The organism is Schaalia odontolytica (assembly GCF_009730335.1).
Lineage (GTDB): Bacteria > Actinomycetota > Actinomycetes > Actinomycetales > Actinomycetaceae > Pauljensenia > Pauljensenia dentiphila.
Genome location: NZ_CP046315.1, coordinates 865,074 through 1,787,819 on the forward strand (window position 1 = coordinate 865,074; position 922,746 = coordinate 1,787,819).

Below are 922,746 nucleotides of genomic sequence, written 5' to 3' on the forward strand. Positions count from 1 at the left end.
TCGTGGCCGATCGCGGAGACGATGGGCGTGCGGGCGTCCGCGACGGCGCGCACGAGGCGCTCGTCGGAGAAGGGGAGAAGGTCTTCGACCGCGCCGCCGCCGCGCGCGATGACGATGACGTCCACGTCGTCCATGGCGTCCAGTTCGAGGAGGGCGCGGCCCACCTCGGGTACGCAGTGATCGCCCTGCACGGCGACCTCGCGGATCTCGAAGCGGGCGGATGGCCAGCGGTCCGACGCGTTCACGACCACGTCGTCCTTCGCCTTCGCGTTTCGTCCGCAGATCAGACCGATCGTGCGCGGCAGGAACGGCAGCGGTTTCTTGTGTGCATCCGAGAACAGCCCCTCTGCGGCCAGGCGGGCACGCAGCGCCTCAATCTGGGCCAGCAGATCACCCACGCCCTGGAGGTGAATCTCCGCGGCCTGCAGGTTGAGGCGGCCCGAGCGCTCCCAGAACACCGGCTTCACGCGCGTCACCACGCGCGCGCCCTCGGTGAGGGGCGTGGAATCCATGACGCCCGCCCACGCGGTCACCGTCATCGACGTGTCCGTCTCGAGGTCGCGCAGCGTCAAAAAGTGCATCTTTGCGCCCGGGCGTACCTTGTATTCGACGACCTGTCCCTCCACCCACAGGGGGCTCATGCGGTCCACGTACACCTTGATGTTCTCCGTCAGCCTGCGCAGCGGCCACGGATTATCCCGCGTCGTATCAGCCGCCTTCGTGGCGGGCGGACGAGGCTGGGACGAGCCGCCCGGAGGCGGCGCAGCATGAGTATCAGGCAATGTCACGCCACTCAGCATGCCACAGGAAAGTCCCCGCCGCGCTGCCGCAGCGTACGCCTGTCGACAGCCCCGGCCTCGTCGATGAGGAGCGTGTGGGATTGCCACGAGCGCGCGCACGCCCCGGGCCGCGGGCGCTAGGGTGGACGCATGAATGAAAACGTCGACCTGCGAGCCAGCGCCGAGACCCCCCTGCCCTCCTCCCACGGTGAGGGCAGCGGCCGCATCCTCTTGGCCGCCCCCCGCGGATACTGCGCCGGCGTGGACCGCGCCGTCGACGTCGTTGAAAAAGCCCTCGAGCTCTACGGCGCGCCCGTATACGTGCGCAAGGAGATCGTCCACAACAAGTTCGTCGTCGAGTCGCTGACCAAGCGCGGCGCGATCTTCGTGCAGGAGACCGACGAGGTGCCCGAGGGTGCCCGCGTCGTGTTCTCCGCACACGGCGTCTCCCCGGCCGTCCACGAGGCCGCTGCCACCCGCCACCTCGCCACGATCGACGCGACCTGCCCGCTCGTGACCAAGGTGCACCGCGAGGCCGTGCGCTTCGCGAAGGAAGACTACGACATCATCCTGGTGGGCCATCAGGGCCACGAGGAGGTTGAGGGCACCTTCGGCGAGGCCCCCGACCACATCCAGGTCGTCGGCACCCCCGACGAGGTCGATAACGTCGTCGTGCGCGACCCCTCGCGCGTCGTGTGGATCTCCCAGACCACGCTCTCGGTCGACGAGACCCGCGAGACCGTCGACCGTCTGCGTCAGCGCTTCCCGCAGCTCATCGACCCGCCGTCGGACGACATCTGCTACGCCACCCAGAACCGCCAGGGCGCCGTCAAGCACATCGCGCCCCAGGTGGACGTCATGGTCGTCGTCGGCTCGGCGAACTCCTCGAACTCTGTGCGCCTCGTTGAGGTCGCGCTTGAGGCCGGGGCGGGCGCCGCCTACCGCGTCGACAAGGCCGACGAGCTCGAGGAATCCTGGTTCGAGGGTGCCCGCACCGTGGGCCTCACCTCCGGCGCGTCCGTGCCCGAAATCCTCGTGCGCGAGGTCATCGAATGGCTACAGGAGCGCGGATTCCCCACCGTTGAGGTGGCCCGCACCGAAACCGAGTCCACGACCTTCGCGCTGCCCCGCGACCTGCGCGCCGACCTCAAGAAGGCCGGCATGGCGCCCGCGCGTCCCCACGCGCCCCGCGTCGCCGGGCCAAACCACACGAAGTAGGGCAACACCACCGGGCCTGCTCCGATAGGATGGGGGCGTGTCTCTTACTATCGGTATCGCCGGACTGCCCAACGTCGGCAAGTCCACCCTGTTCAACGCCCTGACCCGCGCGACCGTGCTCGCCGCGAACTACCCCTTCGCGACCATCGAGCCCAACGTCGGCGTCGTTCCCCTGCCCGACCCGCGCTTGAACAAGCTCGCGGAGATCTTCGGCTCCCAGCGCATCCTGCCCGCCACCGTGTCCTTCGTGGACATCGCCGGAATCGTGCGCGGCGCCTCCGAGGGTGAGGGCCTGGGCAACCAGTTCCTTGCCAACATCCGTGAGGCAGACGCGATCTGCCAGGTCACGCGCGCCTTCTCCGACCCCGACGTCGTGCACGTCGACGGCAAGGTGGACCCGGCCTCGGACATCGAGACCATCAAGACCGAGCTGATCCTCGCCGACATGCAGACGATCGAGAAGCAGATCCCGCGCCTCGAGAAGGAGGTGCGCGGCAAGAAGACCGAGCCGATCGTCCTCGAGACCGCGCGCCAGGCTCTCGAGCTGCTGGAGCGCGGCGAGCTGCTGTCCGGCCCCGAGGGCGCCAAGCTGGACCAGGACGCGCTGCGTTCCTTCCAGCTCATGACCTCCAAGCCCTTCATCTTCGTGTTCAACATGGACGCCGCCGAGATGGACAACGAGGAGATGAAGGACGAACTGCGCGCCCTCGTCGCCCCTGCTGAGGCCATCTTCCTGGACGCCCAGTTCGAGGCTGAGCTGGTCGAACTGGACGACGAGGACGCCCGCGAGATGCTCGCCGAGTCCGGCCAGGACGAGTCCGGCCTGGACAAGCTGGCCCGCGTCGGCTTCGACACCCTTGGCCTGCAGACCTACCTCACCGCGGGTGAGAAGGAAGCGCGCGCCTGGACGATCCACAAGGGCGACACCGCCCCCAAGGCCGCCGGCGTCATCCACACGGACTTCGAGAAGGGCTTCATCAAGGCCGAGGTCGTCTCCTTCGACGACCTGGTCGAGGCCGGCTCCATGGCCGCGGCAAAGGCCGCCGGCAAGGTCCGCATGGAAGGCAAGGACTACGTCATGGAAGACGGAGACGTCGTGGAGTTCCGCTTCAACGTCTGAGGGGAAGAAGTGAAGGTAACTGATCTTGCCAGGTTCGCGCGGCGCTGTGGAGCGCCGCAGACGAGCTGCGCGCCAATTCCAAACTGACTTCGGTGCAGTACCGTGACCCGGTATTGGGCCTTGTCTTCTTGGCCTACGCGGAAGATCGGTTTGAATCCGTGCGTGCTGCGGTTGATGCTGGCGCTACGAGCCGTAACCCGGCCAACGTCGCGGACTACAGGGCGAAGTCCGTGCTCTATGTGCCCGACGAGTCTCGCCTGTCCTACCTGGTAAACCTGCCAGAAGGTAAGGACGTCGGCAAGGCGACCGATGCGGCCATCAAAGCCATCGAAGAGACCAACCTAGAGCTCAAGGACGTCCTGCCACGCGGGTCCCAGAAGCTCGAACGCTCTACTCTTATCGAACTCCTTCGCCTGTTTGCCCCACTACCCAAGCAGCTTGAGGGGGACGCGTTCGGGTTCATCTACGAGGATTTTCTCTCCAACTTCGCCGCCCAGGAAGGAAAGGGCGGTGGTAAGTACTTCACCCCGTACTCGACGCGCGTCTGATCGTCGAGATCCTGCAGCCCTTTCAGGGGCGCGTGTTCGACCCGGCCTGCGGCTCGGGCGGCATGTTCGTGCAATGCGCGAAGTTCGTTGAGTGCCATCACGAGAAAGCCAGCCGCAAGTTGTCCCTTTTCGGTACAGAGAAGACCGGGGACACCATCCCACTGGCGAAGATGAACCTCCCCCTGCACGGCCTGTCCGGTGACATCCGTCAGGACAACAGCTACTCCGAGGACCCATACAAGGCCGACAATGGCAACTTCATCTGGATCCAGCAGTTCTACGCAGCCCTTTCGGCCAAAGGCCGCGCCGGATTTGTCATGGCCAACTCCGCGTGTGACACCGGGCATTCTGAGAAGGACATTCGACAGAGGCTCATCGAGTCTGGCACAGTTGACGTGATGGTGGCCGTCGGGCCGAACTTCTTCTACACAGTCACCCTGCCGGTGACGCTGTGGTTCCTTGACAAAGCGAAGCTGGGCACTGCACGGGAAGACACTGTGCTCTTCATCGACGCCCGGCACGTCTTCTATCAGATCGACCGTGCCCACCGTGACTTCACCGCGGAACAGATCGAGTTCATTTCCAACATCGTGAGACTCTATCGCGGCGAACACGTCCAGACTGTTGACGGCAGTAACGAACTCCTTGAGCAGAACTTCCCCGGCGGCCAGTACGTCGACGTCGGCGGCCTGTGCAAGATCGCCACCCGCGTCGAGATCCAGGAACAGGGCTGGAGCCTCAACCCTGGCCGCTACATCGGCACTGCCGCCGTCGACGAAGAAGACGTCGACTTCTTGAGCGACCTGCAACGACTATACGAGGAGTTCACTCAACTCAGCGACGACGCCGACGCTCTTCGCGCCAAGGTCGACGCGGCGATCAACGGGGTTCTCGGATTATGACTGTCAGGTTTGGTGGTCCCGTTTCCTACCACATCGGGGGTGGGTGGGGTAGCGAGACTCCGAATCCAGTCTCGGATGTACCCGCCTATGTCATTCGCGGCACCGACATACCCAGGGTAGCTGTTGGTGATTTGAACTCGGTGGAGTTTCGGTTCAGCACGTAAGTATTTCCTGATGTTCAGACTTGCCCTCAGTGACAAAGTTGAAGGGAAAGCGGGATGCAGCGGTCGTAGATCCCAGCCAACTGGACGTCTGTGAGCCCGCAGCAGTAAAACGGCAGGTCAAAGACCTAGCGCCTTTGGGGCTAATGGCGCTCAAGCGGGCGGGTTTGCGTGATCTCACACACACTTGGTCTGTAAGTGTCTCGAAATACGTCTGGCAGGCACGGTAAGATTTCTTTGTAAATATCCGTGAGGACTGGGCTTTTCGCCGTGTCCTTCATTCGTCGTTTTCTCATCCCATTTTCAACGTGGAAGGTCCGAGCATGCAGACATCGACAAGCAGCCTGCTACTGAAGGCAGTGAGATCGAGGTTGACCGGCGTTGCCGTCACCCTCCTGGCGGCCCTGGCTATGGTGGCCCACGGGCTGGCAGCGCCAGCAGTGGCCGCTGTCAACCCTCAGATCGAGGTGACCGACCTGAGCTTGACCAAGGTGAATGCTTCCAACGAGGAGCAGAGCGGTGAGCTCTATGTGAAGGGCCTGGCCTTGCTCACATTCAACTGGGATGCCTCGAAAATTACGCCGAAGGAGGGTGACTCCTTCGCAATCAGCTTGCCCGCCGAGTTCAAGTTCCACTCGACCTTTGCGGTACCCATGAAGTATGACGATCAGACGGTGGGTCAGTGCACCGTCGCAGGCGACACTCTGACTTGCGCGTTCGACGCTGGGATCACGCCGCTGGTCCAGGCTGGAAACAAGGACATCCGAGGGACCGGAAAGTTTCAGCTCGGTGTCGTTTCGCACACGAGCAAGGAAGAGCTGCCCTTCATCATCAACCGTGACAAGACCGTCAACGTTGATCTCCCGGGGACTGGCGGCATCCCCAAGCCCACAAGTTCCTACCGTCCGGACATACAGTTCTACAAGAGCTACATCGGAGTAATGAAGGAAGGGGACACTGAGACGAACTGGTACTTCAACTTCGGTGGGCCGACCTTCATGAAAGCGCTCGGAGTGACCTTTGATGGCCAGACGGAACAGACCATCACCTTCAAGGATACGCTCGGCGCGGGCATGACTTGCCCGATGACGTCGATCCACCTCACTGCCATCGAATCTGAGGAAAACCCCTCGCAATGGGTCCTCCTGGACAAAGGGCCGGAGGCAGGGGCAACGACCGGTGCGCAGGGGACCTTCGAGGTCACTGGTGAGTGCGAGCAGATGGAAGCCGATGGAACGACTCCGATTACCATCGTAGCCAAGGGCCCTTTCAGGGCAAAGACGAACTATTCAATCTCCTACAAGACTCTCTTCGTCGGCGGGACGGCGCTTCCGGGAACCGACTACACCAACAGTATTTTGGTTGAAGGAACCAAGTTTAGATGGAAGAAGACTACGAATTTCGCTGTGGCGGGGTCCGTCGAGGTTGAGATGCGGCAAGGTGAGGGTACCTTCAGCGTCACAAAGACGATCGCCTCCGACTATGTCCAACACGTAGATGCAGACGTCAGCTTCAAGGTGACCTTCGACTATGAGCTTCCTGCGGGCACCACGGTAGACAACTACCCGAAATGGACGCCGCCTACGAACGAAGACCAGAGCAGCACGCTCAATTCTGACAAGCGCACCGGCACGGCCACGATGGTTGTCAAGCGGGGCCAGGAGACTAGCTTCGCTACACCGTTCCCAATGGGTACGACGATCACCAACCTGCGTGAGGACACCTCGACGGCCAACCCCACTCTGCCTGCGGGCTACGTGTGGAAGGACCCGAAGTTCACCATCGGCACCGGTGCTGGCACGAGCCTGACGATCGAAGACCAGAAGACCACGAAGGTCGACCTGTTGAATACCGTCGGAGCTGCCGACAATGGATTCCAGGTGATCAAGACAGCCAGCGGCGCCGAGGGGGCGGACGCGAAAAAGTACTCCTTCACGTACACGTGCACCCTCCCGGACAAGACCGAGAAAAAGGGACAGATCACGGATGTCTTGGGTAACTCGACCCCCGTGTCCAGCCCTGAAAAGTTCCCGGTCGGCACCACCTGTGTGGTTACTGAAGATACCGAAGGGGCCGGCATCGACGGCTACACCCTCGACCCAGTGGGCCATGACGCCCAGAACGTGACGATCGGCCTGGTTAGCGAACCGACGGTCGCCGCCACCTTCACGAACACCTACACGCTCAACAAGGGTTCCTTCTCGGTGAAGAAGGTCACTAAGGGCGCTGCCTTTACTGGTGCCGACAACAACTTCACCGTGCAGTACGCGTGCACGCACGACTCGGTGGCGCTCACTGAGGAACAAAAGGCTGGCACCCTGACGGTGACTGGTAACGGCACCGCAGTCCAGAGCCCCTCCCTTCCCTTCGGTACTTCCTGCACCATCAAGGAGAACGCCGACACCGCGCAGCGCGCAGGATACGCCGTGGCCACGGCATACTCCGCGGGCCAGGTAACCGTGGCGACCGCGACCCCGAACCCTGAGGTGACGGTGACTAACACCTATACGCCTCTCAAGGGTGGTTTCGTGATCTCCAAGACCGTGGATGGTGACGGGGCCGAGCTAGCCAAGGACGCGCGTTTCACCTTCGACTACACGTGTACTCCGACCTCCGGCGTCGCCCAGGTGAAGGGAACGGTAGTTGTCAAGGGCGGCGAGAACCACGCTGTCTCTGATGTCCCCGTCGGTTCGTGCTCCGTCTCCGAGCGTGATGCCACTATCAATGGTGCCAGCCTGAGCACTGTTCTCACAGTTGACGGCTCTGCCAACGGTGTGAACAACGGTACCGCGGTCTTCAATGTGTTGGACAGCGCTACCGTCAAGGTTGCTGCCACCAACACCTACGTGCGTGATCGTGGCTCCTTCTCAGTCGCGAAGGCGGTTGTGGGCGGTCAGGATTCTTTCGTGCAGGACACGTTCGTTTTCGACTACGTGTGTGCGGATGGCACCGAGGGGCGCCTTGACGTTCCGGGTGATGGCACGATCGTGGAGGGTCCGCGAGTGCCTACGGGCACGGCATGCACGCTGAGTGAGCGCGCTCAGACGGCAAACCGCGACGGTTATACGGTTGCGTCTGAGCTTTCCAATGACGGTAAGGTCACCATCACTGACAAGGACGTGGTGGTTGCCGTGAAAGCGACGAACACGTACACGCCGGTGCCGACGCCGAAGCTTCCCGCCAAGCCGCTGGCCAAGACAGGCGCTTCGAACGTCGTCGTGGTCGCCATTGTCGTTTCCTTGCTGGTAGGGGCCGGTGGTGCCCTTATTGTGATGAAGCGTCGCCGTCGCGATCTTTAATATCGCTGAGCCGCAGCGGCTGTTAACAGCTTGCTGAGGCAAAGAGTGAGCGCCCTCATCCCACTGCACGGGGATGGGGGCGCTCGCCTACGCGTCTGGAATACTGGTCGGTCAATGAATTGAACGCATTGGAGCTTCAGTCAGCCCGCGGGGATCCGTCCGGGAGATGAGGGAAGAATGAATAGTCTTCAAGAGACTTGCGAGCCTGCGATTATCTTGAGGTAGTGTGCTTTCCTTTTGCTGGCGCCGAAATTGTTGAGCGCTCCCAGCGGTAACTTATCGGCCGCATTGTTTCCGCGCTCGAAACCGCAGCCAGGGATTGTCGTTGTTTCTGAGAGGCAGATGCGCCCCTATGGTAGGAAGCGATCGGCCAAGCCGTTTCCTCGCGACTCGGCTGGAAAGATCATCAGCTTTTCCAAGCGAAGCGCAGATGTGCGGTGCTCATCCTGGGCGTGCTAGGGAGCGTATCGAGGCCTTAGGAATCCTCCTCAATGCGGCTACTGACGAGAAAGACCATCCCGGCGCAACCTACGCCACGAGCGGCAACCAGATAGCCGCGTGAACAACTGGATTTGGATCGGGCTTTCGATGAGATCCGCACACAGCTGGATGGGATTGAGCCGGCGCAGTTCCCGAGGTAGCGAACCGTCTCTCAAAAAACTCCGACGAGGCCGGGGCTCGGTTGTGTACGTTCGTGCGGTTGTTGGTTGGGGTGTGGGAGAATGTGCGTGATGGTTGCGCGGCATTCTTAGTGTTTCGTGTCGGTTCTGAGCGTATCCTCACAGGCAAGGGCACGTCCCCGACGGTGGGGGCGCATGGAAGGCAAGGACTACGTCATGGAAGACGGAGAGGTCGAGCAATCGCGTGCGTTCGCTTGTTCGGGAAGACCCGCGCCGTTCGTGGCGAGGGCAGTCGTGATGTGTGACAACCTGCGCAGTAGTGGTCCAGAAGGGGTTGAGATCGTTGACTACCACTAAAATTGCTCCGATTCACCCGGGTGAAGTTCTTATGGAGCACTTCATTGAGGGCTTCGGAATTACGCAGCACAAGCTCGCCGTCGCTATCAGTGTTCCGCCCCGTCGTATCAACGAAATCGTCCATGGGAAGCGGGGCATTACGGCCGACACTGCGATGCGTCTCTCTCGCTACTTCGGCACAACCCCGGGATTCTGGATGAACCTGCAGATGCGCTACGAGCTTGACCGTGCTGAAGATGCACTGGGGGATACGTTGAGCGGAAGCGTTCCGCTTACGACGGTGGAAGTCGCCTAAACGCCTCAGTCTGAGGAGGCAGTGGCCGGGTCGCGCGAGAGCGTGGCCCGGCTTTGCTATTGGGGACTCGTGTGCGTAAATCGTGTCGCCTGTCACCCGGGTGGTAGGGTGTGGCCATGACGACGGATAGCCAGTACTCATGGCCGCGCTTTTTCATGGAACTAGCGGACAAACTGCTCGCCTTCAAGGATGATCGGCAGGCTCTCATTGCTACGTTGCAGTATGTCTACGCCGAACTCGGTATGGACCTGCCGACGCTTGACTCAGGCGGCATTCCGACCGATATTGATCCTTTCACGGTCTACGGCCTCTTCAATCGAGGCCTCACAGACAATAAGCGCCGGGCGGTTGCCCTCGGAATTGGTGGCGCTCTCGGCGTGCAGGCCCCTCTGCATGATGATTTTGTCGGTGTCCCCGTCCTGCTCAATATCAACGCGACCTTCTACGACCAGGTGCGTCGGGACGATGGGGATATCGAAAGGCTGTGGGACTTGTTTGCGGTTGCGCTGGCCTACGCGGATCAGCCGACTGAACAGGCAGAAGCAGTGTTCCGTCACGCCTACGATGCAGTTCTTCAACAGCGCCATGCCAGCTGGAACGTCACGATGGGACTCTTCTGGATTCGCCCATATGCCTACGTCAACTTGAGCTCCCGAGACCGATGGTTCCTCGCGCTGCCCGACCGGATGCCTTCATCGGTTCGTTCTGTGCTGGCGTCGATAAAGAAAGTGCCCGGATCTGCTGAATACCTGCGGATTCGCGACAGCATTCTGTTGGTGTTGAAATCCGGAACCTACGAGTACGCATCCTTCCCCGAGCTTTCGGCATACGCGTGGCGCGTTTCCGAACAGGTCAACCGTGAGAACAAAGACTCTGACAAAGAGAAGGAAGAAGTTACCCAGGAGGCTGCCCTGGGGGACGCCGACGTGCAGATCGTGCGCTACTGGCTCTACGCCCCCGGCAGGGGCGCCTGCATGTGGGACGAGTTCTACTCGCGCGGAATCATGGGACTGGCATGGGGCGAGATAGGGGATCTGACTGCCTACGCACATAAGGAAGATCTGAAGGCGCAGATGCTCCAGACCTATCCCGAAAACGGTACCCAGAAGAACGACATTCACGCCCTGTGGCAGTTCGCGAACGAGATGAAGCCGGGCGATGTCGTTTTCGTGAAGAAAGGACGTTCAGAGATTCTCGGGCGAGGAATTGTTGCGGGTGACTACGTCTTTGATCCGGAGGGCGGCCACTACCCGAACTGTCGGGAGGTTCGCTGGACGTCCGCAGGAAACTGGCCAATCGACGAACGACTGGCAATGAAGACTCTGACAGAAATCACCGACTACCCTGAACTCCTTTCTCGCATTGAGACGTTCTTCGAGGACAGTGACGACGACGTTGAGAGCGAAGAACCACTTGTAATCTTCCCGGAGTACTCCGCCCGGCAATTCCTCAACGAGGTCTACATGGGCGAGGAACGCTACGACGCGATCGTAGGGCTGCTGCGCACGAAGAAGAACATCATCATGCAGGGAGCACCCGGCGTCGGTAAAACCTATGCAGCCAAGCGCCTCGCCTACTCGATGATGGGCGTCAAGGACGCCTCACGGGTCATGCTGATCCAATTCCACCAGAGCTACTCCTACGAGGACTTCATCGAGGGGTACCGGCCCTCCGGCGCGGGATTTGAGCTTGTCAAAGGTGCCTTCTACTCCTTCTGCAAGACGGCCGCCGACGACGAGGAGAACGCATACTTCTTCATCATCGACGAGATCAACCGCGGCAACCTCTCCAAGATCTTCGGCGAGCTGTTCATGCTCATCGAGAGCGATAAACGCGGACCGAAGAACAAACTTCAGCTCCTCTACTCCCGCGAGCTCTTCTACGTGCCCCGCAACCTCCACATCATCGGCATGATGAACACGGCTGACCGCAGCCTCGCCATGCTTGATTACGCGCTGCGACGCCGCTTCGCCTTCGTGGAGCTGTGCCCCGCCTTCGACTCCGACGGCTTCCGCGACTACTGCTCCGGCCTCGGCAATCTGAGGTTCGAGGCCCTGGTGCGCGAGGTGGAATCTCTCAACCGTGCGATCGCCGAGGACGAGTCTCTCGGCGAGGGCTTCTGCATCGGACACAGCTACTTCTGCAACATGAAGCCTGAGACCTGCACCGACGCAGCCCTGGCCTCGATCGTGGACTACGAACTCATCCCGATGCTCAAGGAATACTGGTTCGACGAGCCCGGCAAGGTCCGCGAGTGGACCGACAGGCTGCGCAGGTCGCTGCGGTGATTCGCATCCGCAACGTCTTCCACATGCTTGCCTACGCCTTCTCGGCGCTGCGCGAGCAGGGCTACCGCGCCGTGGCCACGGAGGACTTCGACAATGCGGCCGAGCTGTGCGCCGCGATCCTCGAGCGAGGCGTGTCCCTGCAACTCAAACGAGGCCTCGGGCAGGAGTATGCGAGCCGGACCGAGGCGCGCTCCTCCCTGCGCGGCAAAATCGAGGTCACAGAGTCCGTGAAATCGCAGGCGATTCTGCGACGCCAGCTGGTGTGCTCCTACGACGAGTTCAGCGTCGACACGACGATGAACCGCGTCATCAAGGCGACGGTCGCGCTGCTGGTGCGTTCGGACATCTCCCGGGCACGCAAGAAGAGCCTGAAGAAGCTCATGGTCTTCTTCGCGGACGTGCGCGAGATCGACCTGCACACGGTCGACTGGAACATGCGATACGACCGCAACAATTGCACGTACCGCATGCTTATGGCGGTGTGCTGGTTGGTCGTCAAGGGCCTCCTCCAAACCCAGAGCGACGGCACCACGCGCATGATGGATTTCTTCGACGAACAGCGCATGAGCCGTCTCTACGAGAAGTTCATCCTCGAGTATTACCGCAGGGAGCATCCCCGTTTGAACGCCAGTGCGTCCTTCATCGAATGGGCGCTGGACGACGGGGTTTCGGAGGGGCTGCCCGCCATGCGCAGCGACATCACCCTGAGCGCTCGCGGCCACGTGCTCATCATCGACGCGAAGTACTACGCGTCCACGATGCAGAGCAACTTCGACAAGAGGACCGTGCATTCGGGGAACCTGTACCAGATTTTCGCGTACGTGAAGAACAAACAGATTGCGTTCGAGCAAGCGGGGGAGAGCGTTGAGGTCTCGGGCATGCTCCTCTACGCCGCCACCGATGAGGACATCCAGCCCGACGCCACTTACTGCATGAGTGGCAACCGCATCAGCGTGACGACGCTCGACCTGGACCGTCCTTTCCTGGAGATCCGTGCGCAGTTGGATGGGATCGTCGAGGAGTATTTCCTGGGGGAGTGACCCGTGCCCGCACGTTCAACGGACGAGGCCGGGGTTGGGTGTGCACATCCGTGCGCTTGCAGGAATGCGGGTGGGAGGATTTGCGTGATGGTTGCGCAGCATTCTTGGTGTTTCGTGTCGGTTCTGCGCGTACCATGAGGGGGAAGGGCGCGCTCCCAAGGGTGGGGGCGCGTCGGAGGACACCTCACCGTGGAGGCACACACACCATGAAGGTCCCACCCCTATCCGAGCGACCCGTCACCGAGGAAGAAGAGCAGGCCTTCCTCGCCCCGCCGTCACGCCGCAAGAAGCGCTCCATAGTGGACACACGAGCAGCGCTGCGCCCGTGGGTGATCGGCATCGGTCTTACTGTGCTGGTGGCTGTGGCATGTGTTGTAGCCTACAGGCTGGCTGCGGGCATCGGCTCGTGGAGCGAGAACCCCAGCGCCGCGGCGACACCCACGGTTCATCCAGCGCCCGCGCCAACAGTGTCCAGCGAGCCTGCAATGTCGGGTGGGTACGAGATTGGCCCCGACGGAGTCCTCGTGCGACCAGCCGAGTTCGCCGCGGACACGTACACGAAGCCCGAACTACCCAAGGCAGCCAAGGAAAACAGTGAGCGAGGAGCCGAAGCAGCTGCCGAACATTATCTCGCCCTCATGGTCTATGCGTGGAACACCGGAGACACAACGCTTTTTGAAGATATGTCTGCTGGCGATTCTCAGTTCGCTCGTGAGGTGATGCAGAGGATTAATGCCCTTTACGGTGAGGGTTGGCTATACAACAATTCGTCGAGCGTGGAACATGTTCTGAAGCTTGAACCTGCCGAGTCGTCGGACGGAGAGGGGGACTCCAACGCGGTCGCGGTGGTCTTCGCGATTAGTTCAGCGGACGGGACGATTTGTCGGAAGAAGAGCATATTCGTGCGTGAGCAGCCGTATCATTCCATCTTCGCATTAGTGATGACATGGGAAGATGGGCGCTGGGTCGTGACTCGAGCTGGGATGGAAAAAGCTAATGACTAAGAAGATCTTCGGAGTCTGGCCAGCAATCGTTCTGGCAATTCTTGCAGTTGTGCTTCTACCCCAGTCAGTGCAGGCAGAAGAATCTGATCCTCCTCCGATTTTTAATACAGACGCGCACGATGGCGATATCGATGCGCTTCTTCGACAAGGGAAAAGACAGTACGACAGCGGTGTTCAGCCCAGCACGGAATCACCAAATGATGAGTCGATCCGTTTGTCGAATTCTGCTGATGCAAGCGCAGAGGCGCACGTCTATGCGGAGGATGATAAGTGCGATGGTCACACGATGCATACAGTGACGTTGCCGGATGGGACCGAATCTGCCCCATTCGTGTGTGCGCACATTACGCGGAAGGGGGACGGTAGTAACGCGGGGCAGCTGCCAACCACGCGGGAGATCCTCTACTACGCAGCGACGACGATTCATGCCGACGGCGCAGGTCTTCATAAGCGGCCCGAAGGTGTCTCGTACACGAACAAGTACATTCCTACGCTCGTCGCGGCCACGCATCCCACGCAGACCCGCACCGTTACGCTGTTGGGCCACGCCATCACCATTACTCTGACGGCCACGTCCTACACGTGGAGCTGGGGAGATGGAACCCCGGACTTGACCACGACCTCGCCGGGAATGCCCTGGCAAGAGGGCATGGACCCCAACACCGACCCCGCCCTGATTCGTCACTATTACAAGGCGCCGAGCGGGTGGAAGTCTTTCCTGGACGGGCCCTACCCGTCCGCCACGCGCACCATCACACTCACCACCACCTGGGCGGGCACGGCCACCAACCCCTTCACGGGTGACACTCAGACCATCAACGGCCTGGTCACCACTACCGAGACGACCGGCCCGTTCCCGCTGGGGCAGCTTATCGTCAACAACACCGACACCTCAGAAGAAAAACGAGGCCACTAGAACGTCGAGCAGATGCGAATCTACGCCACCACCATGGCCGCCGTTCCCGCGCACATGAGGGCCAGGCCGAGCAGGTAGCGCGGTGTGAAACGCTCGTGAAACGCCACGGCCGACACGGCGACGGTCACGAGGATCGACAGCTTATCGATGGGCACGACGACCGAGGCGGGTCCATCCTTCAGCGCGTGATAGTACGCCAGCCACGACGCGCATGTCGCAGCGCCCGACGCGACGATAAACGCCAGCTCACGGCCGGGGACCGACCGAACCTCGCCCAGGTGCCCCTGCGCGCCTACGATCACCCACGCCATCGCCAACACCACCATCGTGCGCATCGCCGTCCCCAGCGTCGGATCAACGCCCGAAATACCGACCTTCCCGAGGATCGACGTCAGAGCCGCAAACAGAGCGGACGCGAGCGCGAATGTCAGCCAGCTCCCGCCCCCGCGCAGCGCACGAGGCAAGCCAGACAGGTCGGAGGGCTCCACCATCAGAAGCGTTCCCGCCGTGATCGCGACAACCCCGCCCGCGCCCCACAAACTCACCGGCTCGCCCAGCAGGACGAGAGCGAGGATGATCGCGAGGACCGTCGACAGCTTGTCGATCGGCGCCACGCGGGACACGTCCCCTCGAGACAACGCTGCGAAATAGCACAGCCACGAGGCCCCCGTCGCCAACCCGGACAGCATCAGGAACAGCGTAGAAGTCCCATCGATAGACGCAATCCCGGAGGCTGTTCCGGTCAGCGCCGCCATGCCCCACGCCCCCGCGGCCACGACAACCGTGCGCAGCGCCGTCGCAACCGTCGAGTTCGTTGACGCGACGCCCGCCTTCGCAAGGACGGCAGTCAGCCCTGCGAACAGGGCTGACAAGCAGGCAGCGAGGATCCACATGAGACCAGCCTATGCCCGGAACGGGAGGTACGTGGGAGCAGAACTCAGCCCCGGCCTCGTGAGGCCTGCGCTGAGTGGGCGTCGCTCGCTAGAGTGGGACCGGATGCGCGCTGTCCGCGCGTCGTCAGACGAGGAGGAGCTCGATGCCCGACATGATGAACGCCCGTGCCCGCAACAGCCAGACGGCTGGAGTTGCCACAGGGCAGCAATCCGAGCCGGAACAGCGAGCGCTCGAGTTCCTGGCGAAGGTCGTGCGCGTGCCCGGCGTGCGCGTCAACCGCGAGGAGTTCCTGCACCAGGAGCTGCGCAAGCTCCGCATGGGTGACGACGCAATCGCACGCGCAATCGACTCGAGCCCGCTGCTCGCCGGAGTCTCCCTGACCGAGATCGACAGGCTTGCAGAGGAAGCGATCTCCTACGAGACGAACAAGTCGGCGGCCATCTCCTTCGTCGCGGGTATCCCCGGCGGCTTCGCGATGCTCGGCACGATCCCCGCGGACCTGATGCAGTACTACGCGCACGCGTTGAGGATCATGCAAAAGCTCGCCTACCTGTACGGCTGGGGAGATCTCCTCCCGGACGGGCGAGACGCTGACGATGACACGCTCGGCGTGCTCGCCGTGTTTTTCGGCGTCATGCTGGGGGTCGGGGGCGCCGCCCAGTCCCTGACGGCGTTTGCGCGCGTGGCCGCCAAGACCGCATACCGGAATCACGCGACCAAGCGTGCCCTTATGAGCATCACCTGGTACCCGGTCGTCAAGCACAGCCTGCGCCTCATCGGCATCAACATCACGAAGAGCACAGCCGCCAAGGGATTCTCGAAGATCGTCCCCGTCATCGGCGGATTCGTATCGAGTGGCCTGACCTTCATGGCGCTCCAGTCCCAGTCCGCGCTCCTCAAAGAGCACCTGCGCGAGATCCCGCCCCCCGGCGTCGACGTCGACGAGTGGGACCGGCATCGCCTCGGCGCGACCAGGCAGGGACAAACACCTGAGACGGCGACAACTATCAAGAAGGGCCTGCGTGGCAAAGCGAAGGTCGTGATGGTCGGTGCCAAGAGCGCGGCCTCGGGTATCGCCGACGGTGCGTCGAGCGCCGCCTCCACTCTCTCCAGCGTTAAGGGACGCCTTGGGCGCCGCAAGTAACGCACCACCGACGAGGCCGGGGCCGTACCGCGCGCATCAGCGGTACCCAGCCCCGGCCTCGTTACCGTGTATACCCCGCCACTGTTTCCCATTCTCGCGCGCCCGGGGGCGGGCAAACCTGCCACGATATGCGGGTGAATGAGACGATCGAACCGGCCCTGGCCTCGTCCCTGACGGAGGCGGGCCCGCTGATCCTGCAGGCTTTCGCCTGGGACATGGCACCGGACGCGAGCCACTGGCGCTACCTCGCCCAGCACGCCCAGGAGATTGCGGACCTGGGCGTCACCATCATCTGGCTGCCGCCCGCATACAAGGGGCAAGCCGCCATCAACGACGTTGGCTACGGCGTCTACGACCTGTACGACCTGGGCGAGTTCGACCAGAAGGGTACTGTGCCTACGAAGTATGGGACGAAGGACGAGTACCTGGGCGCCATCGAGGCCCTGCACGAGGCGGGAATCGCCGTGTGCGCCGACATCGTCCTCAACCACCGCATGGGCGCCGACGCGACCGAGACCGTGCGAGCCACCCCGATCAACCCCCAGAACCGCCACGAGGCCATCGGGGAGCCCGAGACGATCGAGGCGTGGACCCGCTTCACGTTCCCGGGGCGCGCGGGCGCGTACTCGGACTTCACGTGGGACTGGACGTGCTTCCACGGCATCGACTGGGATGAAGCCACGAAGCGCAACGGACTGTGGCTCTTCGAAGGCAAGCAGTGGAACGAGTCCGTCGACACCGAGTTCGGCAACTTCGACTATCTGATGGGCTGCGACGTGCACGTCACCGACCCCCGCGTCAGCGAGGAGCTGGACCGCTGGGGCAAGTGGTACGTCGAGACGACCGGCGTGGACGGGCTGCGCCTCGACGCCGTCAAGCACGTGGGATCGGACTTCTACGCGCGCTGGCTCGAGGACCTGCGTACCTCCACGGGCCGCCTGCTGCCCGCTGTCGGCGAGTACTGGAGCGGGGACGTGCGCGAGCTCGAGGACTACCTGGAGCGAGTCCCCAACGTCATGCTCTTCGACGTCCCCCTGCACTACCACCTCCACCAGGCCTCGGTCTCGGATGGCAACGTGGACCTGGCGCGCCTGTGGGAGAACACGCTGACTGCCTCCCATCCGGACAAGTCAGTCACCTTTGTCGAAAACCACGACACGCAGCCCGGCCAGTCCCTGGCCTCCACGGTCGCCCCCTGGTTCAAGGCGGCCGCCTACGCCCTCATCCTCTTCAACGAAGCCGGGGTTCCCTGCGTGTTCTGGGGTGACCTTCTGGGTTCCCCCGAGTCCGACGACCTGCCCGCCGTGCGTGAGCTGCCGGTCCTCATGAGTATCCGAGCCCGCGCGGCTGTCGGCCCGCAGCACAATGCTTTTGATCATCCCGACGTGGTGGGCTTTGCCCGCGAAGGCAAGGACGAGATCCCCGGCTCCGGCTGCGCCGTCATCCTCTCCGATCGAATGGCCGCTGAGAAGACCCTCTACGTGGGAACACGCCACGCAGGCCAGGCGTGGGAGTGCATCATCGGTGACCACCCGTCCGTGCTCGTCGCGGATGACGGGACCCTCACGGGCGTGGTCAGCGACGGCGGCCTCAGCGTCTACGTGCCCCGCAGCAATGCGTAGAGCATTGGCGCAGCGCCTCGGGCAGTGACCGTATAACGAACCCCGGCCTCGTCCGAAAAGACGAGGCCGAGGAACGTTTCTGTGCGAGCGTTACTCGCTCGCGCCACCCAGTGCGGGGATGCGCTCGATCTGCTCCTTGAAGAAGGACTCGGACGCGGAAATGAAACGGTCGATGTTGATCGACACCTGCGCGTCAGTCATGCCGTAGCGAGACGAGACGAACTGCTCGGCGCACACGCGCTGCGTGCCGTCGTCCAGCGTCGCCACGTAGACCTTGGGCCACTTGGTTGCCGCGTTCCAGTCGTTGCACGCCTGGATGAGGCGCGGGCGCAGCTCCATCGACACATCCTCGCGGATACCGCCCCACATGCTCAGGTCCGCTCCGTCGTCGATCACGGAGAACACGTAGTAGCCGTTCGTGAAGCCCGTGCGCAGGCGATTGTCCTCAACGTCGTACCTGTAGTCGTTGCGCTCGAAGAAGTCGATAAGTGCATGCATGTCGAGGGGACGTATGACTGTGCGACGCTCGAGGGCGCGCTTGCACTCCTCGATGACCTGTGGAGCGTCCTCGTGGGTCGGGTCCATCGCGAGGCACTGCTCCAGGTACGTGATGGCACTTTCCTCCTCGTCCTGCCAGTACAGGGCGGTGCCGATGCGGTAGTACCACTGCGGGTCTGCCATGCCCTCGGCCTCGACGCTGCGCAGCAGCTCCACCGCGTGCTTGATGTGTTCCTGGAAAGAATCCATGTAGGGCTGAGCGTAATTGATGTAGGCGCGCGCCAGCAGGCTCGTCAGCTCGTAGTCCATCGCGGCCGGGGGCTGGCCCTCGATGAGTGCGATGATCTTCTGGTGTTCCTTCTCCTCATGGAGAAGAGCGATCTGGTTGATGAGCGACTCACGAGATTCCACGGGAGCTCCTTCGTATCGAGGCCGAATCTGACTACCAGGTCACAAGCATAACAGGGGACGCGGCGGCGCTACAGCCTCGCAAGAGGCCCTCACTGTGTAGTGTTGGTGAGTTAGCGACCGCGAGAGAAACGGGGAGAGCATGTCTGACGATCTGCGTGCACGCATGAGCGAGTCCGACGCCGCCCATTGGGACGAAATCCAGCGGTGGAAGGACGTGCAGATGCGCCCGATCCGCCCCCGAGTCATCTCCCAGCGCGTCCGCTCGGCGGCCCTTGCGCCCCTGGGTAAGGCGGTGTCCATCGCGCGCAAGGTGCCCGGCGGCGAGGCGCTGACCCGAACCGTGTCCTCCGCTGCCCTCGGCCTCGTCGAGCTGGCAGCCTCCGCATCCGAGGCCTCGGTGCGCCGCAAGCGCATCCTCAAGGCCTATCGTTCCGCGGGCTTTGACGTGCGGACCCTGCAGGACATCCGCTCTCTGACGCTCGACGACGTCCTCACCGTCAAGCCCCGCCTGAGCCTGGCCTATTCGACGACCGCGGCCGCCGAGGGCGCGGTGAGCGGCGTCTTCGCCTCGGGTGGTTCCGTTGCCGCAGTGCTTGGCATGGGCGTGGCTTCCGCCCCGGGAGTGGGCGTCACGGCCTCGGCGATCGCCGTTGATATCACGAGCTTCCTGGCTGCCGCGACCCGCCTCGTTGCGCACACGGCCGCGTACTACGGCTACGACTCGGAGGACCCGACTGAGCGACTCTTCTCCACGATGGTGCTCTCACAGGCGATCGATCCGACGGGCAGCGGTCGCGATTTCGTCGTTGAAAAGCAGACGACGATGCTGGCCTTCAATAAGGTGATGCGCGACCTCGCCCGGCGCGGTTCGCTCGACGGCCTCGGCAGCAACGTGGTCGTGAGCGCGATGAACTCCCTCTTCAGTGCGATGGGCGTGCGCCTGGCATCCCGCAAGCTCGCGCAGATCGTCCCCGTCGCGGGCGTCGTCGTGAGTGCCGGGCTCAATGCCGCCCTGATGCGCACCATCGGAGAGACCGCCGATCACCTGTATCGCGAGCGCTTCCTCGCCGAACGCTACGGCCGCGTGGAGCCTGGCGACGGTGCCTCCACGGACCTGGTGAGGCCTGCCGATACCCAGGAGCTGAGCGCAGACATCGCGCGCTACGTGGAGATCGCCGAGGCCGAGAGCCGCCCGTAGGGGAGTGGCAGTCTCGCTCCCGCGGTTCCATGAAATCGCGATTGTCGGCCGTGTAGGCTGGGGGTATGCCGGATTGTTTAAAGGAAGCGGACAGCGAAGCTGACGACATACGTCAGCGCATGACCGGTGACGATCGTGCGCAGTGGGATGCGATCCAAGAATGGAAGGCTGCTCAGATCAGCCCGCGCAGTCCTCGCGTCATCACTCAGCGCATCCGTTCGTACGTGCTCACCCCTTTGAAAAAGATGGCCGACCTCGCGCGCAAGGTGCCCGGCGGGGCCGCGATTGCGGACAAGACCTCATCGGCTGTCCTGGGGCTCGTCGAGAAGACAACGTCAGCCGCCGAATCCTCAGTTCCGCGAAAGCGAATTGTGAAGGCGTATCGCCGGGCGGGCAACGACATCGAGTGCCTCGAGGACATCCGAAACCTCAACCTGGCCGAGATCCAATTGGTCAGGCCCCACCTGAAGGTCGGATACGCCGTTGCTACCGCGACCGAGGGAGCGGTGAGCAGCATATTCGCGACGGGAGGGTCGGTCGCTGCCCTCCTCGGTCTGGGCATCGCATCGGCACCCGGTATCGGCGTGATCGTGGGGGCGATCGGCCTCGATATCGCGACGTTCTTGGCTTCCTCTGCGCGCCTCGTGTCCCACACGGCTGCCTACTACGGCTATGACACGAAGGACCCAGCTGAAAAGCTGTTTTCCGCGATGGTTTTATCCCAGGCGATCGCCCCGCGTAGCACGGTTGGTGACCATGCCGTCGAGAAGGAGACCTCGATGCGCATGTTTAACAAGGTGGTGCGCAAGCTCACCAAACGCGGATCGATGGAGAGCATCGGGAACAATGCGCTGACGGCGTCCGTGAACTCCTTGTTCGCGGCCCTGGGAGCGCGTCTCGTCGGCATGAAGATGGCGCAGATCCTGCCGATTATCGGCATTATCGTCGGCATGGCCCTCAATGCATCCCTCATCCGTACCATCGGCGTGACAGCGGACAACCTCTACCGAGAGCGCCTCCTGTTGGAGCGCTACGGACAGGACGAAGCGGATGTAGAGGCCGAGGCCACGTCCGATGGGGCAGACAATCCGGATGATCTGGATGAGGAGCTCGCGCACTACGTCGAGTTTGCCAAGGTCGAGAGCCGCCTATAGGCGCTCCCCGGCGCTCGGTTAGCTGCGCGAGTTCCAGTTCTGCCAGTCGTTCCAGTCATCCTCGTCCTGCGCGTCGACTGAAATCATCGGCGCGTGAGAGGACTCGATCGGCTCATCGATCTCGGGTTCGGGCGCGGTGGCGGCCTCGTTGCGCTTCTTGCGGCGCTTGCCCCAGCCCCACAGCCCGCGGCGCTTCTTATCACCTTCCTGCTCGCGCGGGGCTTCCTTCTTCTGGGAGATTTCCGCGTTCCAGTCCTCCTGGAAGGGGGTCGCAGCGGCCGGCGCCTGGAAGGCGGCAGGCATCTGCGGGGATGCGGGGGCCTGCGGCTGTTCGACGACCGAAGGCATGGCGGGCGCACTCTGCTCGAACGGAGCCGGCGTCATCGGGGGAGTGGACACCTGAGGGGCGGGCTCGGGCTGTTGCACCGGCGCGGCCGACTCGGGCGTCCCCCAGTCTGCGGGCCTCTCCCGGCGGACACGACGAATCTGCGCGGTCGGCATCTCCGCGTCATCAATAAACAACATCGACGAGGCCGGGGCGGGTTCCGCGACGGGCTCCGGCTCGACGACGGGGTCCGGCGCGACGATCGGTTCAGGTTCGATGATCGGTTCGGGTTCGACGATCGGATCGGGCTCAGCCGCCACGACGGGCTCCGGCTTGATGACGGGTTCGGGCTCGACCACCGCGACGGGTTCCGGTTCGACCACCGCGATGGGTTCCGGTTCGACGATCGGTTCAGGCTCGACCACCGCGACGGGTTCCGGTTCGACGATCGGTTCAGGCTCGACCACCGCGACGGGTTCCGGTTCGACGATCGGTTCAGGCTCGACCACCGCGACGGGCTCGGGTTCCACGACGGGTTCCGGTTCGACGATCGGCTCGGGTTCCACGACGGGCTTGGGCACCGGAATAGCAGCCTGGCGGACCTTCGGGATTAGCATCGTCTTGGGAGCGTCGACGGCGCTCGCGGGAGGCGGCGGCACGGGCGGAACGGGAGGCATGGGCACGGGAATCGGCACCTGCTGTGCTGCAGGTGCTTCTCCGGGGGCCGGAATAGGCTGAGGAACATGCGCGTCGCGGACCACCTGACGTTGTGAACGTCTGCTCGGGAACACCGGCTGAGCGTCGGCCGCTTGCTGAGCCTCCGAGGCCTGGCGCGAACGACGATGAAGCGAGGAATCAGAGGCGGACTCCGTGTGAGTCTCTCGCTGTGGTGCCGATGCTGCGGCCTGCGGCACCGTCACGACGGGCTGGGACGCTTGCGTGGGTGTCGGACTGGTGGCCGGGGTAGGCGCGACGGTAGGAGCCTGCGGGGAAGCAGGGGGTGCGGCCGGGGCCGCACTGCGCTGAGAAACGCCGGTCATCGGGACCTGGAGGGGGCCGTCGGACATGCCGGCGCCAGGCATCGGCTGGCCGGCCATCGGCTGTGCGGGGCGCTCGGGGAAGACCGCAGGCCTGTGGTCCTTGCGCGAGCGTCGCCTCTTGGGAGCCTCCGGGGTCGCAGCTACGGGAGCAGCGGTGGGCATCGGGCGCGACTTGTGCTCCCACGTGAAACCGGTGTCACGCGGCGTCGGCTGCGGAGGATTCAGGGAGGCCGAAGGACGCTTGGTGGGAGCCGGAGCAGGAGCGGACGTAGCGGCGGGCGCAATCGGTGTCGGAGGGGCGTAGTGCTCCACGCCCTCGTTCCCACGAGCAGGAGAGGGACCGCGTATATGCGAAGCCGGGGTGGCGGCCTGCGTTCCGGATGTCGCTTTCTTTCCACGCTTGGCACGCACAACGTAGACGACAACCACGATGCCGATGACGAGAAGGACGAGGCCAACGATGAGACCGATGAGAAGAGCGATCGGAGGATCGGAGGATTCTTCGGGTGCGGCGGCAGCGTCCGCCGTCGGTGCTACGCTCGAGCTCGCCGAGGCCGAGGTAGGCATCGGGGTCACGCCCCACGGATCCTTCAGTGCATTCGTCGTCGCCGCGGCACTGGGGTCGCCGCCAGGGGTGAGAGACCCTTTCACGGTGATCATTTGGGGGACGGTGTCGGTCCAGGAAGTGACGGAGAATGTGCGGCCCTCGTACGTCGTTGCAGACGTGGAAGCTCCCGCGGTGGCGGACTGTACCTCTCCCTCGACACTTAGGGACAGAGACTTAAGCGTCAAGTCCGGGTGGAACAACTTTCGAGACTCGGTGAGGGTGCGCTCGGCGTGAGCGGTCATGACGAACTCGCCGGAGTCCTCGAGGGAGAACTCAGATTCATTCTCCGCATTCGTGTACATGAGCTGCATGTGGCACACGGTTGCGTCGTCGCGCGTCACGAACTCGACATGCTGGTCCGATGATTTACCGGCGTAGGGCTGGCACGCCGACTCACTCATTGTCCGGGACGGATCAATGATGGTCAGCGTGTCGACGAGCTGGCCGTCCTTGGTCAGGACGAAGGCCTCCGACAGTGTCGGCCCGTCGGCGGCGTAGGCTCCCGACGGTAGCGTCGACACGATGAGTAGTGCCCCGAGCATGGCGCACAGGGCGCGAAAGAGTCGCATGCAGTCCTCCTGATATGAACCACTCGATTATCGTCCGTTCGTGGATACAAAGCAACGAGGGGGAGTGCATGTAAGATTACCTGACCGATCGTCAAATAAAAGAAGTCCGAGTGACAAAGAAAAACACGCCTCGTTGACAAGGCTAGATTGGTGTCTATCCCGTAGGATGACAGGTGTCTACCTGCAGTTAGGTTTTTGATAGCAAATTGCTCATGTGCCCATGTTGATGAAGGAGGTGGCCCATGAAGTGTCGACCCGCTACGCGCGGCGATATTCCCGAAATGACACGCATTATCACCGAGGGGTTCCTTGACTATCCGCTGCATATCATGCTCAAGCCCTACCTCTACCAGCCGGACTGTTACCCACAATGCCTGGCCGCGATTAATCGGATGCTCGCGTCCTCCTATCAGTGGGCACGTCACGCACTTGTCGTGGAGCATGAAGGGCAAGTTGTCGCAACGGCGCTCATGCATGATCGCAAGGTTGGCGTGGTGCGTAACTTCCTCAGTGGAGGCTATGAGCTCTTCCGCTACGCCTCCCCGCACCTCGTGGCTGATTTTCTCGACGTGACCGACCGATCTGATCAGATCGCCATCGATAATGGCGATTTCGACTGGTATCTCGAGGTGCTCTCCGTTGACGCGAGCATGCGTGGTCGCGGCGTGGGGCGTTGGCTGGTCTCCGAGGTCCTGCCGGATTTCGTGGCGAAGCGCGGTGGGCGCGCCTACGGCTTCGTGACCTCGACGGAAAAGAATGCGCGTTTCTATCTTAATGGCGGTTGTGAACTCCTTGACCGCGTCGATGTGCATATGCGTGAGGAGACCTGTCCGATCTGGGCTTTCCAGAGGCGTGCGGAGCTGCTCTAACGCGGGTGCGCTCAGGCGTTTTCTGCCGATTCTCAACTCTGCGTGGCGACAGATGAGCGATTGCGCCTTTGTGCAGGTCGCGGCGCGTGATGCACGTCCCGCACCTCCGCTTGACTTCAAGGACTTGAGGTCTTTTAGGGTGAAGTCATGGTAGGGACTCGCTCCGGGCGCACGTACTCCATCAAGGAGGTAGCGGCGCTCGTTGGGCTGCCCGCGTCCACCCTGCGTTACTACGAGGATGTGAGCGTCATTCCCGCCATCGCGCGTGACCCCTCGAGTGGTCACCGTATCTATCAGGAAGACGACCTTGAGCTGTTGACGTGGGTGTCGTGCCTGTCGGCCTCCGGCATGTCGATTGCTGATATGCGTGAGTATGTTCGCTTGGGCCTTGGTGGTGAGCGCGATGTTTCCGAGTTCATCACCTTGCTGGAGCAGCAGGATGAGCGCTTGCAGGAAGAGGCGCAGATTCTTGAGCTGCGTCGCGAGTTCTTGCGGACGAAAATTTCCTACTGGCGTGCGGTCAGGGGTGGGGACGTTCAGGAAGCCGAGCGTTTGGACGGTGCGGCGCGCGCTTGCTGAGCGCCTGAAAGCCTGGTCGTAGCACCTGCATAGTCCTAGTGGGGCGGGTTCATGCCTGCTCCGAACCCTGCCCCGCTAGGGGGCGTGGGGCCGCGCATTCGACTCGGGTGTGCGGCCCTTCATCGTGGCCGCTGTGGATTCCAGTAGGGGATGGTGCACCGCAGGTGTGCCATCTCGTGTTCGATGAGGGGAGCCAGCTTGTCCCAGGGCGGGGACTCCTCCCCGTGCCACGCTGCTTCCGCGATGACGAGGAGCCTGGGGAGGAGATGGTAGAAGAGGAGGTCTGGGGTGGTGATGGTTGAGGACCATGCCACGGCCTCGACTCCTTTCAGTCGCTCCCCACGCAACGCCTGGGTGGGGTCGTCGAAGAGGGGTGGGTGGGCTCGAGGGGGCTGCTGGTTCGCCCAGGGTGACTGAGGGTGAGAATCTCGGCGTCCGCCAGGATCCACGGCGCTCCAGAGGATTCGGCGGCCTGGCGGCCAGTGTTCCCGGGACGGTGGGCAAGGGGAGTGGTTCCCGGTGGAGGAGTCGGATAGGGCCTCGTGAGGGAGTCCCAGGCGGCCGCGCGCCTGCCCTGAAAGTGGAGGGCGCGCAGTGCCCGGTCGATAAAGTGCCGCTCAATCGCTGCGCCGGAGGTGAGGCCTGCGCGCTTCAGCGAGAGGTCGGATTCCCATGGCCCCCAGTCGGTCGATGCTCCTCCGATATGGATGGTCGGAGTGGGGAAGAGAGCGCAGGCGTGATGGAACGCCGCTTCGACGAAGCTGAGAGAGGCGGCGCTGGGCCAGAGCGTTTCGTTGACCCCATGGGGCGCCTTATTGACGCGGGCGGGGTTTCCCAGGTGGGGATAGGCGCGGATATCGGCTCCAGCGTGGGTCGGTAGGGCGCCATGACGGTCAGGAGCAATTCCATGGTGGCTCCTTGGACTTGGCTACAACAGTGTAACAAGCGTCACTAATGATGCGGAACGTTTTCGTTCGTCAATCTGCGGAATTGTTGAAAGGTTGCGATTATCTCCCGACTGTCAGGTTTGTTGAATGGGTCTACAATGGTCGTGCTGATGTGAATCCAGTCATACTCAAAGAGGAGTGCTTCATGCTGTCGACCGACACCGTTTCCCTCAGTCCAAATCCCCTCGTTGCTGCACTCGGAAAGCCGGCGAAGGAATTTACGAAAGCCGACATCATTGGCTATATCGAGGACAACGGCATCAGGATGCTCAACCTGCGCTATATCGGAGGGGACGGTCGCCTGAAGACGCTGAACTTCGCGATTCAGTCCAAGGCGCACTTGGATCGTGTGCTGACGCTGGGTGAGCGCGTCGACGGCTCGTCGCTCTTCGCCTTCGTCGAGGCAACCTCCTCGGACCTGTACGTCGTGCCCCGCCTGGCCACGTCCTTCCTCAACCCCTTCTCGCACATTCCGACCCTGGATATCCTGTGCGGCTTCTACGACGTCGACGGCAAGCCCCTGGCCTCGGCGCCGCAGGAGATTCTGCGCAAGGCCCAGCGAGCCCTGAAGGAGGAGACGGGTTGTGAACTGCAGGCCCTCGGTGAACTCGAGTACTACCTCTTCTCCGACGAGGAGGACCTGTTCCCTGTCGAACCGCAGCGCGGCTACCACGAATCGGGGCCCTTCTCGAAGTGGGAGAGCGTGCGCACGGAGACCCTCTTGCACCTGGTGTCCATGGGGTGCTCGGTCAAGTACGCTCACTCGGAGGTCGGTAACTTCGTGTCCGACGGTCGTCAGATGGTCCAGCAGGAGATCGAATTTCTGCCCGTGGATGCCCTGGATGCCGCCGACCAGATGGTGCTCGCCAAGTGGGTGCTGCGCGAGGTTGCCCACTCCTACGGCATTCACGTCTCTTTCTCTCCGAAGATCGCGGTTGGCCAGGCCGGTTCGGGCATGCACTTCCATACCCGCCTCGTCAAGGACGGTGTCAACCAGTTCTCGACGGGATCGGGCCTGACGGAGACGGCCCTGAAGGTCATCGGCGGTTACCTGTCGCATGCCGCTTCCCTGACCGCCTTTGGCAACACGGTCCCCACCTCCTTCCTGCGCCTCGTGCCGCATCAGGAGGCCCCCACGGCGATTTGCTGGGGCGACCGTAACCGCTCCGTCCTCGTGCGCGTGCCCCTGGGATGGCAGAACATTGACGACTCGATGTTCCGTGATGCGAACCCCGCCGAGCCTCCGATCGACGAGCTGCCGAATGACTCGCAAACGGTCGAGCTGCGCAGCCCCGACGGTTCTGCGGCCGTCCACCTGCTGCTGGCCGGTATCGCTGTCGCGGCACGTATCGGGCTGACCGAACCGGGCATGGCCGACTACGCGCGCGAACGCAAGGTCGACGGCGACGCCTCGCAGACCCCCGACCTCGATCAGCTGCCCGGCTCCTGTTTCGAGGCCGCCGGTAGGCTCCTCACCCAGCGCGAGGACTACGAGGCGAAGGGCGTGTTCCCCGCCGGCCTCATTGATTCGTGGGCGTCTCACTTGGTTGCACTCGGAGACATGCACCTGCGCGACGACCTGGCCGACTCGCGAATTTCGGTGGAAGAACTCGTCGAACGCTACTTCCACATCGGCTAACGACACGTGCCCCGGCCTCGCAAAGAGGTCGGGGCACGTCGTTGTCACAGACGAACGAGGTCACTCGGGCGGGGCGAAACGTTCTTCGTTCGGGGGGGCCTCGGAGCCCTTCGAGATGGCCGCGCTGCGCGCGTAGGGGAGCGCGGAGGTCTGACGCGCACCCGACTGAGCACGGCGCGCATTCTTCAACGAGGCATCGCGATCGAACTGAGCGTCTGCTGCTCGCCGCTGCGAGGCGGCGCGGCCACGCACAAGCGCTCCGATGATCACCAAGGCCAACACCGACCCAGTCGCTGCGAGGACGGGCATCAAAGAACGCCCGACCGAGCTACCACCTCGCTGCTCAGAGGAAGATACGGGGCTGGTGCTCGACGAGGGGGAGGGGGATGGCGCCGGCGCGGAGGCCCCCGGCGCAACCGAGCCCGACGCACTCACGTTGTCCGTCACGCCGTGCCACACGACAGTGCTCGTATCGTTCTTCGTGGACGACGAAGGAACCGAAATCTCCCCGCCGTCAGAGGCTTCGACGACAACTGAATCGTGAGCGATGAGGGTCACCGACTCGATCGAGGCCGACGCCTCGGGCGAGGAAAAACCCTCCAGCAGTCGGGCCGACGTCGACTCGAAGTGGAAGACCCCACCGTCGTCAACCGAGACGACCTCGGCGTTCGCGTCCTCGAGGTTCCAGGTGAAACGGCATCCCAAGACCCCGCCCACATCCACCAGCAGCGAGGAAGTCGCCTGTGCGGCTGTGCCCATCGACTGGCACTGCTCACCGATCAATGCGTGATCCGTCGACAGGGTCACCTGATGGGTTGCGCTCACGCCCGGCGTCATCTCGTAGACCTCGACGAGGCGAATCTGCGTCGGCTCGTCCGCATACGCCGCAGCGCCGCCCGCCGTCAGTGCGAGAGCCCCAGCGGTGCCGAGCAGCGCTCGCGTGAGCCTCATTCGGCCTCGTCCTCAGCGCGCAGTCGCGGAACAGATGTCTTCTCAGGGTGAATACCCACCTTGTCGGCGTAAAACGCGCGGATGGCCTCCATGTCGGCGTGCACGTCGCCCGTCAGCTGGTACGTCGGGCCCCAGCCGAACGTGCGGGTGTTGCGGTCGATGAAGCCCAGCTGGATCGGCACGCCTGCCTCCATTGCGATGCGGTAGAAGCCGGACTTCCAGAAAACACGCGGCGATCGCGTGCCCTTCGGCGTGATGCACAGCGTGAAGGTGTCTGCCTCGCGGATGCGCTGGGCAACCTGCTCGACCAAGCCGTGCGAGGCGCTGCGCTCAACGGCGACCGCGCCAATCTTTTTCACGAACCAGCCGAGCACCGGGGCCTTGACGACGGAATCCTTCACGAGGAACGAGAACGTGCGCCCAGACTTCCACATGGAAATCGCCATGAAGACACCGTCCCAATTCGAGGTATGCGGGGCGCCGATGACGATGACCTTGTCCGGCAGGGGCTGCGTGGACAGCTTCCAGCGGGAAACAGACAGGTATGCGGACGCGATCGCGGAAGTGAGAGCCATGAGGGCCTTTCTGGTCGTAGCTGGAGCCAATCCTACCCGCGGGTCGGTCAGTCCAGCGTTTCCACGGCAAGGGTCTGCGTCATGATGTGGGGGTGCCCCGGCCACAGCGTCAGCGCGCGTTCGCGCACCGCCGCGGTTTCCACGCACACGAAGTTCTGCCACTCGCCCTCGCCGATGTCGCTCATCGTGGCCGCGCCCTGCGACCAGGGGTTCCACACGATCGTGGAGCCCGAACCGCTCTTGTCCACGATGATGCGTCGGCCCAGCTTCGGATCGACGACCTGGACCAGCTGGGTGGAGGTATAGACTCGGTCCGTCGGGCCGATAAAAGTCACGTCGCCGGTCTGGGTGGCGTAGCGCTCGCGGACCTTGTCGTAGTAGCGCTCTCTGTCCAGGCCCTCTACCGTCACGTCCTTGACGTCGCCGACGTGCAGGTAGGTGTGCAGGGCGGCCTCGATAGCGAAGGGGTGGTCGTCCTCGTTTGTGAGGGTCAGGGTCGTGTTCAGCTCAGCCCCGGCGGTGATGTCCAGGCGCGCGCAGAAGGAGTGTGGGTAGAGGGCAGAGGTCTCGCCCGTGTGGTGCAGCTCGAAGGAGAACGAGGCTGGGGCGTCGTTCGCGGGTTGGGTGCTTCCCAGCAGCGTCCAGGGGCTCGTGCGGGCGAACCCGTGGGCACCCGCTCCCTGGCCGGGCCTCGTCGGGGAGTCGGTGGGGCTGCCGAACCAAGGCAGGCACAGGGGGATGCCGCCGCGGATCGCCTTCGTACCATCCAACACCGCGCGGGAGGACAGCCACAGGACATCCGGGTGACCCGCAGGACGCCACGACAACAGGTGCGCACCGAAGAGGGTGACAAGGGTCGAGGCTTTAGAAACGTCTGCGCTGAGCGTGGTGATGTCAGTCATACAAGCCAGTTAACGTCATAGCTTGTGACCGAGCAAATAGACGGGCCGATGGTGCCTCACATCGCCGCCACGTGTCCACGACGTGGTGGAATTCGCAACACGGGGATCGTGTTGCCCCTCGTTCAGCCGATATTCTTAGAGTCGTATGTGCGTGAAATCGGTTCGAACCGGTTGTGTCTGCGGCTTCCATGCCCCCCTCACACGCATAAATCTGTATCCACATTTGAGGAGTCCACATATGTCCACGCGTCCCGACCTGCGAAATGTTGCCATCGTCGCGCACGTCGATCATGGCAAGACCACGCTGGTTGACGCAATGCTCTGGCAGTCCGGAGCGTTCTCCGAGCGTGACACGGTTGAAAAGACCGGCGAGCGCGTCATGGACTCCGGCGACCTTGAGCGTGAGAAGGGCATCACCATTCTCGCCAAGAACACCGCCGTCCACTACACCGGCCCCGCCGCACAGGCCCTGGGTCTCAAGGATGGCGTCATCATCAACGTTATCGACACCCCCGGCCACGCCGACTTCGGTGGTGAGGTCGAGCGAGGCCTGTCGATGGTCGACGGCGTCGTCCTCATGGTCGATGCTTCCGAGGGCCCGCTCCCGCAGACCCGCTTCGTGCTGCGTAAGGCCCTCCAGGCCCACCTGCCCGTCATCGTCGTCGTCAACAAGGTAGACCGTCCCGACTCGCGTATCGAAGAGGTCGTCTCGGAGACGACCGACCTGCTCCTGTCGCTGGGCGAGGACCTCATGAACGAAGGTATCGACATCGACGTGGACTCCCTCATGGACGTCCCCGTCGTCTACGCCTCCGCTAAGGCCGGTAAGTGCTCGCTGGAAAACCCCGGCGACGGCCAGCTGCCCACCGAGAACCTCGAGCCCCTGTTCGAGACCATCCTGAACCGTATCCCCGGCCCCACCTACGACGAGGACATGCCGCTGCAGGCCCACGTCACCAACCTGGACGCCTCCCCGTTCCTGGGCCGTCTCGCCCTGCTGCGCATCCACAACGGCACCCTGAAGAAGGGCGCTGACGTGGGACTGGCGCGCCACGACGGCACCATCCAGCGCGTCCACATCTCCGAGCTGCTGGCCACCGAGGGCCTCGAGCGCGTGTCCACCGACTCCGCCGCCCCCGGGGATATCGTTGCCGTCGCCGGCATCGAAGACATCATGATCGGCGAGTCCCTCGTCGACCTCGAGGATCCGCGTCCCCTGCCGCTCATCACGGTGGACGACCCGGCCATCTCCATGACCATCGGCATCAACACTTCGCCCATGGCCGGCCGCGTCAAGGGCGCTAAGGTCACGGCCCGCCAGGTTAAGGACCGCCTCGACCGCGAGCTCATCGGCAACGTGTCCCTGAAGGTTCTGCCCACCGAGCGCCCCGACGCCTGGGAGGTCCAGGGCCGTGGCGAGCTCGCCCTGGCGATCCTGGTGGAGCAGATGCGCCGCGAGGGCTTTGAGCTCACCGTCGGCAAGCCGCAGGTTGTCACCAAGGAGATCGACGGCGTGCTCAGCGAGCCCATGGAGCGCATGACGATCGACATCCCCGAGGAGTACCTGGGCGCCGTCACGCAGCTCATGGCCGCCCGCAAGGGCCGCATGGAGACCATGGCGAACCACGGTTCGGGCTGGATCCGCCTTGAGTTCGTGGTTCCCGCCCGAGGCCTCATCGGCTTCCGTACGCGGTTCCTCACCGAAACGCGCGGTACCGGCATCGCCTCGTCCATCTCCGAGGGTTACGCCCCCTGGCAGGGCTCCATCGAGCAGCGCCTCACCGGCTCCCTCGTCGCTGACCGCGCTGGCCAAGCCACCCCGTACGCGATGACGAACCTGCAGGAGCGTGGCTCCTTCATCGTCGAGCCCTCCTCCGAGGTCTACGAGGGCCAGGTTGTGGGCGAAAACCCGCGCGGCGAGGACATGGACGTGAACATCTGCCGCGAGAAGAAGCAGACGAACACGCGTAGTGCGACCGCCGACGTGTACGAGTCGCTGACCCCCTCGCGTAAGCTGACCCTCGAGGAGTCCCTCGAGTTCGCGGCCAACGACGAGTGCGTCGAGGTCACGCCCGAGGCCGTGCGCGTGCGCAAGGTCGTCCTGGACGCCCAGGAGCGTTTCAAGATCGCCGCTCGCGAGCGCCGTGCCAACCGCTGAACCGCGCCTGCTTCCCCGCTCGCTAGATGGTGGGCGGGGGAGGTACGCGCTTGCCCGTCACCATCGTGCGGGCATCCACGCGAACCGGCCCGCGCCTCGTCGCGACCGTGACGTGCGTGGGGGCCACCTCGAGCGCCTCTCCCAGAGCGTCGTGTAGGCCGTCTGCCAGACGGTAGCGGATGACGATCCTCTCGCCGACCGCGAAGCTCATCCACGGCAGCTGGGGAATTGCGCCAGGCGCGCGTGTGGAAAATTCCTTGCGCGCCCCTTCGGTCTCGGTGTGCTGAATCGGCGTATTCTCGCCGCTCGCAGCGCTGTCGGGGACGCGGGGTGACTCGGGGCTGCTCATACGTGAATAATAGAATCAACGAGTCTTTAGAACTGACCAGGAGGAACGTCTCATGACCTACGTCATCGCGCAGCCCTGCGTGGACGTCAAGGATCGCGCATGCGTGGACGAGTGCCCCGTCGACTGCATCTACGAGGGTGCCCGTTCGCTCTACATCCACCCCGAGGAGTGCGTCGACTGCGGTGCATGCGAGCCCGTGTGCCCGACCGAGGCCATCTTCTACGAGGACGACCTGCCCTCCGAGTGGTCCGACTACCTGCGCGCCAACGTCGACTTCTTCAACGATCTGGGTAGCCCCGGTGGCGCCCAGAAGACCGGCGTCCAGGACTTCGACGATCCGATGATTGCCGCGCTGCCGCCTCAGAATGAGGAATGGAAGGCCGAAAATCTCTGACAGTCGATAGGGTAGGGGTATGACAACGATCCTTCCTCGCCCTCTTGACCTGCCCGAATTCCCCTGGGATCAGCTGGCGCCCGCCAAGGCGCGCGCCACTGAACATCCCGGGGGAATTTGCGATCTGAGCGTCGGAACTCCGGTCGACGACACCCCGGCGTTCATCCGCGAGGCACTCGCCGACGCTTCCAACGCGCACGGCTACCCGACGGTGATCGGAACCGCCGAGGTGCGAGACGCGATCCTCGCATGGGGACAGCGCCGAGGCATGGTCGATGTCGGCCACGGTGGCGTCATCCCAACGATCGGGTCGAAGGAAGCTGTCGCCTGGATTCCCGCCCTGCTGGGCGTGCGCCCCGGCGACATGGTCCTCGTGCCCGAGGTCGCCTACCCGACCTACGACATTGGTGCCCGCCTGGCCGGTGCCACCCCCGTCGCTGTCGACCCGACGAATCCTGACGCCTGGCCCGAGGCCACCCTCGTCTACCTGAACTCCCCGGGCAACCCCGACGGGCACGTCATGAGCAAGGACAAGCTGCGCGCGGTCGTCGCCTGGGCGCGCTCCCACGGCGCCGTCGTCGTCTCCGACGAGTGCTACGCGGCCCTGCCCTGGTCGGAGCCCTACGTGAGCGAGGGCGTGCCCTCCCTGCTCGATACGGACGTGTGCGATGGCGACGCGAGCGGCCTCCTCGTCCTGTACTCGCTGTCCAAGCAGTCGAACCTCGCAGGCTACCGCGGTGCCCTCATCTATGGTGACCCCGCGCTGGTCGCACCAATCGTTAGCGTGCGCAAGCATTCCGGACTCATGGTGCCCGCCCCCGTCCAGCACGCGATGGCGGTTGCCCTCCGCGACACCGAACACGTGGAACGCCAGCGCAGCGTCTACGCCGCGCGTCGCGCGCTCCTCCTCGAGGCGCTGACCGACGCCGGCCTCGACGTCGACCCCGACACGGCGGCCGGCCTGTACCTGTGGGTCTCGGACCGCGCGAATCCGACCGACTCGTGGGCCCTCGTGAATCGCCTGGCCGAGCTCGGCATCCTCGTGGCGCCCGGCGACTTCTACGGCACGGCAGCCCACGGGCGTGTCCGTGTGGCCCTCACCGCCACCGACGAGCGTATTCAGGCCGCAGCGAGCCGCATTCGCGAGGCCTGGGCGGCCCCGGCCTCGTTGGTGAGAAGACTCAGTTCGACGCGTGCAGCGCGTCGTTGAGCTCGATACCCACGATGCCTGCGCGGGCGATGGCCTCGATGCGGCCCGTCTGGGAGTTGCGGCGGAACAGGATGTTCGATGCGCCCGACAGCTCGCGTGCGGCAACCGTGCGCGGCTCGGCCTCGCCGGAAGAATCGATGAGCGTGACCTTCGCTCCGGCGGTCACGTACAGTCCGGCCTCGACGACGCAGTCGTCGCCGAGCGCGATGCCCAGGCCCGAGTTTGCGCCCAGCAGGCAGCGCTCGCCCAGGCGCACACGCTGCTTGCCGCCGCCCGAGAGGGTGCCCATCGTGGAGGCGCCGCCGCCCACATCAGAGCCATCGCCAATGACGACGCCCTGCGAGACGCGGCCCTCGACCATCGAGCGGCCCAGCGTGCCCGCGTTGAAGTTGACGAAGCCGGCGTGCATGACGGTCGTGCCCTCGGACAGGTAGGCGCCCAGGCGCACGCGCGTGCCGTCGGCGATGCGAACGCCGGAGGGCAGGACGTAGTTGACCATCGGCGGGAACTTGTCGACGCCCTGCACGGTCACGGGGTGACCGTCGCGAGCGCGCAGGCGCAGGCGGGTGGCCTCGAAGTCGGCGACGGCGCACGGGCCTGCATCCGTCCATACGACGTTGGGCAGCACCGCGAAGATGCCGTCCAGGTTGATCGTGTTGGGCTTCACCAGACGGTGGGAAAGCAGGTGCAGTCGCAGGTAGGCGTCCTCCGTCGAGGCGGGGGCTTCCTGCAGGTCAATCGTCGTGGTCACGACGACGGTGCGCGCGCGGCGCGCGTCATCGACGCGCTCCAGCACGGACAGCGAGGTCGCCAGCTCCTCGTCGGTCCCGGGATCGCCCAGGTGTGGGGCGGGGTACCACGTGTCGAGTGTCGTGCCGTCCAGAGTGATCGTTGCGAGGCCGATGCCCCATGCAGTGCTGTTGTCCATGCCCCTACAGTACGGGGCATGGTGGGGGTGATTGGCGCCGAAACTCAGGGGCGCGGCGCATCCCACAGGTCCGGCCAGAACACCCCAAGCTCGGTGGCCATGGAGCGCAGCAGCGGCAACGAGATGCCGACGACCGAGTGATAATCGCCCGTCACACCCTCGATGAAGGGGCCGCCCAGTCCATCCACCGTGAAGGACCCTGCCACGTGCAGGGGCTCGCCGGTGGCGACGTATGCGTCGATCTCAGCATCCGAGATGTCCCCGAAGTGGACCTGGGTCGAGGCGGAGCGGGTGACGGTTGCGGTGATCGTGCGTTCGTGCCTCTGGTCGTCATCCGACGAGGCCGGGGCGAGGATCGCGGCCGAGTGGCCCGTCCATAGGGTGGCGCTCGTGCGGCGCATGGCGCGGATGCGCTCGCGGGCTACGTCGGGGGTGTGGGGCTTGCCGAGCATCTGGCCGTCGATCTCGAGCATGGAGTCGCAGCCAACGACGAGGACGGTCTCGTCCTCGGGTAGTTCGGCGTTGGTGCCGGGCGTACTCAGGGCTTTGCAAACGTCGGCACACTTGGCTGCGGCGAGCGCTGCAACTTCGTCCGCCGGGGTGGTCGTGCATCCCGAGAATGCGCGCCCGCCGGGCAGCGCAGCGAGGACGGCGTCCTCATCAACGGTGGAAACCTGGATGATCGGTGTGATGCCCGCCGCAATGAGTGTTGCGCGGCGGGCCGGGGATGCAGAGGCAAGAACAAGGCGCATAGGGACATTGTGGACCATCGTGCGAGAAGCGTGTAGACAAACTGAAATTAATTGCAAGATGGAGGGTTTTCGCAGGTAAACGTGCAAAACGCTGGTGAAAAACTCATCAGACTACTACACTTGTCTACGTACGAGGTCACAATCTCGATGTGACTTTGAAAAGTGATCTGATATACCGTTACCCGCTGATGTGGTGTTGAGTCAGCCCAAAGAGGAGGGATTTGCGATGGATGAGCACGCGGCTTCGTCCCCTGCAACTCCTGATGAACTGACCGCAACAAGCTACGTTCCCCAGCTTCTCGGTGGTCATCTGATGTATTCGGCCCGCGATCTCGCGGAGATGACGAATACGCCTATCGAGCGCGTTTTTCGTTTCTGGATTGCCCTTGGCTTTCAGGCTCCCACCGCAGACGACAAGGTGTTCTCTCAGCGCGACCTGGAAGTTTTCAGTCGCTGGCACGACCTCGTCGAATCCGGTGGCATTGACACGGCAACCTCGCGCTCTCTCCTGCGTGCCAACGCTCACCTGGCCGATCGCCTTGCCCTGTGGCAGTTCGAAGCGCTGGTCGAGGATTCAATGCGTCGTCTGATGCTTGATGACACGACGGCCCGCATGTACGTGCTGGACCATATGCGCGAGTACATCGACGTCTTCCAGGAGATGTTCACATACGCCTGGCGGCGTCAGCTCGAGGCAACCCTGTCCCGTTTTGATCGCGAGGTGTCCCAGCGTGGGCACGAGGAGCGGCATAACCGATTCCCGCTCAACCGCTGCCTCGGCTTTGTCGACATGGTGTCCTACACGTCGTCCTCGACCATCCTCGGTGATGCCCTCGTGGGTCTCATTGAACGCTTCGAGGAGGAGAGCCGTAACGCTGTCATCGAGGAGGGGGGGCGCGTCGTCAAGATGATCGGTGACGCCGTCCTCTACATCGCCGATGACCTGCCGACCGGTCTGCGCGTGGCCACTGCCCTCATCGAGAGGCTGAACGCCGACGATGAGATGCTGCCCGTTCGAGCATCCTTCGTGCGCGGAGACGTCTTCTCGCGATCGGGTGACGTCTTCGGACCCACGGTGAACCTCGCGTCTCGCCTCGTGGACATTGCTCCGGTGGGTAAGATCCTCACCGATCCGACCACGGCTGCCGCCATTGCTGCCGGTGAGGTCGGCGACGGGTACGAACTCGAAGAGTTCCCAACCGCGGACTTGCGCGGTTTCGGCCCTGTCTCGCCGTACCTGCTCTCAAGCGTTGTTAAATAACGTGCATCTCGCAGTGTGAACGAGTGCTTGACCGGCCCGCATAACGGGTCAAGAACGGTGCAAGTTTTGGTTCAGAATTGCTAAGATGTAAGCGTGACTACAGTTCTCCTTGTTGAAGACGATCCGGCCATCTCCGAGCCCCTCGCCCGTGCGCTGGGCAGGGAAGGCTACGACGTGCGCGCACACGCGACAGGCGCTGAAGCCCTCGCAGATGTTCGCGGCGTTGACCTGGTCGTCCTGGACCTCGGACTGCCCGACATGGACGGCCTGGATGTCGCCCGCGAGATCCGCTCCTCCGGCAACCGAGTCCCGATTCTGATCCTCACTGCGCGCACGGACGAAGTCGACATGGTCGTCGGCCTGGACGCGGGCGCAGACGACTACGTGACGAAGCCCTTCCGCCTCGCGGAGCTCCTCGCTCGCGTGCGGGCACTCCTGCGTCGCCAGGCTGCCGAACCTGCCGAGGGTGAGCTGCGCGCTCAGGACATTCGCATGGATGTCGCCGCGCATCGCGCCTTCGTGGGCGATGTTGAACTTAGCCTGACGGCCAAGGAATTCGACCTGCTGCGCGTGCTCCTGCGCGAGGCCGGTTCCGTCGTTGCTCGCGACACCCTCATGCGTGAGGTGTGGGGCTCGGATCCGACCGGCTCCACGAAGACTCTCGACATGCACGTGTCGTGGCTGCGTCGCAAGCTCGGTGACGATGCGACCGACCCGCACTACATCACGACCGTGCGCGGGATGGGATTCCGCTTCGAGAACGCTCGCTGAGCGCGTTGCTGAGGGAGGCCCGCCATGCGCGCTCGCGCGGTGAGGATGATCGTCTCCATCGTCGCCGTCGTGTGCGTGCTGATGGGCATGCCCGGCGCCTTCTTCGCGTCGGCCTCCATCTGGTCATCCGAACAGCGCAGCCTTGATGTTCAGGCGCAGCTAATCCTCCAAAACATCGAACGTAGGCGTGCTGTGGGGGAGGGGAACGACCCCGCAACCCTTGCCTCGCTCGTGGCGGATCAGGCGAACAGTCGCGGTGACGAGCTCGGCTACCGCATTAAGGTTCCCGAGGCCAACCTCGTCACCAACAGCAAGGTGTTTCCGGGGCGGACCATGACCGCCCTGGCCTCGTCTCCGAGCGGCGTTTCCGTGCAGCTTACAGCGTCGGCGTCGAATGCTCTGAACCGCATCGCGCGGACGTGTGCGATGTTCGGCGGCGGCATGGTTGCTTCCTTGGTGATCGGTTGGGTGCTCGCGCGCTCCCTGTCGCGTGAGCTGTCGGCCCCACTCATCTACCTGGCCGCCCAGGCTGAGCAGATCGGCTCGGGCGGCGTGCGCGCCCGCGTGGAGAAGTCAGGCATCGAAGAGATCGACCTGGTCTCCGAAGAACTCGCTCGCACCGGCGAACGTATGGCGGGCCGACTCGCAGCCGAGCGACAGGCTGCCGCCGACGCCTCCCACCAGCTGCGCACGCCGCTGACCGCTCTGTCCATGCGCCTGGAGGAAATCGAACTCATCTCCACAGAGGACGAGGTGCGCGCCGAAGCCCGCACCTGCCTCGAACAGGTGGAACGCATGACCAACGTGGTCACGGAGCTGCTCGACGTTTCTAAACGCCAGACCAGTCAGACAGAGGCCATTCACATTCTCGAGGTCTTCAACACTGCGCGCGAGGAGTGGGAGGACCAATTCGAGGCGGCGGGACGTCCCCTCATTTTCCTCGACGAGGCCGAGCGTCCGATCCTGGCCGACGCCGGAAAGCTCGGGCAGGTCCTGGCGACCCTCATCGAAAACTCGCTGCGCTACGGCGGCGGGACCACGCGCGTGTGGGCGCACGCGGGCACCTCCAAGCGCGGCGTCGTCATTGAGGTGAGCGACGAAGGCGAGGGCATCGACGAGTCCCTGGCCCCCGACATCTTCCAAAAGGGCGTCTCCGGCCACGGTTCCACGGGCATCGGCCTGGCCCTGGCTCACGACCTCGCCCAGGCGATGGGCGGGCGTCTCGAGCTCAAGACGAACAAGCCGCCGGTCTTCACTGTGTCGGTCGCCGCGATCCCAGCGTCCCTCGACCCCGATCGCGTGATGCCCGAAGGCCCCCTCATGTCCATGGGACGCCGCTCGCGGCGCTTCTAGCAGCGGAGTACATTGAAAGGCGTGGAACACGAGATGCTGACCCCTCCCACCGTTGCCGTCATCGGCGGCGGACAGCTCGCACGCATGATGCAGGAGAGCGCGGTCGCGCTCGGTATCAATCTTCGGGCCCTCGTCGAGGCCTCGGACGGCTCGACCGGTCAGGTGACCGTCGACAAAGCGGTGGGCGAACCCGCTGACCTGGACGCGGTCCGCGCGCTGATAGACGGCGCGGACGTCCTCACGTTCGAGCACGAGCACATCCCGGCTCCCACGATGGAGGAGGCTGCCCGCCTCGTCTCCGTTCAGCCCCCGGCCAGCGCCCTCCTGTACGCCCAGGACAAACTGGCCATGCGCAAGCGCCTCACCGAGATGGGCATCCCGTGCCCCGCATGGGCGTGCGTCGAGGACGAGGCCCAGCTGGCCGAATTCGGCGCCACGATCGGATGGCCCCTCATTGTCAAGACCCCGCGCGGCGGATACGACGGGCACGGCGTGGCAGTCGCCCACAGCCCCGCGGACGTGTCCTCCTGGTGGGGCAACGGCCTGCTGCTGGCCGAGGCCCTGGTTCCCTTCACCGGCGAGGTGGCGGCCCTCCTCGCGCGCACCCCCTCGGGTGAGATCGCCTCGTGGCCCGTCGCCTCCACCGTGCAGATCGACGGCGTGTGCGCCGAGGTCACCGCGCCGGCCGTTGGCATCCGGCCCGAGACGGCCGCTGAAGCCCAGCGCATCGGTGAGCGCATCGCAGCTGAGCTGGGTGTCACCGGCGTCCTCGCCGTGGAAATGTTCGTCGTCGGCGAGGGCGCGGACGAACGCGTCCTCGTCAACGAGCTCGCCATGCGCCCCCACAACACGGGACACTGGACCATCGACGGGGCCGTCACGAGCCAATTCGAGCAGCACCTGCGCGCCGTCCTCGACCTGCCGCTGGGCTCCACGCAGCTGCGCGCACTGGGCACGCACGTCGTCATGGTTAACCTGCTCGGCTCCTCCCACGCTCAGCCCGCGCGCGCCCTCGCGGCAGCCTTCGCAGCCGGGGGAACGGGAGCGAAGGTTCACCTCTATGGCAAGGAGGTGCGTCCCGGACGCAAGCTCGGCCACGTCACCGTCGTCGACGCAGATCCCGCCCTCGCTCTTGAGCGTGCTCGGGCAGCTGTCAACGCCCTGAAGGGCGAGACCCCCACCAGCTAACCCTCCCACCTGTCCGCGGCCGAGGGGCCAGGTGCCCCGGCCTCGTTCTCTCTTGAAAGGACCGCCCATGACCACCGAGCTCGACATCCAGCTGACCGCCACCGGCGACAACCCTCTCGTCGGCGTCGTCATGGGCTCCGACTCTGACTGGCCCACGATGGAAGCGGCCGTCGGTGCCCTCGCCGAATTCGGCATCGCCTGCGAGGTCGGCGTCGTCTCCGCCCACCGTATGCCCGAGGACATGGTCGCGTACGGTCGATCCGCCTCCGCGCGCGGCCTGCGCGTCATCATCGCGGGAGCCGGGGGAGCGGCCCACCTGCCCGGCATGCTCGCCGCACTCACCGAACTGCCCGTCATCGGCGTGCCCGTGCCCCTCAAGCACCTCGATGGCGTCGACTCCCTGCACTCCATCGTCCAGATGCCCGCGGGCGTGCCCGTCGCGACCGTGTCGATTGCAGGCGCGCGTAACGCGGGGCTGCTCGCTGCCCGGATCCTCGGAGCCGGCGAAGGGGAACGTGCCGGATCCCTGCGCGCCTCGATGCGCGACTTCCAGAAGGACCTACGCGACGTGGCCAGCGCAAAGGGGGCGGCTCTCGCCCAGCGTGTCTCGCAGGCTCGCTGACGCCCGACAACACAAGCCCCGCGCGGGTAGCCGCGAGGGGGCGGTGCGTCGTATCCTGAAGCCATGAGCATTCTCGTTTGTGGCGGCGCCGGCTACATCGGCGCACACGTTGTCCGCCTCCTGCGTCAGCGCGGGGATCGCGTCGTCGTCGTCGACGACCTGTCCACCTCCAACGCGGCCAGGATCGGGGACACGCCCCTGGTTCGCCTCGATGTCGCTACTGATGAAGCCCGTTCCGTTCTCTCCAACCTCATGGTGGACGAGGACGTCACGGCCGTCATCCACTTCTCCGCACGCAAGCAGGTCGGCGAGTCCGTCGCACGCCCCACCTGGTACTACCAGCAGAACATCGGTGGCATGGCCAACGTGCTGGCCGCCATGGAGGACGCGGGCGTCGACCAGATGATCTTCTCCTCCTCGGCCGCCGTCTATGGCATCCCCACCGCAGAGGTTGTCACCGAAGACATGGCCGGACACCCTATCAACCCCTACGGCGAAACCAAGCTGATCGGCGAGTGGATGATGGCCGACTGCGAGCGTGCCTGGGACCTGAAGTGGATCGGCCTGCGCTACTTCAACGTCGCGGGCGCCGGCTGGCCTGACCTGGCCGACCCGGCGATCATGAACCTGATCCCCATGGTCCTTGACCGCATTGAGCGCGGCGAGAGCGCCAAGATCTTCGGCACCGACTACGACACCCCGGACGGCACCTGCGTGCGCGACTACATCCACGTCCTGGACCTGGCCGAGGCCCACATCGCCGCCCTGGATGTGCTCGCCGAGGGCCGCCAGCCTGACCACCACACCTACAACGTGGGCACCGGCCTGGGTACCTCCGTGCGCGAGATCATCGACGGTCTGCGCCGCGTCATCGGCTGGGACTTCCCGGTCGAGGAGCTGGACCGCCGCGCGGGCGACCCGCCCAAGCTGATCGGCGATCCGCTGTCCATCGGCGTGGACCTGGGCTGGAAGGCCAACAACGGCCTCGACGAAATCCTCACCTCCGCCTGGGAGGGCTGGCAGGCGGGGCCGCGCCCGATCACCGTTCCCGGCTCCTGAGGGTGCCTGTAGGGCCTGAAGAACTCCGGTCTCATTCCCTTTAGAGGGAACGAGGCCGGAGTTCTTTGTCTGGTTGGTCGCGCGAGGTTTCGGGGTGAGGGCTACACGTTGTCGACCTGGTTGAGGTCCGAGGTCGTAAGGCTGCCCGCACGGAGTTTGGCGAAGAAGTCGTCTGCGGTCGTATCGCGCAGCAGGACAGCGGAGGCTCCGGCGTTCGTCGTGAAGTTCAGCGACGCGATCGGGGGGACGCCCATCATCTGGTTCGACGAGGCACCGCGCAGCGCCCACACGAGTGACGCGACCGTCACAACAGAGGAATCCTCGTCAATTGTGAAGGACTTCGAACCCGCGCGCTCCACGCGCAGGGTCTTCGCGGGATTAACGAGGGTCGAGGGCGAGGCTGCCGAGGAAATGACCTTCGAAATCACCTGGCGCTGACGCTTCGTGCGGCCGATGTCGCCCTCAGGGTCCTGGTAGCGCATGCGCGAGAACTGCAGGGCGGTCGTGCCGTCCACCGTGTGGCAGCCGGCGCTCCACTTCAGGCCGGAGTACTGGTCGTCCGCGTCGCTGTCGTAGCACAGCTCGACGCCGCCGACGGCGTCCACCATGTCCGGCACCGCACCCATGCCGATCTGGACGAAGTGATCGATGGTGAGTCCCGTCAGCTTTTCGACGGTCTCCACGAGCAGCCGCGGGCCGCCGTAAGCGTAGGAGGCGTTGATCTTATCCCAGCCGACGCCCGGGATCTCCGCGTAGGTGTCACGCGGAATTGACAGCGCGACCTTCTGCCCGTTTGGAGCGACGTTGACGAGCATGATCGAGTCGGCGCGTTCGGATTCGTTGAAGCCGTCCTGGACGGCACCGTCGGCGCGCGAGTCGGAACCCGCCAGCAGGTAGGTCGTGCCCGGAGTGCCGGCGGCCCCCGACAGGGCGCTCACGCGTCCCATGTTCGTGTTGGCGTCCCACATGAGGAATCCGCCCCACGCGAGGACGAGGACCAGGAACAGGCACAGGGTCTTGAGAATCGGATGGCGGCGCTTGCGTCGCCTCGGCTTTGTAGCCGGGGCCGCGGGAGCGGCCGGCGCGGGTGCACTCTGGGAGCGATTGATCGTCACCTGTCGGGGCCCGATGCCCGACGGCGCGTACGTGCCTGAGCCGGACGAGCGGCCGGAACCCGGCGCATAGGACGGCGGGTTGGCCGCCGAGGCCGGCTGGAACGACGGCGGCTGCTGAGCTGGGGTACGGCGCGGGAAAATCGACTGAGAGCCCCTCTGCGGCTGATCCAGCGTGCGGGGCATCAGCGGGCGGGCCGCCGCGGCCTCGTCGTCCGAGATTCTCCACATCTGCGGGGCCAGAGCCTCCGGCGGGGGAGTGGGCGCGCCACCGTGCACCTCCTCACCGACGACGTGAGCGTCGTCGGATCCGGGGCGGCGTCGCTTCGGGTCAGGCGTAAACGAAGGAGGATTGCTCATTGGTTCTTCGGCGGGCAGGTGGCGGCTGTCTGCTTGGCGGCTTCCTCGTTCGCTGCGTTATTCGCGACGGAGGCGGACTGAGCGGTGTTATCCGTGGTGGTCTCCTCCGAGCTGGGGTCGGTGGCCGGCGCCTGCGTCGAAGGAGCCGTCGTTGCGGTCGGATCGGGAACGACAAGCTGTGCGCCGTTGCCGTCCGTGTAGGTCGTGCCCACGGGCAGGGCTTGGTCGTTCTTCAGGGCGTTCCACACGTTGCGGGCCATCGGCTCAGAGGGGATGCGGCGGTTCGGATCCCAGGAGGGCTCCTCGACCGGCATCGTCACGAACTGAATGTTGGAGCGATCGATGTTCTGCAGGACGTTGATGAGCAGGGATGCGTCCGAGCTGGCGTTGCCCAGGTTGGGCGACACGTTCACGGAGGAAATCGCAGCCTGCAGGAAGTTGATGAGCGAGCTGGGATCCGTCACGTAGTTCTTGTCCTGCAGCTCGCGCAGCATCGCGGAAATCAGCTGCTGCTGGCGGCCGATACGGGAAATGTCGGAGCCGTCGCCCTGGCCCTTACGCGAGCGCATGTAGGCCAGCGCGTGCGTGCCTGAGAGCTTCCAGCAACCCGCGTCGATGTAGAGCTGGGCCGAGTCATCGTCGATGTGCTCGGGGATGTTGAACCAGACGCCACCCAGGGAGTCGATCATGTTAACAAAGCCTGCGAAATCAACGACCATGAAGGCGTCGATGGACATGCCGGAGAGCTTTTCGACGGTCGATCGCACGCATGCGATACCGGGGCCGATGTCTTCCGGTTCGTCGCCACCGTCCGCGCCGTAGACCATCGCGTTGTTGAACATGTCGTCCGTGGTGGGCTCGCTGGTGGTGCCATCGCGGTGCTTACACGCCGGGATGTCCACGAGGGTGTCGCGGGGGATGGAGACGATCTGCACGCGGGAGCGGTCGGCGCTGACGTGAATCACCATCGTCGAGTCGTTACGCAGGCCAGGAACGTCATCTGCGTCGCCCGCGCCCAGCTCGCCGCTGGCGCCGTTACGCGAGTCGGTGCCGACCACGAGGATGTTGACGGCGCGTCCTTCGAACGAGTCCGGGGTGGCCTTATTCTGTTCGTCGCTCGCGTAGGCGTCGATGTTGACGACGCGGTTGGCGAACTGAGTGCTCAGCTTGGCGTAGACGAAGCCTGCGGAGGACACGACGAACAGGACGCCGGCCAGGAGCACGGCGAGTGCGCCACGCAGGAAGCCGAAGCGTCCGAAGTTGACGGCCGAGTGCTGGATCGGTCTCAGATTCACGTTACTCATCATTCGTAACCATATCGTTATCTGGCGTGTTTGTCGGGGAAGAAGGGCCGTTAGCGGCGCGTTCCACTCCGCTCGTATCGGCGTGTGAGCTGCTCGTCTCGGTGCTCGCGTCCCCCGGATCGTCGGGCGGGAGGACGTGCGCGAGGGCAAGGGACCGGGCCAGCGCGGCCATGCGTTCCTCAGCGCGGGCCTCGCGCCGATAGCCGGTCACCATCTGCGCGATCAACGCGATGACGAGGCCGTAGACGATCAGGTTGACGCCACGCTCAACGCCGATCGCGCGGGCGGCCGTGTTGGCCAGGGAGGGCACGAGGATGGCCACGATAGCCGCGGCAACGACCGCTCCGATGCCGATGCGGCGCATCGCGAGGGACGAGGCGGAGGACACCGGGCGCACCAGCCACCACGCGGTGAGCGCGAGGGCGAGGAGCAGGAGGATGCGGATGGCGAGGTATGCGCTCATCGTCCCCCCAACGCGAGGTCGACGACGATGTTGACGGAGTTGAGCAGAGGTTGGCCCTTCGCCTGCGAATAGTCCGTGTAGGAAATCGTCACCGGGTGCTCGGCGCCGGGCAGGCCACAGGCGGCCAGCTGGGAGACGATCTGCGAGGCGTGGGCCATGCGTGCGTGGGTGAGATGCACGTGGGCGAGGGCATCGACGCGGATAACACGTAGCCCGTTGTGCGTGTCAGTGAGTTCCAAGCCCGTGCGCAGCCGGGCCACCAAAGCTCCGAGGCGCAGCATGGCGCGTTTGACCCTACCCGCCGACGACGGAGACCCCGACAGGAAACGAGATCCGAGGACGAAAGCGAGGTCCTCCCGGTGTGCCCGCTCGACCATGGCTGCCGCCTCGGCGGGGTCGTGCTGGCCGTCGGCATCGAAAGTAACTACGTATCGCGCCCCGCGGGCGAGGGCTGCATCGAAGCCGGTTTGGAGGGCAGCGCCCTGCCCCAGATTGAGCGGGTGTCTCGCGGTGTAGGCTCCAGCGGCGCGCGCGATGGCAGCAGTGTTGTCACTCGAGGCGTCATCGACGACGAGAACACGTGGAAAAAAGGTGCGGACTCCCGCGACGACGCCCCCGATGACGGACGCCTCGTTGAACGCTGGGATCACCACCCACGTGTCGGAGCCGATTTGCATTTGATTAGTGTCGCACATCGGGATGGGCGCGCGCCTATAGTGTTGGGTATCCGAGAGGGCGCCGCGCGCCCCAATGCGCGCACCCACGTAAGCAGACAACGACAGGGAGACCCCGTGATCGAGCCCAGCGCCGACATCGCCCCCAGCGCGATCGTCGCTCCCAGCGCGCGCGTCTGGCACCTCGCCCAGGTGCGCGAGAACGCGCGCATTGGGGAGGAGACGATCGTTGGACGTGGAGCCTACATCGGCGAAGGCGTGAGAGTCGGTAAGCGCTGCAAGATCCAGAACTACGCGCTCGTCTACGAGCCCGCATCCCTGGCTGACGGAGTGTTTGTCGGCCCCGCGGCCGTCTTCACGAATGATCACGCTCCTCGTGCGATCAACGCCGACGGCAGCCTGAAGAGCGCGAGCGATTGGGACCGTGTCGGCGTCACCGTCGAGCGCGGCGCCGCCATCGGCGCACGCGCCGTGTGCGTGGCCCCCGTGCGCATCGGGGAGTGGGCGTCAGTCGGTGCGGGCGCGGTCGTTACCCGTGACGTGGCCCCCTACGCGCTCGTCGTCGGCGTCCCCGCGCGCCGCGTCGGGTGGGTCGGCGAGGCCGGGCTGCCCCTTGAGGCTTCCGATGACGCCGGGAACGAGGCCGGGGAGCGCACGTGGGTGTGTCCGGCCTCGGGCCGCCGCTACGCCGAGCGAGACGGTGCCCTGTCGCCCGAGGAGGTCCAGGCCTCGTCCCCGAATGACGCCGAGACGCCTCACCAAACCAGCGAGGACCAGCAGTGACACAGCCGTTCATCCCACCCGCACGCCCGCTCATCGGCGAGGAGGAGATCGACTCGGTCGCAGCCGTCATGCGCACGGGTATGATCGCCCAGGGACCCCAGGTCGCCGCCTTCGAGGAGGAGTTCTGTGCCGCCCTGGTGCCCGGGGTGCAGGCGGTCGCGGTCAACTCGGGGACCTCGGCACTGCACCTGGGCCTGCTCGCCGCCCGGATCGGTCCGGGCGACGAGGTCATCGTCCCCTCCTTCACCTTCGCGGCCACCGCCAACTCGGTCGCCATCACGGGCGCGACCCCCGTGTTCGTCGACATCGACCCGCTCACGTTTACCCTGTCGCCTGCCGCCGTCGAGGCCGCGATCACGCCGCGTACGCGGGCCATCATGCCCGTCCATCTCTACGGCCACCCTGCCCCCATGGACGCCCTCCAGGCGATCGCCGACGCGCATGGGCTTATGGTCTTCGAAGACGCCGCCCAGGCCCACGGCGCGAGCCTGCACGGGCGCGCGGTCGGCTCTTTCGGCGCTTTCGCGGCCTTCTCCTTCTACCCGACGAAAAACATGACCAGCGGCGAGGGTGGCATGGTCACTTCGAGCGACCCCGAGATCATCCGCGGCGTCAAACTTGCGCGCAACCAGGGCATGGAGACGCGCTACGCCAACGAAATCGTGGGCCTCAACAACCGCATGACCGACATCCACGCCGCCATCGGACGCGTGCAGCTGACGAAGGTTGGCGAGTGGACGCGCGCACGTCAGGACAACGCCGCCTTCCTGGATGCCCACCTGCGCGGCGTCACCGTCCCGCACGTCGCGCCCGGCGCCACGCACGTCTACCACCAGTACACGATCCGCGTGGCCGAGGACCGCGACGGCTTTGCCGCAGCGCTGCGCGAGGAACACGGCGTCGGCTCGGGCGTCTACTACCCGATCCCGAACCACGAGCTGCCCTCCCTCGCCCGCTTCGCCCCCGGCCTGGGGCTTGCGGCCACGCGCGAGGCAGCCGACCAGGTCCTCTCCCTGCCGATCTACCCGTCCCTGACGCCCGGCGAGCTGGAGCGCATCGTCGAGGCCGTGAATGCACTCGCGGAAGCGGGGGCCTGACATGAGTATTCGCCTCGGAATCCTCGGCATCGGCTCGATGGGCCGACACCACGTGCGCAACGCCCGCGCCACCGCCGGCGTGGACCTGGTCGCCCTCGCTGACCCGGGCGGCGACCGATTCGGCGTCGCCGGCGACCTGCCCGTCCTGGGCGGTGTCGAGGAAATCATCGAGGTCGGCATCGACGCCGCGATCATCGCCGCGCCTACCGCACACCACGAGGCCGCAGCCTTGGCGCTGGCCGAGGCCGGGGTGCACACCCTCGTCGAAAAGCCCCTCGCCACGAGCGTGGAGGCGGGCCGCCGCATCCGCGACGCCTTCGCGGCCGCGGGCCTCGTCGGCGCTGTCGGCTACGTCGAGCGCTGCAACCCGGCGCTCATTGACATGCGCAGGCGGATCGCGGAGGGCCAGCTCGGAGCGATTGAGCAGATTGCGACGCGCCGCCAGTCGCCCTTCCCCGCCCGCATTAGCGACGTCGGCGTGGTGAAGGACTTGGCTACGCACGACGTGGACTTGGCCGCGTGGGTGGCCGGTGCCCCCTACGAGAGCATCTACGCGCGCACGTCCGCGCGCTCGGGGCGAGTGCACGAGGACATGATGGTCGCCTCGGGCGTACTTGCAGGCGGTATCCTCGTCAACCACCTCGTCAACTGGCTGACCCCCTTCAAGGACCGCACGACGATCGTGACGGGGGAGCGGGGCGCGCTCGTCGCAGACACCGCGATGGGGGACCTGACCTTCTACGAGAACGGCCACGCGCCCCTGCAGTGGGACGCCATCGCCGCCTTCCGCGGGGTGAGCGAGGGACAGGTTGTGCGCTACGCGCTCACCAAGCGCGAGCCCCTCGCCCTCGAACACGAGCGCTTCCGCGACGCGATCCTCGGTGCGGGAAGCGAGCACGTCACCATGGACGAGGCCCTGGATAACCTGCGCGTCGTCGAGGCCATCCTGTCCTCGGCCGCCACCGGTCGCTCGGTCGACCTGTAGAGCGCGGTGCTACCGCGTCACGTCGGCGTAGATCGCGCGCAGCTGATCCGCAGATCCGCGCAGCGAGCGCTCATGTGTCACCCACGCCCGGCACGCCGCCCCGCGATCCTCGCGTTCGTCCTCGGACCAAGCCAATGCCTCGTCGATGGAGCGAGCGAGAGCGTCCGGCGAGCGTTCATCCGAGAGTATTGAGGCCCCGGGCGCGATCATCTCCGGTGTTCCGCCCGTGCGATATGCGATGACGGGAACGCCGCACGCCTGCGCTTCGAGCAGCACGAGTCCCGCAGCCTCCTGCCTCCCCTGCGTCGGCTTCGTGGGCAGGACGAGGACGCGGGTGCGGCGCATCCAGTCGCGCACCCCCTCACGATCCAGTCGGCCCGTGAACGTCACGTGGGCGGGTGCGTGCGCGCGCAGTGCGGGTGCCAGCGGCCCGTCGCCCACGAGGACGAGGCGATGCGGGCGGCGCCCCACGAGGGAGGCGGACGCCCGGGCCAGGTCGTCCACCCCCTTGAGACGACTGAGCGCGCCCACGAACAGGACGACGGGTTCCTCGCGCGACTCTGCTGTGTTCGAGGCAGACGTCCACCAGTGCGTGTCCACGCCCTGATAGTGCACGCTCAGGCGCTCCGGATCTGCTCCCGCGCCTAAGGCGACGTCCGCCAGGTAACGGGAGACAGCCAGCAGCCGGCTCGCTCCCTCAAAGGCGGACGTGCGGTTGCGTGCGTTCCACGCGGCACCCGCGCCGCGCCCGAGCCTCGGGTAGGCGTCCCCGCCGTGGAGCGTCACCACGAGGGGCACCCCTGTCTCCCGCGCAGCTCCCACAGCCGGTAGGGACCAGGTCGCCTGGTGCTGGTGAATGACGTCCGGATTCCAGGCGGTGATCGCGCGGCGCATCTGTCCCATGCCTCGTGCCTGTGCGGTCACGCGAAGCAGGAGGGGACTGCCGAGCGCGCGCGGAGCGGCCTCGTCGATGGGGACCGTGACGGTCGGATCGGTGATGCGCGCCGCGAGTGTGAAAGCCCGCCAATCGAGCTCCGGCATCGCGAGGGCGTGCGAGAGTGCGAAGTAGGTCGGAGGAACCAGCAGGGTTCCCTTCGTCAGGGCGACCCTCATGAGTACCACCCGAGGGTGGGCGTGGATCGGTGAGCGGGCATGCCACCATCCTAGGGGCAAGCCGCGTGCCCCAGGTGATTAAATGAGTCCATGATGAACGCACCTGCCCGCCCCGCCCGCTCGGGCGTCCTCGCGCAGGTGCTCACCCTCCTTGGCGGCACGCTCCTCGCTCAGGTCATCGCCTTCGTCGCTCAGATCGGCATCGCCCGCCTCTACACGGACACGGACCTGGGCTACCTGGGAATCTTTACCTCCGCCGCCACGCTCGGCGCGGCCGTCGCGGGCGCCCGCTTCGACCTCAGCATCGTCCTGCCCGCCCCGGGGGACGAGGCCTCGGCCCGGTCCCTGGCCGGCCTCGCTTCGCGCTGCGTGCTGGTCGCCTCCGCACTGGCCACCCTGATTGCGGCCGCCGCATGGCCGTGGGTGAGCGCGCGCTACGGAAGCGCGCTCGCGGGGTGGATGCTCGCCGTTGGGGTCTCCATCCTGTTCCTGGCACAGGGGCAGGTGTGCTCCTACTGGCTGACTCGCCACCGGCGGTTCCAGGCGATTGCGAGCTCATCCGTGGTGCGTGCCCTCGGGATCGCGGTCCTGCAGCTGGTGTGCGGTTTCGTGGCTGGTGGAGGCCTGGGTGCAGCGATTGGGGCGACGATCGCGGGCCAGGGTATCGCTGTCGCCTACCTGTCGTGGCGCGCCCGCGACGCCCGCGAACGTCAGGACACCGATCCGACCCTTCGCGAGGTTGCCTCGCGCTACCGCAAGATGGCCCTCGTGGGTGTGCCCAACGTCGTCGTCGACGCGCTGCGCACGAGCACTATCCCGATGCTTATCGCCACGTATTCAGTGGCTGCGCTTGGCCAATTCAACTTGGCGTGGCTGGCACTCCAGGCCCCGGTCGCCCTCATCGCGGGGGCGCTGTCGCAGGTGTACCTGCCGCGCCTGTCGGACACCCCTCCCGGTGAGATGACCCGCGTCGCCCTGCGCGTCGGTGGCATTGCGTTGGCCTGCTCGATCCCGGTGTTCGCCCTGCTCGCGTGGGTGAGCCCTGCGATCTTCCCCTTCGTGTTCGGGGCGCGCTGGGAGGCGGCCGGGTACTTCGCGCGATCCCTGGCCCCCTGGCTTGCCCTCACGGTCGCGACCTCACCGCTGTCAAACGTGTTCGTTGCGACTTACCACCAGCGCCGCATGCTGGCCTTTGCGTGCGTGTATTGCGCGGCACCGCTGGCGTGGCTCGCGTGTAGCCCCTACGGCGTGGAGACCACGGTTGCGGTGCTCGGAGCCCTCATGGCCGTTCTGCTGGTGGGGATGCTCCTCATGGCGGTCGTGACTGCACGCGCTTACGACCGGGGTGACGTTACGCGACCAGTGACCGCGTGAAACCCTTGTGAAACCTGTGTTTCACCGGCGGGCTCGCGCGGCGAGTGCTCGCTCGTAGGCCTCACGCAGGCGCGTGGCTCCCTCCTCCCAGGTGGGAATCGTGGGAGCGATGAAAGCCGCGATGTCCTTTCGCGTGATGCGCTCCAGGGCGCTGACGAGCTCGCGCTGTGGATCCTCCAGCACCCACGCGTCGGCCTGATCTCCCAGGTAGCGGCGGGCCTCGGACAGAGGAGAACACAGCGCAGGTACACCGGCCGCGAAGGCCTCCATCATCTTGTTGGGCGTGGACATGCGGTGCGACAGGCACCCGGACTCGATGAGACACAGCGCCACGTCAGCCCCGCGCGTCATAGCCAGAACCTGGTCCGGCTCCACGGGAGGCAGGCGGTGGATGTTCGGGTGGGTCGCAGCCGCACGCTCAACCTCGGGCAGCAGGGCACCCGCGCCGACGAAGACGACGTGCGCGTTCTGAACCTGCTCAAACGCGCGCAGAATCAACGGAATGTTGCGCCCGGGCGCCAGGTATCCCGAATGGAGGTACAGGAGAGCGTCCTGCGGGATCCCCAGCTGCCCGCGCAGGTCGATGACCCCATCCGAGCCCGTCGGAGCGTTCGTCACCACCACGGGTTCGACGCCAGGGTAGGCTTCGCGGTACCACTGCGCGATCGTCTCGTTGACCACGGACACCACGTCCGCGCGGTGGATATAGCGGCGCTCAATCACGCGCTGGAGGCGCTGGCGTAGGCCCGCCGACCCTACCGTCTCCGTCTCCAGTTCGTGCGCGTTGTACGCAAACACCGCGCCCGTGCGCTGCGCCAACGCGTGCGCGAGGGGCAGCAGGAACAGGTTCTGCGCGGAGACTGCGGCGACACGCTGCCTCGCGAACCGTCGGTACACGCGCGCCCCCCACGCGCCGACGACCCTCGGACCACCCAGGGGCGCACCCAGGGACGTGCCCCGAATCCGGGTGAGGTACACGGTGGGGGCCACGGCCTCGTCCGTGGGAAGCCCGCCCTGATTGATCCCGACAACGTGGGTCTGCGAGAAAAGCGGGGACAGGGAACGCGCAATCTTCACCAGGCGACCGGGCGAGGCCAGGTTCGACGGGTAGAGCAGGAGGTTCAGCGCGCGATCCACGCCCCCATTGTAGGTGGGGAGGGGCACTACACTGGAGGGGAACAGCGAGGCCGGAGACGGAAAGGGGAGCCGCATGCGCATCGCGGTTGTCGGCATGGGCAAGATCGGGTTGCCGCTGGCGGTACACTACGCGCGCGGCGGACACACCGTCGTCGGCGTGGACGTGAACCCCGGCGTGGTCGCCCTCATTAACGAGGGGGTCGAACCCTTCCCGGGCGAGGCGCACCTGGCCGAGTACCTGCCCCCGCTTGCCTCCTCCGGCGCTCTGCGCGCCACGACCGAGTACGCCGAGGCGATCCCCGGCGCAGACACGGTTGTCATGGTCGTGCCGCTCGTCGTCGATAACGAGAGCCGCCCCGACTTCCGCGTCATGGACGGCGCCACCCGCTCGATGGCCGCCCACCTGACGCCCGGCACCCTCGTCTCCTATGAAACCACCCTGCCCGTGGGCACGACGCGCGGACGATACAAGCCCCTCATCGAGGAGGTCTCCGGCCTGATCGAGGGCTGCGACTTCGACGTCGTGTTCTCGCCCGAGCGTGTCCTCACCGGCCGGGTTTTCGCCGACCTGGCGCGCTATCCGAAGCTCGTGGGGGGTCTCAGCGAAGCCGGCGAGGCGCACGGCGTTTCCTTCTACGAGGCCGTCCTCTCCTTCGATGAGCGCGACGACCTGCCGCGCCCCAACGGCGTGTGGCCTATGGGTGGGGCCGAGGCCGCTGAAATGGCCAAGCTCGCTGAGACCACCTACCGGGACGTCAATATCGGCCTGGCCAACCAGTTCGCGCGCTATGCGGACGCGATCGGCATCAACGTCGCTCGCGTGATCGAGGCCTGCAACTCCCAGCCGTACTCTCACATCCACCGGCCCGGCATTGCGGTCGGTGGCCACTGCATCCCCGTCTACCCGCGCCTGTACCTGGCCGGTGACCCGGACGCGACCATCGTGTCCGCGGCCCGCGCCGCCAACGCAGATATGCCCGCCTACGCGGTTTCCCGCGCCTCTGCCCTGCTCGGTTCCCTTGAGGGTCTGCGCGTCGCGGTCCTGGGTGCCACCTACCGCGGCGGGGTCAAGGAAACCGCCTTCTCCGGCGTCTTCGGCGTCGTCGACGCGCTGCGCGAGGCCGGGGCGCAGGTGAGCGTGCACGATCCGCTGTACGCCGATGACGAGCTGGCAGCCTTCGGGTGGGACGCCTACCACCTCGGCGAGCCGGTGGATGTCGCCATCATCCAGGCCGACCACGCCGCCTACCGGAACCTGGTCCCCGCCGACCTGCCCGGCGTGCGCCTCCTCGTCGACGGCCGCGCCATCACCTCACCCGAGGCCTGGGCCGGCACCCCGCGCATCACCGTCGGTGGGGGAAGCGCTCCCGCATGCTAGTCACTCTCGCGACCCGCACCTTTACACCCGAGCCGACGGCCGCCGCGCTGCGCCTCGGGGCACTCGCCCGCGCGCTCGCCGCAGGCGGAGACAGGGTCCGGGTCCTCACCTCGCGCCTGGCTCTCTCCGTTGCCAGCGACGCCTGCCGGCTCGCAGACGGTGGTGTCGATGTGGGGGAGGACAGTGGCCTCGTCGAGGTTCGCCGCGCCCCCGTCCTGCGCGACCGTACGGGAGCGGTACGCGGATACGTCTCCTATATGTCTTTCGACCTGCCCCTCATCGCCCGGCTGCTCGCCGGTCCGCGCCCCGACGTGGTGGTCTCCGAGCCTCCGCCGACGACCGGAGCAGCCGTCCGTATTGCGTGCGCGGCGCGCCGCGTCCCCTACGTCTACTACTGCGCCGACATTGTCTCGGATGCCGCCGCGCTCGCGGGTGTGCCCGGCTTCGTCGTGCGCACGGTCGCGGGGCTGGAGTCTTTTGCGCTGCGCGGTGCCCGCCGCGTCATCGCCGTGTCAGATGGGGTCGCCCGCTGCGCGCGCGACATGGGTGCGCGCGATGTCGCGGTCGTTCCCAACGGCGTGCGCGTGCCCGAGGCCGTGGCTACCGGCACCCCGGAAGGATTCCCCACCTGCGGCGGCCCCGTCTTTGTCTACGCGGGCACAGTCGCCCAGTGGCTGGCCCCCGAGGTCTTCGTCGATGCCTTCGAGCGCGCGCGAGCGCGGCTCGGGGACGCGCGCCTCGTGTTCGTGGGGCAGGGGAGCGGATGGGATGCCCTCGCCGAGCGCTCGCGAGGTGTGGCCGGCGTCGAAATGATCCCCGCAGTCAGTGCCGAGGAGGCGGACCGGTGGATGGCGCGAGCCACCGCGACGCTCGCCTCGCTGCGACCGGGTGGATACGACTACGCCTACCCGACGAAGATCCTCGCCTCCCTCGCGCAGGGCACTCCCGTCATTTACGCGGGGCCCGGTCAGGCTGCCCGTGACATCGCGGAGGGGGAACTCGGAGTCGCGTGCAACCTCAACGCCGATGAGGTTGCCGAGGCCATGGTTGGTCTCGCGTCGGGGACTGCCGCCTGGGTGGGTGCTGAGGGTGCACGCGCCTGGGTGAGCATGCATCGGTCAGTCGAGGCCTCGTCGCGCGCTGCGGCCGCGGTGGTTCGGTCGGCGCTCGCGTAGGCCTTCGGCTTTTCTCCCTCGGGCTGACGCGGTTGTGCGTCGGTGCGTCCTGATGCGATCGCGCATTGGCGGAGGGGAGCCTACCTCGTCTCGTATCTAAAAAGCTATCGTTTCAGTTTGCGTGAGTTCATGCATGTAACTATTCTCATGTTTACAGTTACAACATAAACATCTACAATCACGACTGTCACATCAGCAACTTGAAGGATCACTATGCGCTCCTCGTGGAGGACCATCGTCGCCGGGCTCAGCCTGGCCCTCGGCGCAGCCGCAGCGGCCCTCGTGCCGCCCGCGCACGCAGCTGGCATCACGATCGCCATCGACCCCGGGCACGGTGGCTCCGACCCCGGCGCGGTCGCAAACGGCCTGCGTGAGAAAGACCTGACCCTCGCGGTCTCGCTGGCCCTGAAGGAAGAGCTGGAAAGCTACGACGGTGTCCGTGTCGTCATGACCCGCACGACGGACACCCGTCCCTCGGAGAACATCAGCACCGACCTGTCCCGCCGCGTTGAGATGGCGGCCGCGGAGGATGCGGACGCCCTCGTCTCCATCCACTTCAACTCGGCCTCGCCCATCGCAAAGGGTGCGGAGGTCTGGTACGCGAACTCTTCCTCGTACAACTACGGCACCCACACGCAGGGACGTACCCTGTCGAATGCTATCCAGAAGCAGCTGACCGGCCTCGGGCTGGCTGATCGCGGCATCAAGACGCGTGACAACCCCTACTACAACTACCCGGACGGCTCGACCGGCGACTACTACGCGATCATCCGCCAGGCTCGCGAAGAGAACATGACCGGCGTCATTGTCGAGCATGCGTTCCTCACCTCGACGACCGATGCCGCCCTCCTGCGCAACGAGAGCTTCGTGCGCTCCCTCGGTGTCGCCGATGCGACCGGCATCGCCCAGGCCTACGGGCTGAGCAAGGGCACCTGGCGCGCAGCCGGCGACTCCTGGAGCTTCATCTCCAACGGCGTGGCCAAGACCGGCTGGTTCTCTGCCGGTGGTCGCTGGTACTGGGCCGGCTCCAACAAGCAGACGATCCGCGGATGGTCCACCATCAACGGACGCCGCTACTTCTTCGATGACTCCACCGCCATGGTGACGGGCTGGAAGAAGGAAAGCGGCAAGTGGTACTACCTGCATCCTGATGGCGACATGGCCACCGGCTGGGTGAAGGTCGCCGGCTCCTGGTACTACATGAACGCTGACGGCGTCATGGTCACCGGCTGGCTCAAGGATGGCAACAACTGGTACTGGCTGCGCGCCGACGGTGCGGCTGCGATTGGCTGGACCAACGTTGATGGCGCCTGGTACCTCTTCGAGGACGACGCGCGCATGCTCACCGGCTGGCAGCTGACTGAGGATGACAACCGCTGGTACTACATGCGTTCAAGCGGCCAGATGGTCACCGGCTGGCTCCTCGACGCCGGCAAGTGGTACTACCTGGATGATGAGGGCGCCATGATGACCGGCTGGACCAAGGTGAGCGACACCTGGTACCACCTGAACTCTTCCGGCGCGATGAGCACCGGCTGGCTCCTGGACGGCGCCTGGTACTGGCTGGACCCGAACTCGGGCGCGATGGCGACGGGCACGGTCACCGTTGACGGCCGCGCATCGAACTTTGCTTCCTCCGGCGCGTGGCTCGGCTACGCGGACGGCGGCGACGCTCAGGCGGCCTCCCGCAGCGCTTCCGTCACGAACGCGTCCGGTCAGCGCCTCATCATGAGTGCACCCACCGCCTCGCGCGCGGACATTATCGACGCGATGGAAGACGCCTGGGATCAGGCCGGCTACAGCTACCCGAGCGCCCTGGCCGCTGGCGGTGCGCCGACGATCCGCGACTTCGCGTCCATCGTCTACGACGAGGCCGTGGCCGAAGGTGTGTCCCCCGAGCTGGTCTTCGTCCAGGCGATGAAGGAAACGGGCTGGCTGCGCTTCGGCGGCGACGTGACCGTCAACCAGTACAACTTCTCCGGCATTGGTGCGGTTGGCGGCGGCGCGAAGGGCGCCTCCTTCCCGGATGTTCGCACGGGCATCCGCGCCCAGGTCCAGCACCTGCGCGCCTACGCGGACTCCTCGGTGACCACGGCGTCGCTCGCAAACGCGGTCGTCGACCCGCGCTTCACCTACGTGCGCAAGGGCGCGGCCCCCGTGGTTGAGTACCTGGGCATTCAGGAGAACCCCAACCGCACTGGCTGGGCCGCTGCCAAGAACTATGGCTACGATCTGGTGTCCATGATGAAGGCGTACTTCTGAGAGTTCTTCTGTGACGAGGCCGGGGCCGGCTGCGCGATTCAGCGTGGCTGGCCCCGGCCTTTCATCTCGCAGGCAATTCCCATCAGGTCTGTTTTGCCGTATTGAGAAAACGTTGGAATACCAACGGCGTGGTTTCAAAAGTTGAAAGAGATGTCGGGGAATTGCATGCGGAATTGGGGGATTTGTAGCAGTGTGCTGGGGTGGTCCGGTGTTGTCGGGCACTTCGCTGTTGCTCCGCTCCGGTGCTTGAGCGTCCGTAGCTACCCTCGATCATGTGCGCCGGATAGGACGTGCGCATCTGGATAGGTTATGCGCATCTGGATAGGTTATTGCGTTCTGGATAGCTTATTTTCCTATCCAGAACGTCGTTTCCTATCCAGAACGTCGTTTCCTATCCAGAATCGCGCTCGGCTGGCGAGCTGGGGAGCGACACACGTGAAAACCCCGCGGAGTCGAACGTGCGCGACAATGAGCGCGCCTCCGTGAGTAGCCCAGTTTGCACGAGGCCCCGGGCGCTTTCCAAAGCGCCCGGGGCCTCGTACGTGTGGCGATTAGCCGCGCAGAGAAGCGACGTAGGAGTCGATGCGCTGCGAGGAATCCTCGGGGGTGAAGCCCGCGGCCTTGATCTTCGTCAGGTCGAGGACGGAGGACAGCGGACGCGGAGCTACCTCGCGGCCCGCGAAGTACTCCTCCGTCGTCACCTCGGTGACGTCTTCCGGATTGCGGCCGCACAGCTCGAACACACGCTTGGCGATCTGCGCCCAACTCATGACCGGTCCCTCGCCCGACAGGTTGTAGGTGCCAAATGGGGCGTCGCTGGTCAGCAGGTGAATAATACCCTTGGCCAGGTCGGAGGTGAAGGTCAGGCGGCCCACCTGGTCGGACACGACCGAGGGGGATGTGCCCTGATCCGCCAGGGACACCATGGTCTTCAGGAAGTTCTTGCCGTCGCCCACAACCCAGGAGGTGCGCACAATGTAGTGCTTCGGCGTCGAGGCCACAGCGGCGTCGCCGCCCGCCTTCGACTGGCCGTACGCGCCGAGGGGAGAGGGGGCCTCATCCTCAATGTGCACGTCCTGCGTGCCATCGAAGACGTACTCCGTCGAGATGTGGACCATCGTCGCACCGTGAGCGGTCGCCTCGCGGGCCAGGATTGCCGGGCCCGTCGAGTTCGCCTGCCAGGTCGCACGGCGACCCTCGGGCGTCTCAGCGCCGTCGACGTTCGTCCACGCCGCCGCGTTGATCACCACGTCGATGTCATCCCACGGCAGAGCGGCCACCCGCTCGGCGTCGGAAATCGATACCTCGGGCAGGTCCACGCCCGTCACCGTGAAGCCTGCCTCGGGCAGCGCGCGCATGAGCTCGCGGCCCAGCTGGCCGTTTGCGCCCGTCACGAGCGCGCGACGACCCAAGGGAGCCGGGGCAGGGAAGGGGGTCACATCGGCCATGCGCGGGTGTGCCTTGTCCTTGTCGGACAGGATGGCGCGCTCGAGCGGGATCGGCCAATCCACGGCGGCCGTCTCGTCAGCCAGGTTCAGGAAGGTGTAGCGCGCGTCCGGCGACCAGTGGTCGTTGACCAGGTACGTGTAGGCCGTGTTCGGCTCCAGAGTCTGGTAGGAGTTGCCCACGCCCTTGGGGACGAACACCGCGACGCCCGGATCAATGATCGTCGTGTAGACGGTGCCGAAGGACGGGCCCTCGCGCAGGTCCACCCACGCGCCAAATACGCGACCGGTTGCGACCGACACGAACTTATCCCACGGCTCCGCGTGAATGCCTCGCGTCACGCCGACCTCGTCGTTGAACGAGATGTTGTTCTGCACGGGCTGGAAATCCGGCAGGCCCAGCGCGACCATCTTCTCGCGCTGCCAATTCTCCTTGAACCAGCCTCGGTTATCGCCGTGAACAGTCAGATCAATGCGCAAAAAGCCGGGGATCGGCGTGGTCGTAATCCCCAGGGGCTTAGCGGTGGGCGCCATGGTTCTTCCTTACGTGCGTGGTTTTTGTGCGGACGCAACATTCCATGTAAATACTATCCGATCTGCGCCCCCGCGGCGGTGTACGCCGACCCATGGGCGCGCGCGGGGACAAAGTTGTGAAAAATACTGTTGTATAGGGATAATTGTCAACGACGCGCGACCCACACGAGGACGCGCCGGGAAGCGGAGGCAACATGAAAGGCATCATCCTGGCGGGCGGCTCGGGCACCCGTCTCAACCCGATTACGCTGGGGACATCGAAGCAGCTCGTCCCCGTCTACGACAAGCCGATGATCTACTACCCGCTGTCGACCCTCATGCTGGCGGGCATTTCTGAGGTCCTCGTCATTACGACCCCCCACGACGCGCCGTCGTTCCACCGCCTGCTCGGCGATGGCAGCCAGCTTGGTGTCAACATCTCCTACGCTGTCCAGCACGAGCCCAACGGCCTCGCGCAGGCCTTCGTGCTCGGTGCCGATCATGTGGGTAACGACAGTGCCGCCCTGGTCCTGGGCGACAACATCTTCTACGGTCCCGGCATGGGTGCCCAGCTGCGCCGTCACGTCGACCCCGACGGCGGTGCCGTCTTCGCCTATCACGTGTCCAACCCGCGTGAGTACGGCGTCGTCGAATTCGACGAGGAGTTCAACGCGCTGTCCATCGAGGAGAAGCCCGAGCACCCCAAGTCGAACTACGCGGTGCCTGGCCTGTACTTCTACGACAATGACGTGGTCGAGATCGCCCGCAACCTCAAGCCGAGCGCGCGCGGTGAGTACGAGATCACCGACGTGAACCGCTCCTACCTCGAGGCCGGCAAGCTCAAGGTCGAGGTCCTCCCGCGCGGCACCGCGTGGCTCGACACCGGTACGTTCGACTCCCTCGCTGACGCCACCGCCTTCGTGCGTACGGTCGAGGCCCGCCAGGGCATGAAGATCGGTGCCCCCGAAGAGGTCGCGTGGCGTATGGGTTTCATTGACGACGAAGGCCTGCGTCAGCGCGCCGAGCCCCTGGTCAAGTCCGGCTACGGTGCCTACCTGCTCGAGCTGCTTGAGCGAGAGGGGCGCTGAGTGAGCCGTCCCAGTGCTCAGTCCCGCCTGCTCATCGTTATTCCCGCGTGGAACGAGGAGGAGGTGCTCGGTGATGTCCTCGAGATGGTGAAGGCTGAAAAACCTTCATTCGCGGACATCCTCGTGGTCTCCGACGGGTCGACGGACGCGACCGCCGATATCGCGCGCGCCGCGGGCGTGGCCGTCCTCGACCTGCCGCTCAACCTGGGGGTCGGCGGCGCGATGCGCGCCGGCTTCCAGTACGCGCGGCGCGTGGGCTACGAGTATGCGTGTCAGCTCGACGCGGACGGCCAGCACGATCCGCGCGAGATTGAGACGCTCATCGAGACGGCCTCAAGCGAGCACGCGGACGTCGTCATCGGCTCGCGTTTTGCGGGTAAGGGCAACTACCATGCGCGGGGCCCGCGCAAGTGGGCGATGAACCTCTTCTCGTTCATCCTCTCGCGCGTGTGTGAGACTCGCTTGAGCGATACGACCAGCGGTTTCAAGCTCTACGGTCCCCGCGCGCTCTCGCTCTTCGCGCACAACTACCCGGCCGAATACCTCGGTGACACGATCGGTGCGCTCGTCATTGCGGCGCGCTCGCACTTGGTCGTGCGCGAGGTCGGCGTGCAGATGCACCCGCGCGCGGGCGGCGAGCCCTCCCACAACCCGATCAAATCGGCGCTCTTCCTGGTGCAGGCGACGATGGCCCTCGCGGTCTCGCTGTCGCGTCCCGGTGAGAAGGTCGCCCCGGCGCCGGAGGAGAATGCATGAGCCCCACTTATCTGCTCGGACTGGTGTTCGCGATCATCATCTTGGTGATGGTGTTCGTCAAGATGCGTAACTCAGGTCTGAAGGAACGCTACGGCCTGTGGTGGTACTGCATCGCCTTCTTTACGGCGCTGCTGTCCATCTTCCCGCCGATCCTGAAGTGGACGGCGCTGCAGCTCGGTGTTGTCGTTCCGCTGAACCTCGGGTTCTTCCTGGCGGGGGTGGTGCTGCTTCTCCTGTCGCTGCGTTTCTCGGTGGACCTGTCGCGTTCGGATGAGGATCGACGTCGCCTGACTGAGGAGGCTGCGATCCTGCGCCTGCAGGTGGAGGATCTGCAGCGCCGCGTCGATGCTCTCGAGGCGTCCCACCGGGGGGACGGTCAGTCCCACTGAGGCGTCGGCGCGCGCAACTGAATAAACGAGGCCGGGGCCCGTCAGGTGGAAACCTGACGGGCCCCGGTTTGTGATGTGGGAGCGCCCGCGGGAGGGAGGACGGTGGACAGACGCGGCGCGGTTAGTGCAGCAGCGTGCCGTCGGGGTCGAGGGTGAGGCGCTCAGTGGGGGCAGCCGGGTCGACTTCGCCCTCGGCGAGCTTGCGCTTCAGAGCCGAGGCGGGGCGCGACACCGGGACGGTGTCCTCGCTGGGGGCATCATTGTCGGTCTCGTCCGCCGCGCTCGCGGTGGGTTTCGAGGCCTCGACGGGTGAGGCGGAGGGGGATTCGACAGGGGTCAGGGAGATGCGTGCCCCCATCGCGGATGCGTGCGAGGGCAGCAGGGGCTCACCGTCGAGGTCTTTTGCCAGGTCGTCGAGCATTGAGCGGGCTTCTTCGACGATGGAGGAGTCTTCGGCGTGCAGGCCGTGCACGAGCCAGCGCACGAGCGCGATCTCGGACAGGAGCTGGGCGCGCGTGAAGACGTGCAGGTCGGTGGCGCGGCGCTCGTGGCCGTAGGTCTCGCGGAAACGGTCGAGGAAAGCGTCGGAGGCGGTGGCCTGGACCCATGCGATGTCGAGTGCGGGGTCGCCGACGTGTGCGCTGGTCCAGCCGCCGATGGCGAGGAGTGAGCCGCGCTTGACGGACAGGCAGCGCTCCTGGATATCGCCGTGGATGGGTGCGGAGGGGAAGCGCCACAGGGACACGTCCTCGAGGGCGGTCTCCCAGCGGCTCCACAGGGCGGCGGGGATGGCGACTTCGCGGGCGGCCTCGTCGAGGAGGGCGAGGTTGCGGTCGCGGCACTCGATGGCCGTGTAGCTGGGCAGGCCAATCGAGGAGAAGACGGTCTCGGGGAGGTTGTGCAGGGCTGCGAGGGCACGTCCGAGGGATGAGGGCAGCAGGGGATCGGTGTCAAGATCCTCGTCCGAGGGGGCGGTGCCGCCCGGGTCGCGGTGGACGTAGACGGTACCGCCGTCGCTGGTCTTTACCTGGCCTGCCAGGCGCGGCACGTCGAAGGGAATGTAGTCATGGTCGTGTGCCTGGCCGAGTCGATCCAGGATGCCGGAGGTCGCCTCGAGCGCGGGTCCGGAGACCTCCTCGTGGGGGCAGGTGACGATCCAGCGGTGTCCGGCGGCGTCTTCGATGCCGGTCACGGTGGAGAGCTCGTCGCTGTAGGTGGGCGGGCGCAGGGCGGTGACGCGCATGCCGGGGACGGCTGCGGTGGCCAGGGCTGCCAGTTCGAGGGGGCTCTTGCGGGAGGTCATTGCCTTAACGTATCGCGGCCTGGGCCCGGGCGCTCATCCCCGCGCGGGCGCGAGGAGGATTGAACGAATGTGGGTTTGCTCCTTGCCGAAAAACTCTGTTACTTTTGACACATTGACCCGGTCTGTAGCAAGGAGGCGCAGCGATGGAAGCCACGACGCGCGCGCTCGCCGCACGGGTGCGTGAGGACTTAGCCGCGAGCGGAGTCGACGCGGCCCGAGATCCTCGCTCCGTGCGTCTGCTCATTCACCGCGCCATCGACAGGTATGCGCCCGATCTGCTGCCCACGGCCCGCGAGCAGGTCGAAGCGGACCTCATGGACGACATCTGCGGCTTGGGCCCGCTTCAGGCGCTCATGGATGATCCCTCGGTCGAGGAAATCTGGATCAATGCGGCCTCGCGCGTGTTCGTGGCCCGCGCGGGTGTCGCAGAGCTGACCAGCCTGATCCTCACGGACGAGGACGTGCGCGCCCTCGTCGAGCGCATGCTCCACCACTCCGGGCGCAGGCTCGATCTGTCCAGCCCCTTCGTGGATGCGATGCTCGCGGGCGGGGAACGCCTCCACGTCGTTATCCCTCCCGTCACGGGATCGTCGTGGAGCGTCAACATCCGCAAGCACATCCAGCGCGCCCGCACCCTGGACGACCTGGTCTCGGTCGATATGCTCGCCCCTCCGATGAGGGATTTTTTGGCGGCCGCCGTCTCCGTCGGGCTCTCTGTCCTCGTCTCGGGCGGCACGCAGGCCGGGAAGACGACGCTCCTGCGCGCCCTTGCGGGGGAGTTGCCCAGGTCGCGCCGCGTCATCTCCTGCGAGGAAGTCTTCGAGTTGGGCCTGGCTAACTGGGACCACGTCGCGATGCAGACACGCCCGGCCGGCGCGGAGGGGACGGGCGAGATAACGCTGCGTGACCTCGTGCGCGAATCGCTGCGTATGCGCCCCGAGTACCTGATCGTCGGCGAGGTCCGAGGCCCCGAAGCCCTCGACCTGCTGGTGGCCCTCAACGCGGGCGTGCCGGGCATGGCGACTGTGCACGCGAACTCGGCCCGCGAGGCCCTCGACAAGCTCTCGATCCTGCCGCTCCTGGCGGGGGAGAATGTGACGACGGGGTTCGTCACCCCGACCCTGGCCTCGTCCATCGATCTCGTGTGTCACGTTGAGCGCGGCGTGGACGGGCAGCGCCACGTCGCCGAGATCATGGCGGTCTCAGGACGCGTCGAAGGAAATCGGATCGAGACAGCCACGCTCTTCCGCTTCGATGGGCGCCGGTGTACACGAGGCAGGGGCGGCCTCGACCTGCACGACCGTTTCGCTACCGCAGGCTTCGACCTCGCGTCCCTCCTGGATTGGGGGCCGGCGTGATTGCGATCGTGTGCGGGCTCGTGTTCGGGATCGGCCTCGTCCTGGCCGTGTCCCCCTGGTTCACGCCGCCGCCGGCTTGGCGGCCGTGGGGGCCGTGGAAGCGCCTGTGTGAGGATGTAGCCCGTGCTCGCATCCCCGGATTGACGGCAGCGCGCCTCATCGCGCTGAGCCTCGGAGTCGCAATCGTTGTTGCGCTCGTCATCCTGGCCGTCACGGGAGCCTGGCCCGTCGCCCTCATCGTCTCCGTTGGCGTCGCGTTCATGCCCTACGCGTGGGTCGTCTCGCGCCTGGGAGCACACGCGAAGACTGTTCGGGCCGCCTGGCCTGAGGTTATCGACGCCATGGTGTCCGGTGTGCGTGCGGGCACGGCGCTGCCCCAGGTGCTTTGCGACCTGGCCGACGAGGGGCCCGTCCCCGTGCGCTTCGCCTTCGAAGCATTCTCGAGGGATTACAGCGCTAATGGCCGTTTCGAGCTCGCTCTGGACACGATGAAAGAGACGGTCGCCGATCCCGTTGCCGACCGCATCGTCGAGGCGCTGCGCATCGCTCGATCTGTCGGCGGGGCGGACCTGACGCGCCTGCTTCAAGACCTTGCCTCGCTCCTGCGTGAGGATGCGCGCGTGCGCGGAGAACTCGAGGCGCGTCAATCCTGGACCGTGGGCGCCGCTCGCCTCGGCCTCGCGGCCCCATGGGTCGTCCTTCTCCTCCTGTCGGGAGGCGGGGCCAGCGCACATGTGTGGAACTCGCCGGGCGGTGTCGCCGTCCTGTGCTCGGGGGCTGGCATCTGCGTCATCGCCTACCTGATCATGAAGGCCATGGGCCGCCTGAGCACCGACCCGAGGAACCTTGGGGGCGCTTGATGAATCCGTGGATTATGCGTGCCCTCGACCTGGCCGTCGCCCTCGTCGCCGGCGCGGGCCTCGTCCTCATCCTGGCCGCCGCCCTCGCACGCCGTCCCTCCTTCGTTGACCGCGTCGCGCAGGGGCGCGTGCAGGAGCGCCCGCCCTCCGCGCTCGTCGCGTGGGCGCGCCGAATGAGCGCCTCAGCCCTCGATTCTCTCGGGTCCACGAGCGAATCCGTGGCCCGCAGGCTCTCCCTGGCCGGTATGAACCCGGACGTGTCCGTCTTCCGGCTGCGCCAGGCAGTCGCAGGGGTGGCAGGCCTCGTCGCCGCATGCGCCCTCGTCGCCGCGCGCCACGCTTCCTCCCTGCGGGCCTCTTTCATTCCCCTGTGCGCCTGCGCGCTCGTCGGCACCCTCCTTGGGGTCGCCGGCATGGACCGCTTCCTCACCATGCGCGCGAATGCCCGCCAGCGCGCGATTGACGCCTCTGTGCCCGACTGCTCGGAACTCCTCGCGCTCGCGGTGGCCGCCGGCGAGTCGATCCCGGCCGCTATCGAGCGCGTCGCCGGCTGCGCGGGAGGTCCCCTCGGGGCAGAGCTGTCGCTGACAGCCGGGCACATCCGCAACGGCACGCCCTCCGTGCGCGCACTCGCCGACCTCGTCGAGCGCACCGAATCCCCAGCCCTCACGCGCCTGAGTCGCACCCTCACCACGGCGATCGAGCGCGGCTCGCCCCTGGCCTCGGTCCTGCACGATCAGGCGCGGGACCAGCGCGAACGCTCTCTCGCCGCCCTCATGGAAGAGGGTGGGCGCCGCGAGATCGCGATGCTCCTGCCCGTCGTCTTCCTCATCCTGCCCGTCACCGTCATGTTCGCCCTCTACCCGGGGCTCATCGCCCTGGATTTCACCCCGTGAAGGAAGGAAACAGTCATGAAGAAACTCTTTCTCAGGAAGGCTCCCCTCGGGGAGCGCGGCGACGTGCCCGGGTGGGTCCTCATCACCCTCATGACGGCCGCGCTCGTCGTCCTCATCTGGGGTGTTGCCTCAGAGCGGCTCGTGGAGATCTTTAATCGTGCGATGGACTCGATTGCGGGCATCTGAGGAGGGATCCGAGGTCGTCTCGACGGTCCTTGTTCAGGGCCTCGTCGTCCTCGTCATCCTCCTGCTCCTTCAGCTGGCCTTCGCCTCGCACGTGCGCACGATGAGCGTGAGTGCTGCGTCCGAGGGCGCGCGCCGAGGCGGCCTCCTCGGAGGGGATGAGGACGAGGCCCGGGCGCGCACGAGCGAACTCCTCGACTCGCTCGTGGGGGCCGCGAAGGATCGCGAGATCGCCGTGGACCGTGAGAGCGATGCGGGCGTCGACGTCCTCACCGTCACCGTGCGCACGCGCCTGCCGCTCGTCGGAGGACTCGGTCCGAGGTGGCTGACCGTGCGCGGGCGTGCCCTGGTGGAGGGGCCGTGAGCGAGCGGGGCGACGCCAGCGTCGAATTCCTGGGGATCCTGGTCGTCGTCGTGATCCCGGTGCTCTACATCGTGCTCGCGATCGGCCAGGTGAGCGCGGGAGCGATGGCGGTAGACGCGGGGGCACGCGAGGCCGCACGTATCCTCGCCGAGGACCCGGATCGAACGGCCGACGCGAACCACGCCGTCACCCTCATCGTCGAGGATTTCGGCGTGAATGCGACCCCTGAGGTGGCCTCGACGTGCGAGAACTGCCAGGACGGAGAAGGGGCTGTTGACGTGCGCGTGTCCGTGCAGGTCCCGCTGCCCTTCATGCCCGCCTGGCTCGGCGGCCTCGGCGTGGGTGTCTCCTCGAGCGCCCGCGCGCCCGTGCGGGAGGTGGTCGCCCGTGAGTGAAGGGGAGGAGGGGCGCGTCGGGATCCTCATGTGCGCGGGCTGCGCCTTCGTGTGCCTACTGCTCGTCGTGTCGATCGCGCTCACCGAGGTCGCGATGCAGGACCGCCGCCTCGTGTCCTGCGCCGACGCCTTGGCCAGCGCCGGGGTGTCGGGAGCCTCCGCGTCCACGGTCTTCGCGGGAGGAAACCTCGGGGTTGACGAGGAGACGGCGAGCTCTCGCGTCGACCGTGCGCTCGCGGGTCTGTCGGACTCGACGTGCCGGGTCGGGGACGGGGTGAGCGTCTCCTGGGTCAGCGTGAGCAGCGGAGAGGTGGAGGTCGGCGTGAGGGCGCACCCCAGGGTCTCCCTCCTGCCTCCGGTGCTGCGCAGCGCGGTGGTTCCCGAGCTGGTGAGGACCTCGAGTGCGCGCCTGCGCGGGGTGCAGGGGCCACCCTAAAGTGGCGTCCGCGACGGTCACATCGTGGGACGGCGAGGGAAGGTTGAGTAAACGAAACGTAAACTTTAGGCCATGAGCAGCTTTGATACATCTCGTCTTTCCCCCGCGCTGGCCTCCGTTTTCGAATCCGTCCAGCGCCGCGACCCCGCCCAGGCCGAGTTCCACCAGGCCGTCTACGAGGTCCTCCTGACCATCGCCCCCCTCGCTGAGCGTCACCCCGAATACGCCGACCTGGCCATCATCGACCGCATCGTCGAGCCCGAGCGCCAGATCCAGTTCCGCGTCCCGTGGGCCGACGACAAGGGCAACATCCATGTGAACCGCGGCTTCCGCGTCGAGTACAACTCCGCCCTCGGCCCCTACAAGGGTGGCCTGCGCTTCCACCCCTCCGTGAACCTGTCGATCATCAAGTTCCTCGGCTTCGAGCAGATCTTCAAGAACGCCCTCACCGGCCTGCCCATGGGCGGCGGCAAGGGCGGCGCGGACTTCGACCCCAAGGGCAAGTCCGACGCCGAGGTCATGCGTTTTTGCCAGTCCTTCATGACTGAGCTCTCCCGCCACATCGGCCCCGACACTGACGTGCCCGCCGGCGACATTGGCGTGGGCGGCCGCGAGATCGGCTACATGTTCGGCCAGTACAAGCGCCTCAAGAACCGCTTCGACGCGGGTGTCCTGACGGGCAAGGGCCTGTCCTGGGGCGGCTCCTACGTGCGCACCGAGGCCACCGGCTACGGCCTCGTCTACTTCGCTGCCGAAATGCTCGCCGCGAAGGGCACTAGCTTCGATGGCAAGCGCGTCGTGGTCTCCGGCTCGGGTAACGTCGCGATTTACGCGACCGAGAAGGCTCAGCAGCTGGGCGCGACCGTCGTCGCTGTGTCCGACTCCTCCGGCTACGTCGTGGACGAGGCCGGCATCGACGTCGCGCTGCTCAAGGACATCAAGGAGGTGCGTCGTGGACGCGTCTCCGACTATGCGGCCGAGCGCCCCGGCGCCGTCTTCGTGGCCGACGGCTCCATCTGGGACGTCCCCTGTGACGTTGCGCTGCCCTGCGCGACCCAGAATGAGCTGCCCCTGTCCGGCGTCGAGACCCTCATCAAGAACGGCGTCCAGCTGGTCGCCGAGGGCGCGAACATGCCCACGACCCCCGAGGCGATCGAAGCCCTGCAGGCCGCCGGCGTTGCCTACGCCCCCGGCAAGGCCTCGAACGCTGGTGGCGTGGCCACCTCCGGCCTCGAGATGCAGCAGAACTCCGGCCGCACCCAGTGGCCTTTCGAGGAGACCGACGCGAAGCTTCACCAGATCATGGTCGACATCCACGCGACCACCGTCGCCACCGCCGAAGAATACGGCGTCGCGGGCGACTACGTGGCGGGTGCGAACCTGGCGGGCTTCCGCAAGGTGGCCGACGCGATGATCGCGATGGGTCTCATCTGATCCTCTCTCTTTCGGTGCCCCGGCGTCCTGTGTGGCGTCGGGGCACCGTCGTATCTGCGGCAGGTAGGGGAGTAAGCCCCGCCACCGTCGCCCCTTAGCGTTCCTCGTTGGGCTTCCGATCCGCTACCCTGGGTGCGTGGCCATTGAATTTTCTGAAGAGATCCCGTCCCTGCGCACCACGATGGAGAACATCATCGCGGTCGTGCAGCCGGACAAGCTGCGCGAGCAGATCGCCGAGCTGAATGAGAAGGCGGCAGCGCCCGACCTGTGGGACGACCCGAGCGCCGCCCAGGCCGTCACGAGCGCTCTCAGCCACCGTCAGAGCGAGCTGGACCGCATCACGCAGATGAGCGAGCGCATCGACGACCTGGAGGCCATGGTGGACATGGCCGCTGAGGACCCGGATGAGGGCGCTGACATCCTCGCCGAGGCCGAGGCCGACCTGGAGAAGCTGCGCAAGGACCTGGGCGACCTGGAGATCCGTACGCTGCTGGACGGCGAGTACGACGAGCGTAACGCCGTCATCACGATCCGAAGCGGCGCGGGCGGCGTGGACGCCGCCGACTTCGCCGAGATCCTCCTGCGCATGTATCTGCGTTGGGCGGAGCGTCACGGCTACCCGACGAAGGTTATGGACACCTCCTACGCGGAAGAGGCCGGCCTGAAGTCGGCGACCTTCGAGGTTCAGGCGCCCTACGCCTACGGCACGCTGAGCGTCGAGGCTGGCACCCACCGCCTCGTGCGTATCAGCCCCTTCGACAATCAGGGCCGCCGCCAGACGTCGTTCGCGGCTGTCGAGGTCATCCCCCTCATCGAGACAACTGACCACATCGAGATCCCCGAGTCCGAGCTGAAGGTGGACGTCTTCCGCTCCTCGGGCCCAGGCGGCCAGTCCGTGAACACGACCGACTCGGCCGTGCGCATGACGCACATCCCCACGGGCATCGTCGTGTCCATGCAGGATGAGAAGTCCCAGATCCAGAACCGTGCGGCCGCTCTGCGAGTCCTGCAGTCCCGCCTCCTCGTGTTGCGTCACGAGGAAGAGCAGGCGAAGAAGAAGGAACTCGCCGGCGACGTCAAGGCGTCGTGGGGCGATCAGATGCGCTCCTACGTGCTCCAGCCGTATCAGATGGTCAAGGACCTGCGCACCGAGTACGAGTCCGGCAATCCCCAGTCTGTCTTCGATGGCGACATCGACGGCTTCATCAACGCTGGAATCCGCTGGCGCAAGAACGAGCAGAAGGCAGCTCAGGACTGAGCGACGCCCATACGCACTACCCGGCCCCGGGCTCGTCGATTCATGAACGAGGCCGGGGCCGGGTAGCGTGTCCAAGTGTCCCCAGGTGGAGGGCTGAGCGCCACACCGCCTGTTTTCCGCGTGTCGTAGCCGGGCCGTGACACGATCGTTACCTAATCTGACAGGGACTATTGACCCCGATCGGACGGTCCCATGATTCGTTTTGAAGATGTCACCATGGTGTACACGCCAGGTGCCCAGCCCGCGCTGGACCACGTCTCGCTGGAGGTGGAACGCGAAGAATTCGTGTTCCTCGTCGGCAAGTCAGGTTCCGGTAAATCCACGTTCTTGCAGCTCGTCATGCGCGAAATAAAGGCGACCAGCGGGAAGGTGTGGGTGCTCGGCAAGGACGTGTCCAAGCTGTCCACGTGGGCGGTTCCAAAGCTGCGCCGTCAGATCGGCACGGTCTTCCAGGACTTCCGACTGCTGCCCTCCAAGACCGTGTACGAGAACGTCGCTCTGGCCATGCAGGTCATCGGCAAGCCTCGCCACGCGATCGAGACGGCCGTCCCGGACGCCCTCGAGCTGGTGGGCCTGTCCGGCAAGGAATCGCGCCTGCCGCACGAGCTGTCCGGCGGTGAGGAACAGCGTGTCGCGATCGCGCGCGCCATGGTGAACCGTCCCGAGCTGCTGCTCGCGGACGAGCCCACCGGCAATCTTGACCCGGAGACGTCGCTAGGCATCATGCGTCTCCTCGACCGAATCAATCGCACGGGCACGACCGTCGTCATGGCTACCCACGACGCGGACATCGTGAACCAGATGCGTAAGCGCGTCATCGAGCTCGCCAGCGGCGACGTCGTGCGCGACCAGAACCGCGGCGTCTACGGGGCCGGGAGGTAAGACTAGTGAAGCTTCGTTTTATTCTGTCCGAGGTCGGCAAGGGCCTGTCGCGTAACCGCGCGATGAGCGTCGCCGTCATCCTCGTGACCTTCGTGTCCCTCCTTTTCGTGGGCATCGCGGGCCTGACCCAGATGCAGGTGTCCAAGATGAAGTCGGAGTGGTACGACAAGATCGAGGTCACGATCTACATGTGCGCCATCAACGACGCGGCCGCGAACTGTAACGCAACCGAGGCGACCGACGCGCAGATCGACGCGGTGCGCCAGAAGCTGGCGTCCGCCGAGATGACCCCCTACGTGGCCAACGTGTACGAGGAGACGAAGGAAGAGGCATACGAGAACTTCCAGCGTCTCAACGGCAACAACGCCCTGACCCAGTGGACCACTCCGGAGATGCTCCAGTTCGCGTTCCGCATCAAGCTGGTCAATCCCGAGCAGTACTCGGTGGTCAAGGAGGAGTTCTCCGGGACCGCGGGCGTGTCCGAGGTGCGCGACCAGCGTGAGGTCGTCGAGCCGCTGTTCCGCGTGCTGGGCGCCGCCCGTACGGCTGCGCTGGGCCTCGGTGCGATCATGGTCGTCGCCGCGATCCTGCTGATCTCGACGACGATCCGCCTGAGCGCCATGAGCCGTGAGCAGGAAACCCAGATCATGCGTTACGTGGGTGCCTCGAACCTGTTCATTCAGGCCCCCTTCATGATCGAGGGCGCGCTCGCCGCGCTGGTGGGCGCCGCCTTCGCGATCGGTACCCTGTTCGCGGGCGTGCACTTCATCGTCCAGGGGTGGATGGCCCCGTCGTTCCGCTGGACGAACTTTATCGGCATGGGCGAGGTCGCGATCATGACGCCGATCCTCGTCCTGGCGGCGGTAGCGCTGGCGGTTATTGCCTCGGCGTTCTCGCTCGCGAAGTACACGAAGGCGTGATTCTCATGTCCCTCTCCTCGCATCGTCCTGGTCGTCGCGCGCTGCGCGCCGGCGCGCTGGCCCTCGCGGTCGCCTCGTTTGCGGCGATGAGCCAGGCCCTGCCCGCGCGTGCGGACGATGAGCGCGACGCCGCCGCGAACGCGGCCGCCGAGGCCGAGGCGACGGTCAACGCCCTGCAGTCGCAGCTGGAGGGCATCGACGCGTCGCTCGCCCAGGTGTTCATCGACCTGCAGGCGCTCAACGGGCAGATCCCGGTGGCTCAGGCCGCCTACGAGAGCGCGACCGCGACGTATGACCAAAAGACCCGTGAACATGCGACGATCATGGGTGAGCTGAGCGCCGCTCAGGGCGAGCAGAGCCGCATCGGTCAGTCGCTGAACCAGGCGACCACGCAGGCCGGCGACGCGCAGCGCGCGATTGCTGACCTCGTGCGTCGCAAGTACCGCGAGGGCAACGTCGACCCGGTCGCGGTGGCCCTGACTGCGGGCGGTACGGAGTCGATCACAGACCGTGCGGCGGCGGCCGATATGGCGCTGCGCACGGAGAGCCAGACGATGACGGCCGCGCTGGACGTGTCCTCGTCCCAGCGCACCCAGGCCACGCGCCAGGACGCCATCACGGAGCGTATTACCGACCTTGAGGTCAAGGCCGCGCAGGCTGAGGAGGAGGCCAAGCAAGCCAAGAACGAGGCCGACGCCAAGCTCACCGAGCTCAACAGCCTCAAGGAGCAGGCTCAGGCCAAGCAGGCCGAGTGGGACGCCCAGAAGGGCCAAGTCGAGGCCTCCCTCAGCCAGGCGGAAGCCGACTACCAGGCGCGCAGCGCCGAGCTGGCGGCCATTGACGCGGCAAACCGTGCGTCGGGCGCCTCCTACGTGTCGGCCTCGGGCTTCCGTAACCCCCTCGACATTCCGATCGTCGTGACCTCCCCGTTCGGTATGCGCTACCACCCCGTGCTGGGCGTCATGAAGGGCCACTCGGGCACCGACATGGCCGCGGACTGCGGCACGGTCATCCGCGCCGTGGCCTCGGGCTACGTGAACGCCGTGTCCTCCGACGTGTCGGCAGGCAACTACGTGGATATCAACCACGGCCTCGTCGGCGGCAACTCCGTCATCACCGAATACCTGCACATGCAGGCCCAGTACGTGTCCCCGGGCCAGTACGTGAACGCGGGCGACGCGCTGGGCGAGGTCGGCTCGACCGGCTACGCGACGGGCTGCCACCTGCATTTTGGTGTTCTTCAGAACGGAAGTTATGTTGAACCGATGGATTATTTGTAATCCGCGTTAGGATGGACCCTCGTAGCGATTTCGCTGCGGGGGTCTTTCCGCAGGGTGTGCGGAAAACGAGTCTGAAAGGAGGTAGCATGCCCAAGGAATGGAAGAAGCCCAAGCCCACGGAGGGGCAGCGCGCCAAGGCTGCCTCCGACGCGAAGAAGACGATCGCCCGTAACAAGAAGGCGCGCCACGACTACACGATCGAAGACACGTGGGAGGCCGGCCTGGCCCTCATGGGCACCGAGGTGAAGGCGCTGCGCATGGGCCGCGCGTCCCTCGTCGATGCCTGGGTCGAGATCAACGGGGGAGAGGCCTGGCTCTACGGCGCCAACATTCCGCTGTACTCGCAGGGCTCGTGGACGAACCACGCGCCCACGCGCAAGCGCAAGCTGCTGCTGCACCGCGCGGAGATCGACCGCATGCAGGACCGCGTGGCCGCGAAGGGCTACACGATCGTGCCCCTGGAGCTGTACTTCATCGGTGGCCGCGTCAAGGTCGAAATCGCCCTGGCCAAGGGCAAGCAGGAATGGGATAAGCGTCAGGCCCTGCGTGAGAAGCAGGATCAGCGCGAGGCCGAGCGAGCGATGCGCCGCTACGTGAAGCAGGCCCGCAGGTAAGGGAAAGAAGGCGATTGCGTGCGAGGTTCTGTCAGGATTTTTCGTCGTGATCTTCTGAGACTGGTGCGTGTGCTGGCCGCGTGGATTGTCATCATTGGTATGGCGTTCGTGCCCGCGCTCTACGCGTGGTTCAACATCGTAGGATTCTGGGATCCGTACTCGCAGACCTCCCACATTCGCGTCGCCGTCGCGAACGAGGACGAGGGCGCGACCAAGGACCAGATCGGCACCGTGAACGTCGGTGCGATGCTCGAGACTCAGCTGAAGCAGAACGATCAGCTGGGCTGGTACTTCGTGAGCGCCGACGAGGCGCGCGCCGAGGTGGAACGCGGGGACTCCTACGCGGCCTTCGTCATCCCGGCGTCTTTTTCGCGTGACCTGACGGGCATCGTTGACGGCACGTACGTCAAGCCGAATATCCAGTATTACGTCAACGAGAAGAACAACGCGGTGGCTCCCAAGATCACGGGGGCGGGTGCGACGGCTCTGGACCGCCAGATCAACTCCGCGTTCGTTTCGACGGTGGCCAAGGTTCTGTCGGAGAAGGCGTCCGAGGCCGGGGTCAGTATCGCGAACGACGCTGACCAGAAGCGTTCGGAGGTTTCTACCTCGGTGTCCGAGGCCTCGGCCAAGCTCGGAAGCGCCTCGCAGACCCTGGACGGCATGGGGGAGAAGATCGACGCGGCGAAGGCCTCGGTGGCCTCGGCTCGCACGACCCTGAGCGATCTGGACGCGGCCGTCTCGGAGATGTCGACGTCCCTGGACCAGGCGGACCAGCTGGTGAGCGACTCGCGCACGTCGCTCGGATCCTTCTCGAGCCAGATGGGCGGGGCCCTCGACGGCCTGTCGTCGAACGCGGCGAGTGCCCTGGCGGGCGTGTCCGCGAATGCGGGAACCCTCGACGGCGCTGTGCAGGGCGCCTCCGGGCGCGTGGGCGGACTGCTCACCGAGGGAACGTCGATCAACGACTCGGTGGGCGACGTGCTGGCGGAGCTGAATGCCCTGGGGATCGGGAACCTGCCTGCTGCCGGCACGGCACTGACCGACCTGACGAACCAGAACACTGCACTGTCGACGGCCCTGGGCAGCCTGACGACCCTCAACTCCGACCTGTCGGCCACGTCCACGTCGATTTCGAACGCGCTGACGTCAGCCTCCGACGCATCTGCGGCCGTGTCGGCCTCGGTCACAAACGCGCGCAGCGGAGTGTCCGCTCAGCTGCCCGCGATCTTCTCGGCGCTCGATGACTTCTCGAGCGCGTCCTCGTCGATGCGTGGCTCGCTGGACACGCTGCGCAGTCAGCGCGAGCAGGTGTCGGGCCTGCTCGACCAGCTCGATTCCCTCTTGGACGGGGCGAAGACGGCGACCCAGACCAGCTCGACGAATGTCGCCGCGATCAAGACCGACCTCGACTCGGTGGCGACGGACATTTCCTCCCTGTCCTCCTCGAACACGCTGCGTGACCTCGCGGATTCCCTCGGGGTCAACGCAGAATCGATCGCCTCCTTCATGGCCTCTCCGACGCAGATCGAGACGAAGGCCGTGTACCCCGTGGCCGCCTACGGTTCGGCGATGGCCCCGCTGTTCACGAACCTGGCTCTGTGGATCGGCGCGTTCTCGCTCGTCCTCCTCCTGAAGCTCGATGTGGATGAGGAGGGCATCGGCCCCACGTCCTCTGCCGCCAAGTACATGGGCCGGTGGATGCTTCTCGCCTTCTTCGGGGTCATTCAGGGGCTCGTTGTGTCGATCGGCGACCTGATTATCGGCGTGCAGACGGTGTCGCGTCCCGCGTTCGTGGGGATGGCGATGATCATCTCGCTGGTGTTTGTGTCGATCGTCTACATGCTCTCCACGTGCTTCCAGCACATCGGCAAGGGCCTGTGCGTCATCATCATGGTCATGCAGATTCCCGGGTCTGCCGGCCTGTATCCGATCGAGATGCTGCCGTCCTTCTTCCGCTTCCTGCACCCGCTGTTCCCCTTCACCTACGGCATTAACGCGCTGCGTGAGATCGTGGCCGGCTTCTATGGGCACACTTACCTGTCGTGCCTGGCGGTTCTCGGTGCCGAGGCGCTGGTTGCCTTCGCGATCGGCCTCGCGCTGCGTCCGTTCTTGGTGAACTTGAACGCGATGATCACGCGCGACCTGGCGTCCTCCGGGCTCTTCCTGGCCGAGGCCACGCGCGTCCCCTCCAGCCGCTACCGGCTGAGCCAGATCGTGGCGGCCCTGGCCGATCACGACGGCTTCCAGCGCTCGGTGAGCGGCCGTGCCGCGCGTTTCGAGCGTCGTTACCCGACGATCCGCCGCGCCGCGATCATTCTCGGGGTTATCGTTCCGGTGACTCTGGCCGTCCTGTCGGTCGCGAACGTCGCGGAGGTGCCGATCATTCTGGGCGCCTGGATCGTCTGGGTCCTCCTCGTGATCACCTTCCTGATCGGCCTGGAGTACCTGCGCGAGGCCTTGGCGCGTCAGCAGCTCCTCGGCGCCATGGACGAGCAGGACGTGCGTTCCCTGCTCACCCGCCGCGTGCAGGGCGCGCGCTCGCGTATCGCGCTGGGTGCGGCCGCGGTGGGTGCGTCGATCTCGTCGGCGCTGGCGTCCTCCCTCGGTGAGCGCGGGGGAGAGGACACGGACGAGGCCGCCCCCGACCTCGTCGATGAGGACGGCGCGGGCGAAGCGTCGGAGGCGGCGAAGGGAAGCGAGCAATGAGGACCATCTGGGCTATCTACCGCGCCGATCTGCGCCGCGCGCATCGGTCCCTGATCGCCAGCGTCGTTGTCTTCGGACTGGTCGTCATTCCGTCGCTGTTCACGTGGTTCAACGTGGCGGCGTCGTGGGACCCGTTCGGGAACACGAAGAGCCTGCGCATCGCGATCGCAAACACGGACGCGGGCTACAAGTCGGACCTTGTGCCGCTGCGCATCAACATCGGCGATTCTGTGGTGTCCGCACTGCGCAAGAACGACAACTTCGACTGGGTGATTGACTCCGAGGATGCGGCCATCGAGGGGACGCGCTCGGGCGAGTACTACGCGGCCATCGTCATCCCGTCGGACTTTTCGCGCGAGATGCTCACCTTCTTCGACGGGGGAGCGTCCTCCGCGCCGATGACGTACTACGTCAACGAGAAGAAGAACGGTATTTCGCCGAAGATCGCGGGCCAGGGTGCCGAGGCCGTGAGTGCTCAGGTGAATCAGATCTTCGTTCAGACCCTCTCCGAGGTCGCCCTCGATACGGCGACGTCGGTCGGGGGTGCGCTGTCGGCGCCGACGGCCGTCAACACGGTGACGGCGCTCGATAACCGAGTGCAGACCGTCGCTTCGCGCCTGCGCACGGCGGCGGACAGCGCGGACGCGTACGCGTCGCTCGTGGGTTCCTCGGTGACGCTCATCGACTCGACGGCCACGCTCGTGGACGGGCTGGGGAGCGCGAAGGGACCTGCGCAGTCCGCGGTCTCGAGTGCTCAGGCGGGGGCCAGCGGCCTCGGATCCGCTGCATCGGCTGCGGTCTCCTCGGTGTCCGACGCGATCTCCTCCTCCCAGTCCTCGCTGTCCTCCCTGTCGAGTGCCGTCGAGAGCGTGTACGCGAACGGCTCGACGAGCGCGTCGGATGCGGCCTCGACGCTGCGCTCGCAGGCCTCCGTGCTGGACACGCAGGCCACCAGCTTCACGTCCATCAAGACGACGCTCGGGGCGCTGCCGGGCTCACCCGTCTCCCAGTCCTCGTTGGATCGGCTGCAGGGCGCCTCCGACCGGCTGACCGAGGTTGCGAACGGGCTGCGCGCCGCCGCCTCAGAGCTGGACTCCAAGGTCGCAAATGCCGAAGCTGGGCACGCAAGTGTGAACGGCCTGATCGCCCAGGCGCGCTCCGCGGTCGACGGCCTGTCCTCCGACTATGAGACCAACCTGCGGCCCCAGCTCGAATCGCTGGCGTCCACCCTGGCCTCGGCCCAGTCGTCCCTGAGCGCCGCGCGAACGTCCCTGGAGGGCGCGACGTCCACTGCCTCGAACGGCAGCGGGAGTGCGCGCGAGGGGCTGACCCAGCTGCGCGACAATCTGACGGGCGCGGCCACGAGCCTGCGCGAGGCGGCCGGTAAGCTCGACTCCCTGCACGCTTCGATCAGTGAGGCGCTTGCCAGTGGCGACCTGACGACGCTCGGGACCATCATCGGGAATAATCCCGAGGCCCTGGCTGCAGCCATCGCGGCCCCCGTCGGCGTGGAGAAGACTCCCGTTTACCCGGTCGCGAACTTCGGCTCCCAGATGGCGCCCTTGTACACGATCCTGGCGCTGTGGGTGGGCTCCATCCTGATGGTCGTGTCGCTGCGCTCGGACGTCACGGACTCCAATGTTGCTGAAGGCCTGCCCGAGGGGCACCCGCTGCGCGCGACCCTCACCGCGAAGCCCGTCGGCCTGGCCGCCGGATACCTTGGGCGCTACCTGATCTTCGGGACGATCGCTCTCACGCAGGCGACCCTGGTGGGGCTGGGAGACCTGTACTTCCTGAAGGTGCAGCACGCTCACCCGCTGCAGTTCATGGGCACGCTGTGGCTGACGGCCGTCGTGTTCTCCTTCCTGCTGTACACGCTTATTGCGACGTTCGGGAACGCGGGTAAGGCCCTGGGCGTGCTGCTCCTGGTCCTGCAGATTTCGGGCGCCGGGGGAGCGTTCCCGCTGGCGATCCTGCCGTCCTTCTTCTCGTCGATTTCGCCGTTCCTGCCGGCCACGCACGCGATCACGGCCCTGCGAGCCTCGATCGCCGGGTACGCGGGGCATGAGTACGCGGACGCCATGTGGTTCTTGGCTTCCTTCATCCTGTTCGCCGCGTTCCTGGGGCTGGCGCTGCGCCCGCTGCTGGTGCGCAAGAACCGCCGCATGGTGGAAAAGCTGGAGTCCACGAAGCTGCTCTGATGCTTCGGTTTACCCTTGACGGGCCAGCGCGCGGCGGCGTAAACTGACGTGTCCGACGGTCTGCGGCAACGCGGGCGTCGGTGAGTTGAAAACTCAAGAGGGGATGATCGGTTTCGACAGTGGTCGTCGATCGAAGTGAAGCGAGCCGAGAATGTGCGCTCAACTCGTTAACGATGCGTGCAAACCAATAGGTGCCGAACAGAATCGCACCGACTACGTTCTCGCTGCCTGATATCGCAGCCTGAACCTTTAGTCCGTCAGCCCGGGAGTTGCTTCCGGCCCGGTGTCTGGCGTCGTCTAGGGAGCCACTGGGAGTCGCCCATGTTGGTGGGGTGCCTCCGACACTTAATCAACTGAGCCTATCCAGCGGTGAGTCTACGCAATGCTGGGGGCCGAGAAATATAACCGTAGACTGCGCTCGGAGAAGAATTCGGGGCCGGCTATTGGACGGGGGTTCGATTCCCCCCATCTCCACCATCCCACCCCGGGCTTCCGTTGGAAGCCCGGGGTTTTCTGTTGCCTTGTCAGCGTTTTGCCCACGCTGAGGAAGTGCGGACTAGCGTTCTGGATAGGAAACGCTGTTCTGGATAGGAGAATCAGTTCTGGATAGCTTATTAACCTATCCAGAATGTCGTAAGCTATCCAGATTGTTGTTTCCTCCCCAGTTCCCGCAGGGGCGCTGGCTAGTTTCGATCGGTGTCCCGCTGTTCTCGCGCCATGCACCATGACATTTGAGTAGTGTCCCGCATAGTGGTGTAACCGTGTGGTGGTCGGCGCGTTGCTTGTTATGGGTGCGGTCACCGTGTGATCCTTCGAGAAAGCTCTCTACTTCTGACTCGAAACATTTTGGAGGCACGACGATGACCGCTCCTCGTATTATCGACCCTGCTGGCCTGCTTGGCGAGGCGTTGTCCCAGGCGTCCCCGGATTTGATGTGTTCCTTGCTCCAGCATGTCATTAACGCGTTGTTATCAGCGGATGCTGATGCGGTGTGTGGGGCCAGTGGGGTCAACAAGATCCGCAACGCCAGGCCCAGCGCAATGGGTATCGCTACCGGCCCCTTGGACACCAGGGTCGGCACCATTGACGTGGCAATCCCCAAGCTGCGCTCAGGCACCTACTGTCCAGAGTGGTTGTTGCAGCGCCGCACACGCTCCGAAAGCGCTGTGATCACAGTGGTCGCTGACTGCTACCTAGCAGGAGTGTCCACGCGCCGCATGGACAAGCTCGTCAAAACCCTGGGGATCACAGGACTGTCCAAGTCCCAGGTCTCACGCATGGCAGCCGACCTGGACGAGCACGTGGACCAGTTCCGCAACCGGCCCCTCCACGATGCCGGGCCGTTCACGTTCGTCGCCGCTGACGCACTGACCATGAAAGTACGCAAAGGCGGACGCGTCCTCTCGTGCGCGGTCCTGGTTGCCACCGGAGTCAACAATGACGGACACCGCGAAGTACTGGGGGTGCGCGTGTCCACCAGTGAAACCGCTGCGGCGTGGAAGGAGTTCTTCGCTGACCTGGTCGCCCGAGGCCTGACCGGCGTGCGCCTGGTCACCAGTGACGCCCATCTGGGCCTAGTTGAGGCCATCGCCGCCAACCTGCCCGGAGCCACCTGGCAACGATGCCGCACCCACTACGCCGCTCATCTCATGCCATCACCCCCAAAGCGCTATGGCCCGCCCTCACAGCGATGCTGCACTCGGTGCAGCCAGCCCGACGCCGCCTCGGTCAACGCTCAATACGACCGGCTCTTGAACTACGTGCACGACAAGCTCCCCGCCGTGTGTGACCACCTCGATCACGCCAGGGCAGACATCCTCGCGTTCGCGTCCTTCCCCACCGGGGTATGGACCCAGATCTGGTCCAACAACCCCAATGAACGCCTCAACCGCGAAATCCGCCGACGCACCGACACCGTAGGAATCTTCCCCAACCGCCAGGCCATCATCCGCCTGGTCGGAGCCGTCCTCGCCGAACAAAACGACGAATGGGCCAAAGACCGACGCTACCTCAGCCTCGATGTCCTCACCAAATCACGACTCACACCACAACCCACCCAACAGGAGGACACCCCACTCCACCTCAGCGCATAACCCACCCCGAAGGACACAAAACGATTACACCACTCCACAGGACTCGACCGTTTTTGGTCGCAACGTGTGCCCGGTTGTCACTGTGGACTATGACTGCTTGGTCGCCACCCTGCCCTGTTTGTGTGTTGTTGCTCTGTGCGTGCCAGATTTGTGCTGCATGTACCGAAGCCTTGTATTCTAATACCCCTGGGGGTATAATCAATGCGGTTGAAAGAGCAGTCCGTTGAGACAGAAAGTGAGCGGAACATGCGAGTAGTGGTCGTCGGAGGAGTCGCGGGCGGCATGAGTGCGGCGGCGCGCCTGCGCAGGCGCGACGAGGGCGCCGAGATCATCGTCCTGGAGCGGGGGAGCTACGTGTCCTTCGCGAACTGCGGTCTCCCGTACTACGTCGGCGGCGAGATCGAAGACTCCGCCAAGCTCCTCCTGCACACTCCGCAATCCCTCAAGGCAGCTCTCAACCTGGACGTGCGCATCAACTCCGAGGTGACCGCGATCGACCTCGACGCCCACTCCGTCACGGTCGCCAACTCGGATACCGGCGAGGCCTACACGCTGTCCTACGACTACCTGATCCTCTCACCCGGCGCTCTCGCCGCCCGTCCGCCGATCGACGGCCTCGACTCCCCGCGCGTGCACACCCTGCGCACGGTTGACGATGCCCTCGCCCTGCGCGAAGCCTCGGGCACCCGCGCCATCGTGCTCGGTGCCGGCTTCATCGGCATCGAGGCCGCCGAGGCCCTCGCCGCTCGCGGTTTCGAAACCCACCTCGTCGAGCTCGCCGAGCACGTCCTGCCGCCGCTCGAGGTCGAGATGGCAACGCTGGTTACCCAAGAGCTGCGCGGCCTCGGCGTGCACGTTCACGCGGGCGTCGCCGCCCAGACCATCGCCCACGCTGACAACAACGATGTCGTCACCCTCTCCGACGGCACCGTTCTGCACGCCGACGTCATCGTCCTGTCCGCCGGCGTCCGCCCCGACACGGCGGTCGTCGAGGCAGCTGGCATCCAGACCCGCCGGGGCTACGTCGTCATCGACGATCACGGACGCACCAGCGCCGACGACATCTACGCGATCGGCGACGGCACGATCGGCCGCGACCACGACCGCCCCGTCGCCCTGGCCGGTCCCGCGAACCGCGGCGGACGCCTCATCGCCGACGCGATCACCGACGCCGAACGTGGCGAGGCCACCGCCCGACCTATCCCGAGCCCCCAGGGAACGGCCATCGTCCGGATCGGGAGTCTCACCGCCGCCATGACCGGCGCAAACCGCCAGGCGCTCGATGCCTCGGGCACTGAGTACTTCACGGTGCACACACACGCCAACCAGCACGCGGGCTATTTCCCCGGTGCCCAGCCCGTGCACATCCTCATGCACGTGGGCGCAGGTGGCGAGATCCTCGGCGCGCAGGCCGTGGGCACCGACGGCGTGGATCGCCGCATCGACGTCATCGCAACCGCGATGCGTGCGGGACTGAAGGCAGCCGACCTGATCGACCTGGACCTGGCCTACGCGCCGCCCTACGGCCAGGCCAAAGACCCCGTCAACCAGACCGGCATGGTCGCCCACAACGTGGCGACCGGCGAGCTCATCCTCACCGGCCCGGACACCCTCACCGAGGACATGCCAGTCCTCGATGTGCGTACGCCGGGCGAGTACGCTGCCGGGCACATGCCCAACTCCCTGAACATTCCCCACACACAGCTGCGCGACCGCCTGGACGAGGTGCGTGCCTGGGTCGATGAGAACGCACACGAGCAACCCTTCGTCGTCATGTGCGCAGCCGGCGTGCGCTCCTGGATCGGCTACCGCATCGTGCGCGCGGCAGGCTTTGATGTGACCATGCTGTCGGGCGGTATTCAAACGTTGCGCGCGTGGCTCGGCGACCGCGCCGCCACGGTGCTCGTTAAAGAATAGGGGAGAGGCATGGCGACGCAGACGCAGATTGTGAACCGACTCAAGCGTGCTCGTGGGCAGCTTGACGCCCTCATCGAGCAGCTGGAAAGCGGGGACGGAAACTGCCGGGAGGTCTTGACTCAGTTCGCGGCCGTCAACTCCGCGATGAAACGAGCCAGCTACCTCGCGGTTGCGACGATCATGTCGCAGTGTGCGCAGGAGGTTGTCGGCTCGCGGGACGAGGCCGACCCTGAGTCGGCGCGAACGGAATCGTTCGTGGCTGCGGACAGGGTGACGATGGATGAGCTTGAGCAGCTTTTCCTCCGCCTGACCTAAAGCGTCGATAGATCCACTATCGCGAATAGAACAACCACCAATGCGCAACGACTCCCCAGAGGATCCAAGGCGCGAGTTTCAAGGAGATAATCATGTGTCGACCCACCACCTGCGAAGTATGCGGAAAGACCACCTGGAAGGGCTGCGGCAAGCACATCGACTCGGTGAAGGAGAAGGTTCCCGTAGATCAGTGGTGCGATAAGGACCATTCCGACGAGGAGTACGCCGCCGTCGAGAAGAAGCGCGGTTTCTTCGGCAGCTTCTGCAAGTAGGCGTCACCCCTCTGGTAGCGTCGCGCGCGCCGCGACGCTCGTTGAATGACGCCCATTTCGAGGCTTGCACAGTGGACGTGTCAAAGAGCTTTTTTCTTCATGCGACGCGGCTATCATTGAGTCATGAGGTGGGCGACAAAATCAACGTGGTTTCGTATCGCCGTGCTGTTCGGCATCTACCTGCTGGTGCCGGCGGCGTGGTTTAGTCTCTCGCGCGTCTCGGACTCGATGGAGATCGTGAAGAGCCTCGTGTTCCTGATCCTGCTCGCGATCCTACCGATCCTCGCGATGGGCTTCGGTGCTTGGGACGGCGTAAAGGAGGGCTTTAGCCTCCTGTGGCTGCTCGCGCCCTTCGTGTGTTTCCTGGCACCGATGTACCTGTTCCTCAATGACAGTGCACTCATCTACGGGGTGGGTTACAGCCTGCTCGGCTTCGGGGCCCATTGTGTCGGTGCCTTCATCCACGCGCGTTCCTCGCGGCGGATGTAGGTGTGCAACGGGCCGATTCGCGCGCTGAAGGCGACTACGCGGATATGTCCCCGTGCGCAGACCCCGTTTCACCCCGGTGTCGCTTTCTCGGGCGTAGCATTTCCTGTATTGCGACGGCTCAAGGCCCGCGCAACGCACAAGCACACGGAGGAGCTGGCATGATTTGGGATCGAGTTGCCCCGCTCTACGACCTCGCGGTCAACGCGCTCAACAGGAGGGTGTACGACGGGACGGGCGATGCCGTTGCCAGGTTGATTCGCCCCGGTGACACCGTGCTCGAATGTGCGTGCGGAACGGGCGCGATTAGCGCTGCCATCGCCCCCGCATGCGCGCGTGTGGTTGCGACCGACTATTCCGAGGGGATGCTCAAGCAGGCACGCAAGAAGCTCGCGAAACACTCGAACGTCACCGTCGAGCAGGCGGATATCACCGACTTGCGCTACGCGAACGACTCGTTCGACGCCGTCGTGGCGGGCAACGTCATCCACTTGCTGCCTGAACCGGGCGACGCGCTCAAGGAACTCAAGCGGGTCGTGCGCCCGGGTGGCACGATCATCGTGCCCACCTACGTGATTCCCAAGAAGCGGGCGTACACCATGTTCCTGAGTGTGATCTCCCGATTCGGCGTGCACTTCCAGGAGCACTTCGACCCGGTGTCGTACCGGGCGTTCTTTGAGCGTATGGGCTGCATGGGCGTCACCTACCGCGTCGTGCGAGGTCGAATTCCCTGCGTGATCGCCTCCTTCACGAACGATCAGTAGATGCCGAGCCCAGGGCGACGTTCCGCAGCATCGCCCCGTAGGTGACCGAGTCGCGGCTCATGCGCTCGCAGTGCCCCCAGCCGGGCCAGACGCGCAGTTCGGCCTCCGGATAGAGGCGAGGGATCATGCGGCGCGCGAGCCGCAGGTCCGAGTCTTTCTCCCCGTACGTGAAGGTGCAGCGCCGCTGAATGGCGGGGGAGAGGGGCGGCAGGCTGACATGCGAGCAGTCGCGCACGATCGCGCGGATGCTGTCCTCGCTCATCGCGGCAAAACTGGCAACCATCGAGCGCGCAGCCTCCTCGCCGTAGAGGCGCTGGAGCTTGCGTGCCCCAGCCTCGGGATCGCGCACGGCCTTCCGGTGTTTCGCGACCATCACCCGGCTGAGAACGGCCCCGCCGACTCGGGCCACGGGGCCGCCCGAGTAGAAGCTCACTCCCTCGATGAACAGTCGATCGAACGAGAGGTCCGGGAAACGCAGCAGCTCGAACAGGATCACCCCGCCGAGCGACGCCGCGAACCCCAGCGACAGGCGACTCATCCCGTTAGAGACCAGCCACTGGTGGATTGCTGCCGCTTCCGCTGCCGCCGATACGTAGGGGGCCGAGGCCTCGTCCCCGTGGGCCGACAGGTCCGGTACGAGGAAGCGCAGTCCGGAGCCCATGTGGTCGCAGAGCGAGGCCTTCATGCTCGAGGCCGAGGATAGCATCGGGTGAATGATAAGGACGGCGGGGCAGTCCTGCCCGCAAGGCCCGTAGACGTGCATTCGCATAGTTGTAGATTCGATGTGAATAAGGGTGAATTACTGGAATAACTCAAGTTTAACAAGATGTGAACGTGCAAATACCTGTATTTCTGAGTAATTCTAGGTGAAACGAGTCGAAACGTTACGATATGTTGCGGTAGGTTTGACTTGGTGTGGAAGAATTCTGAAGATGCCCCTGGTGTAATCAGATTGTGTCTGAAATAAATGTGCTTGTTTTCTGATGGAAAAGTAACTGATCTGTGTAGAATTTTCGTATGAGCGATTTTCAGTTAGAAATAGGTGACAGTATTAGTGGTCTACTTACCGATGGTGTAGAAGGTGCTCCATGGGTTGGAGCGACGCTAAAGGTGGACCGTCGCAGAGGTCTACTGGTCGAGGTGCCGTATCTGCAGGGCGCGGATGATGGGCAGTTTGAACATGTTCGACACTGGTTTGAATCGCGGAAAGCTCCGACGATTATGGAGCTACTTACCCCAAAAGGTGCTGTCGGCTTATTTGGTATCGTATGGGTGGGCTATCGTGCGCCATTTGGGGGCTGGAAGGCTTCGGTTGGTAAGCTTCAGCCCTCAGTTGCAGTACTTGAATCGCGTAATGGGCGATTTGAAGACCCTCTTGTTATAGATGAAGTATATAGCTGGATTGATGGTCTGCATGGCTGGTCGGGCTTGAGTGCTGTGAGTATTGAACCTTCAGTAGATGAGAGGAATATTGCCAATGAGCTTACGCTGACGGTGAAGTCGGAACTGGTGCTTGAGTGGGTGCAAGGCAACGCGAATATGCGGATTCAATCAATTTGGTCTGAGGTGTCTGAGTCAGATGGATATCAGCGAAAAGTCTTGATTGCTGATGATGTGTCACTGATTAGCTCTTTTCCTTCAGGTCCGAGGGGTTTTGAAGATCATTATCGTGAACAACAGAAGGTTCGTCACTTCATGACGTTCATGTATGGGCAACAATTGTTCTTTCGGCGCCATGCTCTCCGTGATGAACGGTATTCTTTTATGCTTGATGGTCGAGAAGACTTGATCAAGCCGCGCATCCAGCTTATTAGTTGTAGGACGTTTGCTGACTCCGTTCGTGACGTGCCCTCTCGTGATAAGTTGAACGATCTGCTTGCTAACTTCCATGCGGTCGGTGCGGATGGTATGGAAGCGTGGTGTGTTGAGTATGAGAAGTGGGAACGTTTTATTCTCCCGAGTGTGAATGTTCTTGGTCGTGATGGTGTGTTTGCTGAAGATGTCATCCTCTCAACGTCGATGAGCATGGAAGCGGCCGGTGAGCTGATTGGTGAGTGTGATGGTGAGGAATGTTTGAAAGGTAGGGGCAGAAATCTGCCAGTCGCATTGTGTATTTACCGGTGTTTGCATGTTCTTGAGTTGGAGCTGCCAGGTGAATTCAGTGGCATGGTTGCTTTGTCTAGGGCCATTGCAAATACGTATAACGCTATTAAGCATTCAAGCCGTGGTAGTTTTCCTGATGGTCGCGAAGTCAGGATAGTATGTGACCTTAATAAGCTGATTGTTAGACTTCTCGCATTGCATGTTGCGAAAGTTGATTTAAATGCTGTTATTCGGAGTTATGTTTCGCTAGCTTTAGATAACATTGTTGCCAAGATGTCGTGGTGGTCTATGAGTGTTGATGAGGATGGTAAGTGGCGTTATGAAGTGTGAGTAGTGTGTTTAGATGTATTGAATTGTGGTGTTTCTTGATTTGTTGCGGGGCTATCGGTGGTGATGAGGCCGAGGACAGCATCGGGTGAATGATGAGGGCAGCGGAGCATTCCTGCCCGAAAGGCCCGTAGACGTGCATCTTCATGGCATCGCCCCACAGAAGTTGCCGGGCGAGCCGCTGCGCCCGGATGGGAATGATGAATGGAATGGTAGCGCCGTGTCGGCTCGAAGGGGCTCGCTTCAACGCAGCAAACGGGCGAGGGGACCAACTGAGTCAATAAGCTGTTGAGCGCCTACTGGCCTCCGCGCGAGAAGACGGGTAGTGTTGCCACGTTAGCCCCCTATGAAGGAGTGAATGATGCTCGTTGTGACGACCCCGACCGTTGAGGGTGCGCCCGTCAAGCAGTACATCGGCATGGTCTCCGGTGAGGCGATCTCCGGCGTCAACATGTTCAAGGACTTCGGTGCGAACCTGTCCAACATGTTCGGTGGCCGCGCCTCCCAGTACGAGGAAGAGATCGGCGGCGCCTCCGCGACCGCCGTCAACGAAATGTGCGCCCGCGCCCAGGCCATGGGTGCCAACGCGGTCGTCGGCGTGAAGGTCGACTACTTCACCGCCGGCACCAACAACGGCATGCTCGCCGCCATCGCGACGGGCACCGCGGTCATTCTCTGACCCATATCCGCGTGCCACTGAGCACGCGACTCATAACCCGCCAGGATATGGTTCGGACCCAGTGTCCGCGCTCTCCTCGGCGGGTTTGTCGTTGGTAGCCACCGCCGCAGAAATTAAGGTCAACTATTGTTACTAAGGCCTCGCTAAGAAGAGCTAGTCTACGGCGAAAAGATGGGCGCGTAAAGCCCTCGACGGATGGTGAGAAGAAAACTTTTCAGTAAGGGTAGGTAACCCTATCCTAGACGCTGGGTTATGCCGTATCCACGGCCATGTCCCTGACCCAGTTGTCAACCAAGTGAGCCATAGATGTCCCAACGCACAACCTCGGCATTGGTGCTGCTAACCGCGGGCACCCTTGCCATGACCGCCGTGACCACCCCGGCGGCTTTCGCGGCCAACAGCCGCGAGGAAAGCCAGTCGGGTGTCCCCGCCCCCGCCTCGTCCGTCGACGCCCAGTCCGGCGCCCCGCAGTCGGGAGCCGCCGACGAGGCCGGGGCCGAGAACCCGACCACCACCCCCGAGACCGTCCCCACCGACGACACCCCGACGACGATCATCGTCCAGCTCGAAGACGGCTCGGTCGGAATCCCGTGGTACCAGCGGGTCTTCGGCCTGTCGTCCTCAACCAAGCACGAGACGGTCAAGGAACGCATCGAAACCTCGGTCGAGGCAGTGGTCCCCGGTGCGGACATCACCGACGTGCGCGACTACACGCACGCGTTGGACGGTTTCGCGATCCAGGCCCCGGCCTCGTCCCTGGGTGCCATCAAGGCGACCGAGGGCGTCAAGGCTGCGTTCATCGAGCGCCACCACAAGCCGATGGTCGTCGAGGGGGACGCGGGCGCGCTGGGCGCCGAGGCCGTGGACCCGGCCCTGCAAAACGCCTCCTCCCTGGAGATGACGCGCGCGAACCAGACCACCCAGAAGGGGGATCGTCAGGTCGTCGAGGTTATCGACACGGGCATCGAGGCCACCCACCAGGCCTTCTCTGGCTCCATGGATGGCGTTGACGTGCGCCTGAGCCAGGGTGACGTCGAGGCCCTCGTCGGCAAGCTGCCGCACGGCAAGACCGGCGCCTACCTCAACAACAAGATCCCCTTCGTCTTCGACTACGCGGACAACGACGCGGACGTGCTGCCCAAGTCCAGCAAGGACCTGTCGCACGGCACCCACGTCGCCGCGATCGCCGCCGCCAACGCGGCTGACCTGCAGGGCACCGCGCCCCACGCGCAGATCATCGTCGCGAAGGTCGCCTCCGACAAGGACGGATCGATCCCCGACAGCACGGTCCTGGCGGCCCTCGACGACGCGGTCGTCATCAAGCCCGACTCGATCAACCTCTCCCTCGGCGAGGATGCGGGCATGGGCACCGAGGCCGGAACCATGTACGCGGAGGTCTACAAGAACCTCGCCAACGCGGGAGTGACCGTCAACGCCGCTGCGGGTAACTCCTACTCCAGCGCCTACTCCAACTACAGCGGCAAGAACAAGCCGTTCGCGACCGACCCCGACGCCGGCACGGTCTCCGAGCCCGCGTCCTACAGCTCGACCCTGGCCGTCGCCTCGGTCAACAACCAGGACGCACTGCCCTACCTGACGGTGGGGGAGCGCCAGGTCGTCTACCGCAAGTCGCGCGGCCTCAAGGACGCCGTCGTACCGAGCCTCCTCGACATCCCCGAGGCCACCTACACCCTCGTCTACGCGGGCATCGGTGACGCGGCGGCCCTCAGCAAGCTCATCGCCGAGCACCCCGGAGACCTCTCCCAGGTCATCGTCCTCGAAGACCGCGGCGGCTCCGACAGTGCGACGGGCGCGGACATGACCCACGAGGCCAAGGTCAAGGGACTCACCCAGCTGACCTCCAAGCCCGCCGCCCTCATCATCGGCGACTCCGAGACGGTCGAAAACCCGTACGTGGCGACGATCGAGGCCACCCACACGATGCCGACCGTGACCATCACGAAGAAGGAGAAGGACGCGCTTATCGAGGCCATCAAGGCCAGCGAGTCCGGCTCCATCAACATCTCCAATCCGCACGCGGGCCTCAAGCTCGCCTCGACCAACCCGTCGATCTCCGACTTCACCTCGTGGGGTGTCACGCCCGATCTCAAGCTCAAGCCTGAGATCGCTGCCCCCGGCGGCAACATCGTCGCGGCTGTCCTGGGCAACACGTACCGATCCATGTCGGGAACATCCATGGCGACCCCGCAGGTCGCGGGCATTGCGACGCTCGTGCGCCAGCGCGTGAACAACGACCCGGCATTCGCTGGCCTGTCGGAGGTGGACAAGGCCGCGATTGTCACCACCCTCATGATGGGCACCGCCCACCCGCTGCTCGACATTGACCAGAACGACGGCACCTACTACTCGCCGCGCCGCGTGGGCGCCGGCCAGGTGGACGCCCTCGCAGCCACGACCACGACCGTCTACCCGCGCGTCGTGGGAGCCGAGAATCCGTGGCGTCCCAAGGCTGACCTCGGAGAGGGGACGACCGGCTGGACCTTCCAGGTCACGCTGACGAACGTCTCCGACACCGCCCACACCTACACGCTGGGCGGCCAGGCGCTCTCCGAGATCGTCGAGGGGGGCCTCTTCACTGAGCACTCCAAGAACTGGGCGGGGCAGGGCATCGACCTGACCTACTCCGCTGACTCGGTGACCGTGCCCGCCAAGGGCACCGCGACCGTGACCGTCACCGTGACCCCGCAGGGCGCCTTCGCCTCGTACGCGAACGCGAAAGCGCCGAAGGGCACGTTCATCGACGGCGCCGTGACCTTCACGAGCGCCGACGGTCAGCCCGACCTGACCGTCCCCTACATGGGCTTCTACGGCTCCTGGGGCGCGCCCGCCGTCTTCGATGGCAAGTGGTACGACGGTACGACGAGCACCGCGCACGCCTGCTCATCGACCCTCATCAACCCCGCGACCGAGGTTCCCCTGGGCGCCCTGAACCCGCTCGCCGGACAGGAAATTGACGATGTGCGCGCGGTCGACCCCGCGTACTTCATCATGTCGCGCTCTGCGCTGCCCGAGGCTCCCTCGCGCATCCTGCCGCGCACCTGCCTGTTGCGTAACTCCCCGAAGGTGACCTACACCTACACGAACGAGGCCGGCGAGGTCGTGCGTGAGTACACCTTCGAGCGCGCCCGCAAGTCCCTGTTCAACTACCACGCCAGCAAGGTCGAGCCCATCGAAAGCCAGGAAGGCAACAACCCCGTCTTCGATGGCTTCGACAAGGATGGCAAGGAGCTGCCCGCGGGCCGCTACAAGCTGACGATCGATGCGGCCTCGGTCGCGCCTTCGAGCGTGGCCTCGCAGCTGACCTGGGATTTCACCCTGGACACCGAGGCTCCCCTCATCTCCAACCTGACGGTGACCGGCGAGGGCGACGAGCGCGTCGTGTCCTTCGACGTCACCGACAACTCTCCGCTAGCTGGCATCGCTTTCTCCGAGTCCCCGACCTCGCGTCGCTACTACGACGAGAAGGAGGCCGTGGGCGCGAACCGTCAGGCCGACGGCACTTACGCCAAGCACTACGAGATCAAGTGGGCCGACCTCATCGACCGCGCGGACTCCTCGGATCCGGCGACCGCCTACCTGTTCGCGTGGGACTGGGGTAAGAACCAGGCCCGTCAGGTGATCCGCTTTAGCACGATCCCGATGACCTCCCTGTCGCTCACTCCGCAGGACTCCGAGGTTGTTGCGGGCGAGACAGTCGCGCTGAGTCCATCTTACGAGCCGGCGAACGCGAATGTCACCGACCTCGTATGGACGTCCTCGAACGAGGCCGTCGCCACCGTGAACGACAACGGCGAGGTCCGCACCCTGGCCGCCGGCGAGGCGACGATCACCGCGACCGACGCGTCCCAGCCGACCCTGTCGGCCAGCGCTCGGATCCGCGTGCGCACGATCTCTGAGGACGCGGGCATCGAGCTCGCGGACACCCAGGTGACGCTCAAGGTGGGCGAGATCGCCCCCGTGAAGGCCTACCTGGCGCCCTCGCTGAAGGACCGCGCGGTGACATGGAGCGTGGAGCCGGCCGACCTGGCCACGGTCGCCGCCGACACTGACACGCGCAAGGCGACCCTGACCGCCGGCGATCACGCTGGTTCGGGCACGCTGACCGCCACCGTCACCACCGAGGCCGGCGCTACTAAGACCGCGTCCATCGCAGTCACGGTGCGCGCCGCCGACGCCGACGACTTCGAGATCAACGAGGCCGGCGTCCTCGTCAAGTACAAGGGTTCGGCCACCGAGGTCACCCTGCCTGACACCGTGACCTCCATCGGCGAGCGCGCCTTCGCGAGCACCACCGTGGAACACGTGACGGTCCCCGCCTCGGTGCGTTCCATCGGCCTGGAGGCCTTCATCTACAGCTCGCTGAAGAAGATCACCTTCGTCGACGATGAGACCCACCCCGCCCAGCTGACCATGATCGCCGACCGCGCGTTCGCCAACACGAGCCTCGAGGCCATCGAGCTGCCGCATTCCGTGGTGACGATGGGCGCGGAGGTCTTCGACTACAACTCGGCGCTCACCACGATCAAGCTGGGCCCCAACGTCGCCGCCGACTCGGTGACCTCGGGCTACGCCGAGACCGCCGCGCTGACCAGCGTCGAGGTCGATCCCGCGAACCCGAACTACGAGAGCGTGGACGGAGTCCTCTACTCCAAGGACCACTCGCGCCTGATCCTGTACCCGGCCGCCAAGAATCCTGGCGGCGCGTACACGGTCCTGGATGGTGTCGCGACGATCGCGCCTAAGGCATTCCAGAAGGCTGGCATCACCTCCGTGACACTGCCCGACAGCCTACGCACGATTAAGGACGAGGCCTTCCGCCTCTCTGCGCTCACCGAGGTCACCCTGCCCGAGAAGTTCGAGACGGTCGGCACCTGTGCCTTCTGCTCCGCCGACAAGCTCGCGACCATCGACCTGGGCGGCACGATCTCCCTGGGCGGCAGCGCCTTCGAATCCACGAGTGCGAAGAACGGGGTCAATTACCGGCCCGAACTCGGACGCCTGACCACGATCGGCGACTTCGCGTTTAGCCGCACGGCGCAGTCCTCCGTGACCCTTCCTGACTCGGTGACCGCGGTCGGCGAGCAGGCGTTCTCGGAGAGCACGGCCCTGACCTCGTTCCACATCGGAGCGGGTGTCACGTCCTTCGCTGAGACCGCCCTGTACAACGACCGCAAGATCGCGACGCTGACCGTTTCCGCCGACAACCCGGTGTACTCGGCCGAGCACAACGTCCTGTACCGCAAGACGGGCGATGGCCTGCACCTGATGCTGTCTCCGGCCGCCAACACTCTCACCGACTACACGGTGCGCGCGGGCACGGTCGAGATCGGCGCGACGGCATTCGCCAACAACAAGACGCTCACCCGTGTCGTCCTGCCCGACGGCCTCAAGGTCATCGGCGACGACGCCTTCGCGGGCACAACTGCCCTGACCGAGCTGGTCATCCCCGAGTCGGTCGAGCGCTCGAGCGGCGTCACCGGAAACTCCCTGGAGCTCGTCGAGTACGGCTCCAAGGTGACCTCGATCCGCATGGAAGGTAGCTGGGTTCCCATGCCTCGTCGCATCGTCGTGCGCGGCGGTGTGGACGGCTCCTTCGTGTACGACGGTCGCCCGACGAACGGACGCCGCCAGAGCGCCTACTTCGGCGAGGGCATGACCCGCGTGTCCTTCGGCGTGGACGTCCCGCGCGTCCTCGTCCTCCCCTCGACGCTCACCCGACTCGACCTTGAGCCGGAGTTGAGCGACGAGAAGAAGGACGACACCCACGTGTACGTCGCCGCGGCCGAAGGTTCGCAGGCGTGGAACGTCGCCAAGGACGCCCTCGAGGCGGCCGGCATCGACCCCTCGCACCTGCACACCTACACGGGTGCGTCGATGACCCTGGCGGGTACAAACATCGCCGAGGCCGGGGGAAGTTACACGTACACGGGTGAGATCGGTGCGTCGGTCGACGTGACGGCTGAGGTTGCCGGTGGCATCGCCGGCACGCAGCAGGTGCGCGCCGTGCAGATCGGAGCGGATGGTACCGAGACGCTCGTGCGCGACTGGACGACGGTGACGGACAGCGGGGATCGAGCTGCGGCCTCCTCCGTGACCTTCCCGTGGACCCCGTCCGCCGCGGACGTGAGCCTGCGTGTGCAGGTGCGCGACGCCTCGTACCTGACGAGCACCCTCATGATCAAGCTGCCGGGTACCCCGGACCCGACACCGGCGCCTGAGCCGACGCCTGCACCTGAGCCGACGCCTGCTCCGTCTCCGGACCCGACGCCCGCTCCGTCTCCGGACCCGACGCCCGCTCCCGAGCCGACTCCGGCTCCTGCCCCGCAGGACGGCCAGTGGGTGAGCGACTCTGTCGGCTGGTGGTACCGCTATGCGGATGGCACCTATCCGGCTGGCCGGACGGTGCAGATCGGTAACTCGATCTACCGCTTCGGTGCGGATGGCTACATGCGTACTGGCTGGGCGAGTGAGGATGGCGCGTGGTACTTCCACAATCCGTCTGGTGCTCAGGCGAGTGGCTGGGTGAAGGATGGCTCTTCCTGGTACTACCTGAACCCGACGTCCGGACAGATGGTGACGGGATGGATCCTCGATGGGCTGACCTGGTACTACCTGACACCCGGCAGTGGCGCGATGGCGACCGGTTGGGTCAAGGATGGGTCCTCTTGGTACTACATGGCCCCCAGCGGCGCGCTGACCACCGGCTGGCTGCGCCAGGGCTCCTCCTGGTACTACCTGAGCACCGACTCCGGTGCGATGGTCACCGGCTGGCTGCAACGGGGGTCCTCCTGGTACTACCTGCACCCCGCGGGTGGCGCCATGGCCACCGGCTGGCTGCAGCTGGACGGAGCTTGGTACTACTTCGACCCGAGCAGCGGAGTGATGGCCACCGGCTCCCAGCGGATCGGCTGGCGTTCCTATCGCTTTGCTGACTCAGGACAGCTGATGAACTGACCTGTTACCAGGCTTCCCACACGCCCCCGGAGATCATCCGGGGGCGTGTGCTTGTCTCACCACCCATTCGTCATTTGTCGCCATGGCGGGTCAACCCAGGGTGCGACGTGCGCATCTTGTTCGACCATTCGGTCGATCATGAAGTAAATCGCCTGAGTAACGGGCGGTTAGGGTCGTTGTCAGAAGCGATCAATATAGATTGTTGGTGTTCTTGACAGATTGAGTGGAAAGATGCAACAAAACCCTAGAAAAACTCGATGAGAAGGAGGTGAATCAGCTAGGTGATGCCAAGCTTTCGTGAAAGGGCTAAGTATGCTACTACTTGCGCAGATACGGGTGAATCGGCCGACATATGTTGAGAAAATGGGTCGTAGGGGTATCCGAAAACCCTAAAAAGCGATATGTTTGACATGAATGGCTGCGATCGCAACGCGAGGCCTTCTCCTACCGAATGCTAATTTAGGGGTTCACAGATGTCCCATTCAAAGTTTGCGGTGCTGGCGTTTGCGCTTGCTGGCACCCTGTCGCTGACTTTGCTTGGCGTGCCTGCTGCCCATGCGGTCAGTGCTGATGCCGCCGGGCAGGCTAACGCTGCCGCCTCGCTGAACGCAGATGCCGACGGCTTCATCATCAACGCCGACGGCGTGCTCGTGGGCTACACCGGTGGTGCCAGCAAGGTGCGTATCCCCGAGGGCGTCGCCGAGATCAGCGCAAATGCCTTTAATGGCACGAGCCTGACGAGCGTGTGGATCCCCGCGAGCGTGCGCGCAATCGACGACTATGTCTTTTCAGGCCAGCCGCTCACCGAGGTTACCTTCCAGGATGACGACGCCCACCCCTCGCAGCTGGAGACGATCGGGGATCGCGCCTTCGCAAACACGGCGCTCGAACACATCACCCTGCCCCGTTCTCTCACGATGGCGGGCCTGGAGACTTTCAGTGACATGGCAAAGCTGCGCTCCGTCCACGTCGGTCCGAAGGTGTCGGCCCAGGGCCTGTTCGCGGCATTTGCGCGCACCCCGCTCTTGGAGAGCATCGACGTCGACGATGCCAACCAGAACTACCAGAGCCTCGACGGCGTCCTGTACACGAAGGGCCTGACGCACCTGGCGACCTACCCGGAGGCGAAGAACGCCGGTGGTAGCTACGCGATTGCCGAGGGGACCTCGACGATCGACGAGGGAGCCTTCACATCTGCGCAGATCACCTCCGTGACTCTGCCCTCGACCCTGCGTCGTGTGGAAAAGGCGGCGTTCGCGAGCTCGCAGGTCACCTCCCTGACCCTGCCCGACGGCTTTGAATCTATGGACGACATGGCGTTCTGGTACATGCCCAAGCTGGAGCGCGTCGACCTGGGAGGCACGACGGCCGTGTCGGACAGCGCCTTCCGCTACGATAAGACGCTCGCCGAGGTGAACTTCCGTTCCGACCTGGGGCGCCTCACCAGTGTGGAGGACTACGCGTTCGAAGCCGCGACGATCACCTCGGTCACGGTGCCCGAATCGGTGACGAGCATCGGGAAGTTCGCCTTTTCCGACAACAGCTACCTGACCCGCGTTCACCTGGGCTCGGGCCTGACCTCCATCGGGGAAGGCGCGTTCGTCGGGGCGACGTCCCTGGCCTCGCTGAGCGTCGCACCCGCCAATCCCGTCTACTCGGTGGACAGCGGCGTCCTGTACCAGAAGTCCATCGGGGGCAGAATCCTCGTCCTGTCTCTGCCCACGAACGGGGCCACCGAATTCACGGTTCCTGGCGGCACGGTCGCGATCGCTGACTACGCCTTCTCGAAGAACATGTCCCTGCGCCGCGCCGTCCTGCCCGAGGGCCTGACCACGATCGGATTTGGCGCCTTCGACGGCTGCGATAACCTGACAGACATCGTCATTCCCGACTCGGTGACCGTGGCCCGAGGCCTCGTCAACAACGGCCTGGACACCGTCGAGCTGGGTTCGCAGGTCACGGAACTGTGGATGACTCCGCGCGATACCACCACCCCGCGCCACATCATCGTGCGCGGCGGCAATGATGGCGAGTTCTACTACGAGGGCAAGGCCACCAACGGACGTCCCGACAGCGCGTACTTCGGCGAGGGGATGACCAGCTTCACCTTCTGGTTCGACACGCCCCGCGTCCTGGTCCTGCCTTCGACCGTGAAGGAGCTCAAACTCGCCGAGGATATGGCGGCCGACCTCAAGGCCGACACCGCCGTTTACGTCGCGGCTCCCAGGGGCTCGAAGGCGTGGACGCTCACCGAGGCGGCCATGAAGGAAGCCGGGTACAACACGGCGGCCCTCTTCGAGTACACCAGCCCGCAGGTCGCGGTGTCGGGGGATGGAATCAACGAGGCTGGCTCCGGGTACACGCTCACGACCTCCGTGAGCACGCCGACGACCGTGAAGGTCTCCGCTCAGGCCGGTGTCCTGGGCACGCGCCAGATGCGTGTCGTCCAGATCGAGCCCGACGGGCGTGAAACCGTCCTGCAGGACTGGGCCGCGATGTCAGATAGCTCGGACACCGCCACCTCGACGGGCTCCTTCTCTTGGACTCCGGCCAGCGACGGCATCGTCGCGCGTATCGACGTGCGTGACGAATCGAAACTCGTGAGCTCGACGACCGTGACCTTCAAGGCCTCCTCGGCCTCGGCACCCGCCCAGGGACATTGGGTGCGCAGCGGTCGTAGCTGGCAGTACCACTACGCGGATGGTACGCGCGCCACGAGCACCTCGCTCGTGGTCGACGGACATACCTACCGCTTTACTGCCAAGGGAAACATGCGCACCGGCTGGTTCTTCGAGGGGGGCGTATGGTACTACCACGGCCCCTCGGGCGAGCAGGCCTCCGGTTGGGTTCTTGATGGCTCCTCCTGGTACTACCTGAACCCGGCCACCGGGACGATGCAAACCGGATGGCTTAAGGATGGTTCGTCCTGGTACTACCTGAGTCCGGCCACCGGAATGATGCAGACCGGATGGGTCAAGGATGGTTCGTCCTGGTACTACCTCAATCCCACCACCGGCAAGATGATGACGGGGTGGCTCAAGGAAGGCGGTGCCTGGTACTACCTGAAGACCGGAAGCGGCGCGATGGCCACGGGCCGACTGCGCATCTTCTGGACGTGGTACACCTTCTCTGAGACGGGGCAGCTGATCAGCTAGGTTGCCGCTGAGACTGACCGTCCAGGCCCGCACCCCGATTCGCGTTGGGTGTGCGGGCCTGGTGTCTGTCAAAGCGGTTAAGCGCCAAAATTCCCAGGGTTTTTTCAGGTTGTCTTGCTGTTGTCGCAAGGTTCGATCCTTACACTGAATGTCATCGCAAGGGAATACGGCACGGACCATGAGGGTCCGGGACATGCCGACGAGATTTTTCGAGGAGCTTTCTGGGAAAACTTGCACTGTGTTGATGGGATAAGCCGAGGGGCCGACCGTAAGGTCGGCCCCTCGGCTTACATTCGGGCCTGCACAAAATGTCAGTGTGTGGACACTGGGCCATCTATCGGACATGCATACTGCACAACTGGAAGAACTTTCGCATAATGGGACGGCGCGTCACCCGGACGCGCACCAGATCGTCATCTCGTCGATACGTAAGTGAGCCATTGATGACCCATCACTCCACCCCGGCACTCGCGCTCGCCGCAGCCCTCGCCCTGACCGGCGTGAGCGTCCCGGCACTCGCAGCGAGCCCGCAGCCGGGCGGTGTCCTCCCCGCCAACCCCACCCACGCCTCGTCGAAGGACACGCAGTCGGGTACACGAGTCGAGGACGCGCTGCTGTCCATCCGCCAGGCCGAGGCCGGGGGAGCGACCCTGCCCGACGCCTCGTCCGCGCAGGAGGCGGCCGACGACACCCCGACGACAATCATCGTCCAGCTGGAGGATGGAACAGCCGGTAGCTCCACGCAGGCCATGCGCGACGACGTGAAGGCCCGCATCGCCTCCGCTGTCGCGGGAATCGTCCCCGGTGCGCAGGTCACAACCGTGCGCGAGTACACCAATGCGTTCGTCGGCTTCGCCATCGAGGCGCCCGGCTCCGCTCTCTCCGCGATCCAGAAGGTCGAGGGCGTCAAGACCGCCTTCAACGAGGGCGTCCACAAGCCGATGGACACCGGTGCCGAGGGAAGCGGTGCGCCCGTCCTCAAGAACGCCTCGTCCCTGGCGATGACGCGCGCGAACGAGGTCGTCCTCAAGGGCGATCGTCAGGTCATCGAAGTCATCGACTCTGGCCTGCAGACCGACCACGACGCCTTCGCCGGCTCGATGGACGGCGTGGATGTGCGCATGAGCCAGGCCGACGTGCAGGCCTTCGCGGGCAAGCTCCCGCACGGCGGAGCGGGCACGTACGTCAACAGCAAGATCCCCTTCGCCTACGACTACGCGGACAACGACGCCGACGTCGTGCCCCATTCCGAGAAGGACCTGTCCCACGGTACGCACGTCACCGCGATCGCGGCCGCCAATGCGGACGTCCTGCAGGGCACCGCGCCCCACGCGCAGATCGTCGTCGCCAAGGTCGCCTCGGACGAGGACGGCTCGATGCTCGACAGCGCCCTGCTGGCGGCCCTCGATGACGCGCTCGTCATCAAGCCCGACGTCATCAACCTGTCCCTGGGCGACGACTCCGGCATGAGCAGCGACGCGGGCAGTGTCTTCGCCGGCGTGTACGAGAAGCTCGCCGCCGCTGGCATCACCGTCAACGCGGCGGGCGGTAACGCCTTCTCCAACGCCTATGGCAACAACTCCGGCCAGAACAAGCCGTTCGCGACCGACCCCGACACGGGCACGCTCGGCGAACCCGCCTCCTACAAGTCCACCCTGGCCGTCGCCTCCGTTGATAACCAGGAGGCCCTGTCCTACGTGAGCCTGGGCGATCGCACAATCGCCTACCGCACCGCCCTCAACGGTCAGGGCGAGGCCGTGCGCGGCCTGCGCGACGTCCCCGAGAAGACCTACCGCATCGTCGACGCCGGCGCTGGCGGCACCGACCGGCTCGAGCAGTACGCGGGCACCGACCTCTCCGGCGTGATCGTCCTCGAGGATAGGGGCGGTACGGACTCCCGCGACGGCTCGGCGATGACCGAGGAGCTCAAGGCGCGCAACCTGACGGCCCTCTCACCGGCACCCGCGGCCCTCATGGTCGCCGATACGGATGAGGCATACACGCCCTACCAGGCGATCCTCGGCTCGACCACGTCGATGCCGACGGTGACCATCACCAAGCGTGACGGGGAGGCGATCCGCGAGGCCTTGGCCGCCGCCAACGGAGCCGACGTCACCGTGACCGTCACGCACTCCGGCATCGTGCTGGCCTCGAACAACCCGACGGCCTCGGAGTTCTCGGCGTGGGGTGTGGCCCCCGACCTGACCCTCAAGCCTGAGATCGCTGCCCCCGGCGGCGACATCATGTCGGCCTACCTCGGCAACGAGTACCAGCGCCTGTCGGGCACCTCGATGGCATCCCCGCAGGTCGCGGGAATCAGCGCCCTCGTGCGCGAGCGCCTCGCGGGCGATCCTGCCTTTTCTGGAATGAGCGCCGAGCAGAAGAACGCAGTCGTCACCAACCTCCTCATGGGCACCGCCCACCCGCTCATCGACGTCGAGCTGAGCGACGGCACCTACTACTCGCCGCGCAGGGTCGGCGCGGGCGCCGTCGACGCGCTCGCAGCGACCACCGCAACCGTCTACCCGACCGTCGTCGGCGCCGCCGATCCCTCCCGGCCCAAGGCCGACCTCGGCGACGGGACGAAGGGCTGGACCTTCCAGGTGCAGCTGACCAACCTCTCCGACGCTGCCTACACCTACACTCTCGGCGGCCAGGCGCTCTCCGAGATGGTCGAGGGGGGCCTCTTCCTCGAGCACTCGCAGAACTGGGTGGGCGCAGGAATCTCGCTGACCTTCTCCGGTGACGGCGTCGCCGAGGCCGGGGACGCCCAGCAGATCACGGTCCCCGCGATGTCGAACGCCACCGTGACCGTCACCGTGACCCCCGAGTCCGAGTTCGCGGCCTTTGCCTCGGAGAACACCCCGAAGGGCACCTTCATCGACGGCGCCGTGACCTTCACGAGCGAGGACGGGACCCCGAGCCTGACCGTGCCCTACCTGGGCTTCTACGGCTCGTGGGGAGCCCCGGACGTCTTCGACGGCAAGTGGTCGGACGACGAGACGACACCCGTGCACGTCTTCCGTTCTGCGCTGGTCAACGCGCACTCGTCCATCCCGCTGGGAGCGCTGAACCCGCTGTCGGACAAGCAGGACTCGAACCTGGTCACCACGATCAACACGCAGCGCCTCATCACCTCGCGTGCCAAATGGGCGGGCGCCCCCGACAGGATCGCGCCGATGACCGGCATGCTGCGCTCGGTCCCGTCTATGTCTGTCACCTACCGCAACTCCGCGGGCGAGTTAGTGCGCTCCTACACGATCAACCGCGTGCGCAAGTCCCTCTACGACCTCGAGACCGGCTGGACGAAGCCGGGTGAGTTCGCCGGTGAGGAACCCTTCTTCGATGGCTACGACCAGTCCGGCAACGAGCTGCCCGACGGCGCCTACACGGTGACGATCGAGGCTGCGACGGATGGTCCGTCCTCGCACACGCACCAGATGAGCTACGAGTTCACGCTGGACACGCAAGCACCCGTCATCTCCAACCTGACGGTGAGCGGCGAGGGCGATGCCCGTACGGTGTCCTTCGACGTCACCGACGCCTCGCCCGTGGCCGGCATCGACTTCCACGAGGATGCCGACGGCACCTGGTACTACCGCAAGCTCGTCGAGGATGACGGCGAGATCCTGGCCGACGGCACGCATCGCTACCACTTCGCCGTGCCCGTCTCGGAGCTGAAGGCCGCCTGGGCGCAGCAGGGACGCACGGACGAGGCCCCGGTGACCCCGTACCTCTTCGCCTGGGACTGGGGCGTCAACCCCGCCAAGCAGGAGGTGCGCCTCCAGGGCGATCCGACTCCTGCTCCGACCCCGGCACCTGAGCCGACGGTGGATCCGACGCCCGCTCCCGAGCCGACGCCCGCTCCCGAGCCGACTCCGGCTCCGAGCGTGGATCCGTCCCCGGTGCCCGCGCCCCAGGGTGGGGCGTGGATCAGTGATTCGGTCGGCTGGTGGTACCGCTACGCAGACGGTTCGTACCCCAGGAACGGTGCTGCCCTCATCGACGGAGCCACCTATCGTTTCGATGCCAGCGGATACATGCGCACCGGCTGGGTGAGCGAGGCTGGTTCGTGGTTCTACCACGACGCTTCGGGTGCTCAGGCGAGTGGCTGGGTGAAGGATGGTGCGTCCTGGTACTACCTGGATCCGGCGACGGGTCGCATGGTCACCGGTTGGCTGCTTGATGGGCTGACCTGGTACTACCTGACACCCGGCAGTGGCGCGATGGCGACCGGTTGGGTCAAGGACGGCTCATCCTGGTACTTCATGCACTCCAGCGGCGCGTTGACGACCGGGTGGCTGCGCCAGGGCTCCTTCTGGTACTACCTGAGCACCGACTCGGGTGCCATGTACACGGGCGGGCACTGGATCGGCTGGAAGTGGCACTACTTCGCCGAGAACGGCGAATGGAACGGCTGAGGCCTAACGCGCAGCACTGACAGCGCGTAACGCAGTGTGCGCCCCCGGGAAACCGGGGGCGCACACTCGTATTGGGATCACTCAGTTATCTGCGGGGTTAATTTCCCAGGATATTCTCAGCTCACCTTGCCATTGCCGCAAGGTTGGGTCCCTACAGTAGGTGTCATCACAAGGGAATACGGCACGGGCCACACGGGCCCGAGCAATGCCGACGAGACATCATTGAGGAGCCTTCTGGGACAACTTGCACTGTGTTGATGGGATACGCCGAGGGGCCGACCACGAGGTCGGCCCCTCGGCGTATCTGCACCTGGAGCGACTCGGGGGAACTGTGGGTGAAAAGTGCTATGCGTTGGTGTGGTGGCGCCGTGGTCTATGCTGCGAAGTCTGTGCGGTGGGGTTTTGTGGTGGGGCCTGTGGTGCGTATTTCCTACGGCGGAAGTTGTCTTCTGGATAGGAACGGCTCTTCTGGATAGGTTATTTTCCTATCCAGAAGCCGATGACCTATCCAGATCGTCGTTTCCTATCCAGTTCGTTGGTGCTTGCCACCTTCGGTGGCTTCTGAAGTGGTAGTGCTGAGGGGGTATTACGCGAAACCCTCTCAACGCGTGTTGCCGGCGTGTCGGACCCTTGTGTCGTGCAATTCCGTCGTTGATTGAGGTAATCCGTCACGTGACTTCCCTCGGACCCTCATGCGGCGCCCCCGCTGAGCGGTGTCACCGCCAGCTGATTGGGGAGTTGTGGTGTCCACAACGCACATCACCAGGGTAAAATCGCCCACAATAGGCCGCGCAAAAGCCGGGGCGCGTCAGGCATATTTCCCAACGCACCCCGGCCTCGTCTTTTGGAGACTCTGAGTGCTACTCAGAGGCGCTCAAAGCCAGCGTCCCACGCGGCGCGCATGGGGTTCGCGTCTGCGACCAGCTGATCGAAGCGCAGGTCGGCGATGTCGATGACCTCGCCGAGTGCGAAGCGAGCCTCGCGGGCGGGGGAGTGCTCGACGCGACGCCAGCCCGAGGACAGCAGATGCTTGCGGTCCACCACGTTGTCCACGCAGATGACCAGCGGGCGGCCAAACTTCTCGCGGTAGGCGGCAGCCAGGGCGCGCAGCTCCTCGGCTTCTTCGGAGGACACCTCGCCCACGGACAGGGATGAGGTATCCGAGCTGGCCTGCTCGTCGCCCGCACCATCGAGGACCAGGGAGACGACGTCCGTGTAGGACGCGATGAGCTCCTCGGCCTCCTCGGGGCTGGCCGCCAGGACCGCGTCCTCGAAGGAGGATCGCAGCTCAGACACGGAGGCGAAGGGACGAGATTCCCAGGCGCGCTCGACCGGCCACGTGTGCGACGAGAACATCGAGGCGAAGGTCGCGACGAACTGGTCGCGATCCATTGCGTTGACGTCGTCCAGGTTGATCTTCTTGCCGTCCACCACGGCCACGTCCGGCGAGGCCTGGCGTCCGATGTGGAAGAACAGGATGTTGAGGATGATGGCCGTCAGCGAGCCGATGGTCACGCCGGAGCCGAAGATGATCTGCAGCCAGGAGGGCATGACCGAGACGATGCCGGGCTTGAGAGTCACGAGGAGGGCTAGGCCGATCGACGTGGAGACGATGACGGCGTTGCGGTTGTCGCGCAGGTCAACCTTCGCCAGGGTCTGGATGCCGACGACGGCGACGTTGGCGAACATCGCCAGCGAGGCGCCGCCGATGACAGGGGAGGGGATGGCGGCGACGATGGCCGCGGCCTTCGGCAACAGGCCCAGGATGATCATGAAGACGCCCGCGGCGGTGACGACCCAGCGGGACTTCACGCGGGTTAGGCGCACGAGGCCGACGTTCTGCGCGAAGCAGGTGTAGGGGAAGGAGTTGAGGACGCCGCCCAGCAGCGTGGATAGGCCGTCGGCGCGCAGGGCGTTAGCGATGTCGCGCGGGGCGATGCGCTTGCCCACGACCTCGCCGGTGGCGAAGACGTCGCCCGTGGTCTCCACGGCGGTCACAGCCATGACGATGATCATGGCGAGGAGCGCGGTGGCGGAGAACTTCGGGATGCCGAAGTAGAAGGGCGTGGTGATGCCCAACCAGCTGGCTTCTCCCACGCCCGAGAAATCGGTCTTGCCCATCACGAATGCAACGCCCGTCATGATAACGAGGGCGAGAAGGACGGATAGGGTCCCGATGAAGCCCTTAAAGAGGCGCTGGATGATGACGATGATCGCGATCGTTCCAAAAGCGAAGCCGAGTGCCTCGAATGTTGCGGTTGCCTTCGCTGCATCACCGGTGGCCTGATCTGCCCAGGCGACGATGTCTCCGGCGGAGACAGACAGGAGCGTCGTGCCCATGACGGTCAGGAGCGTACCCGTGACGATCGGCGGGAAGAATCGCAGGAGCTTGGCGAAGAAGGGCGCCACCAGGAAGACGATGAGGCCGACGGCGATGATGGAGCCGTACATGGTGGCCAGGCCGGTCGTCGGGTCGGCGCCGGGCGGCGTGGCCGCTGCTCCGATTGCGATGAGGGGGGAGACGGCGGTGAAGGTGACGCCCTGGATGAGGGGGAGCTTCACGCCAATGAAGCGGCCGATGCCGGCCGACTGGATGATGGTGGCGATGCCACAGGTAAGCAGGTCTGCGTTAATGAGGTGGACCAGCGTATGGTTGTCGAGCCCGAGGCCGGAAGCAATGACGAGCGGGACGACCACGGCGCCCGCGTAGAACGCGAGGACGTGCTGAATGCCCAGAATGGTGAGTTTCCCAAAGGGAGGGACTTGATTGACGGGGTGGGGAGCGGACGAGGGGCTTGATGCCATCTGTGTCTCCTGGACCTTTATCCAAGTGTTGAAGGGACCCCTCCATTCTCTGCGATCGGGATAAGTGTTGTATGAGTTATTTAGAAAGTGTGGCGAGTGATATGTTCCGGGTGCTTTTCGTTTACGATGTGAACAAAGCTGGACGTATGCGGGAGGGAGGTCGGTATGTCGCGCAATGGTCGTCCTCCGTCGATGGCGGACGTGGCGGAGATGGTCGGTGTCTCGCATCAGACGGTGTCTCGCGTTGTGAACGGCAAGGGGCGCGTATCGCCTCGGACACGTGAGCGCGTGCAGGCCGCGATTGAACAGCTGGGATACCGCCCGAACTCGGTTGCCCGCGCCCTGGTGACCGCCCGCTCGGGCATTATCGGCGTCGTGACCACAACCTCGGCCCACTTCGGTCCCTCCTCGATGCTGGTGGCCCTGGAGGTCGCCGCCCGCGAGGCCGGGCTTTTCACGTCGGTTGTGGCCCTCGATCGTTTCGGTCCCGACGACGTGGCCAGTGCCTTCGACCACTTCTCCTCCCTGGCGGCCGAGGCGATCGTGGTCATCGCGCCGGTGGATTCTCTTGCCGAGACCGTGGCATCGCAGGGCGCGTCTGTGCCGGTTGTTGCGGTCTCCGGCGGGCGCACGTTCGGTCGCGGGGTGTCGGTCGTTCACGCGGACCAGCGCGGAGGTGCGCGCGCGCTCGCGGAGCACCTGATGACGCTCGGTCATCGCGATATCGCCTGCGTGGCGGGTCCTCAGGAGTGGTTCGAGGCGCGTGAACGCGTGGCCGGGTGGCGCGAGGCGATGGTCCAGGCGGGTCTGCCGATGCGCGAGCCGCTCGTCGGCTCGTGGGAGGCGCGCTGGGGGTACGTTGCAGGACAGAACATCGTCGAGGATGACCTGCCTGATGCCGTCATGTGCGCGAACGATGAGGTCGCGGTCGGCCTCCTCCGAGCCTTCGCCGAGGCCGGGGTGAGTGTTCCGGGTGACGTGTCGGTCGCGGGTTTCGACGACGTGCCGATGGCCGCCTACGCGGGGCCGGGGCTGACGACAGTGCGTCAGGATTTCGCGGACCTTGGGCGCTGCGCGCTTGAGGCGGTCAGCTATGCGCTCGACGGTGAATCGGTGGACACGTACGTGCGTCCAACGCGCCTCGTTGTGCGCGGTTCGACGGGAGTTTGCCCTCGTTAGAGGCTCTTTTTTGTATTCTTGCTTGCCTTATGCGCGGGTGAGTGTTAACGTTAACCCATCCGATGGTTATCGGCGCTCAGTGAGGAGTACGAATGGATCGCCGCAACCCCGACACATGGACCCCCGAATTCGCGCGCGAGATCGAGCGCGTTCGTGAATACGTCGCCACCCTGCATGCCGAGCTGCCCCGCTGGGGCCTCGTTGTCTGGACGGCAGGAAACGTCTCCCAGCGAGTGCGCGGCGAGGCCGAGGACGGCAGCCAGGACCTCCTCGTCATTAAACCCTCGGGTGTGTCCTACGACGACCTGAACTCCGAGGCGATGGTCGTGTGCGACCTCGACGGCAACCTCGTACTGGGGGAGGGTGCGCCCTCCTCGGACACTGCCGCGCACGCCTACGTCTATCGCCACATGAGTGACGTGGGCGGCGTCGTGCACACGCACTCCACCTACGCCACCGCATGGGCTGCGCGCGGAGAGGAGATTCCCTGCGTCCTGACCATGATGGGTGACGAGTTCGGCGGTCCCGTCCCTGTCGGCCCCTTCGCTCTCATTGGCGACGACTCGATCGGGCGCGGCATTGTTGACACCCTGCGCGAATCGCGCTCGCCGGCGGTCCTTATGCGCAACCACGGCCCCTTCACGATTGGGCGCGACGCGCGTGCAGCCGTCAAGGCCGCCGTCATGGTCGAGGAGGTCGCCAAGACCGTGCACGTCGCCCGGGTGGGCGGGCCTCTCGTTCCCATCGAGCAGCAGCACATTGATTCCCTCTACGACCGCTACCAAAACGTCTACGGACAGCACTGACATCAAAGGAGATTTCACCGTGACCAGTTTCTACGAGGATCGCGAGGTCTGGTTCGTCACCGGCAGCCAGGACCTGTACGGCGAGGAAACCCTGGCGCAGGTTGCGCAGCAGTCCCAAGAGGTCGTTCGCCTGCTCAACGAATCCGACCTGCTTCCCGCGCCGATCGTGTGGAAGCCCGTCCTGAAGGACTCCGACGCCATCAAGCGTGCGATGCTCAAGGCCAGCGCGGACGACCGTGTCCTCGGCGTCATCTCCTGGATGCACACCTTCAGCCCCGCAAAGATGTGGATCCGCGGCCTCGAGGTCCTGCGCAAGCCCCTGCTGCACCTGGCGACCCAGGCTAATGTCGAGATCCCCTGGGGCAGCATCGACATGGACTTCATGAACCTGAACCAGGCAGCGCACGGTGACCGCGAATACGCCTACATCCTGACGCGCCTGGGCCTGGCTCGCGCCACGGTCGTCGGTCATGCCTCGCAGGACAGCACGCGTCGCCGCGTCGCCAACTGGGTGCGCTCGGCCGGCGGTTTCGCGGCGACCAACGAGCTGCGCGTCGTGCGCTTCGGCGACAACATGCGCAACGTGGCCGTCACAGAGGGTGATAAGACCGAGGCTGAGCGCCGCCTCGGCGTCTCGGTCAACACGTGGTCGGTCAACGACCTCGTGGCCGTCGTTGACGCCGTGGACGAGGGAGCCATCGACGCCCTCGTGGCCGAATACTGCGAGGGTTACGACGTGGCCCCCGAGCTGGCCCCGGGTGGTGATCGCGCGGAATCCCTGCGCTACGCCGCCCGCGAGGAGATCGCGCTGCGCACCTTCCTCGAGGAGCGCGGGGCGATGGCCTTCACGACTAACTTTGAGGATCTTGGCGGGCTTCGTCAGCTCCCCGGCCTGGCCGTGCAGCGCCTGACCGAGGCCGGCTACGGTTTCAGCGCCGAGGGGGACTGGAAGACTGCGGTCCTCGTGCGCGCCGCGAAGGTGATGGGGGAGGGGCTGCCTGGTGGCGCCTCGCTCATGGAGGACTACACCTACAACCTCGTTGAGGGCCAGGAGATGATCTTGGGCGCCCACATGCTTGAGGTGTGCCCCTCGCTGACGAATGCCCGTCCGCGCATCGAGATTCACCCCCTGGGTATCGGGGATCGCGAGGATCCCGTCCGCATGGTCTTCGATGCGGCCCCGGGACGCGGCGTCGTTGTCGCCATGTCCGACATGCGCGACCGCTTCCGCCTCACCGCGAACATTGTCAATGTCATCGAGCCTCCCCAGCCGATGCCCAAGCTCCCTGTCGCTCGCGCGATGTGGATCCCCGAACCTGACTTCTACACCTCCGTCGAGGCGTGGCTGACAGCGGGCGGAGCGCACCACACGTGCATGTCGACGCAGATTGAGCCTGAGGTGTGGGAGAACTTTGCGGCGCTGGCGCACATGGAGCTTGTGGTTATCGACGAGTTGACGACGCGACGCGACTTCGCCTCCGGCGTGCGCTGGAACCAGGCGTACCACCGCCTCGCTGAAGGGCTGTAAAAAACTCCAACCTCGGGAGTATGCCGTGTTTTCTACGGTGCACTCCCGATACTATCCTTCGTGTGTATGTCCGTTCTTAAAATTGTGAACGTTAACAATTGTTATTGGAACGTTATCAATTGGGCGATGCGAGGGTGACCCCTCTCTCATATGGTAAAAGTTGTCAGACCACACGATGGACGTGTGGAGACGTGACACCCGTCGACAGTGATGTCGAGGAAATAAACAGGAGATATTCCATGAAGACACGTGGTTTCTTTGGCAAGTTCGCAACGGTTGCGGCCACCTTCGCGGCCGGCGCCCTTGCACTGAGCGGATGTGCGGGCGGCGGTGCCGGTGGCGCCTCCAGCTCCGATAGCGGCGCTGCGGCCTCGAACGGCGGCAAGGTTAAGGTTGGCGTCGCGATGCCGACCCAGACCTCGGAGCGCTGGATCGCCGACGGCAACGCGGTGAAGGAGGGCCTGGAGGCGGCCGGATACGAGGTTGACCTCCAGTTCGCGAACGACGACATCCCCACCCAGACCCAGCAGATCGACCAGATGATCACCAACGGTGCCACCATCCTGGTCATCGCCTCCATCGACGGCACGGCCCTCTCGAGCCAGCTCGACACCGCGGGTTCGAAGAACATCCCGGTTATCGCCTACGACCGCCTCATCCGCGACAACGAGAACGTTGACTTCTACGTCTCCTTCGACAACTTCAAGGTCGGCGTCGCACAGGGCAACGCCCTGCTGTACGGCCTGGGCCTGACCGATAAGGACGGCAAGAAGCTCGATAATGCACCCAAGGGCCCGCTCAACATCGAGCTCTTTGCTGGTTCGCCCGACGACAACAACGCCAAGTTCTTCTTCGACGGCGCCATGAGCGTCCTCAAGCCCTACCTCGACGACGGCACCCTCGTCGTGAAGTCCGGCCAGACCAGCTTTGACCAGGTTGCCATCCTGCGCTGGCAGCAGGAAGTCGCCCAGAAGCGCATGGAGGACCTGCTGACCTCGACCTACGGCGGCGGCTCTGAGCCCCTCGCCGGCGTGCTCTCGCCCTTCGACGGCATCTCCCGCGGCATCATCACCGCTCTCCAGGGCGCAGGCTACGGCCCCGCCATCAAGGACGGCCTGCCCATCGTGACCGGCCAGGACGCCGAGATTGCCTCCACCAAGATGATCAACGACGGCATTCAGCAGTCGACGATCTTCAAGGACACCCGTACCCTGGCTGCCCAGGCCGTGACTGTCATCAAGGCGATGGCTGAAGGCAAGGAGCCCGAGGCCAACGACACCACCACCTACAACAACGGTGTGAAGGTTGTGCCCTCCTACCTGCTTGAGGTCGAGACCATCTACGCCGACAACCTCAAGGAAAAGCTCATCGACTCCGGTTACTTCACCCAGGCCGACGTCGATGCGGGCGTCGTGAAGAAGTAAGCGACGACGGGGTGCGGGGCACTCGCCCCGCACCCCACCCCATCCGATTCGAGGAATGTAAACATGACGCAGAACATTTTGGAAATGCGTGACATCGACAAGGGTTTCAATGGCGTGCCCGTCCTCAAGCACGTCAACCTGGATGTCCGCCCCGGCGAAGTTCACGCCCTGTGCGGCGAAAACGGCGCCGGCAAGTCCACCCTGATGAAGGTTCTCTCCGGCGTCTACCCCCACGGGCAGTACGACGGAACCATCATCTTCGATGGCAAGGAAGTCCAATTCCGCTCCATCAAGGACTCTGAGGCGCTCGGCATTGGGATCATCCACCAGGAGCTGGCCCTCGTTCCCTATCTGTCGATCGCGGAAAACATCTTCCTGGGCGCTGAGAAGCCCCGTAAGCTCGGCCTCATCGACTGGCACGAGGTCAACCACCGCGCCGAAAAGGTCCTGGAAAAGGTTGGCCTGAACGAAAACGTGACGACCCAGGTCGGCACCCTCGGCGTGGGCAAGCAGCAGCTCATCGAGATCGGCAAGGCCCTGTCCAAGGACGTGCGCCTGCTCATTCTGGACGAGCCTACCGCCGCTCTCAACGACAACGACTCGGCCCAGCTCCTCGACCTCGTGCGCAGCCTGCGCGACCAGGGCGTTGCTATCGTTATCATCTCCCACAAGCTCGGCGAGATTGCTGAAATCGCTGACCGCACAACGATCCTGCGCGACGGCCAGACCATCGATACAATCGATATGAAAGATCCGGCCTCCACGCAGGGCAAGATCATCTCGCTCATGGTCGGCCGCGACCTCACTCAGCGCTACCCTGAGCGCAACGTGGAGATCGGCGAGGAGGTCTTCCGCGTGGAAGACTGGACCGTCTATCACCCGACCCAGGCTGGGCGCGTCGTGATCTCCGGGGCTTCCTTCAATGTGCGTCATGGCGAGGTTGTTGGCATTGCCGGCCTCATGGGTGCCGGACGTACTGAGCTTGCGATGAGTATTTTTGGTCGCTCCTTCGGGACGCGTATCTCGGGCAAGCTCTTCAAGGACGGCAAAGAGATTACGATCAAGTCCGTCTCGGATGCCATCAAGCACGGCATCGCCTACGCGACCGAGGACCGCAAGCAGTATGGCCTGAACCTTATCGACGACATTCGGCACAACGTGGCCACCGCAGGCCTGTTCAAGCTCTCGCGCCGAGGCCTCGTCGACGGTCACAAGGAACTCGCGGTCGCCGCCGACTACAAGGAACGGATGAACATCCGCTCCAACTCGGTCCTCCAAAAGACCGGCTCCCTGTCGGGCGGCAACCAGCAGAAGGTCGTTCTGTCCAAGTGGCTCTACACGGACGCAGACGTCCTCATCCTTGACGAACCCACGCGCGGCATCGACGTCGGCGCGAAGTTCGAGATCTACACGCTCATCAACAAGATGGTCGAAGAAGGCAAGGCCGTCATCGTCATCTCCTCCGAACTCGAGGAAATCCTCGGCGTCTCGGACCGCATCTACACCCTGGCGTACGGCCGCATCACCGGCGAGGTCAAGGCCGAAGACGCCACCCAGGAAAACCTCATGGAACTCATGACTATCGAACCCGCAAGGGAGGAGCAGAAATGACCGCCGAAATCAGCCTGGTTGACATGATGAAGGCCAACCTGCGTCAGGGCGGCATCTTCATCGCGTTCATCGCCATCGTCGTCCTCTTCTGGGCGTTCAACCCCGACACCTTCCTCTCGTCGGGCAACCTGACGAACATCGTTCTGCAGTACTCCTACATCCTGATCCTCGCGATCGGCATGCTCTTCGTCATCGTCCTGGCCCAGATCGACCTCTCCGTCGGCTCGGTCGTGGCCGTGACCGGCGCCCTCAGTGGCGTCCTCGTCATCAAGCAAGGATACCCCTGGTGGGTCGGCGTCGTTGCCGCCCTCGTCATGGGTATCCTGATCGGTGCGTTCCAGGGATTCTGGGTCGCCTACGTGGGCATCCCGGGCTTCATCGTCACGCTGGCCGGTATGCTCCTTTTCCGCGGCCTGACCTACCAGGTTCTCGACAATGTCTCGCTATCGCCCTTCCCCAAGGGCTACTACAACATTGCCAACGGCTTCCTGAACGGCCTCCTGGGCGGCAACGGCTTTGACGTATTCACCCTGGTGATCTTTGGCGTCGGCGTGGCGGGATTCGCCTACCAGCAGGTGCGCACCCGCCGTGCGCGCATCTCCTACAACCAGGCGGTTGAGGCGATGTGGCTGTTCATCACGAAGATCGTGCTCACTGCCGTCGTCGTCATGTGGTTCGCCTACAAGCTCTCCACCGAGCGCGGCCTACCCATCGTGCTGATCCTCCTGGCGATCCTCGTTCTCGTCTTCGGAACCCTCGCCTCCTCGACGATGTTTGGCCGCGATGTGTACGCGATTGGTGGCAACAAGTCCGCCGCCGCCCTGTCCGGCATCGACGTCAAGAAGGTCACCTTCTGGTGCTACGTAAACATGGGCTTCCTCGCGGGTGTTGCGGGCGTCGTCTACTCGGCTCGTATGAACGGCGCGCAGCCTTCTGCCGGCAACATGTTCGAGCTTGATGCAATCGCCGCCTGCTTCATCGGTGGCGCGTCGACGACCGGCGGTATCGGACGTCTGTCCGGCGCGCTCATCGGTGGCCTAATCATGGCCGTTATGTCCAACGGCATGCAGCTTATGGGTGCCTCCACCTCCACCCAGCAGATCGTCAAGGGAGCCGTCCTGCTCCTGGCTGTCGCCTTCGACGTCTGGAACAAGCAGCGCACCTCGGCCTGAGGCATCGCGAAGCTTCTCATCGGGGCGGGGAGTGGCCATGAGGTTGCTCCCCGCCCTTGTGTATGCCCGCGGGGTGTCGTATGCCCGTGGGGTGACGTGTGTGTCCCGGTTTCTTTCCGTCTCGTGAGCAACCGCGAGGATGGGCGACACGTGCTTCTGAACCAGAATGTGTGGGTGGGGTCTGTGTGCGTCGCCGTCTATGTTTGTCCGTTTCAATGAGAGGGGTGTGTCCTCGGTGTGCGTGAAAGTTCCTGTTATCGAAAAACGTGCCGGTGGCGACGCATTTGAGTTCCGCAGAATTGCAACCACTCGGCAAGTTTGAGTGACCTGTCGCACAGAATTGACGGTTTTTGAGCAAAAAAACGAGATATTTTCGTGAAATCCGCGAAATCTGGCCCTAAAGTCGGCAAAATTGCCAAAGATTTCGTAGTGTGTCATTCGTGGCCACGACAGTGGTAACCAAGAACGAACAGGAATGAGGTTTCTCAATGTCCGTGAACCGTACCGAGCTTGTCGCTCAGATTGCCGAACGCGCCGACCTGACCAAGGCGAAGGCCGACGAGGCCCTGGCTGCCTTCCAGGCCGTCCTCGTTGAGTCCCTGGCTAAGGGCGAGGCCGTCAAGGTGACCGGTCTGCTCTCCGTCGAGCGTGTTGAGCGCGCCGCCCGCACCGGCCGTAACCCCCGCACCGGCGAAGAGATCAAGATCCCCGCTGGCTACGGTGTGAAGCTCTCCGCTGGCTCCACGCTGAAGAAGGCCGTCTCCAAGTGACGCGCTGACACTAGCGAATAGCCTGTGGGGCACGACCGAGTGGTCGTGCCCCACACGCGTCTCTACCGTCGGATGGCGCCAATGGTGTGCAGAGACCTCGTACACGCGGTTTACAGGAAAAACGTGTTGGTTGTGTGGTGACTTGTCGGCTTGCTGGTGGTCGACAATGAACATTGACGGTGGTTGTTTCATTGTGGGAGCGTGGCTGAACGTCTGGCCTGGTATGGGTACTCAGGTTCAGGGCCGCAGTACGCCGAGGCGTGCGAGCTACATGCCAGGCCGGGCACCGTTGTGCCCAACACGCACACCGCCTCAGCCGCAGACCCCCATTATCATTGTTTTTCACCGAGGTGGTCAGCGATGTGGGTGCCGCACCGCCCCGAACCGCGACCTCACCGCCACCCAACGGGGGCATTTGCACCATGAGGGGCGCGACACGCCGGCGACACGCCAAAGGGAGGCTCCTCATGCTGCAAAACCCCCACCATTACCCCTGGTGTCAGGCTCCCTCACTGGTGCAGTGCCGCTCGGTGGGGTGCCGATAAACGCCGGTAGGGCATCACTGACGGGAACGGGGTAGGGGCACGGTCGGCCAGATCCGCGAGCACACCAGCCCAACGGCAGCGCCCTCGACGATGCCTGGGAGCGAGCCGCGACGGGCACTAGGAGGGCGAAGCAGCCCTGCGCCCTTCAGATGCGCATAACGGCCCGACGGTGTGGCTGTCGCACATAACGTTGCCCCCGGCTCGCGTCAGCGGGCCGGGGGCAACGCATGGAGTTCGCATGAACGTGTGTGTTAGGCGTTCACGTCTTCCTTGACGCTCAGCGTCAAGAGCGGGTGGTGGCACGCCACGCGGTGCGTCTCATCCGTGAGCATGGGCTGCACCTTGCACTCCTCGCCAGCGAACGGGCAGCGTGGGCGGAAGCGGCAACCCTCGGGCGGGTTGACGGCGCTCGGCGGCTCGCCGGTGAGCTTGATGGCACTCTCGTCGTGCTTGAACTCGGGGTCCGGCACGGGGATCGAGTCGATGAGCGCCTTCGTGTAGGGGTGCTTCGGGTTCTTGACGACCTCGTGCGCGGGGCCCTCCTCGACGATGCGGCCCAGGTACATGACGCCGATGCGATCGGCCATGTACTGAACGACCGCCAGGTCGTGGCTGATGAACAGGTAGGACAGGCCCAGCTCCTGCTGCAGGTCCTTCATGAGGTTGAGGACCTGCGCCTGGACGGAGACGTCAAGCGCCGAGACGGGCTCGTCGGCCACGATCAGGTCGGGAGCCAGGGTCAGCGAGCGAGCGAAGCCGATGCGCTGGAGCTGTCCGCCGGAGAACTCGTGCGGGTAGCGGTCAAGGATCTCCTCGGTGAGGCCGACCTGCTCGAGGATCTCCATGATGCGCTCGGCGATCTGGCGAGCGTTGCCGGTCTTCTGGATGCTCATGGGCTCGGCCAGGATCTGGTCGATGCGCATGCGCGGGTCCATTGCCGCGTAGGAGTCCTGGAACATCATCTGCACGTCGCGGTGGATGCGCACAGCGTCTCGTCCCTTGAGCGTAGCCAGGTCGCGTCCATCGAGTTCGATGGCACCGCCCGACGGGGGCTCGAGGCCGGCGATAAGGCGACCCACGGTGGACTTACCGCAGCCGGACTCGCCGACGAGGCCGTAGGTCTCGCCCTTCTTGACCGTGATGGACACGCGGTCGACGGCGGAAACGACGCCCTTCTCGCGCTTGAAGAAGCCGGAGCCTGCCGACTCGTACTCGCGCGAGGCCTCCTTGACGTCGAGCAGGACCTCGTGAGAGATCTGCGGGACGACCGAGGCCGTTTCTTCGGCCTTGGTGGAATCCAGCTTGCCCTGGAGAACCGCGGGGGACTCGTCGCCCTCCTGCACCGGGTGGAAGCAGGAGAAGGTGTGGGTCTCATCCCCGCTCAGGTCCGGGTACCCGGCGCGGCACTCGTCGGTGGCCCACAGGCAGCGTGCCGCGAAGCGGCAGCCCACCGGTAGGTTGGTCAGCGACGGGGGAGCGCCTGGGATGGAGAAGAGCTTGGTGCCGGCCGCGAGGGCGCGCTCGGGCAGGGCCGCCATGAGCGAGCTCGTGTAGCGGTGCTTCGGCTCGGTGAACAGCGTCTTCGTCGGCGCGGTCTCGACGATACGGCCGGCGTACATGACGGCGACACGGTCGGTGTGACCGGCCACAACACCCAGGTCGTGGGTGATGAGGATGACGCCCATCTTGTACTCGTCGCGCAGCTCGTCGATGAGGTCGAGGATTTGCATCTGCGTCGTCACGTCCAGGGCCGTTGTCGGCTCGTCCGCGATGAGGATGCGCGGCTTGCACACGAGGGCCATGGCGATCATGACGCGCTGGCGCATGCCGCCCGAGAGCTGGTGCGGGTAGTTATTGATGACGACCTCGGGACGAGGCATGCCGACGCGCTTGAGGATCTCGACGGCGCGTGCGAGCGCTTCCCGCTTCGAGAGCTTCTCGTGCACGCGCAGCGGCTCGCACACCTGAAGACCGATCTTCATGGTCGGGTTCAGAGAGGTGAGCGGATCCTGGAAGATCATGCCGACCTTCGTGCCGCGCAGCTTGCGCTTCTCCTTGAGGGGCAGCTGGGTGAGGTCCTGGCCGTCGAGGATGATCGAGCCGGAGGAGACCTTGCCGCCCTGGGGGAGCAGACCCATGAGGGACAGGGCCGTCATGGTCTTGCCCGATCCGGACTCGCCCACGATGCCCAGGGTTTCGCCGGGGTTCACGTGCAGGTCGACACCCGAGAGGGCGCGAACCACGCCGTTGCGGATCTCAATATCGGTGTGCAGATCTTTGATCTGAAGGAGTGGAGTATTCATAGTTCAGTACTCACCTCTTGCGCAGTCGAACTTCGAAGGCGTCACGCAGGCCGTCGCCGATGAAGTTGAACGACAGGACCAGGAGGATGATGAGGACGCCCGGCGGGTAGAGCAGCCACCAGTTGCCCGAGTAGACGTGCGACTGGCTGTTGGAGAGCATGGCTCCCCAGTCGGTGGCGGGAGGCTGCGCGCCCAGGCCGAGGAACGACAGGTAGGCGACGTAGAGGACGGCGTCTGCGACCTGGAAGGTCGCGTTGACGATGACGGTGCCGATCGTATTTCGGACGATGTGTGTCCGGATTGCTCGAGGCATCGAGCCGCCCATGCCGCGCATCGCGACGACGTACTCGCGCGTGCGCAGGGACAGGGCCTCGCCTCGAATCAATCGGGACGTTCCCAGCCAGGACAGGGCCGACATGATGATGATGAGGACCGGGACGGTCGGCGGGATCATCGTGGCGATCAGCATGAAGAGGAACAGGACGGGCACGGACATGAGCGCGTCAACGATACGCATCATGATCGCGTCGACCCAGCCTCCCACGAAGCCGGCGATCGCGCCGTACAGCGTGCCGATCGTAGTGGCGAAGATGCCGGCGAACAGGCCGACGATGATCGAGGTCTGGCCGCCCTTCATGAGGCGTCCGAGCTGGTCGTAACCGACCATGTCGGTGCCGAGCGGGTGCTCGGCGGAGGGCGGTAGGGCCGAGTTCGACAGGTCCGTGTGGATCTGGTCGGTCACGTAGAACATCGGGCCGATGAACGAGAAGGCCATCAGGATGAGGATCAGGCACACGCCGAAGACGGCGAGCTTGTTCTCCATGAAGACCTGCAGGCCCTGCAGCTTCGTTGACTTGCGGGCAGTGCGCGCCTTGGCCGGCGCTGCGATAGGTGCGGTTGCAGTGGTCATTTGGCACGTCCTGCCAGTCGGATACGGGGATCAGCAAGGGCGTAGAGGAAGTCTGCCAGGAGCGCGCCGATGACGGTCGCGAAGGAGACGATCAGGGCGACGCCGAGGAGAATCGGGTAGTCGCGCCTGCCGGTCGCCTGGTAGTACATGTAGCCCATGCCGTTGAAGTTGAAGAGCGTCTCGATGACGAGGGCGCCACAGAACATCGCGGGGATGTACAGACCGATCATCGTGATGACGGGGAACATGGCGTTGCGCAGCGTGTGAACGAAGACGACGCGGAACTCTGACAGGCCCTTCGCGCGAGCGGTACGCACGTACTGCTCGTTGAGGTTATCCACCATCGAGGAGCGCACGTAGCGTGCGTAGGCGGCGATCGTGCCAATCGACAGCGCGCACACGGGCAGGACCAAGTGATCCCACTGTTCCCACATGACCGACAGGGCCTCGCCCTGCGGTGCGTCGTTGGGCAGGATCGGCCACACCTGCGAGAAGAGGACGATGAGGAGCAGGCCCGCGAAGAAGATCGGCGTCGAGTAAGCCAACAGACACGCAATCGTCACGATGTAATCGGGGGCTTTATTTCTCTTGACGGCCTGCCACACGCCCAGGGGGATCGCGACGATGAGAGCCAGGATGGTGGACAGGAGAGACAGGAAGATGGTGCGCGGCAGGCGGGCAGCCAGCAGGTCGTTGACGGACTGGTTGTGCTGGTAGGAGTAGCCGAAGTCGCCGTGTGCAATTTTGTTCAGGTAGTTGACGTACTGCTCGGGGATGGGCCGGTCGTATCCGTTTTCGTGGTCGAAGGCCGCGAGCTGTTCTTGGGTCGCATCCTTACCGAGTGCTGCTCGGGCTGCACCGCCCGGCTGAGATTGGAGGAGGATGAAGGTGATGATGGTGACCAGGAAGACAACGATGACTGCCTGGCCGAGGCGTTTGAGGATGAATTGGATCATTGCGAACTCCACAGTAAGGGGGCAGGCGCCCGCATGTGCGGGTGCGGGCGCCTGCCCCGTGAGGCGTCAAGGCGAAGGTTTACTTACCTTCGGTCGACCACGACCAATCCTCGGGCCAGGTGTCGCCGGTGGCGTCGAGTTCGCCCAGGTCGAGCGTCTTCTTCACCGCGGTGATCTGGTAGTACGGGTTGGGCATCCACAGAACGGGGAGGTCCTCCGCGAGGTAGTCGTTGTATGCCTGGAGAGCGTTGGGCTCGGAGGAGCGGGTCGACTCTTCGATGAGCTTGTCAGCCTCGGGGTTCTTGTACTGGCCGAGGTTGACGGGAGCGTCAGAGGCGAAGAGGCGCTCGCCGGACGCGTAGATCGGGAAGCCCCACGAGGTCTGGGATCCGAAGAAGGACATGTCCCAGGTGCAGGGGGTCTCGTCGTCACATGCCTGCGAGGCGCCGACCGAGTCGGGGACCTCGTTCATGTCGATCTTGATGCCGAGCTTGCCGAACTGGGAGATGATCTCCTCGAACATCTGGTGCGTGGAGACGAAGCCCGACTGGGAGACGAGCTTGAAGTTCAGCTTGTCGCCGGCGTTGATACCCTCGCCACACTGGTTGGCGCCGGTGCCGGGGTTCTCGCAGGTGGTTTCACCATCGGGCACGACCTTCCAGCCGTGGTCCTCGAGGAGCTTCTTGGCGGCATCCGGATCGAACTTGTAGACGCAGCCCTCGGTGGTGCCGGTCTTCTCAGCGGGCATCGGGACGGGGCCACAGGTCGGGGAGGCGGTGCCGGACCAGATCTTCTCAGACAGGGTCGGCTGGTCGATCAGCTGCTGCATCGCCTGGCGGATGTACTTCTGGTTGATGAACTTCGAGCCGGGGGCCTTCTCGTGGAAGTTCAGGGCCAGGTAGGTGATGGAGTTGCCGGGCCACAGGAAGACGTTGTAGCCCTTGTCCTCGACGGCCTTGCGCTGGTTGTACTGCGCGGCCGGAATGTAGCCGAAGTCGATGGCGCCCGAACGCACGGAGTTGAACTCAGCGTCGTCACCCGTGAACGCCTTGTAAATCAGCGCGTCGATCTTGGGCTTGTCCTCGCCCCAGTAGTTCTCGTTGGGGACGAGCTTGAGGCCCTGGTCGGGGGTGAACTCCGCGAGCTTCCAGGGGCCGTTCACCGTCTGCCACAGCGGGTTGGTGGCGTAGGAGGACAGGTTCTTGGCCTCGCCCTGCAGGTAGGCGAAGACCTTCTGGGCGCCCTCGGGGGTGCGGTCGAGGTCGGAGACGGCCTCGTCGGCGCTGGTCTTGTCCCAGGCGTGCTGGGGGAGTAGAGCGACCTTGTTGATCTGGTTGTCAATGAACCAGGCGGGGGCGAACATGGTCTCGGTGGTGATCGAGAACGTGTGCTCGTCGATGATCTTCAGATCGGCACCGTCGGGGAAGAAGCCCTTCTTGTACGAGGCCCATTCGTCCTTGTTGTTGGTGACGAGGTTCCACCAGAACTCGATGTCGCGGGTGGTGACGGGCGTGCCGTCGGACCACTTGGCGTCGTCGCGCAGCTTGATGGTGTAGGTCAGGCCGTCCTCAGAGACCTCGGGAACGGTGCCCAGGGACTTGGGGAGGTTGATCTTGTAGGGGGTTTCAGAGGTGGACTTGTAGGCGAAGAGCGGGCGGTACATCGCCTGGATGAACTGGCCGTTTTCGCCCTGCGTGTAGCCCTTTGCGGAGATCGGGAAGATCCAGTTGGGGGTACGCGAGGCCATCGTGACCTCGTTCTTTCCGGTTTCCGAGTTGGCTGCCTGGCCGCCGCCGCTACTGCTGCTGCCACCACAGGCGGACAGGCCCAGGGAGGCGACCATTGCGAGGGCCGCGCCGGTGACCATCCACCGCTTCTTTCTAAGGTTCATGACTGCTCCAAATCAACGTTGATCGGGGACACTGACGGATGACAATCCTGTCAGATGACGTTCATCATATGACAGTTTGTCGGCGAATGTTGCCACTTTGGGCAAAATGTGGAATGTTACGAAAAAATAACAAGATATTTCGACGAAAGAAGTGTAAGACTTTCTTCGGTGGGGCATAATGAATCATGTTCTCAACGATGAGCGCAGTGTAACGTTGTCGTTACTGCATGCGTACTTAGAGGAGGTGTCATGGCCACGCACGATGTCGACGAGACCATCCTTACGCTGATTGGGTCCGGTCAAGCGGACACCAGGCCCGCGATTGTCAAGCAAACGGGCCTCGCACCATCAACGGTGTCGGCCGCTGTGTCTCGCCTCGTCGAAGCCGGGGTCATCGCGGAAGCGGAGCACTCTGTTTCCACGGGTGGGCGGCGCGCACGCCGCCTCGTCACCTCCGACGGCGCCGGAGCACTCGCCCTCGTCGAGCTGGGAGCCCACCACGGCCTCATTGCCCTGACGGACCCCACCCGCGGAGTCGGGCAGGCATTGAGCCTCCTTATCGACATTGCGGAAGGGCCCCAGGCGGTGCTCGACGCTGTCATGGACGAGGTGTCCCGCCAGGAAGAAGCTGCCGGCGTGCGGGTCGGTGGCATTGCCCTGGCGGTCCCTGGTCCCGTGGACGCGGAGCGCTCTCGCGTGATCCGCCCCGCCCGTATGCCCGGGTGGGACGGCATCAATGTCGCCGAGGCCGTCACCGAGCAGTGCGGCCTGCCCGCCCTCATTGAGAACGACGCGCGCGCGGGAGCCATCGGCGAATCCGTCTACCGCCGTCGACTTCAGGGCGTGACCCCCATCGACACGCTTATCTACGTCAAGGCTGGCTCCGCCATCGGCGGCGCCTACCTCGTCGATGGCGTGCCGCAGGTGGGGCAGGGCGGACTGGCCGGGGATATCTCGCACATCCCCGTCGAGGCCGCCGCGGGCCGCCCCTGCAAGTGCGGCAACGTCGGATGCCTCGAAACGATCGCGTCCGCCGACTCGATCCGAGCAGACCTGGCCGCAGCAGGCCTCGTCTATGAGAACAACGCACAGCTTCTGGCCGCAGCACGCGACGGTATCCCCGAAGTTGCGACGGCCATCCGCCAGGCGGGCACCCTCCTGGGCCACTGCGTCGCCCACCTCGTGTCCTTCCTGGCACCCCAGGGAGTCATCGTCGGTGGAGCACTCTCCGCCGTCGACGCCTTCACCGCCGGAGTGCGCGCCGCACTCCACCAATCCTGCCTCCCCTCGATCATGGAACACCTCGTGATCGAATCGTCTCGATCAGGGCGCGAAGCGGCGCTCTGGGGGCTCTCGACACTTACCCCCTCGAAGATCTCAAAGGAGAATCGCTCATGACCAAGCCCCGCATCGCGGTTGCCGGCATCCACATCGAATCCTCGACGTTCACCCCCTACATCTCGACCGCCGACGACTTCATCGTCACCCGCGGCGAGGAACTGATGGACCGCTTCTACTGGCGCGACGAGGACTGGGCCACCCAGATCGAGTGGATCCCCGTCCTGCACTCGCGCGCCCTGCCCGGCGGTGTCGTCGAGCGTGGCGCCTACGACGCCTGGAAGGCTGAGATCCTTGAGGGCCTCGCGGCCGCCGGCCCCCTCGACGGCCTCTTCTTCGACATCCACGGCGCCATGAGTGTCCAGGGCATGGACGACGCCGAGGGCGACCTCATCAACGCCATCCGCGGCGTCATCGGCCCCGATCCCATGGTCAGCGCCTCGATGGACCTGCACGGAAACGTCTCCCAGGACCTCTTCGACGGCTGCGACATCCTCACCTGCTACCGCCTCGCACCCCATGAGGACGCTCTCGAGTCGCGCCGTCGCGCCGCATACAACCTGGGCATGCGCCTCCTCAACGGCCAGCCGAAGCCCGTCAAGGCCCTCGTCCACGTCCCCGTCCTGCTCCCGGGCGAGAAGACCTCGACCCGCATCGAACCCGCCAAGTCCCTCTACAAGATGATCGACCCCATCGAAGCGATGGACGGCATCCTGGACGCCGCGATCTGGATCGGCTTCGCGTGGGCTGACCAGCCGCGCTGCAAGGGCGCTGTCGTCGTCACGGGTGACGACGCGGAGCTCGTCAAGGAACAGGCCGAGCGCATCGGCCAGTACTTCTGGGACGTGCACGACCGCTTCGAGTTTGTGGCCCCCGTTGCTTCCATGGAAGAGTGCCTGGCAGCCGCCGAGGAGGGCCCCAAGCCCTTCTTCATCTCGGACTCCGGCGACAACCCGGGTGCCGGCGGCGCCGACGACGTGACGGTCGCGCTCGCGGCCCTGCTCGCGTGGAAGCCCGTCCAGGAGGCGACGCTCGACGTCATCTACGCCTCGATCATCGATCCTGCCGCGGCCGCCGTTGCGTGGGAGGCTGGTGTCGGCGCCGAGGTCGACCTCGAGGTCGGTGGACACATTGACACCCGCGAGCCTGGCCCGCTGAACGTCCACGCCACGGTCGAGGCCCTCGCCGACGACCCGATGGGTGGCCACACCGCGCTGCTGCGCACGGGCGGCCTGCGCTTCATCATTACGACGAACCGCAATCAGTACACGATGTACAGCCAGTTCGAGCTGCTTGGCGTGGATATCACCACCGCCGACGTCGTTGTCGTCAAGATCGGTTACCTGGAGCCCGACCTGTACGAGACCCAGAAGGGCTGGCTCATGGCGCTGACCCCCGGTGGCGTTGATCAGGACCTCATCCGCCTCGGTCACCACAAGATTGAGCGCCCGATGTTCCCCTTTGATCCGGATATGGCAGATCCCGATCTGAATGCTCAGGTCGTCGTACCATGAGCGCCGTCAAGGATTCCGCGGGCCCGGTATTTGCGGGCATCGACATCGGCGGCACATCCATCAAGTGGATGATCGTCGATGAGGCGGGCGCGATCCTCACTCAGGGAAACGAGCCGACGGACCGCGAGGCCGTGGCCGAGCAGGTGGGACGAATCGGCGCGCGACTCGCGAGCGACTATCCGGGACTGGTCGGTTTCGGCCTGATCTGCCCCGGCCTCGTCGATGAGGAGAGCGGGATCGTCGTGTATGCGGCGAACCTTGAGCTGCGCGGCGTCCAGCTGGCCCGCGCGGTCGAGGACGCCACGGGCGTACCTGCTGCACTCATGCACGACGGGCGCGCCGCCGGCCTGGCTGAGGGACTCCTCGGCGCGGGCCGAGGGGCTTCCTCCTTCCTCATGATGCCCATCGGTACCGGCATCTCTGTGGCCCTCATGCTCGGTGACAACCTGTGGAGTGGTGCGACGTTTAGCGCCGGTGAAGTCGGGCACGCGCCCGTTTTCCCCGGTGGTGAGTCCTGCCGTTGTGGGTCGCGTGGGTGCCTGGAGGTCTACGCCTCGGCGAAGGGCATCGCCCGACGCTACGAGCAGGCGACCGGAGAGGACATCGGTGCGAAGGCCGTCGAGGCCGGCATCGGTACCGACCCGGTCGCGACCGAGGTATGGGACACCGCGGTTCGTGCACTCGCGCTATCTCTCACCCACATGACGCTCACCGTCGACGTTGAGCGCATCATCATCGGCGGCGGCCTGTCGCACGCGGGCGAGAACCTGCTGGCGCCGCTGCGCGAGGAATTCGCTTCGATGCTGACATTCCGTGACGCTCCCGAGATCGTCCGCGCATCCCTCGGGGGTGCGGGTGGTCGCTGGGGCGCCGCGATCCTCGCTGCCCGCGTGGGCGGCTCGACGTGCTACGAGAGGTGGCAGCCGTGACGACTGTAGAGATTTGCGTGGAAGATGCCGTGGGCGTGCGCCGCGCGCGCGACGGGGGAGCGGATCGCATCGAGATCTGCACCGACCTATCGTGCGGCGGCCTGACCCCCGCATTCGACGAGGTGGCCGCCGCCCTTGAGGTGGCGCCCGCTGGTGGCGTTCAGGTGCTCGTGCGCCCGCGCCCCGGGGACTTCGTGCATACGCGCGAAGAGGTCGATCGCATCGCCTCCGATATCGTGACCCTCTCGTCGATCGGTCGTGGATCGGACGTGCGCCTCGGCTTCGTCGTTGGCGTCATTACCCGCGACGGGCAGATCGACGTGAACGCGGCCGCGCGCCTGCGGGACACAGCCGAGGACGCGCCGCTGACCTTCCACCGTGGTTTCGACCAGGTTGCGGATCAGGATCGCGGTCTCGACGTTCTCATGGAACTCGGTTACGACCGTGTGCTGACGACGGGTGGAGATCCGGCCGTCGCGCAGCCGGACGCCCTCGCCCGTCTCGTCGAGCGCGGGGGAGACGACATCATCATCCTGGTGTCGGGTGGCCTGCGCGCTCATAACGTCGCCGAGGTCGTGGCTGCCTCGGGAGCACGCGAGGTCCACATGCGCGCTCCCGGAACCTCAGGAACCGATCAGGCGGAGGTCGAGCGAATCGTCGCTGCCCTGCACGGATAACCCAGCTCACACGTTTCCAAAAAATCTTCGTCGATTCGTCTGATAAATCGACGTCAGCCGTGTAAGGTTAAACACATGAGAATTGGAATTTTCAACGACGAAGATCAGATCGCATCCCTCGCAGCGGACCGCATCCTCGAGGTGTACCGCGCTAAGCCGAACTTCGTGCTCGGCCTGGCCACCGGCTCCTCGCCGCTCAAGCTCTACGCAGAGCTCGTGCGCCGCTACGAGGCCGGTCAGATCTCCTTTGCCCAGGTTCGTTCCTACAACCTCGACGAGTATGTGGGCCTGCCCCGCGACCACTACGAGGGCTACGCGAACTTCATCCACCGCAACCTCGTCGACCTCGTCGACATGCCCGAGGGTGCGGCACACGGACCCGACGGCTGGTGCGATGACCTTGAGGCCGGCGCTGCCGCCTACGACGAGGCCATCAAGGCCGACGGCGGCATCGACATTCAGGTCCTCGGCATCGGCTCTGATGGCCACATCGGCTTCAATGAGCCCGGCGGCACCCTTGCGTCGCGCACCCACGTGGGCGTCCTGACCGAGCAGACCCGCCGCGACAACGCCCGCTTCTTCGATGGCGACATCGACCAGGTCCCCACGCACTGCGTGACTCAGGGCCTGGGCACGATCATGGACTCGCGCGCCCACATCTTCATCGCCACGGGTGAAGGCAAGGCCGACGCGGTCAAGGCCATGATCGAGGGTGGCGTCACCCAGCGCTGGCCCGCGTCCATCCTCCAGCACCACCCCGACGTCACCGTGCTCCTCGACGAGGCCGCCGCCTCCAAGCTCGAGCTCGCAGACTTCTACAGGGAGGTCTGGGAGAAGGAACACCTGTGAGATAGGTTCCCCACCCGACTTCGCCCCGGCCTCGTCAATGCGAGGCCGGGGCCTTATTGTGAGCGTCGCTTCTTCGCTCCCGGCGCACGCGTGCCACCCGTTGGAAGCACACCTCGGCACGTACAATGGACCCCATGCGTAATGCCCTCGACGAACCCACCGGTCCCTCCGCGCCCTCCGGTCCCTCCACCGCGTCCTCGACCGGCCTGCTGGAGCGTACCGAGACCCGCAAGGAGCGCACCGGCGGGGACGGCGACCGCTTCGCCCACTTCGTGCGCAAGGACAAGGCGAACTCGTCCATGGTGACGGGGCAGCCCGTCGTTGCCCTGTGCGGCAAGGTGTGGATTCCCACCCGCGACGCCTCGCAGTACCCGGTGTGCCCCACCTGCAAGGAGCTGCGTGACTCAATGGGAAAGAACGGGCGTAACTGGCCCTTCTCCGACGGCGGAAAGGGCTCCGACAAGTGAGCGAGACGACCCGGCGCGCACCCGTTGGCAGGCTGCGCGCCTGGCAGGCTGCTGCCCTGGATCGCTACATGGCGACGTCCCCGCGTGACTTCCTGGCTGTCGCAACGCCGGGCGCAGGTAAGACGACATTCGCCCTGACGCTTGCGACCGAGCTGATCGCCCGCGGCATCGTCGACAAGCTCACCGTCGTGTGCCCCACCGAGCACCTCAAGGGACAGTGGGCCTCGAGCGCCGCGCGCTTCGGCATCCACATCGACCCCGACTTTACGAACTCGCAGGGCGTGGCCGGCTCGCACTTCGATGGCGTGGCTGTCACCTACGCGCAGATTGGCTCCAACCCGGCCGTTCACGCGGCGCGCACCCGTGCCTACCGTACCCTCGTCATCCTCGACGAAATTCACCACGCCGGCGACTCCCTGTCGTGGGGCGATGGCGTGCGCGAGGCCTTCACGGACGCGACGCGGCGCCTAGCACTGACGGGTACGCCCTTCCGCTCCGATACCTCTCCGATTCCCTTCGTCACCTACGAGGAGGACGAGGAGGGCATCCGACGCTCGCGCGCCGACTATACCTACGGCTACGGGGACGCCCTCAAGGATGGCGTCGTTCGTCCCGTCCTGTTCATGTCCTACTCGGGGCAGATGGCCTGGCGCACCAGCGCGGGCGACGAGGTGAGCGCCCGCCTGGGTGAGCCTCTCACCAAGGACATGATGAAGCAGGCCTGGCGCACCGCGCTGGATCCCAAGGGCGAGTGGATTCCCGCCGTCCTGCGCGCCGCCGATATGCGCCTCGAAGAGGTGCGCCGCGCCGTGCCCGACGCGGGCGGCCTTGTCATCGCCTCCAACCAGGAGCACGCACGCGCCTACGCCCGCCACCTGCGCCTGATCACCGGCAAGGCCCCCACGGTCGTCCTGTCCGACGACGCGGATGCCTCCGACCGCATCTCCGAGTTCGCCGACTCCACCGACAAGTGGATGGTCGCCGTGCGCATGGTGTCCGAGGGCGTCGACGTGCCCCGCCTCGCGGTCGGCGTCTACGCGACCAACGCCTCCACGCCGCTGTTCTTCGCTCAGGCCATCGGCCGCTACGTACGAGCCCGTCGTCGCGGCGAGACGGCCACCGTCTTCATCCCTTCCGTTGTACCCCTGCTGACGCTCGCCGGCGGCATGGAGGTCGAGCGCGACCATGCGCTGGATCGCCCCAAGCGCGACGAGGCCAGCGAAGACGACATGTGGAATCCTGAGGATGCGCTTGTCGCGGCCGCGAACCGCGAGGAGAGAGCTTCCTCCGACCTGCTCTCCCAGTTCGAGGTCCTGGGCGCGGACGCCGAGTTCGACGGGGTCCTCTTCGACGGTGCCGCATGGGGCGCCGGCGCCGAAGTAGGCTCCGAGGAAGAGCAGGAATACCTGGGTATTCCGGGCCTGCTGGACGCCGACCAGGTGACGACCCTGCTGCGCGCTCGCCAGGCCGACCAGGTTGCCGCGCAGAAGAAGACCCGCGCCGCGCAGAAGATGCGCGAAGAGAATGCCGGCATCCCCGCCCACAAGCTGCGTGCCGCCAAGCGCAAGGAGCTTCAGCACCTGGTCTCCACGTGGTCGCGCCGCTCCGGCGAGACCCACGCGACCATTCACTCGCGCCTGCGTTCGCGCTGCGGCGGCCCCGAGGTTGCCCAGGCCACGACCGAGCAGATCGAGGCCCGCATCGCCCTGCTGCGCGAGTGGTTTGTCGGCCGCCACTGACGCGCACTCCCGCAGCACTGTCCGCGCCCTGATGCATAACGAGCCCCGTCCTCATCCCTCCGAGAGAAGGACGAGGCCGGGGCTTCGTTCAGTGAGAGGTGGGGGTCAGTCGACCTGCTCGTAGCGCGTGGGGATTGCGACCTCGCCCTCGGACAGGCGCCACGCCTGGTAGGGCAGCTCGTTGCGGGCGCGCAGGTGGTGCTCCTGGGCGCGGGACAGTGCCTCGGGGCCCCAGGCTTCGGTGTCGATCTGACCGCCGCGGACCAGCTGGACCTGCAGCGGGCGGGCGCCCCGCTCGGCCAGTAGAGCCTGGCCCTCCTCGAAGGACATGCCAACGAGCAGGAGTTCCTCGGTTGCGTAGCCGTCCTCGCCCATGACGCGGCCGGCAACCTTGCGTCCGCCGACCGTGGACTTCGACTCGGCCTTCTTGGCCACGGAAACGATCTGGCCGTTGCTATCCTCGCGCTGGACAACCTTGTAGACCAGGGCGGCCGTCGGGACGCCCGAGCCCGTCACGAGCTTGGTGCCCACGCCGTAGGAGTCCACGGGGGCCGCGCCCAGGGCGGCGATCGCGTACTCGTCCAGGTCGGAAGTCACCGTGATCTTCGTGGTGGTCGCGCCCATCGCGTCGAGCTGTCCGCGCACCTTGAACGCCTCAGCGACGAGGTCGCCGGAGTCCAGGCGCACCGCGCCCAGCTCGCCGCCGGCAGCACGCGCTGCCTCGACCGCGTTGATGACGCCCTGCCTGATGTCGTAGGTGTCCACGAGCAGGGTCGTGCCCGTGCCCAGCTTGGCGACCTGAGAGTCGAAGGCGTCGCGTTCGGTGTCATGCAGGAGCGTGAACGCGTGGGCGGCTGTGCCGATGCAACGGATGCCGTAGCGCTTGGCTGCCTCGAGGTCGGAGGTGCCCTGGAAGCCGCCGATGATGGCGGCGCGGGCGGCGGAGACCGCGGCGCGCTCGTGGGCACGGCGAGCACCCATGTCCATGCAGGGACGTCCGTGTGCGGCGATTGTCATACGCGAGGCGGCGGAAGCCACCGCGCAATCGTGGTTGAGGATCGACAGGAGCAGCGTCTCCAGGAGCGTGCAGTCCGCGAACGTGCCCTCAACGGTCAGCAGGGGAGAGCCGGGGAAGTAGCACTCGCCCTCGGCGTAGCCCCAGATGTCGCCCGTGAAACGCCACGAAGCCAGGAACTGTGCCGCCTCCTTGGAGATGATCCCCTGGTCGTGTAACCAATCGATCTGCTCAGCGTCGAACTCGAAGCGTTCCAGGGCCTCGAGAATGCGGCCGGTGCCGGCGACAACGCCGAAGCGTCGTGTGGCGGGCAGGCGGCGCCCAAACAGCTCAAACGTGCAGCGACGATGCGCGGTGCCATCCTTCAGGGCGGCGTCGAGCATCGTGAGCTCGTACATATCGGTCAGCAATGAGGTAGATGTCGATGCAGGCATACTGTGAGCCTACCCTGAGAAGCGTGTCACCGGGGTGCGAATTTCCTTCCCTGATACCCAAATACGTCTTAGTGTTGACGTATGACAACGATGTTCCAACCCGCGTCCCGCACGCACGAGGCACCCACCGCGGTGCCGCGTTGGCGTGCCGTCGTGTGGGACGATCCTGTCAACCTCATGAGCTATGTGAGCGCTGTGTTTCGCCAGTATTTCGGCTATTCCAACGCCCGCGCTGAGGAACTCATGATGGCCGTTCATACGCGCGGGCGCGCCACCGTTTCCACGGGCGTGCGCGAACGCATCGAGGCGGACGTCATGGCTATGCACTCCTACGGTCTGCGCGCCACCATCGAAGAGGACCGGGACTGAGGATATGGAAGGGTTCGCTCTTCGAGACGGTGTCTATGCCTCGTCGATGAGCGACGGCGAGGCGCTCCTCCTGCGCCAGTTGGCCACGGAGGTTCTCGTTGTCTTGGATGATCCCGGTGAGTACGCCGCGACCTCGTCCATGGTGAATGCCGCCACCGAGACCGAGCAGCGCCGAGACGAACCCCGCGAACGCACTCTGCGTATGCTGCTGCCCTCGATGAGCGAGGATGACGAAGATGCTGGCCGCCTGCGCGCCCTCACCGAGGATTCTCTGCGCACCGATAAGTCCGTCCGTCTGCGTGCCATCGTCGGCGATCTTGACCACATCGTTCACGGTGAGAGCGACACCCTGAGGATCCAGCCCGAGGCCGTGTGGTCCTGGCTGGGTGCGCTCAATGACATTAGGCTCGGCTTAGCCGGTGAGCTGGACCTATCGGATTCACACGACGCTCGGCGCATCGAAGAATTGGCGCTCAGTGAGCCGACGGGGGAGCGCTCGCAAACCGTCGCAGCCATCTATATGCTCATCACATGGTGGCAGGACTCACTCCTAGAAGCCGTCAATAATTCCCAGTAACGCATAAGGTCGATACATGAACAACGCCCCGATCGGAATTTTCGACTCGGGCCTAGGTGGGCTGACGGTGGCTCGCGCAGTCATCGACAAGCTGCCCGACGAAGAGATCATCTACCTGGGCGACACCGAGCACACGCCTTACGGCCCGCGCGCGATCGCGCAGGTCCGCTCGCTGACGCTCTCCGCCCTCGACGAGCTGGCATCGCGCGGAGTGAAGGCGCTCGTCATCGCCTGCAACACGGCGACGGCCGCCGCGCTTGCGGATGCTCGGGAACGCTACTGGATCGATGCCGGGATCCCCGTCGTCGAGGTCATTACCCCGGCGGCACGCCAGAGCGTTATCGCCACGCGTAACCACCACGTGGGCGTCATCGGTACGAAGGCCACTATCCAGTCCGAGGCGTACCTGCGCGCGCTCGCAGCCGTCCCCGGGCTGACGGTCAGCCAGCAGGCCTGCCCCGCTTTCGTTGACTTCGTCGAGGCCGGGGTGACCACGGGCGAGGAGATCGAGGCCGTGGCGCGCGAGTATCTGACGCCGCTGAAGGAAGCGGGTGTGGACACGCTCATCCTGGGGTGTACGCACTACCCGCTGCTCACCGGTGTTATCGGCCGCATTATGGGCGAGCGAGTCACGCTCGTGACCTCCTCGGAGGCGACCGCGAACGTTACCTATAACGAGCTCGTGGACCGCGGGCTCCTTCACGACCCGTGGCCCGCGGGTGATGGGCCGCAGCACCAGTTCCTGGCCACGGGCGCTTCCGACTTGTTCCCGCGCCTGGCTCGCCGTTTCCTTGGCCCCGAGGTGGGCTCCGTTGCCCGCGTGAACACCGGCGGTGGTATCGCGTGAAGTTGACTGTCATCGGCGCTACCGGTTCGATGTCTGGCCCGGAGTCACCGGCCTCGTCCTACCTTGTTCAGGCCCGAGGCCTGGACCCTCGATCGGGGGAGGAGCGGACCTTCTCGCTCGCGTGCGACTTGGGTCCCGGTTCCTTCGGCGCGCTGTGGGCGCACGTGTTCCCATGTGAGCTCGACGCCTTGGCGCTGTCCCATTGTCACGCCGACCACATGGGCGACATCATCTCCCTGCAGGTCTACCGCAAGTGGGGCCCGGGGGCGGCCGCATCTGCGCTGCCCCTGTACGGTCCCGCTGAGACGATGCGTCGCGTACGCCAGATCGAAGACGCCCCGGACGGCGAGGCATACGAGGCTGAATTCGTCTTCACCCACATGCAGCTGGGCGAGGCCTACCAGGTTGGTCCCATGACGATTCGCCCCTACCGCGCTCTGCATCCGGTTGAGGCATTTGGCCTGCGCATCGAGGGGCCCTCCGAGGATGATCCTGAGCGCCTGGTGTCGCTGTTCTACACGGGGGACACCGACCTGTGCGACACGATCATCGAGGGGGCGCGCGGCGTTGACGTTCTCCTCAGCGAGGTCGGCTTCACGAGCGACGTGACCGAGCCCGACATGCACATGGACGGCGTGCGTGCGGGTGAGGTCGCCACGCGAGCCGGAGTGGGCCGCATGATCGCGACCCACATCCAGCCGTGGACGCCCCGCGATCGGGTGGCCTCCGAAGTGCGACAGACCTGGTCGGGTCCCCTCGACTTCGCGACCTCCGGGATGCAGGTCAGCCTCTGAGCCGACCCTCGCACCACCGATGGGTGAGGCGAGGTGGTTCCTCGGTCAGTCGCCGGATGTCGAGTATGAGGCGTTGTGACGCTTCCACTCCGCCAAGTATGTGGCCACGCGCGCGGGGCCTGACGCCTCGGACCAACCGTGGTTCTTGTGGCGCAGCAGGATCTTGCGAGTGCCCAGCGACGGTAGCGGGGTGATGCGCATGCCCTCCGTGTGGGCCCCGGCCAGCGCCATGGCCGGCAGGATCGTCGAGCCCGTGCGGGCGCGTACGAGGGCGCGGGCGGCCTCGTAAGTCGTGTAGAGGTGAGGCGCCCAGCGTGTGTCCGGAAATGCTTTCGTGATACGGCGCATGACGTGGTCGCCGCTGCTGCCCGGATTGACGCGCAGCCAGGTGAGGTCCGCAAGGTCTTCGATCGAGCCGATCGGGGGAGCGGAGTCCGGGGTGACGAGCATCCAGGGTTCGTCGAGGAATGGGACGTCCGTGTACCCGCGAGGGGCGAGGCCCGGGTCCTCGTCTCGTTCGATGACGAGGATGTCGTAGTGGCCGGTGCGCAGCGCGGCCATGCCCGGGGTCTCTTCTGTTTCCTCGATGCGCAGGTCGACGCCGGGCAGGGCGTCCGCGAGGTCGGGGAGTGCGGGGATGAGGGTGGAGCGACAAATCGTCAGGAACGCCCCAATGGTGACCGTTCCCGTCACCTGGCCGGTGAGGGGACGTAGCGCCTTGAGGGCTTCCTCGATATCGGCGTTGATGCGCTCGCCGGCCTCGGCGACGATCGTGCCGGCCGGGGTGAGAATCGCGCCGGACGTGGTGCGCTCGACGAGCTTGAGGCCGACTTCCTCCTCAAGTTTCTGGATCTGCTGGGACACTGCCGAGGGCGAGACCATGAGGATGTCGGCGGCGGCAACGATGCCGCCTTCACGCGCGACGGACAGAAGGAAAGGCAGGCGGCGAGGGTCGATATCCACGCGAACTCCTTCGTTAAGTGAAACTGTAAGATAACTATAGAACCATTCAATTGTGCTTGACTAGCGGAAGGTGCATCATATGAGTCATGACGATCTTTTCTCTCGCAATCACGATCCTCGGCTGGGTGGGCGCCGCCGCCTCCATCGCCGCCTACTACCTCGTCTCCTCCAAGCGCTTCGCTCCTGACTCCCTGCGCTACCACTCGCTGAACGTCTCCAGCTGCATCCTGCTGGCGATCGCCTGCGCCTCGACCGGCGCGTGGCCGTCCTTCCTGACGAACGCCATCTTTATCGGCGTCGGATGTACCATGATCTGGCGCGTGCGCGACCGCCTCGCGCGCCGCATCATGCAGGTCGTCCGCTTCTTCGACGTGCGCCGCTACCTGCCGCGTCGTGCGCGCCTGGCGCGCGCTCGCTGACTCTTCGCTGAATTGGGGTGGTGAGGGGGCAGGCCGTGGGCCTGCCCCCTCACCGTATCCACCTGCTGATTACTTAAGAGAAGTAACCCTCTTTGGTCAAGAAGTTTCCAAGCTGTACCAAGGAAAAGTCCGTAAGATGCTCTTCATAGAAAAATAAGAAAACATCGATGGAAAAAACGGGCTTTGAGGCGCACTATGTCAGTATGACGCGGTGACAGATCCATCGCACTGTACTCAAAGAGGAGCACACAATGTCTCGTTTCGTCGCATCACTCCTTCGTCGCCTCACCCATCACCGCAGGTGGCGCCAACAGCGCAACCCCCTGCAGTTCTCGATGGACCGCCCCATCTTCGGTAACCTCGTCGCCCGTTGATGGCGCGCCTGCGGGCGCAACACAAATCTGCCGGACACCCTCGGGTGCCCGGCACATTTGTGTCTGCGGTGCTTCTCAGCCGCGCAGGTACTCCACGATGTGGGGCATGAGGGCTCGGAAGGCGATGCCGCGGTGGCTGATCGCGTTCTTTTGATCCGCACTCATCTGAGCGGTCGTAACCTCGAAGCCCTCGGGGACGAAGATCGGGTCGTAGCCGAACCCGCCCTCGCCGCAAGGGGAACGCGTCAGGGTGCCGCGCACCTCGCCGCGCTCGACGAACTCGCGACCGTCCGGGGTGACGAGGACAGCGGCCGACACGAATGCCGCTCCGCGATGGGCGTCGGGAACGTCGCAGAGCTGATCGATGAGCAGACGCAGATTCGCCGCATCGTCCCCGTGGGAGCCGGCCCATCGCGCGGAGAAGATACCGGGCGCCCCGCCCAGAACGTCCACCGTGATACCGGAGTCGTCGGCGATGGCAGCCAGACCGGTGGCGCGAGCCAGCGCACGGGCCTTGATGAGGGAGTTCTCCTCGAAGGTCACACCGTCCTCGACCGGGGAAGCCACGTCGAAATCGCTCATGCGCGCCACGCAGCCGGCCTCGAAGCCCTCCCATGCGGGGGCCAGGATGGCTTCGAGCTCGCTGACCTTGTGCGCGTTGGAGGTCGCGAAGACCAGGCGCGCGCTCACGGACGCACCTCGACGCGCTCCATGAGGGGAGCCTCAAGCGCGAGCTTCTGCGCCTCTGCAAGCCGGGCGTTACCCAGGGTTGCCAGGTCCAGCAGCTCGTTGAGCTCGTCGCGGTTGAAAGGAGCGTGCTCGGCGGTGCCCTGCACCTCGATGAAGCGACCGTCGCCCGTCTGAACGACGTTCATGTCGGTTTCGGCGCGCACATCCTCGACGTAGGGCAGGTCCAGCATGGGGGTGCCGTCGATGACGCCCACGGAGATCGCGGAGATCGAGTCGGTGAGGACCTTCGCTGAGGGCTTGAGGATGCCCTGCTCCTTCGCCCAGCTCACGGCGTCGGCGAGGGCCACGTAAGCGCCCGTGATCGCTGCAGTGCGGGTGCCGCCGTCGGCGCGCAGAACGTCGCAGTCCAGGACGATGGTGTTCTCGCCGAGTGCGGAGACGTCGACGATGCCGCGCAGGGAGCGGCCAATGAGGCGCGAGATTTCCTGAGTGCGGCCGCCCACCTTGCCCTTGACGGACTCTCGGGAGGAGCGCTGCTCGGTTGCACGCGGAAGCATCGAGTACTCGCCGGTGACCCAGCCTTCGCCGGAGTCGCGCTTCCAACGCGGCACGCCTTCGGTGAAAGACGCAACACACAGGACGCGGGTGTTGCCGAACTCGATGAGGATGGAACCCTCACCGGTGCCCGACCAACCGCGGGTAATGGACACGGGACGGAGCTGGGACGGGGTGCGCCCATCGGCGCGCAGGGGAGTATTTGTCATAGTGCCTAGGGTAGCCCACCGCGTTACCGTGGAGTTATGAGTCTTGATCTACCTCTCGTCCGCGGTCACGTCGACGCGGCCGTCGCGCTGCGTGAATCCGTGGCTCCCGTCGCCCTGGTGCGCGCCGGTGAGGCCGATGTCATTCTCGTGGACGGTGCCGGCTTCGTTCTCCTTGACGAGGTTGAGGCATCCCCCTCGGGAGCCCCTGTCCTGCGGCGCCTGAGTGGGGACGAGGCCGTGCGTGCTGCTGAAGGAGGGACGGCCTCGTTCATCGGTGTCGCGCAGGGACGCTCCGTCGTCGCGATCGAGGTGAGTCGGGACGAGGCCTGGGGACGCTGGGAGCATCTGCGCGCGGTCGGGTGGCAGCTTGACGGTGACGACGCGGCCCTCGCGGTGACTGCGCTCGCGCTCGCGGGCTGGCACGCCAACTACCGCTTCTGCCCGCGCTGTGGGGCTCCGGTGCAGCTGGTGTCCGGCGGATGGGCCGCGCGATGCGAGGCGTGCGATCGGCTTGAATATCCGCGCCAGGACCCGGCGATCATCGTCCTCGTTGAGGATCACGATGGGCGCGTCCTCCTGGCGCACAACGCCCTGTGGCGGCCCGGCTTCGTGTCGATCATCGCCGGCTACGTCGAGGCCGGGGAGTCCCCGGACATCACGGTTGCCCGCGAGGTCGCCGAGGAGGTGGGCGTCGACATCGAGACGCCTACCTACGTCGCGACGCAGCCGTGGCCGTTCGGGCGTTCACAGATGATGGGCTACCGGGCTCGCACCGCTTTACCGCGCCCCACCCCGCAGGCGGATGGTGTGGAGATCGAGTGGGCGCGCTTCTACAGCCGCGACGAGCTGACCCGCGCGCTGGATAACGGGGAGATCAGCGCACCCGGTCGCGCCTCGATCGCCTACGCGCTGCTGCGGGAGTGGTACGGCGAGGAGCTGCCGAGCGGCCCGGACGGCGCGGGACGCAACTGAGCATGGGCGATGGAACAATGGGGACCATGAACCCCGAGGAACTGCTGGAGGCCCTGGACCCCGATCAGCGCGCCGTCGCCACGCAGGTCGCTGGCCCGCTCGCCGTCCTGGCGGGTGCGGGCACCGGCAAGACCCGCGCGATCACGTACCGCATCGCGTACGGGGCGGACGTTGGCGCCTTCGACCCATCCAACGTGCTCGCCGTGACCTTCACGCAGCGCGCGGCCTTCGAAATGCGTCACCGCCTGGCCCAGCTGGGTGTTCCTAAGGCTCAGGCGCGCACCTTCCACTCCGCCGCGCTGCGCCAGCTGCGCCATTTTTGGCCCACCGTCGTGGGCGGTCCGCTGCCCGACGTCATCCCGCACAAGGCCTCCCTCGTCGCGGCTTCCGCCGCGCGCCTGGGGATCACGATCGATCGCACGAACGTTCGCGACATCGCGGCCGAGGTCGAATGGGCGAAGGTCTCGATGATCGATGCCGCCCACTACGCCTCGCGCGTGGCTCGCCTGCGCCGCGATGTGCCCGCCGGGCTGGATGCAGGCGACATGGCGCGCCTCCTCGACGTGTATGAGGACGCGAAGAACGAACGCGGCGTCATCGACTTTGAGGACATCCTCATCTACCTGTGCGGCATGCTGCAGGAACGCGCGGATGTCGCCTCGATCGTGCGCAAGCAGTACCGCTCTTTCGTGGTCGATGAGTTCCAGGACGTCAACCTCCTCCAGGCACGCCTGCTCGACCTGTGGCTGGGTGGGCGCCACGACGTGTGCGTCGTCGGCGACGTCGCGCAGACGATCTACTCCTTTACGGGAGCGTCCCCGGATTACCTGACAGGTTTCGGACGCAAGCATCCGGGCGCACGCATCGTCGAGCTGACCCGCGACTACCGTTCGACCCCGCAGATCGTGAGCTTGGCGAACGACGTCCTGGCACGCTCGAGCCAGCGCGAGGGCACGGTGCGCCTATCCAGCCAGCGCGACGGCGGCGCCCAGGTCTCCTACCGCACCTACGACGACGATCGGGCCGAGGCCGAGGGCGTCGCAGCCTCGATTGCAAACCTCATCGCGGGCGGTATGGCGCCTCACTCGATCGCAGTTCTCATGCGTACGAACGGCCAGTCCCAGGCCTTCGAAGAGGCCCTGGGAGCGCGCGGTATTCCCATCGCCGTCGCCGGGGGAAAGCCCTTCTTTGCCCGCGATGACGTGCGTACCGCAATCTCGCGCCTGCGGGCCGCGGCGGCGGCCGCCACCGACGACGGGAGCGTGGGCGAGATCGTGCGTGACGTCCTCTCGGGCGTTGGCTGGGCACCCGAGGCACCCTCTGGCCAGGCGGGGTCCGAGCGCTGGTCGAACATGAACGCGATCGTCGGCTGGGCGGACGACAGCAAGGCGGAGACGCTCGCCGCCTTTGTGGCGGAGCTCGACGAACGGGTCGCCTACCAGGTCGAACCGGACAAGGCCGGTGTCGAGCTGGCCACGATCCACGCCGCCAAGGGCCTCGAATGGGACGCTGTCTTCCTCGTCGGCGTGGCCGAAGGCCTCCTCCCGATCTCGTACGCAAAGACTGCGGCCGCCCGCGAGGAGGAACGCCGCCTGCTGTACGTGGCCGTCACCCGTGCCCGCGACCTGCTGACCCTGTCGTGGGCGCGCTCGCGGGGCGCCGACGGGCGAGGTAAGCGTCATCGTAGCCGCCTGCTCGACGGCATCTGGCCCGAGGAAGTGGGCGTGGGCGCGCCGAAGAAGAGGGCGCGCGCCTCCACGCGCGCCCTCAACCAGGCCTTCGAAGAGGAGTCCTCGCCCCAGGTGATCGAGCTCTTCGGGCGCCTCAAGGCGTGGCGTCTCGAGGTCTCGCGCCAGGCGGGCGTGCCACCTTTCGCCGTGTTCACCGATCAGACCCTGCGCGACATTGCCCAGGCCATGCCAAAGAACACGACGCAGCTGCGCGTCATCCGTGGCATCGGTGACGTGAAGGTGCAACGCTTTGCTGCCCCGGTGCTCGCATTGGTGCGCGGCGAAGAGGTCATCGTCGACGAAGGGGCCTGAGCTAGCAGGCCACGCCGTCGATGCCGCAGACGCATTCGTGGGCGCCGATCGCGCGTTCGACGGCGATGGTTCCGTCCTCGTCGACCGTGGCGATTTCGGCGCACAGGTGCGGGGTGAGTGCCCCCGCAGCGAAGTCGCGCAGCAGGCGGGCAATCCGCAGGGCGGCTGCGAAGTGTGCCAGCTGGGGGAGCGGTCCGAGTGGCCACTGGGCGAGTTCTCGCAGGTGGGTGAGGTGGTAGGGATCTTGCTCGGCTCGCGCGTGCTCGATGCAATGGAAGCATGGCGTGGAGCCGGGAATCACGAACGGCCCAATCTCGTATGAGTGCTCTCCGCGCGTGATGAGCAGGTGGGGCGTGTCTGCGGCCATCAGCTCGAAGGGGATGCCGGGGTCCTGCGCCCGATCCGCTGATACGAGGGCGACGTCCGGCGTGTCCTGGGCGTGCAGGTTGGGCAGCGGGATCAGTGAGGCGAGTTCTCGGCGCACCGCACGCGAGCGCGGCGTGCCCGTGTAGGTGCCGCCGAACACATGATCCCAGTCGCCGTCCACCAGGGTGGGCGCGTCGATACGGAGCCACAGTGCGAGGGTGTCGACCAGCGAACGGAGAGCGAGGACAGTGGCTGGTACCGCGCCGAGAACTCCTACGGATAGGAGTGGGCGTCGGTCGGGGTGTTCCATGAGGTCCGCCGCGGCCAGCGCAGCGAGGAGGTCGGGGGAAGCCTCGGGAGAGTCCGAAGCGTGAACGGGCCCGGCCTGGCTGGCGAGCCAGAGCTGGTCGCTTGCGTGCAGGTCGTCGAGGCGCACGTGTCGGGCGCGGTCGCCACCTATTTGGACGCTGCCCGGACCACGCCACAGGATCGCCGTGTGATGCATCAGGTTCATGATGGTCTCCTTCAGTTTGTGACTGTTAGAGACATGATGAACCTATGTGTGTCGACTGTGTGGCGTTTTGGAAAATCTGTGGATAACTTGTCAGATCGTTCTTATATATATCAGTCTGTCGCATCCTTGGGGTTGGACGCTTCGGGGTTCTCGGGTTCGTCATCCGAGCCGGCCGAGGCCTCGTCCCCGGGTTCCAGCCCATCTGCCCAGCCGAGTGTTCCATCCAGGAGCGAGTTGAGGGCGGCGTCGATATCCGCGTCCTCTTCGGCCGCAGCCCGGCGCAGCGCCAGGAATGTGTCCGGCGTGGCCAGCTCCGTCTCGGAGGGAACCATATCCGGGTGCGACCACAGGGCCTCGCGAGCGTCGCGCCCGCCGTCGGCCTCCACCAGCGCAAAGATCGACGCGGCGCCGCGCGCCTGACGTGGGCGCATCTGCAGACCCATGAGTGTCCCGAGGATTTCCTCCGCGGGGCCACCCGACGCGCGGCGGCGACGCATCATCTCGCGTAGCGCGTCCGCGTGGGGCAGGTAGGGCAGGGTGGCGCGGGCTGTCACGACCTCGACCCAGCCCTCGATAAGGGCCAACATCGTCTCCAGGCGCGTGAGCGCACGGCGCTGATCGGGCGTCGTCGACAGCGCAAACACGCCGCCACTGAGGGCAGACTCCACCGAGTGCGGATCCGAGGGATCCACCGAGCGTGCCGCCTCGGAAATCGCCTCCGTGTCGATCGCGATCTGGGATGCGTAGCGCTCGACCGCGCGCACCAGGTCGCCCTCCAGCCACGGGACCGAGGCGAAGAGTCGGCGATGCGCCGCCTCGCGAACGGCGAGGAACTGACGGACCTCATCGAAGGGGATGTCGAGCCCCTCGGAGAACTGCGCGACGTTGTGCGGCAGCAGGGCGGCATGCGACGTGTCCGACAGGGGGATGCCTGTGTCGAAGGTGCCGAACGACTCGCCGGCCAAGGCTGCCAGTGCGCGTGCGATCTGCGCGGAGAACATCATCGCCGACAGGCGCGGCATCATCTCCTGTGTCTTACCGAGCATCGCAGCCATGCCGTCCGGCAGGGAGGCTGCGTCCCCCAGGCCCTCGGAACCGAACTGCTCCGAGAGGGCGGCGGACAGGGCGCGCGACACGTTGAGTGCGACGGGCTCGCAGATGCGCTTCCACGACGGAATCGTGTGCTCGACCCATGCGACCTTGCTCCACACGTCGCGGGTGACCGGGCCGGAGGCAAAATCGGTGACCGCGTCGAGCCACAGGTCCGCGACCGTCATCGCCTGACGGGCGGCTTCGGCCTCCGTGGCCGTGGGGGAGGGGTCGCCGCTCGCGTACGCTGCCTGCTTCGCGCTGTCCTCCACCATGCGCCAGTTGACGGGGCCGGCCGTCGTGTTCATGAGGAACTGGAACTGGCCCATCGCCGCGCGCATACGCGCGGGATCGGAAAACTCCGGGGGAAGATTCGCAGGATCGAAACCCTGAGCCTGCAGGGCGCGCGCGGCCTCAGCTGCCGCCTCCTCGCCCAGGATCGAGCGCAGGAAGTCCTCAAACGGGGTGCCGGAGTCAAACTCGTTCATGACCACAGACTAGCCGCCCGTTGTTCGCGGGGGCTAACAATCTTCTGCAAAAACGCTGAGAGCTGAAGGGGTGGCGCGCGGCGCACGTGCACTGGGGGAGCGGGTGGGACACAATGACACGGTGAACGATGCGCAGATGACCTCGGAGAATATCGAGCTGGTCCCCCTGCAGGAGGACGACTCTACCCGGCGTATCCCCATCGTCAGCTGGCGGATCGTCACGGCGGTCCTCGCCGTGCTCGCCATGGTGGCGATCCTCTTCTGGATCCCCGTTCCCTTCGTGGTCAACAGCCCCGGCCCGACCTTCAATGTGCTGGGATCCGACAAGGGTGTTCCCATGCTCCAGATCGAGGGAACCGACCCCGCAACGGGTGAACCGATCCAGCAGGACGAGCCTCAGTCCACCTCGTACAAGGCGCCCGCGAAGCCGGGGCAGGGGCAGCTGCGCATGGTGACGGTCTCCGAATCGGGAAACCCCCAGTCTCGCCTAAATTTCGCGCAGCTCATCGCCGCGTACTTTGACCCGCACAGCAAGATCGTGGACTACGAGTCGGTGTATCCCGAGGGAATGACACAGGAACGGTCGAGCACGGCGCAGCTGGCGATGATGCGCAACTCGCAGACGACCTCCCAGGTCGCTGCCCTGGAGTACCTTGGGTGGGAGGTTCCCGCGACGGTCACGATTGAGGGCGCGGTCGATGGAACCAACGCGGAAGGGATCGTCCAACAGGGAGACATCCTCCGCGCGATCACGACCCCTGACGGCGTGCGCCACGAGATCACCAGCGCCGCAACTCCTTTCGCACTCATGCGCTCGGTGCCGGCCGGTTCCACGATGACGCTGACGATCGAGCGAGAAGGTGCCACGCAGGACGTCTCCTTCGCATCCGTCGCCGCGTCCGCCACCGAGAGCGGCTCCAAGCTCGGTGTCTATCTTTCCGTCGACCCCGCCCTGCCCGTCGACATCACCGTCAACATCGACGGCGTTGGTGGCCCGAGTGCTGGCATGATGTTCTCACTGAGTATCATCGATCGTCTCACCCCCGGTGACATGACCGGCGGCAACGTCATCGCGGGCACTGGAACCATGTCCTACGACGGGCAAGTCGGAGGTATCGGTGGCATCCAGCAGAAGCTGTGGGGTGCGCACCGCGACGGGGCCCAGTGGTTCCTCGCCCCTTCCGAGAACTGTAACGAGGTCGTTGGACACGTCCCCGATGGGCTGCGCGTCGTCTCGGTGTCCACCCTCGACGAGGCAGTGAACGCCGTGCGCTCCATCGCCGACGGTACCGGGGATGCCCTGCCGACCTGCCAGTAGCGCGGGGGCGCTCTCAAGCCCGCCCACCGACTTTCGTCAGGTGGGCGACAAAGGGCCCCGGCCTCGTCCATCTGGTCCGGACGAGGCCGGGGCCTCTTCACGCTGTCAGGCTTGCTCGTCCGTCACCGGCTCGAGAGATGCTCGCAGGGCATCCACCAGCGCGGGGACGAGCGCCGAGCCCTGCCCGACCTTGTCGTCAGAGTCGAAGGCGCGGGTACGCAGAGCGCACCACGACTCGCCCGTACGCATCACGCCAACGGCCAGACGCACGTCCGTTCGCAGGGGGTGATTCGAGATGAAGGCCAGGGCCTCGTCGGGGTCCTCGGGGGCCTCGTCCTCGACCTCCGGCGGAACGACGATACGCTCGACGGTCAGTGCGGCACCCGGAACGGTCTCGGGCCAGGCCAGATGCGCCAGAACTTGCTCAATGTCGTCGTCAGCCAGGTCCTCCTGGATGATCGCGCTCAGGTGGTCCTCGGTCCCATCCCAACCAGTGCGCAGCTGCTCGGCAATGTCAGCAGGCAGATTCGGGTCGGCCAGCAGCATCGCCGTCGGTACCAGCGCGTAGATGGACGGGGCGTGATCCCAGCCCACGCGGGCCGCGCCCTTCTCGATATCGACAACCACGTTGGCCAGCGCGATCTCGCGCGCGCTCGGCATCATTTCAACAGTCATGCCCCCATAATCTCACGGAGAGCGAATAAGACAGAGACGAAGAAGTGCATGTGCGCGGCTACACTGGATCGGAGCTGATCGGTTTTACAGAGAGGACTGCCGTGAGCTTCAATTTTTCGGTCTTCCCACCGGGGGGAGCGCGTGCGCCCCGAGACCCCGATAGCCCACCCGTCGAGCTGAAGATGCGTAAGCCCGGCCCCGGAGCGATCACTCTGGGCGTCCTGATCGCGATCGGCGCCATCATCTACGCCGCGTCTGTCGTGTGGACCGAGATCCTGTGGTTCCGCCAGATGAGCGCCACCCGTGTCATTCTTACCCAGTGGGGCGCGCACATCGGCCTGTTCGTCGTTGGTTTCATCGTGGCAGCGGCCCTCATTTTCTTCTCGATGGCCTACGCGTACCGGCATCACGCGTCCTCGACGCGCGGGCAGGCGTCGGCCTCCCTGCGCGCCTACCAGAAGGCTCTCGAGCCCGTGCGCCGACTCGCGTTCTGGGGCGTCGCTCTGTTCTTCGGTTTCACGAACGGCGCTCGTCTGGCCACGGAGTGGCAGACGCTGCTCCAGTTCCTCAACCGTTCCTCCTTCGATCAGGTTGATCCTCAGTTCGGTCTGGACATCTCGTTCTTCGTGTTCGTCCTGCCCGCACTGAAGGTCCTCGTATCCTTCCTGATGACCGTCACCGCCATCGCCCTCATCGCGTCCCTCATCGTGTCCTACCTGTACGGAACGATCCGCCTGGCACCGCGCCCCCACGCCTCGAAGCAGGCGCGCCTGCAGTCCGGCTTGATGGCCGCCTGCCTGTCGCTCTTCATCGCCGCGAACTACTGGCTGGGCCGCTACGAGCTGCTCACCTCGGACTCCGGCTCCATTCATGGCGCTATGTACTCCGATATCAACGCGACGTTGCCCGCGCACTCCATCCTGGCGGTCATCTCCGGACTCGTTGCTGTCCTCTTCGTCGTCGCAGCCTTCAAGGGCACGTGGCGCCTGCCTGTCACCGGCGTCGCGGTGACGGTGATCGCCGCCCTCATCCTGGCTGGCGCCTACCCGGCCCTCGTCGAACAGTTCCGCGTGCGCCCCAACCAGCGCAGCCTTGAATCTCCCTACATTCAGCGCAACATCGACGCCACGCTGGCCGCCTACGGCCTGCAGGACGTCGACTATCAGACGAACTACGACGCGGCCACCACGGCCTCGGCCGGTCAATTCGACACCGAGTCCCTCACCTCCCAGGTGCGTCTGCTCGACCCGCAGGTCATCACAAAGACTGTCCAGCAGCTCCAGCAGTCTCGCCTGTACTACGGCTTCAACTCCGGCATGAAGGTCGACCGCTACAACGTGGGCGGGGAGCGCCGCGACACCGTGATCTCTGTGCGCGAGCTCAACCTCTCAGGCCTGTCCGCCGAGCAGCAGACCTGGGTTAACCAGCACACCGTCTACACCCACGGCTACGGCGCGGTCGCCGCATACGGCAACCAGCTGACCAGCGATGGCCTGCCCTCATACTGGGAACAGTCCGTGCCCTCCGTCGGCGAGATGGGTGACTACGAGGAGCGCGTCTACTTCAGCCCCGGCTCGCCCGACTACTCGATCGTCGGCGCCCCCGAGGGCTCCGAGCCTCAGGAGCTCGACTACCCGGACGACACCGCGGTTGGCGGCCAGGTATCCACGACCTTCGTCGGCAACGGCGGCCCCTCAGTGGGCAACGTGTGGAACAAGCTCCTGTACGCGATCAAGTTCGCATCCACAGACCTGTTCTTCTCCTCCCAGACGAACGAGGCCTCGCAGATCCTCTACAATCGCGATCCCCTCCAGCGCGTCGCGAAGGTCGCGCCCTACCTGACGCTCGAACAGTCCGCCTACCCGGCGGTCGTCGACATGGACGGCGACCCGTCGACCCCCAAGCGCCTCGTGTGGGTCGTCGACGCGTACACGACCACGAATAACTACCCGTACGCGCAGCACGAGACCCTCTCGAATGCCACCGTGGACTCTCGCTCCACTGAGGTCGGCCAGTACGTCCAGGCCAACAAGATCAACTACATGCGTAACTCCGTCAAGGCCATCGTCGACGCCTACGATGGCTCCGTGCGCCTGTTCCGCTGGGATGACCAGGATCCGATCCTGCGCACCTGGGAAAAGATCTACCCCGGCAGCGTGGAGCCCGTCTCGGCGATCTCGGGCGATCTCATGAGCCACCTGCGCTACCCGGAGGACATGTTTAAGGTTCAGCGCAACCTGCTCGCCACGTACCACGTGACCGACGCTGCCGGCTTCTACTCCGGCGGCGACCGTTGGCGCCTGGCCGAGGAGACCTCCACCCACGGCGCTGCCTCCAGCTCCAACTCCTCCACGCGCGTGGACGCGGCGGGCAACCCCGTGCCCGCTCCGACCGCACTGCAGCCGCCGTACTACCTGACCATGCAGATGCCCGGACAGGACAGCGCTGAGTTCTCCCTGACCTCGGTCTTCGTGCCCGGTGGCGGCGGCGAGGGCCGGCGCGAGGCCATGGCGGGCTTCCTCGCCGTCGACTCCGAGACCGGTAACACCCCCGGCCAGGTGCGCGAGGGATACGGCAAGCTGCGCCTGCTCGCACTGCCGTCGTCGACGACCGTTCCCGGCCCCGGCCAGGTGCAAAACAAGTACGACTCGGACGAGAAGATCGCGACCCAGCTCAACCTGCTCAACCAGGCTGACTCCACGGTCATCCGCGGTAACCTCCTGACCCTGCCGGTCGGCGGCGGCCTGCTCTACGTGCAGCCTGTCTACGTGCAGGGCACGGGCTCGGCGTCCTACCCGGTGCTACGTTCCGTCCTAACGGCCTTCGGCGACAAGGTCGGCTTCGCACCGACCCTGGAAGAATCGCTGCGCCAGCTGGTCGCCGACGATGGTAGTGCGACGACGCCGCAGACCCCGCAGACGCCGCCGGCGAGCGACGACGGCAGCCAGTCGGGTGCGACCCCACCGGCCGCCTCGGGCGACGCGAACGCCCGCCTGACGCAGGCCATCAACGATGCCGCTCAGGCCATGCGTGACGCCGATTCAGCAATGAGTAAGTCCGATTGGACCGCCTTCGGCCAGGCACAGACGCGCCTGCGCGACGCCCTGGCCCGCGCCGAGGCCGCCCAGCAGGAGCTCGGCGCGGCGACGCCCACGCCGACGCCCAGCCCGAGCCCATCTGCCACGAGCGGTGCACAAAGCGGCTCATAACCGCTGACGGAAGCCACCGCGCGCCCGGTCCCGCCGATCACATGTCGTGGGGGGCGGGCGCGCGGTCGTCTGTGGTTTGCGGCAACAACTGGATGGGGGAGCTTATCCCAGCATGAGTTGTTGACCGGCTCGCCTTGGTGCGTCGTTGCTATGGTGAGGGCATCTGTCCCTGGGATCCATCGACATCGTGGAAGGAATACGATGACTCTGCCCAATAATCCCTTCGCTACGCACTCGGGCGTGCCTCAGCCGAGCCAGGAGCCGGCGGAAGCTTCGTCGCTGCCCGCGCCGACGGGTGCTCCCGTGATGGTGGCGCCGGCCGCACATCCTTTTGGCGCGGCGCCCCTGCACACCGGCGCAGTGAGTTCGGCGCGCTCGTCGCGATCCATGCGCGGACGCATTGCGGCGTGGATGCTCATCGTCTGCCAGAGTATCTCCCTGGTGCACGGATTCATTCCCTATCGGTTTGATCATCTTGATGATTACGTTAGCCGGTTCTCGAACCCGTTGTTCTGGTTGTGGCGTCTGATGGAAATCGTTGTCATCGTGCTTGCGGTGCTCTATATCCGTAAGGGTGCTGCCATTGCGCGCTATGTTGCCGCATGCGTCATTTTGGTGTTGTTCTTTGTTGTTACGCCGATCGTGTTGGTTACCAATGATTCTGTCTGGTACTACGCGTTCGTGCCTGAGCCCGGTATTTATGAGCTCGGACTCTTGGGTGCGCGCTTGCTCCTGATGCGGGTGCTCGATTGGGTCTGTGTCATCGCCGCGATCCTGCTCGCGATCCCTGACTTCAAGCCGGCGCCCTCGCCCTACGCGATGAGCGCTCCCGTCCCTGCCGCAGGAGCGGCCCCGGCCGGCCACGTCACCTCGCCGGCGGTGACGCCCGAGGGTGCTTCGTCCGAGGCGGCGCCGAAGAACTCGTCCGCTCAGGCGACGAACGTGTCAGTGTTCGCCGCGCCCCAGTAACTGCTCCGAGCCGCGTGAACGCCCGCCCGCTGACAGATACTGACCGCTGGGACGTAAATCACCGCGCACAGTTTGTGCCCTCCCGGTCGATGCGCTAGAGTATCTAGAGCCGACGCGGGGTGGAGCAGTTCGGTAGCTCGCCGGGCTCATAACCCGGAGGTCGCAGGTTCAAATCCTGTCCCCGCTACCACCACAGACCCGGTCCCGTGAGGGGCCGGGTCTTTTGTTTCACGCCCGTGTTTCATGGTGTGAACGTCTTGACGTATACAACCCTCGGCGCGATAGTATTGGCTGTTCGCCATCAGGAACTGCACCTACGGGTGCGAGAGGAATACAGATGAGCACTATCGATCCGTCGCAGCTCACCGCTGCCGACTTGAGCAATCCGGCGCTTTCGGCCCAGGATCTCGCGGATATCACTGCCGCTCGCCCGGACCTGCGTCCCTACGTCGCAACGCACCCGTCGCTGTACCCTGCCCTCGGGCAGTGGCTGGCGGACCAGGGCGTCGTTCCCGCGCAGCCTCCGGCTGCCGAGGAGCCTGCGGTCTCCGAGCCCGAGGCTCCCGCGGAGGAAACCAGCGAGCAGGCCGAGCCTTTCGCCGGTGGCCACGAGGAAGCGCAGCCCGAGGCCGAGGCCGCCCCGACCGAGGTTCCCGTCGATCGGCCCGCGGTCGAAGAGGCGCACGTTGAGACTCCCGCAGAGCCCGAGGTCGCTCACGTCGAGCCCGAGGCTCCCGTGAGCGAGGCCACCGACGATAACCTCGAGCAGGCAATCCTCGAGGGCGCGGCGCAGTCCGAGGCTCCCGCTGTCGACGAGGCCGCTCCCACCCAGTCGACCGAGGAGCAGGTCGCGCAGTCTCCCTTCAGTAACCCGCCGCAGACAGACGCTCAGCCGCAGAGTCAGCCCGAGGTGGGCGCGCAGGCGCAGGGACAGCCCCCGTTCGGCGCGCAGCCGCAGCAGGGCCAGCAGGCCCCCTTCGGCCAGCCCGGCCAACCCCAGTACGGTACTGCTCCCCAGCAGGGTCAGCAGGGGCAGCCCCAGTTCGGCGCGCAGCCGCAGCAGGGCCAGCAGGCCCCCTTCGGCCAGCCCGGCCAACCCCAGTACGGTACTGCTCCCCAGCAGGGCCAGCAGGGGCAGCCCCAGTTCGGCGCGCAGCCGCAGCAGGGCCAGCAGGCCCCCTTCGGCCAGCCCGGTCAGCCCCGCCAGCAGCAGTACGGTCAGCCGGGTTATGCTCCCGCGGGCCAGTCGACGGGCCAGCAGTTCGGTGCTGCCGCCCAGCAGTTCGGTGCTGCCGCGAACTCGGCGTTCAACCAGTTCCAGACGGCCGTTGTGGCCGAAACAGGCAAGGTGAGCGGCCGTTCCGTTCGCGCGACCTACTCGCTCATCGGTATTGCCGCAGCGGCAGTGCTGATCCTCATCTCGATGTTCCTGCCTTACTTCAGTGGCTATGGTATGACCGCGTCGATGTTCGAGGTGAAGGGCGGCTACTCGGCATTCCACCTCATCCTGCTGATTGCTGTTGTCGGCCTGGGCGTCGCCTATTGGTTCACGAACCAGAAGTGGGCGTTCCTGTCGGCGGGCATCGGCGCGCTTGTGGTGGCGTTGCTTGGCATTATTCAGTTCATTGTCGCGCTTTCTAATCAGTACGTCGACGCGGGCTTCGGTGCGTTCTTGCTGGCTTTGTTCTCTATCGCGCTCGGCGCTGCGGGCGGCCTCCTGCTCATGGAACTGAAGACCGGTGCGGTTGCTCCGATCAACAACCCGAATGCCTTCGGTGGCGCGTTCGCTGGCGTGCAGATGGGCCAGCAGCAGGGCCAGTTCGGTCAGCAGCAGGGTGGTTTCCAGGCCCCGCAGGCCGGTCAGCCTCAGTTCGGTCAGCAGCAGGGCGGTTTCCAGGCCCCGCGGGCCGGGCAACCTCAGTTCGGTCAGCAGCAGGGCGGTTTCCAGGCCCCGCAGGCCGGGCAACCTCAGTACGGCCAGCAGCAGGGCGGCTTCCAGGCCCCCCAGGCTCCCCAGGCCGGGCAGCCTCAGTTTGGCCAGCAGCAGGGCCAGCAGCCCCAGCTGGGCGACAAGCCCTACAATCCTTTCGGTCCTCAGGCGTGATGCGCTGAGAGCCTGATGGCATGAACGAGGGGCCCGCGGTGATCCGCGGGCCCCTCGTCTATGCGGTGAGCGTTATTCGTCGTCGTCTTCGCTGAAGTCGACGCCTGCGACGCCATCGAGGTCGGCCAGGGTGGTCACCAGCAGGGAGCGTGAGAGGTCCTGGCGCGTCGATGCGGTGAATCGCGCGGTGGTCGCGCGGTCACTTGAATCCGTGTGGGTTGACACTGCGGAGACGGTCCAGCCGAGGGCTGATACCTGGCTGAGGAGTGTGGAGAGGACGCCGTGCCCCGGCGTGTAATGGATAGTGAGCGTCACCTTGTGGCCATGGGTGCGCATGAGGATGAACTGAACGAGGGGCGTCAGGAGCGCGATGACGATGAAATGCAAAACCGTGCCGGCCGCGGCAAGCCACCACAGGCCCGCGCCACACGCCATGCCGATCGCCGCGGTCTCCCAGATGGTGGCCGCGGTCGTGAGGCCTCGAATCGCGCCGTGACGGGTGAGGATGATGCCCGCGCCGAGGAAGCCGATGCCGGAGACGATCTGCGAGGCGACGCGAGAGGGGTCGTATCGGGTGATGCCGTCGACGAGGATGTCGGAGAAGCCGTACTTGGAGATAAGCATCATGAGGCAGGCGGTGAGGCCGACGATGGCCTGCGTTCGTATGCCCGCGCTCTTGCCTCGGATCTGTCGTTCGAGGCCGATGGATGCAGAGAGGACGAGGGCGAGGAGCATCCAACCGATGCTCATGAGGGATTGCGTCATAGGAACCTCCTGCGGTGGCGTGGGTGGGTTTAGTGTAACTGCCCGGTGGGTGTGTGGCTCGTTTGGTGCGGGCGAGGCCGTGGTGGGCAACGGGGTGACAAAAGCGGAAGGAGAGCCCCGGCCTCGTTAAAGAATGAGAAAAGAATCTACCAATGTCGACACAAGCGTTTGTGGGACTAATATGGGACTCGACGATCGACAGATGAGGAACCGACTCATGGCTACCCCCACTCCCGACGACATCGCCAACGATGTGCAGGAGCGCTCCAACACCGCGCTCAAGCGCGGCCTGGCGTCGCGTCACATGCAGATGATCGCCATCGGTGGCGCGATCGGCACGGGCCTGTTCCTGGCCTCCGGTGCGACAGTCGCGAACGCCGGTCCCGGAGGTGCCCTTCTTGCCTACGCGGCGATTGGCCTGATGGTGCTGCTCCTCATGCAGTCCCTGGGTGAGATGAGCGCGCACCAGCCGGTCGCGGGCTCCTTCCAGACCTTCGCCACGAAGTTCATCTCCCCGTCCTTCGGCTTCGCGATGGGGTGGAACTACTGGTTCAACTGGGCGGTGACGGTGGCCGCGGACCTCGTGGCATCGGGCCTCGTCATGGCCTATTGGTTCCCGTCTGTGCCGTCGTGGCTATGGGCGGTGGGCTTCCTCGTGATCGTCGTCGGGCTCAATGCGCTCTCGGCGAGAGTCTACGGTGAGGCCGAATTCTGGTTGGCCGCCATCAAGGTCGTCATTGTCATCGTCTTTGTCCTGTCGGGCGTCTTCATGATCGCCGGCGTGATGGGCGAAAACTCTCCGGGCCTGTCGAATTGGACGATCGGGGACGCGCCCTTCCACAACGGCTTCGTGGGCGTTATTGCAGTCTTTATGATCGCGGGCTTTTCCTTCCAGGGCACCGAGCTGGTGGGTGTGGCAGCGGGTGAGTCTGAGAATCCTCGCAGGGATGTGCCGCGCTCGATTCGCACGGTTTTCTGGCGCATCATGTTCTTCTACATCGGTGCGATCGCGGTCATCGGTACGCTGCTACCGTACACGGACCCGAGTCTGCTGAGCGCGGCCGATGACTCGGCGAACAACATCGCCCAGTCGCCCTTTACGCTCGTGTTTGCGCGCATGGGTATCGGCGCGGCGGCTGCCGTCATGAACGCGGTCATCCTGACCTCGATCCTGTCCGCGGGCAACTCGGGCCTGTACGCGGCCTCGCGTATGCTGCACTCAATGGCCCTCAAGCGCCAGGCGCCCGCGATCTTTGCCCGCGTCACCAAGGGCGGCGTGCCCGCCTACGCGATGGCGGTGACGACGGTGACTGCGGCGCTTGGCTTCCTCACGCAGCTGGTCTTCAACGACGCGTACATCTGGCTGGTGAACATCGTCGGTATTTCCGGCATCATCATGTGGCTGGGTATCGCGGTCAGTCATATTCGTTTCCGCCGCGCGTACCTGCTGCAGGGGTATCGCCTCGAGGACCTGCCGTATCGCTCTCCGTTCTTCCCGGCGGGCCCGATCATCGCTTTCGTCATGTGCTTGGTGGTCATGGCGGGACAGAACTATGAAGCTGTGCTTCACGGCCAGGTCTGGGAGGTTGCCTCTTCCTACATCGGCCTGCCGCTGTTCGGCGTGGTCTGGTGGGGCTACCACGTCGCGCGCAAGGATCGGGTGGTGCCGCTGGCTGAGATGGACGTGGCCCCCGTGGAGATCGAGCCTGTCACTCGATAGAGGGGACGAGGCCGGGGCCGGGTGGGCAGTTAACGCCCGGTGCGCCCCTTGTCTCCCCTGGGCTCTGCCCGGCGTGGCGGTGCGTGAGCGGCGTGGCACTTCATAGGATGGGGCCATGATCAACACGCGACGCATTCTTGCCGTGACCTCCCTGTCCGTCCTGGGCCTGGGCATTGCCGCCTGCTCCCCGCAGGGCGCGCAGCACCAGTCGGGGTCGACGGCCTCGTCCGCTTCCCCGAGCGCTTCCGCCTCTCAGAACGACATGCCCTCCCAGAGCGGCGCTGGCCCTCAGAGCGGCGTGCCCGACGAGGGAAACCAGGCCCCCGACGTCAATGTCGCCGACAACGACCAGCGCTGCGACCTGACGAACCTGCAGCCCTCCATCGATTCTCAGCAGGAGGCGGGCGGCACCACCTACGTGGATATCGGCTTCACGAACGAGGGGCCATCGTGCTGGATTGACGGCTTCCCGCAGATCATCTTCTCCGGCGGCGGCTCCGTCATCTCCACCGCCGTGCGCGACGGTGAGGACCCCGGCAACGTCTACACGATCGCTCAGGGTGGCCGCGTGGGCGTGACACTGACGGCAGAATCGACGGACGGAGTTGAGGGGTGTAACCCCGCCGATTCGGAGCTGGTCGACATCATGTCAGAGGCGGGCACCGGCGCGACGAGCCTGCAGCTGACCCTGCGCGTGTGCCAGGAGATGCCTTCGGTGTCGGTGAGCCCCTTCGAGCCGCGTTCCTGAGGAAGGCGCTGTCACTTCTGTGAACAGGTTGGGCGGCGAGACGGATGACGTCTCGCCGCCCGCCTGCATCTATGGGCCCGGCATCTGCTTTCTCAACGAAGGTCGCGGTCATTTCTGGGGACGGAATATGAGATTTGGGCGCGTGCTGCTACGCTGAACCAGCTGGAAGAAGTCGCGCCTTCGCAGCGCCACACTGAGGTGTCCGTGATCGTGCGCGTGGCCCCTTCTTCGCCGGTGCGCGCGGCCAGATCGCGCTTATCCGAGATAACTGAGATCTTTAAGGAGACACTCCCATGGGTATGCGTTCCACGACGCAGGCATTCCAGTTCGCCGTTCCGTTCGAGCAGCTGTTCCCGCTCGCCACCCCGGCCGCGCAGTCCGTTCCGAAGGCGACCGTGACCCTCGCCGACCCCAACCGTCAGGTTGTCACCTTCGACACCCCGATGGGCATGATGTCCTGGGGCGAGAACATCGTCGTCGGCTTTATTCCCTCCGAGGCCGGCACCGTCGTCGAGGTCACCTGCACGACCAAGGGGCTGCCCAACCTCATGCAGGACAGCCGCAACCGCAAGCTGATCGCGCAGTTCGTGACCGCTCTGTCCAACCTCGCGCAGACCACCGCCGTGGAGGTCGCTCGCTCCTGACGACCCGTGAGCGTCAGGCTCGGCCCCGGCCTCGTTGATTCCTGAACGAGGTCGGGGCCGAACCATGCGCGCAGGACTGGCCGATTGCGGTCGGGGAGTGCGTGCGCGATAGGCTGGATGCATGAGTGCCTTTGGGGCACCACGCGAGGAGGATCGGAGACGTATGAACAAGTTTGCGCCGCCCACAGGCGACGAGAACGCCGCTCCCGGGACTGTGCCCGCCGAGCAGGCTGGTGCTGCCCAGCCGGTGCCCGGGCCGAATGCCGCATGGAATCAGGGGAGTGGTGCTCCGATGAGCCAGCCTTGGGCGCCCGCACCGGCTCCCGTGGCGCAACCTGGTTCGCAGATGGCGAGGTCGAGCTACGGCACCTTCTACGCGGTCACAGACAAGGACGGGAGATCGCTGGGCCGCTGGCTCATCTGGAGTATTGGGCTGGCGTGCGCCGCCTTGTTCACGTGGATCGGTATCGAGGGCGGCGAATGGTTCTACGCGTCGGCTTCGATCACCGGTGGCGTCGTCTGCCTGCTGCTGGGAGCGGCAGAGGGAGGCCGGTCACCCTGGTTTGTCAGTGTCGTGTCCACGCCCGACGGAACGATTCTCGTGCGTCCCGGTTCCACCGTGATGTATCTTCGTGTCCTCACAGCGCTACTTGCCAGTGCCGCGGGAGTGTGTTTCTTCTACGTGTCGCTCTTCAGCGTAGACGCTGATATCAGGAGCATTGCGGGTGGTAACGTGCTGTCAGCCGCAGTGGTCGCGCTCTACCTGGTTGCCAAGATTATCGGATCTCAGAGCCGTGAATGCATCGTCGTGAGCCAGCAGCGTGTGGATATGTGGGGCAAGGGCGGCATCCACTATTCGATCCCGTGGAGCGACCAGCCCAGGGTGATCGGGCAGCGCAACAGTGGTAGGAGCCTGTTGATTGGTGCCGGACAGAATATCGAATGTCTCGTCGTGTTCACGACTCTGCGCATCCGTCCGTCGCGCGTGAGAAGCCTGCTCACCTACTACCAGACAACGCCGGGTGCGCTCGACCGCCTCTCCACCCCCGAGGCGCGTGACGAGGCCATGAAGGTCCTGAGCTGAACGCCATACGTTGAATCCGCAGTGGTGATCTGACCGCTCGACTCGACCCCGTCCTCGTTCATAGTGACGAGGCCGGGATTCGTGTCTGCGGGTAACAACAGAAAGTTGTTTCTGCATTTTGCTGTCGTGGTTATTCAGTAGATGTATGCTGTTCCGCATGTTGCTTCTATCAACGTCGAACCGGGAGTAATGCAATGGCGCGTGGCTACAGAGCAATTGTGGAATTGGATGGGAAGGAAGGCGCGCTGCAAACCGCGGATCGCCTTTTTCATGAGTGGGTGCACAAGAAATATCTGAGCAAAGGTTCTCAGTCGCGTATCGAGTGCGATGCGGAGGGAATCTACCGATTCGGTGAGCTGACATCCCAGAAAGGGAACATCGCGGATATCGTCGCGACGAAACTAACGGAGACGTCCGAGGATAAGCATTACGAACGTCAACTCCTCGAACTGGTCGAACGTACAGGCGACGGCCATCAGCAGTGGACGACGCGTATCTTCGCTATGCACGCGACCAAAGAGTCCCACTATCGGGATGTGGTCTGGATCGAGGTCACACCACCGCGCGACAGTGAATGGGACGCGAAGCCTCCGAGGCTGGTGCACGATCTCATCAGTGAGGGCCATTGCTATGACCGGGGGATGCCGCTGTCGGAATCTCTTCAATCTATCTCCGATGACCGTCAGGTCGAGGAGCTGATCGGCTGGATCCGTGACGAACGTAGGCGTGCCTCCGTCGTCGTGGCCGCTCCGCTTACGGATGGGAGCGGAGAAGGGGACCTCGTGGCGGAATGTCGATGGAAGGAAATCCTTGGGTCGCTGACTTGGGACTCGGCCGGCTGTGCGTCCTACTTCCTCCTAACGCCCGACGCGTACCGTGAGTTCCGCGCTGGGATCGGGCAGGGGTGTGGCATGCCTAAGGGGAGCCTGCGTACCTACCTGCCCGGTTTTAACCCGGAGGAACCTGCGGACAGGCTTCGCCACCGGGTTCTCACCGCTCCTACGCTCCTACGCGGTTATGACGAGAAAAGAAAGCGTTTTCGCCCTGAATTGTCGGCGATTATCGCACGCACCCCCTGCGAATACCTGTGGGAAAACGGACTGGACAAGGAACTGCGTCGCGCGCAAGCGCCCCTAGACAAGAAACGCCTCACGGTGCCCACGTTCTATCCGCTGCGCGAAGTGACGAGGACGGTGGAGCTGCTCGACGAGAGGGTACGCCAGCGGGTCGCCGAGTCTCTGTCCGCGCTCTCTCGTGAGACAGGGCTGCCGGTCGAGGAATCGAGTAAGCCTGAACTGGTGAAGCCGGAGGACGCTGCACCGGGTGCACCTGTATCCGAGGCGAACGGTAGGGCAATGGTTGCCGAGCCAGCGCTGCCGCGTAGCGAGTCCCGACACCTGGCGTGGTACGAGCCACTACGCCGCCTGATCCGCCGCTTCTTGCCGTCTTTTAATCCGCGTTCGCACACCGAGCTGGAGAGTGGTATCGCCGCTCTCTCGAGTGGCCTAGATGCAATGAATGAGGCTCACTCGGAGCTTGCGACCCAGTGCGACAAGTTGCGCGATCAGCTGGCTGCCACAGAGGATCGTCTTGATGAGACGGTTCGTGACAGTGAGGAAAAGTCCGAGTTGCTGTTGCAAAAGGGGGAGCTCGAGAGCGAGTTGCGCGAAGCACAGGCGGAGAGGGAGTTTCTCAGCAAACGGAATCGCTTCCTCGAATGGAAGTTGAAGAACCCCGACGCTAAGGACAGCGAGCGCGACTTCGTTGAGGAACAGTTGGACAACATCCCGCAGAGCATGTCGGAGCTCTTCGATCGGATGACGGAGGGCGGATACGAGTCAGTGACGAGGTATGTCGTCCTGAGCGAACCCGATGCGATGATTGATGACATTCTGAAACTTGACGCTCTTGACAGTGGACGCTACGCCGCCGAATTCTGGAACTACATCCTCGTCCTGCGCGACTATATGCGAGCGCGCGAGGCTGGTGATTTTTCGGGTGGAAACGTCCATGACTACCTGGCAAATCCGCCGGATGGCTACCGCACCTGTTCTGCCTCACGTCATAAATCGAATGAGAGCGAAACCGTGAAGGGGAACGAGAAGATGCGCAGGGAACGCACCAGGCCGGTTCCCGCGGAGGTTGACCCTCGTGGTGAGATTGAGATGTGGGCGCACTTTGCGCCTACCCACTGCGACCAGAACGCGCCGCGTATGCATTATTACCCGGATACGACAAAGACAAACAAGGTCTATATCGGCTATATCGGGCGTCACCTGACGAACACGAAGACCAACTGAGGGTCTGTCACGCGACTCGGCCCCGGCCTCGTTCATAGTGACGAAGCCGGGGCCGAGTCTTGTGTGCAGCGTGAGGGCACTGCGTCCTCCCCGGCTGTACCCGTAGTCGCCGAGCTCCAGGTGGTGCGCGCCGTTCGCGGCGAACGCCGTATCCGCGAGTTTGACGGAATCCGCGTTGAACTCGCGGAACGTAATGCAGTCGATGTTGATGGGCGCGTACTTCTCGTACTTGTCGATCGGGAAGGAAAATGTGTGGATGCCCGGGGTGAGCTCCACATTGATGGAGATATCTTCGTGCCAGTCGGAGGCACTTTCCGTCTTGTTGAAGGTGACGTACTTCAGGAGCTTCTGCTGACCCTTCTTGCCCAGTCGATCATCACCTGGTGGCTGGCGCCATCTGCCTGCCGGCTCGAGTAACGCGGTGAGAAGGTGAAGGCGCCTCCCTGTCCTGCGTCAACGGTGAAGGTGACGGCGTCCCCGTCCTTGGCAATGCCCGAGGTGTAGGAGCCGCCAGAGGCGGAAGCGTCGCCCGACACGATGGTAACGTCGCCGCTCACGTTCGCCTGGTCGGACTCGGCCTCGATACGCACGCCGTTGTTGGGGGTGATTTCGGGATGCTTGTACTCGTTGGCCGCCGCATCCCAGTAGAGGGTGGTCGGGTCGTAGTCGTTCGCGTAGGCGGTGACCACCATCGGCTTCTTCGTGCCCGTGGCGCGTACGCTCTGCAGGTAGCTGGCCACCTGCGCGTTGGTCTCGTTGTTGTCCCACGGCTCCGTGTACAGGTACGTGGTTGAGCCGGGAATGACCTTGTTGTTTCCGGCGCCGTCGGGCAGGTTGATGCCCACCGCGCCCTTCGTCTTCTCGGCGGTTTCGTTGACGAGCGCCGACAGGCCCTCGGTCAGGTTGAGCTTGTTGCCGGAAGCGTCCTTCTTGACGGTCTGGCCGAGCGTGTCGATGTGCGTGCCGGTGAACTTGAATTCATTCTTCTGGGTCGCGTATTGGCCAGTGATGTAGTCGCGTCAGCCCTGGTTGTTGACGTTCATCATCGTCATGTGGTTCTGGGGCTTGGGCGTGTTGGGGGGCACCTGGACCCACTACTGGCTGCCGAAGTCGCGTTGCCAGTTGGAGCCGTTGTCCTCGCGCAGGATCCAGTCTTCTTTGATGGCGTTCGTGTCGTAGCCGTCGTTGACTGCGTACGCCATGGAGTAGGCCAGCGAGGAGGCGCCAACTGCGTCTGCCTTGGTCACGTAGGTGTTGATGGTCGCAGCGGAGGCGTAGGTGTCTCGGTACCACAGCGGCCACTCGTTTTTGAGGTCGCCTTTGGCGACGGGCTGCTCGTGGCGGTACTGCCAGTCGTAGTACTGGAAGGCGTTGAGGTGGTAGTCCTGGCTGAGCTTCGTCACGTAGTCGGACGGGGCGTGGAAGAGGTAGGGCTCGTAGGTGGCGTTGTCTGCCAAGCCATCGGGGGCGGTGGGCTTGAAGTGGGAGAGGTAGCCCCTGCGCGGGAAGCGCGTCCAGCTGGTGGAGGCATCGAAGGCGGTCTCCGCGTGCGTGCCGTCTCCGCCGGTCGCGGTGACGAGGTATCCCCGGTTGTTCTCGCTCGGCGTCGTGTAGGTCCAGGTGGCCTTGCCGTTCGTCACGGTGGCGTCGCCCGAGTCGATTTCGACGCCGAGGTGGCTGACGGAGAAGTGGACGGTTCTCTCGGTCGAGGCTTCGGCCGTGATCGTCGCCTGCTTACCCGGTTCGTGCGTGGACTTGTCCGTGTAGGCGCGGGTGACGTGCGCCGTGCCAGTGGCGGTTGCCGGGGTGCTGCTCGGCAGGGGCAGAGCGGTGGCGACGACCGCGGTGCCCAGCACGATGGCAGCGGGGATGGTCAGGGGATGTCGTGTCTCTATGATGTGTGTATCCTCGACATCGTTGACGGGACTACCCAGTGGGGGAGTCATACGCGTGAAAATGCGCCCATTCAACGGTCAAGCGATTCTTCAGTAAATTAACCGACAATACGGTTATGCTGAGTGAAAATGTCCCACAGTGCGGACAAGTAAAATCGTGGGTCGGTTGAATTTCTAAGTATTTGCCAGGTGCTGCGCGCCTGTGACCTGTGGCTTTAGTTGCTTGATGATGAAAGAACCTGTCGATATTTTCTGAACGTGTCTAACTGATTGGAGGCGGGGGAGTATCCTGAAAAGTTGTGTTTTGTGGGTCCGTTTCGTGTGCCATGTTCTCATTGACGAGGCCGGGGCTGGGATGGGCGGAAATTAGGTGTGTTATCGGCCCTTAGCTGGTCGCTTATGCAGTAAGCTAGGCCACATGAATCGCCCGCGTACATTGGCGAGCGAATGTTGAGCAAGGGATCAGTGAGGAGTGTCGTAGCTCCTCGCCCAGAAAAGAGGGCATAGTGGCGGCAGTGATCGAGCGAGCGGAGCTGCATAAGACGATCTGGCGTATTGCCAACGACCTGCGCGGCAGCGTGGACGGGTGGGACTTCAAGAGCTACGTCCTCGGATTCCTGTTCTATCGCTTCATCTCGGAGAATCTGACAGACTACGTGAACGCCACTGAGCGTGAGGCAATTATCGCCGAAGGTGGAACCCCCGAAGAGGCAGCGGCCTTCGATTACGCGACCCTCAGCAACGAGGATGCGGAGGCAGCGCGTGACGGCATCGTCAAGGAAAAAGGCTTCTTTATTCGTCCCTCTGACCTGTTTGGGAACGTGCGTGCCCAGGCTGCCAGTGATGAGAATCTGAACGAGACCCTTTCCTACGCCTTCCGCTTCATTGAAAACTCGGCGCGGGGCAGCGGCTCCGAGTCGGATCTTCGCGGCCTCTTCGACGACGTGGACGTCAACTCCACGAAGCTTGGGAACACGGTCGCTCAGCGCAACGCGAAGCTCGTCAAGATCATGGACGCCATCGGTGACCTGCCTCTCGAGCACGGTGCTGCGCAGATCGATGCCTTCGGTGACGCATACGAGTACCTGATGACCATGTATGCCTCGAGCGCGGGTAAGTCAGGCGGCGAGTTCTACACGCCCCAGGAGGTCGCCGAAGTCCTCGCGACCCTCGCGCTGGATGGGCGCTCCGACGTGACGCGCGTGTATGACCCGTGCGCTGGCTCGGGGTCCCTGCTCCTGAAGTTCGCGAAGCTTCTCGGGCCGTCGAGCAGTCGCCAGTATTTCGGCCAGGAGATCAACCTGACGACGTACAACCTGTGCCGCATCAACATGTTCCTGCACGACGTCAACTTCTCGAACTTCGACATCGCGCTGGGGGACACACTGACGGAACCTGCCCACTGGGACGATCAGCCTTTCGATGCGATCGTCTCGAACCCTCCGTATTCGACGAAGTGGGTGGGCAAGGATGACATCGCTCTTATTAATGATCCGCGCTTCGCGCCGGCGGGCGTCCTGGCCCCCAAATCTAAGGCTGACCTGGCCTTCACCATGCACATGCTGCACTGGCTGGCTGAGGATGGGACGGCCGCGATCGTCGAGTTCCCGGGTGTCCTGTACCGCGGTGCTGCCGAGGGGAAGATTCGCCGCTACCTGGTCGAAAACAACTTCGTGCACGCGGTGATTCAGCTTCCGCCGGACCTGTTCTTTGGGACCACGATCGCGACCTGCATCATCGTGCTCAAGAAGGCGCGCCCCGACCATAGCGTCCTCTTCGTGGATGCGTCCGCCGAGTGCGTGCGTGAAGGGAACAAGAATCGCCTGACCGCGGAGAATCAGCAGCGGATCCTCTTTCTTGTGTCCGAGCGTCAGGCCGTCGACCATGTGGCTGCCTTGGTGTCGATCGACGACATTAAGGACAATGACTGGAACCTGTCGGTGTCCTCCTACGTCGAGCCCGAGGACACGCGCGAGCAGGTCGACATCGTCGAGCTGAACTCTCGGATCGCCGGCATCGTGGAGCGTCAGCGTCATCTGCGTGCCTCCATCGACGCGATCGTCGCAGAACTGGAGGCCGACCGATGAGCCGCCTCGCCGAGCTGATCGCGCAGCTGTGCCCGGACGGGGTGGAGTATCGGCCACTCGGAGAGATCGCTGATCTGCAACGTGGCGCTGGGATGCCGAAGAAGCTATTTGTCGATAAGGGTATTCCTGCTATTCACTATGGTCATATCTTCACGAAGTATGGCATTCAGGCGAAGTGTGCGGCCGCCTATCTGGCTCCTGAAGACGCAGAGAAATTGACTCGCGTGTTTCCAGGTGATCTCGTGGTGGCTAACACGAGTGAGAATCTTGAAGATGTGGGTAAGGGGGTTGTGTGGCTCGGTGATGTAGAGGGCGTCACGGGAGGCCATGCAACTGTGGTGCGCTCTCTCGCGGTTGATAGTGTCTTTCTTAGTTATTATCTCCGCACTGAGGACTTTGCTCTAAAAAAACGCAAGTATGCCCAGGGGACGAAAGTTATTGAGCTCTCTGCTGCGAACTTGTCCAAAATTGATATTCCGCTTCCTCCGGTGGAAGTGCAGCGTGAGATCGTGAGAATATTGGATCAGTTCACGACGCTGGAAGCGGAGCTGGAAGCGGAGCTGGAAGCAAGGCAGGCCCAGTATGAGCACTACCGCAACCACTTGCTCTCCTATGATTCTCTGGCTGCTCGCGGTCCGGTTGAAATGGTGAAGCTCGGCGAATTGGCGCATATTGCGACAGGTGGACGAAACACCTCGGATGCCGTCGACAATGGCACTTACCCGTTTTATGTTCGGTCACAAGTGCCACTCAGCTTGAATGAGTATGACTTTGATGAATCTGCGGTGCTTACAGCGGGCGATGGTGTAGGCGTTGGTAAGGTTTTTCACCATGTAGAAGGTAAATATGCCCTACATCAGCGAGCTTATCGGATCGTCCCTAATCTAGAGTTGCTCTCCTCAAGGTATTTGTATCACGTGATGGTTTCCCAATTTGGTCGATACCTTGAATCAACAGTCTTTCATTCATCTGTCACTTCGGTGAGGAAGCCGATGCTTGAGCGATTCCCGGTGGCTGTACCACCTATGGAAGAACAAGACCGAGTGGCAGATGTACTCGATCGCTTTAATGCCCTCGTGAACGACATTACGTCGGGCCTCCCCGCCGAGATTGCGGCCCGCCGTGCCCAGTACGAGCACTACAGGGATCGCCTGCTGTCCTTCCCCGAGAAGAAGGCCGAATAACGAACTGAGGGGGCGGGTGTTAGACCCGCCCCCTCAGTGGTAACTAGCCCCTGCTTCGACGGGGATCGTTCCCAGGCTTGATGGTGTCCTGGGCGCGGATCTTCCCGTTCTCTCCTCGCGTCCGCATCTCGCCGCCACCCTGATTAGCCAGAATGTCGCGTGCGCGCTGTTGAGCAGCTGCCTGCGTAGGTTCAACCGCGGATGCTCTGGATGCGTTCGGATCGAAAACACCCCACCCGTCGCCATGTCGGCGTACTTCTCGAATGTTCATTTGTCACCTCCTTCCTTCCACGTAGGTAGGGTAGGAGGGGGCATGCACATCTGCGTCCAGTCCATCTATAAATGACGAACGGCTGGTGCTCGATTCCGTGTATCTTCTTTAACTTCGCACGTAATTCTCTTCCGCGTCTTTTGAAGTGATGTCTTTAGACGTTGATATTCCGCAGAAAAACTTCGGGAAGCAGGAGATTGGCTGGTGATTTACATGCAGGACTCGTTGTTTGTGGTCAGCGCGTTCCTCAACAGAGCCTCCGAATAGTCGTGTTTCCCCTCACGCATACGTGAGGGGAAACACGAGGGCGTGACTTCAGCTTGTCGTCCACGAGTGGACTATTACGAGGCCCTGTTTTGTCAGGTTTCGCGGTCATCGTCTGCAGGTGAACTGCTTCGTACCCGTTTCAGACCTTGCCCTGGTGGTCGTTTTAGTGTCCACAGTGGCACCAGAGCAATGGGGCACCGTTAGGCAATCAAGCGAAAACGGGATGTTCCTGGTAGTAGCTGCGCATTGCTTCCTGCGTGATAACCGCATTCGAGGGAACGGATGGCGCCAGTCCCTCGCGTGCATCCAGCCAGGGCGATTCAAGGTGCGTCCGTTCACTCAGCTCGGCACCTGTCATGTCGCCCAGTGCAGAACACACGCTATCGATGAGAGCGCGTTCAGCATCGGTGAGAGCAGACGAGCCGCCGGACACCAGTTCGCCCGGACGAATTAGGAACATGCCGCGATGCAGTGCATAGAGCTCGGGGGCAACGGGTCCACCGCGCCACGCCTCAAAGTCCTCAGGGAAGAGGGAGGACCCGTACTGAGCGAGGTGCTGAGCTTGAGAATAGAAGGCAAGCTTCTGGAGCTTCATAGTCGTCACCGTGCCGGTACGCTCCAGGATGTAGGTTGCGACATCAACGATTGACTGTGCCATGTCGATCCCCTTCTGCTGAGCTTCCAAGACACTATACTCTTGTCGTGTCCAAAAGTCAGCAGCATGTGAGTCGGGAAGCAGCATCAAAGGCCGGAAGCCGGCTGAAAGCAAGTGGTGGTCGCGACCCAGAGGCGCTTGCAATTGCCCAAGCTTGGCGGGTGCAGCACCTGGAACCAACGGTTTTCTGCTTCGAAGCGTTAACTCGGTGTGCCGAACACTTTCAGGGAGCGGTTGTCTCGTACCGTCTGAAGCGCATGCGTTCGATCGTGAGGAAGTTACAGCGCGATAACAATCGTTTCAAACTTGGCGCGCTTGACGATATCGGGGGCTGTCGGCTCATTGTGGGTAGCGTGCGCGAAGTCTACGAAGCAGCTCGAATCCTTGATGATCTTCTTGAACATAGGAAGATCAAAGACTACATAGCGGCACCGCAACGCAGCGGTTACCGAAGCTACCATGCGATCTACAAGGTGCCCGTTGGCGGAATTACGTACCGCATTGAGGTGCAGATACGTACTCGTCTCCAGCACCTTTGGGCAACAGGGGTGGAAGCAGTTGGTGAAGTGTACGGCCTCGAATACAAGAGCCCCGATGTGCGTGCTTCGCTAGAAGGAGATGAGCGGAAAAGAGACCGATTCCTCATGCTCAGTTCCCATCTGTTTGCGAGTGAAGAGGGACGGCCTGGCGTACCAGATGTGCCAGATGACCTGGCTGCAGTGAGACGCGAAATTAGCACGATCTGTGAGACAACCCATCTGCTCGAAGATCTACGTGCAGCCCGCAGCGGCATCCTCGTACAGGCAGATTCAGATGAAAGAGATGAGTATTTTCTTCTCTGCCTCAGTCGAGAAATCCAGTTCTTTGACGTTGTCGGGTTCCCAGAATTTCAGGCTGCGAATGATGAGTATCAACGCCTTGAGAAGGAGGCGCTCCGGATAGAAGACGGCAATGATGTTGTCATCGCTGAACCAGAGTTCGACAATGTTGTCCTTGTGAAGGCGGAGAGTGCAGATTCCATCAAGAGCTCGTATCTGAACTACAGCCTCGGTGTCGATGGCTTCATCAGTCGGGTTGAACAGGCTTCAGGTTTGTCGCTTAGCTGACACCGCCGGTTGAGCCTGGACGCAGATGACGGTGGGTGACGTTAGCATCGGATCAACGTCACCAGACGGGAGGGAAGCCTCCCGCGTGCCAGCCCCGGCCTCGTGAAAGAGACCCGTAGAGAAAGGAACGCGAGTGTCCACCGACGCACCTCGCCCCCGCATCGAACCCGTCGTCGTCTCCGACGAATTCACGGTCGTTGGGCTCTATCACCCGACCCGTGACCAGGAGCAGGACTACCAGAGCGAAGCCGCCCTGGAGGACGACCTCATCAAGCAGCTGTGCGCCCAAGCCTACGAATATGTGGATATCCACGACCGCGATGGCCTGGAAGCGAACCTGCGCGTCCAGCTCGAGGCCCTCAATAACTACCGTTTCAGCGACCGGGAATGGAAAGACTTCTACCGGCATTCGATCGTCGACGTCCGCTCCTCCGATGGGAACCCCGTCGTCGCCAAAGCCCGCCGCATCCAGGAGGACCACGTGCAGGTCCTCACCCGCGACGACGGCACCACCAAGAACATCAGCCTTATCGACACGACCAACATTCACCGCAACAAGGTGCAGGTGATCCGCCAGTACGCCATCGACACGGGCGCGCGCTCCAACCGCTACGACGTCACCATCCTCGTCAACGGCCTGCCCCTCGTCCACATCGAACTTAAGCGACGTGGCGAAGAACTGCGCCAAGCCTTCAACCAGATCGACCGCTACCAGCGCGACTCCTTCCACGCCGGCGCCGGCGACGGACTCTTCGGCTACGTGCAGATCTTCGTCATCTCCAACGGTGCCCACACCAAGTACTACTCCAACACCGTGCGCCTCCAGCACATCACCGAAAACCAGGGCACGCGCCGGCAGGTGGCCGCCGCCAACGCGCGATCCTACGAATTCACCATGTGGTGGACCGACGCCGCCAACAATCAGATTCCGGACCTCACCGACTTCGCCGCCACATTCCTGGCCAAGCGCACCATCCTCTCCATCCTTACGCGCTACTGCGTGCTCAACACCCGCGGTGAACTCCTCGTGATGCGCCCCTACCAGATCGCGGCAACCGAAGCGATCCTCCAGCGCATTAAGACCTCCAGCATGAACAAGCAGACGGGCACCGTCGCCGCCGGCGGATACGTCTGGCACACGACCGGCTCCGGAAAGACCCTCACCTCCTTCAAGACCGCCAAGCTCGCTGCAGGCATGGAGGGGGTCGACAAGGTTCTCTTCGTCGTCGATCGCAAGGACCTCGACCATCAGACCATCCGCGAATATAACGCCTTCGCCGAGGGGACCGTCTCCGCCAACCAGTCCACGCGCCAGCTCGCCCAGCAAATCAACGATCCGTCCACGCCGATCATCGTCACCACCATCCAAAAGCTCGCGACCTTCGTCAAGAGCCACCGCGGGCACGCCATCTACTCCGGGCACGTCGTCCTCGTCTTCGACGAATGTCACCGCAGCCAGTTCGGCGACATGCACACCGACATCACGCGAGCCTTCCGTAACTACCACCTCTTCGGCTTCACCGGAACGCCCATCTTTGCGGACAATGCTTCCAGCTCCGGCAAAGCAAACCTACGGACGACCGAGCAGGCCTTCGGGGACCAGCTGCACTCCTACACGATCGTCGACGCCATCCGGGACAAGACCGTCTTGCCGTTCCGCGTCGACTACCTCAACTCGTTCCGCGTGCGAGACGGCATCGACAACCACGACGTCGAAGGCATCGATACCGACAGCGCCTACATGAACCCGCAGCGCATCTCGGCCGTGGTCTCCTACATCCTCGAACACTTCGACCAAAAGACGAAGCGGCACGCCTCCTTCCAGTACAAGGAACGGCGCGTCAACGGCTTCAACTCCCTGTTCGCCACCTCCTCCATCAAGGCTGCCCGTGCCTACTACCAGGAGTTCAAGCGCCAGCAGGCTGACCTGCCGGAGGCGCGCAGGCTCAGCGTCGGAATCATCTACTCATACGCGCCCAACGCCGAGGCACCGGGCACCGGTCTGCTCTCCGAAGAATCCATGGACCCCTCGGCCCTCTCCCAGGACGACCGTGCCTTCCTCGACGAGGCGATTGCCGACTACAACCAGCAGTTCGGTGCCAGCTTCGGCACCGATGCCTCGGGATTCGAGGGATACTACACGAGCCTCTCAACGGCTCTTGCCGAAAGACGTATCGACCTGGTGATCGTCGTCGACATGTTCCTCACCGGCTTCGACTCCAAGTCCCTCAACACCCTGTGGGTCGACAAGAACCTGCGCGCCCACGGCCTCATCCAGGCCTTCTCGCGCACCAACCGAATCCTCAACTCCGTCAAGACATTCGGAAACATCGTCTGCTTCCGCAACCTCGAAGAGGCCACGAACGACGCGATCGCCCTCTTCGGCAACAAAGAGGCGCGCGGTCAGGTACTCCTGCGCCCATACGGCGAGTACCTGTCCACCTACCTCGAGACCATCGAGCAGCTTCGCATCGGCTTCCCCCTGCCCATCGGATCGATCGCATCCGAAAAGGAACAGAAGCGCTTCATCGACCTCATGGGGCAGGTCCTGCGCCTGCGCAACATCCTCACGTCCTTCGACGACTTCGAGGGCGATGACACGATCGCCTCGCGCGAGCTCGAAGACTACAGGAGCGTCTACCTGGACCTCTATCACGAGGCGCGCGAGCGCTCGAAGGTGGAGAAGGAACCGATCGCGGATGAGCTCGTCTTCGAAATGGAGCTCGTCAAGCAGGTCGACATCAACGTCGACTACATCCTCATGCTCGTCGAGCATCATCGGGGCGAGCGTGGCGACGGCGACGACCGCGAAATCCCCGTCGAAATCACGCGCGCCCTCGCCGCTTCACCCGCCCTGCGCGGCAAACGTGACCTCATCGAAGAGTTCTACCGCCGAGTGTCCCTCAATGGGGATGTTCCCACAGAGTTCGAGTCCTTCATCGCTGCCAAGCGCGACAGCGAACTCGACGCAATCATTGAGGCCGAACGCCTCGGCGAGGGTGCGCGGGACTTCGCGTACGACTCCCTGCGCGAGGGCTACGTCCCCGACGAAGGGACCGGCCTGTCCTCGATCCTCCCGCCGGCCCGCCGCTTCGGTGGCGGTGGCAGCCGCGAAGCCATCCGCTCGCGCGTCCTTGACGCCCTGCGGACCTGGGTCGAACGATTCTCTGGACTCGGAGGACTGTGATGAAACGGCCCCGGCCTCGTGACGACGAGGTCGGGACCGCTACGCCAGTTGCCTTTCACTATTGGGTGCTGGCATTGAAAGGGACTCGTTCAAGTTCTGCTGCTTGACGAGTTCGATCCTCTACACGAATTATGACGATAAGGATCCATATGTTTACGCCTATTCACCGAGCACTGGGTCTTGAACCGGGGAATATTTCCATCATCCTGTTCAAACAAGCGGTCGAGCACAGCGTTGAAGAAACTAGTGACCTCGACTGGAAGCGGGTTGCTTATGATTCGCGAAAGCCGCGATGGGACGAAGAAGCCGCAAAAGACATCGCTGCCATGGCGAATAGCGGCGGCGGGTGGATTGTGTTTGGGGTTGAAGAAGACGGCGACAAGAACACCGCCTCTAAGATCGTCCCAATATCTTGGTCTGCCACCGACCAGCAGAGGATCCTGAGGGCGGCGTATGCGAAGATCGGACCTCCGGTAGTTGGACTCGAGTTCCATGAGGTGCCGTGTGGCAATGAAGGCGGCGGGAGTGTCGTCATGATGCGGGTTCCGGACTCTGCTGATGCTCCTCACTTTGCGAAAAAAGGCGACGATGCCTTTGTGGCGCCACGTCGTAATGGTCCCCACACCGTGTACATGAGTGATCGTGAGATCGAACGGGGTTTTCGCGAACGTTTCCAACACGCAGATGATCAGGAACGTCTCCTTCAAGATCGTTACGAGCGTGCCTGTGAGGCGCTACGCCCGGAAGACGGGGTATTTCTTGCCTTAGCTGCTGTTCCCCACGAGGCAGTTACTGGACGCGTGCCGACTACTGTAGATCTGATACATCAATACGCGAACGCGCCGATTGCTCCGGAACTCGTAAGTGGAACCAGAGTAGATAACTGGTGGAGTGGTGGGGAAGTAAAAAAGGGACTCCGTCAGTGGATCATCCGGGGATACCAAAGTTCTCGAGGGTACTTTCGTAAGTTCTTGCACGATGATGCAACGGTTGTCGGAGCATATCAACTGGGACTCCTGGTTACTGACCCGCGGTGGAGTGACCGTTACCCGGTGGGAATGACTAACCACTGTAGAGGCAATGAAGTCGAAACTGCAGTTACGGACTTCATTACTCTGTTGCGTAGCCATGCGAAAGAACGGCAGGCACACGGCGGTTTTAGGATCAGAGCGGGTCTTGTCGGTATTCAGAAAAAGCCGATCTACATTCACGGGATGAGCTTAGGTAATAGTCTGCTCGGCACTGAATACATGGAGCCCATTGTGAGGTTCCAGCCGATCACGATGGAACTCGATCCGCTCTTGACTATCGACGAGGTGCTGCCGATCATCAACGATTTGGCTTTGGATTTGATTAACCAAGGGGGTGTCCAGTATCTGCAGGTCATGGCGGAACCGAATGACCAGCAGTCTGAACCTGAGTGATTGACCCAGCCCCGGCCTCGTGATGGGAGGGATAGCGGACGGGTTTTGTGTTCCGTCCGATGGTCGGGAGTGTCGAAGCAGCTCCCGAAGACGGAATAACGGTCGTCGGCGTCGGATTCTATGCTCGAGGTCGTGTTCGTTGGGGCGTCTGTTTCTTTGGAATCGCTGGGGTTCTCACTAGCAGCACGTTCAACGGGACTGGTAAGAGTACGGGGCGTGACAGTGTCTCGCGAGCCCATCGCGTCGATGATCTCGCGTAGTCCCCAGGTGAGGCCCGCAGTGAGGAAATGAATGGGAAACCATACGGACACGAGCACCCGATTGGAATCGTCGCTGAGGAGCCCTGACGTCAGGCGACTACACTGAGGGGCACGGGCTACGACAGAAGACGCCGCGCAGTGTCGCGCAGGAAGGGGAAAGCATCGTGTTTGGCGGGAAAAATGGGGGAACAGATGTCGTCCAGTGAGGAGTATCGAGAGTATGTCCTCGAGCTGTTGTCCGGGTTAGAAGAAGTGTCGTATCGCAAGATGATGGGCGAATATGTTCTCTACTACCGGAGCAAGGTCGTGGGTGGCATATACGACGACCGGTTCCTGCTCAAGGTCACGCCCGCCTCCGAACGTCTTCTACCCGATGCCCCGCGCGCCATTCCCTACGAGGGAGCGAAGGAGATGCTCCTCGTCGAGGTGGAGGACCGCGAGGCGCTGCGCGACGTTGTCGACGCGATGTGGGAGGAAGTGCCCGCACCGAAGAAGAACAAGAAGTAGGCGTCTGGGCCCGGCCTCGTGAAAGCGAGGTCGGGGCCAGTTTGTGCCTTTTGTCTAGCGGCAGGGGAGCTGTAGAAGCCGCTCCCGAGACAACGGACTATTGCTTGTCGCTGTCGCTGTCTGCTTCGGTAGACCCGGTGGTCGCTGTCGGGGCGTCTGCAGCGTTGAAATCGCCCGGGTTCTCAGTTTCAGCCGGAGCGGCGGGGCTGGTAGGGGCGCTGGGCGTAGCAGTGTCTCGTGGGCTCAACCAGTAGACGAACTCGCGGAGTCCCCATGCGCACAAGGCGGCGACGAAGTGGTAGGGCAGCCACTGGGCCACGAGCCCCCAGCTGGGGCCGCTGAATATACCTCCGATCAGCCATCCCAAGAACCACAGGACCGCCACGTCAGAGGATACGGCCCCCACGATCGCGACAATCTTCCACGATCCGGCCTTCTCGAGGAACTTTCGGGTGATGGCTATCAACACCTGGAAGAAGGTGAAGAAGCCCAGGAAGCCAAAGAAGTAGATGAGCGCCAGGTCCATGGCGTACGAGAGCGGGAGCCCGACCAGGAACATCACGTGGAGTACCAGGTATCGGACAAAGAAGTTAACAATCCCTCGCGGGTCACGCGTATCTGTCATACCCCCATCCTAACGGAGCACTCAGATGCGAAGTTCGGCCTCTCGCACTCCCTGCGTCTCGGCGGCACAGCCTCACCTGCTCCCGGTCCCGGCCTCGTATTGGACGAGGCCAGGGCCGGGTTCGTCTCCCGCCTGATGGCAGGGGAGCAGAAGCTCAGAGGGAGGAGACGAACTCCGCGAGGTGCTTCGCGTGCTCGCGCGAACGCTCCACCATGTCGGCGTGCGCCGCCTCATCCGTGCGATTCGCGTACGACACCCCGTACAGGGGAAGGCTCCCCGCAAACTCGATGCCCGTCAGCGCACACGTCGCCTTCGCGGGCGTCAGCAAGTCGTTGAAATCGACGGAATCTGGCGCGTAGTAAGCCTGAGAAGCCCCCGTCGTTACCGACACGACCAGCTTCTTACCGCGCAGAGCCGTACCCGAAGACCCGTGGCTGAAACCGCGCACAAACACGTCCTCCATCCACTTCTGCAGCAGCGCTGGCCAGCCGTACCACCACAGCGGATACTGCAACACGATGACGTCCGCGGCGCGAAGCTTTTCCTGCTCCGCCTCAACGTCGAACGTGTACTCCGGATAGAGGTCATCGAGATGATCGATCTCGGCGCCAGGAAGCAGGACCGCAAGCTCCTCCAGGATCGTCTTATTCGCAACCGAATCATCGCCGGTGCGCGGGTGTCCCGACACAACCAGAACGTTGGACATCGCATTTCCTTTCGTTGATGCGAGGAGTCTACGCCCGCCCGTGGGCCCGTGAACAGGGCCGGGACTTCCATTTCGCGCGGGGTGAAGCCTTGTCTCAGAGCGCACAATAACCCAGTACTACAGTAAAAGCATGGCCAACGCGGACTCCCAGCCCCTCACCCTGAAGCGCATCCTCCTCGTCGCCCTGACAGGCGTAGGCGCTGGATTCCTCTCCGGACTCTTCGGGGTGGGAGGCGGCCTCGTCATCGTGCCCGCCCTGATGGCGGTCCTCGGCATGGACCAGCGCCGAGCCTCGGCCACGTCGCTCGCCGCCATCATCGTCACCGCCGCCGTCGGCTCGGGTAGCTACGCCCTGCACGGTGAGGTCTCCTGGGCCGGAGCCGCCCTCCTCGTGGTCGGCGCGCTCGCGGGTTCTCAGATAGGAGTGTGGCTCTTGCGCCGCCTCCCCGCGCCCGCCCTGCCCTGGATCCTCATTGGCTTCACTGTCTTCGTCATCGTCTCCCAATACCTGCACGTTCCCACGCGAGAGGGAAGCGTGTTGCTGACCCCGGCCTCGTGCGCCCTCATGATCTTGGTCGGCCTGTGCGCCGGCATCCTCTCCGGTCTGGTCGGCGTGGGCGGCGGATCCGTCATCGTGCCCGGCATGGAACTCGCCGTCGGCGCGGGAGACCTGATTGCGCGCGGCACGTCTCTCCTCGTCATGATCCCCACCGGCATCGCCGGCACCGTGACCAACCTGCGCCACCGCATGGTCGACCTGCGCGTCGGCCTCGTCGTCGGCGTATCCGCGGCAGCCGCGACCCCCGTCGGGCGCCTCGTGGCCACGTGGGTGTCCCCGAGCGTCGGCGCGATCCTCTTCAACGTCTTCCTGCTCTCCATCATCGCCTCGACGGTTCTGAAGATGCGTCGGAAAGCGCGCGCCCAGGACTGAACGAAACGGCCCCGGCCTCGAAAATGCGAGGTCGGGGCCGAAGCGTCAGCCGCTAGCGCGACGGGCGGATCACTCGTCGGCGGCGCTGGGGTGCGTCATGTCGGCGGGAACGACCCACGCGTCGAACTCCTCGGCCGTCAGGAAGCCCAGCTCGAGGGCGGACTCGCGCAGCGACAGGCCCTTGTGATGCGCGTTCTTCGCGATCTTCGAGGCCTTGTCGTAGCCGATGTGGCGGTTCAGGGCCGTCACCTGCATGAGGTTGATGTCCAGGTTGTGCTGGATCTTCTCGTAGTTCGGCTCGATGCCGTACGCGCAGTTCGTATCAAAGGACACGCAGGCGTCGCCCAGCAGGCGGATGGACTCCAGGACGTTCCACGCCATGACGGGCTTGAAAACGTTGAGCTGGAAGTTGCCCTGCGAGCCGGCGAAGCCGACCGTCGCGTCGTTGCCGAACACCTGGGTGGCGACCATGGTCATGGCCTCGCACTGCGTCGGATTCACCTTGCCCGGCATGATCGAGGAACCGGGCTCGTTCTCGGGGATGATCAGCTCGCCGATGCCGTTGCGCGGACCCGACGCGTACCAGCGCACGTCGTTCGCGATCTTCATGAGGGCGTCGGCCAGGACACGCAGCGCGCCCGAGACCAGCACCAGCGCGTCGTGCGCGCTCAGGGCGGCGAACAGGTTGTCGGCCTGCGTGAACTCGATGCCCGTCTCCTCGGAGATCTTCTTGGCGGTGAGCTCGCCGAACTTCGGGTGAGCGTTCAGGCCGGTGCCCACGGCGGTGCCGCCGATGGCCAGCTCGCGCGCACGGGTGTCGGCGTACTCGATACCATCGAGGGCGAAGTCGATCTGAGCAACCCAGCCGGAGATGACCTGGCCCAGGCGGATCGGGGTGGCGTCCTGCAGGTGGGTGCGGCCCACCATGATGACGTCTTCGAACTCCTTGGCCTTCTTGTCCAGGGTGTCACGCAGCTGACGCACGCGCGGGTACATGTCGTGCAGCTCAGAGACGACCGCGATGTGCATGGCGGTGGGGAACGTGTCGTTTGAGGACTGGCCACGGTTCACGTGATCGTTGGGGTGGACAGGGGCCTTGGTGCCCATGGTGCCGCCCGCGATCTCGATGGCGCGGTTGGAGATGACCTCGTTGGCATTCATGTTCGACTGCGTGCCCGAACCGGTCTGGAAGACGACGAGGGGGAAGTTGTCGTCGAGCTTGCCGGAGATGACCTCGTCGCCGGCCTGCGCGATGTAGTTCGCGATGTCGGCGGGCAGTTCGCCCAGCTCGGCGTTGGCCAGGGCCGCGGCCTTCTTCAGGATGCCGAGGGCGCGCACCATCGGGCGGCCCCACACGAAGGTGTTGCGTCCAATGTCGAAGTTGTGCAGCGAACGCTCGGTCTGAGCGCCCCAGTAGCGGTTCGCGGGGACCTCAACGGCTCCCATCGAGTCGGTTTCGGTACGGGTTTCTTGTGCCACAGGTGGCTCCTTCGCGTAGGGCTTACGTACCCCTCTAGGATAGCGCCGCCCGCGCGTTGAGGCGTGGGGCACTCGTCCTAGTCGCGTCCTAGTCCAGGGGCCGAGCCGCGCTCTTTGCTCGGTGCAGCAGCCACCAGGCGCAGGCACACGACAGGGCGACGAGCGAGAGCGCCAGCAGGAAAGGCGACAGCGGCATCCAGCCGTACAGGGCCGTGGCGCTCACGGGCGCAACGATCCACGTGATCGCGCCGGTCGCGTTGATGACGCCGGCGATACCGCCCTGCTCGCGCGCGCTCACTGCCAGGGACGCGCCCGCCGAGTAGCCGGGGGAGGCCATGCCCGAGGCGACACCCATCGCGAACGTCGAGACTGCCAGCGCCCACAGCGACGGCGCGATCGTCAGGCATGCGAGGGCAACGAGGGCGAGCGTCATGCCCGTGCGCAGCAGCGTGCGCGGGCTCCACCCCAGGCGCGGAACGACGATCAGCTGCATCAGCATGGCTCCGGCGGCGTTGGCCAGCAGCATGAGGGCGGTCACGGAAACGGCGGGTGCGGGCTCGAGCCCGCCGCGGTCCTGGACGAGGAAGCCCATCGTTATCTGAACGACGCCGTTCGCAAAGTAGATGCCGAACACCGAAGCGATCCACGGGGCGATGCGCCGGTCGGTCCACCGCACGCGCGGGGGCAGTGCGGCGGTGTCCGTCGCCTCGCTCGCGCTCTCCTGCTCCGTCCGTTGTGTCGACGAGGCCGGGGCCGCTTTCTCGGGGGTCGTATCCTCAGCGCTCAGGCGGGGTAGGCGCCGACTGGGGCGCGCGGAGCCTCCGTCGCGAGGCAGGCAGATGAGTGCGATGGCCAGGGCGATGAGGACGAAGATCGGGGTGGCGTGCACGGGGCCAAAAATCCACCAGGCACCGAGCGCCGAGGAGACGAGGGAGCCGATCATGACGGACAGGTTGATCGCGCCGGAGAACGCGGACGTGCCGCGTACGCGCGAGGCCTCGTCGGGGGTCACCTCGGCGACGAGGGCCTGGCCCGTCGGCGGGATCGCCGCGACGGCCGCACCGAAGAAGGGGCCGCGCGCCGCCATAATGGCGCCAGCAGCGAGGAAAACACCGACGTAACCGGCCGCGCGCGCCCACACGGCCGCCGAAAAAAGCGTGCCCGCCGTGAGCGCCAAGAACAGCGCCAACAGGATGACGCGCCTGCGTCCCCAGGCGATCGAACGGCGCCCCCAGAACTGGCTGAGCGCCGTCACCGCGGCGGCCGCCAAGGACACGGCAGCGCCCACGATCCACTCGGGCAGATCAAGGGCACGCGACAGCGGAGCGATCGACACGTTGAGCATGTTCTGCGCCGTGTACGTAAACAGCGCGATCGCCACGAGCGCGCGCAGCGTCGGATTCGTCAGCAAAGGTGATGAGGGCACAGTGCATCCTACGACGAAGGCCCCGCGCGATGCGCGGGGCCTTGCTGGACAGGTATCGAAACGGGGAAACGCTTAGCGCTGCACCCAGGTGCTCACCTTCCAGCGAGCATCGCCGGAGCGCTCACGCCACTCGGCGTCGCTGCGCTCCTCGTCCCTGCGCCACAGCGCCGGATCCAGCGCAGGCGCGTGCACGAAGGTCGAGCCCTCGGGAGCGCTCGCGGCCACGTCCAGCTCCAGGTCGGTCACCACCGCCTCGTCCAGGAGAGGAAGGGTCTCGGCGTAGAGCTGAGCCCCGCCCGTGATCCAGATGTAGGGAGCGTCCGTGCGCGCCGTTTCCTCGCGTGCGATCCGAAGCGCCTCATCGACGGAGGAGACAACGAGAGCGCCCTCGGCCTCGTACCCGGGCCTGCGGGTGATGACGATGTTCGTGCGGCCCGGCAGAGCGCGCCCGAGAGCCTCCCACGAGCGGCGGCCCATGATGATCGGGCAGCCCATCGTGGACTCCTTGAAGTGCCGGAAATCAGCGGGAACATGCCAAGACATGGCCGTGCCCGTCCCAATGATCCCGTTGCAATCCTGCGCCCAAATCGCTCCCAGTTTTGTCATACCGCGACCGGAGCCTTGATCGTGGGGTGATGCCGGTAGTCCGTCACCGAAATATCATCGAAGGAGTACTCGAACATCGAAGGAGCCTTCGCGAGCTCCAGGCGCGGGAACGGGTACGGCTCGCGGCTCAGCTGCTCGGTCACCTGCTCCGTGTGGTTGGAGTAGATGTGGCAGTCCCCGCCCGTCCAAATGAAGTCGCCGACCTCCAGGCCCGCCTGCTGGGCGAACATGTGAGTGAGCAGCGAATAGGACGCGATGTTGAAGGGCACGCCCAAGAACATGTCCGCGCTGCGCTGGTAGAGCTGCAGCGACAGGCGGCCGTCGGCCACGTACAGCTGGAAGAACGCGTGGCAGGGCTCGAGCGCCATCTGCGGCAGGTCGCCGACGTTCCACGCGGACACCACCATGCGGCGCGAATCCGGGTTCGTCTTCAGCGTCTCGAGCACCTGAGAGATCTGATCGATGTGGCGACCGTCCCCGGCGTTCCACGAACGCCACTGGACGCCGTACACCGGGCCCAGCTCGCCGTCCTCGTCCGCCCACTCGTTCCAGATGCGGATCCCGTTGTCCTGGAGCCAGGACACGTTCGACGAACCCGACAGGAACCACAGGAGTTCGCCGACCACCGACTTGAGGTGCACGCGCTTTGTCGTGATCAGCGGGAAGCCCTTCGACAGGTCGTAGCGCAGCTGCGCCCCAAACAGGGAACGCGTGCCCGTGCCGGTGCGGTCACCCTTGGGGGTGCCCTCACGCATAATGCGCGCCAGCAGGTCCTCGTACTGGCGGTCGACGACGCTCAAGTCAGTTGATCCGCTCGTTCGTCCATGTGTGCGAGGCCGACAGCGCCTGGTCGACGACCGAGTGCTCGATCGTGCAGTTGCGCTTGATCGCGGCATCGGCGCGACGCTTCAGATCCTCGATCTCTTCCTCAGACAGTGCGGACATGTCCTGGACCAGCTCGACGTCCACGTGCGTGAAGCGGTCGTTGTCCTGGTCGTAGTCGGCGGAGACACCGACGAACTGCTCGAAATCGTCGCCCAGGCGGGCGGCCATGCGCGCGTCTGAACTCATCGCGTTGCAGCCCGCGAGCGCGAGCTTGAGCAGGTCGCCGGGGGAGAAGAGGCCGGGGCCGTGACCGATGCGGATCTCGGCGCCGTCCTGGTTGCGGGCGACGTACTGACGCACGCCCGTACGCTGCATGTACAGAGACTTAGGTGTATCACTCATGGGACCTATTGTGGCGCGAAAAGACCCCACCCGCCCGAAATGCAACGCCGGGCGGGCGGGTTTCCTCTCAGAGCGTAGCGAAGGTTCAGCGATGCTCCTCCAGCCACTGCGTGGCCAGCGCCTGCTCGCGCTCCACGACGCGGCCCAGGTGAGCCACCGCCTCCTTCTCGATGCGCCCGCCCAGTAGCGGCACTCGCACCGACACGTTGCCGGTCACCACGCGAACGCAACCCTCCTCGGTGCCCGCCAGCGTGGACGTGGCCTCGACGGACACCGGGGCGCCGTCCACGGTCACTGACGTGCGCGAGGAGGCCCCGGCCTCGTTCGTCGTCCACTCCTCGGTGAAAGCGATGCGCAGATCGGACTTGACAAAGCGTGCGGCCGCCGCCGGAATAAGCTCCGGGCGCACGGTGCCGGCGAATGACACGCGCTGGCCCTCCACCGACACGGTGGAGGAACCCTCCACGACAAACTGGCCGAAGCGTCGCTCCAGGTAGGAGGGGGTCAGGTACATGGTGACGACCTCGTCGACCGTACCGGGATACGACATGGACTGTGTGAATTGCATGGTTCTCCTGACGAAAGAAGCGGCGCCGAAGCGTGTCCCGGCGCTCATTTACAACTAAGGTCCGTCCTCGCGGCCCTTCTCCCTTTAGAGTAGATGCATGCGTAGTCTCATGCAGTTAGCTGAAGAAGCCTCTTCGACGCCGTTGTCGGAGCAGGACATCGATTGGCTGCACCTCCTCCTCGCGGACTGGCAGGTGCTCGCCGACCTGGCGGCCGCCGACCTGGTTCTGTGGCTGCCCGCCGACGATGGACGCTTCATCGCGGCCGCGCACTGCCGTCCCGCGACCTCGACGACCGTCCACGTGGACGACATCATCGGCCTCCACCTGCCCGCCGCCCGCGAAATCGACCTGCGGCGCGCCCTGCAGACCGGGCAGGTCGTGCGCTCGCCCGCCGCCCGCTGGGCCGGCACCTACTCGATGATGGAAACCTGCGTGCCCGTGTGCCACGACGGGCGCATCATCGCCGTCGTCACGCGCGAGGCTAACCTCTCGAGTCCGCGTCTATCCCTCGGCTTCGAGGGGTGGACCGTTGCGGCGGCCGACACCCTGTGCCAGATGATGGCGCGCGGCGAATACCCCTACGACTCCACCCCGCAGGTTACCTCCCACGGTGTCCCGCGAGTTCTCGACGGCGCCGTTCTACTGGATGCGGAGGGCCGCGTCCAGCACGCGACCCCCAACGCCGTGTCGTGCCTACGCCGCCTCGGCATTCGCACGCACGTGACCGGAAAGGTTCTCGCTCAGGAGATCACCGAGGTTATCGGCGACGGTACCCTCATCGAGGAATCCATGGCGGTCGTCGTCATGGGCCGTGCCTCCTGGCGCGTTGAGATCGCCGCGCGTGCCTCGACCGTCAGCATGCGTGCGCTGCCCCTCGTGAACGGGCGTAAGCGCCTGGGCGCCGTCATCCTGACGCGCGACGTCTCCGAGGTCCACCGTCACGAGCAGGAACTCATGACTAAGGACGCGACGATCCGTGAGATCCACCACCGCGTCAAGAACAACCTGCAGACCGTGTCCGCGCTTCTGCGCCTTCAGTCGCGTCGCTCCTCCGAGGAAGCGGTCAAGGTGGCTCTTGCGGAGGCCGAGCGCCGCGTGCAGGCCATCGCGACCGTGCACGCCGCCCTGTCGCAGAACGTCGATGAGTCGGTTGACTTCGACGAGGTTGCGCGCACGATCGTGCGCATGGCCGGTGCGATCGCGTCCACGGACCACGCCGTCGAGGTCATCACGACCGGCAGCTTCGGCACGATTCAGGCCGATCAGGCTCAGGCCCTGGCGACCGTCCTCAATGAGCTGGTCGCTAACTCGGTCGAGCATGGCCTCGCGGACCGTGATGGCCTTATCGAGGTGCGCGCCGAGCGCGAGGGAACGTCCATGACCGTGACCGTCGCAGACGATGGCGTGGGCTTCGTGCCGGGCACGCCCATGAGTGGCCTCGGCACGCAGATCGTGCATCAGATGGTGCGCGGCGAGCTCAAGGGCTCGATCGAGTGGGCGCCGCGTGAGGGTGGCGGCACGCTCGTCACGCTCCACGCCAACCTGGACCCCGCCTGATCGGGGATCCGCCCAGACGGTGTGAATGATCAACGAACGAGGCCGGGGACCCATTGTGGATCCTCGGCCTTGATCGTCTGTGCGGCACGTGCGGGCACTGTGGCTTGTTAGCAGCCTGCGTGGCGTGCGCGCGCGGCGCGGCGCTTGAGGGAGCGGCGTTCTTCTTCGCTCATACCGCCCCACACGCCGGAGTCCTGATTGTTGTCGATGGCCCACTGCAGGCACACGCCCACGACCTCGCACTCGCGGCACACGGCCTTGGCCTCGGCGACCTGCCTAATAGCCGGACCCGTGTTCCCGATGGGGAAGAAAAGTTCCGGGTCTACGGTCAGGCATGCTGCCTTACTGCGCCAATCCATGATCTGTCTTTCGCTCCTCGTGTCCTGTGCGCCTGGTTCTCTTATGCTCTCTATAAGTGTCCGCTAGGTCATCTTAGTCGTGCAAGGTCGTGTCAACAGTGAAATGGAGATGTCACTATGTGTCTGCTCACGACCGGCCAATAAGGTGGGACTTAGGTGTTAACTGACCTTGCGGTCAGTTGGGCAGTGCTGACGGTATCACCCTCGCTGATCAGTCCGCAGGTCATGTCCCATCGTCGTGCAGTCAGGGCGAGCGGGGGCGTGTGGCTGTGTTGAATTAATGCGCGAGTAACGTTGTGTGTGGGGTTGAGCGCGAGGACCCTGTGCTCGTCCCATCTGGTGATACGAGTCCACGCTTCTTCGGGAATTACGTCAGAGATCTTTGGTGTTTCCCAACCGAGGTGGGCGTGGATGGCCTCGATGACCCGTGCATCGTCCCTGCGTCCGATGATGATCCACGGCAGTGCGTGTTCCCAGGCGGGGGCGCTGTAGGTGGGGCCGATCAGGATGGGAGAGCGGGTATTTCTGACCAGCGCTGTGACCTGCGAGGGGGAGGGGATGCGCCAGTCGTTCCCGTCAGCCGGGCGGTGGTGTTGCAGGTGAATGCCCCGCCTGGGGATGGTGGCGAGGCAAGGTCTCTCTCCCGGTCGCACGACGAGTGCCTGCCCCTCACCGAGAGCTCGCAGCTCTCCGGGCGCGATCCCGGCGTGGACGGCCTCGTCCGCGTCCCGGGCACGCACGATGCGCGTCGAGAACGCTCCCATTGCCGCGCTCGACGGGGTGAATCTGCCCGCGAAGGCGGCGACGATGACGACGCCAGCGCGCCTGGCCTTGGCCAGGAGCGAGGTCAACAGCGCCTCCGCCTGGGGAGCAGCGAGTGCCTGCGACAGATACGAGCGCAGCTGCGGGGTATCCGTGAGCGCGAGGACCGTGGGCCCGTGGTCGCAGATGCCTTCCAGCAGGTCGATGGCGCTGGGTGCGTCCGCAGGCAGCTGGGAGGCCACGCCTCCCACCGCGTCCTCGCCAATCACGTGGAGAGGGCGGCGGGTACCGTGTGCGATTCGGGTTGCGAGGGACAGCGCCCATTGCGCGGAGAGATGCGCTTCGTGCGCGCTGGTCTGAATCTGTATGCTTCCCCCGTCCCAGACGATGGGGACGTGATGCTCGATTCCTTCCGCGAGGCCGAGAGACACGGCGGTGCCGCCTGGGAGTCCGTCGTGGGCCGCGTTCCCCTCCGGGGTGTGATCGACAGAGCGTTGTGCGGCGTCGTCGACATCCTCCCAGTTCAGTGCCTCGGGTAGGGGCGGCGCCCACAGGGGTTCGGTGGTCGTACGAGGCCACGTGGCGTTGCAGCGCTCGACCACTGACGCGATGTCGGCGAGGTAGGTCAGCTGGATCGTACCCACGTCCGACAGGACCGCGCGACCGGGGATACGCGGCAGTGAGGCGGCGCGTCCGTCCCCGATGATGTCGGTGGAGTCCGAGGCGCTGACGCAGCGCAGGCACAGCCGAATGTCCATGTTTGCGCGCATCTGTGCGCTCACTGCGCCCGAGGGGCGTTGGGTGGCCGCGATGAGATGCAAGCCGAGGCTGCGTCCTTGCGCGGCGAGGCGGAGCAAGACCTCCATCGAATCGGGGTGGGCCTGGGCGAGAACGCGGAACTCGTCGATCGCGACGATGAGACGTGGCGGGGGAGCGCTCACGCTGACGGGATCCTCCTCGTGAGCGCTCTCCCACGCGGCGAGGTCGGGGAAACCAAGTGCCCTGAGGGATTCCTCGCGTCGCTGGAGGATCGACGCGATTCCCTCCAGCGCTCGGGTCGTGGCGCCGGCGTCGAGGTCGGTGAGGAGCGCCTGTGTGTGAGGCAACGCCTCGAGGCGGGCGAAGGTTGCCCCGCCCTTGTAGTCGATGAGGATGAAGCGGACCTGTTCGGGGCTGTAGCAGTGCGCGATCGCGGCAAGCCAACCGAGGAGCGCCTCTGATTTACCCGATCCGGTGCACCCGGCGACGAGCGCGTGCGGCCCATCGGCGACCAGGTCCAGGTCGATGGGACCCTCCGCTCCCAGGCCGATCCGCACGCTCAGACCGCCCCCGTGCCCCCTCGCCGAGGACGGATCCCAGTCGAGCCGCGCGGGCAGGCTGTCCTGCGCGTCTGCCCGGGTGACGGTCCACCACCAGTGCGAGCTCACGGGTGCATCATCGGTGACGCACACCTGCGCGCACCACGCCGGAAGGAGTGACAACGACGGGGAGTATCCGACATGGAGTGTTGGTCGGGCGGCGTCGCGCGTGCAGTGCGGGCAGGAGTCGCGGTCGCTGACGTGGATATCCACGCCAGCGTTCCCAATGAGCACGGGAGCGGCGCTGTTCCACCACACGCGCGCCCCACCGAGTTGAGCGGCGATCTGGCCGGCGCACCACAGCGCGCACTGGGACGCGTGGGCGCCGACGATGCCGATCGCCTCGCACTCACCCGGCTCTCTCGCGTCAGCGGACGCCGCCAGCCGCACGCGCCGTCCCACGCGCGTGGGACGCCCCGGCCACACGGCGGCCCGCGCAGAGCGTGGGGGAGCGGACGAGGCCTGAAGCCCAGCGAGGACCAGGGACAGTGCCCCTCCATCCCAGCCCAGGCGACGCCGGCGTGCCCGCCACACGAGGACGACCGCAGCTACGATCCCTACCAGCACGACGCCCGCGCAGGCCGGCACGAGCACCGAACGTAACGAAACGGATGAGTGCAGCCTCCACAGCAGAAAACCTCCCATGACAAGCACAGAGATCAACGGAGCGCCCCGCAGGAGAGAGGATCCCGTGATCGACCCTCGGCCTCGTTCGGAAGGTGCGGGCCACACCAAACAACGAGGCCGTCCCCGCACCTCGAAGATGTCCTCCTCCAGACGGATGCGGGTCCCCACAGGGAGAGGACGGGCGTCCCGATGGCGGCGCCATAAGGGAAGCCGAGCACGCACACGCACGGGGGAAGCACCGGGCGACACGCGCAGGACTGCTCGGCCGTCCCGCGTCGAGAATCGGAGGTGCTCTCGAGCAACGGACGCGCACGTCAGCGGCACGTCCCCCGCTCGCCCGACCGTGCCGGGGGCGAGCACGACGCCGACGTCCGGGCCAGCGACGCAGGCCAGGTGAACGTCGGCTCGCAAGGCTGATCGGGCGAGGCAACCGGAATCCTTCATGCCCCAACGATCCCGCCGCGCTCGCGGCCGATCAAGCGGCGACAGAAGCCCTGTGGATAACCCGAGGCACTCGCGTGCCCCTGTGGATAACCACCCCGCAGACCCGTGTGGCTATGACCACCTCCGCCGCCCAAGCGCCCCGCCCGCCGGTCGGCCAGCCTCGTCAAATGCAAGAATGGACCCCATGGCTGACTCCACGTTCGAGACGACCCGCGACCGCTACAACGACCTCGTTGACCGCATCAACGATGCCCGCGCAGCCTACTACGACCGTGATTCGCCGACCCTCGCGGACGCGGATTACGACCGCATGTACCGCGAGGTCGAACAGATCGAGGAGCGCTACCCGCAGCTGCGCAGCGCCGACTCGCCCACGATGAGCGTGGGCGGCAGCGTCGACTCCGGGTTCTCCGAGGTGCGCCACCTCGCTCAGATGATGTCCCTCGACGACGTGTTTTCCCTCGAGGAGCTCGCCGCCTGGGAGACCCGCATGGCCGAGGCCACCGGCATCTCCGACCTCGAGATGACGACCGAGGTCAAGGTCGACGGCCTGTCCATCAACCTCCTGTACGAGAACGGTCGCCTCGTGCGCGCCGCGACCCGAGGCGACGGCTACGTCGGCGAGGACGTGACCGCTAACGCGCGAACCATTGCCTCGATCCCGCAGACCCTGACGGGCACCGTCCCCGCCCGCATCGAGGTGCGCGGCGAGGTCTACTTCCCGGTCGCCGACTTCGCCGCCTTCAACGAGGCCCGCGTCGAGGCCGGAGAAAAGACCTTCGTCAACGCTCGCAATGCGGCCTCCGGCTCCCTTCGCCAAAAGGACCCGACCGAGACCGCCAAGCGCCCCCTCTCGATGGTCGCCCACGGCATCGGCTTCGTCGAGGTAGGGGAGGACTTCACCGAGCCGACCACCCAGATGGGCTGGTACGAGCAGCTGCGCGACTGGGGCCTGCCCGTCTCGCCCTACACTCGCATGCTCACGGGCCGGAAGGCCATCGAAGAGCGTATTGCTGAGCTTGGAGAAAAGCGCCATGATCTTGAACACGAGATCGACGGCGTCGTCGTCAAGATCAACGACCTGGACCTCCAGCGTTCCCTCGGCTCGACCTCGCGCACCCCGCGCTGGGCGGCGGCCTATAAGTTCCCGCCCGAAGAGGTCCACACGCGCTTGCTCGACATCCGCGTCCAGGTGGGCCGCACCGGCCGCGTGACCCCGTACGGCGTCATGGAATCCGTGCTGGTCGCGGGCTCGAACGTTGCGCGCGCGACCCTGCACAACGCCCAGGAAGTCGCCCGCAAGGGGGTACTCATCGGCGACCTCGTCGTCCTGCGCAAGGCCGGCGACGTCATCCCCGAGATCGTCGCCCCCGTCGAGGACGCGCGTAACGGCTCCGAGCGCCCCTTCGTGATGCCCAAGCAGTGCCCCTCCTGCGGGACGACGCTCGTCCAGGAGAAGGAAGGCGACGTCGACCTGCGCTGCCCGAACAAGGGTTTGTGCCCCGCGCAGATCACCGAGCGCCTCGCCCACGTCGGCGCACGCTCCGCGCTGGACGTGGAGGGCCTCGGCGACGAGTCTGCGCTCGCCATGACCCAGCCCGAAAACGACCGCGACGAGGTGGCCGCCGCCCTGGTCGCCGGACACAGCGTCACGCTGGAGGACGGCACCGTCCTCACCCTTGAGGGCGGCCGCGAGCTGCCCCACGGCGAGCAGATCACCCGCGCCGAGGAACTCCTGCCCGCCCCGCAGGCACCCGCCCTGCGCACGGAGGCCGCGCTCTTCGACCTGCGCGCCGAGGACCTGCGCGACGTCATGGTGTGGAAGCCCGTCAAGAAGAAGGGCGAGGAAACCGGGGACTGGAAGCAGGTCCGCTACTTCTGGACCAAGGCCTACAAGCCCCGCAAGCTGCGCGGACAGACCGTCTTTGAGCCCATCGAGCCCAGCGCCTCCAAGGGCACCGAGAAGATGCTCGCCGAGCTGGAGAAGGCCAAGAGCCAGCCCCTCGCGCGCGTCCTCGTCGCCCTGTCCATCCGCCACGTCGGCCCCACGGCGGCCCGCGCGCTCGCAGAGAAGTTTCTATCGATGGACGCCCTGCGCGCCGCCTCGGTCGAGGAGCTCTCCGCCGTCGAAGGCGTGGGCGAAGAAATCGGCCGATCCCTGCGCGACTGGTTCACGGTCGACTGGCACCTGGAGGTGCTTCAGGCGTGGGCGCGCGCGGGCGTGCGCATGGCTGACGAGGCGCCCGAGCCGACTTCTGACGTGCTCGCGGGCCTCACCATCGTCGTCTCGGGCGCGATGCCCGGATATGACCGCGAGGGCGCCAAGGAGGCAATCACCTCGCGCGGCGGAAAAGCGGCGGGCTCGGTCTCGAAGAAGACCTCGCTCGTGGTCGCGGGCCCTGGCGCGGGTTCCAAGGAAAAGAAAGCCAAAGAGCTGGGCGTCCCGGTCATCACCGAGCAGCAGTTCGCCGACCTCCTCGAGGGAGGGCTGCCGGCCGTCGGCCTGTAACGAGGCCGGGGCGGGGCCTAGACGAAGGGCTCGAAGGGGCCCAGCAGCACCTCGCCGACGCGGGTGAGGGTCGAGCGCTTCTCCCACTCGTCGATCGTCAGGCGGCTGGCCGTCGTCAGGTCGTTCGCGAAAATCTCCTCCATGCGCGCAGCCAGCGGGCGGGAGAAGAACTGCAGGCAGACCTCGTAGTTGCCGCGCATCGACAGGCGGTCGATGTTCGCCGTGCCGATCGTTGACCAGCGCCCGTCCACCGTCATCGTCTTGGAGTGGACCATCGCGTGACGGTACAGCCAGATCTCCACGCCCTCGCGCAGCAGCTCGCCGTAGTAGGGGCGCGCCACCCAGTCCGCCAGGATGTGGTTGGAATACTCCGGGATCAGCACCTGGACGCGCACGCCACGGCGGGCGGCGGCGATCAGGGAGCCGAGGACCTCGCGGTCGGGGATGAAGTACGCCGTCGTAATGAGCACGCGGTCGGTCGCGCGCTCGATCGCGTCGATGTACATGCCGCGGATCGGGTAGAGGAGGTAGTGCGGCAGGTTGAACTGCGCGGTCACGTCGGCGCTCCATGCGCGCGCACCCTGATCCGGGAGTTCCGGGCAGGTCTTGGGGCGGAAATGGTTCCAGAAGTCCACGAAGCCGTTTTCCAGTTCCCACACGGCCTCGCCCGTGATGCGCACGTGGGTGTCTCGCCACTCGTTCGCGAACGGGTCACCGATGTTGTAGCCGCCCACGAAGCCGACCTCGCCGTCGACCACGAGGATCTTGCGGTGATCCTGGCCCGTGCGACGAATGTTCAGGGTGAAGAAGCCCGAGCGCAGCATCGGGAACTTGCGCACGTGCAGATTCGGCATCACGGGGAACTTGTAGAAGCGCGGATCCTGGTTGAGGACGCCGAAGCCGTCCCACACGCAGAACACCTTGACGCCGCGCTTGGCTGCGTCGATCAGTGCCGTCTTAAAGCGCTGGCCCCAGCGGTCCGAGCGCCAAATGAAGGTCTCGAAATAAATGTGATGCGTTGCCCCTTCGACGGCCTCCAACATGTCCGCGTACAGGGAGGTTCCCTCCGTGTACGTGCGCGCCACGGTGTCGCCGATCTGCGTGTCGGCGGGAGGCAGGGTGGGGAAACCGTGCACGCCACCGGGGATACGGGCGGTGCGCATGCGGTCGATCGCGTGAACGGTCACGACTGCGGCCGCCTGGGCGGCGAGCAGCGCGATTCCCGCTTTTTTGACGATCGACCACGTCTGCCTGGTGAGTTGGCGTCGCTGTGAAAAGGCCATACGGGTAGGATGCCACACATGTCACGCATTAGTACTGACGAGGTCGCCCGCGTTGCGGGCCTGGCCCACATCGCATTGACCGACGAGGAAATCACGCGTTTCGCGGGTGAGCTCGACGCGATCGCCGACGCCGTCTCCAAGGTGTCCGAGGTCGCCACGCCCGAGGTTCCCGCCACGTCCCACCCGATTCCGCTGACCAACGTGTGGCGCGAAGACGAGATTGGGCAGACCGTGGACCGCGACGAGGTGCTCGCTCAGGCGCCCGCCGCCCAGGACGGCATGTTCCTGGTTCCGCAGATTCTGGGGGAGGACTGATGAACGAGCTGCTGAAGAAGAGCGCCCTCGAGCTGGCGGACATGCTGGCCGCCGGCCAGATCACCTCCGTCGAGCTGACCCAGGCGTGCCTGGACCGCATCGACGCGATCGAGGACCGCGTGAACGCATTCATTACCGTCGACCGTGAGGGCGCCCTGGCAACCGCGGCCGACGTGGACGCGCGCCGCGCGGCGGGGGAGACCCTGCACCGCCTGGCGGGCGTGCCGATCGCGGTGAAGGACAACGTGGTGACGCGCGGCCTGCGCACCACCTGCGCCTCGAAGATCCTGGGCGACTGGAAGCCTCCCTACGACGCGACCGTCACCGCCAAGATCAAGGAAGCCGGCCTGCCCATCGTCGGCAAGACCAACATGGACGAGTTCGCCATGGGTTCGTCCACCGAGCACTCCGCTTTCGGTGCGACCAAGAATCCGTGGGACACCGAGCGTATCCCCGGCGGCTCCGGTGGCGGCTCGGCCGCTGCTGTCGCTGCCTACATGGTTCCCCTGGCCCTCGGTTCCGACACGGGCGGATCGATCCGCCAGCCCGCGTTCGTGACCGGCACGGTCGGCGCCAAGCCCACCTACGGCGCGGTGTCGCGTTTCGGCCTGGTGGCCATGGCCTCGTCCCTGGACCAGATCGGCCCCGTCACCCGCACGGTCGCGGACGCGGCCGCCCTGACCGAGCTGATCGGCGGCTACGACCCCAACGATTCGACCTCCCTGAACGAGCCGGTCCCCGCGCTCACCGAGGCCGTCGAGTCCGTGGCCGCGCAGGGCTCCATGAAGGGCCTGAAGGTCGGCGTCGTCAAGGAGCTGAGCGGCGAGGGCTACCAGAAGGACGTCATCGACGCCTTCAACGCCACCGTCGAGAAGTTGCGCGAGGCCGGCGCTGAGATCGTCGAGGTCTCCTGCCCGCACCTGGAGTACTCGCTGGGCGCCTACTACCTGATCATGCCTGCCGAGGTCTCCTCGAACCTGGCCCGCTTCGACGGCATGCGCTACGGCATCCGCGTCGAGCCCACCGAGGGCCCCGTGACCGCCGAGCGCGTCATGGCCGCCACCCGCGAGGCAGGCTTCGGCGACGAGGTCAAGCGCCGCATCATCCTGGGCACGCACGTGCTCTCGGCCGGCTACTACGACGCCTACTACGGCAGCGCCCAGAAGGTGCGCACGCTCATCCAGCGCGACTTCGACGCGGTGTTCGAGCAGGTTGACGTCCTCGTGTCGCCCACGGCCCCCGAGACGGCCTTCAAGTTCGGCGAGAAGACTTCCGACCCGCTGGCCATGTACCTCTACGACGTCGCCACGATCCCCGCGAACCTGGCGGGCATCCCCGGGGTGAACGTGCCCAACGCGGTGTCGTCGGCGGGCCTGCCCATCGGCTTCCAGGTGCTGGCCCCCGCGCGCGGCGACCTGGTCATGTACAAGGTGGCGTCCCTGGTGGAGGCGCTCAGCGACGATGTTGCGGGTCAGTGCCCCGCAGCTAACTGGGAGGAAAAGTGATGACTGAGCTCATGGATTACGACGAGGCGGCGCGCCGCTTCGACCCGGTTCTCGGCATTGAGGTGCACGTCGAGCTGGGCACCAAGACCAAGATGTTCGACGCGGCCCCCAACGCGTTTGGCGGCGACCCGAACACCTTTGTGACCCCCGTGTCGCTGGGTCTGCCCGGCTCGCTGCCGGTCGTCAACCACAAGGCCGTCGAGTACGCGATCAAGATCGGCCTGGCGCTGAACTGCGAGATCGCTGAGTACTGCCGTTTCGCGCGTAAGAACTACTTCTACCCGGACCTGACGAAGGCCTTCCAGACCTCCCAGTCCGACGAGCCGATCGCTCACGACGGCTACGTGGACGTCGAGCTCGAGGACGGCACGATGTTCCGCGTGCAGATTGAGCGCGCGCACATGGAGGAGGACGCGGGCAAGAACACGCACATCGGTGGCGCGGACGGTCGTATCCAGGGCGCGGACTACTCGCTCGTGGACTACAACCGTGCGGGCGTGCCGCTCGTGGAGATCGTGACCCGCCCGATCGAGGGCGCCGGCGAGCGTGCGCCCGAGGTGGCCGCCGCCTACGTGCAGGCCCTGCGCGACATTTTCCGTGCCCTCGATGTGTCCGAGGCCCGTATGGAGCGCGGCAACGTGCGCGCCGACATCAACGTGTCGCTGCGCCCGACGCCCGACTCCCCGCTGGGTACGCGCACCGAGACGAAGAACGTGAACTCCTTCCGCGGAATCGCCTCGGCCGTGCGCTACGAGATGCAGCGCCAGGCTCAGATCCTGTCCGAGGGTGGCACGATCCTGCAGGAGACCCGTCACTACCACGAGGAGGACGGGTCGACGTCGTCCGGCCGTGAGAAGTCGGATTCCGAGGACTACCGCTACTTCCCCGAGCCCGACCTGGTTCCGATCCGCCCGGATCGTGAATGGGTGGAGGAGCTGCGCGCCTCGCTGCCCGAGCTGCCCGTCGCCAAGCGCCGCCGCCTGCGCACCGAGTGGGGCTACGCGGACATGGAGATGCGCGACGTCATCAACGCCGGTGCCCTTGAGCTCATCGAGGCCACGGTCGCTGCTGGCTGTGATCCCGCCTCCGCCCGCAAGTGGTGGATGGGTGAGATCTCGCGTCGCGCCAAGGAGCGCGAGGTTTCCCTCGACGAGGCCGGGGTCAGCCCCGCTCAGGTCGCTGAGCTGCAGGGTCTCATCGATTCGGGTCGTATCAACGATAAGCTGGCGCGCCAGGCCCTCGAGGGTGTCCTCGCGGGCGAAGGCGATCCGACGCAGGTCGTCGAGGCCCGAGGCCTCGAGGTTGTCTCCGACGACGGCGCCCTGACGGCGGCCGTCCAGGAGGCCCTGGACGCCAACCCCGACATCGTCGAGAAGATCAAGGGCGGCAAGGTCCAGGCGGCCGGCGCCCTCGTCGGCGCGGTCATGAAGGCCACCCGCGGGCAGGCTGACGCCGCCCGCGTGCGTGAGCTGATCATGGAAATGGTCGGTGCCTGAGGTTACTCCGCACGAGCCTCACGGGGGCCGGGATCGATGCGATCCCGGCCCCCGTCGGCGTTTCCGGACTGGGTGTCCCGGGTGTGTGCACGCTGCCCTGAAAGAGCGCCCCGGCCCCGTGCCTGCTCTCCCGAGGAGGTGCCCCGGCCTCGTCCCTGACCGTTTGCACGTGTCCACGTTGTGGCCTACCCCTTCCTGGGGGAGCGGAAAGTTACCTAGGATGAGCGCTTGAGGACAGCTGGGCCGACTCTGGCCGGGCGCCCAACGAAAGGACAGACATGCGCACATCGCCGTCGTACACCGCCTCCTACCGTATCGAGGTGGACGAGAAGACGACTTCCATCGCGTCCATTGTTGACGCAGTCTCTTCGACTGGAGCGGAGATCAAGGGCCTCGACGTGGCCGACTCCGACCGCGGGCGCATCATCATCGACCTGACGTGCGACATGCGCGATTCCGAGCACCGCCGCGAGGTCCGCGACGCCATCGGCGCGCTGCCCGGCGTGACCGCCGATTCGGTCTCCGACCAGACTTTCATGAGCCATATCGGCGGCAAGGTGGAGATCCACTCCAAGGTGCCGCTGCGTAACCGCGACGACCTCTCGCGCGCCTACACGCCCGGCGTGGCCCGCGTGTGCACCGCCATCCACGACATGCCCCAGAAGGCCCACCTGCTGACCATGAAGGCCAACACGGTCGCGGTCGTCTCCGACGGCACCGCCGTCCTCGGCTTGGGCGATATCGGCCCCGAGGCTGCCCTGCCCGTCATGGAAGGCAAGGCCGTCCTGTTCAAGGAGTTCGGCGGCGTCGACGCGTGGCCGGTCGTCCTGGACACCAAGGACACCGAAGAGATCATCTCGATCGTCAAGGCGATCGCCCCCGCATACGGCGGCATCAACCTGGAGGACATCTCGGCGCCCCGCTGCTTCGAGATCGAAGAGCGCCTGCGCGCCGAGCTCGACATCCCCGTCTTCCATGACGACCAGCACGGCACAGCGATCGTCGTTCTTTCGGCGCTCATCAACGCGCTGAAGATCGTAGGCAAGAAGATCGAAGACGTGCGTATCGTCGTCTCTGGCGTCGGCGCGGCCGGCAACGCGATCATCCGCCTGCTGCTCGCCCAGGGTGCGCGCGACATCATCGGCTGCGGCCGCGACGGTGCGCTCTCCGGCGACGACACCGAAGGCATGCACCCCTCCCGTAAGGCGCTGGCCGAAGCAACCAACCCGCGCCACGTTCACGGCTCCCTCAAGGAGGTCCTGAAGGGTGCCGACGTCTTCATCGGCGTCTCCTCCGGCAATATCCTCGATCCCTCCGACGTCGAGACCATGGCTGACGATGCCATCGTCTTCGCCCTCGCCAACCCCACGCCCGAGGTTGACCCGATCGGCGCCGGCAAGTACGCCGCCGTCGTCGCCACCGGCCGCAGCGACTACCCGAACCAGATCAACAACGTTCTGGCCTTCCCGGGTCTGTTCCGAGGTCTCCTGGATGCCAAGGTCAAGGAGATTACGACCGAGGTTCTGCGCGTCGCCTCTGTGGCTATCGCTTCCGTGATCTCCGAGGACGAGCTCTCGCCCTCCTACATCATCCCCGGCGCCTTCGACAAGCGAGTTGCCCCCGCCGTTTCCAAGGCCGTGCGTCGCGCCGTGCGCGACCTTCCGACCGTGGATATCCCCGTTCAGCCCGACATGGGTGTGAACTGAGAGTCATTTCGGCTGTGTGGCGGGCCTGATCGCGCTGGTGATGCGCGGACGGGCCCGCCTTTTCGTCGACTGTGCACGGCCATGCAAGCTGAATCGACCCGGACTTTTCGTTGTGTTTGGTGGGTTTGTGGGGTGTGTGGTGGGGGTCACGGTGTTTTGGTTTGACTTTGGGTGTGGGGGTGGGTAGATTATTCACCTGTCGCCGCGAGCTTGTTTGTGGGTTTGTGGTGGTGGTTCACTGCTCTGGTGGTTGGGTTTTTGGCTTGGTTTTCTGGGGTGTGTGGGTGTTGTTTGTGAACTCGATAGTGTGTTTGTTTGTTTTTTATGCCTGTTTTTTGTTTTTGAGTGTTTTTGGTTGGGATTGCTGGCTGGCTTTGTTTGGTTGGTTGGTTTTTCCGGGCTTTAACGTTTTTGTTTTTGTTCGGAGAGTTTGATCCTGGCTCAGGACGAACGCTGGCGGCGTGCTTAACACATGCAAGTCGAACGCTGAAGCCTAGCTTGCTGGGTGGATGAGTGGCGAACGGGTGAGTAACACGTGAGTAACCTGCCCCCTTCTTTGGGATAACGCCCGGAAACGGGTGCTAATACTGGATATTCACTGGTCTTCGCATGGGGGTTGGTGGAAAGGTTTGTTCTGGTGGGGGATGGGCTCGCGGCCTATCAGCTTGTTGGTGGGGTGATGGCCTACCAAGGCTTTGACGGGTAGCCGGCCTGAGAGGGTGACCGGTCACATTGGGACTGAGATACGGCCCAGACTCCTACGGGAGGCAGCAGTGGGGAATATTGCACAATGGGCGAAAGCCTGATGCAGCGACGCCGCGTGAGGGATGGAGGCCTTCGGGTTGTAAACCTCTTTCGCTCATGGTCAAGCCGCAACATTGGTTGTGGTGAGGGTAGTGGGTAAAGAAGCGCCGGCTAACTACGTGCCAGCAGCCGCGGTAATACGTAGGGCGCGAGCGTTGTCCGGAATTATTGGGCGTAAAGGGCTTGTAGGCGGTTGGTCGCGTCTGCCGTGAAATCCTCTGGCTTAACTGGGGGCGTGCGGTGGGTACGGGCTGACTTGAGTGCGGTAGGGGAGACTGGAACTCCTGGTGTAGCGGTGGAATGCGCAGATATCAGGAAGAACACCGGTGGCGAAGGCGGGTCTCTGGGCCGTTACTGACGCTGAGGAGCGAAAGCGTGGGGAGCGAACAGGATTAGATACCCTGGTAGTCCACGCTGTAAACGTTGGGCACTAGGTGTGGGGGCCACCCGTGGTTTCTGCGCCGTAGCTAACGCTTTAAGTGCCCCGCCTGGGGAGTACGGCCGCAAGGCTAAAACTCAAAGGAATTGACGGGGGCCCGCACAAGCGGCGGAGCATGCGGATTAATTCGATGCAACGCGAAGAACCTTACCAAGGCTTGACATGCACGGCGGCACTGCAGAGATGTGGTGGCATTTAGTTGGTCGTGTGCAGGTGGTGCATGGTTGTCGTCAGCTCGTGTCGTGAGATGTTGGGTTAAGTCCCGCAACGAGCGCAACCCTTGCCCTATGTTGCCAGCACGTGATGGTGGGGACTCGTGGGGGACTGCCGGGGTTAACTCGGAGGAAGGTGGGGATGACGTCAAATCATCATGCCCCTTATGTCTTGGGCTTCACGCATGCTACAATGGTTGGTACAGAGGGTTGCGAAATCGTGAGGTGGAGCGAATCCCTTAAAGCCAGTCTCAGTTCGGATTGGGGTCTGCAACTCGACCCCATGAAGGTGGAGTCGCTAGTAATCGCAGATCAGCAACGCTGCGGTGAATACGTTCTCGGGCCTTGTACACACCGCCCGTCACGTCACGAAAGTTGGTAACACCCGAAGCCCATGGCCTAACCGCTTTGTGCGGGGGGAGTGGTCGAAGGTGGGATTGGCGATTGGGACGAAGTCGTAACAAGGTAGCCGTACCGGAAGGTGCGGCTGGATCACCTCCTTTCTAGGGAGCCCATTTTGTGGGGAACAATGCAGCATGGTGGCCTTGTGGTTGGTGTGTTGTGTTGTTTTCTTGTGCCTGCATGTGTATGCCACCTGATGTGGGTGGTGGGTGTGGGTGCGTGATTGTGGGTTGGGCATAAAAGTTTTATGGCATTCGAGCACACTGTCGGGTTCACGTTCAACACCGTGTGAGCGTCCGCCACTTGTTGTGGTGGTTGCCTGCGCAGCCGGCCAGCCTGTTGGTGTTGGTGTGGGTGTGTGTGGTGGGTTGTTTGTGATTTGTATAGTGGTTGCGAGCATATTTGTTCTGTACTGTTTTTTGTGTTTTGTTTAGTTTTATTGGGCATTCGGTGGATGCCTTGGCATCAAGAGCTGATGAAGGACGTTGCGGCCTGCGATATGCCTCGGGGAGCTGGCGAGCGAGCGTTATTATCCGAGGGTGTCCGAATGGGGGAACCTAACCTGGGTTGTGCTGGGTTACCATCATCTGAACGTGTATAGGGTGGTGGGGGAACGCGGGGAAGTGAAACATCTCAGTACCCGCAGGAAAAGATATTCCGTGAGTAGTGGCGAGCGAAAGCGGAGGAGGCTAAACCAGATGCGTGCCAGAGGCGGCGGCCGTTGCGTGTTTGGTGTTGTGGGGCCATATTGGATCTTTCTGCCGGGGGATCGCATCACTTGTTGTTGGGAGTTGAACAGTCTGGGAAGTCTGACCGTAGAGCGTGATAGTCGTGTAAACGGACCGGTGGCGTGTGGTGTGGGTGTGGTACCCGAGTAGCGCGGGACTCGTGAAATCTCGTGTGAATCTGCCAAGACCACTTGGTAAGCCTAAATACTACTTGATGACCGATAGTGCATAGTACCGTGAGGGAATGGTGAAAAGTACCCCGGGAGGGGAGTGAAATAGTACCTGAAACCGGGTGCCTGTAAGCCGTCAGAGCCTTGAGGGGTGATGGCGTGCCTTTTGAAGAATGAGCCTGCGAGTTAGTGATACGTGGCGTGCTTAACCCGTGTGGGGTATGCGTAGCGAAAGCGAGTCTGAAATATGGCGTGTGTCGCGTGTTCTAGACCCGAAGCGGGGTGATCTACCCATGGTCAGGTTGAAGCAGAGGTAAGACTGTGTGGAGGACCGAACCCACCAGGGTTGAAAACCTGGGGGATGAACTGTGGGTAGGGGTGAAAGGCCAATCAAACTCCGTGATAGCTGGTTCTCCCCGAAATGCATTTAGGTGCAGCGTCGCGTGGTCCCTGGTGGAGGTAGAGCTACTGGATGGCCGATGGGCCCTGTGGGTTACTGACGTCAGCCAAACTCCGAATGCCATTAGGTGTAGCGCGGCAGTGAGACTGCGGGGGATAAGCTTCGTAGTCGAGAGGGAAACAGCCCAGATCATCAGCTAAGGCCCCTAAGCGTATGCTAAGTGGGAAAGGATGTGGAGTCGCGGTGACAACCAGGAGGTTGGCTTAGAAGCAGCCATCCTTGAAAGAGTGCGTAATAGCTCACTGGTCAAGTGGTTCTGCGCCGACAATGTAGCGGGGCTCAAGCGTACCGCCGAAGCTGTGGCAACAACACGCATGGCTGGCACCAGGAACTGGTTGTCGGTGTGTTGTTGGGTAGGGGAGCGTCCTGCACGAGGTGAAGCCTGGAGGGAACTTCTGGTGGATTGTGTGGGAGTGAGAATGCAGGCATGAGTAACGAATCTGCGGTGAGAATCCGCAGCGCCGATTGACTAAGGGTTCCAGGGCTAGGTTTATCCGCCCTGGGTTAGTCGGGTCCTAAGGCGAGGCCGACAGGCGTAGTCGATGGACAACCAGTTGATATTCTGGTACCGCGTTATGACCGCCCATGCTGAAGTCGTTGTGCTAACCAATTTGCTCACGCCGCCACATGACCTTCGGGTCGCGTGGTGTGTGTGGGTCTTGGGGCCCCGGTGATTGTAGGCAAGCGTGTTAACAGGGGTGACGCAGACAGGTAGCTGCAGTGCGCCGATGGTTGTGCGTATTTAAGGTTGTGGCCCGCCTCCCAGGCAAATCCGGGGGCATGTGGGTGAGAACTGATGAGGGACACACGCGTGTGTGGACTTGTGGTGATCCTAAGCTGCCGAGAAAAGCCTCGACGTGAGGGCATGACGCGCCCGTACCCTAAACCGACTCAGGTGGTCAGGTAGAGTATACCGAGGCGTTCGAGTGAATCGTGGTTAAGGAACTCGGCAAAATTCCTCCGTAACTTCGGGATAAGGAGGACCCCGTGACTTCCCTCCGTCTTGCGTGGTGGTGGGGTTGTGGGGTCGCAGAGAATAGGGAGAAGCGACTGTTTATCAAAAACACAGGTGCGTGCGAAGCCGTAAGGCGATGTATACGCACTGACGCCTGCCCGGTGCTGGAAGGTTAAGAGGAACTGTCAACACCCCCCTTGGGGTGTGAAGCGGTGAATTTAAGCCCCAGTAAACGGCGGTGGTAACTATAACCATCCTAAGGTAGCGAAATTCCTTGTCGGGTAAGTTCCGACCTGCACGAATGGCGTAACGACTTCTCCGCTGTCTCAACCGCGAACTCGGTGAAATTGCAGTACGAGTAAAGATGCTCGTTTCGCGCAGAAGGACGGAAAGACCCCGGGACCTTTACTATAGCTTGGTATTGGTGTTCGCTTGGACTTGTGTAGGATAGGTGGGAGACTGTGAAGCTGCCGCGCCAGCGGTGGTGGAGTCGTCGTTGAAATACCATTCTGGTTCAAGCGGTCACCTCAACCTTGGCCCGTGATCCGGGTTGGGGACAGTGCCTGGTGGGTAGTTTAACTGGGGCGGTTGCCTCCTAAAATGTAACGGAGGCGCTCAAAGGTTCCCTCAGCCTGGTTGGTAATCAGGTGGCGAGTGCAAGTGTACAAGGGAGCTTGACTGTGAGACCGACGGGTCGAGCAGGTGCGAAAGCAGGAACTAGTGATCCGGCCATGGCACGTGGGTGCGTGGTCGCTCAACGGATAAAAGGTACCCCGGGGATAACAGGCTGATCTTGCCCAAGAGTCCATATCGACGGCATGGTTTGGCACCTCGATGTCGGCTCGTCGCATCCTGGGGCTGGAGTTGGTCCAAGGGTTGGGCTGTTCGCCCATTAAAGCGGTACGCGAGCTGGGTTCAGAACGTCGTGAGACAGTTCGGTCCCTATCCTCTGTGCGCGCAGGAAATTTGAGAAGGGCCGTCCCTAGTACGAGAGGACCGGGATGGACGAACCTCTGGTGTGCCAGTTGTACCGCCAGGTGCATGGCTGGTTGGCTACGTTCGGAAGGGATAACCGCTGAAAGCATCTAAGCGGGAAGCCTGCTTCAAGATGAGATTTCCACGCCCCCCCCGTGGGGTGAGAGGCCCCCGCCAGACTAGCGGGTTGATAGGCCAGAGGTGGAAGCACAGCAATGTGCTCGCGAGCCGACTGGTACTAATGGGCCAACACTAAACAACAACCCAACACACCGTTCGGGTGAACAAGAAACACCAGCACAACAGCCGCAACCACTATACAAACCACGATCAACCCACACCCCCCGCCACAACACCAGGGGGGAGCGTGTTGAACACCAACACTTGTGGTGGTCATAGCACCGGGGAAACGCCCAGCACCCATTCCGAACCTGGAAGCTAAGCCCGGCAGCGCCAATGGTACTGCAACCGACAGGTTGTGGGAGAGTAGGACACCGCCACAACACACCAACGGAAGCGGCCGGAGACATAAAGTCTCCGGCCGCTTCTTCGTCGCCCCCGTCCCGACACCCCCTCCGCCCGTCGCGATTTCTGCGCGCCTGGGACTGGCGGTCAGTATCGTGTCATGTGTCCACCACATGAAAAATCGCACGTCTCGGACCAACGTCGCCCGCATATCGCTGTATCGCGTGCGATGCTATACCCATGGTCACTTCTTCACATCCGCACGGGCCTCACCACCACGGTGGCAAAGATGAGGTTCTTGCTCAACGCATGGCGGCGCACGATCGCCTTGCCCATCAATCCCAGGTAGTTCTCCGACTCGGCCAGATGCTTCTCTCGTTTGGTGCGAGCGCGTACCGCGTGAAAAAGTCGATGGCAGACCTCGCGCGCGCTGTCGGAATTTCTGAGCACCGAGCACAGGTCACCTACACGGAGATCATCGCCACCGCCTACGCGAACGGTACATTCCGCACGGAGCTCGCTGAGCAGCGCCTCATGGGCGTGAACGCAGACAAGATCGACCGCATCAACAACTACGTGGCCTCTCTGAACGGCAAGTCCGTGCGTGTCGAGGACGTATCGGATGAACTCGACAAGATCGCGAAGGTTCCCGGCCTCTACGACTGGTTTTCCAACGCTCTTGCCTCAGGCCTCGCCTGTGCGGCGTTCGCATTCCTCAACGGTGGGGGATGGGTCGAATGCTCTGCCGTCGCCGTCGCCTCGTTCTTCGGACAGGCATTGCGTCGCCAGATGCTGATCCGCCACATGAACCACTTCGGCGTGTGGATGGCCTGTGGCGCTCTCGCCGCGATGATCTATATTTTGTTGGTCGCACCGGCTCAGCATTTCCTCGGCATCGAGTCGACGCACCAGGCAGGCTTCATCTCCGCGCTGCTCTTTTTGGTCCCTGGCTTCCCGCTCGTGACTGGCCTGATCGATTTGGTGCGACAAGACTTCCAAGGTGGCGTCGGGCGCCTCGTCTACGTCACGATGCTCGTCATGTCAGCGGGTGTGGATGTCTGGGCGATCTCGGCTGTCTTCGGCTGGTCTGTGACCCCCGAGTACGGCGTATCGCTCGTTCCTTGGCTGCACTACCTTCTGCGCTTCCTCGCTAGCTTTGTTGCCGCGTACGGGTTCGCAATGCTCTTCAACTCGCCGCAACGCGTGTGTGCGACGGCCGCCCTTATCGGTGCCGTGATCAACACCGCTCGTATCGCTCTGCACCTGGAACTCGGCGTTCCCGCTCCGGCTGCCGTTGGCCTTGCCGCGCTCGCAGCTGGCCTTCTCGCCGTCTTCGTGGCCCGCAGGACGCGTTTCTCGCGCGTGACCCTGTCCGTGCCCGCTGTCGTCATCATGATCCCGGGCGTGCCGCTCTACCGTGCGCTCACCTATCTGAATAACCAGCAGATCGACGATGCCCTCTCAGCTCTCTTCACAGTCATGTTCACGATCGTGGCGATCGGCATGGGCCTTGCGCTCTCCCGTATGCTGACGGATAAGAACTGGCTCGTCGAAAAGGAAGAACGAGTCCCGAACCTGTGGGAGTACGAGGAGGAGAACGCATGAACTTCGAAATCGAGGCGGGCCTGAAGCCGCCGTCATTCGAGGTCGAGTACGAGATCGACCGCGACGAGATCCGCGCCGTCGGACGCAACATCGCCATTGTGTGCGTGGCGGCAGTGACTGCTCGAGTGCTCGTCGCGCTGATTTCGCGTTGACGCTCATTCATTGACGAGGCCGTGGCCGGGAAACCGGTCGCGGCCTCGTTGCATGTCCGTGCCCCGCCAGGTTTACGGCTGTAGTGCGAGCAGCGGCCCCCGGCCGGGCTGCTTTGTGTGCCCGTGGGCGGCGGCCCGCCCGCGAGCCGTCCGCGCCGCGAGCCTAGAGGCTCGGCGCGTCGTCTCGAAGCCCGGCCAGGCCCCGCCACCGCCCACGGGCACCGCAGCCAGGCCTAGCAGGCCACGTGTTGGCTTTTGGTTACCTGACCCCGGCGTCGCCCACGGGCACCGCAGGCGGATGCTGCAAGCCTCATAGTGCCTCTGGTAGGGGCGGCGCTGTAGTGCTCGTGACGCGCTCAGGAGATGGCGAGAGGGCATACGAATGGGGCCGACCCGAAAGGGCCGGCCCCATTGTGTCGCGGGTGTGAGCCCGCGGGAGAAACTACCGCTACATGCCGCCCAGGATCTGTGCGACGACGATCTTTCCAACCATCGCGACCGGGTAGACGAGTGCGTAGCCGAGCGCCACGCGAGGATCGGCGTTGGTGCGGCCGTTCGCGAAGGCGAGGACGGCGGGCTGCGTCTGAGCGCCACCGAGCAGGCCGGCGAGCTTCGTGCCGCCCATCTTGAACACCCAACGCATCGTGCAGTACAGGCCGACCGCCATAATCGACGTCATGATAAAGCCGAGGGCGAAGATACGGATCCAGTCGCCCGACGTGAAGGCCTCGAGGATCTGGCCTCCCGCCTTGGCACCCGCCTGTGCGAGGAAGATGAGCAGGCCGAGCTCGGCCATCACCTGGCAGGTGGTGAAGGGCAGAGCCGTCGCGATGGGGCCGATGCGGCCGACGCGGCCAAAGATAAGTCCCACGATGAGTGTTCCGGCGGCAGAACCGATTGAGAAATACTCGCCGGAGGGGGTCAGGATCGGCAGCTCGCCGATCGCAATACCCAGCGCCATGCCGATGCCCAGGGCGATCGGGTTGAGATCCGTGAGACCATGACTCGAGTCACCGAAGAACTTCGTAATCTCGGCCATCTTGGACGTGGGAGCGACGACGCGCACACGGTCACCCTGCTGGAGGACGAGGCCCGGCTCAGCGACCATGTCGACGTCGCCGCGGCGCACGCGCGAGATCGTCGCGGAGAACTCCTTGGCGAGGCCGAGCGAGGCGACCGTGCGTCCGGCGACCTTCGGGTTGGAGATCGTCATGCGGCGGAAGTCCAGGTAGGAGCGGTCTTGCATGAGGGAGTGAGAGGACGCGTGGCCGAGCTCCGTTGCCGCACGAGCGACGAGCTCGCGGGGACCGACGACCGTCACGAGGTCACCAGGATCCAGGGTGTCGGACATTTGGGGACGGGTGATCGGGCCGGTCTCGCCGCGGCGCAGACGGGAGAAGGAGACCTTCTCACCGAGCTTCTCGTAGATGTCGCCGACGAAGGGATGGTCGTCGCGCTCGACACGGATCGTGCGGTTCGACAGGGGAGAGGGGGCGTCCTTATCGTTACGGCCGTAGTGCAGTGCGGCCATCGAAGCGGCAAGCATGCCGATGACGCCGAAGAGGTAGGCGATCGAGTAGCCGACCGTCGCACGTGCAGGATCGCCGGAGGCCTCGCCGGCAGCGGCCAGAGCGGGTGTGTTCGTCACCGAGCCCGCAAAGGTACCGGCGATGAGCGGAACGTCCATACCCATGGCCTTACCGAGGTAGAGGCCGACGGTGGCGGTGATGCCGTAGAGGGCAACCATCGACAGAATCGGGCCGACGGCGGTCTTCAGGTTGTGGAAGAACGACGCACCCGAGTTGATGCCGATCGCGAACGTGAAGAGCGTCAGGCCGAGAGTGCCCAGCTGGGGGGTGACTCGCAGCTCGATGTCGTAGGACTGCGCCCACGCAGCCAACGCGATGGCAAAGAACAGAACGGCGGCGGCGCCGAGGCTAATGCCCCTGATTTTCACATGGCCGAACGCCATGCCTATACCGATGAGAAGGAAGAGGAACAGAACTGGCTGTTCGCTCAGAATCTCGAACACCTGATGCACGATGAAGTCTCCGTGTTGTGGATTGTGATATGAGGTATGAGTCAATTTAACCAGTAAAGCGTGCTGTGTATCTCAGTCCTTTGGCCTAGATGGCGATGAGAGCCGGAAGTTCCGCACAATGAGATGAAGAAGAGAGCAGCGCTCGGGAGAGATACGGTAAAGGCATGCTCAACGTTCGCGGAATTGGAATCCTCGCCCTGGTCATCGTACCCGGGCGTGCGATGCCTGCCGTGTAACGTGAGGATGGATCGCACGCCGAATTCCCCGCATCCGCGCGACTGCCGGATCTGACGGGGTTTTTTCTTTGAGACGGTCCCAACGATTGAGAGGACGAATGGTGAGCGACACCGCCAACACCACCCGCATGACCGGAGCCGAGGCTATCGTGGCCAGCCTCGAGGCCCTGGGCGTTACCGACGTGTTCGGTATGCCCGGTGGCGCAATTCTGCCGACCTACGACCCGCTGCTGGCGTCGACATCCATCCGCCACATTCTTGTCCGTCACGAGCAGGGCGCGGGCCACGCCGCCGAAGGCTACGCTCTGGCCACCGGTAAGGTCGGCTGCGCGATCGTGACGTCTGGCCCCGGCGCTACCAACGTGCTGACGGCCCTGGGCGACGCCTGCATGGACTCGGTCCCGATCGTCGTGATCTCGGGACAGGTCGGCGCATCCCTGATCGGCAGCGACGCCTTCCAGGAAGCCGACATCGTGGGCGCGTCGATGCCCATCACCAAGCACTCCTTCCTCGTCACGGATCCCGCGGAGATCCCCGCGCGCCTGGCCGAGGCCTTCCACCTCGCGGGCACCGGCCGCCCCGGTCCGGTCCTCGTGGACATCACCAAGTCCGCGCAGGTCGCGGAGATGGACTTCTCCTGGCCTCCCGCCATCGACCTGCCCGGCTACCGCGTCGCGGACAAGCCGAACATGAAGCAGGTGCGCGCGGCTGCACGCGCGATCGCCGACGCCCAGGCCCCCGTGCTCTACGTGGGCGGCGGCATCGTGCGCTCCGGCTCCACCGACGCCCTCGCCGACCTCGTCGACGTCACGAACGCCCCCGTCGTCACCACGCTGACCGCCCGCGGAGCGTTCCCCGACTCTGATCGCCACAACCTCGGCATGCCCGGCATGCACGGCACCGTGGCGGCCGTCGGCGCCCTCCAGCGCGCCGACCTGATCGTGGCCCTCGGCGCCCGCTTCGACGACCGTGTGACGGGCCGCCTCGACTCCTTCGCGCCCCGCGCCACCGTCGTGCACATTGACATCGACGCCGCGGAGATCTCCAAGAACCGCCACGCCGACATCCCGATCGTCGCCGACCTGGCGACTGCCCTGCCGATCCTCACCGAGGAAATCGCCCACGCCTCGTCGGACAACAAGGCGGACATCTCCGGATGGTGGCGCTACCTCGACCGCCTGCGTACCAAGTACCCGATCGGATGGGCCGAGCCCGAAGACGGTATGATGGCACCCCAGGAAGTCATCAAGAAGCTCTCCGACAAGGTCGGCCCCGAGGCGATCTACGTGACGGGCGTGGGCCAGCACCAGATGTGGTCCGCCCAGTTCATCACGCTGGACAACCCGCGCAGCTTCATCTCCTCGTCCGGCTCCGGCACCATGGGCTACTGCATTCCCGCAGCTATGGGCGCCCAGGTCGCGGCCCCCGACAAGGTCGTGTGGGCGATTGACGGCGACGGTTCCTTCCAGATGACCAACCAGGAACTGGCCACCTGCACGATCAACAACATCCCGATCAAGGTTGCCCTCATCAACAACTCGGTGCTGGGCATGGTCCGCCAGTGGCAGTCCCTGTTCTTCGGCAAGCGCTACTCGAACACGACGCTCAACCCCGTCGAGGGCGAGCAGATCCCCAACTTCGAGATGCTCGCGCAGGCCTACGGTATGGCCGCGCGCACCGTTCGCTCCATCGACGAGGTCGACGAGGCCATCGAATGGGCCATGTCGATCAACGATCGCCCCGTTCTCATTGACTTCCGCGTCTCCAAGGACTCGATGGTCTGGCCGATGGTCGCCGCGGGCGTGTCCAACGATGAGATTCGTTACGCCAAGGGCATGGCGCCCGACTGGGAGGTGGAAGACTGATGACGAATCGTCACACTCTGGCCGTGTTGGTCGAAAACAAGCCCGGCGTGCTCACTCGCGTCGCCGCGCTTTTCGCCCGCCGTGCCTTTAATATCAAGTCGCTGACCGTGGGAGAGACCGAACACCCGGAGATCTCCCGCATGACCATCATCGTGGACGCAGACTCCGCGCCCATTGAGCAGGTGGTTAAGCAGCTCAACAAGCTCATCAACGTCCTCAAGGTCGTTGAGCTTGAACCCGAAGACTCCGTCGAACGGCGTCTGCTCATGATGAAGGTCCAGGCTGACGAGACCCGTCGCACCTCGGTCCTGCAGATCGTGGACCTGTTCCGCGCACACGTCGTCGACGTGCAACCCGAGTCGGTCGTTATCGAATCGATCGGCTCCCTATCCAAGCTGGAGGCGCTGCTGCGGGCCCTGGAGCCCTACGGTGTCACCGAACTCGTCCAGTCGGGCGCCGTGGCTATCGGCCGCGGGTCGCGCTCGATCACGGATCAACTGAAGGAGAAATGAAAATGGCAGAAATCATCTACGACGACGGCGCAGACCTGTCGCTGATCCAGTCCAAGAAGGTTGCCATCATTGGTTACGGTTCGCAGGGTCACGCGCACGCGCTGAACCTGAAGGATTCCGGAGTTGACGTGGTCGTCGGCCTGCGCCCCGGTTCCTCCTCCTGGGCCAAGGCTGAGGCCGCCGGCCTTGAGGTCAAGGACGTGGCCGAGGCCGTCGCCGAGGGCGACGTCGTCTCCGTGCTGCTGCCCGACCAGGTCCAGCGCTACGTCTATGCCGAGCAGATTGCCCCCAACCTGAAGGAAGGCGCCGCCCTCCTCTTCGCGCACGGCTTCAACATCCGCTACGGCTACATCGAGGTCCCCGAGGGCCACGACGTCGTCATGGTCGCCCCCAAGGGCCCCGGCCACAAGGTCCGCGAGACCTACACCCAGGGCAAGGGCACCCCGGACGTCGTCGCCGTTGAGGTGGACGCATCCGGCCAGGCCTGGGACCTCGTCCTGTCCTACGCGAAGGCCATCGGCGGCACCCGCGCCGGCGTCATCAAGACGACCTTCACCGAAGAGACCGAGACCGACCTGTTCGGCGAGCAGGCTGTCCTGTGTGGCGGCGTCTCCCACCTGATCCAGGCCGGCTTCGAGACCCTGGTCGAGGCTGGCTACCAGCCCGAGATCGCCTACTTCGAGGTCTGCCACGAGATGAAGCAGATCGTTGACCTCATCAACGAGGGCGGCATCACCAAGCAGCGTTGGTCCTGCTCCGACACCGCTGAGTACGGCGACTACGTCTCCGGCCCGCGCGTCATCAACGAGTCCTCCAAGGAGGCCATGAAGGCTGTTCTGGCCGACATCCAGGACGGCACCTTCGCCCGCAAGTTCATCGCCGATCAGGATAACGGCGCCCTCGAGTTCAAGGCGCTGCGCGCCGAGGAAGAGGCCCACCCGATCGAGAAGACCGGCCAGAAGCTGCGCAAGGCCTTCGGCTGGACCGACTCCGACGAGGACTACACCGAGGGCAGCGCCGCGCGCTGATCTCAGCTCCGTTTCGGATAGCGTCAAGCCCCGGCCTCGTTCCTCTTATGGACGAGGCCGGGGCTGGTCTATGCGTTCGTCTGCCGCTAGCCAGAGGCGGCGCTCGGGTTTGGCCTCTGTGGATGCGCCAAGACGGACCGAGGGCCTCTCAGTGCTGACGGCAATGCGTGCGCCGCTTGTCGTGAGCTCAAGCGAGGCAACAATGTGGAGCTTGTAGCGTCGTGGTGTCGTGCTCGCGATCGCGCGCGGTCCCATCGTTGTCCCAAGCCAGTCTTCTCTTCGCGCTGGAAACGTGTGTCGGGTGTACGTTCGAGCTCTGTCACTCGGTCAAGAGAGATGGGGTTTGACCGATTGGGAGCTGGCTTGTTGGCGGGAAGAGCGCCGCTATCATGCCTTAGGCACAGAGTGTGACACCTGAAGCTGTCCGTGTGCGTTGGGATGGTGCTATTGGCTCCTTCTGGGCGAAGCTGGCGAGCAAGCGGGGTGTCACAGTTGTTCGCGTCCTTATGGTTTTGTGTTATCCATGGGGTCTGATGGGGCGCATACATGTCGTATAACTGGTTGGTCAGCATCTAAATTTGTATGATGAATCTTGTGGAGAGTGAGATATGACTTGCTCGCCTCAGAATGACCACCCACATCGGAAGGACCAACGATGACCCTCCGCCACTACGGGCGTGCCCTCGCGGCCCTCTCGGGAGCAGCGCTGCTATGCGCGACGCTCTCAGTTCCCGCGTTTGCAACGCCCACCAGTGACACTGACGCCGCCGCTCCCACGGTGGTCGCGGCAACCGATGAAGAATCGGCCCCGATCACCGTCACCGCCACTCGCACCGACTCCCACGGAGACAAGGTGTACGAGGGCGACCTCATCACCGTCACCTTCACCTACACCAACAACACCGACAATGCGCTCACCGTCTTCCCGGTGGACTCCAACCTATCCGGCGTTCTCACCACCGGTGCCCCCAACTGCCGCTGGCACAACCTGGCCGCGCACACGACCAAGCAGTGCACGACCGCGACCCACACCGTGACGGCAGCAGACGTAGCAGCCGGTAGCTTCACCCCCACCTCAACGTGGGCAGCCACCCGTGACCGTAACGGCACCGACGTCATCGCCGGTGGCATTACTGCCAACGCAGATCCGGTGACCGTCACCCAGGGCGATCGTCCCCCGGCCCCGGATCCGCTGGAGACTCCGCAGGACTACGCGATCGGCGACAAGGTCCGCCTCGCGTCCCCCGGCCTCGCCGGATTCAGCTGCCACCGCATCCCCGCTCTGACCACCGCCAACAACGGCTGGATCATCGCCTCGTGGGACGGTCGCCCGAACACCTGCCAGGACGCGCCTCAGGCCAACTCCATCGTCTACCGCATCTCCAAGGATGGCGGTAAGTCCTGGACCCCGATCAAGACCGCCCTCGCCGGCACCCCCGGCGCCCAGAAGATCGGCTACTCCGACCCCTCCTTCGTCGTGGACCGCACCACCGGAACGATCTTCCTGTTCTCGGTCAAGTCCTACGACGCTGGCCTCTTCCAGTCCCAGCTGGGCACTGATCCAGTGGCTCGTAACATCCTGCACGCCCACGTCGTCGAGTCCCACGACAACGGCGAGACCTGGGGGAACCCGCGCACCATCACCGACCAGGTGACCGCCGGATACGAGGGCCAGTGGTTCACCCGCTTCGCCTCCTCCGGTGAAGGCATCCAGCTGCGCTACGGCGCCCACGCCGGCCGCCTCATCCAGCAGTACGCCGTCGCCAACTCCGGAACGACCTCGCTGATGGCCGTCTCCGTCTACTCCGACGACCACGGCGCGACCTGGAAACCCGGCGCACCCACCGAGGGAAGCGCCGACGAGAACAAGGTCGTCGAGCTCTCCGACGGTCGCCTGCTGCTCAACTCGCGCACGCAGGGCACCGCAGGCCAGCGTCTTGAAGCCATCTCCTACGACGGTGGACAGACCTGGGGTCCCTTCCGCCACAACTGGGACCTGACGGACCCGCGTAACAATGCCTCCATCGTGCGCGCTTACCCGGATGCCCCCGAAGGCTCCGCGCGCGCCCGCGTCCTGCTCTTCTCCAACGCCGACTCCGCCAGTGCCCGCGCCAACGGTACGATTCGCATCTCCTACGATGACGGCTTCACCTGGAACGACGGCAAGGTCTTCGAGAGCGGCGAGATGGCCTACTCGACGCTGCACCCCCTCGGTGATGGTACCTGGGGCCTGCTGTACGAGTCAGGCGGATACAAGAACATCGAATTCATGCGCCTGGATGCCGACTACCTCGGCCTGACCGACCCCGGCGAAGAGGACGCCCCCGAGCCCGAGCCCACGCCGGACCCGCAGCCGCAGCCCGCCCCGGAACCGAACCCGACGGCCACTCCCGCCCACTGGGTCAACACCGGTTCGGGTTGGAAGTGGCAGCTGGAAGACTCCAGCTACGCGATGAACCAGACGATCGTCATTGGCGAGGCCACCTACCGCTTCGGCGCAGATGGCATGATGGTCACCGGCTGGGATAACCAGGGCGGCGTGTGGAGCTACTACAACGCCTACGGCACTCGCGCGAGCGGATGGCTCACGGACGCCGGTAGCTGGTACTACCTCGATCCTGCGACCGGCGCGATGGCCACCGGCTGGACCCAGATCGACGGCACCTGGTACCTCTTCTCCGCCTCCGGCGCGATGCTCACCGGCTGGCAGCACGCCGGCAGCTGGTACTACCTGGCTCCCTCGGGTGCCATGCTCACCGGCTGGCAGCACATCGGCGTCACCTGGTACTACTTCGCTGGTGATGGCCACATGGTCACCGGCTGGCAGATGATCGACGGACGTTGGTACTACTTCGCATCTTCGGGTGCGTGGATCTGATCCACATCTATCGTGGCCGGGGCCGGGGGAGCGTGTATGCCCTCCCGGCCCCGGCCTCGTCTATGGGGGACGTCACGGCACAAAGAGACCACGGGTTGGACCCGTTCGGACGCGCGGCGCAGAGGCGGGGGAAGATGGAGCCATGACACTGAACATCGCAGTAATCCCCGGAGACGGCATCGGCAAGGAAATCGTCCCTGAAGGCCTCAAGGTCCTGGACCGCGTCCTGGCTGACAAGGGCATTGAGTACTCTACGACCCTCTTCAACCTGGGTGCCGAGCGCTGGCACGCTACCGGCGACACCCTGACCGACGAGGACCTTGAGGCGATCAAGCGCCACGACGTCATCCTTCTGGGTGCGGTTGGCGACCCCTCCGTGCCCTCCGGCGTCCTCGAGCGCGGTCTGCTCCTCAAGCTGCGCTTCGCTCTCGATCACTACGTGAACCTGCGCCCCTCCAAGTACTACGAGGGCGTGCCCAGCCCCCTGGCCAACCCCGGCGACATCGACTTCGTCGTCGTTCGCGAAGGCACCGAGGGCCTCTACTGCGGCAACGGTGGCGCCGTGCGCGTGGGCACCCCGCATGAGATCGCGACCGAGGTCAGCGTCAACACCGCCTACGGCGTCGAGCGCGTCGTGCGCTACGCCTTTGAGGCGGCCGCCTCGCGCAAGAAGCACCTCACCCTCGTCCACAAGCACAACGTCCTGGTCAACGCCGGACACATGTGGCGCCGCATCGTCGACGAGGTGGGGGAGGAATACCCCGACGTGAGTGTCGACTACTGCCACATCGATGCCGCCACCATCTACATGGTCACCGATCCGGGCCGCTTCGATGTCATCGTCACCGATAACCTTTTTGGCGATATCCTCACTGACGAGGCCGGGGCCGTCACCGGCGGCATCGGGCTGAGCGCGTCGGGCAACCTGAATCCCTCGCGCGAGTTCCCCTCCATGTTCGAGCCCGTGCACGGCTCCGCCCCCGACATCGCGGGGCAGGGCAAGGCAGATCCGACCGCGACCATTTCCTCGGTCGCGCTCATGCTCGACTTCATGGGATTCGCCGAGGAAGCAGAGCGCGTGCGCGCGGCGATCGACGCCGACATGACCGCCCGCGCCGAGGCCGCGGCCAGCGGCAGCCCCCTCGTGCGATCGACCTCCCAGATCGGAGACGACATCGCAGCCAGGGTCTGACCCCAGACAATGACGCAGGGCCGCTCCCCGAACGGGGAGCGGCCCTGTAGTTTGCCTATAGTCGCCCCTGCTGGGCGTTGGTGGAATGCCTCAGTGTGCGCCGATGAGGGCGGGAAGCGTGGCACGAGGCGCCCACTGCTCGATGTCCGCCAATGCTGCGCTTGCCCCCGCTGCCCGCACGTCGGCGGAGTCGCTGGCTAGCATCGCGGCATCCGCCGCCAGCAGATTTGCGGCTAGAGACGAGGCGTCAAGGAAACCGAGGTTGCAGCGAGGCGAACGCGTATCCGTCGCACCGGCACGCAGGGCGATGTCTGCGCGAACCAGAAGTTCGCCCGACACGGCGTACGCGTCGGATAGGGAGCCAGCGCTGACCTGAGCCTTCGGCAGGGTGGACGCCGTGCAATCCCAGGTTGCGACCGCAGTCGACAGTTCCTCAGAGTCGGGCAGCTTCTTGCCCGAGGGAGCGAAGGAAGACGAGAGCGTCGGAGAGTCAAAGAGATCAATGGACCAGGTCTGGACTCCCTGACGCGAAGCAGCATTCACTCGATCATTGACAAGGAGCGCCTGATCCAGACCCGTGTCCACCTCGATGCCGTACGCGTGGGCGATCGTCACGGCGCTCGCGTAACGGCCCAGCGATGCGGCCGACAGTGTGCGGGCCTCCTCGGAGGTCGTGCGATTCGGGTCAGCGGCGATCTCCAGGTCGCGGGTCGCTGTTCGGGCCAACCACGAGACGAAAGCAGACACGTCGGTGGGGGCCTCGGAGACTGCGGCCGGAGCAGACTCGCCCTCGGGCGTTGCCCCTCCCCACGGATCCCACAGGCCCCCCAGCACCTCGAGCCGCTCGTGTGACGCCGACGCGACGGAACGCAGAGCAGCCGAACACGATGCGCACTCCGTCGCGACCTCGGCGAGCTGGGTCGCGCGCTCGGATGCTGCCACCTCCGTACGCGCGGCCTGGTCACGCACCGCGTCAAAACCAGACAGAGCCGGCAGGGACGAGGACGAGCACGCGGACAGCGCGAGAAGCGCCGCTCCAGTCGCAGCGAGGCCGGGGAGGCGACGTGTGGTCAAAGTCAGTTTTGCGAAACGCACATCCGCATCATCCCACACCCCGAGTAGGATAGGGAACTGACCCGCTTACGCGACAGAAAGATAGGCACATATGGCATCGTCCACGTCAGAGGGACCGCTCGAGGAGCTGCTGACTCCCGTGGTCGCACAGTCGGGACTGGAACTGGACTCAGTCATCCGTTCGCGCTCCGACGCGATGCCGCTCCTGCGGGTCATCGTCGAGGCGCCGATCGGCGCAGGCGGAATTGACTCGGACACCCTCGCCGAGGTGTCCCGCGCCGTCTCGAAAGCCCTGGACGCAGCGGACCCGATCGACGGCGAATACCTGCTCGAAGTCTCCACGCCGGGAGCCGAACGCGAGCTCACGAAGGTCGGGCACTGGATGCGACAGATCGGACGCCTAGTGCGCATCAAGCTGCGAGCCGGCGGCTACGTCTCCGGACGCGTCGTCGCGGCCGACGAGACCAGCGCGACGATCGACGTTGACGGCGAAACGACGATCATTGACTATCAGGACATGAGGAAGGCGCGCTCCCGCGTCGACTTTGGGTCGGGGGACTAAGCTCGTCACACCGCTCACGTGCCCGGCTGCGTCCACGCAGCCGGGCATATTTTTGTGATCTATTTGATATATCCCCCGTCGGGGTGTAGAGTGTGACGCGATGCACGGGAGCCCTGACAGTAGGGGGCTGAGAGGGAGGCGATCCTCCGACCGACACACCTGATCCGGATCATACCGGCGTAGGGACGCAGACACTTCTTCCACGAAGGCTCGTGCGCGCACGCGAAAGAGCCGTAGTGAGCGACAGCAACAAACACCTTGACGTGACGACCAGGGTCTGGCCCGTCATCTCCGAAGACGAATGCGGGCGGGTGCTTGCCCGCCTCGCCACCCCGCTCGCAGGTACCGTCCTGCAGGTCTCTCATCGCCCCACAGCAGCGGGAATCCTCGTCGACGCAGGCACCTCGACAGTCTTCATCAAACGCTACGCACCCGGTGCCGTCCCCGCCGACCATCTGCGCGCAGTCCACGGCCTCGTTGCACACATTCGCGCGAGAGGATTTCCCACCCCCGCATTCCTACCCTTCGCCGACTCTGACACAGTCTGGGAAACGCCGACGGGGACGTGGGAAGTGTGCGAGGGTGCCATCGGCGAGGACCGCTACCGCGACGACCTCACGTGGACGATACCCGGCACGCTTGACGAAGCCCACGCCCTCGGATCCATGACCGCCCGCCTCGCCCTGGCCTCGTCGGATTATCACGCAGCGCTCAACCCACCGAGCGCCTATCAATCGCGGATGCGACTCTTTGCGCAGGACCCTCGCCGCGACTTGCCCCAGTGGCTCGCCGAGCGTCCCGGTGTCCAGGCCTACCTGCGTGACTCCGGCAGGCGCATCGAGGACGAGTGGGCACCCCACCTCGACTTCGCGGCCGCCTACGCCCCCATCGCCGCCCAGCTGCCCACCTCCTGGACGCACGGAGACCTGCACATCTCCAACGTCTTCTGGAAGGGCCTGGCCCCCTCCCAGTTCATCGACTTCGGACTGGCAGACCGCAACCCCTCCGTCTACGACCTGGCTCTCATCATCGAACGAAACGCCTTCGAATGGACTCGCATCGTCGACGGCGACGAAGAAGCAGTCCACCGCGACATCACCCTCGCCCTCATCGACGGATACGAGGAAGTGCGACCCCTCAGCCCGCTCGAGCGGCGAGGCCTCCTCGCCCTCATGCCCCTGATTCAAGCCGAATCCGGCCTGAACTGGATCGAATACCAGTACGGGGTGACCAGATCCATGCCCGGCGCCGACTGGTGCCTGGACGTTTTCTTCGGTGAGCACACGCGATGGTTCACCCGCCCAGGCGGGCGCGACTACCTCGCATGGCTCGACGACGCGATCTCACACCACTGAAAGGACAAACGATGAGACGACCACTCGCAGCACTGACTGCCCTCCTGCCCGCCTGCGCGCTCGCGCTTGCATCGTGTGCAGGCAACGCGAGCACCCCACAGAGCAGCCCACAACGCCAGAGCGTCAGCGTCGTTTTGGACTGGACCCCGAATACGAACCACTCCGGCGTCTACCTTGCCATGGCGCGCGGATACTACGAACAAGAGGGCATCGATGTGGACATCCTGCCCTACTCCGAAGCAGGGCCCGCCTCCGTCCTACTCGGAGGGGGAGCAGATTTCGCCTTCGAGGGCGCCTACTCGGTCATCAGCGGACGTGCGCGAGGGGACGAGATGACCATGGTGTTCAACCTCCAGCAACAATCCTCGCAGGGGATCGCCGTGCGCGCGGATAACACGGACATTACTCGGCCTGCTGATCTCGACGGCAAACTCTTCGCTACGTGGGGAGCGGCCGAGGGCGTCACGAAGGTGCAAACGATGATCCACAACGACGGCGGGCAAGGAAACGTCGAGACGGCCCTCCTCGGCACCAGCGCCTATGCCGCCGTCTACAACGGCACCGCAGACTACGCCGAAGGCCTCACGACGTGGGAAGGCATCGAAGCCGAACTCGCAGGTACCCCCCTGAAGTGGTTTATGCCCGCCGACTACGGAGTCGAAACGACCCCCGCCGAGCTCGGACTGGTCACAACCCCCGCCTATCTGCGGGACCACGCCGACCTGGCTAAGCGTTTCATCCGGGCGACCCAGCGCGGATACAAGGATGCCATCGCCGATCCGTCTGCCGCAGTGGACGCCCTCATAAGCACTAACCCCGACGCCGCGATCGACCGCGAACTAGCATCGCGCAGCCAGGAGCTTCTTTCCTCGAAGTACTGGCAGGACTCCTCCGGAAGCGTCGGCCACGGCGACCCGGCTCGCTGGCAGGGCTACATCGACTATCTGCTCGCGCAAGGACTCCTCGAAGATGCGTCCGGGGCACCCGCGTCCGCCCCGCTGTCAGGAGCAGACATGGTGAGCAATGACCTCCTCGAATAGTCCCACCCCAGTCGCTGCGCGCGTGCGAGACAACGCCACGCGCGCAGCATGGGCGTGTGTCTCCCTGAGCGTGGTCGTAGTGGTGTGGCAACTTGCCCACCACGCCTCGGGCCTCTCGCAGCGTATCCTGCCTGCTCCGACCACTATCCTCGCCTCCGCCGCCGCCAGCTGGCCCTCGCTCAGCGCTGCCGCCTGGGCGACGGGCGTCGAAGGAATCGCCGGAATGATCGCGGGTATCGCCGTGGGCATCGCCATCGCGTTCACCACCTCGCTGTGGCCGCGCCTCACCCACGTCGCCATGCCGATCCTGGTTGTCTCTCAAACGGTCCCTCTCGTGGCCGTCGCGCCCCTCATGGTCATCTGGATGGGCTTTACCATGGCCTCGAAGATCGTGGTCGTCGCCGTCTTCACGGCCTTTCCCGTCGCTCTCGCCCTGCTGCGCGGGCTTGGGCGCGTACCCACCTCGCTCACCGACCCGATGGGAGTCGCGGGGGCCTCGCGGATATGGATCCTGCTGCACGCCCGCCTGCCCTGGGCGCACACCCACCTCTTCTCAGGAATCCGCATCGCCGCCACCTATGCTTTCGCATCCGCAGCAACCGCGGAGTTCATGGGGGCCAAACGTGGACTCGGTGTGTTCCTCCTGAGCGCCCAGTCCTCGTTCCGTACGGACCTCGTCTTCGCTGGCGCTGGCACCCTCGTGGTCATGACGATCATCCTGTACGCGATCGTTGCTGCTGCTGAGGCCCTGACCTCTCGCCGCTCCCTCCCAGGCCCGTGGCGGCGCGCGCCGGGCAGACAACAGTTCGCGCCTGGGCGTATCGAGATGACGTCAGTGTCGAAGACCTACCGATCCTCCCAGGGAGGGGTACGCGCATTGGACGGCGCAGACCTCATCGTTGAGGAGGGGAGCATTGCCGCCGTGGTCGGGCCATCCGGGTGCGGGAAGAGCACCCTCATCCGCATCGCCGCCGGACTCGAGCGTGCGGACAGTGCGACAGGCCGAGGGAAGGCGAGCGACTCGGCGTCCTGCGCACTCATGCCGCAGTCAGACTCCCTCGCGCCCTGGCTGAGCGTGCGCGACAACGTGGCGCTTCCCCTCGTCCTGGCCGGCGCGTCGAAGCGCGACGCCCTCACCCGAGCTGACGCCACCCTGGACAGCCTCGGGCTGGGATCCTTCGCCTCCCACCGGCCAGACGAGCTCTCCGGGGGTATGCGCGCCCGCGTCGCCTTCGCTCGCACGTTGCTCACCCCCGCGTCGGCGATGCTCCTCGACGAACCCTTCGGGGCGCTCGACGCACTCACCCGGGCACAGGTATGCGACTGGCTCGCCGACCTCCTCCACAAGCATCCGTGGACAACGGTCATCGTTACCCACGACATCCTCGAGGCCGTTCAGCTCGCGGACACCGTCCACGTCATGAGCGCCCGGCCCGGTCACATCACCGACAGTATCCGCATCGACCTGCCGCACCCGCGCGGGCGCGGCACCCGACGACTCGAGCGATTCCACGCCCTGTGCGCCCGCGTGGAAGACGCCCTCACTACCAACAACAGGCGCGCCCAACACGAAGGAACACCATGCCAGTCACACGAGTAATGCTCGAATACGTCCACCCGTGGCCCAACCACGCCGGACTCTTCCTCGCGCGGCGAAACGGAGGATTCGCCCGCGCCGGACTTGATGTGGACCTCATCTCAGACGGATACGACAGGGGAGGGGCGCCCGAGGTCCTCGCTCGCGGAGAATACGACATCGCCTCCCTGCGCCTGGGCCACGTCCTCCAATCGCGATCCACGGGTACCCCGTTCGTCGCGGTCGCGACACTCAACCAACGCCAGCTCGGCTCCGTCATTACGACGCCCGAGACCGGGATTGCGCGTTTCGCCGACCTGGAAGGCAAGACCGTGGCAGTTCCTCCGGTCGCTCGCCTCATCCACGAGGTGCGCGAGGCCGTAGCCGCCGACGGAGCAGACCCCGCGCTCGTGCGCTTCGCGGACCCCGGCAACTGGGAACCCGACGTGAGGTCCGTCGAACAGGGCCTATACGACGCCGTCATGAACGTGCGCGCGTGGGAACCCTTCCAGGGAAACACGCCTCTCGATGAGGTCGTGGTCCTCGAATTCGACTCGGTGGGAGTCGCCCCCCATCATTCCTACTTCCTCTCGGTGCGCCAAGACACGCTCGATCGTAACCCCGACTTTGTGCGCTCCTTCCTAGCCGCCGCGGCCAACGGCTACCGCGAAGCGATGGAAGACGAGGATGGTGCCGTCGAGGCGATGAGCTGGCCCATGTGTCATGTGCGTCCCGACGTCCTGCGCGCCTCCCTGCGTGCTATCCGAGACTCTTGGTTCACCCCCGAGGGACGATGGGGTGAGATCCAGGAAGACCTCGTCACCTCTTACACGACGTGGATGGACGAGGGCGGCTGGCTCGAAGATGGTAGCCGTATCGAAGATCTGGAAGGTGCCTGGACAAACGACTTCCTGCCCTGACGCTCCCCGCAAGCGCTTGCTTGCACGAGCAGCGCGACAGCCGCCTCCTCCGACCCAAGGTCCGGCTGAGGCGGCTGTCCTCGGAGCTGCCATCACCCCCCACGGGCAGGATGGGCGAGACCGGCTCAACGACCACCAACGTCGTTGAATCGATTACCATGGGGTATCAGGACATGAGGAAGGCGCGTTCCCGCGTCGACTTTGGAACGGGGAAGTAGGAGACCATGGAAATCGATATGACCGCTCTGCGGATGGTGGAAAACGAGAAGGGCGTCAGCCTCGAAACCCTCGTCGACGCCATCGAAGAGGCGCTGCTCAAGGCGTACCACAACCTGCCCGGTGCCATCTCCCAGGCCCGCATCGAAATCGACAAGAAGACCGGACGCGTCACCGTCATGGCCATGGACGAGGACGAGGACGGCAACCCGATCGGCGAGTTCGACGACACCCCGAAGAACTTCGGCCGCATCGCTCAGTCGACCGCGCGCTCCGTCATCATGCAGCGTCTGCGCGACGCCGACGACCAGCGTGTCTTCGGTGACTTCGCCGGTCGTGAAGGTCAGATCATCACGGGCACCGTCCAGGCCCCGCGCCCCGGCCGCCCCACGATGGTCCAGGTCTCCGACGACTTCGAGGCTGTCCTGCCCGACGGTGAAAAGGTCCCCGGCGAGTCCTACCGCCACGGCGACCGCATCCGCGCCTATGTCGTGGGCGTCGAGCGCACTGAGCGCGGCCCGCGCATCACCCTGTCGCGCACCCACCCCAACCTCGTCGCCGGCCTCTTCCAGCGTGAGGTTCCCGAAATCCAGCAGGGCCTCGTCAAGATCAAGGCCATCGCCCGCGAGGCCGGCCATCGCACGAAGATCGCCGTGGCGGCCACCCGCGAAGGCATTAACGCCAAGGGCGCCTGCATCGGCCCGATGGGCGCGCGCGTTCGCTCCGTTATGGCCGAGCTGGGCGGGGAGAAGATCGACATCGTCGACTACTCCGACGATCCGGCGCGCTTCGTGGCCAACTCGCTGTCGCCCGCGCGCGTTACCCGCGTCGTCGTCCACTCCGTGGACAATCGCACGGCGACGGCCATCGTCCCCGACTTCCAGCTGTCCCTCGCCATCGGCAAGGAAGGCCAGAATGCACGCCTCGCCGCGCGCCTGACGAACTACCACATCGACATCCACGCCGACACGGAAACCGGCGATGATGCGATTGCTTCGCGCGTCTCGACCCCCGACGACGTGACAAGTCGCTCATAGAATCTGAGACGAGCAATCCCTTAGCTGGACTAAGCTAGGGGATTGTGTCGTATTCTGTGCCGCCAGTGCCCGCCTCTGGGCCCCAGCGCACCTGCATTGGATGCGGCGCACACGCGCATCGATCCGCTCTCGTGCGGATCGTTCGCTCGCCGGACGGTTCGATTCGCCTCGACCGAACGGCCACTCTTCCGGGCCGAGGGGCCTGGGTTCACCCCGATGCGGGGTGCGTCCAGAAAGCCCGAGCCAGGCGCGGCCTTGCGCGCTCGTTCCGAACGGGAAACGTTACGGACGGCGTGTGGGACGACGTGGAGGAGTTGATCAACCACCAGTGATGGCCACGCGCCATCAACGCCGAGAAAATGGAAGCGGGTTGGAAGCTGATGGGCACCCGATGAGTACCCAGCGATGAGCTGCCAGCAATATCAGTAAGGCGTCTCCGGACCGGAGACGCTTCCGGAATGGAGAAATGTGGCAAAGTTGCGTGTCCACGAGCTCGCCAAAGAGCTCGGAATCACCAGCAAAGAACTGATGGGTCACCTGAAGGAAGCAGGTGAATTCGTCAAGTCGTCGTCGTCCTCGCTCGAACCGCCCGTCGTGCGGCAGATGCGTGAGAAGTTCGCGACGGCCCCCAAGACCAAGAAGGCGGACGCAAAGCCCGCCGCCAAGGCCCCCAAGCCCAGCGCGGCCAAGCCCGCTGCGAAGAAGCCTGGCGCCCCCAAGGCGGAGGCTGCCGATGCTGCCCCCAAGGCCGCGGCCCCCAAGGGTGACGCGCCCAAACCCGGCGCGCCCAAGCCTCGTACGAAGAAGGCCGACGCCGCCACCAAGCCCGGCACCCGCAAGAGCGCGGAGGGCGGCGCCCCCAAGCCCGCGCCTCGTCGCGCTGACGGCCCGCGCCCGGCTCGCCCCGGCGGCCCGCGCCCCGGTGGCCCGCGCCCGGGCAATAACCCCTACGCCTCCTCGCAGGGCATGCCTCGCCCCGGCGGCTCCGGCGGCCCTCGTCCCGGCGCCCCGCGCCCGGGCGGATCCGGCAACGGTGGTCCGCGCCCCGGTGCCACGCGTCAGGGTGCCTCCGGTAACGGTGGTCCTCGTCCCGGCGCCCCGCGCCCCGGCGGCAACCGTCCGAACCCGGGCATGATGCCCGGCCAGGCGAACTTCGCACGTAACGCTGCCTCCGGTAACGGCGGCGGTGAGCGCACCGGCCGCGGTGGACGCGGTCGCGGCGGCGCCCGTCCCGGCGGAGCAGGTGCAGGTGCCGGCGGCGGCGCCCCCCAGAACAACGGCGGCGGCTTCGGTGGTCCCCGCGGCGGTGGCCGCGGCGGTCGCGGCTCCACGCCGGGCGCATTCGGTCGCGGAGGCGGCCGCTCGCAGCGCGGACGCAAGTCGAAGCGCGCGAAGCGTCAAGAGTATGAGCAGCAGAACGCGCCCGTCATCGGCGGCGTGTCGATCCCGCGCGGAGGCGGCGCGCAGATCCGCATCCGCCAGGGCGCATCCCTTGCTGACCTCGCCGAGAAGATCGATGTCAATCCCGCAGCACTCGTGACGGTCCTCTTCGCCCTGGGCGAGATGGCGACCGCCACGCAGTCCCTCGACCAGGACACCTTCGAGGCCCTGGGCGCGGAGCTCGGCTACGACGTCAAGGTCGTCTCCCCCGAGGACGAGGACCGCGAGCTGCTCGAGTCCTTCGACATCGACCTCGAGGCCGAAGAACTCGACGACGCTGAGAACATGGTGCCCCGTCCGCCGGTCGTCACCGTCATGGGGCACGTCGACCACGGTAAGACCAAGCTGCTCGACGCGATCCGTCACACCGACGTCGTCGACACCGAGCACGGCGGCATCACCCAGCACATCGGTGCCTACCAGGTCACGGTCAAGGCTGAGGACGGCACCGTCCGCCCGATCACCTTCATCGATACCCCCGGTCACGAGGCCTTCACGGCCATGCGTGCACGTGGCGCTCAGGTCACCGACATTGCGATCCTCGTGGTCGCTGCCGATGACGGCGTCATGCCCCAGACGGTTGAGGCTATCAACCACGCGCAGGCCGCCGGCGTCCCGATCGTCGTCGCAGTGAACAAGGTCGATAAGGACACGGCGAACCCGGAGAAGATCCGCTCCCAGCTCACCGAGTACGGCCTGGTCGCGGAAGAGTACGGCGGCGACGTCATGTTCGTGAACATCTCCGCTAAGCAGCGCAAGGGCATCCGCGAGCTGCTCGAGGCTGTCCTGCTGACCGCCGACGCTGCGCTGACCCTTGAAGCCAACCCGAACACCGACGCACGTGGCGTCGCCATCGAAGCGAACCTGGACAAGGGCCGCGGCGCCGTCGCGACCATGCTGGTCCAGCGCGGCACGCTCCACGTGGGCGACTCCCTCGTGGTCGGCTCGTCCTACGGCCGCGTGCGCGCTATGTTCGACGACAGCGGTAACGACGTCTCCGAGGCCGGCCCGTCGACGCCCGTTGCGGTCCTGGGGCTCACGTCCGTCCCGCGCGCCGGCGACTCCTTCCTGGTCGCGCCGGATGACCGCACGGCCCGCCAGATCGCCGACAAGCGTGAGGCCGCCGAGCGTCAGGCCCTGCTGGCCAAGCGCCGCAAGCGCGTCTCCCTGGAGGACTTCGACAAGGTCCTGGCCGAGGGCGAGGTCGACACCCTCAACCTGGTCATCAAGGGCGACGTGTCCGGTGCCGTCGAGGCCCTGGAAGACTCGCTGCTGCGCATCGACGTGGGCGACGAGGTCGCGCTGCGTATCATCCACCGAGGCGTCGGTGCGATCACGCAGAACGACGTCAACCTGGCGACCGTCGACAACGCGGTCATCATCGGCTTCAACGTCCGTCCCGCCGAGCGCGTGGCCGAGATGGCGGATGCTGAGGGCGTCGAGATCAAGTACTACAACGTCATCTACTCTGCGATCGACGACATTGAGGCGGCCCTTAAGGGCATGCTCAAGCCGATCTACGAGGAGGTCCAGCTGGGTACCGCGGAGATCCGTCAGGTCTTCCGCTCCGGCAAGTTCGGCAACATCGCCGGTTCGATCGTCCGCTCCGGCACGATCAAGCGTGGCACCAAGGCTCGCCTGGTGCGCGATGGTGTGGTTGTCGCCGATAACCTCGAGATCGTGTCCCTGCGTCGCGAGAAGGATGACGTCACCGAGGTCCGCGAGGGCTACGAGTGCGGTATCACGCTGGGTCACAAGGATATCGCCGAAGGCGACATCATTGAGACCTGGGAGATGCGCGAGAAGGCTCGTGACTGATCGCATGGCTTGAAGTATCGGGGTCCGGGCACGCTCGGACCCCGATCTTCTCTCACCAGTGTTTCTAGGAGGGCGACACCGCCCGAAAGGAGGGCGCGATGGCTGACGAAGCTCGCGTTCGAAAGGTGCAGGAGCGCATCCTGCAGACCGTCGCGTCGATGATCGGACGCCACGTGAAGGATCCCCGTCTGGAGCTCGTCACCATCACGGACGTGCGCGTGACGGGCGACCTGCAGCACGCATCCATCTTCTACACGGTGCTCGGCGACGACGAACAGCGCGAGAAGGCCGCGCGCGCGTTCGCGTCCGCGCAGGGTCTTTTCCGCTCTCGCGTGGGCAAGGCCCTGGGCCTGCGCCTGACCCCGACCCTGGAGTTCATCCTCGACGCGTTGCCCGAGAGCGCTGCCGCGCTCGAGGACGCCCTGGCCAAGGCCAAGGCCAAGGATGAGGCGATTGCCGCCGCGTCTGCTGGCGCCACCTATGCCGGTGACGCCGACCCCTACCGTCACGACGACGAAGAGGACGAGGCAGACGCGAAGGATTGGGCCTGACCCACATGGCTCGTCGACCCGATAATCCGCGTCCCGGCTTGCTTGTCATCGACAAGCCGCAGGGGCTCACCAGCCACGACGTGGTCTCGCGCGTGCGACGCCTGGCCCACACCCGCAAGGTGGGGCACGGCGGCACCCTGGACCCGATGGCCACGGGAGTCCTCGTGATCGGCATCGGCAAGGCGACGAAGCTGCTCACTTGGGTGAGCGGCCACTCGAAGGAGTATCGGGCGACGATCCGCTTCGGCGTCGCCACCAACACGGACGACGCTGAGGGCGTCGCGACCGCGGCCGTTGGCTGTGCCTCGTTGAGTGAGGAGCAGCTTGAGGCTGCGTTTGCGCCGCTGCGTGGGGACATTATGCAGGTGCCCTCGACCGTCTCGGCGATCAAGGTGAATGGCAAGCGTGCCTACGCACTCGCTCGCGCCGGCGACGATGTTGAACTGGCCGCCCGCCCGGTGCGCATTTCACGCCTGGAGGTTCTCGCTCCCCCGAGACCCGTCGAGTGCACGCTCGAGGAGGCTGACGCTGACAATGCACCCGATGAACAGGTTCCCTCCGGTCCCGTTCGCGTGGTCGATGTTGACGTCGTCGTTGAGTGTTCCTCGGGCACCTATGTGCGCGCCCTCGCGCGCGACGCCGGTGAGGCGCTCGGTGTGGGCGCCCACCTGACCGCGCTGCGCCGCACGCGCGTGGGCGACGTTCACCTGGACACGGCGATAACGCTCGAGGAACTGAGCGCCGCCGTCGAGGCAGCCACCCCGGAAGGGGAGCCGGACGCGGAGCCGGTCCTGCCCCTCGTCCCCCTGGGCGAGGCTGCGCGCACCATGTTCCCCTCCCTGCTCATGACCGAGGCCGAGGCCGGAGCGTTCGCCCACGGCCAGGCCCCGAGGCGTTCTCGCAGTGAGTTGGCGCAGTGGGCGGTCGAGGCTGGCTACTGCCCGAAGAGCGCCCCCGAGGAGGAGCCCGCGCCGATCGCCGCCGTCGCGCCCGACGGCACCGTCCTGGGCCTGCTTCGCATCGACGCGGCTCGATTGCGTACCGTCCTGGTTTTCTAGAAAGAGACTCATGAACGTTTGGTATTCACTCTCTGACATTCCCGGCAACGAGGCCAGTGTCGTCACCATCGGCAACTTCGATGGCATGCATAACGGACACAAGAAGGTCATCTCCACGTGCATCGAGCGCGCCCATAAGCTCGGCGTCGACGCCGTGGCCATCACCTTCGACCCGCACCCCATCCAGGTCCACAAGCCGGAGGTAGGTCTCCAGCTCATCTCCCCGCTGCGCGACCGCCTCGACGCGATGGCCGCTGCCGGCCTGGACGCCACGCTCGTCGCCCACTACGACGCGAGCGTGTACAGCCTCGAAGCCGACGAGTTCGTCTACGAATACCTGGTGGAGCGCTGCGGTGCTCGCGAAGTCGTCGTCGGCGAAGACTTCCGTTTCGGACGCGGCAACGCGGGCACCATCGACACGCTGCGTGAGCTCGGGCGCCGCTACGGGTTTAACGTCATCACGGTCACCGACATTGAGGCCCCCGAGGGGCGCCGCTGGTCCTCGTCGTGGGTGCGCGAGCTCCTCGCCGCCGGCGACGTGTCTGGTGCCGCCCGCGTCCTCGGCCATCTTCACCGCATCCGCGGCACCGTGTGCCACGGCTTCAAGCGCGGCCGCACCCTCGGCTTCCCGACCGCAAACCTGTCCGAGGACGTCGAAGGTGTCATCCCCGCCGACGGCGTCTACGCCGGGTGGGTCGTGCGCGCCGTGCCCGGCACCCAGTCCGCCGAGTTCCTCCCCGCCGCCATCTCCGTGGGCACCAACCCCCAGTTCAACGGCGTCGAACGCACCGTCGAAGCCCACGTCCTGGGCCGCTCCGACCTCAACCTGTACGGTGAACGTATCGCGGTGACCTTCGTGTCGCGCATCCGCCCCATGCTCTCCTTCGACTCCCTCGACGAACTGCTTACCCAGATGGATGACGACCTGCGTCAGACGGCCTCCGTCCTTGGCATCGGCGTCGCCGGGCGCGTCGATCCGGACTCCGTCACCGCCCGATAGGGCACCCTCCTCTTCGCCTGGCCCCGCGCTTCAGGGGGCGCACATCCAGCCCGAGGCCGGGGAGCGCAGGTTGGGGGAGGAGAAAAGTCCTTGTGAGAAGGCAGAATCGTTAGCTTGGTCGCTCATTGTGGGGATAACGCCGGTGGCGTGCTACTGTAGAAAGGCCGTACACCGGCCGCGGACTGTCAGCACCCGGGAAAAGCCCGGATGCCCCGCGCAACGAACACAAAGGAGAAGCCTGTGCCGCTGAGCAAGGACGTCAAGGACCAGATCATCGCCGAGTACGCGACCCACGAGGGCGACACCGGTTCCCCCGAGGTGCAGATCGCGCTGCTGACGCGCCGCATCAAGGATCTGACCGAGCACTTCAAGACCCACACGCACGACCACCACTCCCGTCGTGGCCTGCTGCTGCTGGTCGGCCGTCGTCGCCGCCTGCTGGGTTACCTGGCTGACATCGACATCGAGCGTTACCGCTCGCTCATCGAGCGTCTCGGCCTGCGCCGCTGATTTTGGGCCGGCCCGCCTCCCGTAGCGGAGACGGGCCGGTTTTCACACGCCCGCCTCGGGCAAACCGTTAATTCTCGCGCGAAAGCCGCCGGTTTTCGACAGTGGCCTACGGAGCGTTTATCCGTGGGCTTCGATCGAAGGCCGAAGTGGAGCGCGACACCAACAAACCAAGGAGAAACGCCCCATGATGGAAGGCTCCGACATCATCGCCGCAGAGGCGATTATCGATAACGGCCGTTTCGGTAAGCGCACCGTGCGCTTCGAAACCGGCCGTCTCGCCAAGCAGGCCGCAGGCTCCGCCCTGGCCTACCTGGACGATTCCACCACCGTTCTGTCCGCCACCACGGTGGGCAAGAACCCCAAGGACCAGTTCGACTTCTTCCCGCTGACTGTCGACGTTGAAGAGCGTCAGTACGCCGCGGGTCGCATCCCCGGTTCCTTCTTCCGCCGCGAAGGCCGCGCGGGCACCGAGGCCATCCTGGCTGCCCGCCTCATCGACCGCCCGCTGCGCCCCGGCTTCGTCAAGGGCCTGCGCAACGAGGTCCAGGTCGTCGAGACTGTCCTGACGATCGATCCGGACGACGCCTACGACGTTTTGGCGATCAATGCCGCGTCCATGTCCACCCAGATCGCAGGCCTGCCCTTCACCGGCCCGATCGGCGGCACCCGCCTGGCGCTCATCGACGACCAGTGGGTCGCGTTCCCGCGCTGGAGTGAGCTCGAGCGTTCCGTGTTCAACATCGTTGTCGCGGGCCGCATCGTCACCAAGGAAGACGGCTCCGAAGACGTCGCGATCATGATGGTTGAGGCCGGTGGCGGCAAGAACCAGTGGGAGCTCATTCAGGCTGGCGCCACTGCCCCCACCGAAGACGTCGTGGCCGACGGCCTTGAGGCCGCCAAGCCGTTCATCAAGGTCCTGTGCGAGGCCCAGCTCAAGGTGGCCGAGAAGGCTTCCAAGGAGACCGTTGAGTTCCCGCTGTTCCTGGACTACACCGACGAAGAGTACGCGGCGGTCGAGGATTACGCGGCCGAGAAGGTCGCCCAGGCCCTGCTGACCGAGGGTAAGCTCGCCCGCGACGAGGCTGTTGACGCCGTCAAGGAAGAGATGCTCGAGGCCCTGGCCGAGCGCTTCCCCGAGTCGGAGAAGGCCCTCAAGGCTGCGTTCCGTTCGCTCGAGAAGGCTACGATCCGTAACCGCACCCTACGCGAAGAGATCCGCATGGACGGCCGTACTCCGCGCCAGATCCGTTCCCTCTCTGCCGAGGTCGAGGTCCTGCCCCGCGTGCACGGCTCCGCCCTGTTCCAGCGTGGCGAGACCCAGATCCTGGGCATCACCACTCTGGCCATGCTGCGCATGGAGCAGCAGATCGACAACCTGTCGCCCGTCAACGCCAAGCGTTACATGCACCAGTACAACTTCGCTCCGTTCTCCACGGGCGAGGTTGGCCGCGTCGGCTCCCCGAAGCGCCGCGAGATCGGTCACGGCGACCTGGCTGAGCGTGCCCTGGTTCCCGTCCTGCCCTCGCGTGAGGAGTTCCCCTACGCGATCCGTCAGGTCTCCGAGACCATGGGCTCCAACGGCTCCTCGTCGATGGGCTCGGTCTGTGCCTCGACCCTGTCCCTCCTCCAGGCCGGCGTGCCGCTGCGCGCCCCCGTCGCGGGCATCGCGATGGGCCTCATGACCGGTGAGGTCGATGGCCAGTTCAAGGCCGTCACCCTGACCGACATCCTGGGTGCCGAGGATGGCTTCGGCGACATGGACTTCAAGGTTGCCGGTACCCGCGACTTCATCACGGCCCTGCAGCTGGACACTAAGCTCGACGGCATCGACTCCCAGGTCCTGCGCGCCGCGCTGGCTCAGGCCCGCGACGCTCGCCTGGCGATCCTCGACCTGATCAACCAGGCGATTGACGGCCCGGATGAGATGAGCCCGAACGCTCCTCGCATCATCACGGTCAAGGTCCCCGTCGACAAGATCGGCGAGGTCATTGGCCCTAAGGGCAAGATGATTAACCAGATCCAGGACGAGACCGGCGCTGACGTCACCATCGAGGACGACGGCACCGTCTACATCGCCTCCTCCGACGGCGCCTCCGCAGATGCCGCCCGAACGATGGTCAACCAGATCGCGAACCCGCAGATGCCCGAGGTCGGCGAGCGCTTCGTCGGCACGGTCGTCAAGACCACGTCCTTCGGTGCCTTCGTGTCGCTGACCCCCGGTAAGGACGGTCTGCTGCACATCTCGCAGGTCCGTCGCCTCGTGGGCGGCAAGCGCATCGACTCCGTGGACGACGTCCTGCAGGTCGGCCAGCAGGTCGAGGTAGAGATCGCTGAGATCGGTGACCGCGGCAAGCTGAGCCTGCACGCCGTCATCGACGGCGAGGCCGGAGAGCTCGAGGCCGCCGAGGGCGAGCAGACCGAGCAGCGTCGTGAGCGCCGCGATCGCTCTGAGCGTCGCGAGCGTCGCCCCCGTACCCGCACCCGTCGTCGCCGTGACGACGAGCGCGAGGACGGCGCTTCCGAGGAGTGAGTAGCTCCCGCTAGCTACATCGGACCGGTGGCCGGGACGGAGCGTGTGCTCCGCCCGGCCACCGGCCTTTTTACGGCTACACTGTGAACGTTTCGTGCCAACCCCCGGACTGTGGGGACGCAAGAGGAGAAGTATGACGCCCAAGCCGCTGCCGCTCGACGAGGCTCGCCTGTCCATTGAGGATGGCGACACCTGCATTGATCGCACGATCCTGGGAGCCGGGACGCGCGTCCTGACCCAGGAGATTCCCGCGACGAAGAGCGCGGGCGTGTCCCTGTGGGTGCCCGTCGGCTCACGCGACGAGGGACCACGCACGGCCGGGTCGACCCACTTCCTTGAGCACCTCCTCTTCAAGGGCACGAACAAGCGCTCCGCCCTCGACATCGCCGTCGCCTTCGACAGCGTGGGCGGCGAGTCGAACGCTGAGACTGCGCGCGAGCACACCGCCTATTGGGCACGCGTGCGCGACGCGGACCTCGACATGGCGATCGAGACGCTGACCGACATGGTCACCGACTCGCGCCTCGACGAGGAAGATTTCTCGCTGGAGCGCGGCGTCATCCTCGACGAGCTGGCAATGGGGGAGGATTCGCCCACGGACACGGTCCACGACACCTTCCAGCTGGCCGTCCACGGCGACCGCCCGATCGGACGCCCCGTCGGTGGCACCGCCCAGGCCATCCGTGAGGTCGAGCGCGCGGACGTCTGGGAGCACTACCAGGCCCACTACTGCCCCTCATCCCTCATCGTTGCAGCCGCCGGCAACGTCGACCACGAATCAGTGTGCGAGCGCGTGCAGGCCGCCCTGGAGGGATCGCCCTGGGACGCGGGCAGCGCGGCCTCGCCCTGGCCTCGTCGATCCACGACCGTGACACCGATTGCCGACCACGATAAGGACATCACCCGCCGACGCGACGTGACCCAGGCGCACGTCATCATCGGCTGCGAGGGCCTGTCGGCCACGGACCCCGCGGGCCCGACTATGAGTGTCCTGCTGTCGGTCCTGGGTGGCTCCATGTCGTCGCGCCTCTTCCAGGAGGTGCGCGAAAAGCGCGGCCTGGCCTACACGACCTACGCCTTCGACGTCGCCTACTCCGATACCGGAACCTTCGGCATGTACGCGGGCTGCAGCCCCGACAAGGTCGGTGAGGTTGAGGCCATCATGCGTGCTCAGCTGGAAGACCTCGCCGCGGACGGCCCGACTGAGGAAGAGATGACGCGCGTGCGCGGACAGGTGCGCGGAGGTGTCGTCCTGGGCCTTGAAGACAACTGGTCGCGCATGATGCGACTGGGCCGCTCGGAGATCATTGGACGTTACCGTCCCATCGACGAGTCCCTCGCCGAGTTCGACGCGGTGCAGGCGGGCGACGTGCGCGCGCTGGCGGCGTCCCTCATCGCGAAGCTGGATTGCCGGGCCCTCGTCCTGCCTGCGCAGTAAGAAACGGGGGAGTGAGATACCCCCTGTCCATCCGCGCTCCTCGCGCCGCCCGTGGGAATACCCTGAAGACAGCCACATAACCGTAAGAAGGAGAGCGCAATGATTCGCGTTGCAGTGACAGGAGCCAAGGGCCGCATGGGCTCGACCGTCGTTCAGGCGGTCACGGACGCCCCGGACATGGAGGTCGTTGCCCTCTTCGATGCGGGCGACGAGATCACGCCGCAGAGCGTGAATGGTGCGCAGGTTGCCGTCGACTTCTCGATCCCTAGCGTCACCGAGTCCAACGTGCACGCGCTCCTCGACGCGGGCGTGGACGTCGTCGTGGGCACGACCGGCTGGACGGAAGAGTCCTACGCGCGCGTGCGCGAGCATGCCGAGGCCTCTGGGCGCGCCGTCCTGATTGCCCCGAACTTCGCGATGGGCGCGGTGCTCGCCATGAAGTTCGCCGCCTTGGCCGCCCCCTACTTCGAGTCCGCTGAGGTCATCGAGATGCATCACCCCGCCAAGGTGGATGCTCCCTCCGGCACCGCCGTGGCGACCGCGCGCGGCATCGCGAAGGCGCGCGCCGAGGCCGGCCTGGGCGAGATGCCCGACGCGACCGAAACTGACGAGCTCGGCAGCCGCGGCGGCCGCGTGGATGGTATCCCCGTCCACGCCGTGCGCCTGCGCGGCCTGACCGCCTCGGAGGAGATCCTCCTGGGCAACGTGGGCGAGCAGCTGGTCATCCGCACCGATTCCTTCGACCGCGTGTCCTTCATGCCCGGTGTCCTGCTGGGCGTGCGCCGCGTGATCGGCCGTACGGGCCTGACGATCGGCCTCGACCAGGTGATGGGCCTGTGAGCCAGAGCGTGGGACCGGACCGCTCCGTGCGCCCCGCCCAGAGCGGTGACGCGCGCGTGATCGCTCGCCTGCAGTACGAGGCCTGGCGCTCCCTCATGGGGCAGAACGCCCTCGACGCTCAGGGCATCACCGAGGAGGCGCTCGCTGCCCAGTGGGAGGCGACGCTGGCCTCTCCGCGGCCGGGCGGCACCGCCCTCCTCGTCGCCCTCCACGGCAATACGATCGTGGGTTTCGCGCTCGCCGGTCCCGACGAGGCCGGGGTGTCCTCGGCCCCCGACGCTGAGTCGGGTGAGGCGGCGGTGGCTGCGACGCAGGTGTATGAGCTGACGGTGGATAAGAACTTCCGCCGCTCGGGGCATGCGTCGCGCCTGCTGTCGGCGGTTGCGGACCTGACGAGCGGCCAGCTGCGCGCGTGGGTTGGTGTGGATGATGAGGAGCGCCAGCGTTTTTTCACGTCGGCGGGTTTTGCGCCCTCGGGCGCGGTGCGAGTGCTGGGCGATGGCCCCACGCAGCACATGTGGTGGGCGGAGCGCGACTAAGGGCCCACGGCGCGAGCGACGCCACGCGAGTGCGTGCGTGGTGCTCCGTCCATGTCGGGGACGGTGTGCGCCCATTGCACGGGGCCGTGCGTATCATGGAGCGCATGAGTAACATTCCTGCCCGCCGCTTCGGTTCCCTCGCGGCCGCCATGGTCACGCCGATGACCGACACAGGTGAGATTGATTTGCCCTCCGCGCAGCGCCTGGCGATCAAGCTGGTCGACGAAGGGTGCGACACGATTCTGTTGTCCGGCACGACGGGCGAGTCGCCGACGACTCACCAGCCGGAGAAGAACGACCTGACGGAAGCCGTCCGTGAGGCCGTGGGGGATCGAGCGTTCATCCTGTGCGGCGCGTGTTCGAACGACACCGCCCACGCGGTGCGCATCGGTGAGGGCGCCCAGGAGCACGGTGCCGACGGCATCTTGATCGTCTCCCCGTACTACAACCGCCCGTCCCAGGAGGGCCTGCGCGCGCACGTGCGCGCCGTGACGGATGCGACCGACCTGCCCGTCATGCTCTACGATATTCCGGGGCGCACGGGCATTGCGTTCTCTGACGCGACCCTTGACATCCTTGCCCAGCACCCGCGGATCCTGGGCGTCAAGGACGCGACGGGTGATGTGGAGACAGGCGTGGAACGCATGCACCGCACGGGCCTGGAGTACTACTCGGGCGACGACGGCCTGAACTTCGCGTGGATGACGGGCGGCGCCTCGGGCTTCATTTCCGTGGTCGCACACGTGGCCTCGGCCCAGTATCGCTGCATGATTGAGTTGCTTGACAGCGACCAGGTGTGGGAGGCTCGCGAGCTGTCTTATTCACTGCGTCCCCTCGTGCACGCCATCATGGGTGGCGGACAGGGAGCGGTCATGGCGAAGTACGCCCTGTGGCTCCAGGGCGTTATCGACAGCCCGGCCGTGCGCCTGCCGATGGTGGGCATCAGTGACGATGAGGTGTCGGCCCTGCGTCGCGCCCTGTGCACCGCTGGTCTGCTCTGACATACATTTTGCCCCCGTCGAGACCCAGCCGGGGTGAGCTGTATGTTCGGGGCTGAACGGGGCGCCGTGGTGGCATCATCGATCGTTGACGAGCGCTAATAGTTAGGCTTAATATACTTAGGCAAAGCTCATCAACGCTGATCGTTGTCTTCAAGGAGTGGATACCGTGGCAAAGAAGGACGTCATCATTCCCCTGGTCCCCGCCGCTCTCAGCGCCCTGCTGCTCGCCGGAGGTGTGACCGTCTTTTCGGCGTGCGAGCAACGGGCCGACGGCTCGTGGATGCACTGCCACCAGTGCCAGAACATGGTGGCTGGCAGCGCCGTCGGCCTCATCGCACTGTACGGCGCCTCCTCCCTCGTCAAGAACAAGCCCGCGCGCCTGGCCCTGCTCGCGCTCGCGGTCATCGCCAGCGTCGTAGTGTTCTTCATTCCCGGCGGGATCTGCCCGCTGTGCGCGATGAAGACGATGCGCTGCCACACCGTCTTCCAGCCCTTCGTGCGCATCATGAGCGTCCTGGTTGCCGGCAGCGGCATCGGGGCGCTGGTCGCGTCATGGAAGAAGGACGCGAAGCCCTCCGCCTGACGTATTGCCCCGGATGGGAGACAATGGCGGCGTGAGGGCCCAAGGACGTTCGACAACCGTGCGCATCGGCGCGGTTCTCCTCGCGCTATCCCTCGTCGCCGTTCTCGCGATCGTCGTGCGCAACGCAGTGCGCTATCGCGAGGCCGTCGCCCTGGACGAGGCCGGGGACGCTCAGGGGGCGTACGTGCTCTTCCATGCGCTCGGCGGGTACAGCGACGCGGCGCAGCGCGCGCAGGCCCTCGTCGAAGCCGATCCCGCGCTGCCGTACCGCTCGGTATCCAAGGGCGACACCGTGTCCTTCGGCTCCTACGAGCAGGACGGAAATACGAGCAACGGTCCAGAGTCGATCACGTGGATTGTCCTCGACAAAATCGACGGCCAACTCCTGCTCCTGAGCGCAGACGTTCTCGAGGCGCGCCAGTACCACCACGTGCCCTTCGAGGAGGTCACGTGGGAGAACTCTGACCTGCGCGCGTGGATGAACGGCGACTTCTACGACGGCGCGTTCACCCCCGCTCAGCGCGGGCTCATCGAGACGGTGCACAACGAGAACGCGGATCAGTCGATCACCGGTGCGAGCGGCGGAGCTGCGACCGACGACCGGGTTTTTGCGCTCAGTGAGACCGAGAGCGTTATCTACCTGAACACGCCCGCCGCGCGCAGTGACATCGGAGCGGCGCCCGCCAGCGTTCACGCGGCCGCCGGACCCCTGAGCGTCTCCGAGGACGGCACGGCAGACTGGTGGCTGCGCTCTCCCGGAACATACGGTTTCGCGACGCAATTCGTCGACGCGACGGGCGTGCCCTCGCTCAGCGGAGCGAACGTCGACCTGCAGTACGGGGTGCGTCCCGCGCTGTGGATCAACGTCGAAGGCGTCGGTGAGGGGAGCCGATGAGTAACGCGCTGTCCCTGCGCCGCGTTCCCCTCCTGACCATCCGCGCGCATCCCGTCCGTTCCCTCATCATCGCTGTGCTTGCACTCGCGCAGGCAGCCTGTGTGTTCGGCGGATTGATCCTCATGGGTGCGATGCGGGCGGAGCTCACCCTCGCTGAGCGCAGGCTCGGCGCCGACCTCGTCGTGTACCCGACGACCTGCCTGAACCAGGTGGAGAAGAAGCGCCTCCTCATGCTCGGGACCCCCGTGGGCTGTCACCAGCCGCGCTCGGCCCTGGCGCGCATGTCGTCCAACGAGGACATCGCCGCGTTGTCCTATCAGCTCTATGTGTCCGAGACGCTTGTCGATGGGTCCACCCGGTGGATCGTCGGTTTCGAACCCGAGACGGATTTCGCGCTCTCGCCTTGGATTGCCGAGGGGGAAGGGACGTCGCTGCCGCGCGGCTCGGTCCTTGTCGGTAGTGCCGTGCCCGGCGCGGACGGGCAAACCCTCTCCGTCTTCGGGCGCGAGCGCCCGATCGGCGCTCACCTCCTCACCACCGGCTCGGAGCTCGATGACGCCGTCTTCGTTTCCATGGACACCCTGTCGGACATGATGGCGGACGCGCGCGCGGCAGGGGAGGACAACGACGCATCCCTCGACCCGCGTACCGACTACTCTGCCGCGCTCGTGCGCGCCTCGGACAGCGACGCCATCGAGAGCGTTACCAATTGGATCAACCTCTACGTGCGCAAGGTCAGTGCGGTGCGTGCCGCCGATGCGCTCGTCGGCGCCGCGTCGGGCATTCGCGCACACCGCGGGGTCGCAATCGGGGTCCTGGGAGCGACCTGGCTCGTTCTACTGGGCGCCCTCGTCATCGTGCAGGTGAGCCTCATGAACGAACGGATGCAGGAATTGGCCGTGTGGCGCTCGATTGGGGCATCGCGCTCCATCATGAGCCGTGTCATGCTGAGCGAATCAGCGTTGCTTCACGTGGCCGGAGCACTCGCGGGAGTATGCCTCGCAGCCCTCACCGTGCCATTCGTGGGGGACGGGAGCCTCGTCGAGACCCTCGCTTCCCCCGCGACGTCACTGCCCCTCGCGGGCCTGTCAATAGTCGCCGTCACCTGTGTCGGCGTCGCCGGAACGCGTCTCGCGCTCGCTCGGGTCAGCCGTGCGGCCACTGGGAATAAATCTGTCCTGGTATAGGGACAACGGTCAAGGAGGAATGACGTAATGCTGTCGCTGTCGCGACTTCCGTGGATGAACCTACGCGGCTACCCCGTGCGGACGGGGACCCTGGTCTTCTTCTCCATGCTCATGACGATGACGATCTTCGGCGGAACGCTGGTCGTCCAAGGCATCGAACACGGCCTGCGCACGACCCAGTCGCGCCTTGGAGCCGACATTATGGTGACGCCCGACGAGGCCGACACCGACTTCGACGCGCAGACCTTCCTCGTGAACGCCGAACCGTCGTACTTCTACATGGACGCGTCCACGCGCGAGGCAGTCGCAGCCGTCGACGGCGTCGAGGCCGCCTCCTCCCAGCTCTTCCTCGCTTCGGCGAGGGCGAGCTGCTGCTCGGGGCGCTATCAGGTGATTGCCTACGACCCGGCCACCGACTTCACGATCCAGCCGTGGATGAACGACGCCGTCGGGCAGACGCAGCTGGGGGAGAATGAGGTGATCGTCGGCGCCAACGTCCTCGCCAACGACCCGGAAAACTTCCAGCTCTTCGACAACACCCTGCGGGTCGTCGGCCAATTCGACCCGACCGGATCGACCCTCGACAATGCGGTCTACATGAACTTTGAAACCGCGAAGAAGGTCATCGACTCCTCGCTGCGCAAGGGACTCAACAAGTACTCGACGCTCGAAACCGACCGCATCATCTCCTCGGTCATGGTCAAGGTGGCACCCGGATACGACGCCGAGGCCGTGGCCGCGCAGATCCGCGAGCAGGTCTCCGGCGTGTCGGTCGCCACCTCGACGAAGCTGGTCAGCGGTATCGCCCAGTCCTTGGATGCGACGTCGCGCACGGTTACCACCCTCATCGCCGTCGCGTGGGGAGCCGGCCTGCTCATGATCACCCTCATGTTCGTCCTGATGATTGTCGAGCGCAGGAGAGAATTCGCAACCCTCATCGCCGCCGGAGCGCACCGTCGGCTGATCTCGCGCATCATCATCCGCGAGGCCCTCGCGGTCAACGCGCTCGGAGGCGTCGGCGGCATCGTCGTCTCCGGTGTCCTCCTCGTGTCCTTCTCCGGCCTCGTACGCCAAAGCCTGGGAGGGGGATTCCTCGTCCCGTCGCTGCCCACGCTGGCGCTGCTCGCGCTGGGAGCGCTCGCGTCGGTGGGCCTCGTTGCCCTCGTCTCCTCGTGGATAGCGCTACGGTACGTGACGACAATGGACGCCAGCCTGGCCCTCAAGGAAGGGGAATGACATGATCATCGAGGCAACGGGACTCACGAAAGAATTCGCCCGAGCCCGCGGGGGAAAGCGCCTCTTCACGGCCGTCCACCCGCTGGATATCGGCCTGGAGGAGCGCCAACTGACCGTCGTCTCCGGGCACTCCGGCAGCGGTAAGAGCACCCTGGCGAACATGCTCGCCGGCATCCTCACGCCGACCGCAGGACACGTACGACTGGACGGCACGGACCTGTACTCGCTGCGCGACGAGGAGCTCTCGCGCCTGCGCAACGAGCGCATCGGCCTCGTCCCCCAGGGGCACACGGCCCTGCGAGCCCTGACGGTCCTCGACAACGTCTTGCTCCCCTCGATCCTCTACACCAAGGACGAGGCGCCCGCGGATCGTGCCCGCGAGCTGCTGGTCGCCGTGGGCTTGGGCGACCTCACCGATGCTGCGCCCACCGAGCTGTCGGGCGGTGAGCTGCGGCGCATGGCGATCGCGCGCGCCCTCCTCATGGACCCCGCCATCGTCGTCGCAGACGAGCCGACCGCAGGCCTCGATAGTGCGAACGCGACCGCCGTCCTTACTCTCCTGCGCGACGCCGCCGATCGTGGAACGGCCGTCCTCGTTGTTTCCCACGAGGCCGAGGCGCAGCGCTTCGCGGACCGCAGCTACGTCATGGAGGACGGCCATCTGCGCGCGAGCGAGTAGCTCAGCAGCCTCCGAACGCGTTAAATGTGAGAGGGCCGACCTACCCAACATGTCTCCCGATGCGGGCAAAGCGGTGTCAACGTGGCAGACTGGCATCATGAAGTCTTTGTACGAGAACCTCAGCGAACCCGCACCCCTGGAAGATGGCGCACTGCGAGTGATCCCGCTGGGAGGTCTCGGCGAGGTCGGCCGCAACATGAACGTCCTCGAATACCGGGGCAAGCTCCTGGTCGTGGACTGTGGCGTCCTCTTCCCCGAGGAGACCCAGCCCGGCGTCGACCTGATCCTGCCGGATTTCTCCTGGATCGAAGATCGCATGGACGACGTCGTCGGCCTTATCCTCACCCACGGCCACGAGGACCACATCGGCGCCGTGCCCTACCTCCTCAAGCTGCGAGGCGATATTCCGATCTACGGATCCGACCTGACGCTGGCCTTCGTCGCCCCCAAGCTGCGCGAACACCGCCTGCCCGACCCGGGCCTCAACGTCGTCGCCGAGGGCGATCGCCTCACCGTCGGTCCCTTCGACCTTGAGTTCGTCTCCGTCACCCACTCGATCCCCGACGCGCTCGCGGTCTTCGTGCGCACCGATGCGGGCAACGTCCTCATCACGGGTGACTTCAAGATGGATCAGCTGCCGCTGGACCGCCGCCTCACCGACCTGCGCGCCTTCGCCCGCATGGGCGAGGAGGGCGTTGACCTGTTCATGGTGGATTCCACGAACGCTCTGGTGCCCGGATTTATCACGCCTGAGCGCGAGATCGGTCCGGTCCTCGATCAGGTGTTTGGCGAGGCCACCGGCCAGATCGTCGTCGCCTCCTTCGCCTCGCACGTGCACCGCGTCCAGCAGGTCATCAACGCGGCTGCCCATCACGGGCGTCGCGTGGCCTTCGTGGGCCGCTCGATGGAACGCAACATGCGCATCGCGGAAGAAAAGGGCTACCTGTCGATCCCTGAGGGCATCATCGTGGACCTCAAGGGCATCGGCGAGCTGCCGCCCTCCCAGCGCGTCTACATGGCGACCGGTTCGCAGGGCGAGCCGATGGCCGCGCTGTCACGCATGTCGGTGGGATCGCACCGCACCGTGACGATCGAGCCGGGTGACATGGTCGTGCTGGCCTCCTCGCTGATTCCCGGCAACGAGAACTCTGTCTACCGCGTTATCAACGACCTGACTCGCCTGGGCGCGCGCGTCGTGTCGAAGGAGAACGCGAAGGTGCACGTGTCCGGTCACGCGAGCGCCGGCGAGCTCATCTACTGCTACAACATTGTTCAACCGAAGAACGTCATGCCTATCCACGGTGAGGTCCGTCACCTGGTGGGCAACGGTCAGCTGGCCGTTAAGACGGGCATTGACCCGCAGAAAGTGGTCCTGGCCGAGGACGGCGTGACGGTCGACCTCAAGGACGGCGTTGCGCGCGTGTCGGGCATCGTGCCCTGCGAGTACGTGTATGTGGACGGCCGCTCGATCGGAGAGATCTCCGAGGACGAGCTGGAGACCCGCCGCACCCTGGGGTCGGAGGGCTTCATCTCGATCTTCGCGGTCGTCGAGCGCGATTCGGGCATGGTCCTGGCCGGCCCGGAGATTCGCGCGATCGGCATGGCCGAGGACGACTCGGTGTTCGAGGAGATCCTCCCTGACGTCACGCAGGCGCTCAAGGACGCGGCTGCTCCCGGCGGGCAGGACCCCTACGTCCTGCAGCAGGCGATGCGCCGCGTGATCGGACGCTGGGTTGCGCGACGCTTGCGTCGTCGTCCTATGATCGTTCCGGTCGTTACCGAACAGTAGTCTGGCAGTCTTCATTGACGAGGCCCTCGCGCGCTGGGCGGTAGCGCGCGCTTGAAGGAAGGAATCTACGTGTCGGGTCGTTTCATTTCGACGCACTCTGTTGCGCTCGTGTTGCCGATGCACATCGCATACGTGCCCGAGCGTGGCGGATCCGTTCATGCGGATGCCGCCAGCTCGCGCCCGGGCGGTGGCTTCACGACCCTGTGCGCCGCTGCGGCCATGGGTGTGCCGACGGCAGCTGCGTCGCCGCTTGGCACGGGTCCGAACTCTTTCGCCGTTCGTCAGCAGCTGGTCGAGGCCGGCGTCGAGGTCCTGACCCCCGAACTGGTGGGTGACATCGGAGTCGTCATTCAGCTCATCGTCGAAGACGGGTCGATGCGTTCGGTCGTGACGGCCGGCGTCGAATCGGAACCGTCGCGCGGTGCGCTTGCGAGCATCGAGCTGCGCGAGGGGGACGTGGTCCACGTGGCCGCTTCCGACATGACGAGCGCGCACGCGGCTTCCGAGCTGAGTGAGTGGGCCGCATCCCTGCCGCCCTTCGTGACACTCGTCGTTTCGGTGTCTCCCGCAGTCGCGCAGGTTCCCGTTGAAGCGTGGGAGGTGATCTTCCCCCGTGCCGACGTCGTGACAATGAGCAGCTGGGAGGCCGCCACTCTCGCCGGTATTCTCGACGCCAACCGTCACGGCTCCACGATCCGCACCTACATCCGCCCGGACGTGGCGACGGTTCGGCGCGTGGGGGAGCGGGGGTGCGAGCTGCAGAAGGTCGCGGATGCTCCCGTCATCTCGATTCCCGCGTTCCAGTCGCGTATCGCGGACACCGCGGGCGTGGGCGATACCCACATCGGAGAGATGTGTGCGGGCCTGGCCATGGGCTACGACCTGGAGACCGCGTGCCTCATGGCGAACGCGGGTGCCGCGCTGGCCATCTCCCACGAGTCGGCTCTGCCCGTTCCCACGCGTGATCAGGTTGAAAACGTGCTCGAAACCGGGGTTGTTACGAACATCCTGCGCTGATCTCGCGCGGCGCGCCTGGCAGAGTGGGGCCGAGGCGGGCGATATGGTGGAAGGATCATGGCACAATCGTCTCCACGCTCGTCGTCCGGTAAGGCTCCCGCGCGCCCGCGCGCCAAGGGAGGCTCGAACAAGTCCGCCCAAGCGCCCCAGCCCGAAGCGACGCAGCCAGGTTTCCTGGCACGTTTCTTTTCCGCGCTCGGCCGCGCCGGTGTCGGTGCCGTGCGCGCATGGAAGGCGACCGATTCGCAGGTTAAGCGTGATGCTGCGGCCTTCGTTGCAGTTGCCGCGGCCATCGTTATCGCGTTGCGCGAGTGGTTCCAGGTTTCCGGCGAGGCCGGGGATGCGATCCACCACGCCTCCGCCGGCCTGTTTGGCATCTTCTCGGTCGTCCTGCCCCTCGTCCTGATCGCCCTGGCCGTCGAGCTCGTCTCCGCGCGATCCGGGCGATCCGCGCTGCCCCACCACGTGGCAGGCGGCATCGGCATCACCGCAGCGCTCACCGGCCTGGTCCACATCTCGCGTGGAAATCCCGCGATGGGCACCGAACCTGGCATTGAGGCGGCCGGTGGCCTGCTCGGCTGGTTCGTCGCACGCCCCCTCGCCCTGCTGTTGTCCGGCTGGGGTGCGGGTGCCCTCATGATCCTCCTCCTGGCCTACTCGATCCTGCTCGCCACGCGTACGGCCGTCGCTGAGGTTCCCGCGCGCCTGCGCGACCTCGCCGCCCACCTCAGCGGTGAGCGCCCCGAGGGTGAGGCTGGAACGGCCGATCAGGCGGGCGGAGACCCAGCGAAGGAAGCGCGCCGCCACGCACGCAAGGGCCTCGCAGCGGGAGACGACGCCTTCCTCGACGAATACGACGGCGACGAGTCCTTCCGCAAGGCGACCGACACGGAATCCGTGGGGGACACCCGCCTCCTGGAATCCGGTGCCATCGCGGCCCCCGCACCCACCCCAACTCCCGCGCCCCGGCCTCGTGCCACGACGCCCGACGCGCCCACCGAGATGCTCACCCAGATGCGTCCCGCCGTGGCCGCCGTGCCCGTCCAGGTGCCCGCGCACGTGCCCGAACCCGAACCGGAGCCCGAGGACGCGCCGGCGCCCCCGCCGATCACCGACGAGCCCGAGGGGGCATTCCAGCCCAACCTCGACGACTCGATCAGCTACACGCTGCCGTCGGAGGACCTCCTTGTCTCCGGCCCGCCCCATATGACCCGATCCTCCGTCAACGACCAGGTCGTCGCGGCCCTGGGGCAGGTCTTCGCGGACTTCAACGTCGACGCGCGCGTCACCGGCTTCTCCCGAGGCCCGACAGTCACCCGCTACGAGGTCGTCCTCGGTGCCGGCGTGAAGGTCGACAAGCTCACCAACCTGTCGAAGAACATCGCTTACGCGGTGGCCTCCGCCGACGTGCGTATCCTCGCGCCGATCCCCGGCAAGAGCGCGATCGGCATCGAGATCCCCAACGCCGACCGCGAAAACGTGGCCCTCGGCGACGTCCTGCGCTCCGCAGCCGCACGCCGCAACCAGCACCCGCTCGTCGTCGGCGTCGGCAAGGACGTCGAAGGCGGCTACGTCGTCACCAACCTGGCCAAGACCCCGCACATGCTGGTGGCCGGCCAGACCGGTTCCGGTAAGTCCTCCTTCGTCAACTCCATGATCACGTCGATCATGATGCGTGCGACGCCCCAGCAGGTGCGCATGATCCTCGTTGACCCCAAGCGCGTGGAACTCACGATCTACGAGGGCATCCCGCACCTCATCTCGCCCATCATCACCGACGCCAAGAAGGCCGCCGAGGCCCTCGAATGGGTCGTCAAGGAGATGGACGCGCGCTACGACGACCTGTCGGACTACGGCTTCAAGCACATCGACGACTTCAACAAGGCGGTGGCCGCCGGACAAGTCCAGGCCAAGCCCGGGCTGGAGCGCACGCTGCACCCCTACCCGTACCTGCTCGTGGTCGTCGACGAGCTCGCCGACCTCATGATGGTCGCCCCGCGCGACGTCGAGGCGTCGATTCAGCGCATCACGCAGCTGGCGCGCGCCGCCGGCATCCACCTGGTGCTGGCCACGCAGCGCCCCTCCGTCGACGTCGTCACCGGCCTCATCAAGGCCAACATCCCCTCGCGCCTCGCGTTCGCGACCTCCTCGCTGACCGACTCGCGCACGATCCTCGACCAGCCCGGCGCCGAAAAGCTCATCGGCCAGGGTGACGCGCTCTATTTGCCCGCAGGTGCCTCCAAGCCCATGCGTGTCCAGGGCGCCTGGGTCTCCGAATCCGAGATCCACCAGATCGTCTCCCACGTCAAGAGCCAGATGGAGACGCACTACCGCGACGACGTCGTGCCCGAAAAGAAGGAAGCCAAGGTCGCCGAAGACATTGGAGACGATCTCGAAGACCTGCTGCAGGCCGCCGAGCTTGTCGTCTCCACCCAGCTCGGCTCCACCTCGATGCTCCAGCGCAAGCTGCGCGTCGGCTTCGCCCGCGCCGGTCGCCTCATGGACCTGCTCGAGTCGCGCGAAATCGTCGGCCCCTCCGAAGGGTCCAAGGCGCGCCAGGTGCTCGTCACCCCCGAGCAGCTGCCCGAGGTTCTCGCCATGCTGCGCGGAGAGTCCGCCGGCATTGCCGAGCCAGAGCCTGAGCCCGCCCCTGCGCCCGCTCCGGCCGCTCCCGAGGGGGCGCCCAGCCCGGCCAGCGGCGCCACCGCGGGTGCTGCGGGGGAGGCTCCTGCCTCGTCCCCGGCCGATGCAGCTCCCGCTTCCGGTTACGAAATGGGCACGGCATCTGCCGGCGATTCGCGCGGCAGTGGGGTTGACCCGTACTCTGGTCATAACTTTGGTGGGTCCTCTCCCGACTGGGTCGACGAGGAGCCCGAGGATAACGAGGACGCTTGGCAGCTCACGGGCCGCTGAGTGGGAAGGAAACGGTCATGAGCGAGAACGTGTCGCGCGTGCAGCGAGGCAGCAAGGTTCCCGTGGTGAACCTGCCCAACGCGCTGACCGTTTTACGTCTGGTCCTCGTTCCAGTGTTCGTGGTCCTGGGCCTGCAAAGCGCGTCGTGGACCGCGCTGTGGGCGGCATTCGTCGTCTTCGCCGTCGCCGCGATTACGGACCGCTTCGACGGGAAACTCGCGCGCTCCTGGGGGCAGATCACCGACTTCGGTCGCATCGCCGACCCTATCGCCGACAAGGCCCTGACCCTGTGCGGCTTCGCCCTGCTGTCCTACCAGGGGTATCTGCCCTGGTGGGTGACGATCCTCATCGCCGTGCGCGAGCTGGGCATCACCGCGATGCGTGCTTTTTTCCTGCGCCGAGGCGTCGTCGTGTCGGCGAACCAGGCGGGCAAGCTCAAAACCTTCATGCAGATGGTGGCTCTGGGTACGCTGCTGATCCCGTGGGCGCACTTCAAGCACATCAACGACGGCAATGAGTGGTGGGTTGTCCTTCTCATTCGCCTCGGGCAGATTTTCGCGGGCGTTGCGCTCGCGCTGACGCTCTACTCGGGCTTCATGTACGTCATCGACGGCGTGCGCCTCATGCGCGGGGCGAGCGCTGACGAGGCCGTGGGGGACTCGCGCGACAACGATGCTCCGGAGGAGCCTGCGCCGTCACGCCGGGGCACTGCGGGCCAGCATCTCCAAAGCTGAGTGCGGGTGACGCAACCCATATCGACATCGAATCGGCGGTGGAATAAGCCTCAAAGTGCCCGCGTTGTACGGGTATGAATGCAACGCGAGGAATGAAAGCGGAACGTCACAGCGTTTCGATGTGCGAACTTACAATGCGTCCCTCGAAACAGAACGGCTACAGTAACAGTATGGAAAAGACACTGAGCGAAACTCCGCTGCTGCGCAGCGAACTGGGCGATGTCCTGCGCGGCATCCGCCAGCGCCAGGGTCGAACCCTGCGCGAAGTCTCTTCGGAGGCCCAGGTCTCCCTCGGCTACCTGTCCGAGGTTGAGCGCGGCCAGAAGGAGGCCTCGTCGGAGCTGCTCGAGGCGATCACCTCGGCTCTGCGCGTGCCGCTGTGGTTCGTGCTTCGCGAGGTTTCCGAGCGCATGGCGATCATCGATGGTGCGGTCATTCCTGACGCGGTGCCCGACGATATCGTGCCCGTCACGCTGATTTCCTGACGCGTGAAGCACTCTGAGTTTTACGAGGCGGTCGAGGCGACCTTCGGGTCGGCCCTCGGCCGCTCGTATGTCTCCGACCTCTATCTCGCCTCGCTGGGGGCGACCGCGCTCGATGCGCTGTCCGCCGGCGCGAATCCGGACGCGGTCTGGGCGACGCTGTGCGAGGAAACCGGGCGCGAGGATGCGCGCTGGATTCATCGCGTGGATCCGCGTGAGCGGGGGCGCTGACCGACCCGGCTTGTCGGTGTGATCGATGTTCGTCTGATCGGTAGGCGGCGTGTCGATCGACGGTCGAACATGTGTTCCATTTAAGCTTGTGGGCGACGACGCTCCGACGCGTGTCATCCACAGGTGTGACGCGCGCGGGACGCAGATGACGATGGCCGGTCGCATACTCGTCATGTCGCCTCGGAGAGGGGTGGCATTCCAGGCCAGGACACCCGCAGGCCGGAGAGGCCGCAGACGAAAGGAACACCATGGCAGCCCGTAAAGCACCCGCCGCAAAGCCCGCGACCAACGATCGCAATAAGGCTCTCGAAGTCGCCCTGTCGCAGATTGATAAGCAGTTCGGCAAGGGCTCCGTCATGCGCCTGGGCGATGACAACCGCCCGCCCGTTCAGGTGATTCCCACGGGTTCCCTCGCTCTCGACGTCGCCCTCGGCATCGGTGGCCTCCCGCGCGGACGAGTCATCGAGGTCTACGGCCCCGAGTCCTCCGGTAAGACCACGGTCGCTCTGCACGCCGTCGCCAACGCCCAGAAGGCCGGCGGCAACGCGGCCTTCATCGACGCTGAGCACGCTCTCGACCCCGTTTATGCGCGCGCCCTGGGTGTCGACACGGACTCCCTCCTGGTCTCCCAGCCCGACACGGGTGAGCAGGCCCTCGAGATTGCAGACATGCTGATCCGCTCTGGCGGCATCGACATCATCGTCATCGACTCTGTCGCGGCGCTCGTGCCCAAGGCGGAAATCGAAGGTGAGATGGGTGACTCTCACGTCGGCCTGCAGGCCCGTCTGATGAGCCAGGCCCTGCGTAAGATCACGGGCGCCCTGTCCGCGACCGGCACGACCGCGATCTTCATCAACCAGCTGCGCGAAAAGATCGGCGTCTTCTTCGGCTCCCCGGAGACCACGACGGGCGGTAAGGCCCTGAAGTTCTACGCATCCGTGCGCATCGACGTGCGCCGTATTGAAACCCTCAAGGAGGCCGGTGCCCCCGTCGGTAACCGCACGCGCGCCAAGGTCGTCAAGAACAAGATGGCTCCGCCCTTCAAGCAAGCTGAGTTCGACATCGTCTACGGTAAGGGCATTTCGCGCGAGGGTTCGATCATCGACATGGGTGTCGAGGCCGGTATCGTGCGTAAGTCCGGCTCCTGGTTCACCTACGGGGACGACCAGCTGGGCCAGGGCAAGGAGAACGTGCGTCAGTTCCTCGTGGACAACCCCGAGCTGGCTAACGAGATCGAACAGAAGATCCTCGTCTCGCTGGGCATCGGCGAGGCCCCGGATCCGGACCAGGCGTCCCAGGACGTGCCCGACATCGATCCTGATGAGGACGCGGGATTCTGAGTCGTGGTCCGCTACCTGGATCCTGAAGATCATCCCGAGCTGGGGGAGGAGCGCCGCCGGTGTTGCTCACCGGGCGAGAGGCTCGCGCGTGCCCGTGAACGCAATGCGGCCCTGACGGGCACGGCGGCGATCGAGGCCGCGCGCGAGGTTGCCCTGCGTAAGCTCGACGCGCGCGCGTGTTCTCGCTCGGAGTTGACCAGCGCGATCGAAGGGCGAGGCTTCAGTGCCAAGATCGCCGTCGAGGTCGTCGACCGTCTTGAGGCCGTTGGTCTGGTCGATGATCAGGCGTACGCGGACGCGCTCGTCCGCTCGCGTTTTTCTGGGACCGGAGCGTCCGGTCGTGCACTGCGCGAGGTTCTCGTGCGCAAGGGGCTGGACTCTTCGACGATCGAGCGTGCCCTGTCTCAGATCGATCGGGATGACGAGGCGGAGCGTGCGGCCCAGCTGGTGGCTCGCAAACGTCGCTCCCTTGCGGGTGTCCCGCGCGAGACTGCCTACCGTAGACTGAGTTCCATGCTCGCACGCAAGGGGTATTCGCCGTCTGTTGCGTCTGCCGCTGTGCGCGACGCCCTCGACACGTGGGGCGAAGAGGATAGCGGTACTGAGGAGGCCTGGCAGTGGGGACTCTGATTGCAGTAAGCGATGAGGCGCTCGCCGACCTGATAGCGGATCTGACGCAGCGCGGTCTGACGATCGCGACGGCGGAATCGCTAACCGGAGGTGGCCTCGTCGCGCGCCTCGTGGACGTACCCGGCGCCTCTCACGTCGTGCGTGGGGGTGCGTGCACCTACGCGGTTGATACCAAGGCCTCGGTGCTGGGCGTTTCGGAGAGCCAGTTGGCGGCGACGGGGCCGGTGAACGAACAGGTTGCTCGTCAGATGGCCCGAGGGGCGCGCGAGCTGTTCCGCGCAGACATCGGCGTATCGACGACCGGTGTCGCGGGACCGGGGCCCGCTGACGGTTTCCCCGCAGGAACCGTCCACGTCGCCTGCGCTCATCCGGCGGGGGAGGAGCACCGCCTCCTGCATCTCGACGGTCAGCGCGCGGCGGTGCGCGCGGGCGCGATCGACGCTGCTATCGCCCTGGTGCGTGACGTGCTCGACTTCGCCGGTGCGCAGGTGGGCGACTAGACTTCACTGCGATGAATACGATGACGCAGGACGGCACCGCGCTTCCCCGCACCTACGCGGTGCGCACGCTCGGCTGCCAGATGAATGAACACGACTCCGAACGAATGGCGGGTCTGCTGGAGCAGGCCGGCCTCATCCCCGTTGAGCAGGTCCCCGAGGCTGCCGCCCGCGCGACCGACGCCGGTGACATGGGCGCCGACGTCATCGTCATCAACACCTGCTCCGTCCGTGAGAACGCGGCGACCCGCCTCTTCGGTAATCTCGGCCAGCTCGCTTCCGTCAAGCGTGCGCGTCCCGGCATGCAGATTGCGGTCGGTGGCTGTCTTGCCCAGCAGATGCGTGACGGTATCGTTCAGAAGGCTCCGTGGGTGGATGCCGTCTTCGGCACGCACAACATCGACGTGCTTCCGGCGCTCCTGCGCCGTGCCGAGCATAACCGCGCGGCCGCCGTCGAGATCGAGGAATCCCTCAAGGTCTTTCCTTCGACCCTGCCTACCCACCGCGAGAGCGCGTACGCAGCATGGGTGTCGATCTCCGTGGGGTGCAACAACACCTGCACGTTCTGCATCGTCCCGCACCTGCGCGGCAAGGAACGCGACCGCCGTCCCGGCGACATTCTCGCCGAGGTGGAGGCCGTCGCCTCGCAGGGCGCCATCGAGGTGACCCTGCTGGGTCAGAACGTCAACTCCTACGGCGTCGGCTTCGGTGAGCGCGGCGCGTTCGCCGACCTGCTGCGCGCCGTCGGGCGCGTCGAGGGCATCGAGCGCGTGCGCTTCACATCGCCCCACCCCGCAGCCTTCACGGATGACGTGATCGCCGCTATGGCGCAGACCCCCACGGTCATGCCGAGCCTGCACATGCCCCTGCAATCCGGGTCGGACGCGATCCTGCGTCAGATGCGCCGCTCCTACCGTCGTGAGCGTTTCATGGGCATCCTGGAGCGCGTGCGCGCGGCTATTCCGGAGGCTGCGATTACCACCGACATCATCGTTGGCTTCCCGGGAGAGACTGAGGAAGACTTCCAGGCGACCCTCGACGTCGTCGAGCAGGCTCGTTTCTCCTCCGCCTTTACGTTCCTGTACTCTCCGCGCCCGGGTACGCCCGCCGCGGACCGCGAGGACCAGGTGCCCGACGATGTGGCGCTCGAACGCTACCAGCGCCTCGTCAAGCTTCAGGAGCGCATCTGCGCCGAGGATAACGCCGCGCTGGCGGGGACCGAGGTCGAGGTCCTCGTCTCCGAGGGTGATTGCCGCAAGGATGGCGCCACGCACCGTATTTCGGGACGCGCCCGCGACAACCGTCTCGTGCACGTCGCCCTCCCCGAGGGGATGGCCGAGGAGGATCGTCCGCGCCCGGGCGACATGATCCGCGCGACCGTCACCTACGGCGCGCCGCACCACCTGATCGCCGACTCGGGCACGCAGGGCGGCCTGTTCGAGGTGCGCCGCACGCGCGCCGGTGACGCGTGGGAGGCCCGTCAGGCCTCGGACGAACCCGACAACACGGTGTCGCTGGGTATCCCCACGCTGCGCGTGGGAGCCCCGAGCTGACCCTGATCTGCACTGATGTGAGCCTCCTCGGGCAGTGGCCCGAGGAGGCTCACATCTGCAGAGGTGCCGCGCGCGATGAGCGCTGCACGTTTGATCGTTTGTCTCAGTGACAAGCGAGAAAATGTCTCATTGAAATGCGCATGTGACGCACGACTCCTGCGTTACTTTTGTGTCATGGCGATCGTCACGACGACGAGGCGATCGACATGCGGGAGCACTCTCGGTAGTGCGGGTCGATTCGAGCCCCCCTATGCGACCCGTGGCCTCCCAGCGTACGCGGTACGCGCCGCGCCTTCGCATGTAGTCGGCGCACACTCCACCGAGAGTGCCCCGCTCCTCCCAACGGAGGAACGGGGCACTATTCGTTGGATGCGCGGCTGGCGTTACTGGGCAGACTCTGCCAGCAGGCCGGGCAGTTCCTGAGCCGCCGACAGGCCGATGATGAGGCCGCGGCGCAGCATCGCGTGAATCTGGCGGTCCGAGAGGCCCTCGCCCACGAAGAAACGCGAGGCGGCTACCAGGACCCACCTGCCCTCGTCTTCGATCGGGATGACGGTGGGCTGCAGGTGTTCGGTGTTCCAGTGGTTGGCGACCGCCTGGAGGGACAGCTCGGTGTGGCCCTCGCCCTCGGGTTCGATGCGGGTCTCGATCTGCAGCCAGGGGGCGTCGACCGGCTCGCGGTGAATCTGGAAACGCACGTCCTCCAGCTGGGTAACGGCGATGAACTCGCTCGACCCGTGGGGCAGTCCGTCGCCTTCGAGGACGTTCTCGATGCGAGCGATGCTCACCTCGGCGACCTCAGTGCCCCACTTCGCGGCGTACTCGTCGGCCTCCATCGCGGGGGAGGGGGCGGGCGTGGCCTCGGAAACGGCCTCGCCGCCCTCGCCGAAGGTAAAGCTCTTCCACTCAGGCATTGGTGCCCTCCTTGGTCCACTGGTCGGGGAACATGATGTCGAGCTGGTTCATCATGGCGACTGCGGCCATGATGAACTGGGAGACCTCGGCAGCGACCTGGTCGTCCGTCGCACCCACGACCCAGTTGAAAGTGTGCTGCAGGTGCAGGGCGATCGCGCCGGTCTCGGTCGTGCCGGAGGTGACCTTCGGCAGGTAGGTGGAGGCGTTGAGGCGACGCACCGCGGAGGCGATCTGATCGGCGTGCGAGGGATCGAAGAAACGTGGGTAGTCGGCGACGCCCTGGGCGGGGTGGCCCTCGGGGACAGCGATGCGGACGGTGCGGTTCGGCAGGATGGCCGCGACCTGGCCGGTGCTGGACACGAAGGGGATAAGCCCCACGGCCTCGACCGCTCGGGTGATCCGGTCGAGGGTGACCGGGAGAGTGTCAGTTGTGCTCATGGTCTTAAGCCTAGCCGTTGTTGGGTGGTATCTGCGGGAGGCACCCGTACACTGGTGGCCATGGAGACATCGGTGAGGCGCGCGTCGGACGTCCTGTGCGCGGTTGTAGGGCCCACGGCCTCGGGCAAGTCGGATCTGGCCCTGGAGCTGGCCTGCGTGCTTCCGGGTGCGCTGGGTGCGAGCGGCGCGGGCGAGATTGTTTCCGCGGACGCCCTGCAGCTCTATCGCGGCATGGACGTGGGGACGGCGAAGACCCCGGTGGAGGAGCGCCGCGGGATCGCCCATCACCAGATTGACGTGCTCGAGGTTCGCGACGAGGCCTCGGTGGCCGCCTACCAGAAGCACGCGCGAGCCGACGTGGCGGGCATTCACGAGCGCGAAGGCGTCGCGGTGGTCGCGGGAGGCTCCGGCCTCTATCAGCGTGCCCTCCTGGACGTCATCGAGTTCCCGGGCACGGACCCGGCTGTGCGCGCCCGCCTCGAAGAAGAAGCAGAGGGGCCGATGGGCTCGCGCGGCCTGCACGATCGCCTGACCCAGCTCGACCCGGTCTCGGCTGAGCGCATCGACCCGCACAACGCCCGCCGGATCATCCGCGCCCTCGAAGTCATCGAGCTGACCGGGCGCCCCTATTCGGCGTCCATGCCCCGCCACGAGTTCGTGGCGCCCTCGCTCATGGTGGCGCTGCGCCGCCCGATGGAGGAACTGGACGGCCGCATCGCGGTGCGTACCCGCGCCATGATGGACGGCGGACTCATCGAGGAAGTGCGTGCCCTCATCGATGTGGGCCTGCGCGAGGCGAAGACCGCCTCCCGCGCCACGGGATACGCCCAGGCGCTCGCGGTCATCGACGGACAGATGAGCGAGGACGAGGCCGTGGAATCTATCGCGCTGGCCACGCGTCAGCTGGCGCGCCGCCAGGTCAAGTGGCTGCGGCCGGACCCGCGCGTGCACTGGTTGGACGTGGAGAATTTCGACTCGAACGAGGCCGTGGCGCGCCACGTCGTCGAGCTGACGCAGCGCGAGGCAGAGTCCTCCCTGGGACGCTCGTAACGCGGGCGGGGGCTGCGCGCCCTGGAGTCGGGGGTTACGGTGGAGCCATGATGAACACGCAGCTGCCCGCCCACGCCCGCGTCGTCAAGGCCCACGGTGCCGGTAATTCCTTCGTCGTCGCCACGGACCAATACGACGACTACGACCCCAGCGAGGTCGAGGTTGCGACGCTGTGCTCGCCGGCCTTCGGAATCGGCGCGGATGGCTTTATCCGGGCCGTTGAACGCGACGGCCTGTGGTTCATGGACTATCGCAACGCGGACGGCTCGAAGGCGGAGATGTGCGGTAATGGCGTGCGCGTATTCGTCGATCACCTGCGGCGCGAGGGCCTCGTGGATCTGCCGATTGGGCAGACGCTGGACGTGGCCACGCGCGGCGGCATCAAGCGCGTGACCCCTGAATCCGAGGACGAGGGGCAGGGGGCGAGCTACCGTGTCGACATGGGGTCGGCGGCCTCTCCGGCGCGCGAGACGATCGACGTGCGAGTTCCCGGTATTGACGCGGTCCTGGGCGGTATCTGGGTGGACATGCCCAACCCGCACACGGTTGTCGAGCTTGCCGACGAGGAGACCTTGCGCGGCGTCTTCCTGCCCACCGTTGACGTCTCGCAGATCCCGCAGGCCCAGCGTCCCTCCTATGATCCGGCGCCCCAGGCGGGGACGAACCTCGAGCTGGTCGTCGACCTGACCGAGCCGGGTGGGGAGCGTGGGCACATCGTGATGCGCGTGCTGGAACGAGGCGTGGGGGAGACCCAGGCATGCGGAACCGGGTGCTGCGCGGCGGCCCTCGCCACGGCCCTGCGTCGCGGCCCCGGTGCGCCCACCCAGTGGGTCGTCGACATTCCGGGCGGAACGGTCATCGTTGGCCTCGACGGCGTCATCGATTGGTCGGGGGAGAGCCCCCGGATCACGGACGCCTCGGTGTTCCTCACCGGCCCCGCGACCCGAGTCGCGGAGATCCACCTGCCCTGAGCACGGCCCCCAGAAAACGGTGCCGGAGAGCGCGACGAGGCCCCGGCCTCGTCGCGGAAGAGGCGGGCGTCAGGCGGAGCGGACCTCGATGATGCGGAAGCCCTTCTTGGACGCGTACTTCGAGGCCTGGAAGCCCTGGCCGTTCAGCCACGTGATCAGTGAATCCGCGCCCAGGTTGCGCTGGACGACGAGATAGGCGACGCCGGTGGGGGCGAGCCTGCCCAGCCATGCCAGCAGCATCTCGTGCATTGCGTCCTTGCCGACGCGCACGGGCGGGTTCGACCAGATGACGTCGAATCGGGTATCCGACTCCTGAGACGAGGTCAGCGCCTCCTCCGCCTTGAGTGCGCGCACCCCCTTCGCCCCGTTGGACTGGGCGTTGCGCTGCGTCAGATCCACCGCGCGAGAGTTCACGTCCACCGCCCACACGTCGGCATTCGGGGACTCCAACGACATGATCGTTGCGATCGGCCCCCACCCGCAGCCCAGGTCCAGGAAGGTCCCGTCCTCGGGCAGGTCCGGGGCGATCTCCAGGAGCTGGCGCGTGCCCAGATCGAGCTTAGAACCCGAAAACACGCGCGACGACACGCGCATTGACAGATCGAAGCCGCGCGCGCTCACCTCGATCGTGCGGATCTCCTCCGCGCTCGCAGGGGAAGAGTCGGTGAAATACTGTTCGTCCACGGAAGAAAGCCTATCGCGCCCGCGTGCGCAGGCGCAGATGGGGGCGGCGCGTGCGACACTAGAAGCCCCCACGAAAAGGATGGTTATGGACACGACCCACACAGGTGCGGACTCTTCGAAAGAAGAGCGTGACCAGCGCGTCAACGACGTTGTCGCGCGTATCCTTGCGCGCTCCGGAACGGCGCTCGCATCGACGACGGGTCAGGACACCTCCCAGGACGCCGGTGCCCTCGAGCGCGAGGCCCGCGCGGGCACGCGCCGTGTCGACACGGGCGCCTCCGACCGTGAGGATATCTCCGAGGTCGAGTACCGCCAGGTGCGACTCGAAAAGGTCGTGCTCGTGGGCCTGCGCACCACGCAGAGCGAAGAGGAAGCCGAGAACTCGCTGCGTGAGCTGGCCGCACTCGCGGAGACCGCCGGTTCGCGCGTGCTCGACGGTATCATCCAGCGCCGCATGAAGCCCGACCCCGCAACCTACCTGGGGTCTGGCAAGGCCCGCGAGCTGGCCGACATCGTGCGCAGCGTCGAGGCCGACACCGTCATCGTTGACGAGGAGCTGGCCCCCTCCCAGCGTCGTGGGCTGGAGGACGTTGTCGACGCCAAGGTCGTCGACCGCACGGCCCTCATCCTCGACATTTTCGCCCAGCATGCCAAGTCTCGTGAGGGCAAGGCGCAGGTGGAGCTCGCACAGCTCGAGTACCTGCTGCCGCGTCTGCGCGGCTGGGGTGAGTCCATGTCCCGTCAGGCTGGCGGCCGCGTCGCGGGTGGCGCGGGTATCGGCTCTCGCGGCCCCGGTGAGACCAAGATCGAGCTGGACCGTCGCCGCATCCGCACGCGTATGGCGAAGCTGCGCGCGGACATCGCGCGCATGGAACCCGCCCGTCGCACCCAGCGCAATTCGCGCCGCCGCGGGGCAGTGCCGTCGGTGGCCATCGCAGGGTACACGAACGCGGGCAAGTCGACGCTGCTTAACCGCCTGACGGACGCAGGCGTCCTCGTTCAGGACGCGCTGTTTGCGACGCTGGACCCGACGGTGCGTCGTGCGCGCGCCGCAGACGGTCGCGAGTACACCCTCACCGACGCGGTCGGCTTCGTGCGCAACCTGCCCACCCAGCTGGTCGAGGCCTTCCGCTCGACCCTGGAGGAGGTCGGCCAGGCCGACATCATCGTGCACGTCGTGGACGCCGCCCACCCCGATCCGGTCTCCCAGGTTCAGGCCGTGCGCTCGGTCATCGACACGATCGAGGGCGCCTCGGAGATCCCGGAGCTGATCGCGCTGAACAAGGCCGACCTGGCCTCGCCGGAGCAGATCGCACTGCTGCGCACGGTATTCCCGAACGCTGTTCCGCTGAGCGCACACACGGGCTGGGGCGTGGAGGCGCTGCGCGCGGCCCTCGAAGATATGCTGCCCCGGCCTCGCGTGGCCGTTGACGCGATCCTGCCGTACTCGGCTGGCTCCCTCGTGCACCGTATCCACGAGGAGGGCGACGTCGAGCGCGAGGAATACGTCGAGACCGGCACGCGTATCGTCGCGCGCGTCGATGAGGCCCTGGCCGCCGTCATCGCCCGCGAGGCGGTGGGCGGTACCGTGGGTGACGCGGCGGTGAGCGGGGAGTGAGTGCGGACCTGGTCGAGGCCTCGGGTCGCGTTCTCGACGCGGTCGTGGCCCAGATGGCCGGGTCCCCGCGCGAGGGGCAGGCCTCGATGTGCGCCGAAGGTGCCGCTGCCCTGGAGGACCGCCAGCATCTTCTCGTACAGGCGGGCACGGGTACGGGCAAGTCCGTCGGCTACCTCGTGCCGCTGCTGACGCACTGCGCGATGAACGGCGTGCGCGGGGTGGTCTCCACCGCGACGCTCGCGCTGCAGCGCCAGATCCTCGTCAAGGACGCTCCGGTGGTCGTCGACGCGGTTGCTTCCGCGACGGGCGCGCGCCTGAAGGTTGCGGTGCTCAAAGGCTGGTCGAACTACGCGTGCCTGCACAAGCTGGACGGCGGGTACCCCACCGAGGGCACGCTGTTTGAGGATCATGACATGAGCGTCGGCCCGACGGGGGAGCTCGGCAAGGAGATCCTGCGCATCCGCGAGTGGATCAGCGAGACCACGACGGGGGACCGCGACGACCTGGTTCCGGGCGTCTCGGATCGAGCCTGGCACCACGCATCGGTCGCCAAACCCGAGTGCCTGGGCAAGCACTGCCCGCTCATCGACGAGTGCTTCGCGCAGGCCGCTCGCCTGGAGGCCGCGGACGCGGACGTCGTTGTCACGAACCATTCGTTGTTTGGTATCAACGCGTGCGGCGAGGGCGAACTCTTCGGCGAGTACGACGCCGTCGTTATCGACGAGGCACACGAGCTGGCCGACCGCGTGCGCTCCCAGGCTGCGGCCGACCTGACGGTCGCCCGTGTGAGCCGCGTGGCCCGCTCCCTGCGCTCGAATCTCTCGATCGATTCCACCGACCTGGACGAGGCCGGGGCCGGGGTGGGCGCGGCCATGTCTCCCCTGGAGGAGGGGCTGCTGGAGTATCGTCCGAGCGCCCTCGTCGACGCGATGATCGTGCTCGACGGCGCGGCCCGTCGCGCCAGTCACGAGGTCTCCGAGGCTCAGGGAGAACCCGCCGCCAAGCTCCTGGCCCGCGCCGCTATCGACGAGCTGATCGGCGCACTCGACGCGTGGGGGCGAGACCCCGACCAGTCGATCGCCTACATCACGAAGGATGAATCGGACAATGCGCGCTTGACCGTCGGACCTCTCGATGTGTCGGCTGCGATCGGCGGAAACGGCATCGGCGAGCGGCCCGCGATCCTCACCTCCGCGACCCTCGCGATTGGCGGAAACTTCGACTTCATGGCCGCCCAGGTCGGCATGGCCGTCTCCGGCGTGCCTTGGCACGGCATTGACGTCGGATCTCCCTTCGATCACGGCCGCCAGGGCATCCGCTACGTGGCGACCCACCTGCCGCTGCCGGGCCGAGACGGGCCCTCCGAGGAGCTGCTCGACGAGCTCGTGGAACTGGCGCAGGCCTCGGACGGTGGAATGCTTGCTCTGTTCGCGTCGCGACGCGGGGCGATGGCGGGAGCGCAGGCCCTGCGCGAGCGCACGGATCTGACCGTCTACCTGCAGGGCGAAGAGACCCTGGCGCAGCTGATCCAGCGGTTCCGGGAGGAGCGCGACTCGTGCCTGGTGGGCACGATGTCCCTGTGGCAGGGCGTCGACGTCGCGGGGGCCGCATGTCGCCTCGTCGTCATCGACAAGATTCCGTTCCCGCGCCCGGATGATCCCGTCTCGCGCGCCCGCTCGATGGACGTCGAGCGCCGGGGAGGGAATGGCTTCGTGTCGGTATCCCTCACGCACGCGGCGCTCATGATGGCCCAGGGCGTGGGGCGCCTCCTGCGCTCGACCGACGACCGGGGAGTCGTCGCGATCCTCGATCCACGCGTGGTGACCAAGCGCTACGGTGGCTTCATCATGCGTTCCCTACCCGCCATGTGGCCGACGACGGATCCGGAGGTTGTTCGCGGCGCCCTGCGACGCCTCGCGAAGGGTTCTGACCGGTAGGGACGAGCGCTCCGCGGGCACGTAAAACGTCGTGCAGATAACGGGCGAGGTTAGGTCTTTATCTGAGACAATGGGGGTGCCCGCAGACTCTAGGAGACACTCGTGGAAAACCAAGCACAGACCCTGTACCCGTCAAAGTCCTCCGGACGTCCCTCGAAGATCGCCATCATCGGTGCCGGTGCCGTTGGTACGGCGGTCGCGTACGCCTGTGCGATGCGCGGCGACGCCCGCTCGATCGTTCTTCAGGACATCAACAAGGCCAAGGTGGAGGCCGAGGCCCTCGACATGGCTCACGGCATCCAGTTCACGCCCGCCGGCTCGATCGAAGGCTCGGACGACGTTGAGATCGTTCGTGGTTCCGACCTGATCGTCGTCACGGCTGGCGCGAAGCAGCAGCCCGGACAGTCCCGCCTGGAGCTGGCTGGCTCAACCGTCAACCTCATGAAGAAGATCGTGCCGAACCTGCAGAACGTCGCGCCCGACGCTCACTTCATGTTCATCACGAATCCTGTCGATGTCGTCACGTACGCCGCGCTGAAGATCACGGGCCTGCCCCGCAACCAGGTCTTCGGTTCGGGCACCGTGCTCGACACCTCCCGTCTGCGCTACCTGGTCTCGCGCGAGACCGGTGTCGCCACCCAGAACATCCACGCCTACGTGGCCGGCGAGCACGGTGACTCCGAGGTCGCCCTGTGGTCCAGCGCCGAGATCGGCAACGTCCCGCTGTCCCAGTGGGGTCCGACCCTATCCGGTGGCATCTTCGACTCCGCGCTGCGTAACTCCATTGCGCAGGAAGTCGTCCAGTCCGCCTACAAGATCATCGAGGGTAAGGGCGCGACGAACTACGCGATCGGCCTGGCCGCCTCGAAGATCGTGGGTGCGGTCCTGCGCGACGAGCAGCGTGTCCTCACCATCTCGACGCTGCTTGAGGATTGGGAGGGCATCTCTGACGTGGTCATGGCCGCCCCGACGATCGTCGGCCGCGACGGTGCCGGACGCGTCCTGCACCCGCCGCTCACGCTCAACGAGCGCGACGGCCTGACCGCATCGGCCCAGCGCCTGCGTCAGGTTGCCCGCGACCTGGGCTTCTGAGTCTCCTTCACATAAGCGAGTGGCGCCACCCCGGGTGGCGCCACTCGCTTATGTGGTGCGTCAGAGCGAACGAATGACGGTGACGACCTTGCCGAGGATGGTGGCTTCGTCGCCCGGGATGGGGGAGTAGTCCGCGTTGTGGGGCAGGAGCCAGACGTGACCGCCCGTGATGGACAGTTCCTTCACCGTCGCTTCGCCGTCGATCATGGCGGCGACAAACTCTCCGTTGCGGGCCTCGTTCTGCGAGCGGATGACAACGTAGTCCCCGTCGAAGATGCCCGCATCGACCATCGACTCGCCGCTCACCTCGAGCATGAATAGATCGCCGTGTCCGGTCATGGACGTGGGAAGACGGAAAACGTCCTCCACGTGCTGCTCAGCCGTGATGGGAGCACCCGCAGCGATGCGTCCAACGAGCGGAATCGCCGTTCCTTCCTCCTCGACGTGGGAGATGGGGACCTCGATGCGAACGACCTTCTCAGAAGGCTGCGTTGAGGGGGTGATGCCGAGCTCGGCGCGCGCCCGATCGGTGAGGTCGAGGGCGCGAGGCAGACCGGGCTCGCGGACCAGGTATCCGTCGGCCTCAAGTGCGTCAAGGTGATGCTTCACCGTCGAGGGAGACGCCAAACCGACTGCAGATGCGATCTCGCGCACAGATGGAGGGAAGCCGCTGGATGCCAGCTTTTCGTTGATAACTCGCAAGATCGCGCGGTGTCGATCGCTGATCGAACGCTCGGTCATGGCTCTCCTTCGCATCGGGGTGGACGCAAATGTGCATGGGTGGGCGTCCACTAGATACGTCAAGGATAAGCCGATTTCGCGCAAAATGAAACATATGTTCGAGTGGGTCTCGACATTGGTCACGGAGCGTGCTATCGTACAAGTGTTCGACGAACAGATGTTCGATTTGTTTTTCTGGAGGTTCTCATGAGTGTTCCCGTTGCAACGCAGACTGCCGTCTCGTTCCCCGCTCGCCGCCACCCGCTTCGCGCCGTGGAGGATGCGCCGCAGGCGACCGTTCGTGACATCTCTACCGCTCCGTCCGCGCGTCGTCGTCTCGATGCTCAGCGCGGCGATGATCCGTCGTTCCTGCGTGCTCCTGCTGCGCCGCGTCGTCGCACCCGCTCCTCTCGTCGCGGTATTATCGCCGGCGCACTTGCGACGGTCGTTCTCTCTGCGGGGGCCGGTGCCCTCGGTCTCGCCATCCAGCCCGCAGCCTACGATGGCCCGACGGTGACGAAGGCAGTTGTCAGCGGTGACTCCGTGTGGTCGCTGGCTCAGAATGTCAAGACGGATCGTTCGCTCGAGCAGGTTGTCGCTGACATTGAGCGCATGAATGATGTTCAGGGGGCCCTGCAGCCCGGGCAGCGGGTTGTCGTGCCCGTTCGCTGATGGTTGCGCGTGGGACTCCTGTGACAGATGGGGGTCTGAGCGTGTACCGTTGAGGGGTGCACTGCCCTTTCTGTCATAACCCGGATTCGCGCGTCGTTGATACGCGCATCGCGGACGACGGTGCCTCGATCAGGCGTCGGCGTGAGTGCACGCACTGCAAGAAGCGTTTTACGACCCTCGAAACGTCCTCGTTCCAGGTCGTCAAGCGCTCCGGCGTCGTCGAGTCTTTCTCCCGTAACAAGGTTGTGTCGGGTGTCAAGAAGGCCTGTCAGGGGCGGCCGGTCTCGGATGATCAGCTCGCGATTCTTGCTCAGCAGGTTGAGGAGCAGCTGCGCTCAACCGGCGTCTCCAACGTGTCGACGAACGAAGTCGGCAAAGCCATCCTCCCGTTCCTGCGTGACCTCGACGTCATCGCATACCTGCGTTTCGCCTCCGTCTATCGTCAGTTCGACACCCTTGATGATTTCGAACAGGCCATTCAGGCGCTGCGTGAGCGTGCGCAGGGCGGTGACACGGTGTCTGAGGCCGGTGCCCACGCGGACGTCGAACCCGCGGCTCCCGCGCCCGCGAAGAAGCCTCGCAAGGCGCGTGCGGCGCGCAAGCGCTCCGTCTCCAACGCCCCGACGCTGCTGGGAGACGACTAATCGACGCGTGCGAATGCTGCCCGGTCCCGCGAAGGGGCCGGGCAGCATCGTTGTGACGGTGGTGGGACGACTACTCGTCGTCCGTCTCCTCGTGGCGCTGTGTCGGTGCGTCAGATGCATCGGTGGGCGCGGAAGACTGCTCGGAGGAGGATGCGCGAACCCCGGCGACGGCCTCGGCGACTGTCTCACGCGCACTAGCCATCGCCTCGGCGACAGAACCGCGTGCCTCGGCCACTGCCTCGGAGACGGCGCCGCGCGCACCCGCGACGGCCTCGCGCGCACCGGCAACCGCGTCGGTTGCGGCAGCCTGGGCGCCCATGATCTGCTCGCGGACCTTCTTGCGCATGACCTTGCCCAGCTGTGAGCGAGGCAGCTCCGTCATAACGACGATCTGCCGGGGGAGCGCGTAGTGGGCCAGGGACTTCTCCGCCCACTTGCGCAGGTCTGCGAGCGTCACGGAGGCGCCTGCCTCAAGGACGACGGCGGCGACGACGTCCTCGCCGGACTCGCCGGCCGGCACGCCGACGGCTGCGACGTCGAGAACACCCGGCATCGAACGTACGGCGTTCTCGACCTGCGTGGGGTAGACGTTGAAGCCGGAGGAATTGATCATCTCCTTGCGCCGATCCGCCATGTAGATGAAGCCGTCGCGCACCTGAACGAGGTCGCCTGTGCGCAGCCAGTCATCCTCGGTGAACACGTCGGCGGTCTCATCGTCCTGGTTCCAATAGCCGGAGAAGACCTGCGGTCCGCGGGCAATGAGCTCACCGACCTCTCCATCGGCAACCTCGCGCGAGGGATTCTCTGGATCGACGATGCGCACCTGGGTGGAGGGGAAGGGGATACCGAGCGCCCCGCGTGCCCGAGAGGAGGCAAGGGGTGATCCCAAGATGATCGGGGAGGCCTCCGTCATGCCGTAGCCTTCGATCATGAGGCCGCCGGTGGCCTGCTCCCACTGGTCAGCCAGCTCAGCCGAGAGAGGCATAGCGCCCGAGAGTGAGAAGTGGATTGAGGACAGGTCCGCGTTCGTGCCCTGCGCCGCCGCGAGCAGGCGCTCGTACATGGGCGGAACACCCAGGAAGAACGTGCACGGCAGTCGGCGCTGAGCGGCCAGCACCAGCGCGGTGTCGAATTTGGGGAACATGGCGATCGTCGCTCCCAGACGCAGACCTGCCAGGAAGCCAATCGTGAACCCGAAGGCGTGGAAGAGGGGCAGGATGCAGTAGAAGACCTCCGCGCCCTCGTGGAGGACGGGGACCCACGCGATCGATTCCTCGACGTTTGCCATGAGGTTGGCGTGCGTGAGAGCGGCGGCCTTCGGGACGCCGGTAGTGCCGCCCGTGTGAATGAGGAGAGCGACGTCCTCCATTGCTGACGGGCAGTCGCCGCGCCACGGGGTCGCGGTGCGCATGGCGCGCGTCCAGGAGCGAGCCCAGCTCGGGCGCGGGCTGGAGAGCTGTTCGCGCTTCTCGCGGGCCGCCTTGACGGGAAACTTGAGCGCCATGCGCGAGGCAACGGGAAGAGCCGTCGTCAGGTCCATGCAGAAGGTGGTGTGGCCGCGCCCGAGGAAGGTGAGTTTCTCCAGGGACTTCGACCAGGCGATGGTGACGCGAGCACCGTGGCGCTCGTACTCGCCTTCCAGCTCGCCCGCGGGGGCAAGCGGATTGTGTTCGACGGCGACGGCTCCGAGGAGCATCGTGCCCAGGACGGCGACGGCGTGCTGCGGGCAGTTCGGCATGACGAGGGCGACGCGGTCTCCGGGGCGCACGCCCGCCTGATGGAGGGCCCCCGCGGCCTGACGCATCTCCTGAGCAAGTTCCGCGTATGTGAGCTGGCGCGCGAAAAAGTCAATCGCGGCGCGCTTGGGGTAGCGGGAGGCGACTTCCAGGACCATGTCCGGGATCGGACGGTCGGGAATCGCGATGTTGTAGGCGACTCCCGCTGCGTATAGCTCGCGCAGCTTCGTCGTGAGATCCATCTGTCCTCCTTTGGGAACGATGCCCCTACGATACCGTAAGTTATGCCTCGGTTGACCAGCTGGGAACGCGATGAATGCGACAGTTCTACAGCGGCGTGGCGATCAGTCGGACAGTTTCGGGCAGGTGGCTCAGTTCCTCGAGCGCCTCGCGCCCCAGGCCCGCCGAAATGTCGGTGAGCACGTAGCCGACCTCGTCGACGGTGGCCAGGATCTGGGCGTCGACGTTGGCCTCGGAGGAGGCAAAGATCTGGTTGACGCGCGCCATGACGCCGGGCACGTTGCGGTGGATGAGGCGCACGCGGTAGCGCGAGCGCTTGCCGATGTTCATCGTCAAGTTCGGCAGGTTCACGCTCATGTCGGTCGAGCCGCTGGCCTGGTATTCGCCGATCTTGGCGGCCACGAAGCGACCGATGTCGTACTGCGCCTCCTCCGTCGAGCCGCCGATGTGGGGCGTGAGGATAACGTTGTCGAGAGTCGCCAGGGGCGAGTTGAAGGGGTCGCCGTTGGCGCGCGGCTCCTCCGGGAATACATCGATGGCTGCTCCGCCCAGGTGGCCCGAGACGAGCGCTGCGTGTAGCGCGTCGACGTCGACGACGTGCCCGCGCGACAGGTTGATGAACAGGGCACCGGGCTTCATGAGCTCGAACTCGACGCGACCGATGAGGTTCGTGTTGGATTCCTGGCCGTCCACGTGCACGGAGATGATGTCGGCCTCGCGCAGGACGGCCTCCATGGTCGGCATCTGCGTGGCGTTGCCCAGGGCGAGGCGCTCGGCGGCATCGTAGAAGATGACGTTGAGGCCCATGGCCTCGGCGAGAACCGACAGCTGGGTGCCGATGTTGCCGTAGCCGATGATGCCCAGGGTGTGCCCGCGCACCTCGTGGGCACCGTCCGCGCTCTTGTCCCACACGCCGCGGTGCAGACGCGAGTTTTTGACGGTGACGCGGCGCGAGAGGTCGATGATCTCACCGATCGCGAGCTCGACGACAGAGCGCGTGTTGGAGTAGGGGGCGTTGAACACGGCAACGCCCATCTCGGTAGCGGTGGCCAGGTCGATCTGGTTCGTGCCGATGCAGAAGGCTCCGATAGCCTTGATCTCGGGGCGCGCGCGCAGCACTCGCTCGGTGACCTCGGTCTTGGACCGCAGGCCCAGGTAGTCCACGCCTTCGAGCGCGTCGATGAGGTCGTCCTCGGACAGGGCGCCCGTCACGCGGGTCACCTCGATGCCGAACTTCGCGAAAATACCGTCGGCGACGTCGTGCGGGTTTTCCAGGAGCAGTGCGCGTGTCATGCCCCCATCATGGCAGACGGGAGCGGAAAGGGACACAAGGTGTCAGGGTGTGGTCGCTCCTACCACTCTTCCATGCCGGCGGGCAGGGGAGCGCAGTGGACGACATGCACGTCGTGGGTAGCGCGCGTGAGGGCGACGAAGAGGTCGCCGACGCCGTCACCGAGGATTTCCGCGGGTTCGACGAGGATGACCGAGTCAAACTCGAGGCCCTTGGAGGCCATGGCTGACAGGAGGCAGACGCGCTCGGAGAGGGCCGTCTCGCCGTCCACGTCGGCTCCCCACGCGCGGGCACGCTCCTTGCCGACAATGAGGGCGATGCGGCCGCGGGAGGTCCCCGCCTCGCGATCGAGTCGTTCCTCGGACTCGCCCTGGGCCTGGGCGACGGCGCGCCACAGGGGGCTGTTCTCCTTCGACGAGGAGGCCGGGGCGTCCTTGGGCGCATCCACGTGGGTGACGCGGTAGCAATCCTCGACGTCGCGCACGGCCGTCATCGGGTAGAGGACGGGGACGCCGGCGCGCGCGACGACGCCTTCGGCGAGGGTCGTGAGCGTGGCGGGCGTGCGGTAGGAGACGGTCAGTGCGTACTCGGCCGCGAGGGCGCGCGCCGCCGGTCCGAGTGCCTTCTCCCAGGTGGGTGGGCGCTTGGAGCCGCGACGCTGATCGAGGTCGCCGACCACCGTGAAGGAACGCGACGGGCAGCGGCGCAGCAGGGCGCGCCAGGCCATGGGGGAGAGCTCCTGGGCTTCGTCGACCACGATGTGGCCGTACGCCCACGTGCGGTCCTTTGCGGCGGTTTCGGACAGCGGCGTCCAGGTGTCCTGGCCGGCCACCTGCTCCGCGAGCATCTGGGCGGTGACGATGCCCCCGCCCAGGTTCTGGGCTTCGATCGCCTCGCGGGCGCGTTCGATTGCGCCCTCGTCGGCTTCGCGCGACGTCGTCGAGGACGACGGCATGGGGCCCAGCAGTTCCTCGCACTCGTCCAGGATGGGCACGTCGGACACCGTCCACGGGGCAGAACGGGGACGCACGAGGGCAGCGAGCTCGTCGGGACGCAGGGGGGAGCCGGCCTTGCGGTTTGCTGCCGCCAAGACCTCGGGGCGAGCGTAGAGGCGGCGCAGCAGCGTCTGTGCGCTCGTCGGCATCCACGCCGTGTTGATTGCACGTCGGCAGTCCACGGAATCGCGGATTTCGATGAGCCAGGAGCGCTTGACTTCGGGATCGACGCCGCCCTCGGAGTCCGCGTCCCCGGCCTCGCGCGCCAAGCGCAGGGCCAAAACGTCCATGAGTTCGCGCGCGAAGGACTCTCGCGCCACGTTGTGTGCGCGGCCCGAGCGCTTCGCCCGGCGCCTCGCCGTTTCCACGTCGGCGCGCGTGAGCGTGACCGATCGGTTCCACACGCGCAGAACCTGGTCGCCGTCGGGGAGCTTGGCCAGCGCGCGCACGGCCTCCTTGACGATCTTCGCCCACGCGGGAAGACCCTTGATGTGGGCCACGGCCTCGTCATCGCTGCCGCGCGCGTTCACGCCGGGCACCAGGTCGCCCAGCGTCACTGACACGACGCCGGTCTCGCCCAGGGAGGGAAGGACCTGCTCGATGTAGCGCAGGAACAGGCGCGAGGGGCCAACGAGGAGGACACCCGAACGCTCGAGGCGCTCGCGGTGGGCGTACAGGAGGTAGGCGATGCGGTGAAGCGCGACGGCGGTCTTGCCGGTGCCCGGGCCGCCCTGGACGACCAGGAGTCCCTTGTCGGAGGCGCGGATGATGCGGTCCTGCTCGGACTGGATCGTGGCGACGATGTCGCCCATGCGTCCGTCACGCGCCTCGCTGAGGGCGTGCATGAGAGCGCCCTCGCCCTGGAGTTCGAGCCCGGATGCGCTCGAGGCGTCCAGCAGCTCGTCTTCGAGGCCGGTGACGCGTCGGTCGCGGGTGGAAATGTGGCGGCGGCGTACGACGCCGTCCGGCTCGGCTGACGTGGCCTGGTAGAAGGGGCGCGCGGCGGGTGCGCGCCAGTCAACGAGCAGGGGAGTGCCGTCCTCGTGAGACAGGGAGAGGCGACCCACGTGGCGGGTCGAACGGTCGGCCATGTCGAGGCGACCAAACACTAGACGCTCTTCGACGCCTTCGAGGCGGGCGGCCATTTCACCCAGGTGAGCGGACAGGGCCTCGCGCTCGGTCCATCCCTGAGCGTTGCCGACCCCGTGGGTGGAGTGAACGCGCCCCTGACGATCCCGGTAGGAGGCACGCAGTGCGTCCAGGCGCTCGTAGGCGCTGTCCACAAATTCCTGTTCCGGCAACGGAAGGTCGGTCGACGACTCGCGATGAGTGCTCGTGGCCATGGGTCCTCCTCGTTTATGGGCCTTCTATTGTTCCCTACTTTTGCCTCGCGTGCTGTGTCGTCTGCGGAGTGGGCGAACTTCGCCGCAAGCTCAAAACCATCTCCCGCGTGACGTGGCGGGCGTGTCCCGGGTACGTTAGACACGAGGCAGAAGAATCAGCGTGAGGAGGAGACGTGAGTATCAACGCCACTGACCTGTATGCCGACGGTCCCGCCGCCGGCGCGAAGGCGAAGATTCTCCTCATCCACTTTGATGGGGCGATTGACGCCGGGGCCGCCGGACGTATAGCGATCGGCCAGCTCCTGCGTTCCCTGCACAACGAGCGGGTCGCGACCTTCGATGCGGATGCGCTCATGGACTACCGCTCGCACCGCCCGATCGCGACCGTCGATAACTGGGTGTCCTCCCCGGACATGGTGATGCCCGAAACTGTCCTTGACCTCGTCGAAGACGACATGGGCAACCCGATCCTGGTCCTGCACGGCGCCGAACCCGACGCGCACTGGGAGTCGTTCACGAACGCGATCAACGAGCTGTGCGAGCGTGCCGGCGTCGAGATCACCTTCTCGCTGCACGGGGTGCCCTCGGGCGTGCCGCACACGCGACCGACGCCAGTGCACGTGCAGGCCACCGACGCGTCGCTGCTTCCCCCGGGGTCTGGCGCGATCTCGAATCACATGCAGTTCCCTTCCCCGCTGTCCACCTTCATGCAGATCCGCATGGGGCAACGAGGCATTGGCGGGCTGGCGCTGCTCGGCGCGGTCCCGTATTACATGGCGGACACCGGCTACCCGGCGGCCTCCTCGGCCCTGCTCACCTCCTTCGCGAAGTTTGCTGACCTGTCTCTGCCCGTCGGTGATCTCGAACAGGGGGCCGCGCAGGACCAAGAGAACATCGCCAAGCTCGTGGAGGGAAACCCTGACATCTCGCACACGGTCTCCAACCTCGAGGAACACTTCGATGCGTGGACCGGAGGGGAGGGTGCGATCCCTCTGCCCGGACTCGGTCAGCGCCCGTCTGCGGGCGGCGAGGAGAAGACCCCGAAGGATATCGGTGACGTCATCGAGGCCTACCTGGCGCAGGTCTCGCGCGCCCAGGACGAGGAGATCGAGTCCGTTCAGCGCGCCCCGCGCACCGAAGAATCCGAGGAACCTTCCAAGCCCGACACGATCGAGGACGTGCTTGCACGCATCGAGGCGCGTCGCAATGGAAAGGGCCCGGGGCCCTCGGCTCCGCGTCACCGCGCCTGAGCTCTATCCACGTACCCGGGCTCGCCCGTGCGCGTGAATTCACCCGTGCGTTGGAGCGTCAGTCCGCCTGCGGATAGCCCACCAGCGAGTCTGTCAGCGCCCGCGTGCCTGCGACCCAGCGTGTCAGGTCTGCCGGCCTCGTAATGCGGGCCGGGAGAGCCAGCGTGCGCAGGGCCCGATCGATCTGATCAACGTCCACGACGTCGGCGGCACTCGCGAGGGTGACGACGTTGCCGCGCCGTCCCCCTCGCCCCACCTTTGGGTCCTGGATGGATGCCACGAAGGGGAACACCTCCTGCAGGGCGGCCACGTCCTGGCGCGCGTTGGCTGGGCCTCCGTGCGCGCAATTGACCAGGTACACCCCCGAGGCCGCCAGGGCGCGCCGTGCTCGATCGGCGCACTCCACCGTGCGCAGATGATCGGGAGTCACGCCCGACGCGAACGCGTCGCGCACGATGACGTCGAAAGAACCCTCTCGTGCCCCGTCGAGGACCGCGCGCCCGTCACCAACGCGGATCTTGACCTGCGGGGCCCCCGGGATGGGGAAATGCTCACGCACCTGCTCGGCCAAAAGACGATCGATCTCAACGGCGACGTGGCGCGAATTCGGGCGAGACGAGGACCATGCGCAGGCGAGTGCGCAGGCCGCGCCGCCGACGTGGAGCGCACGGAAACGATCCTGGGGACCCCACAGCGAGGACACGACGGCGTCCATATGCTGCATGTACTCGAACTCCAAGTACGTGGGGTCCGACGTGTCGACCGCGGACGATTCGACGTCGCCCAGGAACAGCGTCGCGCGCGGACCGTCCCAGCGGATCCGGGCCGAGCCGAAATCCGTGTCGAAGGAGATGTCGCGTGACGAAGATGAGCGTGCCATGGTGGACACTGTAACCATGGATGACGCCCACGGGCACAGGAGGTGACATGTCAAACGCTCCCAGGGACGCGCGCGCCAAACGCGACTGGGGATCGGACGATAGCGCCACGCCGATTCTGCACGTCGACATGGACTCCTTCTTTGCGCAGGTTGAAATGCGCGAGGACCCGAGTCTTGTCGGCCGCCCCATCATCGTAGGCGGCACGTCCGGGCGCGGAGTCGTCACCTCCGCCACCTATGAGGCCCGGGCCCTGGGCGTGCGTGCCGGCATGCCCACCTCGCGCGCCCGCGCCCTGTGCCCAGGCGCCGCATTCATCCCCGGAAACCACGGCCTCTATCAACGCTATTCCCGCCAGGTGATGGCGATTCTCGCCACCGTCACCCCCGTCCTCGAGCAGGTCTCCATCGACGAAGCCTTCCTCGACGTCTCCGGGGCGCGCCGCAGGCTGGGATCGCCCACCCAGATCGCTCGACTCATCCGTGCGCGTATCCGCGAAGCCGTCGGGCTACCCGCATCCGTCGGAATCGCCGCCACCAAGTCGGTCGCCAAGATTGCCTCCTCGCACGCCAAGCCCGACGGCCTGCTCCTCATCCCGCAGGCGGCCACGGTCGACTTCCTCCACGGACTGCCCGTTGGAGCACTGTGGGGAGTTGGGGGAAAGACCGCGGCGATCCTCGATCGGGAAGGGATTGACATGATCGGGGACCTCGCCAACGCCCCACTCACGCGCCTCACTAAGCTCCTTGGCGTCGCTTCGGCCCACCACCTGCACGACCTGTCGTGGGGCAGAGACCCGCGTCCCGTCGCCCCCACACGCGCGGAGAAATCGGTCGGCATGGAAAGAACCTTCGAGGAGGACGTGCGCTCACGGGCAGACATTGAAGAGTTCATCCTGGCGGCCTCGCACGACTGCGCCCGCAGGCTGCGCGCCGGAGGGGTCGTGGGGTGGACCGTGGGCATCAAGATGCGCGGCACTGATTTTCATACGATCACGCGCAGCGTGAGCCTCGTGGCCCCCACCGACACGGGGCGAGATATTGCGCAGGCGGCACAGGGCCTGTTCGCCCGCGAGGACATACCGATCGGGGGAGTGCGGCTCTTCGGCGTGCGCGTGGAGGGGCTGCAGGCGCGCTCGGGCGGCGTCGCCGTCACACTCGACCGCGATGAGAGGCCCGCCGCCTCCGAGCGTGCGATGGATCAGATCCGTGACAAGTTCGGCGCGGGCGCGCTCGCCCCCGCCACGCTCCTGGGTAAGAAGGTGCCGGGCAGGCGCTCCTTTGGTGGGGATAGCGACGAGGCCGGGGCTTCTCCCGCCGGCCCCAGCGCTCAGGCGCACGGGCAGGGGAGTGACCCCGGCAACGAAGAGCCCACGCAGGGAACGCTCCTGTAAGGCCAGTTCGTCTCCGGCATGTCACACGCGCTAAGCTGAGGACAACACCGTCCGAAAGGGGCACCCAATGGCTCTCACCGAGTACGAGAAGAAGATCCTCGAGCAGATGGAAGCATCCCTGCGCGAGGAAGACCCGGCGTTGGCCTCCCAGATGTCCGCCCCTGCGGTCGAAGAGGACCCCGAGCCGGCTCGCGGACCGCGCGCTCCGCGTCGCATCGCGCTGGGCCTGACCGGAGCGGTCCTGGGCATGGTCGTCCTGGTCGCTGCTGTGTCGCTGGGATACTCAATCCTCTCGATCCTCCTGGGGGTCGCCGGTTTCGCGCTGACGGTCGCAGGTGTCCTCTACGCCATGTCGCGCCCGGGAGCATCGTCGTCAGAGTCGGCCGATGAATCGTCCGCGCGCGGCGCAGACAAGAGCAGCGGATGGAGTTCCTTCATTCAGGACCAGGAGCGCCGCTGGGACGACCGTCGAGACAACGACTAGGAGTTCCATACGACTGATGAAGCGGGGTGAGCCGGTTTAGTCGGCTCGCCCCGCTTTACTGCGCTCCCCACTGCGCTCCCCACTGCGCTCCCCACTGCGCTCCCCACTGCGCTCCCCACTGCGCTCCCCACTGCGCTCCCTACTGTGCTCCCCGGGATTCTCCACCTCACTCCCCACTGCGCTCCCCACTGTGCTCCCCGGGATTCTCCACCTCACTCCCCACTGTCCTCCCCGAGAGTGGCACCGGTGCCCTTTAAACGCTCCCATGCCTCGTGAAGATGCTGTAATAACAACGAATTACACCTGTTGTGCATCCCGTTATCGCCTCTGACAGCCGTCGTCCATGACGGCGCGACTTACCGAGTGTGTGCAAGATTTCCCCACTTTTCTCCACCTGATTTTTTCGCTGCAATTCCGCCATTTTTGGCTCGATGTATCTCGCGCCACGCCGTAAGTTCCCGCGTAAATATGGGGTCTGGTGGGTTAAAGTGGGGGAAAGTTCCGAACAGGGGAGGGCGGTGACATGTTCCTCGGTACGTACGAGCCAAAGCTCGACGACAAGGGCCGCATGTTCCTGCCCGCGCGCTTTCGCGAGGACATGGAGGGCGGAATCGTCCTCACTCGCGGACAAGAGCACTGCATTTACGCATTCCCTGCGTCGGAGTTCGAGAACATGACCGCGGAACTGCGCCGCGCGCCCCTGTCGTCCAAGCAGGCGCGTGACTGGATCCGCGTGATGCTCTCGGGTGCCTATAAGGAGGTCCCGGACAAGCAGGGGCGCATAAGCGTCCCTGCAGACCTGCGTGCATACGCCGGTCTGGGTCGTGAGCTCGCCGTCATTGGCGCGGGCTCGCGAGCCGAAATCTGGGATGCCTCGGCCTGGCGTGAATACCTCGCGGTCCAGGAGGAGGTCTTCTCCAATACAGCAGAAGAGATTATTCCCGGGATGTTCTGACCCGTACGTTCAGGTCTCCGCCCGCTGTTCCGACATCACTTCCCCGGTGGCGGAGCACGGTGGGGGACCTGGGTGGACGGATCGAGGCGATAAACGTAAAGGAGGCGCGACATGCGCGATGCATCGGAGCCGGTGCGCGATTCGTCGCGCCCCGCGAGCGAGCGTCACGTCCCCGTGCTGCTACGCGAGTGCCTCGACATGCTCGCCCCGGCGATCAAACGCCCCGGTGCTGTCCTCGTGGATGGAACCCTCGGCATGGGCGGTCACACCGAGGGAGCTCTCGAGCGTTTTGAGGGACTCACCGTCATCGGCATTGACCGTGACCCCCAGGCCATCGAGCTGGCCTCGGCACGCCTCGAGCGCTTCGGGACACGTTTCCGCGCGGTCCACACCACCTACGACAACATTGATGTGGCCGTTGAGGAGCAGCTCGGTACGGGCGCTCGCGTGGACGGCGTTCTCATGGACCTGGGAGTGTCGTCCCTCCAGCTCGACGAGGCCGACCGCGGCTTCGCCTACTCGAAGGATGCTCCGCTCGACATGCGAATGGACGCGACGAGCGGGCAGAGCGCGGCGGACCTGCTGGCCACCTCCTCGGAGGGTGAACTAATCCGTATCCTGCGCACTTACGGCGAAGAGAAGTTTGCGCCCCGGATTGCCAGGCTCATCATCCGCCGCCGAGACGACGCGCCCATCACTCGCACCGGAGAGCTCGTGGACATCATTCGCGAGGCAATCCCGGCACCTGCGAGGCGCACGGGCGGCAACCCAGCGAAACGCACGTTCCAGGCGCTGCGCGTTGCGGTCAACGACGAGCTGACCATCTTGGAGCGGGCGCTCCCGCGGGCGCTGTCCAGTCTGAGAGTTGGCGGGCGCCTTGTCGTGGAGTCCTACCAAAGCCTTGAAGACCGAATAGTCAAAGATGTGCTGCGCTGCGGCTCCACGTCCGCAGCGCCTCCCGGACTGCCGGTCGTCCCCGACGAGATGGCTCCCAGCCTGCGCCTGCTGACGAAGGGCGCAAACAAGGCCGACCAGGCCGAACAAGACCACAATCCCCGATCCGCTTCCGTGCGACTGCGCGGTGCGGAGCTCATCCGTGAATGGAAGGACCTCGCATGAGTGCAGCAACCGCGAAGGCACGTCCCGCAGCACGCCCCGAGCTGCGCCGCGACGAGGTCCACGAGCTTCGTCTCGTCCAGGGCACCCGCCCGCGCCGTTCCCTGATGGCTATCGTGGCCCTCCTCGTCGTCGTCGCTCTGGCGTCTGTGGTGACCTCAATGGTGCTCAACACCCGCATGGCGCAGACCTCCTTTGAGATCCGCGAGCAGCAGCTCGCGCTCAACGAACTGGAGGCGCAGTCGTGGACCATGCGCGCTGAGCTGGATCGCAAAGCCTCGCCGACGGAACTGGAGAAGGCGGCCAAGGCGAACGGCATGGTGCCCGCCGGCAAGTCGGGTTTCATCACGCTTGAGACCGGCACTGTCGAGGCTGGAACCCCCGCGAAGTAACTCGGAGGCGAGTGCCTATGGATACCGTCATCACGCGTTCGCGCTGGGTCTTGGGATTCTTCATCTTTGCCCTGAGCATCTGCGCCGTGCGGCTCGTGCAGCTGCAGATCATTGAAGGCCCATCCCTGGCTGCTCAGGGGCAGCGTGTGCGCACATCGTCGACGGAAGTCGCAGCCGCGCGCGGAACGATCACCGACGCAACCGGAGTGGTGCTGGCGAACTCGATCCAGACCTACGACATCGCCGTCAACCAGCTGAATATCCGCGCCTATGTGCACCGCGACGATGACGGCAACGAGGTCGGGCGTGGCCCCGCTGAGGCCGCTCGTCAGCTCGCCCCGCTCCTCGGCATGAACGAGGCGGAGCTGGGCGGCATGATGCTGGGCGACTCGACCTACGAGTACATCAAGCGAAACGTCGATGCGGTGACCTACCGTGAGATCCGTAAGCTCGACATCTACGGGATCGAGTGGGAGTCCGTCTTTGAACGCGAATACCCCAACGGCAACGTGGCGACCCCGGTCATCGGTACGGTGAACGCCGATGGGCAGGGCTCCTCGGGCATAGAGGCACAGTTCGATGCCTTTCTGACGGGTACCCCGGGCGCGCAGGCCTTTGAGATCGCCCCTAACGGCGCCGTCATGCCCGGCGGCAAGAAGACGACGGTGGAGCCCAAGAACGGTGGCAACGTCGAGCTGACGATGCACGCTGACCTTCAGCACCAGGTGCAGGACCTCCTGGACGCGCGCGTCGCGAAGCACCATGCCGACTGGGGCGCGGTCGTCATCGAAGATGTTGCGACGGGGCACGTCCTCGTCATGGCAGATTCGAACTCAACGGAACCCGACAACGCCAAGCCTCAGAAGGTGCACGCGGTGCAGGACACCTTCGAGCCGGGCTCGGTGGGCAAGCTCGTGACCGTGGGAGTGGCTCTCAACCAGGGGACGATCTCCCCGACGAGTGTCTTCCAGGTTCCCTACGCGCTGGATCTGCCCGATGCCGGTGGGCCGATCACGGACTTCCACGAGCACGATGGTGAGACTTTGACGGTGACGGGTGTGTTGGCGGAGTCCTCGAACACGGGAACGGTACTCATCGGTCAGACGGTGAGCGATGATCAGCGCTACTCCATGATGCGCGCCTTTGGCTTTGGCCAGGAGACCGGTATCGAGCTGCCTGGCGAATCTGCGGGTCTGCTGCGCAATGCCGACCAGTGGCAGGGGCGCGATCGCTACGTGACGATGTTCGGTCAGGCCTACGCGATTACGGCGATGCAGGAGGCTTCCGCTCTCGCGACGATCGCGAACGGGGGAGTGCGCATTTCGCCGCACATCGTGAAGTCGTGGACGAACGCGAATGGAACGGTCGAGGTTCCCGATACCAGCCAGCCCGTGCAGGTCATGGATGCGCAGGCTGCCTCGCAGCTGCTGACCATGATGGAATCCGTCGTTGAGGATGAGCGGGGTACCGCTGGCGCCGCGAAGGTCCCTGGCTACCGGGTCGGCGTGAAGACAGGTACCGCTGAGACCGTTATCGACGGTGCTGCGGGCCTCGTGTCGACCACTGCGGGTATTATCCCCGCGGACGCGCCGCGCCTGGCGATCGCCGTGGTTCTCTACAATCCGAAGGTGGCGTCGGTCTCATCTGATTCGTCAGCCCCGCTTTTTGGCGACATTGCGCGTACGGCGGTCGCCAACCTGGGTATCCCCGCGTCTACGGGGTCAGCTAACCTGTATCCGACGACCCCGTGAGTCTGAAGGAGTAAAGCATGCAGGCATCAGCCCAGTGGATCGCTGTGGCAGTGTCGGGTCGCCTCGTCGGGAACGATGTTCCCGTGACGGGGCCCGTGGTGACGGATTCCCGCGAGGCTCAGGCAGGGTCGCTCTACGTTGCGCGCCGCGGTGAGAGCGCCGACGGTCATGCGTTCGTGTCCGGTGCGGCCACGCGCGGCGCGGTCGCCGTCATCGTCGAGCACGAGGTCGACGAGGCCGTGACCCAGATCGTCGTCGAGGATTCGACCGAGGCGTTGGGATCGCTGGCCCGCGCGCACGTCGAGAAGCTGCGCAGTGGCGGCGACCTGGATGTCATCGCGATGACCGGCTCCGTGGGTAAAACGACCACGAAGGACCTGCTGCTCCAGATCATGAGCGAGGACGGGCCTACGGTCGCCCCCAAGCTGTCTTTCAATAACGAGGTCGGCCTGCCCCTGACAGTGCTGCTGGCCGACGAGACGACGCGTCACCTCGTCCTTGAGATGGGCGCTTCAGGGCCCGGCCACATCACCTACCTGACGGACATTGTCGCCCCCGACGTGGCCATCGAGCTGTGCGTGGGCCACGCCCACGTGGGCGGCTTCGGTGGTTTTGAGGGCGTTGCGGCCGCGAAGGCCGAACTCATCAAGGGAACCCGCCCGGGCGGTCCGGTCATCCTCAATACGGACGACCCGAACGTCGAGGCCATGGCTCCTTTGGCAACCGGACGCGTGATCCGTTTCTCGGCCTCGGGCAACGAGCGTGCCGACGTCGTCGTGCGCGACGTGCGCCTCGACCGCGCCGACCGCGCATCTTTCACCCTGGTGACCCCCGAAGGAGAGGCCCCCGTCGAGCTGAAGATCGTGGGTCGCCACCACGTCGCGAACGCGCTGGCCGCCGCCGCCGGTGCGCTCACCCTCGGGGTTGGTCTTGAGACCGTGGCGAGTGTCCTCTCACGCGCTCGTGCGCTGAGCCCGCACCGCATGGACGTCCACGAGCTGCGCGTTGACGGGACGGACCTGACGCTGATCGATGACTCGTACAACGCGAACCTGGATTCGATGCGCGCGGGCATCGCTGCCCTCGCTTCGATTGGTCGCGACAGCCAGCGCATCGCCGTTCTCGGTGAGATGCTCGAGCTGGGCGAGGACTCCCAGTCGCTCCACCAGCAGGTGGGCGCGTTGATCGCCGATGCGGGAGTCGACACACTCATTGGTCTTGGCGCAGATGCCCACTACTATCTAGAGGGAGCCCCCGAGGTGCCCCATCGTGAGGTTGCCGCGGATCCGCAGGATGCTGCGCGGCTCGCCTTGGAACACGCCGAGGACGGCGCAGTCGTCCTCGTCAAGGGTTCTTTCGGTTCACAATCGTGGCAGGTGGCTGACATCCTGCGGGAGAAGGGAACGACCCAGTGATTGGACTTATTGCCGCGTTTATTATCGCGATGGCCCTGTCCGTGACGGGCACGCCAATCCTCATCCGTTTCCTGGTCATGCACCAGTACGGACAGTTCATCCGCCAGGATGGGCCGACCCAGCACCTCACCAAGCGCGGCACGCCCACGATGGGCGGCGTCGTCATCATCCTCGCAACGGTCGTCGCGTGGTTGATCGGCTCTCTTGTCGCGGGTGCCGGGCCGTCGTGGTCCGGCTTGCTGCTGATCTTCCTATTCGTCGGCCTGGGCGTGATCGGCCTCCTCGACGACGGCATCAAGATCATGCGTCAGCGTTCTCTCGGCCTGCACCCCTCCGGCAAGATCATCGGACAGGTCGCCGTGGCCTCGCTCTTTGCCCTGGGCACGCTCATTAAACCTAACGAGTTCGATGAATACCCGGGCACCCTCGCGATTTCTTTCGCGCGTCCCACGGCCATGACCCTGGGCTTTGCGGGCCTCGGCCTGGGCATCGCCCTGTACCTCATCTGGACCAACCTCATCGTTACTGCCTGGTCGAACGCGACGAACCTGACGGATGGCCTCGACGGCCTGGCCGCGGGCGTCTCGATCTTCGTTTTCGGCGCGTACACGTTCATCACCTACTTCCAGCGCATCCAGGCGTGTACGCAGCTTGGTGCGAACCAGGCGAACTGCTACTCGACGCGCGACCCGCTCGACCTGGCGATCTTCTGCGCCGCACTGATCGGTGCCCTCGCGGGCTTCCTGTGGTGGAATGCTTCGCCGGCTCAGATCTTCATGGGTGACACGGGTGCCCTCGCTCTCGGTGGAGCTGTCGCAGGCCTGTCGATCCTCACCCAGACGCAGCTGCTCGCCATCGTCGTCGGTGGCCTCTTCGTCGCTGTCGTCCTCTCCGACGTCATCCAGATCAGCGTTTTTAAGGCCACCGGCAAGCGCGTCTTCCGCATGGCGCCGCTGCACCACCACTTCGAGCTGCTCGGGTGGAAGGAAGTGACGATCGTTATCCGCTTCTGGCTGATCGCTGCGATCATCGCGGTGGCCGGCGCGGGCCTGTTCTACGCGGAGTGGGTGTCCCTTCGATGAGCCGTTTCGCTGCTGTCGTCGGCTGGGGCAAGTCCGGGCAGGGGGCCGCTGGCGCACTGCTCGCGCGCGACTGGCAGGTGCGTGCCTTCGACGCGCGTGGGGGACAATCCCTGTTGTTCGATGACGTCGCCGGCGTTGATGTTCACGTCGACGATGATCCTGAGGCTCTCGCACGCGCGATCGTCGAGGCCAACCTCGACCTCGTCGTTGTCTCCCCCGGTGTTCCCGCACACCACCCGGTGTTCTCGGCCTGCGAGGCCGCCGGCATCGAGGTGTGGGGCGAGGTGGAACTCGCCTGGCGTCTGCAGGAGGAAGGCCCGCACGCGGGTCGCCCGTGGCTGGTCGTGACCGGAACGAACGGAAAGACGACGACTGTCGGCATGCTCGGCGAGATCCTGCGGTGCGCGGGCGCCAAGGCCGAAGAGGTCGGCAATATCGGGACGCCGATTACGCGGGCGATTGACTCTGACGCCGAGGTCTTCGCGGTGGAGCTGTCCAGCTTCCAGCTGCACACGGTACGCACCGTCTCGCCCCTGGCGTCGATCTGCCTGAACGTGGATGCTGATCACCTGGACTGGCATGGCAGCGTGGAGGCGTATGCGGCCGATAAGGCGCGTGTCTACGAGAACACTATCCGCGCATGTGTCTACCCCGCGTCCGATCGACGGGTGGAGCAGATGGTGGAGAACGCCGACGTCGTGGAGGGGGCTCGCGCGATCGGGCTGACCCTCGGCTCGCCGAGTGTCTCTCAGTTCGGCATCGTCGAGGGCCTGCTGGTTGACCGCGCATTTGTGGAGGACCGCGCGCGTCACGCTGCCGCCCTCGCGCACATTTCTGACTTGGCGGGGGCGTACGGCCCCCACCCGTCCGCCGCGGTCGTCTCGGATGCCCTGGCTGCTGCGGCTCTTGCCCGCGCCTACGGTGTTGAGCCCGAGGCAGTCGAGGCGGGTCTGCGCGCGTTCCGACCGGCCGGACACCGCCGCGCGATTATCGCCCACGCCGCGGACCTGACATGGGTGGACGATTCGAAGGCGACGAATGCGCACGCGGCGCGCGCCTCTCTCGCGGGACTGCCGCCGCGCAGCGCGATCTGGATCGTCGGTGGCGATGCGAAGGGACAGGACTTCACGGAACTGATCCGCCAGGTCGAGCCGACGCTGCGCGGTGTCGTCGTTATCGGTGAGGACCGCGCGCCTCTCGTGGAAGCGCTGCAGGCCGGTGCGCCTGACGTTCCCCGCGTCGAGGTTGATGGCCACGAGGACTGGATGTTCTCGGTCGTCAATGAGGCCGTGGCACTGTCCATGCCGGGCGACACCGTCGTGCTCGCCCCGGCCTGCGCGTCGTGGGATCAGTTCGATAACTACGGTCAGCGTGGCGACGCGTTTGCCGATGCTGTGTCGCGCCTGGCAGCCCAGTGGGGGAGTGCCGGTGGCGACGAATAAGCGCGGCTGGCACATTCCGACGATCACGCTGCCTCGCATCCGATTCGGGTCGGGGCAGGAACGCAAGGATGATCCGGCGTTGACGTACTACCTCGTCATCGTGCCGGCTCTGCTGCTGTCGGTGTTCGGTCTCATCATGGGCTTCTCGGCGCAGACTGTGACGGCGATCGCGCAGGGGGAGAACCCCTACACGGCCTACGCTCGCCCGCTGATCATCATCCTCGTGTCGCTCGTAATTGCGACGATTGTCCTCCTCGTGCCTCAGCGGTGGCTGATGCACCTGGCCCCCGTCATGTTCGTGGGCGCGCTGGGCTTCCAATCCCTGGTTCTCAGCCCTCTGGGACGCTCGGAGGGTGGTAACGCGAACTGGGTGAAGGTGGGTCCGATCATGGCCCAGCCCTCCGAGTTCCTCAAGCTTGCGCTCATCGTGTTCCTGGCTTTTATGGTCTCGAAGTCGGCGTCGAAGCGCGGCGATTGGAAGGCGATGAGTCTGGCTGTCGGCCTGCCGATCCTGACGGCGCTTGGCGCGGTCATGCTGGGCCGAGACATGGGCACGGCAATGGTTGTGGCTGTCGGCGCGCTGGGAGCGATGTGGGTGGCTGGTCTGCCCAAGCGCTGGTTCGGTGGCCTCGTCGTGCTCGCCGTCCCGACGATGGTGCTGCTCGTATTGTCGAACCCGACGCGTATCCGCCGTATCCTGGCGATTCTCCCGGGCACATCGAAGGGGCCGGATGAGTCTGCTCCCGAACAGATTGACCACTCTCTGTGGGCGCTGGGCTCGGGTGGCCTGACCGGCCTCGGGCCGGGAGCCTCGCGCGAGAAGTGGAACTACCTGCAGGCCGCGCACACGGACTTCATTTTTGCGATCGTCGGCGAGGAATTTGGCCTGCTCGGCACCCTTGGCGTGCTCTTGTGCCTGGGCCTGCTGATCTGGGGCATGTTCCGCGTGGCGCGCGAATCTTCGGATCTGTTCGTGACGATCGTGTCCTCGGGCGTGGCTTCGTGGATCGGCATCCAGACGGTCATCAACGTCCTGTCCGTGACGGGACTGGGACCGGTTATCGGCGTGCCTCTGCCGCTCGTGTCCTACGGCGGTTCGTCGTTCCTGTTTACGATCACCGCGATCGCCGTCGTTGCCTCGTTTGCTCGAGCACGCGCGGGTATTTGGATGATCGGCCGCCCCGACGAGGCCTCGGCTGGGCGTGATCCCCGCCTCGCCCCTCGCCGTCGCTCGGCGCGCTGAGGTGCCCGCGGCACCTGCTGGCCTGCGCGGCTCGCTACACTGGTGTCACGCACACGCGTAAAGGAGACGCATATGGTCAAGGTTGTGATGGCTGGCGGCGGCACCGCCGGTCACGTGAATCCTCTGCTGGCGACGGCGGCGCAGCTGCGCGAGAGTGGAGCTGAGGTTGTCGTCCTGGGGACGAAGGCTGGTTTGGAGGCGGATCTGGTTCCCGCCGCAGGATTCTCGCTCGTAGCAATCCCCCGCGTTCCATTGCCGAGGCGTCCCTCCCTGGCGTTCTTCACTCTTCCCAGTCGTTTCGCGGACGCCGTGAAGCGCTGCGCTCAGGCGCTTCAAGGCGCTGATGTGCTCGTTGGTTTTGGTGGCTACGTGTCGACGCCCGCGTACATTGCGGCGAAGCGCGTGGGCGTGCCTATCGTCGTTCACGAGCAGAATGCGCGACCCGGCCTGGCGAACAAGGTGGGCGCGCGCAATGCAGCGGTCGTCGCCCTGACGTTCCCTTCCTCTCCGCTGAAGGCGCGCAACGGTCACACGGTTGTGACCGGCCTACCCCTGCGTGCGGCGATCGCCGAGCTTGCTGACCGCCGCGCAGACGCTGAGGGTGCTGGCCAGGCGCGCTGCGAGGCAGCCGAGCGTCTCGGCATCAATGCGGATGCGCCGACGCTGCTGGTGACGGGCGGCTCCCTGGGTGCTTTGCATGTCAACGAGTCGGTGACCGCTGCCGCCGATGCGCTTCCGGAGCGTGCCCAGGTTGTGCACCTGACCGGCCGGGGCAAGGATGAGCCCGTGCGCGCCGCCGTTGAGGCAGCAGGTCTGTCGGATCGTTGGCACGTCATTGATTACTTGACGACGATGGAGGACGCGCTGGCCGTCGCAGACCTCGTCGTGTGTCGGTCGGGGGCGGGAACAGTGGCCGAGATGGAGGCCCTGGGCCTGCCCTGCATCTACGTGCCGCTGCCGATTGGTAACGGTGAGCAGCGTCTGAACGCGGCGGACCACGTGGCCGCCGGCGGTGCCCAGCTCGTTGACGACAAGGACTTCACGGCCGACTTCGTGCGCCGTAACGTCTTCCCTCTGCTGGGCTCGACCCGCCTGGCGGACATGGCGGCCGCATCGCAGTCGCTGGGCCGCGCGGGGGCTGCCCGTGCGCTGGCGGATCTGGCTTTGGAACAGGTGAAGGAGGGTGACCATGAGTGAGCCGACGCTGCAGGATCGTTTTCATCTGATTGGTATCGGCGGCGCGGGCATGAGTGTCGTCGCTGAGCTGCTGGCTTCTCGGGGCGCCACGGTCGAAGGCTCTGACCGAGAGGAATCCGCCGTTCTCGAGCACCTGCGCTCGGTGGGCGTTCGCGCTTTCGTCGGGCACGAGGCCTCGCACGTGGACCCGAGCTCCGTGGTCGTGGTCTCGACTGCTATCCGCGAGGACAACCCGGAGCTGGCGATTGCGCACGAGCGCGGCCAGCGCGTCATTCACCGCTCGCAGGCTCTTGCTCTCGCGGCCTCGGGCATGCGCTTTGTCGGCGTCGCCGGCGCGCACGGGAAGACGACGACGTCGGGCATGCTCGCGATCGGCCTGTCGGCCTGTGGGCGGGACCCGTCGGTGGCCGTGGGCGGTGTGCTGCCCCAGCTGGGTACCGGCGCACACCTCGGCGGTGGGGACGTGTTCGTCGCCGAGGCCGATGAGTCGGACGGATCGTTCCTGAACTACACCCCGGCGATCGAGATCGTCACCAACGTCGAGCCCGATCACCTGGATCGGTACCACTCCCGCGAGGAGTTCGAGGGGATTTTCGTCGAGTTCGCGCGCCGTATGGTCCCCGGGGGCCTGCTGGTGACCTGCGCCGAGGACGAGGGCGCTGTTCGGCTGGCGCAATCGGCGCGCGCGGAAGGGCTGCGAGTCGTTACCTACGGTCGCCGCGAGCGTTCGCTGTGCACCCCCGACGTGGTGATCGCTGACGTGCGCGTGGAAGCGCAAGGGGCTGGCGCGTCGCTGACGTGGGGCGAACTCAGCGCGTCGCTGGCGCTGAGCGTCCCCGGTGAGCACAACGTGCTCAATGCGGCTGCCGCGTGGGTGGCAGGCATCGAATGCGGCTTGTCGCCTCAGGCGATTGCGGATGGCCTGGGCGAGTTTACCGGCGCGGCACGTCGGTTTGAGGCGCGCGGCCAGGTCGGCTCGCGTCGCCTGTTCGATGACTACGCCCACCACCCGACGGAGGTGGAGGCCGCGATCCGGGAGGCGCATGTCGTGGCAGGCGAGGGTGATGTGACCGTCGTGTTCCAGCCGCACCTCTACTCGCGCACGCGTATCTTCGCGGAGCGTTTCGCCCAGGCGCTGTCGGGCGCGGACCACGTCGTGCTCGCCGGCATCTACGGCGCCCGGGAGGATCCCGAGCCGGGAGTCGACTCGTCCCTCATTTCGTCGCGCATTGAGGGTGCGTTCTACGTCGAGGACATGCACGAGGCCGCCCGCCTGGCCGCTTCGCTGACCCCCGAGGGCGGCGTGTGCCTGACGATGGGCGCTGGATCGATCACTCGCTGTGCGTCCGACGTACTCGATGAATGGAAGCGGATGGAGGCATGAGGCCACCGTCGCCGAGGCGCCCGGGAGGAGCTCGCTCCCCCGAGGAAGAGTCGTCGCGCGTGGAGGAGGCCGCCTCGTCTTTTGATGAGATCGTGTCCCCGTCTGCGGATGAGGACGCGCAGGAGCCGAAGCGTCGTTCCTCCTCGCTCACGCAGCGCCGCCGCGCGCGCACGACCGTGGACCGTCCCATGCCCGTCGCCGATGCCGCATCCCTGCTGGGCGGCGAGGAGGCGACGGATCTGGGGGATCGCCTGCGTGAGCGCACCCGCGCGCGTCGTTTTCTCCTCGCTCGTCGTATCGCGCTCACATTTGTGACGCTCGCGCTCGCGGCGGGAGTCGTGTGGGGCGCGTTCTTCTCGCCCGTTTTCGCGTTCTCGTCGTCCGCGGTCGTCGTTTCCGGCGAGGACGGCACGCTGGTGACGGCGGATTCCGTGCGCTCGTCAATTGCCTCCTTCGAGGGGGTTCCGCTCACGCGCCTGAATACGCAGGCGGTGGCACGCGCGGTGGAGTCGAATGTGGCGGTGCGCTCGGCGAGTGTGTCGCGTCGATGGCCTGCCAGCCTGCGCGTGTCGGTGACGATGCGAACGGGCATGGCTGTTGAGGCCGCGTCGGGTGGCTACTGGCTGGTGGACGATCAGGGTGTCGCCTTCCAGCAGGTGCCCTCGGCGGGGGATTACCCGCTCGTGACACTCCCGGAGGACCGGGCGACTGGCGCGGCAGATATTGCCTCCGTGCTGGGGGCGCTGGACGAGGCGACGCGCGCGCAGGTGTCGGCCGTGACGTCGACGGGAACTCAGGTGAACTTCACGCTGCGCGGTGGTCAGACCGTCAAGTGGGGAACCCGCGGAGATGCGCCGCAAAAGGCGCGGGTGTTGGCGACTCTACTGGCTAATGTTCAGGCGAGCACCTACGACGTGTCGTCGCCGAATCACCCTGTGACCAGTTAAGCCTTTTCTTTTGTCCGCGTGTTGGCTTGAAGGATTGCCCGCGGACCCCTAGGTTCTTTCCGACACGAAGCACGTAAAACATCAACCTTCAACTAGAGGTTGAGGGTCTGATGCAAGGGAGACATCCATGGCGACACCGCAAAACCACCTGGCAGTGATCAAGGTCGTCGGCGTCGGCGGCGGCGGAGTTAACGCCGTGAACCGAATGATCGAGGTCGGCCTCAAGGGCGTTGAGTTCATTGCCGTCAACACTGACGCGCAGGCTCTGCTCATGTCCGATGCCGAGACCAAGCTCGACATCGGCCGCGAACTGACGCACGGCCTGGGCGCCGGCGCGGATCCGGCCGTCGGCCGTAAGGCTGCGGAGGATCACATCGACGAGATCACCGCCGCACTCGAGGGTGCAGACATGGTGTTCGTGACCGCCGGTGAGGGGGGTGGTACCGGTACCGGTGCGGCCCCCGTTGTCGCCAAGATCGCCCGCGATGCTGGCGCTCTGACGGTCGGCGTTGTGACCCGTCCCTTCTCGTTCGAGGGTAACCGTCGTGCGGCTCAGGCTGAGGGTGGCGTGACGACCCTGCGCGAAGAGGTCGACACCCTGATCGTCATCCCGAACGACCGTCTCCTGGAGATCTCCGACGCGAACATTTCCGTGCTCGACGCTTTCCGAGCTGCCGACCAGGTGCTCCTCTCGGGTGTCCAGGGCATCACCGAACTGATCACCACCCCCGGCCTTATCAACGTGGACTTCAACGACGTCAAGTCGGTCATGAAGGACGCCGGTTCGGCCCTCATGGGTATCGGTGCGGCGACCGGTGAGGATCGTGCGCTGCGCGCCGTCGAGAGCGCCATCTCCTCCCCGCTGCTGGAAGCCTCGATCGACGGCGCCCACGGCGTGCTCATGTTCTTCCAGGGTGGCTCCGACCTCAGCCTGCAAGAGGTCTACAGCTCTTCGCAGCTCGTGCGCGAGGCCGCCCACCCCGAGGCGAACATCATCTTCGGTAACGTCATCGACGATGCCCTGGGTGACGAGATCCGCGTGACGGTCATCGCCGCCGGTTTCGACGAGGCCACGGATGCGGCCCTGTCGCGCCCGAACGTTGCCCGCGTGTCCGCTCCGGTGGCTCAGCAGCGTCCTGCCGCTCCCGAGGCCAAGGCTCCGGCCACCGAGACCACCCGCATCACTCAGCTGTCGACGCGTCGCCCGCAGCACCGCGCTGATGTTGCGGCTCCCGTGCGTGTGGCCGCTCCGGCCCCCGTCGAGACGCCCGCTGCCGCTGAGTACGAGGAGTCCGAGTCCGAGCACTCCTTCGAGGTTCCTCGCGTCTACCCCGAGGCGCCCGAGAAGGAAGAGCTGGATATTCCTCCCTTCCTGCGCTGATGAGTGACAAGCTCTGGGCCGGTGCCCGGGTCCACCTCACCGAGGTGGACCCGGGCACCGGAGCGCTATGCGGCAATGTTGGCCTGCATGTGGGTGACCAGGAATCGCTCGTGCGTGAGCGCAGACGTTCCCTGGCGGCGACGCTCGGACGCGATATTGTTTGGATGGATCAGACTCATTCAACCCGGGTAGAACTCATCGTTCGATGCGAGAGCGCGCCCACTATGGCGGCTTCCCGAGAGGCGCTCGGTAAGCCTGCGACGGGGGAGTGGGGGCCCGTCGACGCCGACGGCATCATCGTCGACGCCCGTGGCTGGCAGGGAGCTCCTGCCCTCGCCGTGCAGACCGCGGATTGCCTGCCTGTCGTGTTCTCCGCCGCCTCCGGTCAGATCGTCGCAGCCGTGCACGCGGGTCGTCGCGGCCTTCTCGGCGGGATCCTTGACAAGACCGTTGCCCGCATCCGTAGCCTCGACGGCGGCCCGATCGACACGTTGATCGGCCCGGCGATCTGCGGGCGCTGCTACGAGGTGCCCGCCGACATGGCCGATGAGAGCGAAGAACTCATGCCCGGCATCCGTTCTGTCACGTCGTGGGATACCCCCGCACTTGACCTTCCCCGCGCTGCAGCCTCGACTCTGGGAGCGCGGGGCGTGCGAGTGGATATCGACGAGCGCTGCACCCTCGAGGATGCCGACCTCTTCTCGTATCGCGCCGACTCGTTCTGCGGTCGCCAGGCGCTCATCATCGTTCCCGCCTGACTGGGGCCTACACCTCCGAATGGGCCGCGGGTCGGCGGCTTTCCCGCGCCATGGTTTCGACGCGGAAACGCCCCGTGACGAGGCTCGCCGGCGCGGTCCTTGCGACGCGCCGAGCACCCTGCTCGGCGATGCCGCTCGGTAACTGTAGCTTGTGGCTATGCATCGGCTGAAGGAGGAACAATGAGCGAGTCGTTCGGTGCACGCGCACGTAAGTTCATGGGCTGGTACTCACCGGAGGAGCCCATCGATGAATTCGATGAATTCGACGAGGTGGAAGAGGTAGCTCCCGTGGCCGACATTACTCCCGTGTCCCGTCCGACCCTGACCAGCATTCGCCGTGACGAGCCGGCCGAGGATCTCACTCGCATTGTGACGATCCACCCCACCGCCTACTCTGACGCCGTCACGATCGGTGAGGCGTTCCGTGATGGTACGCCCGTCATCATCAACCTCACCGACATGGGTGAGGAAGAAGCGCGTCGACTGGTTGACTTCGCAGCCGGCCTGTCCTTCGGCCTGCACGGCGTCATCGAGCGCGTCACCAACCGTGTCTTCCTTCTGTCGCCGGCCACGGTTGAGGTTGCGGGTGATAACACTTCCGGCCGTCGCGGCTCCCTCTACAACCAGGGCTGAGGTCGCTCGTGGCCATTCTTGGCTGGATCGGGTGGGGACTGAGCGTTCTCATCAACCTCTACATGATGGTGCTGTTCGCACGCGTCATTCTGGACTGGGTTCAGTTTTTCGCGCGCGGATGGCGCCCGAGTGGCATTCTGCTGGTCCTCGCGAATGTTCTCTACGCGCTGACTGATCCTCCGATTCGTTGGATCGGGCGCTTCGTTCCGCCCCTGCGCCTGGGTGGAGGCATGGCAATCGATGTCGGTTTCATGCTCTTATTCCTGGTGCTTATCGTTGGGCAGCGCTTCGCTACTTTCCTGTACTTTTTAAGCCTGTAGCGCCCAAAAAGGGGGATGAGAGGTCCCACAAAAACGTCCCTCACCTCGTGATGGATGTTGCTAGTGTGACAATTTCAGTTATTATTTTCGTGACGTGATAGCGGGCGGCCTTCCCGGTCGTCCAGGCGTGCGGCTTCCGCGCGTCCAATCGAAACGACCGAGAGGCGAAGAAATGGCCCTGCTCACCACCGAGGATGTCCTCAATAAGAAGTTCCAGTACGTCAAGTTCCGCGAGGGATACGACCAGGACGAGGTTGATGAGTTCCTCGACGAGGTTGTCTCCACCATCTACTCCCTGCAGATGGAGAACCAGGATCTGAAGGAAAAGCTCGAGGCCGCTGAGCGCCGCATTGCCGAGCTGTCCAACTCTGACTACACGCCGGCCGAGAACCCCGCCCCCGTGGCAGCCCCGGTCGTCGAGACCCCGGCCCCGGCCCTCACCGGCCCGCAGGATGCGGAGTCCGCCACCTCCATGCTGGCCCTCGCCCAGCGCGTCCACGACGAGTACGTGCGCGACGGCGAAGAGCAGTCCGCGAAGATTATCGCCGAGGCCAATGCCCAGCGCGACGCGATCATCGCCGACGCCCAGAAGCAGAAGGACTCGCTGCTCTCCCAGCTCGACCAGGAGCGCGAGCTGCTCGAGAACAAGATCAACGGTCTGCGTACCTTCGAGGCCGAGTACCGTTCGAATCTGCGCAACCACCTCGAGACCCTCCTCAAAGAGGTCGACAACGGCGAGAACTGATCGCAAGCGCTCTGACCGGCGGCGGTGCACTTCGTGGTGCGCCGCCGCCGCTCGTTTAAGATAGGGAACCATGGCTGACTCCTCTCACCCGACCCATACCCGCGCGACGTGGATGTACGCGGGCCTCGTGTTCGCTGCCGCTATTGCCACCGATCAGGTGTCAAAGATGTGGGCGCGGACCGTCCTTGACGGCCAGGGGCCGCGCCCGCTCATCGGGCAGTGGCTGTCGCTGTCCCTCGTGCACAATTCGGGTGCCGCGTTCTCCTTCGCCGCCGGCAAGACGTGGATTCTGACGATCTTCACCGTCGTCATCATCGGCGTGCTGGTCGTGATGGCGCGTCGCGTCCACCGTGCCTCGACCCTGCTGGCGATCGCGCTGCTGGCGGGGGGTGCCGTTGGAAACCTGATCGACCGACTGACTGCCGAGCCCGGCTTCGGCGTCGGTCATGTCACCGACTTCATCGCCTACGGTAACTGGTTCGTCGGCAATGTTGCAGACATTTGGATCGTCCTCGGGGCGCCTTTGCTTGCCCTCGCGCTCTCTCGTGAACCATCGAAGGAGGACGCTCAGTGAGTTCCCGTATGCTTCCCGTCCCCGACGCCCTCGTGGGTGAGAGGGTCGACGCCGCTCTGGCCCGCATGCTCGGCCTGTCGCGCTCGCGCTGCGCGGAGCTGGCGGGGGACGGGCACGTTCTCGTCAACGGCGTTGCCGCCGGCAAATCCGATCGCCTCGGGGCCCTCGACATCATCGAGGTCACCATTCCGGAACCGGAGAGCAAGCCGACGCCGGTCACCGACATGGCGATCCTCTACGACGACGAGGATATCGTCGTTGTCGATAAGCCTGTTGGCGTCGCCGCCCACACGGGCCCCGGATGGGAGGGGCCCACGGTCCTGGGGAACTTGGAGGCGGCGGGATACCGCATCACCAGCTACGGCCCTCCCGAGCGCCAGGGCATCGTGCACCGGCTCGACGTGGGCACCTCGGGTGCGATGATGGTCGCCAAGTCCGAGCTCGCATACACCGTCATGAAGCGCGCGTTCAAAGAACGCACGATCGAAAAGGTGTACCACGCCGTCGTGGCCGGTCACCTCGACCCGGCCTCGGGCACGATCGACGCTCCGATCGGTCGACATCCCTCGCGCGAGTGGCGCATGGCCGTCATCGACGGTGGCAAGCGCGCCGTCACCCACTACGACACGCTCGAACTCATGGCGGGTGCTCAGCTCACCGAGGTGCACCTGGAGACGGGACGCACCCACCAGATCCGCGTGCACATGGCCGCCGTCGGGCACCCCTGCGTGGGTGACACGTTCTACGGCGCGGACCCGACCCAGGCGGAGCGCCTGGGTCTCACACGCCAGTGGCTGCACGCCGTTCGACTTGGATTCGCCCACCCCCGAACGGGCATGCCGATGAGTGTGTCCAGTCCCTATCCGGATGATCTCGCCGATGCTCTCGAGGAGCTGCGCCACCCGCGCAACTAACCACCGTTGGTGAGGCTTCCGCGCTTCCCGGCCCCGGTCTCGTCGCGGCCGTCACGCCGTGAGATGAACGACCGCACCGCTCGGGGCGTTCAGCGTGGGTGCGTGGGCCTCGGACAGTAGAATCGACGCATGGCTGATTCCTTCGTGCACCTCCACAACCACTCCGAGTATTCGATGCTCGACGGAGCGGCGAAGACGAAAGCGATGGCGGAGGAGGCCGCCCGTCTCGGGCAGCCCGCGATCGGCCTGACGGATCACGGTTATCTCTTCGGTGCCTTCGACTTCTACACGAACTGCAAGAACGCGGGCGTCAAGCCGATCATCGGCCTTGAGGCGTACGTGACTCCGGGGACCTCGCGCTTCGATCGCCAGAAGGTCCTGTGGGGCGAGCCGTGGCAGCGTGCCGACGACGTGAGCGCCGGCGGCTCCTACAACCACCTGACCCTGGTCGCCTACAACACGACGGGCATGCACAACCTTTTCCGTCTGGGGTCCTACGCCTCGACGGACGGCCAGTTCGGCAAGTGGCCGCGTGCCGACAAGGAGCTGCTCAGCCAGTTCCACGAGGGCCTCATCGTGTTCACGGGCTGCCCCTCGGGTGCCGTGCAGACGCGTCTGCGCCTGGGGCAGTGGGACGAGGCCGTGGCTGAGGCCGCGGAGCTGCGCGATATTTTCGGGGCGGAGAACTTCTACGTCGAGGTCATGGACCACGGCATCGACATCGAGCGGCGCACCCACCAGCAGGTCCTCGAGATCGCTAAGCTCATGAACGCGCCCCTCGTGGCGACCAACGACGCGCACTACGTCAAGCGTGAGGACCGCAAGATCCAGGACGCACTCCTGTGCATCAACTCGGGCTCGCGCATCAACGACCCCGACCGATTCAAGTTCGACGGCGACGGCTACTACATCCGCTCCTCGGACGAGATGCGTGCGCTGTGGAGCGAGCTGCCCGGCGCCTGCGACTCAACCCTCGAGATCGCCGAGCGCTGCGACGTGCACTTCACGACCACGAAGGAGGGCGCCAACTACATGCCCGACTTCCCGGTCCCCGAGGGTGAAGACAAGACCTCCTGGTTCATCAAGGAGGTTGAGCGAGGCCTGCGCGATCGCTTCCCGAATGGCATTCCGGACGACGTGCGCAAGCAGGCCCAGTACGAGGAAGACGTCATCATCAAGATGGGCTTCCCCGGCTACTTCCTCACGGTTGCCGACTACATCAACTGGGCGAAGTCCCAGGGGATCCGCGTGGGACCGGGCCGTGGCTCGGGCGCGGGTTCGATGGTTGCCTACGCCCTGAAGATCACCGAGCTCAACCCCCTCGAGCACGGCCTGATTTTCGAGCGATTCCTCAACCCCGAGCGAATCTCGATGCCCGACTTCGACGTCGACTTCGACGAACGCAGGCGCGACGAGGTCATCGCCTACGTCAAGCGCAAGTACGGCGAGGACCGCATCAGCCAGGTCGTCACCTACGGCACGATTAAGACCAAGCAGGCTCTGAAGGACTCCGCGCGCATCCTCGGCAAGGACTTCAAGGTCGGTGAGCAGCTCACCAAGGCGCTGCCCCCGGCGATCATGGGCAAGGACATCACGGTCCACGGCATCTTCGACGAGAAGGACAAGCGCTACGCCGAGGCCTCGGAGTTCCGTAAGTTCTACGAGGAGAACCCCGATACGCACGAGGTCGTCCAGTACGCGCTCGGCCTGGAGGGCCTGACGCGCCAGTGGGGTGTGCACGCGTGTGCGGTCATCATGAGCTCCCACACGCTCACCGACATCATCCCGATCATGAAGCGCCCGCAGGACGGCGCGATCATCACGCAGTTCGACTATCCGACGTGCGAGACGCTGGGCCTGCTGAAGATGGACTTCCTGGGGCTGCGTAACCTGACCGTCGTGTCCGATGCGCTTGAGAACATTGCGCTCAACGGTAAGCCGGACCCGGACCTCGACCACCTGACCTTCGACGACAAGAAGACCTATGAGCTGCTGGGACGAGGCGACACCCTTGGCGTCTTCCAGCTGGATGGTGGCGGTATGCGCGACCTCCTCAAGCTCATGAAGCCCGACAACTTCGAAGACATCTCGGCCGTCGGCGCCCTGTACCGTCCCGGCCCGATGGGTGCGAACTCCCACACGAACTACGCGCTGCGTAAGAACGGGCGTCAGGAGATCACGCCCATCCACCCGGAGCTGGCGGAGCCGCTCGAGGACATCCTGGGAACGACCTTCGGTCTGATCGTGTACCAGGAGCAGGTCATGCAGATCGCCCAGAAGCTGGCGGGCTACTCGCTCGGCCAGGCAGACATTCTGCGTAAGGCCATGGGTAAGAAGAAGAAGGAGGTTCTGGACCAGCAGTTCAAGGGCTTCCGCCAGGGCATGGTGGCTAACGGCTACTCCGAGGAGTCGATTAAGGCCCTGTGGGACGTCGTCGTTCCCTTCTCCGCCTACGCCTTCAACAAGGCCCACTCGGCCGCATACGGCCTCGTCTCCTACTGGACGGCCTTCCTCAAGGCGAACTTCCCGACGGAGTACATGGCAGCCCTGCTGACCTCGACGAAGGACAACAAGGATCGTCGAGCCCTGTACCTGGCGGAGTGCCGCCACATGGACATTACGGTCCTGCCCCCGGACGTGAACGCGTCGATGGGTAACTTTGCGCCTGACGGTGAGGCGATCCGCTTCGGCTTGAACGCCATCCAGAACGTGGGCGGCCCTGTCGTCGACGCGATTGTGGAAACCCGCGCCGAGAAGGGGCGTTTCGCCTCGTTCCAGGACTTCCTGGACAAGGTGCCTCAGGTGGTGTGCAACAAGCGCACGATCCAGTCTCTCATCCGCGCCGGCGCTTTCGACTCGATGGGTCACACGCGCCGCGCCCTCCTCGCGCGCTGCGACGAGGCCGTGGACGCGATCATCGACGTTAAGCGTAACGAGGCGATCGGACAGTTCGACCTGTTCGGCGCGCTGGGGGAGGACGAAGACACGGGCTCGGGGCTGACGATCGATATCCCGGACCTGCCCGAGTTCGACCGCAAGACGAAGCTGGCGGCCGAGCGCGAGATGCTCGGTCTATACGTCTCCGACCACCCGCTGCGTGGGGTGGAGGCGGCGCTGGCTCGCCACCAGGACTACGAGATCGCGCAGGTTGTCGGCTCGGACGGGGCGATGGCGGATCGAATCGTGAAGATTGCGGGCCTCATTTCGGGCGTCACGACGAAGGTGACGAAGCAGGGCAACGCCTGGGCGATCGCGACAATCGAGGACATGTCGGGTTCGGTGGATGTGCTCTTCTTCCCGCGCTCCTACGAGTCGATTCAGACCTACCTCGCGCAGGACATCATCGTCCAGATTGAGGGCAAGGTGAACGTGCGTGAGGAGGGCATGACCATCTACGGCCAGTCGATGACTCTCCTGGATCTGTCGGGCGGGGCGGACCTGCCCCTCGACCTGCGCCTGCCGGCGGCCCGGTGTACGCCCGAGCTGCTCACCGACCTGCGCGGCGTCCTAGAGTCCTACCCGGGTGGCTCCCCGGTGCGCCTGCACCTGACGGAGCCGGGGCGTACCACGGTTGTCGAGCTGGATCCAAAGCTGCGCGTCGAACAGACGAGCGCCTTCTTCAGTCACATCAAGGCCGTTGTCGGCGCGGGCGGCGTCGTCACCTCGTCCTAACATGATGCGAGCCGGGTCCCGGTGGGACTCGGCTCGCATCGTCGACGGGCGTGCTCAGGAGGCGGATCCGACAATCGCAGCGGCCTTGCCCCAGGGGGCGTCGACCTCGACGATGTCGCCGGCACTCAGGTGATGGCCGCGGCGCGTCTCCACCTCGCCGTTAACGGTCACGTCGCCGGCCTGGATGAGTTCGCGGGCCTGCGCGCCGTCTTCCGCGAGGGATGCGAGCTTGACGAATTGGCCGAGCTTGATCTCCCCGCGCACGGGGATCGTCGGTGTGCTCATGGTGAATCCTTTCGCTGGTGGAGAGCGCATCACGCGCGAGGGCGTAGATGAACAGTATCCTTGGGTAGAGACACACAGTATAAGGAGGAGCGGTGAGCGCTCACAACGACGATATTGACGCGGAGTTCCAGTCGCTGGTTGCATCGCTGGGATCGACGCCCGCCGCGGGCGATTCTCTGCCGTCCCTCGATCCGGACGACACTCCCGTTGACGAGTCCCTGCACCTGGAGGGTGGTCGCCTGTCGGTTGCTCTCGTGCTCGCCCCGATTTCTTACCCGGAGGCGCTGCACTCGCTGCTTGCGCTGACGGGTGTGCGCGAGTCGATCGTGCGTCTCAAGCCGTGGACCGCTGTGTGGCTGCGTGTGGAGACGACTCCGACCGACGAGGAGGAACTCGACACGCTGCTGACCGGCCAGCGTCCGATGCCTGACGCGGTGGATCGTGTCGCCCGGGCTGTCTCAAACCTGTCGAAGTACGGGGCGGTCGCCCTCATGAGCTGGCTTGTGGAAGGTGACGGCGTGGAGCCGGGTGTCTCGGGTCGTATCTCCGCCCAGCGCTACGTGGGTGGTGAGCCCGAGGAGACGATTCCCGCGGGTCTGCTGCTGGGTGCGATGCCCGCGGCGACGGAGGACCTCCTGCTGGGACGTACGACGCCCGCCGACTATAAGGATTCCGTGGCCGCCGACGGCAGCTGCCAGGGCGGCGGCCCCTTCGGTTGGCTGCGACGCAAGCAATCATGACAATCCTCGAACTGCTGCCCGCGATCGACGTGACGGGCGGGCAGGCCGTGCGCCTGTCCTCGGGGGTGATCGACGAGGGATCCTGGGGCAGCCCGATCGATGTGGCCCGTTCGTTTGACGAGGCCGGGGCTCGCTGGGTGCACCTCGTGGACCTGGACCTGGCGTTTGGTCGCGGCGAGAACTCTGAGCTGCTCGCCCGGGTGATCCGCGAGGTTCCCGTGCGCGTCGAGCTGTCGGGAGGCATCACGAGCCGAGCGGCCGTCGAGGCCGGGCTCGCGATGGGACCCGAGCGAGTCAACATTGCGACGCAAGCCCTCGATGACATCGACGCCGTGTGCGAGGCCGTTGATACTTTCGGTGAGCGCATCGCCGTGTGCCTGGACGTGCGCGGCGATAGCCTGGCCGCGCGTGGCGGAAGCGGCGAGGGCGGCAACGTCTGGGTGGCTCTGCGCGTCCTGAACGAGGCGGGGGTGGCCCGCCTCGTCGTCACAGACGTGACTCGTGATGGTCAGATGAACGGTTCCAATCGAGAACTGTTGGCCCGCGTCGCGGACCAGACTCCCGCATGCATCATCGCCTCGGGTGGGGTGAACTCCCTGGCCGACATCGAAGCCCTGCGTGCCCTCGGCATCGAGGGCGCGATCGTCGGAAAGGCCCTGTACCAGGGCGCATTCACTCTGGCCGACGCGCTGGACGTTGCCGGATACGAGGAACTCTCATGACTCCCACGCCACCTTCTCTCACCGAGGAACAGAAGAACCGACTGGCGCAGCGCCTGTCGATGATGAGCCACGACCGCGCAGACGTGGGACAGGGGCTTCCTCGGACCGCCCGGGCGCTCGCGTTGGGGCAGGGGAGCGACGGGGGAGCGGCCCGGCTTGAGGCCCTCGTTGATGCTCTCGTTTTCGAGCGCGTGATCGTTCCCATCGACGTTGAGCCCGACCCGCGCGTGACGGGCGTTCACGCTGGGGAAAACGGACACAACCCGATCGACTTCGTGCGCGCTCAGACTCCTGCTGGAGAGGCACTCGCCATCTATTCTTCGGCGCAGGCGCTGTCCGCTCACCGCCCCGGTGACCGCCCGATGGCCCTGGACTTCCGCACAATCGGGCTCACCGCCCTCGTGGAGACGGGCGGGCGCATCGTCGTCAACCCGGGTACCGATGCGGTGCTGCTGCCGCGCCCCGCCGTGGCCGCGCTCGCGCAGGGGGATGAGTGGCTGCCCGCCTGGCGCGACGAGGCTCTGCGCGAGCTCCTGCTCGCCGAGGCCATCGCAGCGTGCCCGGCCATCGTCGATGTTGAGATTGCCTACGCGGGCGACGGTCTCACGCGCGTCGTCGTGTCCGTGGACCGCGCGTCTTTCGCCCAGGGGGCCGATGCCTCGGCAATAAAAGAAACCCTGTCGGCCGCCCTCAACGCCCTGGGAGCGAACCCTCGCCTCATCACCTCAGCCGACCGGGTCGAGATTGCGCCCGTCCTGCGCTGAACAGGCATCGAACGCTCCCAGTAAAGCGTGAGGCGCGCAATGATTGCTGATCTGGCGACCTCTCCTCATTTCTGGTACAGTTGATACGACCGTCTGGGCGAAAGCCCGGAACGCAAGCGGAGAAATCCCACCTGGATACCCGCCTCTCGACAGAGAGGATGCCGCCCATCAGGGGCGCCGCGCAGGGGATCGGGTACGACGGTCAACACCCGTGTGTGTTGACCTATGGAAGCCTCCGTGCGCGTCGCGTAACGGAGGCTTTTCGTTTCGCGCATAAGGATTCTGTGGAAGGAGCCGCTCATCAGCGAGACTCGCATCAATGAGCGTATTCGAGTCTCCGAGGTTCGCCTCGTGGGACCCGGAGGTGAACAGGTCGGCGTCGTCCGAGTTGAGGACGCGCTGCGTCTGGCCGAAGAGGCCGGGCTCGACCTGGTTGAGGTTGCGCCGAACGCCAAGCCGCCCGTCGCAAAGCTCATGGATTACGGCAAGTACAAGTACGAAGCCGCCCAGAAGGCCCGCGATGCTCGCCGCAACCAGGCGAACACGCAGCTGAAGGAAATCCGCTTCCGACTGAAGATCGACGATCACGACTTCGGCGTCAAGAAGGGCCACGTTGAGCGCTTCCTGTCCGCCGGCGACAAGGTCAAGGTCATGATCATGTTCCGCGGTCGAGAGCAGTCTCGCCCCGAGGCTGGCGTTCGCCTCCTGCAGCGCCTCGCCGAGGAGATTGGTGACCTTGCCACCGTCGAGTCGATGCCCCGTCAGGACGGGCGCAACATGACGATGGTGCTGGCCCCCACCAAGCGCAAGGCTGACGCCCTGACTGAGCAGCGCAAGCGCCGCGAGGCCGAGCGCGCTGAGCGCCGGGGCAAGCGCGCGGAGCGCGCCAGCAAGGACCAGGCCCGAGTGGCAGCCGACAAGGCTGACGAACAGGACTGACGGCGATACCCATCGCCTCACAACGAAGGAATAGAAATGCCGAAGAACAAGACTCATTCCGGTGCTAAGAAGCGCTTCCGCACGACCGGCTCGGGCAAGATCATGCGCGAGCAGGCCGGCGCCCGCCACCTGCTGGAGCACAAGTCCAGCCGTAAGACCCGCCGTCTGGCGACCGACCAGGTCCTGGAGACCGCTGACGTCAAGCGCGTCAAGCGCATGCTGGGCATCTGAGCTCGAGTAAGAGGAGAACAGTAGAAAATGGCACGTGTTAAGCGTTCTGTCAACGCCAAGAAGAAGCGTCGTACCGTACTCGAGCAGGCCTCCGGCTACCGTGGCCAGCGCTCGCGCATGTACCGCAAGGCCAAGGAGCAGGTCACTCACTCCTTCGTCTACTCCTACCGCGACCGCAAGGCCAAGAAGGGTGACTTCCGTCGTCTGTGGATCCAGCGCATCAACGCTGCTTCCCGCGCCCAGGGCCTGACCTACAACCGCCTCATCCAGGGCCTGAACCTGGCTGGTGTCGAGGTCGACCGTCGCATGCTGGCCGAGCTGGCAGTGGGCGACATCAACGCGTTCAACGCCCTGGTGAAGGTCGCCAAGGACGCGCTGCCCGCCGACATCAACGCGCCCAAGGCCTGATAGGTGAGCTTTTCCGCCGAGCGCCTGACGGTCCTCGATAATCCCCGCGCCGATCGCGTGCGCAGGGTGTCGGGTCTGGTCGGGCGCTCGGCGCGTTCGCGTTCGGGCCTCATGCTCGTTGAGGGGCCTCAGGCCGTGCGTGAACTTGCCGCGCACCGACCGGATGCGGTGCGCGACGTGTACGTGAGGGAGGACGCGTGGGAGACGCACGCGGACGTCGTGGACGTGGCCCGGCGCGCGACGCGCTGGGTGCACCCGGTGACCGCCGAGGTGTCTGCGGCCCTGTCGGGGGACTCACAGGGCATCTGCGCAGTCGCCTCCCTGGATGCGCTGTCGCGTGAACTACCGGAGCCGAGTGTTGGCGAAACGATCGTCGTGCTCGCTCAGGGGCGCGACCCCGGCAACGTTGGCACGATCATTCGCACGGCCGACGCATTCGGTGCGGTCGGTGTCGTGGCCGTCGCGGGCACGGTAGATGCCGCGAGCCCGAAGGTTGTGCGCTCGAGCGCTGGCTCCGTCTTCCACATTCCCGTGTGCGTGGTCCCTTCCTTTGCTGACGCCCGCGCACTGATTCACGGCCGCAGTGCGGCCCTGCTGGGTACCAGCGGCGGCGCCGCTTCGATCAGCCTCTCCGATCTCCTCGTGCAGGGAGTGTCGGCCCGCTCGCGCCTGTCCCAGTCGCACGCGTGGGTGTTCGGCAACGAGGCACGCGGCCTGTCGGGCGACGAGATGCGCCTGTGCGATGGGCTCGTGTCTATCCCGATGACGGGTGATGCTGAATCTCTGAACGTGGCCAGCGCGGCCGCGACCTGCCTCTTTGCCTCCCAGACCGTGCGAGGCGTCGAAAACTGAGGTGCCTTCGCGGCGCGGTGCTGCGCCCGCGACTAGTCTGGTTCCTATGAAGTTAGCTGAGCTGTCCGAGGCACAGTTGGTGTCTCATTTCCGCGAGTCTTTCCCGCGCGGCGAGCGCACGATGATCGGCATTGGCGACGACTGTGCCCAGGTCGCGGCTCCCGAAGGATCGTTCATCGTGACGACGGACGTCATGGTGGAGGACCAGCATTTCCACCTGTCGTGGTCGACCGGTTACGAGGTCGGTGCCCGCGTTGCCGCTCAAAACCTCGCGGATATCGATGCGATGGGAGGACGTCCCTCGGCGCTCGTTGCCTCGGTGGTGGCGCCGCGCGACATGGACTCGGACGTTTTCCTGGATGTTGTCCGAGGCCTGGGGGACCGCGCGCGCGAGGTTGGAGCCGGTGTGGTCGGTGGAGATCTGAGTGCGGGGGAGAAGCTCGTCATTTCGATCACGGCCTTCGGCTATTGCCCGGGCCCGGTGGTGCGCCGTGACGGCGCGCGCCCCGGAGATGTCGTCGCGGTCAGCGGCACCCTCGGGTACTCCTACGCCGGCCTCGATCTCCTGGAAGGTGGGTACGTCGATCCCTCCTCGCGAGGAGTTGAGCAGCTGGGCGAGCTGGCGCCCTTCATTGAGACGTACCGTGCGCCGAGGCCTCCGCTGGGCTCCGGCGTGGCCGCTGCGGCTGCGGGCGCTCGCGCCATGATGGACCTGTCGGATGGGCCAGCGACGGATGCAGGGCGCATCGCTCAGGCCTCGGGCGTTGTCGTCGAGTTCAATCGAGATGCCATCGAGGCGGAGGCGAGCCAGCTGGCTCCCGCCGCCCGCGTCTGCGCGGTCGATCCCGTGCGGTGGGTCCTGCAAGGGGGAGAGGAACACGGAATGATCGCCGTTTTTCCGCCGGATGCACTGCTGCCCGACGGCTTCCGCGTTGTCGGCGGGGTGCGAGCGTGCCGGCCAGATGAGGAACCGCAGGCGATGATGGATGGGGCGGTCCTGCGCGGGGCGTGGGATCATTTCTCGGCAGATTCCGTAGACTAGTGTGATGTGGGCCGCTGGAGTCTTTGTTGATAGATGGGGAAGTGAAGCGGCGTGACGACCAACGATTGGAGTACATCAGGATGACCGCGTTGACTGAGGGCACCCCGGCCTCGTCTCGACCGATGTCGCGCGTGGCGCGCAAGCTCGCGGAGTCGTCGGAGGAGATTCCGGCGACCGCCGGACTGTCCTTGCCCGCGCTGCAGGGTGACGCCTGCGTTCCGCCGACGAAGGCCCTGCCCGTCGTCGATGCGCAGACTGACGTTGACGCCTGACGTCGGTCAGCGTCTTGCCTCACTGGGAGGCAGTATGTGGGCACGTCGTGTGGGAGTCGAAGGGACGCCCGTCGGAGGGTGGTCGTCGGCTCCGCCGCCCGTGATTACGCAACAACAAGGCAAGGCTGATGCCAAGGTTCGAGTAATTGCCGCCATCATCATCGGCGTGATCGTGTTCGGCATCGTTTACCTGGTGGATATGCCTCGGGCGAATCCCAAGGATGCTGTGCGCCAATACCTGACGTACCTTGCCGACGCCGACGCCGAGTCGGCGCTCGGGATGCAGACGATGACGCTATCCGACCGCGAGAAGCGCTTCCTGACGAACGACGTGCTGTGCGCGTCCGACTCCCGTATCGTCGTCGAATCGGTGGAGGGTAAGACCGGCAGGTGGCGCGTCGGAGAATTCGCGAGGGTCGAGGCAACGATGAGCGTGAATGGCGAACGCGTGACGCACGAATTCCTCGTCTATCATAGGAAACCGACGAAGGACAATCTCGCGGAATGGTACCTGAGCGATGGCCTCTTGGTGCGCGTGGCGGTGACGGGCAACGGGGTTCCCGGTTTTTCCGTACGTGGCGATTCCGCCGGCGTCGAGCCACTGTCGAAGAGCTGGCAGGAGTACTACTTCTTCCCCGGCGTTTATACCCTGACGCCTGAGGGCCGGAGCGACGGAGGCACTGTGGATTCTCAGACGGTCGTCGTTGTCGACGGAAGCGGTACAGCTGCCACCGAGAACACGACGGTTCGCTTCTAGTGCTCTCCGATAGCCTGTGCGGCGCGAGCGTCCAGCATATGGCGGCCGCAATTGTTTATTTGATGAAGAAAATACCGTGTGAGAAAATTTAGCGGTTTCGGTGTGGCCAACCTCGTCAGCGGCACCGCAGCGCCTGCCCATCGGCGCGCACAACAGTGAGGATTGAGAGATGTCTGAGCAGCACTACGATGCGAATCAGGGTGCGGTGCCCCCGCCCCCGGCCCCTTCCCAGAGCCCGACGCCTCCGCCCCCTCCGAGCCCCCAGAATGTGGTTGCTCCGGCTGTTGCAGTCCCGCAGGCGGGCGTGACCTTTACGCCGATGTCGGAGAAGAGCCGCCGTCGCATCAAGCGCATCGTCGTGGGTGTTGTGGCCCTTGTTGTGCTCGGGGTTGTCGCAACCGTCGCCTTGGCGATCGCCAACTGGACGCGCACCCCCGAGGCGCAGGTTCGCCAGTATCTTGATCTGCTCGCGGACGGCAAGGCCAGCGCTGCGACGGCGATGGTTGATCCGGGGCTGCCCAACGATCAGCGCGGTTTCCTCTCCGACGAGGTCATGGCCTCGTCGAGCGCCCGCATCGAGGTTGAGGACGTGACCGTGGACGATGCGGAGCACTCGAAGGAACGGGTGGTGACGGCGACGATGCGCCTCGACGGCGAACGCTTCACCCGTTCGTTCCGCGTCAGTGAAGCGAAGAAGACCTTTGGTCTGCTGAAGAACTGGAAGATCCAGGATGCGATGGTCTCTCGTGTGGATGTGCGGGCAGACAATGTCACGCACTTCTCGATCGGCGGCGAAAAGATGTCGGTCGCGACGTTGAAGGAAGCCCCGAGTAGCTCCATCGTGCTCTACCCGGGCGTCTACACGTTCACCCCGGAGGAGACGGGTGAGTACATCGACGCTGCCCCCAAGACCATTTCGGTCAAGGCGGCAACGGGTTACGACAGCTCCTACTACGGTGGAACGGTCGAGCTGAAGGGCACTTACAACGACAAGATGGCTGCCGCCGCGCTCGAGGCTGCGGCTGCGCTCACGAACTCGTGCGCGACCGTCCCGGGCAACATCGACACGGCATGCCCGAGCGCGGTTCAGTCCCGGACCCTGGCCCTGCTGCAGGTCAAGACGATGCCCACGGCCATGAAGGCGACGACGGATGAAGGCGGTGTCTATACCGGCGAGGCAACGTTCACGATCCAGGGCATGGAGAGCTGGGAGAAACAGCATGACGTGACGTCCCGGGTGACGGCGACCGTGAAGACCGACAAGGATGGCAAGCTCGAGTTGGATGCTTCGGGCGAGCCGCAGTTCGAGGTTCGATTCGCCTACTAAGGCCTCGAATCACGCCATTGATGCACCGGGTATACGGACTCGACGAAAGAAGTTCACATACCCGGTGGCGTCTAAGCGGTTGCACGCTATGATGGGTTGTTGGTAACTCTCTCACACCGAACATGGAGCAGCCCGCATGAGCAACGATGCTAAGGCAACGAGCACCCGTCGGCCCGGCCGTCCGAAAGCCGGTAGTGAGGACAAGAAGGCGCGCATCCTGTCGGAGGCACTTACCCTTTTCTCGACACAGGGCTACGTGGCAACCTCGCTTGCAGACATCGCGCGTGCCTCCGATATCTCGAAGGCGGGGCTCCTGCATCACTACTCCTCGAAGGATCAGCTGCTCGCGGCCGTCCTGGACGAGCGTGATCGTCGCATCGTCAGCCGACTCCCGCGCCCCGAAGAGGGGGCCGAGGCCGCGCTGGATGCTTGGGCGAACATGGTGGCACACAACCAGCGCCATCCCGACGGCGTGGCGCTCTACACGGCGATGTCGGCGGCCGTCATCGACTCGAAGCATCAGGCGCACCCGTGGTTCCGCGAGCACCTGATCGGTGCTATTTCCTACCTCGTTGATGCTTTCGAGCATGGCAAGACCACGGGCGAGGTACGTGAGGACGCTCCGAGTGAGCAGATCGCGCGCCGCCTCGTTGCGATATCGGACGGGCTTCAGGTCCAGTGGCTCTGCGCGCGCGCGGACGGTGGTCGTACGCTCAACATGCACGAGGTCATGGCTGGCGTCGCCGTTGACATGAAGGAGCGGTGGCTCGTTCACCCCGAGTGAGGCGGGGTGTCGCCGCGTAGGCAACGGACCTTATGTGAGAAGCAACACTTGCGATCGGGCATTGTGAGTGTTTAGCGAGATTCGGGGCTTAGGTCCCTTGCTTGATTGTCGCGTCGTCATGCGATGCCCGCACAGGTGAGCCTTATACGCGTTACGATGGACAAACTAGCATGCTTCACAACGTCGGGAGTTTTGCCGAGCGTGTCCAGCGTTGACGCTCCGCGCGAGGCTGAGAATCCGTCGCTCATCCACGTCTGGAGGTCTACGCATGGCGAACGCCGCTGTTCCCACCCCGTCCCACCACGATGCCAGCGCTCGACGCTGCCCCGATGACCTATGGGCCTTGGGGGAGCGGGCGATTATTCGGGCCCGCCGCTGGGCCGACGAGTCGGCCCATGAGCCTACCCCCCAATCGGCCAAACTCCTGTCTCGTATCCTTGCCGATCCGGAGGGACTCACCTTCACGACCCGATTCGTCGATGACGTCGTGCGCCCCGCGGACCTGGACGTAGCCAGCGCAGCCATGAAGCGCCTGTCGGCCGGCCGCAAGAACTTCCTGCCCCCGGCCCTGGCTGCGGCGATGGGCCTCGGCTCGACAGCATCGCTCCTCGCCCCGCGCACGGTGACGGCGGTGGCCCGTCGTGTATTCCGCGAGATCGTCGGCGACCTCGTCGTCGATGCAACCGACAAGGGCCTGGGGCCCGCGCTCGCCCGCCTGCGTCAGGGCGGCCACCGCTTGAACGTGAACCTCCTCGGCGAGGCTGTCCTCGGTGAGAAGGAAGCGTCTCATCGCCTGGCCGAGGTCTCGCGCCTCGTGACCCGCGAGGATGTCGACTACGTGTCCATCAAGGTCTCTGCGGTGACAGGCCCCCACAACCCGTGGGGCTTCGAGGAGGTTGTCGACCATGGCGTTCGCGCGCTCCTACCCCTCTACCGCCTCGCTCGCGACAACGGGACCTTCCTCAACCTCGACATGGAGGACTACAAGGACCTCGACCTGACGATCGCGGTGTTCACCGCCATCCTCGACCAGCCGGATATGCGTGGCTACGAGGCCGGCATCGTCCTCCAGGCCTACCTGCCCGATTCGCTCGGTGCGCTCCAGCGTCTCCAGGAGTGGGCGCGGGCACGCCTGGACGCGGGTGGCTCGCGCATCAAGGTTCGCATCGTGAAGGGTGCGAACCTGTCCATGGAGAAGGTGGACGCCGAGATTCACGGCTGGGAGCTGACGACCTGGCCGTCCAAGCAGGCCACCGACACCAACTACAAGCGCATGCTGAACTGGGCGATGACGCCCGAGCGGACCCGGGCGATTCGCTTGGGAGTGGCCGGACAGAACGTCTTCGATATTGCGTTCGCCTACGAGCTGCGGGCAGCGCGCGGCGTCGAGGACAGCGTCGAGTTCGAGATGCTTTCCGGCATGGCCACAGGCATTCAAGAGGTCGTGCGTCGCGATGTCGGCTCCCTGCTCCTGTACGTCCCGGTCGTCAACCCCCGAGAGTTTGATGTCGCCATTTCCTACCTGGTGCGCCGACTTGAGGAGAACGCCGCACCTGAGAACTTCATGTCCGGGGTCTTCGACATCGCCACGAATGAGGACATCTTCGCCCGGGAACGCGACCGTTTCCTCGCGGCTTTGTCCGACGTTGATCCGGACGCCCCCTTGCCGGTTCCCAACCGCGTCCAGGATCGTCTGGCCGAGCGTAAGGCCGGGGTTCCGGCTGAGCAGGGGAGCCTCGCCGAGCGCGCGCGTCGTCCCTTTGTCTCCGAACCGGATTCAGATCCCGCCCTGGCGGCCAACCGCCAGTGGGCCCGTGAGATTGCTGCGGCCATCCCTGCCTCGACGCGAGGTGTGGAGGCCGTGCGTGCCGGCGCGCAGGCTCTGGATACACACGAGGCGGTCGACGCCCTCGTCGAGGCAAGCACCAAGGCGGCGCACGCCTGGCAGGCCCTGGACCCCGAGGAGCGCGCAGCCGCGCTGCATCGCGTCGGCGATGTCCTCGCCGCGCGCCGGGGCGAGCTCATCGAGGTCGCCGGATCTGAGGCAGGCAAGACCATTGATCAGGCCGATCCCGAGGTGAGCGAAGCGGTTGACTTCTGTCATCACTACGCGGAGGCCTCGTTGCAGCTCTCCGATGAGACCTATATGGCGGGTGCCCGATTCGTGCCGGTGAACGTCACCGTCGTTGCCTCGCCCTGGAACTTCCCCGTGGCCATTCCCGTGGGTGGCGTCGCCGCTGCTCTGGCGGCGGGCAGCGCGGTGATCCTCAAGCCGGCCCCGCCGGCCAAGCGTTGCGCCGCGGAACTCGTCGCGGCTTTCCACGAGGCCGGGATCCCCCGCGAGCTGGTCGCACTCGCCCCGCTTGAGGACGGCGACGTATCACGCTACCTGGTGACGCATGAGGGTGTTGATCGCGTTGTCCTGACGGGCTCGTACGACACGGCTCGCCTCTTCCGTTCGTGGAAGCCCGACATGCACCTGCTGGGCGAGACGAGCGGCAAGAATGCCATTATCGTCACGCCGTCCGCTGACCCTGATCTGGCGGTGCGCGACATCGTTCATTCAGCCTTCGCGCACGCGGGACAAAAGTGCTCGGCGTCCTCCCTGCTGATCCTTGTCGGATCTGCGGGGCGCTCGGGCCGCATCGCTCGCCAGCTCGTGGATGCGGCCGCCTCGCTGCGCGTGGGCCTGCCGGCATCCCTGGACTCGCAGGTTGGCCCGGTTGTCGTCCCCGACGACGAGAAGGCCGTGCGAGGCCTGACCACCCTGGGAGAGGGTGAGCACTGGGTGCTCAAGCCCCGGTACCTGGGTGATGGGCTGTGGACCCCGGGCATCCGCGCGGGCGTGGAGCCCGGCAGCGAGTTCCACCTGACCGAGTACTTCGCGCCCGTCCTTGGCGTCATGCGCGTCGACACCCTCGAGGACGCGATCGAGGCCGTCAACGAGGTTGACTACGGACTGACCTCCGGCCTCCATACTCTCGACACCGGTGAGTTGGCGACCTGGCTGGAGGGCATCGAGGCCGGCAATCTCTACGTCAACCGTGGGATTACCGGCGCGATCGTTCGCCGTCAGCCTTTCGGCGGCTGGAAGCGCTCCGCCATCGGGTCAACGACGAAGGCTGGCGGTCCCTCTTACCTGCTGGGTCTGGGCGAGGTCGAGCCCGACCGCGATGCGATGGCGGGGGAGTCCAGTCATTTCGTGGAGACGCTCGATTCGAGTGTGCTCGCCCTGTGTCGTGCGGCCGGTCCTCACCTGAGCGCGGATGATGCGGCCGAACTGAGCCGTGCCGTCGCTGCCGATGGCGCTGCCTGGGCATCCGATTACGGAGCCAACCGCGACGTTACCGGCATGGCCTGCGAACGCAATGTCCTGCGCTACCGTTCCACGCCGGTCCTCGTGCGCGCCGGGAGCGGGACTGCCCTCGCCGACACCGTGCGTGTGCTGGCAGCGGGCATCCTCGCTGGTGGCCCGATCGGGCTATCCGTTGCCGATGAGCTTCCGGCTACCATCCGGGAGCTGCTGGAGGGATGGGATATCGAGGTGACGGTCGAAGACGCGCACTCGTGGGATTCTCGCCTGGCGATGGTGGCGAACTCCGGCGGCCTGGGCATGCGAGTGCGTGTCCTGGGGCCGCGCGATGAAAGCTCGCAGCAGCGCTGGGCGGACGCAACCCGCGCGAGCAGTGGCAGCCCTGATGTTGCCCTGTACACGGGTGCCGTCACGGCCTGGCCGCACTCGGAGCTGCTGCCATTCCTGCGCGAACAGGCGGTCTCGATTACGAACCACCGTTTTGGAACCCCGCTCGATCTGGCCGCGGATCTGCTCTGAGCTTCGCCTCCTGAGAGCGGATGGGGAATCCAGACACACAAGGTACAGGTCAGCGCCTGCAACTTCTCGTCGCGGGCGCTGACCCGTACACGCGCGGGGCGCAAGTAATGGGGGAGTAGATGAGATAAACGCCGGAGGGGCGATCCTTTTGGCTTGCCCCTCCGGCGTTACGTCAGTGTCGACTCAGATCGCGCGGGCGACCTTGTCGGACTTCAGGCACTTGGTGCAGACGTTCAGGCGCTTGGGCGTCCCATTGACAAGGGCGCGAACGCGCTGAATGTTCGGATTCCACCGGCGGTTGGTGCGAACGTGCGAGTGCGACACGCTCTTGCCGAAGCCGGGTCCCTTACCGCACACGTCACAAACGGCAGCCACGATGTTCTCCTCGGTATGTCTTCCAGTTCAGTCTTTATCTCCGCGCTTGCGGAGAACGCATCCTTCGGTGCTTGAACCGAAGGCAACCATGACAGAATAGCGGACGAACCACGCTTTCAACAAGTCGCAGCCGATCTGGGTCGTGTCAGGTCGCACACACCGATCCGCGCAGGGACAATGGGAGGGGCTGAAAGGGGAGTCATGGATCTGAATGCATCTGTCATTATCGAGGCGTGTCGCGCCGGGGCTGAGGAGGCCGCCAGGCTCGCGCCTTTCCTTGATGACCTGGACGGATGGGATGGGGCGGACTGTGACACGGGGTCGAATGGTGCAGCGACGATGGCTGCGCTCGAGGCCGCTATGGACTCCCTGGACCCGCGTGCTCACCTGCGCGACGCGCTCGAAGCGGCCGTGGAGACGATTATCCGCCGCGGCCTTGGGCACAGCGGCATGGCCCTCGGAGCTCTTTTCGAGGCGTGGGCCGGTGCTCTCGGGGACGAGCATCATGTCACGCCTGTCGTGCTGCGCCGCATGATCGCCGCATCCCTGAGCCCCGTGGCCTCCTCCATCGAGTGGTCCGATGCCCTCGCGGAAATGCTCGGCGGGGCGGTGCGCGAAATTCAGGGCCTGGGTGCGACGCTCCCGGAGGTCGAAGACGTTTTCTCTCGTTTCTCTTCCCAGGCGCAGATCGGCCTCGTTGAGGCGACGAACGAGGCGACGGGGCGTATCGACCCCGGTGGCGCCTTCGTCGCCCTGGTCTTGGCCTGTATCGACGCTTCGATGCGGGGTGACGCCGGAATCCTTCAGTCGTTTACTGCGATGCTGGCCGACCTCGCGGAGCGCCATTCGCGTGCGCCCGAGGCTGCCCCCCCTCCGCCCGGCCGCGACTTCACGGTCGACATCATCTTGGAGGGGACGCAGGAGGACCTGGACGCGCTGCTCGCTCGCCTCGGTGGCCTGGGGGCGCGACTGTCCTACGTGGGCAGGGTTGATCTCTTTGGCATGGGGGAGTGGAGGCTGCACGTCGACACCTCCGCGCCGCTGGCCGCGCATCCCACCTCGGGGCAGGTTATTCGCTTCCAGGTCTGCGACGCACGCCCGGACGCGCAGATCGGTATCGATGAGCTGGCCGACGAGGGCCTGAGCCACCGCGGTGTGCGCCTGCTGCAGCGCCGACCTATGCGCCGCGTTGAGCGTGCCCGCGTCATTGCTTGCACCAGTGCCCCCGGCCTTGTCGAAGATCTCGCACGCGCAGGAGCGGTGGTGTTCTTGGACCTGAGCTCTGGGGATGCCGCGGGCATCGTGTCGGCGGCGACCTCGCGCACGGGCGTGACTCTCGTAGCCACGTGCGACGAGGCCAGTGCCTCCCTGGTCGGTACCGTGGCCTCGGTGCTGCCCTCGCCTGCCCCGGGTGTTCCGGCGATCTTGCGTGCGGGTAGTCGCGATGACCTCGACGTCCTCGCGGTCGCCCGAGCCTGCGCCCCGCTGTTCGTGCCCCAGCCGGGTGGTGTTGAGGCCGCTCCGACGCTGGCACGCATGCTGCGCGACGGCGCACACGACGCTCTCGCCTCGTGCGCGAGCGCCCCGCTGCCTCCTGGCGGCGACCCGGAGGGCATCGCCGAGGCCCTGGCCGAAGCCTCACGCAGTGGTGGTGATTCCTGGCGCCTCCTTATTTCGCGCGACGACGACGGCCCCTACACCGTGGCCACCGTTCGCCAGCTGCTCTCCACGCGCGACGCGTCGTCGACGATCGACCTGGAGACCTGGGACGGCGGGCAGAGCGGGCCAAGCCTGGTCGCGGGGTGCGCCTCGTGAGCGCACTCGACGTCCCCCTGTCCCTGCGCTTGCCGAAAAAGACGGCGAAGGCTCTTGAGGGGGCGGGTGTGGCGACGGTTGGCGACCTGCTGCTGGTTGCGCCGCGGCGCTACTACCACTGGGGTCGCCTCACGCCGCTGTCTTCCCTGCGCGAAGGCGAGGACGTGACGATCCTCGCCGAGGTCGCAGGCGCACACCTGGTCGCCAACCGATCCAGCTCGGGCGTGCGCTTGGAAGTCACTCTCACCGACGGCGTTCAGTTCCTGTCGGCGACCTTCTTCGCGAAGAACCAGTACAAGCTCGCCCCCATTGAGCGTCTCCTGACGCCGGGGCAGTCCTTCCTCTTCGCCGGCAAGGTCGGGGCCTACCGCGGCAAGCTGCAACTCACCCATCCCTCCTTTGAGGGTGTGGACGGGGAGGACATCGAGCGTATCGCGTCGCGCCCCATCCCGATCTACCCGGCGACCGGATCGCTGGCCTCGTGGGCGATCGCCCGAGCAATTGGCATGGTGCTGGACCACCTGGACGACGCTCATGTGCCCGACCCGGTTCCCGCTGACGTCCGCGAGCGCGCTGGCTTCGCCTCCCACGCCGACTGCCTGCGCGCCCTTCATCAGCCGGAGACGGACGAGGACTATCAGCAGGCGCGTAAGGCCCTGGCCTTCGCCGAGGCGTTCGTCCTCCAGGTGGGGCTGGCCGCGCAGCGCCGGGGCGCTCGGGCCGTGGCGGCGCTGGCCTCGCCGATCGACGCGCCGCTGTGCGAGCGTTTCCGCTCGTCCTTGCCTTTTGAACTCACAGACTCCCAGCGCGAGGCCGTTGCCCAGATCGGGGCCGACCTGGCCGGCGAGGTGCCGATGCAGCGGCTCCTACAGGGAGACGTGGGATCGGGGAAGACCGTTGTCGCGCTGAGCGCGCTGCTCCAGGTGGTTGCCGCCGGTCACCAGGGGGCGTTCGTCGCGCCGACCGAGGTCCTGGCGGAGCAGCACGCCGCCTCCCTGCGGGCACTCCTGGAGCCCCTGGGGGCGGACGCCCCGGACGTTCGCCTGCTGACGGGCTCGACGACGCCAGCCGCCCGCCGTGAGATTCAAAGCGCGATGAACGCGGCAGAGCCGCTCATCGTCGCGGGAACCCACGCTCTCTTCCAGGAGAGCGTGCGTTTCGCGGACCTGGCTCTCGTCGTCGTCGACGAGCAGCATCGCTTCGGCGTCGAGCAGCGAGCCGCGCTGCGCGGGGCGCGTGAGGACGGGCGCGCGGTTCACGAGCTCGTTATGACCGCGACTCCGATTCCGCGAACGATCGCCATGACGGTCTTCGGAGATCTCGACGACACGCGTATGAGCGGCATGCCCTCGGGGCGCACCCCCGTAGCCACCTACCTCGCCGACAGTGCGAACGCGGCGTGGGTGGAGCGCACGTGGGCGCGGGCCGCAGAGGAGATCGCCCAGGGGCGTCGCGTCTACGTCGTGTGCCCGCGCATCGACGCCTCCGACGACGTCGCCGACGCCGAGGAAGAAGGCGCACGACCGTTGGCATCGGTCGAGGAGGTCACCGCGTACCTTCGCTCCCACCCGGCCCTGTCCGGCATCGCCATCCACGAGCTGACGGGACGCACTCCCTCACCGGTGAAGGCGCAGATCATGGAGGATTTCTCCACCGGGCGCGCCCCCCTCCTCGTCGCCACAACCGTCATCGAGGTCGGCGTCGACGTGTCGGAGGCGACCCTCATGGTTATCCTCGACGCCCAACAATTCGGCCTCGCCCAGCTCCATCAGCTGCGAGGCCGCGTCGGACGCTCCTCCCTGCCCTCGCTGTGCATCGCCATGCATCGACACGAACTCACGGACTCGGGCAGAGCACGCCTGCAGGCCTTCGCGGACACGACCGACGGTTTCGAGCTCGCCGAGGCCGACCTGCGCCTACGCAAGGAAGGCGACGTGCTTGGAGCCGGCCAGTCGGGCACGGCCACCCACCTGCGTTTCCTGTCGGTGCGCCGCGACGAGGCGCTCATCCGCCGTGCGAAAGGCGAAGCCGAAACACTCCTGGAACAGGACCCGATGCTGGCGCGCCACCCGGACCTCGCCCGGGCGCTGCGCGCCGCATCGGACGGACAGATCGAGTGGATGCAACGCTCCTGAGGTGCGCCCGGTAGGGTAGGGGTATGACCAGAATCGTCGCAGGCAGCGCCAAGGGACGTACCCTCGCCGTGCCCAAGTCCGGCACGCGTCCCACCTCCGAGCGGGTTCGCGAGGCCCTCTTTTCGCGCCTGGACCACATGAACGTGCTGGACGGCGCGACCGTCCTCGACCTCTACGCCGGAACGGGCGCCCTCGGACTCGAAGCTATGTCGCGCGGAGGCGCCCACGCCACCCTCGTCGAAAAGGCCTCGGCCGCCGCCCGCGTCGCCTCTGCGAACGTTCGCTCGACGGGGCTGCCAGCCCGCGTCGTCACCGCCGACGCGCGCACCTACCTGGGAGCGCGCAACGGGGAAGCGCTCGCGGGAGACATCGACCTGGTCTTTATCGACCCGCCCTACGACATCGCCGAAGAGGACATGACGACGGTGCTGGCCTCCCTTGGCCCCTGGATTGTTCCCGATGCCCTCGTCGTCGTCGAACGCTCTACGCGCGCGCCCGCTCCCACGTGGCCGGATTTCCTCGTCCTCGAGGACCAGCGCACCTGGGGCGAAACCGTCGCCTACTTTGCCGGTCCGCCCCTGCCTAAGGATGAAACCGCCGACGGTGCGCAGTCCCTCGAGGACGCACAGGCCTCGTCGAGCGAGGAGGAGGAAGACCGATGATCGCGCTGTTCCCCGGTTCTTTTGACCCCTTCACGAACGGGCACCTCGACGTCGCCGAGCGTGTCTGCGCCATCGCCGACCGACTCATCATCGGCGTCGGAGCGAACCCCGCCAAGCGCGGCCTGATCGCCCCCGAAGAGCGCGTCAGGCTCATCCGGGAAGCCACCGGCCACCTCGGCGGCGTTGAGGTCATCCTCCTGCAGGGCGCGACCATGGACGAGGCCTCGCGCCTGGGAGCCACGCTTATCGTCAAGGGCGTGCGCTCCTCAATCGACGTGGACTACGAGGCCCCCCAGGCGGTCTTCAACCGTGAGATCGGGGGTGTTGACACCTGGTGGATTCCGACCCGTCCGACCCTCGCACACGTCTCCTCGAGCGCCGTGCGCGAACTCGTGGGTCTGAAAAAGGATATTTCTCGGTATGTCCCTCCAGCGATTGAGCGATTTTTGACCGACAATAGAAGCTGAATAATGCCCGGTGGGACGCAGGAGGCAGCCATGGCTGACACGACCGACAACCAGACTCAGGACGAGTGGAACGAGGAAACCGTCTACGGTCCCTCCACCGTGATCGCCGCCCTCGACCAGATTGAGGACCTCGTCGAGTCCTCGCGCGCGGTGCCCCTGTCGGCCTCGATCATGGTCAACAAGGCCGAGATCCTCGACCTGCTTGACCAAGCCCGCGAGGCTCTGCCGGAGGACCTCGTGGCCGCCGATGCCGTTGTCGCCGACGCGGACGCCGTCCTGGGACGCGCCGATTCAGCCGCCGAGACCCGCATCGCCGAGGCAAATTCGCGCGCCTCCTCGATCCTCGATCAGGCCAACGAGCGCGCGGCTCAGATCCTCGCCGACGCCGAGGAAGAAGCCGAGCGCACCCGCTCGCGCGCAAACGACGAGGCCACCGCGCTCGTCTCGCAGGCCCGCTCGGATGCCGAGGCCACGATCGCCGACGCGAACGCCCAGGCCGCCCGCATCATCTCCACCGAGAACATCGTGCGCATGGCCGAGGATCGCGCCCGCGAGATCGTTTCCGAGGCCAAGCGCTCGGCAGCCTCCCTGTGTGAAGGCGCCGACGACTACGTGGCCTCCTCGTTGGATGAGCTTGCCCACCTCATCTCCGACCTCGCGCGTCGCACCGACGCTGGACGTCGCACGATCGCGGAGCGCCGCGGCGTCGACGTCACCGATGTGGATCTGACCAATGAGTGACAATTCCCTGACCCTGTCCCTGGCGCGCCTGCCGCGCGCCCTGGGATCGACGCTGCACCAGGACCTCGTGTGGGTGACCCCCGACGACCTGGGTACCCCCTCCATGTCGGCCGTCCCCGGCGTCCCCCTGGACGTGTCCGTGGACTTCACCAGCGTTGAGGACGGCGTGCTCGTCCAGCTTGCCACCTCCGTGGATCTCATCGGGGAGTGCGTGCGCTGCCTCGACGAGGTGCGCGACCATCACGACGTCTCCAGCGCGGAGGTCTACTTCGAGGCTGACGCGCCCGCCCTGACCCCCTCCGAGGACGATGAGGAGGTCGAGGACCTGTTCGTCATCGGCGAGCGCGACACCGTCGACATCGAGACGCAGCTGCGCGATGCGATCGTTCCCCTCGTGGATCCGCGCCCGCTGTGCAGTGAGGACTGCGCGGGCCTGTGTGACGTCTGCGGCGAGAAGTGGGCTGATCTGCCTTCCGACCATGAGCACTTTGTCGTCGACCCGCGCTTGGCCTCCCTGGCCTCCCTGCTGGGCAACGACGCCGAGCCGGGGCGATCCTGATGAGTCGTGCCAAGCACCTGACCGTTCCTCCGCGTACCGACACGGAGGCGCTGGTGGAGGCGTGGGGGACCCGCATCGACGCCCCGCTCCTGCAGTTGGCGCTCGTGCACCGCTCCTACGCGAACGAGGCCGGGGGCATCGCGAATAACGAGCGCCTCGAGTTTCTGGGTGACTCGGTCCTGTCGATCGTGATCGCGCAGAAGCTCTACGAACAGTACCCGGACGTGGCCGAGTCGGACCTGTCGCGCATGCGTGCCGCGACCGTTTCCCAGCAGCCCCTGGCTGCCGCCGCCCGCCGGATCGGCCTGGGTGACTTCGTGTTCCTGGGCAAGGGCGAGTCGATGCACGGGGGACGCGACAAGGATTCGATCCTGTCCGACACCTTCGAGGCTCTCATCGGCGCGACCTATCTGACCAGCGGCCTGGAAGAGGCGCGCCGGGTCATCCTTGAGCGCCTGAGCTTCCTCCTCGTGGATGCCCCCTCGCGCGGCCAGCACCAGGATTGGAAGACGATCCTTATCGAATACTCGCAGGCTCAGGGCCTGGGCGAGGTCTCCTATGAGGTCGAGGGGGAGGGGCCGGACCACCAGCGCGTGTTCACGGCCCGCGCTTTCGTCTCCGAGCGCCCCGATCCGATCGGCTCGGGGCAGGCCTCGTCGAAGAAGCACGCGGAGAACGCGGCCGCGCAGGATGCGATGAGCCGCCTGTCTCCCGAGAAGTAGTAAGTACACGAGGGCTTTTGCCCTCCCGACGGTTAGAATCAACACGTGAGTGAAAATACGTCCGCGCGTACGCGCGTCATGATCATTGACGACCACGAGATCGTTCGACGTGGCATTGCCGAGATCGTCGACCGCGACGACGCCCTCGAGGTTGTCGCCGAGGCCGGATCCGTTGCTGATGCCGTGCGTCGCGCCGACCTGGTGCGTCCCGACGTGATCCTGGTGGACCTGCAGCTGCCCGACGGCACCGGCATCGACATCATGAATCGACTGCGTTCCTCCCACCCGCAGATCCTCCCCGTCGTGCTCACCTCCTTCGATGACGATGAGGCCCTGGCTGAGTCCCTCGAAGCGGGTGCACGCGCGTACATCCTCAAGACCGTGCGTGGCGCGGAAATCACCGACGTGATCAAGGCGGTCGCCGACGGTCGCGTGCTGCTCGATGAGCGTACTCTGACGCGTCGCCGCGTCGATCACGAGGATCCGACCGCCGACCTGACGCCGTCGGAGCGCAAGGTCCTAGACCTGATTGGCGATGGCCTGTCGAACCGTGAGATCGGAGAGAAGCTGGGTGTCGCGGAAAAGACCGTGAAGAACCACATCACCTCTCTCCTGTCGAAGATGGGCCTGCAGCGCCGCACGCAGGTGGCCGCGTGGGTGGCCGGGCAGAGGGCGGCGTCCTGGCGTAACTGAGCCACTGCCTCGTTCCGGAAGGAGCGAGACGAACATGAGCGGGTCGGAATTATCCGGCCCGCCTGGCTTGTATGTGCGCCCGTCGTCGTATTTATCCTGCGGGTTAAGTTGTCCACTAATCAGGGGAATCCTCGATTTATGAGAAAGCTACTATCAAACTGGTTTATGAAAAAGCCCTATGGGGTAACGTTCGCCTCATCCTCACCGTAGAGGACGGACACTGTCGTCCACCATCACCCCTTGAAAGGACACCCCGTGAACCTCAAGCGAATGCTTGCCGGTTGTGCGGTCGCTACGGCACTGGTGCTCGCACCCATGAGCGCCCCCAGTTTTGCCGACGCAGCACCAGCGCCTACCGGCGTCCCCGCAGCGGTACCACTGAGCTCCACCCCCAAGATCGCCAAGTGGCAAGAACTCCAGTACGGCATGTTCATGCACTTCGGCGTCTACTCCGTCTACGGCGGCTACTACAACGGACACCGCCAGGGCATGGGCTACCCCGAGCAGATCAAGGCCTGGGAGAACATCCCCACCGACGACTACCTGCTCAAGGCCAAGGACCTAGCCGCAAACTTCGACGCCTCCGCCATCTGCAAGACGGTCCACGACTCGGGTATGAAGTACCTGATGATCACGTCGAAGCACCACGACGGCTTCGCCATGTGGGACACGAAGACGACCGACTACAATATCGTCAAGCAGTCCAACTACGGCAAGGATCCGATGAAGGAGCTGTCCACCGAGTGCAACAAGCTCGGCGTCAAGCTCGCCTTCTACTTTTCGATCATCGACTGGACCAAGCAGACCCCCGAGCCCTACGGCAACGTCAACCCCATCGATGAAGATCTGATGACGACCGTCATCAAGCCCCAGCTGACCGAGCTCCTCACCAACTACGGCCCGATCGCCGAGCTGTGGTTCGACATGGGCGGCCCCACCGCCGAGCAGTCTCAGCGCATGGCTCAGTGGGTCCACGAGCTCCAGCCCGAGACGATGGTCAACTCGCGCGTGTGGAACAAGGCAGGCGACTTCGAGGTCGGCGGCGACAACTCGGTGACCACGGACTTCCACATGGGTCCCTGGGAGTCGATTCGCTCGATCTACCCGGCATGCTGGGGATACTGCTCGTGGGCGAACCGCGACGATAGCGCGAAGAGCTACAAGGAACGCGAGCTGGTCAACAACCTCATTGGCACGGTCGCCTCGGGCGGCCAGTTCGCCTACAACATCGGTCCCAAGGGCGACGGCACGATCGACGCCTTCGACGCCGGCGTCGTCACCGAGGTGGGCCAGTGGATGGCGCGTCACCCCGATGCCATTACGGGAGCTCGCCCGACGTGGTACCCCGCCCCCGCCTGGGGCAAGGTGATGACTAAGGGAAACGATCTGTACTTCTTCCCCGAGCTGTGGAGCCCCGGCAAGACGCTGACGCTTCCCAGCGTCGGCGGCCACGTCACCGCCGTCACCGTGGACGGCACCGACCGTTCCCTCGAGTTCGCCCAGGATGACACCACGCTCACGGTGACCATGTCGGGTGAGAACCCGGAGCCGAACCTGCGCCCCGTCGTCAAGGTCACCTTCGATGCCGCCCCCACCTACGTGCCCACGCAGACGGTCACCGCCGTCGACGGTGCGACCATCTCCTCCGAGCAGTTCTTCGGACGAGCCTCCGCACTGCGCTACTCCGGCGCGCAGGCCTACGACGCCTACCTGGTGAACAAGACGGACAAGGCCATCACCGACCTGACCCTGAAGTTCTCGGGCAACTTCGACGCCTCCACGACCTACAAGATCACCCTCGGTGCTACCTCTATCGAGGTGACCGGCGCGCAGATTCAGGCCGGTGAAGTCGGCGAGGGCCTCAGCCTCGAGCCCGGCAAGGTCACGCCCCTGCGCCTCGAACTGGCACACCCCTCCTACTACGCCAACTCGATCGGCCTGCGCTCCGTGAGCGCGACCCTGCACGTCTACGGGGAGAACGCGGCCACCCAGCCACCCGTCATCGCCACGGACCCATCCTCTGTCTCCGTCAAGGCGGGGGAGAGCGCCACCTTCACCGTCGTCGCCTCGGGCCGACCGGCCGCCACCATCCAGTGGTACCGCGTCCCCAAGGGGGCAAGCGAAGGAACGGCGATTCCGGACGCTACGAACGGCATGTACACCCTGACGACGACCTTCGAGGATGACGGCGCGCAGTTCTACGCCGTCGCCACGAACGCCAACGGCTCCGCGACCTCCCAGCGCGCGACCCTGACCGTCTCCAAGGGCAGAGACAACCTCGCACTCAACAAGACGGCCACCATGTCCTCGACCGGCTGGGGAGGCACCGCCTCGCGCGCCGTGGACGGCAACACGGACGGCGTGTGGGACAACGGCTCGGTCGCCCACACCGGCAAGCAGGCCAACCCCTGGTGGGAGGTCGACCTCGGCGAAACCCACCCCCTGGGCGTCGTCAACGTCTGGAACCGCTCCTCCTCCGACAACTGCCAGGGAATCTCCTGCGACCAGCGCCTGCACGACTTCTGGGTCGTCGCCTCCGAGACGCGCCTCGATGCTTCCTTTAATCCCGCCACGGCCGGCGCTGTTGACGGCGTTCACATGATCAAGGTCGATGGAGTTGGCGGCCGCCCGAGCGCGGTCGACTTCGAGGGCTTCGATGCTCGCTTCATTCGCGTCATCCAGCCCACCGAGTTCGGCGAGTTCGCGCTCGCGGAGGTCGAGGCCTTCGCGGCTGCTGCCACCACCCCGGACCCCGGCGATCAGGAGCCCCCGGTCATCAAGCCGCTGACCGTCACCGCCAACCCCGCTGAAGACGCGCAGATCTCCGGTGACGGCGCCTTCCGCACCGTGACGGCGAAGGAAGGCACGCAGGTCACGATCAAGGTCGAGGCGAGCGGCAAGCCCACCCCGACTCTGTTCTGGCAGATCAAGCGCGAGGGCACCGATTCGTGGGCCATCGTCGAAGAGGAGAACGGCCCCGAGCTGAGCCTCACGATCGACGGCGAGAACAACGGCTCGGTCATCCGCGTCATGGCCATGAACGAGGCCGGGTTCGCTGAATCGGGTCTTGTGGCCCTCGCCCTGGCCGAGGAGCCGGCACCCGAGCCCGAGCCCAGCCCCGATCCGACTCCGGACCCCGCACCGACGCCTGATCCGACTCCGGACCCGGCGCCCGCTCCCGATCATACGGTGGGCACCTGGATGAACGACGGAGCGGGCTGGTGGTGGAAGATCAGCGCCGGCGGGTACGCCAAGAACGAGACCCTCACGCTCGGTGGCAACGTGTACCGCTTCGACCAGAACGGCTACATGCTCACCGGCTGGGTCTACTGGGATGGCGTGTGGCGCTACCACAACGGCGCCGGAGCGCAGGTCACCGGCTGGGTCAACCTGGGTGGCTCGTGGTTCTACCTGACGCCAGAGACCGGCGCGATGGTCACCGGCTGGCAGATGGTGGGAGACAAGTGGTTCTTCTTCGCCTCTAACGGTGTCATGATGACCGGCTGGCTCTACACGAGCGGCACGTGGTACTACCTGGATCCGTCCGGTGCGATGCACACCGGCTGGCTTCAGATGGGCTCTCACTGGTACCTGATGAGCGACAGCGGCGCCATGACGATCGGATGGAAGCCGCTGGGAAGCACCTGGTACTACTTCGGTGCCTCGGGCCAGATGGCCACCGGCTGGCAGCAGATCGGCGGCGCCTGGTACTACTTCGGGACAGGAGGCGACATGTACACGGGCGGCCACTGGATTGGGTGGCGCTGGTACACCTTCGGCAGTGACGGACGCTGGCTGGGCTGATGCTCAGCTGAGAGCGGGGAGATAACAACTCCCGTCCCTAGGCGGTGGGGGTGGGGTTCCAATCGGAACGTCCACCCCCACCGTCGTGTTGTGCGTGTGCGTCTGGTCAGCCCTCAAGCGGAGCGATCCACCGGATCTGGGTGCCCACCCCGCCCTCGCCGCTGCCCGCATCGAACGCGCCGCGGTGTCGTCGTGCACGTTCCGCCATGTTCGCCAAGCCGGAGTTTCGGGTACGCGATGGGTCGATGCCACGACCGTCGTCGGTGATCGTGATGCGCACGCGCCCCGATTTGCCACGCCCCGACACATCGACGCACACGGCCGCTGCGGTCGCGTGGGCGTGGCGGGCGATATTAGACAGGCCTTCACGCACGATAGCCACGACATCATCGGACAGGTCTGGGTCGACGCGCCCGTCGAACTCGTCGATGACGACGAGCTCGTTATCCAGGTCCGAGTTGATGGCGTTGCCGTCAAGCGTGATGAGCAGCGAGGGCGCAAAACCGAGGGCTGAACGTGTCAGCGACGATTCGCGGCGGATTCTCTCCACCAGGCCGACGGCCTTGTCGCGCTCGCGTAGGTTGTGCACGATCGTGCGGATCTGACGCACGGCCTCGTCGATGGAAGCGAGCGAAGAATCGATGAGGGACTCGAGGGCAGCCGGGTCCGTCTGGCCTGCAGCGACCTTCTGCTTGGCTGCATCCAGGGCCATGCCGGTCGCAAACAGCTGCTGAATGGCAAAGTCGTGGAGGTCGCGCCCGATGCGGTCGCGCTCGTCCAGCAGTGCGGCCACGTCCTGAGCGTGGCGAGCCGATGCAAGCTCAAGGGCAAGCGTGGCCTGGGAAGCGAGGGATTCCGCGAGCGAAAGCTCGGAGCTGTCGAACTCGGGTGCGCCGATCTGACGGAGCAGAATGAGGACACCGGACGACACGCCACGCGAACGCAGTGGCGCGTACAGGGCCGATCCGAAGGCAGCCAGCTGGGGGACACGCATCGTCTGCGCGCGCGACATCGAGTCCACGATCATGCCGGTACCCTCGTGCAACACGCTCATCGCGCGGCCTTCGGGCGGGAAAGTCAAACCCAGCAGGCTGGAGGCGTTCTTGCCGTCGACGATTTCGGCAGCCCACGTGTCGCCCACGGACTGCAGGACGATGATGGCGGTGTCCGCGTGGGACACTTCGCGCACGGTCTTGGCAATGAGCTCGAGCGCCTCCTCCTCATCGGCGCCCTCCAGCATGGTGGTCGTCAGCGACTGAGAGGCGCTGATCCACCGCTCGGTGCGCTTGGAGTCCGCGTACAGGTGCGCGTTTTCAACGGCGATGCCAGCGGCGGGTGCGAGCGCGCTGAGGACAGCGGCATCGGCGGACGAATACCCGCCCGCCTTCCCGCACAGGTACAGGCGTCCGTAGACCTGCTCGTGTACGAGGATCGAGACACCCAGGAACGGGGGAGTGGAAGCGGGCAGATCGAGGTCGGGTGCATCCGACGGAGAGTTGACGAGGAGAGGCACACTCGCGGGGATTGCCGTCATGAGAGACTCGGGGACCTCGGGGACTGGACCGTCCTCGTGGAACTCAAGTTGCAGGGTGGTGGCCCCCCACGTGTCCAGGACTGAGAGCGTAGCGTGCGGAGAGGACGTCAAGGCGCAGGCCTGGTCCACGAAGTTCTGCAGGCCCGCCTTCAAGTCCAGGGAACTGGTGAGGTCCAGGGCAGCTTGCAGCAGCGTGAAGTCAGTGGAGTCGGTGCTCATTGTTCCTCCTGGTCGAGGGCCCAGCGGTAGGCGGGGAGGGCCTGCAGGACCTCGTCGTGTGTGCCGCGCGCGGCGATCGTCGCGCACTGGCCGGGCTCGGGCGCAGCCAAGACGATGACGTGGTCGGCCTGGTCCAGGGCGCTCAAGCGGTGGGTGACCACCAGGGTAGCCCGCTCGGGTGAGCGCGTCAGGAGCGTTTCCATGAGGCGGTCGGCCGTCGCCGCATCAAGGTGCTCGGAGGCCTCGTCGAGAGCCATGATCGGAGCGGGCGCGGCGAGTGCCCTGGCCATGAGCAGGCGGCGGCGCTCGCCGCCGGACACGGTTGTGCCTCCGGAGCCGATCACGGTGTCGAGGCCGTCGGGCAGGGACTGAACCCACTGCACGAGGCCGGCTCGGGACAGCAGTTCCGAGGCCTCGTCGCGGGTAAGGGATGCGCGCGCGACCCGCAGGTTTTCGTAGATGGTGGTGGCGAAGACGTGTGCGTCCTCCGCCGTCATCGTGATGCGTGAGGTGAGTTGGTCGCGATCGGCTCCCCATGCGGGAACGCCGTTGATCAGAGAACTGCCCGACTTGGGTGGGATGATGCCCGTGAGGGTCGCTAGCAGCGTCGTCTTGCCGATGCCCGAGGGCCCGACGATCGCGAGGGACGATCCCGGGCGTAGCGTCAGCGAAATACCCGTTGCCAGCGTTGGCCCGCCCGGCCAACCGATGGCGAGATCGCGTGCCTCGATGACGGTGGCTCCCTCCGGAATGTCGTGGGGCTGCGCCGGTGTTTCCTCGTCCAGGAGCGAACAGATGCGCGTCGCGGCCTGGGCGCTGCGCACGAGCTGGGCGGCGGCGGGCGTCAGCTCGGCGACTCCCTCGAAGGCGGATAGTGGGACGAGGACGATGACGGCCAGGAGGACCTGTACGAGGACCCCCGAGGTCGTCTGTGGGATCCCGATCAGGAGGGCGCCGATCACCGCAACGCCCATTGCGCATACGTCAAGGCCGCGCGCGAACGCGGACAGGCGCGCCGAGCGGGCCAGAGCGGCGCTCAGGGCAGCCTCGGACTCGCTGAGAGAGCGGCGCGCGCGCTCCAGCGTGCCCGCCATGGACAGCTCGGTGGCACCCTCGAGGATCGCGAGCGAGGTCGCCGCGATGTCGGTGCGCGCATCGGCTCCCTGGCTCTCGGCCAGGCGCCCCGAGCGGGCGATGAGGGCCGGGGCGATGACGCCCGAGACGACGAGGCTGATCGCGAGGATGATGCCGGCCGCCGGAGAGATGATCGTGATGACACCGACCGTACCCACGCCGACGATCGCCGCGACAAGACCTGGCAGGAGAGTCTTGACGACGACGTTGCCGACCTCATCAACGTCGGCTCCCGCGCGGGTCATGAGATCGCCTCGGCGCAGCGTGGAAAGCTTCGTTCCGGGGGCCGCAGCCAACTCGTCGTAGAGGTTGTTGCGCAGGCTATCCATGCCCGTTAGCGCCAGCTTGTGGGAAGCGAGGCGTGACAGGTAGCGTGCGAGGGCACGCGAGACACCAAAGAGGCGAACCGAGGTCGCAGCGACCGTCAGGTAGAGCACCGGGGGTTGCTGGGACGCGCGTGCGATGAGCCAGGCGGCGGTGCCGCCGAGAGCGATTGTGGCGCTGAGGGAGGTGACGCCGAGAAGCAACGACAGAGCGAAACCCGAGCGCGAGACGTCGAGCATGGAGATGCATCGGCGCAGCGCAGCGGATTCAGCGCGGGTGAGAAAGAGCTTCATGCGCGTGCCTCCTCGTCAGCGGCCGGGCGAACGTCGATGACAGCATCAGCTGCCTCCATCATGGCTGCGCGGTGCGCGATGACGATGACGGTGCGTCCCGCGTCCCGCATCGCGTCGATAGCCCGCACGACGGTCTCTTCGCTGACGGCATCGAGGTGTGCTGTGGGCTCGTCGAGGATAACGACCTGGGAGTGTGCGGCGAGGGCTCGCGTGAGGGCGAGGCGCTGGCGCTGCCCAACGGACAGGCCGACGCCGCCGGAGCCGATGACGGTATTCCACCCGTCGGGGGCACTGGCCAAGACATCATCGAAGCCGGTTGCCGCTGCCGCATCGTTCAGGTCGTCGAGAGGCAGATCGCCCATGTTGTCCAGGATCGTACCGGGAACCAGCGTGGGGGATTGGGGCACCCACGAGATCTGGTGACGCCACGCGGCGGGATCGATATCCAACAGGACGGACTCGCCGCTTTCGGAGGACGAGGCCGACGGCCGCAGCAGGACACGACCTGCATCCGGTGTCATGTCGGCCAGCAAACACAGGACAATCGTCGATTTTCCCACGCCGGAGGGACCGCACAGCGCCGTCACGATGCCAGGCGCGATGACGCCGCTCGTCGGAGCCGGCGCCCACGCGCCGCGCGCACGCACGCCGAGGCCATCGAGAACGATGTCGGTGCGTGCCATGTCGGGGCACTCGTCGGTTCCGGGGGAGTCCACGGCCTCGGCCTCTTCGATGATATCGAACGCTGCCTTCGACGCCGTCACGCCGTTCGCCGACGCGTGAAACTGTGCGCCGACCTGGCGCAGGGGGTCGAAAACCTCGGGCGCGAGCATGATGACAGCGAGGCCGTGGAACAGTGAAATGTTGCCGAAAACGAGGCGCATGCCGACCTCGACGGCGACGAGGGCCACCGACAGGGTCGTCAGGAACTCGAGCACGCCGCCCGAGAGGAACGCGACGCGAAGCGTGGCCATCGTAGCCTTTGTATTCGCGGCACCCAGAGCGTGCAGGTGCGTGCGCGGTGCCTTTTCGCGGCCGAGGCCGCGGAGCGTGGGCAGGCCGGACATGAGGTCGAGGAGCTGGGCGGTCAGGCGCTTCATCGACGCGAGCTTGTCCTCCGAGGCTGCCTGCGTAAAACGCCCGATGAGAATCATGAAGATCGGGATCAGAGGGATGACGAGGAGGGCGATGAGCGCGGACCAGAAGTCGAGCAGAAGAATGACGCCGAGGGCCGCCGGGGTCACCGTGCACACGAGGACAAGCTGGGGCAGGAAGGAGACGAAGTAGGGACGCAGATCCTCGAGCCCGGTCGACAGTAGGGTCGTCGTCTCCGCGCCCTTGGTCGCCCTCCAACGAGATCCCAGCGTGACGGTCGCATCCACGACGCGTCCGCGCAGCTCCCTCACCGCAGCGGCGGCCGCGCGAGTGCTCACCGCCTCACGAGCGGCGACGATCAGCGCGCGGCAGGCAAACACGGCCGCGATTCCCACAATGAAGGGCCAGACGTCGGTGAGGGACGCGGTGCCCGAGACGACAGGGGAGAGGGCTGCGGAAATGAGAAGCGCCTGGGCGAGAACCAACAGCGCAGTCAGCGTCCCTAGGAGGGCCGTCACAGCGATGGGGCCGCGCGCCGAGCGGGCATAACGCAACAAGCGAGGATCAAAGGGACGCACGTATCTATTGTGCCTGAAAAAGCCTCATCATGGGTCAAAGGTCCTCATCCTCGTGGCGTGACAACAAACGCGCCCGGCCCCTGCAAGGGGGGCCGGGCGCGTCGTGATGCGAGGATCAGTTGGCGAAGAAGCTCTCGCCCACGCGGATCTTCTTGAGCAGCAGACCCGTCTGCGTCTCTACGTCCTCGGCGCCCACGCGAGCGCGGAACATCCAGTAGGACCAGAAGACGTAAACCAGGACGATCGGCAGCAGGCAGACGGTCACGATGGTCATGACAGTTAGCGTCGACGGGGTCGAGGAAGCCTGATCAATCGTCAGCGAGTACGCCGGGTTGATCGAGGATTTCTGGACGGCCGGAGCCATCGAAGCGAACACCCACGCGACAGCGCCGGCGATGGCGACCGAGGAGGCCACGAAGGACCAGCCCTCACGACGCAGCGACGCCTGTGACAGAGCCGTCGACGCGATGATCGCGAGCGCAGCAACCAGGAGCGGGATCCACGCCAGAACGTTCGTCGTGTAGGCGAACTGACCCCAGAGCAGCCAGGCGGCGGCCAGGACGGTCGCAGCGATCGTCGCGGGGGCGGCAATCGCGTTGGCGCGGTCGCGGACCTCGCCCGTCGTCTTCAGCGCCAGGAACTGCGCGCCGTGAGCCAGGCACACGGCCATAACGGCCAGACCGCCCAGGATGGTGTAGGGCGTGAGCAGCGAGAAGAAACCGCCGGTCAGCTGGTGCGTCGCGGTTGCCAGCGACTGGTTGACCAGCGTCGGGTCGATGACGGTGCCGGTGGCCACGTCAACAACCTCGATGCGCATGCCCTGAACGAAGTTCGCGAAAGCGACGCCCAGCAGGATCGGGACGAGCCACGCGCTGATCGTGTGCGCCCAGTCCCAGGCGTGACGCCACTTCTCGGTGGCGACCTTGGAGCGCCACTCGAGAGCCATGACGCGGATGATCAGGCAGACGAGGATCAGGAACAGGGCGAGGTACATGCCCGAGAACATGGTCGCGTACCACTCGGGGAACGCGGCGAAGGTTGCGCCACCAGCGGTGAGCAGCCACACCTCGTTGCCGTCCCAGTGGGGGCCGATCGTGCGCACGGTCTGGGTGCGCTCACGGTCGCCCTTGGCGACGAAGGGGAGGAGCATGCCGACGCCGAAGTCGAAGCCCTCGAGGATCAGGTAGACCGTCCACAGAACGGCGATGAGAACGAACCACAGGATAGACAGAGTCATGATCGGTGTTCCTCTCAGTATCCGAAGGACAGGTCGGCGGGAGCATCGTCTTCAACCTTGTCGGCCTTCGACGAGTGGATGCCCTCGACGGCGTAGCGCTTCATGAGGATGTACCACATGACGCCGAGGACGCCGTACAGCAGGGTGAACAGGATGAGCGAGGTGAGCATCTGGCCAGCCGGAACGTTGGGGGAGATACCCATGTCGGTCATCATGTTGACGGAACCCAGGTCGGAGCCCGCGGACAGCGCCTGCAGGTTCGGGACGACAACCCACGGCTGACGCCCCATCTCGGTGAAGATCCAGCCGAAGGAAGCGGCTGCGAACGGCAGGGGGAGGTTGACCAGGGCGAGGACGCTCAGCCACTTGTTGGACGAGGTGCGTCCGCCGCGGGTGGCCCACAGGCCCCATGCCGCCAGCAGGAAGGCCAGCATGCCCAGACCGATCATGAAGCGGAACGACCAGAAGGCGACCATCTGCGGAGGACGGAAGTCATACTGCGAGGCGTCACCGTACTTGGCGGTGAAGTTCGCATCGGAGTTGAGCAGCTCCACCATGCGCTCCTGGACGTCGGCGACACCCTCGGAGGTGGCGGTGAAGGAGTTGTGCGACATGAAGGACGCGACGCCGGGGACCTTGATGAACTGGGTCGGCTGCGCGCCGTTATCGCCGAGGGGGCAGGAGCCGAACTGGGCGATCGTGAAGGCCGCGCCGTCGGTGTCCACACAGATACCTTCGGCGGCAGCCATCTTCATGGGCTGGACCTCAACCATCTCCTGGCCCTGGATGTGGCCGGAGGCAGCGGTGCCGAGGCCGCCGATGAGGACGGCGGTCAGGCCGAAGCGGGCGATCGGGCGCCAGACGTTACGCGACTGAGCCATGGCCTCGTCGGAGCCCTCGCGGGCGGTGCGCACCATCCACCAGATGGAGATGCCGGCAACGAAGGAGCCGGCGACCAGCCAGGCGGAGGTGATGACGTGTGCGTATTCGCTCAGGTAGACGCCTGAGGTGATGAGCTCCATGAAGCCGCTCACGCCGTTGAGCTCGGCGCGGCCGGTCTCGGGGTTGAAGCGGGCGCCCACGGGGTGCTGCATCCACGCGTTCGCCGCGAGAATCCAGGCCGCCGAGAACATGGTGCCCAGGGCGACGCACCAGATCGTCAGCAGGTGCATGCCCTTGGAGAGGCGGCCCCAGCCGAAGATCCACAGGCCCAGGAAAGTGGACTCGAGGAAGAAGGCGAGGAGGGCCTCGACGGCCAGGGGAGCGCCGAAGATGTCGCCGACGAAGCGGGAGTATTCGGACCAGTTCATGCCGAACTGGAACTCCTGCACGATACCGGTGGCGACACCGAGCGCGAAGTTGATGAGGAGGAGCTTGCCAAAGAAGCGAGTTGCTTGCAGCCAGTATTCCTTGCCGGTGCGGTGCCACGCGGTCTGCATGATGGCAACCAGCAGGGACAGGCCGATCGTCAGCGGCACGAGGACGAAGTGGTAGACGGTGGTAACACCGAACTGCCATCGTCCGACGGTGACCGCGTCAAGCGCTGTCTGCGCGAGGGTCATGATGGGACCTTCTCGTATTGGGATTGGGGTCGACTATCCCGTGTCCGAGATCCATGGGACCTATGTCACGGGTTGCCATTAATGTAGCCCAAAAACGTCGGTTGGATTGGTTGAAATGCTGGTTCAGAGGCCGTTTTGTGACATACGCGTCCGAATAATTTTTACGGGTTCTTCCGTGAAATATCGCTCCGTGTTGCGTTGTTCTGATCACCACATCGTCGGTACGAGGCCCTGTTGTGCGACAATAGACGTGAATGGATGTCGCGGGAGTGCCCCCGCGACGAGAGCCGAGCGATGACGTATTCATATGCCGCCGGCCGCTGCGCATCAGCGCTCCACTAGGTTTCCGCCCCACGCGGGCGATGAAAAAGGGTGCGTCCAGGCACGGGGCGCGCACCCGCCATTGGAGAATCGTGACAACCGAATCCACCACGCCCGTGGCACCCGCCGCGTCGTTGCTGTTCCAGGCGCCCGTGTTCCAGGCTGCCCCCGAGGTCGCTCCTCCCGCGATTGTCGAGGAGCCGGAGCCTAAGCGTCGCCGCAAGTCCGCTGCCGCCGACGAGGAGTCTGCTCCTCGCGAAGAGGTCGCCCCGAAGAGTCGCCGTCGCTCGAAGAAATCAGCTGATGAAGCCGATGCCGTCGAAGCCCCCGAGGCTCCAGCCTCCGAGTCTGAGTCTGAGGAGGCGCCCGCCGAGCCGAAGACCCGTCGGCGCCGTCGCTCCAAGAAGGCGGACGAGGCCTCGGCCCCCGCCCAGGAAGATGCCGACAAGGCCGACGCGCCCGCGCAGGACTCCGACTCCTCGGACGAGGAGGAAACCTCCGGTCGTCGCCGTCGTCGCCGCCGCGCGCGCAGCTCCGCCTCCTCCGAGGAAGGTGGCGATCCCGCGGACCAGGTCCAGGCCCTCAAGGGGTCCACGCGCCTGGAGGCGAAGAAGATGCGTCGCCGCGAAGGCCGCCGCGAAGGCCGCCGTCGCCACTCCATCTCCGAATCCGAGTTCCTCGCGCGCCGTGAGTCGGTCGAGCGCACGATGGTCATCCGCGACCAAGACGGCCTCGATCAGATCGCCATTCTCGAAGACGGCCTGCTCGTCGAGCACTACGTCGCGCGTCGCACGCAGTCCTCGATGGTCGGCAACATCTACCTGGGCCGCGTCCAGAACGTGCTTCCCTCGATGGAAGCGGCATTCGTCGACGTCGGCCGCGGACGCAACGCCGTCCTGTACGCCGGCGAGGTCAATTGGGACGCCGTCGGCATGGAGGGCAAGCCCCGTCGTATCGAGGCGGCACTGAAGTCTGGCGATCCGGTCCTCGTTCAGGTGACGAAGGACCCGATCGGCCATAAGGGTGCCCGCCTGACCTCTCAGATCACGCTCGCCGGCCGCTACCTGGTTCTCATCCCCGGCGGGTCCATGATGGGCATCTCCCGCAAGCTGCCGGACAAGGAACGCGCTCGCCTGAAGAAGATCCTCAAGGCTGTCGTGCCCTCCGGCTCGGGCGTCATCGTGCGCACCGCCGCAGAAGGCGCCACGGAGGAGCAGATTCGCGACGATGTCGCTCGCCTGACCCGTCAGTGGGAGGACATCGAGAAGAAGCGTATCAACACGAAGAGCGCCCCGACGCTGCTGCGCGGGGAGCCTGAGCTGGCCGTGCGCGTCGTGCGCGACATCTTCAATGAGGACTTCTCGAAGCTCGTGATCGAGGGCCGTGACACCTACGCGACCGTCAAGGAATACGTCGACGAGCTCAGCCCTGAGCTCTCCGATCGCGTCGAGCAGTGGGTGGGCACGGAGGACGTCTTCCGCGCGCATCGCATCGACGAACAGCTCGCGAAGGGCATGGACCGTAAGGTGTGGCTGCCCTCGGGCGGCACCCTGATCATCGACCGCACCGAGGCGATGACCGTCATTGACGTCAACACCGGCAAGTTCATTGGTGCCGGCGGCACGCTCGAGGAGACGGTGACCCGTAACAACCTCGAGGCCGCAGAAGAGATCGTGCGCCAGCTGCGCCTGCGCGACATCGGTGGCATCGTCATCATCGACTTCGTGGACATGGTCCTCGAATCCAACCGTGACCTCGTGCTGCGTCGCCTGGTGGAGTGCCTGGGGCGCGACCGTACGCGCCACCAGGTCACCGAGATTACGTCCCTGGGCCTCGTGCAGATGACCCGTAAGCGCGTGGGTGAGGGCCTCGTCGAGGCCTTCTCCTCCTCGTGCGAGGCCTGCGAGGGCCGCGGCTTCATCGTTCACCAGCACCCGGTGGAAACCTCCGGGGCCGAACAGCCTTCGAAGGGCTCGAAGGGTTCGAAGAAGCAACAGAAGAAGGCTGAGCCTCGCCGTATCGAGGACAATGCCGATCATGAGCGCGCCAAGGAGGCTCTGAGCGCGATCGCCGCTGCCTCAACCCGTAAGGAAGAGGAAGGCGCGGCTGAGGAGCCGGCGCCCACCAAGAAGCGCCGCACGCGCGCCGTTTCGACCGAGGTCAAGGACCCCGAGGCTTCTTCCGTCGAGCAGGTTGCAGCGCCCGAGGCCCCCGCTGATGAATCCGCGTCCAAGCCCGCCGCCGAGAAGGCCGAGGAAAGCGCGACCAAGCGTCCTCGTCGTCGCCGCCGCGTCGCCGAGTCCACTCCGCTGCCCGAACTGCCCGTACATCTCGACCTGCCCGAGCCGGTCGATCATTCGGACGAGCCTGCGGCCCCCACCAAGGATGCCTCCGAGATTCAGCTGCCCGAGCATCGCGAGAAGGCTCCGGCCACCCGTCGCCGCGCATCCCGCAAGGCTGCCACGGCCTCGTCCGAGGAACCAGCCGAGGCGCCCGCTCCGAAGAAGACCCGTCGCCGCGCCACCGCGCAGACGGCTGTTCCCGAGGTGCAGACGGACGAGACTCCCGCCACCGCGCCGGTGAGCGCGCCGGTCGCGGAGGAAACTTCCGTCCAGGAGCCCGCCGCGCCGCGCAAAACTCGTAGGCGTCGCGTCGCCGTCTCGACCGGCATTGTCGAGCCCGACGCGGCTCCCACCCCCGTCGTCATCGACCTGCCCGCGCGCGCTGAGGTGAGCGTCCCTGCGGTGCCGACCAAGTCGACCGATGACATTGCGCTTCCCGAGGCGAGCGATCAGCCGCGCGTCAAGCGCCGTCGTCGCGCCGCATCGACCGGCATCGTTGACGCCGGTTAATGGTCCAGGCGCCGGGGGAGGGGCGATCATCCCTCCCCCGAGCGTAGGGTGTGGAATCGCACAGCACTTCACACCCGCCCGTGACCGTGCCGGCTTGCAATCCGGCGTGCGAATCGGCTAAATTTGATCGTCGGCGCAACAAGCGCCAACGGAATCATGACAATGAGACAAGTCCTCGGCAGTTTCGAGGCGCGATTCCGGTTACGAATACGAGAAGAGATGAGCTCCAACGTGGTCTACGCGATCGTCAAGGCTGGCGGCCGGCAGGAAAAGGTGTCCGTCGGTGACGTCGTCGTCGTCGACAAGCTGGCAGAAGAAATCGGTTCGAGCATTGAGCTCCAGCCGCTGATGCTGGTGGATGGCGACGCCATCACCGTTGACGCAGCCAAGCTGGGCAAGGTTTCCGTCAAGGCTGAGGTTGTTGACTCGGCCAAGGGCCCCAAGATTTCCATCATTAAGTACAAGAACAAGTCGGGCTACCGCAAGCGCCAGGGACACCGTCAGAAGATGTCGGTCGTCAAGATCACTGAGATCGCCTGAACCCGACGTTCCCACGAGCAGAAAGTAGCAACTGATGGCACATAAGAAGGGCCTTGGTTCCTCCCGTAACGGTCGCGACTCGAACGCGCAGCGCCTCGGCGTGAAGCGCTACGGCGGCCAGCTGGTCAACGCTGGTGAGATCCTCGTTCGTCAGCGCGGCACCCACTTCCACCCTGGCGACGGCGTTGGCCGTGGCAAGGATGACACCCTGTTCGCCCTGCGCGCCGGTGCGGTTGAGTTCGGCCGCAAGCGCGATCGCAAGGTCGTCAGCGTTTCGCCGGTCTCTGCCTGAGACCGCGCGCATAAAGGGCGTCCGGCGTTGCCGGGCGCCCTTTTGAACATTCATTTTCAGTCGTCAGGAGCAACAGTGGCAGACTTCGTGGATCGCGTGACTCTGCATGCGATGGGTGGCAACGGCGGTAACGGCGTTGCCTCGATTAAGCGTGAAAAGTTCAAGCCGCTGGCCGGCCCTGACGGCGGAGACGGCGGCAATGGCGGCTCGGTCATCCTGGAGGTGAGCGAGCAGGAGACCACGCTTCTGAACTACCACCGCAGCCCGCATCGTCGTGCGGATAATGGTACGCCCGGCATGGGTGACTTCCGTCAGGGTAAGACCGGCGCGGACATCATCCTGCCGGTTCCCGAGGGAACTGTCGTCAAGTCGATGTCGGGTGAACTGCTCGCTGACCTAACGGGTGCGGGCGCCCGTTACGTGGTCGCCGAAGGTGGTCGCGGTGGCCTGGGCAACGCTGCGCTGGCGTCGAAGGCCCGTAAGGCCCCCGGCTTCGCCCTGCTGGGCGAGCCCGGCGAGGAGCGCGACGTCATCCTTGAGCTGAAGTCCGTCGCGGACGTGGCTCTCGTTGGCTTCCCGTCGGCGGGTAAGTCCTCGCTGATTGCGGCCCTGAGCTCGGCGCGCCCGAAGATCGCCGATTACCCCTTTACGACGCTGGTCCCGAACCTGGGCGTCGTGTCGGCTGGCGATACGCGCTACACGGTGGCCGACGTTCCCGGCCTGATCCCCGGTGCCTCCCAGGGACGAGGCCTCGGCCTCGACTTCCTGCGCCACATCGAGCGTTGCGCGGTTATCGTGCACGTGCTTGACACCGCCGCCTTCGAGACCGATCGCGAGCCGGTTGAGGACCTGCGCATCATCGAGGCGGAGCTGGAGGCCTACCAGGGCGACCTGACGCAGGTCGAGGGCTACGTGCCGATTATGGAGCGTCCCCGCGTCATCGTTTTGAACAAGATCGACATCCCGGACGGTCGTGATCTTGCCGAGATCACGCGCCCGGACCTGGAGTCTTTCGGCTGGCCCGTCCTTGAGGTGTCAGCCGTGTCCCACGAGGGCCTCAAGGAGCTGTCTTTTGCTCTGGCCGGCATCGTCGAGGCGGAGCGCGCGAAGCGTCCCGCCCTCGAGGCCGCCCGTCCCGTTATCCGTCCGAAGGCGGTCGGGCGCAGCGTGGAGATCACGGTGCGCAAGACTCGTAAGGACGGCGAGGAAGTCTTCCAGGTGCGCGGCGACAAGCCGGAGCGCTGGGTGCGTCAGACTGACTTCGCTAACGACGAGGCCGTGGGCTACCTGGCGGATCGCCTGAACGCCGCGGGTGTTGAGGACGAGCTGATGAAGGCTGGCGCGGTCGCCGGCGACACCGTCGTGATCGGCGACCTGGACGGAGGCGTCGTCTTCGACTGGGAGCCGACCCTGACGACCGGACCGGAGCTGCTGGGTTCGCGAGGTACCGACCTGCGACTGGATCAGAACGCGCGTCCGAGCCGTAAGGAACGTCGCGAGGTGTATCACCAGGTCATGGATGCCAAGACCGCTGCCCGCGACGAGCTGTGGACGGAGCGCCAGGCCGGACACTGGACCGATGCGTCGGATCAGTCATGAGCGGAGTGTCCGCGGCTTCTCGCATCGTCGTCAAGATCGGCTCGTCGTCGCTCTCCCGCGAGGACGGCGGCCTGGATCTGAATCGTATTGACTCGGTTGCGCGCCTTGTGGCGCGCTGGCGCGGGGCGGACCGCGAGGTCGTCATCGTGTCGTCGGGCGCGGTTGCGGCGGGCCTTGATCCGCTTGGCTTCACCTCGAAACCGAAGGACCTGCCGAGCGTGCAGGCCGCTGCCGCGATGGGCCAGGGGCTTCTGATGGCGCGGTGGACGGCCGCCTTCCAGGCGCATCACCTCGATGCCGCCCAGGTGCTGCTGACCACGGACGACGTTATGCGCCGCGATCACTATACGAACGTGCGCGCCTCGCTGACGCGACTCCTCGGCCTCGGCGTTGTCCCGATTCTCAACGAAAACGACGCGGTGACCACCCGCGAGCTGCGTTTCGGCGACAATGATCGCCTTGCCGCGCTCATCGCCCAGATGATCAAGGCCGACGCCCTCGTGCTGCTGACTGACGTGGACGGCCTCTACACCGCTCCTCCGGACCACCCGGGCTCGAAGCTGATCGAACGGGTCGAGAGCGCGGACGACCTCATGAGCGTGCTCGTGACCGGCGCTGGCTCTCGCGTGGGCACGGGCGGCATGGCGACGAAGGTGCAGGCCGCCATGCTGGCGTCCACCAGCGGCATTGGCGTGCAGCTGGCATCCGCGGATGCTCTGGAGTCGGTGCTTGCGGGCAAGAACGTTGGTACGTGGTTCGAGCCGTCGCGGGAGCGTCCGGCCTCGCGGCGCCTGTGGATCGCCCACGTGGCCCCGTCGCGCGGCGAAATCATCGTCGACGAGGGCGCAGCCCAGGCGATCACGGTCGGCAAGAAGTCTCTGCTGGTCGCAGGTGTACGTTCCGTGCTCGGCCACTTCGAGGCCGGTGACGTCGTCGACGTGGCTTCCCCGACGGGACTGGTCGCCCGCGGTGTGTCGGGATACGACTCCGACACGCTGGCCGAGATCGCCGGATCGGGCACCGCGGAACTGCAAGCCGCGGGTCATGAGCACCCCAGGCCGGCCATCCACCGCGATGACCTGGCGGTGTTGGGCGACGCATTTTCTGCGCTGAGCGCTGACTGACGCGGCTTGACAGGCTCTCGTGTGCCATGATGGCCCGGTGGATACTGCTGCAGATATTTCCCAGGTGACGGATGCTGCTCGCGCTGCGGCGCGAGTGCTCGCGAACGCGACGACCCAGGTAAAAAACCGCGGTCTCGAGGCGATTGCGGCTGCGCTCATTGATCGCAGTGACCAGATCCTGGCCGCTAATGCTGAAGATGTCGCCCGCGGCCGTGCGGAGCAGATGAGCGAGGGCCTGCTGGATCGCCTCGCTCTGACCCCCGATCGTATTCGTGGAATCGCCGAGGCCGTCCGCGAGATCGCGGGTCTGCCTGACCCGATCGGTCAGGTCGTGCGTGGAATGCGCACCGATATTGGCCTGCGCGTGACGCAGGAGCGCGTCCCCCTGGGCGTTATCGGCATCATCTACGAGGCCCGCCCCAACGTGACGATCGACGCTGCCTCGCTTGCTCTGAAGGCCGGCAACGCGGTCGTACTGCGCGGTGGAAGCGCCGCGCAGTCCTCGAATCGCGTCCTCATCGAGGTGTGCCGCGATGCGCTGACCTCCGTCGGCCTGCCCGCCGATGCGATCACCACGGTGGATCCGTGGGGTCGCGCGGGTGCCCGAGCAATGATGCGCGCGCGTGGAGCGATCGATGCGCTGATTCCGCGAGGGGGAGCGGGGCTGATCAATGCCGTCGTCGAAGAGTCGCGGGTTCCGGTTATTGAGACGGGCACGGGCAACTGTCACGTGTACGTGGATGCCTCCGCCGACCTGGAGGCCGCTGAGGCCATCATCATGAACGCGAAGACGCAGCGCGTGGGCGTCTGCAACGCGGCGGAGACTCTGCTCGTGCACGCCGACGTCGCCGAGCGTTTCCTCGTCGCCGCCGTCACCCGTCTGACGACGGCGGGCGTGACGATCCACGCGGACGAGGCTACACGGACCGTCGTCGATGGCCAGCCTTCGATCGATGCTGAGATGATCGTCGACGCGACCGAGGCCGACTGGGAGACCGAGTACCTCTCGATGGACCTGGCTGTGCGCGTCGTCGCCGATGTTGACGAGGCGATTGAGCATATTCGCCGCTATTCCTCGGGGCATACGGAGGGCATCGTGGCATCCGACGTGGCCGTCGTGCGCGCGTTCCGATCGGGCATTGATGCCGCTGCTATTGCCGTGAATGCTTCGACGCGTTTCACGGACGGTGGTCAGCTGGGTCTGGGCGCCGAAGTGGGTATCTCGACGCAGAAGCTCCACGCGCGCGGCCCGATGGGCCTCGCGGAGCTGACGACGACCACGTGGATCTACGAGGGAGAAGGAACGATCCGCCCGTGAGCACGCAGGATAACCACGCGGAGCAGGCCTCCGACGAGTCCGCGATCGAAAAGACCACTGAGGCCACGGCGGGGGCGACCGCGGCCCCGGCCTCGCCCCAGCATCCCCCGCGCGCGATGCGTCGGCGCCGCGCGATCGGCATCATGGGCGGCACATTCGATCCGATCCACCACGGCCACCTCGTCGCGGCCTCGGAGGTCATGGACGTCTACGGCCTCGACCAGGTCGTCTTCGTCCCGGCGGCCATGCAGCCCTTCAAGGCGGATCGACGCGTGACCTCGGCGGAGCACCGCTACCTGATGACGGTCGTCGCAACCGCCTCGAACCCTCGTTTTGCCGTGTCTCGCGTGGATATTGACCGCGGTGGGACGACCTACACGATCGATACGCTGGCGGACCTATCGCGCGAATACCCGGACTCGGATTTCTACTTCATCACGGGTGCCGACGCGCTGGCACAGATCGCGCAGTGGAAGGACGCCGATAAGCTCTTTGAGCAGGCGCACTTTATCGGCGTGACGCGCCCCGGGCACAACCTGTCGGATCCTGGATTGCCGCACGAGTCCGTGTCGCTGCTGGAGGTCCCCGCCATGGCGATCTCTTCGACGGACTGCCGTACGCGCGTCGAAGAGGGGAAGCCGGTGTGGTATCTGGTGCCCGACGGCGTCGTCCAATACATCAACAAATACGGCCTGTACCGGTCCTAACCCAAGGAGAAACGTGAGCCTTCCCGACGCTACCGCAGAACTGGCGAGCCTGGTTGCTCGCGCCGCGCACGACCGCGGCGGTATCAACCCGGTGCTTGTTGACGTGACCAGCAAGCTCGCCCTGGCTGACGCATTCGTGGTTGTTTCGGCGCCGACGGACCGTCAGGTGCGCGCCATCGCCGAGGACATCATGGATCGTATCTGGGCCGAGCAGCAGCGCCGCCCCGCCCACATCGAGGGGCGTGCGGAGGGCACGTGGGTCCTCCTGGACTACTCGGATCTGCTCGTTCACGTCCTGTCCGAGGAAGAGCGCGAGTACTACGCTCTCGAGCGCCTGTGGGGCGACTGCCCGGCCGTGCCGATCGACGTCGACATCGACGAGGCCCGCGCCGCTGCCGCTGAGCGTGCTGCCGCGCACGGTGTGGAGAGTGCGCAGTGAGCGCCTCGCGGATCGTTCTGCTGCGCCACGGCCAAACGGATTTCAACCTGGCGCGGCGCTTTCAGGGGCGTATCGATCAACCCTTGAACGAGGCCGGACGGTCCCAGGCGGCGGGTGCCGCCGGCGTGCTGGTGAGCCGCCTGTGCGAGCCGAGCGCCGAGGTTGGCATGATTGCCGCCGAAGATGGGCGCAGCTACGACGACGGGGGAGTGCGTATCGTGAGCTCGCCCCTGGGGCGCGCGGTGGATACCGCGAGGATCATCGCACGCGTCTTCGACATCGCTGGATATCCCTGCGAGGGGCCGGGACTCGATGAGCGGCTCACGGAGCGCTTCTACGGGAGCTTTGAGGGCAAGACCTACGAGGAGATCGCCGCCGAGCAGCCCCAGGCCTACGCGCAGTATCGCGCGCAGGGGGAGTGTGACCTCGCTGAGGTGGAACGCTCCGAGGTTGTGGGTGAGCGCGTTCGCGATGCCGTCTTGGAAGCGGCACGGGCGTGCCGAGGGGACCAGTCTCTGATCGTCGTTTCGCATGGCTCCGCGATCGCGCGTGGCATCGTGTCGCTGCTGGGCCTGGATCCGGCGGTCTTCAATGGGCTGCGCGGCGTCGATAACTGCCACTGGTCGGAGCTCGTGCCTGTCGGGATGTCGACCTCTAAGAGCGCGGCGATCAGCGGGTGGCGCCTGGCGTCGCACAACATCGGCTCTCGTGAGGACATTTTGGGGGCGTGATGGCTCTCCGGCCCCTCGTTACCGCCGAATATCATGGTTACTGAGCGTTGTGACGAGGGGCACTCGATTGGATTTGCGTCATTCTCGAAAGGTTCGCTATTATTTATCAGGTCGCCAGGGCGACGAACTAAATAACGGGGCTATGGCGCAGTTGGTAGCGCGCTTCCATGGCATGGAAGAGGTCGGGGGTTCGAATCCCCCTAGCTCCACAGAAAACTTCGACATCCGGTTTCGGGTGTCGATTTTTTTATTGCTTGAGCAGTGGTTGTGCTTGTGGTTGCCGCTTGGTCAGTTGTTTTGTCCGAAATATAATGTTTCGGTATCGGCATGCGGGATGCTCAAAACCTGTCAAACTGAGAAAGCGTCGAAAATAGGTGGATTTATCTGTAATGACTTACTGAAAAAACCTTGAAGAATGCCGGACCGCATGGAAAGATTTACCTGTTCTTGTTCCATTGTGTTAGGCCGGTAGTCAATGTCGTTCCAGCTCACTCGTACGCACACGTCCGTGGTCCTCGCTGCAACCACGATCGCAGCTGCCCTCGTCGTCATCCCCACCCTCGCTGAGGGAAACGCGACGACCAGCGACGCGTTCTGCAACGCCCTGTCGGGGGCGGAAGGTCGCATCGCCGCTGAATACAATCCGCTTCTGGCGAGCTATGCCGCCGCAGCTGCGGGTAACTCTGCGACTCCCGCCCTGGACCCCGCCCATGAGTCCGAGCTGCGAGCTGCCCTCGCCGATGCGCAGGCTGCACTCGAGGCTGCGCAGCAGAGTGCCCTTGAGCCCGCAACGTCTGCCGGTGAGGCTGCGTCTGCAGCGGATACTGCGAGCCGTGGCCTCGACTGGGTCGACTGGTCCCAGGTCGACGACGCCACCCAGGCGCGCATCATCGAGGCTCTCGTCATTCAGAAGATGAACGCCTACCGAGCCAACGCTGGCCTGCCCGAGCTGGTTGTCTCCGATACGGTGACCACCGACGCTCGCGCGTGGAGCAAGCACATGTCGGACAGTGATGACTTCAACCACGACCCGGACTACAAGTACTTCGGCGCGGGCAAGCTCGATGGCGGTGACACGACCTATGCCGGTGAGAACATCGCCTACAACCATCGAGAGAACTTCGGCGACAAGTGGGGTGCCTATGGCACCTCCAAGAATCCGATGCAGGCTGCGGACGCACTCTTCGATCAGTGGAAGAACTCCTCTGGCCACGATAAGAACATGCTGGCCCAGAACAACGTTGTTGGCGTCGGCGTGCATATCGCGAAGCACGGTAACTTCACGCGTATCTACGGCACTCAGAAGTTCTACGCTGTCACCGGCGGCTCGCCCAACGTGTCGCGCTTCCACACGACTGGCGATACTGCGTCCGCGTACGGCTTCGACGGTGCCGCTTTCAACACCGACAACACCAACTACGTCTCCGGCCTCGCGGGTGGCGGCGACGCGCAGCGCGCCAACTCCTGGCAGAACAAGGTGGGTTCCCTTCCCGGTGTCGCCCTCCCCGTTGACGTGTCGAGCCTCCCCGCAAACGCTGGATCTGCTGCGCCCGCGACCTCGACGCCCGCACCCGCCGACACCGCACCCTCCGCTGAGCGTCAGCAGGCCGTGATCGACACGCAGGCATCTGTCAACGCCGCTCAGGCTGCTCTGGACGAGTATCTGGCCTCGGCTGAGGAAAGGAAGCCCGTCACATCTCTCGTGGATATCGACGCTGAGCTTGATCGTGTCGCGGAGTCCATTGCATCCCAGACCGCCGTGCGCCCCGAAAAGGATGGTGGCGTCACGCTGCAGGGTGGCGAGAACGCTGGCCGCTACTTGACCGCCACCGAGTATCGCGATGCCCTCACGCGTTGCACGACCCTCTCTGTCGAGCAGGATGGCAACAACCTCTCCGTGGGTGACGGGGTAGATTCGACGCCGGATCAGCAGGCCCCGTCGGATGAGACACCCGCGCTTGCGAACGGCGATGAGAACCCCTCCGTGGGCCAGGAGCCCGGTCAGACGCCCGCTCCTTCCGTTCCGTCTGCTGCCCCCTCCGCTCCCGCAAACGGTGGTGGCGACCCGGCTTCGGAGCCCTCAGCTCCCGCCAACGGTGATGGCAACCCGTCTGTCACGCCTTCCGCCCCCGCGAACGGTGATGCCACCCCGGCTGCACCTGAGACGAGCACTCCCGCCGACGATCAGGGCGCGGTGACCGCTCGCCTCGACATCACCCCGAGTGCTGATCCGACGCAGGCATCCGTCCCCGCAGCCCAGGATGCTTCCACCCCGACGCAGGCGCGCGCTGATGCCCTCGCAGCGACCGGTGCGTCCTCCGTGTGGGTGGGCGTGGGAGCCGTCGCGGTTCTGGTCGCTGGAGCCGGTGCGGTTGTCGCATCGCGTCGAGCCAAACGCTGACGCAACACTCTGAAGCCCCGCCGATGAGTTCGCTCATCGGCGGGGCTTTTTCGTGCGCATTGATGCCTTTTTGCTGCGACTGGAAACGCGGATGGCGTCTTATTTGGTGCGTCATATTACCTTGTGTATAGTCAGTAAAGGAATGCTGCGAAACTAATGTGCATTCGTCGACAGAGCGTCCCTGTCCCGCTGAAGGGATGTGCGCGCTCACCGTCTTCTATTCAGAGAGGAATAAGATATGCGACCCATCAATCTGCGCAGGAGCGTGATGGCGGCCCTTGGTGCTGCCGCCCTCGTTGTTGGTCCGTTGGCTCCCGCTTATGCCTTCCCAGCCGTCTCGAGCCAAGGCGGTGAGCCTGTGGGCGTCGCCGCCGAGGTCCCGATGGGGGAGCCGGCGGCGGATCCCACCGCTGAACCTACCCCGGATCCAGCCCCCACCCCGGAACCAGCCCCCACCCCGGATCCAGCCCCCACCCCGGAACCGGCCCCCGCGCCGAAGCCCTCGTGGAAGATGGATTCGGTGGGCTGGTGGTACGACCTGGACAATGGGTCGTACGCACGTGATGAAAAGCGTGACATTGATGGGGCAACATACCGATTCAACGGTAGCGGATACATGGTGACCGGATGGTACAACCTCGGGGGAGCGTGGGAGTACTTTGCGCCCTCGGGTGCTCAGGTGCGTGGATGGGCGAACGTGTCGGGAACCTGGTACTTCCTGGACCCGCAGAGCGGAGTGATGCGTACTGGCTGGATCACGGTCGATGGCACTTGGTACTACCTGGGTGCCTCTGGTGCGATGGCGACTGGCTGGCTGAACCAGGGCGGTACCTGGTATTACTTCGGTGCTTCGGGAGCGATGGTGCGCGGATGGAGCGCGATTGGTGGTTCCTGGTACTACTTCAACGAGTCGGGTGCGATGGTTACCGGCTGGCTCAAGCAGGGAGGCTCCTGGTACTTCCTGAACTCCTCCGGCGCCATGAAGACCGGCTGGCTCAGCCAGGGCGGTATCTGGTTCTACCTGAACGGCTCGGGCGTCATGGTGAGTGGTTGGAACGCGATCGGTGGCTCCTGGTACTACTTCAATGAGTCCGGCGCGATGGTCACCGGCTGGCTCAGCCAGGGAGGCTCCTGGTACTACCTGAACGCGTCCGGCGTCATGGTGACAGGTACTCAGTGGATCGGCGGCGAGCGCCACTGGTTCTACGACTCGGGCGCATGGTGGGGCCTGTACCCGGTCGCCTCGGCAGGCAATGGATCGGGAGGGGCGGATGTCGCAACCGGTAATCGCTACAAGGCAATCTGTCACGATGGGTCTGAGAGCTTCTCGTCTCCGGGGGCTTCTGACTATCGGGGTATGTGTGCCGGGCACGGAGGAATTGCATACAAGCTTGGGTATGGTTGGTGACCTTCTGAGTGCTCGTGCGCGGTGATGCGTCATCGGTGGTCTCGTCGGCAAGAATGCTTGCCGACGAGACCTTTTCTTGGCGTCGAGGCGCTGCGATTGTCTCCGAGTTTCCGAGTCTGCGAAACTTCGGAGCTCGCCGAGGTTGTTCGTCCTCGCCGGTGGACGCCTGTGTCTCGGACGCGGCCCTACCTGCGAATTGGGGTGTGCGGCGACGAGCGTTTCGATGTCTTGGCTCCGTTGCATTAACGACGTGTCGGCTCTTAGCGCTGCGGCATACCTGGATCGGGTGAGGTGCAGAAATATGGCGTGTATCACGAACGGCGAGAGTCCTTGATTCTCCCCCTCACGCTCCTGGAGGGGAGTGAGGCGGCAAGGTTAGACAGTGTGGGCGAGGCTGTGAATGCGCGTTGTGAACACCCCGTCGAGCTGGGAAAAGATCCCGGCCTGACCGTGAGGGATAGGGCTGACTGTGCCCGTTTGTCCTTCGGTTGTCGAGGTATTTTGACACGAGCGCTTGATTATCAAAAAACCGTCATGTATACTCGGCAATGCGTTACTACAAAACCCTAGTGACTGAGCTGGCGCCATTCACGTTCGTTCCAACGAAGCCTACGCAGGATGTGCGCCTCACGAAAGGAAAGCCCATGCGCCCCATTAATGTTCGCACTCTTATGATCGCCGCCGTGAGCGCTGCCGTTCTCGCCGGAACTGTCGTTCCCGCCAACGGGGCCGAGCTGACCGATCCCGGCGCTCCCACCGAGGTCGCCGCCGAGGAGCAGCCCGCCGACGGTGCCGCCGCCGAGGAGCAGCCCGCCACCGACGGTGCCGCCGCCGAGGAGCAGCCCGCTGACGACGGCGCGGCCGCCGACGATGGTGCTGCCTCCTGGAAGCAGGACGGTAAAGGCTGGTGGTTCGACCTCGGAGATGGAACCTACGCCAAGAACGAACTCATCGAGATTGATGACGTCGTCTACCGCTTTGATGAGAACGGCTACATGATCACCGGCTGGCACAACCAGGAGGGCGAGTGGGAGTACTTTGCTTCCTCAGGTGCCCAGGCCTTCGGCTGGAACGTTATCGACGGCTCCTGGTACTTCCTGGATCCCGAGACTGGATTCATGCAGACCGGCTGGATCAATGTTGACGGCTCCTGGTACTACCTGAACGCCGCGGGCGACATGGCCATGGGCTGGGTCCAGTACAACAACGAGTGGTACTACCTGACCGGCTCCGGTGCGATGGCCACCGGCTGGACCCAGGTCGGCGGTACCTGGTACTACATGAACGCGTCGGGCGTTATGCTCATTGGCTGGGTCGAGGTTGAGGGTTCCTGGTACTACCTGAACGCCTCGGGCGCGATGGTCACCGGTACGCAGTGGATCGACGGCGAGCGTCACTGGTTCTTCCACAACGGCACCTGGTGGGGCGCTTGGAAGTGATCGGCGCGCATGAGCTGTGAGTGAGCGACGCTCACTCGGACGCAATCATGCACGCAAGGCCCCGGCCTCGTCCATTCACGGTAACGAGGCCGGGGTTGCTTATGCGACGCTAGTGTTCCCTGAGGGAGTCGGGACGTCAGACGAAGGGGGCGTGGCCACGTGGCCACGCCCCCTGGCGTCGTTGTGAGGCTGATCAGCCCGCGGCGTCCACCACCTGGTTGGCGATCTGACGTTCACACACGTCGATGAGCTCACGGATGATGCGGATCGTGCCGGCGGATGCGTCCGCGTGAGCCTCGATCCAGGCCTTGCCGGAGGCAACCACATCGACCTCGGGGGCGTAGCCCGCCAGCGCGTTCGGGAAGAGCAGCGTCGTGAGGTCCTCGGCGGTGTGGAAGGTGAAGGTCTCCCAGATGCCCGCCAGGGCCTCGAAGTACTCGCCCACGTAGCTGGCGTATGCCGACGGGTTGGTGCGCGCCTGCGCCCAGAAGCCCGAGATCATCGCCCAGCGGGTGTCGTTGGGAATCGAGGTGTCGGTGAGGACCTTGTCCCACACGTCGGCCTTGATCCACTCGCCGTCGCGAGCCGCACGAGCGGCGGCCGCGTTCTGGTGGCCGGTCATCGTGTCGTCGGTGGCCTCCAGGGCTGCGATGTCCTCCTCGGTGGCGGCGTTGCCGCGCACCAGGGCGATCAGCAGGTCCCACTTGAGGTCGACATCGAGGTCCAGGCCGTCCAGGGTCTGGGTGCCATCGTAGAGGGCGCGGATGGCCTCGAACTGCTCGGGGCTGGTCGCGTTGCGGGCCGCAGCGGCGACGAGCATCCGCTGCGCGTCGGAGCCGGAGGCGGCCGTGCGAGCCAGGAGGAGCAGGCGACGGCCCGTGTCCTCGGCGGCCTCGGCGCGGTACTTCGGTGCCACGAAGGTGCGCACGGCCTCGTCGATGTGTCGCAGGGTGAGCGTCAGGAGGCTCATGTTGTCCTCGACGGGAACGGCGCGCAGGGCCAGGTTCAGGTAGTCGCGTGCCGGCATCTCGCCGTCGCGGGTCATATCCCACGCGGAGGCCATGACGACGCCGCGGGTCAGCGAATCCGTGAACTTGGTGATGTGGGTGATCGCGAAGGCCAGGGACTCCTCGTCAAGGCGGACCTTGGCGTAGCCGAGGTCTCCGTCGTTGACGAGGATGAAGTCCGGGCGAGCGATGCCCGCGGCGGCCTCGATCACCGTGGACGCTCCGTCAATGTCGAGCTCCTCGCGGAAGACCTGGGCCAGCGTCCCCTCTTCGGTCAGCGAGTAGCCGGCCACACCCATGCGGTGCGGGCGCAGCGAGGCGCCCTCGGAGAAGGCTTCCTGCGTGATCTCGAGGCGCTCGATCGTGCCGTCCTCAGAGGTCGTGACGACCGGACGCAGGAGGGTGACGCCGGCTTCCTCCAGCCACACCTTCGACCACGACGCCAGGTCGCGGCCCGAGGCAGCGGCAAGCTCGGAGAGCAGGTCGTCCAGCGTGGCGTTGGCGTAGGAGTGCTTCGTCAGGTACTCGTGCAGACCCGCGAAGAAGGCATCGCGTCCCACGTAGGAGACGAGCTGGCGCAGCACGGAGGCACCCTTGGCGTAGGTGATGCCGTCGAAATTGACCTCGACGTCGGCGAGGTCGCGGATCTCGGCTGTAATCGGGTGGGTCGTGGGCAGCTGATCCTGCTTGAGGCCCCAGTCCTTGCGGACCATGAAGCCCGTCCATCCTTCGGTGTACTCGGTGGCCTCGGCCAGAGCCAGGTGGCTCATGAACTCGGCGAAGGACTCGTTGAGCCACAGGTCGTTCCACCACTTCATGGTGACCAGGTCGCCGAACCACATGTGCGCGAGCTCGTGCAGGATCGTGTTGGCGCGAGCCTCCATCTGAGCCTCGGTGGGACGGGTGCGGAACACGTAGGCGTCGCGGAAGGTCACGCAGCCGGCGTTCTCCATAGCGCCCGCGTTGTACTCGGGCACGAAGATCTGGTCGTACTTGGTGAAGGGGTAGGCGATGCCGTAGGCGCCCTCGAAGAACTCGAAGCCCTGGCGGGTGATCTCGATGATCTCGTCGGCATCCAGGTGCTCAACGATCGAGGCGCGGGCGTAGACGCCCAGGTCGATTGTGCGGCCGTCGGAGGAGGTCAGCGTGGCCGTCGTGCCCTCGTAGGGGCCGGCGACGATCGCGGTGATGTAGGTCGACATGACCTCGGTGGTTGCGAAGTGGTAGATCCAGGCCTCGCCCTCTTCCTCGGGGGTGGGGGTCGGCGCGTTAGAGAAGACCCTCCAACCCTTAGGGGCCCTGACCGTCAGGGTGAAGGTGGACTTCAGGTCAGGCTGCTCAAAGGTCGTGTAGACACGGCGGGCGTCCGGGACCTCGAACTGGGAGTAGGTGTAGGCCTGTCCGTCGGCGGGGTCAACGAAGCGGTGCAGGCCCTCTCCTGTGTGCATGTACTGGCAGGATGCCTCAACTTCGAGGACGTTGTGTTCGGCAAGGTTCTCCAGCGCGATGCGGTTGTCCTGGTGCACCGAGAAGGGGTCCAGGGTATTGCCGTTCAGCGTGATCGAGTGGACGTTGTTGGACACGAGGTCGGCGAACGTGGAGGCGCCTTCGCGCGCGTCGAACTCGATGCGGGTGAATGAACCGAAGTCGGTGTCTCCGCGCGTGAGGTCCAGGGAGATCTCATAGCGGGTCACAGAGGAAATGACCGAGGCGCGCTCGGTCGCTTCCTCGCGAGTCAGGTTCAGGCCTGGCATGGGTTGCCTTTCCGTCGATGGAATGGGAGCGCTGTTGCGCTCAACATTCCTATGTTGTCATGTGTTGGGTGTGATTGCGCGGGGCGCGCCGTATTTTGTCGGCTGGGACACGCTTTTACCAGATGGTGACGCGCTGGGTTTACCAGATGGTGACGCGCTGGGAGGGTTCCAGCCACATCGCGTCGCCGGGCGTCACGTTGAAGGCCTCGACGAAAGTGTCAAGGTTGCGCAGTACCTGGTTGCAGCGGAACTCAGCGGGCGAGTGGGGGTCGATCGCCAGCATCTGGCGCGCGAACTGGGGACGCGTGGCCGTGCGCCAGGCGCGTGCCCACGAGTAGAAGAAGCGCTGCGGTCCGGTGATGCCGTCGATGACGGGAGCGGACTGCGGGGTCAGCCCCTGCTCGGCGAGCGAGGCCGCCCATGCCTTCCACGCGATGGTCAGTCCGCCGAGGTCGCCGATGTTTTCGCCGATCGTGAGCGCGCCGTTGACGTGGGGGAGCGTGCGTTCGTCGCCTTCCTCCGATTCCTCGTCCTGCTCGAGGAGGATGGCCGGTGTGAGCGCGTCATACTGCTCAATGAGGGCGTGCGTGCGCTCTTCGAAGGCGGCGCGGTCCTCATCCGTCCACCAGTTCGACAGGTTGCCCGCCCCGTCGTAGCGCGAGCCCTGGTCGTCGAAGCCGTGTCCGATCTCGTGGCCGATGACCGCGCCGATCGCGCCGAAGTTCACCGCGTCGTCGGCTTCGGTGTCGAAGAACGGAGGCTGAAGGATCGCGGCTGGGAAGACGATCTCGTTCTGCGTGGGGTTGTAGTAGGCGTTGACGGTCTGGGGGGTCATGTACCACTCGTCGTGGTCCACCGGGCGGCCAAGCTTGGCCCATTCGCGGTCGGTGGCGTGAGCGTTAGCGGCGCGCACGTTCTCGACGATCGTCGCCTCCGGGTCCAGGTGCAGCGTCGAGTAGTCGCGCCACTTGACGGGGTAGCCGATCTTGGGATTGAAGGTCGCGAGCTTGTCCAGCGCTTTCACCTTGGTGTCCTCGCTCATCCAGTCGAGGCCTCGGATCGACTCGCCGTAGGCGTCGAGGAGACGGCGCACCAGGGCGTCCATCGTTTCCTTGGCGTCGGGCGGGAAGTGGCGGGCCACCCACGCGCGGCCCATGGCCTCGCCCAGGTAGGCCTCGATAAGTCCGAGGGCGCGCTTCCAGCGCGGACGAAGCTCCTCCGTGCCGGACAGGGTACGGCCGTGGAAGTCGAAGTTCTCGTTGACGAAATCGCGCGACAGGAGCGACGCGTGGCAGTCGATCACCGAGGCACTCAGCCATTCCTTGAGCACGGACAGGTCGGTGTCGGCCCACAGGGCGGCGGCAGCCGACAGGAAGTCGGGCTGGTCGACGTTCATGACGAGGCCGGCGACGGGCATGCGCGCGCCCTCCGCCCACGCGTCCCAGTCGAAGCCTGGAGCCCGGGCGGCAATCTCCTCCCAGGGGGTCGGGTTGTCGGAGAGCAGCGGGTCGCGGTTGCTTACGGAATCGCGGTGGTGGGAGGCGATCGCGGTTTCCAGTTCCATGATGCGCGCGGCCGCACCCTCCGGGTCTGCCATACCGGCGAGGCTAAGGAGGCGGGCGGTGTGCGCGACGTAGGCCTCGCGGATCGGCGCGTAGTCGTCCTCGCGGTAGTAGGCCTCGTCGGGCAGGCCGATGCCGGACTGGACGAGGGAGACCATGTAGCGCGACGAGTCGTGCGGGTCAGTGCCCACGTATGCGCCGATGAGGCCTCCGATGCCCTCGCGCATGAGGCGGCCCATCTCGCGGGCGAGCTCCTCGTGGGTGGTGCAGGCGTTGATTGCGTCGAGGTCGGGGCGTAGGGGAGCGGCACCGGCTTCTTCGATGGTGTCCTCGTTGAGGAATTGAGTCCACAATGTGGCGATGCGGTGCGCATCCGGATCGTCCAGTGTGCCATCGGCTGCGTCCTGGGCGATTGCGCGCGCGTACTTCTCGGATGCGTCGCGCAGCGTGTGGAACGCCCCGTCCATGGGGCGGTCCGCGGGGATCGTGTGGGTCGCCAGCCACGTGCCGTTGACGTGGCGATAGAAATCGTCCTGCGGGCGCACCGTCGAATCGATGTTCGCGGTGTCGAGGACTCGGGCGAGCAGTGTGTTCGTCATGCCTTAACTCTAGGGGGAGAGGTGGGGGTCGCGTGGGATGAGCGTCCATGGGACAGACATCGCCCGTATTTACGTGATGAGCATGGGACGTAATTCGTCATTTTCTCGCGGAATTGTGCGGGGGAGTGCGGATGTCAGTTTGATGCACCCTCGTCATGCACATATGTGCACAGCGGTGTGTACATTCGTGCAAAAGGGGTGTGTAGGGGCATGATGGAGAGAGCAATGAGGCACTTCCTCATCAAGAGGTGAAGGGATTTTTAACGGTGAAGACACTTCGCACTGACGTGTGTGTCATTGGTGGAGGATCCACCGGTGCCGGCGTCGTCCGCGACGTCGCCATGCGCGGCTTCTCAGCCGTCCTCGTCGACCGGGCGGACATCGCTCAGGGAACCTCCGGTCGCTTCCACGGTCTGCTCCACTCGGGCGGCCGCTACATTGCGTCCGATCCTGAGTCGGCCACCGAGTGCGCCGAAGAAAACGAGATCGTCAAGCGCATCAACGCCAACGCTGTCGAGGCCACCGGAGGCCTCTTCGTCGTGACCGCCCACGACGATGAGGAATACGCGGATCAGTTCCTGGCCCGCGCAGCGGCTGCAAAGGTGCCCGCCGCAGAAATCTCCATCGCCGAGGCGCTGCGTCGCGAACCCCGCCTGGACCCGCGCATCAAGCGCGCCTTCGAGGTCCAGGACGGCACGGTCGATGGCTGGCAGATGACCTGGGGAGCGATTCGCTCCGCGCAGGCGTACGGGGCGCAGGTCCTGACCTACCACCGCGTCACATCCATCGAGCGCGAAGGTGAGCGCATCAGCGCCGTCATCGTCCATGACGAGCGCGGGGGTGAGGACGTGCGCATCGAGTGTGGCTTCGTCCTCAACTGCGGCGGCCCCTGGGCCGGACAGATTGCCGCCATGGCCGACTGCCACGGAGTCGACGTCGTCCCCGGCGCCGGCATCATGATCGCCATGAACCACCGGTTGAGCCAATCGGTCATCAACCGCTGCGTGTGGCCCGCCGACGGCGACATCCTCGTGCCCGACCACACCGTGTGCATCATCGGTACGACCGACCTCAAGGCTGACGACCCGGATCGCCTCTCCATCCCCGCCGACCAGGTCCAGCAGATGCTGGACTCCGGCGAGGCCATGATCCCCGGCTTCCGCAAGTCCCGTGCCGTGCACGCCTGGGCCGGTGCGCGCCCCCTCATCAAGGACTCGCGCGTGTCGGCGACCGATACCCGCCACATGGCGCGCGGCATGAGCATTATCGACCACAACACGCGCGACGGCGTCTACGGCATGCTCACCATCGCGGGCGGCAAGCTCACTACCTACCGCCTCATGGCCGAACGCATCGTGGACATCATGTGCGAGGAGATGGGCGAGAAGCGCGCCTGTAAAACCGCCGACGAGGCCGTTCCTCCCGCCAAGGAAGAGCGCCTGTACACGATCGGCCACCGCCTCGACAACGTCGAATCGCGCAACGAATCCCCCTCCCACGAGCAGATCATCTGCGAGTGCGAGATGGCCACGCGCGCCATGCTCGAAAACGTCATGGACACCCTGCCCAAGGGGCAGCTCGATGACGTGCGTCGCCAGATGCGCCTGGGCATGGGCCCCTGTCAGGGCGGATTCTGCTCCCAGCGCGCCGCTGGCATCGCCCACGAGCGCGGAGATATCGATTCGATGCGCGCCAACTCCCTCCTGCGTCTCTTCCTGAAGAACCGCTGGATCGGCCTGTGGCCCATCATGTTCGGCAAGCAAGCCAGGCAGGCCGCACTGGACGCCTGGATTCACGAGGGCACGCTCGACGTCGAGCACCTGCCCGCACCCAGCGAGGAGGTTGTTCGATGAGGGACGTCGTCGTTATCGGCGCTGGCCTGGCAGGCCTGGCCGCAGCAATCAAAGCAGCCGACGCGGGACTGAGCGTCACCCTCGTAACTAAGGGCGTGGGTGGCATCCAGCTCGGCACGGGCACGGTCGACATCCTCGGCTACCGCCCCGAGCCGGTCGAGGCACCCCTGGAGGCTCTGGAAGGCCACGTAGCCTCCCGCCCGACCCACCCCTACAGCCACGTCACCCCCGACTTCGTCGGCGCATCCGTCGCATGGCTGCGTGACCTCGTCGGCGCGGACGCCCTCATCGGCGATGAGACCCGCAACGCGCGCATCCCCACCGGCGTTGGCGCGCTGCGCCCCACCTGCCTGATCCCGCCCTCGATGGAGGCCGGCATTCCCCAGGCGGGCGCCCGCTACGCCATCGTCGGACTGACGCGCTTCAAGGACTTCTACCCCGGCCTCGTCGCCGAGAACCTGACACGCCAGAACGGCCCCGACGGCGCCCCCATCAATGCCCGCGCCCTCAGTGTTGACTACGTCGTGCGCGAGGGTGAGGTCGACTCGACCGGCACCAACCACGCGCGCAGCCTCGACCACGAGGAGAACCGTGCGCGCCTGGCAGACCAGATCCGCCCCCTCCTCCAGGATGGCGAGATCGTCGGCCTGCCCGCCGTCCTCGGCCTCGACGACCCGAATGCCTGGCGCGACCTCGCAGACAAGCTCGGCCACCCCGTTTTCGAGATCCCGATCCAGCCCCCGTCGGTGCCCGGCATGCGCCTGAACGCCCTGCTGACCCGCATCGCCTCCGACAAGTGCCGCGTCATCCTCGGATCCCCGATCAAGGCCGTGCACACGGCAGATGGACGCGTAAGCGCCGTCGAATACGCCAGCGCGGGACGCTCCACGATCGTGGAAACCCGATCCCTCATCTTGGCCGCTGGCGGCTTCGAATCCGGCGCCCTCGACATGGACTCCTACGGCACCGTGCGAGAGACCATCTGCGGGCTGCCCGTCATGGGCGCCTCCGGACAGCTCCTGCACGCCGACTTCTGGGGCGAGGACCAGCCCCTCTTCCTGGCCGGCCTCGCCGTCGACGACAACATGCGCGTCCTGAACGAGGAAGGCGCGCCCGTGTGCCCGAACCTGTACGCGGCCGGAGGCAACCTGGCCGGCGCCACCCGCTGGCGCGAAAAGAGCGGCGAAGGAATCGCGCTGGCCAGCGCGCTCGCGGCCGTCGACTCGATCGTGGAGGAACTGAAATGACCCTGGAAATGTCAACGCTGATGGGACCGGGCGTGGAGGAAGAAGACGTCTTCGCCCTCACCGGTGACGCTGCGCTGCGCGCCAGCCTCGACTCGTGCGTCAAGTGCACGATCTGCGAGACCCAGTGCCCGGTCATGCGCGTCACCGACCTGTTCGCCGGCCCCAAGTACTCCGGCCCGCAGGCCGAGCGCTTCCGCAAGGACGGGCAGATGGTGGACAAGTCCATCGACTACTGTTCCTCGTGCGGCACCTGCTCGCTCGTGTGCCCCCAGGGCGTGAAGGTCACCGAGATCATCCACCACCGCCGTACCGCCATGAAGGAAGCGCATGGCATTCCGCTGCGCGACCGCCTCATCGGCCGTACCTCCCTGATCGGCACCATGATGACCCCGGTTGCCCCCATCGCGAACTGGGCGCTCGACGTCAAGCCGATTCGCCTGGCCATGGAGGCCGTCATCGGCGTGCACCGCTCGGCCCCCATGCCGCGCGCGTATGGTCGCACCTTCGAGTCCTGGTTCAAGAAGCACAAGCCGCTGGCGAACTCCGGCACGCGCGGCCAGGTGATCTTCTTCCACGGATGCGCCGGCCAGTACTTCGAGGTCGAGACCTCGATTCACTCGGTCATGGTGCTCGAGCACCTGGGTTATGAGGTCCTGGTTCCCAAGCACGGCTGCTGCGGCCTGGCCCTGCAGTCCAACGGCCTGTACGACGATGCGCGCAAGTACGTCTCTAAGCTGACCAACGACCTGCGCAGCGTCAACCGCGATGCCCCGATCATCTCCGCGTCGGGCTCGTGCGGCGGCATGCTGCGCCACGAGGCCCATGAGATCCTCGAGATGGACACCCCGGAGCTGAGGGATGTGGGTTCCCGCACGTGGGATATCAGCGAGTTCTTGCTGCACCTGTACGACAAGGGCGAACTGGACACGAACTTCCAGCGCATCGACGTCACCATCCCGTACCACGCTCCGTGTCAGGTGAAGTCCCAGGGTCTGGGCAAGCCTGCGATCGAGCTCATGAGCCTGATCCCCGGCGTCACCGTCAAGGATTCCGAGCAGCCCTGCTGCGGTATCGCGGGCACGTACGGCATGAAGAAGGAGAAGTACGCGATCGCCCAGGCCGTGGGCGCCCCCGTCTTCGACTTCATCAAGCAGGTCAACGCCGAGCTGGCCGCCTGTGACACGGAGACGTGCCGCTGGCAGCTGCGCACAGCCACCGGCGCGAACGTCGTCCACCCGATCTGGCTGATCCACAAGGCATACGGCCTGCCCAACGGCTGAGACATCAGCGAATATCCCCGGGCGCGCACGACGGTGCGTACCCGGGGACATTACTGTTGAGGAATGAACACTTCTCGCCGCGTCGTCGTCACTGGAGCCTCCACCGGAATCGGGCAGGCCACCGCCCGCCTGTTGGCGCAGAGGGGGTGGAGGGTTGTCGCCGTGGCCCGGCGCCGCGAGCCCTGGAGGCCCTCGCCGCTGACATTGGCTGCGAATACTGGGCGGCTGACCTCACCGACGAAGCGCAGGTGGAGGAGATGGCCGCACACATCCTGGAGGGTGGCCCCGTGGATGCGGTCGTCAACAACGCTGGAGGAGCCATCGGCGTGGACCGGGTCGCGGAGGGAGATCCGGCCAGGTGGAGCGCAATGTTTGAGCGCAACGTGCTCACCGCCCTGCACTGCTCGAGAGCCTTCCTGCCGGGGATGCGCGAGCGTGGGGGAGATCTCGTATTCCTGACCTCGACCGCCGCCCACGACACCTACCCGGGAGGCGGCGGCTACGTGGCCGCCAAGCACGCCGAGCGCATTATCGCGAACACGCTACGCCAGGAGCTGGTGGGCGAGCCCGTGCGCATCATCGAGATCGCGCCGGGCATGGTGCGCACCGAGGAGTTTTCCCTCAACCGCCTCGGCTCCCAGGAGGCCGCCGACCGCGTCTACGAGGGCGTTGCCGCCCCTCTCGTCGCCGAGGACGTCGCCGAGGCGATCGTGTGGACCCTGGAGCGTCCCTCCCACGTCAACATCGACTCGATGATCGTGCGCCCGGTGGCTCAGGCGACGAACACCCTCGTGGCCAGGAATACCGCCGTAGAGTAGGGCGCTTGCGCTCACAGCATGGAACGAGGCCGGGGTCGGACGCGTGATGGGGTACGCGTTGCGGTCCCGGCCTCGGGTCTCTTACACGCTCCAGGCGAGGATGACGTGTTTGCCACCGGCGATGCCCGTGGCCTTTGTCAGCTGCGTGGCCTCGCCTCCGCCAACAGGCGTTGAGTAGAGCTGGTAACTTATGTCGTCTTCGAGCTTTTTGAATGGAGCCAAGAGCGCCATGCGCGTGCCGTCGGGGCTCAGTCGCAGGGTCTTGACGATCTCGTGAGTGCCGTCGAGGTTCGGCAGGCTCACCTTCGTCCACTCCTCGATGCGCAGGGACTTGTCGGACTCCGTCGTCTGCGAGAGCAGGTCTCCCTTCTTGGAGTACGAGCGCGACCCCGTCGGAACAGGGATCAGACCGTTGAGGAGGGTAAAGGAACCGTCGGTCGACGCGGCCGCGGACGAGGAACCGGCGCTCGCGGCGGGTGTGGAGGGAGAGGAGGTGGCTCCGCAGGTGCTGAGGGCGAGTGCGGTTGCCGTGGCAAACAGGATCGTGGGGCGCGCTTTGATGGACATGTGGCACCTCTTGAGCGTGATCGGCGGGTGTCGAACGGTGCAGGATAGTTGTGAGCTGACAAATTTATTCACCTCCAAAAAGTGATGTGCGACACTTATGTATTCATAGTGTTTTCACAGTTTCGCCATAACGTCCGCTTATGTGTCGTCCCTAATCTGCGAAGCAATGATGCACAAATCAGCAGAAAGGAGAGTCCCCTTGGCGGACGACAACAAGAACCTGGCAGGTGACACCGAGCGCACCTCGATCCTGCCTCAGTCGGAGGCGCAGGTCACGGAGCAGACCGAGGTCCTGCCCGCGCACGTGGCGCAGGCGGAAACGGCGCAGATGCCTCCACTCGCCCAGGAGGAAACCAGCAAAGCTTTTGCTGGCACGCCCCTGGAGTCGGTTGCGGAGGCTTCTGTCGATGACCATGCCGGTGACGAGGCCGTGGCGGCTAGCGTCGCGACGCTCGAGCCTGCACCGAAGAAAACCTCGTGGAGCAAGCGTGCAGCTATCGCCGGCGCCGCAGCTGCGGTGCTGTGCGTCGGCTTCGGTGCGGGCATCATCACGCATGCAGCCGTCATGGGCGATGGTCAGGACTTCTATGAGCAAGGCTACGAGGACGGTGTCAGCGACCAGGGCTACGGCGACGAGGACGAGGAATTCGGCCCCGGCAATGGTCAACAGGGTTCGGGTAACGGCCAGCAGCGGGGCCCTGGTGGCCAGCAGGGACCGGGTAGCGGCCAGCAGCAGGGGCCGGGCGGTGAGCAGGGCGATACCGGCAGTACCCGCCCGGGACCTCCCCCGGAGGGAGGCCGAGGCCCCGGCAGCAAGAATGGAAGCCAGGGCAGTGAGGACTCCTCCACCCAGGGCGAAGGAACGACCGCCAGCTGAGCGGTGAGGGGGTGTGAGACACAATCGGTCTCGCGCGCCCTTCATGCGAGTGTGGCCGCCAGGGTCGAGACTGCCACGCACACGAGGAGTGCCGCAAAGACCAGGCCGAGCACCCGATTCGAGACTCTCTTGGTGAGTTTGGCTCCCACGATGCCGCCTCCCATCGACGCCGCGGTGAACAGTGTGATCATGACCCCGGCCTCGGCGGTGATCGTCAGCGTGCCCGCGAGAGTGCGCGAGGCCAGCCCGAAGGCGGCGGTGATGACCATGACCAGCAGGGACGTCGCGGAGGCCCGCTTCATCGGGTACCGTAGCGCCAGGTGCAGCGCGGGCACGATCGCGAACCCGCCGCCGACGCCGAAGAATCCCGTGAGGAAACCCGTCAGCGTCGCCAGGGCGACGACGCGGAACGCGGTCGTGAGCGTCCAGGTGCCCTTGTCGACCTTGGTATCCCCGGCCTCGTCTGAAGAGGACGAGGCAGATGGGCGTATCTGGGAGCGCACCATGAAGACCGCGACCGCTCCCAGGAGAGCGCAGAAGGAGAGCATGAGGGCACGCGCCGAAATGAGCGGCCCGAGCGCCGAGCCTGCCCACGTGCCCACGAGGCCAGCCAGGGCGAAGAGAGCGCCCTCGCGCCACGCGACGTTCCCGCTGCGAGCGCGCGTCGCCAGCGAGACGGCGGCCGTCAGCCCCACGATGATGAGGGACAAGCCCGTCGCCTGGTGGGGATCCTGCCCAAGAATGTAGACGAGGATCGGCACCGACAAGATGCCGCCTCCCGCGCCGAGCGAGCCGACGACGATGCCTACGAATGCGCCGATGAGGAGCGCTTCAACAATCATTGGTCATTTCCGAATAGATGTGGTGAGAGATAGTCCAAGGGAGGTAGAGACCGCGGGGTCCATGATGTCCGAGGCCGGCCTGCCCGCCGCGATCAGCATGCCCATCGCGCGCAGGGCAGGGGTGGCGTGTTCATAAAACGCCCGGTACCCCTCGCACAGGTAGTTATGTGAGGACTCGCCGCGGCGCACGAAACGGTCTTTCGGGCATCCTCCCCAGCACAGCCGCAGGTGTGGGCACGCGCGGCATTCGTCGTCCAGGCTGGGCTTGAGGCGAGCGAAGTCACGCATCGTCTCCGAGGCCGCCAGCTGCGTGAAGGACGAGGAGTTGATTGAGCCGACCAACCAATCCGGCTCCACCCAGTGATCGCAGGCGTACACGTCGCCGTTGAACTCCATCGCCATGTTCGCCCCGCACTGGGGCGCATGCACGCACACCGTGGCCGAGCCAAACATGGCCGACAGGGTCGAATCAACGTCCTGAATGAAGACCTCGCCGACGTCGGCGGCCAGCCACTGGTCGAACACCTCGCACAGGAAACGCCCGTAGGAAGCAGGGGATGTGGAACGGCTGGTGACGCAGTCCCCGTCCTGGCGGTACAGGAGCGCTGAGGTCCCGGAGCGCCAGCCGCGCTCGGCCTGGGCCAGGTCGCCGGCGCGCACGCGCTCGACGATGGGGATGAACTGCAGGTAGCGGGCCCCCAGATCGTCGCGGAAGTAGCGGTACACCTCCTCCCCGTGCTCCTCGTTGGCGGCGTTGACCGTGCACAGAATGTTCGTCTCCACGCCCGCGCGGGCGAGTGCCTCCCAGCCGCGCACAACCATCGCGTGTGTGCCCCGCCCGCCACGGTTGAGCCGGTAGGCGTCGTGCAGGGGAGCGGGACCGTCGATGGACACGCCCACGAGGAAGTCATGGTCCGCGAAAAAGCGGGCCCAGTCGTAGGTCACCAGCGTGCCATTAGTCTGCAGGGCGTGACGCACACGCTGGGTGGGGCGACGGTAGCGCTCACACAGCTGAATGAGACGCTCAAAAAAAGGCAGGCCACGCAGGGTCGGCTCCCCGCCCTGCCACAGCATCGTGACCTCGCCGTCGGGGCTCGACTCCAGGAACGCCTCGACGTAACGTTCCAAGGTCTGCTCGGACATAGTCTGCGCCGCTGCGTCGTAGAGCAGCTCCTTGGACAGGAAAAAGCAGTACTGGCAATCCAGGTTGCACGCTGCCCCCGTCGGTTTGGTGACGACGGAGAAGGGGATCGAGCGCGTCACGGCCTACCCCCGCGACCGGCGCGCGCCTCCATCGACGAGGCCGGCCCTGCCTCCCGGGGTGAGCCTCCCTCGGGGAGGTGGGTGGCTGCGCCGTCCTCCTCAAAGGGACGGGCGGCAATATACGCGCTGGCCTGAGCGGCACCCAAAGGCCCCAGCGATGCCCCCACGACGTCGATATCCCACTCCATGACGGGAATCAGCTCGCTATACATGGCGGCCGCGATGTCGGATCGCAGGGACGGGAACGCGTCGACGATTTCGCCGGCCACGATGATAGCCCGAGGGTTAATGAGGAGCGCCGCCGATCCGAGGACATAGCCCACAGCCTGGGCAGCCCGCTCCAGGGCATCGCGCGCACGCGTATCGCCGGATAATACGGCGGCTCGCAGCTGAGTAATATCGGCAACGCCCGCGTGCTCGCACAGCGCCGGGACGGATGCCAGTGTTTCGAGGCAACCGCGCTTGCCACAGGCGCAGGGTGAGTCATTGGCGCCCACCGTCATGTGCCCGAGTTCCCCGGCCAGCCCTCCCGCCCCGCCAACGAGGCGAAAATCGGAGACGACGCAGCCGCCCACGCCCCCAGATAGACGCAAGTAGATGAACGAGGACATATCCGCGCCCGCGCCCCACAGGGCCTCCGCGAGCGCCGCCATGCGCACGGTGTTGTCGACGATCGGGAGAGGATCCCACCAGCGACGCGTGAGCTTGCTGAGCTCCTCCATGGTCGGGTACGCGTCCGAGGAAAGCCTGGCGTTACGCCCCATCGGAATGGGAACACCCACGCCCACCGCGCGCACCGTCGAAGTATCGATTCCTTGACGGGCCGCGCTCGCGGCCAGAGCCTCGCAGGTTTGCTCGAGAGAGAGCTGGAGGGAGGGGGAGGCGGGGGAGACGATATGAACGGCGGCCAGGACGGTGCCGGCGCGCGAGAGCATGACGCCCGCGCACGACGTGCGCGTGACGTTCAGGCCGACGCAGTGTGCCGCCGATGAGTTGAGGGTGAGGAGCTGGGTGGGCCGGCCTCGTCCGGGGGCGTTCGTGCGCATGGGCGTCACCGATCCCTCGTCGAGGAGGGTGGTGAGCGCACGCCCCAGGTTTGTGCGCGAGGTGTCGAGGGCCTCGCACAGCTGGGAGCGCGTTGCGGGGGCTTTGGCCAGGTGGGCGACGATGCGGTCTTCGAGGGTGGGCAGTGGTCTGCGCGTGGGGTAGTGCATGCCTCTCCTTCCCGGCGCTTCGTCGTTGGTATCCGCTCGGGGCGCTCCGGCCTCGTTGACACTTTCTATGATACGCGTCACTGTGTGGGGTGTGCAGGGCGCGCGTTGGCCTCGGCGGCGGGATCGTGCGTGTCCTCCCGCCGCCGAGGCAGGGGGTTAGTCGCTCGTGACCTCGTCGAGGTCGGAGCGAGCCGTGTTCACCAGCGGGATGTCGAAGTCCGTCATCGCGGCCATCCACTTGGCGAAGGAGTGATCCCCGCGCTCACGCAGCTGCAGGTAGAGGTTCGTGGCCAACTCCCTGCGAATCTCGTCGTAGACGGGCACGGTGTACACGTTGTTCATCTCCGCCGGATCCAGTCGCAGGTCGTAGAGCTCGTTGATCGACTCGGGGTTGATGACGAGCTTGAAGTCCCGCGTGCGCAGCATGCGCTGCTGGAGGGGGAAGTGGTGGCCGTGGAACTCGCACACGATGTCCTCGCGCCAGCCTTCGACCTGTCCGCCGCGCGTCAGGTCCACGATCGAGCGGCCGTCCTCCACGAGCGAAGTGTCCAGGCCTGCGATGTCGAGGACCGTGGCCGGCAGATCGATGAGGGAGACGAATGCGTCGGAGCGACCCACGGTTGAGACGCCGGGGATGTGGGCTATGAAGGGGACGTTGTAGATGTCGTCGTACATCATCGGGCCCTTGTCGTTGAGGCGGTGTGAACCCGTGAATTCACCGTGGTCCGCACAGAAGAAGACCGCCGTGTCGTCCAGGATGCCCAGCTCGCGCGCCACGTCCATGATGCGCCCTATCTCGAAGTCGATCATGGCCGTGTAACCCCAGTAGACCGCGATGAGCTTCTTCCACTGCTCGTTCGTGAACGAGGACGTGGACCAGTAGGTCGCGTAGTTCTCCTGGATCGGGGGCTTGCCGATGAGGGAGTCGCCGAAGTTTTCCGGCAGCTCGACGTCGTTTGGATCGATGAGGTCGAACCACTCGTCGGGCAGGAAGTAGGGCAGGTGGGGGCCGAAGAAGTGCACGTCGAGGCAGAAAGGCTGCTTCGAGTCCTTCCAGTCGGCGGCGTACTCGCGAAGCTTCTCGATCGCGCGGTCCGCCAGGAAGCGCTCGAAGGTGGCTTCCTCGGGCTGGTCGAGGCGCGCGGCGATGATGTGCCCGTCGCGTCCGCCGGGCAGCTTGCCGCGCCACAGGTCGTGCGCGCGCACCGGCGGGAGGTTGTTGGCCTCGAGCCAGGCGACGTACTTCTCGTTGGCGACCGGATTTTCGGCGCCCCAGTAGGTGTCGTCGTCCGCGCCGAACTTGTCGGGCAGGTTGTAGCCGCAGTGGTATTTGCCGACGATGCCGACGTTGTAGCCGGCGTCGCGCAGTTCCTGCGTGTACGTCCACGTGCCCTCGGGGATCGAGACCTGGTAAGCGATATTCCATTCGGGGTTGGCCAGCACCTGGTGTTTGCCCGGGCGCTTGCCGGTCAGCAGGGAGGCGCGAGCCGGCGTGCAGATAGCCGTGGGGGTGAAGCAATGGGTGAAGGCGAAGCCCGATTCGCCCATCGCGTCGATGACGGGGGTTTGCGCGTGGGGGTTGCCCAGGCAGCCGATCGTGTCGGTGCGGTGCTGGTCGGTCATGATGACCAGGACGTTGCGCACGTTGTCGGGAATGTCCCGAGTCGTATCAGTCATTGCAGTGCCTTTTCGTCGTTGAAATCGAAGGGGAGAGCGCTCACTTCTGGGCGACGACCTTGTCCATGTCTTCAAGCTCGGCGCCGCTGGTCTCGGTGAGGAACTTCGCCGTGAAGATGACCGCTAGGACGCCGAAGGCGCAGTAGATCCAGTAGGTGCCGGCCGGCGACCAGGCGATGAGGAAGGGGAAGAGGAGGACGACCAGGAAGTTGACGAGGAAGTCGGCACCCGACGCGAGCGACATGGCGCCGCCGCGGATCGAGTTGGGGAACATCTCGCCCATGACGATGGAGAAGATGGGGCCCCACGAGGAGGTGAATCCGAGCAGGAACGTGCACAGGGCCGCGACCGCCAGGAATGCCAGGACGGGGGAGTCCGCGACATCCGGCTTGCCGTCGATGGTGGGGGCGACCGTGAAGACCGTCGCCACGATGCCGAGCGAGACGAAGATGAGGGTGCCGCCGTAGATCAGCATGCGCTTGCGGCCCACGCGGTCCACCAGCATGATGCCCGACAGGACACCGACGATCTTGAAGGCGGTGATGAGCAGGGTCTGGGCCAGGGCCATCGACTCGGTGAAGCCGACGGCGGCGAACAGTGAGTTCGAGTAGAAGAAGACGCCGTTGATACCGGTCAGCTGCTGGAACGCGGCGATCGCCATGCCGACAAACACGAGGCCGCGCCACTGCGAGGATAGGATCTGTCCGATCGAGAGCTTCGCACCGCCCGTGATCGTCAGGGACTGGGCGATGGCCTCGACGCGGGCCGCGGGGTCTTCCTCGCCGGACAGCTTGGCCAGGATCTCCTCGGCCTCCTTGGTGCGGCCCACGGACACGAGGTAACGGGGAGACTCCGGAATCTTCGCCGTAAACACCACGAAGAGCAGGGCCGGGATAATGAGGCAGGCGAAGAGGACCTGCCATGTCATGAGGCCGCCGAACGCCGGCTTGGCAGCGCCACCCGTGATCGAGACGACCGCCGTGTTGATGAGGCCGGCGAAGAACAGGCCCAGGATGATCGCGAGCTGGCGGAAGCCGATGAGACGCCCGCGGATGTCAGCGGGCGCGATCTCGGCGACGTAGCCGGGGGCAACCGTGGTCGCCGCGCCGAAGCCGATGCCGCCAATGATGCGGGTCAGGAGTAGGAAGGGATAGCCGAGGCTACCGAGTAGGGGAGAGATGGGTCCGAGGAGGGCCTCAACAAGCAGGAAGGGACCGACCCACATGAGAGTGGTCTTGCGGCCGATTTTGTCGGAGATGCGACCCGCGGCGAGGGCGCCAATCAGGCCGCCGATGACACCTGCCGCGCCCGCAACGCCCTGCAGGATCGGGCCGAGCTCGAAGGTGGATCCCACGGCCTTGATGGCGGCGTTGAGGACCATGCCCTCGAATCCGTAGAAGAAGGGGCCGAGGGTGGCGATCAGAGCGAGAGTCGTTGCGTAGCGCCTCGCTTGCTTGTCGCGGGGTGTGAGTGTGGTTGTCGATGACATGTCTTCATCCTTGAAGGTGTGGTGATGCGCCCGCGCCTGCCGTGTGCGCTTCATTCACCGTACGCGCGCAAGTTTGTGTCCGAAGTAACGGACATAAACAGATGTAGTGAACTAGGTCACTAAAAAGCGTGTCTTTAGCGCGTTTGAACCACGAACTCCGGATTCGGCGTCTGTGCCGGCGTCACCGAATCAGCATCAATGACCAGCGCCTTCCCACCGCGCACACGCAGCGTACCGCTCACATGCACCCAGCTATCCGCCGCAGGAGCAGGCCCAGCCCACCGCACCGCAAACCCAACCGGATACGCATCCGCCGCACAACACCAAATAGCCATACGCGCCACCGCAAAGCTCTCCTCATCCGTCACACGCGGAATCGACGCCTGGGCGCTCGCGGCCTCGGCACTGAGCACGAAGCCAGTCAGCTCGACACGCTGACCATCGTGCGCGCGTCCGTTGGCGATCATCTCCTCCACCTGGGAATAGAAGTTGTCGGTCGTGAGCTCCAGCTTCCCGCTCGACGAGGCCTGCCCCGCGCCCGCGTTCTGGCTGCCACTGCCGCTGGCTGGGTTTGTGCCCCCGTTCGCTGCGTCGTTGGATGTCCCGGGGGTGTCCTCGGTCGAATCGTCGGTGTCCGCGTCGATGGTGGATCCGCCAGAGGTGGGGCGTGCGCCAATCGCGCCCGCGGCCAGCTCGGAGGGGGAGACGCGGAAGGGGAGGATGAGCAGGGCGGCAGCCAGGAGGGCGACGAGGCTGCGCGTCATGGCCCGGTAGGAGGTGGCCGTGTCCGCGCTCTTGTGTTCGCCGGCGTCGATGCGCGCGGAGAGTGCGAGCGCGCAGGCGAACAGGCCGATGCTGGACGCGATGATGCCCAAGCGTGCCGACGGGGGCACGAAGGACGCATAGCGGCCAGACATGGCGAGCCACAGCAGCACGCCGCCGAGGGACGCGAGAGAGAGCGACTCGAGGACGGGGGCGATGCGGTCGATGAGCTTCACGCGAGGACCCCCATCCACCAGGCGCCACCAATGACGGCGGCGGCGATGCACGTGACGGTCGCAAACAGGCGAAGCACGAATGCGCCGCGGAACTGCGAGGACAGCAGCGCCACGTTCTTTACGTCCATCATCGGGCCGTAGACCATGAACCCCATGAGTGCCCCCTGCGGCGCGAGGGAGGCCAGCGAACGCGCGATCACCGCGTCCGAAGAGGAACACAGCGACAGGGCGAAGCCCGCCGCCATCATGAGCGCCAGGGCACCGGGAGCGGGCAGGCCCGCGAGCAGGGAAGACACCGGCCAGAACACCTGCGCCGCAGTCGAGGCGGCCACACCGCCCAGCAGATAGGGCAGGATTCGCCCGAAGGAATGGCCAGTCGCGCCAAGGATGCCAGAGAACGAGCGGTCCGGCGTCTCGCAGCCGCCGTCGCATCCGCACGAGTCCCCGTCGTGGAGGTGGGCTTCCTCGCGCAGGGCGCTCGGAGGAGAAGCCAGCATCGACAGGCCTACCGACAACGCGACGATGATGCTCAGCCCAATGCGCGCACCCACAATCGCCCACGAGCCGAACGCGTAATACGTTGATGCAATCACCAGGGGATTGATCGCGGGGGAAGCCAGCATGAGAGTGGTCGCCGCCGACAGGGGAACGCCCTTGCGCAGCAGTGAACGAAAGATCGGCACCGCCGAGCAATCGCAGACGGGAAGAAGGAAAGCAGCGACGAGAGCGGTCAACACGGACGCCACAGGGTTCGTCGGAAACACGCGCGCGATCAGGGCGGGGGAGACGAAGGCCTCGATGAGTTCTGCGACGAACACGCCCAGAAGCAGGAAGGGAATCGCCTGCAGGGTCATGCCCACGGCGATCGTCGCCGCGCGACCAACGGGCACACCCGATCCGGCCAGGGTTCCCTGCGCCGCCCACACGGCAATCAGCGCCACCAACACGAGCGCGCCGACAAGCACACTCCAGGGACGCGCAGGGCGTTTCGTATCCATTACACTCACCCTACAACTCTAGGCTAGGCCTTGCGTGCCCCACCGCTCACTCGCCGACCACGGCCCACCAGGGCGCCGCCTGCGTACGCGAGGCCAAGCGCCCGAGGTCGCGCTGTGTGCAGACAGACGTTCCGCCCAGTGGGCGCGCCGGAGTTTCTTCGCTACACTGGTTTTTCGCTACGATCCGGCCCGCTCCAGCGGGGTATCACCGGGGAGCATCCGGAAGAAAGAGGGCAGCGACAGCCGGCCACGGCCTCGTCCCCTCCAGTAGAACCGGACGGGAGGGCCCGACATAGCCCCAACGAAGCGGCCGCGGCCCGTGAGGGAGCGGCAAGCGGGGTGGTACCGCGGGTGCCGGCGACGCCGGTCCTCGTCCCTGTATAGGCGCGAGACGAGGACACTCATGACGAAGCACGGCTTCTACCCCCGCCACCGGCAAGACGAGGTGGACCCCAGCCCTTCCTTCCCCGCGATGGAAGAGGGCACCCTGGCCTTCTGGGCCAACAACGACACCTTCCGCAAATCCATTGAGATGCGCGACGCCGGCGAGAATGGCTCCAACGAGTTCGTGTTCTACGATGGCCCGCCTTTCGCCAACGGCCTGCCCCACTACGGTCACCTCCTGACCGGCTATGTCAAGGACGTCGTGGGCCGCTACCAGACTATGAAAGGCCACCGCGTCGAGCGCCGCTTCGGCTGGGACACGCACGGTCTGCCCGCCGAGCTCGAGGCTCAGCGCCAGCTCGGCATCGAGGACGTCACCGAGATCACCCGTGAGGGTGGCGTCGGCATCGAGGCGTTCAACGCCGCCTGCCGCTCCTCCGTTCTGCGCTACACGAAGGAATGGGAAGAGTACGTCACCCGCCAGGCCCGCTGGGTGGACTTCGAGCACGACTACAAGACGCTCGACATGTCCTACACCGAGTCCGTGATCTGGGCGTTCAAGCAGCTCTACGACAAGGGCCTGGCCTACCAGGGTCACCGCGTCCTGCCCTACTGCTGGAACGACCGCACGCCTCTGAGCAATCACGAGCTCAAGATGGACGACGACGTGTACCAGGACCGCACCGACAACACGGTGACGGTGGGCCTGCGCCTCGAGACGAAGCTGCGCGAGGACTCGGCGCGCCCCGAGCTGGCCCTCATCTGGACGACCACGCCCTGGACGCTGCCGTCGAACTCGGCCGTCGCCGTGGGCCCGGAGATCCAGTACTCCCTCGTTGAGGTTGCCGCCGACCACGAGGGTGTGCTCGCTGGCGAGCGCGTCCTCATCGCCACCGACCTGATCCCCGCCTACGCCAAGGAGCTGGGCGAGGAACCCACCGTCGTGGCCACCTACAAGGGCTCGGAGCTGGTGGGCATCCACTACCACCCGATCTACGACTACTTCGACACCCCTGAGCGCCGCGCTGAGGGTGGCGCTCCCGGCCCCAACGGCTGGTCCATCATCGCCGCCGACTACGTGACGACCACGGACGGCACCGGCCTCGTCCACCAGGCCCCCGCCTTCGGTGAGGACGACATGTGGACGTGCATGGAGTACGGCATCGGCGTCGTTCTGCCCGTCGACGAGGGCGGCGTCTTCACCTCCGAGGTAAGCGACTACGAGGGCATGCAGATCTTCGACGCGAACCGCTACGTGGTCGCCGACCTGCGCGAGCAGGGTGGCCCGATCGCGCGCCGCGCCCCCGAGATCCGCGCCGTGCTGGTGCGCGAGAAGTCCTACGTGCACTCCTACCCGCACTGCTGGCGCTGCCGCAAGCCCCTCATGTACAAGGCCGTGTCCTCGTGGTTCGTCCGCGTCACCGAGATTCGCGATCGCATGGTGGAGCTCAACCAGGAGATCACCTGGACCCCCTCGCACACTAAGGACGGCATCTTCGGCAAGTGGCTGGAGGGCGCCCGTGACTGGTCGATCTCGCGTAACCGCTTCTGGGGCGCGCCGATCCCCGTGTGGGTCTCGGATGATCCGGCATACCCGCGCACCGACGTCTACGGCTCCATCGCGGAGCTCGAGGCCGACTTCGGCGTGAAGGTCACGGACTTCCACCGTCCCTTCATCGACTCCCTGACGCGCCCGAACCCGGACGACCCGACGGGCAAGTCGACGATGCGTCGCATCTCCGACGTGTTCGACTGCTGGTTCGAGTCCGGCTCGATGCCCTTCGCGCAGGTGCACTACCCCTTTGAGAACCAGGAGTGGTTCGAGAACCACTACCCGGGCGACTTCATCGTCGAGTACATCGGTCAGACGCGCGGCTGGTTCTACACGCTGCACGTCCTGGCGACCGCGCTCTTCGATCGCCCGGCGTTCCGCTCCTGCGTCTCCCACGGCATCGTCCTGGGTGACGACGGCCTGAAGATGAGTAAGTCGCTGCGTAACTACCCGGACGTGGCCGAGGTGTTCAACAAGTACGGCTCCGACGCGATGCGTTGGTTCCTCATGTCGAGCCCGGTCGTGCGCGGCGGCAACCTGATCGTCAAGGAGGAGTCGATCCGCGACACCGTCCGTCAGGTGCTGCTGCCCATCTGGAACACCTACTACTTCTTCACGCTGTACGCGGGTGCCTGCAACAAGGGCGAGGGCTACGAGGCCTCGCGCATCGATCTGTCGTCGCCCGAGGCCGTGGCCGCGCTGGCGCAGATGGACCGCTACCTGCTGGCCCACACCCGCACCCTCGCCGAGGATGTGCGCGGCGCGCTTGACGGCTACGACGTGGCCGGCGCGTGCGAGGCGATCCGTGATTACCTGGACGTCCTGACGAACTGGTACGTGCGTACCCAGCGTCAGCGCTTCTGGGACGAGGATGGCGCCGCGTTTGACACGCTGTACACCGCTCTCGTGACGCTCATGGAGCTGGCGGCGCCCCTGCTGCCGCTGTTGAGCGAGGAAATCTGGCGAGGCCTGACGGGCGGCGAGTCCGTGCACCTCGTAGACTTCCCCGTCATCGACGAGGCCGTGGACGCCCCCGAGCTGGTCGCCGCGATGGACGAGGTTCGTTCGATCGTGTCGGCAGCACACGCGCTGCGTAAGACGCATCAGCTGCGCGTGCGCCAGCCGCTGGCCTCGCTGCTGGTCGTGTCGGAGGACTTCGCTGCGCTGGAGCCCTTCGCGGACCTGATTGCCTCCGAGGTGAACGTGAAGTCCGTGGTCTTCTCCGCGCCGCAGGACTCGGGTCTGAGCGTTCGCACCGAGCTGGCGCTGAACCCGCGCGCCTTCGAACCGGCGGTTCGTAAGCTGACGAGCCAGCTGTTCAAGGCTCAGAAGTCCGGTGAGTGGGAGGTCGTGGACGGCGAGTGCCGTTTCGGCTCCGTCGAGCTGGATGGGGCGCCGCTGGTGCTCACGGGCGACATGTTCTCCGTGTCCACCTCCGTGGACGCCGCCGAGGGCCAGGTCGCGGACGTGCTGGCGTCGGGTACTTTCGTGGTGCTCGATACGGAGCTGACCCCCGAGCTTGAGGCCGAGGGGTACGCCCGCGACGTCGTGCGCGCCGTTCAGGATGAGCGTAAGAACGCCGGCTTGCACATCGCGGACCGCATCGACCTGTCGCTGACGGTTCCCGCCGAGCACGTGGCCGACGTGGAGACCTGGCGCGACATGATCGCCACCGAGACCCTCGCTCTGTCGCTGACGGTCGAGGCCGGCGACAAGCTCGCGGTGAGCGTCGCCAAGCACTGAGTGCTGTTACTGAGCCGGGCGGGCTGCGCGAGAGCGCGGCCCGCCCGTTTCTGTGAGCATCGTGTCGGGGAAGATTCCCTGCTTAGCGAGTGCCTTCCAGGTAATCGGCGTCAGACGGCAGCTTCACGCCCGCGTGGCGCAGGTGTTCCAGGTGCGGCTCGACCGAGGAGAGATACGGGGCGAGAACGGGATTCGCGTCCGGATCCATGAAGGAGTCGACGTAGTCCTCAAGCGGGAACTGTGTGGCGAACAGAGTCTGACGCAGTTCGAGGCTATTGACTGACTCGACGACCATTGTCGGGTCGGTGGCGCTCGTGTATCGCTTGACTCGCGGCCACCGCGTGTCCGCGATCGTCCACTGCTGCGGTGAGGGAGCCTCACCCGGGATCACGATGGGGCGTTGGCGCAGCCGTGCGCGACGCAGCGCACCGACCTGGGTGACCAGCACGTAGCTGGCCAGCGTCTCGTTGCGCGTGTCCATGGTGAACCGCCAGCTTGGGTGACGTTCGGACCAGCTGAAACGGTAGTAGCCCGACATCTCCCAGACGGTGAAGAAATCGGTGTTGTAGGTCGAGAACGAATACCCGTACCCGTATCCCTGCTGGAAGTCGGCTTTAGCGACGGAAGTATCCGAACAGATCTTTCCAATCAATTCTTCCAATTTCCCCAACATGCTCGGAGACTCCTTCGATGATGTTCTGCGTGATGAGCTCGTCGATCGTCATGGGCGCCCAGCCGCCGATCATGACTTTTTCGATGATTCGCACCTGTGGGACCTGCCCGTGGGAACCCATGTCCTCGTCGAGCAGGCAGATCTCGATGGCGACGTCCTCGGGCAACGGGTTTTCGGTGAAGCGGAACTGGCGGTACAGCTCGTTGTAGTTGGCGGGTGGACCCGATCGGAACTCCGAGGGAAAGATCAACCCCTTGATGATGGGCGTCAGGTTGCGCGCCCCGACGTGCCCGATGTGGTCCAGGCCCTCGATGTCGAAGGCTTCGATGAACTCGTCTTTGTCGCGGAAATAGCGGTTGGTTCCCGGGATTTCGCCGTGGTCGCGGTCGTCGCGCCATACCGGACAGATTGTGCCGGGCTGCGAGAAACGCGAGCGCATCCAGTCGGCCGTCGACCGAATGTGAGGGTCGGTGCCTTCGGCCATTTGGAGTTCCATGGCGCCGGTCACGTCAGCTCCGCACCGGTAGCGCTCTCCGAGGCCCTGCGCCGCGTTGGGCAGTACGTCGCCTGGGCCGGGTCCACGCGTGGGAAAAATGTGTGTCTGATGGACGGTGCGCCGCTTGTCGTCGGGCGAAGGAGTCTCTAGTTGCATCGGAACTCACTCCTCTTTCTCGGTGCAGGCGCGGGGGATGGGATCGGTGGGGCCGAGGCCTCGGCCGGCGGGAGGGGAATCGGCGGTTCGGCGCCCGGTGCAGGGACGTCGGCGGGAGTCACGCTGTCCTGTGGTTCTGTGGCTGGCGGCGGGGGGATCGGGGGTTCGGCGGCCGAGGCCTCAGCCCGCTTCTCCTCCTCGGCGTCTTCGGTTTCTTCAGTAGCGTCGTCCTTGACGGGCGTGGGCACGGGCTCCTGGTACATCGCCAGCTCGATGGCGTCGACGATCGGGCACACGATCTTGTTGAAGCCCTCGTAGTCGAGGTCGCGCAGGTCGTCGTTGCCGCACCGAATACGCAGGTTGATGAAGTGCACCTGGTTGTAGAAGATGATGATCATCGGTTCTTTGACCACCACGGACTCGCCGGCGATCCCGATGCTTCGAGCCTCGGGGATGGAGAGCACGTCGGCGCGGGACTCGAGCTTGACGGACTGATCGTCCACGAAGATCGTGATGTCCGCAAAATACTCGAAGGCGGCGTAGACCGCCTGGAGCATCATCTCCCACGAGACTCGGTTCGTGAGGGTAAAGGTGGACAGGAGCCAGCCGCCGTCCTCGTGATGCCCTTCCAGGTGCATGCCTGTGTTCCTCTCGCTTCCGGGGGTGCGTTCGGGGCTCAGCCCTTCGGCAGCGTGGCCGGCGGGACGTGCATCATGATCTCGATGGAGTCCATGAACTGGCACATCGACTTGTTGAACTTCTCGTAGTCGGTGGTCTGGAATTCCTCGTTGACCCGGCCGATCGCGACGTTGACGAACGGCTTTTGGTTGAAGAACGTCAGCATGATCGGCGCCTTGAGGATGGGGGACATGCCTCGGATCATGACGCTGGAAGCCTCGTGAATGGCCAGCAGATCCTCGGGCGCGGACAAATGGAGGGGCTCGCCGTCGACCTGCACTTCGGCGTCCTCGATGTAGGGGTAGACCCCACGCACGCCCTGGGTCAGTTTCTCCCACGGCACGCGGTACGTGAGGTTGAAGCTGGATCGGATCCAGCCCGGTTCTTCGGTGAGACCTGCCAGCAGCATGGGGAATCCTTCGAGTCATTGAGGATGTCTGTGTGGTCGGCATCCTATCAGAGCGGTTGGCTCGCCCAGCATGAGGGAATCGTCAGCGCGCGGCGTCGATTGCCGCCTTCGCTGTCTTCAGGTCGACGCCGGTACGGTCCCGGTAGGCCTTGATGGCGTTGAGGACCCTGCCCTCGGCGATCATCTGGAGTTCGGCGGCGCTCAGCTCCGGGAACGAGGCCGTGGTCGGGTTGGGTGCACCGGCTGGGAAGGCAGGAACTGAGGCCTGCGGTACTGCCGCCTCGGGAGAGGGGAAGGATGATCCGGCGAGGGCCGCGACCCCGGCGTCCGCGTAGGCGGCGCGCAGTCGCGCCTCGAGGGTCGCGACCTGTTCCTTGAGTCGCTGGTTCTCGGCGCGCAGCTCCTCGATTTCGGATGCCTGACCAAACCACTTACCCACGTGTTGCCTCCTGAAATAGATCATCGTGAAGGCTTTCATCCTACCTGTCTTCGCCGGCGCGCTGACGACGAGCTCCCCGCGGAGAATGTGTAGGTTCGGGGGTACCCCGCCCCGGCCTCGTCAATGACGACGCGCGGACTGTGCGCGACAACGCGCCGTGACCGGCGGAACAAGCCGCCCGCCGTGCCTGGCCCGGTAAAATAGCGAAGACACTGCGAGCAGCGGAGGAAACATGGCAGGCGAATCGTTCTTCGGGCAAGACCCCACCCACGAGGACCAGCAGGGCGGCATCCCGGCCGACCTGATCCCGTACCTGGAAGCGGCCGACGAGGTCGAGGACACCGAGGCGGGGGAGGGCACCGACCCTCAGGCTGAGGAGAGCGAACGCGAGGCCGCGCTGCGCGCCCTCGTCGAGCACTCGCTGCTGGTGGGCCCCGACCCCTCCGTCCTCGCCGAGATTGAGGGTGAGGTGGACGAGGACTTCGCCGACGACGCCGTCGAGGCACGCGACGAGCGCGCCTCCCACGAGGCCGCGCTGGCGAAGGCCGAGGAGGACGTTGCGCTGGATGCCCGCGTGCAGGAGATCTACCAGTCCATCGTCGCGCGCGCACCCGAGCACGACATTGATCCCACGCTCGATCGCGTGACGCTCGCCTTGGACATCCTGGGCGACCCGCAGAACTCCTACCCGTCGATCCACATCACGGGTACGAACGGCAAGACCTCCACGTCGCGCATGATCGACTCGCTCCTTACTGCTTTCGGCATGAAGACGGGCCGCTTCACGAGCCCGCACCTGCTCGACGTGCGCGAACGCATCTCGCTCGAGGGCCACCCGATCACGCGCGAGGGCTTCGTGCGCGCATGGGAGGACATCGAGCCATACGTCGGCATGGTGGACGAGCGCAGCGCGCAGGAGGGCGGCCCTCGCCTGTCCTTCTTCGAGGTGTTCACGATCATGGCGTACGCGGCCTTCGCCGACTATCCGGTCGACGCCGCCGTCGTCGAGGTCGGCATGGGCGGGCGCTGGGACGCCACGAACGTCATCGACGCGGGCGTCTCCGTTATCACCCCGATCGCCTTGGACCACACGAAGTGGCTCGGCTCCACGATCGAGGAAATCGCGCGCGAAAAAGCCGGCATCATCAAGCCCGGCCAGGTCGTCGTCATCATGGCGCAGGAGGAGGAAGTCCTCGACATCCTCCTCGAGCAGGCGCGCTCCGTCGACGCGATCGCCCGCGTCGAGGGCCGCGACTTCGAGGTCGTGGATCGTCAGATGGGCGTCGGCGGCCAGATGGTCACGATCCGCACGCCCTCCGCGGTCTACGAGGACGTGTTCGTCCCGCTGTTCGGCCAGTATCAGGCGCACAACGCGGCGGCGGCCCTCGTCGCCGTCGAGGCCTTCATGGGTGGACGCGGCCTGGACGGCCGCATCGTCGAGCAGGGCCTCATGAACGCCTCCAGCCCGGGACGCATGCAGGTCGTGCGTCATTCGCCCACGATCATCGTGGACGCCGCGCACAACCCCGCGGGTGCGGCCACCCTGCGCGAGGCCGTGGAATCCTCCTTTGGGTTCGCGCGGATCGCGGGCGTGTACGCGGCGATGGGGGACAAAGACGTCGAGGGCGTCCTGTCCGAGGTCGAACCCTTCATCGATCACCTCGTCGTCACGCAGATGCCGGGCGAGCGCGCGGCTGACATCGCGCGTCTGGCCGAGATCGCTGAGGAGGTCTTCGGTCCTGACCGGGTAGACGTGCGCGAGTCGCTGGCCGACGCGGTCGATCGTGCAGCCGAGATCGCCGAGGCCGGGGCCGAGCCTGCGGATCGTAGCGGAGTTCTCGTGTTTGGCTCGGTCATGCTCGCCGGGGAAATGCTGGCCCTCGCCGGTCACAGCCCCCGCTAGGATGGAACCCAACCAGAGCGGCCGCATCGTGGCGGCCGCCACGGTTGGGATTTCGTGCTCAAAGGTGGCACGATTGATCACGCATACAAGTACAGATGAGCAATGTGCAAGGAGGCATTATGAAGAAGCTCGTCAATGACGTCCACGCCGTCGTCCGCGAAACCCTCGAAGGTTTCGCCCTGGCCCACCCCGACCTCGTCGATGTCCATTACTCGCCCGACTTCGTGACCCGTCACGTCCCCAAGGCTGAGGGCAAGGTAGGCCTCGTCTCCGGTGGTGGATCCGGACACGAGCCCCTGCACGCGGGCTTCGTCGGCGAAGGCATGCTGGATGCGGCCGTGCCCGGCGCGGTCTTTACCTCGCCCACCCCCGACCCGATCCTGGAGGCCACGAAGGCCGCCGACCACGGCGCGGGCGTGCTGCACATCGTCAAGAACTACACGGGCGACGTCCTCAACTTTGAGACCGCCGCCGAGCTGGCCGACATGGAGGACATCAAGGTTTCGTCGGTCGTCGTCAACGACGACGTGGCCGTCGAGGACTCCCTCTACACGGCGGGGCGTCGCGGCGTCGCCGGAACGATCTTCGTGGAGAAGATCGCGGGTGCTGCCGCCGAGCGCGGCGACTCCCTGGAGGAGGTTACCCGCATTGCCACCAAGGTCAACGACCAGACCCGCTCCATGGGCCTGGCCCTGGGCCCCTGCACGGTGCCCCACGCCGGCAAGCCCTCCTTCGACCTGGGCGAGGATGAGATTGAGCTGGGCATCGGCATCCACGGCGAGCCCGGATACCGCCGCGGTGCCATGGAGACCGCGGACAGTCTCGTCGCCGAACTCTACGAGCGCGTGCGCGAAGACCTGGGCCTCGCCGAAGGCGAGCGCGTCGTGGCCCTCGTCAACGGCATGGGCGGCACCCCCGTCTCCGAGCTCTACATCTGCTTCCGCGCCCTCGCCGCCCTGCTGAAGAAGGACGGCATCAAGATTGCCCGCCAGATGGTCGGCAACTACGTCACCAGCCTGGAGATGCCCGGAGTCTCCGTGACCCTCATGCGCGCCGACGACGAGCTCCTCGAGCTCTTCGATGCGCCCGTGAACACGGTCGCCTGGAAGTAAGCAACGAGGCAGGACAAGGAGAAACACGATGAGCCTAGATGCAGCGTGGGCACGCCGGTGGATCGAACTGGCAGCGGCCGATGTGGCCGAACAGCGGGACTACCTGGTGGACCTGGACCGAGCCATCGGAGATGGCGACCACGGCGAGAACATGGACCGCGGCTTCAAGGCCGCCGTCGAGGCCCTGGGCCAGGCCCAGCCGGGCAGCGTCGCCGAGGTACTCAAGACGGTTGCCAAGACCCTCATGTCCACGGTCGGCGGCGCCGCCGGGCCCCTGTACGGGACCGCGTTCCTGCGCGCATCGAAGGCCGCCGGTGACGGTGAACTCGACGGCGCGGGCGTGGCAGCGGTAATCGCGGGCGCGCTCGATGGAATCCAGGCGCGAGGCAAGGCCACCACGGGCGAAAAGACCATGGTGGACGCGTGGACTCCGGCCCTCGAGGCCGCCCGCGCGGCCGCCGAGTCCGGTAGCGATGGCGCAGCCGTCCTCGAGGCCGCTGCCACCGCCGCCGAGGCCGGAGCCGCCGCGACGGAACCCCTGCGGGCCACGAAGGGACGCGCCTCCTACCTGGGCGAACGCTCCATCGGACACCTCGACCCGGGCGCCGTGTCCACCTCCCTCATCCTGCGCGCCGCCGTGCGCGCGGCGGGCGAGGCCGGCGCAGCATGAGCGTGCGCGTCTCCTTCGTCATCGTCTCCCACTCGGCCTCCCTGGCCAAAGGAGTCTGCGAGCTGGCCGCCCAGATGGCCCCCGACGTGCACTTTGAGGCCGCCGGGGGCACGGACGACGGCCGCATCGGCACCTCCTACGACCTCGTCGAGACGGCCCTCGAGGCCGCCCTTGCTGCCGTGGACGGGGAGGGAAGCGGCGTCATCGTCCTGACCGACCTCGGCTCGGCCACGATGACCGTCGAATCCGTCATCGACATGAGCGACGAGCCCGAGCGCGTGCGCTTCGTCGACACCTGCCTCGTCGAAGGAGCCGTCGCCTCCTCCGTGCGGGCCCAGCTCGGCGAAGACCTCGACCAGGTCGCCGATGTCGCAGCCGCCCTGGCCCCCCGCGTGGACGACGTGCCCGCCCAGGAGGCGCCCAGACCCGCTCCCGCGAAGCTCAGCGGGGCAGGGGGAGGGTCCCCGGCCTCGTCGATGTGGGCGCAGGGGGACGCGGTCGTTGCAGACCCCGTCGGCCTGCACGCGCGACCCGCCGCCGCCTTCGTGCGCCTGGCGGGCACCTTCGACGCCGAGGTCACCGTCAACGGGGCGGACGGCGGGTCGGTCCTGGAGCTCATGGCCCTGGGTATTACCCAAGGTCAGAGCGTCCACATTGAGGCCAATGGGGCAGACGCCACAGCGGCGGTTGCGGCCCTGACAGATATGCTGGAAAGCGCAACTGAGCAACCCTCATCATCAAAGGAGACAATGTGAGCGCTAAGAGTGTTCTGCTGGAGCCCCAGCACCTTCTCGACCCCACCCTGGAGCACACCCTCATCGTCGTGAAGCCCGACGGCTACGCCCGCGGTCTGACCGGTGAGATCCTGCGCCGCATCGAGGCCAAGGGCTACACGATCAAGGGCCTCAAGCTCATGATCGCCTCCCGCGAGCTGCTCGCCGAGCACTACGCCGACCACAAGGACAAGCCCTTCTTCGAGGGCCTCCTGGAGTTCATGAGCTCCGGCCCGGTCGTCGCCATCATCGTCGAAGGCCAGCGCGTCGTCGAGGGCATGCGCGTCCTCATGGGCTCGACCGACCCGACGACGGCCCCTGCGGGCACGATCCGCGGTGACCTGGGTCGCGCATGGAACAGCCCCCACATGGAGAACCTGATCCACGGCTCGGACTCTGTGGACAACGCAACGCGCGAAATCTCCCTGTGGTTCCCTGAGATTTACTGACTCGCGGCTAACCTGCAAGGGTGTACCTCAAGAACCTGACGCTGCGGGGCTTTAAGTCCTTCGCCAGTGCGACCACGCTCGTCCTCCAACCGGGCATCACGTGCGTCGTCGGCCCCAACGGGTCGGGTAAATCCAACGTCGTCGACGCGCTCGCCTGGGTCATGGGCGAGCAGGGTGCCCGCGCGCTGCGCGGCGGGCAAATGGCGGACGTGATTTTCGCGGGGACATCTGGGCGCGCGGCGTTGGGGCGCGCCCAGGTGGACCTGACGATCGATAACACTGACGGGTTGCTCGACATCGAGTATTCCGAGGTGACGATCAGCCGCACCCTGTTCCGCGGGGGCGGCTCCGAATACTCCATTAACGGCACTCCGGCGAGGCTGCTGGACGTGCAGGAGCTCCTCTCCGACACGGGCATGGGCCGTCAGATGCACGTCATCGTCGGCCAGGGACAGCTCGACGCGATTCTGTCCTCTACGCCCGAGGAGCGTCGCGGGTTCATCGAAGAGGCCGCGGGAGTCCTCAAGCATCGCCGGCGTAAGGAACGCGCGCTCAAGAAGCTGGCCGACATGGACGCGAACCTCGTGCGCGTCCTGGACCTGACCAACGAGATTCACCGCCAGCTGGGTCCCCTGGCCCGCCAGGCGCGGGTTGCTCGTCGCGCGTCCCTCATTCAGGCGCGCGTACGCGACGCGAAGGCCCGCCTGCTCGCCGACGACCTCGCGTCGGCTCTGTCGAAGCTGTCCGTGCTCGAGGCTTCGGACGAGTCTGCCGCCGCGCGCCGGTCGTCACTCGAGGAGCAGATTGCTGCCGCGCGCGCCGAACTCGCGCGCCTGGAGGATGCGGAACGCGCGTCCTCGCCCGCGCTTGAGCAGGCATCCTCCGACTGGCAGGCGCTCACCACGATCACCGAACGCCTGCGCGGCACGCTCATGGCTGCGACTCAGAAGGTTGCGTTGCGGGCGACCCCCGAGCTGCCACCGGGCGGCGAGGATCCCAACGTGCTCGACGAGCGCGCCCGCGTCGCCGGCGCCGAGGACGCAGCCCTGGCCGGCCAGGTCGAAGCCGCGCGCTCCGCACTGACGTCCGCGACTCGTGCGCGCGAGGCCGCCGAGGACGCCGACGATTCCGCGTCCCGCGAGCTTGCCCGCGTCAACCGCGTCATCGCCGATCACCGCGAGAAGGTCGCGCGCCTGACGGGGGACGCCTCCACTGCCGCTTCTCGCTTGGAGGCCGCGATTGCCGAGGCCGACCGCGCGTGGAGCGCATACCGCGCGGCTCAGGAGCGTGCCGAGGCCGCCGAGAAGGCCGTGCCCGCTTCGTCTGTGGGCTCCGTTGGCGTGGACGCTTCTGTCGCTGAGGGAGCCACGCCCGAGGAAGAAGCAGACGGGGGAGCGGCCCGCGCGCACGCCGAGGCCTCAGCCCGGCGCGACGCCGCACGCGCCCGCATGGACGAGCTGCTCGGCGTCGAGCGCGAGGCCCGAGCCGACCGCGCGCGCTGGGAGGCGCGTCGTGACGCGCTCGAGCAGTTGCTGGCCCCCGAGGATGGCACCGCAGAGCTGCTGGGACGTCCCGGCGTGCTCGGCCAGGTCGCGCCCCTCCTGCACGTCACGCCTGGTTTCGAGGACGCCGTCGCCGCCGCGCTCGCCCCCTTCGCCGATGCCGTCGTCGTCGACTCCTTGGCCCGAGGCCTGGGCGAGCTGGACGCTGCCCGCGCGGCAGGGCGCTCGCTGCGGTTGGTTGTGGCATCTGATTCTTCCGGTCCTTCCGACGGTCCCGCGGATGGGATCAGCGAGGCCGTCCGCGCCGATCTGCCCGAGGGTGCGACGTGGCTTGCCAACGTCATCGCCTGCGAGGGGGCCGCAGCTCCGCTCGCGTCCCTGCTGGACGGGGTTGTCGCATGCTCCCTTGAGGCCGCCGCTGACGTGCTGGACGTGCCCGGCGTGCGCGCCGTTGTCACGTCGGGCGGCGACGTGCTGCGCTCGTGGTCGGTGGAGGGTGGCCGCCAGGCCTCCTCCGTGCTCTCCGTGCGCGCCGACTACGAGGAGGCGTGCGCGCAGGCCGAGGCCGCCCAAGCCCGCATGGCCGAGGTCTCCGAGCAGCTCAGCGAGGCAAACGCGAACCTGGACCGCTGCATCCGCGAGGCAAACGACGCCCTGAAGGCCCTGCGCGAGGAAGACGCGCAGCGCGCCAAGGAAGCCCAGGAGCTGGCCCGCGCCCAGTCGGCCGCGCAGGCCGCCCGAGCTGAGGCCGAGCGCGCCCACGACGTGGCACGCCGCGCCGACGAGCAGGTCACGTGGGCCCGCGAGCAGGACGACGCCGCACGCGCACGCCTCGACGGCGCCGACACTGTCGGCCCGCCCGAATCCCTCGAAGACGCCCAGGCCCGCGCGGACGCAGCCTCCCGCGCCGCACGCGAGGCCCGCGAGGCCGAAAACGAGGCACGCCTATCACTGCGAGCCCTCGAAGAGCAATCGCGGCGTGCCGCCTCCCGCGCCCGCTCCCTGCGACAAGCAGCCGCCGCCGAGCGCGAGGAGCGCGCCCGTTACGCCCGGCGCGAGGCCGCGCGCAAGACGGAGCTGGCCACGGCCTCGGACGTGGAGGCAGCCGCGCGCGTGGCCTTGGAGGCCGCAGAGCGAGCCCTGTCCCGGGCTGCCGCCGAGCGTGACCGCCTGAGTGAGCGGCGCTCCCAGGTCTCCCAGGAGGTCTCGGACGCCCGCCGCGCCCTGGACCGGCTGAGCGCGGAGCTGTCGGAGGCCACGGCCTCGGCCCACCAGGGGCAGATCGCCGCCGAACAGACGCGCCTGCGCGTCGAGGACCTGCAGCGGCGCGCCCTCGAGGAGCTGTCCCTCGAACCCGAGCAGCTGCTCGCCGAGTTTGGCCCGGACACGCTGGTGCCGATGCTGCCGCTCGACCCCGACCAGGTTGAGAAGGCTGCGGCCGCCGAGCCGAGCGCGTACGTGCGCGCCGAGCAGGAGCGAGCGCTCGCCAAGGCGCAGAAGGATCTGGAGAAGCTGGGGCGTGTGAACCCGCTGGCGCTCGAGGAGCACGAGGCACTGGCATCGCGGCACAAGTTTCTTGTGGACCAGGTCCAGGACCTCAAAGCTTCGAAAGCGGACCTGCTGCGCATCGTGCAAGACGTGGATCGCCTGGTGGAGGAGGCCTTCGCGTCGGCGTTCACCGAGACGCGCGAGCAGTTCGAGCACGTGTTCGGCGTGCTGTTCCCGGGCGGCCAGGGCGAACTCGTGCTCACCGACCCGGACGACATGCTCACGACCGGCATCGAGATCGAGGCTCGGCCCGCGGGCAAGAAGGTGAAGCGCCTGTCGCTGCTGTCGGGCGGCGAGCGTTCCCTGGCCGCGATCGCGTTCCTGGTCGCGATCTTCAAGGCGCGCCCGTCCCCGTTCTACGTCATGGACGAGGTCGAGGCTGCCCTGGATGACATGAACCTGACACGCCTGCTGGCGATTTTCAAGGAGTTGCAGGAGACCTCGCAGCTGATTGTCATCACGCACCAGAAGCGCACGATGGAGATCGCGGACGCCCTCTACGGCGTCACGATGCGCGATGGCGTCACGACGGTGGTCTCCCAGCGCCTCGCGGACTAGGGGAGTGCTCCTCGTGTGGAAAAGCCGTTGCTTCTACACGCGATGAGAACGCCTTCAAAGAAAATGATGACAGAAATATTCGGACCCGAGAGGAGAGGGCTATGAGCAAGAAGCAAGAGGGGACCTACCATCTTGCAGGAGGAATGACGGTCACCGATGCCGACCTTGAAGCGGATGCTCAGCGCTTCGAAGCGGGCGAATGCGACGGAGCGTGGAAGGTTCTCCCTGGGCGTCCGCAGCTCTTCGGCGAGGACACGATGCCGGTCGGCACGCGCCTGCCCGAATCCCTAGTCCGAGAGCTCGACAAGGTGGCAGGGGAACTCGGTCAGACCCGCAGCGAGCTTGTGCGTCGTTTCATTTCTGACGGCTTGCTAGCACTGAAGACATAAGGTTATGGGAGAGCGACCGCCAGTGCGTGGCTACAGATCCTTCTCGTTATATAAAATCCGGATGGACGCATAAGGCGGCAGTGTCCTCGGCTTGGAAAACATGCGTGGAGGCATACTCCCTTCGGCAACAAGCGTGTCGCCATCATCTTGGACTTGACGCCCAGTTCCAATCGCAGTGGTCCCTGCCGCCTTTTGAATATGATCACGGGCCGCTCCGAAAAAGTGGCTAACACCTAGTCGACCTGTGAGCGCGATGCTGGCGCGTCCACATTGAAATCGTCGCGGTGGATGAATTCATCGGTTTCAAGTACGTTGGTGCCGAGGATCTCCCTAGCGCAAGGGCGGGCATGGACCCTTTCCACGTGGTGCACAGCGCGGGGATTGCTGTCGAAAAGTACCGCAGACGCACCGGGAAGAATCACTTTCGACGTGGGCGGGCCAAGGATCCCCTGTAGAAGGCACGCAGGAAGCTATATGCCAGGTTGTGCCAGCTCTCGCTACGTCAACAACACCAGCACTCGACTCGTTTGCCAGCGATGAGCATGTCGCCCTAGAAGCTGCCGCAAGCGCATAACAGCGCATGGCCGACAGACGCCTACCACGAGCCAGCCCCGCGCGCGGGGAAGGCACTAATGCGAACCGAAACTAACACACTGGCCTTCACGCGTGTACCGTGCCACCAGGCTGAGCTCATAACGCTGGTAAAACAGTCGAAGGCCGAGCAGGTGACATCCTGGCCTACTTCGACAACACCCTTACACTTCGAAGCGCCCCGCCGAACCTATCAACGGTAGCCTCAAACACCTGTGCAGCTCCACTCTCAGATACCGAAATCTTAGCCCCTACATCATCCGAACGCTCGTCGAAATCGGCCGATTCAAACCCCAACTGTGTCCAATTATGAAGCGCCCTATTGGGGCTCACAATAATGACTAAGCTGTGAAAGCAACTAATCTCGCTGAGAAGTCTTTGGGGTCGCGGCGAAAATGTGTAAAAATCGTGGTGCTGCGGACAAAAAGGTAATAAGATTAGCGTTTCTATATTATGAACGTTGAATTCCTTCAAGAATAATGTTGTCGAGCTCCTCTACAAAGGCAATTGCAAACTCGGGATAGTTGAGCACTGTCCTCAGTGAAGCCTGCTGAGAGTCTCCGTGAGCAATTTTGTTTCGAAGTGTGACTAAATTGCTGAGAACTTCTCGGTTGGTGTTAATTCCATTCATGGATACGTTAGATAAGTGTGTCGAGAGATCCTCTCTCCATTTGCCAGAGTATGCTTCGAGGCGTGATTCGAGAGTCCTTGGCCAAGGGTTTCGACCTTGGCCATGAGTAGATGCAATGAAAGATTGAATGTTGGGGCTTGATTGGATTTTGGCGTAATGTTCTAGTAGGCTCTCAAATGCGTACTCAATGTATCCGCAGGATCTGATAACGATTAAGGCGGATAGCGCCTCGGTCTCTTCTGGTTTAAGTGAGCTTGTGTTGGCATATGAGAGTAGCCCGCGAAGGGTTCGCTTTCTGTCTGCTATTCTTTGAAGTATTGTTGCTGCCATGGGCTTACAAGGTTGTTTCGAGGGTTTGTTGGAAAGTGTTATCGGCGATTGTACGGCGCGTTGTTGCAGCCTGCAGGTTTGCTGTCGCAACGCTCGTGGCATTTTGGAATGCCTGATCCTGCCGAAGAAGATTAACCCAATTATTGATGACTTCCGCGGAGACGTTACTATCTGGCATGGCAATGAAATGGCGAGTGAGTGTCGATAATACAGCCTCTGCATCAGCGGCGTTTACCAGAGTGCTCGATCGTCTGAATCCATCTGATCCCATTGAAGACGCGAGTGTATTGATTGCTATCTTCAGTGCGGATATGGCCGCTTTGCTTGCTTCGGTTGATAAGTCGCTATAGTTCTCAGCGGCTTGGTTGAGAAAGCCTTTAAGTGGTGGTGCATACTTTTCACCCTCCATTGAAAAGGCAAAAATGCGGAGAAGTAGTTCGTGATCGCGTTTTCGAGTCGGAGTATTTCCGTAAAGTGTGCGCCAGCTATGGTCGTTGCAAATCGAATCTAATTCCCTAAATAGTTGCCCAGAGAATAGTGCAATTCTGATTTCGTGTGGAGTTAGGAATGTGCCACCTGTGTTCAGTCGCTCGAATAGTGAATATACTGCGCTGAGTGTGTGGGGGTCATTATTTGCCTCAATAATTGTACCCTGCATGTATGTGTCGTCAAGTGCGCGTCGAAGATAGGCAGGGAGTGTCTCGATCGTGAGTCCCCTGAAGTTCTCAGTAACATTATCGAGTTTGAATGCTGCAGGCCTTTTTCCGCGCATATACTTTCCGGAGTAGAATGCTTGGAGCGTTCGCAATCGTTGTTGTCCGTCGAGGACTAGGAGCTTGTTGTCTCGGCTCTGGCGTACAAGGAAGATGCCGGGGAGTGGGTATCCAAGGAGGATTGACTCGATGAAGCGATCCATCTGACTCTTTTTCCAGACGTAGTCTCTTTGGAACCTTTCGGTCGTGAGATCATCGGCATCATAATCGCTTGAAGGAATAATGATGTGGCCGCTATCCAAGCGGCTAATGAGGCTGTCTACAGTGAAGTCTTGTGTTCTATAACTTAGTTCGACGTCGCCTGGTGCAATATTTTCGTTAATCTGCGCTTCTTCGTCTTCTGTGAGAAGGGGGCTGTAGTTTTTCTCGTTTTCGTTGAGTTCGCTAACCAATGTGACTCCTACGTCGTTGTGATGGGTGTGAAGTCTCGTTGTGTAACATTGTTGGATAGGTTGGACCTGTCAAACAATGGTTGATCTGAGATTTGAACACTCTTCGTTAGTTTACACTATCACTTAGTTTAGGGATCTGCCTAGTGGTGTCAAGTCAGAGCGGAGAACTTGTGAGTGCGGTCTTGTTGTGAGTTGGAGTCCATGCAGCACCTCGCCCAGCTTTGTGGTGCAAAAAGGGGTGACGTTCTCGTGTCATTTGTCTGGACGTAATGGCATAGGGCGGTGTCATAGGGTGTGAGCAATTTTCGTGTAGTGGTGATGCTGTTTGGTGGCTGATCGTGGGGTGTCGTCGGATGCTTGGAGTCGAGGATCGTGCGGCGATCATGGCGGGGGTGAATGTGGGCTTGTCCAAAACGCGCATCGCTCACTTGATTGGGCGTAGCCCCTCGGTCGTGTGCCGTGAGATCGCCCGCCATACGGGCCCTGACGGGCAGTACCGGGCCGAGGAGGCCGACAAGGCGGCCCGCGATGGAGGGGGATATGAATTTACTGGCGTGTATCGGGTCATATATAGGGGTCTGTTGCTGCGTCATGACGGCGGTGTCTCAGCGCCTGACGAACTAGGGGAGTGTGCCGTCACGCGTCGCTGATAGCCTTAACGCATGGTGGAACGATGCGACGCACATGAGTGGGACCAAGGCGACAGCTTCGACAATGGCGTTGACTGGGCAGCTTTCGGTGAGCTGAGGACTCGATGCGATGACGTCAGGGAATCGTGGTGCACGGACGCCGATATCTACGACGAGAAAGGTGCTCCGGCCGCGTTCGATGAACAAAGCATGACTGCCCACGAGGCATGTGAGACCGGTGTCTATCATCTTGCGGGTGGTTGCGTCGTCACCGATGCTGATCTTGAGGCAGACGCGGCGCGCTTTCAGGATGGAGAGTGCACCGGTGAGTGGAGGATCGTATAGGAATCGCTATTCGTATAGCACTATGAAGAGCCAGTTACGCGCGTGCCAGCTGAGAGATTCTGGACCGGGAAACGCCCATGATCCAGGCAGTATCGTCAATGGACAGGCCTGAGGCGCGCAGTGAACGAGCGACCTCGCGGGATTGAGCAGCAGCGGCTGCCTGGGCATCAATGGCATCTTGAGTCGCAGCCTTTGCTTCTTTGACGGACTGTGCCTGTGGGATAGCTGGAATGATGGTGATATCCCAGTCCCGGTGGTTGACATCTGGGTCAATCGTGTCCAGGTAATCGATCACTTGCTGTCGGGCGTCGGAAAGGCGTCGGACCTGCGTCATTGCATGGTCGTCGTTTAGGAGCTCCCAGCCACCACCGAGTTTGCTCTCCCACCGCTGGGCGGTGACGATAATGCTCGTCATTTCTGTTTGCTCCTTTCGATAGCCTCAAGGGCTTGTCGTGTTAATGCGGGCGACACTTCGCGGGTCTGTGTAATAACAACTGTGATACCGTCCTTCGACCAGACCTCGTGATCCCCTTTTCCTTGGCGGGCGACGAAGCCAGCCTTGAGGAGCTCTCGCTTCAGCTTGCGGTATGGCATTGGTCGCGTCATGACGCAAGTTTAGTCCCCCTTAACTCGTTGGGCAATGCGATTGCGGTGATTGCTCGGTAGGTAGGGGTTGGCTGTCCTGCGAAACGCGGGCGGGGACCCGTTGGTCCCCGCCCGCGCCTGCAAGCCGTGCGTCCCGCCGCTGCGGGAGGCTCGCTCTCAGTCGTTCATGAAATGACGCTCGTCCAGGATCTGTGCGCCGCCACCCACCAGTGAGGGCAGGTGCTCGTTTGCGTGGTGACCGCAGAAGTAGAGCTGGCCACCCGAAGGCATCGTCGCACGAACCCAGGCGCGAGCACCGCAGGCGTCGCAACGATTCGCCGCGCTGAGCTGCGGCTCGTCCAGTACGGGGCGTTCAAGAGTCTGTGCGTTCATGCTTCCATCACACACCATCACCCCGCCCCGCGCACCCCTGTTCACCCGGGGCGCAATCTATCGCCCGCACGCCGATACAACGAACCGGGGAGCACAAACCCTCCTTCAATATGCCCCAACAGCCCCCGAAACGGCACCCACCCGCGCGATCTTGCCCCGGCCTCGTCAATCGTGGAAAGCGTCCCAGAACCCGCGCCACGCGCACCGTTGGCCACAAACGAGCCTTGACCCACATATGATGCACATCGTGACTCCTACCGATGCATCCGACTACAACGCACGGCACCTCTCGGTCCTCGAGGGGCTCGAAGCCGTGCGCAAGCGCCCCGGCATGTACATCGGCTCCACCGACCACCGGGGCCTCATGCACTGCCTCTGGGAGATCATCGACAACGCGGTCGACGAGGCCCTGGAAGGCCACTGCGACACGATCGACGTGCGCCTGCACCCCGACCACTCCGCCTCCGTCGCCGACAACGGCCGAGGCATCCCCGTCGACATCGTCCCCGGACAGGGACTGACGGGCGTCGAGGTCGTCTACACCAAGCTCCACGCCGGCGGTAAGTTCGGCGGCGGCTCCTACGCGGCCTCGGGCGGCCTCCACGGCGTCGGCGCCTCCGTCGTTAACGCACTCTCGGCCCGCCTCGACGTACAGGTCGATCGCGGTGGCAAGACCCACGAGATGTGCTTCCGCCGCGGCGAACCCGGCGAATTCGACGACTCGAAGCAGCGCACCCCCAACTCGCCCTTCAAGCCGTTCGTGGACGGCTCGACCCTCAAGACGGTCGGCAAGGTGAAGAAATCCCTGACCGGCACGCGCGTGCGCTTCTGGGCGGACTTCCAGATCTTCCCGTCGACCGAGGGCTTCTCCTGGGAGAACCTGCTGGCGCGCGCTCGCCAGACCGCGTTCCTCGTGCCTGGCCTGACCATCAACTGCTACGACGAGCGCGGCGAAGAGGAGCTCCACGAGAGTTTCCGCTTCGACGGCGGCGTCGTCGACTTCGCGAACTGGCTGGCCTCCGACGGCCCCGTCACCGACACGTGGCACATCACGGGTGAGGGCACCTACAACGAGACCGTGCAGGCCCTGGACTCCGAGACCGGGCACCTGCGCGCCACCGAGGTCGAGCGCACCTGCGAGGTCGACATCGCGCTGCGCTGGGGCATCGGCTACGACACGACCGTCCAGTCGTTCGTCAACATCATCGCCACCCCCAAGGGCGGCACCCACGTCACCGGCTTCGAGCAGGCAGTCCTCAAGACCCTGCGCGCCGCGATCGACAAGAACGCGCGCAAGCTCAAGGTCGGCGCGAAGGATGGCCGCCCCGAAAAGGACGACGTGCAGGCCGGCATGACCGCCGTCATCACCGTGCGCTTCCCCGAGCCTCAGTTCGAGGGACAGACCAAGGAAACGCTGGGCACTCCCCAGATTCGCACCGTCGTCAACCGCGTGGTCTCCGACTGGCTGAAGGCCAAGTTCGCCTCCTCCAAGCGCGACGACAAGCAGCAGACCTCCCTCCTCATGGAGAAGGTCGTCGGCGAGATGAAGGCCCGCGTCTCCGCGCGCCTGCACAAGGAGATCTCGCGTAAGAAGAACGCGCTGGAAACCTCCTCGCTGCCCGCCAAGCTCGCGGACTGCCGCCTCGAGGACGTCGAGGAGACCGAGCTGTTCATCGTCGAGGGCGACTCCGCCCTGGGCACGGCCAAGGCCGCGCGCAACTCCCACTACCAGGCCCTGTTCCCGATTCGAGGAAAGATCCTCAACGTGCAGAAGGCCTCGACCGCGGACATGCTGGCCAACGCCGAGTGCGCCAACATCATCCAGGTGATCGGCGCGGGCTCGGGCCGTACCTTCGACCTGTCCCAGGCTCGCTACGGCAAGGTCATCCTCATGACGGACGCCGACGTCGACGGCGCGCACATCCGCACCCTGCTGCTGACCCTGTTCTTCCGCTACATGCGCCCCATGGTCGAGGCCGGCCGCATCTACGCCGCCGTCCCGCCCCTGCACCGTATCGAGGTCGCGGGCAAGGGACGCAAGAAGCGCGAGTACATCTACACCTACTCCGAGGACGAGCTGCATCGTAAGCTCGCCGCCCTGCGCCGCTCGGGCCGCACGTGGAAGGAACCCATCCAGCGGTACAAGGGTCTGGGTGAGATGGATGCTGACCAGCTGGCGGAGACCACGATGGACCGGGCCCACCGCTCGCTGCGCCGCATCACGCTGGCCGACGAGGAAGCCCTGCGCCAGGCGGAGGACGTTTTTGAGCTGCTCATGGGCTCGACGGTGGGCCCGCGCAAGGAGTTCATTGTCGAGGAATCCGCGGGGCTGGATCGTACGCGCATCGACGCGTAATTACGGGCAAAAATCACCGCGCGCTGCCCAAACGTTCACGCGCGTTGACCAAATGTCAAGCGCCAGTGTGACTAAAGGCCCGAATAGCCGGTAGGATATCTGCCATGACAGGACTTGCGCAGCGACTCACGCCGCCCGGGTCCGTCCCGTACCCGGGCAATCACCTCGGGTTGCGCTGGCGGCCCATGATCGGCCGCGATGCCCCCGCCGTGTACGCGCTTATCTCCCTGATCGAAGACGACGACAATGCTATTCGGCGCACCTCTGTCGACGACATCGCGGACATGATGGAGGGCGAGAACGGGCGCGACTGGGTGGACACGATCGTCGGCCTGGACGCGAAGCGAAACATCTGCGCCGTGGCGTCCGTGCGCGTTCTGCGCGGCATTCACGAGGCCGCAACAGCCGTTGTCCGCGCCTTCATCCACCCGCATTGGCGTGGCCGAGGCGTGGGCCGGGCTCTGCTCTACTGGCAGGACGGGCGCGCCCGACAGATGCTCGTCGAAGCTTTCGGCGCCGAGTCCGAGGTGCCCGCGTCGATCTCGAACCTCGTCGACGCGCACATGACAGATCGTCGCCGCCTCTACATTGCGGCCGGCTTCTTCGCTAAGCGCACGTACCAGGTTATGTACCGTGACCTGGCCGGTGGCGAGGTGCCCGTGCCCGCGCGCCACGGATATCGCGTCCTTCCGTGGAACAAGGTTCCGCAGGACCAGATCCGCGCCATCCACATGGAGGCTTTCCAGCAGTCGTTCCGTTCGCCCCTGCGTGCCCTGTGGTGGGACGATGCGATGAACCACTTCGACACGCGTTGGTCGTTCGTGGCCGTGGATGCTCAGGGTGAGGTCGTTGGCTACGCGATCACTGGACGTCCCGCGCAGCGCTGGGTGGCCACGGGCCGTCCGGAGGCCTACATCTACCTGCTCGGCGTTGCTGAGGCGCACCGCGGACGCTCCATTGCGAGCGCCCTCGTCGGGCACGCCGTCGCCGCAGCGTCCGCGTCTGGCGCGTCGCGCATTGGCCTCGACGTTGATATGTCAAGCCCGGACGGAGCGCATAAGATTTACGAACACCTGGGCTTCGTGGATGAAGCAGCTGAGGTTTACTACACGATCGACCAGTAGAGACGGAAGGAGGCGAGCATGAGCATTCCTCTCGCGCAGCGAGCAAATGCCCCCGAGTTCGTCCCCTTCCCGGGCGAACATCACGGGATTGAATGGGAGTCGCTGACGGACGCCCACCACGATGGCCTGTCTGCGCTTTTCGCCCGCATGGAGGCCCGCGACAACCCGCCGTATCGCACCAGCCCGGACGAGGTCGAGGAGATGCTCTCGGGTGCCTCCCAGTGGCGAGGCCTCGTCGGGATCGCCCGCAGGGGTATCGCAGCGGGTCGAATCGTCGCCTTCGCTCAGGTGGTCCTGCGCTTCCCGGGGCGCGTGGAGTGCGTGTGCGTCGGGGGAGTGGACCCCGACTTTCGGCGCGTCGGCCTCGGCAACGCGATCGTCGACTGGCAGGAGGGCACAGCCCGACAGATGCTGGCCGAGGTCGAGGGGGATGCTCCCGCCCAGATCACCTGTCACGTCGAGACCGGCCAGGACGATCTCGAGGCGCAGCTGAAGGTGCATGGCTTCCGCTGGACGCGCACCTACTACGAGCTGCGCGCCTCCCTGGATAGTCTTCCGCCGGTTCCTGACCTGGGTTCCTACATGAGCGTCGAGGCCTGGGGCCCCCAGTGGGAGGAACCCGCCCTGCGCGCGGCGAACCGCCTCAACGAGTCCGAGTGGGGTCGGCCCCCGCTCACCCAGGAGCAGTGGATGCAGGGGCGCACGGCCTTCGCTCCCGAATGGTCGTTCGTCGCCGTCGACCGCACGGGCGATCGTCCCCGCGTTGCCGGTTTCCTGCTGGCATCGCGTTACGAGCAGGATTGGGCGGCTCTGGGCTGGCGTGAGGGGTACATCGACCAGCTGGGCGTCCTGTCCCAGTGGCGCGAGAGCCGCGTTGCTGACGCGCTGATCCTGGCGTCGATGTGGGCACAGAAGCGCGACGGCATGGATCGCGCTGGTACGGGTGTGGGCTCCGCGAACCACACGGGTGCGCTCGCCATCTACAACTACCTGGGCTTCCGCACGGTGGGACAGACCAGGCTCTACGCCATCGAGATCTGACTGTCGTTTCGCATCGTGGATGTTTCCGCGCATCCCCTTGTGTTACCGTCGTTACTTTTTCTTCGTCGGTGGGCGTTTTTCCTCCCGTTTTCCTTTCAGTTCTCACATAACTGCTCCCTAGGTCCTAATTGTCCGACCAATTGACTTTCTAGGCTCGCGACAGAGGCAGGAACGGCCTCGGCGCAATGTGCGTCCCCTCTCCACAGTGCGGAGCCAGCATGGCATCTCAGTCGTCAGCACCATCTCGATCCATTCCGCCCCTGGTCATTCGAAGTGCCATCGTCGCCTCTCTTGGCGGCCTGCTCTTCGGTTTTGATACCGCCGTCATCTCCGGTGCGGAAGAAAAACTCACCGAGCTCTACGCTCTGTCCTCCACGGGCGAAGGCATGATCGTTGCGATCGCGACGATCGGTACGATTGTCGGCGCCATCATCGCCGGCAACCTGGCTGATCGCTTCGGCCGTAAGCCCGTCCTCTTCTGGATCGGCATCCTGTTTGGCGTCGGAGCGCTCGCTACCGCCCTCGCCCCGCTGCCCACACTGGTGAGCGCAGCGGATGGAACGGTGTCGGCCTCGTCCGCGTTCCCGATCACCTTCTTTATGATCTTCCGCTTCCTCGGCGGTGTCGGCGTGGGCCTGTCCTCCGTGGTGGCGCCCATCTACACCGCCGAGATCGCGCCCGCACGTGTGCGCGGACGCCTGGTCGGTCTCGTCCAGTTCAACATCGTCTTCGGTATCCTCCTGGCATACGCCTCGAACGCGGTGATCCGAGAGATCGCACACGAGGACACCGCCTGGCGTTGGATGCTCGGCGTCATGGCCGTGCCTGCGATCTTCTTCCTGATCTTCCTGGCGACTGTCCCCGAGACGCCGCGCTGGCTGCTCGCCCACGGCCGCGAAGAACTCGCCGTGAAGATTTCTGAACACCTGACTGCCTCCCAGGCCGAGTGTGACGAGCAGATTGGCGAGATGAAGGCGCAGATCGCCGAGGATGCCGCCGGCGGCAAGGTTCCCTTCTTCACGCGCCGCTACCGCAAGGTCATCCTCATGGCCTTCTGCATCGCGATGTTCAACCAGCTGTCGGGTATCAACGCGATCCTGTACTACGCGCCCAAGGTCATGAAGCTCGCGGGCGGTGCCGAAGTCCTGGGCGACGCCTTCCCCTACATCGGATCAGTCATCGTCGGCCTCATGAACCTGGTCGCTACGATGGCCGCCCTCACCGTCATCGACCGCATCGGCCGCCGCCAGCTCATGATCGTCGGCTCGATCGGCTACCTGATCTCGCTCGGCTTCCTGGCGGGTATGATGTTCGCCTACGAGGGCGGCTACTTCGAGGAGGGCAGCGCCGCTCCCGTCTGGCTGATCCTCCTTGGCCTGCTCGGCTTCATCGCCTCGCACGCCTTCGGCCAGGGTTCCGTCATCTGGGTGTTCATCTCGGAAATTTTCCCCAACCGCGTGCGCGCCCGCGGCCAGTCCCTGGGCTCGCTCACGCACTGGGTGTTCGCCTTCATTACCACCTACGCCTTCCCTGTGCTCACCGATAAACTCGGAGGTGGCTACGCTTTTGGAATCTTCTTCCTCGCGATGGTTGGTCAGCTATTCTGGGTGCTGAAGGTCATGCCCGAAACCAAGGGCATTCCGCTCGAAGAAATGGAAGAGAAGCTGGGGTTGACCAATGACTAGGATCGTGAACATCGGGGAAGCTCTCATCGATGAGATCACCCGCCCGAACAGTGAACCCGTCGAGGTCGTCGGGGGATCGATGCTCAACGTCGCAGCGGGCCTGACCCGGCTCGGCCACGAATCCGAGCTGGCGACGTGGTTCGCCCGCGATGCTCGCGGCGACAAGGTGCGCGCTCACGCCGAGGCCGCCGGCGTCACCCTGACGCCCGGCAGCGACGGCGCCGAATTTACCACGGTCGCTCACGCCGCCGTCGACGAACGAGGCCATGCTACCTACGAGTTCGACCTCTCGTGGGACGTTCCCGCCGTCGAGGACCCGGACACCGTTGGGCACGTCCACACCGGCTCCTACGTGGTCGTCGTCGAGCCCGGCGCTGATAAGGTCCTGGCAGCCGTCAAGCGCCAGGCTATCCGCGGCACCGTGTCCTACGACCCGAACATTCGCCCTGCTCTGCTGGGCACGCCCGACGAGGCCCGCCCCCACATCGAGGCGATCGTGGCCCTCGCGGACGTCGTGAAGGCGTCGGACGAGGACCTCGAGTGGCTCTACCCGGGCCGCCCCGTCGAGGACGTCATCCGCGAGTGGTCGCAGTCCGGCCCGTCGCTGATCCTGTGCACGCGAGGCCCCTGGGGCGTCTACATCAAGGCTGCCGCCGAGCGTGACATGCTCGTCGTCGACCCGCTGGACGTCGAGCTGGTGGACACCGTGGGCGCGGGCGACTCGCTCATGGCCGGCCTGATCTCCGGCCTCGTGGATGCGGGACTCCTGGGTTCCGGCGAGGCAAAGCAGCGCCTGCGTGAGGCCTCGTGGGACCAGATCCTGCCCGCCATCCACCGCGGCATCATCACCTCCGGCATCACCATCCTGTACCAGGGCGCCTACTCGCCAACGCGCGAGGAGGTTGCCGACGTCCTGGCCGCTGACCCGACGCTGCGAGGCTGACGGGGGAGTACCTCTCAACTGATGGGTGTGGGCCCGGCCGAGCGGCTGGGCCCACACCCATATCCGCTGGTCTGTCGTCACTGTGTGATTCTCGGACGCGCTTGTCACTGTGAACAAGTAGTCATATGCTTGCAGAGGTCTCATAGTGTTCCGTGGAACATGTCATTTTCGGTCTTGGTATTCGTGGAGGTGACGCGTGGCTGACGTTGGCTTTGACTCTGATAAGCACGCCCAAACAAGCGGAGATATGGAGAAGGGGGGGCAATCGCTCACTGACTCCTCTCAGGCAATCAGTCGATTGATCGACGCTCAGAAGGCGGAGTATTGGTCTGAAGAGGCGGGCTTCCAGGCGATGCGACGCTCGTTGATCGCGTATCTGCGGACCGAGAAAGATGCTGTCTCCAACCAGAAGGTTCGTTTCCAGAAATTTGATGGTGACGTCGATACAGCTGCGAGCGCTTTTGAAGCTGCCGAGCAGGGCAATACCGATGAGCTCGCGCGCATCCTCGCGTCGATGGATCCTCAGCCTGCAGGGACACCCTCATCCCCCGCGACCCAGGCACCCTCGCAGATCGCGGGCGGGGGACCAGCGTCGTCTGGCAATGCCAATGGTGCCACGACGTCGGGTTCAGGGGGCAGCGGCTCTGGTGCCGGTACGAGCCCCACGCAGAACGCGCCGTCTGAGGTCTGAGAAGGAGAGGAACCATCATGGTTGATAGCCCCATGTACGACCGACTCATGCGCTTGGTCGCCGCCATTGAGAGCGCCTCCGCCCTCGATGCCTCGGACGATGAGCACAACACGATCGTGTGCGGCCTGAACGAGGCAAATAACGTCACGCACCACATGCGCTCGTACCAGGGCTTCACGGGTGAGACCGGCGATCAGATTGATGCGTGGACCGACGCGACGATGAAACAGGTCCAGGGAATCAAAGAAAACCACAACACAGCGATGGAGTACTACGTCGAGGCGCGGCGAGCCATGACACATATCCGTGAGGAGGCGCAGCAGCTTTCGCCGACTCTCATCGACTCCAATCTGCAGAAGCTTGCAGACGCGACGCACGTGGCGGTACCCGTCGTGAAGTACCTTGGGCCGTTCGGAGAACCGATCAACACGCTCGCTGTGTCGGCCGACGCCTACTTCCAGGCCCTTATCGCGCAGGCCAACGCGCAAAGGGAGGTAGCGGCGACGAACATCCTGGAACGAGCAAATAATACGATGCAGGGGCTGGCGGATGGCATTGGCGGGCAGCGTGATGTGCTTGCTAATGGCTTGGAAAATGAGGAAGGAAAGAAGACGGAAGGGCCGTCAAGTCCGCATATTCGTAGGGACATCGAGAATGGATACCTGAACGTCTCTCCACATGCGCCTGGTGTGTATCCCGGGGATCGGGATAGTGACTACGGGCGTTCTGACCTGCGTGGCACGGGTTCCGGCCTCTACTCGGATGGCTATGACGAGGGTGGACCTGTCAACGGTCGCGTCATGTCCTCGCCCCGCATCCCGAATGAGTACATCACTGAGGGAGAAATCGGTTCGCGACTGAACCCTGTCACCGACCCGCAGGAACTCATGGGAATGGACCTGCTGCACACGCGGGTCAACGGCGATCGGCATGCAAACGGAACGGTGGGGGGATATACGCCCGCGCCACCCGTCGACCGTTACCACCCCCTGTGGAATGTGAACGGGGGACCGGGCAGCGAGTCAGCGCTTGCTGCCCGCATGGGTGGTGCCGGCATTCCCGGAGCGGGAGCTCTGGGGATGGTTGCCGCCTCGCGGCTTGGTGCCGGAGGAATGCGTGCGCTGGGGCGTACGGGTGCTTCCGGCGCCTCTGGCGGTGGTCTTTCGGCAACGTCCGCCCTTCGCGCAGGATCCTATTCAGGCCCGGGATATGGAACGTACAAGGCTCCTGCGGCCGGCGGTGCAGGGATCGGTGCCGGTGGCACGACCGCCGCCCCCGGTGGATCCGCCGGATCCGGTAAGGTATCGGCCTCGGGAGGCGCTGGTCAGGGGAGTTCTCGTGGTGCTGGCGGCTTCATGGGTGGAGCCGGTGCCGGTGGTGCTGGTGGTAAGGACGATAAGAAGAAGTCGGCGCGTCGCAAGTACACGCCCTTCCGCTTTGACGATGATGGAGATGAACTGCCTGAGGGCTATGTCAATCCGATGTCGCAGACCTACGGGTCAGACAAGGACTTGAGCCCCGCTCCGCGAAAGGATGATGGATGGGACCCGCGTCAATGGTGAAGGCGACACGAATGCCTCGTAAGAGCAGACGCGTATGGGGCGCTTCTACTGCCGCCCTCGTCATCGCCGCTGGTGTCACCACACTCCCAGCCGCTCCAGCCCAGGCAGACAATACGATCACCGCGGCGGACCAGCCATACTTCGCGTACTACCACCTGGATCAGGCCAGAGCAAAGGGGTACACGGGTAAAGGCATAACGATCGCGATGATCGACGGGGAGATAGCTCAAAATGCTGCCGAACTTGTTGGTGCGGATGTCGTTATCAAGACTCCCTGCACCATTAGTTCCCCTGCGACCGGTCGCACTCATGGAACTGGTGTAGCTTCTATGCTTGTTTCCTCAAACTATGGCATCGCACCAGATGCTTCATTGTTAGCCTATCGCGCTGCATTCGGAGCAGATGGCGATACTACTGGATCAGACTGTCGAGATAACAATGGGATCGCGAAGTCTGAGTATCCATGGCTTTTGAACTGGGCGATGAATGATGGCGCTCAGGTTATCAATGTGTCCGCTTCGAGTAGCCTTCAAAGTGATGAACTGAAATGGGCGATTGCACGATCGCTATCCCAGGGTGTCATAATCACGGCTGCGGCGGGAAATGAGGCAACAGATGGGGATACAACTGCTTTGTCCCAGTGGTCCGGAGTTGTTGGTGTCAGTGCGATCGGTATTGACGGCAACCGACAAGATTATTCGTCATGGGGGCAGGGAGTCTCGACAACTGCTGTTGGTGGACCGGTTAAGTTTCGTGATCCTTCAACTGACCAGCTAACTGAGGTGTCGGGTACCTCGGTATCCGCGCCCATCGTCGCCGGTGTCCTCGCACTCGCCCGCCAGAAGTGGCCGAACGCAACCTCGAACCAGCTGCTTCAGCTCCTCGTCAAGACGGGTCTGAACCCCGACCACACCTGGAATCAGTACACCGGCTACGGCGGCATCGATCCGGGGGCAATCCTCAATACGGATCCCACGACGCTACCTGATGTCAATCCACTCGCTGACAAGGGGAATGGATCCAGCCCGACAGTCGACGAAGTCCAGCAGTATGCGGACGGCGTTGTCAGCCCCCTCCAGATCGTCAACGACAACTCGTATTCCTACAGGGGCTTTGACGAATCCTTGATCACCGATCCGTTGGTCACGGTACCCATGCACCTGGGAACCAGCCCCCGCTATCACGCAAAATAGGCGCGAAATAGAAGCTGATCAAGCGGTGGGGTGGCCGGGAGCAATCCCGGCCACCCCACCGTCACGACTAGAAGAGTGCGTCAGCCGATCGACGCAATCGCGAAGGTGATCGGCACGCCCGAACCGTCGCGGCGCTCGTCCTCGGCGGGCAGCTCCACAGGCGAACCGTCCGCGGACGCGGCCCGTGCCGGCTTCGTGCCGACCCACGCGATATCCAGGCGATCCTCGCCGCGCAGGAAGCGCTGGCAGCGCACGCCCTGGCCGCCTCGACCCTTCGTGGGGTAGCACTCGAAAGGCGTCACCTTCACCGTCGTCTGGCCCGTTCCCGGCAGCGCGCCCAGCGCCGCGGCTACCGTCACCACGACGGCGTCGATGGGAGCCTCGACGACCCAGAAGCCCAGGGCCTCGACCCCGGGGTTCAGCTTCATGCCGGCCATGCCGCCGGCTGTGCGGCCCTGCGGGCGCACCTTCGCGGCGGGGGTGCGCAGCAGCTGCGCATCCGACGAAATAAACACCAGGTCCGCCTCGTCCGAGCAGCGATCGAAGCCTACGAGACGGTCACCGTCCTCCAGGGTGATGACCTCCCACTCGTCGCGCTGCAGCACGTCTGGGCGCAGGCGCTTGACTGTGCCGCGAGCCGTGCCCATCGCGACCACGTCGGTGCCCTCGGGATCGAGCAGACCCACGGCGGGAACGTCCGTGTGCAGGAGGAGCGACGCGGGCATCGCCCCAGCAAGGGACAGGCCCGTCTCAAAGCGGGGGAGTGCAGGCAGGTCGACGACGTCGATGCGGTGCGCGATGCCGTCCTCCGTCACTACAGCCACCTGTGAGCGAGCCGTCGACGGTAGCTGTACGCGCCAGCCGTCCGACGCCGCGCGCGGACCGGGCTCCAGGGGATCCCCGCCCTCGACGCGGGCGAGAGCGCCCGAGGAGGACAGGACGACGACGCACGGGTCGTCCGGGATCTGCAGCTCCAGTCCCTTACCGGAACGCGACACCGACGGCAAGGCCGCCAGTGCGGCATCGTCGGCGGCCGCCGCTCCCACGGGCGTGCCCGTCGAGGCCAGCAGCAGCGTGCGACGCGGCGTACCCAGGCGATCCGAGACCTCGCGCAGCTCCTTCTTCACGAGCGCGCGCAGCAGCTCTGGATCCTCCAGGATCTCGCGCAGCGATGCGATCTTCGCCAGCAGCTCATCGCGCTCGGCCTCCAGCTCGATGCGCGAGAACTTCGTGAGGCGACGCAGGCGCAGCTCGAGGATGTAGTTGGCCTGGGCCTCGGACAGGTCGAACGCCGTCATGAGGCGCTCGCGCGCGATCTCCGCGTCATCAGAGGAGCGAATAATCGCGATAACGTCGTCGATGTCCAGGATCGCGATGAGCAGGCCCTCGACCAGGTGCAGGCGATCCTCGCACTTCTTCAGGCGGAAGCGGCTGCGACGCGTCGTGACATCCAGGCGGTGATCCAGGAAGACCTGTAGCATCTCCTTGAGGCCCAGCGTGCGCGGCTGGCCGCCCACGAGCGCCACCGCGTTGATCGAGAAGGAATCCTCCAGAGGGGTGCGCTGGTAGAGCTGCTGAAGCACGGCCTCGGGATTGAAACCGTTCTTTACTTCGATGACCAGACGCAGGCCGTGGATACGGTCGGTGAGGTTCTGAACCGAGGAAATGCCCTTGAGGCGTCCCGCGTTCGCGTTTTCCTTGATCTTTTCGATGACCTTTTCCGGTCCCACCATGTAGGGCAGCTGCGTGACGATGATGCCCATCTTGCGGGCGGTCACGCGCTCGATCTGGACCTTCGCGCGGGTCTTGAACGCGCCTCGGCCCGTCTCGTAGGCCTCCTTGATGCCCTCGAGGCCGACGATGACACCGCCCTCGGGCAGGTCAGGGCCGGGGATGTAGCGCATGAGGTCTGCGACCGACGCAGACGGGTTATCCAGCAGGTGGATAGCGCCAGCGATCGTCTCCGACAGGTTGTGTGGGGCGACATTCGTTGCCATGCCCACGGCGATGCCCGAGGCGCCGTTGACCAGCAGCTGGGGGAAGGCCGCCGGCAGGACGTCCGGCTGCATGAACTGGTTGTCGTAGTTGGGGACGAAATCGACCGTGTCCTCATCCAGGCCCGTCACCAGGTCCAGCGCGGCGGGCGCCATGCGCGCCTCGGTGTAACGCGCGGCGGCAGGGCCGTCGTCCAGAGAGCCGAAGTTACCGTGTCCATCGACCAGCGGAACACGCAGGTTAAAGGGCTGCGCGAGGCGCACCAGGGCCTCGTAAATCGCGGAATCGCCGTGCGGGTGGAGCTTACCCATGACCTCGCCGACGACGCGCTGGGACTTCACGTGTCCCTTGTCGGGGCGCAGCCCCATCTGATCCATCTGGAACAGGATGCGGCGCTGCACGGGCTTGAGGCCATCGCGCGCGTCGGGGAGCGCGCGAGCGTAGATCACCGAGACGGCATACTCCAGGAAGGACCCACGCATCTCATCGGACACGTCGATCTCTGTGATGTTCTCGTCCTTCTCAGGGATGTCGACGACCTGGTCCTTCTTAGCCATACGCGCAATTATTGCGCGGCTTGGCGCTCATTTCGACTGGCGCGCCGCTTCGCGGCACAATTGGGGCATGGACACATGGACCCGTATCGAACGTGGGGGCTTCTACCCCAAGGCCGTGCAGCGTGCGCTGCGCCGCGCTCTGGGCGCTGCGGAGCCGCTCGCGACGCTGTGCCAGGTGGATACGGGTTTCGACCGCGGATCGGTCTTCCGGCACCTCACGATCGCCTCGCTGACGGACCGCGCCATCGTTCAGCTGCACGTTGATGAAATGGACGGCGGATCGGCGACGATTGCGACGGCCGTGCACCGCGTGGGCGACATCGCCGGTTACTCCACGATGGAGGTCTACACGGACCCCGAGAACGCGAGCGGCCTGTCCGAGATGACGATCGCCCTGGACCTGAAGGGCGCGCGCCGCCTCGAGCTTGAGCCCGCCCGCTGCGACGACCCGAATTGCATGGCCGACCATGGCCTGACGGGCACGTCCTTCCCCGACGACATGACGTTCCGTATCTCCGCGGCCGCCGACGGTCAAGATGCTCTCGACGAGGCCATGGTCTTCGTCGATCATCTCGCTCGCCTGATGGGGACCCGCAGTGAGTGAGCGCGCACTGGCGCTGGACCTGCCCGGTGCGGACCTGCCCGCCGCGGGGGATCCGGTCATCACGGACGTCATCGCTGGTGCCCTCTCGTCGATCGATTCAGCCCTGCCCGGCGCCTCCGCGCAGGCGGGCGGCGCCCTCGGGATCGAGGCCGGGGCTGATCAGGTGATTCTCATCCTCGTGGACGGGCTTGGGTACGAGCTGATCCAGGATCACCTGGGGCACACGCCGACGCTGCGCCGCATGAGAGACGATATTCGCTCGATTCACACGGTCGTCCCTTCGACAACCGCCGCGGCCATCACGGCTTTCGGCACTGGTGCACGCCCGGGCACCACGAACATGGTGGGCTTCTCCGTCGCCTATGGCGGCGGCATCATGAACCTGCTGGCCATGGAGGGTGGGCCGGCGCCCACCAAGTGGCAGCCCACGCCCACGTACTTCGAGCGCCTGGCCGCGGCGGGCGTTTCGTCGGCCGTCATCTCGCCCGCGCGCTTTGCCGGTTCCGGACTGACGGGAGCTGCGCTGCGGGGAGCGCGCCACGTGCCCGCCGAGTCGCTCAGTGACCGCGTGAGTGCAGCTTTGCGCGAGCTGCGCGCGGGCACGCCCGTCGTCTACCTCTACTGGTCCGAGATCGACCACGCCGGGCACAGCTCCGGCGTTGGATCGGATGCGTGGATCGGTTGCCTGGAAGAGTTCGACGCGGGGTTGTCCGCGCTGCTGCGCGGCCTGCCCACGGGCGTGCGGACCGTCATGACCGCGGACCACGGCATGATCAACGTGGAGCACTCCGCCCTCGTGGACGTGGCCGCGACCCCCGCTCTGCGCGAGGGCGTGCGCATCGTCGCCGGCGAGACACGAGCCGTTCACGTACACGCGCAGGAGGGCCACGCCGCCAACGTGGAGGCGCGCTGGCGCGACGTCCTGGGGGAGAGCGCGTGGATCCTCTCTCGAGATCAGATGGGCGCGCTCATCGGCCCCGGAGACGGTGCCTCGATCATCGGCGACCTGCTGGTCCTCACCCGCGGAAACGGCGGCATTGTGGATTCTCGAACCCAGAGCGCCTCGGCGATCGCAATGCCGGGCGTTCACGGCTCACTCACCTCGACGGAGATGCGCATCCCCGTCATCGTCCTGTCGTAAGACGACTACGGGACATACACGAAGCGGCCGCTCCTTAACGGGCGGCCGCTTGGCGTTTGCTCGGATTACGACTTCGAGCCGAAGAGAATCTCGTCCCAGCTGGGGACCGACCGGCGGGTCTTCTTCGAGGAAGCGCGCGCCATCCTCGAACCCGTCACTCCCTGAGAGGAAACGGACCCGGTCGCGCTCTCCTCGGCCTCGGCAGGAGTGGGGTCAGTGGAATCGGACGCCTGCACGGCCTTCATGGGGATCGCGGGGGTCGCCTGCTCCTCGGCCTTCACCTCCTCGCCGCCCTTATCCTCACCAGAGGACGCGGGGGCGTCGGAGAGCCACGGGAGCACGCCCGACGAGGCCGGGGCCTCGGTCTTGGGGGAGCGGGACGCCACCGGGATAGCGCCCGTCAGTGTCGGACGGGCAGACGGGATCTGACCGGTCGCGGGGAACAGCGTGTCCTCGGCGGGATCGGATGGTGCCTCCGCCTTCGTGCGAGCGGACGCGAGCGAATAGATGCGCGCGGAAATCGGGCCCGTCGACGTGTCGGTCTCCGCCGTGGGAGCCTCCTCCTCACCGGCGATAGCTGCCAGGTACTCGGCCTCCTCGTCGACCTCATCGTCCAGGTCCAAATCAATCTGCTGGCGCTTACCACGCATGGCATTGAGCTGGTCGATGATCGCCTCGCGGTTGCGCAGGTCCTCAGCACCGGGGTCGACGACGGGAGCCGGAGCGTTGCGCGGCAGGGGAGTGAAGATCGAGGCCGTCGGGGAAGTGGACACCTGCTCCGTCAGCCACTGAGCCTCCTGATCGATCGCCTCGAGCGAGCCGGAGTTCGACAGATGCCAGTGGGCGGCGTGCTCGGCCGCACCCTGCACGAAGTTCACGATGATCTGCCAGGGTTCCCCGGCCTCGCGCGTCGCGGTCCACTCCAGAGACGACGGGTCGACGCCGCGCGCCGCCAGTCGATCCAGAACGAGGTCGCCCATCGTAGGGCCGCCGTCGCCAATGCGAACGGCGCGGGCGCGCGTCAGCGCATAATCCTTCTCGGCCTGCACGGGAGCCTCAAAACGCTCGACCGCACTGACTTCCATGCCGTGCTGCTCCGCGATCTCTGCCGGGGTCGCGCCGGCGCGCAGGAGAGCCTGAATATCGCGAGGAGCGAGGGTCGGACGAGCGGGCGCCAGCTCCACTCGCGGACGATCACGACGCGTCGCGCCGCGGAGCTCATCGGAAATCAACACCGAATAGCGTTCACCCTGGGCATCCGTGAGCACCAGGGACTCGCCATCGGCGCTGATCCCGAGCAATTCGAGCTCAATCATCACTTCCTCCTCAAACGTCTAGGTCGAATCGTCTCAAATAATGCTCAGAATGTCGCGTAGCTGGGCGCGTGTCACACATACGATGGCACATTACTCTCACAAGTGTTATCCTCCCTGCGCATAGACCACTCGCGCAAATCGGCTCGAGAGGCGAAAGGGGAGAACCATGGCAACCGATTACGATGCGCCGCGCAAGAACGAAGACGAGGTCGCAGAGGACTCGATTGAAGAGCTGAAGTCCCGTCGCAACGACGCCGGCTCCGCCGAGATCGAAGAAGACGAAAACGAAGCGGCTGAGAATTTCGAGCTTCCCGGTGCGGACCTGTCAAAGGAGGAACTGACGGTCCACGTCATTCCCCGCCAGGAAGACGAGTTCACCTGCTCGCAGTGCTTCCTCGTGCACCACGCGTCGCAGCTCGACCACGTGGACGCCAACGGCGCCCCCGTGTGCACCGAGTGCGCGATGTGAGGTAGGACGATGTTCGGACGCAAGAAGAAGACTGTCGAAGAAGAGATCGAAGAGGTCGAGGCCCTGCCTCGCCTGAGCGACGAAGACGCTGCGATTTGGAGCGAGCCCGGCCCGCGTAACTACGGGGAGGTCGATACCAGCGACGGCTACGTCGACATGGGGTCCATCCTGTTCCCCGCGGTTCAGGGCATGCAGCTGCGCACCCAGGTCGCAGACGACGGCACGACCGTCCTGCAGATTCTCGTCGTGCTCGGAAACTCCGGCATCCAGATGAGCGTTGCAGCCGCACCCCGTTCCGGCGGCGTGTGGGAGGAGCTGCGCGAAGAAATCCGCAGGGGCTTCGAAGATCAGGGTGCTAAGGTCGCCGACTACCCGACGCGTTACGGCAACGAACTGCTCGTCGACATGCCGATGCAGATGCCCGACGGCCGCTCCGCGACCTCGCGCATGCGCATCATCGGTCGTGAAGGCGACCGCTGGTTCGCGCGCATCGATATCCTCGGCCCGGCCGCTGCCACCGCGGAAGCCGGCGCCGACATCGAGAAGGTCATCGACCGCATCGTCGTGCGTCGTGACGACTACCCGCGAACCCGCCTGGAGCTACTGCCGGTGCACCTGCCCGCGGGTGCTCAGGAGGCCTGACATGGCCTCGTGGTTCGCTAAGGTCGGCGCTGCGCTCGGCCTCGACAAGGACACGCGTTCCCTGGATGCCGCCCTTGACGAGGACTCGGCACGCGCCGCCCGCGGTGTCACGCCGATTCGCGACGTGACCGACCGCTCTCACGCACTCGTGTTCGGCACGCTGCTGGGCATGACCTATCCGCCCGAGGAGGGTGCCCAGCGTGTCCTCGTCGCGACCCTCTACGACGGCACCGACACGCTCGAACTGCGCTGGCCCGGACGCTCCTCCATTCCGGGGCTCAGCGTCGGCCAGCGACTCGAGGTCGAAGGCACCGTCGGACGCGTGGGTGAACGCCTCGTCATCATTAACCCGCTGTACCGAGTGATCGCGGGGGAAGGCTGATGCCGACTCCTCGCTGGATGGATCAGGCCACCTCTGAGGAATTCTCCTGGTCACGAGCCCTGGGCGGCACACGTGGCGTCATTGAAGCCACCGCGCCCGGACTCCTTTTCGTCATCGTTTTTGTGGCCACGCGCGACCTCCTGCCAACGCTTATCGCGGCCTCGGCCGTCGCGTTGATCGCCTGCGTGATCCGCTTCGTCCAACACCAGGGGATCGGGCAGGCTCTCTCCGGCCTGTTTGGAGTCGCAATCGGCGTTATCTTCGCGGCGGCGACCGGGCGTGGAGAAAACTATTTCGCCTGGGGCATTGCGACGAACGTGGCCATGGCGCTTGCTTTCGCTCTGTCCGTCTTGTGCGGGAGAAGCCTCGTCGCCCAGTTCTACGGTCCGCTGACCGGCCTGGCGAAAGGCTGGCAGTCCGACCCCGCCTACGCGTCCCTGCGCCGCAGCTGCGCCGCGATCACGTGGATGTGGGCGGGAATCTTCGCTCTGCGCGTCGCCGTGCAGGCGCCCCTCTGGCTCGCCGGCCAGGTCGCGGGTCTCGGCGTTTCCAAGCTGGCCCTCGGACTCCCGCTCTTCGCGGTGGGAGCCTGGGCCACCTGGTGGAAGCTGAAGGTTTACTCCTCGGTGTCCTCGTCCTCGGACTCCTCCGAGACAGGGGACGCGACCAGCTGACGCAGGTCCTCTAGCTCCGCGGTGTCCGCATCGGGTACAAGGAGCAGGAGCTCGTCGGAGGCCTCGAACACGTCGTCGGTGCTCGGCGTGATCGGACGGCCGTCGCGCAGGAGCGCGGCGAGGACCGAACGGGCCGGTAGCTGCAGAGAATGGACGCGCTTGCCCACAACCGGGGAATCCTCCGGCAGGATGAGCGCGTGCATCGACACGGCGGCCGTGTTGAAGGAGAACAGGCGCACCGGTACGCCCACCGACACCGCCTCTTCGACAAGGGAGGTCATGATGCGCGGCGTCGACACGGACACATCCACGCCCCACGCCTGATCGAACAGCCACTCGTTCTTCGGGTTGTTCAGGCGCGCGACCACGCGGGGGACCGCGAACTCAGTCTTCGCCAGCAGGGAGATCACCAGATTCGCCTTGTCGTCGCCGGTCGCGGCGACCATGACGTCGGCCTCGGCCACGCCCGCGTCGCGCAGCGCGTCAGGCGAGCACGCGTCGGCGAGCACCCAGTCCGCGTCGGCCACGGACGAGATGCGCAGCTTCTCAGGCATATTGTCGATCAGGGTGATGTCGTGGCCGTGAGCGAGCAGCTCCAGGGCGACGCTGCGGCCCACCGATCCGGCTCCGGCAATCACAATCTTCATGCTCACACCTCCGTCTTGGGCGGGTTAGCCAACTGGTCGCGCAGCTGCGCGGTTTCGGTCCCGTTGATCGCGAAGTACAGCTGATCGTGCTCCTGGACCACGAGGTCCGGCGACGCTGTGCGGATGGATCCCAAGCGGGATGTGAAGACGACGCGACAGCCCGTGAGCTCCTCGACGGCCTGGAAGCTCAGGCCGTACCAGGCGGGGGAGGGCGTCGCATTGACGAGGCCGACCGCGCCGGTCGGGTGGGACCAGATGAGCGACGCGTCCGGAGGGAGCAGGCGGCGCATCACCGACTCGGCGGTGCGCTGCACCGAGGCGACCGTCGGAATCCCGAGGCGTTCGTACAGATAGGCGCGCGTGGGGTCGTAGATGCGTGCGACCACGTGCTCGACGTGAAAGACCTCACGTGCGACGCGCGCGGCGATAATGTTCGAGTTATCACCCGATGAGACGGCCGCAAACGCGTACGCGTCCTTAATGTTCGCTTGACGCAGGCAGTCGCGGTCCATGCCCACGCCCGTCACGCGACGACCGGAAAAGTCCGGGGAGAGGCGAGAGAAAGCCTTGGAATCCTGGTCAATAACCGCCACGGAATGACCCGCGGCGTCCAACGTCGATGCCAGGCGAGCGCCGACGCGCCCGCAACCCATGATCACAAAGTGCACGACTACCAAACTACTCCGGTCCTCGCGTAATAGCCATGCGTGCGCTTAGGCGCTGCCACTGTCAGGCTCGGTGGACTACGCTTAACATCCGTGACGAACTTGTTGGCCTACGCAAAGCGCGTGCTCATCGGGCGCCCGATGCGATCGGACGCGATGGGCCACCAGCTTCTCCCCAAACGAATCGCCCTGCCGATCTTCGCGTCGGACGCTCTGTCGTCCGTCGCCTACGCGCCGGACGAAGTCCTCCTCACCCTTGCGCTCGCCGGTTCGATGGCCGCGCTTCAGTCCGTGTGGGTGGGCGTCGTCGTCGCGATCGTGCTCGCGGTCGTGGTCGCGTCGTACCGTCAGACGGTGCACGCCTACCCATCGGGCGGTGGCGATTACGAGGTCGTTACCACGAACCTGGGCCGTTCCTGGGGCCTGCTCGTGGCCTCGGCGCTGCTGGTCGACTACATCCTGACGGTAGCCGTCTCGATTTCGTCGGGAGCCAGCTACATCACGACGGCCGTCCCGGCCCTCCTCGGCTATGAGGTGCCGATCGCGGTCGCGCTCGTTGTCATCCTTGCCACCCTGAACCTGCGCGGCACGCGCGAGGCCGGTGGCGCATTCGCCGTGCCCACCTACCTGTACATGGGGGCAATTGGCCTGATGGTCGTCGTTGGCTTCGCGAAGATGGCCACGGGATACCTCGGTGAGTCGCCCACGGCCGCCTACGACCTCGTGACCGCTCCTGGCAACGCCGACGGCCTGGCAGGGCTCGCGGGAGCCTTCCTGCTCATGCGCGCCTTCTCCTCGGGCTGCGCCGCACTCACCGGCGTCGAGGCCATCTCCAACGGCGTGCCCATGTTCCGCCGCCCTAAGTCCCGCAACGCGGCGACCACGCTGGCGATGCTCGGTCTGATTGCCGCCTCGATGATGATCTCGATCCTCGTGCTGGCGCGTGCGACCGGCGTGAAGATCGTCGACGACGCCGCAACCCAGCTGACCTACCAGGGCGCGCCCGTCCCGGAGAACACGCCCATCGACCCGGCGATCTCGCAGATCGCCTCCGCAGTGTTCGGTCAGGGATCGATTCTCTTCATCCTCATCACCGTCGTCACAGGCTTCATCCTGGTGCTCGCTGGAAACACGGCGTTCAACGGCTTCCCGACGCTGGCATCCGTCCTGTCGCGCGATTCCTTCCTGCCCCACCAGATGGTGCGCCGCGGCGACCGCCTGTCGTACTCGAACGGTATCGTCGTCCTGACCGTCGCCGCGATCGCGCTGATCGTCGGCTTCGAGGCACAGACGACGCGCCTCATCCAGCTCTACGTCGTCGGAGTCTTCATCTCCTTCACACTCTCGCAGCTGGGCATGATCAAGCACTGGAACCGGCAGCTGCGTTCGCGCCAGTCCGGCCAGGAGCGCATGGCGGTCCTGCGCTCGCGCGCCGTCAACATTGTCGGCTTCATGATGACCGGCCTCGTGCTCATCATCGTCCTGGCCACGAAGTTCACGCACGGCGCGTGGATCACCCTGCTCATGATCGCGATCGTGTTTGGCATCCAGATCTCGATCCATCACCACTACGAGACGGTCCGCTCGCAGCTGCGCGTGGACGACTGGAATGCGCGCCGCGCCCTGCCGACCCGCGTGCGTGCCCTCGTCCTCGTGTCCTCCCTGTCGCGCCCCGCCATGCGAGCGATCGCGGCGGCTCGTGCGTCCTCGCCGACGTCGATCGAGCTCGTCTCCGTCGTCGAGGATGACGAGGAAGAGAACAAGATCCTGCGCCAGTGGAAGGCCTCCGGCGTTCCCGTGCCGCTGACGCTCCTATCCGCGCCCTACCGAGACATCGCCTCGGTGATCCTGCAGTATGTGCGCGGGCGCCGTCGCGCGATGCCCACCGAAATGCTTGTGGTCTACATGCCGCAGTTCCTTGTCACCCACTGGTGGGAGAACATCGTGCACAACCAGTCGGCCCTGCGCCTACGAGCCGCACTCCTCGGTGTTCCCGGCGTGGTGATTACCGTCGTCCCGTGGCAGCTCGGCGAGGATGACGTCGTGGAAGGCCGTCAGCGCGTCAATGACCCGTTCTCGCGGGTCGTAGCGCCGGCCTCCGGTGACTCGAAGTCCCGTACCGAGCAGCCCGGCACCACTCGCAGCGAAAGCCCCACCGAGGAGAACGCATGAGCCCCCGCCCGTCCCGCCGTCGTCCCTCTCCGCGCCGTCGCACCGCAGCCGTGCAGCCCCGCGAGGGGATCGGCGAGATCCTCCAGTTGACCGTCGGCGAGCCCGCACACGGAGGCGCGTGCGTCGCACGCGACGAGAGCGGGCGTGTTGTCTTCGTACGCCACGCGGCACCTGGTGAGATTGTCCGCGCGCGGGTGACCGCCGTCCAGAAGAAGCTCGCGTGGGCGGATGCCATCGAGGTCGTCGAGGCCTCGGCCGACCGCGTTGAGTCCGTCTGGCCCCAGGCTGGTCCGGGAGGCGTCGGCGGCGGGGAGCTCGCGCACTTGACGCCCGCCGCACAGCGCGACTGGAAATCCCGCGTGATTGCCGGGCAGCTGCGCCGCGTGGGCGGAGAAGCCCTGTCCGATGCCGTGGAAGCCCTCGGTGGAGTGCATGTCGCTCCCGCGCCGGGCGATGAGGATGCGAACGATCCGCTGACCGGTCGCCGCTCTCGCATTGACGTCGTTATCGACGCGGATGGGCGCGCAGGCATGCACGAGTTCCGTGGCCGCCGCGTCATCGCGCTCGAGGACATGCCGCTGGCTGTGCCCGCGATCCGCGAGCTTGGACTTTTCGATGAGGACACGCCGTGGCGTCGCCTGTGGAAGCCGGGTGACCGCGTGCGCGCGGTGGCCCCCTCCGGCGGCGATCCCGTCGTCCTGATCGGCGAGGACACGTACGCCACCGACGGCCTGCGCATCGACGCCGACGTGTTGCGCTGGAACGTGCCCGTCGGCTCCGGCGTCGAGTCGTACTACGTGCGGCCCTCCGGTTTCTGGCAGACGCACGTGCGCGGCGCCGAGGTGCTCGCGAATGCCGTGCTGGCTGCTGCTTTCGGCGCAGGCGAGGCTGGGGCTGGTCGCGCGGTCATGGAGCTGTACTCGGGTGCTGGCCTGTTCTCCGTGCCGCTCGCGCGCGCCGTCGGCGAGTCGGGGCGCGTCGTGACGCTCGAGGGTGACGAGGGCGCCGTGCGTGACGCCGGCGAGAACCTCGCGGCCTTCGACTGGGTGGACGCGTTCGCCGGAAACGTGGATCGCGAGGGTGTTGTCGACCTGTCTGGCCAGCTGAGTGCCGTGCCGGACGTCGTCGTGGCGGATCCGCCGCGCGCCGGTGCGGGTGCCGAGGTGTGCGAGGCGATCGCCGCCACGGGTGCCCCTCGCGTCGTCCTGGTGTCCTGCGACCCGGCGGCGGGCGCACGCGACCTGCGCACCCTCACCGAGGACGGATACCAGCTCGAATCGCTGCAGGCATGGGACCTCTTCCCGCACACCCACCACGTGGAGATGGTCTCTGTCCTGAGCCGCTAGCGGATTCTTCTGCGCTCCTGCATGCGCGAGCCCCACGACGTCTGCGTGCGGGCCTCGATCGCGCGGCGCTGATCGCGGTACATGCGATCCACCAGGTCGCGCTCGGACACCCATCCGACGACTCGGCGATCCGCATCCACGACCGGCAAAGACTGCAGGCCCGTGCGCCGCAGCGCCCCGAGAACCTCGGACGGGGGAGCGGAGGCGGCCACGGCCTCATCAATGAGAGGCAAATCCGACAGGGGCGCGTCGAGCGATCCGTCCTCCTGCGTGAGCTCGGCCAGGCGCAGCGACGACACGAGTCCGATGAAACGTCGGTCGTCGTTCACGACGGGCAGCACCGTCTCCTTCGTGCGGCGCAGGGCGGCAATCGCTGACGCGGCGCTCGCCTCGCACGGGAGTGTCTCGGGAGCTTCCGTCATCCACTCGGAGGCCGCGCGGGTGCCGAGCAGCGTGCCCTCGACCGGGTCGTCGAGGACGTCGCCACGGCGGCGCAGCTTCTCCGTGTAGATTGTCGCGCGCGTCAGGAACCGCGAGGCACCCGTCGCGATCACGACCGCGAGCATCATCGGCAGGATCAGCGAGAACTGGCCGGTCATCTCCACGATGATGAGGACCGCCGTCATCGGGGCACGCGCGGCACCCGCGAAGGCGGCTCCCATGCCCACCACGGCAAACACGCCGACGGGAGAATCCGACAGAGGCGAGATGACGTCTCCGAAGGCGGCGCCCGCCATTGCGCCGATGAACAGCGTGGGCGCGAAGACACCGCCCGAACCGCCCATGCCAATGGTGAACGACGTGAACACAGCGCGGCCCAGCATGAGGGCCAGCAGGAACGCGATCGAGTAACTCCCCGCGATCGCCTCCTCCTCAAGCGGATAACCCGAGCCGAACATGTACGGGAAAGCAACGAGAGCTGCGCCGAGGGCGAGGCCGAGCACGCCCGGACGCGCCCACTCGGGCAGGTGCGTGCGAGCCCACAGCCAGTCGATCGCGTCCTCCGAGGCGTACAGGAGCTTGGAGAAGCCGAGCCCGCACAGCCCCGCGACGAGGCCGAGGAGCGCCACCCACCAGATGTCCGACATCGACGCGAAGATCAGGTTGTCGGCGACGCGAATGACCATCTCGTCGCCCTGCAGGATGCGCGCGACCACCGAGGATGTGACGGCTGACAGCACGACGAAGCCGAAGGTCTCGGCCGTGAACTCGACGAGGATCACCTCGAGGGCGAACACCGCGCCCGCGAGGGGAGCATGGAACGTGGCCGCAATGCCGGCCGCCGACCCGCACGAGGCCAACAGGACCACGCGGGAGACGGGCATACGCAGCCACGAAGCGATGGTGGATCCCAGCGACGCGCCCACCTGCACGATTGGGCCTTCGCGTCCCGCGGACCCGCCCGAGCCGATGGTCAGGGCCGAGGCCAGGATCTTGACGATGGCGACGCGCCCCGGGATGCGCCCACCCTTACGGCGCACCGCGAGCATCACCTCGGGGATACCGTGTCCCTTTGCCGAGGGCGCGAAACGCTGGATGAGCGGCCCGTACAGCAGGCCGGCGATGGCGGGGGAGAGAAGTAGGAAGAGCCACGGCGGCCAGCCCCACACCCCGTGCGGCTGGCCGACGTGGGTCGTGTATTCGTCGAAGCCGGTGGACACCCACGTCCACGCGCGAATCGCGAGGTTAAAGACGACGGCTGCCGCGCCGACGACTGCGCCAACGAGTGCGGCGGCCACGCCGAGCAGGGAACGATGCGCGGCGACCGCATGGCCGACGCGCAAGCGAGTCCCCGTAGCCGGTTCCTCTGGCTGCGGGGACTGACTCAGGGGTGTCACAGGTTTGCGATCTCCACGTGAACGGGGGCGTCGGTGGCGATGCCCCAGACGGTCCTGTAGAAGGCCAGCTCCGACTGCCACGCATCCTTGATGTTGATGGCCGAGCGGAAGCGGTGTCCCTCTCCCTGGTAGAGCTTGAGGGCGACCGCGTTGCCGTTGGCACGCAGTGCCTCGTACATCTCCTGGGCCTGCGAGGCGGGAACGACCGGGTCGTCGGTGCCCTGCAGAAGCATGAGCGGTGCCTTAATGTCACCGACACGGTTGATGGGCGAGCGCTGCGCCCACACCGGGTCTGAGGTGTCATCGGTGCCGAGCAGAATCGCGTCGTAGTGCGACTCGAACTTGTGGCTGGTTTCCTTCAACTTCACCAGGTCGGCGATGCCCGAGAACGACGCGCCGGCGGTGAACACATCGGAGGACGCAAGCGCGTTGAGCACCGTGAAGCCACCGGAGGAACGACCACGGATCGCGATTCGCTTTGGATCGACGCGGCCAAGATCGATGAGGTACTGAGCGCCGTCGACGCAGTCCTGAACGTCCATGACGCCCCAGTTGCCGTTGATGCGCTCACGGTAGGGACGGCCGAAAGACGTTGACCCGCGGAAGTTCACGTCCAGAACTGCGAAGCCTCGGCTGGTCCAGTACTGGAAGGGCACCTGCAGGCCGGGGCGGGCTGCTTCAGTCGGTCCACCGTGCACGTTGACGATGAGCGGGGGCAGCTCGCCCTCGGGGGCGGCGAACTCGGGGTTCACGGGCGCGTAGTAGAAGCCATGAGCCTCCTCGCCGTCCGAGGTCTTCCACGTGAGCATCTCAGCCGTGGAGACGAGGGCGGTGGGCACCTCGGCCTCCGACGAGGGACGCAAAACCTTGGTCTTGCCGCGCGACACTTCGATGATCGCGGGAGTGTGCGTCGCGGAATCCGCGAGGAAGACGACGCGCCCGTCCGCTGCAGCGACGTTACCGATTGGCCACCAGCCGGTCGCCCACTCCTCGGCCATGCCGTTGTCGATGCGCACGGTACCGACGTGCCAGACCTGGTCCTCGGCCCACGAGCACACGAGGTAGTCGTTGTCGTAGTTGTCGTAGGAGTGCAGGCCGAGCTTCCAGTGCGGGTGCGAGAACGCGTGAGGTCCCGGGTGCAGCGCGCGAGTGCGCAGACGCGAGGTCCAGGCGTTCGGGTCCTCGCCTTCCTTCCACACGAAGCCCTGGGTGCGGTACAGGTTTGCCCAGCCAGAGGAGTCATCCACGTGGATGAGATCGCCGTCGAGCGTCCATCGCGGCTCATAGACGCACACGCCCGGGCGATCCACCAGGACGACCTCCTGATCGATGGTGCCCTCGAAGGTCAGGGATGCGACGCGCAGCTGAGAGTACGTCCACGGCATGTTCGGGTGGTTCCACGTGATCCAGGCGATCTTGGTGCCGTCGGGGGAGACCGTCGGAGCCTGAGCGAAGTCGGTGCCCTCGAACACCGTGATGATCGCGCTGTCGTCGCGGGCGGCGGATCCATCGAGAGGGATAGCGACAATCTTGTTGACGGGCTCGCCCGGGGCAGAGTGGTCCTCGGCCACCGCGTACACGAGGTCGCGCACGTCGGCGATCCAGAAGTCGCCGTAGCGGACCTTCGACAGGGTCGTCAGGGGACGCACGACGCGGCGCGGATCGGCCGTATCAAAGGCGTAGACGCGGCCGTCTGTCTGATCGGAGAACACGATGACGCCGTGGTGAACGGCGTATGCCTTACCGCCGTACTCGTGCACCCGCGTGCCGACATCGGGCAGGCGGGAACCGTCGATGAGAGGCAGGACCTCGCCCGTTTCCCCCGTACCGCGATGGCGCAGCAGCGTCCCACGTCCGCCCTGGAGCGGATGTCCCTCCACCCAGTAGGTGTCGGGTCCGTCGACGCGAACCTGGGAGAGCGTGACCGAACGGGCAGTGAAAGAATCGCCCGAAATCGGGGACTTCCACAGGCCGTGGGGTGCGACGGTGACGGACATAGTGCCTCCTTAAGCGGTACGGCGAGCCAACACCACCTATCTTAGTGCGCGCGCTTGTCGCCTGCGCGGGCCGAACGTACCTGACATGCACTTTGATCTGTAGATGAGACGCTTCGGCAACTACACTGGTTCTCATGTCTGGAACACGAGAGTCACGCGACCTGCTGTCGCGCTGTAGCGCACCGCGGGAGCTGCGTCGCCTGGAACGCGAGCAGCTGGACGAATTGGCGGCGGAAATTCGCGAGTTCCTGATTGACAACGTGTCGCGAACGGGCGGGCATCTCGGCCCGAACCTGGGCGTCGTCGAGCTGACGATCGGCCTGCACCGGGTGTTCCGCTCCCCGCAGGATACGATCATTTTTGACACCGGCCACCAGGCGTACGTGCATAAGCTCCTCACCGGACGTCAGGATTTTTCGTCTTTGCGTTGCCCGGGAGGCCTGTCCGGCTACCCGTCGCGCGGTGAGTCTGAGCATGATGTCGTCGAGTCCTCGCATGCGTCGGCGTCGCTCGCGTGGGTGGATGGCATCTCGCGTGAGAAGCATCGCCAGGGGGATCGTACCTGGACCGTGGGTGTCATCGGCGATGGCGCGTTGACGGGAGGCCTCGCCTGGGAGGCACTCAACAACATCGCGACGGCGAAAAACCGCCGCATCATGATCATCGTCAACGACAACGGTCGTTCCTATGCGCCGACAATTGGCGGTCTCGCGGCTCACCTGGACGCGCTGCGCACCTCTGCCAGATACGAGAAGGCCCTGGCGTGGGGCAAACAGCACTTGCTGAGCCACGGTACGCCGGGACGCGCGGCCTACGACGCGCTGCACGGTCTGAAATCGGGCATCAAGGACGCGCTGATGCCCCAGGTCATGTTCGAAGACCTTGGCCTGAAGTACATCGGCCCCGTGAACGGCCACGACATCGCGGCGGTCGAGACCGCTCTGCGCCGCGGTCGCTCCCTCGACGAGCCGGTCCTCGTCCACATGATCACCGAAAAGGGCCGCGGCTACACGCCGGCCGAGGAGCACATCGCTGACCGTTTCCACGCGGTCGGCCCGATTCACCCGGAGACCGGGCTCCCGGTCGCCCCCGAGCGCTTCGGTTGGACGGGAGTCTTCGCCGACGAGATCTGCGCTCAGGCCGCCACGCGCGACGACATCGTTGGGATTACGGCTGCGATGATGCGCCCCGTGGGCCTTGGCCCCATGCACGAGGCCTACCCGGGTCGCGTGATCGACGTCGGCATCGCCGAGGCCGAGGCTGTCGCCTCCGCCGCCGGCATGGCCTACCAGGGCGCACACCCCGTCGTGGCGCTCTACGCGACCTTCCTGAACCGCGGTTTCGACCAGCTTCTCATGGACGTCGCCCTCCACCGCGCGGGCGTCACTGTCGTGCTGGACCGCGCGGGTGTGACGGGCGCGGACGGCGCCTCGCATAACGGCGTCTGGGACATCGCGATGTGCTCGATGGTCCCGGGCCTGCGTCTGGCGGCTCCCCGCGACGAGCAGACGCTGCGCGCGCGCCTTCGTGAGGCGCTCGACGTCGATGACGCTCCCACCGTCATCCGGTACCGCAAGGGATCGCTGCCCGAGCCCATGCCGGCGCTACGCAGCGTCGGGGGAGTGGACATTCTCTTCGACGAGGCAGTGGCTGATTCACCCGCTCGGGTGCTCATCGTGGGCACCGGCGCCTGCGCGCCCGATGCGATCGAGGCTGCGCGTCGCCTGGCTGCTGCCGGAGTGAGTGTTACGGTCGCTGATCCACAGTGGATGATCCCCATCTGCCCGGAGCTGGCGACGTTGGTGCGGGACTACGACTGCGTCGTGAGCGTCGAGGACGGCATCGTTCAGGGCGGTTTCGGATGGTCGCTGCGCGATGCGGTCGCGGAGACCGGCGTGCCCGTGCGCTGCCTGGGCGTGCCGCAAGAATTCCCCGAGCACGGCGAACGCGCGGCCATGATCGCGCAGTTCGGCTTTGACGCCGACGGCATCGAACGTGCGGCCCGCGAGCTCGTCGAGCGAATCGGCGAGCGCTAGATCATTCGAATCAGACGCCGAGCGCGTCGCAGATCGGGTCGAGCGTCAGATCGATCTGCCAGTCGCGCGCACCGCGATTGACCATACGCTCCTCGACCTCATCACCCGACGGGCGTGACGGATCCAGGGGAGCCCAGGCGAGATAGCGCTGCACCTGGGGAGCGAGTACAACCTCGGGTGCCAGACCGAGACTCGACGCGACCGAAGCGACCGCGTTACGCACCGTTCCCAGGCGCGCGGCCGAGGCCTCGTCAATGCGATTCCAGTGGTGCGGTTCCGGGATCGACCCGGGCTGCACGGGCTTGCGCTTGGGAGGCAGCTCGTCCTCCGTCATGGCGGCCACGCTGGAGAGGGCTCGCATCCACTCGTCCTCATACTGGCGGGCGACGGGGGAGCGGAACTCGCTGATGCTCATGAGCGCGCGCTTGTTGCGCGGAGGATTCGAGGCCGCGCGCACGAGGGCGGCGTTACGAACGAGGCGACCGGGGCTGAGGTCGATGCGCTGAGCGATCGACTCGCGTGTCTCCCACAGGGCCTTGAGGACCGCGAGGCCGCGGCGAGAACGGATCTTGCCCGCGCCGGGTATAGAACGCCAGCGATCGGGCTTCGGACCGGGAGGGGTGACCGACAGGGCGTAGGCGAACTCCTGCTGCGCCCACTCCCAACGGCCCATCTCATCGAGCCGCTTCGAGAGGCGGTAGTAGAGCTCCGTCAGCAGCTCAACGTCGAGGGCTGCGTAGCGTAGCCATTCCTTCGGCAGGGGACGCACCGACCAGTCCGAGGCCTGGTGATCCTTGACGAGGCCCAGGCCGAGCACCTGCTCGACGACGGCTGCCAGCCCGAAACGCTCCAGGCCGATGAGGCGCGCCGCGATTTCGGTGTCGAAGAGAGCGGAGGGGCGCAGCCCAACCTGGCGCAGATTCGGCAGATCCTGCAAACAATCGTGCAGCAGCCACACGTCCTCCACGCCCGGCTGCAGCACGGACAGGTCCGGCAGTGCGTGCGTGTCGATGAGGAACGTGCCCACGTCCTCGCGGCGAATCTGCACGAGGTAAGGATCGGAGCCGTAGCGGAAGCCCTGAGCGCGCTCAACGTCCAGGGCGATCGGGGCCGAACCAGCGCTCAGGGCATGAGCTGCGGCCTCAAGGTCCTTCTGGGTGTCAATGACGGCGGGGGTCCCCCCACGCGGCTGCGCAATGAGCTCCGGATTATCCGTATCGCCCTGCGGCAAACCGCCGCCATTGTTGACCAGCACTCAGACTCCTTCGAGATGACGGGCAGGCACAATTCCTGCCGTCCGACGCATGACATCCGCCCAGCCGGACAGATGCTCACCAAGATACTCACTGTTGGGCGTCCACGAGGCGCGCACATCGACGAACAGAGACGATCCTCGCAGTTCAAGACCGCCGAAGGCCTCACTCATTTCACGCGTCACCGTGCCCGTAATGTCGTGGAATCCAGCTCCCGCAGTCTCTAGGCAATCGAGCATCCAGCCCCACACGCCCTCTGACAGCATCGGGTCGCCGATCATCTCGGCATCGACTTGCGCGCGCAGTTGACATACGACTCGGAACGTACCGTTCCAGCCGATCTGCTCCACGGGGTCGTGCAGGATGACCATACGACCAGTCGACAGGGGTTGTCCGGCCTCGTCCTCGTCCGTAGTTCGCATCGCGAGCGCCGCCGTAAAGGGGGCCAAACGGCGAGGTGGGGGCACCTCCTCGAGGAGTATGTGCGCCAGGTGGTCCGCCTGTCGCAGGGACAGCAGAGCCCGCATAAACTCCTCGGGCACCCCGTTTTCATTCACGAATCAAATCGTACGGGTGTCCATGCGCCTTTTGGTCCAGACGCGCCGCCAACCTTCATGTCGATAAGTAGCGGGTACGCGTGGCTCGTCACGGTCGTTGTTGCTCCGGCGATTCCAGGCGGCGGGGGTTGCGCAGGATGAACGAGGTACGCGGTCCGACGTGTACGATGTCGCCGGAGTGGTACTCGTCGCGATCATCGTCGCCCGCCGTGTCGACGACGGTGTGCCAGATGTGCCCATACTTCGCATCAGGGAGCGTGAACTCGACGGGTTCCGGAGCAGCGTTGAGCAGCAGCAGGAAATCGTCGTCGAGGATGCGGCGACCGTTCGCGTCGGGCTCACGGATGGCATCGCCGTTGTAGAAGACCATCGTCGAGCGCGCCCACGGCTGGTTCCATTCCTCTTCCGTCATGTGTGTGCCCGCCGGGGTGAACCATTCGATCTCGCCGAGCTCGGACTCACCGCCGCGCTGCGCGGGACCCTCCAGGAAACGCCGGCGGCGCATCACCGGGTGATCGCGTCGCAGGTGGATGAGATGGCGGGTGAAACGCAGGAGCTTGTAGTCGTGCTCATTCAAATCCCAGTTGATCCACGAGAGCTCATTGTCCTGGCAGTACACGTTGTTGTTGCCCCGCTGGGTGCGGCCAAGCTCGTCGCCGTGGGCGATCATCGGCACGCCCTGGGAAAACATGAGGGTCGTCAGGAAGTTGCGCTGCTGACGGTAGCGCAGCTCGATGATCTCCTCGTCATCCGTGTCGCCTTCGACGCCGCAGTTCCACGAACGGTTGTCGTTCGCGCCGTCCGCCCCACCCTCGAGGTTCGCCTCGTTGTGCTTCTCGTTGTAGGACACAAGATCGCGCAGTGTGAAGCCATCGTGAGCGGTGATGAAGTTGACGGACGCCATGGGCTTGCGGCCGGTCGTCCCGTAGAGGTCGGAGGAACCGGCCAGGCGGGAGGCGAAGTCAGGGAGCGAGGAGAACTCGCCGCGCCAGAAGTCGCGCACCGTGTCGCGATACCTGCCGTTCCATTCGGACCATAGGGGAGGGAAGCCGCCAACCTGGTAGCCGTCCGCACCCACGTCCCACGGCTCCGCGATGAGCTTGACCTGCGAGACCACGGGGTCCTGGTGGATGAGATCGAAGAAAGCGGACAGGCGGTCGACCTCGGCGAACTGGCGAGCCAGGGTGGAGGCAAGATCGAAGCGGAAGCCGTCCACATGCATGTCCGTCACCCAGTAGCGCAGCGAGTCCATGATGAGCTGAAGGACCTGCGGAGAGCTCATGAGGAGGGAGTTGCCCGTGCCCGTCGTGTCGAAGTAGTGCTGACGATCCCCGTCGACAAGGCGGTAGTAGGAAGGATTGTCGATGCCGCGGAAAGAGAGGGTCGGGCCCATGTGGTTGCCCTCTGCCGTGTGGTTGTAGACGACGTCGAGGATGACCTCGATGTTAGCCGCGTGTAGGGCCTTCACCATTGCCTTGAACTCAGAAACCTGTGCGCCGGGGTCCTTCGTAGCCGCGTAACTGTTATGTGGGGCGAAGTAGCCGATCGTGTTGTAGCCCCAATAGTTCGACAATCCCTTGGCCTGGAGCGTCGTATCGTTCGTGAACTGCTGGATCGGCATGAGCTCGACCGTGGTGATGCCAAGCTTCGTCAGGTGCTCGATAATCGCCGGGTGCGCCATGCCCGCGTAGGTGCCGCGCAGTTCCTCTGGGATGTCCGGGTGACGCATCGTCATGCCCTTGATGTGGGCCTCGTAGATGATCGACTCGGAGTAGTCGTGTCCCGGGCTGCGGTCCCCCTCCCAGTCGAAGAAGGGATTGACGACGACGGAGTGCATGGTTGCATCGGCGGAGTCACCGCCCTTGATCGTGAGGGGATCGTCGGCCTGATAGGAGAGGAGGTCAAGAGAATCCTTCAGCTGTCCCTCGATCGCCTTAGCATAGGGGTCGAGAAGGAGCTTCGAAGGGTCGCAGCGTAAACCGTTCTGGGGGTCCCAGGGGCCGTCGATGCGGTAGCCGTAGCGCTGGCCAGCGCTCACCTGTGGCACGTAGACGTGCCACACGTAGGCATCGACTTCCGTCATGGGGATGCGCATTTCGTTGAGGTTGTCATCCAAGAGGCACAGCGTCACAGACGTCGCAACCGAGGAGTAGATTGCGAAGTTCGTTCCGGTTCCGTCAAAGGTGGCACCCAGAGGGTAGGCCTTGCCAGGTCGCGTTTCCATACCGACAAGCCTCGCACGAATATGGACTGATGGGCGATAATCCGCCCGTAAATGAGCGTGTGACTTGGATAACGGGGGTTTGGTTTTGCGTTCTGGCCAGTTCTTCTGTTAAGGTTTTACCCGTTGCGAAGAACGGTTGACGTTCTGAGAAACGCGGATGTGGCTCAGTTGGTAGAGCATCACCTTGCCAAGGTGAGGGTCGCGGGTTCGAGTCCCGTCATCCGCTCGGGCGATTGGCGCAGCGGGAGCGCGCTTCCCTGACACGGAAGAGGTCACTGGTTCGATCCCAGTATCGCCCACGGTCATCCTGGTAACAGGATTGGCGGGCTATAGCCCGGCCGCACAAGCGGTTCACGCGGATGTGGCTCAGTTGGTAGAGCATCACCTTGCCAAGGTGAGGGTCGCGGGTTCGAGTCCCGTCATCCGCTCTCAATCGGGAATCCACTCGATCCCATTGGGTGTGGTGGGTTGGCCGAGAGGCGAGGCAGCGGCCTGCAAAGCCGTATACACGGGTTCGAATCCCGTACCCACCTCGGGCGATTGGCGCAGGGGTAGCGCGCTTCCTTCACACGGAAGAGGTCACTGGTTCGATCCCAGTATCGCCCACCAGTAAGTCGGATCTGATGATCCGGCTTTTTGTTTATGTAGCTCTCGCCGATTGTCGGCGGGAGCTTTTCTGTTTGTGTTCTGTTGGAGTCGGCGTGTGGTGGAGCAGTGTCGGCGTGTAGTCGGGGTTGAGGGGTATAACGTGTTGGTTTTGTGGTGGGTTTTTCTTGTTGGTGGGGAAAGTCGGCGTTGAAGGTGATTGTTTCATTGTGGGGGCGTGCATGCCCCCGTGTGCCTGATGTGTGATCGAACGCGTGGCCTGGTATGGATACTCAGGTTGAGGGGGCGCAGTGTGCCGAGGCGTGCTAGCGGCTTTTGTTCCTCGCCGCGCACGCGGGCCCGCTGATTCGCACGTGGGCCTGACACCTTGCGCGTTAACCCGATGACATGCAGGTGGGCTCGCTGATTCGCACGTGGACCCGATGACATGCGCGTGGGCAGCGTCGCCCACGCGCATATCTAGAGGTTTACGTGCGTATCAAGGGGTTAACGCGCAGATTCAGTGGTTCGCGCGCGAGGTATACGCCAGACCGGGCGCCGTTGTGCCCAATAAGTAGACCGCCTCAGTGGCAACACGCCGAAGGGAGGGTCCTCATGATGCAAAACCCCAGCATTACCCCTGGTGTCATGCTCTCTCACTGGCGCAAGACTCCTCACTGGTGCAGGGTTGCCCGGCGGCGGACCGATGAATGCCGGTGGGGCGTCGTCGGCGATGACGGGGGAGGTCACGGGCTGTAACCTCCGCGAGGGTGCTTGTGGCCGATGAGGTGTGACATGCGATCGGGAAGAGTCAACCCCTTCTGATCGGGTGGAATGCTCCCGATCACGTGGAATCTTCCCGATGGAGTCGATCCTGTCTGAGGTGTAGCGGCGCGAGCTCGCTAGCCCAACGACACGGTTCGCGACGTTGTCAGGGGCTGAACCACGACCAATGCGTTGTGTCCTATACCCCGTGTGTTGTGGGGTGGTGGCCTCTGAGTGCGAGCCTCGGGCTGGTGCGTCTTGTGGGTGACCTCTGCCGTTTTCGTATTTGCTGAATGACTGGTGAGTTTGTCGGCGGTGTGGGTTGGTTGTTCGCTCATCGGACGACACTCCCGAGTAACAGATGTTGTCAGTCTATAAATCAGTCCGCCACAGTGGTGATGTTTGCTTTTGTCGCTCGTGTTAGTTGTTGTGCCTGTGGAACTAATCGCTCTGATTCTTGACCAAATTGCAGGTGGTTGGCATAAGATGGTGCAGTATGAGGCGACGCCGTCGCACATCCCGTTGACAGGAGTTTTCTATGGTTGCCTTGAAGCGCCGTCACTTCGGTGTTCTTGTTGCGATTTTCGCATTGGTTGTGAGTTTCTTTGGCCTGGCCCAGTTTATTGGCGCTCAGGCTCCTGCGTCCGCGGCTCCCCTGAGCTGCCCCGAGCCGACTACGAATGTGAGCAACAAGGTCACCTTGGATTGGGACAATGCTCAGCTTGTCGACCACGCTGGCCGTGAGACCAAGGCTGTGGGTGACTGGTGGGACCTCGGTATCAAGCTGCCGTGGAAGACCGACGGTCGCGTGAAGGCCGGTGACTACTTCACCTACGACGCCTCGATCGTCAACACTGCGACCGGGGAGAGCGTCCTCCGTCCGAACGTTGCCCGTAAGTTCGAGGTCATCTCCAACAATGGCGTCGTCGTCGGCTGCGGCACCTGGGGTGCTGACGGTATGGTGACCGTCGTATTTAACGAGAAGGTCGAGTCCGCTGCGCAGTGGTACGGCCACGTCTCCACCAACGGCCTGACCCACTACACTGGTCCCGGCGGTGAGAAGTACACGGTGAAGCTCGGCAAGAAGGTCGAGCGTGAGATCGACATGCTGCGCCGCACCCCCGGCGTCCCCCGCTACCAGAAGGACGGCTGGCTGACCCTCGGTGAGAACGAAGATGGTGACGAGAACAAGGCCATCATGTGGCGTGTTGTCTTCCCCGCTGGCGACAAGGCCGTGACCGGCGCGTCGATCGTCGACGAGGTCCCCGCGGGCTCTAACTGGAGCTTCAACTGCGACGTCGTTAATGAATACACGAAGAACCACACCTACCTGGTGACCGATCCGACGACCTCCGAGGGCCTCCGCCAGGACAATGACACCTCGAAGGGTGCCTTCGGTGCTGCCGCGCAGGTCGAGTGCTCCTCCTCCAAGGTGACCGTCACGCTCGCCGAGATTCCTGCGAACCAGGCCGCCATCATCCTGCTCCCCGCCCACATTGAGGGTGCGAAGCGCGCCGGTGACGTCGTGGGTGTCTTCTCCAACACCGTCAACTTCAACGTTCTCGGTGGCAAGGTCGTCGAGCCCATTACGAAGACCCTCCACTACGGTGCGGTCGCCGACGCGTACGCCCATCAGACCTTCTCCGTGACCAAGAAGGTCGAGGGTGACCTGCCCGAGTCCGCACAGGACCTCGAGTACCCGCTGACGATCACCTTGAAGAATGACGCCGATCCCTCGGTGAATAAGACCTACGAGGCCTCCGTTAAGGCTGGCGAGACCTACACGTACCCCACGTCTCTGCCGCTGGGTACCGTCGTGACGGTGTCGGAGGGGGACCTGCCCGCCGGTGTGGGCATCACCTGGAACGACGGCGAGAGCCGCGTCTTCGAGGCCGCCGACGGCGTGACCCTCTCGGCAGATAACCGCGAGGCTACCTTCACGCTGAGCGATGATCAGGTCTACTCGCTGACCCTCACCAATGTTCTGGCTCCGACCCCGACTCCGTCGGCCACGCCTTCGACTCCCTCTCCGACCCCCTCGGCAACTCCTTCGCCCACTCCGCAGCTGGCCAAGACTGGTACCGATGCGGCAGGCCTGGGTGTCCTGGCTGGAATCGTCGCGATTGCGGGCCTGTCTCTCGTGGCGGCCAAGCGTCGTAGTCACTGATGACGAAACCCCTGAGGTGCATGAGTGCCTGAGGGCGCACAGTGGGTGGGATGAGCAGTGCTCATCCCACCCACTTCTTTACGTGTGCTTTCTTGTGGCGGATGATTCGTGTGGTGGGCAGGGCGAGCGGCGTGCGGACAAAAGTCCTGTCAAAAGATGAGTGGGTGAAAAACCTGCTGTCGATACCGTGCAGGGGAGTGGTCGACTATGTCGTCGTAGCTCATCGTGTGCGGTTGCTCGTGATGCTGATTGTGGCTTGTCGGAGCCGTTTGGTGTTGACGCCCAGCGGTGGGGCACGCGTGACGCAAAAGCGGGTGGCTCATGGTCGCGTGAGGTGCAAATGGACAGTTTCGCACAGAAGGTGATGAAGAGCACTATTTTGCAAAATCTGCATTGTTGCTGGTCAAGTGTGTTTGACCTGCTGTGCAGGAAGTTTAATTGGGTTGATTGCGGATTAGTTTTCTCTTCTTTATATATGCAGATTAAGGCGGTTTGGCAACGATATTTTATTTGAATAGTTCTCTGCTAATCCTCTGATGGTCGATCTTATCCCGTAGATACTCTGTAATTATGCGCTTAAGGAGACATCGCCTCATGCCCATTGACAGGAGTATTTTATGGTTGCGTTGAAGAACACTCGGCTTAGCGCACTTCTTATAGCTTTCGCTCTGGTATTGAGCTTCGTTGATGCTTTGCAGCTGTTGACGACCCGCACGGCGTTGGCCACGGCGCTTGCGTGCCCGGCCCCCACGACCAACGTCAACGACAAGGTTGACCTGGACTGGGATAACCTGCAGCTGGTCAATCCCCAGGGTGCGGAAGCGAAGACAATCGCGAACATGTGGGATACTGGCGTTAAGCTGCCGTGGAAGATCGACGGCGCCGTCAAGGCCGGTGACTTCTTCACCTACGACGCGACCGTCGCCGAGGCGGACACGGGCCAGTCGATCCTGCGCCCCACCGCCGAGCGTTCCTTTGATGTTCGTTCTGCGACCGGCGTTGTCGTCGGCTGCGGCACGTGGGGCACCGATGGCAATGTCACCGTCGTCTTCAACGAGAACGTTAACTCGGCTGCCGAGTGGGCAGGTTCCGTGACGACGAGCGCCATGATTCAGTACACCGGCCCCGCCAACGAGCAGTTCGAGGTGCAGGTCGGCAACAAGGTGCTTTCGTGCAACGTCAACATGGTCGTGCGCCCCACCGGCGAAGCCCGCACCGTCAAGGAAGGCTGGATTGGCGTGAGCGACAGCGAGGATGGCGATGAGAACAAGTCCATCATGTAGCGAGTGATCCTGCCCGCTGGCGATTCCGCAGTGACCGGTGCGTCGATCGTCGACGAGGTTCCCGCCGACGACAACTGGAGCTACGACTGCGACACGGTGGTCGACTACGTCAAGAAGTACACCTTCGTCGTCGTCGATCCGACCACGCCCGAGGGTTAGCGCCTGAGCAAGGACACCTCGAAGGATGCCTTCGGCGCCGGATCTACGGTCGAGTGCACGCCCCAGAAGCTGACCGTGACCATCCCTGAGATCCCCGCGAACCAGTCGGCGATCGTCGAGATTCCGACTCGCGTTGAGGGTGCCAAGCGTGCCGCTGACGTCGTCGGTAAATTCTCCAACACCGTGACGTTCAATGTGCCCGGCAAGAAGGTTTCGCCCGTCATGAAGGCGATGCGTTTCGGTGCGTCCGCGGATGCCTTCGCGCGCCAGAGCTTCTCTGTGACGACGAAGGTCGATGGCGAGCTCCCCGACAACGCGAAGGACCTCGAGTACACCCTGACCATCACGCTGAAGAACGATTCCGATCCGTCGGTCAACAAGACCTACCAGGCGACTGTCAAGGCGGGCAAGAGCGACAGCTACCCGGGTGCCCTCCCTCTGGGCACCGAGGTCACCATCTCCGAGGGTGACCTGCCCTCCGCTGACGGCGTCACCTTGAACGAGGTCGAGAGTCGCGTGTTCGATACCGCTCAGGGCGTCACCCTCAAGGCTAACAACCGTGAGGCAACGTTCACGCTCAGCGAGGATCACCTCTTTGCTCTCAAACTGAACAATTAGCTGATGCCGGCTCCTAAGCCGGCTCCTAAGCCGACGCCCATGCCGACCCCGACCCCGACCCCGGCGCCTTCGACGCCTCCGGCTCGGAGCCGGGTGAAGACCGGTGCTGATGCTGCGAACGTCGGTGTCCTAGCCGGAATCGTGGCCCTTGCGGGTGGATCTCTCGTCGCAGTCAAGCGTCGTCAGCGCTGAACGCGATGAAGGTTGCTCTCGCGGCTCCGAAGCGGTGACGCGCATGCACACATCATGCGGAACACGCGGGTGAAGCAGTTGTACTGAGACCGGAAACCTCTAAGCGTGCAAAACGAACGACGGTCATTCGCCGATGGTCGGGGTGCTGCTTACAGAGCGCAGCGCCAGCTTGCATTGAGCCCGACGTTACTTTGGTCAGCTCCTCGATGCTCTATCCAACGAGGAGATACACACGAGCCTCCCACGGCTTCATCGGTGTGGTAACAGTGGGTTCGCTACCCAGGTGGTTGCCGGCCTCATCGCTCTTCGTCTGTGACGCTTCCGTGTTGCCCAAGTAGAGGTGCCACGGTAACGAAGCCATGGCCTCGTCCTCTGGAGAGAACAGGGGAGCGTGGCGTTGCCCGGACAGATTGACCATCACGAGAACGTCCGAACCTGGCGTGCTGCGGTGATAGATGAAGAGCGCGGGCGCTGAGGCGTCTATCCGTGAGAACGTTCCATCGGTCAGAGCGGGAATGACGTGGCGAGCACTGATGAGCGCGCGGTAGTACGTCAGAATGGATTGAGGATCATTTGCTTGTGCTGCGACGGTGATGTTCTCAGCGGAAGCGGGTACGTCAATCCAGGGGACTGCTTCAGAGAAGCCGGCAGTGGGGGAGGAGTCCCACTGCATCGGGGTCCGGCCGTTGTCTCTCGACATAGCGGCGAGTCCCTCGGGGACCTTATCGATGCCCAGGCGCTCCATGTACGACACGGATTCGACGTCGCGGAAATCGGCTGCGGTCGTGAAGTCTCCGCCGAGCATGCCGATCTCTTGGCCCTGATAGATGAAGGGGGTTCCGCGCTGGAGGAAATAGGCGGTTGCCAGGGCTGTTGCTGATTCGTACCAGTAGCACGAGGAATCCCCGAAACGGGATACCGAGCGTGGCTGGTCGTGGTTCTCCAGGTACAGGGCGTTCCATCCGCTCGTCCCGAGCGTGTCCTGCCAGCGAGTGAGAACATCCGCCAGCTCCCCGGGCGCCAGCTGGCGGGGCGAGAACTTGCCGTTTTCGAGGCCGAGGTTGACGTGCTCGAACTGGATGAGCATGTTGAACTCGCGGCGCTCGGGATCGCAAAACAGCAGTGCTGTCTCGGGCGACGCGTTGGAGGCCTCGCCGACCGTAAATGACCCCGGATGGTGGGCGAACGTCCGTTCGTGCATCTCCTGCAGGAATTCGTGGAGACGAGGCCCGTCCGCGAAGCACTCGTGGCCGACGCCAAACGGCGGGCGGGGTGGGCCGCCATCGGGCAAGCCCGGCAGCTTCGAAATGACGTCAATTGCGTCGACCCGGAAGCCATCGGCGCCCCGGTCGAGCCACCAGTTCATCATGTCGTAGACGGCGTCACGAACGTGCGGGTTCTCCCAGTTTAAGTCGGGTTGCTCGCGTGCGAAAAGGTGGAGGTAGTACTGGCCCGTGGACGCGTCGTACTCCCACGCCGGCCCACCGAAAAAAGACTCCCAGTTCGTCGGCTCAGCTCCGGGAGTGCCAGGCTCGAAGCCAGGGCGTGGATCCCGCCAGTAGTACCAGTCTCGACGCTCCGAGTTCATGCTCGATGCCGACTCAACGAACCAGGGGTGCTCGATCGACGTGTGGTTGACGACGAGGTCCATAACGATGCGCATACCCAGGGCGTGGGCGCGCGTGACCAGGGCATCAAAAGCACCGAGATCACCGAATAACGGATCGATATCGCGGTAGTCCGAGATGTCGTAGCCGTTATCCGCCTGAGGGGAGCGATAGATCGGCGATATCCACACGATATCGACCCCGAGATCAGCTAGATAGTCCAGGCGGCGGAAAATCCCCTCAAGGTCACCGAGCCCATCCCCGTTCGTGTCCTGGAACGAACGGGGATAGACCTGGTAGAGCACGGCGTTCTTCCACCAGGGCTGTGTTGCGTAGAGCTTGCCAGGAAGCAACTCGGGGTGGATGATCATCGCGCGTGTCGGTTGTACGGTTTAGTAGCCGTCGAGGGCAGCCCAGGCCTCGTACAGGCCGTTGTCCTTGTGGTAGACGGCAGTGCACGTGAAGTTGAAGGTGCCGCTCTTGCCCGTGAGAAGTGTGCCGTTGAACTGACCCTTCGAAATGTACTGGGGGTTGCCAGAGGCATCCACACCGTCGCGCTCGACGATCCAGTTCTCCATCTTGCCCTGCACGACGGTTGAGGAAATTGCGTTCTTGCACTCCAGCTTCACGCCATATTCCTCGTCGGTGCTGACGTCCCCGGAAGAACCCGTCCCCTGAGTCGGTGCAGGGCTGGGCTTCGTGCCGACGGGAGGCGCGGACTGGGTCGGTGCAGGGGCGGGAGCCACGGGGGCAGACGGGCTTGGGTCTGCAGAAGGAACGGACGTGGGTGCTGCGCTGGTCGGGGCGCTCGGCGAGGCCGATGGCTCGTCGTTGGAGGAATCGTCCTTGGCGAGTGCCCAGATTGCAACGCCAGCGACCAGGATCACGACCACGACGGCCGCGATGATGCCGATGATCAGCCCGGTCTTCGACTTCTGCTCCGGCTGTCCACCGTAGGGGGCGCCCTGGAACTGGCCCTGGGGGTAGTATCCCTGCTGAGACTGCGGGGCGTAACCCTGCTGCTGATATCCGCCTGCCACGGGCATCTGCTGGGTGTACTGCTGCCCGGCCGGATACTGGCCGTTTCCGCCAGCAGGCTGCTGGTTGGGACTGTAGGGGTTTGACATAGGTGTTCCCGGTATTGAGTGAGTGAGGATCAGCCGGTTTTACAGACAACGAGTCGTGAGAGCCAGCTCGTGATCATGACGGTCTAGGCGTTCTTGTATGTGAGAAGAGTATCGAACGAGTCGAGGCTCTTCACGTAGTAGCCCTTGCATTCGAACGACCAGCGCCCGGTCTTGTTGGTCGTCGTATCCGTTCCGGTGACGATGCCGGTGTAGACGTGCTTCTCTCCGTTGGGGAGTACCTCTGGCTGTGCGTAGTTCTCGTTCGAAACACTGGCGTTCGACCACTTGCGATTGATTTGTTCTTTGCACGAGGCGAGAACTCGTTCCTTCATGTCGCCCTGCCCGCCGTTCCCATTCCCTGGCGCTGCCCCCTGCGTGGGGTTGGTGCCCACTGGCGGCTGTGTGGGGTTGGTGCCCACGGGTGGCTGCATCGGGTTGGTACCCGCCGCAGGGTCAGAGGCCTGAGAGGGAACTCCCGGCATAGTGGGTGAATCAGCGTCGGAGTCCGAGTCGTCCTTGTTCAGTGCCCAGATCGCGATGCCGGCGATGATGGCAACGACCAGGACGGCGGCGATGATGCCGATGATGAGGCCCGTCTTTTTCTTCTCCGGTGCGACGCCGTAGGGAGTGCCCGGAAACTGCCCCTGTTGGTAGTAGCCCTGCTGAGGTTGCTGTCCAAATCCGTGATTTTGGCCGTAGCCGCCCGCGCCAGGCATCTGCTGGCCGGGCTGCTGGCCGTAGGCCCCGCCAAGCTGCTGCCCGGCCGGGTACTGGCCGCTGCCGGGCATCGGCTGCTGGTTGGGGTTGAAAGGGTTCGACATGGGGACTCCTCCGTCTATCGGAAGCTGTCAGCGTGTGTCAGCGCTGTGTCTCAGTAATCTTCGGCGATAACGAATGCGGTGAAACTCTTTGTGCTGCCAAGGTAGAAGACAGAGCAGGTGAAGCTAGTGTTGACGTTCTTCTTCGTAATCTTGTCCGTACCGGTGAGCGTGCCGGTGTAATCCCACCACTGGGTGTCGCCGTAGCTATCCTTCAGCTCAAGCTTTGCACCTGAGACACTCGCGTTCGTGTACTCGTCGTTGATTTCCTTGGTGCACTCGGCGATGGCCTGCTGTTCCAGATCGGAGTTAGAGCCGCCACCGGGGGCTGCGCCCTGCGAGGGGTTGGTGCCCACGGGCGGCTGCGAGGGGTTGGTGCCCACGGGCGGCTGCGAGGGGTTGGTGCCCACCGGGGGCTGCGAGGGGTTTACGCCAGCGGAAGGGGCTGCGGTGCTCGGGGCGCTCTGGGCAGCATCAGCGTTGGAAGAGTCGTCGCCGGACACGAACCACCAGATGGCGACACCGGCGGCAATGAGCACGACGACGACGGCTGCGACGATCCCGATGATGAGGCCCGTCTTCTTCTTTGCCGGCTGCCCGCCGCCCGGGGCGCCCTGGAACTGGCCCTGCTGGTAGTAGCCCTGCTGGGCCTGCTGACCGTATCCCTGAGACTGGCCGTAGCCGCCCGCTACGGGCATCTGCTGGGTGGGCTGTTGCCCATAGCCTCCCATGGCGGGCATCTGCTGGGTGGGCTGCTGCCCATAGCCGCCGGCTACGGGCATCTGCTGGGTGGGCTGCTGCCCAAAGTCACCTTGTGGGTATGCGCCCTGCTGGGGGTACCCACCCTGCTGGGGCTGGAAGGGCTGCTGATTCTCGGGAGAATAGGGCGTGCTCATAGTGTACTTCCGTGTTGGTGAGAGAGGTCTCAGGGAACGTTCTGTATCCTACCAGGCGCTAGGCTTGTGGCATGACGATCGACTATCTGACTGAGACGCGACCGCTGATGCCCCGCGAAGACATCCTGCCCGTCATTATCGGAGGAGACTTCGGCGTGTACGGAATTGGGCGTTGTTTCAACGAAGCGTTCGGTTGTCGGTGCATCTGCGTGGGATCGCAGCCGACCGAGTCGATCACCCGTTCGCACTTTTTTGATGTCCGCCACGTGAGTGCTCATGCGAGTGACGCACAGCTCCTGGACATCCTCATGACCATCGCGGGCGAGCATCCGGATAAGAAGCTGATCCTGATGGCCAACCACGACATCTTCTCGGCGTTCGTTGCTCGGAACATGGAGACGCTCTCGCGCCACTACGCGCTGCCGTTCCCCACCGAGGAAGTCATGGAACGACTCACCGACAAGGCGGAGTTTGCTCGTGAGTGCGAGCGGGCAGGCATTGCCACGCCGGGTACTGTCGAGGTCGATTTCTCTGGCATGGAGGACGAGGCCTGGGCTGCTCCTGAGATTCCCTTCAGCTTCCCGGTTGTTGCTAAGTCTGCGAAGGGCGAGCCCTACGACGTGCTTGAGTTCGAGGGCAAGCGCAAGATCTGGTTCATCGACACGGCCGAGGAGCTCACTCAGCTGTGGGAGACCCTGAAGGCCGCGGGCTTCCGCGATACCTTCCTGGTGCAGGAGTTGATTCCCGGCGATAACACCGCGATGCGCTCGATCACGGCGTACGTGGACTCGCGCGGAGAGGTGACCCTGATCGGGTCGGCGCGCGTCCTCCTCGAAGACCACGCGCCCACGATGATCGGCAACCCCGTCGCCATGATCACTGAGGACTTTCCGGCGCTGTGGCGCGATGCCTGTGCCCTTCTGACCGAGAACGGCTACCGCGGTTTCGCAAACTTCGACGTGAAGATCGACCCCCGGGACGGGCGAGCGCTCTTCTTTGAGGTGAACCCGCGCATCGGCCGCAACAACTGGTACATGGCCGCCGCCGGCGCGAACCCGATGATCCCGATGGTCGAGGACCTTATCGACGGCAAGGCCTGCGAGCAGACCCGGGCAACTGATGAGATTCTCTACACCCTCGTCCCGGACTCCCTTCTGCTGCACTACATCACCGATGAGGATCTGCGCGCGCGCGTCAAGCGCATCATCCGTGAGGGCCGGCGATTCGATCTGCTCCTCAATCCGACGGAGAAGGATCTGCGACGTAACCTCATCGTCTGGCTCCAAAAGCAAAACCACCGACGTAAGTTCGCCCGATACTACCCGGAGCCGACGGAGACGTCGTATTGACTCCCACCGCCCCGGCCCGCCCCGGCCTCGTCGGTGGGGGAGGAGGCCCTGATAGACTGACCCCCTACGCGACCGATAATTCCGACTAACGAGGACACCATGACGACAACCGCACTCGTGCCCATTTCTCAGGAAGACAAGATCGCCGCGGTCTCTGGCTTCCAGGACCGCTCCCTGCCTATCGAACAGACGTGCGTGTGGGAGGCTTTTGAGGAATCCCAAGGCCACGGAGTGTGGGGACGCTACGCCTGGTGCGAGGATGATTCCAAGGTTGCGTTCATCACCCTCTACAAGTATTCGGTGCGCGGCGTCCACTACCTGTGGGCGAAGTGGGGACCCGCGTGGGTCAAGGAAGCGACGCCCGAACGCGAAGCCGCCCTGCGCGCCGACCTCCTGCGCGAGATTAAGGCAAAGGATAAGACCGTCGCCTTCGTGCGCCTGCACGCCATCTACCAGCACCCCGACCTGTGCATGCCACTGCAGACGATCTCCTACGACCGCACCGTCGTCATCGACACCTCTGGCAAGACCGAAGAAGCGATCCTCGCCGCCATGCCCAAGGCGGGTAAGCGTTCGATTCGCTCTGGCCTGAAGAAGGGCAAGGCCGAGGGCGTGACCTTCCACGAGGACACTGCCAATGCCGAGGCCGTCATTGACGAGTACTACGCCGTCATGGAGGAGACCGCCAAGCGCGACGGCTTCCGTCCCCACCCCAAGGAGTACTACCTCAGCCTGCTTCAGACGCTGGGCCCGAAGCACGCGCGCATCTTCTCGATGCGCGATGCCGACGGAAATATCCTGTGCTGGGACTTCTGCCTTGTTGAGGGAATCCGCGCGCAGGCCGAGTACGGCGCCTCCACCGAGGCCGGTCGTCGTCTGCGTCAGCCTCCGGTCCTGGACTTCCTGGCGGCCGAGTTCCTCGCCCGCGACGGCGTGCGTGAGTTTGACCTGATGGGCGCGCATTCGCCGCGCTGCCCCGATCTCTATAGCGTCGGAAAGTACAAGAGTGCCTTCGCCACGCAATTCACAGACGTGCCCGGTGGCTGGGACATGCCCATCAAGAAGTCCACCTACCGTGCCATGATCGCCGCGAAGGCCGTGAAGGACTGGCGCGCCCGCTCCTGAAGCGTTCGCGCCACGGGGCTAGAATTCAATTCGCAACACAATCTCGCGTATCTAACGAAACTAGGAGACACAGTGCCCGATATCTCGCTCGTCATTGACGGACACGAACAGACCGTACCGGCGGGGACCACGGGCACAACGTGGTTCGAGAAGTCGCGCGACGTCGTCGCCATCAAGGTTGACGGTACGCCGCGTGACCTCGAGACGCCTTTTGAAGCAGGAACGACCGTCGAGGCCATCACCTTGGCCAGCGAGGACGGTCTGAACATCCTGCGCCACAGCGCCACGCACGTGCTCGCGCAGGCCGTCCAGGATGTGTTCCCCGACGTGAACCTGGGCATCGGGCCCTTCATCACCGACGGCTTCTACTACGACTTCGGCAATATCGATGCGGTGACCCCCGAGCTGCTGCGCGACCTCGAGAAGCGCATGAAGCGCATCGTCAAGGAAGGTCAGCGCTTTGTGCGTCGCGAGATCTCCGAGGAGGAGGCTGTCGTCGAGCTGGCCGAGCAGCCCTACAAGCTCGAGCTCGTCACCACGAAGGGTAAGGGCGCCGAGGGCGCTTCCGTCGAGGTCGGCGGTGGCACGCTCACCATGTACGACAACGTCCGCCGCGACGGCTCGGTCGCGTGGAAGGACCTGTGCCGCGGTCCGCACCTGCCCTCCACCAAGCTCATCGGTAACGGCTTCGCGCTGACCAAGGCCTCGGCCGCCTACTGGAAGGGCGACCAGGCGGGCGATCAGCTTCAGCGCATCTACGGAACCGCCTGGGCCTCCAAGGAAGACCTCGTCGCCTACCAGGAGCGCATCAAGGAAGCCGAGCGCCGCGACCACCGTCGCCTCGGCGCCGAGCTGGACCTGTACTCCTTCCCCGAGGAGATCGGCCCCGGCCTCGTCGTATTCCATCCCAAGGGCGGAATCCTGCGCCACGAGATCGAGTCCTACGTGACCGACCGTCACAAGGCGGCCGGCTTCGACTTCGTGCACACGCCCGAGATCTCCAAGGGCGGTCTCTTCCACACGTCGGGTCACCTGCCCTACTACGCGGACACGATGTTCCCGCCCATGCTCGTCGACGAAGAGCGCGACGAGGATGGCAACGTCACCAAGGCAGGCCAGGAGTACTACCTCAAGGCCATGAACTGCCCGATGCACAACCTGATCTTCCGTTCGCGTGGCCGCTCCTACCGCGAGCTGCCCCTGCGCTTCTACGAGCTGGGCCACGACTACCGCTACGAGAAGAGCGGTGTCGTCCACGGCCTGACCCGCATGCGTGGCTTCACGCAGGACGACTCGCACACCTACTGCACGCCTGAGCAGGCCTCGGAAGAGATCCGCACGCAGATCGCGTTCTTCCTGTCGATTCTCTCGGCTTTCGGCCTCAAGGACTTCTACCTGGAGCTGTCCACGCGCGACGAGGACGGCAAGAAGAAGGACAAGTTCATCGGCTCGGATGAGGATTGGGCGGCTGCCACGAAGGCCCTCGAGGACGCCTGCGCGGCGACCGGCCTCGACCTGGTTCCGGATCCGGGCGGCGCCGCCTTCTACGGCCCCAAGGTCTCCGTGCAGGTTAAGGACGCGATCGGTCGCACCTGGCAGATGTCGACGATCCAGTACGACTTCAACCAGCCCGACCGCTTCGACCTGGAGTACACGGCAGCCGACGGCTCCCGTCAGCGCCCCGTCATGATCCACTCCGCCAAGCTGGGTTCGGTCGAGCGCTTCATTGGCGTTCTCACCGAGCACTACGCGGGTGCATTCCCGGCGTGGCTCTCGCCCGTCCAGGTTCGCCTCATCCCCGTCGCCGAGGCCTTCGACGGCTACGTCAAGGACGTTGCCGCGAAGCTGCGCGAGCGCGGCGTGCGCGTCGAGACGGACCTGTCGGACGACCGCTTCGGCAAGAAGATTCGCAACGCCTCCAAGGACAAGATCCCGTTCACGCTCATCGCCGGCGGCGAGGACGTCGAGGCTGGGGCCGTGTCCTTCCGTCTGCGTGACGGCTCGCAGCACAACGGCGTCGCCGTCGATCGCGCGGTCGAGCTGATCGTCTCGCACATCGAGCAGCGCAACAACGCCGATCAGATCGACGGCCTCGACGAGGCGTGAGAGTCATGAGCCGCGACGCCGGTTCGGACTCGATCGGTACCCCGAACGGCCCGTTGCCGACCGAGGACGCCCGCTCGTTGGCGGGCGTCCCGGACGGCTTCGGTCGTTTCTGGACCCCCTACCGGATGGCCTATATACGCGGCGAAGGCAAGCCCGCCGACGCCTCGGACGTCGGGTGCCCGTTCTGCACGGCGCCCGGTAAGGACGACCAGGCTGGACTGATCGTCTACCGCGGCGACAGTTGCTTCGTGCTCATGAACCTGTTCCCCTACAATTCCGGGCACCTGCTCGTGTGCCCGTATCGTCACGTCTCTGACTACACGGAGCTCACGGACGAGGAACGCGTGGAGCTGGGCAACCTGACGGCGACCGCCATGCGCGTCACCCGTGAGGTCGCGTCTCCGGCGGGTTTCAACCTGGGTATGAACCAGGGTGAGGTGGCCGGTGCCGGTATCGCCGCTCACCTGCACCAGCACGTCGTTCCGCGCTGGTTGGGGGACGCGAACTTCCTGCCGATTATTGCGCAGACGAAGGCCGTGCCTGAGCTCCTGGAGGACGCTCGCGCGCGGCTGGCCGCCGCCTGGCCGAAGGAGGACTAATGCTCGGAAACCATGGACGTTCCATCACGAAGGCGATCTTTACGCCTCTCGCTCGGGTTCTCGCACGCGTGGGCGTCACCCCGAATATGGTGACGGTCGCGGGCACTGTTGCGACGGTCGCGATCGCGGTTATTTGCATTCCTCAGGGGTGGATTTGGCAGGGCGGCATCGTCCTGGCCGTCGTGATGTTCGGCGACTCCGTGGATGGCATGCTCGCGCGCATGACGACGGGCGGCACGCGTTTTGGTGCTTTCCTCGATTCGACGCTCGACCGTCTGGGCGATGGAGCCGTCTTTGGCTCCCTCACCGCCTACGCAGTCTTCCGGATGGACGACTCGTTCGTGCGCACATGGGCAATCATCACCGGCATCTGCTCGATCGTTGGTGCGGCCGCCGTTCCCTACGCGCGCGCCCGCGCGGAATCTGTCGGCGTCGTCGCCAAGCTGGGCATCGCTGAGCGCACCGACCGGCTCATCATTGGCATGGGTACGGCGATCCTCATGAGTCTCGGTCTGCCCGAGTGGGTATTTGCGGCTGGCCTAACCTGGGTGGCGTTTGCATCCTTCGTCACCGTCTGCCAGCGCATTTGGTTCACTGCCCACAACATCGACGAGGGAACGCCGTGAGTTTTTCGCCCCTGTCGCTCGCCTTTTCGATCGCCCCCCGCTTGCCGCTGCGCCTCGTCATGCGCATGGCGGACACTGGTGCATCGATTGCGGCTAGGCGCGGGGGAGCCATGATCGACCGGCTGCGCGCCAACATGGCACGTTTGACTGGAAACGAGCCATCCGCCCACGAGGTGCGTGACGCGGTCCGGTCGCACATCCGCAACTATGCTGAGCAGTTGATGCTCGGATCGTGTCGCGGCGAACCGTTGCTCAAGGGAGTCTCCTTCGAGGGCTTCGAGGCCCTGGCCACGGCCAGCGAAGATGGACCGGTCGTCCTCGCTCTCGGACACTCCGGCAGCTGGGATCGTGCCGGCGCCTGGGTGTGTGCACACGGCCGGGGCATCGTGACTGTCGCGGAGAAGGTGGAGCCTCCCGCGCTGTTTGAACGTTTCGTGTCGCTGCGCGAAGGCCTCGGCATGGAGATCATTGGCGTCGTGAAGGGTGAGTCTGTGTTTTCCACCCTCATCGAGCGCGTGCGCGGCCGTAGCGTCATCGTCCCGCTTCTTGCAGACAGGGATATTTCGGGTTCGGGCATTGAGGTCGACCTGGGGACGCGGCGCGCACTCGTCGCCGCGGGTCCCGCTGCGCTCGCGACGAAGCTGGAGCGTCCGCTTTTCGCAGCCTGCATCACCTACGAGAACGAGACTCCGACCGGGGCCGATGTACGCGTGCGTTGCGTCGGACCGATCAATGCAGATGGCCAGGAGCACCCCGACCTCAACCGCGTCGAAGCTCTCACACAGGCGTGGGTGGACGAGTTTGCCGCCATGATGGCGACCAAGGCGCAGGACTGGCACATGATGCAGCGCGTGTATGTGGAGGATCTTGACCCCGAGCGCCTGGCGCGCGCGAGGGCCGAGCACGAGAGGAAGAATCGATGAAGATCGGAATCGTGAATCCCTACTCCTGGGACGTGCCCGGGGGAGTGGGCTTCCATATCCGCGACCTTGCGTTGAAGCTGCGGTCCCGCGGACACGACGTTCAGGTGCTGACGCCGTCGACCTCGGAGGACCTGCCCGAGTGGATCACGTCCGCGGGTTCGTCCGTGTCGATCCCCTTCAACGGATCGGTGGCCAATATTTCCGTGAAGCCGAAGGCGCTCGCGCGTACTCGCCGTTGGCTGGCAGAGAACGATTTTGACGTCGTGCACGTCCACGAGCCTGTCGTTCCCTCGGTGTCGATGGCAGCTGCGATGCTGTCGACTGCCCCCCTCGTGGGGACATTCCATGCGGCCCTCGGTCGGTCGGTCTCGCGCGCGATTGCCTCGGCGCCCATGCGCCTGTACATGGAACGCATCGGAGTGCGCATCGCGGTGTCCGAGGAGGCGCGCCGAACGCTGATCGAGCACCACGGCGGCGATGCCGTCATCATTCCGAACGGGGTCGAAACGGCCTCGTTCCGCACCGCGCAGCCCCTTGAACAGTGGGTGGCGACGGACGAACGTCCGGTCATCGTGTTCCTCGGCCGCCTCGATGAGCCCCGTAAGGGCCTGAGCATTTTCGCCGGTGCCATTGCTGGTGTCCTTGAGCGTTTCCCGGGTGCGCGTTTCCTGATTGCCGGCCGAGGAGATGCCCCGGAGATTCGCCAGGCCGTTGAGCGTTTTGGCGATTCCGTGTCCTTCCTCGGCGGAATCAGTGATGAGGAGAAGGAATCCTTGCTCGCCGGCGCCACCATCTACGTCGCTCCGCAGACGGGCGGAGAGTCATTCGGCATTGTCCTCGTCGAGGCGATGGCGGCCCATACGGCTGTCGTTGCCTCGGATATCCCGGCCTTCCGTGCGGTGCTTGAGGACGGGCGAGCTGGCGCGCTCTTCGAGAGGGGCAACAGCGACTCGCTCGCACGTACGCTCATCGACCTGCTGACCGACCGCGACCGCCTCGAGGAGCTGTCCGCTGCCGGAGCGCGCTCATCGGCGCAGTACGACTGGGAGGTTGTTGCCGATAAGGTCTTCGAGGTCTACAAGCTGGCGATTGCCATGGGAAGTCCCGCCGAATCAGGAACGCGCCGGGCACGTGACCTGATCCGAGGTCGTGGAGAAGAAGGGGAGGAGCTCGCATGATCTCGCTGTCCCCGTGGCTGCTTGTCGCTATCGTATTCGCCGTTATCGCGCTCGGCGTCGTCGCAGGATTTGCGATCACGCGTGCGCGCCGTCTGGATCGGCTCCATCAGCGCATCCTTGCTTCGCGAGACTCTCTCTCGCGCCTCCTGCTGCGCCGGGCCTCCGAGGCAGACCTGCTGACCCGCAGCGTTGGGCTGGAAAACTCCGGCCTCGCCGACGCTGCGCGCGCCTATATTCAGGATGGGGGAGACCAGCTCACCACCGATGGCCTCGACCGCCGAACTGCGGCGCAACGCCAGGGCAATCGTGTCGAGGTAGCGACGCGTTTGGAGCGTGCGTCCGCCTTGTCTCGCGCAATCCGTGAGACTCTCATCCCCGACGAACGGGCGCGCATTGCATCGGATCCTCAGGCCAGCGCACGCCTGGAAGCGTTGGATGCGACGTGCTATCGCATCGAGCTCACGCGCAACGTGCATAACGTGGATGTCGCGGGAGTTCGCGCCCTGCGTTCCGCACGAATGGTAAAATTGTTGCGACTGGCCGGGCATGCTCCGATTCCCGAGCCCATTGACTTTGACGATGACACGCGAACGGGTGGACGAGGTTACTGACATGCACGCGACCCACTGGGGAGGGCCCGGCGAGGACTATCGCCTCAGCAAGATCAGCAGTGCCACCATCGACTCCACTGATGGCGTCTCGGCACCGGCCCCCGACGATGCCGCTCCCGTCTGGCAGCCTCCCAAGGCCGCGCACTCCTTCCCCTGGTTCGAGGTCGTCATGACGACTATCGGCGTGCTGGGGACCATCGGCATCATCATCTACGGTTTGGCACCCGAGTCTTCAAGCGTGACCGCCTTCGTGAAGACGACGCTGCTGTCCCTGGTTGCCCTCGTGATTGTCGTCGGCTTCCTCCAGCGGATCGATCGCTGGGAGCCAGAACCGTGGACGACGAAGCTCGCAATGTTTCTGTGGGGCGGGGGTGTGGCGACCCTGACGTCGATGATTACGAACACGGCGCTCCACACAGACATTGCCTTCACGATCGGAGACCTGCGGCGCGCCGAGGCGCTTGCCATGTCATTCATTGCGCCACTCGTGGAGGAGACATTCAAGGGGATCGGTGTCCTCATCATCGTCGTTGTACGCCGCAACAGCATCAACTCGGTACTCGACGGTGTCGTGTACGCGGGATTCTCGGCGGCGGGGTTCCTTTTCTTCGAAGACATTTTGTACTTCCTGCGCACCGAGGGCCAAGGAACAAAGACTCTCGTGTTGGTGTTCGTTCTTCGTGCCCTGGCAGGGCCCTTTCTGCACGTGATGGCCACGTCGATGACGGGCATCGGATTGGCGCTCGCCCTGATCAAGTTCCGACGCGGATGGTCGAAGACCGCCATCGTTGTCGTGTTCTGGTTTGCTGCCATGCTCATTCACTTCGCATGGAACGGGAGCATCGCGTTGCCCGCATCCGGAACAGGGTTCATCGTGATGTACCTCGTGGTGGGTATTCCCGGGTTTGTCCTCTGGTCGGTTCTCCTGCTTCGAGCTGCCCGACGGGAGGCTCTCCACATTCGCGACGGCCTCGTCCCGTACGTACGCACCGGATGGATCCTTCCCGGCGAAGTGTCGATGGCGACCGATCGTCGCGCGCGTCAAGCCGCCTTCAAGTGGACTGCCCAGGGCGGACGGGATGCGAAGCGTGCCATGCGAGCCTTCTTGTCCGACCTGGCCTCCCTCGGCCTCGACCAGCGCCTCATGGCTCGCCACGGCGCCGATCGCTCGCGCATTGAAAACGATCGTCGGATGCTAGCCGATGCCGTTGAAAAGCGTCGTGAATTCCTGCGACTGACCTCTATCGCGGAGCAGCAAAAGGACGTCACAAACGCCGTCGCGGGTCGTGCGCAGGTCGCATGACGCGTCGCATTGAACAGGGAAACAGGTCGTAGTCGAGGCAGTGAGGCGAGATCAGGTTGCTCAGCGGCTCCCGCTACGGGGTCTGTTGCATGAGCGCATTCTCACGGCTGTTCCATCGCCCCCTCATAGGCGACGCATAGGAACAGCGGGCATGATGGGGACGACAGAAAGGAAATAACGTGACTCATGCTGTGACTATTCGCCCACGTTCGTGGGCGCTCGTCGCGTGCTCGCTCATCCTCATTGCATTGAGCGTTCGGGCGGCTCTCTATGAATTGACGGAAGCTCTTGAGGGGATCTCGTCGTCTGATGCCTGGCTTGCTGTTGGTGCCTCGATGCTGAGCGCAGTTGTTGGTCTGGTGTTCCTCGCATGGGCCGCTCGCCTCAAGCCCACAATGCTGTCCTGGTTGGCCGCGTTCGGCTGGGGAACCGGTGGCGCGCTGATCTTTGCGGGATACGGCAACACAGTCATTGACTCGGCCGTAGCCGCGAGCAACCTGAGCGACGATGCGGTCGATGTCGTGACGTCCGTCGTCACGGGTCCCCTCGTCGAAGAAATAGGCAAGGGAATTGGTGTTCTGGCACTGGTCCTCGCTGCGCGTAAGGTGCTCGATCGTCCCGCGCAGGGTGGCGTGCTCGGCGCGCTCGTTGGCCTCGGTTTTGCCTGGGGTGAGGACGTGGGCTACTACGTGAGTGCCCTCGAAGACGGGATGAGCGGACTGTGGCAATCCTTCCTGGCACGTGCGCTGCTCGGCGCCTACGGTCACGCGATTTTCACGGGTGTGTTCGGTTACGCCCTGGCGTGGGCGGTGCTGCGCGCACAGAATGTGCTTGTGGGCCTCCTCGCCGCGGCCGGCGGATTCGTCGCAGCTCTCGCTCTGCACGCCCAGGCTAACGGCATTGGATTCCTGGCTCCCGAAGACTCGTGGAACCTGACCTACGGCGCGATCGAGATCCCCGTTCTCGTCGTGAGTGTCGCTCTCCTCGTGTGGGGCCTGCGCCGCCACCGGTCTACCCTGGAGGCATGAGCGCACTCGACTGGCCATTGGACGCGGACGGCTATCCCCACCGGGAGGCCGCCCGCGTCCTTCTCTTTGACGACAGTGGACGGGTCCTGTTGGCCAAGGGCCACGACGAAGACCAACCGGAGCGGTTCTGGTGGTTCACGATCGGTGGCGGCATCGAAGAAGGGGAAGACCCGCGCGGCGCAGCCGTGCGTGAGGTCTTCGAAGAAACCGGCATCGAGCTGAGCCCTGACGACCTGGTCGGTCCCGTCCTCTACCGGACCGCCGAGTTCGACTTCCTGGCGGTCACCGCCCGCCAGGACGAGTGGTTTTTTATCGCGCAGGCCCCCTCGACCGCCCTGAGCCGGGATGGATGGACCGAGCTGGAACGCTCCGTCATCGACACGCAGGCCTGGTGGGATATTGACGAGGCCGCCGCCCAGATCGATGGAGAAATCTACCCCGCGCAGATCCTCGAGTACGCGCGCGCCTGGCGCGACGGGTGGGATGGGCACATGATCCGCCTGACAGACACGCGCGAACCCTAGCGTTTCGTACTAGGCGAGGCCGAGGGGAGCGATCGCCAGAGACAGGTCCGGCGTGTTCAGTTGGACCGACACCTGCTCGCGCACGGCGGGCTTCGCGCAGAACGCGATACCGACCCCGGCCTCGTGCATCATGGGGATATCGTTCGCCCCGTCGCCGATCGCAACCGTGCGCTCGAGGGGGACACCGAGGGACGAGGCCCACGAACGCAAGCACTCAACCTTCACCCGGGAGGTCACGATGCGCCCCAGTACGCGGCCCGTCAGCACGCCGTCGGCAACCTCGAGGCGGTTCGCCGCGTAGAAATCGATGCTGAGGGAGAGCGCCAGGGGAGCGACCACTTCCTCGAAGCCGCCAGAGACGATACCGAACTTCCCACCGGCCCGGTGGACCGCGTCGATCAGCTCGCGAGCGCCCTTCGTGGGGGTGATGGCGGACAGAACACCGCCGAAGACGGATTCGGGGACCCCCGCGAGGGTTGCAACGCGCTCGCGCAAAGACTCCGCGAAATCAAGCTCTCCATTCATCGCACGAGACGTAATCTCGGCGACGCGCGCCCGCGTGCCCGCAGCTTCGGCGAGCTCCTCGATGACTTCCTGGCTGATCAGCGTCGAATCGACGTCGGTGACGACGAGGCCGGGTGCCCCGCTGGCACACAGCAGCGGAGCACCCGGCTCGTCGAGACGGTGAGTCATGCTCACTTGCGGACGACCGCGCCCTTGGGAACGACCGTAATGCCGGACTCCGTGACGGTGAAGCCGCGCTCGCGATCGTGGTCAAGATCGACACCGACGACGGCGCCTTCCTCAACGACGACATTCTTATCCAGAATCGTCTTCACGACACGGGACGAGCGACCGATGCGACAGCCGTGCATAACAACGGAATCCTCGATCTTCGCCCACGAATGGACGTAGGTGTTCGGGGAAATGACCGAGCGCACGATCTCGCCGCCGGAGACGATGACACCGGGGGAGACGAACGAGTCGATCGCGTGACCCAGACGATCTGCATCGCCGTACACGAATTTGGCCGGCGGCAGCGAGCCGTCGATCATCGTCATGGTCGGCCAGTCGCGGTTGTACAGGTTGAACACCGGGTGCACCGAAATCAGGTCCATGTTCGCCTCGTAGTAGGCGTCCAGCGTACCGACGTCACGCCAGTAGTCGCGGTCGCGGTCGGTCGACCCCGGCACGTCGTTATCCTGGAAGTCGTACACACCGCACTCGCCGCGCTCGACGAACCACGGAATGATGTTGCCACCCATGTCGTGCTTCGAATCGGGGTCGGCCGCATCCTCCCGCAGAGCGTTGACCAGATCCTTCGTGGTGAACACGTAGTTGCCCATGGAGGCGAGGACCTTGGTCGGATCGTCGGGCAGGCCCACGGCGTTCTTCGGCTTCTCGAGGAAGTTCTTGACGACCCCGTTCTCGCCGTCGATGACGCCGAGCGCCGACGCCAGCTCGATCGGCTGACGGATGCCGGCGACCGTGGCGGGCAGGCCCGAATCGATGTGGTGCTGGACCATCTGCGAGAAGTCCATGCGGTAGATGTTGTCCGCACCGATGATGACGATGTACTCCGGCTGCTCGTCGTCGACGATGTTCAGCGACTGGTAGATCGCGTCCGCGCTACCCAGGTACCAGTGCGGGCCGCGACGCTGCTGAGCCGGCACGGGAGCAATGAAGTTGCCGAGTAGGGGAGACGTGTACCAGGTCTTTGTGACGTGGCGGTCGAGCGAATGGGACTTGTACTGCGTCAAGACAACAATCTTGAGGTATCCGGAATTCACGATGTTCGACAGTGCGAAATCGATGAGACGGAAGTGACCACCGAACGGAACTGCCGGCTTTGCACGGTCATCCGTCAGGGGCATCAGTCGCTTACCCTCACCGCCCGCGAGAACGATTGCCAGAACGTGGTTCTTTGCCATGTGGCACCTCTTCGTTGGTCGAGTGGACCCGCATCGGCGCGGATCCGTGGGAGTGGTCACACTGTATTACAAATGTCTATCGATTGCTACACTGTCTCGTTTTCGACCAGCGGTGACGTGAGATCGGATACGATGTGTCTCACACGTCGCTCCCGTCGGAAGGACCCCACCATGCGCGTTGATCTCCTTACCCGTGAATACCCGCCTCACGTCTACGGAGGAGCCGGTGTCCATGTGCTCGAACTGGCCAAGGTCCTGCGCGGCCTCGTCGATGACCTGCGTGTCCAGGCGTTTGACGGTCCGCGCGAACCGGGTACCGATGGAGCCGACCCGGGCGTGACCGGACATGCCGATTTGCCTCAGCTGGCCGGAGCGAACGCCGCGCTGCGCACGCTTGGTGTCGACCTCGAGATCGCCGCCGCGTGCGAGGGTTCTGACCTGGTTCACTCCCACACCTGGTACGCGAATTTTGCCGGACACGTTGCGTCGCTTCTCGGCGATATCCCGCACGTGATCTCAGCGCACTCGCTTGAGCCGCTGCGTCCGTGGAAGGCTGAGCAGCTCGGCGGCGGCTACCGCCTGTCCTCCTACGTGGAGAAGACCGCCTACGAGGCTGCGAGCGCGATCGTCGCCGTCTCTAACGGCATGCGTGACGACATTCTGCGCTGCTACCCCGGCGTTGATCCTGAGCGCGTGCACGTCATCCACAACGGCATCGACCTGAACAAGTGGCACGCCCCCGAGGGTGAGGCGGGCGAGGAACTGCGCGCCCGCGTTCTCGCCGAGCACGGTATTGACCCGTCTCGTCGCACGGTCGTGTTCGTCGGCCGCATCACCCGCCAGAAGGGCCTCCCGTACTTCCTGCGCGCCGCCCAGCTCCTGCCCGATGACGTTCAGCTTGTGCTGTGCGCCGGCGCTCCCGACACCCCCGAGATCGCCGCAGAAGTCGAGGGCCTCGTCGCCGAGTTGCGCGCTCGCCGCTCCGGCGTCGTTCTTATCTCCGAGATGCTCCCTCAACCCGAGGTGGCGGCGATCCTGTCCTCGGCGCAGGTCTTCATCACGCCGTCGGTGTACGAGCCCCTCGGCATCGTCAACCTGGAGGCGATGGCCCTCGGCCTGCCCGTCGTCGGCACCGCGACCGGCGGCATCCCCGACGTCATTGTCGATGGAGAGACCGGCTACCTCGTGCCGATCGAACAGAAGAAGGATGGCACGGGAACCCCGCTCGATCCTCGCGCCTTTGAGGAAGCGATGGCTGATCGCCTGGTGCGTATCCTCGACGATCCTGAGCTGGGCCGTCGTATGGGCGAGGCCGGCCTCGTACGCGCCCGCGATCACTTCTCCTGGGAAGCGATCGGCGTGAAGACCGCCGAGCTGTACCGTTCGCTCGTTTAGGGCGCACGTCACCCCACAGACGACTAGGCTGGATACATGACTTACGTCCTGAATCTTTCTCACGTGTCCCTCCAACGCGGGGATACGCAGGTCCTGTCCGACGTTTCGTGGTCGACGCGCCCGCGCCAGCACTGGGTCATCGTCGGCCCGAATGGCGCTGGCAAGACCACCTTGGCGCGCGTGGCCTCGGGCCGTATCGCTCCCGATAGTGGAGAGGTGACGGTGTCGGAGACCGATTTGTCGCACGCCGACCCCTCAGAGATTGCCACGCGCGTGGGGCTCTCCTCAGCCGCGGTGGGGGCCAAGATCGTGCCGACTCAGTCGGTCCTCGACACGGTGCGCAGCGCCGCCTGGGGCCTTGCCGTCGCCCACGAAGAGGAATATGAAGCGGTCGACGACGAGCGTGCCCACGCGCTCATGGATATCTTCGGTGTCTCGCACCTGGCCCAGCGCGAGTTTTCGACGCTGTCCGAGGGTGAGGCCCAGCGTGTGCTGCTGGCGCGCGCCCTCATGACCGACCCTGAGGTGCTCATCCTTGACGAGCCGACCTCGGGCCTCGACCTGGGTGCTCGTGAGTTGCTGATCGCCGCTCTGTCGGAGATCATGCAGGGTTCGAAGTCCCCGCAGGTCATCCTGGTGACGCATCAGATCGAAGAGATCCCCGTGGGTGTCACCCACTGCGCGATCATGTCCAACGGCGTGATCACGCACCAGGGGCCGATTGAAGACGTCCTGACGGGTGTCAACCTGTCCGAGGTGTACGGCATGCCTCTGCTCGCCGGCTACACTGACGGGCGCTGGTGGGCGCGCGGTGTGAGCGCGTGAGAATAGGAGTGTGAGCGGTATGTGGTGGCTGTGGATTCTCGGCGCCCTCCTCTGCGGGATCATTGAGGTCATGAGCGTGAGCTTCGTGTTCCTCATGTTTGCGATCGGTGCGCTGGCCGCCGGTGTCGCGGGCGCTTTCGGCGCGAATCTGACGATTCAGGTCATCGTTTTCATTGTCGTGTCGATTGCCCTCCTGGTCATCCTGCGTCCCTTCCTCAAGGGGCGTATTGATCGATCCAGCGGTTACGTTCCGAGCAACACTGATGGTCTGATTGGCAAGACCGGTTACGTGACCGAGGCCGTGGGAGAGCGCCACGGGCGTATCCAGTTTTCCGGTGGAGAGTGGAGCGCGCGCACTGAGGGGCCCACGCTGCCCGTTGGCACCGAGGTTCGTGTTGACCGCATCGACGGCGCAACCGCTGTCGTGAGCGCCCTCGACCCGGCCTCTGCGGCTCCGACACATCCCTATGGAGACTCGATCTCCTGATCCCGTACATCTTGTATTTTCATTGACGTAAGAAAGGAAAGACGCTGTGAATTCAGGAAACATCATCGGTAACATCGCGTTCATCGTGGTGCTTGCTCTCGTCGTTTTCGTCGTGGTCTCGCTCGCCCGCGCAGTGCGGATTGTTCCGCAGTCGCAGGCGTACGTCGTGGAGCGCCTCGGTCGGTTCCAGGCGGTCATGCAGGGTGGATTCCACCTGCTGGTCCCCTTCGTGGATCGCGTCGCCGCGCGTATCGATCTGCGTGAGCAGGTCGCGAACTTCCCGCCGCAGCCCGTCATCACCGCCGACCAGGCGATGGTCTCGATCGACTCCGTCATCTATTTCCAGATCACGGATCCGCGCAGCGCGACCTACGAGGTCGCTAACTTCCTGCAGGCGATCGAGCAGCTGACCGCCACGACGCTGCGTAACCTGATCGGCTCCCTCGACTTGGAACAGACGCAGACCTCGCGTGAGTCGATCAACAAGCAGCTGCGCGGAGTTCTTGACGAGGCCACGGGTCCGTGGGGCATTCGCGTGACCCGCGTGGAGCTCAAGTCCATCGAGCCGCCGCCGCGAGTCCTGGCCGCCATGGAGCAGCAGATCACCGCCGAGCGCACCAAGCGTGCCACGATTCTCACGGCCGAGGCCGAGCGTGAGGCCCAGATCAAGAAGGCTGAGGGTGCTAAGCAGGCCGCCGTTCTGGCTGCCTCCGCCCAACAGGAAGCACAGGTTCTTCAGGCGAAGGGCCAGAAGGAAGCCCTTATCCTCCAGGCCGAGGGTTCCCGCCAGGCGCAGATCCTGCGCGCACAGGGTGAGTCTGAAGCCATTCAGACGGTCTTCGCGGCCATCAACGCCGGAAAGGCCACGCCCGAGCTCCTGTCCTACAAGTACCTCGAAATGCTGCCGAAGATCGCAGACGGTCAGGCGTCCAAGCTGTGGATGCTGCCCTCGGATCTCACCGGCGCACTGGAATCCATCTCGAAGGGTTTCAACCTGGGCAAGTAGACTGAAGCCACGCCGGGCCGACCGCAGTCCCTGCGGTCGGCCCGTTCTTTTCTCAACGGGAGGATACCGGTGGATTCGCATCAGGAATACGTGCTGCGCGAGGTCGCGCAGAAGAATATTCGCTTTATCCGTTTGTGGTTCACAGATGTTGCGGGCGTTTTGAAGTCGATCTCGATCGATCCCGGAGAGCTCGAGGAGGCGTTCAGTGAGGGGATTGGCTTCGACGGGTCGGCCGTCGAAGGCCTGACACGCGTCTACGAGTCGGACATGCTGCTGAAGCCCGATGCCTCGACGTTCCAGTTGCTCCCATGGCGTTCCAACGAGGACCCGGTGGCCCGCATGTTCTGCGACGTCCTCATGCCTGACGGGCGCCCGGCTCCCTCAGATCCTCGAGGGGTTCTCGAGCGCGCGGTGCAGCGCGCCGCCGACGCCGGGTTCCGGGTCATGATTCACCCGGAGATCGAGTTTTACCTCCTGCGTCAGCCGGTGACGCCCGATCGCATGATCCCCGTCGATCAGGCTGGCTACTTTGACCACGTGGCACGTGGCGATTCGAACGACTTCCGTCGCCGCGCCGTGCGCATGCTCGAGGACATGGCGATTCCGGTCGAGTTCTCGCACCACGAGGGCGGGCCGGGACAGAACGAGATTGACCTGCGAGCCGTTGACCCCGTGCGCGCAGCGGATAACATCATGACTGCGCGCACCCTTATTGAGGAGGTCGCGCTACGCGAGGAGCTCGTCGCGACGTTCATGCCCAAGCCTTTCATTGAGCACCCCGGCTCGGGCATGCACACGCACTTGTCGCTGTTTGAGGGCGAAGAAAATGCGTTCTTCTCTCCTGCGGGGCAGTATCGCCTGTCCACGACGGGGCGCCAGTTCATCGCTGGCCTTCTTGCGCACGCCGAGGAGATCGCGGCCATCACCAACCAGCATGTCAACTCCTACAAACGCCTGTGGGGCGGGGGAGAGGCTCCCTCCTACGTGTGTTGGGGCCACTTGAATCGCTCGGCTCTCGTGCGCGTTCCCCTTTACAAGCCGAAGAAGGCCGCGGCGGCACGCATCGAGTACCGCGCCCCCGACCCGAGCGCGAACCCCTACCTGGCGTTCGCCGTCCTTATCTCGGCTGGGCTCGACGGTATCGAGAAGAAGATGGAGCTCATGCCCGAGGCCGAGGACAACGTGTGGGACCTGTCGGATCGTGAACGTCAGGTCATGGGCATTCACGCCCTGCCCGCATCGTTGGCGGACGCCGTGCGTGCCATGAAGAGTTCGGACCTGGTGGCCTCCACGCTCGGTGAGCAGGTGTTCGACTACGTCATCCGCAACAAGCGTAAGGAATGGACGGAATACCGCCAGCAGATTACTCGCCAGGAGCTTGAGCAATTCCTGAAGGTCGTTCCCCGGTGACACCTGACGAACTTCGGATTGCCGGATTCCTGGACCCTCGCCGAGCACTCGACTATTTCGAGGAGCTTCCGGGTGGAGCAGAGGTATGGGCGGCGGACCTGGGAGCCAGTGCCGACCCCGATCAGGCGTTGCTGGCGGCGATCCGTCTGCACGAGGCGGACTCCGGCCTCGTGCGGGGACTCGTCGATGATTCGCGTGCGCGCGCTCGCCTGTGCGCCGTCCTGGGCGGCAGCCAGTGGCTGGGCGATTACGTTGTTGCCGAGCCCGGCCGTGCTCGATCGACGTGGGAGGATCCCGGCGACGCCGCGCGCGTGATGCTCGCGTCTGTGGGGGCGACGCGAGGGGAGCGCGGCGCTTTCGTCGCCTCTGAGGACGCCCGGGTGGACGATCTGCGTGGCGCGTATCGCCAGGTGCTGCTGTACCTGGCCGCCGATGACCTGACGAGCGATGATCCTGAAGGCTTCATGCCCCAGGTCGGTCGGCGCATCGCCGACCTGGTCGACGCCACCCTTGAGGCCGGCCTTGCCCTGGCGAGGCGGGATATCGACCCGCAGGGGCGTATCCCCTTCGCCATCATCGCGATGGGTAAGACGGGAGCACGCGAACTCAACTACATCTCCGACGTTGACGTCGTCTACGTCGCCGAGGCCGGGGCAGACGGGGATGAACGCGTGGCCCTCGAGATCGCGACGCGCCTTGCTGCGGCTACGGCATCCGCCTGCTCGGGGCCCGGAACCGAAGCTCCACTGTGGACGGTGGACGCGAATCTGCGGCCCGAGGGGCGCAACGGAGCGCTCGTACGCACCGTCGAATCCTACCGCCAGTACTGGGACAAGTGGGCGCAGACCTGGGAGTTCCAGGCGCTGCTCAAGGCGCGCGCCTGTGCGGGGAACGAGGCCGTGGGGCGTGCCTTTGAGGAAGCCGCACAGCCCTATGTGTGGAGCGCCGCGACGCGCGAAGGATTCGTCGAGGCGGCGCGTGCGATGCGCCGTCGCGTCGAGGACAACATCTCGCGTTCGCATGCGTCGCGTGAGCTCAAGCTCGGGCGCGGCGGCCTGCGTGACGTCGAGTTCACGGTTCAGCTGCTCCAGCTTGTTCACGGTCGCACCGACGCCTTCCTGCGTGTGAGGTCGACGCTAGAGGCGATTGAGGCGTTGCGCGAGGGTGGCTACATCGCGCGTAGCGACGCGCAACAGCTCGCCTCGTGCTACCGATTCCTGCGCGCTGTCGAACACCGCACTCAGCTGCCCCGCATGCGTCGCACGCACCTGATTCCGGACAAGGAACGGGAGCTGCGTGTCCTTGGGCGTGCGATGGGGACCGCTCGCTTCGCGGATGCTGAGTCGATCAGTGCCGCTATCGACGAGGTGCGCCCTCGCGTGCGCGCTTTGCACGAGGACGTCTTCTATCGCCCGATCATCGCCGCAACGGCGTCGCTCAGCGAAGACGAGGTGTCCCTGCACGCGGATGGCGCGCGTGACCGACTCGCAGCGATTGGCTACCGAGACCCGGCGGGAGCGCTCACGCACATCCGCGCTCTCACGCAGGGAACGAGCAGGCGCGCGGCGATTCAACGCCACCTGCTGCCGGTGTTCATCTCGTGGCTGGCCGGTGGGGCCGACCCCGACATGGGCCTGTTGAACTTCCGGATCCTGTCCGAGGACATTGGCGATTCGCATTGGTATCTCGCGCTTCTGCGAGACTCGGGCGTCGCTGCCCACAGGCTCACGACCATGCTCCCGAACTCGCGCTGGATCGCCGAGGCCCTCGCCAAGCGTCCCGAGGCCGTGGCCTGGCTCGACGACGATGGCGAGTTGGCTCCGCGCGAGCCGCATCGGCTAGCTCGGGAAGTTGCGGCCCTCATTGACCGTCACGAGGACGCGGCCGAGGCGGCCGCTCGAGTCCGAGCCGTGCGCACGCGTGAGCTCACGCGTTGCGCGATGAGCGACCTGCTGGGCGGCGTCGATCCGCGCGGGAATGCGATCGCCGACGCCACGGATGCGGCAATTCTCGGAGCCCTCGCCATCGCCCAGCGGGAGGAAACTGAGCGCTGGGGCGAGGAGCGGGCAAACGTTGTCTTTGTCGCGATGGGGCGCTACGGCGGACGCGAGTGCTCGTACGCCTCGGATGCCGACGTGGTTGCCCTGCATGAGGCCGTCGGGGGTGCCACCGAGGCGGAGGCGGCGGCCAGCGCAACGGTGATCGTCAACCGCGTGAAGAATCTTCTCGGCTCGGCGACAAACCAGCTGGGCATTGTCGTCGACCTCGACCTGCGTCCCGAGGGCAAGAACGGCCCAATGAGCCGGACGATTGAGTCGCATCGTGAGTACGCGCAGCGGTGGGCGTCCACATGGGAGCGCCAGGCGGCTGTGCGTGCGCGCCCGATCGGGGAGAGTGGCCTCGCCGATTCTGCCCGAGAACTCTTCGCGGAGCTCGCCTATAGGGGAGTGAGTGAGTCGGAGGTGCGAGACATTCGCTTGCTCAAAGCCCGCATGGAGAACGAGCGTTTGCCGCGCGGTATCGAGCCCGCTCGCCACGTGAAGCTCGGCCCCGGCGGCCTCACGGACGTGGAGTGGACGATCCAGCTCATTCAGATGCGTGCTGGAATGAACAACCCCGCACTGCGTACACCCTCGACGACGCAGGCGATCCTGAGCGCTCGGGAGCACGAGCTGATCAGTGCTCAAGACGCGCAGACTCTTCTCGATGCCTGGGACATGGCAACCCGTATTCGCGCGGCCAACACGCTGGCAAGTGGCCGCATGAGCGGTGTGAAGCTCGACGTCTTGCCGCGTGACAGCGCGGAGCTGCGTGCCCTTGCGGCGATCCTCGGGTACGGTAGCGGCGGGCTAAACGCCCTCGAAGACGACTGGTTGCGCGCTGGACGCAAAGCGCGCGCCGTTATGGAACGACTTTTCTGGGAGCAGCAGTGAAGATTGTGCTGGTACGGCACGGACAGACCCCCGCGAATCGCCTCGGTGCGCTCGACACGGTGCGCCCCGGTCTCGGGCTGACTCCCGAAGGACTCCTCCAGGCCCAGCGCCTCGCGGATCGATGGGAGTCCGAGGTTGCGCCGCCTCCCACCGTCATCGCACTGTCCGGGCTGCACCGTACGCGCCTGACCGCGGCCCCGCTGGCGAGCGCCTATGGGCTGACTCCGCAGGTGCACCCCGGCATCCGCGAGCTACGCTCCGGCGATCTCGAAATGGCGGCCGACCCGGCATCGCAGTCCCTCTACGTGCGCACGACCCTGTCGTGGTGCGCCGGGGATTTGGATAATCGCATGCCCGGCGGCGAAAGCGGGCGCGAGGCCCTGGCCCGCTCGCTGGAGACCGTGCGTCGGGTGGGCCTGGCCGCACGCGAGCAAGCTGGGGACGAGGCCGTCGCGGTGTTCGTCATCCATGGTGCCCTCACGCGCCTGCTGGCCACGTGGCTGTCCACCGACATCGACGAGGACCTCGTCTCCAAGCACTTCATGTCCAACACGGGCACGTCCACCTTCGAGTGGGCGCCCGACTTCACCCCGTCCTCCGCGGACGAGCTGGCGAAGGGGCTCCGCGCCCTGATCTGGAACGACCGTCCCCTCGATCAGTGGTCTTGATGCTGCTCCTGATCGGGTGCAACGAAGGCTGACACCTCGAAAGGGAACGAGCGGTACGTGAAGTAGTTGCGCAAGTACGACAGGTGGTCCTCGCACGCGAGCCACGTCTTCGTGCGGGCGTGGTGGATCGCAGGGTTACGCCAGTCGATGCGGTAAATCGCGGCGTTCGTGCATTCACGCGCCGAGCAGATGCCCGATGCGGCTTCGACTCCCAGTGCCATGGTGTCCTCCCAGTGCGGTTACGCTTGGAAGTATGCCAACCCTCGTTCTCGTTCGCCACGCGCAGGCCGCATATTCATACCCCGATCACACTCGACCCCTTACACGCGTGGGCGTCGATCAGGCCGCGCGTCTCGGCGGTGTCTTATCTCGCGAGATCGGCGCATTCGACGTCGCGGTGTGCTCGGACGCGACGCGCGCCCAGCAGACCTTCGCTCAGATCAGTCAGCGCGTGTCGATCCGTGATAGCTGGTTCGACCGCGGCGTCTACAACGCCGACGAGGAGGATATCCTGACCCTGGCGCGTACTTTCGAGGGCAGCAATGCACTCATCGTCGGTCACGAGCCGACCATCTCCGGCGCGGGCTACGTCCTGGCTTGCGAGGACGATCGGTCAGAGGTAGCCCGAGGTGTACCGACCGCGACGGCTCTCATCCTCACCTTCGATGGAACCTGGGAGAATCTGACCCCCTCCAGCTGCACCCTGCGCGCGGTGCTGACCCCGCTCACCCGCTAGGTCACGTGTCCGCGGATGAGGCCGCGGCCTCGTCCATCGTTCCTGTGAGTGTGTTTACGTTTGTCCACGTGACGCCCGCCCGGATGCGGATGGGGGCCGCAAGCGCGTTAGAATATGGCAGTATCTATCCACCCAACAGGGAGAAGTGATGTCGGGACACTCTAAGTGGGCGACCACCAAGCACAAGAAGGCCGCTATTGACGCCAAGCGCGGCAAGCTCTTCGCGCGCCTCATCAAGAACATTGAGGTTGCAGCTCGCACGGGCGGCGGCGACCCCGCTGGCAACCCGACCCTGTACGACGCCATCCAGAAGGCGAAGAAGAACTCCGTTCCCGCCGACAACATCGACCGCGCCGTCAAGCGCGGCTCCGGTGCCGAGGCCGGTGGCGCCAACTACGAGACCATCATGTACGAGGGCTACGGCCCGGGTGGCGTCGCCTTCCTGGTGGAGTGTCTGACCGACAACCGCAACCGTGCCGCCTCCGACGTTCGCCTGGGCTTCACCCGCCACGGCGGCTCGCTGGCCGATCCCGGTTCGGTGTCCTATCTTTTCTCGCGTCGCGGCATCGTTGAGGTTCCCGCCGCCGACGGTGTGGACGAGGAATCCATCATGATGGCCGTTCTGGACGCGGGCGCCGAAGAGGTTGAGGACGCCGGCGAGCTCTTCATCGTCGAGTCCGACCCCAAGGACGTCGTTGCCGTGCGTACCGCCCTGCAGGACGCAGGCATCGACTACGACTCTGCCGAAGTCCAGTTCGTCGCCTCCACCGAGGTCGAGCTCGATCTCGAGGGCGCCCTCAAGGTCAACAAGCTCATCGACGCCCTCGAGGACTCCGATGACGTGCAGAACATCTACACGAACATGTCCCTGTCGGACGAGGTTCGTGCCCAGCTGGAAGAGCAGGAGTGAACATGAGCGATTCGACCGCTAAGCGCGAGGTCGGCACCCCGCAGGTCAAGCGCGGTATGGCCCAGATGCTCAAGGGTGGCGTCATCATGGACGTCGTTACCCCCGAGCAGGCAAAGATCGCCGAGGACGCGGGCGCCGTGGCGGTTATGGCCCTCGAGCGCGTGCCCGCCGACATCCGCGCCCAGGGTGGCGTGGCCCGCATGTCCGACCCCGATCTGATCGAAGGCATCATCGAGGCCGTGTCCATCCCCGTGATGGCCAAGGCCCGCATTGGCCACTTTGTTGAGGCGCAGGTTCTGCAGTCCCTCGGTGTCGACTACATCGACGAGTCCGAGGTCCTGACCCCCGCCGACTACACCCACCACATCGACAAGTGGAACTTCACCGTTCCCTTCGTCTGTGGTGCGACCAACCTCGGTGAGGCGCTGCGCCGCATCAACGAGGGCGCGGCCATGATCCGCTCCAAGGGTGAGGCCGGCACCGGCGACGTTTCCAACGCGACGACGCACATGCGTAAGATCCGCGACGAGATCCGCCACCTGACCTCCCTGCCCGAGGACGAGCTGTACGTTGCGGCCAAGGAACTGCAGGCCCCCTACGAGCTCGTCGCCGAGGTCGCCCGCGAGGGTCGCCTCCCCGTCGTGCTCTTCACGGCCGGTGGCATTGCCACCCCCGCCGACGCTGCCATGATGATGCAGCTGGGCGCCGAGGGCGTCTTCGTCGGCTCGGGCATCTTCAAGTCCGGCGATCCCGCCAAGCGCGCGGCCGCCATCGTCAAGGCCACGACCTTCTACGACGATCCGTCCGTCATCGCCGAGGTCTCCCGTGGCCTGGGCGAGGCCATGGTCGGCATTAACGTCGACGACCTGCCGGTCGATCACCGCCTCGCGGAGCGCGGATGGTGACCATCGGCGTCCTCGCCCTGCAGGGCGACGTCGCAGAGCACGCGCGGGCGCTGGAAAACTCCGGCGCCCGCGCGCTGCTTGTGCGCAGGGTTTCTGAGCTCGACCAGGTCGACGGCCTGGTCATCCCGGGCGGCGAGTCGACGACCATGTCGAACCTCCTGCTCTCCTTCGGTCTGTTTGACACGCTCAACGACCGGATCGCCTCCGGCCTGCCGGTCTACGGCACGTGCGCGGGCATGATCATGCTCGCGTCGTCGATCCTGGACGGACGTGAGGACCAGCGTTCTTTCGGCGCGCTCGACATGGTGGTGCGTCGTAACGCCTTCGGTCGTCAGGTCGACTCCTACGAGGAGGACCTGGACGTCGAGGGCGTCAAGGGTGGTCCCTTCCACGCCGTGTTCATTCGCGCCCCGTGGGTCGAGTCGGTGGGCGAGGGCGTCGAGGTCATCGCGCGCGCCGGTAACAGCACTGACGGCCCGATCGTCGGCGTGCGCCGCGGCAACATCATGGCGACGTCGTTCCATCCCGAGGTGGGGGGAGACGATCGGATTCACGCGATGTTTGTCGATATGGTGGCGCGCGCCTGATGCGCGTCATGGGCATCGACCCCGGCCTGACGCGCTGCGGCCTCGGCGTCGTTGACGTCGATGCGTCGCGGCGTGCCTCGCTCGTGTATGTCGGTGTCGCCCGTACCGATAAGGACCTGGCGACGCACTTCCGGCTGCGCGCGATCGCGGACGCGATCGATAGCGTCATCGAACGCTACGAGCCGGAGGTCGTCGCCATCGAACGCGTCTTCGCGCAGGACAACCTCCAGTCGGTGACGACGACGATGCAGGTCATGGGTGCGGCGATGACGTGCGTGGGTCGCGCCGGACTGCCGATGGCCGTCCACACGCCCTCCGAGGTGAAGTCCGCCGTTTCTGGTAACGGAAACGCGGACAAGGCGCAGGTGCAGGCGATGGTCGCACGCATCCTTGGCCTCGCCAAGGCTCCTAAGCCCGCGGACGCTGCGGACGCTCTTGCCATTGCGATTACGCACGCGTGGCGGGGGACAGGCTTGCTCGGCGCCCCCGAGGACTCGTCGGTCGCCGTCTCGATCTCGGGTCGCCTGACCGCCCGCGGATCCATGACGCCCGCCCAAAAGGCGTGGGCTGAGGCCCAGGCCGCGCAACGCCGAACGGGTGCCGTCGATCCGAGGCGTAGGCGCGGCTAGAATCGTACATATGTTCGCCCGCGTACGCGGGTGACCCATGAACGAAAGGAACGCAGTGATCTCCATTCTGCGCGGCACAGTTGCGAGCGTCGGCCTCGACCACATCGATATCGTGGTGGGAGGCATCGGCTTCCGCGTGCACGTGACGCCCGCCTTCGCCCAGGGCGCCTCGCGCGATCAGGAGATGACCGTGTTCACGTCAATGATCGTGCGCGAAGACTTGATGACGCTGTACGGTTTCGAGTCCGCCGATGAGCGGGACGTGTTCACGAAGCTGCTGTCGGTGTCGGGCATCGGCCCGAAGATCGCGCTCGCCGCACTTGCAGTCTTGCGCCCCGACGACCTGCGCCGCGCGGTGCGCGACCAGGACCTGAGCGCTCTTCAGCGGATCCCAGGCGTGGGCAAGAAGTCAGCCCAGCGCATGGCCCTGGAAATCGGCGACAAGCTGGGCACCCCGGCAGCACTGCCGGGCGCGCAAACAGCAGCCGCCCCCGCGCCCACCGAGGACGCCGTCGCCTCCGAGGTCAGCGCTGCCTTGGTCGGCCTGGGATGGTCCGAGGCACAGGCTGCCAAGGCCATCGAGAAACTCGCGGGCAGTGGTCTTGGCGCATCCGACATGCTGCGCGCCGCCCTCGTGACGCTGGGAGGCGGACGTGGCTGATCAGATGGATTCCGGTTTCGACGTCGATGCGATGCGCATCGTCGCCCCCGACGCCGGCGAACTCGAGCGGGCAGCCGAGGCCGCGCTGCGCCCCAAGAAGCTCTCTGAGTTCGTGGGTCAGCGCGTCGTTCGAGGCCAGTTGCAGCTCGTCCTCGACGCCGCGCGGATGCGTTCGGCCAGCCCCGACCACGTCCTGCTTGCGGGCCCTCCGGGACTCGGCAAGACGACGCTGGCAATGATCATCGCCGCGGAGATGGGAACGTCCCTGCGACTGACCTCCGGCCCCGCGATCCAGCACGCTGGTGACCTTGCCGCGATTCTTTCCGGCCTCCAAGAGGGCGACGTCCTCTTCATCGACGAGATCCACCGCCTCGCGCGAACCGCCGAGGAAATGCTCTACCTCGCCATGGAGGACTTTCGCGTCGACGTCGTCGTGGGCAAGGGGCCCGGCGCGACATCGATCCCGCTGACTCTGCCGCCTTTCACCGTCGTCGGCGCCACGACGCGATCGGGCCTGCTGCCGGCTCCGCTGCGCGACCGCTTCGGCTTCACGGCCCATCTCGAGTTCTACGAGACCGATGAGCTCCAGTCGGTGGTCACCCGTTCCGCCTCGCTGCTGGGTTCGCCCATTGACGCGCAGGCCGCCCACGAGATCGCCTCGCGTTCGCGTGGAACGCCTCGTATCGCGAACCGCCTCCTGCGTCGCGTCGTCGACTACGCCCAGGTGCATGGCGACGGGCAGCTGACCCTCGAGGCCGCGCGTGGTGCCCTCGAGCTTTTTGAAGTTGACCCCTCCGGCCTCGACCGCCTCGACCGCGCGGTCCTCGAGGCCATCTGCCGTCGTTTCGCCGGTGGTCCCGTTGGCCTCACGACCCTGTCGGTGACGATCGGCGAGGAAGCAGAAACCGTCGAAACGGTCGCGGAACCCTACCTCGTGCGCGAAGGGTTCCTCGTGCGCACCAACCGCGGACGCATGGCAACCGCCAAGGCATGGGCCCACCTCGGCCTCACTCCGCCCGCGCCGGACGGTGGCCTCTTCGACTAGGGGAGTGAGCCTCGTCCCTATCCGTGCAGGCCGCGGGCACGTGCGGAGTGTCAAAACGGCTCCGGAGGCGTCTCGCGCCGCGCCACACGTTGATCACTTAGGCTAAAACCCTGCTCGGGCATTAGACTGGCAAAGTGCGCTCGAAGCGCTAGACCGTCATCGAAAGTGAATCAGCCTTTATGAACAACTACATGCTCCTGATCATGGCAGCTTTCCTCATCGTCTTCATGATGTGGAGCTCGCGCTCCCGCAGGCAGCAGATGCAGAAGCTGGAACAGGAAAAGCGTGACCAGCTCGCAGCCGTCACCCCCGGAGAATGGGTGCGTACCCGCGTGGGCTTCTGGGGTCGTTTTGTTGACCTCGACGGCGACATTGTTGTCCTGGAGACCTCTAACGGACACGAGATGTACTGGGAACGTGAATTCATCGCCGAGATCGGTGGCCAGCCGCCGCTCGCTGACGCGGAGCAGGCTGAGGCGGACGCCGACGAGGTGGAGACCGTCGAGGAGGACGCATCTGTCCTCGGCCTCGATCAGGAAGACGCCCAGTCTTTCGACGTGCGCGACACCGACGAGCAGCAGAAGTAACTCAAGGCTGAACGGAAAGTAGAACCGTGGCATCACATAAGCGACGCCCCGTGCGCGCGCTCGTGACCCTGACCGTCGCCATCGTGGCGGCGTGCGCGGCACTTGCGATCGGGCACTTCGTGAAGGGCGTGTCCCCGTATCCCGACCTGGCCCTTGACCTTAAGGGTGGTACCCAGCTGATCCTGACACCGACCCCGACGTCGGAGGGACAGCGTGCGATCACCGAGGAAGATATCACGCAGGCGATCGCGATTATTCGTAATCGTATTGACGCGTCCGGTGTGTCCGAGTCTGAGATCTCCTCGATGGGTAGCTCTAATATCATGGTGTCGATCCCCGGCACCCCGTCCCAGGAGCAGCTGGATCTGATCCGTTCGTCCTCGCAGATGAACTTCCGCCCGGTGCTGCGTATTGGGCCTGCGCAGGGCATCCTCCAGAACCAGCAGCAGCCGCAGGTGGATAACCCTCAGTCGGGTGCGCAGTCCGGTGCCCAGTCGGGCGAACAGAGCGGTGCGCAGTCAGGCGAACAGAGCGGCGCTGGCGCGGCTGATACGGCTCAGTCCGGCATTCAGTCCACTGCACTGGATGAGGCGACCGCTCGCGGCGCTGCCGACGCGGATGGCGACGGCGTCCTGTCCGACACTCCTGCGACGACTCCCGAGAATGCGTCGGATCTCGCCTGGGTGACCGAGCAGGTCATGTACGACTTCCTGACGCTCGATTGCTCGGCATCCGCCGATGTGAAGCGCGTCGAGGGCGCCGCTGACAAGCCCTACGCCGCCTGCGACGAGTCCGGCCAGGTCAAGTACATCCTGGGCCCCGTGGCCGTTCCCGGTTCGGATCTGGAGGCTGCGAGCGCGGCCATCGCAACGAACGGCACCGGACAGTCGACCGGTCAGTGGATTGTCTCGCTGCGGTTCAACCACGAGGGCGCCGAGAAGTTCAAGGAGACCTCGACGATCCTGTACGGCTACCACGATTCGGACCCTCAGGGGTCGTCCTATCGTGGCAGTCCGGACCGTAACTCGTTTGCGGTCGTTCTCGATGGAACCGTGATTACCGCTCCGTCGATGCAGGCCATCATTACGAACGGTGAGGCCCAGATCAGCGGCAACTTCACCGCGCAGTCTGCGAGAGCGCTGGCTAACCAGCTGCAGTTCGGCTCGCTCCCGCTGAACTTCGAGGTCGAGTCCGAGCAGCAGATTTCTGCGACGATCGGCACGGATCACCTGACCGTTGGTCTGTGGGCGGCCCTCATCGGCTTCCTGCTGGTCATCCTCTACCTGATTTGGCAGTACCGCGGCCTCGCGATTATTTCTGCCGGTTCGCTGGTCGTTGCCTCGGTTATCACCTACCTGGTGATTACGCTGCTGTCGTGGGCGATGGGCTACCGCCTGTCCCTGGCCGGTGTCGCCGGTCTGATCATGGCAATTGGGGTCACCACGGACTCGTTCATCGTCTACTTCGAACGTGTTCGAGACGAGGTCCGAGACGGACGACCGCTGCGCGCCGCCGTCGAAGAGGGCTGGGATCGCGCCAAGCGCACCATCCTGATTTCCGACGCGGTCAACATGGTTGCGGCCGTGGTTCTCTACCTGCTCGCCGTTGGTGGCGTTCAGGGCTTCGCCTTCACCCTCGGCATCACGACAATTATTGACATCGCGGTGATCTTCCTGTTCACCCACCCGATGATGGAGCTGCTGATCCGCACTCGCTTCTTCGGCGAGGGCCACAAGCTGTCGGGTCTGGACCCCGAGCACCTGGGTGCGAAGAACTCGCTCGTGTACGCGGGTCGCGGACGCGTGGTCGTGCGTGGTGAATCCGCGACGACAAAGGACAAGAGCGACGAGGCCGGCGACGGTCTGTCGATTGCCGAGCGCCGCCGTGCCGCCCGCCTCGCCGCCGCGAAGGCCGAGGAAGAGACCGTTGACGACGCTTCTGTCGAGACAACGGATAGCGCTGCAGGCGTGACCGAGGAAGAGGAGAACTGACATGATGAGTTTTGCTCAGTGGGGTAACGCCCTGTACTCGGGCGACAAGTCCTATGCCGTCGTTCCCAAGCGCAAGGTCTTCGTCGGCCTCGCCGCCGCGGTGCTCGTTCTCGGTTTCGCGCTCGTCGCGATCCTTGGCCTGAACCGCTCGATTGAGTTCACCGGAGGCTCGCAGTTCGATGTCGCTCACGTGAGCGATCAGAGCGAGTCTTTCGCCTCGCGTGCAGTCACCTCCACCGGCCTCGTTGAGGGCACCCCGAAGGTGACTCGCGTGGGCACGGACTCGGTCCGAATCCAGACGTCGTCCCTGGATTCCGCGCAGACCGCGCAGATGCGTGACGCGCTGGCCAGCGCCTACGGAGTGGATGCGACCGAGGTGCAGTCCTCCTCGATCGGCCCCTCCTGGGGTTCCTCGGTCACCACTAAGGCCGCTCAGTCGCTCGTCATCTTCATGGCGCTCATCGCCCTGCTGATGACGGTGTACTTCCGCTCGTGGCGCATGGCTGCGTCTGCGCTGCTCGCGCTGGTGCACGACATCGCCGTGACCATCGGCGTGTTCGCGATCCTGCAGGTCGAGGTCTCGCCCGCAACCGTGATCGGCTTCCTGACGATTCTGGGTTACTCGCTCTATGACACCGTCGTCGTCTTCGACAAGGTGCGTGAGCTGACCTCGGACGTCTACGAGCAGAAGCACTACACCTTCGCCGAGTACGTGAACCTCGCAGTCAACCAGACGATGGTTCGTTCGATCAACACCTCGGTTGTGGCGCTTCTCCCCGTCGGCGCGATTCTGATCATCGGTTCCGTGGCCCTTGGCCCGGGTACCCTGGTGGATATCTCGCTGGCCCTGTTTGTCGGTATGATCGCCGGTACCTACTCGTCGATCTTCATCGCGTCGCCGCTTCTGGTCACCTTCCAGGAGCTGTCGGCCAAGACCCGCGAGCACAACGCGGCCGTCGACCGGGCACGTCAGGGCCGCCACGCCGCTGACACGCCGGGCGCCTCCGCATCGGTGAAGGTGGCTCCTATCAAGCCCGGCAAGCGCCTGGGCAACGAGAATCAGCCCCACAGGAAGAAGAATCATCGATGATCGGTGAGCTCGGCGAGCGCATCGCCACTCTGGTGCGAAGCAACATGCTGGAAATCCCGGATTTTCCGGAACCCGGCGTCCTGTTTCGTGATATCACTGAGCTGTTTGCGAACGGTCCTGCATTCAAGGAACTGGTTGAGCTGATCGGCGCTCGCTACGCGGGTCGCATCGACGCAGTCGCGGGTCTTGAGTCGCGTGGCTTCATCCTCGGCGCTCCCGTGGCCGCCGAGCTTGGCCTCGGAATGCTGACGATCCGCAAGGCTGGCAAGCTGCCCGGCCACGTAATCGGAGTCGACTACGAACTCGAGTACGGCACGGCGCGCATGGAAATGCACCCCGAGTCGGTCCATGAGGGCCAGCGCGTCCTCATCATCGACGACGTGCTCGCGACGGGCGGCACAGCTAACGCGGCGGTGAAGCTGCTGCGTCAGTGCGGCGCGTCCGTCGAGGCCGTGGCCGTTCTCCTGGAACTCGATGCGCTCGGCGGTCGCTCGGTGCTGACGGATGTGACGGTGGAGAGCGCGCTACACCTCTAAGCGTCGTTTCGTGACAACGAGCGGGTCCGGGGATCGTCACGATCCCCGGACCCGCTCGTTCGTCGCTATCATGGGGCCATGAGCAGCGACGACATGACTTCAGGATCCGCACTTCCCGCGGCCGGTTCCCGAGTGCGCTCTGGCCTCGTTTGGTTTGGCTCACGCGGACGTGCCACAATCCCGGAGATTGAGCCGCTTGTGCGCGCCCTGCGGGCGAACCATCCGAAGGCGGACATCAGCGTCGTCGAGCGGGCCTACCGTACAGCCGAGGAACATCACCGCGGTCAAATGCGCAAGTCCGGTGAACCGTATATCACCCATCCGGTCGCCGTTGCGACCATCCTCGCGGAGATGGGCATGACGACCCCGACGCTTGTCGCAGCGCTGCTGCATGACACGGTCGAGGACACGGACTACACGCTTGAGCAGCTCGCTGCCGAGTATGGCGAGGCGATTGCCAACCTCGTTGACGGCGTTACCAAGCTCGACAAGGTGCACTACGGCGCCGCTGCCCAGTCTGAGACGCTGCGCAAGATGCTCGTCGCGATGAGCCGCGATATCCGTGTGCTGCTCATCAAGCTCGGCGACCGACTGCATAATGCCCGCACGTGGCGGTTCGTGCCCGCCAAGTCGGCGGCAAAGAAGGCGAAGGAGACGCTGGAGATCTACGCGCCCCTGGCTCATCGCCTCGGCATGAACATGGTGAAGTGGGAGCTTGAGGAGCTGTCGTTCAAGACGCTGTACCCGGATATCTACGAGGAGATCGACCGCCTCGTCACGGAGAGGGCACCCCAGCGCGAAGAATATCTGCGAGATGTCATCGACCAGATCGAAGAGGATTTGCGTCGTTCGGGCACGAAGGGGACGGTGAGTGGCCGTCCGAAGAGCCACTACTCGATCTACCAGAAGATGATCGTGCGCGGCAAGGCCTTCGATGAGGTCTACGATCTGGTGGCTGTGCGTGTACTGGTGGAGTCGATCAAGGATTGCTACGGCGTGCTGGGGGCGCTGCACGGGCGCTGGAACCCGATTCCCGGCCGTTTCAAAGACTACATCGCGATGCCGAAGTTTAATCTCTACCAGTCGCTGCATACGACGGTTATCGGACCCGGTGGCAAGCCGGTGGAGATCCAGATCCGTACCTTCGACATGCACGAGCGCGCCGAGCATGGCGTCGCCGCGCACTGGAAGTACAAGCAGAACCCAAACGCTTCGAGTGGCGACGCGGATCGCATGAGCTCTGACGAGCAGGCGAACTGGTTGCGTGCTTTGGTCGAGATGGAGCGCGAGACGGGCGATCCTGAGGAGTTCCTCGATTCGCTGCGCTTCGAGATCGCCGGCGATGAGGTCTACGTGTTTACGCCGAAGGGCCAGGTCATCGTGTTGCCGGCGCGTTCGACGCCCGTCGACTTCGCGTATGCGGTGCACACGGAGGTCGGCCACCGCACGGTGGGCGCGAAGGTCAACGGCCGCCTTGTCTCCCTGGATACACGCCTCGAGTCGGGCGAGACGGTCGAGGTCGTGACTTCTAAGTCAGATAAGTCCGGACCTTCGCGCGACTGGCTGGCTTTTGTCGCCTCTCCGCGTGCACGCTCCAAGATCAAGGCGTGGTTCTCCAAGGAGCGCCGCGAGGAAGCTGTGGAGGCCGGAAAAGAGGCGCTTGCCCGCGCGATGCGCAAGCAGAACCTGCCGCTCCAGCGCCTCATGAGCCACGAGTCGATCCTGTCGGTCGCGACGTCTTTCGGCTATCCGGACGTGTCCGGCCTGTACGCAGCTGTCGGCGAGGGCCATATCTCCGCACAAAACGTCGTCTCCAAGCTGGTCGACAACCTGGGTGGGGGAGACGGCACTGAGGAGACGCTGTCCGAGGCCGTGACCCCGGGTTCTCAGAAGCCACGCTCCGAAGCCTCGGGCGATGCGGCGATCACCGTCGCCGGTCTGAGTCCGAACGAGATCTGGGTCAAGCTCGCCAAGTGCTGTACGCCGGTGCCCGGAGACGACATCGTCGGCTTCATTACCCGAGGCCAGGGTATCTCGGTGCATCGCAGTACGTGCGCGAACGCTGTCCGTCTAGGACAGCTGCAGCCCGAACGCTTCGTCGACGTGTCCTGGAACGAGAAGGGGCTGGGCGCTCCGTTCCGGGTGCAGATTGAGGTGCGTGCTCTCGATCGTGGCGGACTGCTCTCGGATCTGACGCGCGTGCTGTCCGACTATCGCGTCAACATTCTTGCCGCCGCGCTGAAGACCGACGGAGATCAGGTCGCCTCGGGTAACTTCTCATTCGAACTGGCCGACCTCGGGCACCTGAACGCGGTCCTGTCCGCCCTTCGTCGGGTCGATGGGGTCTTCGAGGCGGTGCGCCTCGGCGCCGATTCATAGACGAGGCGCGGGCGGCCTGCGTCGATTCGCGCGAAAAGGGTGTTACATCCGTCCCCTTTTGGGTGATGAGCTTTCCCCTGCTCGTTAGATGTGACACACTAGCTGTGTGTGTCACATCGGCACGCACCCGCGCCGGGCGTAAGCCCTCGTCTCAGAAGGAATATCGTGACCACGACGCCGATTCCGAATAACGAAACCGCTCCCGAAGCTGCCCCGTCGACGATTGAGGAGGCCGCGGTCTCGACGACGATTGCTGCTTCTGAGGTGCCCGAGCACCCCTTCGCCCGTATCGGCGAGGACGGCACTGTCTACGTCAAGGATGGAGACGAGGAGCGCGTCATCGGCGGCTTCCCCGAGGGCATTCCTGCTTCTCCCTACGCTCTGTACGAGCGTCGCTACGCAGACCTCGAAGCCACCATCAAGCTTTTTGAGGATCGCCTGGGCACGCTGAGCCCGCGCGACATCGACCAGACTCTCGCAACGCTGCGCGAGCAGGTCGCCTCCCCGAATGTCATCGGCGACATCCCGGCGCTGCGCGAGCGCGTTGCGGCGGTTGAGAAGGCCGCCGAGGAGCGTAAGGAAATCGCCCGTGAGGAGCGTAAGGCCGCCAAGGCTGTTGCTCTCGCCGAGCGCACTTCTGTCGTTGAGCGCGCCGAGGCTATTGTCTCCCAGGATCCCGCCAAGACCCATTGGAAGCAGTCGGGTCAGACCCTGCGCGACCTCCTTGATGAGTGGAAGAACCTGCAGCGCCGCGGCCCGCGCCTGGAGAAAGCCATCGAGGATGAGCTGTGGAAGCGTTTCTCCTCCGCGCGCACCCAGTTCGACCGTCACCGCCGCCAGTTCTTCTCGCAGCTCGATCAGGCCCAGTCCGAGGCTAAGCGAGTGAAGGAAGCCCTGATCGCTGAGGCCGAGGCTCTGTCCTCGTCCGTGGACTGGTCGCGTACCTCCGGTGCCTACCGTGAGCTCATGAACCGCTGGAAGGCCGCCCCTCGCGCGTCGCGTAAGGAAGACGACGAGCTGTGGGCACGTTTCCGCGCCGCCCAGCAGGTGTTCTTCGACGCTCGCCGCGCCAAGGACGAGGCCACCGACGCGGAGTACCGCGACAACCTCGTCGCGAAGGAAGTGATCCTCGTTGATGCTGAGGCCATCCTGCCGGTGACCGACATTGATCGCGCGAAGGCTCAGCTGCGTCAGATCCAGGACCGCTGGGAAGAGGTGGGCCGCGTGCCGTCCGCCGACCTGCACCGCATTGAGGGTCGTCTGCGTGCCGTCGAGGCCGCCGTCCGCGAGGCCGAAGAAAAGGAATGGCGCCGCACCAACCCCGAGACGCGCGCACGCGCGGCCGGCATGGTGGGTCAGCTTGAGGAGCAGATCGCTCAGCTCGAGCGTTCTCTGTCTGAGGCCGAGGCCAAGGGCGATGAGAAGGCCGCCAGGAACGTGCGCGAGGCTCTTGAGACCAAACGCGCCTGGCTCGCGCAGATCTCCTCCTCCATGGAGTGACATGCGCCTTCACGTTATTCCATCGCCTTTCTACGCGGCGAATGGGCTCGTGCTCGTCCCTTCCGGGGCGGGCACTGCCCTTGTCGTCGACCCTTCAGCGGGAATCCAACACCTGATCCGCGAGGTCCTCGAGCTTGAGGGTGTGAGCGTGGGCGCGGTGCTTCTGACACACGGACACCCCGACCACGTCTGGGACGCGGCCGCGGTGTCCACTTGGGGAGTGGACGGAGGCACCGTTCCCGTGTACGTGCCGGGACCTGACATGTACCGCATGGATGCCCCGGCCTCGTTCCTGCCGATGCCGCTGCCCGACTTTGTGGGGGAGTGGGTCAAGCCCGCCGACCTGCGTGAGGTGCCCTCAGATTCGTTTGAGGTGTGCCCCGGCGTGTGGCTGCGCATGGTTCCCGCACCCGGACATACCGAGGGATCGGCTGTCTTCCTGGGGGAGAGCCCGCTCGATATCCGGGTCAACAACCAGTCCTTCTACCGTTCCGACGAGGCGGTTCCGTGGGCGATGAGCGCAGACGTGCTGTTTAAGGACAGCGTCGGGCGCACCGACCTGCCCGGGGGCGACGAGACTCAGATGCGACATTCTTTGCGCACGATTTCCAACGCTCTCGATCCTCGCACCGTCCTTGTTCCCGGACACGGCCCGGCGACCACGCTCGCAGATGAGATACGCTCAAACCAGTATCTGATTCGCGCTCGTCGCATCGGCTAACCACCTTCCTCATAGAAAGAACGCTTAATGGCTCGCACGTCCCTGTCAGGTTTCCCCGAATGGCTCCCGGAGGGCCGCATCATTGAGATGCACGTCCTCGACGAGCTGCGTCGCGTGTTTGAATTGCACGGCTTCGCGGGCATCGAAACCCGTGCGGTCGAGACCCTCGAGCAATTGGAAGCAAAGGGTGAGACCTCCAAGGAGATCTACGTGCTCGAACGCCTGCAGGCCCTGAAGGCCGCGGCGGCCGGTGCACGCGCTCCCAAGGACAAGGGCATGGGTCTGCACTTCGACCTCACGGTTCCCTTCGCCCGCTACGTGGTCGAGAACGCGAACGAGCTGGATTTCCCGTTCAAGCGCTACCAGATCCAGAAGGTGTGGCGCGGTGAGCGTCCCCAGGACGGTCGCTTCCGTGAATTCACGCAGGCGGACATCGACGTCGTGGGTAACGGTGAACTCCCGTTCCACTTCGAGGTGGACCTGCCGCTGGTGATGGCCGAGGCTCTGAATAACCTGCCGATCCCGCACGTGCGCGTGCTCGTGAATAACCGCAAGGTCGTTCAGGGCGTGTGTGAGTCCCTCGGGGTCACGGACGTTGAGGCTGCCCTGCGCGGCCTCGACAAGATCGACAAGATCGGCCCGGAGGGTGTGGCCGCCGAGCTGGCTCAGTCCGGCATTGATGGGGACCAGGCATCCGTTCTGCTCCAGATGGCGCAGATCCGCACGTCCGAGTCTTCAGAGGTGCGCGCGCGTCTGGCCGACCTCGGCGTGGGCGGCGAACTGCTGGACGAGGGCCTGAAGGAGCTGACCGAGCTCCTCGATACCGCGAACAAGCGGATGCCGGGTGCGGTCGTTGCGGACCTCAAGATCGCTCGCGGTCTCGATTACTACACGGGCAGCGTGTACGAGTCGGAGATCGAAGGTCATGAGGCTCTCGGCTCGATCTGCTCGGGCGGACGCTACGACTCCCTGGCGAAGGACGGCAAGCGCACCTACCCGGGCGTCGGCCTGTCTATCGGCGTCTCGCGCCTCGTGTCGCGCATGATTTCCGCGCCGATGGTGAGGGCCTCTCGTAAGGTGCCCACGGCGGTCGTCGTCGCGGTCATCGCGGAGGACCAGCGTGAGCGCTCGGAGGCGATTGCCGCTGTGCTGCGTTCGCGCGGCATCTCAACGGACGTTGCTCCCAGCGCCGCAAAGTTCGGCAAGCAGATCAAGTTCGCCGATAAGCGCGGCATCCCCTTCATCTGGTTCCCGGGCGAGGAGGGTAGCGCTGACACGGTGAAGGACATTCGCAGTGGCGAGCAGGTGGACGCCGATCCGCACACGTGGGTCCTGCCCGAGGCCGACGCGGTCCCTACTATCGAGAAGGTGACCGACTGAGTGTCCCTCACGGCGGTTGAAGCAGCTCGCTCGCTAGCGCATGCCCTCGAGGAAACGCTCCATGCCATTCCGGAAGGGAGTCGTGGCGACGCGGAGCGCGCGCTGCGACGCCTGCAGGACGTCGTGTTGCCGCGCCTCGAGGATGCGGATGCACCCGTGCTGGTGGTCGTCGGTGGCTCGACGGGGTCTGGTAAGTCGACGCTCGTCAATTCGTTGCTTGGCCGAAACGTGAGTCGGGCGGGCGCAGTGCGTCCGACGACTCGGCGCCCCGTGTTGGTCTGCGCGCCCAAGGCACGCGAGTGGTTCCTGTCGGACCGAGTGCTGCCGAGACTGGCGAAGAGCGAGGGCTCGGGTGGGGATAGCCTCGACGCGATCACTATCGCTGTCGAGAAGACGCTGTGGCCCGCCGTGGGCATTGTGGACGCGCCAGACATCGATTCCGTCGAGGACGGAAACCGTCGCCTGGCTGCAGAGCTGCTCGACGGCGCAGATCTGTGGGTGTTTGTCACGACCGCGGCCCGCTACGCGGATGCGGTGGCGTGGAAGCACCTGGAGGAAGCCGCGAGCCGCGGATTGCGTGTCGCCATCGTGCTCAACCGCGTCCCCCCTGGGGCGGCGCAGGAAATTCGCGAGGATCTGGCCTCGTTGGCTCGCCGGCGTGGCCTGGGTGAGGTCGCGATTTATACGGTCGAGGAACAGCCCCTCAGCGATGGGCGCCTGTCCGCCGAAGTAATCGCGCCGATCGGGTCCTACCTGGAGGGAATCGGACGCGATACCGAGGAACGCGCCGCTATCGTACGTCGATCGCTGTCCGGTGCCGTCGCCTCGTCGTTGGAGGAGACGACGCGCGCACTGGAGGCTGCGAGGGAATGCAACCGCGAGTTCGAGGCGGCCGCCGGCGATATCGAGCAGCTCGTTGCTTCCTATGCCCGGGAAGTGTCCTCCTCGTCGAGTGATGACGTACTGCGCGGCGAAGTAAGCGCACGCATCGCCGAGGTACTGGGCTCGTGGGATATGTCCAAGACCGTCTCGCGTGTGTTTTCTGGTCTGAGCTCGCGCGTGATGGGTGCACTTCGTGGACAGGCAGCCCCGGACGTTCAGGTGCAGCGCGATCTGACCGGAGGCCTTGCGCAGCGTTTGGCGGACCAATACCACCGGGCGTGGGGTGAATCCCTGCGCAGGGCGCGTACGGTCGTGGACACGTCTTCGTTCGATGAGCTGCTCGACGTCGATGCGGCGGAGCAGCGCGCACGCACAGTTGCGCAGGAGTGGACGCGTGAGGTCACGCAGATCATTCGTGGCCAGGCCGAGTCCTCGCGCGTCAGTGGGCGCATGCTCGCGGGCGGCATCAACGTCGTGACGGTCTCGCTGATGGTGGCCGCGTTTACGATGACCGGTGGTCTCACCGGTGTTGAAGTCGGTATCGCTGGGGCATCGGCCGCCCTGTCCCAGGCAATCCTGGAAGCCTATTTCGGTGAACGCACGGTTCGTTCGCTGGCCGAGCAAGCCCGTGCAGCGCTCGAACGCCTCGCCGGAGAGTCTCTGTCGGCTGTCGTTGCCCCGGTGAGCGCGAGCCTCGATCGGGCTTCCGACAGGGTTCTCATCGACAAGCTGGCGGTGGCTGAGGAGAGAGCTCGGGAGGTGTTGGTGTGAGGCGAGCAACGAACCCCGTGGCATCGGCTGCCCAGCAGCTTGACGAGATGTGCACCCTGGCAGCACCGGACCTCGATCAGCAGACTCTTGCGCACATTCGCGATCTCATTGATGTGACCGCCGAACGCAGTGAGGTCGACCCGTCCTGGTGCGTTATCGGCATGCTGGGAGGTACGGGTGCCGGCAAGTCCTCCCTCGTCAACGCGCTGAGCGGTGGAGAGGTCGTCACTGCGGGTGTTCGGCGCCCCACGACGAACGAGGCATGCGCCGTGCTGCCGCGAGGCCGAGAACCGCAGGAATTGCTGGGGTGGCTGGATATCGGTCGTCGGGTGGAGGCGCCGCAAGCGCTGCCTGGCGACACTGTCGTCGTTGATTTGCCGGACATTGATTCGGTTGATGCCCGTCATGCGGACATCGCCGATCGTCTGGCGTCGCGCGTCGACGCGCTCTTCGTTGTCGTCAACCCGCAGAAGTACGCGGACGCGCGTCTGCACGACGAGTGGCTGGTGCGCCTGCGCTCGTCGCATGCCTCGGTGACGGTCGTCCTGACGCACATCGATACCATTTCCTTGCCCGAGCGTGATGCGATCGAGCAGGATCTGCATCGTCTGCTGAGTGACCGTGGCATGGCTGATGCCGAGGTTTTCGCGGTATCGGCGACGACGGGTGAAGGCATGCGCACGCTCATCAAGCACCTGACGCGCGAGGCCGAGCGGGTCTCACGCCAGGCGTCGCGCGCGCGTGCTGCGCTGCGAGAGGCCTCCCGGATACTGCGCGAGTCCTTGGAACTGACCGGAACGGTCCGAGGCCTCGAGACCGATGGCCTGGCCGCCGAGTTGGCTGGCACGGCCGCCGACCTCGCGGGTGCTCCGATCATTGCCGAGGCCGTGGCTGACTCGACGCTGCGAGCTGGACGCCGGGCGGGCGGCTGGCTGCCGTTGCGCTGGCTAGCGCGTACGGGTGTGGACCCGCTGCGCCGCCTGCATCTGGATGATGAGTCGCGTGCCGAGGGGGCGACGACTCCGACGTTGCCGACTCGGTCCGCCTCCGACGAAGCTGCTTTCGTCAACGCCGTTCGGGGGGCGATTGGGGAGCGCGCGCAGGGGCGTCCCGCCCGTTGGCGTGCGGCGCTGGTCGAGCGTGCGCTCTGCGGGGCGCGAGAGGTCCCGGACGCAGCGCACCGTGAGGTTGCGGAGCACATTCGCGTCTCGACCGGAGCCCCGGCGCTGTGTCGTGCGCTGGGTCGTGCGCAGCTGCTCGCGTGGCTCGGCGTTGTCGTAGGTGTCGCGTGGATCGTCCTCGTGCACCTGGGCAGGGCTGTCCTCATCGATGTTCGGGTCCCCGCGCTCGGGCCGATTCCGCTTCCGACGGCCCTGGTCGCGCTGTGCCTGTTGATCACGGTGCTCTGCGCGTGTGCGAGCCGAGCACTCGCCCGGTGGGCTGCATCGCGCCGTCGACGTGTCGTGATGCGTGACCTGCGGGGATTGTGCCGCGATGCGGTCGATCGACTCGTCGTTGCTCCCCTGCGTTCCGAGGACAATCGGCAGGTGACGATCGCCTCGTTCCTCGCTCGCCTGCCCGTCTGAGTGTCGTCCCGCCGCAATGGGCGGACGATTCGCTGACAGTGAGTTCGCCGACCACGCGCCTCTGTCAGCCGCCTGCGAGGGTATGCTGGTTGTAGCGATGAGGCGCTGCCCCTTGTTATGGTGCCCGCGGGATGCGGGATTTGTTGTTATGGGTGAGGCCGCGCCGAGGAGCCGAGTAGGCCCGCCCCGATGGTTTTGCTGACACCGATTGCACCACGCAAGGATGAATTATGCCCTCTGACGATTTCATGGAACGCGCTGACGACGAGCGCGAGATGACGGCGATTGCCGACGATATTGACGACCTCGACGACGCTCGTGAGTTCGGTGATGACCACGCGGACGAGGAGGACACGGACACTGTGACCTTCGCGAGCCTCGGCCTGCCCGAGGAGATCCTCGCGGCTGTCACCGATATGGGATTCCGCGTCCCCACCCCGATTCAGGCCGCCGCCATCCCTCCGCTGCTGGAGCTGCGCGACGTCGTCGGCATCGCCCAGACGGGTACCGGAAAGACCGCTGCATTCGGTCTGCCGCTCCTAGCGATTGTTGACGCGGACGAGCGCAACGTGCAGGCTCTCGTCCTGGCCCCCACCCGCGAGCTCGCGATGCAGAGTGCCCAAGCGATCGAGGATTTCGCCGCACGTACGGCCCGCCTCGACGTCGTCCCCGTCTATGGTGGCTCGCCCTACGGCCCGCAGATCGGCGCGCTCAAGCGAGGAGCACAGGTCGTCGTCGGCACCCCGGGTCGCGTCATTGACCTCATCGAGAAGGGCGCCCTCGATCTGTCGCACGTGCGCATGCTGGTCCTCGACGAGGCCGACGAAATGCTGCGTATGGGCTTCGCTGAGGACGTCGAGACGATTGCGTCGAGCGCCCCGGATGATCGACTGACCGCGCTGTTCAGCGCGACGATGCCCGCGGCCATTGAGAAGGTTGCCCGCGAGCACCTGAAGGATCCGGTCAAGGTCGCGGTTTCCACCGAGTCCTCGACGGTCGACACCATCCACCAGACCTACGCGGTGGTGCCCTACAAACACAAGATCGGTGCGCTTTCGCGCGTACTGGCTACCCGCGCCCAGCACATCAAGGAAGGCCAGGAAGAGGCTGACGCCGCGATCGTCTTCGTGCGCACGCGCGCCGATGTCGAAGAGGTGTCGTTGGAGCTCTCGAGCCGTGGATTCCGTGCAGCCGGCATTTCCGGCGACGTCGCTCAGACCGAGCGCGAGCGCATGGTCGAGCGCCTTAAGAACGGCTCGCTCGACGTGCTGGTCGCGACCGACGTGGCCGCCCGAGGCCTCGACGTCGAACGTATCTCCCTCGTCGTTAACTTCGACGTTCCGCGTGAGCCCGAGGCCTACGTCCACCGCATCGGTCGCACCGGCCGTGCGGGCCGTGAGGGCCGCGCGCTGACGTTCTTCACCCCGCGTGAGCACGGTCGTCTGCGCCGCATCGAGAAGCTGACGGGCACCGAGATGGAAGAGGTCGAGATTCCCTCGCCTGCAGCCGTCTCCGAATTCCGCGCGAGCCGCCTGCTTGAGGGCCTGTCCGCTCGTATCGAGCGCGGCCGTCTCGACATGTACAAGCGTCTGCTCGCCGACCTCGGCGATGAGATCTCCGTCGAGGACATCGCCGCCGCCCTCATGGCGACGGCCGTCGGCGACGAAGGCCCGGCCCCGCGCGTCGAGAAAGACCGCCGTGGCAACGGCAAGATCCGCCGCGAGGAACAGCTGGACGAGTCCGGTGAGTTCGTCGGCGCCACTTTCGAGGCTGGGCGTGATAAGGACCGCCCGCTCAAGGGCGGCGCGAACGGTGCTCGTCGTCGCGCGGGCGGTCGCCCGGCACCCGGCTCCGGTACCCGCTACCGCATTGAGGTGGGCAAGAAGGACCGTGTCAAGCCCGGCTCTATCGTTGGCGCCATTGCTGGCGAGGGCGGCATCGACGGCCGCGACATCGGCAACATCGAGATCTACCCAACCTTCTCACTGGTCGACATCACCGCGGACCTGTCCAGCGAGCAGCTGTCCCGTATCTCCAAGGGATACGTGTCGGGCCGTCAGCTGTGCATCCGCGTGGACGAGGGCCCCGGCGGCCGCTCTCACGGCGACCGCGACGGTTTCGAGCGCCGTGAGCGCCGCGACTTCGACCGAGATAACCGAGGACGCGGTGGCTACGGTGATCGCGAGGACCGTTTCGGGGACCGTGATGAGAAGCGTCCGCACCGCTTCGAAAAGGGCGACGGATCGCGTCCGCGCCGCAGCGTTCGCACCGAGCGCTGGGAGAAGGACATCAAGCGCGCCCGCCGCGAACGCGAGGGCGGCCGCGACGGCGGTTGGGACCGCGACGGAAGCCGCGACGGCGGACGCCGCCACTTCGGCAAGCGCCGTTACGACGACTGAGCGCTAGCTGCCTCACCCGTGATGCGTTCCGATGAGGGACGCAGCCGCGTCACCGCGACCACGGTGAGGATCGCAAGCACAGCAGCAATCACCCAATAGGGAGCGTAGGCCGCCCCGCCCACCGTGGCGGTGGCGGCCCACGCGCTCATGGCGACGGACACGAGGGCGAGTTCGAGGGCAGGGCCCGCCGAATCGGCGACCTGCAGCCAAGAGGCCACGCGCCCGTGCTTGGCCTCGGGGGTAACCTCGAGTGCCATGACGGACAGGGGAGCGTGAACGAGACCGACTCCGAGGCCGACGAGCAGCCAGCCGATGAGGGCCACCCACACGGGGATCGAGGGGAACAGGAGCGCTCCGATGGGGATCGCTCCGATCGCCATGAGTGTTCCGCCGATGACCGGGAGCCGGCGGCGCGGGTGCGCATCGTGAACGCGTGCCTGGCCGACCGCGCCAATTGACCATGTGATCGACCCGAGGGTGACCCACCAGGCAGAGGATGCCTCGGACCAGCCGTGCACGCGCTGGAGGATGAGCGGGATCATGACGGCGAGACCGACCTGTGAGGCCAGTGCGCTCAACCTTGCAAGGATCGCAGAGGGCATGCCGCGGCGGGACATGAACGTTCCGCGCGGCAGGAGGCGGGGCAGCGCCCAGGCAGTGATACACGCGCCGAGGGCGAAGACCGCGAACTGCGCGAAGGGCGAGGACAGGGCGCCCGCAAGCTGGAGCAGCATGACGCCAATTCCGACAAGCCCGGCGTCTCGCGAGAGGGACGCGAGCACGGGGGAGCGCTGGCCCTGTGCAGTCGGGATCGAGCGCAGGACGTAGGCGATGGGGAGCGCCGCGACCGCAACGAAGAGCGGAACGACGCCGAAGACGTAGCGCCAGCCCCACTCCTGGGTCATGTGGCCTGCGATCGCGGGGCCGACCAGCGAGGGGAGAACCCACGCCAACGAGAAAGACGCAAAGAACGAGGGACGGTGATGGGGGGAAGCAACTGCTCCGACGAGGACGTAGAGCGGGACAATGAGGAGGCCTCCGCTGAGCCCCTGAAGCGCGCGGCCGATAACGAACACGACCACGTTTGTGCCTGCGGCGCACACCACCAAACCAATGGCGAAAAGAACCAATCCCGCGAGTAGGACAAAACGGGGGCCCTTCCAATCCGCCAGCGCGCCCGCGACCACGGTGGCGCTCAGCTGCGTCGCCAACGCCGCGCCCGAGGCGATCGGATACCACGCGGCTGCATCGAAAGATTCGACGACCGCAGGCATGATTGTCGTGGCGGCGAGCTCCTCGAAGGCCACGAGGGTAATGAGGAGAACCGAGCCGATGGCCAAGCCAATTTCGGACGGTGTCCAGGACGATCGGGCGGGGGAGGAGGAACCGGCGGTTGGCATGTTCACTATCGTACTCGCGGCACGCGCGACTCTTCGGAAGGCAGGCGTACAATGACACTGCCGCCGCCTGTCTCGCGGATGGTAACTACGAAAGGAATCACAGTGCTTCGCACTCACAACATTGGAACCCTCGGCACCGATCTGGTCGGCCAGACCGTGACGCTCACCGGTTGGGTGGATCGTCGTCGTGACCACGGTGGCGTGGCGTTCATCGACCTGCGCGACGCGTCCGGCATCGCCCAGGTTGTCGTCCGCGACGAGCGTGTCGCCCACGAGCTGCGCTCCGAGTTCGTCCTGAAGGTCACCGGCGAGGTCTGCGCTCGCCCCGAGGGCAACGAAAACCCGCACCTGGCCACCGGCGCCATTGAGGTGATGGGTGACGACATCGAAATTCTGAACACCAGCGCGCCTCTGCCGTTCCAGGTGTCCTCCAATGCTGAAGATTCCGGCAACGTGGGCGAGGAAACCCGCCTGAAGTACCGCTACCTCGACCTGCGTCGCGAGCCCGAGCAGTACGCGATCCGCCTGCGCTCGAAGGTCTCCCGCGCTGCCCGTGAGGCGCTCTACGCCCGCGACTTCGTCGAGATCGAGACCCCGACTTTGACCCGGTCGACCCCCGAGGGCGCCCGCGACTTCATCGTCCCCGCGCGTCTATCGCCCGGTTCCTGGTACGCCCTGCCTCAGTCGCCCCAGCTCTTCAAGCAGCTGCTCATGGTGGCCGGCATGGAGCGCTACTTCCAGATTGCGCGATGCTACCGCGACGAGGACTTCCGCGCTGACCGTCAGCCCGAGTTCACCCAGCTCGACATCGAGATGAGCTTCGTGGACCAGGACGACGTCATTGAGGTCGCTGAGGACGTCCTGAAGAACGTGTGGGCGCTCATCGGCTACGACCTGTCCACGCCGATCCCGCGCATGACCTACAAGGACGCGATGGAGCGCTACGGCTCGGATAAGCCCGACCTGCGCTTCGGCCTCGAGCTCACCGAGCTCACCGAGTACTTCAAGGACACGACCTTCCGCGTGTTCCAGGCCCCCTACGTGGGCGCCGTTGTCATGCCCGGTGGCGGGTCGCAGCCACGTCGTACCTTCGACAAGTGGCAGGAGTGGGCCAAGGCACGCGGTGCCAAGGGCCTTGCTTACGTCACGATCGCCGAGGACGGCACGCTGGGCGGCCCCGTCGCGAAGAACATTACCGAGGCCGAGCGTGAGGGCCTGGCTGCCGCCACCGGCGCCAACCCCGGTGACTGCATCTTCTTCGCCGCCGGCAAGCCGACGCCGTCGCGTGAGCTGCTCGGCGCGGCTCGCCTCGAGATCGGCAAGCGCTGCGACCTCATCGACCCCGACGCCTGGGCCTTCACCTGGGTCGTCGACGCTCCGCTCTTCAAACCCACCGGCGACGCCGAGGCCGAGGGTGACGTCGCGCTGGGCCACAGCGCCTGGACCGCCGTCCACCACGCGTTCACCTCGCCCAAGCCCGAGTGGGTTGACTCCTTCGACAAGGACCCGGGCAACGCTCTGGCCTACGCCTACGACATCGTCTGTAACGGCAATGAGATCGGCGGCGGCTCCATCCGTATCCACCGCCGCGACATCCAGAACCGCGTGTTCAACGTGATGGGCATTGGTGAGGAGGAAGCCCAGACGCAGTTCGGCTTCCTGCTCGACGCCTTCAAGTACGGCGCCCCGCCGCACGGTGGTGTTGCTTTCGGTTGGGACCGCATCGTCTCCCTGCTGACGAAGTCCGACTCGATCCGCGACGTCATCGCCTTCCCGAAGTCCGGCGGCGGTTTCGACCCGCTGACCGAGGCCCCGGCCCCGATTACGCCCGCGCAGCGTAAGGAAGCCGGCGTCGACGCGAAGCCGAAGAAGCGCGGCGAGGAAGCATCCGAAGAATCGGACAAGTGATCTCCCGTCCGTGACTTTGTCCACGGAACCCCCATCGGTTACCGACTGGTGGGGGTTTCGTGCACAATGGGTACATGTCGTACGTCGAGATGCACCCTGAGAATCCGCAGGCACGTTTGGTCAATACGGTCGTTGACCTGCTGGAACGCGGCGGCACGATCGCGCTGCCTACCGACTCCGGCTACGCGATCGCCACGAAGGCGGGCAACAAGGCGGGTATGGACACAATCCGTGCCATCCGTAAGCTCGATGACAAGCACAACTTCTCGTTGCTGTGTCACTCGTTTGCGCAGCTGGGTGAGCTCGTGATCATCGATAATCACGAGTTCCGCACCATGAAGGCGCTCACCCCCGGACCCTACACGTTCATCCTGCGGGGGACCAAGGAGGTCCCGCGCATCATGCTGAACAAGAAGAAGCACACGGTGGGCGTGCGCATCCCCGATCATGTCATTACGCAGGCGATCGTCGAGGCGCTGGGTGAGCCCCTGGCCTGTTCGACGCTCATCATGCCGGGCGAGGAAGAGCCGCTGACCGACGGTTTTGACGTGGATGATCGCATCGGTCACCAGGTTGATCTGGTGGTTGTGGGGCCCGTGGGCGTCGCGGAGCCGACCACGGTCATTGACTTTGCTGGTGGGGACGCTGTCGTCGCCCGCGTCGGTGCGGGCGATATTTCGCTCTTCGACTGATCGCGTGGCATTCGAGCAGACGGCTTTTTCGCGCACCGGTTTCTGCCGGCTGCGCTGGGAGGCGTCGGACGGCGTCTATCGTTACGCCGACGGGCTTCCGATCGTCGGGCCTCGGCTCGTCGTCGATGGGGTCGACGCCGTTCGCGTGACCTTCCAGTGGGGCGCCCAGGCTGCGGCTGATTGCTACGTCATCCTCAACACGATTACGGATCGGGCGCGCGAGCACCTCGACGACTTTTGCATGTCGATAGGGCCTGGGCGGTCGGACGCTCGGGCGCTCGTGTGTGCTCTTCCCGCGGATGCGATCCTCAGCTACCAGAAGGTGATCGTCGGGCCGTCGGGCCTCGACCCCAGCGTGGGTACGGACATGGGGGAGTGGATTCGCTTCCTTGAGGATGCTCGCCCCGATTCGTCGAATCCGCTCAGGGTCGTGAATGGGCGCGGTGCCGCAGCCTCACTCTTTGTTGGGCCCGACGCGCGGGTGGTGTGGCCGTCGCAGGATCTGTCTGCTCCCGAGATGCGTCCGGCGCGTGAACATGAGATTGGCGCGCGTATCGATGCCCGGCTGGGGCAAACACGGCAGCGCCGGATCGTGATGTATGACGGCGAGGCGGATCCGACGTGCACGCTGATCCTCTTCGACGGCGAGATCTGGCGGGGCAACGGCGTTGGCTGGTTGCCTCGGCGCTATCCCGGCCTGCGCGTCGTGACAATCGACGCGGGAGATCTGGACGAGCGCGAGGCGGAGTTGACCGATGCGGATCGCGTCGGTGCTCTGCTGCAGGCAGTGTGCGACGAGACTGGGGTGGGGCCTGTGATGGTCGCGGGCCAGTCCTACGGCGGTCTGGCTGTGTTGGAAGCGGCGCTGCGCAGTGATCTTTCCCTCGATTGTGCGGTCGCCCAGTCTCCGTCCCTGTGGTGGGGAGGAGAGCAACGAGGAGTTGGCGAAGGGACGCTGATGGGCGACCTTCGCACCGGGAGCGTCAGGCCGCGCAGGGATGTGCACCTACGTCTACAGGTGGGGACGCTGGAACAGACGATGCGACCCGTTGTGGATGACTGCGCGCAGCTCCTGCAGGGCCTGGGAGCAGCCGTTGAGGTCGACCACTATCGCAGCGGGCATGATGTGGCGTGGTGGCGTGAGGGTCTTGTGCGGGCCCTCGATGAATGGTGGGCTCGCCCATGACGACCATTAGTGAGACAATCATAGCCCCAGCCGGAGCTTTAGGTTAGGCTTACCTATGCCAGTTAACCTATCGACTGAATTGAGGCACTCGTGCACCTGTCGACGCGAATTCGCGCCATCGTCGGCGTCGCTCTGACCGCTCTTGCCCTGGGGGCATGCTCGTCCAACCAGCCCGCCCCGGCCTCGTCCCCCGAGGCCTCCGCGACCTCCGAAACCTCCGCGACGCGCACCGTCACCGACGCATCCGGTCAGGAAGTGACCCTGCCGTCGCACCCCAGCCGCGTCGTCACGCTCTCTGAGCCGACGACCGACAACGCGCTCGCCCTGGGCGTGACCCCGATCGGTGTCGTCTCCGGCCGCGGCCAGCAGACGGTCCCCAACTATCTCGTTGAACGCGCGGGCGATATCCCGATCCTGGGCTCCATTGGCACTCCGAACCTTGAGGCCATCGGTGCGGCACACCCGGATCTCATCCTCGTCGACGGCACATCGGTGAAGAACAATGACACCGAGACGCTGACCGCGCTGGCTCAGATCGCACCCGTCTTCTTCACGACTCAGAAGGGCGGCGACTGGCGCGAGACCTTCACTCTGACGGCTGACGCGCTCGGCGTTGCCGACCAGGCTGAGGCCAAGCTCGCGGAATTCGACCAGCATGTGGCGTCCGTGAGTGCACGCCTGAAGGACGCCGGCTACCTCGATCAGACCTACTCGGTCGTGCGTTGGCAGGGTGACAGCGCTGGCCTCATCCTCAAGGAGCTGCCCGCCGGCCAGGCTCTCACCGCGCTCGGCATGAAGCGTCCCGCAAACCAGGACCGTGACGGTGAAGGCCACTCGGAGCCGGTCTCCCTCGAGAACATCGACCAGATCGACGCGGACTGGATCTTCTTCGGCACGCTGGGCAAGGCCTCGGTGAACAACCCCTCCGCCGGTGGTAACACAGGCGTCGAGGCCTCGGCTGCAGCCCTCGAAGAGGCGAAGGCCACCGTCGGCTTCGACTCCCTCGGCGCCGTGAAGGCGAATCACGTGATCCCCGTCGACGGCTCCCTGTGGACCTCGACTGGCGGTTACCTCCTCATGGACGGCATCGTCTCGAGCATCGAGGCCCAGTTCGTCCCGGCTTCCTGAGTTCGTAACAGGGCACCCCGGGTTGATGACCTAACATGACTACCCGTCGCATCACCAGCGTCGCCATTGCTTGTGCAGTGGCGACGCTGGTGCTTGCCGCCGTCACACTCGCGTCCCTCGCTCTGGGTTCGCGCCAGATTGCTCCCGACGTCGTGTGGGACGCTCTCGTGAACGGGGGAAGCAGTCAGGACGCCCAGGTGGTCACGCAACTGCGTGTTCCCCGTACGCTCGCCGCGCTCGTCATTGGCGGAGCGCTGGGGTTGGCAGGTTCGATCATGCAAGCGATGACAAGAAATCCTCTTGCCGATCCTGGCGTCCTCGGCATCAACGCCGGTGCCGCCTTCCTTGTTGTGACGGTGACGGCCGCGAGTGGCGTCGCCACTCGCACGTCGACGCTGGGCGCTTCTCTCATCGGTGCGGTGGTCGCGGCAGGTCTCGTCTTCGCTATGTCGGGGAGCGGGGGAGGCTCTCGATCACGCCTTGCCCTGGCGGGCATTGCCGTATCGGCTGCGCTCGCATCGCTGACCCAGGCGGTCCTCGCGGCGAATCAGTTTGCGTTTAACGAATTCCGATATTGGGCGTCGGGATCATTAGAGGGCGTCGACATGGGCTCCGTGGCTGCCGCCGGGGCAGTCATCGCATGCGGCGGCGTGGTTGCTGCCCTGATCTCCTCGGCTCTTGGGGTCCTCGCTATCGGTGAGGACACCGCGGTGAGCCTCGGTGTGCGTGTGCGCCTCATTCGCAGTCTCGGCGTCGTGGCCGTCACGGCTCTGGCTGGCGGGGCGACGGCGCTTGGTGGGCCGCTAACCTTTGTGGGTCTCGCGGTTCCGCTATTGGTGCGACGCGTTGTGGGTGCTCGGCAGGGGGCGATTGCGCTGTGGTCGCTGATCGTCGGTGCCGCGTGGGTGTGCGCTGCCGATGTTGTCTCGCGCCTTGTGCTGGCGCCTTCCGAGGTTCCCGTTGGCGTTATCGTCGCTTTGATCGGTGCGCCGTTCTTTATCATAGGGTCGCGCGGAAAGGGCATGTCATGAGGCCAGCTCCGTCGCGCTACACAATTGTCTCGCTGCGTCGCGTGTCGGTGCGCGTGCACCGGCGCAGCGCCGCCGTCGTGCTCATCGGATTCGCTCTTCTGTGTGCATTGGCGGTCTATTCGCTCACTCTCGGTGACTACGGGCTCAGCGCCGCCGATTCATTCCGTCGTCTCCTCGGAGACGGTGGGCCTCGGGATGACTTTTTGGGCGTCTACTTCGTCCAGTCCGTGCGCCTGCCGCGTATGCTCGCGGCGGTGGCTGTTGGTGCAGCGCTTGGAATCGCCGGGCGTATCTTCCAGACGATCTCGGGCAATCCGCTCGGTAGCCCCGACATCGTCGGCCTGTCCACGGGGTGCGCGACCGGCGCTCTGATTGCCATCATTATTATGGGCTCGAGCCCCGCCGTCACAGGAATCGGCGCCTTGCTCGGTGGACTCGCCTCGGGCGCGTTCATCCTCGCGTGCGCGGGAGGCATGCGAGTGACGGGAATCCGCGTCGTCCTCGTGGGAATCGGATGTTCGGCGGCCTTGCGGGCGGTCAATTCGCTGCTCATCGTCAAGGCGCCTCTGGAGGCGGCCCAGCGTGCGCAGCTGTGGAGCGCTGGCTCATTCTCGGGCGTCACCATCGCGCGTCTGACGCCTCTGCTGATCGTGATCGCCGGTGTCGTTGCGGTGTGTGCCATCTGTGCGGTTCCCCTCGGTCTCGTCGCGATGGGCGATGACATCGCGACAGGGCTTGGCGTCAGAGTGCGTCAGACCCGCATGCTCCTCATTGTCGTCGCCATTTTGCTTGTTGCGTCCGCGACTGCGGTCGCTGGGCCAGTCGCCTTCGTTGCTCTGGCGGCTCCGCACGTCGCGCATCGGCTGTGCGCGGCTGGGGGAGTCGGATTTGCCTCCTCCGCCATCGTCGGTGCTCTTCTTGTGCTGGTCTCAGACGTGTGCGCACAGAGGCTCGTCGCTCCGGCCGAGCTTCCCGTTGGCGTCGTGACCGGCGTCGTCGGAGGCCTGTACCTTCTGTGGTTGTTGATTCGTGAGGTGAGATCGTGACTGAGATCGTTACGAGGCAGGGGCTTAGTGCTCGGGACATCGTCGTCGGCTATGGGAAAAACGATCCGATTCTGGAAGGATTATCCCTGGACGTGCTCGCTGGGGAGCTCACGGTCATTGTCGGCCCCAATGCGTGCGGGAAATCGACGCTTCTGCGTTCGCTGGCGCGTGTCCTTGATGTGCGCTCTGGTGTGGTGGAACTCGATGGGCGTAGCGTCGCGAACATCAACCAGAAGGCGCTTGCGCGCCGACTTGGCCTACTCGCCCAGTCGTCCGTCGCTCCGGGCGACATGCTCGTTGAGGACTTAGTAGCACGTGGGCGGTACCCCTACCAGTCACTCCTGCGTCAGTGGAGTCGTGAGGATGACGAGGCCGTGGCGCGAGCGATGGAAGACGCAGGGGTCGCGCCTTTGGCGGGGCGTCGCGTTGGGGAGCTTTCTGGTGGGCAGCGCCAGCGCGTATGGATAGCGATGGCGCTGGCTCAGTCTACTGAGATTCTGCTGTTGGATGAGCCAACGACCTACCTGGATCTGAATCATCAACTCGAGGTGTTGCGCCTGGCGGAGCGCCTGCAGCGTGCAGGCACGACGGTCGTCGCCGTGTTGCACGACCTGCATCTGGCATTCCGCTACGCGACGCACCTCGTGTTCATGAAGAACGGTGAGATCGTGGCTCAGGGGGCGCCGCACGACGTTGTGACGGCAGACCTTGTCGAACGCGTTTTCAGTGTGCCGTGCAGGATCATTGACGACCCTGAGACTGGATCGCCGCTGGTGATTCCGACTCGATGACCCGTGTGTTGTGATCCCCAATATCTCAAATGTTGACCGGTGGGTCACGCAGTCCTATGATTGTTGGATAATATAAGTCACAACAAGTTGGTAGAAGGCTGATATTTCCCGATAAAAACGTGTTTTGACTGCATGTTCCGGTAATTTGCTTGTTGTTCGCAATTGTAGAATAGGTGTCAGGCAATAGGATGGTGTTCATAGCTAGTGGTTACTCGGACACTGACATATTGATTCTGGGCGTGGTGAAGCCAATTAGCGCACGACATCCCGTCGAGATGGAGAAGGACACAGATGACAACGCAGATGCGATCGCACGGTAGGGGGCTGCGCATGCCTCTACTGGCTCTGACCGCCTCTGCTTCCATCGTTGGTGGAGTGTTTGTCGCTGCGCAGCCCGCATACAGTGTTGACGGAGTTGTCGGTGTGGGCGGACAGTGTCTCACCGCTGTTGATGAGGGTGCATCCATCGTCGTTTCGTCGGTCGTCCCAGTCGGATCTCCGCTTCATGTGGAGGGGGCTGGCTGGGGTCCCAGCACTGAGGCGTCTCGCGGTTTTGTTATCGTCACGCTCGACGATGGGCAGGAAGTCCGACCCGATGGTGTCGCCCTTCCCGCCTGGGTTCCCACGTCTGTTCAGCGTAATAAGGCTGCGTGGAGCGTTGCAGAAGTGTCGACGACCGGCGAATTTAGCGCTGATATTGAGTTGCCGTCGACCTGGACGGTCGGCTCGGAGCACTCGATCATGATTGGCGATGGCGTGACCGGCACCTACGTGCAGGTGTCTGTGATGGTCGTGGAGGCCGGTGAGCAGGCGCATGCGTGCTCGCTGACTCCGACCGACGATGCTTCGGTTGAGCCCACTGATGAGCCGTCGAATCAGCCTGCGGATGAGCCGTCGACGGAGCCTGATGGCCATGCAACTTCTGACGTGGCGACCGACGGGCCGACGGAGTCTCCCGCGGACAATGCGGCTGATAATGCCGCGAAGCCCGATTTTGACCTGACCGATGACGCTTCTCACGATGCGGCAAGCGATGCGGCAGTCAGTGCCCCCTCGACTGTGGCTGCATCGCCGTCCCCTCGCGAAACCCCCTCAGCAGATGCATCGGATACCTTGCGCTCGTCGGTGACGCCGACGCCCTCCGCATCGGCCTCGTCTGCGTTTTCCTCCGGCGGCAACGGATCTTCTTCGAGTGGTAGCGGTGGCGCTGGTTCGAACGCTGACGCCCCGTCCCCCTCCCCGTCCACGGAGCAGGAGAGCGTGTCTGCTTCGCAGATCGGCCCCAAGGCTCATTCGGAGCAGCAGGCCATGAACCAGGCTGTTCGCGAACAGGAGTCTCGCCTGAATGGCTGGATCCTCGCTGGTGGCGGTCTCCTTGCCCTTCTCGGAGCAATCGTGACGGTCAGCATTGTCCGCCGCTCGCACGGACTGCTGCGCTAAAGCTCGCACACCTGCGGCGACGCACTGGGAGTATGTGCATTAACCGCACGGTGTGTGTTGGGATTTAGCATTCGTGCGTTACGCCTGTTACTCTTGATCCGATACAATAGTTTCTGCGGATTAAGTCACTAAGGAGAACGGTATGCAGCACGGACGAGCATCGTCTGCCATAGCCGCTCGGAGCTTCGTCGGTCGCAGTCGAATCATGAGCCTGCTCATGGCACTGTTCCTGTTTGCGGGCATCGGTCTCGCCATCCCCGGTTTTGCTGCGCGTGCGGATGACGCAGTACCGCACTACGCCCTTCGGGCGGGGGATGATATCCAGGTCAATATCGCGAACAATGCTGACTTCGCGGCCGAGTTCGCCGAAACCGGGTACTGGGGACTCATCCTCGATCATGGGGGTGTCACTCCACTCACTCGTCCGACTTTCAAGCGCGACGGCGAGACGGTGACGCCTTCGGCCCCTGATCTGTGGGCCGCTCAGTCGTTGAAGGATTCGTATATCCATGCGCCTGTGCCAGACGGCACGAACAACGTTGAGGGCGTGAAGTGGCTGCCCGGGGAGACCCACACGATTACCGTCGTGTTCTACCGCAGTGATTCTTCGGGCGTCGAGCCCAACCCTATCTACGGCACAGTGAGCATCTACACGCCGTACACGGATAACATCGACGATCCGACACCCGCTCCCACCGTAGATCCGGCGGCTTCGCCCGCCCGCACGGACGAACCGACGGCCGAGCCTGCCCCCACGACAGACCCCGAGCCCGCTCCGACGAGCGAGCCGAGCGCTGATCCTGCTCCGGCGCCCGCACCGGACCCGGTCGTTGAACCCACGACGGAGCCTTCCGTCGCTCCCGCGCCGCTGCCCGACGATCCGCAGCTGCCGGCCGTGCGCCCGAGCCCGACTCCCTCCGAGAGCGCGTCCCCCACGCCCACCCCGTCCGCTTCTGCGACCGCTTCGCAGCCGTCTGAGACCCCCGTCTCGCCGATTAGCGACGTGTCCCAGCTCAACGACTCGAATAAGGGTGGTGTCAGCGCAGCCTTCACGGCCGGCCTGCTGACGATCAACGTGCCGTCGGATAAGGCTGCCGCCGGCGACTGGGTGAGCGCCAACATCATGCAGACCGGCGAGGCACGCTGGCTGCAGGTCGAGGATTCCAACAAGGTCACCATGGATCTCACGGGTCTGCCGACCGGTGAGTACAAGGTCGTTGTTGCAAACCGCTCGCACGAGCTCGTTGGATGGGCCGAATTTAAGGTTGCTTCCGCCGTCGGTGCAGCAGCGAACGGTTCGTCGGTTGACGCATCGGGCGCCGTGAAGCTTCACGCGGAGATGTTGTCCTCCTCGCTCGCTGGAGATGAGTCCGAGGGACTCAACGGATACCTGCTCGGTGCCGGTGCCTGCATGCTGATCCTCGGCGGCCTCGTGGTCGTCCAGGTTCTCTCCGGTCCTAAGATCGGCTCTTCCTCGAGTGGAGTCACTCTGTCCTAAGCTAGGTTTCATGGATCTGTTTGATTCTGAATCTGTCGACGAGTCGGGCGTGCCTGCTTTCAACGCGGGCGCGCCCCTCGCCGTTCGTATGCGCCCGACGACCCTCGATGAGGTTGTTGGACAGTCTCACTTGCTCGGCGAGGGGGCGCCGCTGCGCCGCCTCCTGTCCCCTGGTTCGAGTGACGGTGTCGCCGTTTCCTCAGTGGTGCTGTGGGGCCCGCCGGGCACGGGTAAGACGACCCTCGCTTATCTGATTGCGCGCGCGTCGGGGCGACGTTTCGTTGAGCTGTCCGCAGTTTCCTCCGGGGTGAGCGACGTCCGGCGCGTGGTGGATGATGCGCGCCGAACCCTCGCGAGCGGGGGACAAGAGACGATTCTGTTCGTCGACGAGGTGCATCGCTTTTCTAAGTCACAGCAGGATTCGCTGCTTCCGGCGGTTGAGAATCGCTGGGTTGTGCTCGTCGCGGCAACGACTGAGAATCCGTCCTTCTCTGTTATTTCGCCGCTGCTCTCGCGTTCCCTCCTCTTGACGTTGCGCCCCCTGGATTCTGATGCAATCGAGGGGCTGATCCGCCGTGCGCTGGCCGATGAACGGGGTCTCGCGCGGCGTTTCTCGATCACGGACGAGGCCGTGGCCGGCCTCGTGCGCCTGGCGGGTTCGGATGCACGTAAGTCGTTGACTCTCCTCGAGGCGGCGGCAGGCGTTGCCAGTGATGACGGCTCTGGCGAGATCACTGTCGCGAGCGTCGAGGCTGCGGCGAATCAGGCGCTCGTTCGATGGAGCAAGGACCAACACTACGATGTCGCGAGCGCGTTCATTAAGTCGATGCGCGGGTCCGACGTGGACGCCTCACTGCACTATCTCGCCCGCATGATCGAGGCCGGGGAGGATCCGCGCTTTATCGCGCGGCGCATCATGATCGCGGCATCTGAGGAAATTGGGATGGCGGCTCCCGAGGTTCTCACGACGTGTGTGAGTGTCGCGCAGGGCGTCACGCTCATCGGTATGCCCGAGGCGCGTCTCCTGCTCGCCCAGGCGGTTGTCGCCGTGGCGACAGCCCCGAAGTCGAATGCGACGTACCTGGCGATTGATCGCGCGATCGCTGACGTGCGCGCCGGACGTGGGGGAGCGGTGCCCGAACATTTGCGCGACGCGCACTATGCCGGTGCGAAAACTCTGGGCCATGGCGACGGATACCTCTACGCGCACGATCAGCCGCACCATGTCGCCGCGCAGCAGTACCTCCCCGACGACCTGGAAGGCACCCGTTACTATGAGCCAACCGAGAACGGACATGAGGCGATGCTCACGAAGCGGCTCGGTGTGATTCGCAATCTGCTGAAAAGACGCTAGGATGGAACAGTTGTCCGCACCAGCGGGCACCTGGGGCCTTAGCCGACGGACCGACGTGATCCTGGAGTTGGCCCCATGCCGGGAATCCCGGCATGACATGAGAAACAGGAAGAAGAAACATGGCAACGAATCGTTCCCGCAAGCAGGTGCGCGAGTCCCGCGCCCTCGGTCTGGCTCTGACCCCCAAGGCCGTCCGCTACTTCGAGAAGCGCCCCTACGGCCCCGGTGAGCACGGCCGCACCCGTCGCCGCCAGGACTCCGACTACGCCGTTCGTCTGAAGGAAAAGCAGCGTCTGCGCGCGCAGTACGGTATCCGTGAGTCGCAGCTGCGCCGCGCCTTCGAAGAGGCCCGTCGCACCGCCGGCCTGACCGGTGAGAACCTGGTCGAGCTGCTCGAGATGCGTCTCGACTCCCTCGTCCTGCGCGCTGGCTTCGCCCGCACCATCCAGCAGGCCCGCCAGTTCGTCGTGCACCGTCACATCCTCGTTGACGGCAAGATCGTCGACCGCCCCTCGTTCCGCGTGAAGCCCGGCCAGACCCTGCAGGTCAAGCCGAAGTCGCAGACTACGGTTCCCTTCGAGATCGCCGCTGAGGGTATTCACCGGGACGTGCTGCCCGCCGTCCCCGAGTACCTGGATGTCGAGCTGTCCCGCCTCAAGGCGACCCTGGTGCGTCGCCCCAAGCGCGCTGAGGTCCCCGTGACCGTCGACGTCCAGATGGTCGTCGAGCACTACTCGCGCTGACGCTCGTCTTTCCTGCGCCCCCGAGCTTCGGCTTGGGGGCGCAGTTATTTCATGTATCCCACTGTCCGCTTTCGCGTGCCGATGTGCCGCAACGGGTGGATACCGACTAACATGGGGCACTATGCGTACGTCTGAAATCCGCACCCGCTGGCTCGACTACTTCGAGAAGCAGGGTCATGAGATTCGTCCTTCCGTTTCTCTCGTCTCTCCGGAGCCTTCGATTCTGTTCACGATCGCGGGCATGGTTCCGTTCATCCCCTACATTACGGGCGTTGAGCCCGCGCCGTGGCCGCGAGCTGCGTCGGTGCAGAAGTGCATTCGCACGAACGACATCGACAACGTCGGTAAGACGACCCGTCACGGCACGTTCTTCCAGATGAACGGCAACTTCTCCTTCGGCGATTACTTTAAGGAAGGTGCGATTAACTACGCGTGGGAGCTGCTGACCGGCTCGCGCGACGAGGGCAAGTACGGCCTCGATGGTGATCGCTTCTGGGTGACCCTGTGGGATCAGGACGACGAGGCTTTCGGTGTGCTGACGAAGCAGATCGGCATGGATCCCAAGCACATCGTGCGCCTGCCGCGCGAGGAGAACTTCTGGGACACGGGCCAGCCCGGCCCCGCGGGTCCGTGTGCCGAGTGGCACTACGACCGCGGTCCCGAATACGGCCCCGAGGCCGTGGGCGGTACCGTCGACCCGGGTGGTGACCGCTACCTCGAGGTGTGGAACCTGGTCTTCGACCAGTACATGCGCGGTGAGGGTTCCGGCAAGGACTACCCGCTGCTGGGTGAGCTGGACAAGAAGGCGATCGATACGGGCGCCGGCCTGGAGCGTCTGGCTTTCGTCATGCAGGACAAGCCCAACATGTACGAGATCGACGAGGTCTTCCCCGTCATCGAGGCCGCCATGCAGATGAGCGGTAAGCGTTACGGTCTGGGCGCCGCGGGCCCTGAGGCCGGCGCCGCCTATGACGACGACGTGCGCATGCGCGTCGTCGCTGACCACGTGCGGTCCTCTCTCATGCTGATTGGCGACGGAGTGCGTCCCGGCAACGATGGCCGCGGCTACGTGCTGCGCCGCCTTATCCGCCGTGCCGTTCGCTCGATGCGTCTGCTCGGCGTCGACGAGGCAACCATGCCGACGCTGCTGACGGCGTCGAAGGACGCGATGAAGGCGTCGTATCCCGAGCTGGAGATCAACTGGAAGACGATCTCCGAAGTCGCTTACGCGGAGGAAGATGCGTTCCGTCGTACCCTCAGCGCCGGCACGACGATCCTGGATGCGGCGGTTGCAACGGCGAAGGAATCGAAGGGCGCCCCCGTGATTTCTGGTGCGTCGGCATTCTCGCTGCACGACACCTACGGTTTCCCGATCGATCTGACCCTCGAGATGGCCGCCGAACAGGGCGTGTCGGTCGACGAGGAGGGTTTCCGCACTCTGATGGCCGAGCAGAAGGAGCGTGCACGCGCCGACGCTCGCTCGAAGAAGACCGGGCACACCGACGTTCGCGTATTCCATGACATTGAGAAGGCGATGGGCGGCGGCTCGACGTTCCTGGGCTACACGGAGCAGGCTGCTGAGGCCACCGTTGAGGCTTTGCTTGTCGATGGTGTGGCGGCTCCGGCTGCCAGTGCTCCCGCCGAAGTTGAGGTTATCCTCGATCGCACTCCGTTCTATGCTGAGATGGGTGGCCAGCTCGCCGACCACGGCACCATTCGCCTTGCAGGTGGCGGTGTTGTCGAGGTCCACGACGTCCAGGCACCGATTCGTGGCCTGAGCGTACACCGTGGCACCCTCACCGAGGGCGGCATGACGGTGGGCGAGAAGGCGTACGCCGAGATCGACGGCGAGCGTCGTCTCGCCATTGCGCGTGCTCACACCGCGACCCACATGGTGTACGCGGGCCTGCGTAACGTCGTGTCGGAGGACCTCACCCAGGCGGGTTCGGAGAACTCGCCGTCGCGTCTGCGTTTCGACTTCCGCCATGGGTCCGCTCTTGAGGGCTCGCAGCTGAGCGACATTGAGGCTCTCGTCAACGAGAAGCTTGCCGAGGATCTGGCCGTGACCACCGAGGTCATGAGTATCGATGCCGCGCGGGAAGCCGGCGCGATCGCATTGTTTGGTGAGAAGTACGGTTCCGAGGTTCGCGTCGTCACCATCGGTGATGGGTTCGACCGTGAGCTGTGCGGTGGCACCCACGTGCCCACGACCGGTCACATCGGCCGCATCACGGTGCTCTCCGAGGGATCCGTCGGCTCGGGCGTGCGTCGTATCGACGCCCTGGTGGGCGACGGCGCATACGAGTTCCAGGCCAAGGAACATGCGCTTGTCAACCAGCTCTCCCAGCTCGTGGGCGGCCGCGCAGATGAACTGCCCGAGCGCATTGAGTCGCTGCTGGCCAAGCTGCGCGAGTCCGAGAAGGAGCTCGAGAAGGTCCGTACGGCACAGGCTCTGAGCCAGGGCGCCGATCTGGCAGCTTCCGCGAAGGCTATCGGTCCCGTGACCGTCGTCGCCTCTGCAGTTGGTGAGATGCCGTCCGCGGACGCTCTGCGTACCCTCGCGCTCGACGTGCGCGACCGCCTCGGCAATGATCGCGGGACTGTCGTTGCCCTCGGTGGCGTCGTCGGCGGCAAGCCGTCGCTGGTCGTCGCGACGAATGAGGCAGCGCGCGAGGCATCGGTGAAAGCCGGTGCGCTGGTTCGCGCCGTCGGCAAGCACATGGGCGGTGGCGGCGGTGGCCGTGACGACATCGCCCAGGGCGGCGGCACCAAGCCTGAGGGTCTTGCCGATGCGATTGACGCGATCCGCAAGGAAATCGAGGCTCTGTGAGCATTCGTCGGGGGATTCGTATCGGCGTGGACGTCGGCACCGTGCGTGTCGGCGTCAGCCGGTGCGACCCCGACGGCATTCTCACGATGCCCGTCGAAACCCTTCACAGGGCTCCCGATCTGTCCGATCTTGATCGCCTTGCCGACATTGTACGTAGCTACGACGCGATCGAAGTGATCGTTGGACTTCCTCGGCACTTGCGTGGGGGAGAGGGGATCTCAGCGAAGGGGGCGCGTAAGTATGCGCGCCGCATTAAGAAGCTTGTTCCCGATGTTCGTGTGGCGATGGTCGACGAACGTATGACGTCCAACCAGGCGCACGCGCGTCTTCGCGCATCCGGGATTCCTGAGATCGAGCATCGCAGCGTCATCGACCAGGTCGCGGCGCAGATTATTTTGGAACAGGCACTTGAGCTCGAGCGCATGGGCGGTCGAGCTCCCGGTGAGGAAATCATCCTCGAACCAAGTGAAGGAGCGCACGCATGAGTACGCCTCCCCCTTACCCCTTCCGTTCTCGTCGAGAGATTCATTCCGGCGAGCGAAAGGTCTATTCGGATGCCGAGCTACACGAGCAGCATGCATCGCAGGACGCGACTGCGATGCCCGCTCAGGGAACCGACTTGCGCGGAGGTTCCTCTCGTGACGAGGCCGTGGCGCCCGTTGCGGCAACGGCGCGGGGTGAGCGCACACTTCCCTCTTTCGACGAGGTGACGGATACGGGCGCGATGCCTCGCGTGTCCGGTGCGGCGCTGCGTCAGCGCAGTGCAGCGCTGCGAGCAGAATCGCCTTCTGAGACCACGGGCATGCGTTCTCGCCGCCTTGCCAGCGAACGACGAGCGGCGCGCAAGCGCAAGCGCCGCCGTCGGGTGCGTTCCTTCTTCATCATCGTTCTGGTGCTTGGCCTGCTGGCCGGTGCCAGCTACGTCGCCTACGATCAGCTCTTTAACTCGTCGACGACTGCATCGGATGACTTCCCCGGGCCGGGCACCGGCTCGGTCGAGGTGACGATCGCAGAGAATTCCTCCGGTCGTGATATCGGCCAGACGCTCGTGGATGCCGGCGTCGTAAAGTCCGTCGGAGCCTTCGTGCGTCAGTTCGAGAAGACGCCGGCATCGATGTCGATTCGTCCCGGTACGTACCGCCTGAAGCAACAGATGAGCGCCGCCGGTGCGCTCGCAGGCCTGCTGGACGAGACGAACCGCGTCGATTCGACGATTACGATCACGTCGGGTCAGAAGATGTCCGAGGTCAAGAAGCGGATCGTCGACATCATGGGCGTCACCGAGGAACAGGTGGACGCTGCTTTCGCCGACACGGAAGCGATCGGCCTGCCGTCTGAGGCTGGCGGAAACGCCGAAGGATGGCTGCTGCCCGGTTCCTACGAGGTCTCCGAGGATGACACCCCGACGACCGTCATCGCGCGGATGGTGAAGGGAACCGTCGATGAGCTTGATCGTCTCGGCGTTGCCCCCGCGGATCGGCAGACCGTCCTGATTAAGGCGTCGATCGTGGATGGTGAAATGAACATCGACAAGTACATGCCGATGGTCGCTCGCGTCATCGAGAATCGCCTCGCCGACACGAACGGTGAGACGAAGGGCTACCTCGGCATGGACTCGACCGTCCTGTACGGCGTCGGAAAGACCAGCGGTGTTCCGGACCAGGCGGACCTGGACAACGACAATCCCTACAACACGCGCCTGCACGCAGGTCTGCCTCCGACCCCGATTGGACAGCCGAACGAGAAGGCGATCAAGGCAGTCCTGAACCCTGCTGAGGGCAACTGGCTGTACTTTGTGACCGTCAACCTGGATACGGGTGAGACCCTGTTTGCCTCGACTCTCGAGGAACAGGAGAAGAACCGCGAACAGTTCAAGGCGTACTGCGCCGCAAACCCGAAGGTCTGCACCGCGTCATGATGTGGGCAGGTGTCATCGGTTCCCCGATTGAGCACTCCCTGTCCCCGGTGATCCACCGGGCGGCATGGGAAGACCTCGGAATTGTGGGATGGGAGTACCGCCGCATCGAGCACGATGGGGCGAGCCTGCCCGAGTTCATCTCAGGGTTGGACGAGTCCTTCCGCGGTCTGTCGGTCACGATGCCCTGCAAGCAGGCGATCATTCCGCTCCTGGACGCGATCGATCCGCTTGCCATTGGAGTTGGTGCCGTCAACACGGTGGTTCCTTCCTTCGGCGTACTTGCCGGCTTCAACACGGATGTCACGGGGATCGCGTCGGCGATTCGGCGCGCGTGCTCGCAGGCGGACCGAGCGCTCCCGACAAGTGCCGTCGTGCTCGGGGCGCGAGCCACGGCCTCGTCTGCGCTCGCCGCCCTCGGTGAGCTTGGCATTGTGACCTCCACCGTCGCCGCGCGCCGTTTCGGGGGACCCGGTTCCGTCGTCGCTGCATCCTCTCGACTGGGCGTCAGTATCGAACAGGTGCTCTGGTCGGATCGCGGTGCGGTTCTTCGTGCCGTCAGCGGTGCTGACCTCGTGATTTCGACGCTGCCCGCTGGCGTTGCTGACTCGCTTGCCGAGGAGATGACAGTTCGCGAGGGCCAGGTTCTCCTTGACGTTGTCTACTCTCCTCGCGAGACGGCGCTGCGCAGCGCCTTCGAAAGGAACGGCGGCATCGTTGCCGAAGGTACCGACATGCTCATCTTCCAGGCGGCAGCGCAGGTACAGCTCATGACGGGGCGCAGCCCGAAGACCGATGTCATGCGTGGCGCTCTGGAGGCGGAACTTGCTCGGCGTGCACGGGCGAGTGGGGGAGGAGCTGCCTCGTGATCGTGACGTGGCTGCCGTCGTGGCTGAGCACCGATCTGTCTTTGATCTCAGGTTTTCTCACCTGGATCGTCGTTCTTTCCTGGCTGTGGCGGTCGGGATGGAAGATTCAGCGCCGCTACTTCATCGAAGCGACGCAAAAGCCCCTCACACGCAATGCGATCGTGTGGAGCGCGGGTATCGTCGGAGCAATCTTCTTTGTCGCGGCGCAGATGCGTCCCGGTATGCCCGGTGTGATGACGGTTGCGATGATCGGCGCGCTGAGCGCTTACGTCGATGCTCGTACCCATCGGTTGCCCAACGCGTACACGGTCGCAATGGGCATCGGTGTCGTCCTCGGTGTGATCGTCGGCGGCGTGATTTCACCGCTGTGGCAGGAACGCCTCCTCGGCGCGCTCATCGGTGCGCTTATTTGGTTCGTGCCGATTGCATTGTTGAATCGCTTGCCCGGCGGGATGGGCGGTGGTGACGTCAAGCTGGCTCCGGTGTTGGGAGCATTGGTCGGTTCCGTGGGACTGCACGCTGCGTTTTTTGCCCTCGCGCTCTCCTTCGTGTCCGCGGGCGTCGCGGCACTGTGGAAGATCGTCGTCGGATCCGCTGGCACGAAAACACGCGTTCCGATGGGCCCCTGGATGATCGGGGCAGCGCTCGTTGGCACCATCGCATGGGGCGTTGTCCCCGACTGGCTGTAGGGATCAGCGCAGGTCTTATCGTGGACCACGCCGGGACGAGTGCGCGTCCGGATGGGACAATAGAGCGGTGAGTATTTCGACGCCTTCGTATCAGTCTGAGTCTGTGAGCCTTGAATGGGGCCAGACGTGGCCCCCGCGCGATGTCTTTGTTGATCTCGCTGCGAAGCGCCGCGTGATCCCCGTGGTGCGCCGCGTGCTTGCCGACGAGCTGAGCGCGGTGGGTGTCTACCGGCAGCTTGCGCACGGCAACTATGGCAGCTTTATTCTGGAATCCGCTGAGCATGGTGGTTCGTGGGGACGCTGGTCGTTCGTCGGAGCATCGAGCGCCGGTGCGATCGTCGCGCGTGACGGACGCGCGCAGTGGATCGGTTCGCATCCTGAGGGTGCCCTGGAGGAGGGAACCTTCCTCGAGGTCGTGCACTCCGCACTGGAGGAGCTCGCCGCACCTGCGATTGAAGGACTGCCCCCACTGACGGGTGCTCTCGTCGGTTCTCTGGGCTGGGGCATCATCCCCGAGTGGGAGCCGACGCTCGCAGCGACCGCACCGAAGGAATCCGACATCCCGGATGCGACGCTCGTGCTCGCCACCGAGGTCGCCGCGCTCGACCATGCGACTGGTTCGGTTTACCTCATGGCTATCGCCTGGAACCTGAACGGCTCGGCTGACGGTGTGGATGGGGCGTACGACCGAGCGATTGAGCGTCTCGACGCGATGACCACGCAGCTTGCGGCCCCGATCGCGCCCGCGGTTTTTGGCGCCAGCGGTGCCACGCCGCCGGAGGTGCGCGAGCGCACGGCACGAGCAGATTTTGAGTCTTCCGTCAGCGCGGCCAAGCGGGCGATTAAAGACGGCGACGCCTTCCAGATTGTCGTTTCCCAGCGCCTTGACGTGTCGACGTCGGCCAGCGGCATCGACGTCTACCGGGTGCTGCGCACGGTCAACCCCTCGCCCTACATGTACTTTCTGGATCTGCCCGATGAGCGGGGCGGTCACTTTGTGATCGTCGGCTCGTCTCCCGAGACCCTCGTGAAGACTGAACGACGCCGCGTCTGGACGTACCCGATCGCGGGCTCGCGCCCGCGCGGAGCGGATTCTGCCGAGGACCATCGTCTCGCTGCCGAGCTTCTCGAGGACCCGAAGGAGCTGTCGGAGCACGTGATGCTCGTGGACCTGGCTCGTAACGACCTGTCGAAGGTCTGCGATCCTGCGTCGGTCGAGGTCTCCACGCTCATGGAGCTCAAGCGTTTCTCTCACATTCAGCACATCTCCTCCACGGTGACGGGGGTGCTGCGCGCGGACGCTGATGCGCTCGATGCCCTGGTTGCGACGTTCCCCGCAGGAACCCTGTCGGGGGCGCCCAAGCCTCGTGCCATCCAGCTGATCGATGATTTCGAGCCCGCGGCGCGCGGCGTGTACGGCGGTGTGGTCGGCTACTTCGACCTGTCGGGGGACGCGGATCTAGCGATTGCTATTCGCACTGCTTCCTTGAAGGACGGCGTAGCCTCGGTGCAGGCGGGTGCGGGTCTCGTTGCGGACTCGGTTCCTGCCCTGGAATACGTGGAGTCGCGTAATAAGGCCGCCGCGGCGGTTGAGTCCGTCGTGCGAGCGTCGACTCTCATCCCCTTGTCCTGACCCGTAGTGCGGGATGGCTGACTCGTTGGCGGCTATTTTTCGCTAGCCTAGGTGAGGATTGATCATTTCTGCCTGAAAGGGGAGCGTCGTGAGCGTTCTCGATGACATTATCGCTGGGGTCCGTCAGGACCTGAAGGAGCGTGAAGACCGCGTCCCTCTGGCTCGGATCAAGGAGATGGAGACCCAGGTCCCGGAGGCGAAGGATGCTCTCGGTGCTCTGCGTAACCGCGACGGTGCCGTCAAGATCATCTCCGAGGTCAAGCGATCTTCGCCGTCTAAGGGTGCTCTCGCAGCGATCCCGGATCCGGCAGCTCTCGCGTCGACGTACGAGGCCGGGGGAGCGTCGGTCATCTCGGTGCTCACCGAGCAGCGTCGCTTCAATGGTTCGCTCGCGGATCTTGACGCTGTGCGCGCGGCCGTCGACATTCCGATTCTGCGCAAGGATTTTATCGTCACTCCGTATCAGATCCACGAGGCGCGTACTCACGGCGCCGACCTCGTGCTGTTGATCGTCGCCGCGCTCGAGCAGAATGTGCTGGTGTCCCTGCTGGAACGCACTCGTTCGCTCGGCATGGAGGCATTGGTGGAGACGCACTCGCGACTCGAAGCCCTGCGCGCGATGGAGGCCGGTGCCTCGATCATTGGCGTCAACGCTCGCAATCTGAAGACGTTGGAAGTGGACCGCTCGACCGTTGAGCAGGTCATCGACGTGATTCCCCAGGATGTTGTCGCCGTCGCCGAGTCCGGCGTCGCGAATGCTCATGATGTTTTTGAATACGCCAAGTGGGGCGCGGACGCTGTTCTCGTCGGCGAAGCGCTCGTGACGTCGGGTGACCCCCGCGCGAGCATCCAGGACATGGTGAGTGCTGGGCAGCATCCCGCTCTGCGAACGGATCGTAAGGCTCGCGTCGCCGCGGCGCGTCAGGAAGGACAGTGATGGTTGCCGAGAACTTTGCACAAGGACCGTACTTCGGTGATTTCGGTGGACGCTTCGTCGCCGAGTCCCTCATGGGCCCCCTCGAAGAGGTTGAGGCCGCGTGGAAGCACCTGTGGCGCGACAAGTCGTTCCAGCGCCGCCTGCGCGACCTGTTCCTGAACTACGCAGGACGTCCCTCGCTGCTGACTGAGGCACCGTGTTTCGCGGCCGACCTGGGCGGTGTGCGCGTGTTCCTGAAGCGCGAGGACCTGAACCACACGGGCTCGCACAAGATCAACAACGTGCTCGGTCAGGCCTTGCTCACCAAGGAGCTGGGCAAGACGCGTGTCATCGCCGAGACCGGCGCCGGCCAGCACGGCGTGGCCACCGCGACCGCCGCTGCTCTCCTCGGCCTCGACTGCACGATCTACATGGGACGTGAGGACACCGAGCGACAGGCGCTGAACGTCGCGCGTATGCAGATGCTCGGCGCCGAGGTTATCGCCGTGACGGCTGGATCGGCGACCCTCAAGGACGCGATCAACGAGGCCTTCCGCGACTGGGTGACCAACGTGGAGACGACCAACTACATCTTTGGTACGGCCGCCGGCCCGCACCCGTTCCCGGAGCTGGTGCGCGACCTTCAGCGTGTTATCGGCGACGAGGCGCGCGCACAGCTGCTCGCCGCCGAGGGACGCCTGCCCGACGTCGTTGTGGCCTGCGTGGGTGGCGGTTCCAACGCCATCGGATCCTTCACCGCGTTCATCGATGATCCCAGCGTCGAGCTGCTTGGTTGCGAGGCAGCCGGCGATGGCTTCGACACCGGGCGACACGCAGCCTCTATTACCGCCGACGAGGTGGGTGTGCTGCACGGTGCACGCACGTTCGTGCTGCAGGAACGCGACGGCCAGACGAAGGCCTCCCACTCGATTTCCGCCGGCCTTGATTACCCGGGTGTCGGCCCGCAGCACGCGTGGTTGGCGCGCTCCGGCCGAGCCTCGTACATGCCCGTTTCTGACGCCGATGCCATGGATGCTTTCCTACGTCTGTCGCGCACGGAGGGCATCATTCCCGCGATCGAGTCCTCGCACGCCCTCGCCGGCGTGCGCGCCTGGGCCCGCGCGAAGTCCGAGGCCGAGGGCCCGTTCGCACCCGGTGAGGAGCCCATCGTGATCGTGACCGTGTCGGGTCGTGGCGACAAGGACGTGGATACGGCTTCGCGGTGGTTCGGCTACGGACAGGCGAAGCTGCAGGTCATCGACCCCAGCGCCGGCCCGTCGGGTGTTGCCGTCCTGGACGAGAACGAGGAGAAGTGACATGACGCGTGCACCCCATTCAGCTATCGCGATTGACGCCGCCCTCCAGCGCGGCGACGCTGCGCTCATCGCATACCTGCCCGTGGGATTCCCGTCGGTCGAGGATTCGATCCGTGCGGGTAAGGTCCTTGCGGACTGCGGCGTCGACGTTATCGAGCTCGGCTTCCCGTACTCGGATCCGGGCATGGACGGCCCGACCATCCAGCGTGCGACCGTCGCAGCTCTCGAACGAGGCACGCACCTCGAGGATCTCTTCCACGCGGTGGACGAGCTGACCTCGTACGGTATTTCGACCTGCTCGATGACCTACTGGAATCCCGTCGAGTGGTGGGGCGTCGAGCGCTTCGCCAAGGACTTCGCCGCCGTCGGCGGCTCCGGCCTCATCACGCCGGACCTGCCGCCCGAGGAGGGCGCGCAGTGGGAGGCGGCGTCGGACAAGTATGACCTCGAACGTATTTATCTGAGCGCTCCTTCATCCCCCGAGCATCGCCTCAAGCTCATCGCCGAGCACTCGCGCGGCTGGGTCTACGCGGCCTCGTCGATGGGTGTGACGGGTGCGCGCGCAGCGGTCGGAGCTCACGTCGCCGACGTCGTGGAGGGTACCCGCGCCGCCGGAGCCGAGCGCGTGTGCGTGGGCCTCGGCGTCTCCAACGGCACTCAGGCCCGCGAGATCGGCGCCTACGCGGACGGTGTCATCGTCGGATCCGCGCTCGTCAAGACTCTGTTCGACGAGAACATCGACCGTGGCCTGAAGGCCCTGGGCGAGCTCGCCACCGAGCTGAAGTTCGGCGTCACCGGGGTGCGCGCATGAGCGCCCTCATCGCGGCCGGTATCCCGTCGCCCTCGCAGGGCGTCTGGTACCTTGGGCCGATTCCGCTGCGGGCCTACGGCATCATCATCGCCGCAGGCATGATCATCGGCGTCTGGTGGACGGCACGCCGTTATCGCGACCGCGGTGGAAACCCGGACACGCTGTACGACGCCGCACTCTGGGCGATCCCGCTTGGCGTCGTCGGCGCGCGTATCTACCACGTCATCACGTCCCCGGATGCTTACTTCGGTCCGGGTGGTGACCCGATGCTCGCTTTCCAGATTTGGCGTGGAGGCCTCGGCATTTGGGGCGGCGTCGCCTTCGGCGCGCTCGGCGTGTATATCGCGGTCAAACGTGCGGGTGTCCGCCTCGGCCCAATCGCCGACTCCCTGGCCCCGGCTCTGCTGATCGCCCAAGCGATCGGCCGTTGGGGAAACTGGTTCAACCAGGAGCTCTTCGGCGCTCCGACGACCATGCCGTGGGGCCTCCAGATCGACACGGCGCACATGCCCGCCGGCTACCCCGCGGGGACGCTGTTCCATCCGACGTTCCTCTACGAGTGCCTGTGGAACCTTGCCGCCGCCGCGCTCATCGTGTGGCTCGACCGGCGTCACCGCTTCGCCGGGGGACAGGTGTTCGGTCTGTACCTGATGGCCTACACCGCCGGCCGGTGCTGGATCGAGATGCTGCGCATCGACGATGCGCACAGAGTCTTGGGCCTGCGCCTCAATGTATGGACGTCCCTGCTCGTGTTCGCACTGGGCGTACTCGTGTTCGTCGTCGCCGGCCGGCTTGGGCGCCCGACGCGCGTTGTCGCTGAGACGACTGCGGAACACGCGGACGAAGAAGCCCAAGACCTGCAGACTGACGCCGGTGAATCCGATGCTGACGATGTTTCGGGGACCAGCGTGAGTGAGGATGAAACTGCTGAAGAGAGCACTCTCGAGTAGTTTTCGTCTTCCTCTGTGCGGGCAATCCGTGTGCCAGCGCTCCCACCACGGGCGGATTCATGGGAATGATCACGTTAACCCGGTGTGCATCCTCCTCGTTTCAACCGTGATTGGACGGTAAACTCATACCTATGCGTCGAGCTAAGATTGTCTGCACTATCGGACCTGCCACTGAAACCCCTGAGCAGCTCCAGGCACTGGTGGACGCCGGCATGGATGTCGCGCGTATCAACCGGTCGCATGGAAAGGCTGAGGAACACACGGCCGTCATTTCGCGCGTGAGGAAGGCGTCTGCGACGTCCGGCCGAGCGATCGCGGTTCTCGTCGACCTCCAGGGCCCCAAGATCCGTCTTGAGACGTTCCAGGATGGCCCCCAGGAACTGAAGATCGGTGACACCTTCACCATCACGACCCGCGACGTTCCCGGCACCAAGGAACTCGTCGGTACGACTTTTAAGGGCCTGCCCGGTGACTGCGCTCCTGGCGACCGCCTGCTGATCGACGACGGTAACGTCGCGGTCCGCGTCGTCGAGGTCACCGAGACCGACGTCGTTACCCGCGTCGAGGTTCCCGGCATGGTGTCGGACCACAAGGGCCTTAACTTGCCCGGCGTCGCCGTCTCCGTTCCTGCCCTGTCCGAGAAGGACAAGGAGGATCTGCGCTGGGCCATCGAGCAGGATGCCGACTTCATTGCCCTGTCCTTCGTGCGTTCCGCCAAGGACATCAACGACGTCCACGTGATCATGGACGAGATGGGCAAGCGCATCCCGGTTATCGCCAAGATCGAGAAGCCGCAGGCTGTCGAGGCGCTGGAAGACATTATCGAGGCCTTCGACGGCATCATGGTCGCTCGCGGTGACCTCGGTGTCGAGATGCCCCTTGAGGCCGTCCCGCTGGTGCAGAAGCGCGCCATCGAACTCGCCCGCATTGCCGCCAAGCCCGTCATTGTCGCGACACAGGTCATGGATTCCATGATCAAGAACCCGCGCCCGACGCGAGCCGAGGCATCCGACTGTGCTAACGCGATTCTCGACGGTGCCGATGCGGTCATGCTCTCCGGCGAGACCTCGGTCGGCGCGTTCCCCATCGAGACGGTGCGAACGATGGCCGCGATCATCGAGTCGACGGAAGAGAATGGCGGCGAGCGTATCGCCTCGATCCCCGGCTTCTACGCCGACCGCGCGGGCGTCATCTGTGAGGCCGCGGCGCGTATCGCCGAGCACATGGATGCCCGCTACCTCGTGACCTTCAGCCAGTCCGGTACCTCCGCTCGTCTGCTGTCGCGCATGCGCCGCCCGATCCCGATGCTGGCCTTCACGCCGCTCGAATCGACGCGTCGCCGCCTCGCCCTGTCGTGGGGTATCCGGGCCTATCGCGTGCCCGAGGTGCAGCACACGGACGACATGGTGTGGCAGCTCGATCAGGTGGTTCAGTCTGCGCACCTGGCGGACATCGGCGATCAGCTGGTCATCGTTGCTGGTATGCCCCCGGGCATCGCCGGCTCCTCGAACATGCTGCGTATCCATGAAGTCGGAGATGAGGCCGACTACGCGATTGGCGGAACCCGCCACTCGTGAGATGCGTGAGTAGCGGGGGCGCCGGCACCAGGCCGGCGCCCCCGCACTTTTTGTCTGTTCGCGTGGACAAAACTAAATCCGTGGAATAAAGTACTCGGATACACGTTGAGACACGTGGACGCCGCACCAACGACGGCGCGGCAGTGCAGCAGATCGCTGCCCGGCGTGATCAGGAATGCCTGTGCGAACAAAGCACGTTTTCTGGCGCGCCCGAATTGAAGAGGAGAAAGAGAAATGAATACGAAGATCCGTACCGTGTCGGTCCACGACACCCTGTTTGGCCGCGTGGCCAACAACCTGGAGGTCGGCCAACTGTCACGCGCCGTTGAGCCGTGGTTCGCTGACTTCCATGACTCGAAGGTCAAGCAGGCAATCGCCGACCTTGACGAGCCGGCCCGCCGGGGCGCGGCTGCCGAGTACCTCGGTCTCGAACTGAGCGTCGTGGCCTGAGCCGCGACAAAGGGGCCGACAAGCTTTGCTTGTCGGCCCCTTGTTCGTCTGCGATTTTGCTGTATCAATTTGTGCTACGCACGTCGCATACGTGCTGAATTGCCGGTACCATTAGGAGCACGTACTCCACTGGCGGTACCCCGAGTGGGATTCGAACCCACAACAAGCCGGGTTTGAGCCGACCGCCTCTGCCAGTTGGGCTATCGGGGCTTCGCGTGTGCGTGTCCCACAATAGAGCAGCTGAGCAAACCGATCAAACTGAGGAATATGACAATGAGTGAAGAGCAGGCTGAACCGCGTCGCGTCCTCGTCGCAGAAGACGAGGGGTTGATTCGTCTCGATATCGTTGAGACGCTGACCCAGGCGGGGTTCGAGGTCGTTGGCGAGGCTGCCGACGGTGAGGAAGCTGTCGAGCTTGCACTCGAGCTCGAACCCGATCTGTGCGTGATGGATGTCAAGATGCCAAAGATGGACGGCATCACCGCAGCAGAGAAAATCCTGCAGGAACTGTCCTGCGCTGTTGTCATGTTGACGGCTTTCTCCCAGACGGAGCTCGTTGAGCGTGCGCGCGACGCCGGCGCGATGGCATACGTCGTGAAGCCCTTCAGCCCTGCTGACCTGATCCCCGCCGTTGAGATCGCTCTGTCGCGTCACGCTGAGATCGAGTCGCTCGAGGATCAGATCGCCGATCTGTCGGATCGCTTCGAGACCCGAAAGCGCGTTGACCGCGCGAAGGGTCTGCTCATGAAGAATATGGGCATGAGCGAGCCTGAGGCCTTCCGCTGGATTCAGAAGACATCGATGGATCGTCGTCTGTCCATGCGTGAGGTTGCTGACGCGGTGATCAACCAGGTCGACGACTGAGTCATAGACGAGCGAATGGGGAGGGGCAATTGCCCCTCCCCATTGCTGTGTTCTGGCAACTCAGTCGTGGCTCGAACGCACCAGGATGCGGTTCGCCACGCGGGCGATGGAGATCAGTCGGTCGGCCTCGTCGCGAATCTCCACGGTGTGGACGGTCGAGCTGCGGCCGAGGTGAACGGCGGTCGCGGTCGCAGTGATAATTCCCTCGCGTCCTGCACTGATATGGGAGGCGTTGAGTTCAGTCCCGACGGCGTAGGCCTGCTTGCCCGGGTTGGCTTCACGCGCATGAATTTGTGCTGCAAACGACGCCGCAGTCTCCGCGAGGGCAGCGGATGCCCCACCGTGGAGGATTCCGGCGCTCTGGCGGTTTCCGTCGATGGGCATGGAGATCACGGTGCGTGACGCGCTGTGCTCCAGCACTTCCATGCCGGTCGCTTCCATGAGGGTGCCGGGCCAGTGGGCGCCGACCCAGCCGCCCCGTGCGAGCGGATCGGGTGAGGAAGAATGCGTGTGTTTCGTCTGGTGCTCGTGTGTCATGGCATCTAGGGTGGCATGTGTGAGTGACACTGTGCTGATTATTGACGGCCATTCGATGGCTTTTCGTGCGTTTTATGCCCTGCCGCCGGATAGCTTCGTGACGGCTACCGGCCAGCACACGAATGCGGTTTACGGCTTCGTTTCAATGCTGACGAGGCTGTTGGAAACCGAGCAGCCGACACACGTTGCTGTCGCTTTCGATGTGTCCAGACACTCATTCCGTACCGAGGAGTACCCGGAGTACAAGGGGACGCGCGACGCCACGCCCGAGGAGTTCAAGGGCCAGGTCGAGCTAATTCGCGAGGTGCTCGATGCGATGGGCATCGTGTCGCTCTCACGCGAGGGTTTCGAAGCGGACGACATTCTCGCGACGCTCGCGTACCGTGCCGGCAACGATGGTGCGACGGTCCTTGTTGTATCCGGTGACCGCGACTCCTTCCAGACGGTGACTGACAACGTCACGGTGCTGTACCCGGGCACGGGTCCCGGCGATCTGCGCCGCATGACTCCGCAGGCGGTGGAGGAGAAGTACGGCGTGCCACCGCACCGCTATCCCGAGATTGCCGCAATCGTGGGTGAGACCTCGGATAACTTGCCCGGCGTTCCGGGTGTCGGCCCGAAGACTGCCGCGCAGTGGATTAACAAGTACGACGGCCTGGACAACCTTTTGGCGCGGGCCGACGAGATCGGTGGAAAGCGCGGAGCGGCCCTGCGTGAACACATGGACGACGTCGTGCGCAACCGCCGCCTCAATCGCTTGCTCACCGACATGGACCTTGAGGTGTCGCCCAGTGATCTGGCGCGCCGCCCCACGGATGTCGCCGCCATCGATCGGCTCTTTGATTCTCTCGAATTTGGTCGTCTGCGCCAGAAGGTGCGCGAGGTCGCTGGCATTGGGATGGGGGAGGGGCACGTCGATGAGGCTCCCGAGGCTGTGACCGAGGTGGAGATCTCGGTGGCCCTCGCGGATGCTTCCTGCGACATTGCCCAGTGGGCTCGCGCTCACTCGACGCTCGCCGTGCTCGTTGAAGGCGACATGCGGCCGACTCGCGGCGATGTCACCCGCCTTGTCCTAGCCTCTGACAAGGAGGCACTCGTGATCGACCCCGTCGAACTGAGCCCCAAGCAGGAGGAAGCACTCGGCGAGGTGCTCGCGACGGCCTCGTCCCTCATCGTGCACGACGCGAAGGGTGCGCGTCATGCTCTCTCCTCGCGCGGCTGGACTCTGGGCGGCGTCGAGTTTGACACGATGCTGGCGGCGTACCTCGCGCATCCCGATCAGCGCTCCCACAAGCTGGAGGATGTGCTCTCGCGTGTGCTTGGCGTCGTGATCGAGGAAGGGGAGGGTGACTCTGAGGCTCTCTTTGATCTCGGTGACATGGGAGCTGGCCCGAGCGCCGCCCAGGTGCGCGCCGGGAAGTTGGCCGCCTACCTTCACCCGCTCGCCTCGACTCTGCGCTCGCGCCTGGAGGAAAGCTCCGAGGCCGCGCTGCTCACCGACATGGAGATGCCGCTGTCGGTTCTGCTTGGTCAGATGGAAGACATCGGCATCGCCGCGGACACGTCCGTGCTGAACGGTCTATCCGACGAACTCGGCAAGGCCGTCGACGCCGCGCGCGAGGGCGCGTGGGCTGCCGCCGGCCGTGAGGTCAACCTGTCGAGCCCCAAGCAGCTCCAGGAGCTCCTCTTCGACCACTTCGGCCTGCCTAAGACGAAGAAGACGAAGACCGGGTACACGACGAATGCCGATGCCCTGGCGGACCTGCACGCGAAGACCTCCGACGAGGGGGGAGCGGGGCACGACTTCCTCGGGTTCCTGCTCACCCACCGCGACCGCATCAAGCTCAAGCAGATGGTCGACTCCCTGTCCGCGACCGTCGCCTCCGACGGACGCATCCACACGACCTTCTCCCAGGTCGCCGCGGCCACGGGGCGCCTCGCGTCCTCCGATCCGAACCTGCAGAACATTCCCGCGCGCAGCGCCGATGGTATGCGTATCCGCGGGGCCTTCGTCGCAGGTGAGGGATTCGAGTCGCTCATGAGCGCCGACTACTCGCAGATCGAGATGCGCCTCATGGCGCACCTGTCGGGGGACGAGGCACTCATCGAAGCGTTCAACTCCGGCGAGGACCTGCACCGCACGATGGCATCGATGGTGTTCGGAACGCCGGTCGCCGAGGTCAGTGCCGAGGAGCGCTCGCGCATCAAGGCAACGTCCTACGGCCTCGCGTACGGCCTGTCCTCCTACGGACTCGCCGCCCAGCTCGGCATTCCCGTGCCCGAGGCCGCCGCCCTGCGCGACCGCTACTTCGAACGCTTCGGGAAGGTGCGCGACTACCTTGAGGGCCTGGTCGCCCAGGCGCGAGCAGACGGGTACACCCAGACGATGTTCGGGCGCCGCCGCTACCTGCCCGACCTGCGCTCGTCGAACCGTCAGCGGCGTGAGATGGCCGAGCGCGCCGCACTCAACGCGCCCATCCAAGGCAGCGCTGCAGACATCGTCAAGATCGCCATGATCAATGTCGTCGACGCCCTGTCCGAGGCCGGCCTGAAGTCGCGCCTCCTCGTGCAGATCCACGACGAATTGCTCGTTGAGGTCGCGCCGGGCGAGGCGGCCGCCGTCGAAGCGATCGTCCGCGACAGGATGGCGACGCCCGTGGAGCTCTCCGTTCCGCTCGATGTTGCTGTCGGAGTCGGGCGGTCCTGGCAGCTTGCGGCTCACTGACCGGCGTGGCGACGCGACGCACACCACGGAAAGTGTCGCCATATTCGTCACATTTGCCAGTTAAAGGCTGCTAAACTAGTTCACGGTGTCTGGGGACAAGTGCATCCGCATTCGTCTCGGGACGCCGGAACTGTCCATCTACTATCCAGTCCGTTTCGGAGAAACTACTACATGACCACCAACACGCCGCAGGTCGCTATCAACGACATTGGTTCGGAAGCAGACCTGATCGCAGCCATCGACGAGACCATCAAGTACTTCAACGATGGTGACATCGTCGAGGGCACTGTCGTCAAGGTCGACCACGACGAGGTCCTCCTTGACATCGGCTACAAGACCGAGGGTGTCATCCTCTCTCGCGAGCTGTCCATCAAGCACGACGTCAACCCCGACGACGTTGTCGCCGTGGGCGACCAGATCGAGGCGCTCGTCCTCCAGAAGGAAGACAAGGAAGGTCGCCTCCTCCTGTCGAAGAAGCGTGCGCAGTACGAGCGCGCGTGGGGCCAGATTGAGAAGGTCAAGGAAGAGGACGGCGTCGTTACCGGTACCGTCATCGAGGTCGTCAAGGGCGGCCTGATCCTCGACATCGGCCTGCGTGGCTTCCTGCCCGCCTCCCTCGTCGAGATGCGTCGCGTCCGCGACCTTGCCCCCTACATCGGTCGCGAGATCGAAGCGAAGATCATCGAGCTCGACAAGAACCGCAACAACGTGGTCCTGTCCCGCCGCGCATGGCTCGAGCAGACCCAGTCCGAGGTCCGCACGAACTTCCTGCACACCCTGCAGAAGGGCCAGGTGCGCTCCGGCGTCGTTTCCTCCATCGTCAACTTCGGCGCATTCGTCGATCTCGGTGGTGTCGACGGCCTGGTTCACGTCTCCGAGCTGTCCTGGAAGCACATCGACCACCCGTCCGAGGTCGTCGAGGTTGGCCAGGAAGTCACCGTTGAGGTTCTTGACGTCGATATGGATCGCGAGCGCGTCTCCCTGTCGCTCAAGGCCACCCAGGAAGATCCGTGGCAGGCATTCGCCCGCACCCACGCCATCGGCCAGGTTGTCCCCGGCAAGGTCACTAAGCTGGTCCCCTTCGGCGCGTTCGTCCGCGTCGAGGACGGCATCGAGGGCCTCGTCCACATCTCCGAGCTGGCTCAGCGTCACGTCGAGCTGCCGGACCAGGTCGTCAAGGTTGGTGAAGAGGTCTTCGTCAAGGTCATCGACATCGACCTTGAGCGTCGCCGCATCTCCCTGTCCCTCAAGCAGGCCAACGAGGGCGTGGATCCGACCTCCGAAGAGTTCGATCCTTCGCTCTACGGCATGGCTGCCGAGTACGACGAGAACGGCAACTACAAGTACCCCGAGGGCTTCGATCCGGAGACCCAGGAGTGGATGGAAGGCTTCGACGCTCAGCGCGAGGCTTGGGAAGCCCAGTACGCCGAGGCTCAGGCTCGCTGGGAGGCCCACAAGGCTCAGGTCCGCAAGGCCCTCGAAGAGGACGCCGAAGCGGCTCCCTCCATCGAGGAGCAGGCCTCCTACTCGACCCCGGTCGACAACGAGGGCACCCTTGCTTCCGACGAGGCCCTTGCTGCCCTGCGTGAGAAGCTGACGAACAACTGAATCAGTCTTTGTGACTGACCTTCAACTCGTCGGTTCACGCACGTGAACGCATGAGTGGTGGTCCCCAGGTTTCCTGGGGGCCACCACTTTTGCTGTTTGCCGCTCCGCCAGATTTCCGGCCGCCGTGCGGGCGTTATGTTGGGGCCGGGCTGCTTGGTGTGCCCGTGGGCGGCGGCCCGCCCGCGAGCCGTCCGCGCCGCGAGCTTTGCTCGGCGCGTCGTCTCGAAGCCCGGCCAGGCCCCGCCACCGCCCACGGGCACCGCAGCCAGGCCCCGCAGGCCTCGCGGCGGCCTCCAATCGGGCGGCCTAGTTGCTCAGCAATGTCGCACGTAATTCCGTTGGATCTGTTTCAAATACTGAAGACGTATCGTTGGAGTTGTAACGTTTTGATAGGGTCTCAAAAACTGACCTCTGGAAACTATGTGCGACTTTTGTTCTGGCTGACGTCGTGGCCTCGTCGCATTGACAACGAGACCCCGCTCAACAATATGCCGTGCGGGGTCTGGTGCTGACGGTGATTAGGTGGCCGAACGCTTCATCACTGCCACGTCGATGCTCGCGCCGATCACCGCTGCGATGACCGTGGGGAGAATCCAGCCAAGCTGGTTCGCCTGGAGCGGGCTCCACATGAGGAACGAGTTAATCATGTCAGGCTTGACCCCCACATGAGCCAGCGTCGTCGCTGCCGACCACGCCGCCGCCATCCAGGTGCCCAGGCGGAACGCCCACAGCGCCGGGGTGGCCAGGCGCAGCGGGTGGGTCGCGATCGTCAGGAACACGATGGTGATCGCGATGGGGTAGAGGAACGTGATGATCGGTACCGCGATGGCAAGCACCGAGCTCAGTCCTGCCGAAGCCAGCACGAAGGAGATGATTGTGAAGACGATCATCCAGGCGCGGTACGAAATGGCCGGGACAAGGCGGTGGAAAAACTCAGAGGTTGCTGCGATCAGGCCGACCGCCGTTGTCATGCAGGCCGTCAGCACGATGAGGCCGAAAACGATTTGTCCGGGCCAACCCATCGTCATCTGGGCGGCGTCCGCGAGCAGCGACGCGCCGTCACTGTAGCTCTGAGCATTCGGGATCACGTGACCGATGAGTCCCAGGCCCACGTAGACGACGGCAAGCAGCGAACCCGCGATAATGGCCGCCGTCGACGTACGGCGCACGACCTTCGCCCCGATGCCACCGCCGGTGTGTCCAAGCGACGTGACAACGATGATGCCGAAAGACAGAGCGGCGATAGAGTCCATCGTCATGTAACCCTCGAGTAGGCCCGCCGCCAGGGGAGTGGCAGCGTACTCGCCGGTTGGAGCATCATGCGAAGCCGGCAGCGACGCCAGGCACAGGAAAACTAGGAGGACGAGAAGCCCGAGCAGGATTGGGGTGAGGATCTTGCCGAGGTTGTCGATGATTGTGCCGGGATTCCAGCACAGATAGAACGCGATGCCGAAGAAAACGAAGCTGAAGATGATCGACGCGGTCAAGGACTTCGTGCCGATGAGAGGTGCGACGGCCGTCGAGAAAGACACTGCGCCTGTACGTGGGAGCGCGTAGAAGGCACCGATCGACAGGTACACCATGATCGAAAAGACGATCCCGAAAGACTTGCCGGCGCGGCTCACGAGGTCGCGCATGTCTGTGCCCGACAGCGCGATCGTGATGATGGAGATGACGGGCAGCGCCACGCCGCCGATCAGGAAGCCGATCATCGCAGGCGCGAAATTGCTGCCCGCCGATGCACCCATGATCGGCGGAAAAATCAGGTTACCTGCGCCGAAAAACATAGAGAAAAGCGTCAGAGAGGTCGCGATGAGGACGGCGGTGCTGCTTGAGCGTCCAGCGGAATCGTCATTGACTGTCTGCGTCACTGCTACTCACTTGATGGTGTGGGTTCTATAACAGCCCCAATTCTTGCATGACGACCACATAAAGCAACAACTGGCGGGCTACCCTGTGGGTGTGAACACGACTCTGAGTTGCGGGGCTTGCACGGCGACCCTCATTCGGCCGATGGGTGCGCCTCACCCGCAGGGACCGCGCCGCATTGTTGCGGTCAGCGGAGGCATCGGTTCAGGGAAGTCTTCGGTGACGCGCGTCTTCGCGTCTCTGGGCGCGGTGACGGCGGACGCTGACACGATTGCGCGGGAGATCCTCGAACCGGGCGAGCCGGCGCTGAGCGAGGTCGCACGTGCTTTTGGAGGCGACCTGCTGAGGCAGGATGGGAGCTTGGACCGCGCGCTCTTGGCCTCCCGGGTCTTCGGGGGTGAAGGAGCTGACGAACGCGTCGCTCGGCTCAATGCCATCACCCACCCCCTCATTGAGGCGCGCGCGTGGTCGATCCTGCGTGGAGCCCCGGAGGGGAGCCTCGCGGTCTACGATATTCCGCTTCTCATCGAAGGGGACCATGTGGATCGCTTCGATGCGGTCGTCATCGTGGACGCACCCATCGAGGAACGCGTTAAGCGCCTGGAGGGCAGGGGATTTGCGCCCGAGGACGCGCGTGCACGTATCCGCGCCCAGGCCTCGTCGCAGGAGCGCCGCGCGATCGCAACGATCTGGATTGACAACGAGGGCAGCTCCGACGACCTCGAGGAAGTCGCGCGCCTCGTCTATGAGCGTTGGCTGACCCCGGACGCTCCCCTCACCGTGTGACGAGGCTGGGGCGACCACGCTCGTCGCGAACCCGTGCGCTTTGTGCGCGCAGGAGACTTGCCTGGGCGGTAGCGTAGGAGCGTGAACAATAACGTCGTGACCCGCCAGAACAAGCCTTTCGAGGTCATCTCTCCCTATACGCCGTCGGGCGACCAGCCCAAGGCGATCCGGGAGCTGGCTGCGCGCATTCGAGACGGCGAACAGGACGCCGTTCTCATGGGCGCGACGGGTACGGGTAAGAGCGCGACCACGGCCTGGCTGATTGAGGAGCTGCAGCGTCCCGCTCTGGTACTTGAGCCGAACAAGACGCTTGCAGCCCAGCTCGCGGCCGAGTTCCGCGAGCTGCTTCCGAACAACGCCGTCGAGTACTTTGTCTCCTACTACGATTACTACCAACCCGAGGCCTACGTTCCCCAGACGGATACCTTCATCGAGAAGGACTCCTCGATCAACGACGAGGTCGAGCGGCTGCGCCACAGCGCTACGAACTCGCTGCTCACGAGGCGCGACACGGTCGTCGTCTCCTCGGTGTCTTGCATCTACGGCCTCGGTACTCCCGAGGAATACGTAGCCCGCATGATTGAGCTCGAGCGGGGTATGATCATCGACCGCGACGCTCTCCTGCGGCGCTTCGTCGCCATGCAGTACGTGCGCAACGACTTGGCTTTTACGCGCGGCACGTTCCGCGTGCGCGGCGATACGATCGAGATCATCCCCGTGTATGAGGAGCTCGCGATCCGCATCGAGATGTTCGGCGACGAGATCGAGTCTCTTGCCGTTCTCCATCCGCTCACCGGCGACGTCATCGATCACGTCGACCACACGTACCTTTTCCCGGCCTCGCACTACGTGGCCGGCGAGGAACGTATGAAGAAGGCGATCGCCTCCATCGAGGATGAGCTCGATGATCGCCTCGCGTGGTTCCGCGGCCAGAACAAGCTGCTCGAGGAGCAGCGCCTGCGCATGCGCACCACCTTCGACCTGGAGATGCTCAAAGAAATCGGCTCGTGCTCGGGTGTCGAGAACTATTCGCGCCACATCGACGGGCGCGGACCCGGCACGCCTCCGCACACGCTGCTGGACTACTTCCCCGATGACTTCCTGCTCATCATCGACGAGTCGCACGTGACCGTTCCACAGATCGGCGCGATGTTTGAGGGAGACATGTCGCGTAAGCGCACCCTCGTCGACTACGGGTTCCGCCTGCCCTCCGCGATGGACAACCGCCCTCTGAAGTGGGATGAGTTTACCGAGCGCATTGGGCAGACCGTCTACCTGTCGGCGACCCCCGGCCCCTACGAGCTTGAACGCTCCGACGGCGTCGTTGAGCAGATCATTCGCCCGACGGGCCTCGTTGACCCGCTCGTCGTCGTCAAGCCCACCGAGGGCCAGATCGACGACCTCCTGGAGCAGGTGCGTGTGCGCGTCGAACGCGACGAACGAGTCCTCGTCACCACCCTGACGAAGAAGATGGCCGAGGAACTCACGACCTACCTCGCCGAGCGGGGCGTCAAGGTCGAGTATCTGCACTCCGACGTCGACACTCTGCGCCGCGTCGAGCTACTCCGCGAGCTGCGCCTGGGCACGTTCGACGTGCTCGTCGGCATCAACCTGCTGCGTGAGGGCCTCGACCTGCCCGAGGTCTCCCTCGTGTCGATCCTCGATGCGGACAAGGAAGGCTTCCTGCGCTCGACTCGCTCGCTCATCCAGACGATCGGCCGCGCCGCCCGAAACGTGTCCGGCGAGGTCCACATGTACGCGGACAACATGACGGATTCGATGAACGAGGCCATCTCGGAGACGATGCGTCGTCGCGAGATCCAGATCGCCTACAACAAGGAACACGGCATCGACCCGCAGCCGCTGCGTAAGAAGATCTCCGACGTGACCGACATGCTTGCCCGCGAGCAGGTTGATACGCAGACCCTCCTCGAGGGCGGGTACCGCAAGGAAAAGAGCAAGAGGGAGCGTAGCGACGCGACCGGTGGCGGCCGCGCCGTGATATCGGGTCAGCGGGCTGAGGCTGAGCTTGCCGAACTCATCGAGGAGCTGTCCGCCCAGATGATGATAGCCGCCCAGCACCTCCAATTCGAGGTCGCGGCTCGCCTGCGTGACGAGATCGAAGACCTGAAGAAGGAACTGCGCGCCATGAAGCGCGCCCACTGACGTCGGCCCCGCCCCGGTTGCCTGTCGGCGTCGGGCGGCCCCGGCCTCGTCGATAGGCACTCCGGTGAGAATCGCGACCGACGCCACGTCGCACGCGGGGACGCGACGTGAGGTGCACCGACTAGGATGGAAGCGTTAGCGGAGGGGAGTACTCCCACCAACAGTGGCGTCGTCATCACGACGGCCCGCCCATGCGGCGTGGCCTCCGGCGTCACCGGCCAGGATTTCCTGGCGGGAGGAGACCTCCGGTACCCGACTCGTACCGGAGGCCCCACGTATGCACGTGCACGCCCTTGCCTGGATAGTCCTGGCTGGCATCATCCTGACCATGATCGTCGTCGACATCGTCGCCCACGTCCGCACACCCCACGAACCCACGCTCAAGGAAGCGACCTGGTGGTCCGTCGCCTACATCGCGATCGCCCTTATTTTCGGCGCCATCGTCTGGGCGGTCTGGGGACCCCAATACGGCCAGGAATACCTCGGCGGCTATATCACCGAAAAAGCGCTGAGTATTGACAACCTGTTCGTGTTCGTCATCATCCTCTCCACCTTCCGCGTACCCAGGAAAAACCAGCAGGAGGTGCTGCTCGCCGGCATCATCATCGCCCTGGTTCTGCGCCTCATCTTCATTCTGGCTGGTGCCGCGCTTATCGAAAACTTCTCGTGGGTCTTCTATCTGTTCGGCGCGTGGCTGCTGTGGACAGCAATCAGCCAGGTTCGCGAAGGCTCCAGCGATGACGACGACGAGGAGTACCGCCCGCCGTCAATCGTGCGCTGGGTGTCGAAGGTCGTGCCCGTCACCGACGGCTTTATCGGCTCGCGTATGCTCTACCGCCACGGTGGCCGCACCTATATCACGCCGATGCTGCTGTGTGTCATCGCGATCGGCACCGCCGACGTCATGTTCGCCGTCGACTCGATTCCCGCGATCTACTCGCTGACCTCCGAGGCGTACCTGGTGTTCGCTGCCAATGCGTTCTCGCTGCTCGGCTTGCGCCAGCTCTATTTCCTCATCGATGGCCTGCTCGACCGCATCGTGTTCCTCCACTACGGCCTTGCTGCGATTCTGGGTTTCATCGGCTTCAAGCTGATCAACCACGCGCTGCACACCAACGAGCTGCCGTTCATCAATGGTGGCCACGAGGTAGCCGCGATCCCCGAGCCGTCCATTGCGTTCTCGCTGGGCTTCATCGTCGTGACGATCCTGGTCACGGTCGTGGCCTCCCTCGCGGTTTCCAATAAACGGCGCGCGTGACATGAGTCGACCGTGGGGCAGCGGTAAAATTCCATGGTCGGATAGTTAAGAGGTACACATGGTTGTTCACCCGTGGGCGTGGGGCATTCTGGCCCTCGTTGCCATCGGTCTGGTTGCGCTCGATTTCCTTGGGCACGCCCGTAATCCCCATCCGCCGACCGCTGCCGAGGCGGCGCGCTGGACGCTGTTCTACGTGGGGTTGGCGGCCGTCTTCGGCGTCGGAATCTGGCTCACCAACGGGTGGCTGTACGCCCAGGAGTTCTACGCGGGATGGGCGATGGAATGGTCGCTGTCCGTGGACAACCTTTTCGTGTTCATCCTGATCCTGAAAGCATTCAGGGTCCCGCGAGAGAACCAGCAGAAGGCGCTGCTCTTCGGCATCGTCATCGCACTGCTGTTGCGCCTCGTGTTCATTCTGCTGGGTGCCGCGCTGGTGGCGCGCTTCTCCTGGGTGTTCTTCATTTTCGGCGTATGGCTGCTGTGGACTGCTTTCTCGCAGATTAAGGAGACCGCGACCGGTGGCGGCGACGAGGAGGAGTACGAGGAGAACGCCTTCATCCGCCTCGTACGCCGAGTCCTGCCCATCACGGACGGCTTTATCGGCGACCGCATGCTGTACCGTCACGGTGGGCGCACGTACCTCACCCCGCTGTTCGTCGTCGTGCTGGCCCTGGGGTCTGCCGACCTCATGTTTGCTTTCGACTCGATCCCCGCGATCTTCGGCATCACATCGCAGGCATTCCTGGTGTTTGCGTGCAACGTGTTTGCACTCATGGGGCTGCGACAGCTGTTCTTCCTGGTGGACGCGCTCCTCGGCAAGCTCGTGTACCTGGGTTACGGTCTCGGCGTCATCCTGAGCTTTATCGGCATTAAGCTGATTCTTGAGGCCCTGCATGCCAACACGTTGCCGTTTATCAACGGCGGCCGCGGGGTCGAGTGGGCGCCGGAGATTTCGGTGTCTGTGTCGCTGGGAGTCATCGTCGTGACTCTGGTGATCACCGTGATTGCGTCGCTGGTGCGCAGCGCGATGGACGAGGAGGGTGCCGATGAGCGCTGACAGCCTGACGATTGATGAACATGGTCTGACCGCCGCCGAGGTTGCCGAGCGCGTCGCGCGCGGCGCGGTCAACCGGGTGAAGGATCGTACGTCTCGGTCGGTGGCGTCGATCATCCGCGAGAACGTCCTGACGTTGTTCAACGGGATTATCGTCGCTGCGTCGATCATCGTGCTGCTGTTCGGTGACCTGCGTGATGGCATTTTCGGTGGCGTCATGATCATCAACGCGGTGATCGGCATCGTTTCTGAGCTGCGTGCCAAGCGAACCCTCGACTCGCTCGCGATCGTCGATGCTCCGCAGGCGACCGTCCTGCGCGACGGCACCCTGTCGGTTGTTCCCGCACGTGACGTTGTGCTCGACGACGTCATCGATCTGACGCTCGGCGATCAGGTGAGCGTGGACGGTACGGTCCTGTCCTCGGCGGGCCTCGAAATCGATGAGTCGCTGCTGACCGGCGAGTCGCGCCCGGTGAAGAAGAAGCAGGGAGATCAGCTGTTGGCCGGCACGAGCGTCGTTGCGGGTGCTGGCCGCATGGTGGCCACCGCTGTGGGCGAGCGCGTCTACGCGCAGGGCCTGTCCGAGCAGGCGCGTGCCTTCACGCGTACGGTCTCGGAGATCCAGACGTCGATCAACCGGGTGCTGCAGGTCGTCTCCGTCATGCTGCTTCCCATCGTCGTGCTGACCTTCTACTCGCAGAATCGCATCGCCGGCGGTCACGGGGGAGACTGGCGCGAGGCCCTCGTGCTCTCGGTCGCCTCGGTGATCGGCATGATCCCGCAGGGCCTGGTGCTCCTGACGTCGATGAACTTCGCGATCGGATCGGCAACGCTGGCACGCCGCGGTGTACTCGTCCAGGAACTTCCCGCCGTTGAGGTCCTCGCGCGCGTGGACTGCCTGTGCCTCGACAAGACGGGCACGCTCACCACCGGCGGCATTCGCGTGCGGGGCGTCGAGGTCGTTTCCGGTGACGAAGTCGTGGTGCTTCGCGCACTGGCGAGCGCCGCGAGCGACCGTACCAACGCGACAGCGGAAGCCATTTGGGAGCACCTGGGCGAATCTGAGCGCTCCGGCGCGTCCGATCGGATTGAGTGGTCCGTCCCCTTCTCCTCGGCCCGCAAGTGGAGTGCGTGGGGGAGCGGGCACGAATCCTGGATCCTCGGCGCCCCCGAGTTCGTCATCGACGAGGCCTCGGCCGCCAACGCCGAGCTCCTCGCCAAGGTGCGCGGCATCGCGCAGGAGGGCTCCCGCGTGGTGGCCCTCGTCCACGCCGACGAGGCTGTGGTCGATGACGAGCTGCCCGCACGCCGTTCGGTTACCGCCCTTGTGGTCCTCGAGGAGGACCTGCGCCCTGACGCCGCCGAGACTCTCGACTACTTCCGTTCCCAGGATGTGCACGTCCGCGTCATTTCGGGTGACAACCCGACGACGGTGGGCGCTCTGGCCGCGCAGGCTGGCCTGACCGCGCCCGACGGTACGCCCGCGCGCCTCATGGACGCGCGCGATCTGCCTGAAGACCTGACCTCTGAGGCATTCATCGATGCGATCGAGAACCACGACGTGTTCGGGCGCGTGACTCCCGAGCAGAAGCGTGCGATGGTTGGCGCGCTCCAGGCACGCGATCACTGCGTGGCGATGACGGGAGATGGCGTGAATGACGCCCTCGCGCTCAAGGACGCCGACTTGGGTATCGCGATGGGGAACGGCACGCAGGCCACGAAGGCCGTCGCGCAGATTGTTCTCGTGGACTCGAAGTTTTCTGTCCTGCCCGGTGTCCTGTCCGAAGGCCGCCGTATTATCGCCAACATGGAACGCGTGTCCTCGCTGTTCCTGGCGAAGACCACCTACGCCGCCGTCCTCGTTATCGTTACGGCCCTGGTCGGCTGGCGTTACCCGTTCCTGCCCCGCCAGTTCAGCTACATCGACTCGCTGACCATCGGTATTCCCGCGTTTTTCCTGGCGCTGTGGCCGAACCCGCGTCGCTACGTGCCCGGTTTCTTGAAGCGCACGCTGTCGCTCGCAATGCCCACGGGTATCATCCTCGCGGCGGCTGCCCTCACCGCCTTCGGTATCGTCGACGGCCCTCCGCAGGCGCGCGAGTCCACCGCCGCGATCCTCTCCCTCATGCTGGGGGCCATCTGGCTGCTCGTCATCACGTCGCGCCCGCTCTCGACTTGGAAGTGGGTGCTCCTCGTGAGCGTCATTTCGGCGACCGTGGGCGGCGTGCTCATCCCGCCCGTGCGCCACTTCTTCTCGATGGTTGCGCCGACGGGTTACGAGTGGCTCGTGATCCTGAGCGTCGGCGCCTGCGCCGCCCTCCTCACCGAGGTCGCTCAGCGCATCTTCTACGCGCGCCAGTTCGCTCGCTCCTTGGAGGGCTGAGAGCGCCCGATACGAGTCGAGGCCGGTGTCGGGTGTGAACCCGGCCCCGGCCTCGTTCGTTTGCTGCGATCAGAACGCCCGAATGACGGGGTTCCACTCGCGGATCAGGCGCGCCTGGATGACTTCAGCGACGTAGAAGGGATCCTCGTTGAGGATGCGCTCGACGTCGGCCTGGCTCTCGGCGTTGATGAGGATCAGGGCGCCGGGGATCTCGCCAACGAGGGGGCCTGAGGCGATGTTGACTCCCTGTTCGAGCAGGCCGGAAAGGAACGCGCGGTGCGTTGGGCGGACCTCGTCCATCGTCTCGGTCATCGAGGGGTTGTACACGTATTCGACTGCGTAGAATGCCATACGCACAACACTAGCCCCCATCCGCCCTTTTGCCTAGGGGGCGGCTAGGATCGAGGGGTGCATGACAAGCTAATCATCCAGGGTGCCCGCGAACACAACCTCAAGGACGTGAACCTCGAGCTGCCCCGCGACTCCATGATCGTCTTCACCGGCCTGTCGGGATCCGGGAAGTCCTCCCTCGCCTTCGACACGATTTTCGCCGAAGGACAGCGCCGCTACGTCGAGTCCCTCTCGTCCTACGCCCGTCAGTTCCTCGGACAGATGGACAAGCCGGACGTGGACTTTATCGAAGGCCTGTCGCCCGCGGTCTCCATCGACCAGAAGTCGACCTCGCGTAACCCGCGCTCGACGGTGGGCACGATTACGGAGATTCACGACTACCTGCGCCTGCTCTATGCCCGCGCCGGCGTCGCACACTGCCCCGAGTGTGGCGCCCGCATTCAGGCGCAGACTCCCCAGCAGATCGTCGACCGCGTGCGCACGATGGACGAGGGCACGCGATTCCAGGTGCTGTCCCCGGTCGTGCGTGGCCGTAAGGGCGAGTACCAGGACCTCATCGACGAACTGCGCTCCGAGGGTTACACGCGCGCGATCATCGACGATGAGATGGTTCGCCTCGAGAACGCACCCAAGCTGGAGAAGAAGCTTAAGCACACGATCGAGGTCGTCGTCGACCGTCTCGTCGTTCGCGAAGGTATGCGACAGCGCCTCACGGATTCCGTCGAGACAGCCCTGCGCCTGTCGGATGGACTCGTCGTCATCGACTGCGTCGACCTGGATGCCGAGGATCCGGAGCGTCGCCGCCGCTTCTCCGAGAAGCGCTCGTGTCCCAATGATCACCCGCTGATGCTCGATGAGATCGAGCCGCGGACCTTCTCCTTCAACGCCCCCTACGGCGCCTGCCCCGACTGCGCGGGCCTTGGCTTCCGCCTCGAGGTTGACCCCGAGCTGGTCGTCCCCGACGAGGAGCTCTCCCTCGCCGACGGCGCGGTCATCCCCTGGAACTCGAACTTCAAGTACCACAAGAAGCTCCTCGAATCCCTCTCCAAGGAACTGGGCTTCGCTATGGGCACGCCGTGGAAGTCCCTGCCGAAGAAGGTCAAGGACGCGGTCCTGTACGGCAAGGACTACGAGGTCACGGTCAAGTTCCGTAACCGCTGGGGTCGCGAGCGCTCCTATACGACGGGCTTCGAGGGCGCCGTCAAGTACATCGAGCGCAAGCGCGAGGAAACCGAGTCCGCGGCAGTGTCCGAAAAGCTCGACTCCTACATGCGCGAGATCCCGTGCCCGACGTGCCACGGTGCGCGCCTGCGCCCGGAGGTGTTGGCCGTGCGCATCGGCGACAAGTCGATCGCGGAGCTGTCCGACATGTCGATCGCGGACGCGCGCGCGTTCCTCACGGACGTCGAGCTCGAGCAGCGCGCCCGCTCGATTGCCGCGCCCATCCTCACGGAGATCGAGGCCCGCCTGGCCTTCCTCGTCGACGTCGGCCTCACCTACCTGACGCTGTCGCGCGGTGCGGGCACTCTTTCGGGCGGCGAGGCGCAGCGTATCCGCCTGGCCACGCAGATCGGCTCCGGCCTCGTCGGTGTCCTCTACGTCCTCGATGAGCCTTCGATCGGCCTGCATCAGCGCGACAATCGCAAGCTCATCGCCACCCTCGAGCGCCTGAGGGACCTGGGCAACACGCTCATCGTCGTCGAGCACGACGAGGAGACGATGGAGGCCGCCGACTGGATCGTCGACATTGGCCCCGGTGCCGGCGAGACCGGCGGCTGGGTCGTGCACTCGGGCCCGCTGTCGGAACTGTTGGAGAACCGCAAGTCGCTGACCGGCCAGTATCTGTCGGGCAAGCGCCGCATCGTCCTGCCTCCGACCCGCCGCCCGATCGACAAGAAGCGCGTGGTGACCGTCAAGGGTGCTCGCGAAAACAACCTGAAGAACGTTGACGTGTCCTTCCCGCTCGGCGTGCTCACTGCCGTCACCGGCGTGTCTGGTTCCGGTAAGTCGACGCTCGTCAACGGCATCTTGTATCGCACCCTCGCCTCGCGCCTCAACGGCGCGCGCATGGTGCCCGGCCGCCACCGCACGATTACGGGTATCGAACAGCTCGACAAGGTCGTGCATGTTGACCAGAGCCCGATTGGTCGGACGCCGCGCTCGAATCCGGCGACCTACACCGGCGTGTGGGATCAGATCCGCAAGCTATTCGCTGAGACGCAGGAGGCGAAGGTACGCGGCTACGGTCCGGGACGCTTCTCCTTCAACGTCAAGGGCGGACGCTGCGAGTCATGCAAGGGCGACGGTACCCTGAAGATCGAGATGAACTTCCTGCCCGACGTCTACGTGCCCTGCGAGGTTTGCCACGGCGCACGTTACAACCGCGAGACCCTCGAGGTCGAGTACAAGGGCAAGACCGTCGCGGACGTCCTCGACATGCCGATCGCCGAGGCCGCGCAGTTCTTCGCACCGATCTCTCGCATCGCCCGCCACCTCAACACGCTCGTCGAGGTGGGCCTGGGCTACGTGCGCCTCGGCCAGAGCGCCACGACCCTGTCGGGCGGTGAGGCGCAGCGCGTGAAGCTGGCCTCCGAGCTGCAGCGACGCTCGACCGGACGCACGGTGTACGTGCTCGACGAGCCCACGACCGGCCTGCACTCCGAAGACATCCGCAAGCTCCTCCTGGTCCTCCAGTCGCTCGCTGACAAGGGCAACACTGTCATCGTCATTGAGCACAACCTGGACGTCATCAAGAGCGCCGACTGGATCATCGACATGGGTCCCGAAGGCGGCGCTGGAGGAGGCACGGTCGTCGCGCAGGGCACGCCCGAGGAGGTCGCGAAGGTCGGGGAATCCTTCACCGGCCAGTACCTCGCCGAGGTTCTCGCGAAGGAGGCCGCGCGCGACGCAGCTGCCCAGTAGCCTGAACGGTTAGGATGGGCCTTATGGTTCCTGGTTACCGCTATTTCGGCCACATGTACTACTGGCCAGCTTGGGTCCACCTAATCGTCATTGTGCTCATGGGCGTCGCAGCCGCGCTCACGATCTCCGCGCTCATGGCACGCGGGGTCGGTCGATCGCGCGTCTTTGGCCTGAGCTGCGGCTTTGTGGCGGGCATCGGAAACCTGAGCTTGTGTGTTCTCGTGCAAGCCGAGGCCCGGCATACGTGGCTGATGGGCATGGTGGGCGTGCTCTATACGGTTGCGTTCGTCTTCTTGCTGATGACGCTCATGTCTCTGTGGAGCGGTGGATCGAGCGGATTCCTGTGGTCGCGGGCCTTCCACCTGTTCCTGGTGGTCGCGATGGCGATCGCCGCAATCATGGAGTTTGCCTACCGTCTGGCGTACTGGATTCCGCTGCCCGTCGCGGGCGTCGCTGTCCTCCTCGCTCTCTTCTGCGCATTCGTCGCTGGTCGCAATAGCCGGGATTAGGAGGCGTCAACGCACGAAGTGGCCCCGATCTCGTCATTGCACGAGGCCGGGGCCGCTTTGTTGGTGCGCAATCACCGGGCAGGTTGGCGGGTTACTCCTGGCTCTTCTCTGCCTCGCCCGAAGCGTACAGGGCGTCGACCTCGTCGGCGTAGTCGGCCAAGACGCGGTGGCGCTTGAGCTTCAGGGAGGGGGTCATGTAGCCGTTCTCTACGGTAAAGGCAGCATTGACGATGCGGTAGCGGCGGATCGACTCGGCACGAGAGACCGCCTTGTTGGCGCGGGCGATCGCCTTCTCGAGCGAGTCGCGCACCTCGGGCAGGTTTGCGGCCTGCGCCGCGTCCACGACGGGCAGGCCGTGGGCCGCGAGCCACTCGGGGAGCATCTCCGTGTCCAGGGCTATGAGTGCGCCGATGTACGGGCGGTTATCGCCGACTACGATGATGTTCGCGATGAGCGGGTGCGTCGACAGGGACTCTTCGAGGATCTCGGGCGAGACGTTCTTGCCGCCCGCGGTGACGATGAGTTCCTTCTTGCGGCCCGTGATCCGAAGGTGGCCACGATCGTCGATGGAGGCGAGGTCGCCGGTCTTGAACCAGCCGTCGATGTAGGCCTCAGCCGTGGCCTCGGGCAGGTTGTGGTAGCCCTTCGACACGGAGATACCCTGAACGAGCAGCTCGCCGTCGGGAGCGATCTTCATGCGGTTGCCCGGCCACGGGAAGCCCACTGAGTCCGGCGGGAAGTCCTGCGGCGTCTCCACGGAGATCGGGCCGGTCGTCTCGGACAGGCCGTAGCCCTGCAGCAGCGTGATGCCCAGGCCGCGATAGAAGTTCGCCAGGTCGAGGGCCAGGGGAGCGCCACCCGAGATGATCGTGTGCAGGTTCGGGCCCAGGATCGCGCGGACTTTCGACAGGACGAGCGCGTCGGCGACGCGGCCGCGCAGCTTGAGCGCGGTCGACGGACCGGGTGAGGGCATCGCGGAGGCGTCGGGAATGGGCGTCGTGTCCGGGCCGGGACCGGCAACGGCGGACTCGGGCAGGGGAGAATCCATGTAGGCGGTGGCCTTGGACAGGGCGCGCGCCTGCTTGGCGGCCCAAGCGAACATGCGGCCCTTCATGCCGCCGCCAGCCTTCGCCGCCGCGGCGTTGTAGACCTTCTCCATGACTCGCGGGACAACGAGGAGCATTGTTGGCTTGAAGGTCGCGATGTCGTTGACCAGGTTGCGCGTGTCGGGGGAGAATGCGGTGACGCCCTGGCCTGCGAGCAGGCAGTACATGACGAAACGTGCGAGCACATGGGCGACCGGCAGGAAGAGCAGGGAACGCGACTTCGGGTCGTTAATGAGGAGGGGCAGGAAGTCGTACGCCTGCAGCATCGGCGAGATGAAATTGCCGTGCGTGAGCACGACGCCCTTGGGCATGCCGGTCGTGCCGGAGGTGTAGATGACCGTCGCCTCGTCGCTCAGCTTGACGGCGTCGGTGCGCTCGCGCACCTGCTCAACGCTCACGCCCTGTGCGGCACTGGTCAGGACGCGCTCGGCGCCGCGGTCCAGGGAGAGGATATGGCGCACGCCGTCGGTACGCACGGACTCGACCAGCTCGGCCTGCTGCGTGGTGGCCGTGATGACGATGCGCACGTCGGCGTCGGCCAGGATGTGCGCGATCTGCGAGGCCGAGTCCGTCTCGTAGATCGGCACGGTGATGGCACCGCAGGATAGCGCGGCCACGTCGATGAGCGCCCACTCGTAGGAGGTGGGGGCCAGGATCGCCAGGTGGTCGCCGGCTTCGAGCCCGATGCCGATGAGGCCACGCGCAATCGAGTCGGCCTCGCCGAGGAAGGCCTCCATCGTGACGTGACGCCACGTACCGACGTTGGAACGGCGCTCGATCGCGACCTGCCCGGGGTGAGATGCCACGCGCTGGTGGAGCATCTTCGGCAGGTTCATGTCCTCGGTGGCTTCTCGGGTCGCGATTGACTCCCATGAGCCGTCGGCGAGCCTGCGTACCGTCATTGCGGTCCTTTCGTGGGGTGGGCGCGGTGCGCCGTGCGCGGTTGGATCAGTTCTTCTTGGCGCGGCCGAAAAGCCCGCGCTTCGTGCGCTGCTCGGCGGAGACAGGACCGCCGTACAGCGCGTCGATCTCGTGGGCGTAGTCGGCGATGACCTTGCGGCGGCGCAGCTTCATCGACGGTGTCACGTAGCCGTTCTCGACGGTGAAGGTGGCGTCGATGATGCGGAACTTACGGATCGACTCGGCGCGGGAGACGGCCTTGTTGGCGCGCTCGACGGCCTTCTCGAGAGACTCGCGTACGGCGGGTAGCTCGGCCGCCTCGGTGGGCGAGCACTGCGGCAGGCCGTGCTTGGCCAGCCAGTCGGGCAGCATGTCGGCGTCGAGGGTGAAGAGCGCGCCCACGTAGGGGCGCTGATCGCCGACGACGATGACGTTCGCGATGAGTGGGTGCGTGGCCAGGGAGTCCTCGAGGACCTCGGGGGAGACGTTCTTGCCGCCCGCGGTGACGATGAGTTCCTTCTTGCGGCCCGTGATGGTCAGCTGGCCCTTGCGATCGATCGAGCCCAGGTCTCCGGTGTGGAACCACTTGCCGTCGGGCATGACCTCGGCGGTCTGCTCGGGCAGGTGGTAGTAGCCGGGCATGACGGACTGGCCGCGCACGAGGATCTCGCCGTCCTTAGCGATCTTGATGAAGTTGCCGGGCAGGGGCAGTCCGACGCCGCCGACGGGGTTCTTGCCGATGTGCTGGACGGAGATCGGGCCGGTGGTCTCGGACAGGCCGTAGCCCTGGATGAGGGTGATGCCCATGCCGGCGTAGAAGTGGGCGAGGTCGGTGGCCAGGGGTGCGCCGCCGGAGACGATGTAGCGCAGGTTGGGGCCCAGGACCGAGCGGATCTTCTTGAGGACGAGGGCGTCGGCGATGCCGTGGCGCATCTTCTTGAACAGGCCGGGGCCGAAGGTCTTCGCGGAGGCGACGGAGAAGGTGCGTGCCTGCTTGGCGCTCCACGCGAACATGCGGCCCTTGAAGCCGCCGCCCGCCTTGGAGGAGGCCGCGTTGTAGACCTTCTCGAGGACGCGGGGGACGACGAGGAGCACGGAGGGCTTGAAGGCCTGAATGTCCGGCAGCAGGTTCTTGATGCTGGGCGAGAATCCGAGGACGCCCTGGCCCGACAGGATCACGTGCATGACGAGGCGCGCGAGGACGTGGGCAACGGGGAGGAAGAGGAGCAGGCGGGTCTCGGGGGAGTCGATAACCTCGCTGAGGATCTGGCGTGCGCCGAGCGCGGTGGCCACGAAGTTCGCGTGGGTGAGGGCTACGCCCTTGGGGTTCCCGGTCGTTCCCGAGGTGTAGATGATGGTGGCGATATCCGAGGAGGAGATGGCCGCTCGGCGCTGCTGGACGTTCTCGATGGTGATGCCGGCGGCGGCGCGGGCGATCAGGCGCTGGGCTCCGCGGTCGAAGGAATCGACCGAAACCGTGTGTTCGGGGGCGACGGAGTGCACGAGTTCGGCCTGCTGGGTCGTAGCGGTGAAGACCCGGGTAACGTGGGCGTCGGTGAGGATGTGCTGGATTTGGGCGGCGGAGTCCGATTCGTAGATCGGGACGGTGATCGCACCGATGGACAGGAGCGCGAGGTCGAGGAGGAGCCACTCGTACGAGGTCGGGGCCAGGATCGCGACCGCATCACCCGCCTGCACCCCGAGGCCGATGAGGCCACAGGCTGTGTACTCGACCTGACGCTGAAGCTCGCTCGTGGTCAGGGAGCGGATGGAGCCGACGGAAGAGCGCTGTTCGACCGCCACCTGGCCGGGGTGCAGGAGCGCTCGCTTGGCCAGCATGTCGGGCACGATGTCGTGCTCGCCAACCTTGTAGGTTGGCTTGATCGTGTACGAGCCATCGCGCATCCGCTTCATCGTGTCCTCCGGGATATCGGTTCAAAGGCTGAACAACAGGTTCGATGAGAGTCTACTGGTTGTGGCGCGGCCCCCGCCCCTTAATCGGGGTGGGGGCCACTGAGTGACGATTAGATCACAGGTCGTAGTACATCTGGTACTCGTAGGGGTGCGGGTAGGCGCGCATGGGGGCGACCTCGTTGGTCTCCTTGTACTCGAGCCACGTGTCGATGAGGTCCTGCGTGAAGACGTCGCCCTCGGTGAGGAACTCGTGGTCCTCGCGCAGCGCGTCGAGAGCAGCCTCAAGCGAGCTGGGCAGCTTCGCGATGTCCTGATACTCGGCTGGGGGCAGCTCGTAGAGGTCCTTGTCGATCGGCGCGGCCGGCTCGATGCGGCGCTTAATGCCGTCGATGCCCGCCATGAGGCACGCGGAGAACGCCAGGTAGGGGTTCGCGCTCGGGTCCGGCACACGGTACTCCACGCGCTTGGCCTTGGGCGACGTGCCCGTCACGGGGATGCGGATGCACGCGGAGCGGTTGCGCGCCGAGTACACGAGGTTGATCGGGGCCTCAAAGCCGGGAACCAGGCGTCGGAAGGAGTTCACCGACGGGTTCGTGAAGGCGAGGAGCGCGGGCGCGTGCTCGAGCAGGCCGCCGATGAACCAGCGGGCCGTGTCGGACAGGGATCCGTAGCCGCGCTCGTCGTAGAACAGCGGCTCGCCGTTCTTCCACAGCGAGATGTGCGTGTGCATGCCCGAACCGTTGTCGCCGAACAGGGGCTTGGGCATGAAGGTTGCGGAGTGGCCGAACTCGAGGGCGGAGTTCTTGATGACGTACTTGAACTTCATCATGTCGTCGGCCGCAGTCTGCAGCGTCGCGAAGCGGTAGTTGATCTCCTGCTGGCCGCCCGAGCCAACCTCGTGGTGGGCGCGCTCGATCGTCAGGCCAACCTCTTCGAGGAGGCGGCTCATCTCGTCGCGCACGTCCGCGTACTTGTCGGCGGGGGAGACGGGGAAGTAGCCGCCCTTGATGGGCACCTTGTAGCCCATGTTGCCGCCCTCTTCGGCGCGACCGGTGTTCCAGTACGCCTCGGGGGAGTCGACGGAGAAGAAGGTGTTGTGCGGGGTGACCTGGTAGCGCACGTCGTCGAAGAGGTAGAACTCCGCCTCGGCGCCGATGAAGCACTCGTCCGCGATGCCGGTCGAACGCAGGTAGGCCTCGGCCTTGGCGGCGACCTGGCGCGGGTCGCGCGAGAAGGGCTCATCGGTGAACGGATCGACGATCGAGAAGTTCACGACCAGGGTCTTGCGATCGCGGAACGGATCGACGAACGCGGAGGAGATGTCCGGGATGAGCTTCATGTCGGACTCGTGGATGGCGGTGAATCCGCGCACTGAGGAGCCGTCGAACATGAGGCCGTCCGACAAAGCGGCGTCCAAGAACTCGCTCATGGGGATCGTAAAGTGCTGCTGAACCCCGGGGACGTCGCAGAAGCGCACGTCGACGAGTTCAATGTTCTGCTCGGAGATAAAGTCTGCGACCTCTTGGGTTGAGGTGAACATGAACGTCCTTTTTTGTGGGAGAGCTGTACTCAAAGGTCAAGAATCGGTCAATTCGCAACCAAGTCCAGTATATGCCCACAGGTGGCGTGCGCGTGTATTGGTTTCATTATTCAAATGTTTCATGACATAGAGCACGCCCGAGGTGGGTGCCGGGCACTCCCAGCCCCGGCCTCGTACCCTGGGAGTGTGGCAGATCCTTCGACGTACCGACCCCGCACGGGAGATATCCCCACCTCGCCGGGCGTCTACCGATTCTCAGACCCGCAGGGTCGCGTCATCTACGTCGGCAAGGCCAAGAACCTGCGCAATCGCCTCACCAACTACTTCCAGGACCTGGCGAACCTGCACCCGCGTACCCAGCAGATGGTGACGACCGCGAGCGCCGTGCAGTGGACCGTCGTGCGCTCCGAGGTCGAGGCCCTGACACTGGAGTTCACGTGGATTAAGGAATTCAATCCGCGTTTCAACGTGATGTTTAAGGACGACAAGTCCTATCCCTACCTGGCGGTGTCGATGGGGGAACGTTTCCCGCGCGTGCAGGTGACGCGGGAGCGCAAACGGGTGGGGTCGCGCTACTTCGGCCCGTACACGCAGGTGTGGGCGATTCGCGAGACGATCGATCAGCTACTGCGCGTTTTCCCGATGCGCTCGTGTTCGGCGGGCGTGTTTCAGCGCGCGAAGGCGCAGGGGCGTCCGTGTTTGCTCGGTTATATCGACAAGTGCGCGGCCCCGTGCGTGGGTCGCATCTCGATGGAGGAGCACCGCGAGCTCGCGGAGGGGCTGTGCCAGTTCATGGAGGGGCGCACGGGCCCGGTGATCCGTGACCTGGAGGAGCAGATGCGCCAGGCCTCCATGGAGCTGAACTTCGAGGGTGCGGCGAAGCTGCGTGACGACGTCAAGGCGCTGCGCACTGTGCTGGAGCGAAACGCGGTCGTGCTCGACGACGGGTCGGACGCGGATGTGTTCTCGCTCGTCAGTGATGACTTGGACGCTGCGGTGCATGTTTTTCACGTGCGCGGTGGGCGCATCCGTGGCACGCGCGGCTGGGTGATTGAGCGCGTGGACGGCGCAGACGACGCGGCGCTCATGGCTCGCCTTCTCGAGCAGGTGTACTCCTCGGCGTCGATGGACGAGGCCGGGGCCGGGAAGGCAGCCAAGGTGGCGGCCGTGAGCGTGGATGACGTTGCGCACACGCCGACGTCCGCAATCCCGCGCGAGGTGCTTGTCTCCGTTGAGCCCGAGGAGAAGGAGACCATCGCACGATGGCTGGCCGAGATCCGCGGCGCGTCCGTGTCGGTGCACGTGCCCAAGCGCGGCCCGAAGGCCCAGATCATGGATACGGTCACGGAGAACGCCCGCCAGGCCCTCGCCCTGCATCGCACGAAGCGCGCAGGCGACATTACGGCGCGCTCGAAGGCGCTCGAGCAGCTTGCCGAGAACCTCGATCTGCCGGGTGCGCCCCTGCGCATCGAGTGCTACGACGTGTCACATACGGGCGGGGAGAACCAGGTCGCCTCGATGGTGGTCTTTGAGGACGGTATGCCGCGCAAGGACGCCTACCGCACCTACAACATCCGCGGTGAGGGCGGAAACGGCACCCCCGACGACACGAGCGCGATGAACGAGGTTCTCACGCGACGCTTCTCGAGGCTGCTCGCCGAGGAGGCCGGCGTCGACGGTGAGGACGAGGATGGCGTCGCCTACGCTTCCGGCCCGATCGATGCCATGACCGGGCGCCCCAAGCGATTCTCCTACCGTCCCGACCTGGTCGTCGTGGATGGTGGCCTGCCCCAGGTGAATGCTGCCCGAGCCGCCCTTGACGCGGTGGGCGCGGACGTGCCCGTCGTGGGCCTGGCTAAGCGCCTCGAAGAGGTGTGGATCCCCGGCGAGGACTTCCCGCTGATCCTCCCACGCACGTCGGAGGCTCTCTACCTCCTGCAGTATTTGCGCGACGAGTCCCACCGTTTCGCGATCACGAAGCACCGCAAGCGCCGGTCGAAGGCGCAGCGCCGCTCGGTTCTCGATTCCATCCCAGGGCTTGGACCCGCACGCCAGGCCGCGCTGCTCAAACATTTCGGCTCCGTCAAGCGGATTCGTGAGGCCACGCCCGAGCAGATCGCCGAGGTCAAGGGCGTGGGACTCGGCCTTGCGCGCACGATCCGCGATAGGCTAGCGACATCGTCGAGGGAGGACACACCATGACAAAGACGCTTCCCGTGCCGCTGCCGGCACGCGTGCTGCTGCTGGGATCGGGCGAACTCGGTAAGGAAGTCGTGATCGCCCTGCAACGCTACGGATGCACGGTGATCGCCTGCGACTCCTATGGCAATGCTCCCGCCATGCAGGTGGCGGACGAATCCCGCGTCTTCGACATGAGCGACCCGCAGGCTCTGCGTGCGGTGCTCGACAGCGTCGATGTTGACCTCATCGTCCCCGAGGTCGAGGCCATCGCGACAGACGAGCTGAGCGCCTATGAAGAACGCGGCGTGCGCGTCGTCCCCAACGCCTTTGCCGTCCAGGCGACGATGGACCGTCAGCGCATCCGCAACCTCGCTGCGTCCCTGCCTGGCGTGCGCACGTCGGCCTTCCGCTTCGCGCGCAGCGAGGTCGAGCTGGCCGCGGCTCTCGACGAGGTCGGTTACCCCGCCTTTGTCAAGCCCACGATGTCCTCCTCCGGGCACGGTCAGTCTCGCGTGACGGGTCCCGAGCAGGCCGCCTCCGCCTGGGCACACGCCGAGGAGGACGCGCGAGCCACGACCGGCGTTGTCATCGTTGAAGAGGGTGTTGACTTCGACTACGAGATCACGCTGCTCACCGTGCGCTCATGGGATGCCGCGTCCGGCAGCGTCGTGACGAGCTTCTGCGCGCCCATCGGACACCGCCAGGAGGGCGGCGACTACGTCGAATCCTGGCAGCCCATGGCCATGAGCGAGGCGGCCCTCGAGGGCGCACGACAGATGGCCAAGGCCGTGACCGACGCCCTGGCTGAGGCCGGCAACGGCCCGTGCCTCGGCATCTTCGGCGTCGAATTCTTCGTGAAGGGCGACGACGTCTGGTTCTCCGAACTCTCGCCCCGCCCCCACGACACCGGCATGGTGACGATGGTGACGCAAGCCCAGTCCGAGTTTGAGCTGCACGCACGCGCCATCCTCGGCCTGCCCGTCTCCACCGCACAGTCCACCCCGGGTGCGTCGGCGGTCATCAAGTCGACGAGCGCCGTCGATGTTCCTGTCTACAACGGCGTCGCTCGCGCCCTCGAATCCGCCGACATCGTGCGTATCTTCGGCAAGCCGGTGAGTCGTGCCGGCAGGCGGGTCGGCGTCGTCGCCACCACTGCGAGCACGCCGAAGGAAGCGCGAGTCATCGTCAGGCGCTCCGCTGCCGGCATCGCGATCGACGAGGCCTCCGCACCTTCCGTCTAACACCTCCCATCACCCGACCAGCCGACCCGTCAGGAGGACGCCATGACCGAGCACACACCCACGGACGCTCACGACGCAGACGAGGCCCAGACCTCGTCGATGAACGAGGAGAACCCTCCCACGGTCCCCGAGGGCATCGCCGTGCGTGACATGGCCCGCGTGAAGTACGAGCCGCGCGCCTCCAACGAGGTGCTGATCATCACCGGCTACTCGGGTGCGGGCCGCACCGGTGCTGCTCGCGCGCTCGAAGACCTGGACTGGTACGTCGTCGACAACCTCCCGCCGACGATGCTGCCCGCTCTCGTCGGCATGATGTCGAACGACCCGGCTGCGGGCGTGCACCGACTGGCTGTCGGCGTGGACGTGCGCTCGCGTACCTTCTTCCGCACGCTTGACGCCACACTCGAGCAGCTCAAAGGCGCGGGTATTGTCTACCGCGTCATTTTCCTTGAGGCCAGCCCCGAGACCCTGGTGCGCCGCTATGAATCCAACCGCCGCCCGCATCCCCTCCAGGGCGCTGGCACCCTCATGGACGGAATCAAGGCCGAGATGCGTCTGCTCGCGCCCCTGCGTCGCGCCGCCGACGAGGTCATTGACACCTCCACGATGAGCGTCCACGATCTGACGAGGCGCATCCGCGACATCGTGGCTGGGGAGGAGCGCCCCCTGCAGGTCACGGTCGAGTCTTTCGGATTCAAGCACGGCCTCCCGCTCGACGCCGATCACGTCGTCGACGTGCGCTTCTTGAAGAACCCGTACTGGGTCGACGAGCTGCGCCACCTGACAGGCAAGGACCAGGCGGTCGCCGACTACGTGCTCTCCCAGCCGGGCGCGCGCGATTTTGCTCTCGGATATGCCGACCTTCTTGCCCCCATGCTCAGCGGCTATCTGGCAGAATTGAAGCCATTCGTCACGATTGCCGTCGGATGCACGGGCGGAAAGCACCGCTCCGTCGCTTCTTCCGAGGCTATCGCCGAACGCCTGCGCTCACACGGATACACGGTTCGCGTGATGCACCGTGACATTGGGAGAGACTGATGCCCTATCTTGATGCAGCCGGCTGGGTTCAACGTGGAGAATCCGGCCAAAACATTGTCGCCCTCGGCGGCGGACACGGCCTGTCCGCGACCCTACGGGCGCTGCGCCATATCACCCGCGCGCTGACGGCCGTCGTGACCGTCGCCGACGACGGCGGTAGCTCCGGCCGACTGCGCCAGGAGATGCCGATCCTGCCTCCCGGTGATCTGCGTATGGCGCTGGCGTCCCTCTGCGAGGAATCCGAGTGGGGTCTGACGTGGCGCGACGTCATGCAGCTGCGCCTCGACACGACCGGCCCGCTCAACGGGCACGCCCTCGGCAACCTGCTGATCTCCGGCCTGTGGCAGCTTCTCGAGGATCCGGTCGAAGGCCTGGACTGGGTCGGTCGTCTGCTGGGCGCGCAGGGACGCGTCCTGCCCATGTCGTCGACGCCGATCGACATCGAGGCGGATATGAACGACGGCGGCCGCCGCTACGTCGTGTCCGGTCAATCCAAGGTCGCTGTCGCCCCGGGTACCGTCGAGCACGTGCGTATCACGCCCGAGGCGCCCGAGGTACCCTCCGCGGTCACCGAAGCTATCTCCGAGGCCGACTGGGTCGTCCTGGGACCCGGGTCGTGGTACACCTCCGTGATTCCGCACCTGCTGGTGCCAGAGCTTAACCGCGCGCTTGCCACGACCGACGCCCACCGCGCGCTTGTGCTCAACCTGGCGCGCCAGCGCGGCGAAACCGATCTCATGTCGACTGCCGATCACGTGCGCGTCTTGCGCGAGTACGCACCCATGCTCAAGCTTGACGTCATCGTCGCGGATCCGACGGCGTGTGACGACATCGACGACCTGATCGTGGCCGCCGAAGAACTGGGTGCGCGTGTCCTGTTGCGGCAGGTGCGCACGGGTGACGGAGCCCCGCACCACGACCCGCTGCGCCTCGCCGCCGCGCTGCGTGACGCATTTGACGGATTCCTTGGTGAGGTCGGAGAGCCCGAAACGTGGTTACCTTAGAACCTGTTGCCTGCTGACAAACGCATGACATATCTGGAGAAGCCGTGTCCCTGACATCTGATATGAAGGACGAGCTGGCGCGCGCCGTCGTTACGACGCCGTCCGAGGTCGCTGCCGAAGTGAGCGCGACGCTGCGTTTCGCGGGAGGCCTGCACCTCGTGGGTGGGCGCATCCTCGTCGAGGCCGAGCTTGACTCGCCCGTGGCCGCGCGCCGCCTGCGCACGTACCTGCAGGCCCTGTACAACGCCGAGTCCTCCGTTGTCGTGGTGTCCGGTTCTTCCCTGCGACGTGGCAAGCGCTACGTCGTGCGTGTCGTCCACAAAGCCGACGAGCTCGCGCGCCTCACGGGCCTTGTCGATTCCCTCCGTCGTCCCGTGCGCGGCCTGCCCCCGGTTCTTGTTGCCTCCGGAACCGCTGAGGCCGCCGCTATCTGGCGCGGTGCCTTCCTCGCGCGCGGCTCGCTCATGGAGCCCGGACGCTCCTCTTCGCTTGAGATCACGTGCCCCGGTCCTGAGGTGGCTCTCGCGATGGTCGGCTGTGCGCGCAAACTCGGCGCCTCTGCTCGCTCCAAGGAGGTGCGTGGCACCGACCGCATCTCCGTCCGCGATTCGGACGCGATCGGCACGCTGATCTCCGCCATGGGCGCCCCGCAGACCTTCGAGGCATGGCAGGAGCGGCGTGAACGCCGCGAGGCTCGGGGCAGCGCCAACCGACTGGCCAACTTTGACGACGCGAACCTGCGCCGCTCCGCCCGCGCGGCCGTCGCTGCGGGTGCCCGCGTTGAACGTGCCTTCGAAATCCTCGGAGACGACGTCCCCGCCCACCTCCTCGAGGCCGGCACGCTGCGTCTGCAGTACAAGCAGGCCTCCCTTGAGGAGCTCGGCAAGCACACGAATCCACCTCTCACCAAGGATGCCGTCGCCGGTCGTATCCGTCGCCTTCTCGCTCTCGCCGATAAGGTCGCGCACGAACGCGGCATCCCGGATACGGAGTCCGCGCTTACCCTCGACATGCTCGAAGAGGACTGAGGTCCCTTTTTCCTGCCGCTTCGTCTCAATCCAAACGAGAATTACCCCACGTGCGGATTTTCAAATTGGATTGCGACTGAGTCCGCTTTTAGGTGTAGATTAGGAACTGCTGGAACCGCAGACATCTGCGGGCCGGGCAGGCAACCCGCACGCCCGGTTGCATCGAAGACCGTGTCCCGTGTGGGCACGAGCAGGAGGAACATAGTGACCACCCGCGTTGGCATCAACGGCTTCGGCCGCATTGGCCGTAACTTCTTCCGCGCCGCTCTCGAGCAGGGCGCGGATATCGAGATCGTTGCCGTTAACGACCTCACCGACAACAAGACCCTCGCTCACCTGCTGAAGTACGACTCGATCACGGGTCGCTTCCAGGGCGAGGTTTCCTACGACGACGAGGGCATCGTCGTCGACGGCAAGCACATCAAGGTGCTCGCGCAGCGTAACCCCGCCGACCTGCCCTGGGGCGAGCTCGGCGTCGAGGTTGTCGTTGAGTCGACCGGCTTCTTCACCGACGGCGAGAAGGCCAAGGCTCACCTCGACGGTGGCGCCAAGAAGGTCGTCATCTCCGCTCCCGCGAAGAACGTCGACGGCACCTTCGTCATGGGCGTGAACGAGGCTGACTACGACAACGCCACGATGAACATCGTGTCGAACGCCTCCTGCACGACCAACTGCCTCGCCCCCCTCGCCAAGGTTCTTGAGGAGAACTTCGGCATCGAGCGCGGCATCATGACCACCATCCACTCCTACACGGGTGACCAGCGCGTCCTCGACGCCCCCCACTCGGATCTGCGTCGCGCCCGCGCCGCGGCCCTGAACATGATCCCCACCAAGACCGGTGCTGCCCAGGCCGTCGCCCTGGTTCTGCCCGCGCTTGAGGGCAAGTTCGATGGCCTCGCCGTCCGCGTCCCCACCCCGACCGGCTCCCTGACCGACCTCACCTTCATCGCGAAGAACGAGGTGTCCGTCGAGGCCGTCAAGGCTGCCGTCAAGGCCGCCGCCGAGGGTAAGCTCAAGGGTGTTCTGAAGTACACCGAGGATCCGATCGTCTCCTCCGACATCGTGGGCGACCCGCACACCTCGATCTTCGACGCCACCGAGACCAAGGTTATCGGCAACCTCGTCAAGGTCCTGTCCTGGTACGACAACGAGTGGGGCTACTCGAACGCTCTCGTTCGCCTCACTGCCCTCATCGGCTCCAAGCTCGCCTGAGCACACAGCTGATACACCAGCCATGAGCTGATCAGCGAGATGCCCGTGCACGCTCGTGCACGGGCATCTCGTACATCGCCACCGCCTTCAGACCGAAAGGACTCCTCGTGAGGACCATCTCCACCCTGGGCGACCTGCGCGGCAAGCGCGTCCTCGTCCGCTCCGACTTCAACGTTCCGCTCAAGGACGGCGTCATCACCGACGACGGCCGGATCCGCGCGGCGCTGCCGACCCTCAAGACCCTCACCGACGCCGGTGCAAAGGTCGTCATCATGGCCCACCTTGGCCGCCCCAAGGGTCAGGTCGATCCCGCCTTCTCGCTGGCCCCCGTCGCCACGCGCCTCGCCGAACTGTCCGGCGTGAAGGTCACGCTGGCCTCCGACGTCGTTGGCCCGTCCGCCACCGAGACCGTCGCCGCCCTGGGTGAGGGAGAGATCGCCCTGCTCGAGAACGTCCGCTACGACGCTCGTGAGACCTCCAAGGTCGACGAAGAGCGCGAGGAACTTGCCCGCGAGTACGCCAAGCTCGGTGACGCGTTCGTCTCCGACGGCTTCGGCGTCGTCCACCGCAAGCAGGCCTCCGTCTACGACATCGCGAAGATCCTGCCCTCGGCCGCAGGCCTGCTCGTCCTCAAGGAGATCGAGTCCCTGTCCAAGGTCACCGGCGACCCCGAGCGCCCCTACGGCGTCGTCCTCGGCGGCTCCAAGGTCTCCGACAAGCTGGGCGTCATCGCCAACCTGCTGAAGAAGGCCGACATGCTCTTCATCGGCGGTGGCATGGCCTTCACCTTCCTGGCCGCTCAGGGCCACTCGGTGGGCAAGTCCCTGCTCGAGGAAGACCAGATCGAGACCGTCAAGGGCTACATCGCTGAGGCCGCCGAGCGCGGCGTCGATCTGGTGCTGCCTATCGACGTCGTCGTCGCCCCCGAGTTCGCGGCCGACGCGCCCGCGACCGTCGTCAAGGTCGACGCGATCCCCGACGACCAGATGGGTCTGGACATCGGCCCCGAGTCCGCGAAGCTCTTCGCCGACAAGCTGGCCACCGCGAAGACCGTGGCCTGGAACGGCCCCATGGGCGTCTTCGAATTCGACGCTTTCGCCGGCGGTACGCGCGCCGTCGCCGAGGCCCTCTCCACGGGCTCCATGTTCTCCGTCATCGGCGGCGGCGACTCCGCCGCTGCCGTGCGCCTGCTCGGCTTCGACGAGAACACCTTCTCCCACATTTCCACTGGTGGTGGCGCCTCCCTCGAGCTCCTCGAGGGCAAGGTTCTGCCCGGTATCGCAGTTCTGGAGGACTGACTCATGGCACGCACCCCCCTGATGGCCGGCAACTGGAAGATGAACCTCGATCACCTCGAGGCCAACCACCTCGTCCAGGGCCTGGAAATGGCCCTGTCCGACGCTGAGCACGACTACTCCAAGTGCGAGGTCCTCGTCATCCCGCCGTTCACCGACATCCGCACCGTCCAGACCATCGTCGATGCCGATGATCTCCAGATCAAGTACGGTGCCCAGGACGTCTCGATCCACGACAATGGCGCCTACACCGGCGAAATCTCCACCGAGATGCTCACCAAGCTCGGCGTCACCTACGTGGTCATGGGCCACTCCGAGCGCCGCGAGTACCACGGCGAGTCCGACGAGCTCGTCGGCGCCAAGGCCCGCAAGGTCTTCGACGCCGGCATGACCCCGATCCTGTGCTGCGGCGAGGCCCTCGAGGTTCGCAAGGCCGGCACCTACGTTGAGTTCGTGCTCGGCCAGATCCGCGCTGCGCTCGCCGGCTGGAAGCCCGAAGAGGTCGCCAAGATCGTCATCGCCTACGAGCCCATCTGGGCCATCGGCACCGGCGAAACCGCCTCCGCCGAGGACGCCCAGGAAGTGTGCGGCGCCATCCGCGCCGCCCTGGCCGAGGACTTCGGCGCCGAGACCGCCGAGTCCACCCGCATCCTCTACGGTGGCTCCGCCAAGCCGGACAACATCAAGGAGCTCATGGCTCAGCCCGACGTCGACGGCGGACTCGTCGGCGGCGCGTCCCTCAAGGCTGACTCCTTCGCCGCCATGGCGACGTTCTACGCCTGAGCAACGCTCGCGCGCCCACTCCTCCCAGCCACTGAAGCCAGGTCGGAGCGGACGCGAGGTGGGGCCAACCGGTGTGCCGGTTGGCCCCACCGGCATTCTCAGTTAGACTAAAGGTATATGTGCCCCGATCCGGGGCGAACTGCGATAGAAACTGGATTGACCGTGACCATTTTGAACAACGTCCTGATCGTGCTGATCTTCCTGACCAGCATCCTGCTGACCCTGACCGTCCTTATGCACAAGGGACAGGGCGGCGGTCTGTCGGACATGTTCGGTGGCGGCATCTCTTCGTCGGCCGGCTCCTCCGGTGTCGCCGAGCGTAACCTGAACCGCATCACGCTGGGTACGCTTCTCATCTGGCTGGTGTGCATCATCGGCTACGCGCTGCTTGCGAAGTTTGGCGCCTGACGCTAGCTCGCCTCTGAGATGGCTCTCCGCTTGTGAGCGGGGAGCCATTTTTTATCCGGCAACCCGTGTGGGGCCGTCTTCATGAAGAAGACGGCCCCACACGGTGACATTGCAGTATTACGCGAGCTTAATTCGCGCAGCCGCAGCCTCGTCAAGGTAAACGCGTGTCGTGGGGGAGAGGACGCCCGCGACCGGGAGGGTGAGGGGAGACGCGCCCGCAAAGGCTTGCCCGAGAGCATCCGCCTTCGCTGCACCCGCCGTCGTCAGCCACACCTCGCCGGACGCGCGCATAACTGGCATCGATACCGTGATGCGCTCGGGCGGGGGCTTCGGAGAATTGCGGATCGCCAGAATGGGGGAGGCCTCGTCCATGTCGACGCGTCCCGGAAAGAGTGAGCAGATGTGCCCGTCGGGGCCCATGCCGATCAGTGCGATGTCAAAGGAACCTTCTCCCATGAGCTCCCGCCACGTGTCGGCGAACGCTGCGGTCGCCTCGTCGAGGGAACCCGCGCCAGGAGCGGACGCATCCGAGGTCGGCATACGGATGAACTCGACGCCGGAGGCCGCGTGGAGGAAGCCCTCCCACGCCTGATCGTCGTTGCGATCCTCGTTGCCGGCGGGCACATAACGCTCGTCGACAAGCCACGCGCGCACGCGGGACCAATCGACGTCGCCAACAAACGGAAGTAACGAGGGCAGCAGGCTCGTCGTGATTGCGCCCCCAGAGATGGCCACGTTGACGCGTGAGTCAGCTCCAGCCTCGTCGATAAGCGTGCTCAGACGAGCGAGGAACGCACGGCCGACAGCCTCGTTCAGGTCCTCGACGGTTGGGTAGACCTCAAGCGTGTGAACAGTCACCATCGTCACTCACTCTCGGAGCAAGCAGCTAGCCGCGGGAGTTCCTTGGTGAGGAGCTCTCCGTAGTAGACATCCGGATCCATGCGCCGCAGATCCTCCATGAGGGAGTCCTGCACGGAGCGACGCGCGAGGTTCACGGAGCGATCCTCAAGGCCCGGGCGCGATAGGCACGCGACCGACGAGGATGCGCTACGCGACAGCGAGACGGTCGTGTCGTCGTCGAAGAAGAACGTGATGTCCGTGATTGTGAGGGCCTCGGGATCCACGACTCGCTCGACGGGCACGCCCAGCTGGTGATGCAGCCACGCTGCCACGAGGAAGGGCGAGGGGTGCGTCGCGTTACCCGCGACGCGGATCGACGCCGGCAGGCGGTCAAAGTCCTCGGCGACAGCCGCGAGCAGCGCGCGCCACAGCGTGACGCCGGCCCACGCGAGATCAGTGTCGCCGGGGGTGTAGACGGCCGAGAGGGCCGACAGGGTATCCATGGGGCATTCGGTTGCGCGCGAATCGGTGATGCGCTTGACCGCGAGGCGACCAAGTGGGTGTGCGCCCGGGTTCTGCGGGGGAACGACCGGCCAGTACGTGACGACCGGCGTATCCGACTGGAGAAGCGGCATGACGAGTGAGTCGATGTTCGACGCGGCCTCACCGCGAGGCTCAAGGATGATGATGTCGGACAGGCCCGCTGCGTCGCCGACGCGGATCTGCGCGTTCAGACGAGCCGTGCCCTCGGTGGACTCGGGCTCGACGATGACGATCACCCGGCAGGGATGCTCGCGCGAGACCGCGTCGGAGACCTCGATCGCGTTGTCGACGTCGATGAGGTCGGGCACGCAGATGAGCAGCGTGAGGACACGGCTCAGCGCGGCGGAACCGCGCTCGTCGCGCAGCTCCACGATGCGGGAGGCGACCTCGGCCGACGTGGTGTTCTTCAGGGTGATGATCACGGGAGCCTCCAGAAACGGCCGTCGCGGGCCAGCATGTCGTGCGCGGATTGGGGACCCCACGTGCCGGGCGCGTAGGGCTCGGGCTGACCCTGGGTCTCCCAGAAGGACAGGATCGGGTCGAGAATCTTCCACGAGGCCTCGACCTCACGCTGGTGCGGGAACAGGGGAGCTGAGCCGACGAGCGCGTCCAGGATGAGGCGCTCGTAGGCCTCGGGCGAGTCCTCGGTGAATGCGTGGCCGTAGGCGAAGTCCATGGTCACGTCACGCACCTGCATGGAAGTGCCCGGAACCTTCGCACCAAGCTTGAGGGTCAGGCCCTCGTCCGGCTGGACGCGAATAACGAGCGCGTTCTGACCCGACTCACTGAGGTCGGAGTTGCCGAAGGGCACGTGGGCCGAACGCTTGAAGATGACAGCGATCTCGGTGACGCGCTTGCCGAGGCGCTTGCCTGCGCGCAGGTAGAAGGGCACGCCCGCCCAGCGGCGCGTGTCCACGAAGAGCTTGATAGCGGCGAAGGTCTCGGTGGTCGAGTCGGCCGGAATGCCGTCCTCCTCAAGGTAACCGCGCACCTGATCGCCGCCCTGCCAGCCGCCGGCGTACTGCCCGCGCGCCGTATCGATGGCCAGATCCTCGGGCAGGCGCACTGCGGAAAGCACCTTCTCCTTCTCCGCCCGGATTTCCTCGGGTGTGAAGTGGACGGGCTCCTCCATGGCGGTCAACGCCATGAGCTGAAGCAGGTGATTCTGGATGATGTCGCGGGCCGCGCCGATGCCGTCGTAGTAGCCCGCGCGTGTTCCGATGCCGATGTCCTCGGCCATCGTGATCTGTACGGAATCGACGTAGTTCGCCTTCCACAGCGGCTCGAACATCGCGTTCGCGAAGCGCATCGCCATGATGTTCTGGACGGTTTCCTTGCCCAGGTAGTGGTCGATGCGGAAGACGTCCTGCTCGTCGAAGATCTGCGAGATGACGTCGGAGAGCTCTTGCGCGGACTCAAGGTCGTGTCCGAAAGGCTTCTCGATGATGACGCGACGCCATTCGCGGCCCTGACGCTTGTTGAGGCCTGTGTCGGACAGGTGCTTGGCCACGACCGGGAAGTATGAGGGTGGAATCGACAGGTAGAACGCGTGGTTGCCGCCGGTGCCGCGCGAGTGGTCGAGCTCGGCGACGGTGTCGGCCAGCTGGCGGTAGGCATCGGGGTCGTCGAAGGTGCCCGAGACGAAGCGCAGTCCCGAACGCAGCTGGTTCCAGGTTCCCTCGTTGAAGCCGGTGCGGGTGTGCGCCTCGATGGAGGCGCGCACGTATTCCTCGAAGTCCTGCGGGCTCCAGTCGCGGCGCGCAAAGCCGGTGAGCGAGAACGCCGGGTGGAGCAAACCACGGTTGGCGAGGTCGTAGATCGCGGGAAGGAGCTTCTTGCGCGCGAGGTCGCCCGTGATGCCGAAGATGACGAGGCCACACGGTGGGGAGATGCGCGGAAGCCTGCGATCCTGGGGATCGCGCAGGGTGGGGATCTCGTTGGTCACGAGTGGTCGCTCCGTTCGCTAGGGGGAAGGACGAGGCCGTGGTCCGAACGCTTTGCCCCAGGGGGAAATGGAACGGGACCGAGGACCCACACATGTGTAACAGAATAGGGCTGCTGGCACGCCCTCGCGCGCCAGCAGCCCTATCTTCAGTTCAGCTGACTATAAAGTCACGAACGAGCGGCATCGATGGATTCCTTCGCGGCTGCGGCCACGTGCTCGGCGTCGATGCCGTACTCCTTGAAGAGAAGTTCGCCCGGCGCGGAGGCGCCGAAGTGCTCGATGGAGACCGCGCGGCCGGCGTCGCCGATCCAGCGGTACCACGGCAGGGCGATACCGGCCTCGACGGAGACGCGAGCGCGCACCGACGGGGGCAGGACGGAGTCGCGGTACTCGCGGTCCTGGGCCTCGAACCAGTCGAGGCAGGGCACGGACACGACACGGGCAGCGATGCCGTCGGCGGCCAGGGCCTCGCGTGCGTCGAGGGCGACGGAAACTTCGGAGCCGGAGGCCAGCAGGATCACATCGGGCGTACCTTCGGTGTCGGCCAGGACGTAGGCGCCGCGCGCCAGGTCCTCGGTGGTGGCCAGGCCGGTGCCTTCGCCACGTGCCGGGTTGGGCAGGTTCTGGCGCGACAGGATGATGGCGGCCGGGTGGGACTGCTCGAGGATGGCCTTCCAGGACGCGGCCGTCTCGGCGGCGTCAGCGGGGCGCACGACAGCGAAGTTCGGAATTGCGCGGTAGGAGGCTAGGTGCTCGATCGGCTGGTGGGTCGGGCCGTCCTCGCCCACGCCGATGGAGTCGTGGGTCCACACGTAGGTGACGGGCAGATCCATGAGGGCGGCAAGGCGCACGGCGCCGCGCATGAAGTCGGAGAACACGAAGAATGTGCCGCCGTAAGCGCGGGTGAAGCCGTCGGCGGCGATGCCGTTAAGGGCGGCACCCATCGCGAACTCACGCACGCCGAAGTGGAGGTTGCGGCCGAACTCGTCGCCGCTGAATGACGAGGAGGAACGGTGCGCGGGCAGGAACGAGGGCTCACCCTTCAGGAAAGTGTTGTTCGAGCCGGCGAGGTCGGCGGAGCCACCCCACAGCTCGGGCAGGACGGGGGCGATCGCGTTGAGGACCTGGCCGGAGGCGGCGCGGGTCGCGATAGCCTTGCCCTCTTCGAAGGTGGGCAGCGCGGCTTCCCAGCCCTCGGGGAGGCGGCCTGCCAGGAGACGCTCGAGCAGGGCAGCCTGCTCGGGGTGAGCGGCCTTCCAGGCCTCGAAGCGTGCGTCCCAGTCCTTACGGTACTCGGCGGCACGGGCGGCGGCGCGGGCGCGGACCTCGTCCACGATCGCGGCGTCAGCGTCGAACATCTTCTCGGGGTCGGCGCCCAGGGCTTCCTTCAGTCCCTTGAGGGCCTCGGAGCCGAGCTTGGAGCCGTGGATGCCACCGGTGTTCTGCTTGCCGGGGGTCGGCCAGCCGATGATGGTGCGCAGCGCGATGAGCGAGGGCTTCTTCGTCTCGGCCTGAGCGGCGTCGAGGGCGTCGTTCAGGGCAGCGGTGTTCTCCTCGTAGGAGCCGTCCTCGCTGAGCCAGTCGACGCGCTGGACGTGCCAGCCGTAGGCCTCGTAGCGGGCCAGGACGTCTTCGTTGAAGGCGATCGAGGTGTCGTCTTCGATGGAGATGTGGTTGTCGTCCCAGATGACGGTGATGTTGCCCAGCTCCTGGGTGCCCGCGAGGGACGAAGCCTCGGCGGAGACGCCTTCCTCGAAGCAGCCGTCGCCGGCGATGACGTAGACGTTGTGATCGAAGACGGACTCGCCGAGCGGGGTCTCGGGATCGAGCAGGCCGTGGACGCGGCGGGCGTTCATGGCGAAGCCGACGGCGGAGGCGATGCCGGTACCCAGCGGGCCGGTGGTGATCTCAACGCCCTTGGTGTGGCCGTACTCGGGGTGGCCCGGGGTCAGGGAGCCGGCGGTGCGCAGCGTCTTGATGTCGTCGAGTTCGAGACCGAAGCCGGACAGGTAGAGCTGGACGTACTGGGTCAGCGACGAGTGGCCGGCCGAGAGGATGAAGCGGTCGCGACCGATCCAGCGCGGGTCGGCCGGGTCGACGTTCATGACCTTGTTGTAGAGGAGGTAGGCGGCGGGGGCGAGCGAGATGGCGGTGCCGGGGTGGCCCGATCCGGCCTGCTCGACGGCGTCGGCGGCGAGGAGCTTGGCGGTCTTGACCGCTTCGTCATCGATGTGATCCCAGTGTAGTGACACGTTGGTCTCCAGTTGTTGGGCCCCTGCATTGGGGCGGAAATGGTTTACCGCGTCACAGTCTAGCGAAAATGTGCGCATGCCGATAGCGCTCACGCACATATGTTGCACAGTCGCTTACCCTGTCACCATGACATCCCTCGAAGCTCTCGTTCGCGACTGGGTGGACTATCTGCGCGTCGAGAAGGGGGCGTCTGCGCATACAGTTTCAAACTATCGCCGTGACGTCGCCCGCTACGCGTTTGACATGAAGAGTCGAGGCAAAGTTAACGTCGAAGACATCAGTCCCAGGGACATCGAGGACTACACGATGCGTCTGGCATCTGGGCAGGTCACAGGAACTCCGGCGGCAGCATCGTCGGTGGCGCGCGCGTCGGCGGCGATCCGGGGACTCCATAAGTACGCGCTGACCGAGGGGGCGGTCGGAACTGATGCAGCTGCGCAGCTACATGCCCCACGTCAGGGGCGACACCTCCCGAAGGCCCTGTCCGTCGACGAGGTGGGACGACTGCTGGACGCCGCCCACGCCGACGATTCTCCGATTGGCCTGCGCGATGCCGCCCTCCTCGAGCTCCTGTATGCGACGGGTGCCCGCGTCTCAGAGGCTGTGTCCCTCAGCGCTGACGACCTCGACCTGGATGGCGACGTTCCTGTCGTGCGCTTGTTCGGAAAAGGGCGCAAAGAGCGGGTTGTTCCCGTGGGGTCGTTCGCCGTGGACGCCCTCTACGCGTATCGGGTGCGCGCCCGCCCAGCGCTCGCCGCACGAGGCCGGGGATCCACCGCGTTTTTCCTGAACTCCCGGGGAGGCGCGCTGTCCCGGCAGAGCGCGTGGACCGCGATCCGGCGCGCGGCTGAGGCCGCGCAGCTGGGGGAGCGGGTGTCTCCGCATACGCTGCGGCACTCTTTTGCGACGCATCTGCTTGAGGGTGGCGCATCCGTGCGCGAGGTGCAGGAGCTTCTCGGGCACGCGTCGGTGGCGACGACTCAGATCTACACGCAGGTGACGGCCACCGTGCTGCGCGAAGTCTTTACGCTCTCGCACCCTCGGGCGCGTGGCACCGACGCATCCGCGCGGTGATGAATTAGGATGGGGGCGTGACCACGAACTCGCACCCTACGCTGACGCCCGACCTGCACGATGAGCCGGTCGATTTTCCCGTGCCCGCACCGCTGTCGGGGCATGGTCCCGCCCGTGTGATCGCTATGTGCAACCAGAAGGGTGGTGTCGGTAAGACGACGACCACCATCAACCTGGGCGCCGCGCTGGCTGAGTATGGTCGCCGTGTGCTGATCGTGGACTTCGACCCCCAGGGTGCTGCTTCTGTTGGCCTGGGCATCAATGCTCTCGACATGGAACAGACGATCTATACGCTGCTCATGAACCCGAAGGCGGACGTCAAAGCGACGATCTGCCACACGTCGACGGAGAACCTCGACATCATCCCCGCGAACATTGACCTGTCCGCGGCGGAGGTCCAGCTCGTCAACGAGGTTGCCCGCGAGAGCGCCCTGGCCCGCGTCCTGCGTCACGTCGAATCCGACTACGACGTGGTGCTGATCGACTGCCAGCCTTCCCTCGGCCTGCTAGCTGTCAATGCTCTCACGGCAGCTCACGGCGTCATCGTTCCGGTCGAGGCAGAGTTCTTCGCGCTGCGTGGCGTGGCCCTGCTGGTTGAGACAATCGAGACGGTGCGCGATCGCATCAACCCGCGCCTGAAGATTGACGGTATCGTCGCCACGATGGTCGACTCGCGCACGCTGCACTCGCGTGAGGTCCTCCAGCGCCTGCAGGAGGCTTTCGGCGATCTCGTGTTCGATACCCGTATCGGACGCACGATCAAGTTCCCGGATGCTTCTGTAGCCACCGAGCCGATCATCTCCTACGCTCCCAACCATGCGGGCGCTCACGCGTACCGTCGACTTGCGCGGGAAGTCATCGCCCGTGGCGACGCGGCCTGACAGTTTCGAGGTTCAAGGAGAGTTCGACCTCTTCGCGGTCTCGCTCCCGGTTTTTGAAGGTCCTTTCGATCTTCTCCTGTCGCTGATCGCGCGTAAGAAACTCGACATCACCGAGGTCGCGCTCGCGCAGGTGACCGACGAGTTCATCGCGTTTATGAAGGCGTCCCCGGATCTGTCGCGCACGACCGAATTCCTGGTTGTCGCGGCGACACTACTCGACATGAAGGCCGCGCATTTGCTGCCCAGTGTCGACGAGGAGGATAACGCGTCCGAGGCTGATCTGGAGGCCCGCGATCTTTTGTTTTCGCGGCTCCTGCAGTATCGGGCTTTCAAGGAAGCGGCGAAACACATCGACGCGCGGATGGGGGAGTACGGCTCGTATGTCGCCAGGGACGTGCCTCTCGAGCCGCATTTTGCGAGCCTCTTGCCCGAGCTCCGGTGGCTGACAACCCCCGAAGACCTTGCTCGTTTGGCTGCCGATGCCCTGTCATCGACGAATCCGACGGTTCAGGTCGCCCATCTGCACGATCCCGTTGTGCCCGTTCGCGTACAGGCTTTGCTCGTCTCATCGATGCTCGCCGAAGCAGGACGCATAACCTTCCATCAGCTCGTCGAGGATGCGCCCACGCGCGCCGTCGTCGTCTCTCGCTTCCTTGCGCTCTTGGAGCTCTACAGGCGCGGAGCCGTCGAGTTTGAGCAAGACGGGGCGCTTGGCACGCTGACGATTCAGTGGACTGACAGCGAGGGAAGTATCGACATCGACGTAGACGACTATACGGGTGCCGGTGCCGCGCACTCAGCCACGGCCTCGTCCCCGCACGTGGCCGCGATTGAGACGGAAGGAGAAGACGCCGATGAGTGAGAACACGCTGCGCGGTGCGATCGAGGCGATTCTGATGGTCGCCTCGGAGCCGGTTGCCGCGTCCGATCTCGCCGAGGTTCTCGGCGCAAGCACTGCGGACATCGAACAGCACATGCGCGCTCTCGCCGCCGAGTACCTCGGCGAAGGACAGGAACGCCCGCGTGGTTTCGAGCTGCGCGAAGTGGCGGGCGGCTGGCGCATCTATTCCGCACGGGCATACGCCGACGTGGTCGGGCGCTTTGTCGTCGGCTCCTCGCACGCGCGCCTGTCTCAGGCTGCTCTTGAAACGCTGGCGGTCATTGCCTACCGTCAGCCCATATCGAGGGCGCGAATCTGCCGTATTCGTGGGGTGAACGTGGACGGCGTCGTGCGCACGCTGCTCGCCCGAGGCCTCGTGGAAGAGACGGGACTGACACCGTCTGGCGCGCGCCTGTACGGGACGACCGGTGAATTTCTTGAGAAAATGGGATTAACGAGCCTGTCGGAGCTGGTACCGTTGGCACCCTACCTGCCAGACGCCGACGCGCTGGAGGAATTGGAGGAAGAACTATGAGGGCTAATCCCTACACAGAGGGTGGAGTGCGCCTGCAGAAGGTGCTCGCCCAGGCTGGCGTCGCATCCAGGCGCGCGTCCGAACAGATGATCGCCGACGGCCGCGTGAGCGTCGATGGAACCGTGGTACGTAACCAGGGCGTGCGCGTGGATCCAACCAAGCAGGTCATTCACGTGGATGGCGAGCGTCTGATCCTGGATGAGACGAAGCACATCGTCCTGGCCGTGAACAAGCCGATTGGGACGGTGTCCACGATGAGCGACCCGGAGGGACGCCCGACGATCGCCGACCTGATCGCCGACTACCCCGAGCGTCTCTACCATGTCGGGCGCCTCGATATCGACACGTCCGGCCTGCTGCTGCTGACGAATGACGGCGAGCTGGCGAACCGTCTGACCCATCCCAAATACGAGATCCGCAAGACCTACGTGGCACGCCTACACGGCGAGGTCAAGCCCGGCGTCAAGCGCACCCTCATGAACGGCATCGAGCTGGAGGATGGCCCGATCAAGGTTGACTCCTTCCGCATCGTTGACACCTACGGCGATATCACGACCGTCGAGATCGTCGTGCACGAAGGCCGCAACCGCCTTGTGCGCCGCATGATGGAGGCTGTCGGCTACCCGGTGCGCGAGCTCGTCCGTACGGGCTTCGGTCCGATCTCTCTCGACCATCTCAAGCAGGGGACGACCCGCCGCGTGAAGGGCAACGCGCTGAGCGCACTGTACGGGGCCGTCGGACTGTGAACACCTCGGACGGCGTCGGCGCGCGCGTTGTGCAAACAGCGGGCCCGGTCCTCATCATCGGATCGGGTCTGCTGGGTGCGTCCCTGGGCCTCGCGCTGCGGGCCGGGGGAGTGCGCGTTTATCTCGAAGATGCCTCGCCAACCTCTTTGCACCTGGCCTCCGACGTGGGCGCTGGGCAGTCATTCGGCGACGTTCTCGCCGAGGCCGGGGTGCGCCCTCGCGAGTGTGGCTCGGATACGCCTTCCTATCAGGCGCCGTCCATCGTTGTCGTCGCGACGCCTCCGGACGTCGCGGACCGTGTGATCGTCGAATCGCTGCTGCGTTTCCCCGACGCGATCGTCACCGATGTTGCCTCCGTGAAGGACGCGGTTGTAGCCGATGTGCTGCGCGGCTTGGAGCGTGAGGGACGTCTCGAGGAAGCCTCGCGTTACGTCGGTTCGCATCCCATGGCAGGTCGTGAGCGCAGCGGTGCGGGTGCCGCAGATGCCGATCTGTTCTACGGACGTCCGTGGGTGATCGTTGCGCATGAGTCGACGTGGCCGCGCGCGGTGCTTGTGGCTCGCGCGCTGGCAACGGACGTCGGAGCCGTACCCCTTGAGATGAATGCGGGCACGCATGACTACGCTGTCGCTCTCGTGTCGCATGTACCTCAGCTGGTGTCGTCGATGCTCGCTGCGCGCCTTGTTGACGCACCGGCTCAGGCGCTCGGGCTTGCGGGACAGGGGCTTCGAGATACTGCCCGCATTGCGGCCTCCGATCCGCGCCTGTGGACAGCGATTTTGGCCGGCAACGCCGGTCCGGTCGCAGACATCCTGCGGGAGCTACGCACCGACCTCGATGACTTGCTGACGCATCTCGACGCGGCTGCCGAACTTGGCCCCCTGCGCGGCGGTTCTGTGGGCGCGATCAATCGGGTCATGACCGCAGGTAATCAAGGCGTCGCGCGCATTCCCGGCAAGCACGGTGGTGCTCCTTCTCGGTATCGCGAGATCGAAGTGCTCATCCCCGACGAGCCGGGTGCTCTCGGTAGGCTCTTCAGCGAGCTCGGCGAGGCGGGTATTAACATCGAAGACTTGGTTCTGGAACACTCTGCGGGCGCACAGGCAGGCGTCGCCCGCGTCATGATTGACCCGGCGGTCGTTGACCGCGCTGTCGCCGACCTGCAACAGCGGGGATGGCGACTTATCACCCACTAAACGACCTCGGTGAGGAGAACGTTTTGATGAACGATACGCAGCGTCGAGACGCGATTTCCCGCGTCGGCATCACGATTGCCATCGATGGGCCGGCCGGTTCGGGCAAGTCCACGGTCTCGAAGGCTCTGGCGACCCGTCTGGGCATTGGGTACTTGGACACGGGCGCCATGTACCGTGCGCTCACGTGGTATTGCCTGGATGAAGGCATCGATCTGGAGGATACGGCTGCTGTAGCAGATGCTGCGGATCGTATGCCGCTGCGCCTCGTCTCGGATCCTTCGGATCCGCACGTGTGGATCGGTGATTCAGAGATCACCCTTGAGATTCGCGAGCCGCGTATCGCCCTCGCGATTAAGCACATCTCGACGAACCTTGACGTGCGCGCGTGGATGGCGACGGAGCAGCGTCGCCGAATGATGGAGGCCCGTGAACAAGGCTCCGGCATGATCGCCGAGGGGCGTGATATCACGACCGTTGTCTGCCCCGATGCGGATGTTCGTGTTCTGTTGCTCGCCGATCAAGAGGCCCGTCTGCGTCGTCGGACGCTCGAACTCTACGGGGATGCCGCCGAGGAACACATGGAGATCGTGCGGGCCCAGGTCGAGGGCCGTGACAAGGCCGATTCGCAGGTCTCTGAGTTCATGGTGGCCGCCCCCGGTGTCGAGACCGTTGATTCCACGGGCCTCGACATCGAAGGCGTCTGCGAGGCGGTCCTCGCCTTTGTCGATCGTGATCTCGAGGTGCGCGACGCTTTGCGCTGAGGCAGCGTATCAATTCACGTGAGTGCCCCGTACCTTTCGGTACGGGGCACTCACGGTGGAGGGCTCAGAATCCTGTTCCGTAGGGTCCCTGGACGCCCTGCTGATGACCGTAGGTACCTGTGCCGTATGCCGGGGAGCCCGGCTGTGCCGCGTCCGCTGCGGTCCCGTATCCGGTTCCCGCGGTGCCGTATCCGGTTCCCGCGGTGCCGTATCCGGTTCCAGGGGTTCCGTAGTTGCTTCCTGTCACGCCGTACTGGGGGCCATTGGGGCCGTTGAATGCTGTTGGCGGGGTTGAGTTGCGCTGAGTGGCCTTGAAGATCGCGTAACGTACCAGGATTCCGCCACCAACGATGAGGATAGCCAGGATCCAGGAGATGATTGTGATGGTGGGATTGTGGGAGTGCGAGCGGATGCGGATGCGCTTCGTCGGTGCCGTCACGGGCTGGCTCTGTGCCCGCGTTCCTGCAGTGACGGCGGCAGGGTCATATGCGGGAGCGCTTGAGGACACGCTCACCATCGGGCTCGCCGCTGCAGGGGACCCCTGCGTGACGAATGTGGGTGCAATCAGGCCTGCGACTGCCAGAGCAAGGGTCGCCGCGACTGAGAGGAGGTATCGACTGTTCATCAAAAGAAGCTCTCGTGGATGCAAGGTATGCGGACGAAGGACAGTGTAGTCACCTTATGTGCGTCTAATCATCTGTTCCGGCTTCTGACACGTGGCTCGGGATTGAGCTGCATACCAGTTCGATCTGACGGCAGTGTGGCGCGGCGCACTGCGGTCGGCTTGCCTGACTTCGTCTAGGTGCGCTATAGTTCTACAGGTCGCCACGGCGATGAACTGAATACGGGCTGTGGCGCAGCTTGGTAGCGCACTTGACTGGGGGTCAAGGGGTCGTGGGTTCAAATCCCGCCAGCCCGACGAAAAAAACCGCGAGGACTTGCGCCTCGTGGTTTTTTGTATGCGTCGAACCCAATCTGAAGTGCCGATGATCAGTGGGGACCTCCGTCCCTGGTCCGTGGTATCGCCTCGCTTTGTAACCGAAATGTGACGCAGTATTTTGCGGTTTTATTTCGACTGGTAAACGCGGGTTTTCGGCTAATCTTTCACGTAATTTCGCAGGTAGAAGCGCCGGGATTTGCCCGTTGCAACGGACACATTTCCTTCAAGGACTGCAGTAAACTGTTTCACAGGTCGAAGTCGTCAACGGGGATGATTTCGACCTGCTTACTTATGCCGCCAGAGTGGTGGTCATGCGCGGTCGTGGCGCATTCGCTCGTCGTCCAGTGCACACACCGATATGCGCTTGAGCCGCGCGAGCTGGCCCGATGCACTGCCCCGGCCTCGTCCAATGAAGAACGAAGCCGGGGCAGTGCTCGCTGGAACGTTACGTGCGCTGTTAGCTAGTCGGATCCGCGTCGATCGCTCCCTGAATGTCGTTGAACAGCAGGTTCGAGATCTCGACCTGCACCATCTCCACCTTCGGCACGTCATGCAGCAGCAACGGGTCATCTGCGGAGGTCTGAAGGGCGAGGGTTCCGCAACCGAAAAAACGATCATCGAAGTTCTTCTCGATCTGAATGTCGGAGATGCGGCTGAGTGGCAGGTCGTGGCCGGTGCGCGTGAAGATGCCCGTGCGAGTGATCACTCGCTTCGTCGTGACCGTGTAGGTGGTCGACGACCACTTGATCCACGGAATGACGATGAGGGGGATAGACAGGACGAGTACGGCGATCCAGATGGTCGCGAGCGCCCAATAACGTGCGTTCTCGGGAACAAAGAACGAACCGACTGCAGCTGCGATCACGAGGATCGACTCAATGTTGATCGCGGGCAGCAGGGTCTTGATGTGCGTGTGCATGTGGCGGACGACAACCTCGTCCTGACTGAGAAGCTTTTTCGACAATGACATGGCACCATCATGCCAGATCTTGGGCGTACGTGAGCGCGCCCGCCATGGGGGGTGTGCTCCTCATCGAGGCCTGCGGTGCGTTCCCACGATATCGGTATTGACGATGCCGATCGCCGCCATCAGTGCGAGCATCGTCGTGGGACCCACGAAGCAAAAACCAAGGCTCTTGAGGTTGGCTGCGAGAGCTACAGATTCTGGCAGCTGCGTGGGTACCTCGTCCTTCGAACGCGGAAGCGGATTGAGCGTCGGCCGATACGACCAGACCAGTTCGCCCAGATGTGACGGGCCGTCTGCCGTGGGAGAATCGTTCCTCATCGCAACCGTCGCGCGAGCGTTGCTGATCGCCGCCTCGATCTTGCGGCGATTATGAATAATCCCGGGTGTGCTCACGAGGCAATCGACATCCTCCTCAGTGAAGGCGGCGACGCGATCGGGAATGAATCCTTCGAAGGCCGCACGGAACGCCTCGCGTTTTGCCAGGACCGTGCGCCATGAGAGACCAGCCTGGAAACCCTCCAAGACGAGACGTTCGAAGACGCCGGCCTCGTCGTGGACGGGCAGCCCCCATTCGGTGTCGTAGTAACTGCGTAACAGCGCGTCATGGGAGGCCCACGTAGGCCGGACGAGTCCGTCATCGCACAGGGTGAGGCCCGAGGCTAGGGGAGCAACTGTGGATTGGGTGAGTGTTGTGTCCATGTGTCGATCCTGCGCGCCCAGCGTTCAACGGTCAAGGGCATCCGCGACGCCTGTGGATAACGGCGCCGTGCTAAACGACCCTGTGGATACACGCCGGGGGAGTGCAGGTACGGGTGTGGCCCGCCTCCTGGGGAAGCGGGCCACGAGTCGGAGCGACCTTACCTGCGTCGTTTCTCGCGCACACGCACCGAAATCTGAATCGGCGTTCCGGCGAAGCCGAAAGTCTCGCGCAGTCGGCGTTCGATGAAGCGGCGGTAACCGGGGTCGAGGAATCCCGTCGTGAAGAGCACGAAGCGCGGGGGCTTGCTCGAGGCCTGGGTGCCAAAGAGAATGCGGGGCTGCTTACCGCCACGCAGTGGGTGGGGGTGTGCGGCAACGAGCTGACCGAGGAAGGCGTTGAGCTGTCCGGTCGGGATACGGGTCTCCCAGCCTTCGAGCGCAGTGTCGAGGGCGCGCACGATGCGGTTTGTGTGCCAGCCGGTCTTCGCGGCCAGGTTGATGCGCGGCGCCCACTGGATCTGAACCAGCTCGCGCTCGAGCTCGTTCTTGATCTCCTTCTGGCGGTCTTCGTCGACGAGATCCCACTTGTTGGTGACGACGACGAGCGCCCGGCCCGCGTCGATGACCTGCTGGACGACTCGCACGTCCTGCTCGGTCAGCGGCGTCGAACCGTCGATGAGGACGAGGGCAACCTCGGCCTTCTCGATCGCGGCCTGAGTACGGATGGAGGCGTAGTAGTCGGCGCCTGTCGTCCGGTGCATCTTGCGGCGGATACCCGCGGTGTCGACGAACCACCACGAGCGGCCATCGAGCTCGATGAGCTCATCGACGGGGTCACGTGTGGTGCCGGCGAGTTCGTTGACGACGACGCGCTCGCCGCCGGCCAGCGCGTTCAGCAGGGACGACTTGCCAACGTTGGGGCGACCGACGAGGGCGACGCGACGCGGGCCGCCGGACGGCAGCGCCGAGGCAACGGCTGACTCGGTCGGCAGGACCTCCATGACGACGTCGAGGAGATCACCGGTGCCACGTCCATGCAGGGCGGAAATGGGGTGGGGCTCGCCCAGGCCAAGGCTCCACAGGTAGGCAGCGTCGGCCTCCTGCAGGGGAGAGTCCACCTTGTTAGCGGCCAGGATGATCGGCTTTTTCTTGGCACGCAGCATCTCCACGATGCGCTCGTCCGAGGCTGTGACGCCGACGGTCGCGTCCAGGACGAGAACGACAGCATCAGCCAGGTCGACGGCGATCTCCGCCTGCTCGGCGACAGAACGATCCAAACCCTTGACGTCGATCTCCCAGCCGCCAGTGTCGACGAGCGTGAAGTCGCGACCCGCCCATTCGGCGGGGTATGAGACGCGATCGCGGGTGACGCCCGGTGTGTCCTGCACGACCGCCTCGCGGCGACCAAGGATGCGGTTGACCAGCGTGGACTTGCCGACGTTGGGACGGCCGACGACTGCAAGAACGGGCAGTCCGGCTGCGACGTCGTCAGAGTCCGCGAGCGCAGACTCGCCGGCCAGGAGCGCCAGGTCCTCCTCGTCCAAGTCGAATTGGTCGAGGTTTGCGCGCATGAGACGGGCGCGAGCCTCGGTCTCTTCGTCGCTCAGTTCGATCGCGTCCGGCGCTGCTCCGGCTGCATCGGCGATGTAGTTCTCGGCCGCGTCCGCGTCGAATTCGGCGGTCGCGTCGGGCTGGTTGTCAAAGTCATTCACCCGCCCAGTCTACGGTGTGGCGCGCCGCAAAGGCCCGATGGGAGCCCCTGCGGCGCGCCAGTTCACAGCTTCGCAGCGTTTATTCGTGCGAGCGCACGTCGCCCGCGAGGACCTCGGCGGCGACGGGCACGTCGTTGTATCGGTGGTGGATGCCTTGGACTTCCTGGTACCATTCGGCGCCCTTACCGGTGATGATGACGGTGTCGCCGGGCTCAGCTGCGAGGATCGCACGTCGTACGGCGTCGCGGCGGCAGGTTGTTACCTCGGTGACGTCTTCCATGCCCGGACGCACGGATGCGATGCCGCGCAGCAGGTAATCGCGGATTTCCTGCGGGACCTCGGTGCGCGGGTTCTCATCCGTCACCCATAGCACGTCGGCCTCACGCGCGGCGATCTGCGCGAGGTGTTCACGCTTGGTGGCATCGCGATCGCCGTCCGTTCCAAAGACGACGACAACACGGCCGGAGGTCAGCTCGCGGGTTGAGCGTAGTGTCCATTCGAGGGCTTCGGGCGTATGCGCGTAGTCGACGATGACGAGCGGCTGACCGCCGGGCGTTGGGTTGACCTTCTCCATGCGTCCCGGGATCTGGGGAGCATCCTCGATCGCCGAGATCACATCTGCAAGGTCGATGCCGAGGCTCACTGCGCTGACGATCGCGACGGCGGTGTTCTGAATATTGACCTCACCAAGGATCGGCATAGCGACGCGGTGCCCGGTTCCCGATGGATCGACGAGGGTGAACACGGTGCGTCCGATCGTCTGATCGGGCGTGACATCTCGGACCTGCCAGTCGGCGGTCTCCTCGGTCAGCGCGGACACCGTCGTGACCGGCACGGTCGCCTGCTGCGCGAGGCGGCGACCCCATTCGTCATCCACGCAGACGACGCCGTGGCGGGAATGCTCGGGGGTGAACAGGAGTGCCTTCGCCTGGAAGTAGTTCTCCATGTCACCGTAATAGTCGAGGTGGTCATGCTGCAGGTTCGTAAACGCGGCAACGTCGAAGACGATGCCGTCGACGCGGTGCAGGGAGAGTGCGTGTGCGGACAGTTCGATGACACCCGCGCCGCACTCGTACTGTTCGGTGGCCGCCAGGAAGCGTGCGACGACGGGAGCCTCGGCGGTCGTACGCACGGCCTCGAACGAAATGGGGCCAACGTGCGTTTCCACGGTTCCGCACAGCGATGCGTTGGGGAATCGTGAGGCGATGGCAGCGCGCATCAGGTAGGAGGTTGTCGTCTTCCCATTCGTGCCAGTCACTGCCATCGTCGTGAGGCGAGTGGCGGGAAATGCGTAGATATTCGCGCACAGCTGCGGAACGATGGCGCGCGGGTCGGCCACCTGAATGACGGGCACGCCCAGGCCTCGTTCGAATGCCTGAGCACGGCCGTCCTCGTCTGTGAGAACGACGCTCGCCCCGGCCTCGATCGCCGCGTGCGCGAAACGAATACCGTGCTGCTTAAGGCCCGGAATTGCGACGAACAGCCAGTCGGACTCGCAATCGTCGGACGACACGGTGATACCGCGCAGGCTGAGGGGGGACTCGGCGATCTGCGCGAGCTGGCCGTCGGCGGCGTAGAACCCCTGGATGTCCAGGCCCGCCAGGGCAGCCTTCAACGAGACCGGTGCGATCGTGGGACGAATATCAGTCACTGAAGTCATGGGTCTACTCTAGTTCGTCGCGACGGCGGCGCGCGCCACACATACCGGCGGTGACACAGTAGGATAAGGGCATGCAGATTTTGACACGCAACGAAGCAACCCATCGCGCTGCCCATCTTCATGTCTCGGCCATCGACGTCGTTGTCGATGTTCGAAACGCACAGGACACCACGAATCCAACTTATCCGGTGACGTCGACGCTGACGTTGACGTCGGATGAGGAACGCACCTTCATCGACATCGCTGGCGAGGTGAGTGACGTTCTCCTTAACGGCGAATCCCACCCGTTCGACGACGATGACGACCGCGTGTGGGTCGATGGCCTGCCGGTGGGGGAGACGATCACCCTCGAGGTCCGCGCCCTAGCCAGCTACTCGCGCAGTGGCGAGGGCCTGCACCGCTACACCGATCCCGAGGATGGCGAAGTCTACCTCTACACCCAGTTCGAGCCCAATGACGCTCACCGTGCGTGGCCGTGCGTGGACCAGCCGGATGTGAAGCCCGAGTGGACGTTCCACGTCATTGCTCCCGCAGGCTGGGTCGTCTCCTCCAACGGAGTCGAGACTGCCGTTGAGGTCGTGGATGACTCGGGTGCGCTGCGCCATGACTTCACGGCGACCCGCCCGCTCTCGAGCTACATCACGGCGATTGTCGCCGGCCCGTGGGCGGTCATCGAAGGTGGCACGTGGAGCGGCGGAGCTTCGGATGGTGGCCACGCTGAGCTCGAGCTGCGCCTGCTGTGCCGCCGTACGCTCGCGCGCTACCTCGACTCCGACGACGTGTTTGAAGTGACTCGTGCAGGACTCGACTTCTTCCACGAGCGCTACGGAGTGACCTTCCCGTGGGGATCCTACGACCAGGTGTACGTGCCCGAATACAACCTCGGCGCCATGGAAAACCCGGGATGCATCACCTTCAACGAGAACTACATTTCGCGTTCGACGCCCACCTTCTCCGAGCGCCAGCGCCGCGCGAACACGACGCTGCACGAAATGTGCCACATGTGGTTCGGCGACCTCGCCACGCCCTCGTGGTGGGATGACCTGTGGCTCAAGGAGTCCTTCGCTGAGAACCAGGGCGCCAGCGCGATTGCGACGGCGACGCGCTACGTGGGCGAATGGGCGAACTTCGCGATGAACCGCAAGATCTGGGCCTACACGCAGGACCAGATGCCGACCACGCACCCGATCGCCGCCGACATCCCGGACGTTGCCGCCGCAAAGACAAACTTCGACGGCATCACCTACGCGAAGGGCGCCTCCGTTCTTAAACAGCTGGTTGCCTGGGTTGGGGAGGACGCCTTCTACGAGGGCGCACGCCGCTACTTTGCCGAGCATCAGTTCGGCGCGACCAACCTGCAGGACCTGCTTGTTGCGCTTGAAGGCGCCTCACAACAGGTGCTTTCTTCCTGGAAGAGCGCGTGGCTGGAGACCTCCGGTCCGTCGACGCTGTCTGCTTCGTGGGTCACCGATAGCGTCGGTGCGATTACGGACTTCACGCTTCATCAGGGTGGCGAGGCCTGCAACGGTGTGCTGCGTCCCCACCGCGTGACCGTTTCGACGTGGCGCGTCGCTGCCGGGGCGCTTGAGCGTACGCATGTGTTCGACGTCCGTATCGACGGCGACAGCGCCCCCATTGATCCCGAGGGCGTTGTGGCGGTGCCCGGCGGCGCCGCGTCCGCTGACCTTGTCGTCGTGAACGACGATGACCTCACCTACGCGATCTCGCGCCTCGACGAGCGCTCGACCGACGTCGCGCTGGCTTACGTGGGCACCATTGATGCGGCTATCACGCGCGCCGTTATCTGGGCGTCTCTCTGGAACGCAGTGCGTGACGGTCTGCTGGATCCACGTCGCTTCGTGGTCGCGGTTCTCAACGCCGTTCCGTCCGAAACTGAGCCCGCAATCCGCGATCGTCTCCTCCTGTTCGTCGCCGAGGCCATCTCCTCCTTCCTGCCGGGGCAGGCTCGATCGGACGTCCATGACCAGGTCCTTGCGACGACGATTCGTCTGTCTCGTGAGACCGAGGATTCCGACGCGTGGCGTTCATACACGCGCGCATTTATCGCCGAGTTCGCGGCCCGTGGCGGTGACGAGTATGAGGCGACGGTCCGGGACTTCGCCAGCAGCGACAACCCCGATATCGCCTGGCGTGCGCGCCGCGCCCTGGCTGCACGCGGCCTCGTCGATGCGGAGTCCATCGAGGCCTGGCGCAGTGCCGACGGCTCAGGCGAAGCCGCTCGCATGAGCGTCGAGGCCCTCGCGTCACTGCCCTTGGAAGAAGCACGCGCGCGGGCCTGGGAGTCGGTATTCTCCGATTCCCTGTCGAACGACTACCTGACCGCAACCCTGGCCGGCCTGCAGGCCTCGTCGTGGGAGAGCGAGACCGGAATTGAGAGCGCCGTCGAACGCATGATCTCCTACTGGGAGAGTCACACGATCGGCATGGCGCTGCGCTACGCCAACGGCGTCCTTGCTCTCGGTGTCGACGTTGACCGCGATGGCAGCGTCGAGCGCTCCGTCGGACTGCTGCGCCGCTGGATCGACGAGCACGCGGATGCCCCTGCGCAGCTGCGCCGCATCGTCGTCGAGCACCTCGACTCTTTCGAACGCGACGAGCGCGTGCAGCGCCGCTGGAGTTCGGGCCAGTGACGCAGCCGGGACATCGAGGCGCGAAGCCGGGGGAGGAGCACGACGACGCTCCTGCCCAGGCCTCGTCCGTGGACCCCGCGGCCTCGATGTCCCTGCTGACGGCGCTCCTCGCCAATCCGCTGGATGCCGGTTACGAGCACTACCAAGCAGACCACGGCTCGTGGCCCGCGGGTCTTGTCAGCCGCATCGCCGTCTTCGCAGTGGCTGTTGCGCTCGGGTTTGGATCGGTCATCGCTATTGATTCGCTGCGGCGCCCGGCCAATGACGTGAAAGCCGACCTGAAAGAGCAGGCTGCCACGCGGTCGAGCAATGTCGAAGCCTTGAGCGATGAGCTACAGTCGCTCGGCCGCGCCATCGATGACCTGTCACAGTCTGGCTCACCAATCCCCGTGGATGGTGCGCGAGACCTGGTGACGGCGACACGACCTGTCAGCGGCCCCGGCATCACCGTCACGCTCACGGATCGAAGCGGCCCGGGAAAGGGTAGCGGAGCTGTCCGAGACCAGGACGTCGCGATGGTCGTCAACGCTCTCTGGGCTGCCGGTGCGGAGGCTATTTCAGTCAACGGCCAGCGCATCGGACCAGATACTTTCGTGCGCACGGCAGGGGCGGCCATTCTGGTCAACGTGACCCCCGTGTCCTCTCCCTACGAGGTCACGGCGATCGGGGACTCGAATGCGCTGTCCGTCGCGCTTGTCCGGGGCGCGACAGGCGACTACCTGTCCGCCGCCCAATCAGTCAGCGGTATGACCGTGAGCTCGAAGGTCTCCCAGTCGCTGAGCATGGAAGCGCTGGCACCGAGCTCATCGCAGTACGCACAACCGCTGGATACACAACCCGAAGGAGACACTCAATGATCGCCGTCATCGGATTGATCATCGGCATTGTGCTCGGCGTCTTGCTCGACCCGACAGTGCCCGCGTGGCTGGCCCCGTTCCTTCCCGTCGCGGTCGTTGCCGGCCTGGACGCACTTTTCGGCGCGGGACGCGCATGGCTGGAGGGGCGCTTCGCAGACCGCGTGTTCGTGACCTCCTTCTTCTGGAACGTCGTCGTTGCATGCCTGCTGGTTTTCCTGGGGACTCAGCTGGGAGTTGGATCCGCCATGACCACGGCCGTCGTCGTTGTGCTGGGTATTCGAATTTTCTCGAACACCGCATCGATCCGCCGTCTGCTCCTGAAGGCCTGACATGAGCGAACAGAACCTGGAGACGGTTCCCTCCGCGCCCGAGAGTGAGCCCGCGCCCCGATGGCACAGCGTTCACCGTGAGCCACACAGCGGCCCGCGCCTGTGGGCACGGGCGCGACAGGCGTTCTTCGCGCTGCCCCGTGGGCTGCACGTCGTGATGCTCGTGATCTTTATGATTTTGGGGTTCGCTCTTGTCACGCAGGTGAGGGCGCAGCGATCCGACCCCCTCGAAGGACTGTCCGAACAAGATCTCGTTACGGTGCTTGATGAGTTGGGCACGCAGGAGCAAAACCTGCGCACGCGTCGTGGCGAACTGTCCAGCGAACTCGACGACCTGCGCAGTGCCGCCGATGAGGCACAGGCCCGAGAGCAGGCGGCACGTAAGGCCGAAACACAGGCACAGATCGCTGCGGGGACAGTGCCGGTCCACGGTCCCGGCGTGACAGTCTCGGTCGTCGACGCCGGCGCAAACCTGACGTCGACGCAGTTCGTTATGACGCTGGGCGAATTGCGCAATGCGGGTGCTGAGGCTATCGAACTCAACGGTATTCGCCTCTCGACCCGGTCGTCCTTTACCGGGCAGGCCGGCTCGATTGCGGTCGATGGAATTCCCATTTCGTCGCCCTACACGTGGAAGGTGATCGGGGAGCCTCAGACGATCGCCACGGCGTTGGATATTCAGGCTGGTTCGGCGGCGCAGATGCGCGCCAAGGGCGCCAATGTGGCGATTACGCCGTCGACGGACATCACGATCGAGTCGATTGCGACTCCGCGTCCGCCCCAGTTCGCCACCTACCAGTGAGGTCCCACCGTATAATCGGTGGGGTAGTCACCGTGCCCGCGCTTGTCGGATGGTGAACGTTTACACTTAATACAGTCCCTGAAATGATCGTTTGGAGCGCACAATGTCCGACAACCAGCCGCTTGACCCGACCGCAACCTCCATCTTTGGCCTCGCGCCTGTCACGGAGGACGTCGAGGAGGCGCCCGTTGCCCTGTCCGCCCGCGATCGTGAGGCCGTCGAGGCGCTGCCCGCCGGCTCTGCTCTCCTTATCGTCCAGCGTGGCCCTAACACGGGCGCTCGTTTCCTCCTTGATCCCGAGGTGACGAACGCTGGTCGGTCGCCCAAGGCCGACATTTTCCTGGACGACGTGACGGTCTCGCGCAAGCACTGCCAGTTCATCGCTTCTAACGGTGGCCACATCGTGCGTGATTCCGGTTCGCTTAACGGCACGTACGTGAACCGTGAACGCGTCGATTCGATCGAATTGCACGCTGGTGACGAGGTGCAGATCGGTAAGTATCGTCTGACCTATCAGCCGTCGACCAAGCAGGCCTGACGTGTGCGCAGCTCTCGCACGTCGTCACGTGGTTGCTTCCGCGCAGGAAGTGACCTCGTGGCCGCATGATGCGGACCATTCGCCGGAGCTGTCGATCGGCCGTGTTGTCGATGCACTGAAGGACGAGTTCCCTGCGATCTCGTTGTCGAAGGTTCGCTACCTGGAGAGCGAAGGCCTTGTCTCACCCGCTCGCACCGGATCCGGGTACCGCAAGTATTCGGCCGCCGACGTCGAGCGGCTGCGCTATGTCCTGACGGAGCAGCGCGATTCTTTCACTCCGCTGAGTGTGATTCGCGGGCAGCTTGATGCGCTCGATGCCGGTCATGAGCTCGTGCGCCGTCGTGTCGCACAGGTTGTGTCCTCAGAGGGGCAGACGGTGTCGCTGGGGGGCCGCCGGGCCATTCCGGCCGCGGATCTGTCGGACCTGACCGGCGTCGATATGGACACTCTCGAGCGCTATGCGAGGCTTGGGCTGATCACTCCGGATCTTGCCGGTTATTTCCCTGCTCGCTGCGTGCAAGCCGTTTCTACCATCGCGCGTCTCGAATCTGCAGGGGTGGATGTTCGTGTGCTGCGTGCCGTTCGTCAGGGCGCGGAACGTAGTGCGGATATCATCGACCAGACGGTTTCCTCTCAGAGGGGACGAGGCCGTGGCGCGGACCGTGAGCGTGCGCGCGCCCGAGCTATTGAACTGGGCGACCTGTTCGCCGAATTGCACCGGGACATGCTGGCGGTGGCGGTGTCGTCGCTGGCGGAGGACGGGGACTAAGTCTCATGTTCAACATGAAGGTTAGACTCGCCGGGTCGGTCATTGACCGAGCATCGCTCGTGCTCTACCGTAGTCCTGTTCTCATCACGTCTTACCTACAAGGAGCCCCCGAGTGAGCGCACAAGCGAACGCCGCAAGCCGGCAAGGCATGCTGTTCGGTGATCCCCTTGAGGGGCTCGACACGGACGAGATGGGCTACCGTGGTCCCGTTGCATGCAGCGCAGCCGGTATCACGTACCGTCAGCTCGATTACTGGGCTCGCACTGGTCTGCTGCAGCCGTCGATCCGCGCCGCGCGTGGCTCCGGCTCGCAGCGTCTCTACTCCTTCCGTGACATTCTGGTCCTGAAGGTCGTTAAGAAGCTCCTGGACGCCGGCGTTTCTCTCCAGCAGGTTCGCGTTGCCGTCTCGTCGCTGCAGAACAGGGGAGTGGATGACCTCGCGTCCATCACGCTGATGAGCGACGGAGCCTCGGTCTACGAGTGCACCTCTACCGATGAGGTCATCGATCTTCTGCAGGGCGGACAGGGCGTCTTTGGTATTGCCGTGGGCCGCGTCTGGCGCGAGGTCGAGGGTTCGCTCGCGGAGCTTCCCCTTGAGCGTTCCGAGCCCGCGTTCGTCGACGAGCTCGCTGAGCGTCGTCGTTCGAAGCTTTCAGCTTCCTGACACGCGTCTTTAACGTGAGTGTGGGGCCCAGGCATCGTGCCTGGGCCCCACACTTATCAAGCGGCGTGCGCCGCCTGCGCGACTAACGACGGCCGAGAGGACGCGTCACGGTGTAAGCGGCCTCCAGATCCGTGATTTCCACGGTGACCATGCCGTTTTCGTCGACAATGTAGGACTCTTCGATGAGAGGTCCATCCTCGGTGCGGATGACGGGAACGACTGAGAGATCGATGTCGGAGCGGCGCAGGGAGTGATCGAAGGGGACGATCACTTCGCCGTAGGGCTGCAGGTCGCCGCGGGGCACCCCGGCCTCGTCGAACGACGAATACTCGACGAAGCGGAAGTATCCGATGTTGTGCGCGGCGCGGTAGCGGCGCTTAATCGTCAGGGTCTCGCCGGGAGCAAGCTCAGTGTTCGGCTCCAGGAGCGTGTCGAACGAGATGAATGAGCCGGCCTCGCGCTCACGGAAGACGCCGACGCCACGCGAGAGTTGTTCGCGCACCGTGTACGCGGCCTCGGGGTCGGCGCCGATGGCCAGGCCGATCGCGGTTGAAGCTGCCGTGTGCGGCGAGCGGTGCACGCGGCGGCCAAAGCGCGAACGAAGCACTCGGGCAACCAGAGGCAGCTGCGAACCGCCGCCAACGACGTAGAGGCCGGCGATGTCACCGCCCAGCTGGCCAACTCCGGATGCGTCCGGCACCAACAGGGGCTCCATGGCCTCGATCGTTGCCTCGACCAGGGGAGTGGCGGCCTCGTAGAAGTCGGTGACGGGAATCGTCACAGGCTGACCATCGACGGGCACGGTGATGAACTTCGTCGAAGGGGAGAGGGTCTCCTTCGCATCGCGCGAGTCTTCGATAAGACGCTCCCACGCCTCGTCCCCGAGCTTGCCTGAGTCGGTCCCAGCGGCAGCGGCGAGGCGGGTAGCGAGCGCGACGTCAAAGTCATCGCCGCCGACCATGTTGAGGCCGCGCGAGCCCTTGACCTCGTGGAGCGTGCCCGTAGCGGACACGATGGAGGCGTCGAATGTGCCGCCGCCCAGGTCGTAGACGAGGATTGCGGTGCGCTTGGAATTGAGTGTGCCCGCATGGCGGTGCGTGTACTCGAAGCCTGCGGCAGAAGGCTCGTTGACCATCGCGAGGACATCCCATCCCGCGCGGCGGAAGGCCTCGAGGGTCAGGAAGCGCTGCGCGGACCATGCGTGCGCCGGGATGCCGACGAGGGCCTCGAGCGGCTCTGAATCCGGCAGCGAAGCGATGGAAGAATTTGTGCGCAGCTGGCGCACGACGTAGCTGAGGAAACCTGTCAGCGCGTCGAGGATCGAGATGCTGTGATTACCCAGGCGCAGCGTGGACGTGTCAGTCACCGACGGATCGGACAGCAGGCGCTTAAAGGAGCGCAGATGAGGAGCGCCTTCGCGGGCAGCGTCTTCGGCGTCGAAACCGTAAACCAGGCGGTCGCCGTCAAGAGCGATGATAGACGGAACGAAATCGACCGTATCGTCATGATTATTGACGAAAGAGACGATCGGGTAGTTCCCCCGGTCGACGATAGCGATCGCAGTGGTTGTGGTGCCAAAATCAACTCCGAGTCTCATGGCACCCACACTAGCGTTTAAAATGGGGAGGTCCTAGGACGTCTCGCCGGGCGTTCGCACATTCCCCGGTAAGGCCCTGTTTGCAATGGTGACAAAGAGCCAGGCGAGCAGGAAGTATGCGCAACCGGCAATGGCATCAACCACATAATGATTGGCCGTTGCGATGATTGTCACGATGGTTAAAACGGGGTGGACGGCGAGAATGAGCCGGGCCCACCATGAGCGCCAGACGTACGTACCGAGCATGACTGCAACCCATACAGACCAACCCGTGTGCATCGATGGCATAGCGCCGTAGGGGTTCGCAAGCGTGCCAAACAGCTGAGAATATGCGGACGTGTGCTCAGCGACCGCATCGACGAACCCGAACTCGGGAACGAGGCGCGGGGGAGCCAGGGGATAGGTCCAGTAGGTGATGAGCGCTCCGATAGTCATGATGACGAGAGTCCACCGCGCGCCGCGATAGTGGGTCGGTGCCTTCAGCCATAGGACGATCATGGCGAAACCCGTCATCGCGAAGAATGAGATCGCATACTGCGTGGATGCAAGTGAGGCGAGCAGCGGGTGGGTCGTGAGCCAGGCGTTCGCGTGACCTTCAATAAATAGCCCGAAGCGGGACTCAAAGGCGGCGACGTCGTGCGCATGCGCGACAGCGACGGATTCCGGAGCCTTCGCAAGGAATGACAGAATTGAATATGACAGGCACGCCAGCGCGAGGACGATGGTCTCTCGGATGGCGGGAGGGCGCTGCGAGCGCGCGTCATGGTCTGTCGTCATGGGTGTAACTGTACCGCGTGGTCGGAGAGGGGTCGATAAAGGATATCGGACATAATGTACATTATCGGATCGTGGGGTGGGGTTGGGACGAGGTCGTGGGAGCGTTCCGCTTGACGTGTCAGATAGAATGGACCCGTTTCGTTCTTTTGTTCAGGAGGCTGTTATGGCTGACCGCGCACTGCGTGGCATGCAGATCGGTGCGAAGTCCCTCGAGTCTGAGGACGGTGTCGTTTTCGCCGACCGTTTCATCGTTCGTTACGCGTGCCCCAATGGCCACGAGTTCGAGGTGACGCTGTCCAGCGAGGCCACCGCACCTGCGACGTGGGAATGCAAGTGTGGCCAGACGGCCGAGCTCATCGGCGAAACCGTCGAGGATGAGGAAAACAAGCCCGTTAAGCCGCAGCGCACCCACTGGGACATGCTGCTCGAGCGTCGCTCGATTGAGGAGCTCGAGGTCGTTCTGACCGAGCAGCTCACAGCGTACCGCGAGGGTCGTCTGCGTCCCGAGGGCTCCTACCGCAAGGGCTAACGCTTCGGCATGATCCGTCGTGCGGCCTGGGCCAGTCGGCTCAGGCCGCCTTTCGTTACCATCACGAGCTCCTCGACGAAAATCGACGAGTCGAGCTTCGATTCACCGGCCATGCGCTCGTCGAAGGTGATTGGAACCTCGGCGATAACAGCGCCCAGGGAGCGCTCCAGCTCGGTCATTTCGACCTGGAATCCGAATCCTGTCGTCGCTACCCGACCGAGAACCTCGTGTTCACTCAGGAAAGACGCGCGGTGCAGGCGCAGACCCGCCGTCGCGTCGCGCACGGGTGTACCCAGGCAAAAACGGACATAATAATTGCCCGCCTTGGACAGGGCGACACGCTTCGCCGACCATCCGTTGATGGCACCGCCCGGCACCCAACGCGAACCGATGACCAGGTCCGGACGGTCCGGACCAGCCATGCGGCTGAGTAGCTTCGGCAGGTCAACGGGACGATGCGACCCATCCGCATCCATCTGAAGAATGAAGGGGTATCCGTGGCCGATGCCCCAGCCCATGCCATCGACGTACGCGGTGGCAAGCCCCGACTTCGCGGGGCGATGAAGGACATGGAGACGATCCTCGCCCTCGCGTCGGTTGTCGACCCACTCCCCCGTTCCATCTGGCGACGAATCGTCGACGATCAGCACGTGCGCACCCGGCACGTGTGCCCAGATGTCGTCCAGAATCGTCGGCAGCGTCGACATCTCGTTGTACGTTGGGATGACGATCAGGGTGTGGTCGCCGGATGGTGACGGAGAGGAAGGAACCGATTCAGTCATGACTCACATCTTGCCGAACTTAGTGGCCGGACGCACGTCTGGCGCGCGCTGATGCACTGATTCCTTGTCCGATAACTGTTGTGGTGGTGAGAATTGCGATGATCAGCGTCGCCACCATCACGGCACCTGGAATCCTCTCCCCCGCCAAAGCCGTCAACGTCTGCGAGGTGCGAAGCGGGATGTCGGCAGCGAGCGTTGCTGCCTCCTCGGTTCCCGTACTCGAGAGAATCGATCCGTCGGGACGAATCACGTACGAGTGGCCGGTCGTGGAAGCCTGAACGGCGCTGCGCGAATACTCCATCGCGCGCATGCGCAAGAGCTGGCCCTGCTGCGCGGACTCGCCCGATGAGCGGAAATGATAGTTGTTTGAGGGAACGACGATCGCCTGACCGCCACGAGCAACGCCGTCGCCGATCACGAGGGGGTACGCAGCCTCGAAACAGATACCGACGGCGAGGGGAACGCTGCGCCCGTCGCGCGCCTGGATCGTCATCAGGGGAGGCTCCTCCCCCGCTTCCATGTCCTTGCTGGCCTGAGCAACCTCGGTCGCGAACAAAGCAATGACGTCCCGGAAAGGAATGAACTCGCCAAAGGGAACGGGAACATGCTTGGAATAACGGACGGACTCGTCCATTCCCGTGCCCGGCTCCCACACCGCCAGCCAGTTCTTCACGCGGTCGCGCTCGTTCAGATTCGTGTAGCCAATCAGGATCGGAGCATCCAGCGCCGTGGCGGCTCGATCGACGGCCTGGCCAATCGCAGGGAATGCAAGCGGATCGCGGTCAACGGATCCCTCGCCCCACAGTGCGATGTCGATTGGGCGATCGGCGACCTGCGGCGAACTCGCGAGATCGAGGGACGCGCGCATGTTGTTATCGGTTACCTCCCCCTCACGGCTGTACGCCTCGGCCCCAGGCAGCGCGATATCGCCTTGGACGACGCCGACGCGCAGCATGCCATTCTCCGCCTGATTAGGCAAAGAAACTGCGAGGGGTGCGACGTATGCGGCGGCGATGATGAGTGCCAATGCCGGACGCGAAAACCAGTGCTCGCGTAGAACTGCGGCGTCGCGAGCCGCGAAGGCGCGGCGCACAAGAACGGCAAGAAATACGACGACTGCGGTGATGAGCGTCGCGCCTCCGTAGGGTGCGAGATGGCCGAGGGGCGAATCCACCTGAGGCAAAGCAACAGAGCCCCACGGAAAGCCCGACCACGGCCAGCGTGAGCGAGCAGCGTCGACGCCTGTCCAGGTCAGCGCAAACAACAACGCCTGGACGAGCGGACCGCGCGCCCACCGCCACAGCTGAGTCCAGCGCGTAAAGACCACCCATCCCATGAAGAAGAACGTCTGCACGAGCGCCAGAACGAACCACGGGGGTGTCGTGTCAACGGCCAGCGGAATCCAGTCGATGAGAGGAAGCCAGAAGCTCATGCCGAACACGAAGGTCACCGTCAGCGCCCGCGGGGCCCTGGCCTCGTCAATGCGCGACAGAAACAGGGCGAGGGCAGGCACCGATAGCCACCACCAGCCTACGGGTGGAAACGACGCATACAGCGCCAGACCGGCGATCGCCGCGATGATCGAATCGCCGCACACGTGTGCGAACGATGCGCGCCGCAAGATGTCCTGATGCCCCACTAGCCCTCCACGTGTCTCAAATCGTCGACCATGCAACGATACCGCGACCGATGCGGTCCTTCGCGGCCTCGGCTTTACGTACAAGCTCGCCGCTAGACGTCGCCGACGCAATCTGACCGAGGCAGTCCATGACCTGACGCATCCAGCGGACGAAGTCCCCGGCCTGGATCGGCGTGGCATCAATCGCAGTGGCGAGCGTCGAGCCGTGCGCCCACGCAAGTGTGGCGGCCATCAGACCGGCGTCAAGGCTCGGGGTCAGGTCACAGCCACAGGCCTTTTCGACGCGGTGCACGCGCTCCAAGGTTGCCAGGCTCTCGTGCCAGGCTTCCTGCAGTCGAATGCCCACGCCCGCAGGGGCCAACTGCTGCGCATCGTCGTCGGAGCGAGAATCGTAGACGAGCGCAGAAACCATCGACGCGAGTTCCGCCTCGTCGAGCTCATTCCACGTGCCCTCGTTCATCGACATGGCCACGACCAGGTCGCGCTCTCCGAAGATTCGTCGCAAGCGCTGCCCTGCGTCTGTGACCTCATCTCCGGCCAAAAATCCGAGACGTTCGAGGACCGCGCAGACGCGGTCAAACTGGGCGGCCACGGAACCCGTCTGGGAGTCGATCGATGAGCGGAGACGATCAATCTCGCGCGCAAGGCGCGCCCACTGGGCGCCCGCCCGAGCGTGCTCCTCGCGGTGCGGGCAGCGGTGAACCGGATGCTGACGCATCGCGACACGCAGTGCCGAAACCGGATCAGAAGCCTGCGTAGGCTCCGCAGGGACCTCGTAGATACCCTTGGCTGCGCCGGAGCGCAGCTCCCCAGCGATGCGCGTGCGCTCCTTCGTGCGCCGTAGCGCAGATCCGCCGGGAATCGACATGTGGCCGACGACTGCAATTGCACCGCGCACGTCTTCGGGGGCCAGGGCCCTCCACGTGGCGTCCTCCCCGATCACCGAGACCTGGGCCCTGCCCGAGGCGCTGGTGGCCTTCGCCCCAACGACACACAGGCGCGTCTTGCGGCCACGAGTCAGCGCTAGGACGTCGCCCGGGCGCACGCCGGACAGAAGACGCCGCAATTCATCTCGTGCCTCGCGCTTGCGTGCCCGCGCACCGGACTTCTCCGCCTGACCCAACTGGTCGCGCAGCGTCAGGTACTCGCGGACATCACCGTGCGAACACGACAGGTCCTCAGCCGTCGCATCGCGCTGAGCCTCCAGCTCGGTCAGTCGCGAAGCGAGCACGACGACAGCGGAATCAGCCTGATACTGAGCGAAAGAAGACTCCAAGACCTTGCGAGTCTGGGCGCGCGTCGATCGCGCGAGCAGGTTGACGACCATGTTGTACGTCGGAGTGAACGCGGAGATCAACGGGTACGTGCGCTTCGAAGCGAGGGCTGCGACCTCTTCGGGTGCCACTCCCCCACGATGTGAGACGACAGCGTGCCCTTCGGTGTCGATACCGCGCCGCCCCGCGCGACCCGACAGCTGCGTGTACTCCCCGGCGGACAGAGAGACGTGCGCCGAGCCGTTCCACTTTGTCAGCGATTCGATGACGACCGTGCGGGCGGGCATATTGATGCCGAGCGCGAGCGTCTCGGTCGCGTACACCATCTTGACAAGGCCGCGCGAGAACAGGTGCTCGACGCTCTCCTTCATAAGGGGCAGCATGCCAGCGTGGTGAGCGGCAATGCCGCGCATGAGGCCGCGTTTCCACGCCTCGGCGCCGAGGACGATGGCGTCCTCGGGAGGTAGAAGCGCGATGACCTCATCCACGTAGCTCTCGATCTCTGCGGCCTCCGAGCGCGTCGTCAGCGTGATGCGCGTGGAGAGGATCTGACGCACCGCGTCCTCGCATCCTGCTCGCGAGAAGATGAACGTGATGGCGGGCAGCAGCCGCGCGCGATCGAGTGAAATGAGAGTGGAAGGACGCGACTCACGACGAACCCGAACCTCGCGGTTCCACGAGCGTGAGCCGCGCCCGCCGCGCATCCCGGAGTCCCGTGTCGCTGCCACAAGCTCGGGATTGAGCTTTCCCTTTCCGGCGGGCGCGTACAGGTCAAAAATGTCCTCGCCGACGATCATGTGCTGATAGAGCGGGACGGGACGCTTTTCGGACACAATGATCTCGCAGGTGGAGCGCACTTCCCGGATCCAGGCCCCGAACTCCTCGGCGTTCGACACCGTCGCCGACAGGGCGATGATCGCGACGTGTGCGGGCAGGTGAATGATCACTTCCTCCCACACCGGGCCGCGCATCTTATCCGCCAGGTAGTGGACCTCGTCGAGGATGACGACGCCCAAGTCGTTCAGGGATGCGCCCGCGTAGATCATGTTGCGCAGGACCTCTGTCGTCATGACGACGACCGGGGCACCGGAGTTGACCGACGTGTCTCCGGTCGCCAGGCCGACGTTGTCCGCGCCGTACAGGTCGCACAGCTCCAGGTACTTCTGGTTGGACAGTGCCTTGATCGGCGTCGTGTAGAACGCGCGCATTCCCTGCTCAAGGGCGACGTAGGCACCGAACTGGCCGACGATCGTCTTTCCCGCACCGGTGGGGGCAGCAACGAGGACGGAGCTGCCAGCCTCGACGGCATCAAGTGCCTGGATCTGGAACGGGTCCGGGGTAAAGCTCAGTGTGGAGACCCAGCGCGCGCGTAGCGACGAGGCGGCCTGCGCCTCGGCCTTGTACGCTGCGTAGCGCTGGGCTGCACTGCCCACGCCGAGGCCGACTTCCTCCTCGCGCTGGGTGACGTGGTCAGTATCCCGGGTGCGGTGTCGACGTCGTTTGGCGCTCACGATGCATCCTCTCGGGTCCAGATCGACAAAACTGAGCGCGCACGGCGTGCGGCCTCGTCGCGCATATCCGGCGTTGCTGCGCGCAGGTGTGGGGCAATGTCGATGAGGAGGCTCATGCCCCACTGTTCGTTCCAGACGGGCAGGGTGATGCGTGCTCCCCCGCCGTCCAGCTCGGCGACGATGTGACCGTCGTATTCGTCGGCGATCCACCGGGCATCGCGATCGACGTCGAGCGTCCAGGTGGGTGCGTCATGACGCATGCGGCGCGGCTCCTCGACGCGTGGCCCCTCGCCGCGCACGTCGCTGATCGATACGACCGCGAAGCTGCGAGCCTCCCCCGCGCGAGTGCACCAGCCGCGCAGCAGCCAGCCGCTCGCGCTCGCCTCGAGCGACCACGGGTCGACGATGCGGCGCGTGCGAACGTCAGAAGCGGACACGTAGGTGAAAGACACACGTTCTTCGCGCAGAAGTGCGTCGCGCAGGGTCTCGAGGCTCTCGCTCGACGAGGCCAGAGAAGGAATCGCCTCCACACGCTGTTCGGCGTCGGCCTCTTTCAGGCCCCCGAGCGCGCAGACGACGAGGGCGGCATGCGGAACATGAGCGGCAAGATCCATGCCAAGTAGCGGGGTGATCGCAGACAGTCCGATGAGAAGAGCCTGCGCCTCTAGCGTGGACAGGCGCAGCGGCGCCGAAGCGCCCAGCGTCGAGCGTAGTGACACGCGCTGTTCTTGCTCGTAGAGTTCCCAATCGAGCTCGAAGGACGCGCCGGGCAGTGAATCTCCAACGGACGCTAGATACTCGATATCACGACGCACCTGTCGGCGAGTGCGATGGAAATGCGCTGCGATCTCATCGACGTTCGCGCCCGGGTGCTCACTCATCCACGCCACCATCGAAGCGAGGCGGACAACGGCCAACTGTACGTTCTCAGGCATCGTGCTCACCCCATTTGGCGGCCGCGCGCAGGCGCGTCAACATCGCGTCGCACAGGGACTCAGGTGATACGACGACCACGTCAGATGCCAGGGGAAGAAGACGACCCATCCACGTTCCCAATTCTGCGCCTTCGAGCGCGACGCGCTCCCAGCCATGCCGAGGCGAACCGTGCTCCTCAGATGCCGCCCCGGCCTCGTAACCATGGAGAAGCGTACGTGCAGTGGAGTCCCCACGCACGTCGACGACGGGAGAGACGAACGATGACACACGCGGAAACACTGCTCCCTCGGGCGGGAGTGATGCATCTCCCGGTTCCCCGATGAACGAAATCTGGGAGCGAATGCGCGACACACGGAATGTACGCTCGCTGCCGCGATCGAGGTCCCATCCCCACAGGTACAAGGCGCGGCCCTGGACCGACAGGGCCCACGGCTCGACGGAGCGCTCTGTGAGCTCGCGAGATCCCGGGTATTCGAAGCACACCACGCGCCGCTCGCGAATTGCCTGCGCCAACACGGTGGCTGCCCCGAGGCCGGTGAGCCCCAGGCGAATTGTCGGAGCAGAAACGTCGTCGGAGGAAGCTGCAGCCGCCTTCGCATCGATCGCTTCGGCGAAGAATTCGCTGCTATCCCACGCGCGTGCAGCCAGCGACATGAGCGCACGGTCGGTACTCGTCACCTCGATGCCGGGCGCAAAAGAATCCCAGGCGATGCTGTAACGCTCCCCAGAGTGAATCGTCATGTGGGCACCAGCGTCGCGCAGCGCGTCTTTGTCTCGCTGGAACTGCGTTTCGAAGGCATCGTCCGCGAGCCCCTGATATCCGGGAAGAGCACGCAATTGCGCCTTCGTGCGCCCGGGACGCGCGCCCAGGAGCTCGACGAAAAGCTCGAGGACGCGCACGTTAGCGTTGACAGCGGTACTCACCCGCCTACCCTACGCGAAACGCGCGCGTCCTGAGCATACGGCGCACCGTCTAGGACTGAGGCGACGCGCTATCGTTGGCGCTCACATAGTCGTTGGTCGCGAGTGTCGTCGCATCCACCGACCCCTCAAGCTCCCCGAGAGAATCGAGGAAGGTGACCATCTGCGCCCAGGTAGCCAGGTCTTGCGCCCCCGTTGCAGTCCCGGTGTCGCCCAGCCAGAGAGGAACCGTTGCGGCAAGAACAGCGTTCGCCGCGGACAGCGTCGCCTCGTCGGTCAACGAGGTATCCCACTGCTTCGTCGCGTCGAGGGCGATCTGGGGGGCCGCAGCGATATCGTTCATGGCCTTGGTCGTGGCCGCGACAACTGCGCGCGCCTGTTCCGGGTGCTCCTGCGCCCACTTGTGAGTGGTGATGAAGGACGCGCTCACCAGCGGTGTCGATGTGGGGTTCAGCGTGATTTCGCGGATCTGAAGGCCGGCCAGTCGCATCTGCACGGCGTCGTTGTTGGTAAAGCCGACGACTGCGTCGACCTGACCCGACGCGAGTGCGGCCTGCTGCGTGTATCCGATCGGAGAGATCGTCACGTCCGACTCGCTAAGACCAGCTTCCTGCATGGCGGCGCGCGTCGCATAGTAGTTCGCACCGTGCTCACCCGGAATGCCCACCGTCTTGCCCTCAAGGTCAGCAAGAGAGTGGATGTCGGAATCCTCTGGAACGATCACTGCGCCTGGGTAGGAGGCGTAATACTGGCCAATCGACACGATATCGAGGCCCTGCGAGGCAGCGACCGCCGCTTCGTCTCCCGACGCGATGACGATATCCTCCTCACCTGCCAGAAGCGCCGTAAAAAAGCCCTCGTGCGACCCGTGGTGCCGAATTGTTGGGACGACACCGTTATCTGTGTACGTTCCCTGCGCGTCCGCAACGTAAACGGGCGAGAACTGAATGTTGGGGATGTACGTCAGGCCGATCGTGACCTCCGAATCGCCGTGCGTTCCCGACTGAGCGGCCTTGTCTCCCGGCGTGCACGCCGCCAGGACCAACGAAGCGCATGCGCCGACGACTGCGGCGCGAACGATTGTGGAAAGCTTCAAGAGATTCTCCTTCACTGCGTGATCTCATAACGCTTCGACCGCTCGATCCTGTACACGATCGTGTAGAGAAGAGTCGCCATCGTGCACAAAATGATAATGATGACGAACATTCCGGCGGTGTCCACGTTGTTTCTCATCTGAGTGAGTACCTGCCCGAGCCCGGAGCCACCCATCACCATCTCCCCCACGACTGCGCCCGTCACCGACAGGGCGAACCCGTTACGCAGGCCGCCCAAAATCGCGGGAGCGGCCAGCGGGAGCTCCATGTAGAGTGCCATCGTCCATCCCGTCGCCCCGTCCAATGCAGCAGCTTCGAGAAGCTCGCGGTCAATATGGCGCAAGCCGACGACCGTCGAGACAAGAATCGGAAAGAACACCATCAGGGCGCACAGGACGACGATGGACATGAATCCGTAGCCGACCCACAGCACAAGAATTGGTGCAATAGCGATTGCTGGTAATGCTTGGGTTGCCCCGAGAAAGGGCTCTACCGCAGCAGCCAAAATACGCGACCGGTAGATCACATACGCGGACGGCAACGCGACGACCGAGCCGAGCAGACACCCAGCGACGGCCTCGGCACCCGTCACCTGGACCTTGTGCCAGGTTGACGGAAGCGCCAGGATCACCGATCCCTTGGAGATGACGGACATGGGGTTAGGTAGGCGCCAGGCCTCGATGCCGGTCAGCGTGGTCGACAGCCACCACCCCGCCAACAGCACGGCGAGGAAAATGACCGGTGCCGCGACGGTAAGAGCACCGCGAGGCTTGTTCCGAGTTGCCACGACTTACTTTCCGACACCGGGGGTACGCGCAGCACAGCAGACGCACGGATGCGCCTCATGCACTCCTCCCATCCGGACTTTAACCGTCGGTGCCGGAATTTCACCGGCTCAACCGCCCTCGTTCTGTGAGGGCGGGTCGCGGACTATCACCGCCGGTTCGGACTTTCACCGACCCCGGAGTACTCGTGTGCCATTGTGCCACCGACGGGCGCACCATGCGAGGCGTATCCGCTATGAAAGAAAACGGGCGGCCGGAACGGGATTTCGTTCCGGCCGTCCGAAAGCCTGTGCGATCAGTGTGAGTGTGCGTTGGCGAGTTCGCGCAGCGCCTCCACCTCACGATGAGCGTCGTCAGCGCGGAAGACCGCGGAACCCGCGACGAAGTTGTCGGCGCCGGCCGCGGCCGCGCGCTCGATGGTCGCACGCGAGATGCCGCCATCGACCTGGATCGACACCTGCAGCCCTGCGGCGTTGATCGCGGTGCGCGTGCGCTCGATCTTCGGGATCATCTGCTCGATGAAGGACTGGCCGCCGAAGCCGGGCTCAACCGTCATGATGAGGATCATGTCGAACTCGTTGAGGATGTCGACGAACGGTGCGATGTCAGTCGCCGGCTTCAGAGCCAGGCCGGTGCGTGCACCGATGCGGTGCAGCTCGCGCGCCAGGCGCAGCGGCGCTGCAGCGGCCTCTGCGTGGAAGGTGACGGACTCACAACCGACCTCCGCATACTGCGGAGCCCAACGATCCGGGTCTTCGATCATGAGGTGCGCGTCGACCGGCAGAATGCCGGACTTGACGACAGCCTCCGCGACGGGCAGACCCCACGAGAGGTTGGGGACGAAATGGTTGTCCATGACGTCGACGTGAGCGATATCCGCTCCTGCGATCTTGGTGAGCTCACCGCGCAGGTTAGCGATGTCGCAGTTGAGAATCGACGGGCTAATTGTGGCGTTCATAACGCATATGCTAGCGCCTGCGCAGGCAGGCTACAAACATAAGATCCGTGCCGAAACGGTGATCCCAGAGCTGGAGCGTCCGACCGCTAAACCCCTTGATGACGCCCGCAGATGCCGGCACGTCCAGCGCTTGGGGTGCGCATTCGTTTGCGAGCGCCACGGTGTCAAGCAGTTCGACCTCGCCAGCCTTGAGCAGACGCTCGACCTGTTCACGTGTCTCGGCCGCGTGCGGCGAACACGTGATGTATGTGAGAACGCCTCCGGGGCGTGTCAGCGCGACTGCTCGATCGAGTAGTTCGCGCTGGAGAACAGTCAGCTCCTCCACGTCCGCGGGCGTGCGGTTCCAACGGGACTCGGGGCGGCGGCGCATCGACCCCATGCCCGAGCAGGGGGCATCGACGACGACACGGTCAAACGAGCCGAGGGGCCATGCGCTCTGGCCACCACCGAAGGTACGACCGTCGCCGCTCACGACCTCAATGGAGTCGAACTGGCGTGTCGTGCGCTCCACGAGGCGGGCGCGGTGCGGGTGCACCTCGTTAGCGGTCACGCGTGCTCCCACGCCAGCGGCGAGGCCGGCCAGAAGAGCAGCCTTGCCACCGGGACCCGCACACAGGTCGAGCCAGCGCTCGTCGTTGTCGCCCTCAAGCGGTGCGGATGCGGCGATGAGGGCAGCGAGCTGCGAGCCCTCATCCTGCGCGCCAGCGCGGCCGTCGCGAATCGAGGGCAGGCGCGCGGGATCGCCGGATTCGAGGAGCACGGCATACGGGGAGACAGCACCCAGGGCGACGCGCGTGTCGAGAATATCCTCGGCCTCGTCGGCGAGTTCGTCGACGCTCATCAACGATGGGCGGGCCACCAGAGTGACCGTGGGAACCTCGTTATCGGCTTCGAGAACGTCGAGAAGCTCTTCCTCGGGGTAGCCGTGGGCCTTCAGAGCGTCGTGGAACGCAGTGACCATCCACGCCGGGTGCGAGTAGCGCACGCCGAGGGCTTGATCCTCGTCGGCGATGGCATCCATAGCTGCCTCGCGCTCGGACGGATCCTCGCGAGTGATCGAGCGCAACACGGCATTAACGAAACGCACGGGGCCATCCGTCAGGTGCTCTCGTGCGACGTCCACAGTCGCCGACACAGCAGCATGATCAGGCACTCGCATGTCGAGGAGCTGGTGGGTACCCATACGCAGAACGACGAGCGCGCGCGGATCGAGATCAGCCAGGGGACGGTCGATATGACGGGAGATCACCCAGTCGAGTCGGCCGATCGCACGCAGCGTGCCGTGGACGAGCTCGGAGGTGAAGGCGGCGTCCCGATCGGAGAAGTGACCGTCGCGCCGTGCCTGACGCAGAGCTTTCGGCAAAATGATGTTCGCGAACGCGCCCTGGGTCTCGACCTCGTGGAGAACGTCGTAGGCAATACGACGGGGCTCATCGGCCTTGCGCAGCTTGCGGTAGCCGTCCGCGTAACGCCTCTCGCTCATCGCTCTCCCTCCAGCTCTCCACCAAGGCGCAGGTCTTCGGAAGGCCGCGCTCCCCTCGCCCAGGCAGCAGCGTCCATCCAGGACTTACCGGCCGGCGCCACTTTTCCGAGCACGAGAGCTCCACTCGTACACCCGACGGTGACCTGCTTCTTCGTCACTTCGAGCTGCCCGGGAGCGAGATCGTCACGGTCCACGGGCGTAGCCTTGTCGAGCTTCATGCGTGCCCCGCCCGGCAACACCGTGTAGGCGCCGGGATTGGGCGTGACAGAACGAATGACGCGATCCTCGTACCCGGCATCGTGCGTGAACGACACGTAGCCGTCGACGTGCTCGAGGCGGCGAGCGTGCGTGACACCCTCGGAGGGCTGCGGAGTAGCGGTTGAGCTACCAGCGGCGAGCGCGTCGACGACGCCGAGCACCTGGCCCGCCCCGGCCTCGGCCATGGACGAGAGCAGCTCGCCAGCGCTCTCATGCCCGATCGGAACCTCGACGCGGGAATAGACGTTGCCCGTATCCAGGCCCTCCTCGAGGTTGAACACGCAGGACGCGGTCGTCGCATCCCCTTCGCGAATCGCCCACTGGACAGGAGCAGCTCCGCGCCACCTTGGCAGATCCGAGAAATGCAGGTTTACCCACCCGTGTACGGGCATTGCTAGCACGTTCGGGGGCACGAGGCCGCCGTAAGCGACAACGACACCGAGGTCCGCCTGCACGTCCTCGATGCGCTGAGCGATGTCGGGGGTCTTCAGTGTCGTTGTCTCCAACAGTTCCACGCCGAATTCGGTGGCAACCTCTGCCACCGGTGACGGGTACATCGTCTTTCTGCGGCCGCGCCGAGCCGGTGGGCGCGTGATGACGAGGGCGACCTCGTGGGACGACGACAGCAGGGCCCGCAGCGTGGGAACTGCGGCCTCGGGGGTACCAGCAAAAATAATGCGCACGGCCGCCAGTTTACGGCACTACGCAGGCCCTGACTCAGAAGAGCTCGGGTGGGTTCACGCTCATTTTGACGAGTGGAAGCTTACGGGCACTGCGTGAGCGTCGAATCTCGGTAAGAACCGCGAGCATCGACGTCGCCCCGGCCAATGGGCTTCGCACCAGCGTGCGCACTTCGTTTTCCTCCCCCTCGCGCGTCGCCGGGCGCACGACGGTGCCGACCAGATCAGCTCCTCCATCGCGAATGACCTGTTCGGCAACCTGACGGACCTGAGCCGCCGGCCCATCGAGGGCAACCATTGTCGTAGCAGGGAAAAAGCCGAGAGCCTCACGCTCGTCGAGAAGCCGATCGGCGTAGTCGGTGGGAGCCCAGCGCACGAGTGCCTGCCCCAACGCATCGGGAATCATCCCGACAACGAGGCCGGGGTGGCCTGGGCGGACAAGAGACAGCGCGTTGAGCCACCGCCGGGCAGCCTCCTCCGGGGCCCACAGTTCGGCTCGCCCAGCCAGAGCGTGCGCGTCGAGGATGATGGCGGCGGCGTAGCCACCGTCCACGTGTGGCTCAGCTCCCGGCGTAGCAACGACGACCGTAGGGCGTGTGGGCAGTTGGCGGTTGATTCTGTGGGCAGCCGAAGACTCGAGGACCGACGTATCCGGGAGGTTGCGTGCGATCTCTTCGGCGGTGCGCGTCGATCCCACGCGAGCTGCGCGTAGCTCTGTGCCGGAGCAATGTGGGCACCGCCATGACTGCGAGGTGCGGGCGCACCACGAACAGGTGACGTCTCCCCCGCTATTGACTGCGAGGGGACCCGAGCAATGGCGGCAGCGCGCACGCTCGCCGCAACGGCGGCACACGACCGTGGGCCAATAGCCGGACACTGCGACCTGGATGAGAACGGGGCCTTCGCGCAGGCCCTGGCGAATCATGCGCAACGCTGCCGGGGGAATGCGCATGCGGCCGCTGGCGCCCTCACGTTCTGCTTCCGTCGCGCCGTGCAGATGCACGCGTGGAGTCGCGTCGCGCAGCGCGCCGGGCACCGGATCGAGACTGGCCGCCCAGCCAGAACGGACTAGAGCCTGTGCCTTCACCGAGCGTGCGAAGGAAGCAACAAGGAGTCCCGCGTCCTCCACCGCGCACCGCTGCACGGCGATATCAAGAACGTCGCAGCGAGGGAACCTGCGCTCTCGCAGTCGATCGTCGCCGTCGTCGCAGATGACGATGAGGCCCAGCTTCGCACACGGAACCCACGCTGCCGAGCGTGTGCCGACCACAATCGGAAGACGCCCGAGTGTCGCGGCTGCGTGGATACGGTAACGCTCCTCGGGCGCCACCTCACCGCCTGTGACAGCAACGGGCACCCCGAGGTCCTCCTCAAGTGCACGTGCGTACCGCGCGGCGTCCTCACCGGTGGCAGCAACGATGATGGCGCTGCGCCCTGACGAAACAGTGGCAGCGACGGCATCCGACAGACACGCGCGCATCCGGGGACGCAGCGCGGTCACGACTGCACGCGGAGACTCTCCGGCTGCAAGGCGGTGAAGTAACGCGTCGCCAGCACGATACGATGCCCAGCCTTCAGAAACAGTCGGAGCTTCAACGGATGGCCACATCGAGTCGTGTGCCTGTACGACAGTCTTTTCGCCGCGCGCATGTCGCGGTGGGATAGCGAGCGACAGGACCTGCGAGGTCGTTGCGAGAAAACGCGTCGCTATGCGACGTGCAGCCTCGTACAGTGCGGGCGTCAGCACCGGGAGTGCAGACGATACCGATTCGATCTGCGCGGCTTCGTCAAGCACATCGCGACGTGTACGCTCAACGATCCAGCCGTCCACGCGCGTCCCGGAAAAACGTACGCGAACTGCGCGGCCGACCTCGGCCTCATCAATGAACCTGTCCGGAACGACGTAGTCGAGCGGCCGATCCATGTGTGGCAGATCGACGTCAACGAGCACGCGAGCGATCTCCGCGGCGCAAGACCGCGGCGGATCGAAACCGTCAAGCATGCCCTGTTGGGAAGTCATGATCCTAGTGAATCACGGCCAGCACACATCTGCGTCCCGCTCTCAGCCGAGAAGCTTCAGCCCGTACTTCGCGACCACCATGGCGAGCACGCCAAAGACGATCAGACCCCACAGGGCCCAGTCGAGACCCTGGGCGACAATACGACGCAGTCCCTCGGGCGCTGGAATGACGCCATCGCGAATATTGATGCGAGTGATTCCTCCGAAGACGAGCGTTGTCGTCAGGGTGATCAGCAGACACCACGGGCACAGTACCTGGATGATGAAATATGACTGCCCGAACAGCCAGAATGCAAAGAACAGCGCGATCGTGTACAGCAGGTTCGTGCCCAGCATGTACCAGCGCGGGAACTTCACGCCAGCAAAAATGGCGACGGAAATAGCGAGAACCACGGCCTCGAAAAAGATGCCGAGGAACGCATTGGGAAAGCCGAGGATCCGTGCCTGCCACGTCTGCGCAACCGCCGAACATGACAAGACGGATGAAATATCGCAGCCGAAGCGTGCCGACGAGTTAGCGGCGAGCTGCCACGCCTCGATCGAGAGGACGAATGACGTGACGAGGCCGATGAAGCCGGAAATAATCATCTCCAGGCTCGTGCGCCGGCGCCACGCGCGGCGAGCATCCTCGGTTTCGTACGAGGGCAGGTAGTCCTCGGCTTCCATTGCCTCGCTCATGCGAGCGCAGCCTTCAGCTGTTCGACGCGGTTGGTCGCCTCCCACGGGAACTGGTCGCGACCGAAGTGGCCGTACGCAGCGGTTTCGCGGTAGATCGGACGCAGCAGATCGAGGTCTTCGATCATGCCGAGGGGACGCAGGTCGAAGACCTCGCGGATGGCGTCCGCGATGCGATCCTCGGGCACCGAAGTAGTCCCGAAGGTATCGACATACAGGCCGATCGGGCGAGCACGTCCAATCGCGTAGGCAAGCTGAATTTCGCAACGCTGAGCGATGCCGGCGGCAACGACGTTCTTAGCCACCCAACGGGCGGCGTAGGTAGCGGAACGATCGACCTTTGACGGGTCCTTGCCGGAGAAGGCGCCACCGCCGTGACGCGCCATGCCACCGTAGGTGTCGACGATGATCTTGCGGCCGGTTAGGCCGGCGTCCGCGGCGGGACCGCCCAAAACGAAGCGACCCGACGGGTTGATGAGAGTTGTCATGGAGCCGCTAGCCAGCGCCAGACCGGACTCTTCGATGACGGGGTTAATGACATAGTCGCGCACCGCGTCGGTGATCGTGGACTGCGACAGCGCCTCGTCGTGCTGGGTGGACACGACGACCGTGTCGATACCCACCGGGCGACCGTCCGCGTACGCGAGAGTCACCTGAGTCTTGCCGTCGGGACGCAGCCCTTCAACGATGCCCTGCTTGCGAACGTCAGTCAGGCGCTTCGCGAGGCGGTGCGCCAGCCAAATGGGGGCGGGCATGAGGTCCGGGGTGTCCGAAGAAGCGTAGCCGAACATGATGCCCTGGTCGCCCGCGCCGAGACGGTCGCGCGGGTCACCGCCCTGGGTGCCGCGCACCTCAAGGGCTTCATCAACGCCGCCGGCAATGTCGGGGCTCTGACCGTCGAGCGACACGGACACGCCGCAGGAGGCACCGTCGAAGCCAACACGTGACGAGTCGTAGCCGATCGACAGGATCTCGCGACGCACGATCTCCGGGATCTCAACGTACGCCTCGGTCGTCACCTCACCGGCGATGTGGATGAGACCGGTGGCCGCCATCGTCTCGACGGCCACGCGCGAGCGGGGATCGGCGGCGAGCAGCGCGTCGAGGATCGCATCGGAAACACGGTCACAGACCTTGTCGGGGTGACCTTCGGTAACGGACTCAGAAGAAAAAAGCTGTTGACTCACCGCTTTAGATTATCAAGGAATGAAGCCATATGGCCGACAAGACCAGCGGCCACCTCATCCTTTGAGCCGACGTAACGGCCCGCGATGTTCCCGCGTGCGTCGAGGAGTCGAATGTCATTGGGAACGTCACCAAATCCGACGCTCTCCCCCACCCGATTCAGGCAAATAAAATCCGCGCCTTTTCGGGCAGCCTTGTCAGCGCCATAGGCAAGAATCTCCTTATCGGTGCCGGTCTCTGCGGCGAATCCGACGACGAGAGGCGGGCGCTGATCGCTGTGCCCGATCTCGGCGAGGATATCGGGGTTACGAACCAGGCGAATCGTCGGAGCTTCCTCGTTGGACAGGTCCTTTTTGATCTTCGACTCTGAGGCAGCCTCGGGCCGGAAGTCCGCGACAGCTGCCGTCATCACGAGAGCGTCGGCATCGGCCACCTGAGCGATCGTTGCCTCGCGCATCTGCAGGGCGCTCCCCACTCGCGTAACCTGCACGGCCGTTGGCAACGTTGCGAGCAAAGCCGACTCGATGTTGGCGGCGATCACGCGTACGGATGCGCCGGCTCGCGCCCCTGCCGACGCGATCGCGAGTCCCTGACGGCCGGAGGACTTATTGCCAAGAAAACGTACCGGATCGACGGGCTCGCGTGTACCGCCGGCGGTGACAACAACCGTGCGACCAGCAAGAGCGTTCGATGCCTGATCGCGAGCAGCAAGGACCCCGAGAGCCACCCGGGCGATCTCCTCAGGCTCGGGAAGGCGGCCGACACCCCTGTCGCCGGAACCAAGCGCGCCAGAAGCAGGGTCGATGACGTGGAAGCCGCGATCACGAAGCGCCTGAACGTTCGCCTGCGTAGCGGGCGCCAGCCACATGTTGGAATGCATTGCCGGGGCAACGACAACGGGAGCATCCGATGCGAGAACAGTCAACGACACCATGTCGTCGGCGAAGCCAGCGGCGAGGCGCGCCAAAGAATTCGCGGTCGCCGGCACGACGATGATGAGATCCGCGACGCGAGCGAGTTCCACATGCTCGGCGCGCCCTTCCCCCGCGATATCCACGGCGACCGGGCGGGACGTGATGCCCTCCCAGGTGGAACGGCCAACGAAATCCAAAGACGCGCGCGTCGCAGCGACATACACGTCGTGGCCCGCGCGTTGACACTCGCGGACCACGATGGGTGCTTTAAAGGCTGCGACGCCGCCGGTCACTCCGACGACGATCGTTGCCATGTCAGGCCTCGGGGTTAGCTTCGAGAGACAGGAGGCCTTCGTTGATCTCACGCAGGGAAACCGCAAGTGGCTTCTCATCCGGCTGCACGTCGACGACCGGACCCACGAACTGGATCATGTTCTGCTGAAGCTGCAGATTGTAGGAGTTAATCTGACGCGCACGCTTCGCGGCGAAGATAACCAGCGCGTACTTGGAATCGACGTGCTCCAGCAGATCGTCAATGGGCGGGGACGTGATGCCCACGGGCTGGGCAACAATTCCGGACATGCGTGTATTCCTCTCAGTGGCGGATTCAGATAGATACTACTCCAGGCCAATGAGCCGAGCCAGCTCATCCACGGCGCGCTCCACGTCGTCGTTGATCACAACATGGTCAAACTCCGAGGCAGCCTCGAGCTCAACGCGGGCGGTAGCCAGACGGCGAGCCTGTTCCTCAGGGCCTTCCGTGCCCCGGCCAATGAGGCGACGCTCGAGCTCCTCCCACGAAGGTGGAGCTAAGAAAATGAACTGTGCGTCGGGCCTGTTGGTGCGGACCTGGCGTGCGCCGGCCAGGTCGATCTCAAGAAGCACGGGCTTGCCAGCAGCGAGGGCTTCATCGACGGGTCCGCGAGGCGTCCCGTACTTGTTGTTTCCATGAACAAGCGCCCACTCCAACATGTCTCCGCGTTCGATCATTGCATCGAACTCTTGGGCGGAAACAAAGTAGTAGTGGACGCCGTTCAGTTCACCGGGCCGAGGATCGCGAGTTGTTGCCGAGACTGACACGTTGAGCGTCGGGTAGCGCTTCGTGAGCGCAGCGACAACAGTTCCCTTACCAACGGCTGTAGGGCCAGCGAGGACAGTCAGTTGAGCCTTAGTCATGACTCAAGTGTGCCACGCTTGACCGCGTCATCCGAAACGCTCGACGAGGGCCTTTCGCTGGACGGGGCCGAGGCCACGCACGCGCCTGCTCTGGGCGATCTTGTACTCGTCCATTAGTACGGCAGCCGTGTTCGTGCCAACGCGCGGCAGCGACTCCAGTAGCGAAACGACCTTCATCTTCGCGACTGCTTCGTCTGAATCAGCGAGTTCCAAAACCTCCGACAAGTTCATCGAGCGCGCCTTGAGCGCGTTCTTCACTTCGGCGCGACGCCTCCGTGCCTGTGTTGCCTTCTCGAGAGCCTGCGCCCTCTGTTCTGGCGTGAGATCAGGTAGTGCCATTCTGATCATCTCCTCGGTTGGGATCTTCGGTAAATAAACTATGTCACCTTCCAGACCACTAGTGCCAGACCAAAACGCTGCTTCTTTAGTAACAGAGCAGATTATTGCAGTGAATCGACCGTTGCACGGTAGGCATCTCGAAGGCCGGCAATACTCGGGCCAGCGCGCAAGATTGCGCGGGAAGACGAGGCAAGGACAGCATCTTCGGCTCCGGCGAAAACCTCTCTGACCTGCGCCGGGCCAGCACCCTGTGCGCCCAGTCCTGGAGCCAAAAAAGCGCCATTCAGCGACGGGAGATCGATGCCCAAACGCTTCACCGCATCGCCGACCGTGGCCCCGACAACGATGCCCACAGGGCCGAGGTGTTGTTGGTCACACTGGCCGTTAAAGTCCGCCAGTTGGGACACGACGCGGCCCGCAACGCTTGTTCCGTCCTCGCCGCGGGCGTGCTGTACAGAGGCTCCCTCAGGGTTGGACGTGAGCGCCAAGACGAACACTCCCCTGCGGGTCTGTCGCGCCAACTCAAGGGCGGGGGTCAGCGATCCGACGCCGAGATAGGGCGAGAGCGTGACCGCGTCGCCGGCGAGCGGAGAAGAATCCGACAGGAACGCCTGTGCATAGCCGTCCATCGTCGAGCCGATGTCACCGCGCTTCGCATCCACAATGCACAGCGTGCCGACCTCGCGACAGGCGGCGATGACCTCCTCAAGAACGGCGACGCCGCGAGAGCCGTGACGCTCGAAGAAAGCAGCTTGAGGCTTGAAGGCAGCGACGCGACCGCCGAGCGCCTCGATGACGCGAAGAGAGAACTCGCGCACACCGCTCGCGTCGTCGTCAAGTCCCCATTCCCGCAGCAGGCCCGCGTGAGGATCGATGCCCACGCACACGGGCCCATACGCGCGCATGGCTGCGTAGAGACGGTCGCCGAAGCCGGCGGCGGCACCAGGTGTGATTGCGGCAGTCGTCATCGTGTCTCCTCCGATCGAATGGAATCCCACTCCTGCAGGGAACGCACGGAGTAGGCCCCGCGCATACGCACTTCGATGGCCTGGACCATCGCGTTGAATGCCTGCAGCGTGGTCACCGCGGGGCGGTCCTGCGAGGCAGCGGCGGCGCGAATCTGGTAGCCGTCATTACGCGGGGCGCTGCGCTGAGGCGTGTTAACGACCATGTCGATCGAGCCGTCGTTGATGAGGTCGACGACCGTCGGCTCGCCACCGTCGCCGCGGCCCTCGGACGACTTACGAACGGCCTGGGCCTCGATGCCATTGCGGCGCAGAACCGATGCTGTTCCGGAGGTTGCGAGGATGTTAAAGCCCATCTCGTGCATACGGGCGGCCGGCAGAACGATTGCTCGCTTGTCGGTATCCGCAATGGAAATGAAGACGGTGCCCGACGTCGGCATATCGGTCGACGCGCCGAGTTGGGACTTGGCGAACGCAGTCGGGAAGTCTCGGTCGATGCCCATGACTTCGCCCGTTGAGCGCATCTCGGGACCGAGGACAGTGTCGACGATTTCGCCGCCTGCCGTGCGGAAGCGCTTGAAGGGCAGGACGGCTGCCTTCACCGCGATCGAGCCGCCGTCGTGGATCTCGCGGGCGTCGTGGGTGGGCAGCAGGCCCTCCTCGCGCAGCGAGGCGATCGTCGCACCCACCTGAATGAGAGCGGCGGCCTTCGCGAGCTGCACGCCCGTCGCCTTCGACGCGAAGGGAACGGTACGCGAGGCACGCGGGTTTGCTTCGATGACGTAAAGCGTATCGGAGAGCAGAGCGAACTGGATGTTGATCAGGCCGCGCACGCCGACGCCTCGCGCGATCGCCTCGGTAGATGCCGTGATGCGCTCGAGTTCGCGCGCGGACAGCGTCATCGGAGGCAGCACGCAGGAGGAGTCACCCGAGTGGATGCCAGCCTCCTCGATGTGCTCCATGATCGCGCCCATGAAGAGCTCTTCACCGTCGTACAGGGCGTCGACATCGATCTCGATGGCCGCGTCCAGGAAGCGGTCGATGAGGAGCGGGCCGCGCGAGAACAGCAGCTCAGAGTCATGGCTCGCGAGGTATTCGCGGAGCGCTGGCTCGTCGTTGATGATCGCCATGCCGCGTCCACCCAGCACGAAGGAGGGGCGAACGAGGACCGGGTAGCCGACCTGCTCAGCCACGGCGATAACCTGCTCGGGCGTGTTCGCGGTGTCGTGCGCGGGAGCCGGGCACTGCGCCGCTTCAAGAACCTTGCCGAACTCCTCGCGGTCCTCGGCCAGGTCGATGGCGCGCGGGCTTGTGCCGAGGATCGGCACCCCGGCGCGCTCGAGGTCGGCTGCCAGGGACAGCGGAGTCTGGCCGCCGAGCTGGACGATCATGCCCTTGACGGGGCCGGCTGCACACTCGGCGCGGTAAATCTCCAAGACGTCCTCGAGCGTGAGGGGCTCGAAGTAGAGGCGGTCGGAGATGTCGTAGTCGGTTGACACCGTTTCGGGGTTGCAGTTGACCATGACGGTCTCGTAGTGCTCGCGCAGCGACATGGCCGCGTGCACGCACGAATAGTCGAACTCGATTCCCTGACCGATGCGGTTGGGACCAGCACCCAGGATGATGACGGCTTCGCGCCCGCGCGGACGGACCTCATTCTCCTGGTCGTAGGTCGAGTAGTGGTAGGGCGTGCGGGCCGCGAACTCGGCGGCGCAGGTGTCGACCGTCTTGAACACGGGGTGGATGCCAAACGCGCCGCGCACCTCGCGCACCGTATCCTCGGACAGGCCGCGCATCGCTGCGATCTGACGGTCGGAGAAGCCGTGACGCTTCGCCTCGGCGAGGACGTCGCCCGTGAGAGCCTCAGCCTCGCGAATGCGGGTCGCGACCTCGTCGAGGAGGAACAACTGGTCGAGGAACCACGGGTCGATCTTCGTCGACTCGAAGAGTTCCTCGAGGGTCGCACCGCCACGAATAGCCTGCTGGACCTGGACGAGACGGCCCTCGGTTCCGACTGCAGCGGCCTCGACGAGCGCGCGGGTCTCCTCGGGCGTGGGCGCGTCCCCGTCCCAGTGGAACTGCACGCCGCCCTTATCGATCGAACGCAGAGCCTTCTGCAAGGCCTCCGTGTAGGAACGACCGATCGCCATGGCCTCGCCCACGGCCTTCATCGAGGTGGTGAGGGTCGGGTCGGCGGCCGGGAACTTCTCGAAGGTGAAGCGCGGGACCTTGACGACCACGTAGTCGAGTGTCGGCTCGAACGAGGCCGGGGTCGAGCCCGTGATGTCGTTCGGAATCTCGTCGAGCGTGTAGCCGGTGGCAAGCCGCGCGGCGATCTTCGCAATCGGGAAGCCCGTCGCCTTCGAGGCCAGCGCGGACGAACGCGACACGCGCGGGTTCATCTCGATGACGATGATGCGGCCAGTCTCGGGGTGAATCGCGAACTGGATGTTACATCCGCCCGTGTCCACACCCACAGCGCGGATGACGGCAATGCCGATGTCGCGAAGACGCTGCATCTCGCGGTCGGTGAGGGTCAGCGCCGGAGCGACCGTGATCGAGTCACCCGTGTGCACGCCGACCGGGTCAACGTTCTCGATCGAACACACGACGACAACGTTGTCCGCCTTGTCGCGCATGAGCTCAAGCTCGTATTCCTTCCAGCCGAGGATCGACTCCTCGAGGAGAACCTCGGTCGTGATCGAGGCGGCCAGGCCCTGGCCGGCGATGCGCTCGAGGTCGTCGGGGGTGTAAGCAAAACCGGAGCCGAGCCCGCCCATCGTGAAGGAGGGGCGAACGACGAGGGGGTAGCCGAGCTCGGCGGCGGCCGCGTGGCACTCCTCCATCGTGTGGGCGATGAAGGAACGCGCGACCTCCGCGCCGGAGCGCTCGACGATCTCCTTGAACTCCTCGCGGTCCTCACCGGCGCGAATCGCGTCGATCGATGCGCCGATCAGCTCGACGTTAAAACGCTCAAGAACGCCCATTTCAGACAGCGCGACGGCCGTGTTCAGGGCCGTCTGACCGCCCAGCGTGGGCAGTAGCGCGTCGGGACGCTCCTTCTCGATGATCGAGGCCACGACCTCCGGGGTGATCGGCTCGACGTAGGTGGCGTCGGCGATGCCCGGATCGGTCATGATGGTGGCCGGGTTGGAGTTAACGAGGATGACGCGCAGGCCCTCCTCCTTCAGCACGCGGCATGCCTGCGTGCCCGAGTAGTCGAACTCGCACGCCTGGCCGATGACGATCGGGCCCGATCCGATGACGAGGACTGACGACAGATCGTTCCTGCGGGGCATCAGTGGGTCTCCTTAGCGGCAGTCATCAGGGAAATAAAGCGATCGAAGAGCAGCTCGCCGTCGTGCGGGCCCGCAGCTGCCTCGGGGTGGTACTGAACGGAGAAGGCAGGAATGTCCAGGGCACGCAGGCCCTCGACGACGCCGTCGTTGAGGCCGACGTGGGAGACCTCGACGCGCCCGTAGCGGCCCGACTCGAAGGGAGCGACCGAGGGCTCCCCTACCGGAGCGTCCACCGCGAAGCCGTGGTTGTGAGCGGTGATCTCCACGCGGCCCGTGGCCACCTCCTTCACCGGCTGGTTGATACCGCGGTGACCGTAGTCCAGCTTGTAGGTGCCGTAGCCAAGCGCACGGCCGAAGAGCTGATGACCGAAGCAAATACCAAAGTACGGGATACCCGCGTCGAGGACGGCGCGCAGCACTCCGATCTCGCGGTCGGCAGTCGACGGGTCGCCGGGTCCGTTGGAGAAGAAGACGCCGTCCGGCTTGAGTGCCTCGATGTCCGCGAAGGACGCGGTGGAGGGCACCACGTAGACGCGCGCTCCACGCGCGGCGAGGTGGTAGGGCGTGCGCGACTTGATACCCAGGTCGACGGCGACGACGCGCGCGATGGGTTCCTTGCCCTCGAAGTCGCCGAGGGGCTCCACCACGTAGGTCTCGTCCGTCGACACCTCGGCGGCGAGCGCTGCTCCGCTCATCGCGGGCGACTCGGCAACGATGCGCACGAGGGAGGCCACGGCCTCGTCCCCCAGGTACTGCGCGCCCACAGGCAGCGCGTCACCCGAGAAGATGCCAGCGCGCATCGCTCCCCGCTCGCGGATGTGGCGGGTGATCGCACGCGTGTCGACGTCCGCGATGCCGACGATGCCCTGAGAGATCAGTTCGTCCTCCAGCTCGCGGCGCGAGCGCCAGTTGGAGGCGCGGCGGGCGGCGTCGCGCACGACGAAGCCCGCGACCCAGATGCGCGAGGATTCGGGATCCTCATCGTTGACGCCGGTGTTGCCAATGTGCGGGGCCGTCATGACGACGATCTGGCGGTGGTACGACGGGTCGGTGAGCGTCTCCTGGTAGCCGGTCATGCCGGTCGAGAACACGATCTCGCCGAGCGTGCGGCCCTTCGCGCCCCATGCGCGGCCCTTGAAAACGGTGCCGTCCTCCAGGACGAGCAGAGCGATATCGGATGTGGTCATCGGTCCTCCTTGGCAATCGGGGTGGCGTCGACGACCGTCGGGACGCCGTTGTAGATCGTGTAACGCACCTGTCCGGGCAGTTCCATGCCGCGGAAGGGACAGTTCGCGGAGCGTGTCCATTGCTTGGCGGGATCGACCGTGACGCGGACGGTGGCGTCAACGAGGGTGACGTGTGCGGGGCCACCAACGACCAGGCCCTGGCCCTGTGATGTCACGCGGCCAATCTGGGCAGGAACAGTCGACATCACGCGGGCGACGTCTGCCCAGTCCATGCGGCCCGTGTTCACCATCGTCTCGATAATGATCGGCAGCGCTGTCTCCAGGCCGGTCATGCCGAACGCGCCGGCCTGCCACTCGCAGTCCTTCATCTCGAGCGGATGCGGAGCGTGGTCTGTGCCGATGCAATCGATCGTGCCGTCGGCCAGGCCTTCGCGCACGGCCTCGACGTCCTCGGCCCGGCGCAGCGGCGGGTTCACCTTGTAGATCGGGTCGTAGGTGGCGGCCAGCTGCTCGGTGAGGAGCAGGTGGTGAGGCGTAGCCTCGGCCGTGATATCCACGCCCTGTGCCTTACCCCAGCGCACGAGGTCAACCGAACCCGCTGTCGACAGGTGACACACGTGCAGGCGCGAGCCGACGTGCTTGGCGAGCAGGATGTCGCGGGCGATGATCGCCTCTTCGGCGACGGCGGGCCAGCCGGACAGGCCGAGCTCGCCGGACAGCGTCGACTCGTTCATCTGAGCACCCTCGGTGAGGGCCGGATCCTGGCTGTGCTGGGCGATTACGCCTCCGAAGCCCTTGACATACTCGAGGGCGCGGCGCATGAGAACGGGATCGGACACGCACTTGCCGTCGTCAGAGAAGACGCGGACCTTCGAGCGCGAACGGGCCATCGAACCGAGCGATGCGAGCTGCTTGCCTTCCAGGCCCTTGGTGACGGCACCGACGGGACGCACCTCGACCCAGTCGGCCTCCTCGCCCAGGCGCAGCACCTGGTCGACGATGGCGGCCGTGTCTTGCGTGGGCGTCGTGTTGGCCATCGCGTGGACGGCCGTGTAGCCGCCGACCGCGGCCGCTCGCGTACCGGTGAAAACGGTCTCGGCGTCCTCGCCGCCGGGCTGACGCAGGTGGGTGTGGATGTCGACGAGGCCGGGCAGGGCGATGAGGCCTTCGGCGTCGATGATGCGCGGGTCGCGCACGGCGTTACGGGCGTCGGCACCGATCGCGACGATGGTGCCAGCGGACAGCGCAATGTCGGTGGGTTCCCCGCCGAGTAGCGAGGCTCCGGTGATCAGGATGTCACGGGTCTGTTCAGTCATTGCTGTGTCCTTCCGATGCGAGAAGCAGGTAGAGGGCGGCCATGCGGATGCACACACCGTTCGACACCTGTTCAACGATGACAGATTGGTCTGAGTCGGCTGCCTCAGCGCAGATTTCGAGGCCTCGGTTCATCGGGCCGGGATGCATAACGACGGCGTTGGGAGAGAGCGTTGCGAAGCGTGCCGGGGTGAGGCCGTACTCCGCGTGGTAGGCGCCGGGCGACGGGAAGAATCCACCGCCCGCGCTCGACATGCGCTCGCGCTGCACGCGCAGCATCATGACCGCGTCGGGGTGGGTCGCGAGGGCCTCGTCGAAGTTGTAGGAGGTGGCGCAGCTCCAGGTCTCCACGCCGATCGGCAGGAGCGTTGGGGGTGCCACGAGGGTGACGCGGGCGCCCAGGAGCGTCAGGAGATCAACGTTGGAGCGCGCCACGCGCGAGTGAAGGACGTCCCCGACAATGACGACGTGTGCGCCGTCGAGGCCGGAGCCGGGGGCGGTCGTCCCATTCTCGCCGAGCGACGGTGCGTAGTGGCGGCGCAGGGTCATCGCGTCAAGGAGAGCCTGCGTCGGATGCTGGTGGGTGCCGTCACCCGCGTTGAGGACCGGCAGATTCATCCAGCCGGCGTGCGCGAGACGGTGTGCAGCGCCCGACGAGGAGTGGCGCACGATGACCGCATCCGCGCTCATGGCCTCCAGCGTGAGCGCGGTGTCCTTGAGGGACTCGCCCTTGGAAACCGAGGAGCCGCGGGACTGGAAGTTGATGACGTCGGCGCTCAAGCGCTTGGCGGCGGTCTCAAAGGAGATGCGGGTGCGCGTCGAATCCTCGAAAAAGAGGTTGACGACGGTTTTTCCCTGAAGCGTCGGAAGCTTCTTGACGCCGTGGCGCTGAGTGGCGGCCATCTGTTCCGCCGTGTCGAGGATCAGAATCGCCTCCTCGCGCGTCAAATCACGGATAGAAATGAGATGGCTCAGGCTCATCGTTTACAGGCCTTTCCCGAGAAGGACGCCATCGCGCCCGTCTGTTTCGTCGAGCAGGATGGTGACGATTTCGTCGCGGGAGGTCGGCAGGTTCTTGCCGACGTAGTCCGGGCGAATCGGAAGCTCGCGGTGGCCACGGTCGACGAGGACTGCGAGCTGAACGGCCCCAGGGCGACCGATACGAGTAAGAGCATCGAGCGCAGCCTTGATGGTGCGGCCGGTGTACAGCACATCGTCGACAAGGACGACGGTCTTACCGTTGATGCCAGTGCGAGGCACCAGAGTCTCTTTCGGAGCTCTCAGGGGCTGAGAGGCCAGGTCGTCGCGGTACATCGTGGTGTCGATGATTGCGAGTTCCGCGTAGGTGCCGGAGACTTCCCGAATCCGATTGACGAGGCGCCGTGCCAACGTTGCGCCACGAGTGGGGATACCGGCGATCACCAGATTATCGCTGCCGCCGTTTCGTTCGACGATCTCATAGGCGATGCGTGTCAGGGAGCGTGCGACGTCGCCAACTCCCAATACTTCTTTGCCGCGCGATGCGCGATCTGCGTGCACTTCGGCCACGCTTACTCCTTCCCCGCCTCACGGGACGGTCATTAAAGGATCTGTCGTACATCAATCCTACGCTCCTCGTCACGAGCCGGTGTGACGCCTCCACGTGTGAAACACCACGTGAGTGGCGTTAGACTGCAGGAATGAGCCAGCAGTCGAAGCAGTCCAAGCCCGGGCAAAGGACCGGTGTGACGCCGTTGGCGCACGACCGTCAGATGTCTGGACAGCGCGTGACGCTCGACGATATCGCTCTCGCTGCCGGAACATCGATCGCGACCGTGTCACGCGCTCTTGGGGGATCTCCGCGCGTCGCAGCCCCAACACGTGAACGAATCGAAAAGGTGGCCGAACAGCTCGGCTACCGGGCAAACATCGCGGCGTCGCTCCTCGCTTCGGCGCGGCCGCAGATCCTGGGCCTCGTCTGTTCCCTCAGCCAGGAACTACATGTTCGCTACCGTGCTGAGGCCCTCCGATACGCTGAGGATCGGGGGTTTCGGGTCATTGTGGAGTCGATTGATACCTCGCGTGATGTCGACCGAGCCTGGGAGTCTGTTCTGCAGCTGCGCGCTCAGGCCGTCATTGCTGTCGACTCGACCTGCATCTCGACGCGCTTTCCGAATACTCCGGCCGTCCTCATTGGTCAGCGCGCGCCTCGTCGAGACATTGATCTTGTGACGAGCTCCAACGAACGCGGTATGGGGCAAGCGATTGCTCTTCTCGCCCAACGTGGCAGCCGACGCATTGCCTTCCTTGAAGGGCCTCCCGGGCCCTCCGCACGAGCGCGCAAAGCGGCTTTTACGCAGGCGTGCATCACTCACGAGGTCGATGCGCTCACTGTGCCGGGCGGTGACAACGTCGACGCTGGCTTCCTCGCTGTCCGAGCGGGTCTCCCTGCCGGAGTTGATGCGCTCGTTTGCTACAACGACCAGTGCGCGCACGGCGCCATTCTTGCTCTCCTCGGGGACGGCCTCGTTCCGGGGCGCGATATGTTGGTTGTGGGCTGCGATAACTCGGCGATCGCTTCGTCGCGCGCCCTCTCTCTGACGTCGATTGACCGTGCGCCGTCGCGTGTCGCGAGCCTCGCTGTCGATCAGGCGATCGCACGAGCGCTCAGCGACGGTGGCAGCCCGGCTCGTCAACGTGTTGAAACGGAACTCGTCGTGCGGGCGAGCACGGGATAGCCGCGCGGAACGAACTGCCCGTAAGCCCGGCCCACGCGACCGTCCACGCTTACTGCACTGAGGACATCAGGCACTCAACGAGCGTGGCATGCACGTTGGGTGTGCCGAGGAGAATCGATCCTTTGTAGCGCACGTCGAGCGGAGTTCCGTCCAAGCGCGTCGCGAGCGCACCGCACTCGGTGGCGATGAGCGTCGCTGCGGCGATATCCCACGGAGAGACCCACATGTGGACGAATGCTCCAGCCCGGCCGACAGCAACTTCCACGCACTCGAGCGCTGCGGAGCCGTAGCGCCGATGGCCACGGCTGTCCTGAAGCGCGCGGGCAAGCCGAGGCAGCGCGAGGATCTCTTTGATGTCGGTGATGATGATGGCGTCACGATACGTTGACACATCCGTTGCCTGCGTGAGAGGCACCCCATCGACCCACGCTCCTTGGCCTCGGATCGCGTGATAAATGCGTCCGGCGACAACGTCGGCGACCACGCCAAGGACCGGAGTTCCGTCCTCGCACAAGGCTAAGGACACCGCATAATCGCGGTGGGTTTCCACGTAGTTCATCGTGCCGTCGATCGGATCAAGGACCCAGACGAGTCCAGCGAAAGAGTCAACGGCGTGCCCCTCCTCCCCCAGAAGTGGTAAGCCTGTCACCGCGTGAAGATGGGAGGCAATATCCGCTTCGATCGCTTTATCGACGGCTGTGACGAGGTCGTTACGATTTGCTTTCGTGTGAACGTCAAGCTCGACGGGTGGGTGAAGGGCAATGTTCATCCCCCTGCGAACAGCCTCAATAGCCGCGTTGAGCAAATGCTCCATATCAACCGTCATGCTCACGATTCCTCCTTCGCTTCGCTGAATTCACGGTCAGCGCGCAGGTTACGCTCCTCAAAGAATGCGACCATGATCAGGCAGGCGAGGCCAACCGCTGCGGATGCAAACAGCACGGTGAATGTCGATGACCAGCCGTGGAGGTGCAGTCCGAGGACCGTTACGCCGTCCTTCGTCGGGTCTGCAATGCGGCCGAGAAGAACCTTGGCCATCGAATCGCCAAAGACGTAGCCGAATGCTCGAGGAACTGCGTTGACGACCACGGTCGCGGTCTTCGGCGCAAAACCGATGACGCAGATGCCAATCAAGGTGACGGGGCCGAAGATAAGGAAGCCGATCATGAAGAGAGCTCCGTAGACGACAAGAGCTGTCGTCGCATGCGCGTAGACGAAGAGCGGGATGACCACAGCGCCCATGCCGATAGCGGCGCTCAGGGCGCGCCGACCGCCCATCTTGTCTGAGAAGTATCCCCACAGAAGAGAGCCGGCGAGGCCGCCGAGTTCCAGCGCGATGGTCGTGTTCACCGCAAGGTAATCGGAGAAACCAAGCTCCTGACGTGTGTAGAGCACGTTCCAGTTGTCGATGCCAATGCGCACGCAGTACGCGGCCACATTAGCGATGCACAGGAACCAGACGGCAGGATTCTTGACAACGTAATCGAGCAGGATCCGGCCCTTGGAGACGGAGCTTGTCACCGCATCAGCCTTCGACTCGGGTTCACCGAAGATCGCCTCGGGCGTGTTCCAACCGTGCTCCTTGGGATCGTCCTTACCGAAGAACCAGCCCCATATGCCGATTGGGATGCAGATGACGGCGGGGACGATAAACATGCCGATGACAGATCCGTTGAACAGCGTGTTCGCGCCCCAGAGAGCGAGAACGCCCGCCACCATCGCGCCAACGTTGTGCGAGGCATTCCACCAGCCGATGAAGCGACCGCGCAGGGCACGGGGCGTCCATCGGTTCATCGTCGAGTTGCAGCAGGGGCCGCCGGGAGCCTGGAAGAGGCCATTGAGTGACCACAGGAGGATCATCCAGCCGTATGGGCTGTGGAACCATGCGAGCACGAGGCCGATGAGGACCGACGTGACACCCGAGGCGAGCAGCAGTGCGGAGATGACCTTCTTGGTGTTCTTGCCATCAATGAAGAACCCGAGAATGAGTCCGCCGAAGCCGTAGGTTAGCGAGAAGGCGAAGCCGATTGTGCCGAGTTGAGTCGTCGTTAGCCCGACCTGTTCGACGAGGAAAGGCTGCGCGGACTTGAAGTTCGTACGTAGCAGGTAGAAGCCGCCATACACGATGACGAGCACGGCGTACGTCTTGAGGAACTCCATGAGCCACTTTGTACGTTGCTACTCGAGCGTCAGGGACGTGGGTGGAGACGTACGAATATCGAAAATGTGGGATAGATGCGTCATTGCTGTCTCTCCAGTGTTGTTGGTGTACGCGGGTGATGATGGCGACGGTGCCATCGGCGTCACGCCACCAGAATACAAACGCTTACACTCAGTGTCAAGAGTCGCGTGCGCATGAAAGGCGTCGGTTATGAACTGGTGTCAAACGGCTCAATGTATGAGCATTTGGTTGGTATTGAGGGCGATGCGTGTCGAATACTCCGCGGCCCGCTTGTCAGTGACGTAAGCCTGTCACCGTGTGACGGCGAATTATACCCCGTAGGGGTATCTTGGTATACCCCTACCGGGTATCTCGGCTTCGTGAGCGATACGTAGTCCTGTTGGCGCTGCGATGAAAGGGGCAAAGCCGGTAAAATTCAATGAGCGCCGACAGCGCCTCAGATACTTCTCTATAGAAAGGCCACACCATGACGATCGAACAGCTTCCCCACCCCGAGGTCCACGGTGGCGGCTGTGGCTGCGGCGAGCACGACGTCGCCGAACCGACCATTGATGCGACCGCTATCCCCCACCGTCTCCGTCACGCAGCTGTTCTCGGCGCAGCCCAGTCGATGAACGCCGGTGAATCCTTCATCATTCGCGCTCCCCACCTGCCTCGTCCGCTGCTTGCTCAGATCGCACAGCTGCCCGGCGAGTGGACCTTCGAGGTCCTCACCGACGGGCCCGAGCACTGGGACGTGAAGGCGACGCGCACCGCGCTGTGAGCCGCCGTCCCCCGCTCCGGCGCGCGGCTGGGTCCATTCGGCGCGCCCGTGCCGGAGCGGGTTCGGGGCGGTGCCCGTCGGCTGTCGGGGGACACGGCTCCCCCTTCACGCCATAGCGTCTCCGGGCGTCACGAGTCGATGTCGGGGATGTAGCCGGGGCGCACGGCGAAGGATTGGAGAACTTGTTCCCCTCCCAGCAGACTGCCGCGCATCTTCTTCTCGAGCCCTTCCAGCGGTTTCGGCGTCGAGCACCGCCCGTCGGAAAGACGGCACGCGCTGAACTGAGGGGGCGCCCCCCCGTCCTCACTCGGTTCGATCGCGTAGGCGTAGCCGTCGCGCACGTAGAATCGCGCACTCCTCAGCTCGGGCTTCGCCAAGGGCAGCGTCGCCAATTGCGTGACCCGTGCCGACTGGGCGTCGAGCTTGAACACATGGCCGTAGGGCGTCGCGAACGTGTAGAACTGCTCATCGTACTGGCCGAAGAAAGCAGTTTCTTGATAACCCACAGCGAAAGGAGCCCCCTCTTCGTCCGTCACCATCCGGATGCGGCGCTCCCCCGTTCCCAGGTCCCATTCGTTGAGGAAAATGGTCGTCCTCCCCTCGTCGCCATCCGAATCGCGTGTGACGAACTCAGGTGAGTCCAAATACATGAGGTGGTAGAAGACATCGTCCGCACACCACAGATCCGTGCGGAACACTTCGATCCGTGTTTCCCTGGGAGCCACCGCGAGCACCGGGGGCAGGTCCCCATCGTGGGGGTAGACCTGAGCGAGTATGTCGTAGCCGTCGGGCGCTCCCGACTCCGCGGAGTCCGATTGCGCGCCGTCCGACTCCGCTGCGCTCGGCGGGCGGGAGGCGGCGAACTCGGATGCGCTTTCCTGAAGGATGGGAGTGATCCTCGTGGACGTGGACGAGAGCACCCTCCCCCCGCACTCCCCGTTTGTCAGATAGAACTCTTGGTTCTCAGACCGATCCCTGATTCCCCCACTGTCGATGTTGTACGCCCGTTGCACGGGGCCCTCGACGTAGAAACTGAGGACGCTGCCGTCAGTGCTCGAGACGATGCGCCCCACCTCGTGCCCGCCGTCCACGGTGCGGGGGAACGCCGAGGCGCCGTCGTCAGTGATCAGGTACTCGTACGCCGAGTCGCCGACACTGAGCACCGGCCCGTTCCAAGTCATTTCCGAGCTGAGGAGCCCCTGGGTCCACGCGGCGCTCATGCTGCCGTCCTGCTGGAAGGCGACCAGGTACCCGTTCGCGGTATCCGGGGGCAGCCCGTTCCTGATCCCCTGACTGCTCAGCCTGACGACCAGGAACGCGCCCGAGGTCGTGAACCCCTCCAGGTACCCCACGTCCTCCGTTGTCGAGTGCGCGCATGAAACACAGCAGACGACCAATGCGGCCGCGCTCGCAGATGCGCACAGCGCATTACTGATACGGCGAATGCCGTGTTCCATGCCGCACCGCCTCGATCAGAGTCGCCTGTAGATGTACGAGAGCGAACTATCGCGGATGTCCGACGGGAAAACAGCATTGCCCCCATCGCCATCAACATCAAGGCCTGCACCATAGTAGTAGGCGTACCACACCAACTGCGAGCAATTCAGACTTTTAATATTGTACTCCTTGTTCGACCAGAAACGCCAGTTGTAGGGGTAGTGGAGCAGATGGTTGTAGGCGTAAGCCGCCGCAGCGTCTTGGGTCGCCTGAGAGGTGTGGAAGTAAAAAAGGACGGTTCCCGAGGGAACTGTTACATTCCACACCCAGTCCCAGTTCGACCCTCCAGGTTTTCCAGCCGCCTCAACAATCCAATCACGTCCGGAGAATATCCCAACATGACCGTAATGTGGAACCCCAGGACTCCAGTAGACATCACCGACGTAGTCTGATTTCGGAAGCAAATACGTCGCACCCGCTGTTCCGTCGATAGAGGCCAGGTCCGCGCCCCCTCCTCCGATCTGCATATCTTGCATTTCGGACTCGTATTTCTCCTTCGCAGCGCGCTGTTCAGCCAGGACGCTTCGCGCGTACTCTTGAACAGACATCCCCTTCTCCGAGGATTCGGCATCGAGTGCGCTCGCGAGCTCAGAGGCGGACACTCCTGGATTCAGCGCCAAGAGTTCATCGAATTCAGAGTCGTGCTCTGTAGCAGCATTGGCTAGCGTCGGCATGAAGAATGTCGAACACACCAGACACTGAACCAGTAGCGCACGGACGACTTTGAATGTGCGTGTGTGTGACGTGGGAGTTCCCCTTCGTCCTCCGGTAACCCTAATCTGACAGCTAGAGCTACCTCAAGGCTACCAGGCCCAACGATCGAATTGTCTGACAGAATATATGAAACGGAACATGTTCATCTTAGTAATTCAAATCATTTGACCTCAAATTATTTCAAATCATCCCACTACTCATATGAGTCATATTTCAATTCTGACCATGAGTACAGTAAAATATGCACCCTTTCCTTGAGAATGGTGTGGAGACTCAGGGAATCGCGCACTCCCTGGGACCACGACCAGCGCTCAGATGTCAAGCGGGCGCAGCAGTTCGGGCGCGGGCAGGCGCCCGTCGACCACGTAGGCGCGGAACACGGGGGCGGCCTGCTCCCCGGTGAAGACCTCCTCGGGGTGGACGCGGACGGCGGCGGGCCCGCCCTCGCCGGGGTCTCACTCGATGCCCATCCAGCTCTCAGGATCTGCGACCGGCTCGCGGGCGACGACGTAATGCTTGTACGAGCCGTCCTGGCCGGTGACGCGGATCTCGACCGTCATCACCCCGGTGGAGCCCGCGCACTGGATGTACGTCGAACGCGCGGGGTCGTCGGCTGCCACGTCCTCGGGGCGCTCGGCGCCGGGGGGGCAGCTCCCACACGACCATCGCGTACATGTGCGAGCCGTCGAAGCACCTGGGCGCGGTGAGCACCTCGGTGATCCCGTCGGCGACCGCCTCGGGAGCGCTCTCAGCGGAGAACTCCTCGACGGGCCCCGCCTCCGCGAGCAAATCCGTTCTTGCGAACCGTCTCATACTTCCTGCCTCGGCATGGTCCAGCACCTCTCCCCACCGATAGTAGCCGCCGCGCGGAGCCGGCGCCCGGCCCTCGCGGGGCGCGTCGGCTCCCTGCCGCCGCCGTGCGCCCGCCATCTCACGGCTGGAGGCGCCCGGGCGCACCGGGCCGGGGGCGCTCGGCGTACCAGGCGTCGTAGTCCCGGTTGAACTGGTCCCAGAGGGCGTCGTCGAGCGCGAGCTCACGAAGGGCGCCGTTCTCACCACGGGAGTTCTCGTCGAACCAGGCTTTGCGCATTTGCTGCGGCAGATCAACCAGGCGCAACTCGGTCTACTGGCCAGCAGCACACGGCACCGCTGTTCTAAATTGGTGTCATTCATTGCTCGGCCTCAGTGGTTCTGGGTTGATGCCCTCATATATCTCCGGTCCACCAGATTCCAGGCAGGATGATCGACCACGGCTCCCACGTGTCCGCCACGACGCGGATCCAGCCGTTCGTGAAATCGAGGTGCAACCAGCCCGGGCCGCCGTCCACCGCCAGCAGACGGTTCATCTCGAATGCTTTCAAGCGGACGGCGAGGTCCTGGGGGTCCATCTCGTCCCACATCGCCTCGCCCGCGCTCTGCCCCACGAAAGCGCCCCAAATCTGAAGCCCCATGGCTCCGGCGTGGATGACTGGAACGGTGTCCGACACCAGTTCGGAGCTCGTCACCGTCGCTGGCAGCAGAGAACCAATGCGCTCACGGATGTTCCTCACCATTAGCGTTCGGATGCCTTTCCGCGCGATCGAAGACCAGCGCGAGCCGAGTTGACGAATACCTGGCACCGCGTGTCGAGAACAATGCGGAACTCCGGTGGCCAGGCCTTCCGCTGCGAGTATATCTTCGCGCGCGCTCGCCGACCAGTGCGGCGGCTACGCCTTATGATCAACGATCAACAAGGGCGGGCATGCAGTCACAGCACTGGTCGCCGAGTGGTCAGTACTCCTCGAGCAGTTCGTCCAGCTCGTCGTCGACCAACTCCGCGGACTCGACGGGCTCGGCGCCCTCGGGCAGGGCGCGGGTCGGAGCAGGCAGATCCTCGAGGCGGTCCGCCACCGGTGCGCCCGGATCGGCGCTGTGGGGACCGCTGCCCTCGGCGGCGTCCAAGCCGGTGACGGCGCCATCGGGGCCGACAATACCGCCGTCCACGTGGGCAGCGCCGCTGCCGCTCGGGCCGCCGCTGGCCCAATCGGGATCAGTGCCGATGTCGGCGCCACCGGTCCGGTCGGCACTCCCCTGCCCGCCGACTCCGGCAGTATCGGCACCACCGTCCCCGCCGACGGGGGCTTCCCCGCCGCCAGAACGGTCCGCAGCGCCATCACTGGGCCGATCAGCGCCTGCCGTACCAGCGTCTCCGGTGTCCCCGGCACCAGCGCCGTCGTCGCCAGCCGCGCCATCGGCCTGCCCAGCCCCCGCCTCGTCGAAGTCCCCGTCGTCCCCGCCGCGCCGCGCCCACGAGGAGGCGATGTCCTTGCGGATCGCGTCGAGCACCGCGTTGACGAAACGGGGCGAGGCGTCGGTGGAGATCGAACGGACGATGGAGATCGCCTCGTCGATCGCCACGATCGGCGACACGTCGTCCGAATTGGCCAGCATCTCCCACACCGCCACGCGCATGACCGCCAAGTCCACGGCGGCCACCCTGTCCAGCCCGGGGACGCGCGCGTGGGCCTCGATCAGGTCGTCGATGCGGCGCAGGCTGTCGGCCACGCCCGCGATGATCTGGATCGAGTACTCCGGCAGGGGCGTCTGCGCGGCGGTGATGACGCGCCGCTCGCGCAGCAGGTCGCGCAGGACCTCGGGGTCGCGGCCCATCCCCCGCTGGTCCGCCTCGAAAACCACGTCGGCGGCGCGTTTGCGGGCCTTCGTGCGCGAGGTGAAACGGTGCTGGCGCGACATCAGTCGGTCACGCGACCCGAGTACGAGCCGTCGCGGGTGTCAACCTTGACGCGGGTGCCTTCCTCCATGAAGAGGGGGACCTGGATCTCATAGCCGGTCTCCAGCGTCGCGGGCTTGGTGCCGGCGGAAGAACGATCGCCCTGCAGACCGGGCTCCGTGTGCGTGATCGTCAGAACGACGGTGGCGGGCAGCTCGACGAACAGGACGGTGCCGTCATGCTGGGAGACGATAACGTTCTGGTTCTCCACCATGAAGTTGCGGGCGTCGCCCACGGTTTCGGCGGGAACGTTGATCTGTTCGTAGGTGGACTGATCCATGAAGACGTAGTCGGTGCCATCCTGGTACAGGTACGTCATGTCGCGACGGTCGACGGTCGCGGTCTCGATCTTCAGGCCCGCGTTGAAGGTCTTGTCGACGGTCTTGCCGGACAGGACGTTCTTGATCTTGGTGCGCACGAAGGCCGGGCCCTTGCCGGGCTTCACGTGCTGGAACTCGACAACCTGCCAGAGCTGGCCGTCGATCACCATAACCAGGCCGTTCTTCAGATCATTGGTCGTTGCCACAGGGGTACCTCACTTGAGAAGGAATCAGTAATCAGAGGTCAGTTTACACGCGCGTGCGACCAAATCCGCGACTTCTTGCGGGGTGCGGTCACTCGTATCCACTGTTGTGTCGGCCACGGAGGCGTATGCCTCGCGCGCTTGTTTCATGAGCTGGGTCAGCACGGCGCGGGGCGCACCCAGGCCGACCGAGCGCGGAGCGCCGAGGCCTTCTCGGCGTGATACCGCGGAAAGATCGGCGCTGAGCTCGATGACGAACGCGCCGTTTGCACGCGTCCGCTCGATCGACGAGGCAGTAGCTGGGTCGAGCGGCTGAGAGGCACCGAGCGTGACAATGCCCTCGTCGAGACCAAGGAGCCGCTCGGCTTCTACGCGTGCTGTGGTGGCCAGGTGCGGATCGCGTCCGACCACGAGGGTGCGCATAGGTGCGCCGAGGCGTTCCTCGACGGCGGCGTCGACCTCGTAGAGCGGCAGTTCGTGACGGCGGGAGAGCTCACGTCCAACGGTGGTTTTGCCGGAGCCAGTCACTCCGATCAACACGATGAGGCTCATGCGCGAATGCCGATCTGAGACGCGGGGGCCCGCAGCTCCTGCGGATCGACGGAGACCGTCCCGGGATTTGCGATGCCGTCCAGGAGGACGAAACGCAGGATGCCGCGTCGTACTTTCTTATCGGAGAGCATGATGTGGGTGAGCTCGTCGAGAGTGCTTCCCTCGTAGCGAGTCGGCAGCCCGACGCGTGAGAAAAGCTGGTCGTGGCGAGAAACATCGTCAGCGCTGAGCAGCCCCCGGGCTTGGGCCAGGCGTGCCGCGAAGCAGCAACCGATAGCAACGGCATTGCCGTGGCGCCAGGTGTAGTCGTTCGCGCGCTCGATGGCGTGCGCGAGGGTGTGTCCGTAGTTGAGGATTTCGCGCAGGCCGCCCTCCGTCAGGTCGGCAGAAACAACGCGGGCCTTGACTGCGATCGCGCGGGTGGTGATCTCAGCAAGCTGCGGGCTGTACGATCGCAGAAGCTCGTTTGGTTCCGTCTCCTCGACGATGCGCAAAATCTCCGGGTCGGCGATGAAGCCGCACTTAATGACCTCGGCGGCACCGGCCGCCAGATCGGGTGTAGGAAGGCTCTCGAGGAGATCCATATCGGCAACCACGGAGGTTGCCGGATAGAACGAACCGACGAGGTTCTTCCCGACGGACGTGTTGATTCCTGTCTTACCGCCAACGGCCGCGTCAACCATAGCGAGGAGCGTCGTCGGAACGTTGATGAGGGTGATACCGCGCAGCCACGTGGCGGCGACGAAACCAGCCATGTCGGTGGTCGCTCCCCCGCCCATGGCGACGATCGCGTCTTTACGTCCGAGCTGGAGACGACCGCACTCGTCCCACAGGGATGCAACAACCTCAATTGACTTGCCGGCCTCGGCATCGGGATGGTCGGCAGTTGAGGCCTCGATCCCCTGTTCACGCAGGTACTGCGCCAGGGCCTCCGCTCGGCTAGCGAGAGGATGCGCGTGAATAATGAGCGCCTTCGTCGCGGCCTCGTCGAGGGCCTCGTAGATCGGCTTGAAGCCGAGTCCGTGTCCAACTGTAATAGTCGAGGGGTGTTCTCCGGTGACGCGGATAATCGTGCTCATGCGTGCTCCAACTGCTGGGCGATGGCGGTGACGACGTCGTCGACGGGACCAGCCCCTGACTCGACGACGATGGTGGCGACGGATCGGTAGTGAGGCTCCCGCTCGGTGCGCAGGCGCGCGAGCGTGCCGGACGGGTCCTCGGCCAGTAGCGGCCGATGCGTCTTCGAGGCGGTTCGACGAACGAGCTCCTCGTGGGGAGCATCGATGTAGACGACCGTGTGCCCGGATAGGAGCTCCCGAACGGCGGGGGTCGCTGCAGCTCCCCCGCCCAGGGACACGACGGCATCGTGCGTGAGCGCATCGGCGACCGCTTCGGTCTCCATCACGCGGAAAGCCGCTTCACCGTCGGTGGCGAAGATGTCAGCGATCGGACGGCCTTCGCGCTCAACGACGAGGGCGTCTGTATCGATGTGGTCAACACACAACCGCTCGGCGAGCAGGCGCCCAACCTTGGACTTGCCCGCACCTGGCAGACCCACGAGAACGACGGGGCACTGAGCACTCATGCGCGCTCGCCCACCACCGCGAGGTACGCCTCGAGATTCCTGCGCATCTCGCCAACCGATCGGCCGCCAGCGTGATCCGACAGGGCATCCGCGAGCACGAGAGCCACCTCCGCCTCGGCGATGACTGCGCCGGGCACCACCTGGCAAGTGTCGGAGCGCTGGTGCAAGCCCACCGCTTCCTCACCCGTTGCAAGGTCGACGCTGCGCAAGGCGTGCGGAACGGTCGAGATCGGCTTGAAAGCAGCGCGTGCGACGATCGGCGCGCCATTGGACGTACCTCCTTCGATGCCTCCGGCATGGTTGGAGGCGCGCGCCAGGTGACCATCCTCGCCCCGCACGATTTCGTCGTGGGCCGCGGAACCGAGCAGCGCGGCCTGCGTGAAACCGTCTCCGATCTCAACGCCCTTGACGGATTGGATCGACATGAGTGCGGCGGCCAAGCGCGCATCGAGGCGCTCGCGCGCGGTCACGTGTGTCCCCAAGCCGACTGGAACGTCGTATGCGATCACTTCGGCGACGCCGCCGATCGTGTCGCCCGCCTGCTTGGCAGCATCGACGGCTGCCTCGAAGCGGGCGTTATCCTCCGGATCGAGTGTGCGCATCGAGGCCTCGCACAGCGCCGCCTCGTCCGCGGGAGTAGGCGTCAACGAGGCCGTGGCGTGCTGGGCCCCAACGGAGACGACGTGGGACACGAGACGAACGCCGGCGACCTGCTCGAGGAGGGCTTCGGCGAGCACACCGAGCGCAACGCGGGCGGCAGTCTCACGGGCGCTCGCGCGCTCAAGGACGGGGCGAGCATCGGACAGGTCGTAGGACAGCATTCCGGGCAGGTCCGCGTGACCGGGCCGGGGCCTTGTCAGCGGCCGGTTACGAGCGATCTCGCGTTCGTCTCCCGTTCCCGCGTCGATGAGAAGCCCCGACGGATCGACCGGATCGGCACTCATCACCGTCTCCCACTTGGGCCATTCAGAGTTGCCAATGCGAATAGCCACCGGGGCGCCGATTGTCACGCCGTGACGCACGCCGGCCAGGATCGATACCTCATCGGCCTCGAACTTCTGCCGAGCGCCACGGCCGTAGCCGAGGCGACGACGCGCGAGGCCACGGCGCAGGTCCTCCGTCGTCACATGCAACCCGGAGGGCAGTCCCTCGATCGTTGCGAGCAGTGCGGGTCCGTGCGATTCACCGGCGGTCATCCATCTCAGCATGCCTCCCAGTGTCCCACAAGCCACAAGCCTTGTGCGAAACGGCTCTCACGAGCTGAACGGTCACGACTGAGGTGCTTGGTCCCCATTCGTCGCAGTACCAGGTTCTGTACCGAGGATATCGATGACGACACACAGAGTGTCGTCACCGGCAGCCAGGTCCGGAGGGATTGTGATGGCCAGTCGTGACCCCACTTTCTGGTCTACGAGGGCCGTTGCGAGCCCCTTCATCGCCGTTCCCAAGTTGATGACCTCGGGGACGCCGGTCTCCCACGTGGACACGCGCACAGTACCGTCGGTCCAGCCGAGAACCGTGAACTGCGCGACGACCCGGTCGCCTTCGTGGACCTGTACCCCATCACCCTTGATAAGGGTCTGGGTCGTGACGCCGCCGGGCAGCGTGTCAATGTGGCTGATGATCGGCCCCTCCGGGCTCATCTCAACGCTCATCGGACCGACGCTCGCGTCGACCGAGGTACCGGTTGCGATCGAAGGCAGGATATCGACGACGTCGACTTCGATGGTATTTGGCGATCCGTCACCCATCGTGATGGAACGGAATGCGAGAACACGCGTGCCCTCGCGCTTGCCTGTGACCAGACGTGACAGGTCGTCATTGATCTGGCCGGAGCCGACGATGCCGAGGCTCATCTGGGGGCGGCCGGACTCGGAGAGCATGCGTCCGCTAGTTCCATCGAAAGCGGTGACAGAGACGAGGACGGGTGAGCCTTCAGTGATCTCACGACCGCTGCCTTCCTCGAGCACGCGTGCTTTGAAACCGTCAAGCTCGAGCGGGGCCTTGATCTCGATCGTCGGTGTCGCGCCGACGCGCCCGGACACGGTCACGCGGTCGAACAGAGCGAGGGTTGTCGACTGGGTAGCGGATTCGGGCGCGCTCGCTTCGTCTGCGGCGGGGCGGGGGTGGAACGCCCACCAGGCGAGTCCACCTCCCGCAGCGATGAGAACCACCGCGAGAACAACGCGCAGGAACATAGATGCGCGGGAGATGCCACGAGAGCGCTGTGCACGCGCAGCCGCGCGCTGCGAGGAACCGCGTGCACGGCTGACGGCGCGGGAATCAGGTGACGACGACTCGGGGCTCATGCGGGAATCGTAGGAGACTGAGAGTCGATCTGCGCGATGAGCGCGTCAACACGCGGGTCGGTTGTGGCTAACGGATCCTGCAAGGACAACGGAATCGTCGACGATTCATCGAGACGCACGTGCACCCAGTCGACGCTCAGGTCGGCGCGGGCATCTTCGGCGGCTGCGATGATGCGTCCGCGCAGGTGAGCGCGGGTCGTCGCAGGCGCGATCGTCTGCGCGCGATGGACACCCTCGACGGTCGTGAGGCGTCGCATGAGTCCCGCGCGTTCCATTCGCTCCCACAGGCCATCAGCGGTGATATCGGAGTAAGACAGCTCAAGCCGAGCCACGCGCGGATCAGTGATGCTCGCCCCACTGCGTGCGCAGTACGACGTGAGAAGCTTGTGCTTGATCGCGATGTCCAGCTCGGTGTCGATGTTGCTCCAGTCACCGCTGGCGATGGCATCGATGCCCCTGCCCCACAGGTCGACGACGTAGGCGCGCATAGGATCCAGCTCCGCGACTGGGATACGGGCAAGCACACGTTCATGGATCTCTCGTTGCAGCGCGACGGCGCTCGTCGTGCGTCCGTTGGCCAGCTCAAGGGGGGCCGAGCCGGACAGGTCGGAGTTGATCTCGCGGATTGCACGCATCGGATCAGCGAGCGACAGGTCTTCGATCTGCAGACCGTCCTCGATCGCATGGATGAGGAGCTCCGTCATACCGATCTTCAAGGCAGTCGTCGGCTCGGCGACGTTCGTGTCACCGACGATGACGTGCATGCGTCGATATGCGCCAGAATCAGCCAAGGCCTCGTCGCGCGTGTTAATGATCGGACGCGAGCGCGTGGTCGCCGAGGACACGGCATCCCACATCTGATCGGCACGCTGGGAGAACTGCAGACGCGGCGTCGCCGCAGCGGTGTTGATCCACCCGTTACCGACGAGAATCTGGCGCGTCACGAAGAATGCGACGAGAGCATCCGCGACCTGACGGTAATCGCGGCGCCGATGGAGAAGATAGTTTTCGTGGCAGCCGTAGGAGTTGCCCTGCGAGTCAAGGTTGTTTCGGAACAGGTGCAAGTGCAGGTCTGAGCCGAGCTCGGAGAGGGCCTCGTCTGCCTGAACTGCCAAATCCGCAAGCATGGAGGCACCGGCGCGATCCTGCTCGAGCAAATCCTCAAGACGATCGCACTCGGCAGTCGCGTACTCGGGATGAGCGCCCACGTCGAGGTAGAGACGCCCGCCGTTACGCAGAAATAGGTTCGAGGAGCGCCCCTGATGCAGGAGTGGCTCGAACAGCTGGCGAGCGGCGTGCTCGGCATCCATTGGGGCGCCCCCGCTCGGGGACGCGGCCGTGAGCCCGTACTCCGTTTCGATGCCGAAAACTCGACGCCTCACGTCACTGGCCGCCCTTCTGGACGAAGCCCTGGACGAACGCCTCAGCGTTGGTTTCAAGAACGGAGTCAATCTCGTCGAGGAGGGAGTCGATCGACGAGGTGCGCGCCTGAACCTGGCCGGCCGCCTCGAGAGCGTCATCTTCAGGGGTCGGGCCGCCTGCGAAAATCTGATTCGACATTATGGGTTCTGCTTTCTGTCGTTCTTTATCGAGTGGATGTATCGCGCGCGTCGGCGATCGGGAATCGGATGAGGTCACCCTCGCCCGGGTCGAGGACGAGCGAGGACCATGAGGCCTTCACGAGGTCGGGTCGATTGGCCACCGCCCATCCGCGCACGTGAGCGCGAGTGTTCGTGGGCGCCACATCCGCGGCGTACTCGACCTCCTCATCGGACACAAGGCGTGTGACCATGCCAGCCTTCGCGAGTCGATAGACGAGGCCGTGGCTGGGACGCAGGTCCGCCCACTGCAGGTCGATGGCAGCCAGTCGCGGATCGTTCCATTCGAGCCCGGCGCGTTCCTTCTGTCTCTTCACGAGCTGGTACTTGCCCACCCATTCGACCTCGGTGGCCACCGAGAAGAGATCGGCGCGCATGCGATCAAGCACCGACTGCCACAGCGTGAGGATCTCCTGGTCGGCTTGCGTGGGTGTCGTGCCCGTTTCTTCAAAAGTGTCGAGAACCAGATCCAAGTAGACCTGCTGGAGCTCTACCGCCGTGTAGGCGCCGCCCGCGGTCGTCACCTTGTAGTCGAGGTCGGGATGGTGCGACACGTTCCAGGTCTCCTGCACGGGATCGTCCATGACGATCGAATCCCAGCGCAGGTCGGTGCCCTGCTCGATTGCCCACAGGACGAGCGAGGTGGTGCCAAAACGCAGGAAGGCCGAGACGTCGAACATGTTGCCGTCGCCGCCGATGACGTGGAGTCGGCGGAACTGAGCCGGATTCGCATGCGGCTCGTCGCGTGTGTTGATGATTGGGCGGTTGAAAGTGGTCTCCAGTCCGACTTCGTTCTCCACAAAGTCGGCGCGCTGGGACATCTGGAAGCCCGGGACCTCGCTCTTTTGCCCGCGTCCCACGCGGCCGGCACCGCAGATGACCGGGCGGGTCACCATGAAGGGCATGAGTCCTCGCACGATCGCATCAAGGTCGGTGATGCGGGGCATCTGGTAGTTCTCGTGGGTACCGTAGGCAGCACCCTTGCCGTCGGTGTTGTTCTTAACGAGGACGATAGGTTCTTCGCCGAGTTCTTCCAGGCGTGCCATGACGCGCTGGGCGATCACCTCGCCGGCGCGGTCCCACAGGAGCGCATCGCGCGCACCGATCGTTTCGGGCGCGGAGTACTCGGGGTGCGCGTGATCGACGTACAGGCGTGCGCCATTCGTAAGGACGGCGGTCGTCGCCGCCGGGAGGGCGAGTTCTTCGGGGGTCGGCCGCGCGACGCGCTCCGAACCACCGGACGGTGCGAGGTGGTACGGATCGTCAGTGAGCAAAGACGGGTCTGCCGCAGCACGGGACATGCGCATGCCGCGCAGGTCGTTGAGCGGGTCCTCCCCCGTGTAGTCCCAGCGGACGACGCCCGCGCCCTGGGCCGGAGTGCCCTCGCGGCTGATCTCGCCGTACGTGGTCACGACCGTCGTCGACAGAGCAATCGGGTTTGCCCACGCGTCGCCGGGACGGTAAACGCCGTACTCGGTCTCGGTTCCAATAATGCGTTCGCTGCTCATTTCACCGTTCCAATCGGCTTCACGCTGACGATTTCAGGGGCCAGCCCGCTGGTACGAGCCCAGTCTTCCGGCGAGGAGGTGGCAGCGAGTTCGAGCGACTCGTTCATCTCCTCGTGCACCCCGCGCAGCAGATGATCCATGCTCAGGCCGGAAGAGGCGCCCATCAGCGCGTCCTTAATCGCGTACTTCTTTGCGCGTTCGACGATGCCGGCAATGAGAGCGCCAGACACGAGGTCGGACAGGTAGATTCGCTTGTGGTCGCCATTCACCAGGGTTGCGAGGAAGAGCGCCGTCGTCTCATTGCGCGCGTAGAGCGCGTCGACGCCGCGTTCGCTCATGCCCGCCACAGCCTCGTTGATGCCGCCGAAACGCTCAATTTCCGAAGCATGGATCGGCACCTGAGGCGTCAGATACTTCGAGAAGATATCGAGGGCACCCGCGCGGTCCGGACGATCCACGCGGATGCGCACGTCGAGGCGCCCCGGGCGCAACACCGCCGGGTCGATCATGTCGGCGCGGTTGGAAGCGCCGATGATCACGACGTTGTCGAGGGATTCGACGCCGTCCATCTCGGCGAGGAGCTGCGGAACGATCATCGTTTCGACGTCTGAGGACACGCCCGTGCCACGCGTGCGGAACAGGGCCTCCATCTCATCGAAGAAGATGACGACTGGGGTGTCGCCGGCTGCGAGGGTCCGTGCGCGAGCGAAAATGGCGCGAATCTGGCGCTCGGTTTCGCCGACGAACTTGTTCAGCAGTTCGGGGCCCTTGATCGACAGGAAGAAGGTCGACGCACCCCCACGCTTCGACAGCGAGTTGGCAACGGCCTTCGCGATCAGAGTCTTGCCCGACCCGGGAGGCCCATACAAGAGGATGCCCTTGGGCGGGCGCAGGCCAAACTGGCGGTACAGCTCAGGATGGTTAAACGGCATCTCGATCGAGTCACGCACCTGCGCAATCTGATCGTCGAGACCACCGATGTCCTCGTATGTGACGTCGGGAACCTCGGGGGTGAGCAGCTGCTCGACATCCTCACGCACGATGCGCTCGAAGGCGATGCCCGAGCGGGCGTCCACGACGAGAGAATCGCCGGGACGCAGGTTTCCGTGGCGTAGAGGGCCGGCCAGCTCAAGGAGATTCTCCGCTCCACCTTCCGTCGCCACAAGCACGCGGTCGGGGCCAACGAGCTCGAGAACGGAGACGACCTGCCCGCTGCGCGGGAAGTCATCCGCGGCCACGGCGATCATCGTGTCGTCGAGGCGCACCCACTGCCCGTACGAGAGGTTAGTGACATCAAGCTTCGGAGTGACGGCAACGCGCATGCGCTTGCCGCCCGTCACGACCTCGATCTGGCGTGAAGCGGGAAACGCTCGCACGAACGTTGCGAGAGTCTGGGGAGGACGCGACACGTCGGCCAGCTCCCCCTGTAGGCGAATCAGCTCCGTGCGGGCGGTCGTCAGCGCGGTGGTGAGGCGGCCGTTCTTTTCTTCCAGCGAAATCAGGCGTCGTTCAAGTGCCTGGCGTTCTTCGACCTCACTCATCAGTCGCTGCCTCACGTCCCTCCGACGCCCACGTGTCGGCCTGCGCGACGACGTCACGGCGGACCTTGCGCACCTTCTTCTCAGAGTTCACGCGCTGACCGACCTTCTCCAGCGACCAGTCCGGCTCGTCGTCCCACGCGCCGCCCTGGCCTTCGGCAGCCTTCGCCGGACGAGTCGAACGCTCCTGCGGCGTGACGCCAGGCGCGAGGAGGCGGGTGACCACGAGGAAACCGGTGTGGGCCACCATGCGGTGCTCGGGGCGCACGGCCAGGCCGTCGAGGTGCCACTCGCGGCGTATGTCCTCCCAGGCGATCGGATCGGTGAAACGCTCGGAGGCGCGCAGATCCTCGACGAGACGTGACATCTGCGTGACGGTCGCGACGTAGCACACGAGCACGCCGCCCGGAATCAGCGCATGGGTGATGGCCTCGATGTTCTCCCAGGGAGCAAGCATGTCGAGTACGATCCGGTCGATGCTGCCCTCTTCGGCCGACCACAGCACCTCGTCGACGTCACCGACGCGCAGGTCCCATGCGGGGTGGCGGCGGCCGAACCACAGGTCAACGTTGGCGGCCGCGATGTCAGCGAAGTCCTGGCGCCGCTCCACGGAAATAAGGCGACCCTGCGGGCCGACCGCATCGAGGAGAGCCATCGACAGCGCGCCGGAGCCGGCGCCGGCCTCGACGACAGTCGCGCCGGGGAAAATATCCCCCATGTGGGTGATGACCCCTGCGTCCTTGGGATAGACGACGGCGGCGCCGCGGGGCATCGACATCACATAGTCGACCTGCAGGGGCCGCAGGATCTGGAACTGGCGGCCTTCCTCGGTGACAATCACCTGGCCGTCGTGACGGCCAATGACGTCGTTATGGTTGAATCCGCCGCGGTTGGATTGGAAACGACCACCGCTCACGAGAATCACCTGGTGGAAACGTCCCTTGGGGTCGCGAACCTGAACGCGGTCGCCCTCAGAAAGGACGCCTCGGCGGGTGGGCTGGCCAAAATCATTGGCCGACATTGAAGTATTACGCTGAATAGTCATTACGTAAAGGATAGCGCTTGCCACCAGCTGCGCCCATGGCAGGACACAGATGAGGGCGGGAGGGGTTAGCGTGGTATTCATGACAGACCTGATCACCCCTTCGACGGCCGAGCGCACGTGGGAGCCCGCACTCTCGGCTTCACGAGCGAAGGAATACGAGCGCTGCCCCCTGCAGTACCGTCTTCACGTCCTGGACGGATACCGTGAACCGGAAACGCGCGCGAAGGCTCTGGGAACAATCGTGCACGCAGTGCTTGAGAAGCTTTTCGCTCTGCCAGCGCAGCAGCGTACACCTGAGGCCGCGCGCGGCCAGGTGTGGCCGCAATACGAGGCTCTGGCGTCAAAAAACCCGGAGGTTCCCGCGTTGTTTAGCGACGATGCGGACCGTGACGCGTGGCTCGACGAGGCGCGCGCGGTCGTCGACGGGTACTTTGCGATCGAGCAGCCCCAGTGGATTGCGCCAGCAGCGCTTGAGCAGCGTGTGACGACAACGACCTCGGGCGGCGTACGACTCCTCGGTTTCATCGACCGTGTGGACCGTGCCCCCGACGGACGGCTTCGGGTCGTCGACTACAAGACCGGGAAGGCGCCCGGCCCGCGCTACGTCGACGAGGCCCTGTACCAGCTGCGTTTCTACGCGCTGCTCCTCGCGCGCACGCAGGTGCTTCCTTCTCGCATGCAGCTCGTCTATCTGAAGGCCGGACAGGTCATCACCTTTGATCCCGAAGCGGGCGACATCGCGAGTTTTGAGCGTCACATTGACCAGCTCTGGGACTCGATTGCACGCGACATTGAGAACGACTCTTTTGCGCCTCGCAAGAATCCCCTGTGCAACTGGTGCGGGGTGCGGTCACTCTGCCCGGTGTTCGGCGGAACCACTCCCCCGCTGCCCGAGCAACATGCACGGTGGCTGTCTCGGACTCGGCTAGGCTAGATGCATGGACTTGAAGCAATGCGGCCGCACCGGGCTCTACCTGTCGGCCATTGGTATCGGCACGCTCACCTGGGGGCGCGACACTGACGGCCCCGAAGCACTCGATATGCTGCGCCGTTTCGTCGACGCGGGCGGCAATCTGGTCGAATGTTCTGCGTCCCATGGTGACGGCATGGCGGTAGACATCCTGTCCGAAGCCATCTCAGCTGTTGGTCGGCACCGCGTGGCAGTCGCCTGGCGCGGAGGCGTGCGCCGGGCCTCCGAAGGTGCGTGGGTGAGCGCTGCGGGGCGCGGCGATCTGCTGCGCAGTCTCGATGATGCCCTCGCACGGTTGGACACCGACTACGTGGACGTGTGGATGGTGGAGCCTCGCCCGGAGGTCCCACTGGAGGAGACTCTTGAAGCTGCGACCGCAGCGTATCGCTCTGGCCGTGCGCGCTACGTGGGGCTGTCGCGGGCGACGCAGTGGCAGCTTGCCGAGGCGGTGACACACGGCGTGCTCGGAGCGAGCGCTCCGATCTCGGTGGTCGAGTTCCCCTTCTCCCTCGCAGATACCTCGCGGGCGGCGAGGGTCGCTGAGCTGAGTGAACACGGGGTCGGCGTCATCGCCGCGTCCGCATTGGCAGGCGGTGCTCTGACGGGCAAGTACCGCCACTCGACGCCCGCAGACTCGCGCGCCGCTTCGCCGCATCTTTGCCATCTGGTGGAGGGCCACTTGACGGGCTCGGCGCGCGGCGTCATTGAGGCTGCCACGCGCGCGGGCGCGGGACTCGAACGCTCGACGGGCGACGTGGCGCTTGCATGGGTGCGCGATTATCCGGGTGTCACCAGTGCCCTCGTCGGTCCGCGCACGCTGCGCCAGCTGGAGACGCTGCTCGACTACACGGAGCCGTTGCCTGCCCCCATTCGGCAGGTTCTCTCCGAGGTGGCTCAGTAGTAAGGCGCGCTTCACGTGATTGACGTCGCGTGATCACGTAAAGATGGGTGGGGCCCGAACCGCTTGGTTCGGGCCCCACCCATGTTGAACAAGCTGATGATCGAATCAGTCATCGACCTCGATAAAGTCGTCGTCATCCTCGTCGCCGTCGTCTTCATCGGAGTCGTCGAAATCATCGTCGTCATCCTCGGAGTCATCGAGAATGTCGAACGGCAATTCCACGCCCAGCTGAGTGAAAAGAATGTCGTCGTAGGTGAAGAACGCGTCACGCAGCGCAAGCTCAGCTGCTTCGAGCGCGGCGTCGTCGGCCTCGTCTCCATCGCGTGCGATGTCGAAGTGGTTTTCGAAAGCGTTGAGCAGGCGCGTCAGCGCGCGGCGGGCATCTCCAGTCATGACGATCATTCTACCGTGAGACGGCGCACTTTATCAGGGGAGGTTGAGCTGCGAACGAATAACGGACACCATCAGATCGGTTCCCTTGATCTCGGCGGTCTGCTCCGCGCCCAGAATACGGGTCTGCCCGTCCGCATCAAGGAGCTGCGACGCACCCATGTTCGGGCCGAGGGGCAGAATCACCCACTCCTTCGTCGGCTGGTAGATGGCGTCGGGCTTCTCCCCTTCAATCTGGGCGGTGATGTTCGCGATGACGACGCGGGCCTGCTGGCGCGCGGCGTCGGCACGCTTCGATTCACGCACATCGGTGAGGTCACCGACGGCGTAGACGTTCGGGTGATCTGCGACCTCCATGGTGCTATCGACACGGATGGTGCCGTTCGGGTTCATGACGGACTCGTAGTCGCTGCCGATCAGGAAGCCGGTGTTGGCGCGGGCACCGTAGCACTGGAACCACAGATCGGCCTCGATGACCTCACCGTTCTTGGTTTCAACCATGAAGTGACTGAGGTCGCCAACGTTCTGCGGGGGCAGGTAAGCGAGCTCAGAGCCGGTGACGACGCGCACGCCGAGGGTGCTCAGCTGCTCGCTGATCTCGTTGCGCAGCGCATCGGTGTAGCCGGGCGTGCCCAGGATCTGATCGGAGGCCTCAACGATCGTGATGTCCAGGCCGGGGAAGGCATTGGCGAGTTCGCCGGTCAGCTCGATGCCGACGGTGCCGCCGCCGACGATCATCACCGAGCGGGCCCGTCCGAGGTTCTCGTGCAGCTGCTCAAGGCGTGCCTTCGCCACGGACGAGCGGTAAGAGGAGTACTTCGCGGGGAAAGGATAGGTCGATCCGGTCGCGAAGACGACGTAGTCGGCCTCGATCGGGTCGTGGCCAAAGACATGAACGGTCGTGCCGTCAACACGCGATACTGTGCCACGGAGGACCTCGCCGCGGTGCAACAGGTTCGTGTAGGGCATGAAGATCGCGTGTTCCCACACGGTGTCGACTGCGGCACGCAGCGCGGCTGCGTGATGGACGAACTGGTCCTTCTGCTCGATGAGGACTACGTCCGCGATGGGGTCCAGCCCCTTTGCGACCGTGACGCCTCCGTAACCTCCGCCAATGACTGCGACGCGTGCCATGTCTTTCCTCCTTGTGAGTGGACCGCGTCTATTGTGTCACCTGGCGGGCACGAATGCGCGTGCTAGGGACCTTAGTCCGCGTCGTTGGCGCTCTCCCCGGTCTCCAGGCCGAGGCCGCGCGCAACATTCGGCGGGAAGAAGTTGGGGCCCTTGAGGACCTTTCCATCCTCGCGCAGCTTGACGGAGCCGTCCGGCATGAGCTTGGAGAGGTTCGAAGCCTGGACCTCGGCGAGCACAGAATCGAGATCCATTCCGGACTCGATCGCCATACCGTAGATGACGTAGATGAGGTCGGCGAGGGCGTCCGCAGCCTCAATAACATCGCGCTCGCCATCGTCTGCCGCGACCGCCTCGGCGGTAGCCGTCTCAATGATCGCGCGCGCGCGCTTGCCGTACACCGCTCCCATGAGTTCAGCGAATTCTTCGGCGATGAGGCTCATGCGCATGCCGAGGCGCTCATAGGACAACGTCGGATCGTCGAAGGAACGAATCGGCATCGAGTAGGTGCGGTGGAACTCCTGGACGAGTTCCATCGGGCTGGGAGCGCTCTGAGTGTTCGAGGTGGGGGTGTTCTTCTCGCTCATGCGTGATCCTTTCGAGACTGTTCCCAGGCCGTAGCCAGGATGTTCGTAAATGCGGTGATCGTTTGATGTCCATCGACGAGGTACTGCGCGTCAAAGACGTACGTGGGGACGGTGGTGACACCCATGTGCATCGCCATCTGGAAGTCCGAATACACGCGGGATGCCCATTCCTCGTCGCCCACAGCGAGAGCAGCAAGTTCCGGCGGCATTCCAATGTCCTGGGCGCACCCGATGAGAACCTCGGGGTGGGAGATGTCCAGCCCCATTTCGAAGTGGGCGCGCATGATGGCCTCGGCAACCTTCAGTTGCAGCGAGGAGGGACCTGCCACCGTATCGGCATCAATATCCGCATCGTGGGCGGCCGCGATGACGCGGTGTGCGCGCGATGTCGGAGCGATGATGAGGTTATCGAAGTCGAAGCAGATCCCCTCGCGCGCGCCGAGCGCCTGCATCCGCTCGTCAGATTCGCGCACTTCTTCGAGCGTCGCGGCACCGGATCCTACGAGAGCCACGACGCGGGGCTTGTCCACGGGGGCGTCGAGTTCCGGGTCAAGAAGGAAAGCGTGCAGGTAGACCTCGACCTCGTCACGATGCTCGAATTCCTCGAGAGCTGCGCGCAGGTGTCGCAGCCCGAGATAGCTCCACGGGTCACAGGTGTCGAGCCACATGTCGATACGCACGGCGCCTCCTCACGATTGATATGGAAAACCCCGGAGCCTTTCGGCCCCGGGGCATTTCGTGCGCGGAGGGGGACTTGAACCCCCACCCTCGTAAAATGAGGACTAGCACCTCAAGCTAGCGCGTCTGCCTATTCCGCCACCCGCGCAGGTGAGCGATGCGAACCGTTGCGATCCGCAAGCGAGTAGAAGCTTAACACGATGTGGGCGAGAGGCGCCAATCGAAACTAGGAGTCTTTTTCGCCGCCGCGCAGGCGCGAGTCAAGAGTGGCGAAAACCTTGGCAATTGAGTCGATATCGGCATCCGTCATGCCATCCAGGAGGTACTCGCTGACCGTCTGCTGATGCAGCTCTGTGGCAGCAAGCACAGTTTCGATCCCCTGGGTCGTCAGGCACGCGTCGTAGCCGCGGCGATCGACCGCGGAGGGAACGCGTTCCACCCACCCGTCGCGTGACAGATTCGAAACGAGGTAGGTGACGCGCGACGGCGAATAAACGACGCGGTCGGCCAGCTCGCCCATACGCAGACGATGGCCAGGCGCCTCCCAGAGGGCCAGAAGAATATTGTAGTCGGGCATGGAAACCCCGTAGGTGCGCTTGAGGCGCGTCTCGAGAATGCCCTGCAGGCGCCCGGACGCCTCGAAGAAGACTCGCCATGCGGCAGCGCGCGCACTATTGGCCTGAACGATCGGCGTCAGTTGTGCTCGTGATTCCATGTCTCCCTCCTCGTGGTCGTGTCGGATGCTTCTCTCGGGATAATAGGGCATAGTGACTAAGAAAGCACCAACAACGCGGGGGAGCCACGTGTCTTTATCCATTTCTGTTGTCCTTTTTGACGTCGACGGAACGATTGTTGATTCCGCTCCGGCCGTCATGAGTGCATTTCGTGGCGCACTGTCAGACTACGATTGTCCGATCCCCGACGATCGGCGGCTTCGCACCTATGTCGGCCCGCCGCTGTGGTACTCCTTCGGCGACCTGGGGTACGAGGGTGAGCTCCTAGCCAACCTCGTGAGTGGCTACCGTTCGCGATATCAAGCTCACTTTCTTGATCCCGAGCCCTTCCCCGGGGTCATTGAGCTGCTTCACGAACTCCACAACGCTGGCGTTCCGTTGGCGACCGCGACGTCGAAGCAGGCCCCGATGGCTCTCGCTCAGATGGAGCATCTCGGCCTGTCCAGCGTTTTTGATGTGATTGCCGGGGCTACCCCCGACCCGGCCTCGAGCAAAGCAACAGTCATTCACGAGGCTCTGACACGTTTGGAGGATCGCGGCGCCGATATCTCCCGCCCCGTTATCGTCGGCGACTCGATCTGGGACGTGCGCGGCGCTAAGGAGGCTGGCATTCCGGTGATCGGCGTTGGGTGGGGCTACGCAACGGACGATGGCCTGGCCGATGCGGATGCCGTGTGCGACACGGTCGATGACCTGCGCACATACCTCCTGGATGGCGTGGCGCAGCACGCGCGAAGCGCTGGTTAGCGAAAGTCTCGGGATCGCACATCGATGGGCAGGTCGACGGGGACGATCTGGAAGGCTTGCACGTTAATCGCGCCATCACCCCATTCGAGTGTCCCGCGAACGAGGAGTGCGTTCGACTCCAGGCACACGCGTCGAAACTTTTTCCACGCGCCCACTGACACCGAGACGTTGACGAAACCCGTCTCGTCTTCAAGGGAGAGGAACGTGATCCCCCCGCCCGTGTGCGGGCGCTGTCGATGGGTGACGACTCCGGCGATGTCGATGATGCGTCCGGCCAGGTGCTGGCCCAGCTCGCCAGCCCGGAGGACGCTAGCGGGCAGCGATCCGCGGACGTAGCTGAAAGGGTGGCGCCCCGGGGTCAGCCCCGTCGAAGCGACATCCGAGCGCATGCGCTCCGCCTCCGATAACGAAGGCAGCTCGGGAACGCGCGCCCCCACCTCCGTGCCCGGAAGGAATGGCTGCCATTGACCGGCCCGAGCCTGTGGCTGCGCGAGTGCCCCCGCAGCCCATGCGCCCTCGCGCCGCCCGACCCCCAGGCACTCGAGAGCGCCGGCCATCGCGAGCTTTTCCATGGCAGAGGCGCTCACGTGGGCTCGCCGCGCGAGGTCCGCCTGACTCGTAAATGCTCCCTGACGCCTGGCTTCGACGATGCGCTCGGCGACCGCGCCCAGGCCTCGTACCTGAGAGAGCCCGATACGCACCGCAAGCTCGCGATCGACATCGAGGGCAACGGTGCCGCGCGAGGGCAAAGCCTCCGGGCGCCCCGGGTTGTAGGACTCCCCCGCCTCATCGTCGCCCACGCGCTGCACGCTCGCGTCGACGAGTGAATCGTTGACTGACGGACCCACCACGCGCACCCCGTGCCTGCGGGCGTCCTGCACGAGGGTCGCGGGCGAATAGAAGCCCATCGGCTGGGAGGCCAGGATCGCGGCATAAAAGTGCTCGGGGGCGTGCACCTTCAGCCAGGACGACGCGTACACGATGTGTGCGAAGGAAAACGAATGAGACTCCGGGAACCCGAAGTCCGCAAAGCCCTTGAGCTGTTCGAAGATACGCTCGCGCGTGGGCGCGTCGATACCCCGTTCCTCCATGCCCGCCATAAGGTCCCCCTTGAGAGCTTCCATGCGCTCCGGGCTGCGCTTGGCCCCCATCGCGCGGCGCAGCTGATCGGCGCGTGCCCCAGATAATCCCGCTGCATCCGTCGCGATGCGCATGAGCTGCTCCTGAAAGAGGGGAACCCCGAGCGTCTGGCGCAGGGCAGGCTCAAGGAGTGGGTGCAGATAGGTGACCTCCTCGCGTCCCGAACGGCGGCGCAAATAGGGGTTGACTGAGCGCCCCTGGATCGGCCCCGGTCGGATCAGAGCGACCTCCACGACAATGTCGTAGAAGCAGCGCGGCTTGAGCCGGGGAAGCGTATTCATCTGCGCACGTGACTCCACCTGGAAGACGCCCACCGTGTCGGCCGCGCACAGCAAGTCATAGACCCTCGGATCCTCCTCCGGCAGGGTATGCAGGCCCAGGGGTTGGCCCTCGCGCCCTTCCACTACTCGAGGTGCCCAGCCACGCAGCTGATTCGAGGCCTCCCCCGCACGCGCGCCACCCGCCCGGAGCTCGTCGAAGGCGACGCGCAACGCGGTCAACATGCCGAGCGATAGCAGGTCGAACTTCACGAGGCCGGCATCCGCACAGTCCTCCTTATCCCATTGGAGAACCGTACGTCCCGGCATCGCGGCCCACCCAACCGGGCAGATGCGCGACACCGGCTGATCGGTGAGCACCATGCCGCCTGAGTGGATCCCCATGTGCCGGGGAAGACGCGCGAGCGCCTGGGCCGCATCACCAACGAGGGGTGGCACTTCTCCCCTGCCCTGGGACCAGGCTGTGGCCGTACCGGCCGGGTATCCGAGGGCGCGTGCGACATCGCGGATCGCTGAGCGCGGGCGGTACGTGATGACGTTCGCGACCTGGGCCGCGCGATCCCTCCCAAACGTGTCGTAGACGTACTGGATGACCTCTTCTCGACGACACGCCTCGATATCGACATCGATATCCGGTGGCCCCGAGCGCGCATCGGATAAAAATCGCTCGAACAGCAGGTTGTGGCGCACCGCGTCGACCGCTGTGATTCCCAGGCAATAGCACACCGCTGAGTTGGCGGCGCTGCCCCGCCCCTGGCACAGGATTCCGTTGCGGGCGCAAAAGTCGACGATGTCTTTGACGATGAGGAAGTAGCCTGCAAAGCCGAGGCGCTCGATGACCCCCAGTTCGTGCTCGATCGTCTCCCATGCCCGGGGGTGGTGCGCGCGTGATCCGTAGCGCACGCTCGCGCCCTCGTAGGTGCAGTGCGCGAGCCAGCTGTCCGGGGTGTGCCCGTCGGGGACCTGGGTGCGCGGCAAGCGCGGGGCGACGAGGCGCAGGTCGAAAGCGCACGCGGCTGCGACCTCGCATGCGTTGTCGAGTGCCTGCGGGTGTGCTCCATGCAGTCGTGCCATCTCCGCGGGTGAACGCAGGAAAGAGCGGTGCGCGCCCAGGTGAGCCTCCGCCTCGTTCAAGGAAGATCCCAAGCGGGTCGCCGTCAAAATGTCGCCGAGCGCCTGCTTCGAGGGTGAGGACATGCGCGCTCCGCTCGTCGCCACCAGGCGAGTTCCGCTCGCGCGCGCAAGCTCCGCGAGTACGTCTCCGACCTCGTCTTCATCCCCACGCGCAGCCTGCCACTCGACGAGGACCTGGTCGCACCCAAAAGCGTCTACAAGTCCGTCCAGGACTCGGCGTGCGGGCGCCGTGCCCCCGGCTCGTAGCGCGCGCATGAGCGGGCCCCGCCTACCGCCAGTGAGGACGACGAGCTCCCCTCCGGCCTCACTCAGATTGACGAGGTCGTGGCGTGGATTGCGCTGCCCGGGTTCAGACAGTGCTCGAGCGCTCATCGCTCCCACGAGATGCGCGTAGCCGGTGGGGCTGGCCGCCACAATGGGGAGGCGCATCCCCGGGTCTTCAGCTCCGGGAGCAAGTCCCCATCCCGGCGCAGATGAACCCGGAACAATGCCCCTCAGAGCATCCGGCGCGAGCGTGAGCTCAGCGCCGTACACGATCGGCAGGCCGGCCGTGCGGGCAGCCATGGTCGTCTGAACCGTCGAGTACATGCCGTCGACGTCGAGAATCGCGAGGGCATCGAGCCCGAGGCGCGCAGCTTCCTCCACCATACGCGCGGGCTCGTCGGTCCCGTCCAGAAACGTGAAGGCGCTGTGCGCATGCAGTTCTGCGTAGCGTCGTTCCGTGGTCATGCAGCCATTATATAGAACATATGTTCGATACTGTTGTTGGGGGGAGCTGCGTTGGCGCGTACAGATGGGGTGAAAGGCGCCCCTCCCACGAGGAGCACAAGCCCTATGCTGGGAGCATGGAATCCATGCTCGCAGCGTCGCTTCGCTCCCCCGGCGCCCTGGTACTCGACGAACGCCCCATCCCAACACTCGGCCCACGCGACGTTCTCCTCTCCGTCGAAGCAACAACCCTGTGCGGCACGGACTTGCGCATCGCAACAGGACAAAAGACGAACGGCGTCACCCCGGGCGTAGTCCTCGGGCACGAAATCGCCGCACGCGTGTGGCGTGTTGGAAGCGACCTCACCGCAGGGGTCGACGTTCCGGCTCCGGGTACGCAGGTCGGACTCGCTCCCGAGATTGCCTGCGGACACTGCGCCCCCTGTACGAGTGGGCGCTCTAACGTGTGCGCGAACATGCGCCTATTCGGAACGGGGGTGGATGGAGCCCTCGCAGACTTCATAATCGTCCCCGAAGAAGCGCTCGCGTGCATTACCCCCGTCGCTCGCGAGATCGCCCCGCCTCACCTCGCGCTCGCCGAGCCGCTCTCGTGCTGCCTGCGCGCAACAACACGCCTACCCATCGAATCCAACTCCCGTGTGCTCGTTCTGGGAACTGGCCCGATCGGCCTCATCCACTGCGCACTCGCGGTTTCTGCCGGCGCGCGCGTCATGGCCTGCGGCCGACAGGCGCGCCTCGAACCCGCGCGAGCGATGGGAGCCGAGTTGACGACCGGCGCTCAAGGCGAGGATCTTGTGCGTGAGGTCATGACGTGGACTGACGGTGTCGGAGCAGACGTCGTCATCATCGCAGTCGGAGCCCCAGCCCTCGTCTCCGTTGCCGCTCAGTGCGCGCGCATCGGCGGCCACATTTCTTTCTTCGCAGGCTTCCCCGCGGGAGCGATGACTCAGATCGACCCGAACCTCGTGCACTACCGGGAGCTGACCATCAGCGGCAGCGCGAACGCGACCCTTGACGACTACACGGCGGCCGTCGAAGCGCTCTCAAGCGGACGCATTAACCTGTCGCCACTCATCACACACGAGTATGAGCTGTCCGACGTCAGCGACGCCCTCAACGCCGTGCGCACACGCGCCGGCCTGAAGGTCGCCGTGCGCCCGAAAGGCTTCGCCGCCCTTTAGTCGAGGAGCCCGCGCAGGTCCGCCTCGCTCAGGCGAGCGCCCATTCCAGTCCCGTTCATCACCGAAGAAATGAGCTGGCGCTTGCGATCCTGAAGCTCCACAACCTTCGCCTCGATCGTATCAGTCGCAACCATTCGATAGACGTTGACTTTCTTCATCTGACCGATGCGGTGCGCGCGATCAATCGCCTGCTCCTCCGCGGCAGGATTCCACCAGGGATCCATGACGTAGACGTAGTCCGCCTCGGTGAGGGTCAATCCGGAACCGCCAGCCTTCAGCGAGATGAGGAAGACTTGAGCATCGCCCGAGCGGAACTTCTCGATGACCTCAGCCCGACCACGCGTCGACCCATCGAGCTGCACGGCGGATATTCCACGGCGCTCAAGCATGTGCCGGATACGCTCCAGGAACGAGGTGAACTGGCTAAACACCAAGGCCTGATGTCCGAGTGGCACAATCTCATCCAGGCGATCCGCCAGGTACTCGATTTTTGCCGACCCCACGTGCGCATACGACTCCTCGACGAGAGCCGGATCGAGCGCTAGCTGACGCAGCCTCGTAATCGCCGCAAGCACACTCATGCGGTTCGCATCCACATCTCGCAGCAGGTCGAGAATCCGGGCGCGCTCGCGGGCCAGATACTGATCGTAGATACGGCGGTGTTCCTTGCCCAAATCGACGCGCACAATGTCGACGATCTTATCGGGCAGATCCGGAGCGACCTCCTCCTTCGTGCGCCGCAGAACAAAGGGCGCGACATAGGCCGTCAGGCGCCCGAGCATCGCCGGATCCGCGCCATTTTCGATGGGCCTGCGCACCTGCTGCTGGAATGTCTCCCACGGGGGCAGGAGGCCGGGGCACGTCAAGGAAAGCAACGACCACAGGTCTCCCAGCGAGTTTTCGATGGGGGTACCCGACACAGCCAACTTCCAGGGCGACTCAAGATCGCGAAGCGCTCGGTAGGTTGCGGTACGAGGGTTTTTCACCGCTTGCGCTTCATCGATGACAACTCCGCCGAGGCGCACCTGGTTCCACTGCTCCGCCTCCAGGCGGGCGAGCGTGTAGGAGGTGACGACGATATCCATATCGGCAACCTCCTCCTGAATCGTCGTCCCACGGCGCGTGGCCGTTTCCGTCACCGCGCGCACACGCAGGTGCGGTGTGAAGGTGCGCGCCTGGTCTATCCACACGCCAACGACGGAGGTCGGCGCCACGACGAGAACTGGCGAGGGATCGCCGGCGGGTGCATGCGCTCGCAGCGCTGCCACAGCCGACAGGATCTGAACGGTTTTACCCAGGCCCATGTCATCCGCCAAAATTCCACCGATTCCACCGGACAAGCGAGCCGTTAGCCAAGCGTGGCCGTGCCGTTGGTACGGCCGCAGAACCGAGCTGAGCGATGGTACCGGCGGCACACCTTCATCCGCGGAGCCGTCGCGCAGCGGAGCGACCCGCATCCTCCACGCGTCACTGAGGCTCACGTGGTCGGATGCACTCGCGAATAGATCGACGACGCCGACCTGCATCGGCGTGAGCCTGAACCCCTCGCCGTCCCATCCCGCCAGGGTGCGCGCCTCTTCCAGCAACGTCGCCAAGGAGCGAATACGTTCGCCGTCAAGGCGTACCCACGTTCCCTCGACCTCGACGTAATCCTGTCCGTTGGCGATCGCTTCGAGCGCTTCGCGCACGCTGATCGTGACGCGGCCGAGGCGCAGGCGCACGTTGAGGTCAAACCAGTCACGCGTGGCTGGATCAACGCTCACATCGACATCGAATCCGTCTTCTCGCACGTCGATGGCACGCACGTCCTCCGCAACGTCCCACACGAGGCCATCGATGCCCTCAGCATCAACAACCGCTTCCAAGAAGGCGGGAACACGCCACGGAGACAGCCTCCCCGTCGTCGGAGGCGCGGTCCACAGGGCGGAGTCGAACCCACGTCCCCACAACTCGACGCGACCCAGGATCTCGGCCACGTCCTCGTCCTCCACGCAGTGGGCCACAGGAGTGCGCGAGCGTGACTCACCCTGACGATACTCGGCCCACCAACGCACAACGACAGATTCCCCGTCGCGTCGCACCGTGCCCACGAGCGACACGTCCGGGCGAGCCTGAGGGTCAAAACTGCCATCGGAGGAAGCCATCGAAAAACGCTTGAGGAGGGCGGGTAGCCACGTGCCACGAAACTGCGCGACATCTGCGGCAGGAATATGCAAGCCTCGATCGAGAGGAAAGCCGTCAAGCATTCCCACACCCTCAATCCGCGCGATTCCGCGCCCTCCATCCAGCAGCAGCACACTCGCGTCGCGGTCGATGCGCGGCCTCGTGACCACCTCGTCTCCGTTGCGCGCGACGACTCTGACGTCAAGGCCGTCGTCACCGGAGCGCACATCAATGTCCGCGTCCCAGGTCGCGTGCGAGAGCACCACCCTCTCATCGGCGTCAGGCGAGGCGTAGAGCTCAACCCCGGCCCGCAGCAGACGCGCCAGCCACGCGTAGGCATGCTCGCCCAGCGAACTAAGCGTCACCTCCGTGCGCGAGTGCCACGAACGCGATTCACGCGACAGGCGGTACCCCTCGCGCATGAGAGAGACATGCGTGGGATCCAGCCCATCCGTCACTGACGCCCACTGCGTCGCCGTCAAATCGAGCCACGAAGCCCTCTTCGTCGTCCACCCGGATGAGGAGCTTCGGCGCAGCGGGATCAGAGACGGCTCGACCCCGGGATCATGCGCATCAACGACGAGGGCCAACGGCTCGCCCAGGCGGTCGCGGTCAGAACCCAGCATTTGCTCGAGGACACGGCTCCATTCAGGCACCGAGCGCTGCTTGTCGCGGGCATCCTCGCGCCCAACAATGAGCGTCGCTACCGTATGGGGACAGTCACTGCGCAGCGGGCACGCACACGCGAGGGAGGGACGCACAGCGTCCTGTGCGACGCGCACCCGATAGGTCAGCCCGGCTTCCTTCACGCGTGCTTCAGCCTGCTCCCCATCGTCGCTCCAGGAGAATTCACGCACCGCGCCACTGCGCGCTAAACGCAGGCCATTCGCCCACGCCGCCGGGCCAACGAGGGCCATCATGTCATCATCCGACAGCGAGGCCAGCGTGTGCGACAGAGATACCATCCTTTCAGTCTACGGCACCCACCCATCCCCAGCACCGGCTCACTGGGACAGTCCCTCGATCGCCCACTCCCCCTCCTTCCAGACAAGGAGAACGTCCCGTCCGTCCTCAAGCAGAGCCCTCATGTAGGCGCGCGGTCTCTCCTGCGCCCACCACCGACCTCCCACCGGCCAAGGCCCTTCCACTCGCGCGATAGCCGTACGGCGCCCCCTCCCCGACACTGATTGCGAGACATCACGCTCGCTCACGAGGTAGGCGGGTGCAGCACTCAAGGCCCCTCGGTAGTCCACACGCACATCGTCGTAGGCCCCAGATGCGCCAACAATCCTCACACGCACAGGCTCGTCAAAAAGCGTCGCCGGAGGATGAGCGATGCGCCCCTCCCACGCCCCCTCATGCGGGCGAAGGAGAGGCTTGCTCCCCCATCTGGTCATCACAACACGGCTGCGCGGATCGTATCCGCCCTGCACCCGCGGAATCAGGAGAGAATCCGGCCCCGCCATCCCCTGAATACGCACCACGCTGCGCGAGACATCGCGCTCGCGATCTGACCGCCCCCACAGTGCTGACGCACTGCGTCCCACCCGCGGATCACATGCGGTCACGCGTATACAGGTCACTGCGCCACTGGGCCCTTCGATACCCGAAGTCCACCCCGCGAGCGTCCACCGGACGCGCAGAGCAACATCGTCCGATACGCACACGTCACATCCACTCCACGTGCGAGTGCGCTGACCGCCCCCGGCATCCTCCACATCGATGCGCAGGGTCTGCGAGACGAGCCCGCCCCGCCCCAGCCTCTGAGAGAGATCTCGTGCGATGCGTTGAATGGGTACGATCATCGTATTGATGGAATCTCCACCCACATCAATGACGCACTCCATCGTGATGTCTGGTTGAATGCGCCCGGCCGGGGTGAGGGCACTGTCGCCTCCGGAAGCGAGATTCCAGAGTTGTTCACCGACGTCGCCGAAGCGCTCGCACACACGACCTCGCCCCAGTGCCAGAAAATCCGCGCACGTGTGAACGCCCAGGCCTGTCAATAGCTCGATGGCGTCAGCTGCTCTATCAGTCATCGCGACAGGAACGGCCCATAGGGCACGATGTAACGGGATACGCCCCAGGAATAATTGGTTTTCTCCGGCAGGAACAATGCGTCCCTCGCGCGCCGCCTCCAGGGATGCGACCGGGCCATCGGCGATGCCAACAAAACATTCAACGCCGACGGCCTCCTCGATCGCCGACACCAGAGCCAAGGCCGCGGCCTCCTCACTCCCATGCCAACGAGCGGGACCACGCGCCCGACACCTGGCCACCCCGGGGCGCACGCACTCCACCCCGGCCGCCACTGAATCGAAAGCATCGACAACGGCGCTAAACGCTCGCGCCTCGCGATCAGGGTCGCGAGGCAAGCAGATGAGATCGGGGCACACATACGTCGCCTCTCGTACGCTCATGCCGCTCCTCACTCCGGCGCTCCGAGCAGCGCCGCTGGCAACCTCGATGCGTTCGCTATGTACGACAGCCCCAGTGCCACCCGGCGGCAGATCGACCACGAGGCAGTGAACGGGCCAATCGGGCACCCACACCACCATGTCACGCACCTAGACCACCAGCCGCATTCGTCGGCGCGGCGCTTCACGAGAAAGCCCCGGCCAGGGGCGCAGTGTCACGATGGTGCGTCCCATCGATCGGGCCCTCGCTGCCAAGGTCCGCTGCTGTGCGCCGGACAGTTCAGGAATATCGAGGCAGACAACATCGCAGGCTTCTATCAGAAGGGAACACAGGTCCCCCACCTGGTGATCTTTCCCCGCGTTTAATACCAGTACACGGTCGAGGTCCATCCCCTGCTGCGAGGCCCATTCCCAGCCTATATTCCTCACTCCGCACACGCCTATCCACCCCTCGGAGGGACATGTATCGATCAGCAATCGGATGAGTTCAGCCCTGCCCGTCGGCCCCAGAAGGACAGGAGAAATCCCCGCCTGCGCATGCTCGATATCATCACGCGCTCGCAGGCCAACAGCCTGTTCGGCACGGTTCAACACGTCGCGCGCCGCCAGTAGTCGCGCGTGCGCATCAGTCATAACTCCCCCTCCCAGCAATAGAACATGTGTTCGATGCTGGAAGTGTAGAACCCCGCTCACACATCTGCGTCCCGAACGCCGATCGCGCGCGAATAGGTCACAATGGAAACACCGAGAAAAGGAGCATGCATGAACATCGACCAGCGCCCCCTTGCCCCCAGCCCCTACGAGGGCCTGGAAGCCCCCACGTTTACGCTGTCATCGAGCGTTCTCACCGACGGCGCGCCCATGCCCGAGTCGGCGACCGCCGAGGCCGGATCCCTTTCCCCGGATCTCACGTGGCACGGTTTCCCCGAGGACACGGCGAGCTTCATGCTGACCTGCTTTGACCCGGATGCCCCGACCCCCTCGGGCTGGTGGCACTGGGCAATTCTTGACATCCCGTCGTCCATGACCCACCTGGAGGCGGGTGCCGGAGCATCCGACCTCATGCTGGACGGTCCGGCTTTCCATCTGCGCGGCGATGCGGGCGAGGCCTCCTACTTCGGAGCCGCTCCCCCCACCGGCGATCGCCCCCACCGCTACGTATTCACGGTGCACGCCCTCGATACGGATTCGCTGGGGCTCGACGACGACGCGACCCCAGCTATGGCCTCGTTCGCGGCGCTCGAGCACACGATCGCACGCGCCTCCCTGACCGTGACCCACCAGGCCTAAGGATTATGCTGCACATTATTTTTTGGGAGCCGGAAATCCCCGGCAATACGGGTGCCGCTATTCGCCTGTCCGCGTGCACCGGATCGATGCTGCACTTGGTCGAGCCGCTGGGCTTCGACATGGACGACGCGAAGCTCCGCCGCGCAGGCCTGGACTACCACGACCTCGCGCACGTTATGGTGCACGATTCCCTCGATGAGGCACTCGCCGAGGTTCCAGGGCGCGTCTGGGCGCTCACGGGCCACGCAACCACCATGTACTCCGACGTCTCCTATGCCGATGGAGATGGCCTCCTCTTTGGGCGCGAGTCGGTCGGCCTGTCTGAGGATGCGATGCATCATCCGCGCGTGGAGGATCGCGTGCGCATCCAGATGGTTGACGGGGTGCGTTCGCTCAACTTGGCCAACTCCGCATCGATCGTGCTGTACGAGGCCTGGCGACAGCTGGGTTTCCCAAACGGCGTCTAACCCCACGATGAAAAGATGACGAACGAGGCCCGGATCGGACCGCTCCGCCAGGCCTCGTTTACTGCGTTCATCGCTGGATCAAGCAGTGGGTCAGTGCGCCCTCCACGGGGAGGACGGACGTTCGACCTGCTCTGCGAGTGAGACGATCCTGCGCGGATTCGAGCGCCACATCCAGATCAATCCGATGATCGACACGATAAAGGGTAGGAAGTAGAAGTCAGCGCCGAGGCCAGTCCAGGCTGAGCGCGCGGAATTCAGCTCATCCAAGCCGAGCGATGCGACCCACAAAACAATCGGAATGGCGATCGACAGAGAGATCGTGACCCAACCAACCATGCGCATGCGTCGTCCGTTGTGGGTGAGCGCCGTGGCCGCGACGAGGTAGTCGATACCCGCGAGCAGCGCAACGATGCGCGGCCCCCAGGGTTGCCCCTGCGCATGAAAAAGATCGAGGATAGCCGTTACGAGAATCCAGGCCCCGAGAAGCCAAAACAGAGCAATGATGATGCGGCCAAGCCCAAGCGACGGTGGGCGCTGATCGCGCGCACCGACGGCCTCGTTCGTCGTCTCATGTCCGTGCACACGTCTGATCCTACCGACAGCATTGTCGCGACGCATCGCATTGGGGAAGAGCACCATGAGCAACTATGCCGTGTGGCCTGATGCACCGCGATGGAACACCGAGCTTCAAGACAGCGTTGCACAAACGTGGGACAATGGGCCTATAAGGACCGTGAGGCCCGCCATGAAAACAACCATCTGAGCGTCAGCTCATCAGCGAGGAGTTTTAAACCTTGAGCGAATCGACCTACGACATCGTCATTCTGGGTGCGGGTTCCGGCGGCTACGCGACCGCCCTGCGCGCTGCGCAGTTGGGCATGAAGGTCGCCCTCATTGACGGCGACAAGGTGGGCGGCACCTGTCTGCACCGCGGCTGCATCCCCACCAAGGCGTACCTGCACGCTGCAGAAACGGCCGAGGCCGTGCGTGAGTCGTCCAAGTTCGGCGTCTCCTCCACCTTCAACGGCATTGACATGGCTCAGGTGGGTAAGTACCGCGACTCTGTTATTTCCGGTCTGTACAAGGGCCTGCAGGGCCTGCTCAAGTCTCGCAACGTCGAGATGATCTCCGGCTGGGGCCGCCTCGCCGACGCGAACACTATCGAGGTGAACGGCCAGCGCATTACCGGCCGTAACATCGTTCTGGCGACCGGCTCCTACTCGCGTTCGATCCCCGGCCTCGAGATCGGCGGCCGCGTGATCTCCTCCGACCAGGCCCTTCAGATGGACTGGGTTCCCTCCTCCGCCGTGATTCTTGGCGGCGGCGTCATCGGTCTGGAGTTCGCCTCCGTGTGGCGCAGCTTCGGCGCCGAGATCACGATCATTGAAGCGCTGCCCCACCTCGCCAACAACGAGGATGAGGCCATCTCCAAGCAGCTCGAGCGCGCCTACCGCAAGCGCGGCATCAAGTTCCACACGAACACTCGCTTCGCCTCGGCCACGCAGAACGAGCAGGGCGTGCACGTCACGACCGAAGACGGCAAGGCTTTCGACGCCGACGTCCTTCTGGTCGCTGTCGGCCGTGGCCCCGTCACCGAGGGCCTGGGCTACGAGCAGGCCGGCATCACGCTGGATCGCGGCTTCGTCATCACCAACGACCGCCTGCACACCGGCGTCGGAAACATCTACGCGGTCGGCGATATCGTTCCCGGCCTTCAGCTGGCACACCGCGGCTTCATGCAGGGCATCTTCGTCGCCGAAGAGATCGCTGGCCTGAACCCGACCATGCAGGCTGATATCAACATCCCGCGTGTGACGTTCTGCGAGCCGGAGATTGCCTCCGTCGGCATGACCGAGAAGCAGGCACGTGAAAAGTTTGGAGACCAGGTACGCACCGTCGAGTACAACCTCGCCGGCAACGGAAAGTCGTCTATCCTGGCCACATCGGGCATCATCAAGCTGGTCTCGGTTGAGGGCGGTCCGATCGTGGGCTTCCACGGCATCGGCGCGCGCATCGGCGAGCAGATTGGTGAGGGCGAGCTCATGGTGAATTGGGAGGCATACCCCTCGGATGTCGCTTCCCTGATCCACGCGCACCCCAGCCAGAACGAGTCGCTTGGTGAAGCGGCTATGGCGCTGGCAGGCAAGCCGCTCCACGTCCACAACTGACCGAACATTTTTAATAGGAGAACACACATGGCAACTTCAGTGACCATGCCCGCTCTGGGCGAGTCCGTCACCGAGGGCACCGTCACCACGTGGCTCAAGCAGGTCGGCGACACCGTCGAACTCGATGAGCCCATCGTTGAGGTGTCCACGGACAAGGTCGACTCCGAGGTCCCCTCCCCCGTGGCCGGCGTCCTGCTGGAAATTCTGGTCCCCGAGGATGAGACTGTCGAGGTTGGCACCGAGATCGCTCGCATTGGCGATGCGTCTGAGGCTTCGGCAGCCCCTGCTGCTGCACCTGCAGATGCTCCTGTCGAGGCTCCGGCGGCGCCTGCTGCAGCTCCTGTCGAGACCGCTGCCGCCCCTGCCTCCGCTCCCGCGCAGGGTACCGAGGTGCGCATGCCCGCTCTGGGCGAGTCCGTCACCGAGGGCACCGTCACCACGTGGCTGAAGTCCGTGGGCGACGCCGTTGACGCCGACGAGCCGCTCCTCGAGGTCTCCACGGACAAGGTCGACTCCGAGGTCCCCTCCCCGGTCGCCGGTTTCCTTGCAGAGATCCGCGTTCCCGAGGATGAGACCGTTGAGGTCGGCACCGTCGTCGCGATCATTTCTTCGTCGGCTCCCTCTGCTGCTCCCGTCGCCGAGGCAACTGCCCCGGCCGCTCCGGTGGCGCCTGCTGCTCCCGCTGCACCGGCTGCGCCCGCTGCTCCGGCAGCTCCGGTTGATCCCTTCCCGAACGCCTCGACGCTGGCACAGACGGCTTCCGCCGCTCCGGTCGTTGAAACCCCTGTCGCTGTGACCGGCTCCGCCTACGTCACCCCGATCGTTCGTAAGCTCGCCCGCGAGCTCGGCGTCGATCTGGCGTCCGTGTCGGGCACGGGTGTCGGCGGCCGCGTTCGCCGCGAGGACATTGAGGCTGCCGCCGCTGCCGCTCGCGCTGCAGTCGCAGCCCCCGCCGCCCCTGCTGCTTCCGCTGCTCCGGCCGCTGCACAGGCCAACGCTGTTCGCGAGCCTTCGCCGCTGCGTGGCACGACCGAGAAGATGTCGCGACTGCGTCAGACGATCGCTCGCCGCATGGTCGAATCGCTGCAGACTGCGGCTCAGCTGACCACGGTTATCGAGGTCGACGTCACGAAGATTGCCGCTCTGCGCGCGCGTTCGAAGGACGCGTTCCTTGCCAAGCACGGCACCAAGCTGACGTTCCTGCCCTTCTTCGTGAAGGCCGCGACCGAGGCCCTCGCCTACCACCCGAAGATCAACGCGACCATCAACGACAAGGAGGTCACGTACTTCGACTACGAGCACGTGGGTATCGCCGTTGACACGCCGCGCGGTCTGCTGGTCCCGGTGATAAAGAACGCCGGAGACAAGGACATCGCGGGCATCGCCGCCTCGATCAATGATCTGGCTGCCCGTACTCGCGAGTCGAAGATTGGTCCCGACGAGCTGTCCGGCTCGACGTTCACGGTGACCAACACGGGTTCGGGTGGCGCGCTCTTTGATACGCCGGTCCTCAACATGCCGGAGACCGCGATCATGGGCGTTGGCACGATCGTGAAGCGTCCCGTCGTGATGAAGGGTGCCGACGGCGCCGACGTCATCGCGATTCGCTCGATGGTGTACCTGTCACTGTCCTACGACCATCGCCTGGTCGACGGTGCTGACGCTTCGCGCTTCCTCATGGATGTGAAAAAGCGTCTGGAGGAAGGCGCGTTCGAGGCCGACCTCGGACTCTGATCCTCACCGAACGCTGATGGGGTGGGCCTCGCATGAGGCCCACCCCATCGCTATTGCCTGAACACATGCGAAGTTGTCGCGCGTTATTGCGCGTCTGCACCACTTTGCTGATCAGCGGGCTCCGCCTTCACAACCTTTCCCGACACTGGATCGACGCGCACGCGAAGGTCGGTTACTTGGGGCTCCGAGCGCTTCTCACACGTTCCAGCTCGACATGTTTCCGACGTGAGGACCGTCAACGTTGCACTGACATCGATGGCTCCCGGCTCACACGCTAAAACGGACACATCATCGATCCGTGAGGACAACTGCGAGACGCGCACTCCGTCGCTTTGCATCATTGCGATGCGTTCCTTGTCTTGATCAAGCAGCTCGCCACCGAGAACGCTCTCAAGAGGCGTCGGGTCACCGGCGACCACTGCGTCGTCGCGCGTGCGGATCGCACGATTGATCGTTTCTGACAGGGCGGAAACGTCGCATGGACTACCGGACGACTGCTCAAGGGACTGTGAGGGATCGCTGTCAACCGATGTCTCCGATTGGTCGTCGCTCGGACCGCTACCCAAGAAGCCGTAGGCCATAATGGATACACCTGCGATGATCGCCATCAGCCCCATAGCGAGGACGCCGAGCGCTCGGCGCCGGCCGCGCTGCGCTTCCTGTCTCCCGCCACGCACATTCTGCGGTGTCGACGCAGCCGGGCGCTCGGACTGCCTATCTCTGAGGGTATCTTCGCGCAGTGCCGCAGCGCGCAAGTCTGCGATGACGCGCTCGGGATCCACGGGCTCACGCGAAATAGGGTGCTCGACGGGATCGTTAACAACGGGCGTCGCGTCTGCAAGACAATCGTTAGGCTCATCGAACCCGAGCTCAGCCAGGGCCTCGTCCATGTGCAGAATCTGCGCGAGCTGACGCAGGCACGCACGATCGGCCTGCGGCCCGCTGCGTCCTTGACTCCACCCCGGCGTTCCGTCGTCCTCTCCCAACTCGTCGATGAGATCGATGATGACCGCGCGCCCAGATGGTGTCACGATGATGTTGGAGGGCGTTAAATCCCCATGGACGATTCCAGCGCTGTGCAGGGCACTGACCCCGGCAGCAATTCCTTCGATGATCTGGCGTCTTGTCGCGATGGGGCGCAAGTCGGGCGAGCCAATTTCCGCGTCGAGGGGACGTCCTGCCACATAGTCGTAAACGATTGCCCAGCGGCCGTCATCTGATCGCGCAACGTCGCGCAAGGCGACAACGTGTCGCGACGTGATCGACGCCCACGCCTTCCACCGATCGAGGCAGCGCTCTCCATCTCCGGCGGCGCGCAGCGACAACAGCGCCTCACCCGCATTCGTGCGCGTACGCCACACGGGGCCTGTCGCCCCGATATGGAAGATTTGGCCAATGTCGTAACCGCCAATGTTCATATCGACATTGTCCAAAGCTAACCAATGTGATGCAACTCATTTCACAAAGTGCCTGATCGGACGGGTGGACTTTTGATCATCAATTGCACGTACAATAATGAGGCTATGAGTGAATCGAATCCCCCCGGCAAGAGGCGCTTCTATCAGAACGTCCTCGACGCGTACCGACTGACCAAACGCACCTACCCAGCACTTCCGTGGATGCTTCTCGGAACAGTCGCAGCGGTGATCGCCGTCTTCGTGCTGGTAGCCTGGCTGACCAACATGTCGCTTATTGGCTGGCTTGTCGTCGGCATCATGGGCTCGTTCACCGCAGCCCTTGCGCTGCTGAGCATTCTGACGCGCCGCGCTCTGTACTCGCAGGTTGAGGATACGGCGGGTGCCGTGAAGGTTGCACTGTCCCAGATTCAGCGAGGCTGGGTGATTCCCGAGCAGCCCGTCGCATACACCCGTGAGCAGGACCTCGTGTGGCGCATTGTTGGCCGCGCCGGCGTCGTTCTCATCTCCGAGGGCCCCGCGTCACGCGTCCGCCCCCTCCTCCAGGCCGAGACAAAGCGCGTCACCAGGGTCATGCGCAACGTTCCCGTTCACCAGATCCAGGTGGGTCACGATGACGGGCAGATCGCCCTGAAGGATCTGCAGCGCGAGCTGCGCAAGCTGAAGAACGTGCTGACCCCCGAGGAAGTTCCCCAGGTCTCGGCACGTATCAACGCTCTCCGTTCGGGCGAGCCTCCCATTCCGAAGGGCATCGATCCTTTTCGCGCCAAGCCGTCACGCCGCGCACTTCGCGGCAACTGAACCTCTCAAGTGGGCAAGCACCGTGTGCTTGCCCACTTGTGTATCCACGATCCGAGACTCATTCGACATGCATAGTATGCACATGCTTGCATATTCAGTACGCGACATCGTTCGAATCACGGATACTGAGGAACATAATCATGCACACCAAGAAGATTCTCGCCATGCTCACTCTGGCCAGTACCGCGACCGCAATGGCCGCATGCGCAGACCCCACGACGAGCACGAGTACCGCAGACACGACGACGGGGGCAGCCACATCAACCACCTCACACTACGACATCTCATCAATCCCAACCGTCGACGAGATTGCAGCGCTCGTTCCCGACGGCATTAAGAAGCGGGGCACCCTGCGTAACGGAGCCTCTACCGGATATGCGCCTGCCGAATACATGGATGCTGATGGACAGACTCCCATTGGCTATGACATTGACATTAACAAGGCGCTCGCCAAGGTCATGGGTCTGAAAGCCGGAGAAACGAAGCACTCCGAATTCCCCACGATCATCCCTGCTCTCGGCACGAAGTTCGACGTGGGCATCTCATCGTTCACCATTACCTCCGAGCGTGAGCAGCAAGTCAACATGGTGTCTTACCTGAACGTCGGATCCGCATGGGGCGTCGCTGCTGGCAATCCGAAGAATTTTGACCCGTCTAACCCGTGCGGCGCGACTATTGCGGTTCAGACCGGCACGGCTCAGGAAGAATACGCGGCCACGCTCTCTGACGAGTGTGTTGCAGCCGGCAAGGAAAAGATCACCGTCATGCCTCACGAGCTACAGACGGACATCGCCACCAAACTGACTGGCGGCCAGTATGACGCGACCCTCGCGGACTCGACAGTCATTGGCTACACGAGCTCGCAGTCTGCCGGCAAGATCGAGCAGCTTGGCGACACGTTTGAGTCAGCCCCTCAGGGCGTGGCGGTCGCAAAGGATGATGCGCAGCTTGCTGAGGCGGTCCAGAAGGCTATGCAGTACCTGATGGACAACGGCTACCTCAACGACATTCTGGCGTCCTACGGCGCCGAGAATGCAGCACTGACGACAGCTACACTCAACCCGACCGTCGACTAACCCGGGACATGTTACGCATAATATGCATTTAGATGCATATGGGTGCATAATGGTAGCAATCACGAGCCACGGCCCACTCCCATCGGAAGGCAGATCATGACCATCTCGAAGGCACACGCCCTCATCGTCCTCGCAGCCGCAGCTGCTCTCCCTCTCGCCGCCTGCGCGGATCCGACGTCGACCAGCTCGTCGACCAGCGAATCTGAGAGCACCTCGGCCGCGGCAACCACGGCCTCGTACGACGTGTCGAAGATCCCGACCGTCGACGAAATCGCTGCCCTGGTTCCCGACGAAGTCAAGGAGCGAGGTACGCTGCGAAACGGCGCCTCCGCCGACTATGCGCCCGCGGAGTTCCTCGGTGACGATTTGCAGACCCCTCAGGGATACGATGTCGACATCAACAAGGCGCTCGCCAAGGTCATGGGTCTGAACGAGGGAACCACGAACCACGCTGAGTTCCCGACCATTATTCCGGCGCTGGGCACCAAGTTCGACGTGGGTATCTCCTCCTTCACGATCACCTCCGAACGCGAGGAGCAGGCAAACCTCATTTCCTACGTTGAGGTGGGCTCCGCCTACGGCGTCGCTGCTGGCAACCCGAAGAATTTCGATCCGACCGACCCGTGTGGCAAGACGATCGGCGTTCAGACCGGCACTGCGCAGGAGGACTACGCAACCGAGCTGTCGGAGCAGTGCGTGGCCGACGGCAAGGACAAGATCACGATCATGCCGCATGACCTGCAGACCGACATCGCGACGAAGGTCATCGGCGGCCAGTACGACGCCACCTTTGCTGACTCGACTGTCATCGGCTACACCGCAAATCTCTCGAGCGGCAAGATCGAGCAGGTCGGCGACGTCGTCGAGTCTGCGCCGCAGGGCGTAGCTGTCAATAAGAACGACGAGCAGCTGACCCAGGCCATCCAGAAGGCCATGCAGTACCTGATGGACAACGGCTACCTCAAGGACATCCTGACCACCTATGGCGCTCAGGACGCAGCGCTGACCACCGCCGAGCTGAACCCGGCGACGAACGACTGAGGATCTCATGGCAACCATCAAAGACGGCGTTGAGCTGATCGACGCGAAACCAGTCCCCCGCCCAGGGAGGTGGGCGAGTGCAATCGTCGCGGCAATCCTTGCGGCAATGGTCGCGCACGCGCTGGTGACAAACGCAAACTTCCAGTGGCAGGTGGTGTCCCAGTGGCTGTTCTCGCGTTCGATCTTGCAGGGTGTGCTCTTCACGATCATCCTGACGATCCTCGCGATGGTGGTGGGCACCGCTCTCGCCATCACGATGGCGATCATGCGTCAGTCCGTAAACCCGGTCCTGCGCTGGGTGGCGATGGCCTACATTTGGTTCTTCCGTGGAACCCCTATCTACACGCAGTTGATTTTCTGGTCGCTGCTGCCCACGCTCTACCCGAAGCTCTCCTTCGGTGTGCCCTTCCTCGGCTCACTGTGGGGATGGGAGCTGACGTTTGATACGGCAACCTACTTCACCCCATTCTGGATGGCTTTCATCGGCTTGGGCCTGAACGAAGGCGCGTACCTCGCGGAAATCATGCGCGCAGGCCTGCTGAGCGTCCCGAAGGGCCAGTGGGAGGCCGCCACCGCGCTGGGAATGCCACGCGGAACGATCTTCCGCCGTATCATCCTGCCCCAGGCAATGCGTGTGATTGTGCCGCCGATCGGCAACGAGACAATTTCGATGCTGAAGACGACCTCCCTGGTCTCGGCGATCCCCTTCACCCTCGAACTCACGTTCATTGCGCGTCAGCGTGGACAGGCGACGTTCGCTCCCGTGCCGCTCCTGATCGCGGCTGCGATTTGGTACCTCGTCATCACGAGTCTCCTGATGTGGATTCAGTCCTTCATCGAGAAGTACTACGGCAAGGGCTTCGAGCGCCGCGACAACGCCGGCGCCCACTCCCCCGCCACGTCATCTTCTTCCCATGAGGATGACGAGGACAAGGGCACCAAGCTCAAGTTTTTGGATGTGACACCATGACGACCACGACGCCCATGGTCTCCGTTCGCGGAGTCCACAAGTTCTTTGGTGACCTGCACGTCCTGCAGGGCATCGACCTGGATATCGCTTCCGGCGAGGTCTGCGTCATCCTTGGCCCCTCTGGTTCGGGCAAGTCGACGCTCCTGCGATGCCTGAACATGCTCGAGGACATTAGCGCCGGCCGCGTGTACGTCGACGGTGAGCTGCTCGGCTACCGTGAGGACGAGGACGGCGTGCTGCACGAGCGCCACGATAAGGAGATCGCTGCTCAGCGTTCTCGTATTGGCATGGTGTTCCAGCGATTCAATCTCTTCCCGCACAAGACCGCGCTGGAGAACGTCATGGAGGCCCCCGTTCAGGTCCTCAAGCGTTCGAAGATCGAAGCGCGCACCCAGGCTCTCGAGCTGCTTGACCGCGTCGGTCTGGCTGATCGCGCGGACCATTATCCGGCGGAGCTTTCGGGTGGTCAGCAGCAGCGAGTAGCCATCGCCCGTGCGCTCGCCATGGATCCGGAGATCATGCTCTTTGATGAGCCGACCTCAGCGCTCGATCCCGAGCTCGTCGGTGAGGTGCTCCAGGTCATGCAGGACTTGGCCGCATCGGGCATGACGATGGCGGTTGTCACACACGAGATCGGGTTCGCCCGCGAAGTCGCCAACCAGGTTGTTTTTATGGATGGTGGCGTGATCGTCGAGGCCGGAGCTCCCTCCGAGGTCATCGATAACCCGAAGTCTGAGCGAACCAAGGAGTTCTTCTCCAAGGTTCTGTGAGCTTCTGATGACGAGGCCGGGGCTGGCGTGTTCCAGTCCCGGCCTTTGTCGTACCTGTCGCGAAACGACCGAGGTATCGTCGTCAGGTGAGCGTAACGAGATCCAGGTAGCTATCGTCCCACAGGTCCTCATCGGCGTCAGGCAACAGCAGGACACGCTCGGGGTTAAGTGCCGTGACAGCCCCGGGATCGTGCGTGACGAGGATGACGGCGCCCTCGTAGTCACGGAGGGCCGCGAGGATCTCTTCTCGCGAGGCGGGGTCGAGGTTGTTGGTCGGTTCGTCGAGCAGCAGGACGTTTGCGCCCGAGACGACGAGTGTTGCTAAAGCGAGGCGGGTCTTCTCACCGCCAGACAGCACGGACACGGGCTTTTCGACGTCGTCACCTTGGAAGAGGAACTGGCCGAGAATGTTGCGCACGTGGGTGTCGTCGAGGGTAGGAGCGGCCTCGGCCATGTTTTCACGGATCGTGCGGGTCTCATCAAGGGTCTCGTGCTCCTGGGCGTAGTAGCCGAGCTTAAGACCGTGTCCGGGCACCACGCGGCCGGAGTCTGGCTCCTCGATACCGGACAGGAGCCGCAGGAGCGTCGTCTTGCCGGCGCCGTTGAGGCCGAGAACGACGACTTTCGAGCCACGGTCGATCGCGAGGTCCACGCCGGTGAACACTTCGAGCGAACCGTAGGACTTCGACAGCCCTTCAGCAGTGAGGGGAACGCGGCCCGACGGTGCCGGGTCGGGGAAGCGGAGGCGCGCAACCTTGTCCTGGACGATCTCTGAACCCGCTAGAGCGAAGAGCTCTTCAGCTCGGCGCAGCATCTGCTGTGCGGCGACGGCCTTTGTGGCCTTCGCGCGCATCTTCTCGCCCTGAGCCTTGAGGTGTTCGGCCTTCTTCAACGCGTTGGCGCGTTCTTTACGGCGACGGCGTTCGTCTTCCTCACGCTGCTTGAGATAGGCCGACCAACCGAGGTGATAGATGTCGATCTGTGCGCGGTTCGCATCGAGATAGAAGACCTGGTTGACGGTGTCACCCAGCAGCTTGACATCGTGCGAAATGATCATGACGCCGCCAGGGAACGTCTTGATCCAGTCCCGCAGCCAGACGATCGAATCGTGGTCGAGGTGGTTCGTGGGTTCGTCCAGAAGCAGCACGTCCGCGTCGGAGAAGAGCACACGGGCAAGCTCGACCCTGCGTCGCTGACCACCGGAGAGGGTATCGAGGGTCTGATCGAGCACCCGGTCTTCAAGTCCCAGCGAGTGCGCGATCTGCGCCGCCTCGGCGTTGGCTGCCCAACCGCCTGAGTTCGTGAACTGCTGATCGAGCTTCACGTAACGTTCCATGGCGCGCTGCTGACGAGCGCCCTCGGTCGTTGACATCTCGTGTTCGGCCTTGCGGATACGGGCGATAATCGTGTCGATGCCGCGTACGGAGATGATGCGGTCGCGGGCCTTCATCGACGGATCACCCACGTGCGTGTCCTGCGCCAGGTAACCGACCGTCCCATTCGATGAGATGGTGCCGGTGTACTCGGCCGCGCCTCCACGGTCGTCTTCGCCCGCGAGCAACCTCATCGTCGTCGTCTTACCCGCACCGTTACGGCCAACGAGGCCGATACACATGCCTTTGTCGATACGGAAGCTCGCGTGGTTGACGAGCTCGCGGGGGCCGATGCGCAACGAGAAATCCTGGACGTTAATCACCCTACAAGAGTAGAGGGAGGGGTGCGTGTGGGCGAATCAACCCACCTGCGAGGCGGCGCTGTTGCGCATGATCACGCTAGGAGCGGGCACAATGGGTGTCGGAATTAACCGATATCTACTCTGCTTTGCGAGGTTTCATCCCATGTCCGATAGCCCGGTCCCGTCTGGATCGGCGCGCCCCACGCGCGCCCTTGACATCGTCTCCGTCGCCTTCGTGGCACTGCTGCTCATCTCGAATATCGCCGCAACCAAGGCGTTTATGCTCGGCACGTCCACGCACTACCTCATTTTCGACGGAGGCGCGATCCTCTTCCCACTCACGTACATCATCGGCGATGTGCTCTCGGAAGTCTACGGATTTGCTCGGGCTAAGCGCGTCATCATCATGGGATTTGTGGCTTCCCTTCTGGCATCCCTCACTTTCTTCGTCGTGCAGTATCTGCCTCCCGCTCCGGATTACGAAAACCAGGATGCTTTTGCGGCGGTCCTCGGCGTCGTGTGGCGTGCGGTCTTGGCTTCCCTCGTTGGTTACCTGGCGGGTCAGCTGCTGAACTCCTACGTCCTCGTATGGATCCGCCAACGCTGGGGTTCCAAGCACCTGTGGGCCCGCCTCATCGGCTCGACGATCGTCGGCGAGGCAGCAGACACTATCTTGTTCTGCACGATCCTCTTCTACGGCGAGATGTCGCTGGGCAATTTCATCAACTACACCGTCACCGGCTACTTCTACAAGGTGCTCCTTGAGGTCATCCTGCTCCCCCTGACCTACCCGGTCATCGCGGCCATTCGGCGCACGGAGGGACTCAAGAAGGACGAGGTCTTCGACCGATGAACGACAACTGGCTGTCCGCTCCCACTCCCGAGCAGCTCACGCCTTTCGAGCCCCCGGCCTCGGAGGGAGCGCACCATCCCGATAGAGGCTTCACCATCGGGCACCGAATGGAGTCACACGGTGGGCTCGGACGCACCGGCGTCATCCACACCGCGCACGGAACGATCGCAACCCCAGCGTTCATTCCCGTCGGCACGAAGGCCAACGTCAAGGCCCTCACGCCCGAGATGGTGCGCTCGCTGGGTGCTCAGGCCGTCCTTGCGAACGCTTACCACCTGTACCTGCAGCCGGGGTCCGACATCGTCGACGAGGCCGGCGGTTTCGGTCCGTTCATGAATTGGTCTGGCCCCACCTACACCGATTCGGGCGGCTTCCAGGTCCTGTCTCTTGGAGCCGGCTTTAAAAAGGTTCTGTCGCAGGAGTTCTCCGGTCAGGCCGACCCGACCGACCCAAAGGTCCAGATGCAGGCGATTAAGGCGTCCAACGCGGTCGTCGACGACGATGGCGTGATCTTCTCCAGCCACATCGACGGTACGAAGCATCGCTTCAACCCCGAGGTGTCAATGGGTATCCAGCACCAGCTTGGCTCGGACATCATGTTTGCCTTCGATGAGCTCACGAGCCTGCTCCACCCGCGTTCCTACCAGGAGGAATCTCTCGCGCGCACCCACGCGTGGGCAGCCCGATGCCTCGCCGAGCATAAACGCCTCACGGAGGAACGCTCTCACAAGCCGTATCAGCAGCTGTGGGGTGTCATCCAGGGCGCACAATGGGAGGATCTGCGTCGCCAGGCCGCACGCACGATGGCAGATATGGAGGTTGACGGCCAGCGCTTCGACGGGTTCGGCGTTGGTGGCGCCCTCGAGAAGGAAAATCTCGGAACGATCGTCTCGTGGGTGTGTGAGGAACTGGGCGAGGATCGTCCCCGCCACCTCCTGGGTATCTCCGAGCCTGAGGACCTGTTCGCAGGCGTCGCAGCCGGTGCCGACACCTTCGACTGCGTCAATCCGTCGCGCGTCGCGCGTAACGCCGCGATCTACACGCCGGACGGGCGTTTCAACATCACGAATGCACGCTTCAAGAGGGATTTCACGCCGCTCGTTGAGGGCTGCGGGTGCTACACCTGCACGCACTACACCCGCGCATACATTCATCATCTGTTCAAGGCGAAAGAGATTTTGTCGGCGACGCTCGCGACCATTCACAACGAGTGGTTTACACTGCGTCTCGTCGATGGAATTCGCGCATCGATCATCGACGGGTGCTTTGACCAGTTCCGTTCCGACATGCTTGGCCGCTACGAGGCCGGGCGCCGCCGCTGAAAGTGTGGAGCAACCATGAGTTTCAATGAGAACATCCGTTTGGATCCCTCGCGCGTCGGTACGTCCGGCGCGGGGCGCAAGATCGCAGGTGCAGGCGGTGGCTCGCTGCTCGGTGTTCTCTTGATTCTCGGGTTCTCCTACTTCACCGGCATCGATCTGACGAGCCTCCTCTCGACGTCTTCCGACACGTCGTCAACCTCGTCGTCGGCTGTTGACACGTCTACCTGCCAGACGGGTCAGGACGCCAACACTCGCGTCGAGTGCCGCATGGTCGCCACCGCGCAGTCCCTCGACGCGGTGTGGAAGACCCAGCTGTCCGCCCAGGACACGGGTGTCGCGTACCAGCTGCCCGACTTCCAGATCTTCACGAACTCTGTCTCCACCGCGTGCGGTAACGCGACGAGCGCCGTGGGCCCCTTCTACTGCCCTGGAGACTCGACGGTGTACCTCGACCTCGGGTTCTTCGACGACATGGTCTCCAAGTACGGTGCGTCCGATTCCGTGCTCGCCCAGGAATACGTCGTGGCCCACGAGTGGGGCCACCACATCCAGAACATTCAGGGTGTCTTCCGCGCACACGACACGCGTGAGTCCGGTGAACAGGGTGCGGGCGTGCGCAGCGAACTCCAGGCTGACTGCTACGCGGGCGTGTGGATGCACTGGGCGTCCAACACCCCGGATCCCTCGACCGGCACTCCGTTCCTGAAGACCCCAACGGCCGATGAGGTCCTGGGCGCACTCCAGACCGCTCAGGCAATCGGGGATGACCGTCTGCAGGAAAAGTACCAGGGGTCCTCCAATCCAGAGACGTGGACGCATGGCAGTGCCCAGCAGCGCGCGACGTGGCTGCAGCGCGGACTTGATTCCGGCGATATCTCGACGTGTGACACCTGGAGCATTCCTCGGGTGTGAGCAGGGCTGCGGATCGGTACAATTGAGTGCGCCGATTCGCAGGAGGAAGTCATGACACGTAGCATCGTCGAGCAGGCTCACGACATGTACGACGCGGTCCCCTACGAGGTGCCCGTGCCTGATGGATCGCTGTACAACCTTTTAGACGATGCGGCGCGCTTGTATCCCGACCGCATTGCGCTCGACTACTTCGGGGCAACAACCACGTACGCGCAGGTGCGCGATCAGGTCCTGAAGGCCGCGCGGGTTCTGCACGAGGCCGGGGTCGGGCCGGGCGATACGGTGGCCATCGCCCTGCCGAACTGCCCGCAGGCGTTTGTTGCTTTCTACGCGTGTATGCGTATTGGGGCGATTGCTGCGCAGCATAATCCACTCGCTCCGGCTTCGGAGATTGCGGGCCAGCTTGGCCGCCACGGCGGCAAGGTGGCGATCGTGTGGGAAAAGTGCGTGGACGCCTATCCACTCAGCGTTCTCGACACAGTGTTCACGGTGGATATTTCGCACGACATGCCGGCCTCGCAGCGTCTGCTCTTGAGGCTTCCGGTTGCTCGGGCACGCGAGACCCGCAATCAGCTGCGCGGCTCCGTCCCTTCGGGCACGCGGTCGTGGGACCGCGCCACGGCCTCGTCGGCGCCCATTGACCCGTCGTTCCCGCTGCCTTCCCCAGACGATCGCGCCGTTATCCTGCACACGTCCGGAACGAACGGCATCCCCAAGTCCGCTCCCCTCACGCACCGCAACATCGGGGTCAACGTTAACCAGTGTATGTTCTGGGTGTGGAAGCTACACGAGGGAGCCGAAACCTTCTTCTCGCTCCTCCCGTACTTCCACGCCTTCGGGCTGACATTCTTCCTGTGCGCATCCGTGCGCAAGGCGGCCACCCAGGTTCTGCTCCCGAAGTTCGACGCGCAGATGGCTCTCGACGCGCATAAACGACGCCCGATAACATTCTTTGTCGGTGTTCCTCCCATGTTTGAGAGGATCCTCAGACTCGCCACACGGACGAAGACAGACCTGTCCTCCATTCGTTACTCGGTCGCCGGGGCCATGCCGCTGTCGACGACACTCGCGGGTGAGTGGGAGGAAGCTACCGGTGGCATGATCGTCGAGGGTTATGGCTTGTCTGAAACCGCTCCGGTGTTGACAGGTGCGCCTCTGTCGGACAAGCGCCGCCACGGGGTTCTTGGGGTTCCCTTCCCTTCCACGCAGCTACGCCTCGTTTCGCTCGACGACGATACACTCGACGTCGAGGATGGCCAGCCTGGGGAGATTATCGTTCGTGGACCTCAGGTCTTTGAAGGATATCTGGACGCAGCCGAAGAGACCGCACGCGTCTTTACGTCTGAGGGCTGGTTCAAGACGGGCGATATCGGCGTGAACAGCGACGGCTTCATTTCGATGGCGGACCGCAAAAAGGAACTCATTTTGTCCGGCGGTTTTAACGTCTACCCATCTCAAGTGGAAGCTGCGATTCGCAGTCATCCATCGGTCAACGATGTTGCCGTCGTGGGTGTTCCCGTTTCGGATGCGACAGAGGAGGTCGCCGCGGCCATCATCATGCAGGAAGGCAGCGCTCCGCTGACTCTCGAGGAGGTCCGCGCCTGGGCGGAGAAGACGATTGCGCACTACGCGCTCCCCCGCCAACTCGTCGTTATCGCCGAGCTTCCGCGCAATCAGATGGGGAAGATCCTGCGTCGTAAGGTTGCCCAGCTCGTGCGCGAGGCGTTGGGCCGCTAGTTCTCTTGCTACCGGGAGGCTCCCCCTCAACACCGCATAAAACAATCCCCCGGGATGCAACGCCCCGGGGGATTATTGTGTGTTGATCAGACGTTAAAACCAATGGCACGCAGCTGCTCGCGGCCATCGGGCGTGATGCGATCGGGGCCCCACGGCGGCATCCAGACCCAGTTGATCTGGACCTCGTCGGTGACGGCAGACAGAATCGTCTGCGCCTGGCGCTCGATAACATCGGTGAGCGGGCAGGCGGCCGACGTCAGGGTCATATCGAGGCGCACCTGGTTCTCGGAGCCGATGACGACACCGTAGACCAGGCCGAGATCAACAATGTTGATGCCGAGTTCGGGGTCGATAACGTCCTTGAGGGCTTCGAGTACGTTCTCGGCGGCAAGGGTGCCCTGCTCAATGACGTCGGTGCCGTCAATCTGGCGGGTGGGCACCTCGGCGTCCGGCGCTTCCTGCGCGGGCGCTCCGAACCGCTGCTCGACAGGCTCAGACTGAGCCATCGGGTTACTCATGGGTGTTCCTTTACTGCTCAGCGGGCTCGCCCGCGGTGGAAATATCAATGCCGGACTTGGCCATCGCGTCGCGCAGCGCGTACCATCCCAGGAGGGCGCACTTCACGCGGTTCGCGAACTGCGACGTAGATTCGAGGGCGGCCGCGTCGCCCAGGTCGTCGAGGATCTCATCATCGACTCCGCGGTTACGCGAATGCATCATGACCTCCATGTCCCGGTACAGGCGACCGATTTCCTCGGCGGACTTGCCTTGGGTCAGGTCGGTCATCATGGACAGAGACGCGCGCGAGATCGAGCAGCCGTCCCCGTCCCACTGCAGGGAAGTAAGACGTTCCCCGTCCAGCGTGACGCCCAGCGTCACCTCGTCGCCGCACGTAGGGTTCACCTGGTGCGACGAAGCATCCATACCGCTCGGATCCCCCGCACCGTGCTTCTCACGAGCGTGATCAAGGATCACCTGCTGGTACAACTGCTCAAGACTTCCCATGGCAACCTTTCCAAATGATTCCGGTACTGTTGGCGATTCTATCGGCCGAAGAAACTGCGGACCTTCGACAGGCCATCGATGAGACGGTCGATCTCCTGCGCAGTGGTTGTCGGTGCGACCGACGCACGCGCGGAAGAACGCACCTGGAAGAACGTATGGAGCGGGATCGCGCAGTGGTGTCCGACGCGCACGGCCACATCCACGGAGTCCATGAACTGGCCGACGTCGTGCGGATGCACACCGTCGACGGCGAAAGCGACGACGCCGATGCGATCGACGTCCGAGTCGGGGCCGAGCACCTGAATACCATCGATCGACGAGATTCCGTCGAGCATCATGCGGGTAAGCGCGTGCTCGTGGGCCTCCACGCGGTCCATGCCGAGCATCGACAGGTAGCGCAGTGCCTGCGACCAGGCGGCGATCTGCGCGACAGGCTGCGATCCGGCTTCGAAACGCTCGGGAGGAGCCATGAAGGTCGATTCCTCCATGGTCACCCATTCGATCATCGAGCCGCCGGTGAGAACGGGTGGCATCGCAGCTAGAAGCGCACGACGTCCCCACAGCGCGCCCGCACCCGTGGGGCCGAGCATCTTGTGGGAGGAAAAGACCGCAAAGTCCACGTCGAGCACGGACAGGTCGAGCGGCATGTGCGCGCTGGACTGGCACGTGTCGAGGAGAATAAGCGCGCCGACAGCGCGCGCAGCTGCAGTCACGGCAGCAACAGGCGAAACGGCGCCCGTGACGTTAGACACGTGGGTAAATGCGACCAAACGGGTATTCGGCGTAATAACCGACAGCGTGTCCAGGTCGATGCGACCGTCGGGCGTCAGATCGAGCCATGCGAGCTCGGCGCCCGTACGCTCACACAGCTGCTGCCACGGAACGATGTTCGCGTGGTGCTCGGCGCGCGTACAGACAATGCGATCGCCCCGTCCCACGCGCAGAGCAGCAGACTGCGCGCCTCCCATGCCCTGCGACGCGTTTCCCATGGACAGAGCGACGAGGTTGATCGCCTCGGTCGCGTTTTTCGTCCACACGATCTCGTCGGGTGCAACGCCCACGAACGAGGCCAGGGTACCCCGCGCGCTCTCAAAAGCGTCAGTCGCCTCGTCGCCGAGAAGGTGCGTACCTCGGTGGACCGCTCCGTTGCTACGGCGGTAGAAGTCGGCCTCGGCGTCGATCACGCACGCGGGCTTCTGCGAGGTCGCAGATGCGTCGAGGTACGCAATGGGCGCGCCGCCGCGCCCGACGCGACTCAGAATCGGAAAGTCCGATCGAATCGCGTTGAGCTCGGCGGCGGTGAAGTCCGTAGACACGGCGATCAGAGACCCAGGTACTTGTCGTAGCCGTTCTCTTCGAGCTCGTCGGCCAGCTCGGGGCCGCCCTGAGCGGCAACGCGGCCGTCGACGAAAACGTGAACGTGGCTGGGCTTGATGTAGCGCAGGATACGGGTGTAGTGCGTGATCAGCATAACGCCGCAGCCGGTCTCACCGTGGACGCGGTTGACGCCCTCGGACACGATGCGCAGAGCGTCGACGTCGAGGCCGGAGTCGGTCTCGTCGAGGACGGCGAAGGAGGGCTTGAGCAGTTCCATCTGCAGGATCTCCAGGCGCTTCTTCTCACCGCCAGAGAAGCCGACGTTGACGTCACGCTCGGCGAAGTCGGAGTCCATGCGCAGGTTCTCCATGGAGCTCTTCATGTCCTTGACCCACGAGCGCAGGGCCGGAGCCTGGCCGTCGATCGCGGTCTTGGCGGTGCGCAGGAAGTTGGAGACGGACACGCCAGCAACCTCGACGGGGTACTGCATGGCCAGGAACAGGCCTGCCTTGGCGCGCTCGTCGACGCTCATCTCGGTGATGAGCTGGTCGTCGAGCCATGCCTCACCCGAGGTGATCTCGTAATCGGGGTGACCGGCCAGAGCGTAGGCCATGGTGGACTTGCCGGAGCCGTTGGGGCCCATGATGGCGTGGATTTCACCGGAGTTGATGGTGAGGTTGACGCCCTTGAGGATTTCCTTGGGGCCCTCGGCGGTCTCGACAGAGACGTGCAGATCCTTAATACGCAGAGTCGACATATGTATTCCTTACAGCTCAGTTGTTACGGGACTTGGCCAGCTCGGCCTCGACGGTTGCCATGAGGTGCTCGACCACCTCGGGGACGCCAATCTGGTTGATCAGTTCGGCGAAGAAGCCGCGCACGACCAGGCGGCGTGCCTCGTGCTCAGGAACACCACGGCTCATCAGGTAGAACAGCTGCTCGTCGTCGAAACGACCGGTCGCAGACGCGTGTCCGGCGCCTTCAATCTCGCCGTTCTCGATCTCGAGGTTGGGGACGGAGTCGGCCTTAGCGCCCTCGGTGAGCACCAGGTTGCGGTTCAGTTCGTAGGTGTCCGTTCCGTCGGCGGCCTCGCGAATGAGGCAGTCGCCGATCCACACCGAGTGCGCATCCTTGCCCTGGAGGGCGCCCTTGTAGGTGACGCGCGAGAAGCACTTCGGCTGGGAGTGGTCAACGAACACGCGGTGCTCAAGGTGCTGGCCGCCATCCACGAAGTAGATACCGAGCATGTTGAGCTCGGCGCCGGGGCCACGGAAGTCGGTGTCGGCGCACACGCGCACAAGGTCGCCGCCGAAGCTAACAACGATGTGCGTGAGCTTGGAGTCACGGCCGAGCGCCAGACGCTGGTTCGAGGCGTGCAGAACGGTATCGTCCCATTCCTGCAGCGACACGACGGTCAGGTTCGCGCTGTCGCCAGTCTCAACCTCAACAGTCTGGTTGAGGGCAGCCTGCGCGGATCCGGTATGCGACAGGATGACGGTAGCCTTCGAGAACTTCTCGGCGCGAATCACGATGTGCTGCGCGCGGGTGCCCTCGATATCCGCCACGTTGATGCGAACAGGAGCGTCGAGCTCAGCCTCTGCCGGGATCTCGACGACGGTTGCCTGCTCAAAGCCGTTCCACGCGACGACGGCGGTGCGATCGCCGGGAGCAAGAACGGTTCCGAGGCGCTTGTCGTCGCGGGTCACGGTTTCGACGACGACGGGAGCGGGAGCGTCAACCGTCACGGGCGCATCGCCCGCGTCGTAGTTGGCGGGTTCGAAGAGGCGCTCGATGCGACGCATCGGGGTGAATCGCCAGTCCTCCTCGCGTCCGTGCGGAACGACAATGTCGTCCAGGTTGAACGAGGTCGGACGGTCCGCGCGCGACGGGTGAGCCTTCTCGGCGTCAGCCCCGTGCGAGTGGGCCTTGTTCATGGTGTCAACAATAGTGTTGGGGGTCGTCATCAGCCGACGGATCCTTCCATCTGCAGTTCAATGAGGCGGTTGAGCTCGAGGGCGTACTCCATCGGAAGCTCCTTGGCGATCGGCTCGACGAAGCCGCGCACGATCATTGCCATGGCCTCGTTCTCGTCGAGACCGCGGCTCATCAGGTAGAAGAGCTGGTCGGCGCTCACCTTCGTGACGGTTGCCTCGTGGCCCATTTCGACGTCGTCGGTGCGCACGTCAACGTAGGGGTAGGTGTCGGTCCGCGAGATCTTGTCGACGAGTAGGGCGTCGCAGAGCACGTTCGACTTGGAGTGACGCGCACGGGCGTTGACCTGGACGAGGCCACGGTAGGAGGTGCGGCCACCGCCTCGGGACACGGACTTCGACACGATCGACGAGGAGGTGTGGGGGGCCATGTGCACCATCTTGGCGCCGGTGTCCTGCTGCTGGCCGGGGCCTGCGAAACCGATGGACAGCGTCTCGCCACGGGCGTGCTCGCCCATCAGGAAGCAGGCCGGGTACTTCATGGTGATCGCGGCACCCATGTTGCCGTCGACCCATTCCATGGTGCCGCCTTCCTCAACCATTGCACGCTGGGTAACCAGGTTGAGGACGTTCGTCGACCAGTTCTGAATCGTCGTGTAGCGTACGCGAGCGTCCTTCTTCACGAAGATCTCGATGACGCCGGAGTGGAGAGAGTTCTCGTCGTAGATGGGGGCGGTGCAGCCCTCAACATAGTGGACGTAAGAGCCTTCGTCGGCGATGATCAGCGTGCGCTCAAACTGGCCCATTGCCGACGTGTTGATGCGGAAGTACGCCTGCAGCGGGATCGTCACGTGAACGCCCTTGGGGACGTAGACGAAGGATCCACCGGACCAGGCGGCCGTATTCAGTGCAGAGAACTTGTTGTCACCCGCGGGCACGCACTTACCGAAGTACTCCTCGAAGATCTCCGGGTACTCGCGCAGGCCGGTGTCGGTGTCGGTGAAGATGACGCCCTGTCGCTCCAGGTCTTCCTGGATCTGCTGGTAGACGACCTCGGACTCGTACTGAGCGGCGACGCCGGAGACCAGGCGCGACTTCTCAGCCTCGGGAATGCCGAGGCGGTCATATGTGTCGCGAATTTCCTCAGGCAGGTCTTCCCAGTCGTTGACCTGGCGATCCGTCGGACGTACGTAGTACTTGAACGAATCGAAATCCACGTGGGACAGATCGGGACCCCACGCCGGCATCGGCTTACGTTCGAACAGTTCCAGCGCCTTCAGGCGGCGCTCCCGCATCCACTGCGGCTCGTCCTTCACCTCGGAGATGAAGCGAACGATTTCTTCGTTAATTCCGGTGGGGACGTCCTTCGAGTAGTCGTCGGAGTCGTGCCAACCGTATTCGTAAACGCCAATCGACTCGATGATCTCATCATCGGTCATTCGACGGTCATCAACGCCCAAGGCGGGTGCCTGCGTCATTGTTGTGTCAACCTCTCGTTCTTAACCAAGTGCTACTTGCGTCGCACGTTCCGCGCTCCGGGGCGGATGACGGGCATACCCACGGGAATGTGGGTTGTGCACACGTGTCCCCCGCCAGCAAGCGTGGAAAGTCGTTGCACGTGGACGTCAAGCAGCTTGCCAAAAGCAAGCGTCTCGGCGTCGCACAGCTGCGGGAAATCTCCCGCGACATTTTGAATCGGGCAGTGGCCCTGGCACAGCTGCACCGCGAGCGTTCCACCGCCGATGTCGCGCACAGTGGCCGCGTAGCCGTCCTGAGTAAGCGCATCGGCGAGCGCCTGGGCGCGCACCCGCGGGTCTGAACCCGCGTCGCGCACGATCGGCGCGTAGCGCCGCTCGATCTCGCGCGACCGCGCTGCAGCAAAAGACTCAACGGCTTCATGCCCACCGAGCTGGCCAAGGTATCCGAGGGCCTTGGAGGCGAGGTCGGAATATCCATCGGCAAGGTGAACGTGTGCCCGTTCGGTCGCGACGTAGTGACGTGCGGGCCTACCACGGCCACGCTTCGACGGAGCACTGGGCTCGTGCTCGGCGATCTCCTTAGAGTCCAAGAGGAGAGTAATGTGGCGCCGCACGGCGGCCGTCGTCAGCCCCAGGACCTTCGCGATCGACGAGGCCGTAACCGGCCCCTTTTCGACGATGAGATCGAGCACCTGCTGTCGAGTAGTGGCGTCTGATTCTTCTGCCACGTGTCCTCCGCTCCGACGCTCCATTGCTGCGCCTCTGTGTGCTTTTCTCTGGGAACAAGTGTACGCCAATTTAGACAAATAGGCGTTGCGAAAAGCCGCTTGGAGTGTTGGACGGCCCACACATTTAGGGACCTAGGACCTACCCGAGAAAGATCACCGGAGCCACGGAGCGTCGGTTGCCCGCATTCCGGCCCACCCGCGCGCGCGAGCGGCGTGCGCGGCGAGGACACCGATGACGGCCGACGGGTTGTGCAGCCGCCCATCCAACACCATGGTGAGCGCATCATCGAGGCTCACCCACGCGTATTCCATCGTCGCTTCCTCGTCCTCACGCTCGAAGGCCTCGGCGGCGTCGTGGAGCTCGCGGACGAGGAAAATGCGCAGCGGCTCAGTCGAGCTGCCGGGCGAGGTGAAGTAGTCGACGAGGACGTCCCAGCGCTCGGCAACCAGATCAGCCTCTTCAGCAAGCTCGCGCTCTGCTGCGATGCGCGGATCCTCACCGGGAATATCGAGCAGACCCGCAGGAATCTCCCACAGCTCGGCCTTGACGGGGTGACGGTACTGACGCTGCAGGAGGAGCTCCTCTCCCCCACTCTCACCGCGCAGCACGACGACAGCGACGGCACCCGGGTGCCGCGTGTATTCACGAACAACGGGTTCCTGGCCATCGATGACAATGACATGGTCTTTGATCATGTCGACGATGTGGCCGTTCCACACAGTCTCGCTCTTGGTCACGGTACGGGGGCTGTGCTGGTCTTCGATGGTCACAGCGTCTTGGGGGGACAGGAAACGCATGATCACGCTTTCATTTGGGTTCGGCAGTACGCCATTGAGTATAGGCCCGCGCCTTGCACGAGCAGGAGTGCGACGAGGCCCCGGCGGTCACAATGAACCACCGGGGCCTCAGCTAACAGCGTTGTGTGCTACTTGACGGAGGGAATCACCGACTGTGCACCGGTGCCCACACCGAAAGCGCGGGCACTCGTCGCGGGCGTCGACAGCGCCAGCGCGGTATCGACAGCGGCCAGAGTCGTTCCGACCGAGTCAACTGTCGTAACAACGGTACCGCTGGCACGCACCTGCGAAATCATCGCGGCGCGGGTGGAGGCGTCGCCGACGAGAACGCCGTTAGTCGAGCCGAGGGCCTGGCCAAGGCCAACCCACGCATCTGGGTTCGACGTCACCGCAGCGGGCGTCGTGTTGGAAGCAGCCGTCGCCTGTGCACGCGGGCCAACGGCGACGAGCGCCGTGGCACTACCGTTTGCATCCTCGTCGATGGTCATGATCGGCGTGGATTCATCGGTGAGAATCTGACGCAGCAGGTCGGTCTCGGCTCCGGTCGTGGTCAGCACCTGGACGATCGAATAGCCAACGACGCCATCAGCGCTAGCGGTCTTGGCAGCGCCCGACGCGAGGTGCGAGGCCAGGGTCGTCGACAGCGTCGTGCGGTACTGGCTCATCGAGGTCGACTGCCAGTTGTCAGTGAGCGTCACTCGACCGACGACGCTCGCTCCGGCATCGGTCAGCGTCGAACGAATCGCAGTCACGTCATCGTCAGATGCGCCGGGCAAAACAACGAGGGCAACCTTGGCGGAGCTCAGCGAACCGGTAAGCGTCGAAGAAGCGAGGGCCTTGAGGCCGGCAGCCTCCGCATCTGCTTGAGCGCTCAGCAGTGGGTCCGCTGCCGAGGTGGTCGCCGACGAGCTGACGCCAGCCTGAATACGGCTTTGCAGCGGGCCGGCCCCCAGAACGACGCCAACGGCCAAAGCAATGAAGATCCCGATGATCGAGACGACGTGGTAGCGGAAGTTAATCATTGGGCTCCTCCTGCGGAGTGCATCAGCGAGACGAAGAATGAAGTGACGGGGTGCAGCAGGTCGTTGCCCCACGGGGTCGACCACAGAGCGACGCCCATCAGGGCCAGCGCGACCACGGCGAGCAGAACAAGCGTCCAACCGCGCGGACGCGGGCGGAAGGTCGCCGCGACCGCCTGCGCACCGATGAGGCGCGAGCCAACCGCAAGCCGCGAGAAGAATGCGGGGGCCACAAGGGCTCGGCCGGCGTCAACCAGCTCCGCCTCCCCGTACGACACACCAGCAGTGACGACAGCGGGCGCCGACGAATGTGCAGCGACAACGAGAGCCGCGTCGAGAGACGTGCCAGCCATGGCGACGCGATCGTAAACGACGCCCATACGGTCGAGCCGATCTGCGCCGGGAGCGAGGCCGTCTCCTCCGGCGCGAACGATAAAGGAGCGAGCCTTGCGGATCGCCTTCTCACTCATCAGTTCGGCGTCACCGACGACGAGGTCGAGCGACAGTCGGGCGTTCAGCGCCACGTCGGCTCCGCCGTCGACGGCGATCACAAACGGGCTGACCTCGGAGCGCCATCGCGCGAGGGCGCGCAACTCGGCCTTCGCGTCGGCAGCACCCGTCACGAGGAGAATCGGCCGTTTCTCGAGGTCGGAGAGCTGAGGCACGTTGACTCCGTGCAGCACCGTCGCGCCATCTTTCGACAGGTAGTCCTCAATCGAGGCGTCGACAGCGGCAAACAGCGCAGACGAGTCGGCGACGTCGACATCCAAGTCGTCCAAGGACACGATGGATCCGGTCGCAATGACGCAGCCGTCTACGAGGACCTTCGAGCCTGTGACCGTCACTTCTTGGCCTTCGCGCAGGGACATGATGTCCTGACCCAGGTCATCGACGAGGACAATGCCAGCCTCGAGAATGAGCCGTGGCCCCAGGGCAGCTACGCGTCCCGTCAGAGACGGCTGTGCATTCAGCACTGCGACGGGACCGGCAGCAACGAGCGCCGCAGCGCTCTCACGGTCCAGGTCCGCACCGTTGATGACGGCGATCTCGCCGCGTTCTAGGCGCGTCGCCAGGTGCTTGGGGCGGTCGTCAATGCGAATCCGCCCGGAGCGCGCGCTCGTTTCCTTTGAAAGTGTCTCACTCATCCCTGCGATTGTGACACGGCAGAGGCCAAGACTTGCGAAGCGTGGCGGCGCGCCGCAGCCGAGTGCGGATCCCCACCCATCATGCGGGTCAGTTCAGCTTCACGGTTCGCACCGCTCACTTCGTGCACCTTCGTGGTCCCATCGTTCTTCTCGATGACGAGGTGCTGATCGCCAAAAGCCGCGACTTGGGCCAGGTGCGTCACGACAATCACCTGCCGTGATTGTGCAAGCCTCTTCAAACGCGCGCCAACCTCGGTCGCGGTCTGCCCGCCAATACCGGCGTCAATCTCGTCGAAGATAAACGTCGACGACGCTTCGGTGCGCCCCAGCATCAGCTCCAATGCGAGCATGACACGGGACAACTCACCGCCGGAGGCTCCCTGTCCGAGAGGGCGGGCGGGAGCATGAGGATGCGGCTGCAAGCGGAAGACGATGGTCTCACATCCATTGGAGGTGGGTTTCGTCGGCTCACAATCGATGTGCAGCGTCGCGTCGGGCATCGACAGGGCGTGAAGCTCCTCGTTCACGCCCTCCGCGAGCTGTCCCGCGAGACGCACACGCGCCTGCGTGACGCGGCGCCCACACTCAAGAACGCGCTCCTGGGCGGCCACCAGTTCACGTTCGACAGCGGCCGGATCGGACCCGGGCGACGAAAGTTCCTCGACACGAGAGCGAGCCTCGTCGGCCCATGCGAGGAGGCCCTCGATGTCAGCCGCGCGCCCACGCAGTACGTCTTTGATAGCCGCTCGTCTCGCGTGAATCTGCGCAAGCCTCTCCGGATCAGCGTCGAGGCGCGACAGGTACGCCGAAACGTCATCAGCAAGTGCTTCCAACTCGAGCACCTGATTGCGCGCACGTCCCACAAACTCAGCCACGGCCTCGTCGAATCGAGCTGCGTCATCGAGCTGTGCGTAGGCGTGACGGGTCGCCTCAACCGCCCCTGTGAAGTCGCCCCGATCGTCACCCTTGAGAAAGCTCAGAGTCACTCCCACCAGCGCACGCAGGTCCTCGACATTCGTTAGGCGCGCTGCCTCGCGAACGAGATCTTCTTCTTCGCCGATGGCGGGATCAAGCTCTTCAATCTGCTTGATCGCCGCGCGCAGATCCTCCAGCTCCTCGGCACGCTCGCTCGCATCGCCACGCAGCGAATCCAGGCGATGCTTGACCTCGACCGCGTGACGAAAGGCCGCGCGGTACTCCCCAAGCAGAGCCGCGTGCTCCTCACCGCCAAATTGGTCGAGCGCGCGGCGCTGTGCGGCCTCACCCGTGAGACGGATCTGGTCGGACTGCCCATGAATCGTCACCATCGACCCGACGATATCCGTCAGGACCGAGGCCGGCACGGGGCGCGATCCGAGGTGCGCGCGCGAACGGCCTGCAGTGCGCACCGAACGACCGACAATCAGCTCACCGCCCTCGACGAGGCCACCGGCCTCCTCAACGCGAGCTGCAACCTCCTCGTTCACCGAAAAAATACCATCGACAGACAGATGATCGGCACCCGAGCGTACGAGCGCCGCATCCGCTCGGGCACCGAGCAGCAGCTGGAGACTCGACAGCACCATCGTCTTGCCCGCACCGGTCTCACCGGTGACGACGATAAGGCCCTCGCCAAAGTCGACGTGGGCAGACTCGATGACGCCGAGATGCGAAATATCGAGAGACTCGATCACCGAGGATCATCCCTCCACCCGCGCACGGGAAGATTAAACTTGCGGACGAGACGTGCAGAAAATGGTGTGTCGTCCACGCGTACAAGCTGAACGGGAGACGAACCGACGCGCGCCCGCACCACTGCGCCAGCAGGGACTGTCATACGGCGTAGGCCGTCGCACCACATCTCCGGAGGCGTCCAGATGTCATCGAGAACAACGATCTCCACACACGCCGACGGGCCGACGACGAGCGGGCGGGTGAAAAGGCCGTGAGCGGCCAGCGGGGCGACAACGATCGCCTCGGTATCGGGCCACACGACCGGGCCTCCCGCGGAGAAGGAGTAGGCGGTCGATCCGGTCGGAGTGGACAAAATCATGCCGTCAGCGCCGTACGTTGACACTTCCTGGCCGTCGACGACGAGCGCAAAATGAACGGGATGCGCGACGTCGGTGTGCATGACGACAGCCTCGTTGAGCGCCCAGTCGTCGGCCTTCGATCCGTCGGGACGTTCCATCGTGACATCGAGTGTCATGCGTCGTTCGACCGAAAAGTCACCATCGGCAATCTTTCGCGCGAGATCGCCCGTGCCCTTATCACCGAGTTCCGTCAGGAATCCCATGTGGCCGGCGTTGATACCGAGAAGGGGGACGTCCAGAGCGCGCGCACTCGACGCAGCAACCAAGAAAGTGCCGTCGCCGCCGATCGAGAGCACCATATCGATATCGCCGCCCGAAGCGTCGTCGACGACGTCTATGCCGCGTTCCTTGAGTGCCTCTGCGAGGCTCACGGCGCTCGTCACCGCGTTGGGCCTGTGACGGTGACGAACCATCAGGACACGAGTCATCGGGAACCTCCAGCGGGACCGGCCTCAACTGCACGCCGGATGTAGTCGGTGAGCTGCGTGGGATCGATGGGATCCGGGTAGTCGCGGCGCATGTGCACGAAATACTCAACATTACCGGATGGACCGGGCAGCGGTGACGCAGCGATCGCTGCGATATCCAAGCCACGCTCGATGGCGCACCGCGCAACCGTTTCCACAGTTTCGACATGGTGCTCGGGATTACGAACAACGCCTCCGTGGCCGAGACGTTCCTTACCGATTTCGAACTGAGGCTTGACCATCAGGAGGAAATCGGCGTGGGGCGCGGCCGCTGCAGCGAGCGCAGGAAGTACCAGCGTCAGCGAAATGAACGACATATCGCCGACCACAAGCTCCGGGGCGGGAGCGACGGAAGCCGGATCGAGGGTGCGCACGTTCGTCCGATCGTGCACCTCCACGCGCGGGTCGCTCTGCAACTTCCACGCGAGTTGGCCATATCCGACGTCGACGGCGACGACGGATGCAGCGCCGCGGCGCAACAACACGTCGGTAAAACCACCTGTCGAAGCACCCGCGTCCAGAGCCCGACGCCCCTCGATCAGCGGCGCCTTGTCGCCGAGCGCGTCAAGTGCTCCCGCAAGCTTGTGAGCACCGCGCGATACGTACTCCGGATCGTCCGATTCCTCGACAACGATCGCTTGAGCGGGATCCATTTGGCGAGCGGGCTTGAGCACGATCTGGCCATCGAGCTTGACGCGCCCGTCCTCGATCATCTGTGCAGCGGCGGCACGGGACTTCGCGAGGCCGCGGCGCACCAGCTCGGAGTCGATTCTGCGTAACTTCACGCGCCGCTCCCCTCGTGACCTGAACCCGTTGGTTGCGCACCGGGGCGGACCGTGCCACTCGGCGCGTCGGCAGACAGGGCCCGCCGCAGGTCGGCCTCGATCGCCCGGAGCGTCTCTACTTGAAGGGACGCGCCGAGCTGATCGAAACCGACCAGGCGGGCCTCAGTCTGCTCGCGTAATGCCATCAGGCCTGCTCGTCCAGATCTGCAGTGCGTTCCAGGAGCTCCTCGAGCTCCTCCTCACCGGGCAGGAACGCGGGGGTCGAAGCCCCCGGTTCGGGCAGCTTGTCGGCATCCGCAGCCACGTCGTAGAAGTTGTCCTCGTCCGCGGCGGCAACAGGCTCGGGCTGGGAGACAAGACCAGCGGGATCCTCGTTGTCGACGACCGTGATGTCAGGGCAGGTGACCGGCGTGCCGGCGCCATCCGCATACTCCCACGCCGCAGCGGCGAGTGCACGGTAGGAGTCGATGCTGATCGTGACAGGCTCGGTCAGCTCGACGTCGTCAAGCGTGAGCACACCGGAGCGCGTGGCCTTGGCAACCTGGGAAACCCCGCAGGTCCAGGTGCCGTCGCGGTGGTGCTTGGGTGCCGGGTGTGCTTCCAGCAGACCACGCATGTCGATCGCGAGGTAGGTGGGGCGCTGTCCGCGCGGGGCGCGGATGACGTCGCGCGCCTGGTGCACGCCCGTCAGGACATGCAGGGCAGGCACGCCGGCGGCGACAGCGCCCATGATGTCGGTCTCAAGGCGGTCACCGACAGCGAGCGGGTTCTGCGCGCCCACAAGCTCGCCGGCACGGCGGTAGATACCCGGCTCAGGCTTGCCACCAGCGATCGGACGCTTGCGCGTCGCGTGCTGAATAGCGCGGACGAGCGAACCGTTGCCCAGTGCCTGGCCGCGCTCGATAGGCAAGGTTGCATCAAGGTTCGAGGCGTAGAAGGAGGCCCCGCGCTCGATGGCGAAAGCGCCTTCGGACAGCAGCGCCCAGTCGACCTTCTTGTCGAGGCCCTGAACGACGGCGACGGGCTCCTCATCAGCACTGTCCACCAGGACAAAGCCACGCTCCTCGAGAGCGAGACGCAGACCGGCGCCGCCGATGACGAAGACCTTCGAGCCCTCCTCGAGCTCCTCCGCCATGATCGCTGCGATGTCCATCGCGGAGGTCATGACCATGTCAGGCGTCGCCTGGAAGTCCATGGAGTTAAGCTTGTCGGTCACCTGCTGGGGGGTACGCATCGCATTGTTGGTGACGAAGGCGGAAGCCATGCCGGCCTCGCGCGCCTCGATCACCGACGTGGCCGCGTGCTCAATCGTCTCGTCACCGGACCACGCAGTACCGTCAAGGTCGAGCAGAGCGCAGTCGTATTCTTCAGCGAGAGCCGCGCCCGAGCCACGCAGCGGAGAACGCTTGCCATCCACGTCGGCATCAGCGTACAGGGCGATATCGACAATCTCCGTATCCTCGACCTCGGCGGGCATCGACGCAATGACCTCCGCGGCTTCGTTGTCGCGACCAAGGTCGAGCAGTCGCTGCGCCTTGACCTCCATCAAGCGGCGGCGCAGTTCGTCGTCAGCTTCAGCCGGCAGCACTGCAAGTGCATCGTCAACGATCACGAGGCCAACCTCGGCCTGGCCGAGATCCGCGCGGGCACCAGAGGAGACGAGCACGAGCTCGACCTGCTCGGCAAGGTCGAGGGCCGAGGGAACGGTGGCGTCGATAATTTCGACGGCCTTATCCGGATGGCCGAGGCCGCGCTCAGCGTCGGCTTCCACGGCACGCAGCGAGGAATCACCACGCATACGACGCACTGCGCGCACTTCGCGCAGTGCCTCCTCGTAGCGACCCGAAGCGTAAGCGGTAAGCGCAGCTGCCTCGCGCACCACGTCGACACGGCCTGCGCGCGCAACGGCGGCCTGCGCATGCTGGTAGGCGGCCTCGGGATCGAGATCAATCAGCTGCCCAGCCATCACCAGGTGACGGGCAACGATGTCACGATTGGGCCCAGAAAGGGTGGTCAGGGCGCGCAGAGCATCGCGGTCGAGTTCATCGGCACTGACACCGGCGGGAATCGTCGGCTCGTTACCGTTGGGCGAAACGTACTCATCCGTCGAGGAGTAGTTCTTGTAACCGCCGTCGTTACGAGGCGCACCCCCGCGTCCGCGATCCTGGAAGCCGCCCCGGCGGTCGTCGCGGCGCTGGTAGCCACCGCGGTCCCCACGACGATCATCACGCGAACCAAAGTCACGGCGGTTGTTGTCACGACGCTGGAAACTGCCACGCTCACCATCGCGACGATCGTCACGACGGAAGCCGCCGCGCTCGCCGCGGTCCTCGAAACTACCGCGGCGGTCGTCGCGCCGCTGGTAGCCACCGCGGTCCCCACGACGATCATCACGCGAACCAAAGTCACGGCGGTTGTTGTCACGACGCTGGAAACCGCCACGCTCACCATCGCGACGATCGTCACGACGGAAGCCGCCGCGCTCGCCGCGGTCCTCGAAACTACCGCGGCGGTCGTCGCGCCGCTGGTAGCCACCGCGGTCCCCACGACGATCATCACGCGAACCAAAATCACGGCGGTCATTGTCACGACGCTGGAAACCGCCACGCTCACCATCACGACGATCGTCACGACGGAAGCCGCCGCGCTCGCCGCGGTCCTCGAAACTACCGCGGCGGTCGTCGCGCCGCTGGTAGCCACCGCGGTCCCCACGACGATCATCACGCGAACCAAAATCACGGCGGTCATTGTCACGACGCTGGAAACCGCCACGCTCACCATCACGACGATCATCACGGAAGCCTCCACGGTGATCATCACGACGCTGGAAACCACCTCGCTCGCGACGGTCGGAGCGTTCGCCATCGCGATCACGCCACTGCGGCTGGCGCTTCTGGTATCCACCACGGCCGAATTCGCCGCGTCCTCGAGTCTCTTCTGCCATGGTGTCTATCCTCTATTCCTGCGCCGATAGGCGCGCTCTTGTTCATGGTGCGCATCGTGCGCGTTCAACCACCCAATAGTAGACGACGGGCGGCTTATCAGCGGCATGGGGCCGCAAAAACGAGAGGGACGGCACGCTATGGCGTTCCGTCCCTCTCGATGAGGTGTGTTGTGGCGGTGTCCTACTCTCCCACAACCTGTCGGTTGCAGTACCATTGGCGCTGCCGGGCTTAGCTTCCAGGTTCGGAATGGGTGCTGGGCGTTTCCCCGGTGCTATGACCACCACAAGTTTTGGTGTTCAACACGCTCCCCCCTGGTGTTGTGGCGGGGGGTGTGGGTTGATCGTGGTTTGTATAGTGGTTGCGGCTGTTGTGCTGGTGTTTCTTGTTCACCCCAACGGTGTGTTGGGTTGTTGTTTAGTGTTGGCCCATTAGTACCAGTCGGCTCGCGAGCACATTGCTGTGCTTCCACCTCTGGCCTATCAACCCGCTAGTCTGGCGGGGGCCTCTCACCCCACGGGGGGGGCGTGGAAATCTCATCTTGAAGCAGGCTTCCCGCTTAGATGCTTTCAGCGGTTATCCCTTCCGAACGTAGCCAACCAGCCATGCACCTGGCGGTACAACTGGCACACCAGAGGTTCGTCCATCCCGGTCCTCTCGTACTAGGGACGGCCCTTCTCAAATTTCCTGCGCGCACAGAGGATAGGGACCGAACTGTCTCACGACGTTCTGAACCCAGCTCGCGTACCGCTTTAATGGGCGAACAGCCCAACCCTTGGGACCAACTCCAGCCCCAGGATGCGACGAGCCGACATCGAGGTGCCAAACCATGCCGTCGATATGGACTCTTGGGCAAGATCAGCCTGTTATCCCCGGGGTACCTTTTATCCGTTGAGCGACCACGCACCCACGTGCCATGGCCGGATCACTAGTTCCTGCTTTCGCACCTGCTCGACCCGTCGGTCTCACAGTCAAGCTCCCTTGTACACTTGCACTCGCCACCTGATTACCAACCAGGCTGAGGGAACCTTTGAGCGCCTCCGTTACATTTTAGGAGGCAACCGCCCCAGTTAAACTACCCACCAGGCACTGTCCCCAACCCGGATCACGGGCCAAGGTTGAGGTGACCGCTTGAACCAGAATGGTATTTCAACGACGACTCCACCACCGCTGGCGCGGCAGCTTCACAGTCTCCCACCTATCCTACACAAGTCCAAGCGAACACCAATACCAAGCTATAGTAAAGGTCCCGGGGTCTTTCCGTCCTTCTGCGCGAAACGAGCATCTTTACTCGTACTGCAATTTCACCGAGTTCGCGGTTGAGACAGCGGAGAAGTCGTTACGCCATTCGTGCAGGTCGGAACTTACCCGACAAGGAATTTCGCTACCTTAGGATGGTTATAGTTACCACCGCCGTTTACTGGGGCTTAAATTCACCGCTTCACACCCCAAGGGGGGTGTTGACAGTTCCTCTTAACCTTCCAGCACCGGGCAGGCGTCAGTGCGTATACATCGCCTTACGGCTTCGCACGCACCTGTGTTTTTGATAAACAGTCGCTTCTCCCTATTCTCTGCGACCCCACAACCCCACCACCACGCAAGACGGAGGGAAGTCACGGGGTCCTCCTTATCCCGAAGTTACGGAGGAATTTTGCCGAGTTCCTTAACCACGATTCACTCGAACGCCTCGGTATACTCTACCTGACCACCTGAGTCGGTTCAGGGTACGGGCGCGTCATGCCCTCACGTCGAGGCTTTTCTCGGCAGCTTAGGATCACCACAAGTCCACACACGCGTGTGTCCCTCATCAGTTCTCACCCACATGCCCCCCGGATTTGCCTGGGAGGCGGGCCACAACCTTAAATACGCACAACCATCGGCGCACTGCAGCTACCTGTCTGCGTCACCCCTGTTAACACGCTTGCCTACAATCACCGGGGCCCCAAGACCCACACACACCACGCGACCCGAAGGTCATGTGGCGGCGTGAGCAAATTGGTTAGCACAACGACTTCAGCATGGGCGGTCATAACGCGGTACCAGAATATCAACTGGTTGTCCATCGACTACGCCTGTCGGCCTCGCCTTAGGACCCGACTAACCCAGGGCGGATAAACCTAGCCCTGGAACCCTTAGTCAATCGGCGCTGCGGATTCTCACCGCAGATTCGTTACTCATGCCTGCATTCTCACTCCCACACAATCCACCAGAAGTTCCCTCCAGGCTTCACCTCGTGCAGGACGCTCCCCTACCCAACAACACACCGACAACCAGTTCCTGGTGCCAGCCATGCGTGTTGTTGCCACAGCTTCGGCGGTACGCTTGAGCCCCGCTACATTGTCGGCGCAGAACCACTTGACCAGTGAGCTATTACGCACTCTTTCAAGGATGGCTGCTTCTAAGCCAACCTCCTGGTTGTCACCGCGACTCCACATCCTTTCCCACTTAGCATACGCTTAGGGGCCTTAGCTGATGATCTGGGCTGTTTCCCTCTCGACTACGAAGCTTATCCCCCGCAGTCTCACTGCCGCGCTACACCTAATGGCATTCGGAGTTTGGCTGACGTCAGTAACCCACAGGGCCCATCGGCCATCCAGTAGCTCTACCTCCACCAGGGACCACGCGACGCTGCACCTAAATGCATTTCGGGGAGAACCAGCTATCACGGAGTTTGATTGGCCTTTCACCCCTACCCACAGTTCATCCCCCAGGTTTTCAACCCTGGTGGGTTCGGTCCTCCACACAGTCTTACCTCTGCTTCAACCTGACCATGGGTAGATCACCCCGCTTCGGGTCTAGAACACGCGACACACGCCATATTTCAGACTCGCTTTCGCTACGCATACCCCACACGGGTTAAGCACGCCACGTATCACTAACTCGCAGGCTCATTCTTCAAAAGGCACGCCATCACCCCTCAAGGCTCTGACGGCTTACAGGCACCCGGTTTCAGGTACTATTTCACTCCCCTCCCGGGGTACTTTTCACCATTCCCTCACGGTACTATGCACTATCGGTCATCAAGTAGTATTTAGGCTTACCAAGTGGTCTTGGCAGATTCACACGAGATTTCACGAGTCCCGCGCTACTCGGGTACCACACCCACACCACACGCCACCGGTCCGTTTACACGACTATCACGCTCTACGGTCAGACTTCCCAGACTGTTCAACTCCCAACAACAAGTGATGCGATCCCCCGGCAGAAAGATCCAATATGGCCCCACAACACCAAACACGCAACGGCCGCCGCCTCTGGCACGCATCTGGTTTAGCCTCCTCCGCTTTCGCTCGCCACTACTCACGGAATATCTTTTCCTGCGGGTACTGAGATGTTTCACTTCCCCGCGTTCCCCCCACCACCCTATACACGTTCAGATGATGGTAACCCAGCACAACCCAGGTTAGGTTCCCCCATTCGGACACCCTCGGATAATAACGCTCGCTCGCCAGCTCCCCGAGGCATATCGCAGGCCGCAACGTCCTTCATCAGCTCTTGATGCCAAGGCATCCACCGAATGCCCAATAAAACTAAACAAAACACAAAAAACAGTACAGAACAAATATGCTCGCAACCACTATACAAATCACAAACAACCCACCACACACACCCACACCAACACCAACAGGCTGGCCGGCTGCGCAGGCAACCACCACAACAAGTGGCGGACGCTCACACGGTGTTGAACGTGAACCCGACAGTGTGCTCGAATGCCATAAAACTTTTATGCCCAACCCACAATCACGCACCCACACCCACCACCCACATCAGGTGGCATACACATGCAGGCACAAGAAAACAACACAACACACCAACCACAAGGCCACCATGCTGCATTGTTCCCCACAAAATGGGCTCCCTAGAAAGGAGGTGATCCAGCCGCACCTTCCGGTACGGCTACCTTGTTACGACTTCGTCCCAATCGCCAATCCCACCTTCGACCACTCCCCCCACACAAAGCGGTTAGGCCATGGGCTTCGGGTGTTACCAACTTTCGTGACGTGACGGGCGGTGTGTACAAGGCCCGAGAACGTATTCACCGCAGCGTTGCTGATCTGCGATTACTAGCGACTCCACCTTCATGGGGTCGAGTTGCAGACCCCAATCCGAACTGAGACTGGCTTTAAGGGATTCGCTCCACCTCACGATTTCGCAACCCTCTGTACCAACCATTGTAGCATGCGTGAAGCCCAAGACATAAGGGGCATGATGATTTGACGTCATCCCCACCTTCCTCCGAGTTAACCCCGGCAGTCCCCCACGAGTCCCCACCATCACGTGCTGGCAACATAGGGCAAGGGTTGCGCTCGTTGCGGGACTTAACCCAACATCTCACGACACGAGCTGACGACAACCATGCACCACCTGCACACGACCAACTAAATGCCACCACATCTCTGCAGTGCCGCCGTGCATGTCAAGCCTTGGTAAGGTTCTTCGCGTTGCATCGAATTAATCCGCATGCTCCGCCGCTTGTGCGGGCCCCCGTCAATTCCTTTGAGTTTTAGCCTTGCGGCCGTACTCCCCAGGCGGGGCACTTAAAGCGTTAGCTACGGCGCAGAAACCACGGGTGGCCCCCACACCTAGTGCCCAACGTTTACAGCGTGGACTACCAGGGTATCTAATCCTGTTCGCTCCCCACGCTTTCGCTCCTCAGCGTCAGTAACGGCCCAGAGACCCGCCTTCGCCACCGGTGTTCTTCCTGATATCTGCGCATTCCACCGCTACACCAGGAGTTCCAGTCTCCCCTACCGCACTCAAGTCAGCCCGTACCCACCGCACGCCCCCAGTTAAGCCAGAGGATTTCACGGCAGACGCGACCAACCGCCTACAAGCCCTTTACGCCCAATAATTCCGGACAACGCTCGCGCCCTACGTATTACCGCGGCTGCTGGCACGTAGTTAGCCGGCGCTTCTTTACCCACTACCCTCACCACAACCAATGTTGCGGCTTGACCATGAGCGAAAGAGGTTTACAACCCGAAGGCCTCCATCCCTCACGCGGCGTCGCTGCATCAGGCTTTCGCCCATTGTGCAATATTCCCCACTGCTGCCTCCCGTAGGAGTCTGGGCCGTATCTCAGTCCCAATGTGACCGGTCACCCTCTCAGGCCGGCTACCCGTCAAAGCCTTGGTAGGCCATCACCCCACCAACAAGCTGATAGGCCGCGAGCCCATCCCCCACCAGAACAAACCTTTCCACCAACCCCCATGCGAAGACCAGTGAATATCCAGTATTAGCACCCGTTTCCGGGCGTTATCCCAAAGAAGGGGGCAGGTTACTCACGTGTTACTCACCCGTTCGCCACTCATCCACCCAGCAAGCTAGGCTTCAGCGTTCGACTTGCATGTGTTAAGCACGCCGCCAGCGTTCGTCCTGAGCCAGGATCAAACTCTCCGAACAAAAACAAAAACGTTAAAGCCCGGAAAAACCAACCAACCAAACAAAGCCAGCCAGCAATCCCAACCAAAAACACTCAAAAACAAAAAACAGGCATAAAAAACAAACAAACACACTATCGAGTTCACAAACAACACCCACACACCCCAGAAAACCAAGCCAAAAACCCAGCCACCAGAGCAGTGAACCACCACCACAAACCCACAAACAAGCTCGCGGCGACAGGTGAATAATCTACCCACCCCCACACCCAAAGTCAAACCAAAACACCGTGACCCCCACCACACACCCCACAAACCCGCCAAACACAACGAAAAGAGGGTACCCGACGAATGTCGGATGCCCTCTTACTCGAAGCGATTAGCTCAGCTCCAGCACCGCTAGGTTTTTACGGCCCTTACGAATGAGAGCCAGTCCACCGGCGACAACGTCTTCGTCACGCAGCACAGCCTCAGGATCCTCAACCTTGACGTTGTTGATGGAGGCGCCACCGGAGGAGATCGTTCGGCGTGCCGCAGTCTTGCCCTTTTCAAAGCCGAGAGCAACGAGTGCATCGGCAACGGTCGACTCGCCGATGGTGAGGGACGCGCGCGGTAGATCTGCGGTTGCTGCAACCAGGGTTGCCTCGTCAAGATCACGGATGTCGCCACCGCCCCACAGGGCGTCGGTCGCCGCGAGGACGCGCTCGAGCTGATCGGCGCCGTGCACGAGCTCGGTGACGGAGGCAGCCAGTGCTTTCTGCGCGGCCCGCTGGTGCGGACGCTCGGCGACCTCGACGGCCAACGCTTCGATCTCTTCACGCGACTTGAACGTGAAGATCTTCAGGAAGCGCACGACGTCGTCGTCCGCGACCTGGAGCCAGAACTGGTAGAAGGCGTAGGGAGTCATCATTTCGGGGTCGAGCCAGATGGCACCGCCCTCAGACTTGCCGAACTTGGTTCCGTCGGCCTTGGTGATAATCGGCGTGGTCATCACGTGGGTATCGACGCCTTCGACCTTACGGATCAGGTCGACGCCGCCAACCATGTTCCCCCACTGGTCGTTACCGCCGGTCTCGAGCGTGCAACCGTTGCGGCGGTAGAGCTCGAGGAAGTCGTTGGCTTGGAGCACCTGGTAGGAGAACTCCGTGTAGGAGATACCCTCGTCCGACGCGATACGGCGGGCAACGATGTCCTTATTGAGCATGGTGCCCACGCGGAAGTACTTACCGATCGTGCGCAGCATGTCGATCGCGCTCATCTCCTGCGTCCAGTCCAGGTTGTTGACCATCGTGGCCGCAGCGGGTCCCTCGAAGTCGAGGAACTTCGAGATCTGCGAATGCAGGCGATCCGCCCATCCCTTCACGACCTCGGTCGACTGAAGCTGACGCTCGCCACTCTGACGCGGGTCGCCGATCTGCCCGGTGGCACCGCCCACGAGAGCGAGCGGACGGTGACCGGCGAGCTGCAGGTGGCGCATCACGATCAGCTGAACCAGGTGTCCGTGGTGCAGAGACGGCGCGGTCGGGTCATAGCCGCAATAGAAGGTGACAGGTCCGGCGTTCAGGTGCTCGCGGAGCGCCTCGAGGTCGGTGTGCTGAGCGAGCAGCCCACGCCACTGCAGTTCGTCCAGAATGTCTGTCACGAAAGTTGTCCTTCCTTGCGGATTCGACGGATGAGTACCGTTATAGTGTATCGGCTTGCGAGTACTGGCGTTAGTGCAGCGCCGTAGCCGCCCACTTGCGCGCATCGGCGAGGCCTGCCTCGGCCTCGGCGATCTGCTCACGGACGCGCTCAGGGGCAGTGCCACCACGCCCACGGCGGGCACCGACTGAGCCTTCGACGGTCAGCACCGAACGGACCTCGGGGGTCAGTGCCGACGAGGCCTGGGCGAGCTCCTCGTCGGTCAGGTCAGCGAGCTCCACTCCCCTGGCCTCGGCCAGGCGCACGCACGCACCCGAGATCTCGTGTGCATCGCGGAACGGAACGCCCTGCTTGACGAGCCATTCGGCAATGTCGGTGGCGAGCGAGAATCCCTGGGGGGCCAGCTCCTCGAGACGGTCGAGATGAATCGTCATCGTGTCGATCATGCCGGCGACGGCCGGACACAAGATGTCGAGGGTGTCGATCTGGTCGAACACCGGCTCCTTGTCCTCCTGAAGATCGCGGTCGTAGGCAAGCGGAATACCCTTGAGCACCGCGAGCAAACCGGTCAGGTCACCGATCAGTCGGCCAGCCTTGCCGCGGGCAAGCTCCGCAACGTCGGGGTTCTTCTTCTGAGGCATGATCGACGAACCCGTGGAGTACGAGTCGTCCAGCGTCACGTAGCCGAACTCCTTCGTATTCCAGATGACAATCTCCTCGGACAGGCGCGAAATGTCGATGCCGATCTGCGCGCACACGAAGGCGAACTCAGCGACCACGTCACGAGCAGCCGTGCCGTCGATCGAGTTTTCGACGGAGTCGGTGAAGCCAAGTGCAGCCGCAATACGACGCGGATCCATACCCAGCGTATTGCCGGCGAGCGCACCGGAACCGTACGGGGAGATAGCCGCGCGCTTGTCCCAGTCACGCAGACGTGCGACGTCGCGCAGCAGCGGCCACACGTGTGCCAACAGATGGTGCGCAACGAGGACAGGCTGAGCGTGCTGCATGTGCGTACGCCCCGGCATCACCGCGTCGCCAACGCGCATAGCCTGCCCGATGAGAGCCTGAGCGATATCAAGAACGCGACCGGCAAGGTGACGGGCCTCCTCGCGCAGGTACACACGGATGAGCGTGGCAATCTGATCGTTGCGGGAGCGTCCAGCGCGGAGCTTGCCGCCCAGCGTCGCTCCGGCTCGCTCGATGAGGCCACGCTCAAGTGCAGTGTGGACGTCTTCGTCGTCGGGCGCGGGCACAAAAGCGCCCGAAGCGACATCGGCGTCGAGGCGTGCCAGAGCATCGTGCATATCGGCGCACTCCTGGTCGCTCAGCAGGCCAACGCGATGCAGCTCATCAGCGTGCGCGTGCGAGCCAGCGATATCCACGTGTGCCAGTCGGAAGTCGAAGTGCGTCGACACGCTCAGTGCAGCCAGCGCCTGTGAAGGCCCTCCAGAAAAACGGCCACCCCACAGCGAGACGTGCGTTTCGGACTTCGACATGAGTTCCTCCTGGGTCGGTGACAACGATGCTGTTCGCATGTCTTAAGAATATTCGAGATGTTGGCGGGCCGCCGACGGCCAGACCACGGGAACCTCACCTCGGACCTTCACCCACGTCGCGATCATGACGAAGAGCATCCAGTTGCCCTCGAAGAGCAGGCGCGACTCAGTAAACGACTGAATAAACATCGCGATGATGATGACCGCCGGAATGACGTCCCACAGGTTATCGTCGATGTGGGCCACGGCGACTTTCACGACGCGGTAGAGCGTCCAGACGATGGCAACGGTGATCATGGCTGCGCCCACAAAGCCTGTCGTGAGCGCCGCCTCGACGTACACGTTGTGCGCTTGATTAGTCGGCGTCCCATCGGGCCGGATGACGAGAGAGGCAAAAGGTTCCATCTCCGTGGGCCAACCAATAAACCAGCCCCACCCGCCGATCGGACGCTGCCTGACGAGCGGCGCCACCGCATGCCAGATGACGGAACGCCCGCTCATGTCGGGGCTGCGCCCGAAAGCATCCGCAATCATGTGGCGGCAGAAGAACGCTGCGATCGCGGTGAGAACACCGATGCCTGCGAACATGCCGACGACACGTAGACGCAGATGCACCGGAACGCGACGCTGAACGACCAGGCCGGCGATGACAACCAGGCAGCCGACCGTCGACAGGGCGACGGTCGCGGACTGGGTCAACAACATGACGACGCCACATGCCGTCAGCCAGAGCACCGTCGACAGCCGCGCCGCACGAGTCTGCATGTATCGGAGAATCAGGCACACGGCCAGCAAGAGCGCGACAAAAGCAAGAGGGTTTCTGTTGCCCGGGAAGCCTTGAATTGGCCCTCCTTGAAGGAGGTGTCCATCCACCCAGTAGTAGGAGGCGGGAAGCAGACCTCTCCCCCACATGATGGGAGGGGCGAGCGGGCCGTGACCACAGAATGCGACCAGGGCTTCGAGCACGAACGACGATCCGATGATCCACTGGAAAGCTAGGATGAGCGCGCCCACGAGCTCGGTCAGCGGGAGTGCGACTGCCACACCAATCGACACGAGCGTCAGCGCTACCGACGAGACGGCGTACTGCGCGCTCTGCAGAGGGGCCACGGACCACGCGCACGACAGAGCGCACCAGGCGACAAAGAGACACGTCGTAGTTGGAAAGCGACGCAGCAACAGCGAGCGACCGGAGGTACGGAAGAGCACCACAAACGACACAAGCAGGATCAGCATCGGAACAAGCGAGCCAATCTCCCCGAAGATGCCACGAACGCCTTTGCCGGCAAAGCCGACAAAGAACATCGCAGCAACCGTGTAGCGCATCATGCGCGTGCGCAGGGCGTCATCACGATCGCTCCCCACGGCATCGCTCACGGCGCTCGCCTCATACGTCATACACGAAACAGTAAGCGAGGCGGGAGCAGCCTTCTCGCCGCTCCCGCCTCTTGAAACCCAACTGAGACATTCTCTGTGAGAACGCCCTCAACCTATCGTTCAGTAACCCATGTTCACGCCGAAACGCACATCGCGGGCCGCTGCAAGCTTCGACTGCAGGCCGTAGATGTCGATAAAGCCGCGCGACGAGGACTGATCGAAGGTATCGCCGGTCTCGTAGGTCGCAAGGTTGAAGTCGTACAGCGAGGACTCGGAGCGGCGACCGTTCACGGTCGCACGTCCGCCGTGCAGCACCATGCGGATATCGCCGGAGACATACTCCTGCGTGTGCTCGATGAAGGCATCCATCGACTTCTTCAGCGGCGAGTACCACTGCGCCTCGTACACAAGTTCTCCCCAGGTCTGCTCCAGCTGACGCTTGTAGCGGCGCTGCATGCGTTCCAACGTCACTGACTCGAGAGCCTGGTGCGCCTCGATGAGCGCGACGGCACCGGGGGCCTCGTAAATTTCACGGGACTTGATGCCAACGAGGCGGTCCTCGACCATGTCGATACGACCGATGCCCTGAGCGCCCGCACGGCGGTTCATTTCCTGAATGGCCTCGAGCGGCGTGACAGGACGGCCGTCGATGGCGACGGGGATGCCCTTATCGAAGGTGATGACGACCTCGTCAGGCAGCGGCGGGTAGGTCGGATCGTCGGTGTAGTTGTAGACATCCTTGGTCGGAGCATTCCAGAGGTCTTCGAGGAAGCCGGTCTCAATGGCGCGGCCCCACACGTTCTGGTCGATCGAGAAGGGATTGTGCTTGGTTGTTTCGATCGGCAGGTTGTGCTTCTCGGCGTAGTCGATCGCGACGTCACGCGTCAGCGCCAGGTCACGGACAGGGGAAATGCAGTCCATGTCGGGCGCCATCGAGGTAATCGAAACTTCGAAACGCACCTGGTCGTTGCCCTTGCCCGTGCAGCCGTGGGCGACTGTCGACGCACCAAACTCGCGAGCCGCCTTCACCAGGTGCTTGGTGATGACGGGACGCGACAGTGCCGACACGAGGGGGTACTTGCCTTCGTACAGAGCGTTAGCCTTGAGCGCGGGCATGCAGTACTCTTCTGCGAACTCGTCGCGGGCGTCTGCCACGTAGGCTTCCACGGCGCCACAGTCGAGGGCGCGCTGGCGAATGACCTCAAGGTCTTCTCCGCCCTGGCCGACATCAACGGCAACGGCGACGACCTCGCGGCCGGTCTGCTCACCGATCCATCCGATGGCGACAGAGGTGTCCAGGCCACCTGAATACGCCAGGACGACGCGATCTTTGCTCGACATGTGGGTTCCTTCCAGTTGTTGGGTTCGTAGTGCCCGGGGCGTCAGTAAGAACGAGGCCGGGGCTAGTTTTCGGGGAGCGCGCCAGGTTCAGCGAGGGCCAGCAACGAGCGTTCGACGTCGGCCGCGCCTTCTTCGCTGCGGCAGATCACGAGGATTGTGTCGTCGCCAGCGATTGTTCCGGCGATCTCGTCGCGCCTCACTGCGTCGATCGACGACGCAAGGAGGTTGGCTGCACCCACCTGGGTACGCAGGACGAGCTGGTTTCCCACCTTCACGGAGGTGACGAGGAGCAGCTGGCACCAGCGCGCCAGACGGACGTTCGCGGCTTCAGCGTCGTGGGTATGACCGCCGTCGTGGTCCGGCACCGTATAGATGAGCGCCCCGGACGTGTCACGGATTTTCGTCGCACGCAGGTCCATCAGATCGCGAGAGAGGGTCGTCTGGGTGACGTCAATCCCCCGCTCGGCCAGGCGAGCGCGCAGTCCCTCCTGGCTACCGATCGACTCGGACGCCAGAAGATCGCGGATCATCTCATGCCGCGCACTCTTGGTGCTCGGAAATGCGGGTGTTGCACTCATATGCATGATTATACGCATGCATGCATATAAATAAGCAAGCGGGCGAGGAATGTCCCTCACCCGCTTGCCATCAACGTTCTCAGGCGCCCAGCTGTGCCGCGATATCGTCGGCCCATGCGTCGATCGCGTCCCAGTCACGGAAGTCGCCCTCAACGACACCGGCGAGGCGCGCAACCGAGCGCTCGCGCAGCGACAGAAGCTCCGGCTTGTAGCGACCCGGGAAGGTACGCAGCTCACGGCAGTTCACGTGGGTGAGGAGCGGACCGACACGGTTGCTATCCTGCTGCGAGTGGTTCGGCACGCCATTCATGCCGACGGAGAAAGCCCACACCGGCTTGTCGCGCAGATCATCCTTGAAGCGCTCCATGAAGTCGTGAGCCTCAGGCATCCACTGGAGAATGTAGACGGCAGAGCCGACAACCACGGCGTCGCAGGATTCAACCGTGGTCACGTCGGCAGGCGCGGCACGATCGACGGTGAAACCCGCCGCTTCGAGGCGCTTCGCGATGGCGTCGGCGACCTCATCCGTCGCCCCGTGCTTTGATGATGCAGTAACAAGGATGTGCATGTATCCATCGTAAGGCGAATACCGGTCGAATCGATGGGCACAACGCCCCAAATGAGTGGGGTGCCACACCGCCGATTCGACCGGCCTGTCGCTTCGTGGACCTTATGCGCGCAACGACGCCCCAAGGACCTTGGCTGCCTTCGCGACGACCTGCTCGCGCACCTGCAACGATTCCTTCGCAGTCAGCGTGTGGTCGGCCGCGCGCAGTCGCAGCGCAAAGGCGAGAGAGCGGTGGCCCTCGGGCACTTGATCGCCCTCATAGATGTCGAACAGCGTCACGGACTCGGCAAGCTGGCCGGCTCCCTGGCGCACGATCTGCTCGACGCGCGACGCGGGAATATCGGAGGGCACGACGAGAGCGATGTCTTCCTTGGCCAGCGGGAACGTCGAGACACCCTTAACCTGGATGGGCGCCTCGCTCATCTGAGAGATCAGTGCATCCATGTCGATCTCGAACGCGCACGAACGGGCAGGCAGGCCGAAAGCGCGGCACGCAGCGGGCGACAGCTCGCCAGCAAGAGCCACATCAACGAGGTCACGGCCAGCGCGCACGAAGACGCGCGCGACGCGGCCGGGGTGGAACGGTGCAACCGCAGCGGGATCCGTCGCCGGAGCAGGCATGGGCGCACCCTTGTGCGCGGGCACCTCATCCATCCAGGCACGGGTCACTTCAACGCGAACGCCGAGACCCGACGCCACGCGACGCACGTACTCGAGGGCGTCGGCCCAGTCGTAAGCGCGGGCGTTCACCAGGACTCCGGCCGGAACAGCCTGACCGGTCAGAACACCGCCAATGTGCCACGGCTGCGCAGGAATACCAGCTTCAAGCGCCGCGATCACCTCGTCGGAGGGACGTTCCTCGGCGCTGGGCAGGTCTGCCGGGACAGTGCCCGCGGGACGGGCAACCTTGGCGACCTCGAAGATTGCGACGTCTGCGTTGGAGCGCGACACGTTACGGCCGGCGACGTCGAGAAGGGTATCGAGCACCGTGGTGCGCAGCCAGGGGGCGTCATCCGCCATCGGGTTGCGCAGGCGCACGGCCTCGCGACGCGGATCGTCGGCGGGAATACCCTGACGATCCCAGGTGTCGGACACGAACGGGTAGGACTCGACCTCAACCAATCCGCCATCGGCCAGCGTAGCGGCGGCCAGACGGCGCGCCTTCTGAGCGACAGTCAGACCGTGGCCAGCCGGAGCAATCGGCATCACGACGGGGATATTGTCGTAGCCGTCGAGACGCGCGACTTCCTCGACCAGGTCTGCCGGGAGCGTGAGATCGGGACGCCACGAGGGAGCCGTCACCGTGAACGCGCCATTGTCGGGGCCTTCGACGACGCAGCCGACGGTGCGCAGTAGCTCGGCGATGCGCTCGGGAGCGTGGGCAACGCCGGTCAGGCGCTCGACCTCGCCGACGGGCAGCGAGATGACGACGGCCTTACCGCGCTGATCCACGTCGGTGACGCCGGCATCGACGGTGCCTCCGCCGTATTCTAGGAGGAGCTCGACCGCACGCTGGGCAGCCACCGCAGGAAGCTGCGGGTCCGTGCCGCGCTCGAAGCGCTTCGCGGCCTCGGAGTGCAGCTTGTGCCGGCGCGAGCTGCGGGCGACGGACACCGAATCGAAGTGTGCTGCCTCGAACAGCACGTCGGTCGTACCTTCGCCCACCTCGGAGTACGCACCGCCCATGACACCGGCGATGCCGATGATGCGCGAGCCCTCTCCCTCGGGCGAGTCAGTGATGAGCAGATCCTGGGGGTCGAGCTCGCGCTTTTCCTCGTCCAGGGTCACAAGCGTCTCGCCCGCGCGGGCACGGCGCACGACGATCGGGGCGGCCAGGGCACCCAGGTCGTAGGCGTGCATCGGCTGACCGAGGTCAAGCATGACGTAGTTCGTGATGTCGACGGCCAAAGATACCGAGCGCATGCCCGCGGCCTCGAGCCGCTCGACCATCCAGCGCGGAGTCGGAGCGTTGGGGTTCGTGCCGCGCACGATACGCGCAACAAAACGGTCCACTCCGACGCGGCCACGGATCGGCGCGTCATCGGAGAAGACGACCGGGAAACCGTCGGAGTTTGCCGTCGGCGGCTCAGCCGCGATGACGCCGGGCAGGCCGGGGTCGCGGAAGGAAGCGCCCGTCGAGTGCGAGTACTCGCGAGCAATGCCGCGCATCGAGAAGCAGTAGCCGCGGTCCGGGGTTACGTTGATCTCGAGGACCTCTTCACCCAGGCCGAGCCACGTCACGATGTCAGTTCCAACCGCGGGAATCTCGCGGTCAGGGAAGTATTTCGGCAGCACGATGATGCCGTCATGGTCCTCCCCCAGTCCGAGTTCGCGCGCGGAACAGATCATGCCGTCAGAGACGTGACCGTAGGTCTTGCGCGCGGCGATCTGGAAATCTCCGGGCAGGATCGCGCCCGGCAGCGACACGACAACGAGGTCATCAACGTCGAAGTTGTGGGCACCGCAAATGATGCCGCGGCTCGGCAGATCGGAAGGCTCCTTACCGGTGCCGGGAGCATCGTTGTACTCGCCAACATCCACGCGGCAGTAGTTCACGATCTTGCCGTTCGAAGCGGTCTCCTCCACGCGGGTCAGGACACGACCCACGACGAGTGGGCCGGTGACGCGCGCCGGGTGGATCTCTTCTTCTTCCAGGCCAACCTTCACGAGGGCGGCGGCAAGCGCCTGCGCATCCGTCCCCTCAGGAACGTCAACGTGGTCGGACAGCCAGCTCAGCGGAACCATAGGCATGTCAGTTACCCCTTCCATTCACTCCGAACTGCTGGGAGAAGCGAACGTCTCCCTCAACGATGTCATGCATGTCGGCAATGCCGTGGCGCAGCATCAGCGTGCGCTCGATACCCATGCCGAAGGCGAAGCCCGAGTAGACCTCGGGGTCGACGCCGTTAGCGCGCAACACGTTCGGGTTGACCATGCCGCAGCCGCCCCACTCGATCCAGCCGGGGCCGCCCTTCTTCTGCGGGAACCAGAGATCCATCTCGGCGCTGGGCTCCGTGAAGGGGAAGTACGAGGGACGCAGACGGGTCTTCGCCTCAGGACCGAACATGGCCTTGGCAAAGTGGTCGAGAACGCCCTTCAGGTGAGCCATCGTCAGGCCCTTATCGATGGCGAGGCCCTCCACCTGGTGGAACACCGGCGTGTGGGTCGCGTCGAGCGCATCGGAGCGGAAGACCTTGCCGGGGCAGGCAACGTAGAGCGGCACGCCACGCGACAGCATCGCGTGCGACTGAACCGGAGAGGTGTGCGTGCGCATCACCAGGTGAGCACCGTCCTCGGTCTCGGCGCCGACGCTGCGGCCATCGATGTAGAGCGTGTCCTGCATCTGGCGAGCGGGGTGATCGATGTCGAAGTTCAGGGAGTCGAAGTTGAACCACTCGTGCTCGATCTCCGGCCCCTCGGCAATATCCCAACCCATCGCCACGAAGAAGTCCGCCACCTCTTCCATCAGGGTCTCAAGGGGATGACGTGCACCCGCCGGGCGACGCGTGGTCGGCAGCGTCACGTCGACGGACTCCTCGACCAGCATACGAGCCTCATGCTCAGCAGCAAGAACGGCCTTGCGCTCCTCAAGCGCTTCGGTCAGCACCTTGCGCGCCTGTCCGAGGTTCTTACCAGCGAGACCGCGCTGCGCGGGTTCCAGCGAGCCGATCGTACGATTCGCGGTCACGAGCGGAGCCTGATCACCAAGGAGCGCCGCACGGACGGCCTTCAGGGCATCAAGCGAATCCGCGGCTTCAATATCGGCGAGGCCGGCCTCGCGAACGGCGTTAACGGCTGCCTCGTCAAGAGGATCAAGGTCAGGGGCATTGCCAGCCATGTCCTGCTTCCTTCTTCTTTCCAACTGGGGTCATTACTGCGCGCATCACGCGCACCGACCACCATCCTACCCGTTCGCCTCTCCTCACAGCTCATCGGATCCACGGGCGCGCTACCCTGTAAGACGTGAATGCGCTCTCGCGCTCCAACAGCTCACCGAAGGATATCCGTGTCCCACATTACGCAACCGGCGGGCGGGGCCCCGGCCTCGTCGCAGACGCCAACCCTCTTTTCTGCTCAGCGCGTGCGCATCCAGCACATCGAGCGTGCCAAGGCAGAGGGCATTCCCCTCACGATGCTCACCGCCTACGACGCTCTCACCGCTCCCATTCTCGAGGCTGCGGGCGTGGATATGCTGCTCGTCGGTGATTCGCTCGGCAACGTGATTCTTGGCCACAGCTCGACGCTGCCCGTCACTCTGGAGGACATGGAGCGCGCCACCGCCGCCGTTGCTCGTTCGACTTCGCGCGCCATGATCGTGGCGGATCTGCCTTTTGGCACGTACGAGGACACGGCTGAGCATGCTTTTGCCTCCGCAACGCGTCTCATGAAGGCCGGGGCACACGCGGTGAAGCTTGAGGGCGGGCAGAGCCGCGCCCATATCATTGCGGGCCTCGTCTCGGCAGGCATCCCCGTATGTGCCCACCTGGGCTACACGCCCCAGTCCGAAAACACTCTGGGCGGACCTCGCATGCAGGGCCGTGGAGCCGGCGCCGATGCGCTCCGCCGAGACGCCGAGGCCGTCCAGAAGGCGGGTGCTTTCGCCGTCGTCTTCGAGATGGTACCCGCGTCGATTGCCACCGAACTGACCCAGAGCCTGAGCATCCCGACCATCGGTATCGGCGCAGGTCCGAATACCGACGGCCAGGTGCTCGTCTGGTCCGACATGGCCGGATACTCCGACTGGACGCCGTCGTTCGTTCGCAAGTTCGGTCAGCTCGGACCAGCCCTGCGCGAGGCTGCATCCGACTACGTCAAGGCCGTGCGCGAGCGCTCCTTCCCCGGACCCGACAACTACAAGAACGACTGACGCCACCCGCTGAGAAGAGGAAGACACATGGAAGCATCCGCACTCGCTCACCGCGCCCCTCTGGGCACTCTGAAGCCGGGACGCGTCTCACCGATGCGCGCTGTGCCAGAGCACATCGAGCGCCCCGAGTACATGTTCCACGACGGACCCGAGCGCGTCACCGCCTCGGAGATCAAGAGCCCCGAGACCATCGCGAAGATTCGCGAGGCCGGACGCATCGCGGCGGGCGCCATCGAGGCCGTCGGCGCGGCCATCGCGCCGGGCGTCACCACCGAGGAGCTCGACCGCATCGGCCACGAATTCATCATCGCGCACGACGCCTACCCCTCGTGCCTGGGCTACATGGGCTTCCCCAAGTCCATCTGTACCTCCATCAATGAGGTCATTTGCCACGGCATTCCGGATGACCGTCCACTCGAAGACGGCGACATCATCAACATCGACATCACCGCCTACAAGGACGGCGTGCATGGCGACACCTGCGCGATGTTCGAGGTCGGCGCTGTCGACGAAGAATCCCATCTGCTCATCGAGCGCACGAAGAACGCGATGATGCGCGGCATCAAGGCCGTCGGCCCGGGCCGCGAAATCAACGTCATCGGTCGCGTCATTGAGGCCTACGCGAAGCGTTTCGACTACGGCGTGGTGCGCGACTACACCGGACACGGCGTCGGCGAGGCCTTCCACTCCGGCCTGATCATCCCCCACTACGACGCTGCCCCGGCCTACGACACGGTCATGGAACCCGGCATGGTCTTCACAATCGAGCCGATGCTCACCCTCGGCACGATCGAGTGGGAGCAGTGGGATGACGACTGGACGATCGTCACCGCCGATCGTTCCCGCACGGCCCAGTTCGAGCACACGATCGTCGTCACAGAAGATGGGGCTGAGATTCTCACGCTTCCGTGACGCTCATTCCTAGAGGCCCGCCTTTGACTCTCACAGTCTGGGGCGGGGTTCGCTATTAGTCGTGACATCCCATACAATTCAGGTACGGCGGGCTTCAGGGGCCCACGGACAACAGGATTTCATTACCCGAGGAGGGGTCATGGCTCAGGTCGCATGCGGCATCGATATCGGCGGATCGGGCGTCAAGGGCGCGCTCGTTGATCTGGAAACCGGCGAGTACGTCGGCGATCAGGTTCGAATTCCCACCCCCACCCCCGCGACGCCCGATGCTGTCGCAGCGGTGTGCCGCGAGGTCATTGATCAGCTCGACGTCAAGATCGGCGTTCCGATCGGCGTCACCTTCCCCGCCCCCGTCTTTGACGGCGTCATCCCCTACATGGCGAATCTCGACCAGTCGTGGGTCAACGTCAACGTCGACGAGCTGATGGAGCGCTACCTCGGCCGCGCCGTCGTTGCACTGAACGACGCAGACGCGGCGGGCATTGCCGAGGTCGCCTACGGCGCAGCCAAGGGCCGCGACGGCGTCATCGTGTTCACCACCCAGGGCACCGGTATCGGCTCAGCAATCATCGTTAACGGTACGCTCCTGACCAACACCGAGCTCGGCCACCTCGAGATCGACGGCACCGACGCGGAGAAGAACGCGTCCTCGGGCCAGAAGACCCTCCAGGGCCTGAACTGGGAGCAGTGGGCACAGCGCCTCCAGCGCTACTACAGCCACGTCGAGTTCCTGCTCAATCCCGACCTCTTCGTGGTCGGCGGCGGCGTGTCTGAGAACCACGAGAAGTTCATGCCGCTCCTGGATCTCAAGACCCCGATGATCCCCGCGAAGCTGCTCAACACCGCCGGTATCGTCGGCGCCGCCTACTACGCGGCGCAGCGCAGCGCCTGAACGCTGGCACCCGAACACACAGAAGGACCCCGACGCGCGTCGGGGTCCTTCTGGCATCTGTCGGCCTGTACGCCGGGTTCTGTCGCGCACGCCGTTACCGGTCGTGCGGTGGCGACCATCTATCTAGGACCGTCGTTACCGACGGCCTCCAGCGACCTACCCGCAGGCATCGGACGGGCCGCCCTGCCTGCTGCTCGGTCTTGCTCCGGGTGGGGTTTACCTAGCCGACGCAGTCACCTGCGCCGCTGGTGAGCTCTTACCTCACCTTTTCACCCTTACCGCCGCATACGCGTCGGTGGTTTGTTTTCTGTGGCACTGTCCCGCGGGTTACCCCGGGTGGCTGTTAGCCACCACCCTGCCCTGTGGAGCCCGGACGTTCCTCGAGCGTTTCCGCGCGCGGCCGCCCGGCCGGCAGATCCGCATCGATCATAGCGCGCGTGGCACCACCCCCGCGATAGGGTGGTCACCATGCTGATTTGGTTGCCCCCGTCAGAGGGGAAGAACGCGCCTTCGCAGGGTCCGTCTTTGGACCTCAACGCACTGTCCCGCGCAAGCCTTACGACAAGCCGTCGCACCGTGTGCGACACACTCACAGCCCTGGGAGACGGCCCAGTGGCAGCCGCGGTCCTCAAGGTCGGCGCGCGCATCGACCTCTCCGTCAACACCGCGCTCGATTCTGCCCCCTGTGCCACAGCCTCGTCGCTATTCACCGGAGTGCTGTACGAGGCGATCGAGGAGTGCGCGCCAAGCGCGTGGTCGGGTGCAGGTGCGGCGCACGTGTCGATCTTCTCCGGGCTCTTTGGCGTCCTCTCCCCCAGCGACGTCATTCCGGACCACCGCCTTGCGATGGGCGTGTCCCTGCCCGACCTCGGCGTCCTGTCGACCTGGTGGGCACCGCGACTCGATGAGGCCCTGTCCCCCGAGGCATCGGAGCGTATCATCGTCGACGGCCGATCCGGACCCTATCGCGCCGCGTGCAAAGCACCGTGGGCGCGCGTCTGGGAGCTGCGCGTCGAGCGCGAGACGGACGGCAAGCGCTCGGTCATCTCACACGATGCGAAGCGCTGGCGCGGCGCCATCACCGGCCTGCTGCTGGCCTCTGACGGCTATCTGGCCGAAGAAACCTCGGCAGCGGAGAAGGCCCTGGAGGAGGCTGCGTACTCGCTGTCACTCGGTGACGCGAAAGGACACGAACACCGCGTGACTGACGTGGAATACGGCGCCGAAAAGCAGACGAAGAATGGCGGATCAACACGCACAGTAACGTTGGTCACGCACTGATAGGTAGGCTATCCTTTATCGGGAACCTGCAGGGTGCAGGACCGGCCGAGGCATCGGCCATCAAGCGGAAACCATAGGCATGATCAACGAGGACTACCTGGCCAATATTCGGCCCACCCACCGTCAACTTCAGTGGCAGAGGATGGAGATGTACGCGTTCATCCACTTCGGCATGAACACGATGACGGACCGCGAGTGGGGCCAGGGCCACGAGGATCCCGCCCTGTTCAATCCGGGCAGCGTCGATGTCGATCAGTGGATGCGCGCCCTCGTGAGCGCCGGGATGACCGGCGTAATTCTGACGTGTAAGCACCACGACGGGTTCTGCCTGTGGCCCTCGGCCTACACGAAGCACTCGGTCGGATCCTCGCCATGGAAAGGCGGGCGCGGGGACCTCGTGCGCGAGGTGTCCGAGGCGGCCGCCCGTCACGGCCTCAAGTTCGGCGTTTACCTGTCCCCCTGGGACATGACAGAGCCGACCTACGGCCAGGGCGAGGCCTACAACGACTTCTACATCAACCAGCTTATCGAGCTGCTCACCCACTACGGCCCGGTCTTCTCCGTGTGGCTGGACGGCGCGTGCGGCGAGGGGCCCAACGGCAAGGTGCAGGTCTACGACTGGCAGCGCATCTACGACACGGTCCGCGCGCTGGCACCCGAGGCCGTCATCTCCGTGTGCGGTCCGGATGTGCGTTGGTGCGGCAACGAGGCTGGGTCCGTTCGAGCTAACGAGTGGTCGGTCGTTCCGGCTTCTCTGCGCGAGGCCGAACGCACCGCAGAGAAGTCTCAGAAGGCCGACGACGGCGAGTTTTCCCGTCAGGTGGCCTCCGGCGACGAGGACCTCGGCTCGCGCGAGGCCTTGGCCGACTACTGCGGCCCCCTCGCCTGGTACCCCGCCGAGGTCAACACCTCGACGCGCAAGGGTTGGTTCCACCACGACGCCGAAGACTCCCAGGTGCGTAGCGTCGACGAACTGTTCTCGATCTGGAAGGGCTCGGTCGGCGGTAATGCCACCTTCCTCCTGAACGTTCCCCCGAACCGCGACGGCCTCCTCGCAGACGCCGACGTCGAGGTCCTGGCACGCCTCGGCGAGAAGATCACGGACTTCAGTTCGCGTCGCATCGAGGCGTCCCGCGCGGACGAAGGCGACGCCGTGACCCTGCGCTTTGACGCGCCGCACGCCCTGAGCGCCATCGTCCTTGAGGAGGATATCGCCCAGGGACAGCGCATCGACGAGGCCGTGGTAACCGCGTGCGTCGACGGCGACGGCGAGCAGGAGATCGCTCGCGTGCACTGCGTGGGCTACCGACGCATCGTCACCCTGGAAAAGCCCGTGACCGCCACCCAGGTGCGGGTGACGGTCACGAAGAGCAGGCAGGGCTTCTACCTGGCGGACGCCTACGTTATCGAGGCCTGAGCCTCAGCGCGGCGTGTTCGCCGCCGTACGCACGACGATCTGTGCCGTGTCTTCGGTCAGGTACAGCTCGTCGGCGGGCGTGAGGCGAATGCGCTCGAGCTCCATCGGGCTCAGGTCGGCGGCGACGCCGATGCCGTAGCCATCGCGGACCTCGATAACGGCGAGAGCGCCGTTGCGCCGGCGCGCGTCCTCGTACTCCTCGAGAAGGTCCGCGGGCAGACGATCGGCGAGTTCACGACGTGCAGCGATGACGCAGCGCAGCTCGTCGTCGGAGTCGGCGACGTCGTCCTCGAACTGAGCCTTGAGGGCCTCGATGTCGGCGACGATGGCCTGGGCCTCGGCCTTCATTTGGTCCTGGGCCGCGCGGGCTGCCTCGACGCGTTCCTCGGCCTCCACCTGATCGTCCTCGAGCTTGGCGAGGCGACGGTCCATCTGGGCGATCTCGTGTTCCATGGCCGAAATATCTCGCAGGGGCACCTGGTTGTTGTCGATGCGGCTCTGCTGGCGCTTCCGACGCTCAGTGACCTTTGCGATCTCGTCCTCGATGCGGGTGACCTCGCGCATCGTGTCCGCGATGACGGCGCTCTGGGTGATCGCGGCGCGCTGGAGGTCAGCGACACGGCCGGCGAACTCGCGTACCGTCGCGTGCGCGGGGTGAGAATCGCGCTTGTGGAGCAGAGCCGACTCCTTCTGGTCGAGCTTCTGGAGCTCGAGAAGCTCGAGCTGGTCGGTGTGCGATGCTTTCACGCTAGTTCTCCCTGGGTGACTCGGTGGCTGGTCCATGGCTCGGTGACAATCGTAGAGACTTCCACGCGAAGTTCCACATCGGCGCCGCGAGCGGCCTCGCGAATCTTCCGTGCGAGGACGGGGAGCCACGGGGACTCCGTCGCCCAGTGGGATCCGCACAGCAGCGCGGGAGCTCCGCCCTCGAGGTGCTCGGAGGCGGGGTGATGGCGCAGGTCCGCCGTGAGGTACACGTCAACTCCCGCGGCGCGAGCCGCCTCGAGCGCGCTATCCCCCGCGCCGCCCAGGACAGCGACGCGCTGCACCGTGGCATTCTCGTCGCCGCCGACGAAAAGACCGGAGGGGCCCGCAGGCAGCACGGATGCGACATGGTCTGCGAAGGCCCCGAGCGTGGTCGCATCGACGGTGCCGACGCACCCCAGGCCGATGTCGTGTCCCTCGGCGTCCGTGCCACACGGCTCCAGCGGCGCGGTATCGCGCAGCCCGATCAGGTCGGCGAGCGCCGTCGCGACGCCGTCGCAGGCCACATCCGCGTTGGTGTGTGCGTTGAACAGGGCGATACCGGAGCGGATGAGAGTCGTGACGACGCCGCCCTTCGGATCGGTCACGGGCAGGAAGGAAGCACCGCGCAGGAGAAGGGGGTGATGCGTGATGACCATGTCGAAAGACTGCCCGTCACCGGAGGGACCGGCGACAGCCTGGTCTGCGATGGCCGCGGTGGGATCGAGGGCCAGGAGGATCGACCGCACGTGCGCGGCAGGGTCTCCAACGATAAGGCCGACGCGATCCCAGGACTGCGCCGTAGCCGCCGGGTACCACGACTCCATGAGCGCCATGACGTCACCAACGGTCCAGGTGGAGGCGCAGACTCCGGACATATTCTGATGAGACGAAGACTGCATAGATCAAGCATACCGGACCCCCCTCTGGCAAGGGACCATGCCCGCGACTATGATCACAACGTGCAGATTTTGAGTCTACTCGACCAGGGGTTGGTCGAATACACGCAGGTTGACGCGCTCCAGCGCTCCCTGCACGAGGAGGTCCTCGCCGGCGGCGAGGACACGCTCATCGTTTCTCAATTTACGCCCACGTGGACGGCGGGTCGCCACACGAAACCCGAGGATATTCCCTCCACGACCGTACCCGTAATCCGTACCGATCGAGCGGGCTCCGCCACGTGGCACGGCCCCGGCCAGGTCGTCGTCTACCCCGTCGTTCGCCTGCGCGAGCCCGTCGACCTCGTGCAGTGGATCCGCGCCGTCGAGGCCTCGGTGATCGACACCGTGTGGGAGGTCTGGGACCTGCCCGTCCACCGCGTCGAGGGCCGCGCGGGCGTGTGGCTCACCGAAGAGGGGCGCCGCGACCGCAAGATCTGCGCGATCGGCCTGAAGGTGGCGCGCGGCGCGACCCTGCACGGCATTGCCCTGAACGTCGACATCGACCCGGCCCACGCTTTCGAAGGCATCATCCCTTGCGGCCTGACGGATGCAGACGTGACCTCCCTGTCGTGGGAGGGTGTCCACACGACGGTTTCCGACGCCGCATCCGAACTTCTTCCGCGCATGGTGGAGCACATCTCCCCCTGCCTGGCGACCACCCCCACTTCCGTTTCCTACACGACGAGGTCAACGCTATGAGTACCCTGCCCGATCCCGAAGGACGCAAGCTGCTGCGCATCGAGGTGCGTAACTCGCAAACTCCTATCGAGAAGAAACCCGAGTGGATCCGCACGACCGCCAAGGCCGGCGAGAACTACCAGGACATGCGCTCGCTCTCGCACGCCAAGGGTCTGCACACGGTGTGCGCCGAGGCTGGCTGCCCCAACATCTACGAGTGCTGGCAGGACCGCGAGGCGACCTTCCTGCTCGGCGGTGCGCTGTGCACGCGCCGCTGCGACTTCTGCGACATCGCGACGGGCCGCCCCACCGAGTACGACAAGGACGAGCCGCGTCGTATCGCCGAGTCCGTGCGCGACCTCGACCTGCGCTACGTGACGATCACGGGCGTAACCCGAGACGATCTGCCCGACGGGGCCGCGTGGCTCTACGCCGAGACCTGCCGCCTCATCCACGAGCTCAACCCGGGCACGGGCGTGGAGCTCCTCGTTGATGACTTCCGCGGCCAGGCAGAGTCGATCGACATGGTCATCGAGGCCGGCCCGCAGGTCTTCGCGCACAACCTCGAGACGGTGCCGCGCATCTTCAAGAAGATCCGCCCCGCCTTCAACTACGACCGCTCGCTCGCCATGATCAAGCGCGCCCACGATGGCGGCATGGTCACCAAGTCAAACCTGATTCTGGGCATGGGCGAGACGCGCGAGGAGATCAGCGCCGCCATGCGCGACCTGCATGCGTCGGGCTGTGACCTGCTGACCCTCACGCAGTACCTGCGTCCCTCTCCCCTGCACCACCCGATCGACCGCTGGGTCCACCCCGAGGAGTTCGTCGAGCTGGCAGCGGAGGCCGAGGAACTGGGCTTCGCCGGCGTCATGGCAGGTCCCCTCGTGCGTTCCTCGTACCGCGCGGGCCTGCTGTGGGCTAAGGGCATGCGTGCCCGTGGCTTCGAGATCCCCGAGCAGCTGCGCCACATCGAGAACTCCGGCTCGACGCTGCAGGAGGCCGGCTCCGTCCTGGCGCGCCTGAAGGAGCGCTCGGAGCGTCACGCGGCGATGGCCGCGACGGCCGCCTCGGCCTCGTGATCCCCGACTATTCTCCCGCGCGAGCGCTCCTGACAGCAGCGCGCCGCCACCCGGAGCGGCTGTCCCTGGTGGACGCGGCAACCGGCGAGGAGTGGACCGTACGCGAGGCGGCAAACACCGTCGCCCGCCTCGCCGCCGCTTTCGACACTGCTGGTATCGGCGAGGGAACGCGCATCGCGGTCATCGGGGCAAACTCGCCGTGGCACTACATCGTCCACGTGGCGGCCTCGTGGCTACGCGCGGTGACGGTTCCCCTGTCTCCGCGTATGCCCTCAGGCGCGCTCGCCTCGATGTGCGAGCAGGTGGGCGTCTCGTGGGTGTTTCTCGACGAGGCCTGCGCGCCCCACTCTCCCGCGCTGACCGATGTGGGCGCACAGGTCGCGTCGTTGATGGACCTGGCCGTGTGGGTAGATCACACGGCTCCCATCGAGACGGCTCCCGCGCGCTGCGGGACCGAGCTCGCCGCCATCTTGTTTACGTCGGGATCGACGGGCATTCCTCGCCCCGTTGAACTCACGCACGAGGTCATGTGGTGGGGATCGACGAACTTCCGCGAGGGCTTCGACTACGCGCCGACCTCGTCGGTCGTGGGGGTGTGCGCGCCCGCCAGCCACATCGGAGGCTTCAACGGGACCTCCATGGACGTGTGGACGCACGGCGGCACCCTGGTGACACTCGGCTTCCCGGGTTCCTTCGACGCGCGCGGCGTCATCGACGGGATCGAGCACTACGGGATCACGATGATGTTCGCTGTGCCCGCGATTGTCCGGGCAATCCTCGACGAGCATGAGCGCGGAGACGGTGACCTGTCGTCGTGGGTGCGTCCCCTCGTCGGCGGCGACGCGATGACGGCGGACCTGGCAGAGGCGATGCGCGCGGTCGGCCTGTCCCCCATACACGTGTGGGGCATGACCGAGACCTCCGGGGCGGGAACGGTCGCCACACCCGATTCCTCGGCGCCAGCCGGATCGCTGGGGGTTCCTTTCCCCTACGTGGACCTGCGCGTCATGGCCAGCGACGAGCGCGAAGCCGACGTTGATGAGATGGGCGAGATCTGGGTACGAGGTCCGGGCGTCGTGAGCGGCGAGGAGTGGCTGCGTACAGGCGACCTGGCGACGAGAGACGCGGGCGGCTGGCTGCACATGGTGGGACGCGCCCACCGCATGATCAACACAGCCGGAGAGCTCGTCGCTCCCCCGACGGTCGAACGCGCCCTGCGCACCCTCGACGAGGTATCCGATGCGCTCGTCGTGGGACTGCCGGATGAGCGCTGGGGGCAGATCGTCGCCGCGCTGATCGTCCCTTCTGCGCAGGGCCGGGCCCAGGCCTCGTCGATGAGCGCAGAGGCGCTGTCCGCGGCCCTCAGCGATGCCCTCGCGCCCTGGGAGAAGGTGCGTCGCGTCCTGGTCGTCGACGCGCTCCCGACCACGACGACGGGCAAGCCCGATCCGGTCGCCGCAGCACGCCTCTTCGACGCGTGAGGATATTGGGCCAAGGTGCGCAAGACCTCACAAAGTGCGAGCACCATATTTAGGTAAGATTAGCCTTGCTTAATTGAAGGAGAGTCTTATGTCCCGCCACCGCATTGTCATCATCGGTTCCGGCTTCGCAGGCCTGACGGCAGCTCGTCGACTGAAGAACGCCAACGCCGACATCACCATCCTGGCCCGCACCTCGCACCACCTCTTCCAGCCCCTGCTGTACCAGGTGGCCACGGGCATTCTCTCCGAGGGCGACATCGCCCCCACCACACGCGAAATCCTGCGCAGCCAGAGGAACGTGACCGTCCTGCAGGCCCTCGTCGAGGAGATCGACGTCGAGGCACGCGTCGTCAAGTGGCGCAACCACAACAAGCACGAGCAGACCGAATACGACACGCTGATCGTCGCGGCGGGCGCGGGCCAGTCCTACTTCGGCAACGACCACTTCGCGGTGTTTGCGCCCGGCATGAAGACCATCGACGATGCGCTCGAGCTGCGCGCGCGTATTTTCGGCGCCTTCGAGCTGGCCGAAATTGAGACCGACCCGACTGCGGTCGACAAGCTCCTGACCTTCGTCGTCGTGGGCGCGGGTCCCACCGGCGTCGAGATGGCCGGACAGATCCGCGAGCTCGCCTCGCACACACTCAAGGGCGAGTTCCGCAACATCGACCCGACCAAGGCCCGCGTCATCCTCGTGGACGGCGCAGAGCACCCGCTCCCTCCGTTCGGCGAGGAGCTCGGCATCAAGACCGAAGAGGCCCTGGCTAAGCTCGGCGTCGAGATGAAGATGAACGCCTTCGTCACCGGCGTGGACTCCGAGGGCGTCACCCTCAAGTACAAGTCCGGCGAGGAAGAGCGGATTGAGTCCGTGTGCAAGGTATGGGCCGCCGGCGTCGCCGCGAGCCCGCTGGGCCGCGCGCTGGGCGAGGCCACGGGCGCCGAGGTGGACCGTGCGGGGCGGGTCACCGTCAACAAGGACCTCACCCTGCCGGGCCACCCCGAGATCTTCGTGCTCGGCGACATGATGGCCTTCCCGGGCGTCCCCGGCGTCGCGCAGGGTGCAATCCAGTCCGCGCGCTTCGCCGCCGACACGATCGCCGCTCGCCTTGCGGGCCGTAAGCCGAAGGCCACGGAGTTCTCCTACTTCGACAAGGGGTCGATGGCGACGATCGCGCGCTACAAGGCGGTCGTGAAGATGGGCAACACGAAGCTGACCGGCTTCGTCGCATGGGTGGCCTGGTGCTTCCTGCACCTGCTCTACATCGTCGGCTTCAAGTCGCAGGTGGGCACGCTGGTCAGCTGGTTCTTCAGCTTCCTGTCCGGTGCACGCCCCCAGCGCACGACCACCAACCAGCAGATGGTGGGCCGCCTCGCCCTCGAACAGCTCGGCGCTGGTGCCTCCGGCAAGCTCGTCGTCGGTGAAGACGTCGTCGAGGAGCACGAGGAGCAGGACTGACGCGCGTCGCACGCACTGCTCCAAGCAAACGCTGAGGGGCCGGAAGCTTCCGCTTCCGGCCCCTCAGCGTTTTGTGGGCCCTACCGGGCTCGAACCGATGACCTTCTGGGTGTAAACCAGATGCTCTAGCCAACTGAGCTAAAGGCCCCACGCACGCGCCAATCTACCAGAAGCGGCTCGCACGGTCATATCCGAAGCCGAGCATCACAGCACACGACAGCGCTGCGCGCCCAGGCCTCGTCGAAGAAGCTAGCGGCGCGAGCGCGGACGCGCGGTCAGGCGCACGCCCGCCCAATTGTCTCCGAGAGCCGTCGAGGTCGTGGCGTGCAGGCCAGCGATCTTAGCGGCCTCCTCCACGTCGCCTACGCGCACGGAGTTGGGACGTCCCGGCTTGGGGATCAACACCCAGATCAGCCCGCCATCATCCAGGTTCGACATCGCGTCCACGAGCACGTCCGCGAGGTCCTCTTCCTCTGCGTCATCCGCGCGCCACCACACGATTGCACCGTCCACGACGTCCGCGTAATCGACGTCCACGATCGGCTGGCCGGTCTCTTCTTCAATCGCTGCGCGCACGGCCTGATCGACGTCATCATCGACGTAGAACTCCTGCACGATCGCATCGGACGCAAAACCCAGGCGCACTGCCATCACGCAGCACCGCCCATCATCGAGCTGGCGCTCAGTGTCATATCAACGTTCACGTCTTCATCCTAGGGCATGGGACCTACCAGAATGCAAGGGATGGACCACGATAAAAGACCCCTACGATCACTCCCCCGCCTGAGCCGTGGATTCATTCGACGCGGAATGCCTACCAAGCGGTGATGCGCACGTCATAGTCACAAGCCGAGGCAAACACTCGCAAAGACACCCCAATAGTGGGACAATGGTCCCGTTATGTGCGGTGTCGCCAGAGGACACCGCTCACGCACGCTGCGCAAGCAGCACCGAGTCAAGCGAGAAGGTACACCGTGAGCCAACTCCACGAGTCCCACCCCGTCGTTAACGGCCTGATTCCTCAGGTTCCCGACAACGATCCCCAGGAGACCGCCGAATGGGTTGAGTCCCTGTCCGGGCTCATCAACGAAAAGGGCGGCCCCCGCGCACGCTACATCCTGCTGCACATGCTGGACGAAGCGCGCCGCAACGGCGTTCAGCTCCCCCAGGAGTACACGACCCCCTACGTCAACACCATCCCCGTTGACCAGGAGCCGTACTTCCCCGGCGACGAAGCCATGGAGCGCGAATACCGCCGCTGGATCCGCTGGAACGCCGCCGTCCAGGTGACGCGCGCTCAACGCCCCGGCGTCAAGGTCGGTGGACACATCTCGTCCTACGCTTCGGTTGCCACCCTCTACGAGGTCGGCCTCAACCACTTCTTCCGCGGCAAGGACCACCCCGGTGGCGGCGACCACGTGTTCTTCCAGGGACACGCCTCCCCCGGCCCCTACGCCCGCGCCTTCCTCGAAGGTCGCCTCTCCGAAAAGGAAATGGACGGATTCCGCCAGCAGGTCTCCACGGAGCACGGCCTGCCCTCGTACCCGCACCCGCGCCAGCTTGAGCACTTCTGGGAGTTCCCCACGGTCTCGCTCGGCCTGGGTCCCGCCGAGGCCATCTACCAGGCCTGGTTCGACCGTTACCTGCACATGAACGGCATCAAGGACACGTCGCAGCAGCACACATGGGCCTTCATTGGCGACGGTGAGATGGACGAGCCCGAGTCCCGCGGCATGCTCCAGCTCGCCGCTCAGCAGCGCCTGGACAACCTGACCTTCGTCATTAACTGCAACCTGCAGCGTCTCGACGGCCCTGTGCGCGGTAACGGCAAGATCATCCAGGAGCTCGAGGCCTTCTTCAAGGGCGCCGGCTGGAACGTCATCAAGGTCATCTGGGGCCGCGGCTGGGACCAGCTGCTCGCCGCCGACAAGGACGACGCCCTCGTCCACGTCATGAACGAGACCCTGGATGGCGACTACCAGACCTTCCGCGCGAACGACGGCGCCTACGTGCGTGAGCACTTCTTCGGCCGCGACCCGCGCACCAAGGAAATGGTCAAGAACTGGACCGACGAGCAGCTCTGGGAGCTCAAGCGCGGCGGCCACGACTACCGCAAGGTCTACGCAGCCTACAAGGCAGCCATGGACCACACCGGCCAGCCGACCGTCATCCTCGCGCACACGATTAAGGGCTACGCCCTCGGCTCGCACTTCGCCGGCCGCAACTCGACGCACCAGATGAAGAAGCTGACCCTCGAGGACGCCAAGCAGCTGCGCGATCGCCTCCAGATCCCGATCACGGACGAGGAGCTCGAGCGCGATCCCTACATGCCGCCGTACTACATGCCGCCAGGCGATCACCCGGCCCTGCAGTACATGAAGGAGCGCCGCGAAATCCTCGGCGGTTGGGTGCCCGAGCGCCGCGCCGACCGTCAGCCGAAGCTTCCCGCCCTGCCCACGCGTCCCTTCGAGGCGCTCTCGAAGGGTTCCGGCAAGCTCGAGGTCGCCACGACCATGGCTCTCGTACGCCTCATCAAGGACCTGCTCAAGGACAAGGAGGTCGGCAAGTACTTCGTGCCGATCATCCCCGACGAGGCCCGTACCTTCGGTCTGGACGCGATCTTCCCGTCGGCGAAGATCTTCAACACGACCGGCCAGTCCTACACGCCCGTCGACGCGGACATGATGCTGTCCTACCGTGAGTCCGAGCAGGGCCGCATCCTGCACACGGGCATCACCGAGGCCGGCTCCTCCGCCGCGTTCCAGGTCGTCGGCACGGCGTACGCCACGCACGACCTGCCGATGGTGCCGATCTACATCTTCTACTCGATGTTCGGCTTCCAGCGCACCGGCGACCAGTTCTGGGCCGCGGGCGACCAGCTGACCAAGGGCTTCATCATCGGCGCGACCGCCGGCCGCACGACACTCGCAGGCGAGGGCCTGCAGCACATGGACGGCCACTCTCAGGTCCTGGCTGCCACGAACCACGCGTTCGTCTCCTACGATCCGGCCTACGCGTACGAGATCCGCCACATCATGGCGGATGGCCTGCAGCGTATGTACGGCGACGCAGACGGCCGCGATCCGAACGTCATGTACTACATCACCGTCTACAACGAGCCGATTCATCAGCCTGCGGAGCCGGAGAACGTCGACGTCGAGGGCATCATCAAGGGTATCTACAACGTCGATGAGCACCAGAACTTCGGTGGTCCCAAGGCTCAGCTGCTCGCCTCCGGCGTGGGCGTGCCGTGGGCGCGCGAGGCCCGCGAGCTGCTCGCCCGCGACTGGGGCGTGGATGCCGCCGTGTGGTCCGTGACCTCGTGGAACGAGCTGCGTCGTGACGGCCTGGATGCTGAGGAGCACAACTTCCTGCACCCGTCCGAGCCCCGCCGCACGCCCTACGTGTCGACGAAGCTCGCGGGTCGCGAGGGTCCGTTTGTGGCTTCCTCCGACTTTGACCGCATGCTGCCCGACCAGATCCGTCAGTGGATCCCCGGCGACTACCATGTGCTCGGCGCGGATGGCTTCGGCTTCTCCGACACCCGTCGCGCGGCCCGTCGTTGGTACCACATCGACGCCGAGTCGATGGTCGTGCGCACACTGGCTGCCCTGGCCGACAAGGGTCAGGTTGACCCGTCCGTCGTCCAGCAGGCGATCGAGAAGTACGACCTGTTCAACTACTCGATCCAGGGCAACGACCATGCTGGCGAGGAGTGATCGTCGCTAGGCCCGCGCTCCTCCATCGCGGTGCCCAGCGGTCATGAGAACGAGGCCGGGGATCCCCACGCGGGGTCCCCGGCCTCGACGTTTGCGCCAAGCACTGGGATGGGCACTGCCTGCCCACCCTATCCGGCAGACAATAGACCCATGCACGTTCCCTACGAAACCGAGAAGTTCTACTACGGCTTTCCCGTCTACATCCTGGCCTACCCGGACGAGGCCGTCGGCGTCGGTATCACGACGGGTTCGTCGTCATACTCGCTGGGGCAGATGGTCATGATCGGCTGCGACTCAACAACGCATGCTGCCCGCGCGATCAAGCGCTCTGGCATATGCTCCCTCAATCTGTTCGGCGCCGAAGCCATGGGTCTTTTCGAGTACGCGGGAACAGTTTCCGGCGGTCACAAGCTCCGCGACGCGCACGTGCCTTCGAGCGATCACGACGGCATCCCCGTGCTCGACGGCTCCCAGATGAGCCTGCTGTGCCGTGTCCTGGAGGCCACGGATGACGGCATTTACACACACTTCCGCTGCGCGATCACTCAGCGCCTGGTCGACTCCGCACTGATCGATGTTCGCGGCCGCTTCCGCTACGAGGACCTGCGCACCGTCGAATACGTGGGCGACTCTCGCAGGCGCATCTACCGCTACTTCTCGGACAGGGTGGAGCGTTTTGGCACTTTCGTGCGCTCCTTCAAGGAGTCTCTCCTCCCCTAGCGACGCCAGCGCACAATGAAGGCCGGGGATCCCCACGTGGGGTCCCCGGCCTCATCTATAAAATGAGTCGTTCAGTCTTCCTCTGTACCCGCGTACTTCGGATTCGCGAGGTTGTCCGGCGAGAGGATGCGCTCGACCTCTTCCTCCGAGAGGAGCTCCATGTCGTGGATGACTTCGCGAACGGTCTTGCCCTCCGCCGCGGCGCGCTTACCCACAACATCGCCCAGATGGTGGCCGATGACGTCGTTGAAGTACGTGACGATGCCGATCGAGTTCTCGACGTAGCCGCGGCAGACCTCGGCGTTCGCGGTGATGCCAGTGATGCAGCGTTCACGCAGCGTATCGCATGCGTTGACGAGCAGGTTGATGGACTCGATGAGCGCCTGTGCGATAACGGGCTCCATGACATTGAGCTGGAGCTGACCGGCCTCGGCGGCCATGGTGACGGTCTGGTCGTTGCCGATGACCTTGAAGCACACCTGGTTAACAACCTCGGGGATGACGGGGTTGACCTTGGCGGGCATGATCGACGAGCCTGCGGCCATCTTCGGCAGGTTGATCTCGTTGAGGCCGGCGCGCGGGCCGGAAGCCAGCAGACGCAGGTCGTTGCAGACCTTGGACAGCTTGACGGCGCTGCGCTTAATCGTGGCGTGCATGGACACGTAGGCGCCCGTATCCGACGTGGCTTCGAGGAGGTTCGGGGAGCCGACGACGCGCGCCCCCGTGATGCGGCGCAGGTGGCGCACGACGACCTGCTGGTAGCCGTCCGGAGTGTTTAGGCCGGTGCCGATCGCAGTCGCGCCGAGGTTAGTCTCCAGGAGCAGTTCAGCGTTGTTGACGAGGCGCTCATCCTCCTCGCGCAGCGTGTGCGCGAAGGCCGAAAACTCACTACCCAGGGACATCGGGACGGCGTCCTGCAGCTGCGTGCGGCCCATAGTGAGAATGTGGCGGAACTCGGCGCCCTTCTCATCGAAAGAGTCGGCGAGCTCATCGATGGCCTTGCGCAGGCGGTTCACCTTGCGCCACAGGGCGATGCGGAACGCCGTCGGGTAGGCATCGTTCGTCGACTGGGAGCGGTTGACATGATCGTTGGGGTTAATGATGTCGTAGCGCCCCTTCTCCTCCCCAAGGATCTCGAGCGCCAGGTTCGCGATGACCTCGTTCGCGTTCATGTTGACCGAGGTACCGGCACCGCCCTGGAACTGGTCGACGGGGAACTGGTCCATGCAGCGGCCGTTCTCGATGATCTCGTCGCAGGCGGCGATAATCGCCTCGGCCTTGGCCGGCTTCATCGCCTTGAGCTGCATGTTCGCCAAGGCGCACGCCTTCTTCACCTGCGCGAACGCACGGATAAGTTCGGGTGCTTCATTGATCGTGCGACCCGAGATCTGATAGTTCTCGATTGCTCGCAGCGTATGAATGCCCCAGTACGCATCCTTGGGTACTTCGCGGGTGCCGAGCAGATCTTCTTCGGTGCGGGTCAACGTTGTTCCTTCCGTCTGTTCGCCGGCCGGTTCATTCCGGCAGGTGCGCCTCCATAGTAGGCCCTGTAGGCCCGAAATTCCGGCACTTTACGAACATTGGAAGCGTCGTTGAAGCTCCACTGGCAAGGTTTTTCGCTAGTGATTGGACGCGGCGTCAGAAACGGCGTCAAGCAGGTCCGCGAGCGTCACCCGCTGCTCAATCTGGGAGTCGTTAAGCGCCACCTTCGCCTCGCGCTCCACGCGCGCAACGACGGCGTAGAGGGACACGTCGTCCATATCCAGATCGCCGCGCAGCGTGAGCTCTCCGCGCGCGTCTGCGGGATCGAGGTCCGCCTCGTCGAGCACGGCCTCCATCGCGGCCTCGCGGGCGCGATCCTGGGCGGTCTCAGCGGCGTTTTCGGACGAGGCAGGGGCCGCGTCGGACGCATCGGGGTCGACCAGCTGCGCTAAGCCTGCACGCAGCTGGTCACCGAGCAGGTCGGCAATAGAACCCATTAGCCCACCCGATTGTTGAGCCAACGCACGGGCGCACCGGCACCGGCGTGGCGGAAGGACTCAAGTTCGTCATCCCAGGCCTGGCCGAGAGCCAGGTCGAGACCCTCGCGCAACTCCTCGTACGTCGTGGCGGACTCCAGGGCCGCACGGATGCGGTCCTCGGGCACGACGACGTTACCGATGGTGTCCATCTGGGAGTGGAAGATACCGAGGGAGGGCGTGTGGCACCAGCGGCCACCGTCGCTCGAGGCCGTGGCCTCCTCCGTCACCTCGTAACGCAGGTGCTCCCAACCGCGCAGAGCGGACGCCAAACGGGCGCCCGAGCCGATCGGTCCGACCCACGAGAACTCGCAGCGAACCATGCCCGGCGCCGCTTCCTGGTCCGACCACTGGAGGTGAACCTCCTGGCCGAGCGCGGTGCCCAGCGCCCACTCGATGTGCGGGCACAGAGCAGGCGGTGTTGAGTGCACGAAAAGTACACCGCGGGTGTATGACCCTCTCATTGTTCCTCCTGGTGGCTTTGTCAGGATCGTCTTCCCCTACGCCCTAAACTGCCGCGAGTCGCAATGATCTGCGCCGAGACGGCGCACACGATGTGATTACAGGATAGTCGAACGCGCCGGGGAATGCACTCCATTCCCCGGCGCGTCCACGCCTCGACGAGGCCAGATGCTCAGAAGCCAGCGTTGCGAATATCGCGCAGCGCCTTCTTGCGGGTCGCCCGATCGAGGCGGTCGATGTAGATGTGGCCGTCCAGGTGGTCGCACTCGTGCTGGATGCAGCGCGCCATGAGCTCCTCGCCCTCGACGACGACCTTCTTGGCGTCCAGGTCAGTGCCCTCGCAGCGCGCGTACCAGGCACGTTCAGTCGGGTACCACAGCTCGGGAACCGATAGGCAGCCCTCGTCGCCGTCCTGGTACTCATCTTCGCTCAGAGCGACGATGCGGGGGTTCAGCACGTAGCCGATCTCGCCGTCGATGTTCCAGGAGAACGCGCGCAGGCTGACGCCAATCTGGTTGGCGGCCAGGCCAGCACGGCCGTCCATGTCGACGCCCTCGAGCAGATCCTCGACGAGCGCCTTCACATTCGGCGTAATCTCCGTGATGGGATCACAGACGGTGCGCAGGACCGGGTCACCGATGATGCGGATGGGACGAATAGCCATGTCATTCCCCCTTCAGGGCCGCAGCGTGAAGCTCGCGCAGGCGCGCAACGGCTTCCTCGACGGGTAAGACGATGGTCTCGCCGGTGGCGCGCACGCGGATCTCCACCTCGCTGTCGGCCAGCGAACGTCCGACAACCAGGCCGAAGGGCACGCCCACGAGCTCGTAGTCCTTGAACTTCACACCGGCACTCACCTTACGGCGATCGTCGACGAGAACATCCAGGCCGGCCGCGTCGAGCTCCTCGCCCAGAGACTGCGCGGTCTCAAAGACTTCGTCACCCTTGCCGGTAGCCAGGACATGCACGTCAAAGGGGGCGATCTGCGCGGGCCAGCTCAGACCCTTGTCATCGCAGTTGGCCTCGGCCAGCGCTGCCATGACGCGGGTAACGCCGATGCCGTACGAACCCATGGTGACGACCTGGGTCTTGCCGTTCTCGTCGAGGACAGTCAAACCGAGAGCCTTGGCGTACTTACGGCCCAGCTGGAAGATATGACCGATCTCGATGCCGCGCTCTAGGTGGAGGGGGCCCGAGCCGTCGGGAGCCAGGTCGCCCTCGCGCACCTCGGCGGCCTCGATCGTACCGTCGGCGGCGAAGTCGCGGCCCATTACGAGGTTCAGGACGTGACGCTGCTCGGCGTTTGCACCCGTCACCCAGGCGGTTCCCTCGACGACGCGCGGGTCCACCAGGTAACGCACGGAACCGGAGGCGTTGCCCTCCTCGTCCACGACGCGCTTCGGGGAGTTCGGTCCGAGAACCGTCGGGCCGATGTAGCCGCGCACCAGCTCGGGGTGCGGCACGAAGTCGGAATCCGACGCCATCTCGACCTCGGCGGGAGCCACGGCGGCCTCGAGACGCTTCATGTCAACGTCACGGTCGCCGGGCACGCCCACGACGAGGAGCTCGTGCTCGCCGTCCGGGTGCGTCAGCGTCACGACGACGTTCTTCAGCGTGTCGGCGGCGGTCCAGGGACGGTCCTCGCGCGGATACTGATCGTTGAGCAGATCAACGAGCGACTCGATGGTCGGAGCGTCGGGGGTCGGAACCTCAAGGGGCGCGGGCACGCCGGACGCATCCTGAGCCTCAGGCACGGGGGTCGTCACGGCCTCGGCGTTGGCGGCGTAGCCACCCGGGGACGCCACGAAGGTGTCCTCACCGATCGGCGAGGGGTGCAGGAACTCCTCGGAGCGGGAGCCGCCCATCGCGCCACTCATCGCGGAGACGATGACGTAGCGCAGACCCAGGCGCTGGAAGATGCGCTCGTAGGTATCGCGCTCAGCCTGGTAGGAGGCGTTCAGACCCTCGTCGTCGATGTCGAAGGAGTAGGCGTCCTTCATGACGAACTCGCGGCCGCGGATCAGACCGGCGCGCGGGCGGGCCTCGTCACGGTACTTCGTCTGAATCTGGTACAGCGTGGCGGGCAGGTCCTTGTACGAGGAGTACATGTCCTTCACCAGCAGGGTGAACATTTCCTCGTGCGTGGGGGCCAGCAGGTAGTCGCCGCCCTTACGGTCGTTGAGCTTAAACAGCGTCGGCCCGTACTCTTCCCAACGGTTCGTCGCCTTGTAGGGCTCGGCGGGGATCAGGCCCGGGAAGTGCACTTCCTGAGCGCCCATCGCATCCATCTCCTCGCGGACGATGTCCTCGATCTTGCGCAGCGTGCGCAGGCCGAGGGGCAGCCACGTGTAGATGCCCGGGGCGGAGCGTCGAATGTAGCCGGCACGCACCAGAAGCTTGTGCGAATTGACCTCGGCGTCGGCCGGGTCCTCACGCAGGGTTCGCAGGAAGAAAGTCGAGAGATTTCGAAGCATGCTCCAAGAGTACGGCACGCAAAGGCCCTGGGGCCACCGGCACAGCCGTGGAGCCCCCCAATCGAGGCGTTGGGAAGCCCTCAGATGACCGCGCGGGCACCCAGCTCGCGCTCACGGGCGCCCGGGTGCGACGCGTAGTACCGGCGAGCCATCCAGCCCGGGTACGCCCACGCGGGGAGCCCGCCCAGGTACAGGGCTCGCACAGCGACGCCGACCATTGCAGCGAGAACCAGAGCGATGAGCATGCAGGGACCTGCCGTGGCAAAGCCCGAGGCCTCACGGGCCATCAGGTCCCCCGTCAGGAACCACAAGAGGGAGAGGAAAGGCATGAGCGGCCACACGAGCGCCGACATCTCACCAGCCGCGCTTCCACCACCGATCTCCAGACGCACCGACATACGTCGGGCGCTCGCGCCGAAACCGAGCCACGCCCACGCCCACACGGATGCGATGACGAGACCCACCATTGCGATGACGGCAGTAGAGTTGGACACAGCGTCCCCCTTCGGACAATGCAACATCCCCGTTGGCGTTGCGTACAGGCTGATACTACAACACCAACGGGGAGTAATGTCCAACCGAAACGGCGGGAACGAGACTAATCAGGCATCAACGAGCCCGCCTACGCACGCATCGCGCAGATCGCGCAGCATCGACAACGAGGACAGCGACTCGGCTGCGACACCCGCCCACGCGAGCACTCGGTCGCGCCCCTGCGCCTCGTGACGTTCACGGATGTGCAGGAGCGTGCGCGAGGGAGACAGCTGCAGCAGAGCGATGACGCACGTGCCCGAGGCCTCGGCGCCTTCCGGGGCGGCCGGAGGCGCGACGCGCATGAGAATGTGGTCCTCGTCCTCGATGTCAATGATCGTGGACTCATCCTCCGGCTCGAACACGTGGCCGAGGACATCCCACACGACGGACGCGGGCGCATCGATCGCGATGCCGCGATCAACCACGACGTTCGCACCGGGCAGGATGAGATCTCCCGGGAGCGACACGTCCGCCTGCGAGGCCGTCAGGCCGATGCGCCGAGGAAAGCCGGTGGCCGCAACGGCGCATGCGCCGGCGACGAGGGACAGAGCGGCAAGAGTGCGAATACGCATCCGATAGTCCTTATCAACAACTTAGAAATCGATGCCCGGGAGCTTGACGTCCGGGGCGGTGATTGGGCCGACCTCTACGCTGCCGGAACCGGGCTCCAGGCCCAGTTCCTCCGCGAGCGCGTTCGCACGGCGAATGAGGGTCTCGACGATCTGGTCCTCGGGCACGGTCTCGACGACCTCGCCACGAATGAAGATCTGTCCCTTGCCGTTGCCGGAGGCGACACCCAGGTCGGCCTCGCGAGCCTCACCCGGACCGTTCACGACGCAGCCCATCACGGCCACGCGCAGCGGGACCGTCAGGTCCTTCAGGCCCTCGGTGACGTCCTCGGCGAGAGTCCACACGTCCACCTGGGCGCGACCACACGACGGGCACGAGACGATCTCGAGAGTCTTCTCGCGCAGACCCATGAACTCCAGCATCTTCGTGCCCACCTTAATCTCCTCAACGGGAGGAGCGGACAGCGAGACGCGAATCGTGTCACCGATCCCCTCGGCCAGAAGCACCGAGAAAGCGGACACGGACTTAATCGTTCCCTGGAAGGCGGGACCGGCCTCGGTGACGCCCAGGTGCAGGGGCCAGTCCCCCGCCTCGGACAGCATGCGGTAGGCCTGGATCATCGTCAGCACATCGTGGTGCTTGACCGAGATCTTGAAGTCGTGGAAGTCGTTCTCCTCGAACAGGGAGGCTTCCCAGATCGCGGACTCGACGAGGGCCTCGGGCGTGGCACGGCCGTACTTCTTCAGCAGTCGAGGATCGAGCGATCCTGCGTTCACACCGATGCGCAGCGACACGCCGTGATCGGAGGCGGCCTTGCAGATGTCCTTCACCTGGTCATCGAACTTGCGGATGTTACCCGGATTCACACGCACGGCACCACAGCCGGCCTCGATCGCCTGGAAGACGTACTTCGGCTTGAAGTGAATGTCAGCGATCACCGGGATACGCGACTGCCTCGCGATGATCGGCAGCGCGTCCGCGTCCTTATCCGTCGGGCAGGCGACGCGAACGATGTCGCAGCCGGCGGCCGTCAGCTCGGCGATCTGCTGGAGGGTCGCGCCGATGTCGTGCGTCTTCGTCGTCGTCATGGACTGGACGGAAACCCGCGCGCCACCGCCCACGGGAACGTCACCCACCATGATGCGACGCGTCTGCTTGCGCGGGAACGGCGACGCCGCGACTTCGGGCATACCAAGATTGATTTCACTCACCGTGTCATTATCCCGCACAGTGGCCTTCCTTCCCACACGGACCACGAACGCGTGGTCAGAGTCGCTTTTCGGGCAGATGTGTGTAACCTGCCTGCGCTCAGCCGAGCGACACCGGCTTCACGATGTCTGCAACGATCAAAATGACGCTCATCGCGACCAGCAGGCCGCCGACAACCCAGGTAACGGGAACGAGGCGAGCCGTGTCCGCCGGGCCGGGATCCTCCGCCCCACGCACGCGGGCCACCGTTCGGCGCACACCCTCATAGATCGCCCCGAGAATGTGCCCGCCGTCCAGCGGCGGCAACGGGATCAGGTTAAAGACGAAAAGGGCCATGTTGAGCGATGCCAAGAGGCTCAGCAGCACGGCGACAACCTGACGCGTGTCGCGCAGACCCAGCGCCTGCGAATCACCCGTCACCTCTCCGGCCAGGCGCCCCACGCCCACGACGGACACGACACCCGAGGAGTCGCGCTTTTCGTCAGTGAACACGGAGCGGCCGACCTGCCACACAGCCTGAGGCAGACGGGTCACGACCGCCGTCGTCCCGGTGAACATCTGCCAGTTCGCCGCTGCCACATCAGCGGGCGACGCCGACACGTACTCGTATCCAGCCGTCACGCCCACCAAGCGCGCCCCCTGAGCGCCCGTCACAGGAGAAACACTCAGGTCCACGGTGCTGCCGTCGCGCTCCACCGTCAGCACGGCAGACTCTCCCTCCTGGGTGGCCCCAACCGCGTGCTGCAGCTCCGCGAAGGTGGCAACCGGCTGCCCATTCCACGCGACGACCGTGTCCCCGGGGCGAACCCCTGCCTCGTACGCGGGGGAAGCGACCTCACCGGAAGCGCTCATGATCGTGGCCGGGACGTCCGCAATCGTGCGCGAGGCCGTGGGAGCACCGATGCCGATCATCGTCACCGCCGACAAGACGATGCAGATCAGCAGATTCATGAGCGGGCCACCAAGCATGACCGCGATCTTCTTCGGGGCGCTCAGACGGTAGAACGCGCGGTGTTCCTGGCCGTCAGGGATCTCCACGGCCGAGGCCTCACGAGCCTCCTGCGCGAGCGTCGGCTTACCGCCGCGACCCACGAGCCGAGTACCCGGTCGTGCCGGCGCGTACATGCCGACGATCTTCACGTAACCGCCAAGCAAAATCGCGCGCAGCGCATAGGTTGTGTCGCCGATCTTCTTCTTCCACAGGGCCGGACCAAAACCCACCGCGTAATCGGGGACCAGCACCCCAAACTTCTTCGCGGGGAGCATATGCCCCACCTCGTGCAGGGCAACCGACGCCAAGATTCCGATAACGACAACGACAATACCGACGATTGAGCCCACGCTCACATATCCTTCCACTGGCCGACGCGAACGAGTTCGCGCGCACGCTGATCAGCCCAGCGCTGTGCTGCCACGATGTCATCCAACGAGGGGTCAGCGACGCCCTCATGCTCATGCACAACGCTCGCCACCGTGTCCACGATCGCAAGCCACGGCACCTCCCCCGCGATAAACGCGTCAACTAGCACCTCGTTCGCGGCGTTGAGCACCGCGGGATGCGTCGCCGAGGCCGCGACCGCGAAGCGAGCAAGGTTGATCGCGGGGAACGTCTCGTTATCCACCGGCTCAAAGGTCCACTCCGATGCGGACGCCCAGGTCAGCGGCTTCTCGACGTCCCGGAGGCGCTCGGGCCAGGTGAGCCCAAGCGCAATCGGCAGACGCATATCCGGAGGTGAGGCCTGGAGCGTCGTCGCGCCGTCGTACCACGTCACCATCGAATGCACGATGGACTGCGGGTGCACGGTCGCGATGATGTGCTCGGGCGCGACGTCGAACAGCAGGTGGGCCTCAATGAGTTCCAACCCCTTGTTGATCAGGGTCGACGAGTTGATCGTGACGACGGGCCCCATCTGCCACGTCGGATGCGCCAAGGCTTGCTCGGCGCGCACGCCACGCAACTGATCGCGCGTGCGGCCACGGAAGGGGCCACCCGACGCGGTCAGCACGAGATCTGCGACCTCGGAGCGGCCAGACACCAACGAAGAGGTGAGACCGCGTTCATGCACACCCGAAGCCAACGCCTGGGCGATCGCCGAATGCTCGGAATCCACCGGGACGATCTGCCCCGGGAAACGCATGGCGTTCTTCACGAGCGCACCACCGACGACCAGCGACTCCTTGTTCGCCAGCGCCAGGCGCGCACCGCACTTCAAAGCAGCAAGCGTCGACGACAGGCCCACACCGCCCGTAATGCCGTTGAGCACCACCGGCGTTGCTCGCGGGTACAGCTGCGCCGCACGCTCAACGGACGCGCACACAACCTCAACGGACGCGTTCTCGCCGACGAAAACCTCCGGGCACGTGCCACCCATCGACTCCACAGCAGCCGACAATTCCTCGCGAACGTCGCGAGCCACGCCCACGTACGCGGGATTCAACGCGACGATCTGCACGGCAAGCTCGGTGATCGACGCACCGCCGGCGCTGAGGCCAAGGACGTCGAAACGCCCGCGGTTCGCCTCGATGACCTCACGTGCCTGGGTACCGATCGATCCCGTCGAGCCAAGCAGGACGACGGGGATAGTGGACGTGTGTTCTTCCACCGACACGGGCATCAGTCAACCGCAAGCAGAATTTCGACGGCACGCCCGAGGTACGCGTCCACGGGGCCCTCCATGTAGGCCTTCTTGCCGCGCTTGGGGCGGAAGGTCGACAGACGAATCTCGTCAGCGGTCAGCTCCCCGGCCTCGTCGAAGTACGCCACGATACGATCCAGCAGATCGTCAACTTCCTCGCAGGAGTAGCCACGTCCCGACGTCGGGTGTGCGAAGCGCTCACCGCGGGGGCGCTGCAGACGCGGGTACAGGGTCGTCGCACGGTCGGCGACCCTGTCGTACCACGCTGCCTCACCCTCAGCTGCGACCGAATCCGCGCGATCACGTTTCACGAAAGCCGCCTCCAGGCGGTTCATTGCAGCGTCCACGGCATCGATGTTGTAGCCGCGATTCTTCAGCTCAAAAGTGGCCAGACGCACCTGCTCTGAGCTGAACTGCTCCGGGGGAACACCACCCTCGTAGGCGCGGCGAGCGTCTTCGAAGAACGCATCGACCTGTGCGCAGTCGTAGCCCTTCGAGAAGAGACCAACCCTAGGAAACTCAGTCATGACTGCTCCTTTTCCTGTGTCATGGAACGAAGAATCTGTTCGACGGCCTCAGGCGTGCCGAAATCAGCATACTCAGAAGAAACGGTAGTCGGCTCCGTAGCTGGCAGCGTCGCAGCGTGAACGTCGCTGCCCACACTGTTCGCACGGCACGCCACTCGCCTGCGCTCGGCGTGACGCAGCATGTCAATGAGACGGTCGATCTCTGCATCGACCTCCTCGTCATTGAAGCCGCGCAGTTTCGTAGAAAACTCCAGATCCAGAGCCTTCTGAGCCGTCACGACCCTCTCAGGATCCATCTCCTCGCCAGTCAGTGTGCGTTCGACGTCCGCGAGAAAAGTCAGGACCTCGCTCACGTCGTAGCCCATGCGCAGGAAACTGCGGGAAAAATCTGTCCTGATCACGCGCGCACCTCCCCGACCGGGCGCTTACCGTCAGCAACCGCCGTCGCCAGCTGCCCACACGCGCCGTCAATATCCGAGCCGCGCGTATCACGGATCGACGTCGCGATACCGTTGTCCTGCAGGCGCTTGACGAACGCCTCCTGAGCAGCCCGCGTCGATGCCGTCCAGATGGACCCGGGCGTCGGATTCAAGGGGATGGGGTTCACATGCACCCAGCCGTGGCCGCGCTTATTGAGTTCATCGGCCAGCAGCTGCGCGCGCCATTCCTGATCGTTCATGTTCTTGATGAGCGCGTATTCGATCGACACGCGCCGACCCGTCGCGAGGAAGTACCCGCGCGCCGCATCGAGCAGCTCGCCGACCTTCCACCGCGAGTTGATCGGGATCAGCTCGTCACGAAGATCATCGTCGGGCGCATGGAGCGAGACCGCGAGCGTCACCGGCATGCCCTCCCCCGCCAGCTTCTTGATCGCGGGGACCAAGCCGACCGTCGACACGGTGATGTTGCGGGCGCTCATACCGAAGCCCTCGGGCGCCGGATCAATCAACCGGTGGAGCGCGGCGACAACCGTCTTGTAGTTAGCGAGGGGCTCGCCCATGCCCATGAAGACGACGTTGGACAGCTTCGTCGGACCACCGGCCAGCTTGCCGTCACGGCACGATGCCTGGGCCTCTCGAACCTGGTCGACGATCTCCGCCGTCGACAGGTTGCGCGTCAGGCCCATCTGACCCGTCGCGCAGAATGGACACGCCATGCCGCAGCCCGCCTGCGACGAGACGCACAGCGTCGTTCGCTGGGGGTAGCGCATGAGAACAGACTCGACCTGCGCGCCGTCGTACAGGCGCCACAAATCCTTGATCGTGCGCCCACCGTCAGCCTCTAGGGATACAACCTTCGTCACGAGCTTGGGCAACAGGGCATCCGAGACCGCTTCATGCATCCCAGCCGGGATATCGCTCATGTTCGCGGGATCAGCCTCAAAATGCGTGAAGTAATGGCGCGACAGCTGATCGGCGCGGAAAGCGGGCAACCCCAGGTCCTTCAGCACCTGCTTGCGGGCTACAGCATCCAGATCAGCGAGATGCGACGGAGCCTTTCCACGCCGCTTCGCGGTGAACGACAGGACCGGCTTAGCGTCCTTATGAGTCGCCCCCTCCGGCGGCTGATCGGTCGGACGAACCTCACGGCGCGGGCTGCGACGCTGAAGATCCGACACCCCCAGGGTGTTCGGCGTACGCGCCTGCGCCCCGCGGGGCCCCTTCGTCGATTGACTCAATGGCTAGACTCCCAAGAAATACCCGGCAGCGCCCACGCAAAACTGAAGTAGGCAACCGGCGCGCTCATGAGCAGCGCGTCCACTCGGTCGAGAACACCACCGTGGCCCGGCAGGATCTGCGACATGTCTTTCAGGCCGGCCTCACGCTTAATGAGAGACTCGGTCAGGTCGCCCATCGTACCCACAAAGGCGATGGAGATACCCGCAACGACACCCCACCACCAGGAAGCTCCCAGCAACCACAGCCCGACCACGCCGACGGCGATGGCCGTCAGGGCAGAACCTGCGAAGCCTTCCCAGGATTTCTTCGGAGACAGAGCGGGAGCCATGGGGTGCTTGCCGAACATGACGCCGGCAGCCCAGCCGCCAGTGTCGTTGGCGATGACCATGAGTTCAAAGACGACAAACACCCAGGCGTTCTGCCACGCCGCCATCATGAGGACGACGAACGAGGCCAGGAACGGCACGTAGACGGCGGCAAACGTTGACGATACAACGTCGCTCATTCGCGACTGTTGACGACGGTCCAGGAGTCTCCACGCCGCGCAGACGAATACCGTGATGTACAGGGCGAAGAGCATGCCCTCTGTGCCCAGCCACCACGCGCAGGTCACCATGCCGATAGCGCCGACATACAGGGGCGTCACCGTCAGCGTGATACCCATGCGAGCGAAAGCACCCGCGAGTTCCCAGATGCCAACCAGGCACACGAAGGCGATGACGCCGACAAACGCGGGCAGCGAGGTGAATAGAGGGACGGCGACCGCGGCAATCAGGACGACTGCGGTCGTGATCGCCTGCGGAAGATTACGCCCAGCCTTCCCCGTTGCCCCATCCGCGGGATGATTGTCGCGAGTGGGGCCCGGGGAGAAGACTCGGGCAAGAAGTGAACGATCCGTCGACGCCATCAGATCGTCAGCAGTTCGCTTTCCTTCGTCGCGAGCATCTTGTCGATCTGCTCGGTGTGGGCCTTCGTAAGGCCATCAAGCTGCTTTTCAGCGCGCTCGACGTCGTCCTCGGAGGCCTCGCCGTCCTTCTTCAGGCGGTCGAGCTGATCCTTCGCCTTACGACGCACACCGCGCACGGACACACGACCGTCCTCAGCCTTGCTCTTTGCCTGCTTCACGTACTCCTTACGGCGCTCCTCCGTCAGGGCGGGCAGAACGACGCGCACCACGTTGCCATCGTCGGTCGGGTTCACGCCAAGGTCCGACTCACGCAGTGTGCGAATGATCTCCTGGGTCGCGGTGCGATCGAAGGGAGAGATCAGGACGGTGCGAGCCTCGGGAATCTGGAAGCTAGCAAGCTGCTGCATCGGCGTCGGAGCGCCGTAGTAGTCCACCAGAAGCTGCTCGAACATCGAAGACGTCGCACGTCCGGTACGAATGTTCGAAAACTCGTGGCTGGCCGCTTCCACGGCCTTGTCCATCTTTTCCTCGGCCTCGAGGAGAATATCGTCGATCACTATGAGCTCCTTTAAGTCAGTGGTCTGTGAAGGTTATATCACGCCGTCACTAGGGTACCGATTTCATCGCCCATCAGCGCGCGGGTCACGGCACCGTCGCCACCCATGCCAAAGATGCGCGTCGTCAGTCCATTGTCGCGGCACAGGGCCAGCGCCGAACCGTCAATCACCTTGAGATCGCGACGCAGCGCCTCAGAATAGGTCAGCGTGTCGAAGCGGTGAGCGTCGGGATTCTTGTTCGGATCATCGTCGTACACGCCGTCCACGCCGTTCTTGGCGACGAGGAGTTCGTCGCAGTGAATCTCCAGAGCACGCTGTGCGGACACCGTGTCCGTCGAGAAGTACGGCAGGCCCGCGCCAGCGCCGAAGACAACGACGCGCCCCTTCTCCAGGTGACGAATCGCTCGAAGCGGCAGGTAGGGCTCGGCAACCTGAGCCATCGTGATGGCCGTCTGCACACGGGCAGGGACACCGGACTGATCGATAAAGTCCTGGAGTGCGAGCGCGTTCATAACGGTGCCGAGCATGCCCATGTAGTCCGCGCGCGAGCGCTCAAGACCCTCGCGGGCAAGCTGCGCACCACGGAAGAAGTTGCCACCACCGACGACGATCGCCACCTGGACGCCCTCGCGCACAGCCGTCGCGACCTGCTCCGCGATGTTGCGGACAACCTTGGGGTCCAAACCGATCGATCCACCCCCGAATGCTTCTCCGGACAGCTTGAGCAAAACGCGGCGGTTCGTCGACATGACGCTTCTCCTTTGTAACGGCCCGGGAAGGGCGGAACGGTTAAGAGCCATACTACCTGGTAAAAGGGAAGCGGCCCCGCCGTTCGGCGGGACCGCTCCCATTTGTCAGCAAGCTGACGACGTGGCCAGATCAGGCACCGACGTGCACGCGCACGAAGTTGGTGACCGTGGCGCCGGCCTCCTTGAGGACCTGAGCAACGGACTTCGAGGGGTCACGCGCGAAGGCCTGGTCAACGAGGCAGTTGTCCTTGTAGAACGCGTTCAGGCGGCCCTCAACGATCTTGGGAACGATGTTGGCGGGCTTGCCTTCCTCGAGCGTGATCTTCTCAAGGGTGGCGCGCTCCTTGTCGAGCACGTCGGCCGGAACCGAATCGCGATCGAGGTAGGCGGGCATGTAGGCGGCAACGTGCATCGCGATGTCGTGGGCAACGGACTTGCCGGCGGCGTCGGTGACGACGAAGACGCCAACCTGCGGGGGCAGGTCGGGGTTGGTCTGGTGCAGGTAGAGGTCGACGTTCTCGCCCTCAACGCGCACGATGCGGCCAACCTGCAGCTTCTCGCCGATGATGGCGGCGAAAGCGTCCAGGCGGTCCTTGACGGTGCCCTCGCCCATGGGGGCGGCGAACAGCGCGTCCAGGTCGGCGGCACCAGAAGCGACGGCGGCGGCCAGGACCTCGTTAGAGAAGTCGATGAACTTCTGGTTCTTGGCGACGAAGTCCGTCTCGGAGTTGACCTCGACCAGCACGCCGACGGTGCCGTCGGTCTGCGCGGCCAGCAGGCCGGCGGAGGCCTGGCGGCCCTCGCGCTTGGACAGGGACTTCAGGCCCTTCAGGCGGATGATCTCGAGAGCCTTCTCGGCGTCGCCGTCGGCCTCGGTCAGAGCCTTCTTGACATCCATCATGCCGGCGCCGGTCTGCTCACGCAGCGCCTTCACATCTGCAGCGGTGAAATTCGCCATCGGATGATTCCTCTCAGTTAAAAGTTCAGTCCTGCTTGGTGGTCGACTCTTCGGCGACCTCAGCAGCGGCAGCTTCGTCAGCCTTAACCTCGCCCTCGAGGAGCTCGCGCTCCCACTCGGCCAGCGGCTCAGCGGCGGCCTCTTCGCCCTTGCCCTTGCGCACGTCGGAGCGGGCGATGAGGCCCTCGGCGACGGCGTCGGCGATCACGCGGGTCAGCAGCGCGACGGCGCGGATGGCGTCATCGTTGCCGGGGATGCGGTAGTCGACCTCGTCCGGATCGGCGTTGGTGTCGAGGATGGCGACGATCGGGATGCGCAGCTTGCGAGCCTCGGAGACCGCGAGGTGCTCCTTCTTGGGGTCGACGATCCACACGGCCGAGGGAACCTTGGTCATGTCGCGGATGCCGCCCAGAGTGCGCGAGAGCTTGTCCTTCTCACGGCGCATCATGAGCAGTTCCTTCTTGGTGTGACCGGAGGAGGCCACGTCGTCGAAGTCGATCTGCTCGAGTTCCTTCAGGCGCTGCAGACGGGTGGCAACGGTCGAGAAGTTGGTGAGCATGCCGCCGAGCCAACGGTGGTTCACGTAGGGCATGCCGACGCGCTGGGCCTGCTCGGCCACGGCTTCCTGGGCCTGCTTCTTGGTGCCAACGAAGAGCAGAGTGCCACCGTGGGCAACGGTCTGCTTCACGAAGTCGAAGGCGATGTCGATGTCAGCAATGGTCTGCTGCAGGTCAATGATGTAGATGCCGTTGCGCTCGGTGAGGATGAAGCGCTTCATCTTCGGGTTCCAACGGCGAGTCTGGTGGCCGAAGTGGACACCGGACTCGAGGAGCTGACGCATGGTAACGACTGCCATGGTTCGTCCTTTCCCCGCAAGTCGCGAGTGATCAGTGGGGTTTCCCCCGGGTTATCGGTTAGCTGTGCGCGTTGCGCACCCTGGTGCCATGACCGGCGACCATCCCCGAAAGGACCGAAGCCGCCGCGCCTCGCTCCCCTGGCGGTTCCCCGTGGGTCGCGATAATGGCACGCGAAGTCACCTGCACAGGGCAAGTGCCCGGCTATCTTACCTCACAAGTGCACAAATGTCCGAAACCAGGCGCATGAGACGTTGCCTACTGGATTCATCTTCGACGAGGCCAGGGCAGCTCGGTACAGACACGCCGTCTTCGCTCGTTATCCACAGGGTCCTTTCGCGTCGCAGCAGTATCCACAACCAACGCCGGCCGACTAGACCTGTGCGCCGTGTCCCCTCACGCTGATGTCATGACCTCTGTAATCCCGAACCGTGGCCGATTGAGAGCGGCTACACTGATCGCCACCTTCGTCAGCACGCTGCTCCTTGTTGCGACAACGCCGGGCGTAGCAACCCCGCACCGCGAGCGGTGGCAGTGGCCAACAGGTGGGCCCGTGGCCGTCGTCGAAGGATTCGCCCCACCCGCCCACGACTGGCTTCCCGGGCGGCGTGGGGTGACGTTGCAGTATCCGGCTCCCTCCCCGGTGTACGCGTGTGCATCGGGCACTGTGACCGTTGCCGGTCCCATCGCGGGCAGGGGCGTCATTTCGATTCGGCACGAGGTCGGCGGGCGCGTCGTCTGGTCGACGTATCTGCCCGTGACGCCATCAGTTGCTGTTGGCGATCACGTCCAGAAAGGAAGCATCATCGGCCTCGTCGAAGGGGACTCACCCACGCTGCACTGGGGCGCAAAGACCGGCAGGCGCACGTACATCGATCCAATACGTATGACGCTCGGGCGCCCGCGCCTTCTCCCCTGGGACGACGCGTTGGCTCGATAGCCTCATACGAATTACCGAACGCGGTCGGCGATCACCGACGAGACAGCGCGTCCCAGCCCGAGGGTCCTAGGCGCGGGGGTGCGCCCGCTGATAGATCGCGCTCAGACGAGCGGTATCCACGTGGGTGTAGCGCTGGGTGGTCGACAGCGACGAGTGACCGAGCATCTCCTGGACCGCACGCAGGTCGGCTCCGCCCTGCAGCAGGTGCGTCGCCGTGGAATGGCGCAGCCCGTGTGGCGCGATGTCGTGCACGCCTGCGCGAGCCGCCGTCTTGTGTACCATCGACCGCACGATGCGCGGATCGATGCGACCACCCTTATCGCCGAGGAAGAGGGCGTTCCCGCTGCGCTCCCCGGCCAACTGGGGACGGCCTCGTACCAGCCAATGGTCGAGGGCGTCGGCAGCAGGAGGACCGTAGGGAACCACCCGCTCTTTGTTACCTTTACCGACGACCCGCACGGTGAGGGCCTCGCGGTTCAAGGAGGGGATGTCGAGGGCACAGACTTCGGAGACGCGAAGCCCGCACGCGTACGTCAGCTCGAGGATTGCCCAATTGCGAATCTGGGAGGCCCCTCCCGCCGCGGCTTCATCGCGAGCAGTATTGAGGAGCACCCTCGCATCGGACTCATCGAGCGGAGACGGCAGAAGCTGGTCCGCGCGCGGAGACGACAGGAGCGCTGCGGGGTCGCTCACCAGGATTCCTTCACGCATTGCCCAGGAGGTGAAGTTGCGAATCGCGGCGGTGTGGCGCGCGATCGTCGAGCGTGCTCCCCCATCCGCGAGGGTGCGAGCCAACCAGGAACGCACTGCGCGCTGCGTGAGCGCCTCACGCAACTGCTCGGGGGTCGCGTCCGCGTCGAGCGAGAGGAACTCCATGAGCGAGTGAAGATCCCCGAGGTACGCGGAAACTGTGTGGGGGCTCATTCGCCGCCCAAGACGCAAGTACTCTTCCCAGCGCTCCCCCACATTGCGTGTCATATCGATATCCTACGGTCTGCCTCCGCCTGTTCGCGTCCACCCACGCGTCGATCCGGCCACTAGACCCGCAACCGAGAGCTCCATGAGCGCATAGTTCACTTCTTCGCGCGACAGTGCCGCAGCAACACAGATCGCTTCGACCGACGCGGGCGCACTCCGGGGAAGAGCCTCCCACACCCGACGCTGAGTCGGCTCTAGGGCATCAACCCCGTGATCATCGTCGACCGGCATACCGAACAGAGGCTGGGCGGCGTCAACGCTCACCGGGCGCACGAGTTCGAGGGCGTCGCGCCCATCGCGGATGATCGTCGCTCCGTTGCGCGCGAGCTCGAGGCACCCCACTGACATCGGCGCGTCGACCGCGCCGGGGACTGCACCTAGCTCACGCCCGTATTCCATGGCACGCCGCGCCGTCGCAAGGGCACCGGAGCGCGCTCCCGCCTCGACGACCACGGTCGCCCCACTCCATGCAGCAATCAGACGGTTACGGGTCAGGAAACGCCACTTCGCCGGCCTCGCGGTGGGAGCGACCTCGGAGATCAGGGCACCACCACCATCGATGACGGTGCGAAAGTCGCCACCGTGGCACGCGGGGTAGGGATTGCACACGCCCCCTGCGAGGATGCAGATCGTGCGCCCACGCGCAGACAGTGCACCGCGGTGAGCCTCAATATCAATGCCGATCGCTCCCCCAGACACGACCGTCACGCCTGCCGCAGCGACGAATGCCGCCATGTTGCGTGCGCACCTGTTTCCCGCGCCGGTGGAAGCGCGAGCTCCCACGATAGACAGATGATGATCCGCCTGCGGAGCGCCGGGCAGGTCGCCGAGGAACCACAATCCCATTGGCTCCTCCTCCCCCAGGCACGCAAGGTGCTCTGGCCAGCGTGGATCGCCGGGTGTCATGAATCCGCCGCCCGCACGAGCGACGCGTGTCAGCTCACTGTCGATGTCGACCGAGAGGGCGCGCTGCCTCCACCGATTCCACTGCGTGTGCCAGTCAATCCTCGAGTGACGGGCAAGCGCCAACGGCGGTGCCGACCAAGCCCCGATCAGCCACGCGCGCGCATCTCGATCCCCTAAGGACTGACGAAGGATGCGTGCGCACGGATCAGCCGGCTCAGCGACGGCAGACCACCAGGCGGCCTCCCACAGTTCTGTGTCATTCATAGTGATCCGCTCCGTTCCGCAGCTGCTGCGCTGCAACAATGTGGTCAAAGGTCGGCCGAGGCACAGCCTCGAGATCGGCGAGCGTCCATGCCAGGCGTAGCATCCGGTCGATTCCGCGCATAGACGAGTGACCGGAATCGACGAGCCGATCAAGTTGATGAATGAGCGAAGCATCGATGCCTGAGTGGTGTCGCAGCCACGCTCCCGGAAGCTGGGCGTTCATGGTCCACGGCGTGCCTTTAAGGCGCGTGCGTGCCCTCAAGCGCGCCTCGATAACACGCCCACGTATCGATGCGGAATCGCGTGTCTGTGTCGACGCGAGGTCCGCCCGACTGGGGGTGTGCACGTCGATGCGGATGTCCATCCGATCCAGCAACGGCCCGGACAAACGTGCGAGATACCTGCGTCGATTCATCGAGGAACAGGTGCATCGCCGCCCTCCGTATCCGCCTCCACACGGGCACGGATTAGAGGCCATCACCAGTTGGAATGCGGCGGGATAACGCGCCTGAACGCCCGAGCGATGCACATGGATGACACCCGATTCGAGGGGTTCGCGCAGCGAGTCAAGGACGGAGGGAGCAAACTCGGCGGCCTCGTCGAGAAAGAGGATCCCTCCATGCGCCAGCGACGCTGCCCCGGGGACGAGCGTGCGCGTGCCGCCACCGATCAGCGCCGGCATGGTCACCGAATGGTGTGGGGCTTGGAATGGCGGCCGCGTCATCAGCGATATCGAGGAAGGCAACAGGCCCGCCACCGAATGCAACGAGGTGGTGACGAGAGCGGTGTCGGCGTCGAGATCTGGAAGTATCGTCGGCAGTCGGGAGGCGAGCATCGTCTTGCCAGATCCGGGCTCTCCGAGAAGAAACACGTGGTGCCCACCGGCAGCTGCAACTTCCATCGCCGCAATTGCCTCGGGCTGACCACGCACGTCGGCCATGTCTGCGAGGGTCGGATCAGCATCACTGTATCCCTCGCGGCGCACACCCATTCTCCCGTGGAACGGAGCCTTCACAGCCTCTCCCCCGGCCCAGGCGATGAGGTCAGCCAGATGCGCGAAGTCAAGGACCTCAATGCCGCTGACCAGACGCGCTTCCTGGCCGCATCCCGACGGCACGATCACCCGGCGCACGCCCCGCGAACGTGCGGCCAGCACAGCCGGCAGCACCCCGCGCACCGGCTGAATACTTCCATCCAACGCAAGCTCACCAACGAGGACCGCGTCCTCAAAAGCCACCGGCGAGACGAGGCCTGTGGCCAGAGCGATGGACGCCGCGATCGAGAGGTCAAAAGCCGACCCCGACTTCGGAATGCCAGCAGGGGACAGATTTACGGTGATGCGTTGGTCCAAGACGTCCAGGCCACACGATTCGAACGCAGCACGCACGCGATCGCGTGCCTCGCGCACGGAGGTGTCGAGCAGGCCGACGAGCGTGAACGCCACGAGGCCCGACCCCGCGTATGTCTCCACGTCGACAAGGTGTCCCTCGATGCCGACGATGCTCATAGAGTACGTGCGCGCAAGTCCCGGCCCTCTCATTGCACACCCCTCAACCACACGACCTGTGCCCCCAGAGCGCGAAGATCCACTGCCTCGTCCATGGGAGCCGGCCAGGATTCCAGCGTCCGCGCGTCCACGGTGATGGCGACGACGTCGATACGCACACGCGAAGCAAGGTGACCGTGTGCCCTGCACCACGCACCCGTCAGCGCTCGAAGCCGCGCCACCTTGCGATGATCGACCGAGGCAAGCGCACTCCCCTTCCTGCGCCCGACCCTGGTGCGCACCTCCACGATCACGGTCCACGAACGCGACGGATCGGTCTCGTCACGCGCGATGATATCGAGCTCGCCCCGACGACCATCTCGCCAGTTGGTGTCAAGAAGGCGCAGGCCTTCCTCTTCGAGCGCCAGTCGAGCGGTATATTCGCCCGCAGCGCCAATGGCCCGACGATCGGGCCGTATTGAGCATCCCATCACGGATCACCTCCGCACCCACAGTGCGCCTGAGACAGTCTGTGACACAATGCGAAAACCGCCCCCTGTGGATAGGGAGCGGTTCGCAAAAAGGCCTGTGGACAACCGCGGAGCGGCTCATCCGCATTTATGGGATGTCGAGCTCCGGCTTGGAGAGCTCCTCGACATTCACGTCCTTGTAGGTGATGACGCGCACAGAGCGCACGAAGCGCGACGAGCGGTAGATGTCCCACACCCACGCGTCGCTGAGCGTCAGCTCGAAAAAGACGTCGCCGCCGACCGGGCGTGCCTGCACATCAACGTGGTTGCACAGATAGAAACGCCTCTCGGTCTCCACGACGTACTTGAACAACCCGATGACGTCGCGGTACTCCTTGAAGAGTTCCAGCTCCAGATTGTTTTCGTAACCTTCGATTTCTTCGCTCACGCAACCATCATGCCGGGCCGCGCGCCCAGCCGAGCCACGCCACCCCGGCGCGCCCTACTTTGTGGCCTGCGTCGGCATCTTCCACGAGCGACGATGCTGATCCGACACGCCGAGCTCGACGATCGCGCGAGTGTGGGCGGCCGATCCGTAGCCTTTGTTCGATGCCCATCCGTAGCCCGGATCCTCGAGCTCCGCCATGAGGTGATCACGTTCAACCTTCGCGAGGACGGACGCTGCGGCAACGACCGCGCAGGACGCGTCGGCCTTCACCTGCATCTGCACGGGCAGATCGACGCCGAAAGGATCCCCAGGCCCGTCGATGGCACCGAACAGATCGTCGGGTGCGGACAGCCAATCGTGCGAGCCGTCCAGCAGAACACCACCGGGAACGAGGCCGTGACTGGCTACCTCGGCCAGAGCGCGCCAGCCCGCCAGACGAAGCGCGGCGATGATGCCCCAGTCATCAATCTCCTGTGGGGAGGCGTAGCCAACTGCGCAAGCCAAGGTCCATTCACGCACGGGATCGACGAGGGCCTCGCGCCGACGAGTAGTCAGCGCTTTCGAGTCGGTGAGGCCTTCAGGAACCGGTGCGGCATCGATGCCAATGAACGCCACACCCACGGCGACAGGACCGGCCAGAGCCCCGCGCCCCACCTCATCCATCCCCGCAACGATCCCCCACCGACGCGCGAGAGAGACCTCAAGGTCACGCGAGGCGGTCGTCATGAGGCGTCCGGAACAGACGCGAACACCTCGTGGTGCGCGATGTCCGTCGTCCAACGCGACGTGGGCCAGATGACCGCCTGAACGGTACCGACGACCGAGGAAACCGGCACGTAGGGAGACTGCCCCGACCCCATGTGGTAGCGAGAATCAGCCGAGTTCGAACGGTTGTCACCCATCACCCACAGGTGTCCCTCGGGAACGACAACATCAAAAGTGCGCTCGCCACACGGCACCTGGCCATCGGGCACGTAGGTCTCGTCAAGCTCAACTCCGTTGACGCTCACCTTGCCGTTCGCACTGGTGCATGACACACGATCGCCACCGACGCCGATGACGCGCTTGACGAGCGTCTGCTCACTGCCTCCCGGAACGAAACCGGTGAACTCCCCCAGCCGGCGCAGCACTGAGGGAGAAGTCGCCTGCGACGAGCCCAGCCAGCCGAGGGTGTCATCGAAGACGACGACATCCCCGCGGTGCACGTTCGAGCGAAGCGCATCGATACGCGAGACGGCAATGCGGTCATCCTCCACCAGCGTGTTGTGCATCGACGGTGAAGGAATCCAGAAAACCTGGACGATGAAGGCACGCAGCAGCGACGAAATCACGAGGGCAACCACGATGATCATGAGGATCTCGCGCAGCCACACGAGAGGGTTGCGACGAGCGCGAGCCTCCGCGCGATCACGATCCCGAAGAGAAGGCGAATGCAGTGGGCCGAGTGACGGTCCTGCTGTCGGGGTCATGCAATCTCCTTGTCGTTGCGTCAACCATCCCAGGATACGGCGAGGCCCGACACCGGCGCGCGGTGTCGGGCCTTTCCGTGAAAAATGCCAAGGCGTATGCCTGGCAAGCCTCAGGCGGACTTGCCGGAACGGTGTTCCTTGATCTTCGCGGCCTTGCCGTGACGCTCACGCAGGTAGTAGAGCTTAGCGCGACGCACGTCGCCCTTGGTAACGACCTCGATGTGGTCGATCGTGGGGGCGTGGACCGGGAAGGTACGCTCGACGCCCACACCGAAGGAAACCTTGCGGATCGTGAACGTGGAGGACACACCGTGACCGCGACGAGCGATCACGACACCCTGGAAGACCTGGATACGAGAGCGGTTACCTTCGATGACCTTGACGTGCACCTTGAGGGTGTCGCCAGCTCGGAACGAGGGGATGTCATCGCGCAGCGAAGCCGCATCAACGGCGTCCAGCTTCTGCATTTCTTCTCCTTGACGCAACTGCCGCAGGTCGGAAGCGCCTGGTTGGGCGGGTCGAACCCGCTCACTTGACGTGTGATCGTGCGCCTCGGTGTCCCCCTGCGGCAGGATGAACCGCGCACAATCTCGTTTATTGTCCCACAGCAGGACACACCAGGGCTAGTCCGCGGATGTGTTATGCGGTGAGATCACGCACCATGACAACGTCGTAGTTGCGTACGCCGCCGACATCGAAGGTTCGGCTCGAACGCTTGCGGAATCCGTGGCGCTTGTAGAAGGCCTGCGCCTCCTTGTTCCCTCGATTGGTGCCGAGCACAACAGCGGCATGCCCCAAGTCTCGCGCATCGGCGATAGCACGCTCGATGAGCGCATCTGCAACACCGCTGCCACGCCACGCCTCGTCAACATAGCACTTGGACAGGTAGGCACTACCTTCCTCCACGCGCCCGGGACGCACCATGTCGCTCGGCAGCGCATCGGGTCCAACGTGGGTGAGCACGTAACCGACGAGGCCACCCCAGACCTCGGCGACGAACAGGCGATGATGCTCGGGATCGGAAATAAGAGCGTCAAACACGTCGGCACTGAGTTGCGTGGCGATGTACTCCGCAATCGCTTCCTCGGACAGTTTCTCGGGGCAAGCATCCGGGAACGTACGCGCCGCGAGCTCGCTGACTGCGACGACGTCCTCAAGCTCAGCCTGTCGCACGTCGAGCCGTTCCGCCCCGCCAGCTCGCGGATACGCAACACCGCAGCGGGCCAGCATCGCACGGTCCTCGCGCGTCAGCGACGAAGCATCCAGTGACAGCGCGAGATCGGGGCGCACGCGAGCCGTCTTCTCAATCGCGCGATCGCGCCGCCACCGCTCAATCGCCGCGTGATGACCGCCAAGAAGCACCTCGGGGATCTCAAGGGAGCGGAACTCCCTGGGCTTGGTGAACGCGGGGTATTCGAGGAGTCCCGCACCCGAGTGCGATTCTTCAACGAGGGAGCCCGGGTTTCCCATAAATCCTTCGAGAAGACGCGCAACAGCCTCAGTAAGAACCATCGCGGCAACCTCGCCACCATTGAGCACATAGTCGCCGATAGAAAACTCGACAACCTCGACGCCAGCGCCGCGGTAGTACTCGGCAACACGGGCGTCGATCCCCTCATAGCGTCCACAGGCAACGATGATCTGGTTGGCGCGCGCAAGATCCTCAACCCGCGCCTGGGTCAGCGGCGTTCCCGACGGCGTCGGGATCGCGAGGACGCGACGCGGCGAGGCCTGAATCCCATCGCCGTCGCGCTCCGCGAGCGGCATGGCAAGCACCTCGTCAAGGGCGCGAGCCCACACATCCGCACGCATTACCATGCCCGCGCCACCGCCGTAGGGGGTGTCATCGACGCTGCGATGCTTGCCGGTGGCCCACTCGCGCAGGTCGTGCGCCTGGAGATGCACGAGGCCGGCGTCCTCTGCCTTCCCCATCAGCGAGAGGCGAAGAGGCGCAAAATAGTCAGGGAAAATCGAAATAAGGTCGAAACGCACGGTGTCAGTCGCCCTCGCGCTCCGACACGGCATCCTCGTCAAACAGGCCGGGGGGCGCATCAATGACGACAAATCCACCCTCGACATCGACCGTCGGGACGAGGGCCGTCACAAAGGGCACCATAACAGTGCCTCGATCCGTGGCAACGAGAAGCAAATCCTGAGCCACGCCCGGAGTCAGTCCACTGACGGTACCGAGAACATCGCCGGACGGAGTACGCGCCTGGAGCCCCTTGAGTTCGTGCGGATACCAGGCATCCTCCTCGGGGTGAGCGTCGACGAGCAGGCGGGCACCGCGCAGAGCCTCAGCATCCTCGCGAGTCACGCATTCCTCAAAAGACGCAAGCACGCGATCCTTGTGCACGCGAACGGTGCGCACAGTGAGGCTGCGCTGATCTCCCGCAATGTCCAAGCGCGAACCGGGTGCCATGACCTCGGGATCGTCGCTGCGCACGTCCACGATGACCTCGCCTCGCAAGCCGTGGGCGGGGCCGACGATAGCGGCTGTGAGCTGCATGTGTTCTCCTGACGGTAAACGGGGACTCCCCCGAAGGATACAACGAAGGGGCCCGGCAGTGCCGGACCCCTTCGTGACGTGTGCGAGTCTTACTCGCGATCCGTGTCGACGACGTCAACGCGGACGGCGCCACGCGTGGACAACGCACCCATGACGGTGCGCAGCGCGCGAGCCGTCCGACCGCCGCGTCCGATGACGCGACCCAGATCCTCGGGGTTCACGCGAACCTCAAGAAGCTGGCCACGTCGCATGGAACGAGGCGTCACCTCGACATCTTCGGGGTGGTCAACGATGCCGCTGACCAGGTGCTCCAACGCGTCGGCGAGCATGCTCAGGCATCCTCTCCGGCGGCCTCTTCGGAAGCCTGCTCGCCGGCCTCAGCCTCAGCAGCGGCTGCGGCTGCGGCGGCCTCTTCCTCGGCCTTCTTGGCGGAAGCAGCGGCCTTGGACTTCTCGGCAGCAGCCTCGGCGTCCTTGATGGCCTGCTCGGCCTGGGCGGCCTTGTCAGCCTCGGAGACGATGACGCGGGAAACAGCGTCGGCCTTGCCGTTGAACTTGGCGATGTCACCGGTCAGGACCAGCAGCTTGCGGACCTGGTCGGAAGGCTGAGCGCCAACACCGAGCCAGTACTGGGCACGCTCAGAGTCGATGCGGATGATCGACGGGTTGGGCTGAGGATCGTAGTAACCGACCTCTTCGATGACGCGGCCGTCACGCTTCTTGCGCGAATCGACAACGACAACACGGTACTGGGCGGCGTGGATCTTACCCACGCGCTTCAGGCGAATTCGAACTGCCACTTGAGTGGTCTCTCCATTTCAGATTGATGTGGACCTTTGCGTCCCAAGGTGGGAAACACAGGGGTCGCATTGGGCCGGGACACGACGGCACGCAGTGAGAGGGTCTACGAACCGCCGGGTACAGCTAGCGATTATGCCATATGTCGCCCCTGAATCCCAAGTCAGGAGCGAGTGCCGTGTCGCGCGAATCGGTTAAATCGATCACTGCCGCGAACTCAGGAGGACAGACGCTCCCATATGGGCGTTCCGCCCACCGTGACGCGCACGGGGTTCGCAAGGATCGTCGGATTGGCCCTCGGATCCTCGTCCAGGATGAGGAAATCAGCGGGACCCCCCTCGACGAGGCCGGGGTAACCGAGGTAGCGCTGGCTCACCCACGTCGCAGCGTCGATCGTGAACTCAGCGGGCGCGCCCCATCGGAGCCACAGGTCGAGCTCGCCGGCGATCGTGCCATGATCCTGGTAGCCGCCCGAGTCGGTTCCCATCAAGAGAAGGACGCCGGAGTCGACGAGCATCTCGAAGTGGGAGCGCCGCTCGTCGTACATTGCCCGCATCGTCGCCGCATAGACGGGGTACTTCGCCCCCGCCTGGGCCGCAAAATCCTTGAAGAGCTCGACCTGGCGCAGCGTCGGCGTCACCGCGATGCCGCGTGCGGCAATCTCGTTGGCCTGATCCGCATCGATACCGCTGCCATGTTCAATGTCGTCAACGCCGGCCTCAATGAGTGAGTCGATCACGCGGTGCGAGAACGCGTGCACGGCGATCCTCGCCCCGGCCTCGTGCACGGCGGCAACAGCGTCAGTCAACACCGCGGGGTCCCACAGAGGCATGAGGTCAGAGTCTGCTCCAGCGCTGCGGTCGATCCAGTCACCGACGATCTTCACCCACCCGTCGGAGGAGTGCGCCATTGACGCGAGGACCGCAGGAAGCACGCTCTGATCATCGACGTCCAGCGGCAGGTCACGCATGTAGCGCTTCGGACGCGCAACATGGCGACCACAGCGGATCAGGTGCAGGCCGGTTGCACGAGCGGCAAGCGAGTTATCAACCGGCACGCCACAGTCGCGCGCGACGGTCACGCCGCTCGCGAGCGTCGCGCGCGCCTGCTCGACCATCTCAGCCTCGGACACCGAACCGGACTCCGAGTATCCAATGTGGCAGTGCGTATCCACCATGCCGGGGACGACGAATCCCTCCGACGGCGCGTTTTCCACCTCGCTCACACGGCGGATGACTCCCCCATCGACGCGCCACGTGCCGCGCACCCACGACGGGCGCTCGGACTCGTTATCCGCCCACAGGGCGAGGCCACTGAACTCCATGCCTCAGAGCTGGCCGAGCATGCGCTTGACGTCGTCCGGCAGATCGTCGATCGTCGGACGCGGAGCGGGGGCCTCCTGGGCAACGCCGAAGGAGGAACCCTGGGGCGCGCTGCGCTCAGACGGAGGCAGCATGGCCTCCAGCTCCTGCTGGCGACGCTTCGCGGGGTTACCGGATCGTGCGCTCTTCTTCATGCGAGCACGCTGGGCCTGAGCCTTGCGGGCGTTGGCCTTCTGCTTTGCCTTGCCGCCGCGGCCGGGCAGTGCGCCCATACCGGGAACACCGCCACCCATCTGGCCCATCTGCGCCATCATCTCGCGCGCAGCCTCGAAACGCTGGACGAGCTGGTTCACCTCGGTGACAGTCGTGCCGGAACCGCGGGCGATACGCGCTCGACGCGAACCGTTAAGGATCGACACGTCCTCGCGCTCGGCCGGGGTCATCGAGCGGACGATGGCCTCCACGCGGTCGACCTCGCGCTCGTCGAAGTTCTCGATCTGCTCGCGCATCTGGGCGGCACCCGGGATCATGCCGAGCATCTTCTTCATCGAACCAAGCTTCTTGATCTGCTGAAGCTGGCTCAGGAAGTCGCCGAGGGTGAGCTGGCCGGCCATTGCCTTAGCCGCAACCTTCTCCGCCTCCTCGGCATCCATCTTCTTTTCAGCCTGCTCGATGAGGGTGAGGATGTCACCCATGTCGAGGATGCGGCCGGCCATACGGTCGGCGTGGAAGCGCTCAAAGTCGTCGAGGCCCTCGCCCGTCGAGGCAAAAAGAATCGGCGCGCCGGTCACACCGCGAACGGACAGCGCGGCACCACCGCGCGCATCGCCGTCGAGCTTAGATAGGACGACGCCCGTGAAGCCGACGCCGTCACGGAAGGCTGTCGAGGTGGAGACCGCGTCCTGACCGACCATGGCGTCAAGGACGAACATGATCTCGTGGGGGTTGACGGCATCGCGGATGGCGATCGCCTGCTCCATCATCTCCTGGTCGACGCCGAGGCGACCTGCCGTATCGACGATGACCACGTTGATGCCGCTCTGGCGGGCGAACTCGACGCCGCTACGCGCAACCTCGACGGGATCGCCCACGCCGTTGCCGGGCTCGGGCGCCCACACCTTGACGCCGGCGCGCTCGCCGACAACCTGGAGCTGCTGGACGGCGTTGGGACGCTGGAGGTCGGAGGCGACGAGCAGGACCGTCTTGCCCTCCTCGCGCAGCCACTTACCCAGCTTTCCGGCGAGGGTGGTCTTACCGGCACCCTGGAGGCCAGCGAGCATGAAGACGGTGGGACCGGACTCAGCGAAAGTCAGCTCACGCGTGGCGCCACCGAGGATCTCAACGAGCTCCTCGTGCACGATGGAAACGACCTGCTGACCCGGGTTGAGGGCCTTCGAGCGGGCTGCGCCGTAGGCCTTTTCGCGCACCTGCGTGGTGAACTGGCGAACGACGGGGAGCGCAACGTCCGCGTCGATGAGGGCGCGACGGATGTCGGAAATCGCGTGATCGACGTCCGACTCGGTCAGGACGCCGCGGCTACGCAGGCTACGGAACGACTGGCTCAGACGATCTGACAGGTTTCCAAACACGTGTTTACTCCCAGGATGGCGGCTGTACTAGGCACAGGTTAGCGCACCTCGGCCCCGGGAGTCGTCTCACCGGGGCCGAGGTACGCGTCATGGTGGCGGGGTTCAGCCCTGCGCGGAACCCACGATCGCGTCGACGAAGCCCTGCGGATCGAAGGGGGCCAGATCGTCGGCCCCCTCGCCGAGGCCGACGAACTTGACGGGAACGCCCAGCGCACGCTGGACGGAGACGACGATGCCACCCTTGGCGGAACCGTCGAGCTTCGTCAGAACGATGCCGGTCACGCCGGTAGCTTCCGCGAAGACCTCGGCCTGCTTCATGCCGTTCTGGCCGGTGGTGGCGTCAAGAACCAGAAGGACCTCGGAGACCGGGGCCTGCTTGGTCATGACGCGCTTGATCTTACCGAGCTCGTCCATCAGCGTGGACTTGTTCTGCAGGCGTCCCGCGGTATCGACGAGAACAACATCGACGTCACGATCGACGCCTTCGCGCACGGCTTCGAAAGCAACAGAGGCCGGGTCTGCACCCTCGCGGTCGCTGCGCACGACGTCGACGCCAACTCGCTCGCCCCACGTCGCCAGCTGATCAGCGGCGGCCGCGCGGAAGGTGTCGGCGGCGCCCAGGATCACGGACTTGTCTTCCGCGACGAGGATGCGCGCGAGCTTGCCAACGGTCGTGGTCTTTCCGGTGCCGTTCACACCGACCATCAGGACAACCGCGGGCTTGCCGGAGCCGTCGACCTCGGGGCGTTCGAGGTTGAGAGAGCGATCCATGGCGGGATCGACGAGCTCCAGGAGCTCCTCGCGAAGGATCTCACGGATGCGCGCTTCGTCAGTCACGGACTCGACCGCGACGCGACGCTTGAGGGCTTCCATCAACGTGTCAGTGGCCTCCAGGCCAAGGTCAGCGATGAGGAGAGACTCCTCGATCTCCTCCCAGTCGGCGGCACCGAGCTGGCCACGGCTGAGAACGCCAAGGATCGCACGCCCAAGCGAGCCGGAAGACGCGAGGCGTTCGCGCAGGCGCTCCATGCGGCCGCGCACGGGTTCGGGGCGCTCGATGGACGAGGCCGGGGTTGCGGGAGCCTCAGAGCTCTGCTCGGGGGTGGGCGCGAGCTCATCTACCGGACCCGCTCGAGGCTGGTCCGCTGTATCAAGCGGCGCCTCGGTAGGCGAATCGGGACGAGCCTCGACGGAAGCCTGAGCCTGCGGCTGAGGGGTCACGTCCCGCGAGGAACGGCGACGCGAACTCACGACAAGACGAATAACGACGCCGATAAGCACGGCGACCGCCAGGGCGATAACGACTGCCCACGGCGATTGGAGGGTAGAAACAAAAGCGTCCATAGGGTCATTATCCCCTATGGACGCTCGTGACAAAAAACCTGAGTGCGGCATCACTGCCTTATTACTGCGTTGACTCCTGCACGGACTCGCCGCCTCCGTCAGCGCTACGACGGCCACGGTCAAAGCGCACGCTCACGCGGTCGGTCACCGTTTCGAGGCGGTCGATGCCGGGTAGGCGGTCAGCGTCGAAGTAGGCGCTCCTCGAGTCAGCGCTTTGCAGGAGCGAGTGCAGGGACGCCGTACGCGGAACCACGGGTCCGTCGGGTGAGGAGGAGGTACGCTTGGGTAGCGAGTGATGGGTCTTCACCTCGTCGGCGATTTCCTCACTCTCTCGCTTGATGACGCCCTTCCATTCGTCCGCGCTACGGCGCGACAGCGCCAGCACAGCGACGACGCCGCCAGCGACGACGAGTACCAGAACGACGGTCAAAACGAGAATCAATGCACCCTCAAGCATGTGATCATCCTGCCTTACGAGAACCTCAATGCGCGACGATGCCACCCGCACATGCACGCATTGTGACGATGTTGTCACGAGGGCCGGGAACGATTGTTCCCGGCCCTCGAACGCGTCGATAGCGCGTCAGTCGAGGTAGTCGCGCAGAACCTGCGAACGCGAGGGGTGGCGCAGCTTCGACATGGTCTTGGACTCAATCTGACGGATACGCTCGCGCGTCACGCCGTAGACCTTGCCGATCTCATCGAGAGTCTTCGGCTGACCGTCGCCCAAGCCGAAGCGCATCGACACAACGCCGGCTTCACGCTCAGACAGTGTGTCCAGGACGTGGTGAAGCTGTTCCTGCAGCAGGGTGAAGGACACGGCGTCCGCGGGCACGATGGCCTCGGAGTCCTCAATCAGGTCACCGAACTCGGAGTCGCCGTCCTCGCCGAGGGGCGTGTGCAGCGAAATCGGCTCGCGACCATACTTCTGAACTTCGACGACCTTCTCGGCGGTCATGTCGAGTTCCTTAGCCAGTTCCTCGGGAGTGGGTTCGCGACCCAGGTCCTGGAGCATCTGGCGTTGGACGCGCGCGAGCTTGTTGATGACCTCGACCATGTGCACCGGAATGCGGATCGTACGAGCTTGGTCCGCCATCGCGCGGGTGATCGCCTGACGAATCCACCAGGTGGCGTAGGTCGAGAACTTGTAGCCCTTCGTGTAGTCGAACTTTTCGACAGCGCGGATAAGGCCCAGGTTGCCTTCCTGAATCAGGTCCAGGAACTGCATACCGCGGCCGGTGTAGCGCTTGGCCAGCGACACGACAAGGCGGAGGTTCGCCTCGAGCAGGTGGTTCTTCGCCTGCTGACCATCCTGTGCGAGAAAGTGCAGCTCACGACGCTCGCGGCTGGTCATCTCATCAGCCTGGTTCTTCAGCTTGTACTCGGCGTAGAGGCCCGCTTCGATACGGCGGGCGAGGTCCACTTCCTGCTCAGCGTTCAGCAGGGAGACCTTACCGATCTGCTTGAGGTAGTCCTTCACAGGGTCGGCGGTTGCACCGGCGACCGTCACCTGCTGGACAGGTTCGTCGGTCTCATCGGAATCGGAGACGACAAAGCCGCCCTTGACGTGGATACCATCGTTCGTGCGTTCACGAAGTGCGGCGCCCTCAGCGAGCTTCGGATCCTCTTCCTCTGCTTCGTCCTCTGCGTCGACGTCGTCTTCGTCGACGGTCTCAGTACCGAGTTCGGGGTCCTCGAGGTCCTCGCCAGTCGGCTCGAAGTCTTCGTCGACGGTGTCAACGAGCTCCTCGACGGCCTCCTCGACGATCTCTTCTTCCTTCTTCTTGCGACCGCGCGTCTTCTTCGCAGCGGGCTTCTTCGTCGTATTCTCTTCGGAAGCGTCGGTGGCCTTCTTCGCCGTCTTTTTACCAGCCTTCTTTCTCGCGGGGGCCTTCTCGGCGGCCTCTGCGGCGTCGGCGGCTTTCTTCGCCGTCTTCTTAGCAGCCGTCTTCTTCGCGGGAGCCTTCTTCCCGGTCTCCCCGGCGTCGTCAGCCTTCTTCGTGGTCTTCTTAGCAGTCGCCTTCGGTGCCGAAGCCTTCGGCTCGACATCTGCAGCGTCAGGAGCTTTCTTCGCGGGAGCCTTCTTCGCCGGGGCCTTCTTCGCGGCAGACTTCTTCTCCTCGGCGGGAGCGCTCGCCGCGTCGACCGTGGCAGCAGCCTTCTTGGCGCGCGCGGCCTTCTTCGCGGGGGTCTTCACCTCCGTGGTTTCCTCAGTCGTCGCGGAGTCCTTTGCCGAAGCGCGAGATGCACTCACACGGGTCCCTTTCATTGATGGGCATGCACAACGGAGCCGATTGCAAATCGGCATACCAGCGCCAAGTCTAGTGCCTTGCCGTTTAGTTTTCCTGACGGTATGTGTGAGGATCCCCCGCCCTGGGGCTCACGCACGAACTCGAACCTCGGTTAGAGTGGGCGTATGACTCTGAGCGACAGTTTTGCAACGCTGCGTCCCTTCATCGACGAGGCGACGGCCACCAGCCTCGCACATCTCCTCGCCCGCGCAGGCACTTCCGACCGTTCTGAGGAGTTCTCTCGCGCGGTCCTCGCCTCCGTATCCGGAGGGAAGCGTTTCCGCGCCCTCATGGCCCACGTGGGCTACGCGCTCAGTTCCGGAACATCCATCGAGGAAGTCTCACTCCCCCATCTCAGCGCGGCACTGGAGCTCTATCAGGCCAGCGCCCTCGTCCACGACGACATCATCGACAAGGCTGACGAACGACGCGGCATGCCCTCCCCTCACCGCACGCTCGCGAATTACCACACCGCACAGTCGTGGATCGGATCATCGACGGACTTCGGTCGACACGGCGCTATTTTGGTCGGCGACTTCCTCTTTTCGGCAGCAACAGCTGCCGCAGACGAACAGGCCCTGACACTGCGCGAGGACTGCGCGCGTGCTTTTTCGCGCCGTTTCGCGGATATGCACGCGGAGGTCGCGCTGGGCCAGTACCTCGACATCACCGCCGAACAAACCCCGCTCGATCCTGAGCGCACCGATGCACTCAGCACGAGCGACTCGCTCGAGGTGGCATTGCACAAGTCGGCCCACTACTCAGTCGTCCACCCGGCGCTCCTCGGCGCGATTTGCGGAGCTTCATCGTTCGATCGCGTCGCTGACCTGCTCGATGTTCTCGAGACTCTTCTGACCCCGTGGGGCCTGGCTTTCCAGCTGCGCGACGATGATCTCGGGGTCTTCGGAGACCCCGCAGTGACAGGCAAGCCGGCCGGCGACGACCTGCGCGAAGGAAAGCGCACTGCACTCCTGGCGCTCACGTGGGAGGCCTCCTCCCCCGCCGAGCGACGCGCCCTCACCGACGTCCTCGGGGTGGCCGAGGCTTCTCCTGAGCAGATCGCGACTGCAACCGACATCGTGGAGCGCAACGGGCGCGCCGCACACGAGGCCGAGATTGCACGCCTCGTCGCCGACGGACATGCCGCCCTTGAGGCCAGCACCTTCGATGAGGATGCTCGCGCCATGCTGCGTGAACTGTGCTCGATCCTGACCGCCAGGAGGGCTTGAAAAGACGGAATAGCCTCAGAAGGCCAGCGTCGAGGCGATTCGATTCACTCGGTGATGACGGCCCGACGTCAGCGCATCGATCGGGCGCTCACCCAGCTCGTCCTGCACGGTGTACAGCCACGCTGCTGCTTCCTCGGCCGTGAAGCCGTCGTCGGCAAGCAGGGTCAGTGTGCCCTGCAGGAACGGCAGCGGCTCCCACCCATTGTCGCCCTTGACGATAACCTCCTGCGGGACGCCACGCGCCCCGCTGGCGTCGCGCGCTTCGATGAGCACACGATCGCGGATCAGCTGCTTGAGGCGGCGTTCCTCGATGCCGAGGAGACGGCAGACCTCGTCGGTGGAGAGAACGGCGATATCAACACTAGTCATGAGCGCAAGACTACCCCATTCATGCGCCGCACCGACGTGGGCACTTCCAATGATTTCGCGAAAACTCCCATAGAATCAAGCAAGTGAGCGACGAACAGACATTCGACCAGACGGACCCGTTGATCGGCCTCCTCGTCGACGAACGGTACCGGGTGACGCGCAGGCTGGCGCGTGGCGGCATGGCCACCGTCTACATCGCGCAAGATGAACGCCTTGATCGCCCCGTCGCCCTCAAGGTCATGCACCCGCACCTGGCAGACTCCGAGGATTTCGTCGCACGATTCCGCCGCGAGGCGCGCTCGGCCGCACGAATCGTTCACCCCGGCGTCGTCTCCGTGTTTGACCAGGGCGTGGTCACAGGCCAGGGGTTCCTCGTCATGGAGCTCATCGACGGCACGAACCTGCGCCAGCTGCTGCGCGCGCAAGGTGCCTTCACGATCCCGCAGGCACTGCGCTACACCACCGACATTCTTGAGGCGCTGCGCGCCGCCCACCGCGTCGGCGTTATTCACCGCGACGTCAAGCCCGAGAACATTCTCGTTCCGACCGACGGTCCGGCGAAGGTGACCGACTTTGGTCTCGCACGAGCTGCCTCCGAAGTCTCCATGTCTTCGACCGGCAACATGCTCGGCACGGTTGCGTACATCGCCCCTGAGATCGCAACGACCGCTCAGGCCGACGCACGTTCAGACATTTATTCGGTCGGCATCATGCTCTACGAAATGCTCACGGGCTCCGTTCCGTGGGCGGATGAGTCACCCCTGCAGATCGCGACGCATCACGTCTCCGACGACGTGCCTAGCCCGTCGAAGGCGCAGCCGTGGATTCCACGAGAGATTGACGATCTCGTCGCCGCCCTGACCGCCCGCGACCCCGCCTCGCGCCCCGCCGACGCGTCGGACGCGATCGACCTCGTCACTCGCGCTGCTGCCGCCATTCCGTCGGAGCTGGCCAACCGCCGCGCGGACATCGCGCCGGCTGACCGGGCGGGCGCCTCAGAAACGAGCGCGCTCAACACTGAGCTGATGTCGGCTCAGTTCACGAGGCCTCTGCCCCTCCCGGCGCCGTCGACAGTCGCCACTGTCCACACGTCGGCCCCGCTTCCCAATGCTTCGGAGAACGGCGGCACCAAGACGTACAAGCGCGCCGCCCTGTGGGCTACCCTCGTTGTTCTGCTTCTCGCCGCCGCAGTCGTTGGCGGACGCTGGTGGTGGACCGAATACGGCCCGGGCTCCTACCTGACCATGCCCGCGACGGATGGTCGTCCCCTCGCTGATGTTCAGGCAGAACTGAACGCGATGGGACTTGCTTCTTCCGTTGAGGAGGAGTTCTCTGACGACGTCGCCGCCGGTTCGATCACTCGCTCCGATCCGGGAGGCGGCGAGCCCGTCCACAAACGCGCTGAGGTTCAACTCCACGTCTCCAAGGGCGTGGACATGAAGACGGTCCCTGACGTTGTCGGTAAGAACCAGGAGGACGCACGCAAGGCCCTTACCGATGTCGGCCTCGCCCTGGGTGCCATCACCGACGCATACTCCGAGGACGTCCCGCAGGGCCAGGTCATCTCACAGTCCCAGGCATCTGGTTCACAGCTGGCGCACGACAGCGCCGTTGATGTGGTGCTGTCGAAGGGCCGTGAGCCCCTCACGGTGCCGTCGCTGAACGGGATGAACGCCGATGCCGCAAAGAGCTCCATTGAGGGCCTTGGCCTCGTGGCTGCACCGACCGAGGCGTTCTCCGACACGGTCGCCGAAGGCCAGGTCATCTCTCAGCAGACCAATGAGGGCACGATCCTGCACCGTGGCGACACCGTCGCTTACACTGTGTCGAAGGGGCCCGAGAAGGTCGCGGTGCCCAACGTCGTCGGCCGCCAGCGCCAGGATGCTCGCGCTGCCCTTGAGGCAGCCGGCTTCACCGTGCAGGAGGAGGCAATCCTCGGTGGCTTCTTCGGAACCGTCCGACAGACCGATCCCGCCGCCGGAACAATGCTGAAAAAGGGCAGCGTCGTCACGATCACGATCGTCTGAGCGCGCCCGAGCCACTCGCTCGTCATCAGTATCCCCGGCCTCGTCCATGACCGACGAGGCCGGGGGACTTGTGCGGTGAACTCACTCCTCGTGGGAGGAACACTTCGCCAGGTACTGGGCAACCTGGAAAGCCATCTCCAGGCTCTGCTGGTGGTTCAGGCGCGGATCCACGAGCGTCTCGTAGCGGTCGCGCAACGACTCGTCATCGATGTGTTCACTGCCGCCGATCACCTCGGTGACATCGTCACCCGTCAGCTCGACGTGCAAGCCACCCGGGACAGTTCCCGAGGCCTCGTGTGCTTCGAAGAAGCCACGGACCTCGTCCATGACAGTCTCAAAGCGACGCGTCTTGTAGCCAGTCGACGACGTGATCGTGTTGCCGTGCATCGGATCAGTCATCCACGTGAGCGGACGACCGTCTTTCCGAGCAGCCTCCAGCAGCGGCGGGAGCGCCTCGCGGATGCGGCCGGCGCCCATACGCGTAATGAACGACAGGCGCCCCTCCTCACCATCCGGGTTCAGGCGATCAATGAGCGAGAGCATCTGATCCGGCGTGGTCGACGGGCCGAGCTTAACCCCAATCGGATTGCGAACACGCGACAGCAGCTCGATGTGAGCGCCCTCCTCCTCGCGCGTCCGCTCCCCCGCCCACAGGAAGTGGGCAGACGTGTTGTAGGGCTCACCCGTCCGCGAATCAATGCGTGTCATCGCCGACTCGTACTCGAGCAGCAACGCCTCGTGCGACGAGTACAGGTCCACATCGCGCAGCGTCTCAAAATCGACGCCCGCGGCACCCATGAACTTGATCGCTCGGTGGATGTCTTCTGCCAGCGACTCGTAGCGCGCGTAGGCAGGGTTCGACATGAAGCCCTGATTCCAGCGGTGCACCTGGCGCAGGTCCGCGTAGCCGCCCTTCGTGAAGGCACGAATCAGGTTCAGGGTCGAAGCCGCGTGGTTGTACAGCGACAGCAGGCGCTGCGGGTCGGGCTCGCGCGCCTCGGGAGTGAACTCGAAGGAGTTCACGGCGTCGCCGCGGTAGCTGGGCAGCGCAACGCCGTCGCGCGTTTCCATATCCGACGAACGCGGCTTAGCGTACTGGCCGGCGATACGGCCGACCTTGATGACCGGCAGCGACGCACCGTACGTCAAGACGACCGCCATCTGCAACAGCGTCTGAATCTTCAGGCGCACGTGATCCGCCGTCGCCTCGGCGAAGGTCTCGGCACAGTCCCCACCCATCAGGACGAAGGCCTCGCCGCGGGCAGCCGCACCCATCCACGTGCGCAGATCGTCAACCTCACCGGCGAACACGAGCGGCGGCTGACGGCGCAGCTGCGCCGTCACATCACGGAGGTGTTCCGCGTCCGCGTAGGAAGGCTGTTGAGCAGCGTCCAGGCCGCGCCACGTGTCCCAGGGAGCGCGCTCCCCAGACTCGGGCGACCACAGACGCTCGGGGACACGGCGGGAGCGAGGCTTACGCACAGGCTCACCGCCGCGTCCGGGAGTGATCGAAGGAATCACGCGAAGCGACTCACTCGCCGGCAGGCTCGACGGTCTGGCCGATCTCGGCCATCATCTCGAGGAACCAGGGCTGGGAGATGTCGAAGGGCTTGCCGCCCGCGATGCGCGGGAACGGGATGGCCTTCAGGCGATCGCCGTCCTCCTCGTCGTGGCCGATAACGCCGGACTCGCCCTTGAAGGCGCACTCGACGGCGAGGTCGGTCATCGACTTGATGAGGCGCAGGTCGTCGGCGTTGGCGCGCGAGGAACGCGAGAAGTAGCCGGACTTCTGGACCATGACCTTCTCGGCGTCGATCTTCTCGGCGAACTGCTTGGCGAACCACTGGCCGGGGTTGATCGTGTCGAGCTTGACGTGGCCGAAGGGGTCACGCTGGACCTCGCCACCGGCGGCCTCGATCTCCGCGATAATCTCGGGGACGCCGGCGCCCTCGGACAGGAAGATGTTGACGTTGCCCTGCTCGTCCATGATGGCCTTGAGGCGCGCGGCCTCGGCGTCCAGGTCGATCTTCATCTCGGGCAGGAAGATGGCGTGGATGTCCCAACGCTCCTGCGACAGCCCGATCGAGGGCACCCATTCCCGGGTCTTCAGCCAGTCGTGGTAGCACTTCGAACCAGCGGCGGTCAGCCAACCACAGTGGCGGCCCATGATCTCGTGGATGATGAGCATGCGCGGGTTGGAGCGGTGCTCGCCGATGACGTTCTGGGAGTACTCGGAGACCTCTTCAGCGGCGGTCCACGCACCCAGGGACTGGCGGATCGGCACAACGTCGTTGTCGATCGTCTTGGGCAGGCCCACGACGGTCAGGTGGTAGTCGTGCTCCTCCAGGTAGGCGGCCAGGTCGGCGGCCGTCGTGTTGGTGTCGTCGCCACCGATGGTGTGCAGGACGTCAACGCCGTCGGCGCGCAGCTGCTCGGCGGCCTTCTGCAGCGGATCCTCATCCTCGGACACGAGGCCGCGCTCGACAAGGTTCTTCTTGTTCGTCAGCTTGACGCGGGAGTTACCGATCGGGGAACCACCGAAGCGATGCAGGACGGCAGCGTGCTTGCGCGCTTCCTCGTCCACCAGCACGTAGTTGCCGGTGAGCAGGCCGTGGTAGCCGTTCTGGTAAGCGATGATCTCAACCGTGGGATCAATTTCGTTGTAGCGCTCAATGAGTCCGCCGACGGCGGAGGACAGGCACGGGGCGAAGCCACCTGCGGTCAGCAGGGCAACACGACGGACCGACATGAATGTCACCTTTCTCAGGTTGGTTAGGTAAGAGCCCGCGCGCGCGATCCGCGTCACCGCGGCTGCCCGATGGGGCTGCCTAGTGCGCGGAGGCGCGCGTGCGCGAGGCACAGTTCATTCTACCTGGCCCACGTCACGTTTCGCCCGGGACGCCCGTCCCACGAAACGCGATTGCAAGCACCAACCATCGGTGACGGCCCGGCCCTGTTACTCCTTGTCCGAGGCCTTCTCGTCCTCGATGCCCTCTTCCTCGGGAGCGGTCGGAACGGGCACCTCGGGGGCGGTGCGCCCACCGGGCGCGGGCCGACCATTGGAGGGCACGGGCCCTTCGAAGGCGCCCTCGGCTGCCAGCTGAGCCTTCACGTCGGCGGCGTACATGTCCACGTATTCCTGCCCGGACAGAAGCATCAGGTTGTACATGATCTCGTCGGTGATCGCGCGCAGGACGTAGCGGTCCTTGTCGAGGCCGCGGTAGCGCGAGAAGTCCAGGGGCTCGCCGATCACCATGCCGATGTTTGTACGCGAGGGGATCTTCTGGCCAATCGGCTGCGCCGCATGGGTGCCGATCATGGCCACCGGGATAACGGGAGCGCCGGACAGGAGTGCGAGGCGCGCGACGCCGGTCTTGCCGCGGTAGAGGCGCCCGTCGGGGCTGCGCGTGCCCTCGGGATAGATGCCGAAGAGCTTGCCCTCGCGCAGTCGCTTCAGTCCCGCTTTCAGTGCCGCCTCCGATGCGCGTCCACCGGTACGGTCGACCGGGATGGTGCCGACGGCGCGCATGAACTCCTTTGTCATCCACCCCTTGAGACCGGTGCCCGTAAAGTAGTCGGCCTTGCCCATGAAAACGACCTCACGGTCGAGCATCATGGGCAGGAAGACAGAGTCCCACACGGCGTTGTGGTTGGACGCAAGGATAGCGGGTCCCTCGGCGGGAATGTTCTCCTTGCCGCGGATCCACGGGTGATAGGCGGCCTTCAGAATGGGGCTGCCGGTCGCCTTGAGAGCCTGATAGAACGCCACTGTCACTCCTGAAGTCTCGACGGGCGCGCGAGCGCGCGAACGAATTAGTATCAACTGTATGACGAAACGAACTCCCGTGCGCGATTGTGGGGAAACCATAGCGCCCGGTGAATCGGCTCGTCCTTTCGCTCGATCAGTGGTGTCAGCGGCCCTTTCGAGGGCCTCGTCGGTGGAGCTTCAACCCAGCCTCGATGCCGTCGGGACGCCGACCTCGGGCGGGCACTGGGTTGTCGTCGACCTTGAGACAACAGGCCTGGGAGCGGGCGCAGAAATTACTGAGATCGGCGCTGTGCGCATCCGTGATGGAGCGGTCGTGGACGAGTTTTCTTCCCTCGTGAAGCCCTCGCGTCCGATTCCACCGTTCATCACATCTCTGACCGGCATCACTCCCGCGATGGTGGCCGATGCGGACCCGATCGCATCCGTTCTGGAACACTTCTTGGAGTGGTCAGGCCTTGGAGCTTCGGATTCCCCCGTCCTCGTCGCGCATAACGCGTCCTTTGACGTGGGCTTCCTACGCCGTGCGGCCCGGGCGTGTGCGCGCCCGTGGCCTCGCGTTCGCGTCGTCGATACGTTGGCACTCGCTCGGCTCGCCCTGCCACGCCCGCTCGTGCGAAACCACAAACTGGGCACGGTCGCCTCCTACTTCGGTACCGCCACCGTTCCCGAGCACCGAGCACTCGGAGACGCGCGCGCGACGGCAGAGATCCTCCTGGGATTCATCGACCTGCTCGCCGCTGCCGGCGCGACCGATGTGGAGGACCTGATCGTGCTGACGGATCAGGCTCCGGCGCGGCGACCATCAACGCCCGACTTCGTCACGGACCTGCCGACCTCTCCCGGGGTCTATCACTTCATCGATACGGCGGGAGGCACCCTCTACGTGGGGTCGGCCTCGTCCCTGAAGTCACGCGTGGGCAGTTACTATACGAAAGCCGAAAAGCGCCCGAAGGTGCAGCGCATGGTCTCCCTGGCCGCGGGAGTGCGCCCCTATCCGACCGCCTCAATTCTTGAGGCGAGAATCCGAGAACTGCGCGACATCAAGGCCCTCGTCCCGCCCTACAACTCCGCGTCGAGGCGTCAGGGATCCCTGCACTGGGTCATCGCCGAGGCCGACCGCCCCCGCGTCGTTTCGTCCGTGACGCTCGACGACCTGCCCAACGCCCTCGGTCCCTTCGGAACGCGCGCGCACGCTCAGCGGGCTGCAGGGGCGATCGCACGGGTCCTCGCCCAGGCCGATCACGACTCCTCGGGCGCCATCCTCGACGAGGCCGTGGAAGCCTCGTCATTAGCGGTCCCAAACGCGCTCACTTCCCTGATGGAGCGCCTGTCCACACAGGGGCTGTTCGAGGCGGCGGCTGGAGCGCGCGACGAACTGAGCGCCTACATCACGGGCGTTGAGCGCGCAACCATGCGCCCCATCCTGGCGGCCCCGCGTATCGTCTGGGGCGCGCGTCGCGACGGTGGAGAACCCGGCTGGATTCTGCATGTTGCCTCCTACGGACGCCACCTCAGTTCGGTCGTCGTGCCCCCGCGCTCCGACCCATCGCCGTGGATCGATGTTCTCACCTCCACGGAGCCGATCGAGACCGGCGGGATGGCCGCATCCGTCGCCTCGTGGGCTGAGACGTCACTCCTGTGCGCCGAGCTGTGCCGCGAAGGGACGCGCCTCGTCGAATGGAACGGTCCCCTCCCCTGGGCGCAGCCCGTCGACAGCCCACTACGCGACGGGCGGCTGCGCGAGCTATTAGCCCACGCAACCGCCCAGCAGCGTCACGACCCGCGCACCTGACGCAGGCGTTCTCCTTACGCGTTCGAGGCAGCCACCCAACGCTCAATGAGTCGCGCGCCCGAGCCGTCGGTCAACGCCGCCAGGGCACTCTCGACGGCGCCGCGCATGCGAGGCTCGAAGTCGGAGTGTGTCACAGGGTTCTCCAGGCCCTCCCAGGCCAGGATGCCGGCTCCAACGTTGAGGGCGACAGCGTCGCGGACCGCGTCCGCCCCTCCGCCCGACAGCACGTCGCGAGCGACTCCCGCGTTCTCGGCTGCCTCGCCACCCGCGAGGTCCTCGATCGAGGCGGAGGCCATGCCCAGGGATTCGCGCGCATCGAACGCGGTTTCCACAACCGCTCCACCCGACACGAGCCAGACCTGATTGGCGTCGGTCGTCGTCAGCTCGTCGAGGCCGGTGTTCGCGCCACGGAACACGAGTGCGCTGAGCCCGCGCGACGCGTACACGCCCGCCATGAGACGCGCATTCTCCTCGCGAGACGCACCAATCGCGCACGCCTGTACGCGGGCCGGGTTGGTCAGCGGCCCCAGCACGTTGAACGCCGTCGCGAAGCCGAGAGCGCGGCGCACCGGGGCTGCAAAGCGCATCGACGGATGCATCTTGTTCGCGAAGAGGAAGGCGATGCCGACCTCGTCAAAGACTCGGCGCAGCGCGTCGACGTCGAGGTCAAGGTTGACGCCGAGTGCCTCGATAACGTCCGCGGAGCCAGACTTCGACGTCGAGGCACGGTTACCGTGCTTGACGAGCGGAATCCCCATCGCGGCGAGCACGATAGCGGACATCGTCGAAATGTTAACGGTCTTGTATCCGTCTCCGCCCGTACCCACGATGTCGAGAGCGCGACTAGGCAGCGCGACGTGCGCCGCGTGATCCTGCATGCCATCAGCCAGGCCGTGGATCTCATCGACCGTGGCGCCCTTGATGGCCATCGCGGTCAGGAAGGATGCGAGACGCGCCTCGCCGAGCTCGCCGCTCATGACCTGGTCCATCAGCCAGTAGGACTGGCCGTAGTCGAGGCTCTCGCCGGCGGTGAGGGCAGCAATGATCGACGCCCACTCCTGCGTGGCCATCACTTCGCTCCGCGCAGCACGTCGGCGACGGTCTCCTGAAGAATAATCGGGTCGATCGGATCGGCCACGATGGCGGCTGCTCCGGCCCACGTAGCCAGCCACTCATCCTGGGCGCGTGCGGTCAGAAAAACGATCGGGGGAACGCCGTCACGAGTCTCGCGCAGGTCCTGAGCGATGGACATGCCGCCTTCCTTCTTGGCCTCAGCGTCGAGGATCAGCATCGCAAAATCCTGCTGATCGAAGGCATCGCGAACGCCGAAACCGGTTGCGGCCTCGACCCACTCGATGCGGGGCGTGTCCTTGGAGGCACGCAGGCCAATGCCGTTAACGACGGCGTGACGGCGATCCTTGTCGTCGCTGAAAACCAGGATAGTGACGGTTTCTTCACTCATGGAAGCTCTCCTTGCATATGTCGGCCAAATCGACGCGATGACCCCATTCTAACGGGTAGCGGGCGGCTCCCCCACTGGGAGCCGCCCGCTACCGTCGGCCAAAGCCGTGACGGGGTCACTGCATCGAAGAAGTACCCACGATGTCGACGACGAATACCGTTGCCTGCGCAGGGGTCGCCTCCTGGCCGGACTGCGCTTCCTGAGGCGGGATTGGGACTACGATGAGGATGCGCGATCCCACGGTCACTCCCGCGAGATCAGCCTGCGCAACGGGAGCCTCAAGAGGATCCTGGCTCCACGACGACTGAGTCTGGCCCTTGGCGCCAAAACCACCAACGACCTGCTTGTACAGGACTGTCTGATCAGAGGTCAGTGCCTCTCCCGCGCCCTTGTAAATCGAGTACGTCTTCTGCTCGGTCGGGGCAGCAACGCTCTCGTCGATCGTCAGGGTAGGCTCCGCGCCGGGGTCACCGGAAACGGTGATCCCAGCGGGAAGCTCCTCGCCGGTCGCGACTGCGCTGCTGAGAACGGAGTCATCTGCGACGTCCTGCGTCGCGACACCCACGATATCCACGACAAACACGAGGGTCGAGTTTGCGGGAATGTTGCCGCGAGCCTGGCCGCCGTAGCCGAGAGACGCCGGAATCACGAGCTCGACGCGATCGCCGACGTGGGTGTGCGCCAGGCCGTAGGTCCAGCCCTTGACGACCTGGTTAAGGGAGAACTCGCTGGCATCGCCACGCTGGTAGGACGAGTCAAAAACGGTGCCGTCCCACAGGGCGCCCACGTAGTTCGCCTTGATCCTCGCGCCCGGGCACACGACCGCCCCGTCACCCTGCTTGAGGGTCTTAACGAGGACCTTCGAGGTGGGCTGGGATCCGCTACCCGCCGCAATCACGGGAGTGTCCTCGCCGGAAACGGACGGGAAGTCACCCGTGCCGCTACGGTCAACGTTCGTGTTCTGTTCGACGGAGTCGTCCGTCGCGCAGGCGGAGTAGTCGATGTCCGCAGCGGGAGACGAGGACGAAGACGACGAGGTCGCGTCGGTGCATGCGGCGAGTCCGAGGACAAGCGCGGCCGCGCCGGCGAGGGCGCCGAGGCGGCGCAGAGAGGACATCATGAGATGGTGTTCTTTCGGCTCAGTGGAAGGACTCACCGCAGGCGCAGGTGTTCTGGGCGTTGGGGTTATCGATCGTGAAGCCCTGACGCTCAATCGTGTCAGCGAAGTCGATCGTGGCACCGCTCAGGTAGGGCACGCTCATGCGGTCGACGACGACCTCGACGCCGTCGAAGGAACGAATCGCGTCGCCGTCGAGCGTGCGATCGTCGAAGTACAGCTGGTAGATGAGGCCGGAGCAGCCGCCCGGCTGAACGGCAATGCGCAGGCGCAGGTCATCGCGACCCTCCTGCTCGAGGAGGCTCTTGACCTTCGCAGCGGCGACGTCGGTGAGGATGACCTCGTGGGTGGGAGCCTGAATTGCGGACTCGGACATGATGCTCCTTTTCGTGACGAATAGATGTATTCGCTTGACACACTACTCCCCCGCAGGCGCCCTGCGCCACGGGTGGAGTGCGCGCTTAGCGTAACCAGGTACGGGCGACGCGGCGTCCAGCGTCTTCGAGCGTGACGGATCCCTCCGTCTCAAAGACACCGTGAAGCCCCCATTCGGCCTTTTCGAAGTGCGACAGGCTGGACCTGTGGGTGATGGCGACAACCGGCAGGGCATGCGTCGCAGCAACGCGAGCCACGCAGTCAAGGGTCGACTCAGCGAGCACCGGGGAGGCCAGTTCGGGCTCGGCGACGATCACGAGATCGACGCCATCGATGATCGCTTCCAAGCCCAGTAGCGACAACAAAAGATCCCCCGTCGATGCGATGCGCCCACCGATGGCCGCAATGACGGCTCCAACGCCGCCGCCAGCGCCGGAACCGCGCTGGCGTGCCGGGTGCACGTCCGCTCCGTCGAGCAGCTGGTGGCGCCCGAGCGGGCGGTGGGCGAACGCCTGCGTAAGAGCGGCAGTAAGAGCGGTGTCCTGTGCCTCGATCGGCTCCAAATCGGGAGCAACGGCGAGGACCGAGTCGAGGCCCAGAAGCGGGCGCGCGGTTGAGGCCGCGCACACGAGATCCACACCCGCTTCGGCCACGAGGCTCTGCGCGAGCGTCAGAGCATCGGCGAAGGCCTCAGGTTTCCTCGGATCGATGCCGGGGACGTCCAGGAGACCTTCGAGAAACCCGGCGCCGCAATCGGGAGAGGAATTATGTCCACCTTCGACAATCACGGTGCCGCCGTTGCGGAGTAAATCCGCGACGCGCTCACCCGCGTCGCGCGACGACGAGGCCCGGGTGGGTACGCGCACGAACGAGGCCTGCGAGCGCAAGTCTGCCACGGCCTCGTCGAAGGTGGGTCCGGTTCCGAACGGAACCGTGAGCACTGTGGGCTGCGAAGCGCCGGCTACGACACCCCGGCGGATGGCGTCGAGCGCCTCGCCGGTCGGCGAGGCGGGAACTCCCCCATCCCACCGACCGGCGACAACGACACGTTTCACAGGGAGGCCACGCGCGTCAGCAGAAGCGCCTCGGCGAGGATCGCGGCCTTCAGGTCGGAGATCGACTGCGACTCGTCCTCGGAGTGAGCGTTCGTCAGCGGATCCTCGACGCCGGTGACGACGACCTGAGCGTTCGGGAAGATGCGCTGGAAGTCCGAGATGAACGGGATCGAGCCGCCCACACCGATATTGACCGAGGGAACGCCCCAGGCCTCGGTGAGGGACTCGTGCAGTGCCTTTGTCACGGGGGAATCCATATCGGCCTGGTAGCCGGCACCCGCATCCTCAGTCGTGACCTCGATGCGCGCACCGAAGGGGGCATGGGAGAGCAGGTAGTCGACGAGCTTGGCCTGGGCCTCGGTGGGATCCACGCCCGGCACCGTGCGCATCGACAGGCGGAAGCGCGTGTGCGGAGCGATCGTGTTCGAGGCGTTGGACACCGGGCGAGCGTCGAAACCGATCACCGAGATCGACGGCTTGGTCCACATACGGGCGGCGATGTCACCCGAGCCTGCCAGCTGCAGTCCCTCAACCATGCCGGCAGCGGCGCGCAGCTCTTCCTCCGGCCAATCCACGTCCGCGTGATCCGAGCCGCCCAGGCCCGGAACCGCGACGTCACCCTTCTCGTCGAAGAGCGAGGCAATGAGCATGGAGGAAATCGCGACGGAGTCGAGCAGCGGGCCACCGAACGCACCCGAGTGCACCGCGTGGTCGGCGACGGTCACGTCGACGGTTACGATCGCGTTGCCGCGCAGGGTTGACGTGACGGCAGGCTCGCCCACCTTCCAGTTCGACGAGTCCGTCACAACAATGACGTCAGCGGCAAGCTCATCCTTGTGGGCGTCAAGGAATGCCGTGAACGAGGGGGAACCGATCTCTTCCTCGCCCTCGATGAACACGACGACGTTGACCGGCAGGTCCTCGCCGAGGATCGACAGGGAACCCAGGTGAACAGTGATGCCGGCGCCGTCGTCGGAGGAACCACGGCCGTAGATGCGGTCGCCGCGGACCTCAGCCTTGTAGGGATCCATGCTCCAGCGGCTCAACTCGCCGACAGGCTGCACGTCGTGGTGCGCGTACAGCAGGACGGTCGGCGCGCCCTCAATGTGAGGCGTGTGCGCGACGAGGGCGGGCTTGCCCTCGGTGCCATCAGCGGCGGTCTCGCGCAGGACCTTGGCCTCCAGGCCCAGGGCGGCGAAACGCTCGCGGATGTGCTCAGCGCTGCGCTCCACGTCGGCCGCATGCGCGGGATCCGACGACACCGACGGAATCGCGACGAGCTGCGTGAGCTCCTCCAGCAGGGACGGGAAAGCAGCCTCCAGGCGCTCCTTCAAAACGGACGTGGACGGTGCATGTGAAGTATCAGCCATACGACTAGGGTAGACCATGGGAGTGCGAGGCGTGTGGGCTATCCGCTAGCCTTGAAGCGTGTTTGGACGAAGCAAGAACAACAACGACGATGCCTCGATGAATGTCGAGCCCGTCTCCACGACGCCCGACGGCAAGAAGGGTCGCCCTACGCCGAAGCGTAAGGCAGCCGAGGCCGCCCGCATCCGCCCCCTGGTCCCCAAGGACCGCAAGGAGGCCAAGCGAGCCGCCCGCGCCGCCCGCAACGCGCGTTTCGACGCCGAGCAGCGCGCGATGATCACCGGCGAGGAAAAGTACCTGCCGGCCCGCGACAAGGGACGCGCACGCCGTTTCGTGCGTGACTACGTCGACGCGCGCCACTCCTTCTCCGAGTGGATCCTCGCCGTCATGATGGTGTCCATCATCCTCATCATGGTGCTGTCGATGCTGGGCAACAAGATCCCGCTGCACTACCAGGCGTACATGCTCTATGGGTCGTCCATCCTCATGTACGGCTCCTTCATCGTCACGGCCATTGAGGCGTTCTTCGTGTGGCGCACGATCAAGCGTGTCTTCACCGAGGCACACCCACGCGAGGACATTCCCTCCGGTACCGCCTACTACGCCTTCTCCCGCATGATCATGCCGCGGCGCTGGCGTTCGCCCCGTCCGCAGGTCGACCGCGGGCAGTTCCCGAAGTAGTCGCCTTTCTCGTCGGCCCCGCCCTATCCACATGGGTGCGGGGCCGATGTACTTTATCCACAGGGCAACTGGCGGCTCTCCCGTTATCCACAGCGGGTGCCGTGGCGCTGGCCGCCACGTCCTCATGTGCATGATCCTGTCCGTGTCGGAGCATCGGCGCTCCGTCACGAACGACAAGGAAGCATCATGCACACAACGGTCACACTGCCCGCCACCGCCGACGTCATGCTCGACGAGGAGGAGCCCTGCCCCGAAGGCATGTACGGCCCACCTCGATGGCTTGAGGATCGAGGCATCTCCTCTCTGTTAGCTCCCTACCTGTGCGATGGGTGGGACCTGGGCGACTACGCACGCTTCGCGGACCTATCCGGGACTGACGCTCGTCGGCTCGCATCCTTGCTGCCGAAGGACGCGCGCAACGATCGGCAGAACAACGCTCCTCGGATCATCGACCTGCTACGCGCCGCCTCCCGCATCGACGGACTCACCCTCGAAGGCTACGTCATTCGCGCGCCACGACGAGACGAACGCGTCAGCATCGACACCGTACTCGTCCCGGAATCTGCAATCATCGCTCACACCGGATCTCCCATCGACGAGGAGCGGTACCCGAGCTACCAGCACTGGCTGACTCTCGCCTCGGCACTTGGCCTCGGAGAGGACGCGATCCCGCCGGACGAAATGCGTGCGCTCATTCGAGACGGATCAGCCACGCGATGGTGGTGGGCATGGTGGGACTGATCAACTATCCTAGGAAGCATGATCCGACGCGCGTACAACTGGGCTTTCACACACTTCATCTCGCGTTCCAACCCGGAGGATGCACACCACTGGGGTCTCGGAGCAATTTCCTTAGCCGGACGATTCGCCCCGACGCGTGGACTCATGCGCGCCACTCTGGGCTACCTCGATCCGACGCACTCCCCCACGCGAATGGTTGGCGGCGTCGAGGTCCCCCTGACCCTGGGTGAGCGTCACCTCCCGTCCCGTCTCGGTCTGGCAGCCGGCATGGACAAGGACGCCGAGGCAGTGCTCGGCATGTGTGCCCTCGGCTACGCCTTCGTCGAGATCGGTACCGTGACTCCTCGTCCCCAGCCCGGCAACGACGCGCCGCGCCTGTGGCGACTCATGGAGGAACGCGGCCTGCGTAATCGCATGGGCTTCAACAATGCTGGAGCCGATGCCGCCGCCGAGAAGCTGCGCGAGCTGCGCTCGACTCCTGCGGGCCGCGCCACGATCGTTGGCGCCAACATCGGCAAGAACAAGGTGACGTCTGAGGCGGACGCACCCGCCGACTACGAGTACTGCGCGAAGACGCTCGCCCACTGGGTGGACTTTGTCGTCGTGAACGTCTCCTCCCCCAACACGCCCGGCCTGCGCGACCTGCAGTCCGTTGATCACCTGCGCCCGATCCTGCAGGCCGCCCGCCGCGGCTGCGAGGCAGGCGCTCCCGATCGCACCATGCCGCTCTTCGTCAAGATCGCTCCCGATTTGGCCGACGAGGACATCGTCGCCGTCGTCGAGCTGACGAAGGAGCTCGGCCTGGCAGGAGTCGTCGCCACGAACACAACGATCAACCACGACCTGGGCGAGGGCGGCGTCTCCGGCGCTCCGCTTCTGCCCCGTGCGCTGGAGGTCGTCTCCCTGGTGGCACGGCACCTTGACGACGACCAGATCCTCATCGGCACCGGCGGCATCTCGTCGCCCGAGGATGCGCTGCGCATGATCAGCGCGGGCGCGGACCTGGTCGAGGCGTTCTCTGCCTTCATCTTCGAGGGTCCTTCCTGGCCGGGCGAGGTCTCGCGCGCCCTCCAGCGCGCGTAAGGGACCGCCGTGATTATCGAGCTCACCAGCGCGGACCTGGCAGCAGATCCGCGCCTGGACGACTACACGCGCCTTAAAGACGTCAAACTTCGTTCCAAGATCGAACCGGAACGCGGCCTGTACATGGCCGAATCCGCGAACGTCATTGAACGCGCGATCCGTGCCGGCCACACCCCTCGTTCGTTCCTCATGTCGAGGCGCTGGCTACCGACCCTCACCAACCTCATCGAGGCGGCAACAGGTGGCCCCGACGGCGCGGACGTTCCGATCTTCGTCGCCGACGAGGATGTGTTAGAGCAGATGACCGGCTTCCACCTGCACCGCGGGGCCCTCGCCGCCATGCAGCGCCCGGTTCTGCCGAGCCTCGACGAGCTGCTCGCAACCGCTCACGGCGGCACCCCGGCGCGTCGCGTCGTCGTCTTGGAAAACCTCGTCGACCATACGAACGTCGGCGCCGCATTCCGCAGCGCCACCGCGCTCGGCGTCGACGCTGTTCTCGTGACGCCACAGTGCGCTGATCCCCTCTACCGACGATCCGTGCGCGTCTCCATGGGAACCGTCTTCCAGATTCCGTGGACTCGCCTCGATTCCTGGCCCGGCGACATCACCGCCCTCCAGGAGGCTGGCTTCACGGTCGCATCGCTGGCTCTGTCGGACGATTCGGTGTCCCTCGACGACTTCGCTTCACTGCCCGCCCTCCAGGGGCCGGGCGCTCGCCTCGCAATGGTGATGGGCACCGAAGGCGACGGCCTGGGACATCGCACCATCGCGGCCTCCGACTACACCGTCAAAATCCCCATGGACCACGGGGTCGACTCACTCAACGTCGCAGCCGCGTCCGCCGTCGTCTTCTGGGCGACCAGGGGCGTCGGCGCGCAGTAACGCGTCACCGCATTACGCCGCAGCTGCACGATCTCCGCAGCCGCAGACAACGAGGCCGGAGCTGGATACCCAGCCCCGGCCTCGTCATCGCTTGCTGCGATGGGTCAGCTCATGGATGCCACGATCTCGTCGATGACCTCCACGCATTCTTCCCATCCGGACACTGCGCGTGTCGCGTAGCCGGCTGCCTTGACGGGGTAGTCATTGCCTTCCGGGTCCAGGCGGTCGCCGATGAAGAGCATCTCGGAGGCGGGGATGCCCGTCTCTTCAACGAGTTTACCCATGCCGAACGCCTTGTCGATGCCACGGGTGGTGATGTCGACCGAGGTCGAGCCACCGCCGCGAACGTCGAGCTCAGGCACGTCGGGCTGCACAGCGTCGCGCAGAGCGGCCTTCTTGGTGCCGTCCGGATCCCAGGCGCGCTTCGCGTCAAGCGGAGCCTCCTGGCCCAGAGCGGAGAAGGTAATCTGCGAGCCACGGTCCTCAATGATGTTGCCCCACGGGTTGGACTCCCACAGGCCGAGCTTGCGCGCGTGACGCTCGAGCGAGTCGATAGCGCGGGCGGCGACCTCGGGATCCAGATCGTGCGCGTAACGCTCGACCCAGGCCCCACCCTCATAGCGGTAGTAACGCGTGCCGCAGGTGGGCATCAGGTGCAGCCGAGAGAGTTCCTCATCCGTGGCGTGCAGGTTGTCCAGCACCTGAGTGCGGAACTGACCCATCTGGCCGCCGGAGATGATGCACACCTCCACGTGGTCCAGCAGGGACCGCAGAGCGACGTCCATGCGGGCCGGCAGCGGGGACTTCGAGGGCGCCAGGGTGTCATCGAGATCGAAGGCAACGAGCTTCACGATGCCACCCTACTGCTTCGCGGCTTCAGCGGCTTCAATGGCGAGCTGCGCAGCCTCGGTTTCCTCGTCGGTGGGAACCGAGAGGACCTGCAGCAGGACGACCGAGGCAACGAGGCCACCCCACACGAGCAGGATCGTCAGGATCATCAGAGCGATAGCGGGAGCGGTCACTTGGCGCCTCCTTCGATCGAAGCGGTGTCTTCGGCATCGTCAGCGAGGATCTGAGCGACCGCCGTGTGAGTATCCACCGGGCGGTGCTTCCACGGAATGAGAGTGAAAATCAGAGACGCAATGACCGCGACCGCCACGGAACCCCAGCCAAAGATCAGAATGTAGCTGCTGGGGTACCCCTCGTAGCCGTCCTTCAGGACCTTCACGAGAGACATCGCCATCATGACGAAGAGAACGACCGGGATGACGATACCGACGAGGGGCTCCCAGAGCTTGGGGACCTTCACGCTGGACACCGAGTTGATGTGCGCACGGAGCGCCCCGAGGCGGGGGCCGGCGACCGCGCACAGAACCGCGAACATAATCGCCGAGGACACGACGCCGACCGAGTTGATGAAGTTGTCGACGATGTCGAGGTTGTTCAGGCCCGAACGGGTCCCGAAGAGCACCAGCGAAATAACGGTCGCGGGGACGCCAAGAACCAGAGCGGAGCGAGCGGGCGACCAACCGAACTTGTCCTGCAGGCCGCCGGAGACGACCTGAAGCAGGGACAGCAGCGAGGTGACACCGGCCAGAACGAGGGACGAGAAGAAGAGCACGCCGAAGATAGGCCCGCCGGGCATCATCGAGATGATCTTCGGGAAGGTCACGAAGGAGAGGATCGGGCCGGTCAGGCCATCGACCTCGGAGACACTCACACCACCCTGGTGCGCCATGAAGCCGATGGCGCTGAAGACGCCGATACCCGCGAGGATCTCGAAAGAAGAGTTCGCGAAGCCTGCGACCAGCGCGGTGCCGGTCAGGTTCGACTTGGGCTTCAGGTACGAGGCGTAGGTCAGCATGATGCCAAAGCCCACGGACAGCGAGTAGAAGATCTGCGCGAAGGCGGCCAGCCACACCTTAGGATCAGCAAGCGCGCTCCAGTTCGGCGTGAAGAAGGCGTTGAGGCCTTCGACGGCGCCCGGCAGGAAGAGTGCACGGACGACGAGCGCGAGGAAGAGGATGACAAGGAGCGGCAGGAACACCTTGTTCGCAGCCTCGACACCCTTGGACAGGCCGCGGCCAATCACGAAAAGGACGAGAACCCACACGAGAGCAAGCGGGATCATGACCGCCCATGCCGGCGCCCACGAGAAGGTGTCGCCAGGAACCTTCTCAAGGAAGGATTCCAGGAAGAAGGTCGTCGGGTCGGCGCCCCAGGCCTCGTTCACGGAGTAGATCGTGTACTGCACGCCCCACGCGAGGACCGCACCGTAGTAGACCATGATGACAAAGCAGACGAAGGTCTGGAACCATCCAACGAACTCGCCGCCGCCGATGATCTTACGCAGCGCCCACGGCGGTGAACCGCGGAACTTGTGGCCGACCGCGTAGTCGAGCCACAGCATGGGGATACCGACGAAGACGAGGGCAACCAGGTACGGAACCAGGAAGGCGCCGCCGCCGTTGGAGTAGGAGACGCCGGGGAAACGCCAGATGTTGCCCAGGCCGATGGCCGAGCCGATGGCTGCCAGGAGGAAGCCTGTCTGGCCGCTCCACGAGTCGCGCGCGCGGGGCGCGGATTTGGATGCGGAGGATGACATGAAGTGAGTTCCTTGCAAACGTGTCTATTCGGGATAATTCCCAGCCAGACTAGGGCCGATACACCGGGAAGTCTCCCAGAGTCCACAATACAGAACGTGTTTTTGGCCTCTTTTTGACGGATTCTTTGCTGACGGGGGTCCACTCGAATACGCCGAGAACAGAGCTTATGCCGACAAACCCCAGTTAGGAAACAACCCCACAGGCATGGAAAATCGCCGCAATTCCAACAACGACGGGCAGCGATGCAAAGGTCGTCACGAGGACCGTTCCCTGCGCGATACGCTCCCCCGCCCTGGCACGCGTGGCCGCGATGTAGGCGTTCTGCGCGGAGGGCAGCGCCGCCATGATGGTCACCGACATGAGCGCCGGACCAGTCAACCCGAGGAGCATCCCGACACCGCACGCGATGGCGGGCTGCACGGCGAGCTTAGCAACGACGGCGCACGCGATAGCTGGCACCCCCGCATCGTCGGACGCCGTGCGGCGGTCCATAAGGGCGGCACCGAAGGACAGCAGGATCATCGGGGGCGCCGCTGCCCCCAGCATGGACGTGGACACCTCGAGGAGCGTCGGCATCGACCACCCGGCCGCGGAAAAGAGGAAACCGCACGCCGCCGCAATAACCATCGGGTTGCGCGCGATGACCGTCGCAATGCCGCGCGCAGACGGGCGCTGGCCAGATCCGGCCAGCTCCGCCAACACGAAGAACATCGGCGTGAAAAAACCGAGCTGAAACACCAGGATGGGCACAACCGCAGAAGCGTCACCCAGCACATAGACGGCGATCGGGATGCCAATGTACGCGCCGTTATTGAGGGATGAGGCCATGGCCCCCAACGTGGTTTCGCCCCGCGTGAGGTGCAAGACCAGACGGGCAACGGCCACGAACAGGAGCGCTGTTCCCGCACCCGAAGCGGCTGCCACGGCGAGCGGAGCCCCGAATACGCCAGACGTCCCCGTCGAGACGATCGCGTGGAAGAGCATAGCCGGGGACGCCACCCAGTACGTCACCGACGCGAGAGAACCCGCCGCCTCAGGACCGAGCGCACCCGCGCGACGAGCCACCCAACCGACGCCGATGATGAGGGCGATCGAGAGGACCGACCAGACAATCGACGCCATACGGAACGGTTACCGATCAGCGCCAGGAGGCCACGGCCTCGTCGACCTTGGTGAGGGCCGATGCGATTGCCATGTGCATGTCCAGGTATTGGTAGGAACCCAGTCGCCCGCCGAAGAGCACGTTCTTCTCCCCCGCCGCCATGTCGCGGTAGACAGCGAGGGTCGAGCGGTCCGACGGCGAGGCGATCGGATAGTAGGGCTCATCGCCGGGGCGGGCGAAGCGCGAGTATTCGCGCTGGATGATCGTGTTAGTCGCGCCGGCGCGATCACGTTCGGGGTGCAGGTGCGCGAACTCGTGGATGCGCGTGAAGGGCACGTCGCGGTCCGAGTAGTTCATGACGGAGCAGCCCTGGTAGTCGGGCACGTCCACGACCTCGGTCTCAAAGTCGAGGGTGCGCCAGCCGAGCTCGCCGGCCTCATAGTCGAAGTAGCGGTCGATTGCGCCGGTGTAGACGACGGGTACCTGGCCGACGGTCGCGGCCTTCGAGAACGGCGAGGCGGCATCGAAGAAGTCCACACCCGTGTGCACGGTGATGCGCGGGTGATCGACCATGTTCGCGATCCACGCTCCGTAGCCGTTCAGGGGCAGGCCCTCGTAGCGGTCCTGGAAGTAGCGGTTCTCGTAGGTGAAGCGCACGGGCAGGCGTGTGATGATGGAGCCGGCCAGCTCGCGCGGATCCGTCTGCCACTGCTTGGCCGTGTACCCCGCGATGAAGGCATCGTAGAGGGGGCGGCCGATGAGGCTAATCGCCTTCTCCTCGAGGTTGCCGGGCTCACCCGTGATCTCGGCGGCCTGCTGCTCGATCAGCGCACGGGCCTCGGCGGGCGAATAGGCTGCGCCGAAGAACTGGTTAATGGTGCCCAGGTTGATGGGCAGCGGGTAAACGACACCCCGATAGTTGGCGTAGACGCGGTGGCGATAGTCGTTGAAGGCCGTGAAACGGTTGACGTAGGACCACACGCGCTCGTTCGACGTGTGGAAGAGATGGGTGCCGTATCGGTGCACCTCAACGCCGGTGGCCTCGTCGATCGACGAGTAGGCGTTGCCTCCGATGTGGTCGCGACGCTCGATGACGGTCACGTTTATACCGAATCGCTCCGCGGCCTCGCGGGCAAACGTCAGGCCAAAAAAGCCCGATCCAACAACGAGCAGATCCACGCCACTCCCCTTTCACGTTAGTCAGGACAATGGTAGCGGCCCCCACCTGCGGGTGCGCCTGCATGTGATCGACGAGGCCGGGGAGTGGACTCGCGCGAAGGGCGGGGCTGCGCTCACATATCCTTGTTGTCATCTGTGAGTACGTCAGGGAGGGCCGGGTCATGGTGCGCATCGCCGTCGTCGAGGACGAGGCCGTCTCACGCCAGCTTTTGGCCGACTACCTCGCGCGCTACAGCGAGGAATACGATGTCTCCTTCGACGTCACCTATTTCGAGGACGGCGGAGCCATCATCGGTGATTACAAGCCGGTCTACGACATCATCCTCATGGACATCCAGATGACGCACGTGGATGGAATGACCGCGGCGCGCGCGATCCGCGAGGTCGACCGGGAGGTCGTCCTCGTGTTCATCACGTCAGCCGCGCAGTTCGCGATCCACGGCTACCAGGTGGGGGCACTGTCCTACCTGATGAAGCCGCTGCCTTGGTTCGCATTCTCCCAGGAACTGTCGCGGTGTCTCGAGGCCGTCGCCAAGCGGCGCCGTGCCTCGGTTCTCCTTCAGTCTGGCATGTCGACCCACCGCATCGACGTCGCCGACATCGTCTACGTCGAGTCGATCAAGCACCGCCTGGACGTGCACACGGTCTCCGACACCTTCTCGATCACCTCCACCTTGAAGGCCATGGAGGAACAGCTCGCCGGGCACGACTTTTTCCGTTCAAATTCGTGCTACCTTGTCAATCTCGCCCACGTGCGCGGCGTCGCCGACCAGGAGTGCCTGATGACGGGCGGGGACAGCCTGCGTATCTCCCGGCCCCGCAAGAAAGCGTTCATGACGGCTCTGGCAAGCTTCGCGGGCGGGATCCACTGACGTGTTCGAGTCCCTTCCCGACATTCCGCGCCTGTTCACAGCCCTCTCGGAGTGGGGCGCCGCCCTCGTGTACGTCTTCGTCGTCGCGCGCTCGGCGTCGTCCAATGCCCTGAACCCGAACGCTGCTATCCCCCGCTGGCGGCTCGCCGCTGCGGCCGTCGGTGGCCTCGTGGTGCTCGTCGGCGCCCAGGAACTGCTTGGCCGCGCTCCCCTGTCCCTGTGGGTGCCGGGCATGATGACGGCGTACGCGCTCGTGTGGTGCATCATCCGCGTGGGAACTGCTCTGGACTGGCGCTGGGTGACGCATATGAGCGCACGTGCCTTCATCGTGGCCGAGCTCGCAGCTTCCCTCGCCTGGCAGGTCGTCGTCTACTCCCACGCCGACAAGCCCTACTGGCATCCCCTGTCATTCGGCGGTTTTGCAGCGATTTCGGCGACGTGCTTGGCCGTCGTCTACTTCTTCGAACGGCGCGTCTACCGCCAGGGGGCGCTGCCTGTTCTCCGTTACGCGGACCTTGCCTCCGGCGTAGTTATCGGCATTTCAATTTTTGCTCTGTCCAACCTGAGTTTTATATCGACGGCCACCCCGTTCTCTGGAAGGTCCGGCTGGGAGGTCTTCTACATCCGCACCCTCGTGGACCTGGCGGGCTATGCAATCCTGTTCGCGCAATTCGAGCGTATCCAGCAAAGCGCGACCGAGCGCGAACTCGCATCCATCCAGGCCTCCCTCGACGCGCAGCACCACCAGTATCTGGCCGCCAAGGAAGATATGGAGCAGGTTGCGCGTGCCCATCACGACCTCAAGCACCAGGTGGAGGCGATTCGCGCGGAGCTAGACCCCGGACGCGCTGCGGCATCTTTTGCCGAGCTCGAATCTTCGATCGAGCAGATCGGCCAGCAGTACCACAGCGGCAATGCAGTCCTCGACGTCATCCTCACGACGAAGGGCCGTGCGTGCGCTGCAGCCGGCATTAACTTCACGGCGGTCGCTGACGGCGCCCTACTGGGATCCATGTCATCGATGGACATTGCGACCCTGCTGGGTAACGTCCTCGATAACGCGATCGAAGCCTCGCGCCGCGTGCCGGATCCGGATAGACGCCTCATTAAGTTGGCCCTCTTTCAGCGGGGGCAGATGACGGTGATCCGCGTGGAGAACTGGTTCGACGGGCATCTGAACACAGACGCGGGGGGTCGGCTGACGACGATTAAGCAGGACACCGTGCGTCACGGATGGGGTGTAAAATCAATCCAATGGACGGCGCGACAGTACGGCGGTCAGGCGATAACGCAGGTTGAGAACCACTGGTTTGCCCTGACGGTCCTACTGCCCTCAACGACCCCAAAGGAACACGCATGACCATCATCGATACCGCGCGGCTGCGCTTGCGGCCATGGCGCGCCGCCGACGCGCCCGACCTCTACGAGCTTGCGAAGGATCCCCGCATCGGCTTGGCGTGCGGATGGGCACCCCACACCAGCATCGAGGACGCCCACCAGGCTTTGTCCACCGTGTTATCGTCCCCCGAAACCTACGCGGTGACCCAGATCAACGGCGGCGAGCTCGTCGGAGCGATCGGCCTGCGGGTAGATAATCCAGATGTCCCCGGGGTCGCGGACCTGGGTTACTGGATCGGCTCACCGTACTGGGGCCGGGGCTACGCCACAGAGGCAGGTGCAGCGATCGTCGAGCGGGCGAAGGCACTGGGCATGACGATGCTGACTCTTGGCTACTTCGACGGCAATGAGGCCTCACGCAGGGTCGCGGAGAAACTCCATTTTTCATGGATTGAGCGCGACGACGACGTCGAGTTTCCCCTCATCAACAGGCACCACAGCCTGCACCGTATGACGCTACAGCTTGCGTCGCGGTAGCTGAAAGAACCGGCGCAGCGCGCTCAGTTGAAGCCGAGGAGCGCCGCCGCGACCTTGTAGCCGCCGCGCACAAGCGTCGGCGACGCATGGCGCACGAGGCCGGCGAGCAGATCCTGGCGCAGGCGATCCGTGGCCTCGGGGTTGATCTGGTCCATGGTCTCCCAGATCTGTTCCTTGAGCGCCAGGTGCTCGGGCGTGCCCGAGAGCTGAGCCATGACGGAGCAGACGACGGCGTTGATGCGCAGGTAGTGGACCATGTAGCGCCAGAGCTTGTCCTCGACCTCAGCGCGCGGAGGCAGCGCACGGGTCATCGCCTCATTGACACGGGCAAGCTGATCCAGGCGCGTGATCATGACCTTCTCGTTGACGGACTGATCGTCACGGCCGATGAAGTAGTGGTACAGGTCCACGTCCAGGTAGCGGATCGTCGAAATGTAGGGCAGCGGCACGAACGAGTACAGGTAGTCCACGTAGAACGTGTGCTCGGGCATCACCAGACCGGAGGCTCGCACGACCTCCGTGCGCATCGTCAGGGCGTGCATCATGAGGTACTGGTCGTAGCGGCAGCGGCGCAGGTCCGCCCAACCGAAGCTGCGGCCGCGAGGCAGAACGTTACGGTAACGGATGACTGCCTTGACCGACTTTCCCTGCTTGTCGTAGACGTAGTTGGTAACGAGCAGGTCCAGGTCGCGCCCGGCCTCGCGTTCCTCGCGCAGGACGTCGAGAACGGCGTTTGTGGCACGTCGGTCCAGCCAGTCATCGGAGTCGACGACGCGCACGTGCGTGCCGGTGGCGGCGGCGAGGCCGGCGTTGACGGCACCGCCGTGACCCTTGTTTTCCTGGTGGATGACCTTTACGGAGGGGTAGCGAGCGGCCCACTCGTCGGCAATCTCCGTAGTGCGGTCCTTCGATCCGTCGTTGACGATGATCGCCTCGAGTTCGTCGCCGTATCCGACGAGCGTGGTCAGCGCCCGGTCGAGGTAATCCTCGGAGTTGTAGGCGGGCACGATCACCGTCAGCAGCGGCGCGCTCATGGAGTCTCCTCTCGTGAAGTCTGCCAGTAGTTTACTGTGCTGCGCTGACCTGCGCGTCCTCCTGAGAGGGTTCCTGCTTGAAGATCACTTTAAAGATGGGGAAGAACACCCAGAAGGAGATGGCGGCGTTGATGATCATCGTGATGACATCGGCGAAGGTTTCACCGCCCGCGCCCATCGTCGCAATGGCCCACGCGTAGATCGGGTCCTTGTAGAGGACCTGAAGGGCAGCCGCCGCGATCGTGATGACGACGTAGGCCACCGCGTACCAGAAGGCGGCCTTACCCATCGACGAGTTGGACTTGAAGGTGACGTTGCGCTGTGCAAAAAAATTGATGACCTGGGCGATCAGCAGGGTGATCTCGACGGCAAGGAAGTACGCGAGGCCGCCGCCCCCGCCCACCGACATCAAACCGGCCGGGTAGTCAAAGAGGAACACCGTGTGCCCGTGCGAGACGCCGACCGGCAGGAACTGGAAGGCCGTATCGACGAGGCTCGTGTGCGCGAAAACCACCTTGAACGCCGGCATGAGAACCAGCTGCAGCACCGTAATGCCGTTGGAGAGGATGAAGAAGACGATGAACTGCGCGACCGTCGGGTGCATGGATTCGAAATTCTTCCACCACCGGGTAAGAGCCTGCATGTGTATTCCTTTACGTCAGTGTGTTGTACGAGGCCGAGGCCGCGTCATCGGGTCTGGTCGAGTTCGCGCTGGGTGGCCTTATTGGCGCGGGCGTTGGAGATAAAGCCGAGGGCGGCTCGGGTGAGGCCCCACAGGGGGTGTCCGTTCACGGCGAGGAGGATCGCATCCACCATGTCCGAGCTGGCGGCTCCATTGCTCATCTTCGCGATGGCTCGGAAAGGCATGTTGAGGATGAAAAGGATGTTAAGGTCCGGGCTTCCCTTCGCGTCCGCCTTCGCTTTCAGGGCATGAAGCTTGCGTCCGGCGACGCGGGCAAGCCAGGTCTTCGCGCGCGTCATCTCGGACAGCGGGTCGGAGGCAACGAGGTCGTCCGCGGGGTAAGCCGTCGGGATCGTCCGTCCCAGCAGGACGGCGAACTCGCCGTTGGTGATGCCAGTAACGTCGGCGCTCAGGTAATGGCCAAGGGCAGGGTCTATCGGCGAGGGCATGGTTCCTTCGACCTCGACGGTGGCACTCAACGGCGTATCGGAGACATTGCGTCCCACGTGGATCGTCCAGGTTCCTGCCTCGGTTTCCCAGGCTGCGCGCGACGTCTCCCAGTGCCGGAACGTGTAGCAGTCGAAGGGAATCGTCACGCTCACCGATGCTCCGGCGCCAACCTCGACTTTTGCGAAACCCTTGAGCTCGCGTGCAGGACCGAACACACCACCGGGTGCGCTCACGTAGAGCTGGACAACCTCGGCACCGTCACGCGCAGAGGTGTTGGTGACCGTGAGGGTCACCCCCTCCTCGTTCACGGCAAGGTCGGAGTATTCAAAGCTCGAGTACGACAGGCCGTAGCCGAAGGGGAAGGCAACGTCGATGCCCGCGGTCGTGAAGTAGCGGTAGCCGACGAACGGGCCTTCGCGGTAGTACGAGAGCGGGCCGGTCGCCGGGTACCAGGCGGAGGTCGGGTGGTCCTCGTAGGAGAGCGCGTATGTTTCGGCCAGGCGTCCCGACGGATTGACGACGCCCGTCAGGACGTCCAGCATTGCGCAGGCGCCTCCCTGCCCGGTCAGGTAACCGTTCACGAGCGCGGGCACGGACGATACCCACGGCATCTCGACGCTTGCGCCACCGGTCAGAACGACGACGGTGTGCGGATTGGCTGCTACGACAGCCTGGATGAGGCGATCCTGGCCCTCGGGCAGACGCATGTGGGGGCGGTCCAGGCCTTCGGATTCGGCCAGCTCGTCGAGACCGACGTAGACAAGCGCCACGTCGGCGCGCTCGGCGAGGGCCACGGCCTCGGCGATGAGAGCGTCACTCGTACCGCCGTGGCGCTCATACCCGCTCGCATATCCCTCGAGAACGAGGCCTCGTGCGCCCTCTCCCCCGGCTTCAAGCAGTTCGCGCGGAGCCTCCACACGAGTGGGGTTGACCTGGGAGGAACCCGATCCCTGAAAGCGCGGAGTGTCAGCAAGATCGCCGATAAGGGCGACGCTCGTGCCGGCGCTCAAGGGCAGGAGATCCTCCTCGTTACGCAGGAGGGTGATCGCCTCGGAGGCAATGCGCGTAGCCAGCTCGTGGTGCTGCCCGAGGTCATAGGGCCTGGGCGCAGGCAAGCCGGCACTCGCGCTCGCGACGTTGAGGACTTCCTGGGCGCGCGCGTAGACGTCGGCCGCATCCAACTGTCCCGCCTCGACGGCCGCTACGATCTGGCGAGCACCCGCCAGGCCGGGGGCGGGCATCTCAAGGCTTCCGCCGGCGCGCGCGGCCTCGACAGCGCTGTTCGAACCACCCCAGTCGGAGACGACCATGCCATCGAAGCCCCACTCGGTGCGCAAGATGTCGGTCAGCAGGTGCTTGTTTTCGTGCGCGTACGTGCCGTTGACGAGGTTGTAGGAGCTCATGATCGCCCGCGGCTTAGCCTCTCGGCAGACGATCTCGAAGCCGGTCAGGTAAATCTCGCGCATCGTGCGCTCATCCACGATGGAATCCGACGCCATGCGGCGCAGTTCCTGTGAGTTGACGGCGAAGTGCTTGGGGCAGGCTGCGGTACCCGTGGATTGGATTCCTTCGACGAGGCCGGCGGCCATGCGACCGGCCAGGATCGGGTCTTCGGAGAAGTACTCGAAGTTACGCCCGCACAGCGGCGAACGCTTGATGTTAAGGCCGGGACCGAGCAAGACGTCGACACCGAGGCCTCGCGCTTCCAGCCCCAGCGCCTCGCCCATGTCGCGCGCCAGCTCCGGGTTCCACGTGGCCGCGACAGCGGAGGCCGTCGGGAAGCAGGTCGCTTTCTCGGACTCCGCGATTCCCAGGTGATCAGCGTCCCCGAGCTGGCGACGAACACCGTGGGGACCGTCGCTCATCACGAAGGAGGGAACGCCCGCCGCGGGGAGCGGGCGGGAGTCCCAGGCGCTCGAACCCGAGAGAAGCGCCGCGGCTTGCAGGAGGGTGAGGTCGTTGGCGTCCGTCAGTGCTGAATGTTCCATCGTCGTGAACTGCCTTTCGTGCTCCATCGCGGGTATCGTCGATGGTTCCAGTGTGGACCATGGGGTTCCCTTCCAATCGACCGTGCGCATGATTTGTCGTTTGCGCGGCGTGTTCTGCATGCGCAAGGCCTTATTCGCCCTGGGATAAGATAGATCCCATGACTGACACCGAGGTCCCCACGCACGTCGAGAACGAATCCGCGTCTCCCCACGCTGTGTTTGTCGACATCGACGGAACCCTGTGCGATTCTCGCCAGCGGATTCCAGGATCGGCGCTTGAGGCCCTGGCACAGGTCAGGAACCGCGGTCACCTGCTCTTCGCGTGCACGGGGCGCTCCGCGCCCGAGGTCTACACGCGCTTTTGGGACGTCGGCTTCGAGGGGCTCGTCGGCGGAGCCGGAGGGTACGCCTCCGTCGGGGACCGGGTGCTCGTTGACGAGCGCATGCCCCGCGAGCATGTCGGCATGTTGACTGCCCTGTGGCAGGAGCTCGACGCCTTCTACATCTGGCAGGGCCCCGACCAGATGGGACCCAGCGAGGGATACCTCGATTTCTTCGTCCCCCGCGCGGGCAAGCATCCAGAAGACTGGATCGAATACGCCCAGTCGATCACCCCCTTTATCACGGACATCAACAGCGGCGCATTCACCAAGGTCACAGCATATGTCCCGCCCGAGAAAGCATCGATGGAGAGAGTGACAGCAGCCCTACCGGACGGCTACCGCGCAATCATCGGCTCCGTTGGCGCCGCAGGCTACGTCCCCTTCGAGGTCGTTCCGGCGCATCTGTCGAAAGCAGTCGGCATCCGTGCCATCTGCGAGCACGTGGGCATTCCGCTCTCTCATACCGTCGCGCTTGGCGACTCCAACAACGACGTCGAGGCCGTGGCAACGGCAGCGGTCGGCATCAGCATCGGGGACGACTGCGAGGCCCTCGTAGACGTAGCGGATATCGTCGCCCCCTCTGTCTCCGAAGACGGCCTGGCCTGGGCTCTCCGCGCCACCGGCCTAACATCGGATGATCCGAGTGGGGGCCAAGGCCTCGGCGATGCACGGTGAGCGGATCACTGCAGCGCTGGCTGCACCATCCCCTCACCCGTAACTCCGCCTTCATGCACCTGTGGGCAGGGCAAACCGCCGCACAGGTGGGCTTCCAGGTCGGCACGCTGGCCACCTCGGCCATCGCGATCACCGTCCTGCACGCGACCGAAACGCAGATCGGCATACTGTCTGGCCTGCAAACCCTCGCGTTCCTCCTCGTCGGTCTACCGGCGGGTGCGTGGGTCGACGGATGGCGCAAGCGCCGCGTCATGATCGCCGCAAACCTCGCACGCATCGCAGCCCTCGTGTCCATCCCAATCGCCTACGTGTTCTCCTCGCTGGCTCTCACCCACCTCATGGTCGTCGCGGCGCTCCTGGGTCTGTCCACCGTCTTCTTCGACGTCGCCTATCAGTCCTACGTTCCCATGATCGCCTCGAAGCGCTATATCGGGGCAGCCAACGGGCGACTCGAGGCGTCCTATCAGGTAGGACGCGCGGGTGGCCCAGGACTTGGCGGATGGCTTCTCGGTGTTATCGCCCCTCCCCTGGCGTACCTGCTGACGGCGTCCACCTACGTCTGCTCCACATGGGCGATCTGGCGCATCCGCACACCCGAGCCTCGTCCAGCCCACTCCGATGCCCCCCTTCGCTCTCAGATCCTCGAGGGGCTCTCTTTCGTACGCGGGCAACGCCTCCTCTTCCCACTCTTCGCCTGCATCGCGTGCGCCGCATTCGCCGGAGCGGGCGTTCAAGTCCTCCTGCCCATCCTCGTGCTACGCACCCTCGGGATGAGCGCGACACAGCTCGGACTCCTCCTCAGCGCGGGCGCAATTGGTGGGATACTCGGTGCACTCACGCGACCTCTGTGGATCTCACGCCTGGGCATCGGGCGCTGCATCGCCATCACCAATATCGGCGGCGTCGTTATTCTCGCGGTCCAGCCAGCCTCCGTGCACGTTCCCACTGCAGCCGCATGGATCATTGCTGCCGCTGGCGTCATCTCCTCCTACTTCCTGACGATCTACAACGTCACCCAGATGAGCCTGCGCCAGGAAATCTGTCCGCCCGACATGCTCGGTCGCATGAACGCGATCTTTCGCTTCGCGGTCTGGGGCGTCATGCCCCTCGGTTCATTCGTAGCCGGCATCGTTGCCGCCCACACCGGAATCGAGGCTGCGATGTATCTGTTCACCGCACTCGCTGTCGGCGCAGGCATCGCGATGACCTTCACTCCGGCAGCCCGCATCCGAGGTTCAAGCGCCTCCCCGACCATCTCATAATGTGATGCGCTCGGTCGCTGCAAGTGTGCCCATTCGTGCACGGTCGCGATACCATAAGTGTGAGGCAAACCGCAACGGTTTCGGTGACTGAGCCAAGGAGGACACCATGGACACCGCAACGACCCTCGTCGAGGCCCTGGGCGGCTGGGACAACATCTCCAATCTCGAGGCGTGCATTACGCGTATCCGCCTGGACGTAGCCAACACGGACCTCATCGACGAGGCCAAGCTGCGCGAAGCCGGAGCCTTCGATGTCGTCATCGTTGGTGACGCCGTGCAGGTCGTCATGGGCCCCGACTCCGAGGACCTCGTCGAGCAGATGAACGCGAGCCGGTGAGCTTTCTCGTCCGTGCGCCTTTCGCTGCGCACGTCCTGCCCCTCTCCGAGGTACCGGATCCCGTCTTCGCCAGTGGCGTCGTCGGGGATGGCCGCGCGCTCCTGCCGGAAGCCGATTGCACGTGCGTGACCGTTCACTCTCCCATCAACGGAGTGGTCACCAAGCTCAAATCGCACGCGGCAATTATCACCTCCACGCGCGGGCCCTCGATCCTCATTCATCTGGGCATCGACACCGTCGGCCTGCGCGGCCGAGGCTTTGCTCCCCTCGTCGAGGAGGGAGACATCGTCGACGCGGGCGCTCCTCTCATCCACTGGGACCTCGGACCCGTCCGCGCGGCAGGTCTGTCCCCCTGCGTACCGGTCATCGTCGTCAGCCCTCCCGGAGAGCCGGTTTCTCCCGAGTTCGATGAAGCACTGCCCACGGCGGGGATTCTCGATCCGCTGTTTTCTCTTTCCGATGGTGACTGAACACCGACCGTATGCATGAACCCCACGGCCCTTTCGGGTCGCGGGGTTCACTTGTTCAGCGTATCTGAGTCCGTCAGCGGACGGTCCCGCGCAGCAGCGCGAACAGAGAGGTCAGGCGCTCGTCCGTGGGGAGGTCCTCGATCGCGACTTCTTCGCCATCGGAATCGCACAGCGGCACGCACCAGTTCGGGTACAGGTCAGCACCCGTGCCCGGCATGTTCTGCGGGCGCACGTCCCCGACCGCATCCACGAGGGAGGCGACGACCAGCTTCGACGGGGTCTTCGCGACGTAGCGGTACAGAGCCTCAACGGTTTCCCGCTCGCTGGGTTCTGCGCCGTCGATGCAGCCGTACTCATGCAGTCGCGCGGTGACCCGTTCGAGTTCAAGGCGATCGCCCGCGCGAACCGTCTCGATGTCGTCCGTCAGCAGGCCGAGCTCGGAACGCAGCGTCGTCTGAATGCCGCGGATGTAGCCGAGCGTGGGCGGCAAGTCATGGATATTGACGGCTGCTAGAGCACGATCACGGTAGTGCTCGGGACGCAGCGGCCAACCGCCACCCTCCTTTTCGAACCACACAACGGAGGTGCCGAGAACACCTCGGTCGCGCAGGTAATCACGCACCCACGGCTCCACGACGCCCAGATCCTCGCCGATGACGACGGCACCCGCACGCTGGGCCTCCAGCAGGATGACGCCCATCATGGCCTCGTGATCGTAGTACACGTACGTACCTTCGGCGGGAACGCAACCGTCCGGGATCCACCAGAGGCGGAACATACCCAGGATGTGGTCGATGCGCACCGCACCGGCGTTCGCCAGCGCAGCGCGGACCATGTCGCGCAGCGGCAGGTAACCCGACTCCGCGAGGCTACGCGGCGACCACGGCGGCTGCGACCAGTTCTGGCCCTGCTGGGAGTAGACGTCCGGCGGAGCACCCACGCTCATGCCGCTGGCAAAGAGCTCCGGCCGGCTCCACTTTTCGGAACCGTAGCCGTGCACGCCGACTGCCAGATCAGCCATGATGCCGATCTCCATGCCGACCTCGCGCGCCACCTGCTGGGCGTGCCCAAGCTGTTCGGCGACGACCCACTGGCACCACTGGTAGAAGTCAACACGGTCGGCGAGCTCGAGGCGTTCCATCTCGACGCGAGGCGCAGACGAACGAGCAAGGTCGTCAGGCAGCTCGATCGTGCCCTCGCGCTCGACGAGAGCACACCACAGCGCATAGTTCGACAGCTCGGATCCGCCTTCTTCGACGAAATGATCGAACTGGGACTGGCGGTGGTAAGAGCGCGGCACGGCGAAGATGATCTCAAGCGCCTTGCGCTTGGCATCCCACGCACGATCACGGTCGATCAGGTCCTCGCGGCTTGCGAACTGGCGCGTCTCCTCGCGCAGCTGCTCGATGGCCTCGCGCGCGGACTGCGGCAGCGCCGCGTATTCCTCAATGGACTCGGGGCGAACGTAGATCTGGTTGAGCCACCGCCGCGACACCGGCAGGTACGGCGACGTCTCCAGCGGAGAAACAGGCTGGGATGCGTGTACCGGGTTAATCAGCAGGAAATCCGCGCCCTTGTCAGCACAGATAGCCGCCAGGTCAGCAAGATCTGCTGCGTCACCAATGCCCCACGAAGAAGCCGAACGCGTCGAGTACAGCTGCGCGTTAACACCCCACGCACGACGAGAGGACTCCAGGAGCGGCAGCGAGAGCGTGTTGGGAACGATGATCAGGGTTGCAGACTCTACGTGGCCACCCTCAACCGTCGCGATGAGGCGGTGCCAGCCGAGCGGCAGCCAGTGAGGCACGTCAAAGGTCGCACGTCCGACGAGCGCACCATCGATCATGCGCGGAGGAACGTAGCGATCCACCTGATCACACGAGCCCTTCCGACCATCCTCCAGCACCCACTGGACGTTCACCCAGGAGCCGTCCGGTACGTGCACAGGGAACATGTAGCCGCCGCCCTGGCGGGCGACGATCGTCGGCGGAAGGGTGCAGCACCATTCGCGTTCTTCGGTCAGGCGCAGAGCCTCGTGCACATCGCCCACCGTGGAGGATTCGTCGAGAGGCAGCCCGAGAGCACCAAGGACCCTCAGAAGAGTAGACGCGCTGATGTCCACCCAATTCCCGTACCAATCCCAGAATCCGGTGGCTACGCCATTAGCATCGGCGATACGGCGCAGCTCATCGATGTTGTCAGATGCGGGTGCGTAAGTATCCACAAGAAAGCCTTCTACGTTGTGGGCTGATGACACCTTTAATACTAGGCGTGGACGCGCTGCGACAAAGACTCCGAGGGCGTGTCATGGGCCACGCTCTCAAGGGTTGAGATCATCGCAGCAGCCACATCGTCAGACTCAGCTCCACACACGATTTGAACAACGTTGCCGGAACGTACGACAGCCAGTACACCATCTACGCGCAGCGCCGCCTCATCGACATCTCTTTGAGATTTCACCTGGATACGAATTCGCATCGTGCAGGGTTCTACCTCGACGATATTGAGGTGTCCACCCAGCGCGTCGATGAGCGCTTGTTCAATCGCCATCGGAGCCCCTTTCGCGCGGTCAGAAGTTTGCGATTCACATCACATACTAGATGTGACCTGCGCAAAAGGCAAGTGGGATCCATAACACGAGAAATTCTCGAGAGAACAACCGCTGACAAGAGCACATTCCACAACGCAGGGCTACAACCCAACGCTCTGTCAAACTATTGACTCAGGCTGGCACCCACGACGCGATACCGCACACCGAATCCACCAATAGACACGATGAGGGGGAGGACCGCTAGGCCCTCCCCCTCATACTGCGCGAATCAATCGCGCGTGAGCTTGCGGTGCGTCACGCGATGCGGGTTCGCGGCAGCCTCGCCCAGGCGGGCCACCTTGTTCTTCTCATACGCCTCGAAGTTGCCTTCGAACCAGTACCAGTTGTCGGGCGCCTCTTCAGTGCCCTCCCACGCGAGGATGTGGGTGGCCACGCGGTCAAGGAACCAGCGGTCGTGAGTAACGACGACAGCACAGCCGGGGAACGCCAGAAGGGCATTCTCCAGCGAGCCGAGGGTCTCGACGTCGAGGTCGTTGGTCGGCTCATCCAGCAGCAGGAGGTTGCCGCCCTGCTTAAGGGTGAGAGCCAGGTTCAGGCGGTTACGCTCACCGCCGGACAGAACGCCGGCCGGCTTCTGCTGGTCCGGACCCTTGAAACCAAAGGCGGAGACGTAGGCACGCGAGGGCATTTCCACGTTGCCGACCTGAATGAAGTCCAGGCCGTCCGAGACGACCTCCCACAGGGTCTTGTCCGGGTCGATGCCGGCGCGCGACTGGTCGACGTAGCTGATTTTGACGGTCTCGCCGATCGTCAGCTCGCCGCCATCGAGAGGCTCGAGGCCGACGATCGTCTTGAAGAGCGTGGTCTTACCGACGCCGTTCGGGCCGATGACGCCGACGATACCGTTACGGGGCAGGGAGAAGGACAGACCATTGATCAGCGAGCGATCGCCAAAGCCCTTCTGGAGATCCTTCGCCTCGATGACGACGCTACCCAGGCGCGGACCCGGCGGAATCTGGATTTCCTCAAAGTCGAGCTTGCGCGTGCGCTCGGCCTCAGCAGCCATCTCCTCGTAGCGGGCCAGACGGGCCTTCGACTTGGCCTGGCGGCCCTTCGCGTTAGAGCGAACCCACTCGAGTTCTTCCTTCAGACGCTTGGCCATCTTGGCATCCTTCTGCCCCTGAACGGACAGACGCTTTTCCTTCGTCTCCAGGTAGGTTGAGTAGTTGCCCTCGTAGGGGTAGAGGTGGCCGCGATCAACCTCGGCGATCCAGCCAGCGACATGGTCGAGGAAGTAACGGTCGTGGGTGACGGCAATGACCGCGCCCGGGTAGGACGCGAGATGCTTCTCGAGCCAGAGCACGCTCTCGGCGTCGAGGTGGTTCGTGGGCTCGTCGAGCAGCAGCAGGTCGGGAGCCTCAATGAGGAGCTTGCACAGCGCCACGCGGCGGCGCTCACCGCCGGAGAGGACGGACACCGGCTGGTCCGGCGGCGGGCAGCGCAGCGCGTCCATCGCTTGATCAAGCTGAGAGTCGATGTCCCACGCGTTGGCGGCGTCGATCTCGGTCTGGAGCTTACCCATCTCCTCCATCAGGGCGTCGAAGTCGGCGTCAGGATTCGCCATCTCTTCGGAGATCTCATTGAAGCGGGCGAGCTTGCCGAAGATGTCAGCGGCACCCAGTCGCACGTTTTCAATGACGGTCTTGGTCTCGTCGAGAACGGGTTCCTGCATGAGGATGCCGACCGTGTAACCGGGGGTCAGGCGAGCCTCGCCGTTGCTGGGCTCATCCAGGCCAGCCATAATCTTCAGGATCGAGGACTTACCGGCACCGTTCGGACCGACCATACCGATCTTGGCGCCCGGGAAGAAGCTCATGGTGACATCGTCGAGAATGACCTTGTCACCGATGGCCTTGCGAGCCTTGATCATCTGATAAATAAACTCCGCCACGTTACTCCGTTCGGGTGGTTTGGGGCGCGCCCTCGCGCGCGTGTTCCCTCCTATGGTACCGACCCTGCGCGCGCCAGTGAGCCACCCAGCGGGACGCACGGGTCGGTGATCCTCATCTCAGCGCCTTTTGTCAGGATTTCTCCGCTCCCACTCCTCGCAAGGGTTCCGCGTTGGTTACGGATCCGTAGTGATTTGCCGAAAACTGTTGCAGTTTTTAAGAAACGCATGCGTAGGTTTGATTTTTAAGACAAACTTTGAAGTACTCGGGGAGGATTATCTCCCCTGTCAAACACAAGGAAGACCCGACAGGAGGTGGCATGCAGCGCGCAGCACGCATTCCCATTGCGGGCGTTCACTCCCCCGTCTATCACGTCAGCGACACGTCCTCCACCCTCGACCTCGCAGCAACCCTCCTCGCCGACACGACGACCCCCACTCCCCACCTCACGACGATCATCGCCGACCGTCAGAGCGCGGGCCGCGGCCGCCTTGGGCGCACGTGGACAACCCCGGATGGTCAGGCCCTCCTCGCCTCCACCATCGTCTCCCTCCCCACCTCGTTTCCCACCAAGATGCTCGGCTGGCTCGTGCACGCGTGTGCGCTCTCCGTGCGCGACGCACTGTCCCCCCGTCTGACGCCCGTCGGACACACCGTCTCTCTCAAGTGGCCCAACGACGTGCTCGTCGACGGAGCGCGCAAGATCTGCGGCATCCTCGCGCAGCTCGCCCCGGCCTCGTCCCCGTTTACGACGAGCGCGATCCTCGGCTACGGCATCAACATCGCCCAGGACTCCGATCATCTCGCTACGCCGCAGGCCACCTCCCTGTACGCCGAAGGTGACGCCGAGGCCGGAGCCGATCCCACTTCCGTCTCCCACACCCTGCTCGCGCAGATCCTCACCGGACTCGACTCTCGCATCCGAGGCCTCGTCACCCATGGAAACGCGCACGATTGCGGGCTGGCTGACGAGGCCGCGAACGCCCTGCCGCTCCTGGGGACGCGCATCGCGCTCGCGAAGCCCACGGATCCGAATGGTCACCCGGCGATGGAAGGCGTTGCCCTGGGGCTGAGCCCGACCGGCTCCCTCCTCGTGGCCACTGACGATGGCCGCACTCACGACATTAACGCCGGAGATGTCCTGGCAACCGGATTACCTCTGACAACTGTTCACGACACCAAGGAGAAGCGTGCGAACAATTAATCGAATCCTCGTCGCCAACCGTGGCGAGATCGCTCTGCGCGTGTGCCGCACGGCCACCGACATGGGTATCGCAACAATCGCGGTCTACGCCGATCAGGATATGGCCGCGCCTCATACACGCGAGGCCGACGAGGCCCTGTCCCTCGGTGGCGACGATGCAGCGTCGACGTATTTGAACGGTGAGAAGATCCTGGCGATCGCTCTGGAGACGGGTGCGGATGCGATTCATCCCGGCTACGGGTTCCTCTCGGAGAACTCCGAGTTTGCACGGGCTGTCGAGGATGCAGGTATCGCGTGGCTCGGCCCCGCGTCTTCCGTCATCGACGCGCTGGGCGACAAGATCAAGGCCCGCCGTGTGGCAGAGGCGTGCGGCGTGGCTCCCGTCCCCGGTGTGTCCGAACCCGTGACCTCGCGCGAGGAAGTCGAAGCGTTCATCGCCTCCGCCGGTTACCCCGTGGTGCTCAAGCGCGCCGACGGCGGCGGCGGCCGAGGCATCAGCATCATCCGCTCGCAGGCCGACCTCGACCTGTTCTTCGCGCGTCACACGGACGCTTCCGACCTGGGCGCTCACTTCGTCGAGCGTTTTGTTGAGGTCGCCCGTCACGTCGAGACGCAGTCGGCGCGCGACACGCACGGTAACTTCCACGTCATCTCGACCCGTGACTGCTCGGTGCAGCGTCGCAACCAGAAGCTGGTCGAGGAGGCTCCCGCCCCGTTCCTGCCTGAGGGTGCGCACGAGACCCTCGTGAATGCGTCGCGCGCACTGTTCGAGCACGTCGACTACGTGGGCGTGGGCACGGTGGAGTTCCTGCTCGAGCCCGACGGCAACATCTGGTTCCTCGAGGTCAACCCGCGTCTGCAGGTCGAGCACCCCGTGTCCGAGGAAGTCACGGGCATCGACCTGGTGCGCGAGCAGATTCGTATCGCGCAGGGCCTGCCGCTGACTACTCCCCCGGAGCCTCGCGGCCATTCCTTCGAGTTCCGCGTGACCTCTGAGGACCCGTCGAAGGACCTGACCCCCACGGCAGGCCGCCTCGACGAGGTGCACTGGCCCCTGGGCCCCGGCATCCGTCTGGAGCTGGGCATCGATCAGGGCGACTCCGTGCAGACCGCCTTCGATTCCATGATCGCCAAGATCATCGTCACCGGCGCGGATCGCGAGCAGGCGCTGGCCCGTTCGCGCCGCGCGCTGGCGGAGTTCTCGGTGCAGGGCGTGGCCACTCCGGTTCCCGTCTACCAGGACATCATCAACGATCCCGACTTCTGCGGCGTCGGCGGCTTCAACATCTCCACGCGCTGGTTCGAGACGACGTTCATGCCCACGCACGACTACTCGGACCTGGCTGTGCCCGCCGAGGCCTCGTCGACGGCCGACCTGCCGCGTCAGACCTACATCATCGAGCTGGATGGGCGCCGCGTGTCTCTGACTCTGCCGGCCGGCATGTTCAACGCGCCTGCGGCAGCTGCCCCTCGTCCGCCCCAGCCGCTGCGCTCGGCCCCGCGTCGCGCGGGTTCGTCCGCCATTCAGGCTGGCCCGCACCAGGGCGCCCCCGGCGACATCGTCGCTCCCATGCAGGCGATCGTCGTCGCGCTGGCCGTGTCCGAGGGTGACCAGGTCGAGGAAGGCCAGCTCGTGGCCGTCCTCGAGGCCATGAAGATGGAAAAGCCGCTGCTGGCCCCGCGCGCGGGCACCGTCAGGTCCCTGTCGATCAAGCAGGGCGACACCGTGACCGCCGGGACTCGCATCGCTAACATCGCCACAGAAGAGGAGGCAGAATGAGCACCCCCAGCCCGCTCACGCGTGACGGGTTTATTCAGGCCCAGGACGCGATCGCTCAGGCCGCCGAAGAGAAGGCCGCCCAGCGCCAGCACGCAAAGAAGAAGCTGACGGCGCGTGAGCGTCTGTCTCTCTTCTTCGACGACGGCGTGTGGCACGAAGTCGGTCAGTTCATCGGTGGTTCTGTGCGCGAAGGTCGGATCGGTTCAGCTGTGGCCGCCGGTTTCGGTCGCGTGCAGGGGCGGATGGTCGCCGCCTACGCGCAGGATTTCTCGGTGCTCGGTGGCACCCTGGGCAAGGTCGAGGGCGACAAGATCGTCGACCTGATCGACCGGGGCATCCGCATGCGCATTCCGATCGTCGGAATTCAGGATTCGGGCGGAGCCCGCATCCAGGAGGGCGTCGTCGCCCTCGCCCAGTACGGCCGCATCTTCAAGAAAACGTGCGAGGCCTCGGGCCTGGTTCCCCAGATTTCGATCATCCTGGGGCCCTGCGCCGGTGGCGCCGTGTATCAGCCGGCCCTCACCGACTTCATCGTCATGACGCGCGAGAATTCGCACATGTTCGTGACGGGCCCGGACGTCGTCGCCGCGACGACCGGTGAGAAGGTCACGCTCGACGAGCTCGGCGGCGCACCGATCCACAACTTCCAGTCGGGTGTCGCCCACCACATGGCCGACACCGAGGAAGAGGCGATCGACTACGTGCGGTCCCTGCTGGACTATCTGCCTTCCTCATGCGAGGTCGCTCCCCCCAAGTACGAGTACATTCCCAATCCCGAGGACGAGGCTGCGGCCCGCGCGGTTGCCGACCTGGTTCCGACGTCGGCGCGTCAGCCCTACGACGTGCGCGACGTGGTGCGTTCGCTCGTCGATCACGGTGAGTACGTGGAGATTCAGGACCTGTTCGCTCCCAACGTGACGATCGGTTTCGCGTGTGTCGATGGCCAGTCGGTGGGCATCGTGGCAAACCAGCCGATGAACGATGCTGGCACGCTCGACGTGGATGCCTCGGAGAAGGCGGCCCGCTTCGTGCGTTTCTGCGACGCGTTCGGCCTGCCGATCGTCACCTTCGTGGACGTTCCCGGCTACCGTCCGGGCACCGAGCAGGAGCAGGCGGGCATCATCCGCCGCGGCGCGAAGGTGATCGTTGCCTACGCGAACGCAACCGTGCCGATGGTGACCGTCATCCTGCGTAAGGCCTACGGCGGCGCCTACATCGTGATGGGGTCGAAGTCGATCGGCGCGGACCTGGCGTTCGCGTGGCCCGACGCTCAGATTGCCGTCATGGGCGCGGAGGGCGCGGCGTCGATCATGTACCGCCGCGAGCTTGCTGCCGCCCGCGAGAACGGGACCTTCGAGGAGACGAAGGCCGAGCTTGTGGCCCGCTACGAGGAGGAGACCGTCAACCCCGAGATCTCCGTGTCCTCGGGCCAGCTCGACGGCATCATCGCTCCCGCCGATACCCGCCAGACCATCATCGATTCCCTGCACCTGCTGGCCACGAAGGACCAGCGTGCACCCCACGTCAAGCGTCACGATAACGGCCCTCTGTGACCGGCGTCGTTTGAGAAGAATTATCCCCGAAGGAAAGTAAGAACATGTCGTTTGTGTCCTCTCTGAATGAGACCCCCTACGCGCTGACCTTTGCAGGTCAGGCCACCCCATGGCGCGCCGCCCTCGACGAGATTGCTCGCGATCCCGAGATCGCCGAGATCGTCGCCGGCGTTATCAAGGCCTCGGACCAGGTACTCTCCCCCGTGCGCCGCTCGCTGGCCACCCAGTCGGTTGCTTCCCTCCCCTTCGAGCTGCCTGCCGCTCCCGAGTCTGCGGCTGTGACCCGCGACGTGGCCGGCCCGGACGAGGCCGCCCTGTCGGTTCCCGGTATCGTCGCCGCCCAGCTCGGTGCGCTCATCGATCTGACGCGCGCCGGCCTGAACATCGTCGCCAACCAGCCCACCGCGTTTGAGGGTCACTCCCAGGGCGTGCTCGGCGTGGAGATTGCCCGCGCGTGGATCGCCGGGGACGAGGCGCGGGCTGCCTCCGTGTTCGCGCTCGCTCGTCTGATCGGCGCGGCCGCCGCTCGCATCACGCGCCGCGCTCGCGCCCCGCACGCCGGCGACGCGACCTACATGGTGTCCGTGCGCGGCGTGTCTGACGCTCTCCTCGGACGCATCATCGACTCCCTGCCGTCGACCTCGTATCCCCTCTCGATCGCTCTGCGCAACGACACCGACACGCACGTTGTGTCGGGCGCCCCGAACGACCTGGCGTCCCTCGTTGCAGCCATCGAGCGCGCCGCCGCCAAGGACAAGGCCGCGCACGACACCCACGAGCGCGGTGGCCGCCCGCTGACCCCCGTGTGCGAATACCTGCCGGTGTACGTGCCCTTCCACTCCCCCATGCTCACCGACGCTCTCGCCCTCGTGGACGAGTGGGCCGCCCAGTGCGGTATCGACGCCGAGCTGGCCCACTCCCTGGGCGCCGCCGTGCTCACGACGCCCGTGGACTGGCCCTCCCAGATCCGCGCGGCCGCCGAGTCCGGTGCGACCTGGATCATCGACATGGGCCCGGGCGCCACGACGGTTCGCATGACCCACGCCCTCGTCGAGGGCACCGGCGTTGGCGTCGTCCCCGCAGGCACCGCCTCCGACCGCGACAAGGCCGCGACCCCCGGCTGGGCCCCCGAACCCGGCACCGACTGGTCGTACCTGCGCCCCAGCCTCGTAACCCTCCCCGACGGCAAGACCGTCGTTGACACCGCCTTCTCGCGCCTGACCGGCCGCTCCCCCGTCCTCCTGGCCGGCATGACGCCGACGACCGTCGATCCGGAGATCGTCGCGGCTGCCGCAAACGCCGGTTTCTGGGCCGAAATGGCCGGCGGTGGCCAGGTCACCGAAGAGGTCTACAACGAGAACCTGGCGGGCCTGCGTGCCCAGCTGCGCCCCGGCCACACCGCCGAGTTCAACTCCATGTTCCTGGACCGCTACCTGTGGAACCTCCAGTTCGGTCAGGCTCGCATCGTGTCGCGTTCGCGCGCGTCCGGCGCCCCCATCGACGGCGTCGTTATCTCCGCGGGTATCCCCGAACAGGACGAGGCCCTGGCTCTCATCGCGCAGCTGCGCGCCGACGGCTTCCCCTACGTGGCCTTCAAGCCCGGCACGGTTGACCAGATCCGCAAGGTCATCGCTATCGCTCGCGAGGCCGACCCGATCAAGGTCATCGTCCAGGTCGAGGACGGCCACTCCGGCGGCCACCACTCCTGGGAGGACCTGTCCGACCTCCTGCTGGCCACCTACGCTCAGCTGCGCGCCCAGTCCAACATCGTCCTGACCGTGGGCGGCGGCATCGGCACCCCCGAGCGCGCCGCTGACTTCCTCACCGGCGACTGGTCGGCTCGCTACGGCCGCCCACCCATGCCCGTCGACGGCGTCCTCGTGGGCACCGCCGCGATGACCACGAAGGAAGCACACACCACTAAGGCGGTCAAGGAACTCCTCGTGGCCACGCCGGGTGTGCCCGACAACGACGAGCTGGGCGGCTGGGTCGGCGAGGGCGTGACCCGCGGCGGCATGACCTCCGGCCTGTCGCACCTGCGCGCCGACATGCACGAGGTCTCCAACGCCGCGGCCGCAGCTGCGCGCATCATCGCCGACATCGGCTCCGACGGCGCCCAGGTGCGCGCCCGCAAGGACGAGATCGTCGAGATCCTCTCCCACACGGCCAAGCCCTACTTCGGTGACCTCGAAGAGATGACCTACGAGGCGTGGGTGCGCCGCTTCGCCGACCTGTCCTACCCGTGGGTTGATCCCACGTGGCAGATCCGCTTCCACGACCTCCTCCAGCGCGTCGAGGCGCGTCTGGCGCCCGTGGATCACGGCGAGGTCGAAACCCTGTTCCCGACCGTCGAGGACGTGGCCGACGCGCACGCCGCGGCCGACCGCCTGATGGCCGCCTACCCGAACGCCGCGACGACGCACGTCACCCCCATCGACGCTGCCTGGTTCCCGGCCCTGTGCCGCTCCTACCCGAAGCCGATGCCCTTCGTCCCGATCCTGGACGACGACCTCATCCGCTGGTGGGGCCAGGACTGCCTGTGGCAGGCGCAGGACGAGCGCTACACCGCCGACCAGGTCCGCATCATCCCCGGCCCCGTCTCCGTGGCCGGCATCGACCGCGTCGACGAGCCCGTCGCTTCCCTCCTGGGTCGCTTCGAGGCCGCAGCAGCCGATCGGCTTGCTGCCTCCGGTGCCGTCGCGACGCCCGTCGCCTCGCGCCTGGGTAACGGTAAGCCCGCCGCCACCCGCGAGGAATGGCTGCGCAAGGTCCCCTTCATCTCGTGGACCGGCCACCTCATGACCAACCCGGCCTCCATCCTCGACGAGGATCGCGTGTCCCTGAACCCGACCGACACCGGCGTGGACATGGTCATCCACCTCGACACTGCGTGGGACAACGACCCTCGCGGTGCCGAGAAGCACGCGGTGCGCGAGCTGGTCTTCCCGCTGGTTCTATCCGGCGAGGACGGCGCGGTCCCGGTCATCGACGAGGCCAAGCTGCCCCAGCACATGTACGCGATGCTCGCGGCGACCGCCGGCGTGACCTCCGTGTCCGTCGCTGGTGACACCGTGGACGCTCTGCCCGTCATGGTTCCCTCCGCCAAGTCCGTCTTCGGCGAGGCACACTACTCCTTCACGCTGGCCCCCACCCTGGGCTTCGACCACGCAGAGGCCACGGGCGCTGCCCTTCCCGCCAGCTACGAGCTGGCTGCCTGGGCGCCCGACGCGCTGCTCGGCCCCGCCTGGCCGGCGATCTACGCGGCGTTGGGTTCGGCCATCCACAACGACTATCCGGTCATCGAGGGTCTGCTCAACGCGGTCCACCTCGATCACTCGATCACGCTGGAGTACACGCCCGAGCAGATGCTCGAGCGCGGCATCACAACGATCGATGTGACGAGCCACGTGGCCGCCGTCAACGAGTCCTCCTCCGGACGTATCGTCACGGTCGCCCTCGAGCTGAGCGCGAACGGCGAGTATGTGGGCTCCACTCAGGAGCGCTTCGCGATCCGCGGCCGCGCCACCAGCAACCGCGCACCCTCCGAGGCCGCACCCTTCGGCGGCGCGAACATCGAAGTCGTCGACAGTCCCCGATCGGTCCTGCGCCGCGTGACCGTCAAGGCTCCAGACGACATGACGCCCTTTGCGATCGTCTCGGGCGACTACAACCCGATCCACACCTCCTACGCGGCCGCCAAGGTCGCTGGCATGGACGCGCCTCTGGTGCACGGGATGTGGCTGTCGGCGACCGCTCAGCACGCGGCTGAGGCCGTTGTCGCCGGTCAGGGCGGCGCTCAGATCGCCGGCTGGACGTACTACATGTACGGCACCGTCGACCTGAACGACGAGGTTGAGATCACCGTCGAGCGTGTGGGTCGCGTCGTCGGTGGCGGTCTGTCCCTCGAGGTCACCTGCCGCATCAACAAGCAGGTCGTCTCGCGTGCGTCGGCCTACACCTTCGCCCCGAAGGTCGCCTACGTCTACCCCGGCCAGGGCATCCAGAGCGCCGGCATGGGTCTGGACGAGCGCACCAAGTCCAAGGCTGTGGACGAGGTCTGGCGCCGCGCCGATGCGCACACCCGCTCGGCAATGGGCTTCTCCATCCTGGCGATCGTGCGCGACAACCCAACCGAGATCGTGGCGCGCGGCGTGACCTACCGTCACCCCGAAGGTGTCCTGAACCTCACCCAGTTCACGCAGGTTGCGCTCGCGACACTGGCTATCGGCCAGACGGCCCGCATGCGCGAAGAGGGTGTCCTGGTTCCTGGTGCCGCCTTCGCCGGTCACTCGCTCGGCGAGTACGACGCTCTGGCCGCATACGCCGAGGTCTTCCCCCTCGAAACCGTCCTCGACTTGGTCTTCCAGCGCGGTTCCACGATGCACTCGCTCGTGCCCCGCGACGAGAACGGCCGTTCGAACTACCGCATGGGTGCCCTGCGCCCGAACCAGTTCGGCATCGACGACGCTCACGTCGTGGAGTACGTCGAGTCGATCGCTCAGGCATCGGGTGAGTTCCTCCAGATCGTCAACTTCAACCTGGCCGGCCAGCAGTACGCCGTCGCCGGTACGGTCGCGGGCCTGAAGGCCCTCGAGGAGGACGCCGCCAAGCGCGCCGCCGAGCACGGTGGCAAGCGTCCCTTCATGTACGTTCCCGGCATCGACGTGCCCTTCCACTCCACTGTCCTGCGCAGCGGCGTGGCGGACTTCCGTACGAAGCTCGACGAGCGTATCCCCGCCGAGATCGACCCCGCGAAGCTCGTGGGCCGCTACATCCCCAACCTGGTGGCGCGTCCCTTCGAGCTCACCCGCGAGTTCGCTCAGTCCATCCTCGACGTGGTTCCCTCCGAGACGGTGCGCGAGCTGCTCGAGACGGAAGGCGCGTGGGACGCCGCCCTGGCCAACCCGGGTGTCCTGACCCGCACGCTGCTCATCGAGCTGCTGTGCTGGCAGTTCGCCTCCCCGGTGCGCTGGATCGAGACGCAGCGCGTACTGCTGTCGACCGAAGAAGCTGCCCCAGGCGTTGCCGGCCTGGGCGTCGATCAGGTCATCGAGGTCGGCCTCGGCGCCGCCCCGACCCTGGCCAACCTGGCCTCCCGCACCCTGCTCGCGCCCGAGTTCGCGCTCTCTCGCGTCGACGTGTTCAACGTCCAGCGCGACGAGCCCCGCGTCTACGCGACCGACGTCGCCGTGATCGAGGACGAAGAGGACGAGGAGATCACCCCGGCGGCTCCCGCTGCCGACGCTGCTCCCGCGCCTGCCCCGGCTACCCCCGCCGCCGAGGCCGCTCCGGCCCCCGCCCCCGCTGCCCCGACCGGTGGCCCCTCGGGAGCCGACGTCGCGGACCTGCCCTTCACAGCGTCCTCCGCCATCGTCGCCCTGCTGGCGCTGTCCGCGAAGATTCGCATCGACGAGGTCGGCGCCACCGACACGACCGAGTCGCTGACCAACGGCGTGTCCTCGCGCCGTAACCAGCTGCTCATGGATATGTCCTCCGAGCTCGGCCTGAACTCCATCGACGGCGCCGGCGAGGCCGACGTGGCCACGCTGTCTGCGACGGTCGACAAGGCCGCCAAGGGCTACAAGCCCTTCGGCCCGGTCCTGGCTGAGGCCGTCAAGGAGCGCACGCGCAAGCTGTTCGGCGCCGCCGGCGTCAAGGCCGGCCACATCGCCGACCGCGTCACCGGCACGTGGCAGCTGGGACCCGGCTGGGCCCACCACGTCACCGCCGAGATCGTCCTGGGCACCCGTGAGGGCGCCTCGACCCGCGACGGCGATCTGGCCACCCTGCCGCTGGAAGCCCCGACGAACGCCGCCGGCGTCGATGCCCTCATCGATGCTGCCGTGGCATCCGTCGCTGCTCGCGAAGGTATCGCCGTGTCCCTGCCGAGCGCCGGTGGCGCGTCCGGTGGCGGCGTCGTTGACTCCGCCGCGCTGGACGCCTACGCCGCATCCGTGACGGGTGAGGACGGCGTCCTGGCCAAGACCGCTCGCACGATCCTGTCCGAGCTGGGTCTGAACGCCCCCGCCCCCACCGGCGAGGACTCCTCCGACGACGCGCGCGTCATCGACGCCGTCGCCGCCGAGCTGGGTTCGGGCTGGGTCGACCTGGTCGAGCCTCGCTTCGACGCCGCACGCGCCGTCCTGCTGGACGACCGCTGGGCATCCGCCCGTGAGGACGTCGCCCGTTACGTCGCCGAAGGCACGCTCGCCGAGGGCGCGTCCTTCGTGGGCACCGGCCGCGCGGTGGCCGAGCAGGCCTCGTACTGGGCGAACAGCCTGCGCGCTGAGGGCGATCACGAACGCGCGGCTCGACTCGAGCAGATCGCGGCCGACGCGCTGTCTTCCTCCGAGGACCTTCCCTACGCGAACGACGTCGCCGTGGTCACCGGCATGACCCCCGCCTCCATCGGTGGCGCGGTCGTGGGCGGCCTGCTCGCCGGTGGCGCGACGGTCATCGCGACCTCCTCGTCGATCTCCGCATCGCGCCTGGATTTCGCCAAGGAGCTCTACCGCACGCACGCCGCTGGCGGTGCGAAGCTCTGGCTGGTTCCCGCGAACCTGGCCTCCTACCGCGACGTTGACGCGCTCGTGGAATGGATCGGCACCGAGCAGACGAAGTCCGTGGGTGCCGACGTGAAGGTAACGAAGGAAGCCCTGGTCCCGACGCTGTTCTACCCGTTCGCTGCTCCGCGCGTTTCCGGCACGCTGGCCGACGCGGGCCCGGCCTCTGAGAACCAGATGCGCCTGCTGCTGTGGAGCGTCGAGCGTTCCATCGCCGGCCTGTGCGCGATCGGGTCCGACACGCACGCCGACCACCGCCTGCACGTCGTGCTGCCCGGTTCCCCAAACCGCGGCATCTTCGGTGGCGACGGCGCGTACGCCGAGGCGAAGGCCTCCTTCGACGCCATCGCAACCCGCTGGGCGGCCGAGCCGATCTGGGGCTCGCGCGTCTCGATCGCACACCCCCGTATCGGTTGGGTGCGTGGCACCGGCCTCATGGGCGGCAACGACCCGATGGTCGCCGCCGTCGAGTCCGCGGGTGTTCGCACCTGGTCGACCGAAGAAATGGCCGAGCAGCTGCTCAACCTGTCGAGCGCCGAGGTGCGCGCGCAGGCTGCCACCGCCCCGGTGGACGCCGACCTGACCGGCGGCCTGGACTCCTCCATCGACCTGCGTGCGCTGCGCGCTCAGGCCGATGCCGCCATCCCCACTCCCCCTGCTGAGCAGCCGATCGCGACCGTCTCCGCGCTGCCCTCGCCCTCGCAGGTCACCGTGCCGCACGTCGATCCCTCGCAGTGGGGTGGCACCACCGCGTCGCTGGCCGACACGGTCGTCATCGTCGGTCACGGCGAGGTCGGCCCGTGGGGCAGCGCCCGTACCCGCGTCCAGGCCGAGCTCGGTATCCACACCGACGGCTCCGTCGAGCTCACCCCCGCGGGCGTGCTCGAGCTGGCGTGGATGACCGGCCTGCTGACCTGGTCGGACACCCCGGTGGGCGGCTGGTACGACAAGGACGACCAGCTGGTGCCCGAGTCGGAGATCTTCGATCGCTACCGCGACGAGGTCGTGGCCCGCTCCGGCGTGCGCTTCTTCCACGACGATGGCCCGCTGCACGACGGCTACACGCCCGAGTCCGCGATGGTCTTCCTGGACCGCGACATCACCTTCACGGTCGAGGACGAGGCCGAGGCAGGCTCCTACGCCGAGGCTGACCCGCAGTTCACTGTCATCGAGCAGACCGCGTTCGGTGAGTGGCAGGTGACTCGCAAGGCCGGCGCCCAGGTGCGCGTGCCGCGTCGCGCGACGCTGAACCGCCGCATCGGCGGCCTGTTCCCGACGGACTTTGACCCGGCTCGCTGGGGCATCCCGGCCTCGATGCTGGATTCGATCGACCCGATCGCCGTGTGGAACCTGGTCTCCGCCGTGGACGCGTTCGTGTCTGCTGGCTTCAGCCCCGCCGAGCTGCTGCGCGTCGTCCACCCGGCGACCGTGGCCTCCACGCAGGGCACCGGCTTCGGTGGCATGCGCTCGATGCACAAGCTCTTCGTCGACCGCTTCCTGGGCGAGGATTACCCGCAGGACATCCTGCAGGAGACCCTGCCCAACGTCGTGGCTGCACACACCATGCAGTCCTACGTGGGCGGCTACGGCTCGATGATCAATCCGGTCGGCGCCTGCGCGACCGCCGCGGTGTCCATCGAGGAGGGCCTCGACAAGATCAAGGCTGGCAAGGCGGACTTCGTCGTGGCCGGCGCGATCGACGACATCCAGGTGGAGTCGATCGTGGGCTTCGGCGCGATGAATGCGACGGCGATCTCCAACGAGCTGCTCGCTCGCGGTATCTCCCCGCGCTTCGTCTCGCGCGCTAACGACCGCCGCCGTGGCGGCTTCGTCGAGGCGCAGGGCGGCGGCACCGTGCTGCTCACCCGCGCGTCGGTAGCGCTCGACATGAACCTGCCGGTCCTGGCTGTCGTGGCCCACGCGCAGACCTTCAGCGACGGCGCGCACACCTCGATTCCGGCCCCCGGCCTGGGTGCCCTCGCGGTGGCGCGCGGCGGACGTGACTCGGTCATCGCCCGCAACCTCGCCGAACTCGGCGTGGGCATCGACGACGTAGCCTTCGTGTCCAAGCACGACACGTCCACGAACGCCAACGACCCCAACGAGTCCGATCTGCACACCCGCGTCGGCACGGCGCTGGGCCGCACCCCCGGTAACCCGTTGCTGGTCATCTCGCAGAAGACCCTCACGGGTCACGCGAAGGGTGGCGCCTGCGTGTTCCAGGTGGGCGGCATCATCGACGTGTTCCGCACAGGTCTGATCCCCGCGAACGTCGCGCTGGACTGCGTCGACGACGCGATGGAGAAGTACAGCCCGCTCGTGTGGCTGCGTTCCCCGCTCAACCTGTCCTCTCGTGGACCGGTGCGTGCGGCGTTCGCGACCTCGCTCGGCTTCGGCCATGTCTCCGGCTTCCTGGCGCTGGTCAATCCGGCCGCCTTCGAGGCCATCGTGGAGCGCAAGGCCGGACGCGAGCGCCTCGAGGCGTGGCGTGCCGCGTCGGATCGTCGCCTGCGCAACGGCCAGCGTCACATTGAGATGGGCATGCTGGGCCACGCCCCGCTGTTCACGTCGGTGGAGGGTCGTCGCCTGCCCGACGACCCGGCTGCGGGCGTTGCCGGTGACGCTCACGAGGTCGAGGCCGCGATCCTGCTGGATCCGAACGCCCGCCTCGGCGAGGACGGCTTCTACCACCTGCCGGAAGGCAAGTGAGCGATGCGCGGACTCGGCGTTGACCTGGTGTCCCTCCCTGAGTTTGCCGCTCAGGTGAGGGAGCCGGGTTCGGCCTTCCTGAATGGCGTCCTGACGCCCAGGGAGGCCCGCCGGGTCCGCGCCCGCGCCGCCGCTACCTCTGGCGCGCACCCCAGTTCCGCCCGCTATGACGAGGCCGTGGCCCGTCACGCGGGCGGCCTGTGGGCCGCAAAGGAGGCCTTTATCAAGGCCTGGTCGTGCGCCCTTTTCGGTTCCCCTCCTCTCATCGGCACCGACGACGTCGACTGGCACGAAATTGAGGTCAGCCACGACGAGTGGAACCGTCCCGCTCTCACGCTGCACGGCCGAGTCGCAGCTGCCTGCGAGGAGTCACTCGGGGCGCCTTCCACGTGGAGAGCGCTCGTGTCCATCAGCCACGACGGGGAGTACGCCATCGCGCAGGTCGCGATCGTGGACGCGTCCGACTAGGCGGCATCGGGCGGCTCGTCCGCGTCGCCATCAAGAGGCTCGAACGCATCGTTTTTCGTCGCATCGGCGTGTCCGCCTTCCAGCGCCGAATAGTCGAAGCATGACGACGAGCTCCTACCCGGGTCCGAGGATTGTTCCTCGGACCTTTCGTGTTCTTCGAGCGCGGGAAGCACAGAGAGTTCTACGCCCACTGCGCCAGTCGGAGCGTGGGGCGTCGGCTCACTCTGAGAGGGCGCCGCCTCATCGGGCAGGATGTCCGTTCCCTGATCCGGCGCTGCTACGTGAGCGTGCACGTCGGTGCCCAGGGAGCCCTGGTGCTCCCCAGCCTGAGCCGTGACCGCCGATCCCGGCCCCTGCCTCGTCGAATAGGGATCCCCCTGCGTCCCGCCCGCAGGCTCATCGGTCGCGTGCGCGCCATTCTTCGTGAACTGGGAGGTGCCGCGGGCCAAGTCGTGGCCGACCGAGGAGGCCCGGTAGACGATCGATGACCGAATCTGCCCATTACCGTCGATCCAACCGTTTGGAACGGGTCGGGCGACTACGACGACGGGATCGCCTTTACGGCAGCTACGGAACACGTTGGAGGCAAGCGTGTCCCAGGTTTCCACCGTGTACCAGTAGGCGCCGTCCTCCACGTAGGAGGCGTTGCCCGTGCGCGCGTCGCTCGTGAAGCGCCACTTCGTCATTGCGAGCCGGAAGGTCGTCACGCAGACGTCGCCCTTGACGTGCTTCATCATCGGTTCTGATCCGATACGGCCCCTCAGGGTCGTCGATATGTCCTGCATCGTTGCATCCTTTGTCCGTTCTGGCCGGCGTTGGCCGGATGCATCCAGGAAAGCCCCACATGCCACACCACTTCAAGCGCCACAGCGCACCCTGTGGATGACGCGCGTTCGCCTCGTACCCCTGTGGATAACGAGCGTTGCGTACACGCCCCTGTGGACGCCACGCTGCGCACAGCCAGCACTCCCGAAACAGCGAAGCGGCGACACCCCTCGGGGATGCCGCCGCTTAGCGTCACGAATGAAATCAGGCCTTGGCGGCCTCGCCCATAGCGGGAATACCCAGGGCGACGACCTCGCGAGCAACCTCACGCGCGCGCTCGGTGGTGACCGGCTCGGCCGGGAAGAGCACGCGGCGGTAGTACTCAAGCTCCTGGATGGACTCTAGGATGTCCGCCAGCGCACGGTGACCGCCGTGCTTGTCGGGCGACTCGGCGAAGGCGACACGGTACCACCGCTTGGCCAGTTCCTTAATGGAGGACACGTCCACCAGGCGGTAGTGCAGGTGGTCGATGACGGAGGGCATGTTCGCCTCGAGGAACATCTTGTCGGTGCCCACCGAGTTGCCCGCCAGGAGAGCCTTGCCCTGCTGGGGCACGAAACGCTTGATGTAGGACAGGACCTGCTCGGTTGCCTCTTCCATGGACAGGCCCGACGTCTGCAGGTCATCAAGCAGCCCGGAGGAGGTGTGCATGTTGCGCACGAAGTCGTTCATGTTGTCGAGGGCTTCGGCGGGCGGCGTGATCAGCACGTCCATGCCGGGGTCGACAATCGTGAGGTCGCCGTCGGTCACGACCACGGCCACCTCGATGAGGGCGTCGCGCTGAACGTCCAGGCCGGTCATTTCGCAGTCAATCCAGACCAGGGGGTCTTTCACAGTTTTCACGCCTTCTATGTTAGTGCGCTCTGGGTCATACGGTTGGGTGGGACCTGGGGGCGGTGGCCACTACTACACTAGAAGGGTATTGGAAGGAGTTCCCATGACCGCTAGTTCTCACGTGACCACGCCGAAGGATATCCGTCAGGCAGCCACCGCCCTGGAGGGAGTTTCCGTTCGCACGAACCTGGATCGTTCCGAGCGTCTGTCCACCGAGGCCGGCGTGGGTATTCTGCTCAAACGTGAGGACCAGCAGAAGTGCCGCTCCTTCAAGGTGCGCGGTGCCTACGCGCGAATGTCGCTCCTGTCCCCCGCCGAGCGCGAACGCGGCGTCGTGTGCGCGTCGGCCGGTAACCACGCACAGGGCCTGGCATACGCCTGTGCCCACCTGGGCGTGCGGGGTACGATCTACCTTCCCTCGAACACGCCTCGTCAGAAGCGTCGCCGTATCGCGACGATTGGTGGGCAGTGGATTGAGCAGGTCATCGTGGATGGCACGTTCGACCGCGCGAACGCGCTGGCCCAGGAGGCCGCGCGCGCCACGGGCCGCACCTACGTTCATCCCTACGACGATCCGTTCACGATTGCCGGCCAGGGCACGATCGGCGTCGAGCTCGAGGAGCAGATGCCCGAAGACACGGCGGCCATCCTGGTCCCCGTGGGCGGCGGCGGCCTCATCGCGGGTATCGCGACGTGGCTGCGCGCGAACCGGCCGGAGGTGAAGATCATCGGCGTGGAACCAGCGGGCGCGGCGTCGATGCACGTGGCCCTCGAGGCGGGGCAGCCGATGTCTCTGGCGAAGGTTGATCCTTTCGTGGACGGCACGGCGGTGGGCCGCGCGGGTTCGCTCCCATTCCACATTGCCTCGCAGTTCGTTGATTCCGTGCTGGTCGTCCCGGAGGGCGCGGTGTGCACGGAGATGCTGGAGCTCTACCAGTCTGACGGCGTCATCGCCGAGCCTGCCGGCGCTCTCGCGTCCACGGCCGCGCACGTGTACCTGACCGATCCGGCTGATCGCAAGGCGCTGCTGGGCCGCTCCGACGGCGCAATCGTGTGCGTCGTGTCGGGTGGTAACAACGACCTGACGCGCTACGCGGAGGTCATGGAACGCTCACTGCGCCACGAGGGCCTGCGTCATTACTTCCTCGTGACCTTCCCGCAGCAGCCGGGCATGCTGCGCGTCTTCCTGTCAGATGTGCTGGGTCCCGCGGACGATATCGTGCATTTCGAGTACACGAAGAAGAACAACCGCGAACTCGGCCCCGCGCTGGTAGGCATCGATTTGTCGAACCCGGATGACATCGACGGGCTTCGACACCGCATGGAAGCCTCCCCCCTGCATGTGGAGGAGCTGCCGTTGGATTCGGAGATCACGCGACTCGTGATCTAAGGGAGTCGATACAAACGCCTGAGAGGGCGCGGTTTCGGGGACGAGGCCGCGGCCTCTCTCCCCTTTTATCAGCCCGTGCGGATGGCTGGGCTGGGAGCCGACCAGGGTGGCCGCTGGGCCGATGCGCGCGGGGGCGCGGCTGGGTGTGGCGGCGGGGTCCGCCGCGAGGGCGCTTAGGCGGCGAGGGTGACGGGGCGAGTGACGCGAACGCGGACGGAGGGGGTGGAGTTGAAGCGGTAGCCTTCGCCGCGGACCGTGGAGATAAGGTCGGGCAGGATGGAGAGCTTCTTGCGCAGGCGGCGGATGTGGGCGTCCACGGTGCGGGAGTCGGAGCCGAGGTCGGAATCGGCCCACACGGAGGCGAAGAGCTCGTCGCGGGTAACGGAGCGGTCGGCGTTGGCGGCAAGGTGGGCCAGGAGGTCGTGTTCCTTGGCGGACAGGCCGGCATCGCGTCCGTCGAGGGTGACCTGGCCGCGATCGATGTCAATGTCGATTCGGGAGGAGCTCAGTCGCAGGCCGGCCAGGACGTCGAGGAATTCCTCGTAGGAGGTGGGGGTGTCGTTGGCAGCGCGGACGGATGCGGCAGGGGTGTTGACGAGGGTCATGGGTGTATCCGATTCTTCGGGGCCGCACTCCCACTATCGGCGTGGGTATATCACTGCGGCGGTGATTGACAGGGGTATCTGGGGCGTCAATCACATACACATTCGCGACATCATGCCACCGCAGGGGCAGCACATGGGGTTCGCGAAGGTCGTCATGGCATTAAGTCTGTCGGACGGATTCCGTCCGAGCAACATGGTGTCCACACAATGAGACTGTGTGACAGCGTATGTTCGCATGACGGACGAGCATTGTTCGCTGCCCACTCCCCCATGCCCATCCATTAAACATTGCAATACCGCCGAATAAGCACCGTGACGGGAGGTAGCCCGCTAACTCCCCCATCGGCCATCACATTCTCTCGCCGTTACATTCGCGGGCACAAATGCCCGCTCCCCCGCACGGATCACCACCGCACACGTCCGCGCGCCCGCCCAGACGCAAACGGTGAGGGGCGGGACCCATAGGGCCCGCCCCTCACCTATCGCCTAGGAGAACGCTCAGCTCTCCAGGCCGCGCTGGGCACGCACTTGCCGAGTAGCAGAGACAAGGTTGTCCAGCGACGCCTTTGTTTCCACGTAGCCGCGGGTCTTGAGGCCGCAGTCGGGGTTGACCCACAGGCGCGAGACCGGAACGGCGTCGGCGGCCAGGCCAATGAGCTCGGCGAGCTCTTCGGTGCCGGGGACACGGGGGGCGTGGATGTCCCACACGCCGGGGCCGATGCCGTGGTCGAAGCCTGCCTCGGCGAGCTCGGGAACGACCTCCATCTTGGAGCGGGCCGCCTCGATGGACGTCACGTCGGCGTCCAGGCCCTTGATGGCGTCGATGATCTGGCCGAACTCGGAGTAGCACAGGTGCGTGTGAATCTGAGTATCGGGACGCACCGAGGAGGTGGCCAGGCGGAAGGATCCCACGGACCAGTTCAGGTAGTCGGCGTGGCAGTCGGCGTCCAGAGGCAGGAGCTCACGCAGGGCGGGCTCATCGACCTGGATCGCGGCGATGCCGGCGGCCTCGAGGTCGGAGACCTCGTCGCGCAGGGCAAGGCCGATCTGGTCGGCGATCTCGCCGAGGGGCAGGTCGTTGCGCGGGAAGGACCACGCGATGATGGTGACGGGGCCGGTGAGCATTCCCTTGACGGGCTTGTCGGTGAGCGACTGGGCGTAGCTGGTCCAGCCCACGGTCATGGGCGCGGGGCGCGAGACGTCGCCCCACAGGACGGAGGGACGCGTGCATCGCGAGCCATAGGATTGCACCCAGCCGTTGCGCGTGGCCGCGAAGCCGTCGAGCAGCTCGGCAAAGTACTGGACCATGTCGTTACGCTCGGCCTCGCCGTGAACGAGCATGTCGAGTCCCAGCTCCTCCTGGAGCGTGATGACCGAGGCGATCTCTTCGCGCATGCGGGCCTCGTAGTCCGCGTCGGACAGTTCGCCGCGTGCGTTGGCGGCGCGAGCCTTGCGGATCTCGGTGGTCTGCGGGAACGAACCGATGGTCGTCGTGGGCAGCGGGGGCAGGTGCAGGCGCTCGGTCTGGGCGGCCTCGCGCTCGAGGTAGGGCTCGCGGGCGCGGTCGGCGTCGGTCAGGGCGGCGGTGCGGCTACGGACCTCGGGGCGCACGACGCCGGGGGCGGCGGCGCGCTGCTCAAGGACGCGGGTGGCCTCGGCGACCTCGGCATCGATGGCTTCCCAGCCCTCATCCACGCCGCGGGCGAGGGTGACGACCTCGAGCACCTTCTGGTCGGCGAAGGCGAGCCAGGCGTGCAGGTTCTCGTTAAGGGTCGCGTCGTCCCAGGTCTCCAGCGCGGTGTCGTGAGGCACGTGCTGGAGGGAGTTGGAGGTGGCGACGGCGACGTGGGCGGCACCCAGGGCCTGGGCAGCCTTCAGGGTTTCGCGCAGCTGGGCCAGGTCGGCGCGCCAGATGTAGCGGCCGTCGACCGCGCCGACGACGAGGGTGACACCGGACAGGTCGGCGCCCTTGGGCAGCGCGCCGCGCAGCGTGTCGACATGGAGGGCCTCGACACCAGTCTTAGCCAAAGCGCCCACCGCGTGGGAGGCATCGCCGTATGGCGTGGTGAGCAGGATCTGGGGACGGTTCTGAGAGGCGGCCAGGCGCTCGTAGACGCGGGCAGCCAGCTCGCCCAGCTCGACGCGGGTGCGCGACAGGTTGTCCGAAGTCAGGGCAGGCTCGTCGAGCTGAACCCACGGGGCGCCCGCTGCGTGCAGGGAGGCCAGCGCCTCCTCGTACGCGGCCACGGCCTCGTCGATGCGGGTGAGCGGGTCAAAGTCCGGGGTCGCCGGGTCAGCCTTGGCCAGCGCCAGGTAGGTGACGGGGCCGACCAGAACCGGGCGGGTCACATAGCCCCACTCACGGGCATCCGTGAAGCGGCGGGTAATCGTGTCGTCGGCGAAACGCAGGGGCGTGTCGGGGCCGATCTCGGGGACGAGGTAGTGGTAGTTCGTATCGAACCACTTCGTCATCTCTTCGGGGCCGACATTGTCGTCACCGCGAGCGAGCGCGAAGTAGAGGTCGAGGCCCTCGCGCCCAGCGAAGCGCGGCGGGATGGCACCCAGGAGGATCGTGGCATCCAGGACGTGGTCGTACAGGGAGGGCGCGTCGGCCAGGGAGGCATCGGAGGGGTTCAGGCCAAGCTCGACGAGGCGCGCGAGGTTCTCCTTGCGCAGATCGTTGGCAGCCTGGATCAACTCGGCCTCGGTGATGCGGCCGGCCCAGTAGGCCTCGAGGGCACGCTTGAGCTCACGGCCACGGCCAATACGCGGATAGGCCAGGATCGTGGAAGTGGGGAACTGCGTGGTCGCAGCGGACATGGTTTTCTCCTTGGGTGTGCTACTCGTTCGGCGTGCGCGGGAAGCCCCGCACCCTGCCGCAGGGTGGATGGTGATGCGCTCAGGCGCGCGTTTCGGGGGACGATGCCTGGGACCGCAGCGGGTCAGGCTTCACTCCCATGAGGGCCAGGATGTCCAAGACGGGCTTGGAGCGGTTGAAGGTGTAGAGGTGGACGCCGGGCGCGCCCGCCTCTAGGACGGAATGAATGAGTCGCGAGCCGAAGACTGCGCCGAACTCGTCGCGCGCGTCCTGGCGGGGATAGTCGGCGAGCGTCGTCAGCAGGTATTCGGGGACCTCAATACCGGTGAGGTCTTGGACGCGGCGCAGACGGGCCGGGTCGGTGGCCGGCAGCAGGCCGGGCACGATCGGGATGGTGACGCCGGCGCGGCGGGCACGTTCGACGAAGGAGGCGTAGACCTCGGCGTCCCAGAAGAGCTGCGTAATCGCGAAGGAGGCGCCTGCGGCCTGCTTGACGAGGAGGCGCTCGACTTCCTGAGCAGGCGTGGTTCCGGCTGCGGGGTTGCCCGCAGGGAACGCGGCGACGGCGATGGTCAGAGGCTTGAAGGCGGAGCGCAGCGCCTCACCCGGGTGGGCGTCGCAGCGACGCTTTTCGACAGTGCGGATCAGGTGAATGAGCTCAGTGGCGCTGCCGACGCCGCCCGGGCCGGGCTCCCAACCGTCCTGTCCCACCGGCGGGTCCCCGCGCAGCGCCAGGAAGGTGCGCACACCAGAGTCCAGGTAGTCGTAGACCGTAGAGACGACCTCTTCGGTCGAGTTACCCACGCAGGTCAGGTGCGCGATCGGCTGGATCGGGGTGTCACGCACGAGGCGATGGACCGTCGAGCGGGCGTTAGAGCGATCCTTGCCGCCCGCACCGTAGGTGACGGACATGAAGTCGGGGCGCACGCGCAGAAGCTGATCGACCGTGTTCCAGAAGGGTTCTTCCAGGGAGGGCCTGCGCGGGGGCATAACCTCGAAAGACAGGAGCGTGGGCTCGTGGTCGTGGGTGCAGGGACAGGCGTAGGTGTCGTCTGAGAAGGGCACGGTGTAACTCTCGGGTGGCGGCTGGCTTCCACGTGGGTGCGCATTGTCGCGGGTGGTGTGGTGGTGGAGCGCGAGCCTAAGGAATGGCGGACGTCGGTGTCAGCTGCACATTCGGGCACGAATAGACCCGCACATGCGACGGGTGGTGTTCGTTCGCGCGTTCATGACTCCAGTATGTCCGCCTTCGTGCAGGTGGCGCAGGAGGGGTCCACGTAACGGGAGTTTGTGACAGCGCCCGTCTCATCTCCATGAGTTATTCGTATTGACAGCCCCACAAGACTTCACATCGGCGCATGACGTGTCAGCTTGCGGACCTACGCTCGGCAAGCTGCGTTCGGCACCGCAGGCTTGCTCCCCCACACGCGCCCCACGTGTCTGACCATGCTCCCCAGCCTCAGTGCCGCGCTGGGTCGTGCCCGAGGTTCTGACTGGGCCCCGCGACACACCTCGTCCAGCGCGTTCGCGGATAGGTTATGCACATCGTCACAACCTATCCGTATGCGCGAGCTAGCCCCGCCGAGTGCACCGGCGACAACGCCGATTCACCGCTCCAGCAAAGCGATTCGCAGTTAACGCGCTGAGACAGCGTCGATTGACGCGCTCCGATAGTTACCGCCATCAGTGTTTGCAAGTTGCCCATTGCACGTATGTTTAGAGCGTCCTCACGGGCAACAACGTCGAGGAAAGCACTGATAGCGAATGTTGTGATTGATGTTGAGATAGAACACGAACGAGAGGAATGAGCGAAGCAGATCCAAGCAGTCACCAATTGTGCCGCTACTGACTGTCCAAAGGTCGGTCAAGCAACATCATGCGCACCGAGGCAAAGCAGCTCACGAAGCGTGATATCGTCGCGGCGAACGTTCGCACTGAAGCAGCGCGCTTGGGGTACAATCAGGTCCGATTGGGCCAGATGCTGGGAATTACCCAGTCATCCGTCAACAAACAATGGACCGGAAAGCGCCCCCGGCAGCTTGAAGAATTGGACAGCCTGGCATCGGCGCTAGGCGTCTCGGTTGTCGATTTGGTAACTCCGACCGTGCGGGAAACGCGCCTCCGACAGGACTCGAACCTGCAACCTCGGGATTAGAAGGCCCTCGCTCTATCCATTGAGCTACGGAGGCGTGGCGCGGTGCACCGCCTGTAAGACTAGCGGAGGTTAGCGTGCCTTTCCACCAGCGCGGCCCAGCAGGAATGCGAGCAGCGGGAAGAGCAGCACGGACAGTGCGCCGGCGACGACAAGCAGCGAAGCGAGCCACGAGGGCAGAACTCGCGTCGAGACGCCCAGCTCCGTGACGGCGACGATGATAGGCAGGCCCGTCGCGCCGTACAGGCCGATGCGCATCGCGTCCATCCAGCCGACTCGCTCGATTGATCCGTGGAAACGTTCGAGAAGGACGATGGGCACACCGCGTACCACGAGGATTGCGCCGACGAAGGCGACGAGCAGGAACGGGTAGCCCGCGACGGCGCTGAGCGAGATGTTCATGCCCGAGGTCACGAAGAACAGCGGGATCAGGAAAGAGAAGCCGAGGGTGCGCAGCTCGCTCTCAACCATCGTGAAGTTGCCGGGCGCCAGCGCGCGCACGATGATGCCGGCCGCAAACGCGCCGAGCACCATGTCCAGTTCCATGACCGCGGACAGCGCCATGAGGCCGGTGAGGACGAGCATGACGACGCGCATGAGCGTCTTTTGCGAGGTCTGCGCCCCGTGGAGGATCGTCCGCCCGATCGCGGGATGTTTCAGGATGAAGCGCGTCGGGATGGCAACCGCAAGGACCGTGGCCAACGCGAAGAGCAACAGAACGATCGCCGCGGCCCACGGGCTGCGTGCCGACAGCAGCAGCGACATGGCGATGATGGGTGCTAGCTCGCCGACGGCGCCGTGGACGAGGACGGCCTTGCCGGTCGTCGTCCCCATGACGCCGGCTTCCATGAGGATGGGCAGCAGGGTGCCGAGCGCGGTCGAGGTCAGCGCGATCGCGAGCGCAATGTAGGTGGCGGTGGCGACACCCGTCGTCCCCGACGCGGCGACCGCCACCCAGGAGACGGCCAGGCCGATACCGAAACACGCCAGCCACGTGAGCAGCGAGCGCCTCCCCGCCCGCCCATGCACCTCTTCGACGTCGATTTCGGTGCCTGCGATGAGGAAGAGCATGCCCATGCCGACCTCGCGGAACACGGAGATCGGCTCGGTGAGAGATGCGAGCCCGAGAACGTTCGGCCCGATGATGACGCCGAGGATGAGCAGCCAGACAACGTCGGGCACGCGCTTGCGCGTGAGCGAGGACAGCAGGGGCGCGATGGCCGCAGCGGCGGCAATCAGGAAGAGGGAGACGATGGCTCCCTCGGTGTCACTCGTGCTCGACGCGGCGAAGAGGCCGTGGCCCACTCCCACGCTCGCGGCGGGCAGAGACATCGGCAGGCTCATGTGCGTTCCTTTTCGGGTACTCGTATGAGGCGCGCGCCAACGACCGATGGGGCCGGGGGCACGTATTCAGGAATTACGGGCATGACAAAGGCCCGGGACAACAAGTCCCGGGCCCGTGCGTGGATGCGAGGTCAGCCCTCGACGTCCAGGAGGCCGTTCTTGTAGGCCTTGGCCAGGCGGCGGGGCACGCGGATCTCACGGCCGGCAACCTTGACGGTGTTCAGCTCGGTAAGATCAGCCTTCCAGGTAGACCGGCGGGTGCGGGTGTTCGCACGGGACATCTTGCGCTTGGGAACTGCCATGTCTTACCGCTCCTCTTCTTTCTCGACGACTATTCTGATCGGTGCGCCACGCGGGCGCACGGCGACAACCCGACAAGACTACCACGGACCTGCCCCTGAAGCACATCGCGAGAGCCTACGCGCCTGCGATCCTGGTTACAGACTGAGGGCGGCCCCTCTCCCTTAGACTGGGCGCATGTCCGCTCTTCGCACGCTCACCTCCGGCACGCTCCTCACCCACGAAATTGAGATCAAGCGGTCCCGTTTCATCACGACGCTCGCCCGGACGGACACCCCTGAGGAGGCTCGCGAGCTCATCGACGCAGTCAAAGCCGAGCACCCGCAGGCCCGCCATAACTGCTCCGCATACCTGATCGACCCGCCAGACGCCGCACCTTTGCAGCATTCATCGGACGACGGCGAGCCCTCGGGCACGGCCGGAACTCCGATGCTGGAGGCCCTCCGCGCCTCTGACACGTGGAACACCACGGCGGTTGTCACCCGCTACTTCGGCGGAATCCTCCTGGGCGGGGGCGGCCTCGTGCGGGCCTATTCCACCTCCGTGTCCGAGGCTGTCGCCCGCGCCCCCATTGCCTATCTGGTCGGGCGAGACATCCTCGAAACCCAGCTGAACCCCGGGGACGCGGGCCGCATCGAGGCCGAGCTTCGCGCGCGAGGGGCGGCGGTCATCGACACGATCTGGGGCGCGGATGTCACGCTGCGCATTGCCATCGATCCGAGCGACCGCGACTCGATTGACGCGTGCCTTGCCCAGGCCTCGTCCGGTGTTGCAAAGTTTCGCTACGTGGAAACACGGCGAATTGAACTAGACGAAGCTCCGAGCGCGGGATGACAATTCAGGGGTACACCTGCTTAGGAAGGACCCCTCATGGCTCGCATCGCCTCCACCGTCGCTGATCTGATCGGCGGCACCCCTCTCGTCCGTATTAACCACGTTGCCGGCGACGGCGTCGACGTGGTCGCCAAGGTTGAGGCCTTCAACCCCGCCTCCTCCGTGAAGGATCGCATCGCCCGTTCGATCATCGACGCAGCCGAGGCCTCGGGTGCCCTGGCTCCCGGCGGCACGATCGTTGAGGCTACCTCCGGTAACACGGGTATCGCCCTGTCGATGGTGGGCGCGGCACGCGGCTACAAGGTCGTCATCGTCATGCCCGCCTCGATGTCCGTCGAGCGCCGCGCGATCGTGCGCGCATTCGGCGCCGAGTTGGTCCTCACCGACCCGAAGGGCGGCGTCTCCGCCGCTGTCGCCGAGGCCGAGCGCATCGCCTCCGAGCGCCCCGGCGCGATTATCGCCTCCCAGTTCACCAACCCCGCCAACCCGGCCGCCCACGTGGCGCACACCGGTGAGGAGATCTGGGCCGACACCGACGGCCAGGTTGACGTCTTCGTCGCCGGCGTTGGCACGGGCGGCACCATCTCTGGCGTCGCGAAGGTTCTCAAGGAGAAGAACCCGAACGTGCGCATCATCGCCGTTCAGCCCACCGAGTCTCCCCTGCTGACCGGCGGCACCCCCGGCCCGCACGGCATCCAGGGCCTCATGCCCAACTTCGTGCCCGAGACTTTCGACGCGGACATCGTGGACGAGGTCATCTCCGTCGAGACCGCGCATGCCCTCGAGTTCGCTCGCCGTGCTGCCGCCGAAGAGGGTCTGCTCGTGGGCATCTCCTCGGGCGCTGCCCTGGCCGGGGCGGCCGCCGTCGCCGCCCGCCCCGAGCTGGCCGGCAAGAAGATCGTCACGCTCCTGCCCGACACGGGTGAGCGTTACCTCTCGACTGCCCTGTTCGCGGGCCTCGAGGACTGATCTTTCCAGCTCGACGCGCTAAGGTGGCCCCGGATGGAATGTCCGGGGCTACCTGTTCGTTTCCGTCTCAGTCGACTGTCCAGGAGGAACTCGTGAAGCTCACCGTACGCGCCCTGTCGAAGACCCTGTCGCGCGCCCTGCCCACCAAGGCACTCGGGCTTTTCCGCGAGGATCTCGTGACAGCGCAGCGCCGCGACCCCGCGGCCACCTCCGCCCTGGAGATCGCACTGACCTACCCGGGCGTGCACGCCCTGTGGACGCACCGCGTCTCCCACGCTCTGTGGACTCACGGCGCCCACACCCCCGCGCGCGCCCTTTCCTCCATGGCCCGGGCCGTCACCGGCGTGGACATTCATCCCGAGGCCACCATCGGACGCCGCGTCTTCATCGATCATGCGACGGGCGTCGTCATCGGCCAGACCGCCGAGGTCGGCAACGATGTCGTCATCTTCCACGGCGTCACCCTCGGCGGCGTCGCCATGACGCCGGGCAAGCGTCACCCCACCGTCGGTGACCACGTCATGATTGGGGCGGGCGCGAAGGTCCTGGGACCCATCACCGTGGGCACGGGTGTCAAGATCGGCGCGAACGCCGTCGTCGTCAAGGATGTGCCCTGCGGCAACGTCGCAATCGGCGTGCCCGCGCGTCTGCTGCCCAAGCCGGAAAAGGACACGCGCGACCGCGATCTCATTGTCGATCCCAACTACTTCTTCGAGGAGCCGGCCCTCTACATCTGAGGGGCGTTCGCCCTCATCAGATGGGGTCTGTAAGAATCCGTTCAAGACCCATGACAAAGTGAGCATCCTCACCTATAGTTGGTTTATGGAAGCTCGAACCCTACATGCCCCCCTGGACGCGTTGTCAGCTGCGAATCGGCCTCAGGGTATTGAGATCGCCACGCTCACAACATTCGACATCCCCGCGCTCGCGGCGCTTACCCTCGAGGCGTACGGCGACGACGTCACGCCCGAGGCGCTCTTGGAAACCTCCGAAGAACTACGCCTGACGTTTGAGGGCGCTTTCGGGGCGACCACGGAAGACTCGTTCATCGGCGCGTGGGACGGGGGAACGCTCGTCGGAGCGATCCTCGTCATCCGCGAATCCCCCTGGGATGATGCGCCGGGCTGCCCCTTCGTGGTGGACCTGATCGTCGCCCCCGACTACCGCAGGCGTGGCATCGCGACAGCCCTCGTCTCCGAGGTCGCCACACGCTGCTCACGGTGGGGCTTCGACTCCCTCGCCCTGCGTCTCGACACGCGACACGGCGGGGCCCGCGAACTCTACTCGGTTCTCGGATTCGAAGAGATCGCCTGACAACGGGCGAGGAGTGCGAGCCTTGCGGCCCGCACTCCCCTGACGGTTCTTCGCGCGCTCAGCGCTGGCAGGACGGACACCAGAACAGGCGTCGGTTCTGCATGAGCGCCTCGCGGATCGGCGTCCCACAGCGCAGGCACGGGCGGTCCGTGCGGTGGTACACGTACCACCGCGAGGCCTCCTCGTCACCCTCAATCGGCGGATTGGGGGCCTCCTCCGGATCCATCGTGTCCAGGCGACCTGCAGCCAGGCCGCGGTTCATGAGGTCGCAGATCAGGACCCACAGCTCGCGCAGGCGCTTGATGGAGATATTGGCGCCCTTACGGTGCGGCGAAATGCCCGCGAGGAACAGGGCGTCGGCACGGTAGATGTTGCCCACGCCCGCGATAATCGACTGATCCATGACAATCTCACCGATCGCGCGCTTCTTCGAGTGGGCGACCTGAGCGAAACGCTCCATGGCCTCGGCATCGGAGCGGGCCCCGGCGTCCAGGGGATCCGGCCCCAGCTTCGACTCGGCCTTGATGCGCTCCTCATCCGTGATGAGGTCACAGCGGTTCGGACCCACAAGGTCAGCGACAGCATGGTCGTTAAACAGACGCAGGCGCACGGCACCGACCGGCTCCGGCGGCTCCCACTCCCCCGCCTTGGCCTCGCCAAAGCCCTCGCCCCAGCGGGTCTCGGAGTGGCCGTTCCACTCCCCCTTCGGGACGTTGGGGATGCGGTGAGCAACGCCGTGCCCCTCGTCGACGACGGTCTCATCGCCGTTGAAGCGCCACCAGCCGTACAGGCCCAGGTGGATATGCACCCACCGGTCCGGCCAGGGAGCATCCTCGCCGAGGATCGGCTCCCCACTGCCGGCCGCGGCACCCTCCAGGAGGGCCACCCCGGCCTCATACGTCTCACCTTCGATGGGCGGGACAAACCCGATGAACATGTGTTTGCCGTGCACGCGCACCCGCTGCATGACCCACCCGTCCAGGAGGGCTGCGGAGGACGCGAAGCGCCCCTGCGGGGACGACGCCGAGACCATACCCCCGACGAAAAGCTCGTCGAGGGTACCGGCTAGGCGACGGACTGCATCGCCTTCAGGCATGCGACCTCACTTCTTGACGACGACGTTGACCAGCTTCGGCGCGCGTGCGATCACCTTGAGGGGTTCTGCCCCGCCGAGGGCCTTGACGATAGGGGCCTCGGCCAGGGCGGCCGCAATGAGGTCCTCCTCGGAGATGGAGGGAGTGACCTCGATGCGGGCCTTGACCTTGCCATTGACCTGGATGACGGCCGTGACCGTATCCTCGACCAGCAGCGAGGAATCTTCGACGACCGGGAATGGCTCGCGGGCCAGGGAGGCCTCGTGGCCCAGGCGGCTCCACAGCTCTTCGCACAGGTGCGGGGCTACCGGGGCGAGCATGAGGATCAGGGGCTCAATGGCGTCGCGCGGGACGGCATCCAGGCTGGTCAGGTGGTTGTTGAGGACGATGAGCTTGGAGATCGCGGTGTTGATGCGCAGGTTCTCGTACTCTTCGGTGACCTCCGCGATCGTGCGGGCCACGAGGCGACGCGTCTTGTCGTCCGCGGGCTCGTCGGTGATCGTGAGCTCGCCGGTCTCCTCGTCGACCGCGTTACGCCACAGGCGCTGCAGGAAGCGCTGGGAGCCGACGACGGCGCGGGTGTCCCACGGGCGCGACAGGTCGAGGGGGCCCATGCTCATCTCGTACACGCGGAAGACGTCGGCGCCGTAGGCGTCGTACATCTCGTCGGGCGTGACGATGTTCTTCAGGGACTTGCCCATCTTGCCGTACTCGCGGTTGACGGGCTCGCCCTTGTAGGTGAAGCCGGTCGTCTCATCGCCCTCAACCTCGTCGGCGGGCACGTACTGGCCACGTTCGTCGGTGTAGGCGTAGGCCTGCACGTACCCCTGGTTGAAGAGCGTGTGGAAGGGCTCGGAGCCCGGCACGTGACCCAGGTCGAAGAGGACCTTCTGCCAGAAACGGGCGTAGAGCAGGTGCAGCACCGCGTGCTCGACGCCGCCGACGTACATGTCGGTGCCGCCGCTGACCTTACCCTCGCGCGGACCCATCCAGTAGGCCAGGTTCTCCTCGCCGGAGAAACGCTCAGAGTTCGTCGGGTCGGTGTAGCGCATCTCGTACCAGCACGAGCCCGCCCACTGGGGCATCGTGTTGGTCTCGCGACGGTAGGTCTTGGGGCCATCGCCCAGGTCGAGCGTGACGTTCACCCAGTCCTCGGCGCGGCCCAGCGGGGCCTCGGGCGAAGAGTCGGCGTCATCCGCGTCGAAGGTGCGCGGGCTGTAGTCGCTGACCTCGGGCAGCTCGACGGGGAGCATGTCCTCGGGCAGGGCGTGCGCGACGCCGTCCTCGTCCCACACGATCGGGAAGGGCTCGCCCCAGTAGCGCTGGCGGCTGAACAGCCAGTCGCGCAGGCGGTAGGTGACGGTGCCGTGGCCCAGGCCCTTGGCGACCAGCCACTCGATCATGGCGGCCTTGGCCTCGTCCTTCACAAGGCCGTTCAGGTCGATCTCATCGTTCGCGGAGTCGACGGCCACGCCATCGCCCGTGTACGCGCCGGCCTCGAGGTCGGGGCCGTAGGGGTCGTCGGCCGGGCCAATCGTGCGAACGATGTCGAGGTCGTAGGCGCGGGCGAAGGCCCAGTCACGGTCGTCGTGCGCGGGAACGGCCATGATGGCGCCGGTGCCGTAGCCCCACAGGACGTAGTCGGCAACGAAGATCGGAACGGGGCGGCCGTTGACCGGATCGATGCCGAAGAGGCCGGTGAACACGCCAGTCTTGGTGCGTTCTTCGTCAGCGCGCTCGGCCTCGGACTTCGCGGCGGCCTGGGCGCGGTAGGCGCTCACGGCTTCCTTCGGGTAGGCGGCGCCACCCGTCCACGCGTCCTTCGTGCCCTCGGGCCAGGAGGCGGGCAGGGTGAGGGCGGCCTCATCGCCGGGGTCGCCACCGACGGTTCCGCCGAGGATCGGGTGCTCGGGAGCCACGACCATGAAGGTCGCGCCGAACAGCGTGTCGGGGCGCGTCGTGTAGACGTCCAGGGAGTCGAGGGAAGCGCCGGCCTCGCGCGCTCCGGGCACGTCGAAGCGCACGGTCGCACCCTCGGAGCGGCCGATCCAGTTGCGCTGCATCGTGCGCACCTTCTCAGGCCAGTCAATCGTGTCGAGGTCGTCGGACAGGCGCTTGCCGTAGGCGGTAATACGCATCATCCACTGGCGCAGGTTGCGCTTGAAAACCGGGTAGTTGCCGCGCTCGGAGCGTCCGTCGGCGGTGACCTCTTCGTTGGCCAGGACGGTTCCCAGGCCGGGGCACCAGTTGACGGGGGCCTCGGAGACGTAGGCGAGGCGGTAGGAGTCGACAACCTTCGCCTGGGCGACGCGGTCCAGGGAGTTGTAATCGGAGCCGTCCTCAGGGCGAATCTCGCCGGACTCGAGCTTGGCGATCAGCTCGCTGATCGGGCGGGCCGCGCCCTGGGAGCCGTCGGGGGCCGTCGCCTCGGGGTCGAACCAGGAGTTGAAGACCTGCAGGAAGATCCACTGCGTCCAGTGCACGTATTCGATGTCGGTCGTGGCGAAAGAACGGCGGGAGTCGTGGGACAGTCCCATGCGGCGCAGCTGGCGGCGCATGTTCGCGATGTTCTGGTTCGTGGTGATGGCCGGGTGCTGGCCGGTCTGGACGGCGTACTGCTCGGCGGGCAGGCCGAAGGCGTCGTAGCCCATCGTGTACAGGACGTTGTCGCCCTTCATGCGGCGGTAGCGCGCCAGCGTGTCGGTCGCGATGTAGCCCAGCGGGTGCCCCACGTGCAGGCCCTTACCCGAGGGGTAGGGGAACATGTCGAGAATGAAGAAGGGGTTGTGGGAGGCCAGCGGGCCAGCCAGGTCGCCCGTGGGGTTGTCCGCGTAGAACGTGCCCAGCTCCTCCCAGCGGTCCTGCCACTTCGTCTCGATCTGACCTGCGAGCTCAGCGGTGTAGCGCTGGGCCGGGGCACTCTGCGGATTTTCGCTCATCTGTGCGTTCCTCGCTTAACGATGGGTCGCGTAACAATACTCCCCACCAGGGTAGTTCACGCCCGCCCGCCCCGCCGGACGCGCCCACCTACCGAAGTGAGCGCGAATAGGTGACAATAGTCGCATGAGCACTATCTTCGACAACATCATCACGGGTGTCTGGCCCGGCCGCTTCGTGTGGGCCGATGACGTGTGCGTCGCCTTCGCGACGATCGAGCCGACCTCGCCGGGCCACGTCCTGGTGGTTCCGCGCACCGCGTACGACGCGTGGACGGACGCCCCCTCGGACGTCGCCGCCCACCTCATGACCGTGGCCCGCACGATCGGGCTGGCGCAGAAGGCCGCGTTCGGCGTGCCGCGCGCCGGCCTGGCGATCGCGGGATTCGAGGTGCCCCACACCCACCTGCACGTCATCCCCCTGCGCGACGAGACCGACATCCTCCTGTCCAAGGCGGCCCCCGCCAGCGACGAGGAACTCGATAGCGCGATCACCGCCCTCCGCGAGGCGCTCCTGTCCGCCGGCCACGGCCGCCACGTGCCCCCGTCAATGGGATCAGCGGCCCTCGCCTGAGGACTGCGCTCCCCTCCTGTGCGCCCGCCGACGGGCGTTCCCAGCACGCCCGGCCGACTCGGTCAGGTGGGCTGGATTGTTTCCGGGCCTTGTCAATAGGAAGCGGGGGCGTGCCGGTGTGGCTCAGTCCCGGACGACGATGCCCGAGGCCTGGGCGGAGTCAAGGAGGAGCATCTGCCCATCCTTAAGCAGAACGGTCACTCCCCCAGCATCAGACGCGACAACGGCCACATGAGCGCCGGGCACGAGGCCAGCTTCCTTCCACGCGCGTAACGCTTCGGGGTCGCGATCGGGCAGCCGGACGACGATTCCCCCGGCGGTGACGTCGAGCGCATCAAGGGGACTACCCGAGACATCGTCGCTGGAGCCGTCGGCTCGCGGGATCGGATCACCGTGCGGGTCACGGCTCGGGTAGCCGAGGACTCGGTCGAGACGGTCGAGAAGCCGATCGGAGACCGCGTGTTCGAGAATCTCGGCCTCCTCGTGCACCTCATCCCATGAGAAGCCGAGCGCCTCGTGCAGGTAGGTTTCGAGCAGACGGTGGCGGCGCACCATACCGAGGGCGATCGCACGCCCCTGTGGGGTCAGTCGCACGCGACCGTACCGCTCGTGCGTGACGAGGCCCTGGCGGGCCAGGCGTTGAATGTTCTCCGTTGCCGTCGAAGGGACGACGTCCATGTGTTCGGAGACATCCTTGGGCTTGACGCCGTCACGGCCGGCTTCCTCGGCGCTCCACACAAGCTTGAGGATGTCCTCCACGACCGCGGAGTAGTTGCTCGACGCGTCCGACATGGCGTTCCCCTTTCATCTGAGGCCCCATTGTAGGTGCCCTTGTCACTCGCGCCCGCCGAGTGTGCGACATAGGCCACGACACCCCTCATTGACTTGCACGGGGCGTGGCGCGCCTGTATATTTATCTCTCGGTTGCAAAACCCCCGCGTCATTAGCTCAATTGGCAGAGCAGCTGACTCTTAATCAGCGGGTTGAGGGTTCAAGTCCCCCATGACGCACAGCTTTCCCGGCTCCGGCTGGTGAAGGTCCCCCGCGTCATTAGCTCAATTGGCAGAGCAGCTGACTCTTAATCAGCGGGTTGAGGGTTCAAGTCCCCCATGACGCACAGACAACCGGCACCCTCCGGGTCGCCGGTTTTTCATATCCGTGCCCCCGTTTGTATTTTCGGTGTTGGCCGTAGCCCACCAGCTTTCCGGCCGCCGCGAGGCCTGCCAGATCTCCGTCCGCCGCGAGGCCGACAGCCCTACGTCCGCAAACTTGTCGTTCCTATAGTCGACACTGCCCACAGCCCCGCCAGATCTCCGGCCGCCGCGAGGCCTGCCCGCCCGCTCGCCGTCCGCGCCGCGAGCTTCGCTCGGCGCGCCGTCACGAAGCCCGGCCACGCCCCGCAAGCCTCGCGGCGGCCTCCAATCGAGCGACTTGTCACACTGTTTTCCATCGCTTAGCCAGGCATCGATGCCACATGCGATACAAAACTCGCCCAGCGCACCCTTGCTCATCCCGCACCCGCGACAAAATACGCCCAGCACCGGCAAAACACCCAAAAATCGCCGTTTTCTTCCTTGCAGGGCGAACTTTTTCGCGCCATGACATGCCACACCGCTCCTCACGAAAGCTCAATACCCATGTGTGGGCCTTTGGAAGCGCACGTGGACCCGACGATATGCACGTAAGCCCGAAGATCTACCCGTGGGCCTCATAACCTGCGAGTGGGCGACGCCGCCCACGTGCACATCTAGAGGTTTGCGTGCGTATCAAGAGGTTCGTACGCACATTCAGGGGTTAACGTGCGCATAGCTGGGCTCAGATGACCACCTAGGGGCGCACCAACACTCGCAAGACATCACGGGGGGCGACGGAAGAAGCAACCCACGGCACTTTAATGGAACTCTTAACCCGATGACACGCACGGTAACCCGCTATTCCACACATTAACCCGTTATTCCGTATCTGGGCGGGGCCGCCAACGCTCGAACTAGAGGGTTTACGTACGACTTAGAGGGTTAACGCACGGATTCGAGGGTTAGCGTGAGAACGTACATACACGCGTGTGCGGATAGGTTACGCACGTACGGATGGGTAACACGTATGCGGATAGGTTACTAACCTATCCGCATACCAATAACCTATCCGCATAGTCCACCGGTCAACCACTCGGAGGATCCGGACGACTCCTTCTATGCGATCCTCAGCCTCTCAGACGCCTCCCATACACAGCGAGGCCGGGGCACCCCCACGGGTAACCCCGGCCTCGTGCGTGCAGTGCAGACGCGATCAGTGTCCCGGCCAGCTGCGGATCGACGTGAGCGCGGCGACCGAGTAGCGGTCCCATACGCGCCCGCCAATCCGAACGGCTGCCTCAAGGACGAGCACCGACCACGCGAGGGCCACAACGTAGGCGACCCAGTTGGGAACGAAGCCGAAAGACGCCAGCACGAGCAGCACGTAGGACGGGATCTGCAGAACCGCGGTCCCCGCGAAGCCCACGAGCTGCAGCAGCATCGTCATCAGGAAGGAACCGGTACCCTTCGTCGCCAGCGGGGACGTGCCCGGAGGTTGCACCGGGTAGACCCAGCGCGCGTTCACGGCGAGGGTCGTCGCAGCGGCACCAGCGAAGAGGACGATGCCCATCACCTGGTGGAACACGAAACCGGAGGCATTCGCACCGGTGACGGCATCGTGAATGAGGTAACCGATGACCTGGGGTACTAACACGATGAGCGAACCCACGAGGCGTCCGCGACGTTCCTCGCGACCGCTCATACCCGACGAGACCACGATCCAGGCGCCCGTCGAGTCGTATTGCATGAGTGCGCCGGTCGTCAGGCCCGTCGTGATGGGCACCAGGTAGAGGAAGATGCCCGCCGAGAAGGCGAGTGGCTGCCCCTCAGTAACCATCCGTCCCATGAAGATCGCGACAACCGGGAACAGCAACGCGAGCGCCATGTTCATATTCAGGCGCGTATCGACGATCCAGTAGCGCAGCGTACGCGCCGCCAGGGAGGCGCTGCGCACACCGAGGCCGAGGCGCGTGAACAGGTCGACGCTGCGCAGGCCGGCGGCTCTCGACTGCTCGGAGCGGCGACTGCGCGCTTCATCTTCGAGGGATTCGTCGATGAGGTGGCGTCCCTCGTCGATGGCGCGCTGCGCGTCGGCGCTGATCTCACCGGCGTAGCCGCTCATGACGGGGCGCAGGACGGCGAGCCAGGCCCGCCAACCGACGACGGCGGTCACGACCGTGATGAGAGCGCGGATCGCCGCGGCCACCCACGCGCCCTCGAGCAACGAAGCAACCACACCGAAGGGAGCGCCGAAGGGAGTCCACAGTGCGACGTTCAAGCCCGCGTTGAAGGCCTCAACGGAAAAGTTCCGGGTCAGCAAAGACATCCAGTAACCCAAGGGGGTCACCACCATCATGAAGACGACGGCACCCAGGGCCGTGACGGCATCCTTCTTACCCGAGCTGTCCAGGCGTACCGCGAACCAGGTCCCGACCGCGCGCGCCCACAGCACCGCGAGAGGCAGCGTCACGACACCAGCGATTAACCAGCCGAGCGCCTCAAGCCACTGGGCACGCCACAGCGCGAACCAGACGGGTAGGAAGAGGATCATCGCGGACAGGAGCCCGCCGGGACCGACCGCAGTCGAGGCGGCCAGCCCCGCCCCGAGGCGTTTGCTGGGTCCCACGTAGGGCGACAGGCGCACGGGATCGAGAGAATTGTCCATCGAGGCGAAGATGATCGGGAGGACCAACCACAGCAGGAAGATAAAGGGCCCGACGATCGGCATCACCGGCGTGGCCAGGTAGGCCTCGTCGGAGCGAGCAAGGAAAGCGGTGCCCAGGAGCACCGAGCCGTAGATTCCGGCGAAGTACAGGACGCCGAGAACCGCGAGAACGAGGACGACCGTCTGCTTGCGAACCGTGTTCCAGATGATGCGGAGCTTGAGGCGAATCAGTTGCCCAACCACGACAGGCCTTCCTCGGAGTGGACGCCGCCAACCAGGGAGGTGAAGCGCTCCCCCAGGTCGCCGCCCTGAGCGACCTCGTCGGTGGTTCCGGAGACGAGCACGCGTCCCTTGTCGATGATGGCCACGTGCGTGCACAGCTGTTGGACGGTTGCCATCACGTGCGAGGAGAGAATGACGGTGCCGCCGCGACGCGTGTAGTCGGTGAGGATCTGGCGGATGTTCGTCGCGGAAACGGGGTCCACGGCCTCGAACGGTTCGTCGAGGACCAAGACTCGCGGCGAGTGGATGAGGGCGGCGGCCAGGGCAACCTTCTTCGTCATACCCGCCGAGTAGTCGCTGATCAGCTTCTTCCCGGCCTCGGCCAGGTCGAGGGCCGCGAGGAGTTCGTGAGCACGCTCGCGGGCGACGGACGCGTCCAGGCCGTGGAGCATGCCCACGTGGACGAGGAAGTCAGGGCCGGATAGGCGGTCGAGGAGGCGCATCCCGTCGGGCATGACGCCGAGGAGAGCGCGTGCCTCCTGGGTTCGCGCCCACACATCGACGCCGTGCACGTATGCGGTGCCACGGTCGGGGGTGAGCAGGCCTGTGGCCATGGTCAGCGTCGTTGTCTTACCGGCGCCGTTAGGACCGACGATCCCGTAGAAGGATCCGGTGGGAATATCGAGGGACAGGTCGGCGACGGCGACGAGGTTGCCATAAATCTTGACGAGGCCTCGGATCGCCAGTGCAACATCTTCCCCGACGGGGGCGACGGGTGCCACAGGAGCGGCGGGCTGCGAATCGGACACGAGATACTCCTTCACGCATTGAAATACCCGCTCATTTTACCAGCGATCCTAGGCAATGCTTCGAAGCGAATCTCAGATGATGACCCGCCCCGGGCCGATCACGCCGTCAGCGGGAGCTGACGATCACGGTCAACCCCTGCTCCGTTTCGTACGCCCAGGTGGCCTTATAGGAGCCCCACTCCTCCGACCGGGTTCCGTCGATCGCACGCGTTGCATACATGCGTTCACGCACGGACGAAGGAGCGTCCAGCTTGGTGAGAACGCACTGAAAAATCGGGGTTGTCAGGCTGTCGCCACGATCGGAAAACGCTTCGAGGGTGAGGGAGGTGCCGTCGCTGGCCAGGCGAGCATGCACACCCCCGGCATGGCACGAATCGACGGCGCCGGCCAGACCCGAAACGGAGGAGGAACGCGCGTAGAACAGGCCTCCCAGCACGGCGGCTACGATGAGGAGGGCGGACACGAAGCCGAGCGCGAAGATGACGATGGCACGCCCGCGATGCGTCGCACGCTCGCGACGATCCAGGCGTGACTCAATCTCGCTGGCACGACGAGCCTCGGTCTGGCGCCGAGAGGCACCTCCGACACGAGAGCTTTGAACACCCCCCTGCTCTGACGGCGACGCAGCCTCGGCAAGCGCACGACACTGCCCGCCATCTCGTTGTTCGGGCGCGCCCACAACACGCATAGTCGTGCGATGCCAGTTGCGGTGGACGGGAACGCCGGGGCGTGGATCTGTCCCGTAGGTCGCCGCCGCCTCGTCCCGATGCGCATATTCGCGAACGGGAGTGGAAGGCTGGGCGACGCGCCCAGCCCGCGGGGAAACCACGTCGCGCGCGACCGCGGCCTGCTGCGCCACCGTAGCAGTATCCTCCGACGGTCGAGATCTCCTCGACGGGCGAGGTGAACCCGGGGCCTTTCCCCGAACCACTGCGTCCTCGGCGCTCACAACCTGTTCGACGAGAGATGACTCAGGGGCGCGGGCAACCGTAGGCAGGCTCGGCTGTTTGTGCAGGCGAACAGGCGCAGCGTCGGCCGGATAGTCCCGCGCCACCTGTCCCGTGCCGATCCGATACGCATCAGGCGTAGCGCCCCCCATGAACCCTCCATCAGTAACAAGCCGTTTATTTCTCAACTACCATACTCGCTAGTTACCGAAAAAGCAAGGGCATTAGTCGATGCCGAGAGTCTTCCGCAATCGACCCACGTGACCGGTTGCCTTCACGTTGTATTGGGCCAGGGCGACCGTGCCGTCGGGGTTCACAACCACGGTCGAGCGGATGATGCCCACGTAGGTGCGGCCGTAGTTCTTCTTTTCACCCCACGCGCCGTACGCCTCGAGGATCTCGTGATCCGGGTCGGAGGCCAGCGGGAAGGTAAGCGACTGCTTCTCGGTGAAGCGCTCGAGGGCGGCCATCGAGTCGGCGGAAACACCGATGACGGAGTAGCCGGCACCCTGAAGCGACGCCAGAGAATCGCGGAAGTCGCAGGCCTGCTTCGTGCAGCCGGGCGTGGAGGCCTTCGGGTAGAAGTAGACGACAACGCCGCGCGACGAGGCGGCGAGGAGATCAGACAGGGACAGGGTTCCCTGGGTGGTCTCAGCGGTAAAGTCGGGGGCCTTGCAGCCAATTTCCAAAGCGCTCATGACCTCAGTCTATCGACCACCGCCGCCCGGAGGCGACCGGGCACGGGCAACCGTGCGCGAGATGGGACTCGAACCCACACGTCAAAGACACTGGAACCTAAATCCAGCGCGTCTGCCAATTCCGCCACTCGCGCGCGCACCCTAGTTTAACGGATGTGCGCGAGACCGTCCGAATGCCCTCGCCCACGCCCGCGCGAGGCACATCCGGGACTCGCTCAGCGCCCGGTCTCGTCAATGGTGCCCTCGCCGAGGACTCGAGTCCCCCGGTAGATGACCATCGACTGGCCGCGCGCGACGCCACGCGCGCCGCTCGCGAGGACGACGCTGATGGTTCCAGCGTCCAGGTCGCGCGTCAGCGACGCGACGGGCACGGGGGTGCCGTGCGCGCGCAGCTGCACGAATAGACCGGTGGCGTCGGAGCCGTCGTCGTCGGAGGCGAGCCAGACGGCGTCCGTGGCCGTAATGCGGGAAATGGACAGGAGTTCAGAGGCTCCCACGACGACTTGGTTGGTCTCCGGCCTCGTCTCAAGGACATAGCGCGGGCGCCCGTCGGGTGCGGGCGCACCGATACCGAGGCCCTTGCGCTGGCCAACCGTGTAGTTCCAGTAGCCCTCGTGGCGGCCCAACACCTCGCCGTCGGGGGTGACGATCTCACCCTCGGCCGCGCCCAGGTGAGCGCGCAGGAAGCCCTGCGTGTCACCGTCGGGAATGAAGCAGATGTCGTAGGAGTCGGGCTTGTTGGACACGCCCAGGCCGAGGCGCTCGGCCTCGGAGCGAACCCACGCCTTGTTGGGGGCATCCCCCAGGGGTAGGACGACGCGGTGAAGCTCCTCGGGCCCCATGACGGCCAGCACGTAGGACTGGTCCTTGAGGTTGTCGGCGCCGCGGTGCAGCTCGGGTCCAGCCGCACCATCGACGATGGCCGCGTAGTGGCCGGTGCACACCGCATCGAATCCGAGCGCGCGGGCGCGGGTGGCCAGCTCGCGGAACTTCACGAACTCGTTGCAGCGCACGCAGGGGTTGGGGGTGCGCCCAGCCTTGTACTGGGCGACGAAGTCGGTGATGACGGTCTGCTCAAATTCCTGGGCGAGATCCCACACGTAGAACGGGATGCCGATAATTTCGGCGGCGCGCGCCGCGTCGCCGGCGTCCTCGATCGAGCAGCAGCCGCGCGAGCCGATGCGGCACTCCTGGGGTTGGGAGGATAGGGCCATGTGGACGCCGACGACATCGTGCCCGGCCTCCACGGCCTTCGCGGCGGCGACGGCGGAGTCCACACCGCCGGACAGTGCTGCCAGAACTCTCATCTAGGGTTCCTCGTTTCGTTCGTTGCGCACGTGGGCGACGCCGTCCAGGGCGGCCCCCGCGCGGATGGCCACGGGCAGCGCGGCCAGGAAGGCGTCGATATCGTCGCGGGTCGTCTCGTGGCCGAGTGAAACGCGCAGGACGCCGAGCGCCTGCTCCTCGCTGCGTCCCATCGCCATGACGATCTCGGAGGGGCGCGTGACCCCCGCGTGGCAGGCAGACCCGGCGGACACGGCGATTCCGTCCATGTCGAAGGCCATGAGGACGGCCTCAGGGCGGGCGGTGGGCAGGGACAGGTGGATGATGGCGCTCGACGAGGCCGTCTCCCCCACCGTCGAATACGTTCCCTCCGGCAGGTGTGCCAGCAGGTGCGCGCGCAGGGCGGCCGCACGGGAGGCGAAAGCGGCGCGCTCTGCGACGACCTCGGCGAGGGCGGCTCCGAGAGCGCAGGCACCCGCGACGTCGGGCGTGCCCGAGCGGATCGAGCGCTCGTGGCCGCCGCCGGGTCGGTCGGTCGTCATGGGGATGCCTCGTCGGGCGAGGAGAACGCCGATGCCGGCGGGGGCGCCGACCTTGTGGCCGCCGACGCTCAAGAGGTCCAGGCCGAGCTCGGCAAAAGACACGTCCAGGGTCGGAATGGCTTGGGCAGCGTCGCAGTGCGCGAGGCCTCCGCTGGCCTGCACGAGCTCAGCGAAGTCTGCAACCGGCTGAATCGTACCGATTTCGGAAGACACGAGGGTCATGGATCCGAGCGCGAGGCGACCGTCCCACGAGGCGGGTGCATCGTCGCCGGAAACACGGGGCAGGATGGACACGCCGCCCGCATCCACGGGCAGGACCTCCCAGGAGAAGCCCTCACGAGAGGCGACCTCACGCTGATGGGCGACCGCGTCATGCTCGAGGCCCGAGACGACGATCAGGTCGCGCGCGTCGTCGCGCCCGTGCATACCTCGGGCCGCGGCCATCACACCGAGGGCGTCCGATTCGGTGGCTCCAGAGGTGAAGATAACCTCATGGATGTCTGCGCCGAGGGCCGCTGCGACCTGCTCGCGCGCGTCGTCGAGCATGCGACGGGCCCGCCGCCCTCCGAAGTGGAGGGCGGCGGGATTGCCGGGGGTTGTAGCTAGGTCACGCTGGGCGCGGGTCCACGCCTCGAGGGCGCACTCGCGCAGCGGCGTGGTGGCCGCGTGGTCGAGGTAGACGCTCACGCCTGGGAGCGCGCCTCCTCAATGGCGGCCAGGGCCGCGGGCACGACCTCGGTGACGTCGCCGACGACGCCGAAGTCCGCGATCTCGAAGATCGGGGCGTCCGGGTCGTCACACACGGCGACGATGTGGGCCGAGGACTGCATACCCACCGTGTGGTGGATCGCGCCGGAGACTCCCAGGCCGATGTAGAGATTCGGGGTGACGGTCAGGCCGGTCTGGCCGATCTGCTCGGATCGCGGGGCCCAGCCCTCGTCGCAGGCGACGCGGGTCGCACCCACGGCGCCGCCGAGCGCCTGAGCGACGGAGCGAACCAGCTCGAAGTCGCCGTCCACGCCGCGGCCACCGCACACGACGGTGGAGGCGTCGGTCAGGGACACGCCTTCCTCCTCGTCGGGCACGGAGGAGACGACCTGGATTGCGCTGGCCTCGGGGCTCAGCTCGACGGCCAGGGCTTGCGGGGTCAGGGCGACGGGAGAGGCAACCGGGGCCTCGTCGATGACGCCGGAGGCGATGCCGACGATCGGGGTCTGTCCCTCAATGACGATCCGCATCGACCAGGAGCCGCCCAGGGCGGTCTTGCCGATCTGGAGGACGCCGCCGTCGAAGCCGACGGAGGACGCACCGGAGACCACGCCGGCCTCGGTGAGAGCGCCGACGCGACCGGCGATCTCGCGACCGCGGTAGTCCGAGCACAGGAGCACCAGTCCAAAGCTGCCGGTCGCCAGCGCGGAAACAAGCGCGTCGGAGGCCACGACCGAGGAACGCACAGCGTCACCCAGGTCGGCATGCAGCAGTTGGGTCGCGCCCAGCTCCGACAGGGCGGCCACATCGGGACTGGCAGCCAGGGACAGGGCGACGACGTCGGCGGAGGTCAGGGACGCGGCCAGCGTAACCGCCTGGCGTGCCGGGGGCGTCAGGTGATCGCCCGCCTGGTCGGCCAGAACGAGGATCGGGGAACTCATCTGCTGCGTCATGTCACTTCACCACCGAAAGGATGTAGTCGGCTAGAGCGCGCCCGCCCTCACCGGCGTCCTGAATGATCGTGCCCGAGCCGTCGCGGGTCTTCTCCTCGCCGTGGGTGACGGCGGTCAGCGCGCGGCGCATGACGAGGGCCTCGCCGCCGGGAACCTCGACGAGGTCGTCGATGCCCCACTGATCCAGCGGCTTCTTGCGGGCGGCCTTCATGGCTGCGAAGGCCGGGTAACGCGGCTCGTTGATCTGGTCGGTCACGGAGACGACGGCGGGCAGCGCGGCGCGCACGGTCTCGGTGTAGCCGTCGACGGCGCGCTCGATGGTGACGGCGCCATCCTCGACGCTCAGGGAGCGGGCCAGGCCCAGCAGCGGCATGTGGGCCTTGGCAGCCAGGGCGGCGGGCAGCATGGAGGTCATCGCGTCCAGCGAGGCCATGCCGGTGATCACCAGGTCGACGGGGCCGCACTCTTCGGCGATCTTCGCGATCGCAACGGACAGAACGGAGGCGGTCGTGATGACGTCGGAGCCCTCAAGGAACTCGTCGGAGACGATGTAGGCACGGTCGGCGCCCATCTGCAGGGCGCGCATCAGGGAATCCTCGGCGTCCTCAGGGCCCATCGTCAGCGCGACGACCTCGGCCTCGCGACCCGCATCCTCTTCGGATTCCTTCAGCTGGACGGCAGCCTCGATGGCGTTCTCATCCAGTTCGTTGAGCACATCGTCCTCACCGCGCACCAGGCGGCCCCCCTCAAAACGACGTTCGGACTGCATGTCGGGGACATGCTTCACACACACGACAATTCTCATGACTTCTAGCGTGCCACATTCTGCGCAGCACGCCCATATATATGAGGGTTCCCTCACCGATGGGTGCCGCTGCTCATACCCTCGGCCCACCCCCTAATCCGACCGCTTAATTGACGGTCACGTATGATGGATGATGGCTGCATCTATCAGGCTACGATCCAGCCAATAAACTGTAAGAAAGAGGCACTTTTTTATGTCCGAGCGTTCCGGCTCGTCCAGCGTCCGCACCGTGCGCGTCACCAAACCTAATCCCGTTCCCACCCGTCTGGGGGTTTTCCCGTCGGGCGACGGTCTCGATGTCGCCGTGGTCGCCAGGGCCGCCTCCGGCGTGGACATGTGCATCTTCGACGAGGCCGGGGCTGAGACCCGCTTCACTCTGCTCGGCCCGAAGACCGGCATCTGGCACGGTCACATCCCCGGATACGGTGCGGGGACCCGCTACGGTTTCCGCGTGCACGGCACCTGGGATCCGGACGGCGGCCAGTTCTATAACTCGCACAAGCTTCTCCTCGACCCCTACGGCCGAGGCCTCGACGGCGTGGTGGACTTGAAGCCTGCGGTCTACGCGCACTGTGTAGATGAGGACCTCTACCCCTCCGAATACCCGCTGCGCCGCTCCCCCATTGACTCCGCGCCGTACATGCCGCGCTCGGTCGTCGTGGAGCCCTCCTTCCCGATCGCTCCGCAGCCTCACGTTCCGTGGGAGACCACTGTCATCTACGAGATCCACGTCAAGGGCTTCACGAAGAACATGCCCGGCGTGCCCGCGGAGCTGCGCGGCACCTACGCGGGTCTGGCTCACCCGGCCTCCGTGTCCTACCTGAAGGACCTGGGCATCACCGCCGTCGAGCTGCTGCCCATCCACGCGAAGTGCGACGAGCCTTTCCTCACCGAACGAGGCCTGACGAACTACTGGGGCTACTCCACCCTCTCCTTCTTCGCCCCCGAGCCCTCCTACGCCACCGAGGCCTCGCGCGAGCGCGGCGCCCAGGCGGTCGTCGACGAGTTCCGCGGCATGGTCTCGCTCCTGCACCAGGCGGGCATCGAGGTCATCCTCGACGTTGTCTACAACCACACGTGTGAGGGCGGCGACGCCGGTCCAACCCTGTCCTGGCGCGGCCTCGACTCCGACATGTACTACCGTCATACCTCCTCGCGTCCAGTCCAGACGATTGACGTGACGGGCACGGGCAACACCATCAACGTGGACCATCCGAAGACCATTCAGATGGTGCTGGATTCGCTGCGCTACTGGGTCCGCGAGATGGGCGTGGATGGTTTCCGCTTCGACCTGGCGGCCACGCTCGGCCGTTTCTCGACGGGCTTCAGCCCCATGCACCCGCTCCTCATCGCGATGGCGACGGACGACGTCCTGGCCCACTCGAAGCTGATCGCCGAGCCGTGGGACGTGGGCCCGGGCGGCTGGCAGACGGGTAACTTCCCGGTGCCCTTCTCCGAGTGGAACGACCACTACCGCGGCGCCCTGCGTAACTTCTGGCTGGCGGACGTGCGCGCCCAGGCCTCGGGCCATGTCGTCTCCGGCCCGAACGACTTGGCGACCCGCCTGTCCGGTTCCCAGGACGTCTTCGAGCACGGCCTGGGCCGTCTGCGCGGCCCCCGCGCCTCGATCAACTTTGTGACCGCCCACGACGGCTTCACGCTCGCGGACCTGACCGCCTACGACCGCAAGCACAACACGGCGAACCTGGAGAACAACCGGGACGGATCGGACGACAACCGCTCGTGGAACCACGGCGTGGAGGGCACGCTTGCTTCGAACGGTACGCACCCGAGCGTCGACACCCCCTATGCGATCCTCTCCGACTTGACGATCGCCGACCTGCGTTCTCGTTCCCAGCGCAACATCCTGGCCACCATGTTCGTCTCCTCGGGAACACCGATGCTGACAGGCGGCGACGAGTTCGGCCGCACCCAGTACGGCAACAACAACGCCTACTGCCAGGACGACCCAATCTCATGGGTCGACTGGGACCTGGCCGAGAGCCAGCACGCGCAGATCGACGCCGTCTCCTGGCTGATCGCCCTGCGCAAGGCCCACCCGGTTCTGCGTCCCGACCGCTTCGCCACGGGCACCCCCCATAACGGTGACACGATCGCCGATCTGTCGTGGTACACCGCCCAGGGCACGCCCATGCCGGACTACGGCTGGACGGACTGGCGCCACCGCACGTTCCAAATGCTGCGCTCGGGCGTGACATGGGGCGACCGCGACGCGCTCATCATCATCAACGCGAACCTGGACAGCGCCGAGGTCACCCTGCCCGAGGGCCATGACCTGGACTGGCTCGTCGCCTACTCGACCGTGTGGGCCACTCCCGCCGAGGGCGGCGTCGGCTCCACGCTCAACCCGGCTGAGCTTTCTCTCGAGGTCGAGCACGTGACCCCGCGTTCGACGCTGACGATCGAGCCTCTCTCCGTCACCATCCTGCTCTCCGACGTGGCGTTCCGGCCCGAGAGCTAACCATTCTTCCATTCCCCCGTCACTCACACATTGGATAGGATTCACGCATGACTCGCAGTGAAGATGCCCTGGAAACCGCAACCTCTGATGCCTCGCTGGCCCGCTCGAAGGCCCGCAGCGCCGAGATCGACCTGGCGATTGACCAGGACCCCTCGCGTTTCCGCATCCTCACGGGTGACCGCCCGACCGGCCACCTGCACCTGGGCCACTACTTCGGCACGCTGCGTAACCGCGTGCTCCTGCAGAACCGCGGCGTTGAGACCTGGGTTCTGGTCGCCGACTACCAGGTGATCACCGACCGCGACGGCGTAGGTCCAATCCGTGAGCGCGTCCTCGGCCTCGTCGCCGATTACCTGGCCGCGGGCATTGACCCTGAGCGCTCCACGATCTTTAACCACTCGGCGGTTCCGGCACTCAACCAGCTGATGCTGCCCTTCCTCTCCCTGGTCACCGAGTCGGAGCTGCACCGCAACCCGACCGTGAAGGCCGAGCTGGAGGCCACCGAGGGCCGCGCAATGACGGGCCTCATGCTGACCTACCCGGTCCACCAGGCCGCCGACATCCTCTTCTGCAAGGCGAATATCGTACCCGTGGGCCAGGACCAGCTCCCCCACCTGGAGCAGGCTCGCCTGATCGCCCAGCGCTTCGACAAACGCTACGGCCGCGCCACCCCCGAGCGCCCCGTCTTCCCCCGCCCTGAGGCCCTCCTGTCCGAGGTCCCGCTGCTGCTGGGCACGGACGGCCAGAAGATGTCGAAGTCGCGCGGCAACACGATCGAGCTTCGTATGACCGCGGACGAGACCGCGAAGATCCTCAAGAAGGCAAAGACAGACGCAGAGCGCCGCATCACCTTCGATCCCGAGGGCCGTCCCGAGGTCTCCAACCTTCTGATGCTGGCCTCCCTGGCCACAGGCGAGGCTCCCGAGGCGATCGCGGACCGTATCGGCGATGCGGGCGCCGGCATGCTCAAGTCCCTCGTCACCGAGTCCCTCAACGAGATGCTCGCTCCCCTGCGCGAGCGCCGCGCTGAGCTCATCGCGAACGAGGACTACCTGCTGTCCATCCTGCACGCAGGCAACGAGCGCGCCAACGAACAGGCCGACCAGACCCTGTCCGAGGTGCGCACCGCCATGCAGATGGACTACTGATCCCACACCTTCCTGGAGATACTCATGGCATACAACCAGTTCCCCGAGCACCCCGACGACTCCGTCGGCTCGTGGATGCTCACGCTGTTCGTCGCCGGCATCCCACTGGTCGGCTTCATCTACATGCTCGTGCTCGCCTTCGGTTCGGGCGGCTCGCCTGCGAAGCGCAACTTCGCGCGCGCCATGTTCATCTGGCAGATCATCGGTGTCGTTGCGACGATCCTGGCGTTCCTCCTCTTTGGTGGTGCGGTCATGGCGGGGCTGCAGAACAGCGGCAGCTGAGCGTTGATCTTCTCAACGGAGGGTAGTTCCTGGACACTCAGGGGCTAGCCTCCGTCTTTTCTGGTGAAATTCCGCCCTTTAGGCCGACAGTTGACATCCTGACAGAACATATGGGCATCGACCTGAGCGCCGAGGCATGGGCCTCACTTTCACGCGCGCGCATCCATAGGCTACTGTGGGTCTCGTGAGCGAGAAACTGTTGCCCCGTATCCCGATCATTGAAGTGTTCCCCGTCATCGAAGACGGCACACTTCCCGCCAAGGCGACCGAAGGCGAGCCTTTCCCCATTCGTGCGACCGTGTTCCGCGAAGGACACGACGCATTCGCCGCCGAGGCTGTCCTGCTGCGCCCGGACGGGGGTGAATACTCCCGCACGCGCATGGTGGACATCGCCCCCGGCCTCGACCGGTACGAGGCCTGGGTGGCCGCCGACACCCCCGGCGCATGGTCCTTCCGCGTGGACTCCTGGTCGGATCCCTACGCGTCGTGGCGCCACGACGCGACCGTGAAGGTCGGCGCCGGCGTCGACGTCGAGCTCATGCTCGAGGAGGGCGCCCACCTCATGGAGCGCGCGGCCGAAGGCACCGCCTACGGCAACCCCTCCCAGAAGCGCCCCCCGGCCTCGGACATTGACGTCCTGACCGACGCGGCGCGCCGCCTGCGCGACACCAGCCATTCCGCCCAGCAGCGCCTCTCCGCGGGCATCTCCTCGCGCGTGCGCCTGATCTTCCGCGACCACCCGCTGCGTGACCTGCTGGATTCCTCCCGCGTCTACCCGCTCGATGTAGCCCGCACGAAGGCCCTGGCGGGCGCATGGTACGAGATCTTCCCACGCTCCGCAGGCGCCTTCCAGCGCCCCGACGGCACGTGGGTCTCCGGCACTCTCGCGGGCGCCGCCAAGGACCTGCCGCGCATCGCCGGCATGGGCTTCGACGTCGTCTACCTGACCCCGATCCACCCGATCGGCACGACGCACCGCAAGGGCAAGAACAACTCCCTGGAGGCCGCTCCCGGCGATCCGGGTTCGCCCTACGGCATCGGCTCCCCCGAGGGTGGCCACGACGCCATCCATCCCGAGCTCGGCGACTTCGACGACTTCGACCGCTTCGTTGAGCGCGCCCGAGGCCTCGGCCTGGAGGTCGCTCTCGACCTGGCCCTCCAGTGCTCCCCCGACCACCCGTGGGTCAAGGAGCACCCCGAGTGGTTCACGACCCGCGCCGACGGCACCATCGCGTATGCGGAAAACCCGCCGAAAAAGTACCAGGACATCTACCCCCTGAACTTCGACAACGACCCGGAGGGCATCTACCAGGCCGTGCGCGACGTCATCGAGCTGTGGATCAACCACGGCGTGACGATCTTCCGCGTCGATAACCCGCACACGAAGCCCATCCCCTTCTGGGAGCGCCTGCTGGCCGACATCAAGGCTCAGTACCCGGGCACACTCTTCCTGGCCGAGGCCTTCACGCGCCCCGCCATGATGCGTACCCTCGGCGCGATCGGCTTCGACCAGTCCTACACGTACTTCGCGTGGAGGACCGAGAAGGAGGAGATCGAGGAGTACCTGCGCGAGGTCTCCGAAGAGACGGCACACCTCATACGCCCGACCTTCTGGCCCACGACGCACGACATCCTCACCCCGCAGATGTGGGACGGCGGCACGGCCATCTTCGCGATCCGTGCGATGCTCGCAGCCCTGGGGGCGCCCACGTGGGGCATCTACTCCGGCTACGAATTCGTCGAGAACGAGCCCCGCGGCACCTACCAGGAACCCAACGACAACGAAAAATACGAGTTCCGCCCCCGCCGCTGGGAGGACGCCGAGCCGATCGGCATCTCGCGTCTCTTCACGCTGCTCAACGCCGCGCGAGCCAAGCACCCTGCACTGCGCCAGCTCCACCAGATCCGCATCCACCCGACGTCCTCGGATCGCCTCATCGCGTTCTCGCGTCAGGTGCCCGGAAAGTTCACGGCAGACGGCAAGCCCGACACCGTCATCTGCGTGATCTCCCTGGATCCGCACAACGGCGTGGACGCCACGGTCGAGCTCGATCTGGAGGCGATGGGCCTGGCCACCCCGGGTGGTCACATTACGGTCGTCGACGAGCTGGACGGACGCTCCTACGTGTGGGGCTCGTCCAACTGGGTGTCACTGTCCCCCGTGACGCGCCTCGGCCACGTCTTCAAGGTCGAGCCCGCGCATTCTTCACCCTGGGCACAGGCCTAACGAGGATCGTGCGCCCGGCGCAACCACGTCACCGCACCGGGCGCACGACACCCCTCCATAACCCCGCCAATATGAGACCCGGCTCCCTTTTTTGCCTGTCAGACGTTAGACTTATTAACACCAGTGAACTGAGCGGTTCACCCTTCTGGAGTAAGGAAAATCCATGAGCTTCGAACTTACGCCGATCCCGGTCAATGACGACATTCTCGACGCCGTTGCCTCAGGCTCCTACTACTCGCCCCACTCTGTGCTGGGCGCCCACCTCGGTGACGACGGCGTCACCATCCGAGTCGTCGCGCACCTGGCCGACGCGGTCGACATCATCACCCCCACCGGTGCATACGCTGCCACGCACGAGCGCGGCGGCATCTGGGTTGCGGCCCTGCCCGGCAAGGAGATCACCGCCTACCGCGTGTCCGTCACCTACGGCGAGGACACGACCGTGCGCGACGATCCCTACCGCTACCTGCCCACCCTGGGCGAGATGGACACCTACCTGATCTCCGAGGGCCGCCACGAGGACCTGTGGAAGGTGCTGGGTGCCCACGTGAAGACCTACACCGACGAGCTGGGCGAGACCACCGGTACCGCCTTCGCCGTGTGGGCTCCCAACGCCCGCGCCGTGCGTGTCGTCGGCGAGTTCAACTACTGGGACGGCACGCAGACCTCCATGCGTTCGCTGGGTTCGTCCGGCGTGTGGGAGATCTTCGTTCCCGAGGTCGGCGTCGGCGCCCGCTACAAATTCGAGATCCAGGGCCCCGGTGGCAACTGGTTCGAGAAGGCCGACCCGATGGCCCGCGCCACCGAGATTCCCCCGGCCACGGCCTCGGTCGTCACCGACTACTTCCACGAGTGGAGCGACCAGGAGTGGATGCAGGCTCGCCGTGAGCGCAACGTGCACGACGGCCCCATGTCCATCTACGAGGTCCACGCGGGCTCCTGGCGTCAGGGCCTGGGCTACCGCGAGCTGGCCGACGAGCTGGTCCCCTACGTCAAGCAGATGGGCTTTACGCACGTGGAGTTCATGCCGCTGGCCGAGCACCCCTTCGGTGGCTCGTGGGGCTACCAGGTGACCTCCTACTACGCGCCCTCCTCGCGCTACGGCACCCCGGACGACTTCCGCTACCTGGTGGACGCTTTCCACCGCGAGGGCATCGGCGTCATCCTGGACTGGGTCCCCGCCCACTTCCCCAAGGACGACTTCGCGCTGGCCCGCTTCGACGGCACCCCGCTGTACGAGGACCCGGACCCGCTGCGCGGCGAGCACCCCGACTGGGGCACCTACGTCTTCAACTTCGGCCGCCGCGAGGTGCGTAACTTCCTGGTCGCCAACGCCCTGTACTGGCTCGAGGACTTCCACATCGATGGCCTGCGCGTCGACGCTGTGGCCTCGATGCTGTACCTGGACTACTCGCGTAGGGACGGCCAGTGGCGGCCCAACCAGTACGGTGGCCGCGAGAACCTGGAGGCCATCGAGTTCATCCAGGAAGCCAACGCGACCGCGTACCGTCGTCATCCCGGCATCATCATGATCGCCGAGGAGTCCACGGCATGGCCCGGCGTGACTGCCCCGACCTCGGGCGGCGGCCTCGGCTACGGCATGAAGTGGAACATGGGCTGGATGAACGACACCCTGCGCTACCTGAGCGAGGATCCGGTCAACCGCCGCTGGCACCACGGCGAGCTCACCTTCTCGCTGGTCTATGCCTTCTCCGAGAACTACGTGCTGCCGCTCTCGCACGACGAGGTTGTGCACGGTAAGGGCTCGCTCATCTCGAAGATGCCCGGCGACAAGTGGCAGCGCCTGGCGGGCCTGCGTTCTTTGTATGCCTACCAGTGGAGCCACCCGGGCAAGCAGCTCATCTTCATGGGCCAGGAGATCGGTCAGGAGCAGGAGTGGAACGAGTCCTACTCCCTCGACTGGTGGTTGCTGGATCAGGAGGGTCACGCCGGCGTCGCGGCTCTGGTGGAGCGCCTCAACAAGATCTACACCTCCTCCCCCGCCATGTGGGACGACGACTACACGGGCTTCGAGTGGATCGACGCCTCGGACGGCGACCACAACCTAATCTCCTACCTGCGTAAGGGATCGGACGATGCGGGGAACCGCGAGGTCGTCGTGTGCATCTCGAACTTCGCCGGCAACCCGCACGAGGGCTACCGCGTGGGCCTGCCCTTCGGCGGCGAGTGGGTCGAGATCCTGAACACGGACTCCGAGGAGTTCGGCGGCTCGGGCGTCGTCAACGTCGGCACGATTATCGCCGAGGACACCCCGTGGAACGGCCGCCCGGTCTCCGCGTCGCTGCGCGTGCCGCCGCTGGGCGCGGTGTGGCTGGTGCCCGCCTCGCAGGCGCGCTGACACCGTAGGCTGATACAAGGAGGCCGGAGCAGGGATTCCTGCTCCGGCCTCCTCTGTTGCCTCGTCGTCAAGGAGCCAAGCTGGGGTACGCGGCAGTATGAACGAGTGTTTAGAAGCCCGCCCTCCCCCGGTCGATCTGCCCCTGCAGCTTGATCAGTTCGCGCCTGGCCTCCGGGTCGGTCTCCCGGTCAATCTTCTTCGTCAGCTCGTTGTGCGTGGAATGCCATCCGTACCACACGACGACTACAACGAAGACGATAGCAATAATTAACCACTTCACCGATTTTACCCCCTCGAACCATAGCCCAACCAAGCCAAGCATCGCGCAATCTGGTAATCCTCATGAGGACGATTCCAGATGTTATAACATGTCCACTCATTGGGGTACCAGTCGACGCAGTGTCCACTCTCCGAGTAGTACGCGCAGTTCTTCAGAATGCCGAGAGGCGAAGCGGCATACACCGAAGCGATCGCCGGCGCAACAACACCAATCATGCCCACGACAAGAAAAAGACTGACGAACGGTCGCATTTTTGTTTTCATGTCAGATAACCCTTCTTTGGACCTCATTGTCACTTTTACTTTAACGAGATATCCTACAGGATGTCAAGACGCTTTCATGACTCACTCTTGAGACTAGATCAGTTTCTCCACACATCGCTCATTTCCCACGCAAACATAATCAAAAGTCACTTGCCAATCACATGACTTTACTTCGCATTCACCGCACCCCTAGGCTTAAACACCACTCACCGCAATAGCCTGTCAGTCCCAGTGTCAACAGAACGCATGTACTCTCATTCCCCTCCTATTACGGGGTTAGGTTTCAGCGGCGTGACGGTTTCCCCTCTCGTTACAACTGCGCGTACCACCGATGGGCGCCGTGTGGCTGGTGCCCGCCTTGCAGGTGCGCTGACGCCGTAAGCTGATACGACGAGGCCGGAGCAGGGATTCCTGCTCCGGCCTGATCCGTTGTGTGCTCGTGGCTAAGACCCGCCGATATCACATGAGGAGCATCGCCAGGCGCGTGCGCGCCTTGGAGACCTCAGGGGATGAACCGGCAACGCGGAAGAGATCCAGGAGACGCAGGCGCAGCGCGTCGCGCTCCTCGGCATCCGTGGAGGCTGCGAGCAGGTCTAGCAGCACGTCAAAAGCTCCGGCGGCGTCGCCCGCGGCGAACAGCGCGTCCGCGTGTGCGGCAGGATCGGTGGCGTCGGCCTGCGCGCTGCGGGCCGCCAGTCGCACGCGGGACAGGTGAGACTTCGCGTCCTCGTCGCGCGGATTCAGCTCGATAACCTTCTGCCAGCCGGCGATGGCCTCGTCGAGGTTTCCTGCAGCCTCGGCGGCCAGGGGTGCCTCGTGCTCGGGCGGGGTGGGGGCGACGGTGTCCTCGGCGGCTACGGCGATACGCGCCGTGACGCCCATCTGCGCTGCGGCGTCCAAAACCTGCGTGACGATGGGGAGCACCTGCTCCTTAGAGGCTGCACCCTGGAAGAGGGGAACGGGACGTCCGCCGACGAGGGCGACGACCGTGGGCACGCCCTGGATCTGGAACGCCTGGGCGATCGCGGGTGCTTGGTCGATGTCGACCTCGACCAGCTGGAATTTACCCGCCTGCTCGCGCGCGATCTCCTCGAGCATGGCCAGAGTGGGCTTGGACTCGAGCGAGCGCGGAGACCACATGACCATGATGACCGGCACGGCCTGGGACGTGGACATGACGTCCTGGAAGTTCTCCTCGTCCGTGGTGGTGATGAGCGGGATGTGCAGCCCTTCCCCCGCTACGGGAGCGGCAGACTCCGCGGGTGTGGGCGCGCTCGCGCGTGCCGACAGGTCGACGGCACCGTGCGAGTCTGCGGGCATGGGCGTCGCCACGGATACGGGACGAGGGTCAGGCGTCGTCATGGTTTCCTCTTCGTCGAACGGTTGTTACTACGAACGATGATATGCGTCGTCCCCACGACTCTAAGCCGCGGGGACGACGTGTGCGCTGTGGGTGAAAATCAGCCCGGGCTCGACGAAGGATCGAGCGTCACGGACACAATGGTGTACTCGCCACCAACGATCTGGGGTACTCCCCCCGCAGTCTTCGACGGAATGCGCATCAGGATCGTCGCCAGGTACTCCGCAGTAGCGGTGCCTTCGACAGTCGTGCCGTCAGCACTCATCGTCGCCGTCTTACCGCCCAGATTCATGGTCGCACCCGCGACCGTGCGCTGGTAGGTCAGCGTGAACGTGAAGTTGGCCGCAACCAGTGCCGAACCGTCCTGGAGAACCAGGCCGGAAATCGGGTAGTCCGTCGCCGTGGCCGCGGCGGTCACGCTACCGGCAGCGCTCACCGAGGAGTTCAGATCAGTGACGTTCGACAGGTAGGTCTTCGTGAAGTCGTCCGCGACAAACTGCGTGGTGTCCTGGGTGCCGGAGTTCAGCATCGTGATGTACTGAGCGAGCGCCGCCTCGGGGCTCACCGTGAAGCCCTCGGAGGTACCGGTCACGTAGGCCGAGCCGGTTCCCACAGGGGGCAGCGTCAGCTGGGTACCGCCCAGGAGGCGCGCATAGTTCGTCAGCTGGTAGTCCGAACGCGCGGAATCCTGCACGTAGACCTGCACCACGGGCAGGGCTGTTGAGGAAGACTCGGAGATGTTGAAGATCGCACGAGGCCACGAGTCGGAGTTCGTGATGGCCAGCGAGGCCGGCGTGAAGTCAAGGGCCTGCGGTGTCTGGCCCGAGGCCTTCGCGTATGCGTACTGGGCAGTGCGGTACGCAAGGGCACCCTGCGAGACGCGTCCCGACAGGTCCGAGGCGTCCATCGACGCATCCGCAGTAGTCATGGCCTTACCGGTCGCGTCGAGCACGGAGGAGATGCGCTCGAGGTCGAGGTTGGCGGCGCTCTGTGCCTCCTCACCCGACTGGGCGACGATCTCGTTCGAACATGCGCTCATTCCCAGAGCAGAGGTCATGAGCAGGGCGGCCGCAGCGGCGGCGAGGGTGCGTCGTTTCATCACTTACCTTCCTGGCGGTCCTTCAGCCAGCCGGACATGATCGAGGTCCAGCCGCCCGTCGAGGACGCGTCGTCATCGGGTGCCGCCGTCGGCGCGGGAGCCTGCTCGGTAGCGCGCGGACGCGTCACCGGGATGAGGCCCGTGTTGAATTCCTGGCCATCGACAACGACGACCTGCTCACCGTTGTTGCGGGCCTCACGCAGCGCGCGGCGCGACGGCAGCGTGCGACCACCACGAATACCGGACAGGTCGATGACGCCGGTATCAGTCGTGGCGCGCTCCGGCGGATCCTGGTCGATCAGACCATTGTCGAGGCCGTGGCGGCCACGACGCTCAAAGGTATCGGTCAGCGGGTCCGGGACGTACTCCTCGGAGATGCCAACGATAGGCTGTGCCTGCTCAGCGTTGTCGTCCGAGGCCTCGGCGGGATCCACGGGGGCCTCATCGGCGGGCTCGGCCTCGGCACTGTCCTCAGCCACCATCTCGTCGGCTTCTGCGACAGGAGCTTCGTCGTCCTCGGCCTCATTCTTGCCGGACGCGAAGGCGGCGGCGCCCCACGTAGGAGCGTTGTCTGCGTGCTGGTCGTCGGCGTCAGCCTCACGCTGCTCCGACTCTTCCACGGAGGGCTCGTCAGCCTTTGCCGGCTCGGATGCCACCACGGCGGCCGGGGCAGCCTCGCGGGCAGCGGCGATGCGTTCGGCGACGGCGGCGGAGTTGATCGAGGAGGTCTCGAGGGAGTCGGCCTTACGGCGCTCTTCGATGCGGGCCTCGCGAATCTTGCGCAGACGCAGGAGCTGCCAGCGCGTGAGGAAGAGCGCGAGGGCAATCAGCGCGAAGATGCAGGCGGCAAGGAACGCGACGATCGCGAGGGTGTTGGTCTGCTCGACCTTCCAGGTCAGCGTCAGCGTGAGGTCGTTGGGGCCAGCGGCCGAGGCGGCGAGAGCGGAACGGCCCGACGGAACGTTCTCGAGCTCCAGGCTCACGGTGCCCTCACCGCTGGCCTGCTTGAACCACATGTCGGAGGAGGCAAGCTGCTGGACCAGATCGGCGGACGACGGCTCCGCGAGGGGCTGCGCACCGGACTGCACGCCCGACTGTGCGCCAGACTGGGCCGGGGTGGGCGACGGGACGCGAGACGGGCCGATCGCATCGTGCGATTCGGCCTTCAGCTTCGTACGGTCGGACTCCACGCCGATGACCTCGGTGTAGGCGGCATCGCCAATCCAGCCCTTGACGTCCTGCGTAGTGCCGATGCTCAGCGTCACGGGTGCACCCGACTTCGACGTCGCCGTGACCGTCACATCGTCCTTCACGATCGACAGCACATTGCCGCGCGTCATGATCAGATCGGTCGAAGACACGACCGACGAGACCTGATGCGTCGGCGGCCGCAGCACGGTCACACCGAGCAGCCCGACGAGCACGCATACGAGAGCCACAACGCCCATCGACGTTGCCGCCACGTATCGCTTAAAGAGTTCCACGGTTGCTCCTCACGTCCAACACCCACACTGCTGGCATTCTTCAGGCTCCACTTTACGTGCTCACCCCGATGACGGCCGAATTCGCACGCGGGGCAGTGATGCATCACATCCGCGCGTCACAGGGGACGCAGTCCTCGCCGCCAGCACTCCAAGTGCCAGTGACGGCGTGCCTCGACTCCCTGAGGCAGGCCAAACGGAGCTTCTTCGGGCCACGCAACCACGTGCGCTGTGCCCACGGGAATCGGGCGCAAGCAGGCCGGGCAGGTGTAAACCTTCTCCGAACCGGGCAGGCGGCGCACCTGATAATCGCCCCCGTCAGGGCCGCGTTCCATACGCGGCACGGAGGCGAGGCGTTCCATCTGCAATGGACGCGCCTCGCCCCACGGTCGTTTCTTGCTACGTTTGCCTCTCACTCAACCACAGTGCCACGTCGCCAGACGCGGCGCACGTCGAGGTCAGAGTCAACCTCGACAATGTCGGCCTTCTTTCCGGCCGCCAGCGAGCCGATCGTGTCGTCGCCCAGAATCGTGGCTCCCTGAGCGGAGGCCATGTACACGGCGTCAACGAGCGGGATCCCGCCCTTGGTGACGGCTACGCGCACGCAGTCCATGAGGTGCGCCGTGCCGCCCGCGATGGAGTTGCCGCGAGCCAGGCGAGCGACGCCGTCCTTCACGATGACGTCCTGGGGGCCGAGCGTGTATTCACCATCGGCCATGCCGGCGGCCGCCATCGCATCGGTGATGAGAACGACGTGCTCGCGGCCGACCAATTCGTACACGTCACGAACGAGGGACGGATCGACGTGGACGGAGTCGCAGATTAGCTCGGCGACGGCACCTCCGCGAGCGGCGTCCGAGAGGAACTCGGCGATCGGGCCGGTGTCACGGTGGTGCAGCGGACGCATGCCATTGAACAGGTGGGTGATCGTCGCACGTGGGCCGCGCTTGGTCTCCACCTGCGCGAAACGCTCGCGCGAGTAGGCCAGGGCCTCGCGAGCCTTCACGGAGTTGGAGTCAGTGTGCCCCCAGGAAGGCAGCGCTCCCCGGTCGATGAGGGCCTCGGCGACCGAGCCGGGGCCGTAGGCATTCGGCTTCTCGGGGGCCAGCGTCATGGACAGTGCGTATCCCTGGCAGTCCTCGATGAGGGTGCGCGTCAGGTCAGCGTCGGGATCGACGATGTAGGTCGGGTCCTGGGCGCCGCAGCGTTCGTGGGAGACGAAGGGACCCTCGAAGTGGATGCCGGCGAGTTCGTCGGCCTTCGCCAGCTTAGCCAGGGTCTTCGCACGCGCACGCAGCACCTCGGCGGAGGCGGTCACGCAGGATGCGACCAGGGAGGTCGTGCCGTGACGGCGATGCTCGAGGACAGCAACGAGAGCGGCCTCGACGGTCTCAGCGTTGGGGAAGGATTCTCCGCCGCCGCCGTGGCAGTGCACATCGACGAGGCCGGGCAGGTAGGTCGAATCGCTGGCCTCGGGCACCTCGCCCTCGTACTCAGAAACGGGACACACACGGGTAATAGTCGCGCCGTCGAACTCGATAATTCCGTCCTCAACAACGGTATCTTCCAGAACCAGACGGCCACGCAACACAGAAGTAGTCATGCATTAATTGTGGCACAAATGACACTTCACTGCTGCGTCTCAAACAACCATTTCTCCCAGTCGCCGAACGCCCGTCGCGCCGATTCCTCATAGGCTCCGCAGCCGTCGGCAGCCACAACCTGGCTGCCGGGAGCACGCACGGCAACCACGCGTCCACCTGCAACAGCAATCGGACGGAACATCCCGTTCTTCGCCGGGCAGATCAAAGCCTCGCCCGCCTCGTCCGTCAGACAGGAACGGTCCTTGTAACCGACATGCAGCTCATCAAACGAGGGCAGCGCGAGCATCGCCTCCGCCTCAGCACGGAAGTCTTCCACGAGATCTGTGAGATCCGCGCGAGCCAGACCGGCTCCAAATGCTGCAAGAGGAAGGCCCATGCTCTCCCCCGCCACGCACGCTCCAGCCAACGCTCGACGCGCTTCGGTGAGAGTCAACCCGGTCCACCTAGCCAGGTCGGCCTCGTCGACGGGACCGTGCCCCCAGGCGTAACGCGCTGCCAGGACCGCGAGGGCTTCTTCGTGTCCGGGCTCTCCTTTCGCGACCCCGGGGGCGGCCGGAAGTGAGCGCGCGTCAACGATCAGGTGTTCACCCGCGCGCACGGGCCCCGCGGTGAGCACACCATCCACATGGAGGCGCATGATGAGGTGTCGGCGCCGTAGCCCGTCCTGTGAGGAAGAAGCCGTCACTGTATCGATCCCATTACTGCCCCACGCCTCGACAAGCTCGGCGCGGCTAACTCCCAGGGGCGAGGTCTCCAGCAGGTCACACGCGACCTGCGCCGCACGCTCGACGAGAGCATCAGTGAGGCCCAGAGAAAACGCCTGGCGTTCCCACGACGCGCGGCGGTGACGCAGCAGTCGGCGCAGCCAATGGTGGTCGCGGGCGCTCGTCACGTGAACGGTGCCGCGCATTGGCCAAGATCGAACCAGCTCACCACGCGCGAACGACTCCTCGACGCGAGCGCGCGACACACCCGCGCAGCGCACGCCAATCGCCCAGGGGATCGCGCTCGCCTGCTGACCTTGCAGTGCCGCCAGATTCTCAACGGCGTCCAGCGGGGAACGCTCTGCGGTCGCAGGGACGAGTCCTTGGGCGATGATTCTCCCCAGGCTCACCCGACGGGATGCCTCCATCAGAAAAGTCGAGACTCGGGGTCATCCACCCCGCGCATCGCGTCGTAGTCCAGCACCACGCAGCGGATACCGCGATCCTCGGCGAGGGTGCGCGCCTGCTTGGTGATCTCCTGGGCCGCGAAAATACCGGTCACGTCGCCCAGAAGCGCATCGCGCCCCAGCAGCGACAGGTAGCGCGTCAGCTGCTCGACGCCGTCGATGCCGCCCCGACGCTTCACCTCGATCGCCACGTGATTGCCGTCGGCGTCGCGCACCATGAGGTCCACCGGGCCCACGGGTGTGGGGAACTCGCGGCGCACCAGCTCCCAGCCCTCGCCAAGGATCTGGGGCACCTGCTCCGCGAGAAGCTCCTGCAGGTGCCCCTCGACGCCATCCTTCACGAGGCCGGGGTCGACACCCAGGTCCTCGGTGACATCCGCGATGATCTCGTGTATGCGGATGATCAGCTTGTCGTCAGTCTTGTCTGCCTGAACCGTCCAGACCTGCTCGACACCCTCCTCGTCCTCGCCGGGATCCCCCATCGAGACCGTGCAGGGAGCCGTCATCCAGTTGAGCGGCTTGTAGGAACCGCCCTCGGAATGGATGAGGACCGAGCCGTCACCTTTGAGCATGATGACGCGCTTAGCGGGATCCAGGTGGGCGCTCAGACGACCGGAATAATCAACGGTACAGGTTGCAATAACAATACGCACCCCGCGAGCTTACCAATCCTGCTCACACGAGGCGCGGAGGACCGGACTCCACCCAGGAGACCAATCCGTAATATGTCAAGCGTTCCACGGCCACCTCGTAACGATGGTCACCATACGCCAGGCGCACTTCGACGACGGAACCGTCCGCCGAGTGCGCGATCGGGGCCGAAACCTCCATGCCCCGACGCGGGATCGAATACACCGGCTTGAAGGACAGCCCCACCAGCCGATACCAGGACAGCTCCTCAACGCCATACACGCCGATGCCGGCCGTCCATCCCGAATGAACGTCCGGGCGCGACCAACAGCGGAACGCCCCCAAACGCGAAACGATCCTGCGGGCGCGCACATTCATGTACGCCCACAGGATCGCCCCCACGCACGCGAGAAGAACCGCACACCAGATCACAATCGTCATCAGGCTCATGAGGTCCTCCTCGCGTTGCGTCGAATTACTGTTCTGCCACTGTAGCGTGGTCGGCCACGACCGTGACGAAATCCGAGTCGACTGAGGCGAATCCCCCCGTGACCTGGAAGGACACGACCTCGTCCGCCCGCGACACCGTCACGGTTCCCTCGCTCAGCTGAGCGAGAAGGGGCTGACGACCCGGCAGCACGCCGAGGCTTCCGTCGACCGTCGGAAACTGGACGGACGCAGCCGCGCCGTGCCACAGGCGTCCCTCGTGGGAGACGACCTCGACCTGCAAGGACTTGCCCGATGCCATCAGGCTTCCTTGGCCAGCTCGTGAGCGTTGCGCTCCAGGTCGTCGATACCACCGCAGTTGTAGAACGCCTGCTCCGGAACATCGTCGTAGTAGCCCTCGGCGATGCGCTTGAACGCCTCAATGGTCTCCGACAGTGGCACGGTCGAGCCGGGCACGCCCGTGAACTTCTCGGCCATGTACATGTTCTGCGACAGGAACTGCTCGATGCGACGAGCACGCGCGACGGTCACCTTGTCGTCCTCGCTCAGCTCGTCGACGCCGAGGATGGCGATGATGTCCTGCAGTTCCTTGTTCTTCTGCAGGATGGCCTTGACGTGCGTGGCGACGTCGTAGTGCTCGCGGCCGACGAGGGCCGGGTCGAGGATACGCGAGGTCGAAGCCAGCGGATCCACGGCGGGGTAAATACCCTTGGCCGCGATCTCACGGGAGAGCTCCGTCGTCGCATCCAGGTGGGCGAAGGTCGTCGCCGGAGCCGGGTCGGTGTAGTCGTCAGCGGGAACGTAGATCGCCTGCAGCGAGGTGATCGAGTGGCCGCCGGCCGACGTAATGCGCTCCTGGAGCAGACCCATCTCGTCAGCCAGGTTGGGCTGGTAGCCCACGGCCGAGGGCATGCGGCCCAGCAGCGTGGAGACCTCGGAGCCCGCCTGGGTGAAGCGGAAGATGTTGTCGATGAACAGGAGGACGTCCTGGTGCTGAACATCGCGGAAGTACTCCGCCATGGTTAGGCCCGTCAGGGCGATGCGCAGACGCGTGCCCGGCGGCTCGTCCATCTGGCCGAAGACGAGGGCGGTCTTGTCGAAAACGCCCGCCTCTTCCATTTCGCCAATGAGATCGTTGCCCTCACGGGTACGCTCGCCGACGCCGGCGAACACGGAGACGCCGCCGTGGTCCTGGGCCACACGCTGGATCATCTCCTGGATGAGGACGGTCTTGCCGACGCCCGCACCGCCGAAGAGGCCGATCTTGCCGCCCTGAACGTAGGGGGTCAGCAGGTCGATGACCTTAATGCCGGTCTCGAACATCTTGGTGCGCGCCTCGAGCTGGTCGAAGGCCGGGGGCTGCCGGTGGATCGGCCAGCGCTCGGTGACCTCGAGGGTCTCGCCCTCTTCAAGGTTCAGCACATCACCGGTCACGTTGAAAACGTGGCCCTTGGTGATGTCGCCGACAGGCACGGTGATCGGGGCGCCGGTGTCGGTGACGGGGGCGCCACGCACGAGGCCGTCGGTCGGCTTCAGCGCGATGGTACGCACGAGGTTGTCACCGAGGTGCTGGGCGACCTCGAGGGTCATCGTGAAGGTCGACTCGCCCTCACCCTGGCCCGCGAGGTTCACCTCGACGGTCAGCGCGTTGTAGAGCGGCGGGATGCGGTCCGGGGGAAACTCGACATCGACGACAGGGCCGACGACGCGTGCGACGCGTCCCTCGGCGATTGCATGTGTATCAGTCATGGTGTTACTCCGTGTCTCGAAGGGCTTAGCTCGCGTTAAGAGCGTCGGCCCCGCCCACGATTTCGGTGATTTCCTGGGTAATTTCCGCCTGGCGGGCCGAGTTCGCCAGACGCGTGTACTTGGTGATGAGCTCGTTCGCGTTGTCCGTCGCGGTATGCATGGCGCGCTGGCGCGATGCAAGCTCGGACGCTGCCGACTGAAGGAGCACGTTGTGGATACGCGCCTCCACGTACAGGGGAAGAAGCGTGTCCAGAACAGCTTCCGCAGACGGAATGAACTCGTACTCCGGCTGGGCCGAGGACAGATCGTCCGCGAAGCCGCGTTCGGTGGCACGCTCCTCGTCCGATTCGGGGGCATCCACAACCGTCAGCGGCAGCATCTGGCGCACCTCGGGAACCTGGCTCATGACGGTCTTGAAGCGCGTGTACACGAGGTGCAGGGCACCGACACCCGTATCGGGGTCCTTATCCAAGAAACGTTCGAGCAAGACGTTCGCCATCTCGCGCGCGGTCTCGGGAGACGGAGAATCCGACTCCCCTTCCCACTCGCGTTCGATGTCAACGCCGCGGAAGCGGAAGTACGCCGAGGCCCTGCGACCGAAGGTGTAGAGAACGGGCTCGTAGCCGTCCTCCCGCAGGTCCGCGATGAGCTTTTCCGATTCGCGCAGGATGGTCGCCGAGTAGGCTCCGGCCATACCGCGATCCGATGCCACGACCAGGATGGCCACGCGATTGGTGTCTTCGCGTTCCTCGGTCAGCGGGTGGTCAAGGTCCGTGTGGACCGCGACCGCCGCGACCGCCTGGGTCAGGGCCTTTTCGTAAGGCCCCGCCTCGGTGGCAGCGCGCCGCGCCGCACCAATGCGAGACGCAGCGATCATCTCCATGGCGCGGAAGACCTTCGCGAGCGTCGTCGTCGAGGCGATACGCTGCTTGTAGATCCTCTGCTGTCCACCCATCGCTTAGGCCTTCTCGCTCGTGCGACCGCGCGAGATTTCCTCGCGGGTACGCTCAGCCACGACCTCGCCGTCCTCGAGTCCGGCGGCACCACGTCCGGCACTGATCCACTGGTGGTGGAACTCCTCGACGGCGTTCTTGAGCGCCTCCTCCGTCTCGGAGGTCAGGTCGCCGGTCGCCGCGATCGTGTCGAGCACGGTCGAGTTCGCGTGGAGGTAGTCGAGCAGGCCGCGCTCGAAGCGCAGAACGTCCTCGACCTCGATGTCATCGAGGTAGCCCTTGGTGCCCATCCAGATCGAGGCGACCTGGTCTTCCATCGCGTAAGGTGTGGACTGAGGCTGCTTGAGCAGCTCCATGAGGCGCTCACCGCGGGTCAGCTGACGACGAGTCGCCGCATCCAGGTCGGAAGCGAACATCGCGAAGGCAGCCATCGAGCGGTACTGCGCGAGCGTCAGCTTGAGCGTACCGGCGACCTTCTTCATGGCCTTGGGCTGGGCCGCGCCACCAACACGGGACACGGAGATACCCACGTCGACGGCGGGACGCTGGTTCGAGTTGAACAGATCGGACTGCAGGAAGATCTGGCCGTCGGTGATCGAAATGACGTTGGTCGGAATGTAGGCCGACACGTCGTTCGCCTTGGTCTCGATGATCGGCAGGCCGGTCATCGAACCGCCACCCAGCGCATCCGAGAGCTTCGCGCAACGCTCCAGCAGGCGGGAGTGCAAGTAGAAGACGTCGCCAGGGTAGGCTTCGCGGCCCGGCGGGCGACGCAGCAGCAGCGACACCGCACGGTAGGCCTCGGCCTGCTTGGAAAGGTCGTCGAAGACGATGAGGACGTGCTTGCCCTGGTACATCCAGTGCTGGCCGATGGCCGAACCCGTGTAGGGGGCCATGTACTTGTAGCCGGCGGGATCCGAGGCCGGGGAAGCCACGATGGTCGTGTACTCCATGGCGCCAGCATCCTCGAGCGTGGAGCGCACCGATGCGATGGTCGAACCCTTCTGGCCGATCGCCACGTAGATGCAACGCACCTGCTTGTTCGGGTCGCCGCTCTTCCAGTTCTCGCGCTGGTTGAGGATCGTGTCGAGGGCAATCGCGGTCTTACCGGTCTTGCGGTCGCCGATGATGAGCTGACGCTGGCCGCGGCCAACCGGGATCATCGAGTCGATGGCCTTCAGGCCGGTCGCGAGGGGCTCGTGGACGCTCTTACGCGCCATAACACCGGGGGCCTGCAGCTCGAGCGCGCGGCGCCCGTCCAGATCCGTAATCTCGCCGAGGCCGTCGATCGGGCGGCCGAGCGGGTCGACCGTGCGGCCCAGGTAGCCGTCACCGACGGGAACCGAGAGAACCTCGCCCGTGCGGTGCACGACCTGGCCCTCTTCGATGCCGCCGAAGTCACCGAGGACAACGGCGCCGATCTCGCGCTGGTCGAGGTTCATGGCCAGGCCCAGCGTCCCGTCCTCGAAACGCAGCAGCTCGTTCGCCATGGTGCCGGGCAGGCCCTCGACGTGCGCGATACCATCGGCCGTTTCGATGACGTGACCCACCTCTTCGGTGGCCACGTCCGCCGGACGGTAGGACTCCATAAAGGAGTCCAGTGCTCCGCGGATTTCCTCCGGGGAGATGCTGAGGTCAGCCATGAGGATTCCTAACTAGGTAAAAGAAATTAATGTGTGTACGAGAAGTGCTAGCTGGCGATCGCGTCGCGCGCTGCACTGATGCGGCTGGCCAACGAGGCGTCGATCGCGGTCATGCCCGCGCGCAGACGGAAGCCGCCCACGACCTCGGGATCAATCGAGATCGCCAGGTCAACGTCCGTGCCGTAGCGCTTCGAGAGGATGGAACGAAGGCGCTCGACCTGAGCCTCGCTCATCAGGGTGGCCGTGGCCACCGTGACGAAGAGGCGGTCCTGCATGGTCGCTGCCCACTGGGCGTAGCGGCGCAGGTTGTGCAGCAGACGACCGTGGTTCGAGCGTCCGACCGCCCGACGCACGAGACGCATCGTCCAGATACTGATGTGCTCGCCGAAGAGCTTCGACGCGACATCTCCACGCTCGTGTGCGTCACCCTTGGATGTATCCGACAGGCGTACGCGGACCTCGCGCTGGTGTGCCAGGAAGTAGCGCACCTGGAACAGCTCCTCACGGACCTGTTCGAGAGCTCCCTGGGCACCGGCGGCATTGAGCACGCCGAGGATGCCGAGCACCTCAAGCGTGTCCGCCACATCCGCAGGATGACGCCAGTGGTCGGCGACGACCGCATTCACGACGGACAGCGCCGCAGCCGTCACGTGCGAAGCGAACGCGCTGGAAGCGAGCCCCTGCTTATCTGCGACCGACCGCGCCGGGTCGGTCGCTGCACGCGCGAGACGAGTGTTCTCCTTGAACAGGTCGGCCAGGCCGAAAAAATCCTCGGCAACCCGCATTGGGTCGGTGCCGGGCGTGGCCAGGGCCGCCGCCAGCTCCTTCGCAAAGGGGACGGACTCGATCGTGCGCATCTGTGTCATCGCTTCTCCTCGACCCGGGCGCTGTCGGCCTCGAGCTCGTCAAGGAAGCGATCGACCACGCGAGAAGTCAGCGCCGTGTCGGTGAGGTGTTCACCGATGATCTTCTCTGCCAGCTCGGAGGCGAGCAGACCCACCTCGGAGCGCAGGGAGATCTGCGCAGCCTGCTTCTCGGCAAGGATCTGACGCTCGGAGGCCTCGAGAATACGGTTGGCCTCGCTGGTTGCCTCGTGGCGGGCAGCGGCCACAATGGCCTTGGCTTCGTCGTTGGCGCGCTCACGGATGGTGTGCGCTTCAGCGTGAGCCTCGCGAATGATCTCCTCGCGCTTGAGCGCAGCGGCCGCCTGATCGGCCTTTGCTTGCTCGGCGGCGCCGAGGCCCTCCTCGATCTTCGCGGCGCGCTCGTCCATCGTCTTGTAGATGCGAGGCAGCGCGTAGCGTCCGACGAGGAGCAGGACGATAAGCAGAACGAGAGCCGACCAGAAAATCTCGTACAGCGGCGGCAGGATGACGGCGAGGCCGCCGACCTCCTGGTCCGACGCGGCGACAATCTGGTGCATGGCGATCACTTAACGATGAGCGGCAGAACGAAGCCGATGAGGCCGAGGGCCTCGACCATACCGGCGCCGATGATCATGTTGGTGAAGAGACGGCCGGCAACCTCGGGCTGACGGGCGGTCGCTTCCTGGGTCTTGCCGACCATGAGGCCGATGCCGAGGCCGGGGCCCAGGGTGGCGAGGCCGTAGCCGATGTAGGCGAATGCTGCGGTTCCCATAGTGGTTTCCTTCTGTTAGTAACGCCGGGTGGCGTTGGGGGTCAGTGATGTTCGACGGAAAGCTTGATGTAGACGGTCGACAGGATCGTGAAAATGTATGCCTGCAGGAAGGCAACGAAGACCTCGAAGCCCGTCATGACAAACATGGCGGCACCGGTCAGCGCGGACGCAGCAGACAGGACGGAGAGCTCGTGGAGCAGAATCGCCGTTCCAAAGTAGGTCATACCCAGCAGGAGGTGGCCCGAGATCATGTTGCACAGAAGACGCAGGGTCAGCGTGACGGGGCGAACGATAAAGTTCGAGAGGAACTCGATGGGCGTGATCAGCAGGTACATGGGGACGGGCAGTCCCGGCGGGAAAAGCTGCGAGGAAAAGAAACCGCCGACGCCCTGCTTGGAGATACCCGCGCCGATGAAGGTCACGTACGTGATGAGAGCGAAGACCATCGGGACGGCGACGACTGACGAGGCCGCGATGTTGATGCCGGGAATGATGCCGGCGATGTTCATGGCGAGAACGCCGAAGAACAGGAATCCAATGAAGCCGGAGAACTTGCGGCCGGTCTTGGGGCCGAGCATGTCGAGAGCAACATTGTCGCGAATGTAACCGGCGATTGCCTCGACGGCCATCTGGCCGCGGCTCGGCACCAGCTGAGGCTTGCGCGCGACTGCGACGAGGATGAGCGAGACGAGTACGCCCATGATGACGCGGGCGAGAGTCAGTCGGTTGAACTCAAAGAACGTTCCCTCACCGAAAATCACGGTCGGGAAAAAGTCCTCGAGGGCCGGCTGGTGGGGGTGCTGCGTGAACGCAGGGTAAGCGGTGAGTGCGATGACGATGAGAAGGATCGCGAGGCTCACCCAATACCAACGCGGCTTGGACGCGGTGCGGCGAGCAGGCGCGTGATCGGACACTGAATGTGCCTCCTTCATCTCAACTCCATTGGTTTGTGTCTGCTGCCGGGGCAACTCATCCATTCTATACAGAGAAGGGGCCGCCTAGCGCGCGCAAGGGTTACTGAGTGTCGCTCGGCGCGTCCACGTTCATCGTGCGCTTGCGCATCATGACCATCATCTCGACGGTCGAGGACACGATAATCGCGATGATCGTGGCAAATGCGGCCACTTTCACGTCCATGCCCAGCGCGCGCGGAACGTACAGCCCGATGGCGAGCAGAGCGATCTTCGCCGCGTATCCACCGGTCACCCATCCGATGAAGTGGGAGGGCGATCGCAGGGCGCGCGACGTGAAGAACCACTGCGCCGCAACGATGACGACGACCATGGCGAGGGCGAGCACGTATGTCATGCGGAAACCTCCTCAGGAGTGGTCTCTTCCTTGGGGAATTCTCGGGTCGTGATGGCCACGCCGATAGCCGCAGCGGTAACTGCGACGAGAGCGACGCTCCACCACTCGAAGACGAGGAGGCCGACTGCGGGGACACAAACAATGGCGGTCCACATCCACAGGATCGCGACGACCCCGCGGTGAGAGTGCCCGGCAACGAGGAGACGGTCGTGGAAGTGAGAGCGGTCGGCAACGAAGGGGCTCTTCCCTCGGCTCATGCGGCGAATCGAGGTGACAACCAGGTCAAGGACGGGCATGAAGATGACCGACAGCGGGAGGATGAGCGGCAGCGCGGACACGATCATCTGCTGGCGACCGAGCAGCGACGGATCGATCTTGCCGGTGACGATGATGCCGGCGGCGGCCAGGACGAGGCCCATCGTCTCCGCTCCCCCGCCCATCATGATCGAGGAGGGGTGGAAGTTGAACCAGAGGAAGCCGGCGCACACCCCGAGCAGCGCAATCACGATGAGGCTGGCAGTCGTCGCGTAGGAGGCCGCGCCCATGAGCCGGGTGATGATGTAGGAGTAGACGAAGAAGGATCCGGCGCCGATCGCAATCATGCCGGATGCCAAGCCGTCGAGCCCGTCGATGAAGTTAACGGCGTTCATGATGCCGACGATGAAGAAGACGGAGACGAAGAGCCACAGTCGGGAGGATCCGAGCGTCAGGCCGAAAATCGGGAAGGAGGCCAGCTGCACGCCGCCAAAAGCCATGCCACCCGCGATGAGGACCTGCCCACCGAGCTTGGCCATCCAGTCGAGTTCGATGATGTCATCGATGATGCCGAGGATGCACATGGCACCGGCGCCGGCCATGACGGCCCACGGGACCGTCGTCGTAAAGAGTGGCGCCATGTAGGGGATCCGCGAGGCAAGCAGCATGGTGACGATCAATGCGATGGTCATCGCGACGCCGCCCAGGCGCGGGATGGGCTTCTTTTGCAGGTCGCGTCCGCGCAGGGGCGGCAAGATATTGAACTGCAGGCACGCCCAGCGCACGGCCGGCGTCAGCAGGATCGTCAGGGCCATCGCGATGGCGCCCAGCAGCAGGTAGACCTTCACGAAGCGGCCCCTTCGACGGGGGCGATGGGCACGCCAGCGGCTGCACTGAGGTCATCCAGGGAGATGGTCCCAAAGCGGAGCACGCGGGGAGTCTCGTGTGCGAAGTCAACGATCGACGAGGCCGTGGAACCCTGGGTGGGACCACCGTCGAGGTAGGCGGACACTCTGGTTCCGAAGTATCCGACGGCCTGCTCAACCGAGGTCGCAGGGGGCTGACCGGTCAGGTTCGCGGAGGTGACGGCCATCGGTCCGAAGTCGTGCAAGAGGCGCAGGAGGGCCGCCTGGTTCGGCATGCGCACGCCGATGGTGCCGCCGGTTTCACCCAGATCCCACCCGAGGTCGGGGCGGGCACGCAGGATGAGGGTGAGTCCGCCGGGCCAGAAGGCGCGCGCAAGAGCACGGGCGGCCTCGGGGATATCGACGCACAGCAAGTCGATCGCGTCGACGGACGCGACGAGCACGGGCGGCGGCATCTGCCGTCCGCGGCCCTTGGCGGCCAGGACGGCGGCGACGGCCTCGGGGTTGGCTGCGTCCGCGCCGATGCCATAGACTGTGTCCGTGGGTACGACGAGGAGATGGCCGTCGCGCAGCTCCCGCTGGGCGCGCGCCAGGTCGGCCTCGCTCAGCGAAGGAACGGCGCTCAGGATCGTCTCTGTACTCATCGTGTTCATTGTGTCACGGATGCAGTGGGCTTCGTCGATTCGGGCGCGCGGGCGCTCAGGAAACGACGCCTGCCAGCCAGGTCGGGCAGGGTTGCGATGTCCGTCATTCCGAGCTGCGCGGCAATCGCGACCATGGCTTCTTCCTGCGAGGGCGAGTGCTCCATCAGCAGGACACCACCGGGACGTAGGAGGGTGAGCGCGCGACGCGCGACGCGCGCGGGGATCTCGGTCCCATCCGGGCTGCCCCCGTACAGGGCGACGTGCGGATCAGCGCTGGCCTCGGGCTGCGTGGGCATCTCGTCGGCGGGCACGTAGGGCGGATTCGTCACGACGACGTCGACCATGCCGTCCAGGTGCGCGAGCGTTGCCGGATCCGTCGCGTCGCCTCGCTCCAAGTGCAGGCAGGGAACGCCCACAGCATCGCGGTTCTGGCAGGCCAGGGCGAAGGGCTCGGCTTCCTTCTCGACGGCCCACACCTCCGTGCAGGTGGTCTCGGTAGCCACCGCCAGCCCGATCGCGCCGGAGCCGGCGCACAGGTCGACGACGCGAGCCTCACCATGGCGGGCGACGACCGCCATCGCCTCGTCAATCGCGAGGCCGGCAAGAACCTCGGTCTCCGGGCGCACGACGAACACACCGGGGCGGGCGGCCAGGGTCAAACCACGGAAGAACATGCGACCCGTGATGTGCTGAAGAGGAATGCGCAGGGCCCTCTCCCCCACCGCCGAACGCAGTTTCTCAGCCTGGTCCTCGTTCAGCTCCGCCGGCAGGTCCCACTGGGACGAAGCGTCACACGCCCACTCGAGCAGCTCACGTAAGTCCGCATCAACGGAGTCGATCCCGGCCTCCGTCAGACGTTCGCGTGCCCACGCACGCGCGTCCGTGATGGACCACGTCCCCATGTCTCCTCCAATCATGACTGAGCGGCGGCAGCCAGGCGCTCAGCCTCATCAGCTTCCTGCAGCGAAGCGATCACTGCATCGAGCGCGCCGGACAGGACCGCGTCCAGGTTGTGAGCCTTGAAGCCCGTGCGGTGATCCGCGATGCGGTTCTCCGGGAAGTTATAGGTGCGGATGCGCTCCGAGCGATCCACGGTGCGCACCTGGGACAAACGCTGGGCCGAGGCCTCGGCTTCCTTCTTTGCCCTCGCCTCGGCGGCCAGGCGCGAGGCCAGCACACGCAGCGCGGCCTCCTTGTTCTGCAGCTGCGACTTCTCATTCTGCATCGACACGACGATACCCGAGGGAATGTGCGTGATACGCACGGCGGAGTCGGTCGTATTGACCGATTGGCCACCGGGACCGCTGGACCGGTAGACGTCGATACGCAGATCGTTCGGGTCGATGACGATCTCCTCGTCGTCCTCGATCTCCGGCATGACGAAGACACCGGCGGCGCTCGTGTGAATACGGCCCTGCGACTCGGTGACGGGCACGCGCTGCACGCGGTGCACGCCACCCTCGTACTTCAGGTGCGCCCACACGCCCTCGTCGGGAGCGGGCGTGCCCTTCGCGCGGATCGCGAGCGTGATGTCCTTAAAACCACCGAGCTCCGTGTGGGTCGCGCTCATCTCGGTGACGCTCCAGCCGTGCGCCTCCGCGTAACGGGCGTACATGCGGGCCAGATCGGACGCGAACAGCGCGGATTCTTCGCCGCCCTCACCCGCCTTGATCTCAAGGATGACATCCATCGCATCCTCGGGGTCGCGGGGAGCCAGAATCTTCACGAGCGCCTCGTGGGCGGCCGCTTCCTCTTCCTCGAGGGCGGGAATCTCATCGGCGAAGGAGCGATCTTCGGCGGCCAGCTCTCGGGCGGCCTCAAGGTCTCCCGAGGCGGAGGCGAGCCTATCGGCGGCGGCCTTCACGCGGCCAAGCTCGGCGTAGCGTCGGCCGACTCGGCGCATCAGCTGCGGGTCCGCCAGCGTCTGGGGATCCGCCATCTGCGCCTCGACCTGCTCGTATTCCTGCAGCAGGGGGCCCAGGGCACCGAGTTCATCCGTCGCGGCCACGATTCACCACTTCCTTCGTTCCATACAGTTGACAAAGCGGCGGCGCCGTCGGCCGTAAGGCCAACGACACCGCCGTTGAGCTAGCCGCTCACCCTCACTTGGAGGGGCGCACGCGCTTGCCGTAGCGAGCCTCGAACTTGGCGACGCGGCCGCCGGTGTCGAGGATCTTCTGCTTGCCCGTGTAGAACGGGTGGCAGGCCGAGCACACGTCCACGCGCATCTCACCGGAGGTGATGGTGGAACGGGTGTGGAACGAGTTGCCGCACGTGCAGGTCACGACGGTGTCCACGTATTCGGGGTGAATACCCTGCTTCATGGAGTTTCTCCTGGATCGTTTGGTGCCCCGGGTCCGGACATGCAGCGTCCCCCGCATCTGGCGGGGACTCACCTTCCAGCGCGCCACAAGCGCCTGGGGCATGCCGGTGAACCGGTAAGCCGACACGACATTATCGCACACGCCCCCGCCCCCTTCAACGAGGGAAGGCCCCCACGGGCGTGACATCGGCTATGGGCGGACGCGAGGCTCGCGCCAGTGCCTCCACGGAGCTAGAGGCGGGGGCGGAGCGCGGCACTCAGGGTGTGCGCCCGCGAGGAGCCGTACCGCGAGGTTCCGTCCCACACGAGGTAGCGATGGAGGTACGCGGGAGGCACGTAGAGCTCCGCGCCAAACGCCTTGAAGCGCGCGGTGGAATGGGCCGCGCTCCCCTTGAGGTCGATACCCGCGCTGTTTGCGGTCAGGCGGATCGCCTGGGCGGGGTTGTAGGTGTACGTCACGCCGGCGATCCGGTATGCGCCGAGGTAGCGGGTCTCGTTAGTGCGCAGCTTCTCCCCCGCACCCTTCCTCCAGCGCTTGTAGCGCCTCTGCCCAATCATGGACGTGTCAGCGCCGAGAGCTGCCTCGACGAGGTGCACGAGGTGCACTCTGGCCTCGTCAGCGATCCGATCGAGCTGCGTGAGTGCCTCGGCGGAATCAATCTGCGCGCGCTCAAGGCTCGTCCCCAGGTCGTTGACGGCCAGGCGCTGTTCATCGAGCCACAGCACGAGGGAGGCAGCCATGCTCAGGACCATCGGGGCCATGCTTCGGCTCTGGACAGTTTCCGTGATCGTCTCGATGACGGTTAGATCCTCGCACACCGGACCCAGCTCGTTCTCCCATACCGTGCGCCAGGTGGGAGTCAGTGCGAAGAGATCGCACGCGACCATCATTGCGACGTGCGCATCCATCAGGCCGTGGACATCCTCGACGCTCATCTCCGCTTCCGAGCCGTTGCGCCGCTCAGCGACGCGACGAACGGAATCGAAGCCGCAGCGGCAATACGAGCACGCAGGTTCTCGCACTCGGCCCGAGCGGCCTCGAGGCGCGCGGCCAGACCGCGGTCGTAGCGCCCGGCCACGAGGAGTGGAAGAAAGGCGCGCTCGACCTCCAGGTGGCGCTTCTCGAGCGCATCCCATTCCTGGATGGCCTTGCCAACATTCTCACGGGCGAGGCCGCGCAGCATCCACCCGCGCACCCAGAGGCCAACGCCCGCGAGCGTCGCCACCCACACGTACCAGGTGGGCCACAGGACAGTATGAGTCGCATCGACGGACACGGCGATGCCGAGCCACACGGGGGCCACCACAATGAGGGTCAGCCCCGCCAGGAGTCGCGCACAGCCACGCACACTGCGCATAACCGAACGAGGATGCTGGGGTACATGACTCATCGTTTCCGTTGCCTGTGACGTCATTCCTCCACCCTGGCACGAATAGCCCTCGGTCGCCCGGTATCCGGACGAGGGTCAGAAGGACGAGGAGGACCCAGAGCCCGAGAAACCGTCCGAGGACGAACCGTAGTCCGCTGAACTGGTCGAGGAGCTGGACGGGCCGTAGTCCACGTAGCGGTCGAGATACGTCGGGTACGCCCAGACGGACACGTTGTTCGCTTGGAAACGACCGGACTTCTCCGCAGCCTTGCCCGTCAGGCGAACACCCGCAGAGTTCGCGGTCAAGCGGATCGTCGAGGCGGGGTTGTGCTCATGGAGATCCCCGCTACTCAAGTACGTGCCCTTGTAGAGCACATCGCTGGCACTGACGGTACCGCCGCTGTTCCTCTCCCAGTGCTCGTAGCGCTGACGGCCCGACGAGGAGGTGTCGGCGACGAGTGCCTGTCCGATGAGTTTGGTGAGGCGCGCCCGGGACTCGTCAGCGATTCGATCCAGCTCATTGAGAGCCTGAACCGGAGTGATGTCCGCGTACTCCAGACTGACTCCGAGTCCGACGATGATGTCCCGCTGCTCGTTCGTCCAGCGGTTAAAGGCCTCCACCGCATTCCTCACTTGATGTTTCTTGACGCGGTTGCGCACCTTGACCGAGATGGAATCAGCCGCCGACAGGTCTTCGAAGACCTGTCCCACCTCGTTATCCCACAGGTCGCGCCACCCTGGTGCCAGCGCAAAAAAGTCGCGCGCGGCAAAGATCGCATCATCGGCGGCCGACAGCAGCTCGATATCTTCGAGCAGTTCCTCTCGCTCGCTGGCCGCACCGGCGCTGAGAGATCCGAAGAACCCTGGGGACTTCACAACGGCGACGCGCTCGCTCACCTTCTTGCGCTCCTGGTGAGCGCACCCGTAGCGCGCGGTCAGCCCCTTGCTGTAGTGCCCCGCATCGACGATAGAGTGGAAAGCACGATCCACCTCCGAGCGACGCCCCTCCATCTCTTTCCACGCCTCGGCAATACGTTCGGAACTGTCTCGTACCGTCCGGCGCAGGCTATGCCCGCGCAGGAGGATGCCGATGCCCGTAAGCGAGACCAGCCATCCCGTCCAGTGGGGCCAGACGACTCTGTTCTTAATGCTGTAGCCTGCCTCGTTCGGAATACATGCGGCCGCCTTCGTGGCGGCCGCGATCATCCCCTGGCTCCAGCGGCCAGCACGGAAGTCATCCTTCGCGGCGTCCTGGATCTCCTCTTGAACAGACAGCAAGGGGGCAATGTCCTCGCCGAAGTACGTCCCTACCTTGCGGTGGGTGGGCGACGCCGACAGGATCAGGTAGCCGTCGGCCCACTTGTACCCATTGGGTGAGATCCACTCCTGGTGCCGCGCCCGCGCGTACTTCAGCGTGGCCTCGTCAAGGTTGTCGTCCACAAGGTCATCCGTCGACAAGATGACGAGGTGGATGGGCGGGTGAACTTGACGTCACCGAGGGCGTCTGTCAGCGGACGACCATCGATCGGATCGAAGCTTCCCGTCTCGTCGTGCACCTCGACAGAAGGGGCAACAAGGTCGTTTGTCGGCACCGTGGGCCGGGTGTAGTCAACGAGCGCGGATACCAGCCACATGGGACCAACGATTGCCATGATGACGCCCAGCAGGATCCGTCCCATCCCCAGGGCGGAGCGCTTCACGTCTCGTGCCGTCATGTGGCCGCGTCCCTCGTTAGCCGATTCGGTGCTCGCAGAAGTCATGCATCCACTGTGTCACGGTCAGACCTCATGCGCGCCGGCTGAGCACTCTGACGTCCGCGGAGACGAGAATGAGATGTCACCTGATCCCTCAGGTCGACACGGAGCCGCCGCCTGCTTCGTCCACATCGTCGCTCAGATATTGATCGAGATACATCGGCAGCAGATAGACGGACGAGCCGGTGGCCGTCAGGACACCGGTAGCTGGCGCCGGCAGTCCTTCCAGGTCGACGCCCGCGGAGTTTGCGGTCAGTCGAATCGTGGCCGCCGGGTTGTACTCGATGTCAGTGTCCGCGTCCTGGCTCCAATAGGCCGCGTCGTACTCCGCGTTCGCCGCGGTGAGCCTGATGCCCACGCTCTTCCATCGCGCGTAGCGGTGCCGTCCCTGCGCCGAGGCATCGGTTGCGAGAGTTTCCTCGATGAGCTCCGCGGTGCGCGCTCGCGCCTCGTTGGTGATCCGGTCGAGTTCTTCGAGGGCCTGAGCGGGGGCGATCTGCCCACCCTCAAGGCGTGTCCCAAGTTCGTTCACCGAGTCCTTGTCATCCCCCACGCAGTCCCTGAAAGCCTCAATTTCCATCAGGATTCGCGGGTCCGTGTTGACACTTTCGAGGGTGTCTGCGACGTCGTCGAGTATGTCCAGGTCTTCGATGATCGGGCCAACCTCCGTCTTCCACACGTCACGCCAGCCGGGCGCGAAGGCGAAGAAGTCGCGCGCAGCCATGATCGCGGCATCCGCGTCTGCCAGGCGTTCCATCCGCGCAAGGATCTCATCCCCCTCGCCCGCCGATGCTTCGCTGAGCGACGCGAAGAAACCCGGAGGCCTGTGCTCAGCGATCCGAGCGCCAACCTTGATGCGTTCGGCTCGGGCACACTCGTGGCGCGCCGTCAATCCGATCGCGTAGTGCCCCACGCCGACGAGCGTGGAAAACACGCGCTCAACCTCTGCCCGCTGGCTCTCCAAGGCCGCCCACTTCTCGGCGATCTCCGCCATCTTCTGACGCCCGGAGCGCCGCAGACCGGCGCCGCGCCACAGCACTCCGATTCCGCACAGCGCCATGACCCAGCTGGTCCAATTCGGCCAGCCCACAGCCTCCCCATCCCGTGATGGGCCTGGTCATAGATGGCGATGGCCAACTGAAGGGGAGCCACCAGCAAGAGAAATAGACCAAGAACGAGGCGCAGAAATCCGCGCACAGCACTGCAGGACCTGCGCGATAACTCCCGTGTCGCCTGCGCATTGATCGAACTCGGCGCCATGTTCACCATGCCCCAAGTCTGACACAGCCCATCATCAGTTGTCCGGTACGAGGCGCGTACCGACAAGAAGCGGGGCGAGTGGCTCTCGCCACTCGCCCCGCTCTCACCCGTCGATCACTCGGAGGGCGTCGTCTTCTGGATGAGCATGAGGAACTCAGCGTTGGACTGGGTTTCCTTGAGCTTGTCGAGGACCAGCTCGAGGCCCTGCTGCTGGTCGAGGGTGCCCAGAACGCGGCGGAGCCTCCACATGATGCGCAGCTCCTCGGGCTTGAAGAGCAGCTCCTCGCGACGGGTGCCCGACGCGTTGAGATCGATTGCGGGGAAGATGCGGCGCTCGGCGAGCTGACGCGACAGGCGCAGCTCCATGTTGCCGGTGCCCTTGAACTCCTCGAAGATGACCTCGTCCATCTTCGAACCCGTCTCCACCAGGGCGGAGGCGATGATCGTCAGCGAGCCACCCTCGGAGATGTTGCGGGCGGCGCCGAAGAACTTCTTGGGCGGGTACAGCGCGGACGCGTCGACGCCACCGGAGAGGATGCGGCCCGAGGCGGGCGCAGCCAGGTTGTAGGCGCGCGACAGACGCGTGAGCGAGTCGAGGAGGACGACGACGTCCTGGCCCAGCTCGACGAGGCGCTTGGCGCGCTCGATCGCGAGCTCGGCGACGGTCGTGTGGTCCGATGCGGGACGGTCGAAGGTGGAGGCGATGACCTCACCCTTGACGATCGAGCGCATGTCGGTGACCTCTTCGGGGCGCTCGTCCACCAGGACGACCATGAGGTGCACCTCGGGGTTGTTCAGCTCAATGGCCTTGGCCATCTGCTGGATAACCATCGTCTTACCGGCCTTGGGCGGGGAGACGATGAGGCCACGCTGGCCCTTGCCGACGGGGGCGACCAGGTCGATGACGCGCGGCGTGTAGGCCTTGGGAGAGGTCTCCATGCGCAGCTGCTCGGAGGGGTAGACCGGGGTCAGCTTGCCGAACTCGCGGCGCGCCTGTGCCTGCTCGATGGTCATGCCGTTGACGGAGTCAACGCGCACGAGGGCGTTGTACTTCTGGCGCTGACGCTCGCCCTCGCGGGGCAGGCGCACGGCACCGGCGACCGCGTCACCGGCGCGCAGGCCCCAGCGGCGCACGTTGCCGAGCGTCACGTAGACGTCGTTCGGGCCGGGCAGATAGCCGGAGGTACGCACGAAGGCGTGGTTCTCCTGGATGTCGAGGATGCCGGCGATCGGCGCGAGGTTGTCCTCGCCGCCGCGCGCGGGGCGGGCTTCACGGTTCTCACGCCCCTCGCCGCGGTTCTCGCGATTCTCACGACCCTCGCCACGGTTCTCACGGTTCTCGCGGTCGCGACGACCACGGCGGCCGCGCTCACGGCGGGGGCGACGCGCCTCGGTGTCATCGCCGTCGGGTAGCTCGATGTTCAGGACGGTCTCGACGACGGTCGTGTCGGGCTCGGGAGTGGGCTCGGTGCGCTCGGCGGCCGGCAGGGGCAGGTCGAGGGTGACGTGCGCGGGCTCGACGGCGCCCTGGCTCACCGCGCGGCGGCGGCGAGAGCGTCGCGGAGCCTCGGCCGGCGCATCGGAGGCAGAAGCCTGCTCAACCGACTTTTCGGCGGCCGGCTTCTCAGACTTGTCAGCCTTCTTCTCGGACGAGGCAGCGGCTTCCTTGCGGGGAGCCTTTTCCTGCGGGGTCGAGGCGCCGGCGCCGTTGCTCAGCAGCTCGATCAGCTGGGACTTACGAAGCTGGGAGATGCCCTTGAGGCCGCGGGAGGCGGCCAGAGCCTTCAGCTCAGGCAGCTTCATCGCCGACAGCGACGCGGTCGTCTCGGCGGAGGTTTCGTTGCTCACGAAGTGATCCTTACTGGAATGCGCCCACAGCGGGCGAGGTGATTGCTCAAGCACATGAAAAAGCTTGATCAGGAAGATGCGCAAAAGAGGCACATCGCGAAGGCCGAAGTCGAACATTCGTCTCGACCTGAAAAAAATATAGCAAGACCGCCAGCCCGCTGTCGATCGGACAGCACGGCTGGCGGTGCTTGCGCAGAAACTCACAGCGCGTAAACGCTCAGAATTCCACCTTCGAGAGGCTTCCGCGGGTGATCTGCGCACCCTGGGGGGCCACCCCCATCGGGACGACTCGCCACCCGGCAGCCGCGGCATCCCGGCGGATGTCGGCGCCGACGGACTCCAGGGAGAGGACCGTCGGGCCCGCGCCGGAGACGACGGCGGCAAAGCCAGCGCCGCGCAGCCAATCGACGAGGGCGAGGGAGGGTTCCATCGCGGCCCGACGCTGCTCCTGATGCAGGCGATCGCGCGTGGCCTCCATGAGGAGTGCGTGCAGGTCCGCTCCTCCGCCCGCCTGTGCATTGCCCGAGAGCACGGCGGCCAGCAGAGCGCCGCGAGCAACGTTGAAGCTCGCGTCGCCGTGGGGCACGGTCGCGGGCAGCGCGGCACGCGCGGCGGCGGTACGCAGCTCGAAGTCGGGGATGAAGGCGACCGGGCTAATGCCCTCGGGTGGAGTCAGGCGAACGCTGCCAACCTCGGATGTCTCGTCATTCATCCACGACACGGTCGCGCCGCCGAAGACGGCGGGAGCCACGTTGTCAGGGTGCCCCTCCATCTGCGAGCCAATCGCGAGGATCTCCCGGCGGCCGAGCACGTCGGCGTCACCGATGAGGGCACGCGCCAGCGTCACGCCGGCGACGATCGCGCTCGCAGAGGAACCCAGGCCTCGGGAATGGGGGATGCGATTCGTGCAGTGCATACGCACGCCAACCTGGGGCGCGCCGACGCGGTCGAGCGCGAGGCGCAGGGCGCGCACGACGAGGTTGTCCTCGCCCTGCTCAACGTTTCCGGCTCCCTCGCCCTCAACGACGACCGAGGTCGCCCCCGTCGTCGCGTGGACCGAGACCTCGTCCCACAGGTCGAGAGCCAGACCCATGGAGTCGAATCCGGGACCGAGGTTCGCGCTGGTCGCGGGAACCTTCACCGCGACGAAGTCATCACGCAGGCGCACGTCACTCACCCTCAACGCGGATCGTGGAGGTCACCTCGCGCACCGCGTCGGAGACGGACAACGCACGTGCGACGGCGCGCAGGTCGGCCTCGCGGGCGCGGTGGCTGGTCACGACGATGACGCAGGCGCCGGGCACCTCGTCGTTGCGCTGGTGCACGGACTGGATCGAGACGCCGTGGCGGGCGAAGATTCCGGCAACGTCGGACAGGACGCCGAGGCGGTCCTCGACCTTGAGGCGGATCTGGTAGCGCGTGTGCGTCGAGCCGGGATCGAGGATCGGCAGGTGAGCGTAGACCGACTCACGCGGGGCATGCCCGCCGAAGGCGCGGTGGTGCGCCGCAGCGACGAGGTCGGACAGAACAGCCGAGGCCGTGGGAGCGCCGCCCGCTCCCTGGCCGTAGAACATGAGACGACCCGCGGCCTCGCCCTCAACGAGGATCGCGTTGAAAGCGCCGTCGACGGAAGCGAGCGGGTGATCGGAGGGGACCTGGGCGGGGTGGACGCGCATGGCGACGCCCTCGCGACCGTCCTCGCCGATGCGACGCTCGGCAATAGCCAGGAGCTTGATGGTGTGGCCGACGCGAGCGGCCTCCTCCATGTCTTCCTTGGTGATGCTGGAGATACCCTCGACGGCGACGTCGTCAATGCCGACGCGCGTGTGGAAGGCCAGGGAGGCCAGGATGGAGCACTTGGCGGCGGCGTCGAAACCCTCGACGTCGGCGGTGGGGTCGGCCTCGGCGAAACCAAGGTCCTGCGCCTGCTTGAGAGCATCCTCGTAGCTCAGCCCCTTGGTGCTCATCGCGTCCAGGATGAAGTTCGTCGTGCCGTTGACGATGCCCATGACGGTCGTGATGCGGTCGCCGGCGAGGGACTCGCGCAGGCCGTACACGACGGGGACGGCACCCGCGACGGCCGCCTCGTAGTAGAGGTCGGCACCGTTGGACGCGGCGGCCTTGTACAGCTCGGGACCGTGGGCGGCCAGGAGCGCCTTGTTGCCGGTGACGACCGAGATGCCCTGGTTGAGGGCGCGCAGCACGAGGGTGCGCGCGGGCTCAATACCGCCGATCAGCTCGACGACGAGATCCATGTTGTCGATCGCCTCGGCCGGGTCGGTCGTCAGCAGCTCGCGGTCGATCGGAGCGTCACGCGGGGCATCCACATTGCGGACGAGGACGCGGCGCACCTCCATCTCCGCGCCCGAGCGAGCGGCGAAATCCTCGCGGCTCGACTGAAGAATGCGAATGACCTGGCTACCGACGGTTCCGGCTCCAAGAACGCCAACTCCGAGGACAGGACGGGGTGCAGACATAGGATTTTTTCTCCTTTGTGGGACGGGCACTGATACCAGTGTAGGCGGTCAAAGCCCCTCCCCTCTCTTAAGGACCTTGGTCCCACAATTTGACCTACAGAGACTTTCGGCCCATATCCTGAGACACAGAACATAGACTGCCGGTCGATATGGGTTGTCGAGACCCCCCAAACCGTAGGACAATGGGCCTAAGCGTTGGAATCCGACGCACATGGAGCTTCGCTCCGAACATACCGTCCCCACAACGGGATACGGACATCCGAGAAGAGGAAGAATGACGACAGCAGACCAGAAGGCCTGGGAAGGTTTCGTAAAGGGTAACTGGTGCGATGAAATCGACGTTCGTGATTTCATCCAGCTGAACTACACCCCCTACGAGGGCGACGCCTCGTTCCTGGCAGGGCCGACCGAGAAGACCCTGCGCGTGTGGAACACTCTCGAAGAGAAGTACCTCTCCGAAGAGCGCAAGGTGCGCATCCTCGACATCGACACGGACACCCCCGCCGACATTGACGCCTTCAAGCCGGGCTACATCTGCGAGGACGACAACGTGATCGTCGGCCTGCAGACCGACGCCCCCCTCAAGCGCGCGATGATGCCGAACGGCGGCTGGCGCATGGTCGAGACGGCCATCCACGAGGCCGGCATGGAGTACAACCCCGAGGTGAAGAAGATCTTCACCAAGTACCGCAAGACCCACAACGATGCGGTCTTCGATATCTACACGCCGCGTATTCGTGCTGCTCGTTCCTCCCACATCATCACCGGTCTGCCGGACGCCTACGGCCGCGGTCGCATCATCGGCGACTACCGCCGCGTGGCCCTCTACGGCGTTGACCACCTCATCGCCGAGAAGGAAAAGGACAAGGATCGTTACGCGAACGAGCCCTTCTCCGAGCACTGGGCGCGCTACCGCGAGGAGCACTCCGAGCAGATCAAGGCCCTCAAGAAGCTGAAGAACCTGGCGCAGTCCTACGGCTACGATATCTCCGGCCCGGCCACCAACGCGCACGAGGCCGTGCAGTGGACCTACTTCGGCTACCTGGCCTCCGTGAAGTCCCAGGACGGCGCCGCCATGTCGATCGGCCGCCTGTCCGGCTTCTTCGATGTCTACTTCGAACGCGATCTGAAGAACGGCACGCTGGATGAGTCCGGCGCCCAGGAGATCATCGACGCCCTCGTCATCAAGCTGCGTATCACCCGCTTCCTGCGCACCATCGCCTACGACCAGATCTTCTCGGGCGACCCCTACTGGGCCACCTGGTCGGACGCCGGCTTCGGCGACGACGGCCGTACGCTGGTCACCAAGACCTCGTTCCGTCTGCTCCAGACGCTGGTCAACCTCGGCCCGGCCCCCGAGCCGAACATCACCATCTTCTGGGACGAGAACCTGCCCCGCGGCTACAAGGAGTTCTGCGCCCTCATCTCGATCGACACCTCGTCGATCCAGTACGAGTCCGATCCGCAGATCCGCGCCCACTGGGGCGACGACGCCGCCATCGCATGCTGCGTCTCCCCCATGAAGGTCGGCAAGCAGATGCAGTTCTTCGGCGCGCGTGTGAACGCCGCCAAGGCCCTGCTCTACGCCATCAACGGTGGCCGCGACGAGATGAGCGGCAAGCAGGTCATGGAAGGCTACGAGCCCGTCCAGGGTGACGGCCCGCTCGACTTCGATGACGTGTGGAAGCGCTACGAGGAGATGCTGGACTGGGTCGTTGGCACCTACGTCGAGGCCCTCAACATCATCCACTACTGCCACGACCGCTACGCCTACGAGTCCATCGAGATGGCGCTGCACGACTCCGAGATCATTCGCACCATGGGCTGCGGCATCGCCGGTCTGTCCATCGTTGCCGACTCGCTGGCCGCCATCAAGTACGCGAAGGTCTACCCGATCCGCGACGAGACCGGCCTGGTCGTCGACTACCGCACCGAGGGCGACTTCCCGACCTACGGCAACGACGATGACCGCGCCGACGACATCGCCGCGACCGTCGTCCACACCGTCATGGACAAGATCCGCGCCATCCCCATGTACCGCGACGCGATCCCGACCCAGTCGGTCCTGACGATCACCTCGAACGTCGTCTACGGCAAGGCCACCGGCTCCTTCCCGTCGGGCCACCAGAAGGGCACCCCCTTCGCCCCCGGCGCGAACCCGGAGAACGGCATCGACACGCACGGCATGGTCGCTTCCATGCTGTCGGTCGGCAAGCTGGACTACAACGACGCGCTTGACGGCATCTCGCTGACGAACACGATCACCCCGCAGGGCCTGGGCCGCTCCAAGGAAGAGCAGATCCAGAACCTGGTCGGCATCCTCGACGCCGGCTTCGTTCCGGACGATTCCTGCGCCTACGACGGCACCAAGGGCTACTGATCCACCATCGGCGGGGATCGATGGCCACCCGTGTTGATCCCCGCCACCCACCACTCGTGGGTGAGCCGCACCGCGACCCACCCAAGCCGGCACCGCCGGAATCTCACAAAAGGAGAAATGTTATGGCAACCAAGACCTACGAAGAGCGCCTCGCCGACATGAAGGCCGCCCGCGAAGAGCGCGGCGACAAGGAAGGCCTGTACCACGCGAATATCAACGTTCTCGAGGAGTCCACGCTGAAGGACGCCATGGAGCACCCCGAGAAGTACCCGAACCTGACCGTTCGCGTTTCCGGCTACGCCGTTAACTTCGTCAAGCTCACCCGTGAGCAGCAGCTGGACGTTCTGTCCCGCACCTTCCACCACTCGGCCTGATAGCTGATTGGAGTGGGGCGTCGGGCAACGCTCGGCGTCCCACTACTATGTCTGCCCACGTCGGCGCGCACCGCTGACGCCGCCCGGCCTCGTTCCCATCACGGCCACCGCACCCACCCAACCGCGAAGAAGGAATCATGTCGCAGCCCCTCGCTCTCCCCACGTTCCGTGAGCAGGACTTCCAAGCTCCCCAATCCCGTACCGTCGGCGCTGGCGTCGAAGGTCTGGAGGAGATCACGGACCTGGAGCGCTCCGAGCGCCTGCGTCGCATGCGTGAGGGCACGCTGGGTTCCATTCACTCGTGGGAGCTCGTCACCGCTGTTGACGGCCCCGGCACTCGCATGACGGTGTTCCTTAACGGCTGTCCGCTGCGCTGCCTGTACTGCCACAACCCCGACACCTTCCTCATGAAGGACGGCGCTCCCGTGTCCGACACGGAGCTGCTCTCCCGCATCGCGCGTTACCGCCGTATTTTCCGCACAACACAGGGCGGCATCACCCTGTCCGGCGGCGAGGTTCTCATGCAGCCTCAGTTCGCCAAGCGCATTCTCATGGGCGCCAAGGAGATGGGCGTGCACACCTGCATCGACACTTCAGGGTTCCTGGGCGCGAACTGCGACGACGAGATGCTCGACGCGATCGACCTGGTGCTCCTGGACGTCAAGAGCGGCAACGAGGAGACCTACAAGAAGGCGACGGGGCGTTCCCTGGCGCCCACGATCGAGTTCGGCGACCGCATCGCGGCTCGCGGTGGTGCCACCCGCATTTGGATCCGCTTCGTGCTGGTTCCGGGTCTGACCGACGACCCCGAGAACGTGCGCCAGGTCGGCGAGATTGTCTCGCGCTGGAAGGACGTCATCGATCGCATTGAGGTCCTGCCCTTCCATCAGCTGGGCAAAGATAAATGGCACTCCCTCGGTCTGGAGTACCAGCTGGAGGACACCAAGGCCCCCACGCCCGAGGCCACCGAGGAGGTCCGCAACTACTTCCGTTCGCTGGGCTTCCTAGTCCACTGATACGAACCTACCGGGCCCCGGGAGGAAGCGGCTTAGGCCCGCTCCCCCGGGGTCCACGTGTGTCCGCTGGCGCCCCATCCGCGTTCGGCGATGACCTGTTGGGCCTGCGCTGCGTAGGGCTGCGCGAGACGGTCAACGTAGAGAGTGCCCTGCAGGTGGTCGTATTCGTGCTGGAAGATGCGCGCAAGCCATCCGCGCGCTCTGACCTCGATGGCGTTGCCGTCCACGTCGTAGCCGCGTAGGATCGCACCGAGTGCGCGCCTTAGGGGGTATCCGTAGCCGGGGACAGACAGGCAGCCCTCGGATTCGAGCGCGATGTCGGGTTCCTCGGGCAGAATGGCTCCCGCCCCTTCGGTATCCCACACGAGGTCGAGCGTGGGGTTGACGACGACGCCGTGCAGCACCGTGTTGAAGCCGCGCGCAGGGCCCTCGTCGAGTTGGAGAACGTCACGGTACTGGGTGTCGAAGGAGCCTGCGCCACCGTACCTCCACACGAAGACCTGGGAGCCGACGCCCACCTGGGGTGCAGCGAGGCCAACACCGGGCGCGGCGTGCATCGTCTCGATCATGTCGGCGACGAGGTCACGCAGCTCCGAATCGAAGGAATCGATCGGCGCGGCGGCCCGGTGCAGGACAGGCTCCCCCGTGATGCAGATCGGCAGGATGCTCATGCGTGATCTCCTGTGTGTGCGATGAGTCCGATGCCCGCCGCTTCGATGGCGCGCGGCGTGGTGGGGTCCAGGTTTTTGATGACGCGGGCGGGGTTACCCACCGCGATGGAGTTGGCGGGGATGTCTCGGGTGACGACGGCCCCCGCGCCGATGATTGAGTTCTCCCCGATGGTGACGCCCGGGCACACGACGACGGAGCCGCCCAGCCACACGTTGTCCTCGAGGGTGATCGGCGCTGAGGACTCCCATTTCGCCCGACGAGGCCCGGGCTCGCTCGGGTGGATCGCCGTGTAGAGCGAGCAGTTGGGGCCGATGAGCACATCCGCCCCGATGACGACCGGGGCGACGTCGAGCACGGTCAGTCCGTAGTTGACCCAAGAGCCGTCGCCGATGGAGATGTTGTACCCATAGTCGACACGCAGCGGAGGCCGGATGTCGACGCCGTCCCCCACCTGCCTGAGAACCTGGGCAAGCAGGTAGGCGGCGATGTCCGGGTCGGTGGGATGGGCCTGCTCGTAGAGGCTCAGGAGGCGAACAGCGCGCTTCGTGAGTGCCGAAAGTTCATCGTCCGCGACGTAGTAGTCGCCGGCTTCCAGGCGCTGGGCGGGCGTGCTCCCATCGTGGCGGAATCGGGGGTCGTCGAAGTTCGTTCCCGGGGAGATGGTCATGCGACCAGGGTAGTCGACGCCCTTTCGAGGCGGGGAGCGCGGCGCGCGTCCAGGTGGCCGAGGAGCGCGTGCAGCTGGGAGATGTCAGCGGCGGGGTCCTCGGGATGCCACTGCACGCCGATGACGGGGGCGTCCATCGATTCGATGGCCTCGATCGTGCCGTCGGGGGCGTAGGCGCTGACCTGGAGGCCCTGCGCGAGGCGATCCACGCGCTGGTGGTGCGCCGACGAGATGATCAGCTCGGAGTCGGTGAGGACGGGGGCCAGGGCGCGCGCGAGGTTCGTTCCCTCGCCGACGCGCACGCTGTGGCGGATGAAGCGGTGGTCGGACAGGATCTGGTTGTTCGTGTGGGTGCCATGGGCGCCCTCGATGTGCTGCTCGAGCGTGCCGCCGAGCGCCGTGTTGATGATCTGCATGCCACGGCAAATTCCCAGGAGCGGGGTGCCCGTGTGCACGGCATAGTCGACGAGGGCAATCTGTCCGCGGTCGGCGCGGTACCAGTGGCGCCCCTCGGCCTCGTAGCCCTGGGAGGCGCCGTACAGGCTGGGGTGGACGTCCTCGCCGCCCATGATGATGATGGCGTCGGCGTGCTGGGCGCGCAGGGGTGCGCCCTCGGCGCCGTCTTCCTGCGCGTATTCGCGGATGACGTTCCAGGTGGGCAGAGCGGCCTCAAGCAGACGATCCCACAGTCGCATGCAGATGTTGTTGTATGCCTCGTCCCCCGGGCGTGCCGGCAGGACGTTGGAAATCAACAACGTCGGCTTCGTGTGGTTCGTCATGGTCCCTATCATGTCAGCACTGGGCACCGAGCGCGCGGCGCGTTCACGGGGTGGCCAATTGTGACAGCGCGTGTCCACCCTGCGCAGACGGGAGAGTAACGCTGCCCCACGCACGACGAGGCCGGGGCGGATCCGTGCATTCACGGCCCTGAGCCCCGGCCTCGCTCGTCGACGGTCAGTTCTCGGACACGAAGCGGTCCACGCGCTCGAGCAGCTCGGCCTTCTCATCGTCCGAGATCCACGCGATCTCGATCGAGTTGCGGGCAATGCGCTCCAGGTCCGCGCGGCCGAGGCCAAAACGCTGCGCAAGCGCCAGGTAGTTGTCGCCGACGTAGCCGCCGAAGTAGGCGGGATCGTCCGAGTTGACGCTCACCTTGACGCCCGCGGCGGTCAGCTCGACGATCTCCTTTCCCTTCATTTCCTCAGTGACGAAGGAGTTGGACAGGGGGCACGAGGTCAGGCCGATGCCGTGGTCGCGGGCGTAGGCGACCAGCTCGGGATCCTCGACGATGTTCGTGCCGTGGTCGAGGCGCTCGGCGCCCAGCTCGATCAGGGCCGCGCGGATGTTGTCGATCGAGCCAACCTGGTCGATATCGCAGTGCATCGTCACGTGCAGGCCGGCCTCACGCGCCAGGGCGAAGACCTCGGCAAACTTCGTGGGCGGATTGTCGCGCTCGTCGGAGTCAAGCCCGACGCCGATGAACATGTCCTTGTAGGGCAGGGCCGCCTGGAGCGTCTCGAGCGCGGACTGCGCGCTCATGTCACGCAGGAAGCACAGGATGAGGTCGGCGGACAGGCCAGCCTCGCGGGCCTCGACGACGGCGCGGTGATAGCCGCGGATGACCGTCTCGATGGCGATGCCGCGCGAGGTGTGGGCCTGCGGGTCGAAGAAACATTCGGCGCGCACGACACCGTTCGCGCGAGCGCGCTCGAAGTAGGCGGCGGCCAGGTCGTGGAAGTCGTCCTCGTCTTGGAGAACGTCCATGGCCGGATAGTAGACGGCCAGGAAGGACGTGAGGTCGTTGAACCGGTAGGTCGCTTGGACCTCCTCGACCGTGGACTGGCCGATGTCGACGCCGTTCTTGCGGGCGAGCGCCAGCTTGAGGTCGGGCTCAAGGGTGCCTTCCAGGTGCAGGTGCAGCTCGGCCTTGGGCAGTCCGAAGGCGAAGTCGCGGGTCACGTCGGTGCTCATGTGTCCTCCACAGGTAACGGGGCGGGTGTCGCGGAACAATTGTCCCACTCCACCCGCCCCGCGCGAAAGGAAGTCACATAGCGAACGGGCCGACACGACGGCCGCCGTTCACGTGGTTCGAGAACTAGGTGGATGCGCTCGCGTGTCTGGCGTGCTCGCGCATGGTGGCGTGACTTAGATGTCTCCGCATGTTCGGTCACGTCTCACACGTGGCGCTCACCGTTGCCATAAGATTCGCTGTATGCGCTTCTGACGCGTTTTCGTGGGCGAGTGCGCTTAGGCGTGCGAAAGCCCTGCAGACGCTCACCCAGCCCCCTTGATGAGGGTGTTTGAACTGCGCCCCGAAACTTGGACGCTTTAAATGGTAGCCGTTATGCGGCTTCCTGTAGGGCCTGATCCCGGTATTCTGCCGGGGTCAGGCCCTTGAGCTTTACTTGGCGTCTTGTTGTGTTCCAGTGCGTGATGTAGGCGTCGAGGTCGGCTTTGAAGCTCTCGAAGGTCTGCCAGTCCTGGCCGCGGAAGAATTCGTCCTTGAGGTGTCCGAAGACCTGCTCGGTGGCGCCATTGTCGATGCAGTTGCCTTTGCGTGACATGCTCTGGATGAAACCGTTATCGGCGAGCGTGCTGATGTAGGTTTCGTGCTGGTATTGCCATCCCATGTCCGAGTGCAAGATCGGTTCGGCCCCTGCTGGTTTGGCGTCCATGAGTATCTGGAGCATCTCTTGTTGCTGGGCGAGGTTGGGGCACATCGAAATGGAGTGCGCGACGATCTCTTTGCTGGCAAAGTCGTAGACCGGAGCGAGGTAGGCCTTGCCGAAGGAGAGCTTGAACTCGGTGACGTCGGTACCCAGTTTCTGCCAGGGGCCATCGGCCTTGAAGTCGCGGCCGATGATGTTGTCGAAGCTGTGTCCCACGTCCCCCTTGTAGGAGTTGTACCTGTGGTAGGCCCTCTCGCGGCGTATGCCGCAGCGCAGACCCATCTCGCGCATCATCTTCAAGACCGTCTTGTCGGCGATGCGCTCCCCTTCCTCAGCGCGCAGGCACATGGCTATCTGCCTGTGACCGCACCCGTTGGGGGTGCGTGAAAAGATCTGGGCGACCTTGGGACGTAGCTGCGCTCTGGTTGGCTGCTGGGGGTGAGTCAGCGCGTAGTAGTAGCTCGACCTGGCAAGGCCTGCCACCTCGAGGAGATCACACACCCTGTGTCCATGCCCTGAAAGCTCGGCAACCACTAGGGCTTTGTCCCGGTTTGGGAGCGCCTCTGCGCCTTCAGGGCAATCGATTTTTTTAGGTACGCCACCTGCGCCTCAAGCTTACGCACGCGCTCTTGGAGTTCCTCCTCACGCGTTGGTGGCACCGCCCCCACCGACCCCTTCGGCCTGCCCTTGGGCTTAGGCTTAAGGGCCTGCGCGCCGCCCTCGCGGTACAGCCTGCACCACTGCTTCAACGGTGTCGCGCTCGCAATACCGAAGCGCACCATCGCCTCAGGCTTACTCATCCCGCCGTCTACCACGGCCCTCGCTGCGGCGACCTTGGTCTCATAGTCGTATCTGGCGTACTTCACTCCCATGGCCAAAAGTCCGCTCCTCCCAATTGCGCGGTATGTCTTCTGCCACTCTCTCACAGTCTCGGCACACACACCAAGCCTCCCGGCGGTCAAAGCATAGCCACAACCCCTCTCAAACATCGACACCGCCTGCTCCCGAAGCAAACGATCATGCCTCAACCGCAGATCCACAGACATGAAAAGCCTCCCATTCCCCGGACTTCAATTTCGATGTCCAAGAAACGGGAGGCAGTTCAGTTGGGTGTGTCTGCGGGGCTTTTGCTGTGTGTTCCGGCCTTGCCGGTTGGGGGTGGACGCGTGGTCTCCCCCCCCCTTTTTTGTGTTGCCGGTTACTGTGCGGGCGGTGGTGGTACCGGCGGGGCGGGAGGCGCGGGTGGGGGCGATGGCGGTGGAACGCTGCTCCCGGTCGCGGGCGGCGGAGGGGGAGGCGCGGATGTGGCCTCTAGGGTTGCGCGTAGGCTGCTTTTCTCCCAGTCGGGTGGTAGTGACCGTTTGCGGCCCTCCCACACGGCGAACAGTTCACCACTGTCGGTGCCGGGTTTGCGCATGTGTTCGGGTGGCTTCACGCCGGGCGTTTTGTGTGCTTGTCCGGGGGTGCGTCCAGCGTGAGCGCCAGTCGAGCGCGCGTATCCCTTGTAGAGGCTGTCGTTGTCCATGTGGACGCGCTCATACTCGCCTTCGCCGTCATTCTTGGTCGCGCCTCCGTACCCGTTGAAACCGAGGGCAGCCTGCCGCCACTGTAGGTGCTGGTCGCGTTCCCTGTAGGCGCGGTCGTGCGTCTCGGTTGCTTTGAGGACGGGTTTGCGTCCGTTGATGATCTGCATGCCGCGGCAAATCCCCAGCAGCGGGGTGCCCGTGCGCACGGCGTAGTCGACGAGGGCGATCTGTCCGCGATCGGCGCGGTACCAGTGACGCCCCTCGGCCTCGTAGCCCTGGGTGGCGCCGTACAGGCTGGGGTGGACGTCCTCGCCGCCCATGATGATGATGGCGTCCGCGTGCTGGGCGCGCAGGGCGGCGCCCTCGGCACCATCTTCCTGCGCGTACTCGCGGATGACGTTCCAGTTCGGCAGCGCGGCCTCAAGGAGACGATCCCACAGGCGCATGCAGATGTTGTTGTATGCCTCGTCCCCCGGGCGTGCCGGCAGGACGTTGGAAATCAACAACGTCGGCCTGTGGGAATTCATGACTACATAATGACAGGCCACGGCGCGGTGCCCTACGGGCGTCCACGCCGTGGCCAATTGTGACAACGGGACCGGGGTCTGGCAACGGCCTCTCAACCTCTGGCGGCGGTGCCCACCGCGTCGTCCAGAACCGGAATATCAATCCCGGACAACACACGCGTTCACTTGGCGTCGCCGTGGGAGAAACCGCTCACCTTCTCCTTCACACCAGCGACGAACGTCTCGTGTTTTTCCTTGAGGTCGGCGACGCGGTCTTTCCACGCCGTCTCCACCTCCTCCCGGCGCTGTTCGCGCAACGCCTTGCGGGCCGCTTCGTCCGCCGCCTCGATGGCTGCGGCTTCGGCCTCGATCTCAGAGATCGTCTCCTGCAGTGAACGGCGGATGACGGCGCCACCGAGACGCGCCACCTCGCCGTTGAGCAGCTCAACATTGTCCTCAGTGGTCTGAAGGACAACGACATTCGATCCCGGAACCATGCGCGAGGCCACCTCGGACAGCGCGAACTCGTGCGCATCCGCACGCGCCAGGTCTGCGGTGGATCCGGCGAGCGCGCCCACACCCCACCCCAGCAGCATGCCAATGGGGCCGGCCAGGGCGCCAATGAGCAGACCAATCACCGAACCAGTTCCGAAGCCGAAAGAGGATGCGGAGTCACTGGCCTCAGAAATGGATACGTGCCCCGAATCGTCCACTTCGACGATCGCGCCGGACACGATGCCGAGTCGGTCGGCCTGGGCAGTCAACTTGGAGAACGCCTCGTAGGACTGCGCAGTTGTCGGGAAACTTGCGATTGCAATATAATCAGTCATTGTCTCTCCATTCTCGGGATTATGTGCAACGACCATTTCAGTCTAACTCCCCCTATGGCGATAACTCAATACTTCTCACTGAATCACGAAGTCCTCCCCGCGCCGTACCCGTCCCGTGCACGGCGCAAGGCGGGGGCCCCGTGTCAGGGGTAAGACGAGCCCCTCCCCCGCTTCGAACGCCTCGAGCCCGGCCAGGAGGCGTTCCTTGTCCTGGTCCGGCGCCCAGCTGATCTCGATCGAATTGCGCGCGATTCGCGCTAGGGCGGAGCAGTCCAATCCGAAGCGCTCGGCGAGGGCGAAGTAGTAGTCGGCGATGTAGCCACCGAAGTAAGCGGGGTCGTCGGAGTCCAGGCCCACGCCGATGAACATGTCCTTGTAGGGCAGCCAGCCTGCAGCGTCTCGAGGGCAGCCTGCGCGCTCACATCGCACAGGAAACACAGGATCAGGTCGACGAAAGGCCCGACTCGCGCGCCTCGACGACGGCGCGGTAGTAGCCGCGAATGACCGTCTCAATCGAAATGCCGCGCGAGGTGTGGGCCTGAGGTCGTTGAACTGGTAGGTGGCCTGAACCTCCTCAACGGTGCTTTGACCGATGTCGACGCCGTTCTTACGGGCGAGGGCCAGCTTCAGATCGGGTTCGAGGGTGCCTTCCAGGTGCAGGTGCAGCTCGGCCTTGGGTAGGCCGAACGCAAAGTCGCGGGTCACGTCAGTGCTCATGTGACCTCCACAGGTAACGGGGCGGGTATCGCGGAACAATTGTCCCACTCCACCCGCCCCGCGCTCACGGAGGCCATATTGCGAACGAGGACGATGCTCACGCCCCGCTGCGTGTGTCAGGCTACTGGGCTCAGGCCAGCGCCCCCATCGGGTCCCAGGCCGGCAGGTGCAGCGGTTCCTCGGTGATGACCGCGCGCAGTTCCTCAGGCAGGTCGTCCACGTGCACGGCCACCTCAAACACGTTGGCGTCGAACCAGGCGGCATCCATCGTGAAGAAGCCCTTCTCACCGGGCTCCTCGCCCCAGGAGTTCTCCACGCGGAAGCGGCGGGCGTTGCCCTCCTCGTCGATGTCGACACCCGTGAAGAGCATCGCGTGGTTCATCGCGGACTCGCCCGTGTTGACACGCTGCTCCTTCGAGGTGGAGAAGTCCACGCCGAAGAGGTTGTCGAAGTCGTAGAGGCCCTCGACGAACAGGCCGGAGGCGCGGTCGGACTGCTGGTCGCAGTCAGCGCCGAACCAGACGGCGCGGCCCGAGGCCAGGATAGAGGCCGTGATCTCACGGATCTGCTCGACGGGGGTGTTCACGTAGAGGATCGGCCGCCCGCCCACGACGTTGCCCATGTGGTCGACCGTCAGGGTGTGGCCCTTGGGGTGCTCGGCGCGCGGGTCATCGACGAGGCACACGTACTGCGTGAGGTCCACGTCCACGTAGCGGGAGTAGAACTCGTGCGGGGTGAGCACGCCGTCGCGGTGGAACTCGCCCTTGTCGTCGCGCCACTCCCACTCGAAGGAAGCCGGGGGCTCACCCAGGCAGATGACGAGGATGCGCCACACGTCCGCCAGCGCGGCTTCCTTGACCTCGAGGATCTCCTCCTCGGAAGCTCCGGCCTCAACGAGGGAGCGCAGCTCGAGGGCGGTGCGGCGCAGGACGACCTTGAGGCGGTCGTTCATGGGGGCGGTGTGGCCGGAGGACTCGGTCTCGGGCATCGCGACCTTGGGGACGAGGCCGTGCTTGAGGTACAGGGACACCGCCATATCCCACTGGCCGCCGTCGGAGAGAACGTCGCCGAGCAGGAACTGCAGGAGTCGGCCGTCGAGTTCCTCGGTCTTCGCGGTGGCAATGACGTCGGTGAGGAAGAAGTTGGCGCGCTCGAACTTGTCCCAGAAGAGCACGTAATTCTGCGAGAACTCGAAGTCCTTGAGGCCCATGCGGGTGCGCGCGGTCGAGCGCAGCAGGTTCAGGGAGGAGAAGAGCCAGCAGCGGCCGGACTTCTTCTGCGACGTCACCTTCCAGTCGTCCACCTTGTGGGACATGACCGTGGGGGTGGCCACCACCTTGGCGCGGTCGAAGGCGACCGGCTCCACACCGGCGTGGGAGACCGCGTTGCGTGCAACCGCGCGGGCGGAGTCTGAGGATGCATGCAGGGAGGCGACGAATTCGTCGGTGATCTCGTGTGCCATGGGCCGAGGCGTTCCTTTCAATCGAGATTCATTCTCTATAAGGATACGCTTTTCGTAGTGACGCAGACGACTCAACTCCGTTTACAATAAGTGTCGTCCATGTTCAGTGATTGCGAAGGAGCATCAATGGTCACTCGGAGCGCATCGGGCCGCGAGGTCACTCTGAGCGCCGGAGACTACGAGGCGCGGATCGTCACCGTCGGCGCCGGTCTGGCTGGCCTTCGCTACCGCGGGCACGAGCTCGTTATCTCCCACGCCGTGAACGAGTGCCCCCCGGGATACCTGGGCAAAGTGCTCATGCCGTGGCCGAACCGCGTCGCAGGCGGCTCCTACTCGTGGAAGGGAAGCTCCTACGACCTTCCCGTCGACGAGCCCGCCTACGGCACGGCCCTCCACGGTTTCGTGGCCTTCCAGGAGTGGGACATCGCCGAGGCCGACTCTTCCTCTGTCCTCCTGCGCACCCTCATTGCAGCGCGCTATTCCTACCCGTGGACGCTTCTCGCGCACGCGCGCTACAGCCTGGACGCGGACGCGGGTCTCACCGTCGAGCTGTCGGCGACGAACATCGGAGAGGGCACAGCCCCCTACGGCGTCGGCTTCCACCCATACCTGGCCGTCGACGGGCTACCAGCAGACGAGCTGGAGCTCGAGAATCCCGCGTCGATCATCTACGAGGCCGACGCGTCCATGATCCCGGTGGCCGCCCACGACGTCGCCTCCTTCGGGCTGGACTTCCGCTCCCCCGCCATCATCAGCGCCTCCCGCCTGGACCACGCCTTCGCAGGCCTTCCCGAGGGCACCTGGGCCGTGACGCTGCGCGACCCGTCTTCCAGCGTGGGCGTGTCACTATCCTCGGATGCGCGCTGGCTGCAGGTTTACTCGGCCGACTACATCGACCGCGTGGGCGTGGCCGTCGAGCCGATGAGCTGCCCGCCCAACGCCTTCAACTCCGGCACGGACGTAATCGCCCTGAACGCGGGCGAGACCCACACGCTGAGCGCGCGGATCTCCGGGTTTGAGAGCTGACGAATCCTAGTATTTCCCAGCGGCGGCGCGGATCAGCGTGAGTGCGACCGCGCCGGCCGTGGAGGAGCGCAGAACGTTGTCTCCCAGCCCAATCGCGCGGGCACCGGCGTCCACCAGCTGCGCCGTTTCATCAGCTCCGATGCCACCCTCGGGGCCCACGATGAGCGCAATGCGTGAGGGCAGAGTCCCGTCCGCGCGAGACTCCTGAACGCGGGCGAGAGCGGCCCCGAGCGAATCCATCGCCTCCTCGTGGCAGACGAAGGCCACCCCGGCCTCGCCAATCAGGGAGGCAACCCAGGAGGCGAGCTCTCGGCTGTCCTTGACGTCCTCGACGACCGGAACGAAGGCGCGGCGTGACTGCTTGGCGGCCGCGCGGGCCACGCCCTCCCACTTCGCGCGCCCCTTCTCAGCCTTCGGGCCCTTCCACTGGACGATCGCACGCTGGGAGGCCCACGGGATCACCCGGTCGATGCCGATTTCCGTGCAGATCTCGACGGCGGCCTCGTCGCGCCCACCCTTGGCGAGCGCCTGGACGAGGATGACCTCGGGACTCGGGGCGTCCTCCCGGACGAGCTCGCGCACGACAAGGGACAGCGAGGCCTTATCGCTCCCACTGACCTCGCACGTCGCGCGCGCACCGGCGCCGTCGACGACGTCGACCCACTCCCCCGCACCGATGCGGCGCACGGAGGCTGCGTGACGCCCCTCGGCTCCTCCAAGCGTCGCGCTGTCCCCCACGGACAGGGACGCAAGGGCCGGGGTCAGATCCTCAGCGAGGAAAACGGGCAGCGTCACGGTGCATCACCCCATGAAGGTGTCGCGGAGCTTATCAAAGAACGAAGCCTGCTGACGATGGGGCTCCACACGGACCTCGCCGCGCACCTTCGCCAGCTCCTTGAGCAGCTCACGCGACTTGTCGTCGAGCTTCTTGGGAATCTGAACGTCCACGTGCACGTGCATCGAGCCGCGTCCCGAGCGCTGCAGGTGACCGACGCCCAGGCCCTCCAGAACGATGTCGTCGTTGGGCTGCGTGCCCGGATTAATCGTCACGGTCTTCTTACCGTCGAGGGTCTCCAGCTCGAACTCGGTGCCCAGCGCCGCCGTGGTCATCGGAATCGTGATCCACGTGTGCAGGTCGTCGCCTCGGCGATCGAACACGGGGTGCTTCTTCTCGCGGATCAGCAGGTACAGGTCGCCGTTCGGGCCACCGCCGGGGCCAACCTCGGCCTCGCCGCTGACACGAATCTGCGTCCCCTCGCTGGCACCGGCCGGGATGTTGATGTTAAGGGTGCGACGAGTGCGCACGCGACCCGATCCCGAGCACTCGGCACACGGGGTGGCAATCGTGTTGCCGTATCCCTGACACGACGGGCAGGGCGCCTGCGTCTGCATACGGCCGAAGAGCGAGTTCTGAATCTGGGTGACAAAGCCCGAGCCGTGACAGGTGGTGCACTGCGTGGGCGAGGTGCCCGGCTGACACATCGAGCCTTCGCAGGCGTCGCATAGGACGTGAGTGTCGAAAGAGACCTCCTTGGCGGCACCGAAGGCGGCGTCCTCCAGGGTGATGTCGACGGTCACCTGCTTGTCCTTGCCGCGACGCACGCGGGAAGCCGGGCCAGCAGCGGAGGCGCCGAAGCCACCGCTGAACATGGCTTCGAAGATGTCGGAGAATCCACCGAAGCCGGCACCCGCACCCGCGCCACCGCCGCGCAGAGCATCGGGACCACCGATGTCGTACATCTGGCGCTTCTCGGGATCCGAGAGCGTCTCGTAGGCGACGGACAGTTCCTTGAAGGCTTCCTCGGAGTCGGCTCCCGCGTAGTCGGGGTGAAGCTTACGCGCGAGCTTGCGGTAGGCCTTCTTAATCTCGTCCTGGCTGGCGTCACGGGTGACACCGAGAACCTCGTAGTAGTCTCTCACGGCTGTTCTTTCTTCTCGTGGGGGATGTTCATCAACGTCTGTGGGGCGACATTAGTCGCCGTGCTGGGAGGCGAGATAGCGTGACAGGTAGGCGGCGACTGCTCGCACAGAGCTCATGGTGCGTGCGTAGTCCATGCGCATGGGGCCAACGATGCCCAGGTGCGCGGATCCGACGGAGTCGCCGGCGCCGGCACGGTACGTGCCCGTGACGACGGCGGCTTCCGCCAGGCCGTCGTGGGGATTCTCGGCGCCGATACTCACGTGCACGTCAGCGCCCGGGTCGGCCTCGGCGAAGAGACGCATGAGGACAACCTGCTCCTCGAGAGCGTCAAGGACGGGGGCAATGTCGTGAAAGTCGAGGGCTCCACGGGCCAGGTTCGCAGCGCCCGCGACGACGATCTTCGACTCGCTCTGACCGCTCAGGACGTCCGTGAGAGCTGAACCGATCGCGGCGACGGTTCCGACCAGCTCAGGCCGGGCCGAGGCCGTGGCCTCGTCAACGCAGGCCTGCGCGGTCGCAGAGGTCGCGCCATCGCAGTGGTGGCGCAGGTGTTCGCGTACCTCGCGCAGCTGCCCATCGTCGAGGGGCGCGTGAAGAGTGAGGCTGCGCTCCCCGACCTCGCCGTCCGCGGTGATGACGACGACAAGGACGCGACCGGGAGCCAGAGCGATGACCTCGAGGTGCTTGAGGACGCGCACGCGCGCCCCCGGATACTGCACGAGGGCCACCTGATGCGTCACCTGGGCGAGGAGACGAACGGAGCGCTCCACGACGTCGTCAATATCGATGGACTCAGCCAGGAAGGTCTCGAGGGCGTGGCGTTCCGGCCCGCTCATCGGCTTGAGCTCCGCGAGTCGATCAACGAACACGCGGTAGCCACGGTCGGTCGGCACACGCCCCGCAGAGGTGTGGGGCTGATAGATGAGGCCGGCTTCCTCCAGCACCGCCATGTCGTTGCGGATGGTCGCGGATGAGACGCCGAGGCCTCCGGCGGCGATCGCCTTGGAGCCGACGGGTTCGCGGGTGGCCACGTACTGGGTGACGATGGCGCGCAGGACGTCGAGCCTGCGGTTCTGTGCACTGTTGCGTGTCATGCCATCTCCTCCCGTTCTGGCACTCCTGCTTCCTGAGTGCCAATGCTACTCCTCGCAGCCAATCGGGGGCGACATGAGGGCCGCGCCAGGTGTGCGCCCAGCGCGAACCTCACACTGGGCGACGCATGTCATTGCGCCCAGGGCACGGTCACGAAGTCGATGAGCTCCTCAACCCGCCCCAGCAGCGCCGGCTCAAGGTCGCGGTAGGTGCGCACGGTCGACAGGATCCGCTTCCACCCCACGGCGATGTCACGCTGGTCAGCGTGCGGCCAGCCGAGAGCCTCAAGGGTTCCGTGCTTGATATCGGTGCCACGCGGAATGTCGGGCCAGCGCTCAAGGCCAACACGGGCGGGCTTGACAGCCTGCCAGATGTCGACAAACGGATGGCCGAGCACGAGGACCGCGCCCGGCCAACGCGCGGACACTGCCTCGGCAATGCGAGACTCCTTCGAACCGGAAACCATGTGGTCGACGAGAACGCCCGCACGCGCGGTGTCCGTCGGGCCGAAAACCTCCAAGATCGCCTCAAGGTTGTCAACACCTTCGAGAAGCTGCACGGCGATCCCGGCCTCGGCCAGGTCCTCGCCCCACACGTGCTGGACAAGCTCCGCGTCGTGGCGCCCCTCGACCCAGATGCGCGAGCGCTTGGCGACCTTAGGTCCGCTCGACGCGGGAGCGAAAGATCCGGAGTTGGTGATGCGCCGCCCCGACGCACTCACCTGGGTTCCCGGCGAGGCCTGGGCGGGGGCAGGGCGCGGAGGCAGCGCCTCGATGGGGCGCCCCTCAAGCCAGAAGCCGGGGCCAAGGGGGAAGGATCGACGTACACCTCGACGATCTTCGAGTTCAACGAGGTGAACACCACCAGACTTCTCCACGCGCGTCACTGCGCCAACCCAGCCCGAGGCCACGTCCTCGAGGACCATGCCGATCTCAACGTGGACGGCCTGCGAACGCGGACGCCGCGCTCCCGGCCCGTCGCGGTGCGGGTCATGGGCGAAAATGTTGCGGCCGTAGGGATCTGAGCTATTCACCCGGCATACTCTAGCGGCACGGGAATCAGTGCAGGCTCACGACACGAATGAGCATCGACACGAGAGCGGCCAGAATCCACGAGGAGACCGAGCCGATCAGGAACTCTTCGGCCTTCTCGCCCGTCGAATCCTGCGAGATCTCGGGGAATCGAATGACCCCCTTGGCAGCAACGACAGCCGCAATCGCAACCTCTGCGCCAGCACCGGCCAGAACGATGATGAGCAGACGCTCAAGCGGCCCGATCCAGCGCCCGCCACGCAGAGCCGTCACTTCCTCGCCCTCCGCCTGCGCGCCCAAGACGGGTAGCACACCGGAGATGACTTCGGGTTCCGCGGACTCCTCCGCGTCATCTTCGCCGCCTTCCGCATCCACCACCGGCATCGCCGGAAGAACGGGAGCGTTGATCCACCCGGGCACGGGAGTGGAGGCACGGCCGCGCGCGCACTGCAGAATCGCCGTGATCAGGTGATTCACAGGACCCGTCACCAGGAAGAGAACCGCAATAATCAGGTCGATGGGGCGCCCTGAGCGCAGCGACAGCAGAGGGAAGTTCAACGGATCCAGGCTCAGCAGCGCGACGAAGCCGACGGACGCCAACGCCCAGCGAGCGAGAACGCCGCGCGCCGACGGATCGACAAGGTCCCAAGCGAACCACACGAGCGCGAGAGTCGCACCGATTGCATTCGCAACGGCGCTCACACCCAGAATAAACCAGGAGTAGCAGATCACTGCGAGGAGCAGCGTCAGAAAGAGCGACAGGCGTCGCGACCAGCCGCGCGGGTCAGAGGTGAGAAGTACGGTCAGCTCCGAGGCGGCGATGCCCAGGAGAAGAACTTCATGCACGAGCGGCCTCAGCGATGATGAGTGAAGACTGAATGAGCCCCGCCCCCGTGCCCCGAGCAAAGTCCGAAATGGCCTGCTGCGACAGCTTCTCGACGCGGGCGATCTCCACCTGCGTCTTACCCAGCAGCAGCGAGGCCGTGATGCGACGATGACGCGCCGACAGCTTGAGAATCGAATGATCGCGCAGGCTCAGCATGGCGTTGATGCAGGTCTGGCAGTGCGAGGAGAACTCGGATTCGACGGACGCGTGCGCCATGAACCACGTGCGAATGAAGGGGTTCGAGGCATCTTGCACATCGTGCGCACGATTGATCGCTGCTCGGGCAGCCCACCACGCGGATCCATCCTGAAGAGCCGCCGACTCTGCACCACGGCCGCGGGCCGGAGCCTGGCGATGCACACCCGACGCGAACTCCTCGATCCGACCGGCACCGATGCCGAAGCGCAGCTGAAGCTGCGGGGGAAGGAGAAGCTGCGCACGCAGCGTCAGGAGGAGAGCATCCTCGAGCGTGTAGGCGACCGCCTGAAACTCGTCACCCACCGTCGGGTACGGAGCCTGGAGGAGAGCCAGCCCCTCACTGGCCCGTTCCAAGACTGCCTCAAAGATCCTCTGAGCGTCTGCACGATTGGTCAACGTACGAGAGCCCACAATGTCAGCAATGACTGCGTATCGCAGAGTCACAATACCACACTTTTCCTTGTATCCGACCCTCCACAAGCCCTCTCAAGGAGACGACAAGCAGACAGCACGGCTTCACATGACATACCTAGGCAAACATATTTCAACCATGATGTCAACAGTATTGCCACGTAATCCAAGCTTGTCACATTCGCACTACCTGATCACTTATGAATACCTCAAAAAAGTATCCATGCTTGTACTTGTATTTAGATAAATACAAGCGCACCTGCGGCAATTAATGAAGAAAACGATCGTTTACCACCGCATGCAGATTACGGAGTGGTGCCACGAAAAAGGACTCAATACCCCATCAATTCGCGGGTCACATAGTCGGCGAGCAACCGGCCACGCAGCGTGAGAATCACCCGTCCCCCGAGGGCGGCGGCACCATCAATGAGGCCGTCCGCGATGAGCGCAGCAACACGCCCACCCGAGACCGCACCAGCCCCCAGAGCCGCCCCGGCCTCGTCCGCCTGCCCAGTCCCTGGCAGGCCGGCCAACTCGATCCCCTCGGACGTGCGCACGCCCAACATGACGCGTTCAAGCTCGCGCGTATCCTCGTCCAAGATCTCCCCCGCGTAGGCAGGGGAACGCCCATCGCGCAGTCGTGCGGCGTACGCGGCGGGGTTCTTGACATTCCACCAGCGCATACACCCCACGTGGGAATGTGCCCCGGGGCCCAGGCCCCACCAATCCCAATCGCGCCAGTAGGCAAGGTTGTGCGCCGACGCGTGCGCGTAGAACGTGGACGGGCGCCCCGAGGTCAGGTCCGCGTCGGTCGTGCGCGCAAAATTGGAGATCTCGTACCAGGCGTACCCGGCCTCACTGAGGAGGACATCGGCAAGCTCGTACTTGGCGGCCTCGTCGTCCGGATCCGGGGTCGGGAGTTCTCCCCTGGCGACCTGCGCGCCCATCTTGGTTCCCCCCTCGACGACGAGGGCGTACGCGCTGATGTGGTCGGTGTCGTAGGACAGGGCGGCGCGCAGAGACGTCTCCCAGTCGGCGAAGCTCTCCCCTGGCGTGCCATAGATAAGATCGACGGACGTCGACAGGCCCGCTTCCTTCGCCCATTGGACGACGAGGGGCACCCGCTCGGGCGTGTGGGTGCGGTCCAGAGTTTTGAGGATCGCGGGGACCGCAGACTGCATGCCGAAAGAGACACGCGTAAAACCCGCGTCGGCCAGCTGCACCAGCCCCTCGCGCGTCACCGTGTCGGGATTGGCCTCGAGGGTCACCTCTGCGCCGGGCGCGATACCGATGCGCTCACGCAGGCCCGTCAGGATCTCGGCAAGCTCGGCAGTATCGAGCATCGTCGGAGTGCCTCCGCCAAAAAAGACGGTCTCAGCCTCGCGCACGGGCAGCCCGGACTCAGCCATGACGCGAGCTGCCAGCGTGGCCTCGGCCAAGACCGACGGAGCGTAGTCCCCCACCTGGGCACCCGGGCCGAAACCCACCGTGTAGGTATTGAAGTCACAATACCCACAGCGCACGCGACAAAACGGCACGTGCACGTACAGGGAGAGCGGACGCCGGGCCTCTACCTCGACGAGGCCGGGGTCCAGAGCACCGTCATCTGGCCAGCGCTGACCGTCTGGCTGCGCGGGGCTCACGAGCACCCTCCCACCAGCGAACAGGCGGCACCGGACGTCATGCCAGCCTCAGCCACGCGGACGGCGAATACCGACAATGTCGTGGGCATGGCGGCCCGCATCGATACCTCGGGTCTCAAAGTGCGTGACGACGCGCCCCTCAAAGCGGGGGGCGAATCCGCCACGCTGCGGCTGCGGATCCTCCGGGTCCGGACGCTCTCCCGCATGCGGGTTCTCGAAGAATTCGCACGCTTCGATGACGTCGCGCATCTGCCAGGCGTAGTCGTCCCAGTCGGTGGCCAGACGCCACATTCCCCCGTCGCGCAGCAGGCGCGCGACCTCGCGCGCGAAGGAATCGGAGACGAGGCGACGCTTGCGATGTCGAGCCTTACGCCACGGGTCGGGGAAGAAGGTCCAGACCTCGTCCAGGCACGCGTCCTCCAGCATGATCGGCAGCGCCTGGGCAGCGTCGGCCTCGATGACGCGGATATTGTCCACGCCAGCCTCGACCGCCTTGGAGACAAGCTTGGCGATACCCGGAACCCAGACCTCAAGGGCCAGGAAGTTGCGCTCAGGATGAGCGTCCGCCGCGGCGACGATCTGTTCGCCCGTGCCCGAGCCGATCTCGAGCGTCACGGGCGCGCTGCGCCCAAAGAACTCGGCCAGATCGAGCGTGAAATCCTCCGCGACCGTCGTGTAGCCGACACCGCGACGCGGCTCCACCACGTAGCGATGCGCGTGGGCCTCCCACGTGCGCACGAGGTTCGCAGGCAGCTCGCGCGTACGCCTCGTGAAAGACTTTGTGCGGCTCATGAAGACCGTACCCTCGGGGGCCTCGCCCGGACGGCGATCCGCTCGCTGGCCGACGGGAGCGTGACCCTCCACGGCCTCGTTCACCTGATCCCCGCTCACTTCTTGCCCGTCGGAACGTCAGAGGTCAGAGCCGCGATGAAGGCTTCCTGCGGCACGTCGACACGACCGATGGACTTCATGCGCTTCTTGCCTTCCTTCTGCTTCTCGAGCAGCTTGCGCTTACGGCTGATGTCGCCGCCGTAGCACTTGGCGAGCATGTCCTTACGCAGGGCCTTAATGGTCTCACGAGCGATGACGCGCGCACCGACAGCGGCCTGGACCGGAATCTCGAACTGCTGACGGGGAATGAGCTCCTTCAGGCGCTTCGTCATGCGCTGACCGTAGTTGTAGGCGCCGTCGCGATGAACGATCGCGCTGAAGGCGTCGACGCGGTCACCGTTGAGCAGGATATCGACCTTGACGAGGTCGGCGCTCTGCTCACCGCTCTCCTGGTAGTCCAGCGAGGCATAGCCGCGCGTGCGGGACTTGAGCTGATCGAAGAAGTCGAAGACGATCTCAGCAAGGGGCAGCTGGTAGTGCAGCTCCACGCGGTCCTCGCTCAGGTAGTCCATGCCCTGCATCGAGCCGCGGCGTTCCTGGCACAGCTCCATGATGGTGCCCGTGAACTCGGTGGGCGTCAGGATCGTCGCGTTGACGACAGGCTCGCGCACCTCGGAAATCTTTCCTTCGGGGAACTCGCTCGGGTTATCAACGCGCACCTCGGTGCCATCCTCCGTCACAACGCGGTAGACGACGTTCGGGGCAGTCGCGATGAGGTCAAGGTTGAACTCTCGCTCCAGACGCTCGCGAATGATCTCCAGGTGAAGCAGTCCGAGGAAGCCGCAGCGAAAGCCGAAGCCGAGGGCTGCGGAGGATTCGGGCTCGAAGGTCAGCGCCGCGTCGTTGAGCTGGAGGCGCTCGAGGGCGTCGCGCAGGTCCGGGAAGTCCGATCCGTCGACTGGGTAGATGCCGGAGAAGACCATCGGGTTCGGGTCGCGGTAGCCCTCAAGGGGCTCGGTTGCGCCGCGCACCTGGCTGGTGACGGTGTCGCCGACGCGGGACTGACGAACGTCCTTCACGCCCGTGATCAGGTAGCCGACCTCTCCGGCGCCGATGCCCTCTTCAGGCTTCGGCTCGGGCGAGATGACGCCCAGCTCCAGGAGTTCGTGGGTGGCGCCCGTCGACATCATGCGCACGCGCTGACGGGTCGACAGAACGCCGTCGACGACACGCACGTAGGTGACGACGCCGCGGTACGTGTCGTACACGGAGTCAAAAATCATCGCGCGCGTCGGGGCGTCGGGGGCTCCCTCGGGGGCCGGGATGACTTCGACGATGCGGTCGAGGAGGTCCTCGACGCCCTCACCGGTCTTGCCGGAGACCTTCAGGACCTCGCTCTCGTCGCAGCCGATCAGCTGAGCGACCTCGTGCGCATACTTCTCGGGCTGGGCACCCGGCAGGTCGATCTTGTTGAGGACCGGGATGATCGCAAGGTCATTCTCGAGGGCCAGGTACAGGTTCGCGAGCGTCTGGGCCTCGATGCCCTGCGCAGCGTCGATAAGGAGGACCGCACCCTCGCACGCCGCCAGAGAGCGGGAGACCTCGTATGTGAAGTCCACGTGACCGGGCGTGTCAATCATGTTGAGCGCGTAGGGGATGCCCTCGTGTGCCCACGGCATGCGCACCGCCTGGCTTTTGATCGTGATTCCGCGTTCGCGCTCAATGTCCATGCGATCGAGGTACTGGTCGCGCATCTCGCGCGCCTCGACGACGCCGGTCAGCTGGAGCATACGGTCCGCGAGCGTCGACTTCCCATGATCGATGTGGGCGATGATGCAGAAGTTACGGATCTGCCCCTGCGGGGTATGGGCCGGGCGAATCTGCGCCTGCTGCTCGGGCGTGGGGATGGGCACGTGAACCTCCGTGAAGTCGTTAACCTCCTTATCGTCCCATTGTCGTAGGCGTTTGTGCCAGTTCAGGCGCGGGAAGTCGCGCACAGTGGCCACGCCTCACACCTTTTGTTTCTCTCCTCATTCCCTTCCTCCGCTCTCTCCACACTCCGACTCGGCAAGGAGCGCCGCAGCTTCGCTGAAGTCGCATTCTTCCCAGTCATCGGGGTGGTCGTCTCGGAGCTTGCGGGCGATCGACATGGCCCGCCCCTCATCTCCGCGCAGCGTCGCGAGAGTCAGTAGGATCGTGCGAATACGGGCGGTCATCGGATCTCGATCCCCCAGGTACCTACGGCAGTCCTCGGCCAGAACCGTCCAGAGGTCCTCACCCGCGTCCCGATCCCCGCCCATCCAGGTGTTGCGCGCAATCTCGTTGCGCAGCCGCAGGACGCGCCAGTCGCCGTGGTCCGCAACGGTCAGCAGAGCGTCCATGTTGCGCTCGTAGAGGGCAATGGCTTCGTCGTAGCAGCGATCAGCAGAGAGGACCTCGGCGAGGTTGTCGCGCACCGTCAGCAGCGTCATGTCGCTCTCCTCGCGCTGCTCCTCCAACTCCGACAGGAGCTCGCGGTACACGCGCGCAGCCTTCTTCCATTTGCCCGTATACTTCCACGGCATCGCGGAGTTATTGCGGATGGCGATGGAGATATCAGGGTCGACGCCTGGGCAGTGCTTCATATCGGCTAGGAGAGCCGAGAACTTGCGGATCGCCATATCGTGCTGACCGAGGATGGCAAGCCAGTAGGCTTCTGAGTTTCGCATCATCAGGATCAGCGGATGACAGCGCTCCAGGTATCTCTCCCCCAGCCGCGCAGCTTCACCGGCCAGCTTCCGACACTGTCCATAGGATCCGAGAGCTGCGTACCAGTCAATGCAGAGCTTGGCAGCCTCCAGACGCAGTTCGACGGGAGCTCCCTCTTCTCGATAAGCCTCGAGGCCGCGGTCAAGCGCCTTGTCCACATTGCCCGCGGCCCCGCAGCGCACCGACTCATGAATCGAGGACCGCGCCCTCGTCGCGCTCGTATTGCTCCCCTCGGGCGTACCACCCCCTGCCACTGCATCCAGAGAAACAATCGGTCCGTGCATCGTTGCAGTCAACATCGTCGTCGCCTTTCTATTGTTGCGTGTTCACCTGCGAACAACGACAGAGTGACACCGCCTGTTATGCACTGTCACGCGCCATCACGAAGCCTGTGGATAACTCGCGATCGTCGTAGGGCCCTGTGGATAAAACGCGCTCCGCAACGCCTGCCGTATGCTGGTCCCATGAACTCAATCGTCAGGGGCATCATCAACTTCCTCATCGGCGTCATCTCCGGCGCCACAGAGGAGGCGCAGAAGAACACCATGACCACCAAGACGGGGCAGCGTCAGTCGACCAAGAAGTCGACTCCCAAGCCGCGTTCGTCCTCGTCTTCTTCCGCGCATTCCGGCTCCCAGCACCGCTACGAGGATCCGGCGACCTCGAATCGCCCCCAGACCTCGATCCGAGAAGCGAGCATCGCCGACGCGCTCGCCCACGCCTCGTACACGCCCGTCATGGACGGCGACGCGGATCCCGGCGAGGTCGTGTGGACCTGGGTGCCCTACCAGGAAGATTCCTCGGTCGGCAAGGACCGCCCGGCCGTCGTCATCGGCGCGCAGGGCGAAGGCGTCTACCTCCTACAGCTGACCAGCAAGGACCACACGCGCGACGCCCCCCAGGAGGCCGCCGCCGGACGCTACTGGCTCGACATCGGTGCGGGCGACTGGGACTCGAAGGGCCGTCCCTCCGAGGTGCGCCTCGACCGGGCTCTGTGGGTCAAGGCGACCGACGTGCGCCGCGAAGGCTCGATCCTGCCCAAGGCAACCTGGCAGCTCATCGTCGACGCCCTCAAGGAGCACTACCGCACGCACGGCGACTGACACCTCCGACACGTGACCGACCTTACGAGGGGCGAGAACGCCTCGGGGTATGACGAAAAGGCCCCGCCCTGGTATGATCGGTCGTTGGACTCCCGGCCTGGTCGGGCAGGGGGTCTGGTTAGGACCGTTTGCGGGTGTCCCCACGCCTAAGTCCCGGTCTTGACACAGCCCTCACCGACCCTGTCAGACATACATCAAGGAGAAATCCGACTGTGGCAAACATTAAGTCCCAGAAGAAGCGCATTCTGACCAACGAGAAGCGCCGCGTTCGTAACCAGTCCGTGAAGTCCGAGCTGAAGACCCTGGTCCGTCGGACCCGCGAGGCCGTTGAGGCCGGCGACAAGGAGAAGGCTCTCGCTGCACTGCGCGTTGCTTCGCGCAAGCTGGACGTCGCCGTTTCCAAGGGCGTCATCCACAAGAACCAGGCTGCGAACCGCAAGTCCAAGCTTGCTCGTCGCGTCGCCTCGCTCGGTGACTGAGCGCGAACGATAGTTTGACGTGAAGCGGGCCGCCCACTGGGCGGCCCGCTTTCGTATACCCGCTCCCCGCACGCTTGTACGAGTGGTCGACACACCCACTCCGATCACTCCCCCACGCTCCGGCGCCAGGCGCGCATAACGAAGCCCCGACCTCGTCGAAACGAGGCCGGGGCAAACGCAATCGTTGAGCGCTTACTCGAGCTCGAAGGCGCCCGTGTAGAGCTGGTAGTACACGCCCTTCTGGGCGATCAGATCGTCGTGGCTACCGCGCTCGATGATGCGGCCGTGGTCCAGGACCATAATCGCGTCCGAATTGCGCACCGTCGAGAGGCGGTGGGCAATCACGAAGACCGTACGCCCCTCCATGAGGTTGTCCATGCCCTGCTGCACGAGGGCCTCGGTACGCGTGTCGATCGAGGAGGTGGCCTCGTCGAGGATCATCGCCGGCGGGTCAGCCACGGCGGCGCGCGCGATCGACAGGAGCTGAGCCTGGCCCTGCGAGAGGTTCGAGCCGTTGCCGGTCAGCATCGTGTCGTAGCCCTCGGGCAGTCGCCGGATGAAGGAGTCCGCGTTGGCCAGCTTCGCAGCGGCGATGCACTCCTCGTCCGTGGCGTCCAGGCGGCCGTAGCGAATGTTCTCCATGACCGTGCCCGTGAACAGCTTAACGTCCTGCAGAACAACGCCGAGGGAGCGGCGCAGGTCCGGCTTGTGGATCTTATTGATGTTGATGCCGTCGTAGCGAATCTTGCCGTCGGCGATGTCGTAGAAGCGGTTGATCAGGTTCGTGATCGTCGTCTTACCGGCGCCCGTGGCGCCCACGAAGGCGATCTTCTGGCCGGGCTTGGCCCACAGGGAGATGTCGTGCAGGATCTGCTTCTCGCCGTCGTAGGAGAAGTCGACGTCCTCCATGACGAGCTCGCCGCGCAGGCGCGTGTAGGTGACGGTGCCGTCGGCCTTGTGGGGGTGGCGCCACGCCCAGATTCCCGTGCGCTCCTCGGTCGGCTCAAGAGTGCCGTCGGGCAGCTCGTGCGCACGCACGAGGGTCACGTAGCCCTCGTCCTCCTCGGGCTCCTGGTCGATGAGGGCGAACACGCGGCCCGCGCCCGCCATACCCATGGCGATCATCGGGACCTGCATCGACATCTGACCGATCGTCTGCGAGAAGTTGCGGACCATACCCAGGAAGGACACGACCACGCCAACCGTGATGACATCGACGCCAAAGAGGTGGATGTTCGGCGTCTGCTCCAGGATCATGACGCCGCCAACGATCGCAATGACCACGTACATGATGTTGCCGATGTTGCCCAGGGCAGGCATCAGCACATTGCCATAGATATTCGCCTTCTGCGAGGAGTCGAAGAGCTTCTGGTTGTACTCGACGAACTCGTCCTTGGCGTCCTGCTCGTGGTTGAAGACCTGGACGACCTTCTGACCGTCCATCATTTCTTCGATGAAGCCTTCTTCGTCGGCGAGAGCGGCCTGCTGAGCCTTCATGAAGCGACCCGACAGCCCGCCGAGCTTTCCGGTCAGGAAGGCCATCAGAGCACCCACGATGAGGACAACGAGGAAGAGCCACACGGAGTAGTACAGCATCGTTCCGATTAGGACGATGATCGTCAGGCCCGACTGGATGAGCGTCGGGATAGACTGGCCGATCAGCTGGCGGATCGCGTCCGTGTCGTTGGTGAAGGTCGACATGATCGCGCCGTGCGGGTGCGTGTCGAAGAATCGCAGGGGCAGGCGCTCCATGGAGTCAAACATGTCGTCTCGCATGTGCTTGAGCGTCCCCTGCGTCACGATCGCCATGGCGCGGGTGTAGATGAAGCTGGCGATGACGCCAGCGCCAAAAATGATGCCCATCGTGACGACGAGGCGCACCAAGGTGGCGCGCACCGCGTCAAAGCCACTCTCCAGGCCCGGGGTCACGACGTTGTCGACGATCTGCTGCATGAAGATCGAGCCGACGGCCGAGGCCACGGCTGCCGTAATGATGCACACGACCGTCAGGCTGATGCGCACCGGGTAGTGGCGGAACACGTAGGCCATGAGGCGGCCGAAGGGACGCTCGATGCCCTCGAGCTTCTCGCCGTCGCTGTCAACGGGACGACCATGCATGCGTGCCATGTCAGGCCACCTCGCTTTCGCTCGCTGCATTCTGGGAGTCGTAGATCTCGCGGTACTCCCCGCCCGCTGCCATCAGCTCCTCATGGGTGCCGCGTTCCTTGATGCGACCGTCGTCGAGGACGATGATCTGGTCGGCATGGCTGACCGACGAGAGACGCTGGGCGATGATGATGGTCGTCGTGCCGGGGATTTCGCTCTCGAAGGCGTGACGAATCAGCGAATCGGTCTTCGTGTCCACGGCGGAAGTCGAGTCGTCCAGGATGAGGATCATCGGGTTCTTCAGCAGCGCTCGGGCGATGCACAGGCGCTGCTTCTGGCCGCCCGACACGTTGGTGCCGCCGCGGGAGATGACGTAGTCGTAGCCGCCGGGCAGCTGCTGGATGAACTCGTCGGCCTGCGCGAGCTTGCACGCATGCTCAATCTGCTCATCGGTCGCGTCCGGGTTACCCCAGCGCATGTTGTCCTTGATCGTGCCGGAGAAGAGAACGTTCTTCTGCAGGACGACGGAGACCGCGTCGCGCACCGCGCTCAGGTCGTAGTCGCGCACGTCGCGCCCGCCGACCTTCACAGACCCCTCGGAGACGTCGTAGAGGCGGCAGATCAGCTGGATGAGCGAGGTCTTCGACGAACCGGTACCACCCACGATGCCGAGCGTTGAGCCGGACTCTATGCGTAGGTCAATGTCGGACAGCGCGTTCTCTTCGGCGCTCTCGGAGTACTTGAAGGAAACGCCCTCGAAGACCACGGAGCCGTCCACAACCTCGGTGGCGCCATTGGCCGGTGAGCTGAGCGAGGGGTCGTGGTTGAGGACCTCGGCGATACGGTTGGCGGACTCGGCGGCCATCGTCGTCATGACGAAGATGAAGGCGAGCATGAGCATCTGCGACAGGATCTGGATGCCGTAGGTGATGAGAGCGGTCAGGCCTCCCTTCGTCAGCTCGGTACCACCAGAGTTCACGATGATCGAGGCGCCGACGTAGTCGACGGCAATGATAGCGGCGAAGATGAAGAACATCATGACGGGGCTGTTGAGCGCGATGAGCTTTTCGGCGTTCGTAAAGTCCTTGCGCACGTCCTGCGAGGCGGCGCGGAACTTCGTGGTCTCGTGCTCTTCGGTGACGAAGGACTTGACCACGCGGATCGCGGCGACGTTCTCCTGCACCGAGTTGTTCAGTGCATCGTACTTCTTGAAGATGCGGCGGAAGATTGGGAAGGCGATGAGCACGATAGCCGCGAGGATGATGGCGAGAACCGGCACCATCCCGAGGAAGATAAGGGCCATCTGGACGTTGATGCGCCACGCCATCACGATGGAGAAGACGATCATGAGGGGCACTCGCACCGCGATACGAATGAGCATGCCAAAGGCGTTTTGCACGTTGGTGACGTCCGTCGTCATGCGGGTGACCAGCGAGGACGTGGAAAAACGGTCGATGTCCGCGAACGAGAAGTCCTGCACCTTGAAGAAGAGGTCCTGACGGAGGTTCTTCGCCAGGCCCACCGAGGCGGTGGCGGCGTAACGCGCGGACAGGATACCGCAGGCGAGCGACGCAAAAGCCAGTCCGGTGAGGATGAGGCCCAGGCGCATGACGGGGCTCAGGGACACTCCGTCGAGCGCATCCACCAGCGAGACCATGGTCAGCGGGATCAGGCACTCGAGGATGACCTCCCCGATGATGAATAGCGGGGTCAGGATCGCGGGTTTCTTAAACTCGCGCAGCCTCCCCACCAGCGTCCGAATGGTTATCATTCTTCTCCTCTTCGTTCCCTACGGATATCCGATAGACGAGGCCGGGACGCGCATTCAGCGCCCGCGCAGCCTGCAGATGGTGATAAGTGCTTTTTCGATGGCGCGTTGCGGGTCCCGCGACGCGCCCTTTGTTTCGGCATCAGCCGTGGCGATGGCTCCGAAGGCGCCTGCCAGCGAGGCATCGGACCAGCCACGCAGCTCCCGTCGGGCGCGGTCCACCTGCCAGGGGGCCATCTTGAGGGCGGATGCGGATCCGCCGATCGAGACCTTTGCCATGGCCCGGAACTTCATGGCCAGGGCGGTGACAAGAAGCTGGGGCGCGATACCGGTGGCGAACGCGTGACGCGCGAGCGTCAGGGCCTTCGCCGAGTTGCCAGCGACGGCCGCGTCCGCAACGTCGTAGCCCGTGGCTTCGACGCGGCCGGCCTGGTAGCGCCGCACGTCCTCGAGTGTGATGCGGCCACTGACATCGGAGAGCAGCTGTGCCAGGGCACCGGCCATCGCGCGCGGGTCGTTGCCAAGTGCGTCCACGAGGGCCTGCTGGGCCTCGGTGTCCATCTGCCGGCGTGCGGCGCGCACATCGGCAGCGATGAGCGCCAGCTTGTCGCGGTCGTTCTTGAGCGGTTCGGCGGGGATCACCGGCCATGTGGCTTTGGTGATCGTGTCGATGACCTTCTTGCCGCGGGCGTTGCCCCCGGGGTGCGCCAGGAACATCCACACGTCGGGCGCGGGCGCGCCGGCGTAAGCGATCAGATCGTTGGCGAGGGCGTCGCTCATCGTTTCCAGGTCCCGGATGATGACCATGCGGGATTCGCCGAAGAGTGAGGGCGAGGCTATGACGTCGAGCTGTCCGGCCTGATAGGTGGCCGCGTTAATGTCGGTGCGCTCGAGGTTGGGGTCGGCCTCGTGGGCGAGGGCGCGCAGCTGGTCGAGGGCACGGTCGACGAGAAGGCCCTCGGGGCCTTTGATCAACACGATGGGTGCCAGCGTGATCTGGGCTGGCGGCGCCGGGCGCGAACCGCGTGCTGCCACGTCTTCCTGCCTTTCCGCTGAAACGGTAACTGTCTAAGTCTGCCACCGAGGGAGCTCATTTGCGTTCGTCTTTGCCGTGGGCGGACACTACTCGTGGCAGGTGTCACGAGAGCTTGACGACGCGCCCTCAGTAGGTAGCTGTCCCACTCATGTCCCCTGCTCATCGACGATCGGGGCTCCCCACCGCTTCCACGCGCGCCACGCAACCCATCCACCTCCGCAGCAGGCATACACGCCCAAGATTGTCGAGGACCCTCCTGGCACGCGCACCCCGTTTCCGGGTAGGGAGGCGCACACGCGCGCTGCTCCCGCGATCCATGCGGTCGCCCACGAAGCAACGACTGCACACGCCGAGGCGGCGCGAATACTCAGCGGGGAGATGAGCGCGCCCAAGAGCCCGGCGACGGTCGCGACCGGCACGGCAGGCTCGGCCAAGACGTTGGCGGCGATTCCCCACACGGGCACGTTCCCGGACAGTGACACGATGATCGGCGCGGTCGCAAGCTCCGCGAAGGCAGGCACGCACACCATCTCTACGAGGCGGCGAAGCGTCTTCCCCGCGCGTGTGTCCCCACGTATTCGCCGGCGACAGCGCCGCACCAGCGCCGCGGAGGGACCGACGACCGCGAGCGCGGCGAGCGCCGACAGGGCGAATCCGTAGGAGCGGGCTGCCCAGGGGTCGATGAGTAGGGTGGCGATGACGACGGCGCAGAGGGCGGCGATGGATTGTCCTTCGCGTCCGAGGATGAGTCCGAGGGAAGCGACGGCCGCAACGCACACGGAGCGCACGACGGAGGGGTCTGGGCCGACGAGTGTGAGGATTGTAGTCAGGACGAGGATGGTGGCCCCGAGGCGTAGGGCTTTTCGTGCGGGGACGACGAGGGTGACGGTGGCGAGGACGATGACGATGTGGGATCCGGAGACGGCGGTGAGGTGGGTGAGGGAGGTTTTCTTCATTGCGTCGGATAGGTCTGCGGGCATGGCGCGGTCGTCTCCGATCGCCATGCCGGGGACGAGGGAGCGTGCGTCCCTGGGCAGAGGCGCGCAGGCGTGGGCGAAGGCCCGGTGGGTGGAGCGCATCCAGGCGGATAGGCCGCTGGGCCGCTCGATGAGCTGGGCACGCCTGACTCTTATCGTGCCCACCGATGGCGCCTCGGCGGCAAAGGTCGCGTCGAGGCTTCCCCAGACCTCGTAGACGTCTCCACGCGCGGCGTCCTGCCACCCGGGCGCGCGCACGAGAGCGGTGGCGTTCGAGAGGATCCACTCCTCCCCCACGGAGACGGCCTCGATACGAGCGCGGGCACTGCGGGTCGCAGAGAATCCGGACGAGGCCGGGGCTGGGTCGCTCTGGAGAGTGACGCGCGCGTGTACGGGTCCGGAGTCACGTAGGGCGGGGTCGGCGTCGTATTGTCGGCCGGCGGCGGATCCGACCGCGAGCGCGCAGGCGACGCAGATGAGGAGGAGTGCGAGGCCGAGGCGAGCGGACCGGGACGGGGTGAGGGCGTGTCTGGGTGTCTTCCGGCCTCGTTGTGAGCGCGCGTAGGAGGTGGCGCATCCGAGCGCGACGAGGGCGCACGCTCCGATCCATGCCCATTGAGCTGGGTGGCCCGTCGCCCACCAGGTGGCGGCCCAGGTGGCGGTGGCTGCGGGCGCGAGTCGCAGGTCGATCATGCGGGGAGCGCATTGGGTGTCACTCATCCGCAGACACCCGGACGGATCTTCTCGATGAGGGATGGGCCGATTCCGGGGACGTCGTCGAGTTCTTCGACGGTGGACAGGCGTGGGTGGGTGGCCCGGTAGGAGATGATGCGCTGCGCGAGGGCTGGTCCGATGCCGGGCAGGGTCTGGAGCTCCGCCTCGGTGGCGGTGGCCAGTCGGACGCACGCCCCCGCTGCGGTGCCCGCCTCGGAGGATGCTGGTGGCGAATCCCCGACGACGGCGACTCGAATCTGTTCCCCATCGACGAGGATGCGGGCGAGGTTGATTGATTCCAGGTCGGCCTCAGGTGTTGCGCCTCCGGCTGCCGTGATGGCGTCGATGACTCGGGAAGAGGCTGGCAGGGTGAGCACTCCCGGGGAAGCGACAGCACCGGAGACGTAGACGACGACATCATCAGTGCGCTCCCCTACTGATGCGGGTGCGGATGGGGACGGGCCTGTCGCGACTGCCGCGGCCTCGCTCTCTTCTCGCTCGGAGGAGGATTGGGCGGGGGCTTGGGCGTGCTCGCGTGCCGCTGCGTGCCTCCACACCCCCACGGCCGCGATCAGGACGATGACGACGATCAGCGCGGCCACGCTCGCTCCTCCGGGTAGGAGGCGGGCGACGCTCGGCTCGGAGGGTTCGTCGTCCTCAGTGAGGGCGCTGTCGTACACGGCTTTCGTCAGCGCCGCCATGCGCCGACGAGCCAACCATCGTGACACGTTCATGCCCGCACGCTAACCCTGGCGAACGCCAGGAGCACACATGAAAACGAACCCCTGTGGATAACTGTAATGGGCGCGTGGGGGTTGTGGACGAATCCCACATCCGACCCACCCCGCATAACTCGCCTGGGACCGCGGTCCCAGGGGATACTGTTCCGGTGACGTCGAAGTACAGTGGCGCACCGCGCCCAGAGCCGAAAGGCCACACCATGAGCGAGAACATCGAGGACCTCAAGGCGCAGCTCGCCGCGGCGGAAGCAGCCGCGAAGGCCGCCGAGGCAGAGGCAGCCCGCGCGAAGGCCGAAGCCCTGCGTCTTCAGCTTGAAGCAAAGGGCGGCTCTTCCGCAGAGGCACCTGCCGCCGCAGCCGAGGCCGAGCCCCAGCAGGCGGAAGCCGCCCGCGCGACGGCCGACGCGCTACGCACCCAGATGGAGGCCGTCGAGGCCCCCGCGGCCGAAGCGCCTGCTCCCGAGGCTGCCCCGGCTTCATCCCCCACCCCCAGCGGCGAGCTGTCGGCTTTCGCCACCCAGATCCAGGACGCCTACTCCTGGGACGTCCCCGCGGTCACGATCGGCACGCTCATTGACAACGGTGCGCGCGTGCCCGGCGTGAGCGCCAAGATGCCGCTGCCCATGTTCAACCGCCACCTCCTGGTCGCCGGCGCGACGGGCACGGGCAAGACCCGTACCCTCCAGCTCCTCGCCGAGGGCCTGTCCGCGAACGGCTCCTCCGTCCTCCTGTGCGACGTTAAGGGCGACCTGACGGGCCTGGCCGAGGCCGGCGCCAGCTCCGAGAAGCTCCTGAGCCGCACCGCCGCCAACGGTCAGGAGTGGGCCTCGTCCTCGTTCCCGATCGAGCTGCTGAGCCTGGGCGGCGCCGATTCGCAGTTCCCGGGCGTGCCCGTGCGCGCTCAGGTCTCCGACTTCGGCCCGATCCTGCTCGCCCGCGCCCTCTCGCTCAACACCACGCAGGAGCAGGCCCTCCAGCTGATTTTCGCGTGGGCGGACAGCCACGGCCTCGAGCTCATCGACCTGCCCGACCTGCGCGCCGTCATCTCCTTCCTGACCTCCGATGAGGGCAAGGACGAGCTGGCCACGATCGGCGGCGTCTCCAAGGCCACCGCCGGCGTCATCCTGCGCGCCCTGACCGCGCTCGAGTCCCAGGGCGGCGGCCAGTTCTTCGGCGCCCCCGGCTTCGACACGGCCGACCTCATGCGCATGGATTCGACCGGCCGCGGCATCATCTCCCTGCTCGGCGTCGGCGACATCTCGACGCGCCCTGCACTGGTCAGCGCCGTCATCATGTTCCTGCTCGCCAACCTCTTCTCCACCCTGCCCGAGGTCGGCGACGTCGAGCGCCCCAAGCTCGTGTTCTTCTTCGACGAGGCGCACCTGCTGTTTGCGGACGCCACCAAGGAGTTCGAGCGTCAGGTTGTCCAGACCGTGCGCCTCATCCGTTCCAAGGGCGTGGGCGTCGTCTTCGTGACGCAGACCCCCAAGGACATCCCCTCCGACGTCCTGGCCCAGCTCGGTTCGCGCATCCAGCACAGCCTGCGCGCCTCCACCCCCGACGACTTCAAGAAGCTCAAGGCCACGGTCCAGACCTTCCCGAAGACCTCCCTGGAGCTCGACGAGGTCCTCACGACCCTGGGCACCGGCGAGGCCGTCGTGACCGTCCTGGATCCGAAGGGTAACCCCACCCCGGTCACCCCCGTCGGTATCTGGGCACCCGCCTCCGTGATGGGCCCCGCGTCCGCCGACACGGTCGCGCGCATCAACCAGTCGAGCGTCATCATGGGCCGCTACCGCGACGCCGTGAACCCGGACTCGGCCGAGGAGAAGCTCGAGCGCCGCGCAGCCGAGGCTCAGGCAGCCCGCGAGGAAGCCCTCGCGCAGGAGGAGGCCGCCAGGGAGGCCGAACGCCTGCAAAAGGAGGCCGCCAAGGAGGCCGAGCGCGCCGCCAAGGAGGCCGAGAAGGCCGCCGCCAAGGAAGAGGCTGCCCGCCAGAAGGAAATGGAGAAGCTGCGCCGCCAGGTCGAGAAGCAGCAGGAGAAGGAGGAGGCCGCCCGCCAGCGCGCCGCCGAACGCCGCACCCGCCAGGTCGAAAACGTCCTCGGGTCGGTCCTGCGTACAGCCGGCCGCGAGATCACGCGTTCCATCTTCGGCACGCGCAAGCGCTGACTTCGCCACTACGTAGCACGAGGCCGGGGCTAGGGACTCACATTGAGGATCCCGAGCCCCGGCCTCGTCTCACACTTCGGCCACTGTGCCAAGAAATTGCAAAACGGGGTAGGCTGCATCTCAATCAACCAACTTTCACGGGAGACCCTGATGCGTATCGGATTCATCGGAACGGGAGCCATGGCCCAGGCCATCGCTCGCGGTGCCGTCGCGTCCGGCGTCGATCCCGCAACCTTGGTCTTCTCCAACCGCACGGCCACCAAGGCCTGCGATCTCGCCGACGAGCTAGGCGGGAACGCCGCGTCCTCGAACGCGTCCCTGGCCCGTCAGGTCGACATCGTCATCCTGGCTGTCAAACCCAAGGATCAGCGCGCGGTCATCAAGGAGATCTCCCCCATCGTGGTCGGTCGCCCCGACATCTGCGTCGTCTCTCTGGCGGCTGGACGCACGCTCGACCAGATCACCACTGACTTCGGCGCGGGCATCCCGCTCGTGCGCGTCATGCCGAACGTCGCAGCCACCGTCGGACAGTCCATGACCGCCCTGACGGCCACGCGCACCACCGACGCACAGGTCGACGCCGTTCGATCCCTCATGGATTCGGTCGGCCGCACCATCCTCATCGACGAGGACTATTTCCCCGTGTTCCAGGCCCTGGCATCGTGCTCTCCGGCCTGGTATTTCCAGATTGTTGATTCTTTCGCCCGCGCGGGCCTGAAGTACGGGCTGTCCAAGGACAGCGCCGTCGAGATCGCAGCGCAGGCGATGGCGGGGGCCGCCACGCTGCTCCTTGCCGAGCGCGAGAATGGAACCATCCCCGCGCAACTCATTGATCGCGTGACAAGCCCCGGCGGCACCACAATCGCAGGATTGCTGGCCGCCGAGGAAGGCGGTTTGTCGACCGCACTGGTTAGTGCCGTCGACGCCTCCATCCACGCCGACTCCCATCTCGGCTGATTCCACCTGCCGCGACGCGGCTTACCTTCCTATTTTTGCGCTGTCGCGCACCCTCAACACAGGAACACTCATGTTGCTTTTCAACGCAGTCGTGCTTTCCGTGATCGTCATGCTGGTCCTCAGCATCGCACGCGTGCACGTCGTCATCTCACTCTTCGTGGCCTCCCTCGTGGGCGGCCTGGTCGCCGGCATGGGCATGTCCGGCACGATGGTTGCCTTCCAGGACGGCCTGGCCGGAGGCGCGAAGATCGCACTGTCCTACGCCTTGCTCGGCGCGTTCGCCATGTCGGTCGCCCACTCGGGTCTGCCGCGTTTGCTGGCGAACTGGATCATCAACAAGCTACGCAACGCCGATGATTCGAATTCGGCGCGCGTCGCCCGTTCCGCCAAGTGGGGCATCCTCGGCGGCGTCCTCGTCATGGGCGTGATGAGCCAGAACCTCATTCCGATTCACATCGCCTTCATCCCGCTGCTGGTTCCCCCGCTCATCGGCGTCATGAACGAGCTAAAGATGGACCGACGCATGGTTGCCTGTGCGATCACTTTCGGCATCGTCACGACCTACATGTTCGTGCCGATCGGCTTCGGCCGTATCTTCCTGCACGACATTCTCTACAAGAACATTGAGGATGCGGGTCTGCCCGTCGAGGGCGTCGTCAATCCGATGGCCGCCATGGCGATCCCCGCCCTGTCGATGGCGGTGGGCTGCTTCATCGCCCTATTCGTCTCCTATCGTAAGCCGCGCGAGTACGAGCAGCGCGAGACCGAGTTCAGCACGGGCGACGATAAGCCGGTTAACATGGTGAAGGTGTGGGCGGCCGTCGTCGCTCTCATCGCCTGCTTCGTGATCCAGGCGGTCCTGACCAAGATGGATTCCGAGGCCGACCCGCTGCTCGTGGGTGCTCTCGTGGGTCTGTGTCTCATGCTCGCGATGCGCGTCGTGCCGTGGCAGCAGGCCGACGACGTGTTCAGCGGCGGCATGAAGATGATGAGCCTCATCGGCCTCATCATGATCACCGCACAGGGCTACGCGTCCGTCCTGAAGGCGTCCGGCCAGATTGAGCCCCTCGTCCAGCAGACCTCCGCGATGTTCAACGGCTCGAAGGCACTGGCTGCCATGATCATGCTCGTGGTCGGCCTGATCATCACGATGGGCATCGGCTCGTCCTTCTCGACCCTGCCGATCATTTCGGCGATCTACGTGCCCCTGTGCGTGGCGCTCGGCTTCTCCCCCATCGCAACCGTGTCGATCATCGGCACCGCTGGCGCGCTGGGCGACGCCGGTTCTCCCGCGTCCGACTCGACGCTTGGCCCGACAGCCGGTCTGAACATCGACGGTCAGCACGACCACATGCGAGACACGGTCATCCCCGAGTTCATCCACTACAACATTCCGCTGTTGGTCGGTGGCTGGATCGCGGCGATGGTCCTCTGAGAGCTCGCCTCTCACCAACGAGGCCGGGGCTGGGTTGCACGTTCGCGCAACCTGGCCCCGGCCTCGTTATGCGCCCGCGAACGCGCGACTCAGCGGTGAACAATGATGAACGCCCTGGCGCATTCTTCTTCCTCCCATTGGGCCGACTCCCAGAGCTGTTCGAGCGTAATTGCCTCCAGCCAGGTTTCGACCCAGGTTTCGCCGAATTGCTCGTCGTTCCAGGGGTCGTGAATCAGCGCGTACCCACCCACGATCCCCCACACATAGATCCAGTGGGGTGTTTGTTCGCCGTTGAGGTCCTCCAGGTCGACGAGCACGATGACACCGTTTCCCTGCTGCACAGCGGCTCGTAGATCCGAGAGGTCCCAGGTTCCGATACGGTCCCGAACCCCCAGCGCTCGGGCCTCGTCCACGTGCTGGCGGTGGATGGCGCGCCGGGCTGCGGGAGATGCCGCGTGTGCGCGCGTCAGGCCGACGAGCGGCCCTTCGTGGCTGACGATCACCTCGACGCTTTGTCCGCGCCTTGCGAGCGCGGCCGCCAACCCGTAGGGCCCCACCCCAAGGGAGTACGTCGATTCACGCCACAGCTCCATCTCGTCTCGCAGTCCGTGGCTCACCTCGTCAGGGGCGCATCCGCTCGCGTGCGCAAGGGCCATGAGCGCGCTTGCCGGGCCGCACGTAAAGTCGGTTTTCTGCCGAACATACGCGGGAATCACCTGGGGGCGAACGTTCCACCGCACCCATCCGCGCACGCTGGCGTGCCCGTGGTCAGTGTCGTCGTCGATGGACAGAGGCGAGCCGACCGACCCCGCTGCAAGAAAACCTCGGCATCGAAGCACCTCCTCAAAGAGGGGACCCTCATCGCGCGTCACGGCCTTCACGAGCGGGGTATGTGGAGCAGCATCGAGGACGGCCTGGATGAGAACCTCCCACGTTCGAGCAGACTCGACGGCGGCTGCCCCGGCGTCGCCACCGTCCAGCAGACACGCATCGACGATGGTTCGGTGAGCAGAGGTCGTCCGGTGGGCCTCCAGGAGCGCGTGCCCGGAGTATGTCCACAGGGTCGCGGACACCGCCGGCCCCATCGCTGCCCACCGCGCGGCGTGCGCAGCGGGGATGCCGAGAGCCCTCAGCTGCTCGCGCGCGTTGTCGCCGGGACGGATAGGGGTTGTCGCCAGGGTGGTACTCATGCGGACTCCGTTTCTCGCCCGGGCACGGCGCTCAGGAGCTCGGCCGTGTACTCCTCGGAAGGATTGTGCAGGATCTCTTCAGTCGATCCTTCTTCCACAACGACGCCGCCTTTCATGATGACGAGGCGGTCGCACATCGCGCGCGCCACCGCGAGGTCGTGGGTGATGAACACGAGAGCAAATCCCTGCTCCGCCTGCAGGCGCGTCAGCAGGTCCAGGATGGAGGCCTGGACGGACACGTCGAGGGCGGACACGGCCTCGTCGGCGATGAGGACGCGCGGACGCGTCGCCAGCGCACGCGCGATCGCCACACGCTGGCGTTCACCGCCCGAGAGGCGGGAGGGTCGCCGCTTCGCGTACTCGGCCGGGAGTTCTACTGCGGCGAGCAGATCGGCCACATCGCTGGCCGGACGACCCGCGACGGAAGCCGCCTCGGCGAGCGTCTGCCCGATGGTTCGCGCCGGGTTGAGAGCCGAATAGGGATTCTGGAAGACGATGCCGACAGCCGGTCCTCGATCGGCCTGCGCGTTCACGTGGACGGTTCCCGAGTCGGCGTGTTCCAGCCCGACGATGACGCGCGCGAGCGTTGTCTTGCCCGAGCCGGACTCACCGACGATGCCGATGGATTCTCCCTGCGCGATCTCCAGGGACACATCCATGAGGGCGACGCGCGAGTCCTTTCGTGATCGAAACACCTTGGTCAGGTCGCGCACCTCGACGATGGTCTCCGCACCAGCGGGCGTGGACTTCCCTTCGCGCGGGTTGGGTCCATCGATACGTGGTTCGGCGTCCGACAGACGCTTCGTGTACTCGTAACGCGGCGAGGCCAGAACCTCATTGACCGGTCCTTCTTCGACAATCTGGCCGTCCTTCATGACGATGACGTCGTCGCCGAATTGACGCGCGAGCGCCAGGTCGTGGGTGACCAGCACCAGCGTCATGGCGCGCTCGTCACGCAGGCGCGTCAGCAGAGTGAGGATGTCACGCTGCGTCGTGACGTCCAGGGCTGTCGTCGGTTCGTCGGCGATAAGGACGCGCGGCTGAGAGTCGAGCGCCGACGCGATGGCGACACGCTGACGCATACCGCCCGAGAGTTCGTGCGGGTACGAGCGAGCGACACGTGCGTCGAGGCCAACATCGGCCAGGAGCGCACGCGAACGCTGGGCGCGCTCGGAGCGCCTGCCGGTGCGCGCCGCCGTGATTTGCTCTCCGCACAGGAGCGTCGGCGCGAGCGACGTGAATGGATCCTGCGGCAACCAGACGATGCCTCCCCCACGCTGCTTCTTCAAACGCCCCTGATCCCCCGCCAGGTCGAAGATCTCTCCTCCCAGCGTCACCGTTCCGCTGGCAACAAGCGCCGAGGGGGTCAGTGCGCACAGCGTCCGCGCGAGCATCGACTTTCCCGCGCCGGACTCGCCGACGATAACGAGGGTGCGACCGGATCGTGCGCTCACGCTGACATCGTCGAGGATCACGGCTCCGGAGCGGTCAGTGACGCTCACGTGCGAGGCCACGAGGCCGTCTCGGGTTTCACGTGTCGTCGCGGTGCTCATAGGTCACGCTCCTTGCGCTCAGCAAACCAGTCACCGGCAATGTTGATCGCTGTGGCCGTCACGATGATCGCGAGGCCAGCGGCTACTGACGCGGCGGGGTTTTGGGCGAGGAGGGCTCGTCCGTCCGCGAGTTGGCGCCCCCAGTCGGCGTCCTGCGCCCCGACGCCGAGGCCCAGGTAGGACAGTCCAGACAGGGACACGAGCGCGAACGCGATGTTGACGAAAAGGTTCGCCCACACGATCGGCGTGATGTTCGGCAGGATATGGACGGCGAGGATGCGAGGGCCGGACAGGCCCAGCACGCGCGTGGCCTCAATGTAGGGCTGAGGCTTCTGAGCGAGTGTCGCCGCGCGGATCATGCGAATATCCGAGGGAGCGAACAGCACGATGAGCACGCCGACCGTCACCCAATAGCTGCCACCAATCACACCGGCGACGACGATCGCGAGGAGCGTGACGGGAAGCGACAGGAGCACCTCACACGAGCGAGACACGCAGGCATCCCACAGCCCACCGCGCCACGCCGCGCTCATTCCGACAATGAGTCCGGCAACCATCGAACCCACGGCGATGACGATCGGGCCCACGATCGCGGAGCGCGCACCGGCAACCGTCAGGGCGAGGACATCACGCCCCACCTTATCGGTACCCAGCAGGTGACCGGGGGTGCCCGCAGGACTCACCCCCAGTGCCAGGTTCTGGTCCAGCGCGCCGGGAACCAGCACGGACGGGACAATCACGCAGATCGCAACAGCGACGAGAACCACCACGGACAGGACTACCGAGCCGGGGATCTTGCGTGCGGAGGAGCCAATGCCTCGTCCCAGAGTGCGCGGAGAAAGCAACAGCGTCATCACGCTCCCCTCCCATCGCCGATCGTCTGACGTGGATCGACCGCAAACGCGGCCACGTCAACGATCAGCGTGACGACGATGATAACGAACGCGACCAGTAGAGCGATCGCCTGCACGACGGGAACGTCCTTGTAGGTGATGGAGTCGGCGAGGAGCTGTCCGAGGCCGGGCAGCGAGAACGCCTCCTCGACGAGCACCGTGGACCCGAAGAGAGTCCCCAGAATCAGGCCCGCCGAGGTGATGATCGGCAGCGCCGCTCCCCGCACGTACATGGCCGTGATACGCCTGTGTGGCACTCCCCGCGAGCGCGCGAAGGTCACGTAGTCCTGGCTGAGCTCGGCGCCGACGGCCGCGCGGGTGATGCGCACGAGCATCGCGCCGATTCCGGTCGCGAGGGCGATCGCGGGCAGGGTGAGGTGCCACAGGGTGTCGACGAGGCCGGTGCCTTCACCGAAGACGGGGAACCAGCCGAGCATGAGGCCGAAGACGTACAGGAGGACGAGGCCGAAGGCGAATCCGGGTGCGGATACGCCGACGACCGACCAGCCGACGATTGTGCGGTCGACCCAGGATCCACGGCGCCGTGCCGCTGCGATCCCCAGGGGGACGCCGACGGCGACGGCGAGGATGAATGCGCCGATGGTGAGCCACGCAGTGAGTGAGACGCGCGAGGCGAGCACGTCGGTGACGGGCGTTGCGGAGCGCACCGAGTCCCCGAAGTCGCCGGTGAGGGCGCGGGTCAGCCAGTGCCAGTAGCGCACGACGAGGGGCTCGTCCAGGCCGTAACGCGCGGTCACGGCCTGGCGGACCTCGGGGGTCAGTCGCCTCGTACCCACCAGGATCTTCACGGGGTCTCCGGGTACCAGGTACAGGAGCGAGAAGACGAGGAAGGACAAGAGGGTGAGCACCACTGTCGCGCCTACGAGGCGGCGGAGGATGTAGCGCAGCATTTACTTGGCCAGCTCCAGGGAGGAGGCCCACGGAGTCATGAAGAAGAAGGGCGTGTATTCCGTTGGGGTGACGCGCGAGGAGAAGGCCGTTGATGTCTTGCCCCACCACAGCGGCGAGTAGATCGTGTTGTCCTGAGCGATGCGCTCGGCTTCGACGATGTCCGTGACGCGCTTGCTGGGGTCGGTCTGGGTGGCCTGGGAGGCGATCAGCCCCTGAACCTGCTCATTCTCGTAGCGCGCGGGGTTGTCGGGGCCGAGCAGCCACCCGGCCACCTCACCCGGGTCGCCAGTCGTGGAGGTGTAGCTCATGTAGGACAGGCCGTAAGCGCCGCTACCAACCTCGGAGATCCACTCTTCGATCGGCTTGGAGGTGACGGTGAGGTTGATGCCGATCTGCTTGAGGTTGTCGGCGATCGCGAGGGCCGCGGATCCCAGGTCCGGGATCGACGAGGGGTAGGTCAGTTCGGCATCGAAGCCGCCGGGGACCTTGGACTGGGCGAGTTCTGCGCGCGCGGCGTCGAGATCAAAGGAGTCGATGGGCAGGCCCGCCTGGGCACCCGCTGCGGCCTGCTCGCCGATCTCGCTGCCCAGCTGGTCCGGCGGCTCGATGCCCGTCGCGACCGTCGCCTGGCCCTTGAGGATCGAGGAGACGATCGTGGAGCGGTCGACCGCGTGGGCAATGGCCTTGCGCACGTGGATATCGTCGAAGGGCTCGACGTTCTGATCGAAGGTGAGGCCCACGTAGGAGCGATCCGACTCGGTCAGTACGCTCACGCTGCCAATACCCTGGAACTGCAACACCTGGTCGATGGGTAGCTGGGTGGCGATGTCGATCGTTCCGTTCTTCTGCGCGAGGAAGCGCGCGTTCTCGTCGGAGAAGAAGTCGAACTCGATGGTCTGAGCGGGCGTGTCCCCACCCCACCAGGTACCGCTCTTTTCGAAGACGGCCTTGGAGTCGGGCTGGAAGGACACGGCCTTGTAGGGGCCTGTTCCCATGATGAGGTCGGCCGAGGAGCCGTAGGAGGCGGCCGCCTCGTAGAAGGACTTTTCGGTGATCCACAGTCCGCCGTTCGCGGTGACCGTCCACCCGAAGTTGACGGCGGGTGCGGGCAGGGTGATCGTGATCTGGTTGTCGCCGCTCTGCTCGGCCTGGACGCCGGCGGGCCAGTAGACCGCGGAGGACGGGGACTTGTCGGGGTCCTTGGCGATGTCGATCGAGAAGAGGACGTCGTCGATGGTGACCGGGTTCCCGTCCTGGAAGAGGGCGTCGGGGCGGATGTCGAAGACCCACGTCTGGGCGTCGTCAGTGTGATGGGCGGAGGCAATCGCGGGGATCAGCTGACCGTCCTTGCCCACGGCGAGGAGGCCTTCGGAGACGACCTGCGCGACGTAGTAGTTGATGATGCCGGTTTCGTGGGCGGTGTCCAGCGTGGACAGGGAGCCGGGCAGGCCCACCGCGATGGTCCCCTCACGGGATGCCGACTGGGCCGCGCCGGAACCGGATGGAGCGCAGGCCGCGAGGGTCGCACACATCATGGCAGCGACGGAGGCGAGGGTGGCTGCTGTTCGTGGGATGCGTGCGATGTGCATCGGTGTCTCCTTGTGTTCGGTGGTGGCGGTAGTGCCGACATCTACGGTATGCACAGGAGAAACGGCGGGAGAAGGATCCTCGTCAGGCGGTCATTTGTAACACCGGTTGATTATGTGTCACACATCTGTCAGGTACGAGGTCACGACCTCGTGGAGGACCTCGGCGGTCGCGCGCACGTCCGCCAGTGCGATGTGTTCGTCGTGCGCGTGCAGCTGTGAGTACACCTGCCCGAGGCTCGCACCGCTATCCACTGCCCCGAAGCCATACCCGATACCGCCAAGCCGACGGGCGACGCGCAGGTCGGATCCGCCGGGAAAGAGAACAGGCACGACGCTCGCGCCCGGGTAGCGCCGCTTCAGCGCCGCTTCGATCGCCAGGTACAGGTCGGTGTCGATCGACGAGGCCGTGGCGGCCTCGCTCAGGAGCCGCTCGATGGTCACGTGCTCGGCGAGGTCGCCGAGGGCCGCCGCGATGGCGGCGTCCACGTCATCGTCGTCGACGCCGGGCACCGTGCGGATGTCGAGCTCGAGTGTGGCGTGGGAGGGTAGGACGTTGATGGGCCCGCCCGAGTGGGCGACCGTCTGGGCGACGGTCACGTGGGAGATCGCGTGGGCGAACGCCGCCAGGTCCTCGAACTCGGAGTAGTCGCCCTCGTAGGTGCCATTGATGAGGCTATTTTCGGTCGTTTCGTCGAACTCGAAGGCGCGCACGAAGCCCGCCCAGACCTCGTCCGTGGCGGTGGGCCATCGGGCGGCGGACAGCGCCGCACTCACCTGGGCGAGTCGCTCGACGGCGCTCGTGCGCCCCAGCGGGACCGAGCCGTGGCCGGCGTCGCCCCGGATGTGCAGGCGGCGCTGGGCGGCGCCCTTTTCGCCGACGACCACGACGATGCTGTCCCCGCCCCTGCGCCCGAAGATGTGCGCCCCTCCCATTTCGGACAGGGCAGCGTGCCACGGGAGGGCGTTCGGCCGCTTCTCGCCGATCCACGGGACGCCGAGTCCGCCTCGTGCCTCCTCGTCTGCGGCGGCCACGAACACCAGGGAACGCGCGAGAGGATTGCCGTCCTGGGCGCGGCGAGCGACCTCGCGGGTCACGACGGCCATCGCGGCGGTCAGGTGGAGCATGTCGACGGTGCCGCGCCCCCACATGACGTCATCCTCGATCTGCGCGCCGAAAGGATCGCGCGTCCATTTGCTCTCGTCGACGGGCACAACATCCGTGTGACCGAGGAGGGTCAGTGGCGTGCCGGGGCTGCGCGGATCCGCGCCCTCGACCGTGACCACGAGCGAGGTGCGCCCCGGGTGCGGGGTGATCCGATCGATTGACACGGGCAGGCCCTCGAACAACTCCTCGAGGAGGTCGGCGGCGCGCTCTTCTCCGCCCGAGTCGGCGGTCAAGTCGTTGACGCAGCCCAAGCGCACGAGGCGCGCCAACAGGTCGACGGTCTGCTCGCCCAGCGATTGCGTAGTCACGATGATCCCCTTCCCAACGGGGGCCTCGTCCCGGCTCCCCAGCCTGACACCACGGTATCCCCACGCACTCACGTTCACCCGACCGCGCCACGAGAGGAACTTTTGTAACGGCGCATGTGAGCGACGCGCCGGGAGCTCACAGGCCCAGCATTGGACCGAAATGCCTGAGGAAACGTAGGCTAGTGGGGCAAACAGTCCACGACTCGGATGGAGACAACTCAATTATGGCCATGAACACCCGTGCGCAGGCGCCTCGCGTGCCCGACCGCGCCGCCCCCGAAGGCCTCGAAGCCAAGTGGGGTGAGGCCTGGGAAAGCCAGGGCACCTACGCTTTTGACCGCAGCGCCACGCGTGAGCAGGTGTACTCGATCGACACTCCCCCGCCCACGGTGTCCGGCTCCCTGCACATCGGCCATGTTTTCTCCTACACGCACACCGACGTCGTGGCCCGCTACCAGCGCATGACCGGCAAGTCCGTGTTCTACCCGATGGGGTGGGACGACAACGGCCTGCCGACCGAGCGCCGCGTGCAGAACTACTTCGGCGTGCGCGTCGACGCCACGCTGCCCTACGACCCCGACTTCGAGCCCCCGCACGTGGGCGGCGACGGCAAGTCGATCAAGGCTCGCGACCAGAAGCCGATTTCGCGTAAGAACTTCGTGGAGCTGTGCGAGCGCCTCACCCAGGAAGATGAGGCTCAGTTCGAGGCGCTGTGGCGCTACCTGGGCCTGAGCGTGGACTGGAAGCAGAACTACCAGACGATCGGTGCGCGTGCGCGCAAGGTCGCCCAGGCCGCGTTCCTGCGCAACCTGGCGCGCGGCGAGGCCTACCAGGCCGAGGCCCCTGGCCTGTGGGACGTCACCTTCCAGACGGCGGTCGCCCAGGCTGAGCTGGAGAGCCGCGAGTACCCGGGCTTCTACCACCGCCTGGCCTTCCACATCACGAACGCCGAGGCCGCCGCGAAGGCTGCCGCCGCCGGCGCGCCCGTCGAGGACGGCGCCGACGTGTGCATCGAGACGACGCGTCCCGAGCTGCTGGCCGCCTGCGTCGCCCTGATCGCCCACCCGGACGACGAGCGCTACAAGCCGCTGTTCGGCACGACGGTCGCCTCCCCCGTGTACGGCGTCGAGGTGCCGATCCTGCCTCACCCCGAGGCGGAGATGGACAAGGGCGCAGGCATCGCTATGTGCTGTACCTTCGGCGACACGACCGACATCGACTGGTGGCGTGACCTGGAGCTGCCGCTGCGCGCGATCCTGCGCAAAGACGGCCGCATCATCACCGAGACCCCCGAGTGGATCACGACGGACGCGGGCCGCGCGGCATTCGAGGAGATCACCGGTAAGACGACGTTCTCGGCGCGCGAGGCCGTGGTGGCCGCCCTGCGCGAGTCCGGCGAGCTGAAGGGCGAGCCCACCAAGACGATGCGTCAGACCAACTTCTTCGAGAAGGGCGACAAGCCCCTCGAGATCGTGACCTCGCGCCAGTGGTACATCCGTAACGGTGGCCGCGCGTGGACGAACCCGGCCTCGGGCAAGGATCTGAACGAGGAGCTCATTGGGCGTGGCCGCGAGCTGGAGTTCCACCCGGACTTCATGCGCGTGCGATACGAGAACTGGGTGAAGGGCCTGAAGGGCGACTGGCTGGTGTCCCGTCAGCGCTTCTTCGGCGTGCCCTTCCCGCTGTGGTACCGCGTGGACGCGGACGGCCAGGTGAACTACGACGACATCATCACCCCGTCTGAGGATCAGCTGCCGGTCGACCCCTCAACGGACGTGCCGGAGGGCTACACGGAGGATCAGCGCGGCGTGGCCGGCGGCTTCGTGGGCGAGCTGGACATCATGGACACCTGGGCGACCTCGTCCCTGTCCCCGCAGCTGGCGTGTGGCTGGCTGGATGACGAGGATCTGTTCGCTCGCACGTATCCGATGGATCTGCGCCCGCAGGGCCAGGACATTATTCGTACGTGGCTGTTCTCCACCGTGGTGCGCGCCAACCTAGAGTTCGGGGCGCTGCCGTGGAAGCACGCGGGATTGTCGGGCTGGATCCTGGATTCGGACCACAAGAAGATGAGCAAGTCCAAGGGCAACGTCGTGACCCCCATGGGCATCCTGGAGAAGTACGGCTCGGACGCCGTGCGTTACTGGGCGGCGTCGGCTCGCCTGGGCCTGGATGCGGCGTTCGACGAGCAGCAGATGAAGATTGGTCGCCGCCTGGCGATCAAGGTGCTGAACGCGTCGAAGTTTGCGCTCACGATGGGCGGCGAGGGCGCGGCGATCGATCTGGATCCGGCGCTGGTGACGGTGCCGCTGGATCGTTCGGTGCTGGCCGCGCTGGCTTCCGTCATCGACGAGGCCTCGGCTGCGCTGGCGGCTTACGAGCACTCTCGCGCACTCGAGGTCACAGAGTCGTTCTTCTGGACCTTCTGCGACGACTACCTGGAGCTGGTCAAGGAGCGCGCCTACAACCGCGATGGCGCGTGGGACGAGGCCTCGGCCGCGTCGGCCCGTGCGGCTTTGGCGATCGTGATCGACAACGTGGTGCGCCTGCTGGCCCCCTACCTGCCGTACGTGACGGAGGAGGTGTGGAGCTGGTACCGCGAGGGCTGCGTCCACGTTGCTCCGTGGCCGCTTTCCTCGGATCTGGCCGGCGCCCAGGGCGATCCGTCGGTGCTTCAGGCAGCGTCTTCTGCGCTGATTGCGCTGCGTCGCGTGAAGTCTGAGGCGAAGGTGTCGCCGCGCACGCCGTTCCTGGCGGTGACGGTGCGCGCGCCGCAGGCTCAGGTCGAGGCTCTGGAGTCCGTGAAGGGCGACCTGGAGGCCGCGTCGAAGGCCGTGGGCGCCCTGACCGTAGCCGCCTCCGAGGACGCTGAGGCCACCGAGGCCTCTATCGAGTCCTTCGAGCTGGGCGAGGCTCCTGCGAAGCGCAAGGGCTGAGCGTTAGGCTGCTGGGGGGCCGCCCGTGGAACACCACGGGCGGCCCCCACAGATAAGCCGTCATCAGTCTCACCGTCGGAGTCTATCGTGGCCCCCAACGCACGATACCTGATTACCTGCTCCTAGCTTCCAGATGCAGATGCGTGGCTCGCCGCAAACCTCTTGAGATCGAGAAGCATTTGAGTAGTTTGATCGATGACGTCAATAAAGTACTCCCGATAACTACGATCACCAAGCTCTTCCTCAAGACATACTCGCCCCTTAGTACCGGAGGAGTGTGCGGCAAAGCGCGAGCGCATCAGTTGCACCTTCCTCAACAGCGAAATGTCACGTTCGACGTACTCATACTTGTTACTCTCGAGAAATCGACTTAGCTTATCAATCCCTTTTTCGTTGTCGACTTTATCCATCCCTTGAATCAGGCGCTTTTCATTCAGCAGATCAACCAACACAAGCGCAAGATTAAGCGACTGAGCCCGAAACTCAGCTTCCGATTCATTCACCGGAATATGCAGTCTCGCAAGAACACCAGCATCGAGCCCTTCAGCTTTACGATGGAGACGCCACCCCCACCCCTTCTCCCACTCTTCCTGTAGAGTAGCGTAGACACGCTTAAAAATATGCTCCGGATTTCGACTCTTAACACTCTGATTGAAGAACGAACATCGAATTGCTTCTTCACTCATGTCACCTATCGGCGCAATGTTGTACGCCTTCCAATGATTCCAGTGACTCTGCGGAATGTCACGACCAATATCCCCAAGGGACACTGACACATAACTGAGGCACCCATTATCAATACTTACACCCCATTGATTTCCACACGACAAATACCCGTCCCGAACCTCACAACCATCATCTTCATAATAACGCTTTAAAACTTCCGGCTTGAAGTAGACCGGGGTGTAGTAGTGAGGCGCATCCGGATTCTTACCATAGTAGTTACGAAGACTCTCTGGACTGCAGGTCCAACTAACGGCTTCAGCAAACTCATTTTCACCAATAATGAACTCCGGATACTCACCCAATTCAATCTCATCCCATGGCCACATTCCACACTTCTCTCGCGGAGGAGCCTTCAAAATTCGCTTAGCCAAGAGTCGCGTCCAGATTCTGCCACTCTGCGACCTGTCCCGCCGGACATCTCGAGAAAAGCATGTGAGGCTTTCGAACGAAAATGCTTCCTCTTCAAAATCAGCTAGATCCGCAAGGTCACCGTCATAGTCTATTCCCACATTGGAATCAATGTACAACACAGCATCGAGCTGCCTCGCAGCCAAGTACCTCTTGAGGAGTCGGGTACGAACTTCAATCTTCTCACCTGAGATTCTGATCGCAAGTTCTTTGTCACCACTTTCTTGAATCTCATAGTAGTTTCTCGACTTCGGATCAGGCCACAACCGCATCAAAAATCTAAAGTCTTCTGAAATATTCAGCCTATCTGGGACAACACCAAAGAAGTTCTGAACCACGACCAAAGGCTCAAACTCAGGAAGCGATCCAGACTTGAGGTAACTTACCTCTGTCCCATCATCAACAAACCCTGGAATACCTTCACCCTTTCGAATATCCCAGCCGACATCTCGCATCACTCTTTCGCGCATATTTAGTTGAGACAAAGCGATGAACTGACCGCCATTTGCTCTACCTTTGATGGACCATTCATCATAAATGACAGTCCAGGGACCATCACCATTTGCAAAGAATGAATCCTTGAGCGCATCTTGCCTCAAGGCTTTTACACTTTCATCAAAAGCTTCATAACGAACAGCAGAATTCAAACTCATAATAAATTCCTATCAACAGAAAGTAACTACAGTCCCTAGGGGCGACTGGCGCAACCTATTTGGTCTCGCACACATGAGTATTGCATATCTTCATAGTTACAGAGCTCGACTCACCACGATCTGGCGATGTATTAGCAACACCTGGGAACCAATATCAGAGTAAGATAGGTACTTTAGTCCCAAGAATTGCCAACAGTACGACAGACACAGACATAGTATTGGCAGTCACCCCCTTCCGCTTGGGCGTCCCAGCATTTCGCACGTGGAAACGCGTATCCGAATACACATAGCAAGCATTCTGTCCTCTTCATAACTAGGTACACCTAGAGGCCGAGCTGCGCATCGCATGGAACCAGCCGATGTTCACCCACCACGGGACATACATCATCGGGTTCTCAGCCGCCTCCAAGCACATGGCGATGGCCCCCGAGCGCGCCACCATGATCCGCTTTGAGCCTGTCATGCGCGAGCGTGGCACGGACTTCGGAAAGATGTTCGCCCGCCGGCCCAGGAACAAGCCCTTCGACTACGAACTCTTTGACGCGTTCATCCAGGACCAGCTCACAGACAAACGCGACGTCACGTCATTCTGGCGCCCACAGTCATGAACATTCCATCATGAAGCAACACATCAGACTCTAACAACTTGTACAATTAGTACATGTCGAACGCTACGCTTTCCGATTTTCGCCAGAACCAGGCTCAGTACATCGCTGCCGCCCAAGTCGAACCCGTCGAGCTTCGCTCGCGCGGCGCACAGACTCGCGCAGTCCTCGTTTCCCCCGCCTTCTACGAGGAGGCAATGGAGGCGCTCGAGGAACGCCGCGATCGACGGACACGAGACGAACTCGACCGCTGGCTGCGAGAAGACCTCGCTCAGGCTGTTCGTGATTACGAGGAGAACCCGGACGATGTCTACACGCTCGACGAGATTCGCGCCGAGCTGGGATTGAAATGAACAGGCAACGCTCTCGCCTGATCCTGTCGAGCACAGCTCGGAAACAGTTCAGAGAACTTCGACGTTCCATCGCATCTGTGAGCGGCTCCGAAGTCACGGCACGCAATTACATGAGCGCCCTGACGGATTACATCGAGCAGCTTCCCGACTTTCCGCTACGGGGCCAAGCGTTCTCCTTGCATCACCCGGGTATGCGCATCATCGGATTCCGCAAGACTCTCCTCATCGCCTTCCTCGTGACTGACGACGGCGTCGTCATCCTCTCGGTTCTTTCCACACGCCAGTCCAGGCTGACACTCGAAGAAGCACTCACGCAAGCCCTCGAATCGTTCCAGCGTTGACGCTAACACACACGGAATCAAGAGCCCCACAATGCAGGACCAACGCTAAAGACGCTCCCTCTCCCCCACCCTACGGGAGCGTAGGATAGCGGGTAACAGCAACGACGCCACGGCCTCGCAGGCTTCGTGGCGTTCCCGCCAAAACTCCAGGGAGCACGCATGTCCACGATCAACACCCCGGCCTCGTCCAACGACGATGAGACGACGCCGGCGCAGACGACCACCGAGGCCCTCGAGTGGCACGCTCCCGTCCTGGTGCGTGTCGACGAGCACACGACGATCCTCCACCTGCTCAAAGAGCGCGTGCAGCGCGGCGCGACCCGCCCGCTGATCCTGCGCAAGATCGGTATCGGCGACACGTGGCGCTCCATCACGGCGCGCGAGTTCTACGACGAGGTCCAGTCGGTGGCCGCCGGCCTCATCGCGCGAGGCCTCGAGCCCGGAGACCGCGTCGCCATCATGAGCCGCACCCGCTACGAGTGGACGCTCCTGGACTTCGCGTGCTGGGCCGCAGCCCTGGTCCCCGTGCCCATCTACGAAACCAGCTCCATCGACCAGGTCGCCCACGTCCTCAACGACGCGGACGTCCACCTCATCATCACCGAGACCGTGTCCATGGCGGAGATCGTACGCGCGGCCGCGCAGCGCGAACACAGGACGAACACGGACGTGCTCTCCCTGGACTCCGAGGCCATCGAGACCCTCATCGCGGAAGGCGCGGCCACGCCCCGCGACCGCGTCGCCGCACGAGCAGACGCCCTCACGAAGGACGACATCGCGACCATCGTCTACACCTCGGGCACGACGGGCACCCCCAAGGGAACGGTTCTGTCCCACGAGAACTTCACGAACCTGTGCCTCAACGCCCACGCGTGGATGCCCGAGATCGCAGCAGGCAAGGACTCGCGCCTGCTCCTGTTTCTGCCGCTGGCCCACGTGTTCGCTCGCTTCCTGCAGGTCTTCCAGATCAGCGGAAACGGAGTCCTCGGCCACGCCTCCAACATCAAGAACCTGCTCAACGACCTCGCCTCCTTCAAGCCCAGCTACCTCCTGGTGGTCCCGCGCGTGCTGGAGAAGATCTACAACTCGGCGGACACGAAGGCTTCCGGCCCCAAGCGCAAGATCTTCCGCTGGGCCGCGAAGGTAGCGATCGCATACTCGCGCGCCCTCGACACCGAGGAAGGCCCGAGCGCCTCCCTCAAGGCCCAGCACGCGCTCGCCGACAGGCTCGTCTACCAGCAGATCATCCGCCTGGTGGGCGGCAACGCCGACTACATCGTCTCCGGCGGCGCGCCCCTGGCGACCTGGCTGGCCCACTTCTACCGCGGGGTGGGTATCCCCGTCCTGGAGGGCTACGGCCTCACCGAAACGGTCGGCCCGGTCTCGGTGAATACGCCGCGCCTGTCCAAGATCGGGACCGTCGGCCCGGCCCTGCCTCCCATGTCCTTCAAGATCAGCGACGAGGGCGAGATCCTGCTCAAGGGCCCCAGCGTCTTCCAGCGCTACCACAACGATCCGGGCGCCACGGCCGCCTGCTTCACCGAGGACGGGTGGTTCCGCACCGGCGATCTGGGGTCCCTGGACCGCGACGGCTACGTGTCGATCACGGGGCGCGCCAAGGAGATCATCGTGACGGCCGGCGGCAAGAACGTCGCGCCCGCGGCGCTGGAAAACCCGATGCGCTCCCACCCGCTCATCTCCCAGGTCCTGGTCGTGGGCGACCAGCGTCCCTTCGTCGCCGCGCTCATTACCCTGGACGCGGAGATGTTACCCGACTGGCTCGCCGCGCACTCCCTGCCTCCGATGAGCGTGGCCGAGGCGGCCACCAACGTCGAGGTCCTCGCCTCCTTGGAAAAGGCCGTGGCCTCGGCGAACGAGCATGTCTCGCGCGCCGAATCGATCCGCAAGATCAAAGTCCTCACGACCGACTTCACGGAGGCCAACGGCCTGCTGACGCCCTCCCTGAAGGTCAAGCGCCTGGAGGCCACGCGCCGCCTCGCGCCGATTATCGATGAGATCTACGGCGGTCCCGTGCAGGACTGACGCACGCACGACCGAGACGCCCATAGACGAGGCCGTGGCCGGCTCGCGCTCCCCCGCTCAGTGTCGGGGTTGGCGAGCCGGCCACGGCTTTATCGGATGGGCTCTCCTACTGCGAGGCGAGCGCCGCGGTAGGCGGCGTGCGGGCCGCTCGGATCGCGGGGTAGAGCCCGGCGACGGCGCCGATGAGGAGAGTGGCGCCCAGGCCTGCGGCGATCACCCACCAGTGCAGGGTGGGAGGCCAGCCGTAGACGTAACACATGCCCCAGGTGACGCCCGCACCGATGAGGCATCCAGCGAGTCCTCCAAGGAAGGACAGGAGCAGTGCTTCGGCCAGGAACTGAACGGTGATGTGGCCGCGCTTGGCACCCAGGGAGCGGCGCAGGCCGATCTCCTTGCGGCGTTCCAGCACGGAAATAATCATCGTGTTCGCCACTCCGATGCCGCCCACGAGCAGGGCGATCGAGCCGACACCTGCGAGCAGGGTCGTCAGGGTCTGGTCGGCCGCGTTCTGGGCCGCCAGCGCGTCGGAGGGGCGCGAGACCTTCAGGCCGGTGGCCCCCTGCGGGGCCAGAGTCGGACCCAGGAGCTCTCGCACCGTCTCAACCTGTGCCTCGGTGGAGCGCTCGTAGATAGTCGTGGGCGTCTTGCCTGCATCGAAAAGCGAGTTCGCGGCGGGCACGCCGATCAACGCGGCGTTGTCGAGTTCCTCGGCCAGGGGCGCGTGTTCCATAATGCCCAGGACCGTGAAGGAGCGCCCTCCAAGCCACACCTGGGTGCCCGGCTCGACGACGCCGAGGAGCGCGGCGGCCTTCGAGCCCAGGACGACGCCCGGGTAGCGAGCAGTGGCATCATTGAGCCAAGACCCGCTCTTCATGGTGCCCGAAATGACCTTGAGTAGGTTCGTATCGGCAGCCATCGTGAGGATACCACCGGTTGCGTTCGGGTCTGACAGTCGCGAACGGTACACGGAGATGCCGTTGAGCGTCGAGGTCGAAGCCGCGTCGGTCACGCCCGGGATCATACGGACTCGTCCCACGGAGTCTTCGGGTAGGATCAGATCCTGGCCACTCAGGTCAGCCCCGCTGCGCGCGGTCAGCATGTTCGTTCCCAGCGCCCGCAGCTGCTCTTGCAAGCGCGCCTGCGAGGATGCTGACACGCCGACAACGCCGACCATCGCCGCAATGCCGATCGCGATGCCCAGGGCCGAAAGGATTGCTCGCATGGGCCGGGCACGCAGCCCGGTCAGGCCGAGGCGAGCAACGTCGGAGGCGCGCAGCGCGGAACGGCCGGCTCCCGAATTCTTCTTACTCGTCATGGCCACCTCCCGAGTGCGCAGAGTCGGAAACGATCTCGCCATCACGGATGGCGATCTGGCGAGGCAGCGACGCTGCCAAGTCGTTGTCGTGAGTGATCACGATGATGGTGGTGCCGGCATCGTTGAGCTCTCGCAACAGCTCAACGATCGAAGCACCCGAACGCGAGTCGAGATTGCCGGTAGGCTCATCAGCCAACAGCAGGGCTGGGTGGCCGATGATGGCCCTGGCGATAGCGACCCTCTGGCGTTCGCCGCCCGACATCTGGTGGGGCTTGTGGTCCATGCGGTGCCCCAGCCCCACGCGGGTCAAGGCTTCGCGGGCCGCCTCACGCCGCTTGGCTCGCGGCACGCCCCGGTAGAGCAGGCCGTCGGCGACGTTATCCAGGGCGGACACGCCGGCCGTGAGGTGGAACTGCTGGAACACGAACCCAATCAGGGAGGAGCGCACGCCCGACAGTTCGGTGTCTCGCAGGGAGGACACGTCCGTGCCGTTGATGCACACGCTTCCCGAGGTGGGCCGATCCAGCGTTCCGATCAGGTTGAGCAGGGTGGATTTACCAGAGCCTGAGGGGCCCACGATGGCGACGAACTCACCCTCGTCGACGCTCAGGGATACTCCGTTGCAGGCGTGCACGGGCGGCGAGCCAAACGACCGGTGCACGTCGGTCAGTTGCAGAATGTGGCTCATCGGTTGGGCACCACCACGCGCTGGCCTTCGGCGATCTCATCGCCGCTCACTTCGACGCGGTCACCCGCGAACAGGCCGACGGTGACGGGAACCCGACGAACTTCGCCCTTCTCATCCACAACCTCGACTCCGAACTGGTCGGTGCTGAGAGCAACGAGGGCACCCAAGGGCACGGACAGGACACCCTTGCGGGTCTCAGAGGTCAGGCCCAGGGAGACGGAGGCCTCCTGGAAGCCTTCCAGGGCGGAGGTGTCATCGGGGGTGACGGTGATCGGGATGATCCTCTCCTTATTCGTCTCCTTGCTGCCTTCTTCGCTTTCCTTCTCACGGGGCGGTTCCACGGAGGTGATCGTCCCGGTCGTTGTCGTCGCCGAACCGGGTAGGCGCACGGTGACGGAATTGCCGACGACGCCGAGCGCCTGGTCGGAGAGCTTCAGGTTCGCGGAAATCACCTGACGCGACGACGAGGCAGTGAACAGCTCCGTCTCCATCGTGGCGCTGGTGCCGACGCGGGCCTTAAGCGCACCGATGCGCAGGTCTTCAGGGGCGAAGAGCACGGTGCCCAGCGGCAGGGAGCCGCTTTGGGGCAGAGACAGGGCCTTTTGCCACCTCTTGATCGCAGCGATGGTGTTCCAGTCGAAGTGGGCGTTGGGGGTGGCTTCGAAGTAGCCGAGCTCCGACAGCGCGGTCTCCAGCTGGGTGACGTCCTCGCCGTCGCTCATGCCCTCCTCGAACGCGCGCCAGGCGGGGGTGGAGCCGTGGAGCAGGTACGTGTTGTTGCCGGCGACCGTGTACACGTGCGATCCCTGGGTGAGGGTCGTGCCGGGCGTAGGCAGGGCGGTGACGACGCCTTCGAAGGCGCTCTTGAGGGTGTAGGAGTCGGCGTAGTGGAGGGACCCCTGGACGGTGGTCTCACCGACCAGGTCTCCGCGGGTGACGGTCGCGGTGGCACCGTTAAAGGACTGCGGGGCATCGGCCTCGGCTTGAGCGCCCAAGCAGGCCGACAGGGTCATTCCCGCGACCGCCACCATCGCTAGTGCTGCGGCGAAGCGTGGGGTGCGTAGACAATTCACTTCGCGCCTCCGGGGTTACCGAAGCACTTGTTGAGAGCATCCTGCGGGATGTCCTGGATGTTGACGCCCTTGCCCGGCTCGGGGTCCTTCACGTCGTAACCAAGATCGCGCAGGCACTGGGCGCCCTTGACGAGGGCTTCACGTCCATTCGGATCCTTCGTCAGATCGTCGTCGCCCGTCAGACCCGACACCTTCGTCATGCACTCGTTGAGTGCCGAATTGAAAGCATCGGAGTTGTCCTTGATCTGCTCGGGCGTCAGCCCGGTGTCGGGAACATCGAAGCCCTTCTCACGCATGCACTGAGCGAAAACCAGGTTGGGGTCGTTGCTGGCCGCGTTGGTGGCCGCCGAACTTGGGCTCTTAGTGCTGGAGGCGGACGAGCCGGTCGAGCCGGTCGAGCCGCATGCGCTGAGGGCCGCTGCCAGGGTGATGGCGATGACGGCGAGGGCGCTCGTCTGGGCGCGATTCTTCATCGAAAACTCCTTGAGGACTGCTTATCGGCAATGGTTCTCACTGCCTGTATAGATTACAGTCCACAACCCTGAAAGCTACCTGAAAACTATCCGGGAGCCTTCGCAGAATTTCATCAGACAACCCTGAGAGGTCCTCACAGCCACACACCGACAGAAACCACTGTCATGTCCAACTCCTCGCGAGCATATCTCACTCACACCCCAAGGACCTTGGAATACCGATGATCTAATGTCGACACCCGAACGCGATGCAGCAGAGTTGCCTGTGGAATTGCAGACGAATCAGGAGGTAGCGAAACAGGCGGGGGACGACGAAGGCGTCCCCCGCCTCAACTCTCCCACGCGTCGCCCGGAGCATCTCACGAGTTGCCCCGAAGAGGCTGCGAATGTGGAAGTCTTAACCCTCCTTGTCAGAAGCGCTCGCCATGTTTTCTTCAAGGATGGACACGATCTCGCCGTGCTTGGCCTCGGTGAGAGTCACCTTGCGGGCGAAGACGATGAACGCAAGGACGACAACCACCAGCGGCACGTAGAACGCAGCCGCCTTGAACGTCTCGATGTTGCTGCTTGTCAGAAGCGAAGGATCGACGTCGTTGGTCATGGCGGCCACGATGGCGACGAAACCGACGATCGAGTTCGACAGCGCGCCTGCGATCTTATCGAGCATCGGACGCACGGAAAGCGTCACCGCCTCGTTGCGCTTGCCGGTCTTCCACTGGCCGTATTCGACGGAGTCGGTGATCGTCAGGATCGCCGTCATCTGGATGCAGGTGGCGGGCAGGTAGAAGAGCACCAGGGCAACGAAGACGACTACGAGGTTCGTCGAGAAGAAGATGAACAGGATGTAGGCGCAGGCCATGAACGCCATGCCACCGAGGTAGAGGTAGCGGCGCGGGACGTGCCGGTTTATGACCGGGTATAGAGGCGTGACTGCAAGGCCGATGAGGAAGGCGATGATACCGACTACGGAGTAGATGTCCGGCTTTTGGAGGACGAACTTGAACAGATAGATCATGAATCCGGTCGTCGCGACATTCGCGATCGAGTACAGGACGTAGGACAAGGAGACCCAGAGGAGCTGGTCATTACGTCCGATCGCCTGGAAGGCCTGCAGGGGGTTGGACTTGTCGGCGGGATCGCGCAGCACGCTCTCCTCTTCGCGCGTTCCAAAAGCGACGGCCAGGCAGGTGACGATGCCAAGGATGGCGATCAAGGCACCGAAGCCGCTCCAGCCTGCCTGACTCTCGGAGCCTGCACCTGCAAGGGCACCGAAGAACGCGACGACGGGAACGACAATCGCGGTCACACCGTTGTAGCCGATCGAGCCCGTGAAGGTACCGAGGGCGGTGTACACGCTACGTTCCTGCGAAGACGAGGATAGGGCGGGGATCATTCCCCAGTAGGAGATGTCACGTAGGGAGTACAAAACGTCGAGGACCACGAAGACGATCACGAAGACAACGATGAACACGCCCTTGTTCACGTTGACGAGGCCGAAGAGTCCGGTGAAGATCGCGAAGAGTAGGATCGAGGATCCAACACCGCCGATGACCTGCCAGGGCTTGAAGCGCCCAAAACGCGAGTTCGTGTTGTCCACGAGGTTACCCAGGAGCGGATCGATGAAGATCTCAACAATCCTGATGATGAAGACGAGAGCCGTGATGATCGCGATCATCGCCTTGGCATCGGAGTCCTCGTAGTCACGGAACAGGGTCTGCGCCGCGTAGTAGGTGACAAAGAAGGTCGACAGCGCGTTGTAATACGCGGCCTGCCCGAGGTTGCCGATCGCGTAGCAGATTCGCGACACCCAGCTCTTGTTCGTTCCTTGTTCGTGTGCCATTGTCCCTCTCCTTTGAAGCAACACTTGCATGGACAGTCACAACTTAACATATTTACCTTGCAGCTCCAAGGTTATTTAGATCATATGAGCATTTACAAGTAACCTAATTGCGTATTTGTACACGGCAGGTTAATCTGTTCTCAGAGCACGATCGCTCCACCGCAACGTCGCACATCCGGAGGTCACCATGTTCCACACGCCCCATGTTTCCACCCCCACATCTGCTTGGCTCAGCGATCCACAGACCTTTGCCGTCAATCGACTTCCCGCCCGCTCTTCCCATGACTCAGACACACACCGCCAGAGCCTCGATGGAACCTGGGAGGTAGCACTCACCACCGCATCGCGCATCTGCCTCGTCTCCCCCACCGACTGCTTCTTAACCGAGGAAGCGTGCGACCTGCCCGTCCCCTCGACGCTCGAAGCGGAGGGACTGTGGCCACCGGCCTACGTCAACATCCAGATGCCGTGGGACGGACACGCTAATCCGACGGCTCCCAACTTTCCCGAGGACTGCCGAGTCGCCGTCTACCGTCGCCGATTCCACCTTGACGACGCCGTGCTGGAGAGTCTCAAGGCACGCGGCAGCGTACGCCTGCGTTTTGAAGGCTTCGCGACCGCGCTCTACGTGTGGGTCGACGGTGCGTTCGTCGGATACTGCGAGGATGGCTACACTGCGAGTGAGTTCGAGGTGATGCAGGCTCTCAATAGCGATAGCGGCACGGAGGAACACGAGCTCGTGGTCGCGTGCTACGAGCACTCGAGCGCTTCCTGGCTTGAAGGACAGGATTCGTGGCGTTTCCACGGCCTGTTCCGCTCCGTTTACCTGATCGCGCTGCCGGTGTGCCACATCGAAAACCTAATGGTGGACACGGACTACGACGCAGCGACGGGCATGGGCACCCTGGACATTAAGGCCGACATCTGCGGCATCGATGCTGACGTCACCATCAGCGCCGAACTTACGGACCGCTCGGCCACCGTCGTGTGGAGCCACCGCAGCCCCACGAGGGAGCCCGTCATTGAGCTGAGCGGTGTTCTATCCAAGATTTGCCCATGGACGGCGGAGGACCCGGCGCTCTACACGCTGAGCGTGGCTCTTCTCGATGCGGACGGACACACGCACGAGGTCGTGAGCCAGCGCGTGGGCTTCCGCCGTTTTGAGATCGTCGACGGCGTGTTCACTCTCAACGATCAGCGCCTGATCTTCCGAGGAGTGAACCGTCACGAGTTCAGCCCATACACGGGCCGCACGATGGCGATGGAGGACATGGTCACGGATGTACGACTGTGCAAACAGCTCAACATCAACGCCATTCGCACGAGCCACTACCCTAACGACACGCGATTCCTCGATCTGTGTGACGAATACGGCCTGTACGTCATCGACGAGGCGAACCTGGAGACGCACGGCTCATGGTGCACACCAGGCGATATTCCCACACCCGAGACGGCCATCCCGGACTCGAAGATGGAGTGGGAGAACGCATGCGTGGATCGCGTGGAGTCGATGGTGCGCCAGGACCGCAACCACGCCAGTGTGCTCATCTGGTCACTGGGTAACGAGTCCTACGGCGGCGAGGTGTTCCGCAGCATGTACCGACGCTGTCACGAGCTGGACGAGGCCCGTCCAGTTCACTACGAGGGCGTGACATGGGATCGCGAGTTCGACGATGCCTCGGATATCGAGTCGCGCATGTACGCCCATCCCGACGCTATTGAGGAGTACCTGCGCTGTGAGCCGGCAAAGCCCTACCTCTCGTGCGAGTACATGCACTCAATGGGTAACTCAGTGGGAGGCTTGCAACTGTACACGGACCTCGAGCGTTACCCCGAGTACGGCGGCGGCTTCATCTGGGACTTCATCGATCAGGCTCTGTACCATGAGCCGACCGCCGGATCGGGCGGAGAGTTCCTGGCCTACGGCGGCGACTTCGGTGATCGTCCTTGTGACTGGGAGTTCTCGTGCGACGGCATCGTTTTCGCGGATCGTACGCCCAAGCCTCAGGCGCAGGCGGTCAAGGCTCTCTACGCCCCGGTGACACTCACCCCCAGCGCGCAGGGCATACGTCTGGGTATACTCACCCTTCCCGCTCCGCTTGAGCACCTGAGAGTGCGCGCCCGCGTGCTCGCGGACGGCGAGGTCGCATGGGAGGCCGAGTACGAGGCGGCATCCGCGAGCGGCCCGGAGGGCTTGGTCGAGGTACGTTGGCCCAGCGAGCTGTTGGGCGAGACAGCACGAGAAATTGTCCTGGAGGGGACGCTATATCTCGCCGCGCCTACCGCGTGGTGCGAGGCGGGGCACGTGGTGGCGGTGGGGCAATCGATCCACGCGCGCCCGGAGCCGCCAACGGAGGAGATCGAGGGCGAGGCCGACTTCACGCTGGGACGCTGGAACGTCGGCATGCGTCACGGCGAGAGCGAGGCTCTGCTGTCTCGCACCGCCGGCGGCATCGTGCTGTGGAAACGCGGGGAGGAGGCCATGGTGCTCTTCCCGCCTCGCCTAACGACGTTCCGTCCCCTCACAGACAATGACCGCGGGGCCGGCCACGGTTTCGAGCGTGCATGCTGGACGACCGCCGGTGCCTACGCCCGCTGCGTGGACACACGGGTTGAGCCCCGTGAAGGCGGCGTCGTTGTCACCTACGACTACCAGTTGGCCAGCCTGGACAATGTCATCGTTCCCGTGCGCTACGAGCTGCGTACCGATGGAACGATCCGCCTGACGGCAACCTACCCGGGTGCCCAGAACCTGCCGACGATGCCCTGTTTCGGCCTCGAGTGGGCTCTACCTTCCTCGATTGACCGGCTGCGTTTCTACGGCCTCGGCCCTGTCGAGGCCTACGCGGATCGCCTAGCCGGCGCAAACCTGGGTGTGTGGGAACTCAGCGCCGCGCAGGGCCTGGCCCACTACGCGGTGCCGCAGGAGTGTGGCTTCCACCCCGGTGTGCGCTGGTGCGATGCGACCGACGCCAACGGCCACGGGCTGCGCGTACAGGCCCGCGCCAACCTAGGCATCTCTCTCCTACCCTATTCGTCCGCGCAAATTGAGAACGCACGCCACTGGTGGGAACTTCCCGAGCCTTCGCAGCGTACCGCGACGTACCTGCGTCTGCTCAGCGCACAGATGGGCGTGGGCGGCGATGATTCGTGGGGTTCACCGGTCCACGACGAGTTCCAGATCGACGCGACGCACGAGCAGATCGTGGACGTGACGCTGTCTCTCCTGTGACGAGGCAACGCGGCGGCGGGGTGAGAAGCACACGCCGCCGCCACGTTGCGCGTCAGACGATCAGTTCCGGGGCGTGTCCTCGACGGGAATAAAGCTCTGCCGAGGCACCAGGCGCGTGGAGAGGAGCACGTGATGCTTGTGCCGGAACCGGCCGACAATCGCGTCGGAAAGAAGCATGAGGGCTGTCTCGGCGAGCTCTGAACGCTCAATCGCGTAGGAGCTGAGCGTGGGAGCCGTGTACTGACACACTTCGAGATTATCGATCGACAGGACCGCGACCTCCTCGGGAATCCTCACCCCACGGGCCACCAGCGCCTGGATGACGCCGACTGCCAAAGGATCTGCAGCCACGAGGATCGCGTCAGGCATCGCCTCCGCATGGGCATCCAGCAGAGCCTCGGCCTGGTCACGCCCGTTATCAACCGTGAATGGGCCGGACGCATACACGTACCCGTCGGTCGGCATCCCCAGCAGACGCGCCCACTCATCGAAAGCAAAGGTGCGAGGATCCCGTGCGAAGACGTGCGACCCCATCATGTGCCCGTCTCCACCGATAAAAGCGATACGCTCGCGCCCCTGCTCGCGCAGCGCGTAGATGGCCTCGATGACGGTTTGCTGCAGGTCGGGGCGCACCGAATGAAAGAGGGTGGGTGCGGGATTGATATCGATGAACACGCCGTGTGCCAGCGCCTCATGCAGCCTTTCAAGATCCTCACTCGCGATCGGAGCGGGCCCCAGGGAGACGAAGCCAGCGAAGTCATCACCGGCTTCGACCAGCGAGTCTACGTCGGAGAAGAAGGACAGGCTCATCATGTTTTTGACCGCGCATTCGCGCAGTGCGTCACGCACGTCTGCGAAGTAAGTGTCCTGGGGTCCGCGCGTCGCGTCGAAATTCTCCAGCACCGCCATCATCTGCGGAATTCCGGAGCGCGAGGAGCGCAGCGCGTAGCCGAGCTCATTGGCCACCTGAATAACGCGATGTCGGGTCGATTCTTTCGCGGTGAAGCTGGGATCCCCCGAGAGCACACGGGACACAGTCGCCTTCGAGTACCCTGTCGCCTTCGCGATATCACCTAGATTGACCATCAATCCCCATCCTGAAATGCCACGTGTTCAGCTCGTACAGTCTAGTCGAGAGGCAGAGAAAAGGCTGACACCACCGCCCCTCATCGCCAGCCACCGCAGTCGCATGCAATGCCTCACAAGCGCATCTCCCCATATCCCCTAAACCGCAGAATATCACCGATCCAATGTCGACACCTGAACGCGACGCAGGAGAATCGCCTGCGGAATTAATGAGGCAGGACTCTACAGACGCGGCCCCTCGTTGTACTCGGCCTTGATGTCCTCGTGGTGGCGGATGACCTCACGGACCATGAAGCCCAGGAACTTTTCGGCGAAATCAGGGTCGAGGCCGGAGGATGCTGCCAGGGTGCGCAGGCGCTCAACCTGGCGGGCCTCGCGGGCCGGATCGGCGGGAGGCAGGTCCAGCCGGGCCTTGATGTGCCCGACGCGCTGGGTGCAGCGGAAGCGCTCAGCGAGGATGTGCACGAGGGCAGCGTCGATGTTGTCGATCGTGGCGCGCGCATCCGCCAGCTCGGCGGGAACACCGCTCACTCCCAGGTCGGCCGAAGCGGCCACCGAGGCCTCGTCACGCTGTGCCATTGTTCCTCCCCTAGGGTCTCAACTGACCTCAGTGTAGCGGGAGAACTCAGGCGCTGCGCTTGCCTTCCGAGGAGGGCTCCGGGTAGAGCTCGGCGGGCCCCACGCCCTCGACTAGGTCGCGGGTGATAACCACGCGTGCGACGTCGTCGCGGCTGGGCAGGTCGAACATGAGATCCGACAGGGTCTGCTCCATGATCGACGACAGGCCACGGGCACCCGTCTTGCGCTCGTTCGCGCGAGCGGCGATCGCAAGGAGTGCCTCGTGCGTGAACTCCAGGTCCATGTTGTCCAGCTCGAAGAGGTGCTGGTACTGGCGCACAAGCGAGTTCGACGGCTCAGTGAGGACCCGGACGAGGTCCTCCTCCGTCAGCTCCTTGGTGGAGGTCAGGATGGGGAGTCGGCCGATGAACTCCGGGATCATGCCGAACTTGTGCAGATCCTCGGCGGAGACGGCCTCGTAGAGGTCACCCATCTCGGAGGTGCTCTTCAGCTCCGAACCGAAGCCCGTCGACCGGCGGCCCAGGCGGGCCTTCACGATGTCCTCGATGCCCGCGAACGCACCGGCCGCAATAAAGAGGATGCCGGAGGTGTCGATCTCGAGGAACTGCTGGTGGGGGTGCTTGCGTCCGCCCGTGGGGGGAACGGAGGCAACCGTGCCCTCGATGATCTTCAGGAGGGCCTGCTGGACGCCCTCACCCGACACGTCGCGGGTGATCGAGGCGTTCTCAGCCTTCCGGCCGATCTTGTCGATCTCGTCGACGTAGATGATGCCCTTCTCGGCCTTCTTGATATCGCCGTCGGCCTCCTGGATGAGGCGCAGGAGGATGTTCTCCACGTCCTCGCCCACGTAGCCGGCCTCAGTCAGAGCGGTCGCATCCACGATCGCGAAAGGCACGTCAAGGAGGCGGGCCAGGCATCGCGCCAGGTGGGTCTTGCCCGTGCCCGTGGGGCCCAGCAGCAGGATGTTGGACTTGGTACCCAGCATGTCCTCAGCATTGCCGACCTCGCGCGAGCGCACGCGCTTGTAGTGGTTATACACGGCCACCGACAGGGCGCGCTTGGCACGGTCCTGACCGATCACCCACGTGTTCAGGAATTCGTTGATTTCGCGCGGCTTAGGCAGCGGAGTCGCCGAGGAGGAGGACTGCTGAGCCCCCAGCTCCTCTTCGATGATCTCGTTACACAGCTCAATGCACTCGTCGCAGATGTACGCGCCGGAGCCGCCGATGAGCTTACGCACTTGCTTCTGGCTCTTCCCGCAGAAAGAGCACTTGAGCAGTTCCGCGCCATCAGTCAGACGAGCCACGAGACCTCCAAGGTGTTGAACGTTTTGCCGTTCGATCGGATACGCTTTCGCACTTGCTAGCAAACAACGTAGTGCACGCGGGGTAGTTTTCCGCTGAGCCACGCTTACTGTTATGAAATACTCACCCGCGGCCGACGACTGCCAGGGGGTACCCATGCGCACACTCGGGCAGCAACGAGGCCGTGGATCCGCCGCACTCACAAGCGCGGGGAGGCCACGGCCCCGTCGATAACGAAAGGGTCACAGAGCCTTACGAGACTCGAGCACCTGGTCGATCAGACCGTACTCGGCGGCCTGCGGGGCGGTCAGGATCTTGTCCCGCTCGATGTCGCGGCGCACCTGTTCCACCGGCTTGCCCGAATGCTTCGAGATAGTGTCCTCGAGCCATGCGCGCATGCGATCGATCTCGTCGGCGACGATCTGGATGTCCGAGGCCTGCCCCTGCATACCCTCCATCGCCGGCTGGTGGATGAGGACGCGGGCGTTGGGCAGCGCCAGGCGCTTGCCGGGCGAACCCGCTGCCAGCAGGACGGCCGCCGCCGAGGCGGCCTGGCCGAGGCACACCGTCTGGATCTGCGGCTTGATGTACTGCATCGTGTCGTAGATGGCGGTGAGCGCCGTGAAGGAACCGCCGGGCGAATTGATGTACATGGTGATCAGCGAATCGGGATCCTGGGACTCCAGGACCAGCAGCTGCGCCATGACGTCATCCGCGCTGGCGTCATCCACCTGAACGCCCAGGAACACGATGCGGTCCTCGAAGAGCTTGGTGTAGGGGTTCTGACGGCGGAAACCGTAGGCCGTGCGCTCCTCAAAGTCCGGCAAGACGTAGCGGGCCTGCGGCATCTGGCGGGCGACCGCCTCAAAGTAGGGCTGGGTGCTCATCAGTTCTCTCCTCGCGTTCCGATCTCCTGCGGGCTGTCGATCACGCGGTCGACGAAGCCGTACTCAAGGGCTTCCTGCGCAGTGAACCAGTGGTCGCGATCGCCGTCGGCCTCGACCTGCTCGACGGTCTTTCCCGTGCGCGCCGCGGTGATCGAAGCGAGTTCCTTCTTCATCCCGAGGATGAGATCAGCGTTGATGCGGATCTCGGTCGCGGAACCGCCCGCACCGCCCAGGGGCTGGTGCAGCAGCACGCGGGTGTGGGGGGTGATGTAGCGCTTGCCGGGGGCTCCCGCCGTCAGCAGGAACTGGCCCATCGACGCGGCCATGCCCATGCCGACCGTGACGACGTCGGGCTTGATGTACTGCATCGTGTCGTAGATGGCCATGCCGGCCGTCACCGAGCCGCCGGGCGAGTTGATGTACAGGTAGATGTCGCGGTCCGGGTCCTCGGCCGCGAGGAGCAGCAGCTGCGCGCAGATCACGTTCGCATTGTCATCGCGGACCTCGCCGCCCAGCCAGATGATGCGTTCCTTGAGCAGGCGCTGGTAGACCGAGTCACCCAGTCCCAGCTGCGAGCCTTCGCCGGCAGCCCCGGTATTGTGCACGCTCACGCGTACCTCCTCGTCTGTTCGCGGGCCCCGTCGGCCCATTGGTGTCAACCGTACCCGCTGCGCGCCCGCTCGTGCGCGCGCCGGGCCGTCGTTTCGCTGTCGGCACATGCATTGAGCACATGCGCTCGACACATGCACTGAGGGGGCGAGGCTCGCGCCCCACCCCCTCAGCCCGCGAGTTAGTCACTCGTCAGCGGGTATACCCGCCGCGGTTCACTCCTGCTCGTCGGCGACCTCGGTGATGATCTCCGCGCCCTCTTCGGCGGCGGGATCGGTGCCGAAGAACTTGCTCAGGTCGACGTCGGCGCCGTTGGCATCCTTGACGGTAACGACCTTCAGGGCCTCAATGAGGGCCTTGGAGCGACCCAGGTCGGCCACAACGTTGGCCATCTGCTGGGAGGAGGAGAACAGCTGGTTGATGTCGATGCCGAAGTTCTGCGACATCTGGATCGCGTAGTCGATCAGCTCCTGCTGGGAGACCTGCACGTCGAACTTCTTGGCCAGGGCCTCGGAGAGCAGCTCGGTGCGGATTTCCTTCTCGACGGCCTCGCGGGCTTCCTTCTTGGCCTTGGGCTTGGCGTCCTCGCCGACGCGGTGCTCGACCTGGTGGTCGACCGCGGACTCGGGCAGGACGATCTCGACCTTGTCCAGGAGGAGGTCGATGAGGGCATCGCGCGCGGCGAGGGCCTGCTGGGACTCCTTGGACTGGGCGGCCTGCTTCTTCAGGTCTTCCTTGAGCTCGTCGATGGTGTCGAACTCGGAGACCATCTGAGCGAAGTCATCGTCAGCCTTGGGCAGCTCGCGGGTCTTCATGGCCTTGATGGTGATGGTCACCTCGGCCTCTTCGCCCTCGTGCTCGCCACCCTTCAGCTTGGAGGTGAAGGTGACCTCTTCGCCGGCCTTGGTGCCGCGCAGGGCGGTGTCCTGGCCGTCAAGCATGGAGCCGGAGCCGATCTCGTAGGAGACGTCGGAGGCGGAGTCAACCTGCTTGCCGTCGATGGTGGCGACCAGGTCGATGGTCGCGAAGTCGCCGGTCTTGGCCTTGCGGTTGATGGTCTTGAGGGTCGCGAAGCGGCCGCGCAGGTCCTCAAGTTCCTTCTCGACGTCCTCTTCGGTGACCTCGGTGGGCTCGACCTCGACGACGAGCTTCTCGTCGATCTCGGGCAACTCGAAGGCGGGGACGACGTCAACCTCGGCAGTGAAGACGAGCTGGCCGCCCTGGGGGCCGGTCACGTTGGGGATTTCGGTGACGTCGACGGTGGGCTGAGCCATGGGGCGCAGGTCGTTCTCGTTGACGGCGTCGGAGTAGTAGCCGGGCAGGACCTGGTTGACGACCTGCTCGATGACGGCGGCGCGGCCGAAGCGCTGGTCGATGATGCGCGGAGGCACGTGGCCCTTACGGAAGCCGGGGATGTTGACCTGTCCGGCGATCTCCTTGTACGCCTTGTCCATTTCGGACTTCATTTCCTCGAAGGGAACCTCAACGGTCAGACGAACCTTGGTGGGCTCTAGGGTTTCAACGGTGCTCTTCACGTGCGTACGCTCCGTAGTCTACAAATCGGGGGAACGCCCATTTCGGGCGCATAACAACTCGCTTAGTGTACGCCACGACCCCGCTGATGTCCTCATTCGCGGGGCATTAGTGGGCATATCCACCCCTCTACAGCCACTTCAAGTGCGCAACGCCACACGGGCAGGTACCGTTCTCTTCTCATTCGCGAGGCCGGGGCCGCCCGCGCTCAGGGGCACACTCAGGGGGCGAGGTAATGGGAGCGCCCTCGCACGACGGCTGCCAGGCGGGCGCGGGGCACATCGGCGACGAGGCGCACGGCGGCGGCGATCTCGCCGTGAATAGCTCTCGCCTCGGTGTCATCTGTCGCGGTAAAGCGTGCGGTGACACGGGGCTGGCCGGAGGCTATGGCGATGTCCCAGGATTCGAGCCGGGTGACGGAGCGGGCGGCGGCCTCGATTTCTTCGGGGGCACGGCCGGGTGCCAGAGTCGTGACCGTCATGATGGTGCGATAGGACGGCATGGCACTCCCCCGGGATCGTATGAAAAAACCGCGGCGCTGTGGCCGCGGTTGGTCGGGGTGACAGGATTTGAACCTGCGACCCTCTGCTCCCAAAGCAGATGCGCTACCAAGCTGCGCTACACCCCGAGGACTACTGTCCGATGCCCCATCATACGGGAGGTGCGATTAAATGTCGCGCACGTGGACAATACCCGCTACGATCTGTGTGTCCCCTCCGGGGGTACGCGGATGTAGCTCAATGGTAGAGCCTCTGCCTTCCAAGCAGATCACGCGGGTTCGATTCCCGTCATCCGCTCCAGCGCTGGGAAAGCCCCGGGCCAGCTGGCCCGGGGCTTTCCTGTGCTCGCACCCGACGTTGCTGCTGACTTGGGGGGGGCGACTGCTTCTCACTGGCCATGCGACACACTGAGGCCTCACACACCTGGCACACGCGATTACGTCAACCTCCCATCGCACCCATGCATCCCTCGCCCACCTGTACTCAGCTTGACCACAAGCACAACCCGCCTGTGGGCAGCTAAACCGGCTCTTCTGAGTTGAGTGTGGGTGAGCGGGTGTTGAGCGGAGGTTGCAGGTATGGGTCGAGGTCTGTCAGATCGACGGTGTAGGAACCCCCACCATCGGAAGACCTCGACCCCTACCCGGCCACAACACGCCCAACCCCGAACGCCACTCCCACCCCCTCAATGGTGAAGAGCCGGTTATCAATGCAGGATTGACAACACCACGAATCCCACGATCACGCCCAATAGTGCGGTCCAGGCTGGCCATAGCAGACTCTGCTTTCGACGTACTCTTAGCGAGGACGCGAGGGTCATCAGCAAAGTCAAGCCACCAACGATCCACATCACTGAACTCAGAGCACCATTGGGAGCATCCAGCGCCAGGACCACCGTGGAGTAGCCGGTGTAGAGGACAGCCATCAGCAAACCAGTACGGGATTGAACGAGAATCACAACAACTGTTGCCAGCGCACCAGCGATGTGCAGGGCTAGCGTCAACCAAGTTCCAGTTCCAGCATGAGCTGCTACCAATCCCGGGATGAGAGCCGCAAGTGTACCCACCCGAACGGCTGCCGTAGCTGATGCAAGCGTCATGAGAGGCGCGATCTGACCATGCGGACTTGCTTTACTGTGAGCAGAGGTCGTCATAGAGCTTTCGACTGGATCAAGCATGAGCAAACTCCTTACGGATAGGGAAGCGGATCTTGGAGGAGATCCGCCTGATCAATGGGATGATCGCGATAACCTGCATCAACGGGACAATTCAAGTACCAAGGGTGTCCCAGCGCGGGCGCCTGCGGAGGGTAGGGCTGGGACAGTTCAGGAATAAAAGCCTTCCATACCTTAGTCTGCGTGAAAGCACGGGGAGTGAAGTCAAACATAATCGGATCTATGCCACGAGACTGCATCGCTAAGTGAATACGCTTAACCGGGTCAGGTTCCGCAGCGTCACATCGGGCATACAATTCACTCAGTTTCACTTCGCCACCACCATTGAAGTACCAGTCAGCTTTCTTCTGATTCTGTTGATACCCATAGAACGTGATCGCTTGTACGAACCGGTCGAATTCGTAAGGCTTAGCATCGGCACGTATTCCAAATAGCCGCCTGAAAGCAATTTCAAACTGCCAATTATCAGCCAACTGACAAATGCGCAAGGAGCGTTCTGACTGACAGTACTCACCGAGCGCAGAACGCATCGCCGCATCGGGGCTTGCTCCCACCCCGCCACCAGCGTTGTAGCGCAAATCCTCCAACCAGTTATCAAACTCGATGGCCGTCAACACGGGGAATTCGAAAAAGTCGAGGTTCTGCAGGTAGAATTCCGGCTTTCCGATTCCCCGATCCAATTCGGACAGGTGTCTACGCACCTTTGCATCGCGGGGCTCAACGTCCATCACGATACGATCTAAGGGAACACGTGCGTGCCAACGTAGATTTACTGCGTCCCGCTCGATAAGTTCGTCGAGCGCATGGTAGACAGCACGATCCGTAGTGATATGGCTTGCCAATCCACCGGAGGGTGCTAGACCGATAAGTGGCTCATCGTCTGGGCGGTAGTAGATGAACAGCACAAGCTGAGCTGGGACCCAGATAGTCTCACCCGAGTAGAGCCGGGTACCCGGAATCCACCCCATCGTCGTGTTATCGTCCCAGCGGTCGAAGCCGAAGTGAGGGTCGGAGAACTGCGCTTCAGAAAAGATTGGAAGATCTTCCGGTCCGAGGCAGTGCTTACCTCGATCTTCCATCTCCCGACGAGTGCCATTCTGTAACCGGTCTGCCCAGGACAAAAACGCAAATGAACCGAGCACCCGTTCGATTCCCTCACCCATGGAGGACACGTACATGTCGTGCAGATCAAGGCCCTTACCGCCGCCGTAGACCTGGCTAGCATAGGATGAATTAAGCCCAGCAACGCCGAGTAGCTTACTCGAAATATGGTCAAAGTCAAAGTACTGACCATGACCGACGTGTAGCCCTGCACCAGAAGCCGGGCGAAAATACGTTGTGAGGAGCCGAATGAAGGCACTCGGAGCGTACAATGACTCCGTCTCCACTAGTGCATGATACTCATCATCATTCAAAGTGGGCTTGATGATCGGTCGACGACGATTGAACGTCCTGACAATCATGGAGTCATCCCCGACCCCACTAGTAATGGTGGGCAATTGATAACTAGAAATCACGAGTTGCTTCCTTCCCAGTCGAATGTTCGAACCGTGATTAGATTCAAAATGACGGTAGCAACTATCAAAAAGACTAGAGGCCACCACGAACATTGCTGCCCAAGATAGGCGTCCATGAGTGCTTGGTTAAGAATCGTGAGGGGATTAAACTCTGAAACTGTCTGCAGCCAGTCGGGGAAGGACTCACGTGGGAGTGCGGCACCGCTGCTGAAAAACATCAGAAAGAACATAGCAGCCGACACAACTTGGACGCTTCGGACGGGCATTGCAAGACCCCCCAAACAGAGTCCGAGACTCATGGTGACATAAAGTGAAATAGCTGACACCACTAGCAGCATCGGCCAGTTGGCATGCGGAGCCGGTCCGTAAACAACCAAGGTAACCACTGCCAATGCGACGATCGAGATTGCGACGACGACCGCCGCGGTGCAAAACTGCGCGATGAAATATGCGCTGGACGGGACCGGCGATAGACGATAGCGCTTCAGTACACCTTGACCCCGGTTCTCTGCAATATGAATCGACATCCCCATAAGACCTACGTTTGCTGCGGTAACACCAATCATCGTCGCCATATAGGCATCAATGAAACGACCGCCCGCCGGCAATTCTTCTGTGCCACCGATCGATCCTACGAAGAGGAGTAGAATTAGTGGGAACGCTAGTGAGAAGAAAACCGCGAATGGCTCCCGAAGGAACAAAAGGGTTTCCACACGGAACAGCGCCCATGTTGATCGCCAAACGTTCATTTTTCCTCCTCAGCTGTCTGCGCTTCGCGCGTCACGACGTCCCCCAGATTGGTGGGCCTCAACACTGCCGTGCGGCCACTGGGAATGTTCTGAACTGCCCGTTCGAGGGTCGGCCGATCTCCGAACACCAGCAGAGCCCCCTCCGGGCTCAGCTGGGTATGTCCGGCGGCCTGCCATGGCGCTTGATCTGTGCCGCGGGGAAGCACGACGCACGCGTCGGCACCCAGCGTTGACATGAGGCTATCAACCGTGCCCTCACGGCGAACACGACCGCGTGCCATAATTAAGATTCGGTCCGCGAGGTCTGCCGCGTGGTCAACCTCATGTAGTGTTGCCAACACCGTTAGGCCCCGGTCCCGACGGTCTTTGAGCACAGCGACGAGTGCTGAGCGTGCCTCTGGGTCCAGCCCGGCCGTTGGTTCGTCGAGGAAGACGATTCGCGGGTCGCCCATGAAGGCCAAAACGAGGCTCACACGACGTTTCTGTCCGCCGCTGAGTGTATCGAAGCGCTTGCCCGCGATCGTCTCAATTGTCATTGCTTGCATCAGGTCGGAAGGTGGGCCGTCAACGCCGTAAATGCTCGCGAAGAGGCTGAGTGCCTCGCGGACCTTTATTCGGGGTGGCAGCTGTTCTTGCTGCATCTGAACGCCCACTCCTTCAGGTAGTGGGGAACCATAGGCGTGCACTTTTCCACACAGAGTAACGGTGCCAGCATCTGGTTTACGCAGCCCTTCAACGCACTCAAGAAAAGTAGTCTTTCCAGAGCCGTTGTGGCCTAGGATCGTCACGATCTCTCCCGCTGCGAGTGATAGATCAACCCCATCCACCGCCTTCGTTTCCCCATAGGTTTTACGAATACCTTGGGCTTCGAAAACGTTCATGCATTCCTCCTAATTCCAAGTAGGCTCGCCGTTTCGTCGCCGAATGACCGACGTATATGGTTTTCAGGAATTCCGCAATCACGCCAAATCCGCTGCTCTTCGTCAAGTGCATATCGCGGATGCATGCCAAGCCCGGGGGCTCCACTTCCGCCAACGAGCCATGTCGAAGAGGCGACTAGGCCAAGTACTGAGCGCAGCAGAGCCCATCCCTTAGCAAGGACTTCCCTATCGCACTTCGAGAGCGGAACCATTCCCAAGTGCTTCATGGCCTCACGCTGCCCCATCGCCATCCCGCCTGGTGCTCGAAGCCGCAAAATACGCGCGTGATGCGGCATAATCCTAGACATTTCATCTAAGCCAGGAGCTGACGTCAGTGCAGCCAAGTCAGCCTGAACGCGCGTGGATGCCATGAGAGGAGTCAGAGGGATACCCCACGCGATCAACTCTCGAGCGATGACTTCGTCTGCACCGCAGGGTAGCTCACCCAACTCCAGTAGAGTTCGTTGCGCATTCGCAGGAGCACTGCCCACCCTATAACCATGCCGTGCACCAATCGCAACAGCCGCAACACGGAGTGACTCAATGGTACTGCCTGAGGGTAGGGATGGTAACGTGTCTAAAGTGCTCGGATGAGGCTCAATAGCAACTGATAAACCTGTATCTCGCGCAACCGCGAGAAGGCGTCGAAGGTCCTCACCACCACATGTGCTTCCCACGCACATGATACGCATACCCAAGCGCGCCATTCCGGAGATGACGGCTTCACTCACTTCCGCTGGAATCGTATTTCGCAGACCCGAGGGTTTCTCGTCAATCCAAGCACCTCCCCACAGGTGTTGACAGCCTTGTGCCTTCGCCCACGCAGCATACTCAACGGAGACACCAAGTCGGCGCAGTGGAAGCACCGGGTCTGCCATCATTGTTGCGATTGAAACAATGTCACAAAGTGAACCGTCAACAGGACTGGCAACGTATCCTGCACCTGTCGCATGGAAGTCACACAGCATGGCACCCCCTTATCCTCTGCGATCGTCGCCATACGAGATATTGAAAGAATAGGTGTGCCACAACAGCAGCAATAATACTGCCACCCAGCAACACCAAAAGGCTCCACAAGAAACCTGCAATCATTTTGGCGAGGATTGCATTGATTCCAAATGCGACGTGGTGTAAGCCGAAAATAATACTGTTTGCAAGAATAGCGAATAACACTCCATGTTCGCTCCAGACCGCGTGAAGTAGGGCGCCTCGGAACAGGAGCTCTTCCATCAGTGCTGTGCCAATGGCAACCGTCCACCAAATTCCACGCCGTTTGATAAGCGCATCGACTGACGCCTTTGCATCCCTGATGAAAACCGCCATCGCAAGGGTTGCCCGCTCAGCAGATCCTATAGCCGACGAGAGTAACAGTTCAAAGAGATACGGAACAATTGCAACAACGGGAGCCAATAGTATTGACAACAGCGCTCTCCACCATGCGTTAAAAACAATAGCATCAATCGGAATGAATCCTCGCACGACCACCAATACATTACCGATAGCTAGAAAAACGAGGTAGACGACAGCAGCACGGTCAACCACCCAAGGTTCTAGAAACAGGAGTTTCTTGGAAACCCGGTCGATAATCATCATCATGATGCCATAGCAGGGTAGAATACCGACACTGATCGTCAGTACAATGGAACTGGCGGTCATGCTCGGATACCCGGTTTATTGCCAACAGACACGAGCAGCTGCGCGAAATGGTCACGCCCGTCGACGCGAAGAAGCGAGTTGAGCGCATCATCCCGGAAGGCAGCAACTGCGTTAATGGCAAGATTCATGCTTGCTCCAGCGAGATACATCTGCCCACAGACATTTCCCGCATCGAGTCCCATATATCGATATCCACGCGAGCCATACTTCCACGACACCCGATTGAAATTACCGATAATCGCGATGACTGCCTGTGCATGCATCAGCCAGTCGGTACCTAAGGTGGTCGCAACAATTGGAAGGCGGAAGTCACCAATCTCGGCTAGGACAAGCGAATGTTCTAGCGGGTCGTAATGATAACGGCCTGGCTCAATACCCTCCACGTTCTGGACAAAAACCTGAATATCCACAGACTGCAGACCACCAGCTGATGCGAATACCCTACGCGGAATGTCGCGACGTTGATAGGCGCGCGCCACCCCCTTCGAACCACAGCTCATGCGCAGGAAAGCAGCAAGTTCCATGAAAGAAAGTGGTTGGAAATTAAACACCGGAGTTGATCTCCGCCGATGAATTAACTCATCAAGCTCACGAGCACACTCTGGAACCTGGTCAGGAAGCGCGATGCGCGTTTCGCCTTCGCGGATAACCTTGAGATCAGGAGAACGCACAGCTTTTGATAGATCGGCACCATCAGTATTCGCTTCTGCACGCATCACACGATGCACAATATGCGCGATTCGAAGGTCCTGATCACTTGACTGCATCAAATTCTCATGAATCAAGCAAGATACGGCATCGGAGAACGCTTCCGAACACTCACCTGACTGAACCGCTTCCTCCAGCATACGCACAACACGTTTCTCAAGGGTTATCGGCAACGATGAACGGTTATCCTCGAATGCGACGTCCGTGTCAACATGCGCACGCCGCTTGCTCTGAGTTATCGACATTATTGGTCTCCATTGCTGTTTGAGCCAGTGATTGAGGCTAAAGCGACCACGAAGCGTTCGACCCCGTCTTGATCGAGTACACGATCGACCGTAGTATCAACGAAATCGACGGCGATCGTAATGTTTAGACCATGTTCAGCAAAAATAGTTCCCAAATTACCCACGAGCATTCCCGTTTCCAAAAGCGCGTTACGGTAACCTCGAGGGCCATGAGTAACCTGCAGCCGCTGGGGCGCGAGCACCACGGCCAGGAAAACTGGAGCTCCCATGAACGCATGGCGGACATCCACCGAGACGGACTCCACTAGTTCCCTCCGTCGCACATCGTCGAAGAGTCTTGTCCGCACAAGGAATTCTTCACCTGCCGGAAGGAGATGTACCCACTCATCGACGATCACCAACACGTCTGCGGCAAACAACAGCCCGCTCTGCAAACCTACGCGAGCGAGCACCGTGAGCGCTTCGCCAAGGGACGCAGGTAGCGTATCCAAGCTGACCATAGGCCCTTCTCTTTCCCCAGACAGATCGAAGACACGACCCGATTCTAGGAACCACTTACGTAGAGACTTCTGTTCCTCTACGTCGGGAAGATCATCCAAGGCGCCTCGTCGCCAACGCGCATTCACTTGGTACATCTCAGCAACGTCACCTTCGGCGTCGGCGAGCCTATTCTGATAACTATCCCGACGGGTAGGGGCAACGAGCCTTAAGCCAGTACCTGGAAGTACAGTTTGTTCAAGTCCATGATCGAAACTTGGATCTACAACCAGACACTCCGTTGTATTCGTAACTTCATTCTGCATCATGATTACCTCAGAGGAAGGCGTGCTGCAAATCAGGGCGGTAACGACTACAGGACGGACACCTGGGGAGCTGAAGGATTCGATGGCTAACAACCTCGAACCTATTGGTTTCTACACGTACAACACGCTCAGCAAAACGCGACATAGTCTTCTCCTGTGCATCTTCTATGGCCAAAGCCGCCCATGCAGATGCCATCGCAGCTACTGGCGCACTAACCGACTTATCTTCCGGATAGCGGGCAAGATTATCCTTAAAGACCAAAAATTCGTCCCGTAGGTGACGAGCACCCTCGTCCTGAACCTCGAAGCACGTATAACACGCGGTCTCGCCCGGGTACACCATAGGACCGACCTGTATCTCAGGACCATCGGCAAACACATACGGAAGGGGTATGCTCAATTCATGAGCGATCTCATTAGCGGTATGGTTAAGCACGGGTCGCAATACATTGGTGGCAACAATGAAAAGATCACTCATACTGAGGACCGTGTCGAACTGCCCGGTTGAGAGCGCCTCGGCATCCCCCGCAGTCACAGAGATGCCTTCCATGTCGCTAAGCAGCTTCAGCAGAGTCTCACCAACACTGCCTTCACCGATGAGCGCAACCGAGCACTCCTTTTTCTCGCTCAGCGGACATATAACCTCATCCTCGACCAGTCGCTGCATAATGGGTTCGATATGCTCGATAGTCGTTTGGAGGCGATCTGCAAGTTCACTGAGCGTGCCAGGGATAGTCAGCTCCTGCACGAGCTTTGAGAGGATCCGGCGATTCTAGTTATCCCGTATAACTTTAGAAAACGCTGCCCTACTTCCGTCGCGAACGAAAATCTCATCGTCGCCCTGCGGAAGCAGGTAGAGGCCGCTTCGCAATTGGAATGTTGCTTCTTCATCAACATCAATCGACATAATCATGTCTTTCTTTGAACACTGAGGTAACTGTAATCTGATGGTTGCCGACGCACTTGGGAGCACGTCGGCAACCCAAGGATCGGCATACGACTTCTTCGTCATATTGTCACGGTTTCATGATATCGTCAGAAGACGTGAGCCGAGTTGCAGCACCAACACCAACAACACCAGCCGCCTGGGGTTACAGTGGCGTCAGAAGCAAAATACTTCTCCTCCACTTTGTCAAGGATCTGCAGCATGTCACGCCTCCTTTCGTTACTAAGTTTCACAACAGCTTCATAGTATGCGACATATCTGTCACATGCAATCACTTTTCCGGAAACCATAGCCCGTGAATCGTGGCATCACTGCAAGGGAGTACCGAGGCTCTCCACACATATACCTGAGAAGCTGTCATACTTGCCACCTTCCGAGCTCCACCTTCCGTGCGAAGAGCAGCTGGCTCAATAGCCATCTTTACGCTCAGTCGCATAATATTTGTCGACAAAGCTTGAATATGCGCCTACGGAGATTGAGCAGCAGGATCCGAATCGAACACGGCGTAGCAAGCTGAACTGCGAGCTGAAAGTTTGACAGAGCTACTACTGAGATGCCCCCGCACCCTTGCGACAGCGGTGCCATGAACACACCAATACGGATCTACGCTCTACGCACAGCATCCAGTCACTCCCCCGCCCACCTATGCGCAGCTAAACCCAGCTGATGGAACATGGGCACACCCGCCTAACTTCCACTAGGTGGGATAATGTGCACACGAACGAGCCCAGACAACACCACACACCCCACGTACATGTCAAGCTCCCTGGTCGACGAATACGACAACACGGTTGAGCCCACACTCCCTACGTACATGACGAGGTCACGCGGATTCGATTCCCGTCATCCGCTCCACAATGCGGAAAGCCCTGGGCCGATCGGCCCAGGGCTTTCGCGTGACACCCTCTCACTCACGCGGTCTCGGGGAACGTGGAGGTGTCGATGACGTAGCGGTAGCGCACGCGCGAATCCACGATGTTGTCGTACGCCTGCGTGATGTCTTCGCCGCTGATCATCTCGACCTGCGGGATGACGCCGTGTGCGGCGCAGAAGTCGAGCATCTCCTGGGTTTCGGCGATGCCGCCGATCTGGGAACCGGCGAAGGACTTGCCGCCGTTCACGAAGGCGCGCAGGGGCAGGGAGATGGGCTCGGTGGGCAGGCCCACGTCGACGAAGACGCCGTACGGGCGCAGGGCGGCCATGTAGCCGGCGTAGTCGAGGCCGTCGGCGGAGACGGTGCACAGGATGAGGTCGAAGGAGCCGCGCAGGGACTCGAGCACGCCCTCCTCGCTGGTGGCGTAGAAGTGGTCGGCACCGAAGCGGCGGGCGTCGGCTTCCTTGGAACGGCCGTGGGAGATGACGGAGACTTCCGCGCCCATGGCCTTGGCGATCTGTACGCCCACGTGTCCGAGGCCGCCCATGCCGAGGATGGCCACGCGTGAGCCGGGGCCCACGTTGTAATGCTTGAGCGGCGAGTAGGTGGTGATGCCCGCGCACAGGAGGGGCGCACAAGCGGAGAAGTCGAGGGATTCCGGCACGTGCAGCGCAAAGTCCTCGCGCACGGTGAAGCCGCGCGAGTAGCCGCCGGTCGTCGGGTTGCCCTCGGCGTCGGCGCGGTAGGTCCACAGGGTGCCGGGTGTCGAGGTGCACCACTGCTCGTAGTCGGATTCGCACATCTCGCACGTGCCGCAGGAGCCGACCATGCAGCCCACGCCCACGCGGTCGCCCACCTTGAACTTGGTGACGCCGGGGCCGACCTTGGCGACGGTGCCGACGAACTCGTGGCCGGGCACGAGCGGGTAGGACACGGGGCCCCACTCGCCGCGGGCGGCGTGGATGTCGGAGTGGCAGATGCCCGCGTAGACGACGTCGAAGTAGATCTCACCCTCGCCAGGTTCGCGGATGTCGATCTGCAGGGGGTGGAACTGGGTGGTAGCATCGTCACAGCCGTAGGCGATCACGCTGGGCATGAAAACTCCTTTGTCCGGTCAATTGGATTGCTACAAGCATACTCCACGAGCGTCAGACTGATCGAACATGTCGCAGCGCGTTACATTCTCGAAGGCTTGTGCGTCACGGGCTGACGCAGGCCCGTCAAGTCCCGGGTTCTGTGTAGGTGCGTTGAGGCCGTTATCTTTTGTGTTGTGGGATTCCAGGTTCCCCGATCGTTCCTGTCTGCGAGCCCGGTACACCCGATCCGTGGGCATTGCACCCATTCTGATCGGGTGTAGCGCCACGTAACGGGTGTAGCACCACACAACGGGTGTAGCGCCACATAACCGGTGTAGCGCCACATAACGGGTGTAGCACCCCGCGTGACGTCACCACTTGATTGGCCTGCCAAATCCCGGGTTATGTATCGGGGTGTTGAGGCCGCTTTCTTTCGTATTGTTGCGTGTTGGTTTTCTGCTTGTTGGGGTGTGACTGCGCCCAGGGCGAGGTGTGGGCGGCTCGTGTTGTGCCAGTGGACCTAGGCTGAGGTTTCGCGTTCGACATCGCGTTCGTCACGCCACGGACCTGCGTAACCGGGGCGTGCCCTACTGGGACAAGACAGTGCGGATTGGCTCGACTCCCCACCGATGTCGATTGCCCTCGAAGAAATCGTCAACGAACGCCCGAGGCGACCAGGCTCCACCCCGAATGAAGCTCACGCCGCCTTCAAGATCTCATCGGCTCGGCGCAGTTCACGGTTTTCAGCTTCCAACCCCCGGATGCGGGCCTCTTGATCACTGACCTCGCCGCGCTCATTGCGTCCCCCCTGCTCCACGGCACGCACCCAGGTACGCAACGCCGCAGGATTGCCCAACCGGTCGCCAACACGCTCGATAGCACCCTTGCGCCTAGCAGGATCAGCACGAGCCTCCAACGCCATACGCGTCACACGCTCACGCAACTCCATCGAATACTGACGCTAACCAGACATCCCAAACCGCCAATCTGGCCTAAGACACCCTCCACAATGCCCGGGACGCATCAAAGCTCTTGGGCTTCCCTACGTACGAAGGGGTGAACACCGCCACGCGTAGAGTCGCACTGCCCACCCGACAAGACAAAAACCCCGGCGTCGAAACGCCGGGGCAGTGGGGTGGCTGACGGGACTCGAACCCGCGACGTCCTGGACCACAACCAGGTGCTCTACCAACTGAACTACAGCCACCATCGCGTCGCCGTGAAGGCAACGGGTAGAGCTTAGCACTACCCGGTCGAGCTTGGAAACTCGAGCACTACCCCCACGGCGGTGGCGTGCATCACCAGTGGGCGCGAGCGGAGATCGCGTCGGCGAAGTTGCCGAGTGCGCCCGGGGTCGACCCCAGGTACAGGTCGGCATCCACGAGGGAGACCTCCATGACTAGGAAGGAGCCCTTGCCGTCGGGAACCAGGTCCACGCGGTTGAAGAGGAACTGCTCGTCATGGCCCAGGCGCGAGCGCACGTAGCCGTGCAGAACGCGGCGGATCTCCTCGCCCCACTTCCACGCGAGCGAGTCCGCCGCCTCGGCGGTCACCACGGCCTCATGCACAGAGGGATCTGTGACAGAAGCGGGATGTAGCGCCGAGCGCTTCTCGACGGCATGGGAGACTAGGCCGTTGAAGAAGACCAGGGAGATCTCGCCGTGCAGGTCAATTTCCTCGACGTAGCGCTGGATCATAACCGAACGCCCCTCACCGAGCAGGCCCTGAACCTGACGCATGGCGGCCTGGCGCTGGCGCGTGTCCACGGTCGTATAGCGACCGACATCGCGCACGCCGGACGACACGGCGGGCTTGACGACGAACTCGCCGAAGGCCGGGAAGCGCGTGTGGATCTGGTGCTTGGAAAGGTTCTGCTCGGGCTCCAGCCAGTTCGTGGGGATGGTGGGCAGCCCCATCGCGGACAGTTCCCTCAGGTAGTGCTTGTCCGTGTTCCAGTTCAGAACGTCCGTAGAGTTTTGGACGCGGCGCAGTTGCTTCGTCCACTCCAGGAAAGCCGGGCGGTCAGCCGCATAGTCGGACACGGAGCGCACGACCACCATGCCGGCCTCGGACCAGTCAACGTCGGGATCGTTCCACACCTTGATCTGGGGGTCGCATCCGCGCGCCGCCAGCTCGTCAAGCAAACCTTCCTCGCCTTTGAAGAGGTTGGGCATGGACGTGCAGGTCACCAGGGTAACTTTGGGATGAGCAGTCATATGTTCCTTCTGTCGTGGGGTGTGAGGGTTAACGAGGCTGTCGTTGTGTTCAGCGCAAACCGAGCGGGCGCTCGCCGGCCTCAGTGAGGAGTTCGTTGAGCAGGTCCGAGTAGGACAGGCCTGAGGCCGCCCACATCTGCGGGTACATCGAAATGGGGGTGAAACCGGGCATTGTGTTCACTTCGTTGATGATGACGGAGTCGGTGGCCTCGTCGAAGAAAAAGTCGACGCGGGCCAGACCTTCGCACTCGAGGGCATCGAAGGCGCGCCAGGCGGTCGCGCGAATGCGATCGGCGTACTCGGGGGCGACGTCTGCCGGGCAGGACAGGCCAACGATGTCGTCGACGTACTTGTGCTCGTAGTCGTAGAACTCTCCCTCGGGGATGACGATCTCGCCCAGGGGCGCGGTTCCGCTGCGCCAGTCGGAGCGCGAGCCGAGAACACCACACTCGACCTCGCGACCCGAGGTGGAGGCCTCGACGATGATGCGCGGGTCGTGGTTCGCGGCCTCCTTGATGGCCACGGGCAGGTCCTCTCGGCAGGTGACGCGCGAGATACCGACCGAGGAACCGGCGCGGCAGGGCTTGACGAAGACGGGGAAGCCGAGGCCCTCGATACGGTCCATGCAGGCGGTGGCGTCCGTATCCCACTGACGGGCGGTGACCAGCTCCCACCGGCCCACGTCGATGCCGGCGGCGGCCAGGACGGTCTTGGTCAAGTGCTTGTCCATGGACACGGCCGAAGAGGTCACGCCGCAGCCAACGTAGCGCACGCCGGCCATCTCGAAGAGCCCCTGGATGGTGCCGTCCTCGCCGTAGGGGCCGTGCAGCAGCGGGAAGACGATGTCCACGTGGCCCAGGTCTTCGACACCTACGACGCGAGAGTCCGAAGCATCAGGATCGCCGTCGTAGCTGAGTTCGACGAGGTTACCCTCGCCCGGTGTCAGGGCGACGCGGGTCGATCCAGCGGTGACGCACTGGCCCTTCCCATCCTTGAATTCCAGCGCCGAGGGGTCGTCGGCGACGCGCACCCACTGGCCGTCGCGCGTGATTCCCAGCGGGATCACGTCCCACTTGGTGCGGTCGATAGCGGTCAGGATGCCGGCGGCCGTCGAGCACGAGATCTCATGTTCAGAAGAGCGCCCACCGAAGACGATGAGGACGCGAGGGCGAGAAAATGCAGTCATAGGTCCAAGACTACCGCGCGGAAGGTGCCTCACGCCCACGTGCACGGCGTTTAGACTAGCTCGATCTTCCAGCCGTCCATCTTTTGGGGGCGGGCGAGCAGCATACGGCCCATGTCCTCGATGCTGGCGCGTCCCTCGACGACCTCGACGACGGCTCCTGTGATCGGCATGTCGACGCCCACGGAGGCCGCGACCTGAAGGATCGGGGAGGCCGATGCGACGCCCTCGACGACACCCGGGGACAGTGCCAGGGCCTCGGCGAGGCCCATGCCGGTTCCCATGCGATGGCCGAGGGAGAAGTTGCGCGACAGGCGCGAGGAACACGTCACCACCAGGTCGCCGATGCCGGACAGTCCCGCGAAGGTCGCGGGGTCCGCGCCGAGCGCAGTTCCAAGCCGCGTCATTTCCGCCAGACCGCGGGTAATGAGGGTCGAACGCGTGTTGATGCCCAGGCCCATGCCCTCAGCCGCCCCGATCGCGACCGCTATGACGTTCTTGGTGGCGCCTGCCATCTCCGTGCCCACGACGTCGGTAGACACGTAGGGGCGGAAGTAGGAATTGTGGCAGGCCTTCGCGATCTCTTTGGCAAGCTCGACGTCGTGAGCGGCCACGACCGTGGCAGTGGGCTGGCGATCCGCGATCTCACGCGAGAGGTTCGGGCCGGACAGGACGGCGATGCGGCTGCTCGGCATACCCGAGGCCTCGGCAATGATCTCATCGACGCGCTTGAGGGATCCAAGCTCAAGGCCCTTGGCCAGGGACAAGAGTGCGACGTCGGGCGACAACGACCCGCGTGCGGAGCTGAGGGTGGCACGCACGGCCTTGACGGGCACGGCCACGACGACGAGCTCGCGGCCACTCACCGCCTCGGCGATGTCGGTGGTCGCGCTAATGCGCTCCGACAGCGCGATTCCCGGCAAATACGTCGGGTTCTCTCCCCCGTTGATGAACGAGATCGTATCGGCGTTACGTCCCCACATGGCCACGGTCACGCCCGCATCGGCAAGGACCTGCGCAAACGTCGTCCCCCACGCGCCTGTTCCCAGGACCGCTGCTGTTGTCATACTCATCGAGACCTCCCTGTCGAGGCCATTCTACTAGGATTGAAACAACCGACCCGCGCCAGGAGGAAACGTGTCTCACCGCCGAGCCCGCACCCGTGTCGCGAGCGCGGCCGCCTGCCTCGCGCTTCTCGGCGCATGCACGCCCGGGGCGACCACGGACTCGCCTCCCTCAGCGACTGCCTCGCCGAGCGCCTCCGACTCCCGCGCGGCGTCTGCGAGTCCGAGCGCAACTGCGCAGACGACTCCCACGTCCGAGCCGGGACTGGACGAGACGAGGCCTATCAACGCCGACAATTGGATGTCGAGCGTCGAGGGGTTACCGCCGGTGCGATCGGATGATCCGGCTAAGGCTCTGGCGCTCACGGGGATTCCCGCTGCGTCGCACGAGGGTTTCAAGCGCGTGGTGCTCGAGTTCTCGGGTGAGGGCACTCCGGGGGTATGGCGCGGGGCGTGGACGGATGACGCCTTCGAGCAGGGCCGAGGCCTGCCCATCCAGGTCGAGGGCGGCGCGGTCCTGGAGCTCATCATCAACGGTACACCGATGACGGCTTCCGAGAACCACTACCCGGGCGGGACGCACACACGCGTCGGCGACCTGGATGTCGTCTCGGATGGCACCTTCGAGGACAACACGCACGTCGTCATCGGGGCGCCGACCGCGCGCCAATTCCAGATCGGATTCTTATCCGACCCGGTGCGCACGGTCATCGATATCCGCGATTAGCCCTTCTTGCGGACCTTCTTCGCTTTCTTGGCGTTCTTCGCGAGCTCTTCTTCCCACCAGGGGCCGGCCTGCGTGGCGGGGTCCCACACCTGCTCGGGGACGGGCAGTCCACGCAGCTTGCCCACGCCCGCGCGAACGGCGTCGCTAATGCGCGTGGTCGCCTCATTGACAGCCTCGTGATCCTCCGAGCCTGCGGGGCTCATGAGGTCTGACAGGTCGACGGGCTCGCCGAAGTGGTAGGCGATGCGTCGGCCAGGGCGCATGTCGATACCCTTGGCGTTGTAGGGGGCCATGATGTCCTGCGGTCCCCACTGCGAGACGGGAATGACGGGCACACCCGTGTCAAGGGCCAGGCGGGCGGCACCCGACTTGAATTCCATCGGCCACTGGTCGGGGTCACGCGTGAGAGTGCCCTCCGGGAAGATGCCGACGACCTCGCCGGCTTTCAGCGCCTCGCGGGTGGGTGCCAGGACGGCCGAGGGGTTGGAGTCGCGGTTGACGGGGATCAGCCCCATGCCCTTGATGATCCAGCCAAACACCGGCACGGAGAACATCGACTTCTTCGCCAGGAAGCGCACGGCGGTGTCGCGCTTCATGAAGTACCAGCACAGGCACAGCGGGTCCACGTTGGACAGGTGGTTGGGCACCAGGAGGAAACCGCCCTCGGTGGGGAGGTTCTCTTCACCCGTCACGGTGAACTTGATCCAGGGCGTCATGATGGGCGTCAGGACGCCCTTGGCGAAGGTGTAAAAGCCGGAGACAGCACTCATGGCTTCATTCTACGGGGACCGCTCCCCCATTGCCCCGGCCCACACGGACCTCACACCAGGACGGACACAACCCCGGGGGCGACATCGACGGTGAAGGGGATCGAGGCGATGCGGTCACCGTCCGCCATGGCGATCATACCTGCGGGGGCGGCGAAGGAGACGACGCGGGCGCTTTCCACCTCGATAGCCGGGTGTGCCTTCGCGCGGCCGGCGACGACGCGGGCGAGCACGGGCAGGGCGCGAGACAGTGACAGGGGGCCGACGTGGCACACCTCAAGGACGCCGTCGCTCATATCCGAGGATTCCACCAGGGTGATGCCGCCGCCGAAAACTCCGGAGTTGGACGCCGATGCGATCCAGCCGCTCATGTTGCGCTCGACCCCGTCCACGGTCGCCACAATCTCGGTGGGTTCGTGCGAGGCCAGGGCCGCGAAGGCCCCGTACCCGTAGGCCAGCGGACCCGAGATGAAAGAGGATTCGTTCGCGAGAATATTCGCTCGCGCGTCCAGGCCGATCGAGACGATGCCGAGAGCGAGGCGCACGCCGTCGCGCGAGCGCACCCACATGCCGTCCAGGGGACGTATCCGGGAGGCCAGCCAGTCCGAGGAGTCGGCCCCGGCCTCGTTGGAAGAAAAACCCAGCGGAGCGAGGGAACGTGCGCGCACCAGCGGGTCCGTGCCGATCCTCAGCGCGCGACACAGGTCGTTGCCGCGACCGCCCGGCATGGGAACGAAGATCGCGTCGGACTCATGGCAGCCGCGCGCCACCGCACCCAGGTACCCGTCACCGCCCAGAGCCGCGACAAAGGAGCCAGAGGCAACCTCGCCGGCGATCGCCGCAGGGTCGTCGCCGGGCGTCGTCAGGCGAACCGCGACCTCCCAGCCGCCGCCGCGCAGGATGCGCACGATGCGCGGCCCCAGGCGCACGCTGCGCCCGCCCGCCGACATCGACGAGACGAGCAGCAAAATGCTACGGCGCGCACCCGATGCGGCCATGATCTCAGGCGTCCAGGTAACGCACGCGCGCGTCCAGCCGGTGGAGCTTGCGCGTGAAGTGCTCGTAGCCGCGCGAAATCACGTCAATACCCGACACGGTGGACGTGCCCGACGCGGCCAGGGCCGCGATCAGGTGGGAGAAGCCGCCGCGCAGGTCCGGAACCTCGATATCCGCGCTGTGCAGCGGAGTCGGGCCCGAGATAACGGCCGAGTGGTAGTAGTTCTTCTGGCCAAAGCGGCAGGGCGTCCCACCCAGGCATTCGCGGTAGACCTGGATGTTCGCGCCCATTTTGCACAGCGCCTCAGTGAAGCCGAAACGGTTCTCGTACACGGTCTCGTGCACGATCGACAGGCCCTCAGCCTGGGTGAGGGCCACGACGAGGGGCTGCTGCCAGTCCGTCATGAAGCCCGGGTGCACGGCAGTCTCCAGGGCGATCGAGTGCAGCGGCTCGCCCGGGTGGTAGAAGCGGATGCCGTCAGCATCGATGTCGAAGGCGCCGCCCACCTTGCGGAAGGTGTTGAGGAACGTCGTCATATCGGGCTGGTGAGCGCCGCGCACGTAGATGTCGCCGTGGGTGGCCAGGGCGGCCGCGCCCCACGAGGCGGCCTCGATGCGGTCAGGCAGAGCCGTGTGGCGGTAGCCGTTCAGCTTGGCGACGCCCTCAATGCGGATCGTACGATCCGTGTCCACCGAGATGATCGCGCCCATCTTCTGCAGGACGTTAATGAGGTCGAGGATCTCCGGCTCGATGGCCGCGCCCTTCAGGGTCGTGATGCCCTCGTTGCGCACGGCCGTGAGCAGCGTCTGCTCGGTCGCGCCCACGGACGGGAAAGGCAGCTCGATGATCGCGCCGTGCAGGCCGGAGGAGGGACGCTTGATGTGCACGCCGTCGGGCTGCTTGTCGACGATCGCGCCGAACTTGCGCAGCGTCTCCAGGTGGAAGTCGATGGGACGGCCACCGATCGCGCAGCCGCCCAGCTCGGGAATGAAAGCCTCGCCCAGCTGGTGCAGCAGCGGGCCACAGAACAGGATCGGAATTCGCGAGGCGCCCGCGAGCGTATCGATGTCAGAGCGCGAGGCAATCTTGACGTTCGAGGGATCCATGCGCAGCGTGCCGCGATCCTGATCGAAGTCAATCTGGACGCCGTGCAGACTCAGCAGGTCCGAGACAACGTCGGTGTCACGGATGAGCGGCACGTTGTAGAGCTCAGAGGGGGTGTCGGCGAGCAGCGACGCAACCATCGCCTTGGGGACGAAGTTTTTCGCGCCGCGCACCGTGATTTCACCGCGCAGCGGATGGCTGCCCTCAACCTGAAGAATCGATGACATGAGTGCTCCTCACTATGACGTAACTAGCCCCTACTCTAGCTAGGTAGGGGCCAGTATGCGCAGTGCTTTCAGTCGCGAGCGGACACAACTTCTTCCTTGGGCAAGAATTTCGCGGGCAGCGTGCGCGGCTTGAAGGAGGGGCGTGCGGCCTCGTAAGCCGCGATCTCATCCTCGTGGCGCAGGGTCAGGGCAATGTCGTCCAGGCCCTCCATGAGGGTCCAGCGCACGTAGTCGTCGATCTGGAAGGTGCCCGAGATCGCACCGGCTCGCCAGGTCTTGTCCTCCAGGGAAACGGTCACCTCGGTGCCGGGCTCAGCCTCGAGGAGCTTCCACAGGGACACGCAGTCCTCCTGGGAGATGATGCCGGTAACCAGGCCCTGCTTGCCAGAGTTTCCGCGGAAAATGTCAGCGAATTTGGGGGCCAGGACGACGCGGAAGCCGTAGTCCTTGAGCGCCCACACGGCGTGCTCACGCGAGGAGCCGGTGCCGAAGTCGGGACCCGCGATCAGGACGGAGCCATTCTTGTAGGCGTCCTGGTTGAGGACGAACTCGGGGTCGTTGCGCCAGGCGGCGAAGAGGGCGTCCTCGAAGCCCGTGCGGGTCACGCGCTTGAGGTAGACGGCGGGGATGATCTGGTCGGTATCGACGTTGGAGCGGCGCAGCGGGACGCCGATGCCAGTGTGGGTAATGAACTTTTCCATGGGTGGTTGAGTCTTTTCTTCCGTGGGGGACGAGGCCGGGGCCCTCCCCCGCTGTCGGGTGGCGGAGGGCGGGCCTCAGAGGTCGGCCGGGGAGGAGAGGGTGCCGCGCACGGCGGTGGCGGCCGCGACGAGCGGGGACACCAGGTGCGTGCGGCTGCCCTTGCCCTGGCGGCCTTCGAAGTTGCGGTTGGAGGTGGAGGCCGAACGGTCTCCCGCGTTCATCGTGTCGGGGTTCATGCCCAGGCACATGGAGCAACCGGCGTTGCGCCATTCGGCGCCGAACTCGGTGAAGATCTTGTCGAGGCCCTCGGCCTCGGCCTGGAGGCGCACGCGTGCGGAGCCGGGCACGACCATGACGCGCACGCCCTCGGCCTTGCGGCGGCCCTTGAAGATGCCGGCGGCGGCGCGCAGGTCTTCGATGCGGCCGTTGGTGCAGCTGCCGATGAACACGGTGTTCACGGTGATGTCGCGCATCGGGGTGCCGGCCTTGAGGTCCATGTACTCCAGGGCGCGCTCGGCGGCCGCGCGGGCAGTTTCATCGGTGAAGTCCTCGGGGGCGGGGACGGTCGCGGACAGCGGCACACCCTGGCCGGGATTGGTGCCCCAGGTGACGAAGGGCTCGATGTCGGCGGCCTCGAGGATGACCTCGGCATCGAAGACGGCGTCCTCGTCGGAGGCGAGGGAGGACCAGTATTCGACGGCGCGGTCCCAGTCCTCGCCCTCGGGGGCGTGGGGGCGGCCCTTGATGTAGTCGAAGGTCGTCTGATCGGGGGCAATCATGCCGGCGCGGGCGCCCGCCTCGATCGACATGTTGCAGATCGTCATGCGGCCCTCCATGGAGAGCTCGTGGATTGCCTGGCCACGGTACTCCAGGACGTAGCCCTGGCCGCCGCCGGTGCCGATCTTGGCGATGACGGCGAGGATGATGTCCTTGGCCGTCGACCCCTCGGGCAGGGAGCCGTTGACCGTGATCGCCATGGTCTTAAAGGGGGCCATCGGCAGCGTCTGGGTCGCGAGAACGTGCTCGACCTGGCTGGTGCCGATGCCGAAGGCCAGCGCACCAAACGCGCCGTGGGTGGAGGTGTGGGAGTCGCCGCACACGATCGTCATGCCGGGCTGGGTGAGGCCCAGCTGGGGGCCAACCACGTGGACGATGCCCTGGTCGGCGTCGCCCAGGGAGTGCAGGCGCACGCCGAACTCCTCGGCGTTCTTGCGCAGAGTGTCGATCTGGGTGCGGCTCGTGATGTCCGCGATCGGCTGGTCGATGTTGATCGTCGGCGTGTTGTGGTCCTCGGTCGCGATCGTCAGATCGGGGCGACGCACCTGGCGTCCGGCGAGGCGCAGGCCCTCAAATGCCTGGGGGCTCGTCACTTCGTGCACGAGATGGAGGTCGATGTAGAGCAGGTCGGGGGCGCCGTTCTCCCCCTTGGACACGATGTGGTCACGCCACACTTTTTCTGCCATCGTTCCGCTCATTGTTCCTCCTCTGTTCTCCGCTTTGGAGACACGGTGTCCTTCATGCTTCGCATTCAATGGAACCGCCTCATCGGCCGAGCGACCCGCTGATCTCACGTCTCGGACACCCCTTTGACCTGTTTCACTATCCGACAATTTGCCATCTCAAAAGCTGAGATATTAAATAGTTGTATGGAAGAGCAAACATCCAGTGGCGTTGGCGTTCTCGATAAGGCTGCGTTGGTTCTCAGCGCTCTCGAGGCGGGACCCGCCACCCTCGCCCAACTCGTTTCCAGCACGGGGCTTGCTCGCCCCACCGCCCATCGACTGGCCGTCGCTCTCGAATATCACCGCATGGTCGCCCGCGACATGCAGGGACGTTTTATCCTCGGTCCCCGCCTCCAGGAACTCTCCTCCGCCGCCGGCGAAGACCGCCTCCTCCAGGCCTCCATGCCGGTCCTTCAGGCTCTGCGCGACCACACGAAGGAATCCTCCCAGCTCTTCCGCCGCCAGGGAGACTACCGCGTGTGCGTGGCCGCCTCCGAACGCGAAATGGGTCTGCGCGACTCGATCCCCGTGGGCGCCACGCTCTCCATGAGCGCCGGCTCCGCCGCCCAGGTCCTGCTGGCCTGGGAGGAGCCCGACCGCCTGCACCGCGGCCTGTACGGCGCCTCCTTCAACGCCACCATGCTCTCCGAGGTGCGCCGCCGTGGCTGGGCCCAGTCCGTGGGTGAGCGAGAGCCGGGCGTCGCCTCCGTATCCGCCCCCGTGCGCGGCCCCTCCGGCCGCGTCCTGGCCGCCCTGTCCATCTCCGGCCCCATCGAGCGCATGGGTCGCCAGCCCGGACGCCAGCACGGCCCCTCCGTCATGGCGGCCGCCAACAGGCTCACGGAATTCCTCTCCACCGTCGAGGACGCCGCCGACCTGTAAGCCGCGACCTGAGACGAGATAAACGGGTGGGCCGGGACGATTGAATCGTCCCGGCCCACCCGTTTGCGTAGCGATCCGCTAGGCGACCCAGCGGCCAGCACCATCAAAGGTGTAGGCCGTGCCGTCAATAACGACGCGTCCGGTCGCCATGGCACCCGAAGGGTGGCAGAAGTACCAGCTGCCGCCGTCCTTCACCCATCCGATCGCCATCTGGCCAGATTCCGTCAGGTAGTACCACTGACCGCCCACGTTCGCCCAGCCGGTGGCCATCGAGCCATTACCGTTCAGGTAGAACCAGCCACCGCCCACGTTCACCCAGTCGGTGGCCATCGCACCGCTGCTGCGCAGGTAGTACCAGGTGTCGCCGTCCTTGAGCCATCCGGTGGCCATGGCACCGGTGTCGGGATCCAGGTAGTACCAGGTGCCATCCACTGCGGTCCAGCCGGTCGCCATCGCTCCGGACGGAGCGTAGTAGCGCCACGCGCCATCCTCGACCTGCCAACCGGTCTTCATCCAACCGTTCGCATCGAAGGAGTAGGTGACGCCTCCGCGCACAACGCGCTCGTTTGCGGGGTAGCTCCCGTCCGGGTAACGCAGCCACCAGCGGCCGTCCCCCGAGGCGACCCACTGTGCGGCAGCCGGATCCGGCTCCGGGGTGACGGTGGGATCGATGCGATCTCCCGCGGCCTGCGTGAAGACGGCAACCGTGCGAGCGGGAACCGTGACGGAGCCCGTCTTCGCATCGAAGGACGCGCCCTTGACGGTCTCGTCCGAGCCGTTCGCCTGTGCCTCGTGCAGCTTGAAGACGCGACCCGACAGGCCTTCGACCGCGGTGGTCACGGACTCCCCCGTCGCGTTGAAGACGACGAGAGCGCCATCGAGCTTCGCGTCGATGTCGTTCCCGGCCCCCGCCTCGTCGTTGATGAGCATGAGGATCGTGCCGTCCACGGCGCCCTCACCCGAGTTCGGGAAGGTCACCTTGGAGCGGATCAGATCTGCGCTGCCCAGCGTGAACAGGCGCGAGGAGGAACGCACTCGCAGGAAGTCCATCGCGATTTCCGAGGAGGTGTCGATCTGCTCCGGGGTCGGCTTCAGATCGGGGTTCTCCAGCAGCGGGCGCATGTGGTTCCAGGCCGCGCCGTTCTTCGACTTCACCGGCAGGCCTCGGCCAAAACCGTTGTCGCGCATCGACCAGTCGATCGCGTTGAAGTGATCACCAGAGTTGTAGGAGTCGCGGTCCAGGGACTTCGAGCGCAGCATCTCCGTTCCCGAGGCCCAGAAGGAGGGCGACTGCGACAGGGCCACGGAGGCCTGGCTGATCAGCGACATGCGCACGCGGTGATCCATCGGAGCATCCGCCGGCATCTTGTAGGTGACCAGGTCGAAGAGCGTCTCGTTGTCGTGGGCATCCACGTAGTTAACGTTCTCGGCGGGCTGGGAGGCGAAGCCTGCGCCCTGGCCGTTGTAGTCCAGCTGCGCGCCCGACACGGTCTTGCCGTCGTAGGTGGTGAGCGTGTAGTCCTTCAGGTTGCCCGCCAGGCCCAGCTTCACGAGGTCCACGCGGTGCAGATAGTCGGCGCGACGGTCTGCCTCGGAGCGGGTATCGAGACCGTTGAGGTCCGAGAATGCGCCCGAGCCGAAGCCTTGCAGCACGCGGTGGTCCTCGTCGAAGGGTCCACCACCGTGCACGGCGTCGCGCAGGCGGTCGTTGAACGCACCAATGCCGGTGCCATCCAGCTGTCCCTGCGTGGCCTGGGTGAACAGCGCGTTGTTCGCGACCTCACCGAAGTTCCAGCCCTCGCCGTAGATGTACATGCGCGAGCCGTCCACGCCGTCCTTCTCCAGGGTGAGGGACGCCAGGGCCGCCTTCGCGCGCTTCATCTCCTCGGCCGGGTGGTGGCCCATGAGGTCGAAGCGGAAGCCGTCGACGTGGTAGTACTTCGCCCAGTGGATCATCGAGTCGATCATCAGGTGCTCACTCATCGCGTTTTCGGTCGCGACGTTGGAGCAGCAGGTCGAGGTCTCGACACCGCCCGAGGCGTTCAGGCGCTGGTAGTAGCCGGGCACGACGCGGTCAAGCACGGAGTGGGCGGACTGACCCGCCGCGGGCGTGTGGTTGTAGACCTGGTCGAGGACGACCTGCATGCCGATCGAGTGCAGACCACCCACCATGGAGCGGAACTCGCGCAC

General features: G+C 64.9%; 783 protein-coding genes, 18 tRNA genes, 6 rRNA genes, 2 other RNA genes, 3 pseudogenes and 2 riboswitches (2 of these 814 running past the window's edge). Of the genes and pseudogenes, 433 read left to right on the forward strand and 379 right to left on the reverse strand.

Features of this window, described 5'->3' with window-relative positions; translation table 11 throughout:
- Positions 1–800 carry the 5' portion of an exodeoxyribonuclease VII large subunit gene (gene xseA / locus FOC40_RS03770; RefSeq protein ID WP_003794490.1) on the reverse strand. Its footprint begins 529 nt before the window's first position, so only the first 800 of its 1,329 coding nucleotides appear in the window; it begins with the start codon at positions 798–800; its stop codon lies off the left edge, out of view.
- Between the two features lie 129 nt (positions 801–929).
- Between xseA and FOC40_RS03775 the strand changes: the two genes are divergently transcribed.
- From FOC40_RS03775 to FOC40_RS10665, 10 genes are all read left to right on the forward strand, one after another.
- Positions 930–1,997 (forward strand): 4-hydroxy-3-methylbut-2-enyl diphosphate reductase, encoded by a 1,068-nt coding sequence (locus tag FOC40_RS03775; RefSeq protein WP_003790279.1) that lies wholly within the window; start codon positions 930–932, stop codon positions 1,995–1,997.
- A gap of 37 nt (positions 1,998–2,034) precedes the next feature.
- Positions 2,035–3,117: a redox-regulated ATPase YchF gene (gene ychF / locus FOC40_RS03780; RefSeq protein ID WP_003794488.1), complete on the forward strand. Its 1,083-nt coding sequence runs from the start codon at positions 2,035–2,037 to the stop codon at positions 3,115–3,117.
- A 92-nt stretch (positions 3,118–3,209) separates the two neighbouring features.
- A complete protein-coding gene (locus FOC40_RS10765; RefSeq protein WP_003794485.1) occupies positions 3,210–3,665 on the forward strand; it encodes a type I restriction-modification system subunit M N-terminal domain-containing protein in 456 nt (151 codons plus the stop codon).
- Positions 3,666–3,697: 32 nt separating this feature from the next.
- Entirely contained in the window at positions 3,698–4,567 is an 870-nt protein-coding gene (locus FOC40_RS10770) for an N-6 DNA methylase (RefSeq protein ID WP_196773360.1), read from the forward strand.
- A gap of 520 nt (positions 4,568–5,087) precedes the next feature.
- The gene (locus tag FOC40_RS03790) at positions 5,088–8,027 is read left to right on the forward strand and encodes a DUF5979 domain-containing protein (protein ID WP_231126057.1); all 2,940 of its coding nucleotides are present in this window, start codon (positions 5,088–5,090) and stop codon (positions 8,025–8,027) included.
- A 1,008-nt stretch (positions 8,028–9,035) separates the two neighbouring features.
- A complete protein-coding gene (locus FOC40_RS03800; protein WP_003794472.1) occupies positions 9,036–9,299 on the forward strand; it encodes a HigA family addiction module antitoxin in 264 nt (87 codons plus the stop codon).
- Positions 9,300–9,415: 116 nt separating this feature from the next.
- Positions 9,416–11,587, forward strand: coding sequence for an AAA family ATPase (locus tag FOC40_RS03805; protein WP_003794470.1), 2,172 nt, complete (start codon positions 9,416–9,418; stop codon positions 11,585–11,587).
- On the forward strand, positions 11,554–12,627 hold the full coding sequence (mcrC, locus tag FOC40_RS03810) for a 5-methylcytosine-specific restriction endonuclease system specificity protein McrC (protein ID WP_003794467.1): 1,074 nt from the start codon (positions 11,554–11,556) through the stop codon (positions 12,625–12,627). The genes FOC40_RS03805 and mcrC overlap by 34 nt, the downstream gene beginning before the upstream one ends.
- Positions 12,628–12,833: 206 nt before the next feature.
- Complete coding sequence (locus FOC40_RS03815) at positions 12,834–13,631, forward strand: DUF6318 family protein (RefSeq protein ID WP_003794464.1); 798 nt, start codon at positions 12,834–12,836, stop codon at positions 13,629–13,631.
- On the forward strand, positions 13,624–14,547 hold the full coding sequence (locus tag FOC40_RS10665; protein WP_231126058.1) for a hypothetical protein: 924 nt from the start codon (positions 13,624–13,626) through the stop codon (positions 14,545–14,547). The genes FOC40_RS03815 and FOC40_RS10665 overlap by 8 nt, the downstream gene beginning before the upstream one ends.
- 20 nt (positions 14,548–14,567) lie before the next feature.
- On the opposite strand, the gene FOC40_RS03825 is transcribed toward FOC40_RS10665, so the two are convergent.
- Positions 14,568–15,440: an EamA family transporter gene (locus tag FOC40_RS03825; protein WP_003794461.1), complete on the reverse strand. Its 873-nt coding sequence runs from the start codon at positions 15,438–15,440 to the stop codon at positions 14,568–14,570.
- 143 nt (positions 15,441–15,583) lie between these two features.
- On the opposite strand from FOC40_RS03825, the gene FOC40_RS03830 reads away from it, so the two are divergent.
- A complete protein-coding gene (locus tag FOC40_RS03830; RefSeq protein ID WP_003794459.1) occupies positions 15,584–16,585 on the forward strand; it encodes an EcsC family protein in 1,002 nt (333 codons plus the stop codon).
- A gap of 128 nt (positions 16,586–16,713) precedes the next feature.
- Complete coding sequence (locus FOC40_RS03835) at positions 16,714–18,207, forward strand: alpha-amylase (protein ID WP_003794458.1); 1,494 nt, start codon at positions 16,714–16,716, stop codon at positions 18,205–18,207.
- A gap of 90 nt (positions 18,208–18,297) precedes the next feature.
- Here FOC40_RS03835 and FOC40_RS03840 read toward each other — a convergent pair whose 3' ends face one another.
- Positions 18,298–19,116 carry a YbjN domain-containing protein gene (locus FOC40_RS03840; RefSeq protein ID WP_003794453.1) on the reverse strand — a complete coding sequence of 273 codons (819 nt, stop codon included), beginning with the start codon at positions 19,114–19,116 and terminating at the stop codon, positions 18,298–18,300.
- 163 nt (positions 19,117–19,279) lie between these two features.
- On the opposite strand from FOC40_RS03840, the gene FOC40_RS03845 reads away from it, so the two are divergent.
- On the forward strand, positions 19,280–20,314 hold the full coding sequence (locus tag FOC40_RS03845; protein ID WP_003794451.1) for an EcsC family protein: 1,035 nt from the start codon (positions 19,280–19,282) through the stop codon (positions 20,312–20,314).
- 65 nt (positions 20,315–20,379) lie between these two features.
- A complete protein-coding gene (locus FOC40_RS03850) occupies positions 20,380–21,468 on the forward strand; it encodes an EcsC family protein (RefSeq protein WP_003794449.1) in 1,089 nt (362 codons plus the stop codon).
- A gap of 18 nt (positions 21,469–21,486) precedes the next feature.
- Here the strand turns inward: FOC40_RS03850 and FOC40_RS10670 are convergent, their stop codons facing one another.
- Positions 21,487–24,009 (reverse strand): hypothetical protein, encoded by a 2,523-nt coding sequence (locus tag FOC40_RS10670; RefSeq protein ID WP_003794447.1) that lies wholly within the window; start codon positions 24,007–24,009, stop codon positions 21,487–21,489.
- A 242-nt stretch (positions 24,010–24,251) separates the two neighbouring features.
- Here FOC40_RS10670 and FOC40_RS03860 point away from each other — a divergent pair, with 242 nt between their 5' ends.
- Positions 24,252–24,878 (forward strand): GNAT family N-acetyltransferase, encoded by a 627-nt coding sequence (locus tag FOC40_RS03860; RefSeq protein ID WP_196773361.1) that lies wholly within the window; start codon positions 24,252–24,254, stop codon positions 24,876–24,878.
- A gap of 147 nt (positions 24,879–25,025) precedes the next feature.
- Positions 25,026–25,457 carry a MerR family transcriptional regulator gene (locus tag FOC40_RS03865; protein WP_003794442.1) on the forward strand — a complete coding sequence of 144 codons (432 nt, stop codon included), beginning with the start codon at positions 25,026–25,028 and terminating at the stop codon, positions 25,455–25,457.
- A gap of 119 nt (positions 25,458–25,576) precedes the next feature.
- Here FOC40_RS03865 and FOC40_RS10865 read toward each other — a convergent pair whose 3' ends face one another.
- Positions 25,577–25,771 (reverse strand): hypothetical protein, encoded by a 195-nt coding sequence (locus FOC40_RS10865; RefSeq protein ID WP_039929251.1) that lies wholly within the window; start codon positions 25,769–25,771, stop codon positions 25,577–25,579.
- A 14-nt stretch (positions 25,772–25,785) separates the two neighbouring features.
- Positions 25,786–26,361 carry a family 20 glycosylhydrolase gene (locus tag FOC40_RS10825; RefSeq protein WP_131240538.1) on the reverse strand — a complete coding sequence of 192 codons (576 nt, stop codon included), beginning with the start codon at positions 26,359–26,361 and terminating at the stop codon, positions 25,786–25,788.
- Between the two features lie 188 nt (positions 26,362–26,549).
- Between FOC40_RS10825 and FOC40_RS03880 the strand changes: the two genes are divergently transcribed.
- On the forward strand, positions 26,550–28,043 hold the full coding sequence (locus tag FOC40_RS03880; RefSeq protein ID WP_034511742.1) for a glutamine synthetase family protein: 1,494 nt from the start codon (positions 26,550–26,552) through the stop codon (positions 28,041–28,043).
- Between the two features lie 60 nt (positions 28,044–28,103).
- On the opposite strand, the gene FOC40_RS03885 is transcribed toward FOC40_RS03880, so the two are convergent.
- Genes FOC40_RS03885 through FOC40_RS03895 form a run of 3 tightly spaced genes read right to left on the reverse strand, consistent with a single transcriptional unit; the run spans position 28,104 to position 30,471 of the window.
- A complete protein-coding gene (locus FOC40_RS03885) occupies positions 28,104–28,994 on the reverse strand; it encodes a hypothetical protein (protein WP_003794434.1) in 891 nt (296 codons plus the stop codon).
- Complete coding sequence (locus tag FOC40_RS03890; RefSeq protein ID WP_003794433.1) at positions 28,991–29,569, reverse strand: 1-acyl-sn-glycerol-3-phosphate acyltransferase; 579 nt, start codon at positions 29,567–29,569, stop codon at positions 28,991–28,993. The genes FOC40_RS03885 and FOC40_RS03890 overlap by 4 nt, the downstream gene beginning before the upstream one ends.
- Before the next feature lie 47 nt (positions 29,570–29,616).
- Positions 29,617–30,471 carry a D-hexose-6-phosphate mutarotase gene (locus tag FOC40_RS03895; protein WP_003794431.1) on the reverse strand — a complete coding sequence of 285 codons (855 nt, stop codon included), beginning with the start codon at positions 30,469–30,471 and terminating at the stop codon, positions 29,617–29,619.
- 238 nt (positions 30,472–30,709) lie between these two features.
- On the opposite strand from FOC40_RS03895, the gene typA reads away from it, so the two are divergent.
- Positions 30,710–32,629, forward strand: a complete 1,920-nt coding sequence (gene typA, locus FOC40_RS03900) for a translational GTPase TypA (protein WP_003790213.1) — start codon at positions 30,710–30,712, stop codon at positions 32,627–32,629.
- Positions 32,630–32,651: 22 nt separating this feature from the next.
- Here the strand turns inward: typA and FOC40_RS03905 are convergent, their stop codons facing one another.
- Positions 32,652–32,978, reverse strand: coding sequence for a hypothetical protein (locus tag FOC40_RS03905; protein ID WP_003794427.1), 327 nt, complete (start codon positions 32,976–32,978; stop codon positions 32,652–32,654).
- A 52-nt stretch (positions 32,979–33,030) separates the two neighbouring features.
- Here FOC40_RS03905 and fdxA point away from each other — a divergent pair, with 52 nt between their 5' ends.
- A complete protein-coding gene (gene fdxA, locus FOC40_RS03910; protein WP_003790208.1) occupies positions 33,031–33,372 on the forward strand; it encodes a ferredoxin in 342 nt (113 codons plus the stop codon).
- Positions 33,373–33,391: 19 nt separating this feature from the next.
- Positions 33,392–34,582, forward strand: a complete 1,191-nt coding sequence (gene dapC, locus FOC40_RS03915; RefSeq protein ID WP_003794425.1) for a succinyldiaminopimelate transaminase — start codon at positions 33,392–33,394, stop codon at positions 34,580–34,582.
- On the opposite strand, the gene dapD is transcribed toward dapC, so the two are convergent.
- Together dapD and FOC40_RS03925 are read right to left on the reverse strand one after the other, a co-directional pair.
- Entirely contained in the window at positions 34,554–35,510 is a 957-nt protein-coding gene (dapD, locus tag FOC40_RS03920; protein ID WP_003794423.1) for a 2,3,4,5-tetrahydropyridine-2,6-dicarboxylate N-succinyltransferase, read from the reverse strand. The genes dapC and dapD overlap by 29 nt on opposite strands.
- Positions 35,511–35,554: 44 nt before the next feature.
- Positions 35,555–36,262 carry a Maf family protein gene (locus FOC40_RS03925; RefSeq protein WP_003794421.1) on the reverse strand — a complete coding sequence of 236 codons (708 nt, stop codon included), beginning with the start codon at positions 36,260–36,262 and terminating at the stop codon, positions 35,555–35,557.
- 226 nt (positions 36,263–36,488) lie between these two features.
- Between FOC40_RS03925 and FOC40_RS03930 the strand changes: the two genes are divergently transcribed.
- From FOC40_RS03930 to galE, 6 genes are all read left to right on the forward strand, one after another.
- Entirely contained in the window at positions 36,489–37,523 is a 1,035-nt protein-coding gene (locus tag FOC40_RS03930) for an adenylate/guanylate cyclase domain-containing protein (RefSeq protein WP_039929247.1), read from the forward strand.
- Between the two features lie 93 nt (positions 37,524–37,616).
- Positions 37,617–38,294 carry a response regulator transcription factor gene (locus tag FOC40_RS03935; protein WP_003794418.1) on the forward strand — a complete coding sequence of 226 codons (678 nt, stop codon included), beginning with the start codon at positions 37,617–37,619 and terminating at the stop codon, positions 38,292–38,294.
- A gap of 24 nt (positions 38,295–38,318) precedes the next feature.
- A complete protein-coding gene (locus tag FOC40_RS03940) occupies positions 38,319–39,647 on the forward strand; it encodes a HAMP domain-containing sensor histidine kinase (protein WP_003794416.1) in 1,329 nt (442 codons plus the stop codon).
- Between the two features lie 33 nt (positions 39,648–39,680).
- The gene (locus tag FOC40_RS03945; protein ID WP_003794413.1) at positions 39,681–40,835 is read left to right on the forward strand and encodes a 5-(carboxyamino)imidazole ribonucleotide synthase; all 1,155 of its coding nucleotides are present in this window, start codon (positions 39,681–39,683) and stop codon (positions 40,833–40,835) included.
- Positions 40,836–40,902: 67 nt separating this feature from the next.
- A complete protein-coding gene (gene purE, locus FOC40_RS03950; RefSeq protein WP_003794412.1) occupies positions 40,903–41,457 on the forward strand; it encodes a 5-(carboxyamino)imidazole ribonucleotide mutase in 555 nt (184 codons plus the stop codon).
- Positions 41,458–41,520: 63 nt separating this feature from the next.
- Complete coding sequence (gene galE, locus FOC40_RS03955; protein WP_003794410.1) at positions 41,521–42,516, forward strand: UDP-glucose 4-epimerase GalE; 996 nt, start codon at positions 41,521–41,523, stop codon at positions 42,514–42,516.
- Between the two features lie 101 nt (positions 42,517–42,617).
- Here the strand turns inward: galE and FOC40_RS03960 are convergent, their stop codons facing one another.
- The 4 genes from FOC40_RS03960 to FOC40_RS03975 are packed head-to-tail and all read right to left on the reverse strand — an operon-like array spanning position 42,618 to position 46,432.
- Entirely contained in the window at positions 42,618–43,988 is a 1,371-nt protein-coding gene (locus FOC40_RS03960; RefSeq protein WP_039929243.1) for an LCP family protein, read from the reverse strand.
- Positions 43,985–45,295, reverse strand: coding sequence for an LCP family protein (locus FOC40_RS03965; RefSeq protein WP_003794406.1), 1,311 nt, complete (start codon positions 45,293–45,295; stop codon positions 43,985–43,987). Before FOC40_RS03965 ends, FOC40_RS03960 begins: the two co-directional genes overlap by 4 nt.
- On the reverse strand, positions 45,285–45,755 hold the full coding sequence (locus FOC40_RS03970; protein WP_003794403.1) for a DUF2304 domain-containing protein: 471 nt from the start codon (positions 45,753–45,755) through the stop codon (positions 45,285–45,287). The genes FOC40_RS03965 and FOC40_RS03970 overlap by 11 nt, the downstream gene beginning before the upstream one ends.
- Positions 45,752–46,432: a glycosyltransferase family 2 protein gene (locus FOC40_RS03975; protein ID WP_231126059.1), complete on the reverse strand. Its 681-nt coding sequence runs from the start codon at positions 46,430–46,432 to the stop codon at positions 45,752–45,754. Before FOC40_RS03975 ends, FOC40_RS03970 begins: the two co-directional genes overlap by 4 nt.
- A 114-nt stretch (positions 46,433–46,546) precedes the next feature.
- On the opposite strand from FOC40_RS03975, the gene FOC40_RS03980 reads away from it, so the two are divergent.
- Genes FOC40_RS03980 through FOC40_RS03990 form a run of 3 tightly spaced genes read left to right on the forward strand, consistent with a single transcriptional unit; the run spans position 46,547 to position 49,294 of the window.
- The gene (locus FOC40_RS03980) at positions 46,547–47,212 is read left to right on the forward strand and encodes an acyltransferase (protein ID WP_003794399.1); all 666 of its coding nucleotides are present in this window, start codon (positions 46,547–46,549) and stop codon (positions 47,210–47,212) included.
- Positions 47,209–48,309, forward strand: a complete 1,101-nt coding sequence (locus FOC40_RS03985) for a DegT/DnrJ/EryC1/StrS family aminotransferase (protein WP_003794397.1) — start codon at positions 47,209–47,211, stop codon at positions 48,307–48,309. The genes FOC40_RS03980 and FOC40_RS03985 overlap by 4 nt, the downstream gene beginning before the upstream one ends.
- A gap of 1 nt (position 48,310) precedes the next feature.
- On the forward strand, positions 48,311–49,294 hold the full coding sequence (locus FOC40_RS03990) for a Gfo/Idh/MocA family protein (protein WP_196773362.1): 984 nt from the start codon (positions 48,311–48,313) through the stop codon (positions 49,292–49,294).
- 9 nt (positions 49,295–49,303) lie between these two features.
- Here FOC40_RS03990 and FOC40_RS03995 read toward each other — a convergent pair whose 3' ends face one another.
- Complete coding sequence (locus FOC40_RS03995) at positions 49,304–50,407, reverse strand: glycosyltransferase (RefSeq protein WP_003794392.1); 1,104 nt, start codon at positions 50,405–50,407, stop codon at positions 49,304–49,306.
- A gap of 90 nt (positions 50,408–50,497) precedes the next feature.
- Here FOC40_RS03995 and FOC40_RS04000 point away from each other — a divergent pair, with 90 nt between their 5' ends.
- Positions 50,498–51,781, forward strand: coding sequence for a lipopolysaccharide biosynthesis protein (locus tag FOC40_RS04000; RefSeq protein ID WP_003794390.1), 1,284 nt, complete (start codon positions 50,498–50,500; stop codon positions 51,779–51,781).
- Positions 51,782–51,802: 21 nt separating this feature from the next.
- Here FOC40_RS04000 and FOC40_RS04005 read toward each other — a convergent pair whose 3' ends face one another.
- Positions 51,803–52,999, reverse strand: a complete 1,197-nt coding sequence (locus FOC40_RS04005; RefSeq protein ID WP_003794389.1) for a glycosyltransferase family 4 protein — start codon at positions 52,997–52,999, stop codon at positions 51,803–51,805.
- On the opposite strand from FOC40_RS04005, the gene FOC40_RS04010 reads away from it, so the two are divergent.
- From FOC40_RS04010 to FOC40_RS04020, 3 genes are all read left to right on the forward strand, one after another.
- Complete coding sequence (locus tag FOC40_RS04010; RefSeq protein ID WP_003794386.1) at positions 52,992–54,296, forward strand: nucleotide sugar dehydrogenase; 1,305 nt, start codon at positions 52,992–52,994, stop codon at positions 54,294–54,296. The two genes, FOC40_RS04005 and FOC40_RS04010, sit on opposite strands and share 8 nt — an antisense overlap.
- Positions 54,290–55,471, forward strand: coding sequence for a glycosyltransferase (locus FOC40_RS04015; protein ID WP_003794384.1), 1,182 nt, complete (start codon positions 54,290–54,292; stop codon positions 55,469–55,471). The genes FOC40_RS04010 and FOC40_RS04015 overlap by 7 nt, the downstream gene beginning before the upstream one ends.
- A 213-nt stretch (positions 55,472–55,684) precedes the next feature.
- A complete protein-coding gene (locus FOC40_RS04020) occupies positions 55,685–57,733 on the forward strand; it encodes an N-acetylmuramoyl-L-alanine amidase (protein WP_003794382.1) in 2,049 nt (682 codons plus the stop codon).
- Positions 57,734–58,284: 551 nt separating this feature from the next.
- Here the strand turns inward: FOC40_RS04020 and FOC40_RS04025 are convergent.
- Positions 58,285–59,712, reverse strand: a complete 1,428-nt coding sequence (locus FOC40_RS04025) for a sugar nucleotide-binding protein (protein ID WP_003794379.1) — start codon at positions 59,710–59,712, stop codon at positions 58,285–58,287.
- A 194-nt stretch (positions 59,713–59,906) separates the two neighbouring features.
- On the opposite strand from FOC40_RS04025, the gene rfbA reads away from it, so the two are divergent.
- Genes rfbA through FOC40_RS04040 form a run of 3 tightly spaced genes read left to right on the forward strand, consistent with a single transcriptional unit; the run spans position 59,907 to position 61,924 of the window.
- Positions 59,907–60,779: a glucose-1-phosphate thymidylyltransferase RfbA gene (gene rfbA, locus FOC40_RS04030; protein WP_003790141.1), complete on the forward strand. Its 873-nt coding sequence runs from the start codon at positions 59,907–59,909 to the stop codon at positions 60,777–60,779.
- On the forward strand, positions 60,780–61,535 hold the full coding sequence (locus FOC40_RS04035) for a glycosyltransferase family 2 protein (RefSeq protein WP_003794377.1): 756 nt from the start codon (positions 60,780–60,782) through the stop codon (positions 61,533–61,535).
- Positions 61,532–61,924, forward strand: a complete 393-nt coding sequence (locus tag FOC40_RS04040) for a DUF2304 domain-containing protein (protein ID WP_003794375.1) — start codon at positions 61,532–61,534, stop codon at positions 61,922–61,924. Before FOC40_RS04035 ends, FOC40_RS04040 begins: the two co-directional genes overlap by 4 nt.
- Positions 61,925–62,045: 121 nt before the next feature.
- Here FOC40_RS04040 and FOC40_RS04045 read toward each other — a convergent pair whose 3' ends face one another.
- Positions 62,046–63,227, reverse strand: coding sequence for a phosphotransferase (locus FOC40_RS04045; protein ID WP_003794373.1), 1,182 nt, complete (start codon positions 63,225–63,227; stop codon positions 62,046–62,048).
- Positions 63,228–63,370: 143 nt separating this feature from the next.
- On the opposite strand from FOC40_RS04045, the gene FOC40_RS04050 reads away from it, so the two are divergent.
- The 22 genes from FOC40_RS04050 to FOC40_RS04150 all read left to right on the forward strand — a co-directional run bounded on the left by FOC40_RS04050 (position 63,371) and on the right by FOC40_RS04150 (position 84,864).
- Positions 63,371–64,585, forward strand: coding sequence for a CpaF family protein (locus FOC40_RS04050; RefSeq protein WP_003794371.1), 1,215 nt, complete (start codon positions 63,371–63,373; stop codon positions 64,583–64,585).
- A complete protein-coding gene (locus FOC40_RS04055) occupies positions 64,582–65,445 on the forward strand; it encodes a type II secretion system F family protein (RefSeq protein ID WP_039929237.1) in 864 nt (287 codons plus the stop codon). The genes FOC40_RS04050 and FOC40_RS04055 overlap by 4 nt, the downstream gene beginning before the upstream one ends.
- On the forward strand, positions 65,445–66,341 hold the full coding sequence (locus tag FOC40_RS04060) for a type II secretion system F family protein (RefSeq protein WP_003794367.1): 897 nt from the start codon (positions 65,445–65,447) through the stop codon (positions 66,339–66,341). The genes FOC40_RS04055 and FOC40_RS04060 overlap by 1 nt, the downstream gene beginning before the upstream one ends.
- A 15-nt stretch (positions 66,342–66,356) precedes the next feature.
- Positions 66,357–66,527: a membrane protein gene (locus tag FOC40_RS10575; protein WP_003790126.1), complete on the forward strand. Its 171-nt coding sequence runs from the start codon at positions 66,357–66,359 to the stop codon at positions 66,525–66,527.
- Positions 66,514–66,888, forward strand: coding sequence for a hypothetical protein (locus tag FOC40_RS04065; RefSeq protein WP_003794364.1), 375 nt, complete (start codon positions 66,514–66,516; stop codon positions 66,886–66,888). The genes FOC40_RS10575 and FOC40_RS04065 overlap by 14 nt, the downstream gene beginning before the upstream one ends.
- Positions 66,885–67,283 (forward strand): hypothetical protein, encoded by a 399-nt coding sequence (locus FOC40_RS04070; RefSeq protein ID WP_003794362.1) that lies wholly within the window; start codon positions 66,885–66,887, stop codon positions 67,281–67,283. The genes FOC40_RS04065 and FOC40_RS04070 overlap by 4 nt, the downstream gene beginning before the upstream one ends.
- Entirely contained in the window at positions 67,276–67,719 is a 444-nt protein-coding gene (locus FOC40_RS04075; protein ID WP_003794358.1) for a hypothetical protein, read from the forward strand. The genes FOC40_RS04070 and FOC40_RS04075 overlap by 8 nt, the downstream gene beginning before the upstream one ends.
- Positions 67,720–67,791: 72 nt before the next feature.
- Positions 67,792–69,153: an NADP-specific glutamate dehydrogenase gene (gene gdhA, locus FOC40_RS04080; protein WP_003790117.1), complete on the forward strand. Its 1,362-nt coding sequence runs from the start codon at positions 67,792–67,794 to the stop codon at positions 69,151–69,153.
- Between the two features lie 136 nt (positions 69,154–69,289).
- Positions 69,290–70,411 (forward strand): peptide chain release factor 2, encoded by a 1,122-nt coding sequence (prfB, locus tag FOC40_RS04085; protein WP_003794356.1) that lies wholly within the window; start codon positions 69,290–69,292, stop codon positions 70,409–70,411.
- Positions 70,412–70,603: 192 nt separating this feature from the next.
- Positions 70,604–71,293 carry a cell division ATP-binding protein FtsE gene (gene ftsE, locus FOC40_RS04090; protein ID WP_003790113.1) on the forward strand — a complete coding sequence of 230 codons (690 nt, stop codon included), beginning with the start codon at positions 70,604–70,606 and terminating at the stop codon, positions 71,291–71,293.
- 5 nt (positions 71,294–71,298) lie between these two features.
- Entirely contained in the window at positions 71,299–72,213 is a 915-nt protein-coding gene (gene ftsX, locus FOC40_RS04095) for a permease-like cell division protein FtsX (protein WP_003790110.1), read from the forward strand.
- A 5-nt stretch (positions 72,214–72,218) separates the two neighbouring features.
- The gene (locus tag FOC40_RS04100) at positions 72,219–73,493 is read left to right on the forward strand and encodes a peptidoglycan DD-metalloendopeptidase family protein (protein ID WP_039929232.1); all 1,275 of its coding nucleotides are present in this window, start codon (positions 72,219–72,221) and stop codon (positions 73,491–73,493) included.
- A gap of 86 nt (positions 73,494–73,579) precedes the next feature.
- A complete protein-coding gene (smpB, locus tag FOC40_RS04105) occupies positions 73,580–74,107 on the forward strand; it encodes an SsrA-binding protein SmpB (protein ID WP_003790105.1) in 528 nt (175 codons plus the stop codon).
- A gap of 18 nt (positions 74,108–74,125) precedes the next feature.
- Positions 74,126–76,816 (forward strand): YhgE/Pip domain-containing protein, encoded by a 2,691-nt coding sequence (locus FOC40_RS04110; RefSeq protein WP_039929230.1) that lies wholly within the window; start codon positions 74,126–74,128, stop codon positions 76,814–76,816.
- Positions 76,813–79,017: a YhgE/Pip domain-containing protein gene (locus FOC40_RS04115; RefSeq protein ID WP_003794351.1), complete on the forward strand. Its 2,205-nt coding sequence runs from the start codon at positions 76,813–76,815 to the stop codon at positions 79,015–79,017. The genes FOC40_RS04110 and FOC40_RS04115 overlap by 4 nt, the downstream gene beginning before the upstream one ends.
- Positions 79,018–79,116: 99 nt before the next feature.
- Positions 79,117–79,494: a transfer-messenger RNA gene (gene ssrA / locus FOC40_RS04120) on the forward strand.
- Between the two features lie 383 nt (positions 79,495–79,877).
- A complete protein-coding gene (locus tag FOC40_RS04125; RefSeq protein ID WP_003794348.1) occupies positions 79,878–81,110 on the forward strand; it encodes an IS256 family transposase in 1,233 nt (410 codons plus the stop codon).
- 246 nt (positions 81,111–81,356) lie between these two features.
- The gene (locus FOC40_RS04130; protein WP_039929229.1) at positions 81,357–83,027 is read left to right on the forward strand and encodes an FAD-dependent oxidoreductase; all 1,671 of its coding nucleotides are present in this window, start codon (positions 81,357–81,359) and stop codon (positions 83,025–83,027) included.
- 9 nt (positions 83,028–83,036) lie between these two features.
- Positions 83,037–83,342 carry a metal-sensitive transcriptional regulator gene (locus FOC40_RS04135; protein WP_003794343.1) on the forward strand — a complete coding sequence of 102 codons (306 nt, stop codon included), beginning with the start codon at positions 83,037–83,039 and terminating at the stop codon, positions 83,340–83,342.
- 92 nt (positions 83,343–83,434) lie between these two features.
- A complete protein-coding gene (locus FOC40_RS04140) occupies positions 83,435–83,614 on the forward strand; it encodes a hypothetical protein (protein WP_003794341.1) in 180 nt (59 codons plus the stop codon).
- 123 nt (positions 83,615–83,737) lie between these two features.
- Positions 83,738–84,103: a hypothetical protein gene (locus FOC40_RS04145; protein ID WP_003794339.1), complete on the forward strand. Its 366-nt coding sequence runs from the start codon at positions 83,738–83,740 to the stop codon at positions 84,101–84,103.
- Between the two features lie 158 nt (positions 84,104–84,261).
- Positions 84,262–84,864 carry a class I SAM-dependent methyltransferase gene (locus tag FOC40_RS04150; protein ID WP_003794338.1) on the forward strand — a complete coding sequence of 201 codons (603 nt, stop codon included), beginning with the start codon at positions 84,262–84,264 and terminating at the stop codon, positions 84,862–84,864.
- Here the strand turns inward: FOC40_RS04150 and FOC40_RS04155 are convergent.
- The gene (locus tag FOC40_RS04155) at positions 84,848–85,570 is read right to left on the reverse strand and encodes an alpha/beta fold hydrolase (RefSeq protein ID WP_231126060.1); all 723 of its coding nucleotides are present in this window, start codon (positions 85,568–85,570) and stop codon (positions 84,848–84,850) included. The two genes, FOC40_RS04150 and FOC40_RS04155, sit on opposite strands and share 17 nt — an antisense overlap.
- Positions 85,571–85,881: 311 nt before the next feature.
- On the opposite strand from FOC40_RS04155, the gene FOC40_RS04160 reads away from it, so the two are divergent.
- The 5 genes from FOC40_RS04160 to FOC40_RS04180 all read left to right on the forward strand — a co-directional run bounded on the left by FOC40_RS04160 (position 85,882) and on the right by FOC40_RS04180 (position 102,524).
- A complete protein-coding gene (locus FOC40_RS04160; protein ID WP_131240496.1) occupies positions 85,882–87,297 on the forward strand; it encodes a hypothetical protein in 1,416 nt (471 codons plus the stop codon).
- A gap of 358 nt (positions 87,298–87,655) precedes the next feature.
- Positions 87,656–87,973, forward strand: coding sequence for a heavy metal-binding domain-containing protein (locus tag FOC40_RS04165; protein WP_034465938.1), 318 nt, complete (start codon positions 87,656–87,658; stop codon positions 87,971–87,973).
- A 306-nt stretch (positions 87,974–88,279) separates the two neighbouring features.
- Complete coding sequence (locus FOC40_RS04170; RefSeq protein WP_003794330.1) at positions 88,280–94,948, forward strand: leucine-rich repeat protein; 6,669 nt, start codon at positions 88,280–88,282, stop codon at positions 94,946–94,948.
- 473 nt (positions 94,949–95,421) lie between these two features.
- Positions 95,422–98,103 carry a leucine-rich repeat protein gene (locus FOC40_RS04175; RefSeq protein ID WP_003794327.1) on the forward strand — a complete coding sequence of 894 codons (2,682 nt, stop codon included), beginning with the start codon at positions 95,422–95,424 and terminating at the stop codon, positions 98,101–98,103.
- A gap of 443 nt (positions 98,104–98,546) precedes the next feature.
- Positions 98,547–102,524, forward strand: a complete 3,978-nt coding sequence (locus FOC40_RS04180; protein WP_003794325.1) for a S8 family serine peptidase — start codon at positions 98,547–98,549, stop codon at positions 102,522–102,524.
- Between the two features lie 864 nt (positions 102,525–103,388).
- Here the strand turns inward: FOC40_RS04180 and FOC40_RS04185 are convergent.
- Positions 103,389–105,329: a solute carrier family 23 protein gene (locus FOC40_RS04185; protein ID WP_003794318.1), complete on the reverse strand. Its 1,941-nt coding sequence runs from the start codon at positions 105,327–105,329 to the stop codon at positions 103,389–103,391.
- A gap of 165 nt (positions 105,330–105,494) precedes the next feature.
- Between FOC40_RS04185 and FOC40_RS04190 the strand changes: the two genes are divergently transcribed.
- The 7 genes from FOC40_RS04190 (at position 105,495) to FOC40_RS04220 (ending at position 113,819) form a co-directional block, all read left to right on the forward strand.
- Positions 105,495–106,508 carry a LacI family DNA-binding transcriptional regulator gene (locus FOC40_RS04190; protein WP_231126061.1) on the forward strand — a complete coding sequence of 338 codons (1,014 nt, stop codon included), beginning with the start codon at positions 105,495–105,497 and terminating at the stop codon, positions 106,506–106,508.
- Positions 106,509–106,600: 92 nt separating this feature from the next.
- The gene (locus FOC40_RS04195; RefSeq protein WP_003794316.1) at positions 106,601–107,314 is read left to right on the forward strand and encodes an L-ribulose-5-phosphate 4-epimerase; all 714 of its coding nucleotides are present in this window, start codon (positions 106,601–106,603) and stop codon (positions 107,312–107,314) included.
- 19 nt (positions 107,315–107,333) lie between these two features.
- On the forward strand, positions 107,334–108,842 hold the full coding sequence (gene araA, locus FOC40_RS04200; RefSeq protein ID WP_003794314.1) for an L-arabinose isomerase: 1,509 nt from the start codon (positions 107,334–107,336) through the stop codon (positions 108,840–108,842).
- Positions 108,843–109,081: 239 nt separating this feature from the next.
- Positions 109,082–110,266, forward strand: coding sequence for a multiple monosaccharide ABC transporter substrate-binding protein (gene chvE, locus FOC40_RS04205; protein ID WP_003794313.1), 1,185 nt, complete (start codon positions 109,082–109,084; stop codon positions 110,264–110,266).
- A 63-nt stretch (positions 110,267–110,329) separates the two neighbouring features.
- Complete coding sequence (gene mmsA / locus FOC40_RS04210; protein ID WP_003794311.1) at positions 110,330–111,877, forward strand: multiple monosaccharide ABC transporter ATP-binding protein; 1,548 nt, start codon at positions 110,330–110,332, stop codon at positions 111,875–111,877.
- Positions 111,874–113,049, forward strand: coding sequence for a multiple monosaccharide ABC transporter permease (gene mmsB / locus FOC40_RS04215; protein ID WP_003794309.1), 1,176 nt, complete (start codon positions 111,874–111,876; stop codon positions 113,047–113,049). Before mmsA ends, mmsB begins: the two co-directional genes overlap by 4 nt.
- 488 nt (positions 113,050–113,537) lie before the next feature.
- A complete protein-coding gene (locus FOC40_RS04220) occupies positions 113,538–113,819 on the forward strand; it encodes an HU family DNA-binding protein (RefSeq protein WP_003790058.1) in 282 nt (93 codons plus the stop codon).
- Positions 113,820–114,615: 796 nt separating this feature from the next.
- On the opposite strand, the gene FOC40_RS04225 is transcribed toward FOC40_RS04220, so the two are convergent.
- The 4 genes from FOC40_RS04225 to FOC40_RS04240 form a co-directional block, all read right to left on the reverse strand.
- On the reverse strand, positions 114,616–116,667 hold the full coding sequence (locus FOC40_RS04225) for an ABC transporter ATP-binding protein (protein WP_003794300.1): 2,052 nt from the start codon (positions 116,665–116,667) through the stop codon (positions 114,616–114,618).
- 10 nt (positions 116,668–116,677) lie between these two features.
- Positions 116,678–117,577, reverse strand: coding sequence for an ABC transporter permease (locus FOC40_RS04230; protein WP_003794298.1), 900 nt, complete (start codon positions 117,575–117,577; stop codon positions 116,678–116,680).
- Positions 117,574–118,533 (reverse strand): ABC transporter permease, encoded by a 960-nt coding sequence (locus tag FOC40_RS04235; protein ID WP_003790045.1) that lies wholly within the window; start codon positions 118,531–118,533, stop codon positions 117,574–117,576. Before FOC40_RS04235 ends, FOC40_RS04230 begins: the two co-directional genes overlap by 4 nt.
- Before the next feature lie 79 nt (positions 118,534–118,612).
- Positions 118,613–120,424: a peptide ABC transporter substrate-binding protein gene (locus FOC40_RS04240; RefSeq protein WP_003794296.1), complete on the reverse strand. Its 1,812-nt coding sequence runs from the start codon at positions 120,422–120,424 to the stop codon at positions 118,613–118,615.
- A 249-nt stretch (positions 120,425–120,673) separates the two neighbouring features.
- Here FOC40_RS04240 and FOC40_RS04245 point away from each other — a divergent pair, with 249 nt between their 5' ends.
- The 7 genes from FOC40_RS04245 (at position 120,674) to FOC40_RS04275 (ending at position 127,937) form a co-directional block, all read left to right on the forward strand.
- Complete coding sequence (locus FOC40_RS04245) at positions 120,674–121,822, forward strand: ROK family transcriptional regulator (RefSeq protein ID WP_003794293.1); 1,149 nt, start codon at positions 120,674–120,676, stop codon at positions 121,820–121,822.
- Positions 121,819–123,276 (forward strand): M81 family metallopeptidase, encoded by a 1,458-nt coding sequence (locus FOC40_RS04250; protein WP_003794291.1) that lies wholly within the window; start codon positions 121,819–121,821, stop codon positions 123,274–123,276. Before FOC40_RS04245 ends, FOC40_RS04250 begins: the two co-directional genes overlap by 4 nt.
- The gene (locus tag FOC40_RS04255) at positions 123,273–124,205 is read left to right on the forward strand and encodes an ROK family protein (protein WP_003794289.1); all 933 of its coding nucleotides are present in this window, start codon (positions 123,273–123,275) and stop codon (positions 124,203–124,205) included. Before FOC40_RS04250 ends, FOC40_RS04255 begins: the two co-directional genes overlap by 4 nt.
- A complete protein-coding gene (locus tag FOC40_RS04260) occupies positions 124,202–124,882 on the forward strand; it encodes a copper homeostasis protein CutC (RefSeq protein ID WP_039929516.1) in 681 nt (226 codons plus the stop codon). Before FOC40_RS04255 ends, FOC40_RS04260 begins: the two co-directional genes overlap by 4 nt.
- Positions 124,883–124,957: 75 nt before the next feature.
- A complete protein-coding gene (gene nagB / locus FOC40_RS04265; protein ID WP_003790034.1) occupies positions 124,958–125,731 on the forward strand; it encodes a glucosamine-6-phosphate deaminase in 774 nt (257 codons plus the stop codon).
- A gap of 134 nt (positions 125,732–125,865) precedes the next feature.
- Positions 125,866–126,198, forward strand: a complete 333-nt coding sequence (locus FOC40_RS04270; protein ID WP_034464295.1) for a DUF3039 domain-containing protein — start codon at positions 125,866–125,868, stop codon at positions 126,196–126,198.
- A complete protein-coding gene (locus tag FOC40_RS04275) occupies positions 126,195–127,937 on the forward strand; it encodes a DEAD/DEAH box helicase (RefSeq protein ID WP_003794284.1) in 1,743 nt (580 codons plus the stop codon). The genes FOC40_RS04270 and FOC40_RS04275 overlap by 4 nt, the downstream gene beginning before the upstream one ends.
- Before the next feature lie 105 nt (positions 127,938–128,042).
- On the opposite strand, the gene FOC40_RS04280 is transcribed toward FOC40_RS04275, so the two are convergent.
- Complete coding sequence (locus FOC40_RS04280) at positions 128,043–129,386, reverse strand: nicotinate phosphoribosyltransferase (protein WP_039929223.1); 1,344 nt, start codon at positions 129,384–129,386, stop codon at positions 128,043–128,045.
- An 81-nt stretch (positions 129,387–129,467) separates the two neighbouring features.
- Here FOC40_RS04280 and clpS point away from each other — a divergent pair, with 81 nt between their 5' ends.
- Genes clpS through FOC40_RS04300 form a run of 4 tightly spaced genes read left to right on the forward strand, consistent with a single transcriptional unit; the run spans position 129,468 to position 131,973 of the window.
- Positions 129,468–129,755: an ATP-dependent Clp protease adapter ClpS gene (gene clpS / locus FOC40_RS04285; protein ID WP_003790023.1), complete on the forward strand. Its 288-nt coding sequence runs from the start codon at positions 129,468–129,470 to the stop codon at positions 129,753–129,755.
- A 4-nt stretch (positions 129,756–129,759) separates the two neighbouring features.
- On the forward strand, positions 129,760–130,332 hold the full coding sequence (locus tag FOC40_RS04290) for a DUF2017 family protein (protein ID WP_003794278.1): 573 nt from the start codon (positions 129,760–129,762) through the stop codon (positions 130,330–130,332).
- Positions 130,333–130,348: 16 nt separating this feature from the next.
- Positions 130,349–131,179 (forward strand): glutamate racemase, encoded by an 831-nt coding sequence (gene murI, locus FOC40_RS04295; RefSeq protein WP_003794276.1) that lies wholly within the window; start codon positions 130,349–130,351, stop codon positions 131,177–131,179.
- Entirely contained in the window at positions 131,176–131,973 is a 798-nt protein-coding gene (locus FOC40_RS04300) for an MBL fold metallo-hydrolase (RefSeq protein ID WP_003794274.1), read from the forward strand. The genes murI and FOC40_RS04300 overlap by 4 nt, the downstream gene beginning before the upstream one ends.
- A gap of 45 nt (positions 131,974–132,018) precedes the next feature.
- On the opposite strand, the gene FOC40_RS04305 is transcribed toward FOC40_RS04300, so the two are convergent.
- Positions 132,019–132,936: a LysR family transcriptional regulator gene (locus FOC40_RS04305; protein WP_003794273.1), complete on the reverse strand. Its 918-nt coding sequence runs from the start codon at positions 132,934–132,936 to the stop codon at positions 132,019–132,021.
- An 86-nt stretch (positions 132,937–133,022) separates the two neighbouring features.
- Between FOC40_RS04305 and FOC40_RS04310 the strand changes: the two genes are divergently transcribed.
- Entirely contained in the window at positions 133,023–133,355 is a 333-nt protein-coding gene (locus FOC40_RS04310) for a CBU_0592 family membrane protein (RefSeq protein ID WP_003794271.1), read from the forward strand.
- A 251-nt stretch (positions 133,356–133,606) separates the two neighbouring features.
- The gene (locus FOC40_RS10780; protein ID WP_003790010.1) at positions 133,607–133,729 is read left to right on the forward strand and encodes a hypothetical protein; all 123 of its coding nucleotides are present in this window, start codon (positions 133,607–133,609) and stop codon (positions 133,727–133,729) included.
- A gap of 75 nt (positions 133,730–133,804) precedes the next feature.
- Here FOC40_RS10780 and rdgB read toward each other — a convergent pair whose 3' ends face one another.
- Together rdgB and rph are read right to left on the reverse strand one after the other, a co-directional pair.
- Positions 133,805–134,419: an RdgB/HAM1 family non-canonical purine NTP pyrophosphatase gene (rdgB, locus tag FOC40_RS04315; RefSeq protein WP_003794268.1), complete on the reverse strand. Its 615-nt coding sequence runs from the start codon at positions 134,417–134,419 to the stop codon at positions 133,805–133,807.
- Positions 134,416–135,183, reverse strand: a complete 768-nt coding sequence (gene rph / locus FOC40_RS04320) for a ribonuclease PH (protein WP_003794266.1) — start codon at positions 135,181–135,183, stop codon at positions 134,416–134,418. The genes rdgB and rph overlap by 4 nt, the downstream gene beginning before the upstream one ends.
- A gap of 36 nt (positions 135,184–135,219) precedes the next feature.
- On the opposite strand from rph, the gene nudC reads away from it, so the two are divergent.
- On the forward strand, positions 135,220–136,155 hold the full coding sequence (nudC, locus tag FOC40_RS04325) for an NAD(+) diphosphatase (RefSeq protein WP_003794264.1): 936 nt from the start codon (positions 135,220–135,222) through the stop codon (positions 136,153–136,155).
- 26 nt (positions 136,156–136,181) lie between these two features.
- On the forward strand, positions 136,182–138,197 hold the full coding sequence (locus FOC40_RS04330; RefSeq protein ID WP_081445521.1) for an ATP-dependent DNA helicase UvrD2: 2,016 nt from the start codon (positions 136,182–136,184) through the stop codon (positions 138,195–138,197).
- A gap of 1 nt (position 138,198) precedes the next feature.
- Here FOC40_RS04330 and FOC40_RS04335 read toward each other — a convergent pair whose 3' ends face one another.
- Positions 138,199–139,077, reverse strand: a complete 879-nt coding sequence (locus tag FOC40_RS04335; protein WP_003794260.1) for a hypothetical protein — start codon at positions 139,075–139,077, stop codon at positions 138,199–138,201.
- A 110-nt stretch (positions 139,078–139,187) separates the two neighbouring features.
- Positions 139,188–140,654: a zinc-dependent metalloprotease gene (locus FOC40_RS04340; RefSeq protein ID WP_003794259.1), complete on the reverse strand. Its 1,467-nt coding sequence runs from the start codon at positions 140,652–140,654 to the stop codon at positions 139,188–139,190.
- A 136-nt stretch (positions 140,655–140,790) separates the two neighbouring features.
- Between FOC40_RS04340 and FOC40_RS04345 the strand changes: the two genes are divergently transcribed.
- Positions 140,791–141,972, forward strand: a complete 1,182-nt coding sequence (locus FOC40_RS04345) for a PDZ domain-containing protein (RefSeq protein ID WP_003794256.1) — start codon at positions 140,791–140,793, stop codon at positions 141,970–141,972.
- Positions 141,973–142,077: 105 nt separating this feature from the next.
- On the opposite strand, the gene FOC40_RS04350 is transcribed toward FOC40_RS04345, so the two are convergent.
- Entirely contained in the window at positions 142,078–142,647 is a 570-nt protein-coding gene (locus tag FOC40_RS04350; RefSeq protein WP_003789996.1) for a PPA1309 family protein, read from the reverse strand.
- Positions 142,648–142,829: 182 nt separating this feature from the next.
- Here FOC40_RS04350 and FOC40_RS04355 point away from each other — a divergent pair, with 182 nt between their 5' ends.
- From FOC40_RS04355 to FOC40_RS04370, 4 genes are all read left to right on the forward strand, one after another.
- Entirely contained in the window at positions 142,830–145,856 is a 3,027-nt protein-coding gene (locus tag FOC40_RS04355) for a UPF0182 family protein (RefSeq protein WP_003794254.1), read from the forward strand.
- A gap of 201 nt (positions 145,857–146,057) precedes the next feature.
- A complete protein-coding gene (locus tag FOC40_RS04360) occupies positions 146,058–146,825 on the forward strand; it encodes a hypothetical protein (RefSeq protein WP_231126062.1) in 768 nt (255 codons plus the stop codon).
- Between the two features lie 113 nt (positions 146,826–146,938).
- A tRNA-Met gene (locus FOC40_RS04365) sits at positions 146,939–147,015 on the forward strand.
- A gap of 147 nt (positions 147,016–147,162) precedes the next feature.
- Complete coding sequence (locus tag FOC40_RS04370; protein ID WP_155844119.1) at positions 147,163–148,929, forward strand: ABC transporter permease; 1,767 nt, start codon at positions 147,163–147,165, stop codon at positions 148,927–148,929.
- Between the two features lie 72 nt (positions 148,930–149,001).
- Here the strand turns inward: FOC40_RS04370 and FOC40_RS04375 are convergent, their stop codons facing one another.
- Entirely contained in the window at positions 149,002–149,694 is a 693-nt protein-coding gene (locus tag FOC40_RS04375) for an MgtC/SapB family protein (protein ID WP_003794246.1), read from the reverse strand.
- Positions 149,695–149,911: 217 nt separating this feature from the next.
- Here FOC40_RS04375 and FOC40_RS04380 point away from each other — a divergent pair, with 217 nt between their 5' ends.
- The 5 genes from FOC40_RS04380 to FOC40_RS04400 all read left to right on the forward strand — a co-directional run bounded on the left by FOC40_RS04380 (position 149,912) and on the right by FOC40_RS04400 (position 156,190).
- The gene (locus FOC40_RS04380) at positions 149,912–151,414 is read left to right on the forward strand and encodes an amino acid permease (protein WP_034511713.1); all 1,503 of its coding nucleotides are present in this window, start codon (positions 149,912–149,914) and stop codon (positions 151,412–151,414) included.
- A gap of 115 nt (positions 151,415–151,529) precedes the next feature.
- The gene (locus tag FOC40_RS04385; RefSeq protein ID WP_003794240.1) at positions 151,530–152,162 is read left to right on the forward strand and encodes a DUF4232 domain-containing protein; all 633 of its coding nucleotides are present in this window, start codon (positions 151,530–151,532) and stop codon (positions 152,160–152,162) included.
- Between the two features lie 293 nt (positions 152,163–152,455).
- Complete coding sequence (locus FOC40_RS04390) at positions 152,456–152,806, forward strand: hypothetical protein (protein ID WP_003794237.1); 351 nt, start codon at positions 152,456–152,458, stop codon at positions 152,804–152,806.
- Between the two features lie 163 nt (positions 152,807–152,969).
- Positions 152,970–153,890: a hypothetical protein gene (locus tag FOC40_RS04395; protein ID WP_231126063.1), complete on the forward strand. Its 921-nt coding sequence runs from the start codon at positions 152,970–152,972 to the stop codon at positions 153,888–153,890.
- Between the two features lie 194 nt (positions 153,891–154,084).
- Positions 154,085–156,190: a hypothetical protein gene (locus FOC40_RS04400; RefSeq protein ID WP_003794236.1), complete on the forward strand. Its 2,106-nt coding sequence runs from the start codon at positions 154,085–154,087 to the stop codon at positions 156,188–156,190.
- A 338-nt stretch (positions 156,191–156,528) separates the two neighbouring features.
- On the opposite strand, the pseudogene FOC40_RS04405 reads toward FOC40_RS04400, so the two are convergent.
- Positions 156,529–158,136 (reverse strand): annotated as a pseudogene (locus tag FOC40_RS04405) (glycoside hydrolase family 66 protein).
- Between the two features lie 455 nt (positions 158,137–158,591).
- On the opposite strand from FOC40_RS04405, the gene FOC40_RS04410 reads away from it, so the two are divergent.
- On the forward strand, positions 158,592–160,172 hold the full coding sequence (locus tag FOC40_RS04410) for a type I restriction-modification system subunit M (RefSeq protein WP_003794224.1): 1,581 nt from the start codon (positions 158,592–158,594) through the stop codon (positions 160,170–160,172).
- Positions 160,169–161,356, forward strand: coding sequence for a restriction endonuclease subunit S (locus tag FOC40_RS04415; protein WP_003794223.1), 1,188 nt, complete (start codon positions 160,169–160,171; stop codon positions 161,354–161,356). The genes FOC40_RS04410 and FOC40_RS04415 overlap by 4 nt, the downstream gene beginning before the upstream one ends.
- Before the next feature lie 43 nt (positions 161,357–161,399).
- Here the strand turns inward: FOC40_RS04415 and FOC40_RS04420 are convergent, their stop codons facing one another.
- Entirely contained in the window at positions 161,400–161,627 is a 228-nt protein-coding gene (locus FOC40_RS04420) for a DUF2188 domain-containing protein (protein WP_003789971.1), read from the reverse strand.
- 475 nt (positions 161,628–162,102) lie between these two features.
- The gene (locus tag FOC40_RS04425) at positions 162,103–162,552 is read right to left on the reverse strand and encodes a Panacea domain-containing protein (RefSeq protein WP_039929222.1); all 450 of its coding nucleotides are present in this window, start codon (positions 162,550–162,552) and stop codon (positions 162,103–162,105) included.
- A 44-nt stretch (positions 162,553–162,596) separates the two neighbouring features.
- Between FOC40_RS04425 and FOC40_RS04430 the strand changes: the two genes are divergently transcribed.
- The 4 genes from FOC40_RS04430 to FOC40_RS04445 all read left to right on the forward strand — a co-directional run bounded on the left by FOC40_RS04430 (position 162,597) and on the right by FOC40_RS04445 (position 169,033).
- On the forward strand, positions 162,597–163,655 hold the full coding sequence (locus FOC40_RS04430; protein ID WP_131240491.1) for a RelA/SpoT domain-containing protein: 1,059 nt from the start codon (positions 162,597–162,599) through the stop codon (positions 163,653–163,655).
- A 133-nt stretch (positions 163,656–163,788) separates the two neighbouring features.
- Positions 163,789–166,842, forward strand: a complete 3,054-nt coding sequence (locus FOC40_RS04435) for a type I restriction endonuclease subunit R (RefSeq protein ID WP_003794214.1) — start codon at positions 163,789–163,791, stop codon at positions 166,840–166,842.
- Positions 166,843–166,991: 149 nt separating this feature from the next.
- A complete protein-coding gene (locus FOC40_RS04440) occupies positions 166,992–168,266 on the forward strand; it encodes a helix-turn-helix domain-containing protein (RefSeq protein ID WP_039929219.1) in 1,275 nt (424 codons plus the stop codon).
- A 452-nt stretch (positions 168,267–168,718) separates the two neighbouring features.
- Complete coding sequence (locus tag FOC40_RS04445; RefSeq protein WP_039929508.1) at positions 168,719–169,033, forward strand: TfoX/Sxy family protein; 315 nt, start codon at positions 168,719–168,721, stop codon at positions 169,031–169,033.
- A gap of 97 nt (positions 169,034–169,130) precedes the next feature.
- On the opposite strand, the gene FOC40_RS04450 is transcribed toward FOC40_RS04445, so the two are convergent.
- Positions 169,131–169,658 carry a hypothetical protein gene (locus FOC40_RS04450; protein ID WP_003794204.1) on the reverse strand — a complete coding sequence of 176 codons (528 nt, stop codon included), beginning with the start codon at positions 169,656–169,658 and terminating at the stop codon, positions 169,131–169,133.
- Between the two features lie 154 nt (positions 169,659–169,812).
- Positions 169,813–170,364 carry an NAD(P)H-dependent oxidoreductase gene (locus FOC40_RS04455; protein ID WP_003794202.1) on the reverse strand — a complete coding sequence of 184 codons (552 nt, stop codon included), beginning with the start codon at positions 170,362–170,364 and terminating at the stop codon, positions 169,813–169,815.
- A 130-nt stretch (positions 170,365–170,494) separates the two neighbouring features.
- Between FOC40_RS04455 and FOC40_RS04460 the strand changes: the two genes are divergently transcribed.
- Positions 170,495–171,295, forward strand: coding sequence for a sulfite exporter TauE/SafE family protein (locus tag FOC40_RS04460; RefSeq protein ID WP_003794200.1), 801 nt, complete (start codon positions 170,495–170,497; stop codon positions 171,293–171,295).
- Between the two features lie 69 nt (positions 171,296–171,364).
- Here FOC40_RS04460 and fumC read toward each other — a convergent pair whose 3' ends face one another.
- The 6 genes from fumC to FOC40_RS04490 form a co-directional block, all read right to left on the reverse strand.
- Entirely contained in the window at positions 171,365–172,774 is a 1,410-nt protein-coding gene (fumC, locus tag FOC40_RS04465) for a class II fumarate hydratase (RefSeq protein ID WP_039929217.1), read from the reverse strand.
- Positions 172,775–172,862: 88 nt separating this feature from the next.
- Positions 172,863–174,200, reverse strand: a complete 1,338-nt coding sequence (locus tag FOC40_RS04470; RefSeq protein WP_039929213.1) for an MFS transporter — start codon at positions 174,198–174,200, stop codon at positions 172,863–172,865.
- Positions 174,201–174,272: 72 nt separating this feature from the next.
- Positions 174,273–174,806 (reverse strand): dihydrofolate reductase, encoded by a 534-nt coding sequence (locus FOC40_RS04475; RefSeq protein WP_003794194.1) that lies wholly within the window; start codon positions 174,804–174,806, stop codon positions 174,273–174,275.
- On the reverse strand, positions 174,803–175,606 hold the full coding sequence (locus FOC40_RS04480) for a thymidylate synthase (protein WP_003794192.1): 804 nt from the start codon (positions 175,604–175,606) through the stop codon (positions 174,803–174,805). The genes FOC40_RS04475 and FOC40_RS04480 overlap by 4 nt, the downstream gene beginning before the upstream one ends.
- A 1-nt stretch (position 175,607) precedes the next feature.
- Positions 175,608–176,033 (reverse strand): OsmC family protein, encoded by a 426-nt coding sequence (locus tag FOC40_RS04485; RefSeq protein ID WP_003794191.1) that lies wholly within the window; start codon positions 176,031–176,033, stop codon positions 175,608–175,610.
- An 85-nt stretch (positions 176,034–176,118) separates the two neighbouring features.
- The gene (locus FOC40_RS04490) at positions 176,119–176,601 is read right to left on the reverse strand and encodes a DUF2505 domain-containing protein (protein WP_196773363.1); all 483 of its coding nucleotides are present in this window, start codon (positions 176,599–176,601) and stop codon (positions 176,119–176,121) included.
- 97 nt (positions 176,602–176,698) lie between these two features.
- Here FOC40_RS04490 and FOC40_RS04495 point away from each other — a divergent pair, with 97 nt between their 5' ends.
- Positions 176,699–178,159, forward strand: a complete 1,461-nt coding sequence (locus tag FOC40_RS04495; protein WP_003789912.1) for a sensor histidine kinase — start codon at positions 176,699–176,701, stop codon at positions 178,157–178,159.
- Positions 178,160–178,266: 107 nt separating this feature from the next.
- Here FOC40_RS04495 and FOC40_RS04500 read toward each other — a convergent pair whose 3' ends face one another.
- Both FOC40_RS04500 and FOC40_RS04505 read right to left on the reverse strand, forming a co-directional pair.
- Positions 178,267–178,518 carry a WhiB family transcriptional regulator gene (locus FOC40_RS04500; protein WP_003794186.1) on the reverse strand — a complete coding sequence of 84 codons (252 nt, stop codon included), beginning with the start codon at positions 178,516–178,518 and terminating at the stop codon, positions 178,267–178,269.
- Positions 178,519–178,670: 152 nt separating this feature from the next.
- Positions 178,671–181,283 carry an FtsK/SpoIIIE domain-containing protein gene (locus FOC40_RS04505; protein ID WP_155844120.1) on the reverse strand — a complete coding sequence of 871 codons (2,613 nt, stop codon included), beginning with the start codon at positions 181,281–181,283 and terminating at the stop codon, positions 178,671–178,673.
- 601 nt (positions 181,284–181,884) lie between these two features.
- Here FOC40_RS04505 and ligA point away from each other — a divergent pair.
- Positions 181,885–184,218, forward strand: coding sequence for an NAD-dependent DNA ligase LigA (ligA, locus tag FOC40_RS04510; RefSeq protein WP_003793731.1), 2,334 nt, complete (start codon positions 181,885–181,887; stop codon positions 184,216–184,218).
- A 17-nt stretch (positions 184,219–184,235) separates the two neighbouring features.
- Here the strand turns inward: ligA and FOC40_RS04515 are convergent, their stop codons facing one another.
- Positions 184,236–185,501 (reverse strand): phospholipase D-like domain-containing protein, encoded by a 1,266-nt coding sequence (locus FOC40_RS04515; protein WP_003793730.1) that lies wholly within the window; start codon positions 185,499–185,501, stop codon positions 184,236–184,238.
- 18 nt (positions 185,502–185,519) lie between these two features.
- Here FOC40_RS04515 and gatC point away from each other — a divergent pair, with 18 nt between their 5' ends.
- The 9 genes from gatC (at position 185,520) to FOC40_RS10580 (ending at position 197,890) form a co-directional block, all read left to right on the forward strand.
- Positions 185,520–185,816 carry an Asp-tRNA(Asn)/Glu-tRNA(Gln) amidotransferase subunit GatC gene (gene gatC, locus FOC40_RS04520; protein ID WP_003789902.1) on the forward strand — a complete coding sequence of 99 codons (297 nt, stop codon included), beginning with the start codon at positions 185,520–185,522 and terminating at the stop codon, positions 185,814–185,816.
- Positions 185,816–187,321: an Asp-tRNA(Asn)/Glu-tRNA(Gln) amidotransferase subunit GatA gene (gatA, locus tag FOC40_RS04525; protein ID WP_003793727.1), complete on the forward strand. Its 1,506-nt coding sequence runs from the start codon at positions 185,816–185,818 to the stop codon at positions 187,319–187,321. The genes gatC and gatA overlap by 1 nt, the downstream gene beginning before the upstream one ends.
- Positions 187,321–188,817, forward strand: coding sequence for an Asp-tRNA(Asn)/Glu-tRNA(Gln) amidotransferase subunit GatB (gene gatB, locus FOC40_RS04530; protein WP_003789895.1), 1,497 nt, complete (start codon positions 187,321–187,323; stop codon positions 188,815–188,817). Before gatA ends, gatB begins: the two co-directional genes overlap by 1 nt.
- Positions 188,818–189,095: 278 nt before the next feature.
- Positions 189,096–190,523: an NAD-dependent malic enzyme gene (locus FOC40_RS04535; protein ID WP_003793725.1), complete on the forward strand. Its 1,428-nt coding sequence runs from the start codon at positions 189,096–189,098 to the stop codon at positions 190,521–190,523.
- A gap of 418 nt (positions 190,524–190,941) precedes the next feature.
- Positions 190,942–192,481, forward strand: a 16S ribosomal RNA gene (locus tag FOC40_RS04540).
- Positions 192,482–192,807: 326 nt separating this feature from the next.
- Positions 192,808–195,929 (forward strand): 23S ribosomal RNA (locus tag FOC40_RS04545).
- A gap of 124 nt (positions 195,930–196,053) precedes the next feature.
- A 5S ribosomal RNA gene (gene rrf / locus FOC40_RS04550) occupies positions 196,054–196,171 on the forward strand.
- 271 nt (positions 196,172–196,442) lie between these two features.
- The gene (locus FOC40_RS04555) at positions 196,443–197,738 is read left to right on the forward strand and encodes a threonine/serine ThrE exporter family protein (protein ID WP_003796096.1); all 1,296 of its coding nucleotides are present in this window, start codon (positions 196,443–196,445) and stop codon (positions 197,736–197,738) included.
- Positions 197,735–197,890 carry a hypothetical protein gene (locus FOC40_RS10580; protein WP_003796097.1) on the forward strand — a complete coding sequence of 52 codons (156 nt, stop codon included), beginning with the start codon at positions 197,735–197,737 and terminating at the stop codon, positions 197,888–197,890. Before FOC40_RS04555 ends, FOC40_RS10580 begins: the two co-directional genes overlap by 4 nt.
- Positions 197,891–198,338: 448 nt before the next feature.
- Here FOC40_RS10580 and FOC40_RS04560 read toward each other — a convergent pair whose 3' ends face one another.
- Positions 198,339–199,862 carry an aspartate:alanine exchanger family transporter gene (locus FOC40_RS04560; protein WP_231126074.1) on the reverse strand — a complete coding sequence of 508 codons (1,524 nt, stop codon included), beginning with the start codon at positions 199,860–199,862 and terminating at the stop codon, positions 198,339–198,341.
- 403 nt (positions 199,863–200,265) lie between these two features.
- On the opposite strand from FOC40_RS04560, the gene FOC40_RS04570 reads away from it, so the two are divergent.
- From FOC40_RS04570 to FOC40_RS04590, 5 genes are all read left to right on the forward strand, one after another.
- Positions 200,266–202,032, forward strand: coding sequence for an acetolactate synthase large subunit (locus FOC40_RS04570; protein WP_003796105.1), 1,767 nt, complete (start codon positions 200,266–200,268; stop codon positions 202,030–202,032).
- Entirely contained in the window at positions 202,032–202,544 is a 513-nt protein-coding gene (gene ilvN, locus FOC40_RS04575; RefSeq protein ID WP_003792759.1) for an acetolactate synthase small subunit, read from the forward strand. The genes FOC40_RS04570 and ilvN overlap by 1 nt, the downstream gene beginning before the upstream one ends.
- A gap of 2 nt (positions 202,545–202,546) precedes the next feature.
- Positions 202,547–203,572, forward strand: a complete 1,026-nt coding sequence (gene ilvC, locus FOC40_RS04580; RefSeq protein ID WP_039929700.1) for a ketol-acid reductoisomerase — start codon at positions 202,547–202,549, stop codon at positions 203,570–203,572.
- A 655-nt stretch (positions 203,573–204,227) separates the two neighbouring features.
- Entirely contained in the window at positions 204,228–206,450 is a 2,223-nt protein-coding gene (locus FOC40_RS04585) for an exo-alpha-sialidase (protein ID WP_003796112.1), read from the forward strand.
- A 142-nt stretch (positions 206,451–206,592) separates the two neighbouring features.
- Positions 206,593–207,642, forward strand: a complete 1,050-nt coding sequence (locus FOC40_RS04590; RefSeq protein ID WP_003796114.1) for a 3-isopropylmalate dehydrogenase — start codon at positions 206,593–206,595, stop codon at positions 207,640–207,642.
- Between the two features lie 90 nt (positions 207,643–207,732).
- Here the strand turns inward: FOC40_RS04590 and FOC40_RS04595 are convergent, their stop codons facing one another.
- Positions 207,733–208,755, reverse strand: coding sequence for a hypothetical protein (locus tag FOC40_RS04595; RefSeq protein WP_003796116.1), 1,023 nt, complete (start codon positions 208,753–208,755; stop codon positions 207,733–207,735).
- Positions 208,756–208,807: 52 nt separating this feature from the next.
- On the opposite strand from FOC40_RS04595, the gene rimP reads away from it, so the two are divergent.
- The 32 genes from rimP to miaB all read left to right on the forward strand — a co-directional run bounded on the left by rimP (position 208,808) and on the right by miaB (position 243,913).
- Positions 208,808–209,278 (forward strand): ribosome maturation factor RimP, encoded by a 471-nt coding sequence (gene rimP, locus FOC40_RS04600; RefSeq protein ID WP_003796119.1) that lies wholly within the window; start codon positions 208,808–208,810, stop codon positions 209,276–209,278.
- A gap of 95 nt (positions 209,279–209,373) precedes the next feature.
- A riboswitch (TPP riboswitch) is annotated at positions 209,374–209,481 on the forward strand.
- Positions 209,482–209,514: 33 nt separating this feature from the next.
- A complete protein-coding gene (locus tag FOC40_RS04605; protein WP_003796120.1) occupies positions 209,515–210,633 on the forward strand; it encodes a phosphotransferase enzyme family protein in 1,119 nt (372 codons plus the stop codon).
- A gap of 11 nt (positions 210,634–210,644) precedes the next feature.
- A complete protein-coding gene (locus FOC40_RS04610; protein WP_039929704.1) occupies positions 210,645–211,673 on the forward strand; it encodes an ABC transporter substrate-binding protein in 1,029 nt (342 codons plus the stop codon).
- Positions 211,674–211,752: 79 nt separating this feature from the next.
- Positions 211,753–213,273, forward strand: a complete 1,521-nt coding sequence (locus tag FOC40_RS04615; protein ID WP_003796123.1) for an ATP-binding cassette domain-containing protein — start codon at positions 211,753–211,755, stop codon at positions 213,271–213,273.
- Complete coding sequence (locus tag FOC40_RS04620) at positions 213,255–214,169, forward strand: ABC transporter substrate-binding protein (RefSeq protein WP_231126065.1); 915 nt, start codon at positions 213,255–213,257, stop codon at positions 214,167–214,169. Before FOC40_RS04615 ends, FOC40_RS04620 begins: the two co-directional genes overlap by 19 nt.
- 224 nt (positions 214,170–214,393) lie before the next feature.
- Positions 214,394–215,422, forward strand: coding sequence for a transcription termination factor NusA (gene nusA / locus FOC40_RS04625; protein ID WP_003796129.1), 1,029 nt, complete (start codon positions 214,394–214,396; stop codon positions 215,420–215,422).
- A gap of 131 nt (positions 215,423–215,553) precedes the next feature.
- Entirely contained in the window at positions 215,554–215,754 is a 201-nt protein-coding gene (locus FOC40_RS04630; protein ID WP_196773365.1) for a YlxR family protein, read from the forward strand.
- A 136-nt stretch (positions 215,755–215,890) separates the two neighbouring features.
- On the forward strand, positions 215,891–218,680 hold the full coding sequence (gene infB, locus FOC40_RS04635) for a translation initiation factor IF-2 (protein WP_155844121.1): 2,790 nt from the start codon (positions 215,891–215,893) through the stop codon (positions 218,678–218,680).
- 98 nt (positions 218,681–218,778) lie between these two features.
- Positions 218,779–219,231 (forward strand): 30S ribosome-binding factor RbfA, encoded by a 453-nt coding sequence (gene rbfA / locus FOC40_RS04640; protein WP_003792743.1) that lies wholly within the window; start codon positions 218,779–218,781, stop codon positions 219,229–219,231.
- Between the two features lie 5 nt (positions 219,232–219,236).
- Positions 219,237–220,289: a tRNA pseudouridine(55) synthase TruB gene (gene truB, locus FOC40_RS04645; protein ID WP_039929707.1), complete on the forward strand. Its 1,053-nt coding sequence runs from the start codon at positions 219,237–219,239 to the stop codon at positions 220,287–220,289.
- A 10-nt stretch (positions 220,290–220,299) separates the two neighbouring features.
- Entirely contained in the window at positions 220,300–221,289 is a 990-nt protein-coding gene (locus tag FOC40_RS04650; protein WP_003792741.1) for a bifunctional riboflavin kinase/FAD synthetase, read from the forward strand.
- 240 nt (positions 221,290–221,529) lie between these two features.
- The gene (rpsO, locus tag FOC40_RS04655; RefSeq protein ID WP_007587851.1) at positions 221,530–221,799 is read left to right on the forward strand and encodes a 30S ribosomal protein S15; all 270 of its coding nucleotides are present in this window, start codon (positions 221,530–221,532) and stop codon (positions 221,797–221,799) included.
- 184 nt (positions 221,800–221,983) lie between these two features.
- Positions 221,984–224,329 (forward strand): polyribonucleotide nucleotidyltransferase, encoded by a 2,346-nt coding sequence (locus FOC40_RS04660; protein ID WP_003796139.1) that lies wholly within the window; start codon positions 221,984–221,986, stop codon positions 224,327–224,329.
- A 133-nt stretch (positions 224,330–224,462) separates the two neighbouring features.
- Entirely contained in the window at positions 224,463–225,767 is a 1,305-nt protein-coding gene (locus FOC40_RS04665; protein WP_003796141.1) for a M16 family metallopeptidase, read from the forward strand.
- 99 nt (positions 225,768–225,866) lie between these two features.
- Entirely contained in the window at positions 225,867–226,607 is a 741-nt protein-coding gene (gene dapB, locus FOC40_RS04670; protein ID WP_003796143.1) for a 4-hydroxy-tetrahydrodipicolinate reductase, read from the forward strand.
- On the forward strand, positions 226,604–227,146 hold the full coding sequence (locus FOC40_RS04675) for a GNAT family N-acetyltransferase (protein ID WP_003796147.1): 543 nt from the start codon (positions 226,604–226,606) through the stop codon (positions 227,144–227,146). The genes dapB and FOC40_RS04675 overlap by 4 nt, the downstream gene beginning before the upstream one ends.
- Positions 227,147–227,250: 104 nt before the next feature.
- Positions 227,251–228,147: a 4-hydroxy-tetrahydrodipicolinate synthase gene (gene dapA, locus FOC40_RS04680; protein ID WP_039929710.1), complete on the forward strand. Its 897-nt coding sequence runs from the start codon at positions 227,251–227,253 to the stop codon at positions 228,145–228,147.
- Between the two features lie 166 nt (positions 228,148–228,313).
- On the forward strand, positions 228,314–228,730 hold the full coding sequence (locus FOC40_RS04685; RefSeq protein ID WP_196773366.1) for a DUF4418 family protein: 417 nt from the start codon (positions 228,314–228,316) through the stop codon (positions 228,728–228,730).
- Between the two features lie 13 nt (positions 228,731–228,743).
- A complete protein-coding gene (locus FOC40_RS04690) occupies positions 228,744–229,625 on the forward strand; it encodes a DUF6273 domain-containing protein (RefSeq protein WP_003796150.1) in 882 nt (293 codons plus the stop codon).
- On the forward strand, positions 229,622–230,812 hold the full coding sequence (locus tag FOC40_RS04695; protein ID WP_003796152.1) for an FtsX-like permease family protein: 1,191 nt from the start codon (positions 229,622–229,624) through the stop codon (positions 230,810–230,812). The genes FOC40_RS04690 and FOC40_RS04695 overlap by 4 nt, the downstream gene beginning before the upstream one ends.
- 27 nt (positions 230,813–230,839) lie before the next feature.
- A complete protein-coding gene (locus FOC40_RS04700) occupies positions 230,840–232,048 on the forward strand; it encodes an ABC transporter permease (protein ID WP_003796153.1) in 1,209 nt (402 codons plus the stop codon).
- Between the two features lies 1 nt (position 232,049).
- Positions 232,050–232,727 carry an ABC transporter ATP-binding protein gene (locus FOC40_RS04705; protein WP_003792729.1) on the forward strand — a complete coding sequence of 226 codons (678 nt, stop codon included), beginning with the start codon at positions 232,050–232,052 and terminating at the stop codon, positions 232,725–232,727.
- Positions 232,728–232,824: 97 nt separating this feature from the next.
- The gene (locus tag FOC40_RS04710; protein WP_039929803.1) at positions 232,825–234,516 is read left to right on the forward strand and encodes a ribonuclease J; all 1,692 of its coding nucleotides are present in this window, start codon (positions 232,825–232,827) and stop codon (positions 234,514–234,516) included.
- A gap of 117 nt (positions 234,517–234,633) precedes the next feature.
- Positions 234,634–235,533, forward strand: a complete 900-nt coding sequence (locus tag FOC40_RS04715) for a PfkB family carbohydrate kinase (protein ID WP_003796157.1) — start codon at positions 234,634–234,636, stop codon at positions 235,531–235,533.
- 57 nt (positions 235,534–235,590) lie between these two features.
- Complete coding sequence (locus FOC40_RS04720) at positions 235,591–238,446, forward strand: FtsK/SpoIIIE family DNA translocase (protein WP_155844122.1); 2,856 nt, start codon at positions 235,591–235,593, stop codon at positions 238,444–238,446.
- Between the two features lie 17 nt (positions 238,447–238,463).
- A complete protein-coding gene (pgsA, locus tag FOC40_RS04725) occupies positions 238,464–239,180 on the forward strand; it encodes a CDP-diacylglycerol--glycerol-3-phosphate 3-phosphatidyltransferase (RefSeq protein WP_003796163.1) in 717 nt (238 codons plus the stop codon).
- A gap of 170 nt (positions 239,181–239,350) precedes the next feature.
- Positions 239,351–239,665, forward strand: coding sequence for a helix-turn-helix domain-containing protein (locus tag FOC40_RS04730; RefSeq protein WP_003792723.1), 315 nt, complete (start codon positions 239,351–239,353; stop codon positions 239,663–239,665).
- 3 nt (positions 239,666–239,668) lie between these two features.
- Entirely contained in the window at positions 239,669–239,893 is a 225-nt protein-coding gene (locus FOC40_RS04735) for a DUF3046 domain-containing protein (RefSeq protein ID WP_003796165.1), read from the forward strand.
- 248 nt (positions 239,894–240,141) lie between these two features.
- Complete coding sequence (recA, locus tag FOC40_RS04740) at positions 240,142–241,233, forward strand: recombinase RecA (RefSeq protein ID WP_003796169.1); 1,092 nt, start codon at positions 240,142–240,144, stop codon at positions 241,231–241,233.
- A 3-nt stretch (positions 241,234–241,236) separates the two neighbouring features.
- The gene (locus FOC40_RS04745; protein WP_003796172.1) at positions 241,237–241,863 is read left to right on the forward strand and encodes a regulatory protein RecX; all 627 of its coding nucleotides are present in this window, start codon (positions 241,237–241,239) and stop codon (positions 241,861–241,863) included.
- Entirely contained in the window at positions 241,851–242,363 is a 513-nt protein-coding gene (locus tag FOC40_RS04750; protein ID WP_003796175.1) for a CinA family protein, read from the forward strand. The genes FOC40_RS04745 and FOC40_RS04750 overlap by 13 nt, the downstream gene beginning before the upstream one ends.
- Before the next feature lie 11 nt (positions 242,364–242,374).
- Positions 242,375–243,913: a tRNA (N6-isopentenyl adenosine(37)-C2)-methylthiotransferase MiaB gene (gene miaB / locus FOC40_RS04755; protein ID WP_003796177.1), complete on the forward strand. Its 1,539-nt coding sequence runs from the start codon at positions 242,375–242,377 to the stop codon at positions 243,911–243,913.
- A 383-nt stretch (positions 243,914–244,296) separates the two neighbouring features.
- On the opposite strand, the gene FOC40_RS04760 is transcribed toward miaB, so the two are convergent.
- Together FOC40_RS04760 and FOC40_RS04765 are read right to left on the reverse strand one after the other, a co-directional pair.
- Positions 244,297–244,827, reverse strand: coding sequence for a hypothetical protein (locus FOC40_RS04760; RefSeq protein ID WP_003796179.1), 531 nt, complete (start codon positions 244,825–244,827; stop codon positions 244,297–244,299).
- A complete protein-coding gene (locus tag FOC40_RS04765; RefSeq protein ID WP_003796180.1) occupies positions 244,820–245,266 on the reverse strand; it encodes a hypothetical protein in 447 nt (148 codons plus the stop codon). The genes FOC40_RS04760 and FOC40_RS04765 overlap by 8 nt, the downstream gene beginning before the upstream one ends.
- A 60-nt stretch (positions 245,267–245,326) precedes the next feature.
- Here FOC40_RS04765 and miaA point away from each other — a divergent pair, with 60 nt between their 5' ends.
- Together miaA and dapF are read left to right on the forward strand one after the other, a co-directional pair.
- Entirely contained in the window at positions 245,327–246,316 is a 990-nt protein-coding gene (gene miaA, locus FOC40_RS04770) for a tRNA (adenosine(37)-N6)-dimethylallyltransferase MiaA (RefSeq protein WP_003796184.1), read from the forward strand.
- A gap of 47 nt (positions 246,317–246,363) precedes the next feature.
- Positions 246,364–247,287: a diaminopimelate epimerase gene (dapF, locus tag FOC40_RS04775; RefSeq protein ID WP_003796185.1), complete on the forward strand. Its 924-nt coding sequence runs from the start codon at positions 246,364–246,366 to the stop codon at positions 247,285–247,287.
- A 69-nt stretch (positions 247,288–247,356) separates the two neighbouring features.
- Here dapF and FOC40_RS04780 read toward each other — a convergent pair whose 3' ends face one another.
- On the reverse strand, positions 247,357–247,971 hold the full coding sequence (locus FOC40_RS04780) for a class I SAM-dependent methyltransferase (RefSeq protein WP_003796186.1): 615 nt from the start codon (positions 247,969–247,971) through the stop codon (positions 247,357–247,359).
- An 85-nt stretch (positions 247,972–248,056) separates the two neighbouring features.
- Here FOC40_RS04780 and hflX point away from each other — a divergent pair, with 85 nt between their 5' ends.
- The 3 genes from hflX (at position 248,057) to FOC40_RS04795 (ending at position 252,618) form a co-directional block, all read left to right on the forward strand.
- Positions 248,057–249,589, forward strand: a complete 1,533-nt coding sequence (gene hflX, locus FOC40_RS04785) for a GTPase HflX (protein ID WP_039929716.1) — start codon at positions 248,057–248,059, stop codon at positions 249,587–249,589.
- The gene (locus FOC40_RS04790; RefSeq protein WP_003796191.1) at positions 249,586–251,526 is read left to right on the forward strand and encodes an ATP-dependent DNA helicase; all 1,941 of its coding nucleotides are present in this window, start codon (positions 249,586–249,588) and stop codon (positions 251,524–251,526) included. Before hflX ends, FOC40_RS04790 begins: the two co-directional genes overlap by 4 nt.
- 102 nt (positions 251,527–251,628) lie before the next feature.
- Positions 251,629–252,618, forward strand: a complete 990-nt coding sequence (locus FOC40_RS04795) for an L-lactate dehydrogenase (protein ID WP_039929718.1) — start codon at positions 251,629–251,631, stop codon at positions 252,616–252,618.
- Positions 252,619–252,678: 60 nt separating this feature from the next.
- On the opposite strand, the gene lexA is transcribed toward FOC40_RS04795, so the two are convergent.
- Positions 252,679–253,359 (reverse strand): transcriptional repressor LexA, encoded by a 681-nt coding sequence (gene lexA, locus FOC40_RS04800; RefSeq protein ID WP_003796196.1) that lies wholly within the window; start codon positions 253,357–253,359, stop codon positions 252,679–252,681.
- A gap of 186 nt (positions 253,360–253,545) precedes the next feature.
- Here lexA and FOC40_RS04810 point away from each other — a divergent pair, with 186 nt between their 5' ends.
- Both FOC40_RS04810 and nrdR read left to right on the forward strand, forming a co-directional pair.
- Positions 253,546–254,010, forward strand: a complete 465-nt coding sequence (locus FOC40_RS04810; RefSeq protein ID WP_003796197.1) for a LysM peptidoglycan-binding domain-containing protein — start codon at positions 253,546–253,548, stop codon at positions 254,008–254,010.
- Between the two features lie 56 nt (positions 254,011–254,066).
- Complete coding sequence (gene nrdR / locus FOC40_RS04815; protein WP_003792704.1) at positions 254,067–254,654, forward strand: transcriptional regulator NrdR; 588 nt, start codon at positions 254,067–254,069, stop codon at positions 254,652–254,654.
- Between the two features lie 70 nt (positions 254,655–254,724).
- Here the strand turns inward: nrdR and FOC40_RS04820 are convergent, their stop codons facing one another.
- The 3 genes from FOC40_RS04820 to FOC40_RS04830 form a co-directional block, all read right to left on the reverse strand.
- Entirely contained in the window at positions 254,725–256,632 is a 1,908-nt protein-coding gene (locus FOC40_RS04820; RefSeq protein WP_003796199.1) for an AMP-binding protein, read from the reverse strand.
- An 85-nt stretch (positions 256,633–256,717) separates the two neighbouring features.
- Positions 256,718–257,923, reverse strand: coding sequence for a phosphoglycerate dehydrogenase (gene serA, locus FOC40_RS04825; RefSeq protein WP_003796201.1), 1,206 nt, complete (start codon positions 257,921–257,923; stop codon positions 256,718–256,720).
- A 59-nt stretch (positions 257,924–257,982) separates the two neighbouring features.
- Positions 257,983–260,259, reverse strand: coding sequence for a HelD family protein (locus FOC40_RS04830; RefSeq protein ID WP_003796203.1), 2,277 nt, complete (start codon positions 260,257–260,259; stop codon positions 257,983–257,985).
- 173 nt (positions 260,260–260,432) lie between these two features.
- Between FOC40_RS04830 and FOC40_RS04835 the strand changes: the two genes are divergently transcribed.
- A complete protein-coding gene (locus FOC40_RS04835; RefSeq protein ID WP_003796205.1) occupies positions 260,433–261,509 on the forward strand; it encodes a PAC2 family protein in 1,077 nt (358 codons plus the stop codon).
- Positions 261,510–261,567: 58 nt separating this feature from the next.
- Here the strand turns inward: FOC40_RS04835 and FOC40_RS04840 are convergent, their stop codons facing one another.
- Positions 261,568–262,407, reverse strand: coding sequence for a spermidine synthase (locus FOC40_RS04840; protein WP_003796207.1), 840 nt, complete (start codon positions 262,405–262,407; stop codon positions 261,568–261,570).
- A 29-nt stretch (positions 262,408–262,436) separates the two neighbouring features.
- Here FOC40_RS04840 and dinB point away from each other — a divergent pair, with 29 nt between their 5' ends.
- Positions 262,437–263,780 carry a DNA polymerase IV gene (dinB, locus tag FOC40_RS04845; RefSeq protein WP_003796210.1) on the forward strand — a complete coding sequence of 448 codons (1,344 nt, stop codon included), beginning with the start codon at positions 262,437–262,439 and terminating at the stop codon, positions 263,778–263,780.
- Between the two features lie 67 nt (positions 263,781–263,847).
- Positions 263,848–264,264 (forward strand): DUF3040 domain-containing protein, encoded by a 417-nt coding sequence (locus FOC40_RS04850; RefSeq protein ID WP_003796213.1) that lies wholly within the window; start codon positions 263,848–263,850, stop codon positions 264,262–264,264.
- Here the strand turns inward: FOC40_RS04850 and FOC40_RS10870 are convergent.
- Positions 264,261–264,434, reverse strand: a complete 174-nt coding sequence (locus tag FOC40_RS10870) for a glycine zipper domain-containing protein (protein ID WP_419555139.1) — start codon at positions 264,432–264,434, stop codon at positions 264,261–264,263. The genes FOC40_RS04850 and FOC40_RS10870 overlap by 4 nt on opposite strands.
- 353 nt (positions 264,435–264,787) lie before the next feature.
- Here FOC40_RS10870 and mraZ point away from each other — a divergent pair, with 353 nt between their 5' ends.
- The 19 genes from mraZ (at position 264,788) to dnaE (ending at position 286,185) form a co-directional block, all read left to right on the forward strand.
- Positions 264,788–265,219 (forward strand): division/cell wall cluster transcriptional repressor MraZ, encoded by a 432-nt coding sequence (mraZ, locus tag FOC40_RS04855; protein WP_003792696.1) that lies wholly within the window; start codon positions 264,788–264,790, stop codon positions 265,217–265,219.
- 111 nt (positions 265,220–265,330) lie between these two features.
- Positions 265,331–266,338, forward strand: a complete 1,008-nt coding sequence (gene rsmH / locus FOC40_RS04860; RefSeq protein WP_003796215.1) for a 16S rRNA (cytosine(1402)-N(4))-methyltransferase RsmH — start codon at positions 265,331–265,333, stop codon at positions 266,336–266,338.
- Entirely contained in the window at positions 266,335–266,727 is a 393-nt protein-coding gene (locus tag FOC40_RS04865) for a hypothetical protein (protein WP_003796218.1), read from the forward strand. Before rsmH ends, FOC40_RS04865 begins: the two co-directional genes overlap by 4 nt.
- A gap of 17 nt (positions 266,728–266,744) precedes the next feature.
- Entirely contained in the window at positions 266,745–268,478 is a 1,734-nt protein-coding gene (locus tag FOC40_RS04870) for a peptidoglycan D,D-transpeptidase FtsI family protein (RefSeq protein WP_003796221.1), read from the forward strand.
- A 17-nt stretch (positions 268,479–268,495) separates the two neighbouring features.
- Positions 268,496–269,893, forward strand: coding sequence for a UDP-N-acetylmuramoyl-tripeptide--D-alanyl-D-alanine ligase (locus FOC40_RS04875; protein WP_003796222.1), 1,398 nt, complete (start codon positions 268,496–268,498; stop codon positions 269,891–269,893).
- The gene (mraY, locus tag FOC40_RS04880) at positions 269,890–270,975 is read left to right on the forward strand and encodes a phospho-N-acetylmuramoyl-pentapeptide-transferase (RefSeq protein ID WP_003796225.1); all 1,086 of its coding nucleotides are present in this window, start codon (positions 269,890–269,892) and stop codon (positions 270,973–270,975) included. The genes FOC40_RS04875 and mraY overlap by 4 nt, the downstream gene beginning before the upstream one ends.
- Complete coding sequence (murD, locus tag FOC40_RS04885; RefSeq protein WP_003796227.1) at positions 270,972–272,417, forward strand: UDP-N-acetylmuramoyl-L-alanine--D-glutamate ligase; 1,446 nt, start codon at positions 270,972–270,974, stop codon at positions 272,415–272,417. Before mraY ends, murD begins: the two co-directional genes overlap by 4 nt.
- Positions 272,365–273,660 carry an FtsW/RodA/SpoVE family cell cycle protein gene (locus tag FOC40_RS04890; protein ID WP_003792689.1) on the forward strand — a complete coding sequence of 432 codons (1,296 nt, stop codon included), beginning with the start codon at positions 272,365–272,367 and terminating at the stop codon, positions 273,658–273,660. The genes murD and FOC40_RS04890 overlap by 53 nt, the downstream gene beginning before the upstream one ends.
- 72 nt (positions 273,661–273,732) lie before the next feature.
- A complete protein-coding gene (gene murG, locus FOC40_RS04895; RefSeq protein WP_003796230.1) occupies positions 273,733–274,857 on the forward strand; it encodes an undecaprenyldiphospho-muramoylpentapeptide beta-N-acetylglucosaminyltransferase in 1,125 nt (374 codons plus the stop codon).
- On the forward strand, positions 274,850–276,241 hold the full coding sequence (gene murC / locus FOC40_RS04900) for a UDP-N-acetylmuramate--L-alanine ligase (protein WP_003796233.1): 1,392 nt from the start codon (positions 274,850–274,852) through the stop codon (positions 276,239–276,241). Before murG ends, murC begins: the two co-directional genes overlap by 8 nt.
- A gap of 59 nt (positions 276,242–276,300) precedes the next feature.
- Entirely contained in the window at positions 276,301–277,188 is an 888-nt protein-coding gene (locus FOC40_RS04905; RefSeq protein ID WP_003796235.1) for a cell division protein FtsQ/DivIB, read from the forward strand.
- A 127-nt stretch (positions 277,189–277,315) separates the two neighbouring features.
- Entirely contained in the window at positions 277,316–278,569 is a 1,254-nt protein-coding gene (gene ftsZ / locus FOC40_RS04910) for a cell division protein FtsZ (RefSeq protein ID WP_003796238.1), read from the forward strand.
- The gene (locus FOC40_RS04915; RefSeq protein WP_003796240.1) at positions 278,569–279,327 is read left to right on the forward strand and encodes a polyphenol oxidase family protein; all 759 of its coding nucleotides are present in this window, start codon (positions 278,569–278,571) and stop codon (positions 279,325–279,327) included. The genes ftsZ and FOC40_RS04915 overlap by 1 nt, the downstream gene beginning before the upstream one ends.
- 180 nt (positions 279,328–279,507) lie before the next feature.
- A complete protein-coding gene (locus tag FOC40_RS04925) occupies positions 279,508–279,960 on the forward strand; it encodes a cell division protein SepF (RefSeq protein ID WP_003796241.1) in 453 nt (150 codons plus the stop codon).
- Positions 279,961–279,968: 8 nt separating this feature from the next.
- Positions 279,969–280,280: a YggT family protein gene (locus tag FOC40_RS04930; RefSeq protein WP_003792680.1), complete on the forward strand. Its 312-nt coding sequence runs from the start codon at positions 279,969–279,971 to the stop codon at positions 280,278–280,280.
- Between the two features lie 172 nt (positions 280,281–280,452).
- Entirely contained in the window at positions 280,453–281,025 is a 573-nt protein-coding gene (locus tag FOC40_RS04935) for a DivIVA domain-containing protein (protein ID WP_003796243.1), read from the forward strand.
- A 70-nt stretch (positions 281,026–281,095) separates the two neighbouring features.
- Positions 281,096–281,599 carry a signal peptidase II gene (lspA, locus tag FOC40_RS04940; protein ID WP_039929724.1) on the forward strand — a complete coding sequence of 168 codons (504 nt, stop codon included), beginning with the start codon at positions 281,096–281,098 and terminating at the stop codon, positions 281,597–281,599.
- A gap of 8 nt (positions 281,600–281,607) precedes the next feature.
- The gene (locus tag FOC40_RS04945) at positions 281,608–282,513 is read left to right on the forward strand and encodes an RluA family pseudouridine synthase (RefSeq protein ID WP_003796247.1); all 906 of its coding nucleotides are present in this window, start codon (positions 281,608–281,610) and stop codon (positions 282,511–282,513) included.
- Positions 282,514–282,642: 129 nt separating this feature from the next.
- Positions 282,643–286,185 carry a DNA polymerase III subunit alpha gene (gene dnaE / locus FOC40_RS04950; RefSeq protein WP_003796248.1) on the forward strand — a complete coding sequence of 1,181 codons (3,543 nt, stop codon included), beginning with the start codon at positions 282,643–282,645 and terminating at the stop codon, positions 286,183–286,185.
- A 54-nt stretch (positions 286,186–286,239) separates the two neighbouring features.
- Here dnaE and FOC40_RS04955 read toward each other — a convergent pair whose 3' ends face one another.
- Positions 286,240–286,470: an RNA-binding S4 domain-containing protein gene (locus FOC40_RS04955; protein ID WP_003796250.1), complete on the reverse strand. Its 231-nt coding sequence runs from the start codon at positions 286,468–286,470 to the stop codon at positions 286,240–286,242.
- Positions 286,471–286,562: 92 nt separating this feature from the next.
- Here FOC40_RS04955 and FOC40_RS04960 point away from each other — a divergent pair, with 92 nt between their 5' ends.
- The 13 genes from FOC40_RS04960 to FOC40_RS05020 all read left to right on the forward strand — a co-directional run bounded on the left by FOC40_RS04960 (position 286,563) and on the right by FOC40_RS05020 (position 299,140).
- The gene (locus tag FOC40_RS04960; protein ID WP_003792672.1) at positions 286,563–287,210 is read left to right on the forward strand and encodes a hypothetical protein; all 648 of its coding nucleotides are present in this window, start codon (positions 286,563–286,565) and stop codon (positions 287,208–287,210) included.
- Positions 287,207–287,932, forward strand: a complete 726-nt coding sequence (locus FOC40_RS04965; RefSeq protein ID WP_003796255.1) for a HisA/HisF-related TIM barrel protein — start codon at positions 287,207–287,209, stop codon at positions 287,930–287,932. The genes FOC40_RS04960 and FOC40_RS04965 overlap by 4 nt, the downstream gene beginning before the upstream one ends.
- Positions 287,929–288,696, forward strand: a complete 768-nt coding sequence (locus tag FOC40_RS04970) for an SseB family protein (RefSeq protein ID WP_003796256.1) — start codon at positions 287,929–287,931, stop codon at positions 288,694–288,696. Before FOC40_RS04965 ends, FOC40_RS04970 begins: the two co-directional genes overlap by 4 nt.
- A gap of 351 nt (positions 288,697–289,047) precedes the next feature.
- Positions 289,048–289,635 carry a translation initiation factor IF-3 gene (gene infC, locus FOC40_RS04975; protein ID WP_003792668.1) on the forward strand — a complete coding sequence of 196 codons (588 nt, stop codon included), beginning with the start codon at positions 289,048–289,050 and terminating at the stop codon, positions 289,633–289,635.
- Positions 289,636–289,671: 36 nt separating this feature from the next.
- Complete coding sequence (gene rpmI, locus FOC40_RS04980) at positions 289,672–289,866, forward strand: 50S ribosomal protein L35 (RefSeq protein ID WP_003792667.1); 195 nt, start codon at positions 289,672–289,674, stop codon at positions 289,864–289,866.
- Between the two features lie 27 nt (positions 289,867–289,893).
- Positions 289,894–290,274: a 50S ribosomal protein L20 gene (rplT, locus tag FOC40_RS04985; RefSeq protein WP_003792666.1), complete on the forward strand. Its 381-nt coding sequence runs from the start codon at positions 289,894–289,896 to the stop codon at positions 290,272–290,274.
- 3 nt (positions 290,275–290,277) lie between these two features.
- Positions 290,278–291,126, forward strand: coding sequence for a TrmH family RNA methyltransferase (locus FOC40_RS04990; RefSeq protein WP_039929730.1), 849 nt, complete (start codon positions 290,278–290,280; stop codon positions 291,124–291,126).
- A gap of 46 nt (positions 291,127–291,172) precedes the next feature.
- Positions 291,173–292,168, forward strand: a complete 996-nt coding sequence (thiL, locus tag FOC40_RS04995) for a thiamine-phosphate kinase (protein ID WP_003796261.1) — start codon at positions 291,173–291,175, stop codon at positions 292,166–292,168.
- An 80-nt stretch (positions 292,169–292,248) separates the two neighbouring features.
- Complete coding sequence (locus tag FOC40_RS05000; RefSeq protein ID WP_196773367.1) at positions 292,249–292,440, forward strand: hypothetical protein; 192 nt, start codon at positions 292,249–292,251, stop codon at positions 292,438–292,440.
- A 34-nt stretch (positions 292,441–292,474) separates the two neighbouring features.
- A complete protein-coding gene (locus FOC40_RS05005; RefSeq protein WP_231126067.1) occupies positions 292,475–293,197 on the forward strand; it encodes a hypothetical protein in 723 nt (240 codons plus the stop codon).
- 169 nt (positions 293,198–293,366) lie between these two features.
- Complete coding sequence (locus FOC40_RS05010; protein WP_231126068.1) at positions 293,367–294,524, forward strand: hypothetical protein; 1,158 nt, start codon at positions 293,367–293,369, stop codon at positions 294,522–294,524.
- Between the two features lie 136 nt (positions 294,525–294,660).
- Positions 294,661–295,308, forward strand: coding sequence for a TetR/AcrR family transcriptional regulator (locus FOC40_RS05015; protein WP_003796268.1), 648 nt, complete (start codon positions 294,661–294,663; stop codon positions 295,306–295,308).
- Positions 295,309–295,576: 268 nt separating this feature from the next.
- Positions 295,577–299,140 (forward strand): bifunctional proline dehydrogenase/L-glutamate gamma-semialdehyde dehydrogenase, encoded by a 3,564-nt coding sequence (locus tag FOC40_RS05020; protein WP_003796271.1) that lies wholly within the window; start codon positions 295,577–295,579, stop codon positions 299,138–299,140.
- 183 nt (positions 299,141–299,323) lie between these two features.
- On the opposite strand, the gene rpmB is transcribed toward FOC40_RS05020, so the two are convergent.
- Positions 299,324–299,515, reverse strand: a complete 192-nt coding sequence (gene rpmB, locus FOC40_RS05025; protein ID WP_003792657.1) for a 50S ribosomal protein L28 — start codon at positions 299,513–299,515, stop codon at positions 299,324–299,326.
- 201 nt (positions 299,516–299,716) lie between these two features.
- On the opposite strand from rpmB, the gene FOC40_RS05030 reads away from it, so the two are divergent.
- The 9 genes from FOC40_RS05030 to FOC40_RS05070 all read left to right on the forward strand — a co-directional run bounded on the left by FOC40_RS05030 (position 299,717) and on the right by FOC40_RS05070 (position 311,113).
- Positions 299,717–301,330, forward strand: a complete 1,614-nt coding sequence (locus FOC40_RS05030; protein ID WP_003796274.1) for a DAK2 domain-containing protein — start codon at positions 299,717–299,719, stop codon at positions 301,328–301,330.
- A complete protein-coding gene (locus tag FOC40_RS05035; RefSeq protein ID WP_003796277.1) occupies positions 301,318–303,465 on the forward strand; it encodes an ATP-dependent DNA helicase RecG in 2,148 nt (715 codons plus the stop codon). Before FOC40_RS05030 ends, FOC40_RS05035 begins: the two co-directional genes overlap by 13 nt.
- A 23-nt stretch (positions 303,466–303,488) precedes the next feature.
- Positions 303,489–304,127, forward strand: a complete 639-nt coding sequence (locus FOC40_RS05040) for an RsmD family RNA methyltransferase (protein ID WP_003792652.1) — start codon at positions 303,489–303,491, stop codon at positions 304,125–304,127.
- Positions 304,124–304,594 carry a pantetheine-phosphate adenylyltransferase gene (coaD, locus tag FOC40_RS05045; RefSeq protein WP_003796279.1) on the forward strand — a complete coding sequence of 157 codons (471 nt, stop codon included), beginning with the start codon at positions 304,124–304,126 and terminating at the stop codon, positions 304,592–304,594. The genes FOC40_RS05040 and coaD overlap by 4 nt, the downstream gene beginning before the upstream one ends.
- A 30-nt stretch (positions 304,595–304,624) precedes the next feature.
- Positions 304,625–305,335 carry a hypothetical protein gene (locus FOC40_RS05050; protein WP_039929734.1) on the forward strand — a complete coding sequence of 237 codons (711 nt, stop codon included), beginning with the start codon at positions 304,625–304,627 and terminating at the stop codon, positions 305,333–305,335.
- On the forward strand, positions 305,328–305,894 hold the full coding sequence (locus FOC40_RS05055; RefSeq protein WP_003792649.1) for a YceD family protein: 567 nt from the start codon (positions 305,328–305,330) through the stop codon (positions 305,892–305,894). The genes FOC40_RS05050 and FOC40_RS05055 overlap by 8 nt, the downstream gene beginning before the upstream one ends.
- Positions 305,894–306,616 carry a ribonuclease III gene (gene rnc / locus FOC40_RS05060; protein WP_003796282.1) on the forward strand — a complete coding sequence of 241 codons (723 nt, stop codon included), beginning with the start codon at positions 305,894–305,896 and terminating at the stop codon, positions 306,614–306,616. Before FOC40_RS05055 ends, rnc begins: the two co-directional genes overlap by 1 nt.
- A 78-nt stretch (positions 306,617–306,694) precedes the next feature.
- Positions 306,695–307,309, forward strand: a complete 615-nt coding sequence (locus FOC40_RS05065; protein ID WP_003796284.1) for a response regulator — start codon at positions 306,695–306,697, stop codon at positions 307,307–307,309.
- Positions 307,310–307,564: 255 nt separating this feature from the next.
- Complete coding sequence (locus tag FOC40_RS05070; RefSeq protein ID WP_039929735.1) at positions 307,565–311,113, forward strand: alpha-L-fucosidase; 3,549 nt, start codon at positions 307,565–307,567, stop codon at positions 311,111–311,113.
- Positions 311,114–311,219: 106 nt separating this feature from the next.
- Here FOC40_RS05070 and FOC40_RS05075 read toward each other — a convergent pair whose 3' ends face one another.
- From FOC40_RS05075 to FOC40_RS05095, 5 genes are all read right to left on the reverse strand, one after another.
- Positions 311,220–312,866, reverse strand: a complete 1,647-nt coding sequence (locus tag FOC40_RS05075) for a GAF domain-containing sensor histidine kinase (RefSeq protein ID WP_003796288.1) — start codon at positions 312,864–312,866, stop codon at positions 311,220–311,222.
- Positions 312,863–314,617: a thiol reductant ABC exporter subunit CydC gene (gene cydC, locus FOC40_RS05080; protein WP_003796289.1), complete on the reverse strand. Its 1,755-nt coding sequence runs from the start codon at positions 314,615–314,617 to the stop codon at positions 312,863–312,865. The genes FOC40_RS05075 and cydC overlap by 4 nt, the downstream gene beginning before the upstream one ends.
- Positions 314,614–316,290, reverse strand: coding sequence for a thiol reductant ABC exporter subunit CydD (gene cydD, locus FOC40_RS05085; protein ID WP_039929736.1), 1,677 nt, complete (start codon positions 316,288–316,290; stop codon positions 314,614–314,616). Before cydD ends, cydC begins: the two co-directional genes overlap by 4 nt.
- A gap of 115 nt (positions 316,291–316,405) precedes the next feature.
- Positions 316,406–317,527 (reverse strand): cytochrome d ubiquinol oxidase subunit II, encoded by a 1,122-nt coding sequence (gene cydB / locus FOC40_RS05090; protein ID WP_003796292.1) that lies wholly within the window; start codon positions 317,525–317,527, stop codon positions 316,406–316,408.
- Between the two features lie 14 nt (positions 317,528–317,541).
- Positions 317,542–319,089, reverse strand: a complete 1,548-nt coding sequence (locus FOC40_RS05095) for a cytochrome ubiquinol oxidase subunit I (RefSeq protein WP_003796295.1) — start codon at positions 319,087–319,089, stop codon at positions 317,542–317,544.
- 362 nt (positions 319,090–319,451) lie between these two features.
- On the opposite strand from FOC40_RS05095, the gene FOC40_RS05100 reads away from it, so the two are divergent.
- The 13 genes from FOC40_RS05100 (at position 319,452) to FOC40_RS05160 (ending at position 334,260) form a co-directional block, all read left to right on the forward strand.
- A complete protein-coding gene (locus tag FOC40_RS05100) occupies positions 319,452–322,262 on the forward strand; it encodes an Rne/Rng family ribonuclease (protein ID WP_003796297.1) in 2,811 nt (936 codons plus the stop codon).
- 219 nt (positions 322,263–322,481) lie between these two features.
- A complete protein-coding gene (rplU, locus tag FOC40_RS05105; protein ID WP_003796298.1) occupies positions 322,482–322,802 on the forward strand; it encodes a 50S ribosomal protein L21 in 321 nt (106 codons plus the stop codon).
- Between the two features lie 34 nt (positions 322,803–322,836).
- Entirely contained in the window at positions 322,837–323,094 is a 258-nt protein-coding gene (rpmA, locus tag FOC40_RS05110) for a 50S ribosomal protein L27 (protein WP_003792637.1), read from the forward strand.
- 75 nt (positions 323,095–323,169) lie between these two features.
- Entirely contained in the window at positions 323,170–324,693 is a 1,524-nt protein-coding gene (obgE, locus tag FOC40_RS05115) for a GTPase ObgE (RefSeq protein WP_034464401.1), read from the forward strand.
- Positions 324,690–325,817: a glutamate 5-kinase gene (proB, locus tag FOC40_RS05120; protein WP_003796302.1), complete on the forward strand. Its 1,128-nt coding sequence runs from the start codon at positions 324,690–324,692 to the stop codon at positions 325,815–325,817. Before obgE ends, proB begins: the two co-directional genes overlap by 4 nt.
- Before the next feature lie 37 nt (positions 325,818–325,854).
- The gene (locus tag FOC40_RS05125) at positions 325,855–327,135 is read left to right on the forward strand and encodes a glutamate-5-semialdehyde dehydrogenase (protein WP_034512265.1); all 1,281 of its coding nucleotides are present in this window, start codon (positions 325,855–325,857) and stop codon (positions 327,133–327,135) included.
- Entirely contained in the window at positions 327,132–327,842 is a 711-nt protein-coding gene (nadD, locus tag FOC40_RS05130) for a nicotinate-nucleotide adenylyltransferase (protein ID WP_003796304.1), read from the forward strand. The genes FOC40_RS05125 and nadD overlap by 4 nt, the downstream gene beginning before the upstream one ends.
- Positions 327,843–327,855: 13 nt before the next feature.
- Complete coding sequence (gene rsfS, locus FOC40_RS05135; RefSeq protein ID WP_003796307.1) at positions 327,856–328,281, forward strand: ribosome silencing factor; 426 nt, start codon at positions 327,856–327,858, stop codon at positions 328,279–328,281.
- Entirely contained in the window at positions 328,278–329,012 is a 735-nt protein-coding gene (locus FOC40_RS05140; protein WP_003796308.1) for a histidine phosphatase family protein, read from the forward strand. Before rsfS ends, FOC40_RS05140 begins: the two co-directional genes overlap by 4 nt.
- 136 nt (positions 329,013–329,148) lie before the next feature.
- Positions 329,149–329,221, forward strand: a tRNA-Ala gene (locus FOC40_RS05145).
- Positions 329,222–329,487: 266 nt separating this feature from the next.
- Positions 329,488–331,413: a CAP domain-containing protein gene (locus FOC40_RS05150; RefSeq protein ID WP_003796312.1), complete on the forward strand. Its 1,926-nt coding sequence runs from the start codon at positions 329,488–329,490 to the stop codon at positions 331,411–331,413.
- Between the two features lie 238 nt (positions 331,414–331,651).
- A complete protein-coding gene (locus FOC40_RS05155; RefSeq protein WP_003796314.1) occupies positions 331,652–332,821 on the forward strand; it encodes an N-acetylmuramoyl-L-alanine amidase family protein in 1,170 nt (389 codons plus the stop codon).
- A 644-nt stretch (positions 332,822–333,465) separates the two neighbouring features.
- On the forward strand, positions 333,466–334,260 hold the full coding sequence (locus FOC40_RS05160; protein ID WP_231126069.1) for an N-acetylmuramoyl-L-alanine amidase family protein: 795 nt from the start codon (positions 333,466–333,468) through the stop codon (positions 334,258–334,260).
- A gap of 193 nt (positions 334,261–334,453) precedes the next feature.
- On the opposite strand, the gene pepN (FOC40_RS05165) is transcribed toward FOC40_RS05160, so the two are convergent.
- Both pepN (FOC40_RS05165) and FOC40_RS05170 read right to left on the reverse strand, forming a co-directional pair.
- Complete coding sequence (gene pepN, locus FOC40_RS05165; protein ID WP_003796322.1) at positions 334,454–337,021, reverse strand: aminopeptidase N; 2,568 nt, start codon at positions 337,019–337,021, stop codon at positions 334,454–334,456.
- 139 nt (positions 337,022–337,160) lie between these two features.
- On the reverse strand, positions 337,161–339,182 hold the full coding sequence (locus FOC40_RS05170; protein WP_003796324.1) for a M13 family metallopeptidase: 2,022 nt from the start codon (positions 339,180–339,182) through the stop codon (positions 337,161–337,163).
- Positions 339,183–339,448: 266 nt separating this feature from the next.
- Here FOC40_RS05170 and glpA point away from each other — a divergent pair, with 266 nt between their 5' ends.
- The 4 genes and pseudogenes from glpA (at position 339,449) to FOC40_RS05190 (ending at position 344,380) form a co-directional block, all read left to right on the forward strand.
- The gene (gene glpA, locus FOC40_RS05175) at positions 339,449–341,035 is read left to right on the forward strand and encodes an anaerobic glycerol-3-phosphate dehydrogenase subunit GlpA (protein ID WP_039929741.1); all 1,587 of its coding nucleotides are present in this window, start codon (positions 339,449–339,451) and stop codon (positions 341,033–341,035) included.
- Entirely contained in the window at positions 341,032–342,282 is a 1,251-nt protein-coding gene (gene glpB / locus FOC40_RS05180) for a glycerol-3-phosphate dehydrogenase subunit GlpB (protein ID WP_003796329.1), read from the forward strand. Before glpA ends, glpB begins: the two co-directional genes overlap by 4 nt.
- Positions 342,279–343,562: an anaerobic glycerol-3-phosphate dehydrogenase subunit C gene (locus FOC40_RS05185; protein WP_003796331.1), complete on the forward strand. Its 1,284-nt coding sequence runs from the start codon at positions 342,279–342,281 to the stop codon at positions 343,560–343,562. Before glpB ends, FOC40_RS05185 begins: the two co-directional genes overlap by 4 nt.
- A 63-nt stretch (positions 343,563–343,625) precedes the next feature.
- Positions 343,626–344,380 (forward strand): annotated as a pseudogene (locus tag FOC40_RS05190) (SDR family oxidoreductase).
- 81 nt (positions 344,381–344,461) lie between these two features.
- Here FOC40_RS05190 and FOC40_RS05195 read toward each other — a convergent pair.
- Positions 344,462–344,947 carry a hypothetical protein gene (locus FOC40_RS05195; protein WP_003796335.1) on the reverse strand — a complete coding sequence of 162 codons (486 nt, stop codon included), beginning with the start codon at positions 344,945–344,947 and terminating at the stop codon, positions 344,462–344,464.
- A gap of 199 nt (positions 344,948–345,146) precedes the next feature.
- Between FOC40_RS05195 and FOC40_RS05200 the strand changes: the two genes are divergently transcribed.
- Positions 345,147–345,824 carry a hypothetical protein gene (locus tag FOC40_RS05200; RefSeq protein WP_165477726.1) on the forward strand — a complete coding sequence of 226 codons (678 nt, stop codon included), beginning with the start codon at positions 345,147–345,149 and terminating at the stop codon, positions 345,822–345,824.
- Positions 345,825–345,865: 41 nt separating this feature from the next.
- On the opposite strand, the gene FOC40_RS05205 is transcribed toward FOC40_RS05200, so the two are convergent.
- The 7 genes from FOC40_RS05205 to FOC40_RS05235 form a co-directional block, all read right to left on the reverse strand.
- The gene (locus FOC40_RS05205; RefSeq protein ID WP_003796339.1) at positions 345,866–346,666 is read right to left on the reverse strand and encodes a sulfite exporter TauE/SafE family protein; all 801 of its coding nucleotides are present in this window, start codon (positions 346,664–346,666) and stop codon (positions 345,866–345,868) included.
- A gap of 3 nt (positions 346,667–346,669) precedes the next feature.
- On the reverse strand, positions 346,670–347,929 hold the full coding sequence (locus FOC40_RS05210; protein WP_003796341.1) for an anaerobic sulfatase maturase: 1,260 nt from the start codon (positions 347,927–347,929) through the stop codon (positions 346,670–346,672).
- Positions 347,926–349,143 (reverse strand): ROK family transcriptional regulator, encoded by a 1,218-nt coding sequence (locus FOC40_RS05215; protein ID WP_003796343.1) that lies wholly within the window; start codon positions 349,141–349,143, stop codon positions 347,926–347,928. Before FOC40_RS05215 ends, FOC40_RS05210 begins: the two co-directional genes overlap by 4 nt.
- A gap of 156 nt (positions 349,144–349,299) precedes the next feature.
- On the reverse strand, positions 349,300–350,820 hold the full coding sequence (locus FOC40_RS05220) for a sulfatase-like hydrolase/transferase (protein ID WP_003796345.1): 1,521 nt from the start codon (positions 350,818–350,820) through the stop codon (positions 349,300–349,302).
- A 40-nt stretch (positions 350,821–350,860) separates the two neighbouring features.
- Positions 350,861–352,309 carry a sugar porter family MFS transporter gene (locus FOC40_RS05225; RefSeq protein ID WP_196773368.1) on the reverse strand — a complete coding sequence of 483 codons (1,449 nt, stop codon included), beginning with the start codon at positions 352,307–352,309 and terminating at the stop codon, positions 350,861–350,863.
- Between the two features lie 134 nt (positions 352,310–352,443).
- On the reverse strand, positions 352,444–353,307 hold the full coding sequence (locus tag FOC40_RS05230; RefSeq protein ID WP_003796349.1) for a TIGR03943 family putative permease subunit: 864 nt from the start codon (positions 353,305–353,307) through the stop codon (positions 352,444–352,446).
- Positions 353,304–354,305 carry a permease gene (locus FOC40_RS05235; RefSeq protein WP_039929745.1) on the reverse strand — a complete coding sequence of 334 codons (1,002 nt, stop codon included), beginning with the start codon at positions 354,303–354,305 and terminating at the stop codon, positions 353,304–353,306. The genes FOC40_RS05230 and FOC40_RS05235 overlap by 4 nt, the downstream gene beginning before the upstream one ends.
- 403 nt (positions 354,306–354,708) lie before the next feature.
- Here FOC40_RS05235 and ileS point away from each other — a divergent pair, with 403 nt between their 5' ends.
- Positions 354,709–357,984 carry an isoleucine--tRNA ligase gene (gene ileS / locus FOC40_RS05245; RefSeq protein ID WP_003796353.1) on the forward strand — a complete coding sequence of 1,092 codons (3,276 nt, stop codon included), beginning with the start codon at positions 354,709–354,711 and terminating at the stop codon, positions 357,982–357,984.
- Positions 357,985–358,066: 82 nt separating this feature from the next.
- On the opposite strand, the gene FOC40_RS05250 is transcribed toward ileS, so the two are convergent.
- The 5 genes from FOC40_RS05250 to FOC40_RS05270 form a co-directional block, all read right to left on the reverse strand.
- Positions 358,067–358,657, reverse strand: a complete 591-nt coding sequence (locus FOC40_RS05250) for a hypothetical protein (protein ID WP_039929746.1) — start codon at positions 358,655–358,657, stop codon at positions 358,067–358,069.
- On the reverse strand, positions 358,599–359,141 hold the full coding sequence (locus FOC40_RS05255; RefSeq protein WP_231125974.1) for a hypothetical protein: 543 nt from the start codon (positions 359,139–359,141) through the stop codon (positions 358,599–358,601). The genes FOC40_RS05250 and FOC40_RS05255 overlap by 59 nt, the downstream gene beginning before the upstream one ends.
- A gap of 158 nt (positions 359,142–359,299) precedes the next feature.
- Complete coding sequence (locus tag FOC40_RS05260; protein ID WP_003796358.1) at positions 359,300–359,947, reverse strand: hypothetical protein; 648 nt, start codon at positions 359,945–359,947, stop codon at positions 359,300–359,302.
- Between the two features lie 38 nt (positions 359,948–359,985).
- On the reverse strand, positions 359,986–360,396 hold the full coding sequence (locus FOC40_RS05265; RefSeq protein WP_003796361.1) for a hypothetical protein: 411 nt from the start codon (positions 360,394–360,396) through the stop codon (positions 359,986–359,988).
- 82 nt (positions 360,397–360,478) lie between these two features.
- The gene (locus FOC40_RS05270; protein ID WP_419555120.1) at positions 360,479–360,835 is read right to left on the reverse strand and encodes a 50S ribosomal protein L7/L12; all 357 of its coding nucleotides are present in this window, start codon (positions 360,833–360,835) and stop codon (positions 360,479–360,481) included.
- A 232-nt stretch (positions 360,836–361,067) separates the two neighbouring features.
- On the opposite strand from FOC40_RS05270, the gene FOC40_RS05275 reads away from it, so the two are divergent.
- From FOC40_RS05275 to FOC40_RS10875, 8 genes are all read left to right on the forward strand, one after another.
- Positions 361,068–362,738, forward strand: coding sequence for a bifunctional folylpolyglutamate synthase/dihydrofolate synthase (locus FOC40_RS05275; RefSeq protein WP_003796366.1), 1,671 nt, complete (start codon positions 361,068–361,070; stop codon positions 362,736–362,738).
- Positions 362,739–362,857: 119 nt separating this feature from the next.
- Positions 362,858–363,850, forward strand: a complete 993-nt coding sequence (dhaK, locus tag FOC40_RS05280) for a dihydroxyacetone kinase subunit DhaK (RefSeq protein WP_039929747.1) — start codon at positions 362,858–362,860, stop codon at positions 363,848–363,850.
- A gap of 28 nt (positions 363,851–363,878) precedes the next feature.
- Positions 363,879–364,520, forward strand: a complete 642-nt coding sequence (gene dhaL, locus FOC40_RS05285) for a dihydroxyacetone kinase subunit DhaL (RefSeq protein ID WP_003796369.1) — start codon at positions 363,879–363,881, stop codon at positions 364,518–364,520.
- Complete coding sequence (gene dhaM, locus FOC40_RS05290; RefSeq protein ID WP_003796372.1) at positions 364,517–365,275, forward strand: dihydroxyacetone kinase phosphoryl donor subunit DhaM; 759 nt, start codon at positions 364,517–364,519, stop codon at positions 365,273–365,275. Before dhaL ends, dhaM begins: the two co-directional genes overlap by 4 nt.
- Positions 365,272–365,742, forward strand: a complete 471-nt coding sequence (gene ndk / locus FOC40_RS05295) for a nucleoside-diphosphate kinase (RefSeq protein ID WP_003792595.1) — start codon at positions 365,272–365,274, stop codon at positions 365,740–365,742. The genes dhaM and ndk overlap by 4 nt, the downstream gene beginning before the upstream one ends.
- A gap of 20 nt (positions 365,743–365,762) precedes the next feature.
- Positions 365,763–369,350, forward strand: a complete 3,588-nt coding sequence (gene smc / locus FOC40_RS05300) for a chromosome segregation protein SMC (RefSeq protein WP_155844124.1) — start codon at positions 365,763–365,765, stop codon at positions 369,348–369,350.
- Between the two features lie 101 nt (positions 369,351–369,451).
- Positions 369,452–369,739, forward strand: a complete 288-nt coding sequence (locus FOC40_RS05305) for a ribbon-helix-helix domain-containing protein (RefSeq protein WP_003796382.1) — start codon at positions 369,452–369,454, stop codon at positions 369,737–369,739.
- A 284-nt stretch (positions 369,740–370,023) separates the two neighbouring features.
- On the forward strand, positions 370,024–370,194 hold the full coding sequence (locus FOC40_RS10875; RefSeq protein WP_003796386.1) for a transposase: 171 nt from the start codon (positions 370,024–370,026) through the stop codon (positions 370,192–370,194).
- 587 nt (positions 370,195–370,781) lie between these two features.
- Here FOC40_RS10875 and FOC40_RS10880 read toward each other — a convergent pair.
- Together FOC40_RS10880 and FOC40_RS05315 are read right to left on the reverse strand one after the other, a co-directional pair.
- A complete protein-coding gene (locus FOC40_RS10880) occupies positions 370,782–371,393 on the reverse strand; it encodes an MAE_28990/MAE_18760 family HEPN-like nuclease (RefSeq protein WP_419555121.1) in 612 nt (203 codons plus the stop codon).
- Complete coding sequence (locus FOC40_RS05315) at positions 371,296–372,456, reverse strand: DUF262 domain-containing protein (protein WP_003796389.1); 1,161 nt, start codon at positions 372,454–372,456, stop codon at positions 371,296–371,298. Before FOC40_RS05315 ends, FOC40_RS10880 begins: the two co-directional genes overlap by 98 nt.
- Positions 372,457–372,839: 383 nt before the next feature.
- Between FOC40_RS05315 and FOC40_RS10675 the strand changes: the two genes are divergently transcribed.
- Positions 372,840–373,106 (forward strand): hypothetical protein, encoded by a 267-nt coding sequence (locus FOC40_RS10675; RefSeq protein WP_231126075.1) that lies wholly within the window; start codon positions 372,840–372,842, stop codon positions 373,104–373,106.
- Between the two features lie 358 nt (positions 373,107–373,464).
- Here the strand turns inward: FOC40_RS10675 and FOC40_RS05325 are convergent, their stop codons facing one another.
- The 3 genes from FOC40_RS05325 to FOC40_RS05335 all read right to left on the reverse strand — a co-directional run bounded on the left by FOC40_RS05325 (position 373,465) and on the right by FOC40_RS05335 (position 374,408).
- Positions 373,465–373,845, reverse strand: a complete 381-nt coding sequence (locus FOC40_RS05325) for a hypothetical protein (RefSeq protein WP_003796393.1) — start codon at positions 373,843–373,845, stop codon at positions 373,465–373,467.
- The gene (locus FOC40_RS05330) at positions 373,842–374,036 is read right to left on the reverse strand and encodes a type II toxin-antitoxin system HicA family toxin (protein ID WP_165477727.1); all 195 of its coding nucleotides are present in this window, start codon (positions 374,034–374,036) and stop codon (positions 373,842–373,844) included. The genes FOC40_RS05325 and FOC40_RS05330 overlap by 4 nt, the downstream gene beginning before the upstream one ends.
- Before the next feature lie 156 nt (positions 374,037–374,192).
- Complete coding sequence (locus FOC40_RS05335; RefSeq protein ID WP_003796397.1) at positions 374,193–374,408, reverse strand: DUF7455 domain-containing protein; 216 nt, start codon at positions 374,406–374,408, stop codon at positions 374,193–374,195.
- Positions 374,409–374,643: 235 nt separating this feature from the next.
- Here FOC40_RS05335 and FOC40_RS05340 point away from each other — a divergent pair, with 235 nt between their 5' ends.
- The 8 genes from FOC40_RS05340 (at position 374,644) to FOC40_RS05375 (ending at position 385,003) form a co-directional block, all read left to right on the forward strand.
- The gene (locus FOC40_RS05340) at positions 374,644–376,764 is read left to right on the forward strand and encodes a DNA gyrase/topoisomerase IV subunit B (RefSeq protein WP_003796401.1); all 2,121 of its coding nucleotides are present in this window, start codon (positions 374,644–374,646) and stop codon (positions 376,762–376,764) included.
- A 185-nt stretch (positions 376,765–376,949) separates the two neighbouring features.
- Complete coding sequence (locus FOC40_RS05345; protein ID WP_003796402.1) at positions 376,950–377,888, forward strand: GNAT family N-acetyltransferase; 939 nt, start codon at positions 376,950–376,952, stop codon at positions 377,886–377,888.
- Positions 377,889–377,906: 18 nt separating this feature from the next.
- The gene (locus FOC40_RS05350; protein WP_003796404.1) at positions 377,907–378,929 is read left to right on the forward strand and encodes a GNAT family acetyltransferase; all 1,023 of its coding nucleotides are present in this window, start codon (positions 377,907–377,909) and stop codon (positions 378,927–378,929) included.
- Between the two features lie 218 nt (positions 378,930–379,147).
- The gene (locus FOC40_RS05355; RefSeq protein ID WP_003796406.1) at positions 379,148–380,614 is read left to right on the forward strand and encodes a sugar porter family MFS transporter; all 1,467 of its coding nucleotides are present in this window, start codon (positions 379,148–379,150) and stop codon (positions 380,612–380,614) included.
- The gene (locus FOC40_RS05360; RefSeq protein ID WP_003796407.1) at positions 380,607–381,557 is read left to right on the forward strand and encodes a PfkB family carbohydrate kinase; all 951 of its coding nucleotides are present in this window, start codon (positions 380,607–380,609) and stop codon (positions 381,555–381,557) included. Before FOC40_RS05355 ends, FOC40_RS05360 begins: the two co-directional genes overlap by 8 nt.
- A gap of 196 nt (positions 381,558–381,753) precedes the next feature.
- The gene (locus FOC40_RS05365) at positions 381,754–382,248 is read left to right on the forward strand and encodes a hypothetical protein (RefSeq protein WP_039929750.1); all 495 of its coding nucleotides are present in this window, start codon (positions 381,754–381,756) and stop codon (positions 382,246–382,248) included.
- A 17-nt stretch (positions 382,249–382,265) separates the two neighbouring features.
- Complete coding sequence (locus FOC40_RS05370; RefSeq protein WP_003796411.1) at positions 382,266–383,810, forward strand: hypothetical protein; 1,545 nt, start codon at positions 382,266–382,268, stop codon at positions 383,808–383,810.
- 11 nt (positions 383,811–383,821) lie between these two features.
- On the forward strand, positions 383,822–385,003 hold the full coding sequence (locus FOC40_RS05375) for a S8 family peptidase (RefSeq protein WP_231125975.1): 1,182 nt from the start codon (positions 383,822–383,824) through the stop codon (positions 385,001–385,003).
- An 80-nt stretch (positions 385,004–385,083) separates the two neighbouring features.
- On the opposite strand, the gene FOC40_RS05380 is transcribed toward FOC40_RS05375, so the two are convergent.
- Positions 385,084–387,555 (reverse strand): DNA gyrase/topoisomerase IV subunit A, encoded by a 2,472-nt coding sequence (locus FOC40_RS05380; RefSeq protein WP_003796414.1) that lies wholly within the window; start codon positions 387,553–387,555, stop codon positions 385,084–385,086.
- Between the two features lie 67 nt (positions 387,556–387,622).
- Between FOC40_RS05380 and FOC40_RS05385 the strand changes: the two genes are divergently transcribed.
- Positions 387,623–388,159, forward strand: coding sequence for a DUF5998 family protein (locus FOC40_RS05385; protein ID WP_003796417.1), 537 nt, complete (start codon positions 387,623–387,625; stop codon positions 388,157–388,159).
- Positions 388,152–389,300, forward strand: coding sequence for an alkaline phosphatase family protein (locus tag FOC40_RS05390; protein WP_003796419.1), 1,149 nt, complete (start codon positions 388,152–388,154; stop codon positions 389,298–389,300). The genes FOC40_RS05385 and FOC40_RS05390 overlap by 8 nt, the downstream gene beginning before the upstream one ends.
- A gap of 65 nt (positions 389,301–389,365) precedes the next feature.
- Here the strand turns inward: FOC40_RS05390 and sepH are convergent, their stop codons facing one another.
- On the reverse strand, positions 389,366–390,616 hold the full coding sequence (gene sepH / locus FOC40_RS05395; RefSeq protein ID WP_003796420.1) for a septation protein SepH: 1,251 nt from the start codon (positions 390,614–390,616) through the stop codon (positions 389,366–389,368).
- A gap of 166 nt (positions 390,617–390,782) precedes the next feature.
- Between sepH and FOC40_RS05400 the strand changes: the two genes are divergently transcribed.
- Genes FOC40_RS05400 through FOC40_RS05415 form a run of 4 tightly spaced genes read left to right on the forward strand, consistent with a single transcriptional unit; the run spans position 390,783 to position 392,783 of the window.
- On the forward strand, positions 390,783–391,085 hold the full coding sequence (locus FOC40_RS05400) for a DUF4193 domain-containing protein (RefSeq protein ID WP_003796422.1): 303 nt from the start codon (positions 390,783–390,785) through the stop codon (positions 391,083–391,085).
- 9 nt (positions 391,086–391,094) lie between these two features.
- Positions 391,095–391,727 (forward strand): DUF3710 domain-containing protein, encoded by a 633-nt coding sequence (locus tag FOC40_RS05405; protein ID WP_003796424.1) that lies wholly within the window; start codon positions 391,095–391,097, stop codon positions 391,725–391,727.
- 1 nt (position 391,728) lies between these two features.
- The gene (locus FOC40_RS05410) at positions 391,729–392,109 is read left to right on the forward strand and encodes an OB-fold nucleic acid binding domain-containing protein (RefSeq protein WP_003796427.1); all 381 of its coding nucleotides are present in this window, start codon (positions 391,729–391,731) and stop codon (positions 392,107–392,109) included.
- On the forward strand, positions 392,109–392,783 hold the full coding sequence (locus FOC40_RS05415; RefSeq protein ID WP_003796429.1) for a DUF3159 domain-containing protein: 675 nt from the start codon (positions 392,109–392,111) through the stop codon (positions 392,781–392,783). Before FOC40_RS05410 ends, FOC40_RS05415 begins: the two co-directional genes overlap by 1 nt.
- Here FOC40_RS05415 and FOC40_RS05420 read toward each other — a convergent pair.
- Positions 392,726–393,430 carry a potassium channel family protein gene (locus tag FOC40_RS05420; protein WP_003796431.1) on the reverse strand — a complete coding sequence of 235 codons (705 nt, stop codon included), beginning with the start codon at positions 393,428–393,430 and terminating at the stop codon, positions 392,726–392,728. The two genes, FOC40_RS05415 and FOC40_RS05420, sit on opposite strands and share 58 nt — an antisense overlap.
- A gap of 2 nt (positions 393,431–393,432) precedes the next feature.
- Positions 393,433–394,083 (reverse strand): potassium channel family protein, encoded by a 651-nt coding sequence (locus FOC40_RS05425; RefSeq protein ID WP_050755249.1) that lies wholly within the window; start codon positions 394,081–394,083, stop codon positions 393,433–393,435.
- A gap of 105 nt (positions 394,084–394,188) precedes the next feature.
- On the opposite strand from FOC40_RS05425, the gene FOC40_RS05430 reads away from it, so the two are divergent.
- Together FOC40_RS05430 and FOC40_RS05435 are read left to right on the forward strand one after the other, a co-directional pair.
- Entirely contained in the window at positions 394,189–396,267 is a 2,079-nt protein-coding gene (locus FOC40_RS05430; RefSeq protein ID WP_003796434.1) for an APC family permease, read from the forward strand.
- Positions 396,264–397,613, forward strand: coding sequence for a class I SAM-dependent RNA methyltransferase (locus FOC40_RS05435; RefSeq protein ID WP_039929755.1), 1,350 nt, complete (start codon positions 396,264–396,266; stop codon positions 397,611–397,613). Before FOC40_RS05430 ends, FOC40_RS05435 begins: the two co-directional genes overlap by 4 nt.
- On the opposite strand, the gene FOC40_RS05440 is transcribed toward FOC40_RS05435, so the two are convergent.
- Both FOC40_RS05440 and FOC40_RS05445 read right to left on the reverse strand, forming a co-directional pair.
- Positions 397,610–399,397: a chloride channel protein gene (locus FOC40_RS05440; protein ID WP_003796440.1), complete on the reverse strand. Its 1,788-nt coding sequence runs from the start codon at positions 399,395–399,397 to the stop codon at positions 397,610–397,612. The two genes, FOC40_RS05435 and FOC40_RS05440, sit on opposite strands and share 4 nt — an antisense overlap.
- Before the next feature lie 50 nt (positions 399,398–399,447).
- On the reverse strand, positions 399,448–401,448 hold the full coding sequence (locus FOC40_RS05445; protein WP_003796442.1) for an alpha/beta hydrolase family protein: 2,001 nt from the start codon (positions 401,446–401,448) through the stop codon (positions 399,448–399,450).
- Between the two features lie 134 nt (positions 401,449–401,582).
- On the opposite strand from FOC40_RS05445, the gene dxs reads away from it, so the two are divergent.
- Positions 401,583–403,484 (forward strand): 1-deoxy-D-xylulose-5-phosphate synthase, encoded by a 1,902-nt coding sequence (gene dxs / locus FOC40_RS05450; RefSeq protein WP_003796444.1) that lies wholly within the window; start codon positions 401,583–401,585, stop codon positions 403,482–403,484.
- Between the two features lie 10 nt (positions 403,485–403,494).
- Here the strand turns inward: dxs and FOC40_RS05455 are convergent, their stop codons facing one another.
- The 3 genes from FOC40_RS05455 to glgX (FOC40_RS05465) form a co-directional block, all read right to left on the reverse strand.
- Positions 403,495–404,739, reverse strand: a complete 1,245-nt coding sequence (locus FOC40_RS05455; RefSeq protein ID WP_003796447.1) for an HRDC domain-containing protein — start codon at positions 404,737–404,739, stop codon at positions 403,495–403,497.
- Positions 404,740–405,264 (reverse strand): DUF3000 family protein, encoded by a 525-nt coding sequence (locus tag FOC40_RS05460; RefSeq protein ID WP_039929813.1) that lies wholly within the window; start codon positions 405,262–405,264, stop codon positions 404,740–404,742.
- A gap of 118 nt (positions 405,265–405,382) precedes the next feature.
- Positions 405,383–407,518 (reverse strand): glycogen debranching protein GlgX, encoded by a 2,136-nt coding sequence (gene glgX, locus FOC40_RS05465; RefSeq protein ID WP_003796449.1) that lies wholly within the window; start codon positions 407,516–407,518, stop codon positions 405,383–405,385.
- A 153-nt stretch (positions 407,519–407,671) separates the two neighbouring features.
- Between glgX (FOC40_RS05465) and FOC40_RS05470 the strand changes: the two genes are divergently transcribed.
- The 10 genes from FOC40_RS05470 (at position 407,672) to FOC40_RS10845 (ending at position 413,287) form a co-directional block, all read left to right on the forward strand.
- Positions 407,672–407,744, forward strand: a tRNA-Gly gene (locus FOC40_RS05470).
- A gap of 1 nt (position 407,745) precedes the next feature.
- Positions 407,746–407,817 (forward strand) — tRNA-Val (locus tag FOC40_RS05475).
- Between the two features lie 56 nt (positions 407,818–407,873).
- Positions 407,874–407,946: transfer RNA gene (locus tag FOC40_RS05480), tRNA-Gly, on the forward strand.
- Between the two features lie 34 nt (positions 407,947–407,980).
- A tRNA-Cys gene (locus tag FOC40_RS05485) sits at positions 407,981–408,051 on the forward strand.
- Position 408,052: 1 nt separating this feature from the next.
- Positions 408,053–408,127, forward strand: a tRNA-Val gene (locus FOC40_RS05490).
- A gap of 1,279 nt (positions 408,128–409,406) precedes the next feature.
- The gene (locus tag FOC40_RS05495) at positions 409,407–411,035 is read left to right on the forward strand and encodes a DUF5979 domain-containing protein (protein WP_003796455.1); all 1,629 of its coding nucleotides are present in this window, start codon (positions 409,407–409,409) and stop codon (positions 411,033–411,035) included.
- Between the two features lie 674 nt (positions 411,036–411,709).
- Positions 411,710–412,318 carry an Ig-like domain-containing protein gene (locus tag FOC40_RS10830; RefSeq protein WP_165477728.1) on the forward strand — a complete coding sequence of 203 codons (609 nt, stop codon included), beginning with the start codon at positions 411,710–411,712 and terminating at the stop codon, positions 412,316–412,318.
- A 3-nt stretch (positions 412,319–412,321) separates the two neighbouring features.
- On the forward strand, positions 412,322–412,477 hold the full coding sequence (locus FOC40_RS10835) for a hypothetical protein (RefSeq protein ID WP_003796461.1): 156 nt from the start codon (positions 412,322–412,324) through the stop codon (positions 412,475–412,477).
- Between the two features lie 75 nt (positions 412,478–412,552).
- A complete protein-coding gene (locus FOC40_RS10840; protein WP_003796463.1) occupies positions 412,553–413,095 on the forward strand; it encodes a DUF5979 domain-containing protein in 543 nt (180 codons plus the stop codon).
- A gap of 3 nt (positions 413,096–413,098) precedes the next feature.
- The gene (locus FOC40_RS10845; RefSeq protein ID WP_165477729.1) at positions 413,099–413,287 is read left to right on the forward strand and encodes an LPXTG cell wall anchor domain-containing protein; all 189 of its coding nucleotides are present in this window, start codon (positions 413,099–413,101) and stop codon (positions 413,285–413,287) included.
- Between the two features lie 211 nt (positions 413,288–413,498).
- On the opposite strand, the gene FOC40_RS05505 is transcribed toward FOC40_RS10845, so the two are convergent.
- The 4 genes from FOC40_RS05505 to FOC40_RS05520 form a co-directional block, all read right to left on the reverse strand.
- Positions 413,499–415,265, reverse strand: coding sequence for an alpha-glucosidase (locus FOC40_RS05505; protein ID WP_003796466.1), 1,767 nt, complete (start codon positions 415,263–415,265; stop codon positions 413,499–413,501).
- Positions 415,266–415,286: 21 nt separating this feature from the next.
- A complete protein-coding gene (locus FOC40_RS05510; protein ID WP_003796468.1) occupies positions 415,287–416,021 on the reverse strand; it encodes a hypothetical protein in 735 nt (244 codons plus the stop codon).
- Positions 416,022–416,104: 83 nt separating this feature from the next.
- Positions 416,105–416,842, reverse strand: coding sequence for a hypothetical protein (locus tag FOC40_RS05515; RefSeq protein ID WP_003796470.1), 738 nt, complete (start codon positions 416,840–416,842; stop codon positions 416,105–416,107).
- Positions 416,843–416,892: 50 nt separating this feature from the next.
- Positions 416,893–417,735, reverse strand: coding sequence for a hypothetical protein (locus tag FOC40_RS05520; RefSeq protein WP_003796472.1), 843 nt, complete (start codon positions 417,733–417,735; stop codon positions 416,893–416,895).
- A gap of 71 nt (positions 417,736–417,806) precedes the next feature.
- Here FOC40_RS05520 and FOC40_RS05525 point away from each other — a divergent pair, with 71 nt between their 5' ends.
- From FOC40_RS05525 to FOC40_RS05575, 11 genes are all read left to right on the forward strand, one after another.
- Positions 417,807–419,084: a carboxylate--amine ligase gene (locus FOC40_RS05525; protein WP_003792551.1), complete on the forward strand. Its 1,278-nt coding sequence runs from the start codon at positions 417,807–417,809 to the stop codon at positions 419,082–419,084.
- A 99-nt stretch (positions 419,085–419,183) separates the two neighbouring features.
- The gene (locus FOC40_RS05530; RefSeq protein ID WP_003796474.1) at positions 419,184–420,209 is read left to right on the forward strand and encodes a lipid II:glycine glycyltransferase FemX; all 1,026 of its coding nucleotides are present in this window, start codon (positions 419,184–419,186) and stop codon (positions 420,207–420,209) included.
- A gap of 72 nt (positions 420,210–420,281) precedes the next feature.
- Positions 420,282–422,315, forward strand: coding sequence for a threonine--tRNA ligase (thrS, locus tag FOC40_RS05535; RefSeq protein WP_003796476.1), 2,034 nt, complete (start codon positions 420,282–420,284; stop codon positions 422,313–422,315).
- Positions 422,316–422,320: 5 nt separating this feature from the next.
- Positions 422,321–422,914 carry an HIT family protein gene (locus tag FOC40_RS05540; protein WP_003796479.1) on the forward strand — a complete coding sequence of 198 codons (594 nt, stop codon included), beginning with the start codon at positions 422,321–422,323 and terminating at the stop codon, positions 422,912–422,914.
- Positions 422,914–423,540 carry a phosphatidylinositol phosphate synthase gene (pgsA, locus tag FOC40_RS05545; protein ID WP_003796481.1) on the forward strand — a complete coding sequence of 209 codons (627 nt, stop codon included), beginning with the start codon at positions 422,914–422,916 and terminating at the stop codon, positions 423,538–423,540. Before FOC40_RS05540 ends, pgsA (FOC40_RS05545) begins: the two co-directional genes overlap by 1 nt.
- Positions 423,537–424,463 carry a phosphatidylinositol mannoside acyltransferase gene (locus tag FOC40_RS05550; RefSeq protein ID WP_003796482.1) on the forward strand — a complete coding sequence of 309 codons (927 nt, stop codon included), beginning with the start codon at positions 423,537–423,539 and terminating at the stop codon, positions 424,461–424,463. The genes pgsA (FOC40_RS05545) and FOC40_RS05550 overlap by 4 nt, the downstream gene beginning before the upstream one ends.
- Positions 424,460–425,641, forward strand: coding sequence for a glycosyltransferase family 4 protein (locus FOC40_RS05555; protein ID WP_003796484.1), 1,182 nt, complete (start codon positions 424,460–424,462; stop codon positions 425,639–425,641). The genes FOC40_RS05550 and FOC40_RS05555 overlap by 4 nt, the downstream gene beginning before the upstream one ends.
- Positions 425,638–426,252, forward strand: a complete 615-nt coding sequence (locus FOC40_RS05560) for a hypothetical protein (protein ID WP_003796486.1) — start codon at positions 425,638–425,640, stop codon at positions 426,250–426,252. The genes FOC40_RS05555 and FOC40_RS05560 overlap by 4 nt, the downstream gene beginning before the upstream one ends.
- Positions 426,221–427,555, forward strand: a complete 1,335-nt coding sequence (locus tag FOC40_RS05565; RefSeq protein WP_003796487.1) for a PrsW family intramembrane metalloprotease — start codon at positions 426,221–426,223, stop codon at positions 427,553–427,555. The genes FOC40_RS05560 and FOC40_RS05565 overlap by 32 nt, the downstream gene beginning before the upstream one ends.
- Before the next feature lie 191 nt (positions 427,556–427,746).
- Positions 427,747–428,583, forward strand: coding sequence for a PrsW family intramembrane metalloprotease (locus FOC40_RS05570; protein ID WP_003796490.1), 837 nt, complete (start codon positions 427,747–427,749; stop codon positions 428,581–428,583).
- Positions 428,580–429,107: an NUDIX hydrolase gene (locus FOC40_RS05575; RefSeq protein WP_003796492.1), complete on the forward strand. Its 528-nt coding sequence runs from the start codon at positions 428,580–428,582 to the stop codon at positions 429,105–429,107. The genes FOC40_RS05570 and FOC40_RS05575 overlap by 4 nt, the downstream gene beginning before the upstream one ends.
- Before the next feature lie 9 nt (positions 429,108–429,116).
- Here the strand turns inward: FOC40_RS05575 and serB are convergent, their stop codons facing one another.
- Both serB and FOC40_RS05585 read right to left on the reverse strand, forming a co-directional pair.
- Positions 429,117–429,800 carry a phosphoserine phosphatase SerB gene (gene serB / locus FOC40_RS05580; protein ID WP_003796495.1) on the reverse strand — a complete coding sequence of 228 codons (684 nt, stop codon included), beginning with the start codon at positions 429,798–429,800 and terminating at the stop codon, positions 429,117–429,119.
- A gap of 2 nt (positions 429,801–429,802) precedes the next feature.
- On the reverse strand, positions 429,803–431,038 hold the full coding sequence (locus FOC40_RS05585) for a glucose-1-phosphate adenylyltransferase (RefSeq protein ID WP_003796497.1): 1,236 nt from the start codon (positions 431,036–431,038) through the stop codon (positions 429,803–429,805).
- Between the two features lie 171 nt (positions 431,039–431,209).
- On the opposite strand from FOC40_RS05585, the gene glgA reads away from it, so the two are divergent.
- The 7 genes from glgA to FOC40_RS05620 all read left to right on the forward strand — a co-directional run bounded on the left by glgA (position 431,210) and on the right by FOC40_RS05620 (position 439,762).
- Positions 431,210–432,433, forward strand: a complete 1,224-nt coding sequence (gene glgA, locus FOC40_RS05590) for a glycogen synthase (RefSeq protein WP_003796502.1) — start codon at positions 431,210–431,212, stop codon at positions 432,431–432,433.
- Between the two features lie 36 nt (positions 432,434–432,469).
- Entirely contained in the window at positions 432,470–433,258 is a 789-nt protein-coding gene (locus FOC40_RS05595) for an ABC transporter ATP-binding protein (protein WP_003796504.1), read from the forward strand.
- A gap of 19 nt (positions 433,259–433,277) precedes the next feature.
- Complete coding sequence (locus tag FOC40_RS05600) at positions 433,278–433,745, forward strand: NfeD family protein (protein ID WP_003796506.1); 468 nt, start codon at positions 433,278–433,280, stop codon at positions 433,743–433,745.
- A 46-nt stretch (positions 433,746–433,791) separates the two neighbouring features.
- Positions 433,792–434,751 (forward strand): SPFH domain-containing protein, encoded by a 960-nt coding sequence (locus tag FOC40_RS05605; protein WP_003796508.1) that lies wholly within the window; start codon positions 433,792–433,794, stop codon positions 434,749–434,751.
- Between the two features lie 69 nt (positions 434,752–434,820).
- Positions 434,821–436,161 (forward strand): glutamine synthetase family protein, encoded by a 1,341-nt coding sequence (locus FOC40_RS05610; protein ID WP_003796510.1) that lies wholly within the window; start codon positions 434,821–434,823, stop codon positions 436,159–436,161.
- Positions 436,158–439,094: a bifunctional [glutamine synthetase] adenylyltransferase/[glutamine synthetase]-adenylyl-L-tyrosine phosphorylase gene (locus FOC40_RS05615; protein ID WP_003796513.1), complete on the forward strand. Its 2,937-nt coding sequence runs from the start codon at positions 436,158–436,160 to the stop codon at positions 439,092–439,094. Before FOC40_RS05610 ends, FOC40_RS05615 begins: the two co-directional genes overlap by 4 nt.
- Positions 439,091–439,762 (forward strand): histidine phosphatase family protein, encoded by a 672-nt coding sequence (locus FOC40_RS05620; RefSeq protein WP_003792529.1) that lies wholly within the window; start codon positions 439,091–439,093, stop codon positions 439,760–439,762. Before FOC40_RS05615 ends, FOC40_RS05620 begins: the two co-directional genes overlap by 4 nt.
- Here FOC40_RS05620 and FOC40_RS05625 read toward each other — a convergent pair.
- Complete coding sequence (locus tag FOC40_RS05625; protein ID WP_003796514.1) at positions 439,750–439,983, reverse strand: hypothetical protein; 234 nt, start codon at positions 439,981–439,983, stop codon at positions 439,750–439,752. The two genes, FOC40_RS05620 and FOC40_RS05625, sit on opposite strands and share 13 nt — an antisense overlap.
- 32 nt (positions 439,984–440,015) lie before the next feature.
- Here FOC40_RS05625 and FOC40_RS05630 point away from each other — a divergent pair, with 32 nt between their 5' ends.
- From FOC40_RS05630 to FOC40_RS05715, 18 genes are all read left to right on the forward strand, one after another.
- Positions 440,016–440,498: a SixA phosphatase family protein gene (locus FOC40_RS05630; protein WP_039929764.1), complete on the forward strand. Its 483-nt coding sequence runs from the start codon at positions 440,016–440,018 to the stop codon at positions 440,496–440,498.
- 148 nt (positions 440,499–440,646) lie between these two features.
- Positions 440,647–441,408, forward strand: a complete 762-nt coding sequence (locus tag FOC40_RS05635) for a YebC/PmpR family DNA-binding transcriptional regulator (RefSeq protein WP_003796519.1) — start codon at positions 440,647–440,649, stop codon at positions 441,406–441,408.
- 2 nt (positions 441,409–441,410) lie between these two features.
- Complete coding sequence (gene pdxS, locus FOC40_RS05640; protein WP_003792524.1) at positions 441,411–442,313, forward strand: pyridoxal 5'-phosphate synthase lyase subunit PdxS; 903 nt, start codon at positions 441,411–441,413, stop codon at positions 442,311–442,313.
- Positions 442,307–442,900, forward strand: coding sequence for a pyridoxal 5'-phosphate synthase glutaminase subunit PdxT (pdxT, locus tag FOC40_RS05645; RefSeq protein WP_003796522.1), 594 nt, complete (start codon positions 442,307–442,309; stop codon positions 442,898–442,900). Before pdxS ends, pdxT begins: the two co-directional genes overlap by 7 nt.
- Entirely contained in the window at positions 442,900–443,529 is a 630-nt protein-coding gene (gene ruvC / locus FOC40_RS05650; RefSeq protein ID WP_003796524.1) for a crossover junction endodeoxyribonuclease RuvC, read from the forward strand. The genes pdxT and ruvC overlap by 1 nt, the downstream gene beginning before the upstream one ends.
- 55 nt (positions 443,530–443,584) lie before the next feature.
- Positions 443,585–444,190 carry a Holliday junction branch migration protein RuvA gene (gene ruvA / locus FOC40_RS05655; protein WP_039929767.1) on the forward strand — a complete coding sequence of 202 codons (606 nt, stop codon included), beginning with the start codon at positions 443,585–443,587 and terminating at the stop codon, positions 444,188–444,190.
- Between the two features lie 4 nt (positions 444,191–444,194).
- The gene (gene ruvB, locus FOC40_RS05660) at positions 444,195–445,235 is read left to right on the forward strand and encodes a Holliday junction branch migration DNA helicase RuvB (RefSeq protein WP_003796528.1); all 1,041 of its coding nucleotides are present in this window, start codon (positions 444,195–444,197) and stop codon (positions 445,233–445,235) included.
- 179 nt (positions 445,236–445,414) lie between these two features.
- Positions 445,415–445,822 carry a preprotein translocase subunit YajC gene (locus FOC40_RS05665; protein ID WP_003796530.1) on the forward strand — a complete coding sequence of 136 codons (408 nt, stop codon included), beginning with the start codon at positions 445,415–445,417 and terminating at the stop codon, positions 445,820–445,822.
- A 26-nt stretch (positions 445,823–445,848) separates the two neighbouring features.
- On the forward strand, positions 445,849–447,813 hold the full coding sequence (gene secD, locus FOC40_RS05670) for a protein translocase subunit SecD (protein WP_039929770.1): 1,965 nt from the start codon (positions 445,849–445,851) through the stop codon (positions 447,811–447,813).
- Between the two features lies 1 nt (position 447,814).
- Positions 447,815–448,903 (forward strand): protein translocase subunit SecF, encoded by a 1,089-nt coding sequence (gene secF, locus FOC40_RS05675; protein WP_003796534.1) that lies wholly within the window; start codon positions 447,815–447,817, stop codon positions 448,901–448,903.
- Positions 448,900–449,439 carry an adenine phosphoribosyltransferase gene (locus FOC40_RS05680; RefSeq protein ID WP_003792514.1) on the forward strand — a complete coding sequence of 180 codons (540 nt, stop codon included), beginning with the start codon at positions 448,900–448,902 and terminating at the stop codon, positions 449,437–449,439. Before secF ends, FOC40_RS05680 begins: the two co-directional genes overlap by 4 nt.
- A 78-nt stretch (positions 449,440–449,517) precedes the next feature.
- Complete coding sequence (locus FOC40_RS05685; protein WP_196773336.1) at positions 449,518–451,818, forward strand: RelA/SpoT family protein; 2,301 nt, start codon at positions 449,518–449,520, stop codon at positions 451,816–451,818.
- 165 nt (positions 451,819–451,983) lie between these two features.
- Positions 451,984–453,318 carry a DUF349 domain-containing protein gene (locus FOC40_RS05690; RefSeq protein ID WP_003796539.1) on the forward strand — a complete coding sequence of 445 codons (1,335 nt, stop codon included), beginning with the start codon at positions 451,984–451,986 and terminating at the stop codon, positions 453,316–453,318.
- Between the two features lies 1 nt (position 453,319).
- The gene (locus FOC40_RS05695) at positions 453,320–454,039 is read left to right on the forward strand and encodes an MBL fold metallo-hydrolase (RefSeq protein ID WP_003796541.1); all 720 of its coding nucleotides are present in this window, start codon (positions 453,320–453,322) and stop codon (positions 454,037–454,039) included.
- Positions 454,040–454,066: 27 nt separating this feature from the next.
- On the forward strand, positions 454,067–455,419 hold the full coding sequence (gene hisS, locus FOC40_RS05700) for a histidine--tRNA ligase (protein ID WP_003796542.1): 1,353 nt from the start codon (positions 454,067–454,069) through the stop codon (positions 455,417–455,419).
- Positions 455,420–457,072 (forward strand): dynamin family protein, encoded by a 1,653-nt coding sequence (locus FOC40_RS05705; RefSeq protein WP_003796544.1) that lies wholly within the window; start codon positions 455,420–455,422, stop codon positions 457,070–457,072.
- 17 nt (positions 457,073–457,089) lie between these two features.
- Entirely contained in the window at positions 457,090–458,658 is a 1,569-nt protein-coding gene (locus FOC40_RS05710; protein WP_003796546.1) for a GTPase, read from the forward strand.
- Between the two features lie 230 nt (positions 458,659–458,888).
- Positions 458,889–461,057, forward strand: coding sequence for a DEAD/DEAH box helicase (locus tag FOC40_RS05715; protein WP_003796549.1), 2,169 nt, complete (start codon positions 458,889–458,891; stop codon positions 461,055–461,057).
- Here the strand turns inward: FOC40_RS05715 and FOC40_RS05720 are convergent.
- The gene (locus FOC40_RS05720; protein WP_196773337.1) at positions 461,045–462,457 is read right to left on the reverse strand and encodes an MFS transporter; all 1,413 of its coding nucleotides are present in this window, start codon (positions 462,455–462,457) and stop codon (positions 461,045–461,047) included. The two genes, FOC40_RS05715 and FOC40_RS05720, sit on opposite strands and share 13 nt — an antisense overlap.
- 102 nt (positions 462,458–462,559) lie before the next feature.
- Here FOC40_RS05720 and aspS point away from each other — a divergent pair, with 102 nt between their 5' ends.
- The 23 genes from aspS to FOC40_RS05840 all read left to right on the forward strand — a co-directional run bounded on the left by aspS (position 462,560) and on the right by FOC40_RS05840 (position 489,230).
- Positions 462,560–464,365 (forward strand): aspartate--tRNA ligase, encoded by a 1,806-nt coding sequence (aspS, locus tag FOC40_RS05725; protein WP_196773338.1) that lies wholly within the window; start codon positions 462,560–462,562, stop codon positions 464,363–464,365.
- Between the two features lie 74 nt (positions 464,366–464,439).
- On the forward strand, positions 464,440–465,057 hold the full coding sequence (locus FOC40_RS05730; protein WP_003796553.1) for an L-threonylcarbamoyladenylate synthase: 618 nt from the start codon (positions 464,440–464,442) through the stop codon (positions 465,055–465,057).
- Positions 465,058–465,061: 4 nt separating this feature from the next.
- The gene (locus FOC40_RS05735) at positions 465,062–466,243 is read left to right on the forward strand and encodes an enterochelin esterase domain-containing protein (protein WP_003796555.1); all 1,182 of its coding nucleotides are present in this window, start codon (positions 465,062–465,064) and stop codon (positions 466,241–466,243) included.
- 90 nt (positions 466,244–466,333) lie between these two features.
- Positions 466,334–467,371 (forward strand): ABC transporter substrate-binding protein, encoded by a 1,038-nt coding sequence (locus FOC40_RS05740; protein WP_003796558.1) that lies wholly within the window; start codon positions 466,334–466,336, stop codon positions 467,369–467,371.
- Positions 467,372–467,406: 35 nt separating this feature from the next.
- A complete protein-coding gene (locus FOC40_RS05745; protein WP_003796560.1) occupies positions 467,407–468,402 on the forward strand; it encodes a FecCD family ABC transporter permease in 996 nt (331 codons plus the stop codon).
- Complete coding sequence (locus tag FOC40_RS05750) at positions 468,399–469,448, forward strand: FecCD family ABC transporter permease (protein WP_003796562.1); 1,050 nt, start codon at positions 468,399–468,401, stop codon at positions 469,446–469,448. Before FOC40_RS05745 ends, FOC40_RS05750 begins: the two co-directional genes overlap by 4 nt.
- Complete coding sequence (locus FOC40_RS05755; RefSeq protein WP_003796564.1) at positions 469,445–470,239, forward strand: ABC transporter ATP-binding protein; 795 nt, start codon at positions 469,445–469,447, stop codon at positions 470,237–470,239. Before FOC40_RS05750 ends, FOC40_RS05755 begins: the two co-directional genes overlap by 4 nt.
- 330 nt (positions 470,240–470,569) lie before the next feature.
- Complete coding sequence (locus FOC40_RS05765) at positions 470,570–471,679, forward strand: hypothetical protein (protein WP_231125978.1); 1,110 nt, start codon at positions 470,570–470,572, stop codon at positions 471,677–471,679.
- 205 nt (positions 471,680–471,884) lie between these two features.
- The gene (locus FOC40_RS05770; RefSeq protein WP_003796570.1) at positions 471,885–473,177 is read left to right on the forward strand and encodes a hypothetical protein; all 1,293 of its coding nucleotides are present in this window, start codon (positions 471,885–471,887) and stop codon (positions 473,175–473,177) included.
- Between the two features lie 10 nt (positions 473,178–473,187).
- Positions 473,188–474,531 carry a replication-associated recombination protein A gene (locus FOC40_RS05775; protein WP_003796571.1) on the forward strand — a complete coding sequence of 448 codons (1,344 nt, stop codon included), beginning with the start codon at positions 473,188–473,190 and terminating at the stop codon, positions 474,529–474,531.
- Positions 474,532–474,650: 119 nt separating this feature from the next.
- Entirely contained in the window at positions 474,651–475,274 is a 624-nt protein-coding gene (gene rpsD, locus FOC40_RS05780; protein WP_003792491.1) for a 30S ribosomal protein S4, read from the forward strand.
- 121 nt (positions 475,275–475,395) lie between these two features.
- Positions 475,396–478,104 (forward strand): alanine--tRNA ligase, encoded by a 2,709-nt coding sequence (gene alaS / locus FOC40_RS05785; RefSeq protein WP_003796573.1) that lies wholly within the window; start codon positions 475,396–475,398, stop codon positions 478,102–478,104.
- Positions 478,101–478,589: a Holliday junction resolvase RuvX gene (ruvX, locus tag FOC40_RS05790; protein ID WP_003796575.1), complete on the forward strand. Its 489-nt coding sequence runs from the start codon at positions 478,101–478,103 to the stop codon at positions 478,587–478,589. The genes alaS and ruvX overlap by 4 nt, the downstream gene beginning before the upstream one ends.
- Positions 478,586–480,022, forward strand: a complete 1,437-nt coding sequence (gene mltG / locus FOC40_RS05795; protein WP_231125979.1) for an endolytic transglycosylase MltG — start codon at positions 478,586–478,588, stop codon at positions 480,020–480,022. Before ruvX ends, mltG begins: the two co-directional genes overlap by 4 nt.
- Entirely contained in the window at positions 480,019–480,888 is an 870-nt protein-coding gene (locus FOC40_RS05800; protein ID WP_003796580.1) for a shikimate dehydrogenase, read from the forward strand. The genes mltG and FOC40_RS05800 overlap by 4 nt, the downstream gene beginning before the upstream one ends.
- Positions 480,885–481,577 carry a prepilin peptidase gene (locus FOC40_RS05805; protein ID WP_003796582.1) on the forward strand — a complete coding sequence of 231 codons (693 nt, stop codon included), beginning with the start codon at positions 480,885–480,887 and terminating at the stop codon, positions 481,575–481,577. The genes FOC40_RS05800 and FOC40_RS05805 overlap by 4 nt, the downstream gene beginning before the upstream one ends.
- A 103-nt stretch (positions 481,578–481,680) precedes the next feature.
- Positions 481,681–483,210: a chorismate-binding protein gene (locus tag FOC40_RS05810; protein ID WP_003796584.1), complete on the forward strand. Its 1,530-nt coding sequence runs from the start codon at positions 481,681–481,683 to the stop codon at positions 483,208–483,210.
- An 88-nt stretch (positions 483,211–483,298) separates the two neighbouring features.
- The gene (gene trpC / locus FOC40_RS05815) at positions 483,299–484,147 is read left to right on the forward strand and encodes an indole-3-glycerol phosphate synthase TrpC (protein WP_003796586.1); all 849 of its coding nucleotides are present in this window, start codon (positions 483,299–483,301) and stop codon (positions 484,145–484,147) included.
- The gene (gene trpB / locus FOC40_RS05820; protein ID WP_003796587.1) at positions 484,147–485,442 is read left to right on the forward strand and encodes a tryptophan synthase subunit beta; all 1,296 of its coding nucleotides are present in this window, start codon (positions 484,147–484,149) and stop codon (positions 485,440–485,442) included. Before trpC ends, trpB begins: the two co-directional genes overlap by 1 nt.
- 1 nt (position 485,443) lies before the next feature.
- Positions 485,444–486,253, forward strand: coding sequence for a tryptophan synthase subunit alpha (trpA, locus tag FOC40_RS05825; RefSeq protein ID WP_003796589.1), 810 nt, complete (start codon positions 485,444–485,446; stop codon positions 486,251–486,253).
- Entirely contained in the window at positions 486,250–487,203 is a 954-nt protein-coding gene (lgt, locus tag FOC40_RS05830; protein ID WP_003792479.1) for a prolipoprotein diacylglyceryl transferase, read from the forward strand. The genes trpA and lgt overlap by 4 nt, the downstream gene beginning before the upstream one ends.
- A 131-nt stretch (positions 487,204–487,334) precedes the next feature.
- Complete coding sequence (gene pyk / locus FOC40_RS05835) at positions 487,335–488,780, forward strand: pyruvate kinase (protein ID WP_003796590.1); 1,446 nt, start codon at positions 487,335–487,337, stop codon at positions 488,778–488,780.
- A 234-nt stretch (positions 488,781–489,014) separates the two neighbouring features.
- Entirely contained in the window at positions 489,015–489,230 is a 216-nt protein-coding gene (locus tag FOC40_RS05840) for a hypothetical protein (protein WP_003792476.1), read from the forward strand.
- Positions 489,231–489,366: 136 nt separating this feature from the next.
- On the opposite strand, the gene FOC40_RS05845 is transcribed toward FOC40_RS05840, so the two are convergent.
- Positions 489,367–489,440 (reverse strand) — tRNA-Leu (locus FOC40_RS05845).
- A 63-nt stretch (positions 489,441–489,503) separates the two neighbouring features.
- On the opposite strand from FOC40_RS05845, the gene FOC40_RS05850 reads away from it, so the two are divergent.
- Positions 489,504–490,094 carry an ANTAR domain-containing response regulator gene (locus FOC40_RS05850; RefSeq protein ID WP_007588074.1) on the forward strand — a complete coding sequence of 197 codons (591 nt, stop codon included), beginning with the start codon at positions 489,504–489,506 and terminating at the stop codon, positions 490,092–490,094.
- Positions 490,095–490,154: 60 nt separating this feature from the next.
- Here the strand turns inward: FOC40_RS05850 and FOC40_RS05855 are convergent, their stop codons facing one another.
- Positions 490,155–490,631, reverse strand: a complete 477-nt coding sequence (locus FOC40_RS05855) for a PaaI family thioesterase (protein ID WP_003796593.1) — start codon at positions 490,629–490,631, stop codon at positions 490,155–490,157.
- On the opposite strand from FOC40_RS05855, the gene polA reads away from it, so the two are divergent.
- Positions 490,630–493,356 carry a DNA polymerase I gene (gene polA / locus FOC40_RS05860; protein WP_003796595.1) on the forward strand — a complete coding sequence of 909 codons (2,727 nt, stop codon included), beginning with the start codon at positions 490,630–490,632 and terminating at the stop codon, positions 493,354–493,356. The genes FOC40_RS05855 and polA overlap by 2 nt on opposite strands.
- 171 nt (positions 493,357–493,527) lie before the next feature.
- Complete coding sequence (rpsA, locus tag FOC40_RS05865; protein WP_003792472.1) at positions 493,528–494,964, forward strand: 30S ribosomal protein S1; 1,437 nt, start codon at positions 493,528–493,530, stop codon at positions 494,962–494,964.
- A 518-nt stretch (positions 494,965–495,482) separates the two neighbouring features.
- Here the strand turns inward: rpsA and brnQ are convergent.
- Positions 495,483–496,835, reverse strand: a complete 1,353-nt coding sequence (gene brnQ, locus FOC40_RS05870) for a branched-chain amino acid transport system II carrier protein (RefSeq protein WP_081445541.1) — start codon at positions 496,833–496,835, stop codon at positions 495,483–495,485.
- Between the two features lie 142 nt (positions 496,836–496,977).
- Between brnQ and coaE the strand changes: the two genes are divergently transcribed.
- The 5 genes from coaE (at position 496,978) to FOC40_RS05895 (ending at position 504,480) form a co-directional block, all read left to right on the forward strand.
- Positions 496,978–497,619, forward strand: a complete 642-nt coding sequence (gene coaE, locus FOC40_RS05875; RefSeq protein WP_003796602.1) for a dephospho-CoA kinase — start codon at positions 496,978–496,980, stop codon at positions 497,617–497,619.
- Positions 497,620–497,700: 81 nt separating this feature from the next.
- Positions 497,701–499,785, forward strand: coding sequence for an excinuclease ABC subunit UvrB (gene uvrB / locus FOC40_RS05880; RefSeq protein ID WP_039929776.1), 2,085 nt, complete (start codon positions 497,701–497,703; stop codon positions 499,783–499,785).
- Positions 499,786–500,062: 277 nt separating this feature from the next.
- Positions 500,063–501,043 (forward strand): TerC family protein, encoded by a 981-nt coding sequence (locus FOC40_RS05885; RefSeq protein WP_003796606.1) that lies wholly within the window; start codon positions 500,063–500,065, stop codon positions 501,041–501,043.
- A gap of 58 nt (positions 501,044–501,101) precedes the next feature.
- A complete protein-coding gene (locus FOC40_RS05890) occupies positions 501,102–502,100 on the forward strand; it encodes a TerC/Alx family metal homeostasis membrane protein (protein ID WP_003796608.1) in 999 nt (332 codons plus the stop codon).
- Entirely contained in the window at positions 502,090–504,480 is a 2,391-nt protein-coding gene (locus tag FOC40_RS05895; RefSeq protein ID WP_003796609.1) for an HAD-IC family P-type ATPase, read from the forward strand. The genes FOC40_RS05890 and FOC40_RS05895 overlap by 11 nt, the downstream gene beginning before the upstream one ends.
- A 69-nt stretch (positions 504,481–504,549) precedes the next feature.
- Here FOC40_RS05895 and FOC40_RS05900 read toward each other — a convergent pair whose 3' ends face one another.
- Complete coding sequence (locus FOC40_RS05900; protein WP_003796611.1) at positions 504,550–504,831, reverse strand: YciI family protein; 282 nt, start codon at positions 504,829–504,831, stop codon at positions 504,550–504,552.
- 57 nt (positions 504,832–504,888) lie between these two features.
- Here FOC40_RS05900 and uvrA point away from each other — a divergent pair, with 57 nt between their 5' ends.
- Both uvrA and FOC40_RS05910 read left to right on the forward strand, forming a co-directional pair.
- On the forward strand, positions 504,889–507,753 hold the full coding sequence (gene uvrA, locus FOC40_RS05905; RefSeq protein ID WP_003796614.1) for an excinuclease ABC subunit UvrA: 2,865 nt from the start codon (positions 504,889–504,891) through the stop codon (positions 507,751–507,753).
- Positions 507,754–507,767: 14 nt separating this feature from the next.
- On the forward strand, positions 507,768–508,262 hold the full coding sequence (locus FOC40_RS05910) for a hypothetical protein (protein ID WP_003796615.1): 495 nt from the start codon (positions 507,768–507,770) through the stop codon (positions 508,260–508,262).
- Positions 508,263–508,353: 91 nt separating this feature from the next.
- On the opposite strand, the gene FOC40_RS05915 is transcribed toward FOC40_RS05910, so the two are convergent.
- The 3 genes from FOC40_RS05915 to glnA all read right to left on the reverse strand — a co-directional run bounded on the left by FOC40_RS05915 (position 508,354) and on the right by glnA (position 513,722).
- Positions 508,354–510,270 (reverse strand): AMP-dependent synthetase/ligase, encoded by a 1,917-nt coding sequence (locus tag FOC40_RS05915; protein ID WP_003796617.1) that lies wholly within the window; start codon positions 510,268–510,270, stop codon positions 508,354–508,356.
- Between the two features lie 46 nt (positions 510,271–510,316).
- On the reverse strand, positions 510,317–512,182 hold the full coding sequence (locus FOC40_RS05920) for an AMP-dependent synthetase/ligase (protein WP_003796619.1): 1,866 nt from the start codon (positions 512,180–512,182) through the stop codon (positions 510,317–510,319).
- 115 nt (positions 512,183–512,297) lie between these two features.
- On the reverse strand, positions 512,298–513,722 hold the full coding sequence (gene glnA, locus FOC40_RS05925) for a type I glutamate--ammonia ligase (protein WP_003796621.1): 1,425 nt from the start codon (positions 513,720–513,722) through the stop codon (positions 512,298–512,300).
- Positions 513,723–513,908: 186 nt separating this feature from the next.
- Here glnA and uvrC point away from each other — a divergent pair, with 186 nt between their 5' ends.
- From uvrC to secG, 9 genes are all read left to right on the forward strand, one after another.
- Positions 513,909–515,924, forward strand: a complete 2,016-nt coding sequence (gene uvrC / locus FOC40_RS05930; RefSeq protein WP_039929777.1) for an excinuclease ABC subunit UvrC — start codon at positions 513,909–513,911, stop codon at positions 515,922–515,924.
- Positions 515,921–517,144: a formate-dependent phosphoribosylglycinamide formyltransferase gene (gene purT, locus FOC40_RS05935; protein WP_003796625.1), complete on the forward strand. Its 1,224-nt coding sequence runs from the start codon at positions 515,921–515,923 to the stop codon at positions 517,142–517,144. The genes uvrC and purT overlap by 4 nt, the downstream gene beginning before the upstream one ends.
- A 42-nt stretch (positions 517,145–517,186) precedes the next feature.
- Positions 517,187–518,182, forward strand: coding sequence for an RNase adapter RapZ (rapZ, locus tag FOC40_RS05940; RefSeq protein ID WP_003796629.1), 996 nt, complete (start codon positions 517,187–517,189; stop codon positions 518,180–518,182).
- On the forward strand, positions 518,182–519,186 hold the full coding sequence (locus tag FOC40_RS05945; protein ID WP_003796633.1) for a gluconeogenesis factor YvcK family protein: 1,005 nt from the start codon (positions 518,182–518,184) through the stop codon (positions 519,184–519,186). Before rapZ ends, FOC40_RS05945 begins: the two co-directional genes overlap by 1 nt.
- A gap of 44 nt (positions 519,187–519,230) precedes the next feature.
- The gene (whiA, locus tag FOC40_RS05950; RefSeq protein ID WP_039929778.1) at positions 519,231–520,214 is read left to right on the forward strand and encodes a DNA-binding protein WhiA; all 984 of its coding nucleotides are present in this window, start codon (positions 519,231–519,233) and stop codon (positions 520,212–520,214) included.
- Between the two features lie 204 nt (positions 520,215–520,418).
- A complete protein-coding gene (gap, locus tag FOC40_RS05955) occupies positions 520,419–521,426 on the forward strand; it encodes a type I glyceraldehyde-3-phosphate dehydrogenase (protein WP_039929780.1) in 1,008 nt (335 codons plus the stop codon).
- Between the two features lie 107 nt (positions 521,427–521,533).
- Positions 521,534–522,724: a phosphoglycerate kinase gene (locus tag FOC40_RS05960; protein ID WP_003796639.1), complete on the forward strand. Its 1,191-nt coding sequence runs from the start codon at positions 521,534–521,536 to the stop codon at positions 522,722–522,724.
- A gap of 3 nt (positions 522,725–522,727) precedes the next feature.
- Entirely contained in the window at positions 522,728–523,504 is a 777-nt protein-coding gene (gene tpiA, locus FOC40_RS05965; protein ID WP_003796642.1) for a triose-phosphate isomerase, read from the forward strand.
- Positions 523,505–523,666: 162 nt separating this feature from the next.
- Complete coding sequence (gene secG, locus FOC40_RS05970; protein ID WP_009054898.1) at positions 523,667–523,912, forward strand: preprotein translocase subunit SecG; 246 nt, start codon at positions 523,667–523,669, stop codon at positions 523,910–523,912.
- Between the two features lie 117 nt (positions 523,913–524,029).
- On the opposite strand, the gene pgl is transcribed toward secG, so the two are convergent.
- From pgl to tkt, 4 genes are all read right to left on the reverse strand, one after another.
- The gene (gene pgl, locus FOC40_RS05975) at positions 524,030–524,773 is read right to left on the reverse strand and encodes a 6-phosphogluconolactonase (protein WP_003796644.1); all 744 of its coding nucleotides are present in this window, start codon (positions 524,771–524,773) and stop codon (positions 524,030–524,032) included.
- Positions 524,774–524,775: 2 nt separating this feature from the next.
- Positions 524,776–525,717 (reverse strand): glucose-6-phosphate dehydrogenase assembly protein OpcA, encoded by a 942-nt coding sequence (locus FOC40_RS05980; protein WP_003796646.1) that lies wholly within the window; start codon positions 525,715–525,717, stop codon positions 524,776–524,778.
- Positions 525,714–527,240: a glucose-6-phosphate dehydrogenase gene (gene zwf, locus FOC40_RS05985; RefSeq protein WP_003796649.1), complete on the reverse strand. Its 1,527-nt coding sequence runs from the start codon at positions 527,238–527,240 to the stop codon at positions 525,714–525,716. The genes FOC40_RS05980 and zwf overlap by 4 nt, the downstream gene beginning before the upstream one ends.
- 167 nt (positions 527,241–527,407) lie before the next feature.
- Complete coding sequence (gene tkt, locus FOC40_RS05990; protein ID WP_196773339.1) at positions 527,408–529,492, reverse strand: transketolase; 2,085 nt, start codon at positions 529,490–529,492, stop codon at positions 527,408–527,410.
- A gap of 127 nt (positions 529,493–529,619) precedes the next feature.
- Here tkt and FOC40_RS05995 point away from each other — a divergent pair, with 127 nt between their 5' ends.
- From FOC40_RS05995 to cmk, 7 genes are read left to right on the forward strand one after another with little or no spacing between them, the layout of a single operon-like run.
- Complete coding sequence (locus FOC40_RS05995; RefSeq protein ID WP_003796653.1) at positions 529,620–530,567, forward strand: site-specific tyrosine recombinase XerD; 948 nt, start codon at positions 529,620–529,622, stop codon at positions 530,565–530,567.
- 17 nt (positions 530,568–530,584) lie between these two features.
- Positions 530,585–531,448, forward strand: a complete 864-nt coding sequence (locus FOC40_RS06000; protein WP_039929781.1) for a ParA family protein — start codon at positions 530,585–530,587, stop codon at positions 531,446–531,448.
- Entirely contained in the window at positions 531,432–532,310 is an 879-nt protein-coding gene (locus FOC40_RS06005; protein ID WP_003796657.1) for a segregation and condensation protein A, read from the forward strand. Before FOC40_RS06000 ends, FOC40_RS06005 begins: the two co-directional genes overlap by 17 nt.
- A complete protein-coding gene (gene scpB, locus FOC40_RS06010; protein WP_003796659.1) occupies positions 532,303–532,863 on the forward strand; it encodes an SMC-Scp complex subunit ScpB in 561 nt (186 codons plus the stop codon). The genes FOC40_RS06005 and scpB overlap by 8 nt, the downstream gene beginning before the upstream one ends.
- Complete coding sequence (locus tag FOC40_RS06015) at positions 532,860–533,609, forward strand: pseudouridine synthase (RefSeq protein WP_003796661.1); 750 nt, start codon at positions 532,860–532,862, stop codon at positions 533,607–533,609. The genes scpB and FOC40_RS06015 overlap by 4 nt, the downstream gene beginning before the upstream one ends.
- Positions 533,606–534,805, forward strand: coding sequence for a prephenate dehydrogenase (locus tag FOC40_RS06020; RefSeq protein WP_003796663.1), 1,200 nt, complete (start codon positions 533,606–533,608; stop codon positions 534,803–534,805). The genes FOC40_RS06015 and FOC40_RS06020 overlap by 4 nt, the downstream gene beginning before the upstream one ends.
- Positions 534,806–534,831: 26 nt before the next feature.
- Positions 534,832–535,566: a (d)CMP kinase gene (gene cmk, locus FOC40_RS06025; protein ID WP_039929782.1), complete on the forward strand. Its 735-nt coding sequence runs from the start codon at positions 534,832–534,834 to the stop codon at positions 535,564–535,566.
- A gap of 64 nt (positions 535,567–535,630) precedes the next feature.
- Here the strand turns inward: cmk and FOC40_RS06030 are convergent, their stop codons facing one another.
- The gene (locus tag FOC40_RS06030) at positions 535,631–536,191 is read right to left on the reverse strand and encodes a hypothetical protein (RefSeq protein WP_003796668.1); all 561 of its coding nucleotides are present in this window, start codon (positions 536,189–536,191) and stop codon (positions 535,631–535,633) included.
- A 220-nt stretch (positions 536,192–536,411) separates the two neighbouring features.
- Between FOC40_RS06030 and FOC40_RS06035 the strand changes: the two genes are divergently transcribed.
- A tRNA-Pro gene (locus FOC40_RS06035) sits at positions 536,412–536,485 on the forward strand.
- 478 nt (positions 536,486–536,963) lie between these two features.
- Here FOC40_RS06035 and FOC40_RS06040 read toward each other — a convergent pair.
- From FOC40_RS06040 to FOC40_RS06055, 4 genes are all read right to left on the reverse strand, one after another.
- A complete protein-coding gene (locus FOC40_RS06040; protein ID WP_003796671.1) occupies positions 536,964–537,476 on the reverse strand; it encodes a PH domain-containing protein in 513 nt (170 codons plus the stop codon).
- A gap of 60 nt (positions 537,477–537,536) precedes the next feature.
- The gene (locus FOC40_RS06045; protein WP_003796673.1) at positions 537,537–538,172 is read right to left on the reverse strand and encodes a DNA-3-methyladenine glycosylase I; all 636 of its coding nucleotides are present in this window, start codon (positions 538,170–538,172) and stop codon (positions 537,537–537,539) included.
- A gap of 158 nt (positions 538,173–538,330) precedes the next feature.
- Positions 538,331–539,884 carry a ribosome biogenesis GTPase Der gene (gene der / locus FOC40_RS06050; RefSeq protein ID WP_003796674.1) on the reverse strand — a complete coding sequence of 518 codons (1,554 nt, stop codon included), beginning with the start codon at positions 539,882–539,884 and terminating at the stop codon, positions 538,331–538,333.
- A 79-nt stretch (positions 539,885–539,963) separates the two neighbouring features.
- Complete coding sequence (locus FOC40_RS06055; RefSeq protein WP_003796675.1) at positions 539,964–541,544, reverse strand: UDP-N-acetylmuramoyl-L-alanyl-D-glutamate--2,6-diaminopimelate ligase; 1,581 nt, start codon at positions 541,542–541,544, stop codon at positions 539,964–539,966.
- A gap of 71 nt (positions 541,545–541,615) precedes the next feature.
- Between FOC40_RS06055 and pepN (FOC40_RS06060) the strand changes: the two genes are divergently transcribed.
- The 7 genes from pepN (FOC40_RS06060) to FOC40_RS06090 all read left to right on the forward strand — a co-directional run bounded on the left by pepN (FOC40_RS06060) (position 541,616) and on the right by FOC40_RS06090 (position 548,154).
- The gene (gene pepN / locus FOC40_RS06060) at positions 541,616–544,195 is read left to right on the forward strand and encodes an aminopeptidase N (protein ID WP_003796677.1); all 2,580 of its coding nucleotides are present in this window, start codon (positions 541,616–541,618) and stop codon (positions 544,193–544,195) included.
- Positions 544,192–545,052: a DUF881 domain-containing protein gene (locus tag FOC40_RS06065; RefSeq protein WP_003796679.1), complete on the forward strand. Its 861-nt coding sequence runs from the start codon at positions 544,192–544,194 to the stop codon at positions 545,050–545,052. The genes pepN (FOC40_RS06060) and FOC40_RS06065 overlap by 4 nt, the downstream gene beginning before the upstream one ends.
- Entirely contained in the window at positions 545,049–545,381 is a 333-nt protein-coding gene (locus FOC40_RS06070) for a small basic family protein (protein ID WP_003796681.1), read from the forward strand. Before FOC40_RS06065 ends, FOC40_RS06070 begins: the two co-directional genes overlap by 4 nt.
- Before the next feature lies 1 nt (position 545,382).
- Entirely contained in the window at positions 545,383–546,183 is an 801-nt protein-coding gene (locus FOC40_RS06075; protein WP_003796683.1) for a DUF881 domain-containing protein, read from the forward strand.
- A gap of 103 nt (positions 546,184–546,286) precedes the next feature.
- The gene (locus tag FOC40_RS06080; RefSeq protein WP_003792423.1) at positions 546,287–546,721 is read left to right on the forward strand and encodes an FHA domain-containing protein; all 435 of its coding nucleotides are present in this window, start codon (positions 546,287–546,289) and stop codon (positions 546,719–546,721) included.
- Between the two features lie 28 nt (positions 546,722–546,749).
- Positions 546,750–547,490, forward strand: coding sequence for a MerR family transcriptional regulator (locus FOC40_RS06085; RefSeq protein ID WP_003796685.1), 741 nt, complete (start codon positions 546,750–546,752; stop codon positions 547,488–547,490).
- A gap of 112 nt (positions 547,491–547,602) precedes the next feature.
- A complete protein-coding gene (locus FOC40_RS06090; protein WP_034466881.1) occupies positions 547,603–548,154 on the forward strand; it encodes a MerR family transcriptional regulator in 552 nt (183 codons plus the stop codon).
- An 82-nt stretch (positions 548,155–548,236) separates the two neighbouring features.
- Here FOC40_RS06090 and FOC40_RS06095 read toward each other — a convergent pair whose 3' ends face one another.
- Positions 548,237–549,751: an Hsp70 family protein gene (locus tag FOC40_RS06095; RefSeq protein WP_003796687.1), complete on the reverse strand. Its 1,515-nt coding sequence runs from the start codon at positions 549,749–549,751 to the stop codon at positions 548,237–548,239.
- A gap of 33 nt (positions 549,752–549,784) precedes the next feature.
- Positions 549,785–550,528, reverse strand: coding sequence for a phosphatase PAP2 family protein (locus FOC40_RS06100; protein ID WP_003796689.1), 744 nt, complete (start codon positions 550,526–550,528; stop codon positions 549,785–549,787).
- Between the two features lie 163 nt (positions 550,529–550,691).
- Here FOC40_RS06100 and FOC40_RS06105 point away from each other — a divergent pair, with 163 nt between their 5' ends.
- A complete protein-coding gene (locus tag FOC40_RS06105; protein WP_039929784.1) occupies positions 550,692–551,057 on the forward strand; it encodes an RNA polymerase-binding protein RbpA in 366 nt (121 codons plus the stop codon).
- Here FOC40_RS06105 and FOC40_RS06110 read toward each other — a convergent pair.
- The 23 genes from FOC40_RS06110 to pyrR all read right to left on the reverse strand — a co-directional run bounded on the left by FOC40_RS06110 (position 551,054) and on the right by pyrR (position 578,000).
- Positions 551,054–551,839 carry a polyprenol monophosphomannose synthase gene (locus FOC40_RS06110; protein ID WP_039929785.1) on the reverse strand — a complete coding sequence of 262 codons (786 nt, stop codon included), beginning with the start codon at positions 551,837–551,839 and terminating at the stop codon, positions 551,054–551,056. The two genes, FOC40_RS06105 and FOC40_RS06110, sit on opposite strands and share 4 nt — an antisense overlap.
- A 19-nt stretch (positions 551,840–551,858) precedes the next feature.
- On the reverse strand, positions 551,859–553,478 hold the full coding sequence (gene lnt, locus FOC40_RS06115; protein ID WP_003796694.1) for an apolipoprotein N-acyltransferase: 1,620 nt from the start codon (positions 553,476–553,478) through the stop codon (positions 551,859–551,861).
- Positions 553,479–553,494: 16 nt separating this feature from the next.
- On the reverse strand, positions 553,495–556,263 hold the full coding sequence (locus FOC40_RS06120) for a DEAD/DEAH box helicase (protein WP_003796696.1): 2,769 nt from the start codon (positions 556,261–556,263) through the stop codon (positions 553,495–553,497).
- The gene (locus FOC40_RS06125) at positions 556,260–557,198 is read right to left on the reverse strand and encodes a helix-turn-helix transcriptional regulator (protein WP_003796698.1); all 939 of its coding nucleotides are present in this window, start codon (positions 557,196–557,198) and stop codon (positions 556,260–556,262) included. Before FOC40_RS06125 ends, FOC40_RS06120 begins: the two co-directional genes overlap by 4 nt.
- Positions 557,191–558,123, reverse strand: a complete 933-nt coding sequence (locus FOC40_RS06130; RefSeq protein ID WP_039929787.1) for a helix-turn-helix transcriptional regulator — start codon at positions 558,121–558,123, stop codon at positions 557,191–557,193. The genes FOC40_RS06125 and FOC40_RS06130 overlap by 8 nt, the downstream gene beginning before the upstream one ends.
- Before the next feature lie 49 nt (positions 558,124–558,172).
- Positions 558,173–559,216: an ABC transporter substrate-binding protein gene (locus FOC40_RS06135; protein ID WP_419555122.1), complete on the reverse strand. Its 1,044-nt coding sequence runs from the start codon at positions 559,214–559,216 to the stop codon at positions 558,173–558,175.
- Positions 559,217–559,227: 11 nt separating this feature from the next.
- Positions 559,228–560,001: an ABC transporter permease gene (locus FOC40_RS06140; RefSeq protein WP_003796703.1), complete on the reverse strand. Its 774-nt coding sequence runs from the start codon at positions 559,999–560,001 to the stop codon at positions 559,228–559,230.
- Positions 560,002–560,057: 56 nt separating this feature from the next.
- Positions 560,058–560,187: riboswitch (FMN riboswitch) on the reverse strand.
- Positions 560,188–560,294: 107 nt separating this feature from the next.
- Entirely contained in the window at positions 560,295–560,957 is a 663-nt protein-coding gene (gene rpe, locus FOC40_RS06145; RefSeq protein WP_003796706.1) for a ribulose-phosphate 3-epimerase, read from the reverse strand.
- Positions 560,958–560,967: 10 nt separating this feature from the next.
- Positions 560,968–562,440, reverse strand: coding sequence for a transcription antitermination factor NusB (locus FOC40_RS06150; protein ID WP_003796707.1), 1,473 nt, complete (start codon positions 562,438–562,440; stop codon positions 560,968–560,970).
- Positions 562,437–563,381 carry a methionyl-tRNA formyltransferase gene (locus FOC40_RS06155; protein ID WP_039929789.1) on the reverse strand — a complete coding sequence of 315 codons (945 nt, stop codon included), beginning with the start codon at positions 563,379–563,381 and terminating at the stop codon, positions 562,437–562,439. The genes FOC40_RS06150 and FOC40_RS06155 overlap by 4 nt, the downstream gene beginning before the upstream one ends.
- 34 nt (positions 563,382–563,415) lie before the next feature.
- Entirely contained in the window at positions 563,416–565,398 is a 1,983-nt protein-coding gene (locus FOC40_RS06160; RefSeq protein ID WP_003796711.1) for a hypothetical protein, read from the reverse strand.
- A gap of 42 nt (positions 565,399–565,440) precedes the next feature.
- Positions 565,441–566,076 carry a vitamin K epoxide reductase family protein gene (locus tag FOC40_RS06165; RefSeq protein WP_003796712.1) on the reverse strand — a complete coding sequence of 212 codons (636 nt, stop codon included), beginning with the start codon at positions 566,074–566,076 and terminating at the stop codon, positions 565,441–565,443.
- Positions 566,073–567,260, reverse strand: coding sequence for a methionine adenosyltransferase (gene metK, locus FOC40_RS06170; RefSeq protein WP_003796714.1), 1,188 nt, complete (start codon positions 567,258–567,260; stop codon positions 566,073–566,075). The genes FOC40_RS06165 and metK overlap by 4 nt, the downstream gene beginning before the upstream one ends.
- Positions 567,257–568,486: a bifunctional phosphopantothenoylcysteine decarboxylase/phosphopantothenate--cysteine ligase CoaBC gene (gene coaBC / locus FOC40_RS06175; RefSeq protein ID WP_003796716.1), complete on the reverse strand. Its 1,230-nt coding sequence runs from the start codon at positions 568,484–568,486 to the stop codon at positions 567,257–567,259. Before coaBC ends, metK begins: the two co-directional genes overlap by 4 nt.
- 1 nt (position 568,487) lies before the next feature.
- On the reverse strand, positions 568,488–568,754 hold the full coding sequence (gene rpoZ, locus FOC40_RS06180) for a DNA-directed RNA polymerase subunit omega (RefSeq protein ID WP_003792400.1): 267 nt from the start codon (positions 568,752–568,754) through the stop codon (positions 568,488–568,490).
- Positions 568,755–568,790: 36 nt separating this feature from the next.
- A complete protein-coding gene (gene gmk, locus FOC40_RS06185) occupies positions 568,791–569,348 on the reverse strand; it encodes a guanylate kinase (protein ID WP_003796718.1) in 558 nt (185 codons plus the stop codon).
- 27 nt (positions 569,349–569,375) lie between these two features.
- Positions 569,376–569,687, reverse strand: a complete 312-nt coding sequence (gene mihF, locus FOC40_RS06190; RefSeq protein ID WP_007589281.1) for an integration host factor, actinobacterial type — start codon at positions 569,685–569,687, stop codon at positions 569,376–569,378.
- A gap of 101 nt (positions 569,688–569,788) precedes the next feature.
- Positions 569,789–570,655, reverse strand: a complete 867-nt coding sequence (gene pyrF, locus FOC40_RS06195) for an orotidine-5'-phosphate decarboxylase (RefSeq protein WP_003796721.1) — start codon at positions 570,653–570,655, stop codon at positions 569,789–569,791.
- On the reverse strand, positions 570,652–573,951 hold the full coding sequence (gene carB, locus FOC40_RS06200; protein ID WP_003796723.1) for a carbamoyl-phosphate synthase large subunit: 3,300 nt from the start codon (positions 573,949–573,951) through the stop codon (positions 570,652–570,654). Before carB ends, pyrF begins: the two co-directional genes overlap by 4 nt.
- Positions 573,951–575,138 (reverse strand): glutamine-hydrolyzing carbamoyl-phosphate synthase small subunit, encoded by a 1,188-nt coding sequence (gene carA, locus FOC40_RS06205; protein WP_003792394.1) that lies wholly within the window; start codon positions 575,136–575,138, stop codon positions 573,951–573,953. Before carA ends, carB begins: the two co-directional genes overlap by 1 nt.
- Positions 575,135–576,454 carry a dihydroorotase gene (locus FOC40_RS06210; RefSeq protein WP_003796726.1) on the reverse strand — a complete coding sequence of 440 codons (1,320 nt, stop codon included), beginning with the start codon at positions 576,452–576,454 and terminating at the stop codon, positions 575,135–575,137. Before FOC40_RS06210 ends, carA begins: the two co-directional genes overlap by 4 nt.
- The gene (locus FOC40_RS06215; RefSeq protein WP_003796728.1) at positions 576,447–577,433 is read right to left on the reverse strand and encodes an aspartate carbamoyltransferase catalytic subunit; all 987 of its coding nucleotides are present in this window, start codon (positions 577,431–577,433) and stop codon (positions 576,447–576,449) included. Before FOC40_RS06215 ends, FOC40_RS06210 begins: the two co-directional genes overlap by 8 nt.
- Before the next feature lie 3 nt (positions 577,434–577,436).
- Entirely contained in the window at positions 577,437–578,000 is a 564-nt protein-coding gene (gene pyrR / locus FOC40_RS06220; protein WP_003796729.1) for a bifunctional pyr operon transcriptional regulator/uracil phosphoribosyltransferase PyrR, read from the reverse strand.
- Between the two features lie 131 nt (positions 578,001–578,131).
- On the opposite strand from pyrR, the gene FOC40_RS06225 reads away from it, so the two are divergent.
- Positions 578,132–579,169, forward strand: a complete 1,038-nt coding sequence (locus tag FOC40_RS06225) for a LacI family DNA-binding transcriptional regulator (RefSeq protein WP_003796730.1) — start codon at positions 578,132–578,134, stop codon at positions 579,167–579,169.
- Between the two features lie 49 nt (positions 579,170–579,218).
- On the opposite strand, the gene FOC40_RS06230 is transcribed toward FOC40_RS06225, so the two are convergent.
- Positions 579,219–579,995 carry an inositol monophosphatase family protein gene (locus FOC40_RS06230; RefSeq protein WP_003792388.1) on the reverse strand — a complete coding sequence of 259 codons (777 nt, stop codon included), beginning with the start codon at positions 579,993–579,995 and terminating at the stop codon, positions 579,219–579,221.
- Positions 579,996–579,997: 2 nt separating this feature from the next.
- Complete coding sequence (gene uhpT, locus FOC40_RS06235) at positions 579,998–581,329, reverse strand: hexose-6-phosphate:phosphate antiporter (protein ID WP_003796733.1); 1,332 nt, start codon at positions 581,327–581,329, stop codon at positions 579,998–580,000.
- Between the two features lie 488 nt (positions 581,330–581,817).
- Here uhpT and FOC40_RS06240 point away from each other — a divergent pair, with 488 nt between their 5' ends.
- Positions 581,818–582,114 carry a DUF2249 domain-containing protein gene (locus FOC40_RS06240; RefSeq protein WP_003792386.1) on the forward strand — a complete coding sequence of 99 codons (297 nt, stop codon included), beginning with the start codon at positions 581,818–581,820 and terminating at the stop codon, positions 582,112–582,114.
- 128 nt (positions 582,115–582,242) lie between these two features.
- Here FOC40_RS06240 and FOC40_RS06245 read toward each other — a convergent pair whose 3' ends face one another.
- The 17 genes from FOC40_RS06245 to FOC40_RS06325 form a co-directional block, all read right to left on the reverse strand.
- On the reverse strand, positions 582,243–583,571 hold the full coding sequence (locus tag FOC40_RS06245; protein WP_081445542.1) for a hypothetical protein: 1,329 nt from the start codon (positions 583,569–583,571) through the stop codon (positions 582,243–582,245).
- 15 nt (positions 583,572–583,586) lie between these two features.
- Complete coding sequence (locus FOC40_RS06250) at positions 583,587–584,285, reverse strand: hypothetical protein (RefSeq protein WP_003792384.1); 699 nt, start codon at positions 584,283–584,285, stop codon at positions 583,587–583,589.
- 495 nt (positions 584,286–584,780) lie between these two features.
- A complete protein-coding gene (locus tag FOC40_RS10850; protein ID WP_331251197.1) occupies positions 584,781–584,945 on the reverse strand; it encodes a hypothetical protein in 165 nt (54 codons plus the stop codon).
- 311 nt (positions 584,946–585,256) lie between these two features.
- Positions 585,257–585,442 carry a modification methylase BabI gene (locus tag FOC40_RS06260; protein WP_231125980.1) on the reverse strand — a complete coding sequence of 62 codons (186 nt, stop codon included), beginning with the start codon at positions 585,440–585,442 and terminating at the stop codon, positions 585,257–585,259.
- A gap of 88 nt (positions 585,443–585,530) precedes the next feature.
- Positions 585,531–585,878, reverse strand: coding sequence for a hypothetical protein (locus FOC40_RS06265; protein ID WP_003792381.1), 348 nt, complete (start codon positions 585,876–585,878; stop codon positions 585,531–585,533).
- Between the two features lie 217 nt (positions 585,879–586,095).
- A complete protein-coding gene (gene nusB / locus FOC40_RS10885) occupies positions 586,096–587,058 on the reverse strand; it encodes a transcription antitermination factor NusB (protein WP_003796744.1) in 963 nt (320 codons plus the stop codon).
- A complete protein-coding gene (gene efp, locus FOC40_RS06275) occupies positions 587,058–587,621 on the reverse strand; it encodes an elongation factor P (RefSeq protein WP_034512184.1) in 564 nt (187 codons plus the stop codon). The genes nusB and efp overlap by 1 nt, the downstream gene beginning before the upstream one ends.
- A 24-nt stretch (positions 587,622–587,645) precedes the next feature.
- Entirely contained in the window at positions 587,646–588,170 is a 525-nt protein-coding gene (locus FOC40_RS06280) for a shikimate kinase (RefSeq protein ID WP_003796745.1), read from the reverse strand.
- Entirely contained in the window at positions 588,167–589,249 is a 1,083-nt protein-coding gene (gene aroB / locus FOC40_RS06285; protein WP_003796746.1) for a 3-dehydroquinate synthase, read from the reverse strand. The genes FOC40_RS06280 and aroB overlap by 4 nt, the downstream gene beginning before the upstream one ends.
- Complete coding sequence (locus FOC40_RS06290; protein ID WP_003796748.1) at positions 589,246–589,755, reverse strand: shikimate kinase; 510 nt, start codon at positions 589,753–589,755, stop codon at positions 589,246–589,248. Before FOC40_RS06290 ends, aroB begins: the two co-directional genes overlap by 4 nt.
- Positions 589,752–590,963, reverse strand: a complete 1,212-nt coding sequence (gene aroC, locus FOC40_RS06295) for a chorismate synthase (protein ID WP_003796750.1) — start codon at positions 590,961–590,963, stop codon at positions 589,752–589,754. The genes FOC40_RS06290 and aroC overlap by 4 nt, the downstream gene beginning before the upstream one ends.
- Positions 590,964–591,023: 60 nt before the next feature.
- Complete coding sequence (locus FOC40_RS06300; protein WP_039929794.1) at positions 591,024–592,064, reverse strand: FKBP-type peptidyl-prolyl cis-trans isomerase; 1,041 nt, start codon at positions 592,062–592,064, stop codon at positions 591,024–591,026.
- A complete protein-coding gene (gene pafA, locus FOC40_RS06305; protein WP_039929795.1) occupies positions 592,061–593,446 on the reverse strand; it encodes a Pup--protein ligase in 1,386 nt (461 codons plus the stop codon). Before pafA ends, FOC40_RS06300 begins: the two co-directional genes overlap by 4 nt.
- A gap of 1 nt (position 593,447) precedes the next feature.
- Positions 593,448–593,624, reverse strand: a complete 177-nt coding sequence (locus FOC40_RS06310; protein ID WP_003792371.1) for a ubiquitin-like protein Pup — start codon at positions 593,622–593,624, stop codon at positions 593,448–593,450.
- 25 nt (positions 593,625–593,649) lie between these two features.
- The gene (gene dop / locus FOC40_RS06315) at positions 593,650–595,170 is read right to left on the reverse strand and encodes a depupylase/deamidase Dop (protein WP_003796754.1); all 1,521 of its coding nucleotides are present in this window, start codon (positions 595,168–595,170) and stop codon (positions 593,650–593,652) included.
- Entirely contained in the window at positions 595,167–596,711 is a 1,545-nt protein-coding gene (gene arc, locus FOC40_RS06320) for a proteasome ATPase (protein WP_003796756.1), read from the reverse strand. Before arc ends, dop begins: the two co-directional genes overlap by 4 nt.
- A complete protein-coding gene (locus FOC40_RS06325) occupies positions 596,704–597,753 on the reverse strand; it encodes a tRNA (adenine-N1)-methyltransferase (protein WP_039929797.1) in 1,050 nt (349 codons plus the stop codon). Before FOC40_RS06325 ends, arc begins: the two co-directional genes overlap by 8 nt.
- 79 nt (positions 597,754–597,832) lie before the next feature.
- Between FOC40_RS06325 and FOC40_RS06330 the strand changes: the two genes are divergently transcribed.
- Both FOC40_RS06330 and FOC40_RS06335 read left to right on the forward strand, forming a co-directional pair.
- Positions 597,833–598,687, forward strand: coding sequence for a RecB family exonuclease (locus tag FOC40_RS06330; protein WP_039929798.1), 855 nt, complete (start codon positions 597,833–597,835; stop codon positions 598,685–598,687).
- 4 nt (positions 598,688–598,691) lie between these two features.
- Positions 598,692–599,624, forward strand: coding sequence for an aldo/keto reductase (locus FOC40_RS06335; RefSeq protein WP_003796763.1), 933 nt, complete (start codon positions 598,692–598,694; stop codon positions 599,622–599,624).
- 105 nt (positions 599,625–599,729) lie between these two features.
- Here the strand turns inward: FOC40_RS06335 and FOC40_RS06340 are convergent, their stop codons facing one another.
- The 6 genes from FOC40_RS06340 to FOC40_RS06365 form a co-directional block, all read right to left on the reverse strand.
- Positions 599,730–600,017: a hypothetical protein gene (locus tag FOC40_RS06340; protein WP_039929799.1), complete on the reverse strand. Its 288-nt coding sequence runs from the start codon at positions 600,015–600,017 to the stop codon at positions 599,730–599,732.
- A gap of 33 nt (positions 600,018–600,050) precedes the next feature.
- On the reverse strand, positions 600,051–601,148 hold the full coding sequence (locus FOC40_RS06345; protein ID WP_003796768.1) for an NAD(P)/FAD-dependent oxidoreductase: 1,098 nt from the start codon (positions 601,146–601,148) through the stop codon (positions 600,051–600,053).
- Between the two features lie 71 nt (positions 601,149–601,219).
- Positions 601,220–601,732: a nucleoside triphosphate pyrophosphohydrolase family protein gene (locus tag FOC40_RS06350; RefSeq protein WP_003792362.1), complete on the reverse strand. Its 513-nt coding sequence runs from the start codon at positions 601,730–601,732 to the stop codon at positions 601,220–601,222.
- Positions 601,729–602,400 carry a DsbA family oxidoreductase gene (locus tag FOC40_RS06355; protein WP_003796770.1) on the reverse strand — a complete coding sequence of 224 codons (672 nt, stop codon included), beginning with the start codon at positions 602,398–602,400 and terminating at the stop codon, positions 601,729–601,731. Before FOC40_RS06355 ends, FOC40_RS06350 begins: the two co-directional genes overlap by 4 nt.
- Positions 602,401–602,471: 71 nt before the next feature.
- A tRNA-Leu gene (locus FOC40_RS06360) sits at positions 602,472–602,558 on the reverse strand.
- A gap of 78 nt (positions 602,559–602,636) precedes the next feature.
- Positions 602,637–603,125 carry a MarR family winged helix-turn-helix transcriptional regulator gene (locus tag FOC40_RS06365; protein ID WP_196773340.1) on the reverse strand — a complete coding sequence of 163 codons (489 nt, stop codon included), beginning with the start codon at positions 603,123–603,125 and terminating at the stop codon, positions 602,637–602,639.
- An 88-nt stretch (positions 603,126–603,213) separates the two neighbouring features.
- Here FOC40_RS06365 and FOC40_RS06370 point away from each other — a divergent pair, with 88 nt between their 5' ends.
- Positions 603,214–603,891: an HAD family hydrolase gene (locus tag FOC40_RS06370; protein ID WP_196773341.1), complete on the forward strand. Its 678-nt coding sequence runs from the start codon at positions 603,214–603,216 to the stop codon at positions 603,889–603,891.
- On the opposite strand, the gene FOC40_RS06375 is transcribed toward FOC40_RS06370, so the two are convergent.
- On the reverse strand, positions 603,888–607,172 hold the full coding sequence (locus FOC40_RS06375) for an error-prone DNA polymerase (RefSeq protein ID WP_003796775.1): 3,285 nt from the start codon (positions 607,170–607,172) through the stop codon (positions 603,888–603,890). The two genes, FOC40_RS06370 and FOC40_RS06375, sit on opposite strands and share 4 nt — an antisense overlap.
- Before the next feature lie 116 nt (positions 607,173–607,288).
- Between FOC40_RS06375 and FOC40_RS06380 the strand changes: the two genes are divergently transcribed.
- Positions 607,289–608,353, forward strand: coding sequence for an alcohol dehydrogenase catalytic domain-containing protein (locus FOC40_RS06380; protein WP_081445543.1), 1,065 nt, complete (start codon positions 607,289–607,291; stop codon positions 608,351–608,353).
- Here FOC40_RS06380 and FOC40_RS06385 read toward each other — a convergent pair.
- Genes FOC40_RS06385 through FOC40_RS06395 form a run of 3 tightly spaced genes read right to left on the reverse strand, consistent with a single transcriptional unit; the run spans position 608,350 to position 613,566 of the window.
- Positions 608,350–611,481: a DEAD/DEAH box helicase gene (locus tag FOC40_RS06385; protein WP_003796778.1), complete on the reverse strand. Its 3,132-nt coding sequence runs from the start codon at positions 611,479–611,481 to the stop codon at positions 608,350–608,352. The genes FOC40_RS06380 and FOC40_RS06385 overlap by 4 nt on opposite strands.
- Before the next feature lie 39 nt (positions 611,482–611,520).
- Positions 611,521–613,074, reverse strand: coding sequence for a DNA polymerase Y family protein (locus tag FOC40_RS06390; protein WP_003796780.1), 1,554 nt, complete (start codon positions 613,072–613,074; stop codon positions 611,521–611,523).
- Between the two features lie 9 nt (positions 613,075–613,083).
- Positions 613,084–613,566 carry a hypothetical protein gene (locus FOC40_RS06395; protein WP_003792354.1) on the reverse strand — a complete coding sequence of 161 codons (483 nt, stop codon included), beginning with the start codon at positions 613,564–613,566 and terminating at the stop codon, positions 613,084–613,086.
- A 129-nt stretch (positions 613,567–613,695) separates the two neighbouring features.
- Between FOC40_RS06395 and FOC40_RS06400 the strand changes: the two genes are divergently transcribed.
- The gene (locus FOC40_RS06400; protein ID WP_003796782.1) at positions 613,696–614,223 is read left to right on the forward strand and encodes a YbhB/YbcL family Raf kinase inhibitor-like protein; all 528 of its coding nucleotides are present in this window, start codon (positions 613,696–613,698) and stop codon (positions 614,221–614,223) included.
- Positions 614,224–614,228: 5 nt separating this feature from the next.
- Positions 614,229–614,690: a tRNA (cytidine(34)-2'-O)-methyltransferase gene (locus FOC40_RS06405; RefSeq protein WP_003796784.1), complete on the forward strand. Its 462-nt coding sequence runs from the start codon at positions 614,229–614,231 to the stop codon at positions 614,688–614,690.
- 90 nt (positions 614,691–614,780) lie between these two features.
- On the opposite strand, the gene FOC40_RS06410 is transcribed toward FOC40_RS06405, so the two are convergent.
- Positions 614,781–615,329 carry a hypothetical protein gene (locus tag FOC40_RS06410; protein ID WP_003796786.1) on the reverse strand — a complete coding sequence of 183 codons (549 nt, stop codon included), beginning with the start codon at positions 615,327–615,329 and terminating at the stop codon, positions 614,781–614,783.
- Positions 615,330–615,484: 155 nt separating this feature from the next.
- Here FOC40_RS06410 and lpdA point away from each other — a divergent pair, with 155 nt between their 5' ends.
- Both lpdA and sucB read left to right on the forward strand, forming a co-directional pair.
- Complete coding sequence (gene lpdA / locus FOC40_RS06415) at positions 615,485–616,858, forward strand: dihydrolipoyl dehydrogenase (protein WP_003796790.1); 1,374 nt, start codon at positions 615,485–615,487, stop codon at positions 616,856–616,858.
- 27 nt (positions 616,859–616,885) lie between these two features.
- Positions 616,886–618,592 carry a 2-oxoglutarate dehydrogenase, E2 component, dihydrolipoamide succinyltransferase gene (gene sucB / locus FOC40_RS06420; protein WP_003796792.1) on the forward strand — a complete coding sequence of 569 codons (1,707 nt, stop codon included), beginning with the start codon at positions 616,886–616,888 and terminating at the stop codon, positions 618,590–618,592.
- Between the two features lie 83 nt (positions 618,593–618,675).
- On the opposite strand, the gene FOC40_RS06425 is transcribed toward sucB, so the two are convergent.
- Complete coding sequence (locus tag FOC40_RS06425; RefSeq protein ID WP_003796794.1) at positions 618,676–620,010, reverse strand: protein kinase domain-containing protein; 1,335 nt, start codon at positions 620,008–620,010, stop codon at positions 618,676–618,678.
- Positions 620,011–620,115: 105 nt separating this feature from the next.
- On the opposite strand from FOC40_RS06425, the gene FOC40_RS06430 reads away from it, so the two are divergent.
- The 5 genes from FOC40_RS06430 to FOC40_RS06450 all read left to right on the forward strand — a co-directional run bounded on the left by FOC40_RS06430 (position 620,116) and on the right by FOC40_RS06450 (position 624,665).
- A complete protein-coding gene (locus FOC40_RS06430; RefSeq protein ID WP_003796797.1) occupies positions 620,116–620,808 on the forward strand; it encodes a DUF4191 domain-containing protein in 693 nt (230 codons plus the stop codon).
- Between the two features lie 140 nt (positions 620,809–620,948).
- The gene (locus FOC40_RS06435) at positions 620,949–621,884 is read left to right on the forward strand and encodes an ABC transporter substrate-binding protein (protein ID WP_003796798.1); all 936 of its coding nucleotides are present in this window, start codon (positions 620,949–620,951) and stop codon (positions 621,882–621,884) included.
- A 96-nt stretch (positions 621,885–621,980) separates the two neighbouring features.
- Positions 621,981–622,925 (forward strand): ABC transporter substrate-binding protein, encoded by a 945-nt coding sequence (locus FOC40_RS06440; protein ID WP_003796800.1) that lies wholly within the window; start codon positions 621,981–621,983, stop codon positions 622,923–622,925.
- A gap of 7 nt (positions 622,926–622,932) precedes the next feature.
- Positions 622,933–623,895 (forward strand): amino acid ABC transporter permease, encoded by a 963-nt coding sequence (locus FOC40_RS06445; protein ID WP_003796802.1) that lies wholly within the window; start codon positions 622,933–622,935, stop codon positions 623,893–623,895.
- On the forward strand, positions 623,892–624,665 hold the full coding sequence (locus FOC40_RS06450; RefSeq protein ID WP_003796804.1) for an amino acid ABC transporter ATP-binding protein: 774 nt from the start codon (positions 623,892–623,894) through the stop codon (positions 624,663–624,665). The genes FOC40_RS06445 and FOC40_RS06450 overlap by 4 nt, the downstream gene beginning before the upstream one ends.
- 82 nt (positions 624,666–624,747) lie before the next feature.
- Here the strand turns inward: FOC40_RS06450 and FOC40_RS06455 are convergent, their stop codons facing one another.
- Positions 624,748–626,361 carry an ABC-F family ATP-binding cassette domain-containing protein gene (locus tag FOC40_RS06455; protein WP_003796806.1) on the reverse strand — a complete coding sequence of 538 codons (1,614 nt, stop codon included), beginning with the start codon at positions 626,359–626,361 and terminating at the stop codon, positions 624,748–624,750.
- 142 nt (positions 626,362–626,503) lie between these two features.
- Between FOC40_RS06455 and FOC40_RS06460 the strand changes: the two genes are divergently transcribed.
- From FOC40_RS06460 to FOC40_RS06475, 4 genes are read left to right on the forward strand one after another with little or no spacing between them, the layout of a single operon-like run.
- Positions 626,504–627,193: a queuosine precursor transporter gene (locus FOC40_RS06460; RefSeq protein ID WP_003796808.1), complete on the forward strand. Its 690-nt coding sequence runs from the start codon at positions 626,504–626,506 to the stop codon at positions 627,191–627,193.
- The gene (tgt, locus tag FOC40_RS06465; protein WP_003796809.1) at positions 627,190–628,515 is read left to right on the forward strand and encodes a tRNA guanosine(34) transglycosylase Tgt; all 1,326 of its coding nucleotides are present in this window, start codon (positions 627,190–627,192) and stop codon (positions 628,513–628,515) included. Before FOC40_RS06460 ends, tgt begins: the two co-directional genes overlap by 4 nt.
- Positions 628,516–628,530: 15 nt before the next feature.
- Positions 628,531–629,427, forward strand: coding sequence for a neutral zinc metallopeptidase (locus FOC40_RS06470; RefSeq protein WP_003796811.1), 897 nt, complete (start codon positions 628,531–628,533; stop codon positions 629,425–629,427).
- Between the two features lie 51 nt (positions 629,428–629,478).
- Positions 629,479–631,164: an AMP-binding protein gene (locus FOC40_RS06475; protein WP_003796813.1), complete on the forward strand. Its 1,686-nt coding sequence runs from the start codon at positions 629,479–629,481 to the stop codon at positions 631,162–631,164.
- 86 nt (positions 631,165–631,250) lie between these two features.
- On the opposite strand, the gene FOC40_RS06480 is transcribed toward FOC40_RS06475, so the two are convergent.
- The 14 genes from FOC40_RS06480 to FOC40_RS06550 form a co-directional block, all read right to left on the reverse strand.
- Positions 631,251–631,682 carry a metal-sulfur cluster assembly factor gene (locus FOC40_RS06480; RefSeq protein WP_034512171.1) on the reverse strand — a complete coding sequence of 144 codons (432 nt, stop codon included), beginning with the start codon at positions 631,680–631,682 and terminating at the stop codon, positions 631,251–631,253.
- A gap of 10 nt (positions 631,683–631,692) precedes the next feature.
- Positions 631,693–632,169 carry a Fe-S cluster assembly sulfur transfer protein SufU gene (gene sufU, locus FOC40_RS06485; RefSeq protein ID WP_003796815.1) on the reverse strand — a complete coding sequence of 159 codons (477 nt, stop codon included), beginning with the start codon at positions 632,167–632,169 and terminating at the stop codon, positions 631,693–631,695.
- A 38-nt stretch (positions 632,170–632,207) separates the two neighbouring features.
- Positions 632,208–633,485 (reverse strand): SufS family cysteine desulfurase, encoded by a 1,278-nt coding sequence (locus FOC40_RS06490; RefSeq protein WP_003796818.1) that lies wholly within the window; start codon positions 633,483–633,485, stop codon positions 632,208–632,210.
- Positions 633,486–633,490: 5 nt separating this feature from the next.
- Entirely contained in the window at positions 633,491–634,243 is a 753-nt protein-coding gene (gene sufC / locus FOC40_RS06495; RefSeq protein ID WP_003792331.1) for a Fe-S cluster assembly ATPase SufC, read from the reverse strand.
- Positions 634,244–634,259: 16 nt separating this feature from the next.
- Positions 634,260–635,450, reverse strand: a complete 1,191-nt coding sequence (gene sufD, locus FOC40_RS06500; protein ID WP_003796819.1) for a Fe-S cluster assembly protein SufD — start codon at positions 635,448–635,450, stop codon at positions 634,260–634,262.
- Positions 635,450–636,895, reverse strand: coding sequence for a Fe-S cluster assembly protein SufB (gene sufB, locus FOC40_RS06505; RefSeq protein ID WP_003796821.1), 1,446 nt, complete (start codon positions 636,893–636,895; stop codon positions 635,450–635,452). The genes sufD and sufB overlap by 1 nt, the downstream gene beginning before the upstream one ends.
- Before the next feature lie 32 nt (positions 636,896–636,927).
- Positions 636,928–637,647 carry a helix-turn-helix transcriptional regulator gene (locus tag FOC40_RS06510; protein ID WP_003792328.1) on the reverse strand — a complete coding sequence of 240 codons (720 nt, stop codon included), beginning with the start codon at positions 637,645–637,647 and terminating at the stop codon, positions 636,928–636,930.
- A gap of 129 nt (positions 637,648–637,776) precedes the next feature.
- A complete protein-coding gene (locus FOC40_RS06515) occupies positions 637,777–638,421 on the reverse strand; it encodes an NUDIX domain-containing protein (RefSeq protein ID WP_003796823.1) in 645 nt (214 codons plus the stop codon).
- A gap of 128 nt (positions 638,422–638,549) precedes the next feature.
- Positions 638,550–639,443 (reverse strand): copper transporter, encoded by an 894-nt coding sequence (locus tag FOC40_RS06520; protein WP_003796825.1) that lies wholly within the window; start codon positions 639,441–639,443, stop codon positions 638,550–638,552.
- Complete coding sequence (steA, locus tag FOC40_RS06525) at positions 639,440–640,585, reverse strand: putative cytokinetic ring protein SteA (protein WP_003796827.1); 1,146 nt, start codon at positions 640,583–640,585, stop codon at positions 639,440–639,442. Before steA ends, FOC40_RS06520 begins: the two co-directional genes overlap by 4 nt.
- Entirely contained in the window at positions 640,582–642,258 is a 1,677-nt protein-coding gene (gene recN / locus FOC40_RS06530; RefSeq protein ID WP_003796829.1) for a DNA repair protein RecN, read from the reverse strand. Before recN ends, steA begins: the two co-directional genes overlap by 4 nt.
- Entirely contained in the window at positions 642,255–643,085 is an 831-nt protein-coding gene (locus FOC40_RS06535) for an NAD(+)/NADH kinase (RefSeq protein ID WP_003792322.1), read from the reverse strand. Before FOC40_RS06535 ends, recN begins: the two co-directional genes overlap by 4 nt.
- Entirely contained in the window at positions 643,082–643,909 is an 828-nt protein-coding gene (locus tag FOC40_RS06540) for a TlyA family RNA methyltransferase (RefSeq protein WP_003796831.1), read from the reverse strand. The genes FOC40_RS06535 and FOC40_RS06540 overlap by 4 nt, the downstream gene beginning before the upstream one ends.
- Before the next feature lie 184 nt (positions 643,910–644,093).
- On the reverse strand, positions 644,094–645,875 hold the full coding sequence (locus FOC40_RS06550) for an HAD-IIA family hydrolase (RefSeq protein ID WP_050755250.1): 1,782 nt from the start codon (positions 645,873–645,875) through the stop codon (positions 644,094–644,096).
- On the opposite strand from FOC40_RS06550, the gene FOC40_RS06555 reads away from it, so the two are divergent.
- On the forward strand, positions 645,828–646,883 hold the full coding sequence (locus FOC40_RS06555) for a hypothetical protein (RefSeq protein ID WP_155844125.1): 1,056 nt from the start codon (positions 645,828–645,830) through the stop codon (positions 646,881–646,883). The genes FOC40_RS06550 and FOC40_RS06555 overlap by 48 nt on opposite strands.
- Positions 646,884–647,021: 138 nt before the next feature.
- On the opposite strand, the gene rrf (FOC40_RS06560) is transcribed toward FOC40_RS06555, so the two are convergent.
- The 11 genes from rrf (FOC40_RS06560) to pheS form a co-directional block, all read right to left on the reverse strand.
- Positions 647,022–647,139, reverse strand: a 5S ribosomal RNA gene (gene rrf, locus FOC40_RS06560).
- Between the two features lie 124 nt (positions 647,140–647,263).
- Positions 647,264–650,388 (reverse strand): 23S ribosomal RNA (locus tag FOC40_RS06565).
- A 326-nt stretch (positions 650,389–650,714) separates the two neighbouring features.
- Positions 650,715–652,254 (reverse strand): 16S ribosomal RNA (locus FOC40_RS06570).
- A 357-nt stretch (positions 652,255–652,611) separates the two neighbouring features.
- Entirely contained in the window at positions 652,612–653,874 is a 1,263-nt protein-coding gene (gene tyrS, locus FOC40_RS06575) for a tyrosine--tRNA ligase (protein WP_003795411.1), read from the reverse strand.
- A 70-nt stretch (positions 653,875–653,944) separates the two neighbouring features.
- Complete coding sequence (gene argH / locus FOC40_RS06580; protein ID WP_039929397.1) at positions 653,945–655,372, reverse strand: argininosuccinate lyase; 1,428 nt, start codon at positions 655,370–655,372, stop codon at positions 653,945–653,947.
- A gap of 42 nt (positions 655,373–655,414) precedes the next feature.
- On the reverse strand, positions 655,415–656,770 hold the full coding sequence (locus FOC40_RS06585; protein ID WP_003795404.1) for an O-antigen ligase family protein: 1,356 nt from the start codon (positions 656,768–656,770) through the stop codon (positions 655,415–655,417).
- Between the two features lie 99 nt (positions 656,771–656,869).
- Entirely contained in the window at positions 656,870–658,090 is a 1,221-nt protein-coding gene (locus FOC40_RS06590; RefSeq protein ID WP_003792771.1) for an argininosuccinate synthase, read from the reverse strand.
- Between the two features lie 62 nt (positions 658,091–658,152).
- Positions 658,153–658,674, reverse strand: a complete 522-nt coding sequence (gene argR / locus FOC40_RS06595; RefSeq protein ID WP_039929396.1) for an arginine repressor — start codon at positions 658,672–658,674, stop codon at positions 658,153–658,155.
- Between the two features lie 73 nt (positions 658,675–658,747).
- On the reverse strand, positions 658,748–659,236 hold the full coding sequence (locus tag FOC40_RS06600; protein ID WP_003795399.1) for a flavodoxin domain-containing protein: 489 nt from the start codon (positions 659,234–659,236) through the stop codon (positions 658,748–658,750).
- Positions 659,237–659,338: 102 nt separating this feature from the next.
- Positions 659,339–661,987 (reverse strand): phenylalanine--tRNA ligase subunit beta, encoded by a 2,649-nt coding sequence (gene pheT / locus FOC40_RS06605; protein WP_039929395.1) that lies wholly within the window; start codon positions 661,985–661,987, stop codon positions 659,339–659,341.
- 1 nt (position 661,988) lies between these two features.
- Complete coding sequence (gene pheS, locus FOC40_RS06610) at positions 661,989–663,074, reverse strand: phenylalanine--tRNA ligase subunit alpha (protein WP_003795395.1); 1,086 nt, start codon at positions 663,072–663,074, stop codon at positions 661,989–661,991.
- Positions 663,075–663,242: 168 nt separating this feature from the next.
- On the opposite strand from pheS, the gene panB reads away from it, so the two are divergent.
- The 3 genes from panB (at position 663,243) to ppgK (ending at position 665,907) form a co-directional block, all read left to right on the forward strand.
- Positions 663,243–664,103, forward strand: a complete 861-nt coding sequence (panB, locus tag FOC40_RS06615) for a 3-methyl-2-oxobutanoate hydroxymethyltransferase (protein ID WP_003795394.1) — start codon at positions 663,243–663,245, stop codon at positions 664,101–664,103.
- 27 nt (positions 664,104–664,130) lie between these two features.
- Entirely contained in the window at positions 664,131–665,015 is an 885-nt protein-coding gene (gene map, locus FOC40_RS06620; RefSeq protein ID WP_196773343.1) for a type I methionyl aminopeptidase, read from the forward strand.
- A 139-nt stretch (positions 665,016–665,154) separates the two neighbouring features.
- Complete coding sequence (ppgK, locus tag FOC40_RS06625) at positions 665,155–665,907, forward strand: polyphosphate--glucose phosphotransferase (RefSeq protein ID WP_003795389.1); 753 nt, start codon at positions 665,155–665,157, stop codon at positions 665,905–665,907.
- Between the two features lie 52 nt (positions 665,908–665,959).
- Here ppgK and rnpB read toward each other — a convergent pair.
- Positions 665,960–666,323: RNase P RNA component class A (gene rnpB, locus FOC40_RS06630), an RNA gene on the reverse strand.
- Positions 666,324–666,375: 52 nt separating this feature from the next.
- On the opposite strand from rnpB, the gene FOC40_RS06635 reads away from it, so the two are divergent.
- The gene (locus FOC40_RS06635) at positions 666,376–667,188 is read left to right on the forward strand and encodes a YaaA family protein (protein ID WP_003795387.1); all 813 of its coding nucleotides are present in this window, start codon (positions 666,376–666,378) and stop codon (positions 667,186–667,188) included.
- A 79-nt stretch (positions 667,189–667,267) separates the two neighbouring features.
- Complete coding sequence (locus tag FOC40_RS06640; RefSeq protein ID WP_003795385.1) at positions 667,268–668,605, forward strand: alpha-L-fucosidase; 1,338 nt, start codon at positions 667,268–667,270, stop codon at positions 668,603–668,605.
- Positions 668,606–668,608: 3 nt separating this feature from the next.
- Here FOC40_RS06640 and FOC40_RS06645 read toward each other — a convergent pair whose 3' ends face one another.
- Positions 668,609–669,352, reverse strand: a complete 744-nt coding sequence (locus tag FOC40_RS06645; RefSeq protein ID WP_003795383.1) for a zinc ribbon domain-containing protein — start codon at positions 669,350–669,352, stop codon at positions 668,609–668,611.
- A complete protein-coding gene (locus FOC40_RS06650) occupies positions 669,349–670,227 on the reverse strand; it encodes a Nif3-like dinuclear metal center hexameric protein (protein ID WP_003795381.1) in 879 nt (292 codons plus the stop codon). Before FOC40_RS06650 ends, FOC40_RS06645 begins: the two co-directional genes overlap by 4 nt.
- Positions 670,228–670,311: 84 nt before the next feature.
- On the opposite strand from FOC40_RS06650, the gene lipB reads away from it, so the two are divergent.
- From lipB to FOC40_RS06670, 4 genes are all read left to right on the forward strand, one after another.
- The gene (gene lipB, locus FOC40_RS06655) at positions 670,312–670,989 is read left to right on the forward strand and encodes a lipoyl(octanoyl) transferase LipB (protein WP_003795379.1); all 678 of its coding nucleotides are present in this window, start codon (positions 670,312–670,314) and stop codon (positions 670,987–670,989) included.
- A complete protein-coding gene (lipA, locus tag FOC40_RS06660; protein WP_003795375.1) occupies positions 670,986–672,050 on the forward strand; it encodes a lipoyl synthase in 1,065 nt (354 codons plus the stop codon). The genes lipB and lipA overlap by 4 nt, the downstream gene beginning before the upstream one ends.
- Positions 672,047–673,531, forward strand: coding sequence for a class I adenylate-forming enzyme family protein (locus FOC40_RS06665; RefSeq protein ID WP_003795373.1), 1,485 nt, complete (start codon positions 672,047–672,049; stop codon positions 673,529–673,531). Before lipA ends, FOC40_RS06665 begins: the two co-directional genes overlap by 4 nt.
- A gap of 88 nt (positions 673,532–673,619) precedes the next feature.
- On the forward strand, positions 673,620–674,987 hold the full coding sequence (locus tag FOC40_RS06670; RefSeq protein ID WP_155844126.1) for an NAD(P)/FAD-dependent oxidoreductase: 1,368 nt from the start codon (positions 673,620–673,622) through the stop codon (positions 674,985–674,987).
- Positions 674,988–675,061: 74 nt separating this feature from the next.
- Here FOC40_RS06670 and FOC40_RS06675 read toward each other — a convergent pair.
- A tRNA-Val gene (locus tag FOC40_RS06675) sits at positions 675,062–675,135 on the reverse strand.
- 101 nt (positions 675,136–675,236) lie between these two features.
- Positions 675,237–675,638: a DUF3052 domain-containing protein gene (locus tag FOC40_RS06680; protein ID WP_003795367.1), complete on the reverse strand. Its 402-nt coding sequence runs from the start codon at positions 675,636–675,638 to the stop codon at positions 675,237–675,239.
- A gap of 323 nt (positions 675,639–675,961) precedes the next feature.
- Between FOC40_RS06680 and aceE the strand changes: the two genes are divergently transcribed.
- Positions 675,962–678,706 carry a pyruvate dehydrogenase (acetyl-transferring), homodimeric type gene (aceE, locus tag FOC40_RS06685; protein WP_003795362.1) on the forward strand — a complete coding sequence of 915 codons (2,745 nt, stop codon included), beginning with the start codon at positions 675,962–675,964 and terminating at the stop codon, positions 678,704–678,706.
- Positions 678,707–678,856: 150 nt separating this feature from the next.
- On the forward strand, positions 678,857–679,426 hold the full coding sequence (locus FOC40_RS06690) for a flavin reductase (protein WP_003795360.1): 570 nt from the start codon (positions 678,857–678,859) through the stop codon (positions 679,424–679,426).
- Positions 679,427–679,497: 71 nt separating this feature from the next.
- Here the strand turns inward: FOC40_RS06690 and aspA are convergent, their stop codons facing one another.
- The 18 genes from aspA to rpsB form a co-directional block, all read right to left on the reverse strand.
- The gene (gene aspA, locus FOC40_RS06695; RefSeq protein WP_003795359.1) at positions 679,498–680,910 is read right to left on the reverse strand and encodes an aspartate ammonia-lyase; all 1,413 of its coding nucleotides are present in this window, start codon (positions 680,908–680,910) and stop codon (positions 679,498–679,500) included.
- A gap of 135 nt (positions 680,911–681,045) precedes the next feature.
- A complete protein-coding gene (locus tag FOC40_RS06700; protein ID WP_003795357.1) occupies positions 681,046–681,405 on the reverse strand; it encodes a hypothetical protein in 360 nt (119 codons plus the stop codon).
- Complete coding sequence (locus FOC40_RS06705) at positions 681,405–681,908, reverse strand: DUF3145 domain-containing protein (RefSeq protein WP_003792798.1); 504 nt, start codon at positions 681,906–681,908, stop codon at positions 681,405–681,407. The genes FOC40_RS06700 and FOC40_RS06705 overlap by 1 nt, the downstream gene beginning before the upstream one ends.
- 170 nt (positions 681,909–682,078) lie before the next feature.
- Entirely contained in the window at positions 682,079–682,570 is a 492-nt protein-coding gene (def, locus tag FOC40_RS06710; protein WP_003795355.1) for a peptide deformylase, read from the reverse strand.
- 1 nt (position 682,571) lies between these two features.
- Positions 682,572–684,380: a proline--tRNA ligase gene (locus tag FOC40_RS06715; RefSeq protein ID WP_003795353.1), complete on the reverse strand. Its 1,809-nt coding sequence runs from the start codon at positions 684,378–684,380 to the stop codon at positions 682,572–682,574.
- Between the two features lie 80 nt (positions 684,381–684,460).
- The gene (locus tag FOC40_RS06720; protein ID WP_003795351.1) at positions 684,461–684,901 is read right to left on the reverse strand and encodes a hypothetical protein; all 441 of its coding nucleotides are present in this window, start codon (positions 684,899–684,901) and stop codon (positions 684,461–684,463) included.
- Positions 684,902–684,982: 81 nt separating this feature from the next.
- Entirely contained in the window at positions 684,983–685,486 is a 504-nt protein-coding gene (locus FOC40_RS06725; protein WP_003792802.1) for a hypothetical protein, read from the reverse strand.
- A gap of 21 nt (positions 685,487–685,507) precedes the next feature.
- Positions 685,508–686,674: a flavodoxin-dependent (E)-4-hydroxy-3-methylbut-2-enyl-diphosphate synthase gene (gene ispG / locus FOC40_RS06730; protein WP_003795349.1), complete on the reverse strand. Its 1,167-nt coding sequence runs from the start codon at positions 686,672–686,674 to the stop codon at positions 685,508–685,510.
- 118 nt (positions 686,675–686,792) lie between these two features.
- Entirely contained in the window at positions 686,793–688,034 is a 1,242-nt protein-coding gene (locus tag FOC40_RS06735; RefSeq protein ID WP_039929389.1) for a M50 family metallopeptidase, read from the reverse strand.
- A 2-nt stretch (positions 688,035–688,036) separates the two neighbouring features.
- Entirely contained in the window at positions 688,037–689,308 is a 1,272-nt protein-coding gene (gene dxr, locus FOC40_RS06740; protein ID WP_003795345.1) for a 1-deoxy-D-xylulose-5-phosphate reductoisomerase, read from the reverse strand.
- Positions 689,308–689,856, reverse strand: coding sequence for a DivIVA domain-containing protein (locus tag FOC40_RS06745; protein ID WP_003795344.1), 549 nt, complete (start codon positions 689,854–689,856; stop codon positions 689,308–689,310). The genes dxr and FOC40_RS06745 overlap by 1 nt, the downstream gene beginning before the upstream one ends.
- Positions 689,853–690,257 carry a hypothetical protein gene (locus tag FOC40_RS06750; protein WP_231125982.1) on the reverse strand — a complete coding sequence of 135 codons (405 nt, stop codon included), beginning with the start codon at positions 690,255–690,257 and terminating at the stop codon, positions 689,853–689,855. Before FOC40_RS06750 ends, FOC40_RS06745 begins: the two co-directional genes overlap by 4 nt.
- Positions 690,254–691,534: a 23S rRNA (adenine(2503)-C(2))-methyltransferase RlmN gene (rlmN, locus tag FOC40_RS06755; RefSeq protein WP_003795339.1), complete on the reverse strand. Its 1,281-nt coding sequence runs from the start codon at positions 691,532–691,534 to the stop codon at positions 690,254–690,256. Before rlmN ends, FOC40_RS06750 begins: the two co-directional genes overlap by 4 nt.
- Entirely contained in the window at positions 691,531–692,442 is a 912-nt protein-coding gene (locus FOC40_RS06760) for a phosphatidate cytidylyltransferase (RefSeq protein WP_003795337.1), read from the reverse strand. Before FOC40_RS06760 ends, rlmN begins: the two co-directional genes overlap by 4 nt.
- Positions 692,442–692,999 carry a ribosome recycling factor gene (gene frr, locus FOC40_RS06765; protein ID WP_003795334.1) on the reverse strand — a complete coding sequence of 186 codons (558 nt, stop codon included), beginning with the start codon at positions 692,997–692,999 and terminating at the stop codon, positions 692,442–692,444. Before frr ends, FOC40_RS06760 begins: the two co-directional genes overlap by 1 nt.
- Before the next feature lie 38 nt (positions 693,000–693,037).
- Entirely contained in the window at positions 693,038–693,748 is a 711-nt protein-coding gene (gene pyrH, locus FOC40_RS06770) for a UMP kinase (RefSeq protein ID WP_003795332.1), read from the reverse strand.
- A 130-nt stretch (positions 693,749–693,878) separates the two neighbouring features.
- A complete protein-coding gene (tsf, locus tag FOC40_RS06775; protein ID WP_003795330.1) occupies positions 693,879–694,706 on the reverse strand; it encodes a translation elongation factor Ts in 828 nt (275 codons plus the stop codon).
- 25 nt (positions 694,707–694,731) lie between these two features.
- A complete protein-coding gene (gene rpsB / locus FOC40_RS06780) occupies positions 694,732–695,562 on the reverse strand; it encodes a 30S ribosomal protein S2 (RefSeq protein WP_003795329.1) in 831 nt (276 codons plus the stop codon).
- 407 nt (positions 695,563–695,969) lie between these two features.
- Here rpsB and FOC40_RS06785 point away from each other — a divergent pair, with 407 nt between their 5' ends.
- Positions 695,970–696,500 carry a M23 family metallopeptidase gene (locus FOC40_RS06785; RefSeq protein ID WP_081445518.1) on the forward strand — a complete coding sequence of 177 codons (531 nt, stop codon included), beginning with the start codon at positions 695,970–695,972 and terminating at the stop codon, positions 696,498–696,500.
- Positions 696,501–696,566: 66 nt separating this feature from the next.
- On the opposite strand, the gene FOC40_RS06790 is transcribed toward FOC40_RS06785, so the two are convergent.
- The 17 genes from FOC40_RS06790 to FOC40_RS06870 all read right to left on the reverse strand — a co-directional run bounded on the left by FOC40_RS06790 (position 696,567) and on the right by FOC40_RS06870 (position 712,351).
- Complete coding sequence (locus FOC40_RS06790) at positions 696,567–697,478, reverse strand: tyrosine recombinase XerC (protein WP_039929384.1); 912 nt, start codon at positions 697,476–697,478, stop codon at positions 696,567–696,569.
- 9 nt (positions 697,479–697,487) lie between these two features.
- On the reverse strand, positions 697,488–698,648 hold the full coding sequence (gene dprA, locus FOC40_RS06795) for a DNA-processing protein DprA (protein ID WP_003795323.1): 1,161 nt from the start codon (positions 698,646–698,648) through the stop codon (positions 697,488–697,490).
- Positions 698,641–700,188: a YifB family Mg chelatase-like AAA ATPase gene (locus FOC40_RS06800; protein WP_039929382.1), complete on the reverse strand. Its 1,548-nt coding sequence runs from the start codon at positions 700,186–700,188 to the stop codon at positions 698,641–698,643. Before FOC40_RS06800 ends, dprA begins: the two co-directional genes overlap by 8 nt.
- Positions 700,185–700,625, reverse strand: coding sequence for a YraN family protein (locus FOC40_RS06805; RefSeq protein WP_003795318.1), 441 nt, complete (start codon positions 700,623–700,625; stop codon positions 700,185–700,187). Before FOC40_RS06805 ends, FOC40_RS06800 begins: the two co-directional genes overlap by 4 nt.
- A 127-nt stretch (positions 700,626–700,752) precedes the next feature.
- Positions 700,753–701,052 (reverse strand): DUF2469 domain-containing protein, encoded by a 300-nt coding sequence (locus FOC40_RS06810; protein WP_003795316.1) that lies wholly within the window; start codon positions 701,050–701,052, stop codon positions 700,753–700,755.
- A 54-nt stretch (positions 701,053–701,106) separates the two neighbouring features.
- Positions 701,107–701,778, reverse strand: a complete 672-nt coding sequence (locus FOC40_RS06815; protein ID WP_003795314.1) for a ribonuclease HII — start codon at positions 701,776–701,778, stop codon at positions 701,107–701,109.
- Positions 701,775–702,521: a signal peptidase I gene (gene lepB, locus FOC40_RS06820; protein WP_050755233.1), complete on the reverse strand. Its 747-nt coding sequence runs from the start codon at positions 702,519–702,521 to the stop codon at positions 701,775–701,777. The genes FOC40_RS06815 and lepB overlap by 4 nt, the downstream gene beginning before the upstream one ends.
- Before the next feature lie 110 nt (positions 702,522–702,631).
- Positions 702,632–702,988: a 50S ribosomal protein L19 gene (gene rplS / locus FOC40_RS06825; protein WP_003792825.1), complete on the reverse strand. Its 357-nt coding sequence runs from the start codon at positions 702,986–702,988 to the stop codon at positions 702,632–702,634.
- A 172-nt stretch (positions 702,989–703,160) separates the two neighbouring features.
- On the reverse strand, positions 703,161–704,513 hold the full coding sequence (gene trmD, locus FOC40_RS06830; RefSeq protein WP_039929379.1) for a tRNA (guanosine(37)-N1)-methyltransferase TrmD: 1,353 nt from the start codon (positions 704,511–704,513) through the stop codon (positions 703,161–703,163).
- Positions 704,514–704,517: 4 nt separating this feature from the next.
- Complete coding sequence (gene rimM / locus FOC40_RS06835) at positions 704,518–705,030, reverse strand: ribosome maturation factor RimM (protein ID WP_003795307.1); 513 nt, start codon at positions 705,028–705,030, stop codon at positions 704,518–704,520.
- A gap of 89 nt (positions 705,031–705,119) precedes the next feature.
- Positions 705,120–705,359, reverse strand: a complete 240-nt coding sequence (locus FOC40_RS06840) for an RNA-binding protein (RefSeq protein WP_003795306.1) — start codon at positions 705,357–705,359, stop codon at positions 705,120–705,122.
- A gap of 2 nt (positions 705,360–705,361) precedes the next feature.
- Complete coding sequence (gene rpsP, locus FOC40_RS06845; RefSeq protein ID WP_034466400.1) at positions 705,362–705,829, reverse strand: 30S ribosomal protein S16; 468 nt, start codon at positions 705,827–705,829, stop codon at positions 705,362–705,364.
- A 215-nt stretch (positions 705,830–706,044) separates the two neighbouring features.
- Positions 706,045–707,151 carry an amidohydrolase family protein gene (locus tag FOC40_RS06850; protein ID WP_003795302.1) on the reverse strand — a complete coding sequence of 369 codons (1,107 nt, stop codon included), beginning with the start codon at positions 707,149–707,151 and terminating at the stop codon, positions 706,045–706,047.
- A 3-nt stretch (positions 707,152–707,154) separates the two neighbouring features.
- The gene (gene ffh, locus FOC40_RS06855) at positions 707,155–708,738 is read right to left on the reverse strand and encodes a signal recognition particle protein (protein ID WP_003795300.1); all 1,584 of its coding nucleotides are present in this window, start codon (positions 708,736–708,738) and stop codon (positions 707,155–707,157) included.
- Positions 708,739–708,840: 102 nt separating this feature from the next.
- Positions 708,841–710,082 carry a signal recognition particle-docking protein FtsY gene (gene ftsY, locus FOC40_RS06860; protein WP_003795298.1) on the reverse strand — a complete coding sequence of 414 codons (1,242 nt, stop codon included), beginning with the start codon at positions 710,080–710,082 and terminating at the stop codon, positions 708,841–708,843.
- A 61-nt stretch (positions 710,083–710,143) separates the two neighbouring features.
- On the reverse strand, positions 710,144–710,539 hold the full coding sequence (locus FOC40_RS06865; RefSeq protein ID WP_003795297.1) for a hypothetical protein: 396 nt from the start codon (positions 710,537–710,539) through the stop codon (positions 710,144–710,146).
- A 126-nt stretch (positions 710,540–710,665) separates the two neighbouring features.
- Complete coding sequence (locus tag FOC40_RS06870; RefSeq protein ID WP_003795295.1) at positions 710,666–712,351, reverse strand: RNA polymerase sigma factor; 1,686 nt, start codon at positions 712,349–712,351, stop codon at positions 710,666–710,668.
- A gap of 147 nt (positions 712,352–712,498) precedes the next feature.
- On the opposite strand from FOC40_RS06870, the gene FOC40_RS06875 reads away from it, so the two are divergent.
- Positions 712,499–713,602: a polyprenyl synthetase family protein gene (locus FOC40_RS06875; RefSeq protein WP_003795293.1), complete on the forward strand. Its 1,104-nt coding sequence runs from the start codon at positions 712,499–712,501 to the stop codon at positions 713,600–713,602.
- A 15-nt stretch (positions 713,603–713,617) separates the two neighbouring features.
- Here the strand turns inward: FOC40_RS06875 and FOC40_RS06880 are convergent, their stop codons facing one another.
- Positions 713,618–713,971 carry an Rv2175c family DNA-binding protein gene (locus FOC40_RS06880; RefSeq protein WP_003795291.1) on the reverse strand — a complete coding sequence of 118 codons (354 nt, stop codon included), beginning with the start codon at positions 713,969–713,971 and terminating at the stop codon, positions 713,618–713,620.
- 83 nt (positions 713,972–714,054) lie between these two features.
- Between FOC40_RS06880 and pknB the strand changes: the two genes are divergently transcribed.
- Positions 714,055–715,998 (forward strand): Stk1 family PASTA domain-containing Ser/Thr kinase, encoded by a 1,944-nt coding sequence (gene pknB, locus FOC40_RS06885; RefSeq protein WP_003795290.1) that lies wholly within the window; start codon positions 714,055–714,057, stop codon positions 715,996–715,998.
- Between the two features lie 81 nt (positions 715,999–716,079).
- Here the strand turns inward: pknB and FOC40_RS06890 are convergent, their stop codons facing one another.
- From FOC40_RS06890 to FOC40_RS06900, 3 genes are all read right to left on the reverse strand, one after another.
- Positions 716,080–717,519: a class II 3-deoxy-7-phosphoheptulonate synthase gene (locus tag FOC40_RS06890; protein ID WP_039929377.1), complete on the reverse strand. Its 1,440-nt coding sequence runs from the start codon at positions 717,517–717,519 to the stop codon at positions 716,080–716,082.
- A gap of 10 nt (positions 717,520–717,529) precedes the next feature.
- The gene (locus FOC40_RS06895) at positions 717,530–718,747 is read right to left on the reverse strand and encodes a pyrophosphate--fructose-6-phosphate 1-phosphotransferase (protein WP_039929375.1); all 1,218 of its coding nucleotides are present in this window, start codon (positions 718,745–718,747) and stop codon (positions 717,530–717,532) included.
- A gap of 207 nt (positions 718,748–718,954) precedes the next feature.
- The gene (locus FOC40_RS06900; RefSeq protein ID WP_039929374.1) at positions 718,955–719,767 is read right to left on the reverse strand and encodes a lysophospholipid acyltransferase family protein; all 813 of its coding nucleotides are present in this window, start codon (positions 719,765–719,767) and stop codon (positions 718,955–718,957) included.
- 169 nt (positions 719,768–719,936) lie between these two features.
- Here FOC40_RS06900 and FOC40_RS06905 point away from each other — a divergent pair, with 169 nt between their 5' ends.
- Positions 719,937–721,559 (forward strand): exonuclease domain-containing protein, encoded by a 1,623-nt coding sequence (locus FOC40_RS06905; RefSeq protein ID WP_003795282.1) that lies wholly within the window; start codon positions 719,937–719,939, stop codon positions 721,557–721,559.
- A gap of 14 nt (positions 721,560–721,573) precedes the next feature.
- Here the strand turns inward: FOC40_RS06905 and trpD are convergent, their stop codons facing one another.
- The 6 genes from trpD to FOC40_RS06935 form a co-directional block, all read right to left on the reverse strand.
- Positions 721,574–722,629 carry an anthranilate phosphoribosyltransferase gene (gene trpD / locus FOC40_RS06910; RefSeq protein WP_003795281.1) on the reverse strand — a complete coding sequence of 352 codons (1,056 nt, stop codon included), beginning with the start codon at positions 722,627–722,629 and terminating at the stop codon, positions 721,574–721,576.
- Positions 722,629–723,021, reverse strand: coding sequence for a response regulator (locus tag FOC40_RS06915; protein WP_003795279.1), 393 nt, complete (start codon positions 723,019–723,021; stop codon positions 722,629–722,631). Before FOC40_RS06915 ends, trpD begins: the two co-directional genes overlap by 1 nt.
- Before the next feature lie 115 nt (positions 723,022–723,136).
- The gene (locus FOC40_RS06920) at positions 723,137–724,141 is read right to left on the reverse strand and encodes an FKBP-type peptidyl-prolyl cis-trans isomerase (protein ID WP_003795278.1); all 1,005 of its coding nucleotides are present in this window, start codon (positions 724,139–724,141) and stop codon (positions 723,137–723,139) included.
- A 19-nt stretch (positions 724,142–724,160) separates the two neighbouring features.
- A complete protein-coding gene (gene erpA, locus FOC40_RS06925; protein ID WP_003795276.1) occupies positions 724,161–724,514 on the reverse strand; it encodes an iron-sulfur cluster insertion protein ErpA in 354 nt (117 codons plus the stop codon).
- An 85-nt stretch (positions 724,515–724,599) separates the two neighbouring features.
- Positions 724,600–725,568 (reverse strand): glycerate kinase, encoded by a 969-nt coding sequence (locus FOC40_RS06930; RefSeq protein ID WP_003795275.1) that lies wholly within the window; start codon positions 725,566–725,568, stop codon positions 724,600–724,602.
- Complete coding sequence (locus tag FOC40_RS06935; protein WP_196773344.1) at positions 725,565–726,938, reverse strand: M20/M25/M40 family metallo-hydrolase; 1,374 nt, start codon at positions 726,936–726,938, stop codon at positions 725,565–725,567. The genes FOC40_RS06930 and FOC40_RS06935 overlap by 4 nt, the downstream gene beginning before the upstream one ends.
- Positions 726,939–727,035: 97 nt before the next feature.
- Here FOC40_RS06935 and FOC40_RS06940 point away from each other — a divergent pair, with 97 nt between their 5' ends.
- From FOC40_RS06940 to FOC40_RS06955, 4 genes are all read left to right on the forward strand, one after another.
- The gene (locus tag FOC40_RS06940; protein WP_003795270.1) at positions 727,036–727,617 is read left to right on the forward strand and encodes a DUF3043 domain-containing protein; all 582 of its coding nucleotides are present in this window, start codon (positions 727,036–727,038) and stop codon (positions 727,615–727,617) included.
- A 186-nt stretch (positions 727,618–727,803) separates the two neighbouring features.
- A complete protein-coding gene (locus FOC40_RS06945) occupies positions 727,804–728,358 on the forward strand; it encodes a hypothetical protein (RefSeq protein WP_003795268.1) in 555 nt (184 codons plus the stop codon).
- Between the two features lie 18 nt (positions 728,359–728,376).
- Complete coding sequence (locus FOC40_RS06950) at positions 728,377–729,441, forward strand: quinone-dependent dihydroorotate dehydrogenase (protein WP_039929365.1); 1,065 nt, start codon at positions 728,377–728,379, stop codon at positions 729,439–729,441.
- 9 nt (positions 729,442–729,450) lie between these two features.
- A complete protein-coding gene (locus tag FOC40_RS06955) occupies positions 729,451–730,323 on the forward strand; it encodes a TrmH family RNA methyltransferase (RefSeq protein ID WP_003795265.1) in 873 nt (290 codons plus the stop codon).
- A gap of 104 nt (positions 730,324–730,427) precedes the next feature.
- On the opposite strand, the gene FOC40_RS06960 is transcribed toward FOC40_RS06955, so the two are convergent.
- The 5 genes from FOC40_RS06960 to glf all read right to left on the reverse strand — a co-directional run bounded on the left by FOC40_RS06960 (position 730,428) and on the right by glf (position 735,210).
- Positions 730,428–731,174, reverse strand: a complete 747-nt coding sequence (locus FOC40_RS06960; protein WP_003795262.1) for an HAD-IIB family hydrolase — start codon at positions 731,172–731,174, stop codon at positions 730,428–730,430.
- 9 nt (positions 731,175–731,183) lie between these two features.
- Entirely contained in the window at positions 731,184–731,345 is a 162-nt protein-coding gene (locus tag FOC40_RS06965) for a methionine/alanine import family NSS transporter small subunit (RefSeq protein WP_003795260.1), read from the reverse strand.
- Positions 731,342–732,928, reverse strand: coding sequence for a sodium-dependent transporter (locus tag FOC40_RS06970; protein ID WP_003795258.1), 1,587 nt, complete (start codon positions 732,926–732,928; stop codon positions 731,342–731,344). Before FOC40_RS06970 ends, FOC40_RS06965 begins: the two co-directional genes overlap by 4 nt.
- A 184-nt stretch (positions 732,929–733,112) precedes the next feature.
- Positions 733,113–734,051 (reverse strand): AEC family transporter, encoded by a 939-nt coding sequence (locus tag FOC40_RS06975; protein ID WP_003795255.1) that lies wholly within the window; start codon positions 734,049–734,051, stop codon positions 733,113–733,115.
- A 16-nt stretch (positions 734,052–734,067) separates the two neighbouring features.
- A complete protein-coding gene (glf, locus tag FOC40_RS06980) occupies positions 734,068–735,210 on the reverse strand; it encodes a UDP-galactopyranose mutase (RefSeq protein WP_003795254.1) in 1,143 nt (380 codons plus the stop codon).
- A 161-nt stretch (positions 735,211–735,371) separates the two neighbouring features.
- Here glf and FOC40_RS06985 point away from each other — a divergent pair, with 161 nt between their 5' ends.
- From FOC40_RS06985 to FOC40_RS06995, 3 genes are read left to right on the forward strand one after another with little or no spacing between them, the layout of a single operon-like run.
- Entirely contained in the window at positions 735,372–736,082 is a 711-nt protein-coding gene (locus FOC40_RS06985; RefSeq protein WP_003795252.1) for a LytR/AlgR family response regulator transcription factor, read from the forward strand.
- Between the two features lies 1 nt (position 736,083).
- On the forward strand, positions 736,084–737,442 hold the full coding sequence (locus FOC40_RS06990; RefSeq protein ID WP_003795250.1) for an ATP-binding protein: 1,359 nt from the start codon (positions 736,084–736,086) through the stop codon (positions 737,440–737,442).
- Positions 737,439–737,957, forward strand: coding sequence for a GNAT family N-acetyltransferase (locus FOC40_RS06995; RefSeq protein ID WP_003795249.1), 519 nt, complete (start codon positions 737,439–737,441; stop codon positions 737,955–737,957). Before FOC40_RS06990 ends, FOC40_RS06995 begins: the two co-directional genes overlap by 4 nt.
- Positions 737,958–737,980: 23 nt before the next feature.
- Here FOC40_RS06995 and FOC40_RS07000 read toward each other — a convergent pair whose 3' ends face one another.
- From FOC40_RS07000 to FOC40_RS07010, 3 genes are read right to left on the reverse strand one after another with little or no spacing between them, the layout of a single operon-like run.
- Positions 737,981–738,991, reverse strand: a complete 1,011-nt coding sequence (locus FOC40_RS07000; RefSeq protein ID WP_003795247.1) for a glycosyltransferase family 2 protein — start codon at positions 738,989–738,991, stop codon at positions 737,981–737,983.
- A 31-nt stretch (positions 738,992–739,022) separates the two neighbouring features.
- Positions 739,023–739,634 carry a hypothetical protein gene (locus FOC40_RS07005; RefSeq protein ID WP_003795246.1) on the reverse strand — a complete coding sequence of 204 codons (612 nt, stop codon included), beginning with the start codon at positions 739,632–739,634 and terminating at the stop codon, positions 739,023–739,025.
- Between the two features lie 44 nt (positions 739,635–739,678).
- Positions 739,679–742,138 carry a glycoside hydrolase family 3 protein gene (locus tag FOC40_RS07010; RefSeq protein ID WP_003795243.1) on the reverse strand — a complete coding sequence of 820 codons (2,460 nt, stop codon included), beginning with the start codon at positions 742,136–742,138 and terminating at the stop codon, positions 739,679–739,681.
- Positions 742,139–742,269: 131 nt separating this feature from the next.
- On the opposite strand from FOC40_RS07010, the gene FOC40_RS07015 reads away from it, so the two are divergent.
- The 4 genes from FOC40_RS07015 to FOC40_RS07030 all read left to right on the forward strand — a co-directional run bounded on the left by FOC40_RS07015 (position 742,270) and on the right by FOC40_RS07030 (position 745,238).
- A complete protein-coding gene (locus FOC40_RS07015) occupies positions 742,270–743,169 on the forward strand; it encodes an HAD hydrolase family protein (RefSeq protein ID WP_003795242.1) in 900 nt (299 codons plus the stop codon).
- Between the two features lie 53 nt (positions 743,170–743,222).
- On the forward strand, positions 743,223–744,431 hold the full coding sequence (locus FOC40_RS07020) for an MFS transporter (protein ID WP_003795240.1): 1,209 nt from the start codon (positions 743,223–743,225) through the stop codon (positions 744,429–744,431).
- Positions 744,432–744,537: 106 nt separating this feature from the next.
- Positions 744,538–744,768 carry a glucose PTS transporter subunit EIIB gene (locus FOC40_RS07025; protein WP_003795235.1) on the forward strand — a complete coding sequence of 77 codons (231 nt, stop codon included), beginning with the start codon at positions 744,538–744,540 and terminating at the stop codon, positions 744,766–744,768.
- On the forward strand, positions 744,765–745,238 hold the full coding sequence (locus FOC40_RS07030) for a PTS sugar transporter subunit IIA (RefSeq protein ID WP_003795233.1): 474 nt from the start codon (positions 744,765–744,767) through the stop codon (positions 745,236–745,238). The genes FOC40_RS07025 and FOC40_RS07030 overlap by 4 nt, the downstream gene beginning before the upstream one ends.
- A 73-nt stretch (positions 745,239–745,311) precedes the next feature.
- Here the strand turns inward: FOC40_RS07030 and malQ are convergent, their stop codons facing one another.
- From malQ to ettA, 3 genes are all read right to left on the reverse strand, one after another.
- Positions 745,312–747,462 carry a 4-alpha-glucanotransferase gene (gene malQ, locus FOC40_RS07035; RefSeq protein WP_003795231.1) on the reverse strand — a complete coding sequence of 717 codons (2,151 nt, stop codon included), beginning with the start codon at positions 747,460–747,462 and terminating at the stop codon, positions 745,312–745,314.
- A gap of 41 nt (positions 747,463–747,503) precedes the next feature.
- Positions 747,504–747,788, reverse strand: a complete 285-nt coding sequence (locus FOC40_RS07040; RefSeq protein ID WP_003795230.1) for a PTS transporter subunit EIIB — start codon at positions 747,786–747,788, stop codon at positions 747,504–747,506.
- 269 nt (positions 747,789–748,057) lie between these two features.
- Positions 748,058–749,740 (reverse strand): energy-dependent translational throttle protein EttA, encoded by a 1,683-nt coding sequence (ettA, locus tag FOC40_RS07045; RefSeq protein ID WP_003795229.1) that lies wholly within the window; start codon positions 749,738–749,740, stop codon positions 748,058–748,060.
- A gap of 317 nt (positions 749,741–750,057) precedes the next feature.
- Between ettA and FOC40_RS07050 the strand changes: the two genes are divergently transcribed.
- From FOC40_RS07050 to FOC40_RS07070, 5 genes are read left to right on the forward strand one after another with little or no spacing between them, the layout of a single operon-like run.
- On the forward strand, positions 750,058–750,942 hold the full coding sequence (locus FOC40_RS07050; protein ID WP_003795226.1) for a biotin--[acetyl-CoA-carboxylase] ligase: 885 nt from the start codon (positions 750,058–750,060) through the stop codon (positions 750,940–750,942).
- Positions 750,929–752,722 (forward strand): acetyl/propionyl/methylcrotonyl-CoA carboxylase subunit alpha, encoded by a 1,794-nt coding sequence (locus FOC40_RS07055; RefSeq protein WP_039929356.1) that lies wholly within the window; start codon positions 750,929–750,931, stop codon positions 752,720–752,722. The genes FOC40_RS07050 and FOC40_RS07055 overlap by 14 nt, the downstream gene beginning before the upstream one ends.
- Positions 752,719–754,275, forward strand: coding sequence for an acyl-CoA carboxylase subunit beta (locus tag FOC40_RS07060; protein WP_003795222.1), 1,557 nt, complete (start codon positions 752,719–752,721; stop codon positions 754,273–754,275). Before FOC40_RS07055 ends, FOC40_RS07060 begins: the two co-directional genes overlap by 4 nt.
- Before the next feature lie 44 nt (positions 754,276–754,319).
- The gene (locus tag FOC40_RS07065) at positions 754,320–763,547 is read left to right on the forward strand and encodes a type I polyketide synthase (protein ID WP_155844127.1); all 9,228 of its coding nucleotides are present in this window, start codon (positions 754,320–754,322) and stop codon (positions 763,545–763,547) included.
- Between the two features lie 3 nt (positions 763,548–763,550).
- Complete coding sequence (locus FOC40_RS07070) at positions 763,551–764,015, forward strand: holo-ACP synthase (protein WP_003795216.1); 465 nt, start codon at positions 763,551–763,553, stop codon at positions 764,013–764,015.
- Here FOC40_RS07070 and FOC40_RS07075 read toward each other — a convergent pair.
- Positions 764,012–764,800 (reverse strand): single-stranded DNA-binding protein, encoded by a 789-nt coding sequence (locus FOC40_RS07075; RefSeq protein WP_003795214.1) that lies wholly within the window; start codon positions 764,798–764,800, stop codon positions 764,012–764,014. The two genes, FOC40_RS07070 and FOC40_RS07075, sit on opposite strands and share 4 nt — an antisense overlap.
- Before the next feature lie 244 nt (positions 764,801–765,044).
- On the reverse strand, positions 765,045–765,641 hold the full coding sequence (gene orn, locus FOC40_RS07080) for an oligoribonuclease (protein ID WP_003795212.1): 597 nt from the start codon (positions 765,639–765,641) through the stop codon (positions 765,045–765,047).
- A gap of 136 nt (positions 765,642–765,777) precedes the next feature.
- Between orn and ilvA the strand changes: the two genes are divergently transcribed.
- Positions 765,778–767,064, forward strand: coding sequence for a threonine ammonia-lyase IlvA (ilvA, locus tag FOC40_RS07085; RefSeq protein WP_003795210.1), 1,287 nt, complete (start codon positions 765,778–765,780; stop codon positions 767,062–767,064).
- A gap of 173 nt (positions 767,065–767,237) precedes the next feature.
- Here ilvA and FOC40_RS07090 read toward each other — a convergent pair whose 3' ends face one another.
- From FOC40_RS07090 to FOC40_RS07105, 3 genes are all read right to left on the reverse strand, one after another.
- Complete coding sequence (locus FOC40_RS07090) at positions 767,238–767,669, reverse strand: winged helix-turn-helix domain-containing protein (protein ID WP_003795209.1); 432 nt, start codon at positions 767,667–767,669, stop codon at positions 767,238–767,240.
- Between the two features lie 498 nt (positions 767,670–768,167).
- Positions 768,168–770,489 carry a 5-methyltetrahydropteroyltriglutamate--homocysteine S-methyltransferase gene (metE, locus tag FOC40_RS07100; RefSeq protein WP_155844128.1) on the reverse strand — a complete coding sequence of 774 codons (2,322 nt, stop codon included), beginning with the start codon at positions 770,487–770,489 and terminating at the stop codon, positions 768,168–768,170.
- A 79-nt stretch (positions 770,490–770,568) separates the two neighbouring features.
- Positions 770,569–771,552, reverse strand: coding sequence for a methylenetetrahydrofolate reductase (locus FOC40_RS07105; protein WP_003795201.1), 984 nt, complete (start codon positions 771,550–771,552; stop codon positions 770,569–770,571).
- A 913-nt stretch (positions 771,553–772,465) separates the two neighbouring features.
- Between FOC40_RS07105 and FOC40_RS10690 the strand changes: the two genes are divergently transcribed.
- The gene (locus FOC40_RS10690; protein ID WP_231126077.1) at positions 772,466–772,642 is read left to right on the forward strand and encodes a helix-turn-helix domain-containing protein; all 177 of its coding nucleotides are present in this window, start codon (positions 772,466–772,468) and stop codon (positions 772,640–772,642) included.
- On the opposite strand, the gene FOC40_RS07115 is transcribed toward FOC40_RS10690, so the two are convergent.
- From FOC40_RS07115 to rpmF, 3 genes are all read right to left on the reverse strand, one after another.
- Positions 772,604–772,676 (reverse strand) — tRNA-Arg (locus FOC40_RS07115). The genes FOC40_RS10690 and FOC40_RS07115 overlap by 39 nt on opposite strands.
- A gap of 35 nt (positions 772,677–772,711) precedes the next feature.
- On the reverse strand, positions 772,712–773,983 hold the full coding sequence (locus FOC40_RS07120) for a cation:proton antiporter (RefSeq protein ID WP_003795194.1): 1,272 nt from the start codon (positions 773,981–773,983) through the stop codon (positions 772,712–772,714).
- A gap of 131 nt (positions 773,984–774,114) precedes the next feature.
- Positions 774,115–774,285, reverse strand: a complete 171-nt coding sequence (gene rpmF / locus FOC40_RS07125) for a 50S ribosomal protein L32 (RefSeq protein ID WP_003792889.1) — start codon at positions 774,283–774,285, stop codon at positions 774,115–774,117.
- 175 nt (positions 774,286–774,460) lie between these two features.
- Here rpmF and FOC40_RS07130 point away from each other — a divergent pair, with 175 nt between their 5' ends.
- The 4 genes from FOC40_RS07130 to FOC40_RS07145 all read left to right on the forward strand — a co-directional run bounded on the left by FOC40_RS07130 (position 774,461) and on the right by FOC40_RS07145 (position 777,400).
- Complete coding sequence (locus tag FOC40_RS07130) at positions 774,461–775,117, forward strand: YigZ family protein (protein ID WP_003795193.1); 657 nt, start codon at positions 774,461–774,463, stop codon at positions 775,115–775,117.
- Between the two features lie 36 nt (positions 775,118–775,153).
- Entirely contained in the window at positions 775,154–776,086 is a 933-nt protein-coding gene (gene cysK, locus FOC40_RS07135; RefSeq protein ID WP_003795191.1) for a cysteine synthase A, read from the forward strand.
- A gap of 92 nt (positions 776,087–776,178) precedes the next feature.
- A complete protein-coding gene (gene epsC / locus FOC40_RS07140) occupies positions 776,179–776,823 on the forward strand; it encodes a serine O-acetyltransferase EpsC (RefSeq protein WP_034512663.1) in 645 nt (214 codons plus the stop codon).
- Positions 776,824–776,908: 85 nt separating this feature from the next.
- The gene (locus FOC40_RS07145; protein ID WP_003795188.1) at positions 776,909–777,400 is read left to right on the forward strand and encodes a GNAT family N-acetyltransferase; all 492 of its coding nucleotides are present in this window, start codon (positions 776,909–776,911) and stop codon (positions 777,398–777,400) included.
- Between the two features lie 58 nt (positions 777,401–777,458).
- Here FOC40_RS07145 and FOC40_RS07150 read toward each other — a convergent pair whose 3' ends face one another.
- Both FOC40_RS07150 and FOC40_RS07155 read right to left on the reverse strand, forming a co-directional pair.
- Positions 777,459–778,496: an Fpg/Nei family DNA glycosylase gene (locus FOC40_RS07150; RefSeq protein WP_003795186.1), complete on the reverse strand. Its 1,038-nt coding sequence runs from the start codon at positions 778,494–778,496 to the stop codon at positions 777,459–777,461.
- Positions 778,497–778,502: 6 nt separating this feature from the next.
- Positions 778,503–781,433 carry a leucine--tRNA ligase gene (locus FOC40_RS07155; RefSeq protein ID WP_003795184.1) on the reverse strand — a complete coding sequence of 977 codons (2,931 nt, stop codon included), beginning with the start codon at positions 781,431–781,433 and terminating at the stop codon, positions 778,503–778,505.
- Between the two features lie 124 nt (positions 781,434–781,557).
- Here FOC40_RS07155 and FOC40_RS07160 point away from each other — a divergent pair, with 124 nt between their 5' ends.
- Positions 781,558–782,004: an HIT family protein gene (locus FOC40_RS07160; protein WP_003795182.1), complete on the forward strand. Its 447-nt coding sequence runs from the start codon at positions 781,558–781,560 to the stop codon at positions 782,002–782,004.
- A gap of 123 nt (positions 782,005–782,127) precedes the next feature.
- Here FOC40_RS07160 and FOC40_RS07165 read toward each other — a convergent pair whose 3' ends face one another.
- Positions 782,128–782,796 carry a metal-dependent transcriptional regulator gene (locus FOC40_RS07165; RefSeq protein WP_003795180.1) on the reverse strand — a complete coding sequence of 223 codons (669 nt, stop codon included), beginning with the start codon at positions 782,794–782,796 and terminating at the stop codon, positions 782,128–782,130.
- Positions 782,797–782,941: 145 nt separating this feature from the next.
- Between FOC40_RS07165 and FOC40_RS07170 the strand changes: the two genes are divergently transcribed.
- A tRNA-Lys gene (locus FOC40_RS07170) sits at positions 782,942–783,014 on the forward strand.
- A gap of 34 nt (positions 783,015–783,048) precedes the next feature.
- Positions 783,049–783,121 (forward strand) — tRNA-Lys (locus FOC40_RS07175).
- 1,169 nt (positions 783,122–784,290) lie between these two features.
- Here the strand turns inward: FOC40_RS07175 and FOC40_RS07180 are convergent.
- The 9 genes from FOC40_RS07180 to FOC40_RS07220 form a co-directional block, all read right to left on the reverse strand.
- The gene (locus FOC40_RS07180; protein WP_003795176.1) at positions 784,291–785,985 is read right to left on the reverse strand and encodes a hypothetical protein; all 1,695 of its coding nucleotides are present in this window, start codon (positions 785,983–785,985) and stop codon (positions 784,291–784,293) included.
- Entirely contained in the window at positions 785,970–786,773 is an 804-nt protein-coding gene (locus FOC40_RS07185) for an ABC transporter ATP-binding protein (RefSeq protein ID WP_050755231.1), read from the reverse strand. The genes FOC40_RS07180 and FOC40_RS07185 overlap by 16 nt, the downstream gene beginning before the upstream one ends.
- A gap of 106 nt (positions 786,774–786,879) precedes the next feature.
- Entirely contained in the window at positions 786,880–787,632 is a 753-nt protein-coding gene (locus FOC40_RS07190; RefSeq protein ID WP_231125984.1) for a hypothetical protein, read from the reverse strand.
- A 312-nt stretch (positions 787,633–787,944) separates the two neighbouring features.
- Entirely contained in the window at positions 787,945–788,418 is a 474-nt protein-coding gene (locus FOC40_RS07195; protein WP_003795171.1) for a peroxiredoxin, read from the reverse strand.
- Between the two features lie 53 nt (positions 788,419–788,471).
- Positions 788,472–788,552 (reverse strand) — tRNA-Leu (locus tag FOC40_RS07200).
- Positions 788,553–788,633: 81 nt separating this feature from the next.
- Positions 788,634–789,725, reverse strand: a complete 1,092-nt coding sequence (mnmA, locus tag FOC40_RS07205; protein WP_003795169.1) for a tRNA 2-thiouridine(34) synthase MnmA — start codon at positions 789,723–789,725, stop codon at positions 788,634–788,636.
- Entirely contained in the window at positions 789,726–790,931 is a 1,206-nt protein-coding gene (locus tag FOC40_RS07210; protein ID WP_003795166.1) for a cysteine desulfurase family protein, read from the reverse strand.
- Complete coding sequence (locus FOC40_RS07215) at positions 790,928–791,905, reverse strand: electron transfer flavoprotein subunit alpha/FixB family protein (RefSeq protein WP_003795165.1); 978 nt, start codon at positions 791,903–791,905, stop codon at positions 790,928–790,930. Before FOC40_RS07215 ends, FOC40_RS07210 begins: the two co-directional genes overlap by 4 nt.
- Before the next feature lies 1 nt (position 791,906).
- Complete coding sequence (locus tag FOC40_RS07220) at positions 791,907–792,710, reverse strand: electron transfer flavoprotein subunit beta/FixA family protein (protein ID WP_003795162.1); 804 nt, start codon at positions 792,708–792,710, stop codon at positions 791,907–791,909.
- A 193-nt stretch (positions 792,711–792,903) separates the two neighbouring features.
- On the opposite strand from FOC40_RS07220, the gene glgX (FOC40_RS07225) reads away from it, so the two are divergent.
- The 5 genes from glgX (FOC40_RS07225) to glgB all read left to right on the forward strand — a co-directional run bounded on the left by glgX (FOC40_RS07225) (position 792,904) and on the right by glgB (position 801,208).
- Positions 792,904–795,192 (forward strand): glycogen debranching protein GlgX, encoded by a 2,289-nt coding sequence (gene glgX, locus FOC40_RS07225; protein ID WP_003795160.1) that lies wholly within the window; start codon positions 792,904–792,906, stop codon positions 795,190–795,192.
- A 47-nt stretch (positions 795,193–795,239) separates the two neighbouring features.
- The gene (gene trpS, locus FOC40_RS07230; RefSeq protein WP_003795157.1) at positions 795,240–796,340 is read left to right on the forward strand and encodes a tryptophan--tRNA ligase; all 1,101 of its coding nucleotides are present in this window, start codon (positions 795,240–795,242) and stop codon (positions 796,338–796,340) included.
- Positions 796,341–796,364: 24 nt separating this feature from the next.
- Positions 796,365–796,622, forward strand: coding sequence for a hypothetical protein (locus FOC40_RS07235; RefSeq protein ID WP_003792912.1), 258 nt, complete (start codon positions 796,365–796,367; stop codon positions 796,620–796,622).
- A gap of 184 nt (positions 796,623–796,806) precedes the next feature.
- A complete protein-coding gene (locus FOC40_RS07240; protein ID WP_039929569.1) occupies positions 796,807–798,849 on the forward strand; it encodes a maltotransferase domain-containing protein in 2,043 nt (680 codons plus the stop codon).
- Between the two features lie 163 nt (positions 798,850–799,012).
- Positions 799,013–801,208: a 1,4-alpha-glucan branching protein GlgB gene (gene glgB, locus FOC40_RS07245; protein WP_003795151.1), complete on the forward strand. Its 2,196-nt coding sequence runs from the start codon at positions 799,013–799,015 to the stop codon at positions 801,206–801,208.
- A 109-nt stretch (positions 801,209–801,317) separates the two neighbouring features.
- Here glgB and FOC40_RS07250 read toward each other — a convergent pair whose 3' ends face one another.
- The 31 genes from FOC40_RS07250 to FOC40_RS07390 form a co-directional block, all read right to left on the reverse strand.
- On the reverse strand, positions 801,318–801,530 hold the full coding sequence (locus tag FOC40_RS07250) for a hypothetical protein (protein ID WP_003795149.1): 213 nt from the start codon (positions 801,528–801,530) through the stop codon (positions 801,318–801,320).
- A 680-nt stretch (positions 801,531–802,210) separates the two neighbouring features.
- Positions 802,211–803,113, reverse strand: coding sequence for a tetratricopeptide repeat protein (locus FOC40_RS07255; RefSeq protein ID WP_231125985.1), 903 nt, complete (start codon positions 803,111–803,113; stop codon positions 802,211–802,213).
- Positions 803,114–803,211: 98 nt separating this feature from the next.
- Positions 803,212–804,210: a hypothetical protein gene (locus FOC40_RS07260; RefSeq protein WP_003795143.1), complete on the reverse strand. Its 999-nt coding sequence runs from the start codon at positions 804,208–804,210 to the stop codon at positions 803,212–803,214.
- A complete protein-coding gene (locus FOC40_RS07265; protein WP_003795141.1) occupies positions 804,210–805,658 on the reverse strand; it encodes a hypothetical protein in 1,449 nt (482 codons plus the stop codon). The genes FOC40_RS07260 and FOC40_RS07265 overlap by 1 nt, the downstream gene beginning before the upstream one ends.
- A 152-nt stretch (positions 805,659–805,810) precedes the next feature.
- Positions 805,811–806,053 (reverse strand): hypothetical protein, encoded by a 243-nt coding sequence (locus FOC40_RS10695; RefSeq protein WP_165477724.1) that lies wholly within the window; start codon positions 806,051–806,053, stop codon positions 805,811–805,813.
- Between the two features lie 50 nt (positions 806,054–806,103).
- The gene (locus FOC40_RS07275) at positions 806,104–807,294 is read right to left on the reverse strand and encodes an N-acetylglucosamine-6-phosphate deacetylase (RefSeq protein WP_003795137.1); all 1,191 of its coding nucleotides are present in this window, start codon (positions 807,292–807,294) and stop codon (positions 806,104–806,106) included.
- Between the two features lie 26 nt (positions 807,295–807,320).
- A complete protein-coding gene (locus FOC40_RS07280) occupies positions 807,321–808,427 on the reverse strand; it encodes a DNA glycosylase AlkZ-like family protein (protein ID WP_003795135.1) in 1,107 nt (368 codons plus the stop codon).
- Positions 808,427–809,119: an endonuclease NucS gene (gene nucS, locus FOC40_RS07285; RefSeq protein WP_034512357.1), complete on the reverse strand. Its 693-nt coding sequence runs from the start codon at positions 809,117–809,119 to the stop codon at positions 808,427–808,429. Before nucS ends, FOC40_RS07280 begins: the two co-directional genes overlap by 1 nt.
- A 22-nt stretch (positions 809,120–809,141) precedes the next feature.
- Positions 809,142–809,546, reverse strand: coding sequence for a DUF2550 family protein (locus FOC40_RS07290; RefSeq protein ID WP_003795132.1), 405 nt, complete (start codon positions 809,544–809,546; stop codon positions 809,142–809,144).
- 25 nt (positions 809,547–809,571) lie between these two features.
- Complete coding sequence (locus FOC40_RS07295) at positions 809,572–809,844, reverse strand: F0F1 ATP synthase subunit epsilon (RefSeq protein WP_003792926.1); 273 nt, start codon at positions 809,842–809,844, stop codon at positions 809,572–809,574.
- Positions 809,844–811,292, reverse strand: a complete 1,449-nt coding sequence (atpD, locus tag FOC40_RS07300; protein ID WP_003795130.1) for a F0F1 ATP synthase subunit beta — start codon at positions 811,290–811,292, stop codon at positions 809,844–809,846. The genes FOC40_RS07295 and atpD overlap by 1 nt, the downstream gene beginning before the upstream one ends.
- 25 nt (positions 811,293–811,317) lie before the next feature.
- Entirely contained in the window at positions 811,318–812,247 is a 930-nt protein-coding gene (locus FOC40_RS07305; protein ID WP_003795128.1) for a F0F1 ATP synthase subunit gamma, read from the reverse strand.
- A 3-nt stretch (positions 812,248–812,250) separates the two neighbouring features.
- Positions 812,251–813,888, reverse strand: a complete 1,638-nt coding sequence (gene atpA, locus FOC40_RS07310; protein ID WP_003792929.1) for a F0F1 ATP synthase subunit alpha — start codon at positions 813,886–813,888, stop codon at positions 812,251–812,253.
- Positions 813,889–813,935: 47 nt separating this feature from the next.
- Entirely contained in the window at positions 813,936–814,754 is an 819-nt protein-coding gene (locus tag FOC40_RS07315) for a F0F1 ATP synthase subunit delta (RefSeq protein ID WP_003795126.1), read from the reverse strand.
- The gene (atpF, locus tag FOC40_RS07320) at positions 814,751–815,311 is read right to left on the reverse strand and encodes a F0F1 ATP synthase subunit B (protein ID WP_007589435.1); all 561 of its coding nucleotides are present in this window, start codon (positions 815,309–815,311) and stop codon (positions 814,751–814,753) included. The genes FOC40_RS07315 and atpF overlap by 4 nt, the downstream gene beginning before the upstream one ends.
- Positions 815,312–815,316: 5 nt before the next feature.
- Complete coding sequence (atpE, locus tag FOC40_RS07325; RefSeq protein ID WP_003792932.1) at positions 815,317–815,526, reverse strand: ATP synthase F0 subunit C; 210 nt, start codon at positions 815,524–815,526, stop codon at positions 815,317–815,319.
- A 41-nt stretch (positions 815,527–815,567) separates the two neighbouring features.
- The gene (gene atpB / locus FOC40_RS07330; RefSeq protein WP_196773345.1) at positions 815,568–816,458 is read right to left on the reverse strand and encodes a F0F1 ATP synthase subunit A; all 891 of its coding nucleotides are present in this window, start codon (positions 816,456–816,458) and stop codon (positions 815,568–815,570) included.
- An 82-nt stretch (positions 816,459–816,540) separates the two neighbouring features.
- Positions 816,541–816,834, reverse strand: a complete 294-nt coding sequence (locus FOC40_RS07335) for a hypothetical protein (protein ID WP_003795121.1) — start codon at positions 816,832–816,834, stop codon at positions 816,541–816,543.
- The gene (locus FOC40_RS07340; RefSeq protein ID WP_003795119.1) at positions 816,831–817,937 is read right to left on the reverse strand and encodes an MraY family glycosyltransferase; all 1,107 of its coding nucleotides are present in this window, start codon (positions 817,935–817,937) and stop codon (positions 816,831–816,833) included. The genes FOC40_RS07335 and FOC40_RS07340 overlap by 4 nt, the downstream gene beginning before the upstream one ends.
- Entirely contained in the window at positions 817,934–818,608 is a 675-nt protein-coding gene (locus tag FOC40_RS07345) for an L-threonylcarbamoyladenylate synthase (protein ID WP_003792936.1), read from the reverse strand. Before FOC40_RS07345 ends, FOC40_RS07340 begins: the two co-directional genes overlap by 4 nt.
- A complete protein-coding gene (locus FOC40_RS07350; protein WP_003795117.1) occupies positions 818,605–819,516 on the reverse strand; it encodes a N5-glutamine methyltransferase family protein in 912 nt (303 codons plus the stop codon). The genes FOC40_RS07345 and FOC40_RS07350 overlap by 4 nt, the downstream gene beginning before the upstream one ends.
- Entirely contained in the window at positions 819,513–820,607 is a 1,095-nt protein-coding gene (prfA, locus tag FOC40_RS07355) for a peptide chain release factor 1 (RefSeq protein WP_003795115.1), read from the reverse strand. The genes FOC40_RS07350 and prfA overlap by 4 nt, the downstream gene beginning before the upstream one ends.
- 94 nt (positions 820,608–820,701) lie before the next feature.
- A complete protein-coding gene (rpmE, locus tag FOC40_RS07360) occupies positions 820,702–820,923 on the reverse strand; it encodes a 50S ribosomal protein L31 (protein ID WP_007589405.1) in 222 nt (73 codons plus the stop codon).
- Between the two features lie 230 nt (positions 820,924–821,153).
- Complete coding sequence (locus FOC40_RS10700) at positions 821,154–821,858, reverse strand: hypothetical protein (RefSeq protein WP_003795113.1); 705 nt, start codon at positions 821,856–821,858, stop codon at positions 821,154–821,156.
- Positions 821,855–822,280 carry a hypothetical protein gene (locus tag FOC40_RS10705; RefSeq protein WP_003795111.1) on the reverse strand — a complete coding sequence of 142 codons (426 nt, stop codon included), beginning with the start codon at positions 822,278–822,280 and terminating at the stop codon, positions 821,855–821,857. The genes FOC40_RS10700 and FOC40_RS10705 overlap by 4 nt, the downstream gene beginning before the upstream one ends.
- Positions 822,281–822,388: 108 nt before the next feature.
- Entirely contained in the window at positions 822,389–823,732 is a 1,344-nt protein-coding gene (locus FOC40_RS07370; protein ID WP_003795109.1) for a DUF5129 domain-containing protein, read from the reverse strand.
- Positions 823,702–824,052: a hypothetical protein gene (locus FOC40_RS10710; protein ID WP_039929344.1), complete on the reverse strand. Its 351-nt coding sequence runs from the start codon at positions 824,050–824,052 to the stop codon at positions 823,702–823,704. Before FOC40_RS10710 ends, FOC40_RS07370 begins: the two co-directional genes overlap by 31 nt.
- Positions 824,053–824,140: 88 nt before the next feature.
- Positions 824,141–825,136: a DUF5129 domain-containing protein gene (locus tag FOC40_RS07375; RefSeq protein WP_231125987.1), complete on the reverse strand. Its 996-nt coding sequence runs from the start codon at positions 825,134–825,136 to the stop codon at positions 824,141–824,143.
- Between the two features lie 284 nt (positions 825,137–825,420).
- Positions 825,421–827,271, reverse strand: coding sequence for a transcription termination factor Rho (gene rho / locus FOC40_RS07380; protein ID WP_003795102.1), 1,851 nt, complete (start codon positions 827,269–827,271; stop codon positions 825,421–825,423).
- A 100-nt stretch (positions 827,272–827,371) separates the two neighbouring features.
- Positions 827,372–828,322: a homoserine kinase gene (gene thrB, locus FOC40_RS07385; RefSeq protein ID WP_196773346.1), complete on the reverse strand. Its 951-nt coding sequence runs from the start codon at positions 828,320–828,322 to the stop codon at positions 827,372–827,374.
- A 1-nt stretch (position 828,323) separates the two neighbouring features.
- Positions 828,324–829,631 carry a homoserine dehydrogenase gene (locus FOC40_RS07390; RefSeq protein ID WP_003795098.1) on the reverse strand — a complete coding sequence of 436 codons (1,308 nt, stop codon included), beginning with the start codon at positions 829,629–829,631 and terminating at the stop codon, positions 828,324–828,326.
- A 274-nt stretch (positions 829,632–829,905) separates the two neighbouring features.
- Here FOC40_RS07390 and pflB point away from each other — a divergent pair, with 274 nt between their 5' ends.
- The 3 genes from pflB (at position 829,906) to pflA (ending at position 833,401) form a co-directional block, all read left to right on the forward strand.
- Positions 829,906–832,011, forward strand: coding sequence for a formate C-acetyltransferase (gene pflB / locus FOC40_RS07395; RefSeq protein WP_003795092.1), 2,106 nt, complete (start codon positions 829,906–829,908; stop codon positions 832,009–832,011).
- Between the two features lie 122 nt (positions 832,012–832,133).
- Entirely contained in the window at positions 832,134–832,385 is a 252-nt protein-coding gene (grcA2, locus tag FOC40_RS07400; RefSeq protein ID WP_003792950.1) for an autonomous glycyl radical cofactor GrcA2, read from the forward strand.
- Between the two features lie 137 nt (positions 832,386–832,522).
- Complete coding sequence (gene pflA, locus FOC40_RS07405) at positions 832,523–833,401, forward strand: pyruvate formate-lyase-activating protein (protein WP_003792951.1); 879 nt, start codon at positions 832,523–832,525, stop codon at positions 833,399–833,401.
- Positions 833,402–833,433: 32 nt separating this feature from the next.
- Here pflA and FOC40_RS07410 read toward each other — a convergent pair whose 3' ends face one another.
- From FOC40_RS07410 to FOC40_RS07455, 10 genes and pseudogenes are all read right to left on the reverse strand, one after another.
- Positions 833,434–834,072, reverse strand: a complete 639-nt coding sequence (locus FOC40_RS07410; protein ID WP_003795090.1) for a peptide deformylase — start codon at positions 834,070–834,072, stop codon at positions 833,434–833,436.
- A complete protein-coding gene (locus FOC40_RS07415; protein WP_003795087.1) occupies positions 834,069–834,740 on the reverse strand; it encodes a sugar O-acetyltransferase in 672 nt (223 codons plus the stop codon). Before FOC40_RS07415 ends, FOC40_RS07410 begins: the two co-directional genes overlap by 4 nt.
- Entirely contained in the window at positions 834,737–835,519 is a 783-nt protein-coding gene (locus tag FOC40_RS07420; RefSeq protein ID WP_039929338.1) for a gamma-glutamyl-gamma-aminobutyrate hydrolase family protein, read from the reverse strand. Before FOC40_RS07420 ends, FOC40_RS07415 begins: the two co-directional genes overlap by 4 nt.
- A 175-nt stretch (positions 835,520–835,694) precedes the next feature.
- Positions 835,695–836,711, reverse strand: a complete 1,017-nt coding sequence (gene add / locus FOC40_RS07425; RefSeq protein WP_003795083.1) for an adenosine deaminase — start codon at positions 836,709–836,711, stop codon at positions 835,695–835,697.
- A gap of 371 nt (positions 836,712–837,082) precedes the next feature.
- A complete protein-coding gene (locus FOC40_RS07430; protein WP_003793783.1) occupies positions 837,083–837,943 on the reverse strand; it encodes an IS3 family transposase in 861 nt (286 codons plus the stop codon).
- On the reverse strand, positions 837,943–838,455 hold the full coding sequence (locus FOC40_RS07435) for a helix-turn-helix domain-containing protein (protein ID WP_155844129.1): 513 nt from the start codon (positions 838,453–838,455) through the stop codon (positions 837,943–837,945). Before FOC40_RS07435 ends, FOC40_RS07430 begins: the two co-directional genes overlap by 1 nt.
- A 152-nt stretch (positions 838,456–838,607) precedes the next feature.
- Positions 838,608–839,462, reverse strand: coding sequence for a gamma-glutamyl-gamma-aminobutyrate hydrolase family protein (locus FOC40_RS10715; RefSeq protein WP_003795077.1), 855 nt, complete (start codon positions 839,460–839,462; stop codon positions 838,608–838,610).
- A gap of 161 nt (positions 839,463–839,623) precedes the next feature.
- Positions 839,624–840,271 carry a DUF1269 domain-containing protein gene (locus FOC40_RS07445; protein ID WP_003795075.1) on the reverse strand — a complete coding sequence of 216 codons (648 nt, stop codon included), beginning with the start codon at positions 840,269–840,271 and terminating at the stop codon, positions 839,624–839,626.
- Positions 840,272–840,445: 174 nt separating this feature from the next.
- Positions 840,446–840,988, reverse strand: a pseudogene (locus tag FOC40_RS07450) (hypothetical protein); the annotation flags it as partial.
- 130 nt (positions 840,989–841,118) lie between these two features.
- The gene (locus FOC40_RS07455) at positions 841,119–842,450 is read right to left on the reverse strand and encodes an aminopeptidase C (protein ID WP_003795072.1); all 1,332 of its coding nucleotides are present in this window, start codon (positions 842,448–842,450) and stop codon (positions 841,119–841,121) included.
- 126 nt (positions 842,451–842,576) lie between these two features.
- Between FOC40_RS07455 and FOC40_RS07460 the strand changes: the two genes are divergently transcribed.
- Complete coding sequence (locus tag FOC40_RS07460) at positions 842,577–843,476, forward strand: aldose-1-epimerase (protein ID WP_003795070.1); 900 nt, start codon at positions 842,577–842,579, stop codon at positions 843,474–843,476.
- A 6-nt stretch (positions 843,477–843,482) separates the two neighbouring features.
- Here the strand turns inward: FOC40_RS07460 and FOC40_RS07465 are convergent, their stop codons facing one another.
- The 10 genes from FOC40_RS07465 to FOC40_RS07510 all read right to left on the reverse strand — a co-directional run bounded on the left by FOC40_RS07465 (position 843,483) and on the right by FOC40_RS07510 (position 854,536).
- Positions 843,483–844,271 (reverse strand): 16S rRNA (uracil(1498)-N(3))-methyltransferase, encoded by a 789-nt coding sequence (locus tag FOC40_RS07465; protein ID WP_003795067.1) that lies wholly within the window; start codon positions 844,269–844,271, stop codon positions 843,483–843,485.
- 6 nt (positions 844,272–844,277) lie between these two features.
- On the reverse strand, positions 844,278–845,396 hold the full coding sequence (dnaJ, locus tag FOC40_RS07470) for a molecular chaperone DnaJ (protein WP_003795066.1): 1,119 nt from the start codon (positions 845,394–845,396) through the stop codon (positions 844,278–844,280).
- A gap of 51 nt (positions 845,397–845,447) precedes the next feature.
- Positions 845,448–846,491 (reverse strand): heat-inducible transcriptional repressor HrcA, encoded by a 1,044-nt coding sequence (gene hrcA, locus FOC40_RS07475; protein ID WP_003795064.1) that lies wholly within the window; start codon positions 846,489–846,491, stop codon positions 845,448–845,450.
- Positions 846,492–846,619: 128 nt separating this feature from the next.
- Positions 846,620–847,414, reverse strand: coding sequence for a DUF3097 family protein (locus FOC40_RS07480; protein WP_003795063.1), 795 nt, complete (start codon positions 847,412–847,414; stop codon positions 846,620–846,622).
- A gap of 133 nt (positions 847,415–847,547) precedes the next feature.
- Complete coding sequence (locus FOC40_RS07485) at positions 847,548–848,366, reverse strand: hypothetical protein (RefSeq protein ID WP_003795061.1); 819 nt, start codon at positions 848,364–848,366, stop codon at positions 847,548–847,550.
- The gene (locus tag FOC40_RS07490; protein ID WP_039929335.1) at positions 848,359–849,048 is read right to left on the reverse strand and encodes a SatD family protein; all 690 of its coding nucleotides are present in this window, start codon (positions 849,046–849,048) and stop codon (positions 848,359–848,361) included. The genes FOC40_RS07485 and FOC40_RS07490 overlap by 8 nt, the downstream gene beginning before the upstream one ends.
- A gap of 299 nt (positions 849,049–849,347) precedes the next feature.
- Positions 849,348–850,658 (reverse strand): radical SAM family heme chaperone HemW, encoded by a 1,311-nt coding sequence (gene hemW, locus FOC40_RS07495; RefSeq protein WP_196773347.1) that lies wholly within the window; start codon positions 850,656–850,658, stop codon positions 849,348–849,350.
- 48 nt (positions 850,659–850,706) lie between these two features.
- Positions 850,707–851,549 (reverse strand): tRNA (guanosine(46)-N7)-methyltransferase TrmB, encoded by an 843-nt coding sequence (gene trmB / locus FOC40_RS07500; protein WP_003795056.1) that lies wholly within the window; start codon positions 851,547–851,549, stop codon positions 850,707–850,709.
- Positions 851,546–853,402 carry a translation elongation factor 4 gene (gene lepA / locus FOC40_RS07505; protein WP_039929551.1) on the reverse strand — a complete coding sequence of 619 codons (1,857 nt, stop codon included), beginning with the start codon at positions 853,400–853,402 and terminating at the stop codon, positions 851,546–851,548. Before lepA ends, trmB begins: the two co-directional genes overlap by 4 nt.
- A 117-nt stretch (positions 853,403–853,519) precedes the next feature.
- The gene (locus FOC40_RS07510; RefSeq protein WP_003795052.1) at positions 853,520–854,536 is read right to left on the reverse strand and encodes a hypothetical protein; all 1,017 of its coding nucleotides are present in this window, start codon (positions 854,534–854,536) and stop codon (positions 853,520–853,522) included.
- 165 nt (positions 854,537–854,701) lie between these two features.
- Here FOC40_RS07510 and FOC40_RS07515 point away from each other — a divergent pair, with 165 nt between their 5' ends.
- A complete protein-coding gene (locus FOC40_RS07515) occupies positions 854,702–855,340 on the forward strand; it encodes a type II toxin-antitoxin system PemK/MazF family toxin (protein WP_003795049.1) in 639 nt (212 codons plus the stop codon).
- 212 nt (positions 855,341–855,552) lie between these two features.
- The gene (rpsT, locus tag FOC40_RS07520; RefSeq protein ID WP_003792970.1) at positions 855,553–855,819 is read left to right on the forward strand and encodes a 30S ribosomal protein S20; all 267 of its coding nucleotides are present in this window, start codon (positions 855,553–855,555) and stop codon (positions 855,817–855,819) included.
- A gap of 192 nt (positions 855,820–856,011) precedes the next feature.
- On the opposite strand, the gene FOC40_RS07525 is transcribed toward rpsT, so the two are convergent.
- From FOC40_RS07525 to FOC40_RS07545, 5 genes are all read right to left on the reverse strand, one after another.
- Positions 856,012–857,937, reverse strand: coding sequence for an ABC transporter ATP-binding protein (locus FOC40_RS07525; protein WP_419555143.1), 1,926 nt, complete (start codon positions 857,935–857,937; stop codon positions 856,012–856,014).
- Between the two features lie 10 nt (positions 857,938–857,947).
- Positions 857,948–859,696 (reverse strand): ABC transporter ATP-binding protein, encoded by a 1,749-nt coding sequence (locus FOC40_RS07530; RefSeq protein ID WP_003795045.1) that lies wholly within the window; start codon positions 859,694–859,696, stop codon positions 857,948–857,950.
- Positions 859,697–859,750: 54 nt separating this feature from the next.
- Positions 859,751–860,728, reverse strand: coding sequence for a DNA polymerase III subunit delta (gene holA, locus FOC40_RS07535; RefSeq protein ID WP_039929329.1), 978 nt, complete (start codon positions 860,726–860,728; stop codon positions 859,751–859,753).
- 147 nt (positions 860,729–860,875) lie between these two features.
- Entirely contained in the window at positions 860,876–862,399 is a 1,524-nt protein-coding gene (locus tag FOC40_RS07540; protein ID WP_003795041.1) for a ComEC/Rec2 family competence protein, read from the reverse strand.
- Between the two features lie 23 nt (positions 862,400–862,422).
- Positions 862,423–863,154, reverse strand: a complete 732-nt coding sequence (locus FOC40_RS07545) for a ComEA family DNA-binding protein (protein ID WP_131240518.1) — start codon at positions 863,152–863,154, stop codon at positions 862,423–862,425.
- A gap of 206 nt (positions 863,155–863,360) precedes the next feature.
- Here FOC40_RS07545 and FOC40_RS07550 point away from each other — a divergent pair, with 206 nt between their 5' ends.
- The 3 genes from FOC40_RS07550 (at position 863,361) to FOC40_RS07560 (ending at position 867,723) form a co-directional block, all read left to right on the forward strand.
- On the forward strand, positions 863,361–865,331 hold the full coding sequence (locus tag FOC40_RS07550; RefSeq protein ID WP_003795037.1) for a helicase HerA-like domain-containing protein: 1,971 nt from the start codon (positions 863,361–863,363) through the stop codon (positions 865,329–865,331).
- Between the two features lie 150 nt (positions 865,332–865,481).
- Complete coding sequence (proC, locus tag FOC40_RS07555; protein ID WP_003795035.1) at positions 865,482–866,288, forward strand: pyrroline-5-carboxylate reductase; 807 nt, start codon at positions 865,482–865,484, stop codon at positions 866,286–866,288.
- Between the two features lie 70 nt (positions 866,289–866,358).
- On the forward strand, positions 866,359–867,723 hold the full coding sequence (locus FOC40_RS07560; RefSeq protein WP_003795034.1) for a Na+/H+ antiporter family protein: 1,365 nt from the start codon (positions 866,359–866,361) through the stop codon (positions 867,721–867,723).
- 89 nt (positions 867,724–867,812) lie between these two features.
- On the opposite strand, the gene FOC40_RS07565 is transcribed toward FOC40_RS07560, so the two are convergent.
- From FOC40_RS07565 to FOC40_RS07590, 6 genes are all read right to left on the reverse strand, one after another.
- Positions 867,813–868,913 (reverse strand): peptidase C39 family protein, encoded by a 1,101-nt coding sequence (locus tag FOC40_RS07565; protein WP_003795032.1) that lies wholly within the window; start codon positions 868,911–868,913, stop codon positions 867,813–867,815.
- The gene (locus FOC40_RS07570; RefSeq protein ID WP_003795030.1) at positions 868,910–870,466 is read right to left on the reverse strand and encodes an ABC transporter ATP-binding protein; all 1,557 of its coding nucleotides are present in this window, start codon (positions 870,464–870,466) and stop codon (positions 868,910–868,912) included. Before FOC40_RS07570 ends, FOC40_RS07565 begins: the two co-directional genes overlap by 4 nt.
- Positions 870,463–871,320, reverse strand: coding sequence for an ABC transporter permease (locus tag FOC40_RS07575; RefSeq protein ID WP_003795029.1), 858 nt, complete (start codon positions 871,318–871,320; stop codon positions 870,463–870,465). Before FOC40_RS07575 ends, FOC40_RS07570 begins: the two co-directional genes overlap by 4 nt.
- On the reverse strand, positions 871,320–872,270 hold the full coding sequence (locus tag FOC40_RS07580) for an ABC transporter permease (protein WP_003795027.1): 951 nt from the start codon (positions 872,268–872,270) through the stop codon (positions 871,320–871,322). Before FOC40_RS07580 ends, FOC40_RS07575 begins: the two co-directional genes overlap by 1 nt.
- Positions 872,271–873,860: an ABC transporter substrate-binding protein gene (locus FOC40_RS07585; protein ID WP_003795025.1), complete on the reverse strand. Its 1,590-nt coding sequence runs from the start codon at positions 873,858–873,860 to the stop codon at positions 872,271–872,273.
- A gap of 117 nt (positions 873,861–873,977) precedes the next feature.
- Positions 873,978–875,333: a M20/M25/M40 family metallo-hydrolase gene (locus FOC40_RS07590; protein ID WP_196773348.1), complete on the reverse strand. Its 1,356-nt coding sequence runs from the start codon at positions 875,331–875,333 to the stop codon at positions 873,978–873,980.
- Positions 875,334–875,557: 224 nt separating this feature from the next.
- Between FOC40_RS07590 and valS the strand changes: the two genes are divergently transcribed.
- Positions 875,558–878,269, forward strand: coding sequence for a valine--tRNA ligase (gene valS, locus FOC40_RS07595; RefSeq protein ID WP_003795021.1), 2,712 nt, complete (start codon positions 875,558–875,560; stop codon positions 878,267–878,269).
- 122 nt (positions 878,270–878,391) lie between these two features.
- Here valS and FOC40_RS07600 read toward each other — a convergent pair whose 3' ends face one another.
- On the reverse strand, positions 878,392–880,056 hold the full coding sequence (locus FOC40_RS07600) for a hypothetical protein (RefSeq protein WP_039929323.1): 1,665 nt from the start codon (positions 880,054–880,056) through the stop codon (positions 878,392–878,394).
- A 359-nt stretch (positions 880,057–880,415) separates the two neighbouring features.
- Here FOC40_RS07600 and FOC40_RS07605 point away from each other — a divergent pair, with 359 nt between their 5' ends.
- The 4 genes from FOC40_RS07605 to FOC40_RS07620 all read left to right on the forward strand — a co-directional run bounded on the left by FOC40_RS07605 (position 880,416) and on the right by FOC40_RS07620 (position 883,398).
- Positions 880,416–880,664, forward strand: a complete 249-nt coding sequence (locus tag FOC40_RS07605) for a hypothetical protein (RefSeq protein ID WP_003795014.1) — start codon at positions 880,416–880,418, stop codon at positions 880,662–880,664.
- A 53-nt stretch (positions 880,665–880,717) separates the two neighbouring features.
- Complete coding sequence (locus FOC40_RS07610; RefSeq protein ID WP_003795012.1) at positions 880,718–881,014, forward strand: type II toxin-antitoxin system Phd/YefM family antitoxin; 297 nt, start codon at positions 880,718–880,720, stop codon at positions 881,012–881,014.
- A 77-nt stretch (positions 881,015–881,091) separates the two neighbouring features.
- Entirely contained in the window at positions 881,092–881,355 is a 264-nt protein-coding gene (locus FOC40_RS07615; protein WP_231125991.1) for a type II toxin-antitoxin system RelE/ParE family toxin, read from the forward strand.
- Positions 881,356–881,514: 159 nt separating this feature from the next.
- Positions 881,515–883,398, forward strand: coding sequence for an AMP-dependent synthetase/ligase (locus FOC40_RS07620; protein ID WP_003795007.1), 1,884 nt, complete (start codon positions 881,515–881,517; stop codon positions 883,396–883,398).
- Between the two features lie 106 nt (positions 883,399–883,504).
- On the opposite strand, the gene FOC40_RS07625 is transcribed toward FOC40_RS07620, so the two are convergent.
- The 5 genes from FOC40_RS07625 to FOC40_RS07645 form a co-directional block, all read right to left on the reverse strand.
- Positions 883,505–884,713, reverse strand: a complete 1,209-nt coding sequence (locus FOC40_RS07625) for an ABC transporter permease (RefSeq protein ID WP_003792991.1) — start codon at positions 884,711–884,713, stop codon at positions 883,505–883,507.
- A complete protein-coding gene (locus FOC40_RS07630) occupies positions 884,703–885,401 on the reverse strand; it encodes an ABC transporter ATP-binding protein (RefSeq protein WP_003795005.1) in 699 nt (232 codons plus the stop codon). Before FOC40_RS07630 ends, FOC40_RS07625 begins: the two co-directional genes overlap by 11 nt.
- Positions 885,398–886,432 carry a peptidoglycan-binding protein gene (locus tag FOC40_RS07635; RefSeq protein WP_003795003.1) on the reverse strand — a complete coding sequence of 345 codons (1,035 nt, stop codon included), beginning with the start codon at positions 886,430–886,432 and terminating at the stop codon, positions 885,398–885,400. The genes FOC40_RS07630 and FOC40_RS07635 overlap by 4 nt, the downstream gene beginning before the upstream one ends.
- A 38-nt stretch (positions 886,433–886,470) precedes the next feature.
- On the reverse strand, positions 886,471–886,947 hold the full coding sequence (locus tag FOC40_RS07640) for a hypothetical protein (protein WP_003792994.1): 477 nt from the start codon (positions 886,945–886,947) through the stop codon (positions 886,471–886,473).
- Between the two features lie 397 nt (positions 886,948–887,344).
- A complete protein-coding gene (locus FOC40_RS07645; protein ID WP_003795001.1) occupies positions 887,345–888,787 on the reverse strand; it encodes a glycoside-pentoside-hexuronide (GPH):cation symporter in 1,443 nt (480 codons plus the stop codon).
- Positions 888,788–888,974: 187 nt separating this feature from the next.
- Between FOC40_RS07645 and FOC40_RS07650 the strand changes: the two genes are divergently transcribed.
- Positions 888,975–892,019, forward strand: a complete 3,045-nt coding sequence (locus FOC40_RS07650; RefSeq protein ID WP_003794999.1) for a glycoside hydrolase family 2 TIM barrel-domain containing protein — start codon at positions 888,975–888,977, stop codon at positions 892,017–892,019.
- A gap of 60 nt (positions 892,020–892,079) precedes the next feature.
- Here the strand turns inward: FOC40_RS07650 and FOC40_RS07655 are convergent, their stop codons facing one another.
- The 8 genes from FOC40_RS07655 to FOC40_RS07690 form a co-directional block, all read right to left on the reverse strand.
- The gene (locus FOC40_RS07655; protein ID WP_003794996.1) at positions 892,080–893,105 is read right to left on the reverse strand and encodes a LacI family DNA-binding transcriptional regulator; all 1,026 of its coding nucleotides are present in this window, start codon (positions 893,103–893,105) and stop codon (positions 892,080–892,082) included.
- A gap of 222 nt (positions 893,106–893,327) precedes the next feature.
- Positions 893,328–893,684: a chorismate mutase gene (locus tag FOC40_RS07660; RefSeq protein ID WP_003792998.1), complete on the reverse strand. Its 357-nt coding sequence runs from the start codon at positions 893,682–893,684 to the stop codon at positions 893,328–893,330.
- 46 nt (positions 893,685–893,730) lie between these two features.
- Positions 893,731–894,990 carry an ATP-dependent Clp protease ATP-binding subunit ClpX gene (gene clpX, locus FOC40_RS07665; RefSeq protein ID WP_003794994.1) on the reverse strand — a complete coding sequence of 420 codons (1,260 nt, stop codon included), beginning with the start codon at positions 894,988–894,990 and terminating at the stop codon, positions 893,731–893,733.
- 240 nt (positions 894,991–895,230) lie between these two features.
- The gene (locus FOC40_RS07670) at positions 895,231–895,875 is read right to left on the reverse strand and encodes an ATP-dependent Clp protease proteolytic subunit (RefSeq protein ID WP_003794993.1); all 645 of its coding nucleotides are present in this window, start codon (positions 895,873–895,875) and stop codon (positions 895,231–895,233) included.
- Entirely contained in the window at positions 895,875–896,486 is a 612-nt protein-coding gene (locus FOC40_RS07675) for an ATP-dependent Clp protease proteolytic subunit (RefSeq protein WP_039929316.1), read from the reverse strand. The genes FOC40_RS07670 and FOC40_RS07675 overlap by 1 nt, the downstream gene beginning before the upstream one ends.
- A 213-nt stretch (positions 896,487–896,699) precedes the next feature.
- The gene (gene tig / locus FOC40_RS07680; protein WP_003794989.1) at positions 896,700–898,019 is read right to left on the reverse strand and encodes a trigger factor; all 1,320 of its coding nucleotides are present in this window, start codon (positions 898,017–898,019) and stop codon (positions 896,700–896,702) included.
- A 218-nt stretch (positions 898,020–898,237) separates the two neighbouring features.
- On the reverse strand, positions 898,238–898,498 hold the full coding sequence (locus FOC40_RS07685) for an FMN-dependent dehydrogenase (RefSeq protein ID WP_131240516.1): 261 nt from the start codon (positions 898,496–898,498) through the stop codon (positions 898,238–898,240).
- Between the two features lie 70 nt (positions 898,499–898,568).
- Positions 898,569–898,645 (reverse strand) — tRNA-Pro (locus tag FOC40_RS07690).
- Positions 898,646–898,743: 98 nt separating this feature from the next.
- Here FOC40_RS07690 and FOC40_RS07695 point away from each other — a divergent pair.
- A tRNA-Gly gene (locus FOC40_RS07695) sits at positions 898,744–898,817 on the forward strand.
- 406 nt (positions 898,818–899,223) lie between these two features.
- Here the strand turns inward: FOC40_RS07695 and FOC40_RS07700 are convergent.
- The 15 genes from FOC40_RS07700 to FOC40_RS07770 form a co-directional block, all read right to left on the reverse strand.
- Positions 899,224–899,694: a hypothetical protein gene (locus FOC40_RS07700; protein WP_131240513.1), complete on the reverse strand. Its 471-nt coding sequence runs from the start codon at positions 899,692–899,694 to the stop codon at positions 899,224–899,226.
- Positions 899,695–899,705: 11 nt separating this feature from the next.
- Positions 899,706–901,208, reverse strand: a complete 1,503-nt coding sequence (locus FOC40_RS07705; protein WP_039929311.1) for a YcaO-like family protein — start codon at positions 901,206–901,208, stop codon at positions 899,706–899,708.
- A complete protein-coding gene (locus tag FOC40_RS07710) occupies positions 901,205–901,957 on the reverse strand; it encodes an ABC transporter permease (protein ID WP_003794982.1) in 753 nt (250 codons plus the stop codon). The genes FOC40_RS07705 and FOC40_RS07710 overlap by 4 nt, the downstream gene beginning before the upstream one ends.
- Positions 901,954–902,838, reverse strand: coding sequence for an ABC transporter ATP-binding protein (locus FOC40_RS07715; protein ID WP_081445513.1), 885 nt, complete (start codon positions 902,836–902,838; stop codon positions 901,954–901,956). Before FOC40_RS07715 ends, FOC40_RS07710 begins: the two co-directional genes overlap by 4 nt.
- 996 nt (positions 902,839–903,834) lie before the next feature.
- Entirely contained in the window at positions 903,835–904,533 is a 699-nt protein-coding gene (locus FOC40_RS07720; RefSeq protein ID WP_003794975.1) for a CPBP family intramembrane glutamic endopeptidase, read from the reverse strand.
- Positions 904,530–905,486, reverse strand: a complete 957-nt coding sequence (locus FOC40_RS07725; protein WP_081445512.1) for a SagB/ThcOx family dehydrogenase — start codon at positions 905,484–905,486, stop codon at positions 904,530–904,532. Before FOC40_RS07725 ends, FOC40_RS07720 begins: the two co-directional genes overlap by 4 nt.
- Complete coding sequence (locus tag FOC40_RS07730; protein WP_131240511.1) at positions 905,486–906,292, reverse strand: hypothetical protein; 807 nt, start codon at positions 906,290–906,292, stop codon at positions 905,486–905,488. The genes FOC40_RS07725 and FOC40_RS07730 overlap by 1 nt, the downstream gene beginning before the upstream one ends.
- A gap of 7 nt (positions 906,293–906,299) precedes the next feature.
- The gene (locus FOC40_RS07735; protein ID WP_003794966.1) at positions 906,300–907,037 is read right to left on the reverse strand and encodes a TOMM precursor leader peptide-binding protein; all 738 of its coding nucleotides are present in this window, start codon (positions 907,035–907,037) and stop codon (positions 906,300–906,302) included.
- Positions 907,038–907,061: 24 nt separating this feature from the next.
- Complete coding sequence (locus FOC40_RS07740) at positions 907,062–907,301, reverse strand: hypothetical protein (protein ID WP_131240509.1); 240 nt, start codon at positions 907,299–907,301, stop codon at positions 907,062–907,064.
- 845 nt (positions 907,302–908,146) lie between these two features.
- Positions 908,147–909,205 carry an NAD(P)-dependent alcohol dehydrogenase gene (locus FOC40_RS07745; RefSeq protein ID WP_003794963.1) on the reverse strand — a complete coding sequence of 353 codons (1,059 nt, stop codon included), beginning with the start codon at positions 909,203–909,205 and terminating at the stop codon, positions 908,147–908,149.
- A 677-nt stretch (positions 909,206–909,882) separates the two neighbouring features.
- A complete protein-coding gene (locus tag FOC40_RS07750) occupies positions 909,883–910,134 on the reverse strand; it encodes a transposase (RefSeq protein ID WP_003794959.1) in 252 nt (83 codons plus the stop codon).
- Between the two features lie 182 nt (positions 910,135–910,316).
- Positions 910,317–910,392 (reverse strand) — tRNA-His (locus tag FOC40_RS07755).
- Positions 910,393–910,483: 91 nt separating this feature from the next.
- A complete protein-coding gene (locus FOC40_RS07760; protein WP_003794956.1) occupies positions 910,484–911,401 on the reverse strand; it encodes an ATP-grasp domain-containing protein in 918 nt (305 codons plus the stop codon).
- 49 nt (positions 911,402–911,450) lie between these two features.
- The gene (locus FOC40_RS07765; protein ID WP_003794955.1) at positions 911,451–912,587 is read right to left on the reverse strand and encodes a D-alanine--D-alanine ligase family protein; all 1,137 of its coding nucleotides are present in this window, start codon (positions 912,585–912,587) and stop codon (positions 911,451–911,453) included.
- Positions 912,588–912,637: 50 nt separating this feature from the next.
- Positions 912,638–913,657 (reverse strand): NAD(P)H-dependent glycerol-3-phosphate dehydrogenase, encoded by a 1,020-nt coding sequence (locus FOC40_RS07770; protein ID WP_003794953.1) that lies wholly within the window; start codon positions 913,655–913,657, stop codon positions 912,638–912,640.
- Between the two features lie 64 nt (positions 913,658–913,721).
- On the opposite strand from FOC40_RS07770, the gene FOC40_RS07775 reads away from it, so the two are divergent.
- Complete coding sequence (locus tag FOC40_RS07775) at positions 913,722–914,375, forward strand: AMIN-like domain-containing (lipo)protein (RefSeq protein WP_231125992.1); 654 nt, start codon at positions 913,722–913,724, stop codon at positions 914,373–914,375.
- On the opposite strand, the gene FOC40_RS07780 is transcribed toward FOC40_RS07775, so the two are convergent.
- From FOC40_RS07780 to leuC, 5 genes are all read right to left on the reverse strand, one after another.
- Positions 914,372–915,145 (reverse strand): lysophospholipid acyltransferase family protein, encoded by a 774-nt coding sequence (locus tag FOC40_RS07780; protein WP_003794947.1) that lies wholly within the window; start codon positions 915,143–915,145, stop codon positions 914,372–914,374. The two genes, FOC40_RS07775 and FOC40_RS07780, sit on opposite strands and share 4 nt — an antisense overlap.
- Positions 915,146–915,195: 50 nt before the next feature.
- Entirely contained in the window at positions 915,196–916,140 is a 945-nt protein-coding gene (locus FOC40_RS07785) for a diacylglycerol/lipid kinase family protein (protein WP_155844130.1), read from the reverse strand.
- A gap of 4 nt (positions 916,141–916,144) precedes the next feature.
- Positions 916,145–917,470 (reverse strand): UDP-N-acetylglucosamine 1-carboxyvinyltransferase, encoded by a 1,326-nt coding sequence (gene murA, locus FOC40_RS07790; protein ID WP_003794941.1) that lies wholly within the window; start codon positions 917,468–917,470, stop codon positions 916,145–916,147.
- Between the two features lie 68 nt (positions 917,471–917,538).
- Complete coding sequence (gene leuD, locus FOC40_RS07795; RefSeq protein ID WP_003794939.1) at positions 917,539–918,171, reverse strand: 3-isopropylmalate dehydratase small subunit; 633 nt, start codon at positions 918,169–918,171, stop codon at positions 917,539–917,541.
- Between the two features lie 75 nt (positions 918,172–918,246).
- Positions 918,247–919,647 carry a 3-isopropylmalate dehydratase large subunit gene (leuC, locus tag FOC40_RS07800; RefSeq protein WP_003794937.1) on the reverse strand — a complete coding sequence of 467 codons (1,401 nt, stop codon included), beginning with the start codon at positions 919,645–919,647 and terminating at the stop codon, positions 918,247–918,249.
- 171 nt (positions 919,648–919,818) lie between these two features.
- On the opposite strand from leuC, the gene FOC40_RS07805 reads away from it, so the two are divergent.
- Positions 919,819–920,556 (forward strand): IclR family transcriptional regulator, encoded by a 738-nt coding sequence (locus tag FOC40_RS07805; RefSeq protein WP_003793025.1) that lies wholly within the window; start codon positions 919,819–919,821, stop codon positions 920,554–920,556.
- 78 nt (positions 920,557–920,634) lie between these two features.
- Here FOC40_RS07805 and pulA read toward each other — a convergent pair whose 3' ends face one another.
- Positions 920,635–922,746: the 3' portion of a pullulanase-type alpha-1,6-glucosidase gene (gene pulA, locus FOC40_RS07810; protein ID WP_039929308.1), read on the reverse strand. Its footprint extends 1,977 nt past the window's final position; the window shows 2,112 of its 4,089 coding nt (coding positions 1,978–4,089); the start codon falls outside the window, past its right edge; the stop codon is at positions 920,635–920,637.

Excerpts from the sequence above, each read along its gene's own strand:
- FOC40_RS03775 (WP_003790279.1), top strand. The coding sequence starts at position 930 with ATGAATGAAAACGTCGACCTGCGAGCCAGCGCCGAGACCCCCCTGCCC.
- FOC40_RS03800 (WP_003794472.1), top strand. The coding sequence starts at position 9,036 with ATGGAGCACTTCATTGAGGGCTTCGGAATTACGCAGCACAAGCTCGCC.
- FOC40_RS03805 (WP_003794470.1), top strand. The coding sequence starts at position 9,416 with ATGACGACGGATAGCCAGTACTCATGGCCGCGCTTTTTCATGGAACTA.
- FOC40_RS03815 (WP_003794464.1), top strand. The coding sequence starts at position 12,834 with ATGAAGGTCCCACCCCTATCCGAGCGACCCGTCACCGAGGAAGAAGAG.
- FOC40_RS10665 (WP_231126058.1), top strand. The coding sequence starts at position 13,624 with ATGACTAAGAAGATCTTCGGAGTCTGGCCAGCAATCGTTCTGGCAATT.
- FOC40_RS03825 (WP_003794461.1), bottom strand. The coding sequence starts at position 15,440 with ATGTGGATCCTCGCTGCCTGCTTGTCAGCCCTGTTCGCAGGGCTGACT.
- FOC40_RS03830 (WP_003794459.1), top strand. The coding sequence starts at position 15,584 with ATGCCCGACATGATGAACGCCCGTGCCCGCAACAGCCAGACGGCTGGA.
- FOC40_RS03835 (WP_003794458.1), top strand. The coding sequence starts at position 16,714 with ATGCGGGTGAATGAGACGATCGAACCGGCCCTGGCCTCGTCCCTGACG.
- FOC40_RS03845 (WP_003794451.1), top strand. The coding sequence starts at position 19,280 with ATGAGCGAGTCCGACGCCGCCCATTGGGACGAAATCCAGCGGTGGAAG.
- FOC40_RS03850 (WP_003794449.1), top strand. The coding sequence starts at position 20,380 with ATGCCGGATTGTTTAAAGGAAGCGGACAGCGAAGCTGACGACATACGT.
- FOC40_RS10670 (WP_003794447.1), bottom strand. The coding sequence starts at position 24,009 with ATGCGACTCTTTCGCGCCCTGTGCGCCATGCTCGGGGCACTACTCATC.
- FOC40_RS03860 (WP_196773361.1), top strand. The coding sequence starts at position 24,252 with ATGAAGTGTCGACCCGCTACGCGCGGCGATATTCCCGAAATGACACGC.
- FOC40_RS03865 (WP_003794442.1), top strand. The coding sequence starts at position 25,026 with ATGGTAGGGACTCGCTCCGGGCGCACGTACTCCATCAAGGAGGTAGCG.
- FOC40_RS03880 (WP_034511742.1), top strand. The coding sequence starts at position 26,550 with ATGCTGTCGACCGACACCGTTTCCCTCAGTCCAAATCCCCTCGTTGCT.
- FOC40_RS03885 (WP_003794434.1), bottom strand. The coding sequence starts at position 28,994 with ATGAGGCTCACGCGAGCGCTGCTCGGCACCGCTGGGGCTCTCGCACTG.
- FOC40_RS03890 (WP_003794433.1), bottom strand. The coding sequence starts at position 29,569 with ATGGCTCTCACTTCCGCGATCGCGTCCGCATACCTGTCTGTTTCCCGC.
- FOC40_RS03895 (WP_003794431.1), bottom strand. The coding sequence starts at position 30,471 with ATGACTGACATCACCACGCTCAGCGCAGACGTTTCTAAAGCCTCGACC.
- typA (WP_003790213.1), top strand. The coding sequence starts at position 30,710 with ATGTCCACGCGTCCCGACCTGCGAAATGTTGCCATCGTCGCGCACGTC.
- FOC40_RS03905 (WP_003794427.1), bottom strand. The coding sequence starts at position 32,978 with ATGAGCAGCCCCGAGTCACCCCGCGTCCCCGACAGCGCTGCGAGCGGC.
- fdxA (WP_003790208.1), top strand. The coding sequence starts at position 33,031 with ATGACCTACGTCATCGCGCAGCCCTGCGTGGACGTCAAGGATCGCGCA.
- dapC (WP_003794425.1), top strand. The coding sequence starts at position 33,392 with ATGACAACGATCCTTCCTCGCCCTCTTGACCTGCCCGAATTCCCCTGG.
- dapD (WP_003794423.1), bottom strand. The coding sequence starts at position 35,510 with ATGGACAACAGCACTGCATGGGGCATCGGCCTCGCAACGATCACTCTG.
- FOC40_RS03925 (WP_003794421.1), bottom strand. The coding sequence starts at position 36,262 with ATGCGCCTTGTTCTTGCCTCTGCATCCCCGGCCCGCCGCGCAACACTC.
- FOC40_RS03930 (WP_039929247.1), top strand. The coding sequence starts at position 36,489 with ATGGATGAGCACGCGGCTTCGTCCCCTGCAACTCCTGATGAACTGACC.
- FOC40_RS03940 (WP_003794416.1), top strand. The coding sequence starts at position 38,319 with ATGCGCGCTCGCGCGGTGAGGATGATCGTCTCCATCGTCGCCGTCGTG.
- FOC40_RS03945 (WP_003794413.1), top strand. The coding sequence starts at position 39,681 with ATGCTGACCCCTCCCACCGTTGCCGTCATCGGCGGCGGACAGCTCGCA.
- purE (WP_003794412.1), top strand. The coding sequence starts at position 40,903 with ATGACCACCGAGCTCGACATCCAGCTGACCGCCACCGGCGACAACCCT.
- galE (WP_003794410.1), top strand. The coding sequence starts at position 41,521 with ATGAGCATTCTCGTTTGTGGCGGCGCCGGCTACATCGGCGCACACGTT.
- FOC40_RS03960 (WP_039929243.1), bottom strand. The coding sequence starts at position 43,988 with ATGAGCAATCCTCCTTCGTTTACGCCTGACCCGAAGCGACGCCGCCCC.
- FOC40_RS03965 (WP_003794406.1), bottom strand. The coding sequence starts at position 45,295 with ATGATGAGTAACGTGAATCTGAGACCGATCCAGCACTCGGCCGTCAAC.
- FOC40_RS03970 (WP_003794403.1), bottom strand. The coding sequence starts at position 45,755 with ATGAGCGCATACCTCGCCATCCGCATCCTCCTGCTCCTCGCCCTCGCG.
- FOC40_RS03975 (WP_231126059.1), bottom strand. The coding sequence starts at position 46,432 with ATGCAAATCGGCTCCGACACGTGGGTGGTGATCCCAGCGTTCAACGAG.
- FOC40_RS03990 (WP_196773362.1), top strand. The coding sequence starts at position 48,311 with ATGAGTATTCGCCTCGGAATCCTCGGCATCGGCTCGATGGGCCGACAC.
- FOC40_RS03995 (WP_003794392.1), bottom strand. The coding sequence starts at position 50,407 with ATGAGGGTCGCCCTGACGAAGGGAACCCTGCTGGTTCCTCCGACCTAC.
- FOC40_RS04000 (WP_003794390.1), top strand. The coding sequence starts at position 50,498 with ATGATGAACGCACCTGCCCGCCCCGCCCGCTCGGGCGTCCTCGCGCAG.
- FOC40_RS04010 (WP_003794386.1), top strand. The coding sequence starts at position 52,992 with ATGCGCATCGCGGTTGTCGGCATGGGCAAGATCGGGTTGCCGCTGGCG.
- FOC40_RS04005 (WP_003794389.1), bottom strand. The coding sequence starts at position 52,999 with ATGCGCATGCGGCTCCCCTTTCCGTCTCCGGCCTCGCTGTTCCCCTCC.
- FOC40_RS04015 (WP_003794384.1), top strand. The coding sequence starts at position 54,290 with ATGCTAGTCACTCTCGCGACCCGCACCTTTACACCCGAGCCGACGGCC.
- FOC40_RS04020 (WP_003794382.1), top strand. The coding sequence starts at position 55,685 with ATGCGCTCCTCGTGGAGGACCATCGTCGCCGGGCTCAGCCTGGCCCTC.
- FOC40_RS04025 (WP_003794379.1), bottom strand. The coding sequence starts at position 59,712 with ATGGCGCCCACCGCTAAGCCCCTGGGGATTACGACCACGCCGATCCCC.
- rfbA (WP_003790141.1), top strand. The coding sequence starts at position 59,907 with ATGAAAGGCATCATCCTGGCGGGCGGCTCGGGCACCCGTCTCAACCCG.
- FOC40_RS04040 (WP_003794375.1), top strand. The coding sequence starts at position 61,532 with ATGAGCCCCACTTATCTGCTCGGACTGGTGTTCGCGATCATCATCTTG.
- FOC40_RS04045 (WP_003794373.1), bottom strand. The coding sequence starts at position 63,227 with ATGACCTCCCGCAAGAGCCCCCTCGAACTGGCAGCCCTGGCCACCGCA.
- FOC40_RS04050 (WP_003794371.1), top strand. The coding sequence starts at position 63,371 with ATGGAAGCCACGACGCGCGCGCTCGCCGCACGGGTGCGTGAGGACTTA.
- FOC40_RS04060 (WP_003794367.1), top strand. The coding sequence starts at position 65,445 with ATGAATCCGTGGATTATGCGTGCCCTCGACCTGGCCGTCGCCCTCGTC.
- FOC40_RS10575 (WP_003790126.1), top strand. The coding sequence starts at position 66,357 with ATGAAGAAACTCTTTCTCAGGAAGGCTCCCCTCGGGGAGCGCGGCGAC.
- gdhA (WP_003790117.1), top strand. The coding sequence starts at position 67,792 with ATGAGCAGCTTTGATACATCTCGTCTTTCCCCCGCGCTGGCCTCCGTT.
- ftsE (WP_003790113.1), top strand. The coding sequence starts at position 70,604 with ATGATTCGTTTTGAAGATGTCACCATGGTGTACACGCCAGGTGCCCAG.
- FOC40_RS04100 (WP_039929232.1), top strand. The coding sequence starts at position 72,219 with ATGTCCCTCTCCTCGCATCGTCCTGGTCGTCGCGCGCTGCGCGCCGGC.
- smpB (WP_003790105.1), top strand. The coding sequence starts at position 73,580 with ATGCCCAAGGAATGGAAGAAGCCCAAGCCCACGGAGGGGCAGCGCGCC.
- FOC40_RS04115 (WP_003794351.1), top strand. The coding sequence starts at position 76,813 with ATGAGGACCATCTGGGCTATCTACCGCGCCGATCTGCGCCGCGCGCAT.
- FOC40_RS04125 (WP_003794348.1), top strand. The coding sequence starts at position 79,878 with ATGACCGCTCCTCGTATTATCGACCCTGCTGGCCTGCTTGGCGAGGCG.
- FOC40_RS04130 (WP_039929229.1), top strand. The coding sequence starts at position 81,357 with ATGCGAGTAGTGGTCGTCGGAGGAGTCGCGGGCGGCATGAGTGCGGCG.
- FOC40_RS04135 (WP_003794343.1), top strand. The coding sequence starts at position 83,037 with ATGGCGACGCAGACGCAGATTGTGAACCGACTCAAGCGTGCTCGTGGG.
- FOC40_RS04140 (WP_003794341.1), top strand. The coding sequence starts at position 83,435 with ATGTGTCGACCCACCACCTGCGAAGTATGCGGAAAGACCACCTGGAAG.
- FOC40_RS04145 (WP_003794339.1), top strand. The coding sequence starts at position 83,738 with ATGAGGTGGGCGACAAAATCAACGTGGTTTCGTATCGCCGTGCTGTTC.
- FOC40_RS04150 (WP_003794338.1), top strand. The coding sequence starts at position 84,262 with ATGATTTGGGATCGAGTTGCCCCGCTCTACGACCTCGCGGTCAACGCG.
- FOC40_RS04155 (WP_231126060.1), bottom strand. The coding sequence starts at position 85,570 with ATGCTATCCTCGGCCTCGAGCATGAAGGCCTCGCTCTGCGACCACATG.
- FOC40_RS04160 (WP_131240496.1), top strand. The coding sequence starts at position 85,882 with ATGAGCGATTTTCAGTTAGAAATAGGTGACAGTATTAGTGGTCTACTT.
- FOC40_RS04165 (WP_034465938.1), top strand. The coding sequence starts at position 87,656 with ATGCTCGTTGTGACGACCCCGACCGTTGAGGGTGCGCCCGTCAAGCAG.
- FOC40_RS04170 (WP_003794330.1), top strand. The coding sequence starts at position 88,280 with ATGTCCCAACGCACAACCTCGGCATTGGTGCTGCTAACCGCGGGCACC.
- FOC40_RS04175 (WP_003794327.1), top strand. The coding sequence starts at position 95,422 with ATGTCCCATTCAAAGTTTGCGGTGCTGGCGTTTGCGCTTGCTGGCACC.
- FOC40_RS04180 (WP_003794325.1), top strand. The coding sequence starts at position 98,547 with ATGACCCATCACTCCACCCCGGCACTCGCGCTCGCCGCAGCCCTCGCC.
- FOC40_RS04185 (WP_003794318.1), bottom strand. The coding sequence starts at position 105,329 with ATGGCATCAAGCCCCTCGTCCGCTCCCCACCCCGTCAATCAAGTCCCT.
- FOC40_RS04190 (WP_231126061.1), top strand. The coding sequence starts at position 105,495 with ATGTCGCGCAATGGTCGTCCTCCGTCGATGGCGGACGTGGCGGAGATG.
- FOC40_RS04195 (WP_003794316.1), top strand. The coding sequence starts at position 106,601 with ATGGATCGCCGCAACCCCGACACATGGACCCCCGAATTCGCGCGCGAG.
- chvE (WP_003794313.1), top strand. The coding sequence starts at position 109,082 with ATGAAGACACGTGGTTTCTTTGGCAAGTTCGCAACGGTTGCGGCCACC.
- mmsA (WP_003794311.1), top strand. The coding sequence starts at position 110,330 with ATGACGCAGAACATTTTGGAAATGCGTGACATCGACAAGGGTTTCAAT.
- mmsB (WP_003794309.1), top strand. The coding sequence starts at position 111,874 with ATGACCGCCGAAATCAGCCTGGTTGACATGATGAAGGCCAACCTGCGT.
- FOC40_RS04220 (WP_003790058.1), top strand. The coding sequence starts at position 113,538 with ATGTCCGTGAACCGTACCGAGCTTGTCGCTCAGATTGCCGAACGCGCC.
- FOC40_RS04225 (WP_003794300.1), bottom strand. The coding sequence starts at position 116,667 with ATGAATACTCCACTCCTTCAGATCAAAGATCTGCACACCGATATTGAG.
- FOC40_RS04230 (WP_003794298.1), bottom strand. The coding sequence starts at position 117,577 with ATGACCACTGCAACCGCACCTATCGCAGCGCCGGCCAAGGCGCGCACT.
- FOC40_RS04235 (WP_003790045.1), bottom strand. The coding sequence starts at position 118,533 with ATGATCCAATTCATCCTCAAACGCCTCGGCCAGGCAGTCATCGTTGTC.
- FOC40_RS04240 (WP_003794296.1), bottom strand. The coding sequence starts at position 120,424 with ATGAACCTTAGAAAGAAGCGGTGGATGGTCACCGGCGCGGCCCTCGCA.
- FOC40_RS04245 (WP_003794293.1), top strand. The coding sequence starts at position 120,674 with ATGGCCACGCACGATGTCGACGAGACCATCCTTACGCTGATTGGGTCC.
- FOC40_RS04250 (WP_003794291.1), top strand. The coding sequence starts at position 121,819 with ATGACCAAGCCCCGCATCGCGGTTGCCGGCATCCACATCGAATCCTCG.
- FOC40_RS04255 (WP_003794289.1), top strand. The coding sequence starts at position 123,273 with ATGAGCGCCGTCAAGGATTCCGCGGGCCCGGTATTTGCGGGCATCGAC.
- nagB (WP_003790034.1), top strand. The coding sequence starts at position 124,958 with ATGAGAATTGGAATTTTCAACGACGAAGATCAGATCGCATCCCTCGCA.
- FOC40_RS04270 (WP_034464295.1), top strand. The coding sequence starts at position 125,866 with ATGCGTAATGCCCTCGACGAACCCACCGGTCCCTCCGCGCCCTCCGGT.
- FOC40_RS04280 (WP_039929223.1), bottom strand. The coding sequence starts at position 129,386 with ATGCCTGCATCGACATCTACCTCATTGCTGACCGATATGTACGAGCTC.
- clpS (WP_003790023.1), top strand. The coding sequence starts at position 129,468 with ATGACAACGATGTTCCAACCCGCGTCCCGCACGCACGAGGCACCCACC.
- FOC40_RS04290 (WP_003794278.1), top strand. The coding sequence starts at position 129,760 with ATGGAAGGGTTCGCTCTTCGAGACGGTGTCTATGCCTCGTCGATGAGC.
- murI (WP_003794276.1), top strand. The coding sequence starts at position 130,349 with ATGAACAACGCCCCGATCGGAATTTTCGACTCGGGCCTAGGTGGGCTG.
- FOC40_RS04310 (WP_003794271.1), top strand. The coding sequence starts at position 133,023 with ATGACGATCTTTTCTCTCGCAATCACGATCCTCGGCTGGGTGGGCGCC.
- FOC40_RS10780 (WP_003790010.1), top strand. The coding sequence starts at position 133,607 with ATGTCTCGTTTCGTCGCATCACTCCTTCGTCGCCTCACCCATCACCGC.
- rph (WP_003794266.1), bottom strand. The coding sequence starts at position 135,183 with ATGACAAATACTCCCCTGCGCGCCGATGGGCGCACCCCGTCCCAGCTC.
- nudC (WP_003794264.1), top strand. The coding sequence starts at position 135,220 with ATGAGTCTTGATCTACCTCTCGTCCGCGGTCACGTCGACGCGGCCGTC.
- FOC40_RS04330 (WP_081445521.1), top strand. The coding sequence starts at position 136,182 with ATGAACCCCGAGGAACTGCTGGAGGCCCTGGACCCCGATCAGCGCGCC.
- FOC40_RS04335 (WP_003794260.1), bottom strand. The coding sequence starts at position 139,077 with ATGAACCTGATGCATCACACGGCGATCCTGTGGCGTGGTCCGGGCAGC.
- FOC40_RS04340 (WP_003794259.1), bottom strand. The coding sequence starts at position 140,654 with ATGAACGAGTTTGACTCCGGCACCCCGTTTGAGGACTTCCTGCGCTCG.
- FOC40_RS04345 (WP_003794256.1), top strand. The coding sequence starts at position 140,791 with ATGACCTCGGAGAATATCGAGCTGGTCCCCCTGCAGGAGGACGACTCT.
- FOC40_RS04350 (WP_003789996.1), bottom strand. The coding sequence starts at position 142,647 with ATGACTGTTGAAATGATGCCGAGCGCGCGCGAGATCGCGCTGGCCAAC.
- FOC40_RS04355 (WP_003794254.1), top strand. The coding sequence starts at position 142,830 with ATGCGTAAGCCCGGCCCCGGAGCGATCACTCTGGGCGTCCTGATCGCG.
- FOC40_RS04360 (WP_231126062.1), top strand. The coding sequence starts at position 146,058 with ATGACTCTGCCCAATAATCCCTTCGCTACGCACTCGGGCGTGCCTCAG.
- FOC40_RS04370 (WP_155844119.1), top strand. The coding sequence starts at position 147,163 with ATGAGCACTATCGATCCGTCGCAGCTCACCGCTGCCGACTTGAGCAAT.
- FOC40_RS04375 (WP_003794246.1), bottom strand. The coding sequence starts at position 149,694 with ATGACGCAATCCCTCATGAGCATCGGTTGGATGCTCCTCGCCCTCGTC.
- FOC40_RS04380 (WP_034511713.1), top strand. The coding sequence starts at position 149,912 with ATGGCTACCCCCACTCCCGACGACATCGCCAACGATGTGCAGGAGCGC.
- FOC40_RS04385 (WP_003794240.1), top strand. The coding sequence starts at position 151,530 with ATGATCAACACGCGACGCATTCTTGCCGTGACCTCCCTGTCCGTCCTG.
- FOC40_RS04390 (WP_003794237.1), top strand. The coding sequence starts at position 152,456 with ATGGGTATGCGTTCCACGACGCAGGCATTCCAGTTCGCCGTTCCGTTC.
- FOC40_RS04395 (WP_231126063.1), top strand. The coding sequence starts at position 152,970 with ATGAACAAGTTTGCGCCGCCCACAGGCGACGAGAACGCCGCTCCCGGG.
- FOC40_RS04400 (WP_003794236.1), top strand. The coding sequence starts at position 154,085 with ATGGCGCGTGGCTACAGAGCAATTGTGGAATTGGATGGGAAGGAAGGC.
- FOC40_RS04415 (WP_003794223.1), top strand. The coding sequence starts at position 160,169 with ATGAGCCGCCTCGCCGAGCTGATCGCGCAGCTGTGCCCGGACGGGGTG.
- FOC40_RS04420 (WP_003789971.1), bottom strand. The coding sequence starts at position 161,627 with ATGAACATTCGAGAAGTACGCCGACATGGCGACGGGTGGGGTGTTTTC.
- FOC40_RS04425 (WP_039929222.1), bottom strand. The coding sequence starts at position 162,552 with ATGGCACAGTCAATCGTTGATGTCGCAACCTACATCCTGGAGCGTACC.
- FOC40_RS04440 (WP_039929219.1), top strand. The coding sequence starts at position 166,992 with ATGTTTACGCCTATTCACCGAGCACTGGGTCTTGAACCGGGGAATATT.
- FOC40_RS04445 (WP_039929508.1), top strand. The coding sequence starts at position 168,719 with ATGTCGTCCAGTGAGGAGTATCGAGAGTATGTCCTCGAGCTGTTGTCC.
- FOC40_RS04450 (WP_003794204.1), bottom strand. The coding sequence starts at position 169,658 with ATGACAGATACGCGTGACCCGCGAGGGATTGTTAACTTCTTTGTCCGA.
- FOC40_RS04455 (WP_003794202.1), bottom strand. The coding sequence starts at position 170,364 with ATGTCCAACGTTCTGGTTGTGTCGGGACACCCGCGCACCGGCGATGAT.
- FOC40_RS04460 (WP_003794200.1), top strand. The coding sequence starts at position 170,495 with ATGGCCAACGCGGACTCCCAGCCCCTCACCCTGAAGCGCATCCTCCTC.
- FOC40_RS04475 (WP_003794194.1), bottom strand. The coding sequence starts at position 174,806 with ATGACAAAACTGGGAGCGATTTGGGCGCAGGATTGCAACGGGATCATT.
- FOC40_RS04485 (WP_003794191.1), bottom strand. The coding sequence starts at position 176,033 with ATGAGTGATACACCTAAGTCTCTGTACATGCAGCGTACGGGCGTGCGT.
- FOC40_RS04490 (WP_196773363.1), bottom strand. The coding sequence starts at position 176,601 with ATGCAATTCACACAGTCCATGTCGTATCCCGGTACGGTCGACGAGGTC.
- FOC40_RS04495 (WP_003789912.1), top strand. The coding sequence starts at position 176,699 with ATGCGTAGTCTCATGCAGTTAGCTGAAGAAGCCTCTTCGACGCCGTTG.
- FOC40_RS04500 (WP_003794186.1), bottom strand. The coding sequence starts at position 178,518 with ATGGATTGGCGCAGTAAGGCAGCATGCCTGACCGTAGACCCGGAACTT.
- FOC40_RS04505 (WP_155844120.1), bottom strand. The coding sequence starts at position 181,283 with ATGGGAGGTTTTCTGCTGTGGAGGCTGCACTCATCCGTTTCGTTACGT.
- ligA (WP_003793731.1), top strand. The coding sequence starts at position 181,885 with ATGGACCCCATGGCTGACTCCACGTTCGAGACGACCCGCGACCGCTAC.
- FOC40_RS04515 (WP_003793730.1), bottom strand. The coding sequence starts at position 185,501 with ATGGCCTTTTCACAGCGACGCCAACTCACCAGGCAGACGTGGTCGATC.
- gatC (WP_003789902.1), top strand. The coding sequence starts at position 185,520 with ATGTCACGCATTAGTACTGACGAGGTCGCCCGCGTTGCGGGCCTGGCC.
- gatA (WP_003793727.1), top strand. The coding sequence starts at position 185,816 with ATGAACGAGCTGCTGAAGAAGAGCGCCCTCGAGCTGGCGGACATGCTG.
- gatB (WP_003789895.1), top strand. The coding sequence starts at position 187,321 with ATGACTGAGCTCATGGATTACGACGAGGCGGCGCGCCGCTTCGACCCG.
- FOC40_RS04535 (WP_003793725.1), top strand. The coding sequence starts at position 189,096 with ATGCGCACATCGCCGTCGTACACCGCCTCCTACCGTATCGAGGTGGAC.
- FOC40_RS04555 (WP_003796096.1), top strand. The coding sequence starts at position 196,443 with ATGGCGGCGCACGATCGCCTTGCCCATCAATCCCAGGTAGTTCTCCGA.
- FOC40_RS10580 (WP_003796097.1), top strand. The coding sequence starts at position 197,735 with ATGAACTTCGAAATCGAGGCGGGCCTGAAGCCGCCGTCATTCGAGGTC.
- FOC40_RS04560 (WP_231126074.1), bottom strand. The coding sequence starts at position 199,862 with ATGGCGTTCGGCCATGTGAAAATCAGGGGCATTAGCCTCGGCGCCGCC.
- FOC40_RS04570 (WP_003796105.1), top strand. The coding sequence starts at position 200,266 with ATGGTGAGCGACACCGCCAACACCACCCGCATGACCGGAGCCGAGGCT.
- ilvN (WP_003792759.1), top strand. The coding sequence starts at position 202,032 with ATGACGAATCGTCACACTCTGGCCGTGTTGGTCGAAAACAAGCCCGGC.
- ilvC (WP_039929700.1), top strand. The coding sequence starts at position 202,547 with ATGGCAGAAATCATCTACGACGACGGCGCAGACCTGTCGCTGATCCAG.
- FOC40_RS04585 (WP_003796112.1), top strand. The coding sequence starts at position 204,228 with ATGACCCTCCGCCACTACGGGCGTGCCCTCGCGGCCCTCTCGGGAGCA.
- FOC40_RS04590 (WP_003796114.1), top strand. The coding sequence starts at position 206,593 with ATGACACTGAACATCGCAGTAATCCCCGGAGACGGCATCGGCAAGGAA.
- rimP (WP_003796119.1), top strand. The coding sequence starts at position 208,808 with ATGGCATCGTCCACGTCAGAGGGACCGCTCGAGGAGCTGCTGACTCCC.
- FOC40_RS04610 (WP_039929704.1), top strand. The coding sequence starts at position 210,645 with ATGAGACGACCACTCGCAGCACTGACTGCCCTCCTGCCCGCCTGCGCG.
- FOC40_RS04620 (WP_231126065.1), top strand. The coding sequence starts at position 213,255 with ATGCCAGTCACACGAGTAATGCTCGAATACGTCCACCCGTGGCCCAAC.
- nusA (WP_003796129.1), top strand. The coding sequence starts at position 214,394 with ATGGAAATCGATATGACCGCTCTGCGGATGGTGGAAAACGAGAAGGGC.
- rbfA (WP_003792743.1), top strand. The coding sequence starts at position 218,779 with ATGGCTGACGAAGCTCGCGTTCGAAAGGTGCAGGAGCGCATCCTGCAG.
- truB (WP_039929707.1), top strand. The coding sequence starts at position 219,237 with ATGGCTCGTCGACCCGATAATCCGCGTCCCGGCTTGCTTGTCATCGAC.
- FOC40_RS04650 (WP_003792741.1), top strand. The coding sequence starts at position 220,300 with ATGAACGTTTGGTATTCACTCTCTGACATTCCCGGCAACGAGGCCAGT.
- FOC40_RS04660 (WP_003796139.1), top strand. The coding sequence starts at position 221,984 with ATGATGGAAGGCTCCGACATCATCGCCGCAGAGGCGATTATCGATAAC.
- FOC40_RS04665 (WP_003796141.1), top strand. The coding sequence starts at position 224,463 with ATGACGCCCAAGCCGCTGCCGCTCGACGAGGCTCGCCTGTCCATTGAG.
- dapB (WP_003796143.1), top strand. The coding sequence starts at position 225,867 with ATGATTCGCGTTGCAGTGACAGGAGCCAAGGGCCGCATGGGCTCGACC.
- dapA (WP_039929710.1), top strand. The coding sequence starts at position 227,251 with ATGAGTAACATTCCTGCCCGCCGCTTCGGTTCCCTCGCGGCCGCCATG.
- FOC40_RS04690 (WP_003796150.1), top strand. The coding sequence starts at position 228,744 with ATGGGAGACAATGGCGGCGTGAGGGCCCAAGGACGTTCGACAACCGTG.
- FOC40_RS04695 (WP_003796152.1), top strand. The coding sequence starts at position 229,622 with ATGAGTAACGCGCTGTCCCTGCGCCGCGTTCCCCTCCTGACCATCCGC.
- FOC40_RS04700 (WP_003796153.1), top strand. The coding sequence starts at position 230,840 with ATGCTGTCGCTGTCGCGACTTCCGTGGATGAACCTACGCGGCTACCCC.
- FOC40_RS04705 (WP_003792729.1), top strand. The coding sequence starts at position 232,050 with ATGATCATCGAGGCAACGGGACTCACGAAAGAATTCGCCCGAGCCCGC.
- FOC40_RS04710 (WP_039929803.1), top strand. The coding sequence starts at position 232,825 with ATGAAGTCTTTGTACGAGAACCTCAGCGAACCCGCACCCCTGGAAGAT.
- FOC40_RS04715 (WP_003796157.1), top strand. The coding sequence starts at position 234,634 with ATGCACATCGCATACGTGCCCGAGCGTGGCGGATCCGTTCATGCGGAT.
- FOC40_RS04720 (WP_155844122.1), top strand. The coding sequence starts at position 235,591 with ATGGCACAATCGTCTCCACGCTCGTCGTCCGGTAAGGCTCCCGCGCGC.
- pgsA (WP_003796163.1), top strand. The coding sequence starts at position 238,464 with ATGAGCGAGAACGTGTCGCGCGTGCAGCGAGGCAGCAAGGTTCCCGTG.
- FOC40_RS04730 (WP_003792723.1), top strand. The coding sequence starts at position 239,351 with ATGGAAAAGACACTGAGCGAAACTCCGCTGCTGCGCAGCGAACTGGGC.
- recA (WP_003796169.1), top strand. The coding sequence starts at position 240,142 with ATGGCAGCCCGTAAAGCACCCGCCGCAAAGCCCGCGACCAACGATCGC.
- miaB (WP_003796177.1), top strand. The coding sequence starts at position 242,375 with ATGAATACGATGACGCAGGACGGCACCGCGCTTCCCCGCACCTACGCG.
- FOC40_RS04760 (WP_003796179.1), bottom strand. The coding sequence starts at position 244,827 with ATGCCTGAGTGGAAGAGCTTTACCTTCGGCGAGGGCGGCGAGGCCGTT.
- FOC40_RS04765 (WP_003796180.1), bottom strand. The coding sequence starts at position 245,266 with ATGAGCACAACTGACACTCTCCCGGTCACCCTCGACCGGATCACCCGA.
- miaA (WP_003796184.1), top strand. The coding sequence starts at position 245,327 with ATGGAGACATCGGTGAGGCGCGCGTCGGACGTCCTGTGCGCGGTTGTA.
- dapF (WP_003796185.1), top strand. The coding sequence starts at position 246,364 with ATGATGAACACGCAGCTGCCCGCCCACGCCCGCGTCGTCAAGGCCCAC.
- hflX (WP_039929716.1), top strand. The coding sequence starts at position 248,057 with ATGGACACGACCCACACAGGTGCGGACTCTTCGAAAGAAGAGCGTGAC.
- lexA (WP_003796196.1), bottom strand. The coding sequence starts at position 253,359 with ATGACCGAGCGTTCGATCAGCGATCGACACCGCGCGATCTTGCGAGTT.
- FOC40_RS04810 (WP_003796197.1), top strand. The coding sequence starts at position 253,546 with ATGAGTGTTCCCGTTGCAACGCAGACTGCCGTCTCGTTCCCCGCTCGC.
- FOC40_RS04820 (WP_003796199.1), bottom strand. The coding sequence starts at position 256,632 with ATGGATCTCACGACGAAGCTGCGCGAGCTATACGCAGCGGGAGTCGCC.
- serA (WP_003796201.1), bottom strand. The coding sequence starts at position 257,923 with ATGACACGCGCACTGCTCCTGGAAAACCCGCACGACGTCGCCGACGGT.
- FOC40_RS04830 (WP_003796203.1), bottom strand. The coding sequence starts at position 260,259 with ATGGCCACGAGCACTCATCGCGAGTCGTCGACCGACCTTCCGTTGCCG.
- FOC40_RS04840 (WP_003796207.1), bottom strand. The coding sequence starts at position 262,407 with ATGGTTACAGTGTCCACCATGGCACGCTCATCTTCGTCACGCGACATC.
- dinB (WP_003796210.1), top strand. The coding sequence starts at position 262,437 with ATGTCAAACGCTCCCAGGGACGCGCGCGCCAAACGCGACTGGGGATCG.
- FOC40_RS04850 (WP_003796213.1), top strand. The coding sequence starts at position 263,848 with ATGGCTCTCACCGAGTACGAGAAGAAGATCCTCGAGCAGATGGAAGCA.
- mraZ (WP_003792696.1), top strand. The coding sequence starts at position 264,788 with ATGTTCCTCGGTACGTACGAGCCAAAGCTCGACGACAAGGGCCGCATG.
- rsmH (WP_003796215.1), top strand. The coding sequence starts at position 265,331 with ATGCGCGATGCATCGGAGCCGGTGCGCGATTCGTCGCGCCCCGCGAGC.
- FOC40_RS04865 (WP_003796218.1), top strand. The coding sequence starts at position 266,335 with ATGAGTGCAGCAACCGCGAAGGCACGTCCCGCAGCACGCCCCGAGCTG.
- FOC40_RS04870 (WP_003796221.1), top strand. The coding sequence starts at position 266,745 with ATGGATACCGTCATCACGCGTTCGCGCTGGGTCTTGGGATTCTTCATC.
- FOC40_RS04875 (WP_003796222.1), top strand. The coding sequence starts at position 268,496 with ATGCAGGCATCAGCCCAGTGGATCGCTGTGGCAGTGTCGGGTCGCCTC.
- murD (WP_003796227.1), top strand. The coding sequence starts at position 270,972 with ATGAGCCGTTTCGCTGCTGTCGTCGGCTGGGGCAAGTCCGGGCAGGGG.
- FOC40_RS04890 (WP_003792689.1), top strand. The coding sequence starts at position 272,365 with ATGCTGTGTCGCGCCTGGCAGCCCAGTGGGGGAGTGCCGGTGGCGACG.
- murG (WP_003796230.1), top strand. The coding sequence starts at position 273,733 with ATGGTCAAGGTTGTGATGGCTGGCGGCGGCACCGCCGGTCACGTGAAT.
- murC (WP_003796233.1), top strand. The coding sequence starts at position 274,850 with ATGAGTGAGCCGACGCTGCAGGATCGTTTTCATCTGATTGGTATCGGC.
- ftsZ (WP_003796238.1), top strand. The coding sequence starts at position 277,316 with ATGGCGACACCGCAAAACCACCTGGCAGTGATCAAGGTCGTCGGCGTC.
- FOC40_RS04915 (WP_003796240.1), top strand. The coding sequence starts at position 278,569 with ATGAGTGACAAGCTCTGGGCCGGTGCCCGGGTCCACCTCACCGAGGTG.
- FOC40_RS04925 (WP_003796241.1), top strand. The coding sequence starts at position 279,508 with ATGAGCGAGTCGTTCGGTGCACGCGCACGTAAGTTCATGGGCTGGTAC.
- FOC40_RS04935 (WP_003796243.1), top strand. The coding sequence starts at position 280,453 with ATGGCCCTGCTCACCACCGAGGATGTCCTCAATAAGAAGTTCCAGTAC.
- lspA (WP_039929724.1), top strand. The coding sequence starts at position 281,096 with ATGGCTGACTCCTCTCACCCGACCCATACCCGCGCGACGTGGATGTAC.
- FOC40_RS04945 (WP_003796247.1), top strand. The coding sequence starts at position 281,608 with ATGCTTCCCGTCCCCGACGCCCTCGTGGGTGAGAGGGTCGACGCCGCT.
- dnaE (WP_003796248.1), top strand. The coding sequence starts at position 282,643 with ATGGCTGATTCCTTCGTGCACCTCCACAACCACTCCGAGTATTCGATG.
- FOC40_RS04955 (WP_003796250.1), bottom strand. The coding sequence starts at position 286,470 with ATGAGCACACCGACGATCCCCGTGCGCGGGGAGATCAAGCTCGGCCAA.
- FOC40_RS04965 (WP_003796255.1), top strand. The coding sequence starts at position 287,207 with ATGACAATCCTCGAACTGCTGCCCGCGATCGACGTGACGGGCGGGCAG.
- FOC40_RS04970 (WP_003796256.1), top strand. The coding sequence starts at position 287,929 with ATGACTCCCACGCCACCTTCTCTCACCGAGGAACAGAAGAACCGACTG.
- rpmI (WP_003792667.1), top strand. The coding sequence starts at position 289,672 with ATGCCGAAGAACAAGACTCATTCCGGTGCTAAGAAGCGCTTCCGCACG.
- rplT (WP_003792666.1), top strand. The coding sequence starts at position 289,894 with ATGGCACGTGTTAAGCGTTCTGTCAACGCCAAGAAGAAGCGTCGTACC.
- thiL (WP_003796261.1), top strand. The coding sequence starts at position 291,173 with ATGAAGTTAGCTGAGCTGTCCGAGGCACAGTTGGTGTCTCATTTCCGC.
- FOC40_RS05000 (WP_196773367.1), top strand. The coding sequence starts at position 292,249 with ATGACCGCGTTGACTGAGGGCACCCCGGCCTCGTCTCGACCGATGTCG.
- FOC40_RS05005 (WP_231126067.1), top strand. The coding sequence starts at position 292,475 with ATGTGGGCACGTCGTGTGGGAGTCGAAGGGACGCCCGTCGGAGGGTGG.
- FOC40_RS05010 (WP_231126068.1), top strand. The coding sequence starts at position 293,367 with ATGTCTGAGCAGCACTACGATGCGAATCAGGGTGCGGTGCCCCCGCCC.
- FOC40_RS05015 (WP_003796268.1), top strand. The coding sequence starts at position 294,661 with ATGAGCAACGATGCTAAGGCAACGAGCACCCGTCGGCCCGGCCGTCCG.
- FOC40_RS05020 (WP_003796271.1), top strand. The coding sequence starts at position 295,577 with ATGGCGAACGCCGCTGTTCCCACCCCGTCCCACCACGATGCCAGCGCT.
- FOC40_RS05030 (WP_003796274.1), top strand. The coding sequence starts at position 299,717 with ATGGATCTGAATGCATCTGTCATTATCGAGGCGTGTCGCGCCGGGGCT.
- FOC40_RS05040 (WP_003792652.1), top strand. The coding sequence starts at position 303,489 with ATGACCAGAATCGTCGCAGGCAGCGCCAAGGGACGTACCCTCGCCGTG.
- coaD (WP_003796279.1), top strand. The coding sequence starts at position 304,124 with ATGATCGCGCTGTTCCCCGGTTCTTTTGACCCCTTCACGAACGGGCAC.
- FOC40_RS05050 (WP_039929734.1), top strand. The coding sequence starts at position 304,625 with ATGGCTGACACGACCGACAACCAGACTCAGGACGAGTGGAACGAGGAA.
- FOC40_RS05055 (WP_003792649.1), top strand. The coding sequence starts at position 305,328 with ATGAGTGACAATTCCCTGACCCTGTCCCTGGCGCGCCTGCCGCGCGCC.
- rnc (WP_003796282.1), top strand. The coding sequence starts at position 305,894 with ATGAGTCGTGCCAAGCACCTGACCGTTCCTCCGCGTACCGACACGGAG.
- FOC40_RS05065 (WP_003796284.1), top strand. The coding sequence starts at position 306,695 with ATGATCATTGACGACCACGAGATCGTTCGACGTGGCATTGCCGAGATC.
- FOC40_RS05075 (WP_003796288.1), bottom strand. The coding sequence starts at position 312,866 with ATGAGCACCGACTCCACTGACTTCACGCTGCTGCAAGCTGCCCTGGAC.
- cydC (WP_003796289.1), bottom strand. The coding sequence starts at position 314,617 with ATGAAGCTCTTTCTCACCCGCGCTGAATCCGCTGCGCTGCGCCGATGC.
- cydB (WP_003796292.1), bottom strand. The coding sequence starts at position 317,527 with ATGACTCTGTCTATCCTGTGGTTCGTTCTCATCGCCGTTCTGTGGACG.
- FOC40_RS05095 (WP_003796295.1), bottom strand. The coding sequence starts at position 319,089 with ATGACCCTCGCGCAGACAGCGCTTGACGCGGTCACCGTCGGACGATGG.
- FOC40_RS05100 (WP_003796297.1), top strand. The coding sequence starts at position 319,452 with ATGAAAAAGGGTGCGTCCAGGCACGGGGCGCGCACCCGCCATTGGAGA.
- rplU (WP_003796298.1), top strand. The coding sequence starts at position 322,482 with ATGAGCTCCAACGTGGTCTACGCGATCGTCAAGGCTGGCGGCCGGCAG.
- rpmA (WP_003792637.1), top strand. The coding sequence starts at position 322,837 with ATGGCACATAAGAAGGGCCTTGGTTCCTCCCGTAACGGTCGCGACTCG.
- proB (WP_003796302.1), top strand. The coding sequence starts at position 324,690 with ATGAGCGGAGTGTCCGCGGCTTCTCGCATCGTCGTCAAGATCGGCTCG.
- FOC40_RS05150 (WP_003796312.1), top strand. The coding sequence starts at position 329,488 with ATGTCGTTCCAGCTCACTCGTACGCACACGTCCGTGGTCCTCGCTGCA.
- FOC40_RS05155 (WP_003796314.1), top strand. The coding sequence starts at position 331,652 with ATGCGACCCATCAATCTGCGCAGGAGCGTGATGGCGGCCCTTGGTGCT.
- FOC40_RS05160 (WP_231126069.1), top strand. The coding sequence starts at position 333,466 with ATGCGCCCCATTAATGTTCGCACTCTTATGATCGCCGCCGTGAGCGCT.
- pepN (WP_003796322.1), bottom strand. The coding sequence starts at position 337,021 with ATGCCAGGCCTGAACCTGACTCGCGAGGAAGCGACCGAGCGCGCCTCG.
- FOC40_RS05170 (WP_003796324.1), bottom strand. The coding sequence starts at position 339,182 with ATGACGAACACACTGCTCGCCCGAGTCCTCGACACCGCGAACATCGAT.
- glpB (WP_003796329.1), top strand. The coding sequence starts at position 341,032 with ATGAGGGACGTCGTCGTTATCGGCGCTGGCCTGGCAGGCCTGGCCGCA.
- FOC40_RS05185 (WP_003796331.1), top strand. The coding sequence starts at position 342,279 with ATGACCCTGGAAATGTCAACGCTGATGGGACCGGGCGTGGAGGAAGAA.
- FOC40_RS05195 (WP_003796335.1), bottom strand. The coding sequence starts at position 344,947 with ATGTCCATCAAAGCGCGCCCCACGATCCTGTTTGCCACGGCAACCGCA.
- FOC40_RS05205 (WP_003796339.1), bottom strand. The coding sequence starts at position 346,666 with ATGATTGTTGAAGCGCTCCTCATCGGCGCATTCGTAGGCATCGTCGTC.
- FOC40_RS05215 (WP_003796343.1), bottom strand. The coding sequence starts at position 349,143 with ATGCACTACCCCACGCGCAGACCACTGCCCACCCTCGAAGACCGCATC.
- FOC40_RS05220 (WP_003796345.1), bottom strand. The coding sequence starts at position 350,820 with ATGACTGATACGACTCGGGACATTCCCGACAACGTGCGCAACGTCCTG.
- FOC40_RS05225 (WP_196773368.1), bottom strand. The coding sequence starts at position 352,309 with ATGTCATCGACAACCACACTCACACCCCGCGACAAGCAAGCGAGGCGC.
- FOC40_RS05235 (WP_039929745.1), bottom strand. The coding sequence starts at position 354,305 with ATGGATACGAAACGCCCTGCGCGTCCCTGGAGTGTGCTTGTCGGCGCG.
- ileS (WP_003796353.1), top strand. The coding sequence starts at position 354,709 with ATGACGAAGCACGGCTTCTACCCCCGCCACCGGCAAGACGAGGTGGAC.
- FOC40_RS05250 (WP_039929746.1), bottom strand. The coding sequence starts at position 358,657 with ATGTTGGGGAAATTGGAAGAATTGATTGGAAAGATCTGTTCGGATACT.
- FOC40_RS05255 (WP_231125974.1), bottom strand. The coding sequence starts at position 359,141 with ATGGCCGAAGGCACCGACCCTCACATTCGGTCGACGGCCGACTGGATG.
- FOC40_RS05260 (WP_003796358.1), bottom strand. The coding sequence starts at position 359,947 with ATGCACCTGGAAGGGCATCACGAGGACGGCGGCTGGCTCCTGTCCACC.
- FOC40_RS05265 (WP_003796361.1), bottom strand. The coding sequence starts at position 360,396 with ATGCTGCTGGCAGGTCTCACCGAAGAACCGGGCTGGATCCGATCCAGC.
- FOC40_RS05275 (WP_003796366.1), top strand. The coding sequence starts at position 361,068 with ATGGCAGGCGAATCGTTCTTCGGGCAAGACCCCACCCACGAGGACCAG.
- dhaK (WP_039929747.1), top strand. The coding sequence starts at position 362,858 with ATGAAGAAGCTCGTCAATGACGTCCACGCCGTCGTCCGCGAAACCCTC.
- dhaL (WP_003796369.1), top strand. The coding sequence starts at position 363,879 with ATGAGCCTAGATGCAGCGTGGGCACGCCGGTGGATCGAACTGGCAGCG.
- dhaM (WP_003796372.1), top strand. The coding sequence starts at position 364,517 with ATGAGCGTGCGCGTCTCCTTCGTCATCGTCTCCCACTCGGCCTCCCTG.
- FOC40_RS05305 (WP_003796382.1), top strand. The coding sequence starts at position 369,452 with ATGAGCAAGAAGCAAGAGGGGACCTACCATCTTGCAGGAGGAATGACG.
- FOC40_RS10880 (WP_419555121.1), bottom strand. The coding sequence starts at position 371,393 with ATGCCACGAGCGTTGCGACAGCAAACCTGCAGGCTGCAACAACGCGCC.
- FOC40_RS10675 (WP_231126075.1), top strand. The coding sequence starts at position 372,840 with ATGGCGGGGGTGAATGTGGGCTTGTCCAAAACGCGCATCGCTCACTTG.
- FOC40_RS05325 (WP_003796393.1), bottom strand. The coding sequence starts at position 373,845 with ATGACGAGCATTATCGTCACCGCCCAGCGGTGGGAGAGCAAACTCGGT.
- FOC40_RS05330 (WP_165477727.1), bottom strand. The coding sequence starts at position 374,036 with ATGACGCGACCAATGCCATACCGCAAGCTGAAGCGAGAGCTCCTCAAG.
- FOC40_RS05335 (WP_003796397.1), bottom strand. The coding sequence starts at position 374,408 with ATGAACGCACAGACTCTTGAACGCCCCGTACTGGACGAGCCGCAGCTC.
- FOC40_RS05340 (WP_003796401.1), top strand. The coding sequence starts at position 374,644 with ATGATGCACATCGTGACTCCTACCGATGCATCCGACTACAACGCACGG.
- FOC40_RS05345 (WP_003796402.1), top strand. The coding sequence starts at position 376,950 with ATGATCGGCCGCGATGCCCCCGCCGTGTACGCGCTTATCTCCCTGATC.
- FOC40_RS05350 (WP_003796404.1), top strand. The coding sequence starts at position 377,907 with ATGAGCATTCCTCTCGCGCAGCGAGCAAATGCCCCCGAGTTCGTCCCC.
- FOC40_RS05355 (WP_003796406.1), top strand. The coding sequence starts at position 379,148 with ATGGCATCTCAGTCGTCAGCACCATCTCGATCCATTCCGCCCCTGGTC.
- FOC40_RS05360 (WP_003796407.1), top strand. The coding sequence starts at position 380,607 with ATGACTAGGATCGTGAACATCGGGGAAGCTCTCATCGATGAGATCACC.
- FOC40_RS05370 (WP_003796411.1), top strand. The coding sequence starts at position 382,266 with ATGGTTGATAGCCCCATGTACGACCGACTCATGCGCTTGGTCGCCGCC.
- FOC40_RS05375 (WP_231125975.1), top strand. The coding sequence starts at position 383,822 with ATGCCTCGTAAGAGCAGACGCGTATGGGGCGCTTCTACTGCCGCCCTC.
- FOC40_RS05380 (WP_003796414.1), bottom strand. The coding sequence starts at position 387,555 with ATGGCTAAGAAGGACCAGGTCGTCGACATCCCTGAGAAGGACGAGAAC.
- FOC40_RS05385 (WP_003796417.1), top strand. The coding sequence starts at position 387,623 with ATGGACACATGGACCCGTATCGAACGTGGGGGCTTCTACCCCAAGGCC.
- sepH (WP_003796420.1), bottom strand. The coding sequence starts at position 390,616 with ATGATTGAGCTCGAATTGCTCGGGATCAGCGCCGATGGCGAGTCCCTG.
- FOC40_RS05400 (WP_003796422.1), top strand. The coding sequence starts at position 390,783 with ATGGCAACCGATTACGATGCGCCGCGCAAGAACGAAGACGAGGTCGCA.
- FOC40_RS05405 (WP_003796424.1), top strand. The coding sequence starts at position 391,095 with ATGTTCGGACGCAAGAAGAAGACTGTCGAAGAAGAGATCGAAGAGGTC.
- FOC40_RS05410 (WP_003796427.1), top strand. The coding sequence starts at position 391,729 with ATGGCCTCGTGGTTCGCTAAGGTCGGCGCTGCGCTCGGCCTCGACAAG.
- FOC40_RS05415 (WP_003796429.1), top strand. The coding sequence starts at position 392,109 with ATGCCGACTCCTCGCTGGATGGATCAGGCCACCTCTGAGGAATTCTCC.
- FOC40_RS05420 (WP_003796431.1), bottom strand. The coding sequence starts at position 393,430 with ATGAAGATTGTGATTGCCGGAGCCGGATCGGTGGGCCGCAGCGTCGCC.
- FOC40_RS05425 (WP_050755249.1), bottom strand. The coding sequence starts at position 394,083 with ATGGGTTGCGGGCGCGTCGGCGCTCGCCTGGCATCGACGTTGGACGCC.
- FOC40_RS05435 (WP_039929755.1), top strand. The coding sequence starts at position 396,264 with ATGAGCCCCCGCCCGTCCCGCCGTCGTCCCTCTCCGCGCCGTCGCACC.
- FOC40_RS05445 (WP_003796442.1), bottom strand. The coding sequence starts at position 401,448 with ATGTCCGTCACCGTCGCACCCCACGGCCTGTGGAAGTCCCCGATTTCG.
- dxs (WP_003796444.1), top strand. The coding sequence starts at position 401,583 with ATGTCTGGAACACGAGAGTCACGCGACCTGCTGTCGCGCTGTAGCGCA.
- FOC40_RS05460 (WP_039929813.1), bottom strand. The coding sequence starts at position 405,264 with ATGCGGGCTCTGCTGTCCCTGCGACAGGCGGACCACCTGGCGCACATA.
- glgX (WP_003796449.1), bottom strand. The coding sequence starts at position 407,518 with ATGGAAACGCGACCTGGCAAGGCCTACCCTCTGGGTGCCACCTTTGAC.
- FOC40_RS05495 (WP_003796455.1), top strand. The coding sequence starts at position 409,407 with ATGGTTGCCTTGAAGCGCCGTCACTTCGGTGTTCTTGTTGCGATTTTC.
- FOC40_RS10845 (WP_165477729.1), top strand. The coding sequence starts at position 413,099 with ATGCCGGCTCCTAAGCCGGCTCCTAAGCCGACGCCCATGCCGACCCCG.
- FOC40_RS05505 (WP_003796466.1), bottom strand. The coding sequence starts at position 415,265 with ATGATCATCCACCCCGAGTTGCTTCCTGGCAAGCTCTACGCAACACAG.
- FOC40_RS05510 (WP_003796468.1), bottom strand. The coding sequence starts at position 416,021 with ATGTCAAACCCCTACAGTCCCAACCAGCAGCCTGCTGGCGGAAACGGC.
- FOC40_RS05515 (WP_003796470.1), bottom strand. The coding sequence starts at position 416,842 with ATGTCGAACCCTTTCAACCCCAACCAGCAGCCGATGCCCGGCAGCGGC.
- FOC40_RS05520 (WP_003796472.1), bottom strand. The coding sequence starts at position 417,735 with ATGAGCACGCCCTATTCTCCCGAGAATCAGCAGCCCTTCCAGCCCCAG.
- FOC40_RS05525 (WP_003792551.1), top strand. The coding sequence starts at position 417,807 with ATGACGATCGACTATCTGACTGAGACGCGACCGCTGATGCCCCGCGAA.
- FOC40_RS05530 (WP_003796474.1), top strand. The coding sequence starts at position 419,184 with ATGACGACAACCGCACTCGTGCCCATTTCTCAGGAAGACAAGATCGCC.
- FOC40_RS05540 (WP_003796479.1), top strand. The coding sequence starts at position 422,321 with ATGAGCCGCGACGCCGGTTCGGACTCGATCGGTACCCCGAACGGCCCG.
- pgsA (WP_003796481.1), top strand. The coding sequence starts at position 422,914 with ATGCTCGGAAACCATGGACGTTCCATCACGAAGGCGATCTTTACGCCT.
- FOC40_RS05555 (WP_003796484.1), top strand. The coding sequence starts at position 424,460 with ATGAAGATCGGAATCGTGAATCCCTACTCCTGGGACGTGCCCGGGGGA.
- FOC40_RS05560 (WP_003796486.1), top strand. The coding sequence starts at position 425,638 with ATGATCTCGCTGTCCCCGTGGCTGCTTGTCGCTATCGTATTCGCCGTT.
- FOC40_RS05565 (WP_003796487.1), top strand. The coding sequence starts at position 426,221 with ATGACACGCGAACGGGTGGACGAGGTTACTGACATGCACGCGACCCAC.
- FOC40_RS05575 (WP_003796492.1), top strand. The coding sequence starts at position 428,580 with ATGAGCGCACTCGACTGGCCATTGGACGCGGACGGCTATCCCCACCGG.
- serB (WP_003796495.1), bottom strand. The coding sequence starts at position 429,800 with ATGACTCACCGTCTCGACGAGCCGGGTGCTCCGCTGCTGTGTGCCAGC.
- FOC40_RS05585 (WP_003796497.1), bottom strand. The coding sequence starts at position 431,038 with ATGGCAAAGAACCACGTTCTGGCAATCGTTCTCGCGGGCGGTGAGGGT.
- glgA (WP_003796502.1), top strand. The coding sequence starts at position 431,210 with ATGCGCGTTGATCTCCTTACCCGTGAATACCCGCCTCACGTCTACGGA.
- FOC40_RS05595 (WP_003796504.1), top strand. The coding sequence starts at position 432,470 with ATGACTTACGTCCTGAATCTTTCTCACGTGTCCCTCCAACGCGGGGAT.
- FOC40_RS05600 (WP_003796506.1), top strand. The coding sequence starts at position 433,278 with ATGTGGTGGCTGTGGATTCTCGGCGCCCTCCTCTGCGGGATCATTGAG.
- FOC40_RS05625 (WP_003796514.1), bottom strand. The coding sequence starts at position 439,983 with ATGGCACTGGGAGTCGAAGCCGCATCGGGCATCTGCTCGGCGCGTGAA.
- FOC40_RS05630 (WP_039929764.1), top strand. The coding sequence starts at position 440,016 with ATGCCAACCCTCGTTCTCGTTCGCCACGCGCAGGCCGCATATTCATAC.
- FOC40_RS05635 (WP_003796519.1), top strand. The coding sequence starts at position 440,647 with ATGTCGGGACACTCTAAGTGGGCGACCACCAAGCACAAGAAGGCCGCT.
- pdxS (WP_003792524.1), top strand. The coding sequence starts at position 441,411 with ATGAGCGATTCGACCGCTAAGCGCGAGGTCGGCACCCCGCAGGTCAAG.
- pdxT (WP_003796522.1), top strand. The coding sequence starts at position 442,307 with ATGGTGACCATCGGCGTCCTCGCCCTGCAGGGCGACGTCGCAGAGCAC.
- ruvC (WP_003796524.1), top strand. The coding sequence starts at position 442,900 with ATGCGCGTCATGGGCATCGACCCCGGCCTGACGCGCTGCGGCCTCGGC.
- ruvB (WP_003796528.1), top strand. The coding sequence starts at position 444,195 with ATGGATTCCGGTTTCGACGTCGATGCGATGCGCATCGTCGCCCCCGAC.
- FOC40_RS05665 (WP_003796530.1), top strand. The coding sequence starts at position 445,415 with ATGAACAACTACATGCTCCTGATCATGGCAGCTTTCCTCATCGTCTTC.
- secF (WP_003796534.1), top strand. The coding sequence starts at position 447,815 with ATGATGAGTTTTGCTCAGTGGGGTAACGCCCTGTACTCGGGCGACAAG.
- FOC40_RS05680 (WP_003792514.1), top strand. The coding sequence starts at position 448,900 with ATGATCGGTGAGCTCGGCGAGCGCATCGCCACTCTGGTGCGAAGCAAC.
- FOC40_RS05685 (WP_196773336.1), top strand. The coding sequence starts at position 449,518 with ATGAGCAGCGACGACATGACTTCAGGATCCGCACTTCCCGCGGCCGGT.
- FOC40_RS05695 (WP_003796541.1), top strand. The coding sequence starts at position 453,320 with ATGCGCCTTCACGTTATTCCATCGCCTTTCTACGCGGCGAATGGGCTC.
- hisS (WP_003796542.1), top strand. The coding sequence starts at position 454,067 with ATGGCTCGCACGTCCCTGTCAGGTTTCCCCGAATGGCTCCCGGAGGGC.
- FOC40_RS05715 (WP_003796549.1), top strand. The coding sequence starts at position 458,889 with ATGCCCTCTGACGATTTCATGGAACGCGCTGACGACGAGCGCGAGATG.
- FOC40_RS05720 (WP_196773337.1), bottom strand. The coding sequence starts at position 462,457 with ATGCCAACCGCCGGTTCCTCCTCCCCCGCCCGATCGTCCTGGACACCG.
- FOC40_RS05730 (WP_003796553.1), top strand. The coding sequence starts at position 464,440 with ATGTCGTACGTCGAGATGCACCCTGAGAATCCGCAGGCACGTTTGGTC.
- FOC40_RS05745 (WP_003796560.1), top strand. The coding sequence starts at position 467,407 with ATGACTACCCGTCGCATCACCAGCGTCGCCATTGCTTGTGCAGTGGCG.
- FOC40_RS05750 (WP_003796562.1), top strand. The coding sequence starts at position 468,399 with ATGAGGCCAGCTCCGTCGCGCTACACAATTGTCTCGCTGCGTCGCGTG.
- FOC40_RS05765 (WP_231125978.1), top strand. The coding sequence starts at position 470,570 with ATGCCTCTACTGGCTCTGACCGCCTCTGCTTCCATCGTTGGTGGAGTG.
- FOC40_RS05770 (WP_003796570.1), top strand. The coding sequence starts at position 471,885 with ATGAGCCTGCTCATGGCACTGTTCCTGTTTGCGGGCATCGGTCTCGCC.
- FOC40_RS05775 (WP_003796571.1), top strand. The coding sequence starts at position 473,188 with ATGGATCTGTTTGATTCTGAATCTGTCGACGAGTCGGGCGTGCCTGCT.
- rpsD (WP_003792491.1), top strand. The coding sequence starts at position 474,651 with ATGGCAACGAATCGTTCCCGCAAGCAGGTGCGCGAGTCCCGCGCCCTC.
- alaS (WP_003796573.1), top strand. The coding sequence starts at position 475,396 with ATGCGTACGTCTGAAATCCGCACCCGCTGGCTCGACTACTTCGAGAAG.
- mltG (WP_231125979.1), top strand. The coding sequence starts at position 478,586 with ATGAGTACGCCTCCCCCTTACCCCTTCCGTTCTCGTCGAGAGATTCAT.
- FOC40_RS05800 (WP_003796580.1), top strand. The coding sequence starts at position 480,019 with ATGATGTGGGCAGGTGTCATCGGTTCCCCGATTGAGCACTCCCTGTCC.
- trpB (WP_003796587.1), top strand. The coding sequence starts at position 484,147 with ATGGTTGCCGAGAACTTTGCACAAGGACCGTACTTCGGTGATTTCGGT.
- trpA (WP_003796589.1), top strand. The coding sequence starts at position 485,444 with ATGACGCGTGCACCCCATTCAGCTATCGCGATTGACGCCGCCCTCCAG.
- lgt (WP_003792479.1), top strand. The coding sequence starts at position 486,250 with ATGAGCGCCCTCATCGCGGCCGGTATCCCGTCGCCCTCGCAGGGCGTC.
- pyk (WP_003796590.1), top strand. The coding sequence starts at position 487,335 with ATGCGTCGAGCTAAGATTGTCTGCACTATCGGACCTGCCACTGAAACC.
- FOC40_RS05840 (WP_003792476.1), top strand. The coding sequence starts at position 489,015 with ATGAATACGAAGATCCGTACCGTGTCGGTCCACGACACCCTGTTTGGC.
- FOC40_RS05850 (WP_007588074.1), top strand. The coding sequence starts at position 489,504 with ATGAGTGAAGAGCAGGCTGAACCGCGTCGCGTCCTCGTCGCAGAAGAC.
- polA (WP_003796595.1), top strand. The coding sequence starts at position 490,630 with ATGGCATCTAGGGTGGCATGTGTGAGTGACACTGTGCTGATTATTGAC.
- FOC40_RS05855 (WP_003796593.1), bottom strand. The coding sequence starts at position 490,631 with ATGACACACGAGCACCAGACGAAACACACGCATTCTTCCTCACCCGAT.
- rpsA (WP_003792472.1), top strand. The coding sequence starts at position 493,528 with ATGACCACCAACACGCCGCAGGTCGCTATCAACGACATTGGTTCGGAA.
- coaE (WP_003796602.1), top strand. The coding sequence starts at position 496,978 with ATGGGTGCGCCTCACCCGCAGGGACCGCGCCGCATTGTTGCGGTCAGC.
- FOC40_RS05885 (WP_003796606.1), top strand. The coding sequence starts at position 500,063 with ATGCACGTGCACGCCCTTGCCTGGATAGTCCTGGCTGGCATCATCCTG.
- FOC40_RS05890 (WP_003796608.1), top strand. The coding sequence starts at position 501,102 with ATGGTTGTTCACCCGTGGGCGTGGGGCATTCTGGCCCTCGTTGCCATC.
- FOC40_RS05895 (WP_003796609.1), top strand. The coding sequence starts at position 502,090 with ATGAGCGCTGACAGCCTGACGATTGATGAACATGGTCTGACCGCCGCC.
- FOC40_RS05900 (WP_003796611.1), bottom strand. The coding sequence starts at position 504,831 with ATGGCATTCTACGCAGTCGAATACGTGTACAACCCCTCGATGACCGAG.
- FOC40_RS05910 (WP_003796615.1), top strand. The coding sequence starts at position 507,768 with ATGGGCCTTATGGTTCCTGGTTACCGCTATTTCGGCCACATGTACTAC.
- FOC40_RS05915 (WP_003796617.1), bottom strand. The coding sequence starts at position 510,270 with ATGACGGTACGCAGGCTCGCCGACGGCTCATGGGAGTCAATCGCGACC.
- FOC40_RS05920 (WP_003796619.1), bottom strand. The coding sequence starts at position 512,182 with ATGAAGCGGATGCGCGATGGCTCGTACACGATCAAGCCAACCTACAAG.
- glnA (WP_003796621.1), bottom strand. The coding sequence starts at position 513,722 with ATGTTCACCTCAACCCAAGAGGTCGCAGACTTTATCTCCGAGCAGAAC.
- purT (WP_003796625.1), top strand. The coding sequence starts at position 515,921 with ATGACAAAGACGCTTCCCGTGCCGCTGCCGGCACGCGTGCTGCTGCTG.
- rapZ (WP_003796629.1), top strand. The coding sequence starts at position 517,187 with ATGACCGAGCACACACCCACGGACGCTCACGACGCAGACGAGGCCCAG.
- FOC40_RS05945 (WP_003796633.1), top strand. The coding sequence starts at position 518,182 with ATGCCCTATCTTGATGCAGCCGGCTGGGTTCAACGTGGAGAATCCGGC.
- tpiA (WP_003796642.1), top strand. The coding sequence starts at position 522,728 with ATGGCACGCACCCCCCTGATGGCCGGCAACTGGAAGATGAACCTCGAT.
- pgl (WP_003796644.1), bottom strand. The coding sequence starts at position 524,773 with ATGGTGACTGTTCACACGCTTGAGGTCTACCCAACCGTCGAGGACCTG.
- FOC40_RS05995 (WP_003796653.1), top strand. The coding sequence starts at position 529,620 with ATGACATCCCTCGAAGCTCTCGTTCGCGACTGGGTGGACTATCTGCGC.
- scpB (WP_003796659.1), top strand. The coding sequence starts at position 532,303 with ATGAGTGAGAACACGCTGCGCGGTGCGATCGAGGCGATTCTGATGGTC.
- FOC40_RS06015 (WP_003796661.1), top strand. The coding sequence starts at position 532,860 with ATGAGGGCTAATCCCTACACAGAGGGTGGAGTGCGCCTGCAGAAGGTG.
- cmk (WP_039929782.1), top strand. The coding sequence starts at position 534,832 with ATGAACGATACGCAGCGTCGAGACGCGATTTCCCGCGTCGGCATCACG.
- FOC40_RS06030 (WP_003796668.1), bottom strand. The coding sequence starts at position 536,191 with ATGAACAGTCGATACCTCCTCTCAGTCGCGGCGACCCTTGCTCTGGCA.
- FOC40_RS06040 (WP_003796671.1), bottom strand. The coding sequence starts at position 537,476 with ATGTCATTGTCGAAAAAGCTTCTCAGTCAGGACGAGGTTGTCGTCCGC.
- FOC40_RS06045 (WP_003796673.1), bottom strand. The coding sequence starts at position 538,172 with ATGGACACAACACTCACCCAATCCACAGTTGCTCCCCTAGCCTCGGGC.
- FOC40_RS06055 (WP_003796675.1), bottom strand. The coding sequence starts at position 541,544 with ATGACTTCAGTGACTGATATTCGTCCCACGATCGCACCGGTCTCGTTG.
- pepN (WP_003796677.1), top strand. The coding sequence starts at position 541,616 with ATGCAGATTTTGACACGCAACGAAGCAACCCATCGCGCTGCCCATCTT.
- FOC40_RS06070 (WP_003796681.1), top strand. The coding sequence starts at position 545,049 with ATGATCGCCGTCATCGGATTGATCATCGGCATTGTGCTCGGCGTCTTG.
- FOC40_RS06075 (WP_003796683.1), top strand. The coding sequence starts at position 545,383 with ATGAGCGAACAGAACCTGGAGACGGTTCCCTCCGCGCCCGAGAGTGAG.
- FOC40_RS06080 (WP_003792423.1), top strand. The coding sequence starts at position 546,287 with ATGTCCGACAACCAGCCGCTTGACCCGACCGCAACCTCCATCTTTGGC.
- FOC40_RS06095 (WP_003796687.1), bottom strand. The coding sequence starts at position 549,751 with ATGAGACTCGGAGTTGATTTTGGCACCACAACCACTGCGATCGCTATC.
- FOC40_RS06100 (WP_003796689.1), bottom strand. The coding sequence starts at position 550,528 with ATGACGACAGACCATGACGCGCGCTCGCAGCGCCCTCCCGCCATCCGA.
- FOC40_RS06105 (WP_039929784.1), top strand. The coding sequence starts at position 550,692 with ATGGCTGACCGCGCACTGCGTGGCATGCAGATCGGTGCGAAGTCCCTC.
- FOC40_RS06110 (WP_039929785.1), bottom strand. The coding sequence starts at position 551,839 with ATGACTGAATCGGTTCCTTCCTCTCCGTCACCATCCGGCGACCACACC.
- FOC40_RS06125 (WP_003796698.1), bottom strand. The coding sequence starts at position 557,198 with ATGCCTGAGAACGTACAGTTGGCCGTTGTCCGCCTCGCTTCGATGGTG.
- rpe (WP_003796706.1), bottom strand. The coding sequence starts at position 560,957 with ATGAACGCCACAATTAGCCCGTCGATTCTCAACTGCGACATCGCTAAC.
- FOC40_RS06150 (WP_003796707.1), bottom strand. The coding sequence starts at position 562,440 with ATGAGCGAGAGGCGTTACGCGGACGGCTACCGCAAGCTGCGCAAGGCC.
- FOC40_RS06160 (WP_003796711.1), bottom strand. The coding sequence starts at position 565,398 with ATGACTTCCCAACAGGGCATGCTTGACGGTTTCGATCCGCCGCGGTCT.
- FOC40_RS06165 (WP_003796712.1), bottom strand. The coding sequence starts at position 566,076 with ATGAGCGAGGCAATGGAAGCCGAGGACTACCTGCCCTCGTACGAAACC.
- coaBC (WP_003796716.1), bottom strand. The coding sequence starts at position 568,486 with ATGGCAACGATCGTCGTCGGAGTGACCGGCGGCGTCGCAGCCTTTAAA.
- rpoZ (WP_003792400.1), bottom strand. The coding sequence starts at position 568,754 with ATGTCCGGAATTGTTGCCCAGCCCGTGGGCATCACGTCCCCGCCCATT.
- gmk (WP_003796718.1), bottom strand. The coding sequence starts at position 569,348 with ATGACTAAGGCTCAACTGACTGTCCTCGCTGGCCCTACAGCCGTTGGT.
- mihF (WP_007589281.1), bottom strand. The coding sequence starts at position 569,687 with ATGGCACTACCTGATCTCACGCCAGAACAGAGGGCGCAGGCTCTCGAG.
- pyrF (WP_003796721.1), bottom strand. The coding sequence starts at position 570,655 with ATGACGACTGCCGCAATCACACCTGGTGCCGCCGCCGGCTTCGGCGAC.
- carB (WP_003796723.1), bottom strand. The coding sequence starts at position 573,951 with ATGCCCCGCAGGAACGATCTGTCGTCAGTCCTCGTCATCGGATCGGGC.
- carA (WP_003792394.1), bottom strand. The coding sequence starts at position 575,138 with ATGACCACATCCGATATCGCTCTGCTCGTCCTGGAGGACGGCACCGTT.
- FOC40_RS06210 (WP_003796726.1), bottom strand. The coding sequence starts at position 576,454 with ATGACTGAACAGACCCGTGACATCCTGATCACCGGAGCCTCGCTACTC.
- FOC40_RS06215 (WP_003796728.1), bottom strand. The coding sequence starts at position 577,433 with ATGAGCCTGAGCCATCTCATTTCTATCCGTGATTTGACGCGCGAGGAG.
- FOC40_RS06225 (WP_003796730.1), top strand. The coding sequence starts at position 578,132 with ATGAGCCAGCAGTCGAAGCAGTCCAAGCCCGGGCAAAGGACCGGTGTG.
- FOC40_RS06230 (WP_003792388.1), bottom strand. The coding sequence starts at position 579,995 with ATGACGGTTGATATGGAGCATTTGCTCAACGCGGCTATTGAGGCTGTT.
- uhpT (WP_003796733.1), bottom strand. The coding sequence starts at position 581,329 with ATGGAGTTCCTCAAGACGTACGCCGTGCTCGTCATCGTGTATGGCGGC.
- FOC40_RS06240 (WP_003792386.1), top strand. The coding sequence starts at position 581,818 with ATGACGATCGAACAGCTTCCCCACCCCGAGGTCCACGGTGGCGGCTGT.
- FOC40_RS06245 (WP_081445542.1), bottom strand. The coding sequence starts at position 583,571 with ATGGAACACGGCATTCGCCGTATCAGTAATGCGCTGTGCGCATCTGCG.
- FOC40_RS06250 (WP_003792384.1), bottom strand. The coding sequence starts at position 584,285 with ATGCCGACGCTAGCCAATGCTGCTACAGAGCACGACTCTGAATTCGAT.
- FOC40_RS06265 (WP_003792381.1), bottom strand. The coding sequence starts at position 585,878 with ATGGTGAGGAACATCCGTGAGCGCATTGGTTCTCTGCTGCCAGCGACG.
- nusB (WP_003796744.1), bottom strand. The coding sequence starts at position 587,058 with ATGTCGCGCCAGCACCGTTTCACCTCGCGCACGAAGGCCCGCAAACGC.
- FOC40_RS06280 (WP_003796745.1), bottom strand. The coding sequence starts at position 588,170 with ATGAGCCTCATCGTGTTGATCGGAGTGACTGGCTCCGGCAAAACCACC.
- aroB (WP_003796746.1), bottom strand. The coding sequence starts at position 589,249 with ATGAGCACGATTATCCGCGTCACCGGAGAACACCCCTCGACTATTACA.
- FOC40_RS06290 (WP_003796748.1), bottom strand. The coding sequence starts at position 589,755 with ATGAGTGCTCAGTGCCCCGTCGTTCTCGTGGGTCTGCCAGGTGCGGGC.
- aroC (WP_003796750.1), bottom strand. The coding sequence starts at position 590,963 with ATGCTGAGATGGATGACCGCCGGTGAATCGCACGGACCCGCACTGCTC.
- FOC40_RS06300 (WP_039929794.1), bottom strand. The coding sequence starts at position 592,064 with ATGAGCCCCGAGTCGTCGTCACCTGATTCCCGCGCCGTCAGCCGTGCA.
- FOC40_RS06310 (WP_003792371.1), bottom strand. The coding sequence starts at position 593,624 with ATGTCGAATCAGATTTTCGCAGGCGGCCCGACCCCTGAAGATGACGCT.
- dop (WP_003796754.1), bottom strand. The coding sequence starts at position 595,170 with ATGAGCAGCGAACGCATTATTGGAACCGAGACCGAGTACGGCGTTTAC.
- arc (WP_003796756.1), bottom strand. The coding sequence starts at position 596,711 with ATGAGTGAGGTCGAAGAACGCCAGGCACTTGAACGACGCCTGATTTCG.
- FOC40_RS06325 (WP_039929797.1), bottom strand. The coding sequence starts at position 597,753 with ATGACTATTCAGCGTAATACTTCAATGTCGGCCAATGATTTTGGCCAG.
- FOC40_RS06330 (WP_039929798.1), top strand. The coding sequence starts at position 597,833 with ATGACAGACCTGATCACCCCTTCGACGGCCGAGCGCACGTGGGAGCCC.
- FOC40_RS06335 (WP_003796763.1), top strand. The coding sequence starts at position 598,692 with ATGGACTTGAAGCAATGCGGCCGCACCGGGCTCTACCTGTCGGCCATT.
- FOC40_RS06340 (WP_039929799.1), bottom strand. The coding sequence starts at position 600,017 with ATGACTGGAGATGCCCGCCGCGCGCTGACGCGCCTGCTCAACGCTTTC.
- FOC40_RS06345 (WP_003796768.1), bottom strand. The coding sequence starts at position 601,148 with ATGGCACGCGTCGCAGTCATTGGCGGAGGTTACGGAGGCGTCACGGTC.
- FOC40_RS06350 (WP_003792362.1), bottom strand. The coding sequence starts at position 601,732 with ATGAGCGAGAAGAACACCCCCACCTCGAACACTCAGAGCGCTCCCAGC.
- FOC40_RS06355 (WP_003796770.1), bottom strand. The coding sequence starts at position 602,400 with ATGTGGCTCGACACCTGTGACCCGTGGAGCTATCTCGGGCTGCGACAC.
- FOC40_RS06365 (WP_196773340.1), bottom strand. The coding sequence starts at position 603,125 with ATGGAATCACGAGCACAACTGACGCCGATCGTTCAGGCCAATAGTGCG.
- FOC40_RS06375 (WP_003796775.1), bottom strand. The coding sequence starts at position 607,172 with ATGACCACGGAACGACGCTACGCAGAACTGCATGCGCACAGCGCCTTC.
- FOC40_RS06380 (WP_081445543.1), top strand. The coding sequence starts at position 607,289 with ATGGAATCCATGCTCGCAGCGTCGCTTCGCTCCCCCGGCGCCCTGGTA.
- FOC40_RS06385 (WP_003796778.1), bottom strand. The coding sequence starts at position 611,481 with ATGGTATCTCTGTCGCACACGCTGGCCTCGCTGTCGGATGATGACATG.
- FOC40_RS06390 (WP_003796780.1), bottom strand. The coding sequence starts at position 613,074 with ATGGTGGTGTGGGTGCCCGATTGGCCCGTTCACTGCCTCGTGGTCGAT.
- FOC40_RS06395 (WP_003792354.1), bottom strand. The coding sequence starts at position 613,566 with ATGACTGATGCGCACGCGCGACTACTGGCGGCGCGCGACGTGTTGAAC.
- FOC40_RS06400 (WP_003796782.1), top strand. The coding sequence starts at position 613,696 with ATGAACATCGACCAGCGCCCCCTTGCCCCCAGCCCCTACGAGGGCCTG.
- FOC40_RS06405 (WP_003796784.1), top strand. The coding sequence starts at position 614,229 with ATGCTGCACATTATTTTTTGGGAGCCGGAAATCCCCGGCAATACGGGT.
- FOC40_RS06410 (WP_003796786.1), bottom strand. The coding sequence starts at position 615,329 with ATGGTGCTCTTCCCCAATGCGATGCGTCGCGACAATGCTGTCGGTAGG.
- sucB (WP_003796792.1), top strand. The coding sequence starts at position 616,886 with ATGGCAACTTCAGTGACCATGCCCGCTCTGGGCGAGTCCGTCACCGAG.
- FOC40_RS06425 (WP_003796794.1), bottom strand. The coding sequence starts at position 620,010 with ATGAACATTGGCGGTTACGACATTGGCCAAATCTTCCATATCGGGGCG.
- FOC40_RS06430 (WP_003796797.1), top strand. The coding sequence starts at position 620,116 with ATGAGTGAATCGAATCCCCCCGGCAAGAGGCGCTTCTATCAGAACGTC.
- FOC40_RS06435 (WP_003796798.1), top strand. The coding sequence starts at position 620,949 with ATGCACACCAAGAAGATTCTCGCCATGCTCACTCTGGCCAGTACCGCG.
- FOC40_RS06440 (WP_003796800.1), top strand. The coding sequence starts at position 621,981 with ATGACCATCTCGAAGGCACACGCCCTCATCGTCCTCGCAGCCGCAGCT.
- FOC40_RS06445 (WP_003796802.1), top strand. The coding sequence starts at position 622,933 with ATGGCAACCATCAAAGACGGCGTTGAGCTGATCGACGCGAAACCAGTC.
- FOC40_RS06450 (WP_003796804.1), top strand. The coding sequence starts at position 623,892 with ATGACGACCACGACGCCCATGGTCTCCGTTCGCGGAGTCCACAAGTTC.
- FOC40_RS06460 (WP_003796808.1), top strand. The coding sequence starts at position 626,504 with ATGTCCGATAGCCCGGTCCCGTCTGGATCGGCGCGCCCCACGCGCGCC.
- tgt (WP_003796809.1), top strand. The coding sequence starts at position 627,190 with ATGAACGACAACTGGCTGTCCGCTCCCACTCCCGAGCAGCTCACGCCT.
- FOC40_RS06470 (WP_003796811.1), top strand. The coding sequence starts at position 628,531 with ATGAGTTTCAATGAGAACATCCGTTTGGATCCCTCGCGCGTCGGTACG.
- FOC40_RS06475 (WP_003796813.1), top strand. The coding sequence starts at position 629,479 with ATGACACGTAGCATCGTCGAGCAGGCTCACGACATGTACGACGCGGTC.
- FOC40_RS06480 (WP_034512171.1), bottom strand. The coding sequence starts at position 631,682 with ATGAGTAACCCGATGGCTCAGTCTGAGCCTGTCGAGCAGCGGTTCGGA.
- sufU (WP_003796815.1), bottom strand. The coding sequence starts at position 632,169 with ATGGGAAGTCTTGAGCAGTTGTACCAGCAGGTGATCCTTGATCACGCT.
- sufC (WP_003792331.1), bottom strand. The coding sequence starts at position 634,243 with ATGTCGACTCTGCGTATTAAGGATCTGCACGTCTCTGTCGAGACCGCC.
- sufD (WP_003796819.1), bottom strand. The coding sequence starts at position 635,450 with ATGACGACCCCCAACACTATTGTTGACACCATGAACAAGGCCCACTCG.
- sufB (WP_003796821.1), bottom strand. The coding sequence starts at position 636,895 with ATGACGCAGGCACCCGCCTTGGGCGTTGATGACCGTCGAATGACCGAT.
- FOC40_RS06510 (WP_003792328.1), bottom strand. The coding sequence starts at position 637,647 with ATGGAGCGTCGGAGCGGAGGACACGTGGCAGAAGAATCAGACGCCACT.
- FOC40_RS06515 (WP_003796823.1), bottom strand. The coding sequence starts at position 638,421 with ATGCGTTTCCTGTCCCCCCAAGACGCTGTGACCATCGAAGACCAGCAC.
- FOC40_RS06520 (WP_003796825.1), bottom strand. The coding sequence starts at position 639,443 with ATGATTAACTTCCGCTACCACGTCGTCTCGATCATCGGGATCTTCATT.
- steA (WP_003796827.1), bottom strand. The coding sequence starts at position 640,585 with ATGAGTGAGACACTTTCAAAGGAAACGAGCGCGCGCTCCGGGCGGATT.
- FOC40_RS06535 (WP_003792322.1), bottom strand. The coding sequence starts at position 643,085 with ATGACTCGTGTCCTGATGGTTCGTCACCGTCACAGGCCCAACGCGGTG.
- FOC40_RS06555 (WP_155844125.1), top strand. The coding sequence starts at position 645,828 with ATGCTGGTAGGCGGCCTCGGGATCGAGATCAATCAGCTGCCCAGCCAT.
- FOC40_RS06550 (WP_050755250.1), bottom strand. The coding sequence starts at position 645,875 with ATGGCTGGGCAGCTGATTGATCTCGATCCCGAGGCCGCCTACCAGCAT.
- argH (WP_039929397.1), bottom strand. The coding sequence starts at position 655,372 with ATGTCGAAGTCCGAAACGCACGTCTCGCTGTGGGGTGGCCGTTTTTCT.
- FOC40_RS06585 (WP_003795404.1), bottom strand. The coding sequence starts at position 656,770 with ATGACGTATGAGGCGAGCGCCGTGAGCGATGCCGTGGGGAGCGATCGT.
- FOC40_RS06590 (WP_003792771.1), bottom strand. The coding sequence starts at position 658,090 with ATGTCGAGCAAAGATCGCGTCGTCCTGGCGTATTCAGGTGGCCTGGAC.
- argR (WP_039929396.1), bottom strand. The coding sequence starts at position 658,674 with ATGCATATGAGTGCAACACCCGCATTTCCGAGCACCAAGAGTGCGCGG.
- FOC40_RS06600 (WP_003795399.1), bottom strand. The coding sequence starts at position 659,236 with ATGCACATCCTTGTTACTGCATCATCAAAGCACGGGGCGACGGATGAG.
- pheT (WP_039929395.1), bottom strand. The coding sequence starts at position 661,987 with ATGCCTATGGTTCCGCTGAGCTGGCTGTCCGACCACGTTGACGTTCCT.
- pheS (WP_003795395.1), bottom strand. The coding sequence starts at position 663,074 with ATGGCTGGCAATGCCCCTGACCTTGATCCTCTTGACGAGGCAGCCGTT.
- map (WP_196773343.1), top strand. The coding sequence starts at position 664,131 with ATGGAAGCATCCGCACTCGCTCACCGCGCCCCTCTGGGCACTCTGAAG.
- ppgK (WP_003795389.1), top strand. The coding sequence starts at position 665,155 with ATGGCTCAGGTCGCATGCGGCATCGATATCGGCGGATCGGGCGTCAAG.
- FOC40_RS06635 (WP_003795387.1), top strand. The coding sequence starts at position 666,376 with ATGCTGATTTGGTTGCCCCCGTCAGAGGGGAAGAACGCGCCTTCGCAG.
- FOC40_RS06640 (WP_003795385.1), top strand. The coding sequence starts at position 667,268 with ATGATCAACGAGGACTACCTGGCCAATATTCGGCCCACCCACCGTCAA.
- FOC40_RS06650 (WP_003795381.1), bottom strand. The coding sequence starts at position 670,227 with ATGTCCGGAGTCTGCGCCTCCACCTGGACCGTTGGTGACGTCATGGCG.
- lipA (WP_003795375.1), top strand. The coding sequence starts at position 670,986 with ATGAGTACCCTGCCCGATCCCGAAGGACGCAAGCTGCTGCGCATCGAG.
- FOC40_RS06670 (WP_155844126.1), top strand. The coding sequence starts at position 673,620 with ATGTCCCGCCACCGCATTGTCATCATCGGTTCCGGCTTCGCAGGCCTG.
- FOC40_RS06680 (WP_003795367.1), bottom strand. The coding sequence starts at position 675,638 with ATGGCAGTGCGCCTGGGTTTTGCGTCCGATGCGATCGTGCAGGAGTTC.
- FOC40_RS06690 (WP_003795360.1), top strand. The coding sequence starts at position 678,857 with ATGCACGTTCCCTACGAAACCGAGAAGTTCTACTACGGCTTTCCCGTC.
- FOC40_RS06700 (WP_003795357.1), bottom strand. The coding sequence starts at position 681,405 with ATGGGTTCTATTGCCGACCTGCTCGGTGACCAGCTGCGTGCAGGCTTA.
- FOC40_RS06705 (WP_003792798.1), bottom strand. The coding sequence starts at position 681,908 with ATGAGAGGGTCATACACCCGCGGTGTACTTTTCGTGCACTCAACACCG.
- def (WP_003795355.1), bottom strand. The coding sequence starts at position 682,570 with ATGGCTATTCGTCCCATCCGCATCATCGGTGACCCGGTCCTGCGCACC.
- FOC40_RS06715 (WP_003795353.1), bottom strand. The coding sequence starts at position 684,380 with ATGCTTCGAAATCTCTCGACTTTCTTCCTGCGAACCCTGCGTGAGGAC.
- FOC40_RS06720 (WP_003795351.1), bottom strand. The coding sequence starts at position 684,901 with ATGTTGCATTGTCCGAAGGGGGACGCTGTGTCCAACTCTACTGCCGTC.
- FOC40_RS06725 (WP_003792802.1), bottom strand. The coding sequence starts at position 685,486 with ATGCGTATTCGCACTCTTGCCGCTCTGTCCCTCGTCGCCGGCGCATGC.
- ispG (WP_003795349.1), bottom strand. The coding sequence starts at position 686,674 with ATGCCCGAAGTCGCGGCGTCGCCGTTCCCGCGCAAGCAGACGCGTCGC.
- dxr (WP_003795345.1), bottom strand. The coding sequence starts at position 689,308 with ATGCCCGTGTCGGTGGAAGAACACACGTCCACTATCCCCGTCGTCCTG.
- FOC40_RS06745 (WP_003795344.1), bottom strand. The coding sequence starts at position 689,856 with ATGACTGAGTTTCCTAGGGTTGGTCTCTTCTCGAAGGGCTACGACTGC.
- FOC40_RS06760 (WP_003795337.1), bottom strand. The coding sequence starts at position 692,442 with ATGGCGTCGACGGATCGTTCACTTCTTGCCCGAGTCTTCTCCCCGGGC.
- pyrH (WP_003795332.1), bottom strand. The coding sequence starts at position 693,748 with ATGTCGACGAACCGCCGCGTTTTGCTCAAGCTGTCCGGAGAAGCATTC.
- tsf (WP_003795330.1), bottom strand. The coding sequence starts at position 694,706 with ATGGCGAATTTCACCGCTGCAGATGTGAAGGCGCTGCGTGAGCAGACC.
- rpsB (WP_003795329.1), bottom strand. The coding sequence starts at position 695,562 with ATGGCAGTCGTTACCATGCGTCAGCTCCTCGAGTCCGGTGTCCACTTC.
- FOC40_RS06785 (WP_081445518.1), top strand. The coding sequence starts at position 695,970 with ATGACCTCTGTAATCCCGAACCGTGGCCGATTGAGAGCGGCTACACTG.
- FOC40_RS06790 (WP_039929384.1), bottom strand. The coding sequence starts at position 697,478 with ATGACACGCAATGTGGGGGAGCGCTGGGAAGAGTACTTGCGTCTTGGG.
- dprA (WP_003795323.1), bottom strand. The coding sequence starts at position 698,648 with ATGAATGACACAGAACTGTGGGAGGCCGCCTGGTGGTCTGCCGTCGCT.
- FOC40_RS06800 (WP_039929382.1), bottom strand. The coding sequence starts at position 700,188 with ATGAGAGGGCCGGGACTTGCGCGCACGTACTCTATGAGCATCGTCGGC.
- FOC40_RS06805 (WP_003795318.1), bottom strand. The coding sequence starts at position 700,625 with ATGGGATGCTCAATACGGCCCGATCGTCGGGCCATTGGCGCTGCGGGC.
- FOC40_RS06815 (WP_003795314.1), bottom strand. The coding sequence starts at position 701,778 with ATGACGACCGCCTCGCGTGACCTTGAGGTCTCTCTCGCGCGTCGGTGG.
- lepB (WP_050755233.1), bottom strand. The coding sequence starts at position 702,521 with ATGACCCCGACAGCAGGACCGTCACTCGGCCCACTGCATTCGCCTTCT.
- rplS (WP_003792825.1), bottom strand. The coding sequence starts at position 702,988 with ATGCAGAAGCTGGACGCCGTTGATGCGGCTTCGCTGCGCGATGACATC.
- rimM (WP_003795307.1), bottom strand. The coding sequence starts at position 705,030 with ATGCAGCTCACAGCCGCTATCGTCGGCCCCGCCCACGGCTTGCGAGGC.
- FOC40_RS06840 (WP_003795306.1), bottom strand. The coding sequence starts at position 705,359 with ATGCTCGCCGACGCGTTGGAGCACCTGGTCAGCGGCATCGTTGACCAC.
- FOC40_RS06850 (WP_003795302.1), bottom strand. The coding sequence starts at position 707,151 with ATGGAGTTCAGTGGCCTCGCCCTGTGGGCGGATAACGAGTCCGAGCGC.
- ftsY (WP_003795298.1), bottom strand. The coding sequence starts at position 710,082 with ATGGACGCTTTTGTTTCTACCCTCCAATCGCCGTGGGCAGTCGTTATC.
- FOC40_RS06865 (WP_003795297.1), bottom strand. The coding sequence starts at position 710,539 with ATGCTTGAGGGTGCATTGATTCTCGTTTTGACCGTCGTTCTGGTACTC.
- FOC40_RS06870 (WP_003795295.1), bottom strand. The coding sequence starts at position 712,351 with ATGAAAGGGACCCGTGTGAGTGCATCTCGCGCTTCGGCAAAGGACTCC.
- FOC40_RS06875 (WP_003795293.1), top strand. The coding sequence starts at position 712,499 with ATGACTCTGAGCGACAGTTTTGCAACGCTGCGTCCCTTCATCGACGAG.
- FOC40_RS06880 (WP_003795291.1), bottom strand. The coding sequence starts at position 713,971 with ATGACTAGTGTTGATATCGCCGTTCTCTCCACCGACGAGGTCTGCCGT.
- FOC40_RS06895 (WP_039929375.1), bottom strand. The coding sequence starts at position 718,747 with ATGTCGGTCCGTCGTGTTGCCCTGCTGACCGCAGGTGGCTTCGCCCCG.
- trpD (WP_003795281.1), bottom strand. The coding sequence starts at position 722,629 with ATGGCCACGCAGGAGTGGGCGTCGATCATTGCTGCCCTCACCGCCGGC.
- FOC40_RS06915 (WP_003795279.1), bottom strand. The coding sequence starts at position 723,021 with ATGAGTGAAGAAACCGTCACTATCCTGGTTTTCAGCGACGACAAGGAT.
- FOC40_RS06920 (WP_003795278.1), bottom strand. The coding sequence starts at position 724,141 with ATGATGTCCTCTCTGCGCCGCCTCGGCGCCCTCGCCGGCGCGGCCGCG.
- erpA (WP_003795276.1), bottom strand. The coding sequence starts at position 724,514 with ATGTCCGAGTCCGCAATTCAGGCTCCCACCCACGAGGTCATCCTCACC.
- FOC40_RS06935 (WP_196773344.1), bottom strand. The coding sequence starts at position 726,938 with ATGGCTGATACTTCACATGCACCGTCCACGTCCGTTTTGAAGGAGCGC.
- FOC40_RS06940 (WP_003795270.1), top strand. The coding sequence starts at position 727,036 with ATGAATGTCGAGCCCGTCTCCACGACGCCCGACGGCAAGAAGGGTCGC.
- FOC40_RS06945 (WP_003795268.1), top strand. The coding sequence starts at position 727,804 with ATGCACACAACGGTCACACTGCCCGCCACCGCCGACGTCATGCTCGAC.
- FOC40_RS06950 (WP_039929365.1), top strand. The coding sequence starts at position 728,377 with ATGATCCGACGCGCGTACAACTGGGCTTTCACACACTTCATCTCGCGT.
- FOC40_RS06970 (WP_003795258.1), bottom strand. The coding sequence starts at position 732,928 with ATGTCATCCTCCGCATCCAAATCCGCGCCCCGCGCGCGCGACTCGTGG.
- FOC40_RS06975 (WP_003795255.1), bottom strand. The coding sequence starts at position 734,051 with ATGGCGTCGATTGTCTGGTCGGTCCTCTCGATCGCCCTCATCATCGGC.
- FOC40_RS06985 (WP_003795252.1), top strand. The coding sequence starts at position 735,372 with ATGGTGCGCATCGCCGTCGTCGAGGACGAGGCCGTCTCACGCCAGCTT.
- FOC40_RS06995 (WP_003795249.1), top strand. The coding sequence starts at position 737,439 with ATGACCATCATCGATACCGCGCGGCTGCGCTTGCGGCCATGGCGCGCC.
- FOC40_RS07000 (WP_003795247.1), bottom strand. The coding sequence starts at position 738,991 with ATGAGCGCGCCGCTGCTGACGGTGATCGTGCCCGCCTACAACTCCGAG.
- FOC40_RS07005 (WP_003795246.1), bottom strand. The coding sequence starts at position 739,634 with ATGCAGGCTCTTACCCGGTGGTGGAAGAATTTCGAATCCATGCACCCG.
- FOC40_RS07010 (WP_003795243.1), bottom strand. The coding sequence starts at position 742,138 with ATGGAGCACGAAAGGCAGTTCACGACGATGGAACATTCAGCACTGACG.
- FOC40_RS07015 (WP_003795242.1), top strand. The coding sequence starts at position 742,270 with ATGACTGACACCGAGGTCCCCACGCACGTCGAGAACGAATCCGCGTCT.
- FOC40_RS07020 (WP_003795240.1), top strand. The coding sequence starts at position 743,223 with ATGCACCTGTGGGCAGGGCAAACCGCCGCACAGGTGGGCTTCCAGGTC.
- FOC40_RS07025 (WP_003795235.1), top strand. The coding sequence starts at position 744,538 with ATGGACACCGCAACGACCCTCGTCGAGGCCCTGGGCGGCTGGGACAAC.
- FOC40_RS07040 (WP_003795230.1), bottom strand. The coding sequence starts at position 747,788 with ATGGCGATTGAACAAGCGCTCATCGACGCGCTGGGTGGACACCTCAAT.
- FOC40_RS07050 (WP_003795226.1), top strand. The coding sequence starts at position 750,058 with ATGCAGCGCGCAGCACGCATTCCCATTGCGGGCGTTCACTCCCCCGTC.
- FOC40_RS07060 (WP_003795222.1), top strand. The coding sequence starts at position 752,719 with ATGAGCACCCCCAGCCCGCTCACGCGTGACGGGTTTATTCAGGCCCAG.
- FOC40_RS07065 (WP_155844127.1), top strand. The coding sequence starts at position 754,320 with ATGTCGTTTGTGTCCTCTCTGAATGAGACCCCCTACGCGCTGACCTTT.
- FOC40_RS07070 (WP_003795216.1), top strand. The coding sequence starts at position 763,551 with ATGCGCGGACTCGGCGTTGACCTGGTGTCCCTCCCTGAGTTTGCCGCT.
- FOC40_RS07075 (WP_003795214.1), bottom strand. The coding sequence starts at position 764,800 with ATGCAGGACATATCGACGACCCTGAGGGGCCGTATCGGATCAGAACCG.
- orn (WP_003795212.1), bottom strand. The coding sequence starts at position 765,641 with ATGACCGGCCTGGACGTTCAGCGCGACGCCCTCATCGAGGTGGCCGTG.
- ilvA (WP_003795210.1), top strand. The coding sequence starts at position 765,778 with ATGACCGCTAGTTCTCACGTGACCACGCCGAAGGATATCCGTCAGGCA.
- FOC40_RS07090 (WP_003795209.1), bottom strand. The coding sequence starts at position 767,669 with ATGACCCTCGTCAACACCCCTGCCGCATCCGTCCGCGCTGCCAACGAC.
- metE (WP_155844128.1), bottom strand. The coding sequence starts at position 770,489 with ATGTCCGCTGCGACCACGCAGTTCCCCACTTCCACGATCCTGGCCTAT.
- FOC40_RS10690 (WP_231126077.1), top strand. The coding sequence starts at position 772,466 with ATGCTGGGAATTACCCAGTCATCCGTCAACAAACAATGGACCGGAAAG.
- FOC40_RS07120 (WP_003795194.1), bottom strand. The coding sequence starts at position 773,983 with ATGAGCCTGCCGATGTCTCTGCCCGCCGCGAGCGTGGGAGTGGGCCAC.
- rpmF (WP_003792889.1), bottom strand. The coding sequence starts at position 774,285 with ATGGCAGTTCCCAAGCGCAAGATGTCCCGTGCGAACACCCGCACCCGC.
- FOC40_RS07130 (WP_003795193.1), top strand. The coding sequence starts at position 774,461 with ATGTCCGCTCTTCGCACGCTCACCTCCGGCACGCTCCTCACCCACGAA.
- cysK (WP_003795191.1), top strand. The coding sequence starts at position 775,154 with ATGGCTCGCATCGCCTCCACCGTCGCTGATCTGATCGGCGGCACCCCT.
- FOC40_RS07145 (WP_003795188.1), top strand. The coding sequence starts at position 776,909 with ATGGAAGCTCGAACCCTACATGCCCCCCTGGACGCGTTGTCAGCTGCG.
- FOC40_RS07150 (WP_003795186.1), bottom strand. The coding sequence starts at position 778,496 with ATGCCTGAAGGCGATGCAGTCCGTCGCCTAGCCGGTACCCTCGACGAG.
- FOC40_RS07155 (WP_003795184.1), bottom strand. The coding sequence starts at position 781,433 with ATGAGCGAAAATCCGCAGAGTGCCCCGGCCCAGCGCTACACCGCTGAG.
- FOC40_RS07160 (WP_003795182.1), top strand. The coding sequence starts at position 781,558 with ATGAGCACTATCTTCGACAACATCATCACGGGTGTCTGGCCCGGCCGC.
- FOC40_RS07165 (WP_003795180.1), bottom strand. The coding sequence starts at position 782,796 with ATGTCGGACGCGTCGAGCAACTACTCCGCGGTCGTGGAGGACATCCTC.
- FOC40_RS07195 (WP_003795171.1), bottom strand. The coding sequence starts at position 788,418 with ATGAGCGCTTTGGAAATTGGCTGCAAGGCCCCCGACTTTACCGCTGAG.
- mnmA (WP_003795169.1), bottom strand. The coding sequence starts at position 789,725 with ATGAGAGTTCTGGCAGCACTGTCCGGCGGTGTGGACTCCGCCGTCGCC.
- FOC40_RS07215 (WP_003795165.1), bottom strand. The coding sequence starts at position 791,905 with ATGACGCAGCAGATGAGTTCCCCGATCCTCGTTCTGGCCGACCAGGCG.
- FOC40_RS07220 (WP_003795162.1), bottom strand. The coding sequence starts at position 792,710 with ATGAGAATTGTCGTGTGTGTGAAGCATGTCCCCGACATGCAGTCCGAA.
- glgX (WP_003795160.1), top strand. The coding sequence starts at position 792,904 with ATGTCCGAGCGTTCCGGCTCGTCCAGCGTCCGCACCGTGCGCGTCACC.
- trpS (WP_003795157.1), top strand. The coding sequence starts at position 795,240 with ATGACTCGCAGTGAAGATGCCCTGGAAACCGCAACCTCTGATGCCTCG.
- FOC40_RS07235 (WP_003792912.1), top strand. The coding sequence starts at position 796,365 with ATGGCATACAACCAGTTCCCCGAGCACCCCGACGACTCCGTCGGCTCG.
- glgB (WP_003795151.1), top strand. The coding sequence starts at position 799,013 with ATGAGCTTCGAACTTACGCCGATCCCGGTCAATGACGACATTCTCGAC.
- FOC40_RS07250 (WP_003795149.1), bottom strand. The coding sequence starts at position 801,530 with ATGCTTGGCTTGGTTGGGCTATGGTTCGAGGGGGTAAAATCGGTGAAG.
- FOC40_RS07255 (WP_231125985.1), bottom strand. The coding sequence starts at position 803,113 with ATGACGACGCCTGACCCTCGTCCCGTATCCGTGGCGACGCCCATGCCC.
- FOC40_RS07260 (WP_003795143.1), bottom strand. The coding sequence starts at position 804,210 with ATGAAACGACGCACCCTCGCCGCCGCTGCGGCCGCCCTGCTCATGACC.
- FOC40_RS07265 (WP_003795141.1), bottom strand. The coding sequence starts at position 805,658 with ATGGGCGTTGTGGCTCTCGTATGCGTGCTCGTCGGGCTGCTCGGTGTG.
- FOC40_RS10695 (WP_165477724.1), bottom strand. The coding sequence starts at position 806,053 with ATGGAACGCCTCGCCTCCGTGCCGCGTATGGAACGCGGCCCTGACGGG.
- FOC40_RS07275 (WP_003795137.1), bottom strand. The coding sequence starts at position 807,294 with ATGACTACTTCTGTGTTGCGTGGCCGTCTGGTTCTGGAAGATACCGTT.
- FOC40_RS07280 (WP_003795135.1), bottom strand. The coding sequence starts at position 808,427 with ATGGAGGCATCCCGTCGGGTGAGCCTGGGGAGAATCATCGCCCAAGGA.
- FOC40_RS07290 (WP_003795132.1), bottom strand. The coding sequence starts at position 809,546 with ATGAGCCTGATGACGATTGTGATCTGGTGTGCGGTTCTTCTCGCGTGC.
- FOC40_RS07295 (WP_003792926.1), bottom strand. The coding sequence starts at position 809,844 with ATGGCATCGGGCAAGTCCTTGCAGGTCGAGGTCGTCTCCCACGAGGGA.
- atpD (WP_003795130.1), bottom strand. The coding sequence starts at position 811,292 with ATGACTGATACACATGCAATCGCCGAGGGACGCGTCGCACGCGTCGTC.
- FOC40_RS07305 (WP_003795128.1), bottom strand. The coding sequence starts at position 812,247 with ATGGGTGGACAGCAGAGGATCTACAAGCAGCGTATCGCCTCGACGACG.
- atpA (WP_003792929.1), bottom strand. The coding sequence starts at position 813,888 with ATGGCTGACCTCAGCATCTCCCCGGAGGAAATCCGCGGAGCACTGGAC.
- FOC40_RS07315 (WP_003795126.1), bottom strand. The coding sequence starts at position 814,754 with ATGACACAGATGCGCACGATCGAGTCCGTCCCCTTTGCGAAGGAGCTG.
- atpF (WP_007589435.1), bottom strand. The coding sequence starts at position 815,311 with ATGCACCAGATTGTCGCCGCGTCGGACCAGGAGGTCGGCGGCCTCGCC.
- atpE (WP_003792932.1), bottom strand. The coding sequence starts at position 815,526 with ATGGGAACCGCAGCATTCGCCTACATCGGCTACGGCCTCGCCACCCTG.
- atpB (WP_196773345.1), bottom strand. The coding sequence starts at position 816,458 with ATGAAGGAGGCACATTCAGTGTCCGATCACGCGCCTGCTCGCCGCACC.
- FOC40_RS07335 (WP_003795121.1), bottom strand. The coding sequence starts at position 816,834 with ATGACATACGTGCTCGCCCTCGCCATGGTCGTCGTCATCGTTGCGGCG.
- FOC40_RS07345 (WP_003792936.1), bottom strand. The coding sequence starts at position 818,608 with ATGAACACGATGAGTACAGAGACGATCCTGAGCGCCGTTCCTTCGCTG.
- FOC40_RS07350 (WP_003795117.1), bottom strand. The coding sequence starts at position 819,516 with ATGATTGGAGGAGACATGGGGACGTGGTCCATCACGGACGCGCGTGCG.
- rpmE (WP_007589405.1), bottom strand. The coding sequence starts at position 820,923 with ATGAAGCAGGGTATTCACCCCGAATACGTGGACACCGTCGTGACCTGC.
- FOC40_RS10700 (WP_003795113.1), bottom strand. The coding sequence starts at position 821,858 with ATGAGCGTCGAGGATGTCCACGGCCTGATGGATGCGCACGTCGCAATG.
- FOC40_RS10705 (WP_003795111.1), bottom strand. The coding sequence starts at position 822,280 with ATGCGCAGTGTGCGTGGCTGTGCGCGACTCCTGGCGGGGCTGACCCTC.
- FOC40_RS10710 (WP_039929344.1), bottom strand. The coding sequence starts at position 824,052 with ATGACTTCTGCGAGCACCGAATCGGCTAACGAGGGACGCGGCCACATG.
- rho (WP_003795102.1), bottom strand. The coding sequence starts at position 827,271 with ATGTTCGACTTCGGCCTTCGCGATGTGCCTCTTTTGCGCATCTTCCTG.
- FOC40_RS07390 (WP_003795098.1), bottom strand. The coding sequence starts at position 829,631 with ATGTCTGCACCCCGTCCTGTCCTCGGAGTTGGCGTTCTTGGAGCCGGA.
- pflB (WP_003795092.1), top strand. The coding sequence starts at position 829,906 with ATGACGACAGCAGACCAGAAGGCCTGGGAAGGTTTCGTAAAGGGTAAC.
- grcA2 (WP_003792950.1), top strand. The coding sequence starts at position 832,134 with ATGGCAACCAAGACCTACGAAGAGCGCCTCGCCGACATGAAGGCCGCC.
- pflA (WP_003792951.1), top strand. The coding sequence starts at position 832,523 with ATGTCGCAGCCCCTCGCTCTCCCCACGTTCCGTGAGCAGGACTTCCAA.
- FOC40_RS07410 (WP_003795090.1), bottom strand. The coding sequence starts at position 834,072 with ATGAGCATCCTGCCGATCTGCATCACGGGGGAGCCTGTCCTGCACCGG.
- FOC40_RS07415 (WP_003795087.1), bottom strand. The coding sequence starts at position 834,740 with ATGACCATCTCCCCGGGAACGAACTTCGACGACCCCCGATTCCGCCAC.
- FOC40_RS07420 (WP_039929338.1), bottom strand. The coding sequence starts at position 835,519 with ATGACGAACCACACGAAGCCGACGTTGTTGATTTCCAACGTCCTGCCG.
- add (WP_003795083.1), bottom strand. The coding sequence starts at position 836,711 with ATGAGCACCGACGTGACCCGCGACTTCGCCTTCGGACTGCCCAAGGCC.
- FOC40_RS07435 (WP_155844129.1), bottom strand. The coding sequence starts at position 838,455 with ATGTCTGTGGATCTGCGGTTGAGGCATGATCGTTTGCTTCGGGAGCAG.
- FOC40_RS10715 (WP_003795077.1), bottom strand. The coding sequence starts at position 839,462 with ATGAATTCCCACAGGCCGACGTTGTTGATTTCCAACGTCCTGCCGGCA.
- FOC40_RS07445 (WP_003795075.1), bottom strand. The coding sequence starts at position 840,271 with ATGACTGATTATATTGCAATCGCAAGTTTCCCGACAACTGCGCAGTCC.
- FOC40_RS07455 (WP_003795072.1), bottom strand. The coding sequence starts at position 842,450 with ATGGCACACGAGATCACCGACGAATTCGTCGCCTCCCTGCATGCATCC.
- FOC40_RS07460 (WP_003795070.1), top strand. The coding sequence starts at position 842,577 with ATGGTCACTCGGAGCGCATCGGGCCGCGAGGTCACTCTGAGCGCCGGA.
- hrcA (WP_003795064.1), bottom strand. The coding sequence starts at position 846,491 with ATGACACGCAACAGTGCACAGAACCGCAGGCTCGACGTCCTGCGCGCC.
- FOC40_RS07480 (WP_003795063.1), bottom strand. The coding sequence starts at position 847,414 with ATGGTCCTCGAGGACGTGGCCTCGGGCTGGGTTGGCGCAGTGACGCGC.
- FOC40_RS07510 (WP_003795052.1), bottom strand. The coding sequence starts at position 854,536 with ATGTTGACTGCAACGATGCACGGACCGATTGTTTCTCTGGATGCAGTG.
- FOC40_RS07515 (WP_003795049.1), top strand. The coding sequence starts at position 854,702 with ATGAACTCAATCGTCAGGGGCATCATCAACTTCCTCATCGGCGTCATC.
- FOC40_RS07525 (WP_419555143.1), bottom strand. The coding sequence starts at position 857,937 with ATGCATGGTCGTCCCGTTGACAGCGACGGCGAGAAGCTCGAGGGCATC.
- FOC40_RS07530 (WP_003795045.1), bottom strand. The coding sequence starts at position 859,696 with ATGATAACCATTCGGACGCTGGTGGGGAGGCTGCGCGAGTTTAAGAAA.
- FOC40_RS07540 (WP_003795041.1), bottom strand. The coding sequence starts at position 862,399 with ATGATCGACCTGCGACTCGCGCCCGCAGCCACCGCCACCTGGGCCGCC.
- FOC40_RS07545 (WP_131240518.1), bottom strand. The coding sequence starts at position 863,154 with ATGAACGTGTCACGATGGTTGGCTCGTCGGCGCATGGCGGCGCTGACG.
- FOC40_RS07550 (WP_003795037.1), top strand. The coding sequence starts at position 863,361 with ATGAGCGAGAACATCGAGGACCTCAAGGCGCAGCTCGCCGCGGCGGAA.
- proC (WP_003795035.1), top strand. The coding sequence starts at position 865,482 with ATGCGTATCGGATTCATCGGAACGGGAGCCATGGCCCAGGCCATCGCT.
- FOC40_RS07560 (WP_003795034.1), top strand. The coding sequence starts at position 866,359 with ATGTTGCTTTTCAACGCAGTCGTGCTTTCCGTGATCGTCATGCTGGTC.
- FOC40_RS07565 (WP_003795032.1), bottom strand. The coding sequence starts at position 868,913 with ATGAGTACCACCCTGGCGACAACCCCTATCCGTCCCGGCGACAACGCG.
- FOC40_RS07570 (WP_003795030.1), bottom strand. The coding sequence starts at position 870,466 with ATGAGCACCGCGACGACACGTGAAACCCGAGACGGCCTCGTGGCCTCG.
- FOC40_RS07575 (WP_003795029.1), bottom strand. The coding sequence starts at position 871,320 with ATGACGCTGTTGCTTTCTCCGCGCACTCTGGGACGAGGCATTGGCTCC.
- FOC40_RS07580 (WP_003795027.1), bottom strand. The coding sequence starts at position 872,270 with ATGCTGCGCTACATCCTCCGCCGCCTCGTAGGCGCGACAGTGGTGCTC.
- FOC40_RS07585 (WP_003795025.1), bottom strand. The coding sequence starts at position 873,860 with ATGCACATCGCACGCATCCCACGAACAGCAGCCACCCTCGCCTCCGTC.
- valS (WP_003795021.1), top strand. The coding sequence starts at position 875,558 with ATGGCCATGAACACCCGTGCGCAGGCGCCTCGCGTGCCCGACCGCGCC.
- FOC40_RS07600 (WP_039929323.1), bottom strand. The coding sequence starts at position 880,056 with ATGAGTTTGAATTCTGCTGTTCGTTATGAAGCTTTTGATGAAAGTGTA.
- FOC40_RS07605 (WP_003795014.1), top strand. The coding sequence starts at position 880,416 with ATGTTCACCCACCACGGGACATACATCATCGGGTTCTCAGCCGCCTCC.
- FOC40_RS07610 (WP_003795012.1), top strand. The coding sequence starts at position 880,718 with ATGTCGAACGCTACGCTTTCCGATTTTCGCCAGAACCAGGCTCAGTAC.
- FOC40_RS07620 (WP_003795007.1), top strand. The coding sequence starts at position 881,515 with ATGTCCACGATCAACACCCCGGCCTCGTCCAACGACGATGAGACGACG.
- FOC40_RS07625 (WP_003792991.1), bottom strand. The coding sequence starts at position 884,713 with ATGACGAGTAAGAAGAATTCGGGAGCCGGCCGTTCCGCGCTGCGCGCC.
- FOC40_RS07630 (WP_003795005.1), bottom strand. The coding sequence starts at position 885,401 with ATGAGCCACATTCTGCAACTGACCGACGTGCACCGGTCGTTTGGCTCG.
- FOC40_RS07635 (WP_003795003.1), bottom strand. The coding sequence starts at position 886,432 with ATGGTGGCGGTCGCGGGAATGACCCTGTCGGCCTGCTTGGGCGCTCAA.
- FOC40_RS07640 (WP_003792994.1), bottom strand. The coding sequence starts at position 886,947 with ATGAAGAATCGCGCCCAGACGAGCGCCCTCGCCGTCATCGCCATCACC.
- FOC40_RS07645 (WP_003795001.1), bottom strand. The coding sequence starts at position 888,787 with ATGGCACACGAACAAGGAACGAACAAGAGCTGGGTGTCGCGAATCTGC.
- FOC40_RS07650 (WP_003794999.1), top strand. The coding sequence starts at position 888,975 with ATGTTCCACACGCCCCATGTTTCCACCCCCACATCTGCTTGGCTCAGC.
- FOC40_RS07655 (WP_003794996.1), bottom strand. The coding sequence starts at position 893,105 with ATGGTCAATCTAGGTGATATCGCGAAGGCGACAGGGTACTCGAAGGCG.
- FOC40_RS07660 (WP_003792998.1), bottom strand. The coding sequence starts at position 893,684 with ATGGCACAGCGTGACGAGGCCTCGGTGGCCGCTTCGGCCGACCTGGGA.
- FOC40_RS07670 (WP_003794993.1), bottom strand. The coding sequence starts at position 895,875 with ATGAGCACCCAGCCCTACTTTGAGGCGGTCGCCCGCCAGATGCCGCAG.
- FOC40_RS07685 (WP_131240516.1), bottom strand. The coding sequence starts at position 898,498 with ATGACGGTCACGACTCTGGCACCCGGCCGTGCCCCCGAAGAAATCGAG.
- FOC40_RS07700 (WP_131240513.1), bottom strand. The coding sequence starts at position 899,694 with ATGCTTGATCCAGTCGAAAGCTCTATGACGACCTCTGCTCACAGTAAA.
- FOC40_RS07710 (WP_003794982.1), bottom strand. The coding sequence starts at position 901,957 with ATGAACGTTTGGCGATCAACATGGGCGCTGTTCCGTGTGGAAACCCTT.
- FOC40_RS07715 (WP_081445513.1), bottom strand. The coding sequence starts at position 902,838 with ATGAACGTTTTCGAAGCCCAAGGTATTCGTAAAACCTATGGGGAAACG.
- FOC40_RS07720 (WP_003794975.1), bottom strand. The coding sequence starts at position 904,533 with ATGACCGCCAGTTCCATTGTACTGACGATCAGTGTCGGTATTCTACCC.
- FOC40_RS07725 (WP_081445512.1), bottom strand. The coding sequence starts at position 905,486 with ATGTCGATAACTCAGAGCAAGCGGCGTGCGCATGTTGACACGGACGTC.
- FOC40_RS07730 (WP_131240511.1), bottom strand. The coding sequence starts at position 906,292 with ATGATGCAGAATGAAGTTACGAATACAACGGAGTGTCTGGTTGTAGAT.
- FOC40_RS07740 (WP_131240509.1), bottom strand. The coding sequence starts at position 907,301 with ATGACGAAGAAGTCGTATGCCGATCCTTGGGTTGCCGACGTGCTCCCA.
- FOC40_RS07745 (WP_003794963.1), bottom strand. The coding sequence starts at position 909,205 with ATGCCCAGCGTGATCGCCTACGGCTGTGACGATGCTACCACCCAGTTC.
- FOC40_RS07750 (WP_003794959.1), bottom strand. The coding sequence starts at position 910,134 with ATGGAGTTGCGTGAGCGTGTGACGCGTATGGCGTTGGAGGCTCGTGCT.
- FOC40_RS07760 (WP_003794956.1), bottom strand. The coding sequence starts at position 911,401 with ATGACTGCTCATCCCAAAGTTACCCTGGTGACCTGCACGTCCATGCCC.
- FOC40_RS07765 (WP_003794955.1), bottom strand. The coding sequence starts at position 912,587 with ATGACTGCATTTTCTCGCCCTCGCGTCCTCATCGTCTTCGGTGGGCGC.
- FOC40_RS07770 (WP_003794953.1), bottom strand. The coding sequence starts at position 913,657 with ATGAGTATGACAACAGCAGCGGTCCTGGGAACAGGCGCGTGGGGGACG.
- FOC40_RS07780 (WP_003794947.1), bottom strand. The coding sequence starts at position 915,145 with ATGAGTGCTGTCTCCGGCTTTTACACCTTCGCCAAGGGCGTCCTGACG.
- FOC40_RS07785 (WP_155844130.1), bottom strand. The coding sequence starts at position 916,140 with ATGGCCGCATCGGGTGCGCGCCGTAGCATTTTGCTGCTCGTCTCGTCG.
- murA (WP_003794941.1), bottom strand. The coding sequence starts at position 917,470 with ATGTCATCGATTCTTCAGGTTGAGGGCAGCCATCCGCTGCGCGGTGAA.
- leuD (WP_003794939.1), bottom strand. The coding sequence starts at position 918,171 with ATGGAAAAGTTCATTACCCACACTGGCATCGGCGTCCCGCTGCGCCGC.
- leuC (WP_003794937.1), bottom strand. The coding sequence starts at position 919,647 with ATGAGCGGAACGATGGCAGAAAAAGTGTGGCGTGACCACATCGTGTCC.
- FOC40_RS07805 (WP_003793025.1), top strand. The coding sequence starts at position 919,819 with ATGGAAGAGCAAACATCCAGTGGCGTTGGCGTTCTCGATAAGGCTGCG.